Genomic DNA, 922,746 nt, shown 5'->3' with positions numbered 1-922,746 from the left:
GAAAGCCTTTGGGGTGATGCGAAGATCACTTCTATCCAAACAAGTTATTAAATTTAATTTTTAGCAAGACATAATGGCGAATCAAAAAGCGAAGAAAAAACTCGATCCCAGAAAACCTAAATTCAGTGCTTACTGGATTTATGCTGCGATCATTATAATATTTCTTGGTCTCAATTTGTTCGGGAACGGTGGCTTCTCTGAACCTGCAAAAACAAACCCAGCAGAATTTAAAGAATATCTTAAAAACGGTGATGTAGAAAGAGTTGAGATCATCAACCGTAATCAAGCACACGTGTTTCTTACTAAGGAAGCAAAAGAGAAAGAAATACACAAGAAAAACATTGATCCGGACCTGTTTTCAAGCGGGGATTCTCCGGTTTACTCATTTCAATTTGGTGATCTTCAGAATTTTGAAGACGATATCGATGAAATCAAAAATGAGAATAATTTAGCAACGGTAGTTACTTACGATACGAGCAGCGACATTCTGGGCGATCTTTTCCTTACTCTCCTCCCATTTATCTTAATCATTGGTGTATGGATATTTATCATGAGAAAGATGAGCGCTGGAGGTGGCGGCGGAGCTGGCGGACAGATCTTCAACATAGGTAAGTCTAAAGCAAAATTATTCGATCAGAACACAGACGTTAAAACTTCTTTTAAAGATGTTGCCGGTCTTGAAGGTGCCAAGGAAGAAGTACAGGAAATTGTAGATTTTCTTAAGCAACCAGAGAAATATACTGCTCTAGGAGGTAAGATTCCAAAAGGAGCGTTATTAGTAGGACCTCCTGGAACAGGAAAGACCTTATTAGCTAAAGCCGTTGCCGGTGAAGCTAAAGTTCCTTTCTTTTCTTTATCTGGTTCAGATTTCGTAGAAATGTTCGTAGGTGTTGGTGCTTCCAGAGTACGTGACCTATTCAAACAGGCCAAAGAAAAGTCTCCATCTATCATATTTATAGATGAGATCGATGCTATAGGTAGAGCAAGAGGTAAAAGCAATTTCTCCGGTTCTAATGACGAAAGAGAAAACACCTTGAACCAGCTGTTAACTGAAATGGATGGTTTTGGAACGAATACGAATGTCATCGTCATCGCTGCAACTAACCGTGCAGATGTTCTTGATAAAGCATTAATGCGAGCAGGTAGATTTGACAGACAGATTTATGTGGATCTTCCAGATCTAAACGAGAGAAAAGAAATATTCGAAGTTCATTTAGCTCCTTTAAAAAGAGTTGCAGATGAACTTGATACTGAATTTTTAGCTAAGCAAACCCCGGGATTCTCTGGAGCAGATATTGCAAATGTCTGTAATGAAGCGGCTTTGATTGCTGCTCGTAAAGGAAACAAGGCAGTAGGTAAACAGGATTTCCTAGATGCTGTTGATAGAATTGTAGGTGGTTTAGAGAAAAAGAATAAGATTATCACTCCTAGTGAGAAGAAAGCTATTGCATTCCACGAAGCTGGTCACGCAACAGTAAGTTGGATGTTAGAACATGCTGCCCCGCTGGTTAAAGTTACTATCGTCCCTCGTGGACAATCTCTTGGAGCTGCATGGTACTTACCGGAAGAACGTTTAATCGTTCGTCCAGAGCAAATGTTAGATGAAATGTGTGCCGCTCTTGGTGGTCGTGCCGCAGAGAAAGTTATTTTTAATAAGATATCTACCGGAGCACTGAGTGATCTTGAAAAGGTCACAAAACAAGCAAGAGCGATGGTAACTATTTATGGTTTAAATGATGCTGTTGGAAACCTTACCTATTACGATAGTTCAGGACAGGGTGAATACAACTTCACTAAGCCTTACAGTGAGAAAACTTCAGAATTAATCGATAAGGAAATTTCAAATCTTATTGAAGAGCAATATAAACGTGCGCTTGACCTTCTAGAACTTCACAAGGACAAGCTATCTCAACTGGCTGATATTCTACTTGACAAGGAAGTTATCTTTAAGGATGATCTCGAAAAGATCTTCGGTAAAAGACCTTACGAAAGAGAAGAGCCAATTGGAAAACCGGTTAAAGAAACCAATACACTTCCAGAAGGGAACGATGTTTCGAACGAGACTATTACCTCCAATGATTCAACTTCCAAATCGAATGATCACCTCGATCAGGATTCGGTTAATAAGTAGTGTAGAACTATAGCTAAAAAATCTGAAATTAAACAAGGGTTAATTTCAGATTTTTTAACTTTGATAAAATGTCTAAGAATCAGAACCCAACCCCATGAATCTATTCAAAAGGTTTCTTAATCCCAAGGCGAGAGCAGAGCAGGATCAGGACACGCCTGAGAAAGCAGACCGCGGGAAATATATGCCAGAGGTAAAACTACCTACTGATGAGCGCTTTATGCTCAATTTTAAAAACAACGGGGGAAAATTCTTATACTGCATTGATGAAGCTGAAGTACAGGAAGCTTTCGACAATATTCTTCTTGAAAACGACTGGTATGAAACAGAATGCTGTTGCTTTGATGATAACCTGAAAGAAAAGTTCAAAGGTTTTAACCTAGAATTTAATCACTCAGCAAAAGCAGAATTCTATCTTTCAACTTGTGAATTTCTAGTTGCAAACGATGGTTCTATTCTAATATCATCCAACCAGATCAAGGAAAGAAAACTCCATGACCTTCCCGCTAATTTCATCATCCTTTCCAGTACAAGTCAGTTAATTGACACTATTGGAGAAGGACTAAGAGGTATCAAATTTAAAAACAAGCAGCAAATCCCTTCAAATATTACTACTATAAAGAATTTTGAAACTCAAAAAGAAGGTGATTTCATGAGTTACGGAAGTAGTACGAAGAACTTATACTTGCTACTGCTGGAAGATCTGTAATTTATGAAGGAAACCATTATACGTACTGTATCAGGACTATTGTATACAGCCATTCTGGTTGCTTCGATACTCTCTTCAGAATTAATATTTATAATTCTTTTTTATCTATTGAGCCTGGTTTGCCTGGTCGAGATGCAAAAACTACTCCGACTCAAAAGCTACGCATTGTTCATTTTACAAGCGGTACTGTTCTACCTGTTTAGTTTCCTGAAGTTTAACCAGGATGCCACTGTAATGCTACTTTTCATTACAATTTTCGTGAACCTGTTTCTGGTCAAGGATCTTATCATCGTTAAAAAAATTCCTGTCTTCGAAAAGAAGAAATACATCATTATCATATTTTATCTAATTTCCTCTACGATCTTCCTCACTCTCATTCCTACGATAGAAGGTGTCTTTATTCCGAAGCTGGTTATAGGAATATTCTTTTTGATATGGACCAACGATACTTTCGCATATCTTGTAGGTAAAAACTTCGGAAAACATAAGCTTTACGAAAAGATTAGTCCGAATAAGACAGTTGAAGGATTCCTGGGCGGACTCGTATTCAGTTGCCTGATGAGTTACGCGATCTGGTATTACAGCCCGTTATTTCCTACTACACTCTCTGACTTCAGCAAGTTTAATACACCGCTCATATGGTTAGGAATGGCAATCATACTGAGTATTTTCGGAACATTAGGAGATTTGATCCAGTCAAAATTTAAGAGACAGGCAGGCGTAAAAGACAGCGGAAAATTGATGCCAGGACACGGCGGATTGTTTGACAGGCTGGATAGTATTATATTTGCAAGCCCATTCGTCTATGCATATTTATATATATTGAATTATGTTTCATAAAGAAGGATACAAAATAATGATACTTACTGCGCTGATCCTAATTGCGATCAACGTTGTAACTTATAGCTTAATTGACCTGTACTGGTTGAAATTCGCCATACTGGTAGCCTCAGTACTTTTCTTTTTATTGATTGTTCAGTTCTTCAGAAATCCAAAGAGACCTACCATTCACAATAACGAACATGTAGTTTCTCCTGTGGATGGGAAAGTAGTGGTGATCGAAGAAGTTTTTGAAAAGGAATACTTTAAAGATAAAAGGTTACAAGTTTCGATCTTCATGTCGCCATTAAACGTGCATGTTACCCGTCACCCGGTTGGCGGAAAAGTGAAATTCAGTAAATACCATCCTGGTAAATTTCTTGTCGCGTGGCATCCTAAATCCAGCGAAGAAAACGAAAGAACTACTGTCGTTGTAGAAAACGAAATTGCCGGTGAAGTACTATACAGACAAATTGCGGGAGCACTTGCAAAACGTATCGTGAATTATGCCGAGGAAGGAACTGAAGTAGTTCAGGGAAGTGATAGTGGTTTTATCAAGTTTGGTAGCCGCGTAGATGTTTTCTTACCTATTGGGACCAAGGTCAAAGTTGGAATTAATGACAAAGTAAAAGGCGGCGTAAGCGTAATTGCTGATGTTGTATCATAACCACACGATGGCAGAAGAAAATATGAAATTTCTTAAAGCCTATGAAATGGCCAGTAAGACTGAGGAACAGTTTCCTCCAGATGTCATGCTGCATTTCTACGCTCTATACAAGCGAGCTACGGAAAGGAATGGTTTCTATATCCCACCGGGCAATCAGGGCGATCTGAGAAGCGCTTTTAAGATTAATGCTCTGGTACAGGTGAGAAAACTTAGCAAACAGGAAGCAGAAGAAAAATATATAGAACTGGTTGAAGAATATATAGGTAAGATCAACTAGCATCAAACAAAAAAAAAGAGGATCAAATGATCCTCTTTTTTTTTAATAAATTGTTTGATATCTAGCTCAGGTTTTTAAGACTGGCTTTTAAAGCTTCGATTTTAGCTTCAGCGTCTGCTTTTTTGGTCTTTTCTATAGCCACCACTTTTTCAGGAGCGTTGTCTACAAATCTTTTATTTGATAATTTCTTATCTACAGATTTCAGGAAACCTTCAGTATAAGTTAATTCCTCCTGGATCTTGGCCTTTTCAGCATCTACATCGATCGCTCCAACTATAGGAATATAATACTCGTTGCTTCTCACTCTAAAGGACAAAGCACCTTCAGTAGCTTCAGTTACATAATTATAAGTAGAAATATTACCCATTTTTGAAATCACAGAATCAAAACTATTACTGGTATTCTCATTATTCATAGCCATCAACTCTATCTGATTCTTAAAGGCAATATTCTTGTCTTTTCTAATCTTTCTTACTCCTGCAATTACTTCGGAAGCATGTGTGAACTCCTTGATAATTGTCTCATCAAATGAAGTTTGTTCTGGCCATTTTGCAATGATCAATGCTTCTTCTGAAGATCTTTCAGTAATAGTTTGCCAGATCTCTTCAGAAACGAATGGCATGAAAGGATGAAGTATTTTTAAGTTGTCCTCAAGGATTTCGATGATCTGATTGTAAGTAACCGCATCTATTGGGTCCCCGTATCCAGGTTTCACCATTTCCAGGAACCAGCTACAGTAATCATCCCATATCAATTTATAAGTGGACATAAGCGCATCACTTATCCTGTATTTAGAATAATGGTCTTCGATCTCTCTAAGACTTAGCTGAAATTTCGCTTTATACCACTCGATCGCTTTCTTCGCAGTTTCCGGTTGCTCTATCTCTTCTGAAATTTCCCAGCCTTTTACTAGTCTGAAGGCATTCCATATTTTATTTGTAAAGGCACTACCCTGCTTGCAAAGATCTTCATCGAACATGAGGTCATTACCGGCAGGAGAACTCAATAGCATTCCCACACGAACACCATCTGCTCCATATTGCTCGATCAAACCAAGTGGATCTGGTGAATTACCCAGAGACTTAGACATTTTACGACGCTGCTTATCCCTAACTATTCCGGTAAGGTAAACGTTCTTAAAAGGTTTCTCACCACGGTATTCGTAACCTGCCATGATCATACGTGCCACCCAGAAAAATAAAATTTCAGGCGCAGTTACCAGGTCATTGGTAGGATAGTAATATTGAATCTCGTTGTTTTCCGGCTCCAGGATTCCGTTAAAGACACTCATAGGCCATAACCATGATGAGAACCATGTGTCCAAGGCATCTTTGTCCTGAGTAAGATCTTCAGCTTGTAGTGATTCATTCTGAGTAACTTTCCTGGCCTTCTCCAGTGCCAGTTCAGCAGTTTCAGCTACCACAAAATCCTCTTTTCCATTTCCGTAGAAAAAAGCAGGAATTTGCTGTCCCCACCACAACTGACGGGAGATATTCCAGTCCCGAACATTTTCCATCCAGTGCTTATAAGTGTTCAAAAACTTTTCTGGCACCAAATTTATATCGTCACCTACTACAGCTTTGATAGCAGGTTCTGCCATCTCTTTCATTTTCAGAAACCATTGATCGCTAAGTTTCGGTTCAATCACGGCACCTGTTCTTTCACTGGTTCCCACTTTATTAACGTGATCTTCCACTTTTGAAAGGTTACCAGAAAGCTCCAGTTCCTCTACAATCTCTGCACGAACAACGAAACGATCCTTTCCCTCATAATGCAAACCATAACTATTCAGGGTCGCATCATCATTAAGAATATCAATAACATCCAGATTATGCTTTTCTCCCAGGTTCTTATCGTTCTCATCATGCGCAGGAGTAACTTTCAAACATCCTGTTCCAAATTCCATGTCCACATATTCATCCTCGATAATTGGAATAGTTCGATTGCAAATTGGTACGATCGCTTTCTTGCCACGAAGATGTGCAAAACGCTCGTCGTTAGGATTAATACAAATTGCGGTATCTCCAAGGATGGTTTCCGGCCTTGTAGTAGCAATGGTTAGATAATCATCGCTACCTTCTACTTTATATTTTAAATAGAAAAGCTTTCCATTACGCTCTTCATAATTCACTTCTTCGTCTGAAAGTGTTGTTTTTGCCTGAGGATCCCAGTTCACCATTCGGTAACCACGGTAAATAAGGCCTTTCTCATATAGATCTACAAAAACTTTAATGACTGAAGCAGACATGTTATCGTCCATCGTAAACTTTGTACGCTCCCAGTCACAGGAGGCACCAAGATGTTTTAATTGCTGCAGAATGATCCCCCCATGCTTATGAGTCCAGTCCCAGGCATGTTGTAGAAATTCATCACGACTTAGGTCATTCTTATCAATACCTTCCTCCTTCAATTTAGCTACAACTTTAGCTTCTGTAGCGATGGAAGCATGATCTGTTCCCGGCACCCAGCAGGCATTATAGCCCTTCAATCTCGCTCTACGCACCAGCACGTCCTGAATGGTATTGTTCAGCATGTGTCCCATATGAAGAACTCCCGTAACATTGGGTGGCGGGATCACTATCGTATAAGGTTCGCGCTCGTCTACTTCAGAGTGAAAGTAGTTATTCTTCATCCAGTAGTCATACCACTTATCCTCTACTTTTTTCGCATTGTATTGTGAAGCAATTGCCATTTCTTGGTCTGGTTTTTGAAATAATGGCAAAAGTAATTATTAATGAAGGATTATGAAAGCTGCTGAAATGATTAAAATTTTGAGAGTTAAGGCATTTCAGCTTATATTTACTAATCCGATTAAATAACTGAATTATGAGAAAATTGATTGCAATCGTAGTTTTCGTACTGGCAGGATTTGCTACTACCCAGGCGCAAAACTCGGCTAAGTTCGAGTTCGAGTCTGAGACGATCGACTATGGCATTATAAAAAAAGGTAGCGACGGAGTGCGTGTCTTCAAATTTAAAAATATTGGAGATGAACCACTTATCGTTGAAGATGTGAAATCCAGCTGTGGCTGTACGATTCCAAAAAAACCAGAGAAGGCTATTATGCCTGGTGAAATGGGTGAAATAGAAGTGAAGTATGACACTAAAAGAGTTGGACATATCAGGAAAACTGTTACGGTTTATTCTAATGCCGAAGAACCTATAAAAGCATTGAAAATAAAGGGTCAGATAACAGATGATAAAGAGAGTTAAGTATAACTTCTAAAAATGAATATCTAAGCCTCCTTTACGGGAGGCTTTTTTATGCTGAAATTTAACTGCTTAAGCAGAATAATTCAGGATTGTTTATTCTTGATTCAGGCTTTATTTTTGCAATTTTGCAAACCTATAAAAGAACTATCATGCCAAAGATTTCAAATAAAGGGCAGCAAATGCCCGAATCACCTATAAGAAAATTAGTCCCTTATGCTGAAGCAGCTGCTGCAAAGGGTAAAGTTATATACCAGTTAAATATTGGCCAGCCTGATATCAAAACTCCTGAGGTAGCACTTAATGCCGTGAAAAATCATGACATTGAAGTACTGTCTTACAGTCATTCTGCTGGTTTTGAGAGTTATCGTGAGAAGCTCGCTTCTTATTATAAGAACACCTCTCTTCCTGTTGAAAAGCAGGACATCATCATTACCACTGGAGGATCTGAAGCGCTTCTATTTACAATGGGGAGCATTACAGATCAGGGTGATGAAGTAATCATTCCAGAACCATTTTATGCAAACTATAATGGCTTTGCAACAGCTTCAGGAGTAACAATTAAACCAATTCAATCTAAGATCGAAGATGGTTTTGCCTTACCTCCTATTTCAGAATTTGAAAAACTGATCACTGAGAAAACTAAAGCTATACTTATTTGTAATCCTGGCAATCCAACAGGATACCTGTATACAAAAGAAGAAATTCAACAACTTGCCGATCTTGCGCTAAAACATGACCTGTTTATTGTTTCAGACGAGGTTTATCGTGAATTTGCTTACGATGGTGTAAAACATCATTCTATTATGAGCATTCCTGAGCTGGCGAACCATGCGATCATGGTAGATTCGGTTTCAAAAAGATATAGCATGTGTGGAGCACGAATTGGTTGCCTGGTATCCAAAAATACCGAAGTAATTGCGACCGCCATGAAATTTGCACAGGCAAGACTAAGCCCACCTACTTTCGCTCAGATCGCAAGTGAAGCTGCACTGGACACACCACAAAGCTATTTTGACGAAGTGATCGAGCAATATACTTTTAGAAGAGATCTTCTTGTAGAAGGTTTGGAAAAAATTGACGGTGTTAAGGTTGCAAACCCAAAAGGCGCTTTCTATTGTATCGCCGAGCTTCCTATCGATAATGCAGATGATTTCGCAAAATGGTTACTGGAAGAGTTTGAGGATGACAATGAAACCATCATGGTAGCACCAGCAGCAGGATTCTACTCTACTCCTAATACCGGACTGAACCAGGTTAGAATCGCGTATGTATTGAAAAAAGAAAATCTTGAGCGTGCACTGGTGATTCTTGAGAAAGCATTAAAGCAGTATAACAATAAAGCTTAATGCGGGTCATTCGTAACTTTTCACTGAAGAATTACAACAGTTTCGGCATCGATGTTCGGGCAGATAAATTTGTATCGGTTTCAAGCATCGACGATCTGAGACGTCTTCTAAAAAAAAGTTATTCTTCAGAATTATTTATTCTTGGTGGCGGCAGCAATATGCTCCTTACTCAGGATATTCATAAAACGGTAGTTCATATTGCCCTTAAGGGTATCAAAGTAGTTTCAGAAAATGAAAATGAAGTAATTCTGGAAGTTGCTGCCGGAGAAAACTGGCATGAACTAGTTCTTTATACCATAGAAAAAGGGTTCGGAGGATTAGAGAATCTATCTCTTATTCCTGGTAACGTAGGCACCTCTCCTATCCAGAATATTGGCGCTTATGGAGTTGAACTTAAAGACAGCTTTGTAAGTTGTCATGCTATGAACATTCAAACCCTTGAAGAGAAAGAGTTCACTCGTGAATATTGCAATTTTGGTTATCGAAATTCAGTTTTCAAGAATGAATTGAAAGGTCTTTACATTATTACTTCTGTTCGATTCAGGCTAACCAAAAAAAATCATCGGTTAAATCTTGATTACGGTGCAATTCGTAATGAACTGGAGAAATCTGGAGTTGAAAACCCTGTAATCAGGGATATTTCGAATGCAGTTATCGCTATTAGAAGATCAAAATTACCCGATCCTAAGGAAATTGGAAATAGTGGTAGTTTCTTTAAGAATCCTGTGATCAACAAAGATCAATTTGAAGAATTAAAGCGGGAACACCCTGAAATCCCTTCCTATCATGTATCTGAAGATGAAATAAAGATTCCTGCTGGCTGGCTAATTGATCAATCGGGCCTGAAAGGTTACCGTAATGGAGATGCCGGGGTTCATAAGAATCAGGCATTGGTCCTGGTTAACTATGGTGAGGCTACAGGAGAAGAAATTTTAATGCTCGCTAAAATGATTCAGGAAAAAGTTTCTCAGAAGTTTGGAGTTCCCCTTGAAGCCGAGGTTAATATTATTGAATAAAAAAAGGAGCGCAAATGCGCTCCTCTTTTCTTTATAATTCATTGTCGAATTATGCTTTCTTCATCACTACTGCGTCGATGATGTGTACAACTCCGTTAGAAGCATCAACATCAGCCTGTACTACAGTCGCTTTGTTTCCATTTTCATCAGTAAGGATAACATTTTCACCTTCTAAAGATGCTTTAAGCTCTCCTCCACCAACGGTAGAAACTGCATAAGTTCCGTCATTATCCTGGATCATTTTTACAAGATCTGCAGCCATAACTTCTCCTTCAACAACATGGTATTTTAAAACACCAGCTAGTTTATCTTTATTCTCTTCCATCATCAGGCTTTCTAGTGTTGCCTGATCTACTTTAGAGAATGCAGCGTTGTTAGGTGCGAATACAGTAAAAGGACCTTCTTCTGTCTTCATCATTTCTGCTAAATCAGCAGCTTGTAGAGCTGATACTAATGTACTCAAAGTATCGGTAGCCATAGCTTTTGCTGCAATGCTGTTGGATTGCATTTCCTGCTCTTCCTTTTCAGCTTGCATTTCAGCCTCTCTTTCTTCGGCTTCCATTTGCTCCATTTTCTCTTTTTCTTCCTGCTCCTTTTTATTACCATCTTCACAAGAAGTGAAAACGACTGCTGAAAGTGCAAGAGTTGTAAATAACATTTTAAATTTCATATTGTAGTTTTTTTCGTGGTTAACGCTGCAAGATATCTCTGAATTAACTGATAGCGCTACTTATTCGATTAAAGTTTAGTTAAATATTGTAAACGATATACTAATGATACGACCAATTTTCAGTTGCCTGTTTTTATTATTATTTTTGCAATAGAATCCAAAGTCTATGAAACTATTTATAATCAGTTTAGTCCTGCTAGGTCTTGCATTTGCAGGAATCGCAATTAAAATCTGGGGTAAGAAAGATGGAAAGTTTGCTGGTACCTGCGCGAGCCAGAATCCATACCTTAATAAATCTGGTGAACCATGTAGTTTTTGTGGAAAGTTGCCGGATGAAATGGAAAATTGTTCAGATACCGCCAAGACTACTTAGATTAAATGGAGATAATTTTATTTGGCCTGTTTATACTCACCGGTATAATCAATATCCTCTATAACCTAAGTTTTTTTTCATTTACATCTGCTTCTTCGGAAAAGTCACAAGCTTTAAATCTTCCCGTTTCAGTAATTGTTTGTGCAAAGAATGAAGAAGAGAACCTTCAGAACTTTATACCAGTCATTCTAGAGCAGAATCATTCGAATTTTGAACTTATCCTTATTAATGATGCTTCCGCAGATAATAGTCTGGAAGTAATGGAGCATTTTCAGAATATAGATCCAAGAGTAAAAATTGTAAATGTGCAGAATATTGAAGCATTCTGGGCAAATAAAAAATACGCACTTACACTTGGCATTAAGAAAGCTTCGAACAAACACCTTTTATTTACAGATGCAGATTGTGTTCCTCAATCAAAGGATTGGATCACAGAGATGACAAATCATTTTATAACTAAGGAGATAGTTCTTGGTTATGGTGGCTACTTCAAACAAAAGAAATCACTGCTGAATAAGTTAATTAGATTCGAAACGCTATTGACAGCCATTCAGTATTTCAGTTATGCAAAATTGGGAATACCATACATGGGCGTTGGGCGTAATCTCGCTTATACCTCTGACAGATTTTATGAGTTGAAAGGCTTTGCGAGTCACCTACATATAAAATCTGGCGACGATGATCTATTCGTTAATGAAGCTGCGAATGATGAGAATACCGCCATCTGTTTTTCTGAAAATTCAATCACACGGAGTGTTCCCAAAAAAAGTTTTTCAGAATGGACAAAACAAAAGCGCAGACATGTTTCTACCGCTAAACAATACCAACAGAAGCATCAGGTTTTGCTCGGCGTATATTACTCGGCAAGATTACTTTTCTGGCTACTTTTTATTCTACTTGCAGTCCTTCAGATCTACCCTATTGCTGTTCTATCGATTCTGGTCATAAAATTGATCCTCGACGGAATTGTCTATTATAATGCTGCGGAAAAGCTCGACGAAAAGGACGTGATCTGGTTCTATCCATTTTTTGATATATTTTTAATATTTTTCCAATTAGCTATATTTAGCTCCAATCTCATTTCAAAACCAGGACAGTGGAAGTAAATCCCAATCAGCTCTCTGAGAAAATCAGTGATGCCAAGAAAGGAAGTCAGTCGGCATTCAATTACCTGGTAGACAGGTTCTGGGGAGATGTTTATGGTTTTCAGCTTAAAAAGACCCAGAATGAATATGAAGCTGAAGATATTACGATTCAAACTTTTTCTAAGGCTTTCAATCGTATAGAAACTTTTGATGATAATTATTCCTTCGCGACCTGGCTTATTGCGATCTCCAAGAATATCCATATTGATCAAATAAGGAAGAAAAAAGCTTCTATTAGATCTAAAACTTCCATGCAGGATGAAGACCAGGTCTATCAGATCGCAGATGATACTCCGGGAATTGAGGATAAGCTTATTAAGGAACAGAATCTAGAGCAATTACTTTTTGATATTAAGCAATTAAAACCTCATTACCAGGAAGTCATCAATCTTAGATTCTTTCAGGAGAAATCATATAAAGAAATCGCAGAATTCCTGGACGAGCCCATGAATAATATTAAGGTAAAACTGCTGCGTGCCAAGAAGTTACTTGCCGCTATTATCGAAAGCCGAAAGAGCTAAGTAAGGATTAGAATCGGCAGGAGTCTAATTTATGCAGTTCAGCTTATTATTGTATCTTTGAAACAGAGATTTATTGCTATGAATACAGACGTTGCTCCAGTAAAAACCAAAACACAAAGAACTCCAAAACCAAAGTGGTTGCGAGTGAAACTTCCTACCGGTAAGAAATATACCGAGTTGCGAAGCCTGGTTGATAAATACGATCTACATACTATTTGCACCTCTGGTAGTTGCCCGAATATGGGTGAATGCTGGAGTGAAGGGACCGCTACTTTTATGATCCTTGGGAATGTATGTACGAGATCCTGTGGATTTTGTGGTGTGAAAACCGGCCGACCAGAAACTGTAGACTGGGATGAACCTGAAAAGGTTGCCAGATCCATTAAGATCATGGGGATTAAGCATGCGGTAGTAACCAGCGTGGATCGTGATGATCTTAAAGATATGGGTTCAATTATATGGGCAGAAACTGTGAAAGCGATTCGAAGAATGAATCCTGAAACTACACTGGAAACATTGATTCCTGATTTTCAGGGAAACGAACGTAACATAGATCGTATTATTGAAGTTAGCCCTGAAGTGGTTTCCCACAATATGGAAACCGTAAAGCGTCTTACCAGAGAAGTACGTATTCAAGCTAAATACGACCGAAGCCTTGCAGTTTTAAAATATCTTAAGGACAATGGAATTCGAAGAACCAAGTCTGGAATTATGCTTGGACTTGGCGAAAAGGAAGAAGAAGTTTTTCAGACGCTTAGAGACCTACGCGGCGCAGGTGTTGATGTAGTGACTATTGGACAATATCTTCAACCAAGTAAAAAACACTTACCTGTTAAGCAATTTATCACACCAGATCAATTCAAGCGTTACGAAGAATACGGTCTCGAACTAGGTTTCAGACACGTTGAAAGTAGTGCTCTCGTAAGATCTTCTTATAAGGCTCAAAAGCACATAAATTAAAGAGTTTACATGGCGGGTCCTGTAAAAATTGCCATCAACGGCTTTGGTCGGATTGGTAGAAATCTTTTCAGACTTTTACTGAGTCATCCCGAGATAGAGGTTGTTGCCATCAATGATATTCATGATGCCGGCAGTCTCGCACATTTGCTCAGGTATGATAGCATCCACGGAAGAATATTCAATGATATTTCTGCGGGCGATAATGAAATAATTGTGGACGGTCGCTCTATTCCTTTGCTAAATTTCGAAAAACCCGCGGATATTCCCTGGGATAGTTTTGGAGTGGAAATGGTAGTGGAAAGTAGCGGAAAGTTTAAAACTACTGAAGCTCTGCTACCTCATCTGAAGGATGGGGTAAAAAAGGTGATACTTTCGGTTCCACCACAAGACGATAATATTAAGATGATCGTACTTGGGGTAAACGAACATATACTTACGGGTGACGAGAAGATCATCTCGAATGCTTCCTGTACGACTAATAATGCAGCTCCCATGCTAAAGGTGATCCATGATCACTTAAAAGTCACCCAGGCTTACATAACAACTGTTCACTCCTATACATCAGACCAGAGCTTACATGATAAACCTCATAAAGATCTAAGGAGAAGTCGTGCAGCCGCACAATCTATCATTCCAACTACCACCGGAGCGGCTAAAGCTTTAACAGGAATTTTCCCTGATTTGAGTGAAGTTATTGGTGGATGCGGAATTAGAGTTCCTGTTCCTAACGGATCTCTTACAGACATGACACTAAATGTTGAAAAACCAACGAGCATTGAAGAAGTGAACCAACTTTTCAAGAACGCTGCAGAAAATGAGATGTCTGGAATCCTGGAGTATACTGAAGATCCTATAGTTTCTGTAGATATTCTTGATAATAAATATAGCTGCATTTTCGACGCAGGTATGACTTCAGTCATCGATGGCACGCTCATTAAGTTAATAGGATGGTATGATAATGAAATTGGTTACTCTAATCGTCTTATCGATTTAATTTCACTTGTTAACGATAAATAGCTATATTTAACAACTTATTAAAGCTGCTAGCTATTTTTCCATAAATGAAAAACTTCAAGCGTTTCATCCTTTTAGTATGTTGCTTCGCCATCTTTGGATTCCAGGAGTCCACGATCGATGAAGAAAACCCAAAACCGGAACAGATCAAAAAACTGTTGAATGAAGCCGAGGTTTCTATCAATACCATGAATTTTGATAAAGCCCAGGAACAACTGGATCTGTCTCTAAAATTATCTAAACGTATAGACGCTAAGAGTTATATAGCACTTACCAGTACGATTCTCAGTCGTATGTATCATGTAAGGCACGAATATGATAAAGGTATAACGCAATTAGACAGGGCTATGTCTATTCAAAGAGAGATCAATGATGATGCAGGCCTTAATTATTCTTATGTGTTGTATTCCAAAATACTTACATCCAAAAGAGAATTTGATCGAGCCCTAAACTACCTGGGGTTGGCAGAAAAATACTATACTCAGCAAGACAACCGGGAACAATTAGGAATCATTGCGCTAAATAGAGCTGTTATCTATTTCAACGATGAAAAAACCAAACCCAGAGCCCTTGCCGAATTAAGAAACTCAGAGATCTATCTTGGAGACTCTAATAATGATTACGAAAAAACCCGGTTAAACTATTTTCTCGCTCGTGCATTTCAAAACGATGGAAATTATGAACGAGCGGAGCAATCAGCTAAAAAATCGCTTGAAATTTCCAAAGCAGCAGGCTATACTGGTATGATCATGTATAGCTACAATTTGCTAAGTGAAATTGCTCAGGAGAGAGGAAACTATGCCAGCGCACTCGAATTACTTCAACAGGGAAATCTAATTAGAGAAACGATTTTTGACGTTAATAAAGAGGCCCTTGCTACTGAAGCCAACGCCAGGCTTGGTAATTCTGCATTAAAATCTACGGTAGATCAGCTAACAGCGCAACAGGCAGAAAATGAAAGAACTTTAAAAGTTAATAAGCTTACCACCATACTTAGTGTAGCTCTTATTACAATACTATCGCTACTTACCTTAAGCCTATATAAGAACAATAATCTTCGTGCTAGAGCGAACGAGTTGCTTCAGAAGAAGAATTCAGAATTAATCCTTGCTAAGGAAAATGCTGAAAAAGCTTCTTTAGCAAAAGCTCAATTCTTAACCACCATAACACACGAGCTAAGAACACCCTTGTATGCGGTGACAGGATTAACCCATTTACTATTAGAGGAAAGCCCTACAGAAAGTCAGAAAGAGCATCTTAATTCCTTGAAGTTTTCAGGTGAATATCTCCTTTCCCTCATCAACAACATACTTGACCTCAATAAGCTGGAAGCGAACAAGGTGGAGATCGTAAAGACTAATTTTGATCTCGAAAAGCGTATTTCAGATGTATTGATTGCTTTAAAGAATTCCGCAGACGACAGGAATACGAAATTACATTTCTCCTATGATAAAGATATACCGGCTAAACTGATTGGTGATCCTCTCAAAGTCTCTCAAATTCTTATCAATCTTATTGGTAACTCTATTAAGTTTACGGAAGATGGAGATATCTGGATCGCGGTAAATAAAACCCGGCAGGATGGGAAGTTCGTTTCTCTTCTGTTTGAAATAAAGGATAATGGTGAAGGAATTGGAAAAGAGAAACAGAAGGCTATTTTCGAAAACTTTACACAGGGCTCTACCCAGATCAATAGAAAATTTGGAGGAACGGGACTTGGTTTATCCATTGTCAAAAACCTATTAAGTCTTCTTAATTCTGAAATTGAACTGGAGAGCGATCTTGGGAAAGGGTCCACTTTCACTTTTGAATTGCAATTTGAAGCTGAAACTCTGGAGACTAAACCAGCTGAACCAGTAGCACCATCTAAAGATATCGTTCTTACCAACGATATTATGAAGGATAAAAATATCCTTATCGTTGAGGATAATAAGATCAATCAAATGATCACACGGAAGATCCTGGAGAAAAATAAAGTGATTTGTGATGTCGCAGACAATGGTACTATTGCGATCGAGAAGGTTCAGAATAATGAATTTGATCTAATTCTTATGGATATTCATATGCCTGGAATTTCAGGGATAGAAGCTACGATAGAAATTAGAAAATTCAATCCTGATATTCCGATCATTGCATTAACCGCAGTAACTCTTGATGATAATCTGGACGAATTCTACATGAACGGTTTCAACGATATTATACCCAAACCTTATAAGACCGAAGAGTTCTTCCACAAGATCAACAAGTATCTAGCGGCCAGAGAGACAACAGTTTAGAAAAATGGCACAGCCTTTGTAAAGAATATGCTAGTAGAATTATATTGAAGATAACAAACACATATAATTTGAATCAGCCGAGATATAATGAGGTGCTTCGCACCTCATTTTTTTTGTGCGTAACTCAAAATTAGTTCATCAAACTTTTCAGCATCAGAAATTATTTTGGTTTGAATAGGTAGGTAATAAAGCTTACCGGCAAGTTTAGTTCCTTTTAGACGCATGTAATCTTTCTCTGTGGTAAGAATATTTTCGAAAGTGTTTAGCTTCTCAATTTCGTCCTTGGAAAAATTATGATGATCTGAAAACTTAAAATGCTTCAGTTCAATATTCATTTCAGCCAGGTATGAAATCATTGGAAAAGGATTGGCAATTCCCGTAACCAGCACGAAATCTTTTAGTTCAATATCTTTCAGAAGCATACGCTCATTCTCTGTGAAGATCATTTCAGAATAAATGATACTACTGAAGAAAACCGGTCCTTTAAAATAATCTTTGATCTTTGATTGGATTTCATCCTGTTCAGTTTTACCAAGATATTGCGGACATTTAGTTACTACCACCACATTTGCTCTACCAGCACCGTGTCGTGACTCTCGGAGATTTCCAACCGGCAGTACAAAGTCCTCTGTAAACAAGTCACTGTAAGAAGTAAGTAGAATATAAAACCCCGCCTCAACTTTTCGATGTTGAAAAGCATCATCCAGCAAGATGAGACTGGAACCGGATTTCTTTAACCTGTTGATACCCTCCACCCTATTTGCATCTACAGCCACCGTGATCTCCGGAAATTTATTCTTAAACTGAAGAGGCTCGTCCCCACTTTTACTAGCAGCGTCAGTGATTTCCACGATCTGGAACCCTGAACTCTCGCGCTTATAGCCTCTACTTAAAGTTGCAAGTTTAGCATCCTTCGAAAGCAGATCGATCAGGTATTCGATCATAGGTGATTTTCCAGTGCCTCCCATATTTAAATTCCCAACTGCGATTACAGGAATATCAAACTTTATGGAATTAAAAATTCCCTGATCATATAATTGATTCCGTACTCCAGTCACAGTTTTGTAGACTATGGAAAATGGGAAAAGCAATTTTCTGGGATTCGGCATAAACGCTTAATATAATTATCTTTGAGTCTGAAGTCTGAGAATTTTGTAAACAATTCATTTTCCAGGCTTCAGGCAAAATTATCAAAATATGCTTATTAAAGAAGTAATTAATATTATAGAAGAATTTGCACCGCTTAGTTATGCTGAAGATTTCGACAATGTAGGTTTGCTGGTAGGCAACGCTTCCGAAGAAGTTAAAGGAGCACTTATAACTTTAGATACTCTGGAGGCTACCGTAGATGAAGCCATCGCGAAAAACTGCAACCTGATCATAAGCTTTCATCCAATCATATTTTCAGGTTTAAAAAAACTCACCGGTAAAAATTATGTGGAGCGTACTGTTCTTAAAGCAATAAAGAATGATATCGCGATCTATGCCATTCATACTGCTCTAGACAATCAGCACAAAGGTGTTAACGATATGATCGCTGAAAAGCTTGGACTGGTGAACAGGCAGATCCTGATCCCTCGTAGCGATAGTATCAAAAAACTGCAAACCTATGTTCCGGTTTCCGATGCTGCTAAGGTGAGAAAAGCTTTATTCCAGGCGGGGGCTGGTAATATTGGAAATTATGAAAATTGTAGTTTTAATGTTCAGGGCTCCGGAAGCTTCAAAGGAAACGAAGATTCGAATCCCGTAGTTGGTGAAAAAGGTACAATTCATTTTGAGGATGAGATACAAATTGGGATTACCTATAAGAAACACCTCGAATCCAAAATTTTGAAAGCTTTATTTCAGAGTCATCCCTACGAGGAAGTAGCCTACGAGATTCATAGTCTTGAAAATAGGAATCAGCAGCTAGGAATGGGCATGATTGGGGAACTCGAAATTCCTCTAGACGGGAGTAGCTTCTTAACTCAAATTCAGAAAACCTTCAATAGCAAAGGAATTCGTCATTCTGAAATACTCGCAACACCTATTAAAAAAGTTGCTGTTCTGGGAGGAAGTGGAGCCTTTGCCATCGAAAACGCAAAGAATGCTGGTGCAGATATATTTATCACTGCAGATTTAAAATACCATGATTACTATAAAGCCGAGCAAAAGATGGTCGTCGCAGATATTGGACACTATGAAAGTGAACAGTTTACAAAAAATTTACTATATTCTTTTCTTAGCAAAAAAATTAGTAGTTTTGCACTTATTTTAGCAGACACAAATACCAATCCAATACATTACTTATAATATGGCGAAAAAAAACGATGTTACTGTAGAAGAGAAGTTAAGATCACTGTACGATCTTCAATTGGTGGATTCACGAATTGATGAGATTAGAAATGTACGTGGAGAACTTCCTCTTGAAGTTGAAGATCTTGAAGATGAAGTAGCAGGTTTGAACAGACGCCTGGAAAAACTGGATGCGGATATCGAAGTGATTGATAATGATATCAAGAACAAGAAGAACCAGATAGAGGAGTCTAAGACGACAATTAAAAAATATTCTGAGCAACAAAAAAATGTTCGTAATAACCGTGAATTCAATGCTTTAAGCAAAGAAGTTGAATTCCAGGAACTTGAAATAGAGCTTTCAGAAAAGCATATTAATGAGTACAAGGTGAAGATCGAGCAGAAAAAAGAAGTTATTACTCAAACAAAAGAGAAATTAGCTGAAAGAGAAGCTCACCTTAAGCATAAGAAAAGTGAACTTGACGAAATTTTGAAGGAAACTGAGAAAGAAGAACAAGCACTAATTGACAAGTCTAAGGAATACGAAAAGAACATTGAAGACAGGCTTGTTACTGCTTACAAAAGAATTCGTACAAACGTAAAGAATGGTTTAGCAGTGGTTCCTGTAGAAAGAGGAGCATCTGGAGGATCTTTCTTCACTATTCCACCACAGGTGATCATGGAAATTGCTGGTCGTAAAAAGATCATTACAGATGAACACAGTGGTAGAATTCTGGTAGACGAAGAACTAGCTAAAGAAGAGCAGGAGAAAATGGAATCTATGTTCAAGAAGTTCTAATACTTCTAAAGCAACACTTTAAACTGCCTGGAGAATAACAGTAAGATCTTAGGATCTGAAGCAAAAGTTTTTCAGGCAGTTTTTTTATGCCTGATTTTTTAGCTACTCTCCTATTCACACGGGCTCTGGATTAACATTCATTTTACAATTTTCAGTGAATTATAGTCTAACTTTAACCCGTTATGAAACTACTCACTGCATTTAAAACATGTACCATCTGTCTGGCTATATTAAGTATGACAGGTTGTAAGGATTCTGCTAATTCTGAAAATGATAATAAGGTAGAAGACACCATTACTACTCAGAAAACTGGTTTCAAAAATTTGAACAGACAAAGTTCAGATCAATCTGAAAAACTTAAGACCAAGGACACTACAACTACAGCAGAAGAAAAGAACACAGATTACTCTGGAACTTACACCAACCTCGCGCATGCAGAAGAAAGTAACTGCGAATGCTACTACCTGGAAATCGAAGCTGGAAAAAGTTCAGAACTTTGCCTTAAGCCCGGTGAATTATATATGGAAGCCGACTTTAAAAAAGTAGGTGATGAAATTCATGTTTTCTACAAGGGAGCTTCTGTAAAAAGTAAACAGAATGATATTCCGTGGAATGATCTCGATACTGGCACAGCGGTTGCAACATTTAGCAAAGTGAGTGCAAACGAATATAAACTTGACTGGAAAGGTTTTCAAATCGACGGTAAAACTGCCGTGGAATATGCATTGTTAGGCAAGAAAACTCTTGAAGGAACTTATAAACTTAAATAACATGAAGCTATTATTTATTAATATCATAAGCCTCGTACTTCTGGCTTGTGGAAATCAAAACACACAGCAATCGGTTACTAAACCTGAAATCGCAAATGCTACTCCGGTAGAAGTTGAGATGCAGGATGGTATGAAAAAGGCTTATTTCGCCAGTGGTTGTTTCTGGTGCGTTGAAGCTATCTACGAAAGTATTGAAGGAGTAGATGAAGTAATAAGCGGTTACGCTGGCGGGCATACCAAGAATCCAACCTACGAAGAAAGCAATACTGGAAGAACAGGTCATGCAGAAGCAGTAGAGGTGATTTATGATCCTGAAGTCGTAGATTTTAAAACTTTGGTTCAGGTGTTCTTTGGTTCTCAAAACCCAACGCAGGTGAATGGACAGGGACCAGATAATGGATCACAATACCGTTCGATTGTATTTTTTCAAACAGAAGAACAGAAAAATATTATAAATGAAGTGAAAACTGAAGTTGCTAAAGACTATCAGAAACCACTTGCTGCAGAAATTCTGCCTTTTCAGAAATTCTGGGTAGCTGAAGATTACCATCAAAATTACGAGGCAAATAATCCTCAAAATCCATACATTCAGAATGTATCGATTCCAAGACTGAATCGATTTAAGGAGAAGTTCCCGGACATTCTTAAGAAGGATGCACATTAATAAAAAAAGCTGCCAGATGGCAGCTTTTTTTATTTATTGAGTAAATCTTTGATCTTAAGTTCGACCTCTTCAGAATCCCAGGTTTCTTCAATTCCAGGGATTTTCATGACTTCGTCCATGATTCCTCTCTGGTAATCTCCAATATCCAGCGCATCTGAATAAGCCTTGTCTGAAAAAGTAACGCGTGAGTACAAAGGCACCCATAATTCAGGATATTTCTGAGCGAATTTCTTTTCTATTTTCTTCCGCAGTAAAAAAGATGGATCGGCCGTTTTACTACTCATCTCGACAAAATTACGATAACTTAATTCTGCGATCGCATCTGTATTGGGTTTCCGTTCTCTTTGGTATTCTTCGAAAATTATTTCCCAGTTATCCCCATGCTGATTCATCTTTTGATTTAGAACTGAAATATCTTCAAATCCCGCATTCATTCCCTGCCCGTAAAATGGAACAATCGCATGAGCAGAATCTCCTACAAGAGTGATCTTATCAAAATAAGACCATGGATAACACTTGATCGTTACCATCGCGCTGGTAGGGTTTTTAAAAAAGTCCCGCTTTAGATTTGATATTTCGTCCTTTATATCTGGAAAATACTGTTCGAAGAATTGATCTGCCTGTTGTTCTGTCTGTATACTTTCAAAAGAAACATCTCCTTCAAAAGGCATAAAAAGCGTACAAGTAAAACTTCCATCCAGGTTAGGCATTGCGATCAACATAAAATTACCTCGAGGCCAGATATGGAAAGATGCATTATTTAGTTTATGGGATCCATCAGGATTTGCAGGAATCGTTAGTTCCTTATATCCTACATCAATAAAATGCTGGGAATAATTGAACCTGCTTTGTCTCTGCATCTTGTGACGGGTTCTTGAAAACGCGCCATCTGCTCCAAAAATAAGATCGAACTGATATTCTTTCCAGACGCCCTTTTCAGATTCACCTGTATACAACTTTGCATTTGGCAGATCCACATCCCAGATCTTCTCTTCAAACCTAAATTCTGCACCAGCTTCTTCCGCAAGATCTATCATTTTACGATTAAGGATTCCTCTGGAAATCGAGTAAATCGCTTCCCCATCTTCTCCGTACTTCTGAAAGTACACTGGTTTATCATCTACATGCATCGCCCTTTTATCAAGCGGTAATGCCAGCTCCCTGATTTCATCCTCTATTCCAGCTTCTCTTAAAGCTTTCCAGCCGCGATTAGACATGGCCAGGTTTATAGATCTGCCGGAAAATTCTACTAGACGAACATCGGGACGTCTATCGAAAATGGTGACTTTATGACCTTTTTTTCTAAGAAAAATGGCTAATAGAGAACCCACGAGTCCAGACCCTACAATAGCTACATCTTTTTGATTTTGCATGAAGTATAAACTAATTCCTGGTTAGCAAAATGCTCTACAGAAATATATTAATTAGATTCACGAAATTACTTAATAATATTCAATTCACTGGCAGTCCCAACGACTTAGAGCCTCTTTCAGCTACCTAATTTTGATTTACCAGTTCGTTAACACCTGAAAAACCCTGAAACTGGTAATTTTAGTAAAAATTGAATTATGACTATGGAAAAACAAGCATTACTACAATCCTACCAGATGGGGGACCTGAATTTAAAGAACCGTGTGATCATGGCACCAATGACCAGAAGCCGTGCCGAAAATGATGCAAATGCGCCTACAGATATGCATGTGACTTATTACACTCAGCGTGCAGGTGCCGGATTAATTATTTCTGAAGGTTCTCAAGTATCATCCCGGGCTGTTGGATATATAAATACTGCTGGAATTCATTCGCCGGAACAGGTTGAAGGATGGAAGAAAGTTACGGAAGCAGTTCATAAGGATGGCGGAAAAATTTTTATTCAACTATGGCATGTTGGTAGAATTTCACACCCTAAATTTCATAATGGTGATAAGCCACTTGCTCCCAGTGCTGTAAATCCAAATGCAGATGTGTACACACCAGATGGTCAGGAAAAAACCGTAGATCCAAAAGCAATGAGCCTTCAGGAGATCCAGGAAACTGTACAGGAGTTTAAATCTGCAGCTCAGAATGCCAAAGATGCTGGCTTCGACGGAGTAGAAATTCACTCTTCTAATGGTTACCTCATACACCAGTTCTTCAATAAAAATGCTAATCAGCGTACCGATGAATATGGTGGAAGCATTCCAAACAGAGCAAGATTCTTTTTTGAAGTACTGGATGCCATCAATGAAGTATGGCCAGAAAATAGAATAGGTTGTAGATTCAATCCTTCATTGCATAAGATCTTCGGAATTGTAGCTTCAGAAGAAAGCATTGAGACCTTTGATTATATCATGGAAAAGCTGAATGCATACGATCTGGCATATATTCATCTTTCAGAACCATTCTCAGATGTAAGCGACGTGCCTTATCTTATCACTGATATTGCAAAACACTATCGAAAAATTTACAAAGGTACTTTGATGATCAATGCCGGTTTTGACAGAGAATCTGGAAATAAAGTAATTGAAGAAGGGGATGCAGATCTTGTGAGTTATGCGAAATGGTATGTTTCCAATCCAGATCTTGCAAAAAGGTTTGAAAATAATTGGCCTCTGGCTGAATATAATGAGGATACTTTCTATACACCTGGCAAGGAAGGATACATAGATTACCCTGCTTATGAAGAGCAACAGGAATCCTAATTTTTTGATAAAGCTGTTCTAAAAGCTGTTAACTGCTAAGGCTTCATAAACGCGAGGTGGTATATTAGATAAACTAAATTTAATATTATGGATCAGGAAAAACTAGACCATATGAGGTCTACATTGAACAAACTGGAGGATATCAAGAATACTCAAAGTAGTATAATCGATAAAATTAACCACGTGATCACAGATTTGTTCCAGCATCCAGACAAGAACCTGGAAAAGGTTATGGAGGATGCTCACCAAAAGGCATCAGACAATATAGATGCAGTAAGAGAAGCAATGGAGGAATATGAGATGGCCATCAATAAGATGGAAAATCAGAGTTAATTTAAAAATCCATTAACAGCTTTATAGTAAAGCAATCAATAACTTGAGGTCAGTCTAAAAAACTGACCTTTTTTTATGAAACATATTAAAGCCTCAGACATTGAGGAAATGGAAAAAATCTATCGCCTGAATCTTGTAAACAGTTGTACAGGATATAAATCTGCGAATCTTATTGCTACCAGATCCAAATCTGGAAATCCCAATGTAGCCGTATTTAGCTCGGTGACTCATATTGGCAGCAATCCGGCAATGCTTGGTTTTGTGACCAGACCACTGAGTGTTGCTCGAAATACCTATAATAATATTCGAGATACGGAATACTTTACGGTCAATCATATCCAGGATAAAATGATCGAGCAGGCTCATCAAACTGCAGCGAAGTATGATGAAGAAATTTCAGAATTTAATAAAACAGGTCTGGATGAGGAGTATCTCGATGGATTCCACGCTCCCTACGTGAAGCAATCTGAAGTAAAACTGGGCTGCAAATTTGTGAATGAATATCATATCAAAGAGAACGACACCGTACTTGTCGTTGCGTCTATTGAACACATATATTTTGATGAAGGCATTCAAATGCCTGATGGTTGGTTGAGATTAGATGACGCTGGTACAGTAGCAGTAAATGGTCTGGATGGCTATTCCCTGCCAAGTCTGCTTGATAGATTTCATTATGCCCGCCCTGGACAGGAGGTTAAATCTTTCTTTAGTAAGGATGAAGAATAAAACGGTTAAAAAATCTGATTTGCCTCAAAAGATCTGCCCGGTTTGCGAACGGCCTTTTTCGTGGCGTAAAAAATGGGAGAAAGATTGGGAACAGGTGCGCTATTGCAGTGATAAATGCAGAAAAAATAAATAATGAGTACAGGATTAATATGGTTTAGAAATGATCTTAGAACCCAAGATCATGAAGGAATAGCAAAAGCAACAGATAATCACGATAGAGTAATCGCTGTATACTGTTTCGATCCCAGACACTACGAGGAACTGGAAATAGGCTTTCGAAAAACCGGAAAATTCAGAACAAAATTTTTGATAGAAACTATTCATCAACTGCGGAATAATCTTCAGAAGATGCATATTCCACTTTTTGTTTTTCAGAATAAACCGGAAGTTAAAATCGCGGAACTCGTAAAAGAGCATCAGATAGACACCATTTACTTTCAGAAAGAGTGGACAGATGAAGAGAAGGAAGTTGAAAGAAATCTGAAGGAATCTATCCCGGACGTTGAACTTATAGATCATTATCAGCAATTTTTATTTCATCCTGATGATATCCCCTATGACTCCTTCGATGAATTACCTAAGGTATTTACTGAATTCAGAAAAAAGTGTGAAAAGAAAACAGAAGTCCGAGAACTACTTAGCAACTCGAAAATTGAAGAATTTGAGTTTGTTAATGACACCAAAATACCGAGTTTAAAAGACCTCGATTTTAACGAATTTACAACCGACGAGCGGTCTGCATTCCCATTTCACGGTGGAGAAGATGAAGCATTAAAAAGAGTTGAACAATACTTCTTTAAACAGAGGAACCTGGAAACTTACAAGGAAACAAGAAATGGTTTAATTGGCACAGATTACAGCTCTAAGCTTTCTGCATGGTTAGCGAATGGAAGCATCTCACCCAGACAGATCTATTTCAAAGTCAAGCAATATGAAAAAGAAATTAAAAGCAATCAGAGTACATACTGGCTTATTTTTGAATTAATATGGCGCGACTTCTTTAAGTACATCTCCCTTAAGCATGGGAACAAGATTTTTCAATTAGAGGGAATTCGAGGAAAATCTCACGACTGGAATGATGATAATGAAACTTTCAGAAAGTGGATTAATGGAGAAACTAAAGAGGATTTTGTCAACGCCAATATGCTGGAAATCGCCCATACCGGCTTTATGAGCAATCGCGGAAGGCAAAATGTGAATAGTTATCTAGCGAAAGAGCTGAAACACGACTGGCGAAAAGGCGCTGCATGTTTTGAAAGTCTGCTCATAGATTATGATGTGCATAGCAACTGGGGAAACTGGATGTACAATAGCGGAGTCGGAAATGATCCACGCGATAGAAAATTTAATATTAAAAGTCAGGCAGATCGCTACGATCCCGATAACGATTATCAAGATTTATGGCTGAAGTAAAAAAAACGCTGAGACTTATTTTAGGTGATCAACTAAATCATCAACATAGCTGGTTCAAAGACGACCTTGAAGATGTGACATATCTTTTTATGGAATTGCGACAGGAAACCGATTATGTGAAACATCATATTCAGAAGGTTGTAGGTTTCTTTAGAAGCATGCGCAATTTTGCCAGCTACCTGGAAGAGAGAGATCACCGCGTCATCTATTACAAGATCGATCATGAGGATAATACTCAGAATCTTGAAAAGAACATAAAAGTCCTGATCGATAAACATGATTTTGAAAGTTTTCAATATCAATTACCAGATGAGTATCGTCTTGATGAGCAGTTAAAAGATTTGTGCGAAAATCTGGAGATCGAAACTAACAATTTTGATACTGAACATTTTTTCACAACCCGTAGCGACCTGGAAAGGTTTTACGAAGGCAAGAAGCAAATGACCATGGAATATTTCTACCGCGATATGCGGAAGAAAAACGATATTTTAATGGTCAATGCTAAAGATCCTGAAGGAGGGAAATGGAATTTTGATAAGAGTAACCGGCAGAAATGGAAAGGCAAGCCTGAAATTCCACACGAAAGAGGTTTCCGTAAAGATGTATCTCATTTAGTTGAAGAAATTAAAAATGCTGGTGTAGAAACTTTTGGATTTATTGAAGGGGATAATTACAACTGGCCAACCTCTCGCGAAGACTCACTTTCAGTATTGAATTATTTTTGCAAAAACTTACTGATACATTTTGGCGATTATCAGGATGCATTGCATACCGACGAAGCATACCTATTCCATTCTAGATTGTCTTTCTGCATGAATACAAAAATGCTGAGTCCCAAAGAAGTCATAGACTCTGTTCTGGATTACTATTACGACCATAAAGACGAGATCGATATTTCTCAAGTAGAAGGATTTATACGGCAGATCCTGGGATGGAGAGAATATATGAGAGGTATTTACTGGAAAGAAATGCCAGGTTATCGCCGGAGTAATAAACTTCGAAATCAGAACAAACTAGCTGGATTCTATTGGGATGCGAATACAAAAATGAATTGCCTGCATCATTCTATCAAGAATAGTCTGGAAAATGCTTATGCACATCACATCCAGCGACTTATGATCACCGGTAATTATGCCCTACTTACTGAAACTCACCCAGACGAAGTTGACCAGTGGTATCTGGGAATTTATATCGACGCCATTGAATGGGTAGAAATAACTAATACTCGTGGAATGAGCCAGTTTGCAGATGGTGGAATTGTTGCAACGAAACCATACGTTTCCAGCGGTAGTTACATTAATAAAATGAGCAACTACTGCAAGGATTGTCACTATAAAGTAAGTAAGAAGACCGAAGATGATGCCTGTCCATTTAACAGTCTTTACTGGAATTTTCTGGATTCTAACCGGGAACATTTTGCTGGAAACCAGAGGATGAATATGATGATGAGCCTACTGGAAAAGAAGCCTCCGGAAGAAATGCAGAAAATAAGAAATCGCGCGGCAGAAATCATTTCGAATCCTGAACGCTTTTAGTACTTATAGTTAAATCAAGGTTAAATGAAAACCAGTGGGTTAATGCTTTGTCTAATTTAGTCCTGGAATTATTAAACCACCTAACTAAAAATCATTAACCAAAGGCAGGATAAAACCAGTCTAAAACCAGAACATTATGAGAGATTTAATTTGGCTTATTATCGTATTACTAGTAATTGGATGGCTAATTGGATATTTTGCATTCCCAGATTTAGGAAGCATCATACATATCCTTATTGTTGTAGCTGTAATACTAATCCTGTACAAGTTACTTACAGGCCGTAAACTATAATATTCAATATAATTGTTACTAACCCTTTGAGCGATCAAAGGGTTTTTTGTTTAAAATCGAAATATGTGGAGATTAGAATCTAAGAAGGTATTGGTAACCGGTGGAACAAAAGGAATTGGAAAAGCATGTGTAGAACAATTTCTGGAATTGGGTGCACAGGTACTATTCACTTCCAGAACATCAAGTGAAGTGGAAGATCTGGAAAATGAACTGAAGGATAAAGGTTACATAGTTAAAGGCCTTGTTGCTGATGCTTCAAAACTATCTGATTCTGAAAAAGTTTCGAACTGGATTTCTGAAAACTGGAGTAGTCTGGATGTACTCGTTAATAATGCCGGTATCAATATCCGGAAAAAGGCACACGAATATTCTGAAGAAGAGTACAAGAAAGTTCTGGACATTAATCTGGTAGCGCCTTTTACGCTTAGCCGTTTGCTATTTCCACTTCTGAAAATTTCAGATGGATCGACAATTATTAATGTAGCATCTTCTGCAGCACTTCAGGATGTTGGTACGGGTACTCCTTACGCGATGTCTAAAGCAGGATTATTACAACAAACTAGAAGTCTTGCTGTAGAATGGGCTTCAGAAGGAATAAGAGTGAATGCAGTTTCGCCGTGGTTTACGAAGACTCCACTAACGGAAGGCTACCTGCATAATGAGGAAAAAATGAAATCAATTATTTCCAGAACTCCGCTTAACCGCGTTGCCGAAGCAAAAGAGATTGCCAGTATTGTAGCATTTTTAGCGATGCCAGCTTCTTCATTTGTAACCGGACAGAATATTGTTGCTGATGGTGGAATGAGCATAAACGCACTATAAACAAAAGAATAACTATATTTAAAAAACTAAAACTATGAAAAAACTACTGCTTACATTTCTTGCCGGAATTACGCTTATGTCCTGCAATGAAGACAAAAAGAAGGAAGTAACTCCTGAAGAGGATCCAAACCTGGAAGTTCATGAAAAGATCGCAATGGTCAATGGTTTTGAAGAATTTGATAGTATTAAAAAGATCAAATTTACCTTCAATGTAAAAGTGAACGATTCTCTGAGATCTGAAAGAAGATGGAACTGGAATGTGGATACAGACAAGATTAGTCTAACCGAAAATGACTCGGTAATGAGTTATACCAGAAAGGACAGCCTGGCTGAAGATAAAAAATATATCGATCAGCGGTTTGTGAATGATTCCTACTGGTTATTGTTCCCTTTTCAATTAAAGTGGTCATTGGCAGATCTTAGTGAACCAAAGAAAGCAAAAGCACCAATTAGCGGAGACGAAATGCAGATGCTCACTGTAAGTTATCCAAAAGATGGTGGTTACACTCCAGGTGATAGCTACGACATCTATTTTGATGATGAATTCATGATTAGAGAGTGGGTGTACAAATCTTCAGATGGAGGTCGTGAAATGGCGACAACCTGGGAAGATTATAAAGATTTCAAAGGAATCAAGATTGCTACCATGCATAAATCCAAGGATGATAGTTTTGAATTATTCTTTGATGATATTTCAGTAGAATAGAAGAAAAACAGGTCATAAAAAAAGGAGGCAAATGCCTCCTTTTTTTATGACTTATTTTTTGAGAGTATCCCCTCTTTTAAGATCTGACCGAATCTAAAGATATCTTCATAAGAACAATAAAATGGTGCAGGTGCTAACCTGATCACGTTTGGCTCACGCCAATCCAGCATCACTCCATTCTCCATGAGATAATTAAAGATCTCTTTCCCTTCACCGTGCAAAAAAACTGAAAGCTGAGTTCCTCTTTCCTTCTGCGCTGAAGGAGTAATGATTTCGAAAGTACTGTCTACATCCTTGTCTATTTCGTGCAGTACGAACTCAAGATATGCGACAATTTTGTCTCTCTTCTTTAGCAAGCTATTCATTCCTACCTCAGCGAACATTTCCAGAGACGCAAGATATGGCGCAAGGGCAAGAACCGGTGCATTACTAATCTGCCAGGCATCTGCATTGGATTCTGGTTGAAATTCTGGCTCCATTAAAAATCGACGTTCTTTATTATGTCCCCACCAACCTTCAAATCTGGGAATATCTTTTTTATTATGATATTTCTCATTTATAAAACATCCTGAAGCATTTCCAGGGCCTGAATTCATATATTTATAACTACACCAGGCGGCAAAATCCACATTCCATTCACTTAATTTTAGTTCTATATTTCCCGCTGCGTGAGCAAGATCCCAACCAACAAAGGCTCCAACTTTGTGACCTGCTTTAGTGATAGTATCCATATCCATGACCTGACCTGTGTAGTAATTCACTCCACCAATTAGCACAAGAGCACACTCCTCTCCCACTTCATCTATTTTACTAAGGATATCCTCTGTTCTAAAATTATGCTCTCCATCGCGCTTTTTGATCTCTACGATGGCATCTTCAGGATCAAATCCATGAAAACGAACCTGGCTGGAGATCATATATTGATCGCTGGGAAATGCTTTTTCTTCACAAATGATCTTATAACGTTTGCCTTGTGGTCTGTAAAAGCTTACCATCAAAAGATGAAGATTTACCGTGAGCGTGTTCATAACGGTCACTTCGGAAGGATTTGCACCTACTACTTTAGCTAGTTTTTCAGCAAATTTTTCGTGATAATCCCACCATGGCTTTTCGGCTTTAAAATGACCTTCAACTCCCAGTTCTGCCCAATCCTGCATGATATCATCTACGTACTTTTTTGCAGATTTAGGTTGCAGACCCAATGAATTTCCGACGAAATATATAGCGTCCTTACCTTTAATTTTCGGGAAGATAAATTCATTCCGGTAATTTGCCAGTTCATCTTCCTTATCCAGGCGCTGAGCAAATTCCAGTGAATTTTCAAATTTCATAACTTGTGTTTTTTGTAAAAATACAATTTCGTTTTCAATACTTCGGGACCCGCAGGAAAGAGAAAATCCATATTTTTACCTAAACTTTGAATATGCATTTCCTACCTGAAAATATTGATGAGTATATAGTAGCACATTCTCAGCCAGAACCTCAACATCTGGCAAAATTAAACCGTGAAACTAATCAGAAAGTCATGCAGCCCAGAATGCTTAGTGGTCATTACCAGGGCAGGGTTTTAAGTTTACTTTCCAAGATGAAAAATCCTCGATCTATCCTGGAAATTGGTACATATACAGGCTATTCTGCCCTGTGCCTGGCTGAAGGTCTTACAGAGGATGGAATCCTGCATACGATAGATATAAATGAAGAACTGGAAGACTTTCAGAAGAAACATTTTCAAGCTTCAGCATATAGCGATAGAATCGTACAGCATATTGGTGATGCTACGGAAATCATTCCCAAAATTGAAGAAAAATTTGACCTGGTATTTATTGATGCCGATAAACCTAACTACCCGAAGTATTTCGAGCTGATCATTGATAAAATGAACAGCGGCGGAATTATACTTTCAGATAATGTTCTATGGAGTGGGAAGGTTGTGGAAGAACTTAAAAAAGACGACCTCTCTACAAAAGCGCTACTGGAATACAATGCTCTATTAAATGAGGATCCTCGGGTAGAAACTGTGATCTTGCCAATTCGTGACGGTCTCACACTTTCAAGAGTGAAATAGCTAATAAATCCTTGTTCCAGCTCGGTTATAAAGACTAAAGAAGAGAAAGGCCATTATGATTCCAACGATCATCCCAACGATGATATCGCCTGGAAAATGAACTCCTACATAGATCCTGCTCATTACGAAAAGGAATGGCCAGATATAAGCAAGATATATCCATTTGCTCCATTTTCTCAATGCAAGAACGATAAAGGTTGTCGCAGCAAAGGAGGTTGATGCGTGACCCGAAAAGAAACTATAATTAGTTGGCTCCTGTAATATTCTAATAAGTTCTGCTAATTCAGGTGTATTATTAGGCCTGTTACGAACAGCCAGAGCTTTTACAAGATTTGTAAAGCCATAAGTCACGGCTACAGTTAGTAGCAGAAATAAACTGGTGAAAAGTCCTTTTTTCCAGTGAAATGCTACAAAGAAAAGTAGAAAGAAAACTAGAAATACTGGGATCCAGTGTGCCGGATTGGTAACAAAGATCCAGAAAGTATCATACTTTTCTATTCCAAGGTTGTTCAGGTATACAAATAGTTGCCTGTCCCATTCTTCGATCTGGTCCCACATCGATTACATATTATAGCTTACGACGAACAGAACCTGTGATATCATCGATATCTTCCTTAACCTTGTCAATCTCGCCCCGAACATCTTTCGTGAAGTCTGTATCTATGCCTTGTTTTTCAGCGCTTCGCTGAATTTCACTTTTAATATCATTAGATGCGTTTTTTACCGCTTTCATTCCCTTACCCAAACCTTTGGCTATATCAGGAATTTTATCAGCTCCAAAAACCATCACCAGAATGAACAAAATAAAGCCTATCTCGGCTCCGCTAATAAATAATGGTAACATATGCATAGTAAAACAAATATATATACAAATCTAAGCATAAAAAAAGCCGACTCGTTAAAGTCGGCTTAAATATTATTAGCTTAAAACCTAGTCCTGAGTGGAATCTTTATACTCATCGAACTCACTTTTGTTTTCATTTTTAGGCCAGCTGTTATTGTTCACATCAACATCTGCTGTTTCAAGATCTGGATCTAATGTGATCTTAGTAATTTCCTTATTTGATGGAATTACTTTGCTTACATTACTATCATTCTTTCTCCAGATTTGAACCGGGTAAGTAACTTTTTCTGAAGTTCCATCGGCATAGCTCAATTCTACAATGATCGGCATTACCAACCCACCTGGTTTTTCAAAAGTCACCTGGTAGAAATATTTAGGTGCCTGAAGATTTTTACGCTCTTCCTCGCTAAAGTTATCCATTACATAAGCCTGTAAAGTTTCTGAATTTTCCATTAAGGATTTACCTTTCATATCTTCTGAAAAGGCTTCATCATCTTCGGAAACCACATAAAGTGCTTTGGTTTCTTCAGGAGTTGTTCCATATCTCTTCAACATTTCTCTACCTGCTTCCGTAGGATTATCAGTAACATAGTACTTCTGAACATCTTTAATTCCAATATCTACATTATCTGTAGTATAGAACCATCCTCTCCAGAACCAATCAAGATCTACGCCTGAAGCGTCTTCCATCGTTCTGAAGAAATCTTCCGGAGTTGGGTGCTTGAACATCCATCTTTTAGAATAAGTAGCGAAAGAATAGTCGAACAATTCTTTACCCATAATCGTCTCACGAAGGATATTCAACGCAGTAGCCGGCTTACCATAGGCATTATTTCCTAATTGATAAACTTGCTCTGGATTGGACATAATTGGAGAAATATAGTCTTGGTTTCCTTTCATATAAGGAACGATCTTACTTGGCGCTCCTCTTCTTGAAGGATAATTCGATTCTGGTGCAATAGCCTCAGGATGTTTTTTCCCAAATTCCTGTTCTGCAACATACTGAACAAAGGTGTTGATACCTTCGTCCATCCAACCCCATTGTCTTTCATCAGAATTTACGATCATCGGAAAAAAGTTGTGTCCAACTTCATGAATAATTACACTTATCATCCCGAACTTAGTACGGTCACTGTAGTTACCATTCTCATCAGGACGACCATAATTCCAGCAAATCATTGGATATTCCATCCCTTGATTCTTAGCATGAACTGAAACTGCCTTATGATAAGGATACTGGAAAGTATGCTCTGAGTAGCTCTCCAAAGTTGCAGCTACAGCTTTCGTAGACCATTCTTCCCAAAGAGGATTCCCTTCTTTAGGATAAACAGAAACAGCCATTACATCTTTTCCCATCACATCTACCGCCATCATATCAAGAATGAATTTTCTTGAAGTTGAGAAAGCGAAATCACGAACCATATCTGCTTTGTAAGTCCAGGTTTTAGTTTTTTCTGAAAAGTTTTTTTCTGCCTTTTCAGCTTCTTCCTGGGTAACAATAATTACTGGCTTGTCATAACTTTTCTTAGCCTGCTCATAACGCTTCATCATTTCCTTAGAGTAAACGTCCTTTCTATTCTGAAGTTCACCTGTAGCTTCCATGATATGATCTGCAGGTACAGTGATATTTACTTCATAGTCCCCAAAAGGAAGTGCAAATTCTCCATTCCCCCAGAACTGATAGTTCTGCCATCCTTCAACATCATTATAAACGGCCATTCTCGGGAAGAACTGAGCGATCACATAAGCCTTGTTTCCATCCTCAGGAAATAACTCATATCCTGAACGCGCACGATTGGTCACGTGGTTATTCACATTGTAAGACCATTTGATATCGAACGTATAAGTCTCCCCAGCCTTTAAAGGCTTTGGAAGATCAACGCGCATCATTGTCTGGTTGATCGTATATTCAAGATCTGATCCATTCGCAGATACTTCTTTAATATTGAAACCACCATCGAAAGGAGTTTCCAGATATTTATTAGCGAAACCAGCTGCAGTAGCAACCGGAGCCATTCCGTCTCCATCCTTTTGAGGAGCATCTTTTTTTCTGATATTCTGATCTAGTTGAACCCATAAGTATTCAAGGTCCTGTGGAGAATTATTGTGGTAGGTGATAGTTTCCTCTCCGGTAAGCACAGAATTCTTATCGTCAAGAACGATATCCATTTTGTAATCTGCCTCATTCTGGTAATACGCAGGTCCAGGTGATCCAGATGCAGTTCTATACTGGTTTGGAGTTGCCAGTTCCTGGTACATTTGCCGGAATTTGTTTTGATTGGTATGGCCTTGCTGCCGTGGTTCCTGTTGTTCAGTTTCCTGTGCGTTGATACCTGCAAAGACAAACATCATGAACACGGAGGTCAACAATTTTAATCGCTTCATTTACTAAATTTTAATTTATAGGTTGCTAAAAATAAGATTTTATACGTCAATGGAAAAGTTTTCAGAAATTAACCCTGTCCCTACCTTTCGCTTTCACCAGCAGCATACTTTCGATCACATCACCTTTCTTCACATGAACAATATTTTTTTGTGTATCGAATAGATCTGTAAGCACGAGATTTTCTACTTCTACAGTTTTAAAGGATTCCACATTTTTGCCTTCCAGAAATAGGACAATTTGATCAGCATCAAATTTGCTTCCCAGCAATTTCAATGGAATATCCTGATTCTTTACTTTGATACTTAATTTTTTGGAATAGTACTTTTCGAGAAGATCCTTATTAGCAGAAAGATCCTTTTTATAGGCAAGACTCACATCTTTACCAAAGCGTTTGGTAAGCACATCTTCCATATCATCGATAAATACCCTGGAGATCACCTGCACCGACTTGCTATCTTGCCGGTATTCAATTTCTGTAACACTTAAGTAAGTCTCATGATCTTCACTGCTGAAGGAGCTGAATATAAACAGGCAGCAAAGACTGAAAATGAGGTTTTTCATATATTTTTTTCCGAAGATAAAACAATTACTGCGCCATTCATAGAGATTGAGCAGTCAGCTTTTAGACTTTGAAATAAGTAAATGGTTTAATTAGAGGATTTAGCCAGGAAGCTGCCTTCCTGCGTTGAGATTTTCAGCTCTAAGATTTCTGAAGGATTCGATCCTGGTTTCAAAATATTCAATTAAAACCAATGCATTATTATTAAGAACCAGCTTCTCGAAATTCTGATCTCTATCGCAGTATAGTAGGAAGTTACAAATTTCATTCGCATCAAGATCCAGATCCTTGCTAAAGAACTCTTCTCCTACTATTTTCAGACTAAGATTAGCCAGTTCCTTCGGACTATAAACTATCGGAATCTCTTTGTTTTTCGATAATTTCTCTGCAATAGCCATCGCAATTTTATCAATGCGAATACCTTCGGTCATGCTAGGCTGGTAATAGGGATTTAGTTCCCTGTCTTTCCGGATGAAGTCATCAAGATTCTGCTGTAAACGGTTTTTGGTCTCCACTTCCTTAATGGAAATTAAATTAAGATCATTTGCGAGGTAACCGCTTAACTCAATATCATCGATAAAAACTTCGGAAAGTTCGTTCATGGCTTCGTATAGCTCGATCTCAATTTGTCCGCTTTCGATCATATTCTGCCGAACCACTACTGTCCTATTCTGAAACTGAACCGAAGAAATAAAGAGACTATCATTAATTTCAGCACCAATAAAAAATTCTCCGTTTCCATCACTGGTAGTTCCAGTTTCCTTTGTAAGGTTTACGATATGAACATTCTGAACATCCTTATTTTCAGAAATAATTTGCCCTTTAAGCAAGCCTGTTTCCTGTGCTTTCAGATTCACAGAGAATAAGAAAATAATTAAAACGGCGCCCAGGTATTTATATAACATATGTTTTCTCGTGTCCTACTTCAACGTTCAAATTATAAGAATAGTATTATTCAAGCTGCCTTATTGATTTAAACTCGGGAAGTTTCTCTTCAAAAAATTCCATGAGTGCGAATATTTTTGTTTCGTCAAGCAGGGCTTCAAAGGTGGGGAAATCGACGCAGTAATAAAGGAAATTGACGACCTCATTTTCAGGTAATCCCAAACCGTTTACGAAATAGGCTTCCTGCATGCGACTTCTTGCACGGTTGACCAGTTTGGTCAATTCGGTATTCTCTTCAGCCTTTTTTAGTTGCTTGGTAGTTCCATTAAGCATGTTGATTACCTGTGAAACTGGATCATTCGTATTCGCCTGCATAGCGAGCTCAAGACTCGTTCGCCTGGGTTTGGGAAATGGAATACCAAGTTTTTCGTAAATACTTTTAGGCATCCTGGTGATATCCTGATCAAGCACTCCCGAAAGTTTAATATTATCGAGCTGAACTTCAGAAAGTTCATTCATTTTAGGATATAAAAGTTTGGTCCAGCCATTCTCCAGCTGCTGTTCTCCAATCACTTTAAACTCATTTTCAAACTGCACCGATGAAAAATAAATACTATCGCCTAACTTCAGCATCATATCAAACTCGCCCTTTTCATTGGTCACTGTACCTTTTTCCGCAGTCATATTAATAACGTGAACTCCGCTTTTATCCATTAAGCTATCACTAACAATTTTACCTGAAACAACTTTCCTTTCCTGGGCTTTTACTACGGAAGCGAAACCTACAAGAAAAACCAGCAGTGCATACATCGTAATTTTTCTTTTACATCTATTCATCCTGAGTTCTCATTCTTCGGAATTCAACAATATTATTTTGAAAATATTCGATCATTTCAAGGTCTTTTCCCTGCTCATAAATCAAACTGAAATTTTCATCTTCAAAAGAATAATAGATAAAGTTGATAATCTCGTCACCCTGTAAATCTAGGTGTTCGTTGAAAAACTCCCTTCCGAAGAGATCGATAGCCGCCTGTACTTTCACTTGCAGTTCATCCAGTTCTATCATTTCCCGGAGGTATTTCGTCTTCCCGTTAATATCGTTGATCAAAACATCGAGGGAAACACCGCCCAGAAGAATCCCAATGTATGACCACCGGCTTGTAATGCCTTCGCTAGCGGTATAGAGCCTTAATTCGTTAGGAGTAAGTTTTCTCTCTGGATGCGGAATATGATATTGATCTCTATCGAAATATTCTATTTGATTAAGATCATTATTAAGATAACCGCTAAGTGGCTTCTTTCCAACCTCAACTTCTTCCAGTCTGTTAGCATCAGTGACGATCACTTCGATAGTTCCAGTTCTTAAATGTTCTTCGGAAATCTCTATTTCTATTTTTTCGAACTGCACAGAAGTAAATAAAAGAATATCGCTTTGGCGTACAGAAACTTTGAAAATTCCCGAATCATCTGAAGTGGTACCGGTCCTGGAATTCATATTAATCACATGAACTCCCGACAGTGGTTGGGTTCCGGCTAGAATTCTACCGCTGAGGATTTCAGGTTCCTGCGCAAAGCAATTCAGGCTAAAGCCCAGAAAGCCGAGCAATAGCAGGTATTTCATTCTACTACAAAAAGTAATTTCCAAGTTGGTTAGTTGGTTTCGGTTTAATCATAACGTTCCAAAACTAAAATTAGCCTTTATTAACTCTGTAAACTTTTGTTAACGTATTCGATTCTTTATTTTTACCTTAAAAAGGTATATGAACGCAATATTAGCCAGCACCTCTACTCTACATTCTCAGGACTATCTTGAATACTTGATTCCTCATTTACCCAAACTTTATAAGGATGTAGCGGAAGTCATCTTTATTCCTTACGCCAGACCCGGAGGAATATCTTTAGATGAGTACACCTCACGAGCAAAGGAAGCATTCGCAAAAGCTGATATTAAGATAAAGGGTATTCATGAATTTGAAGATCCTGAAAAAGCCATCGAGAATGCTGAAGGTGTTTTCACAGGAGGCGGAAATACGTTTTTACTGGTTTCAGAATTATACAGAAATCGGGTGATGGCTGTGTTGAAGCAAAAAATAAAGAGCGGAACTCCTTACATGGGAACAAGCGCTGGAACCAATATTGGTGGCTTAAGTATGCAAACTACCAATGACATGCCCATTGTTTACCCCCCTTCCTTTCAAACTTTAGGATTAGTTCCTTTTAATATTAATCCGCATTATCTTGATCCAGATCTAAACACAAAGCATAAAGGAGAAACCCGCGAAACACGAATTAAAGAATTTCATAATCTTAATTCACCGCCTGTAGTGGGACTTCGAGAGGGAAGCTGGCTGGAGTTAAGTGATAATAAAGTTACGTTAAAAGGGGATCTTACAGCCAGAATCTTCAGCAAGGATAAGGTACCTTTCGAAATAGAAACAGAATCAGATCTTAGCGACCTTAATTAATATGGAATACCAGAAAATTTTAGACACGATATATGATGAAATGAGCTACCGGGATGTTTCAGGGAAAGTCGCATCCTACATTCCTGAACTTGCCAAAGTAGATCGACGCAAATTCGGAATGCACGTTTATTGCGGAGATAATCAGCACTTCAATTTTGGTGACAGTAAAGAGAAATTTTCAATTCAGAGTATTTCCAAGGTCTTCACTTTGGCGATGGGCATGCGATTGATGGGAGAAGATCTATGGGATCGTGTTGATGTAGAACCGTCAGGTGATCCATTTAATAGTCTTACTCAGCTTGAATACGAAAGTGGAATCCCCAGGAATCCATTTATTAATGCTGGCGCACTGGTAATTTCAGACATTCTTGTTGACCAATTAAAAGATCCGAAGCAGGAATTACTTGATTTCGTACGTGAAATTACTGGTGATGATGATATTCATTACGATGAAACCGTAGCTGCATCAGAACAGGCAACTGGGTACAGGAATGTTGCTTTAGTAAATTATATAAAGGCTCTTGGAAATATTAAGTGTGATGTACAACCTATTGTAGACTTTTATTTTCATCAATGTTCACTTGCTATGACCTGTGAGCAACTTTCAAAAGCTTTTATGCTTTTTGCCAACAGAGGGCGCATCCTGGAAACCGATAAGAAAATTCTGAAACCGAAAACCGTAAAGCGTATTAATGCCTTAATGCAAACCTGTGGCTTTTATGATGAAGCGGGTGAATTTAGTTTTCAGGTAGGATTACCTGGAAAAAGTGGCGTGGGCGGTGGCATTGTAGCTATACATCCAGAGAATTACTCTGTAGCTGTTTGGAGCCCTATATTAAATGAGAAAGGAAATTCAGAATTAGGAATGAAGGCGTTGGAAAGACTTACTACCCTTACCGGAGTTTCCGTTTTTTAGAGAACTTAACAATAATGCACAAAAAAATGCTTTCCGAAAATCGAAAAGCATTTTTTTATGAATTGAACACTGCTAAAATTATAGTGCTGCAACGTGCTTAGCCATATTAGACTTTAGGTTAGCAGCCTTATTATCATGAATGATATTTTTCTTAGCCAATTTATCTATCATAGAAATTACAGAAGGCAACATAGCCTCAGCCTCTTTCTTATCGGCCTCACGCAATTTCTTGATCGCGTTTCTTGTAGTTTTATGCTGGTAGCGATTTCTAAGACGCTTAGTCTCATTGCTACGAATCCTCTTCAACGCTGACTTATGATTTGCCATTACAATTATTATTTAAATAAGTTTTAAAAGTAGTCCGTAGGGGAATCGAACCCCTGTTACCAGGATGAAAACCTGGCGTCCTAACCCCTAGACGAACGGACCATTATCTATTTCAAAGCGCAACATTCAAGTTGCTATTATTAAAACATCACTGCGATGTTTCTTTAGTAGTCCGTAGGGGAATCGAACCCCTGTTACCAGGATGAAAACCTGGCGTCCTAACCCCTAGACGAACGGACCATTTTGTTTCAAATGCGGATGCAAAAATACAACTTTTTTGGAATGCCGCAAATGTTCTACAAAAATTTTTAAATTTTTTAATAGGCTTTTGCAAAAAGCACTCTTCCTTCCGATGGATTACCGGTTAATACACATTTGCCAGCTTCCTCTTTCCTATCAAAAGGAATACATCTAATAGTAGCTTTCGTAAGCTCTTTGATCTTATTTTCAGTTTCCGGGCTACCATCCCAGTGAGCTGAGATAAAACCACCCTTGTCTTTTAATTGCTTTTTAAATTCATCAAAAGTCTCTACTTCTGTAATGTGAGTATCCCGAAAGTTCTTAGCGTTGGTATATAAAGTTTCTTGAATTTCATTCAGTAATGCAGGAATCTTACCTACTATTTCATCTCTGTTCACGAATTCTTTTGACAACGTATCTCTTCTGGCAAGTTCAACCGTACCTTTCTCCAGATCTTTAGGACCAATTGCAATTCTTAATGGAACTCCCTGTAATTCATACTGAGCGAATTTCCAACCTGGTTTCTGGTTATCATTATTATCGAACTTAACCGATACTCCTGCTGTTCTCAGATCCTTAACCAACTCATCTGCAACTTCTGAAATTTGAGCTAATTGCTGCTCTCCCTTATATATAGGAACGATTACAACTTGCGTTGGAGCCAGCTTTGGAGGTAAAACCAGACCGTGATCATCACTATGGGTCATGATCAACGCACCCATTAACCTTGTAGATACGCCCCAGCTAGTTGCCCAGACATGCTCCAGTCCACCTTCCTTAGTGGCGTATTTCACATCAAATGCTTTCGCAAAATTTTGTCCTAAAAAGTGAGAGGTCCCGGCTTGCAAAGCTTTCCCATCCTGCATAAGAGCTTCTATACAGTAAGTCTCTAATGCCCCTGCAAAACGTTCGTTTTCAGTTTTTGCACCTTTTATCACTGGAATTGCCATAAAGTTTTCAGCAAATTCAGCATATATATTATTCATCAATTCAGTCTCTTCAAGCGCTTCAGCCTTAGTTGCGTGCGCGGTATGACCTTCCTGCCAGAGGAATTCAGCAGTTCTTAGAAACAAACGTGTTCTCATCTCCCATCGAACCACGTTGGCCCATTGGTTGATTTTAATAGGTAAATCTCTATAGGACTGGATCCAGTTTTTGTAAGTATTCCAAATGATCGCTTCTGAAGTTGGCCTAACAACGAGCTCTTCTTCAAGTTTTGCATTGGGATCTACTTTTAGCTTACCAGGATTATCCTCATCGTTCATTAATCTATAATGAGTAACGACAGCACATTCTTTAGCAAAGCCTTCGGCATTCTTTTCTTCTGCTTCAAACAGACTTTTGGGTACAAAAAGTGGAAAATAAGCGTTCTGATGTCCTGTTTCTTTAAACATTCTATCCAATTCAGCCTGCATTTTTTCCCAGATCGCATATCCATAAGGCTTGATAACCATACAGCCTCTAACTGCCGAATTCTCAGCCAGATCTGCCCTGACCACCAATTCGTTATACCATTTTGAATAATCTTCGCTCCTACTTGTTAACTTCTTACCCATAGTTCGTAATTTGGCACAAAACTTGTGTTTTTAAGGTTAGTCAAGTACTAACCGTTCGGGCAAAACTAACCATTTTTAGAATGCCCAACAATAAAAAGAATAACCGATGAAAACTTACTACCTCCTACGAAACCGGCTAAAAATGCTGTTTCTTCCTGCTATAATTTTAAGTCTTGGAGCATGTTCATCTTACCAGTATTCTGGATATGAAACTGATGGAATTTATGGTGAATCCAGACCAGGAATATGGGAACAGGCAGAAAACGAGCAAACCCAGGTAAAACCGAATAATGAGAACAATTATTATAAAAACATGTTTGCCCAGCAATCTGAAATGGTTGGTGAATTACTTGAGAGTGATGTTTTTACAGATGTTGATAGTTATTCATCGAATGATGGTTATGATAATTATTCTGAAGTTGGTGGAGATGTAGCATATGTTGGAGGGAATTCACCATGGGGTAATGATCCGGATACTTATACTGTCAATATTATAAATAGGGGTCTTGGTTTTGGATTTGGAAGACCACTTGGTTGGGGCTATGGATTTGGTTTTGGTTTCAGATATGGCGGGAATTTTTACAATCCTTATTGGGGACCAAGATTTTTCAACCACATGATCTTTAATCCATACCCTTTTCACCCCGAATTCTATAATGTTCCATTTGGAGCAGGAGTTTATGGATATAACTTTGGATTTGGAAATCCTTGGTTTAACAATGGCTTTTATAATAGATACGGTTATGGATATCCTTATATAGGTAGAAATCGTAATAATGTTGCCTATAATCGGGGTAGAAGAAATACTAATGAATATAGATCATCGAATGATAATAGAAGGAGCGGTTACTCAGAAAGTATAAGAAGTATTAGAAATGCTCAGGCTGATGCAGCTAGATCCCGATCTCGAGCAAGAGGAACAAGTGATGGATACGATCGTAATAATGTGTATTCACGTACTAGTAGAAGAACGGAGAGAAGTGGATACTACGACACCTCGAATACCAGAACTTCGAGTCCGGTTTATAGATCTACGAGATCTAGCAGTAGTAGATCTACTCAGACTACTTCACCATCAAGAAGAAGTTCTTCTAACAGCAGAAGTGTTCGTAGTTCTAGTAGCTCATCCAGAAGTTCTGGAAGCACCAGCCGTAGTTCATCCAGTGGTTCTAGCAGAACCTCCCGCGGTGGTAGAGGCGGACAATAAAATTGCAAAATCTTAAAGCCTTGTTGATTAATTCAGCAAGGCTTTTTTCATCCTTTATTTTATACAATATGAATAAGATATTCCTAATATGCCTGTTAGTTTTTGCAGGAGATCTATGGTCACAGAGTATTGATGATGCTTATCGCTACTCAAGATCAGAACTTAACGGAACTGCCAGATATATAGGTATGAGTGGTGCGTTTGGAGCTTTGGGTGGAGACATTTCAGCAATCTCCAGCAATCCTGCCTCATCTGCAGTTTTCTTGAATAGTATTGCAACTATCAGTTTGAAGTCAAGAAATACAGATGATAATCTCCGGTATCATGGTAGCACCTCATATTCTAAGAGTGACGAGATCGATCTGGGAAATGTTGGTGGAGTTTTTGTATTCCAGGGAAGCTCAGATAAAAAGCTAAGTAAATTTAGCCTTGGTCTCAATTTTAATACAACTTCCAATTTTGATAATAACTTTGTAACCGGCGGAATATCCCGTCAATCTGTAGACGCCTACTTTCTGCAGAAAGCCAACGGAATTCCATTGGACCAGCTTCAGCTTAGAGATGATGAGAATATAGCCGATCTGTATTCTTTCCTTGGAGAAAACTTTGGTTTTGATGAACAACAGGCCTTTTTAGGTTATCAGGGTTATGTGATAGAAGCCAACCAAGACGACCCCAATAATACTGAGTATTTTTCTCTTGTTGAAGACGGAACGTTTGATCAGCAGTATCGCTACAATACAACCGGACTTAATGGGAAACTGAGTTTTAATATCGCAACACAGTACGAAGATTGGCTGTATCTTGGACTTAATTTAAATAGTCATTTTATAAACTACGATAAGTTTACAGAGATCTCTGAACTGCATTCCAATACTTCAAATGATCCTAATGTCACTTCCAGAATTGATTTCGGAAACAACTTACGTACCAATGGAGATGGTTTTAGTTTTCAATTAGGTGCTATTGCAAAAGCTGGTGATTATGTAAGACTTGGTTACACCTACCAATCACCTACATGGTTCAACATGTTCGAGGAGACTTCGCAATATTTGGAAACCTACAGCAGTACAGGTGAATTCGTTAGTGTTTCTCCAAATATTATCAATGTGTATCCTGAATATAATTTTCAAACTCCTTCTACTCATACTGGTAGCGTCGCCTTTCTATTCGGAAAAAATGGATTAATAAGTGGAGATTTGAGCCTAACCGATTATGGCAACGTTCAGTTTAAACCAAAGAACGATCTTTTTTTCCAGAGTTTGAACGATGCTATATCTGAAACAATGAAGATGGCACCTGCTTTCAAAGTTGGTGGAGAATACAGGCTGAAGGCATTAAGTTTTAGAGCTGGATATCGCTATGAAGCCAGTCCGTTTGAAAATGAAGAAATTCGTAGTGATCTCAATGGTTACAGCGCTGGTTTAGGTTATAACTTTGGATCTGTGAACCTGGATATAGCTTATGAGACTTCAAATTACGAAGAGCAGATTCGCCCACTCAATTCTGGAGTTCTTAATCCTGTTAGTTTAAACAGAGATTTATCTCAATTTGTGGCAACTCTAACTATAGGATTATAACATCATTAAAATATTTAATGCAAAAAAAGAGCTGGTCTTAAGACCAGCTCTTTTTTTTATCTAATAAGACTGAAATTAGCCATGAACTCTTCCCGGTCTTTGTTACTAGTACTGAAAATTACTTTGAACCAGTAGTCGGTTTCGGGTAGCGGTTTACCGTTAGTTGACCCATCCCAGGAAAACTCTTCCCCAGACTTGAGTTCCATTATAGTCTTCCCGTAACGATCAAAGATCATCACTTCGTGAATTTCTATATTTTCATCTGTTATTAATTGCCAGATATCATTGAATCCATCCCCATTTGGAGTAAAAAAACGCGGATATCCAACCAGAAAAAATGAAGCGCTGTTGGTTTCTCCGCAGCCATTTGATTCTCGAACAACTGCTATATGATTTCCAGGTCTCACGTCTTTAAATCTTGGCGAACTTCTCCAGTTTCCTCCATCTAAACGGTATTCGTATGAGGCAAATTCCTGCCCGATACCTCCGATTGCTTCAAGGTTGATCACATAACCATCTCCAAAATCTGATCCTGAGATGTTCACTTCAAGAGTTTCAGGTCGTGAAACTGGCTGAATGGCTGTAGAATATGACTGAAAACAACCAGACTCATCATGAATAATATTCTGCTCCAATATACCATTACCAGGTAGCTCTTCTAAAGTATAGCGAGCTTCTGTACTAACAATATTCCCATCCAGAATCCATTCATAATTATAACCTTCACCAAGATCTTCTCCCAGGATTGACCTACCGATGGCAGCCCCACCGAGATTGACACATAAGACAGTTTCTTCAGCTAAAGAATATTGAGGGAAATCAAAAATAGTCAGGTTAAACGATTGGATTTCAGATAAACATCCAGACACATTCTGAATTACTCTGGCAAATATTTGTTTCCCTTGCACGAATGGAAAATTCTGAGGACTTACAATTGCATCATTTTCTTCTGCGGCCTGAGAGCTTTCGTAGAAATTTACTGTAAAATCGGAAACTTCAGCATCAACTCCAAGTAATTGTGAGTTTCTTAATGTCAGATCTACAGTATCACCCGAATCACATTTAGCAAGATCTTCCGCAGTAAAAATTTCAGGAATGTCATAAAAGGAAATATTGATCTCATCTTCTTCAGTTTTATCTTCCAGAACATCAGTTACAATCAGCTTATAATCTCCTTCTTCGGTAACTAATAAGGTTGGTCCGGTTTCATTAGTAAGTTCAACATAATCAATCGATGCTTCATCGTACTTGAACCACTGGTATTCTGCGTCCTCATCTGAAGATCCATCGAGCAGATATTCATCTTCGCCGCAAACCGCAATATCTTCACCAAGATCAAATTCAAGAATAGAACAATCTGTTGAACCTTCTCCAGAATTTGTCTGCTCCAGACTTATAAAACCCGGCACCTGTTCAAAATTAGTGATCACCACGACATAGATCTCATTCTCCCTGGCATTGGGGATGGTCATGGTTTCTATTGAATCTGGCAAATAACTACAATCCACCTGGTTCATTTCACTAAGGTTTGCTGCACTACAGTAATCTTCTCCTCTTTGAAATGGTCCCCAAACCACGAAATCCACGTCCAGAGGTACACCTCTTCCATCCTCTCTACTATTCTGACTTATTCTGAATCTTAAATTTCCATTATCCTCTACCTGAAGGAAAAACCATGCAGGATATGGCTGTTCTTCCAGACAACCATAGTCGGGACCAAATTCACCTGAAATCTGGCTGCTATTTGTAGAATTTGAATTAGGGAAAGTTAGTCGTTGGTCTCCTGCGCAGAAAGGCTCAATATTCGAACAAATTGACCCCTGAGCAAAGGCCGAAAAACCCGCAATGATAAGAAGAAATGTAAATAACTGAAATCTGATGTTCATACCTTCGGGCTGCCTCAACCAAACTAGTGCAAAATATGAAAATATGGGCAAACAATCTCCCACCTTCATTTGATTTTACAGATTCTGTAAACCTTATAAATTATGTATCTTTGCAAGCCAAAACAGTTTTGACCGACTATTATTGCAAAACGCATGAAAGTAGATAAAATTTTGAACGATATAGATGAAATGGGTGATGCACACGCTGGCAGTAGCGCTGTAAACCCTCTTAGAGATGACGCCTTTGAATTGAGTGACGACGAAAAGATCGAACTTATTAAAAAGGATGTAAGAAATATTCTTGACACTCTTGGCCTGGATCTTGAAGACGACAGCATTAAAGGGACTCCTCAGCGGGTTGCAAAAATGTTCGTTAACGAGATATTTTCAGGGCTACATCCAAAGCGCAAACCCAAAGCTTCAGTTTTTGAGAATAAATACAAGTATGGAGAAATGCTTGTGGAGAAAAATATCACTGTTTATTCTACTTGCGAACATCACCTTCTGCCTATCGTAGGAAAAGCACATGTTGCCTATATATCTAACGGCACGGTAATAGGTCTATCCAAGATGAATAGAATCGTAGATTATTACGCAAAAAGACCACAGGTTCAGGAAAGAATGACCATGCAGATCGTTCAGGAATTGCAGAATGCCCTTGGAACACCAGATGTTGCGTGTGTCATTGATGCAAAACATTTATGCGTGAATAGCCGTGGAATTCGTGATATCGAAAGTAGCACCGTAACCAGTGAGTTTGGCGGAGCTTTCAAAGAAAAAGAAGTTCGCAGAGAATTTCTTGACTACATTAAATTAGATACTTCTTTCTAAGAATTAAAATTTTTCTTCATGGCGCTATACAAGGAACAAGGCCTTAAGTTTTATAACTCTATGAGCGGTGAAAAAGAGATTTTCACGCCAATAAACGAAGGTAATGTTGGAATGTATGTTTGCGGACCTACCGTTTACAGCAACGTACATTTAGGAAACTGCAGAACTTTTATCTCATTTGATCTTGTTTTCAGGTATTTGAAGCATCTTGGCTATAAAGTTAGATATGTAAGAAACATTACCGATGCCGGGCATTTAGAAAATGAAGCGGATAGCACCGGAGAGGACCGCATCGCGAAGAAAGCCAGACTGGAACAAATTGAACCTATGGAAGTGGTTCAAAAGTATACGGTCGATTTCCATAATATTCTTCAGAAATTCAATAACCTACCTCCTAGTATTGAACCTACTGCAACGGGTCATATCGTGGAGCAGATAGAGATCATCAAAACTATACTTGAAAAGGGTTATGCTTACGAAGCAAATGGATCGGTTTATTTCGATGTTATCAAATTCAACGAAGATCATCAATATGGGAAATTAAGTGGTAGAGCAATCGAAGATATGATCGCAAACACACGTGAACTTGCCGCTCAAAGTGACAAACGCAGTCCTCAGGATTTTGCTTTATGGAAAAAAGCCGAACCGCAACATATCATGCGTTGGCCTTCACCATGGAGTGATGGCTTTCCTGGGTGGCATCTCGAATGCACAGTCATGAGCACCAAGTACCTTGGAGAGGAATTTGATATTCATGGTGGCGGAATGGACTTGAAGTTCCCACATCATGAATGTGAGATCGCACAGGGAGAAGCTGCCAGCGGAAAGTCTCCTGTAAATTACTGGCTACATGCCAACATGCTGACCCTAAACGGGAAGAAAATGGCAAAAAGCACCGGTAATTTTATTCTACCAGAGCAAATTTTTAGTGGAAATAACGATGTGCTTAAAAAAGCATTCAGCCCTAACGTGGTTCGATTTTTTATTCTTCAGGCTCATTATCGCAGCATCCTCGATTTTAGTAGTGATGCACTTATGGGTAGTGAAAAAGGTTTCAACAGGTTGATGGATACATATAATAGTCTTGATGAGATTCAAACTTCAGATAAAACTGATTTCGATCTTTCATCGTGGAAACAATCTTGCTATGATGCCATGAATGATGACTTCAATAGTCCAATCGTCATTGCTAAACTCTTTGATGTAGTAAAGATCATCAATAATATCAAGGAAGGTTCTATAAGTATTACTTCGGAAGGTAGGGATGAATTGAAGGACACCATGAAGGCCTTTATGTTTGATATTCTAGGCTTAAGCGAAATGAATTCTGAAGCTGAAACAGATGGCGATAAATTGAGTGGCACAATCGAATTACTGATCCAACTTAGAGCAGAAGCACGTGCAAATAAGAATTTTGCCTTAAGTGACCAGATCCGGGATCAGTTAATGGAGATGGGTATTCAGCTGAAGGACGGGAAAGAAGGAACGTCATTTAGTTTAAATTAAAATGTTTCGCAAAGCTTTGTCTGCGTTTTTGATTGCACTGGTCAGATTCTACAAGGCTGTCATTTCTCCACTTACTCCGGCTACCTGTAGATACACACCTTCATGTTCGAGCTATGCTGTTAAAGCCATAGAAGTTCACGGACCAGTATATGGAGGTTGGCTAGCTATTAAAAGAATTTTTAGTTGCAATCCATGGGGTGGTCATGGTTATGATCCCGTACCGCCAAAATCGGACTCGAAAGAAGGTTAAGAATCTTCAAATATGTATATTTACCGCTATTCAAATTAATCTCTATGTTATTTAATGCTATACACTGGAATCCATCAGAAGGACTGGATCTGGGCTTTTTCAATCTGCACTATTATAGTGTAATGTTTATCATCGCGTTTACGCTTGGCTGGTACATCATGAAAAAGATCTATGTACGTGAAGGAATAGACATAGAGAAACTGGATTCTTTATTTATCTATACAGTATTAGCGACTTTAATAGGTGCCAGATTAGGACATGTCCTGTTCTACGACTGGGAATATTTTCAAAATAACCTGCTGGAAATTTTCTTGCCGGTAAGATTTGAACCAGAATTTCAGTTTACAGGATTTAGAGGACTTGCGAGTCATGGAGCTGCTATAGGAATCATAGTGGCCATGTATCTATATGCTAAAAGAGTACTTCAGAAACCAGTTTTATGGATCCTGGACAGGATCGTAATTCCGGTGGCCAGTGGAGCTATCTTTGTTAGAATTGGAAACTTTATCAATTCTGAAATTATCGGAAAACCAACCGGAACAGATTACGGAGTTGTATTTGAAAAATTAGGCGAAGATTTCGCGAGACATCCTGCCCAACTTTATGAATCTGGCTGTTACTTGCTTATATTTCTACTTCTCTGGTTCATTTACTGGAAAACTGAAAAGCGATTCAAGCTTGGTTACATTTTCGGACTCTTCCTGGTATTACTATGGACCGTTAGATTTTTTGTAGAGTTTGTTAAAGAACCACAAGTAGGTGAACGCGCAAACTGGTTATTGAATACCGGGCAGTGGTTAAGTATTCCATTCGTACTCGCAGGGCTTTACTTTATGTATCGTCCAGTCAAAAAATAGATCATGAGAACAGGCCTCTTTCGTACTGGATTGCTCGTCATGTCACTTAATTTTGGTTTTATTTCCTGTGATAATTCTACGGAAAAAGAGGAAGCTATTGAAACCGACCCTATAGTATTTAATAAGGAAGCAGAAGTGTACTTAATGCATTCGAATGGTGACACGCTTCGAAGGATCGACGTAGAGCTTGCAGAATCTGATTATGAAAAACAAACGGGGCTGATGTATCGTGAAAGCCTTGAAAGAGAACAGGGAATGTTGTTTGTATATGAGAGTGCTCGCGTAAGGAACTTTTACATGAAAAACACCTATATACCTCTAGACATTCTCTATTATGGCACTGACAGTACGCTAGTGAGTATACAAAAGAATGCGACTCCGCGTGATGAAACCAACCTACCTTCAGATGGACCAGCGCAATTTGTGCTAGAAATCAATGCAGGTCTTGCCGATGAGTGGGGAGTTACTTCACGAAGTACGTTTAGTGTAGTTAGAGACTAGTGATTTCTAAATTTTATTCATTGCTTCTGAGCAATAACGCATAACGAAAGAATTTCTATAGAATGGATGCGTCTTCAAACACGAATTCAGAAGAGGATGACAGAAAAGCAAACAAAAGGATCTTTCTGATTGTAATCAGTTCAATTATTGTTCTAATCATAGTATCAATTGCCGAAGTTCTAAGAAACAATTTAGACCTTAACAACCCTTTAATCGATAAAGCCCTAGAGGCAGAAGTTAGCGCTCCTATTCTCAAAAATGTACTGACCAATATTTCAGGTTTGTTATTGATACTGATTCTTAACCACTTCAAATATAAAAGACTAGCAATCATTGTGGGTATTATCACTATTGCAACAAATTTTATAATTGATTTTTCCTGAAGAAGTTTTTTGCTCATAACCAAAGCCAACTACAAGCTTTAAGAGACGGTAGCAGTCAGCCTTAAAAGAAAGCAACTAAGCTAAAGCTAACCTTGCGAATTAATACAAAGTAACAGATAGGGTTCTTCCACAAACTTAATAAGTGATATCTGCAACAATTTATTTCCAGCAATAGCTTCTTGTGAAGAATTGTCCGCTTAGTTCGGAATTGAGGTTTATAATCTGATTTAGAATGATATTCAGAAATATCAGCGAACTTATGTCATTTTCAAAATCTCAATTCTACCTATTGCTTCAGAAGAAAGGTTGAAGTTCGCCTTCGCGAAGTGATTCTAGACTAAAAAAATTCAGCATAAAAAATTCAGCATAAAAAATTCAGCATAAAAAATTCAGCATAAAAAATTCAGCATAAAAAATTCAGCATAAAAAATTCAGCATAAAAAATTCAGCATAAAAAATTCAGCATAAAAAAAGGCTTCCAGATTGGAAGCCTTTTTCAATATATATTCGGTTAGTTTTAAACTGTAGTAGCTTCTTCAGTAACCGGTTCTTTCTTAGATTCTAATGAGGCTTTCTTCTTTACACTATCGAACATTACCGGAGTAGCGATAAATAGTGAAGAATAGGTACCTACAATCACACCTATGATCAATGCGAACATAAACCCTCTAATGCTTTCCCCTCCAAAAATGAAGATCGCAAGAAGTACTACCAAGGTAGTAAGCGAGGTGTTTAAAGTTCTACTCAACGTGCTGTTAAGTGCTGCATTCACCGTTTTTCCTAATGGCCATGTAGAATGCTCGTTTACAAATTCACGAATTCTATCGAATACTACTACCGTATCATTCAGAGAGTAACCAATAACCGTCAAGATCGCTGCTATAAATGCCTGATCGATCTCCATGTTAAATGGCATTACTTTGTATAGTAATGAGAAGATACCCAATACTACCAACACATCGTGGAATACCGCAGCCACAGCTCCTAAACTGAATTGCCATTTTCTAAAACGCAATAGGATGTAAAGGAATACTACGATTAAGGATCCTAATACTGCCCAGAATGAAGCATTCTTGATATCATCGGCAATGGTAGCCCCTACTTTCATAGATTTCATTACCCCTACTTGCTTATCATCAGCTCCATCAACAAACTCTTCGTAAGAAATGTCAGCTGGAAGGTGTGATTGCAATCCGTCGAATAATGATCTCTGAATCTCCTCGTCAACTTCTGCACCTTCCTGATCAACCTTATACTTGGTGGTGATCTTTAACTGATTATTAGGTCCAAAAGTTTTAGCTTCTGCACTTCCAAACACTTCAGCAAGATCTTTCTCTACAGCAGTAGGACTTACATCATCTGCAAACCTTACTGTGTATGTTCTACCTCCAACAAAATCTACTCCTTCGTTAAGTCCTTGTGTAAATAAAGAACCTATACTTACAATTATAAATAATCCTGAAACGATATAAGCGATCTTCCTCTTCTTAAGAAAGTCGATATTCATGTTCGTGAACAGATTCTTAGTTATAGAAGTTGAGAAATCCAGAGACTTCCCTCTTGTTCCATATCCATCGATAAATAATCTGGTTATAAAGATTGCTGTAAATAAAGAAGTAGCAATACCAATTAATAAGGTAGTTGCAAAACCTTTAATAGGACCAGTACCTAATAAGAATAGGATAAGACCTGTAAGACCTGTAGTTATATTGGCATCCAAAATGGAAGACAATGCATTCTTAAATCCATCTGCAATTGCTTCTTTCTGAGCCTTACCTTTGGCAAGTTCTTCCTTGATACGCTCGAAGATAAGTACGTTCGCATCTACAGACATACCAATGGTCAATACGATACCGGCGATTCCAGGAAGCGTTAATACCGCTCCAAGACCTGCAAGTATACCAAAGATGAATAAAATGTTCACGATCAAAGCGATATCCGCATAAACTCCCGCTTTACCGTAGTAAAGGATCATCCATAATAATACCAGAATAAGTGCGATACCAAATGACATGATACCACTATCGATAGCTTCCTGACCAAGAGATGGTCCTACTACTTCACTTTGAATAATATCTGCTGAAGCTGGAAGTTTACCTGCTCTAAGTACGTTCGCTAAATCCTGCCCTTCAGTAATTGTAAAATCACCAGTGATCTCACTTCTACCTCCAGCTATAGCTCCGGTAGAAACACCTGGTGCAGAATATACGATGTTATCAAGAACGATCGCGATCTGGCTTTGTTCTGCAGAAGCTTTTCCTGTCATGGTTTCCCAGATTTTTGCTCCGGTCCCATCCATTTGCATGCTCACTGCAATACGACCTAATTGATCATAAGTTTGTTGTGCATCTGTAATCACACCTCCACTAAGTGGTGGTTCCATGTTACGGTTACCTTTTAATGCATATAATGCAGCAGTCTCTGTATCTTCATCTGCAACACCCCATACAAATTTAGCATAACGCATTTCTGAAGGAAGTAATGATCTTACTTGAGGCATTTGAAGGTAATCCATTACCTGCGCAGTATCCTGAACATTGAAGTTTGCGAGAACTGGCCCCCCTTGAAAACCTGGAGATGCCATTAGGTCAAACAACGGATTGTTTCCTGTTTCAACACTAGTACTGTCTTCAGCATCGGCAAGTAGATCATCGATCTCATTGTCACCTGAAGTTGCTGCTGAATCTATTTCTTCTTCGGAAGTAACCTCCTCAGACTTTTTCATTTCAGCAAGACGATTGTTCGCCTGAACCAGGAATCCACCTAGCTCGTTGCTTTTGTAAGTATGCCAGAATTCAAGTTGTGCAGTAGACTGAAGTAAATTCTTTACCCTGCTGATATCTTTAGCACCTGGCAATTCAACAAGAATTCTTCCTGAATTTCCTAAACGCTGAATGTTTGGCTGTGTTACACCAAACTTATCGATACGCTTTCTAAGTACTTCAAAAGCTGAAGTAATAGATTCGTCAATTTTCTGTCTGATAATTGGCTCAACTTCTTCATTGCTCATGTTGAAGTTGATCTCACTGCTTAATGCTTTGTTAGCAAATACATCTGGAGATGCAAGCTTAGCATTAGGTATGTTATTGAAAGCCTCGAAGAAAAGATCTACATAGTTCTCCTGGCTGTCGGTTTGAGCTTTATCTGCTTCAGCAATTGCCTTTCTAAAAGCTGGATCCTGAGAATCATTCGCCAACCCGCTTAAAATATCTCTAACTGAAATTTGAAGAATTACGTTGATACCACCTTTAAGGTCCAATCCTTTGTTCAGTTCTTTGTCTTTTGCTGAGTCGTAAGTGATCCCGGCGATAATTTCATTATCTCCAATAGAATCAAGATACCTTGCTTCTGCCTGGTCACGAAGTTCTGAGTAGTTTTCTACATCCTCGCCAACCTTCTGCATGGCAAATTCCTCAGCATCACTCTCAACGTTGTTTGTCAAAAAAGTAAATGACAACTGATATAGACATACCAGCCCAAACAAAATTGCAAAAACTTTAATCAGTCCTTTATTCTGCATTATTCCTCAAATTATTGATTATTAGGTCTATTTTAAAAACGGACAAATATAGGACTTCATAATTCAAATCCCAATATTTTTTTTTGGATAATTTTAACTTTTAAAAGCATCAAAAAAGCCACATAGAATGTGGCTTTAGAGTATAGTCGGTAAAGTTTATTACAGGCTTAAACGTCTAGCAATCCGTTGGTCTTTTTCACACCTTCGGCACTTTCTTTCATTTTATTTTTTTCAGCATCGTTAAGCTCGATCTCAAAGATCTTTTCAATACCGTTTTTACCTAAAATAACAGGCACTCCGATACAAAGATCATTTAATCCAAACTCACCTTCCAATAAAGCTGAACATGGGAACATTTTTTTCTGGTCGCAAGCAATCGCCTGAACAAGACCTGAAACTGCTGCTCCAGGTGCATACCATGCGCTGGTTCCTAGGAGCTTAGTTAAAGTCGCTCCACCTACCTTTGTATCTTCTGAAACCTGATCAAGACGATCTGTATCTAAAAAGGCTGATACCGGTACAGAATTTCTTGTAGCAAGACGAGTTAGCGGTACCATTCCAGTATCACTATGTCCACCAATTACCATACCATCAACATCTGATGGTGGGCATTCAAGAGCCTCACTTAATCTGAATTTGAAACGAGCGCTGTCTAACGCTCCGCCCATTCCAATAATTTTATTTTTAGGAAGTCCCGTAGTTTTGTGAACCAGGTAAGTCATAGTATCCATTGGATTACTAACCACGATCAAGATTACATCTGGAGAATGTTTGATCAAATTCGCAGATACTTCTTTTACGATTCCTGCATTGATTCCAATCAATTCTTCTCTTGTCATTCCTGGCTTACGAGGAATACCACTGGTAATTACCGCAATATCACTGTTTGCTGTCTTAGAATAATCATTTGTACTTCCACTAATCTTGGTATCGAAACCGTTTAGTGTCGCTGTTTGCATTAGATCCATTGCTTTTCCTTCAGCGTATCCTTCTTTGATATCAAGTAATACTACTTCTGAAGCGAAATTTTTTATGGCTACGTATTCTGCACAACTGGCACCAACTGCACCTGCTCCTACTATGGTAACTTTCATGTTAAAATTATATTTAATTTCTATTAATAATGACTGCGAAATTACGAATTACGAAGCAGTTTTAATAATAAGGAATGGTTAAATCAAGTATTGTCTAAAGGATGAAGTGCAAGCCAACATTAAGATTTACATACTTACCAGCAGTAGCCATAGTACTAACTTTGAAACTATTGAAGTATAAGTTGAATCCTATATCTCCTTTGAATTGAGCTTGTGAATCATTTAGTCTTGAAATCTCACTATTCACAAGATCCAACGCCAATCCACTACCCCCAAATTCATATTCAAAGTCTGATTGGGCCACACCAAGAGCTCCAAATATTTCGAAATTTTCGTATTTTTTTGAAGCCATAATCTCGGCCATCCAAACACCTGAACTTACATCGATCAAATTCAGGTTAAGTAAATTAGGTACGGAGATTTGCTCAAACTCATATTTGACATCAAATATATCGTAGGCGATGATCGCTGCTACTTCTAAATCGTCATCTCTGGTTCTTCTTCTACCAAAATACTGACTCAAATTATGCTTCAAACCCACTCCATAGGTGCTAAACTCAGATCCACTTACTTCTAGTGCTGGCAAAGCTCTAACTCCTAATTGAAAACCTAAAGGCAGTCCAACTGAAACCTGTGCGAAAGGATACATTAAAGCTCCGGTATCTATCCCTTCAATCGCCTGAAACGCAAATTCCTGACCAAGAAAGTTTCCGTTAAACATTACATCTGAATCACTTCCAAAGGCAGTTGGCACAACTGCACCATTGCTACCGCCAGAAATAGTAAGATTCGAAAAATCATTATTATTTATAGTAAATTCTTTCTTGCTTGAAGGAACAAATAGAGCATTTGCATGCAAGGAAACATCGACTTTCCACGGCTCCAATGCTTTCGCAGAAGTAAACCAGCTGGCTGTTGCCTGGTAAGCTGCACTCTCTGCTGCAGGAGTAGCGAATCCATCTGCAATAAATAGAAGGTCATCAATGATCTCCTGACCTTCTGCAGGTACCAATTGAGCATGTGCCATTCCGCTGCCAAATAAAGCGAGGATTAGCGTCAAGATTTTGAAATTTTTCACGGTAATTGATTTAGGTTAAATTATAGGTGTTAAGGTTTGTAAATATAACAGTCCCGTAAATATTAAACGAAAAAAACCCACACTTAGTTTTAGTGTGGGTTTAGATCATAATATGTTAGTGAAAATTAAGCATCGATATTCGCATATTTAGCATTCTTCTCGATAAACTCACGTCTTGGTGGAACCTCGTCCCCCATTAGCATTGAAAAAATCCTGTCGGCTTCTCCTCCATTATCGATATTTACCTGTCTTAACTTTCTGAATTCAGGATCCATCGTGGTATCCCATAGCTGTTCAGCATTCATCTCTCCAAGACCTTTATATCTTTGGATCTGAACACCTCCGCTATAACTTTCTGCGATTTCATCACGTTCTTTCTCGCTCCACGCATAACGTTTCTTCTGTCCCTTTTTCACAAGATAAAGTGGCGGAGTAGCGATAAAGATATGACCACTCTCGATCAATTCTCGCATGTATCTAAAGAAGAAAGTGAGAATTAGCGTTTCAATGTGGCTACCATCTACATCGGCATCACACATGATGACTACCTTGTGATATCTCAATTTTGAAAGATTCAAAGCTTTACTATCTTCTTCGGTACCTATTGTCACCCCAAGTGCCGTATAAATATTCTTGATTTCCTCGTTCTCGAAAACACGATGAGACATCGCTTTTTCAACATTCAGAATTTTACCTCGCAATGGAAGGATCGCCTGAAATTTACGATCTCTACCTTGTTTGGCTGTTCCACCTGCCGAGTCTCCCTCAACCAGAAATACTTCACATTGTGCCGGATCCTGCTCGGAACAGTCAGATAATTTCCCAGGTAAACCGCCAACACTCATGACAGTTTTACGCTGAACCATTTCACGGGCTTTTTTCGCGGCATTTCTTGCCTGCGCAGCTAGGATTACTTTCTGAACAATGGTTTTTGCATCATTCGGATTCTCTTCCAGGTAGTTTTCCAGCATTTCAGAAACCGACTGAGATACTGCTGAAGTAACCTCACGGTTACCTAATTTTGTTTTAGTCTGACCTTCAAATTGAGGCTCAGCAACTTTTACAGAAATAATCGCGGTAAGTCCTTCACGAAAATCATCTCCAGTAATTTCAAATTTAATTTTATCCAACAGACCAGAAGCATCTGCATACTTCTTAAGTGTAGTTGTTAAACCACGTCTAAACCCGGAAAGGTGAGTTCCCCCTTCATGAGTATTAATATTATTTACATAGGAATGTAGATTTTCGCTGAACGAGGTATTGTAGATCATGGCAACCTCAACAGGAATATCATTTTTTTCACCTTCCATCGAAATTACATGACTGATGATTGGCTCACGGTTCCCGTCTAGAAACTTTATAAATTCCTTTAGTCCTTCTTCAGAATGAAAATGATCCTGAACATACTCACCATTATCCTCCTTATTCCTCTTATCTGTAAGACTAATTCTAATCCCTTTGTTCAGAAATGCTAATTCACGCATACGACTAGCCAAAGTATCGTAATTATACTCCAGAGTTTGTTGAAAAATACTTGGATCTGGCTTAAATGTAACTATCGTTCCACTCAAATCGGTTTCCCCAGTAGGCTTTACAGGATAAAGTGGCTTTCCAAGTTCGTATTCCTGCTGCCATATCTGGCCATCACGATAAACGGTTGCCGTAAGATGCTCAGAAAGTGCATTCACACAACTTACTCCAACTCCGTGAAGTCCACCAGAGACTTTGTAGGAATCTTTATCGAATTTACCACCAGCACCAATTTTGGTCATTACAACCTGTAGTGCAGAAACTCCTTCTTTTTTATGTAGATCAATAGGAATACCTCTACCATTATCTTCAGTAGTGATCGAGTTATCCTCGTTGATAGTAACTTTTATATTATCACAGTGTCCGGCAAGGGCCTCATCTATGGAGTTATCAACAACTTCATAAACCAGGTGATGCAATCCTCGAACCCCGGTATCTCCAATATACATGGAAGGCCGCATTCGAACATGCTCCATCCCCTCCAACGCCTGAATACTGTCGGCAGAATAATTATGTTTCTTAGCTTCTTCGCTCATATTATGCTAATTAATTTTGTCTCTTTTGGATAACGAACAAATATAACAATTCGCATACTTTTAACAGGTTGCAGACCTTTGATAAGCCTCGAAGTTATCAACAAATATTGTGGAAAAACCCGAAATGTTTAAGATTATTTTCACATTTCGGGTATTAAGGAAATTCAAATTTTTAAAAGGTTTTACACAGCTACTTTTTTCATTCCAGGAGCTACGTGAGTTTCATTGGCTCTTCCACTAGGATCAAGATCTTTCTGCCATTTCGGGATCCATCTTTTTACTGTTTTAGCTGCGGAATCCTGAGGAAAATGCTGCTGAAAGATCTCACGGTAGAAGTAAGCTTCTTTTGAAGTTGGAGTGTTCACCGGGAATCTTGTTGCTGCAGTTTCCAGTTGAATGTCTGTCACCTGTTCTGAAGCATGATCAATTAACTGATCGATCCAGTTGTACCCTACACCATCACTAAATTGCTCTTTTTGTCTCCATAAAACTTCTTCCGGCAGGAACGGTTCTTCAGGAGTATCGAATGCTTTTCTCAAAATATACTTTTCAACACCATCATAAGTAACCGGCATTTTTTCTTCAGGAACTATTTCCATAGCGGTTTTCAAAAATGCTTTATCAAGGAATGGCACTCTAGCTTCAAGACCATGCGCCATCGTTGACTTATCTGCTCTCAGGCAATCTGCCGTGGCAAGACGCTGTACTCTTCTAATGGTTTCCTTCTGAAACTCTTCCGCAGAAGGAGCGTTCTTGAAATATAAGTATCCACCAAGGATCTCATCAGAGCCTTCTCCAGATAATACCACCTTAATCCCTTTTTCAGCAATTGCTTTAGAGAGAAAATACATTGGAGTGCTGGCGCGAATTGAAGTAACATCGTAAGTTTCAAGATGCCATACGAGCCTCTTCAGAATAGAGATCCCTTCCTCTACGGTGAAGTGAATTTCATGATGCTCAGTTCCCAGAAAGTCTGCAACTTTTCTAGCTGCAATTAGATCTGGTGCTGCTTCATCTAAACCAATTGAAAAGGAATGCAAAGTCTGACCACTATCTTTCATCAATCTGGCCGCGATAGAACTTGTTAATGAAGAATCGAGTCCACCACTAAGCAATACGCCAAGAGGGACATCTGCCATCAATCTCTTTCTGGTCGCTTCGATCAAACTTTCACGTAGCTTTTTAAGATCTGCTGGCTGCGTAGCAACTTCAGATTTGAACCACTCTGGAGAATAATATCTAACAAATCCGGTTTCTGGAGTATAATAATGTCCAGGAGGAAAAGCATGAAATTCAATACAGCTGTCTGCAAGAGATTTCATCTCGCTGGCAAACCACATGGCACCTGCTTCGTCCTTACCATAGTAAAGTGGCTTAACTCCAATTGGATCCCTGGCGACCATGAAGTCATCACCATCAATGATCACAAATGAAAATACGCCATCTAATTTATCTACGAATTCAAGACCATACTTTTCATACATATGCACGATCACTTCAGAATCTCCGGTAGTTCTGAAAGTATGATCCTTTAATTCGTTATTTCGAAGTGACATGTGGTTATAGATCTCCCCATTGTGTACCATCCAGGCAGTTTCAGTTCCTTGTATAGGCTGAATACCTGTGGTGAGATCTACGATTGATAGGCGTTCGTGAGCTAACACATAACCTTTTTCAGTAATTTTCAGTCCGCTTTCATCAGGGCCTCTATGAGACATTCTTTTTGAAAGATCAGCGATCTTCTTCTTGTCAAGATCTTTTCCGATAACTGCTAAAATTCCACACATGACTTATATTGTTTATTATTAAGAGACAAATATGGGCTGAAGCTATATAAATGAAAACATAATATCCAATAATAATTATATTTGAAAAGTTAGAATTAAAACTTACATATCAAATGGTAGTATATCATTATAAATTTTAAACTTTTCTTCCATTTGTAAACCTCAGCTAAAATTTTAACAGCATATTGGTGCTTCTTTAACAATTCACACCTCTCTGCGTCTTATCTTTATACTAACTAAAATTCAAATATTAGAATTATGAAAAAATTGATCATAAGTGGTTTAAGTGCAATGTTTTTCTTTGTTGCAAGCCCTATTAACGCACAGGATGATGATAAGGTAAACTACTCTAAGGAAGAACTTAAGTTTTCCAAAGTAGATGCCAGTCCAATGGATCTTGCTCTTTACAGAGATAAAGATGACGCAGCAGTCGCCAGAGTTATTTATAGCCGACCACAAAAAAGAAATCGTGAGATCTTCGGTAAACTGGTACCTTATGGTGAAGTTTGGAGAACAGGAGCGAATGAAGCAACTGAAGTTACTTTATACAAAGACATGAAAGTTGCAGACGCTACGGTAAAAGCTGGAAATTATACTTTATACACGATCCCAGGCGAAAAGGAATGGACTGTCATTCTTAACAGCAAAACCAACACATGGGGTTCTTATGAATATACAGACAAGGAAGATCAGGTAAGAATTAATGTGCCAGTAAGAAAGGCTCCTAATACTATCGAATCTCTATCTATGGCTTTTCAGGAAGCTAAGAATGGTGCAGACCTTCTTATTGGATGGGACAACAGCTATGTAAAAGTTCCATTTAAGAATGCTAACTAAAATTTAGTACTGCAGCTTATAATAAAAAAAACGCCCTATCGGGCGTTTTTTTTATGGTATGTTCAAATATTTATGGGTTTGTAGCGATACTTTCCACTGTGGATTTTCCATTACATAATCCACGATCATCGGAATCACTTTATCGCGGTTGCTCCATTCAGGTTGTAAGTATAAGATACAGTTCTCACTTACTTTCGCCGCCTGCTCTTCAGCAAATTTCAAGTCATGTTTATTAAAAACAATAACTTTAAGCTCATTGGCCAACGGATAAATCTCCTCGGTTGGCAATTTGATTTTCTTTGGAGAAAGACAGATCCAGTCCCATGTACCCGTAAGCTCATAAGCTCCCGAAGTCTCAATATGAATATCACAACCTTGTTTCTTAAGATTTTGAGTCAGAGCTGTCATATCCCAGGTTAATGGTTCACCTCCCGTAATCACAATAGTTTTACTGTGTCGGGTAGCATTCTCAACAATTTCTCCAACATGCGTAGGCGGGTGAGTACTGGCATCCCAGCTTTCCTTCACATCACACCAGTGACAACCTACATCACAGCCACCAATCCTAATAAAATATGCAGCCGTTCCCTTATGGAATCCCTCACCCTGTATTGTATAAAATTCTTCCATTAGCGGAAGCATTATTCCTTTATCAACCAGGCTCTTTGTCTCTTCTGAAATCATAGCCGGCAAAGATAATCATTATACTTCAGGATAAATAACCTTTGTTTTTTGAGTTTGCGATCCATCGGTTTAATTGTAAGTATGATAAAGTATATATTTAAGTCAAAAATTTTAATATGCGCCTGAAGGTCTTCATAGCAGTTTTATCCATTCTCGGCCTGAGTTCATGTGCTACTGGCTTATCGCGGAAAACAACCGAGTTTGAGAATTTTCACCATGGATTTACCGGGATCGTAATTTTAGATGCAGAGACTGGCAAAAACATCTATCGGTATAATGCCCACAAATCTTTTACTCCAGCTTCGAACACCAAAATATTAAGCCTTTATTCGGCTATAAAATCCCTGGAGGACAGCATCATAACATTTAGATACCGGAAGACGGACGACTCTCTAATCTTTTCAGCCACCGGAGATCCTGAATTACTGGATTCAGAAGTATCTTCTAATTCGCCGTTACAATTTCTACTGAATTCTAAAGATTCTATCTATTATCAAAAAGCTAATTGGAAGCAGAAAATTTATGGTGCAGGATGGAGCTGGGACGATTTTGAATATGCCTTCTCTCCTCAAATATCTGCAATCCCGATTTACGGGAATACAGTAAGTTTTACGATGGAGAATGAGCATCTTAAAGTTTCTCCGGGAATTTTCACCAATTATACCCGAACTATTAATTCTGAAAAACTGGAAAAGCTTAAGGGAATGAATCAATTCAGAGTTCCGCAGAAACTTCAGAAGAACGATACTCTAAGAATTCCTTTTGAAACTTCAGAAGAATTAAGCATCAGTATCCTTGAGCAAGAAATTGGACGAACTATAAAAACCATTCCACCAGGACCAAAAGCCAGTCATATTATAAAATCTGTGGCTTCCGATAGTCTTTACAAGCAAATGATGCATACCAGCGATAATCTAATTGCGGAACAATTACTTATCATGATTTCAGAAAAAATAACGGATACTATGAGCACTGAAATCGCTATAGATCATGCAAGAAATAAACTTTTTAAAGAACTGCCTGACGAATTCCAATGGATGGATGGGTCAGGTTTGTCAAGGTATAACATGAATACTCCAGCTAACTTAGTCACCATTCTAAAGCGTTTATTGGATGAAAAAGGTGAGGCCTGGGTTTCGACTATTTTTCCCACGGCTGGAAAGCATGGAACTCTTGCAAACTTGCTAACTGATGAAAAAGCATTTGTATTTGCAAAATCAGGAAGTTTGAAAAATAATTATAGTCTTAGCGGCTACCTAAGAACGAATAGCGACCGACTTTTAATTTTCAGTATTATGAATTCGAATCATATGAGTTCTGCAAAAGAGATCAAAGCTGAAGTTTCAAACCTACTTATCCACATTAGAAACAACTATTGAATTTTAGAAGTTCCAAATATTCCCTATTTTCGAGACAGTATATATACCTATGAAAAGACGCAATTTTGTATACGGCCTGGGACTTGCCGGTTTAAGTATTCCCCTACAATCATTTTCAGGAACTGCAGAGCGGCAAATTTCAACTAATAAAAAACTTCTACCGAAAAGACTTTCGAAAGGAGATACTATTGGAATAACAAGTCCTGCAGGAGCAATTTTTGACACTGAACCTTATGAGATCGCCCGGGAAAACCTGGAAGCGATGGGACTAAATGTGAAGTTTGGAGAATTTGCAAAAAGCAGGTACGGTCACCTGGCTGGCACCGATGAAGAACGCGCTTCAGAATTGAATCAAATGTTTGGTGATCCTGAAATTGATGCGATCATTTCACTTCGGGGTGGTTCTGGAGCTGCAAGAATTATAGATAAACTTGATTATGAGCTCATTCGTAAGAATCCGAAGATTTTCATAGGCTACAGTGATATTACAGCATTGCATCTTTCGATCTACGAAAAAACTGGTTTAGTGACTTTTCATGGACCTATGGCAAGCTCTTCATGGAATACTTTTAATTACGATATTTTTCACCGGTTGCTATTCGAAGGAGAAATGATCGAATATACCAATCCTGAAAATTTAAACTTTCTTGAAGTCCAAACTGGCAATAGAATAAGAACTATCAATAATGGTAACGCCCAAGGAGAATTACTAGGTGGAAATCTATCTGTACTTACCTCTATTATGGGAACACGTTATTTCCCTACTGACTGGTCGAATAAGATCCTGTATCTTGAAGATATAGGGGAAAAAATCTATGCTGTAGACAGAATGATGTCCCAACTTAAACTTGGTGGCATACTGGATAAAATCTCAGGATTTGTCTTTGGAAAATGTACAGGCTGTGATCCTGGCGGAAGTGGCTATGGCTCACTTACCATGGAGGAAGTTATAGATCATTATATCAAGCCTTTAAATATCCCCGCATTCTCAGGTGCAATGATTGGTCATATAGATGATAACAGCACCATCCCTAACGGAATTGAAGCTGAAATAAACAGTAACACCGGCACTATTAAATTATTAAAACCTGCAGTTAAATGACCACATCAGAAAAGTTTGTAGATCACATATCTTCGGAATATAGCACTAAAGGTGACTATATATATCTGGGCGCAGGAATGCTCGACGAACAAGTTTTTGCCGATGCTCCGGTAAAGATTCCCTTAAAAACAATGAACCGCCACGGACTAATTGCAGGAGCTACAGGGACCGGAAAATCAAAGACCTTACAGATCCTTGCTGAAAACCTATCTCAGAAAGGAGTGCCGGTTTTACTGATGGACGTAAAGGGAGATCTTAGTGGAATCGCGAAAACTTCAGAAGGAGCCACTTTTATAGATGAGCGTCATGAAAAACTTGGATTTCCATTCTCTCCAGATGCTGCACCGGTAGAAATGCTAAGTCTTTCAGAACAGGATGGAGTAAGACTTAGAGCTACGGTCAGTGAGTTTGGACCAGTGCTATTATCCAGAATACTGGATTTAAATGATACCCAATCCGGGATCATGGCGATCATATTCAAATATTGTGATGATAACCAACTGCCACTTCTGGACCTTAAGGATCTCAAAAAGATGCTTCAATACACTACTGAAGAAGGTAAGGAAGAGATCAGTAAGGAATACGGTAGAATTTCAAGCGCTTCCACAGGTGCTATTCTTCGGAAGATCATTGCACTGGAACAACAAGGCGCAGAGCAGTTCTTTGGAGAAAAATCTTTTGAAGTAAACGATCTTTTAAGAAAAACATCAGACGGAAAGGGATACGTGAATATTTTGAGGCTTACCGATATTCAGGACAGGCCAAAATTATTCTCAACATTCATGCTTTCTTTACTTGCTGAAATTTATTCAACCTTTCCAGAGAAAGGTGATATGGATAAACCTGAACTTGTTTTATTTATTGATGAGGCACATCTTATTTTTGATGAAGCTACAGATGCATTGCTTGATCAAATTGAAAGTATTGTAAAACTGATACGTTCCAAGGGCGTTGGACTGTACTTCGTTACTCAGAATCCGGCCGATGTTCCTGAAGAAATTCTGGGACAGCTGGGACTTAAAATTCAGCATGCTTTAAGGGCTTTTACGGCAAAGGATCGAAAGGCTATTAAACTTGCTGCTGAAAATTATCCGATTTCAGAATTTTACGATACCAAAAATATGCTAACCTCGTTAGGTATTGGAGAAGCCATGGTTTCAGCATTAGACGAAAAAGGAAGACCTTCTCCTCTGGTAGCGACCATGTTGCGCGCACCAATGAGTAGAATGGATATATTAAGTGATTCAGAATTAAGACAAATCAACAAAAATTCTGAACTTGCCCGAAAATATAACGAGGAAATTGACCGCGAAAGTGCTTACGAGATCCTGAATAAAAAGATCGAAGAAGCAGATCGTGAAGAAGCGAAACAACAGGCTAAAGAACAGCGAGAAAAAGTAACAAAAACCAGTAGCCGTCGTAAAAGTGGACGTTCCCGTGAAGGTGCGATTATCAAAGTGCTAACCAGTGCAACTTTTATACGCGGCGTAATGGGAATATTGAATAAATTTTTAAAATAAAGGAAACCGAAATCTATGTATAAAAAAGCTCTAATCTTTCTAGGCCTTTGCGCCGCGATGGTATCATGCACGAGTGATGAAGAAAATCCATTTCTAATAACTCCAACGCAAGTGGGACCTTTGAAAAAAGAGGTTAAGATCAACCAGTTAGATAGTATTTTCCAAAATGACAGTATCGTAAGACAAACGAGCGGTCCTGACGACTTTCGTTCTACAGACGAGATCAAGATCTTTGGTGAAGATGGTGCAGCTTTAATGAGCCTGGAACCATTGCAGGAATTTGACTCTACCAGTACCATTGGATATATCCGCATACTTGATGCCCGTTACGAAACTAAAAACGGACTGAATGTGAATAGCACCTTCAAGGATATCATGGAAAACTATACGATTTCGAGGATTGAGAATACGATAAATTCTGCCGTAGTATTTCTGGATGAGATCAATGCTTACATTACAATAGACAAAACACAGTTACCGTCCAATCTCCGTTATGATACTGACAGTAAGATCATGGCTTCGCAAATTCCAGATGATGCAAAGATCAAATACTTTATGATCTACTGGAACTAGAATGAGAAAGTACCTGCCTATTCTTATTTTAATATTGATTGCATCCTGCAAATCCAGGCAGGACTTGCTAGCTACCAGTTTACATTCAGAAAATGGTCATTACCAGGCAGTGATCGAAATACCAGCAGGCACGAACGCTAAAGTAGAATACGATAAGAACTTAAGACTTTTTAGTACTTCCCTTCGTAATGGCAAGGAAAGGATTATTGATTTCCTTGCTTACCCTGCGAATTATGGGTTTATACCTTCTACATATTCAGATCCCGCGAATGGAGGTGACGGTGATGCTCTGGACATTATGATTCTTAGTAGCACACTGAAATCTGGAGATATCGTAGAATTCGTTCCAATTGGCATGATCAAAATGATAGATGCGGGCGAAGAAGACTTTAAAATTATTGGCGTCCCAGCCAGAAGAGAATTAAGAACAATACAGGCTGAAAATTACCAGCAACTATCCGAAAATTATCCTGGAGCACTGAATATTCTGGAGACCTGGTTTTCAAATTATGATCTGGAAGACAATACGGTAATTCAAGGTTGGGGTGATGAAAAGGATGCAATCAAAGAAATAGAAAGACTTCGGTTAAAATTGTAAAGTTTGTTAATATTGATTTCTGAATAAATTAAATAGATACTTTTAATTCTGATAACCAATATTTTAATGTCTTATGATTAAAGTTTTAGCAATGATTATGACCGTTGGTGGTGCGATCGCACTGGTAATGGGAGTCTTAGGAATCTTTGGCAGTATAGCACTTATGTTAAGCCCCTGGGCACTTACCATCCTGGGATTTGTATTCTTCGTAGCAGGAATTTCCATGCTTAAATATCGAAGAGATACAGATGAAGTTCCCGCACGAAAGTAATAAGTTCGCAAAATCTGAACATAAAAAAAGCTGCCCTTGGGCAGCTTTTTTGTTTAACTATGGTGACTCTTAATCAACATTATCATGTAAGAAAGAATTGTTCTTTCTAAAATGCAATTCGTTATTATCATCCTGCTCGATACTTGTTCTGGAAAGTTTACTTTCGCCAGGCTTCGAATTATTTAACTCGATTCCAGCTCTTTTATAAGCCGGCTGCTTTTCGATCTCATCGATCTGTGCTGAACCAGTCCTAAACTTGTAATTGAACTCCTTCATTTTGGCTTTACGCTCTGCTGTACGTTGACGCACAACTTCAGAAGAAATTGGATTGTCGAATGGATCATGCTCATCATTGTCATTCTCTCTTGAAGGAGCCGGAGCTACAGTCTTTTTCTCAAAAGCTACTGTTTCATCCTTTTCTTCTTCTTTTTCAGGAGCTTTGGAACTTTCAAGTTGTTGCTCCATTTCCATATAATCATCAAGACTATATCGCTTTACTCCCGTGGCAGAATTTTCGGTTACAGGAACAATCTCAACATGTTCGTTCACTCGTATATTTCTTGCAGACTCTTCCTCTTCTTCGTTTAAAGAATGACGCTTTACCTCTTCTTTATTTTCTGAAGTCTGTTTTTTCTCTTCCTTCTGATTCATCGGAATATCGAAAGTAAACATGAATTGTTCTTCACTTTCAGATTTACCTTCTTCAGATTCCTTAAAATTTTCGGTATCTAGTGTTTCCGAAGTATCATTGATGATAAACTCTTCAGGATTCACTTCCTCATAGATAACATCAAGCTTTCTTGCGAAATCTGGTGTTTTGTAAATATCTTCTACCTTCTTCTGAATTTTACCAACCTCGTCTACTTCCTCTACATTTTCGTCAAGCGTGTGAACGATCTTTTCTTCCTTTTTCGGTGCTTCAAATTCTATCTGAGCATCTTCAATATCATCATTCCTATCCTGAGATACTTCAGAAACAGAACCAGTTCTTTTAGCGATCAACTCCTGCTCGGCTCTTTGCTCGTCTTCCAGAGTATGAATGATCTTTTTAGTTTCAGTATTAGTAATCTCATTTTGCTGTTCTACATCGAAACCAGTAGCGATAATAGTTACAGCAATAGAGTCTTCAAGGGATTCGTCTTCACCAACACCCATAATGATGTTGGCACTATGTCCAGCTTCAAGCTGAATATGGTCATTGATCTCTCCAATTTCATCGATAGTGATCTCCTCGTTACCAGATACAATAAGCAGTAAAACATTTTTGGCTCCGGTGATCTTATTATCGTTTAGTAATGGCGAATCAAGTGCTTTCATGATCGCATCTGTAGCTCTACTGGCTCCTGAAGCCTGGGCAGAACCCATAATCGCAGTTCCAGAATTACTCAATACAGTCTTCGCATCGCGAAGGTCAATATTCTGAGTATAATGGTGCGTTATAACTTCTGCAATTCCTCTGGATGCAGTTGCCAACACTTCATCAGCTTTCGAGAATCCGGCTTTAAAACCAAGATTTCCATAAACCTCACGAAGTTTGTTATTATTGATCACAATTAGTGAATCTACATGCTTACGTAGTCTTTCAACTCCTAATTGTGCCTGTTCGTTTCTGTTTCTTCCCTCGAACTGAAATGGAATGGTCACGATACCAACCGTTAAAATATCCAGTTCTTTTGCCTGTTTGGCAATTATTGGAGCAGCACCAGTCCCGGTACCACCACCCATACCTGCAGTGATAAAGATCATCTTGGTATTGGTATCCAACATTTGCTTAATTTCCTCAAAGCTTTCTACTGCCGCTTTCTCACCGATCTCAGGGTTCGCTCCTGCTCCAAGTCCTTCAGTTAAAGTTACCCCTAACTGGATCTTGTTTGGAACCGAACTGTTCTCCAAAGCCTGGGAGTCGGTATTACAAACAACAAAATCAACCCCTTTTATTCCTGCCTGGAACATATGGTTAATGGCGTTGCTTCCTCCACCTCCAACTCCAATCACTTTGATGACGTTCGATTGGTTTTTTGGTAAATCGAATGAGATGTCTCCAAATTCTGTACTGCTCATAAACTCTGTTTTACTGGTTGTATTGTATCTATTTTATTCTGCATTGTCTAAGAAATCCTTGAATTTCTCTGCCCATTTATCAAAGATGCTTTTTCGAGCAACCTTATTGGAAGAGGGCTCTTCCCTGTAAGTATCATACTCATCATCGTCCTCATCATGATTTTGCTCATCAACCTCATCTTCTACCATTTGGTTTTTAGAGAGCACAACTTCCTCCTGATACTTATTATTCCCTTTTTCAAGGCTATTCATTACCAATCCAACTGCCGTAGCATATACCGGACTGGTGGTTTCTGAATCATTATTCCCGGCCAGATGTTCGTTAGGATATCCTATTCTTGTATCCATTCCCGTGATATATTCTACCAGTTGCTTAAGATGCTTCAACTGAGCACCACCTCCGGTAAGAACAATTCCTGCAATCAATTTTTTCTTTTGTTCATCGTGACCGTAATTCTTGATCTCCAGGTAAACCTGGTCGATGATCTCTACTACTCGTGCATGGATGATCTTGGAGAGATTCTTCAAAGTGATCTCCTTCGGCTCTCTTCCTCGTAAACCTGGGATAGAAACGATCTCATTATCCTTGTTTTCACCAGGCCATGCAGATCCAAATTTGATCTTAAGTAATTCTGCCTGCTTTTCAATAATTGAACATCCTTCCTTAATGTCTTCAGTAATAACATTTCCACCGAAAGGAATTACCGCAGTATGCCTGATGATTCCATCTTTAAAAATGGCAAGATCTGTCGTACCACCACCTATATCGATAAGTGCCACACCTGCCTCTTTTTCCTCCTGGCTAAGAACTGCATTTGCTGATGCCAGAGGTTCCAGAGTCACTGCTGAAAGTTCCAGACCGGCACTTTTTACGCATCGACCAATATTTCTGATCGAAGAAACCTGTCCAACAACCACATGAAAATTAGCTTCCAGTCTTCCCCCGTACATCCCGATAGGCTCTTTAATCTCTGCCTGTCCGTCTACTTTAAATTCCTGCGGAAGAACATGAATGATCTCTTCTCCCGGTAACATAACCAGTTTATGGACCTGGTTGCACAACGTATGAATGTCTTCAGAATCTATGACTTCATCAGGATTCTGCCTGGTGATATAGTCACTATGCTGAAGGCTTCGAATATGCTGTCCCGCAATTCCAACTACCACTTCACTGATCTTTAAACCGCTATCGGCTTCTGCTTCCTGTATTGCCTGCTGAATAGACTGGATCGTCTGGGTGATATTATTCACCACTCCGCGATGTACGCCCAGGGATTTTGATTTTCCTATGCCTACGATCTCTACTTTTCCGTACTCATTCTTGCGGCCGATCATAGCCACAATCTTGGTAGTTCCAATATCTAATCCTACTGCAATATCGTTCTGTTCCATAAACTATTTTTTCGTGCACACAACCTGATCTCCAAATTGTAGGTTCACTTTTTTGTAGGTATTTAATTTCTTATCCTTCGTAGCCTTTTTGTAAAAGGCTTTAAAATTGTTAAACTTCAGATCTATCTTTGTAGTATCTCCAAAATAAACTTGAAAATCATTCTCTCTAAGTTCTAAAGCATAAGCTTCAGCATTTAAACGAGTAATTCCCGTTATATGTTTCCTTAGAAAATCATCATTCTGAATATAACTTACGATCCCGTAAACTTCAGCTACAGTACTTCCATCAAATCCGAACATTAGCGGCACTCTAGCCGAGTAATATTCTGATAATGGCATGATCTCTCCGTTTCTATCCAGGTAAAATGAAGAATTTCCAGCTACCCTGCCTATAGGCTTTCTCTGACTTACGGTCGCTTTCAATTTTCCGTCGAGTGTTAGAAATACTTCTGCATTTTCAATCATGTCGTGATCGTTCAGCATAGCTTCCACTCTATTCAAATCTAAAGTTTCTTTATCTATGCTCGAGACACTGTCGTTAGATTGTATTAACAATTTATTAACCACTTCCTCAGTCACATAGAGGTTCTCAGTCTCGGTAAAACTAACCTTGATATTGGTTAATTTTCTGTTCTTATGGCGATGTTCTGCAAAACCATAAAGCCCTCCTATTAGCAGGATTAAAATTAAAGGCTGTATAAACTTTAGACTACGCTTCATTCTGTAAGGCTTTTTGAACAGATTCAACTTCATCTCCAATATCGCCAGCGCCCATCATTACTACAACATCTGCATATTCAGACCTTATAGAATCAATAAGATCATGTTTGCTAACAAGTCTCTTGTAATCATTTTCTATTTGTTCCAGTAACCAGGCTGAAGTGATGCCATCGATTGGGGTTTCTCGCGCGGGATAAATATCCATGAGAAAGACCTTATCAAATTCTGAAAGGCTGGAGGCAAAATCTTCAGCGAAGTCACGGGTACGGCTAAACAAGTGGGGTTGAAAAACCGCAAGAACAATTTTGTCGGGGTACATAGCACGAACCGCCTGATGTACTGCAGAAATCTCTGTAGGATGATGAGCATAGTCATCAATTAGCACCAGTTTATCGGTTTTAATCTTATAATTGAATCTACGTCTTACACCTTTAAAAGAATATAAAGCCCTGGCTAGATCGATGGTTGGGGATCCGTATTCGATCGCCATCGCCAGGGCTGTTATAGCATTCAGCAAATTATGATTGCCGGGTAGATTAAATCTTAAATTTTCTATAGTTTGAGAAGGAGTCTTTAGATCAAAGACATAAGTACCATTCTCAATTTTTACGTTCTTAGCTGAATAATCACTCGCATCATTTATGCCAAGTGTCTTTCCGCTTAGAGATAATTTTTTATTAACGAATAAAGTGCCGTTTTCAGGAATCTTTGCAGCAAATTCCTTAAACGATTTTTCCAGTTCTTCTTTACTTCCGTAGATATCAAGATGATCTGCATCCATAGAGGTAATTGCCGCGATGTTGGGAGAAAGCCGAAGGAATGAACGATCAAACTCATCTGCTTCTACTACTACGACCTCATCGCCCTGCATGATCAGGTTTGACTGAATATCTTCACTAATTCCGCCCAGGAATGCAGTTACTTTCGCGCCAGTTTCTTTAAGCAAATGACCTAAAATAGCGGTTGTGGTAGTTTTTCCGTGAGTACCAGCAACGGCCAGGCAGTATTTATTAGCAGTAACCATTCCCAGCAATTCAGATCTTTTAACTACCTGGAATCCTTCCTGCTGAAAATAACCAAACTGTTTATGATCCTTTGGAACGGCAGGAGTATACACCACGAGACTATTTTCCACATCCTCTAAAATATTTTGTGGAATAGTCTCAACCTCATCTGCATAATTAATAACAATCCCTTCCTGCTCCAGTTCTGCTGTAAGTTTTGAAGGTGTACGATCATAACCACAAACCTTTGCACCCTTCGCCTGGAAATATCTGGCGAGCGCACTCATCCCAATTCCACCGATACCGATGAAATAAAAATGTTCTATGTGATCAGGATTCTTCATTAGTTTCTTTCTATAAGCTTTTCTACTTCGTTTACTATATCTGATGTTGCGTTAGGCAGCGCCAGTTGTTTTATATTTCTTGAAAATCTTTCCAGTCTTCTTTCATCTTTTAGAAAGCTGAAAAAGCATGGATCAAATTTTTCTGTAAGTTCATCCTCAGTAATCATCAATGCCGCATCATGATCTGTTACCGCCATGGCATTTTTTGCCTGATGATTTTCAGCAACATTAGGGGAAGGGATAAACAATACAGGTTTTCCCACTATGCATAATTCTGAAACGCTTCCAGCTCCAGCTCTTGAAATGATCACATCTGCAGCTGCATAAGCCAGGTCCATACGATTGATATATTCTTTTGCGACCACCTTATCTGAAGCGTACTTTTTATAATCTGAATAATATAGTTTCCCAATTTGCCAGATTAATTGCACATTTTCCTGTTCGAATCTTTTTAAATAGGTTTCAATAAGTTTATTGATCCTTCTTGCACCTAGACTTCCGCCTAGAATAAGCACCGTCTTCTTTCCAGGCTTCAGTTTAAAATATTCCTGAGCTTCGTGCCTTAGTGTATTAACCTTAAGCAAATCCTGTCTAACCGGGTTTCCAGTAATGACAGTTTTTTCCGCAGGGAAATAATTCTTTACTTTTTCATAGGCTGCACAAATAACACTTGCGTTCTTAGCTAGTATTTTATTGGTGATACCTGGAAGACTATTTTGTTCCTGAACCAGCGTTGGGATATTCCTGGAGATCGCTACACGCAGTAATGGTCCGCTAGCAAATCCACCAGTACCAATGACTACATCAGGCTTAAATCTCTTTACGATTTTTCGTGATTTTGAGATACTGCTAATTAACTTAAAAGGAAAAGATAAGTTTCTAAGACTTAGGGAACGATCGATCCCAGTGATCCACAGACCTTCGATTTTATAACCAGCCTGAGGCACCTTCTCCATTTCCATACGGTCCTTTGCACCTACGAATAATATTTCAGCTTCTGGATGACGATTTTTGATCTCATCTGCAATAGCGATCGCAGGATAGATATGTCCACCTGTTCCGCCACCTGATAATATAACTCGCATGTTCTTCTTCATATCGCTTCGCTCAAAATATCCAGAGGATTCTCTTCCTCGCCATTCAGGCTCTCATTTTCGAATTCTTTAATTTCTTCTCTTTTAGCACTTACACTCAGTATAATTCCAAGTGCGATGCAAGTCATCCAGATGGACGTTCCCCCACTACTAACCAGCGGCAAGGTTTGTCCCGTTACCGGAAATAATTCCACCGCAACACCCATATTGATAAGCGCCTGGAAAACTATAGGTAATCCTACACCCATCACCACCAGTTTACCAAATATGCTACTCGCTTTGGTAGCAACGATCACAATCCTGAATAACAGAAGCAAGTAGGCTAGCATCACTCCAAAAGCTCCTATCAACCCCATTTCCTCCACGATGATCGCGTAAATAAAATCTGAAGAAGATTGTGGTAGAAAATTTCTTTGTACACTTTTACCAATTCCAGTTCCTGTAATACCACCCTGAGCGATCGCAATTTTAGCTTTCTCTACCTGGTATTGCTCATCTGCTTCCTCTCCATCGAAAAAGGTTTCAATTCGGCTGGACCAGGTATCGACCCTGTTGGGTAATAAACCTGGAAATGCTTTAGCTGTAAGCACGAAAATACCCAGCATTACAATACCGACACCAACAATGGCTGATAGGTATTTGATAGGATAACCTCCTAAAAACATCAGTATCAGCGTCATGACAAAAATGATCGCCGTTGTGGAGAAATTGGCCGGCAAAATTAGCACTAATACAGCGAAAACAGGCGCCCATAGCGGAATTATTGTCTCCTTAAATGTTACTTTTTTCTCGGTGATCTTGGAGAGATATCTGGCAACATAAACCATCAAAACGACCGAAGCCAGAGTTGAAGACTGGAAGGACACATTTAATACCGGGATACGTATCCATCTACTGGCATAAGCACCATCAATGGTAGTTCCCTGGGCAATTGTGAAAATCAGCAAAATAATTACAATAGGGAGCAGTAAAATACTTATTCCCCGAAAGTAATGATAAGGTATTTTATGTACCGCGAATAACAGGCAAAAACCAAGTAGCAAATGAAAAAAGTGCATGATAAGAAATCCGGTAGTACTACCATCTCCGTGGAGATAGGCCAGATTACTACTGGCACTGTACACCGGCAAAAAGGAAAAGATCGCCAGCAAAGCTGCTACCGCCCAGATCACTTTATCACCTTTTAAATTTGCAAATACGTTGCTCATTATACGCTATTCAATAATTTTATTAATTCTTATAGATTACGCACGGCATTCTTAAACTGTCTGCCTCTGTCTTCATAATTTTCGAATAGATCGAAACTCGCACATGCCGGAGACAACAACACATTATCACCTTTATCTGCTAATCTGTAAGCCATTTTAACTGCCTCATCCATGGACCCGGTTTCTACCAGGTTCTCCACTATGTTTCCAAAAGCACTTTTGATTTTCTCATTGTCAACTCCTAAGCAAATAATCGCCTTCACTTTTTCGTTCACTAAAGGAAGCAGGTCATCATAAACATTGCCTTTATCCACACCTCCAAGGATCCATACTGTTTCAGATTCCATACTTTCCAATGCGTAATAAGTTGCATTTACATTGGTCGCTTTGGAATCATTGATATACATCACATTGTTGATCTTTAACACCTTTTCAAGACGATGTTCCACACCCTGAAAATTAGCCATGCTTTCTCTAATAGTCTGCTTTCTAATTCTAAGCAACTGAGAAACGGTGGCCGCAGCCATTGCATTCTTGGTGTTATGTTTGCCCTGTAGGGATATATCTGATGTTGACATAGTAAACTCGGTATTATTTATTTTTATAACAATGTTTGTATCTTCTAAGTAAGCGCCGTTTTCAAGTTTCTTTTCCATTGAAAATGGTAGCTTTTGTGCTTTCACAGGATTTTTCTCAAGCCATTCTGTGATCACTGGATCATCTGCATCGTAGATGAAATAATCTTCGGCTGTTTGATTCTTTGTTATTCTGAATTTTGATTCTATATAATTTTCAAATTTGTAATCATAGCGATCTAAATGATCTGGCGTAATGTTGGTTAAAATGGCAATATGCGGTTTGAAATCTTCGATTCCATCCAGCTGAAAACTGGATAATTCAAGAACAAACCAATCATGCCCGTCTTCAGCAACCATTTTCGCATAGCTGTTTCCAATATTTCCACCCATTCCTGAATTCACCTCGCCACTCTTCAGTAAATGTTGAATCAGGTTGGTCACTGTTGTTTTACCGTTGCTTCCTGTAATCCCGATCACAGGAGTTTCAGAAAACCAGGAAGCGAATTCAATTTCTGATATAACAGGAATATCATTCTTCCGAAGTTTTACAACAAGTGCAGCAGTATCAGGAATACCAGGGCTTTTCATCACCACATTCGCATTCAGGATCTTTTCTTCTGTATGTTTCTCATCTTCCCAATCAATCTCCAGTTTTGTAAGAACATCACGGTACTTATCCTTGATCCTTCCTTTATCTGAAAGAAAAACCTCATAGCCCTTCTCTTTTCCGAGAATTGCCGTACCAACTCCACTTTCTCCACCTCCAAGTATGACCAGTCTTTCCATCCTAGCGTACTTTTAAGGTGACGATCGTAAGTATCGCAAGGAAAATTCCGATAATCCAGAATCTTACTACGATCTTACTTTCATGTCTGCCTTTTTTCTGATAATGATGATGAAGAGGTGACATCAAAAATATCCTTCTTCCTTCACCAAATTTTCTCTTAGTCCATTTGAACCAGCCTACCTGTAGTACTACTGAAAGATTTTCCACCAGGAAAATTCCACATAGTAATGGTATCAACAATTCCTTTCTTGTGGCGATCGCAAGCACTGCGATAATTCCACCAATGGTCAAACTTCCAGTATCTCCCATAAAAACCTGGGCTGGATATGTGTTATACCAAAGAAAACCGACTAAAGCACCGGCAAAAGCCGTTATAAATATTGTCATCTCACCAGACCTTGGGATGTACATTATATTCAGGTAATCTGAAAATATGATGTTACCCGAAACCCAGGCAAAGATCCCTAGTGTTAGCACAATAATAGCCGATGATCCAGCAGCGAGTCCATCGATACCATCAGTAAGATTCGCCCCGTTAGAAACTGCCGTTACTATAAAGATCACGATAGGAATAAATATCAGCCACGCATAGTTTACAAGGTCTGCATCTATCCAGCTTATTAAACTGGAGTATTCAAATTCGTTGTCCTTAACAAACGGAATGGTGGTACTGGTATCCTTTACTTCCGGACCCATATCCACAACCTCAGCTCTAGCTATCACATTTTCAGTAGGATTAGTGTCTGTAACTACTTCCTTTGTAGTTATCTGTGGATGAAAATACATGGTACATCCTACAATTAGTCCAAGTCCAATCTGGCCTATTACTTTAAAAATTCCCTTTAATCCTTCTTTATCTTTCTTAAATGTCTTGATATAATCATCCAGGAACCCGATCGCACCCATCCATAGGGTGGTAATAATTAATAGGATGACGTAGATATTTTCCAGCTTGGCGAACAGCAAAACAGGGATTAGCGTCGCCACTATGATGATCACACCTCCCATGGTTGGGGTACCAGCTTTTTCTGTCTGACCCTTCAATCCAAGATCTCTAACGCTTTCACCTATTTGTTTAGCTCTCAGGTAATTGATAATGTGTTTTCCATAGATCGTAGAAATTCCCAGCGATAATATGATCGCCATTGCAGACCTGAATGACAGGAACTCAAATAACTGGGCTCCTGGCAGCTGATATCTATCTTCTAAAAATTTAAACAGGTAATACAGCATTATTTATCCAGAGTTTTTAGAAATTCCTTTACAATTTTGAGGTCATCAAAATCAAGTCGTTCTCCGTTTACCTCCTGGTAAGTCTCATGACCTTTCCCGGCAATTAATATAATATCGTTGTTTGTAGCCATCTGGCAGGCAGTTCGAATTGCCTGTTTGCGGTTGGTTACACTCATTATCTTTTTGAAGTTCTGTGGTTCTACTCCAGCTTCCACATCCTCGATGATCTTATCAGGATCTTCGGTTCTTGGGTTATCGCTGGTAAAGATCACTTTGGTACTTAAAGCAGATGCAATGTGCCCCATCTTTGGTCTCTTCGTATTGTCCCTGTCTCCACCACAGCCTACCACCGTGATCAAATTTTCATTCTTGGTGCGAATACTGTTGATGGTCTCCAATACATTCTTAAGCGCATCGGGTGTATGTGCGTAGTCAACAATTGCTGTTACCTTTTCTTTTTCTGAAATTATATACTGAAACCTTCCACTAACAGAACTCAATTCACTTATAATTCGAAGTGTTTCCAGGGTTTTTAAGCCTAATAATTCCGCAGTAGCATAAATCGCAAGAACATTATAAGCGTTGAAAGTACCTATCAGTCTGGACCATAATTCCTGATCTCTTACCTTCAGAAGCAATCCTGTAAAATTATTCTCAAGGATTTGAGCCTGGTAATCTGCATAGGATTTTAAAGCGTAACTGTATTTCTTCGCTTTTGTATTTTGAAGCATTACATCACCATTCTTATCATCGATATTGGTAAGTGCAAAAGCTGAAGCTGGCAATTCATCAAAAAACCTCTTTTTCACATCACGGTATTCTGCAAAGTCTTTGTGATAGTCAAGATGATCGTGCGAGAGGTTCGTGAAAATTCCACCTTCAAATTTTAGAGCAGTTGTACGATGCTGATCAATTCCATGTGAACTCACTTCCATAAAGCAGAATTCTACACCGGCATCATTCATATCGCTTAGATGTGAATTGATACTTATGGAATCTGGAGTCGTTCGAATGGCGGTACGTTCTTCACTTCCAACCATGATCTTCACAGTAGAAAGTAGTCCGCATTTGAATCCAGCTTTAGTAAACAGATCATATAGCAAAGTCGCAATGGTTGTTTTCCCATTGGTACCCGTAACTCCCACCAGTTTTAAGTTTTCTGAAGGGTTCTCGTAATAATTAGCTGAAATATATGCTAGCGCTCTCTTGGAATCTGCTACCTCAATATAAGTGACGCCATTAACTTTTTCCTTCGGAAGTTCCTCACATACAATAGCAAGCGCTCCCTGATTTTCAGCATTCTTGATATAATCATGACCATCACTTAAGCTTCCTCGAATGGCGATGAAAACATCATTTAGAGAAACTTTTCTGGAATCAAAATGAATATCGCGTATAGTTACCCCGGTATCTCCGGAAACCGACTTAATATTCACTTTATAGAGTATGTCCTTTAAAACCTGCATTAACTCAATTCAAGATTTACGATCGCGTTATTACTTAATTTTTTTCCTGCCGAAACAGATTGTCTTTTCACTACTCCTTTTCCATTCAAACGAACCTGTATCCCGAGATTCTCAAGGATAGAGATCGCGTCCATTGCCGGCATCCCGGTAACATCTGGCATCAGCATTTTTTCATCCTGTATGCTTGCGTAGTAAGTATCAAAGTCGGCCTGGATATCCTCGTCTTCAAAATCAAGATTTTCCAGCTCATCCATCACCGGTGTATCTGTATAGATCTTTCTGGCGATATCTTTAAAAACAGGAGCTGCTACGATATTTCCGTAATATCCTTTTCTTCTGTTTGGCTTATGAATTACCACGATACAAGAGTATTTAGGATCTTCCGCAGGAAAATATCCGGCGAAAGAAGCTATATATCTACCTGGTTCTATCCAGTATTCGGTCTGACATGTTCCTGTCTTACCAGCCATCGAAAAGTTTTCAGTATAAATATTGGCAGCTGTGCCGCGCTCAACCGTATTCTTCATCATCTCACGAACCTTGGCAGCAGTCTCAGGAGAACAGATAGATGGATTCATCACCTGCTTATCCATTGTAATAATAGACTTGTCCCGATCTTTCACTGCCTTGATAAATCGCGGCTTGATCATTTCACCATCATTTGCGATTGCATTGTAAAAAGTTAGCGTTTGCAAAGGCGTAATTGCCACCCCATAACCAAAGGCCATCCAGGGCAAGCTTAATCCATTCCATGATTTGTCCTGAGGGTGAGGAATTCGGGGAGAGCCCTCACCTTTAATTTCAAGACCAATCTTATCATTAAGACCCATGTCGTATAATCTATCTACGAATCTGGAAGGGTCATTCTTATAACCTTCAGTGATCATTTTGGTAAAGGCTGTATTAGAAGACAATTCAAAAGCCTTCGCCACCGAAATTTCACCATAACCACCATGATGTGAATCACGTACAGGGCGACCGTAAAACCGTACCACACCTTTTTCTGTATCAATAACCTGGCTGGTATCCACTACCTCATCCTCGAGCGCAGCTACCATCGCCATTAATTTAAATGTAGAACCAGGTTCGTGAGCCTCGTAAACGGCGTAATTTCTTTTTTCAAAATAAGTACCGTCTTCTGTACGTCCTAGATTTGACATTGCTTTGATCTCGCCGGTTGCGGTTTCCATAACCACTACAGTCCCGTGATCTGCCTCAAAATATTCTAATTGACGTAATAAAGAATGATGCGCGATATCCTGAATATTTACATCGATGGTAGAAATAACATCATAACCATCTTTCGGCTCCATTTCGTTATTATCACTAATAGGTTTCCATTGTCCTTTGGCGATCTTCTGCTTTAAACGGCGACCATCTGTTCCTCTCAGGTAGTTACTAAAAGCTCCTTCCAAACCGACACGGGTAAAATATCCATTCTCATCCCTGCGCTCATAGCCAACGGTTCGTTCCCCCATTTTACCAAGCGGATGCTCTCTAACCGTGCTTTGTTCGGTAATCATTCCACCTTTGAAAGCACCTAGATTGAACATGGGAAAACTCTTGATCTTCACATATTCTGAGTATCCAAGATTCTTAGCGATCAATACATAGCGCTGTTTATTTGCGCGCGCTGTTCTTAATTTTTGAGAATAATAGGAAGCAGAACGCCCTAACATTTTTGAAAGTTTAGCAGACAACTCTCCTATGTTCTCTTCAAAATTTTTGTCTGAAACAGTTACAGCATCAAATCGAATGTCATATTTGGGAACTGAAGTAGCCAGTAGATTTCCATTTGAATCGTAAAGATTCCCACGATTCGCAGGAATTTTGAAATTTCTTAGAGTGCGCTCTTCCGCGAGACTTTTGTAATGTTCACCATGAACAAACTGAATATTCAGCAATTTAACCCCTACCGCAATTGCGAAGAGGAACAGGCAGCCGGCCACGAAATACATACGATTCAGGATGCTTTTTTCTGTTGTTGCCATTTAAGGTTTATTCTTTTATGATGACTCTAATTTTGTTCGGTGGCGTATCAGACGGTCCAATTCCTTTACCCGACATAGATTCGGTGATAGTGGATTCCATTTTGATCTTCATAAGATCTGATCTTCGTTCAATATGCTCACTTCTCAACTCCTTCACTTCTGTGCTTAATCTTGCGATCTGGTGCACCTTCTTTTCTGCATTGTGAGAACTGGCGATCATGATAATTGCCAGAACGGTACAATAGACGATGAACCGCCAGTTTTTTACAGCATCTTCGCTAATAAGAAAATTAGCCTTGAGTATATTGTAAAACCCTTTCTTCATAATTCTTAAAGCTTACGCGCCACTCTTAATTTGGCACTTCTCGCCCGGTTATTTTGTTTTATCTCAACTTTCGAGGGAATGATGAGTCCGCTGGTTTTCCTGAACGGGACATCTATATTACCATACATGTCTTTCTCCGGTTCTCCTTCAAACAATCCACTCCTTATATATCGCTTTACCAACCTGTCTTCAAGAGAGTGGTAAGAGATCAAACTTAGCCTTCCGTCTTTACGGATCACTTCTTCAGTTTGCTGAAGGAACTCTTTGAGCACTTCAATTTCCTGATTCACTTCTATACGAATTGCCTGATAGATCTGCGCCAGTATTTTATTTTCCTTTCCGCGGAACAAATGCGGCTTCAATAGATCCTTTAGCTGCTCACTGGTTTCTATAGCTCCATTCTTTCTTTCTTCTACAATGGTACGGGCAAGTTTGGGTGCGTTTTTCAAATCTGCATACGCATAGAACAACTTCTTCAGCTGCTCCTCTTCGTATTCATTAATGACTTCGTATGCACTTAACTTATCACCCTGGTTCATTCTCATGTCCAGCCTGGCATCGAATCTGGTTGAAAAACCCCTTTCGGCTTCATTGAACTGATGTGAGGAAACACCAAAATCGCCAAGAATTCCATCAACTTGCTTTACTCCGTAGAACCTTAGAAATCTCTTCAGAAATCTGAAGTTCTCATTGATAAGTGTAAAACGCTCATCATCTATCTTGTTCTCAAGCGCATCCTTATCCTGGTCGAAAGCGTATAATTTTCCGGCAGGTCCCAGCCTGCTTAAAATCTCTCTGGAATGACCACCACCTCCAAAAGTCACATCTACGTACACCCCGTCTGGCTGGATATTCAATCCATCTACAGATTCCTTTAAAAGAACAGGATTATGATAGTCCATCATGCTCATCGTTACCCATCACTTCTTCAGCAAGACTTGCAAAGTCATCATCTGAAGAATCTTCAATGGCGTTTTCATATTTATCTTTATCCCATATTTCTACGATGCCAATCGCAGAAGAAAGAACGATCTCCTTATCAATTCCGGCAAAACCTATTAGATCCTTCGGAATTAAAAGACGACCATTCGAGTCTACTTCCACTGTTTTCACACCGGCCGTAAACCTTCTTATAAAATCATTGTTTTGCTTTTTAAACCTGTTCAGTTTATTGATCTTCGTCATCATGATATCCCATTGCTCCATGGGATATAATTCCAGACAAGGTTGAAAAACTGATCTTTTGATCACAAAACCATCCTGTAACATTGGAGTCAATTGCTTTTTCAATGCTGAAGGAACCATTAACCGGCCCTTAGCATCTACTTTACATTCGTATGTTCCAATGAGATTTACCACGATCTGACTTTATAAAGTCAAATATATTGAAAATAATACCACATTTTACCACTTTCTACCACAATGTTGATAAGTTTTACCACCGTATGTGATTGAAAACCTTTGAAATAGCTCTATTTCCTTATTATTCAGACTCTTGAAAATTCGTGGGAAAAAGTGGAGCATTTAGTTTAATTTTTCTCTGAAATCTTATATTCCCACTTACCAGAAATGAGTTTGCAGTTAATCAAAAATGATTATACTTGTATCGAAATCGCTATATTTGCGATTGCTAACCGCAAAGGCTATCAATGAAAGATCACTTAAGGCAGGAGGGGAAATTCACATATCTCGAAAAAGGCGAAGGCACCCCGATTGTTATTCTTCACGGACTTATGGGAGGCCTAAGTAATTTTGACGGAGTTGTAAGTCACTTTCCGGAAAATGGCTATAAGGTGTTAATCCCGGAATTACCACTTTATTCAATGTCTCTTCTCAAGACCAGTGTAGGAACGTTCGCGAAATATCTAAAAGAATTTCTGGACCATAAAGGCTACGAAAAAGTGATCCTGCTTGGTAATTCCCTTGGAGGTCATATTGCATTGCTGGCTACTAAAATGTTTCCTGAAAGTGTAGAAGCTCTGGTTATTACCGGTAGTTCCGGATTATATGAAAATGCCATGGGCGAGAGTTATCCAAGACGTGGTGATTACGAATTTATCAAGAAAAAAGCTGAAGCCGTTTTTTACGATCCTGAGGTTGCAACCAAGGAAATCGTAGATGAAGTATATGAAACAGTAAGTGATCGAAATAAACTGGTAAAGACGCTGGCTATTGCCAAGAGTGCAATTCGACACAATATGGCGAAAGATCTTCCAAAGATGCAAACGCCTACCTGCATTATCTGGGGGAAAAATGACACTGTCACCCCTCCTGAAGTTGCTGAGGATTTCCAGAGATTATTACCAGATTCAGATCTTTACTGGATCGATCAATGTGGTCACGCCGCTATGATGGAACATCCACAGGAATTCAATGAAGTGCTTCACGCATGGCTTACAGAAAGAGCTATCTAAAAATCTTTTATTATGAAGATCAAAACTGCAGAATTCGTCATAAGTAATTCCAAAGTTGATCATTGTCCAAACAGCTCCCTGCCGGAATACGCATTCATAGGCCGTAGTAATGTTGGGAAATCATCACTTATCAATATGCTTACGGGCAGAAAAGCTCTGGCAAAAACTTCAGCAAAACCGGGAAAAACTCAGTTGATCAATCATTTTTTGATCAATAAGAACTGGCATCTGGTTGATCTACCGGGTTATGGATATGCTCAGGTTTCGAAATCTACTAAAAAAGTATTTCAGAAATTCATCACTGCATATTTCGAACAACGTAAACAAATGGTTTGTGCATTTGTTCTTATTGATTCAAGACATTCCCCTCAACCTATAGATATGGAATTTATGCAGTGGATGGGAGAAAACGCGATTCCTTTTTGCATCATCTTCACAAAAGCTGATAAGCTTAAACCGAAGGTTCTTGACAAGCATATTGCTAACTATAAGGCTGAAATGCTGGAAACCTGGGAAGAGATGCCGGAATATTTCATCACTTCAGCATCTGCAGGTTTAGGACAGGATGAAGTGCTGGACTATATTGAAAGCATCAACGAACAGTTGAATAATAAATAGACGCCACGAGACATTTACAAGATTGCAGGGAATATTAGAACATCTTAAGCCAACAAACTGGTCACAATTTTTCCCGCAAAATCATAAAAATTAGGTTCTTTGTTTAATTCTCGAAATTAGCTCCTCAACCTCCATGATTTCCCGCAATTCTGAAGTTGAAACCAAAACTTCCAGACCTTTCTGGTTCTGCGCGAGAATGATAGGGAATTCAAACTTATGTCCGAATTTAGAAGCATAGCTTTTTAAAAACTCATCTCTGTGGAGAAATTCCATTTCAAGATCTCCATTGTTCCGAAAGTCTCTCCAGGCCTTCTTTTCATCAAAAGCACCGTAAGTAAGTTTGCATAAACTACAGTCGTAGGAATCGGGATTCACAATCTTTTGAAAGGCTCCAATTAGCGATTTTAGTTTACCTGAATCGGCATTATAAACAAAAATAAGTTTTTCCAATTAGCTCTTCTTGATTTCAGTTTTTTCAGCAAAATAATCACAGAAATCTTTCATCGTATCACGCATTTTATCATCCTGAGTAGCGCGAAAATATGTATCACTCATAGAAACCAACGTTTGATGAAAGAACTTTTTCATTTCATCCACAGGCATTTCCTTGGTCCATAGGTCGATTCTCAAAGTTTCCTGATCTTTACTGTCCCATACAGAAAGCATTAGTGCTTTTGCGTCTTCTTTGTAAACATTCCCATCCTCAGCACTCCAGGTGATATTCTCAGGTACATGATTATCGTCTGTTACAACTTCTATATTGATCTCAGATTTCTTAAATTCTGGCATTATTTCTTCGGTTTAAAATTGGCTTTATTGAAAATTTCTTCAGCAGATGTATTTAGCATTCTGTCCAGAGATACGTCGTTCTTTTCCATGTATGCTTTCATGATCTTAAGACCAATATATTGACCTAATCTGGCTGGACTTTCAGCATCCAGCTGAAGATAGAATTTTGAAAATGGCGCTGGAAATAGAAAACGTGTTTGCAACTGGTTATCTGTATCGTAAATAAGTTCGTTCTCTACAAAGTATCTCCAGATCTCAGATTCATTGTTTTCGGCGAAGTTAAATTCTTCTTCAGAATAGCCTATTCTTCTTGCAGGATCAAGCATTGGCAGCAGCATCTCTTTCAAATACTGGATCTTACCGTAATACACCATATGACTTAAAAACGTTCGGGAATCTGGACCTGGAACGTATTTTTTCGAAATCTCTTCCGCAGCATCTACGACGATCTGATCTTTTTTAAAGTTCTTTTTTAAATATTCCTGAAGACCGGTATAAAACTCATGATCTGTACCCAGATACGTATCGAGCGAAACGAATAAATAATCTCCCGTATAAATTATTTTGTTCTTATAATCTACTTCGGAAGTTACCGTGATCACCACAGGTACTTTAAACTCCGGGAAGTAGTATTTCATATGCTGAAAAAGTGCATGTATTTCATCCTCCTGATTCGTAAAATCTGAAAACTTATTTTCCACAGCCTGATTGATCTCTAGCTGAAGGGTATCAGATAACTTATCTATCCAAACCGAATCTGGAAACTGCTCAGGAAATAAAAATGGATATTTCTGTTTTAATTCAGGTAACTGCTGAGGTTTTGTACTGGCAAATTCCTGTTCGAATCTTATAACCTCAAGAACTACATCGATCCTGTCGATCTTCTCTTCGGTTTCTGATTGATTATTACAGGAAAAAACCGAAATAATCGTAATACAGAATAGGATCTTTTTCAGCATAACTGGCAATTAGGAAGGCTTTAACGCAGCCATCTTTTAAAAATTGGCTTTTAGTGTTAGATTTGTGAGGCAAAGGTATTACTTACTAATTAAATCACCCAACATTATGCAAACCGAAAAAGTCGCTGATCATATCATAAACTGGTTAAAAGAGTACGCTACGAAAGCAAATATGAATGGGTTTGTAGTTGGAGTGAGTGGTGGTATAGATTCCGCAGTAACCTCAACGCTTTGCGCAAAAACCGGAATGCCCACATTGTGCCTGGAAATGCCAATTCACCAGGCGAGTAGCCAGGTAACCCGCGCCAGAAAACACATTAGCGAACTGGAACATAATTTTGCGAACGTAAGTAATCTTGAAGTGAATCTAACCCCGGTATTTGAACAATTTAAATCGGTCATGCCGCAGGAAAGAAAATCTGCTTCTCTGGATCTTACATTGGCTAATTCGAGAGCGAGACTTCGTATGTCCACTCTTTATTATTTCGCTGGATTACATGGATACCTTGTTGCCGGAACTGGAAATAAAGTGGAAGATTTTGGAGTTGGATTCTACACGAAATATGGTGATGGCGGTGTTGACCTTAGTCCGATAGCAGATCTCATGAAAAGTGAAGTCTATGCTCTGGGAAAATACCTCAACATTATTGATGATATTATGACTGCAGCTCCAACCGACGGACTTTTTGGTGACAGCCGAAGTGATGAAGATCAATTAGGAGCATCTTATGATGAACTTGAATGGGCAATGACTGCAAAAGAAGCTGGGAAAACCTCTTCAGATTTTGAAGGCAGACAGCGTGAAGTTTTCCAGATCTATTCCCGTTTGAATGCTGCGAACACACATAAGATGGTGCCAATACCAGTTTGCGACATACCCGTTCATCTGCTGAAATAATCATCTTATCGAATATGTGTAGCTGATTTCCCATATCAGGGGTCAAAGCAGTATTTTTAAGTTAAAGAAACCAAACTCAACGAGTTACCCCGGACTTGTTTTTAACTTAGAATCATGTATCGAGTATTAATTGCAGACCATCATCCAATAATTTTTGAAGGGATCAAATGCGTACTTCAGAACAATCCGGCACTACAGGTTACAGGCAGAGTAAGCAGTGGCACCCAGTTGTTCAGTCAGTTAGAAAAGAACGCTCCCGATGTTTTAATCGTGGAACTGGATCTTCCGCAAATCAATGGAATCAACGCCATTAGAAGGATCAAACAGGAATTTCCCGAGGTAAAAACACTTATTTTTAGTTCACATCCAGAAGAAATGTATGCCTTGAGCGCCATTAAAGCTGGAGCAGCAGGTTATATTTCCAAACACACAGATAGTGAAACTCTGGAGAAGGCAATTTACCAGGTTGCAAGAGGCGGGATCTACTTAAATCGTAAGATCACCGAAAAATTAAATTCCGGCATCACGAGAGGTAAGAGTTTGATTACAAAATTCAAAAAGCTTTCTACCCGCGAAACTGAAGTATTAAATCTGCTTTCTTCCGGAAAAAGAAATAAGGATATTGCTGAAGCGCTTGACATTAACGAAAAGACAGTAAGCACCTATAAAACACGGTTGCTGAAAAAACTAAAAGTAGATAATGTTGCAGATCTTATCACGCAATCCAGATTATTACAATTAAATACTACATAACCCTTCCCAGGCGGTCTGAAAGAATCGTGCTCAAACTTGTATAGCTCATGATCTCCTGGATCTTTTCTGTACGTTCTTCTTCTGAAGATACTTCACGTATTTCTTCCATAAGTTCGTTGATCTTACGACCAACTAGAAATCTACGTAATGACAATATAGTCTGGGTTACGAATTGTGCAACTCCCTGAGTTTTGCTTTTTACCGGAATGTCATGTCGTTCCCAGTCATGAAGTTCATACTGTTCATCTTCCATTAGGATATCTGTAAGTTCAACAGCCTGAGATTTTTCAAGGTCATTGATGATCATCTCCACTCCAAACTCATCTTCAGAATTTAGTCTCTCTATAAGAAGTGAAAATAATTCCCTGAAGTCATTATTGGTAAATTCAATTTCGTCATCCTGAAGATCCAGATAGATTTTCTCAAATACCTTTGCTTCCTGCACTTCAGATTCATAAACCGGATCGCCCTGATCGTTATGTTTTAATATGACATCGTGAAATTCGCCTTCCTGCCTTCCGTAGAGAACAAGCAGACTTATGATTTTTCTCTCCAGAATATAAAGCTGGTCTACTTTTTTGACTGGAGCAGATTCTTCATTTCTAACAACCTGCATGGGTTTTTTCTCTGCCCTCGCCGGAGTTTTACCGTCTTTTTTCTCTAGTTGAGCTAAGGTAGCATACAGAACATCTTCAGAAATATCCATGATCCGGGAACATTCCTGTAGATAAACCTCCTTCTGGATGTTATCAGGAATTTTCGCAATACTCTGCACCATGTCCCGGATAAGATCGGCTTTCTTTACGGGATCATTTTTGGCTTCATCCATAAGCAGGGAAGCCTTATACGTAATGAAGTCATAAGAGTTTTCCTTAAGAAAATCTTCCAGTTCTGCTTCAGAATTTGATCGGGCAAAACTATCTGGATCCTCACCCTCTGGGAACGGACAAACCTTCACGTTCATGCCCTGTTCCAGAATAAGGTCAATCCCTCGCATAGAAGCCCTGGTTCCGGCAGCATCGCCATCGAACAAGACCGTTATATTTTTTGTCAACCTGTTGATCAACCTGATCTGTTCTGAAGTTAAAGCTGTTCCAGAAGAGGATACCGTATTTTCTATCCCGCTTTGATGGAATTGTATGACATCGGTATACCCTTCAACGAGGTAACAGTTATCTTCTTTTGCAATAGACTGTTTGGCGTGATAGATCCCGTAAAGAACTTTACTCTTATGGTAGATATCACTTTCCGGGGAGTTGAGGTATTTAGCTGCTTTTTTCGAATTCCCGAGGATTCTTCCACCAAACCCAAGAACCCGTCCAGACATTGATTGAATTGGAAACATAACTCTTCCTTTGAAACGGTCAAATGTCTTTTCATCCTTAACAATACTGAGACCCGTTTTTTCCAGAAATTCTAGTTTATAACCGTCACCGAGTGCATTTTTCGTGAAAGCATCCCATTCATCTGGAGAATATCCCAGATCGAATTTTTTAATAGTTTCAGAAGTAAAGCCACGTTCTTTAAAGTAGCTTAAACCTATTGCCTGACCTTCATCGGTCTTATGCATTTGCGTCTGAAAATATTTACTGGCATATTCTGAAACCAGGTACATACTTTCGCGTTCATCGGCCTGCTCCTTCTGCTCATCTGTCTGTTGCGTCTCCTCTATTTCAATTCCGTATTTTTTCGCGAGATATTTGATCGCTTCAGGGTAATTGAAGTGTTCGTGCTCCATCAAAAAAGCAACTACATTACCTCCTTTTCCACTACTAAAATCTTTCCAGATTTGCTTTACAGGAGAAACCATAAAACTTGGAGAACGTTCATCGGTAAAAGGACTAAGCCCTTTTAGATTACTACCAGACTTCTTTAATTGTACAAAATCCCCAATGACCTCCTCTACACGGGCGGTTTCAAACACATTATCTATGGTAGTTCTGGAGATCAAATTTTCACAACTATTTAATGGAAAAATACAAAATGAAAAGGCTTCAAAAAAGAAAGGGCTTTAAAAATGATTACTCAAATTTAAAGCCCCGCAAAACTAAACTATATTGGCTAATTAATCAAGGTCGAAACGAATTCCAAGAGAGACATTATTCAACTCTGGGTTTGGATCTTCAAAGATCGGATTAAGATCATATTTTGCGTAGAGCGAGGTATTTCCCCATCCTACATATGCACTCAATCCATATATAAAATCGTTTGTATTGTAATCAGATTTCAATTTTTCTTTGGTTCTGTCACCATCCTCTTTATATTTAAGTTTCTGTCTTTCACCTAAACTGAAACCGGTATATCCTCCAAGACCAACTTTGAACTTTTTATAAGTCGAAAATGTATAATCCCCGTCATTTTCAATTTTCTTTGATGGTCCAAATTCAAAATGCACCGGTATGACCAGGTTATCCATTCTAAATTTCGACTTGTTCAGGTCATATTCAAATTCCTGTAATTCTGTAATTCCATTATTGTCAACCAGGAATCTATTATCTGTAGGTTTGAGTCCGTTGAACTGAAATGAAACTCCGTATTTAAGTCTTAACCAGTTAGATTCATCGAAAACTCTCGTTCTCCATACCCAACCAATTTCGAAAAACCGACTACCGCCAATCTTAAAATCTGAATCGTTGAGCGATTGCCCATCTAGTAAGGCATTATTGAATCCTGCCGCAATCATTAATGTTGAAGTAGTTCTTTTATCCTCATAATCGGGATCCTCCTTGTCGTCCTCATCTTTCCAGGAGAAAACGAATGTTTTGTCACTCTCAACTTTAGATTCCTCGTTTCTTTCCAGAAGCGCGATTTTATTATCAAGAATAGCTAAACGATTTTCAATATTCAGCGCATGTTTTTTAGCGGCTTCTTCTTTTAGCTCATCAGCTTCCTGCATAGAAATTTCTTCGTTATCCAGCCGCTCATTGATGGCTTCTACTTCTGCCTTAAGCTCTTCCTTCTCCTGTTTGATAATGTTTTCACGCTGTTTCTTTAGAACTTCGATCTTGTTCCCGCTGGTAATCTCGACAGTTTGTGCGTCACATGGACTAAAACTGAGAATGCATAATGCGAATGTAATTAGTAGTGATTTCATGATGTTTGGTATTTAGTTATTGATTGATGAATGACCCTGAAAGGGATAATTATTTTTCTTCTGAATGATCAAGTTTATTCGACACCGCCACTGCGGCTTTCTGGTAGCCCGTTTTCACAATCTCAAAAACTTTCTCTTTAAATGATTCGTAAACCTCGGCTTCAACATCGGCCAGTAAAGCATCTGCCGAAATTTCACTCGATTTCTGCATATTTTCATTTTCTATAGTTGCAATAGCTTTGTTGAGCAATGCTTCCACTTCAGTATCGCTTACATCACCCTTGTGAGATTCAAGCCTGGAGATCTCAGCCAATACTTTATTAACCTCTTCGGAAATTTTTAATTCCTGCAAACTAGCTGGTGTTACAGTTTTTATAGGCTCTCTGTTAATCATTTCCTCTATTTCAACTGATGCGATCTGCTCTTCTTTGTTTGATGTAATTCTTATCTCTTCGGAAGCTGCCTTCTGTAAATATTCCGGTTTTGATTCCGGCTGAGTCCGGGATTCTTCAGTTTTTTCCTGTTCTGCTACTTGCACCGGATTCTCAAATTCATCGGCAGCATTTTCAGAAGGATTCTGAATTTCCGGAGTATTCACTATAGTATTTTCCACACTTCTATTCATATTCAGATAGATGATTCCGCAGAGAGCAAGCACGAAAATTGCAGCTATTGAGGAAATCCACCATTTATTATTCTTTCCCGAGCTTTCCTTTTTATCTAACTGTTCACTAAGTTTATCCCAACTTCCAGCTGATGGACTGATCTCCCGGCTATCCAGTTTTTCCCTGATATGTTCTTCAAATTTAATTGGCGCCATAACTAGATGTATTATTAGATTTAATTTTTTGCTGAAGCATCTTTCGAGCTTTAAACAGCTGGGATTTTGAGGTCCCTTCGGTTATTCCAAGCATCTTAGCAATTTCACTATGCTTGTACCCTTCTACGGCATACATTACAAATACCGCCTTATAACCTTCAGGCAAACTATCTATAAGCGATTGTATGTCTGCCACGTCCATTTCAGAATTGATATTATTTGCCACTTCATGACCAAATTCGTCATCTTCCTGAAACTGTAGTTCTTTGAACTGCCTTAAAAAGCTAATGCTTTCTCTTACCATAATTTTTCGAATCCAACCTTCAAAACTACCTTCATCCTTAAAAGTATCCAGGTGAGTAAACACTTTCATAAAACCTTTCAGCATTGTATCTTCTGCGTGATGCAGATCCTTTATATACTGCCGGCAAACACTTAACATTTTTGGAGCGTGCTTTTCATAGATCTGCTTCTGGGCATCCCTGTTACCTGCACTCGCTCTTTTAATGAGAGAGGATTCGTTTTTAAAAAGCTGTATTACTTTTACCATTTTCAAAAGGCCTTCTATTTATATAGACGAGAGAAAGTTACGAAAGGTTGCCTGAGGTTTTAAAAATTTTATTTTTTTTCAAATTCCGGCGTCCCGATTGTATCTATTATCTTTGTGACATGGCAGAAGAAGTTCGAATTAATAAGTATTTGAGTCAGTTAGGATATTGTTCCCGTAGAGAGGCAGACAAATTAATTGACCAGGGTCGCATCACGATAAATGACGTAGTTCCAGAAATGGGAACTAAAGTAAAACCGGGCGATGTGGTAAAAGTAAATGGAGAACCTGTTTCCAAAGCCGAACTAAAAGAACCTAATGTCTATATCGCTTTTAATAAACCCGTAGGAATCGTTTGTACTACAGATACAAGAGTCGAAAAAGACAATATTGTTGACTACATTAATTATCCAAAACGAATATTCCCTATCGGCCGGTTAGATAAACCTAGTGAAGGTCTTATCTTCCTTACAAATGACGGTGATATCGTGAATAAGATCTTGCGAGCACGAAACAATCACGAGAAAGAATATGTAGTTTCTGTCAACAAACCGGTTACATCAGATTTTATAAAGAAAATGTCTTCAGGCATACCTATTCTGGATACGGTAACTCGTGAATGCGAAGTGGAAAAACTTGGCAAACATACTTTTAAGATCATTCTAACACAGGGATTAAACAGACAGATTCGTAGAATGTGTGAATATTTAGACTACGAAGTGACCTCTTTAAAAAGGGTCCGCATCATGAACGTTTCCCTGGATATTCCGGTAGGTGAATGGCGTGATCTTACGAGGGAAGAGCTTGAAACTATTAACGGACTCACTGGCGAATCTACTAAAACCGAAGAGGGCTCTGTACTTGACGATAGTCAAACCGAGAAGAAAAAACGTCCCAGAATCTCCAAATCTTAACACAGAATTAGGCTGTTTCATGTATTAATATTGGTAGTTCTTCTTAATTTTAGATCATGAACCTTTTGCGTTCATGATCTTGAACCAACCAATCTTAATTTTATGAAAGTACAGCCATTTCATTTAGCGATCCCAGTATCTGATCTGGAGTCCTGTAGAAAATTTTACAAAGAAACTTTAGGTTGTGGTGAAGGCCGTAGTAGTGATCACTGGGTGGATTTCAATTTTTTTGGACACCAGCTGGTAATACATTATCAGGACCCACAGGAAACTGCCAGCTCAACTTCCAATCCTGTAGATGGGAAGGATGTTCCAGTTCCTCATTTTGGGGTAGTATTACAATGGGACGTTTTTCATGAATTTGCTGGTCTCTTAAAACGAAAAAATGTTGATTTTGTCATAGAGCCTTATATCAGGTTCGAAGGCAAACCAGGCGAACAGGCCACCATGTTTTTTAAAGATCCCTGCGGAAATGCATTGGAGTTCAAAGCATTTAAGGATATGAGTCAGTTGTTCGCAAGTTAATAACCTTTATTCATCACCAACCAACCAAATGGATAAACTGAAACCGTCACTCGTACGGCAAATTTTTGTATTACTATTGATACTGTTCCTTTCAGTATTGATCTTCAAGGAGGTCATTCCTTACCTCTCTGGGGTTCTGGGTGCGGTTACGCTTTATGTACTTATGAAAGGTTGGCAAAAGAAATTGGTCCACCGAGGATGGAAACCAGCTTTAGCAGCTACACTTTTAATGACCGGAAGTATTATTGGCATCCTGGTACCGGTAACCCTAATTGCGATTATGCTTACCAGTAAAATAGGAAAAGCCGTTGCAAATTCCGAACGGGTACTAAGTGCTCTAAAAGATCAATTATATATAGCCGAAGAATACATAGGTTATAACATTAGCGAAAGTATAGATACTTCAGCAATTACCGGATGGCTCTCGTCTAATCTTCAGAATCTTGCCGGTGGAACATTTGATGCCTTCATTGCGATTGGGATCATGTATTTCATGCTGTATTATATGCTAATGAATCAGAAATCAATGCGACATTCCCTGATCGATTATATTCCATTAGGAAAGGATAATATTCGAGTGATTGGCGATGAAAGTGATCAATTGGTTAGAAGTAACGCTTTGGGAATTCCATTGGTAGCAGTCGTTCAGGGTGTGATCGCACTGATAGGTTACTTGATATTTGGAGTTCCAGATCCTTTTTTCTGGTTCGTGATTACAGCAATAGGTTCTATGATACCCTTTATAGGAACAGCCATTGGAGTTCTGCCCGCAGTCATTCTCTTATTCGCACAGGGAAATGACTTCCAGGCAATAGCTCTGCTTATTTACGGACTTGTGGTGGTAGGCTCAACCGATAATATTATACGACTTTATGTACTTGAAAAACTGGCGAGTGTTCATCCATTGATCACGCTTTTCGGGGTGATCGTAGGAGTACCGTTATTCGGATTTATAGGATTGATATTTGGACCGTTATTGGTATCCTTGTTTTTATTAATTCTGAAGATCTACAAGAAAGAGTATGGAAATGCTCACCACCGATTATAACTAAAAGAAAAAACTATGTTTGGAAACCTAAAGAAAAAAATAGATGAGGATTACTTTAAAACTGAAGTAACAAAAATCGACGACAATGATGTAAGTATCGCCATGGATAGCCAGGATAAAGTTGATGATAAGATCAACAATTCCGGGTTGCTACAGAAATATAGCGAGCTTGCCAAGCTAATGTATGGGATGCTGAAAGATTATAGAAAAGGAGTTTATAGTAAAGTGCCCTGGTTCACCATTGCCACTGTTGCATTCTCCTTTCTTTATATTTTAAATCCACTGGATATTATACCAGATTTTATTCCAGGTCTGGGATACATTGATGACATGGCAATCTTTACTTTTGGATTGAGATTTATAGAATCTGATCTTCATAATTATCTCGACTGGAAAATTGAGAAGGAAGCATAAAAAAAAAGAGGGAATTAAATTCCCTCTTTTTTTTATCGTTCTAACAACTTAATATCTGCTCTTTTTTTATGTCTCTCCCTTGCAAGAAGTGTATTTTTAAGTAACATCGAAACCGTCATAGGCCCTACTCCACCAGGAACCGGTGTAATATATGAAGCCCTTTTGCTCACGTTTTCAAAATCTACATCTCCCTTGATGACATAACCTTTTTCTGTATTGTTGTCTGGTACTCTGGTAATTCCAACATCAATAATAACAGCATCGTCTTTGATCATTTCAGCTTTGAGAAAATCTGGAATCCCTACTGCTATAATAACGATATCTGCCTGAGAAGTTACCTGCGTAATATTCTTTGTAAACTCATGAGTTAGGGTAACCGTGGAATTCCCAGGAAAACCACTACGCCCCATTAGGATACTCATAGGTCTTCCCACAATATAACTTCTTCCTATCACCACCGTATGCTTCCCTTTAGTAGGAATGTCATAACGTTCCAGAAGTTCCAGTATTCCAAATGGAGTTGCAGGAATAAAGGTGGTCATATCCAGTGCCATTTTTCCGAAGTTCGTAGGATGAAATCCATCCACGTCTTTATCTGGATCAACTGCATTTAATACCTTTTGTGTGTCAATTTGTGGTGGCAATGGAAGCTGAACGATGAATCCGTCAATATCATCATTCTCGTTAAGTTCCTGAATTTTATCCAGTAGCTCGATCTCGCTTACAGTATGCGGCATTCTGTAAAGTGAAGATTGAAACCCAACTCTTTCACAGGCCTTTACTTTACTGTTCACATAAGTTAAACTTGCTCCATCCTTTCCTACGATGATCGCAGCAAGATGAGGTACTTTCTCTCCACGAGATTTTAGCTTGGTAACTTCAGCAGCGATTTCATTTTTGATATCGCTACTAACCTGTTTACCATCGAGTATTGTCATTGTGTGTTGTGTTTGCGTTGTATTAAAAAAAGGGAATTAATTCATTCCCTTCATCATTTGCATCATTTTTCGGCCTCCGCCGCCTTGCATCATCTTCATCATCTTACCCATTTGATTAAATTGCTTAAGTAATTGATTCACTTCCTGTACTGTTGTACCAGAACCTTTAGCAATTCTTTTCTTACGGCTGGCATTAATCACCTTTGGCTCACTTCTTTCCAGTGGAGTCATCGAGTGAATGATCGCTTCAATTCCCTTGAAGGCATCATCATCAATATCTACATCCTTCAGCATTTTTCCAGCGCCAGGTATCATTCCCAAAAGATCTTTCATAGATCCCATTTTTTTGATCTGCTGAAGTTGATTCAGGAAATCATCAAAACCGAATTTATTTTTAGCAATTTTCTTCTGAAGTTTTCTAGCTTCTTCTTCATCATATTGCTCCTGAGCTCTTTCCACAAGCGAAACAACATCCCCCATTCCAAGGATCCTGTCTGCCATACGCGATGGATAGAATATATCGATCGCATCCATTTTCTCACCCGTACCAATAAACTTAATTGGTTTGTTTACAACAGATTTAATTGAAATCGCTGCACCACCACGCGTATCACCATCAAGTTTGGTAAGGATAACGCCATCGAAATTAAGGCGCTCGTTAAATGTTTTGGCCGTATTCACCGCATCCTGACCCGTCATGGAATCCACTACGAATAATGTTTCCTGAGGCTGGATCGCTTTGTGAATATTGGAGATCTCGGTCATCATCGCTTCATCTACAGCAAGTCGACCCGCGGTATCGATGATCACTACATTATGACCATTCTCTTTAGCATATGCAATTGCCGCTTTAGAGATCGCCACCGGATCCTGATTCCCTTCATCTGAAAATACCTCAACTCCAACCTGTTCTCCAACAACGTGTAGCTGATTAATTGCCGCCGGACGATAAACATCACAGGCTACCAATAGAGGTTTCTTCGTTTTTTTATTTTTCAGGAAATTTGCGAGTTTGCCGGAGAAAGTGGTCTTACCACTACCCTGCAAACCAGACATAAGGATAATAGATGGATCGCCACTTAAATTAATTCCTTCAGCTTCACCTCCCATTAATTGGGTCAACTCGTCTTTTACGAGTTTCACCATTAACTGACCTGGTTTCAATGTCTTTAGTACATCCTGACCCATCGCCTTTTCCTTCACCGTACTGGTAAAGTCCTTGGCAATCTTGTAGTTAACATCGGCATCAACTAAAGCACGTCTAACCTCTTTAAGGCTTTCCGCAACATTTATCTCGGTGATCTGCCCGTGTCCCTTTAGGACGTGAAAGGCATTATCTAACTTATCGCTTAAATTATCAAACATAATTTTTCCTGTGGTTTTATTCTCTTGCTGACTGGCAGCGAATTGCAAATTTAATGATTTGAAGCTGAAGTATAAAGTCCATCTTCTTAAATATCGCTTCTACACGATCACCATTACATTCTTTCCGGAACTTCGATTCCAAGTAGTTTGAAAGCCGATTTGATCACGCTGGCTACAGCTCCTGAAAGTTGTACTCTAAAAACTTTTTCAGCTTCATCGTCAATACCAAGTATCTGTACATTTTGATAGAATGAATTGAAGGATTTTACAAGTTCATACGTATAATTGGCAATTAGCGCAGGTGAATGATTATCTGCCGCTAATGCAATGGTTTCCGGGAATAACTGCAATTGCTTGATCAACTCCTTCTCTTTCTCGTGAAATTTATAATCTTCGGAAAGCTCCGCTGCAGTATCGAATTCTGCTTTTCTGAGGATCGACTGAATTCTCGCATAGGTATACTGAATAAAAGGTCCCGTATTACCCTGGAAGTCTACAGATTCTTCAGGGTTGAAAAGAATTCTTTTTCTAGGATCCACCTTCAAAATATAATATTTAAGGGCACCAAGACCTATAATTCTATAAAGCTCTTCTTTTTCTGAATCTGAATAGCCATCTAGTTTCCCAAGATCTTCAGAAATAGTACGAGCCGTTTCGGTCATTTCCTTAATAAGATCATCTGCATCTACGACAGTTCCCTCCCGGCTTTTCATTTTACCACTAGGAAGATCCACCATTCCGTAACTTAAATGATAAAGCGCATCTGCCCAGTCGTAGCCTAATTTCTTCAGAATAAGAAATAATACTTTAAAATGATATTCCTGTTCATTCCCTACTGTATATACCATTTGATTGATATCGAAATCGGCAAATCTCTGGATAGCCGTTCCAATATCCTGCGTCATATAAACTGCAGTTCCATCGCTTCTAAGTACGATCTTCTCATCAAGACCTTCGTCGCTTAGATCGATCCAAACACTACCATCAGCCTTTTGATAGAAAACTCCATCTTCCAGACCTTTCATCACGTTATCCTTACCTAAAAGGTAGGTTTCACTTTCATAATAGTTCTTGTCGAAATCGACACCCAGAGCATCATAGGTTTTTTCAAAACCATCATAAACCCACTGGTTCATGGTAGACCATAATTTTACAACCTTGGGATCGTTCGCCTCCCAGTTTCGTAACATTTGCTGAGCTTCTACAAAAATTGGAGCTTCCGCCTTTGCTTCGTCTTCAGATTTTCCCTGCTCCTGTAATTGAGCGATCTCCTTTTTATATTCCTGATCGAATTTCACATAATAGTTCCCAACCAGCTTATCCCCTTTTAGACCGGTAGACTCTGGTGTTTCTTCATTTCCAAATTTCTGCCAGGCCACCATGGACTTGCAAATATGTATTCCACGGTCGTTGATCACCTGTACTTTGTGGACAGTATTTCCCGCAGCCTTCAAGATTTCAGCTACAGAAAAACCTAAGAGATTATTTCGAATATGACCAAGATGTAAAGGTTTATTGGTGTTCGGGGAACTATACTCGATCATGATCCCGCTGGCATCACTTTGAGGCAACAACACTCCAAAATCTGATCGATCTCTGATTTCATTAAAGAAATTGATATAATGAGCGTCGCTTATCACAATGTTGAGGAATCCCTTTACTACATTATAATCTGCTACTTCAGTTACCTCTGCTTTTAGGTAACTACCAATGTTTTCTGCTAGCTGAGCCGGATTGGTCTTTATTTGTTTCAGCATTGGGAATACAACCAGGGTTATATCTCCTTCAAAATCCTTGCGTGTAGGCTGGAACTCAATGGTTGGAGCTTCCACCTCGTAATGTTTGGTAACTGCTTCATTAACTTTTGCTGCAAGAATTTGTTCTATGGTCATTTTCAATGCTTTTAGGCCTGTTTTGTATTCTATTAAGTGCGCAAAGATAAAAAGAAATGAAGTTCCGGTCGCCAGCCTTTTAGCGCAAATCCTTATATTTAGGAAAAAAGAAATGCTAATTAATATCTCTTACAATCGTCCTGCGATCTCAGAAAAGATTACTGCTGAAGTAGGAAAACCATTTACGCTGATGGAACGGGTCAAACTTCGCGGCTCAGGATCTCCTAAATTACAGATAACTTCCTCTAGTATAGAAATCTACAACCTGCTCATTTTAGATAATAATGCTAATGTGTGTAATGTAGAAATGAGAGGCAGCGGTATTATCGTAATGTTTAGATCACTACTTGAGACTTATGCTCTAGTGATTCCTTATTACAAATTAAATCTATATAAAGGAAAAGCTGAAGAATACAGTATTTACAGGGATCATCATTTTATCAAGGTTAAAGCAGACAAGCCCGGTATTCATAAATTCTTCCAGAAGATCATCAATTATAAGACCGATAATGCTCCTACGCAGATCGATGATTTATAATTGAGTAATATTAGGCGAATCTAGATACAATTCGTTAACCTAAAATTGATTTCAATTTTCCGCAGTAAAACGTTTATCGATGCACATTTGCGGAAAAAAATCAATGGAACTATTCATTTATGTTTTCGCTGCTTTGTTCTCAGTAATCAATCCGCTTGGTACTGTCCCTATTTTCGTTGGACTTACCAAAGAGGCCACAAAATCTGAGCGGTCTCGTACTTCCCTGCTTACAGCTATTAATATTTTTGTAATCCTGCTTATCAGTTTTTTTACTGGCAGATATATTCTTAATTTCTTCGGAATAAGCCTCGATTCTTTAAGAATTGCTGGCGGCCTTATTATCACTACCTCTGGTTTTGCCTTGCTAACCGGTTCTTTTGCTAAACATAAAGGTATGGATAAACCGAAGGTTCAGGAAGACGCTTTTCAGCGTGACGGCGTATCGCTTACACCACTCGCCATTCCTATGCTTGCCGGCCCTGGTTCCATATCGTTTTTGATTGGATTATACGAGGAATATGCAACCTGGAATGAGAAACTGATTGCGGTAGGAGCAATTTTTAGTGTTTGTTTAGCTACGCTGCTGGTTCTCAGAAGCTCCTATTATATAGTTTCCATGCTTGGCGCATCTGGGATCAATGCTATTTCCAGGATCATAGGTTTTATTGTGATCGCCATTGGAATTGAATACATAAGTTCCTCTGTGATCAATATTTTCCGAACTATAAGTCAGTAATTAACGCTTACCAAATGCCAGACCTCCTACCAGAGCGAGCACTCCAAATGCGATCATTGCATAAGATTGTGTGTTATCACCATGAGCTTCTACCTGAAGTGGTCCAGCATCGATGGAAAATTCGGGGGTTAGAATATTATACAACCCATAGCCAATAAGCCCTATCCCAATAATGAGCAGAACAAATTTGAGCACGTTATTCATTTAATAAAGTTTTACTAATCTCAGGTGAAAGTAGCAATTTAATTTATAATTTGAAGTTCAAATTTCTCAAATGCGCATACTACTTACCGGTGCTAACGGTTATATTGGCATGAGGCTTCTGCCTCAATTACTTGAACAGGGCCATGATGTAGTTTGTGCAGTTCGAAACAAGCATAGATTTACTTCCAACGAGGAACTCCGGGAAAAAGTAGAGATCGTAGAGATCGATTATCTTGAAGACACAAAAGCTCCGGAAGCTATCAAAAATATCGATGCCGCCTATTATCTCATCCACTCGATGACCGGCTCTACCGAAGATTTTGATAAACAGGAAGCTCAAGCCGCTACGAATTTTAATAAGATGATGGCTGAAACTTCCGTAGAACAGGTGATATACCTCAGCGGAATTATTAATGAAGAAGAACTATCCAAACATCTAAAATCACGTAAGGCCGTTGAGGAAATCCTGTATAAGGGAGATTTTAATGTTACCGTACTCCGTGCCGCGATCATTGTAGGTAGTGGAAGTTCATCTTTTGAGATCATACGCGATCTTTGTGAAAAGTTACCGGTGATGGTCACCCCTAAATGGGTAGACACGCGTATACAACCAATTGCTATAAGAAATGTCATACAGTATCTCATTCGGGTTATTGGCTGCGAGGACTGCTATAATGAATCTTATGACATTGGCGGTCCCGATATTCTCACCTATAAGGAAATGATGCTACAATATGCAGAGGTCAGAAAATTAAAGCTCTGGATACTTCGTGTTCCCATCATGTCTCCAAAACTGAGTTCATACTGGTTATATTTTGTAACCTCAACTTCCTATAAACTTGCACAGAACCTGGTAGATAGTATGTCTGTAGAAGTGATCACAAAAGACACACGCTTGCAGGAACTTCTAAACGTTGACCTTATTCCGTATAAAGAAGCCATTAGAATGGCTTTTTACAAAATCGAACAGAATGAAGTCATCTCTAGCTGGAAAGATAGCATGAGTAGCGGTCGTTTTCGCAGAGAGCTGAATAAATACATACAGATACCCAAATACGGGTGTATGCAGGATAAGAAATCCAAGGAAATAAACGATACTGAAGAAGTACTTGAAAGAGTCTGGGCAATAGGTGGCCTTACCGGATGGTATTATGGAAACTGGCTCTGGAAAATCAGAGGCTACCTGGATAAACTTGCCGGTGGCGTTGGACTTCGCAGAGGCCGCACGCATGCTACAAAACTTCATGCAGGTGATTCTCTTGATTTCTGGAGAGTTTTACTTGCCGATAAAGAAGAAAAGCGACTTCTGTTATTTGCAGAAATGAAAGTTCCCGGGGAAGCCTGGCTGGAATTTAAGATCGATGAAAACAATGTGCTTCATCAAAATGCCACTTTTAGACCGAAAGGACTTTTAGGTCGTGCTTACTGGTATGCGATGTACCCGTTTCATTTCTTCATATTTGAAGGGATGATCAATAAGATCGCTTATGGCCCTTCTGGAAGAAAATCTTAAAGGCGGCTCTGTTTAAGTTCCATGAAAGAATTTCTTAGAAATAAAGTACTCACCTTCTCTGCTTCGATATTATTATCCGGATCGATTTTCATCTTTCTATTTACAGACAAATTTTATGAAGCTATAGAAAATGGATCTTTATGGGTTCGCGAATACTTCGGAACCTTCTACTTATGGCTTGGTTTGGGCTGCGTTTTATTTCTGCTTGTCATTTCTATTTCAAAAATCGGAAGAATAAGATTAGGAAAATCTCCGCCGGAGTATGACAGGTTATCCTGGATCGCTATGCTTTATAGTGCCGGAATGGGCGCAGGCATTTTACTGAGAGCTGTTCAGGAACCGGTCTATATGTATTTGAATCCTCCGCTAGATACAGGTTCTCCTGCAGAAATTATTTCTCTGGAATATACATTTTATCAGTGGGGTTTTACTGCCTGGGCGTTCTATGGATTGTTTGCATTGATCATTGCCTATAGTTTATTTGTGGAAAAACAGGATATACGGCTAAGTTCCAGTTTCAAAATATTCCATAGTAATCGCTGGGGAAAATCAATTGACGTTCTCACTATTCTAACTACCGTGATCGGTCTCGTCGCTGCAATTGGACTCGGAACTTCGCAAATAGAAGGAGGAATAAGCCATTTGCAATCAAAAGATCCCGGGAACTTATTAATGAACTTGTTACTCGTTCTTGTTATATGCGTACTGGCCTTCTTCTCGGCCTGGGCTGGTGTAAATAAGGGTATAAAAAGGATCTCCAATTGGAATATTTATATCACTATTTTATTGCTATTATTTGTTTTCGTACTGGGAAACATCCCTGAAATTATCTCCAATTTCCTGAATTCCTTATATCACTATGTTTTCGATTTTATTCCGCTTAGTCTTGCTGGCGGAAATATGGATCCAGGAAAGCAATTTCTTACCGATTGGACCTACTATTACTGGGCATTCTGGTTGGCCTGGGCGCCTTTTACTGGTGTATTTATAGCTAGGATCTCGAAAGGAAGAAGCATCAGAGAGTTGATCTTTGGGGTTCTATTGATTCCTTCACTAGGAAGTTTCTTTTGGTTTAGTGTATTTGGTACTTCTGCTTTTCAAATCATTAGAGACGTAATTACTTACAATGACGAGTTCAGCAATGTATTTACTTCACTATTTATCTTTTTTGAAAATTATCCTTTACCTGCCGTATCCAGTTTCGTAGTCATATTACTATTAGTTAGTTTCCTGGTAACTTCAGTAGACTCGGCCATCTTTGTTCTCAGTATGTTTACAGATCAAGGAAATACCGAACCAAAAAAGAAATACCGCCTGGTATGGGCGGTATTGATATTTATATTTTGTGAGGCAATTATTGTACTCGGTCATACTAAACCAGATTCCAATGTACTTACGGCAATGCAAAAATTCCTGATCATCAGTTCCCTTCCATTTGCCATATTAAGCGTAATAATCATCTTCCTCTTCAGCAAAAAACTTCTACAAAAGAGAAGTTAGCGAAAATCAGGCTTTAGGTAAAAAAACCTCAGCCATCATGCAACGAGCACTTCCACCTCCACAGGTTTCGATCGTCTCGATCTCAGAACTTAAGATCTTACAATGCTTTTCTATAGTATTTACCTGTTCCGGATTAAGACTTCTGTGTGCACGGGCACTCATTACTAAAAACTTTTCTTCAGCACCCTGAACCTGCAACATGTTACCAGCAAATTCGTGCATTTGTTCCTCACTGATGGATATGATCTCTTTCCCATCCATTTTTAGATGTTTTACAACATTTTTGCGTTCTTTCTTGTCATCTATTGTATCAAGGCAAATAACCGCAAATTCTTCAGCGAGACACATCATCACGTTGGTATGATAGATTGGAAGTCGCTTGTCCTTTACACTTTGATAGGCATTAAAAATAACCGGTGTATATTCGAAATCCTCACAAAACTCGATGACCAGATCTTCATCTGCACGAGGTGAAATCGCACAATATGCTTTTTGATTTACCCGATCCAGGATCAAACTTCCCGTTCCTTCAAGGAAAATATCATCTTCTTCCGCAGAAGTATAATCTACGATATTATTGATCTTAAGACCAGCCTCCTCCAGTTTGGAGAAATATTCCAGTCGTCTTTCCTTACGCCTGTTTTCAGCAAACATTGGATACAAAGCTATCTCTCCATCGCTGTGGAATGACACCCAATTGTTTGGAAAAATAGAATCTGGAGTATCTTCTTCTTTAATATCATCCACCACGATCACCTTTACTCCCACGTCTCTCAGTTTGTTCACGAACGTGTCGAACTCCTCAGTTGCGAGGCTATTTACATTGGATTTATCTAATTTCTTCTGAAAATAGTTATTGACCGCAGTCTGTTCATTCATTCTGAAGTTTACCGGTCTAACCATTAAAATGGTATCTGTAATCTGTTTCATAGCTATCTGTTAATCGCGGATTAATGGTAAAGTTGAACAGCGAAGCAATCCTTCCTGTTTCGATATTTCAGCATAAGGCACTTCCTCTACGGTAATTCCCTGCTCTCTCAACCACGCATTGAGTCGTGTAAATCCTTTTTCTGAAATTACCACATCTTCAGAAATGGAAAAGATATTGGAATTCATGTGATACATTTCATCACGGGTGATCTCATAGACGTTTTCTTTTCCGAAGAAATCAACAAGCCAGTTATATTCTTCTTCTATCAAAAATCCACCTTTGTAAATGATCGCTTTGTTCTTGCCTACAGGCTGGAAGCAACAATCCAGGTGCAAGGCGTTATCCTTGGCAACATGATTGCTTTTCTTAAGACTAAAGCTAATCACCTTTTTATCTGGAAATTCTTTTACTAAGGCATCTACAGCGTGTTTATTCGTTCTGGCTGTGATAAAGTTCCGGTAATCCTCTCCTTTATAAGTCCCAACAAATATATAATCTCCCATAGGCATCACATCTCCTCCTTCAATATGAGCTTCCTCAGGTAGAGTTATGATTTTTGCAGGGTCAATCTGTTTCATTACATGCTCAATAGCCTCGATCTCCTGATCCCTGTCAGGCAATATATTCGATTTGATAAATTTATCATCAATAACGAAAGCGATATCCCGAGTAAAAATCTGGTTGTAATCTTCTATGATCTTAGGTCTGAAAACCTGAACATCGTACTTCTCCAACACTGCGGCTACAGCATCCATTTCTGCCACCATATCTTCCTCAGTTGGATAGGTTCCAGCTTTAATATGTTCCTGAGACTTGGGATCGTATGCTTCTTCAAGAGTTGGAATAGGTCCAATGCTCTTGGCGGTTCCCAGCACTACGGCGCGTAATCTGGATGTTTCACTTGATATATGCAATTTCATTGCTAAAGTTTTGTCAAATATAAAAAAGCTTCATACGATGATGAAGCTTTTTTGTGGTATTCGTAAAATATGATAGACAGAAAATTATCTGCTTCCAAGTGGTTTAAAATCTCTAAGATTCTCTCCAATGTAAATCTGGCGAGGTCTTCCAATTGGCTCTTTTCTAAGTCTCATTTCTCTCCATTGCGCGATCCAGCCCGGAAGTCTACCTAAAGCAAACATAACGGTGAACATTTCAACTGGGATTCCCAATGCACGATAAATGATTCCTGAATAAAAATCTACGTTAGGATATAATTTTCTTTTTACGAAATAATCATCCTCAAGAGCCTCTTTCTCCAGTCCTTTGGCGATATCCAGAACAGGATCCTGTACACCTAACTGTCCTAATACTTCATCTGCAGATTTCTTGATGATCTTAGCACGTGGATCGAAGTTCTTGTAAACCCTGTGTCCAAAGCCCATCAAACGGAATGGATCTTCCTTATCCTTCGCTTTTTGCATGAACTTATGCGTATCACCACCATCTTCCTTGATCTTTTCAAGCATTTCGATCACAGCCTGATTAGCTCCACCGTGTAATGGACCCCATAGTGCTGAAATACCTGCTGAAATAGATGCAAAAAGCCCAGCATGCGATGAACCTACCATTCTTACAGTAGAAGTAGAACAGTTTTGCTCATGATCTGCATGAAGAATTAATAGCTTATCCAATGCTTCAATCACCGCTTTATCTGCACTATACGATTTATTCGGCTTCTCGAACATCATCTTATGCAGATTCTCTACATATCCAAGATCTTCATCTCCATAGTTTAGCGGAAGACTGTTTTTCTTTCTCAATGTCCAAGCAGCAAGTACCGGGAATTTCCCAAGAATCTTTACGATTGCTTTGTACATATCCTCTTCTGAAGAAACATCTACAGAAGAAGGATTGAATGCGATAAGAGCACTGGTTAATGATGAAAGAACGCCCATTGGATGTGCAGACTTAGGAAAACCATCAAGGATCTTCTTCATTTCTTCATCTACATGAGATTGCTCTTTAATATCCTTAGTGAATTTTTCAAGTTGTGACTTGTCTGGAAGCTCACCAAAAATCAAAAGGTAAGCTACTTCAAGAAAATCAGCTTTTTCAGCAAGATCTTCAATTGCATACCCTCTATATCTAAGCACTCCTTTCTCACCATCAAGGAAGGTGATCGCACTTTCACAGCTACCAGTGTTCTTAAACCCTGGATCCAATGTGATAAGTCCGGCTTCTCCACGAAGCGTCTTGATATCTATACCAATTTCATCTTCAGTTCCCACAGTAACGGGAAATTCATATTTCTTTCCGTCAAATTCGAAAGTTGCTGTTTTAGACATATTATATATTGTTCTTTAGATTAATTTTTAAGGATTGCTAATTTACGAATTTTAGTGTTAAAATTATTTTAAGCCGACTAACGAAATTTCAGAAATACCCCTATTTTCTTCCGTTTTCGTGAATTTTAACTAAGTCTGATGATTAAGTCCGGCCTGATTTAATAATTCCGGAAATAATATGGAAAAAATATACCGGTTCGTAACCAAAGATTAGACTAGAAAGGAACAGAAAATCAGTTCACCGAATCAACATCAGCTGTATACAGAAACTCGTAATAAGCATCAACAGATTTATCCCAGGTGAAGCGCTGTTTCTTAGCATTCTGCTTGATTTTCTTCCATTCTTTTTTATTCTGAAAGAAAAGATCCACCGCATAGGAAAACTGCTTTAAAAAGTCAGTCGTTTTCTCAGCAGTAGTTTCTCCATCAAAACTAAATCCGGTTTTACCATGAATAACCGTGTCTTTCAAACCTCCGGTATTATGAACAAGACAGGGTTGCCCATTTCTCATGGCTAGCATCTGGCTAATTCCACAAGGCTCGAACTGACTTGGCATCAGGTAAAGATCAGATTCCTGGTAAAGCATATCGATCACACTTTCAGACTGGGCATTGATAAAGATCAAATTCTTGTATTTGTAGCTAGCTTCTCTAAATATTGTTTCGTATTCCGGCGCACCTGTACCTAGTAAAAGATAAATACCATTTACTTCTTCAAGTTTTTTCATTAGAGCTGGTAAAAGGTCTGGATTCTCCTTGAAGAAAAAGAACTTCTGCTCAGTTAAACGTGCTACGCTACTACAAATAAAATCCGGCTGCTTTTGTTGCCAGCGTGTAAGTTTTTCACCTGTATGCGCTAAGTAATGTGATTTATAATCCTTATTCTCTTCCTGTAACCAGCGAAAAAGTCGACGGATACATTGTCTAAATAGTATCCCCTTTTCTACGGAATTAATATCAGTATAATTTGCGCCATTAAGAATTCCAAAAAGTCGGTTTTCTTGATTTGCCTTTTTGAGATCATCTTCCAGACCTTCACCACCAATAAAGTGTGGTGGATCACTCGGTTTCTGTATATCTTCCATATAAGATGGCGAAACTGTATGTACAGCATCAGCGAGCCTGATCCCAACAGCCATAAGATTTATACAATCTGGATATCTTCTATCCATCAAAACTTCATGATCATACTGGACATTCGGAAAAAATGCATCTACTGAGGAATAATTATTACTGAAAGGTCTTATCCCCTGTATTGCCAGGTTGTGGATTGAATAAACAAAGTGAATACTCTTCAGAAGTTTATACTCAGGATCGAATTCTCTTAAGAATAATAACATACTGGTGTGCCAGTCGTGTAAATGGACGAAATTTATATCTCCGAAGACACCATCCTTAATAGTAGCTGCAACTGCAGAACAAAAGAGAGAAAAGATATTGGCATCTGTGAAAAACGGCTGATCAGCATCATTAAAATAAATATGCGCAATATCACCAGCTTTTATATCATGATGATGAATTACGAAATGCCGTATACCTTCTATTTCCTTTTTCCCCTGAACTTCATAAAGCTCCCCGGTATGAGGAACACCTCTAAAAGTAAATTTAATTTCAGTGATACGATTGCTATCCTGAAGATGGATCCTGGAGTAAGATGGAGTGATCACAATTGCTTCATCGCCTCTCGCAGCGATCTGTCTTGGAACATCCCTTACTACATCGCCCATTCCCCCGGCTTTACAACGTGGAATTGCATCATTTTCCGCAGCGACAAATAAGAATTTAGATTTCAATAGTATGGTTGGTTATTTAATTGAAAATAAGGATTCTATTGAATACCGAAGTACTCTTTTAATTAAATGATTGTTAATATACTATTTACTCCACAAAAAAAGCCCCTTCAAACTGAAGAGGCTTTAGAAAAATATATGTTTCGCTTATTTTATCTTAAAAGCTTTGTCTTGCGGATAATATGCAACCTCACCTAATTCTTCTTCGATTCTAAGTAGTTGATTGTATTTAGCCATTCTATCACTTCTTGATGCAGAACCTGTCTTAATCTGTCCTGTATTCAGCGCAACTGCAAGATCTGCAATTGTATTATCTTCTGTTTCTCCAGAACGGTGTGACATTACTGATGTATATCCAGCATTGTGAGCCATATTTACAGCAGCGATAGTTTCAGTTAAAGTTCCAATCTGGTTTACTTTGATAAGTATCGAGTTGGCGATATTTTCTTTAATTCCTCTTCCAAGACGTTCTACATTCGTCACAAAAAGGTCATCCCCAACTAACTGAACTTTATCTCCGATCTTGTCGGTAACGGCTTTCCAACCTTCCCAGTCATTTTCATCCATACCATCTTCAATCGAAATAATTGGGTATTTAGATGCTAATTCTGCCAGGTATTCTGCCTGCTCTTCACTAGTTCTAATTTTACCTTTATCACCTTCAAATTTGGTATAATCATACTTACCATCTACGAAAAATTCAGCAGCAGCACAATCCAATGCGATCATTACTTCCTTACCTGGCTCGTATCCAGCCTGCTTAATAGCTTTTAAAATCGTATCAAGAGCATCTTCAGTTCCATCAAGAGTCGGAGCAAAACCACCTTCATCACCTACTGCGGTACTTAACCCACGATCATGAAGTACTTTTTTCAAATTATGGAAGATCTCTGTACCAGTCTTTAAAGCATGAGAAAAACTTTCAGCCATTACTGGCATGATCATAAATTCCTGAAATGCGATAGGAGCGTCACTATGTGAACCTCCATTAATAATATTCATCATAGGTACAGGTAGCGTGTTAGCACTAACTCCACCAATGTATCTGTACAACGGCATGTTAAGTTCATTCGCTGCTGCTTTGGCAACAGCAAGGGAAACACCTAGAATGGCATTAGCACCTAACTTTGACTTGTTTGGTGTCCCATCAAGGTCTCTCATCGTTTGATCGATAAGATTCTGTTCAAATACAGAAAAACCCAGAAGCTTTTGAGCTATTTCCCCATTTACATTCTCGATCGCTTTAGACACTCCTTTACCCATAAAGTCATCTCCTCCGTCACGAAGTTCAACAGCTTCATGCTCTCCGGTGGATGCTCCAGATGGAACTGCAGCTCTACCCATTATTCCATTTTCTGTGTAAACATCTACTTCTACGGTTGGATTTCCTCTTGAATCAAAAATTTGACGTGCATGTATATCTAAAATTGCGCTCATGTTCTGTATTTTAATTTTTATTTGAATTACAGGCAAGATACGAATACAAGGATTAAATTCCGACTGAGAGAGCTAGTTTTAAAGCATTTATAACAGGAAATCTACTAAAACGTTTTCGAAGTTGCACTAATCAGGAAAGCAAAAATCCCGGTATGAAGCCGGGATTAAGAGTGATTTATCTGGTATTGGAAAATTTAGCTTTTATCTTTTCCTAGCTTAAATCCTAGTTGAATATCGATAAGCGGAGAAACATAACCATCACCATTATCGTTAAAACCATAGCCAACCCCAAGATTTAGGTTTAGTTTGAAATTACTATTATATACTCGTTGTAATCCCCAGGCTGGTCCCACAAATCCTGACAGATCATTTCGCAATTCCATATCGCCAAAGAGTGGCTCACCACTGGATAACAAGAGTACTCCGGCTACATAATTCCCGCTATTCTCAGAGACTTTTTTTCCTTTATCGATTCTTTTATCAAAATTATAATACCAACGATACTGCGCTCTTAAATTGGGATAGACACCGAATTCACTTTCATCTGCAAAGTCTGAATAGTGATAGCCGAAACCCAAACCGAGACTGGCATCAAGACTGGTATTTTCACCTAGAGCAAGCTCATATTCTGCTGAAGGCATTAAAATATTTAAGGAAAACTGATTTTCTGTTGATTGCGAATTAGCTGAAATTCCTGATAGTAACAGAAAGATAACGATGATGTTTTTCATGATTTAGATTTGTAGTCAAATCTAGACCATTAAAATTAGCAAACAAATTTATTTTACCTGTAAGGGTAATAAAAAAAGCCGGAGTTTAAACTCCGGCTTTTTTATTATGCTGATTGCTTTTTTTTGATTCTATCAATAAACTCATCAAAAAGATAACTGGCGTCATGTGGACCTGGACCAGCTTCCGGGTGATATTGCACAGAGAACACATTCTTTGACTTCATAGCCAATCCACCAAGCGTTTGATCGTTTAGGCAAACATGTGTTACTTCAACATCATCATGAGCTTCAGTTTGAGCTTTATCTACAGAGAAGCCGTGATTTTGAGAAGTGATCTCACCTTTACCCGTAACAAGGTTCTTTACCGGGTGATTGATTCCGCGGTGACCATGATGCATCTTGTAAGTTTCAATACCATTAGCAAGTGCAATGATCTGGTGACCAAGACAAATTCCGAACAAAGGATGATCGTTCTCAATGATTTGTTTCGTTACACTAATTGCATTTTCAAGCGGCTGAGGATCTCCGGGACCATTGGACAGGAAATAACCGTCTGGGTTCCATGATTTCATATCTTCGTAGCTGGCATCAAAAGGAAAAACTTTGATGTAAGCTCCGCGTTGAGCAAGGTGACGTAGAATGTTCGTTTTAATCCCTACGTCCAATGCTGCGATTTTTAAATCTGAATTTTCATCTCCGTAATAGTAAGCATCCTTCGTTGAGACTTTAGAAGCAAGTTCAAGACCGTTCATATCCGGAACCTCTTTAAGCTTCTTCTGAAGGGATTCAATATTTTCTACATCAGTAGATATAATCGCATTCATGGCACCATTCTCTCGGATATAAGTAACAAGCGCACGGGTATCTACATCAGAAATTGCAAATATCTTATTGGTATCTAAAAACTCCTGTAGTGTTTGATCTGCTGAAGGTCTGGTTTGAACGTAGCTGAAGTTTTTACAAATTAAACCAGCAATCTTAGCTCCGTTGGATTCATTCTCGTCCTTACTCGTACCATAATTTCCTATATGAGCATTGGTGGTAACCATAAGCTGCCCATAATATGAAGGATCTGTAAAGATTTCCTGGTATCCGGTCATACCTGTGTTGAAGCAAACTTCACCTGAAGCCTCACCTTCTGTGTTACCTACAGCTTTTCCATAGAAGATCGTTCCATCTTCCAGTAAAATGATCGCTTTTCTTTTAGCCTGATATTTCATAGTTATGTTGTTGTGGCAATAAAATTAAACAATTATCGTATGGATATAAAAAAAGGATAAACTCTGAAAGCTTATCCTTTTTAAAAATTAGAAATTGAAAAGATTCATTTCTATTCGTCTTTTTTATCTTCTTTACTATCTGTCTTAGGCTCTTCAGCTTTAGACTCTTCTTTTTTAGTTTCAGCTTTCGCTTCTTCAGGTTGAGCTGTAGTTTCTTCCACTTTCTTCTTACCTGCTCTACGAGTAGACTTTTTCTTTTTAGGTTTATCTCCGCTTACGTTGTAAGTCTCATTGAAATCAACCAATTCCACAAGGGCCATTTCAGCAGCATCTCCAAGACGACTACCAAGTTTGATAACTCTTGTGTATCCACCTGGACGATCACCTACTTTAGGAGCAACTTCGCGAAAAAGTTCGCTAACTGCTTCTTTGCTTCTTAACTTACTAAAAACAATACGTCTGTTGTGAGTAGTATCATCTTTAGACTTAGTTACTAAAGGCTCAACAAAAACTTTTAAAGCTTTAGCTTTTGCAACTGTAGTGTTGATGCGCTTGTGTTCAATTAGGGAACATGCCATATTCGCAAGCATAGCTTTACGATGAGCTGTTTTTCTACCTAAATGATTTGTTTTTTTTCCGTGTCTCATGACTTATTATCTTTTGTCATCTTGCTTCTACCCTTTATGGGGAGCAAAATATGACAGATTTTAATTATAAAAGAAAGGCGAGAGATCTCGCCTTTATATTAGTCTTTATCGAGTTTATATTTTGAAAGGTCCATTCCAAAGTTTAAACCTTTATTGCTTACAAGCTCTTCCAATTCAGTTAGAGATTTCTTTCCAAAATTTCTAAACTTCATAAGGTCGTTCTTATTGTAAGAAACAAGATCTCCTAAAGTATCAACTTCAGCAGCTTTCAGACAATTTAATGCTCTAACAGACAGGTCAAGATCAACCAGTTTAGTTTTAAGCAATTGTCTCATGTGAAGACTTTCTTCATCATAAGTTTCAGTCTGTGCGATCTCGTCAGCCTCTAAGGTAATTCTCTCATCAGAGAACAACATAAAGTGGTGAATAAGAGTTTTTGCAGCTTCAGTTAAAGCATCTTTAGGATGGATAGAACCATCACTAATGATTTCGAATACCAGCTTCTCATAGTCAGTCTTCTGCTCCACACGGTAATTCTCGATACTATATTTTACATTCTTTATAGGAGTGTAAATAGAATCTACGAATATAGTACCTAGTGGTGCATTGGCCTTCTTGTTTTCTTCTGCCGGAACGTAACCTCTACCTTTTTCGATAGTAACTTCCATGTTCAAATTCACTTTCTTATCCATATGACAGATCACCTGATCTGGGTTTAGGATTTGAAAACCTGAAATAAATTTCTGGAAGTGACCGGCAGTTAATTGCTCTTCTCCGGAAACTGAAATTGTTACTGATTCGTTATCGATCTCATCGATTTGTCTTTTGAATCTAACTTGTTTTAGGTTCAAAATGATCTCAGTTACATCTTCCACTACACCTGCGATGGTAGAGAATTCGTGATCTACACCTTCAATTCTAACTGAAGTGATCGCGAAACCTTCCAAAGAAGATAAAAGCACTCGTCTTAAAGCGTTACCAACAGTTAATCCATATCCAGGTTCCAAAGGGCGAAATTCAAATTTCCCTTCGAAATCTGTAGAATCAATCATTATAACTTTATCGGGCTTCTGAAAATTTAGTATTGCCATATTTCGACTTCTGTATGATGAATTATTATTTCGAATATAATTCGACTATAAATTGCTCGTTGATGTTTTCAGGAATTTGAACTCTTCCTGGAACAGATACGAAAGTACCTTCTTTCTTTTCAGAATTCCATGAAAGCCATTCGTAAACATTACTGCTATTAGATAATGACTCCTGAATCACACCAAGTGATTTAGATTTTTCTCTTACCCCAACAACATCACCAGCCTTTAGGTGGTAAGAAGGAATATTTACAAGTTCTCCGTTTACAGTAATATGACGGTGACCTACTAACTGGCGCGCAGCTCTTCTTGAAGGAGCAACACCCATACGGTACACTACATTATCTAAACGAGACTCACAAAGTTGAAGAAGAACCTCACCGGTAATACCCTGTGCTCTGGTTGCTTTTTCAAACATATTACGGAATTGACGCTCAAGAATACCATACGTATACTTAGCTTTTTGCTTTTCCATCAACTGGATAGCATATTCCGATTTCTTTCCTCTACGACGGTTGTTACCGTGCTGTCCTGGAGGATAATTTCTTTTTTCGAAAGATTTGTCGTCACCAAAAATAGCTTCACCGAACTTACGGGCTATTTTAGTTTTTGGACCTGTATATCTTGCCATTACTTAAGTTGTTTTGAGAAGGGATTATGAATTAAGGCATAAGTCCTTCGATAATCTTAATCCTTCTCTATGATTAAATTTTATTAAACTCTACGTCTCTTAGGTGGACGACATCCATTGTGTGGAAGTGGAGTGATGTCGATAATTTCAGTAACCTCGATACCACTATTGTGTACTGCTCTAATAGCAGACTCTCTACCATTTCCAGGACCTTTAACATATACCTTTACTTTACGCATTCCAGCCTCATGTGCTACTTTCGAAGCATCTTCAGCAGCTAATTGCGCAGCGTAAGGTGTATTTTTCTTAGATCCTCTAAAGCCCATCTTACCAGCAGATGACCACGAAACAACATCACCCTTTTTGTTGGTAAGGGAAATTATAATGTTGTTGAAAGAAGCAGTAACGTGAGCTTCACCGTTGGATTCAACGATTACTTTACGTTTCTTCTGAGTCTTACCGGCCTTTTGATTTGTCTTCTTTGCCATACTAATTACTATTTAGTCGCTTTTTTCTTGTTAGCAACTGTTTTTCTTCTACCTTTTCTGGTTCTCGAGTTATTCTTAGTACGCTGTCCTCTTAAAGGTAAACCAGCTCTGTGACGAATTCCTCTGTAACATCCAATGTCCATAAGACGCTTGATGCTCATCTGAACTTCAGTACGCAACTCACCTTCGATTGTAAACTGACCAACGGCTTCACGAATTTTACCGATTTCATCATCGTCCCATTCAGAAACTTTCTTACTCTCGTCTACTTTAGCTTGTGCAAGTATCTCTTGAGCCCTGCTTCTACCAATTCCGAAGATATAGGTCAACGCTATAACTCCTCGCTTTTGTTTAGGTATATCTACCCCTGCAATTCTTGCCATAATTAGCCTTGTCTTTGTTTAAATCTAGGATTCTTTTTGTTAATAACGTAAAGGCGCCCTTTTCTGCGAACAATCTTGCAGTCGGCACTTCTCTTTTTTATTGATGCTCTAACTTTCATCTTATCTCTTTTTAATTCACTTACAAGGAATTATCCTTTTTGTGAAATTTTAGCCGTCATAAATTTTTCAGAGTGCAAAAGTATAAAAAATTTATAAAAGGCTGAAAATTACTTTTTAGTATCTGTAAGTTATTCGAGCCTTAGTTAAATCGTAAGGACTCATTTCCAGTTTCACCTTATCTCCAGGAAGTAATTTAATGTAATGCATACGCATCTTTCCAGAGATATGTGCAGTCACTACGTGACCATTTTCTAATTCCACTCGAAACATCGCATTAGACAATGCTTCGATAATGGTTCCGTCTTGTTCAATCGCTGCCTGCTTTGCCATAATTAAGCTACTGCTTTTCTGTTTTTACCTGTTTTCATTAATCCGTCATAGTGTCTATTCAGTAGATAAGAATTTACCTGCTGCATAGTATCTATTGCAACTCCAACCATAATCAGAAGTGAAGTACCTCCGAAGAACAACGCCCAACTTTGCTGTACACCCAGCAAAGAGAAAACTATTGCAGGGAACACCGCAATAAGAGCCAGGAAAATAGATCCAGGAAGCGTAATTTGAGACATGATCCTATCTAAGTATTCAGCAGTTTCAGTTCCTGGACGAATCCCTGGAATAAAACCACCACTTCTTTTAAGATCATCTGCCATTTTATTTGTTGGCACCGTGATCGCTGTATAGAAATATGTAAAAACAATAATCAATAGAGCGAATACAAGGTTATACCAGAAACCAAAGATGTTCTGGAATGCTGCTGTTACACCCTGAGCAGTATCTGAGTCTGATAGACCCGCAAGAGCTACAGGAATGAACATGATCGCCTGAGCGAAAATGATTGGCATTACACCAGATGCATTTAATTTCAAAGGTATATACTGTCTAGAACCAAAAACGTTCTTTTCATATCCACCAGAAGCAGATCTTCTTGCATACTGTACAGGTATTTGACGTACTGCCATTACCAGCATTACAGATGCCATGATGATAGCAAACCAGATCACAAGTTCGATAAGGATCATTACCATACCACCGTTGGATTCAAATACTCTGGAAGCAAATTCCTGAATGAATGCCTGTGGAAGAGTAGCAATAATACCCACCATAATTAACAATGAAATACCATTACCAATCCCTTTATCTGTGATCTTCTCACCTAACCACATTGCAAAAATTGTACCTGTGGTAAGTATTATTACCGAAGAGATAACAAAAGTTAAGTTATCTCCAAGCAAGAATGCTTCTCCAGGAAGGGTTGCAAACAGGTTATAAATATAACCAGGCCCCTGCACCAATGTAATTGCAATGGTTAACCATCGGGTGATTTGATTGATCTTTTTACGTCCACTTTCACCTTCTTTCTGAAGCTTTTGCAAGTAAGGAATAGCAATCCCCATTAATTGCACCACAATAGAAGCAGAGATATAAGGCATAATACCTAAAGCAAAAACTGAAGCATTTGAGAACGCTCCACCTGTAAATGCGTTAAGTAGACCTAATAGTCCACTATCTGTTTGGTTAGCCAGGCTTGAAAGCTGAGCGGCATCAATTCCGGGAAGCACTACCTGCGCCCCGAAACGATATACCAAAAGCAAACCGAGGGTTACTAAAATTCTATTTTTTAGTTCCTCGATTTTCCAAATATTTTGAATCGTATTGATGAATTTCATTTGATTATCTATTATAAAGTAACAACTTCACCTCCGGCAGCTTCGATAGCTTCTTTCGCTGAGGCCGTAAATTTATGAACAGATATTTTCAACTTTGCCTTTAATTCACCTCTACCTAATATCTTAACAAGCTCGTTTCTTCCGGCAAGACCGTTTTCTGCAAGCACGTCCATATCAACTGTATCCTTAATTCTTCCTTCATCAACAAGAGATTGAAGAGTATCCAGGTTAATTCCCTGGTAAACCTTACGATTTCTGTTTGTGAATCCAAACTTAGGCACACGTCTTTGAAGTGGCATCTGCCCTCCTTCAAATCCGATCTTTTTCGAATAACCAGAACGAGACTTGGCTCCTTTGTGACCTCTGGTAGAGGTTCCACCTTTACCAGATCCTTCACCACGACCAATACGCTTGCTATTCTTTCTAACTGAACCTTCTGCAGGTTTTAAGTTACTTAAATCCATGAGAGATTATTATTTTGTTTCTTCGACAGAAACTAAGTGTTTAACTTTATTTACCATACCAAGGATGTTTGGCGTATCGTCATGTTCAACCGTCTGCCCAATTTTCTTAAGTCCTAGAGACTCAAGAACAAGCTTTTGATTTTTCGTGCGATTAATAGCACTTTTCCTTTTAGTGACTTTTATCTTTCCCATCTTATTCCTTGATTTTAACCTTTAAATACTTTTTCTAAAGAAACACCTCTTTGTTTTGCAACAGTTTCAGCACTTCTTAATTGAAGTAAAGCATCGAAGGTAGCTTTAACTACGTTGTGTGGGTTCGAAGATCCCTGATTCTTAGAAAGTACATCATGCACACCTACAGACTCAAGTACCGCACGAATCGCTCCACCAGCAATAATACCGGTACCAGCTGCAGCAGGAAGAAGCATTACTCTTGCTCCACCATACTTACCTTTTTGTTCGTGAGGTAGTGTTCCTTTATGTAAAGGGATGCGTACCAGATTTTTCTTAGCGTCTTCTACAGCCTTAGAGATAGCATCTGCCACTTCCTTGGATTTTCCAAGTCCCTGACCAACTACACCATTTTCATCTCCTACTACTACAATAGCAGAGAATCCAAAGGCTCTACCACCTTTTGTAACTTTAGTAACACGTTGTACTCCAACCAAACGATCCTTCAATTCAAGACCTCCTGGTTTTACATGTTCTACGTTTTTATAATCTTGATACATATTTTCTAGAATTTAAGTCCTCCTTCGCGAGCACCTTCTGCTAATGATTTAACTCTACCGTGATATAGATATCCACCTCTATCGAAGGAGATTGTATCGATACCAGCACTTTTCGCTTTCTCAGCGATGGCTTTACCAACCATTTGAGCCTGCTCTTTTCTATCTGCAGAAGCAGACACGATATCTTTATCTCTTGAAGATGCTGAAGCTAAAGTTTTACCTTCAACGTCATCGATAATCTGAGCATAAATCTCTTTATTGCTTCTGAATACAGATAATCTAGGACGGCTTGTTGTTCCAACGATATCCCTACGGATACGTTTTCTAATTTTATTTCTTCTATCTTGTTTTGACACTGCCATAACTATCTTTATTATGCTGATTTACCTGCTTTTCTTCTCAATTGTTCACCAACAAATTTGATACCTTTTCCTTTGTAAGGTTCAGGTTTTCTCATTGATCGGATCTTCGCAGCTACCTGTCCTACAAGTTGCTTGTCATGTGAAGTAAGTTTAACGACAGGGTTCTTACCTTTTTCTGAGATTGTCTCCACTTTAACTTCGGGAGCCAAATCTAGTACAATATTGTGAGAATAACCAACAGCCAAATCAAGCTTGTTACCCTGGTTGCTAGCTCTATAACCAACACCTACAAGTTCAAGTGATTTAGTGAATCCATTAGATACACCTTCAATCATATTATTTACCAAAGCACGATAAAGACCGTGTTTTGCTTTCTGATCACTTTTATCAGAAGTACGCTCAAAAGTAATTACATTATCTTCGATTTTAACATCGATATCCTGTACCTGCTGCTTAAGCTCTCCTAATTTTCCTTTTACCGTAACAAGACCATCTTTGTGCTCTACTGTCACACCTTCTGGAATTGTAATGGGATTTTTACCTATTCTTGACATTTCTTTAGTCTTTTAAGTATTAGTAAACGTAGCACAGTACTTCACCACCAACTTTGTCGGCTTTAGCCTGTTTTCCAGTCATAACTCCGTGAGAAGTTGAAACAATCGCGATACCAAGACCATTCAGGATTCTTGGAATCTCTGTTGATCCGGCATACTTACGTAAACCAGGTTTACTTATTCGTTGAATCTTCTTAATTACTGGCTCTTTAGTAATCTTATCATACTTCAGAGCGATCTTGATCACTCCCTGAGCGGTAGTGTCTTCGAATTTGTAACTTAGAATATATCCTTGATCGAATAATATCTTAGTGATCTCTTTTTTAACATTGGAAGCAGGAATTTCCACAACTCTGTGGTTTGCAGCATTTGCATTCCTGATTCTTGTTAAGTAATCTGCAATAGGATCTGTATTCATTTAAATTTATTTGCGGATGTGGTTTTCTATATTGAACCTTCATCCAGTTTATAATATTACCAGCTTGCTTTTTTGACACCTGGTATAAGACCTTGATTAGCCATCTCTCTAAACATTACTCGAGAAAGACCAAATTGTCTCATATACCCTTTAGGTCTTCCAGTTAATTTACATCTGTTGTGCAAACGAACCGGAGAAGAATTCTTTGGTAGTTTCTGTAAACCTTCGTAATCACCTGCTTCTTTAAGGGCAGCGCGTTTCTCAGCATACTTCTTTACCAATTTCTGTCTTTTCACCTCACGGGCTTTCATTGATTCTTTAGCCATAATTAGTTCTTTTTAAAAGGTAATCCTAGTTCGGTTAACAATGCTTTTGCTTCCTTATCGGTTTCCGCAGAAGTAACAAAAGTGATATCCATTCCAGCGATTCTATTCACAGCATCGATATCGATCTCAGGAAAGATGATTTGCTCAGTGATTCCAAGGTTGTAATTCCCTCTACCGTCAAACCCATTAGATTTGATACCGTTGAAATCACGAACACGTGGCAATGCACTTGTAATCAATCTATCCAGGAATTCATACATTCTATACCCACGTAAGGTAACTTTAGCGCCAATTGGCATTCCTTTACGTAATTTGAATGATGCAACATCCTTCTTAGAGATCGTAGCAACAGCCTTTTGTCCACTAATTGCAGAAAGTTCCTCGATTGCATGGTCGATAAGTTTCTTATCTGCCACTGCTCCACCAACTCCACGGCTAATTACTATCTTCTCCAGTTTTGGCACCTCCATAATATTGGAGTAACTGAATTCATCCTTAAGAGCATTCTTAACTCTCTCGTTATATTCCTGTCTAAGTCTTGGTACGTATGCCATAACTATATTACTTCATTAGATTTTTTAGAGAATCTCACTTTCTTTCCATCTTCTTCTCTATAACCAACTCTCGTTGTATCACCGTTTTTGTCAATAAGTGATAGATTAGAAATATGGATTGGAGCTTCTTTCTCCTTAATTCCACCTTGTGGATTAGAAGCACTAGGCTTCTCATGCTTAGAGATCATATTAACCCCTTCCACAATAGCTTTATTCTTCTCGATAAGTACCTTCTGCACTTTCCCTTCCTGACCTTTATGGTCACCAGCGATTACACGTACGGTATCTCCTGATTTTATTTTAAGCTTTGTCATTTTCTTAATGTATTAAAGCACTTCAGGTGCCAATGATACAATTTTCATGAATTGCTTATCACGAAGTTCACGTGCTACAGGACCAAATACACGAGTACCGCGCATTTCACCCTGAGGACCTAAAAGTACACATGCATTATCATCAAAACGGATATAAGATCCATCCGGTCTGCGTACTTCTTTCTTGGTACGAACAACAACTGCTGTTGAAACTGCACCCTTCTTGATATTTCCGTTAGGTGTAGATTCTTTTACACTGACAACTATCTTGTCTCCAACAGATGCGTATCTTTTCTTTGTACCTCCTAACACACGGATAGTAAGGACTTCCTTAGCTCCGGTATTATCTGCTACTTTTAGTCTAGACTCTTGTTGTACCATGATTTACTTCGCTCTTTCAATTATTTCTACTAATCTCCAAGTCTTGGATTTACTTAAAGGTCTTGTTTCCATGATCTTTACAGTATCACCTTCGTTGCAGTCGTTATTTTCGTCGTGTGCTACGTACTTTTTCGTTTTCAAAACGAATTTTCCATACATAGGGTGTTTTACTTTTTTCACTTCAGCAACCACTATGGATTTCTGCATTTTGTTACTTGTAACAACCCCTACACGCTCTTTTCTTAAGTTTCTTTTTTCCATCTTTCAGCAGAATAACAATTATTGTTGTTCTCTTTTAGTTAACTCTGTAGCTAATCTCGCCACTTTTCTCCTTTCAGTTCTCAACTGTATCGGATTCTCCAAAGGCGAAACAGCATGAGCCATTTTTAAATCTGAATAAGCTTTTCGAGACTTACCAAGCTCTTCTTGCAATTCTGCAACAGACATTTCTTTTACTTCTGATTGTTTCATAATTCCAATATTATTCTTGATAATCTCTAGCTACAACAAATTTTGTTCTTACCGGAAGTTTTTGTGCTGCAAGACGTAAAGCCTCTTTAGCAGTTGCCATTGGTACTCCACCAATTTCAAACATTATTCTTCCTGGTTTTACCACTGCTGCCCAATATTCCACGGCACCTTTACCTTTACCCATACGTACTTCAAGAGGTTTCTTTGTAATAGGCTTATCTGGAAATATTTTGATCCAGATAGAACCTTCTCTTTTCATATATCGGGTAGCGGCGATACGCGCTGCTTCTATTTGACGTGCAGTAACAAAGCTGGAATCCATTGATTTGATTCCGAAGGTACCGTTTGAAAGTCTGTGCCCTCTTTGAGCAAGCCCTTTCATACGGCCTTTTTGTTGCTTACGGTATTTTGTTCTTTTAGGTTGTAACATTTTTTCTTTCCTTTAAAAAATTACTTTCTACGACGTGATTTGTTCCCACCTCGTCCGGCACCGGATTTTTTTCCTTGGTTCTTTGCAAGACCAACTAGAGGCGAAAGCTCTCTTTTTCCGTATACCTCACCTTTCATGATCCATACTTTGATTCCCAATCTACCATAGGTAGTATGAGCTTCGATCAAAGCATAATCAATATCAGCCCTAAAAGTAGACAAAGGTATTCTTCCATCCTTGTATGATTCTGAACGTGCCATTTCAGCACCATTTAAACGTCCGGAAATCTCAATCTTGATTCCTTCAGCATTCATTCTCATTGCAGCCGCAATAGCCATTTTGATTGCACGACGGTAAGAGATTCTATTCTCAATTTGTCTTGCAACACTTGAAGCAACTAAATGCGCATCAAGTTCAGGCCTTTTGATTTCAAAGATGTTAATTTGAACCTCCTTGTCGGTAATCTTTTTAAGCTCTTCCTTAAGCTTGTCTACCTCCTGTCCACCTTTCCCGATAATGATACCAGGTCTGGCAGTAGTGATAGTAACGGTTACAAGCTTAAGCGTGCGCTCGATGATTACACGCGATACACTCGCTTTAGAAAGACGAGCATGGATGTATTTTCTAATCTTATCGTCCTCGGCAAGTTTATCGCCGTAGTCATTACCTCCGTACCAGTTGGATTCCCAACCTCTAATGATACCAAGGCGATTCCCGATTGGATTTGTTTTCTGTCCCATACTATCTCTTAGCTTTGTGTATTATTGTTTGCTCCAAGCACTAATGTAACATGATTGGATCTCTTTCTAATTCGGTGTGCACGACCCTGTGGAGCAGGACGAAGTCTTTTCAACATACTTCCTCCGTCTACACGAATCTCTTTCACAAATAGCTCAGCTTCTTCAAGGTTAGCTTCCTCGTTCTTAGCCTGCCAGTTGGCAATAGCTGAAACTAAAAGTTTCTCTAAACGATTAGATGCTTCTTTTTTACTGAACTTTAGAATATGAAGCGCTTTTTCTACTTTCTCTCCTCTAACCAAATCCGCCATAAGACGCATTTTTCTAGGCGAAGTAGGGCAGTTATTTAACTTTGCAAAAGCTACCTGTTTCTTGGCTTCTTTTATTTGCTCTGCTCTTTCTCTTTTACGAACTCCCATAGCTTCAATTATTTTCTACCTTTATTTTTTGCACCTGCATGTCCTCTGAAAGAACGTGTTGGTGAAAATTCTCCTAGTTTATGACCCACCATATTTTCAGTTACATAAACAGGAACAAATTGCTTCCCGTTGTGTACTGCTATAGTTTGTCCTACAAAATCTGGAGTAATCATAGAAGCTCTAGACCAGGTTTTGATCACGGCTTTCTTTCCTGACTCAACATTCTGAGCCACTTTTTGTTCCAGTTTGTAATGAACGAAAGGTCCTTTTTTTAATGAACGTGCCATATCTTATTTCTTTCTAGTCTTTCTACGTTCTACAATATATTTATTACTCGCTTTTGTTCTTGAGCGGGTCTTGAATCCTTTAGCAGGAAGACCTTTTCTAGAACGTGGGTGACCACCTGAAGCTCTACCTTCACCACCACCCATTGGGTGATCGACAGGGTTCATCGCTACCGGTCTTGTTCTTGGACGTATACCCAACCATCTGCTTCTACCAGCTTTACCACCAATCATTAACTGATGATCACTGTTAGATACAGCTCCGATTGTAGCTATACAAAGTGAAAGAACACGTCTAATCTCCCCAGAAGGCAACTTGATAGTTGCGTACTTACCTTCTCTCGCTAATAACTGAGCGAAAGCACCGGCACTACGCGCCATCACAGCTCCCTGTCCTGGTCTCAACTCAATACATGAAATAACCGTACCAAGTGGAATGTTTGCCAAAGGCATTGCATTCCCGATCTCAGGAGAAGCAGCTTCGATGGAAGAAACTATATTCTGTCCAACCTGAAGCCCGTTCTGAGCAATAATATACCTTTTCTCTCCATCCTGATAATTCAATAATGCGATAAAGGCCGTTCTGTTTGGATCGTATTCGATAGAAGCTACTGTAGCAGGAATTCCCTGCTTGTCACGCTTAAAGTCGATTACACGATACCTTCTTTTGTGACCACCACCTTTATAGCGCATGGTCATTTTTCCCTGACTGTTTCTACCACCTGATTTTTTTATCGGCGCCAATAGGCTTTTCTCCGGCTTATCAGTAGTAATGGCGTCATACCCATTCACTACTCTAAAACGCTGACCAGGTGTAATTGGTTTTAATTTTCTAACTGACATTCTTTAATCTTAAAGATTACTGTATAAATCAATAGTTTCACCTTCCGCCACCTGTACTACTGCTTTTTTGAAAGCATTAGTTTTACCAGTGATCATACCAGACTTAGTATATTTAGTCTTACGATCCGGGCGGACATTCATAGTTCGAACTTTAGTAACAGACACGCCATAAGCAGATTCAACTGCGTCTTTGATCTGAATCTTATTTGCCTTGTTACTTACTACAAAAGTGAAGCGATTGTTCATCTCACTATCTGTAGTAGCTTTTTCTGTAATAACAGGTTTAATCAAGATGCTCATAACGGTTTATTAACTTAATTTCGACTCAATTCCTTCTAAAGATCCTTCTACGAAGACGATACTCTTAGCATTAAGTATTTTGTAAGTACTTAATTCTGAGCTATTTATAACTTCCGAGGATTTCAAATTGCGCGACGACAAATATACATTTTTATTTGAGTCACCCAACACAATTAGCGATTTTTTACTGTCAATCCCCAGAGCCTGAAGAACTTCGATAAAGTTCTTGGTTTTTGGAGTATCGAATGAAAAATCTTCAATTACCATAATAGCCTTGTCGTTTGCCTTAATTGATAGGGCAGACTTTCTAGCAAGACGTTTCAGGTTCTTGTTTAATTTGAAACCGTAGTTTCTTGGTCTTGGACCAAAAACACGTCCACCACCTTTAAAGATAGGAGACTTGATACTACCAGCTCTCGCTGTACCAGTACCTTTTTGTTTCTTGATCTTACGCGTAGATCCTGCGATCTCTGCTCTCTCCTTAGCTTTATGAGTACCCTGACGTTGGTTAGCCAGATACTGTTTAACATCTAGATAAACAGCGTGCTCATTAGGCTCTATAGCGAAAACAGAATCAGAAAGCTGTGCTTTTCTGCCTGTTTCTTTTCCTTTAATATCTAAAACTGCTACTTCCATTACTTACTAATGATTACGTATGAGTTTTTAGATCCCGGCACACAACCTTTTACTACTAAAAGGTTCTTATCTGCCACAACCTTCAAAACTTTCAGGTTTTCAACTTTAACTCTCTCGCCACCCATTCTTCCGGCCATCTTCATTCCCTTGAATACTCTCGCAGGATAAGAAGCTGCACCAATAGAACCAGGAGCTCTCAATCTGTTGTGCTGACCGTGTGTGGCCTGTCCAACTCCTCCAAAACCGTGTCTCTTTACAACACCCTGGAAACCTTTACCTTTAGATGTACCTGCGATATCCACAAATTCACCTTCTCTAAAATGTTCCACGGTAACAGAGTCACCTAATTTGTAATCTTCATTATAACCCTGGAATTCAACGACTTTACGTTTTGCAACGGTTCCTGCTTTTTTAGCATGCCCTTCAGCAGCTTTATTAACAGTCTTTTTGTCATCGAAACCAAGTTGAAGTGCTTCATACCCGTCAACCTCTTTGGTTCTGACTTGGGTAACCAAGCATGGTCCAGCTTCGATTACGGTACATGGGATGTTCTTCCCATTCTCGTCGAAGATGCTGGTCATACCGATCTTTTTTCCTATTAACCCAGACATATTTATTAATTATTAATTGTTTACTTATTTAAAAAACTAAGGGCTGAAAAACACATTCAGCCCTGAATTGTATCTTTCACCATTTTTCCTTCGCGAAACGCTTAGGACATGTTAACCGCGCACCGTAGTGCGCGGAACTGTTTTATCACACTTTGATCTCTACTTCAACCCCACTTGGCAATTCAAGCTTCATCAACGCATCAATCGTTTTTGAAGAAGAGCTATAGATATCAAGTAATCTCTTGTAAGAGCTTAATTGAAACTGCTCTCTGGATTTCTTGTTCACGTGAGGTGAACGAAGAACAGTAAAGATTTTTTTGTTTGTTGGCAACGGAATTGGTCCGGTTACAACAGCTCCCGTAGTCTTTACGGTTTTTACAATCTTTTCAGCAGACTTGTCTACTAAGTTATGATCGTAAGATTTTAGTTTTATTCTGATTTTTTGACTCATTTCCTTAAGATTATTCGTTTGCTGCTCCTTTAGCTGCTTTGATCACTTCTTCAGAAATATTAGAAGGAGTTTCAGCATAGTGAGAGAATTCCATAGTTGAAGTTGCTCTACCTGATGAAAGTGTTCTTAATGTAGTTACATATCCAAACATTTCAGAAAGCGGCACTTCAGCTTTGATTACTTTCGCTCCAGATCTGTCTGACATGTTGTTTACCTGACCTCTTCTTCTGTTAAGGTCACCAACGATATCACCCATATTCTCTTCCGGAGTAACAACTTCTACTTTCATGATTGGCTCAAGAATAACGGCACCTGCAGATTTTGCAGCAGCTTTATATCCCATTTTAGCAGCCAATTCGAAAGAAAGTTGATCTGAATCCACAGGGTGGAAAGATCCATCCTTAAGTTCAACTTTTAAAGTATCCATAGTAAATCCAGCCAAAGGACCATTTTTCATAGCCTCTTTAAAACCTTTTTCTACGGAAGGGACAAATTCCTTAGGAATACGTCCACCTTTAATAGAATCCACGAACTGAAGACCTTCACCTTCGAAGTCTTCGTCTACTGGTCCCATTGTAAATACGATATCCGCAAATTTACCACGACCACCAGACTGTTTCTTATAAACTTCTCTTTGATCAGCATCTCTACGTACAGCTTCTTTGTACTCAACCTGAGGCTCACCAACGTTTACTTCCACTTTAAACTCACGCTTCATTCGGTCAATGATAATCTCAAGGTGAAGCTCACCCATACCAGAGATAATCGTTTGTCCAGAATTTTCGTCAGTCTTTACAGTAAAAGTAGGATCTTCTTCAGCAAGCTTAGCTAATGCCATACCCATTTTCTCAACGTCGGCCTTTGTTTTAGGCTCAACAGCGATACCGATTACCGGTGCAGGGAAAGACATTGATTCAAGAACGATTGGGTGGTTCAAATCTGTAAGAGTATCACCAGTTTTAATGTCCTTAAATCCAACAGCAGCTCCAATATCTCCAGCTTCGATACTATCGATAGGCTCTTGTTTATTAGAGTGCATTTGATATATTCTTGAAATACGTTCTTTTTTACCTGAACGTACGTTTAACACGTAAGAACCAGCATCAAGAGTACCCGAATAAGCACGGAAGAATGCCAGACGTCCAACGAAAGGATCGGTAGCAATTTTAAAGGCAAGCGCAGAAAATGGAGAATCCACATTTGGCTTACGACTTTCTTCTGCACCTGTATCAGGATTAGTACCTTCAATTGCTTCAACATCTACTGGAGAAGGAAGGTAACGCATAACAGCGTCAAGCATCGCCTGAACACCTTTATTTTTGAATGCAGAACCACACATCATTGGAATGATGCTCATATCTATAGTTGCAGCTCTTAATGCAGCAATGATCTCATCTTCTGTAATAGAACTTTCGTCCTCGAAGAATTTCTCCATCAATGCTTCATCGTATTCAGCTACTGCTTCTACTAATTCTGTTCGGTACTTATTAACATCATCTAAAAGCTCTTCAGGAATGTCGATAGTATCATAAGTCATCCCATGATCCTCATCATTCCAGATAATCGCTTTCTTAGAAATAAGATCAACCACACCTCTAAAGTCGATTTCATCACCGATAGGCACCTGTAATGGCACCGGGTTACCACCAAGCATTTCTCTTACCTGACGACATACGTTGAAGAAATCTGCACCCTGACGGTCCATTTTATTAACGAAACCTAGACGTGGAACTCTATATTTATCTGCCTGTCTCCAAACAGTTTCAGACTGAGGCTCAACCCCGTCTACTGCAGAGAACAATGCAACAACTCCATCAAGAACACGCAATGAACGTTCTACCTCTACGGTAAAGTCAACGTGACCTGGAGTATCAATAATATTTACAGTGAATTCCTGATCGCGGTACATCCACTTACAGTGTGTTGCTGCAGAAGTAATAGTAATACCACGCTCCTGCTCTTGCTCCATCCAGTCCATAGTGGCAGCACCATCATGAACCTCACCGATCTTATGACTTATACCTGTATAATAAAGGATACGCTCAGTTGTTGTAGTTTTACCTGCATCAATATGAGCCGCAATTCCAATATTTCTAGTAAATTTTAAATCTCTTTGTGCCATGTTGTTTTAGAATCTAAAGTGAGAGAATGCTTTGTTAGCTTCAGCCATTTTATGAGTATCTACTCTTTTCTTAACAGCAGCTCCTTCTTCTTTTGCAGCAGCAAGAATCTCAGCAGATAGCTTTCCAGCCATAGACTTTTCATTTCTCTTACGTGCAAAACTAATTAACCACTTCATAGCAGTAGAAACCTTACGGTCTGGACGAATTTGCATTGGAATCTGAAATGTTGCACCACCTACACGTCTACTTCTCACTTCAACATGAGGCATAACGTTAGAAAGAGCATCTTTCCAAATTTCCAAACCAGATTTCTCTTCGTCTTGTTTTTTCTCCTCTACAATTGCAATAGCATCATAGAAAATTTTAAAGGCTACCGACTTCTTACCATCCCACATCATCATGTTCACGAAACGTGTAACTAGCTGATCGTTAAATTTTGGATCTGGTAAAAGCGGTCTCTTTTTCGCCTGTCTTTTTCTCATTTCTTTACATTAAAAGTTTTTAATTACTTCTTAGGGCGTTTTGCACCGTACTTAGATCTTCGCTGAGTTCTACCTTCAACACCGGCAGTATCTAGCGCACCACGAACAATGTGATATCTAACACCTGGTAAATCTTTTACCCTTCCACCTCTAACCAATACTATCGAGTGCTCTTGTAGATTGTGTCCTTCCCCAGGAATGTAGGCGTTAACCTCTTTCCCGTTTGTCAACCTTACCCTTGCTACTTTTCTCATAGCAGAGTTTGGTTTCTTAGGAGTAGTGGTATACACACGTGTGCAAACACCTCTCCGTTGAGGGCACGAATCCAAAGCAGCCGATTTACTCTTCTTGGTTATTTTGGCTCTTCCTTTTCGTACTAATTGTGAAATTGTTGGCATAATTTCCTATACACTAATTATTAATAAAATTTAATCCCCCGATTTTTAGGGTTTGCAAAGATATAAATAAAAAAGGATTATTCAAATACGTTACTATCTATTTTTCAAACAGTTTCATCTTCGAAACACTTAGATGGAGTTTATATGACATAGAAATTAGTCTATACAGATATAAAAAATCCTCAAACTCAGCTTCCAATTACATATTGTTTTTAACAAGTCTTCAATTTATCAACAAATAACACCGGATTTAACAAAACCTTCTAATAAAGCACGTTTTTTGAGAATAAAAGCTTGGTTTATTAACCATTTATTATCACATTTGGCGTCGGCTAATTCAAACAAATTTTAAAATGAAAACAAAGTTTAGTAGTATTTTAACGCTATTACTGGCGTTCGTGGTGCAAATAACTTTTGCACAGGAACGTTCCATTACGGGTACGGTGACTGACTCAGATGGTCTACCCCTTCCTGGTGTGAACGTTCTTATTAAAGGTACTGGCACTGGTACCCAAACAGATTTCGATGGAAATTACAGTATCACCGGACAACAGGGTGATATACTTGTATTTTCTTTCGTTGGTCTAAAAGAAGTAGAGTATGCTATAAGCAGCACCGATCAAATCGATGTTGTTATGGAGCAGGATTCTGCGCAATTAGATGAAGTAGTTGTAACCGCTTTAGGTATTAAAAGAGAGAAAAAATCTCTTGGTTACGCTACACAGGAAGTAGATGGTAGTGAAGTTTCTGATGTACCTACCCAGAACTTCGTAAACTCCCTTTCTGGTAAAGTTGCCGGGCTTAAGGTATCATCTACTGGTACTATGGGAGGTTCATCTAACGTAGTTATTCGTGGTAGCTCCTCATTAACAGGAAACAACCAGGCATTATTCGTTATTGATGGTACGCCGGTAAGTAACGCGAATACTAACAGAACGGGCCAGGACGCAGGTAGAGGTGGTTACGATTACGGTAACGCTGCTTCTGACATTAACCCAAATGACATTGCTTCTATTAACATCCTTAAAGGTGCGGCAGCGACTGCATTATATGGCGCCAGAGCGGCAAACGGAGCGATAATTATTGAGACTAAAAAAGGTAGCAAGGGAAAAGGAATTGGAGTTTCTGTTAGCTCTACCCTTATGACTACTCACGCAGACATGGAAACCCTTCCAGAATATCAAGACGAATACGGTGCTGGTTACTTAAGAGGTTATGGACCAGATGGTGACCAATACTTTAATCTATATGATGTAGATGGCGATGGAAATCTTGATCAAGTAACTCCTTTTACTGAAGATGCTTCTTTTGGTGCTAGATTCGACGGTCAACCAATATACCAGTGGAATTCTATTTATCCGCAGTTAGAAGGAACAGATTATGATTTCTACCAGCAAGCAACTCCATGGGTAGCCGGAGAAAATAATCCTAACGCTATTTGGGAAACAGGTTATACTATGATTAACTCTGTTGCTTTAGATGGCGGCACAGATAAAAGTTCGTTTAGGTTAAGTGGTACAAACTTCAACCAACAGGGTAACTTACCAAACAGCCAGATAAAAAGAAATACTTTAAAGTTTAGCGGTGAGCATGAATTTACCGATAAATTTTCTGCACAAGCGAACATTACCTATACCAAAACAGACGGTAAAGGTAGATATGGTACTGGTTATAGTGAGCTAAACATTATGCAATCTTTTAGACAGTGGAATCAAGCTAACGTAGATATTTACGACCAAAGAGCAGCTTATTTTGCTACAGGAGAAAACATTACATGGAACGCTAATGGACCAGATAACCTTACTCCTATTTATACTGATAACCCTTACTGGACACTTTACGAAAATTATTCAACAGATACTCGTAACAGATATTTTGGTAACGTTAACCTTAACTACGAAATAAATGATGTGTTTAGTGTTCTAGGTAGATTCTCTTTTGATACTTTTGATGAGCTACAGGAAGAAAGAAAAAACAAAGGAAGTGTTGGTGTAGGTTACTACAGAAGATTTAACAACAGAGCCGCTGAATATAACTACGATCTTATCTTTAATTTTAATAAGGATATTACAGAAGACCTTAACCTCGACGGTAATTTAGGTGTGAACCTTCGTAGAAACGAAAGCAGTTTTATTAGAGCGTCTACCAATGGTGGCCTTAATGCTCCAAGTTTTTATGCATTGAGCAACTCAGCATCTCCATTAAACCCGCCTCTTGAATACGAAAGTGATAGAATGTTAGACGGTGTTTACGCCAGAGCAGGAGTAGGTTATCTAGACACTTATTTCTTAGAAGGTACTATAAGAAGAGACCGTTCTTCTACCCTTCCAAAAGAAAACAATACTTTTTACTACCCATCAATTTCTACCAGTGTAATTCTTTCTAATTTAATAGATGCTAACTGGTTAAGTTTTGCTAAGCTAAGAGCTAACTATGCAGAGGTAGGTAATGATACAGACCCTTATAGAGTTTTTAATACTTACCAAATCTCAGCGCCGTTTGGATCTGCTGGATGGGCAAGTAACAACTCTCAGTTGGCTAACCGGGCTCTAGATCCTGAGCGTATGAAATCTTACGAAGTAGGTATTGAAGCGAACTTCTTTGACAGAAGAGTAGGTTTTGATGTATCTTACTACAACTCTCAAACAGAGAACCAAATTACCCCGGTACCGGTATCTACCGCAACTGGTTTCGCTACTAAGCTTTTAAATGCTGGTACAATTGAAAATAAAGGGTTTGAAGTCTCTTTAAACTTAAATCCGGTAAGAACTGAAGACTTTAACTGGAACATGAATATTAACTGGGCAAGAAACAGAAGTGAGGTTCTTGAACTTGAAGACGGTATCGACGTATTACAACTAGCTAGTCCTCAAGGTGGGATTTCAATTAACGCCGTTCCTGGAGAGCCTTATGGCGCTATTAGAGGTTCAGCTTATGTATACGATGAAAATGGCAACCGCTTAATTACCGACGCCGGTTATTATGAAAGAACACCAAATGCTAACTATACAATTGGTAACATTCAACCAGACTGGACAGGTGGTGTATCTAATTCTATCTCATATAAAAACCTAACCCTAAACTTCCTTGTAGATGTTCAACAAGGTGGAGATATCTTCTCCTTAGATACCTGGTATGGGCGTGCAACTGGAGTTTACGAAAGCAGTGTAGGCCTAAATGAGCTTGGTAACCCAAAACGTAATCCCTTATTTAATCCAGATTTAGAACCTGGAGACCCAGGTTATATTTCTGAGGCTGAACAAGGTGGGGTTATTCTTGACGGTGTTCAGGGAGATGTTTCTTATAACAATGATGGTACTTATGAAGTAACCAACACTTCTGAAAACACTGTAAGAGCAAGAACCGATTATTTCGGTAACCCTTTTGGTTATGGTAGAGATGCTAACGAAGGTCACATTTATGACGCTTCTTTTGTAAAGCTAAGAGAAGCTAGTTTAACCTATAACTTTGGATCAAAATTTATAGATGCAACGCCATTCACCAATGCTTCTCTATCTTTAATAGGTAGAAACCTTTGGATAATTCACAAGAACATTCCATATTCTGATCCAGAAGCTGGACTTAGTTCAGGAAACATTCAAGGTTACCAATCTGGTGCTTACCCAGCAGTAAGAGAAATTGGTGCTAGCCTTAAATTTAACTTTTAATAAAAATAATTATGAAGAAATATATTGTAGCTCTAACGGCACTCGTAACACTATGGTCTTGCCAGAGTGACGAGCAATATGAGGATCTTAACAGGGATCCCAAAAACCCTACGCAGGTTGCTTCTGATTTCTTATTTACCGCAGCAACGGTAAGTTTATCAGATAATATGGCATCGCCTAACGTAAACGACGGACTTTACAGGTTCCTTGCACAGTACTTTACTACAACCACGTATGTAGATGAGACAAATTATAACTTTACTGCAAGAACAAATCCAGATAATGTATGGTCAGAAATTTATAGAGATGTCATTCTTGATCTTCAGGATGCAAAAGCAATTGTTCTAGCAAATGAAGAACTTGAACAAGCGGAAAAAGATGCTCGTATGGGGCAATTAGAAGTAATTGAAGTTTATGCGTGGCACGTACTTGTGGATAGTTTTGGAGATATTCCTTACTCTCAAGCAGGGAAGGCTGACGAATTTCCATTACCAGCTTATGACGATGATATGGTGATCTATGAAGATTTGATCTCTAGATTAGAGAATGTAGGGACTATGCTATCTGCAGGTCAGGGATACACTGGTGCCGATGTTGTTTACGGTGGAAATATGAGTAAATGGATGATGTTTGCTAACTCTCTTAGATTAAGACTGGGAATGAGAATTTCTGATGCTAACCCAGGACTTTCGCAATCAACAGTAGAATCTGCTGTTGCAGATGGTGTACTTATGGCTAATGATGATAATGCAACCGTGGAGTACCAGGGTAACGATCCTTATGGTAACCCACTATGGGAAGACCTTGTACTTAGTGGACGTTCTGACTTCCTTGCTTCTAACACTATCGTAGATTATATGAACGATCTTGAAGATCCTAGAAGAATGGTATACTTTGATGAAAACATTGAAGGATATAATGGAGGTATCTACGGAGGACTTAACAACTTTAGCTCTTTTACGCAAATTGGTGATCCATTTTTGCAGCCAACTCGTGAAGGTCTCTTATTAGACTATGCTGAAGTTCGCTTCAACCAATCAAGAGCTGCCGAGCTTGGTTATAACGTAACAGGTGATGCTGAAACTCACTATAATGCAGCAATTACTGCTTCTATGGAATATTGGGGAGTAGCAGATGATGATATCTTAACTTACCTTTCTCAGGGTGATGTATCTTATGATGGTTCTGCAGATCAATTTGCTACGCAGTACTGGATCGCAATGTTTGACAATCCTTTCCAGGGATGGTCGGTATGGAGAAAATATGATGCTCCAGAATTAAACATTCCTTCAGAATTTGAAACTGAAGTACCATTAAGATATACTTATCCAGTAGATGAGACTAACCTTAATGAAACCAATTACGAAGCAGCTTCCGAAGCAATTGGAGGTGATTCTGCACAAACACCTGTTTTCTGGGATGTTCAGTAATTAAGAGTCCGATTAAATTTATAAACCACCCTTATCAAGGGTGGTTTTTTTATCACATAAATTTAAACCTAGAAAATATTTTAAATAGTAACTTTGAAGCATGGAAGAAACTACAAGAATATTCGGAATTCGAGCTGTGATTGAAGCTATAGAAAGTGGAAAAAGTATTGAAAAGGTATTTATCCAGAAAGGCTTAGGCGGTAGCTTGTTTCAGGAATTAAACCGTCATCTAAAGAGCGGATCTTTCACCGTGTCTTATGTGCCAATTGAGAAATTAAACAAACTCAGTAAGGGTAATCACCAGGGAGTCGTAGCTAATATATCGCCTATAAGTTTTGTAAGTCTTAATGATCTTGTAGAATCTGTACAAAATAAAAGTACTATTCCACTTTACCTGCTACTGGATGGAATTACTGATGTAAGGAATTTTGGAGCCATTATTAGAACCGCAGAATGTTGTGGAGTCGATGGCATCATTGTCCAGGAAAAAGGATCTGCTCCTATTAATGCCGATACGGTGAAAACTTCAGCTGGAGCCGTGTTCAAAGTACCAATTTGCAAAGTAGATCATATTAAAGATGCATTATTTCATCTACAAACTTATGATGTCAAGATTGTTGCAGCTACTGAAAAAACGGATGACACCGTTTACGATATTGATCTTAAGCAACCTGTGGCAATTGTAATGGGTGATGAAGCTAAAGGGGTATCAAATTCGATTCTTAAGCTAGCAGACTATAAGGCAAAACTACCTATGCTTGGAGAGATCGCTTCTTTGAATGTATCTGTAGCTTGTGGCGCGGTACTTTACGAAACAGTTAGACAAAGAAGTTAATTCTTGTCGTCTGACTTTTCGGTATAGATGTAGTTATACTCGGTTTCCTCCTCTTCCATATTCTGAAAAGGCAGGTTATCTACAAAATTTCCATTTTCGTCAAAATGCTGCATAAATAAATCTTCAGAATCTTTAAAATCTGGAGATTCCCAATGATATTTAGGAGGTTTTGCGATTTGTTTTTTAAAAACTACAGCCAGACCCAGGCCGCTCAATAGACCCGCCAGGTGTCCCTCCCAGGAAATCTTTGGATCTATTGGAGTTACATACCATATCAATCCACCGTAAACAAATACTACTACAAGCGATAAGGCCACGAGTCGGTAATTCTTAGAAAAGATTCCTTTAAAGAAAAGGAATGCAGCAAGTAAATAGATAATTCCACTTGCTCCAATGTGATTTGCCGGTCGACCTATAATCCATGTAATCAAACCGGTTGAAACGAGACCAATCAGCAACACTTTCCAGCGTAAGGGCCTATAAAAGTAAAATAAGGCGAGAGATAGTATGAATAAGGGAATAGTGTTATTAAAAAGATGTTTTATATCTGAGTGAATGAAGGGTGAGAATAGGATTCCCCGAAGCCCAATCGCTTCACCCGGCCTTACACCGAAGAGCGCTAAATTCAAATTGAATCGAAGCTCTGCCCAGAAAACTATCCAGATCATCAACACGAATAATAAAGGATACCCTATTGTGCCGCTGGTAAAAACAAATGGAGAGGAAGGTTTCAAATTGTATTCAATTTTAATTAATATTACAAAAAACCATCCAAATAAATCAGGATGTTAACTTGTCAGACAAAACACCCATGAGTCAACCACTAGCAGAAAGATTGCGTCCTAAAACTCTTGATGATTACCTGAGTCAGCATCACTTAATTGGTAAGAATGGTGCTATGCGACAGCAAATAAAACAAGGAATTATTCCTTCCATGATCTTATGGGGACCTCCTGGTGTAGGCAAAACCACACTGGCAAATATCATAGCTTCGGAATCTGGTAGACCATTCTTCACCCTTAGCGCAATTAGTAGTGGCGTAAAAGACGTACGTGAGATCATTGAAAAAGCTAAGAAAAGTGATGGTTTGTTTACCACGAAAAGTCCGATTCTATTCATTGATGAAATCCATAGATTCAGTAAATCTCAACAGGATTCTCTACTTGGAGCTGTAGAGAAAGGATGGGTTACTTTAATTGGTGCCACTACTGAAAATCCAAGTTTTGAGGTTATATCTGCCCTTTTGTCCAGATGTCAGGTTTATATTCTAAAACCGTTCTCAAAAGATGACCTGGTAGATCTCCTGAAGAGAGCAATGGAACAGGACAAGGTAATTTCGGCTAAAAATGTACAGCTAGAAGAGACTGAAGCTTTATTGAGGTTAAGTGGTGGAGATGCCAGGAAACTTCTGAATATCTTTGAATTACTAGTCACTTCAGAAGAAGTAAATGTAAAGATCACTAATGAACTTGTACTTCAGAAGGTTCAGCAAAATACCGTTCTCTATGATAAAACGGGAGAGCAGCATTACGATATTATTTCTGCATTTATCAAATCTATTAGAGGGAGTGATCCAAATGCTGCGGTTTACTGGCTGGCAAGAATGATCGAAGGAGGTGAGGATGTGAAGTTTATCGCGCGAAGATTATTGATCCTGGCAAGCGAAGACATTGGGAACGCAAATCCAACCGCGCTGGTAATAGCCAATAATTCGTTCCAGGCGGTGAATACAATTGGATATCCGGAAGCCAGAATCATACTTAGTCAGTGCGTGACCTACCTAGCCACTTCACCAAAGAGCAATGCAGCCTACATGGCTATTAATAAAGCTCAAAGTTTGGTAAAGAAAACAGGTGATTTGTCGGTTCCTCTTGCGATCAGGAATGCCCCTACGAAATTAATGAAAGATATAGGTTACGGAAAAGATTATAAATATGCCCATAACCATGCAGGTAATTTCGTTGCAGCAGAGTTTCTTCCAGATGATATCGCTGGCACTACCTTCTACGAACCCGGAAATAATCAGCGTGAAAATGCTCAACGTGAATTTCTTCGGAAGCGCTGGCAAAAAAAGTATGGTTACTAATCCTTAGATTTTAGCAATAATGACTTCTGCTGATTAGTGCCGCTGTCGAAGTAGCTAATTTCTATTCCTGAATTCTTACGATAAGATACGGTCCCACTATTTAGGAGCGATCTATATACAAATTCATTGGGTTTATTTGTCTTCAATAATAGCGCTATAGGTTCGGGAGCATTCAGTTGGAATAAGGCATAGTTGGAATTGTAGGCTCTTAATTCAAAAACAGCATCACCGTAGATCCATTGACTATTTTCCAGAGAATATAAATTTCCCTCAACTTCACTCCCTGCTGGCAGATCATTTTTTTTGGCAGCTACTACTTCATGAGCAACATCACTTTCAGATTCTGAAACTACCTCAGTTTTTGCTTCAGAAGTTATATTCTTATCCTCTATGACAGAAGAAATCTCACTTGACTTTTTAACTGATTCAGCAATACCGGAGTTAGATTTATACTCATATTGCAAATCAGCCAGGTTCTGAAAAGCATCTCGAAAAGATTCCTGGTAGGCAGCCTGAAATTCCTTCTCCTTACTCTTTCCCTCACGAGTTTTATAGACGGTGATTCCTTTACAGTCCTGAAGTTCTATATGCATTTTGGTTACAAACAAGCCAGAATTTTCCACTAGAACCGGACTTACGCCCAGACAGGGATTTTGCTGAAGATCTTCTGGCCAGGTTTCAGTTTTCATAATAGTTTGAAAACCATTCTTCTCAAATAGGAATTTTGTAAGGGCATTTAATTGGTACTGGTTCGTTTTGCCAAGAATGTCATAGCTTTCAGGAACAATTATATATTTATAATCATTCAGATTCTGGGAAAAAATGTTCCCATAAAAAATCATTGCTGCTAATATTATTAATTTTTTCATAAGTCTTTAAATACGTATTGTATGCCTAATTGCAAAGATGCACTATGCGCATTGGCAAGGTTGGTATAGCCAATGATATCATTTACTGCGATATAAGCATTAAAGTTTTTAAATCTACTGGAAGCCATTACCCCAAACTTTGTCCGCGAAAATTGATCCAAACCATAAGCCACTCTAAATCTGAAATAATCATTTACTTTCCTGTCCCAGTAAGTAGTGACACCATAAGTAGGACCCTTAGGACGATTTACTCCGGAAACTATCATTCCGAATAAATTCATATAGCGCGGCTTCTTGCTAATCAAATAGTCACAAGGTAAGATCGACTTTCCAGTTCCAAATTGTATGGAAGCATTATATTTTAATGGACGCCAGGTATTATATTCGCTAAAGGTTTTTACGTCTTTTAGATTCGCATCAAATTGCTCTTCTAAAACGTCCCAGTAAGGAATGGTCTCTTCATTATCCAATTCAGGAAAAAGCGGCTCTAAACCACTTGAGTCATAAGATCCAAAGTATCTGGAATTTTCAATATCCTTCTGATGAAACATAAGTCCTAAATCCCTGAAAGAAGCATTTACAGAGAACTGATCAGTTACTCTATAATGAAATCCAGCATCTACTCCTACTCCAACATTCTGACCAAAGAAAGACCTGCTAAGAAGTTCAGCAGCTGCCTGGTCAACTGTCATGTCTTCTTCATCACGAAGACTTGCATAACCAGAGGTATTTATTAAAATATTAAAATCGTCAATTTCGTGATTATAGAAGTTTTCTTCCCCAGGTGTATCATAGGTTGTAAAGGTACCTTCATTATCCACACTTTCTACATTAAAAATTCCGGAGTACAGCTTGACGCGACCACCAACAGTGAGTTTAGAATCCATTTTGTAGTTGAAGCCTGCATGATAAACGGTAAGAACCTCTCCTGTGAAGCTAACATCGTCGAATCTAAAGGGTCGCCCTATATAGTCTGCATTTCCTTCAAAAGCAAGTTTTGCAGGATCACTTGGGAAGTACGCGAAGATATCAGCTTCCTGATATGCACCCGCAGAAAAATAACCTCTATTACCCATCTTCCATCCAAAGGAAACGATCTCTATCTGCTCATTAATAGAAAAAAAATCTGTTGAAGTAAGATTCCTGATAGCGCTTTGAATTCTTGCATTGATATTACGCCCGTCATCTTCAAAAATATCCTTGGCAGTAACACCTGTTGAACCTACAGCAAAATGAATTTGGGAAAACAACGGAATTCCAAAATGTCGTGTAAAATCTATTCTGGCACCTGGATTCTGAAGCAATGCCTGTGGCAGGTCATCTACATTATAGAGCAAGGGTTTATTTTGCCCGAATACAGAGCTGCAATAGAAGAAGATAAGCAGTACTATTGCTATTCTCATGTTAAAAAGTTAGTCTGAATAATCCTCTGGATGAAAATTTCAAATTCCCTTCAAGACTTTTAGAAGGCTCTAAAAGTTCCAATTCCACTGCAAGTTCTATAGAATTTTTAACCTGATTTATATTTGATTCCTGTACGATATGAAGCGTATCAATTATAGAGATCATCGTATCACTACCAGCCGGGATGATATAGTTTACATCAAATTCCTTCCTGTTTCGGTCGTTTAAAAAATTCAGCTCACTTCTTACAGCATAAGGAAAACTATTTTCATGCCGAAACCTGAATTCAGCATAAGTTAGACCATCCTGCATATAACTATCATCAAGGTATTCAAGCCTGACCGTATCTCTTATGATAGCCGTGAACTCTCCAGTGTCAGAATCCAGAAAATCATCTTTGTTGAGATCATAATAAATGATATCGACGTCAATGTCTGGAGTTATTTGAATATCCTCTGTCTGGCTAAGGTCTACATCTTTAAAACATGAGGTGAAGAGCGCCAGTAGAAACAGGCCTGCAATTGTTTTGGGAATGTGGATTTGTCTAGACACGGGAAAGCTTTCTTAGTCTACGAAAATACCTAATCTTTGTTATTATAGATAATCCCTTAGTTGTTTTAACTTTTGAATCCTTGGATGTTCATTACTGCAATTATCTTCACTGGAATCCAGATAGATAACCTTCATACCATATTGATGACCCCCACAAATATCTGCTTCGAAATTATCACCTATCATTACTGAAGTTTCGGGTTTGCCGGTTCCCTTACCAATAGCTTTTTCAAAGATGAGCGAATGCGGTTTCTTTACTCCTGCTTCTTCCGAAGTAGTCACCGTTCTGAAGTATTCAAGGATGCCCGATTTCTTCATTTTTAAATGCTGAACCTCCTCAAAACCATTGGTGATAATATGCAAATTATAAGAGGCCGATAGATACCTTAGAATATCCACTGCACCATCCAGTAAGTGATTATTATTAGGAAGGTAATTTATATAATCCTCAGCCATTTTTGAAATTAAAGTATCATTCACCTCAAACTTTAGGGCTTCAAAACTATCTTTCAACCTTCCGTACCTAAGATCCTCTTTGCTAACCAGATTGTTTCGATAAGATTTCCAGTACTGGTGGTTTATAGGCATATAGATCTTAAGAAATTCCTGAAGTTCTATTTCTAGCTTCTGATCTTCAAAAATTTCCTGAAATGCGAGTGAAGAATTTTTATCAAAATCCCACAGCGTATGATCGAGATCAAAATAAACGTCCAGAATATTAGTCAATTTCATGAATCTGATTTAACACTGAAAAATAAGAATTGGAATCTGAATACTGCGAAAAATCATGATTAGAAAATACAGATCTTAAAGTCCCTTGAACTTCCTTTGTTTCCAGTATAATCCTGCGAAGATCTTCATTTAATTTATTGCGTGTCATTTTAGCTACTACATTCGAATTGAACGCATACGGGTGAACCTTTAGAGGCGTGGTCACTTCCATATTAATGTCATAAAAAAGGTAAGAAGTGCACGTACCCGCTCTAAAGCCAAGTTTATCCGGATAACCCATAGAGTAATCATTATTGATCTCCAGCTCAATCAGGTTATTGTATTGATCCGGCAGCCTGAGATTGTACTGATGATTCATCGCATGTTCGACAGAACTATGCACTATATCCTCTAGTCTCAATTTCTCCTTTCGCAGATTTTTGATATCTTCCATTGCATAATAACCCATCAACAATCCAACTTTTGAGTAGTCTGCTACCGACTTGATTACCGCTCTGTGCGGAATCCTATTGTGGCTTATATTTCGATCATGCCTCGAAAAATCGCTTAATTGAAACATGAACAAAGTTTCGATCTTATCTTCTCGAATGATGCTAATAAGATCTTCAAAAGTATCATTGGGATCTGATTTTATCCGGATCCATACCTGCAATCTATCTATTACCTTCCCTATATTAAACTGCACTAGATCTGATAGCAGACCAACAAAGCTTCTTAGAAAACCTTTATTCTTAAAAATGAATGTGTTTTCTGAAGTAATGATGGTACTGTTATGATAAGCCCTTTTTTTGTGTTCTAACTGAGGGAAACGTTCCATCAAGATTTCCTGAAACTTATAAGCCCAGATATCCACAATTGGTTTATGCAAAAAATTTTCCTGGAATGCAATGCTTTCAGACGCAGGGAATCTTCCAAATTCGTCTTTTACATGTGGTAAATATTCTTCATATCTGCTAAGCAGGTAAAAAGAAGCAGCGAATATGTCAAAAGGCAGATCACTGGACTCTGCCAGGGCAAAAAATCCAATCGTATCATCCCATGGCTGCACCTTAATTTCTATTTCTGAAAAGCCCTGCTCCAAGAGAAGATCTACATTCTGAATAAAAAATTCGTTCCCTAGCGCCTGTTTTCCGTAGCTTAATTTCGGACCATCATGAGCGATAAACTCTTCGATTTTGGAGGTAAAGTTGATGGGAATCCCCAGAATGTGTGTGCATAAATGCTTGAATATGTAAACAATTCGTGGTGTAACTTTCTGGGTATAAATTAGAAGCATTTAATGAAGTCTTATAGAATTCCGTCGTCGGCAAAGCTAAAATATGACTTTTCAGTAACAATGATATGATCAAGAATTTTAATATCAAGGCTTTCCGCAGCAGTTTTAAGCTTTTGGGTCAATTGCTTATCTGCCTCACTAGGACGTAAATTTCCACTTGGATGGTTATGGGTCAAGATAAGAGATACCGCACCTATTTCTAAAGCCTTTCTCAAGCTTATTCGAACATCTACCAGAGTCCCGGTAATTCCTCCTTTGCTTATTTGAAATTTCTCCAGGATCTTATTGCTATTATTTAGATATAAGATCCAGAATTCTTCATGAGGTAATTCCCCTATGATTGGCTGCATTATTTCAAAAACTGAAGAACTTGAGGATATTTTACTTAATTCCAGAGTTTCCTCAAGCCGTCGTCTTCTTCCTAATTCTAGCGCGGCGGTGATCACTACAGCTTTTGCGCTTCCGATTCCTTTGAACTGACAGAGTTGCCCAATGCTGACCTTTCCCAATTGATTGAGATTGTTTTCAGACTGAGCAAGAATTCTTTTCGATAGCTCGACAGCCGACTCGTTCTTACTACCAGAACCAATAAGAATTGCCAGTAATTCTGAATCGCTTAGAGCCAGACGCCCCTTTGACAAAAGCTTCTCCCTTGGACGATCATCTTCCGCCCATGTTTTTATACTTTTTGATGAATTTTCGCTCATACTCTAAAATAGATCAATATGAGCTAATAGCAGCATTAGATAAGTTCTTTTAGAGATTCCATATCCAAACCGCCGTAATTACCACTGCTCATCATTAGCAATACAGAGTTATTAAAACCTAAATTCTTCAGGTCAGCCTCAAAATTTTCAGGATTTGTATATATTTTCAAGCCTTGCTTTTGAAATGCTTGTTCAATCTGATCTTCAGAAACATCAGCTAGTTTTTTTATCGCAACCGCATCAGGAGAATAAAATACCAGTGCTTCATCTGCCTTTTCCAGCGTATTTTTATATTCCTTCAAAAAGTCTGCATTTAAGCTGGAATAAGTATGTAACTCAAGGCAGGCAATCAATTTTCTGTTTGGATACTGCTCCTTAACTGCGGCAGTGGTAGCAGCAACCTTGGATGGACTATGTGCGAAATCCTTAAAAATAACTCCATTGGAAGTTTCGGCAACTTTCTCCAGTCTTTTCGACGCTCCTTTAAAGGTAGCTATAGCCTCGTAAAAGTCATCTTCATCAATACCCATATGCTGGCAAATCCATTTTGATCCCGCAAGATTATTCATATTGTGCTTACCAAATATCTCCAGCGGTAATTCACCTTCCGGGGCATCCAGTATCGTAGTATTATCTTCTGTGTGATAATCTGGCGTATGATATGCATGCTTTCTAATGGGATTTTCCGTAGTCTCTGCAAGTTCCTTTACCGTTTGATCTTCTTCGTTGTAAACCAGTATTCCCCCGTTAACGATAGAATTGATAAAGATTTTAAATTGCTCTACATAGTTCTCAAACGTTGGGAATACATTGATATGATCCCATGCAATACCACTCAGCAAGGCGATATTTGGATGATAAAGATGAAATTTCGGGCGTCTATCGATGGCAGAACTTAAATATTCATCTCCTTCAATAACAATAAAATCATTCTCCTGGGTCAAATGAACAGGATTGTCCAGACCTTCTAGAGTTGCACCCACCATATAGTCAATATCCCTGTCATGATAATTCATAACATGAAGAATCATTGAAGTAATACTAGTTTTACCATGTGAGCCACCTATAACTACCCGGGTCTTATTCTTTGATTGTTCGAAAATAAATTCTGGATAACTATATATTTTAATACCCAACTCCTTCGCCTTCATTAACTCTGGATTATCTTCTCTTGCGTGCATTCCTAAGATTACAGCATCCAGGTTTGCGGTTATTCTACCGACATCCCATCCCATTTTCTGCGGAAGTATATTTTCCTTTTCGAGACGCGATCTGGAAGGTTCAAAGATAGCGTCATCACTGCCAGTAATATGATACCCTTTTCGCTGAAGTGCGATCGCAAGACTATGCATTGCACTACCACCGATGGCTATAAAATGTATGTTCATGGAAAAGATTTGTACAAATATAAATGTAATATGAGGGCTGAATATTACATTCTCTGAATTTTCTGCTTTTCGATGAGCGCTTTATCGAAGTTAGGTGCAATCTCCAAAGACTTCTTTATATAGCTCAAAGCGACATCCTGATTTTGATTTAATCTCTCTATCTGAGCCCATCTATAGTAAGCCCATGATGGATCTTTTATGTCTTTATAACCGTAGTTTTTAATATAACGTTTGATAAGACTTTGGCCATGATCCAGTTCGATCGAATAAATTGCCGAAACTTCAGCAAGTTCATAATTCAAATAGTTTCTGGTGATCAACTCCGGTTTTCTTCGTGAGAGTTTAATTGCCGCTTCGTATTTAGTCTCCGCAAGCTTTTGGTAGTCCAGGAATTTATAGATGTAAGCGTCTGCTAAAAGACCATCCAACTCATTAATTCGATGTAATTCTGAAGCATAACTCTCAGCAATTGTCTGGCTTCCTCCTACAAATCCTGGAATCTGCATGTATAGTTCTACCAGCGCACGCCTTGATTCAGAGTGATTTGGATCCAGCTCAGCAGCTTTCAAAAGATGTTTTTTAACATCACCAATAAGCATAGCTGCCTGAAATTTTGATCCATAATAGGCTTTCATCCCCATTGCTCCGCCTAATTTGAAATTATAATTACTATCGTTTGGTTTCGCTTTTACAAGTTGCTCATACTTAGAGATCGCCATATCCCAATTTTTTCTGAAGCTATAAATATCACCAAGTAATTCAATCGCTTTAAGTTCAGAATCATGTTGAAGAAGCAAGGTTTCAGCCGCCTGATCATCTCCAGAGTTCAGTAACTTTTCTGCTGTGGAAATATCGGACTGAGCGTAGGTAATTGCCATCATTAGCATAACTAAAAAAAGCGTAATCCTGTTTTTTGTTAACATATAGAAAATATTAGTAAATTTATAAGGTATAAACACCTGAGATGCAATAAATAGCAAATCACGAGCCAAACGTTAAGATGTTTCTTAAATTAACTGTGCATATTAAAAATTATTTTAATATTTGTGCAACTTTATTTTAACCGAATTTATTTAATAATTAACACCTAGCCTATGCAAAATTTTACCTTAAGGTTTAAGGGGAAAGTTTTTTACCTCTTTGCTTTATCCTTAATTTTTGGAACTCTGTCCTCCTATGGACAAGTCTGCGCTACCGTAACGGACGAAGACAGCAATACTGCCGGAAACCAACAATCATTCTGTTACCTAGAAACCGTAGATGACATCCAAAGAAGCGGAACAAACACTGCTATTTTTGAAACAGCTGACACCGCAAATGACACAGACCCTATTGATGGAGATGAACTTTTAACGAATGGTGTCACTTATTTTGTTGGAAGCACAACAGAAGATTGTGAGAGAGTTGCAGTAAGTGTTACTGTAAATGCTGCTCCAACTCCTGAAAATACAATTTTTCCCGGTAGAGATGATTTTTCCTTATCACCTTGTATCTCTTCTAATTTTACAGCAGGAGATCTTGAGGATGAATTCATAGCAGATACAGACTATCAGCTGGAAGTATATGAAGAGGAATTTGGAACTACGCCATTACCAGACTCACAAGAATTAACTCCCGGACAGAGTTACTTTGTAGGTCAAGTAAGTTCTGTTGCTGGAAATTGTCCTTCGACTAGAGCTGCAGTAGGGTACAGTCCTACGGAAGCTCCAACGCCTAGCGCCGAAGCTACTCAAACACTTTGTGAAGGTGCTACGGTTGCAGACCTAGTTGCATCTGGAACGGAACCTAATACTCAAACTATTAGATGGTATAGAAGTATGAATTCCAATTCACCTTTAGCTGATGATGTAGAATTGATTGATGGTGAAGACTATTTCGCTACTCAAATTGTAAATGATAGAAATGACCCATTCCCTCCTTGTGAAACTAGAATGAGTCAGAGAGCGAGAGTGGTTGTAAAACTTGCGAATTTTGAAGCTGGACCAGCTGTTTCGGAATCAATATGCCAGGATGATTTACAAACTCGTTTAGAGAGCCAGTCTCCTACTGCAGTCTTTTTAAGCTTAGTTGCTGGTAGAGATTTACCTTCAAATGTAAGCTTTAGTCCATCTATACAAAGTATAGTGACTGCCTATAGCGGCAATCCTTTTCAAACTTTTACCACACTAGCAACTTTTACTACTGAAGAAGGTTGCGTAGATACAGTAGAAATTGAATTGACTGTTTTTGAAACATTCGAAGCAGGTGATAATAGTCTTGGGAATACGTTATGTAGATCTGACCTTGGGAATAATATTACTCCCGCTCAAGTTGAAACTTACCTGTTAGGACTTCTTAGTGATGATGCTGATCAAGACGGTGAGTTTTCTCCTCTACCTTCAGATATTGCCGATGACTTGAATAATACTTCTGAAGAAGTTACTTTCAATATTACTTATACAGTAGGTGACGGAACAAGCTGTGAGGATTCTGCAAATCTGGAAGTAACAGTTTTTGAAGGAGCAGATTTTGACTTAGTTGAGCTTGCACCTTTATGCAATGATGATATTCCTGCATTAGTTAATGCAATCCCAGAAGATATTGAAGACTTATTTTTAGAAAATTTTGGAGGCAATGTTCCTTCAGGCCAATTCGAGGCGGGAGCTATTCAAGCCGTGATCGATCAATACAATCAAAATAACATCGATACATTTACTGCTACCTTTATCGCCAATATTGATAATGGTTGCTCAGAATCTATTGAGCTAAGCCGAACAGTTATTGAAGGTGAGAATGCTAACGCAGGTAGTTTTGATAATATTCAGAATGTTTGCTCGAATGAAGAATCAATTGATCTTACTTTACTGAATAACAATGATTCTAATGCAACTGCTGGCGGAACTTTCTCAGGCGAGGGAGTATCAAACAATTCTTTTGATCCTTCAATAGTAGCACCAGGAAACGTTACAATAACCTATACTGTTGATGATTCGTTAGATTGTGTTTCTGGTTCAATGGAAACCACTTTTACTATAGAAGTTATTCAAGGCCGTAATGCAGGTCAGGATATTTCTGGAACACTTTGTCTAAGTGAATTAGAAGATATCGTACTACCTAACATTCAGAATCCTGAAAATATAATTCCAGCTCTATTTGGAAGATTTGATTTCAATGGTGAAACTGGTGGAACGATAGAAAGCAATCTTGGAAATGATTTTGATCAGATTGGCGCATCTTTATTTGCATTTTATACGAATCCAAATCGCGATTCTAGTATTACAATAGAAGGTCAATATACCGTTGGAAATGACACCGACAATTGTGGGTCCGATGTATCTAATTTTGCAATTACTATTATTGATGGTGATCTTGTAGATGCTGGATCAGATAATACTGATAACACTCTATGTAATGCAGACATCCCAGGTTTGGTAAACAATATACCAACTGACGTTGAAAATCTGTATTTTGACTTACTTGAAGCAGGTGTTCCTCAAAATGGAACTTTCAATCCTTCTATAGAAGAATTGATTGCTGACTATAACTCAGATAATTTCCAAACTTTCAGTACGACTTATACTATTGGGACTGAAGGATGCGGTGATTCAGTTGAGTTGGCCATCACGGTTGTTGAACCAGGTCAAGCCATTGCTGAAGCAAATGATGATATAATTAATGTTTGTTCTAGCGAAACTTTTTTTAATCTAAACGCAGCGTTATCGGAAAATAGCACTTTAGGTGGAACATTCTTTTTGAATGGGGAAGAATTTGAAGGAAACATTTTCGATGCTTCTACTGTGGAAGATGGTGTGTATTCGTTTACTTATACCGTAAGTTCGGAAGATGCAGACTGTATCGAAGGAAACGCTACAGCTAACTTTACCATAGATGTAACTTCTGACTTCGATTTTGGAAATGATATTACTACTATATTATGCGATTCAGAAGTACCTGATGATTTAGATCCAAGAACAATTGATCAATTCTACATGAGTCTAGTTGCTGAATTGCCTTCAGGAGGTACTTTTGAAACCTCTGCGGAAGATATTCTAGCCCAATACAACAACAATCCAATTGACACCTTCACTAGAATATATACTGTTGCTAGTGGTGAATGTCAGGGATCTGTAACTGTTTCTGTAATTGTTCAGGAAGAAGGTCCTGCAAATGCAGGTGACATCGCTGATCAAACAGTATGTTCAGATTCAGGTATGATTAACCTGGCAGATTTCCTTACTGCTGATTCTTCATCAGGTGGGACTTTCAGTGGAGATAATGTTGTTGACGGGATGTTCGATAGCTCTGTTGGACCTAATGATAATGGTTATGTTATCACATACACCGTAGATGATTCTGCAAATTGTGTAACTGATGGAACTTCAGATACTACTACATTTACTATTACAGTAAACGAGCCACAAGCAGCCAATGCAGGTGACATCGCTGATCAAACAGTATGTTCAGATTCAGGTATGATTAACCTGGCAGATTTTCTTGCTGCTGATTCTTCATCAGGTGGAACATTCTCCGGAGAAGGAGTAGAAAACAATATGTTCGACGCTTCAATAGAGGCTGGTGACTATTTAATAACTTACTCTGTAACAGATGCAGCACCTTGTGTAACTGATGGAACTTCAGACACTGCTACATTTACTATTACAGTAAATGAGCCACAAGCAGCCAATGCAGGTGACATCGCTGATCAAACAGTATGTTCAGATTCAGTTATGATTAACCTGGCAGATTTCCTTACTGCTGATTCTTCAGTAGGTGGAACATTCTCCGGAGAAGGAGTAGAAAACAATATGTTCGACGCTTCAATGGAGGCCGGTGATTATTTAATAACTTACTCTGTAACAGATACAGCACCTTGCGTAATTGAAGGCACTGAAAGCTCAACAACTTTTAGTATCACGATTGTTGAACCAGGTATAGCTATTGCAGAAGCTGCAAATGACTCTATCAATCTTTGTACAAGCGAAAATTCTTATAACCTAAACGACGCATTATCTCAGGATAGTACTCTGGGTGGTACATTTGTACTGAATGGAGAAGAATTTGAAGGAAACATTTTCGATGCTACAATTGTAGAAGATGGTGAATATGTGTTCACTTACAATGTTAGTTCTGATGATGCAGATTGTATTGAAGGAAGCGCTTCTGTTGACTTTATAATCAATGTGACTTCTGAAACTTTCGATGCAGGTGAAGATGTGAGTGCAACGGTATGTTCGGTTGGATTGGATTCAACCCCGACAATAGTTGAAGTCCGTAATTACTTCTTAAACATTCTTTCTGAAGGAGTTCCAACAGATGGTACTTTCAATCCAAGTATTGAAGATATTCGCCAGGCTTATTTAGAAAATCAAATAGGAACTTTTGCTACTACTTATACCGTAGGAAACGGAGGCTGTGAAGATTCTGTTGAACTTGTAATTAACGTAGTTGACGAAATTCCTGCTGAAATAGGAACGATCGAAAACCCTGCTCCAATCTGTAGAAATGCTGAAGATGTAGATTTATTCTCTTATTTGCCTGAGGGTGCAAACCTAAATGGAACGTTTGAAGGATTTGAAGACGGAACATTTAGTCCTACTATGATGGGTGAAGGTGATTTCGAAATTACATATACTCTTACTGAAGATTCTCCATGTACAACTGGCGAAGCATCTGCAACCTTTACAATTACTGTACAGGACGCTGCGTTTGCAGGAATGGATATGGACATTGCAGTTTGTCAAAACGATGGTGTACAGAATCTGTTTGATTTCTTATCAGTTGATGCTGATACAGATGGTGAGTTCACTCTTGAAGATGGTACTGTTGTTACAGATGGAATGATGGATCCTTCAGCTTTTGATGCAGGAACTTACACTGTAACTTATACTGTAGCTGCAATCAATGATTGTGGAGATGATACTGCTGAGTTTACAATTACTGTTCAGGAAGTAGGAGACGCTCCGGTAGTTGGTGATGCAACTTTCTGTGCTATCCTTGATCCAACTGGTGCAGATCTAATAGCAGGTAGTGAAGATTTGACTTTCTATACTGATGCTGATCTTACAATGATGGTTGCTGATGATGCTCCTTTAACTGAAGGAACTTATTATGTAACTCAACGAGGAGATGCAGGTTGTGAATCTGCAGCTACAACGTTCGAAGTAAGCATTACAGATCCTGGAACTCCAACGATCGAAGATGCAAATCAAACTTTCTGCCAGTTCGACGATCCAACGATCGCAGATCTGAATGATGCAATAGACCAGACTTCAAATGTAACCTGGTATGCAAGTGCAGATAGTACTGATCCATTAAGTACTGGAACAGCACTTCAGGATGGAGTGACATATTTCGCTTCGCTATACGACCCGGCATCAGATTGTGATAGCTCACAAAGACTTGCTGTGAACGTTAGCCTGGAATGTGATTTCTTCATACCAGAAGGTATTTCACCAAACGGTGATCAATTAAACGATGATTTCGAGATTAGATATATCGAAGATTTCTATCCTAACTATACTATTGAGATCTACAACAGATGGGGTGACTCAGTTTACAAGGGGAATGCAAATACTCCAAACTGGGATGGTACCAGCAATCAAGGTTCATTCGGTGACGGTTTGTTACCAGTAGGAGTTTACTTCTATTACCTGGACTTCAAAGATGGTAGCACTGAGCCAAGAAGAGGAAAAGTATACTTAAGTAGATAATTAGGATAAACAAGAACAAGAGATGAAAAAAATAATCACAAAATATTTATTATTCGCAGGCATTATCCTTTTCTCTATAAAGGGTATGGCCCAGCAAGATCCGCTCTTCACTCAATACATGTACAACATGAGTGTAGTGAATCCTGCATATGCGACAGACGATCCAGGCATGTTAAACCTGGGTGCGATTTACAGAATGCAATGGACAGATGTTGATGGTGCACCGCGCACCCTCAACTTCTTTGCCCACACTCCGGTAAGCGAGCGCGTTGAACTTGGACTAACTGTAGTTCATGACGAAATTGGTGATGTTGAGAAAACAAATAACATTACTGCAGATTTCGCATACGTGATCCCAACTGGTGATAATACAAAGTTATCGTTCGGTGCAAAGGCAGGTCTAACAACATTCGATGCAAACCTTGCAGGCTTACGTTTAAATGATCCAGGTGATGCAGCATTCCAAAACATCAGCGAAGTATTTCCTGTATTTGGAGTTGGAGCTTTCTGGTTTGGGGACAAGCACTACTTAGGTGTTTCTGCACCTAACTTATTAACGGCAGATCATCTTGATGACAGCCAGTTACTAAGAGATAAAGGTTCAGAAGAGATCCATTACTACCTTACCGGTGGTTATGTGTTTGACATTACTGAAAACTTTAAACTAAAGCCTTCTACTATGGTTAGAGGGGTTGAAGGATCACCACTATCTGTAGACGTAAATGCGAATGCATTGTTATATGACAGATTTGAAGCAGGTGTTGGTTATAGATTCGATAAGTCCGTTACAGGCTTGGTAAACTTTCAGGTTACACCAGGAATAAGAATTGGGTATGCATATGATTACCCAACTTATGACCTGAGCGACGATGGTTCTCATGAGATCATGCTATTATTCGATCTGGACCTATTCGGACTTAAGAAAGGATATGACAAATCACCAAGATTCTTCTAAAACCAGACTAAGATGAAAAATATATATAGTACACTTTTAATTTTATTCGTGAGCATTACAGCTTTCGGTCAAAAGTCTGACATTAGGGATGGAAACAAGTTTTTCGCCAATGCAGCTTATATCGATGCAGCTGATACTTATGAAAACGTAAATGAGAAATCTCAGGAGATCCTTCAGAATCTTGGAGACTCTTACTTCTATACAAACCAGATGCAGAACGCAGCTGAAGTATATGAGATGTTATTTTTAAGACATTCCGGTGCTGTTACACCGGAGTATCAATTCCGATATGCTCACGCATTGATGGCTCAGGGTAATTATGTAAAAGCCGATGAGCTAATGAATGAGTTATCTGGAAATGAATGGAATCATGAAGAATTCAAGAATACTCTTGATACTGTAGTTCCACATAAATTCAAGTACGATCAGATCATGAACAATGCTTCATCATCAGATTTCGGAATTGGATTCTATGGTGACAGAGTGGCTTTTGCCTCAACAAGAAATCAGGAACGTCCTATCTATCCATGGAATAAAATGCCTGCATTGGATCTTTACAGTGCGCAAATGGATGATGAAGGTGAGATGAAGGATATTGTTCTTTTCTCAGATGTTATCAATACAGATGAGCATGAGAGTTCAGCAACATTCAGCCAGGATGGAAACACTATCTATTTCGACAGAACGAATGAAGATCGTGTGAAAAATGAGAATGATGTTCGTGTAGCTCACATTAGCATTTACCGTGCTGAAATGGTAGATGGTGAGTGGACCAATGTTGAAAAACTTCCTTTTAGTAGTGAAGATTATTCAGTAGAACACCCAAGCCTAAACGTAGATGGAACGAAGTTATACTTTGCCAGCGACATGCCTGGTGGAAGTGGATCTTTCGATATCTACATGGTAGACATCAATGAAGATGGAACCTTTGGAACTCCTCAAAATCTTGGAGCTGGAGTTAACACTGCCAATAGAGAGCAATTCCCTTTCATTAGCGAAAATGATGTTTTATACTTCACTTCAGATGGACACCAGGGATTTGGTAACCTTGATATCTACAGAACTGAAGGTGACTTCAGTGAAGTAGAAAACCTTGGATCTTCTATAAACAGTGGTAACGATGACTTCGCATATGTTGTGAAAGAGAGTGATGAAACTGGATACTTTGCTTCAAACAGAAGAGGAACAGATAATCTTTATCAATTCACACGTGAAGAGAATGAGATCGTTGAAGCTCCTACTGAAGTTGACCCAACAAGTGGTCAGGATCTTATTCCGATCGATGGAAGCAAAATCTACTTCGATTTTGACAAAGCAACGATCAAGAAAGAGTCTGAAGTTGTTCTGGATTCAGTAGTAACTTATATGAATGATTATCCAAATATCAAAGTAAAAGTTGAGTCTCATGCAGATGCTAGAGGGCCTGATAGCTACAACATGGCATTATCTAAGAGAAGAGCAACTTCTACAGTCGACTACCTTGTTAAGAAGGGAATTGACAGAAGCAGACTAACTTCTGAAGGTTATGGTGAAACACGTCCAGTAAATGACTGTACTCAACCAACCGGATGTACTAATGCAGAATATGCTAAGAACAGAAGAAGTGCATTTGTAGTATCAAACAGAAACTCTGAAAGTCAGTCAATGACAGAAGACGGTTCTGAAGATTCTATGGATGATGATATGATTGAAGACAACGAGAACTAGGTTCAACCTTGTACTAACTAACCAATCAAAATGGAAAACCCCGTGCAATTGCATGGGGTTTTTTTATTTAAATAATTTAAGCTGACTATTTCTTAGGCGGATATCCTTCTAAAGCTTTCTCAATTATTTTATCAAAAGTCTTTTGACGTTTTTCTGGATCAGCATTTGCATCAAAACTACTTTCTACTACCGCCTGCCAGACCAATGCATCTTTCTCTATATCTACAAAATCGAATGTTAGCTCCATATAGGTATCCATTTTACCAATAGGAATACCTCCGCTCACTCCAACTCCCACGTTACCTCCACCTCCACCAAGGCCAAGACCAACTCTGCTACGATTATCTCTTTCGTACTCCTGTGTATATACGTTTACCTGAAGTCCGGCTGTCTCAGATCTACTGAAGCCTTTTTCCTGCATCTTAGAATTTAAGGCATTCAATAGCCTGCCCTGATCAAGTTGATTGAGTCCTGTTTGTAAATCTGAATAAATTGAATAGGAATTATATTGATCGAACTGAACCGTTTGATCGTAATCGTAGACTGCCTGTGGTGTATTACAGGCAGTCATAAATAATAATAATGTAGATATTTTAAGAATCTTCATAACCGGTTTTTTCTAAAAATAGCCAAAACCAGCCGGAGCAAACACCTGTTTAACAGGAATTAAACAAGCTTAATTAAGCATTTGCCATAATTTATCCTTAAGCTCCTGGAGTCCTTTTTGAGCTACGGAAGAGATAAACAGGTATGGAAAATCAAGTTCTTTATCAAGTTGTGATTTCATTTCTGCCTTAAGCTCCTCATCTAAAAGATCACTTTTGGAAATTGCGATCAACCTGTCCTTATCCATTAATTCGGGATTGTATCGTCTAAGCTCATCAACAAGAATATCGTACTGCTCTTTAATATCTTTCGCATCTGAAGGAATTAGAAATAGCAGCGTTGAGTTACGTTCGATATGTCTTAAGAATCGATGTCCAAGACCTCTACCTTCTGCTGCTCCCTCGATGATCCCAGGAATATCTGCAACCACGAAAGTTTGAAAATCTCGATACTGGACGATCCCTAAATTTGGTTTTAGAGTGGTAAATTCATAATTGGCGATCTTTGGTTTTGCAGCAGTAATTACTGAAAGTAAAGTGGATTTTCCAGCATTAGGAAAACCTACCAGACCAACATCTGCAAGAACTTTTAGTTCCAGAGTGATATCCACCTGCTGACCATCAATTCCTGGTTGAGCATATCTTGGAGTCTGGTTCGTTGAACTTTTAAAATGCCAGTTTCCCAGTCCTCCTTTACCACCTTCAGCAATTATAAATTCCTGACCATCTTCAGTAATTTCCTTGATGATCTCGTTAGTTTCAGTATCCCTAATCACAGTACCTAATGGCACATCGATGTATTCATCTGTACCCTGAGCACCTGAACTTCTCTGTTTACTCCCATTGCCGCCATGCTCAGCTTTTACGTGCCGTTTAAATTTAAGATGGAATAATGTCCAGAGGTTCTCATTCCCTTTTACGATTACATGGCCACCACGACCACCATCACCACCATCGGGACCTCCTTTGGTTATATATTTCTCCCTATGCAGGTGCGCAGATCCCTTCCCTCCTTTTCCGGAGAAAACATGGATCTTTACGTAATCAACAAAATTCCCTTCAGTCATATCTTATTTCATTAAATCATCGATCACAGAACTCAGTCGAGTAGTGATCTCTTCTATACTACCTTCACCATTAACTCCGTAATACTTATTTTGTTTCTGGTAGAAATTCTTTAAAATGGCAGTTTCAGCATAATAAACCTTGATCCGATTGCGAATAACACGCTCATCAGCATCATCTGCTCTACCTGAAGTTTTACCTCTTTCCAGCAATCTGTCAACAAGGATCTCATCTTCTACTTCCAGAGCGATCATGGCATTTACTTCAGTTCCTTTCGCTTCCAAAGATTCGCTTAGTGCTTCAGCCTGGGCTTCAGTTCTTGGAAATCCATCAAAAATAAATCCGTTAGCACCTTCATTTTTTTCAACTTCGGCATTCAGCATATTGATGGTAACCTCATCTGGAACCAGTTGTCCCTTATCAATAAACGATTTTGCGCTGAGCCCAAGTTCAGTTTGATTCTTGATATTATACCTGAATACATCTCCCGTAGAAATATGTATAAGATCGTACTTTTCCTTTAAAATGGTTGCCTGAGTTCCCTTGCCTGCACCCGGAGGGCCAAACAGCACTAGATTTGTCATTTTGCTTTCTTTGCGTTTATATACTTGAGTTAGGTTCCTGCCCAGACCGTCGTAGTCAAGACCGTAACCGACAATAAATTTATTAGGTATCTCCATCCCGATAATTTGTACCGGAACATCTTTTTTATAAGCTGAAGGTTTAAAGAAAAGTGTTGCCACCTGGTAATTAGCTACACCAGCCTCAGTTAAAATTCTATCAACCTCAACGAGCGTGTTACCGGTATCTACAATATCTTCCAGAAGAACAACTTCCCTACCTGCAAGTTCCTGTCCTAAACCTAATAAGGTTTTAACTTCTCCGGTAGTTTTGGTGCCTTCATAAGAACCCATTTTTACGAAACTAATTTCGCAGTCACTCTCAAATCGTTTGATCACTTCGGAAGCGAACATAAAAGAGCCATTCAGGATCCCTATGAATACCGGTTTTCTACCTGCATATTCGTCATTCAATCGTTTAGCAATAGTATCGATGGCTTTCGTAATTTCATCCTCAGAGATAAAAGGTTCGAATTCCAGATCGTGTAGCTTTATCAAAATTCAGCAATTTTAAGTGGCAAAGATAAGGAATCTATACAAGCCCGCCTTCCCGAATTCTTGCTGAATAAATATGGCAGGAATCAGGAATAACTTATTTTTGCGAAAAGCCGAATTAACTTATGGTAAATTATTTCTCATCAGACTTTAAACTGGGAATTCTAGGTGGTGGCCAGCTTGGTAAAATGATGCTTTACGAGACCCGAAAGTACGATATCCAGACACTTGTGCTGGATCCAAGCCTGGAGGCTCCGTCAAGAATTTCCTGCGACTATTTTGAGCAGGGAGATCTTATGGATTATGAAACTGTGATTCAGTTTGGCAGAAAAGCAGATGTATTAACTTTCGAAATTGAAGGTATTAATATAGAAGCTTTAAAACAGCTGGAAAGCGAAGGGGTTAAAACATACCCTTCCGCAGCAACACTCGAGAAGATTCAGAATAAGGCGGTACAGAAAGAATTTTACGAACAGCACAATTTACCGACTGCAGCTTTCAAAAGATTTCCAAATCTGGAACTTTTAAAATCAGACGTCAACGAGCAGAAAGTAAGCTTACCTTTCGTTTGGAAAAGCGCTACGGGTGGTTATGATGGAAAAGGAGTATCGGTTATAAGAACAGAAGCTGATCTTGCCAATCTTCCAAATACGGAATGTATTGCTGAAAACCTGGTGCCTTTCAAAAATGAACTGGCGGTTATTGTGGCCCGGAATCCTTCAGGTGAAGTACGCACTTATCCAGTAGTGGAAATGGAATTTCATCCCACGGCAAACCAGGTTGAATATGTCATCTGTCCAGCGCGGATCGAAAATAATGTAGCTGAAAAGGCAAGGAAACTTGCTGAAAATGTTTCCGAAGCATTTGAACATGTAGGATTACTTGCGGTTGAAATGTTTCAGACTGAAGACGATGAAATCTTGATCAATGAAGTGGCTCCAAGACCTCATAATAGCGGTCATTATAGTATTGAAGCTTCCTACACCAACCAGTTCGAACAGCAAATTAGAGCTATTCTGGACCTGCCTTTGGGTAAAACCGATAGTAAACTTGGAGGGATCATGGTTAATCTGGTAGGTGATATAAATCATGAAGGTGAGGTTCAATATAAAAACATAGAAAAGATCATGAGTATGGAAGGAGTTACTCCACATATCTATGGTAAAAAAATTACCAGACCTTTTCGGAAAATGGGTCATGTAACGATCGTAAATAAAGATCTTGGCGAAGCTCGAAAGATCGCTGAAGAAGTAAAGAATAGTATTCAAGTAATTAGCAAAAAATCATAAGATGGGAAAAGTAGCTGTGATCATGGGTAGTACCAGTGATATGCCTGTAATGCAGGAAGCAATCGACATACTGGAAGGATTTGATATACAGGTGGAAGTAGATATCGTTTCAGCTCACCGTACCCCAGAGAAACTATTCGATTTCAGTAAAAATGCCCACGAAAGAGATATCAAAGTTATTATCGCAGGTGCCGGTGGTGCAGCTCACCTGCCAGGGATGGTAGCTTCCATGTCCCCATTGCCAGTGATTGGAGTTCCGGTGAAATCAAGAAACTCCATAGATGGATGGGATTCAGTATTATCAATTTTGCAAATGCCTGGCGGCGTTCCTGTCGCGACCGTTGCACTCGATGGCGCTAAGAACGCAGGTATCCTGGCTGCGCAAATTATAGGTACGGCAGACAAATGCGTAATGGACAAGATCCTTGTCTACAAAGAAGGTCTTAAACAAAAAGTGATCGAAGGCGCGAAAAGCGTTCAGAAAAAGAAATAAAAAAAGGGATCACAATGTGACCCCTAAGCAGTAAACCTTTAATCCGTTATTATTTATTAACCATTCTAAATTTTAACCAGAACTTGCTATACTACTGTATCGTTATAAGTTGATATTTAATCGATTAAAAGGCTAAAATAGAAAATTTAATTAGATCTTTTGCAAAAACGTTCATATAATATTGCAAAAGCGTTAAACGTACATTCATGAGCTCTCAAAATATATTACTGGAAGATTTTAATCAAGCTCCTTTTTCAAGCATAAAAACTTCAGATTACAAGCCGGCTATTATAAAGGCTATAGAACTTGCCCAAAATGATATTGAAGTTATCACCTCCAGCAAAGAAGTACCAAGCTTCGAAAATACAATCGAAGCATTAGAGTTTTCTGGAAATAAACTTGATCGGGTTACCAGCATTTTCTTCAATATAAATTCAGCGGAAACCAATGAAGAAATTCAGCAGATCGCGCAGGATGTTTCTCCTCTACTTTCAGAATTCAAGAATGATGTTATTCTGAATAATGCGCTTTTCAAAAGAGTTAAAAAAGTTTATGATCAAAGAGAATCACTGGACCTCAACAAGGAGCAAATCACCTTACTTGATCAGAAGTACAAGGCATTTACCAGAAATGGAGCCAACCTGACTAACGAAGATCAACAGGCTCTACGTGAGATAGACAAAAAATTATCTAAGCTAAAATTGCAGTTTGGTGAAAATGTTTTAGCTGAAACCAATAAATATGAGCTGGTTGTCACCGAAGAATCTCGGTTAGGTGGATTACCTGATAGTTTCATAGAAGAAGCCAGGAATATTGCAAAATCCAAGGATACCAAAGGCTGGATATTCAGTCTCGAATACCCAAGCTATATTCCATTCATGAAATATGCCGATGACAGGGAATTGCGAAAGGAACTTTCTCTCGCATTTGGATCGAGAGCTTTTAAAGGTGATGAACTGGATAACCAGCAAAATGTTCTTGATATCGCAAAACTGCGATATGAAAGAGCAAAACTACTTGGTTTTGATTCCCATGCTCACTTTGTTCTTGAAGAACGTATGGCAGAAACCCCGCAGAAAGTAGAATCTTTTCTCGAGGAAATGCTGGAGAAAGCAAGACCTGCAGCAGAGCGAGAGTTTAATCAATTAGAAAAGTTCGCTAAAGATCTGGATCAAATCGACACCTTACAAAAATGGGATTCAGCTTATTATGCTGAAAAACTGAAACAGAAATTATTTGATCTGGATGACGAAAAGCTGAAACCTTACTTCCAGTTAGAGAAAGTGATCGATGGTGTGTTTACCATCGCAGGGAAACTTTACGGACTCAATTTCGAACAAACAACTGATGTTGATGTATATCACCAGGATGTTAGAACCTACAATGTTACCGATACTTTAGGAAATGATATAGCTCTTTTCTATGCCGACTTTCATCCCCGTCCCGGCAAAAGAGATGGTGCATGGATGACTGTTTACAAACAGCAGTCGATAGAAAATGGGCAGAATGAGAGACCCCATATATCTATAGTATGCAATTTCACTAAACCAACAGAGAAACAACCTTCTTTACTAACCTTTAATGAAGTAACAACTTTGTTCCATGAATTTGGTCATGCCTTACACGGTATGCTCGCAAATACAACTTACCCAAGTCTTTCTGGCGCCAATGTATACTGGGATTTTGTAGAATTACCAAGTCAGGTTCTTGAAAACTGGTGTTACGAGGAAGAGGCATTGCAACTCTTTGCAAAACATTATAAAACCGGTGAAGCACTTCCACAGGAATACATCACTAAGATCAAGGAATCGTCCAACTTTCTGGAAGGTATGGCAACCATGAGACAGTTAAGCTTTGGAATGTTAGATCTTAGCTGGCATGCGCAGGATCCTTCGAATGTAAGTGATGTAAAGGCACATGAGACAGAAGCATTCGAACCTACCAAATTATTCCCGGATGTGGCCAGTAATTGTATGAGTACAGCATTCTCCCATATTTTCCAGGGTGGTTATTCTGCAGGATATTATTCTTACAAATGGGCAGAAGTACTGGATGCAGACGCATTTGAATATTTTACAGAAAACGGAATATTCTGCAAGGATATCGCAGATAAATTTAAAGATAACATCCTCTCGCAAGGTGGTACAGAACATCCAATGGAACTCTACAAACGCTTCCGCGGAAAAGAACCAAAACCAGATGCTCTATTAAGAAGAGCTGGTTTAATCAGTAAATAAATAATTCTGAAAAGAATGGTAAAACCTGACTAATAAGCTACAGGATCGCCATTCTTTTCATATTTTTGAGTTGCAACCGTCACAAGCACACATGCCTTCAAACCAACTTGATCCAAATAAATGGGTAGACAGATATTCAGATTATCTGTTTAATTATACGATCGTGCGTGTAAATGACCGTGAAGTCGCTAATGACCTAATTTCTGAAACTTTCCTGGCCGGGTTAAAATCTGCTAAGAACTTCAAGGGTGAAGCCAGCGAAAGAACCTGGCTCATTTCGATCCTAAAGCGAAAGATTATCGATCATTATCGGCGTAATAATTCCAGGAAAGGTCAGGCAGAAGTTAAGATCAATTATACTGGAGAAGATAGCGAAGGCGAATGGCTTGAAGAGCAGGTTGCAGATCAATTTGACCGTACCGCCGAGGATGATATGGAAAATAATGAACTGGGACTGGCAATTCTGGATTGTTTGGACTCAATCAACGAAAAACAGGCAGCAATTTTTAAGCGCAAAACTATAGATGGAGTTGATACGGAAGCGATCTGTAATGAATTTGATATCACGCCGTCTAATTTGTGGGTAATTATTCATCGCGCCAGAACTGCTCTGGCTGCGTGCATGGAAAAAAACTGGTTTTAATTATGAGTGAAAAAAGTAAATCTCTGTTTGTTGACTGTTCTGAAGCAGCTACCTGCTGCACGAAAGCACAGTACGATGAAGCCGGTTTTTTTGAAAAGATCAAGTTAACGATCCATCTTGCCTTCTGCAGAACCTGCCGCACATTTTCCAGCAGAAATTCCAAACTTACCCGTAAGCTGAAAGAAGCCAATCTGGAATGCTGTTCCGAAGAGAAAAAGAAAGAATGGCGTGAAAATATTAGTAAACTACATTCGGAAGAACATACTTCGTAATCAATAGAATTCCCAGGTATATTATGGGAATCAACTCCACCCAGAAAGAAGCATAATACTTGGACTGCCGTTCCCTACTCCCTAGCAGAAATACTCCAAGAATTATACAAACTAGAAATAAACTTAGAAGGCTATAACTGCGGAATTGCTGCTGAAATATTTCGATAATAACTATCAGAGTCAGTAAAATAATCCCGAAAAGCCTGGTTTTTCGCACTCCAATTCTTTGCGGAATCGTTTCAAGAGTATTAGAGTCATAGACCAGATCTCTAATTTCAAATGGCAGCGTAAGCACGACAACTAGACAAAACCTCTGGAAGAAATCGATAAGAATTGGTTGATTCAGCAGTTCTTGAGCATTAATCACAGGCAGCAAAACTGTAGTTCCCGCCCATACCATTGCAATCACAAAGATCTTTATCCCGGCAAGACTTCTTAAATTTCTGCTTTTTCCAAAAACCGGTAGCGCATACAAAAGTGTTAGTAAGCCCAGGATAGCTGTTGCTATCAGAACATTTACTGACAGTTGAAGAGCAAAATAGATTAACGTCAGAAAACTTATAAAAGAAAATATTTGAATGATTCGCAGGTTTCCGGCAAGACTGGAATGATGCAGTTTCGCAATGCCAGCGAATTTGACGAAATTATAACCGGTTATCGTTGATAAAAAAATAAAAGCAAGTAGCTCATAGGTAATTTTGAAGTTATATTCGAGCATACTTATCATCGCGAAACATACCACCGCAAGAGCAACGTGGATGCTGCTATTAATATATAAGTCAAAAGCCTGGCGAAGGTACCTCATCTTACGAAATTACATATTCTTTGCTAGTTTCTGGTCAGTCAAAAATCTTAACAACTGTATACCTCTAAACCACTTTAAATTAGCTCGGAATTATGTACTTTTGCGCCACAAAAACACAACTTAATTTATTGATGAGAACAGATTCTTTCGCATTACGCCATATTGGTCCCAAAGCTGAAAATCTTCAGGAAATGTTGGATACGATTGGCGTTGAGTCTATAGAGCAACTTATATACGAAACAATTCCTGATGATATCAGGCTGGAGAACCCACTTAATTTGCCAAAAGCAATGAGTGAAAATCAGTATGCAGAACATATCAAGAAGCTTTCAGAGAAGAATAAATTATACAAGACCTACATTGGTTTAGGATACCATCAAAGCATCCTGCCAGCGGTTATCCAGAGAAATATTCTGGAAAATCCGGGTTGGTACACTGCTTACACTCCTTACCAGGCAGAAATCGCTCAGGGTAGACTGGAAGCTCTTCTGAATTTCCAGACCATGGTAAGTGATCTTACCGGAATGGAGCTTGCGAATGCATCTTTATTAGATGAATCTACTGCTGCAGCTGAAGCAATGGCGCTTTTATTCTCTGTTCGCGAAAGAGATCAGAAAAAAGCAAACGTCAATAAATTTTTCGTTTCTCAGCAAACATTACCGCAGACCATTTCTCTAATGGAAACGCGTGCTAATTTTCTTGGGATCGATATGATCGTGGGAGATCATGAAGAATTTGACTTTTCTGAAGAATACTTTGGAGCACTTGTTCAGTATCCTGGGAAATTCGGACAGATCTTCGATTACAAAGAATTTGTAGAGAAATGTAAAGCAGCAAACATCAAAACTGCATTTGCGGCAGATATACTTAGTCTGGTAATGCTTCAGGCTCCGGGAGAACTTGGAGTAGACGTGGTTGTTGGAACTACCCAGCGTTTTGGAATTCCGTTAGGATATGGAGGACCTCACGCGGCATTTTTTGGAACCAGAGAGGAATTTAAAAGAAACCTTCCAGGACGTATTATTGGTCTTACGAAGGATGTAGACGGGAATAATGCCCTTAGAATGGCGCTTCAAACGCGTGAACAACATATTAAAAGAGATAAAGCAACTTCCAATATTTGTACTGCACAGGTTCTTCTTGCGGTGATGGCGGGAATGTATGCGGTATATCACGGTCCACGAGGACTAGAGTACATCGCAGGTATTGTGCATGCAACGGCAGTTAGCCTGGAGGATAGTTTGAAGGAGCTTGGTTTCGAACAGCAGAATTCAGCATATTTTGATACGCTACATGTAAAGGTTGACGCTAAATCTTTAAAAACTATTGCTGAAAAGCACGAAATAAACTTTTTCTATCCTGATTCCGAAAGCGCCTGTATATCGATCAATGAGACCACTACTACAGACGATCTGAACGCCATCATTTCAGTTTTTTCTGAATTAAAAGATAAAGAAGCTACTGAAGTTTCTGAATTATCTTCTGAAATTAGAATTCCGGAGTCACTTCAACGTACTACCGAATTTTTAACTCACGAAGTATTCAATTTGTATCATTCAGAAACTGAATTGATGCGTTATATCAAAAAGCTGGAGCGCAAGGATCTTTCCCTGAACCACTCGATGATTAGTCTTGGATCCTGCACCATGAAATTGAATGCAGCTTCAGAAATGTTGCCTTTAAGTAATCCTCAATGGGGAAATTTACACCCATTTGTTCCTGTAGACCAGGCTCAGGGTTACCAAACGGTATTAAAAGAACTTGAAGATCAGTTAACTGAAATTACAGGATTTTCAGCAACCTCTTTACAACCGAATTCCGGAGCTCAGGGCGAGTATGCTGGTTTAATGGTTATACGTGCATACCACGAAGCAAAGGGAGACAGTCATAGAAATATTTGCCTGATCCCTTCGTCTGCACATGGCACAAATCCTGCTTCAGCAGTGATGGCCGGGATGAAAGTGATTGTTACCAAAGCCACTGAAAATGGAAATATAGACGTTGATGATCTACGCGAAAAAGCATTAAAGCACAAGGATAATCTTGCTGCACTTATGGTTACCTATCCTTCAACACACGGGGTATTTGAATCAGCTATTCGTGAAGTAACCAATATCATTCACGAAAATGGTGGTCAGGTTTATATGGATGGCGCTAACATGAATGCACAGGTTGGACTTACCAATCCAGGGAAAATTGGCGCTGATGTCTGTCACCTGAACCTTCATAAAACTTTCGCCATTCCTCACGGCGGTGGTGGACCTGGTGTTGGTCCTATTTGTGTAGCTGAGCAGTTGAAACCTTTCGTTCCTGGAAACCCGGTGATTAAAACCGGAGGAGATCAGGCGATTGGCGCGATTTCTTCAGCTCCATGGGGTTCTGCCCTAGTTTGCCTTATATCTTACGGATACATCAAAATGCTTGGGACTGAAGGTCTTCAAAAGGCAACAGAATATGCTATTTTGAATGCTAATTATATCAAGGAGCGTTTGAACGGACATTATAAAACCCTTTATTCCGGAGAAAGAGGACGTGCTGCGCATGAGATGATCGTAGATTGCAGACCTTTCAAAGAAAAAGGTATTGAAGTAACAGATATCGCCAAACGATTGATCGATTATGGGTTCCACGCACCAACAGTATCATTCCCTGTTGCTGGAACTGTAATGATCGAACCAACGGAAAGTGAATCAAAACCTGAACTGGATAGATTCTGTGATGCGCTAATTTCAATTCGTAAAGAAATTGACGAAGCATCGGTAGACGAACCTAACAATGTGTTGAAGAATGCTCCGCATACCATACATATGCTTACCGCTAACGAATGGAATTTACCGTATACTCGTGAGAAAGCAGCATATCCACTAAGCCATTTACATGACAATAAGTTCTGGCCAAGTGTACGACGTGTGGATGAAGCTTACGGAGACAGGAACCTGATGTGTACCTGCCCTCCTACGGAAGAATATGCCGAAGTATAAGCCAGATAGCACTTTAGAAATAAAAACCTGTCAACTGGCAGGTTTTTTTTCGACCAAAAAGTATTAAATTTTAAATGTAGCTTAAGGCTATTTAATTAAATTGTGAAATATTTATAATCTCAGAGTCAGATGAATTTTAAAATTACCGGTACGGGAAGTTACATACCTAATGTTGTCACAAGAAATGCTGACTTTGAGCAACATGAGTTTTTTAACCTCGACGGGAGTTCTTTTCCTCAGGATAATCCAACTACAATTCGTAAGTTCAAAGCTATTACCGGGATTGAAGAGCGCAGGTATATTGAACCTGAAATGAATACTTCAGATATTGCAACTCTGGCTAGTAAAAAAGCTATAGAAGATGCTGGAATAGACCCTGAAACTCTTGATTATATCATAGTTGCTCATAATTATGGAGACGTTAAATCCAATACCGTTCAAAGCGATACCGTACCAAGTTTAGCTACCCGGGTAAAAGCAAAATTGAAGATCAGCAATCCTAAATGTGTAGGATATGACATTTTATTTGGCTGTCCTGGCTGGATTGAAGGTATGGTGCAGGCCAATGCATTTATTAAGGCAGGCATTGCGAAACGCTGCCTGGTAATTGGCGCTGAAGCTTTATCCAGGGTGGTAGATAGTCACGACAGAGATAGCATGATTTTTTCAGATGGTGCCGGAGCGGCAATTTTAGAAGCTTCAGAAGAAACTGGAGGTATTCTTTCTCATGAGTCGGCGACATTCTCATTGCAGGAATCTGAATATATCTACTTCGGAAAATCAAATAACAGTAAATCTTACGAAGATATTCGTTTTATAAAAATGAATGGTCGCAAGATCTACGAATTTGCTCTCGTCAACGTACCAAAAGCGATGAAAACCTGCCTGGAAAATAGCGGGAAATCTATTGAAGACCTTAAAACTGTATTTATTCACCAGGCAAATGAGAAGATGGATGAAGCTATCATCAACAGGTTCTACAAATTACACAACATGCAAGCGCCTGAACATGTGATGCCTATGACCATCCACGAATTGGGAAATAGCAGTGTAGCCACTGTTCCAACGCTTCTGGATCTTGTACGTAAAGGCAAAATTGACCATCAAAAACTTGAGAAAGGTGACGTTGTAATGTTTGCCAGCGTTGGTGCAGGAATGAACATTAATGCGATCACTTACCAGGTATAATGTACGAACAAAGTTTCCCGGAAGAACGCTTTCAGAAGACACTGGAATTTTTAGAAAATCATATTTCCAGAGATGAACGAATACTGGATCTGGGAGTTCCCAATCCTTTTTCAAAGATCATGGAAAAGGAAGGTTTTCAGGTAAATAATACCCGTGGGGAAGATCTGGACGATCATTTTGAGGCGGTTCAATCAAATTCTTATGATTGCATTACGGCGTTCGAAATCTTCGAACATCTACTCGCTCCATATAATATTCTGAAAGAGATCAAAGCCCAGAAACTTTTAGCAAGCGTGCCATTGAATTTATGGTTTACTCCTGCCTATCGCAGCAAGACAGATCCGTGGGACCGGCATTATCATGAGTTCGAAAAATGGCAGTTTGACTGGTTGCTTGAAAAAAGTGGCTGGCAAATAAAGGATAGTATTCAATGGGCACATCCAGTGAAGAAAATTGGATTACGCCCAATACTTCGGAAGTTTACTCCAAGGTACTATGCTGTCTATGCTGAAAGAATCTAATACTCTATCTTAGCCACTTACTGAAATATCCATTTCGTGAGAATCTATATTATCATCCCCGCACATAATGAGGCTAATATTATTGGCCGGACGCTAAAGTCGCTTGCTGAGCAATCGCTGAAACCTGCGAAAATAATGGTTGTAGATGATAATTCTACTGATTTAACTTCAGAAATTGTAGAGGGTTTTGTTGCAAAATATGACTTTATAGATCTTGTTCAGAATGAATCTTCTGCAGAACATGCTCCAGGTAGTAAGGTGATCAATGCTTTCTACCAGGGATTCTATCAGCTAGATGATAATTTTGATATCATTTGTAAATTTGATGCTGACCTTATTTTTCCTGAAAATTACCTGCAAAGGATCGTTGAGATATTTAAAACGGAACCGGGTGTTGGAATGGCTGGAGGCTTTTGCAGTGTCCAGAGAAAGGATAAATGGATTCCCGAAAATCTTACAGGTAAAGATCATATTCGTGGCGCACTAAAAGCGTACAGCAAACATTGTTTCATACAAATTGGGGAACTTAAACCTGCCATGGGCTGGGATACAGCAGATGAACTTCTGGCTAGATTTCATGGTTGGAAAGTTGTGACCGATGAAAATTTATTGGTCAAACATCTTCGTCCTACCGGCATGAATTATTTTGAGCATTCTGGTCGCAAGCAAGGTGAGGCATTCTACAGACTTCGATATGGAGTTGCTTTGAGCATGATCGCTTCAGCCAAACTTGCTGCTCTAAAGATGAATCCCTTTGCATTATTACACTATCTATCTGGTTTCTTTAATGCCAGAAAGAAAAAACGACCTTTTCTCGTTTCCGAAGAAGAAGGCCGTTTTATTAGAAAGTTGCGTTGGGACGCTATTAAAAATAAGTTCTTGTAATTACCTGTCCAGTACTTCTTTTAAAGGTTTTCCTGTATTAGCATTTGGGAAAGCAATTCCCAGCATCGCTGAAATAGTTGGTGCAATATCTCTAATGTATGTTTTCTCGTAAGTTTCACCTTTGTTAATTCCTTTTCCGAAGAAAAGAAGAGGTGCATGTGTATCATAAGTGAAACCACTCCCATGAGTCGTCCCCTTATCAGGGTATACAATATAACCAGGATCTATCACAAATACCATGTCTCCACTACGTTTCTGATTATATCCATTCTGGATAAGTTCTCCTATCTGGTTTGAAAACGCACCGATCTGAAGTTCATTCCTCGTGAATACTCTTGATATTTTCTCCTGTTTCAGTAAAAAATGAGACATCTTTGAAGTCACTTCTTCCAAACTAATATCTTCAGCTAACAATTCATCGTAATTCAGGAAGATCTGGCTGTTGCTTATATTTTTTATCAGACTATCATTTTTGAACGTTTCAGAAGAAAATTTATTCAGTTTTTCCTTCATGCTTAATTCGTCATAATAACCAGCAGGTACTTTTTTAGACTTTAAGTAAGCAGGCACATCTACTCCACCGTGATCTGCAGTCAGAAAAACCACGTACTCGCCAGCGCCTACCTCAGCATCCAGATATTGCAGAACATCTGCTATGTTTTCATCTAATCTCATATAAGTGTCCTGAATTTCTTTGCTGTTCACTCCAAAGTTATGACCTACGTAATCGGTACTGGAAAAACTAAGGGTAAGAACATCGGTAATATTGTCCTTTCCTAGCTCCTCACCCTTGATCGCAGCTTTAGCAAATTCCGCAGTAAGATCATTTCCGAAAGGTGTGGCCTTGATAAGGTCATATTCGCCATTTGCTTTAGCCAGTTTTTTAAGATCATAAGGGAAGTCTGCAGTCTCTTTCCCGTCGAAACCAAACTCAAATTCATTACGATCCACACCACTTTGCTGGTAAGTTGTAATATCCTTCAACGGCGCCCATTCTTTCAAATAAGATTTGGCTATACCCGATTCGTTAAAATCCTGCACCCATTGAGGTAATTGCTCCATATAGTAAGAACTTGTGATCCATTTCGCTTCATCTTTGCCATGGAACCAGTAAGCAGCATTAGCTGCATGACCAGCCGGGAGTATTGCTCCACGATCTTTTAAGGCTACCCCTATTGTTTTGCCTTTTCCCTGAGTTTGCAGCCTGTTCTCATCACCAAAAGTGGTAGATTTCATACGACGAGGCGACATTTTTCCAGCACGGTCTGTGGTTCCTATTGGATTCACATTATCATCACCGGCACAATAAACAAACGAATCTTCGAACTTGTTATACCAGTTATTTCCTATAATACCGTGATTCGCTGGAGTTGTCCCAGTGAATACTGAAGCATGCCCCGGGCCGGTATAAGTAGGAACATAATTAAAATGATGATTTTTGAAGTTATAGCCATTATTGACCATTCTTTTAAATCCGTTTTCCCCAAATTGATCCCAGAATCGGGTTAGGTAATCATAGCGCATCTGGTCTACAACAATACCAACTACCAGCTTTGGTTTTTCCTTTGTGATCTGTGAACTAACAGGTTTAAAACTTATTAGCATTAGCAGTATGATCAAGCTTCGTTTCATTCTGTAAAATAATTAGTTTGAATTCCCAAAATTACTAAACTTGAAACGCTAAAGTTTAATTAAGCGTTAAATACTTTAGAACGAAATTTTAGTATTTTAGCTGGACAAAATTGAATTGATGACGTACCTGTACTCCATTGGGGAATACTTTATAATGCTTAAGGGAGTTTTTGGCAGAATGACCAAAGGCTCGGTTCTAAGAAATCTAATATTTAAGGAGATCAATGAGCTTATTATGGGCTCTATGGGAATTGTAGCATTCCTGTCTTTCTTCATAGGTGCGGTTGTCGCAATCCAAACAGCCTTAAACCTTAACAATCCGTTGATTCCAAAATCACTGGTAGCTTTCGCAGCAAGACAGTCGATCATTCTGGAATTCGCCCCCACATTTATCTCCATTATCATGGCAGGTAAGGTTGGATCTTTTATCACATCCAGTATTGGTTCCATGCGCGTTACAGAGCAGATCGATGCACTTGAGGTAATGGGTATAAATTCCAAGAACTACCTAATTTTCCCTAAGATCATGGCGATGCTTACGTATCCATTCGTGATCGCCATATCTATGTTCCTGGGAATTGCGGGGGCTTATACAGCTGCTGTTTTTGGTGGTTTTGTGACCAGCGATCAATTTCTTACTGGGTTGCAGGATGATTTCATTGGCTTTCACCTTGTTTACGCTTTTATTAAAACAATATTATTTGCCTTTATTCTCGCTACGGTCCCATCTTATCACGGATATTTTATGAAAGGTGGAGCCCTTGAAGTTGGAGAAGCTTCTACCACCTCATTCGTATGGACAAGTGTGGTATTAATCATTACCAACTACGTTATAACACAACTTTTATTAAGCTAGCAGATGATACAGGTAAAGGATTTACATAAAGGTTTTAACGGTCAGGAAGTACTAAAAGGTATCGACTATCAATTTGAGCGCGGTAAAACGAACCTAATCATCGGGCAATCTGGATCCGGGAAAAGTGTTTTTCTGAAGTGTATGCTTGGATTGTTCAAACCAGATCAGGGTGCAATAGAATATGACGGCAAACCTTACTCCAACTTTTCAGATGAAGAGCAAAGGGAATTAAGAACTGAAATTGGAATGTTGTTTCAGGGTGGAGCCCTTTTCGATTCTATGACCGTAGAAGAGAATGTGATGTTCCCATTGCGCATGTTCACTAATCAGAAGAGTGGCGAAATGCGTGATCGCGTACACGAGGTATTGAAAAGAGTCAATCTTGAAGGAAACGATACTAAAATGCCTTCAGAGATTAGTGGAGGGATGCAGAAAAGGGTAGCGATTGCCAGAGCGATTGTAAATAAACCTAAATATCTTTTCTGTGATGAACCAAACTCAGGTTTGGATCCACAGACGGCCACCGTTATCGACAACCTCATACAACAGCTGACTCACGAAAATGAGATTACTACTGTTGTAATTACGCACGATATGAATTCTGTATTAGAGATTGGAGAAAGAATTGCATTTCTAAAAGATGGACTATTGGCCTGGAAAGGCACGAAAGAAGATATCTTCCATACTCAGGATAAAACCGTAACAGATTTTGTATACTCTTCTAACTTATTCAAGAAAGTTCGAGAAGCCCAGCTAAAAGGGCACTAGAAAATCGAATACTATTTTTCAGAAATCATTGATCTTTTAGAAACGCTTAAGTTTATTGCAAGTTGCAGGACGAGGGACGCTGAATTGAAAGAATTAATGTTTTCTTATCCCGTTTCTAAAATAACACCTATTCAATTTAAAACCGTTATTTAAGAAGATTCACACATATTCTACACTATTTCGAACAACAATCGTTTTTTCAAGCATTACTATTTGAAAGTTTGATTCGCTTTTTTTCTTACTTTTTCGAAAGACTCTTTTTTAAATCTTGGATCAACATAGCCAAAAAAACTTATTGTACTATCTTTCTTGTGTACTAAAACAATAAATTTTTCACCTTTATTTAAATGGACTTTTAGATTTTCTTCATGGCCTCTAAAGGGATTTTCTTTCTCCAGAAAATATTCATAGAATAAAATATTTGTTTTAGGAATATGATAGCTTAGTCTATTTTCAATTACCCTTCCCGTCACTTCATAAAAGTCCTTCGGATTATACTCTTCGTATTCTAGATTCGTAATTTTCTTTTTATCCGAACAACCTGAGTTTAGAATCAAACAGGTAATTAGAAATATAAAAATCAGTATTCGTCTAGCTGAAATCATTAGGAAATTGCTTCGTGCCACTTAAAACCCAATATATCTAAACTTTAAGCTTGTACATTTGAATATAGAAGATTTTCAGGAAGTAATATTAGCGAACATTTTTGATCGCTACTGTATCTAATTTGAGTCTCACCTTCATCCACTGACCAAATTTATCTTGCTGAACCTTTAATTTATCACCGCGAAGATCTCTATCCCAGGTCACTGTGAAAGTTGGAATTGTATCAGTCTTCTGGAAATTCGTGGTCATTAGATTAGAATATCCTATTTCTTCAATGTCTTCATAATTGATCTTAGCTTCCTTACTCAATTCAGTAAAACTGAATTTTTCTCCGCGATACTTAGACAACTCTTTTTCAAGAAGCTCAATTCTTTTATCCTTATTCGCCATCACTTCCTGATTCTTTACGTAAAGATCTTCAAGGATACCGCTTCTCAACTGACTCGACAGCATGTCCATATCCTGTGATTGATCTGCTCCTTGGTGAACAATGAGTTCAGCATCAGCTAGTGCTTCAATTTCCTTCATCTGGCTCTTCCAGGTTTCTATCGTTGCGTTAGGTACAGGGTTCCCAATAAAGTAGATGTCAACTTGCTTATCCTTAAAGTCGCTGGTGTTTTTGATAATCTCAGCCCCATTGTATCTAAGGTTATTTGTGATAAACTCTTCAGCCTTACTATGATAAACCTGCTCTCTTAAAAGCTTGACAAACAAAACAACACTCGGGATCATTACGATAATGGCTATAGTAGATGCAATCTGCGCGATTCTCTTCCTTCGCTTGCTATTCGCATAACGAACTAATGGAAAACCAAGCAATTTAGCTACCACAAATGTCGATAACGCTATAAATACGGCGTTAATAGAAAATAAGTACAATGCACCCAGAGCATATTCCCATTTAGCATTGGCTATACCATATCCCACGGTACATAGCGGTGGCATCAAAGCTGTTGCAATCGCAACTCCAAGTATCACACTGGCAATGGTACCTCTTTTGGTCTTCGCCACTATTAACGCTAAACCACCAAAAATTGCTACCAGCACATCCAGTATGGTAGGATAGGTTCTGGCTACAAGCTCTGGTGTCTCGTTTTTAACGGGTGAAATAAAGAAGTAAACAGTCGCAGTTAAAACACTAAGTCCAACCATTATTCCAAGGTTTACGAACGAACGTCTTAGTGTATCCACATCGTTAATGGCTACCGCCATTCCAATTCCTACGATAGGACCCATTAATGGAGAGATAAGCATCGCACCAATTACTACAGCTGTGCTACTTACGTTTAGACCAATGGATGCTACGAAAATGGAGAATATAAGGATCCAGGCGTTATGTCCCTTAAAGGATATATCCTTCTGTACAGCCTCTACCGTCGATTCTCTATCGGTATCCGGACGTATGTCCAGCAATCGGCTCAGGAAATTTCTTGCCTGGCTGCTTATTTGCTTGGCGTCCTTGCTTAGGTTTTCTGAAACCTTCTCTTTCGGCTCTTCCTTAGGAGCTTGTTGTTCTTCCATCTTAACCTAATTCTTCACCAAATTTATCCATCACCGTTTTTCGCCACTCCTTAATCCCCTGTTCGTTGGATTTGGGAACGATCATAAGAACGTCCTTATCTTCAACGATTATATAGTCATCAAGTCCCTGTACTACCACCAATTTATTTCCAGAGGTAGAGATGATATTATTACTTGAATCCTTTGAAAGCACTCGGGCCTTCATTAAGGTATTCCCGTCTTCGTCTGCTGGCAGTTCAGACTGGACAGATGACCAGGTTCCCAAATCATTCCAGTCAAAGCTGGCAGGAATCATATATACTTTATCCGACTTTTCCATGATGCCGTAATCAATAGAAATGTTGGCTGCCAGATGATAGTTCTCTTTTATAAATTGTTTTTCTTCCGAAGTATTAAGAAGTTTTTCGGCCTTAGCGAACAGGTCGTACATTTCACGCAAATGAGTCTTAAAATTTGCAATGATCGTCTCAGCACGCCAGATAAAAATACCAGCGTTCCAGGCGTAGTTCCCAGCATCTATAAACTCCTGTGCTTTCATCTCCCCTGGTTTTTCAGTAAAATTGATCACCGGCTTTACCTCAGCCGATTCATCCTTATCATACTCTATGTACCCATAACCTGTATTGGGGCCATTAGGCTCGATCCCAAGAGTGATAAGTTTATCATTATTCTCCACCTCTAAAAAGGCCTTTTCCAATGCTGTAATAAAATCCTCCTCTTCTTTGATCCAATGGTCACTAGGAGCAACCACAATACTAGCACATGGATTTTTATTGTAGATCTTCATGGAACCCAGTAAAATGCAAGGTGCAGTATTTCTCATAGCCGGTTCTGCAACGATCTGATCATCATGGATCGAACTAATCTGTTCCTTGATCACATCTACATAATCTTCATTCGTAAGCACGTAAATGTTTTCCTGGGGAATTAATCTCGAAAGTCTTTTAAAAGTTGTTTGAAATAGAGTTTCGCCAACAGCAAGTATATCCAGAAATTGCTTAGGAGAAGATTTCTTGCTGGCAGGCCAGAACCTGGAACCGACTCCGCCGGCCATAAGAATAGCGTAATAATTGTCTTTTTTGGTTCCAGTCATATTTAAACTTTTAGCAGTTGTACTTCAGCATTAGGCTGAAACAAATATATACGTCCGGTATCAATTTCCAGACATTCAAATCTTTTTACTTTTCTAGGCCCTTTCTTGAAAGTTTTACCATTATGAATCCTGAAAATGCTTCCGGAAGGAATTTCAAAAACGTAGTTCTTATCATTTTCGGGATCATAGCTTTTCAATGCTACTGAAAGATGTGCATCTGTATCACTTGAAGCTTTAGGGTTTCTAAAGTGATTCGCTATCACCGGCAATAAAGAACCTGGAAAAATCTCGGGCCTGATGAAAGGTAACATTAAACTTCTAAAACAATGTTTCCATTCCTGGCCATGTGGCTTAATACTTCTTCCATATTTTTCGAAAGCTACCAGATGTGCGATCTCATGCACGGTCGTAATTAGAAACCTATATTTATTCAAATTAGAATTGATGGTGATTTGCTGAGAGCCATCTGGCATTCTCCGGTAATCACCATGCCTGGTCACTCTTTCGTTTACGATCTTCAAATGAACCGAATGTAACCTGATCATCTCCGAAATAGGTTCAACAGCGGTAGCTGGAAGATATTTTGAAAGAATTTCTTTCATAAATTATGGAGTACTATTTGAAACCTGCATGATCTTACCATTGTAGAACTGCTGACCATTCTGACTAAAATCGGCTATATAATTCGCCATTTTTTCCGCAGTAACCGGTGCCTCATAACCAGGAAAGGCTTCTTCAAGCATTTCAGTTTGAACAGCTCCCAAGGCAAGCACGTTAAATGCCGGACCATTCTCTTTGTATTCTTCAGCAAGTAGCTCAGTAAGTGTAATAAGCGCTCCCTTGCTGGAACTATAAGCAGCAAGCCCAGGAAACTTCATACTTCCCTGAATTCCGCCCATACTACTTACATTAACAACATGTCCACCGGTGCTCATATATGGTAATAACTGGCGGGTAAGCTCAGCTACTCCTATCACATTCACTTTATATACTTCTGAAAATTCCTCCATAGTAGATTCAGCAAAAGGTTTATTTAAAAGTGTTCCTGCATTATTTATTAGAATATCAACTTTAGAGTCCCAGTTTTTAGTGATCCACTTACCAATATTTTCAATTTCAGAAATACTGGTAATATCGAATGCGAGCGCATTCACTTGCTCAAGGCTTAGATTTTTGACAGGTTCATCATTTCTGGAAAGCGCCAGTACTTCGTGACCCTGTTCTGCTAAGATTTTCACCATTTCAAATCCAATTCCACGACTGGTTCCGGTAATTACAATTTTACTCATCACTCGTCATTTTAATTTCTTTCTCTTCGGAATTTGCCATTTTTGTAAGTCCTGGGATCAATGCACTGATAAGTTCAGACATGAATTCAGGATCAAGTTTTTCAGCTTCATCATCTACGTGATGGTAGTAGTTATAATTCGAAAAATCGAATGTAGAAACAGTTTGTGATGGCACACCAAAGGTTTCGTAAAATGGATAGTTATCGCTACGTTTAAATAAGCTCATTTGCTGCGCCTGCGGCAGGAATCCAAGCACTTTCTCACCATTAGAATATTCATTGAATTTTTCAGCCAGATTGGATTTTTCAAATCCGGTAAGATAAGCCTGATAATCCCTGGCTTTCATTGGAACTCCAATCATTTCAATATTGAACATCACATAAAGATCAAGCTCTTCAGACTTCAATCTATTAGCAAGATGTTTTGATCCTACCAATCCCATCTCTTCCGCAGAAAATAAAGTGAACAGGATACTTCTCTTATTATTTTCAAGCTTAGCGAACTCTTTTGCCAGTGCCAGGACTGCAACGGTTCCAGCAGCATTATCATTAGCACCATTGGCTATAGCATCGCCATCTACCGGTTTTCCTTCACCAATATGGTCGTAATGAGCTCCTATCACGATAAACTCATTTTTAAGATTTTCGTCGCTTCCCTCAAGATATCCTACAATATTAAATCCATCAGTATTTTTAACCTGAAAGCTATCCCGGTAAGTTTCAAAATAAGGTTTGATTCCGGCGCTTTTAAATTCTTTTTCTATAAAGCTGGCAGCCTCTTCAATTCCGGCTGTACCGGTCTTTCTACCCAATAGATCATCTGAACTTAAGTATTCCAGATGTTCCGCAACCTCTTTGCTATCTATAACATTCTCTGTAGTTTGCGCATTACAGGACAATAATCCTGCAACTGCAAGCGTCAAACCAGCTATTTTACCTTTATATGTAGTGTTTCTCATAAAGCTAAAGATAAAAAAATCCCGCAATTATGCGGGATTCAAATATAGTTATGACGGCTAAACTTATGCCAGCATCGTCACTGGGTTTTCCATATATGTTTTTAGAGTTTGCAGGAACTGAGCTCCTGTTGCTCCATCTACTGTACGGTGATCACAAGCGAGAGTAAGTTTCATGGTGTTACCAACTACGATCTCACCATTTCTAACTACAGGCTTCTCAACGATGGTTCCTACTGAAAGAATTGCCGAGTTTGGCTGATTGATAATACTGGTAAATTCTACAATCCCAAACATTCCAAGATTGGAAACAGTAAAGGTACTCCCTTCCATTTCGGCTGGCTGTATCTTTTTATTTCTAGCTTTCCCGGCAAGGTCTTTTACATTACCTCCAATTTGAGTAAGCGACATTTGATCAGCGAACTTAAGAACTGGAACTACCAATCCTTCATCTACCGCAACTGCAACTCCCATATGGATATGGTTGGCAAGCTTCATCGTATCACCAGTCCACTGGCTATTCACCTGCGGATGCTTTCTCAAGGCCATTGCCGAAGCTTTGATCACCATATCATTAAAAGATACCTTAACATCAGGCATTTCGTTGATATGCTTACGTGAAGCCATTGCGTTTGCCATGTCCACTTCTATAGTAAGATAGTAATGTGGTGCTGTGAATTTAGATTCTCCAAGTCTCTTGGCGATCGTTTTACGCATAGGAGAGTTTTTACGCTCTTCATAGCTTTCCTCACCTGCTGGAGTGTAAGGCTTAACTGAAGCAGTAGTTTCTTTTGAAGAATCTGATTTTGCTTCTGTAGCAGCTTCCTTCTTTTCAGCTCCTTTAAAGTTCTCTATATCTTTCTTAACGATTCTACCGTTCTCTCCGGAACCATCTACATCTCCAAGATCGATTCCTTTGTCCTCAGCCATTTTCTTAGCCAGCGGAGAAGCAAAAATTCGTTTTCCATCGTTAGATGAAGAAGAACCACTCGATTTCTTATCTTCTTTTTCCTGCTTATTTGAATCTTTCGAATCGTCTTTTTGTTTTTCTTCGGAAGAATCTGAAGATTTCTTCTTAGCTGAAGTATCTGTAGAACCATCAATACCAGAAACATCTGTTCCTTCAGGTCCAATAATAGCCAGTAAGCTATCAACTTTCGCAGATTCACCTTCCTGGATTCCGATTTTTAGAAGTGTTCCTTCATAGAAAGATTCGAATTCCATCGTTGCTTTATCTGTTTCGATTTCAGCAAGAATATCACCTTCTTCTACTTTATCTCCTTCCTGCTTCAGCCAGGCTGCAACAGTTCCTTCTTCCATTGTATCACTAAGACGTGGCATTTTCACCACCTCAACTCCTTCAGGAATACCTCCTGAAGAATCAGAATCATCAGAAGAGTCGCTATCTGAATCAGATTTACTCTCTTCCTTATCCTCTTTATCTTCTTTCTTCTCTTCGGAATCATCATCATCTGAAGAATCTTTAGCCTCTTCTTTATCTTCCGAAGAATCTGAAGATTTTCCACCACCATCTATAAGGTCTGAAATATCTTCCCCTTCTTCTCCAATAATTGCCAGAAGTTCGTCAACTGGTGCACCGTCTCCTTCTTCAACACCTATATGAAGCAAAGTACCATCATAGAAAGATTCAAACTCCATCGTCGCCTTATCGGTCTCGATTTCTGCAAGAATATCGCCCTCTTCTACTTTATCTCCCTTTTTCTTTAACCACTTTGCAACGGTACCTTCTTCCATGGTATCGCTCAAACGCGGCATTTTGATAACTTCTGCCATAGCTTAATCTAATTTATGTGCTAGAAATGGATAATCCTCCTGTTCGTAAACAACATCGTACATGATGTTCTTATCTGGGAAATCTGACTCATCTGCAAATTTCTCACATTCTGCCACTCTTTCCTTTACTCGCTTATCGATCTCTTTGATCTCTTTATCTGAAGCGTATTTTTTATCCTGAATGATCTTCTTCACCTTAGTGATTGGATCTAGTTTTTGATAATCGGCCACCTCATCTTTAGTTCTGTACTTCTGGGCATCACTCATAGAGTGACCTCTGTATCGGTAAGTTTTCAACTCAAGGAAAGTTGGACCGTCCCCTTTACGAGCACGTGTGATCGCCTCATCCAAAGCTTCAGCAACCTTTACTGGATCCATAGCGTCTACAGGACCACATGGCATTTCGTAACCATTACCTAACTTCCAGATCTCTGTATCTTTCGAAGTACGAGCTACAGATGTTCCCATCGCGTATCCGTTATTTTCAACACAAAATACAACTGGAAGGTTCCAGTTAACAGCCATATTCAGAGTTTCATGAAGAGAACCCTGTCTAACAGCACCGTCACCCATAAAAGTTAGGGTTACGTTATCCCTTTTGTGGTATTTATCTGCAAAGGCCAAACCGGCTCCTAGTGGAATCTGACCACCAACAATCCCGTGACCTCCGTAAAATCTATGTTCTTTTGCGAAAATGTGCATAGAACCACCAAGTCCCATAGATGTTCCAGTCTTCTTACCGTAAAGCTCTGCCATTACCTTCTTTGGATCCACACCCATACCTATTGGCTGAACGTGATTTCGGTAAGCAGTGATCATACGATCTTTCTCAAGATCCATCGCATGCAATGCTCCGGCTAAAATTGCTTCCTGCCCATTATATAAATGTAAAAATCCTCTAACTTTCTGTTGAATATAAACCTGCGCAAGCTTGTCTTCAAATTTACGCCAGAACAACATATCCTCGTACCACTTTAAGTATGTGGCTTTTGTAATTTTCTTCATCTAAAATTTATATTTAAAAGGCCAGACAGATTGGTTTTGCCGAGCGGATAACAAAAATACTATTTTCAGCAAGAAACGAAAACAGTTTTAAAGCAAAAAATTACGAAAACCTTATAGACAATTACTGTCAAAAACTAAAGGCAGAATCTCAGCGACCGATGCTGCTTTCATCACTTCTCCGGTTTCACCCATGAAATACAACTCGATAGGCTCCTTTTGCTTCACTTCGTATTCTACCAGGGCCTGCCTGCAAGCACCGCAAGGAGGTACCGGTTTGGTGATTTCCTGGTTCAAAGAACGAGCAGTGATAGCAATCTTAAGGATTCTGGATTGAGGAAACTTAGCTCCGGCATAATAAATAGCGGTTCTTTCAGCACAAAGACCAGAAGGATAGGATGCATTTTCCTGATTACTCCCCACGACAACCTCACCGTTATCAAGTAAAATTGCGGCACCTACTTTAAACTTCGAATATGGTGCGTATGCCTGGTCTCTTACTTCAACAGCCTGCTTCATAAGATCCTTTAATTCTTCGGAAAGCTCCTGTACAGAATCATAGACCTCGAGGCTGGTAGTAATATCTAGTTTTTTCATTAGTGATTATTAAAGACAACAAAATCGGAAACCCACAGGATCCCCGATTTGTTTATAATTTAAAATGTTTTATTTAATTATTGAAGGTATCGCCAAAATTATAGCTCAAACCAAATCTAAGCGTTCCCTCCAGCGGACTAGGTACTGTAGAGGTCGAGAACAAATAAGAAGCATCGATAACTACAGATTCATAAGCGAAGCCAGCTCCAAGTGCAAAGAATTTTCTAAAACCTTTTTGATCACTTTCATTAAAATAACCTACTCTCAAAGCAAATTTCTCCTGATACCAGTATTCTGCACCTACTGCAACTGTCACCTCTTTCAATTCTTCTGAAAAACCATCTGGAGCATCTCCAAAGGATTCGAAAATACCACCAATCGAACTGGTCTCATTATAAATAAGATCATCTTCAGCAGTTATTTGTCCGTCACCATTGAAATCTTGCGGAGTTGGAACCAGAAGTTTATTAAATTCTACATAAGTTCCGAGTTTATTATCTACATCAAAAATAAAGTCAAAGCCGGCTCCAAGTTTTAAATTGGTAGGAATAAAGTTTTCCTGTCCTGCATCGTCATATTTCATTTTAGGCCCGATGTTCGCAATGTTCGCACCTAATCTCCATTGCCCATCAAAACCACCGAAGGTAAGATTTGCACTTTGGTAGTAAGCTGCCACATCTACTCCAAAAGTAGAAGCTGCACCAAGATCCTCATTATCCTGCAAACCAAGATCAGATCTTAAATACCGCCCGGCTACGGCCATGGAAATGTAATCACTTAGTTTCAAGGAATAAGAAACATCGAAAGTTAGTTCGTTTGGATTGACAAGAATTGGCATCTGCTCAAAGATCTCTCTGGTTTCGATAGAACCAAGACTAAAATATCTTAGCGAAGCTGCTGCCGCACTTCTATCATCGATTTTATGGAAATAGTTCAAGCTACCAAGAAAGATATCATTCACGATCTCACTAAGGTAAGGAGTATAGGAAACAGAAACTCCGTTTTCACTGGTTGCAAAAGCATATTTTGCCGGATTCCATTGCTGAGAGAAGACATCTGGAGAAGTAGCAACTCCCTGGTCTCCCATTCCTGCAGCTCTGGCATCTGCCGCTACGAGCAAAAATGGAACAGCTGTAGTTATCACACGATCCCCACTATCCTCCTGTGCAAATATTGAAAAGTCGACAAGAAAGATAGTCGCGATCAATAAGATTGTAGTTTTTTTCATTGTCCTTATGAATGAATGATAAACAAATATATAGTAATATTCCTGTTAAGAAAGCACCATTTAGCTAAAATGCCTTAGATAGGGGTCGAACTGAAGCTTTCGGGAGATAACTAGAACTTAAATAGTTATAACTCAAGATACGGTCATTTATTGCAGTTTATAAGTATAAATTAAAATTGCGGGAATAAATTATACAGGTAACTGCAATTTTTCAGGTTTCTATCCGTTTTTAAAAACAGATTTTCACTCAAACCTAACAGTCTAGTAACTAAGCTTCTATAAATCAATGTTACCTATATCTATATCAGGCAGTTATAGCTTTCAGGCAGCTTTTAGAATTAACAAAATAATCTTGTACTTTTATCGTTAATTAGTATATTGCAAAGCCTAATTTTCTATCATTTAAGAAGGGAATACTATGAAATTGAATGTAGCTTTTAAAGCCGTAATTGCTGTGGTTTGTGGCGTAAGCTTGCTGAGCTGTAATAAATCGAACAATTACAAAAATACCTCAAGAGCAACCGGTTGGGATATCAATTCTGACGAAGGTGGCTTTCAATACAATACAGATTACGAAGAGCAGGATGCTGCACCGGGTCTTGTATTTGTAGAAGGAGGAACTTACACAATGGGACGAGTAGCAGATGATCCTATGCACGACTGGAACAATACTCCAACTCAACAACATGTGCAGTCATTCTACATGGATGAAACCGAGGTGACCAATAAAATGTATCTTGAATATCTTGATTGGTTAAGAAAAGTTTTTCCACCAAGTGAAGAGAATTACAAAAACATTTACACCGGTGCTTTACCGGATACTCTTGTTTGGAGAAACCGTTTAGGATATAATGAGACTATGGTAACCAACTACCTTCGTCACCCGGCATATGCTGACTACCCGGTAGTGGGTGTGAGCTGGATACAGGCTGTCGAATTCAGTAAATGGAGAACAGACCGTGTAAACGAAAGTAACCTTGAAAAAGAAGGTTTTATTAAGGAAGGTGCCAGATATACAGATGTAGCTGCAGGTACAACTTTTAATACCGATACCTATATTCATTCACCTAGCAAGGCTTATGGAGGTAATACCGACATTAGCCAGGGTGGAGACGAATCTCAGGACAGACTTTCTGAAACTAATGAAGCAGGAAATCCTATCAAAAAGGTTTACCCAGGTCGCGAAAGTGGTTTAATATATCCTGAATACAGACTTCCAACTGAAGCAGAATGGGAATATGCTGCTCTAGGACTTACAGGAATCAGAAGCTATAATACTTATCGTGGACGTAAGAAATATCCATGGGATGGACAGTACACCAGAAATGGTGATGTAAAGAAAATGGGAGATCAGCTGGCTAACTTTAAGCAAGGTGATGGTGATTACGGTGGAATTGCCGGATGGAGTGATGATGGAGCAGATATTACTGCTGAAGTGAAATCTTACGAGCCTAATGATTTTGGTCTTTATGATATGGCTGGAAACGTTTCTGAATGGGTAGCTGATGTTTACAGACCTATAGTAGATGATGAATTCAACGATTTTAACTACTACCGTGGTAACGTTTACACCAAACATGCTATCAATGAAGATGGTTCAGTTAAAGTAGTAGGTACAGATGATGTTGTATACGACACTTTAAGTAACGGGAAACTGGTAGCAAGAAATCTTCCAGGTGAAATTGCTCAGGTAGCAGTTACTGAAGAGGATACTTACATGAGAACTAACTTCACAGATAGTGATCAGAGAAACTTCCGTGATGGTGATAAGAGCTCTAGCAGATATTACCAGGCATTTCAGCAAGATGATGAAGATCCTAACAAGAGAATGTACAACTCTCCTAAATATGATAACTTCACTTACGCTGATAGTAGTTCTGATGCTTCCCTATCTAAAAGAGGATATGACACAGAGAAAAGGACAACGCTTGTTAGCGATGAAGTAAGAGTATATAAAGGTGGTAGCTGGAGAGATCGTGCTTACTGGCTGGATCCGGCACAAAGAAGATATTTCCCGCAGGATATGGCAACAGACTATATTGGTTTTAGAAACGCCATGTCCAGAGTTGGCTCAAAGTCTCTTAATGACAATAAAACTGCAAGAAGCAACTAGACTTCCTGAACATAAAATAAACTTAAAGCCCTAACTTGTTTAGGGCTTTTTTTATAGATTTATTTCATGAATACAGCCAGACTACACCAACGCTTCCTATTATGCAGTGGAGCGAACACAGATACCAGAAAAATCAAACAAGGTTCCATGTACTTCGCTCTTAAAGGCGAAAACTTCGACGGAAACCTATTTGCGGCAGACGCACTTGCTGCGGGCGCACGTTACGTGGTTGTTGATGATGAATTGGTGGCGGAGTCCAGTGAACAATACATACTAGTAAAGAACGTACTCGAATCATTACAAAAGCTAGCACTGTTCCATAGGAATTATTTAGGCATTCCAATCCTGGCAATCACTGGAAGTAACGGTAAAACGACGACTAAAGAATTGATCAACGCCGTACTTGCCAGGAAATTTAAAACCATTGCTACACACGGCAATTTAAATAATCATATAGGAGTGCCACTTACCTTGCTCTCCATGGATCAGCAAACTGAATTCGGGATCGTTGAAATGGGTGCGAACCATCCATTAGAGATTGCCTTTTTATGCACCATTGCAAATCCGGATTATGGGTATATTACAAACTTTGGGAAAGCCCACCTGGAAGGATTCGGTAGTCTTGAAGGTGTTATAAAAGCAAAGACCGAACTGTATCATCATCTTCAGGAAGAGACCAAACTTATATTCCTGAACCTGGATGACGAAGTACAACAAAAGCACAGGAATTATAAGCATACGTTTGCATTTGGAGAAAATCCGGAATCTGAAGTTCAGGTAAAATATCTGGACGGCGAGAAATACGCTGGTGTACATTACAATCAAACCGACTTCATAAGCAAACTTACTGGTAATTATAATGGTCGCAATATGGCCGCCGCCTTGTGTATCGGGCTATACTTTAAAGTCCCATTTGATGAGATAGAAAAGGCTATTGCCGCATATTCACCAGATAATAATAGATCAGAGATGATCGAAGCAGGTAGCAACACAATCATTCTGGATGCTTACAACGCAAACCCAACAAGCATGCAGGCAGCACTTCAAAACTTTACGAGCTTAAAAACAGATAAACAGAAAATAGCCATTCTTGGAGATATGTTCGAATTAGGGAGTTCTGCCCCGGTAGAGCACCAAACGATCATTACAGAAGCTGAAAATGGCGACCTGACCGAGATTTACTTGCTTGGAGATAACTTTAATCTAACTGAGACCTCCAGTAGTTTTACTTTTAAGTTCAAGTCTATGGAGGCCTTGAAAAATCATTTAGAAGAAACAAATTTTAAAAACTGTTATTTTCTAATCAAGGGTTCCAGAGGAATGGCTCTCGAAAGAGTTCTGGAAAATATTCCTGCAGAAAAGTCCAGTAAGAAGGTCAGTTAAAATAAATCGAAATCTGGCGTAAAGCGGCATTATCTATTCGAATGGAGCTAAGACTATATGCTAATTCACGCTAGATTCGCATATGATAAAGAAACAATACAAGATTCTGATATCAGCTTTAGGAGTCACGGTCATAGCACTTATCATTTTGATAAGCACCTTGCTTTCGTAAAGCTGTAAAACAAAATATATAAATAAAAGGTTCCCTCGGGAACCTTTTTTAGTTTCAACAAATTTGTACCGCAATAGTGAGTGATACTGGATTCGAACCAGTGACCCCTACCCTGTCAAGGTAGTGCTCTGAACCAACTGAGCTAATCACCCTTAATATCAAATATAGAAAAACAAAAGACATCGCATAAAAAAAGGCTTCCAAATATGGAAGCCTTTTTTACTAAGTGGGCGCGAAGGGATTCGAACCCCTGACCCCTTGGGTGTAAACCAAGTGCTCTGAACCAACTGAGCTACGCGCCCGATTAAATCGGTATTCATTAAATTTTTGCAAACACTACTCAGCAACTATACTGAGTTAAGCTAAAAAAAGGTTTTCATTACTGAAAACCTTTTGATTCTGTGGGCGCGAAGGGATTCGAACCCCTGACCCCTTGGGTGTAAACCAAGTGCTCTGAACCAACTGAGCTACGCGCCCTTGCGTGATTGCGGATGCAAATATAGACTACATTTTCATTTACACAAAACAATTTTAAAGAAATTACAAAAGAAAAACTGTGATAGAGCTCTCTTGAATTGGAACCCATTAGTTATGAATAAGTTGTGTCCTATTTCATAAGTGCCGGAACATTTCTGTAAACATAGTCCCCATGTTTCCCCGTGAACAGTTTAGCCATTTCTTCCATAAAATCTGATCTTTCATCTTCATCTGCCCATTGAGAATTTACAAGACCTTGTTCCTCTTCAAAGAATTCTTCAATATCTCCGAGTTTATCGAATACAAATACTTCATTCATTTCACGAGCATTCGATCCCCAGAGATGCCTGTGCGTATAGTAACCCTTCAACTTTTTGCTCTTTTTAGTGATATTTTCGTAATACTGCTTGAAGTTCTCTGGTGTTCCTTCTCCATTCATACTTAGATCTGCAGTCCTAACATAATAAATCTTAGGGTTTTCTTTATCTACTGTTTCTGGAATTGAAAATTGCATGGATTGATAGATCTCATCCCGATGGTCTGGAGAATAATAAGATTGCTGCTTTTCAAAGAATTTCTCTCTGGATTCCTCATCTTTCCAGCCTTCAGCAATGAGCTCTTCAGTTCTGCTGTTCGCCTCCTCTATATCGTTCCAGGTTCTGTACACATTCACCAAAACAACTTCAGAATTATCTGGAGTGAAATAATGCGTATAAACGCCAGAACTAAGAATAAGGTCATTTTTACTGGTAACCTTTTCAAAATACTCCTTTTCAGTATCTAACCATCCCGAGAAATCTGTGTCAGGATCGTTGCTCCAGTGAGTTGTGGTCATCGTAATGTAAACCGGTTCGTACTGCTCGGTCTCTTCAGTTTCCTGCGCGTATACTGCAAGCTGAAAGCCCAGGAATAATAAAATGCTTAATTGAATAGTGCTTTTCATTTTGTCGAGTTTTAGTTATTAAAACACAGCAAAATGGTTAGCCCAATGTAGGATTGGAGTTATAATAGCCTGTAGGATATTTCAGAAATAGGGAAGCGCTCTATCACAGAGTCTTCTAAAGATACAAATAAATGTTAACTAACACATTATCATTAGCCTATAGAACTTCAGCAACTGTAAAATTACTGCCTCCAATAAAAATTAGATCTTTAGTATCAGCTCTTTTCCGCGCGGTCGCGTATGCTTCGGAAATAGAAGAATATACATTTCCATTCAAACCAAATTTGAGACCTTCTTTCTGCAGAAATTCAGCAGGCATTCCACGAGGTACATCTGGCTTCGCAAAGTAAAAGTCGGCGTCTTTGGGGAATAATGGTAAAATTGAGTTCAAATCCTTATCGTTAACGACTCCCAAAACTATATGTAACCTGGTGAAGTTTTCTTTCTGAAGTTGCTGCAATACCAGCTTAAGCCCTTCAGCGTTGTGGGCGGTATCACAAATGATCTTAGGCTCATTGCCCAAAATCTCCCATCTGCCTCTTAAACCCGTATTGCTCTGTACTTTATTTAAACCATGAATAATAGCTTCAGAAGTAATCTTCCAGCCACCTTTGCGTAACACCTCAATACTTGCCAGAACTGTCTTTTTATTATATTTCTGATAAGCACCTATAAGATCGGAATCAACGTCAGGTAGCTCGAATTCATCAGCAAAAAATATAGGAGCATTCATTTCAGCAGCTTTTGCAATAAATACAGGCTTGGTTTGATCGTGTCTCTCTCCAATTACAACCGGAACAGAATTCTTAATAATACCGGCCTTCTCTGCTGCGATTGAAGGCAAATCTGTTCCCAGAAATGCAGTATGATCCAGCCCAATATTGGTTATTACAGATAATTGAGGAGTTATAATATTCGTTGAATCTAAACGCCCTCCAAGCCCGGTCTCAATGATCGCAATGTCAACTTCGCTCTTTGCAAAATAGTCAAAGGCCATTCCCACAGTCATTTCAAAAAAACTAAGTCGGTTGCTTTCCAGAAAATTTTGATTCTCTTCAATAAAACCAACAACTTCTTCTTCTGAAATCACCTCACCATTGATTCTTATTCGTTCTCGGAAATCCTTTAGGTGTGGTGAAGTGTAAAGCCCCGTTTTATAGCCTGCCTCCTGAAATATTGAAGCAAGCATATGACTTACCGAGCCTTTTCCATTTGTACCGGCTACATGAATACTTCGGAATTTATTTTCGGGATGACCCAGGTGTTCTGCAAGTTTAAGGGTATTGGAAAGATCCTTCTTAAACGCACTTTTTCCTACCCGCTGATACATGGGTAATTGCTGAAACATCCACTCCAGGGTTTCCTGATAGGATTTCAATTATTCGGTAAGTTTAAAGTTATAAATTATGGTTCCAACCTGTTTGGAAGGTGCATTGGAATCACTGTTGAATCTGGTTGCCAGAGCTGCTCTTTGGGCTGGACCTGTTAAACAGGCTGCACTATTGGTAGTACCTTTCATTCCGGGCTGAGCGCTTACTACGCGACCGGTTTGATCTACCACGATCTTCACTACCACGATTCCAGACTCATTACAATCCTGAACAAATTTCTCTTTGTTCAATGCTTTTCTTCCTCCAAGCCTGTAATTTCCATCACCATCCAATCCTGATCCCTGTCCATAATAGGAACTGGCGTTTGGATCCCCATCTGGACTACCTTTATCCCCAGCCTGGTTGTCGTTTCCTTCACCACCGGTAGCAGTTCCAGATCTTTCAGGTCCGTTTAAGATACTACTTAAGGCATCATTAGTAGATTTATCTGGCTTTGGCTCCGGTTTCTTTACCGGCTTTGGATCTTCCTTCGGAGGTTCCGGTTGCTTTGTTTTTACAGGCGTAGGTTGTTTTTTCTTTTTCTCGATTACAGGAGCTTCTTCAATATCCTGGGTTACAACTTCCTTTTCGATCACAGGTTCAGACTGCACCGGTTGAGCTGCTGCTTGTTTAGGAGCAGACTTTACCGGTTCAGTAGGTTGCTTGTCGCCAGAACCCACTTCCGAAGTACCAAAATTTATCGCGATCCCATTTTCAGGCGGTGGATCCAAATAAGTCATTCCGAAGAAAATCAACAGAAGAATAAGCAGCACATGTAATACTACAGTGATGGTAAAAGACTTCTTCTCATGTTTAGTTTCCAGCATCGACATTCTCTATTCAGGTTTTACTGCTAATACGATCTTATAGCTATTACGATTGGCAATATCCATTACGTTCACAGCTTTCTCTATTGGCACTCCTTCTTCAGCCCGCAAAATAATCGTTGGGTTCTCTTCACCGGCAAGTTTCGTCTTCAGTGTAGATTCAAGCGCGCTACTACTTATACGTTCGCTATTAATATAGAACTGCAGATCATTCGTGATGCTCACGGAAAGTGTTTGCTGACTGGTGGTCTTACCCTTTGCTTTCGGCAAAATAAGATCCAGCGCTTCCGGAGTGATCACAGGTGAAGTCAGCATAAAAAATATGAGTAGTAGAAAAACCACATCGGTCATCGAACTCATACTAAATTCCGGACTCACTTTATTTCTACCTCTTAAATTCATATTAAGCCGGTTCGTTTAACAGGTCAAGAAAATCTACTGCAGTTGCCTCCATCTGGTGCACTACTTTATCTGTTTTCACAACGAGATGATTGTATCCAATATAGGCTATAATTCCAACTATAAGACCAGCTACCGTTGTGGTCATTGCTGTATAAATACCTTCTGCAAGTGCTCCCATTTGAGCCTGCCCACTACTTGTTGCCAGTTCATGGAAAGCAAGCACCATACCAATAACGGTTCCAAGGAAACCGATCATTGGAGCTGCTCCGGCAACAGTTGCCAGAATACTAACATTTTTTTCAAGCTTGTAAACTTCCAGTCTTCCTGCGTTCTCAATAGCGGTATTGATATCTTCCAACGGACTCCCAATTCTGGAAATTCCTTTTTCGGTTAATCTCGCCACCGGAGAATCACTTTGAGCGCAACGAATCTTTGCAGATTCTATATTGCCACTTTGCACACTATCTTTTATCTGGAGCATAAAATTCTTATCCACTCTACTCGCCGCTTTGATCGCGAATAATCTTTCAAAATAGATATAGACTGCCGCAAATAATAAAACAAATAGAATGATAATGATGATCTGGCCACCAAGACCTCCGCTAAACATCAAATCAAATAAGGAAAGAGTTTTCTCCTCTACGACTGGTTCTGCTACCTGAGCAGCATCTACCACCTCGTCCTGCTGTAAAAAATTAAGCATATGTATAATTGGGTTTTGTAATGTAACGTGCTATCGCGCTTTAAATTGTAAATCAAATTTAAATAAAGAAAAGCCCGCTTTCACGGGCTTTTTCAAATTATTTGCACAAACTTTTAAACAAGCTGTTTCAGAGCAACTTCAAAGGCTGTTCTACTGATATTCGTCTTGCTGCTATTGTTATTAAATGTATTCTGAATGGCATTCTTGATCGTCATAGAAGTATCATTAAAGATCGCTTCATCGGTCATTTGCACTCTTCTTTCCATAAAGTAAGCGAAAACTCTGGCCATCCCGCAATTGGAGATGAAATCTGGAATAAGACTTACTCGCTCATCGGTATATTCCATAATAGGACCAAAAAAGATCTCTTTATCCGCAAACGGAACATTCGCTCCACAGGAAATTACTTCCAGTTTGCGATCAATCAGATTGGTGATCTGTTCCTTGGAAATCAGTCTCGAAGCTGCACAGGGAGCAAAGATCTCAGCATCAAGCTTCCACACTTTCTCATTCACTTCTTCAAAAGGAATTACATTGTCGTGACGCAGGGCATTTCCATCTTTGTCAAGAAACATTTGCTGGATCTCTTCAAAGCTGAAACCTTCTTCATTTATAAGACCACCAGCTCTGTCGATGATCCCTACAATTTTAGCACCCATTTGCGCCAGGTAATAAGCAGCAGCAGAACCTACATTTCCAAATCCCTGTACGATCGCACGCTTACCTTTTATATCCCCGCCATAAATTTCATAGAAATGATGAACAGCTTCTGCAACACCATAACCGGTAATCATATCTGCCACCGTGTATTTTCTACTGATGTCTGGAGAGAAGTTAGTATTTTCCAGAACTTTGATCACACCTTGTCTTAATTGCCCAATTCTGTTGATCTTATCTGCTTCCGTAGGTTGAAAATGTCCGTTAAAAACACCTTCCTGTGGATGCCAAACCCCGCAATCTTCAGTGATTGGAATTACTTCATTGATTTCATCTACATTAAGATCTCCTCCGGTACCGTAATAACTTTTCAGCAATGGAGACACAGCCTTATACCAGCGTTCTAAAACACCCTTTTTACGAGGATCTGCAGGGTCAAAGTTAATTCCTGATTTTGCTCCTCCAATTGGTGGGCCGGAAACCGTAAATTTCACCTCCATGGTCTTTGCCAGGGAAAGCACTTCATTTTGATCCAATCCCACACGCATTCTGGTACCACCACCGGCAGCTCCTCCCCTAAGAGAATTGATCACCGTCCAGCCTTCAGCATCTGTTTCTGAATCCTTCCAGTTAAAAACAATTTCAGGTTCTTTATTTTCGTATACTTTGAGTAATTCTTTCATTTTTGGATTATTTTGAAGCAAATATAAAAAACTAAGCAGGCTCTATTCCGAATTTGATAAAATATTCAGGGTTCGTATATACGTCCTGAAGAATGATCCATTTTCGCCCCGGTGACTGATGAAAGGACATTAATTTCTCCTCTTAATTTGAGCGCACCCAGAAGTGCAAATATTAAAGCCTCTTTAAAATCTATGATTTCTTTTTTCGGAATTATAAATTCACCATCAGAATGTGATCTTAATCGTTCAATTAGAAAACTATTAAAGGTACCGCCACCAGTTAGAAGTATTTCTGAAGTTGAAGAATTTTTCAAACAAGCAGCGATCTGTATTGCAATATGCTCACTAAACGTTCGAAGGATATCAGGGATTTGCAAGGAGAACGAATCGATCAAAGGCAACACATATTTATCTACCCATTCTATTCCAAGTGACTTTGGAGGAGATTTTTGAAAATACTTAAGGGCATTTAGATGCTCCAGCAATTCTAAATTCACTTTCCCAGTTCTAGCCAGGTTGCCATCTTCATCAAAATCTTTCCCAAGGCTACGCATATATTGATTAAGCACCGTGTTTACTGCACAAATATCATAGGCTACTCTTTGCCCCTCTACTTCTTCGGAAATATTGGCAAAACCTCCAAGATTGATACAATATTTATAGTTACTAAATAACATTCGGTCTCCTATTGGAACCAGCGGAGCGCCCTGACCACCAAGTTCCACATCCTGAACTCGAAAATCGCAGACTACGGGAACGCCGGTTAGACTCGAAAGTTTAGGTAAGTTTCCTATCTGGAACGTCAAACCCTTTTCTGGCCTGTGTTTTACGGTATGTCCATGACTACAGATCGCATCCAGAAGATCAATATCGTACTTTGCAATAAACTTCAGAATAACTTCAGAAAGATATTTTGTGTAATCCTGATCTAATTCATTCAATTCAGCTGGCTCGAGACGGGAAGAATTCTTCAGTCTGTTTTGCCATTTTTCAGAATAAGGAACAGTTTCAGAATATATGATCTTGAAATTCGTAGCGTTGCTGAAGTTCAATTCGGTAAAAACGAGATCGACGCCATCTAGAGAGGTGCCAGACATGATTCCAAGTAATCTATACTCGTTTTTTTTCATATTCGTAAAAATACTCAATATCAATTGAATTATAGATACCAAAAAGCTATCTTTGCCCTCCAAAAATCAGTTTTTTATAAATTTCTTTTCACATGGATTTTAAACTTACCGAAGAACATATAATGATACGTGATGCCGCCCGTGATTTTGCAAAGCAGGAGCTTTTGCCGGGTGTTATCGAGAGAGATGAGAAGCAGGAATTTCCGAAGGAGCTTATCAAAAAGATGGGTGAACTTGGTTTCCTTGGAATGATGGCGTCACCAGAATATGGCGGTGGTGGAATGGATACTATTTCATATGTGCTTGCGATGGAGGAACTTTCCAAGATCGATGCATCAGCTTCAGTAATGGTATCAGTGAATAACTCGCTGGTTTGCTGGGGGCTTGATACCTTCGGTAACGAGGAGCAAAAAAAGAAATATCTTTCTAAACTTACTACTGGTGAAAAGTTAGGTGCTTTTTGCCTTTCTGAACCAGAAGCAGGTAGTGATGCGACTTCACAAAGAACAACGGCTATAGATAAAGGTGATCATTACATTCTTAATGGTACCAAAAACTGGATCACCAACGGTAGTTCAGCCGACTATTATCTTGTCATCGCTCAAACAGACAAAGAGAAAAAGCATAAAGGTATCAACGCTTTTATCGTTGAAAAAGATTCTGAAGGTTTTGAAATTGGACCTAAAGAACAGAAGTTGGGAATTAGAGGAAGTGATACACATTCTCTGAATTTCAATGATGTAAAAGTTCCTAAAGAGAATAGAATTGGTGAAGATGGCTTCGGATTCAAATTTGCCATGAAAACACTTTCTGGTGGTAGGATTGGAATAGCGGCACAAGCACTTGGAATTGCAGCAGGAGCTTATGAGCTAGCCAAAGATTACTCGAAACAACGTAAGGCTTTTGGAACAGAAATTTGCAATCACCAGGCGATCGCCTTCAAACTTGCAGACATGCATACTCAAATTGAGGCGGCACGTCATCTGGTTATGAAAGCAGCATGGGACAAGGATCAGGGAGAAAACTATGATCTTTCAGGTGCCATGGCAAAACTTCACGCATCTAAAACTGCGATGGATGTAACTGTGGAAGCAGTTCAGGTTCACGGAGGAAATGGATATGTAAAGGAATATCACGTAGAACGTTTAATGAGAGACGCAAAGATCACTCAGATTTACGAAGGAACTTCCGAAATTCAGAAAATTGTGATCTCAAGAAGTATACTTAAGGACTAAGTTCTTCGGAATTTTTATAAAGCAAAAGAGCAGCCAATTGGCTGCTCTTTCTATTTTTGGTTGATTATTAATTATCTCCTTGCAGAAACCACATTTTTACTGAATACCTCTCTGTCGGTAGCAACTCTAAGAATATAAACCTGATTTGCTTTCATTCTGAAATCTACAGCTAATTCAGTTCTATCTCCTTTCGTTACTTTTCGATCTTTGTAAGTTCTCAATAATTGACCTTTAAGATCATAAACCTGTATAGTAACGTTTGAAGTATATTCAAAGTCATATTGTACAGTTAACCTTTCTTTGAAAGGAACAGGAGAAGCCTTGAAGCCACTTGTCACCGAAGAGGAATTCTTGGTAGGCTTACCTTTGCCTGGTCTTGTGTCTTCTTGCTCTTCACATCCCTCTGAAGGGGCTGATGTTGCTTTAGATCCACCAAGTGTACAACCGGCGTTGTTCAATTCATCCAAATAACTACCAGCTGCACCAGCGTTACTGAAATTATCCTGAACATACACTATCAACTCAGCCTCAGTAACGATTTCGTAGTTCACGTCACCATTACATATATTTAGTAATGCAGCTACAGATTGTCTACCTAAATTGTAGATTCCGCCACCACCCTGGTTCAGCACTTCCAGCAAGGTTTTACCCTGTAATTGTGAAGGAGTACTATTTCCAAATACATCAGAATACAAGGTGCAGGTTGAATAACAAGACCATCTGTCTGTATGATTTTTCCAGTAACCTAAAGTACATCCCTGGAAATTTTCACATATTGGTTCTTCCAATCTAATCTCAGTTCTTCCGGAATCACAGCCATTATCGCTTAAACCGAAGATAACATAGTCACCTGGCGGAAGATCAAATCCTGCTAGAGATTGTTTTTCGGCGTACAACACAGTTTCACCACTAGTAATTCTATAGGTAAAGAATTCTGTATCGATATTAGAATTTGCTCCAACTCTTATCACTACATTACCCAAACCAGTATCACAATCGGGTTGAGTTATTGTTAAATCAAGAGGGAAATTAGTTGCAGGTATTTGCTGAATTTCTACTTGTCCAGAATCGCTCACACAACCATCTTCACCATATTTGATTACAAAATCATGAAGCCCTATTGAAAGTGAAATCGCTCCAACATATAGCTCAAAGGATAATCCATCATCAAAACTTATATAAAGATTCTGTGGATCACCAAGGAAGATAAAACTACCATCACCACCAATACAGTCTGCAAGCTGGGTTTGAATTTCTGGAATCACTATTTCATCAGGTTCGGAAATAATAATACTATCAATCGCTAATCCACATTCATTAGCATCTGAAACTACAATACCATATTCCTGAGGAGTCAAACCACTTAGCATAAGTACTCCAAACTCATTAAAATCTCCATGTTGTGAGGTATAAGGAGGTGTTCCTCCAGTCGCTGTGAAAGTAATACTTCCATCATCAAATCCTGAGCAAGACACATCTTCTACCACAATCTGGACATCAAGAATGTCTGGCTCTGTGACCTGAATATCATTCAGATTATAGGTACAACCATTAGCGTCAGTGATCATCACTGAATACGTTCCCGCAGTAAGACCTGAGATGTCCTGGGTGGTCGCATTATTACTCCATAAATATGTGTAATCTGGCGTACCGCCACTTACACTTATATCGATGGATCCATCAGAATATCCATTACAACTTACATTGGTTGTAGCGTCCACTTCGGCTTCAAGGGTAGAAGGATCTTCTATTTCTATATTATCAATCGTATCAGTACAGCCATTAGCGTCGGTCACTGTTACTGAATAGAGTCCCGCAGCCACCCCAGATAAATCCTGAGTAGTCGCATTATTACTCCATAAGTATGTGTAATCTGGTGTACCGCCAACAACACTAATGTCAATAGCGCCATCTAATTCTCCATTACAAGTCGCGTTAGTGACTGATGTCACACTAGCTACCAATTCGTCTGGCTCATTGATCTGAATATTATCTATCGTATCAGTACAGCCATTAGCGTCGGTCACAGTCACTGAATAAGTTCCGGCAGGTATGCCTGAGATATCCTGTGTAGTCGCACTATTACTCCATAAATACGTGTAGTCTGCTGTTCCACCACTCACGCTGATATCAATAGCGCCATCAGAATCTCCATTACAACTTACATTGGTAGCGTCATCTACTTCAGCCATTAACTCATCTGGCTCTGTGATCTGAATATTATCTATCGTATCGCTACAGCCATTAGCATCGGTCACAGTCACTGAATAAGTTCCGGCAGGTATGCCTGAGATGTCCTGGGTGGTCGCATTATTACTCCATAAATACGTGTAGTCTGCTGTTCCACCACTCACGCTGATATCAATAGCACCATCAGAATCTCCATTACAACTTACATTGGTAGCATCATCTACTTCAGCCATTAGTTCATCTGGCTGTCCTATTTGAATATCATTCAGATTATAGATACAACCATTAGCGTCAGTGATCATCACTGAATACGTTCCCGCAGTAAGACCTGAGATGTCCTGGGTGGTCGCATTATTACTCCATAAATATGTGTAATCTGGTGTACCGCCAACAACACTAATGTCAATAGCGCCATCTAATTCTCCATTACAAGTCGCGTTAGTGACTGATGTCACACTAGCTACCAATTCGTCTGGCTCATTGATCTGAATATTATCTATCGTATCGCTACAGCCATTAGCATCGGTCACAGTCACTGAATAAGTTCCGGCAGGTATGCCTGAGATATCCTGTGTAGTCGCATTATTACTCCATAAATACGTGTAGTCTGCTGTTCCACCACTCACGCTGATATCAATAGCACCATCAGAATCTCCATTACAACTTACATTGGTAGCGTCATCTACTTCAGCCATTAACTCATCTGGCTCTGTGATCTGTATATTATCTATCGTATCGCTACAGCCATTAGCATCGGTCACAGTCACTGAATAAGTTCCGGCAGGTATGCCTGAGATGTCCTGGGTGGTCGCATTATTACTCCATAAATATGTGTAATCTGGCGTACCGCCACTTACACTTATATCGATGGATCCATCAGAATATCCATTACAACTTACATTGATTGTAGCGTCCACTTCGGCTTCAAGGGTAGAAGGATCTTCTATTTCTATATTATCGATCGTATCAGTACAGCCATTAGCGTCGGTCACTGTTACTGAATAGAGTCCCGCAGCCACCCCGGATAAATCCTGAGTAGTCGCATTATTACTCCATAAGTATGTGTAATCTGGTGTACCGCCAACAACACTAATGTCAATAGCGCCATCTAATTCTCCATTACAAGTCGCGTTAGTGACTGATGTCACACTAGCTACCAATTCGTCTGGCTCATTGATCTGAATATTATCTATCGTATCGCTACAGCCATTAGCATCGGTCACAGTCACTGAATAAGTTCCGGCAGGTATGCCTGAGATATCCTGTGTGGTCGCACTATTACTCCATAAATACGTGTAGTCTGCTGTCCCACCACTCACGCTTATATCAATAGCACCATCAGAATCTCCATTACAACTTACATTGGTAGCGTCATCTACTTCAGCCATTAACTCATCTGGCTCTGTGATCTGAATATTATCTATCGTATCGCTACAGCCATTAGCATCGGTCACAGTCACTGAATAAGTTCCGGCAGGTATGCCTGAGATGTCCTGGGTGGTCGCATTATTACTCCATAAATACGTGTAGTCTGCTGTTCCACCACTCACGCTGATATCAATAGCACCATCAGAATCTCCATTACAACTTACATTGGTAGCATCATCTACTTCAGCCATTAGTTCATCTGGCTGTCCTATTTGAATATCATTCAGATTATAGATACAACCATTAGCGTCAGTGATCATCACTGAATACGTTCCCGCAGTAAGACCTGAGATGTCCTGGGTGGTCGCATTATTACTCCATAAATATGTGTAATCTGGCGTACCGCCACTTACACTTATATCGATGGATCCATCAGAATATCCATTACAACTTACATTGGTTGTAGCGTCCACTTCGGCTTCAAGGGTAGAAGGATCTTCTATTTCTATATTATCGATCGTATCAGTACAGCCATTAGCGTCGGTCACTGTTACTGAATAGAGTCCCGCAGCCACCCCGGATAAATCCTGAGTAGTCGCATTATTACTCCATAAGTATGTGTAATCTGGTGTACCGCCAACAACACTAATGTCAATAGCGCCATCTAATTCTCCATTACAAGTCGCGTTAGTGACTGATGTCACACTAGCTACCAATTCGTCTGGCTCATTGATCTGAATATTATCTATCGTATCGCTACAGCCATTAGCATCGGTCACAGTCACTGAATAAGTTCCGGCAGGTATGCCTGAGATATCCTGTGTAGTCGCACTATTACTCCATAAGTATGTGTAATCTGGTGTACCGCCAACAACACTAATGTCAATAGCGCCATCTAATTCTCCATTACAACTTACATTGGTAGCGTCATCTACTTCAGCCATTAACTCATCTGGCTCTGTGATCTGAATATTATCTATCGTATCGCTACAGCCATTAGCATCGGTCACAGTCACTGAATAAGTTCCGGCAGGTATGCCTGAGATGTCCTGGGTGGTCGCATTATTACTCCATAAATACGTGTAGTCTGCTGTTCCACCACTCACGCTGATATCAATAGCACCATCAGAATCTCCATTACAACTTACATTGGTTGAAGAATCGACTATAGCCTGAAGTTCTGTAGGTTCTCCTACCATTCCTTCAGTATCATAGGTACATCCATTAGCATCGGTAATAGTAACAGAATAAGTTCCTGGTGCTAATCCAGTTGTAGTTTTAGTGGTTTCTCCATTGGACCACGAATAAGTATATGGCGCTAATCCGCCAACAGGAAGTGCTTCTATTTCCGCATCGTTCAATTGATAACAGCTGGAATCTGTTGTACTAACAGCTCCAGAAAGTGGTGTTTCGACGTTCAGCTCATCTAGAGTACCACATTTTGGAGCAATATCGAGAACTCCCTTGGAAGTTATATTCGTAGTTATGTTAGTACAACTATTTTTACTTGACTGGTCCGTAACCTGTGATGCATCAGTCCATGCAAGATATAAATTTGTAATTTTTAAATTGGTGCCACAGGTATAATTGATAGGAGGATACGGCAGTTCTGTAATCGTATTAGCCGGCAAACCATCAGTATCGTTACAGCCGGAAATTGTTTCCGTAGAAATTAAATTACCTTCAGCATCTCTAACTTCCAGCGTACCAAAAAAAGCAAATGTAGGCCGGAAAGAACCAGTTTTATTATTAATAGATAAGATCAATGGGAAGCTTTGTTGTGTACCTTCATCACAGTCCACGCAAGTTGGTGCATCCAACCGCGCCTGTACTACTAGTAAATCTTGTGAAACACAATCTGTTTGGGGCGGTAATGGAGGTGTTTGAGCTACGGCTTCAAATATCGAAATCATCAAAACGACAAGCATTAGAATGCTTTTATGTGTTTTAATTGATAGTGATCTGAAAGAATCCAAGCTTCGTAAAAGACTGAATTGAGTAATTTTTTCCATAATGATTGATTTAATGGTTAGAACCATAGCAAGCATTAGAGAGTAGATATTAGACCGGGCAGCCTTTAATGAAAAAATAGAGTATGAAGTATCACCTGTATAGAACAGTTTGTAGTGCATACTTGCACTGGCTCATCGAGGGGTGTAGAAAAGAATTTCAGAACTAAAGGAGACTCCAACCAGGAGTTAAAGAACTGAATATTAATTACTTAAATTTAGTGAATATTACCGATGGATATACTAAATTATTTATGAATTGTTTAAAATTGGGGGAAACCACCCAGTATATGTTGACCGAAAAGTTCAATTAAAAAAAACGATTTTAAGCCCTTATATTTCAGGTATTCTCAATTTAAAACATTCAAATTATCATATCCTCAAAAGTTGTAGTTAAGATTTTCTTGATGCTCTTCCTTTAATCAGTTTTAACTAACTTTAAGAGATTTATATAGAAAAGGAAGATATGGGAATAAAGGAACAGGGGTTGTACTCTCCTCTAAACGAGCGTGATAACTGCGGAGCAGGGTTTATATGTAATTTAAACGGAGAAAGGACTAATAATATCATACATAAAGCCATCGATATTTTAATCAGGCTGGAACATCGAGGTGCAGTCAGTGCCGATGGAAAAACTGGAGATGGTGCAGGAATTCTAATAGAAGTTCCACATGACTATTTCAGGAAAGTATGTGAATTCGAAATTCCAGATTTTAGAGAATATGCAGTAGGAATGTTATTTCTTCCGAAGAATAAGAATCAGGCTGACCTTTGTCGTACTATTTTTGAAAAACATGCAGCTAATCAAGATCTGGAAATTCTGGGCTGGCGTAAAGTTCCCGTAAATCACACCTGTCTTGGGAAAATGGCTTCTAATGTAGAGCCAGCTGTTGAACAGGTTTTTATAGGTAAGAAAACTGAGATGGATGAGCAGTCTTTTAATAAGAGATTGTACTCAGCTCGAAAAATTGCAGAACATGAGGTAGAAAATTCCGGTCTGGCACAAAGTGACTATTTCTATTTTTCAAGCTTATCCACCAATACTATAATATATAAAGGGCTACTCATGCCTCAGGATATAAATATCTATTACAAAGATCTTAATGATCCTGATGTCATCACCAAACTTTCCTTGGTACATCAGCGCTTCTCTACCAACACTTTCCCTACGTGGGACCTGGCACAACCTTTTCGTTATATGTGTCATAATGGTGAAATTAATACGCTTCGTGGTAATTTAAGCCGAATGAAGGCGCGAGAAGAGCTTTTCGAAAGTGAAGATTTTGGTGATGATATTAAGAAGATCATTCCGGTAATTCTGGAAGGTAAATCAGATTCAGCTTCCATGGATATGGCGTTGGAACTGCTATTACAAACAGGTAGATCCTTACCGGAAGCTATCATGATGATGGTTCCAGAAGCCTGGGAGAAAAACCCATCAATGGAAGATAGTAAAAAAGCTTTCTATGAATACAACGCCTGTATCATGGAACCCTGGGATGGACCGGCTTCTATTCCATTTACCGATGGAAATTATATTGGCGCGTTACTCGATAGAAATGGATTAAGACCTTCGAGATATACGGTTACCAAAGATGGATATGTGGTGATGTCTTCTGAAACTGGTGTTCTGGACATCAAGCCTGAAAATGTTCTCAAACATGGTAGACTCGAACCAGGAAAAATGTTTCTGGTTGATATGATCGAAGGTAGAATTATCGAAGATGAAGAAGTGAAGGAGAAAATAGTTTCCAGGCATCCTTACCAGGAATGGCTGGATAATAATCTTTTGCATTTATCCGATGTAAAATACACTGGAAACCAGACTCCGGTTGAAGAAGTGGATTATGTCACCAGGCTGAAACTCCATGGTTATACGTACGAAGATATTACCACAATTATCACCCCTATGGCTTCAAATGCTAAAGAAGCTATTGGATCCATGGGAACCGATATTCCACTGGCAGTACTTTCAGATAAACCTCAATTATTATTCAACTATTTCAAACAATTATTTGCCCAGGTTACCAATCCGCCTTTGGATGGAATCCGGGAAGAGATCGTTACAGATATTAGTCTGACTATTGGAGAGGACATCAATTTATTTGATATCATACCGGAACAGGCTAAAAAACTAAAAATTCAGAATCCGGTTATTTCCAATGAAGATCTTGATAAGATCAAATATATCGACTATCCAGGTTTTAAGGCCAGGAGTATTTCTATGCTTTATTCCGCAGAAAAAGGAATGAATGGTCTCGAAGACCGTCTGGAAGAAATGATCGTAGAGATCAAAGAGGCTGTGGATGATGGCTGTAACGTAATTATTCTTTCAGATAGAAATGTGGATAAAAGCCTTGCGCCAATCCCATCTCTACTAGCCTGCTCATTTGTTCATCATAGGGTGAAGGATTACAACCGAAGATCCAGTTTTGGAATTGTTATCGAATCTGCTGAACCTCGTGAGCCACATCATTTTGCTGCTCTCTTTGGATATGGCGCTAGCGCTATTAACCCATATATGGTTAATGAGATTATCTACGACCTTGTAGAAAGAAAAGAGATCAATATCGAAGATCCTGAAGTTGCTGTAGAGAACTTTAACGTCGCTATTGGAAAAGGGATCGTGAAGATCATGAATAAGATTGGGATCTCTACTTTACTTTCCTACCGTGGATCTCAAATCTTCGAAATACTCGGACTCAACAAGAAATTTGTAAATAAATACTTCTGTAATACTCCAACCAGGATCGAAGGGATAGGCTTATATGAAGTGGAAAAGGAAATTCAGAAACGATACAAGCATGCTTTTTTCCCACCAGAAACAGATTCTGATCTTGATCTTGAAATAGGAGGGGATTATCGCTGGAGAAGAAATGGGGAGCGTCACGTTTTCAACCCTGCCAGCGTTGCCAAACTACAACAAGCGGTTAAGCAAAATAGTTATGATACTTATACTGAATATTCGAAAATAATTAATGAGCAGACCGAAAGGTTAATGACCATTAGAGGAATGTTCAAATTCAAGGAACTAAATCCTATTCCTATTGAAGAGGTAGAGCCATGGACCGAAATTGTAAAACGTTTTAAGACCGGTGCTATGTCTTTTGGTTCTATAAGTAAGGAAGCACATGAGAACCTGGCAGTGGCCATGAACCGAATTAAAGGAAAAAGTAATTCTGGTGAAGGTGGTGAAGATCCCGGACGTTTTCAGAAGGATATTGATGGAAACTGGAGGAATTCAGCCATTAAACAGGTTGCTTCAGGGAGATTTGGAGTGAGTATCGACTATTTAACCAATGCAAAAGAAATTCAGATAAAGATGGCTCAGGGTGCAAAACCCGGTGAAGGAGGACAGTTACCTGGTCCAAAAGTGAATCCGGATATTGCCAAAACAAGAAATTCTACACCATATGTTGGATTGATCTCTCCGCCTCCCCATCACGATATTTACTCTATTGAAGATCTCGCACAACTTATTTTTGACCTTAAGAATGCAAACCGGGAAGCTAGAATTAACGTAAAACTGGTTTCTAAAATTGGTGTTGGGACTATTGCCGCCGGTGTTGCAAAAGCAAAAGCAGATGTAGTTTTGATATCTGGATATGATGGAGGAACCGGAGCTTCTCCGCTTACTTCGCTAAGACACGCAGGATTACCCTGGGAACTTGGAATTGCAGAAGCTCAGCAGACATTATTACTGAATAATCTACGAAGCAGGATCGTGGTAGAATGCGACGGACAATTAAAAACCGGCCGTGACGTAGCTATCGCTTGTCTCTTAGGAGCTGAAGAATTTGGTTTCTCCACCGCACCTTTAGTAGCATCTGGATGTATCATGATGCGGGCCTGTCATCTAAATACCTGCCCTGTGGGGATAGCCACACAGGATCCTGAACTAAGGAAGAATTTTAAAGGTACACCAGAAAATGTGATCAATTTCATGTATTTCATAGCGCAGGAATTGCGAGAGATCATGGCCCAGCTAGGATATCGAAGCATTAATGAAATGGTAGGTCAATGTCAGAAACTTGACATGAATAAAGCGATCAAACATTATAAAGCACAGGGAATAGATCTTTCTAATATTTTACATAAGCCGAATTTGAGCGAACAGGTTCCACTGGCAAATACTGAAAAACAGCTACACAACCTGGAAGGAGTATTGGATTTTCATATTCTGAAGCATGCTCACCCGGCGATCTATCGAAAAGAACAAGTAACATTAGAATACCCTATTGATAATACTAACCGTACAACCGGAGCCATTATTAGTAATGAGATTTCGAAAATTCACGGTGCAAACGGGCTACCTCCCAACACGTTAACTCTTAATTTTAAAGGATCTGCAGGACAGAGCTTTGGTGCATTTGCCGCTCGCGGACTAAACTTAAATATTGAGGGGAACTCTAACGATTACTTCGGAAAAGGCCTTTCTGGCGCAGTACTATCTATACGGAAGCCAAAGGAAGCAACATTCGCTTCAAACGAAAATGTCATTATTGGAAACGTTGCTTTATATGGCGCAACCGCTGGTGAAGCTTATATAAACGGTATCGGCGGAGAACGCTTTTGCGTTCGGAATTCCGGTGCAAAAGCCGTGATCGAAGGAATTGGTGATCATGGATGTGAATATATGACCGGAGGAATTGCAGTAATTCTTGGAGGAATAGGTAGAAACTTTGCGGCAGGTATGAGTGGCGGAACAGCTTACATTTACGATCCTGACCATAAAATAGACCGGAATAAGTTCAATATGGAAATGATCGAATTCGAAGAACTTTCCGAAGAAAATATCGCGGAAATAGAAGATTTGATCGTAAAGCATTATCAATATACAGAAAGTGATGTAGCTCGCGAAATATTGAATAATTGGGAGTCAAGTTCTGCTGGCTTTATAAAGATTATGCCTACAGAATACAAAAAGGCTTTACAGAAAATGAAAGAAAACAACGAGCAAACTCTTAAAACGGCGTAAGGTATGGGAGAGATTAGAGGATTTTTAGAATACGAAAGAAAAGATGAGGATACGATACTACCTCAGGACAGGATAAAGAATTATTATGAATTTCAGAAGGAGCTACCTACAGAAGAACTTAAGAAACAGGGAGGTAGATGCATGGATTGCGGAATACCATTCTGTCATTCAGGTTGTCCATTAGGTAACTTGATTCCGGACTTTAACCATGCAGTGTACAGAAATGAATGGCAAAAAGCACTCACAATCCTGCATGCAACAAACAATTTCCCTGAGTTTACGGGTAGATTATGTCCCGCACCTTGTGAATCAGCATGCGTATTAGGGATTATAGAGCCTCCTGTAGCGATCGAAATGATCGAGAAGTATATTGTAGAAAGAGGCTTTAAAGAAGGCTGGATAAAGCCTGAAATTCCTGCAGTGAGAACTGGTAAAAAAGTTGCCGTCATTGGTAGCGGACCTGCTGGACTGGCAGCCGCTCAGCAATTGAACAGAGCTGGTCATGAAGTTACAGTTTTAGAACGTGGTGCGAAACCGGGCGGACTCCTACGCTATGGTATACCTGATTTTAAATTAGAGAAGAAAATAATAGACCGAAGACTGGAAATTCTAGAAGCTGAAGGTATTATTTTTAAGACAGAAACTGAGGTTGGAAATAATTATGACATAGCAGAACTAGAAGGTTTCGACGCCGTTGTCCTTTGTGGTGGAGCTACGGAGAAGAGGAAATTACCAATTCCGGGTTCAGATGCTGAAGGGGTTGTGCAAGCAATGGACTTTCTCACTCATAATAATCAGTATGTAAATGGACTGCATCAGCTGGACAGCAAATACAACGCTAAAGGCAGAAATGTGATTGTTATTGGTGGTGGAGATACAGGATCAGATTGCGTTGGAACATCCAATAGACACGGAGCGAACTCGGTAATCAATTTCGAGATAATGCCTTTACCTGCAGAACAGCGTACAAAAGATAATCCGTGGCCATACTGGCCTTTTACCATGAAGACAAGCTCTTCCCACGAGGAAGGTGTTGAAAGAAATTGGAGTATACAAACCAAAGAATTCATCAAGGATGAAAGTGGTAAACTGAAAGCTCTAAAAACAGTGGAAGTAGAATGGATCAAAAGACCAGGTTCCAGACCAGAACTCAAAGAAGTAGAGGGATCTGAAAAAGACTGGCCTTGTGATCTCGCACTCCTCTCTCTTGGATTCACAGGACCAGAGAAATCGCTTGCGGAAAAAATGGGACTGGAAATAGATGAAAGAACTAATATTAAAGGAAGTAAATCCTATACTACTAATAAGAAGAATGTGTTTGTTGCCGGAGATATGCGTAGAGGACAATCACTAATTGTCTGGGCAATTTCTGAAGGACGTGAAGCAGCACATCATGTAGATAAATTCCTGATGGGTAAATCTAAATTGCCTGTAAAGGGAGATGGAGATCTTCCGCAAGTTTAGGACAATTAATACTAAGACTTAATAATACAAAAGCAGCCGATTGGCTGCTTTTGTATTATATATAGGTTGCTTGCAATCGATTCTATTGAAAGCTTCTATTTTATTAAGCTATTAGGGATTTAAAATCAACTTAAGCATTCAGTGTTTCAACTCTATAATTTCTATAATAAGAAGCCAGAGAGGAATTGCGTTAGTTCAAAAGAGATATATAGTCCCATCCAGTTTACGTAGATTGTATTAGCAATATAGAGAGACCAGCTGGCTTAAGTAGACAATTATAAACCTGTAAGTTGGATTCTAAGTACTAATGCACTCCTTGATTTTATTGCATAAAAAAACCCTTCATCTTTATGATGAAGGGTTTTAAAGAAGAAGGCGACGACATACTCTCCCACAATACAGCAGTACCATCTGCGCTAACGGGCTTAACTACTCTGTTCGGGATGGGAAGAGGTGAGCCCCGTTGCTATAGCCACCTTAAAAGGTAAGTTATAAGCTTCGAGCTTAAAACTGTTCTGATTTCTCAGAACTAATATCGTTGACATAATTAAAGAAACAAAAAAGTTACAAGTACCTGTACTACACTTATAAAATAAGCATTTGGCGGCTCTGAGGTTTTGCGGCCTCAGAGCCATCGCGCATCAAGCTTTACGGATTATTAGTACTACTCGGCTATGACATTACTGCCTTTACACCTATAGCCTATCAACGTGGTAGTCTCCCACGGTCCTTTAAAGAAATCTCATCTTGTGGTGGGTTTCGCGCTTATATGCTTTCAGCGCTTATCCCTTCCGAACGTAGCTACTCTGCAGTGCTCCTGGCGGAACAACAGATACACCAGAGGTTCGTCCAATCCGGTCCTCTCGTACTAGGATCAGGTCCACTCAAATTTCTAACGCCCACTGTAGATAGAGACCGAACTGTCTCACGACGTTCTGAACCCAGCTCGCGTGCCACTTTAATGGGCGAACAGCCCAACCCTTGGGACCTTCTCCAGCCCCAGGATGTGACGAGCCGACATCGAGGTGCCAAACCCCCCCGTCGATGTGAGCTCTTGGGGGAGATCAGCCTGTTATCCCCGGCGTACCTTTTATCCTTTGAGCGATGACCCTTCCATGCGGTGTCACCGGATCACTATGCTCTACTTTCGTACCTGATCGACCTGTATGTCTCTCAGTCAAGCTCCCTTTTGCCATTGCACTCTACGCACGGTTACCAAGCGTGCTGAGGGAACCTTTAGAAGCCTCCGTTACTCTTTTGGAGGCGACCACCCCAGTCAAACTACCCACCAAGCACTGTCCTTCCATTGGAAGTTAGGCTCTAAACAAGTAAAGGGTAGTATTTCAACAACGACTCCACCACACCTGGCGATGCAGCTTCAAAGTCTCCTACCTATCCTACACATCACTTGTTCAAAGTCAATACTAAGCTATAGTAAAGGTGCACGGGGTCTTTTCGTCCCACAGCGGGTAATCGGCATCTTCACCGATACTACAATTTCACCGAGCTCATGGCTGAGACAGTATCCAGATCGTTGCACCATTCGTGCAGGTCGGAACTTACCCGACAAGGAATTTCGCTACCTTAGGACCGTTATAGTTACGGCCGCCGTTTACTGGGGCTTCAGTTCAATGCTTCGCCGAAGCTAACATCTCCCCTTAACCTTCCAGCACCGGGCAGGTGTCAGGCCCTATACGTCATCTTTCGATTTAGCAGAGCCCTGTGTTTTTGATAAACAGTCGCCTGGATCTTTTCACTGCGGCCCCCCCATAAGGGGGGCGACCCTTCTCCCGAAGTTACGGGCCAATTTTGCCTAGTTCCTTAGCCATGAATCTCTCGAGCACCTTAGAATTCTCATCCCAACTACCTGTGTCGGTTTAGGGTACGGGTTGCCTCCACTCGCTTTTCTTGGAAGTCGCTCCTCTGGATTATCACGCTGGCCGTAGCTTTTGTGTACTATCGGGGTGTTACCACTCCCTTCAACGTACTATTCCGTCAGTACGCACCAAATTTACGCCTCCGTCCGCTTTAACGTGGGGCAAGTAGCAGAATATTAACTGCTTGTCCATCGACTACCCCTTTCGGGTTCGCCTTAGGTCCCGACTAACCCTCAGCTGATTAGCATAGCTGAGGAAACCTTAGTCTTTCGGTGTGCGGGTTTCTCGCCCGCATTATCGTTACTTATGCCTACATTTTCTTTTGTAACCGATCCAGCAAGCCTCGCGACTCACCTTCATCTCTGTTACAATGCTCCCCTACCACTATAGTAAACTATAGTCCATAGCTTCGGTAATATGTTTATGCCCGATTATTATCCATGCCGAACCGCTCGACTAGTGAGCTGTTACGCACTCTTTAAATGAATGGCTGCTTCCAAGCCAACATCCTAGCTGTCTGGGCAGTTCAACCGCGTTTCTTCAACTTAACATATATTTTGGGACCTTAGCTGATGGTCTGGGTTCTTTCCCTCTCGGACATGGACCTTAGCACCCATGCCCTCACTGATATGAATCATTTTATAGCATTCGGAGTTTGTCAGGAATTGGTAGGCGGTGAAGCCCCCGCATCCAATCAGTAGCTCTACCTCTATAAAACTATCTATATCGCTGCACCTAAATGCATTTCGGGGAGTACGAGCTATTTCCGAGTTTGATTGGCCTTTCACCCCTACCCTCAGGTCATCCCAAGACTTTTCAACGTCAACGGGTTCGGTCCTCCACTATGTGTTACCACAGCTTCAACCTGCCCAAGGGTAGATCACACGGTTTCGCGTCTACCACTACCAACTAAAGCGCCCTATTCAGACTCGCTTTCGCTACGGCTCCACAGCTGAACTGCTTAACCTTGCTGGCAACGGTAACTCGTAGGCTCATTATGCAAAAGGCACGCCGTCACCCCACTAAAGGGCTCCGACCGCTTGTAAGCGTATGGTTTCAGGATCTATTTCACTCCCTTATTCAGGGTTCTTTTCACCTTTCCCTCACGGTACTGGTTCACTATCGGTCTCTCAGGAGTATTTAGCCTTGGCGGATGGTCCCGCCGGATTCATACAGGGTTTCACGTGCCCCGCACTACTCAGGATACTGCTATGCTTTATATCAACTTTCCTATACCGGGCTATCACCGTCTTTGGCCAAGCTTTCCAACTTGTTCTAATTCATTGTACAAACAATGTTGCAGTCCTACAACCCCAATAAGTCCGTAAACTCATTGGTTTGGGCTTCTGCGCGTTCGCTCGCCGCTACTAGCGCAATCACTATTGTTTTCTCTTCCTCCGGGTACTTAGATGTTTCAGTTCTCCGGGTTCGCCTCCTTGCGGATACTATATCTTCAATATAGTGGGTTGCCCCATTCGGATATTCGCGGATCAATTTGTATGTGCCAATCCCCACGACTTTTCGCAGCTTATCACGTCCTTCTTCGCCTCTGAGAGCCTAGGCATTCCCCATACGCCCTTATCTAGCTTGTATGCGCTTTGCTTAATGCTCTAATCTATTCTAACTTGCGCTAGAACAGAAGTATTATAATGTATTACTTATATTAAATATTTCTATCTAATAGTGTTCTCGTATTCTTTGTTTCTTCAATATGTCAATGAACTTTTTTCCCGTAATAACGATAGAGTCTCGATGATCTTACAAACTAAAAACATATGTTTCCTGGTTGTTTGTAAAAACTATAACCCTCTCTATCTCTAGGAATTGTGGAGAATATCGGAGTCGAACCGATGACCTCCTGCGTGCAAGGCAGGCGCTCTAGCCAGCTGAGCTAATCCCCCATTATTTTAGTATCCAGCTAACCAGTTATTAGTTAACAGTACTTATAACGGCTACTCAACCTCTAAAATTTCCTTTCAATGTTTCAAATGAACTTATAAACCTGATGGCTTACTCTCTCAAGTAGTCTCAGGCAGACTCGAACTGCCGACCTCTACATTATCAGTGTAGCGCTCTAACCAGCTGAGCTATGAGACTGTCCATAATAATCGAATTGACATAAGAATCAAGACCAAATTGGTCTAGCTGAACTTCCCTTTACTAATTGTCGCTTGTGTCTTAAAGACACAAAGCTCTAGAAAGGAGGTGTTCCAGCCGCACCTTCCGGTACGGCTACCTTGTTACGACTTAGCCCCAGTTACCAGTTTTACCCTAGGCCGCTCCTTACGGTGACGGACTTCAGGTACCCCCGGCTTCCATGGCTTGACGGGCGGTGTGTACAAGGCCCGGGAACGTATTCACCGCATCATGGCTGATATGCGATTACTAGCGATTCCAGCTTCACGCAGTCGAGTTGCAGACTGCGATCCGAACTGTGATAGGGTTTGAAGATTCGCATCCCCTCGCGGGGTAGCTGCCCTCTGTCCCTACCATTGTAGCACGTGTGTGGCCCAGGACGTAAGGGCCGTGATGATTTGACGTCATCCCCACCTTCCTCACAGTTTGCACTGGCAGTCTGGCTAGAGTTCCCGACATGACTCGCTGGCAACTAACCACAGGGGTTGCGCTCGTTATAGGACTTAACCTGACACCTCACGGCACGAGCTGACGACAACCATGCAGCACCTTGCAATTAGTCCGAAGAAGGGTCTGTTTCCAGACCTGTCCAACTGCATTTAAGCCCTGGTAAGGTTCCTCGCGTATCATCGAATTAAACCACATGCTCCACCGCTTGTGCGGGCCCCCGTCAATTCCTTTGAGTTTCATTCTTGCGAACGTACTCCCCAGGTGGGTTACTTATCACTTTCGCTTAACCACTCAGCTCTCAATCGAGCCGAACAGCTAGTAACCATCGTTTACGGCGTAGACTACCAGGGTATCTAATCCTGTTCGCTACCTACGCTTTCGTCCCTCAGCGTCAATATATTATTAGTGATCTGCCTTCGCAATAGGTGTTCTGAGTAATATCTATGCATTTCACCGCTACACTACTCATTCCAACCACTTCATAATAATTCAAGAACAACAGTATCAATGGCAATTCTACAGTTGAGCTGCAGACTTTCACCACTGACTTATTATCCCGCCTACGGACCCTTTAAACCCAATGATTCCGGATAACGCTTGGACCCTCCGTATTACCGCGGCTGCTGGCACGGAGTTAGCCGGTCCTTATTCATACGGTACCGTCAAGCATCTACACGTAGATGTGGTTCTTCCCGTATAAAAGCAGTTTACAACCCATAGGGCCGTCTTCCTGCACGCGGCATGGCTGGATCAGAGTTGCCTCCATTGTCCAATATTCCTCACTGCTGCCTCCCGTAGGAGTCTGGTCCGTGTCTCAGTACCAGTGTGGGGGATCTCCCTCTCAGGACCCCTACCTATCGCCGTCTTGGTAAGCCGTTACCTTACCAACTAACTAATAGGACGCATACTCATCTTTAAGCCATAAATGTTTACTATAATCTCCAGGTGAAGTTTATAGACTATGGGGTATTAATCCACGTTTCCATGGGCTATTCCCCGCTTAAAGGCAGATTGTATACGCGTTACGCACCCGTGCGCCACTCGTCAGCAAATTAGCAAGCTAATCCCTGTTACCGTTCGACTTGCATGTGTTAGGCCTGCCGCTAGCGTTCATCCTGAGCCAGGATCAAACTCTTCATCGTTAAATCTTAAATATATTCAACAACTACTAAAGAAATTGCTCAGTATGACTTTTCTAGTCTTAATTCTTATACACTTGATTCTATCTCCTAAAAGATAAAACCCTTTGTCAATTCAATATATCAATGAACTTTAATTGGTCTCCCAATCTGTCTTGTTAAAACCTAAGGAATCGAACCTTATTCTATCACCCCATCCGGTGGTTTTCAGTAATTTCAGTCTGTAATTTTTGAACGTTTGCTTGCTCTCAAAGCGGGTGCAAATATACAACGCTTTTTCTTTATCAACCAAAACTTTTTTAATAAAATTTTTAGTTTCTTTTTCCAAAGCTTTCCCACCTTTAAAACCTGCCAACCTTCTTATGAACGTCGCTTCGTTTTCAAAGCGGGTGCAAATATAAAACTAGTTTTGCTCTCCAGCCAAATAAAATTTAAAGAAATTTAATTTTTATTTTTTTGCCTTAGACCAACTATAGCCTACCCTTTACATACCTTTCAGTGAACTCCCGCCTTGCTCTCAAAGCGGCTGCAAATATACACTAACTTTTTCCTTTCTACCAAACTAAAATTTAATAAATTTTAATTTAATTTTCTAAAGCCAGATCCTTTCGCATTACCCACCATCACTACTCTCAACGAACATACGCCTTGCTCCCAAAGCGGCTGCAAATATACACCCCAATTTTTATTACACAATGACTTTCTCAAGAAAATATTAGATTTACACGAACTGCAAAGACTTCAGAGAAAAGCTAGTCATAATAGAACTGATGTCTGAGTTTTATGTCAATTCAGCAACCAAAAATTAAACAGACTCCTGATATGATAAATTCAGTATAACAAAAACTACAGGAAAAGATCCCAAACCAGGCCAAATCTTACTAGGAAGTCGGTATATGGATAGTCTGGTGCAGAGAAATTGTTGTTCCCGGTAACCAAGGAATTTAAATGCTCCAACTTAAAGAAGATTCTTGCTTTGTCCACTTTTGCATTGAAGAAATAATCTACCACAGGAAAACCACCAATCTCTTCTTCATTCTGGACATAGAATTCTGCAAGGATGGGATCGTAAGCATTCGCTTCATACTTCGTAAAATACTTAAAAGTGAAACCTGTTTGAAGATACAGCGCCTTATCGAACCAGAAGTCCTTATAGTATATGGAATTCCTGGTAACCAGATCTGGAACATTAAGAACGCCTGCTCCTTCCAGGACATTCTGATACATTATAGTATTGTAGCTTCCGAAGAGACCAAAATCAAATTCTTTTTCAGCCTTCAGCTTTAAGTGTCTTACGGGCTGATCATATTGAAAAGGTTTTACCGACCCACTTTCATTTTCAGCAAAGTATGTATAGTTATCAATTTGTGATAAAGAAAAATTTATGTTCGCATATTTTTCAGAAGAAAGCCTGGCGTATAATCTCTGCGAACTAATATTATCGAAGTCGTTCTGCCAGTTATAATTGATATAATCATTCTGATAGAGCAGAAAATTAAAATTAGGCAAACTGCTATTTTGATCGAACCCGAAACGGATACTATTTTGAGTATCGAATTCATAACCAGCGGAAACATTTAGAAAATTACCGGAAAAATCATCATCAAGGTTGAGTCGCCCAGCAGCTTTAAGATCAAAATCACCAATACGCTCTTCATAAGTAGCACCCAGATGTAATAAATTCCCGAAAAGCTTATTGCCTACTACAGACTCCTCTGTAATATAGACGGCATTATATCCGTAATCATAATTAGTATGCCCGGCTTTTACGGAGAGTTTTCCTAGTACATCATTTTCAAAATTTACTGCGGCTTCATTAAAGGTGGTATATAGTCGAGTAGACGTTTGCAAATTAGTAGCCTCAAAAGAATCACCATAAAGAGCATTTTCCGCAGTTTCCTGATTAAAGACAAACTTTTTATAACTATGATCGAATTTGTGGGAGACACTTAATTTGTTAGTGGAATCCCTGGGATTGGTTAGTTGATATTCATGATCAATAAAAAACCTCTTCCCAAAGAGAGTACTTTCGGCGTCCTCATAGTTGACATCGAGAACAGATCGATCATCGAACTCTTCTTCCTCGGCAATATATTGAAGTACCGCAAGGCTATCAAGCCCTCCGTTTTCCTCATTCATTAGATCCTGAGAAACGAAGTGTGCTTTTATACGATACCTATCATTATTTGTATTGTAGGAGAACCCCATTCTAAGATTTCCGGTGCTGGTCAAAATATTCTGGTATTTACCTAAGGCCCTCGTTCCTTTATATGCGATAAACATATTTAAGTTCTTAGAAGTATTGATAGTAAATAATGCATCGAGCTGCTGCCCCTGTTCCGGTACAGTTTTAAAATAAAGCTGAGTCCATGGCGTTGGAACTTGATAATAGTTAATATCATCCACTTCCATAAAATTGTAGTGTCTTGCTTCTGCTCCAAATCCAGGAAATGCTTTGCTATTATCCTCAGCGTAACTAAGAGCATTGTAGGTTTGTCCGGTATTTGAAAATGGCAACAACTCAAAATTATCTTTTCTAAGATAATTGAACTTGTAATCCTTTAATATGGTGAGCGTGGTATCTAGATGTGTAGTGTCATTCTTCACCGAAATGATCTTGTACAGATCTACCGGAGGAAGACTATCCTTTTCCGATGCTATATTCTCTGCTAAGACATTTTTAGAGCTCTGAGCTAATAGAGTAGAGCCGATCGAAAAACACAGTATGATAATAATTGGATATAATTTCATGAAATGTTATTGAATACAAAATTAGCTGTAATGCCCCTGTGGTATTATATTTGTAATATACTAAACCTATATAAACCAAAATTAAACAGAATGATCAGATTTAAACCGTTATTTCTAATTGCATTTTTATTTTCTGTATTTACCTCCGTAAATTCCCAGAATTTAGATTTACCTACTGCTTATATCAGAAATAGTAATAGTGGGAAAAATAAAATACCAGCAAACGTAAAAGGATCTCCATTTATCAATGAAAATTTTACATCTAGCCAGCTAATTGTAAACAATAAAAAAATTAAAGCTCAACTAAGATATGACGCATATACGGATGCATTTGAAGTAAAACAATCCAATGGTAGTGTCTATTTAAGTAAAAATCCTCAAATTTCAATTAATTATCTGAATAACAACTATTATTTAATTGAGTACTACAATGATAGTGGAATTCTGAAGATGGGGTATTTGCAATCTATGGTAGAAAATGAAGATATTAAGGTATATAAAAGAGATGTTAAGATTTTTGAAGAAGGAGAAGAGGCCATCAATAGTTATGCTGTAGACAAGCCAGCAAAATTTGAAGAAGAGGTCAGATACTACTTAGCTTTGAATTCTGATAACCCAAAAGAAATTCGTTTGAAAAGAAGAGATATTATTCGATTCTTTGATAACAAGAAAGTAAAAAACTTCATCAAAGATGAGAAGTTGAAATTCAAAGATGAAAATGATCTGATTGAGCTAGCAGATTACTACAATAAAATGCACAACAATGAGAAATAATTTTTTTCTAAGTCTATCTATTTCTTTCTACTACTCCATAATGTTGAATATGTCTAATTGTGATCAAATGCAATAAATACTATAATCACTTAAAACTAATTCATACGTAGAAATTGTTAACTTAAAAGGTTAACTCTCTTGAAATAAAAAGCCAGGCTATTTAAGCCTGGCTTTTTTAAATTTGATATAAGAATTTAATTTTAATTCTTAACGAATTGTAATCTGTAGGTGCCAAAGCTACCTGCCTCAACGGTATGAGTCAAATTCAAAGTTATTTGACTTATACATGTAAGAGCTCTTCCAGAACCTTCTACACTTCCGACACCATAATCTGGATCACCTCCAAACGTGTCATAATGCCAAGCCTCTTGTTTCGGCACAGTTATAGAACCTGTACTAGGGTTGATTGAAAATACTACATCGTAATTCATTTCTCCACCAGCATCTGGATTTGGATGACCAGAAAGATTTACCATAGTAAATTCATTTTCACCTGGGCCTTCTACGATTTCAAATTCGCTATTTAAAACAAACCCAAATTCATCCACTGTGAAAGCATATGTACCAGGAATGGAAGCAAGGTCAACAGTAGGACATTCTACTGTGAAACCAATTTCCTGAGTTAACGGGTTGAAAGTACTAAGCTCAGAACCTTCAACAGTCTCTAAGTTTAAATTTAAAACACTACCACTTGCAGGAAAAACGTCTGAAGCTGGTGTTGTGATAATTACATCGGCTGAAAATTCTCCGGCTGGAATTGTAACCGTGGTATTATCGATATTATAAAAAGATGTACCTAACGTACTGGACTCATCCACAGAAACAACAACCTGTCGATCCATAGAAGATCTTGTAGAAACAGCCACTGTGTAACGGTTTTCAGTATCAGCTACAGGGTTGAAAACCAGAGGATTTGCGGTACTTTGAAAACCAGCAAAAGATTGCCCGTTATCCACGTCGTAAATCACTTTATCCTCTTCACATCCTATTACTGTTGCTAACAACAGTAATAGGACAGGTAATTTATATAAAAGCTTTTTCATTTTGATATATGTTAAAATTAGTAACCTGGGTTTTGCTGATCTCTTAATCCTGGATTAGCCTGGAACTCTACAATAGGTAATGGCAGAGTAAATCTATAGTCCGTTGGTGATAAAGTACATGCACCATTAAATGCGCAATCTACCGGATCTTTCAACACACCTCTGTTTGCTCTTTCACCCAAACGTTTTAGATCTTTCCATCTATGTCCTTCAAAAGCCAACTCAACTCGCCTTTCTTCAAGGATATCAGCAAACGCACCTTGCATATCATCATATGATGGAAGAATAGTATCTGTACCGTATCTAGCATCTCTCAATCTTTTAATAAGAGAAGCAGTAGAATTTGAATCGCCATTAAAATTACCTTGTGCTGCATAAGCTTCAGCAAGAATAAGTAGCATCTCAGAACTTCTAAAAACTTTAAGATCGTTCATCAAAGGACGGCCTTCCGAACCAGCATATTTATTTACAACTAGAACGTCGTTGGTTTGTCCACCAGCCATAGCTGCATAATTTGGATCAATTACCGAGGTAGAATCGAATAGCACTTCAAATCTAACGTCTTCTTCGTCCACCAAATTAAAAAGTGATCTTCCAGCTTCAAAATACGGCGAACCATCGTATCCCGGTCCAACGAATGCAAACCTAGCTCCAATCCATCCAGCAGTAGCCACAGTTCCTGTAGGACCTTGAACATCATAAGAATCACCAATTGTTCTTTCTAACTTGAAAATAATTTCTGCATTGTCACTATCATTGAAAATACCCTGGTACTCATCTTTATCTGCAAGACCATACTTATCAAGCAATTCAGAAGCATTAGCTTCAGCTACCGCATAATTTTGACGGTATGCAGCCATCCTAGCTCTCATAGCAGTAACGAAATCCTGACTTATGAAAGTAGCTGAACTTTCAGTATTAAGTAGACTTTCAGCCTGATCCAAATCAGATTCAATCAGTCCAAAAACTTCACCGTTGGTATTTCTAAGTAATTGTTGATCAATAGTAGGAACAAAATCTACTAAGATAACTCCCAAAGCACTGTCATCAGTATAATCTGTAGTATAGTACGATTGTAGTTGGAAATGACCAAATGCTCTGATAGCATAAGCTTGCCCAAGTATATCATTATATCTAGATTCCTCACTGGCAGCTGGCTCAAGAGCTAGAGCTGCATCTATCAATCTATTTGCAGAATTTATTAAGCCATAATTCCTGATCCAGAAATTAGCAGAAGCTGCACTACCTGCGTTCAGGTTAAAACCATAATCCTGGATACCCTGTCCACCATTATCGAAACCTATAGCTAATTCATCTGTAAAAATAGCGTTAAAGGCAATCTCTGGTGCTAAGTTAATATTATTGTAAACTCCAAATAAACCTGATTCCAGATCATCTACCGTTTCAAATGCCGCATCGGCATCCAGCCTACCAGGCTGATCAATTTCAATCGCGTCACTACAGCTAAATAGTATAAGACCAACGAATGCTCCTAATAAAACTTTTATTCTTTTCATATTTTTATTTTATAATCCAATTTCTAATCCTAATGACACGGTACGTGGAGTAGGATATATTCTTGATGTATTACTTTGTGCTTCAGCATCAAATCCTCTCCATTTGCTAAATGTCGCTAAATTTTCTCCCTGAACAAATACTCTTAATGCAGTTAAACCCATAGTATCAAGGTAAGTTCTTGGAAGGCTATATCCAATAGTAGCAAATCTTATTCTTAAAAAATCTGCATCTGTTATATACCTATCACTACCATAAACACCAATATTAGTAGCATTTAAACTAGGTATATTTGTCACACGATTATCTGGAGTCCACGCATCCAACAAATCACTAGAGGAGCGGAACTGACCGATACTGGTAGGATCCTGAAATCCTGAAAGATCAAAGTCATATCGATCTACCCCGATAACGTAGTTAAATTGTGTTTGCACGAAAAATCCTTTATAATCCATATTCACACCAAAACTTCCATTATAATCAGGATATATATTTTTATCCAACCATACACGATCAGTATCTGCATTAGGATTTTCAGTAACTTCTCCATCTGCAGTATAGAATAATGCGTTACCATTAATAGGATTTACTCCAGCATATCTAATTGTATAGTACTCATAAAGCTTACCACCTTCTCTTCCAATACCCTCGATTATACCATCATCTGCCGGCAAGTCTAAAATTTCAGTTTCGTTGTAATTCCCAACTAGACTTACATTCATATTGAACCCACCTTCTTCCAAACTGCGGAATATATCGTAATTCAAAGTAAGATCCAGACCCTTATTAGACAGACTACCAACGTTGGCGTTAATGCTAGTAATAGCGTTAATAGCTGAAACTGGAGTACTCTGGAAAAGATCTGTAGTTTCCTTATAATATGCATCTACTGACCCTCTCAATCTAGAACTAAATAATTCAAAATCTAAACCAAGGTTACCGGAAGTTACTGTCTCCCATTTAAGAGTAGTGTTAGCAATTTGACTTAGGAAAATAGAGTTCTGACCACCATAACCTGATCCTGTTGCAAAAAAGTTCTTTGTCAAATCTGGACCAGAAAAATAGGTTGTACCAGTAATTCTCTGGTTACCCGCAGTACCGTAAGAACCTCTTAGTTTCAATGCGTCAAACACTGAGCCATTCATGAATGCCTCATTATGAATATTCCATCTACCTGCAACGGACCAAAATGTTGCATAACGGTTACTTTCAGCAAATCTATAAGATGCATCGCGTCTTATAGAACCAGATAAACCATATCTTCCATCATAATCCCAATCAAGTGTTCCAAAATATGAGAACAGTCCTGCATTTAAGATATTCGCATTAGCTTGATCTACAAAGAAATCATTGTCAGAGTTATCATCTACAAAACCAGAACCATCTCCAGGAGAGAAAGTTTTAGGATCAAGTCCCTCTGCAGTATATCCAAATGTTCTTAAATGAGCTTTGAAATACTCTAAATATGCTCCAATACCAAAAGTATGATCTCCAATATCTTTAGTATAATTTAATGATGTCACATTATTAAAGGTAAACACTCTTCTGCTCTGTTGAGATTGATCTCCAGCAGTTGGGTTCGCACCACCACCAAATAACAAACCATTGAAAGAATCAGGAGCAGTTGCGCTAGTGAAAAATTCACTATTATAATCTGCACTTGCAACGATTCCTGCAGTAAGATCATCGAAAATCTCATAAGAAGCATTAAAACTACCTACAAGTTTCACTTCTTCTTCCAGTCTTGTAAAAGTTTTTAACTTATCAATTAGGAATAAAGGAGTGTTAGTAAAACTTAGAGGGGAAAGTAATGCTGCTCCATTAGTATAATCATTAGGAGAAATATAAGGAGCGGCCTGATACGCACCAAGAACATAGTTCTGGTTGATTCCACTTCCACCAATTGCATTTGGCTCATTATTCTGCGAATAGTTCGCAGTTAAATTAAGACCATAATTGAATTTATCATTTTCACTACGTCCTGCAACGTTAGAGCGAACATTGAACCTCTGAAGATTTGATCCTCCCAAAATACCTTCAACATCAGAATATCCAAGAGAGGTAAATTGAGTAGTTTTTGCACCACCGCTAGAAAAGTTCAAAGTATGGTTTTTAGTAAGTGCATCTCTAAAGAAATAACCCGCCCAATCTGTAGTCTCGGTAGCAGCAATTTCTTGATCTGTTAAAGTAGTACCCAAACCATTCCCATAAGTTCTCTCTAGCCTTAATTGCTCTGGAGAACTTAATAGATCATAATCATTATCCTGTAGTGTACTTACACCAAGAATACCAGTGTAATTAATTTTTAAAGGAGAATTATAACCACCTCTTCTAGTTTCAACAATTACAACACCGTTCGCACCTCTGTTACCGTAGATAGCAGTTGCACCGGCATCCTTTAATACTGAGACGGAAGCGATATCCTGTGGGTTCAAACTACGGAAGTTATCCCCATCTACAGGAGCACCATCAATAATAAATAAAGGTGATGTATTACCGTTGATAGAATTTACACCACGTAAGTTCACCACAGAACTTGCTCCAGGCTGACCTGAATTAGTGGTAATATTTAAACCGGCTACCTGACCAGATAGTGTTTGCACGAAACTAGCGTTAGGCCTGTTTTCAATACTTTTAGCAGTTACGGTAACAGAAGAAACTGAAGACTTCTCTTTAGTAGAGGTTCTGTAACCTAATACCACAACTTCGCCTAATGCTCCCTGATCTACGCTCATCGATACATTGATCACATTTTGAGCCCCAACTGGCACAGATTGCGCAGTATAACCTAGAAAGCTAAAGTTCAAGGTTGAACCTTCGGCTGCAATTATTGAGTATTTACCATCAAAATCGGTTTGAGTCCCTACAGAGGTACCCTCAACAACTACTGTTGTTCCCGGTAATGGCAAACCATCATCATCGTAAACAGTTCCAGAAACTGTTTTGTCCTGTGCAAAACCAATTTGCACGACTAACACCAGTAACAGCGTTAGAAATCCATGTAATCTTTTTTTCATTATTTCGTTAAATTTGAATTAGCCTGCGTCAAAAATGCTAATAAATCCTTAACATACCAAAAAAACTTACACTTTAACTTATTAAAATTTTAACAGGCTCAGTGAAAACGTGGAATTTCACTGCATGCTGAAGCCGTAAATTTGTTAAAAGATTACATTCTTAAATGCATATGCTAAAATCTTATGATAAATCAAAACTTGTGGCGGGAACCGATGAAGCCGGACGGGGCTGCCTCGCAGGGCCTGTCACTGCTGCTGCCATCATTTTACCTAAGAACTTTAAAAACAAGCTTTTGAATGATTCCAAGGTCCTGAGTCTAAAAAATAGGAACCTTTTAAGAAATCTAATTCATGAAAATTCCTTCGATTTTGCAGTGACCCATGTTTTTATGGAAGAAATCGATGAAGTAAATATTTTGAACGCATCAATTACGGCGATGCAGAGGTCTATCATAAAATTGAAGACCAAACCAGATTGTATTATTGTTGATGGAAACAGATTTAAACCCCTGGACTCCATACCACACGAGTGCATTATAAAAGGTGATGGTAAGTTTCTTAGCATTGCAGCGGCTTCTGTTCTGGCAAAAACCCACCGCGATGAGTATATGGAAAAGATCCATGAAGAATTCCCTATGTACAATTGGAAAAAGAATAAGGGGTACCCTACCAGGGAACATCGTGCAGCTATCGAAAAGTATGGTATTACCAAATATCACCGGAAAAGTTTTAAACTCCTCCCCGATCAATTGAAGATTGAATTCTAAGTTTATATTTTTGTAAGCCTACCTATTATATATGAACAAGTTTCTAAGTCTTATTTTCTGCCTGCTCCTTATTTCCTGTGCAGAAGATTCTGATAGTAATCTGATTAACACAGATCTTATACCTGATTCTGCGGAAGTGATCTTCGTTTCTCCTTCCAGCGAACAACTTGAAAAAGATCTGATGGAACATGAAACTACTTTGAAAAGTGGAGACCTGAAGGATTTGATGAATCAACCCAGAGAGCTTTTAAGGTATATTAATTCTGAAAGAGAAACCATTCTTTATATACATGTTGACAGTATAGGATCTAAACATATAGTTTTGATTATTCAGAAAGATTCCACTTCCCTGATGCTGGATAGTATTCAAAACAAACAGGTGGAAACTTTCAATGAAGAAGATATTCAATATAAGAAGGTGAAACTGGAAAATTCTGAATTTTATCACCGTGAAATTGCCAATTTCAGCATCTTCAGTAAAAGTAAACATGCGATCGTTCAGGCTAAGCGCAGTAAGAAATCTAATTCGCAGGAATTCCAGAAAGCATTGGATGCTTCAGATCCAAAAAAGACCTCTTTGATCTATTCAGATAATACGAATGTAATGTTCTTTTCTGAAATGTTCTCCGAGATAGATCTTCCGAAGAAAAAAGGAAACTGGAATGTACTGGATCTGCATGCGAATGAATCTGAACTTGTATACAACGGAATTTCAATACATACTAATTCCGAAGCCTCTAAAAACTTTGCCCCTGTAACCGACTTTAAACATGAAGTGGCCAGATTTTGCCCGGAAGACTTTATTTCTATAGTTTCTATGAGTTCAGGGCTTAAACTTCAAAGCAAGGATACAACCGCTAATCTGGACTTTCTGGATAAAGTAAGTGATATTTCAAGCATCAAGCTTAAAACCGGAAATGTCCGTATTTGGAATGCAATTGATACCGAACTAGTTAAAAACCTACTGTTCCACGATTATGAGCTTAGTGAACGATTCCGGGAAATAGATATTTTTAAGGGAAGTTTTGCTGTGCCAGAATTGTTGCTAAATTCTGAAGTTAATCTAAGTTCAGGACACTTTATATTCATTGATCATTTTATAATTGCCTCTGAAGAAATCTCCGTTCTCAAAGAGTCAATCGTCAATTTTCAAAATAGCAAGACGCTATCAGAAAATCCTCAATACGTTAGAATGATGAATTCGCTGTCATCTGAATCAAGCATGCTTGCGATAACAAATATTTCCGCAGCGAAGGAATTGGGGATCGCTAATGAATCCGACTTCAAAAAAGGTAGCCTGGCTGCATTTCAGGTGATTTCAGAAGAAAAATATGATCATCTACACGGTATTATCGCAGAACCAACGGAGGCCGACAGACTTTCCAAAGGCGCTGAACAGATCGCTACAATTACCACCAGCCAACCTATAGTAGGAATTCTTCAATTCTTCCGGAATCATGAAACAGACCAGATGGATATTCTTGTGGAGGATACGGGAAATCAACTCAGCCTGTATTCCAACAAAGGCAGCATGTTCTGGTCCAAACAACTGGATAGTCAAATTTCAGGAAAAGTGCACGAAATTGATCTTTTTAAAAATGGCAATAAACAACTTGCTTTTTCCACCGGCTTTCAACTTGAAGTGTTGGATCGAAAAGGCCGCGATGTACAACCGTTTCCTAAAAAGTTTAATGATCCGCTAACGCAGCCACTGGCAGTATTTGATTACGATAACAACAGGAAATACAGGTTTGTGCTCACCCAGAATAATAAAGTCTACATCCTTGGACCAAAAGGTAATAGTATTAAAGGTTTTGATTTCGACGGAACAAAAAGCACCATAACCAAAGCTCCGAAGCATATTCGCCTTGGAAACAAAGATTATATCCTGATTCAGGAAGAATCGGGTAGACTACAAATCCTGAGTCGGCAGGGTAGCATTCGTGTTCCTACCTCGAATAATTTTAACACCTCTGAAAATGAATGGTATGGCTATAAATCTGATTTTATCACTACTCAACCTGAAGGTAACCTGATAAAGGTGGATCAAAATGGAAAAGTTGATTTGAAAAACCTTGACCTTGCAGAAAACAATCGTTTGGTGGCAACTGAAAACCATCTGGTCTACCTGAATGAAAACGAACTGATGATCAATAATGCCAGCGTAAGTCTTGATTTTGGATTGTATACCAATCCGCAGCTATTTCAAATCGGACGCAAAACTTATGTAAGTATTACCGACACCCAGGCCAAGAAGGTCTATGTATTTAATGATAATGCTGAATTACTTCCAGGCTTTCCAGTATATGGAACTTCTGAAGTTGATCTTGCAAACGCAGATCTGGATAAACGCCTGGAAATGATCGTTAAAGGTGGAGATAATGAGATTCTGCTGTATAAGCTATAATCTTAAACCAACTCAGCTTCGAATAACTGACTGAAATGTTTCATCAGTTTTTGCTGAACTTCAGCCATAGCAACTTCTTTCTGACCTAACTCTACATTTAAGGATGTAACGGCTTTATCTTTAATTCCGCACGGAATAATATGATCAAAATAGCCAAGATCTGCGTTCACGTTCAGGGCAAAACCATGCATGGTTACCCATCTGCTAGCCCTAACACCCATAGCACATATCTTTCTCGCAAATGGAGTTCCCACATCCAGCCAGACGCCGGTTTCTCCAGGGCTTCTTTCAGATTTTATTCCATATTCAGCCAGTGTGAGGATTACCATCTCTTCAAGTAATCTCAGGTATTTATGAATATCAGTGAAGAAATTATCGAGGTCAAGAATGGGGTAGCCAACTATCTGTCCCGGCCCATGATAGGTTATATCCCCTCCTCTATTGATCTTGTAAAAACTGGCATTCTTTTTCTCCAATTGCTCTTCAGTCAAAAGTAGATTGGTATGATCTCCGCTTTTTCCTAATGTATAAACATGAGGATGCTCCACCAACAGCAAATAATTTCGGGTAGCGATATTTTCATTCTGCCTTCTGTTCCTGATCTTTTGATCCAGAGTATCCTTAAACAGTTGCTCCTGGTAATCCCAGGTTTCCTTATAATCCTTGCTGCCCAGGTTTCTAACTTCAACTTCCTTATTCATATTTTAAGACTTGGGATTATTTAATATAATGAGCGCTGCAATTACTCCGGGAACCCATCCCAGCAGCGTAAGTATTAGTACGATTAAAATTGAACCACAACCGCGATCATAAACTGCCAGCGGGGGAAATAATACTGATAGAATTACTCTCCAAATACTCATTTTCACTAATTATAGAGGCAAAGATAGAATTATTATTTCGGCTTTTAATTGCATTGTATGGCAGGCTGATAGTCACTATATTTGCATCCGCATTTTTGTTGAATGCATAAAAAAAATTATATGCAGCAGTTATCAGAACAGGAACAAATTAGACGTGAGAAATTATCGGCGATACGCAAAGCCGGAATTAATCCATATCCAGCCGATCTTTTCCCGGTAGATCATACTACCACAAAGATCAAGGAAGAATTTGCTGAAGGTAAAAAGGTGGTGATCGCCGGAAGACTTATGTCAAGAAGGATCCAGGGGAAAGCATCTTTTGCTGAACTTCAGGATTCCAATGGTAAGATACAGGTGTATTTTAACCGTGACGAAATTTGTACTGGTGATGATAAAGCGAAATACAATGATTTCTATAAAAAATGGCTTGATATTGGCGATTTTATAGGAATTGAGGGAGAGTTATTCAAAACTCAGGTAGGAGAAATGACCGTTATGGTGAAAGATTTTCACCTGTTGAGTAAGTCATTGCGACCACTTCCACTTCCAAAAACAGATAAGGACGGGAATACCTACGATGGTTTTACAGATCCTGAACACCGCTATAGACAACGTTATGCAGATCTTGCGGTAAATCCTAAGGTGAAAGAGGTTTTTGTAAAGCGTACGAAACTTTTCAATGCAATGCGAAATTTCTTTAATGACAAAGGATATTTTGAAGTTGAAACGCCAATACTTCAGCCAATTCCAGGTGGAGCAGCTGCAAAACCTTTTGTATCGCATCATAACGCCTTGGATATACCACTATACTTAAGAATTGCGAACGAGCTATATCTTAAAAGATTGATTGTTGGTGGATTTGATGGTGTATATGAGTTTTCTAAAAACTTCAGAAATGAAGGGATGGATAGAACTCACAATCCTGAATTCACGGCAATGGAAATTTACGTGGCTTATAAGGATTATAATTGGATGATGGAATTTACCGAAAACCTGCTCGAGCATTGCGCCATGGCGGTGAATGGTAAAACTGAAGCTACCTTCGGAAAGCATAACGTAGATTTCAAAGCTCCGTACAAACGGGTTACGATGACGGATGCTATCAAACAGTTTACTGATTTTGATATTACCGAGAAATCTGAAAAAGAGCTATATGAGGCAGCCACTAAAATGGGCATCGATGTAGACGAAACGATGGGTAAAGGAAAACTGATCGATGAGATCTTTGGAGAAAAGTGTGAAGGAAACTTTATACAGCCAACTTTCATCACAGATTATCCTAAGGAGATGAGTCCACTTTGTAAGACTCATCGCGATAACCCTGAGCTTACAGAACGTTTTGAATTGATGGTTTGTGGTAAGGAGATCGCAAATGCATACTCCGAGTTAAACGATCCTATCGACCAGAGAGAACGCTTTGAAGAGCAATTGAAACTATCAGAAAAAGGAGATGATGAGGCGATGTTTATCGATAATGATTTTCTTCGCGCACTGGAATACGGAATGCCTCCAACATCGGGACTTGGAATCGGGATGGACCGGTTGATCATGTTCTTAACCAACAACCAGTCGATACAGGAAGTATTGTTTTTCCCTCAAATGAAACCTGAAAAGAAACAGGTCGAACTTTCAGAAGAAGAAAAGTCGGTTTATACCTTATTGAAAGATGACCAGGTTCATGATATGAATTTAGTGAAAGAGAGAAGTGGATTGAGCAATAAGAAATGGGATAAAGCCTTAAAATCTCTTCGGAAGCACAAAATGATCGAAGTGTATAAAGAAGGTGAAGTTCTTAGCATCAAGATTGCTTAGATTCTGAAAATTATTTTTAAAAAAAAGAGGCTTTTCAGCCTCTTTTTTTTGTTATTGGATACTCCAGAAGTTCCTATTTTCCGAACATTCCTCCAAGCTTCCCAGCCATATCGCTAATATTCCCAGCTTCTCCATCACCTTTTAGGTAAGAATCAAGATGTTTCGACATAGTTTCAGGCATTCTGTCCTTTAAAATTCCAGAAACCACCTGTACAGCTATTTTTGCCTGAGATTCAGAGATTCCGGCTTTTTCTGAGACCATTTTTACTATTTCTTCCATAATTTGAGTTGCTTTAGTTCTAAAATCAATTAAATATAGCAAAACAGCTATTAAATTTGATTCCTTCAGTACTATAAATTCTTTTAACTTAATTTTAAACCTTTCAGGAATTTGCTAGTCCTAAAACTGCGGAAGGCTAAAGGTTTACCCTATTCACGAATATGAGATCTTTACTTTCTGCTCAACTTATTAACTAAAAACAAACTATTTATGATTAAGAATCAGAGCTTTAAGCTTATGCTTATCGCCCTTTCGTTATCGGTTTCCAGTTGTGCTGTTTTTCAGAAACAGGATAATAAGGATGCTAAAACTGCTTCATCTGAAGAATCCAAGAAGGATAAAGATGGAATGAAGCCTTACGCAAAGGTGATCACCAAGGATGCGAAATCAGACGAAGGTCTGTTCACCGTTCATAAGGTTGATGAAAAGTACTTCTACGAAATTCCAGACAGCCTTTTTAACCGCGAAATGCTTACCGTTACAAGAATCGCTAAGACTGCAAATGGAATTGGTTTTGGTGGTGGAAAACAAAATACTCAGGTTCACAGATGGCAGAAAAAAGGTAATAAGGTACTACTAAGAGTAGTATCTTATGATATCTATGCTGCAGATTCTCTTCCAGTACACGAGGCGGTAGTAAACTCTAACTTTGAGCCTATCGTTGAATCTTTTGATATCAAGACTGTAGGAAAAGACAGTATCTCTAAGTCCACTGTCATCGATGTTACAGATCTTTATACAAAGGATGTCCAGGCGCTTGGATTGCCAGACAGAACCAGGAAACAGTACAAAGTTTCCAGATTAGATGATAATAGATCTTATATCGATACAATTAGATCTTATCCAGAAAACATAGAAATTAGACACGTAAAGACTTATAATGCTGGTGATCCACCATCTAATGAGAGTCTCGGTTCTATTTCTTTAGAATTCAGTAACTCGATGATCTTACTTCCAGAAGTTCCTATGGAAAGAAGATATTTTGATGAGCGTGTTGGATGGTTCACTACAGAGCAAACAGATTATGGTCTTGCAGCTCAAAAAAGTGAGACGGTAGAATATCTTGATCGCTGGAGACTTGAAGTGAAGGACGAGGATATCGAGAAGTTTAAAAATGGGGAACTGGTTGAACCAAAAGAACAGATCGTATACTATATCGACCGCGCAACTCCAGAGCAATGGGTTCCATTTATTAAGCAGGGAATCGAAGACTGGCAGGTTGCTTTTGAAGCAGCAGGTTTTAAAAAGGCTATTATTGCCAAGGATGCTCCAACAGTAGAAGAAGATCCGGACTGGAGTCCTGAAGATGTAAGATATTCTACAGTAAGATACCTTGCTTCTCCAATTCCAAACGCAAACGGACCTCACGTAAGTGATCCACGTTCAGGAGAAATTCTTGAGTCCGATATCAACTGGTATCACAACGTAATGACTCTTCTTAGAAACTGGTTCTTCGTACAAACCGCTGCCATCAATGAAGATGCGCAGGGAGTTGCCTTTAAGGATGAAGTGATGGGAAGACTTATTCGTTTTGTTTCCTCTCACGAAGTGGGACATACTTTAGGTTTACCTCATAACATGGGAAGTAGTGTTGCTTACGCTGTGGAAGACCTTAGAGATCCAGAATTCACGAAAGAATTTGGAACAGCTCCATCTATTATGGATTATGCCCGTTTCAACTATATAGCGCAGCCAGAAGATGGTGATGTAGCTTTGATGCCAGAGATCGGGCCATATGATAAGTATGCGATCGAATGGGGTTACAGACCTATTCTTGACAAAGAAGGAAAAGAAGAAAAAGAAATTCTTGACCAGTGGATCCTGAAACATGCAGGAGATGCTAAATATCGCTTCGGAAGACAGCAAAGTGGCGTGATAGATCCAAGTTCTCAAACTGAAGATCTTGGTGATGACGCAATGCTTGCCAGCGAATACGGAATCAAAAACCTGAAGAGGATCGTTCCTAAATTGATCGAGTGGACTGCTGAAGATGGTAAGGATTACGATGATCTTGATGATCTTTATGGGCAGGTACTTTCACAGTACAATCGTTATATGGGTCACGTGACCGCAAATATTGGTGGTGTGTATGAATATTACAAGACTTACGATCAGGAAGGTGCAGTTTATACTCATGTAGATGCTGAAAAGCAGGAAAGAGCTATGGAATTCCTTCAGGAGCAATTATTCACGACTCCGGAATGGATGATCAACCAGGATATTTTCAATAAGATCGAATTTGACGGTAACATTGAAAGAATTCGTGGAATGCAGCAAAGAACTCTGAATAACCTTCTTGACTTCGGAAGAATGGCGAGATTAATGGAAAACGAGGAGATCAATGGAAAAGATGCTTATTCTTTACTGGATATGATGACCGATCTTAGAAAAGGACTATGGAGTGAGGTTTACAATGGAAGATCTATAGATCGTTACCGTAGAAACCTGCAACGTGCTTACGTTGAAAAGATGGGTGAATTAATGACTGAAGAGCAGGATGAGATTCCTGCACGTTACAGAAGCTGGGTTACCAGAAGTAATGTAAATGTTGCTCAAAGTGACATTCGACCAGTTGTTCGTGGTGAACTTACTACGCTACAGAGACAGCTTAGAAATACAGCAAATTCTGGAGATACACTAACGCGCTATCACAAGCAGGATCTATTGAAAAGAATTGACCTCATCCTTAATCCGATGAAATAAATTTTTATTCAAATGATATAGGAAAGGCAGGATTTTTGGATCCTGCCTTTTTTTATTTAAACCTTTTATAAATAAGAGAGTCTTATTTGTATAACTTAAAATTTTGAAGATGAAAAAGATGATCACCGTATTATTTCTTGCGCTTGGCTTAAGTACTTTCGCGCAGGAAAGAGGAGAAGGCCGTAAGGATCTAAGTAGTGAAGAAATGGCGACGCTGAGTGCGAAAAGACTGGCTATGCAGCTAGATCTTAATGAAGATCAGGAAATGAAGCTTAAAGCGCTTTATATGACCAAAATGGACGCGAGGGAAGAAGGTCGTGAAGAAAATGCTGAGAAACGTGCTGAAATGATGGAAAAGCGTGACGCGATGAAAGAGAAGCGTGAAGAAATGCGTGAGAAGCGCAAAGCTGACTCTGAAGAGATGAAAGCAGATCTTCAGAAGATTCTTACTGCAGATCAATTCCAGAAATGGGAACAATTACAGGAAAAAAGACGTAAAGGTAGAAGATCTGGCAACGGTACAATTCGAAACTAAAAATTTAGGTGTTAAGTTAAGTGTTAGTTAGTTGAAAAAACGGGATCTGAATAGATCCCGTTTTTGTTTTTAGTCCTTAAGATCTGCAGTTTTCAACCTCAGCGCATTCGCAATTACTGAAAAACTACTAAAGCTCATCGCAAGAGCAGCAATCATTGGTGAAAGTAAAATTCCGAAGAATGGATAAAGTACACCAGCCGCGATAGGGACACCTACTGTATTGTAAATAAGTGCGAAAAAGAGATTTTCCTTGATGTTCCTCATCACTTTCTGGCTAAGTAAAATCGCCTTTCTTATACTTCTTAGATCACCATTAACCAGCGTAAGAGCAGCGCTTTCTATAGCTACATCTGTTCCGGTTCCCATGGCAATTCCCACATCTGCTTTCGCAAGTGCCGGTGCATCATTGATCCCATCACCTGCCACTGCAACGATTTTCCCACTTTTCTGCAGCTTTTCAACCTCTTCCAGTTTATTTTGAGGTAACATTCCAGCTTTATAATTTTTAATACCAATCTCGTTGGCTACTGCAGCCGCGGTATTCTCATGATCGCCTGAAATCATGATCACATCGATGCCATGTTCTTGCAGATCTGAGATCACTTTCTTTGTTCCTTCCTTGATCTTATCGGTCAGTACTACATAGCCTTTCGCCGCGCTATCTATAGCTACATAACTTACTGTATTCCCTCTTTGTTGTTCTTCGGAAACACTGGCAGCATGATCTGTGGAAATTTCAATATTGTTGGAATCCATCAAAGCTTTGTTGCCTATTAAAACTTTGCTTTGCTCTAATATTCCCGTAACTCCCTTACCTGTATCCGACTTAAAATCTGAAGTTTCTAAAAGTTCTATTTCGTGCTTTTCCGCATAATCTACAGTTGCTTGTGCTAAAGGATGTTCACTGTTCGTGTTCAGACTGGCAATAATTGCTGTTAACTTTCCTGAAGTATATTCCGAAGAAACAGAAACTACTTTATCTACGCTTGGCTTACCTTCTGTTAGTGTCCCGGTCTTATCGATTATGAGCGTATCGACTTTGTTTAGCCGTTCCAGAGATTTTGCATTTTTTATTAATATTCCATTACCGGCACCACGACCAATTCCAACCATTACAGACATTGGAGTTGCCAGACCAAGTGCGCATGGACAGGCTATGATCAATACAGCGATTGCATTAACGAGCGCATAAACCAGTTGAGGTTCTGGTCCAAATATTGACCAGACTATAAATGTGATTACCGAAATAATGACCACTACTGGCACAAAATATCCTGAAATCTTATCTGCTAATTTCTGAATTGGCGCCTGGGATCTACTGGCTTCATTCACCATTTTGATGATCTGGGCAAGCAAAGTATCATCCCCTACTTTTTCAGCTTGCATGATGAAAGATTGATTTCCATTGATCGTTCCAGAACGAACTTCATCTCCCTTCACTTTATCTACCGGCACAGGTTCACCGGAGATCATCGACTCATCTATACTGCTTTCTCCTTCTGAAATCTTACCATCTACAGGAATCTTGTCTCCTGGCTTGATCTTTAAAAGATCACCTTTCACAATCTTGCTGGTGGAAATTTTCTCTTCTTTACCGTCCTTGATTCTAAGCGCAGTATTTGGTTGCAGCTTCAATAATTCCTTAATAGCCGAATTGGTTTTGCTATGTGCCCTGGCTTCCAGCACCTGTCCCATTAATACCAAAGTAAGGATGACGGTGGCGGCTTCAAAATAGACATGTACCGTACCCGATTCTGTTCTGAATTGCGCCGGAAAGAAATCTGGCATCAACATTCCAAAAACGCTAAAGATCCAGGCTACTCCTGCTCCAATTCCAATGAGTGTAAACATATTGAGGTTCCACGTGATGATAGACCTCCATGCACGCTGAAAAAACATCCAGCACGCGTAAAATACTACCGGAAGTGACAATCCAAACTGTATCCAGTTCCAGGTTTGCGCATCAAACCAGGTTTGTAAGTTGTTATTCGGAACCATGTCTGACATGGCAATAATGAATATCGGAAGCGTAAATCCTATGGCGATCCAGAATTTGCGTAGTAGTTTTCTATAACCTTTTTCTTCGGCTGAAGGTTCCGGTTGCTTTGGCACAAGATCCATCCCGCAAATTGGACAATCTCCGGGTTCATCCTTGCTTACTTCGGGATGCATAGGGCAAGTAAATTCAACCGACTTTTGATTGGTATTGACCTCCTCAACCAGGTCCATCCCACAAACCGGACAATCGCCAGGTTTTTCGTAGGTTTTATCACCTTCACAATGCATAGGACAATACCAGACACCCTTACCGTTTTCAGCAGATTTTTTAACTTCTAAATTTTCAACTGATTTTTCCGTACCAGGCATATGGATCGTATAATTCCCACCTGCTTCTTCCATTACTTTTTGTAATTCCTTCAGGGAAACTGGTTCCTTCATTTCAAGAATTGCTTCTTCATTATGAAGATCCACTTCCGCAGAATTGATTTTATCAAGGTTCCCAAGTGCTTTTTGAATGTGCATCTTACAACCATTACAGGTCATTCCATGAACATCATACTTTTCAACGATCTTTCCATCATCATTCGTTTGGAATTCCTCGATACCATAATTTCCGCCTTCGGACTCCAGTTTATTTCTCAGCACCGAAATCTTCAAATCCTGTTCTGCCGTTATCATCGCAGTTTCATTCTGTAAATTCACTTCCACATGATCCACAGCTTCGATCCCTGCCAGGGTTTCTTCCACATGTTGGCGACAACCATTACAGCTCATCCCCGTAATTCTATAAGTTCTTTTCATAAGGCATCATTAATTTGCAAAAATAAGGCTAGTTGTCACAAGTAAATTTTAATCCTATGCGAATAACTTTCAGAAATTAAAAAAAGCTCTGCGTTAAACAGAGCTTTAAAATTTATGCTGCGTAAGCTTCACAGGCTTCTACGCATTCGCGGCATGCTTTCGCACAATCCTGACAATGCTTGTGTTCGTGTTTTCCGCACTCATCTGCACAAGCCTGGCAAACTTTCTTACAATAATCTACTAATCCCTGTACATCCTGGTAATTGGTCGCAAGTACCTGGTTTAATGTAGAACACACCTCTGCACAAACTCGATCTGTCCTGATACAATCCTTCATCATTTTTACATTGTCCTCATCCAGGCAGGCATCTGCACAATAGTTACAGTGGTTGATACAATTTCCAAGTGCGCTAATAAGTTTCTCATTTCTCATAATCAATTGATTTTTAAGGTTGAAACTCAATTTAACAAGGAAGTACCATGATGACTTTTAAAATTTTGCTAAGTTCTTTCAGTTTTACAGCTTTTTAACTTCCGTAGCCATAGATTAAGAACTTTTAGGATCTACATTTTCCCAACTCTAACCGATGAGCAAGAGAAACTTTTAAAAATCTGCAGGGATTTTAGTTGTGCTTTCCACAGTGGCCCCTGGAATTCAGTAAAATCTCAAAGTCAAACTCGCCTAAAGTCTAATAACCCATGAAAAAACTATGCATGTAAGCAATAAATTTTCCGTGTGACTTAGGAACAATGATCTACCGTACCTCACTGATATTAAACAAAATACTTTCTAAAATAAATGCTAAGCCTTGCTGTTGATCCAGCCTCTACCCTGCATAGAAAGTGTAGTTTGTAAAATATCTATGGCGATAAAGTCACAAAGCAGAACGCTTATGATGACGAAGGTTTCTATAATAATTTATTGGTTGGATGGGAAATGAAACAAATCTTAATAACCAGTACACTATAGAAATATTAAAATTTCGAATACAATGCTAAACCGAATCCAGGTTCTTCCTGTTCTTCCCTTCCAGTTGGCGATATTCAGAAGGAGTAAGACCAGTTGCGTTTTTGAATGAAGTAGATAGATAAGCCGGAGTGGAATAACCTAGGAGATCTGCAATCTCTGCAATTCCAAGCTCATCATAATCGAGTAGTTCCTTGGCTCGTTCTATACGCACGGCGTTGTAGTATTTCTGGATACTCTGTCCCTCACTTTCTGAGAATTGATGGGTAATATGACTATAATCAAAATTGAGTTTAGAAGCCAGTAAAGTCGATAGCTTCGTATTGGATAATTTATCCGAATAAACCTCTTCAATGATCAGAGATTTGATACTGTTCACCAGTCTTTGATCCCGATCCGTGATAATTTCAAAACCAACTTTTTCAAACTCTTCTTCCAGCATTTTAAGTTTATCAATTTCCACGGGCATTTTCAGAATAACTTCTCCAAGCAGAACCTCATCGAAAGGAATATCGAGTCTCTCAAGTATCTCGCTCACGGTCATAATGCATCGCTGGCATACTACATTTTTAATATGGATTCTAAGATCTTGCAAGGGTTTTTCTTTAAGTTGAAAAGATCCCGGTAACTGGAATTACCGGGATTCTCTCAGTTCTACTGAATAGTTTCATCTACTCTTCCACATTTTAGCATCTTATCACCGTAATATGGATTCCTGATCTCTTCTGAAGTTGCATACCAGTAGTCTCCTTTTCCTTCAAAAGCCATCGGGCAGTATTGCTTATAGATCTTCCCTGAAGAAATAGCACCTTTCAATACCGGATCTATCGCTGCTGTTAATTCTGAAAAGATCTCTCTTTGTACATTGACGTCCTGCTCTTCAGAAAGTCTTGCTGCGATCTTCGCAATCTCAGAATTTTCTTCGGCTAAAGTAGCTTCCAGCTCTTTTGCAGCTTCCGCGGTAGCTTCAGCATCTGTTTGTACGAGGGCATCTTTGACTAAAATATACTTCTTAAAAGCTTCATCTATAGTAGCATTATTAAACTCCGCTTCAGTTATTTCTTCTGGAGTGTTATTGATTTCCTGCTGTTCTTCTACAGTGGTTTCTTCCTGTTCCTTCTTAGTTTCTCCACAGGATTGAAATGCCAAACTTCCGGCTACCAGGCTCAACATTAGTAAACTTCTTAATCTCTTTTTCATTTCCGATTTTTTTTAAAATTTAAATTTATAGAATCGAATCCACAAAATACAATTGCGTTTCGTTTTACTTGTTTTCCAGTCTTTCGATCATTTTTTTCATTTCGGCAATCTCTTTCACCTGTGCCTTGATGATGTCATCAGCCAGTTTTCTCACTTCCGGGTCATCAATATCGGCCCTTTTACTAGTTAAGATCGCGATCGAATGATGCGGGATCATCGCTTTCATATACAACACATCCCCAACTACCGGACTTTGGGCTCGAACAAAACCAAGCGCACCTAAAAATAAAACAAGACTTCCCGCATAAATTGCAATATTCTTTTTCCGGTTTTTATACATTTTTAGCATCATAGACAGCATGATCACTGCCATTGCTGAAATTCCCAGGCAGGTCATATAAAATCTAGTTAGACTGAAATATACGTGGTCAATTTCATAGGTATTCAGGTACATGGTGATATACATGGCTATAAAGGATAGTCCAAGCATTCCAAAGAATCTACCGTAATTGCCTCCTTTCATTTCGTGATTAGATGTTGATTTGTCATTCATAATTGTTGGTTTTTGATGGTTTATTTTAATATTTCGGTTACCTCTCCACAGCTTAACATTGCATCCCCGTAATAAGGGTTTCTCACAACATTTTCCCGGCTTAGCCAGTCAGCACCCTGGTTAGAGTGAACCATAGGACAGTGTTGAATATATAGTTCATTTTCGATATTTTTCATATTCCTCGTGATCCCAATGATCTGTGCCGAAAGAATTCTGAAATGATCCCGCTGAATTTCCAGGTCTGTACTTTTTGAAATTGCCGATAGCAGTTCAAGTATTTTTTCTAAATGCGCAGCGAGCATTTTATCTGAAGTTCCTGATTCTATATTCTCAAGTTCTTCTCTCAATTCTGAAGCTAGCGAGGCAGCTTTCTTTTCATCTGAAGCTACCAGCGCATTTTTCATTTCAAAATAGGTATCAAGGCTTTTCTCAAATTGAGATTCAAACTTAGCTGAAAGTTTTATTTTCATTCCAGTAACAGAATTCGCTTTGGATCCACCGTTCATCATACTATTCTTTCCCTGAAGCTGAGCTGCAGCATCTACGGTAAATGTTCCATTGGTCACGATCTCAGTTCCACTTTCGAGTCCGCTTAGCACCTGGTAAGTTGCTCCAGAAGAATTCCCTAGAACAACTTCCCGCATTTCGAAAACCGGCTCGGTAGAAGAAGTTTTTACATATACCAGTGAGCGTTTTCCAGTCCACATTACAGCTGTTTTAGGCACTTCAAGAGTTTCGGTGTTTGCAGCCTGCTCCATTTCAACTTCAGCTTCCACAAACATGCCTGGTTTGAGTTTATTTGATTCATTGTTCAAAATCACCCGGACTTCAACCGTTCTGGAATCTGTGTCCAGAATAGGATCGATAAAAGATATTTTACCGCTTAGTTTTTCATTTTGCAAGGCATTCACTGTAATATCCAAAGTTTGTCCTTCTTCCAGGTTACTAATCTGGGATTCGTAGGCATCAAAAACCGCCCAGACAGTGCCAAGGTTAGAAACCTTTAATATCGGCATCGCATCCTCAATATGCGAGCCTTCCTCGACCATGATCTCGGTAATGGTTCCGGTAACATTCGAATGTACAGGCCAGTTGGTTCTTACATTCCCGGTTTCCACGATCTCATCCAGCATCGCATCGCTTATCATCCAGTTATTAAATTTCTTACGTACCGCATTATATAGCTGAGGCTGGGAGTTTTTTAATTTCGCAGCTGTAATTAATTCCTGCTGGGCTACCACAAGTTCAGGAGAATAGACACTGGCAACAATTTGCCCACGATTTACCCTGTCTCCTACTGTATTTACGTAGAGCTTTTCTATTCTGCCATTAAAATGGGCAGGCATTACCGCTTTCTTATCTTCATTAATCTCGATCTTACCAGAAAGAGAAATCTTGCCTTCCAACCCGCTTTCCTTGCCTACAATAGTCGTTTGAATATTCGCCAATTTCATCGCGTTATCTGTGAGACTAAATTGATTTGCTGCCAGACCTTCCGAAGAATTTTCAGCGGGAATAAGGTCCATCCCGCAAATAGGACAATCTCCGGGTTCAGGTTGCATAATCTGTGGGTGCATAGAGCAGGTCCACATAGACTCCGTATCAGAAGTTTCATGGTCATGATCGCCTGAAGCTTCTCCAGAATTACTTCCGAAGAACAAATAGCCAAGGATTAGTCCGAAGACCAGGATTCCTATATATATCAGTATTTTTTTCATCAGCTTAATTGTTAGTAGTGAGATATTTCACGATTACATCCTTTTTATACCAGCTGCTCACGGCTTCTATAAGACTCATTTGTATTTGTAACTGTATTTCCTGAATGTCCAGCACGTCATCAAAATCGATCGTACCGGTTTCATACTGCTTCAGCAATAACTCCTCTGCATTCTTTGCCTGAGAAAGATTATCAAGCTGAGTTTCATACTTAATCCTCGCAGCTGCACGTTCGTTCAAGGCAGTTTGTAATCTAGTATTCAGATCATTCAGTGTATTGGCTCGCTCTAAATCTATCTGTTCCAGTTTGAGGTCGTTTTGCCTGCTAACGGACTTATATTTTTTATTGAAAACAGGCACAGAGAAAGAAAGCATTGGCATAATAATATCCTTCCCATTATCTGGAACCATCATATCCTGTCGCTCCTGAACGCTTATATAATCGAGTCCAAATCCAAATTTTGGGGCAGATTCCAGTTGATTCAGTTCTTCTGAAGTTTTTACGCTTTCTGCAAACCTATCATAGCGTTGTAGCTCGGGATGTAATTGCAAACTTCTATTATCTTCTCGCCGTGGTGGTATAGAGATCGAATCTTTCCATTCTAAGACTATTTTATCTTCGGAATTTAAAAGGTTCTTAAACTTGTTTTCCAGTGCTTCGGAATTTAGCTGAAGGTTCCTCGACTTTTCCACCAGATCATTTTGTCTCATTTTAAGCCGAAGGACTTCTACGGCAGAAGCTTTGCCTACTTCAACAGAATTTAAAGCCATGGTTCTGTAAACCTCCAGTAATTCCACATTCTGCTCTAGTACTTCCATCTTCCGCTTTACTTCATATAGTTCGAAATAGACCTGGGCAACATCTAGCTTCAGCTGTCTCCTGGCGATCTCCAGTTCCGCTTCCTCGATACCTACCATATAGCCTGCATAATTACGCCTGGAGTTAATAGTTCCAAACCAGGGCATCATTTGCCGTACAGAAAGTCTCAATTTTTGAGCTCCCGTCCTTGTTTCTGGTTCACTCACAAAATAACCCACTCCAAATTCAGTATCAGACAGCGTATTCGCTTCATTGATTTTTTCTGAAGCAATCTCTACAGATGAATTCATCGACTGGATCGCAGGATTCTTCCCTAGAGCCTGATTTTGATAATCCTTTAGTTGCTGGGACTGCACTGAGTGGAACGTGAAAAGTGTTACGATGAAAATCGTTACCAGTATCATGTCCTTACACATGATTAAAGTATTATGAACTCTTTCTGCTTTCATCTTAAATAATTTTAGTCTTGCTAGTTTTAATGGAGCTAACCAGGATTGCATTCAATTCTTTGCAAACTTTATTCAGCTTAGATTGATCTGTATTTTGCATAAAATCTGAAACCTTTTTACTTAATACAAATTCCTTCTTTTCATTCACCAGAATCTCATATCTCTTATCAGTAATTAATAGATCCGAATAGCTATTATCTCTCAAAATACTTCCTCTCATGATCAACTTTTAAGTCTTTTAATTTTAGCTTCCTGCCTCCAGCTAAAGAGCACCGGTACTACAAACAGAGTGATTAAGGCAATCAACATTCCACCAAAAGCAGGAATTGCCATTGGGATCATGATATCACTCCCACGCCCAGTCGAAGTTAAAATAGGGAGTAAAGCCAGAATTGTAGTGGCTGTAGTCATTAAACAAGGTCGAATTCGCTTCTCCCCGGCTTCAATAACAGATTGCCGGATTTCCTTTTTATTATCTGGAGAATTGGCTTCGAAGGTCTGAGTAAGATAAGTAGCCATCACTACGCCATCATCTGTAGCAATGCCAAAGAGCGCAATAAAGCCAACCCAAACGGCAACACTTAAATTGATCGTTTTGATCTGAAATAACTGTCGGAAATTTTCTCCAAAAAGACTAAAATCCATAAACCATTCCTGCCCGTATAACCAGATCATCAGGAAACCACCACCAAAGGCAACTGCAATTCCCACGAAAACCATCAGTGACGTGGAAACAGATTTAAATTGGAAATAGAGAATAAGAAAGATGATAAATAAGGATAAGGGAACCACCATAGACAGCGTTTTTTCGGCTCTCACCTGATTCTCATAATTCCCGGTAAAACGATATTTGATCCCGGCTGGAACATTGAGTTCTCCAGAATCAATTTTCTGCTGAAGGAAGGCGGTGGCGTTCTCTACGACATTTGTTTCAGCAAAACCGTCCAGTTTATCGAACAGAACATAGCCAGTAAGGAATGTATTTTCACTTTTAATAACCTGCGGTCCCTGCTCGTACCTAATTTCCACCAATTCTCCCAGCGGGACGGGCGATCCACCTTCCACTGGAACATAAATATCCTTGATATCTTCTGGACCAGCTCGCAATTCTCGCGGGTATCGTACCCGAATCCCATAACGCTCACGCCCCTCTACCGTCTGGCTTAGATTCATTCCACCTACGGCAACCTGCAAAACCTGCTGTACATCATCTATTGAAATACCGTACCTGGCCAGACTTGCCCTTTTGATATCGATGAGTAAGTATGGTTTCCCTACTATTCTATCGGCAAATACCGCTTCGTCTTTCACTCCTTCGACCTGCTTCAATAATTCTTCAAGTTTCATCCCGAAATCCTGAATTTGTTTTAGATCCTGGCCCTGCACTTTAATTCCCATTGGCGCGCGCATTCCCGTTTGGAGCATGATCAAACGAGTTTCGATTGGTTGTAATTTTGGAGCTGAGGTGACTCCGGGTAATTTTGTTACGCGCGCAATCTCATTCCAGATGTCATCAGGCCTTTTAATCTCTGGTCTCCAGTTTCTGAAATACTCTCCGTCATCATCGGCAATTAACTGTTCAGGTCCAAGCTTCAGAGGTTCGCTAACCAGAGAGTCAGTATAATTTTCTGGACTTTCTAATTCTGAATTAGGATTAGCTGCCAGTTTTCCGTTTTTCAGCATAAAGAATCCATCTTCATTAACGCGAAATTTCTGTTTTTCTCCCGCTGCGTTCTCCATATATTCAGATTTATACTGAATAATATTTTCATACATCGAGAGCGGTGCAGGATCCAGGGCAGATTCGGTTCTTCCGGCTTTTCCCACCACGGTTTCAATTTCAGGAAGACTTGCTACCGCCATGTCCAGTTGCTGTAAAACCCTTTTATTTTCTTCAACTCCGGAATGTGGTAGAGATGTAGGCATTAATAGAAATGAACCTTCATTTAGGGAAGGCATAAATTCCTTACCGGTATTCTTCATAATAAAGAATCCAAGGACGAGAATTGTGATTGGAATACTTAGAAATAAAGCTTTGTTTTCCAGCGTCCAGGTTAGAATGCATACATAATACTTTTTGAAGTAATAGAATACCGCCAGTAAGCCGAAACAAATAACAGAAACGAAAAGCAGGTTCAGCAAAACATTATTCTGAAGTCCGAGTGGTCTCCAATAAATGGATAACAAAAGGATGATCGTTAGTACTGAAATCGCAATTTTCAAGAACTTGCTTTGCTTTTCATCGATCTTATCTAATTTCAGAATAAAGTCTACTAATCCAAATGCTAGTAAGGCCAGACCTATCCAGTATCCTAGAACAATCGCTACGATACCCGCCAGGATCAATAATCCGGGTACTACGAAATTCAGTTCTTTCCGAATTTTCCTCTTCTTGAAAAGTATGGCAGCAACTGGCGGAATCAGGAATAGCGCTACCAAAAGAGATGAAACCAGAGCCATGGTCTTTGTAAATGCCAGAGGACGGAATAATTTACCTTCTGCTCCTACCATCGTGAAAACCGGTAGAAAACTTATGATCGTGGTAAGTACAGCTGTTAAAATGGCTCCTGAAACTTCAGCAGTAGCTTCGTAAACCAGTTGATTTGTGGGGCGGTTATCCTTCATATCCAGATGCCTGATAATATTTTCAGAAAGAATGATTCCCATATCCACCATCGTACCTATTGCAATAGCGATCCCGGATAAAGCCACAATATTAGCCGCCACGCCAAAAAGCTTCATAGAGATAAAGACCATCAGGACCGCAACCGGTAACAATCCCGAAATGAGGATCGAAGCTCTTAGGTTAAAAACCATGATGATGATCACCAGAATGGTAATAAGGATCTCCATAGTTAAAGCTTCATTCAGGGTTCCAAGAGTCTCCTGGATCAATTCTGTTCTATCATAGAAGGGAACGATCGTAAGTTGAGATTCGGTGCCGTCCTGCAAGGTTTTAGAAGGAAGACCTGAACTAATTTCAGTAATTTCAGCCTTGACATTATTGATCACCTCTAAAGGATTGGCGCCATAACGCGCTACCACGACTCCTCCAACAACTTCAGCACCTTCTTTATCAAGAATTCCGCGACGGGAGGCTGGTCCCATTGACACATTGGCAATATCACTAATCTTTATAGAGGTATAATCTTCGGAAGTCACCACAGCATTTTCAATGTCTTCTACAGATTTTACGTAACCAAGGCCACGAACCAGGTATTCTGCCCGGTTAATTTCAAGAGTTTGGGCTCCTATTTCGCGATTGCTTGCCTTGACCGCTTTCACAACCTCATTAAGACCAATATTATACTGTCGCATGAGTTCAGGTTTTACGTCAACCTGGTACTCCTGGACATATCCACCAATACTGGCTACTTCTGAAACTCCGCTGGCTCCTGAAAGCGCATATTTCACATAATAATCCTGAATACTTCTCAATTCCTGAAGGTTCCAGCCTCCGGTAACATTTCCATTCTTATCACGGCCTTCAAGAGTGTACCAGAATATCTGACCCAATCCTGTAGCATCGGGACCTAGGCTTGGGTTCACATCTGCCGGCAATAAATTTTCCGGAAGTGAATTAAGTTTTTCAAGAATCCTGCTTCGGCTCCAGTAAAATTCTACGTCTTCTTCAAAAATGATATAGATGCTTGAAAAACCGAACATAGAAGAACTACGAATGGTCTTCACTCCTGGAATCCCGAGTAAGCTGGTAGTAAGTGGATAGGTTATCTGGTCCTCAATATCCTGGGGAGAACGTCCTTTCCATTCAGTAAAAATGATCTGTTGATTTTCACCTATATCGGGGATTGCATCTACCGCCACGGGATCATTTGGTAGTAAACCGGTATCCCAGTTAAAAGGTGAGTTAATGACACCCCAACCAATAAACATCACCAGGAATATAAAGGCGACGAGTTTATTTTCGATCAGGTATTTGATGCTTTTATTCAGCATTATTTAATAATTAAATTAGAAATAGCGCATATAACGCAAAGAGCCACTGCAAGGAACTGAGTGGTACAAATTCTATAACTTAACTATCAAATAAGAAAAACCTGGTCTTCCAACTGTATGTTAGCAACCAGCAAGGGAGGAGAATAATCTTTAAAAGGAATGATCTGTTTTGGTAAGCTTTCAAACAGATTGATGTAGGAATACGTAAATGTAGTAATGAATAGTTGCTGATAAAAATCGAAAGAATCGAATGAAATTTTCAATTCATCCTGGCCTTCAACTTCAACCTTTTCATTGGTGCAACAATGAGTTTCATCCTCGGCATTCATCGACATTCCGCAGGTTTCTGCCTTTGAAAAAACCGCCTGATCAACCAGGTGACTTCCGCAGAAATGTTTATCTACAGTAAAAGACATCGTTGATAACATGACTATAAAGGCCATGCTCAAAGAAATCATATGTCGTAAAAGTTTTTTCACAGATTACAAAAGTACAAAATTTTGAACATCTACGGTTTACTACCTGATTTTCAAACGTAACCAGCAAATTTATAATCTAAATTCGAGACTGGATTTCAAAATTCAGGATGAAACTTTCAAATTTATTTCTTGCTAATCCGGTAATAATAAAATGCGGGAAGCAGGATAAGCAGAAATAATGGATGAATAAGAAATCTTCTTACGTAGAATAAGGCGAGGTAATGTTCTCTTTCAATATTTAGGACCAGAAATATAAAAGCGCTTACAGCTCCCAGATAAAGCAAGGCGTAGAGGATAACCGAGAATTTGAGCATGCTCCTATTCTGAAAAGCAACATATATAATTCCTATTGAGATCGCACTATTAAGCGCATAGCGTATACTGAGGTGAATCATAAGTTCCGCCATGTTCATAGGCGGAATAATACCCAATAGATAATCTGACCTGAAAAACTCTATTAATGGATCATAAAACAGACTATCTTCAAAAAAACGTATCGCTGCAAGTAGCAAAACCATGAAGCTAATAAGAATTATCTTATATCTTTTCTTCATGCTTTTTTGTATTTAGTGAAGATTCGTATCCATACCAGCCAGAGGAGGAAAACCATTCCGTAGATCGCCAGTGGAAAAAATACAGTGTGCATAAAACCAGAATATTGCGGATATTCTAGAATACTCACAGAGAGGATCACGATTCGTAAAATATTCGTAGCATAGATAAGAGTGGCACCTGCAAAAATATAGATTAGAGTCGTGGAGGTTTTCCCAAAGAATGCCAGAATAAAAGAGGTGAATAGTATAATAATGCTCGCTGAGTTACAGCCTTCAACTATCCCGGCTAGAAAATAACCTTCCACCATTAGTTTCATGGATAGTCCTGTATAATGCATCACCACCTCTACGTTGTCGTAACCAAGAGCGTGCATTACATCTCCACTCTGGTAGGCCACCAGTCTTGTGAGCGCATCGGGTACGGGCTGAGTTTGCTCATAGAACAATAGAAATGCATTGTAAGCGCTGGAAAAAAGAAAATAGCTTCCCAGGAATACAAAAATAAAACGCAATACCGTTCTGTATTTCTTGATGAGTTTCAGCAAAGTAGCGACTTGGTTTTTAACAAATTTATAGATTTAGACTCCATGCTTTACACAGCAAATTGAATACTTTTGCACCAAATATTGTTAATATGAATTTTCAGGAATTAAGACCACAAGTAGAACAGATTCTACAGGACTCGAATATAGATGTCAAACAACGAATGACCCAAGTTTGCGAACTATTGGAGCAAAATATAAGTTATTATGACTGGGTTGGATTTTACTTCAAGAATGGAAATAAAGAAGAACTAAAATTAAAAGCTTTTGCCGGAGAGCCAACAGATCATGAGATCATTCCATTTGGGAAGGGTATTTGCGGACAGGTAGCGGTAAGCAATCAGAATTTTGTTGTACCAGATGTAAAAGCACAGGATAATTATATTGCCTGCAGCATTAATGTAAAAGCAGAAATCGTAATTCCGTTATTTGTAAATGGTGAAAACGTTGGGCAGATCGATATTGATAGCCACACAGCTGATCCTTTTACTGCGGAAGATGAAGAATTTCTGGTTTGGGTGAATGAGAAAGTAGCAGAGATCCTATAGATCACAATAAACTACCAAAACAAAAAACTCCTGATTTCTCAGGAGTTTTTTTATTCTTATATCGTGTTCAAAAATTACATTTGAAGTGCGATAATAAAGAAAAGAAATGCAAAAAATCCTACTAATTGTAGTATAGATAGCAGGTAGTTCTTTTCGATCTCATTTCCCATTTCCATAGTTTTTTGTTTTAAAATTACATAAGCTATGCCTTCGCTGTCAGATCTTTAACTAACTTTAATTTATTTTAGAATAATTTATGTAAAATAACTCCTGAAAATCTCTTTTCGTTAAGATAATATTTACATCCCGGTACGAATAGCTTCCACAGGATCAAGTTTTGAGGCCGACATTGCTGGAATAATTCCCGACACTAATCCTATAATTGCCGAAACCAGTGTTCCAATAAACATATTATATGGAGAAAGGACAAATTCAAAGTCTCCGGTAAATTGTGAGGCCACAATAGAAACCAGCCAGACAAAGAACAATCCTACCAATCCTCCAATCACGGAGAGTATGACAGCTTCAAATAAGAATTGGGAAAGAATAAATTTGTTTTTAGCTCCCAAAGATTTCTGAATACCAATAAGGTTGGTTCTTTCCTTTACACTAACAAACATAATATTCGCAATTCCGAAACCTCCAACCAGTAAAGAAAATCCACTAATTACTAAACCAATAATATTCAGCTGCCCTGTAATATTGTCTACAAATTCTGTAAGACCCTTTAACTCATTAACAAAAAAGTTGTTGATCTCTCCGGGCTTTATTCCGCGCATATTCCGAAGGTTTTGTTCCAGCAAAGCGATAAATTCATCGCTATCTGCTCCACTTTCAGGCTTCATCACCAATTGTGGAAATACCGTTCCCTTCGTGGTTCCGTAAACCAGTCGTGCAAAGTTCGCAGGCACAAAAGCCTGACCATCCCTGGAACCAGTAAACAAGGATTGCCCTTGTTTTTTAAGCACTCCAATGACTGTTGCTCTACGTCCAAATATTCGTATTTCTTCACCAATTCCATTCGAACCACCAAACAGCGTTTGTGCTACTTCATGACCCAGAACAACAACACCTGATCCGCTTACAGATTCAGATTCGTTAAAAAATCGTCCTTCTGCGAGTTCCAGTGCTTCAATATCATAGTATTCATGAGTAACTGCTCCTATATCCACACCACTACTGGTAACATCCTGGTATTTGATCGCGGCTCCTCCGGGAATTCCCAGAGCAAAACTTATATTATCAAGATCTGGTAAGCTTTTTTTTAGATTCTGGTATTCCTCATAAGTTACATCTGGAAACTGCTGACTCTTCCATCTAGGTATATCGCTAGGTCCAAATTTGAACCTCATCACGATCACCGTACTGTTGTCCAGTGAACTCAAACTTCCAGTAATATCCTTTTTTAATGAATCTACCGCTGCAAGTACAGCGATAATGGAGAATATACCAATGGTCACCCCAAGTAGGGAAAGAAAGGTTCTAAGCTTATTATTTGTAAGAGCGCTTATCGCAAAATTGAAGCTCTCTTTAAGTACCCGTAAATAGATCAGCATAATTTAAAATCTGCTATTAACTCATGAATTTAAGATAGGACGCAGGATCCAAAATTTCGTTACAAAATTTATCGATAATTCATTAGTTGCACTTTTAAATTTTTCGCTTTATTGGTTACTTTTGCAGCTTTAACAAACACAACACAATGAGCGAATTAAAACAAGCAAAGTCTGCTTTAATTTCAGTCTTCAGTAAAGATGGTCTTGAGCCTATCGTGAGAAAACTGGATGAGCTGGGCATTACCATTTATTCCACTGGTGGAACCGAGAAATTTATCAAGGATCTTGGAATAGCGGTGGTTCCTGTAGAGGATGTTACCTCCTACCCTTCTATACTGGGTGGCCGGGTAAAAACTCTTCATCCAAAAGTATTTGGCGGAATTCTTAATCGCCAGGATCATGAAGGTGATGTAAAAGAACTGGAACAATATGAAATTCCGCAGATAGACATTGTGATTGTGGATCTATATCCTTTTGAAAAAACAGTTGCTTCAGGCGCTGCTGAACAGGATATTATAGAAAAGATAGATATTGGTGGTATTTCCTTGATTAGAGCTGCGGCTAAGAATTTTAAAGATGTAACCTGCGTTTCTTCCGTAGATGATTATGCTGAATTTTTAGAATTACTGAATGAAAAATCTGGTAATACTGAAATAGCTGATCGTAAAAAATTCGCTGCCAAAGCATTTAATATTTCCTCTCACTACGATTCAGCAATTTTCAACTATTTCAATGCTGAAGGTGATATTAATTCTTTCAAACAAAGTGAACTGAAAGGTAAAGAGCTTCGATACGGAGAAAATCCTCATCAAAAAGGAACATTTTTCGGTGATTTCGATGCAATATTCGATCAGCTACATGGAAAAGAATTAAGTTATAATAACCTGCTGGATGTGGATGCTGCCGTGAATCTCATGAACGAGTTTAAAGGTGAAGCTCCAACTTTCGCGATTTTAAAGCATAACAATGCCTGTGGTCTTGCGCAAAGAGACTCGATCCACCAGGCTTATGCAGATGCCCTTGCTGGTGATCCTGTTTCAGCATTTGGAGGAATTCTAATTAGCAATGTGGAAATAGACGCCGATACTGCTGAAGAAATCCACAAACTATTCTGTGAAGTGGTTATCGCCCCTTCATTCTCTTCGGAAGCTGAAGAAATTTTAAAAGGCAAAAAGAACAGAATTCTGCTTATTCAGAAAGAAGTTGAACTTCCGAAGAATCAGGTGAGAACATGTCTTAACGGAGTTCTCGTTCAGGATAAAGATCTAAAAACCGATGCTGCTGAAGATCTTAAGCTGGCAACCAGCAATAAAGCAACAGATTCTGAGTTATCTGACATGATATTTGCTTCCAAGATCTGCAAGCATACAAAGTCAAATACAATAGTTCTGGCGAAAAACAAACAATTATGTGCAAGTGGTACCGGGCAAACGTCCAGAGTAGACGCTCTTACGCATAGTATCGCCAAAGCGAAATCATTTGATTTTGACCTGAATGGTGCTGTGATGGCCAGTGATGCATTCTTTCCTTTTCCAGATTGTGTGGAAATCGCGGGGAATGCCGGAATCACTGCAGTTATTCAACCTGGCGGAAGCATCAAGGATGAACTGAGCATCAACTATTGCAACGAAAATAATATCGCAATGGTGATGACCGGGACACGCCATTTTAAACATTAAATTCATTACATTTACCCAAACCTCAACACCTAATAAATACTATGGGATTTTTTGACTTTCTCATTGAAGAAATTGCAATCGATTTAGGAACTGCCAACACTTTGATCATACATAATGACAAGGTAGTTGTGGATAGCCCTTCGATCGTTGCCAGAGACAGAACCTCTGGTAAAATTACCGCAGTAGGTAAAGAAGCTGCGATGATGCAGGGAAAAACTCATGAGAATATCAAAACCATCAGGCCATTAAAAGATGGGGTGATTGCCGACTTTGATGCCAGTGAGAAAATGCTCACGATGTTCATCAAGGAGATCCCAGCGCTTAAGAAAAAACTTTTCACTCCTGCACTTCGAATGGTTATTTGTATTCCGTCTGGAATTACAGAGGTTGAAATGCGTGCTGTAAAGGAAAGTGCAGAAAGGGTAAATGGAAAAGAAGTATACTTAATCCATGAACCAATGGCTGCGGCTATTGGTATTGGAGTAGACATCATGCAACCAAAAGGAAACATGATCGTTGATATTGGAGGTGGTACTACAGAAATTGCTGTGATCGCTCTTGGAGGGATCGTATGTGATAAATCTGTAAAGATCGCAGGAGATGTATTCACCAATGATATCGTCTACTACATGCGAACGCAGCATAACCTTTATGTTGGTGAGCGTACTGCGGAAAAAATTAAAATTCAGATTGGTGCTGCGACTGAAGATCTTGAAGTCCCGCCAGACGAAATGAGCGTACAGGGACGTGACTTGCTAACAGGGAAACCTAAGCAGGTGAATATTTCCTATCGTGAAATTGCTAAAGCTCTGGACAAATCCATTCTTAGGATCGAGGATGCCGTTATGGAAACTCTTTCCCAAACACCGCCAGAACTGGCTGCCGATATTTACAATACAGGTATCTACCTTGCCGGTGGTGGTTCTATGCTTAGAGGACTGGACAAACGTCTTTCTCAAAAAACAGACCTTCCGGTTTATATTGCTGAAGATCCTCTTAGAGCTGTAGTTCGTGGTACCGGAATTACCTTAAAAACACTGAATCGCTATAAAGGCATTTTGATCAAGTAGGAGAAGCTTAGTTTATGCAGCAGATTTTCAATTTTCTTATTAGGAATAAGAATTCAATTCTATTCCTATTCCTGTTTGCTGTTTCTATTTTTCTCACAGTTCAAAATCACTCCTTCCACAAAAGCAGGTTTATAAGTTCTGCAAACTATGTGACCGGTGGTGTCTATTCATGGTCTAATGGTATCAACACTTACTTGAACCTGGAAGAATACAATGAACGACTGATCACTGAAAACAACCAGCTTCGAAATATCATTTCTAATATGAATGATAGTATTTCGATTTCAAAACAGCTGGACAGTACATCATTTGAAGGAGATTATATTTTCAGACCTTCTCGTGTTATTAATAACAACTTCGCTAAAATTGATAATTACCTAACTCTTAATCGTGGTGAAAATTCAGGAATTCAGAAAGAGTTTGGAGTAATTACCAGCCAGGGAATTGTTGGGATCGTAGACAGAGCTAACAACAAGTACTCCCGGGTCATTTCAATACTAAACAGCAGATCCAGGATCAATGCACAATTAAGCAGTACCAATCATTTTGGAAGTCTTGTGTGGAATGGAGAAGATCCAAATATCGTTCAGTTAATAGACGTTCCCAGACAGGCTCCTGTACAAAAAGGAGATACCATTATTACGGGTGGAAGGTCACTAATATTTCCTGAAGGATTACCAATTGGTAGTATCGAAGATTTTACACTGGATCAAACTCAAAGCTATTACACGATCAACATCAAACTATTTAATGACATGACCAATATTGGTTATGTTTATGTGATCGAGAACATCAATAAAGACGAAATTAAGGAATTGCAGGAGCCAGATGAACAGTAAACTAATATCAAATATTGCCCGCTTCGTGATCCTGATATTTTTACAGGTTCTAATTCTGAATAACATCAATTTTCTGGGGTATATCAATCCGTATTTATACGTGTTATTTATCCTGCTTTATCCGTTTGCCGGAAACCAAAGTCTGTTCCTTATTCTATCCTTTCTGCTAGGATTAAGCATCGATATTTTTGAGGATAGTGGCGGGATCAATGCAGCTGCATGTCTGGTTGCCGCTTTTGCCAGACCTAACCTGCTACGGTTCTCCTTCGGAATTAGTTATGATCACCAGAATATCAGACTGGCTTTTACGCCTTTTGGAGCTAAATTCAGTTATGTTTCCCTTATCGTTCTAATCCACCATTTCGTATTTTTTTCTTTGGAAATGTTTAGTGTAAATCATATACTTCTTATACTCAAGAAAACTCTTTTTTCAAGTATCTTTTCAGTAATTCTAATATTGCTGTCATTAACACTTTTCAGTAGAAAACATCGATGAGAAAATTATTGCTGTATATCACGATCCTTACCACAGGTCTTATATTCCTGGGGAGATTGTTCTATCTACAGGTAATCGATACCTCCCTTGCCATACGCTCGCAGGATAACGCCATCAAAGTTATATACGATTATCCGCAGCGTGGATATATTTACGATCGTAATGGGGAACTTATGGTAAGTAATCAGCCGTCATATGATGTCATGGTTATACCAAGAAACCTCAAACCTTTCGACACAACCGAATTTTGCAATATTCTGAATCTTTCCCGGGAAGACCTGGAAAAGAAATTGGACAAGGCAAAGATCTATTCTCCCATGCTACCTTCAGTAGTAATACCGCAGCTTACCAAAAGTGAGTACGCGATACTTCAGGAGAAAATGAGAAACTACCAGGGATTTTATATTCAGAAGAGATCTTTAAGAGATTACCAGGTAAATCACAGCGCAAATGTACTTGGTTATATTGCTGAAGTAAACCCGAAGATCGTTAATGATAATCCATATTATATTTCTGGTGACCTTATTGGGCGGGCCGGTGTAGAAAGTTATTACGAAGAACTTTTAAGAGGTGAGAAAGGTGTAAAATATATTCAGAAGGATAGATTCAATAGAGATATTGGACCCTATAAAGAAGGTGTTTTTGATTCTTTGCCCGAAAAAGGTAAGGATATCACTTTGACCATCGACGCTATATTGCAGGATTACGGCACAAAATTGATGGAAAACAAGCGCGGTGGTATTGTTGCGCTTGAACCTAATACCGGAGAAATCCTAACCCTTATTACGGCTCCAACTTACGATCCGGCAGATCTGGTAGGAAGAAAACGCTCTCCAAATTTCACCAAATTATACCTGGATGAAGACGCAAAACCACTTTATGACCGTGGGCTTTTAGCTGAATATCCTCCCGGATCTCCTTTTAAAACCTTGAATGCCTTGATCGGACTTCAGGAAAATGTGGTAGATACAGATGATTCCTTTTCCTGTAATCATGGGTATCCATATGGTCGCGGAAGGAAACTTGGTTGTCACGCGCATAGAAGTCCGTTAAGCATGATCCCGGGAATTGCCCAATCCTGCAATGCATATTTTGCGAATGTATATCGTCGCATTATTGAGAAATATCCCACTCCGCAGGAAGGAATGGATGCCTGGAATGCGCATTTAAAAAGTTTTGGCCTGGGAGATTATCTGGGATCTGACCTAAGTACTGGAAGATCAGGTAAAATCCCTGATTCTGAGTATTACAATAAGATCTACGACTATCCAACTTACAAATGGTATGCTACAGCAACTCTTTCCAATGCGATTGGACAGGGAGAGGTTCTAATGACGCCAATTCAACTGGCGAACATGGCAGCTACTATTGGAAATAAAGGCTGGTACTACACTCCGCATATTCTGAAAGAGGTAAACGGGCAACCAATTAAAGAAGAAAAGTACACCACGAAGAATGTAACTACTATTGAGAAAAGACATTTCGAACCAGTAGTGGAAGGAATGCACGAGGTTTATAAGAGCGGAACAGCTTCTGCTCTTAGAATTCCGGGCATCGAAATAGCAGGTAAAACAGGTACTGCGGAAAACTTTACGAAGATCGATGGAAAAAGGGTTCAGCTTACAGATCACTCGATCTTTGTAGCCTTTGCTCCTGTAGATAATCCAAAGATCGCAATTGCAGTGTTCGTGGAAAATGGATACTGGGGTGGTCGTTATGCCGGAAGAATTGCCAGTTTGATGATCGAAAAATATCTGAAAGGAACTATTACCAGAACAGATATGGAAGACTGGATTCTGTCGCATAGCCTGGAAGACGAATATGCCAAGCCATTAAGCGGCGAACCCTTCATAATTAACAGATAAATGGCGAGAAGCAATGGAGCCAGTTTTGACTGGATAAGTATCTTAATCTATTTAGCACTTATACTTTTTGGTTGGGCCAATATCTACTCTGCTTCATTGGGATCAACCAGCGGTTCTTTTTTTGACCTTGAACAGCCTTATGGAAAACAGGCTCTGTTCGTTGGTCTTAGCATATTTCTCGTCATTATCATTTTATCTATAGAAGCGAAATTCTACCAGCGCTTTTCGAGTATTATATATTTAGTATCGCTTCTCTCACTGGCCGGGCTCTTTGTCTTCGGTAAAACAATTTCAGGAGCAACCTCCTGGTATTCCTTTGGAAGCTTTGGACTGCAACCATCTGAATTTGCCAAATTTGCAACCGCCCTTGCCCTGGCGAAATATCTTAGTGATATTCAAACCAATATTAAAAGACTGGATCACCAGGTCAAGGCTTTTATTATTATCGCAATTCCTGCAATTCTAATCGTACCTCAGCCAGATCCAGGAAGTGCCCTGGTTTACGCTGCTTTCTTTTTCCCGTTATATCGTGAAGGTCTTTCTGGCTTTTATCTTATAACCGGACTCTCGGCGGTCGCAGTATTCATTTTAACGCTAATTATAGGTCCCATCTGGGTAAGTGTAGTAGTAGCCGTGATTGCCTTAGTGATGTTCTTTCTGAAGTCCCGAAAGGGCCCGGGAAAAATCCTGATCAGCGTTTTTGCGATTATATCCATCGCGTTGAGCTTTTCAGTAAATTATATTTTCGAGAATGTTTTTGAACAGCGTCACCGGGATCGTTTCAACATTGTTCTTGGAAAAGAAGTCGATTCAAGGGGAATTGGTTATAACACCAACCAGAGTGAGATCGCGATTGGTAGTGGAGGATGGTTTGGCAAAGGCTGGACTGAAGGAACTCAAACAAAAGGACATTTTGTACCAGAGCAACATACAGATTATATTTTCAGTACAGTTGGAGAAGAATGGGGCTTCTTAGGTAGCGCAATGGTTGTATTCCTGTTTGTGGGCTTATTGTTAAGACTTATAGTTTTAGCCGAAAGACAAAGAGATCAATTCTACCGGATTTACGGCTACTCTGTCATTGGTATTCTATTCATTCACTTCCTGGTAAATATAGGAATGGTGATAGGTATTTTTCCAACAGTTGGTATTCCATTGCCATTCTTTAGTTATGGTGGCTCAGGCCTTTGGGGATTCACTATACTGCTGTTTATATTTATCAAACTCGATAGCGATAGACTGTCTTATTAAGAGCACTGCTCTGTCATTAGCAGGATCGCTGCTATTAGAAGGATGATAAATGGGTAGATATATTTACGTTTCATAATTTCAGTATTGCGCATAAAAAAACCCGGAATTACTCCCGGGTTGTATTTGGTGCTTTGTTTTAGCTTTTTACTTTCTGATTTTTATCAACACCCGCCATTTTATTTCTGGTAATGTTGTTCATTTTCATATCTGAAAGTACATTCACAGCTTCCTCGATATAAACATCTTTACTAAGGCTTTCATGCCATCTCAATCTCTTTTCCTTCAGAATAGTATCTGTAGCGAACAGTTGCTCTTCAAAAGGTAACGAGTTATAAGTCAGATTCGTTTTATAATCTCTGATAGATTCAAACTGCTTAGCCATCTCTTTATCTTCCGCAGCTTGCGCAGCATATTCAGAATAATTTAATGGATAACTGCTTTCATCACTCTGAGTCTTCACCCATTTCGCATTCTCCTCGATCATCTTCAACTGAGTATTAGAACTCATTCGTTCCTTACTGGCCGCGATTGCTTCATCGTATCCAACATAACCATCCCAGATATCGTAATCTGCCGCATCGATCTTATCCCAGGGTAATGGGTTTTCCTGATCTTTTTCACCTATATCTACAAAGCTGTAACGATCTGGAACCACGACATCACTCTTCACACCTTCCAGTTGGGTAGAACCACCATTAACACGATAGAACTTCTGTGTAGTGATCTTAAGAGCTCCCATATCGCCCATTTCATTATTTCTTAACCATCTATTTAGGTCGATCACGTTTTGCACTGTTCCTTTACCATAGGTTTGCTTACTTCCAATAATAATAGCTCGTTTATAATCCTGCATTGCAGCAGCCAGAATTTCTGAAGCTGAGGCTGAAAGTTCGTTTACCAGGATTACTAATGGACCATCCCATAAAACCTGAGGATCTTCATCCTTAAGCACTTCTTTTCTCTGTCCGTTAGATTTCACCTGAACAATTGGTCCTTCCTCAATAAACATCCCAGCGATATCCACTACGGTTTTTAGTGAACCACCACCATTATTTCTAAGGTCAAGAACCAGACCTTCCATTCCCTCCTGTTTCAATCTAATAATATCTTCCTTGATATCTGAAGCAGCATTCCTGCTATTGTAATCTTCCATATCGAAATAGAATTTCGGCAGATTAATGATTCCGAAGTTCTTCCCGTCTTTCTTCACCATAGAAGTTTTAGCGTACGTTTCTTCGATCTCGATCACATCTCTAACCAAAACTACATCTTCGATATTTCCCATCACTTTTTTACGCACTGTAAGCGTTACTTTGGTGTCTTTAGGGCCCTTAATAAGGTCCACTGCATCATCCAGTCTCATTCCTACGATACTCACTGCATCTTTCTCATCTTCCTGCTTCACTTTCAGGATCACATCACCTTCAGTAATCTCATCACTTCTCCAGGCTGGACCTCCAGAGATCACTTCAGTAATTGTAATATTATCACTGTCTTTTACCAATCTTGCTCCAATTCCTTCCAGTTTACCAGACATGGCTATATCGAACCTGTCCTTTTCCTGTGGTGCGAAATAGAAGGTATGTGGATCGAATTCTTCCACGATGGCATTGATGTATACTGAAAAATAATCTTCTCTTTCAAGATCATCAGTAAAGTCATAATATCGTTCCATGTTGGAAAGCGTAGATTCCCTAGCTTCTTTTTCCAGTTCAGTATCAGATTTTACTTCATATGTATCATCTGCTTCCTTCTTGGTCACTTCATCCTCCTTTAGATCATGATAAGTGATCAATGTATTGAATTTCAGCTGCTCTTTCCATCTTTTGGTTAATTCAGCTTTTGAAGAAACATACTTCAGGTTATCATAATCTGTATCGATCTTATCATTTTCAGAAAAGTCAAATGGCTCGCCAAGTATATCCTTGTAGATAGATCTCGCCTCTTCCATTCTCTGCTGAAGCCTTCCGTAGGTAAGATTAAAAAACTCAATATTTTTGCCCTTTATTTGATCGTCGATCTGATCTTTAAAAGAACTGAAGTCTTCAATATCCTCTTTGTAGAAAAATCTTTTTGAAGGATCCATTCCTTCAAGGTAATCCTCGTATACATTTGCCGAAAACTCATCATTGATTTCCTTGGCATCATAGTGTCCCTGGTTAAGAACATAAGTGATTAGGTCTATCAATAATTTATCTTTATCTGGATCGTCAAAAGTCTTAGTTGTAAAACTACAGGACGCAGCTGCCATGAAGACCATGACCGCCAGTAATTTAAAATTCCTTTTCATAATTCTTTTTAATTTCGTCATCGCGTGGTTACATCTAGTACAGTAAAAACTATGCCAACAGACACTTAGAAACCGACTAATTTGTCAAACCACTAATATAACGTTTCCTTATTTAAATTCTTATTTTAGCTAAACCAAATAAAACTGCATGAACAAGAAGAAACCACTGATTCTGGTTACTAATGACGATGGAATCACCGCTCCCGGAATTCGAACTCTTATCGAAGTAATGAAGGAAATTGGTGACGTGGTGGTGGTCGCTCCAGATAGCCCTCAAAGTGGAATGGGTCACGCCATTACAATTAGCGACACCTTATTTTGCGAACAGGTCACTATCAAGGAATCTTACAAACATAAAGAATACAGCTGTTCGGGAACCCCGGCAGACTGCGTGAAGATAGCTACCCAGGAGATCCTCGACCGCAAGCCAGATCTTTGCGTAAGCGGCATCAATCATGGTTCCAACAGTTCCATCAATGTTATTTACTCAGGTACGATGAGTGCTGCTGTAGAAGCTGGAATCGAAGGAATCCCGGCAATTGGCTTTTCACTACTGGATTATTCGCTAAATGCCGACTTTGAGCCTGCCAGGAAATATGTAAAAGCGATCGTTAGGAATACGCTGAAGAATGGACTTCCAGAAGGGGTTGTTCTTAATGTGAATATTCCCAAACTTGCTTCTGGAGAAATTAAAGGCATGAAGGTATGTAGACAGGCCAATGCACACTGGGAAGAGGAGTTCGATAAAAGAAGGAGTCCGCAGGGCCGCGATTATTACTGGCTAACCGGAACCTTTGTAAATAAAGACGAAGGTAAGGATACAGATGAACAGGCGCTGGCAGATGGATATGTTTCCATAGTTCCTGTACAATTCGATCTTACTGCACACCATTTCCTAAAAGAACTGAATAACTGGGAGTTTAATGATTAAACAGAATATTCTAACAGGCTTTATCACCGGGCTGGCTGCCAACATTGCCGGTGTCCTGGTATATACAGGATTATTCTCCAATGCCGGGATCGATGCTACCCTAGCCGATGCTGTGGCTAACGATTACCTTGGAAAGGTCATTGCTTTAGGTGCTATTCTCAATTTCCTTCCATTTTATATATTTCTAAGGAAGAAGCAGAATTATCATGCACGCGGAGTACTGTTAGCAACTATCACTGTAGCAGTCGCTGTAGCGATTTACAAATTCGTGTTATGAAGTATTATATAATAGCCGGAGAAGCTTCCGGAGACCTGCACGCATCAAATTTAATGAAAGCTCTCAAGGAAGAGGATCCTGAGGCAGATTTCAGATTCTGGGGTGGTGATCTCATGCAGGCTCAGGGTGGCAAAATGGTAAAACATTATCGCGAACTAGCCTTTATGGGTTTTGCTGAAGTTATTATGAACCTTCGTACCATCTTCAGTAATATCAAATTATGCAAAGAAGATATTAAAAATTATGAACCCGATGTGATCATTTATATCGATTATCCGGGATTCAACATGCGTATTGCCGAATGGGCTAAGAAGCAAGGATACCGGAACCACTATTATATTTCTCCACAAATCTGGGCATGGAAAGAAAACCGAATTAAAAAGATCAAAAGAGACGTTGATCATATGTACGTGATTCTGCCTTTTGAGAAGCAATTTTACGAGGAAAAATATAACTTCCCGGTAGAATTTGTAGGTCACCCACTGTTGGATGCCATACAGGACAGGCAACCTCCTCAACCAGAACAATTCAGAAAAGAACATAATTTAGGCGACAAGCCTATAATTGCGCTATTACCCGGAAGCAGAAAACAGGAAATTGAAAAAATGCTGAGTATCATGCTTAGCGTTACAGATCATTTTGAAGATTATCAATTTGTAATCGCTGGTGCACCAAGCCAGGACAGTGAATTTTACCAGGAATTTACCAGCAGAAAGAATGTAAGTCTTATCATGAATAAAACTTACGATGTGCTGAGTCTTGCGCATGCAGCTTTAGTGACCTCTGGAACTGCAACCCTGGAAACCGCACTTTTTAAGGTGCCTGAAGTAGTATGTTACAAAGGGAGTTATGTCTCCTATCATATAGCCAAACGTATCATTAATTTGGATTATATCTCATTAGTCAATTTGATCATGGATCGCGAGGTTGTGAAAGAGTTAATTCAAAGTGAACTCAATACTGAAAATTTGAAAAAAGAACTTACCAAGATACTTCAGGATAAAAAACGTGAAGAGATTTTTAGTGAGTACCACGAACTTGAATTAAAGCTTGGTGGAGCTGGTGCCAGTAAAAATACAGCGAAACTTATCATGGAAAATTTATAATCTATGAAGACATCGATACTTCTAAAAGTAATCATTGCCTGTATGTTGATTGCTACCCTTAGCTCCTGCGGAAGCAGATCAAGGGTGATCACCACTAAAGAAGCACAATCCAGGGTTTCAAGAAGCGAAAAGAAGCTGGAAAGGCTGGAAGATGCTGTTGAGCCTAAAGCTGATGTTAGAGTGGCTGAGAAGATCGTAAAACATGCTAAAGGTTTTGAAGGCACCAGGTATAAATTTGGTGGTACGACCAAAAAAGGTATGGACTGTTCAGGACTGGTCTATGTAAGTTTTCTGGAAGAAGGCTTATCACTACCCAGAACTTCCCGGGCGATGTCTCTGAAGGGAAAAAGATTGTATTTAAAGGAAGTTAGTACGGGTGACCTGCTTTTTTTTGAAACTAATAAGAACAAAAAGGTCATAAATCATGTTGGTTTGGTTGTGCAAACCGACCGAGACAACATTTATTTCATTCATTCTTCTACTTCAAGGGGCGTGATTATCTCTTCATTATCAGAAACTTACTGGAAAGATAATTTTGTGATGGCACGTCGCGTGATTTAAAAAATTAATTACTTTCAGGCGATTAATTCTATTGCTTGAAAAGTTCCGGATTCGTATTTATAAGGCTTAGCCTGTATCTGTTAGCAGGCATACTGCTAGGCTTCTGTCTTAGCGCAGAACTGCGATCAAGCTTGGTAATTACCACTAGCTGTCTCCTGCTCTTTTTCATTGCGTATTACAGAAGCTCGAAATTAATCTTTCCAGATATCTTCTTCGGAATAGTCACTTTTTTATTAGTTGCAAGTGTGGGATTTACCGCTGTTCAGCTTAGGCAACCGGAAAATATAAATTCACATTATACCAATTTCGATATTGAAGCAGGTCATATTCTTAAAGCTGAAGTTTCCGAAGAATTAAAACCGAACCAGTTTAATTCCAGGTATATTATTGAAGCCAGATCGCTTCTAAAAAAAGAAGAATTTCAACAAGTTTCCGGAAAGATCCTTCTCAACATCAAGAAGAACATCAATGATCCTAATAGTTTAAAGCCTGGAGATATTTTGTTACTCCCCTTTACGACCGAGCGAGTTAAACTACCAGCCAATCCATTTATGTTTAGTTACCGGGACTATCTGGAGGGTTTGAAGATGCACCGCCAATTGCACATAAACCATTCGGAAGTAGAGGTTATTTCTTTTAATAATAGCTTACACAGTTATTCCAGGTCATTACGCACTAAACTCATAGAGAATGTTCGTCGTTATAACTTTTCGCAAAACGAAATTGCGGTTTTCCAGGCATTAATTCTTGGTCAACGCAGCGATTTGAATGACAAACTTTACAAGGATTACGCTGCTGCGGGGGCTGTGCATATTCTGGCAATAAGCGGACTTCATATTGGTATCCTTCTATTGATGCTGAACTGGCTTTTGAAACCTCTAAAAAGATTTAAAGCGGGTGAATGGTCAAGTTTATTGCTTTGCATTGTTTTACTATGGAGTTTCGCGATGCTCACAGGCCTGCAACCCTCGGTTGTAAGAGCAGTAACCATGTTTAGCTTCCTTGCAGTTGGTCTTAACCTGAAGAGGAAAACAGGAGCTTTTAATAGCCTTGCCTTATCATTCTTTTTCCTGTTACTCATTGACCCTTATTATATTCTGCAGGTAGGCTTTCAGCTGAGTTATCTAGCGGTATTTTGTATTTTATTGATCCAACCAAAACTTTATAATTTAATAAACATCAGTAATAAGTTTCTTGATTATTTCTGGAAACTAAGTTCGGTTAGCATTGCTGCACAAATAGGTGTTCTGCCGCTTAGCATCTATTATTTCCATCAGTTCCCCGGTCTATTCCTGCTCACCAATCTATTTATTCTACCTTTTCTGGGCGTTCTACTTATCTCGGGAATTCTTGTACTAATACTGGCATATGTTGGATGGTTACCAGATTTTTTGGTGTGGTTATTCAACAAACTGCTGTCGGTCATGAATTGGGCAGTAACGGAAATTGCTTCTATCAAACCATTCGTCTTTTCTAATATTGATTTTAGTATTTTCCAAACCATCGCTCTTTATTTACTATTAGCTGGGATCATGATGATCTGGCAAAAATTAAACTACAGAAGCCTGATTGCCTTTGCTATAGGATTAATTATACTTCAGCTTAGTTTTATTGCTAATAATTTTTCGAATCCTTCAGCTGAAATTGTGATCATGCATCGCTACAAGGAAAGTATGATCACTTTTAAGAACAACAGGAATTTAGTAGTGGCTACAAGCACTCCCGAAGCACCCGAACTAATTGATTATATAAGGGAACGGAAAATAAAGAAGCTTGAGAAAACCCAGTTAGAGGATTTTTATATGACTCCGAAGGGTTTGCTATATATCCAAAGCGATAGCATCAATCTGCCAGAACTGGAAATCCATCCTGAAGTACTTTTACTTCGGAATTCACCGAAGGTAAATTTCGATAGATTATTAATGAATTCTCAACCGAAACAGATCATAGCCGATGGAAGTAATTATCCCTATTTGATCAGGAAATGGAAAGCGACGGCCAAGAATAAAAAAATCCCTTTCCATGCAACTGCTGAAAAGGGAGCTTATATGATGAGGTAATGAATTTCTAACCCGAGAATTTATTTTCGAAGTTCTCCTGGTAAGCTTTCCAGTCTTCCTCTGTAGTTACATTTTTGTAATCATTGGAAGCAAAAACCTTCAAGAATATTTCCAGTTTTTTAGGAGTAAGATATCCTTTTAGAGGAGAAAGAAACTTGCCTTTTTCATCAAAGAATACCATCGTTGGGTAAGCGTTCACTCCCATTGCCAACGCAAATTCATGTACAGAATTTCTTCCTTTTTTGTCTGCCTGGTAATTTGGATTCTTGAATACCTTGTCATTGTATTTAACCACTTCGTTACCTTCAGCATTAAACTTTACGGCATAATAATGTTTGTTGATATAGTTGGCTACATCTTTATTACCAAAGGTATTTTTATCCAGAAGTTTACATGGACCACACCAGGTAGTATAAGCATCTACAAAGATCTTTCTTGGCTCTTTCTTTTGAGCTTCCAGAGCTTCGTTCATGCTCATCCAGTTAATCTCCTGAGCCTGTACCGCTGAAACAGCCGATATAAATGTTAGAAAGAATATTAGTTTTTTCATAAGCTAAAATTAATGAATTTAGCTAAAAGCAAAAAGCGTTCCTAAGCTAATAGAAACGCATTGATAAAGCTTTAATTATTTGATTCCGTGCATTAATTTCTTCAGCAATGGATTCAGCAACGCTACTAATAATCCACCGGCGATAGGAACTATCGTGAATATGAGGAAGAAGGTAGAAAGGTCATACTGTTCTGTAACAGATTCGATCATACCTCCAAGTGAACCGGCAAGTTTGTTTCCAATGGCTATCGCCAGGTACCACATTCCAAACATAAAGGCGATCATTCTTGCTGGCACCAGTTTACTTACATAAGATAATCCAAGTGGCGATAAACATAATTCACCAAGGGTATGTAACAAGTAGGCCAGAATAAGCCAGATCATGCTCACTTTTGCTCCTTCTGCTAGTCCGCTTGACCCGAGAGCCAGTAGTCCAAATCCGAGTCCAAGAAGCACAAGCCCAAAGCAGTATTTGTAAGCAGCAGAGGGATTGTATTTACTCTCCCACCATTTCGAGAAGAAAGAGGCAAATACTATAATAAAGAAGGAGTTCAAAATACTAAACCATGATACGGTGATCTCGGTCGTTGTTGCTGAAAATTCACGCACTAACATCCAGATCACCAGAGCCCAGATCCCCGCAAAGCATATTCCCAGGATGATATTAGAACCGGGTATTTTTGAAAAAGTCTGTTTCCATAAAAGATAAAGTACCCAGGTAATGATTGCGAGCGGAACTACCGTAAGCAGTGCATTAATAACATTAAAGATCATCGCTGAGTTTCCGGTAAGTACCCTGTCTACATTATCTCTAGCAAAAATGATAAGTGATGAGGCTCCCTGTTCAAATGCCAAAAAGAAAAACACTGTAAACACAGCAAAAATGATCACTGCTATTAATCTGTCTCTAACTACAGGGGCATAACGAGAAATTCTTGAGATAACCAACACCAGAAATAGCGCCAGACCAAGCAAAGCCATTCCAATTGGTCCTGAAAATGGTTCACCTCCAAGATCAAAAGGCATCACGACTGGAAGTAAGTTCAGATCACCGATCCTCGAAACCGGATCATTGATAAGATAGAGCAATCCAATGGTGGCAGATGCGAATACCAGAATTTTATCGAGTAAAGTAAAAGGATTAGGCTTATGACTTACACCTTTACTTTCCTCTTCTTTTAGGTGCTTTGCTTCCAATTCTTTGTCTGGTACTCCACCTATTTTCCCAAATAGAGGTTTAGCCAGCCAGAATTGTAAGGTTCCTAGAAGCATAAAGATTCCTGCAAGGCCAAATCCCCAGCTCCAGCCAATTTTTTCAGCAAGATATCCGCAAAGCATCATTCCGAAGAATGCGCCCGCATTTACACCCATATAAAAGATAGTGTATGCACCATCTTTTTTATCAGTTTTGCCTTCATACATTTCAGAAATGATCGAGGTGATATTCGGTTTAAAGAAACCCGTTCCAATCACCAATAAACCAAGTCCCAGGTAAAGGGAAGTTTCAGTTTCCAACGCCATGGATGCATGACCAAGGGTCATTATCGCAGCACCTATAATTACCGCCCAGCGGTAGCCAGTAAACTTATCTGCGATGAGTCCGCCAAGAATTGGAGTTAAATATAGCAGTCCAGCATATGTTCCGAAGAGAGCTCCGGCATTCTCGGCAGTCCATCCCCAACCGGGATTATCGACTCCTACGATAGCCATCGTTAGGAAATTCACCAAAAGCACCCGCATTCCGTAGAACGAAAAGCGTTCCCACATTTCGGTAAAGAAGAGGACAAAAAGTCCTGCAGGATGGCCTAAAACTTTACTTTTAAAAAAGTCATTTTCAACATTAACTTCTCCGCTGGCTGTCATATTTAAATGATATTAAGACTGCGTATCACCAAGTTCAAAATTCTCCTGTTGTGGTAGTTCAGCTTCATTATCCTCAACTCCATGAGTAAGTCTCTTTAAAGGCTTCAACAATAGAATCACAAGTAAACCGAAAATTGCCGTAAATATGGTAATTCCCCAGAAGGTCTTGTATTCCATATCGGTTTGAATTTCTTCCACTATGAAGTTTCCACTCCATCCTTTTTTCTCATCACCTTGTTTGAAATCTATCAATACATGGTAAGGATCTTCAGCAGTAACGTTTTCCTCCTGTAAAGTTTCAACTACTTCGTTGCTTCTTTCACTATCCTTAAACTGAATGAAATCAAGCATTGGCTCATTCCCTTCCAGCGTGGTAAGTTTCAATTCCCCATTTTCTTCATAAACATTTCCTGCTAGTCTGAAATCCTGTTGTTTATCCACTACAGAATCGTTGATTTGAAGGTTCTGGGTCATCTGTGAACCGGTAGCATTAAGATTCACTACCATTGGCTCTCCCTGAGAAAATTCTCCAATCACACCTGCAACTTTGTTACCCAGACCTGTCGCTGCAAAATAAACACCCATCATAAGAGATGCATATTTGACCGGAGCAAGTTTAGTAATGAATGAAAGCGCTACTGGTGAAGAACAAAGCTCCCCGATAGTATGCAGTAAATAAGCAAGAACCAACCAGTACATTGCCGCCTTTTCATCGTAAGGAGTATAGCTTTTCGCAGCCATCGCCATAAAGATGAATCCAAGACCCATAATAATCACACCGGTCGCCATTTTAAAAATAGACGAAGCCTCTTTATTCTTAAGTTTTCTCTTAGCCCAGAAGTTTGCGATGACCACACCAAATATGATAATGAACATTGCATTCAGTGACTGGAACCATGTCGCTGGAACTTCGTTACCAATTAAAGGTAAATCGAATGGGATAGATCTATCAGTTTTATCCAGCGCATAAATATTCATTAATCCACCAGCCTGCTCGAAAGCACCCCAGAATACAACTACTAATAGAAATGATAAGATCATTACTACGTAACGGTCTTTCATTATTTGGGTAGTAAGGTCTTTATAAACCATCAGCATTAAGGCTGTAACCAAAGTTAGGAAGATATAAAGTAAACCGTAAGGTAAGGATTCAAAGATCAGATAGTAAACAGATCCAGCCATTAAAACAGCTGTAATTCCTAGCTGTAATGGTGATTTCAGCAATTTACTGAACATGTTCCCAAGAGAAGCTCCTTCACTACGCTCTGCTTTTGAAAGTAGGTTACCAACATTTACAAGGTACTTCTGCCCCCATAGATAAACCAGAAGACCTAAAGCCATCGCGATTCCCGCAAGACCGAATCCCCAGTGCCATCCTATTTCTTCTCCAACATATCCTACGATCAAACTGGAAAGAAAAGCTCCAAGGTTGATCCCGATATAAAATATAGTAAATCCTTTATCTCTTCTAATATCACCTTCCTTATAAAGTCCACCAACCATCGTAGAAATATTCGGTTTAAGCATTCCTACTCCGGCGATGATCAAAGCAAGACCTGAGTAAAAAGCCCACATTTCTTCCACTGCAAGAATACCATGTCCTACAACCAGCACAATACCTCCAACCAGCACAGTTTTCTTCTGCCCTAATAGCTTATCTGCGATGATACCTCCGGGAATGGATGCCACATATACCAGCATGGTATACCAGCCATAAAGCGCGATCGCTTCTCCACCTGTCCAGCCTAAACCTGCATTTCCTCCTGTAGTGGCACTTACAAGATAAAGTACCAGAATTGCACGCATTCCATAATAGGAAAAACGCTCCCACATTTCAGTGAAAAATAAAATATAGAGACCAACCGGGTGGCCAAATAATTCTTTTTGATTAGCGCGTACGTCTTGAGTTGCCATTAATATGAGAGTATTAGATTAAAGTTTTTCGAGTATAAAGTCTGTCATCATCTGGTAAAGATGAAGCCTGGTGTTTCCACCGTAAATTCCATGATTTCTATCTGGATAAATAGCCCAGTCAAATTGTTTATTTGCCTGCACTAATTCTTCAACCATGCGCATCGTATTTTGCACATGTACATTGTCATCTCCACCACCGTGAATAAGCAGGTAATCACCTTCAAGCTTATCTGCATGACTTAGCGGGGAATTCTCATCATATCCAGACGCATTTTCCTGCGGAGTACGCATATATCTTTCAGTATAAACAGTATCGTAAAATCTCCAGCTTGTAACCGGAGCCACGGCGATCGCCATGGAAAATACATCGTTTCCTTTCAGGATTGCATTGGAAGACATAAAACCACCATAAGACCAGCCCCAGATTCCAATACGATCTGCATCCACATAACTTTTTTCAGCTAATTGTTTCGCTGCTGCGATTTGATCCTCTACTTCAAATTTCCCTAGTTCCTGGTAAGTCACTTTTTTGAAGTCGGCTCCTTTAAAACCGGTTCCTCTTCCATCAATACAAACGATCATATAACCTTTGTTCGCCAGTAATTGATACCAGTAATCATTACTTCCAAAATATGCATTGGAAACCGACTGTGATCCGGGACCTGAATACTGAAACATCAATACCGGATATTCCTTATTTTCATCAAAGTTTGCCGGTTTGATCGTCCACATATTCAGTTCGTTGCCGTTTATTTCAATACTTGAAAGTTCTTTTGGAGAAAATTGGTAAGATTCATTATTTTTAAGGAGCTCGTTATTATTAAGGATCTCACGCACCTGTTTACCATCTTTTGCCTTGTGCAGGGTATAAACTGGCGGAGTATTTACATTCGTAAATGTGTTGATGAAATAGGTGTAATCTGCACTGAAATCGGCAGAATTCGTACCATCTTTCTCTGTAAGTCTGGTTTTAGATTTACCGTTTGGCTTAATAGCATATACATCACGATTCACACTTCCATTTTCAGTACTTTGAAAATAGATGCGTTTAGCTTTTTTATCATAACCGTAATAATTGGTCACTTCCCATTGCCCTGAAGTAATCTGGTCGATCAACTTTCCATCTTCAGCATAGTGGTAAATATGATTCCAACCATCCTTTTCGCTGGTCCAGATAAAACTATTGTCTTCAAGGAACGTTAGATTATCTGTAATATCAACATAAGCCTTGTCAGTTTCATTCAAGACTACATTTGCTTCATTATTTTCAGCATTCACGAAAATAAGGTCAAGATTATTCTGGTGCCTGTTCAAAACCTGAACGCTTAGCAGCATATCTTCTGAAGACCATTTAATTCGCGGAATATAGAAGTCTGCATAATCTCCCAGTTTAATTTCTTCGGAAGAGTTCGCTTCTACATCGTACATATGCAGACTAACTTCTGAATTAGACTCACCCGCCTTTGGATATTTAAAAACCTGTTGTGTTGGGTAAAGGTCTTTTCCGAAGAGATCCATAGAGAATTCCGGAACTGCCGATTCATCAAATCTCAAGTAAGCGATCTTTTCACCGGTTGGGTTCCATGCAAAAGCTTTTACAAAAGAAAATTCTTCTTCATAAACCCAGTCTGTAATCCCGTTAATAATACTATTGATTTCCCCATCCATGGTCACCTGCGTGCGTTCCATAGACTTTAGATCCAGAATATAAATGTTGTTTTCGAAAACATAAGCAAGCTTGGAATTATCTGGAGAAAAAGAAGCCTCCTGAATTTTGTCATCGCTCACTTTGGTAAGTTTCTTAGAAGCTACATCGTAGATATGAACAACTTCTCTGGAAGAACGTCTGTAAATAGGCTCAATTTCAGTAGAAAGTAAAATTTTATTCTCGTCTTCGCTGAATTTGAAACTTTGAAAACTTTTGATTTCGGTAAGATCCTTACTGTTTAGAAGTGTGCGGGTTTTTTTACCAGTTTTATAACTGTAAATATCGATACTCACCGTACCGGATTCGCGATCGCGGTTCATTACCACATATTCCTCACCATTATTCAAGGATTGCAGTGACTGAAGTCTTTCCTGACGGAAGCTGCCACTCCAGATCTCTTCAAGACTAACTTCCTTTTTTTGTGCAGATAGCACTGAAGTCGCCATGAGTAGAAAGGCAACAAAAGTATAGGGGAATTTCATAAAATTTGTAGAATATTTAATGCAGGCCAAGTTTACTAAAATTTAACCAAAAAATGACTATCGATTCTTGTAAATTACTAAGTAAGTGTTAAAGAGATCAGCCTTTGTGAATGATCAAAATCAGCCTTGTGCAGGTCTTAATATAGCTTCGTATCTTTGTGCTCCTGAAAACTACTAAGATGACCAAACCCGTTAACGGATTTTCCAAGCTCAGTAAGCAACAAAAGATCGACTGGCTAGCTGAAAACTATCTTTCAAAGACTCCTGAAGCTGCAGCTATTCTCCAGAACTACTGGAATACAGATGAAAGCCTGCAAAAGCTACATGACGAATTTATAGAGAACACGATTTCCAACTATTATCTTCCCTTTGGGATTGCGCCAAATTTTAAGATCAACGATCGTCTTTACACCATACCAATGGCGATTGAAGAAAGTTCGGTAGTTGCTGCAGCGAGCAAAGCGGCTAAATTCTGGGGTGAACGCGGAGGTTTTAAAGCTGAAGTTCTCAATATGACCAAGATTGGCCAGGTTCATTTTATGTTCAAGGGCAGGAAGAAACATCTGATTCAGTTTTTTGAGGAAAACCGTCAAAAATTGATCGATGCAGTAGCTCCAATTACCAGAAATATGGAAAAACGTGGCGGTGGTATTCTGGATCTTCAGTTAATCGATAAAACTTCAGATCTTGACAATTATTACCAGCTATTTGTGAAATTCGATACGCGTGATTCCATGGGTGCGAATTTCATCAATTCCTGCCTGGAGAAATTTGCAGAAGTTTTGCGCAACAATGCCAGAACAACCAACTATTTTTCAGAAGAAGAAAAACAGCTGGAAATTGTCATAAGCATTCTTTCAAATTATGTTCCTGAATGTATCGCACGGGCCGAAGTTTCCTGTCCGGTAGATCAATTATCAGACAATCCTGAGATACAGGGTAAAGATTTCGCTGAAAAGTTTATTCAAGCTATTAAAATTGCCGAAATCGAACCTTATCGCGCGGTTACCCACAACAAAGGGATTATGAACGGGATTGATGCAGTTGTACTGGCTACAGGAAATGATTTTCGTGCTGTTGAAGCCGGAATTCATGCCTATGCTTCCAGAAACGGACAATATACAAGCCTGACTCATGCTAAGGTCGAAAATGATATATTCCACTTCTGGATGGAAATTCCACTTGCGTTAGGAACCGTAGGTGGTCTTACCTCGCTGCATCCATTGGTAAAACTTGCACTTAAAATGCTGCAGGATCCTTCTGCGGAAGAGCTAATGAAAATTACAGCGGTTGCGGGATTAGCTCAGAATTTTGCCGCGGTAAAATCACTGACTACTACCGGAATTCAGCAAGGACACATGAAAATGCACTTGATGAATATCCTTAACCAGCAACAGGCTACCGAAGACGAAAAACAACAAATGATCAAGTACTTCACTAAAAACACTATTACTCATAGCGGTGTGATCGAACAACTTGAAAGAATAAGAAGCTAATGCAGAAGTATCACAGCAACGGTAAATTATTGCTTACCGGAGAATATGCTATTTTGGATGGAGCTAAGTCTTTAGCCTTACCTACTAAGAAGGGTCAGTCGTTAGAGGTTGAAGCAAATGAATCTACAGTTATTTCCTGGGAAAGTTTTGATGAAAATAATAAGATCTGGTTCAAAGCCGATTTTCAGATAAATGAAGGCCAGTTCCTAACAGAGTCTTCCTCTCTAGAAAGCCCGGAACAACAAGAGATCGCTAAGCGTTTACAACAGATCCTGAAATACTGTTATTCTTTAAAACCAGAGCAATTCAAGTCTGGATATACTATAAATACTTATCAGGATTTCAATAGAAAATGGGGACTTGGAACTTCCTCCACGCTTATTAACAATATCGCGAACTGGCTTGAAATCGATGCCTATAAACTACTAGCTAAAACCTTTGGTGGCAGTGGTTACGATATTGCTGCAGCAAGTCACGACCACCCCATAAGCTTTCAACGTAAAAACGAGCAAGCTTCAATTTTCACAGTGGATTTTGATCCTCCATTTAAGGAGGAACTATTCTTCGTTTACCTCAATCGCAAGCAGAACAGTCGCGAGGCCATAGCTCATTATCGCAAACAAAGCCAATCGAACAGATCAGAGCTTATTGAGAAGATCTCTGGTATCACTGAACAGATATTGCAGTGTGAGCATTTAATGGAGTTTAAAATGCTTTTAAAAGCTCACGAGATCCTTATTTCAAAGGCTATCAATAGTCCCAGAATCCAGGATCAATTATTTCCAGATTATGACGGACTCATAAAAAGTCTCGGCGGCTGGGGAGGGGATTTCGTGCTTGCCACCGGGAATGAAGAATCAAAGGATTACTTCAGAAATAAAGGCTATCATGATATTCTCAGCTATTCTGAAATGATCAAATAAAAAAATCCTCATCGTTTGATGAGGATTTTTTTTATAAGTACAATCGCCAGGTCTTAGTAGAACTTAGCTCTGTTATCCTGAATATCTGCTTTTTTCTTCAAAGCTTCAAATACTCTTGTAGTCGCCTGAGCTCTTCTGGAAGCACTTTCCTGATTAGCGAAAGCTTTATAAGATTCCATTTTCGGAGCTTCGAACTTACTTACAAGTTCAGCAATATAAACACCTTTTTCTCCTGCGATAGGTTCGCTTGTTTCTCCTTTTTCAAGAGAGAAAACAGTTCCAACCACTTCCGGCTCTTCACCTGCACCTGCCAGAGTAGGATTGTTAAGGTTCACTGCATCTGCAGTTTGAACGCTTACACCTTGATTCCCGGCAATTTCCTGTAGCGAATTTCCTTTAAGTCTCTCCTTAATAAGTTCCGCTTTCTTTTGCTTAACCAAGATTGGAGTAACTTCAGCAGAAGCTTCTTCAACACTCATTAATCCTTTATCCTGCTTAGCTGTTAGTTGCGCTACTACATACCCATTGTTAGTGTCAAATCTTCTTACATCACCAACTTTAGCATCATCTTCAAATGCCCACTGGATCACTCTTCTTTGAGCACCAGCACCAGGAATATTCTCATCAAGTGCTTTTACATCTTTTACTGTACGCACTTCATAGTTACTTTCTTTTGCCACTTTGCTAAAATCACCTTCAGCAGCAGCGATCTCAAACTTAGTTACTTCGTTGAACTGTTCGTTCATTGTTTTTTCTGAAGCCTGGATCTCTCTTGCGATCGTTGCAACTTTAACTGCTTTAGCAGCTTCAGTTTGATCATCTATAGAAATTACGTGGTATCCAAGAGGTGTTTCAACAACACCTACATCTCCGGTTTTATTATCAAAAACATAGTTCTCGAATGCAGGGATCATCATTCCAGGAACAAAATATCCAAGATCTCCTGCCTGTTCTTTATTTGAAGTATCAGCAGAAAATTCAGAAGCAAGTGCTGCGAATTTTTCTGAATCTGATCTTACAACTCCTGCAAGACTATCAGCCAAAGCTTCAGCTTCAGCTTTAGTTCTATTACCAGCAGCTCCCAATTGAGATCCAGTGTAGCTAATAAGAATATGACTTGCTTTCACTGAATCTGGAATATTCTTAGTCTCAACGACTTTACTCAGTTTCCAGAATCCGTTTTCTTTATAAGGACCAAAAGATTCTCCTTCGTTAAGATTGAAGATCTGCTCAGCATTTTCACCTTTTAGATCATTTCTGAATCTAAAGATGTTCTGGTAAGGAAGATCTGAATTGTTGGCTATAAAATCTGCATAATTATCTGTACTGTCGAATCCAGGAAGTGTGTCATTAGCACCAATCGCAGCATTATATTCAACTCTCTGACTTCTTAGTTTAGATAGTGCTTCTTTAGCTTCAGATTCATCACCTGTAGAAGCAGCCTCTTCAAAGATCACATACTGCATGCTTCTGGAAGCATCAGATTCGAACTTAGAAGCATGATTCTCGATATAAGATTTGATATCAGATTTAGATACTTCAACTTCGCTATCTGGAATTGAAGAATATGGAATCTGAACGAATTTCATATTGATATTATCATTCTGCATCTTGTAAGCCTGCTCACCTTCCAGTAAAGTAGCTCCAACACCAGCACTTACCATATTGTAGTAAGCATTCATCTTGGCAGTTTGTGCAAGATTGGAAGTAAACTGCTGCCATTGAGCGTAAGCTTCCGGAGAAGTTTCTTTCAAATTAGCAACATATTCTCTCAACCTGTTTTCATCAAACATTCCAGCTTCGTTAGAGAAGTTTGGATTTCCAGCCATTTGAGTACGCACAAGTTCAGTAACCTGACCTTCTCCAGCTCTTAGTCCAAGCTTTTCAACTTCTTCTTCAAGAATTACCTGGCGTAATTTCTGGTCCCAGATACGGTTTACTGCCTGAGTAGTACTAATATTATTACCCATATTTCTTTCGAAAGCCTCAACTTCACGGGCGAATTCTTCTCTATCCACTTCATTACCATTAACGGTAGCGATAACATTTTGAGAATCCTGGCCACTAAAGCCTCCATTTCTAATCACATCGGCCAATACAAAAGAGAAAAGAGCCAATGCAATGATAATAATCAAGAAAACAGACCGCTGTCTGATTTTGTTTAATACTGCCATTTGAATATAAAATTTGTCAAAATATAGGGGGCGAAAATAAGGTTTTTAGGCTAATAATAAAATTTAAAATTAGCAAATTCTTAACTTTCGATATTTAGTCTTCCGGATTGATTTTCAGCTCAACCAATTCGATTTTGGTGTTGGAAGTTTCCAGGATTTTGATCTCGAAATCCTCGATCTTAATAACCTCTCCCTGCTGCGGAATTTCTTCGGTATGATTTACTATAAATCCGCTCAGGGTCTCGTAGTTTTCACCTTCTGGAATTTCAGTTCTGTAATTCTCATTTAAATAATCCACTTCCAGCCTTGCTGAAAATTTATAATGATCGTCACCCAGCTTTTCTTCAATCAGGACTGCTGAATCATGTTCATCTTCGATTTCACCAAAAAGTTCCTCTACAATATCTTCCACGGTCATCATACCACTGGTTCCACCATATTCATCGATAACCACAGCGATACTTTTTCTTTTTTTGATAAGAATATTAAGAACATCCTTGATCCACATGGTTTCGGGAACAAAGATCACCGGTAGTAATATTGACTTTATAGAACGAGGTCTTTTGAATAATTCGAAGGAATGTACATATCCAATAATATCATCGATGGTATCATTGTAAACCAGCAATTTCGAAAGTCCGGTTTCAGTAAAGGTCTGTACAAGATCACTTGGCGCCTGGTTTTGATCAACGGCTATGATCTCGGTTCTTGGGATCATCACTTCCCTGGCTTTAATATCTGAAAATGAAAGGGCATTCTGGAAGATCTGTATTTCACTATCTACATCTTCATGCTCTTCAACTGTTTCCATTTGCTCGCTAATGAAGTTGCCTAATTCTACTTTACTGAAGGCTAATTGAACTTCATCTCCATCAGTTTTGAAAAATCTCTTCAGAATAATATCTGAGATCCAGATGACAAATGAGGACACAAAACTGAATAACAGGTAAAAGATATAGGCAGGTACTGCAAATAATTTCAACATGCTATTCGCGTAGATCTGGAAAAATACCTTCGGAAGAAATTCCGCAGTCAGTAAAATTACAAGAGTCGAAATTACAGTTTGAGTAAGCAGACTGAGATCTACTACGATATAATTGATGATACTGTTTTGCGGATCGAGACCGCTAAGCCAGTACATTAATAAATCACCCATAAAGAAACCATAAACCACCAGCGCTATATTGTTTCCAACAAGCATGGTTGCTATGAATTTTGATGGTTTCTTGGTAAGACGTTTTAAAACGGTCGCCAGGAAATCATTCTGACGCTTTTCTATCTCTATAAAAATCTTATTAGAGGAAACATAAGCGATTTCCATTCCTGAGAAAAACGCAGAAAGTATTAAAGAGCAAACTATGATTAGTATTTCAACCTCCATTCAGGCTACTTATTACGCTCTTCGTAGCGACGCCTAAATCGCCGTTTGAAGAAGAACATGAATATTGCAATTGCCACAAAGAACAGGAATAAATAAGCCCTTTGACGCTGATCATTCCAGATCCGCACTGCTTCAAAAAGAAAGAATGCAGCGAACAGCAAATATGCATATTCAAAATATTTGAAAAACTTACTCATCTTCTTTTTCTTCTTCTACAATTTGAATTCCCGTATTGGTTCTAGAACGAAAATTACTGAAATCCTGATTAGAATCAAAACCGAGATCTTCAGTAAATGATCCATCAGGGAATCTAATCTTGTTTGGTTTGTCTGTAAAGACCCAGCTTCTGTCCTGATCCCAGAATAGCTGACTCGCTTCCAGCTTAGTACTATCGGCAGTGATTATTACCACATTTCCCTGAAGATCGATCAATTTCGTATCCTCATAGACGATCCCGTAATCTGCCACCACAGTATTTTTTTCGTCCTTCTCATCAAAGAACTCTACTTCCACACCATCAGGAAATTCACGGTAAGGAAAGCTTTTATTTGTGAAGTCCAACATACGCGGACTTTTTAAAGTCGCAACCAGTCTCCCAGAATCTGTAAACTTTAAGTTGATACCCTCGGCTGTCGCCTGCGGCGCATCTTCTTCCATGCTAAACGCACGTACCTCGCGAAGATTACCTTCACATGAAAAAAGCATTGTCACGCCTAAGAGCGTGACAATGCCTGAAATTATATTGCTATATGTTAGCTTCATCTTATAGATTCGGCACTTTTACCGATGCACCAATCCAACATCCAAAAGAGATTGATTGTCCAGGCTTGTATTTAGACTGGAAGATATCAGATTTCTGTGGAGCAAGACCTTTATAAGAAGCTGCTGCCTGATTTGCGTTAGATGCAATAGAAGGATCAACTCTCGCTGCTCTCGAAGCATAGTCTGCAGCTAACCAGTATACTGCTCTTTTAGTGAACGTATCTGTACCACAACTGTTTGCACTTTTCGCATACATGTTTGCGATTTGTAAGTAAGCACTACCTAAAGATGGTTTTGCAGCTACCGCTTTGTTATAGAAGTTTCTAGCTTGCCCGTACTGACCTTTATCTTTATAGTTACCAGCGATTCTATAGTAGATCTTCGCTTGATCAGACTTATTAGTTTCAAGTTCTGCCGCCTGGTTATAATACTGTAATGCTTTAGAAGCGTTACCTTCAGATTCAGCTAACTGACCTAAAGAGTAAGCAGACTTAGCAGAAGGCTCTAACTTGTGTAATGCTTCAGAAACCTGGATGAACAATGGATCTTCAGTACAATCTTTAGCAGAAAGTCTAGCATTCGCATTTTGCAACCATTTTACATCACCTTGCTTTTCTTCGAAATCTTTCTTGTATAGTGGAATAAGGTTGCTACAATCTGCTCTTGCACCTAATTTACCATTCAATGCATTTCTAACCATACTGTAGTTCTTCAGGTTGATCTCTGCATTCTTGATCTTCTTTTCTTCCTTGGAACTAAGTTCTTCACCATCTTCCTGTTTTTTAAGAAGTGGAGCTAATGCTTCTGCAGCATCGTTCTCTTCTTTCTCGATCTTAGCGTAAACTCGGTCGTATTGATCGAATACATCCTGAAGATTTTTATCTCCTGCATCCTGCATATCAACTACAAGGTCAAAATATGCATATAATGCTTTAGGACTGGTGAAGTTCTCTACATCTTCTTCCCATGCTTTATCGTAAGCCATGTAAAGTTCTTCTTTATCTCCCAGTTTGTTATCATACTTTAACTGAGCGATATCTGAATATACTTTTCCAGCTTTTGTTTTTTCGGGATATAATTCCAGTCTGGTTTCCCATACTTTAATCAATTCCTTAACTAATTCTCCTTTATCACCTTCTTCAGCTTTATCGATCTTGAATTCGATAGCTCTTTCCAGATACTGGTAAGTTGCAAGACTATATTTTGGACAGTCTTCCATTACTTCCATAAGTTTAGGATAAGCTGTTTCGTAATTTTTTGCTTTAGCAGCATCATAAGCTAAAGCTGCGGTAGTTGTACAATCCTGTGCACTAACAGCTCCAGTTCCTACCATGGCAACTGTCAAAAGTGCTAAGAAATTCTTTTTCATCGTTGTAGTTTATTGTGGTTAATCAAATTTTCTTTTCGTGAACCATTTGTCGTTTAAAGAAAGTCCTACAGACAGTCTTAAAAACTTCTCCTGAACTAGTCCGGCATCTCTTGTACCTCTTTGTCCAAGCTCGATTCCGAAGTTTGCATTGGAGAACAATTGTCCAATCGGTAATCCTAATCCAAAAGACATGCCAAACTCATTAATAGATTCACCATTGACTATAAGACCGGTCTCATCATACCTGAATCCAGCACGGTAAACCACTCTCTCCAGATAACTTGTGAATGAATTATAATCTGGCACATAAAAACCTCCCAGACTAAATTGAGACGCATCCTCATACTCTCCTCCATCATTTCTGAAGCTAAAGCTATCCTGGTAAGAGCTTGATCCTACATTGGAATATTCAGCTCCAACAAACCATTTGTTGGTTTGACCAATTCCGGCTCCAAGGCTGTATTTGGATGGGAATGTAAATTGAGTTTCACTAAGATCCACTTCTCGCTGATCTATGGTTCTTCCTGTACCACTCGCAAAATCTATAGTAGAAATTGTTCTGAAATTTTCAGAATCAAGATCCATTTCAGGTGCGTATGTAGTGGAAACATGAAGATTCAACTTTTCTGAAATTGGGCGCTGGTAATTGGCTCCAAAGTTAAAAGTGAAACCTTTGATGTCTGATCTGTTCACATCGCTGGTTCCGTATTGCAATCCTTCAGTATTGATACTTTGCGTATTCTGGAAATTTCCGAAGTTATAGTCAGCATCAACACCCAGACTTAAGTGCTCATTTACGGCATAACCGGCAGATAAGAACACTCTGTTCATACCTCCTCTACCTGTAAGTAAACTAGAGGCATCATCTTCAACATCCAGAATCCTATATCCTACAGAAGTATACGGCATCACTCCAAGACCAATCCCAATCTTATCGCTAATTGGAAAAGCCAGTGCTAAATAATCCAAAGATGAGATCTTTGAGTTATCTGACGCTCCATCAGTTTCAAGTTTCACCCTATCGTGACTTGCACCAATAGTGAAATCTGTAAGCTTTAATCGACCATAACTTGCAGGGTTCTGCAAATTCACGTGGATACTATCCATAAATACGCTTAAACCTCCCATAGACCTGTTTTCCACAGTTCCCTGGAAATTGGTTAAACCAATACCGTAATATGAATAAGGCGAAGAAACATTTTCCTGAGCTTCAGCTATAAATCCTGTAAATAAAGCTACGATTACTATAAATCGTTTAATCATTGAGTCTTGTTAAATTCTAGAATGAAATTAAGTCCTTCTAACAAAAAATTTGAGTTGGCAAATATGCTATTTTTAGTTGGTATAGACAAAAGTTGACTGTCCCCTCCTGTAAATATTACTGTTAAATCTTCAAATTCAGAAGCATAGGTTTCTACAACCCCTTTTAATTCCATTTTGAGTCCGTTAATAATTCCGGATTGTATGCTGCTCTCGGTCGTTTTGCCTATAAGATCAACATCCGGCTTCGCAGATACTAACGGTAAATTTGCTGTAAACTTGTGCAGACTTTTAAATCTCATCTGTAATCCTGGAGAAATTGCTCCTCCAAGGTATATTTCCTTAGCAGTTTTTAGATCAAATGTGATACAGGTACCAGCATCAATGATTAGCACATTCTTCTTCGGAAATTGATCTATGGCAGCAGCCACCAATGCAATTCTATCCAGCCCCAGTGTATGTGGAGTATGATACTTATTCTGGAAGGGCGCGGGTGTATCGTGGCTCAATCGAATAAAATCTGTAGACTTTTCCAGCTCAAAAATGATATGTTCGTCAATTTTTGTCACTTCTGAAAGTATCGAATGAGTGATTTGCGGATAGTCTTTGAAAATTTTTTCTAATTCCTGTGAAAAATTTTCTTTTAGAAATACAAGTTTCTTCTGAAGTGTATCGTTTTGATAAACAGCAGCTTTTACTGAAGTATTCCCGGCATCGAGTACTAAATTCATGCTTGATTTTGTTCAACTTCAAAAATACAAAAGGATTTTTTTAAAATTTCCTTTGCCAGTTCCTAAAAATGAAATTATATTTGCCACCGCTTAACAAAGCAACTGGTGCCTTAGCTCAGTTGGTAGAGCAAAGGACTGAAAATCCTTGTGTCCCTGGTTCGATTCCTGGAGGCACCACCTTTAAAAACCCGATTCATCTGAATCGGGTTTTTTTATACTTATAACTGAACTATATAAAATACAAAAAGCCGGAATTAGCATTCCGGCTTTTCGCATAATAACCTGATTCCTCAGAATACAGTGTTATCAAACAGTGTGAAGTACTACGTTTACTACTGCACCAACAATGGCTGCAAAAATAAATAGCAGGGCAAGCGTGACCAGTATCTTTGCGATAATGTTCAGGCCATGAATACTCATCTTGTAGTTGTCCACAAATTCAGTAAAGATTTCCATACGCCTGTTGTTTTATGATTTATACTTAACTCACTATAATATAATCACTTAAGTAGTTAAATCATAATTTTTTCGGCTATGTCATTGAATAATCGTTAAACGGACTTATCTGGTTAAATTCCAGAAAATCTGTACCGAAATACCTACTACATTCAATAATTACATACGTATCATTCTACTTCCTCTTCTTGATGGCGCCTTACCACCTCCAAAACTACTTAGCTTATATGTAAAACTTAGCATTGCATATCGCTGTAACACCAGGTTATTCACATCCTGGATATAATCATCTCCTACCAGTCTTCTTGTATCCACATTTTGATCTAATAGATCATAGACTTTCACTTTGACAGTAGCATTGTCTTTCAAGAACTGGTATCCAAGACTCATATTCCATAATAGACTCGTACTGTCGAATCCCGGTGCAACATTTCCGAATTTATTATACGAAATATCATTTCCAAAAACCACGTTTTTTGGCCAGTACGTTGTAGTTTCAAGAGATAGACTATGGTTTACATAATTCTGATCTCTTCCACTATTGATATCGTACTGAATATCGTTAAAAGTCGCTGAATAGCCTGGCTCGATCTCCAAAACTTCATCAATCGCGTAAGTAAGTCTCAAAGTAGGAGTTACTGTAAATTGATCAGATTCGTACTGTACAGCGTTAATAAAGCCTACATTCCTGTTATAACCTCCATTTGCTCCAATCCGATATCTAAACTCTGTAGCGTCCTTCTTATAGCTTTTACTGTAAGAAGCTCCGAGATTTCCGTTGATAACTCCATCTACATTGGTATAGGTTGTAGTTCTAACAAAATTATCCACGCTGCTGGTTGCGGCCACCTGGTTATCTGTGAAATTAAAATAGGCATATGCAAAGATTCCGCTTCGTGAAGCAAAATCGAAGTTTCTATAATTTAAGTTCACGCGCTGATTAAAGGTTGGTTCAAGCTCAGGGTTACCAATGATGATATTTGTAGGGTTTGTTCTATCCACCACAGGCTGTAATTGTCTCACTGAAGGAACATCTGCATTTGTACTATAACCAATACTTATACTTTTTGATCTTTCCGGAGAATAACGAAGATCCGCATCCACATACACATTATTAAAAGTATTGTCGAAGCGAATATCTTCCATAAAGTTCTCGGTCTTTAAAGTTGTACTAAGTAATCCTACCTCAGAACTAATCCGCCATTTCTCACCTTCATAATTAAGACCGGCGTTTGGAGTATGTTTAAAACTACGGAATTCAAAATCATTACTCAACAGCTCATTAAAATTGGTATACTCACCATCAACGGCATCAAAAACACTTCTGGTATTGCTGCTTTTTTGAGTATCGAACTCATAATTGATATCCAGAAAGAATTTATCTGCCAAAACACTTCTTTTCGAAGCTCCAACGCTAAAAGAATTGGAATCTTCATCCTGATCTATAAATTGATCCTGAACGATATCATTTTCAGGATTATTTACGAATGTACTTTCAGAAAAATAAATGTTCTCATTCTCCTGTTTGCTATGCGCATGGTCCAGATCCAGTTGAAAATAAGAACCCCTGCTTCCAAAACGTTTAATAAAATTGATGTCGTTACTAAAATCCAGACTCGTTAGATCTTCAGTTTCATCGATAAGCGTGGTATTCTGAAGTTGCATGTTTTCATCCAGATTTTCTTCAAATCTATCTCGATAGGAGGTTCCTATGTTCGCATTGAATCTTGGAGCGATTGAAAGCCTGGTAAGAGTATCAAATTCTATTTCGTATCGAAGTGTCGCTCTATGACTATCATTCAGTAAATTACTGGAGCTGGTGGAATTAGTAAAATACCTCGAGTCTGGCAGAATATTCTCCCGTTCAATCCTGGTTCTTGTCTCTGTATCTGATCCTCCATAAAAGTAATCGGCAGTGAGTTCCATCCCATTATCCCATTCATTTACAAAATTGAATCCGCCAGTTTCAGATTTAGTGATCCCGTTACTAGAACCAAAACCGGTTCCATTAATACTAAAACTTCCATTACTATTAAACCGCACACTTCTGGCATTTCCACCCATCATGTCGAAAACCTCATCAAAACTAAATCCGGAACTATTGATATTATTTGAACTAGCAAGTACACTTACCCTAAGGTCATCTTTAAAATAATTGGCGATACCACTAAGCTCATATCGGTCATCTGTACCACCTCCGGCAGTTGCCCGTGAGAACCAGCCTTTGTTCTTGTCTTCCTTTAGTTCAATATTAATGGTCTTATTTTCTGAATCTCCCGCCTTTCCGGTAAATTCTTCGCTCCTTGTTTTGGTATCCACTACCTGGATCTTATCTATGATCTCCTTTGGAAGGTTTTTCGTAGCGATCTTAGGATCATTTCCGAAGAATTCCTTACCGTTTACCAGGATTCTCGAAACAGGCTTTCCGTTCACGGTAATATTACCATCGCTATCCACTTCTACTCCCGGTAGCTTTTTCATGAGCTCTTCCAGGTTAGCATCCTGTCTGGTATTGAAAGAATTCGCATTGAACTCCAGCGTATCCTGTTTAACAGAAATAGGTGCTCTTGTAGCGGTTAGAGTAACCTCGTCCAGCGCATTATCCAGAATATCCAGAGAAATAGCGCCTACATCCTGCGTTTTGGTGATTTCTATTTGCTTACGGTAAGGTTTAAAACCAGCGTAGCTTACGTAAAGATTTACAGCCTTACTTTCGGTATTTCCTTTCAGAAGGAAACTCCCGTCCTTTTCAGAAATCGTGTAGGTGACCAGACTGCTATCAGCAATCTTTTCTACGTAAACAGTGGCAGATTCAAGAGGATTGGATTCAGTATCAACGATCTTTCCGGATACTTCGAATTCCTGGGCAAAGCTTAGCGCACTCACTAAAAGTAGCAGCAAGCTGAAATAATTTCGCATATAGATAGTATAAAAATTGAACCAATGCTCATTACTGAACATTGGTTTGAGATTTAGACTACCTACAACGTTAAAAGTTTAAGGTTTCTTTTACTTTTTTCTAAAAAATATGCTGATAGGTACCCCTTGAAAATCGAATTCCTGACGTAACTTATTCTCTAAGAAACGTTTATATGGATCACGCACATACTGTGGCAGGTTACAGAAAAATGCAAACTGTGGATGTGGTGTTGGTAATTGTGTACAGAACTTGATCTTTACGTATTTCCCTTTATATGCTGGTGGCGGATTCTTTTCAATGATCGCCAGCATGATATCGTTAAGCAAACGGGTCTTGATCTTTTTACTTCTGTTTTCAAAAACTTTTACAGCAGTTTCAATTGCTTTGAAAACTCGCTGTTTAGTTAGAACAGAAATAAATACGATCGGCACATCTGTAAACGGTTCGATCTCACGACGAATCATGGCTTCGTAATCCTTAAGCGTATTGGTCTCCTTATCCAGAAGATCCCACTTATTTACCAGAATCACGATTCCTTTGGAGTTTCTCTGGGCCAGCCAGAAGATATTCTGAACCTGACCATCAAAACCTCGGGTTGCATCCAGTACCAATAAACACACATCACAGTTCTCGATCGCACGTACAGAACGCATTACCGAGTAAAATTCCAGGTTTTCCTTAACCTTGGATTTTCTACGAATTCCTGCAGTATCCACAAGATTAAATTCGAAACCAAACCTGTTATACCTGGTATCGATAGAGTCACGGGTAGTCCCAGCAATATCAGTTACGATATAACGATCCTCACCAATTAGAGAATTAATAAATGACGATTTCCCCGCATTTGGACGGCCAACTACCGCAAATCTTGGTAATTCTGTATCTTCCTCTTCCTCAATTACTGGCAGAGCTTCTACAAGTGCATCCAGAAGATCTCCGGTTCCACTACCATTTGTACTGGCAATTGGAAAATAATCACCCAGACCAAGCGAGTAAAATTCTACCGCGTTGGCAAGACGTTTATTGTTATCCACCTTATTTACAGCAAGCAAAACGGGTTTGTCCACTCTACGAAGTAGGTTGGCTACTTCCTCATCCATAGACGTCACTCCTGTTTCCACATCTACGATAAAAATGATCGCATCTGCTTCTTCGATAGCAAGTTCTACTTGCTTATCGATTTCAGCTTCAAAAACATCGTCGCTACCTTTCACATACCCACCGGTATCGATAAGGGAGAATTTATGACCGTTCCAGTCAGATTTTCCATAATGTCTGTCCCTGGTCACACCACTAACAGAATCGATGATGGCTTCTCTACGCTGTATAAGCCTGTTAAAAAAAGTAGATTTACCAACGTTTGGTCTCCCTACAATGGCGACAATATTGCCCATAATATGATATTGATTTCAGGAAGCAAAATTAATGATTTTAAGCTAATTAGCTCAACTTCCCGTATTCTTGAAATGTAGTTACTTCTTATCTGTATAGCCAAATCTCTTCAGCTGCCTGGCATCACTTCTCCAGTTCTTATTCACTTTTACATAAAGTTCTAAATGAACCTGTTTTCCGAAGAATTTCTCCAGATCCTTTCTAGCCTCTACTCCTACTCTTTTTAATGCAGCACCTTTATGACCAATAATGATCCCCTTCTGGGTATCTCGTTCTACCATAATCACGCTACGCATCCTGATGATCTTCTCCTCTTCAAAGAATTCTCCAGTTTCGATCTCTACACTATAAGGAATTTCCTTTTTGTAATGCATAAGAATCTTTTCACGAATGATCTCGTTCACGAAAAATCGTTCAGGCTTATCGGTAAGTGTGTCTTTAGGGTAAAAAGCTGGAGATTCTGGTAATAACTCAATGATCCTGTTAAATACTTCTGCAACATTAAAACCTTCCAATGCTGAAATTGGGTGAATTTCGGCCGTTGGCACTTTTTCACTCCAGTATTTCACCTGTTCTTCAAGTTGATCCTGGTTTGATTTATCGATCTTATTCAGCAATAATAAAACCGGTACTTCAGAGTTTTCGATCTTTTTAAAGAATGCTTCATCCTTTAATCCTTCTTCTCCAATTTCAACAATATAGATCAGAACATCTGCATCTTCAAAAGCAGATTTCACAAAATCCATCATGGAAGCCTGTAGCTCGTAAGCAGGTTTAATGATCCCGGGTGTATCACTCAAAATCATCTGGAAGTCTTCTCCATTCACAATACCCAGAATTCTATGACGAGTTGTTTGTGCTTTAGAAGTAATTATTGAAAGTCTTTCACCTACGAAAGCATTCATTAAAGTGGATTTCCCAACATTTGGGTTACCTATAATATTTACGAAACCGGCCTTATGTGCCATAATGAAAATTTTTGCAAAGGTATTTCATTTGTAAACTGTTACCTAATGTTTGTTCATTTTCTAACATTCGGCGTTCAGCCCACTGAAATTTGCTATTTAGCTCACCTTTCTAGTATGATATTATGAATATAATCATTTGATAATCAAAATTTAGTAAAAATTTCAATCAAAAATCTGATTGAGTTGCGCTTCTGTTTTTAATGACTATTTTTGCCGCTTCTTAAAATTAAGCTGAAAAAGCCTCATTATGAAAAAAGTTCTGAACTTATTCGACTTCAAACAACAGGTTAATTACAAAACTGAAGTGCTTGCTGGATTAACGGTTGCTATGACCATGATTCCCGAGTCACTTTCCTTCGCTATTCTGGCTGGTTTTCCTCCGCTAATGGGTCTTTACGCTTCTTTTATTGCTGGGTTGGTTACCGCAATATTTGGTGGTAGACCAGGAATGATCTCTGGAGGTGCCGGTGCAACAGTCATAGTTTTGATCGCCTTAATGAAGTCAGACGGACTAGAATATGTTCTTGCAGCAGTAGCATTAGCAGGAGTATTTCAGATAATTATTGGTGTATTCAAGCTTGGTAAATTTATAAGACTGGTACCTCATCCCGTAATGTTCGGGTTTGTGAATGGTCTGGCTATTGTGATCTTCATGTCTCAGCTGGATCAGTTTAAAACCGTGGTGAACGGTGATATAGAATGGCTTTCTGGAACTGCACTTTATATTATGGGTGGTCTGGTGGCTTTAACTATTGCAATCGTGGTGCTTTTACCTAAGGTCACTAAAGCTGTTCCTTCTTCCTTAGTCGCAATTATTGTAGTCTTTCTGCTGGTATATTTCTTCGGAATAGACACTAAAACAGTAAAAGATATCGCCTCTGTAAGTGGAGGTTTTCCTCCATTCCATATTCCTCAAATTCCTCTAACCTGGGAAACCATAGAATTGATCGCTCCTTATTCCATGATCATGGCAGCAGTTGGTTTAACTGAAGGTTTATTAACGCTAAACCTGGTAGATGAGATCACTGAAACTAAAGGAAATGGAAACAGAGAATGTATCGCGCAGGGTGGTTCTAATATTTTAAACGGATTTTTCTTTGGAATGGGTGGTTGCCCAATGATCGCTCAAACTCTTGTAAACCTTTCTGCTGGATCAAGAGCGCGATTATCTGGTATTATTGCAGCTTTTACAATTCTTGCGATCATTCTATTTGGCGCTCCCATTATCGAAAAATTACCAATGGCAGCACTGGTTGGTGTAATGATCATGGTGGCCATAGGGACTTTTGAATGGGTTAGTTTAAAGATCTTTAATAAAGTACCTAAAAAGGATATTTTCCTGGTAGTTATCGTGGCGTTAATCACCGTATTCCTGCACAACCTTGCCTTGGCAGTTCTGGTAGGTGTGATCCTTTCTGCACTGTTCTTCGCCTGGGAAAGTGCGAAAAGAATTAGAGCTAGAAAATTTATCGATGAAAATGGGGTAAAGCATTACGAGATCTACGGACCTTTATTCTTTGCTTCTACCACTAATTTTGCTGAAAAATTTGACGCTCTGAACGATCCGGAAGAGATCATTATCGACTTCAAAGACAGTCGCGTTTCTGATATGTCTGCTATTGAAGCTTTGAATGCCGTGACTCAGAAATATAGCAAGGTGGGCAAAAAAGTTCATCTTAGACATTTAAGCGATGACTGCATCAGATTACTGAAAAATGCAGATGCTATCATAGAAGTTAACATTCTGGAAGATCCTGACTACAAGGTGGCGGCAGATGAATCTTAAAGAATATTGTCGTTGATCTCGATCCAGTAACCGTCTGGATCCTGCAGGTAGATCTGTTTAACTCCATCAGGGCGGGTATTTGTCGTATTACTTTCGCCTGACCAGTTTTCAAAAGCAATATTCTGCGCTTGTAGAAACTTCATGAATTTATCCAATTCCGAAGTATTTAAGCTCATGTGTACACCTTTGTGGGTAGCAGGAGTTTCCTCGCTTTCGATCAAATGAATCTGTACGGAATCTTTAAGCTGAAACCACCTGATACTGGCAGCCAATCCTCCATTATCTATTTCTTCCAGTCCTAATACTTCGGAATAAAATTTTGCCGAGCGAGAGAGATCTTTTACAAGCAATGCGTCATGATCCTTGTTAAAACTGAAGTTATTAGTCTGAGCACTGCAGTTGTAACCCAGAAATGCAATCAGGATAATTAGAAGTTTCTTCATGGAAAAATTATTTGAAGTTCAAGTTACTTAAATTTCAATGCAATTTTCAACTGTAAAAATTAGGCGTTCTACTGAAGCTTTATCGAGTTAAATTCTTTTAAACATTACTTAAAACGGGCAGTCGGTTGTTTTAATATTCCTAACTTTCAGCTACCAACCAAAACAATCTGCAAATGGCCGAATTAAGCGAGGATGAATTCCAAAATATACTTTCCGTAGAGAATAAGTGCACACGCCTGAATCTCAACGAAAACATCTATGGAACTTTCGCTGAAATTGGAGCGGGACAGGAAACTGTTCGTCATTTTTTTAGAGCAAGAAACCCTAAAGGTACAATTGCAAAAACGCTTAGTGCCTACGATAAGGATTTTAGTGACGCGATTTACGGACTCGATCCTCAGAACCGGTATGTCACCGAGGCGAGATTAAAAGGCATGATCGATTATGAAGCAACTTTGATCGAAAAGCGGCTTTCCAGAAAAAAATATCCAGATAAACTATTTTTTAGTTACGCTAATACGGTAGCCACTATAGACTGGGCAAAGAAATACAAAGGTCACGGGTGGCTGGGAATAAAATTTCAGCGAGAACCAAAGCAGGAATATAGCGAGATCATACTTCATGTTCAGTTTCATGAAAACAATGCTTCCCAACAGCAAATTAGTCTGGGAATCATGGGTGTAAACCTAATTTATGCTGCATTCTACCAGAGTAATGATCCTAAGGTGCTTATCAAAAAACTATACGATCACTTAAGCACAGATAAGATCGAAATCGATTCTATCAACTTTCGCGGTCCGGTTTTTAAAGATGTTGATAACCGACTCATGAGCCTGGAGCTTGTCAAAGATGGTATTACAGATGCAGTAATGTTCTCCAAGGACGGAAACAATATTCTACCTGCAAATGCACTTTATAAAAAGAACATTCTTACACTTAGAGGTAGTTTTCGTCCAGTAACCAATCTGAATCTAAATATGTACATGACCTCGCGGAAACTGTTTCTCGAACAGGAAGAGGTCGATCCTGAAAATACGGTCACCATCTTCGAAATGACCCTGAACAATCTTAAAGCTGAAGGTGAAATAAACGAAAAGGATTTTCTGGATCGTGCAGATCTCCTTTGTGCTTCGGGACAGACAGTAATGATTTCCAATTTTCAGGAATATTATAAGGTAGTGGAATATTTTGCGCAGCATACCAAGAAAGAACTAGGTCTCGCCATGGGTGCAGATAATCTCGTGGACATTTTCAATGAAAAATATTATAGACACCTAAGCGGGGGAATCCTGGAAGCCTTCGGTAAACTTTTCTTTAAGAGTTTAAAGGTGTACCTATACCCAATGCTTGATGAAAAAACGGGGGAGATTATCGATAGCTCAAATCTAAAAGTGCATCCAAGAATGCGTGAGCTCTATAACTTCTTTATAGATAACAATAAGGTGATCGATATTACTGAGTATGATAGAGAATCTTTAGAAATCCATCCTAGAAAAGTGTACGAAATGATACGCGAGGGCAATCCAGAATGGGAAGAAATGGTTCCAGGCCTTACCGCTAAAATGATCAAGGAGAAGAATTTGTTCAGTAAGGAACGAGCATCAGAAAATGAAGCTTAGGTAGAGAATTCAGATTTCATTCCGCGGTCATACATTACGATACTTCCGGCTACAGAAACATTCAAACTTAAAGTAGAACTAAACTTTATCAGATGATGTGATTTTTCGATCGCCTGATTGGAGAGACCATGGTCCTCAGCCCCAAGCAAATAGACACAGCGCCTGGGATGTTTAAAGGTTTCCAGAGGAACTGCACTTTCAGCCAGCTCCACGCCTACAAGCATTGCACCTTTCGGAAGGTGTTTATAGAATTCCTCGAAACTTTCATAATGAAAATAAGGCATTGCACCTACAGCCTTATGGGTATCACAGGCTTGTTTCGCGTACCGGTTGCCTATGGTGAAAATAAAACTCGCTCCCATATTTTGAGCTGAACGCCATAAAACACCGAGATTTTCAGGCGTCTTACCATTTTGAATTCCGATTCCAAAAAATCCCTGTTCGAGGTTGTTTGTTGTCATTTTACAAAGGTACTATTAGCGCTCCAAATTTCAGAATAGAAGTAAAACTTCAGTAGTGCCATGAATAGTAGAACTACTAATAATGAAAAATTTATTATTTTTAAGTACTGACAATCAACTAATTGCAATCTTATGGAAATTTCTAAAAAAAGCCCATCGATCTTATTCAAATTTATAATTACTAGCTTCTTAGCTTTGAATATCTTACTTATTTCCTGTCAGGATAAGCGAGATTACGCTGAAGTTCCAGTTGAAGAACTTAGCCTTCAGGACAGTATTTCGCATGGAGAATACCTCGTGAATACCATAGGTTGCCATGATTGCCATTCGCCAAAACGAATGACAGAAAGAGGTCCACAGGTTATACCAGAGTTAGCACTTTCAGGTTACCAGGCAGGAGATAGTCTTCCTACGTTTTCTTCAGAAGCGATAAAAAATGGATGGATACAAATGAGCGGCGATCTTACCGTGGCCATAGGTCCATGGGGAATTAGTTATGCTTCAAATCTTACCTCGAGTGACACGGGACTGGGTAACTGGAGCATGCGAAGGTTCAAAACTGCCATAAGAGAAGGGAAACTCAAAGGAGATTCCGGTGGCAGGATGATCTTGCCACCTATGCCGTGGCAAAATTACAGCGAGCTGACCGATAAAGATCTTGAGTCTATTTTTCGTTATTTAAAGTCCACTAAGCCTGTTGATAATGCCGTACTCGCTCCGGTGGCGCCTAATAAACTCGATAGTCTCCAGAATGCCTAATTTTATGCATTTATATTATTCGGGAATCTGCAATAAATTAACCGTTTAAAACTTAATCCTCAGCAAATTATAAACGAATACAGGATTTCACTATAAACTCCTCAATTAAAGCTCAAAAACTGAAACAACTTTGAGATTGCCGGTATTTTTAAATATCAGTTTGTTATTTTTATTTCCTGATCGGTAATTTCAGGAATCAAATCTGGGTCTAATTCAACAGAGAATTTTTAAAAATAAAATTTAACCGTAAATACAATTAAAAACGACGCATGAAACAGGAAGTACAGGTTTACTCATTATTTACAGAATTTGACATTTCACTTTTTAGATCGGGTAAACACTACAGACTGTACGAAAAGTTCGGTGCTCATTTAATAACACATGAAGGACAGGATGGGGTTTACTTTTCTGTCTGGGCTCCTTCGGCAAAGTCGGTTTCTGTAATTGGAGATTTTAATTACTGGAATATTGATGACCATTCTCTAAATGTACGCTGGGATGAAAGTGGCATCTGGGAAGGTTTTATTCCGGGTGTAAAAAAAGGTGATAAGTATAAATTCAGAATAGTATCTAATAACGATGGAGAAATTCTTGAAAAGGCTGATCCTTACGCTTTAAGATGTGAACACCCACCAAATACAGCCTCTATTGTCTGGGATCTGGATTATAAATGGAAGGATAAGAAGTTCATGTCCCGTCGTGAAGAGGTGAATGCACTGGATAAGCCTTATTCTGTTTATGAAGTTCATCTTGGCTCGTGGAGAAAGAATACCCTCGAAAACCGTTCTCTTACTTACCTTGAAATGGCAGATGAGTTGGTTGGTTATGTAAAGGAAATGGAATTCACGCATGTAGAATTCATGCCAATTATGGAATTCCCTTACGACCCGAGCTGGGGCTATCAATTAACTGGATATTTTGCTCCAACCTCCAGGTTTGGCGATCCCCAGGAATTCATGCAATTGCTGGATGCTTTTCACAAAGCGGGAATTGGAGTTATTCTGGATTGGGTGCCTTCACATTTTCCTGAAGATAAACATGGTCTAGGTAAATTTGATGGGTCGCATCTATACGAACATCCAGATCCCCGAAAAGGCTATCACCAGGACTGGAAAAGTCTTATTTTTAATTATGGCAGAAATGAAGTGCGCTCCTTTCTAATTAGCAACGCAGTTTTCTGGCTGGATAAATATCATATTGACGGACTTCGTGTTGATGCCGTAGCTTCCATGTTATACCTGGATTATTCAAGAGAAGATGGTGAATGGGAACCTAATGCTGAAGGCGGAAGAGAAAACCTTGATGCCATTAGCTTTATTAAAGATCTTAATACTGAAGTTTATAGCAGCTTCCAGGGAGTACAAACAATTGCTGAAGAATCCACCTCATTTCCTAAAGTTTCCAGGCCGGTAAGCCATGGAGGTTTAGGTTTTGGAATGAAATGGATGATGGGCTGGATGCACGATACCCTGGAATATTTTAAAAAGGATCCAATTCATCGCAGGTATCATCAAAATGATATTACCTTCAGTATGACCTATACATTTACTGAAAACTTCGTATTACCCTTAAGTCACGATGAAGTTGTCTACGGGAAAAAATCATTACTTGGCAGAATGCCGGGTGACGACTGGCAGCGTTTCGCAAATTTGAGATTGATGTATAGTTATATGTATACACATCCCGGAGCGAAACTTTTATTTATGGGAGCTGAGCTGGGACAGTATGCAGAATGGAACTACAATACCAGCCTGGACTGGCATTTGCTGGAACAGGATACTCATAATGGTATCAAGAAAGCACTTACCGACCTCAACATACTTTATAAAAAACAACCTGCATTATACGATAACCAATTCAGTGAAGAAGGATTTGAATGGATCTCATTTGATGACAATCAGAATTCGGTGATTAGTTATTTGAGAAAGGGAACTTCAGAAAAAGAAATACTGGCAGTTGTATGTAATTTTACTCCCACCGTCCTGAAAGAATATACCATTGGTCTTCCGAAGAAGGGAAAACTAAAAGAGATTTATAATTCAGATGCTGCGAAATACGGAGGATCTGGAGTAACGAATAATGCTATTAAAATCGAAAAAGAAGCTTTTCACGGGAAAGAATTTTCAGCAAAAATTACTATTCCTCCACTCGCAACAGTGGTATTTAAACTTGCATAATATCAAAAAAATCATACTCTGGCTGCAACTATTGATCGCCGGAATAATTAGAAGCTAAGAAAAATGATTACAAATACAGAACTTGAACATAAGGGGAATCTATACCCTACCAGCCTGATTTCTTATGAACACGATCAGGATACCGTAAATTTTATCACGAAAAATGGCGTAAGGCTACAGTTAACGATCCTTCGGGACAACATGATGCGATTTCGATATACCACGAATGGTATTTTTGAGCACGACTTTTCATATGCAGTAGATCAAAACCATCCTCATGGATTTAATCACCTGGAAATTTCTGAAAACGAAACACACGTAGTTGTAAAGACCGAAAAGTTCATTTGTAAAGTCGCCAAAGACGATCTTCGTGTAGGTATGTATGAACATAGCGGCAAGATCATTCTGGAAGACGAACTCGGTTTCCATTGGGAAGAAAGCTTTGAGTTTGGAGGGAATTTTGTGAAAATGAGCAAATCTTCGAAAGACCAGGAAAGTTATTTCGGACTTGGAGACAAGCCAACCAACTTCAATTTAAAGGGTAAAAGACTGAGCCTCTGGAATACAGATCAATATGCTTACGGAAAAGATACGAACGAACTTTATAAAGCGGTTCCTTTCTACATGGGGCTTCAACAAAATATTTCCTACGGAATCTTTTTCGACAACACATTTAAAACACATTTTGATTTTTGTAGTGAACGTAGAAATGTAACCAGCTTTTGGGCAGATGGTGGGGAGATGAATTATTATTTCATCTACGGTCCGCAAATGACCGATGTCCTCACGACGTATACAGATCTTACCGGTAAACCGGAATTGCCACCAATGTGGGCATTGGGATTTCACCAGTGTAAATGGAGCTATTATCCTGAAAGCAAGGTCAAGGAAATCACTTCAAAATTCAGGGAATTGAATTTTCCATGTGATGCGATTTACCTGGATATTGACTATATGGAAGGTTTCCGTTGCTTTACGTGGAACAAAGAATTTTTTCCAGATCCTAAACGAATGGTTCGTGAACTGGAAGAAGATGGATTTAAAACCGTTGCCATCATAGATCCAGGTATTAAAATAGACCTGAGCTATGACGTTTTTAAAGAAGCTTTAGACAAAGACTATTTCTGCCGCCGTGCAGATGGACCATACATGCGAGGTAAGGTCTGGCCAGGGGAATGTTACTTCCCCGATTTCACTAATCCCGATGTACGGGAATGGTGGAGCGGTTTATACAGGGAACTTATTGGTGAAATTGGAGTAAAAGGAGTCTGGAACGATATGAACGAACCGGCAGTGATGGAGGTTCCAGGAAAAACTTTCCCGCTGGATGTTAGACATGATTATGATGGTCATGCATGTAGCCATAGAAAAGCTCATAATATCTACGGAATGCAGATGGCGAGAGCCACCTATGAAGGAGTTAAAAAATTCAATTTCCCGAAGCGGCCGTTCATTATTACCAGGGCTAATTATTCTGGAGGACAGCGCTATACTTCAACCTGGACTGGTGACAACGTAGCTACCTGGGAACATTTATGGCTTGCAAATGTCCAGATACAACGACTTTGTATGAGCGGAATGAGCTTTGCCGGATCTGATATTGGTGGTTTTGCCGAGCAGCCTTCAGGAGAACTTTATACCAGATGGATACAACTAGGAATATTTCATCCTTTCTGCCGTGTTCATTCCTCGGGAGATCATGGCGAACAGGAACCATGGTTCTTCGGAGAGGACGTACTTGACATTAGCAGGAAGTTCGTAGAATTGCGTTATCAGCTATTGCCATATTTATACACTGCGTTCTATAATTACGTCCAGGAAGGGCAGCCAATTCTAAAACCGCTGGTTTATTTTGATCAGGAAGATGTGCAAACCCACTATAGATCTGATGAATTTATCTTCGGAAACCAGATCCTGGTGTGCCCAATTCAGGAACCAAATGTACAGGGACGAAGAATGTATATTCCAAAAGGCCAGTGGTACAACTTCTGGAACGATAACCTGGTAAATGGTGGTAAGGAAATTTGGGTTGACGCGCCACTGGATATCGTACCTATATTTATCAAGGCCGGAGCAATAATTCCTAAATACCCGATCCAGCAATATGTAGATCAGGTAGAGATTGAACAAATGACGCTTGATGTATATTACAAACTAGGAAAAGAGAATTCAGAATTTTATGAAGATGCGCATGATGGGTATGAATACCGACAAAACATCTATAGCCTTCGCACATTTAAGCTAACAGGTAAGGAAGATGAGGTGATCATCCAGCAGCATAAGAGCGGAAAGTTCTCAGCTTCCTATGACACTTTTAAGCTAAATTTACACGGACTTCCATTTGAAATTAGAAGAGTATTCTACGAAAATGAAGAAGTGCCATTAGAAACACTTCAATACAATGCTGAAGAAAAAAGCATGATCATTAAAAAAGATTTTAGTGAACTACAACTGGTAGGATAAATCACTATTATTAGAAAGTAAAAAGCCTGTTCTTGTGAACAGGCTTTTTTTATGGAATGGATAATGGAAATTACCGCTCTACTATTGACTTATAATCTTTTCCGTAGAATTTCTTCAGACTTTCCTGAAGGCGTTTTGGACTCGAGAATCCAGCCTTGTAGGCAACCTCCATGGTATTAAAGTCTCCATCGTTCAGCAATTCTCTTCCGAATTCTGCATGAACAAACTCTATAAATTCCTGAGGTGAAAGGTTCACCAGACTTTTAAGTTTCATAAACAATGTGTTGCTTGAAATACCTAAGGATGCGCTAAGATCGTGCACTGTGTAATTATCTTTTTCGATATTATCAAGGATAGTCTGTTTTGATTCCTGAATAAATTTTCTATCACGCTCAGACCTGTAAGCCAGTTGACCACTTTGCAAATGACTTTTGATGAAGTCTTCTCGAAATTCCTGCTGACTTTTCAAGGTTGAAGCGATCTTGTTCATCAATAATGACATATTCAGAGGTTGACTGATAAGTTCTGAGATTTCAGCTACCTGTTCTGCGTCGAATTGCTGACCTTCACTAGTAATCATAAAAATATTGATATGATTTAGACCCGGATTACGTCTAAGCATTTTAGATAGCTGAATAGTGTTCATATCTGATAGCATACTCGCTGCAATAATGATATCTGGGAAGATCATATTTGCTTTCTCAATGCCCTCTTCAGCCGTTGCCGCCTGATAAACCTGGCAATGTTGACCAATTGAATTCGCCAGCAGTTCCCTAGAGGAAGTTTCAGAATCAATAATCAATATCTTACTGCCACTAATATTCTCAATTTCCTTCGGAAGGGATTCAGCAATTGCTTTCTGAGTGTTTTTTGACTGAAGGATACCGGCAGCTCGTTGTGGCACTCTGCGATAATCTTCCTGCCTGTTCTTTAATACCGCTGTGTATGTTGAACCTTCATTACTTTGCGTTTCAAAATTGAAGCTTCCACCTGCTTTATTAATGAGTTCCATAGCTTTAAGGATATAACGAAGTCCGCTCTTATCTCTGAATTTCATTCGTTGATCCAGACCACGCTTCTTTTCCAGCAACTTAATATCCTGCGCAGGAATTCCTTTTCCGGTATCTGTAATCTGAACTTTTAGATCTCCAGCACCAGTACGAATAAGATTTAGAATGATCTTTCCATTTTTAACCGAATATCCGGCACTTCCCGATATCAAACTAAAAAAGATCTTATCCAGCATCTCGAGATTGTAATAAAAAGGTTCTTCTCCCCAATGGTTATTAATGATCAAATCGAGATCTTTTAATTTGTAGACAGGTTCGATCTCACTTACCACCTCTGGAAGATGTGCATCTAATTTTATACTGGAAATTTCATAGACAGATTCTTCATAATTAAAATTCAGGATCTGGTTGAACAGATCATCAAACCTTGCAGCATATCGCTGTAGATCCTCATGGCTATCCGTATCTTTGGAAGCTGATATTTTACTTAAGGATTGTACCGCGCTTTCTACAGGTTTCTGAAACTCCTGTTGCAGTTTTGCTCTAAGTTCTTCCTTGGCCTGTCTATCGGCATTTCTGGAACGAAGCACAAATACATATGCAAATATGATCACAGCCGCTATAATTCCAATGCCCATAAATAGATACACCACTCCAATTCCTCCTGAAACTGCTGCGACTTCTACGGGAATCTGCTTAACTTCAGACCAACTGGAATTTGGTAGTTTTGACCTTACTTCGAACATATAATTTCCCGGAGGCAGACTGGCATAACTCGCTGAATTCACTTTTGAAGGTTTGGACCATTCATCTTCGATTCCCTGCATTCTCCAGCTATAAAGCAATTCATCTGGAGTCCAGAATGATAATCCCTGAAATGCTACCTGGAAACCAGTATTTTCTTTTACTTCGATGATCGAACCACTTAATAATGAGATCCTTCTTTGCTTTTCATTACGAACTGAAGCTTGCATAAGAGTTCTGAATTCCACTTCTGGTTTCAGTTCCTGCTGCGCCAGCATACTTTTCGGCTTAAAAATATTGACCCCATTTGCGGTACCCAGAACAAGGGAACCGTTGGTCATTTTAGTAAAACCTGTAGTTAGTTCAGAAGTTGTAAGTCCGTTTAATTCGCTAAATACTCTTAAGTTCTTCTCGCCTGGGTCATAACTAGCAAGGCCTTCATCTGTAGAGATCCAGTAATTTTCATCCTCCACGATCACTCCTTCCACATTATTAGACGGTAATCCAAATTCTTCATCAAAGATTTCTAAAGCCTCCGTTTCGAAATTGTACGCGATCAAACCTGTGCCTTCTGTTGCAAATAGACCTATACCTTCCTGCGTGATATACAATTGGTTAATCGCATAATAATGCATGGTTTCGCTGGCAGTAAGATTATCAAGATCGCTAATACGACCACTTACGGGATCTATGGAATGAACACGATTCCTGGTTGCTACGATCAGTTTTCTGGGTCCGAGTTCTGCAATTGCCTGAACTTCTTTTAATGGAAAGGTTTTGATCTCATTGGAAGTACTGATCCTGGTCAAATAACCTGTTTCGCCACCTATCCATGTATTTTCAGAAGAGTCAATAAATAATGTATTTGCCTCCAGAACCTCTGTTTTGTAAAGTGCTGTGGGTGCATAATGAGCTCTAAGAAGTGTATTGATATTAATCTTATACACTCCATCTTCGCTGGTCGCAACCCAAACATACTTTCCGTTAGCAGCAATGGAAGTTATCTTATCGGGATTTTGTCTGGCTTTTTTGTAGTTTAAATTTTTGATATGACTATAGCGATCGGTCTCAGGATTCCAGATGCTCAGGCCTTCACTGGTTCCAAACCAAACGTGTCCGCGAGAATCTGTCGCCATGGCACTTAACCTATTACCTGCCAGACTCGAATATTTCGCAGGATCATGATGTAGCTGCCATATTGATTCTGAAGATAGATTTTTCAAATAGAGTCCGTCGTTTCCAACTAGCCAGAGTAAATTTTTATCATTTAACTGAGCTGCAAATAATTGCTTCGGAAAGCTTTCCTCTTTTTTAATAAACTTTAGTTCCTCATCGAATTTATACACCCCATTATCACGGGTAAGAGCAATGACCTTTTCGTTGGTTTTGAGTAAATCTGTAATATGACCTCTGGTAAGATCGAAAGGCAACCTGTAGATCTTCTGAAATCTATCTAGTTGCGCATCAAATTCGAACATACCCTTTCTGTTGGTAGCCAGTAACAATTTATTGCCGAATGGTAAAAGTGCTGTAAACTCCAGATTTTCGTAATATGAAGTTTTAAGTCGTCTGAATTTCCCGGATCTTCTATTAATAGCGATCACAGCATTTGGCCCGGCAAAAATAATTTCATCGTTAAAGATAGTGGAAGTTGTTGCCTGCGTATTTTCAGAAAGAAATCTTGAAAGTCCGAAATCTTTGGCTTCTGAATCGACGTTCAGCTTGAAAATACCGTTTTCTGCAGCCAGCCATAACTGACCCACCGGGTCTTCCAGCATCTCATAGACCTTCCCGGGCATGGAACTAACAAATCTAAAATCCTGTTTTCCGCTCTCGAGAACAGCAATACCTTTGTCTCCGGTAAGCCATACCTGCCCCCTGGAATCTGTCAAAGTAGCATTATATTGTTTCCCAATCTCAGCGGGAATACCCCGAAATTTGTTGTAATCCTCTACTTCCGCAGAGTTATATCGAATAACTTTTAGTGGTGTTGTGATCCAAAGATGATCCCCGTTAGCCTGCTGAATATGGACATTTTCAGCATTAGTAAAGCTATTGATCATCCTGACTTCCTGCAGAGATTTATGAACCTGTGCCGTACCCTTCACAATCATTCCCATAAAAACTACAAGGAATAACCGGAACACTATATTAGATTGTCTCAAATCAACAGAAATTATAAGTTAAGCAGGAATAATTTAGGTAAAATTCGACTTATTAAAGTTCTGTAAACAAAGACTTTAGAACCTAGTTATTAAGACGATATGAACAAAATGAAGTAAGAAAAATCCTATGAGAGCTATTAGCCGGAAACAATCTGAATTCCGGAAGAGGTTCCAATGCGATCTGCACCGGCAATTATATATTCTACAGCTGTCTCCTTATCGCGAATTCCTCCTGAAGCTTTGATTTTCATATGGTCACCAATGCTTTGCTTCATAAGTTTAATATGTTCTAAAGTTGCACCGGCCGTTCCAAAACCTGTAGAAGTTTTTACAAAGTCTGCTCCGGCTTTTTCTGAAATCTTACAGGCTGTAGCAATTTCAGAACTACTTAGGTAACAGGTTTCCAGAATGACTTTGAGAATCTTTTCTCCAATTACCGACTTTATTGATCTTATTTCCTCTTCTACTTCTTCAGTCAAACCAGCTTTAAGAAAACCAATATTCAGAACCATGTCGATCTCATCTGCACCTTGTTCGACCGCAATTCTGGCCTCTTGCACTTTTGCTTCCGAAGTTGATGAACCCAATGGGAAGCCTATAGTAACGGCTAGCTTTACATCAGATTGTCTAACTTGCTTTGCAGCTAAATTTGCATAGCATCCGGAAACACAAACCGCATAGAACTCATAATTTATCGCTTCCTGACAAAGTTTTATAACTGCCTGAGGACTGGCATCAGGTTTTAATAGCGTATGATCGATATACTGATTTAGCTTCATATTAGGGAAGTTTAATTTTATCTATTTCAACCACACCATTTGCCTTTAAACGCATAGAGATCCAAAGGTCATTTTCATCTGCCTTAAACTGAGCAACTTCAAGATCTTCAAGGAAGCCAATAAGATTGATGCCCTCCTTTGCTTCTATTTTATTCTCCAGTTTATTGTTCAAAGAATTCATTTGCTCTTCCAGTTGAGGCATGAAATTAAAATTCATTTTTTCCTTCAACTTAGCGTACAACCATTTGTTCACGACAGTTTCCAATGCCTGATTTACAAGCCAGTTGTTATTCTGCCCATCGATCTCATAATTTGCAAGTTCAATTTTTTGTAGTTCACGATCTAGATGCAAACTTGCGTAGAACAAAAATTTAACCTGCTTATTCTTAAATAAACTAGTAAGCGTTTGCACCGTAACGGGCAGACATAGATCGTACTCTGGATTTTCACTTTTCTCCATAGTAATGTCCAGGATCTGGGCGTAGTTAGACTTTTCGCCTTCCTCATTCTCTTTGCTGATGATCTCACCAACCAGTTTCTGCTTTAGAAAATCATTTAGCGCAGGATAACCAATCTTTATAGGAATGGTAATATCAAAGTCGGCTTCAGAAATTTTTCGCTTTGTGTCAGTCATCATTTTGAAAGATTTGAGAGATTCGAAGATATAGAAAACTTAGGTTTCAGAATGGATACAGGATGAGTTTAGCAAAATCTTATCATCATAGAAATGCTGGAAAAATAAATAAAGTGTAAAGTGTTATTTACTTTTTGTAAAATAAACCATTCTAATTAGATTCTTTTTGTATATTTGTGTCAAATAAACTTTACAACATGGAAACTACATCAACAAACGAAAACTGTACTACCGGGCGCACAAAGCTTCTGGCATTATGGACCACACTTTGGGTTACATCCCTGGCAGTGGTGGTATTTGGAAATCTATATCTATGGTCTGGCAATAATACGATCACGACCATTTTACTAATCATCAATCTACTAATTGGAGTTGGAATGATCATCGCCTACATAAAGCACTTGAAAATCCTGGACGAGTTACAAAGAAAGATACACCTTGAAGCTATGGGCCTTGCACTGGGGATAGCGCTCATCCTGGGAATTAGTTACTCGACAATGGATGTTACAAACCTTATTAATTTCGATGCTGAAATATCGCATCTGGTAATTGTGATTGGGTTAAGCTATTTCGCAGGAGTAGTAATTGGACAATTCAGGTATCGATGAAAAACAGAATCAAAATTTTAAGAGCCGAGCATGATTTGACCCAGGCTAAACTCGCGAAAAGGTTGAATGTATCCAGGCAAACCATCAATGCTATAGAGAAAGGAAAGTTCGACCCAAGTTTACCTTTAGCCTTCAAACTCTCCCACCTATTTGAAAAAACAATTGAAGAAATTTTCGAAGCTGAAAATTAAGCATAAAAAAAGGGGCCGATTCCCTACAAGTCGAGCCCCTAACATTTAACTAAATTCAAAAGCTAAAGTATCTAGATTACCGAGCATGGCTTAACTCAATAGCTTTTATTATTAGCTCAATTCAATACCAAATATTTGTAGTACACTAAATATTAATGGGTTATAAATATTATTCGAGACTAGTGAAACTACATTAACAGGATATATTTTAACATCGTATTTAGGTTCTGCTTTAAGATATTCCCAAATAACGTGAGCTTAACAGCACTTGTTATATGATTCAATTAGTTTTGACTCACCAAAAAAATAAGTCATGAAAAATTTAAATGTTTACTTAAAGAAGACCGGATTACTAATGTTATTCGTTGGAATAGTAAGTTGTGGATCCACAAAGACCGGAGATATGACCGATCTTAAAGCTGATGCTACGGAAGCTAAAGCAGCGATGACCGCAGCAGAACCTAATTTGGCTGAGTTATTTGCAAGTTCCGCTGGATACGCAATTTTCCCGAATGTTGGAAAAGGAGCCTATATCATAGGTGGTGCTTCAGGAAACGGAATTGTTTACGAAAACGGAACAATGGTAGGATATGCTAACTTGAAGCAAGTTGATGTAGGACTGCAGGTTGGTGGAAAAGCTTACCGAGAAGTAATTTTCTTCGAAAATGAAGAAGACCTTAACAAGTTTCAAGAAGGAGATTATGAATTATCTGGAAATGCCACTGCGGTAATTCTAGAAAAAGGAAAATCTAAAACTATCAAGTTTACTGATGGTACAGCTGTAGCAACTATGCCTAAAGCTGGTGCGATGGTCGGAGTATCTGTTGCAGGACAGAGATTTGGATACACTGCAATGTAATATCAGGTATTATAAAATAGTCAAAAACCGACCCTTGGGTCGGTTTTTTTGTTTTTAGAGTTTACATGATGGACTCGATTACAATCTGTATACATAATATGAGGAGCCTGACTAAATATGCCAGCCCAAAGAACTATCTAAGTTCTGCTAGATTGAGATTATAGACATTGCATCTAGAAATAAAATTTAATGCATGTAGCTCGAAATACTTTTGTAATCACTTTATTTCAACTTTATCATTTTTCTTCTGAAAATACTTTTAATAACTGCAGTTTCTTCTTTATGCTTTAGATCACTGCGAGTAGCGAAGTAGAGAATATTACTGACTTCTTTTTTACCAGACCACACCAGTTGAATCTTAGCATCCCTGAGTGAATCATCTACTAAAAAATCAGGCACTATTGCAAACCCTTTATTATTCTCTATAGATCTTATAATAGAACCAATATTTGGCAAAATGTAATTCGGTTTAAAATCAACCCTCTTTTTAAAGTTTTCATACCAGAAACGTCTAAAGTGGTCCATCTCATTATATGCGCTATACCAGGTTTGCTTTTTTAATGTCTTCTCAAGCTCACCAAAACTTTCATTGTCGATTAAAGATTTTATCTCTTTTAATTCCGAATCTTTTCCAGCCACCATTACGATATTCTCTTTCGTAAATGCTTCATATGTAGCAAGAGAGTTTTTAGTATCAAACTTAGGCGTTATGACTAAATCCAGAATGCCATTATTTAGATCCTTAATTAGTTCTTCATGATCTCCAAATTTTGCCAGCAGATTAAAATCCAAACTTGAAATTTCAGGTTCGAGTATCGTTTGAAAGGTTTCAGTACACATGCCAATATTAATGGAAGGTATTTCTTCCTGGGAAGTTTTCTTAAAATGCTGTTCAGCTTTTTCCAGTTTCTTAACCGCATCCAGCACAAAATTGTAAAGTTGTTTACCTTCTTCTGTCGGGATCATTCTACGCGATGTCCTTTCAAAGAGTTTACGACCTATATAGGATTCCAGCGCATTTAAATGAACGCTTACCCCTGGCTGACTTGTAAATAAGGCCTCGGCAGCCTTTGTTAAGGTGCTTCTCTCATAGATCGCTACAAAGGTGCGATACCATTCCATACTAACCATCTATTACTATTTTAATACAAAGGTATAAATCATGCTATTTTTATAATAGTATGACGACTCTTAAATTTGTCCCGAACTAATAATGTAAGAAGTTATGAAGAATATTTTTGTAATCAACGGTGGTCATACGTTCGCGCATTCTCCCGGCCGTTTTAATAAAACACTATTACAGAATACGACAAATTATTTCACCAATAAACCAGGCTTTAATGTTAGAACAACTGAAGTTGGAAAATAATACGATTTAGAAGAAGAAGTTGAGAAGTATAAATGGGCCGACATAATTATTTACCATACTCCAATCTGGTGGTTTCAGGTTCCCTTTGGATTTAAGGAGTTTATAGACAAGGTTTTTACTGCAGGGCATCAAAATGGAATATATACAAGCGATGGAAGAAGCAGGAAGAATCCTTCTGTTAATTATGGAACCGGAGGAAGTCTGCAAGGGAAGAAATACCTTCTAACAACTAGCTGGAACGCTCCAGAAGACGCTTTTAAGCTTGAGGGAGAATTTTTCGACCAGAAGAGTGTTGATGAAGGACCACTTTATGCCTTCCATAAAATGAACAAATTTATTGGTCTGGAATTTATGGCTTCAATGCATTTTCATGATATGGAAAAGAACGCAGATGTTCCCAGGGAACTGAAAAAATACGATCAATTTCTGAGTCAGATATTTGAAGAAATTTGAGATTCAAACAAGGAAGAATATAGAAATAAAAAAAGCCATTCGAATGAATGGCTTTTTGCTTAGTAGCGGGAACTGGACTCGAACCAGTGACCTTCGGGTTATGAGTTTTTGATACTAATATAATAAACTAGCACAATACCTTTGTATATCGATGATTTATAGGATATATATTTAAATTTCATATCATTTAATATCAAACAAAATCAATAAATGTTGTACCTATGTTGTACCTAAAATGAGTATATTTATAATCAAAATATTTTGTGATGGCAACAGTTCGAGTAGTATTAAGAAAGAAGAAAAACAAATCTGGATTACTTCCAATTGCAATTAGGATTACAAAAGACCGCAAAAGCTCTTATCTAAACACAGGTCAATACATCGAAGAAAAATATTGGGATGAAAAAAATCGTAATATTAGGAAATCACATCCTAATTCCAGTATACTGAACAATTTTATTGCGACTAAGGTTGCAGAAGCAAACGATAAGGTCATAAAGTCTGAAATGAACCCTGAATATCAGACGGTTTCAGAAATAAAAAATAAAATTATAGTTACTAAAGGTCTTGATTTTTTTGCTGTAGCAGAAATGCATCTTCAAAATCTTGAGAATAGAAACAAACACCATCAATATGACACTGAATTAGGCAGACTTAAAAAATTCAAGGAATTTCTCGGTAAGGATTCACTTCCGTTCAATAAACTTAATGTTACTGTTCTTAAAAAATTTGAAACCTATCTCTTACATCAAAAAAGCCTTTCGCCCAGAACGGTAGTTAATTATCTTATACTTATTAGAACGGTCTTTAATTTAGCTATTTCTGAAGCAATTACCGATAGAGGTTTATATCCATTTGGTAAAGGAAAAATGACAATTAGGATTCCCGAATCACAAAAAATAGGATTCTCAGCAGAAGAGATTCAGAAGTTAGAAAATGCAGAAGGAATAACGGAAGCCCAACAAAAAGCTATCCATATTTGGCTTGTAAGCTTTTACTTCGCAGGCATAAGAGTTGGTGATGTATTAAAATTAAAGTGGTCAGATTTCAATGATGGACGCTTACACTATCGAATGAACAAAAACAGTAAATTAGTTTCTCTTAAAGTACCAGATAAGGCTATAGAAATTTTCAATTTATATAAAGAAGAATCATCATATGGCGGTCTTGTATTTCCCCAGTTAAAAAGTGTAAACCTTAGCGATTCTGAAGAAGTGACAAAGCGAACTCAATCTATAACCAGAAACTTGAACAGAAGACTGAAGATTGCTGCTAAACAACTCGGCATAAATAAAAACATTAGTATGCACATAGCCAGGCATAGTTTTGGAAATATATCCGGGGATAAAATCCCAATTCAAATGTTACAGAAACTATATCGTCATTCTTCCGTAACGACTACTATACGTTATCAAGCTAATTTCATCCATAAAGATGCTGATGATGCATTGGATAGCGTGGTTAATTTTTAAATAAAATATGATTATTTTCTACATCAGTTCAACGTAACAAACAAATTAAATTTGTGTTAATCCCAATAAAAACTGTTAAGATTTTGTAATTTTGCAACAATGAAGCAAGTGTCCCATAAAATATTATCCATTTCGATGGCTTTCGTAGTGATGTTCTCTACAATGTCATTTACCGTGGATATGCACTATTGTGGGGAAAATTTGGTCGATTTCAGTTTATTCTCAAAGGCTGAAGGTTGTGGAATGGAAAAAGCGCAACCCGTAAAAAGTTGTGAGAATCCTAAAATGACTGAAAAATCCTGTTGTACTGACCAGCAAATAGTCAAGGAAGGCAAGGACGACCTTAAAATATCTTTTGACACGCTTTCATTCGAGCAGCAAACGTTCATCGCTGCTTTTACCTTTTCTTATATAAACCTTTTTGAAGGAACCGAATCTAAAGAAGTTCCTTTTGAAGATTACCCGCGACCCTTTGTCAAACGGGATGTGCAAGTGCTGCACCAGACTTTCTTAATTTGATTTGTTAGATTTTTAGCATGAAGCCCAACAGCTACGCTGTAGTGGGCTAAAACTCGTGTTTACCATTATTTGCAACACGCAATTCCAAAACTCTAATAATCAAATGCCATGCTGAATAAGAGCATTAAATTTCTCATAGAAAACAAACTTGTTGCCGTTCTACTTCTCGTCCTATTTGTGGGTTGGGGCGTGGTCAATGCGCCTTTTAATTGGGAAACTGGCTTTTTGCCAACAGACCCAGTTGCCGTAGATGCCATACCTGACATTGGCGAGAACCAGCAAATTGTTTTTACTAAATGGCAAGGCCGCTCGCCACAGGATATAGAAGACCAAATCACATATCCGCTTACCACTTCCCTTCTCGGTATTCCAGGGGTGAAAACCATCCGTAGTTCTTCAATGTTTGGGTTTTCCAGCATCTACATCATTTTTGAAGAAGACATTGAGTTCTACTGGTCACGCAGTCGCATACTTGAAAAGCTGAACTCACTTCCTGCAAACCTTTTACCTAATGGTGTTAACCCATCATTAGGGCCAGATGCCACAGGATTAGGACAGATATTTTGGTATACGTTGGAAGGTCGTGATAAAGATGGCAATGTAACTGGCGGTTGGGATTTACAGGAATTGCGTAGCATACAGGATTACTATGTAAAGTACGGGCTATCATCTGCAAGTGGTGTTTCTGAAGTGGCTTCCATAGGTGGTTATGTTCAGGAATATCAAGTGGATATCGACCCAGAAAAAATGCGCCAATATAATGTGAGTATGGGCGATGTAGTCAAAGCCGTAAAGCAGAGCAATCAAGATATAGGCGCACAAACGCTCGAAATCAATCAAGCCGAATATCTTGTTCGCGGATTGGGTTATGTAAAGTCTATCGCAGACATTGAAAGTGCTGTTGTATATTCTGAAAATTTCACTTCCATCCGTATCAAAGATGTCGCTAACGTTCATTTAGGCCCAGCTACTAGGCGTGGTATTCTCGATAAAGAAGGTGCCGAGGTCGTCGGTGGTGTTGTAGTCGCTCGCTACGGTGCAAATCCGCTGGAGGTTATTAATAATGTTAAGGCTCAGATTGCAGAATTAAGCTCTGGACTTCCCACCAAAACCTTGGCAGATGGTCGCACTTCACAAGTAACCATCGTTCCATTTTACGACCGTACAGAACTTATAGAAGAAACGTTGGACACGCTCAACGAGGCACTTACGCTGGAAATTCTTATAACTATTCTCGTCATTATCATAATGGTATTCAACTTGCGCGCGTCCATCCTTATTTCAGGATTGTTGCCCGTAGCCGTTTTGATGGTTTTTATTACGATGAAGCTCTTTAATGTAGATGCAAACATAGTTGCCCTTTCAGGTATTGCCATTGCCATCGGTACAATGGTGGACGTGGGCGTCATACTTGCCGAAAATATGATACGGCATTTAGAAGATGAAAAATTACGCTTTCGCGAAAGCGGAATAGCATTCACAACAAATGAAATCATTTACAACGCAACTGCGGAGGTCTCAGGAGCTATCCTGACTGCAGTTTTAACAACGATTATCAGTTTCCTTCCTGTATTCACTATGATTGGTGCGGAAGGAAAATTATTCCGACCGCTTGCCTTTACCAAAACAATGGCGCTCTCAGCATCGCTTATCATTGCCCTTTTCCTGATTCCGCCTTTTGCAGCATTCCTTTTTCGTAAGACAAACATCAGGAAACGTTCAAAGCATTTATTGAATGGAGTCCTTGCGGTATTGGGTGTGGCTGCATTTATTTATGGCTATTGGTTAGGTTTGATTCTCGTGGCATTTGCGGCTTGTGGCTTTTTCTTTTTACTCAAAGCGAGAAAAGAATACCAGCTACATATTTATAAGTACAGCTTCACGCTGAACCAGAACATCATAAATATTATTATTTCGGCCACAGCGATTGTGCTGCTTCTGGCAGAATACTGGCGACCATTAGGTTTTGACCGCAGCATCGTGATGAACTTAATATTTGTTTCCATCATCTGTTTTGGGTTGCTGGCCGTGTTCTCAATTTTTAGAATCTACTATGAGCGCATCTTGAGATGGGCACTTCAGAACAGGTTTCTATTCTTGATAATTCCCACCACTGTGCTCGTGCTCGGTTTCATTATTATGCGTAATACGGGCAAAGAGTTTATGCCAGCACTCAACGAAGGTTCATTTCTTTTAATGCCTACATCCTTGCCGCACGCAGGTGTTGAAGAAAACAAGCGTGTACTACAACAGCTCGATATGGCTGTGGCAAGTATTCATGAAATTGAAACCGTAGTGGGGAAAGCTGGAAGGACAGAAAGCGCACTGGATCCAGCACCATTATCGATGTATGAAAATATGATTCAGTATAAATCTGAATATATGCGCAACGAATCTGGTAAGCGACAACGCTATGAAGTTAATGACGACGGCCTGTTTGTACTGAAAAACAACAAATTCATCATTAACCCAAACAATGAGATAGATGAAGATGTGAACTATGGAAAAGATTCGCTCAAGACTACTGCCACAAGCAATGATTTGATTGAAGATGAAGATGGCGAATACTACCGAAACTGGCGACCAGAAATCAGCAGTCCAGACGATATTTGGAACGAAATTGTACGAGTGACCAAATTACCAGGCGTGACATCGGCACCCAAGTTGCAACCCATCGAAACCCGATTGGTAATGCTACAAACGGGAATGCGAGCACCGATGGGCATCAAGGTAAAAGGTCCCGATTTAAAATCGATAGAAAACTTTGGACTTCAACTGGAAGACATCCTAAAACAAGCTGAAGGCGTTAAGGAACAAGCCGTTTTTGCAGACCGAATCGTGGGCAAACCGTACTTGCTCATAGATATTAAGCGAGACCAATTGGCTCGTTACGGCATATCTATAATGGATGTGCAGGAAATCCTTCAAGTGGCGGTTGGTGGTATGCCACTCACACAAACTGTGGAAGGTCGTGAACGCTATGCCGTTCGGGTTCGTTATCCACGAGAGCTACGGGCAAACCCAGACGACCTTAAAAACATCTACGTTCCCGTAGAAAAAGGCAGTCCTGTACCGCTGGGTGAATTGGTTGAAATTCGATACGAACAAGGACCACAAGTCATTAAGAGTGAAGATACTTTTCTAATTGGCTATGTGCTGTTTGATAAACTCGATGGCTTTGCAGAAGTAGATGTGGTAGAAAATGCCCAAGCACTCATTCAGCAGAAAATAGATAATGGCGATTTGGTCGTACCACAAGGAATCAGTTACCGATTTACAGGAACGTATGAAAATCAATTACGGGCAGAAAAAACGCTATCGGTAGTTGTGCCACTTTGTTTGCTGGTCATTTTCTTGATTTTGTATTTCCAGTTCAAGTCGGTTTCTACGTCTCTTATGGTTTTTACTGCCATTGCTGTAGCCTTTGCAGGTGGTTTCATTATGATTTGGTTATACGGTCAGGATTGGTTTTTCAACTTCAGCTTTTTTGGCGAGAATCTACGGGACTTGTTCAATATGAAAACCATCAATTTAAGTGTGGCTGTTTGGGTAGGATTTATCGCCCTTTTTGGTATCGCCACAGATGATGGTGTGGTAATGGCCACCTATTTAGACCAATCCTTCAAAAGCAATGAGCCAGATTCTCAAAAAGGTATAAGGCTCGCCACTTTGGAAGCGGCTGGAAAACGTATCCGTCCGTGTTTGATGACAACCGTAACCACAGTTTTGGCACTACTACCAGTACTCACATCCACAGGAAAGGGAAGCGATATAATGATACCGATGGCGATTCCCATTTTTGGTGGAATGATAATCGATGTTACGTCCTATTTCTTACTGCCAGTCTTATACAGCTGGAAAAAGGAATACCAACTTAAAAGAGCAAACAGATGAAGAAATTAAAATATATACTCGTGTTTTTGTTTGTTTCCGCTTTCGCGAAAGCGCAACAATTACAATCCTACATTCAGGAAGCCGCAGCCAATAATCCAGAAATCCAAGCCTTTGAATTGCGGTACAACATCGCCGAAGAAAAGGTAAACGAAGCCAACTGGATTCCTAATACTGAATTCAGCGCTGGGTATTTTGTGAGTGAGCCAGAAACCAGAGTGGGCGCGCAACGAGCACGCATAGGTTTTAAACAGATGTTGCCTTGGTTTGGGACAATTACTGCAAAGGAAAATTATGCCTCTTCCATGGCAGATGCAGAATATGTGGAAGTCACTATCGCAAAGCGTAAGTTGGCTTTACAGGTCGCTCAATCCTATTACATGTTATACTCCATAAGAGCTAAGCAAAAGGTACTTGACGAGAATATCCAATTGTTGGAAACCTATGAGCGACTAGCGCTCACATCAGTAGAAGTTGGTAAAGCCAGTGCGGTCGACGTTCTGCGATTGCAGATACGACAAAATGAGCTACAGCAACAAAAGGAAGTGCTGGAAGAAGAGTTTGTAGCTGCACAAATTTCATTCAATAACCTGCTCAACCAGGAAGAAAACACTTTACTTGAAACTCCAATTATGATGGAGATCCCGACCGATGATCTTGTCTATAATATGGACAACCTGGTGCTCAATCCTGAGTTGCTCAAGTACGATAAACTTTACGAATCTGTAACCCAATCGGAATTACTCAATCTACGGGAAGCGCAACCTATGTTTGGATTTGGCGTGGATTATTTGCCAGTAACAGGAAATGACAACTCGATGTTTAGCGATAATGGAAAGGACGTTTTGATGCCTATGGTGACAATGACGATTCCCATTTTCAACAATCGGTATAAATCCATCACAAAGCAGAATGAATTACGCCAACAAGAAATAGAATTTCAGAAAAGCAATCAATTGAATGTGTTGGAATCCGCTTTCGCGAAAGCGAACTCCCTACGAAATCAAGCCAAGATAGCATTCCATACGCAAGAAAAAAACCTGAAACAAGCTCGAGATGCGGAGCAGATATTAGTCAAGAATTACGAGACAGGCACCATAGATTTCAACGATGTGCTGGATATTCAGGAACTGCAACTCAAATTCCAGATGAATCAGATAGCATCGATCCAGATGTATTATGAGCAGCAAGCCATGATGAACTACTTAATAAACCAACCGTGATCAAGGATTTCTACATAAAAAACATGGTGTGCAACCGTTGTATCAAGGTGCTTAAAAATGAAATTGAGGCGCAGGAAATACGTTTGATTGAGATTGAGTTGGGCCGTGTACAATTGGATATTGAAAATGAGGATCAACTCAAGGTTTTAGAAAACATCGTCATCAACAATGATTTTGAGATTATCGATTCGGCAGAAGATAGGATTACCGAGCAGGTCAAGATTCAACTATTGAAAATGCTGGAAGATTTACCGCTTGACATGGATGGGAAACTGTCTGATTTATTGATGCAGAAAATGAATCAGGACTATTCCAAAATAAGCAAGGTTTTTTCATCCACCGAAGGTATTACGATTGAGAAATATTTCATCAAACTGAAAATTGAAAAAGTCAAAGAACTCATCCAGACACAGCAACCAAATTTTACTGAAATAAGCCAAATGTTGAATTATAGCCATATCAATCATTTGAGCGGTCAGTTTAAAAATCAGACGGGAATGAGCTTGACAGCTTATAAATCCCAACAGAAAAATTTTAGGAATTCCTTGGACAAAATTATGTAGATAACAACCATAATTATGACACAAGCTGTTGATTTACAGCGGTAATTTTATCAAAATAAAATTAAATACTATGAAATATAAAATCACATTACTTCTAACGATGCTCATCGCTTTTGGTGCAAAAGCTCAATTGGTAGCGAACGAGACCGAAGAAAATGTTGATAATTGGCCAGAACGTGTTTATGACTTAACCATAGATTATAAAACCGTAAACTTTACGGGTAAGGATGTTCAGGCGATGACCATTAATGGTGGCATACCTGGACCCAATCTTGAGTTCAATGAAGGCGAGTTTGCCATTATAAATGTGACAAATAATATGGATGTGGAAACATCTGTTCATTGGCACGGTTTAATTCTACCAAATTTCTATGATGGTGTTCCATACCTAACAACGCCACCTATTAATCCCGGCGAAACCCAACAGTACAAATTTGCATTAAAACAATCTGGAACGTATTGGTATCACTCGCATACTGGTCTGCAAGAGCAACGTGGTGTATATGGTTCCATCCAAATTAACCCAAAAGAAACTGATTTAGAATACGATAAAGATTTAGTGTTTGTACTATCAGATTGGATAGATGAAAGTCCTCAATCCCAACTTAAAAATCTAAAACGTGGTAACGAATGGTACTTGATTAAAAAAGGACAGGTTCAAAGTCTTGATAAATTAATTGCACAAGGTGCGGTAGGTGCCAAGTTAAAGATGGCGTGGCAGCGTATGCCTGATATGGCAATTTCAGATAATTATTTTGACAAATTTTTTATCAATGGTAGTGCTTCACAGGATTACCCAGATTTTCAGCCTGGCGAACGTGTGAGACTTCGATTTGTAAACGCAGCCGCAGCTTCCTATTTCTGGCTCACATTTGGTGGCGAAGATCCGATGCTCGTATCTGCCGATGGGCTGGATGTCGTTCCAGTACCGCATAACAAAACCTTGATAGGTGTTGCTGAAACCTACGATTTTATAGTGACGATTCCAGAAAATGGAAAACTGCAAGTGCGCGCTACGGCACAGGATGGTTCTGGCGAAGCTTCGGCGTTTATAGGTACTGGAAATGTATTGGAAGCACCTGTAGTTCCAGAGCCCAATCTTATTAAGAATATGAAGCAAATGATGTCTATGGGAATGAAAATGGGCGCACCTGCTTCAAAATTCAACCCATCAAAAAACGATTCCATTCAAGTAATGGAAAAGTATAAAATGGAAATGGGCGGTATGCAAATGGATGGTATGTCTATGAAAGATGAAAAGATGGAAATGGATGGAATGGCGATGGATTCTACCAAAATGGCTCACAATAAAATGGACCATTCTAAAATGGATATGAAGGACGACAAAATGAAGATGTCCAAGACCGAAATGAAGATGAAGAAAGGAAAGGCAAATATGGATATGGATGGTGATATGAAAATGGACGGAATGAAGATGGGCTATATGGTGCCAAAGGATAAAGTAGTAGGTGATAATATGAAAACGGGGGGTAATCCAGAGTTCAATTACAACTATTTACGGTCGCCTGAAAAGACCGTATTTGAAAACGATAAACCCGTAAAGGAAATGCTATTCAATCTTACTGGAAATATGAACCGTTACGTCTGGTCTATCAACGGTGTTCCTCTTTCAGAAACCGATAAGATTAAAATTAAACAAGGCGAAGTCGTGCGTGTTACTCTCAATAATCTCACGATGATGCACCACCCAATGCACTTACACGGTCACTTCTTTAGAGTATTGAATGAGAACGGCGAGTATTCGCCACTAAAGCATACAGTAAACGTGGCGCCAATGCAGAAAGTTGTATTTGAGTTTGCTGCTGACGAAACCGGTGATTGGTTTTTCCATTGTCACATCCTTTATCATATGATGAGCGGTATGGCAAGGGTTTTTAGTTACGATACACCTCGTGACCAGCGTCTAAATGATTATCCACTTACCAACCTTACCAATGAAGCAGACCACATATTTACTTGGGGCGAAATCACGGCTGCGAGTCATATGACCGAGCTATACGCTACCGCAACAAACATTAGAAATCAATTTGCCTTTAGGGGCGAATATGGCTGGAACAAAAATCTTGAAGCAGAGTTCACATATGAGCGCTATCTCAATGATTACTTCCGTGTATTTGGTGGTGTAAACGTAGAGAATGAAGGCGAAGACAGCCTTGAAGAAATAAACACGACCGCCATTGCTGGTGTCCGTTGGTTAATGCCATTGCTCATTAATTCAGATTTCAGAATAGATAGCAAACTGCGACCACAGGTAAGTTTCAGTACTGGTTTTATGATTTTCCCACGATTGGGGATTTATGGCGAGTATGAATACCAGATGGATTTTGGCTGGGACGGCAAGTTGCCCGAAGGTCAGGACTTTGAAGAAGAAACCACGTGGCAAGTTGGACTGGAATATGTGCTAAGTAGAAACTTCTCATTAATGGGAAGTTATGACAACCGCTTTGGGCCTGGTGGCGGACTGTCATTAAGATTTTAAAAATTAAAACTGAATATTAATAAAAACTATAAACTATGAAAAATTCAAAATTGATTGAAGCTTTAAACAACTGTATCACACATTGCAATTACTGCTCAGATGCTTGTCTAAATGAAGACAACATCAAGATGATGGTTGACTGCATTCGCACGGATAGAGCCTGTGCCGAAGTATGTAGCACGACGGTAAAATTGCTGGCTATGGATTCCGCTTTCGCGAAAGCGATGGTAGAAAAATGCCACGAAATATGTAAGCAATGTGCCGATGAATGTGGCAATCACGACCACCAGCATTGTAAAGATTGTGCAGAAGCCTGTAAAAAATGTGCTGATGTGTGTGAAGCCTATTTGGCATAATCAAAACAACAGATTCCCATTTTTAACGAAATGGGAATCTATTATTCTAAAAAATAACCCTTAAAACCAAAATATATGAAAACAGTAACAAGAACGATAGGAACAATGGCACTTGCTGTGACAATGGTACTAACGGTTTCCTGCAAAGATGGAAACAAGAACGAACCGGCTGCACCTATGAGTAACGAGATGCACCAAAAGTCTATGGATGACAAAGACGATATGGCGATGAGTGACAACCAAGATGCAAAAGCAGAAGCAATCCTAAATGACTATTTCAACTTAAAAGATGCGCTTGTAGGCGATGATAATGGCAAGGCGAAAGAATTGGGAAATGCATTGGCTCAATCTCTTAAATCCTTTGATGCTTCAAACTATTCTGATAATGAAAAATCAGAATTAAATGACATTATCGAAGATGCCACAGAACACGTAGAGCATATTTCAGAAAGTGATATTAAGCACCAGCGTGAGCATTTTAAGATATTAAGTAAGGATGTAACCGATATGGTTGCCATCACAGGTACACAAGCGAAACTATACGAGCAATTTTGCCCTATGTATGATGGTGGAACTGCGTGGTTGAGCAAAGAAGAAAACGTGTTGAATCCTTATTACGGAAGCCAAATGTTGAGATGCGGAAAGGTTCAACGAGAAATCAACTAATTGAAGTTTCTTAAAATCATAGCGTGGATTGCCCTTGTGGCATTGGTAGTGATTCAGTTCTTTCCAGTAACCCTGAACGAGAGCGATACCATACCACAAAGTGATTTTATGTTAGTGAATAAAGTACCTGCAACGATTAAAAATCAGTTGCAGGTTTCCTGCTATGATTGCCATAGCAACAATACAGATTATCCGTCGTACAGCAAGATACAGCCTGCCGCTTGGTTTCTGGAAGACCACATCAAGGAAGGAAAGGATGAACTAAACTTTAATGAATGGGACACCTATTCCAGTCGTAGGAAGAACAGCAAGCTGCGTTCCATTATAAAGCAGATAGAAAGTGGCGAAATGCCTCTGGTCAGTTACACACTCATCCACGGTGGTGCACGATTAGATAGTACCGCTGTAAAAGAAATTATAGGCTATATGGAAAGCCTACAAAAAGATTAAGTCCTGATACGGGAAAGTGATTTTTCATTGATGGTTGGTTAGTTAGAACCTTTCTCGTATCAGGCATATTATTGAATAAAAAATGAAACATACATATCACATACAAGGGATGACCTGTAACGGTTGCCGAAATCACGTAGAGCAGACACTTTCAAAAGTCGAAGGTGTAACTAATGCGGTTGTCAATCTCGAAAAGGCCGAAGCGAACATAGAAATGGAATCTCATATTGCCATCGATAAATTTCAAGAAGCGCTGAAAGCTGATGGTGGACGGTATAGCATCCATAAAAATGGGGAACATCATCACATCAACGATAAGAAGAAAGTTGAGAAACCCAAAGAAAAAGGTACAGGAACATTCTATTGCCCGATGCATTGTGAAGGCGACAAGACTTACGATAAGCCTGGCGATTGTCCTGTTTGCGGAATGGATTTGGTTGAAGAAGTTAATCTTTCTGCAACCACATCAGAACAATGGACGTGTCCTATGCACCCAGAAGTCATAAAGGACGAGTCTGGTAGTTGCCCTATATGCGGTATGGATTTAGTACCGATGGAACCTGATTTGTCCGCAGAGGAAAAGAGCTATAAAAAACTACTGAAGAAATTTTGGATTGCCGTAGCCTTTACATTGCCCATTTTTATAATTGCAATGAGCGAGATGATTCCTAAAAATCCTTTGTATGATGTTTTAGAGCTAAAATACTGGAACTGGATTCAGTTTGCACTTTCCATTCCTGTGGTTTTCTATGCCACTTGGATGTTCTTTGAACGTGCCTATCGCAGTATAATAACGTGGAACCTTAATATGTTTACGCTCATCGGCATTGGTGCAGGTGTAGCTTGGCTTTTTAGTGTATTCGGGATGCTCGTTCCCGACTTTTTTCCTGACCAATTTAAGACCGAAGCGGGAACGGTTCACGTTTATTTTGAAGCGGCAACAGTCATTCTAACTTTGGTACTACTTGGTCAAATGCTTGAAGCTCGTGCGCATAGCAAGACTAATTCAGCGGTCAAGGAACTTTTAAAATTAGCACCTAACAAAGCTATTAAGGTCGTAAATGGTGAAGAGCAGGAAGTAGCCATCGATAAAATTGAATTAAATGATATTTTGCGTGTAAAGCCTGGCGATAAAATTCCTGTGGATGGTGTAATAACCGAAGGTGAAACTTCCATCGACGAATCGATGATTACGGGCGAACCTATTCCCGTAAACAAATCAGTAGATGATAAAGTAAGTAGCGGAACAATCAATGGTAACCAATCCTTTTTGATGAAAGCCGAAAAGGTAGGCTCTGATACGCTACTCTCACAGATTATACAGATGGTCAATGATGCCAGTCGTAGCCGTGCGCCAATACAGAAATTAGCAGATACGGTTTCGGGATATTTCGTGCCTGTCGTCGTTATAATCGCTGCCGTAACATTCGGTGTTTGGGCAATTTGGGGGCCAGAACCAGCCTATGTTTATGCCTTGGTCAATGCAATTGCCGTATTGATTATCGCCTGTCCGTGTGCTTTGGGACTTGCTACACCAATGTCTGTAATGGTGGGTGTCGGCAAAGGCGCACAAAATGGTGTGCTCATCAAAAATGCCGAAGCACTTGAAAAAATGGATAAGGTTGATACCTTAATCGTGGATAAAACTGGAACTATTACCGAAGGAAAACCTACAGTTGAAAAAGTGGGTTCTTTTGATGAAAGCTTTCGCGAAAGCGAAGTGCTACAATACATTGTATCCCTTAATAGCCAAAGTGAACATCCTTTGGCGGAAGCAACGGTAAAATATGGAAAAGAACAAAGCGCAGAATTTTTAAAAGCTGATAGTTTTAGTGCGGTTACTGGAAAAGGTGTTGAAGGGAAAGTGAACGGAAAAGAAGTGGCTTTAGGAAATGCCAAAATGATGGAACAGGCGAATGCCACGCTTACCGAAGTGATGGAAAACGAAGCGCAATCCTATCAAAAGCAAGGTAAGACAGTTTCCTATCTAGCCATTGATGGTAAAGTTTCTGGTTACGTGGTCATAGGCGATAAAATCAAGGAAACGAGCGCAAAAGCTATCAAGGATTTGCAGGATAAGGGAATTGCAGTCATTATGCTTACGGGTGATAATCACGACACCGCAAAAGCTGTTGCAGATGAACTGAACCTTGCAGATTTTCAAGCAAGTATGCTACCCGAAGACAAGCTTAAGGAAGTCGAGAAATTACAAGAGCAAGGTAAAGTGGTTGCAATGGCAGGTGATGGTATTAATGACGCACCTGCATTGGCTAAAAGCGATGTAGGTATCGCAATGGGCACGGGAACGGATGTTGCTATCGAGAGTGCTGCCATTACCTTAGTTAAGGGGGATTTGCACGGTATTGTAAAGGCACGTAATCTTAGTCACGTAGTAATGCGCAATATTAAGCAAAACCTCTTTTTTGCACTTATTTATAACACATTAGGAATACCGATTGCGGCAGGACTGCTGTACCCCTTTTTCGGAATACTCTTATCGCCAATGATTGCGGCTTTGGCAATGAGCTTCAGCTCAGTATCAGTAATTGCCAATGCACTTAGACTGCGAACAAAGTCAATTTAATAACTAATTATAAAACCAAAAATTATGAATGCAAACGAACACACAAATTCAGGAAAATCAAAAAATCATTATACGCGCTTTGTAGCGATGCTGGCTTGCTCTTTTATAGCAATGTATATCACGATGTATTTAAATACCTATGAATGGGACCACGTTTGGTTCAGCCTTACGCGTTTCTATATGGTCTGCCTTGGTATCGCAGCTATGGCCATCATAATGTTTGTTGCAATGCGTGGTATGTATCAAAATAAAAAGAAAAACATAGCTATAGTCTTGGGCAGCATCGTTCTATTTGTAGGTGCATTAGGGCTGGTACGCGACCAAAAGTCAACCGTGGGCGATGTACTCTGGATGAAAGCAATGATACCACACCATTCTATAGCAATATTAACAAGTGAACGTGCCGACATTAAAGACCCAGAAGTCAAAAAATTGGCTGAAGATATCATCAAAGCTCAACGTAAGGAAATTGCCGAAATGAAGGCGATGATTGAACGTTTAGAAAACGAAAAATAAGATTATGAATAAGAACATTTTATATATAGCAATAGCCGTAATCGTAGGTTTGGGCGCAGGCTGGCTCATTTTTGGAAATGGGTCAAGTGATTCAAATAAGGATATGTCTGAAATGTCAGACCACGACCACTCTGGCGAAACCGAAGACCAAATGTGGACGTGTTCAATGCACCCACAGATAATGCAACCCGAAGCTGGCGATTGCCCTATATGTGGAATGGACTTAATTCCTGCCGAATCGAGTGCTGAAGGACTCGCAATAAACGAGATTAAAATGACCGAAAACGCAATGGCGCTGGCAAATATCCAGACCACTATCGTAGGTAATACACAATCCAGCGATGATGATGGTATGATATCCCTTTCGGGAAAAATAGCTGCAAACGAAGAAAATAATACCGTGCAAGCCAGTTATTTTAAGGGAAGGATTGAGCGACTTAATGTTAATTATGACGGTCAGCAAGTAAACCGTGGTCAGTTACTGGCAACCATTTACGCGCCAGACCTTGTCGCGGCGCAGCAGGAATTAATTACAGCTGCATCGCTGAAAGCATCGCAACCAGCGTTATATAAAGCGGTGCGCAATAAACTCAAAAACTGGAAACTTTCGGACTCACAAATCAATGCCATAGAAGAAAGTGGAACGGTGCGAGAAAACTTCCCTATTTATGCAACTGTTTCAGGAACGGTTTCAGAAGTAATGGCAGCACAAGGCGATTATGTTAATCAAGGACAGCCTATTGTGAAGTTGAGCAATCTTAATTCGGTTTGGGCAGAATTTGATGCATACGAAAATCAGATTGCACAATTTAAGGTTGGACAAAAAATCAACATTACGACCAATGCCTATCCCAATAAGGAATTTGAAGGAACTATCTCTTTCATCGACCCTATGCTTAACAATGCCACACGTACAGTAACGGTGCGTGCAACCTTACAAAATCGAGACGACCTATTTAAGCCAGGAATGTTTGTGACAGGTAAGGTAAAAGGTGCAACCCAAACTATGGAAAACACCCTTTCTGTTCCCGCAAGTGCTGTACTGTGGACGGGCGAGCGTTCATTGGTATATTTAAAAACCAATCCTAACGAACCTGTTTTTGAAATGCGTGAAGTAACCTTGGGCAATCGCTCTGGCGAAAATTACCAAGTATCGGCTGGACTGAATAATGGCGATGAAATAGTAACTAATGGAACGTTTACAGTAGATGCTGCAGCTCAATTACAAGGTAAAAAATCAATGATGAATCAGCAAATGATGCAGGATGAATCAGCTATGATGGGCGATATGGAAATGAGTTTCAGTAATAGCTTTAGTACTGAATTCAATAAAGCATTATCATCATATCTTAAAATGAAAGATGCTCTTGTAGCAAGCGATGCTGGTCAGATTTCCGCTTTCGCGAAAGCGACATCAAAAAAATTAAAGGAAATTTCTACATCGGATTTAGGCAAAATGGAAAAGCAACATCTTACCAAAAGTATCGAGATGCTGGATGCCATTGCATCCAATGAAAATCTGGAAAACCAGCGAGCACATTTTGTGATACTTAATGAGAATATCGTGCCTATTGCTATGAACATAGAAAACTCAACAAATTACTATGTCCAAAAATGCCCAATGGCAAACAACAATAAGGGCGCAGTATGGTTAAGTACTGAAGAAGAAATAAAGAACCCTTATTATGGCGATGCGATGTTGACCTGCGGTAGTGTTATTAAATCAATGTAATAATCATTTGCAACACAGTTGCACCAAAATATTTTTATCTTTGTAACGTGAAACTATTTACAATCATACTATCCATTTATTTCTTGGCGCTCAATGCGGTGCCTTGTAGTGATACCGTAAGTAGTGCGGATGATTCCCAAGTTGTTACGGTAATTGACTTTGATGGCGATCACGACCAAGACTGTGAGTTTTGCTCGCCTTTTTGCCAATGTCATTGCTGCCACGTTCACACTATAAATTTCGGGCTTGTTGCTTTTGAACCCTTACAGCCCGCAATTCCACATCAATATTTTGCCCATTTTGACAACCTTGGCAAAGATATTCCACATTCCCTTTTACAACCCCCTCGGGTATAATTCAGTTTTTATAGGATAAATACATCCCGTTTTGACGTGTCCATCTATTGGATTCGTCAAAATCGTGCATTGCATTTTTTTCAATGTACCTAAAGAGAATTTAAACTGAATTAATACTCTATCTATGATTAATAAAATCATTGATTTTTCAATCAATAACAAATTTATTATTGGGCTACTCACACTTGCATTAATAGGTGCTGGTATTTATTGTATGACCCAAGTTCCCATTGATGCCGTACCCGATATTACAAATAATCAAGTACAAGTTATTACGCAATCGCCCAATCTGGGTACAGAAGATATTGAGCAATTTGTAACCTATCCCGTCGAGGTGGCTATGAGCAATCTGCCCAACGTTAAAGAAATCCGTTCGATTTCTCGTTTTGGGCTTTCTGTTGTAACCATTGTATTTGACGATGATGTAGGAACGTATCTGCCCAGACAGCTCGTTGCCGAAAAGCTGACAGAAGTACAGGAACAAATACCAATGGGGTTTGGTAAACCTTCAATGGGACCTATCTCAACAGGATTGGGCGAAATCTATCAATACACCCTTGAAGTTGATGAAGAACACCAAGGCGAATATTCTGCCACAGAACTGCGAACGATTCAAGACTGGATTGTTCGTAGACAGATGGCTATGGTAACTGGGGTGGTCGAAGTAAATGCCTTTGGTGGAAATAAAAAGCAGTATGAAGTATCTGTTGACCCTGACGAACTTCGTGCCATTGGTATCACGATTTCGGATGTGTTTTCCGCTTTGGAAAATAACAACCAGAATACAGGCGGTGCTTATATCGAGCGTAACCATCAAGCCAATTTCATACGTGGCGAAGGTTTGGCGAGAACCGTTTCGGATATCGAAAATATGGTTGTCAAAACTGTCAACGGTATTCCCATAAAAATAAAGGATGTAGGGAACGTTACTATGGGAAGTGCCGTGCGCTATGGTGCGCTGACCAAAGATGGAAAGGGCGAAGCCGTGGGTGGAATGATTTTGATGCTGAAAGGGGCTAATTCCAACGAAGTAATTGAAAATGTTACCCAAAGGATGGAACAGATTCAGCAATCCCTTCCAGATGGGGTAAGCATTAAACCCTTCCTTGACCGTAGCGAATTGATTGCGGAAACCACAGGAACAGTAACTGGAAACCTTTTGGAAGGTGGTCTTATTGTAATTTTTGTCTTGGTATTGCTTTTGGGTAATTGGCGTGGCGGTTTAATAGTTGCATCCACTATTCCCCTTTCATTATTGTTCGCTTTTATCTTAATGTACATTTTTGATGTATGGGCTAACCTAATGAGTTTGGGGGCTATCGATTTCGGTATTATCGTAGATGGTGCGGTTATCATCGTGGAAAGTACCGTTTTCTTAATGTACTCATATGTAGTGAAAAAGAAAGCTGTAAGTTCTGAAACACGAGATGAAATCGCTGCAAAGTCATCCAAAAAAATGATGAACGCTGCCTTCTTTGGTCAGCTCATCATTCTTATTGTCTTTCTTCCTATTCTGGCTCTCGAAGGTGTCGAGGGCAAGATGTTCCAGCCTATGGCGTTGACCTTCATCTTTGCGATGATTGGGGCAATGCTACTTTGTTTGACTTACGTGCCAATGATTTCGGCTCTTTTCCTAAGACCGCCAAAATCAGAAAAACAATCTTATGGCGATAAGTTCGTCCATTGGATAGAGCGAAAGTATGAGCCGCTACTTACCAAATCACTCGTCAAGGGAAAAGTGATTATAGGCATTGCCGTTGCACTTTTTGTAGTTGCCATTTTTGCCTTTACCAAAATGGGCGGCGAGTTCATACCACAATTGGACGAAGGCGATATTGCTTTCCACGCCATTTTAAAGCCCGGAAGTTCGCTTACTGAAACCATTGAGACCACAACAAAAATTGAGCGTATCGTAAAGGCTGAATTTCCCGAAGTAGAAACTATCATTAGCCGTATCGGTGTGGCAGATGTGCCTACCGACCCGATGCCGATGGATATTGCCGATGTATTCGTTATCCTTAAACCAAGCGATGAATGGACATCCGCTGAGAGCAAGGATGAACTGTTGGAAAAAATGAAGGATGCCATTAGTATCGTTCAGGGTGTCAATTTTGAGTTTACGCAACCAATAGAAATGCGATTCAACGAACTGCTTACTGGCGTTCGTGAAGATGTCGCTATCAAGTTATTCGGGGAAGATTTGGATGTTCTCGCAAGTAAGGCTGAGGAAATGGGCAAAATTATTGCGACCGTTCCTGGTGTTGCAGATATGAAAGTAGAGGCAACCGATGGCCTTCCGCAAATTAGGGTTAACTATAATCGTAACAAGCTCGCGCAATACGGACTGGAAATTAACCAGCTTAATAGTGTGTTACAAGCAGCGTTTGCAGGTGGAAAAGCAGGTGTTATTTTCGAGGGCGAAAAGCGGTTCGATTTGGTCGTTCGCCTACAAAAAGAAAATCGGGAAAGTATTGCAGATATCCAAAACCTGTTCATAAATCTTCCGAACGGTTCGCAAATCCCGCTACGGGAAATTGCAGATGTGAGCTACGAACCCGGTCCAATGCAAATAAGCCGTGACAATACAAATCGTAGAACATACGTAGGCATTAATATACGTGACCGTGATGTTAAATCTGTTGTCGAAGAAATTCAGGCAAAGTTGGACGCTCAACTCGACCTGCCCCCAGGATATTATATTCGCTATGGCGGTGCATTCGAGAATCTTGAACGTGCCAGTAATCGGTTGCAAACGGTTGTCCCCATTGCCTTAATACTAATTTTTATCTTGATTTATTTCGCGCTAAAATCCTTTCCGCAGACCTTGATGATTTATCTGGCCATACCAATGGCGACAATAGGTGGTGTGTTCGCCCTATGGCTTCGGGATATGCCTTTTAGCATTTCCGCAGGGGTAGGTTTTATTGTACTTTTTGGGGTAGCGGTACTTAATGGATTGGTAATGATAAGTGGACTAAACGAGCTGAAAGAAGAAGGCGTTACCGACTTAAGACAGCGAATTATAGAAGGTACTAAACGTAGAATTCGTCCTATTATGCTAACGGCCTTGACCGATATATTAGGGTTTCTTCCAATGGCCATTTCAGCATCGGCTGGGGCTGAAGTACAGCGACCATTAGCTACCGTTGTCATTGGTGGATTGCTAACTTCGACGCTCTTGACACTTTTTATTCTTCCTATTTTTTATCAATGGGTCGAGAAACGCTCGGAACGTAAGATGAAAGTCAATCCAAAATTCGTTACTGCAACTGCGGTAGTCTGTTTACTGTTTACATCTACTTTCGCTAAGGCACAAGAAGTTCCTCAGAATAATTCCCTGCCAGTTATATCATTGGAAAAAGCGGTAGAAGTTTCTAAGAAAAACTATCCGCTCTTGAAAACGAAACAGTTGGAAATTCAAAGACAAACTGTGCAAAAGGGTACAGCTTACGATTTTGGAAATACTCAAGTGTTTACGGGTGGCGAGGAAATTTCGGATAGTCAGGGTATTTACACTTTGGTTGGTTTAGGACAGCAGAATATCAACCTATTCGGTATAGGTGCTAAAAAGCGTTTGCAAAAACAGCGTATCGCTTTAGCGGAAACAGCTCTTGAGCTTTCTGAACTTCAGGTAGAACGGGAAGTTAAAAAGGCTTGGTCGCAAGCTTATCAACAACGACAGAAATTTGAATTGTACCGTGAACTGGATTCCATCTATTCACAATTTGAAAAGGCCATTCAACTCAACTTTGAGGTGGAAGCTATTTCAAGACTGGAATATTCATCGGCCACAAATCAAGCCTTGCAAATCAGTAACAAATTGCAACAGGTAGAAAGTGATTATGCCATTGCCCTGCAAAAATTGAATCTTTGGTTGGTATCAGACACGTATTATTCCGTTCCTGAAACTTTAGAAGGTAGTGAGGTTGCCATATTGGGAATGGACACCGATTTCGGCAAACATCCTGAACTACAACTTTCGCAAAAGCGCATTAATGAAGCAGAAGCTAACTATGAAGCAGCGCGTTCCGATTTGATGCCCAATTTCAACTTACAGGGCGGACTTCAAAGAGTAAACGGCAATAATGGGTTTTATAGTTATCAGGCAGGTATTTCCATTCCTCTTTTTTCAGGCGTGGTGCGTAGCCAAGCAAAAGCCTCTAAAATAGATAACGAAATTGCGAGAGCAAATGCAGATTTTACAAAACGGCAATTACAATCTGAATATCAGCAGGCAATACAAGCTTATCAAAAATGGGAAAGTTCTTGGGCTTTTTATAGTGATAAAGCCTTACCACTTGCAGAAGAACAACGTAAAGGTGCATTGCTCGCCTATAAAGAAGGGGCGGTGGACTATGCAGCGTTCACGCAAATCATACGGGATGCCATTCAGACGGAAATGGATGCATTGGACGCTCTCGACAATTATTTAAAATCAGTTTTCGAACTTCAATATTTCAAACAATAACAAATGAAAAATCTATCTAAATATACAGTTATCGGATTATTTACGATGCTCTTAGGTCTAACAGCTTGCGGCGACTCTAAATCCGAGACTGCCGAAAACGATGAGGGAAATTCCGAAATGGAAGAAGCACACTCAGAAGGCGAAGCGGAAGAAGTGATGCTTACGGCACAACAATATGATGCCCTACAAATGGAAGTTGACACCCTTGCACAGCGCAATATGAGCGGTTATGTGGAAGCAAATGGTCAACTGGAAGTTCCACCACAAAACGAAGCGACCATCACTACGGTGGTGGGTGCCAATGTGGTTTCTATTGAGGTCATCGAGGGCGATAAGGTCAACAAAGGGCAAACGGTCGCTTATTTATCCCATCCCAATATCATTCAAAAACAGACGGATTATCTGAATGCGTATAGCAATAACCAATATCTTAAGAAGGAATTTGAAAGACAAAAGACTTTATATGACGCTGGTGTAGGCAGCGGTGCTAATTTTCAAAAAGCAGAAGCTCAATATGAGGCATCCCGAAGTATGGCCAACGGTCTGGAAGCGCAGCTGCAACAACTAAATGTTAGCGCTTCTGGCGTTAGAAAGGGAACTATTTATCAGCGTGTGGCCTTGCGTAGCCCCATAGAAGGATACGTTCAAAAAGTAAAGGTAAAAACAGGTCAGTACGTAGAACCGCAAACCGACCTTATGGAAGTCGTGGACACCCACCACGTTCACGCAGATTTGATGGTCTTTGAAAAGGATGTGTATAAAGTCAAAAAAGGGCAGATGGTTACGTTCAATGTACAATCCAATCAGGGCCAAGAACTGACCGCAGAAATTTATTCTGTGGGAAAAACTTTTGAGGAAAATCCCAAAGCATTGCACGTACACGCAGAAATCGAGAACAAGCAAGGCAATCTAATACCAGGAATGTACATCCAAGGGCGGATTCAAACTGACAATACAATGACCACGGCAATACCTGAAAGCGCCATTGCAGCCGATGGCGAAAAGTCATTTGTGTTTACAGCAAAAAAGGAAGGCGAGGATTGGAAGTTTACGCCCGTAGAAGTCACAAAAGGCACTCACGATGGCGAGTGGATTGCCATAGATTTTTTAAAGGAACAAGAGCCTGATACACAATATGCCTTTAATAATGCCTACTACCTTATGGCAGAAATGAAAAAGGGCGAAGCAGAAGATAGTCATTAATAATAAAAACCCACAGTAAAGAACATCAAGAATAATATTAACAATGAAAGAAATAGAAAAAAGATTAGATGACAATGGGGTTCGCCCTACGGCAATGCGCATATTGATTTATAAGTATATGGCCGATAAAGAGGTAGCCGTAGGATTGACAGATATTGAGAATGCTTTCGCGAAAGCGGACAGGACTACTCTGTATCGTACCCTAAAAACTTTTGAGGAAAAAGGTATCGTACACCAGATAGACGATGGTTCCTACATTTCAAAATATGCATTGTGTGAACCGGGTTGCAACTGTGAACTTGAACAAGATCTGCACTTGCATTTTCACTGTAATAACTGTGACGAAACGGTTTGTTTAACGGAACAAAAAATTCCGCATATCAACTTGCCCGATGGATATATAGCTGAGGATGCCAATTTGGTCATTAAAGGAATTTGCGAGAAGTGTAGCGGACAATAAATGCACTTCCGTTGCACCAATATTTCCAGTATATTTTGTGCGAATTTTTAAATGTAAAAACCTATGATACAGATAATAAATACAGGAAAGGATAATTTAATTTCTGCGAAAATCAGCGGAAAGATTTTAAAAAATGATGTTGAAAAAATACATCCACTAATTCATAATATTATTAAAAAAGGGAAAAAAGTAGATTTCTATTTTGAAATGGAAGACCTTGAGGGTTATACACTCAAGGGATTTTGGGAAGATATTAAAGTGGACAGCGCACATATTTCAGACTATAGAAAAATGGCTTTTGTAGGCGAAAAGAAGTGGCAGGAATGGTCTACAAAAGCAACTGACTTCTTCACAAGCTCAGAAGTGAAATATTTCGATTTAGAAGATAAGGAACTGGCAAAAACTTGGATTACCTCTTAAATCTGTACAAATGAAATTCAATACCGTAATGCCAAATGGCTTAAAGGAACATTATGAAAATGAATTACGGTTTTACCGTTTGTCATTACTCAAAGGAAATTTGTCTCAAGCTTGGAATCATCTTGAGCGCTCACACATAATTGGTCAATCCTATCCTTTTGAGCATACATATTCCCATTGGCTAATGCTCAAATTTGGATTCAGACAAAAGAATGTGAAAGAAGTTTTAGGTCAACTTGTTCGCTTAGTTGTGGGTGGGTGGAAATCGTTTATCGACCATATACCAACTGGAAATACAGGGGGTTCCAATGTTCTACCACTAAAAAAGATGGATCTTCCACAAGATTTAAGTATCATTTTAAACCAATACAAACCAACATAATGAAAAAGAAAAAAGTAAACTTACGTGACTTAGAACCAAAAGAACACCAAGGCGAGCACAGTCACGACGATGGCCATAACCATAGTAGTCCCGAAGATATTTCCAATTTTAGGACTTACCTGCCCGCAATTTTCAGCTTTCTAATGCTTATTATCGGAATTGCGGTTGATTACTTTGACACCTTTCCTTTTTTTGAAGGCTGGGTCAGAGTGGTTTGGTACACCGTTGCCTATATACCCGTTGGTTTTCCTGTTATAAGGGAAGGTTGGAATAGTATTAAAAATGGCGATTTTTTCACAGAATTTTTCTTAATGTCGATTGCCACTTTAGGGGCATTTGCCATTGGCGAATATCCCGAAGGCGTGGCCGTAATGCTATTTTATGCTGTGGGCGAACTATTTCAAAATGCAGCGGTCAACCGAGCCAAAAGAAACATTAAAGCTTTACTGGATGTAAGACCAAATGAAGCTTTGGTTTATCGCGAGAACGATTTTGTTTCCGTAAATCCCGAGACCGTTGAGATTGGCGAAAAGATTCAGGTACGTGTTGGCGAAAAAGTTCCGCTTGATGGCATTTTAATTTCTGAAAAGGGCTCTTTTAATACTGCTGCCTTGACAGGCGAAAGCAAACCTGATACTATCGCTAAAGGCGATACTGTCTTTGCTGGAAGCATCAACCTCGATGGCGTAATCAATATCGAGACTACCAAGGAATTTAAGGACAGTTCCATTGCACGAATTCTGGATATGGTTCAGAATGCAACTGCCAGAAAATCAAAGACCGAATTGTTCATTAGAAAATTTGCGCGGATTTATACACCAATCGTTGTATTCTTGGCAATCGGCCTGACATTATTGCCTTACTTTTTTGTAGATGATTATGTGTTTAGGGATTGGCTATATAGAGCATTGATATTCCTTGTGATTTCGTGTCCGTGTGCGCTGGTTATTTCTATTCCTTTGGGCTATTTTGGCGGATTGGGTGCGGCATCCCGAAACGGTATTCTATTCAAAGGTGCATCTTTTCTCGATGCAATGACCAAAGTGAACACGGTCGTAATGGACAAAACCGGAACGGTTACCAAAGGGGTTTTCAAAATCAAAGAAATTAATTCCATCACATTTGAGGAAGCTGAGTTTATGAAATACCTGATGGCTATGGAAGAACAATCTACCCATCCTATTGCAAAAGCGATTCTCGAATACAAAGCAGACGGTTCGGAGTTTGAAGCGACTAATGTTTCAGAGGTTGCCGGAAAGGGGTTGAAGGGAACAGTTAATGGGAAGACGGTGTTGGTAGGCAACAAAGCTTTGATGACTTCAAACAACATAAAAGTTCCTTCGGAAACGGATGGTATTGTAGAATCAATTGTTATGGTGTCCATTGATGAGAAATTTGCAGGTTACGTAACCATTGCAGATGAACTAAAGGATGATGCGCACCAAGCCATCAAACAAATTAGGGATGCAGGAATTTCTAAGATTATAATGCTATCAGGCGACAAGGACTCTATTACGCAACAAGTTGCAAAAGAGTTAAATATCGATTGGGCAAAAGGTGGTCTGTTACCTGAAGACAAGCTAAACGAAGTTGAAGAACTGAAGAAACAACCTGATACAAAAGTAGCATTTATTGGTGATGGCATCAATGATGCACCAGTTTTGGCCGCAAGTGGTGTAGGTATTGCGATGGGTGGTTTAGGAAGCGATGTTGCTATTGAAACTGCTGATGTTATCATACAGACAGACCAACCGAGTAAGATTGCAAGAGCGATTCAAATTGGTCGTTCAACTCGAAATATCGTATGGCAAAATATTGGTTTGGCCTTCGGTGTAAAAGTAATAGTTCTAATTCTTGGTGCTGGTGGATTAGCAACAATGTGGGAAGCTGTTTTTGCTGATGTAGGCGTTGCTTTACTCGCTATTCTTAATGCCGTTAGATTGCAGAAAATGAAGTGGAAGGATTCTTAAAGGTCTTACTCTGACTGAGCAAATAAAATAGTTTCAAATAAATTAACGTTATCTTTATAAGTGATAAGAAGTATAAATCTATGATTCACATTCTCACAACTGGTGGTACAATCGAAGGGTTGGACTATTTTGATGATGGTGGCATTACTTCATCCAACGTAGGGATTGAAGATTTTTTAAATAAAGCAAATATCGATTATGAATACACAATCGAAAGTGTCTTTAAAAAAGACAGTCGTGCCATAACAAATGATGACAGAAAACTATTGGTTAGCAAGATAAAGGAAGCTAATGCGACTAAGATACTGATTACCCACGGCACTTTCACAATGGAAGATACCGCTAAATATATAGGAAAACTCAATTTGAATAAGACAATTGTTTTGGTTGGGTCTTTCATTTTAGGTTCATCTGCAGATACAGATGCACCGTTTAATTTAGGGTATGCAATTAGCTCATTACAGCTTCTAAAACCGGATGTTTATATTGCTATGAACGGACAAATTTTTAATTGGAACAACGTTTCCAAGAATTTAGAAACCAACAAATTTGAGCATAATGAGAAGTAGAATAAATGTTTGGTACAGCGATACATTGGACAACCTTTTTCTATCTATTAATAGATACATTCATAGTATTGTTTACACTCTACTTTTCAAGAAAGAAAACGCGAAGTAGTTTAAGGCGTTTCCTCTACCTCGGAATCCTATTTATTGTTTATAATGCAACTGGCGGTTTCTTACCAATTGACAACTTTCCAGGCCCATTTATTCTACAGTACATTATCACGTATGGCGTTGCCATCGCATTGTGTGTCTATATCGTTTATTACCTTTATAAAGAATATGATATTGTTGTTCTAAAATTCAATTCATCTATAAAAAACCTAGCTATACTGGCAAGCGTGAGTTTTGTAATACTATTTTTAATTCCCTATTTTCTGACAAATTCTCTTAATTCAGCACGCTTTCTTTTTACCATACCAATATCAGTTATCGCGTTTATTTTTCTATTTATTTTCTACCGTCGAATATCAAATCCCAGCAATCCAAATCCTTTTATACTAAGACGAAATAAGCTTTCAATGGTAAGCGTTGCGAGTATTGCCTTATTACCAATTTGCACAGTTATAGGTGATTACCAATGGATAACATTTACCGTAATGAACTTGGCTTTCTTTGCCATAACTGCGATTGAAGCAGATAGGTATTTGTATTTCATCGAAAACAATAATCGAATGTATGAAGTCTTTGCCTTGAAGAAAAAACAACGGGACGAATCCGTAGAGCGCAAGATTATCTATGAGGATTTAACCAGAAGAGAAATTGAAGTGGCTTTGTCAATTTTAAGTAATTTAAGCTATAGAAATATTGCCAAAGATTTATTCATTGCCGAAAGTACCGTTTCAAAACACGCATCAAATATCTTCAAAAAGACAGGTGTAAAAAACAGGCGTGAATTTTTAAAGCGATTCAGGAAGAAAAAGTAAGCAAATTCAACTCTATACAGAACCCACTATTTGCAATGCCTCACAAATAATCCGTAGAAAAATACGGACTATTCCGTAATTATATACGGTACGTTTTCCTTGTACAATTAGGAAGTAAAGTTACTTTAGTAAGAGTTCCCTAAAATACACCAATGAGCCACAAATTTTATGACTTGTGACTTTCATTTATAACATTTTGCAGGACTACGACATCAACTAAATCCCATTTCTATGGTTTCCAAACAAAAATTGCCTGCTTATGAATTCTCAAATACTATCAAAAAAACTACTTCAGGATCTGGATGAAATAAAATTTCAATATGAAAATATTTTAGAACGGGCATATCGTTCTATAAAACTGTGTCGTAAAGTTTTAACTACTTACAAAAAAGAAATCCTCAATAATGAATTTAAAACTACCCAGGAAGAAATAGAATTCTTCAAAGAAATAAAACAGATTCCTCTCATCAAACTTATCTACTTTTCAGAAATCCATTCTTTTGAAATTCAATTTCCTAAAGGGGATAAACATTCTCAGTTAAAATCCATCAAAAAGAAAATCAACAAGGTAAATCGTTTTTTTCTCTACAATATGGATTTTGGACGATACGTTAATTCTGGTGCTACCCATTTTGACGAGGAATATTACACGAGGGATTCTATGGAAACATTTCATATCACTACCTCAAAATTCTATTTTCAAGACCCAGAATTTTGTACCCCAAGAGATATGCTTTTGGGCAAATACAAGGCGTATGATTTTTTAGTGACCTATTTAGATGAAAAAAAGCATAAAGTTCATAAAGGATTAAATGGGAAATTGTCCACCATTAAACCAATTGAAAAGATGGACTGGCCTTTTTCTAATACAGACTACGTGGAACTGGTTTACGCATTGTGTGCGAAAGGATTGGGCAAACAGGAAAATCAGGGTATAATGCAAGTTTCAAAAAAGTTACAACAGCTTTTTAATATTGAGCCAAAGGACATCTACAAAACTTATCACGATATCAAAAACAGGAAAAACAGTAGAACGCTTTTTCTCGACGAAATCTCTACATCACTACTCATTGAAATGGATAAGAGCGAAGAATAAGAAGCATATTTTTCTCTTAAAAAAGACCGTAGTACGGTCGACCTACGGTAATTGAATTCTGCATTTGTTTTTCATAAAATTTAGTTCAATTTGATGGTGTCGACTTACAAAAACGCCTTCAAAACTTACCAAAACGCACCAAATTTCAAGAAGTTAAATTTTGACCGTAGTACGGTCGTTCTGGGGAAAAAAATCCAACAAACCTATTCAAATTTGTAGAACGAAAGTCAAATCAGGTCAGGGACTATCAATTAAAAGCATAAATCTAGATAGTCCCTTTCCATTAAAACCGTTCTATTATGCCGACAAGTATTATTACCACAGACGACCTTCGAGAATTCAAAATGGAATTGCTCGAGGACATTAGAGAATTACTTACCCGCCAATCCAAAGGGAAACTCAAAAAATACCTCAAATCTTCCGAGGTTATGGATTTGCTTCAGGTAAGCCCTGGCACTTTGCAAAACCTTCGTATCAATGGTACATTGCCGTACACAAAAGTAGGTGGAATTATCTATTACGATACCGAGGAAATTCAAAAAGTGATGGATGGGAACCGAGTGCATCACGGTCTAAATTCTTAAGCTATGAACTATATAAAGCAACTTAATGCGGCTTTTGAGAAGTTCCATTTTGATGACCGCCTAAACCCTACCCATATCAGCCTTTATATGGCGTTGTTCCAAGAATGGAATAGCAGCCGCTTTGCCAATGAATTTTATGTAAACCGTCGCGATTTGATGCGTGTGGCCAAGATCGGTTCAAAATCGACGTACCATCGGTGCGTGACCGACCTCGATTTGTGGGATTATCTTTCCTATTTTCCGTCCAACAATCCTTACAAAGGAAGTAAAATCAAGATGTCCATTATAGGGACTACTGATGAACCGAATATAGGACAGTATGATCCCGAATTGGAACAACTTGCGGAACGATACCATCCCACACGAGAACCAGTAGTGTACCAGCACCATCCCAACAACGAACAAGCTGTGTACCCGCACCGTCCCGTGAGTGGACAAGCACTGGTATCTAATATAAACAATAACAAACAGGTAAATATTAATAAAAAGCCAAAGGGCAGGCAGGCCGTTTTAGATTTTTTTGTTGAAAAATATTTTAATGCTGATGAAGGAAAAAAATTCTTTGCGCATTATGAAGCAAACCATTGGAAAACAAGCGATGGAAAAACAATCAGGGATTGGCATGCCTTAGCCAAAAACTGGATGGATAGGACCGAATTGTTTGACAAAAAAAACACACCAAACAAAGCGGGAGCGTCCCAAAATCGAGACAATCTCAAAACCAGTAAAACCAAAGATTATGGACAACCCCTCTAAAATAACCGAAGGCGGCGTGCAATATTCGCTCGGAAGATTTGATGGTAAAAGTGTTCTCTACGATTTCCCAAAAATCTTGATTTACTTGAATGCCAAGGGCAAATTGCTCTTTGGCGACAAGTTCAGGATTTACGATGAGGATAAGGATATTTTGTTGAAGCTCTGTTCCTATTTCATCAAGGACAAAGACAACTGTGAAAAATTTGAGATTGACATTGACAAAGGTATTCTACTTTCTGGTCCTGTAGGTTGTGGTAAAACCAGCCTAATGAAACTTTTAAGACATTTAGTACCGTTGCAACGCCCTTACGAAATGATCCCTTGCCGAAATGTGACGTTCAGTTTTAACCATCTTGGTTTTAAGACTATCGAGGATTATGGAAACACGAAATTCTTCTGTTTTGACGATCTTGGTGTAGAACCGTTAGGAAGGTTTTACGGTAAGGATCTGAATGTGATGGGCGAAGTACTTTTATCGCGGTATGAACTTTACCTCCAAACAAAGCAAAAAATCAAAACTCACGCCACTACCAACCTAAATGCCGAGGAACTGGAAGAACGCTACGGTAACCGTGTGCGTAGTCGTATGCGAGGGCTGTTTAATTTGATTGCTTTCGATATGAAGGCTGGGGATAAGCGGAAGTAAGTTAGCTTTTAAAGGATTTACACAATAAAATCACTTCTGAAACAAACTGTAGTACAATCTCCTTCAAGCTCTTCGTTAACTCTAAAAAAATATCTTTCATAATTCTATTGATTTTTGAATAGATGATAATATCGATAGTGCGATGTGTTCAATATTGTTGTTCTCTGAAATAAAGTTGCCCTCATCGTGATTGGACAAGAAACCCAATTCGATCAAAACAGCAGGACAATAATCTATAGTTCCCCGCAACACCTGAAAATTCGCAAACTTCACCCCCCTACTATCAAATCCTAATTCCTTATTAAGTGCAGCTTGCGATTGAAAAGCCAACCAAGTGGCATCCTCTGAATATTGTGAATTGGAGTTTGCCACAAACACCTCAATTCCTCTAGCATTTGGATTATCCGAATGATTGCAATGCAGCGAAATAAACAAATCTGCTTTCAAAGCTTTTGCAAGCTTGGTTCTGTCCGATAAAGAAATAAGCGTATCACTATACCTGATTAAATAAATATCCAAAGGCTTTTTCAATTCATTATTCAGCTTCAAAATAGCATTTGCAATCGACAAAACCACATCCTTTTCTTGGATGCCATTTACGCCAATTGCACCGGCATCTTTTCCACCGTGTCCAACATCAATTACAATTCTCCTTTGAACATCGACTTCCTGCCCGAAAATGAGACACATTTTCAGGAGCAAAATCACAAAACTGACGTTTTTGAGGAGATTTTTCATTTCCAATTTTCAGGTTATTAACAACTTCCCTATAGAAATCCATAGAATTTGATGTCAAATAATAACATTGAAATTCAAACAATATCAAAGGATATTTTATTCACGTTTATTTGATTTTCAGTTATTTACAATCAAATATATGTAAATTCTAATAATGAAAAATGAACTTAAAATCTAAATTTTTCCGTTATGAAAAAATCACACTATTTAGCGTCCATTCTTTCGCTCTTATCCACTTCCCTTTTTGCTCAAATTGGTGGCATAGAAAATTCCGTTAACGATGTTGGCGATACCATCAGGACTATCTTTCCGATTTTATTGGGTGTTATCTTCTTGGTTGGCTTCCTATTTAATGCTGGACATTTCTTCGGCGAAAATGCGGACCTCAAAAAAGGGATAACAAGAATACTAGTCTTTGTACTAATTGCAGGTGCAGTAGTCGGCATCTTCACATACTTAATAGGAATCGTAGTTTAAAGATGAAGCGGTTCGAAGTCTATAAAAACATTCGGAAACGGGCTGTCATTTTTGGACTGTCCATTTCCCTGTTTGCCTTGATGATGGTTTCCATTTTGGCTTCGTTGCTCATCATCATTTTCTCTTTCAGCTTTGGGATAATAATAGGAGTATTGGTACTCAATGCTTCCTTATTTGTGGTGCTGACGAGGATAACACACAATCCACAAATTTTTCAAATGGCAAATGTTTTCCCAAAAATAATGAGTAACAAAAAAACCTCAGGCTTTGATTATGAACAAGATTAACATTTCAGCATATCAACCCATCGCAGATATTCAGGACAACATCGTGTTTGCCAACAATGGTAACGTTGTCATATGCTATAAAGGGAATCTACCAGAAATATACTCTCTTTCTGAAAAGGATTTTGAAGATATGCACGCTGCTTGGTTTCAGGCTTTGAAATCATTGCCAGTTGGTACTGTGGTTCACAAGCAGGATATCTACCTCAAGAAATCATATACTTCAGAACAACTTCCGAATTCAACCTTTCTGGAAAAGGCTACCCACGAGCATTTTAAAGGTCGTGGGCATATTGAGCACAGCTGTTATTTATTCTTCATCTTGACTAAAAACAAGGCACTCAACAATCCGAAATATGTCAATCCCTTCAGGAAAGTTTCAAAAGAAATCGTACAGGAACTGGATGATAATATTAAGAGCTTCACGAACTCGGTAAGTGATTCAGTTTCCTTTATCAATAACAGCCGAAAGATGGATTTTGTTTCGCTTAATGCGAAAGATATTTGGCAACTAACAAGTGCCTACTTCAATGGCTTCAATGAAGGTTACGACACCGATATTTTACTTGATAAAAAAAGCGTCAATATTGGCGAAAACCATTTTGAGGCCCTGGCCATCAACAGCGAACTGTGCTTTGGCGAAAGTGTACAGAGTAGCAAAACCAATGAGAAATTCACTTCTGACGATTTTGTATTTCATCAAGGGTTTATTGATGGCATAGGGCTTACGCTTAACGAGAACCACATTGTCAATCAAATTCTTTATTTGGATGACAAACAAAAATGGCGTAAGCTACTCGATAAGAAGGTTGAGGAACTAAACAAAAGTTCAAACTTTGGTTCACAAAATAAAGTAGTGCTTGGTAAAATCCAACACATCCTTGACCAAATCAATGCTGATGATAATGCCCGAATTATTCGTGGTCATCTCAATATTATCTATTGGGCAAAGGAAGCCAAAGAGCTCGACAAAATAACTTCAAAAATAAAGACGGAATTTAAGGAACTGGATATCATCCCGTATTACCCAAGAGGCGAAGAACGTAAAAACTATATTTTAAATAGTTACTGCTGTTTTTCGTCCAATTTTTCAAATAACGATTTATATGTAACTGACTTAAAACACGCACTTTGTCTTTTTATCAATAACACTAACTACAAAAGTGATAACACCGGAATCATTTTTAATGACCGTGAGCATAACATTCCTGTTTTAAAGGATGTTTGGGACGAAAAGAAGAAAAGAATAAAGGCACGAAACTTCGCCATTTTTGCACCAACTGGTGAAGGCAAATCTTTTCTGGCAAATAACATTCTACGTCAATATTTTGAAATTGGCGTTCGCCTGGTCATTATCGACTTAGGTGGCTCTTATACCAAGTTTGCAAAGCTCTATCCTGAAGAATATACGGTGCTTCGCTACGAAAGTGGAAAGAACCTTGGTATCAATCCATTTTACATTAGCCACACTAATGACCTTACACCAGAACGTTTGGAAGATTTGTCCGTGTTCCTCTTTGAACTGTTTGCTTCAGACTTAAAGGTTACAAAGGCACAATTGGTATCAGTCAAAAAAATACTGCGTCATTATTACGATAGCACTTCAGAAAATCATTCACTGGATGGTTTCTACAGCTTTATAGAAAGGAATCAGGAAGATCTTCTGATCAGCCTAAAAATCCATCCCGATTATTTCAATGTGACGAGCTTCTTGCACGTAATGTCAGAATATGTCGGGGATGGTCTATATAGCTTCCTTTTTGAAGTGAGCGAAGATCAGACCTATAAAATTGAGGACAAGCGTTTGATTGTTTTTGAACTGGATGAAGTGAAGGACAATAAGGAAATCCTGTCTGTAATGTTAAAACTGATTAAGTCAGCTATCCAAAGAACCATCTGGAAGAATAGAGCAGAAAAAGGCATTATCCTCTTTGATGAGTTTGCAAAACAATTAAAGTTTGAAAATGTCCTGGAAAGTGTCGAATTCTACTACCAAGCAATACGAAAACAGAACGGAGCTATCGGTATCATTCTTCAATCCATTAATCAGCTTCCGAAAAATTCCACTTCAGCGAGTATTCTTGAAAACACGCAGGTCATTTATAGCCTGAATAATGAAAAAGGCTATGACGAATTGGTCAAACGTCTCAATCTATCCAGCCACGATTTGAACCAATTAAAATCAATCAATAACAATCTTTCCGGTCCACGGAAGTACACCGAAATGTTTATCAAAATTGGCAGAGAAAGTAACATCTTCCGTCTGGAAGTTCCGAAGGAAGTATATGCAGCTTACTTGACCGATGGACAAGAAAATGAGGAAATAATGAAGCTCTACAAAGAGCATCAGGATATGCAAAAAGCAATAATTCAATTCGCAGCTAAAACATAATATTATGAAGACAAAAATTTTAATTATCGCAACGGCATTCATCTTTTTATTGCCCACACGCGCTGCGTGTCAGGGAATGCCCACTTATGACAATACCAATTTTATCAGCTTGGTAAAACAACTTGTAGAATCAGGTAAACAGACAGCTCAAATGATTAAGTCTGTAAAATTCTTAAAAGATGCAAAGGAGAGCATTGAGAAAGTATCAAGTGTGGTACAGCAGCTTAGAGCAGTTGAGGAAATTGGACAGAACAATCAGCGCCTTATCACCGTAATGCAGAACGATGTACAGGACATACTCAACTCGCCCTACATCAAACCAGAGGAAGTTTCAAGGGTTGCAAAATCTTTTGATGCTATTGTTCAAAACTCATTGGAGACGGTAGATTTTATTGATGAAGTCCTGTCCAGCGATTATCTCAAAATGAGCGATGCACAACGTGCTGAAATCTTAAAAGCAAAGGAGCTTGAATCAAAGCAGATGGTTTCCAACATAACTACAAAAACAAAACGCTATCGAGACATTATTTCTTTCAGAAAGATGCAAGATAAAGTCAATAACCGAGAAACATTCTACTAAAATGACCGCGACCATTCTCTTAGGAATTGGTCTGGAATATATCGATACCGTTTTCCAGACCATACAGACCAGCAATTTTTCGCAATACACAATTGCGGGAATGAAAACGCTCGCTGTCTTGTTCTTTTTGGTCAACATCCTTAAAAAGTATAACGAAGGCGTTGCAGAGAAGGACGGTCACACTTGGGGATTGAGTCCTGTTGAATTGGTCAAGAATTTTACCATTGTCATCTTGGTCATATTCTCAACTCAGGTATTGGGATTTTTTGACGGGATTTTAGTCGCCATTGAAGAACAATATCGAGGAACAGCACCAGCATTACTGCCTTTGCAAATGCAGGATATTCCTTTAGAGGAAGACGTAAGTCTTTTTGATGCCGCAAGTTCAGCGATGACACTTTTATATGAAGCCCTGGTTACACCTTTATACGGTTTTAAAATATTGGCATTTATCTTAACTACCCTACTTTGGATATTGGATTTGTTCATCTACCCGCTATTCTTAGCAGAGCGCTTCTTCCTTTTAGGAATAATGCAAGCATTTTTTCCTTTGGTCATTAGCCTTGCAGTTTTTGAAAAGTTTCGTTCGCTCGCCTACACGTTCTTCAAACTATATGCAGCGGTGTTTATGCTCGTGCCAGCTTTCTTTCTGGTCAATATATTTATCAATGCCATATATACGGAAATCAACACTAATTTTTGGGTCAACCTTTTTGGGACAGAGGTTGGCCAGGGCTTTTTTGCACCTGTAGTTCAGTTGGGATCAGTAGGTTTTATTGTTTTCTTGAAATTCACCCTATATAAACGTGCCACGTCATTTACGCTAAGACTATTTACCAACTAATTATTTTCAGAATGAAAACACCTTACAAGAACATTTACAGCGTCCTAAAATTGAATCGGTTTATCGTTTTGGCAGTAGTTGTCTGCGCCTTACTATCCAGCACATTTTCGGTTTGGATGGTATTCAACACCAATCAAAAAGCCCTCAATAGTGCCTTTGCTATCAATACCGATGGCAGTATAATTCCGCTGAAGCTCGTAACCCAAAAGGAAAATTTTCGGGTTGAAGCTTTAGCACATTTGGATCTGTTCCATAACTACTTCTATAACATAGATGCGAGTAATTATGAACGTAATTTGGAAAAGGCATTGTGGTTGGGCAATAGTTCCGTGGACAATCTCTACCGCCAGAAAAAAGCGGATGGTGTTTACAACAGGTTGCTTCAGTATTCCTTGGTTCAAAAAGTACTGAGCATCGATTCACGACTATCTGAAAATAATGGCTCGTATAGTTTTACAACAACCACCATTTTTGAAATCAATAGAGGTTCAATCATCGACACCTATGAGTTGGTTTCCACCGGAAACTTGATTACGGTTAACAGAAACTTCCCCAACAATCCACACGGATTATTGATTACCAAATATTTCGAGAACACCTTAAAAAAACTAAACGATGAAAGTAGAAAAGAATAAAATAGTATTTGCAGCAGTATTGGCCGTGATTGTAATATTCATCATTTCTTATTCCGTAATGGTAATGGGCGATGATGAAAGTGAAACTGAAAACCTTAAGCAAACCTTAGTTCCAGATTTAGAAGAAGATCAAAAAGAGTATGATTCCAAACTTGATGCGATTAACGACTTGAAGAAAGTACGTGAAAATAATGCGCCCAGCATTTACGATGAAAAACTGATTGATTCCTTGGGATTTTACGACCCAGATCTTCCAGATCGCGAAAAAGAGCGTATCGTAGATAGCATATATGAAGCTGGTAAGATCCAATATTCAGAAAAGCGATACCAAAACTTGGGACAGAAAAGAACTGTTCGCAAAGCGGTTTCAAAGATTGATTCTGTAGAAGTAAAACGAGAACAAAAAATCCAAGCGAAAGAATTGGGATTGGAACATCAATTGTTCTTTGCTGCTGCGCTTAAACCCAACGAAGTTTCAATCATCGGCAATACAGATGAAGCAATTTATGTGGTCGTTGATGGCGACCAAGTCGTAAAAGCGAATACCAGATTGCGAATGCGACTGATCAAAACTGCTACAATCAATGGTAAGCTGATGCCCAAGAATACACCTGTGTTTGGATTTATCAGCTTTCAGCCCAACCGAGCGCTCATTGAAATTGAGAACATACAGCACCACCCTACTAAACTTAAGGCTTTTGATTTATCAGATGGTAGCGAGGGCATCTACGTACAGAACAATTTCAGGGCAGAAGCCACCACCGAAGTTTTGGACGATATTATTGGTGACATTAACATACCTACCATTCCGCAAGTAGGTGGTGTCACAAAAGTCCTAAGGCGAAACAATCGCAATGTTAAAGTAACCGTATTAAATAACTACAGATTAATTCTAAAGCCTAAACTATGAAAACTTTTATCTTAATACTAATTGGATTTGTTTATACTTTCGCACCTCGACTTTGCTCGGCACAGGCTACAGCACAACAACAACCCATACCACTTGACACTATTTATGCCAACGACACTAAGAATGTTGCGCTATTCTTCCCAGAACCTATCCGCCAAGGTATAACCGGTTCTGACAATTTTGTATTTACTTACAATCGTGAAAAAGAACAGTATTTTGGCCTTCTTCAAGCGAAGCCGGGTAAGGAAAGTAATCTACTGGTAATCAATAGAAATGGTTCGATTTTTTCGTATATTGTAATGTATAAAAAACAGCTTTCTAAGCTCAATTATTTCATTCCTTTATCCAATAGTATCGGTAATGAAATACAGATTGTAAAGGATTTGGTTCTTGTAAAATCATCTGAAGAATTTGTAGATAACAGCACTTATTATTACCAAAAATTCTGCTCATATATTCTCAATAGAAAACAGCGTATAGGACGCATCAAGAAACGAAATGAAGGTATTATCTTGACCGTAGAGAACATTGTTTTTGATAAGGATGAACTCTATTTTGTTATCGAGATTGAAAATACCTCTACGTTGGATTACAATTTGAATTTCTTGAACCTTTCGATTGAAACAAGACAAAAAGGGAAAAGAAAATCATTGCAACGGCTTTATCAAGAACCGATATATAAACATAATCTGCCTTCTAAGATTATGGAAAATGAAACGGCTCGCTTTGTTTATGTGCTGCCCAAATTTTCACTATCCAATGACCGGAGGGCAATTTTGGAATTGAATGAAAAGGATGGCGAACGAAATATAAAAATCAAACTATCGCATAGATATATTAATAACCCAAATTAATACTGATATGAAAAAATTTGTTGTTTTCTCGCTCATAGCGCTGTTACTTTCTTGTGCTGATTCTGAAACCAAAATCTCGGGGCCAAGTGCCACAGCCCAAATTGTTATTGAAAGCTTTTATGAAAAAGATGAAGAGACTTTAAAAGCAAATTCCACACCTGAAGGCTATGCAAATTATATGAACATCATAAATATGTTTAATGCTACGGTAAAGGATGATTCCAACTTTACTGTTTTGCAGGATACGATTATGGGTGACGTGGCTTGGGTAAAATATACCACAGCTTATGATAAAACGCCTGGTGTTTTTAAACTAGTTAAACAGGACGGCAAATGGCTGGCTACTGCAAGAGGCTCAAAGGACAAAGCGCCGTTTTAAAAAAAATTCATTTTAAGCTTTATCAGTTCTTATCGAGATTTATTTCCCAATAACCTCTTGTATCTCCCTGACGTATTAAAAAACCTTTATTTTATAGCTGAAATGTGCTTACCAACGGCAAATTCATAAATAGCCAAAGCTGAAAGACAAATATTGTTCTTCAACCTGTCTTTAATTTTTAATTGGTCACCGTCGCATCAGCCAAACCGTAAGTGTTATCTTCCTTATCAATACCGATATAGATAATGCCACCTTCAAGATAGTTCAGAAATGCAATAAAATCTTTTTCAAGTCCATCGGACAATTCTCTTTTATACTCTATGCGGTTTGTTTCTGTCATTGTTTTAATAAAATCGGACAGTAAAGATAATGATATTAAATTGTGAGGATAGATGCATACGGTTGCAAAAAGACTACAGTTATTCCGAATATAAGAACATGATTGTAAAAACTAAACTGGATTGAAATGTTAAAATACTCAAAATGTTAATTAACTTTGGCGGTTGTAAAAATCAAACACTTTATGGACAAAGGCGCAAAATTTTATAGATGTGATTTTCAAGTACAGAGCCCAAGAGACATTAATTGGACAGGTGCTCGTTTTGGTGTAAACGCTGAGCAAATAGCAAATTTATCACAAATCGAAAAACAGGAAATCGAAGACAATCGAGAACAATTTTGTAAAGAATACTTGGATAAAATAAGTAACTCTGGAATCAATGCCATCGCAATGACTGACCATCACGACGTGGTCTTTGTCCAGCATTTAAGAAAAGTTGCCAAAGAGCAGAACGAAATACACGAATTGATGGGCGAACCAGAAAAAATGGTTACAGTCTTTCCAGGTATTGAACTCAGCCTTTCCAATCCAGCAAGTCAAGTTATAATTATTTTTGACGCTGATTTCGAAGATACACATCTTAATTCTGTTCTTAATTTTATCGGTATACAACCTACAGATAAATTCGATAGGCAGACAGTTCAAACCCAAAGAATTTCCCAAGAGGTAATCAATAACCTATCTCAGCTTCACAAAGTTTTAGATGAAGTAAACTATTGCAAGGGTAGATATATTGTTCTACCTAATGTTGGTAAAGGTGATCAACATTCAATAATACGCCAAGGCTTCCAAGAGCATTACATTAAAATGCCCTGTGTTGGTGGTTATGTTGATAAAGAAATTTCGCAAGAATCGGGATATCAGAATAAAATTAATGGTGGCGATGTTAATTACGGTAATAAAAGTATAGGCCTTGTCTCTACATCTGATAATAGGTATGAAGACGGACGTGAATTTGGAAAATATTCTACTTGGGTAAAATGGGCTGAACCTACCGCAGAGGCGATTAGGCAAGCGTGTTTGGCCAAAGAATCCAGAATATCCCAGGCCGAACCAGAAATGCCACAAATATTTATTGAAGCAATCGATGTTACAAACTCAAAATTTTTAGGAAGTTTTAATATCAAATTTAACCAGCAGTATAACGCATTAATTGGTGGAAGAGGAACGGGTAAATCAACCATATTAGAATACATCAGATGGGGACTGTGCGACCAAACAGTAAAAATTGGTAATTACGAAGAGCTGGATATTATTCAGAATCGAAGAGACACCCTGATCAGGAAAACATTGACCGCTGTTAGTGGTGAGGTGCGAATAACGATGGTCAAAAACGATGTACGCCATATCGTTAAAAGAAATTCTGCAAGCAGAGAAATACTTTTAAAAATCGGGGATAATGAATTTCAAAAAGTTAGTGAAGAGGATATCCGTAAGGTGCTGCCTATCCAATCATACAGTCAGAAACAGCTAAGCGATGTAGGTGTAAAAACAGAAGAGCTTAAGCGATTCATTGAGCAACCTATAAAAAGTAGCTTAGAGCGGATCTCATACAATTTAGATGAAACGAATCTAAAACTAAAAAATTCCTATAACCAATTGGTTCGCAAGAAAAAAGTACAGAACGAGATAGCCAATTTTAATATTGAAGGAAGTTCTATAGAAGGACAGGTAAAGGGTATTCGGGAATCGTTGAAAGGTATTTCAGAAGTTGATCAAAAAACGATTGATAAGAAATCTAGATTTGAGTTAGAAAAGCAATAATAGAGAATACTGAATCTGAACTGACTCTTTTTGATTCCAAAACAGACGAACTTATTAAACTTTTGAAGTTGTACCCAGAGCCTATAGAACCTTTCCTTGATGATGTTGAAAATAAGGATTTAATAAGTAAGCTCGATACCGAAATCAAAACAAAATTTAAGAACATCAACGATGCTGTTCAAATATTGAAGGATGTTTTTAGCGAAAGTGGACTGAAGGCTTACAATGAAATTGTAGAAGAATGGGAAAATAAGGAAACCTTGTTTAATTCTGAATATGAAACAGCCAAGGGTAAGTCCCAATCAAGTCAAGAGCAATTATCGAACATAAAAAAACTTGAAAACCGTCTGGCCGAGATAAATAGTTTAGTTGCTGAAAGAAAATCTGTGATTAAAGAGCTTGGAAATCCTGAGAATGATTATAACACCTATAAGGAAGAATGGAAAAACCTGCATATAGAAAAAGTTGGTGTCTTGAATGATCAAGCAACAAATTTTACGGATTTGTCAAACAACCTTATAAAAGCAGTAGTTACTAAGAACATTAATCTTGCGAATTTCAAGGAAAAATTGCGTTCAATACTTGAAGGGACTAGGATTAGAGAAGAACGAATAGATGCACTATTGGAAAATGTTCGCAGTAAAGCAGACCCCATTTCTGAATTCATATCCGTTTCCGAAGAACTAAGACTATTAGCTGAATTTAAGCTGGACGAAGATAATCCAGAAGATTTACCTTTAACGCCAATTTTAGATTCAACAGGTTTTACCGAAGACCATAAACTAAAAATTCAGTCTAAAATTTCAACCGATGATTGGTTGCAATTAACAGCAACCGAATTGGAATTCAATCCGGAATTTTTTTATACAACCAATAATGAGCTCGGCGATGAAATTCCTTTTCGAGATGCTTCTGCTGGACAACAAGCTACTGCACTTCTTACAGTTCTACTTAATCAACCAGGAATGCCCTTGTTACTTGACCAGCCAGAAGACGACATTGATAATCGAGCTATTGATTCGATAATCCGAAATATTTGGAACGCAAAAAAGAAAAGACAATTAGTCTTCACAAGCCATAATGCCAATTTAGTAGTTAATGGCGATGCTGAATTAGTTATCTGCTGTGATTATAAGGATGCCAGCTCACAAACAAGGGGTGTTATTAAAGCAGAAGGTGCTATTGATGCGAAAGAAATAAAGAACGAAATTACGTCAGTTATGGAAGGTGGTGAAAAGGCATTTAGGCTAAGAAAGGATAAGTATGGCTTTTGATTTATCCAAATATCGACCTCGCCTCATTATAAACCTTTTCAAAATTAGCCGCTAAATCCGCTTGAGAAAATTGCTTGGATTCTTTAGGAAGCTGCCGTTGAATTCGGGCTAATTTAAATTGAACTTTCTTATCCTTACCATCAGCATAGGTAATAAACTCGCCTTGTTTCAATCTAAAAAAAACGTTCGCTCTAATCTTTGGGATTTCTTTTTCGCCAGTCGTAATACGAGTATCAAAATCGAGATTATGGCCACGACTGATACTTTTCGTCGGGTCTTTAATGATTTCAAAAAAACGCTCGTAATATTTAGCCGTATCTGGGTCATTGACCTTTCCGAAGAACTGGTAGGATAGGTTGCTCAAAATCGCTTTGCTTGCCTTATCGCCATACATAATATCATTCTGAACTTTGTCCTGCATTACATAAACAGTAGCAATATCATAACTTCTGAGCGTTGCCGGAATGCGGTGCATATTCAGTAATCGGATGGTAGGTGCTTCTTCCATCAACAAAAAAGACGGTCTCTGACCGCGTACGCTCATTTGCTTGGTAATAGTGTGAATAATGGTTGCAACAACAGGCGAATAGGATGTTTCATATTTTGGATTGTTTACTACTGAAATGATTGCTGGATTATCCTCGCTATTAATATTTAGTGGCACTTCATCTGCGGATAATGCCATAAATATGCGCTGTGTACTAATTCGTTTCAGCGCATTGGCCAAGGTGCTTTTTACACCAGCGGTCTGCCTATCAGAATCCTTACCACTAATAAATGCATCTGCCATTGCCCTCGATGTGGTGTTGGTCTCCAAAAACTGAATAAGGCTATCCGTGTCCAATATTTGATAAATCGCTATCAAATGTGGTAACGTACAGTATTTGGAATAGTCGGTTTTCAGCTTCCAAATCAAACCACCAATCAAACCTTCAGCTGCATCATTAAAATATTTGGTTGTTCCAGTTGTTCCACTTTCTCTTTGTTCCAGAAGATTTTCAATTAATACCCTTGACACCTCATTTACGCTTTCCTCGTTCTCTAAATAACGTGGTGCGATAGGATTTACCCTGTGGATGATTTTATCGAAGGAAATGACCTTATACGGGATATCGCTATCCCTAAAAAGTGGAAATGCCATTTCCGTCAGTTCAAAATCCTTGTAGTCGTGAATAATTCCACAAAAGTGTTCTTTCTGGAAATGTTTTAAAAAGCCATACACCACGCTTTCGGTCTTTCCACTTCCGGCAGAACCTATTATGGATGCGCCCCTTTTGATATTATCCAATTTGAAATTTCCTTTGGTCGTAGCAAAATTGACTTGATATTTTCTATCGCCATTCTGTACGTTTTCAGTTTTATGAAGAAAGACATAAAACCCTATATTAATTAGCATTAGCGGGCATACCAGATACAGCAATATTGATACTAATTCGTTCAATTCAGAAATAGAGAAAATGAGAAATGAAAGTATTGCGATATTCAGAAGAAACGCATACTTGCTTAACCGAAACATCGCATAGAAAACCATACTGGATAAACCAAGAATTGAAAGTACCGATATAAGATTATCTATCTCCATATCAATTAGATTCCGATGGAACTTGATTTAATGGCCACTTCTACCCCACGTCTTAAATGCTTGAAAACCCGAAGTGCAATTTGTGCTTGACTAATTGGAATACTTGGCAATATGGGCAATCCCGTTTTTGTGATCATTTTGAAAGCCAATGCTTTTTCATTGGCTGGCAACTTCATCAAGGCGGCGAAGTATAGATTAGGATTCTTTACAAAATCCTTTCGGGCTTTATAGGATTCTGCAAAATTGCGTTTATAGTCAAAAGTCTTGTCAAACGTTTTTTCCGCTTTCGCGAAAAAGGTATCTCTATCAAAACCGCGCTTTACCTTTTTACCATGAATTTCAACTTCCGAAGCTTTGTGTTTGCTTCCTGGAGAAAGACTAACCGAATTTGAAGCATCCTTTCTGCTCACGATGATATGGATATGACTTTGGTTACCATCTTTTCGCATTCCCTGGACAATCCGTTTTCCGTTTTGTTGATGCGGTGCTTGGCGTTCCAATTTTGCTACTTCCCTTTTCAAACTTTTAATATTCCCTTCAGCTCTTCCTTCTTGAACATTTCGGATTTCAGTTTTTAGCTGAAGAATTTTTGAAGCGTAAGGTTGATTCTCTTTAATCTGAAAATCTGTTCCTTTAAAGGTTCGTTGATGTTCAATTTTAGCGAAGTATTTTATATCATCTATGGTTATGGGTCTTCCGTGAATTTCTCGATTGAAACTGGCAACATAATCCTTCATCAACTCACGAGTGTAGGTTTTTAAATCTTGCTTATTGTTCTGAAGTTTTCGTAATTCGTACTTTGACGGACTGACCGTAATCGAATAAAACTTGGGTTCTTTCTTTTTCAATTTAGCGGTGTTTCCATCGATTTCTTTTACCACTTCTTCAGCGGAAATTTCATCGCCATATTGATTGAAAAAGTGTTCCATATCTTGCTGTTCTAGACCCTCGTTTTCTTTCTCTAAATAGCCCACAAAATCAGCTGAACTTTGTGAATAATTAGTACCCAACTTTTGAGGTGTTATTGTGATGTACATAGTTCAAAAAATTAAAGTTGGTTACTTGGGTTTTGCTTTTCGCGAAAGCGTACTTCCTTTTTTTCTTCGGCATATTTCTTCTCTACAATCAGCGGTTTTTTTGTAGGTTCTTCTGTTTCAAAAAGGGATTGAATCATCGCTACCGTCGGTTTCGTTTGTGTCTTTTCCACGTCTCGCATTATGGCGATAACTGCGTTAATTCTTTTTAAAAGTTTTGCTTCAATTGTTCGTCCCGTTGGACCTAATTTTTCCTTTGGCGAAATTTCGTTATAGAAGAAAAAATCGAGAATAGTTGACATTGCTTCAGTATGTGACTTGAAGTGTATTTTCGAAAATTCTTGAAAACGTTTGGCAGTTTTCCGTTTAAACCTAATTGTAATGAATGAATCCATTTTCTTTCGCTTTTTTAAAGATTTGACGTAAATCCATCCCTGTTTACTGGCTATTTCAAGCTGTTTGACGCAAATTGTAGAAACTTTGAAATATCGACTGATTATAAACGACTAATAATCAGTTGATTAAAGCGTAAATGGAATCCGTAACATCGCGCAGCGTGTTACCCTCTTGCTATTCCATTTTCGTCCGCACAGCGGACAAAATTAGATACAATTTGCTTATACACAAATTGCTTTTTTAGGAATTCGAATAATTCCAAATTGTAAATTATAGATGGATACAGCTATCAGCGAAAGTCCAAATTAGGATAGCTATAAAAATTATATCTGCTGAATTTCAGCTTTTTAAAGATACAATTTTTTACAATTTCAGTGAAAAATAGATTCCATAAAAAAGACCTGAAAAATCAGATCTTTTTAGAATTTATAAGGAAGTTCTATTATAACAGTCCCTCATCTGCAAAAGAGAAGTAATTGCCGTCTGGAGTAATAATTAAATGATCAAGGACTTTGATATCAAATAACACAGCAGCATTTTTTATTTTTTCTGTAAGCCTTTTATCTGCTTCACTCGGTCTTAAAGTTCCGCTGGGATGATTATGTGCTAAAATAAAAGAGGTAGTCAAACTCTTTAGAACTACCGCAAAAAGAATTCTCAAATCTACTAATGTGCCGGTAATTCCACCCGTAGAAACTTCATAGATTCCTTTAACCTTATTGGCATTATTAAGAAGCATAACTTTAAAGCATTCTTGCAGTCCTATCTGGTCTTTATTCCACTCACTAAATAATAGTTCGGATGCACTCAACGAAGAAGTAATTTTAGGAGCCTGAGAGATTTTAAAATTTCCCTGATATTTTATTGAGATTTCATTAACTTTAGTTTTCATTATTGACTTTTTAAAGGGTTGATAATTAAAAGAGGGCGTTACCGTGAACAAGTACCCGCCCTCTTATTTTATTATTACTGGCTATCGCCATTTTTTACACCTAGTAAAAGAATTTCGTTGGCTTCTACTTCGGTTACATACAGTTTTACTCCATCTTTATCCTCATAGTTACGGGATTTAAGTTTTCCAGCTACTCCAATCTCTTTACCCTTTCCGGCATATTTTTCAATAATTTCTGCAGTTTTTCCCCAGGCCACGATAGTGTGCCATTCGGTATTCTGTATTTTTTCGCCTTTTTCATTTTTATAAAACTCATTAGTGGCGAGTGAAAAACGGGCAACTTTTTTACCGCTTTCGAGGTTCGTGATTTGTGGATCCTGTCCGACATTTCCAATTAACTGTACGTGATTTTTTAAAGTACTCATGATTAAAAGATTTAAAGATTACTAATTATGCCACCTGAACCTTTCAGATAGTTTGCTTTATTATTTTTCTTAAATGATTTACTTATTATATCTGGAGCGTTTTCCTTTTTTGTTTTTTTTGGTGCGACTTCCTTTTGAATGTTTTTATAAGATTCATTTTAGATTTACTTCCTATAGCGCCCTCGCTGTTACCTTTTTTTGTTGCTGATACATTTTCAATATTTGGAATTGATAAGGACTTATAAAAAGGAGGTACGACTGGCTTATGCAGTGCGTTCAACTTCCGAATGTTGGTATTTTGCTATTAAAAAAAGGGAATGACAGTGAGGGTGCGGGAGTAATTCTAAAGGCGTTTGTGAAATATTAAAACATAGGAAATAGCATCAAATGAATAAATGGAATTCCTATTTAGCGGACTTAATTCACGATTTAGGCTCGGGAATGTAGTGTTCCTTCCCAGCATGGCGGGATGGGTTAACGGAATGGAAAGCTGAAATTGGGGATTGTGTCCAAGACCTTTCTAGTGAAGCTCTTTGCCCGTAATGAAGCTTTTCGCGAATTGCAGGGGAATGTGCTGAGTGAATTTGGGTGTAACCGTCTGTTATATACTTAGCCATCCAGTTTGAGGTACTGGATAAACCTTTATTTATTTTATGCCATAGCATAGACTTCATCAAACAGCTTTTTATCCAACCGTTCTTGTTGGCCAAAGCTTTTCTTTAGGACGTTGTGTAGTACTGAATTGAATGCATTGTAGCCCAACCAAAGATTTGGTTCTTCATTGAGCAACAATGCTTCGTAGTTTAAGATTTCGATGACTTCACGAGACTTTTTTGATGGGTCGCTATTCTTGTCGCTACATTCGTATCTAAACAATTTTGTTCTGTGGAGAATCGCCTTCACAAATTCCTGTATATCGATGATTTTAAATTCCTTCATCTTGTCAAAATTCTTGGTAATGGTATAGAATTCATTAGTCAGAAATTTATCGAATAGATTGTTTAGCCTCGGCATAATTAGGTGAGTATTGTTCTTACTGTGCTTGATGGAAAACTCAATTTCCACTTGTGAAACGTGCAGACCATTTGAACACACCTCTCTATAAAACCCGAAGTGGCCAGAGGTCTTCTCACTTCCATCATAAGAGTTTTTAAACCGAAGCATCGGTAGTATCAAGTCCTCATCATTCTTGACTGTAAACTGGCTTTTATCATCGATAATAAAGTCAGTAATAAATGACCTGTCGTTTTTATTGATAGTGCGTTTGTGGAAATTCAGTTGTGCATCGGTCAGCATTTCTTCAGCTTTCTTGAAGAATAGTTGATTAGGGATGTGTCCGTAGCTATTTGATACCACATTGACGATTTTGCCGTTTGATATAATGGCATTTTCAAGCCCTTGTCGGGATTCCATCTGGGTCAGACTTTTTAAGGATTTCATTCCTGATGGAACAAAGATTTCATCCTGTTGCAAATTTTGTAAATACATAGCTTTTGAATTTAGATTAAACAATATTTGAGCATAACCCAAACGGAAGCTAAAATCTCAGCTCAAAAGGAAACGGAATAAATAAGCGTAGGATGGCGCGATGGCTTTATGCCGTAGTCTTTTGATGGAAGTATTTTACGAGTTTATCTTTGCCCAACTATTGATTGATAACCCAAAAAAGAAGATACTATCAATAAATACCTATATGGTATCATATTGATGTTTGACTAGAGAAAGTACAGTAGTAGGTACATAAGTTTCGCCTTTCCAGTTTTTTCTGCCAGTTTCTGAAATCAAATGAAGGTTCTTCCGTGCTCTAGACCCAACCACATATAACATTCTATTGGCAGTTTCAGTTCCATTTTCATCTTTGGAATGTGGAACGTAGCCTTCAAGTAAACCAAAAGCTATTACCGTATCGAATTCTGCACCTTTTACACCGTGGATTGTGGAAATAGTAGTGCCATCCTTTTGTTGAAATACCTTTTTAAAACTATCTATATGCTCAATGAAGTCATTGCCCTCTTTTTTAATTTTTTCAATGCGTTTTCTGGCACTATCAAAAAATGAAGCGAAACTTTCGGTTAAAGAAATATTTGTAGATAGGTCAATGCCAAGTTCCTCAAGAAACGTTTCAAAAAATAATTGTAGATATAACAAACCTTCTGTTTCTTCAATTTGTATACTATTACAAACCCTTAAAATGGATTTGTGATTGATATCATCAACATTAAAGCCTGAATCTTCCAACTCATTTAAAATTTCATTTGCCCATCGCAAGCGCCTAAGATACATTCGCGGTGAAGCTTCAGTAAGAACGATACGGGAAAGTTTATACCAAAAATTTTCTAAATCTCTTGAGAAAGGTGCCATACCTGGCCCATTAAAACTGTACTCTGGCATTTCAATCATTAAGCTTCTTGATAAAGGGGCTAAATGTATCCATTGTGGTCCAAGAATGCATATTTCATTGGTGTCAATACCTAAAACTTCTACATTGTGCTTGAGTAATCTGCTTATTTCTTTTACCAAATTTTCTACGTGAACTTGATTGTTAAATGAAATGATGCTGTCGAAATCTTTTTCCTTTCCAGATGCGACAACTATATTTTCTATAGTTTTATACTTATCAAAATAATTGACAATCGATGTGGAACTGCGGTAATTTTGTTCTAGTTCCAACCTTTTAAATTCTAAACCCGAAAGTTTTTCCAGTTCTAATTTTTTGATTGGATAACCACCTAGACCACCATAGATAGTTTGATTAGGGTCACCTACAATTAGTGCCCTTGTTTTATTCTGAGCTGAATTCCATATCTTGGAAATAATGTGGTATTGAATTTCTTTGGTGTCTTGGTATTCATCAACAAGTATGATTTCAAACAGTTTGGAAAGAGTGTTCCCAATAATAGGGTTTTCCTCAAGCAGCTGATGGGCATATAATAGCATAAGCTCATAGCTTATGAAATTGTGCTCGTCCAAATAAGTGAAGTATTCCTGTAAAACCGAACTGACACACTCATATTTATATCCCGAGCTTATAACTTGAACAATACCATTTACAGTTGCGTAGTGGCCACAATCCCAAAGTGTGATTTTGGGTTTGTCGTAGCCTTTGCACATTTCATTTATTAGATTATCTGACTCATTGGCATCCATAATCCGGTATCCAAATTTGAGCTTTTCCAAAAGAGATGAATAAGGTTTAAGAATCCATTCATTACAAAAGGCATGAATGGTTCCTATCCATAATTGGTCAGTTGGGACACCTAATAGCTCAATACGTTCCTTTATTTCGTTTGCAGCACGGTTGGTGTAGGTTATGGCAATTACAAATTTTTTGTGAGAATTTAGGTTTGACAGTTCATTGGCAACTTTATAGGTAAGCGTTCTTGTTTTTCCACTTCCAGGGCAAGCAACCAGTAAAATGTTGTCATTGTCTTTTACGACAGCACTTTGCTCGTCATTTAGTTCTTTATCGGTCCAGACAAACATATCAAAGCAATTTTAAAAATGTTAAAGCTGCGTCATCAAGAAGTAAGGTTTCAAATTCATCAATTAACTCAGGTAGTTCTATTTCACTTTTGCGATATCTATTAACTTGTTTTGTAAAAGCCCTAAAATCGAGGCTATCATCAGCTTTATAATTTTCTTTAATTCTGTAATTAAAAATTTCCGAAATGATTTCACGATTCATTTTTGGTGTAGCAAAAGAAACTGCCTCTAAAATATACCTTGGTACATAGGTGTCATAGGCGATTCCTTTCCCCAAAAGAATTGCAAACCAACCTTTACCTTCTTGTTTGGCCATTTTTAAGATCCTTCTGCCTGAAATAGAAACATCCTTGGATTTTAATTCTTTCTTTGCCTTTTTAATGGTTGTTGGGTCAGAGTAAACTTGGTCAATTATCTCGATTACTTCACTTGAGTTATTAGATAAAAGAAAGTCTACTTCAAAGGTGTAGTCTGCATAAAAAGCTTCTATCCAAGGGTTACCATTAGTATAAGCCGTAAGATTATCTCGTCTTTCTTGACCTTTTATTTCGGAATTAGAACATTTTTTCTTGAACTTCTTGATAGCCTTAGAGTCATCTTCTTTTATGGCCGTATCAACAATTGAAAAGTCCAAATCTGTAAGAATAGCACACTTGCGTTGAATTCTGTTATCGTGGAAAATATCGGCAATGTTCTCGAAACCTGTGCTTCTTATATTTATGACGCTTACACCTATTTCATCAAGACTGAACCCAAGCACCTTCTTTATAAGTAATGGTATCAATATTTCTTCAGCATCGCCTTCAACCAAAACCACACCCTTTGCAAAAAGCAAGTTCGTTCTGATGGCATCCAAATAGCGTTCAAGTTTTACAATTCTAGGTTCATCCAAACCATTTGCTGGTTGATAGGCTACGGCAAAGTTTCTTTTTTTACTAAGTACATTGATATTAGAAAGATTACTCACTTCTGAAATCTGGGTGGAATGTGTTGAGTAAATTATTTGTGTATCACCATAGTCGAGCTTGTCAAAAAGGGATTTTTGGATGTGCGTATGAATGTGCGCTTCTGGTTCTTCAATAAGAAGAAAATTTGCGAAGGTTTCATCTGCTTTTTGATATTTGAATTCTAATAATTTAAGGGTCAGGTAAATGAGGTTGGCACCACCAAGGCTCAATTCGTGGATACTGCCCTCATAATCTTCGCCAGGTTCCCCTATAAACAATTTTAAGGATTGTAGTAGTTTGTTGGCTTCGTCTGAAAGGCTTGATTTGATACTTAGGGATGAAGGCGAATAGGTCTCACCTACTGTTTCTTTTATGGTCTGAGAGATATTATCGGTAATATCCAATACATCCTGAAGTTGTTCAATTGATTCATTTAGGTCGGATACTTGGTTTGAAATATTCGCATATTCATCCTCATCAATATCTTCACTTTTGGCTTTCAACAATGTCAAAAGTGGGTTTGTTCTATTGTTGTGAAAATCTGAAACTACATCCCTTAAAGCTATAATGAACGTAAACGATATTTCTCTTAAAATTGATAATTGATGCGGAATCAAGATACCTATTTTGGATGCATCATCGGGAAAACGAAACTTTACATTTTCAAAATCACCGACAATGTCCTTATAAACTTCCTCGTCATTAAAGTCTACTGTACTCTTACCTGTGAACTTCGTTTCATAGTCGTCTATGGATAGCTCGTCAAGTATAGCATTCAAGCCGTCCGTATCGCCCTCTGCCAATTCTGAAAGCCGTAACCGAATATCTGGTTTTGGTCTAAAGAGAAGGGTATATGTTGACTTGGTCAAGGTTTCTTCTGACGCATCCCCTGTTCCGTGCACAAACAACGCCTGAATTTCTTCTTCAGATGAAAGGTCGCTAAATTCAATACTTATGATTATCCAATGCCCTTGCCAGGGTCCTAAATGCCTATTGAAATCATCCTTGTTCAACTTATACGCCATTCTCAACAAATTATCATCCAATAGCAAACGGATGGCGCGAAATAAATTGGTCTTTCCAGATCCATTTTCACCTATGATGGTATTGATGCCTTCTTTGAACGAAAATTTGGCATTTCTAAAACTTTTGTAATTGACTATGGAAACATTGGATATGTACATTGGTTTTTATGGTTCTTCGGTTAGTGTTTTAAGTTGCAAAAGGGTATAGTCCATCGGGATTTTCTCTTGTTCCAAGCGCCATTTGTTTTTGAAGAGCAATTGATGCATATGTTTCTCGGCTTCTGTGAGATTTGGCAGCGAGAAAATCTTTGATTTTGTTTCTAAATCATCTTCGTAGAATTGGTCAAATGTAGCTTTGTCCATCATTAGACTTTTGGTTTGTTGGTAATGACTTCTAAAGCCAGAAAGAATTTCAAATCCTTGGGCATCTAAATCGCCCCAATACCATATTTCGCAATCTTTTAGCCATTCAATATTCTTTAGCGATAGTGCTTTAAAGCCCTCACCGAAAATGGATAGGATGCCTTGCATCTTGGGAAGGGTGAGTAAATTCATTAAATTTTCTACGATAAGAATCTGTTTTATAGGTAAGCTAATCTTTGAAAAATCACTTATCCTTATCGAAATATCTTCTAGTCCTAAAAAATATTGCTGCGCTATCTGACTATCGAGCAGACGAAACCGTACTAAAGTTTCGCTGTATTTTAGATGGAATCTTTTCTCAAAATGTTTGAGTTCATCAACATTCATTGAATCTATAATAACTATATCCATCAATTCCCGAAGTATGGATTTGTTCCGCTCTATGAATTTGGTGTGCACCCTGATTGGAAGTTCCCTAATATAAAAGTTAGGTTTGGGATTGGACTTAAAATAGCTGACTACTTTAAGAATATCTTGCCAATGTACAATATTGGCAACCAATTTCATAGGATGGTTGCCAAGCCAATTTCTGAGCTCTGGAAAAAGACTTAAAGTTTCATCTTTTAATTGTTTGAAGGTTTTGACTTCATTAATTTTATTCAGGTAGCCAACATAATCGGGTTCATTTTCAAAGTAAATTCGCTTAGGCAGGCTTTGTGTTCCTAAAAAACGGGTTTTGGTTTTCGCACAATCAATAGTGAAACCATATTTGTTGTTGCTTTTTGAAGCGGTCAATAAATCATCCATTTCTTTTCTGTAAACCTCAATTGATTTTCCTGGTGATTTATTTCCCCTGATTTCCATAGGAAAAAGGGGTTCCTCATTGACCAGAGAGGACAAAAATGAAGCATAAGTTCGAATAGCTTTTTTCTTTATTTCAATGGATGATATCAATCGGTTACCAAAAATTTTTCATTTTCCTTTTGAAACTGCTCGATTGGCATATCGTACAACGAACTCTTTTTACCGTTCTCGATTTCAGTAAAGTGCACAAAGGAAATATAGGGTTCAACAATTTCGATGTTATCACTAGGCGTCACCACCAATACCTGCAAGTGAAGCTGTTCGCAAAGCTTTAAAAGGTATTCTGATTTGTCTTGGTCTTGAGCCTTAAACGCCTCATCAATGGCCACAAATCTGAACGAATTGGCCTCCAATCCCTGTGAAGTCAGATTGAATTGATATGCAATGGCCGCACCCAATATAGTATAGGTAAGCTGTGCTTTTTGACCACCAGACCTATGGCTCATACTCTCAAACGTGGCTATTTTATGGTCATCTTCCCTTACATATTCTTCAGCGCGATATTGAAACCAATACCTAACATCAAGGGCTTGTTTACGCCACTTTTCATCATCAAGTTGTTCGATTAATGGTGCTATATAATTCTCAAAATGAATTCTTTTTGACTCGGTACTCGTTATTTGTGTGACGTCAGGCAAAGCCTCGTGAAGTAGTTTTCTGAAATCATCAGCTTGCTCGGATAGCGCCATTCGTTCAGACAGTTGAATGTATGTACTTCTTGGGGCGACTTCAAAATCAATGGCCTGTAACGAAGCATTGAGGGTCTTTATGGTTTTCTTGATTTCTTCAATCCATTTTTCAAAAAAGAAATTAAATGCACCTACCTTATCAATGATGGTGTCCTCTAAATACGTGTCAAATTTGTTCTGGAAGCTTGGCAAATCGTCATCTTTGAGTTTTTTGTAAAGGTCCTGGTATTGATAAAGATGGTAAAGATTGCTAGTCAGTTCGCTTACATCTGAACCCCAATCCGGAAATTGTTTAAGAACTTCAGTACCTGGACTTTTAAATGTGGCGATTTTAGGGGTCAACTTTTCCCTAATGTTATAAATTGACTTCTCAATTTCTTCAAGTGCCTTTTTGTTTTCTTCCTGAAATGCTGACCTATCTTGCTTAAAATCCTTAAAGGACAAATTGTTTAATAATGGATTAGCGGTGTCAAAATCTGATATATCTATTTCGCTTTCAGATAATATTTCGAGTTGGGATTCAAAAGTTTTAAGTTCGCCTTGAATTTCGTCCAATATCCTATTGATGTTGAATACCCTTTCAGACTTGGGTTTCTTCGCCGCTTTATTTTTAGCAATCTTATCTTCTAGACTTTTTTTCCGTTTTCTTAAGGTTTTGGCCTTGTCATTACCTTCTTCTAGTTCTTTGATAGTATCGTTTATCTCTTGGATTTCGAGCATACAGCTCTTCCAATCTATCTCGTCATAAGTGTCAAAACTTGCCAAAAACGTATTGTAATTTTTATTTAAATCAGCAAGTGCCTTTACGGATATATCTAGTCGCTTCTTCTCGTCAATAAGTGTATTACTTTTTTGCCGAAGCTCAGTATAGTTGTCCTTTAGCGCATTTATTTTGGTCTTGTTGTCCCATCCCAGCACATAGTTATTTCTAGAATTAATTTTAGCCCTATCATCTTTCTCGTGGTTGCCCTTCCCTCTTTTGATGAGCCCATTGATGGTTATTGCTTTTTCTGCTTTCGCTAAAGCTTTCAAATCATCAACGCACGAGTAATTGTAACGTGATAGTATATTGTCCTCAATAAAATCTGCATAGGGTGAATTCTGCTTAAATTCCAGCTTGCTAATGAGCTTACCATCATCCTGGAACGATGTGTTGAAACTACTCAACAAGGAATCGGTATGGCGCAGATACGTAATTTTACCTCTTAAGTTGGTATCGTTTACATAGGTGTTTACCGTTTTGTAATATTTCTCAGGAACAATTAGCCGAAGGGCGAAAGAATGTAACACCTTTTCAATTGAAGACTGCCATTTTAACTGCTCGTCTTTTACCTTGATGAGTTCACCGACAAAAGGGATTTCTTTTTTTGAAGCACCTGTTACGGCTAAGATGTCCTCTCTTATTGAGGCCACTCGACCAGATATATTGTTATCGTTTTTACGAAGAGTCTCTATTGTTTCGACAATATCATCGATTGCTTTTTTGTTTTCTGTTATTTCAAATTCGAGAGCGGTTCTTTCTTCGATTTTTTGCGTTCGTTCTGCATCTGTTTCAGATGCTCTCTCGTCAGCTTTACTTTTGTTTTCATCAAAAGCAATTTTAGTTGGATTTTCCTCAAGGGTCAGTTTTCGAGCAAAAGCATTGTAAGAATCCAACTTGGTTTGCCGTTGCGACTTTTTTATTTCTATTTCTTTTACATTCTTGGTAAGCTTGTCGATTTGGGCACTTATCTCATCATTCTTTATTTGATTGTTAATTTCGTTCAAATCTTCACGAAGTGTTTCCTCTTTTTCATCAAGTTCTTCTAATTGCATTTCGACCTTATCCTTTTCGGCATCCAATTTTTCCTTCTCTTCCTCAAAAAGTGCTTTTCCCTTTTTAGAAAACCATAGTACAGCGAGGTCTCTGGAATGGATTAATTTGTTCTTTTTGCTAGTCTTATCTTGAAGTTTTTCTGCCAAGTTGTTTATAGGTTCTAGCTGTTTGATTTGTTCTTGGGTCTTGTCGATTTTGTTTTTAGCACTACTTAGCGTTACAAAGCTGTTTCTGAGTTCAATATAAGTAGCTTCGGGCTTTTTATCCTCAAGTATATTTATCCTGATGAAGCCGTCTAAGTCTTCTAAAACCTTTATGCCTACAGTTTGATTAAATAGCTTTAAGGCCTTCAACGATTTCATCCCCAGAACAGCTACCAAACGTTTTGCGTATCGGGTAGGGTAATCGTCAAAAAACTCAACTTTATTTTTCGAGGTATTACTATTGAACTCTTGCTCTAATCGATGTTTCCAAAGGTTCTTGTCATCGAACTGCGGAAAGTGATTTTCGATTTTAAGAGATACGTGGGCTATACCATAACTTCGCCTCATTTCATTGCCCGAGAACCACCTTAGCTGAAAAAGGGTGACATTTTTTTGGTTTTCGTTCCCAAAGGAAGCCAATAGTATGGAATAGGTTTCTTTATTACGAAGCCGTTGGGCTGTTGCGCTACTGGCACCTTCTTTCAATATTGTACCATAAGCACCTAGCACATAACTTTCTTCTGTACGGTCACCTTTTTTCTCTGAGCCTGACGACTGGTTATAAAACCTGTCCTTTTTTTGTGGTACCAATAGGGTCAATAGCGCATCTACGAAAGTTGTCTTTCCCGAACCGTTGGCACCGGTAAGCAATGAGTTGTTCCCTTTGGGTTCTATCCTTATTATTTCATCATCAAATGTTCCCCAGTTATAGACCTCAAGATAGTTGAGCCTAAATCCGGAAGTATCTGACCTAGTACTAAATAGACTCAACATATTCATTCAGTTTGTTTTTAAATTCTTCAAGTGCATCTATGCTCACTTTTTCTTTTATGATTTTATGTATTCGGTATCGGGTGTTTAGGTCGTCAGAATCCAACCTCTTTATGTAACCCAATTTTTCTATTCGCTTGATGTAGTCTTCAAGCTTCTTTAAATAGCCAACTTTATCGTATTTTTCAGGAAGAAAAAGTTCAATTTGATTGATTAGTTCTTCATTATCAATAAACTTTTCTGACCCGCTAAAATCCACAGGATTTGTTTCAAAATCTTCCAAAAACTGTCGCAGTACCACCAAGAGTACCGAAGTCTCAAACCCAACCTGTTTTCTTGAAACCAATCCTATTGTGTTGTCATCATCATCAATGGGGAATTGCTTTAAGAAAGCATAACCATCATTTTCCTTGATAATCAACTCTAGTCCGATAACGTTAACATACTCTTGAATGGATTTTCTATATAACAGAACATCGTCCCAGACTTTGTCATCGCTATTTACCGTACCTTTTAGCAATCGTACTATAGCCAAGGAATATTCTTTTAAATTGGAACTTAAACTGTTCATTTTGTAATAATTATTTCCGGTATTCTTATCATTTTGTTCGCTGTTCCATCAAACAGAATTTGTGCTTCTTTATCACTATTGAAGGTATGTTTGAAGTTTTTTAGAATACTGAAATACCCAAACACTTCATGCAGACCTTGGGATACACCGCCATTGTCATCGATAATCTCTGCTAAAGAAGCCTGTCCTCTTGCTTCAAGGGTTCGCAGAATATTTGCATTCAAAACCTTTTTACTTATTTTTCTCTTTGCGGCTATTTTCTCAAATTGCGATGATTGCTCAAGGTCTTTTGGAACAACTTGTGGTCGTTGGCTATAGGTTCTATCTTTCTTTTTCTCAAGCGTGAGTTTCTTGTCAAAATTTAAGTTGATTTCTGGCTCACTTTCCAGTTCTATGGATATATCGGGCGATTTTGGAACCCTACTTGTTTGAATTAGCAGGTTCTTGATTTCTGCCAAAAGCCTTTTTAGGCTTTCTCTTTGTAAAGAGTCACTTTCCCTAATGATTTGACTGATTTTTTCAGCCATTTTATCGTTTGCCCGATACACGTGCTGACCAGTCTCGAAAAGATTGTTTTTGATACCTGTAAGAAAATCGTCATCGACCTCAATTTTCTTTTCTCTTAATTTGCCCAACAATTCCTCTATGAGTCTATTCCATTCGGTCTTAAGGCCACGGTCTATGAGAAATTGCCAAAATGCATAAAAGCTTTTTCCTTGATGACTTTTTTTGAGCCTATCAATGGCATCGAAAGTAAATGACAACACCTCTTTTTTGGATAAATCAGAATTGGTGTACTTCAAATAAATTTCTTTGGAAATTTCCTTAAAGTTAAGTTCAACCTCTTTGAAATCTGAAAGCAGTTCTTTTGCAGTATCATTAATATTCTGAAACCTTGGAATGATTTCATATTCTTGGTAGGTATCTACCTTGCCGCTAATTTTTAGTTCGTCGATTTCTTTTTCAAGTTCACGCTTTTTACCCTCAAGAATTTCGATGCGTTTCTCAACATCATCATTGGTCCATTCTACAAGTTCTTTTAATTGGTTAAAGACTTCCTTGAATTTTGATTCGGTTCCTACAAACTCTTTTTTCTTAAGACCTTCCAACCAATTAAGGGTTTTGGTGGTGTGATTAGTAAGTTGGTAGTGTGGTGTGCCGATTTCATTTCTAAAGCTCGTCAGAAAACCCAGTTGTGTCCATCTTTTAATCAGCTTTTTGGCCTTTACATCATAAGTATCTGCAAACTGAAGGTCATTTTCCTCATCTTCCTCTAATTGGATACTTTCCAAATGGTCGGCAAGTTTGGTGTGAAGAAAATCGTAGGAATGACTTTTACTGGTATCTGGAAAAGCCGACAAAAGAAATAGCAGAATCAATTCCCGATTACGGGATGTCAAAATCTTGACGCTCGGTGCGTGTTCAAGAATGGACTTTATTTCTTCTAATTCAAAAGTTCTCAAAATACATTAAAGCACTTTCAAATTATCCGAAAAACGAAATTAGGTGTGCCTAATAATTAATTGTTAAAATTGGCTTTAAATATAGCTGAATTTTATGGAAAAATGAAGGAGAACTTTGCCAATAAATAGTACAATTCTGAATCAGTATCTTGGTTTCCATTTCCAATTACTCTTCGGTGCAAATAACTCTGGGCTGAAGTAGATGTCGCTAATGAGGTCAAGAAATTTATTGCTTTTGAGAAGCCCACCACAATGTTCGGGTTCAATAGCAATGGTAAATCCTTTTATTCGTTCAAAAATCCACTTGATTAAAGGATTATTTTTGTCGAGCATGGTTCTTATCGCATCATCTTTCAAATAAGTAAACTTGAATGAACCGTCGCTCAAGCCATTTTTGACTGAAAAGAAATCCAAATCAATACCGAAAAACACAGATGTTTCGGTAGAGTTCAAAAGTGCATCTTGAAGCGATTGGTAGGTTTTAAATTTTTTGATGGTATGCTTATTACCGTAGCTATCTTGAAGCACTTCATCTTCCCAAGTGTCTCGACCCATTTCTTGCCGACAATGCACATAAATATCACCAATCAAATTAAGGTGTGCGGCACATAGAATATGACCATCGTTGTTTCCAGCCAATTTCGCCCAAGAAAAAACCGAAACGTCAGCGTCACTTGATAAATCAAGAGCTTCGAGCCATTCTTTTTCTGTTTCGCAGGTATAACACAAATCTTGATGCCAATCCAATGAAACTAGACAAGGTGGATTATCTCTTTCATTTTTGCGCATCCATTTGTTCCAGTAAAAGAATGCGTAGCGATGTTCTGGAAATAGGGCAAGCTCAATAGATTCAGATTTATTAAAAGGATGTTCCAATATTTGTCGTAGAGCACCTGGTGGTTCTATGTGGTGTGGGTTTCTAAAATCAATCATTAGCTTCTTGCTTTGGCACTAATTTTTCTATATCAGACAATTCATTTACGATTCCCTGTTCTTCCATAGAATTTTCGATATTAATTTGAATAACATTGGCTTGTACTTTCCATACGATTTCAGTCATAAAAGCTATGGTTAGTTGAACCTTCAAATTTTTTGTAAAATCAGTTCCAGATTTATTCCATTTTTCTCTTTGTTCTATATTATTTTCATCTGTAAGGTCAATTAGTGAAGCATAAACCTTTCTGTTATCATCTAATATTCCGAGATGATGTTGCTTTTGTTCTTCTATATCAAGATTCCTATGTTTCATTATAGGTAAATCAGACTTTGGTAGAACAAAAATTACATTTTTAAGTCCAGTAGACGGTATTCTTATAATTTTACTTTCAATTTTTTCAAAATCCTTAATTCCATAGATATTAAGATTCATTGCCACTATAATATCTTTCTCAAAATCTAAATCTAGATTAATTATTCCTTTAACTAAGTCATCTTTTCTAAGCAGATATCTTCGTTTTTTAGCAGATAAGAAGGTATTTGGAATGTAATAGTTAATATTTTGATATACTATTTGCTGTGACAAAATAGTGTCAGCATTCATATGGGGAATATCTCCAGTCGTGAATGCTGATTTTTGAAATAGATCCATCAACCCATTGACACTATAAGATATAGTGGGTTCTTTTGAAAAACTTTCATTGGCATTTTTAATTACGTCAAATTTTTGAAATGCTTCTACAATACTTATTTCTGAATTTATGTAGAACTCATTTTCTTTTTCCTTGTCAATATTAGCATTGAGTCTAGTCTCATCAATGGCGACTTTAAGTGATTCTTCTAACGTATCTAGAAATCGACTGGCTTCTGTTTTTAATTTCTTCTTTTTCATTTTAGAGAGTATTTAAGAGCTCCTTGTTCTTCAAAACTTTTTTAAGACAAAATCTAAAATATCCAACAGATTCTTGCCATTTTAGTAACTCCAAAACTTCTGCTGTAGGTAATGTAGGTTGTTCAAGGTCGTGTCGATTATTTTGCTCTAGGTGCAATTTCATCTGCCTTAAAAAAAGTAGTGCTATGTACTGGCAGATGTAGTAAGTAACTTGCCGTCTATTTCCTAGGTTATCTAATCCTGGAAATGGATATGCTAAGTCTATTGGGTAATATCCTCTTCCAAATTCATCTTTGAAACTACTGAACCAAGCAAATATTTCGGTTGTATATTGAGGTAACAAAACATAATTTGGCGGCTGTCGCTGTGTATATGTCAATAATGTTTTAAGAGCATCATAATTTTTCTGATAGACTAAAAGTCCACCCATTGCCAAATGAAATTCAAAAAATCGTTTACGCTCACTATCTCTTATGTCTATTTGTGATTGATTGTCGTACGTTCTACTTTCAAAATCATAATTATTTCCATAGACACGTTTTAATCCAAAATCATAGTATTGATGAGCTGTACCCCAATATTGACGTACGAAGCCAGCATTTGTTGATATAAGAACTACGTTTCTCCACAGTTCTTTATAGGTTTCTTGTGAAATGGGTGTCTCAAAGACTCCGTGCCCCATAAACCAAACACCACTTACAGCAAAATGCTCAAGGCTCCTTAAATCGTCATTCTTTCCTTTAGATACTTCTCTAATTATCTCTCTTATTCCTTGATGAAATTCGTGATTAAAATCCACTCTAAAATTCTCAAAACCTTCTGGTCTATCGTCTTCACGAGGTATTAAGAAATTGGCACGGGTATTATTAAATTCTTCTGTGTAAAATGTAAGTAAAGTTTCTTCTAAACCCTTGTCCTGAGTTTTTATAGCAAATATTGCGAGCTCATTAATAATTTTAAAATAATACTCGTCCTCGTCAGGCTCATCAAAATCTTTGTATTTGGAAATAATGTAAGTGAGAATACGAGTAGATTTACCGTTATACAAAGAAACTTTATCGAGCCAAATTATAAATATGATTACTAAGACAAATGTCAATAGCAGAACTAAAAGTTTGGCAGAGTTCTGCATTACATATACGTCTTCCCAAAAAAGAGGTTTTAAATTCAGGATTAGTAAAATGAAGGAACCAATAGTGAAGAATAGAACCCATTCGAAAATTGTTATTCTTCTTGACCTACCTGGTAAACGCCCTAAGAACTTAGTCTGTGGGAATTCATTTTCAAAAGCATTGGCTAAGTAATTTGATGAAAATTTATGTCCTATGTTTGAAATTTTATCAATAATGATTGGGTAGGCAATACCCAGAATAGCAATATCAATTGCGACGCATATTTCCACAATATTTTTCAACTCCATATTATTCAGCTATTAATTCCACAGCCTTAAACCAATAATAAAATATTGATTTATCTGGCTGTCTTTTTAGTTTATTTATAAACGCCCAATCTGAGTTTTCAATATTAAGCTCGCTTATGTCTTGTTCTTCGTAGTACTCGATTTCTGTTATCTTATCTTGTAACAAAATAGCGTTTAAATAAGCTACTCTGGCCGAAGCTGCAAGTGCTTCTTCTATTCTGAAATTTCCTGCCATTAAAAACGAGCTACCGAAACTTCGTATACCCGAATTCAAATCGGCAAACTTCTTTTTTGAGTCTGCTGTTGGGTTACGTTCCCTCTTAGCGATAATGGCACACGTATTTATGGCATCCAAAAGCACATCTGTTTCAGTTAGATTTCTTTTGTTGAACTCTTCGTTAGAACTCCGATATGATAGTTCCGCTTTCGCGAAAGCGGAAAAACTAGCTTTAACTATTTTCATATCTGTAATATCCTCGAACAACTTGCCTAAATCGAACAATTGCTTACAAATTTCCATTGTAAACAATCCATCGCCCTTGTAATATGGAATACCGACTGTTTCTGGCGCAAATGCAGTAAGCTTGTCGCCACATATTGCATTTACGGAAGGCGTGGTAATTGAAGTTATAGGCTCAACAACTGATATCCAAGAAATATCAACTGCAGACTCTATAAGCTCTGGATAGTGTGCGCTGTCAAAAAGAATATCTAGCAGAATCGTTCCAGGAACGTTCGGGTTATAAACCGAATCAAATTCAAAAGTATAATGTGCCTTTGGGACGCCTTCTTTATAACTGCGTCGCTCGTTTAAAGTGTGGCTTTTAAAATGTGAATTGGCAACAACAGCATCAAGGATCGTTTCCAGTGGTTCACGCTCTACACTCGAAATTATATCGATATCTATTGAAAACCGATTGCCTTCTCTAAGTAAAAGTACGAGTGATGTACCGCCTTTAAAGACAAAATCAAGTCCTGCTAACTTTAGATGCTCTAACAAGGAAAGGGCGTGAACCATTTTTTCTAATATGGTCACATTAATACTTTTATGCTCTTTTTTTGTCCGGAAGTCATCCAGCCATTCTTTTGTAAAACTTACTTTTTCAATCATTGATGATGTCCTCTAAAATATTCGGTATGTGGTTATTCATAAATTGTTTTATTTCTAGCTCTTTTTTACGCCTTTTCGCATAACTAAAGAGTTTTGTGAAATTAATACTGTATCGTTCTAGTATCTGTTCATAGATATTGATAAGTTCAGAACCTTGGTAAAAATGAAACAGGTTTTCATCAGCAAACAAGTCCACCATTATCTTTTCAAGTGTGGCGACAGGAACTGTATTTTTTTTGTCTCTCAGCTTACTTATTGGCGCCCTTGTGACAAGACGCTTTATAACTACTGGTACTGTACTTTCTGAAATGTAAAACTCTATTTCCTTTTCACCTGGATTCAAGAAAAAATCCATTCGCAAAGAATCATTGAGATAATAATAAAGTGATTCTGTAAATTCCTTTTCCACTTCCACAATAATCATTTGATTGGATGTTTGGTGCTGTGTAAATTCGTTAAGCCATTGATTTTCCCAAACACAATATGTGATATCCGTATATCTATCATTTGTTTTCCTAACTAGTTTCAGCGTAATTTCACTTAGGTTAGGTTTGTATTTCGGTTTATAGGAAATCACGTAAAGTCCACGTCCAATAGTCTTGATAATATCCTTTTTCTTCAAGTCATATATTCGCCAACTAAAAGTGCTTTCCTTCAAGTCTGGCTCATAGTCCGAATAGAACTGAAATAGCTCGTCCCTATCAAACGAACTACGTCCTTTAAATGCTTCTATAAGCCTATTTTCTATTACTTTTGGCATAACTGTCGTATTAAAACTTTGCCAAATATACAAAATAGTGGTAAATATTTGAAATCTAATATTTGCCACTATGCAGATGAAGTGGTAATTATTGGAAATGGTTAATTTAAACTTTTATTAGGATATCAACTAAAGTTGTTGCTTGAAGAATTATTAAAAGCGGACTTAACTTAAAAGAGGTAGATTAGAAATGAAGTGTTCTGCGTTTTTAATTCAGGATTAACTCAATAAAAATCGGAAGCTTTGAAGTTGTGTCTAAGAATTTTGTAAGTACGCTTTTTTTCCTGAATATAACTTTTCGCCAAATGCATTGCAATGGGTTGAGTGGACTATGAAATCCAAATCTTATTAAAATTAGATTAGAAAAATAGAATGTATTAGCATTTGATATAGAAACGTATCAATTTGAAGTGGGTAAGAGAAACCTTGAAATGTTGTACCTATGTTGTACCCACACCATAAAAAAAGGCTCCACATTTCTGTGAAGCCTTGTCTTTGCTAGTAGCGGGAACTGGACTCGAACCAGTGACCTTCGGGTTATGAGCCCGACGAGCTACCTACTGCTCTATCCCGCGCTATTGGACGGCAAATATAAGACGTTTTTTAGTTTCTAACCAAACTTTTTTTAAAAATTATATTGAAATCCATTGGAGACTATCCAGCCTATCTTTGACATCATAAGTCCTCACCTCTACATTCAGAAATATATCACTCACATTCACAGCATTTTGGAACCACGAACTATCTGTCACGATAGCTATTTTACCGAAAAGATCTGCGTTGGAATATTTAAATTTTATTCCTTTTAGAAGTGCATTAAAACTAATTTCATGACCTTTTTCAAGCTCTAAATAAACATTGACCTTATCGTATTGATCAAAACGAGCTTTGATCTCTAGAATTACATCGTCTAAAACCTCATCTGTAAGATCTGAGTTGATAATAATTCCGATCACATGACCTGGAAGATCGAAAGTTGCTAACATGGTTGATGGTGTAGGGTTAGCTACTAAGATAGATTAAAATGACTTCGGTTTTGTTAAGCGAAGAGGTTTTATTGCTCAATTGGCTGAGCTTCGAACATCTGCAGTTCGTTCGATTCAAATTCTACATGAAACTCTATAGGGTTGCAACAGGTCTCGCAATCCTCGATATAAGTTTGTTTTCGCACAGAAGGATCCAGAAGTACAGAGACTTCTTCCCAGCAGTAAGGACATTGAAAGAAATGTTCGTACATAACTAGAGATTTACATTCAGTAATTGACCGGTCAACTGCAAAACTTGTAGCTCTGCGAGTTTCGCATCATACTTAGCAAGATTGAGACTGGTTCTGGCATCTAATAGATTGATCTGTGCCTGCCTGAATTCTATAGAAGAAATCCTTCCGAGTTTATATTGCTCTTCAGATCGATTAAAGTTATTCAGGTTCGTTTCAACATTCTCTTCCTGCACCTTCAGAATAAACAGCTTGTTTCGATAATTTCCGAGGGAATTCGCGATATCCCGTTGAACCTGACTGATTAATTGTTCTTTCTGAATTTCCTGATTCTGATATCTTATTTTAGAGTTTCTAACCTGAATATTTCTAAAACCTCCATCAAACAAATCCCAGCGTAAACTTACTCCAGCCGCAAGTCCATCTGTAGTCGTCGTACTACCTGGAAAGAAGGCCGTTGCAGCACTTCGGTTCAAATTCCAGCCATATGATCCAGTAAGGTCTATAGAAGGCAAATATCCGCTTTTATTGATCTTGATATCGTAGTCACTAATTTCCAGACTTCGCTCGATTTGCAACAATGAAACATTATTGATTTCAGCTTCAGTAATAAAACTATCCAGCTCAAGGTCACTGATAAAAGTCACTGTAGTATCTACAGAAAATTCATTCGCAGTAATTTCTCTATTCAGAAGTACATTTAGATCCCGCTTGGTATTTTTGAGTAATTGTTCAGTCTCGATTAAAGAAATACTATCGTTGTTCACGTCTACCCTCGCATTTAGAACCACAAGATTGTTTGCCTGTCCATATTCAAATTGATATTGAGCACGGGTTACACGATTTTGGGAAATCTCCAATGTCTCCTCAAGAACATTGATGTTTTCTGAAAGTCTGGCGACTTCATAATACACGCTCATGATCTGGAGAATGGTATTTTCTATAGTTTCTCGGGCTTCTAGTTGAGAGAGATCATACTGCTCCTGAAGACTTTTATAATTATACAAACGTCCCAGGCCGTCAAACAAGGTGTATCCTAAATTTATAGAAGCATTATAACGGTTACTTTCAATCCCGCGCTGATCTACCGTTTCACCATTCTCAGGTTCGGTAACACGATCATTCAGATCGTAATTCGCTCCGGCGAGTCCTGTAAGTGTCGGCAAATAGCCAGAGTTCAGAATATTCTGATTGTTATCGGCAATTTCGACATTATTCTCAGCGATTCTTATTCCAAAGTTCTCATCCAAAGCTCTGGAAATAACTTCCTGCTTAGTGAGCAGGCTATCCTGCGCAACACAACCAACACTCCAAAAAAGTGCGATCAAAAAACTAAGGATAAATTTTCTTAATCTCATTCGAAATTATTTATTCTGAAGTTCAATTATCTTCTAGTAAATCTGATTCTTATTCGCCTCATCGATCTCGCTCTGTCGTTCATCTTCGTCATTCTTCTCCTTGATCGCTCTCTCCACAGATTCCCGACTCACCTTATTCCCGGTTTTCAACCACTTCGCTCTTGCTTTACCTGAATTGGTAATAGAAAGCAACAATGGCAACACCAGTAAAGTTAAGAAGGTTGCTACAAAAATTCCGTAGGCGATAGAAATTGCCATAGGCTTTAAGAATTGCGCCTGTCTGCTTTTTTCTAGAAGTAATGGTGCAATACCTGCAATGGTAGTTAGAGACGTAAGGAAAATAGCTCTAAATCGCGACTTCCCAGCTTCAATAAGTGCTTTCTCGAAGCGCATGCCTTCCCGCAAATAGGAATTGAACTTCCCAATAAGCACAAGTCCATCATTTACCATAATTCCCACCAGTGCAATAATCCCAAGTAAGGAAAGAATATTTACAGGGAAACCATGAATATAATGTCCCCAGGCTACTCCAATAATACTGAATGGAATCATGATCATTAGCAATAATGGCTGACTATAACTTCTGAAGGTAAATGCGATCACCGCATAGATCAGAAATAATATGATAGGGAAAACTTTTTCCGCAGATTTAGTCAGTTTTTCTGCTTCCCGATTCTGTCCCTCATAGGAAACAGATACACTAGGATATTTTGACAATATATCCGGAAGTACATTCTCTCCAATATTAGCAATAGCATCTGTAGAACTGGCGTCCGGATCATCCATATCCGCCTCCACTCTAATTTCGCGAAGTCCTTCCAGATGACTGATGGATTCTGTCCCACGTCTAATTTCATAAGTAGCTATTTCTCCAAAAGGCACTCGGTTTCCATCTGGAGTTACAATGCGCATATCATCAAGATCATTGATAGATTCTCGATTCTCGCGATCGTAACGAACCCAGACTCTTATTTCATCCTGCCCACGTTGAAATCTCTGTGCCTGTAATCCAAAGAATCCTGCACGCACCTGGCTCATAACCTCCCTAAGATTCAACCCTAAAGCATAGGCATTCTCATTAAGATCTATCGTGATCTCCTTGATCCCATCTGGATCTGTATCTGTTACATCCTTAAGCGTGGAATTCTCTTCCATCGCCTCTTTAAGTTCTTCTTTAGCAAGCTCAAGTTCTTCCAAGTTATTTCCTAGAAGGGATACAGAAACCGGCTTTCCACCAAAGTTTCCACCGCTACCAAAGGTTAAACGCTCCACTCCGTAAACCTGTCCTACTTCATCTCGAATTGCATTGGTAATTTCAGGCGAACCAAAATCACGTTCTTCTCCCGGTAACAAATTCACTCGTAATGAAGCTTTATTATTACCCGGTCCAACTCTACGAACAATATTTTTAACGACCGACTTATTTCCTGTCTGGCGTTCTGTGAAGTCTTTGTTCACTCTCCAAGCAGCATCCTCGACCATGGAAATAATACTGTCTGTCTTCTTAGGATTCGTTCCTTCTGGCATCAATAGATCTATACTTACCCGGTCGCTGGCGATGCTTGGAAATAAAGTAACGTTCACTACGCCACCCATTACAGAGCCTACAGTCAATATAAATAGTGTGATCAGGATAGAGAGACTTAGAAACCTGTGTGCGACTGTAGCACGAATTACAGGTTCGTATAGCTTATCCCGTAGATAAGCCATCAATTGATCCCCATATTTATTAATGATCCTTAGTTTCAGAAATAATCTCGAAAGGCCTTTCTTCTTTTTCTGTTCTTCTTCAGTTTCCCGAACTAAAGCCTTTGAATGAGCAATATGCGCTGGTAGTATAATTAACGCTTCTACCAAAGAAACAACTAAAGTCAAAATTACTACCGTACTAACTTCGCCAAAGAACTCTCCAATTCGGCTATCTAAGAACAGGAATGTGGAAAAGGCTAAAATTGTGGTAATGATTGCGGAAAGAATCGGTGGCAGCACTTCCATCGTTCCATCAATGGCTGCCTGCACCGGCTTTTTACCTCTTTCGTAATGCTGATAGATATTTTCAGAAATAACGATCCCATCATCTACCAGGATCCCGATCACGATGATCATCCCGAATAATGAGAGAACGTTGATAGTTACTCCAAATCCTGCGGCAAATATGAACATTCCAAGAAAGGAAATAGGAAGTCCGAAAGCTACCCAGAATGCCAGCCTGGTATTCAGAAAAAATGAGAGAAAAAGAAGAACTAAAATGATCCCGACCGCTCCATTCTCAATTAGCAGTTGCGTTCTTTGATTTAGCGTGATACTACGGTCATCTTCCACGATGATCTTTAGCGTATCATTTTTCTCGTTAAATTCTTCTACATAATTACGCACCTTTTCTGCAGCAGATATAAGATCCTCATTATTCGTAGTAGAAATATTGACGCTTACCGCGATCTGTCCATTAATATAAGATGCATTGGGAGTTTCTGAAAACCTGTCTCGAATGGTTGCCACATCTTCCAGAGTAACGGTCGTCCCATCGGCTTGTGACTTTACTACCAGCTTATTCAATTCCTTTCCGTAGTAGGAACGGTTATCTGCACGAATCAGGAAGTCTTCTTCCTGTGTTTTAATACTACCACCTGTGGTAAGTATATTGGCCTGTGCAACAGCCTGGGCTACTTCAGTAAAAGTAATATTGAAGGCCAGCAGGTCATTTTCGTCAACTGCTATTTCAATTTCTTCTTCAGGAAATCCGGACAGTTCAATTTGAGAAAGACCGTCCATTGCTCTTAGATCATATTCGATCTGCCTTCCTATTTGCTTTAAAGTTGCAAGGTCTACTCCTTCACCGCTAACAAAAAAGTCAAAAGTTTCACGGATATTTTCCTGTTTCGCGACCACCAATGGCTCCATCCCCGATGGAAAATTGGGAACTCTATCCACTGCGTTCTTCACTTCGGAAAGCATCACATCAATATCTTCGTCTGAATCTATTTCTACTGTGATACTCCCGCCGTTCTCTCTTGAAACTGAAGTTACCCGGTCTACTCCAACCAGGCCTTTCAGGTTATCCTCAATTTTAAGAACTATTCCTTCCTCAATTTCTTCAGGCGCTGCTCCGGGATAGGTGACATTTATGTTTATGATCTCAGATTCGATCAATGGGAAAAAAGAAGATTGCATTCGCAACATTCCCACAACTCCAAATATTACAAATGCGATGATCATTACATTCACCGCAACGTGGTACTTTATAAAGTAACTTATGATACCTCTCATTGTACCTTGCTTTCAGAATTTGAATTAGAACTAGCTGCGGTATCTGCTGTGTTACTTTCTTCAGCGATCTTTACCGGCATCCCATTGTATGCTCCGGATACCTGTCTGGTTATAATTACTTCACCATCTGGCACACCCTTGATCACCACTTTACGATCTGAAAAATATACTGGCTGCACTTCCATAGTTTTCAATACAGAATCACGAATGGTAAAAATTTCATTCCGGTCGTTTACCAGGCTTCGATCAATTTCGATAGCATTCTCCTCATTTCTTGCATCCAGGTTGGCCTGCATGTACATGCCTTCTTTCAATCCTTCGGCAGCCACTTCAATAAAAACGTTTACGGTTTGTGTGGCCTGATCAATTCTGGCGTTAATTCGGCTTACTTTTCCTTCGTAAGTTCTATTACCACTATTATCGGTAAGACTCACTTTTTCATCAACCTGTAAGAGATCTGCGTACTGTTTTCCTATTGAAACCTGAAGTTCATAAACCTCGGGATCTATGAATTCCCCCAGTTTCTGTCCGTTTCGAATCAAAGTTCCCTCGGTAACCAGTGCTTCGGTTAGAACTCCGTTAAATGGCGCAGTGATTCTGTATTTTACCAGTCGCTGCTCAAGATTTTTTATATTGAAATATGCGGAATTAATTCCACGACCGCTTATAAAATAACGCTCTTTATCATTAGCTGGTTCTGGCAATGGCGGAATAGAGCTGTTTACATCAAGATTATTTAAATAATCCTGCCACTTCGGAAAGATCTCCGGGTAATCCAGTCTAAGATCTGGCATGATCGCCGTGATCTGGTTGTAAAGTTCACTTTTAGCTGATTGTACGCTTGCTTCGTATTCTGCCGCATCGATCTTCAAAAGCGTCTGCCCTCTTTTGTATGCCTGTCCTGCTTTAAAATCCTGAGAACTGTAGCGGAATACACCCTGAACTTCTGCGTAGAGTTCTACCCGATCTTTCGCAACCAGGTTTCCGTTCGCGGGTATCTTTATAGCTATAGAAGAATTTTGAACCGTATCTACAAATACTGTTTTTACGGTCTTCTGAATGTTTGGTTTAGGCTGCTCTTTGCTATCTATGATAGCTTTTGCCCCAAAAATGGCACCTACTATGAGCACGACGCCCAGTAGAGAAAGAATGATCTTGCGTTTATCCATGGTAGTCGTTGGACTCAATTACGTCCCAATAGTTTAATTAAAAAACTGAATTAGCTGATTTCTTCCAGGCTGAATTGAATTTCTTCCCATTCCTTCATCAAATTCTCCAGCTTCTTTTTTGATTCGTTATACTTATTTAAAAAATCTGATCTGGTAATCGTCTTCTCATAATTTTGAGCCAGCTCCTTATCTTTAGACTTAATATCTTTTTCCAGCTTAGTAATCTTTGCTTCTACTTTGCTCAATTGGTTCTTAAGCCTTTTAACCTCTTTCTGATCTTCAAAAGAAGATTGTTTATTCTTAGTTTTATCCTGCTTGTTCTTTCTGCCTTTATCCGACTTCTCAACAGCTCTCATATCCTGCATCTTGCGTTGATCCAGGTAGTAATCCAGATCTCCAAGATACTCTCTGATCTTATGATCACGAAATTCGTAAACTCTACTTGTAAGTCCCTGTAAAAAGTCTCTGTCATGTGAAACGATGATCAGCGTACCTTCAAAATTCTTTAAGGCATCCTTCAGTACGTTTTTGGATTTAATATCCAAGTGATTCGTAGGTTCATCCATTACCAGAACATTGAATGGTTCCAGTAACATCTTACATAAGGCCAGCCTGTTTCTTTCTCCACCGGAAAGTACTTTCACTTTCTTTTCAACTTCATCTCCTCTAAAGAGAAATGCCCCCAGCATATCCCTTACTTTCGTGCGGTTCGTTTCGTTGGAAGCATCTTCCATAGTTTCCAAAACAGTCTTTTCACCATCAAGATATTCGGCCTGGTTCTGGGCGAAATATCCAAGTTGTACATTATGTCCAAGTTTTAAAGTTCCGTCATGTGGTATCTCCCCAATAATGATCTTAGCCAGTGTTGTTTTCCCCTGTCCATTCTGACCTACGAATGCAATCTTACTTTGTCTTTCAATAAGTAGTTCGACATCTTTAAGAACCTGCTTCTCTCCGTAAAACTTCTGAAGATCCTCTGCCTCAATAACAACCTTCCCCGGGGTTACCGAAACTGGAAAATTAACGCTCATTACTGAATTATCATCCTCATCAACTTCAATGCGATCTATTTTATCAAGCCTTTTTATAAGTGACTGAGCCATGGAAGCCTTACTGGCTTTAGCTCTAAATTTATCGATCAGTTTTTCAGTATTCTCAATTTCCTTCTGCTGATTCTTCTGAGCTGCAAGTTGCTGCTCCCGTAGTTCTTTTCTGAATTCTATAAATTCAGAATAAGGCTTTCGGTAATCATAGATGTGTCCTAAAGAAATTTCGATACTTCTATTGGTCACATTATTTAGAAACATTTTATCGTGAGATACCAGCATCACACAACCGGTATAATTATTTAAAAAACTTTCAAGCCAGATGATACTTTCGATATCGAGGTGGTTCGTAGGCTCATCCAGTAGCAAAATATCATTACTCTGTAGAAGAAGTTTAGCGAGTTCAATCCGCATTCTCCATCCACCGGAAAAAGTCTGGGTTAGTTTCTCAAAATCTTCCCGTTGAAACCCAAGTCCCTGCAATACTTTTTCAGTTTCACCTTCATAATTATATCCACCAATGATCTCATATTGGTGAGTGACCTCACTTAGATCTTCGATCAATTGACTATACGAATCACTTTCGTAATCTGTTCTGGTAGCAAGTTGTTCATTGATATGCTCCATTTTGGCTTCCAGCTGCTTGATCTCTGCAAATGCCTGATGAGCTTCATCAATTACAGTTCTGCCCTGTTCAAATTCCAGATCCTGCTTTAAAAAACCAATTCTAAGTTCTTTATCCTTAGCGATCTGCCCGGTATCATATTCCTGTTCTCCAGAAATGATCTTTAACATGGTGGATTTCCCAGCTCCGTTCTTTCCAATAAGACCTACACGGTCCCCTGCACCTAGTCTAAAACTTACCTCTTTAAAGAGATATTCACCCTGGAACGATACTGATAAATTATGAATATTGAGCATTTTGTAACTATTGTAACTTTAGAATTCGTGCAAAGATGCTTAAATTTGAATTGCAAAAAAAACGATCATTATGCTTAAAGGAACTAAAGTTTATAGTATTGTCACCGGCACCTGTCCTGTGTGTCAGGAAGAAAGCATGTATAAAGAGCAAAACCCCTATAAACTCAATCGGGTTTACGAAATGCACGAACGTTGTAGCAATTGTGGCACGAAGTACAAAATAGAGCCTTCATTTTTTTATGGGGCTATGTATGTAAGCTACGGTTTAGGAATCGCCTTTGCGGTTGCAGCTTTTGTGATTGCGTACGTATTTCTAAATGCTAGCCTTTTAGCTTCCTTTTTCGCGATTGTTGGAACCCTGATTGTGTTTATGCCTGTGATCATGAGATTGTCACGTAATATCTGGATCAACCTGTTTTTCAGCTATAAGAAGAATGCTGGAAAAGCTTAATTCCTTTTAAAATATCTTTTCTGAAACCTGGCAACGTCTATTTCTATTTCTAAAATAGAATTCTCCAGAATATGATCAGCCAATTTCGGTGCTAGATAAGGAGCTATTAGAATCCCACGACTACCAAAACCGTTGAAGCAATACATATTATCAAATTCCGGATGTTTTCCAACTACAGGACGTCTATCTCCCGAAGTAGGACGTATACCTGAGACCTGGTCCACTACCTCATAACTTACATTGATAACCTGGTTTAATGCAGCTTCCAGTTGCTCTCTAGCTTCTGAAGTTGGTTCTGGAGTTTTATCGTGATTATTATAAGTCGCCCCTACTTTATATAGGTCATTCCCCATTGGCATTATAAAAACCGAAGCTTTAATTGCAAAATCAAGTTTAAGTTCCGGGGATTTAATGATGATGTATTCACCCTTATTCCCATGTAATGGAAAATAGTTGAAAAACGGATTCTTTGTCACTCCAAATCCTTCACAGAAAACAATATGCTTTGCTTGTATATCTTTATATACTATACGATCGCCATCCATTTTAATAAGATCGTAATCAAACTTATCAGCTATCAATTGCTGCTTCTTCTGAAGCTGATCTCGATAGGCCTCCAGCATAATTTCAGTATCAATGTTTCCGGTATGCATGACTCGTCCAAATCCATAATCTGTCTCAACTGAAGGATTAGTATTCTTTACCAGTTTTTGATCTAGAAATGGCGCGAGCAATGGTTTATCTGCAGCTACGAACCAGTCATTTTGCTCTTCTATGGAATAAAATCTTCTATAGATATCCCAGTGATGTTTAAAATTCTGCTGTAGTTCCTGTTCCAATTCGGAATAAAAAGGAATAGAAATTTCCATTTGTTCTTTAGCTTTCCATGCGGGTGTAAATCGCTTTAGAATAACTGGATTGAAAATACCTCCTGCTACATACGAGGAGGTTTGGGAGCTGTTATCAAAAACCATAAAGCTCTTACCTCTAAAATCTAGTTCACGACTAATGGCTAGCCCGGCAAGCCCGGCCCCTACAATTATAAAATCTAGCTTATTATTTACCATGAGTTTAAAATAAAAAAAGCGCTCTAAGGAGAGCGCTTTTCAATATTATAAAGTAAAGTTAGTAACTCCACATATCCTGTTCAAAGTTTCGAATCTGCTCCTTGATTCTCTGAGATTCCAGGAGTTGCATAAATGCATTATCTGCGATATACTCGTCGATCTCACGATCACCCTGTACATTATCTTCCTTATAAATCACACCATCAAAACGCCTGGCGTTCAGCAAATGATCAAATGTAATAGTCTGTGCAGTGTTGCCTCCGGTGAATACCTGGGCATCATGAAGAACTTCACGAGCATCTGGATACCATACCCAGAATAACTCAACAAGATCTGTTTGTCCTGAATCTATAAAGTTAACATCTGGTGCTACCGGAGCAATTCCAAGAATTCTATACTTTAATTCCGCGAGACGCTTGTCAAAGTACCAGATTCCACGAACGTGGTACTCTACGATATCTGCAGCTCCAAGATCTCGTCGATCGATGAACTGAGCATCTACCTCTTCACCGGCATTGTACTGCTCAATCCCAAGATCTGTCGTATCAACTTTGGAAATAGTAGCACTAATATCTTTTAAAGTACGTTTCTCAGTAAAGTAAGAATCGGCGTATACATTCTGAATCTTCCCTTGTTTGATCGCTGAAGTAAGCACATCATACAATGATCTTCTGCTAGAACCAATATTATTGGTATCTATTGGATAGTACATTGGGAAGTTCACTCTTTCATCCAAATCAATAATCTCCCAGGTTCCTTTGGACCATAAGATATCACGGTCTCCCACGTACCCATATTCTAAAGGTTTGTCCTCCTGATCTACCATAGCCTGAGCTTGCGATTTCTTCCCAATTTCTTCAGGTTTATTCGCATTCAGGATGTTTGCCTGACCGAAAGAAGAAGCACCCATCATCATCACAAATCCATAAACAAAAATTTCTTTCAAGCTCATTGTCTTCAATTTTTAGTTTGTAAGCTCAATTACGACTGGCGCAACTTTCTTAAGCTTATAACTTGAGTTCCCTTGCAGGGAAGCATTAATATCATAAATCTGAACAGATTCACCTCTACCAGCTCTTCTCAAAGCGGCTTTAGCTCTGTCATCAAGTCGACTACCACTTACGTTGATAGTTGGCTGACCAGGTACTTTGAATTTAAATCCTGTAACATTAAGATTTAAATCGAAATCGAAATCTGGAAGGTTAGCTCCAACTGTTGCGATTTCTAAAGAATTTCTCTGCATAGATACGGATCCATCCTCTCCACGAATCGTACCAACCGGTCTAGGAATATCCTTCACCCGGAAAGTTTTTCTGTCTGAAACAGTTTTACCGCCTGGAAGTTCACCGCTTACGCTAATTGTAACTTCTCTGGACTGTAACGTAGTAACATCCATCATATAACTTCCTGCACCACCAGAAGCTCTAAGCCCAGGAGCATTTGCACTAACGCTGCTTACCCCTGGAATGGAAATAGTCATTGGGTTCTGAACTCCGCGATATACCACATTCATTTTATCTGCAGAGATCACTGCTGAATTAGGTAATGGAATTACATTATAAGAATCTGATATCTCAATACTTTTTAAAGAATCATTCTCAAGATACTGAAGCTCACCAGTAATTTTTTGCTCACCTACATTTCCAGCAGGGAACTTTAATACAACCTGTCCGGCCTGAGTATTTTCAACTTCTTTACCGTTGATAGTTACTTTCTCGAACTGTAAAGTGTTATCGAAACGTCCAAGAACAACTTTACCACTAAATTCCTCACCACTAAAAAATGCTGGTTTGTCTGGAATCACGATAGCCTGGTAGTTACTTAGGGATACATCGCTCTGTAACTGACCAGAAAGCATTTGAGATAAAATTTCGCTCTCTGTGCTCTTTACATCTGCCTGTATCTGTGTCATTTTAGTTAATGAAGCGATCAAAGGGAATCCCTGATAGTTATAGTCCAACCAAGGTTTCGTAACACCATCACCATCTGTAACTTCTTCTGTAGCGAATTCTCTTCTTACGTTAGCAGCAAGTTGAGGATACTTATTTTCAAGGATTGCAGAAACCTGCTCACGATAGTTATCGATCTGGTCTACAAATTCCTGACCTGTAGGAGAAACTCTTCCACTCTGGAAAAACATTTCATCTAGTTGATCAGCCTTGTCCATTTCCTCATAATTCCACTTACCATTGTCTTCCTTTTCCATATCGGCAGTAAGATTACTCTTTACTCCTTCAATGTAATCGTTAAGTTGTGATGATAACTGGTCAATCTTATCTGCATTTTCCTTTATCGAGGTATACTTCGCAGGTTGCTCGTCTACTTTTTCAGCAAGGCCGGCCATGTAAGCGGCATTTCTGTTCTCTGCAGTAGCGTTTGCCGTACTCAATTTTTCATTCATCATTCCAAAAGCGGTAAGAACCTCTTTGGACATATTTAGTGCCATCATAGCGATGAAAACCAAATACATTAGGTTAATCATCTTCTGCCTTGGCGATTGTTTTCCGGATGCCATGTCTAATTAGATATTTTAATTAATAATTCGCTTAATTGAATATTCAATTAGACTCTTGGTTTTCCATTCATAGCTGTTAGCATTCCTCCATAAACATTGTTTAAAGAAGCCATATTATTTGCTAACGAATCCATTTGTGCTTTAAGTTTACCAGCGTTTTCTGCAACAGCCTGATTAACCTCTGCCTGTTTAGAAGCAGATTCGACCTGTACTTTATAGATACTGTTCAATGTTTCCATTTGGGCAGCAGCTACAGTCAATTCTTCACTGTATTTCTTTTGAGAAGCCATTGAGTCAACTGTTGGGGCAATTCCTTTTGCGGCTCCTTCAAAGTTTCTAATACTATTTCCTAAAGAAGACATTAGATCTGCATCCAATTTTGCTTCTTTCAACATCGAGTCAAGTTTCTTAGACAAAGATGCTTCAGCTTCTTTCTGCTCCACTACAACAGCATCTCTTCTTGCTCCTGTTCCCCCAGCTAGTTCTGGATACACTAATGACCAGTCAAGATCATCATCAATTGGTTCGAAAGCTGAATAAGCAAATACCAATGCTTCTACGATTAGACCGGCAATAAGCATTTCATTACCACCCGGCCAGTGCATAATTTTAAATAGCGCTCCTAATATAACTACAGATGCACCAAGACCATATACCATATTGGTCACCCGTTTTGCTCCTCTTGATTTTGCCATAACTTTAAGCTTTAAATTTTTTTGTTGGTTTATTGATAGGTTGAAGTTCTAATATTATTTGCTGGATTGATTCAGCGTAACATCTGTTCCAAGATAATCCTGAACAGTTCTAAAGCCAATATAGCTTCTTGCTGAATCCATGTATTCGTAATCCCTTGAGCTCACCTGTAAGAAGTAAGCCACATCTTTCCACGAACCACCTCTTACCACTTTCCGCATATCCTGTGGATTGTTCACGGTCGGGTTCATTGTAGACATATATTCGTAAGAACCTGGATCATAACTTGAGTCCACCCATTCTCCTACGTTACCAGCCATATTGTATAAACCGTAATCATTAGGGTCATACGACTTAGCTTCTACTGTGTAAAGAGCCTGATCTGCCGCATAATCACCTCGAAGAGGCTTAAAGTTAGCCATAAAACATCCTCGGTCGTTCAGAGTGTAAGGACCACCCCATGGGTAAGTTCCACCTTCCAGACCTCCACGAGCAGCATATTCCCACTCACCCTCGGTTGGGAGTCTGTAAGAAGGTACGTTTGCATCTCCTTTTTCTCTTCGGAAGTCATTATGATATTTTGTTCTCCATTGTGTAAATGCTCTTGCCTGCTTCCAGGAAACACCTACAACTGGATAATCATCAAATGCACTATGCCAGAAATAATCATTGTGCATAGGCTCATTGTATGAGTAATTGAAGTCTCTAATCCAAACTGTAGTATCCGGATAAACGGAAACCTGTTCATTCTTAATATAGTTACTACGGTCACCCTGCTTTTTAGCAGCAGACTGAATGTCCATATAAGAATACTGGAATTTTAATTTTTTTACATCGATAGTTCTCTGACCGTTGTATACTTCATCCATTGGTATATACATGGAATCCATCACCTCGGCGTAGTATACATCCGGGTAATCTTCAGTATCCCAGTAAATGTCAATATCTTTATTCAGTCTTCTATTTGAGTAATCTTCTGAAGGGCCACCCTGACCATAAGTATTCAACATGTACTCTTCGTAAGGAGTCATATTTCCTTCTTCAGCGTCTGCAAAGGCAAACTCACCAATACCATCGTCTCCAGAGGTAGCCCCTTGTAATTCAGCCATTTTAGCAAGCTCTACTCTTACTACAGAGTCTTTCACCCAATCAACGAATTGTCGATATTCAGAGTTGGTGATCTCAGTCTCATCCATATAAAATGAACGTACGGTAACGGTCTTTGGAGGTGCATTTTTCTGTCCGGCGATATCATCATCAGATTTACCCATGACGAACGAACCACCAGGAATTAATGTCATACCATAAGGTTTCTCCGGATTCCACTTCTTTCCCTCCGCACCTACTAGCTGTCCACGATCGCCTCCGCCACAGCTTGAAAGCAAGGCCAGAACAGCAATGAGCGAAATATACTTCTTCATAATTATCTTAGGTTAAGACATTTTGATTTAAGGCAGTAAACCTATCTAAATATTTTTTAAAAAACAATATTTCCGATAAAAATACAGCAATTACCGATAATGCCTGACTTTATTATTTTATACTTCGTTTTTTCTTTTGGCCTTATACCACCGTTCAGGGATCACCTGGTTGCAAGCCTCCAGATAATCTTCTTCACTGCAAGGTAATAACGTATGCCTTTTTAATTTATTATTGACCGAATTCAAAAAAGGAATCTCGATCCACCAGCGCCCACTTACAGGACTCTTAAAAAATACAAGGACATCATCATCTATAGGCACCTGATATTTAATAAAATCTTTTTTGGCTGAAATTGTATTCTCATTTGTGCGGTAATTTACCCCTTCAATGAAATACCAGATGATCTGTGCAACCAGTGTATCAGTGAGTTTATTCATCTCATTCTGATATTCATACACCCCAAATGAACTTACTTTATCACTAATTCCTGCATATCGCGATAAAGCACAAATTTCTCTACCATTAAAGCCATTCGGACTACTGAAGTAATCTGAATTTGCAGATGCAGAGTCTATAGATCTTATATCCAGACCCACAAGATTTGCATTCCGCATAATAGGCTCCATATGACCAATATTCGAGGTCACTTCTCCCAATCTATAGGCTTCAAAGAACAAACGCTCCATCAACTCTATCTCCTCCTGAGAGTTAAAATAGGTTTGATAACCAATCGTAGAATAATTAAATAAATTATATGGCTTATCTACGACGATTTTTCCTACAAACGACTGATTACTAATAGGTTTATCTGCATCTCCAAGATCAAATTTGCTATCGATATTCACCAGATTTACCATTTGATCAAGATGATCATATGCACGATATTGCGCATAAATGAGATCCTGACTTCCACCTAAAATCACAGGAATTATATCCTGCTTAATTAGATCTGCACACAGGTTTGAAACTGCATAATAGGTATCTTCAACTGAATCTCCAGCCTGAATGTCTCCCAGATCTGCCAGGTTCAAACGCCAGTTTCCAGGATATAGCCTATATAACTGGCTGCGTAAACTCTCAAAATCGGGTGTTGAATCTTCTCTAACAGCCCGGCGATTCTCTCTTACTCCGAATATCGCTACATTAACCTTATCAAGGTCTGGTAAGCCATGTTCAGATGTATGGAGTTTTAATTGCGCACCAATGGTTTGCGCATTCAGGTGAGTGATCTCATCCAGTAAGTTTTCTGATACAGGACTAAGAAAATCGAACTCCATATATTATTTCTTTTTGGGTGATGTCTTTTTAGTTGTCTTTTTGGCCGTGGTTTTCTTTGCAGTCGTCTTCTTGGTCGCAGCTTTCTTCTTGGCCGGCTTTTTCTTAACAGCCTTTTTCTTGGTCTTACCGCTTTTCTCCAGAATATCCTGCACCTCTTCCAGGGTCAGTTCCTGAGCATTGGTAGTTTTAGGCAGCTCAACCTTCGCTTTGCCTTTGATGACATTAAACCTTCCCCAACGAGCTTTTTCCACGCGAATTCCTTCATCTTCCCAGTGGTGGATCAACTTATCTTTTTCCTTCTGAATCTTATCATCGATCAATTGTTCGATATCTTTATCTGAAAGATTATCAAAGTCATATTTCTTGTTCACATTAATGAACATTCCATTCCACTTCAAATAGGGTCCGAATCTACCAACTCCTTTTTGAACCGGATGATCCTTGTATTCGTAAATAGGAGCATCTGCCTTTTCCTTCTCTTTGATAAGCTCCATTGCTCTGTCAAACTCAACATTTAAAGGATCTTCCCCTTTTTCAAGAGATACAAAGGTTTTACCGAAGCGTACATAAGGGCCATAACGTCCATTATTCACCTCTACACTTTCGCCTTTATATTCACCAAGTGTTTTTGGTAATTGAAACAGGTCCATTGCCTGCTCATAAGTTAGCGTTTCCATACTCTGGTCCGGGCTCAAACTGGCGAAACGAGGCTTCTCCTCATCTTCCACACTACCAATCTGTACCATAGGTCCAAATTTACCCAGGCGAACACTAACAGGTTTACCGCTTTCAGGATCTTCACCCAGTATTCTTTCCCCAACTTCTCTTTCTGCATTTTGTGCAACATCCTGAACATGAGGATGGAAATCTTTGTAGAAGTTCTTCATCATGGACTTCCACTCTTCATTTCCTTCAGCAATATTATCAAAACTCTCTTCTACTCTAGCGGTAAAATTATAATCCAGGATATTAGAAAAATGATTCACTAAAAAGTCATTTACGACCATCCCGGTTGCAGTAGGAACAAGTTTTCCTTTATCACTACCTACCGTTTCGGATAATTTCTCTTCCTTAACCTTTTGATCCTTCAGAGTGAATTGCAAATATTCTCTTTCGGTTCCATCTACAGAACCTTTTTCAATATAATTCCTGGACTGAACAGTTGAAATAGTTGGCGCATAAGTAGAAGGTCTACCAATACCAAGTTCTTCCAGTTTTTTAACCAGCGAAGCTTCTGTATAACGATAAGGAGGTCTGGTAAATCTTTCGGTTGCAGTGATATACTCATTATTTAAAGCCTGTGAAACCTTTAAAGCCGGTAACATTCCGCTTTGTTCTTCATCCTCATCATCGCTACCTTCCAGGTAAACTTTCAGAAATCCGTCAAATTTTAAAACTTCTCCATTGGCTGAAAATTGATTATCGTGCTTATCTGCCTCAATCTTCACATTGGTTCTTTCCAGCTGTGCGTCGCTCATTTGTGACGCGATCGCTCTTTTCCAGATCAGTTCGTATAATCTTTGCTGATCGCGATCCCCGGAAATTGTATGTTTTTTAAAGCTTGTAGGACGAATCGCTTCGTGAGCTTCCTGAGCTCCCTTGGATTTTCCCTTAAACTGTCTTGCCTTGGCGTACTTATCTCCGTAAGCCTTTTCAATTTCTTCCTTAGCTCCCTTTCTGGCTTCTTCGGAAAGGTTTACAGAATCTGTTCTCATATAAGTAATATGACCGGCTTCGTAAAGACGTTGTGCCATGGTCATGGTCTTACTTACTGAAAAATATAGTTTTCTTGCAGCCTCCTGTTGCAATGTTGATGTTGTAAATGGAGGCGCAGGAGTTTTCTTTGCTGGTTTCGTAGTAAGATCTGAAACCTTAAAACTTGCACCCAGATTATCCTTCAGAAATTGTTCTGCCTCTTCTTTTGTATCGAAGTTCTTCGGAATCTTAGCTTTAAAGGACTTTCCTTCTTCCGTAGAAAATTCAGCATCAATTCTATAAGAAGCCTGAGCGGTAAAATCCTGAATTTCTCTTTCACGCTCTACGATCAATCTTACCGCTACAGATTGTACTCGACCAGCCGAAAGACCACCTTTTACTTTCCTCCAAAGTACTGGTGAAAGTTCATAACCTACCAGCCTGTCTAGAACTCTACGAGCCTGCTGAGCGTTTACCAGGTTATAATCGATTTTTCTGGGATTATCGATCGCCTTCAGGATCGCCGACTTGGTGATCTCATGAAATACGATCCTTTTAGTTTTATCGTCTTCCAGCTTAAGTTCCTCTGCAAGGTGCCAGGCAATGGCCTCTCCCTCTCGATCCTCATCACTCGCTAACCATACCATTTCAGCAGTTTTAGCAAGACTCTTAAGCTTTCTTACAACATCCTTTTTGTCTTTGGATACAATATATTTAGGTGTAAAATCTCCTTCGGTATCAACCCCTATCTCTTTGGTAGGCAAATCTGCGATATGCCCAAAACTGGAGGCAACTTTATAATCGCTTCCCAGAAACTTTTCAATGGTTTTAGCCTTAGCAGGAGACTCAACAATCACTAAATTCTTAGCCATAAATCTGTTGGTTTGTAGTTGCAAAAGTATATCAATTTTTTTATCTGCCATCAAACTTCAATTAAAACGGACAGCAAGCTGGCGGAAACCACCGGCGATAAAGGGCAATCGAAATACTAATTTTTTTTCTGAAGGGATCTTCAGCAAGATTATTCTGTGTGGAAAAATACAGAAGAAACACCTGGCATATCATATTGCAGGTCTGGTGAAATATTTCCTGAAACTGAAGTCGCATCGTTGAAAGCAAGGATCTTACCACCATTATTTGCAGCTTCAGCAACAAATATCACATTATAAGCACTGTTGTAAACCACATTCACAGGATTACCCAGCAATGTATTATCTCCAGAGATCCGGAATTGCTCTTCAAGGGCCACAAAACCATTCTGCGCCGCATTAAATTTTTCTTCAAAATTCTGAATAATATGTAATCCTCCATCTGTAGCAGATTCAGCTTCCCCAATATCTGAAAGCACCATGATCCCATTTTCGAAATCCAGACCATGAGTTCGAAGTAGCCCCTGAAATGCCACCTGCTTATTCGCGGTCGCCAGAACATTAGTAGTATAAGTAGCTGCAAAATCCCTGTACACAGCAATCTTGTTGGTTTCATCCACCGCTGCATAAAGATCACTTCCTATAAACTCAAGACCCCAAAGCTTGAATTTCGTGGTCACAACATTCCGAAGTTTAAAAGAGTTTTCTTCCCGTACATAAATGAACAGTCGACCTTCTGGTGTAGTTTCATCAAGATCCAGATCTGTATTATCTGAAACCACATAAATATCACCCTGAACTGCAAGATCTCTCCCACTCTGATAATGAATATTCCCGAGAATATCGGCATCAAGTTCAACCTCGACACTATTGGCATAGTCGGTTATATTATGGTAAGATTCCAGTCTGCCAGGAATTCTGGATACGATGGTAAAACCATTGTCGGTAGTGTTGTAATAAATCCCTTCAGCATCTGAAGAATTTAGTTTAAAAGTGCTGGAAGTGGCATTATTGATATCATACTTTCTGACTTCCCCATTATGGTTCGTAGCCAGTACCCATGCGGTTGCCGATGTCTGCACGCTCTGGTTGCCATCGTCCTCACTGCTACATGCTGCAAGTAGAAAAATCGAAATAAATAATAGGTAAAGATGCTTCGTCAAATCCTGAAAATTTCTACGAAGATAGAATGAATCTTATTTCAGGAAAGTTCGAATTCGTTAAATATGTGTTATTTGAATCTATTTTAACGCAGAAAACGCTGGTAATTAAACATCTTACTCAAAATGAAAATGATGAATGAAAAGGATCGAGTAGCAGTTATCACGGGAGCCAGTAGCGGAATTGGCAAAGCGATCGCGATAAAATTATCTAATGAAAATTTCACCGTAGTGCTAGCGAGCAGAAGTGTTCCTGAAATGGAAAAAATTCAGCAGGAACTTCCTGGCGAATCTATGGTTGTGGAACTGGATGTCACCAGCACCGAAAGTGTCACCAAGGCGTTTGGTAAAGTTGACGAAAAATATGGCCGAATAGACATTCTGGTTAATTCTGCAGGGATTATGCCTCTCACCTACTTAAAGAACCGACATCTGGATGAATGGTTGTCTACTATTGAGGTGAATGTTCAGGGTACACTTAGATGTATCTATTCTGTTCTACCACTTATGAAAAAACAAGAGGATGGTCATATTATAAATATCGCCAGTGTGGATGGAAAGGAGATTTTTGCCGGTGGTGCCATCTATGGAGCGTCTAAAGCTGCGATCATCGAACTGAGTAAGGCAATGAGAATGGAATTATCTCCGGAATTTAATATTCGGGTTACTGCGGTCGAACCAGGCACAGTAGATACCAACTTAAGAGATGGAATTACAGATACTGAATTACTGGAAGATAAGGATTACGGAGGTGATGAACCCATGCTCGATCCTGCGAGCATAGCAGATGCAGTATTTTACGCGGTTTCACAACCAGCTTCTGTAAATGTGAATGAGCTTTTGGTAAAACCAACCGGAAAAGCATAGAATTAATAAAAATCAATTAAAATAGAAATTATGGGTATTGGACATATAATGAAATTAGGAACTAAATTTTTAGTCAGAGGAATTATTTATAAATCTGGTAAGAAAGCCGCGATCAAAGGCGGGAAATTAGGAATAGGAGTATTTTCTGTTCTCTATGCCGGTTATCTGGCATATACACTTCATAACCTTCGAAAGGAAAGTATAGAAGAGCAAAAGCAATTAGGTGTAGACAGAGGTTGGGATCGTAAAACTGTACAAGAGAACTAGGTTTAACCCACATTTCTTAAACTACAGCAGGTCAATTATAAGAAATCCAGTATTCAATTTATGTATAAAAAATGAATACTGGAATTTTTCTATTTAGTGCTCTAAAAATCTGTTTTCAGTCATTGTAAAAAAAGTTCGTTTATCTCACTTCGGAAAAAATAGATTCGATAAGAATGAAGAGTTAATTAGATATTTTCAAATACATCTTCAAGAACTCGAGCGAACTATAGCTTACTGAATAATAGATGAAGAGTTCTCATTCAAAACATCCACTGATTTCTTATCATTATTGAAGTTACCAACCCCGTTCTGTAACCACTGCAAATATTTCTCAGCATCTGGTTCGTAAGCAATGGGATCATTTAATTTATTTCCGTCATTATCAAGCAAAACATAATATGGTTGTGCATTTGCTTTATAGTTTGTGATCTGGAAATCACTCCATTTATTCCCAATAGTTTCAATTTCCTTACCCGTAGCTTCAGAAACATATTGCTCACTCTCGGGAAGATCTCGTTGATCATCTACGTAAAGTGAAATTAATACTATATCGCTCTGAAGTAAATTCAACACTTCATCTTCGCTCCATACTCTTTCTTCCATTTTTCTACAATTCACACATGCGTGCCCCGTAAAATCCAGCAGCACTGGTAAATTCTGCTTTTCTGCATACGCCATGCCTTGTTCATAATCATGGAAGCTAACCAGATCATGAGGTCCATAATCGGCTCCTTCAGGAAGGTTGGAGTTAACGTTCGAATTCATTCCTCCCGCACTTCCTATACCATCCGGTGATTCACTGTATTGTAATGGCGGTGGAAAACCACTGATGATCTTCAAAGGCGCTCCCCATAAGCCAGGGATCAAATAAATTGTAAATGTGAGAACTATAATTCCTAATAGTAATCTTCCCACAGATATAAATTCGAGAGGAGAATCGTGTGGTAAACGTATTTTTCCGAAGAGATATAAGGCAAGAACAGCAAAGATCGCTATCCAGATCGAAAGGAAAACCTCTCTTTCTAGGAAATGTAACTGCAAGACCAGATCTGCATTCGAAAGAAATTTAAATGCGAGTGCCAGCTCCAGAAATCCTAGAACCACCTTGACCGTATTTAACCAGCCACCAGATTTTGGCAAGCTATTCATCCAGCCCGGGAAGGCCGCGAACAAGGCAAATGGAAGGGCGATTGCCAGTGAAAATCCCAGCATTCCAATAATCGGCGCAATACCTCCTTTTGAAGCCGCTTCCACCAGCAAAGTTCCCACAATTGGTCCCGTACATGAGAATGAAACGATCGCTAAGGCCAGCGCCATAAAAAATATTCCAACGAGCCCACCTCTGTCTGCTTTAGAGTCGATCCTTGTTCCCCAACTACTTGGCAATACGATCTCAAAAGCCCCCATAAACGACATTGCGAAAACTACTAAAAGTATAAAGAATATCAAGTTAAACCACACGTTGGTGGATAGAGCATTCAGACTATCAGCTCCAAAGATCAGGGTGACCAGTGAGCCTAGAAGTACATAGATCACAACGATGGAAATTCCGTAGAAAATAGCATTCCTGATTCCCGCTGCACGTGATTTCGACTGCTTAGTAAAAAAGCTCACCGTCATAGGAATCATTGGGAAAACACAAGGTGTTAGCAAGGCTGCGAATCCTGATAAAAAAGCAATAATAAAGATTCCCCAAAAAGAACGCTGATCTTCAGTTTCAAGATTATTTGTTTCATCAAGATTTAGCTTTGCCGGAGTATTATCTTTCTTTAGCTGAAAAGTAAATTTTTTCGAATCGAATATACAGGCTTCATCATCGCAAGCCTGGTATTCGATCTTGGCAATTATAGCGGATAATGTGGTGTCGGTAACTCGTACACGCTGAGTAAATGTTGCTTGGTCCAGAAAATAACTTAGATCTGTCTCAAATACCTTGTCAAATTCAGTAATAGACTCACTCTCTTTTGTTTCCTCTATAAGTTCATAAGCAGCATTTTGATCTTCGAAGGTGAACACTGTAGAATTTACCGCTCCTTCAGGCTGAGTTTGTGAATATAAATGCCATTTATCTTGAATACTGGCTTCAAATATGAGATCATATTCGTTCTCTGAAACTTTTTCAACTTCAGAAGTCCATTTAACCGGATCCTGGATTTGAGCGGTCGCGCCGATGGTAAATAACAAACAGAATAGAAACAGACCTTTTTTAAAATGTCCTAAAGAAATATGCATATAAACTGCGCCTTTAATTGAATTTGAACGGCTTCAAAAATAAGGAATTTAACCTGATTTAAGCCTGTGGAAAATCAGCATTCTTAATGATCAAAATAAACATTTCAATCTATGCTGAACAATTTACTGAGTCGTAAAAATTAGCCAGCACTAACCGATAATTAAATAATAATTGCAGTTTGAAATAATTGCTAAAACCAAGGGATACAATTCATAAGAAGTGAACTATTTGAAATTTAATATCCAGTACAACAATTAAAGAGACCTAGCTAAATTATAGGGATAAGAATACTTGTTTTTGTGCCTTTATCTATTTCTGAAGAGATTTTCATGCTGCCACCAAGTTCGTGCACCAGTTCGTTGACCAGTTTTAAACCAAGTCCGAAGCCTTTCTCCCCGCCTGTTCCCTGGGATAATTCTGAAATATCTTCGAAATAGTTCTCCAGCGACGCACTGCTCATTCCTACTCCGTTGTCCTGCACAAGTACGTCCAGTTGTTTCCCCATTTCTGTATTTATAATATCCATATGAACCTCTATACTTCCTCCAGAGGGAGTGAACTTGATAGAGTTGGAAATGAGATTGCCAAAAATGGAGAGAACACGTCTTCTACTAAAATTAAGCTGATCTTTGTCACGATTAACAAGCACATTAAAACTAAGATTCTTGGATTTCGCCGGTAATTCATAAAGCTGAATCAACCGCTCCTTGAGATCTGCCATATTAATTCTCCTGCTCGATTGCACTTCATTATCCCGCCCACTATTCAAAATTTCATCGGTCAATTCAATGATGCTATTTCCTGAATTTTTAATAAGAGAAAAGTATTCCCTCATTTCATCTGCGGAAAGATCTTCTTCTTCCACAGATTCGGCAAGACCTGCGATTCCATGAACCGGTCCTCTTACATCATGCGCGACCTGGTTCTTGATTCGAACGGTTTCTGAAAGTGTATACAAAGTTTCGTTCAACTTCTTTCTATGTTCCAGCTTGTACACAATTTCCTGAGCTATCACAGCCAGTGCCTTTTTTTTATCTAATCCTATATCCTGCTGCCGGGTGTCGAGCATACATAACGAACCTACATTCTCACCTGAACTTAACGTAAGAGGCATTCCCAGGTAATAGCGGTAAGCTTCCTCTCCTATAACGTAGGCCTTATCCTTAAACCTGTCATCCAGATCCAGCCTCTGCACCTCCATGAAACTGTTAGATCTTATGGTATAGGCACAAATAGAGTTTTCTTTAGCAATACGCTTAGGTTCGTCTTCAACGGCTGAGAGTGTCCATTGCGAATAGTTATCTATAAGGTTTACCACAGAAACTTGAGTTCCGGCAATATGCCCGGCCAGTTCCATCAAGCTTTTGAATTGCTCTCTTAGCTCATAAAGATCAAGATCGAACTCACTTAATTTTTTTATCCTGAGGTATTCCTTCTGAAGACTCTCTGCTTTCGTTATTCTCATAGCCAGATTTTCGGCTGCAAAGATAGATGAATCTTACAGACCATATAATTAGAATTACTAAACAAGATGAAGTACGAACATTCCCAAAAACAAAAAAGCCTTCTCCCACCAAGTGAAAAAAACTTTTCATTGGTTAACCGCAAATGCACACAACAAGGATTACAGGGCGGTTAACTACACATTCACCTCTCAGGGAACAAAAACAACACAACTAATCTTTAGCATAAAACAATTTAGCTCATATGTATTTAGAAATAGATTTATCAGATAATTAAGTCGAAGAACTTGCAAGAAGTACTAGAGCTCAATTATGTGATCAGAAATTATTTTTTAGATTTTTTCTTAATCCCAATATGTTAATTTCCGTTCAAATAATTAAGAGTTTTTTTATATTTTTGTATTACAACCTAGTTTTAGCGTATTTGGTCGATGTATTAATTTCCTTTTAATCAAAAATGTTAAATTAAAATATTCAGAATATAACCTTTTGATGACATCGACGTAATATAATCTCACAATCCTCAATATAAATTTGTGTTTAAATTATTAAATCTCAAAAATATGAATGAAGGCATACTATCCCGCAGCGAAACGGTTCAGAGTTCACTTGATAAGTCTCAAACTCGGAATTCAATAATTAATACGATCATCAAAGCTTTACTATGCATCCTTATCTGGCTAATAATAACCGCAGCGTTCTTCGTGTCATAACTTGGTAACTTATTTCGTTACCAATCCATTTTTTGAATAAAATGCATTTTTAGATCGTGACATCGTGAATTTCAAAGAATGGAGAAAATTCTTTGGAATAAGATTTAGAAGTAAAGCTCCCAAAAAACAAAAAAGCCTTCTCCCACCAAGTGGAAAAAAGCTTTTCATTGGTTAACCGCAAATCCACACAACAAGGATTATAGGGCGGTTAACTACACATTCCCCTCTCAGGGAACAAAAACAACACAACTAATCTTTAGCGCCAAAAAAAGCCCCCCGTATAGAGGAGCTTTTTTGCAACTTTGCGGTCTGGACGAGACTCGAACTCGCGACCCCCTGCGTGACAGGCAGGTATTCTAACCAACTGAACTACCAGACCGTTGCGTTATTGCGAGGGCAAATATACGTCCCTTTTTAGATTGAGCAAACGTTTTTTTAAGTTTTTTAAAAATAATATTTCGAGTTCTATCCAAACTTTTGTTTCTCAAGCAAATAGGTCGTCAAAATATTTTCAAAGTTTTTATTGATATCTGCAGCCACATAGGTAATCCGGTACCTGGCACATTGCATTTTTAAATTTTCGAGGTACTTTTTAACCTCTTCGCGGTAGGTATTTCTAATATTTTCAGAATATAGATCTATTTCAGCACCCGTTTCTACATCGGTAAATCTACGCGGACTGTTCTCAAAATCGAATTCGAGTTCCTTTTTTTGATCCATCACATGGAAAAGAACGATCTCATGCCTGTTGTATTTTAAATGCCTTAGAGCTTCGAACAGCTTCTCCTCATCAGTATCTTCCTGAAACATATCTGTAAATAGAAAAACAAGACTTCTACGCTTTAGCTTCTCCGCAATTTGATGTAAATAAGTATAGGTATCGGTCGATCTTCGAACCTTATCAGATCTTAAAACCTCATCAAACTTGTTTAACAACATATGATGATGTCGCTCCCCAGATCTTTCCGGAGCATAGAATTCAAATTCATCGCTGTAAATACTCACTCCAACAGCATCTCGCTGCCTTTTTAGGATCTCCATTAGACAAGCTGAAGCAAGTACAGAGAACCCTATCTTATTCAAGTGCTGCCTGTCCTGCTTTACGATCATAGGATAATGCATGGAAGCAGAGTTGTCGATTATAAGATGACAACGCAGGTTTGTTTCCTCTTCATATCGACGAGTATACAGTTTCTCAGACTTTGCAAACAACTTCCAGTCTATATGCCGGGTACTCTCCCCATTATTATAGATCTTATGTTCAGCAAACTCTGCAGAAAAACCATGAAACGGACTTTTATGCATCCCTGAGATATAACCTTCAACCACTTGTTTGGCTAAAAGGTCGAGATTTATAAAACCTCCGGTATTATGCAGCTCCTTCTCTATTTTCATTTCAAATTGAAATTAGGCAGTTTTTTTCAATAAAAAAAGCCCCGCTATTGCGAGGCTTGAATATATTGATCATTGTTTATTACAACAACTGGTCGATAGCATCAGCATAAGTTTGCTTTGGAGCAACACCTACCTGGCGACCTACAACTTCTCCGTTTTGGAATACAAGAACAGTTGGGATGTTACGAACACCATATTTTGCAGCAAATTCCTGGTTTGCATCTACATCAAGCTTACCAACAACTGCTTTTCCATCATATTCAGAGCTTATCTCATCAATGATTGGTCCTACCATTCTACAAGGTCCACACCATGCAGCCCAGAAGTCCACCATTACCGGCTTATCACTCTTTAATACTTGTTCTTCGAAATTCGCGTCGGTTATTTCAATAGCCATAATATCTTTAATTTTATTTGTTTAACATTCGATTCGTAAAAGTAGTCAATAATATAAAGAATCCTTACAGCCTCTATATTGCATTTGACTATAAGTATATTGTTTGGTTTTATAAGGGAGCCTCACGCTTGCCGCGTGACCGCGCTTTCGGCGCTACATGGTAGCTTGCCTCTATCGCTGGCTCAAACAATTCACAAATTACGAATCTAATTCAACTTATACATAAACTGTTCCTTTTCCAGCTCCTCAATAAGTTCCTGCGAAATTTGCACTTTACGTTTACGGCTGGGCATTTTTAGTTTTACCTGCTCTGCCATGTCATAAACTATGAATTGTAGTTGACATTCGCCTTTATGCGTATTAAATGTGTCGTTTAACCAATCGATCTTTTCAGCTTTCAGATCCTGAACATTTAGCTGAATTGTTAGTTTCTTCGCATTCTTGTCCATGATATCATGTAACAAACTAATATCCCGAAACTGTATTCTTGGTTCTCCTTTTTTCCCGGTATCCTTGTTTGTCCAACCTTCTTTCACAAAGATCTTAAGATGAATAAAGTTATTAGGAACAAAGAAATGTTTCATACGCAGATATTCTTCTCCAAATATTTTGAACTCGTAAGACTCCTCGTAATCTTCTACCGTGAATATCGCCCAGCCTTTCCCATTCTTGGAGACCCTGTGCTGTACATCGACCACTACACATCCAATGGTGAGTTCTCTATTTACGATGCTTTCCAGTTCCCGGCAATCTGACAATTTACCATTACAGAAATAACTCATTTCTATTCTAAAATCATCCAATGGATGTCCAGAAATATAAATTCCCACCACTTCCTTTTCTCTTCGTAGCTTCTCCATAGTTCCCCATTCACTACAAGGTGGAACTTCCGGCTCGGGAATCTGAACATCGCTAGCTTCCCCAAACAGACTTACCTGAGAGGAATTCTGACTTTCCTGGAATTTCTGCGCATACTTCACCACCTTTTCCAGGAAGCTCATTCCGATACCATCGTCATGGAAATATTGCGCTCTATGCGTACCGCCAAACCCATCGAATCCCCCGGCGAGGGCAAGATTCTCAAAAGCTTTTTTATTTGCAGAGCGTAGATCTATCCTTTTAGCCATGTCGAAAATAGATCTATAGGGACCTTCTTTAGACTTCCTGTTTTCAACAATAGTTGCTACAGCGCCTGAACCAACTCCTTTGATCGCACCCATTCCAAATCTTACTGCATTTTCCTTGTTTACAGAGAATTTATAATAGGATTCATTTACATCGGGTCCAAGAACATTCAGTTTCATTCGTTTGCACTCTTCCATAAAAAACGTTACCTGCTTGATGTCATTCATATTATTGGAGAGTACCGCTGCCATATATTCTGCAGGATAATGCGCTTTTAAATATGCTGTTTGATAGGCGATCCAGGCGTAACAGGTAGAGTGGGATTTGTTAAATGCATAAGAAGCGAAGGCTTCCCAGTCTTTCCAGATCTTTTCCAACACCTCTGCAGGATGACCTTTGGCATTCCCGCCATCTATGAATTTTGGCTTTAGTTGCGCCAGTAAAGCAACAAGTTTTTTACCCATCGCTTTACGCAGCATATCGGCTTCACCTTTACTAAATCCTGCCAGCTTTTGCGATAGCAACATCACCTGCTCCTGGTACACTGTGATCCCGTAAGTTTCCTCAAGGTATTCTTCCATTTCTGGAAGGTCATAGGAGATCTCTTCATCGCCATGCTTCCTTGCAATGAAACTTGGAATATATTCCATAGGTCCCGGTCGGTACAAGGCGTTCATAGCGATAAGGTCATCGAAAACCGTTGGCTTTAATGCCTGCATGTGTTTTTGCATACCCGGTGATTCATACTGGAAAATTCCGACTGTTTCTCCTCGCTGGAATAATTTATAGGTTTCTTCATCATCAAGTGGAAAACTATCCGGGTCAAGGTCTATATCATGTCTTCCCTTTACGATCTTCACCGTATCCTTGATCAAGGTAAGGGTCTTCAGACCCAAAAAGTCCATTTTTAGCAGTCCGGCACTTTCTACGACCGAGTTATCAAACTGAGTAACGTAAAGATCTGAATCTTTAGCCACCGAAACTGGCACATAATTGGTAATATCCCCGGGAGTAATGATCACCCCGCAGGCGTGTATTCCTGTATTTCTAACTGAGCCTTCTAGGATTCTAGCCTGGTTTACTGTCTCTGCTTCCAGATCATCTCCTTCAGCAATATTTAGAAGCTCGTTAATTTTTTCAATTTCATCTCCACGAAATTTAGACCGGATGGTCTTTTCATCCATGGCAAATAGTTTCCCTAGCTTAGTATTCGGAATTAGTTTCGCAATCCTGTCTGAGTCCATAAGAGGAAGATCCAGCACCCGTGCGGTATCCCGTATGGAGGATTTTGCCGCCATAGTTCCGTAGGTAATGATCTGCGCCACTTGGTTCGCACCATATTTTTCGATCACATAATCCATCACCCGGCTTCGACCTTCATCATCAAAGTCGATATCAATATCGGGCATACTCACACGATCAGGATTCAGGAATCTCTCAAAAAGTAAATCATACTTGATAGGATCGATATTGGTGATCCACAAACAATATGCTACTACAGAACCCGCGGCAGATCCCCGTCCAGGCCCAACCGAAACTCCCATAGCCCGGGCAGCCCTGATAAAATCTTCCACAATAAGGAAGTAACCTGGATAACCGGTATTTTCAATTACCGACAGCTCAAAGTTGAGTCGTTCTTCAATATCTGGAGTGATCTCTGGATATCTCTTTCGAGCTCCTTCAAAAGTAATATGTTTTAGAAAAGCGTTTTCACCTCTTTTCCCTCCATCTACAAGATCCTCTTCGCTCTGAAATTCTTCAGGAATTTCAAATGCCGGAAGTAAAACATCTCTGGCCAGCTCAAAAGGCTCAATTTTATCTACAATTTCCTGAATATTACTAATGGCATCTGGAAGATCCTTGAAAAGCCGCTTCATTTCATTTCCAGACTTGAAGTAATATTCGGTATTAGGTAAACCATAACGATAACCTCTTCCGCGGCCAATAGGCGTGGCCTGCTTTTCACCATCCTTTACACACAACAAGATATCGTGCGCATTGGCATCTTCCTGTTTCCAGTAGTAGGTATTGTTGGTAGCGATCAGTTTTACCTCATGTTTTCTGGAAAATTCCACAAGCACGGGATTCACTCTGTTCTCATCCTCCTGGTCATGACGCATCAATTCGATATAAAGATCCTCACCGAATTCTTCTTTCCACCATAACAAAGCTTCTTCAGCCTGTTTTTCACCAACATTTAGAATCTTACTGGGAACTTCACCGTATAGATTACCAGTAAGCACGATCAGATCCTCTTTGTATTCCTTAATTACTTCCTTGTCAATACGAGGTACATAATAGAAACCATCGGTATAGGCCTTGGAAGACATTTTTGCGAGGTTATGGTATCCCTTCTTATTCTTTGCAAGGATCACGACCTGATAACCATTGTCTTTTCTACTCTTATCTAAATGATTCTCACAAACAAAGAATTCACATCCTAATATGGCTTTCAATGGCTTTCTAAGCGCTTCGCCATTCTCTTCTGCCGTGGCATTATGATCTGCGACACCTTTATTATAAGACCCCACTTCCTTTACGAAGTGAAAGGCCCCCATCATGTTCGCGTGATCTGTTAACGCAACTGCACTCATATCCTCTTCAGCGGCTGCAGCAACCAGATCAGGTATACTTATAGTCGATTGTAAAACTGAAAACTGCGAATGATTATGAAGATGTGCAAAGCGTATCTCATCCAGCTTTTCGAGATTCTCTTGAATTTCTTCATTGGAGATATCATCTGTAGGCTGTTGTTTTTCCAGCCTTTTTCTAATTCTATCTGACGCTTTCTTTAAGTTAATATGCTTTAGACCTATAAGCTCTATACTCACCGGATTTTCTTCGGAAAAGTTTTCAAAATAGCCTGCAGGAACGTCGAGCTCATCCAGCGTATAAATCCTTTGCCTGATAAGTTCTAAAAAACACCGGGTAGTAGCTTCAACATCTGCAGTAGCGTTGTGCGCTTCAGCAAAAGGTTCATTAAAAAGAAATTCGTGAAGCTCGGTAAGAGTTGGTAGTTTGAATTTACCACCACGACCTCCAGGAATCTCACAAAGCGATGCAGTTTTCTCCGTACAGGTATCCAGAACTGGCATTTCCTGAAGGGAATTATCAAAGTTTCTTCTGATGAATTCCGCCCCCATGATATTCAGGTCAAAACCAACATTCTGGCCAACAATAAACTTAGATTTCTGAATGGCGATATTGAACTTCTCCAGCACCTCATCCAAAGAAATTCCCTGTTCCCTAGCCAGATCTGTCGATATACCGTGAATTCTTTCAGAATCATAGGGAATATCAAAACCCTCAGGTTGTATAAGATAATCCTGATTCTCGATAAGATTACCCATCTCATCATGTAACTGCCAGGCGATCTGTATACAGCGTGGCCAGTTATCAGAATCGGTTAAAGGGGCATCCCATCGCTTAGGTAAACCGGTGGTTTCAGTGTCAAAAATCAGGTACATTCCTTGGTATTTAAAGCCTTAAAAGAAGATATTCAAGAGGTTAGTTTTTGCCAACCTTCCGCGCTAAATTAATGAACTTTAGGCCTGATAAAAAACTTTGTTTTAAGGAATTATTAACCATAAAAAAAGCCTCACAAAATCCTGAAAATTCAGAAATTCTGTGAGGCCTGATACGAACACAAAAAACTACTACTACTTCAATCAAACATGGTTCGCATCATTTATTTTACTGTAAGATCAGATTGGTTAATTTCTGATCTAGTTTATTCTAGGCGATATCTTCTAAAGCCTTCACTTCATTAAGAGATGCTACAATAGCATTCTTTTGCTTCATTAGTACATTTCCAGTACTTGCAGGAACTTCAGAATCCTTAAGGATTTCTTCGTATTCCTCTACAGCTGCTTTTTCTCCACGAATAGCTTCTTCAAGAACTGCTTCATCTTTATCTCCAGATAAGCTAGCTTTTAAATTCATCCATCCACGGTGAAGATCACCTGCGATACTTGTTCCTTTATCCGGAGCTTCTCCGAAGTTGCTGATCTCGGATTTTAATTCATGTCCAAAATCGTAACGTTCCTGTGCACGAGCAGAGAAAAAACTCTTTAATCGTTGGTTATTTACTTTTTCAGCTGCCAGTTTATATCCTTTCTCAGCGTCATAATTCTTTTCTAGTAACTCATTAAGTTTCTTAGATACATTTTCTGAATAACTCATTGCTTTATTTTTTTTCATATTAGTTACCCAAAGATATGCTGAGAAAACCGCGATAACAACCTATTTAACAGGGTTTAGCACTAATTAACCTCTTTTAACAGGCAGCATTATTTTTAACTAAAATAACTCCCAAAATGGCAGATTTCGAGACTTCAGCTGAGCATTTTAAAATCTAAAGCTAAAGTGTTCAGAATTAGAAAAATGTAGTATCTTTGCAGCCTTATTAATAATCGGGGTCGAGAACCCCAAAATTTAATTTTTATGCCAGTAAAAATAAGATTACAAAGACACGGTAAAAAAGGAAAACCTTTTTTCTGGATCGTAGCAGCGGATACCCGCTCTAAAAGAGATGGTAAATTCCTTGACAAATTAGGGATCTACAATCCAAACACAAATCCTGCAACTATCGAATTAGATGTTGATGGAGCTGTAAAATGGTTGCAGAACGGTGCTCAGCCAACTGACACTGCTCGTGCAATTCTTTCTTACAAAGGAGCTTTACTTAAGAAACACCTTGCAGGTGGAGTTAAGAAAGGTGCTTTAACTGAAGAACAGGCTGAAGAGAAATTCAACGCCTGGATGGAAGAGAAAGAAGGAAAAGTTGACGCAAAGAAAGATTCTTTGACGAAAGCTCAGGAAGCTGAAAAAGCGAAAGCTTTAGAAGCTGAAAAAGAAGTAAACGCTAAACGTGACGCTGAAGCAAGAGAAGCTGCTGAAGCTGAAACGAAAGCGGTTGCTGAAGCTGAAGCGGCTGCAACTGCAGAAGCTACAGATGACGCAACTGTCGAAGCTGCTGAAGAAGAAGTGGGCGCTGCAACTGCAGAAGAAGCTAATACTGAAGACAAAAAAGACGCTTAAAACAGTAGACGATGACTAAGGAAGATTGTTTCTACCTGGGGCGCATCGTCACAAAATTTAGTTTTAAGGGCGAGGTGCTTATTAAATTAGACACCGACGAACCTGAACTTTACACAGAAATGGAATCGGTTTTCGTTGAATACAACGAAAACCTGGTTCCATTTTTTATTGAAAGATCTTACCTCCACAAAAGTACTCTTCTAAGAGCCAAGATCGAAGATATCGATACCGAGCAGGATGCAGAAGACATGATTGGCGCAGAACTCTACCTGCCTCTTGAACAATTACCTCAGCTTCCCGACGATAAATTCTACTTCCATGAGATCATAGGTTTTGATGTTATCGATCAACAACACGGGAATATTGGAAAGATTGTTTCCATCAACGATACTACAGCCCAGGCGCTGTTCGAAATTGATAAGGATGGCAAACAAATCCTGATTCCAATGAATGATGAGTTTATTGAAAAGGTAGATAAAAAGAATAAGGAGATCAAAGTTATCACCCCTGAAGGTCTGGTTGACCTTTACCTTAGCTAAGCATAGGTTTCATCCCATCCAAACGCCTCCAGTATTGGATCATAGACTATAGCTCCCTTTACAATATTAAGTCCCTTAGCAAGCAATGGATCATGATCACATGCCTTTTCCCAACCTGCATCTGCAAGTTTGAGAACATAAGGTAGTGTAACATTCGTTAAAGCAAGCGTTGAAGTATATGGCACCGCTCCAGGCATGTTGGCCACACAATAATGTACAATATCATCAATGATATAAGCAGGATCTTCGTGCGTAGTCGGTCTCGTGGTTTCGATACAACCTCCCTGGTCCACCGCTACATCCACAATCACTGCCCCTGGCTGCATGGTTTTAAGCATATCTCTGGTTACCAGTTTTGGAGCCTTTGCACCTGTGATTAGCACACCACCAACCACAAGATCTGAAGTTTTCAAGTGTTTCCTAATATTATATTCGTTCGAGAATTCGGTAACCACATGGCTAGGCATGATATCGTTCACGTATCTTAATTTGTTCATGTTCACATCAAGAACGGTCACCTGTGCACCTAATCCAGCAGCCATTTTCGCTGCCTGAATCCCGACCACACCTGCACCCAGCACAAGCACTTTACCTGGCGGAACACCCGGCACACCACCAAGCAACAAACCTTTACTCTGAACAGGTTTTTCAAGATATTTGGCTCCCTGCTGAATAGCCATCCTTCCTGCTACCTCACTCATAGGAGTCAATAATGGCAATGTACCATCCTTATCTTCTACCGTTTCATAAGCTATACACACAGATTTACTACGCATCATGGCTTCCGTAAGATTCTGGTTGGAAGCAAAATGGAAATATGTAAATACTATCTGATCTTCTTTAATTAGACCATATTCCTGTTCAATCGGTTCTTTGACCTTTACGATCATATCGCTAGCCTCGTAAACCCGGTCTATGGATGGAAGAATTGTAGCACCTGCAGCATGATAGTCTTTGTCATCAAAACCACTGGAATCACCAGCAGTTGATTGTACATAAACTTCATGACCTTTCTTCGAAAGTTCGAGTACTCCGGCGGGTGTCATACCCACCCTGTTTTCATTGTTTTTGATCTCCTTCGGAATTCCAATTTTCATGGTAAATAAATTTGTTTCCGAAAAATAGTGAAGAAAATAAAAATAGGGGTGTAAAAAGTTACAAATAACATTTTACACCCCTATATAATAATTTAAAGGGGGTTACATTACGATATTTACAATTTTACCCGGAACGACTATAACTTTCTTAGGGGTGGATCCGTCTAATTGATTTTTAGTCCTGTCATCGTCAAGAACATTCTTTTCAATTTCCTCTCTGGACATATCCATAGGTAATTCCATTGTAAATCTCATTTTACCATTAAAAGAAACCGGGTAGTTCTTCGTGCTCTCCACAAGAAATTTCTCCTCATACACTGGATATTCCGCAGTGGTAATAGATTCAGCATTACCAAGTTTTTCCCAAAGTTCTTCGGCAATGTGAGGTGCGTAAGGTGCAATAAGCACAGTTAAAGGCTTTAGTACCTCCCTTTGGTTACAGTTTTGAGAAGTAAGCTCATTTACACAGATCATAAATGTAGAAACCGAAGTATTGAAACTGAAGTCTTCAATATCCTCTGTTACTTTTTTAATTGTCTTATGTAATGTCTTTAGTGAGTCGGCTGAAGCTTTATCGTTAGTAACAACGAACCGCTCTTCATTATGGAAAAGCTTCCAGAATTTTTTCAGAAAATTATGTACGCCAGTAATTCCCGCTGTATTCCATGGTTTTGCCTGTTCGAGCGGCCCCAGGAACATTTCGTACATTCTTAGTGTATCTGCACCATATCGCTCACAGATCTCATCTGGATTAACCACATTGTATTTAGACTTGGACATTTTCTCCACTTCCCTTCCAACAATATACCTTCCATCTTCCAGCACGAATTTAGCATCTGCAAATTCAGGTCTCCACTTTTTGAATCCTTCTATATCAAGTTCATCTGAGGAATTTACCAATGAAACATCCACATGAATTGGCTGCACGTTGTTTCCCTTGATCTGGGTACTTGATATAAATACATTCTCTCCTTCAAGCCTGTATACAAAAGCACTGGTTCCCAGGATCATTCCCTGGTTGATCAATTTCTTGAATGGCTCCTCTACCGTAAGTCTCCCACGATCGCTTAGAAATTTGGTCCAGAATCTGGAATATAATAAATGACCCGTAGCATGTTCGCTACCACCAATATAAAGATCCACATTTTCCCAGTACTGCTGTGCCTCTTCGGAAACGAAAGTATCAGGATTTCCAGCATCCATATATCTGAAAAGATACCAGCTACTTCCAGCCCATCCCGGCATGGTATTCAATTCCAACTGAAATACTGTCGAGTTATTAATTTTATCATTAGAAACTACCTCATTTTTTTCAGTATCCCATGCCCAGTTAGTAGCATTTCCCAAAGGTGGCTCACCGGTTTCGGTAGGAAGATACTTCTCTACTTCTGGTAACCTCAATGGAAGGTGCTCCAAATCTATCATTTTTGGCAGTCCATTTACATAGTAAACAGGAAATGGCTCTCCCCAATATCTTTGTCGGCTAAAAACGGCATCTCTAAGCCTGTAATTTGTCTTACCATAACCCTGACCTGTTTTTTCAAGCTCAAGGATTACTCGGTTGAGTGCTTCTTTATATTCCAGTCCGCTAAGAAAATCTGAATTTGCGATCACCGTTCCTTCTTTGCCCGTATAAGCTTCCTGGGAAACATCTACGTCTTCGAAAATATTAGTAATAGGCAGATCAAAATGTCTTGCAAAGTCATGATCTCTTTGGTCTCCACAAGGAACGGCCATTACGGCTCCGGTTCCGTATCCAGCCAGCACGTAATCCCCGATCCAGATTGGAACAGGCTCTTTTGTAAATGGATGTTCTGCATAAGCACCGGTGAAAGCACCGCTAATGGTCTTTACATCTGCCATTCGCTCACGCTCACTCCTTTTTGCCGTAACTTCAATATAAGCTTCAACTTCTTCCTTGCGATCTTCAGTAGTTATCTTAGATACAAGCTCATGTTCCGGAGCAAGTGTCATAAAATTAACTCCAAATATAGTATCGGGTCTGGTGGTGAAAACTTCAAATTCTGCATCGCTGTTCATTACTTTAAAAGCAACCTGAGCACCTACAGATTTCCCGATCCAGTTACGTTGACTCTCTTTCAGACTTTCGGTCCAGTCAAGTTTATTTAGATCTTGCAGCAATCTTTCAGCAAAAGCTGAGATTCTCATGCTCCACTGGGTCATTTTTTTACGAACTACCGGGTAGCCTCCTCTTTCAGAAACACCATTTACGATCTCATCATTAGCGAGAACGGTTCCCAGTTGCGGGCACCAGTTTACTTCAGTTTCAGCGAGGTAAGTAAGTCGGTATTTTAATAATATTTGCTCTTTTTCATCTTCAGAATAACGATTCCATTCTTCCGCAGAGAATTCAGCAATATCAGCATCACAGGCAGCGTTAACCCTTGTATTCCCTTCCGAAGAAAAAATATCCATCAGTTCAGAAACCGGTCTGGACTTTTCAGCTTCCAGATCATACCAGCTCTCGAATAACTGGATAAAGATCCACTGTGTCCATTTATAATAATCTGGCTCACTGGTACGCACTTCGCGACTCCAGTCGAATGAAAACCCGATCTTATCAAGTTGCTCCCGGTATCGGGCAATGTTATTTTGAGTTGTTAACGCAGGATGCTGCCCCGTCTGGATCGCGTACTGCTCTGCCGGAAGCCCAAAACTATCATATCCCTGAGGATGCAATACGTTAAATCCCTTATGCCGCTTGTATCGAGCATAGATATCACTTGCAATATACCCTAAAGGATGCCCTACATGTAAACCCGCTCCAGAAGGATAAGGAAACATATCTAGCACATAATATTTGGGTTTATTGGTGTTGTTAGTAGCCTTGAAAGTCTGGTTTTGCGCCCAGTATTTCTGCCATTTCTCCTCGATCTTATTAAAGTGGTAACTCATGTGATATCTGCTTAACTAAATTCTTATGAACAGCCCGGGAAAGTTCAAAACCCCGAAGCACAGGTGGCGGGTTCTCTCCTGCCATTTTTATACGGATGCAAAAATACAATTTTAAAGGACTTTTTTAGAGCTAACAAGGAACACTTAAAGTGTTTTTCTCGCCTGCTCTTCCATGGGCTTCAGGCATTCATAGATCATTTTATTCACCGGCGTTTCAATTCCCAGGCGCTCACCTTCCCTAACGATAAAACCATTAAAGTTCTCAATTTCTGAAGGTTTTCCCTCCATAATATCTCTTTGAGTGGAAGCTGTAGTTCCTTGTGGCTGATTTTCGATGATCTGGAAGGCTTTTTCTATATGCTCATCATTCATCGGAATATTTTTGGCATTAGCAACCGACCTGATTTCTGCGAAAGTTTGTTTCATAAGGTCCAACAGGTATGCACTATTTCTAATCTTATCGATACTTACGCGCGTAAGTCCGCCAATTCCACTGATGGTGCAGATAAAAAGAAACTTTTTCCAGATCTCCAGCTGAATATTTTCCGGATTCAGATAATCGATCTTAGCTTCTGAAAGTAAATTACTGATCATCGAACTCCGTTTAGATCTACTATTGTCTGCTTCTCCAAAAACGATCCTTGGTTCAAAAGAGGCGTGTTTGATCTTCCCGGGTTTTTCAATATAACTCACGATAAAACATAAACCCGCAAGTACGTTTTCCTTCGGAAGTATTTCGGTGAGTTTTTCATAATTATCAGCTCCATTCTGTAATGGCAGCACGATCGTATCACTGGAAATAATCTTTTTTAATTCTGAAGCAACCTCTGGAAGTTGCCAGCTTTTAACTCCTAATAATACAAGATCTGGAGTATCAACTTCATTAATATCACTGGTTAACAGTTCGGGATGCACGGTAATATCTCCATTGATACTTTCCAGCTGCAAGCCTGATTCCTTAATTGCCCTCATATGTTCTCCACGAGCAATAAAACTCACTTTGTTCCCTGAATCTGCAAGTCTCGCTCCAAAGTAACCGCCAACTCCACCTGCTCCGTAAACTAAGATTTTCATAAACGTCTTTTGCCCAAATGTACTTATTTCGGTTTAACCTGAAGATCAGTAGGTTCAATCAATAAAACTTCACAACTTTATACATCCAATATTTTCAAAAGTTTAAACGTTTTAAATATTGAGAAAGCTGAACTTTCTTATTTTTACAAAAAATCTGAAGTCACTATATGACCACATCTTTTGAAAGGTATCAAAAACGCCGACTCATATCCTCCTATTTCTCTGTTGTGATTAGTATTGCACTGGTGTTATTTCTTTTAGGAATGCTGGGACTTTTGGTTTTGAACACCAAGAAAGTGGCAGATCACTTTAAAGAACAAATAGCGCTTACCGTATATCTAAAAGATACTGCTAAGGAAGTGGAGATCGAGCAATTGAAGAAGAGCCTGGCGATGGCAGATTACACCAAGACTACTACCTATGTAAGCAAGGAAGATGCTGCTGCTGCACATAGCGAAGAAATTGGGGAGGACTTCATGGAATTCCTGGGTTATAATCCACTGCAGAATTCTATTGATGTCTATATGAATGCCGATTTTGTTTCTTCGGAACAGGTGGATGAAATCGCAGCAGAACTTACTTCCAAGAATTTTGTAGATGAGGTCGTTTATGACAAACCGCTAATCGCCTTATTGAATGATAATGTTAAGAAGATAAGTCTTTGGGTTTTGATTGCAAGTACGGTTTTCACGTTTATCGCCGTGCTGCTTATAAATTCTAGTATCAGACTTGCAGTGTATTCTAAAAGATTTATCATCAAAACCATGCAAATGGTTGGTGCTACCAAAGGTTTTATACGTAGTCCTTTTATCTGGCAAAGTGTTAAACTAGGCCTGATTGGCGCGATTCTCGCTCTTATTGGAATGGCCGCAGTGCTATTCTATCTCAACAATAGTTTTCAGGAATTGAATCTTCTGGGAGATGTAAAAATGCTAGTAATATTATTTTCCGGAATTTTCCTGATGGGTATAGTTATTACCTGGATAAGCACGTATTTCGCTACATCTCGTTTTCTGAATCTTAAAACAGATGAACTTTATTATTAGACCATGAAAAAAGAGAAAGAAATTCATCAAGGAGGAAGTTTTAATACCGGATTCGTTTTCGGAAAAAGAAACTATATGTTCATGTTCATTGGTCTTGCCGTGATCGCACTTGGCTTTATACTAATGTCTGGTGGTGGTAGCGAAGATCCGAACGAATTTAATGATGCTATTTACAACTTTCAACGCATAAGACTTGCGCCGACCCTCGTTCTAATTGGCTTTGCAATCGAAGTCTACGCCATCCTGTTGAACCCACATAAAAAATAATCGAATTTGGATCTATTAGATGCGGTGATCCTCGGGATCATCCAGGGACTTACTGAATTTCTACCGGTTTCCTCAAGCGGACATTTAGAATTGGGAAAATCAATTTTGGGTGACACAAGTGTTCGTGAAGAATCCCTACTTTTTACTGTGGTCTTACATTTTGCAACTGCTTTGAGTACCCTGGTCATCTTCAGAAAAGATGTTTTTGAGATTCTCAAAGGCCTCTTCAGCTTTAAATGGAACGAAGAGACTCAGTTTTCACTAAAGATCATTATTTCTATGCTCCCTGCTGTTATAGTAGGATTACTTTTTGAAGAACAACTCGAAGCCCTTTTCGGTGATAACATTCTAGTTGTTGGCTTTATGCTGATTATTACCGCCTTACTTCTTTGGCTGGCAGATAAAGCAAAAGATACCGGGAAAAAAGTAAGTTATTCTAATGCTTTTATAATTGGTGTAGCCCAGGCCATCGCTATGCTACCAGGAATTTCAAGAAGTGGTGCAACTATTTCCACTTCTGTTTTGCTTGGAAACGATAAAACGAAAGCAGCAAGATTTTCATTCTTAATGGTAGTGCCTCTCATCTTCGGAAAGATCGCTAAGGATCTTTTAGGCGGGGAATTAACTTCGACTTCCACAGACCTAACCGCACTTGCAGTAGGTTTCATAGCTGCTTTTATCGCCGGACTGGTTGCATGCACAGGAATGATCTCTCTTGTTAAAAAAAGCAAGCTATCCTGGTTTGCCATTTATTGTTTTGTAGTGGGAATCGCAGCGATTATTTTTGCCTATGCTCAATAGACAATTTACTGCGGAAGAATTCAAAGCCGGACAGGTACTTCTTTTCGACAAACCTTTGAACTGGACTTCTTTTCAGCTGGTGAACAAAGTAAGATGGCTCATTAGAAGAAGCTGTAATATCAAGAAAATTAAAGTTGGTCATGCTGGAACTTTAGATCCGCTGGCTACCGGACTTTTGATCATTTGCACAGGAAAGTTTACTAAAACCATTCCCGATCTACAGGGACAGATCAAAGAATATACGGGAACCATTAGTCTTGGTGCCACAACACCTTCTTTTGATCTCGAAACCGAATTTGACGCAACTTTCGAAACTTCTCATATTACTGAAGAAAAGTTGCTGGAAACAAGTAAAAACTTTATTGGAAAGATTGAACAAACACCACCTGTCTTTTCAGCTTTGAAAAAGGATGGAAAGCGACTCTATGAATATGCCCGGGAAGGTGAACATGTTGAAGTCAAAAAACGAGAGATCGAAATAAACGCTTTTGATATCGACTCTGGCAAATTTCCTGATATAGACTTCAGAGTAGTTTGTAGCAAAGGAACGTACATTCGTAGCCTGGCTAACGAATTTGGGATGGCTTTAGACAGTGGAGCACATCTTTCAGCACTCAGAAGAACCGGTATCGGAGAATATTCCGTAGAAAATGCCATGGATATCGAATCTTTCGAAAAATTCTTACCTTCACGGGAGAACATTTAAGATAGAGGAAACTCTAATCCCATGGATTTTTTCGACAAACACAAAGCTCTTATTATTACTTCCCTGCTATTTGCTGTGCTATTCCTGGCGCTGTACAATCTCAATATGGCTAACAAGAAAAAAGCAGCCGCAGAAATGCTCGTGGATCTTGAACAATTTCAGAAGGAAAAGGCTCCAGAAGAGGAACCTGAAGAACAGGAAGAGCAACCTCAGCAACAACGACGAAACGTCCAGACCAACAAGGCCTATAATGAAGATAAGGAAGCCCGGGATGCTGACATGAAGAACAAGCTGGACGAAATTTTCCAGAAGAATAGTGCCAACCAGGAAGCCGAGGAAAGCAAAGACACCCAGGGCGAAGGAAACTACCAGGTTAATAAGAAAACTGCTGACAGGAAGAAAGATGCTTCGAATGGTGATGATTCCTCTGAAGAGACCTCACAGAAATCGGCAGTATATGATTATAGCAGTATTTCATTTTCCTTAAAGGGGCGTCGTGCGGTTAAGATTCCGAATCCTGTTTATACCTGTGACGTTGCAGGAAAGATCGTGATCAACATTAGCGTGGATGCCAATGGCTATGTACTTGATACCAGCCTGAATAAAGGCAGCTCCACTTCAGGGAACGAATGCCTAGTTGAAAGAGCTATGGAATATGCGGCAGGAGCAAGGTTTAGTAAGCTTGCAGGCAAGAGCGAGCAGCCGGGGACCATCACATACTATTTTAGATCTTAGATTATGGCAGAACCAAAACGATGTGGCTGGTGTGAAGGAGATGCGCTCTATGAAGCTTATCATGACCAGGAATGGGGAGTTCCAGTTCTTGACGACAATAATCTATTCGAATTTCTTAGCCTTGAAACCTTTCAGGCGGGATTGAGCTGGATCACCGTCTTAAGAAAAAGGCAGAATTTCAGGGAAGCATTTGATGATTTCGATTATAGAAAGATCGCTTTATATGAAGAACCGAAGATCACGGAACTAATAGAAAATGCCGGGATCATCCGGAACCAATTGAAAATTAGAGCCACCGTGAATAATGCACAGCAATTCACTAAAATTCAGGATGAGTTTGGCAGTTTTTGTCGATATATCTGGAACTTTGTAGATGGTACTCCAATACAAAATAAAGTCAAGAATTATAAGGAAGCACCTGCGACCACGACTATCAGCGACCAGCTATCAAAAGACCTGAAGAAACGCGGTTTTAAGTTTACCGGCTCCACAGTGATCTATGCACATATGCAAGCAACAGGAATGGTCAATGACCATGAAATTGACTGTTTTCGTTATGATGAGATCAGGAAACTTGGTGAAAAGATGAAAATATAAAAACTATTAGTTGCTACTTTAGATAACTAAGAAACTTTTCTCTCGGGATCTCCTGTGCTCCCAGGCTGGCAAGATGATCTGTATACACCTGGCAGTCTATTAGACGTACGTCTTTCTCCTGAAGTTTTTGAACCATTATTATAAACCCAAATTTAGAAGCGTTGCTCACATTCGCAAACATACTTTCACCGCAGAATAGTTTTTTCTCCCTAAGGTAAATTCCGTATAAACCTCCAACCAGCTTATTATCATCCCATACTTCAGCTGAAATGGCTATTCCCATTCGGTGTAACTCCAGGTAAGATCTCTTAATCTCTGGCGTGATCCAGGTACCATCCTGACCTTTTCTGAAAACTTTTCCGCAGTGATCAATGACCGCTTCAAAATCCTGATTGAATGTGACCTGAAATTTGTTTTGATTCAGATAAGGACGCATACTTTTCGAAATCTTTAGCTCTTCAGGAAACAGCACCATTCTGGGATCTGGCGACCACCATAAAACAGGCTGGCCTTCACTATACCAAGGAAAGATCCCTAAATGATAAGCCTCCAGTATTCGATCAATACTGAGTTCCCGCGTGACTGCAAGAAAACCATCTTCGTCTGCAAGTTCTACTGGGGGAAATCTTTCTTCTGGACCTATAAAATACACATTGTCAATATTGAATAGTGAAAATTAAAAAAGTCCGATGAAATAATCACCGGACTTTTAATTTTTATAAGACTTCTGCTTAGAAAGGCAGATCGTCGTAATCCTCTTCGTTCAGATCACTTGCTGGTTCGAACTGGTCTGGTGGCGGTACGCTACCTCCAGAAGGCTGTTGCGCGGCAAGGTTCTCAATTCTCCAACCCTGTACAGAATTGAAGTATTTAGTTTCCCCTTGTGGGCTCACCCATTCTCTACCTCTAAGATTGATGCCAACTTTTACTGGCTGACCTACTTTAAAAGCATCCAGAAGACTGCATTTATCCTGAACGAATTCGATCATGATATGCTGAGGATATTGCTCCTCTGTTGTCACTACCATTTCTCTCTTCTGAAACCCATTGTTTCCGAAGGTCTTTGTATCTCCTACTAATTTGATTTTTCCCTGTACTTCCATTTTATCTCTATTTTGCTAATAATATTTTCCAGGCTTTCATTGGCTCATCCTTTTCAAGATAGCGCTGTGCCTGTTTATGAATTTTTTCCTGATCCTTGCTTTCGACTAATATAGCTACTTCAGCTTCCTGCTTTTTAAAATCCTGAATTTCGGCTTCATCTGGCAAGGATTCTACATTTCCAAGTTTCCCAAGATCATTACCAGTTAGAACTTTACTGTTTCTGATCTCTTCTGGCATTGCATCTACCCCAATTCCCAAAGTGGAAAGCGGCTTAGGAACTTCGAACATTCCCGTTCTGGCTCTCGAATACCAATTACCTCCCATACGGGCTACCTGGTCTATTTTATATTGATCAATATAACCGTTTTCATCCAGAACTTCTTCCTTCACATGTATCTTAACCACGTGACAGATCACGAGATTTCCCGCTCCACCTTCTGTTCCGGTTTCAATGATATCAACGATCTTGCATTCCATTTGAACCGGAGATTCTGCCACACGAAATGGCTTCACCAGATCAGATTTCAGCATTGTAAGCCCGGCTTTCTCGAACTCATTTACACCTTCCCCATACTCAGTACTGGAAAGTGACATTTGCTGAACAATGTCGTAATTTACAACATTGATCACCACCTCATCTACTTTTTTTGCATTCTCAAAAGTATGCTTGGTCGTATTATCCCGTCCTCTTCTTGCGGGAGAGAAAATAAGAACCGGAGGATTTGCGCCGAAAACATTGAAAAAACTAAAAGGAGATAAATTTGGTTTCCCCTCCTCGTCAATAGTGCTCGCAAAAGCAATAGGTCTTGGTCCAATAGACCCAAGTAAATACTGATGTAATTTACCCGTTCCTATATCTTTTGGCTCTATACTGAACATATACTTTATTTTCGCCAAAGATAAAGAAATGTAGAGGGAATGAAAAGCCAAAGCATTACAATAAAAATCATTTTAAAACGCTTATATTTATTCTATAAAGCCGTAGTAATACATGAATCTACCCGACGAACGCAGCTTTAATCGCTGGTTTATCATTCTTTCCTGTCTTGTGGTTACCGCGTTGGTCCTTTGGAACACCAGTATCTTTTTTCAACGGCTTAAGGAAGACGAAAGAGCTAAAATGAATATATGGGCCCAGGCTCAGGAAGAACTTAGTGCAGCTCCTGAAGATGCTGATCTTAGCCTGATCCTTGAGATCCTGAATAACAATACCACGATCCCCATCATACACACCAATGAAGATGGAGCGATCGCCTACACTACGAATATTGACCCTGTGATCCTCGAAGATCGCGAAAAACTAGAAGGGTATCTAATTGAGCTGAAAGAGGAAAATGAACCAATCGCCGTAGATCTTGGAGAAGGGCAGGTCCAGAATTTATACTACGGAAATTCACCCGCACTTAATAAACTCAAATACTACCCTATTGGTCTTACGCTTATAGGCTTTCTATTTATTGGGGTCGTTTACTTCTTTTATACCACTACAAAGAATAGTGAACAGAACAAGTTGTGGGCGGGTATGGCCAAAGAAACTGCCCATCAAATCGGGACTCCATTGAGCTCATTAATCGGCTGGACTGAAATTTTGAAATCTGAAGATGTGGATCCTTCTTATATAAAGGAGATGGAAAAGGATATCGACCGCTTACAAACCATTACTGAAAGATTTTCGAAAATTGGATCGGCACCAAATCTGAAGGAGATAAATATTGTAGAAGCTACCCGGGAAAGCTTTGACTATTTAAAATTAAGAAGTTCCAATCTTATTGATTTCAGCATTCAGACTCCAAGGCAACCAATCTGGGTTATGCTTAATGAACAACTCTATAGCTGGACCATAGAAAACCTGGTTAAGAATGCAATAGATGCCATGCGTGGAAAAGGAGAGCTTTTGATCGAGATCAAGCAGGATATGAAGCAGGCACATATCTACATTACAGATACTGGAAAAGGCATCGACAAGAACAAATTTAAAGTGATCTTCGAGCCTGGACAAACCACCAAAAAACGTGGTTGGGGACTAGGTCTTTCCTTAGCCAGAAGAATCATAGAAGAGTATCACCAGGGTAAGATCAAGGTTGCTAGAAGTGAGATTGGAAAAGGCACCACTTTCCAGATAAGTCTAAAAAAGATCTAATACTGGCTTATCTTTTCCCTTAACCAATCTGGAACCGGGAAAATGCTGTTCTTATCAAAATCATAGCAGACTACAGTGTCCAGTCCTTCAGCACAGATCTGATCCTCATTGTTCAATATGAAGTGTCTTAAGGTGAAGCTGCTATTCCCTACCTTGTCTAGTTTGGTTAAAATTCGTGCAATTCCCGGATAGTGTAAAGGCCGCTTGAAATCACAATTCGTAGACACCAGCATGGTTCCCTTATTTGTTTTCTGATAGAACTCGTGGATACCGGTTGCTTCCCAGAAATTGACTCTACCACTTTGCAGAAAGCGCATGAACGTGATATTATTCACATGCTGATACATATCCAGATCGCTCCAGTCTATCCTGAGTTCCAGGCTCAGTTTATAATCTGCGATTTCTTTCACAGCTCTACGTTCGCATGAATTTTTTCTGCAAGTTCCTGAAATTCCTCTTCAGTCATTTTCACTTTGTTGGAGAAGTTCATTTCATCCATAGTATTTAAAGGTATAAGATGTACATGAGTATGTGGCACTTCAAGTCCAATAACGGCCATTCCCACTCTTTTGCAGGGAACGGTCTTTTCCAATGCAATCGCAACACTTCTGGAGAAACGCATTAACTCCTGGTAAATCTCTTCCTCAAGATCCCAGATCTTATCCACTTCCTTCTTCGGAATGCAGAGCGTGTGCCCTTTTCCATTTGGATTCACATCGAGGAATGCAAGAAACTGACTATTCTCTGCCACTTTATAAGCTGGCACTTCTCCTCTAACGATTTTTGTAAATAAGGTTGACATAATATAGTATGGTTGGTTTGCCTTAAAATTAAAAAATCCTTTTCTCAAATCTTAAAAATAAGATGAAAGAAAAGGATCATATTTTAACTGTAATGAACTGTTACTCTCTCCAGATCTCGATCACATCAAAGGTAACTGTACCGTTTGGCACCTGAATTTCAGCAGTATCACCTACTTTTTTACCAAGTAAACCTTTACCAATTGGAGAATCTACAGAGATCTTTCCAGATTTTAGATCGGCCTCACTTTGTGCAACCAACTTATAAGTCATCTCTGCTCCGTTGGTCTGGTTTTTAATTTTTACGTGCGAGTGCACCAGCACTTTGGAAGTATCCAACTGAGATTCATCGATCACTCGTGCGTTTGCCATAACTTCTTCCAGTTTGGAAATTTTCAATTCCAGTAATCCCTGGGCTTCCTTGGCAGCATCATATTCTGCATTTTCACTAAGGTCTCCCTTATCTCTCGCTTCACCAATAGCATTTGATGCTTTTGGTCTCTCAACATCTTTCAACTGGTTGAGCTCATCTCTAAGTTTTTTCAACCCTTCAGGGGTGTAATAAGATACTTTACTCATAACTTTATCGTTTTAAAATTCCGCGGAAATAACCCAGGGTTAGATTGCGGAATTAATAGCTTAATGATCTGGTAATTTTTATGGTTCCACGACGTGGAAAAGCCCGGATCTACAAATTTTTAGTGCTCCGGGTTCAAACTATTGCATTATTAATTAAAAAAATCCCATGAATTACGGGATTTCTTTGAACAAATGTAAGAAATTTAATCTTTTGGAGCAATTATATTATTTTCGCCTCAATACAATTTATATGAAGAAACTACTGAGTCTATTGACTGTTTATGTACTACTTACAGCCTGTTCCGGGTCTGATGATTCTTTTAATAATAACCCAAATCTTGCCGATTTAAATTTCAGGTTTCAGGTGAATTTATCTTTACCTGAATACAACAATCTGCAGTTTCCAGGAAACGCTTACGCGACCTACAATTATGGAGTAAAAGGAGTGGTTATTTACAATATCAACAACGATCAATATGTAGCTTTTGAACTAAGTGATCCAAACCACCCACCAAGATCCTGTTCTGCAATGACCCTGAATGGAGTGATCGCAACCTGTAATTGTGATGATAATTCTTATAATGTGATCACAGGACAACTTTCAGAAGGAGAAGGTGAATACGGCATGAAACCATATAGAGTAGAGAAATCTGGCAATATGCTACAGGTTTTCAACTAAAAAAGCCTTCTCTTCAAACCCCTACAATTTGAAAAGAAGGCTGCAAAAAATGCATTAAAGTTAATTTAGAACTTCAATGTAAGTCCAAGTAAGAAATTTGTTGTTGCCTGTGGATAATATCCCGCTCCATCAAAAGTTTGCACTCCAGATGGATTAGTATCGCTGGAAATATCGTAGGTATAGTAATACCCGTTAGACACATATTCCTCTCCAAATATATTATTTACCAGTCCTGTAAGTACGATCTCACGGAACATCCAGGCCTTATCCCAGGTGTATTGAACATTAAAATCGTTCACAAAATAGCTGTCCAGTTTTGAATTTTCTGCTTCTACATTACTCATAAATTGCTCTCCAACATATTTAGAGAGAAATTTAAATTCGAGGCCTTTGACCGGTGAGTATTCCAGCATGTTCGCAGCGACGATCTCTGGGGAATATGAAATATCTGTATCTCCATAGGCTACCAGTTCTCCATCGAATGGAGAAACAAAGTCCACATTCTTATTTCGACTTAAGGAGATATTTGGTCTAATATTAAAGTTGTCTGTCACCCTAACTGTTGCATCTACCTCTAGTCCCAGTCGGTAGGAATTCCCACTATTCTGGCGAATAAACGCCCCAACATCATCAAGACCTCCGGTAAGCACCAGCTGGTTTTGATAATCCATATAATACAGGTTCGTGTTCAAAACGAAATTGGTGCTTTGATGTCTCCATCCAAGTTCAAAATCATTCAATTCTTCAGGTTCCGGATCTCCATTTTCGTAATCACCACGACTTGGCTCACGATGAGCACGTGCATAAGAAAGATAGAACTGGTCACCTTCGTTCAATTGATAGGTCAACCCAGCCTTCGGATTAAAGAAACTAAAGTTATCATCGTTTAAAAATCGAGTTTGGTCATCCAGAAGTCCATCGGTTTCATAGTTCACCGTTCTTAACTGAAGATCTAAATAACCTCCAAGTTTTTCGGTAATCGCGAAGTTTGCTTTTCCGTAGATATTGAAGTCGGTTTTATCTGCCTGGTTGAAATAGTATGGTTCGTAAGGGTCATTATTAAGAGCAAATCTGGTATAGATCACCTCGCCATAATGATCACCTTCATATTTGTTCCATCCACCACCAAGGGTAAGATCCCAGTTAGTAGTCTCATAGTTCACGCTAAAAACAGTTCCGTAGAAATGGTTATCCAGCCATTTGGTCCCTACAAGATCTGATGATGCAATTTCCTCGCCATTAGACATGAATAAGGGAAGTCCGAATTCCTGAAGGTCTGCATCTTCTTCATATTCTTCGTAATATCCACGACCATAGGTATAGTGAAGGGCAAGGTTTGTAGACCAGTTAGACCCAAAATCCTGGTTCCATAGTAACTGGTAATGATCCTGTTTATAATTATCTGTCTGCCCGTCATAGAATTTCGTGTTTCCATCATCATCGGTATAGATTCCTGCCGGATTAAATGTGCGGTCATTTTCAAGTGTTTCAGCATCGATACCATACCAGGCCTGGTATGTTCTTTCGCTACCACCAAAAGTAAGTGCTTTAATAAGTGTATTATCATCTACGAAAGATCCCTGTAGAAAGTATGATTTTAAATCACTACTTGCCCGGTCTATATAACCATCACTTCTAATTTTTGAAGCACGCCCTGTAAAACTGAAATAATCATTAATAAGACCAGTGCTAAATTTAACGGTATGCTTAAAAGTATTATAAGACCCTATACTGTTCGCGATCTCACCCTGAGCTTCTTCTTTGTAAGCATCTGTGAGGATGTTAAGACTCGCCCCAAAAGCACCAGCTCCATTGGTTGATGTTCCCACACCACGCTGTAGCTGTAGATTTTCTACGGAAGAAGCAAAATCTCCCAGATTCACCCAGAAAGTTCCCTGACTTTCAGAATCGTTATATGGCACGCCGTTAATGGTTACATTCACCCTGGTAGCATCACTACCACGAACACGAATTCCCGTGTAACCAACCCCGTTCCCGGCATCGGTTGTGGTAACCACATTGGGCATATAGCTCATAAGTACTGGGATATCCTGTCCAAGATTCCTGTCGGCAATTTCTTCGTTGCTTAAATTGCTATAGGTAATTGGAGATTCATCGGTCACCCTTACAGAGGATAGAAATACTTCATCCAGAGATTCCTGCGCTCCGGCAAGATCAATATTTAAAGTTGTGTCTCCGGTTAGATTTACAGTTCTACTTCTCTGATTTCCGAAGGAGAAGATAAGCGTATAATTTCCTTCTGAAAGTTGAAGCTCATAATAACCATTTTCGTTGGTTAAAGTTCCAGAGCCTGTGCTTTGTAGATAAACTGAAGCTCCATCGATAGCATTTCCATTTTCAGTGACGATACCACTAAGTTTGTAATCCTGTGCATAGGCCTGAAGAGAAATTGCCACCAGCGCCACAAAAGATAATAAATGTTTCATTCGCAAAATTTTCTACGAATAAAAGGGGCAATTATTCTTTCTTGATTTAGTAATAAAATAAAAAATCCTGAGATCACCAATATGGTAATAACAGGAGTACATACATCGCACTTTCATGCGTATCCCTTGGCAGCATTACCTGCCCAGGTTCATTGGGTATGATCTCAGCCCGTAAAGGCACCCCTTATGAGATTATGCCGCAAATGTAATATGCTTTTTTAGAAATGCAATACATTTGAAGAAAATTGGGAATAAAGATTTTTAAGCACACAGGAAATTTATGCTAAATACGAAACGCTCTTTAACAGTAAAGGTTGTTGCAGGATATGTGATTGTTTCCATTCTCGCCGGGCTTGCCGTCTGGTATATTTATAACCAGGTGCTCACCTATTCTGAAATTGCCCAGACGAATACTGAAAATACACAGCAGCTCATCCTGGTATCTGAAATTTCTACCAACCTGAATGAATCTGAAAATACAAGCCGGCGTTTGATACAAACCGGGAATGAGGAAGAGCTACAACTTTACAACTCTCAAATTGATAGTATAAAATTCAAGATCAACGAACTGGAGACAAGTTACACTCAACTTGATTTTGAAGACGAAGCAGATAGTATTTACCAACTTCTGGAACAAAAGACAGAAAACCTGAAGGAGCTGGTTGCTTTGCGAGATACCGACAGGAATACCAATTATTACCGGAAAGCTCTTGGGGAACTTCGGAATATTGACCAGTCTTTCAAGGATTATAATTACGAGAACAGATTCAGGAATTTAAAATCTTATCAAAAGGATGTGCTGGTAAAGTGGCTGGAATATTCAAGAGAAGATAATGCCGAAAACATTACTACTCAGCGTCTGGATTCGCTGGTCAAATCTGTAAAAAGAGTACTTACCGACCTTGAATTTGCCAACCGACAGTTTCAAAATGAAGTGGTTCAGAAGGAAAATGAGTTGCTCAATAATGATATGATCCTGAATCAGCAATTACAGGGTTTGCTATCTAATTTAGAGAAAAGCGAACGGAAAAATTCTTTGGAACGAGCAGAGACTTTTCAGAATATGCTGGACAAAACTTCCACGATCATCCTAATTGGGAGTTGTATCATTATCCTGATCATCCTTTATTTTATCATTAATATAATCGGGGATATTACCAGAAGTCAGCGATACAGAGTGCAACTGGAAGAAGCCAAGAATTTTGCAGAATCACTACTGGCCAGCAGGGAACAGTTCATGGCGGCGATCACTCATGATTTACGTAGTCCATTGACAACCGTCATGGGATATACAGATCTTATACAGAAAACAGATCTTGATGAAAAGCAGGCTTATTATTTAAAGCAGATCAAAAAATCTTCAGAATTTATCCTGAGACTGGTCAATGATTTGCTGGATCTCTCCAAACTCGAAGCGGGAAAAATGTTAATTGAGAAACTAGCTTTCCACCCCGGCAAATTGATCGAGGATACTGTAAATAATATCATTCCTGCGGAAAGGACCAAAAATGTAAGTATTGAAACAGTTGTTGCTCCTGAAGCACAAATGCAGCTGGTTAGCGATCCTTTCAGAATCAAACAGATTTTGGCAAACCTGATCTCAAATGCCTGGAAATTTACTGAAGAAGGAAGCATTGTCATCTCTGCAAATCTTGTAAAACCGAAGAAAAACAAAGAAATTCTTGAATTAAGAGTCAAGGATTCCGGGATCGGAATCTCAAAAGAGAAACAGGATAGTATTTTCGAGGAATTCTCCCAGGAAGATAATAGCATTGAGAAGAAATTTGGCGGTACCGGTCTTGGGCTTGCCATCACGAAGAGACTGACGCATCTATTAGAAGGTGACATCAGGGTGGAAAGTGAACCCGGGATGGGAAGTGAATTTATCATTGAAATTCCTGTGGAAAAATATCAGCCTTCAGATAAGAAATCGAAGAAATCTTCAGAAAATAAAATCGAGAAGAATTATGCTGCATCAGGGCTAAAGGCGCTGGTTGTGGATGACGAACCTGGACAATTATCCCTTACCGTAGAACTGTCCAGATCTATGGGTTTTGAAATTGATACTGCGGCTAATGGTAAGATCGCGCTTGAAAAGATCAATGAGAAGGAATATGATCTTATTCTTACCGATATTCAAATGCCAGTTCTGGATGGTTTTGAACTTATTAAAACTATTCGCGGTACCGATGATATCATGCATTTGCCCGTTATCGCTTTATCGGGTCGTACAGATCTTGAGAAACAAGTCTATATGGATGCCGGTTTCGATGAAAAGTTACTTAAACCTTACAAATCCAGAACCTTAAAAGAAACTATCGCTGATGTGCTGGATCTGGAACATAAAGAACCTGTTTCCAGTAATGAACAAGGAAAATCTACAGCGTTACAAACAGAACTTTACGATCTTTCTGAGATCTATGAATTTGCTGGTAAAGACGATGCTGCCTTTAAAGAAATACTTCGGGCCTTTATTGAAGGAACCAAAGAAAGTATGGAACAGTTGAAATCGGCATGGGAGAGTCAGAACGAGGATGAATTGGGCAAAACTGCTCATAGAATGTTACCCATGCTTAGACAAATGCAGGCACATACCATCACGCCAGATCTACTAAAGCTTGAAGAAAGGAAAAATATAAATGAAACTGAGTTCGTAAGTCTTCAGGAAAAGCTTGAACAGCTAGTAAGAGAGATCGAAGCGAAAATTATAGCTTGATCCCGTACTGCTTCAGCTTATTATAAAGTGTCTTTCTATCTATAGAAAGCATTCTGGCGGCTTTACTTTTATTACCGTCGGTTTTCTCAAGAGCGTCAAGAATTAGTTGTTCCTCATTCTTATTTTTGAACAAGCCGTAATCATTTTCAGTAGAACGACTGGAAGTTGCGATCTCATGAGGTAAAACTTTTAAAGGAATTAGATCTTCCTGAGTTAGCAATACGGCTCTTTTTACCATGTTCCGAAGTTCACGAAGGTTACCAGGCCAGTTATAGTTCTTAAAAGCATCTATTGCTTTATCTGTAAAGCCAAGCACATTTTTCTCCAGGTCCTTGTTCGCCTCCTCAAGAAAATGGTTCGCAAACAGCATCAAATCTTCTTTACGCTCGCGAAGTGCCGGGATCTTTATAGAAAACTCATTAAGTCTATGGTAAAGATCTTCACGGAAATCACCTTCTTTTACTGCGTTCGATAAATCTTCATTGGTTGCAGTTACCACACGAATATCTACTTCTATCTCATTATTACTACCAACAGGCTTCACACGTCTTTCCTGAAGCGCACGTAATAACTGTACCTGAAGTTCATAACTAAGATTTCCAATTTCATCAAGAAACAATGTTCCGCCATTAGCGGCTTCAAAGTGACCGGTTTTATCGTTTATCGCACCAGTAAAGGAACCTTTGATATGACCAAAGAACTCACTGGAAGCTATCTCCTTCGGGATCGCTCCACAATCTACGGCGATAAATGGTGCATCACGTCTTTTACTTTCCAGGTGAATACTCTTTGCCACCTGCTCTTTTCCCGTACCACTTTCACCGGTGATCAAAACCGACATATTTGTTGGGGATACCAGTTCCACATAATCGGCAAGTCTTCGGGAAGGTTCACTAACGCCCTCTACAAGATCAAGTCTTTGTGTTGTTGAACTGGATTTGCTGGCTTTTTTTGCGGGTTTCGCGGCAACTTCTTTTGGTGCTACCACCTTAGTACGCAAGGCATTTTCTATCGTTTGTAATATAGATTCAGGTCGAAATGGCTTGGATACATAATCGAATGCACCTTCTTTCATTGCATTTACAGCCATACTGATTTCAGCATAACTCGTCATTACGATCACTTGAGTAGCAATGTCCTTAGCTTTAACTCTTTTCAGGATCTCAAGGCCATCATGATCTGGTAGACGAACATCTGTAAGCACAAGTTCAAAGTTGCTTTTTTCAATCTTATTGAATGCTTCAGCTGCAGAAAATACCAGCTCGACTTTATACTCCCTTTTCTCTAAAAAGGTTTTGAGCATAGTACCGAAGGCAACATCGTCTTCAACGACCAGAACTTTAGACATAGAATAGCTTTAGTGAGCTGCAAAGGTAAGAATCTTTAACTCATATGGTTTTAAAAGAAAGCATAAAAAAAGAGGCTTCGAAAAAGCCTCCTTAGGTAGCCTGCAAAATTTAAATTTTGCAAGTAACTGGTTTCCATTTGATCAGATCTGCGTCATGAACTTTAAAATTTATAGAAATGGATCTGGTGTTAGTTGTTATGGTTGTTGCAGCTGGGCTGCTACCATTTCTATAAATTTCAAGTTTTCAAACTTCATATAAGATCCAATATGCCTTGAGTTGGGTTCTCATTGATCAGACAAGTTCTATTTTTCAGTTTCATCTTCTTTAAGCCAGTTTCCATCAGAATCTATAAAAACTTGCTCTTGCTCACCTTTTACATCCAGGTTCAGTTTGTAAACCTTAGTTTCATCCTCTTTGGTCATTACCCATGCTTCACTAGCTACTGCACCATTATAGTCGGTCAATACAGCATCTTTGATATTCTGTGGTAATGAGATCACATCGATAGATTCAAATTCCGTAGTTTCCTGTTCCATTTCCACTTCGGTCTCCACTTCTATCTCCTCATCCTGTGCGTGTAGATTTCCTGTAGTAAAAAATAAAGCTGCAATGGTTGCTGTACTTAAAATAAACTTTTTCATAATGATTGTTTTGTGGTTATGTAAAGAATAGAGTCAAAATCATACCAAATTGAATCAATTCTACGGAAGCGCCTGATAACTAACAGATTTGATGATTTACTTAAATTTATTTCACACTTATTTATGTAGATATTCTGTGATCTTTAGGAAATGAGTGTAGAAAATCAGAGTCATTTTTTTAGAAGTATTTAAATACAGAAAGGGCTCCCGAGGGAGCCCTTTCAATCCGAAAATCTAAATTATAAAACAAAATAAATTAAGTGTAACTCATTTTGTTCCCAATACTAACCTATTTACTTAATAGTAATAATTATACCAAAACTTAAAAACTCCATTCAACTCCCTTAAAACTCTTTATATCAGTGACGTAAAAGATTAATAGACAAAAATAAGTCAAATGCCAATTCAGGAATTTACGTGGAATCTACAGAATAACTGAGGATTTAATACCCACATTTACTTTAATGGATCTTTTCTATTTGCCTTGATCTCTGATCTTTTCTTTTTTGAATGCAATCTTTTTAGCTTCGAAGCCCGGGAAGGTTTTGTCTTCTTTCGAGGTTTCTGTCTTTTTAGTGCAGATTTTATTAGTTCCATAAAATTATGAACTACGATCTCACGATTCGTATGCTGACTCCGGGAATCTTCACTCGACATTTTTAGGAATCCTTCGCGATTGATCCTGTTTGCAAGCTTCCTTTGGATTCTCCCTTTTTCGGCTTCTGAAAGTCCGTTAGAATTCTCAACATGAAAACTAAGTTCCACTTTTGTAGACGTCTTATTAGCATGTTGTCCACCGGGACCAGAACTTCTTACCGCCTTAAACTCAAGTTCGGCTTCAATTTGATGTTGATCCATTAAGCCGGTTGATGAGAATCCTTCAGCAGGTCTGAAACGGTTTTTACTGGATTAAAGGTTTCCACAGGAACTTCTACAAAGATCGTATTCCAGCGTGCCATTCCACCATTCCATAAACCAGGTCTCTCTAAAGCCTTCAGCTCTTTACCGTCCTTTGTTTTGTCTGCAATAAAACTCATGTCTTCATCTACATACTCATTAAGATCATAAGCCTCTCCTTTATGGTCTTTAAGTCCGCAAACAATATCCACCGGATTAAAATGTGTAGCTTCACGCGCTGTTTTAGCCTGTTCCGGATTATCGTTATCGATCTGTGCTCCTTCAATTATTTGAAGGGAAGTATTCCCGTCACTATCTTTGACAAGAAACGGACCTCCACCTGGTTCACCTTCATTCTTTACCATCCCGCAAACACGCAATGGTCTACGAAGTTTGTGCTTCAGGTTTTCCACGAACATATCGCCGTCACTACCAGATTTTACGAATAATTCATCATTCAGAAACATCTGTATCTCATCCAGTTTTTCATGCGATACATTTCCTTTGTCCAGAGTTTCAAGGTACTCATATACTTTAGTCTGAACCTTCAGCAGTTTTCCTCCCAGTAATTTCTTATGATCGGCCACCTGCTGAACTTTATCTTCAGTAACCACATTATCGATATTCTTTACAAATACGATATCTGCATCTAACTGATTCATATTTTCGATAAGCGCACCATGACCTCCAGGTCTAAAGAATAAGGTGTCTTCCTTAGTTCTAAATGGCTCAAATTCGCCAGTGACCGCAATGGTATCTGTCTTTGGATCCTGGTAAGAATAGTGGATCTCAAATTTAACCCCTGTAGCTTTCTCTACACGTTCTCCAACATCCTTCCACTCAGCCTCAAACTTCTCGCGATCTCCTTCAGCTACCGTGAAATGAAGTCTGGCAACTCCATCTACAGCAATGTACTTCGCGGCTTCGAATAAATGTTCTTCAAAAGCTGTGGAAATATGAGTGTCGTATTTATGAAATGGCACCAGGCCTTTTGGGAGATTACTGAGATAGAGACCATCTGAATCCAGGATTGTATGTACCAGAATGGAATGCTGATGATCGTGGGAAAGATCCTCATAGTCTGGATGGCTCTTTTTCGCCTTATTCACCGCATGTTTATAGAAAGGTAATTTATCAACATGATTGAAGAATCTTTGAAGATCTGCATCACCTTTTTTATCAAGATATTCTCTTAGCTCATCATTTTCCGGATCAAATTCTTCGGAAAAGTTATGCAAAGCCTTGAACATTCTGGAAGCTGCACCAGATGCTGGTACGAACTTAAGAATGCTGTATTTAGATTTTTCTGAATTGTAGAACTCTATTAATTCATGTTTTTCAGCAGCTTCGATCCTGCTAATTCCTTTTCCTACCGTAGCAGCTTCGGTAATATTCACTTTCAGGTTACCACGTTTAAAAATGGCAATCTGGTCTTCTACTTCATCTTTACTTATTCCTTTTTCCTTAATCTGAAGGTTATCTTTTTCGCTAAAATTCACTGGTTATGAGTTTTTAATAGTTGGTCAATTTTTTTAACTGCGGAATTTAATCGGGTTTGCCGATCACCTTTCAGAATCATATAAGGTTTTTGATATTCATCGAGCGTTTGCTGAAATCTCTGAAACATTCCCTCACGGTCGTGAGGTTTATCCCTTAGATCATCTGGCGTCCACGGAACATCAATATACGTTAAAAAGTAGAGAGCGTATTCGTTGTTTAACGCATGTTTAAGAAGTTGCGGATCTACGAAATTATCATAGTAAGCTTCAGAATATACCTTTATCTCCAGCAGATCGGTATCACATATTAAAAGCCTGTCTGCCTGTCTTGACTTCTCATTTTCCAATTGCATCTGTCCACGGGCGATAGGTAAGATATCCTGGGGCTCGCAAATTCTATGTTCGCGATCCCATACCTTCTGAAGATATTTCCGCATAAATTCTGGCACCAGCGGTTCAGAATAGTATTTAGACAGATCTTCTGAAAGCGTAGTTTTCCCTGTAGATTCCGGGCCAAACAAGACTATTTTCAGGCAGGACGAAGGTCGTTGCGCAAGTTTTTCTTCCATGCTAGATAACCGTAAATGGCAATTATGGTAAATAAAAGATATTGTAAGCTGGTTAAAGTTAGGCCTTTATAAAAATACAGTGGCACAGAAATAATATCTCCAATGATCCAGTAAATCCAGTTTTCGATTTTCTTTCTCGCCATAAGCCACATTCCCACGAAGAATATCGCGGTTGTGATCGTATCTACGTAAGCCGTCCAGTTATTCCATTTATCGAACCATTCATAGATCCCGAAAACAAAGAGCAGTGTTCCTGTGAATATTACTACCGAAAGTATTTTTTCCTTCCTGGTGGTAGAAGTGATTGGCGTAAAGTGATCATCATCTACTTTCCTCGTCCATACATACCAGCCATAAATGCTCATGGAAAAGTAATAGGCGTTGATCATCATATCCCCAAGCAATTCCCATTGCCACAGCAGGTAAACGAAGATCATCGTGCTTACGATACCGGTTGGATAAACAAGGATATTATTTTGCTTGGAATACCAGACAGATAGAAAACCAAAGATCACAGCGATGATCTCCAGAATTATAAAAAGCGTAGGATATTCTGAATACTGACTAAACAGGTAATCAAAAATCGGCTGCATACTCGGAGCGATCAGATTTTACAATTTTCACGTACATGAGTCCGCGGTCGATCGCTTCAAAGGCATTCTTGATCTCTTTGTTGAGCAGACCCATAACCTCATCATAATCACCATATACCTGAGTACTTAGAGGATTTTCTTTTACGGTGAGTCCGGATTCACGCATTTTTTTGATAAAATTGATGATCGCCGGTTCGTAATCATCCTGAATTGGGGTTAGCGTAAGTTCTACTGAAATGTTCATAATAGCGGTTTGTATCCCAAAGTTAGCTATTATCTGAAGTTTACTGAATGGTCGGGAGCTTAAATTTGATCGACGCAGGACTTTTCTCAATCCGGCTGTACAATAATCATATTCAAAAAATGGTGCTATTAGTTGTTGCACTGAGCCTGTCGAAGTGCGACCTTCAGAATAAAGGATAAATCAAACCCGGTACAATAATATTAAGTCAAATGATAGGGAAATCTGAAGCCAGTTGTTTCACTGAGCCTGTCGAAGTGCGGCCTTCAGAATAAATGATAAATCAAACCCGGTACATTAATACAAACTTAGATACTAGTAAATCTGAAACAACTTGTTGCACTGAGCTTGTCGAAGTGCGCTTCAGAAGAAATAAAATACTGAAACAATCAATATTTTCCGAAGTTTCATTAATTTAAGAACGAAATACTATTTTTCAAAAGCAGTTCCCATGACCACCATTGTCGCACCAGATTTATAAGCATTGTGCATTTGCTGCGGCGTGCGAATACCTCCACCAACAATTACGGGGATTTCGAGAGTTGAAGACACCGCCTTAATAATTTCCGCAGAAACCGGGTATTCTGCGCCACTTCCAGCTTCCAGATAAATCAATTGTTTTCCCGAATACTGTCCTGCCAGCGCAGTATTCACGACAAGCTTTACCTCTTTCTGATCAATAGGAATGGTTTTACTAACTTTTTGAACTGAAGTTTCCCTGCCACCATCAATGAGAATATAACCCGTAGGAATGACTTCAAGGTCTGAACTTTTGATCTTCTCCACAGAACGCACCTGTTGCTCAATTAAAAATTCAGGATTTCTCCCCGAGATCAGGCTTAGAAAAAGCAATGCATCTGCTTCCGAAGAGATCTGAGAAAAATCACCAGGAAAGAGTATCACCGGAAGCCTGCTTACCAACTTGATCGCTGAGACCACGGCACAGGTTCTCCCATGTTCCACCGTACTGCCTCCAACTAAAATATGGGTCGGTTCACAAGGCAGATTTTGAAAAAAATCATCAACCTGCTTCTCATCAAATTTATCGGGATCTATCAGGATTGCAAGCAACTTTCTGTTCTCTACAAAAGCTTGCTGTATATCCTCTAAATAGCTGAGTACTTCAGGCATTACTTGTTGTTTCCAGTAGAAGAAAGCGCATAAACACACGTGAAATTCTCAAATTCGAGGAAATCGATATCATACCAGGAATCCAGTTCATGGTATCGTACATGCGCGGTAGTTTTCGAATCTTCAAAATCAAAGTCGGTCACATTAATATGCTGTAAAAAACCGACTCCAGGGCGAGCGATCAATTTATAAACAGATTCCTTGGCACCCCAGACTATCGTAAGCTTTCTTATCAACGCCTCTTCATTCGCCAACGTATGATATTCGTTAAGCGGAGTAAATTTATTAGCGATTTTCAGGATCTTTTCCCGTTGCTTTTCAATATCGATCCCTACGTCGCGATTGCTAATAATGATCGCGGTGAAATTGAACGAATGAGTAATGGAGATATACCTGTCATCACGAAGATGGGGTTTCCCCAGATCGTCATAATAAAGATCATTATCTGTATACCCTGCTTCGGCCATTAAATGTCTAATGCTCATAAATCCACGACGGTGAATTTCAGATTTCATACCGTCTACTCTTTTTTGACAATGTGCGGTAAGATCGACCCCGTTTGCCAGCCAATCAAAAGACTCTTCCACCTTCCAAATGAAGACTTTAGTACGTTCATCAACTGTTATTGTTTTATAAAGAGGCATATATTTTCTAAGCTTTTCCTTATTTTTGCGACATTAAAATTGCTAATATTCAAATATAATAATATGTCAACTAAAACAGTACCGTATACCGCCTATAAAGTCAAAGATATTGAGCTAGCCGAATATGGCCGACTTGAAATTGAACTTGCTGAAGCTGAAATGCCGGGACTTATGGCATTGCGTAAAGAGTTTGGGGAATCCAAGCCTCTAAAAGGTGCCAGAATTGCGGGTTGTTTACATATGACGATCCAGACTGCAGTTCTTATCGAAACTTTGGTAGAACTGGGAGCAGATGTAACCTGGAGCTCATGTAATATATTTTCTACTCAGGATCATGCTGCCGCTGCTATTGCTGCTGCTGGTATTCCTGTTTACGCCTGGAAAGGAATGACTGAAGAGGAATTTAACTGGTGTATCGAACAAACACTTTTCTTCGGGGAAGATCGTAAGCCACTTAACATGATCCTTGATGATGGTGGGGATCTTACCAATATGGTACTTGATGAGTACCCAGAACTTGCTGGAGGAATTAAAGGACTTTCAGAAGAAACAACTACAGGAGTTCATAGACTTTACGAAAGAATGAAGAACGGAACATTGCCAATGCCGGCAATTAACGTAAACGATTCTGTAACCAAGTCAAAATTCGATAACAAATACGGTTGTCGTGAGAGTGCAGTAGATGCGATTCGTCGTGCTACAGATGTGATGCTAGCTGGTAAAAGAGTTGTTGTTTGTGGATATGGTGATGTTGGAAAAGGAACAGCGCAATCTTTTAAAGGTGCTGGTTCTATTGTAACTGTTACTGAAATTGATCCAATTTGTGCATTACAGGCTGCCATGGATGGCTTTGAAGTGAAGCAACTGGAAACTGTGCTTCCAAAAGCAGATATCGTAATTACTACTACCGGGAATAAAGACATCGTACGTGGAGAGCATTTCGAGGCGATGAAAGACAAAACAATCGTAGCGAACATTGGTCATTTTGATAATGAGATCGCTGTTGCCTGGTTAAATGATAACCACGGAAACTCTAAAGTAGAGATAAAGCCTCAGGTTGATAAATATACTATCAACGGGAAAGATATTATCCTTCTTGCTGAAGGTCGTTTGGTGAATTTAGGTTGTGCAACTGGACATCCTAGTTTTGTAATGAGTAACTCATTTACAAACCAAACCCTGGCACAGATGGAACTTTGGAATAATACAGATCAGTACAAAAACGAAGTTTATATGTTACCTAAGCATCTTGATGAAAAAGTTGCAAAGCTTCACCTTGAAAGAATTGGGGTTGAACTAACTGAACTTAAACAGGACCAGGCAGAATATATTGGTGTAACGGTAGAAGGACCTTACAAGCCAGAATACTACAGGTACTAGAAATTAATCAAATGTTGATTACAAAAAGCCTCTGCACTTGCAGAGGCTTTTTTTGTTAATTCAGTTTCAATTTTAATTTCAGTTTAACAAGCCTGAGTTAAAAAGCCTAATCCTGAGTTAAAAGCTTCTGTTCAGAAAACCGTAGTTGGTAAGTTTCGTAAATATTACCGTAAACAATAATCAATAAAAAAGTTACTTATGAAAATTTTGAAAAAACCTTTATTATTTATCGCGATGTCCGCTATGTTAGGATTCACCTCTTGCTCAGATGATGATGATGACGTGACAGATGATATCGTGGAAATGGATTCTGCAATGTTATATGCTACCACACATTCTGGATCTGTAGTACAGTACAATCTTGATGATGGTACTTCTTATACAGTAAATACTTCTTCAACAGACGCTGAAGGAATTTTTTATGATGAAGATGACAGTTCTTTAATCGTAGCTTCCAGAGATCCTAAACAACTTCAGTATTATGGAGATGTTGATATGTGGGATGGTTCTATGTCTACAGTATCTGCAGAATTCATGAGCTCTAGTGATCTAATGAGCCCAAGAGATGTTGCTGTTAATGGCGACCTTATCGTAGTGGCAGATAATGCCGATGTGGATGGTGATGACACCACTGCAGATGGTAGATTTTATATCTATAGCAAAGAAGACAATGGTTTTACTCTAAGAAACACAGTAACCGTAGACTTTAAAGTTTGGGGTATCGAGTTTGTTGGAAATACTTTGTATGCAATTGTAGATACTACAAACATGCTTGCTAGTTTTGACAACTTCCTTTCTAATAATACAGATGGAATGGTGAGCGCTACAAAAACTGTAATGGTAGAAGGAATTGTGAGAACTCATGGTCTTGACTATGATGGTGGAACAATGGTACTTACAGATATTGGAGATGCAGGATCAGATTCTGATGGTGGACTTCATGTAATTACTGACTTTGATAGTAAATTTAATAATACTATGGATGCCGCAACTTTAGGTCTTTCAGATCAAATGAGAATTTCTGGAGCAGCTACTTTATTGGGTAATCCGGTAAATGTTGCTTACGATGCAGATTCTGATATGATCTATGTTGCTGAACTTGCTAATGGTGGCGGTAGAGTACTGGCTTTTGACGATGCGTCAAATGCAAGTGGAAATGCAACTCCAGCTGTGAACAATATGCTTTCTGGAGTTTCTGCAGTATATTTTGAAGACTAATTAAGTTTTTTAGTTTCAAAAGAAAAGCCCGGTCGTTATGACCGGGCTTTTTGTTTTTCAATTCCGAATGATTATTCAGGAATCACTACCGCAGTCTCTTCAGTAAGTACATTCTGGCCTTTTAACCAGTCCTGAAAACCTGCTTCTCCCATACGATCTTTCATTGCTCTAGTACTTACAGCAGTACCTTCTACAGTCACTCCAGAAACGAAAGGATAGCTGGTGTATCTTACCACACCATCAATTAGCATGTCATACTCAGGACCTGCTTCTTCCAGAGCCTCATCCATAGCATCTTTGATGTTCCATCCAATTCCCAGAAAATAAGATTTCTTACCCTCAGTTTTTACACCCTGAGCTCTGTCGATGTCAAGGTTTACATTTTTTGAACTAATTACGGTAAAGTCAACCAGTCTGATGGAGCAACTGGATAATGTCATTGCAGCGATGGCAATGATTAGTAAAGATTTAAACTTCATTTGGTTAGATTAAGTGTTTCCCCTACTCTCAGGATTTTCGGGTTCCTCCATACAAACGAAGATAGTATTTTTTATTTTATGTCTAAGAGTGGATTTTCGATTTTCTAAAAGCCCCTAATTTAAGGATAGATTAAATTTTTTCATCATTTTATAGATACAACGAAAGACGGGTTTGGTCGCTTTATCTGAGTCTGAATTATCAAATCTGAATTTTATAATCTTTGATCCAGGTTCTTCTGAAGAATTGCTAAAACCGGTGCCATCCAGAACAAACCTGGTTTTTTCAGAAAAGATAAAATCTGTAGCGTATTTTTTTATGAGTCCGCGTTTTCCTGAAGAACTTTTCATAATCCTGAGTATTAATGAATTATTAAGTTACGAAAAAAATAGATTGATTATAATCTCGATCAAATTTTTACGAAATATCGGTTGTTATAGTTGAAAGACTTCTTTGTTATGCCACCTTAGCGATTGTAGAGATGGAAACCAACGTTCTTCTCTTGGAACCATAATTTGTTTACCATCGAATTGGGTGATTGAAAACTCTGAGTTTTGATCATCTACGATTGGTGAAACTCGAACTATATAATCTGAATTAATTGTGATCAGCCCTCGATCAAAAGCTCTATGCATCGTTGGAGACAATGCTATACCATTAGGAACTGTGTCATCACTAGAAAGGCTGAATGGATAAATATGGCAGGCATCAACCATTTGAACATTATTACTGGTCTCAATCTTAAGTCCAGAAATGCAACAGGTATAATCGTATATTTTTGGTATTGTTCTTTTGAACAGCCCGCCCCGAACGAAAATTTCCTCCTCGAATTCGTCTTCTTCTAAGCGTTCTCTTAAGCTGGAAATCTGATTCTGATAAATCTCAGATGATTCATTTAGAATAGAATTTTCGATAAAACTTTCCTCAATGGTTTTTTGTTTTTCTGAATATTGATTTTTTGTTGAAGCAAAATATTGATCCAATAAAAATTGTTCAAACAATGTCTTTGAAATTGGATGTTGTAATAGAACATACAACTCTCTGTCAATCTCAGCATAAGCCAAATTCTCTTTTAGATACTTGAAGCTTTTAATACTTTTTGATTTTGTAACTGAAATTTTACCACCAGCTTTGGGAATTAAGTACCAAAAGGGTTCAGATTTCAAATGAAAAAAGGGAAGAGAGAAATTAGTAGTGTGACCAGTATCTACAAGTTGTTTCCAATTTCTTTTGAAGGCTAAGATTAATTCTGGAGTAATAAATATTTTATTGGAATCAATACTTCCATCTTGAATCAATTGAAGAATTGAAAGCAGTAAAATTGGTTTATGCGGAGCACGACCAAGATTCTTAGAATAACCGCGGTTCAATTTCTTGAAGTAATTTAAATATTTTGCAATAGATTCTTCAATCATAAGTCAAGTTCATCCAACAGCTAATTTCTGACTCTCTTTTAAAATAAACGGTGGCATTGGCTCCTCTAATTTCCATTCAATATTCATGGGTTTCTCACCTGAATGACTTTGAAATATTGCCTCTCCCAAAAACACATAACCCATCGTAAATCCATACTCATCCTTAGCTTGTTCTCTCACAAATAATAGGACGTTTTTTTCACTTTGAATATACGCTTGCCCTTTTGGTGTATTTGGAGATGCACTATTTTGAGTCTGCCAGTGAAATAGATTTTTATTTAATGCATAATCCTCATACATAGTAGTAGGTGAATAATCTTTATCAGACTTTTTAAGGGTGACAAACAATGCCTCAGTATTTATAGATTTTTCATAAGATGCTCCTTCCCTACTTGGTTTAGCCTTGTCAAACTTATGCCTTCTAATGGCTACAAGAATTTGGTTACGATTATAACGACTATGAATTTTTAATGGGAATGGGAATCCAAGATTAATAGGTTTCTCAATAAAATCTATCCTATCTAGACAATAATCAACAACTTCCACGATTTCCTGAATCATTACAGGATTTGTCTTGATTTGATTCAAGCTTGACTGTAAGTCGTCGAAATTGAGGTCTGGACCAGATTTTTGCCATATGTCATAATGGAGCATCAAAGTTTTCAAATGATCTATTTCAGAATCGTTAGAAACTTCAAAACTATTATTATACAGTTGCTTTATAAAAGTGAGGTAACTTACTGAATTGCAATGTATCAACCTGCTACTTATAAAATTTGATATTTCTTTTTCATTAGGTTCTTCAAATTGCTGGATTATACCGGCATCTGCACAAAGTCTTTTCCAACTTCCTTTTTTATAAATTTGCTGTATTTCAAGATGATGGAAATCTAAGAAATTATCTATAGTAAGAATTCTTGAAGAATGATGTTTGAAGTTTTGAATTTTTCTAAGAAGCTCAGGTCTTCTAAATTCCGTAGCTTCTCTAATATTGGTTAGTATTATATCTTTAGCTTTCCGCTCTAAAATAATCGAGCAGCCTAGTGGCAAATGCGGGAATTCATCTTCGATTTCTTTGATAATAGAAGTATGTGTTCTCCCAATTAATGCTCTGAATTTATGTTCAAAATCATATTCTGGTTTTGCATTTCCTACAAAATCTAAAACTGTAAGACAATCTTTATTCTCGGCTAAGCGAAGTCCTCTTCCTAATTGCTGCAAAAATATCGTTAGACTTTCGGTAGGACGCAAAAATAGGACCGTATCAATTTCTGGAATATCAACACCCTCATTAAAAATATCAACGACGAATAAGTAATTAATTTCCTTTTTAGTGAGTCTATCTTTCAAAACTGCCCTATTGGAGCTATTCCCACTTATTAGGTAATCTGCTTTCAACCCAGCAATTGTAAACTTATCAGCCATATACTTTGCATGGTCCTGACTCACACAAAAACCTAAAGCTTGCACATCATGAACATCTGTAAGGTATTCATCACAATTTTTGAGGATATCCCCAACCCGCCTATCATTTTCAGTATAGAGCTTAGTTAATTCTTTAATCTCGTATCTGCCGTTTTTCCAACTTACATTCGTTAAATCAATAGAATCGGAAAGTGCGAAATATTGGAATGGAGATAATAACTTTCTATTTAATGCTTCAGGAAGCCGAATTTCAGCTGCAATTTTATGATGAAAATCTTCAGTAATATCACCACCATCCATTCTTTCAGGTGTAGCGGTAAGGCCTAAAAGTATTTCAGGTTTGAATCTTCTTAATATTGGTCTATAACTATCGGCTTTGATATGATGTACTTCATCTACTACAATATAATCGAAGAAGCTCTCATCTATCTCTAAGTTCTTTAATCGACTGTTTAAAGTTTGAACGGAAGCAAAGAGCTGATCATACTTTTCGGGTTCATAGCCTCCTACCCACAATTCCCCAAAATTAGAGTCTCGTAAAACATGTTGAAACGTCTTTTGGGCTTGCTCTAGAATTTCTTTTCGGTGCGCAACAAATAGAAATTTCGTATTTGGATTTGAATTTCTAAATCGTTTAAAATCGAAAGCAGAAATGACTGTTTTACCGGTTCCTGTTGCAGCCACCACCAGGTTCTTATTTCTTTTATGAATAATTCTTTCAGAATCGAGCTTGGCTAATATTTCTTCCTGATAGGGATAAGGTTTTAGATCGAAAAATGTAGTGATTTGATTTGTTCCGTAAGAACTCTGTCTTTTTAAGGAACTAATTAGTTTCTCTCTATCTCTACCGTTATTATAATTTTCGAATTCTGGATCTTCCCAGTAAGTATCAAATGTCTTCTGAAACTTATCTATAATATGAGAGATCTCTTGGGTTGTCACTTTCAAGTTCCATTCTAGACCGTTGGTTAAGGCAGATCTCGAGAGATTAGATGAGCCTATATAACCTGTATGAAAACCTGAATTTCTCAGGAATAAGTATGCCTTCGCATGTAGTCGTTCATGCTCTACATTATAGGATACTTTGATTTCAGTATTAGGTAAAGAAGATAAATATTCTACGGCTTTCGCATCTGTAGCACCCATGTAGGACGTTGTGATAATTTTTAATTTTTTACCACTATGCGTGAACTCTTCAAGTTCCTTTTTAAAAATTCGAATTCCTGAGTATTTAATAAATGATACTAACCAACATATAGAATCAGCCGAAAGAATTTCTTTTTTAATCTCACTTTCTAAAGATATTCCAGTATTATTTCCTGTGAAAAGTTCACTTTGACTTAGGCGAGTATAGGGTGTAATTTCTTTGAGTCTATCTTTTAGGTTGGAATAAGGAAAATTAGATTTTGAAAATACGGCCTCCAGTATCTTTCCTTCATTTTCTATAAGATTGTTGGTTAAATCTAAATTTTTAAGCTCTGCAGCCAATAAACTTATGATCTTATTAGATATCTCAATTTGCTTCAAGGGTCTATCCTTGTCTTTAATTTCATTTAAAGCAAAACGAATTGTTTCTGACAAATAAAGACTTAGATATTGGGATGCTTCCTCTTTGTCTAACGCTGTTTTACTAATATGAAATTCTTGGCAGTCAAGTGATTCTAACTTATTTGTTATAAGCTTATTAATTAGCTGCTCGTAAAGACCCGTTTCAAAACTCATCTAAAAGTTTGTATGTAATGTTTAACAATTGGAATATCTGCTTCCGCCCAATCAAATTTTTCTAATTGGAATACGGTTGACCATTCTATTTTAGAGTGCTCTTTTAAAATAATTTCTGAAGTTTGTAGGGAACAGCGAAATGGAATAAGTTCTATAATCTTGTTATCAGAATATTTGTGGATATTGGAAGGGAGACGTTGTATAACTTTAATATCTAATCCCAGTTCTTCTTTAATTTCTCTCCTGAGACAATTCTCCAGTGTTTCTCCAGCTTCAAGTTTCCCACCTGGAAATTCCCATTTCAAAGGATGGCTCATATTCTTACTGCGTTGCGCGCATAATACTCTATGATTATCCTCTATCAAGGCGCATGTAACTTGAATCAAACTGAACTTTCGATTATTTGACAATTAAAATTACAGTATTAATTCAACAATCAATTTCAAAATTCCTATTTCTTTTTAACGCTCCCTCAACATCATAAACCAGATTAAATTTATAATTTTGGAATAATTCCTATTTAATGGATTTATTCCTATTATGAAATTAGAGAAATCAATTATACACCTTGATCTTGATACCTTTTTTGTTTCCGCAGAAAGGCGTCTGGATTCAAAATTGAATGACAAACCCCTTATCGTAGGTGGTCTGGGAGATCGTGGCGTGGTAGCAGCATGTAGTTATGAGACTCGCAAGTTTGGAGTACATTCCGGGATGTCTATGAAGGTGGCCAGGCAACTCTGCCCGCAGTCTATCGTGATCAAAGGGAATGCTTCCACATACACAAAATTCTCCCATGAGGTCACCGAAGTTATTCGTAGCAAAGTTCCTTCTTTTGAAAAGGCCAGCGTAGATGAATTCTATGCAGATCTTACAGGAATGGATCGATTTTTCGGGATCACCCAGTTTGCTAAAGAACTTCAGGAAACTATCAAAAAAGAAACTTATTTACCTATTTCCTTCGGACTTTCCACCAACAAAGTGGTTTCCAAGATCGCTACCGGAGAAGGCAAACCTTATGCCCAGAAAGTGATCGAAGCAGGTTCAGAAAAAACATTTCTTGCTCCGCTTGCAGTGAACAAGATCCCGATGATCGGGAATAAAACCTTTCAGAAATTATTAAATCTCGGCGTTCGCAGGATTGAGACAATTCAGAAGATGCCTGTAGAGGTTTTAGAGAGCGTTTTGGGTAAGAATGGCCGCACTATATGGAAACGTGCTCATGGGATCGACAATCCTCCTATCATTCCTTTTCACGAACGCAAATCTATTTCAACTGAAAGAACCTTTAACCGGGACACTATCGATATGATCCGTTTGCATGGTACGCTGGTTGCCATGGCAGAAAGTCTCGCCTATCAGCTACGCCGTGGAAATAAGCTTGTTTCTACAGTGAGTGTAAAGATCAGATATTCAGATTTTCAAACTTATAGTAAACAGGTAAAGATCCCGTATACCAGTGCAGATCATATTCTAATTCCTAAGGTCGAGGAACTTTTTAAACAATTATACAGCAGGCGCCTGCTCATTAGGTTAATCGGGGTGAAGTTTAGCGGACTCGTGGGTGGCCACTATCAGATCAATCTTTTTGATGATTCTGAAGATATGCTGAATCTCTACAATTCTCTGGATAAGATCAAAAATCGCTTTGGTGAACATGCGGTGATGCGTGCTGCTGCGATGGATGCGAAAACCATCGGCAGAATGAAGAATCCTTTTAACGGGGAGCCACCTATCGTTCTTGCTCATAGAAAACAATAATGATGATCTATTCTGAAGTATAAAAAGATTACTGATGTATTTAAACTGTCACACATACTATTCACTGCGATATGGGACTTTTCCCATCAGGGAGTTGTGTGAGCTCGCCTACTCCAACGATATCTGGCAGTTTGCTATTACAGATATCAATAATACTTCAGCCTGTCTCGAATTCCTGAGGCTTACCAATGGAACCAAAATCAAACCGGTTCTGGGAATTGACTTTAGAAATGCTGCTGAGCAACAATATATTGGACTGGCAAAAAACAATGCTGGCTTCCTTCAGCTAAACGATCATCTTTCAAATCACCTGCATGAAAAGGAAGGTTTTGAAACGGCAGCTCCGCAACTACCTGATTGTTTTATCATTTATCCCTTCGGAAAAGTGGTGGAACAAAAACGTAAAAATTTCAGAAGCAATGAATATATAGGAGTTTCCAAAGAGGAGATTGGGAAATTAAGGTTTTCAGAATATAGAAATCTGAAGGATAAACTAGTTATTCTACAAACGGTAAGCTTTCGGAATAAAAAAGACTTTAATGCACATCGCTTACTCAGAGCGATCGATAATAATTTGCTGCTTAGCAAGCTTCCAGAAACAGAACAGGGAAAAGCTTCACATAAAATGTATCCCAGGCTGGAAATGGAAGCCGCTTTTGAAGATTTCCCTCATATTCTGGAGAATACACAACAAATTATGGACGCTTGCAAGGTGCATTATGACTTCGGAAAAGGACAGAACCGAAATTTAAAGGTCTACCGAAATACGATTGAAGAGGATGCAGATATGATCCGGCGGCTCACCTACGAAAAACTTCCTGAAAAATACCCAAAAGCAAATCGGGAAGTTTATACGCGGGTTGAAAAAGAACTGGAATCTATCATCAGGCTTGAGTTTGTCTCTTATTTTCTTATCAACCTGGGAATTGTGGACTATGCTCGTTCGCAGAATTATCCATTTGTAGGACGTGGGAGCGGTGCGAATTCAGTTGTTGCTTATATTCTTGGAATTACCAATGTGGATCCTATAGAACTCGATCTTTATTTTGAACGTTTTATAAATCCTAACCGGAAATCTCCGCCAGATTTTGACCTTGATTTTTCATGGAAAGACCGTAATGATATTACAGATTATATTTTTGGTACGTATAAGAATACAGCGCTTATGGGTACTTATGTTACTTTCAAACAGCGCGCGGTTGCCCGTGAACTCGGGAAGGTTTTTGGTTTGCCTAAAGAAAATATCGATAAGCTCGCTTCTGTCTTCTACACCTTTAACAACCTGGATCATCTGGAAAAACTTGTGATCCAGTACAGCAAACTCATAGAAGGTTTCCCTAATTATTTGAGTGTTCATTCCGGCGGAATTTTGATCCTGGACGATTCGGTTCATAATTATGCGGCAACGTTTTTACCTCCCAAAGGCTTTCGAACGATGCAGATTGATATGAACATTGCTGAAGAAGTAGGCATTCATAAATTTGATATTCTTGCCCAACGTGGACTCTCAAAAATCACCGATACCATCGAGATCGTAAAACAGAATCAGCCAGACGCTGAATTAGAGGATATAGAAAATATCCAAGCTTTTAAAGAAGATCCCGCTATTAACGAATTGCTCACCACCGGCGATTGTATGGGTGTATTTTATGTGGAATCTCCTGCCATGCGAGGTTTACTTACAAAACTACAAACCCGGGATTACCTTAACCTGGTTGCAGCAAGTTCTGTGATTCGACCAGGAATTTCCAGCGCTGGAATGAAAGATGAATTTATTCTAAGACATCGCTTTCCTGAAAAAAGAAAGGAAGCTCACCCGGTAATGTACGAGATCATGCCCGACACTTATGGTGTGATGGTTTACCAGGAAGATGTGATGAAGGTCGCTTACCATTTTGCCGGTTTGAGCCTGGATGATGCAGATGTATTGCGAAGAGGGATGAGTGGAAAAAAAACTTCCCGGGGGCAAATGGAAAAGATCGAGAACACCTTCCGGGAAAACTGTAATACTAAAGGCTACGAACCAAAACTGATTGATGAAGTCTGGGAACAGATCTCTTCATTTGCTGGCTACGCGTTTCCGAAGGGACACTCGGCTTCCTACGCCGTGGAAAGCTACCAGAGTTTGTACCTGAAAAAATATTTTCCGCTTGAATTTATGGTAGCGGCGATCAACAATGGAGGTGGTTTCTACGATCTGCAGACCTATATTCAGGAAATAAGACGTTGGGGCGGCAAGATTCACGCTCCCTGTATCAATAAAAGTGATCACCCCAATGTGATCTACGGAAAAAACGTCTACCTGGGCTTTGGTTATATTAAAGAACTTGAAGTAAAAACTATTCAGCAAATACTGGGAAACAGACAGTTTTTTGGAGAATTTAGCTCTCTGGATGATTTTATAGACCGTATCCAGATTTCTATTGAACAGCTTAGCTTATTACTGAAAATCAACGCCTTCCGGTTTACCGGCATGGACAAACACGAACTTTTATGGAAAGCCTATTTTAAACTGGACAAGAATAAACCAAAAACGAATCAGCCACTACTCTTTAAACCGAAGCATAAAGATTTTGAATTGCCGGAATTTGAAGCTTCCAAAATGATCGAAGCTTACGACCAGATGGAACTTCTGGGATTTCCGCTATGCAGTCATTTTGAACTACTGAAAGATCCTCTAAAGCAGAATGTGGTGACAGCTTTGCAGTTAAAGGATCATATCGGGAAAAATATAGAGATCTATGGTAACCTGGTGAATTCTAAAAAAACCGGAACTTCGAATGGAAAATATATGTATTTCGGTACTTTCTATGATCCTGAAGGAGTCATTTTTGATGTGGTTCTTTTCCCTTCAGTAGCCGAAAAGTATCCTATAAGATCTAAGGGAATTTACCTGTGTTATGGTGAAGTGGTTTCCAATCTTGGGTATATCTCCATTAGCATCAAAACTCTCACCAGGCAGGCTACGCAAACCGATCCAAGACTGGTGGGAACTAATTTTAAGTTTGCAGTCTAGAAATTTTGCTTAAGACTGCTGTATTCTTAGCGAGTAGCAATCAGATATGCTTCCGAAAATAGTATGAAATTGAAATTTCAGAAAGGCAAAATCTAGTTCAAACTACGACAAGTTTTTGCTGTCGCCTGCCTGCGTTGCTTCATACTTCTTAGCAATAGCATCCACACAGTTGATTCCGTCGATGGCTGCGGAAATGATTCCGCCGGCATATCCAGCTCCTTCTCCACAGGGATAAAATCCTTTTACTTCTACATGTTCCAGTGTTTCTGGATCACGCGGAATTAGAATTGGCGAAGAAGTCCTACTTTCCGGAGCATGCAAAACGGCTTCGTTCGTATAATAACCTTTCAGCTTTTTTCCGAATTTCACAAAGGCTTTCCGTAGTCTTTTAGCAATTAGATCGGGCAACACTTTATTAAGATCAACGCTTACAATTCCCGGCTGATAAGAAGTTTTCGGGAAATCTAAAGACATTCTTCCTTCTACAAAATCCTTCATACGTTGCGCTGGAACCTGTTGAGTTTTGCCAGCCGCTTCCCAGCAATTTCTTTCTACCATCTTCTGAAAGTCAAGACAAACAAATGGATCATTTTCATTATAACCCGGCAGATCTGAAGGTTCTATACTTACCACAATTCCTGAGTTGGAATATGGATTATTTCGCTTGCTTGGACTCCAGCCATTGGTTACCACTTCTTCCTGTTCTGTAGCACACGGAGCAATAATACCTCCCGGACACATACAGAAAGAATACACCCCAAGTCCATCTACCTGTTCCACCAGACTGTATGAAGCTGGTGGTAAATAAGGATTTTCATCATCCCCGTGATACTGAATATGATCAATCAGTTTTTGCTGATGCTCAATTCGAACTCCCAGCGCGAAAGGCTTGGCTTCTATCATTATACTTCGTTCATGCAACAGGTAAAATATATCCCTGGCAGAATGTCCCGTTGCCAGAATCACCTCGTCAAAATGCAACCACTTCTCTTTATTGATTTCTATAGCAGTGATCTTATCACTCTCTAACTTTAGATCGGTTAGTTTAGAGTTGAAATGTACTTCTCCTCCAGCATCCACGATCGCTTCCCGCATAGCGGTGATGATCTTAGGTAATTTATTCGTTCCAATGTGTGGATGAGCATCCACAAGAATATCAGGATCTGCTCCAAATTCCACGAACCACTCCAGGGCTTTCAATACATTTCCTCGTTTCTTCGAGCGTGTATATAATTTCCCATCTGAGTACGTACCGGCGCCACCTTCTCCAAAACAGTAATTAGATTCCGGGTTTACAGTTTGCTCCTTATTAATCTTCGCAAGGTCATGTCTTCTGGCTCTTACATCTTTCCCGCGTTCAAAAACCACAGGTTTCAATCCCGCTTCCACTGCTCGTAATGCTGCATACAATCCTGCAGGACCAGCACCAATAATTGCTATTACCTTTGCTTCGGAAACATCCTGAAGGGACAAAGGTGATCTCGCACTTCTTTCTTCACCGTGTTTCCAGATCTCGATCTGTAGATTAAGTTTCACAGGTTTTTTACGGGCATCGATCGAACGCTTTCTAATTCTCCAGTCTCCGATATCATCCTTTCTGATGTTCGACTTTTTAATTGCCCTGTTCAGAAGCAGATGATGATCTTCAAGTTCCCGGGGTAAAGCTGTAATTTGAACCAGTGTGCTCATAGACCTCAAAGATAGTATGTATTTTTTCTAAAACTGAATTTAAGTAGTGATTGAAAGTCTCTCAGTTTCCCGCTATATTCAAGAATCATATATTTGTGGAAAAAAGAATGTCTTTAAAAGAGTTGCTTCAGGAAAATGGATACCATCGTATCAAATTAAAATACACCAAAACCAATCATTTCGAACTAAAAGCGAAGATCAATGATATTGAAGGTAATTTTATACTGGACACTGGCGCTTCCAGCACTTGTGTGGGTATAGATGCGATCGAACATTTTGATCTACTTTCAGAAGATAGTGATATTAAAGCGGCTGGTGCTGGAGCTACCAATATGTTAACCCAGGTTTCAGCAAAAAATATAGTACAGATAGGAGACTGGAAAAAGAAAAAGATCGACCTGGTACTTTTCGACCTTAAACACGTCAATGAGGCACTCGAAAATCATAAAGCTGAAAAGGTACAGGGAATCATAGGAGCCGACATTCTAAAAAAAGGCAAAGCTGTAATTGATTATAAAGGCAAGGCTCTTTTTTTAAAATAAGGGGAAAAACACCCTTTTTCTGAAAGTGATATCGTTCTATATTTGAAGTAATCTAACCAATAATCTTTACGTTATTAAACTTCGAATATCTTCACAACTGGTCTTTTACATTATGACAATTTTAGTTGTTGCCGTGCTGGGCTTGAATATATTCAGGTTGTTAGTTTTGTTCTAATTTCGTTAAAGTAAAAAGGGTACGCTAACGCGTACCCTTTTTTTATTTCTACAGGAGATTGATACTATAATTCCAGTGATCTCTTAATATCTCCGTCCATCAATAGTTCTTCAGGATTTTCCAGTGCTTCTTTAACAGCTACAAGGAATCCTACAGACTCTTTACCATCAATGATCCTGTGATCGTAAGACAATGCTACGTACATAATTGGTCTGATTTCCACATGACCATCTATTGCAACAGGTCTTTCTACAATATTGTGCATTCCAAGAATAGCAGATTGTGGTGGATTGATAATTGGAGTTGATAACATAGATCCAAATACTCCACCATTAGTGATGGTGAAAGTACCACCTGTCATTTCATCTACAGTAATCTTACCATCTCTGGCTTTGATCGCAAGTCTTTTCACTTCAGATTCTACCCCTCTGAAACTAAGATTTTCAGCATTTCTAATTACAGGAACTGTAAGTCCTTTAGGTCCAGAAACCGCAATACTAATATCTTTAAAATCGTAGCTTACCTGGTAATCTCCATCTATCATAGAGTTTACTGCTGGATATTCATCAAGCGCACGGATCACCGCCAGTGTAAAGAATGACATAAAGCCAAGACTCACACCATGCTTCTCCTTAAATTCTTCTTTATATTTCTTTCTTAGCGCAAAAATTGGAGACATGTCTACTTCGTTAAAAGTAGTCAGCATCGCTGTATCATTCTTCGCGCTTACCAGACGTTCCGCAAGTTTCCTACGGAACATTGACATTTTCTTACGCTCTTCTCCTCTGCTTCCCTTTCCAGGAGATCCCATAGAAGCTTTGGCTTCTACCGCGTCTTCCTTAGTTACGCGACCATCTCTTCCAGAACCTTTCACATCTTTACTATCAATCCCCTTTTCGTCGAGAATTTTCTTAGCTGCAGGTGAAGGAGTTCCAGTTGCATAGGTATCATCTTGCTTCTGGCTTGGAGTACTTGATTTTGAAGGTTCTTCAGTTTTAGCAGCTGCTTTATCACTGTCCTCTTTATCCTCTGTACTTTCCTGACGCTCTATTTCTTCAGCTTCAGCAGACTTGTCGTCTTTGCTTTCACTATCATCCGTGTCATCACTACCAGGCTTTGCAGCATCGGTATCGATAAGACAAACTACCTCTCCAACTTCTACCACATCTCCTTCTTCAGCTTTCAAAGTAATAATTCCGCTAGCTTCCGCAGGAAGTTCCAGCGTTGCTTTGTCACTATCCACTTCGGCTACTGCCTGATCTTTTTCAACGTAATCACCATCTTCGACTAACCACTGAGCTATTTCAACTTCAGTAATCGATTCGCCGGGTGAAGGAACTTTCATTTCTAAGGCCATGATTGTAATTTATTTTGGTTCCTGAAATCAGGAAATTGGTTCTTATTATTAATCTTCTTTTAAATCTTTGTCGAATACGCTGGCAATCACTTTTTCATGACGCTTCTTAAATCTTACCGAGCTACCTGCAGCAGGTGCACCATAGAATTTACGACTACATACTCTAAACTGTCTTGCTTCTTCGAAATGCAGCAACATATGTCCATATGCTCCCATGTTTCTAGGCTCTTCCTGTGCCCAAACCACATCTTCGGCATTCTTATACTTGCTCATCATTTCTTTCATGATGCTCACCGGTAGTGGGAATAACTGTTCGATTCTCACAAGGGCAACATCATCGCGATCATTCTCCTCCTTAAACTTCAGCAGGTCATAATAAAATTTACCCGTACAGAATACCAGGCTTTTTACTGAATCTGCTTTTGCATCTGGATCATCCAGAACTGGCTGGAACGAACCATTTGCAAATTCTTCTTTTGTAGAGATTACTTTAGAATGACGTAGTAAACTTTTTGGAGTGAAAATGATCAACGGTTTTCTGAATTTCGCCTTCATTTGCTTCCGAAGCATATGAAACATGTTCGCAGGAGTCGTAATATCTGCCACGTACATATTATCCTTTGCACAAAGCTGAAGGAATCTTTCCATTCTACCTGAAGAGTGCTCTGCTCCCTGACCTTCATAACCGTGAGGTAATAACATCACCAAACCATTCTGAAGTTTCCATTTATCTTCCGCAGCAGAAATATACTGATCGATCATGATCTGTGCACCATTCACGAAATCTCCAAATTGTGCTTCCCAGATTGTTAATGTTGTCGGGCTTGCCATGGCGTAACCATAATCAAAACCAACCACTCCGTATTCTGATAACAGGGAGTTATAGATAAAGAAATCTCCATCCCTGTCTTCTATATTATTATGAAGAATGATCTCTTCCTCACTATCTTCAACCTTCACTACCGCATGACGGTGTGAAAACGTACCACGTTCCACATCCTGCCCGGTAATTCTAATATTATAACCTTCGGTCATTAGAGAACCATAAGCCAAATGTTCGGCCATTGACCAGTCCAGCTTATTATCTTCAAAGTACATTTGCTTTCGTCCATCGATGATCTTCTTGATCTTTCTCATGAACTTCTTGCCTTCCGGTAATTCTGAAACTGCCGTGGCAACCTTGTCAAGTTTTTCAAGATCGAAGGTCGTATCGATTTCCTTCATCATCTCATCCTCCTGGACATTCTCGAAACCTTCCCATTCATCCTGCATAAATGGAGTGATGCGGGTAGTTTCTTCCTTTCTGGAATCTTCAAGTTTCTCTTCAAGAGAAGCTTTGTACTCTTCTTCTAACTTCTTAAGATAATTATCGTCGATTACACCACTTTCTTTCAGCTTTTCAGCATAAATATCTCTGGCGTTCTCGTGTTTTGATATTGCTTTATATAGTTTAGGCTGAGTAAAACGCGGTTCATCACCTTCATTATGACCGTATTTTCTGTAACCCAGTAAATCTATAAATACATCTCTTTTAAACTTCATTCTAAAGTCTAAAGCGAATAATATCGAGTGTACAACAGCCTCTGCATCATCTGCATTCACATGTAAAATGGGTGAAAGAGTTACTTTTCCCACATCTGTACAATACGTTGAACTTCTCGCATCGAGGTAATTTGTAGTAAATCCAATCTGGTTATTTACTACGATATGTATGGTTCCACCTGTCTGGTAACCTTCGAGGTTAGCCATCTGTACTAATTCGTACACAAGTCCCTGACCTGCTATTGCAGCATCACCATGAACCAGGATCGGTAAAATTTTGGAGTTATCTCCATTATATCTTCGATCCATTTTTGCTCTGGAAATTCCTTCTACCACTGCGCCAACGGTTTCCAGGTGAGAAGGGTTAGGAGCTATATTGATATTGATATCTTTTCCACTATCTGTAGTGCGACAGGATGTCCAGCCCAGGTGATATTTAACGTCGCCGTCGAATATGTCCTGTTCGTAATCCTTTCCATCAAACTCACTGAAGATATCTTTTGCGTTCTTTCCGAAGATATTAGTAAGGGTATTTAGACGACCACGGTGAGCCATTCCCATTACAAAATCTTCCACACCAAATTCTGCAGCTTTTTCGATAAGTGCATCTAATGCCGGAATCAGACTTTCTCCACCTTCCAGTGAAAATCGTTTCTGCCCAACATATTTAGTATGTAAAAAGGTTTCAAAAGAGACCGCTTCGTTGAGCTTCTTCAGGATCTGCTTCTTGCGAGTAGCGTCAAAATCGGGATGGTTATCGTTTACATTCAAACGATTCTGGATCCATTCAATCTCTTCAGGTTTTCGAATATACATATACTCGATCCCAATAGAATCACAATACACCAGTTCAAGATGTTTGATGATCTCTTCGAGGCTTGAAGGTCCAATCCCGAGAATATCCCCTGCATTAAAATTGGTCTGCAGATCTTTTTTCTCAAGTCCGAAATTCTCTATATTAAGAGTTGGAACGTATTTTCTACGTTCTCTTACAGGGTTTGTTTTGGTGAATAAATGCCCTCTGGTACGATAGCCGTCAATTAATCGAATTACCTGAAATTCTTTAACTACGTGTGTCGGTATCTCACCTTCTGAAAAATCTACAGGGGCTTCGTCCAATACATCTTCAGAAACGCCATCTTGTTGCATTCCGAAGTCGAATCCTTGAAAAAAAGCCCTCCAACTGGGCTCTACACTATCAGGATATTTTAAATATTGATCGTAAAGTTCTGCGAAGTATGCAGTATGAGCGGCATTTAGAAATGAAAATTTTTCCATAAAATTGAAACAACAGTTTCTTTTGTTCTTAAAAACATTAGCAAAAATACAATATTTAAAAAAAACAGCTTGCAGGCATTATGATAATTCTCTATGAGATTATAAGAATTTTAACACCCTCTGAAATTCAATAATTTGGGAAGTAGATTGCTAAGAAAAATGCAGGTAAATTACTTTATACCTGTCTCTCCATAAGCATTTTACCAAAACTCTTCAATGGTTTTTTCTTCTCTTCCGGCATATCTATCCTGTCCAGTACCTCGAAAGCCATGTCTGTATACTTCTCGATTTCCTTTCTGGTAAGTTCGGCTGCACCACTGCTTTCAAACAGGTTTTTGACTGCTTCGATCTTTCCAGTATTTTCCATAGGACTAATAGAATATAAGTGCTCCAGTTGCCTCGCTTCACCGGGACTTGCCAGCTCGAGACTTTTTAAATAGAGAAATGTCTTTTTGTTTTCTATGATGTCACCACCAGGTTGTTTTCCAAATGTGGCGGGATCCCCAAAAGCATCCAGGTAATCATCCTGAAGCTGAAAAGCAATACCAAGTAATCTTCCGTACTGATAGATCGCCGACTTGCATGCAGCCGGAGTTTCAGCTACAATAGCTCCCATTTGCAAGGAAGCACCAACCAGGACTGCAGTTTTGTATTCTATCATTAATAGGTAATCCTCGATACTCACGTTATCGCGGGTTTCAAAATCTATATCATACTGCTGACCTTCACAAACTTCAATAGCTGTTTTAGTAAATAGTTTTGATAGCTCTTTGAACACATCCCCTTCGTAGTTTTCGAATAACTGGTATGCATTAATAAGCATCGCATCTCCGGAAAGTATTCCGGTATTGATATCCCATTTTTCATGCACTGTTTTCTTACCTCTTCGAATCGGCGCATCGTCCATAATATCATCATGAACAAGAGAAAAATTATGAAAAACCTCTATTGCCAGGGCGGCATCTAGGGCTTTTTTATGGTTGCAGTCAAAAATTTCAGCTGCCATTAGAACAAGGACAGGTCTTAAACGTTTACCTCCCTGCTCTAAAATATAAACCATTGGTTCGTAAAGATTTACCGGTTCCTTGACCTGTATCTTTTGATGAAGATAATCGACGATGGCCTCTCGGTATTCCGCAATGGTAAGCATGTATTGAAATTTTTGCGCTAAAATACCATAATTGAGCCTATTTCAAATTTTAAGCGAATGTTAAATAAACGTAAACTGAAGAAACTTTTTTTGTTTCTAAAGTTTCCTAGACTTACTTTTGCACCAAATTTACATGAAGTGAGGGAGAAAATTTTAAATAGTGCCGCAGAGATGTTTCTATCCTATGGTTTCAAAAGTGTAACCATGGATGACATTGCGGAAAGTATCGGGATCTCTAAGAAAACTATTTACGCGCATTTTTCTACCAAGAACAAATTGGTAGCAGCAGCAGGTTTACAGGTGATCCAGACAATGGGTTGCGGGATTGGCGCAATTCAGGATAAAAATCAGAATCCGATCAAGGAAAATTACGAGATCAAACATTATATCGCGCAGAATTTGAAAGGAGAAAAGACCTCTCCTCATTTTCAGCTTCAAAAATATTATCCGAAAGTCTATGAGAGTCTTAAGGACAAGCAGTATGAACTTTTGGAAACCTGCATGCAGGATAACCTCAATCGCGGGATCGAAAGTGGTTATTACCGTAAGGACATTAACGTGGATTTTATAAGCCGTATACATTTTGTTGGGCTTATGGGAATTAAGGATACAGATCTATTCGCTCCTGAAAAGTATTCTCAGCCGGCTTTGATGGACCATTTCCTGGAATACCATCTGCGTGCAATATGTACCGCAAAAGGATTAAAAACTTTAGAAGATTTAATTGAGTTAGATGAAAAGTAGAATATCAATTTTAATTATGCTGGCCTTAAGCCTGCAAAGTTTCTCGCAGCAGGATACGATCCAGACCTATCAGTTTTCCCTTATGGAAGCGATAGAATTTGGACTGGAAAACAATTACCAGTCACAAATAGCACAAAAGGATGTGGAGATCGCTCTTCAGCAAAAATGGGAGATTATCGCCCAGGGTTTGCCGCAAATTAGTGCTGGAATAGATTACCAGAACTTCCTGAAACAACCGGTCACCTTGCTTCCAGCAAGTGCATTTGACAACACTCAAAGTACCGTGAACATTGTCGAACAATACTTCGATAATGTGAATAGAAACGAGGTGCCTGTAAATTCTCCGGAAGGATTTATACCGGTGCAGTTTGGAACTCAGCAAAGCGTAAATGCTACAGCAACCTGGAATCAGTTAATTTTCGATGGCTCTTATATAGTAGGAATTCAATCTGTAAAAACGCTGCTTCAAATTTCCAAAAATGCCAAGACCAAAACAAATCTTGAGATCAAGAAAGGTATTATCAATGCCTACGGAAATGTTTTACTGGCGGAAGAAAGTGTTGAAATCTTTGAGAAAAATCTCGGTAATGTTGAGAAGAACTTCAATGATACCCAGAAGATCTTTGAAAACGGTCTAACGGAACAGGAAGATGTGGAGCAATTGGAAATTACCAAGCTTAACCTTGAAAATGATCTCGCCAGAAGCCGAAGAATGCTGGATATCGCCTATGATATGCTAAACATAAGCCTTGGAATCCCGGTAGAGAAAAATGTAGTTGCCACCGATGATCTAAACGAACTGGCGCTTAAATATTTCGATCTTTCCTTATTATCTGAGACAATTCCGGTAGAAGAAAATATCGATTATCGTATCGCTAAGAATACGGCAGAAGCCGCAGATATACAGGTAAAACTTCAGCAGGCGAAAGCACTCCCTACCTTAAGCGCATTTGTGAATTATGGTTACCAGGGCTTTAGTAATGACTTTACTTTTTTAAATGGAAATCAGGAATATTTTGGACAGTCCATATTAGGAGTGAGTCTTAATATACCAATTTTCAGCAGCGGGATGCGAAGTGCCAAAACTCAGCAGCGAAAACTTGAGTATGAGCAGGCAATGCTTGATCTGGAACAAACCGAAAGCCAGGTAAAAAGTGATATTAACAGTGCTAAAAGTGAATACCAGTTTAGCCTTGATAATTACAAGAATGCTACTAAAAACCTCGAACTATCTGAAAGAATCGAAAACAAGAACCAGATCAAGTTCTTCGAAGGGATCGCCAGTAGTTTCGAGCTTAGTGAAGCGCAACGACAGTTATACACTGCACAGCAAAACTATTTACAAGCCATGTTACAGGTGATCACTGCTAAAGTGGAACTGGAAAACCTGTTAGACACCCGTACTTATACATCAGATAATTAGAAACAACTTCAGAAAATGAGAAAACTAGTATATATTTTATCGTTCAGTACTTTGCTAGCTGCCTGTGGTGGTGGTTCAGAAAAATCTACGGAAGAAATTCTGGAAAGCAATGACATAGAAACTATTCAGAAGAAAAGAGATGAGCTTACCGCTCAACAGTCTGAGCTGGAAACTGAAATTAAAAAACTTGATTCCAAGCTGAAGGAGATCAACCCGGAGAGAAATATTCCTCTGGTAACTTCCTTTGCTGTGGAAGCTGAACATTTCGATCATTTCCTTGAACTACAGGGAAGCGTGGAAACAAGAAAAAATGTCGTTCTAAACGCTGAAATGGGCGGAATTCTTCAGAAGATCTATGTAGAAGAAGGTCAGAAAGTTTCAAAAGGACAGACTCTAGCGAAGATCGATGATGGTGGATTGAGTCAGCAACTTGCACAAATGGAAATTCAGCTGGACCTGGCCAAGACTACTTTTGAAAGACAGAAGCGTCTCTGGGAGCAGCAAATTGGTAGCGAAATTGAATATTTACAGGCAAAATCCAATTATGAAGGACAGGTAAACGCTGTAAAGCAAATGAAGAGTCAGCTTTCAAAATCTGTTGTAAGCGCACCTTTTTCAGGAACCATTGATGAGATCATCACAGAGCAGGGAAATGTCGTTTCACCTGGTCAAACACAGATTCTCAGAATCGTAAATCTTGACGATATGTATATCAAGACTGATGTACCAGAAAATTATATCTCCAATGTAACCCAGGGAAAACCGGTAGAAGTAACCTTCCCGGTACTTGGCAAAACTGTGGACACTAAGGTAAAGCAAGTAGGTAGTTACATTAATCCCAACAACCGAACCTTTACTGCAGAGATCGATGTTCCAAATAAGGAGAAAGAGATAAAACCAAACCTTACAGCAAGAGTAAAGATCAACGATTACACCAGTGAAAACGCAATTCTGGTCCCACAAAACATTCTTTCTGAAAATGCTGATGGAGAACAGTACCTATATGTTTTAGATCAGGTTGAAGGCGAAAAAGCGGTGGCTAAGAGAGTAATCGTTAAGACCGGAAAATCTCAGGGAGATTCTATTGAAGTATTGGAAGGCCTGAAAGATGGTGACCTAATCATTGAGGATGGTGCTCGTAGTGTGAAAGAAGGACAAACCGTCAAAATCATGAATTACTAAGCAGTTATGGCGAAAGAAAAAAACAATCTGGACAAGGAGTTTGCGCTCTCGTCCTGGGCAATAAAGAATAAAACCACCATTTACGTGGCGATGGCTCTTATTCTGTTCTTCGGAATATCGGCTTATTTCAGCATGCCGCGGGAAAGTTTTCCTGAAGTAAAAGAAACGAAGATCTACGTTAGCTCGATATATCCCGGGAATACTGCGGAAGATATAGAGAAGTTGCTTACAAATCCTCTGGAAGACAAGTTGAAGACGGTAAGTAACGTAGTGGAAATTACCTCAACTTCACAGGAAGATTATTCCATGATCGTTATTGAATTTGACGAGGGAATTGCTGTGGAGCTTGCAAAGCAAAAGGTCAAAGATGAAATAGATTCTGAAACTTCAGGTGAAGACTGGCCAACTTTTAATGGTGCCAAAGTAGAACCCAATGTTTTTGAATTGAGTCTTTCAGAAGAAATTCCAATTCTGAATATTAATATTTCCGGAGATTACCCGGTAATGAAGCTGAAGGAGTTTGGAGAATACTTACAGGATGAGATCGAAAATCTACCTGAAATAAAGAAAGTAGATATTCGTGGAGCTCAGGATAAAGAAATTGAAGTAGCTGTGGATATCTATAAAATGATGGCGTCCTCCGTTAGTTTCAATGATATTACCAGTGCTATTTCGAACGGAAATATGACCATGAGTGCGGGTAATTATGTTACCAGCGGACAGCGAAGAACCATCAGAATCCTTGGTGAAATCGAAGAACCTTCAGAATTGAATAATTTCGTTGTTAAGTCTGAAGATGGTGATGATGTTTACCTGAAGGATATCGCTGATATTACTTTTCAGGAGAAAGAAAAGACCACCTACGCCCGTGAGTTTGGTGAGCAGGTGGTAATGCTGGATGTAAAGAAACGTTCAGGTAAAAATATGGTTGCTGCTGCAGAGCAGATCGAACTTATCGTTGAAAAAGCAAAAGCTGAAGTATTTCCAACTAACCTAAATGTAAGTATTACTAATGATCAATCTTCAAAGACCATTGGTCAGGTTGATGACCTGGTAAATAACATAATTTTCGGGATCATCCTGGTTGTGACGGTGCTAATGTTCTTCTTAGGATTTAAAAATGCACTCTTCGTTGGTTTTGCAATTCCAATGTCCATGTTCATGTCATTAATGATCCTGAACCAGTTAGGATACACCATGAATACAATGATCCTTTTTGGATTGATCATGGGACTTGGAATGCTGGTTGATAACGGAATTGTGGTAGTCGAGAATGTCTACCGACTTATGGACGAGGAAGGAATGAGCCGCGTGGATGCAGCGAAAGAAGGTATTGGTGAAATTGCATTTCCTATTATTATCTCTACAGCAACTACGGTTGCCGCCTTTATTCCGCTGGGATTATGGCCGGGACTAATGGGACAGTTCATGATCTATTTCCCCATAACACTATCGGTCGTACTGGGGTCTTCACTGGTCGTAGCAATATTTTTCAATTCGGTTCTGGTTTCTCAATTCATGAAAACAGAGGATAAAAATATGCCATTGAAAACCATTATTAGGGTTTCTTTAATCATTGCAGGAATTGGTCTGCTCATATTTTTATTTGGTGGAGAATATGCTGCGCTTGGTTCATTGATGATCTTTACAGCGATCATGGTATGGATCTACAGGTTATTTCTTCGAAGAATGGCGAATAAATTTCAGAAAAGTTCATTGGTAAAACTTGAGAACTGGTACGAAAGACGCCTAACCGCATCGTTTAAAAACAAACGCCCTTACTGGATCGTTGGAGCTACCTTTTTAATGTTGATCGTCGCTTTTGTAGGTTTTGGTGCTTCACTGGGATCTCAAAGAACCAAGGTTGAATTCTTTCCTGATAACAAACCGAACCAGATCATCGTATATATCGAATATCCTGAAGGTACCGATATTGAGAAGACCAATGCGATCACGAAGGAGATCGAAGAAAGGGTTTACAAAGTACTCAACAGTGATGAGTATATGGACGACGGTTATAACTTTATGGTCGAAAGTGCCGTTTCCCAGGTTGGTGAAGGTGCCGGGAATCCACAAACCGATGGTGGTTCTGCGGCTGAAATGCCACATAAAGGTAAGATCACAGCCTCTATGAGGGAGTACAAATACCGCCGCGGAAAGGACAGTGAGGTTTTGAGACAAAAGGTTCAGGAATCTCTGGACGGAGTTTACCCGGGAGTTTTGATTTCCGTAGAAAAAGATCAGAATGGTCCTCCTGCCGGTCCTCCTATTAATATTGAATTGGAAGGTGAAGATTATGATCAATTGATCGCGACTGCAGAGCAAATGCGTGAATATATAAACACTAAGAACATTCCTGCAATAGACGAGTTGAAGATCGATGTGAATAAAGACAAACCGTCGATGGTGGTAGAAGTTGACCGGGAAAAAGCTGGTGAATTAGGAGTAAGTGCCGGGCAGGTTGGACAACAACTTAGAAATTCCATCTTTGGAACAAAAGCTGGTGTGTACAAAGAAGGTGGCGAAGATTATGATATTTATGTAAGATTCGACGAGGATTCCAGATATGATAACAGCGCCTTGTTTAATCAAACAATCACTTTCAGAAATAATAAGGGTCAGTTAAGAGAAATACCCGTTTCAGCAGTAACTACGAAAAGTAATAAATCTGGGTTTAGTGCAATTAAGCACAGGGATACCAGGAGAGTTGTTACGATTTATTCTGTTTTATCTCCAGGGTATACAGATGCTGGTGCAGCCGTTGCGCAAATCCAGAATGAAATGCGGAATTTTGATGGCGTGCCAGATGAGATCAAGGTAGATTATACCGGGCAGATAGAAGAGCAAAATAAGCAACAGGCGTTTCTTGTAGGTGCATTCTTCAGCGGACTGGGACTCATATTCCTGATCCTGATCTTCCAGTTTAACTCTATCTCGAAACCATTGATCATTATGATCGCTATTTTCCTGAGTTTTATTGGAGTATTTGGAGGAATTGTCATTAGCGGTTCAGCCTTCGTGATCATGATGACGATGATGGGAATTATTTCTCTCGCGGGTATTGTGGTAAATAACGGGGTGGTACTGCTCGATTATGCACAGCTCTTGATTGACAGGAAGAAACTGCGTCTTGGAATACCAGAATCTGAATACCTTCCACAGGACGAACTCTTGAAAACGATCATTAGATCTGGAAAAGCACGTTTAAGACCAGTATTGCTTACTGCGATCACAACTATTCTTGGTTTGATTCCGCTGGCAATCGGACTAAACCTTGACTTTTTCAGTTTATTCAGTGAGTTTGACGCGAACATCTACTTTGGTGGAGATAACGTGATATTCTGGGGACCTCTGGCCTGGACAGTGATCTACGGTTTGATCGTAGCAACTTTCCTTACTTTAATCATTGTTCCATTATTGTTTTATATCGCGATAAGGATCAAAATGTGGGTTCATTCAAAAAGAACCTCTTCGGAAGAAGTTGAAAACTCAAACAGGATTGAAACTACGAACTAGGTAAGTTCAAATAAATACAAACAAAAAACCCGAAGCTTTTGCTTCGGGTTTTTTTATTCGTACTTAAAATTATTAGTCATTACTAACAAGAGAGCTTTCGCTTTTCCAGCTATTTACGCTAGCGATCACGCTATCTTTATAGTCCACTTCAGTAAGTTTATCTTCAGTCCAGAAGAACCATTTTCCATCTTTCTGGCCATTTTCGTAATTGGCGATGGCCGTCTTCTCACCGTCTTTGTTGTAAGAAATCCATTCTCCGTGGAGTCTGCCGTCCTTGTACGTACCTTCCTGTCTAATATTTCCATCTTCATAATAAAATGTTCCTTTAATTAATTCACCCTGCTTCTCAAAAGCGGGTTTTGGATCATTATCCTGCGCCATTGCAACGGTTCCTGTTGCCAGAACTGCTGCTACTAACATATTTTTCAAAGTCTTCATCTCTCTTGCGGTATTAACGTTTACATCACGAATATACGAAAAGTTTACCTTTTAGACTTGTTTTGGTAACGTTAAATTAACATTGGGATTTTATTCATCTGTTAAGCAGAGTTTTACACAAATAACCAAAGTTAATATCAGGCAACTTTAAATGAATTTTCATGTAGAAAAGATTCAGTAAAACTGTTTAACTTCTTACTTTTGTGCCCATTCAAAATTTAAAGAATTCATGTACAGAAGTCATACCTGCGGCGAACTAAATGCCGAACATATTGGAAATACAGTAACCCTTTCCGGATGGGTGCAAAAAGTCAGGAACAAAGGTTTTATGATTTGGGTGGATCTTCGTGATCGCTATGGTCTTACGCAATTGATTTTTGATGAAGAGCGTTCTTCTGAAGAACTAATGCAGAAAGCAGGTAATCTTGCTCGTGAATTCGTGATCCAGGTAACCGGGGAAGTGATCGAGCGTGAAGCAAAAAATCCTAACATTCCTACTGGGGAGATCGAATTACTAGTACAGGATTTCAAAATTTTGAATACTTCAAAAACACCACCTTTTACTATTGAAGATGAAACCGATGGTGGTGAAGATCTTAGAATGAAATATCGCTATCTGGATATTCGTAGAAAACCAGTTCAGAATAAATTAATGTTTCGACACCAGGTAGGAATGAAGGTAAGAAACTATCTTTCTAATGCTGGCTTTATTGAAGTAGAAACTCCATACCTTATTAAATCCACTCCTGAAGGTGCCCGTGACTTTGTAGTACCTAGCCGAATGAACGAAGGTCAGTTTTACGCACTTCCCCAATCACCGCAAACTTTTAAGCAGTTGCTTATGGTAGGCGGGATGGATAAGTATTTCCAGATCGTAAAATGTTTTCGTGATGAAGATCTAAGAGCAGATCGTCAACCTGAATTCACACAGATCGATTGCGAAATGGCTTTTGTGGAACAGGAAGATATCCTGAATATATTTGAAGGTTTGACCAGGCATTTGCTGAAGGAAATTCGCAATGTAGAAGTGAACGAATTCCCAAGAATGACTTATGCAGACGCTATGCGCAAATATGGGAATGACAAACCAGACATTCGTTTTGGGATGGAATTTGCCGAACTCGATGATGTAGCCAAGAATAAAGGGTTTAATGTTTTTGATCAACAGGAATTGGTTGTTGGGATAGCCGTTCCGGGCGCCGCTTCTTTTACGCGTAAAGAGATCGACAAACTTATATCATGGGTTAAAAGACCTCAAATTGGTGCCACTGGATTGGTTTGGGCAAAATATAATGAAGATGGAAGTTTAAAATCTTCAGTAGACAAATTTTACTCTCAGGAAGACTTGAAAGCCTGGGCGGAAGCTTCTTCAGCTAAACCTGGAGATCTCATACTCGTGATGGCTGGTGATGTTGATAAAACAAGAAGTCAGTTAAGTGCATTAAGAATGCATCTTGGTAATGAAATGGGACTTAGAAAATCTGATGAATTTGCACCTTTGTGGGTAGTAGATTTCCCTCTTCTTGAATGGGATGAGGATACTGAAAGATTCCACGCAATGCACCATCCATTTACGAGTCCGAAGAAAGAAGATTTCGCACTACTTGAAACAGATCCTGGGAAAGTTCGTGCAAACGCGTATGATCTTGTACTTAATGGAAATGAGATTGGCGGAGGTTCTATCAGGATACATGATAAAGAAACTCAGTCGCAAATGTTCAAATACCTTGGATTCACTCCGGAAGAAGCCGAAGAGCAATTTGGCTTTCTAATGGATGCTTTCCAATACGGAGCACCTCCACATGGTGGGATCGCTTTTGGATTCGACAGACTGGTAGCCATTCTTGGCGGACAGGAAAGTATTCGGGATTACATTGCATTTCCAAAGAATAACTCTGGAAGAGACGTGATGATCGATGCTCCAGCGAAACTCGATGAACAACAACTCACAGATTTACATCTTCAGTTGAAATCATAAATAATTAATCCCGCGTATTGCGGGATTTTTTATCTTCATCCGGTAATTAACTAGCGGTGGCAAATATTAGTAAAACCTTATTGCACAGATTCCTAACCTGGAAATCGAAGAATCTTTCTCATCGACAGTTCCTCATGTTCCTAAGCGCGGTCATTGGATTTGTTGCCGGGCTCTTTGCGGTGATGATCAAAAACCTCACGCACCTTATCCAGAGTTTGCTTGAAGGGGAATTTGTGGCCAATTACCATGATGCATTCTACTTCATATTTCCGGTGCTTGGTCTTTTGATCGTGTACCTCATCATTAAATTTGTATTGCGACAAAAGGTTGGGCATGGAATTCCAACTACTTTATACGCCATTTCTCGTAAGAAGGGCATAATGAAAAGATTCCAGATGTACGCGTCTCTAATTACCGCGCCTATTACGGTTGGTTTTGGAGGCTCGGTTGGACTGGAAGGCCCAACCGTGGCGACCGGTGCTTCTCTGGGCTCTAATATTTCGCGTATATTTTTGATGAATCAGGCATCCAGGACCTTACTTATTGGATGCGCCGCAGCAGGTGCAATGTCCAGTATCTTTAAAGCTCCAATTGCCGCGATCATTTTTGCCGTGGAAGTTTTCAGTCTTGATTTAACGCTGGCTTCCCTCCTGCCGCTGCTAATTGCTTCGGTATCTGCTATACTTACTTCCTATTTTTTCTTCGGAAGTCAGATTATTTTACCTTTCACTTTAGAGGATCAATTTACAATTTCTGAAGTGCCTTATTATTTGGTGCTGGGTGTCGTAGCAGCAGCATTTTCGGTATATTTTTCCCGTATCTATTTTGGTACTACCAAACTGCTCGCTAAAATAACCTCTCCTTTTGTCAGGCTCATTTTTGCCGGATTGGGACTGGGAGTTCTTATTTATTTTATACCTCCATTATATGGTGAAGGTTATAACGTGATCAACAACCTCTTGCAGGAAAATTATCTCGAAGCCCTGGGAACAAATTTATTCAACGCTTACCTTGAGAATATCTGGGTGGTCATTATTTTGCTTGCAGGTCTGGTCATCTTTAAGATCATCGCTTCAGCATTGACTTTTAGTGCCGGCGGTGTTGGAGGGATCTTTGCACCAGTAATGTTTATGGGTAGCGCTATGGGACACTGTTTCGCGTTAGTCGTGAACAATCTTGGTATTTTCAGGAATGAGATCTCAGTAAGTAATTTTACATTGGTAGGAATGGCCGGACTTATGGCCGGAGTGTTGCACGCACCACTAACCGCTATTTTCCTTATTGCTGAACTTACCCATGGGTACGAACTTTTTATTCCGCTTATGATCACTGCGGCTATTTCCTATTTGATCACAACTAAGTTTGAACCTCATTCTGTGTATACCATGGAGCTGGCAAGACGTGGTGACCTTTTAACGCATGACAAAGATCAGACGGTTTTGACACTTATGAACATTAGTCGCGTAGTAGAAAAGAATTTTATCGCCCTGGAAATTGATATGAACCTGGGAAATGTTATCCATGACGGAGTGATGAAATCCTCACGTAATATTTTCCCTGTTATTGATGAAAATCGGAATTTTATGGGTATCATATTACTAGATGATATACGATCTATCATGTTCAATGAAAAATTATATAATGAAGTCAAGGTGCAGGAGATCATGCAGCAGGCTCCGGAAATCATAGACATTGAAAATGACCGAATGAAGGAGATCATGCGAAAATTCCAGGAAAGTAATGCCTGGAACTTACCGGTTGTTCGTGAGGGAAAATATATCGGGTTTATCTCCAAATCAAAATTGTTAACTGCCTATAGGCAGAAATTAATTGAAGTTACTGTATAGTATGAAGATATTTATGAAATTATTGGTGATAGCTATTCTAATAGCAGTAGGTGTAGGATTCTATTTCAGGTTAAATGATGATACACTTACCGGCGACAGAATCATAGGAATTGCCGTACTGGCAAGTGCCTTTATTCTAATGCCAATTTTCCTTGTAGTAAGATGGCGAGGCAAGAAATTAGAAGACTATACCCTTTCTGAAAAGAACATGAAAAAAATGCGGGACAAGGGAATTGACCGACTTTAAAAGTTACAAAAATCCCAAAAAATTCTGATTTCCAGTAGATTCTAAAAATTTTACTGTTATGTTTGTTCTTTATTAATTATCATTATTATGCAAGGCACAGTAAAATTTTTCAATGAATCTAAAGGTTATGGGTTCATTACAAATGACGACACCAAAAGAGACATTTTCGTACACATTACCGGTTTGAATGGTGAAACTATTCAGGAAGGCGATCGAGTAGAATACGAAGAAACTGAAGGGAAAAAAGGAGTTAACGCAACAGATGTTCGCATCGTTGAGTAATTAGTTTTTCCAATCAAAAAAGTAAAAAGCCGCTGTAAAGCGGCTTTTGTTATTTAATGAGTTTGCTCTGTAGTTTGTCCTACCCCTTTTAGCATAGTTTTGGTCATTTTATCAAGATCGAATTCATGATCCCAACCCCAATCCTGTCTTGCCGATGAATCATCAATGCTTGATGGCCATGACGCGGCAATAGCCTGTCTGAAATCTGGATCGTAAGAAATTTTAAAATCCGGTAGATGCTTACTAATGTTTGCCGCTAATATTTCAGGCGTAAAACTTATCGCAGCAAGATTATAAGATGATCTTACTTTAATAGCTTCCGAAGGAGCTTGCATAATTTCCACTGTAGCTTTGATCGCATCATCCATATACATCATTGGTAATGCCGCATCTTTATCCAGGAAACTGGTGTATGCATTTTGCTTTAGGGCTTCATGGAAGATCTCGATCGCATAATCTGTAGTTCCGCCACCCGGAAGGGTTTTATAACTAATGATACCAGGATACCTGATGCTTCTAACATCCACACCAAATTTTTGATGATAGTACTCACACCAGCGTTCACCAGTTTGCTTGCTAATTCCATAAACCGTGGTAGGTTCCATTGCAGTAATCTGTGGGGTATTGTCCTTTGGAGTGGTTGGCCCAAATACAGCAATACTGGAAGGCCAGAAGATCTTATCGATCAAACCTTCCTTGGCAAAATCAAGAATATGGAAAAGTGAATTCATATTAAGATCCCAGGCCTTCTTAGGAGCTTTTTCTGCAGTAGCACTAAGCATCGCAGCCATCAGGTAAACTTCCTTAATATTATAGGTCTCTATGATCTGTCTTATATGAACCTCATCGGTAGCATTCAGGATCTCAAAAGGACCTGATTGCATTAACTCATCTACTCCTTCACGAATATCACTGGCAACCACCTGATCGTTCCCGTGAATCTCTCTCAATTTCAGCGTAAGTTCGGTTCCAATCTGTCCGCAAGCACCGATAATCAATATCTTTTCGGCCATAAATTAAATTTTGTGCAAATATATTTAATTATACAGAGGATTTCGCAATCTTAGCTTTTTCTTGACGCTATTCGCTATGGATTCTGTAATTGAAAATCGGTTACTTCATTCATAGAATTATGGATAACTTTGTTCATTCAATTATCACTTATGAAATTCCCTCTATTCGTTATAATATTTCTTTGTTTGATATCCTGCAAATCTGAGGCAGAAGATAGCCAGAATAGCAACGATACAAAAGACAGTATATCCTATGATAAGAAGATCGAAATAGATACTCGAGGTTTTGATCTTGAACCGGAAGCAAAGAAATATGCTTCCAACTGGCTGGAATTTATCACTGCTCAAAATGAAGTGAAGAAACTGGAAAATACTACGACTCGTAAGGTCATGAATAATGCTACGGCGATTTCCCAGATCATGAATTCACTTAGCATCTCCTTGCCCGATAGCCTTAGAGCGGTGCCTGTGGAAGCCAGACTGAATGTTTTAAAGACCAAAGCACACCTGTTGGAGCAGTATTCGAATAGACAACAGCCAGATGTAAAGGATATTGATCGTACAGCTAAAGAGATCTATCTGGAATTCAATAATCTTAAACTTCAGATGAATGAATTATTTCTGAAAACTCTTGAGGATTTTGAGAAAGAGCTGGATGAATTTGAAAGAATGGAAAGAGAAATGGATTCAACCGCTACTGAAGATACCGTGGAAAATGTAGTATCTTAAAACAAATATTCGACCAATGAAAAATTCAGCTTTAAAATTTCTATTCGTTTTCGCATTTCTCACCGTGTTGCCATTGCATGCACAGGTAAAGGATTCAGAAAAAAATAAGACAGCGATCAAAGAAAGAGTAAGTGAAACGCTGGACAGCTGGCATCTTGCGGCCGCCAATACTGAATTTGAAACATACTTTGGTCTAATGACTAATGATGCGATATTTGTTGGGACCGATGCTACTGAAAACTGGACTGCGGAAGAATTTAAAAAGTTCGCTAAACCATATTTTGATTCAGGGAAAGCATGGAGTTTTACTTCGATTGAAAGAAATATTTATGTGCACCAGAATTCTAAAATCGCCTGGTTTGATGAACTTCTAGAAACACAAATGGGGATTTGCAGGGGTTCTGGAATAGTTGCTAAAGAGGATGGCAAATGGAAGATTCATCATTACGTACTTTCCATCGCAGTGCCCAATGAAAATGTAGATGAACTTACCAGTTTAAAAGCCCAATTCGATAAAAATCTAATTTCAGAATTGAAAAACAAATAGTTCCATTCAGTTTAGATAAAAATCTACATCAAGCTTAATTATTAATTTTCAGCAGGTTGTTCTCAATTCGGCGAGGCTGAATTATGGATTATTTTGACCGTTTTGCTACATTAGCCGTATTATTTTATAATTCTTAACTAGAACAATGAAAAGAATAAACAGAATTTTGTTTTTATCTGTTTTCAGCGCAGGGATGTTTACCGCCTGTAATGATAACGAAAAAAGAACTGAGGAAAAAGATGATGAGATCCATGGTATCAATCTTGCCTACATGGATACTTCTACAACTGCAAAAGAAGATTTCTTTCGCTACGTAAACGGTCGCTGGCTGGATAGCACAGAGATTCCTGGAGACAGAACCCGCTGGGGAAGTTTCGATGAATTAAGACAAAGAACCGATGAGGATGCTCTTGGTCTTCTGGAAAAAACGGCTTCGAGCGATAGTCTTGATGCTTCAACAGACCAGGCAAAAGCTGTATATCTTTACAAAAGTATCATGGATACTGTTGCCAGAAATGAGCAGGGAATTGAGCCGGTAAAACCTTACCTGGCAAAGATCGATTCTATCCAGAATAAGGAAGATCTTCAGGATTTCTTAGTTGAAATGAGTGAATACGGAAGTGCCGGATTCTTCAGCTTCGGTGTTGGTGCAGACAGCAAAAATTCTGATATGAACGCTGCTTACCTGAACCCTTCTGGTCTGGGATTACCTGAAAGAGATTATTATCTTCAGAATGATTCAGATTCTAAGGAAACCCGAACAAAATACAAAGCTTACGTAGCAGATATGCTACAATATCTTGACTATTCAGAAGAAGAAGCGAAAAATGCTGCTGAAACGATCCTGAAATTTGAAACCAGACTTGCGGAGCCAAAACTGGATAAAGTAGAACGTCGTGATGCCAGAAATACCTATAACCCAATGACTGTCGCTGAGTTGCAAAAGATGACTCCGGCCATGAACTGGAAAGCTTATTTTGATGGTATTGGCGCAAAGGAGCTTGATACGATCATCGTTTCCCAGCCAAAATACATGAAAGCATTACAGCAGATCATTGCTGAAAATTCTGTAGAAGACTGGAAAACCTATTTGAAATGGGATCTTTTCAACGGAGCTGCAAGCGCACTTACTACAGATCTTGAAACCGAATCGTGGGAGTTTTACAGCAAAACACTTCAGGGAGCAAAAGAACAACGTCCTAGAAATGAAAGAGCTCTTAGTTCTATCAATGGGACTTTAGGTGAAGCTCTTGGAAAACTTTATGTTGAAGAACATTTCCCGGCTGAAGCAAAGAAAAAAGCTCAGGAAATGGTGGACAACATCCTGAAGGCTTATGAAAATAGAATCAACAATCTTAGCTGGATGAGCGAGGATACCAAAAAGAAAGCGCTTGAAAAACTTAGTACTTTCAACGTAAAAATTGGATATCCTGATGAGTGGAAAGATTACGCAGCTCTAGAAATCACCTCACCTGAAGAAGGAGGGTCTTATTTCCAGAACATGCTAAACGCTCAAAAATGGAGAGTTGCAGAGAACATGGCAGATCTAGGACAGCCAGTTGATAAGGGTGAATGGTTCATGTCTCCACAAACAGTGAATGCTTACTACAACCCACGTTATAACGAGATCGTATTCCCGGCGGCGATTCTACAGCCTCCATTCTACGATTATAAAGCAGATGCTGCGGTGAATTACGGCGGAATTGGTGCTGTAATTGGTCATGAGATTTCACACGGTTTTGATGATAGCGGTGCTAGATTTGATGCTGAAGGAAACCTTAACAACTGGTGGACTGAGAAAGATCTTGAAGAATTTGAAACTTTAGGAAATGACCTGGCGGAGCAGTACAGCGCTATTGAAGTACTGGATAGTGTTTATATCAATGGGAAATTCACCTTAGGTGAAAATATTGGTGATCTTGGAGGAGTGAATGCTGCTTATGATGGATTACAAATTCATCTGGAGAACAATGAAAACCCAGGTAAAATAGATGGATTTACTCCAGAACAAAGATTCTTCCTTTCCTGGGCAACCGTTTGGAGAACTAAAATGAGAGATGAAGCGATGAGAAACAGGATCAAAACCGACTCTCATTCTCCTGGAATGTACAGAGCTTATGTGCCACTTCAGAATATCGATGCATGGTATGATGCATTTACTATTGAAGAAGGTGATAAGATGTACGTAAAACCTGAAGATAGAGTGAGAATCTGGTAACAGCTTCTAAAATTTATTTCACTAAAAAAGCCGGTCTTTCGACCGGCTTTTTTTTGTTCACGTATCTAATTATGAGCCTTTAAAAATGTAGAAAGGCATCAGTAATATGTTCCATTTCGTAGTTGGATCCAGATTTTGTAATCGCAATGATATCGAACCTGATCTCCAGATCTGTATCATGCTTTTCCGAATAGTAATTCATTGCTTCCACAAGTAATTTGATCTGAGCAGGTTTCACAAAGTCTGCAGGATTTCCAAAATAGACCGAACTTCGTGATTTTACTTCAACTGCTATTAAGGTATCAGCTTCTCTGGCAATGATATCTACTTCAGCTTTACGATACCTGAAGTTACGTTCCAGGATCTCGTAATTATTTTTCAGAAGAAACTGTACTGCCAACTCCTCCCCCTTCTTGCCCAGATCATTATGAGTAGCCATTCGTAAACCTAGTTTACCTCATTCATCAACATCACAGATCCTACCTGAAGTTCAAGAGCGTCAATTTCTTCTTTACTGGCTTTTACGATCTTATCACCATAGAATTTATTAGGAATATCCTTATCTGTTTTCAGGAAAACACCAATTCCGGATTTCGCAAGTTTTCCACCATTCCAGTCTACAGCTCCACTATAATCCCATCCAAAACCGTAAAAAGACACTGGTTTTGCATTTAATTCATTTAGTTCATTCAGGCTCATTCCAACCTTAATTCCATCGGCAGTGGTCCATCTTCCTTCTCCGGAATAATTGATTGAACTCACCTTTTTCTTCTCTTTAGTTTGCCAGGTGATCAAAACCTCGTCTTCAGTTTCAGGAAATAGTATGCTGTAAGGTTTTGTCTCGGTTCCCTCCTCGAATTCATCCACTCCTTCTTCCATATTGGATTGTGGGTAATTGCGCGAAATATCTTCCGAAGACATTCGGCTTAAATTTTCAAGACTATAAATATCTTTAGAGCCAGTTACAGCTTTATTACTGTTACAGGAAACTATGGCCAGCAGACCAACAACGGCTAGAATTTTACGCATTTGAAGTTTTTTGTAGTAAAAGTATACAGATAAGCTCCACAAGGTTCCGCTTTTACAAGAATTTAACGCGTATTCGAACGTCTTTGCTTAACTTTACCGCTCTTAAAAATTTACTTATTCTAATGAGCAAAAATCCTCAGAGATTTACGATCACAGCGGCTTTACCTTATACGAACGGGCCTATTCATATTGGACACCTTGCAGGCGTTTATGTACCTGCAGATATTTATTCCAGGTTTTTACGAATGCAGGGACATGATGTAGCATTTGTTTGTGGAAGTGATGAGCACGGTGTGCCAATTACGATCAAGGCCAAGAAAGAAGGTGTGAGTCCGCAGGATGTAGTAGACAAGTACAATGCGATCATCAAAACCTCTTTTGAAGACTTCGGAATTACCTTCGATAACTATTCCAGAACTTCAGGTGATGTTCACCATAAAACGGCATCAGACTTTTTTAAGAAGATGTATGAGGATGGTAAATTTATTGAAGAATCTACCGAGCAATTATATGACGTCGAGGCTAACCAGTTTCTAGCCGATAGATTTGTAACTGGAACCTGCCCAAAATGTGGGAATGAAGAAGCTTATGGAGACCAGTGTGAAAACTGCGGAACTTCATTAAATGCAACAGATCTTATTAATCCTAAATCTGCTATTACCGGTGCCGTTCCAACTTTAAAAGAAACTAAACACTGGTTTTTACCATTAGACCAATATGAAGATTTTCTAAAGGAATGGATCCTGAAAGGGCACAAAGCCGACTGGAAAAGTAACGTTTATGGTCAGGTGAAATCCTGGATCGACGATGGTTTAAGAGCCCGCGCGGTAACCAGAGATCTTGACTGGGGAATCCCTGTTCCAGTGGAAGGCGGAGAGGGCAAAGTGCTCTATGTATGGTTCGATGCTCCTATTGGTTATATTTCCTCTACCAAAGAATGGGCAGAGAGAGAAGGAAAAGACTGGGAGCCTTACTGGAAAGACGAAAACACCAAACTGGTTCATTTCATCGGGAAGGATAATATCGTTTTTCACTGTATTATTTTCCCTACGATGCTGAAAGCTCATGGTGATTATATCTTGCCTGAGAATGTGCCGGCAAATGAATTTCTGAATCTTGAGGGTAAAAAACTTTCAACTTCAAAGAACTGGGCGGTATGGCTACATGAATATCTGCAGGACTTCCCAGATCAACAGGATGTATTGCGTTATGTGTTGACTGCAAATGCTCCGGAAACAAAAGACAATGATTTTACCTGGAAAGATTTTCAGGCAAGAAACAATAATGAGCTGGTCGCTATCTTCGGAAACTTTATTAACCGCGTGGTGGTTTTAACCAACAAATATTATGACGGAATAATTCCGCAGCCGGGAGAGTATACTGAAGTGGATGAACAGACAATTGCTGAATTAAAAGCATATCCATCGGTAATCGCAAGTTCGATTGAAAAATACCGTTTTCGTGAAGCTCAGGGTGAGTTGATGAACCTGGCCAGGCTTGGAAATAAATACCTGGCTGATGAAGAGCCATGGAAGCAAATTAAAACTGATGAAGATCGTGTAAAAACGATTATGTACGTGGCACTTCAAATTGCCAGCGCACTCAGTATTATTAGCGAACCTTTCCTCCCGTTCACTTCCGCTAAACTAAAGCGAATGCTGAATCAAACTGGAGAGAATACTTCTACTACCCCAGACTGGGATATTATTGGTACCCGGGAAGCATTAATTCCTGCAGGTCATCAAATTGGAAAAGCGGAACTACTTTTCAGTAAAATAGAAGATGAACAAATGGAGCAACAACTGGAAAAATTAAAGGCTACCAAAGCAGCGAACGAAATGGAAAATCAGAAAGCTGAACCGCAAAAAGAGATTGCTACTTTTGAAGATTTCACTAAAATGGATCTGCGTGTTGGAACTATTATAGAAGCTGAAAAGATGGCCAAAACCAAAAAGCTGATGATTCTTAAAGTTGATACCGGTATTGATCAGAGAACGGTGGTTTCCGGTATTGCTGAACATTTTAAAGCAGAAGAAATTATCGGTAAAAAAGTAACTGTGCTGGTAAACCTTGCTCCCAGAAAATTACGTGGAGTAGAAAGCGAAGGAATGATCCTGATGACCGAAAACAAAGAAGGAAAACTTGTTTTTGTGAATCCTGATGAGGATAATGTCTCCAACGGAATCACGATAAATTAAAAACTCAAATCGCCTGGAAATAACTTTCCAGGCTTTTTTATGCTCAAAATTGCCTTTCATCCCATTTATAAACATCCACTGCCTGAAGGTCACAGGTTTCCTATGGAAAAGTATGATTTGCTTCCAAAGCAATTATTGCATGAAGGTACCTGTGAGGATGAGAATTTTTTTAAGCCTGACCTCATCGATGAGAGTTTGATCTTAAGAGCCCATACTGCAACCTATGTTGATAGATTGAAGAACCTGGATCTTAGTAAAAAAGAGATCAGAGTCTCAGGATTTCCACTATCACAGGAACTTGTGGATAGAGAACAGATTATTGCACAGGGAACCATCGATGCCTGCAAATATGCACTTGAATATGGCGTCTCCATGAATATAGCCGGTGGAACTCACCATGCTTTTTCAGATAGAGCTGAAGCATTCTGTTTATTGAACGATCAGGCAATCGCTGCCCGCTATTTACAAGATCAAAATCTGGCTGAAAAAATTCTGATCGTAGACCTGGACGTACATCAGGGAAATGGTACGGCTGAGATCTTTCAAAATGATGATTCTGTATTTACATTTTCGATGCATGGAAAGGGAAACTACCCTTTTAGAAAAGAAACTTCTGATCTGGATATTGAAATCCCGGATGGCACAGGTGATGAAGCTTACCTCAGGCAGCTAAAAGATGTTCTACCGGAACTTATAGAAAGAACAAAACCTGATTTTATTTTCTACCTCTGTGGCGTAGATATTTTAGAAACCGACAAGCTTGGCCGACTCTCCTGTACTATAAAGGGATGTAAAGAACGCGACAGGTTCGTATTACAAACCTGCCACGATCTTCAGATTCCTGTGGAGTGCAGCATGGGTGGTGGTTATTCAAAAGAGATAAAATATATTATCGAAGCTCACGCCAACACTTATAGAGCTGCCCAGCAAATCTATTTTTAAGAACTATCTACTATTTACCAAGTAGTAAAAGTTCCTGGCAAACGACTTCAGTTACATATCTTTTAATACCATCTTTATCCTCGTAACTTCTACTGGTTAGTTTTCCTTCAATTCCAATCTCCTTCCCTTTCGGAACGTAATTTTCAACCAGTTCAGCAGTTTTGCCCCAGGCAACGATATTGTGCCATTGTGTATCAGTGATTTTCTCACCTTTTGAATTCTTATAACTTTCATTGGTGGCTACTGAAAATTTGGCTAATTTCTTTCCAGATTCAAGATTTACGATTTCAGGCTCATTCCCTACATGCCCGATCAATTGTACTGTGTTTCTTAAAGTGCTCATAACTAAAGATTTTATTGCAGTTGAAAATCATTCGTTCATTTCAACAGGACAAAGATGTATGGAAGAGCAAAGACTAATCGGTCGTAAAGCACTTGTAGTTGTTTACTTTCGTTTGTAAACATTTGAAAACGTATAATGCCTATATAATAAAACATTCCCAAGATAGTAATACTCTCATAATCAACTCTAACCAACTATCCAACAACCTTATGATACACAAGTCTATTCTTATATGCCTGTTCACTTTCTTTGGAAGAGAGATGCTTTCTCAAGCTTCAGCTCAGGAAACCCAGCCGTTTTATGTCAATATCTTTATTAACGCTGAAGAAACCTATTATGTCAAAACCGAAAGAACTAAAATTGAAAATATTGAGCAAAAGGTTTCAGAAATTGTGAGAAACAAACCATTCAGAATTGATCAGCAGATCGTATATAGAATTTTCGCAGATAAAAATCTACCCATGGCCAAATTGATCGATCTGGATCAGAAGTTGAGCAATGCTTATAGTGATAATATCCGCCGGGAAAGGTATTTGCTCAATACTGTAGAAATGAACATCGATGGAAGAAACTGGTTTAAATCTATAGATATGAATAGTTTAGACCAATTATAAGCTGACGATTGGAGCGCGCATTTCGCAGCCATTTTTCTTTATATTATATCCATATTGCTGAGCAATCCGAAAACCTATAAAGCTACGAATCCATAGATTATGCTAATTTCTCCTGCGCCGGAGTCTGAAATCATGATTGTTTTACAGAGTAAACGCAACCATTTCAGAAAATGGCCATCTAATAGATACAAATATTAATTATGAAAAAATTCAGCCTTCTACTTCTACTTTCTATTATTCTAATGTCCTGTGATAAATCTGATGATGCTACAGGAATCAAAGAATCGGTCGAATTCATCGTACATGAAAATTCAGCTTTGAAGATCAGTGAAAATGACTTCGGTACCTTTGTTGAAGTTGTCGATGGAGATAAGCTGGTTTTTGAATATACTTTTAGTAAAGCATCAGATCCAGAAGTTGCAGATAGCGGTCTGGATCAATATTTATATTTTGAACTTGCTGCAAATACTGCAGATTTTCAGCTTACTACAAATGATTTTGACGTCAGCAACACCTATCTAAGACATTCCTGCTTTTGTCCTGTTACCGATTTCAGAAGAGCGACATCTGGTGAGATCACTGCACAAAAGATCGGTAATCTGAAATGGAATATAAGCTTCGAAGTAGCTGCAGATTACACAATAAATGAAGGGGAAGAAGAATTTTCTGGAAGTATAAAATTTCAGAATTCAGGAATATTTCAGCCGCAATAAAATTTACTAACTAACCGCCTAAATGATAAAACTCCCTTATGAGATCTCTAGCAACATATTTTCTACTATTTAGTTTAGCTTTTTTACAATCCTGCGGGACAGATGATGATGAGGACTGTTCAGCAACGATCTGTGACGCCGGTTATGCCGATTTAAACTTTCAAATCATAGATAGCAATACCGGTGAAAACATCTTTGACAACATAGCATCTTCTGAAGGGATCACGGTAGTTGAAACTTCTAATGATCTTGAAGCCGATTTCCAGGTTATTGAAAAGAATGAACAGAAAACTCTTGTAATTTATACTTTCAATGATGCTGAATTTTCGGTGATGTACGCAGATGAAGAAATATTTACAGTTTCGGTGGAAGGAGAAGCTATCACTGAAGGTTGCTGTCCTACTATAGCGATAACAGATTTAAGTATTGAAGGCGCAGAATATATGTATGACGAAACGAATGATATTCATGTAGTTGAACGATCTGTTCGTTCACATTTCACAAATGATGAAAGTCTTGAAAATTACCATGCATTCTTCGAAAACTCAAGACTTCAGATTGATGCTATTCCAGATACTAACGATCTCGAGATGGACGTGAAGCCTGGTAATAAACTGGTTTTCAAATTGCTTCAGTATGAAGATCCTATTCCCGAAGCCGTAGACGACGAAATTACTCGCATCGTATATTTTGAAGTAGATCCAAATGCTAACAGTTTTCTAATTACTTCAGATAACTTTTCAGAATATAAGGTTGTAACAGGTATTTCAGGGAGTATTTCTAATATTACATTTGTAGAACAGGGAGAGATTGTTGGTGAAAAGCTGAATGACAATGAATGGAAAATCAGTCTGAATACCTCTGCAGTAACCGAGACCGATATAAACATTAATGTTGATCAGGCTGAAACCATTTTTTCGAAAAGCACTTATGAGGATGTATGGATGCCCATCTATTATACGCATCTTTTCTACTAGAAAACAAAGGTGTTAAACCCTATAAAAAAGCTTTTTAGTATATTTCCCTATGCAAAAGACTTGCGAGGAGTGCAACGAAAAGATCGTTGGAAGAACAGATAAAAAATTCTGTAGTGATTATTGCCGAAATGCATATCACAACAGGATGAATAAAGATGCAAGTAACCTCATCAGGAATACGAATAACTCGCTGCGGAAAAATTACCGGATACTTCAGGAACTAAATCCCGGTGATAAAACTTCGGTTTCTAAATCTAAATTACTTTGCAAAGGATTTAGCTTTGAATTCTTCACCAGTATTTATACTACCAAAACGGGAAAGCAATACTTCTTTGTGTATGATATGGGCTATCTGCCGCTTGAAAATGACTTTTACGCATTGGTGAGAAGAAATTGAGATTTTATTATACCTAAGATCAAATAGAAATGCCTAACTTTTGATGTATGCGGAATCTCACATTACTCATTATTCTAATTTTCTACGGAATGACTTCAAAAGCGCAGGACCTGCAACAATACCAATGGGAAAACCGAATCATTGTCGTGTATTCTAATGACACTGAATTAGATCTTGTATCAAAACAATTGGATCTACTTACCGAAGAACCAAAAGAGCTTTCAGAAAGAAAACTAATACTAATCCAGGTTCATAGTAATCAATACAAAACAATTTTTCCTGAAAATTCAGAATGGGTAAGTTCATACTTAAAAGACAAACTAAAAATTTCTGTAAAAACTGAATTTGAAGTTTTCCTACTTGGACTGGATGGAGGCATTAAACTAAGGCAACAGGAAATTGTTCAAACCGAAAAATTATTCAGCCTGATAGATGGTATGCCTATGAGAAAGGCAGAAATAAGAAGAAAAGATCAATAACTCCAGGTGTGTGATTTTAATCTTAGAGCAGCTTTAAGAACATCTCTCTGTGAAATCTGACCTATCAACTGGTTATTTTCCACAATAGGAAATCTTCGGAATCTCTTTTCAATAAAGATCTTCGCGGCATCCAGAACATTCATATTCCCATCTATAGTTTCCACATTACTAATCATTCGTTTTCCAACCGTGAGATCTGTCATTGGCATATTATAATACCTGCTGTCAGAAATTTGTTTCATACAATCTCCTTCAGATATAATTCCCAGCAATTCATTCCTGTCATTCACCACACAGCCACCAGAGATGCCATGTTTAATTAATTTCTCTACGACATCCATGATATTTTCATTTTCCCTGAAGGTGATAAGCTTCTCGGTCATATAATCTCTCACCAGCATCGGAATTTCCGCAGGCTTTTCAGGCTCTGCTCGTTTACCCATAAAACTTTTAATACCCATAATTTATTTATTTGATTACCAATTACTTAAATATAAGGTTTTTCGATTTGTTACGCATGACAGTTATTCTGTTATTCATATTTCAAAAACTTAATTAACTTTAAAACTTTGATCCTCATTGCATGAACTCTAAATTTTCCGGCTTAATATCTTTCTTGCTGATCTTTGTAGCAGTTTGGCTAAGTTTTAATTTCGACGCTCCCCAAGCCAGGCTTTCCGAAGAAATTCCTTTAGATCAATTTTCAACTTCAAGAGCCTTCCAGCATGTGGAAGCTATTGCACAGCAACCACATTATGTTGGGAGCAGTGAGCATCCAAAAGTTCGCAACTATATCGTACAGGAATTGCAGCAAATGGGTCTGGAAGTACAAACTCAGGAAGATTATTTTCTCAATTCCAGCGCTATTTTAAGCAAACCACAAAATATCCTTGCCAGAATTAAAGGTTCAGGTGATGGTGATGCATTGGTACTTATGACTCATTACGACAGTGCCACACATTCTTCGCCAGGTGCAAGTGATGCAGGAAGTGGCGTGGCTACCATACTGGAAGGCATCAGAGCATTCCGTGAAAAGGAAATTCAACCTAAGAATGATATTATTTTGCTCTTTACAGATGCGGAAGAAATTGGTTTGATAGGTGCAGAGATCTTTGTTAAAGATCATCCGTGGGCGAAAGATGCACAACTAGCGCTTAATTTTGAAGCCAGGGGAAGCGGTGGAAATCCATTTATGCTACTGGAAACTAATGGAAAGAATGCGAAGTTGATCGAAGCATTTGCAGATGCGAACGTAGAATTCCCAGTAAGCAACTCGCTTGCCTACAGTATCTATAAAATGCTTCCAAACGACACAGATCTTACCGTCTTGCGTGAAAAGGGCAATATCAATGGTTATAATTTTGCTTTTATTGATGATCATTTTGACTATCACACGGCGAATGACACTCCCAAAAATCTGGATGCCGAAACCCTTGCTCATCAAGGTAGCTACCTTATGCCGCTGCTTGCTCATTTTAGCGAAGCAGATCTTAAAAATTTATCCAGTGACAGAGATCTTATATATTTTAATTTGCCTTTTGGAGAGTTCGTAAAATATCCTTTCGACTGGATCTTGCCCATGTTGATCGCTGCCATTGCGATTTTCCTCATCCTGGTTATCTACGGAATTCGAAGAGACCGCCTGAGTATTACTGAAATTTTCAAAGGTTTTTTACCCATGTTAATCAGTATTGGTTTATCAGCTTTTTTAAGCTGGGCGTTCTGGCAGTTCTGTCTATTTATTTACCCGGAATACTCAGAAATGGAACATGGCTTTACCTACAATGGCTACTGGTACATCGCATTGATCATCTTTCTTTCCCTGTCCATTAGTTTTATAACCTATCATTGGTTTCGCAAACGTTCATATAAAGCTTCCATATTTACAGCGCCACTTGCTTTATGGCTGGTGATCTGTACACTCGTTGCCTTATACCTGAAAGGTGCTGCATATTTTATCATCCCTGTATTCTTCGGACTATTACAACTCTTCGTCCTGATAAGACAAAAAAAACCAAACCGCATTCTAATGGTCTTACTGAGCTTTCCCGCCATTATTTTACTTCTGCCCTTCATCTTGAGTTTACCGGTCGCATTGGGTCTTAAAACCCTTTTCATTACCGCAATCCTGGTAAGTTTAGTATTTCTATTCCTTTTACCGCTCTTTGGATACTTCAGAAAACTTAAATCCTTTGCGGTTTTATGCTTTCTGGTTTTTAATATTTTACTATTTACAGCGCATTATTACTCAGAATTTTCTTCGGAAAGACCTAAACCTAATAGTTTGGTGTATCTGAAGGATCTCGACCAGCAGGTTAATTTCTGGTATAGTTATGATAAAATGGAAGATTCCTGGACGAGCTCTTATTTTCCTGAAGGCACAGAAAATTCAGGAACAGAATCTAACTTCAGCAGTAAATACGGCAGTAATTTCCGAAGAAAATCCAGCGCTACGGAAGTTGATATTCCCGAACCTGCAATCCTACTGCAAGAACTCGAAACTGATACATTGACTAATTGGAAGTCCTATTCTTTGAAGATCGCTCCAAATCGGGATATTAACCGCCTGGAATTATATGAAATCCGTGATGTGGATTTTAAAGAGTTTAGAGTAAATGATCTTATAGCTGAAGATGAGCAATTGGGAGAACAATATTTTAATATGCATACGCAGCGATGGAAAGAACGAATTCTTACATATTACGCCTCAAACCGGGATACTTTGCGAATTGAATTCGCAATAGCACCAGAAGATGAGCCAGAATTTGTACTTTACGAATCGGCTTACGATCTCTTCGAAAACGAAGAATTAAAGCTTGAAAAAAGACCGAAGGATATGATCCCGCGGCCATTCGTTTTGAATGATGCTACAATTTTAAAGAAAACCATAAGAATAAAGGAATAAATGAAAATCGCGATTTTAGGATGTGGATGGCTTGGTTTTGAGCTTGGAAAAGAATTAAGGGCCTTGAATCATGAGGTAAAAGCTTCTGTTACCAGAAATGAGAAGTTTGTTGATCTTCACGCCGCAGGACTCGTTCCCTACACGATAAAATTGTATGAAAAAGGAATACAGGGAGATATCAGGTCTTTTCTCTCCAAGTCCGACTGTATCGTGGTGAACATCCCTCCCGGACTTAGAAAAAATCCTGAAGCCGACTTCGTTTCAAAAGTTAGAACCATTGTTCCTTACCTGGAGAAAAGTTATTGTCCAAAGATCATTTTCGTGAGTTCAACTTCGGTCTATAAAAATGAACCTGGTTTTCCAGAGGTTAATGAAAATACTGAAACCGATAACTCTTCCAATATAGCAGTTCAGCTGCGCAATGCCGAGTTATTATTGCTGAATAACGAAAACTTTAAAACTGAAATTCTGCGTTTTGGTGGTTTAATTGGCGATGATCGCCATCCTGTGAATCAGCTTTCTGGAAAAAGAGATCTAAGCTCTCCAAAAGCGCCGGTAAATCTCGTACATCGTCGTGATTGCATCAAAGCAATTATTGCCCTAATCGAGAAACCTGCTACCAATAATATATATAACCTGGTACATCCAGAGCATCCTTCACGTGAAGATTATTATACTAAAATAGCGCAGGACAGAGAACTTGAAGCCCCTCACTTCAGTCATGAAATATCATCAGAAGGTAAAGTGGTAAGTTCAGATAGATTTCAAAAAGAGCTCAATTTCAAATTTGAGCATTCTATATATTAGTTTCTGGAATAAGCTTCAGCATAAGGTGACCAGATCTCTTTGATAGGATCACCCTTGGAACTTTTTCCTGAATGTATCCAATTCCCGTCTTCGACTTTATAATTGAATTCGAGACTTGCTCCCACTCTACTGGCATCCCTGGAGAAAAATTCTATATTCTCTACATATTTTCCATCCTTCGCAATATAAGTTCCACCGCCGGTACCAAAAAATTCTTCGGTTGCCGAGTTAAATGCTACCCATTGGAAACGATCGCCACCCAGCATTTTGATAGTTCTTCGATCACCGGGTTTCATCTGATTCATTTCACCATTTCGCTCTCTACCCGTGATCACCCAATTTCCCGTTAATTCATTTTTATTTCCTGACACTTTTATCCACTTTTGAATGGTTTCGCCCTGTTCTACCCTGAAACTATTGTCCTCTTCAAATTCGATCCTATGTGCAATCAATTCTACTGAAGGTTTTTCCTGCCTCGTGTCAAAATCAATTCGAACCTGATCATCTTTCTTGTGATATTCCCCTCCACGTGCCCAGAGAAATTCATTGGAATCTGGATCTTTCGCACCTTCAGTGAAATACGAATCAGCATAAATACGAATCACCTCTTTGCCTGTTACTGCCTTGCCATTTTCCGCAGCAAGTTTCCACGAACCTTGAACCGATTGAGCCTGCATATTCAAATTAAATACTAAAACTAAGAGGAGTAGAATAATTTTCATGATATAGATTGTATCTTTTAAAAATAAGAAATAATTGATCCAAAAGATCTTTCCGAAGTATCAAAAGAACAATCCATGAGCGAATTTCAGAATTCAGAAATATCCAATAACGAACAACCTATCGCAATTGTAACTGGAGCGAATGCCGGACTGGGTTTCGAAACTACAAAGGCGCTTGCAGCAAAGGACTTCAAGGTGATCATGGCCTGCCGAGACCTGGAAAAAGCCAAAGAAGCCCGGCAACAAATTCTGAATTGGCATGGAAACGCTAAACTAGAGATACTGGAACTAGACCTTGCAAGTCTGGAATCGGTAAGGTCCTTTGCTTCAAAATTTAAAACTAAAAATGAAAAGCTTGACCTTCTAATAAATAACGCTGGTGTGATGATGCCTCCTTATCAAAAAACCGAAGACGGTTTTGAGCTTCAATTAGGAGTAAATTATTTAGGCCATTTTCTACTTACTGGTTTATTAGAGGAAGAATTGACTACTTCGAAAAGCTCCAGGATCGTGACCTTGAGTTCTATCGCTCACAAAAATGCCGAAATTGATTTCAATGATCTGCAGAGTGAAAACTCTTATTCAAAATTCAAAGCTTATGGGCAATCCAAGCTTGCCTGCCTGCTTTTTAGTTTAGAACTGGAACGAAGATTAAAAGCTAATTCTGTAAGACACGTGAGTTCACTTGCCGCCCATCCAGGTGTTTCCTCCACAGAACTCATGCGACATTTGCCGGGATGGCTTATGCTTATCGCCAAACCCTTGCAACCATTCATCTCCCATTCTGCGGAAAAAGGAGCGCAACCTACGCTCAAGGCGGCTTTAGATAAAGACCTGGCAGGTGGTTGCTATATTGGGCCTGATGGCTTTAGAGAAATGAAAGGGAAGCCTGCAGAAGCTGAAATTGCCAGACAGGCTGAAAACAAAGAAACAGCCGCAAAATTATGGGCTGTTTCTGAAGATCTTACCGGGATAAAATTTTTAAGCTAACTATCTATTCTTTAGTCTCGCCATATTTATCATACTCCGGATACAGGAAGTTATTATAAGGAAATCGAGTAATATGAATTTCACGAACGGCTTCGTATACTCTTTTTCTGAAATGTTCAAAATTCTCTTTTTCAGTGGCAGAAATAAAGACCACATTATTACCCATTTTATTCATCCAGGTTTTCTTCCATTCCTTGAGCGTATAATGCGCTGAAGTTCTCTCGGTTACAAGATCATCCTCCTCGATCTCTTCAGGCTCGTAAGCATCGATCTTATTAAAGACCATAATGGTTGGTTTACCTAAAGCTTCGATCTCTGTTAGAATCTGGTTAACGGAAGCTATATGGTCTTCAAAATTGGCATGAGAGATATCTACCACGTGCAAGAGAAGATCTGCTTCCCGAACCTCATCCAATGTAGATTTAAAAGATTCTACCAGCTGAGTTGGCAGTTTTCTAATAAAACCAACGGTATCACTTAGCAGAAATGGAAGGTTACGAATCACTACTTTTCTTACTGTGGTGTCCAGCGTGGCAAATAATTTATTTTCAGCAAAAACCTCGCTTTTACTAATCGCATTCATCAAGGTAGACTTCCCTACGTTGGTATATCCTACAAGTGCTACACGAACCAGTTGTCCTCTGTTCCCTCTCTGTACTTCCATTTGCTTATCGATGGTTTCCAGTTTTTTCTTCAGTAAAGATATTTTATCTCTAACGATACGACGGTCGGTTTCGATCTCTGTTTCCCCTGGACCACGCATTCCAATACCACCACGTTGTCTTTCAAGGTGAGTCCACATACCGGCAAGTCTTGGTAATAAGTACTCATATTGCGCCAGTTCTACCTGTGTCCGGGCGTAACTGGTCTTTGCTCTCTGGGCAAAAATATCCAGAATCAGGTTAGTCCTGTCCAGAATTTTAGCCTTTAGTATTTTTTCAATGTTCTTCTGCTGAGCAGGTGTAAGTTCGTCATCAAAGATCACGGCACCAATTTCATGTTCTGCCACGAATTCACGCACCTCTTCCATCTTACCGGTTCCAATAAAGGTTTTAGGATTCGGCATGTCCATCTTCTGCGTAAAACGTTTCTGCACTTCACCACCAGCGGTAAAAGTTAGAAACTCCAGCTCGTCCAGGTATTCTTCAAGTTTATCCTCGTTCTGATCTTTGGTAACTATACCTACAAGAACAGCTTTTTCAAAGGACAGGTCGGTTTTTTCAATCATAAATACAAAGATAATCATTAGATGGCTTCTGCATTCGAAGCCGCCATACTTCAACAAAAATTTAACTGAAAAAGCCCGTGAATTTCACGGGCTTTTCATAAATCTATAGGTTTTCTCTAGAATCCGAAGTTGATCCCGACTCCAAATACTTCACGAATCTGGAATGCTCCAACAGCGTTATCATCATAGATCGCCTGGAATATCAGGTTTGCAGAAAGGTAATCATTGATTCCCATGTTCAGATTCAGCAAATAATCAATATCTACATTCTCCGGGTTCTCAAGATAGTTTGAATATAAAGCTAGTGAATGCTCCATTTCTACATTTTCAAGGATCTCGTAGCTTAAGAAAGCGGTAAGTGCAGCGCCTAGTTCGAACCTAGTACTTTTTCCTTCATCAACTCCAAAGTAATCACCATCAACATAACCTGCACGACTCGTGAAATCACTGTCCACAAAGATCAATCTTGCCGTGGCCGGTGCAAGGTTCACCATGAAATTATCATCTTTCTTATACATTATCCCAGGACCGGTTTGCAAGTAACCTGGTGATAGAAAATGGGTGGTTTCGGTTCTTATAGTTTCCCCAGTTTCAGCATCTTCTGAAAATTCATAACCTTTAGCGAACTGAGTTCTGAAGTTTAAAAACCATGAATAATAAAAATTCGTGTCTTCTATCTGCTTCCCGGCAATACTGTTCAATTCAAGTCGGTCACTCGTTTTACGTTCAAATTCATCGTCTTTTACTTTCGTAAGTCCGTAATTCGCCAGAATCCTGTTATCCCAGGTAAAATCATCCTTACGATAATTGAACTGGTAATCTACAGTTAAATTTCCAGCGATACTGGAAGTTCCACCACCTGTCCATTCTTTGTTGAAAGCAGACTGGTTAAATAATAACTGAACATTTCCTTCTTTTTGCCATCCATTGGGTGGGATAGAATCATTTTCCTCCTGTGCAAAGGAAGATCCAAATAAAAACAGCGCAACGGCTGTAAATAAAACTTTCTTCATTACTATTTTCTAGGTTTTTTATAGAGCGGAACTGAAGAACAAGCCTCTCCATACATTAAGCTTTTAACTACAGGTTGTAGTTTCTGCATGATCATTATATAAGCATTTTTTGGAACTGGTTTGTTGGAACATCCCTTGATAATAACAGGCTTATCCTCCAGATCACTAACATCCAGACGATCGATCACTTCCTGGTAAAGATGACTTTCCAGGTTTTCCAGATCTCCGATTATGGTCTTTTGAGCAATACCCTGCAGGTATGAGCTAACGAGCATAAAAGCCCATGACGGTACGATCGCATCTGTAGAACATACAAGGGCAACATAAGCACCCTTATACTGTTGCCAGACATGATTTTTCGCCTGTTCTCTAAAATCTTTCTCTCTCAGCACAAAGCCTTCAAGTAGCCAGTCGCTAATATCAAAAACGACACGCTGTCCCTTGGGATAAAAATCTTCAAGATTAAAGGTAACCAGTTTACTTTCGGCGATTCTATTTACGATTTCTTCAGCCATAAAGTATTTTTAGAGCAATCCAAGCTCAAGTTTCGCTCCTTCGCTCATTAGATCCTGGCTCCATGGTGGGTCAAAAGTGATCTCCACTTCAGCATCTTTTACCATATCCAGAGACTTCACTTTCTCTTCCACTTCTAATGGAAGGGTTTCTGCCACCGGACAGTTAGGGGTAGTCAGGGTCATTAAAATCTTTACGTCATAATCTGTAGACACCATCACGTCATAGATCAAACCTAATTCGTAGATATCTACCGGAATTTCCGGATCATAGATCGTCTTTAAAACTGTTACGATCTTCTCTCCTAATTCCTGTGTATTTATTTCCTGCTCCATCTTAATTCAATTGTGTTTGATATGCCAAAGCATACATTTTTAATTGTTTGATCATACTTACAAGTCCGTTTGCTCTGGTTGGAGACAAATGTTCTTTTAGACCAATTTCATCAATAAACTGAGTATTTGCTTCAATGATCTGAGAAGGATGCTGATCTGAAAATACTCTTATCAGGATCGCAACAATTCCCTTGGTAATAATCGCATCACTATCTGCGGTGAATAACAAACGCTCACCGTCAAGCTCGGCATGAACCCAGACTTTACTTTGACATCCTTTTATAAGATTCTCTTCGATCTTATATTTTTCGTCTATTAGCGGAAGTGATTTCCCAAGTTCGATCATATATTCGTAACGCTGCATCCAGTCGTCGAACATTGCAAACTCATCAATTACTTCATTCTGTTTTTCCTGAATCGTCATAACTCAATTTTGCACAAAAGTACGACATGCTAACCTGCTATTCAACATTTTCTGCCAATCTTAAAATAGCCTGCACCAATGGTTTTAAAGCCTCAGGAGGATTCCCATGATCAAAGGTGGAGGAATTAAATTCAGAATTTCCAATGACCAGACTTAGTTCAGCATGTGCAGCTGCATCACTGGCCCTGGATTCTGTTGGCGCCTCAAGATCTTCCAGTTTGGAGGTATCAATTTTTTTAATTTCTGAAGTGAGCATCTCCCAATCTTCCTCTGAGATTGCTTCTGAATTTTCCTTTGTTTGAACTCCAGTGCTTTTTAATTTGATCTCTTCCGAAGTGATCGTATAAGTTGAAGAAGATCCGCGCGTATAAGTTTTATAGCTTACAGATTTGATTTCTTCCTGACCATCGTTAGAACAGTCATTAATAGCAAAGAATATTAGAATAAAAGATAGTATTGAAAGTTTCATAACTGGAATTTTAGATATAGCATATTACAAAAAAAGGCACCATGTTGGAGCCTCTTTTAAGTATATTGTATTTGATTAGGAAGGTTCGCGATTACTGCAGCATCATCAAAGCCTTTTTTAACCCTTCCATAAATGTATCGATCTCTTCTTTCGTATTGTAAAATGCAAAGGATGCTCTTACTGTTCCGGGAATCTTAAAGAAATCCATTACCGGTTGTGCACAATGATGCCCTGTTCTAACAGCAATTCCCATTTTATCTAATAGCGTTCCAATATCGTATGGATGTAATCCCTCTACGTTGAAACTAATCACGGCCGTCTTCTCGGCAGCTTCCCCATAGATCTTCATTCCCTGGATCTCCTTCAGCCTGCTTGTTGCATATTGAAGCAATTCATCTTCGTAAGAAGCGATCTCTTCAAAGCCAATAGAGTTCATATAATCGAGGGCCGCTCCAAAAGCTATTCCGCCACAAATGTTAGGTGTTCCCGCTTCAAATTTGTGAGGCAGACCGGCATAGGTCGTTTTTTCAAAACTTACTGTAGCGATCATTTCACCACCACCCTGATAAGGAGGTAATTTTTCCAGCCACTCCTGTTTACCATATAACATTCCAACACCAGTAGGGCCACACATCTTATGAGCTGAAACTACATAAAAATCAATATCAAGCTCCTGAACATCAGCTTTAATGTGCGGCGATGCCTGAGCTCCGTCTATTAAAACAGCAGCACCAGCTTCATGAGCGATGTCAATAATCTCTTTAATTGGATTCACCGTTCCAAGGGCATTGGAAACATGATTTACAAAGACAAGTTTTGTGCGATCAGTGATCAGGTTCCTATATTCGTCAAGGATTAGTTCCCCTCTTTCGTTCATCGGGATGACCTTCAGCTTAGCACCGGTCTTTTCCGCCAGCATTTGCCAGGGCACAATATTCGAATGATGCTCCATTGCTGAAACCAGAATTTCATCTCCAGACTTCAGTAAAGAAGAAAAACCATTCGCCACAAGGTTGATCCCATGTGTTGTACCCGAGGTCATAATGATCTCGTGAGCATGTTCAGCATTGAAATGTTGCTGAATTTTAATCCTGGCCTGCTCATAGTTATCTGTCGCTTCCTGAGAAAGCGCATGAACTCCACGATGAATATTGGCATTATAATTCGAATAATAATCCACGATCGCATTCATCACCTGTTTAGGTGTTTGCGCAGTCGCGGCATTATCGAAATAAACCAATGGATAGCCATTCACCTCACGTCCAAGAATTGGAAAATCCTGACGGATCGTTTCAACATCTATTTTTCTGACCTGAGTTGACTGACTCATCCTCTTAAAGTTTTATTGATTTATAGATTGAAGCCTAGATCGACTTCAAGTTTGCTCGCAATTAGCTTATTAATACGCTTCTTCACTTCCGGAATTTTTACACTTTCCAATACGTTATTTGCGAATGCGTACATAAGTAATCCTCTGGCTTCCTTACGCGGAATACCTCTGGATTGCAAATAGAATAAAGCCTCCGCATCAAGCTGCCCGATCGTACACCCGTGGCTGCAACGTACATCATCTGCAAAGATCTCTAACTGTGGCTTCGAGTTGATCGTCGCCTTGTCACTTGCGAGGATATTGTTGTTAGACTGGTAAGCATTTGTCTTCTGTGCTTCCTTCTCTACAACAACTTTACCATTGAATACCCCAACAGATTTGTCATCAAAAATTCCTTTGTAATCCTGGTGACTTTCACAATTAGGCTCGATATGATGAACCAGTGTGTTGTGATCTACGTGCTGCTTGTCTTCAATAATGGTAACTCCTTTCATGGTAGAATCTATACGTTCTCCATTCTGGTAGAAGTTCAAATTATTTCTGGTTAGCTTCCCTCCAAACGAGAATGTATGCACAGAAACGTGGCTTTCAGATTTTTGATTGATAAACGTATTATCAATTAATGAAGCTGAAGCTTTATCATTTTGGATTTTATAGTAATCTACGATCGCTCTTTTATCTGCAAAGATCTCGGTAACAGAGTTCGTAAGCACCGGGTGATCTGTAAGACTTTGGTGTCTTTCAATGATCTGCACATGAGAATTCTCATCCACAACAACCAGATTTCTAGGCTGTAACATTAGAGCAGACTCATTTCCAGTAGCAAAATTAATGATCTGGATAGGCTTATCTGCCTGAGTATTCTTGTGAATATGTATAAAAGCTCCTTCCCTGGCAAATGCTGTATTCAGCGAATTCAGGCTGGTTTTTGGAGCAACTTTATTGTAATAATTTTCAATTACCGCACTGTACTTGTCCTTGTTAAGCGCAGCAGACATCAAACAAACATCGATCTTATCATGAGTGGTTTGCGATAGATGAGAAGAATAGATCCCATCGATAAAAACCAGATCATAAGTATCTATATCATGTATGAGGTATTTCTTGATATCACGATACTCGATCGCGTCTTCTTTCTTCGGAAAAACACTATAATCGTGTTTTAAAACCGAATTTAGTGAGGTATACTTCCAGTCTTCGTCTTTTCTACCAGGAAAACCAAGCGTTTCAAAATTTTTGATCGCTTCGTTTCTTAAAGTATCCAGATTCTCGTTCGGGTCCAGATTTTCCTCAAAGGCTAAAAATGACGAGACCAATTTATCTTTCAATTCCATTACATTCTAATTTCTAGTTCAACAATTCAATTTCTCGACTCGAGTATTAAACTGTTTCCTGCTTTACCCAATCGTATCCTCTTTCTTCCAGTTCGTAAGCAAGTTCTTTTCCTCCAGACTTTACGATCTTTCCGTCTACCAATACATGCACGTAATCTGGTACGATATAATCAAGCAATCTCTGGTAGTGCGTAATTAGCAATACCGCGTTATCCTTAGAGCGAAGTTTATTCACTCCATTTGCAACGATCTTTAGTGCATCGATATCAAGTCCACTATCTGTTTCATCAAGAATAGATAATTTTGGTTCAAGCATCGCCATCTGGAAGATCTCGTTACGTTTCTTCTCTCCTCCTGAGAAACCTTGGTTCAATGATCTAGAAAGGAATTTTCTATCGATTTCCAGCATTTCAGATTTCTCACGAATCATTTTCAGCATATCATTCGCAGGCATATCCGGTTGCCCGTGTGCCTTTCTTTGAGCGTTGATCGCTGTTTTAATAAAATTGGTTACAGAAACACCAGGAATTTCCACAGGGTATTGAAATGATAAGAACACTCCTTTGTGCGCTCTTTCCTCAGGATCAAGTTCGTTCAGGTCTTCCCCTTCGAACATCATTTCACCTTCAGTCATTTCATACTCTTCTCTTCCTGCGATTACTGAAGAAAGGGTACTTTTCCCGGAACCGTTTGGCCCCATGATCGCATGAACCTCTCCTGGTTTGATTTCCAGGTTAATTCCTTTCAGGATCTCTTTATCTTCAATACTGGCGTGTAAATTCTTTACTTTAAGCATGTCTGTTATTTCTGAATCTGCCTATGCAGACTGTTTGATATTCTATTTTTATTTATTCTATTGAATCTGAAACACTGGCTCCTGAAATTTCCAGGATCTCCCTAATTTCGATGATCTCGTCCCAGCCTTTCAGTGTGGGATTTGGCGTGATCTTAGCTCTAACACGAACCGGGATCATTTCAAAATCATCAGATTTCAAATCGCTTACTTTTTCTGAAAGTAGCATTGCAATGGAATCCTGTTTAACACCATACACGAAATTCTCCCCTCGTAGTACAGCAGCATCAGCTACATAAACATAGTCTCCCTGAAGCACTTCCAGACTATCCTGAACTTTAGCAGTTACAGGTTCGGGATTAAGTTCCTTTTGTTCATCATCCTGACAGGATACGAGCAAAATAGCCACGATCATTATTTCAAAAAACCTTCTCATCGATCAAGTTGTCTTCAGAATCAATTATCCTACTGAACCTTCCAGCGAGATCTCTAATAATTTCTGAGCTTCTACTGCAAATTCCATAGGAAGTTTGTTCAATACTTCTTTACTGAAACCATTTACGATCAATGCGATCGCTTTTTCAGTATCTATACCACGCTGGTTACAATAGAAGATCTGGTCTTCACCGATCTTACTGGTTGTTGCCTCGTGCTCCACCTGTGCAGATTTATTTTTAACTTCAATATAAGGGAAGGTATGAGCTCCACACTCATTCCCCATCAGAAGGGAATCACATTGTGAAAAGTTACGCGCATTTTCAGCTCTACCGTTGATCTGTACCAGACCACGATAAGAGTTCTGAGATTTTCCTGCAGAAATACCTTTTGAGATGATCGTACTCTTAGTATTCTTACCAAGATGAATCATCTTAGTTCCGGTATCTGCCTGCTGAAAGTTGTTGGTCACGGCAATTGAGTAAAATTCTCCTACCGAATTATCACCTTTCAGGATACAGCTTGGATATTTCCAGGTAACTGCAGATCCTGTCTCTACCTGAGTCCAGGAAATCTTCGCCCCTTTTTCGCAAAGTCCACGTTTAGTTACAAAATTGAAAACTCCACCTTTTCCTTCTTTATTTCCAGGGAACCAGTTTTGTACCGTACTGTATTTGATCTCAGCATCATCCAAAGCGATAAGCTCTACAACTGCTGCGTGCAGCTGGTTCTCATCACGGGATGGAGCAGTACAACCTTCCAGGTAACTTACATAACTGCTCTCATCTGCAACAACCAGTGTTCTCTCAAACTGACCGGTTCCTGCCTGGTTTATTCTAAAATATGTTGATAGTTCCATTGGGCATCGAACGCCTTTCGGAATATAACAGAAAGAACCATCACTAAAAACTGCCGAGTTAAGAGCAGCGTAGAAATTATCTTTCTGCGGAACCACGGTTCCAAGATATTTTTTAACCAGTTCTGGGTGTTCTTTGATCGCTTCAGAAATAGAACAGAAAATAATCCCTTTTTCAGCAAGCGTCTTTTTAAAAGTTGTAGTTACAGAAACTGAATCCATTACCACATCTACTGCAACACCGGCTAATTTCTTTTGCTCATCAAGAGAAATCCCCAGTCTTTTAAAAGTATCCAGTAATTCCGGATCCACATCATCGATACTATCGTACTTCGGTTTCTTATTTGGAGCAGAGTAATAAGAGATCGCCTGGAAATCTGGTTTTGGATAATTTACATTAGCCCAGTCCGGCTCTTCCATTTTCTCCCATTCCCGGTAAGCTTCCAAACGCCATTGCGTCATCCACTCCGGCTCTTCCTTTTTCTTGGATATTGCTCTTACGATATCTTCGTTCAAGCCCACAGGAAAAGTATCAGATTCTATATCTGTATAAAATCCATATTCGTATTCCTTGGTTTCGAGCTCTTTCTTTAAATCGTCTTCAGTATATGCCATTCTTCGTAATTCTAATTAAATTAAAGATCGGTAGTAACCGATACATAATTTTTACAGTGAAAAACTTTCACCGCATCCACAGGTTCTTTGTGCGTTCGGGTTGTTAAAAACAAATCCTTTTCCATTTAATCCTCCGGAATATTCCAAAATAGTTCCAGCCAGATAAAGCACACTGCGTTTGTCAACAACGATCTTTACATCGTTATCTTCGAAGACCTTATCGCCTTCAGCCTGGCTATTGTCGAACGTAAGTTCATAAGACAAACCAGAACATCCTCCGCTCTTCACTCCAACCCGAACATAGTCTGCCGTAGCATTAAAACCCTCTTCGGTCATGAGGACGGAAATTTTCTTTTTAGCCTCTTCGCTAACTTTAATCATAAGCTATAAAGATTAATTCTAAATTGAGTGCAAATATACTATAAAACAAGCGGTTTACCATAGACTAGGAATATGTTTTAAGAATTGAATCATAGAAGTCTTCGATCGAAATTCCAGTAGTCACCAAGGCAATATTTCTGCGGCTTCAGAAGCTTTTCATGCTTTCTTCTGAATTGCATTTTATTCTTGTATTTTTGCAGTCTAAATTTTCATTGCATGTTTGATAATAGTCAGGAAAGTAAGACGAACCTTTCAGAATTAGGTGAATTCGGTTTGATCGAACACTTAACAAAGCATTTTAGCCCGAAGCTTGATTCTACGATCAAAGCTATTGGAGATGATGCTGCTGTTCTGAAATTTGATGATGAAGAAACTGTAATAAGCACAGATCTTTTGATCGAAGGTGTTCATTTTGATCTTGCTTACATGCCACTAAAACATTTGGGTTACAAAGCGCTGATGGTTAATTTATCTGATATCTATGCAATGAACGCTACCGCAAGCCAGGTAACAGTTTCTATCGCTGTGTCGAACAGGTTTCCGGTAGAAGCGCTGGAAGAATTTTATGCCGGGGTACAATTAGCCTCGAAAGTTTATAATGTCGATGTTATTGGTGGGGACACTACTTCTTCTACTTCTGGTTTTATGATCAGCGTTACAGCAATTGGTCACGCTAAAAAGGAGAATATTGCTTACAGAGATGGAGCTAAACCTAACGATCTTCTCGTGGTAACCGGTGATCTTGGAGCTGCCTATATGGGTCTTCAGGTACTGGAGCGTGAGAAAGAAGTTTTTAAAGCGAATCCAAATTCCCAGCCAGATCTTGAGCAGTATACCTATCTTATTGAAAGACAATTAAAACCTGAAGCCCGAAAAGATATTGCTAAGCTTCTAAGCGATCTTGGTGTTAAACCAAGTTCCATGATCGATATCAGTGACGGTTTGTCTTCTGAGATCATCCATATCTGCAAAAGCTCTAAAGTAGGCGCCAATCTATACGAAGAGAAAATTCCGCTGGATCCTGCTGTGATTTCAGTTTGTGAGGAATTCAATATCGATAGCACTACGATCGCATTAAGCGGTGGTGAAGATTATGAATTGCTATTTACCATTGCGCAGGAAGATTACGATAAGATCAAAGGAAACCCGAATTTAACTGTGATTGGTCATATGACTGAAGAAAATGAGGGCATGCACCTGGTTACCCGTGCAAATCAAAAATTACCACTAATCGCCAGAGGTTGGAATTCAATGGATAAGGAAGAGGATTAATTTCTGAAACCCCATTTCGGCCAGACCTTTCGGATCTAATTCGATTAGGGATCGGCCTCGTATTGAACAAGTCAAGACAACATTTTTACCTCGATTTAGCTCGAAAGGAATTATGTGGAAGATTCTAAAGATATTGATCAGAAGTAAAAGCGAATTAAATCGAAAACCCTAAGAAGCTTCAGCATAAAATGCCTGCTGCCTTTTCTGATGGATTTTTGCCAGGTAGGCGTTGGTTTCTTTAAATTTCGGTGTAAGTCTTGCGAGTAGTCCGTCAGCAGTATCGGTCATTTCCATGCCGCATCTGCAGCACTGGTATTCATGAACATGGTTCGTGATGTTTTTAGAAACTTTTAATTTATGACCAAACAAGTTGCAATGAACCTTTGTAATAGAGAACGAGCTAAAGTGTTTTTTATTCATAGGTGTATAAATTTCTGATTTCTAAGACTCTAAAGTATAAAAAAAAGTTAATGTTTCGATAAAAAGGTTAAATTAATCGATAAAAAGCATGTTTTTGTATAATTTTTCTGACATTTCCAGCCAGGAATTATGACCCTTTTCAAGAATGATTAGATCTGAATTCGTTTCCGTTGCTAGCTTCTGAATATCAGTAATTTCAATTAGCGTATCATCTTTACCAGCAATAATCATTTTGCCCCCCTCAAATTTTTTCAAAGTCACAGTATGATCTTTTCGATCTCGCATCGCTTTCAGCGTTTGCTGTATATTTTCAATATTCAGCCTGTAAGCAGCTTGTTTTAAGCGATCAATTTCATCTTTAAAAACTTCCCGACTTTCCGCAGAAAATAAATTGGAAATTGCCATACTTATAAAAGCATCCTTGTTGGTTCCCACAATTTCTATTGATCTGTCCCGAATCTTTTTTCGTTCTACAGTATCTTCAGAAGGTGTAGAATTAATCAACATGATATCCTTCAACATCATAGGAAAATTATCGAGGAATTCCAAACCAACATATCCACCCATACTATGACCTGCCAGGCTAACTTGTTGTATTCCAATATCTTTAAGAACAGCAGCAACAATATTTGCCATTTCCTGCATGCCATGTGGTCCTGAAAAATCTTTAGACCTTCCATGACCGGGTAAGTCTATGCAAATTATTTGCCGTTCCTTTCCCAGGCCTTCTATAAAGTCATACCAGATCGTCATATCTTCTAAGAAACCGTGCAGCAAGACCAAGGGAATTTTCGTGTGGCCTGTTCCCGTAATCGTATGAAAGATCTCGTTGTCTTTATATAGTAGTTTCATCATCGCGTAAATTTAAAATACCGTGAATCCCAGGATATCTAGCTGGTATTCACGGTATTTCTAAACTTCAATTCCTAAAATACTCTTCTAAGAATTCATTATCTCCTCGATTTCTTCGATCTCGATCGGGATATTTCCCATTAGATTGAAAGGCTCTCCTTTATCCTGAATGACCACATCATCTTCCAGACGAATTCCGAAGCCTTCATCAGGAAGGTAGATTCCCGGTTCTACGGTAAATACCTGGTTTGCTTCCATAGGTTCTGTCAAAATTCCGTAGTCATGAGTATCCAGCCCTATATGATGGGAAGTACCGTGCATAAAATATTTCTTGTATGCCGGCCAGTCTGGATCTTCATTCTGAACATCTGCTTTGTCCAGAAGTCCCAGCGCAAGTAATTCAGAAGTCATCATCTTACCAACCTCAACATGATATTCTTTCCACATAGTTCCCGGCACCAGCATTTTGGTCGCTTCCTTTTTTACCTTATTTACAGCATTATAAACCTCCTTCTGGCGATCTGAATACCGGCCTGAAACCGGAATGGTTCTACTTAGATCACTGGAATAATTTGCATATTCTGCTCCTGTATCAAGAAGGATCAGGTCACCCGCTTTACACTGTCGATTATTTTCAACGTAATGCAAAACATTGGCACTGTTACCGCTTGCGATAATTGGCGTGTATGCGAACCCCTTAGATCTGTTTCGAATCATTTCATGATAATATTCGGCCTCGATCTCATACTCCCAAACTCCCGGCTTTACAAAACCTAAAGTTCTGCGGAAAGCTTTTTCAGTAATGTTGCATGCTTTCTGCATTAGATCAAGTTCGATAGGATCTTTTACAGACCTTAGTCTTTGCAGGATCGGGTTAGCTTTCGCCACCTGGTGAGCAGGATATTTATCTTTACACCACTTGATAAAACGATCATCCCTGGTTTGGGTATCATGATTGGCACGATAGTGCTCATTGGTATTTAAGTATACCGTATCGCACTGGGTCATTACTTCAAAAAATACTTTTTCAAAGTCTTTCATCCAGTAAACTGTCCGAATACCGCTAACATCAAACGCATCTTCTTTAGTAAGTTTAGCTCCTTCCCAAACCGCAATATGTTCATTGGTTTCAGTAAGAAAAAGGATCTCTCTATGTTTCTCTTCCGGAGCATCTGGAAACAGGACCAGAATACTTTCATCCTGGTCTACTCCACTCAGGTAAAAGATGTCTCTGTTTTGCTGAAAAGGCATCGTGCTATCTGCCCCAATTGGATAAATATCATTTGAATTAAAAACCGCCAGACTTTTAGACTTCATCTTGTCCATAAAGTTCTTACGGTTCTTTATAAAGAGTTTTGAATCTATTCGATCATATTTCATAAACAGTATTTTTCAATTTCTTCAAAATTAAGGGATTTGACTCCAAAAGCCATTAAAGGCGTTTAAAATTTTAGGTATGCTCGGGTTTTGCTATTTTTAAGCACTACAATAAAAATTATGAAAAAAACTTACCATTTTCTTGGTGCTTTTTTGATAGGGATCTCTCCTATTATTGCACAACAAACTGCTACTAGCGGAGAAGCTTTACAAGAAGGCTTCGAACAAAAACAGGAACTACACCAGCAATCCATTGTAAAGAACATTCCGCTCCAGAATATTGGACCTAGTGTTATGAGTGGCCGTATCACCGATTTTGCGGTGAATCCTGAAGATCCAACCGAATTCTATGCAGCGTATGCAACCGGCGGTCTATGGTACACTAATAATAACGGGATCTCATTTACGCCGGTAATGGACAACAGTCCTTCGCAGAATATTGGCGATATCGCTGTAGACTGGAATTCTGGCACGATCTGGGTTGGAACCGGTGAAGTGAATGCTTCACGTTCTTCCTATGCCGGGATAGGCTTATTAAAGTCGGAAGACCAGGGAGAAACCTGGGAATTCATGGGTCTTCCAGATTCACATCATATCAGTAGAATTCTAATTAATCCTGAAAATCCTGATGAAGTGGTAGTGGGCGTAACTGGTCACCTCTACTCCTCGAACAGTGAACGAGGGATCTATAAAACTACAGATGGTGGAAAAACCTGGAACAAAAACCTCTTTATCAATGAGCAAACCGGGATCATCGATGTGGCCGTAAATCCTCAAAACTACACCGAAATGTATGCGGCTGCCTGGGACAAGGATCGTAAAGCATGGGATTTTAGAGAAAGTGGTAAAAACAGCGGAATTTATAAAAGTACCGATGCCGGGGATAGCTGGACAAAGATCTCTACGGAAGCATCTGGGTTTCCAACAGGCGACGGAGTAGGAAGAATTGGTCTTTCTGTCTACGATTCCAATACGATTTACGCCATAGTAGATAATCAGGATCGAAGAAAGTCTGAAGACAAAAAATCTTCAGATAAAAGCGGACTTGTAAAAGAGGATTTCAGAAATATGAAGAAATCTGCTTTTCTGAAGCTTGATGATAAGGAACTGGAGACTTACCTAAGATCGAATGATTTTCAGAAGAAATATTCCGCAGAGAAAGTGAAGGAAATGATCCGGAAAGATGAGGCAAAACCTCAGGATCTTGCCACGTACCTGGAAGATGCCAATACTCAGCTTTTTGATACTCCCGTAATTGGAGCCCAGGTCTATAAAAGTACAGATGCCGGGAAAACATGGAAGATCACCCATGAGGATTACCTGGATGACCTTTATTATAGTTATGGTTATTATTTTGGGATGGTGCATGTGGATCCACAAGATGAAAATGCGATCTATATATATGGAGTGCCGATTCTAAAATCCAAAGATGGCGGGAAAACCTTTTCTTCTATCGACGCTCAAAATGTTCATGCAGATCATCATGCTTTATGGATCAATCCAGAAAGCAGCGGACATCTAATTGACGGGAATGACGGCGGAATCAATATTTCCTATGATGATGGTGAAAACTGGATGAAGAACAATTCACCTTCAGTTGGACAATTTTATACGGTCAATGTAGACAATGAAAAACCATATAATGTATATGGCGGACTTCAGGATAACGGCGTATGGGTTGGACCACACACGAATACTGAAAGCAATGGATGGGCCGCTTCCGGAGACTATAACTACAAAAGTATTATGGGCGGTGATGGAATGCAGGTGGAGATCGATTCCAGAAATTCTGATATCGTATACACCGGTTTTCAATTTGGAAATTATTTCAGAATAAACAGAGAAACTGGCGAGCGTCTTTATATACACCCTAAACACGAATTGGGCGAAAGTCCTTATCGCTACAACTGGCAAACGCCCATTCTTCTATCTTCTCATAACCAGGACATCCTTTATATGGGTGGAAATAAGTTGATGCGTAGTATGGATCAAGGGGAAAACTGGACCAGTATTTCGAATGATCTTACCGCTGGTGGTAAAGATGGAAATGTACCTTATGGAACTCTGGCTACAATTTCTGAATCTCCATTTCAATTCGGAAAACTTTATACTGGAAGTGATGATGGTTATATCTACGGAAGTGACAATGCCGGTGCAGACTGGAAAGTACTAAGTGCAGATCTTCCACAGGACCTCTGGGTTTCGCGTGTGATCGCTTCTGAACATTCTAAGGATCGTGTTTATGCCAGTTTAAATGGTTACAGATCTGATGATTTTAAGCCTTATGTATATGTATCTGAAGATTCCGGAATGAACTGGAAAGACATCAGTGCGAACTTACCAACGTCATCTGTAAATGTGATTCGGGAGGACCCGTCCAATGAGAATGTGCTTTATTTAGGAACAGATAACGGACTATATGTAAGCCTGGATCGTGGAGATAGCTGGCAGGCTTTTAGCACCAATTTTCCTAATGTAGCAGTTCACGATCTTCGAATTCAGGAAGAAGAACAGGATCTGGTTGTGGGAACTCATGGTCGCTCACTTTATATCGCAGATATTTCTGCAATTGCAGCGATGAATATGGACGATATCAAAAGCGCGCTAACGATTTCTTCGGAAAAAGAGATCAGGTTCAGTAACAGATGGGGGAATTCCTATAGTAAATGGATGGATCCTTATACTCCTGAACTTGGATTCACCTATTATACTTCAAAGAAAGGAAATGGAAAATTAATGATTAAGACTGAAGACGGAACTACACTGCAAACGATGAATATCGAGGCAGACAAAGGCTTCAATACTGGATCTTATGATCTTAGCATTACAGAAGCTTCAGCTAAAAAACTAGAAAAGCAGGATGAAAAAACCAGTATTTCTAAAGCTGAGGACGAGAAGTTTTATATTCCGAAGGGCACTTATAAAATGATCCTGGAACTGAATGGTTCAACTACAGAATCTACTTTTGAAGTAAAATAAAAACCTGGCTAATTGGGAGAATTTCGAAGCTTTGAAACTGAGCGATTATTACTGAGACCTATGTCTCTGGATGATGCTGCTTTTATTTTCCGGCTTTACAATTCTCCCAAATGGCTTCAGTTTATTGGAGATCGCAATCTGCGAAATACTGAAGATGCCAGAGTTTATATTAAGGACAGAATGCTGCCGCAATTAAATGAACTGGGATTTTCCAATTATTGTGTGGTACGAAAAGTAGATAATGTAAAAATAGGTGCTTGTGGTTTATATGATCGGGAAGGACTTCAGGAAATTGACCTGGGTTTCGCTTTTCTTCCAGAATACGAGGGAAAAGGCTATGCTTCTGAAGCTACTAACACGCTGGTTAAAGCAGCTAAAAATATCTTCAGCTTGAAAGCTTTACAGGCAATTACCAGACTTGATAATACGGGTTCACAAAGGTTATTGGAGAAACTAGGTTTTGAGCACGCTGAGAACATCAAAATCCCGAAGGATCCTGCAGAACTTATGCTTTATCAAATTCAGCTATAAACTACTCGTAGAGACCCAACCTGTTCTTGAGCTTTATATTCTCAGATTGCAAATGCTTTACTTTCCCTAGCAAATGACTAATCGCTTCAAGTCCCTGCATGTTTATTTCAAGTTCCTCATGCAACCTGCGCATCTTTTCAAATTGAGCTAGATGATCGCAATGTATATATTCAGTTTCCTGCACCGTCACGATCTCAATAATTCCACTATCCTTAAGTGACGTAACAAATTGCCGTTCCACCTGGTAACGAACACAAATTTCCTCTGCTGGGATTAAATCTTCCTCTTTCATAAGCCAGTGTTTTTAAGTTTCTGAAACAGCTCCTTCTGTTCTTCGGTCAGATCCTTCGGAATATCGACCTGGTAAGTGATAAAAAGATCTCCAAACTGACCCTTCGTTTTATACTTCGGAAAACCTTTTCCTTTCAATTTCACTTTGCTTCCATTTTCGGTTCCAGGCTTTACTTTCAATTTCACCTCACCATCAAATGTTTTCACTTTTAGCTCTCCTCCAAGAATTGCAGTGGTTAAGGCGATACTTTCTGTAGCAAAAAGATGTTCTTTTTCTCTACGGAAGTCAGTATCATTAAATACCTGGAACGTGATAAACAGATCTCCTTTGGGACCACCCTGAACTCCCGGGCCACCATGTCCTTTTATCTTTATCGTTTGACCGTTTTCAACACCTGCGGGAATTGTAAGTCTTATAGATTTACCATTGACGGTAAGCGTTTGCTTCTGATCTTTATAGATCTCACTTAAGCGCAATTGTAACTCCGCATTAAAATCCTGGCCCTTAAAATGTGCTCCTCTATTGGCGCCCTGGGCTCTGGCTCTTCCTCCAAACATTTGCTCAAAAAAATCTGAAAAGGTATCATCTTCAAAATTCCCGGAATAAGATTGCTGCCCACCGCCCCGAAAGCCTCCGCCAAATCCACCGGAGGCTTGTTGCTGCCGTTTAGCTTCCTCAAATTGATCTGCATGTTTCCAGTCTTTGCCGTATTCGTCGTACTTCTTACGTTTTTCAGGATCACTTAAAACTTCATGCGCCTCATTGATCTGCTGAAATTTTATCTGCGCATCCTTATTATCTGGATTAAGATCTGGATGGTATTTCCTGGCCAGCTTTCGATAAGCCTTTTTTATATCAGCCTGTGATGCTGATCTCTCCAGTTCCAGTAATTTATAATAATCTATAAAATCCATGTACTAAGCTTTGAATACACCGCTATCAGATTCGGTTTTATTTAACTGACTTTCAATCAAGCCTATTTGTCCCAGATGGTAAATATCATGCTGAAGAATTCCCAGAATAAGATATTCCATATCATATTCGCGACCGCTTACGTTAGCCGTTAGATAAGAATCATCAGGTTTTTCACGCAAAGCTTCATAGATACGGAATTGAGCCGATACAAGTTCTCTTTTTAATTCCTCCCATTCTTTTTTGCTATGGATCTTGATTTCTGGCCAGTCCATCTCAGAATCTATAGTGATATCAAAATCCTCATTATTCTTTAGCTTTTCATACACAAATTTTTTCCAGCAAATTAGATGAGCAACAATTTCTGCTACGCTATGTGATTTAGGAATACAGGTTTTATAACCGATGATGTAGGGTACATTCTCCAGTTTCCGCATTAGGGATTGCCCAAACCATGGATCTCCTTCGAATGTTTCGGATAATTTCTGAATTATTTGCTCGGTTCTTTCTTTCATAATTTTTCAGTGAAAAGTGAAATTACAAAATTTTGATATGGAGCCTCAGTTAAGCTTTTGCTAAAACCCTCAGACTCATGCTAAAATTGAATTTAACAAACGTTGAAAATGAATTTCGGGAAGCCGCTGTATTTCAAAGATTCAACAAATTATAAAGTACTTTAAATTAAGTCTAAATAGACAGGAAAAAGACTTGGAAAGCTTGTTAAAAATTAGAATGAAGCGTATTTTTGTTGCACTTATATAAAAATAATTCTAAACATTTATGGCGAAATCTGCGCTTTTAAAGTCATCACTGGCAAAAAAATACTGGATGGCTTTCACCGGCCTTTTTCTGTGCCTGTTTTTAGTAGGTCACTTATTTGGAAATCTGCAACTTCTACTACCTGTTAGTGATATGGCAAGAGACCAATTTAATGAATACGCGTTATTCATGACTACCAATCCTGCGGTTAAAGTGTTATCCTACGTAACGTACATTAGTATCATTTTTCATGCAATCGATGGATTGTTACTAACGATCCACAATCGTAAGGCAAGACCACAGGGATATGTAAACTTTAAACCATCTACTAACAGTAAATGGTCTTCAAGAAACATGGGAATCCTTGGAACGGTTATTCTTGCTTTTATCGTAATTCACATGACCATGTTCTGGGCAGAGATGAAGTTTGGAGGTCTTGATGATACTTATTACACCACGGCAAATGGCGAGGAAGTTAAAGATCTTTATACCCTGACGATCAAAACCTTTCAGGATGCACAATATGGTTTACTCTGGGCGATCGCCTATGCAGTAGCGATGCTGGCAATAGGTTTTCACCTGTCACACGGGTTCTCAAGTGGATTTCAATCACTTGGTGTTAATCATCCTAAGTACAATGGATTTATCAGAAAAACAGGTTATGCATTTGCAGTACTAGTACCGCTCGCATTCGCTGTTATTCCTTTTTATATTCACTTTGTACTAGAAAAAATTTAAGCTATGGGAATATTTGAATCAAATGCACCTAAAGGCCCATTGGCAGAAAAGTGGGTTAATCATAAAAACGATATCAACCTTGTAAACCCTGCGAATAAACGTAATATAGACGTGATCGTAGTAGGTACAGGTTTAGCCGGGGGAAGCGCAGCAGCAACGCTCGCAGAACTTGGATATAATGTAAAAACATTTTGCTACCAGGATTCTCCACGTAGAGCTCACTCAATCGCAGCTCAGGGTGGTATCAATGCAGCAAAAAATTATCAGGGAGATGGTGATTCTGTTTACCGTCTTTTCTATGATACTATCAAAGGTGGAGATTACCGTTCGAGAGAATCCAACGTTTATCGTCTGGCAGAAGTATCTGGAAACATTATTGACCAGTGCGTCGCGCAGGGAGTTCCTTTCGCACGTGAATATGGTGGACTTTTAGATAACCGTTCTTTCGGTGGAGTTCTTGTATCAAGAACCTTTTATGCTAAAGGACAAACAGGACAGCAGTTGTTGCTTGGAGCATATTCAGCAATGAACCGCCAGATCAACCGTGGAAAGATCCAGACTTTCAACAGGCATGAAATGCTTGATGTAGTCAAGGTAGATGGAAAAGCTCGAGGAATCATCGCCAGAAACCTGGTTACTGGTGAACTGGAGAGACATTCTGCCCATGCAGTTGTAATCGCTTCAGGGGGATATGGAAACGTATTCTTCCTTTCTACCAATGCGATGGGAAGTAATGTTACAGCTAGCTGGAAAATACATAAGAAAGGAGCGTATTTCGCGAATCCTTGCTTTACACAAATTCACCCAACCTGTATTCCGGTTTCAGGAGATCACCAGTCAAAATTGACGTTGATGTCTGAATCACTTCGGAATGATGGTAGAATCTGGGTTCCGAAGAAAAAAGAAGACGCTGAGGCAATTCGTAGCGGAAAGAAAAAACCGACCGAACTATCCGAAGAAGAAAGAGATTATTACCTGGAAAGAAGATATCCAGCTTTTGGTAACCTGGTGCCGCGTGATGTTGCATCCAGAGCAGCCAAAGAGCGTTGCGATGCTGGTTTTGGGGTAAATAAAACTGGAGAAGCAGTTTACCTGGACTTTAGCGCTGCGATCATGAGATATGGTAAGGAAGCAGCTACTACCCAAAAACTGAACAATCCTTCAGATGCCGATATTCAAAAATTAGGTAAAAAAGTTGTGGAAGCCAAATATGGTAACCTTTTCCAGATGTACGAGAAGATCGTAGATCAAAATCCTTACGAAACTCCAATGATGATCTACCCAGCTGTACATTATACCATGGGTGGTGTTTGGGTTGATTATAATTTACAAACTACAATTCCAGGATGTTTCGCGATTGGGGAAGCTAACTTCTCAGATCACGGAGCCAACAGACTGGGGGCTTCTGCATTGATGCAAGGTCTTGCAGATGGATATTTTGTTCTTCCTTATACAATTGGACATTCACTTTCAGAAGATATTAGAACCGGAGCAATCCCAACTGATACTGCTGAATTTGAAGCTGCTGAAAATGAGGTTAGAGCTCAACTGGAAAAGCTGGTAAACACTAACGGAACTAAATCTGTAGATCACTTCCATAAGATCTTAGGAAAGATCATGTGGAACAAAGTAGGAATGGCGAGAAATGCTACCGGATTGAAGGAAGCAATTTCTGAAATTCAGGCTTTAAGAGAAGAATTCTGGAAAGATGTTCGAGTACCTGGTACTGCGAACGAAATGAATGCAGAACTTGAAAAAGCTGGTCGTGTAGCAGATTTCCTTGAACTTGGAGAATTGTTCGCGAAGGATGCACTACACAGGGAAGAAAGCTGTGGTGGTCACTTTAGAGAAGAGCATCAAACCGAGGAAGGAGAAGCACTTAGAGATGACGAGAACTTTATGTATGTAGCCGCATGGGAATATACTGGGAAACCAGCCGATGCGATACTTCATAAGGAGGAACTTGATTACGAGGATATCGAAGTAAAAACAAGGAGTTATAAATAGATTTGAGATCTGGGATTCGTTTCGAACAATCTCATTTCTAATTATTCAATACTAAAAGTATGAACCTTACATTAAAAATATGGCGCCAGAAAAACGCCGAAACTAAAGGAAAAATGACCACATACCAGGTTACCGATATATCTGATGATATGTCTTTCCTGGAAATGATGGACGTGCTTAACGAGCAGTTGATCGCTAAGGGTGACGAGCCTGTAGCATTTGATCATGACTGTAGAGAAGGTATTTGTGGTTCATGTAACCTGCAGATCAATGGAGAACCTCACGGTCCAGATCGTGGAGTGACCACCTGCCAGTTGCACATGAGAAAATTCAAGGATGGTGATACTATTGTGATCGAACCATTTAGAGCTAAAGCTTTTCCGGTAATAAAGGATCTTGTAGTAGACCGCACCTCTTTTGACAGAATTCAGCAGGCTGGTGGGTATATTTCTGTAAATACTTCAGGAAACACCCAGGATGCTAACTCTATTCCTGTAGATAAGGAAAGTGCAGATATGTCTTTTTATGCTGCGACCTGCATTGGTTGCGGAGCCTGTGTTGCCGCTTGTAAAAATGCAAGTGCAATGTTGTTCACCTCAGCAAAAGTTAGTCAGTTCTCACTATTACCTCAGGGTGAAGTTGAAGCAGACCGTAGAGTGCTGGCCATGGTAGAGCAAATGGATAAAGAAGGATTTGGTAACTGTACAAATACAGGTGCCTGCGAGATCGAATGTCCTAAAGGAATTTCTCTAGAGAACATCGCGAGAATGAACAGAGATTACCTGAAAGCATCGGTTAAATAAACCCTTGCATCAACATAAATAGAGATCCCGGACTATTTTAGTTCGGGATTTTTTATACCTTAAAATCAGTAATTGAAATAAAGTCTATGAAGTTGGAATCGAAATTACCCGGAAGCAAAACCAGTATATTTTCTGTGATGAGTAAAATGGCTCAGCAATACGATGCGATCAATCTCTCTCAGGGCTTTCCTAATTTCGAAACCGATCAAAAACTTAAAGACCTTGTGACCAAAGCAATGAAGGAGGGCCATAATCAGTATCCGCCAGATGCCGGAGTTTTGGAATTGCGGGAAATGATTTCCCAGAAATTCAATGATCTCTACGGAAGATATTACAAACCTGAAACTGAAATCACGGTCACTTCAGGAGCAACAGAAGCACTTTATAATAGCATAACGGCCTTGGTGCAAAAAGATGACGAAGTCATTGTGCTGAAGCCGGCATACGATTCGTATGAGCCAACGATTCAGTTAGCAGGAGGTATCCCTGTACAGATCCAGTTGAAAGGCAGTGACTATAGGGTGGATTGGGAAGAAGTTGCCAGTGCTATAACGAATCGCACCAGGATGATCATCATTAATACTCCGCATAATCCAACAGGTACAGTTCTTTCCGAAGAAGATATGCTGAAATTGCAAGAACTTCTGAAGGATACTGATATCATATTACTAAGTGACGAGGTATACCAGCATTTAATTTTTGATGGGACGATTCATCAAAGTGCTTCCAGGTTTCCGGAACTTTCAACAAGAAGTATCATTTGCGGTTCCTTCGGAAAGACATTTCATAATACCGGATGGAAAACCGGTTATTGTGTAGCTCCTGAAGAGCTGATGAAAGAGATCAGGAAAATCCATGAACTCACTACTTTTTCTGTAAATCATCCTATGCAACGTGCCTATGCAGAATACCTGAAGCAACCGGAACATTATCTCGATCTTGCAGGTTTTTACCAGGAAAAAAGAGATTCCTTTTTAAAGCTTATTTCCGGTTCAAAATTCAGAAGCAAACCATCGAAAGGCACTTATTTTCAATTGCTCGATTTTTCAGAAATAACTACGGAAAAAGATACCGATTTTGCTAAAAGACTGGTAAAGGAACACCAACTTGCGGCTATCCCGGTTTCAGTATTTAATATAGACGAAAAAGATCATTCTCAGCTTCGCTTTTGCTTCGCCAAAACAAATGACACCTTAGAAAAGGCAGCTGAAATTTTATGCTCACTATAATATGAATATCCGTATCCTTGAACAGGATTTCGTACTGCACCCGCTAGGCGTTGCGTACTGGCCGGAACAGGAGATCCTATTGGTGGCAGATGTTCATCTTGGAAAGGTAACACACTTCAGAAAACATGGAAGCGCAGTACCCTATCAGGCAATCGTAGAAAATTTCGACAGGCTGGATAGGATACGAAAAGACTTTGACCCGGAGCATATCATTTTTCTTGGTGACCTATTCCATTCTTCGCTCAATATGGAATGGCAAATCTTTGAAGAATGGGTTACTTCTATCGACAATCAGGTTCACCTGGTTGCCGGAAACCATGATATAATTTCACCATTACGTTACCAGGAACTCGGCATCCAGATCTATCAGGAATTAAAAATTGAAAAATTCATGCTAACCCATCATCCTGAAGAGCATGAAGGTTTATTTAATTTATGCGGACATATTCACCCGGGATATAAATTATTTGGTTTCGGCAGACAAATGCTGAAATTACCGTGTTTTTACAAAAGTACCAACCAGATGATTCTCCCCGCTTTTGGAGAATTTACCGGGAATTATTTTATGCAACCTGAAGATGGAGATCGTATATTCGCTATAACCGGTAAAGAAGTGATTCCCATTCAATAATCCCCCATTCTTATGATCAAGAAACTAGCTGTTGCCAATTTTATTTCTGTTATTATCACCATCGCTTTCACCTACTACACCCAGACAGGAGAGATCAATGGTAAAACGATTGGAGAAATGAGTGATAAATACAGTAATCTTTTTACCCCGGCCGGGTATGCTTTTTCAATCTGGGGTGTGATATTTCTGTCTCTATTAGCCTTTTCTGTGTATATGCTTATTCAGGCCTTTGGCAACGGAAAACACACGAAGTTTATCAAAAGGACAAAATTCTGGTTTATTGTTGCCAATATTGGTACTTGTTTGTGGAGCCTTGCATGGTTGTATGACTTCCCAGGCCTTTCTGTTGTAATTATGTTCCTGATCCTGGCGAAATTATGCAAGATCATCATCAATACAGAAATGGAGTTAACAGATCCTCCATTTAAAATCATTGCGTTCTACTGGTGGCCAATTTGTTTATACTCAGGATGGATAGCAGTAGCAGCAATTGCCAATACCGCGGCATGGTTGAAAGAAACCGGCTGGGATGGAGCTTTTCTTTCTGAAGTTCAATGGACGCTCTTAATGATCCTGATTACAGTAGCTCTAAACATCACCATGATCTACAAACGAAATATGCGGGAATTTGCTGCTGTTGGAGTCTGGGCTCTCATCGCTATTTACGTAAAGCAAATAGGACAGTACGATGTGATCGCCTACTCAGCCGCAGCAGGAGCTCTTCTTATCTTTTTAAATATATCCTACCACGGTTTCAAGAATAGAAAAAAGCAGCCCTTATACCGAATGATGAAAGGTGAAAAAGCTTAAATCATCGATTTAATATCGCTGGACCAGCTTGGATACGTAAAGATCATACCTTTTAAAGTCGCGCAGTCCAGTTTTCCACACATCGCCATCACGAACATATTAATGGTTTCGCTGGCTTCGTTACCTACCAGATGAGCACCCAGAACCAGGTTAGTTTCATTATCTACCAGCGTTTTATAGGCATAGACTTTGTCATTAATTCTTTTTGAATTAAACCAGTCACTGGCATCACTCATCTTCACTCGAAAATCATATCCTTTTTCTTTCGCCTGTTTTTCATTTAAACCTACGGAAGCTACATTAGGAAGTGTAAATACAACTGAAGGTTGTGGCGGATAATCATACTCATGCGGTCTGTCCAGATCCATGATATTGGCGGTCACAACACGTGCTTCTTGTGATGCAAGTGGAGTTAGCGGCAAGCCTTCACTTGCTGAAACATCTCCACAGGCATAAACGTTTGAATTTGAAATACTCTGAAGATTCTTATTAACCAGTACACCTCTTTTCGAGAAGTCTACATTCCCCTGTTTTAACTCCAGTTCATCAATGGAAGGCACACGGCCGGCTGCGTTTACAACACATCTGGCTTTGAGCTCGACCTTCTTACCATTTTGATCTGCAGTAACTCTCAGGTTCTTTTGAAGCTTCTCTATCTCCTCTACCCTCGCATTCATCACAAATTTAATTCCCAGCTCTTCTGAAGATTCCTTCAGGTATTTAACCATATCCTCGTCAAAATTACTCAAAGGGGATTCTTCGCTATCCACTATCGTAACTTCTACTCCGCATCTGGCCGCAATATGAGCGAACTCCATTCCTATATAACCCGCACCAATAAAGATCATGCTTTCAGGTAATTCTTTCAATTCCAGAAAGTCATCACTATTAATGGCCAGTTCCCTTCCTGGAATAGGCAATTCTAAAGGTTTCATTCCGGTAGCAATCACCAGCTTGTCAAATTTTACGGTCTTTCCTTCTACTGAGATCGTGGATTCATCCAGGAATTTTGGAGATTGATGATACATTTTAATATCCAGCGCTTCAAGATCCTGCTCTGTAGCGGCAGGTACAGCGTCCACGAATTTTTTCTTGAAATCCTGAAGGTCTTTCCAGCTATATTCTGGCATCTTCTCGATACCCTTGCCGAGCATATTCTGAGACCTGTTCAGTATTTCTGTAAGACCTACAAGTACTTTTTTAGGATCGCAACCGCGATTTGCGCAGGTTCCTCCAAATTCACGATTGTCTGCTATCGCAACTTTTAACCCAGCCTCCACACATTCTTTCGCTACACTTTTCCCGGCAGTCCCGGTTCCAATAACAAAAACATCAAATTTATCGATTCCCATAATTATATTTCTCTACTTGTAATTCTTTAGTCAGTTTTCTTGTTAGCTATAAGACTCCACGAATTATTCTCCTGAAAAAAGATCAGGAAAAAAATATATAGAGCATACAACATCTGGGTACTAACAGCTCCCCAGTCTTCCTTAAAAGCACTACCTGCAATTAGAACAATCATTAATATTGCTGAAGTTGCCAGCGCTTTATTCGTATATAGCCCCAGTAACAACATTATCCCTAAAATTAATTCCACTATCGGGATTGCGTAAGCGAAGGGGATCACCATAAATTCCGGAAGCATAGTCCCTTCGAAACCTTTCATTATTCCTTCAGCAAAGCCTTGAAGTTTTGGCAGTCGAACCAACCCATGGATACTGAAATTTACTCCCAGCGTGATCCTGGCAAAGAAGTAAGCTAGCTTTTTATGGTCCATACTTAATTTTCAGGGGAAGTTATAGAATGCATGGCGGTTCTTGTGTTATCAATTTGGTAAAATCCCGGGTATGCTATTTAATCGTTAAAAATGGGTCATCTGGTTGTAAGGCAGCCTACTTGAATTTATATTTGCGTTAATGAGTACAAAACTTATCGCCCAGAATTTTGCACAATCCCCACAACAAAGGGAATTGCAAAATGCCCTTGCCTATTCTGAAAATAAAACGTCTAATATTCATCTAAAAGGACTCGTTGGTTCTGCGTTATCTTTCGTGACTGCAGGCGCTTTCAGAGATGTGCAACGTCCGTTTTTGCTGATCTTTAATGACAAGGAAGAGGCAGCCTATTATTTGAATGATCTTGAGCAACTGGTGGGTGAGAAAAACGTGCTTTTTTATCCCGGTTCTTATAGAAGACCTTACCAGATCGAAGAGACTGATAATGCAAATGTACTGCTGAGAGCTGAAGTTCTAAATCGAATCAACTCCAGGAAGAAGCCAGCAGTCATTGTTACCTATCCTGATGCTCTTTTTGAAAAAGTAGTTACGCGAAAGGAACTGGATCGAAGTACTTTGAAAATATCTGTAGGCGATGAGCTTTCGATAGATTTTGTAAACGAAGTTCTTTTTGAATATCAGTTTAAAAGGGTTGATTTTGTCACAGAACCTGGGGAATTTTCAGTAAGAGGTGGAATTATTGATGTTTTTAGCTTTAGTTATGATGAGCCCTATAGAATAGAATTTTTTGGGGATGAAGTGGACAGCATCCGGACTTTTGATGTCGAAACCCAACTTTCAACAGATAAGAAAAAGAAAATTTCGGTAATGCCCAATGTTGAGAATAAACAGCTCAACGAGATCAGGGAGAGTTTTCTAAAATATATTTCAGCAGATACTGCTGTTTTTATAAAAAATTTGGACCTGCTTTCTGCCCAGGCCGACAAGCTCTTCAGTAAAGCTAAAGAAGCTTTTGAGAAACTTTCCGAAGAGGTAAAACATAGTGAACCTGTAGAGCTCTTTTCAGACGGAGCGCTAATAAAAAAAGAACTACTCAATTTTACTGCAGTAGAACTAAGCAATACTGCATTTCTTAAGCCTAAAACTGAAATACAATATCATACCAAACCACAACCTTCCTTTAATAAGCAGTTCGATCTACTTATTGAAAACCTGGTAGAAAACCAGGAAGCTGGTTACAAGAATTTTATTTGTTGTGTAAGTGATCAGCAGGCACGCAGGTTTAACGATATTCTCGAAGATCAGGATCAAAAGGTAGATTATCAGACCCCGGTTTTTAGCATGTTTCAGGGTTTTATCGATGAAGATTCAAAAATGGTTTGCTATACAGATCACCAGATCTTTGAGCGCTACCATAAATTTAATCTGAAAAATGGGTATGCCAAGAAACAGGCGATCACGCTTAAGGAACTTACGAATCTTGAGGTGGGTGATTATGTAACACATATTGACCACGGAATAGGGAAATTTGGCGGACTCCAGAAGATCGATGTGGAAGGAAAGAAACAGGAAGCGATCAAATTGATCTACGGCGAACGCGATATCCTTTACTTGAGCATTCACTCGCTACACAAAATTTCGAAGTTTAACGGAAAAGACGGGAAGCCGCCTAAAATCTACAAACTTGGAAGCAACGCCTGGAAAAACCTGAAGAAAAAGACTAAGGCACGTGTAAAACATATTGCTTACGATCTTATAAAATTATACGCGAAACGCAGGCTCGAAAAAGGTTTCAAATATGATCCTGACTCTTATCTTCAGCATGAACTGGAAGCTTCTTTTATGTATGAAGACACGCCAGATCAAAGTTCGGCTACGGCAGCGGTAAAGGAGGATATGGAAAGTGAGAGACCTATGGACAGGCTTGTATGCGGGGACGTTGGCTTCGGAAAGACGGAAATCGCGATTCGTGCAGCATTTAAGGCGGTAGACAACAACAAGCAGGTGGCGATCCTGGTTCCTACCACTATTCTTGCTTTTCAACACCATCAAACCTTTACCGAAAGATTGAAAGATTTCCCGGTAAGAATCGATTATTTGAACAGGTTTAGAACCGCAAAAGAACGCCGCGAAACTCTGGCAGATCTGGCCGATGGGAAAGTGGATATTATCATTGGTACGCACCAGCTGGTAAGTAAAGCTGTCAAATTCAAAGATCTCGGACTTTTGATCGTTGATGAGGAACAAAAATTTGGTGTTGCCGTAAAGGATAAACTAAAAACGATTCGTGAAAACGTAGATACACTTACTCTAACTGCGACGCCAATTCCAAGAACGCTACAATTCAGTTTGATGGCTGCAAGGGATCTATCCACGATCACCACTCCGCCTCCAAACCGTTATCCTATAGAAACAAATATCATTCGTTTTTCTGAAGAAACCATTCGTGATGCTGTTTCTTATGAAATTCAGCGTGGAGGACAGGTTTTCTTTATTCACAACAGAGTGGAGAACATTAAGGAAGTTGCCGGGATGATCCAAAGACTGGTTCCAGATGCTAAAATTGGGGTTGGACACGGACAAATGGAAGGTAAGAAACTGGAGAAATTAATGCTGAGCTTCATCAATGGGGAATTTGATGTGCTCGTTTCTACTACGATCGTTGAAAGCGGACTTGATGTTTCTGAAGCTAATACGATCTTTATCAATAACGCGAATAACTTTGGATTATCAGATCTTCACCAGATGCGGGGCCGGGTTGGACGTAGTAATAAAAAGGCATTCTGTTACTTCATTACTCCGCCATATTCAGTAATGACCGAAGATGCGCGTAAAAGGATAACAGCTTTGGAACAGTTCTCTGAATTAGGAAGTGGATTCAATATTGCCATGAAAGATCTTGAGATTCGTGGTGCTGGAGACCTTCTTGGAGGGGACCAGAGCGGATTCATTAACGATATTGGGTTTGATACTTATCAGAAGATCCTGAACGAAGCGATCGAGGAATTAAAAGAAAATGAATTCCGTGATCTTTATGCTGAAACCGAAGATGTGGAATTGAAAGATTTCGTCAAGGACACACAGATTGATACCGATTTCGAATTACTGTTCCCCGATGATTATATCAATAATATCGCAGAGAGACTGAATTTATACACTAAACTGAACGAGCTTTCTACGGAAGAAGAACTACTTAAATTTGAAGCGGAGCTGGAAGACAGGTTTGGTGAATTACCTACACAGGCCGTTGATCTTCTAAATTCTGTTAGAATCAAATGGATCGCTGCCAAAATAGGGCTTGAAAGAGTGGTATTGAAAAAGAATAAAATGGTTGGTTATTTTATTGCAGATCAAAATTCAAGGTTCTATCAAACTGCTAACTTCACCAAGGTGCTACAATATGTGCAGACACATAAGCAAAACTGCACTATGAAGGAGAAACAAACCCGAAACGGACTACGACTATTACTTACTTTTGACAGGATAAGTTCTATTGATAAAGCTCTGAAAGTACTTGAGCCTTTGGATTTTAGAGAGAAGAAAGAAGAATTGGCGTAAAGCTTGTACAGAACAAATTAGATTTCATAATATTGAGGCAGCATGAATTTGACCTTGATTGACTTCGTGACACTCTAAATTCAGTAGAAATTTTCTTAAGAGGTTTGATTTAATTTGTTGAAAGACCCCAAATATTCTATCCTTTCCCGTAAGACCATGATTAAAATTCTATGGTCCGTCTGCACCATTTTATTTTTTAGTTTACAACTTCAGGCGCAGGAAGAGGAAAAAACTGAAAAGAGCGAAAAGACTGAGAAGAAGGATACAACAAATATATATGATCGATTAGAACGATTTTCAGAAAAGCGAAAGATTACTAAAAGGGTTCATCAGTTATTATTCAAGTCGACTACTAAAAAACCGAAAAAGCAAGTAAAAAAGCAGTACAGGGACTATTCAGAACTTGAAGGAAGACCCATTAGACATGTTATTATTGAAACTAAAGATCCATTTGGTTTCTCCTTCACAGATTCTACGGAAACTGCTAACAGCTGGGTCGAAAGAACCGGAAATCAAATCCATATAAAATCTAAAGATTTTGCTATTCGAAATTTTCTTTTGCTGGATGAGAACGATGACCTGGATACTTTGCTTTTAGATGAATCTGAGAGGTTACTGCGTTCACAGCAATACATAAGAGAAGTAAAAATTACTGCTCATGCTATAAAAAATTCTGACTCTGTAGATGTCAAGATCCTGGCTCTGGACTCGTGGAGTCTTACACCACAGGGCGTGTTTTCAACTAATGAGAACAAGGTTACTCTTAAAGAGTATAATATCGTAGGGATTGGGCACCAGCTTAATTTTAGTTTTGCGAACAGGTTAAGTGATGGTAAAAATGCCTATTCCGGTATCTACCGGGTTCCAAACATTAAGAACACCTTTATAACTGGAGAAATTCGTTATCAAAGCGACTTTAATGAATTCTATCGTAAAAGTATTTTTATAGAAAGAGAATTCTATTCTCCATTTACGAGATGGGCGGCAGGATTTTATATAGATGAACAATACAGACAGGTAGAATTACCGAATTCGGCTTTAGAATTTGAAGATCAAAACTTCAAATATATATCCCAGGATTACTGGGCAGGCCATTCCTATCGCCTTTTTAAAGGAAATTCTGAAAAGGAACGAAGTACTAATCTTATTACCAGTCTTGGTTTTCTGGATGTGAATTTTAAAGAGTCCCCTTCGGCTGCATATGATAGTATTAACTATTTTGGAGACGAGACAAGGTATCTAGCCAGCGTTGGTATATCTTCCAGACAATTCGTTCAGGATAAGTATATCTTTAATGATGGTATTACTGAAGATGTCCCGGTGGGAAAAGTATATGCTTTAACCGGCGGATTCCAGAATAAGAATCAGCAGTCCAGGATGTATCTGGGCGCCAGAGCTTCCTTTGGAAATTACTTCGACTGGGGATACATTAGCACCAACTTTGAAGCTGGAAGTTACTTCAATGGCTCAAAAACCGAACAAACCGCTTATTCTTTCCAGGCTAATTATTTCACAAATCTCATAGGTTTAGGCGAAAAATGGAAAATGAGACAGTTTGTAAAACCTCAATTTATTATAGGGGTTGATAGAATGAATTCTGTAGGTGACCGTTTGACCATAGATGAGTATAATAGGTTTAGTGGTAGCTATGGAAGTGATTACCGAAGAACAACCGGGGCGCGTATCGCAGGTTTTAACAGTGATCTTATAGGAACTGAAAAGTATGTTCTGGAACTACAAACTCAATTTTACTCGCCCTGGGATCTTTTTGGATTCAGATTAAATCCTTTTTTAAATTATACCGCTGGTATACTCAAGAACTCCAATCTCGGTACAAATGACCTGTATTCTTCCATCGGCGTTGGTTTTATAATTCGAAACGACTATCTGGTTTTCAACAACTTTCAGCTATCTTTTTCTTTCTACCCTGAAATCCCAGGACAGGGACCTAATATTTTTAAAACGAATTCTATTGAAACCAATGATTTCGGTTTCCAGAATTTTAATTTAGGTAAGCCCAGAACAGTGCTTTTTAATTAGTAGTTACCGCTGGAAAAAATTAGATAAATTAACTGCTTTCCTATAGCTTTTTCAATTTCCCAGAACCCTGAAATTATCGAGATCATACGTAGTGGTTTTATCTGGTGCAGCCCCCAGATATCTAAATCCTATCCAAACCTTTCCTTGCAGACAGGAAATATCTATTTCTGAAGTTTTGAAGACGTTACCAGATCCTCCTGATGGTCCATAAGGTATCGCGGCATCAAGTAGCTTCCACTCCGTAGTTCTAGGATCACCAGTGAAATCCTGAGTGAAAAATACCTTTAAGAACATGCCGTTATCGTAGGAAGCAAGCAGATCAAAGGTTACAAGATTCGCTCTGGTACTGGAGATATCGATCAACGGAGATACCAGCCATGCTTCCAGTGGATTCTCTAGCGTATTGTAGGCAGAGATCCTCAATAATCGATTGCCGTTTACCATCGTAGGTGTAAAGCGTTTTTCCCCACCACTCACATTGATATTGGTCCACTTTCTGGAGGCAAGCGTTGTATTGGAGGTTACACCATCAAAATTCTCTTCCGTGATCACATTTCTATTAAAAATGCCTTCAGAATCGCATTTGAAGAATTGATCATCACATCTCTCACCATCAAAATCCAGAGCGGTTGGATCATTTACTATTAGCACAAAATGTTCGTCATAATAATTGCGGCTAAGAACTCCTTTGATATTCCCGGAGCCTGAAGGCAGCATTAAAGATCTAAAATTCGCATAAGTGCTGGTACTTAAAAATGCAGTCTCTCCAGTTGTACAACTTTCCAATTGTCTTTCACCATCATACTCATCGTACCTGTGAGATGCGAACGAAAAACTCTCTGCTTCACGTACCAGGTTGATATCAAATTGAATGTCATGTACTTCTACATAGAGGTTCTTAGTCTCTTCTGAAAACTCAGAAATAGAAAGTTTCTTCGGAATGATTTCAGAAGTGATTTCAGATCTTACGATAAAATCATCAATTAACGAAGAAGGAATTGCCACCACATCTCCCCTATTCTGAATACCTAATTGTAAAACACCATTATTAAATCCAAGACTAAGACCGTCGAGCTTAACATAAACTTTTCTTCCGAAGTTATAAGTTTGATGCAGGGAATTGTCATCAACCGGAATCTGAATTCCAGATTGAGGATTTTGAGCTTTGTCCTGTAAAACGAGCTTTTTATAAAAGTTCCCTCCGGAATCATCACTGATCACATAAGCTTCAAACCATGTATCGGTATCCCTGAAATTATGAATCTCTCCAGTCTCTATTTTATAATTACCCTTAACTGCGGCAATACTGGTGAAATTTCCATCTATGGATATACTGTCCTCTACAAGTTCCGGGACTTCAAAATCATCTGTTGGCACACAAGCGTGAAAAGTCATAGCCAGAAGAAAAATCATCAAACATGTTTTATTCATATATTAAAATCTAAGATTTAAATTCACAAAGTAACTGGTGCCGTTTCCATACCAGTATTTATTTCCGAAGATTGGAACCTCGCGATCCCTATCCACTTTTAAAGTTCTATAATTAGCATTCCGCGCCTGCTCAAAACCACCAGTTTTAAAATTGGTATTGAGTGCGTTATTTATACTAGCGAATAAACCGAGGTACTTATCCTTTATTCTCCAGCTTTTACCCCCAATGATGTTCGTGAGAAAATAAGGATCAAACTGCTCTTGCCGTAATAATTCTCTTGCTACTTCCGCATCGTATTCCACGATCTCCAAACCATCGTAATCTTTTTGAAAATTTGAAGTCCTACTCAACGGACTCACATCTATGAATGCGCCAGTAAAGTAATTTTGCGAAACACCAAACCACCAGTATGCAGGATCCCTATATTCGAAAGCTAGTTGAAACGCAGATTGTGAACCACCTGGTAAGCGGTAACCTTTAAGGAATGATTGTTCATAATTCAAATCTTCAAAAGAACTGGAGTACAGGCTAAGAGCAGGATTGTTGTTGTATATAAACTGTCCGCTTCCTCCGGCCAGCTTCAGCTTTATCGTTGAAGTTACCTGGTATTCTGAACTTAGTTCAATTCCAAGGTATTGTTTATCCATATTGGTTAGCACCTCCTGAACGAAAGCTGTGGAATTCTCTCTGCCCAGACCTGATAGTCCATCTGTATAATAAAAAGAAACTTCGCTACTATTCGCTATTTGCTGGACGTAACCGGTAAGTCTAAAGTTGAAAAGATTCGTGCGATAGCGATAACTAAGATCTGAAGCAGTAATTATTTCTTCGGAAACTCGGGGAGCAATGGTGTTATTTTGCCTTGGATTAATGAAAATGTTCTTCAGTAATGGAGCTTTTGAGAAGACTGCCAGATTAAACTCCAGACTTTGACGTCCCGAAAATTTATAAAGTAAGTTTGTTTTTATACCTGAAGTAAGAAAATCGATATGCTTAGAACTACCGTAAGAATTCGCCATGAATTCTTCATTCTGGTAATTCCCAATACGATTGAAGCTTGAGGTCGAAACCTGCCCGGAGATACTAATTTCCATACTTCTCCACTGCTTTTGAAGCTGAGCAAAAACTTCAGCCGTTTGAGCTTCTAGATCATAATCGTACTTATAACTCTCCCCTTCCAGTGCTTTTCGATCGGGATTACGCAGGTCATTCTGAGAGAAGTCTGAAAACACCTCTACATCCAGAAAACTGAATGCGCCAAAGAGATCCTCGATCCTGCCAAAATTATGGCTTTTTAGAGATGAAGCTTTAAAGCTTGTAATTAGCTGCAGGCTGGAAGATAATTGCCAGTTCAGAATACTATTAGCAATCAAACTCCGATCCTGATTGACATCTGCCGCGAGAGCGTACAAAGCATCAGGATTAGTATTGGCTTCATAAATGTTGGCCCAGTTGAACTGTCCATTATTTCTCAATTCGTTTGCCGAGAGATAAGCTTTCTGATAATCCTCGAAACCTTTAAATCTTAGAAAATATCCTGGTAACTTCTGGTAATAAACGGGATCTGGATTTGAAGCTCCACCTAAGTAGGTACGTTGTGAATCAAAATCGACGAAGCTAGTACCTCCATAATCTATACGGGTATTAGATACCTCACCAAACTGGTAAGAGAGGTTGGTATTGAGTTGTACATTTTCAGAAGGATTCCAGAAATGATTGAGCATAAAAATCGGCTCTTTGATCTCTTTCATCCTGCTATTGCGAATCATACCCTCTTGTAAACCCCAGTATGGATTATAGCGCTTTCCTTTAATTTCAACAACCTCTTCTGTAAGTGGTGCAGATTTCCCACGAAGTGTTGGCGTATAGATCGCAGTGAAATTAAGTGCATGCTCCTTATTGATGATCTTTTCCAAACCCAGGTAAATAGAGTTTGCATCGAACGGAGTCCCTTCCATATAACCTTCACTGGCATAACGCCGTCCTATAGAAAATGCATAAAACCAGCCACCATTTTTCTCACCACTTGCGTAAGTTGCCATAAGTCTACCGGTATAACTTCGGTTTGAACCTGAGGCAGTAATTCTACCACCGCTAGCCAAACGTGATGCACGCATAATTATATTCGTAGTACCACCAAGATCTCCAAAATCATATTCTGAAGGAGATACACCAGGACTGAAAACCTGGTTTCTCTGTACATCATTAAGTCCTCCCCAATTACTCCATTGAGGTCTGCCATCAAATACTTTGTTCATCTCAACTCCATTAATCATCAAGCTGCCATATTCCGATCCGAGGCCCCGTACCCTGTAAAAAGTCTGACTAAAATCAAATGCAGCTGCGCTTAGATAAGCATCCCGGGTGGATTGAAGAATACCTGAAATATTATCAAAGTCGGCTTCATCTTCCATTACATCAGCATCTGAAAGACTTATAGTATTTTGAAAGGTGAGATCGCGACTGGAATCTGGACTCAGTGAAATGGTGGAAAGATCCAGCTCCATAATTCCATTCTGACTTACAGGTATTCTTTTACTCAGATAACCCGATCTGGTTACCAGGAGAATAATCTCATTTTCTGAAATACTTTCCATTCCCAAGGAAAATTTTCCTTCAGGGTCTGAGAACGTCTCATTAAAAGATTTCTCTCTTGCAATTTTAACCTGGGGTAAGGGCACCTGGGTGATTGCATCTATAATCCGACCACTTATGATCGGAGTTTGGGCGTATAAACTTTGATAAACCAAAGAAAACAGACACACCCAAAAAAAGGTTTTATTCATTCAGTGCCTCGTCGTCGAAATATGGGATAATTTTAAATCATTTTCCTGTAATAATCAAAAAACCAGTACTTTAATTGCGGTCTAAAATGATAAAAAATTGAAGAAATATATTACAGCGATTTATTTGGTAATTGGGCTATACCTGACAACTTCAGAAAACCTATATTGTCAGAATATGAGAGATTACCATATTGAAACTATTGCATTTTATAATGTCGAGAATCTTTTCGACACCGTAGACGACACGCTAACGTTTGATGATGACAGGACTGCTCTGGGTAAAGACAACTGGACCGAGGAACGTTATTACGTTAAAATAGCGAATATTTCCAGGGTGCTTGCTGAAATAGGAACTCAGGAATCTAAAAAGCCACCATTGGTTATTGGTCTTTGTGAAATTGAAAATAAGAAGGTTTTAGAAGATCTTATTGCACATCCCAACCTTGCACAGTTCAATTATAAGATCGTGCATTACGATTCTCCAGATGAGCGAGGCATCGATGTTGCACTGCTATATCGTTCGCAGTCATTTGTGGTGACGAATTCCCAGGCCAGGAAATTGATGATCTATGATGAGGATAAAAGGGATTACACCAGAGATCAACTAGTGGTTAGCGGAATTGCCATGGGGCAGGAAACTCATTTTATAGTAAATCACTGGCCATCCAGGTCTGGTGGTGAAGCAAAAAGCAGTTACAAACGTGAAAAAGCTGCTATGCTTAACAAACGTATCATTGATTCGATTTATCAGGAAGACCCGAAAGCAAGAATTATCGGAATGGGAGATTTCAACGATGATCCTACCAATAAAAGCTTCAAAAAGTTCCTACAAACTAAAGCCGAAATTCAGGATTTGAAAGAAGGGGACCTGTATAATCCTATGGAAAACATGCTCAAAAGAGGTCGCGGGACACTGGCATATCGTGATTCCTGGAACTTATTCGATCAATTCTATCTTTCAGAAAGCTTATTGAACAGAACTTCTGAAGGATTTCAGTATTATAAAGCCGGAATTTTTAACGCTCCTTATTTAATTACGCAGGGTGGCCAGTACCGCGGGTATCCTATGCGTACTTATGGTAGCTCAGGCTATCAGCCTGGGTATAGTGATCATTTTCCGGTATACCTGTATTTAATAAAAGCAGTAGAATAAAAAAAGCCCGGTCTAAAACCGGGCTTTTTCAATATGAAGTTCTTCATTTAGAACCATGCACTCCATGGTATTCTGGATAACACTACTAGAAATGCAATTCCGTAGAAGATAGCCAGCATTTTGAATTTTGGCTTCGAAGTGAGTTTCTTTTTATGTTTGGAATAACCAATAGTGATCAAAGCAATCGCGATAATCATCATTAATGGATGTTCCACCAGGTAAAGTCTGATACTATCATTACCCATAACTTCTCCCATTCCACCTTCCCATCGCGCCATGTTGCCAGAGGTAAAGTAAAGTACGATCCCTATTAGCAACTGTATATGAGAAACAATTAAGGTGAATAATGCGATTCTAAAGTTAGTCGCACCGTATTCCTTATTTGATGCAAAACCAATAATAGCATTAAAGGTTGCAATCAAAAGCATTGTTAGAACCAGATAGGCCCAGTAAGAGTGTATAAATTGAACTGTTTGATACATATATCTTTATATAAGTGTTATAAATTCTAAAATCTATTCCCAACGATTTTCCGCAGCATCACCACCATAGATTAGCGTAGCAAGGAATGGATTATCGATAAATGGGTTACGATTACCTTGAGCCGCTTCAATCACGTCGTTACGCTGTAATTCAAAAGCTGAAACCGGATCTTCACGATTCCACTTCAGGAATAGTTCAAGATTTCCAACTTCATCAAAATCGTCACCGTAACTAAGATTAACATACATTACCATTCTGGCAACGTCACCCTTCCACTCATCTCCAGGATACCAGCTATCACCGCCTACAAGCTTGTATTCTCCACTACCTTCAGTAAATGGGTAATTAAGCCTTTCAGAATTAATATTTACATCAGCAACTCTTAGCAAGTGAAGGTCACTCACAGATTCTTCAGTATTTAAACGAGACTGAGGATAAATATGCTCTGTATTAAAGCTTTCGTCACCGTCAAGATCTCCTAACTGAAATTCATCATCTGGTCTAATTTCCCCTGAGTAGATTAAAACTACCATAGATTCATCATCGAGTGCAGCATCTGCATCATATAAGTAATCATGACGATCTGTATAAGTAAGGCGGTTCGTATGTTGCGCGTTTGTAAAATCTGATAGCTCTGAATACAGCAAGTCTGGATCTATGGTGAAATTAGCGTCTGAATAGTATGCCTTTAGATTATCAGGAACATTAAATTTTACCGCTTCCACGATATTTACCGTAACAGTAGCTGTAGAACAGCTTGCCTCAGCATCATCATCACAAATAGTATACGTAAATGTATCCTCTCCCATAAAACCGACTTGTGGAGTATAGGTTACTGTTCCATCATTATTTAATATGATGGTCGCGTTACTTGCTGAATCATCTACGGAAGTGATCGTGGCATCATCAGTTAGATCATCATTATCCAAAAGTTTCGTGATCACTTCTTCGGAAGTACCTGCTTCAATTACAACAGTATCATCTGAAGCAACCGGTGAACCTTCGTCTTCAACGGTCATTGTAATCGTGGCAGTAGAACAACTTGGTGTCTCATCATCGTCACACAAGGTATAAGTAAATGTATCCTGACCAGAAAAATCTGAATTAGGTTCATACAAAATACTCCCATCATTCTGTAGTGTTACGGTAGCGTTTCCACTTGTACTTTCTACTGAAGTAACTTCAGCATTATCCACCACCTGGTCATTATCAAGGTGATTGCTAATTGTATAGGTTTTACCTTCCTGGGTAGTATAACTATCATTGGCAGCTATTGGTTCTCCGGCATCACCTACGATTATGGTAACTACAGCACTGGAACATCTATCGGAATCTCCAGGAACGCAGATATTATAGGAAAACGTATCATTACCTGTAAAATCGTTAGCAGGCTCATAAGTATAGGTTTGATCACGATTATCGGTGATCGTTCCTCCTGCTTCAGTTTCGGTATCTATGCTGGTGATGATCGCGTTATCCACGAGTTCATCATTTTCCAAAAGCATAGCTCTGTTGAATGTGTAAGAATCATTTTGAACAGCTGATAGTTCATCTGCTGTTGCTACAGGATTTTCTTCTTCAACTGGTGGCGTAGGAGTTGGTGTTGAATCATCATCACCTGAGCAACCCAACATGAGTGCCAACAAAAAGAGTCCGGTATATTTTTTCATAATTTGTGTATTGTGGCTGCAAATATCTGACATTTTAAGTCAAAAAAAAACCTCTTACCGTGAAGATAAGAGGTTTATATAGATTGAGTTTAGAACCTACTGGTTAACTACCCACATTCCACCTTCTTTAATAAGGCTTAGGCTTTCTGTAGTATTCGAACCATTATAGATATCGAAAGTAAGTAAGTACTTCTGTCCTTCTTCAGCATTTGGAGCGATTTCATTAAGAAGCGCCTGCATAGCTAATAAAAGATTATCATCATTCCAGTAAGCACTTGCTCCCGGACGACGGTCAAAATTACCGTAACGATCAATACTAGCAAGTTGAGTAGCAAGATCAGTATTATCTGAAAGTTCATCAGCAATGATAGAGTAATCAGCAGAACTCAACATGTAGTTGATCGTGTTGTCTGGAACCCACATTCCATCTTCAAATCCAAACTGAAGTGCATCTGAAACTACAGATGGAATAGCCATCCAGTCTCCACCTTCGAATACGAAGTTGGCGTACTCAGTTACAGTAGCTTCACCGTTGTAGAACTGGTATCCAACTGCTTTGTATTCACCTTCAGTAGCGTAAGGAAATTCTCTTCCTAAGAAGATTCCAATTTTAGAAAGTGCTTCTTCCTCGTCTCCGAAGTTGCTGAAACGCTGACCGAATTCTTCAGTGTAAGAGTTATCAGGAAGCATATAAGGTGCATCCCAGTCTCCGTTAGTATAAGCAAATACTTTAGTCTCTTCAATAGTTGAAACTGAAGCATCTTCATCGATCTCTACAGTATCACCGTTAAGTGCAAGGTTTACTACGATCGTAGCAACAGATCCATTGTATACTTTGTAAGTCAATACGAATTGATCTCCATCCTGAGCTGCAGGAAATTCACTAGTGATTACGAAAGCAAAAGCTTCTAAAAGCATGTCTTCGTTCCAGTAGTTATCGCTAGTTTCTCTAACATCAAAACTTCCAAACTGAGCAGCATTTCCAGCTGGTCCAGGGTAAGCAGTTGCGAATTCTTCACCAATAGCGTCATAATCTTCACTAGAAATCTCGTAAGAAGTTCCACCAACAGCGACATACGTGTTTCCATCAAACTGAACAGTCATGCTCTCAGTTCCTGAGCTACCATCATAGATAGCGTAAGAAACATTGTATTGCTGACCGGCGATATCTCCAAATTCTTCTGAAATAGCTGCACCAAGAGCTTCCACGATCATATCGTTACTCCAGTAAGCATCTCTATCAGATCTTCTATCGAAGTTGCTGTATTGAGCAGCACTAGATGCTGGATCTGGGTAAACATCTCCAAGTTCGTCACCTATAACATCAAAATCATCTGCAGAAAGCTCGTAAGCGATCTCTTCAGCAAGGATATTGTAAGTAAGTCTAACATACTCACCTTCTTCTGCCTGTGGATACTTAGCGTCAAGGAAGTCTACAACCTCTCCCATTCCAGAGAAATAGTCAGTAGAAAGATCTATCATACCATAATCTGAGCTAGATACTGCATAGTCCTGAACTCTAAGTGGATCGAAAAGATCAAATCCAACATTGATAATAGAACCTGCACCATAAGTTGGGTATAGGTCTGAAAGTAAAGATGGAATCAAAGTTCTTGCATCTTCTACTGAACCGAAGTTTGGAAAGTTTTGTCCAAGATCTTCATAATCATCTTCAGTTAGCACATAATCTCTCTCAGCAACAGCAAGCTGGCTATCCAGGTCGTTGTCGATCTCGTCATGAATGTCTTCCATTGGCTCACAGCTAGTTAAAGCCAGACCTACGAAAGCCATTAGTACATAAAATGTCTTTTTCATCGTGTTGTGTTTAGAAGTTAAGTTTAGCTCCTACAGTGTAAGTTCTTCCGAAACCGTACCATACAAGTGCAGTACGTGCGTTGTTCTGAAGACCATTCTGTGCATTAGCAATATATTCTGTATCTGTAATGTTATAAACGTTCGCATTCAAAGCAGCATCAAATCCAGCTACAGAGAAGTTGTAAGAAAGACCTACATCAAGCGTTCCAAAATCTGGAAGTTTCCATGTTTCACCAGCATCAGGATTGTTACGGCTTACCGGATCAAAATCTGACCAGAAATCACCGAAGTAGTTATAGTTAGCTCTTAATCTCATATCTGTCAGGAACTCATAGTCTACTCCAAGACCAGCAGTAGTTTGTGGCGTACCACCTACTTTAGTACCCTCGATGAAAAGGTTGATCTCATCAACTAAATTCTGCTCTTCGTCAAAGATCTGTACACCTCTAACATCATTTTCCCAAGTGTAGTCACCCAATGATGCAAAGCCTGTGATAGAAAGTTCCTCGAAAGGACGGTATTCAAAATCTAATTCCAGACCCTGGTGTACTGCGTTAATACCCAAGATATTAGCTGATCCAAGAGACCCATCAGGATTGTTATAAGTATAAACTTCAGTTCTATCTCTCCAATTAGTTCTGTAAATGTTGACGTTGGCTCTTAAAACAGAATTTCTAAAAGTATATCCAAGTTCAGTACTAAAGATCTTTTGATTTTCAGCATCTGGATTTACGTTATTTCCGAATTGAAGAAATACTGCATCAAAGAAAGGTGCTCTTTCAAAGTACCCGATATTTGCAAATACACCACTAGTTCTAGTGAAGTTGTAGTTCGCTCCACCTTTGATCTGGTATCCAAAGAAATTTGCGTAGTCAGTTTCCTGATTAGGATCTGAATCAAGGTTGTTGAAGTAATCAACACGCTTATAAGATGTGTTCGAAGCTGCAAGAGAAACGAAGATATCTAAATCATCTTTTGAATACTCTCCTTGAAGGAATCCACCTTCCCAAAGAACGATACCATCATTGTTGTAGCTAATCTTGTCTCCAACCTTTGCAAGATTTACAGGATTGTTCACGTTAGAATCATCAAAGTAGTACTGTCCACCTAGAAGATCTGTTACTTCCTGGAAGTGCTCTCCTTTGTAGTATCTTAAATCGATACCTGCAAGAAGTTCGATATCATCTGTAATATCTGTAGATAAAGTAGAAAGTGCACCATACCAGTTGTGGTCGTTTCTAGAAGCTCTTAAAATAGTTTCAGAACCATCAGCACCTCTTTCAATGTTCTCATCTACGATTAGATCAAGATTTACCGGTTGCAGGTAACCATCTCTGTATTTAGAATCAAGACCAAACTTGTTAGTTCCGGCCCATCCACCACCTCCACCTGTTCCAAAGGAAGCGTAAAGTGCAGTAGATAATTCAGTATTCTCATTAATATTCCAATAGTGGTTTAAAGACATTTGTGGTTTGTGGTAGAAGTTGTCCTCGATATGAGTAACCTGACCATTTAAGTAACCCCAGTCTCCGTTAAATTTAATACCTCTTTCACTTTCTCGGTAAGTTTCGATAGTGTATCTATTTTGACGCTGACCGTGTCTTTGCGGCGCACCAAAAGCAGTAAAAGAAAGTTCGTGATCTTCACCAAATTCCTTTGCAATGTTTACGAAGTAGTTATACCCAATAAATTCAGTACCATCTACATAACCATCTCCAACTGTTCTCGAAGCAGAAACTGTTGCAGCAAGTCCATTTTCAGACTTCCCAGTAGATACAGTAGCACCAAACTTAGTGTAACCATCGTTACCAGTTGCAGCGTAGATACTTCCACCTTTCTCAGCATCTGTAGTTTTCGTTACAATATTCACCGTACCAGCGATAGATGGAACAGCGACTTTAGCAGCTCCCAAACCTCTTTGAGTTTGCATAGTTCTTGTTACATCAGAAAGACCTGCCCAGTTACTCCAATAAACTTGACCATTTTCCATGTCGTTTACAGGAACACCATTTATCATTACTGCGATGTTTTCACCTTGAAATCCTCTCATACGAAGTTCAGCATCACCAAAACCACCACCGGCTTTGTTAGCATATACTCCAGGAGTAGATTTTAGCACTTCAGGAAATTCCTGGTTACCAATCTTGGTTTCGATCTCTGCAGCACTAATAGTTGAAACAGCTACTGGTGTTTTTCTGTCGATAGCAAGTGAGAAACTTGTTACCACGATCTCATCCAATGCGTTGTCATCTGCACCCAGAACGATCTGTCCTAGATCCTGAGTGTCGCCAGTAACATTGAATTTCACTTCCTTAGAAGTGTAACCTACGAAGGTAATTTTAATAGTACCTTCAGATTCCGCAACATTCAAAGTGAAGTTTCCGTCGAAATCTGTCATTGTACCATTGTTAGTACCAACTACCATTACATTAGCTCCTGGAAGTGGACCTGATGTTTGGGAATCCATTACCACACCGGTAACAGTTCCTTGAGCAAAAATCGTAGCAGATGTTAAGAACATCGCTAAGAGTAATAATTTCCTCATTTTTTTTGTGTGTTTGAGTTTGTTTAAAATTCGATGCAAAAGAAAACTAATTGTTCTTCTCTAACATTATCTCAATGTTAAAATATTTAACGTACAGAAGTTTAACATTTCAACAAATTTCGCCGCAATATACTGCTAATTAGAGGAAAACAAAATATTATGTTAAATGGAATGATTCAAAATAAGCTTTAGCAGTGTTAAAGACGTTAAACAGGGCAATAATGAGCAGGCAATATTTCGTAAAAATCATTTTTGCGTCTCAAAAACATTAAGAATTATTGAATTTGTAATGGAGAAATTTTGATCTCTACTCTATTAATGAGTGAATTGCATCATTCCTGCAACTTCAATTCAATTTCTTCGGAAGGGATTTTAGGTTTTATAAATAAAAAAAGCCTGAAGTTCCAGACTTCAGGCTTTTCTATTGATGTACTTATTTGAAATTTTAATTCATATAAAACTTCAACAGGTTTTGTGTTGAAGAATCATGACCTTCAGAATTATTAAATTCAAATTCTGAAAGTATCTTGTTCGCCAATTGTTTTCCTAATTCAACTCCCCATTGATCGTAACTAAAGATATTCCAGATTACGCCCTGTACAAATATCTTATGTTCATACATGGCGATAAGTTTCCCCAGACTTTCCGGAGTTAATTTTTGAACCAATAAGGTATTCGTTGGATTATTACCTTCAAATACTTTAAATGATTTGATCCTGTCAATTTCTTCCTGGCTAAATCTCATAGAGCGTAACTCTTCTTCCACTACTTCTTCAGTTTTACCATTAAGAAGAGCTTCAGTTTGGGCAAAATAGTTCGCCATTAATTTATCGTGATGCCCCTGATCTCCAAATAGGCTTTCTTTAAAGCCAATAAAATCTGCAGGAATAAGCTTGGTTCCCTGGTGGATCAACTGGAAAAATGCATGTTGTGAATTAGTTCCTGGTTCTCCCCAGATGATCGTTCCGGTCTGGTAATTTACTTTCTCGCCGTTACGGTCTACACTTTTCCCGTTACTTTCCATAATCGCCTGTTGCAGGTATGATGGAAATTTATCCAGGTATTGAGAATAAGGGATCACCGCTTCACTTTCAGCGCCGAAGAAATTATTATACCATATACTTATTAAAGCCAGCTGAACAGGAATATTTTTTTCGAAATCTGTATTTCTGAAGTGATCATCCATTTTTCGAGCACCTTCCAGAAGAGATTCAAAATTGTTGTATCCAATTCCAAGTGCTACTGAAAGACCTACAGCACTCCATAAAGAGAATCTACCTCCAACCCAATCCCACATCGGGAAAATATTGTCAGGATCAATTCCGAAGCTTTCAACTTTATTTAAATTGGTAGAAACCGCTACAAAATGTTTTGAAACTTCATTTTCAGGAGCCTTTTGTAGAAACCATTCTCTAACCGTAGTAGCATTACTTATTGTTTCCATGGTCGTGAAAGTTTTTGAAACTATCACGTAAAGGGTCGTTTCTGGATTTAGATCCTGAATGGTATCATGTACATGATCTCCATCTACATTAGATATAAAATGTAAGTTCAGATGATTCTGGTAGAATTTCAGGCTATCAGCAACCATCACCGGTCCAAGATCAGACCCTCCAATTCCTATATTTACTATGTCGGTAAATTTCTTCCCGGTAAAACCTTTACGTTTTCCTTCGATTACCTCATCAGTAAAAGTTCTTATCTTTTCTTTTACTTCCTGCACTTCAGGAATTACATTTTCACCATGCACCTGAACATTTGCGTTTTTTGAAGCTCTTAAAGCAGTATGTAGAACCGGTCTTCCTTCTGTCTGGTTGATAGCCTCACCTTGAAAATATGCATCCATTGCTTCCTTCAAACCACATTCAGCAGCAAGCTTATTTAGTAATTTCCCAGTAGTGTCATTCATCCGGTTCTTACTGTAATCAAGATAAAAATCCTCCCATTTAATGGTGAATTTTTCAGCTCTATCTTCATCGTTATTGAACATATTCTTCATATGTTCAACCTGGATCTCTTTATAATGATCTTCTAATTCCTTCCAGGCTTTGGTAGTGGTTGGATTTATATTTTTCATCTAGATACTTTTATAGGGAATTTGATCCAGCTCTGCGCGAATCGATTCAATATGATTTAAATAATCGTCTTTTAGATTGTCTGTGATATGCTCGGCTGAGGGCAGATTCTGGCGGAATGGATCCACCTGTTTGCCGTTTACCCAGAATCGATAACATACATGAGGCCCCGTAGCAAGTCCTGTACTTCCAACATAACCTATCACATCACCTTGCTTAACACTTTGGCCATTTCTAACTGCGCGCTTACTCATGTGAAGATATTGAGTAGTATACTTTCCATTATGTCTCACCTTTACATAATTTCCGTTTCCAGAAGTATAGCCTGAAGCGATCACGGTTCCATTAGCCGTACTTACGATTGGCGTGCCATGTGGTGCAGCATAATCTGTTCCAAGGTGAGCTTTCCATCTCTTCTGAACAGGATGAAAACGTCTTTTTGTAAACCTTGAAGAGATCCTGGAGTAATTTAGCGGAGCTTTCAGAAAAAAGCTTTGTAATGCTTTAGCTTCTTCATCATAAAAACTAGGCTGACCAGAAATACTGTCGGTCATATAACTGAAGGCATAGTATGGCCTGTCTGAATGTTTGAAAACTGCGGCATCTACCTTTTCAATCCCGGCGAAAATAGTATCGTCAATATATTTTTCCTGGTAAACCATTTTGAACTGATCTCCCTTCTGAAGTTTAAAGAAATCAATACTCCACTGATAAATATTCGAAAGTTCGTAAACCAGAAGATTACTCAAGCCCTGAGCCTGCATTGCTTCTGAAAGGGAAGAAGTGATCACTCCGCTTACTTCTCTTTGTTTAACCGTAACCGGTCTTTTCTTCTTTTCAGCATAGATACTATCCCCAATAGATACAACCGTATAGTTGATCTTATCATTTTCGTAAATGAAATATTGCGGAGTTTTAGCCGAATCTTTTGCTCTCAGGATCATGTATTTCTTACCGGCAGTGATCCTCGCAGGGTTAAAGGTATCTTTTACCTTTTCTGAAACTTCGAAGACCTTTCCATGACCTACGCCATTTTGATCCATGATGTAACCAAAACTATCACCAGACCTTATGGTATCCCTAATGACCTCAAAATCATTCAAGATAAAACCATACTGTTTCTCGATCTTAGGAATTTTTTTTGTCTCGACCTCATTTACGGCCTGTTCTTTCTCATCGTCATTGCAGGCAGTCATTGCCAGCATTAGCATTACTAATAAGCCTAATTTCTTCAAGTTTTTATGCTTTTTGTTTTTCAGTATTAAATGTGTGGTTCACCCATTGCTTCCCCCAGTCGTTCAGTTCTTCCTGACTCCATAATTCGGGAAAGAAAGAAACTCTTTGAAAACTCGGTGGCAGGAATTTTTTCCAGTTTGTTCCACCAGTCGCTTTTATAGTTTCATCTTTCTTGCTCAAATATCGGTAAGCAGCACCCATATGCATAAGCAACCAGTTAATATTTACATTAACATCAAAGTTTCGAAGAGCCTGTTGTAGATCTTCATTTTGACGATCATCTTCATGCATGGCCTGGTAACGCTGATATATAGTGTTTCCGTATACATCTTTTGCAATTCTTAGAAATCGAGGAGTATATCTTTTTTCAAATTGCTTAAGCGTAAGAGTTTTCTCGCCGGTTTCCAGATCTATACCTCCTTTTTTCCAGTAGATATTATCAAAAAGTTCTTCGGAAGTGTTTTCTACTGTAAATTCATCTCTCAAATTAAAATCGACAAGATTTTCTAGAGGAGTTGAATATAATTCGATCATCCTGAACTGCGCCGACTGGAATCCACTGGCAGGCAGTAGAGCCATTCTGAATTTCAGAAACTGTTCCCTTTCCATTCCCTTGATCATTACATCAAAAGAGTCGATAAGTATTCTGAAATACCGGTTGATCCTATTCAGCTTCTCAACGAAATAAGCAGATGTTAGCGTTGTGGTTTCTATGATCTGTTTTTGCTCGTGAATGATGAGTTTAAAATATAGTTCAGTGATTTGATGATAAGTGATAAAGATCATCTCATCTGGAAAGTGCGTATTGGTTTTCTGTAAACTTAATAGTGTATCTACACTAATATAATCCCAGTAAGAGAGATAGCGGTCATATAACAGACCATCCAGATAAGACCCCATATCCTGTCCCGAATTTTTGAACTTTTCTTCAAGCTTTCCAATTCGTTCCGCGATTTCGGGTTTTATCTCCATATCTAATCCATTTGTATACTAAATTGATGCTTTAGACCTTTGTAAGCTTCAAGATCGGCATCCAAAGACCCTACGGCCAGGTTTGCTTCAATTTTCACCGGAATTTTGTTCTTATCATCACTAATCCAGAAAGTAAGACTTTCTTTCTCCTTAAATACTCTTCCGGCCAGTACATAAGGTCTGAATTTGAGGGTTGCAACTTTACCAAACTTCGTTTTAATCGTGTCACGCCCCAGGAAAACAAGCTTAAAATCGAGGTTTTCATCATCGATGAACATGTTCAAACGCATCTCATCACCTGGCTCTAACTCGTCGTTTTTAATTTGGTTGCGAATATAGTAAAATGATGATAACATATCGTGTACATTATGAGGCACAGAATATGATTTTTTCTGATTGTTCTTTCGATTGAGAACATGGGCTTTCTTATCATTATGATCAAAGTCGATCACCAGGTCCTTGGTATAACCGCCTTCGTCAATATTACGTACAAAACGGTAGGGTTTTCCGGTTCTTTTATCAATATAGGTTTGGTAATCATCATCCACTTTAAAGAACAAGCCTAATAATCCAGTAGATCTACCGCGTCCTTTTATATGATAGACAGGTTTATTCTGAAATTTAGTTTCATCTACCTCCAGTGTTGCATAACTGGCATTGAATAATCCATAATGAATTCTAAACTTAAACCACTCACCTTCGCCAAATGCATCTTGTGAGAACATGTTTCCGGTGGTAAACACTAAAAAAAGAAAGGTAATTGCAATATAATTTCTCATAGGTTTAATTGTCTAAGTAATAGAATTTTCAGGCGTATGGTGGATTACAATTACTATTCCAAAAGTATTAAAACAAAAAACCCCATCAAATTAATGATGGGGAATTTTGTCTTATTAACCAACTAAAACTTAAATTATGAAAAAAAATCAATTCTGGTAACCACTCCAGAAATGCGGTGCAAAAGTCTCATATTTCTCCCTTACCTACAACTCTTAAATAAACTTTAACTAAACGTTTACCAGATTGTCATTTATTTCATTTTTCCACTTAAATTTTAGCAGATATTTAATCTTAATTTAAGGTACCTCGCAAATCCTGTTCTCTTTCAATTGCCTCAAATAAAGCTTTAAAGTTTCCTTTTCCGAAGGATTGAGCACCTTTTCTCTGGATGATCTCGAAGAACATAGTTGGTCTATCCAGAACTGGTTTTGTAAAGATCTGTAGCAAATACCCCTCATCATCGCGATCCACCAGCACTCCCAGCTCTTTTAATGGTTCCAGGTCCTCATCGATCTCACCAACACGATCCAGTAGATCATCATAGTAAGTTTCAGGAACATATAAGAATTCCACACCTCTGTCTCTTAATGCTGTAACTGTTTCGATAATGTTATCTGTAGCTAAAGCGATATGCTGGACTCCGGCTCCATTATAAAAATCGATATATTCCTCGATCTGTGATTTCTTTTTTCCTTCCGCAGGCTCATTAATAGGAAATTTAATTCTACCGTTCCCATTGCTCATTACCTTACTCATAAGCGCGGTATAGTCGGTCGAGATATCTTTATCATCAAAAGATACCAACTGGGCAAAGCCCATTACTTTTCCGTAGAATTCTACCCATTTGTCCATTTCGTTCCAGCCTACATTTCCAACCATATGGTCGATAAATTGTAAACCTGTATCTGGTACCTGAGTTTTGGTATTGTAAATTCTGTACCCCGGTAAAAATGGTCCGGTATAATCCTTACGTTCTACAAAAAGGTGAATGGTTTCTCCATAAGTATGGATTCCTGAGATCACGGCTTTCCCGTTTTCATCTTCCATTACATATGGCTCTACATAAGATTTTGCCCCTCTTTTTGTAGTTTCTTCATAGCTCTTTCTCGCATCGTCCACCCATAGTGCCACGAACTTTACTCCGTCACCGTGTTTGTCTATATGTGCATTGATATCTCCTTCCGGTTGCAATGGTGAAGTTAGAACAACTCTAATTTTTCCCTGTTGCATCACATAGGAAACACTGTCTTTACGACCAGTTTCCAAACCCGAATATGCTATTGGCTGGAAACCCCATGCATGTTGATAATAATAGGCTGCCTGCTTGGCATTTCCTACATATAGTTCTACAAAGTCTGTTCCCAGGATTGGCAGAAAATCTTCTGCTTCAGGAATTACTTTTTCTAAATTTAATGATGTGTTATCTGTTGACATTGATTGTTATTTTAAAGGATGTAAATATGATATAAATTCGAAATCAAATTTCAAAATATTACCACATCGCTCTATCCTGTGCTGATAAATCTTCTTTCATCTTTTAATGCTCTCCATCTAACCAGGACCTAAAGTAGGTCTCATCGGCAATTTTCATCGCCTCTTCTGTAAGTTTTAACGGCTTGAATGTATCTACCATTACAGCCAGCTCTTCAGTTTCTACCTGCCCGATACTTCTTTCTACTGCTCCAGGGTGCGGCCCATGAGGGATTCCAGCCGGGTGCAAGGATATATGACCAGCTTCGATATCATTTCTACTCATAAAATCACCATCTACATAATATAACACCTCATCACTATCAATATTACTGTGACTGTAAGGTGCCGGAATACTTTCCGGATGATAATCGTATTTACGCGGACAAAAACTGCAAACTACAAAAGCATCTGTTTCGAAAGTCTGATGTACCGGTGGCGGTTGATGAATTCTTCCAGTGATAGGTTCAAAATCATGAATTGAAAACGCATAAGGATAATTGTATCCATCATAGCCCACTACATCAAAAGGATGTGTCGCATAGACCATATCGAAGATTTCTCCTTGTTTCTTGATCTTGATAAGAAAATCACCTTCCTCATTATTGGTTTCCAGTTCATGCGGCTGGCGTAAATCTCTTTCACAAAATGGAGAATGTTCCAGCAGTTGACCAAACCAATTCCTGTATCGTTTTGGAGTATAGATCGGTCTACGGGATTCAACGATAAAAAGCCTGTTATTCTCATCATCAAAATCCATTTTGTAGATCGTACCTCTTGGAATCAGTAAATAATCTCCGTATTTAAAATCAATGTTTCCAAGATGAGTTCTAAGCTTTCCAGATCCTTTGTGCACGAAGATCAATTCATCTGCATCAGAGTTCTTGTAGAAATAGTCTTCCGTAGAACCTTGAGGAGAAGCGAGAATAATATCACAATCTGCATTGGTCAAAACTGCTTTTCTACTCTGCAGGTAATCTGGATGCGGAGTGATCTGGAAGCCTTTTAAACGGTATGATTTCAGGTTATTTTCGATCGCAACCTTCGGTCGTACATCGTAACTTCCTTTGATTTCCTTTACCTGAGTTGGGCGATGTTCGTGATAGAGATTGGAAGACATTCCGTCGAAACCAATCGTCCCAAAAAGCTGCTCATAATACAGGCTTCCATCAGGTTTTCTGAAAATCGTATGGCGCTTGTGAGGGATCTTGCCGAGTTTATGATAAAAAGGCATGTGATTATATTTTAAAATCGATCAAAAACGAATTCATTTTTTGAAAGATTGTTATTATTTCCAGTATTTATTTCGATTTACACAAATATCAAGAAAATTTACCGAAACAATCTTAAATCTAGTGTAAAAACCGGTTACGCAAACGATAAAGTATTTGTAGAAAATTAAACACTAAAACCAGAATCCGAGGCTAAAAAACCAGTAACTTTCTTTAGTTTCGGGTGAATAGGAATATTTCGCTTCCAGTGGCCCCATAAAAGTTTCGATTCCGTAGCCAATTCCGTAGCCATTATAATCGGGCATGCTCAACCAGTTACCGGTCGTGTACAGGTCATCTTCCACATTGGCAATATTGGCGCTGGCGATAATATGGTTTTTTCTGAAGAGCTCATAGTCAAACTCCAGTTGCGCTTTTATATAACTATCTGCGGAAAGGCTTAAAAAATCATAACCCAGAAAAGGTTTGAAATTATTGATAAAATCATTCCCATAACCTCCCAGAAAGAAATCCAGCACCTGGCTTTCATCGTTTCCTATCTTAAAACCAGTACCTGTACTTATCCGGGTCGTGAATTTGGGAAAAGGTTGTATAGCATATCCTAAACTTCCCTTTGCGATCGAGAACTCCGAAAAATCATTATTATAATCTGAAGAATACAGGTAAATATGAAAGTCTCCATCAAAACGAACTCCTTTGGTGGGGAAATATTTATTATCGTAAGAATCGAATTTCACATAGCCGAAAGCGCCGGCATAATGGTCATTTGCCAAAACTAGTTCCTGACTTTGATTGATGGCATCATTAAAAGTATTACTGCTATACTTCAAATACTTGTGTTCCAATCCAACACCTATGGAAAACACCTGCTGAAAAAGTGACTCCACATAGATTTGATTGGTAAAATCTCTCACTGTAACTTCCAGCTCTCTTATATCCTGAAATTCACTAAGACCTTCAGTATCCCTAATCCCGTTTAACAGTAAGCCTTTATCGAAAGTATTGTAGCGAGAATTTATTCCGAAGCTCCAGTAAAAACCTTTATCCAGGTAATAGTTAAAATTGTAACGCAGGTTATCCCCCACGATAAGGTCCAGAGAAGCCACATCATTAGTAAATAGTAAACTTTTCCGGGTAAGATTCACCAGCGCACCACTTTTATAAAGCTCATCATAATGTAATCCCAGTCGCAACAGCATTTTGTTTTCACTTTCCTCAATTTGCATGGCAAGTATATAATTGCCATTTTCATCTTCGGGTATTAGCTGGTAATTAATTCGCTCAAAGTTACCGGTCGCAGAAAGGTTGTTAATTCCAATATTCAGATCCTCGAAGTTGTACGTTTCTTCGTAATCAAGCTTTAATTTACCCTGCACATAAGCTCTTGGATAGGTATTATTTCCTTCAACTGAAAGTGCACTAATATTGAAACTATCGATCTTTGGAACCGGTTTTCGAATTACTAAGCTATCATCAAGATTACCCAGCAACTTAAGTTCCTCTAGCATATTGTTTGCGGCCACCGCTCCAGAATCTATGATCGCCTGTCCTTTGTCAAAAGCCATGACCGAGAAAGAATTTACGTTTGGCTTAATGTAAATATCTGTTTTCGGAGCTTTCTCCTTCATGTCATTGATTGTGCGAAAATTTGAGATCTGACTCATAATTTCAAATACACTCCTTAATTTATCTCTTTTGACAAGACTATCCTGTACATCTACCCCAATGATCACCTCAGCTCCACGACGCCGTAATTCTTCGATCGGGTAATTATTGGCAACGCCACCGTCAGTTAACAACTGTCCGTCAATTTTTATGGGACTTAGAAGTGTTGGAATCGCGCCACTAGCTGAAATTGCTTTAGCCAGTGATCCACTATCCAGAATCACTTCGTCGCCGGTTTCCACATTCGCCGCAATACAGAAAAACGGGATGGGTAATTGGCTAAAATCTTCAACATCGCTTACATGAATAGTAAGTCTTGATAGTAAATTGTAAATATTCTGACCTTTAAAAAGTCCGCTGGGAAATGAAATATCAAAATTGTCAAAAGGAAGCGTGATCGCGTATTTTTCTGAATCTTCCTTTTCATAGAAAGTTTTTGCCCGCCTTGGCAGGTTATCCTGAATTAGAATATCAAATTGCGTGGTCCTGAAAATAGAATCAAGTTCACTGGCAGAATAGCCGGAAGCATATAGTCCGCCAATAATTGCCCCCATACTAGTACCTCCAATATAATCGATCTTGATGCCCTGCTCTTCAAGGGTTTTTAGCACACCTATATGGGCAAGTCCTTTAGCACCACCTCCACTTAATACCAGTCCAACCTTCGGCCTATCTTCTTCCTGGCAAATTGCTCCAAAGGAAATGATAAGACTAAGGATGAAAAGATAATTACGCATTCTCTTTATGATAAAATTGATAGACAATCGTTGCCCGGGAAGCCCCGATCACTTCAGCAAGTTCCTTTTCGCTTGCTTCCTTCACTCTTTTTAAAGACCTGAAATTCTTCAGTAAATCAATGACTGTTTTTTCGCCAATTCCAGCAATGGACTCAAGTTCGGTATTTAACGCGGTTTTACTTCTTTTATTCCGGTGAAATGTAATTCCGAAGCGATGCGCCTCATTTCGAAGCTGCTGAATGATCTTTAAAGATTCAGATTTTTTGTCCAGATATAAAGGTATGGAATCACCGGGATAGTAGATCTCTTCCAGTCGTTTCGCGATCCCTATGATGGCGATCTTGCCGCGGAGACCTAGAGTGTCCAGTGCCTTAACACCGCTGGAAAGCTGCCCTTTTCCACCATCCACAATAATTAATTGCGGAAGCGGCTCATCTTCATTTAGCAGTCTTCTATAACGTCTAAAAACCACTTCTTCCATTGAAGCAAAATCGTCTGGTCCTTCTACGGTTTTGATATTAAATTTTCGATAATCCTTTTTGCTTGGTTTTCCATCCTTGAATACCACGCAGGCGGCAACCGGATTGGTTCCCTGAATATTTGAATTATCAAAACACTCAATATGCCGGGGTTCTTCGCTAAGTCTAAGATCTTCCTTCATTTGCGCCATAATACGGTTCACATGACGGTCTGGATCTATGATCTTCATTTGCTTAAATCGTTCCTGCCTGAAATATTTCGCATTTCGCTGGGATAACTCTACGATCTTCTTTTTATCGCCCAGTTTTGGAACCGTGATCTTCAGGTCCTCACCAACATCTACTTTGAACGGCACATAGATTTCAGTAGATTTCGAACTGAAGCGCTGCCTGATCTCTACAATAGCCAGTTCCAGCAATTCCAGATCGCTTTCATCCAGCTTCTTTTTCATCTCAATAGTATGCGAACGTATGATCGCACCGTGCGATAATTGGAGAAAGTTCACGTAGCCGTAACCCTCATCACTTACTACGGAAAAAACGTCTACATTATTGATACGTGGATTCACCACTGTAGACTTGGATTGATAATTCTCCAGAACATCAATCTTGATCTTGATACGCTGAGCATCTTCAAATTCCATATTCTCAGCATGCTCTTTCATTTGATTCCGAAAACGCTGAAGGGAATCCTTAAAATTACCTTTTACGATCTGGCGAATCGCTTCAATATTGCGGTTATATTCTTCTTCAGGCTGCAAAGCTTCACAGGGTCCTTCACAATTACCAAGATGATATTCTAAGCAGACCTTATATTTCTCATTCCGGATCTTTTCTTCGGAAAGATCATAATTACAAGTCCTCAATTTGTATAATCCCTTAATAAGATCGAGCAGTGTGTTTACCGTTTTAAAGCTGGTAAAAGGCCCATAATATTCACTACCATCACGAACCAGTTTTCTAGTTGGAAAAACTCGTGGAAACCGCTCATTTTTAATGCAAATCCATGGATAGGTTTTGTCATCCTTCAGCATCACATTGAACCTGGGCTGATGTTTCTTGATTAGATTATTTTCCAGGAGCAGTGCATCGGTTTCTGAAGCAACCACGATATGTTTTATTTCATGGATCTTCTTCACCATGACACCAATTCGATGGCTATCGTGTCTTTTTGTGAAATAAGAGGTCACCCTTTTCTTCAAATTCTTGGCTTTCCCTACATAAAGGATCTTTCCATTCTTATCGAAATATTGATAGACACCCGGGCTATTGGGCAAGGTTTTTAATTGTACGTCCAGAGCTGGCTTTTCCATTACCTCAAAAATAAACATTAAAATAAGCTCACTAAACCTTTTTTGGCTTCCGAAGTAAATTTTAAGAATATCAGCCTACGTATCAAAATATTGTATAATCTTTCGTTTACTTTGCACAGCTCCCAGACTTAGGGCATTTTAGTATATTGCATTATGGAGAAGATTGTGATCGGAAGATTTGACAAGGCAGATTTTCCTGCTTTACACCTCAACGACATCGCCATTAAAATTGATACAGGAGCCTATAGTTCCTCGATACATTGCGAGAATATCAAAGAAGTTGATGATGAACTGCATTGTACCTTTCTGGATGCTGAGCATCCTTTATATAATGGCAAAGCTTTTATTTTTAAAGATTACGACATTGTATTTGTAAGAAGTAGTAACGGGATCATCCAGAAACGATATCTGGTGCGTACCAATATTAAGCTCTTCGGAAAAGTATTTAAAATATCCTTATCGCTTTCAGACAGACAGGAAATGCGATATCCGGTATTAATTGGAAGAAAGTTTTTAACCAAAAAATTTATAGTGGACACCGAACTTATCGATGTCTCGTTTAACCTGAAGTAGTATGAAAATTAGAATATTATCCAGAAATCCCCGACTCTATTCTACAAGCCGACTGGTGGAAGCCGCTAAAAAGCGCAACCACGAAGTAGAAGTGATCGATCCTACAAAGTGTGACCTGGTTATTGAAAAGAAGAAACCAAGTATTTACTACAAAAACCATTTTCTGGATGATACTGATGCGGTAATTCCAAGAATTGGAGCTTCGGTAACTTTTTACGGTACCGCCGTAGTAAGACAATTCGAAATGATGGGAACTTTTACCACGACCGAATCACAGGCGTTGGTAAGAAGCAGGGACAAATTGAGAAGCTTACAGATATTATCGAGAGCAAGACTTGGTTTGCCTAAAACTGTATTCACCAACTATTCGAAAGATGTTACTGAAATCCTGGAACATGTTGGTGGTGCCCCGGTAATCATTAAATTACTGGAAGGAACTCAGGGATTAGGAGTGGTTCTGGCTGAAACTCAAAATGCTGCAGAATCTGTAATTGAAGCCTTTAACGGTCTACAGGCAAGAGTAATCGTGCAGGAATTTATTAAGGAAGCTGGCGGAGCAGATATTCGGGCTTTTGTAGTAGATGGACAGGTTGTAGGTGCGATGAAAAGACAGGGGAAAGAAGGTGAGTTTAGATCTAATCTTCACCGTGGAGGATCAGCATCCATTATTCAGCTGACAGATGAAGAGGAAAATGCAGCGATCAAGGCAGCAAAAGCGATGGCTCTTGGTGTAGCCGGTGTGGATATGCTGCAAAGTAGTCGTGGCCCTCTTATTCTTGAAGTAAACAGCTCTCCTGGTCTGGAAGGAATTGAAGCAGCTACCGGAAAGGATATCGCCAAAACGATCATTAGATATATTGAACGAAACGTCTAACATATGCCGCGAATAGACAAGAACAATGTTCTTGAGATCCTGGGAGAAAAAGTACTACCGGGTAAAAGAGCGACCATAAATTTTAATATGGCCAAACTGTACACTACCACTTCTGTGGAGGTGCCGGTCATTATTGAACGTTCCAAAAAACCTGGTCCAGTTGTTCTTCTAACTGCTGGAATTCATGGTGACGAGATCAATGGAGTTGAGATCGTACGGCAGATCATTTCAAAAGGTATTAACAAACCTAAAGTAGGTACCGTGATTTGTATCCCGATCGTCAACATCTTCGGATTTTTGAATATGGCCCGTGAATTTCCCGATGGGCGTGATCTTAATCGAGTCTTCCCGGGAACGAAAAATGGTTCGCTGGCGAGTAGATTCGCGTATCAATTCGTAAAAAAAATACTACCGATAGCAGATTTTTGCCTGGACTTCCATACCGGAGGTGCTGCCAGGTTCAATGCACCTCAAATACGAGTTAAAAAAGGCGATGTTCAAAGTATTAAATATGCGAAGATCTTCAACGCGCCTTTTACTATACATTCTAAAACGATCACAAAATCCTACCGGGAAACCTGTTCTAAATTAGGCATTCCCGTTTTGCTTTTTGAAGGTGGAAAATCATTGGATTCCAATAAAGATGTAGCGAAAGTAGGTGTAGATGGTGCCATGAGAATTTTGAGTCACCTCGAAATGCTGAATGATAAATTTGAATATCCAGAAGTAAAAAGAGATACTGTTCTTATCGAGAATAGTTCCTGGTTACGAGCAAAGTACAGTGGTCTTCTACACGTCAAGATCCCCTGTGGCAAACATGTTGAAAAAGGTGAATATATAGCTACCATAACCGATCCCTACGGTAAGTTTAGCCATAAGATCAAAAGCAATAGCGAGGGTTACGTGATCAATATTAATGAATCCCCGATCGTATATCAGGGTGATGCGATCTTTCATATATCCATGCAATCAAAAGTGCTTTTTGATGAAGAAGTCTGAAATCAGGAAGAAATTTAAGCTTTTACGCAGTCAGCTTGCTCAGGAAGATATCGAAAGCATGAGCATAGATATTGCGAATAAATGTCTTGAACTAAGCATCTGGGATGCACGTTACTTCCATATTTTCCTGAGCATTGCTGAACAAAAAGAAGTAAATACAGAGTATTTGCTACATGTATTACAGGAAAAAGACAAAGAGATCATCGTCCCCAAATCTGACTTTGAAACTGGTGAAATGATCAATTACTTACTAACCGATCAAACCAGGATCATAAAGAATCAATGGAATATTCCTGAACCGGTAGACGGAATCAAAATTGCTGCACAACAGCTCGACGCTGTCTTTATTCCTCTTCTGGCATTAGATAAAAGCGGACACAGAGTTGGGTACGGAAAAGGTTTCTACGATCGCTTTTTAAGCCGCTGCAAGAAAGATATTATTAAAATTGGAGTTTCATTCTATGGACCCGTAGATGAGATCAGTGATGTATACACCAGTGATATTCCACTGGACTATTGCGTTACACCAAACAGGATCTACGATTTCAGGAAAAAATAATTTTTGCTACAACTAGCTTAAAAATGTACATTTAACATTGCCAAAAGACCCTAATGCTTAGCGACCTTCAGTTAAACAGCATACTTCAGGATTTCGATATCGCCTATTGGAAGATCAATCTATTTTCCAAGGAGATTAGCTGGTCAGATCATTTCAGCAATCTTGTGGGTGATCCTGAGATAGAAGAGGATCGTTTTGAATTCTTTATCAATCATATTCTACATCCCGATTATCGTTACGATTTCAGAATCCATTTTGAAAAACTTATCGCTGATGACGAAACTTTCAAATTTGAGATCAAGCTGAAACTTGGGAATGGAAAGTATCGATGGTTTGAATGTAAGAATCTAAAAAGCAAGGATAACTCCTTCAGGGAAACAGCGGTACTCCTATTTGTAAATATCCACCAGACCAAGCGGGACCAGTACACGATCGAAGAAAATTTCTTCTACTATCGCGAGACTGCAGAAATGACTTCTACCGGAGGCTGGTATGTAGATACGATCAATAAGAATATTTACTGGGATGATGTTACTAAGAAAATTCTCGATTGCCCCCGGGATTTTCAACCTGCTTATGAAAAGCGGGAAAGCTTCTATGCTGAAGAACATCATAACAGAATGAAATCTGCCTTTGATAAATGTGAGAACTTCGGGATACCTTTTAAACTGGAATTGAAGATGATTTCCTTTCAGAATAGGGAATACTGGGTGCGACTGACAGGAAAACCGGTATATGATGACGATCAGCAGGTGATTGGAATAAGAGGAGTTTTACAGAACATCGATGAAAACAAAAACAATGAACTAAATCTTCAGAATTCCCTGGACATCATCGCTTCTCAAAATTCCCGACTTTTCAACTTTGCACACATCGTTTCCCATCACTTAAGATCTCATAGTAGCAATTTAAGTCTTATCGTGGAATTATTACGAGAGGCCAAAACAGATAGAGATAAACTGGATCTACTGGCCAATGTTGATGATGTTGCTGGTAATTTGGATTCGGCGATTTCAAGACTTAATAATATTGTTAGTGTTCAAAGTTCGCTAAAGAAAGAAAGGGTCAAAATCAAATTTGAAGAAGCTCTGGAAATCGTTCTGGCATCGATATCATCTCTCATTAATCGGGAAAATGCAAAAATCGTCGCTGAGTTTCAGGATTTGAAAGAAATTAGCTATATACCTGAGTATCTTGAAAGTATTTTATTAAATTTAATCACAAATGCGATCAGATATAAACAACCTGGTCGTAAACCGGTCATTTTTATCCAGACATATGTTGAGAACGAAAAAGAATTTCTCGAGATAAGTGACAATGGAATGGGGATCGATCTCGACGAATATGGTGACAAAATGTTTGGAATGTACCGAACCTTTCATCATACCAGTCAGGAAGCAAAAGGTATTGGTTTATTCATTACCAAAAACCAGGTGGAAGCTCTAGGGGGAGCCATATCTGTTAGTAGTACCCTAGATATAGGGACTACGTTTAAAATAAAATTCTAGATCTATACAATGGGGCAGAAAGTAGAACTAGCGTGTATCATCGATGATGATAAGATATACGTGAACTTGGTTAAAAAGATCATAGAGATCAAAAAATTATCAGAGAATCTTCTTATCTACAAGAATGGGAAGGAAGCACTGGACTATTTCAAGAATTCCATGTCTTCAGTGACCCATGAAGATTTGCTGCCAGATATTATATTCCTGGATCTTAATATGCCTGTAATGGATGGCTGGGAGTTTTTAAATGAATTTCTGAAAATTAAGAACAACCTGAATAAAAAGATCACTCTTTATGTGGTTAGCTCTTCGATAGACCCTCGGGATCTGGAGAGAGTGAAATCATTCAATATGGTTACGGATTATCTAATTAAACCTATTGAACTTAAGAAGTTCGAAAAGATCTTCGATAAAACTGCTGCCTGATATTATTCTTCTTCCTTCGGAAATGCTTTCTTGTTGAATATCAATAGTAAAGCTACACCAACACTGATTGCTGAATCTGCTATATTAAATACGGGTTCAAAGAATGTGAAGTACTCTCCACCCCAGAATGGGACCCAACCAGGTAAATAACCTTTCCACAGAGGGAAATAAAGCATGTCTACCACCTTCCCGTAGAAAATTGAGCTGTAGCCACCGGCTTCAGGTAAAAAACTTGCTACATGACCGTAGCTATCGTCAAAGATGATTCCGTAGAAAACAGAATCGATGATATTTCCAAAGGCTCCGGCAAAGATAAGCGCGATGGAAACGATCAATACTCTAGATCCATTCTTTCTAACTGCATCCCATAACCAGTACCCAATTCCAACTATAGCAGCCAATCTGAAAAGGGTAAGAGCAAGCTTTCCATATTCCCCCGGAATCTTGGTTCCCCAGGCCATACCTTCGTTCTCAACGAAAAGAATACTAAACCAGTCGAAAACCTCGATCTCTTCACCCAGTGCAAAATGTGTTTTGATATATATTTTGGAGATCTGATCTACTAATAAGATCAGGAAAATGATGATTCCGGCTTTTTTAAGCGACATGGTTTATTTTTAATTGAAACGCACCAAAAATACTAATATTATTTAGTTTTAAGCACCAATATATTGCCGTCTATAGACTTAAGTTTTATAGGGTTTCTACCTCTCAGATATTCCGGGATCTCCACCTTTCCATTCCTGCTTACAGCATCAACAAGACCGGCAAAAGTTTCAACCCGAATATTACCATCATAAGTATTAATTGTAGCTCTTCCAGTAAAATCTCTCAGATCGCAATAACCATCTTTAAGATTCGCTGTTAGCTGGCTGAAGGAACCAGATGTAATTAAGGAAGCAATATTGGAGTCTACAGAAATTTCAAGATCCTTTGGAATCTCCAGTTCTAGCTCTAAAGAAAAGACCTTATGTGCACTTAATTTATCAAAGCCTCCGGTAAGTTCCTGGGGATAGCTCGTTTTTATGCTCAAATTACCGTTATCAACCTTCGTCCGCAAAAGAATTTGATTAAAGTATTCACCTTCAGAATGAGTGATGAGCCTGATCCTGTCTGTATTGCTAGCGGTAATAGTAATTTTGAAAACCTCGTTGGTAAGTATGTCGATGGATTCAATTCCTGAAGCATTGAAGATCTCGCGGGTATCACGCTGGGCATGAAGTAACATGCTGAAACAGAAAAACCACAGCAAACAAAACTTCTTCAACATCTTCCTTCAGTAAAAATAAAAACGTCCGGAACAAAATATGCTCCAGACGTTGATTTGATCAGCTTAGCGCTGTAGATTTTTTGCTTCAATGCTTAAGGTTGCATGTGGTACTAAAAGCAATCTTTCTTTAGCGATCAGCTTTCCAGTTACTCTGCAAATACCATAGGTCTTATTTTCGATCCTGTTAAGTGCATTCTTGAGATCACGGATAAACTTTTCCTGGCGAATAGCCAGCTGAGAGTTCGCTTCCTTGCTCATAGTTTCACTTCCTTCCTCAAAAGCTTTGAATGTTGGGGAGGTATCATCTGTCCCATTATTTCCATCATTCTTATAAGCAGATTGATAATTAGACAACTGCTCCTGTGCTTTCTCGATCTTTGATCTGATCAAAGCCTTAAACTCGGCTAGATCTGCATCGCTGTAGCGTTCTTTTACGTCTGTAGACATGGCTTAATGTTTTTTAATGAACATTTTAGTGGTGACGTCATCAAATTCTACATCTGCACCTTCCTCCACCACCTCTGCAAATTCGAGGTTTGCAGTTAATGTTTCCGTTTTAATATAGGTTATATTATCGTTCACAGCATCCTCGATCATGCCGTCCTTCTGTAGGGTAACATCTATTGTATCAGTCACTTCAAAGCCTGAATCTTTTCGGAGGTTCTGGATCCTGTTTACCAGTTCCCTGGCAACACCTTCCCTTTTCAACTCCTCACTGATACTAACATCCAGTGCCACAGTTAGATTACCACTGCTGGCTACTAACCATCCTTCTATATCCTGAGAGCTAATTTCTACCTCAGCGAGTGACAAATTAACCATTTTTTCGTTAATGTTTAACTCGATCTCTCCTTCTCTCTCGATCTTTGCGATGTCTTCTGCGGAAAAATTATTTACTGCATTGACAATCAGCTTGATATCCTTACCAAATCTTGGGCCAAGAACTCTAAAGTTAGGTTTTACCTGCTTTACAAGTAGTCCGGAAGCATCATCTATAAGCTCGATCTCCTTAACATTTACCTCCGACTTTATCAGGTCTGCAACCGCCTCAATTTCATGCTTTTGTGCATCATCAAGTACCGGAATCATTACCCTTTGCAAAGGTTGACGCACTTTGATCATTTCCTTCTTCCGTAGTGAAAGTACGAGTGAAGAGATCGTTTGTGCTTTTTCCATTTTGTGCTCCAGGGATTTATCAACAAATTCTGGTTGATAAACCGGGAACTCAGCAATATGTATAGATTCTGAAGTATCCTTTCCTGAGACATTATTTAGATCTTTGAATAGTCTGTCCATAAAGAATGGCGCTACCGGTGCTCCCAGCTTTGCCACAGTCTCCATACAGGTATATAATGTCTGATAAGCTGAAATCTTATCCTGCTCGTAATCACCTTTCCAGAAACGTCTTCTGCTTAAACGCACGAACCAGTTACTAAGGTTCTCCTGAACAAATTCTGAAATAGCACGAGTTGCTTTTGTTGGCTCATATTCAGCATAGAACCTGTCCACCTTTTCAATAAGTGTATGCAGTTCTGAAAGGATCCAGCGATCTATTTCAGGTCTTTTAGCAAGGTCTACATCTGCTTCAGCATAAGAAAAACCGTCTATGTTTGCGTACAGTGTAAAGAACGAATAGGTGTTATATAAGGTTCCGAAGAATTTACGCTGAACTTCGCCAATTCCTTCAATATCAAATTTTAAATTATCCCATGGATTTGCATTAGAGATCATATACCATCTCGTAGCATCCGGACCGTAAACTGCCAGGGTTTCAAATGGATCTGCTGCATTTCCAAGACGCTTGGACATTTTCTGCCCGTTCTTGTCCAGTACGAGTCCGTTAGAAACAACGTTCTTATAGGCAACATCATCAAAGATCATGGTTGCGATCGCATGCAGCGTATAGAACCATCCACGTGTCTGGTCCACCCCTTCAGCAATAAAATCTGCCTTACGCCATTCATTTTCCACTTTTTCCTTATTCTCGAATGGATAATGCCATTGAGAGTAAGGCATGGAACCAGAATCAAACCAAACATCGATAAGGTCTGCTTCTCGTTTCATAGGTTTTCCTGAATCTGAAACCAGCGTGATCGTATCCACTACATTCTTATGAAGATCTACTTTCTCGTAGTTCTCTTCACTCATGTCACCAGCTACAAAATCTGAAAATATATCTTTTTCCAGCACTCCGGCATCAACAGCTTTCGCCATCTCCTCCTTTAATTGCGCTACAGATCCAATTACCTTCACATCCTTGCCATCATCGGTTCTCCAGATAGGTAATGGAATTCCCCAATAGCGGCTACGGCTAAGGTTCCAGTCATTTGCATTGGCCAGCCAGTTTCCAAACCTTCCTTCACCAGTAGACTTTGGTTTCCAGTTGATGCTCTGGTTAAGCTCATGCATTCTGTCTTTGAACTCGGTTACTTTAATAAACCAGGAGTCCAGCGGGTAGTATAAAATTGGCTTATCTGTTCTCCAGCAATTTGGGTAGCTGTGAACATATTTTTCAACTTTAAAAGCGCGGTTATCTTCTTTAAGTTTGATAGCCAGCTCTACATCTACAGACTTCTCTGGTGCCTGCCCATCATCATAATATTCATTTTTTACATACTTCCCGGCAAATTCACCCAACTCTGGTCTGAATTTCCCCTGAAGGTCCACCAATGGTACCAGGTTGCCATTATCATCCTTTACAAGAAGTGGTGGTACTTCTGGAGAAGCCTGTTTCGCTACCAATGCATCATCTGCACCAAAGGTTGGCGAAGTATGTACGATCCCCGTACCATCTTCAGTAGTTACGAAATCTCCTGAAATTACTCTGAAAGCATTCTCAGGATGATCGTTTGGTTGAGCATAATCAAGTAGTTGCTCGTATTTTATTTCAACAAGGTCTTTTCCAGTAAAACCTTCGCCTATTAAATACGGGATCTTCTTGTCACCTTCAGAATAAGCCTGAAGCTCTTCTTGCGAAGAAACTTTGGTAAATTTTTTATCGAATTGTTTTTCAGCCAGATCTTTTGCTACGATAATGGTGATTGGCTCAAACGTATATTGATTATATGTTTTTACGCTTACATACTGGATCTTAGGTCCAACAGTAAGTGCAGTGTTCGATGGTAAAGTCCAGGGAGTGGTAGTCCATGCGATCAGAAAAGCTCCTTCCAGACCAGCGCCAACTGGTGCAGCAGAGGAGTCTATGATCTTAAACATCGCCGTTACCGTAGTATCGGTCACATCCTGGTAAGTTCCTGGCTGATTAAGCTCATGAGAACTCAAACCAGTTCCTGCCTTAGGAGAATATGGCTGAATGGTATAACCCTTGTAAATAAGATCTTTCTTATATATTTCTGAAAGCAACCACCATACAGTTTCCATGTATTTGGACTTGTAAGTGATATATGGATCTGTCATATCCACCCAGTAACCCATCTTTTTGGTAAGATCGTTCCAGACATCGGTATAACGCATCACGGCATTTTTACATGCCTCATTATACTTCTCTACGCTTATTTTAGTTCCAATATCTTCCTTGGTAATTCCAAGTTCTTTTTCCACGCCAAGTTCGATAGGAAGACCATGAGTATCCCAACCTGCTTTACGTTTAACCTGAAATCCTTTTTGAGTTTTGTAACGACAGAAAATATCTTTGATAGAACGGGCCATCACATGATGAATTCCTGGAAGTCCGTTTGCAGATGGAGGTCCTTCGAAAAAGATGTAAGATTCCTTGCCTTCGCGAGAACTTATACTCTTTTCGAAGATATCATTCTCTTCCCAATAATTAAGAATTTCTTCAGCCACTTTAGGCAGGTCAAGACCTTTATATTCAGGGAATTTTGCACTCATTTTCTCCTATTTTCAAATGATGTGCGAAAATAAGGATTTTTAAGAAATTAGCTGATGATTAAATGATTAAATGATCTTTTTACAAGCTACAGCAGCGGGTTTCAGATTTTTTGATTTAAAAACTCTAATACTGCGAACGACAGAATATTAGATCATCTTTATTTTTGTATTGCCTTTGACGAACATAATCTACAGCATATAATTTTAACAATGGTTTCTGAATCAATTTCTTCCGAAATTCAAAATCTGCTTTAAATTTGCCGACAATATGATGCAATGGCTTAGAAATAGCGCTTTTAGTAGATACCTTTGGCTATTGCTGGTGATATACTTTGTGAATATAAGTGTTGATGCCGTAAATCCTGATTCTAATATTTTTCCAGAAAATATCCCCTATAACGAACAGGAAAGTATTGCTGAAATCTTAGTCGAAAAAATACTCGGTTTCGAAAACGCCATAGCTGAATCTGAAGATCATGAACCAGAAGAACGGCAATCTGAAAAATTGCAGAAAATAAATTTTAACCTGGTTGTTAAAGATCAAATTGATATCTCCGGTTTTATCCAAAGCCTGGAAAATTCCAACTTCCCTCTTTCTACAAAGAACACCCTAGAAAGAGCACATTTTATTCTTATTCCGCCGCCTAAGGCATGATTTGTTTATAACCATCCCTCTTCAAAAAGGGATATCTCTCATTTTTTAAACAAATCTTATAATCATGAATAATAAATTATTAATGATTATAGCCGTCATGTTACCGGCTATAGTCACTGCTCAAATAACTAACACTGCCAAAGACACAATTTATATTGAAGAGGTTCAGCAAAAAAAGGAACCAGCAAAAGTACTGCATGCAGAGCCACTTTATGTAGATCTTATTAGAGATCTAGGTGCCAGGAAAGGCGAAGCCGAATGGAACCTTGGAATTGGGATCACAGATAATTTCGATTTCGATTCTTACGAAGCATTAATAGAATATGAGTGGGCACCAGTGGACCGTCTTGGACTTGAGATTGAACTTCCTTTCACTTTTTACTCTCCCTTAGATGGAAATAGGGATGTAACTGCCCCGTCTAATAGTTTGAATAGTCTTAAAGTTGCTGCGCAGTGGTCTTTCTTTGTGAATGAACCTATGGCAACTTCTATGGCCTTGGGTTACATCAATGAATTCGAGTTTTCCGATTTCGGAAATTTTGGAAAACCGTTGATCAAGGGAAACGTTTATAATCCATTTCTGGTTGTGGCCAAAAGATGGGGCAATAACTTTCATTCTCTCATCTACACAGGGCCTGCCATCGACCAGCAATACAGCGACAACTCCTTTCATACTACTTATGAAACGCATACCAGTTTTCATTATATGATATCTGGGACTAGAAATTTCATTGGTGTCGAATTCAACAAATACTTTGAAAAAGATGATTTTGATATGACCATTCGACCACAGATGCGGGTGGGAATTGCAGATGATCTAATGATTGGTATTGTTGCAGGTATCCCTATAAGCAGGGAAAATGAACGTTTCAGTTCATTCCTAAGGCTAATCTGGGAAACAGGTAACTAGTTAGTTGCTCCTCTCTTAAAGACTGGCACTTCAGAAGAAATCAGGAAGGATAGAGTTGTAGTTTTCTCTAACTCCCATCTTCTAAGTGTCGGTTTTATAATTTTAAAAATTATAGCTTAGGGCTATGATCAAATTTCTACCTGCTGCCGCAATTCCTGAAGAATAGGTACGATATCGCTGGTTGGTAATATTTTCGAGAGAAACGATAGCCAGCCAATTTGGATTGAGCCTGTATTGACCGGTTAAATTGAGTGTATACCATGCCGGAGAATAAGGATTACCATTATAATCTGTGGCATACAGATAAGCTTTATCCTGCTCTCCAGGAGCAAGATCTTCAAAGTCAAATTTACCATTGTACTCTGCAAAGAGATCTAGTTTTAACTTTCGCTTGTTCCAGACCAGATGCGTGCTTCCAAACATAGGTGCCGCATGTCTTAATGGTAAATATTCGCCACCATCATTTTCTTCTCCATAGGTATAGCTAAACTGAGAGTTCATACGTAAGGCTACCGAAAAATCTATTTCCAGTCCTGCTTCCAGTCCATAAACATAAGCGTTGGCTGCATTTTGTATAGCCTGTACACGACTGGCTTCTCCCTGATAATCGATCTCGGTCACACCATCCAGATCATAATCTCTTCGAACCATCGCATCATCGAGGTACGTATAATAAGCGGTTAGCCCGAGACGAAGATTATCGCTAAAATTGAAGTCGGCTCCAAGTTCTGCATTATAGGCATATTCCGATTTTAGGTTTGGATTTGGCACTACTACAGATCCAGGTTCAGAATCAAATATTTTACCAATATCATCAATATTTGGAGCACGAAAAGCGGTAGAAAGTCCCAGTCGCCAACCTACCAAATGATTTTGACGCCAGTTTAGCCCTAGACTTCCGGTGAGGGCGCCAGTGCTAATATTTGCTTCCTCAAATGGAAAATCATAGAAACGATCTTCAAATTTTGCGTCCACCAGGATATGATTGTAGCGTAGACCCGACTGCAAAGAAAGATCTTCACTTATTTTCCACTGGTAACTTGAATATACCGCCATGGATTGCCATTTTGAGTCATCTGGATACCTGCTTGCCGTATCTCCGGATTCTCCATTCTGAATATTTCTGAAGGCTCCTTCGGAAGCAACCGAATTAAGTACATATTCGAAACCATAGAACAACTTGCTTTCAGACAATGACTTTTCAAAATCCAGATTTGCTGAATAAGCATCTACATTTTCTTCCGTAGAGAAAAGTATAGGCTCTCCAAAATCCCGGTCATTTCTACTCTCGCCAAAATACTGATAAGCGCCTGTAAACTGAAATTTATCATAGAATTCTGAACGGCTGCGATGATTGATCTTCAAATTTCCCAGAAACCAGGTTTGCGGACCATAATACCATTCTGCAGCACGTAAAACATCATCTTTCTTGCGATAAAGTCGGTCAAATCTTGGAAAATCTGAGGACTGAGAATAGATAAGTCCGAGATTAAAATCCCAGTCTTTGGATGGCATATACTTCACCTTTTGCAAGAGGTTGATCTGGTCATATCCTGTTGGCTTTTGAACAAGCGGATCAGGATTTTCCACCATCACATCAATACCGTTCTGCCTTTCAGCATAATCAGGTCGCAGATAGTCGTCCGGTCCATGTTCTCCCATCTTAAGGTCACCAAAATCTGAATAAGTAATCCCGGTTCTAAAAGCCCAGTTTTCACGTCCTACATTCACATCTGCATGTACAGTATTTTCATTATTTGCAGTGGCAAAACGAGTATAAATAGAGCCTGAAACTGAAGTGCTACCGGTAAAACTAAAATCTGGCTGCAGTGTATAAAAATTCATCACCCCGCCAATAGCATCACTCCCGTAAACCACAGAACCCGGACCAAGAATAACTTCGGCATTCTCTACCATTAATGGATCTACTGAGATCACATTCTGAAGATTCCCGCTTCGGAAAATAGCAGAATTCATACGAACTCCATCCACGGTCAGCAAAAGTCTGTTGGTTGAAAAACCTCTTATCATGGGACTTCCGCCGCCTAACTGACTCTTTTGCACGAAAACCTGTCCCGTACTTTCCAAGAGATCTGCTGAAGTTTGAGGATTTGCCATTAAAATTTCAGAAGGAACAATGCTCACGATCTTCTGTGGAATTTCGTCTTTCTTCAGCTTAAAACGCGCCGCTGATAAAGTAATTTGTTCCAGTTGGTTTTCACCCGGTTCGAGAACAACGATACTGTTATTCTGAAGGATTTCTCTTTTTCTACGATATACTTCTTTATAGGAAACCGACTTGAAAATAATTACTTCGGTATCTGAAAAATTAGTGATAATTGCTACTCCTTCAATATCTGAAATAGTATAATTTGACTGATCCTGATTGTAAATGGCCACCCCGGCAACAGGTTCACCGGTATCACTATCCAGGATCCTGATCTCCTGTGCAGAAAGTTGGAAATAAGAAAGAAAGAAAAATAGAACTAAGAGTCCTGACCGCATTTATCCAAAAATTTCATTTAACACTCCAAGAGACTTCGGTTTGCGAAAACCTTCAATATGCAGTTCAAAATAGAGAAGAAGCATTTTTAGGAAATCTGTGCGTGAAGCCTGGTTCAGTTTTATACTCGATAAGGCATCAAATTCGGTGCCCAATATATTTTTCAGCAAATCTACAGTATTACCTTCTATGCAATAGTCATTCGTTGGAATTTCCTGGAAAACTCCATCGAGCATATTAAAGTATTCAGCTACTGAAGCAGAGTTTTGAGGCTGGAACCCGAGATACCTGGTAAGTTGAAGTAGGAATAACAGATGGAAATTAGCGACTTTTTCAGCAGCATCAAGATATTGCAGGCTATATTCAAGGTAATGGAACAGCGCTTCGTTGTTTTCTTCTTCCCTGATACTATTTTTGAGAACTTCAGCCAGGAACATGACCAGCGCCTGTTTAACCGGATGGGTGTGCAAGCTTTGATAATTCGCAATGACCTTCGCTTCCTTCAAATACTCGAGTTTTCCGGTATTTTTGTGATTTGCTACGATATCCAGCTGAGTAAGACTCTGGAACATGGAAGCTTTGAATTTACCCCTGCGACTCTTGAGCACTCCTTTCAGCATATAGGTTCTAAGACCATCAGACCGCGTGTAAAGCTTCACTATAAGATCTGCCTCCCCATATTTTAATGCACTGATCACGATCGCTTTGGTATGCACCAGCATGCTGAAAGAATTTGGGAGCAATGTATAAAAAAAGCCGCTTTTCAGCGGCTTTAGTCTTATATTTTGAATGCTTAACTATACAACACCCTGTGCTAGCATAGCATCTGCTACTTTTACAAATCCTGCAATGTTCGCTCCTTTTACGTAGTCAACATAACCATCTTCAGTAGTACCGTATTCCACACATGCCTCATGAATATCGTTCATGATTTCGTGAAGTTTCTTATCTACTTCTTCTGAAGTCCAGTTGTAACGCATAGAGTTCTGAGACATTTCCAATCCAGAAGTTGCAACACCACCGGCGTTAGAAGCCTTTCCTGGTGAGAACAATATCTTTTCTTTATGGAAAACCTCGATCGCTTCAGGAGTACATGGCATATTAGCCCCTTCTCCTACGCACATACAGCCATTATTAACCAATGCCTGAGCATCTTCTTTATCTAACTCATTCTGAGTTGCACATGGCAATGCGATATCGCATTTAATATCCCATGGAGTTTTACCTTCGTGATATTCAGCTCCAGAATATTGATCTACATATTCACTAATTCTACCACGTCTCTCATTTTTAAGTTCCATGATAAACTGAAGTTTATCTGCATCGATTCCATCTTTATCGTAGATGAATCCGCCAGAATCAGACATAGTAACAACTTTAGCTCCTAGCTGAGTTGCTTTTTCCGCAGCATACTGTGCAACGTTTCCAGCACCTGAGATTACTATGGTTTTACCCTCTAGCTTCTCCCCTTTGGTTTTCAGCATATTTTGAGCGAAGTATACGTTCCCGTATCCTGTAGCTTCAGGTCTAATCAAAGATCCACCGTAGCTAAGACCTTTTCCTGTCAAAATACCTGTAAACTCATTCTGAATTCTCTTGTACTGACCAAACATGAATCCAATTTCACGAGCACCAACACCAATATCACCAGCAGGCACGTCAGCATTAGGTCCAATATGTCTTTGCAATTCAGTCATAAAGCTCTGGCAGAAACGCATTACTTCATTATCAGATTTTCCTTTCGGGTCAAAATCTGATCCTCCTTTACCACCGCCCATAGGAAGTGTTGTAAGGCTGTTTTTGAAAGTCTGCTCAAACGCAAGAAACTTAAGAATACTAAGGTTTACCGATGGATGAAAACGTAAACCACCTTTGTATGGTCCAATCGCTGAGTTCATCTGGATTCTAAATCCTCGATTTACCTGAATATCCCCTTTATCATCTAGCCATGGTATTCTAAACATCACAACCCTTTCCGGCTCCACCATGCGCTCCAGAAGCATCTTGTTCTGGTATTTTTTATTCTTTTCAATAAAAGGAATTACGGTTTCAGCCACCTCATGAACCGCTTGCATAAATTCTGGTTCGTTCTGGTTTCTGGTTGACACCTTTTCCAGGAAATTTTTGATATTTTTTTCCATAATGACTGGCGCTATTATTAAATTATAAATTTTTTATCCAAATTATGGTGCAAATATAAATATTCTATAAGGATTACTGGATTCATTCCGTCATTTGATATAAAATTAACTTTTACTTTCAGAGCCTGTTTTCTCAGGCAGTTTATAAATATTATGTTAAAGTAGTTTTGCTATATTTGCTAATGTTGCAAGCTGCATTCAATGAACATCAATAAGGTTTTTCTTCTGTTCTCAATCATCATCCTGGGCTATTCTCAAAATGCTTCAGGACAGCTTAGTTTTTCTAATGAAGTTGGAGTTATTGCAGGTCCTGCCGGATTCTTTACTGATTATGGTGAGCGATGGAATGTAAAGAATAACCTGGATAATGGTGGTTTTGGTGTTGGCCTTGTTCATTATATGAATTTCGCCTTCAAACCAGAATGTAGTTGCAGGCCTACCAGCTTATGGTTTACTAAATATTTCAGAATTAGAAATGAGATCGATTATTTAAGATCTAACCTGGACCATTATGGTCCGGTGGCAGAAAAAAATAGTTTGGGAGGACAGCAACTCCGCGCAATGCATGGAGAAACTGAAGTTATTGAAGCAGGAACCTCTCTCGAATACCATTTTCTAGGAATAAAAAAAGCCAGAGACTTTGGATACCTTTTCGCTCCATATATTTCATTGGGTGTGCATTTTGTGCATTACAGACCTACTGCGTATTCAGATCTTGGACCACTGGATAGTCCTAAAGTGCTCTTTAATACTTTTGATGACGGACTCTTCCTGGAACCTGGAAACACCTTTGCCATTCTTGGAAGTGCAGGATTACGGTACAGGCTGAGTAGATTCAGCGATCTGCAACTGGAAGCCAGAGCTACTTATTATGATACCGATAAGCTGGAAGGATTGGATGTACAGGGACCGCAAAACAAGTTTAATGACTTTGTACTCTGGTTCAATGTAGGTTACATTTATTACCTGGATTTCTAGAATTCCAGTTCAGCGGAGTTCAAAATAATTCCACCTTTTCTAAGAATTTCCAGTTTCATTTTATCAAAACCTTCTTTATCTATTGCCCTGGTCGCATCTTCGATGAGTGTAGTATTGAAACCTTCCGCGATACTATCAAGGACCGAATAGGCTACGCAGTAATCTGCGGCCAAACCGGCGAAATATACATTCTGTACACCTTTATCCTTCAGGTATCCTGAAAGTCCCGTAGACTTTAAATGTGCATTATCGTAAAATCCACTATAGCTGTCGATCGCCAGATCTGTTCCCTTTCTAAAAATGGTTTCGATACTATTGGTTTCAAGCTCTGGATGGAATTCAGCACCCTTGGTGTTTTGAACACAATGATCCGGCCAGAGGACCTGATCAAGTCCGTTTAGCTTCATAAGATCAAAAACCTCCGCATCCTGGTGAGCTGAGGCAAAGCTGGAATGTCCATTAGCATGCCAGTCCTGGGTAGCTATAACGAGATCGAATTTTTTCTGAAGATCATTTACCAAAGGAACTATTTCATCACCATTTTCTACAGCGAGTGCACCGCCCGGCATAAAATCATTTTGAATGTCTATAAGAACAAGCGTCTTCATTATATCTTATTTTTCTGCATTTTGATCAACTGATCCCGTTCATCTTTCAGTGTTTCGCTAATCCCAATCTTATAGATATGCGGATTATTAAAACGTTTATATTCTATAGGTAGTTCTGAAAGTCTCGAGATACTATATTCCGAAATTTCACTAAGACTTCTTTTTTCCTGCAGCACCTTACCTTCATCCATAACCAGTTCCAGTAGAGGTTCCTGCTGATAATGCTTAAGATTCATGGATTTGTAAGGCTCGAATGGATGATGCATTTCCTCAATTTTATCTTCATGGTATAGGCCAATCGCATCTGCTCCAATGCACTTCCCGTTCTCATCCTTTATTCTGAAAACCTGTTTTTTATGTGGCAGCGTGATCTTTATAATACTTTCTGAAATTTTTATTCTTGGCTTACCTGCGGAAAATGCCAGTTTGTAAACCCCATCCAGTGCACCATCAGGATCGCCTGTCACCAGGTTCGTTCCCACTCCAAAAATATCAATAGGAGCTTGTTGCTCCAGTAAACTTTTAATCACATGCTCATCTAACTGATTAGAAGCAGCTATTTTCACATAGTCAAGATCAGCAGCATCGAGCATTTTCCTGCTTTCCTTGGCGAAATAACTAAGATCTCCACTGTCAAGCCTGACCGCCATTAATTTTTGACCACGCTCTTCCATCTCCTTTGCGACCTTGATCGCATTAGGAATACCGCTTTTCAACGTATTATAAGTGTCTACAAGAAGTACACAATTTTCAGGACGACCTTCAGCGAAGTCCCTGAAAGCGGTCAATTCATCATCATAGCTTTGCACGAAAGAGTGTGCCATCGTTCCAGAAACAGGAATATCAAAATCTTTTCCCGCAACTACGTTACTTGTACCATTAAAACCTCCAATGATCGCAGCGCGAGTCGCAAAATATCCTCCACTAGCCTGGGCGCGTCTTAATCCAAAGTCCAGCAAGGTGGCATCTCCGGCCACTAAGAGCATACGGCTCGCTTTGGTAGCAATAAGTGTTTGAAAGTTCAGCAAATTAAGAAGAATAGTCTCGATGATCTGAGCCTCGATGATACTTGCTTCCACCTGTAAGATCGGGCGGGTTGGAAATACAATATCACCTTCTTTTACTGAATATATCTTTCCTTTAAATTTAAAATCTTTCAGGTATTCGAGAAAATCTTTTTCAAATCCCTGTTCTTTTAAAAACTGAAGATCATCTTCAGAAAATCGAAGTGTTGACAAAATTTCCAGTAGATCTTCAAGCCCGGAAAAGATCGCATAACCACTTTTAAACGGTAATTTTCTAAAGTAATAGTCAAAAACTGCTTGCTGATCTTTCTGTCCCTTTTTGAAATAGACCTGAGCCATGGATAATTGGTACTGGTCTGTATAAGTGGCGGTAAATTGATTCATAGTAAATTCTTGAGTTCGATCTATTTGCTAATTGAAAGATCGGCATGCACAAATTTACCAAATTTCGAATACAGGTCTATGACCAGAGGAATTAATCTCAGGCATTTAGTATCTGCAATTAGTTTAACCTATTTCAGTTTAATCCTTTAAATCATCTGAAAGGGAGATACGGTACCTGCCATTTTCAGAAGGTAATAGTTTTTCACTCACAAGTTCCAGCGTGTTTCCTTCCTGTATCCACGGAATTTCTTCGGAATTGTTCTCGGCGTCGTACCCATCGAACCAGGCAAAATCAATATCCTGGTAGTAAGAAGTGATCTTTAGTTCATAGACCTCACCTTTTTTACTCCATTCAATTAGATAGTCTGAATCATTAGGAACAGGTAAAGCAGTTTCAGGATCTCCATTTCCGGAAACATAAATTGTACTAAGATCTGAAGGTGAGAACCAAACATAGGTATTTTCCCATTTATCACTATAGCTATCAGGATTTACAAGTGCAGCAGGGTTACAGCTTGAAAATAAAATTAAGACTAGCGCGATTACTGGGAGAAAAAAAGCTCTTTTGGTTTTAAATTTTAAAAATGTTGGGGTGCTGACGTATTCAGAGAATACATCCTTTAAAAATTTCATATTTGTGGTTCGATTACAGCAAGCTGAAGCCGAAGTAGTTTGGGGTTTGGTGAAATTAGAAAATTATAAGAGCTGTTCCGAATGAAAGTAACGTGCTAACTTAAGTTTGTGAATATTTGCCGTGATAACCCGCCATATTACTAAAACAACCGATGAAGAACCAAAGTCTGTACGGTTTTCCATAACTGCAACTCAACCGCCAGTTTCAAGATTCTTAGGCTTTAAAAACCAAGAAATACAGATAGTAAACTAATAACCAGCTTTTTATAACGTTTAAAGCTATAAATAAACAATTTGGAATAAAAAAAAGCCACATTTAGAAAATGTGGCTTTTTTAACGGTAAAACGTCAGGTTTATACCTTTTTGTAACTGGAATTGTACTCTTCCATAAGACTCATGATCGCTTTCATTAGATCTTTAGTCTCCAATAATAAATTGAAGTACAAGGTCGTGTTCTTAGGACTGGATTCTTCAGTCCTTGTTCTTGATACCTGTTTTTCGATCTTTTCAGAAATCCTCTGCAGCACTATTTCTTTTTTAGCAACGACTCCACTTATATCCTGGAACTCCCTGTTATTAAAAATCACTTCGATCTCTGTTAACAACTCGCTTAAAATATCATCAATCTCTTTAAGATCTAAAAGCTGATTATATCGTAGCGGTTTGTGATTATTATTCACATGCTTGTAACTTTTCTTGGAAATATATTCCAGGGATTGAGCGATATCTGTAAGGTGTCCAAGGATAGAGATATAAAAACTACTTCCACGAACACTGGTTTCATCAAGACTTTTGATAAAGAAAAATATCTGGTCTCTTAGATCTTCAATTTCAGATTCAAGTTTTTCCACACCCTTCTTACTCTTCTTCAACTTCTTCTTATCCTGTTTGGATAAGCCAGCAAAAGTATCAGAGAAGATCTTATTGGATCTGCTTACCACATTAGAAATATTATCTGCACTTTCAAGGATGATCCCCTGAACAGTTTTACTTTCAGATTTCTTTAAGCCAGATTTATCGGCTTTGGCAGTTTCCTTATTCTTGTGTGAGATATAGTTTCTGGCAAGTAATCCTATAGCTGCTATTAGAAGAATGGCAATTGCAGGTCCTTTTCCGAGGAAAATAATATAGGTTAAAATTCCTGCAGCCGAGAAGGCACTAAATGCAGTAAAGAACCAACCTCCAATTACTTTTAAAACTCCAGCAACACGATATACAGCACTTTCTCTACCCCAGGCTTTATCTGCCAGTGAAGTTCCCATAGCAACCATAAAAGTTACATAAGTAGTAGATAAGGGCAATTTATAAGAAGTAGCGATAGAGATCAATACACCGGCTACAGTAAGGTTAATCGCTGCACGGATCATATCAAAAGCAGGTTGTTCTTCAGCTTTATCCCCTATAAGTATATCATCGGGTTTGTTGAAACTGCGACCAATCTTTCTACGCATTCCACCAGGAATAATCAATCTAAAGGTATCAGCAAGCTTGGTTGTTCCTGTTACAAGAGCACGGGAAAGCATGTTTGGATCGAACTTTTCAGTTCCATGTCCCTGTCTGGAAAGTCCAATTTCAGTTTCAGCTACAGTCTTTGCTTTCTTCGAAAACCAGAGTGTAAGCACCATAATGGCACCTGAGATAAATAGTAAAATTGGTTCTGCAGGTACTTTATCACGTAATACCTCCATAGAAAATTCCGTAGAGATCTGGCCAGATGCTGCCCAGGCTTCATAAGAGTGGTAAGCGGCCATTGGAACCCCAATAAAGTTTACCAGGTCATTTCCTGAAAATGCAAGTGCAAGACCAAATGTTCCTACTGCAATCACGAAGATGAGGATACTTTTCTTAAAGATCTTCATAAATAGATAGCTGAAAAGTGTCCAAAACAGGAAACTAACTGCAACTACTGCATAAACCTGTGTAGAAAGTACATCTTTAAAACTATCGTAATAAGGAGTTCCTTTCATCCCTTTGAAAATGATGAAATAACTGATGGCTGCAAGACAGATTCCGCCGAAAATAGAACCAAAGTTCTTGATTTTCTTTTCGTATTCAAAAGTGAACACCAAACGAGACAACCACTGCACCAATGCTCCTATGGTAAATGCGATGACGACAGATAGAAATATTCCGGATATAATTTCGGTTGCTTTATCTGTATTTATGTACGTGGAAAGATCTGCCAGCGTTTGAGTATCTGAAGCTCCAATCTTGATAAGTGCCATTACTACTGCTGCTCCAAGTAATTCGAATACAATGGAAACTGTTGTTGAAGTTGGCATTCCCAATGTGTTGAAAAAATCCAGCAGAAGAATGTCTGTAATCATTACAGCCATAAATATGATCATGATCTCGTCGAAATAGAACTGACCAGGCATAAAAATACCTTTTCTGGCTACCTCCATCATTCCGCTGGAAAAAACCGCACCAATAAAGATACCTACACTGGCCACGATCATGATCGTTTTAAATGAGATTGCTTTGGAACCAATCGCAGAGTTCAGGAAGTTTACGGCGTCATTACTAACTCCAACCACCAAATCGGCAATGGCAAGAACCACTAATGCAACCAGCATCAACAAGTAAATATTTTCCATTTTATTGTGTTTAAAAAGCGGTGCAAGTATCCAACCAAATCGTGGATTTACTGTTACCTAATTGTTAATTTTAAAAGTGAAATTCGAAGCCCGTTCTAAATGATATAAAATCTTCTATTCCAGCCTGTTTCGAATAATTGATATCTGCCTGTACTTTAAGTTTATGTCCTACAATATATTTAGATCCTCCCAGAGTATATTGTTCTACGTCATCCACTTCGATAATATCGGAATAGTCGTTTCTTGAATACCTTGCTGCAATTTCATAATTACTTTTAAAAAGGTACGCAGTTTGAAAGTTTATTCCCTGCCCTTCCAGGACCCTGTACTCAGCTGCCTGATTTTCTCCCTGAATCCTGGCAATTGGATCTTCTGCATCACGATATGCATATTCTGCCATTACAGAAAGTCCGCGGTATTTAAAAACGGCATCCAGGAAAAACGTTTGGATGTCGGTTTCGTATAGTGTCCCATCCTCTAACAGCATAAAACTTCCCAGGTTACTTCTAGTTCTTACGGCATCATTATTAATATCGTAGACTGCTCCAAGCATTAGTTTAGGTGTCGGCTCTCGTTCAAGATCGGCCTGGAAATAATCTCCTTTTTCAAGAAATTCTCCAAAAGGCAGAAGCTCCAGTCTTCCTGTATATTCCATTCCTCCCTGGCTACCGCTAGTAATATTTCGTCCTTCTCCCTGGGAAAATGCCAGCTTCTCTTTGATCACGAATTTTTCTCCCAGTTTGAATTTATGATGTAGCTGAAGTCCGATATCTCTATCAAGATTAAACCTACTGTTTAGAATGGATCGGTCTATAAGCTGTAAACTGGCTGAAGAAATAACCCTTTCCACATTTCCGGGAAGTTTGGTCTGTCCCGCCCATAGTTCGAAGTTCTTATGAAAATGCCATTTAAGAACTGCGTCAAGAATATATCGTGGCGAGTTGGAGGTAAACTGATTGGCTCCGGAAATGTCATTATTCGAAAGACCAAGTTCGATCTTATAAACCAGTTTTGGGGTAAGGGCAAATCCATCAAATTTTAGTCTTGCTCTTCTAATAAGGAAATTTTGCTCTGGATCCATGTACTCTTCTCCATCGTGATTCCAGGTAGTAAAAGATCTAAACTGAAATCTTGGAGCAAATTTCACGCTAAAGGAACTATCCTTTGCAGTGAAATTAAGCAGGCCTTTTCCAAATTTTGTGTCACTTATTTCCTGAGCTTCAAGTCCCAGTGCAACGAACAGGCACAAAACAAGTGTGCTGAATCTAGTCTTCATTAAATCGTATTATAAGTTTTTGTCGGCGACAAAGAAACAGACTTTATGTTAACTGAATGTTTCCCAAGAGTTAAACCTGAGGTTGGTCTAAGTTAATAAAAAAAGCTGCCCTGTTTTTACAGGACAGCCTCGCACACTATTATGTAGAGTCGACAAAAACTTATACGATTTTCGTGTGCTTTTGTACACACAAAGAAAGTACAGCGATGTCTCCTTAAGGTCACGCTTATATTAAATTAAGTTTAAAAATGGGATTAGAGAGGAAAGTACTAAAAACAAGAAAGCCACTCGAAAAACGAATGGCTTTGTTGCTCCTCCTCTTGGGCTCGAACCAAGGACCCTCTGATTAACAGTCAGATGCTCTAACCAACTGAGCTAAGGAGGAATGTTTTGCTTTGAAAGCGGTTGCAAATATAAATCAATTTTTAAATGCTGTCAAAACAAATTTCAGATTTTTTTCGAAGAATTTTACTTCGATTACGAATCCTTCAGAAAGTCAATTAATTACAGATCGATAAAATTTTCAGTAATGATGATTTTTATATTTCTATAGCTACTATTAAATAAAAAAACAGCCCCGTAGGACTGTTTTGTATCTAAAATTCCTTCCGTAGAGATTATTCAAATAACCAGCGGTAGATATCATTTCCATTTGCATAAAGCACTAGCGCGATTAACAAGAAGAAACCAGCCATCTGGGCGATCTCCATAAACTTATCATTTGGCTTTCTACCCGTAACCATTTCATAGAGCAGGAACATCACATGTCCTCCATCAAGTGCCGGAATTGGCAGGATGTTCATAAATGCCAGGATAATTGAAAGTAAGGCTGTGGTATTCCAGAACCCGAACCAGTTCCAGGTATCAGGGAACAAGCCTCCAATGGCTCCGAAACCTCCAAGTTGCGTAGCTCCTTTTTTAGTAAATACATATTTGAACTGGTACACATAATCTCTTAATGTCCAGTAACCGTAATCAAATCCTTTGCTTATGCTTTCGCTAAGACCGTATTTATTGCGTTTGATCTCAATCTCTGATGCCGGTCCAACTCCAAGGTATCCATCCTCATCTGGAGTGATCTCTGTACTCATGATCTCCCCTTTGCGCTCAAAAACAACTTCAATAGTCTTTTCCTTGTTTTCAAAGGAAGCCGGAGCAATTTCGTGCCAGTAACCAATTTCAACATCATTCAGGCTAATAATACTATCTCCTTTTTTAAGACCTGCCTTTGATGCTGCATGCTCTGCAATTACCGTATCAAGTACTGCAGACTGAATTGGAACAAATGGCTGCATTACCCCTTTTTCAAACATCTGTGTCCCTATTTCTTCTGGAACCTCAATAGTTTCTTCTGAACCATTCTGATGAAGTACTGTAATATTCTGAACATCTCTCATAAAAAGATGCTTGTTGATATCAAGGCTATTCTGGAACTCATTTCCATTTACCTCCAGTATCCTGTCTCCATCCTCGAAACCATATTCCTTAAAATCATCGATCACTGCAAATCCATCTGGCATTTCATCTGGCCCTACGTAAGCAGATCCCCAAACGAACATGATCATCATATAAATAAGAAATCCAAGCACTAGATTTACAGTTACACCACCCAGCATGATGATTAATCGCTGCCATGCCGGCTTACTCCTAAATTCCCAGGGTTGTGGCGGTTTGGACATTTGTTCCTTGTCCATACTCTCATCGATCATCCCCGCGATCTTCACATAACCTCCAAGCGGTAACCAACCAATTCCATAAGTGGTTTCACCAATCTTTTTCTTAAGTAATGAAAATTTCACATCAAAGAACAGGTAGAACTTTTCAACTCTGGTCTTAAATAATTTGGCCGGAATAAAATGACCTAATTCGTGGAGAACAATAAGTAAGGAAAGGCTTAATATTAATTGTATGGCTTTTACTAGAAATGGATCCATCAGCTAACTTCAAATTTTAAATCGCACAAAAGTAAGTTTTTAAAAGCTTCTAGAAAAGTTTAGTTTGACCGAGTAAGCAACCACGAAAAATTCCGCAGAAGAAATTGGACTAATTGAGCCTCAGGCCATAACTTTGTAAAAAATTGCGCCAATGCTGAAGTTCTTTGCCCGCTATAAACCGTTCGCCATTGTACTGGCTGTTCTCTCGGTCATCATCATGTATTTTATTTATACATTACTGAAACCTGAGGAGCGCTTGCCCGTTTTTCAACCAGATATGGTAAATGCTGAACTGGTGGATACCACCGTTCAGTTTGTTAGAAAATATCATAAGATCGCAGATTTTAAACTCATTAATCAAAATGGGGATACTATTACAGAAGATTTTTATGAGGATAAGATCTATGTAGCCGACTTCTTTTTTACCACCTGCCTTACCATTTGCCCGATCATGACAGATCATATGATCGAGATTCAGGAAAAGATCAAAGATGATGAGGACATCTTACTTCTCTCCCATACTGTGTTTCCTGTAACCGACAGTGTTCCCGTCTTAAAAGAATATGCGCTGGAAAAAGGGGTGATGGACGAAAAATGGAACCTGGTAACTGGAGATAAAAAGCAGATCTATGATCTGGCTCGTAAATCTTACCTGGCTACAAAATCTACCGGCGATGGTGGTAAATACGATATGATTCATACCGAAAATTTCGTGCTGGTAGATAAAAAGAAACAAATTAGAGGTTTTTACGACGGCACCCAGCCGGAAGCCATAGAAGATCTCATGCACGATATTGAAATACTGAAGAAAGAGGATCGCTAATTATTTGAGGCTAATCTTTTGTATTGGGCCAAATTCCATTACTTTTGCCTTGTTTAAAATCAATCTAAATAAAAATGAAGGTGACGGTTGCAAATCTTAGGCGAGGCCAACGCGGAATCATTAAAGAGTTTTCTGCAGATATGGTCCCCCTGAAATTGCTCGAAATGGGTTGCCTTCCCGGAAACGAAGTAGAACTTGTTCAAACTGCGCCATTCCATGATCCCATGTATTTAAACATAAATGGGAGTCATCTGGCCATAAGAAAAGAAACCGCTTTGCTTATAGAAATCGAATTAATAGGCTAATATGGGAAAGCAAATTAATGTTGCTTTAATAGGAAATCCCAATACTGGAAAGACCTCTGTTTTCAATCAGCTTACCGGACTCAACCAGAAGGTTGGGAATTATCCCGGGATTACCGTTGAGAAAAAAGAAGGGATCTGCAAACTTCCACGTGGATTAAAAGCTCATATTCTTGACCTTCCAGGTACTTATAGTTTAAACGCCAGTTCTGTTGATGAAAATGTCGTCATAGAACTGCTTCTCAATAAAAACGATAAAGATTATCCAGATGTTGCCGTTGTAGTAAGTGACGTGGAAAATCTTAAGCGGAATTTGCTGTTGTTCACCCAGATCAAAGACCTTGGAATTCCCACCATTCTTGCGATTAATATGGCAGACAGGATGGATCGTAAGGGGATTAGCCTGGACATAAAATTACTGGAAGAACGCTTAAAGACCAAGATCGCGCTTGTAAGTGCCCGTAAAAATATGGGTATTGAAGCGCTAAAGGAATTGATCATCAATTATCGTCACATGACGGTAGATCCTTGTGTAAATGCATCTGTGATCGATCCTGAATACTTCGGAAACTTGCATAAGACCTTTCCAAATCAATCTTTATACAAACTCTGGCTGGTTATCACGCAGGATGTCAACTTCGGAAATATAAACCGTGGTGAGATCAGCCGAAGTTCAGATTTTAATACGAAATCTGTAAGTGACCTGAAAAGGCTTCAGCAGAAAGAAACAATTTTAAGATACCAGTTCATTAATGGTGTGCTGAAGGAGACGATGACCGTAGACAAGAATGCGGCTACAGATCTTCGTTCTCGTTTTGACCGTATTCTAACTCACAAGGTCTGGGGATATGTTATTTTCTTCGGAATCTTACTTTTAATTTTCCAGGCGATCTATAGCTGGTCAAGCTATCCAATGGATATGATCGATGCCGCATTTGCTTCGCTAAGTGAATGGACGAAAAACACGCTGCCGCCGGGCTCTTTTACCAGTTTAATTTCAGAAGGAATTGTTCCCGGGCTTGGAGGGATCGTTATATTTATTCCACAGATCGCATTTTTATTCCTATTCATTTCCATTCTAGAAGAATCGGGCTATATGAGCCGAGTGGTCTTTTTAATGGACCGCATCATGAGACGTTTTGGTCTTAGTGGGAAAAGTGTGGTGCCATTGGTTTCAGGAACAGCCTGTGCAATTCCCGCAGTAATGGCTACCAGGAATATCGAAAACTGGAAAGAAAGACTAATTACTATTTTGGTAGTTCCTTTTACTACCTGCTCTGCAAGATTACCGGTTTATCTAATCATAATCGCGTTGGTAATTCCAAATGAGAGTTTCTTTGGTTTCAACTACCAGGGATTAACCTTGATGATCCTTTATTTACTCGGATTCGGAATGGCTATTTTTTCCTCGTGGTTACTGAATAAAATACTAAAGACCAGTACAAAATCTTACTTCGTTATAGAGATGCCTAATTATAAGCTTCCTATGGCCAAGAATGTTGCGATCAATGTGGTTGAAAAGACAAAATCTTTTGTTTTTGGCGCCGGAAAGATCATTTTAGCTATTTCTGTAATTCTATGGGTGCTGGCCAGTTACGGTCCCGGAGATGATTTTAACAATGCTGAAGAGATCGTCACCGCTCAATATGAGAACAACGAGAATGTAGAGGATGAAAGTGTAGAGGAGGCAATTGCTTCTTATAAGCTGAAGAACTCCTATATAGGTATAATGGGACGCGGAATAGAACCTGCCGTTGCTCCATTAGGTTACGACTGGAAAATTGGGATCGCGATCATAAGTTCCTTTGCTGCAAGAGAGGTCTTCGTTGGAACCCTTGCAACTATCTATAGTGTTGGAAGTGACGAAGAGGAAACCATCAAAAACCGAATGGCAGCAGAAACCAACCCTGTGTTGGGCGGACCATTATTTACATTTGCCAGTGGTATAAGCTTATTGCTTTTTTATGCCTTTGCGATGCAATGTATGAGTACGCTGGCCATAGTCAAACGAGAAACAAATACCTGGAAATGGCCTGTTTTACAATTGGTAATCATGACTGCTTTTGCTTATGTAGTCGCACTTATCGCGTTCCAGGTACTGAAATAAAAGTAAGTTTGGAATTATAAAACGACTGAATTGATATGGAAATACTTCAGGAAATACTGGTCTTAATTACCTTTTTAATAGCTCTGGGTTACGTGGTCACGCGTTTTATCTGGAAGCCTTCTTTTGCTGGCGGTTCCAAAAAGAAGGATAGCGCTGCTGCTTGCGGAGTTTCTGGTTGTGGCTGTAGTGATTAATCACATTACTTCGGTAAGCCTAAAACTTACCATATAATCTTCCGCAGGTATCTTACCAGGATTCACTGGATAAGGTTTGACATTTACCAGGCTTATCTTTAATTCCTTCGAGTTAGCAAATAGATGGTCTATGGATTGAGTACCTGAAAATTCCACACTCCCAACTAACTCCCGTTTTTCATAGACATCAACCTTTACTCGCACCTGTCCTGCCCAGAAACACATCACGATAGGATTGCTGGGACACCTGGAATCTGAAATTATTTCCCTGAATTTTATTCGGCGGTCTCCAAAATGAAGCTCATCCCCAAGGCATAACGATGCCGAAAAAACATTCAGTACCACTTCCGGTTTCTGTTCCTTAGTTTCTGAAGTTGTAGCTTCTTTTTCCTTTTCAGTAGATTGAAAAGAAATGTATAATGCCATGAAAATGATGAGAAATCGCATATCGCCTTTTTAAAAAAGACGACTGCAAATTACTCCTGTTGCAAAATACTAGCCGAGACCTACGTCCAGCGTCATCATTACCATGAAACCTCCAATAAAACCAAGGGTTGAAATATCAGTGAAATTTCCCTGTTGTGCTTCCGGGACCACCTCCTCTACCACTACAAATATCATCGCACCCGCAGCAAAACATAGAGCATAAGGTAAGATTGGTTCAAAGGTCATTACTGCCCAGGCACCAAGCACCGCCGCAAAAGGCTCCACGATCGCAGAAAGCTGACCATAATTAAAACTTTTCCATCGGCTCAATCCCTGCCTTCTTAAAGGCATAGCTACCGCAAATCCTTCCGGGAAGTTCTGCAGTCCAATACCAATGGCCAGAGCTACCGCACCACCAATGCTGGCACCTTCAAATCCCGCGGCAACACCACCAAACAGAACACCTACGGCAAGACCTTCAGGAATATTATGCAGGGTGATAGCCAGCGTTAATAAAACAGATTTATGCCACGGAGTTTTAACCCCTTCAGCTTCACTCATCTTGAAATTTACGTGCAAATGCGGTAAAACCTTGTCAAGCCCAAATATGAATAATGCACCCAATCCAAATCCAACCAGCGCCGGGATGGTCTTTTCAAACCCTTCGCCGGGACTCATCTCTATTCCGGGAGCCAGCAAACTCCAGAAACTCGCTGCAACCATGACACCACCGGTAAAACCTAGCATTCCATCAAAAAAAGCACGGTTCATTCCTTTAAACAGGAAAACCAGCGATGCTCCCAATGCCGTAAGTCCCCAAGTAAAAAGGGTCGCATACAATGCTGCAAGTACCGGATCCAATTGTTCAAAATAGCTAATTAATGCTTCCATTCTAAGTTGTTTTTATATATAAGTTAGCTGAGATCTGGTTTGAGATCATCAATACATTATCATCCATTTCGATCAACATTGATTGATCAAAATCTTCTTTTTGCTTCACCTTTACGGTCGCTCCCAGGGAAATATTGTTCTTGTCAAGATATTGCAGAAATTCTGTAGACGAATCTTTCACACCCACACAAATCCCGGTTTGATCAGTTTTAAGTTCAGACAATAACACGCGATTGGGTACAGAAAAGTTCCCTTCAGAATCTGGAATTGGGTCTCCATGTGGATCTCGTTGTGGGAATCCCAAAAACCTGTCAAGTTCTGCAGTTAGCTTTTCAGACTTAATATGCTCCAATTGCTCTGCCACTTCATGTACCTCATCCCAGTTAAAATTGAGTTTTTCCACAAGAAATACTTCCCATAATCGATGTTTTCGAATCACTTCGATGGCGGCAGCTCTACCCTCTTCACTAAGTTTTACTCCCTGATATTTCTTATAATTCACCAGGCTCTTTTCTGAAAGTCTCTTGATCATATCGGTCACCGAGGAGGCTTTGGTTTGCATTTCCTCGGCAAGCGCGTTCGTACTCACCCCATTTTTATAGGAATTCTGCAGATGAAATATGGCTTTGAGGTAATTCTCTTCAGATAAGCTAAACATAAATTACATTTTAATAGCACCAAAAATACATTTTTTATTCAATAAATCTGTTTTTTAGTCTTGTCTAAATATATTTTATATCTTCGTAAAAAAAATAATGCGATTTATATCTTTTTTCCTCTTCGGAATTATATCCATTTCCAGTTTTTCCCAGGATTCTGAAATCACCGGAACCATTAGTTCTTCTGAAGGTACCGTGGCATTCGCCAGTATCTATACTGAAGGGGAGGCTTATGGTACAAGTGCTGATGACAATGGTGATTACAGTCTGAAGCTTCCTGCTGGTGAGTATAAGCTGATCATAAAATCTCAGGGTTTCAGGACAGTTTACAGGAATATCAAGCTCGAACAGGCAAAAATGATATTGAACATCGAAATGGAAGTAGATCCAAACGGACTGGACGAAATTGTGGTTACCGGGACCAGAACTGCCAAAAGACGTACAGATTCTCCGGTCATTGTAAACCTTATTAATAGCGAAACCCTGGAACAGGTTGTTGCGACAGATCTTTCTGATGGGTTACGTTTTCAGCCGGGACTACGAATCGAAAAAGATTGCCAGACCTGTAATTACACCCAACTGCGTATGAATGGATTGCAAGGCGGATACTCACAGATCCTGGTGAACGGTCGTCCAATCTTTAGTCCGCTAACCGGATTGTATGGTTTAGAACAAATTCCGGTGAACATGATCGAGCGTATAGAGGTTGTTCGCGGTGGAGTTTCAGCTTTATATGGTTCCAGTGCCATAGGAGGGACAGTCAATGTGATCACCAAAATTCCGAAGAAAAATTCATACAGTCTTAGCTATACTTTCGAGAACATTGATGGCGATGCAAACCAGGATATTTTAAATGGAAACGCTACGGTAGTCTCCAAAGATTATAAAGCAGGAGCAAATTTTTTCGTTAATCGAAGGACCCGGGAATTATACGATGCGAATGGCGATAACTATTCTGAATTGCCGGAACTCAAAGACAATGCTTTTGGAGTCAATGCTTTTTATCTTCCAACTGAAGATTCCAAGATCAATTTAAGCTTGAGTAGTTTGTATGAATACCGTTACGGTGGTGAAATGGTGGAAGGCCCAGCTTATCTGGCACAACAGAGTGAAGAGAGAACTCATAATGTTTTAATGGGAAGCCTGGATTACCAGGTAAATTTCAATGATGACAAGAGTTCAATAATCCTCTATTATGGTGGTCAATCCACAAAGCGTGACCATTACACCGGGATCATTCCAGATGATGAAATCGAGAAACAGCAGTTTTTTGCCAATCCTCCTTACGGAACTTCGGAAGTGGAAACGCACCAGGGAGGTGGGCAGTTTAACCAGCGAATCGACAATTTTTTTGGTGGAACCACTACGCTTACTACGGGCGCAGAATTCGTATATGATGATGTGTACGATATCATCCCTTCTTACAATTACCTCATCGATCAAACGACCCGGAATTTTGGAGCGTTCTTTCAAAATGACTGGGATGTTACCGAGAACCTTAATTTCCTTTCAGGCTTTAGAGTCGATAAACACAATCTGGTAGATGATGCAATTGTGAGTCCGCGTCTTTCTTTGCTGTACAAACTAAAAGAAACCACGCAGTTTAGACTAGGTTGGGGAACAGGTTTCCGTGCTCCGCAGGCTTTTGACACAGATCTGCACATCGCATTTGCCGGAGGCGGAATTTCCAGAATTTCACTGGCAGAAGACCTGTTCGAAGAGCGAAGTAACAGTTTTACTGCATCTATTAATTATGATCGAGCTACCGAGCATTTTATTTGGGGTTATACCCTGGAAGGCTTTTATACCAAACTCAATGACGCATTTTATCTTTTTCCGCTAGGAGAAGATCAATTTGGTGAGCGTTTTGAAAAACGTAATGGTGCGGGCGCTACTGTAAAAGGTTTCACCCTGGAAACCAGAGCCAATTTTGATTATCTCTTTGAATTGGAAGCAGGATTCACACTACAGTCCAGCAAGTTTGAAGAACCCGTTGAAAACATTGAAGGACTGGAAGCGAAAAGAGATTTTCTTCGTACACCGAACGATTATGGCTACGCAACGCTTACTTACACACCGGGCAAACGCTTCAATGCAAGTGCTAACCTCGTATACACAGGAGAAATGGATATTGTGCATTTTGCCGGTGAAGGAACGGGACAGGATGTAGACGAATATGATATCACGCCCAGTTTTGCTGAATTAAGTCTGCGTTTGGGTTATAACATTCCGCTGGATAGAGTGAATTCAAATATGGAGATCTTTGGGGGAGTTAAGAACGTCACCAATGCTTACCAGGAAGATTTTGATATTGGGAAGAACCGTGATAGTAATTATGTATATGGACCTGGAAATCCCCGTTCTGTATTCATAGGTCTTAAAATAGAATCCTTATAATATGAAGTTTTCGGTAATCCTTGCTGCTTTACTCTTTGTTCTTTCTGCGGAAACTTCAGCACAAAAGAAGTCTGAAGTAGAATGGCTCACTTTTGAACAGTTGTATGATTCCCTTCAGCAGAAACCGAAAAAGGTTTTTATAGACTTTTATGCCGACTGGTGTGCGCCCTGCAAAAGAATGGATGAAGAAGTTTTTTCTTCCGAAGCAGTTCAGAAGAGATTAAGAAAAGATTATTACGCAGTAAAATTTGATGTTGAAAGTGAGGATACTGTCCGCTTTGGGGGTCAGGTGTTTATTAATGAACGACTAAACCGAAGAAATCCCGTTCACAAGATCGCCCTGCTAATGGCCAGACGTAAGAACAGGCCATTTTCGCTACCGGCAATGGTATTTCTGGATGAAAATTTCAAAGCCACAGCAAGGTATTTTCAATATCTCAACAAGGATCAGTTCCTGGAAATACTGGAGAATTAAAGTCCGCGTTCCTTCTGAATCTGTTCGTAGGCGTCCTGAACTTTTCTAAATTTCTCTTCAGCTCCTTTTTTATAGGCTTCATCCATATCCCCTAATTTATCCGGATGATATTTTTTCGCCATAGTTCGGTAAGCCTTTTTAACTTCAGCGTCTGTCGCAGATTTCTCGATTTCCAAAATCGTATAAGCGCTATTAGTGCTTTTAAAGAACATTGCCTTGATACTTTCAAAATCTCTGGCTCCAATTTGAAGATGACCTGCGATCTCCTTAATGATAACCGCTTCAGCTTCACTTACGCGACCATCGGCCTGGGCAATTCCGAAGAGAAAATGAATAATTTGAAGCCTGGTAGGATATTTTGTTCTTGCAGCTAGATACCTGGAAATATTATAAGCCGAAACCTGACGATTCTTAACTACTTCGTTAAAAGTTCGAAAAGTGGCATTCGCACGTTCCTTTCCATAAGCCTGTATAAAATATGCGCGAACATAATCAAGTTCCTGCTGGGAGACATTCCCATCTGCCTTGATCACAATGGAACTTAATGAAAGTAAATTAAGTTCAAAATCTCCGGGAGAAACTGTTTGCTTCTGTCCCCCAGCCATTGATTTAAACAGACCACCAGAGGTGCGTATATAATTATCCAGCAGGGAACCTACTATAAATCCAAGAATAGCACCGGGAAACCTGAAGTACATGTATCCCAGAACTGCGGCAAGCCATTTGATCATCGGGCAATTTTCTTTAGCCGCAAAGATAACATTTTAGTGTTGTAATCTATAATCGGCTTCATGAGTTCGCAACGAAATGATCATAAACTGAACCTATTAGTACATAGTAATTTGAGATATGTAAGCTGAACTTAATTTGGTACCTTTGTGCTTCAATAAAGTTTAATAAAAAGAATTGATATATGTATCCAGCAGATTTAGTAAAACCAATGAGAGAGGATCTTACTAGTATTGGTTTTGAAGAATTACACACAGTAGAAGATGTTGAGCAGGCTATGGAAAAGAAGGGAACTACTTTGGTAGTAGTGAATTCTGTTTGTGGTTGTGCAGCAGCGAACGCAAGACCGGGAGCTAGAATGTCTTTACAGAATAGCAAAAAACCAGACAATCTGGTAACTGTTTTTGCAGGTGTAGATAAAGAAGCAACAGACAAAGCGAGAGATCTTATGGTACCATTCCCTCCTTCTTCGCCATCTATGGCATTGTTCAAGGACGGTGAATTAGTACACATGCTAGAGCGTCACCATATTGAAGGTCGTCCTGCAGATATGATCGCTGAAAATCTTATTGGAGCTTATAACGAGTTCTGCTAAGAATCACCTTATATAATTTAAGACCACGCAGTTTCCTGCGTGGTTTTTTTATACCTCAGTTCTAGATTTCGCTATTTTTGGTATTTTTATAGCCTATGGAAAAAATTCTTGCTTACCCGCTTTCGGTAATTTTCTATTTCTTCTTTTTTCTGAATTTACTCCTTTTTCATCCTATCCAGTGGGTATGCCTGAAACTTGGAGGATATGAAGCACATAAAAAAAGTGTGGATATCTTTAATCTCTTCCTCTTGCGTTGCCTGAATCTTCTGGGAACTACTTTCGATATTCAGAAACCTGCAAATATTCCTACAGAACGCACGGTGATTTTTGTTTCCAACCATCAGGGAATGTATGATATACCCCCGCTCATCTGGTATTTTAGAAAACATCATCCCAAATTCGTTAGTAAAAAAGAATTAGGTCATGGTATTCCAAGTATTTCCTTCAATTTAAGACATGGCGGTTCAGTATTGATAGATCGTAAGAACAGAAGAGAGTCGCTGCAAAAAATGTCGGCTTTTGGAGATTATCTAAAAACCACCAAACGTTCTGCTGTTATATTTCCTGAAGGAACGCGTAGTAGAACTGGCGAACCCAAGGAATTCAGAAGAAACGGGATGTTGATGCTATTTAAAAAGAATCCGGAAGCACTCGTAGTTCCAATTACCATCAATAACTCCTGGAAACTTTTCAAATACGGAAATTTCCCAATGGGAATAGGCGTAAATATGACCTTAAAAGCACATGACCCAATAGAAATATCCTCTATGGATGCTGAAAGTCTTATCGCTAAAATAGAAAGAACCATTATCGCAGATATTAAATAATTATGACCGAAGAATTGCTGATCGAACATACGATCGCTTATGTAAAGGAAACATTGCAGAATGCTGAAGGAGGTCACGACTGGTTTCATATTGAAAGAGTTTATAAGAATAGTCTGAATATTGCAGCTTCTGAAGAAGCAGATCTTCTGGTCGTGAAATTGGGCGCATTGCTACATGATATAGCCGACTCAAAATTTCATGGTGGAGATGATACGGTAGGCCCGGCGAAGGCTAGAGAATTTCTACAGACTCAAAAGGTTTCAGAAGAGATCATAGATCATGTGGTAAAGATCATTGAGAATATTTCTTTTAAGGGCGGAAATGTTCAGCAGCAATTTCGATCTATGGAACTTGATATCGTTCAGGATGCCGACAGGCTGGATGCACTTGGTGCCATTGGGATCGCCAGAACTTTCAATTATGGTGGTTTTAAGAACAGACCCCTTTACGATCCTGAGATCAAGCCAAACCTTAATATGAGCAAGGAAGAGTACAAAGCTTCCCTGGCTCCTACCATCAATCATTTTTACGAGAAACTGCTGTTGCTGAAAGAGCGCATGAATACAGCTACCGGTAGAAAAATCGCAGAACAGCGTCATGCTTTTATGGAAGTTTTCCTTGACCAGTTCTATGCTGAATGGGATGGAAAAAAATAAAGGCCGATACATTTCTGTATCGACCTTTAATAAATCAATTTCCTTCAGTATTATCCTTTTAACAGACTAGCCTCTTTATCTTTTAAATGTTCCGCATAGAAGCCCATCATGGCTTTATACAGATCGAGTCGGTTTTCCTCTTTCCCGAATCCGTGGCCTTCGTCATACTTTACCATATAAGGGACTTCAACTCCGCGAGCTCTCAAGCTTTCCACAATCTGGTCTGCTTCATCAATATTCACCCGTGGATCATTTGCTCCCTGCACTACAAATAGCGGCTTTTTGATTTTATCCACATGCAGCGCAGGTGAAATTTCATTCATGATTGCCTGTTCTTCAGCATTGTCAGGATTATACCAGATCTTGTACATGATCTCCCTGTATTTTTCCCAGTATGGCGGGATGGTTTGCATGAACGTGTTTAGATTGCTTACTCCAACATAATCCACACCACAGGCATATTTTTCAGGAGTTTTGGTCATTCCGCGAAGCACTGCATAACCACCATGACTTCCACCGTAAATAGCAACTTTATCTTTATCTACCCAACCCTGATCGATCACGAAGTCTATTCCGTCTTCGACATCATCCATTGCTTTGCGGCCTATTTCTCCAAAACCAGCTTTTAGAAATTCTTTTCCGTATCCACCTGAAATTCTAAAATTCACATGAAGGGTGGCATAACCGCGACTGGCGAAAAGCTGAGCTTCAGGATTAAAACCCCAGGAATCTCTAATTCCCTGTGGCCCGCCATGTGGATTCACGATAAGTGGTAATTGCTGTCCCGCTTTGTAATCTTGTGGAAGCGTGATATATCCATAAATGCTTTTGCCATCCCGGCTTTCAAAAGTGATCGGCTTCATAGAGGCCATATCCTCCGGCTTTAATTGCGGTAATAACTTATATAGCAAAGTTACTTCGTCTTTCTCCACATCGTACAGGTAATACTCGCCAACGATCTTATCGCTGGTCACAGCGATCATATATTTACTTTCATCATCTGTTCTGCCAGCTGTATAGAATTGTTTGTCTCCAAACTCCTTTTTTAGTCTTCCGTAGATCTTTTTATAGGTTTCACTTACAGGAACCACTACGGTTTTTTCACCGGTGTAGCTGAAGTAGTCAATTTCGTAATCACGCTTTCTCGACAGCGTCAACCCGGAAACATCAAATGTTTCATTACTGAAGATCGTTTCAATCTTCTTATTCTGCTTTAGATCATAGATCTGAATTTCGGTTTTATCACCATCCAGATTGGAAACTACATACGCATGATCAGGATTTTCAGAAGTTACACTTAGTGAAGCTATACTGAAGGAATCGCTAAAATCTGTATATTTTATCTGTTTGAACTCCCCATCGATCTTATATAGAAGTTCGGTGTTCACTCCGTCAACGATTCTGGTAATTGCACGCAGATTCCCTTCCCGATCAAAATCATAACCCGCTACCGGGTCATCCCCTTCGCTTACAGTATAAAGCTTCGTGATCTCTCCACTGTTAACGTTCAGGCGATATGGTTCTTCCTGTTGCAGATTGTCCTTGTTCATCTGTACGATCACATGGTCCTTATCTTCTTTCAGAGAGGCGATTATATTAGCTCTAACGCCTTCGAATGGCGTGAGGTCAAGGTTATTTTCTCCGGAAATATCTACTCCATAAACATGGTAATTTTCATCGCCACCCTTGTCCTGCATATAGACAATACGATCTTTACTCGCCCAGGCAAACCCACGAATAAGGTCCTCTTCCTGTTTTTTAAGCAATGTTTCTTTTTCCGAAGCAACTTCTTTCAGGTATAGATCCCGTTCTCCTGAAGCTCTTCGTTTCATATATCCAATGTATTTTCCATTTGGAGATAATTTAAACGAGAATGCTTCCGGAGTTTTGAAGTAGTCTTCGACTGAATATTTGTAGTTCCCAGATTCCAGGGCGGCCAGTCTGGCTAGCTCTTCCTTACTTGATGGCAATGTGGTATTTCCCGGTTTTTCTTTCACGATCTTATGTAATTTTAGCGGGTATTCATGTCCCGCTTGTTGATAGGTTCCTTCTATATTTTTACCATTTACAGTTCCGGTATAGGTCATTTGTAGTTTACCGGAATTAATGGTTAAGGTTTCGTCCTGCAAAACTACCGAATCGAGTTCGGAAGCCCGGTAGTACTAATAAAACATTAGGATTTTGATCTACAGAATCTGGCAGCCGATTAGACCAATGTTTGATTTTGAAGTAACCTATTTTAACTCCTGACAGTCGGGACAGAAATAGGTACTTCTTCCACCGATTTTTATCATCTCAATTTTGCCTTTGCCATTAGGACATTCTCCGCCTGCATCGCGATGACCACGCAGGTAGGAATCTGGAATGTTTTCACCTTCGGTTTTGCTTTTTGTAACAGTTTCCAGGATGATATTCATCTTTTTGAACATTGCCTTTAGATCCTTGTCACTGAGATTCTCGCATTTCGATTTTGGATGAATTCCTGTTTGAAACAGCATCTCGTCAACATAAAGGTTCCCTAACCCGGCGATAAAAGCCTGGTCCATTAATGCAGTTTTCACATTGCCTTTTTTATTGCTGAAAAGCTCTATAAATTCTTCTTCTGAAACTTCAGTGGCGTGCGGTCCAAGTTTCTTCTCCTTTCTGAAGTTTTCAATATCATCAGTAAGAAATAGTTTGCCAAATTTCCGCGGACAGATAAAAGACAGTTTGCCGCCATTGTCGAAAGTAAGCGTTAGCTGAGCATGTTTATGGAAATCATCATGCTGGAAGAAGTCCATTCTGCCCGTCATTCCGAAGTGAACTACCAGAAAACCATCCTTCACTAGTTCCAGAAAAAGATATTTACCAATTTGAGAAACTGCCTTGATCTCATTCCCTTGAAGTCTATCCTTAAACTCTTGTTTAGGGGATTGGAAGATCTTGTCTGCACCCGTATCCACCTTTACAATCTTCTGATGAAGGCTGGTGGAATCAATATATAATTTTTGATAGGCGACTTCTGGTAATTCTGGCATCTTATTTCAAAGTTAATTTAGCAATTTGTTTCTTTCTCTTTAATCTACCCTGAAAAATAATCTGTTCTCCATTATTCAGAAATATTCCTTCAGACACACCAAATGCAACATCGGCATCGTCTTCAGGAACAATGATCTGATAATTGAAATCACCATTTTTATCGATTTCTATGGCGAACATATTCATATTTTTATTTCTCGCATCTGGAAACCCAATACGATCCTTACTCATTTTTTTTACTTTATCATTCCCATTTATAAAGAATAAAAGTTTTCCATCTTTATAGGTACTGGAGTAAGATGCAGCTGGATCGAGTACCAGAGCGGTTTGGCCTTTATTAATATTTCTTGACCAGATCAAATCTCCATCCGGATCAAGTTTAACAGCTATGATATCCATGAAAAAATAATTGATATAAGAATTACCCATCTGGCCACCATTCACAAATCTCACGAAATGTTCTTCTCCAGCTAAGATCAAATTGTTATCGGCATCTATGTGTGAATTTCTAAAAACGATATTTCTTAGATCTTTATCTTTATCCTTCCCGTATTTGTCGATAATGAACTGGTCTGAGAATGGTGAGTATTTTGAACTTTGAATGCTAAGATCGTCTGGGTTTATACTGAAATGAACCACTCCTTTGTAACGCGTATCCTTACGATCTGAGTAAAATCCAGCACATATAATCTTATTCTCACCGATTACCGTAGTCAAGGAAGCTGCAAATTTATCGTCGCTATCAAACTACAAACTTTTTTTTCCTGAAGCATCGATCTTATAGAGCTCATAGAAATACTTTCCTCCATCCTCTTTACTTTTTGCTTCTTTCGGGCTAGTCCTACCTAATAGGTAAACGGTACCGTCCTTATCACTTATATCAACATTCTGAATCGTAAATTTCCGGTCAGGAATATCGCTGCTGAAGGAGTGCTCATAGATTTTCTTCAGGTCTTTATCGAAGACGTAAATGCTGTGGCTTTCTTTTTCATTATCCTTAATGTCCTGATAAAATGCAATATAATTTCTATTTCTGGAAACACTCATTTCCCCGGAAGCGTCCTGATCTTCCTTGCCCATTCCAAATATGCTCTTACTCCAAATATTTTCTAGAATATTCTTCTTATACTCAGAGAATGGAATACTGAAAAGAACTGAGCTCTCAAATACAAACTTATCCATATCGGTTTTGTGCATCACATATTGAAGTTCCTCGGCATCTGCATTTTGTAGATACTCTACAAGCATTAATTTCGAATCTTTAGTAAATGCATCAAGAATTCTACTTCGTTTATTATCCATTTGCATTTCATATTCTTCAACAAGTTTTAGCTGCTCGTTGTAATGTTCAATGTAGCAGCCCTTATTATAATTTCTGCCAATTATAACACCTCTTTTACCATCTTCAACAGAAAATGCCAGCGTAGTCATCTTTTTACTATCCTTAAATGTTTCCGATATTTTTACATCAATTGGAGTAGCTATATTTTGAGCTGTAAATTCGGTAACTGCCCCTGTTACAATAATAAACAAGATGAAAAGCTTTTTCATTTTTACTGATTTTAGTTCGTATCTACTAAAATATTCAATTTTAACGAAAATAACGTTTGCATCTAAAAAAGCTTTGTCTGTCCGTATTTGTATTCCTCATGTAGCTTGCAGTTTAGACTGGGCTTTTTACGATCCTGCAGATACATTTTACGGGCGATTTTAAACTGCTGCTTTACCTGTTCAGCAAACTGGCCTTCTCCCTTCATTCGAGTACCAAACCTACTATCGTTAAGGCTACCTCCATGAATATCTGCAATCTGGTTTAAAACTTTATCGGCCCTATCTGGCATAGATTTTTTAATCCAGTCTGTAAAGATCTCCCCAATACTCCCATTCAATCGCACGATCGTATAGCCCACACCCAGCGCACCTCGATTTGCCACTTCCCGAACCAGCGGCATAATTTCATGATTATTGATCGACGGAATGATAGGTGCCATCATCACACTCACCGGAATATTAGCCGCAGAAAGTTTCTCTACAGTTTCCAGTCTTTTTATGATGCTTGCAGTTCTTGGTTCAAGGATTCTACGGGTATGTTCCTGCAGCGTGGTGATACTTATATTTACGTGTACGAGCCTATCCTGAGCCAGTTCTCTTAGAATATCCATATCGCGTAAGATGAGGGAGTTCTTGGTGATCATTCCAACAGGATGCCGGTATTTCAAAAAGGTTTGCAGTAAACTTCTGGTGATCTTCAGTTCCTTTTCAATAGGCTGATAACAATCGGTATTTCCAGATAGCACAATGGGTCTTGCCTGCCAGGATTTGCTTTTTAGTTTTTTCTCTAAAAGTTCAACAGAATTTCTTTTTACCAGGATCTTTTGTTCGAAATCCAGACCGGCGCTATAACCCCAGAATTCATGACTGTTGCGGGCGTAGCAGTAAATACAGCCGTGTTCACAACCCTGGTATGGATTTAATGAAAAGTCCATTCCAACATCGGGACTGGTTACTTTGTTCACGATACTCTTCGGAAAGGTTTCAATAGTTGTGGTTTTAAAATTAACCGCCTCTTCCCCTTCAGCATCACAATAGTTTAAAAAGTCATCCCTGGTTTCATGACTATGCGCATCAAACTTATTACTGCTGTTTTTCTGGGCACCTCTGCCTTTGATAAAATCCTCATAACTCATAATCCTAAATTATGGAATTATTCCTTTTTAATGGATTTTGTCCTAGTTAATTTTCAAAGAAAAGGCTCCTTCTTCAAATTAAGATTTTCAGAAAGGAACCTGTATTTTATTTATTAGGGAAGTCGGCTTTACGCTTGTTTAGAAATGCTGAAGTTCCTTCTTTAAAATCATCAGTCCCAAAACTATCACCGAAACCTTTTACTTCCACTTCAAATCCATCAACACCAACTTCATAGTTTGCATTGATCGCTTTGATCGCTGTGGAAATGGCCACCATGGAGTTCTTCATGATCTTTTGAGCCAGGCTCACAGCCAGTTCCATCAACTCTTCCTGAGAAGTTACATGGTTCACCAGGTTGTATTGCAAGGCCTGGTTTGCATCGATCATTCCCGCGGTCATGATCATTTCCATCGCACGACCTTTTCCTACCAGTTGTGGTAATCTTTGAGTTCCACCATATCCCGGGATCACTCCAAGAGACACTTCCGGCAGTCCCATTTTAGCATTATCACTGGCAATTCTAAAATGAGCTGCCATGGCAAGTTCTAGTCCGCCACCAAGAGCAAAACCATTTACAGCTGCAATTACAGGTTTGGGAAAATTGGCTACATAATCAAAAAGCTTTTCCTGTCCATCTGCTGAAAGTTTCTTCCCCTCTTTTGGTGAGTAGTCGGCAAATTCACTAATATCTGCTCCAGCTACAAAAGCCTTCTCTCCGCTTCCCGTAATAATAACGACTTTTACCTCGTCATTATCCTTCGCCGCCTTAAAAGCTTGGTGAAGCTCAAGAATCGTCTCTCTATTAAGAGCATTTAGCTTCTTTGGTCGATCTATAGTGATCGTTAATATTTCGTTTTCAATCTCTTCTAAAATGTTCTGATAACTCATAATCTTTATTTTGGAAATCGTACGTTAAAGATAGTGCCTTTATTTTGTTTGGAAACAAAGCTAATCGTCCCCTTATAAGTTTCCACGATATTCTTTACCATGGCAAGGCCTAATCCCATTCCGCTTGATTTCGTAGTGAATTTAGGTTCAAAAACCTTCGTTTTATTTTCTTCGGAAATACCCATTCCATTATCGGAAACCGAAATAAGAACGGTATTCTCCTCTTCTTCGACCGCCACCATAATTCGAGGATCATCTACGTCCTGAAGCGCCTGAGTAGCATTTTTTACCAGGTTTGTCACTACCCGAATTAATTGGGTACGGTCAAATTTCGCCAGGATCTCTTCCTGGTCACATTGAAATTCAATGTATTTCTCATTGAAAATATCCAGTGCTAGCTTTACGATCTTAGGCACATTCAAAGTTTCATTTTGTTGCGCCGGCATTTTTGCAAAGTTCGAGAATGCCGAAGCGATAGAACTCATAGTGTCGATCTGGTTGATGAGCGTTTCGCTGTATTCATCAACCTTATGATGAATGTCGGGATCTTCCGGATCAAAATTACGCTGAAAACTTTGTACACTCAAACGCATCGGTGTCAACGGATTCTTGATCTCATGTGCTACCTGCTTCGCCATTTCCCGCCAGGCTTGTTCACGCTCATTGGTGGCCAATTTAACCGCACTCTCCTCCAGCTCATCGATCATACTGTTATATGCCGAAACCAGTGCATAGATCTCTTCTGTTGCATTGGAGAGTTCGATCTTCTGGTTTCGTTTGTCCAGTCTGGTCTGGTTGATCTTTTCAGAAATGATCTTAAGCGATTTAGTGATATATTTTGAAAGAAAGAATGACAGAATAATAGCTATCAATAGCATAAAAAGATAGACCTCTGCCATGCGTACCAGGAAATTGTTTAAATCCCTGTTGAGCAGACTATCATCCTGAACATATGGTAAGTAAAGAATTGCCAGTGGCTTAAATTTTCCATCGGTAATATAACTGTATGAAGACTGGTATTTCTGCCCGTTGACTTCAGTTTTCTTCAAATAATGCTTGGTAGTGGTCGCGTCCAGCTTACTTAGCACACTTTCTGGAATACTTACAGTAGTGGAATCTTTAAAAAATGATTCATTAGACTTGATAATAAGGCTTCCGTCAAGATCATAAATATGGATCTGCATTTCATGAACTTCGGCCATTTCATCGATCTTATCCCTTTCAGTAAAAATAGGTCCAAGATTCTCTGTGTCTACAACATAAGTAGTACTGGCAAGTACGAATTTGATGTTTTCAAGGATCGCTCTCTGTTTACGCTCCAGCCGTTCTTCGTGATAACTTTCAGCTTCCTGTTTATATTGGTACACTGTCACCCCAAAAATTAGAATAGACGCCCCGAGAACCAACAGGATCATAGAGATAAAAATTCTAGTTCTTAAGGATAATTTAAGCATCTTCATATAGGCAGGCTTCGCTTCAAGGCAACAATTATCGAACCATTTCAGGCATTGGGATTCCTCGAGCGTATTCTTTTGTATAATTTAATCCCCAGCATTAACATGATCCCAAGTAGAAAAATACCCAGAACTCCGTAGATCCAGTTAATAGCATCGCGCACGATAACCAGGAAAATTACTGAAAACAGGATAAGCGTGCTTCCCTCATTCCAGATGCGCATCCCGTTCGAAGTCCAGTTAATAATCCCTTTCTGCAGTTCTTTGAAAATTAGATGGGTCTTAAAGTGATAGGCGAATAATAGCACTACAAAACCAAGTTTCACATGCATCCAGGGTTGCTCAAGCCAGCCAGGAACCATTGCCAGTAATGTAAAGGCGAAAGCGCTCGCCAGGATCGCGGAAGGCCAGGTGATAATGAACCAGAGCCTTTTCGCCATCAGTTTTAGCTGGTCTCCGAGAATCGTTTTATCGGGTTCTGGCTTTTCTGCAGCTTCGATCTGGTATACGAATAAGCGCGGAATATAAAAAAGCCCGGCAAACCACGTAATTACGAAAATAAGGTGCAGGGCTTTGATATAATTATAGTACTCCATTTAGTCTTCAGTCTCTACGAATAGATAATTAAGATCCATCGCATTAAATTCCTTATTAAAAGCTTTTACTTCTTCTTCTAAAAGCTGGTCAAATTTATTCAATTCTTCGTTGATACTGGCAGTAAGTTGGTCTTTAACTGCAATATCCTGCTGCGTTGGTGGAAAATCGTCCATTCCTACGAGACTATTCAAATGCGCCAGTTTATTGGTGAGTTTTATCGGGAAATTTAGCGGATCCTGGTTACTGCGATTCCTGGTCTGGTAAAGCGCATTTTCTATTTCTGAAAGTTCCTCACTAAGGGTTTTTGCTTTTTCCAGCAAGGGTTTTACCTGCTCATTGTTTTTATACTGCTTCTGAAAATCCTGCAATTGCGCATCGACCTTTCTCATTTTTTTGATGGATTGGTGAGCCTTGTCTACGGTTTTATTCACGCTGGAAATAAAATCGTATTGTTTTTGCATTCCAGCCAGATCGGTTTCGGCATTCGCATCTGCTAAAATCTCGAAATCCTGTCTCATCACCTCATCTTCCACTTCCAGAACTACCTTGTAATTTCCGGGAACCGCTTGCGGAGCATCTGTACTCGCCCACCAAAGGATCATTCCGTCAAGTCGCTCAGCGCCTTCGCCACGCATATCCCAAACATGCTGATTGGCTCCTTTGCTTACTTCCAGTTTGTTCTTTTCTGCTTCAGAAGAGAAGCTCTGAATAGTATCATTTTCAGCATTTAAATAGCTTAACTTCACTTTCTTCACTTCAGGATCCTTCAGAAAAAAATAGGTCATCACTCCGGCAGGATGGTTCGTCCCGGCTGTAGCACTTTCTCTAGATCTGCCATCCATTCTATAGGAAGCTTTCGGCTTAAATAAATGATCCTGATCCTTTTCAACTGAGTTCAACTGGTGTAACAGGCTTAGATCATCAATGATCCAGAGACTTCTTCCCTGCGTAGCCACGATCAAATTGTTTTCTTTAATGGCAAGATCGGTGATTGGAACGATTGGCAGATTTAACTGAAAAGCTTTCCAGTTCGCTCCGTCATCAAATGAAATATACATCCCGGTCTCAGTTCCTGCATAAAGCAAGCCTTGCTTTTCAGGATCTTCACGAACCACCCTCGTAAAATGTTCCGAAGAAATTCCTGTAGTGATCTTTTTCCAGGAATTCCCATAGTTGGTCGTTTTGTATAAATAAGGAGCAAAATCTCCCAGTTTGTACCTGGTTCCCGCGATATAAGCTGTGCCTTCATCAAAAACCGAAGGTTCAATGCTATTGATCATCATCCACTCCGGCATTCCTTTGGGAGTTACATTTTCCCAGTTTTTTCCACCATCCCTGGAAACATGCACAAGGCCGTCATCACTTCCAGTCCAAAGCAAGCCTTCCTTTAAAGGCGACTCTGCAGCAGCGAAAATAGTACTGTAATACTCTACGGAAGTATTATCCTGAGTGATAGGCCCTCCTGAAGACTTTTGTTTCGACTTGTCATTTCTCGTAAGATCAGGACTAATTTCTTCCCAGCTTTCCCCTTCATTCTTGGTCATATGCAAATGATTGGACGCGGTATACAATTTATCAGGATTATGTGGAGAGAAGAAAATTGGGAAATTCCACTGGAAACGATATTTGAGATCTTCAGCTCCATGACCCATTGGATTGTCTGGCCAGACACTAATACTCCGCACGGTCCCGGTCTCATGATTATACCGGGTTAGAAATCCATCATAACTTCCACCATACACGATCTCAGGATTTTCAGGATCTACGGCAATATGTGCGCTTTCTCCTCCGGCTGTAGATTCCCAGTCGCCTTCGCCAATGCTTCCACCTTCTGTTCTATGCCTGATTCTAACCGTAGAATTATCCTGCTGTGCCGCATATATTCTATACGGAAATGAATTATCTGTAGTTACCCTATAAAACTGTGAAGTCGGCTGGTTATGATAAGTACTCCAGGTTTCACCACCGTCGTAGGTAATTTGTGCTCCACCATCGTCGCCCATGATCATTCTTTGGGAATCATCTGGAGCGATCCATAAATCATGGTGATCGCCGTGTGGTGCATTGGCAGAACTGTAAGTCTTACCACCATCGGTACTTGTATGATAATTCACATTGAGCACATATACCTTGTCTTCATCTTCGGAGTCGGCATAGATTCGTGTATAATACCAGGCACGTTGTCGCAGGCTACGGTCGTCGTTGATCAAATTCCAGGTTTCACCCGCATCGTCACTCCGATAAACGCCTCCTTTTTCTTTATTTTCAACAATAGCCCAGACTCTTTCGCTGTTTGCCGGAGAGACGGTCACACCAATGATCCCTAAAGTATCCTTCGGAAAACCATTATTTTCTGAAATTTCCTTCCAGGTTTCCCCGCTATCTGTACTTTTCCATAAAGCTGATCCCTCTCCTCCACTGCTAAGACTGTAAGGCGTACGCTGAACATTCCATGTACTCGCATATAAAACTCGCGGATTGTTAGGATCCATAATTAGATCTACCGCACCGGCATCTGCATTAGAAAAAAGAACTTTTTTCCAGTTCTTACCACCATCGGTAGATTTATAAACTCCCCGTTCTTCGGTAGGTTTGTAAATATTTCCAAGAACCGCTGCATATACAGTATTGTAATCCTTCGGATGAATTACGATTCTGGGAACATGCCGACTGTTTTTTAATCCAGCGGAAGTCCAGGTCTTCCCGGCATCTTCAGTTTTCCAGATTCCGTAGCCAGAAGAAACATTTCCACGAACCGTTTTTTCTCCACCTCCCACATACATCACATTTGGATCGCTTTTGGCAACCTCAATGGCGCCAATGGAACCTCCAAAATAACCATCAGATATATTGCTCCAGCTGCGACCTCCATTCGTTGTTTTCCATACACCACCGCCCGCAGCGCCAAAATAGAAAAGATTTGGCTTGCCGGGAACACCGGTTACTGCAGCACTTCGTCCACCTCGAAACGGACCGATTAGTCGATATTCCAGAGCTCCGTAAAGTTCTTCGGAATTTTCCTGTGCAATATGTTTTTGTGAATTGAAAAGAGTGGCGATCAGAAAAAGAACTGATAGCCTAAGTAGAGATTGGTTCATAGAAAATCGTTTAGTCTGCTTTAAAGATAAGGATTTACTATAATTTTCAAGCTTCTGAAGTTTACTTGAGCGTATGCCGAATCTCACGATTCAGGAAATAGGCAGTAATGATGGTAGAAAGCACATCGGCAATTGGAAAAGAGATCCAGACGCCGAGTTCTCCATAGTACTTCGGAAGAATTAAAACCAGCGGAATAAAGATAAATCCCTGTCGCGATAGGGTTAGTAAAAATGCAGGCACAGCTTTCCCAATTGCCTGGAAATATGCGGCGCCAATTAGTTGAATAGTTACGATTGGAATTGCTGCAAAAACCCAGCGCATTGCTGAAGGTGTTTGCTCCAGAATACTTGGTTCCGTGGTAAATATTGCGACGATATCTGGCGCGAAAATCATGATTCCGCCAAAGATCAAAAGCCCCATCAGGAAGGAGTATAAAATGGCCGTATTGATGCTTTTTCGAACGCGGCTGAAGTTCTCTGCCCCGTAATTAAAACCAGCAATGGGCAGAAATCCCTGGGTGACTCCGAGAACCGGGAAAAGTGCGAACATCAGCATCCGAGCAATGATCGCATATACGGTGATCGATTCTTCTCCACCAAGATCAAAAAGAATATTATTCATTAAAAGATAGGTCACACTCACTACTGCCTGCCTGGCCAGAGTGACAACTCCCAATGCTGAAATTTCCTTCAGAATAGGAAAATCCATGTTGAAATGAGAAAAACTGATCTTTAATTCTGAGTTCTTCGAAAGAAAAAACCAGATAATATAAGCCATGCAGAAGAAATAGGATGCAGTTGTTGCCAGGGCGGCACCTTCCATTCCCATATTCAGCTTATTGATAAGAATATAATCCAGAATAAGATTGACTACAGAGGGAATGATCATCGCGATCATGGCAAAACGAGGTTTTCCCTCTGCCCGAATTACGTTGTTCCCCATCATAGCTAGCGCCAGCATAGGTACACCGCAGAGTACGATGATATAATAGATCTTTGCAGGATCGAAGATCTCGCCCATTCCTCCAAATGCAGGAATGAGATCATCAACGAATATCAACCCCGGGATTACCAGGCCTATCGATAAAACTAATGTTAGCGTGATCTGGTTTCCAAAGGTTCGTAAGGCTTTAGAATCTTCATTTGCGCCAAGCGCCCGGGAAATGATCGAACTTCCACCTATCCCGATAGCCATTCCCAAAGCTGCTATAAAAAAAGAGACTGGTAAAACAACATTGATAGCCGCAATTGCAATCGGACCTATCCAATTTCCAACAAAAATAGTATCTACCAAGATGTTCAATGACATCACCAATATGCCTACAGATGCCGGTAAAGCTTGTTGAATAAGAAGTTTACCAATGGGTTTATCACCCAGTTCTTTAGAATTACGAACGGCCATTAAGCCTCAACCGGAGTTTGCTGTGTTGCCCACTCATCGATCCATCTGGATAATACTTTTACCCAATCTTCACGATCGTTCAAACATGGAACTACAGAGAAATCTTTTCCACCAACTTCATGGAAGATCTCTTCGCCTTCCATGGCAATTTCTTCCAGTGTTTCCAGACAATCTGATACGAAAGCCGGAGTTACAATGGCTAATTTCTTCATTCCCTGTTTTCCAAATCTTTCGATGGTTCTATCTGTATAAGGTTTTAACCATGGGTCGAATCCTAATCGTGACTGGAAGGAAACGCTATAAGTATTAGGCTTCATTCCCAAATGTTCCGCAACCAACCTTGTAGTTTCAAAGCATTGGTGGCGATAACAGAACTGGTGAGCAGACGATGCCGTCTGGCAACAGGAGCCGTCTATCTTACAATGTGAGCTGGTCACATCACTTTTACGAATATGTCTTTCGGGAACGCCATGATAAGAAAATAACAAGTGCTCGTATTCTTTTCCTTCAAGATTCTCTGCGATACTATTTGCCAGTGTTCGCACGTAATCTGGATGATTATAGAATGGTGGTACTGTCGTAAAGCTCATCTCAGGAAAAAATTCCTTGCGTAACTCTTCAGCCAAAACAAGAATAGTTTCAGTAGTAGCCATGGCGAATTGTGGATACAATGGAAAAAGCAGCACTTCGTCCACTCCTTTATCCTTTAATTCCTGTAAGCCCTGTTTAATATTTGGAGTTCCATACCTCATTGCCAAAGCAATTGGTACAGATGTCTTTTCATCAATTTTATTCTGAAGTCTTTCTGAAAGTACAATTAACGGGGAACCTTCATCCCACCAGATCTTCTGGTAAGCTTCAGCAGATTTTTTAGGACGGGTGTTCAATACAATTCCCTTTACCAGTAGTGTTCTGGCCCAGTATGGCACATCGATCACTCGCTCATCCATAAGGAATTCACCTAAATATTTCTTGACATCTTTGGGGTCGGTACTGTCTGGAGAACCCAGATTTACCAGCAATACGCCTTTACTCATAATTTTTCTTTTTCAACTCAAAAATAATACTAACTGGTCTATTGAAATACAATTTATAATTAGTGTTCTCTATGATTCAATAATCAGTTAGCTAACTGACAATGTATATTTCTTCGGCGTGGTTCCAAATTTCTTTTTAAAACCAGCAATAAAGTGACTCGCCGTACTGTAACCAACCTTCAGTCCTACTTCATTTACATTATATTCACCTGTTTCCAGAAGCTTACGTGCATATTCCATTTTATAATCGAACAGAAAGCTATAAACCGAATCGCCATAAATTTGTTTAAAACCTTCTTTTAGCTTTTTAAGACTAAGTCCAATTTCATCTGAAAGTTCCTGAAGAGATGGTGGCTCTGCCATTCTTGCGATCACGATATCTTTTGCTCTCCTAATTTTCTTAATATTCTCTTCATCACTCAAAAACGGACATTGTTCCAGATCTGGATTTTCCGCTTTATTAAAGTACAGACTTAATAATTCAAAAGCTTTCGCTTTAAAATAAAGGTTTTTGATACTGGGAGTCAGATTAAAATTCATGATCTGGTTCAATACTACCGCGGTTGAAGGTGATACCTGAGCATCCTTATAGTATTTTTTATCCTTATTGTCACCGCTTAAAAAAGTGATATAATCTGCTTCCTGAGAAAACAAAGCGTGAAATTTCTTAATGGAAATAACCAGAGAAATTAACCAACTCTCCTTTTCCATGGATAAATGTAGTGGTAGATCGCGCTGCGGATTGTATAGTAAAAGTGAATTCTCTTCAGGAAGTGGTAATTCGTAACTCCCGCTGTTGAAAAGAAACTTGCTGTTTCCCTTCACATTGAAGTGAAATTGAATAAAACTATTATCAATTTCTCGTGACATGATCTTATTCTCATCAGTGTCATTCTGAAACTTCAGTATATAGAAACCATCTTCGATCTTGATTTCTTCTGAAATACTTACAGCGTTATTTTTTTTACTCTCATCCATCCTCAGAAAATTTATTTATTTAGAATCAGTCTAAACAAATCTATTCATAACAGCTTTGTTTACTACAAAAATAGCGCATTTTGAAGATTCGGACTTTAAAAAGCTGATAAATATCATCTATCGACACATTTAGTGCCTCTAGCGTTATTTTTTGAAATACTCTTCTGCTATTTTTGCAAACGTATTTCCAAATCGATACATGGAAGATTATCACATTTCAAGAGGTAAGCATTTTTATACGATAGGTTTAAGCTACAAAAAGGCTGATGCCGAGATCCGGGGACATTTCAGTCTTACGGAACAGGCGAAGGAAAATTTGTTGAAACAGGCCGGCCGCGAAGGTATCGATGGTATTCTTTTAACCTCCACCTGTAATCGTACTGAAATTTACGGTTTCGCAGAACATCCTTTCCAGTTGATCAAATTGCTTTGTGAGCATACTCATGGAACGGTTGAAGAATTTGAGAAAGTGGCCTACGTTTATAAGAACAAACAGGCGATCGCACATATTTTCAGGGTTGGAACAGGACTGGACAGCCAGATCCTAGGTGATTTTGAAATTATAAGTCAGTTAAAGGTTGCTTTTGTACGTTCCAAAAAACTTGGATTGGTAAATGCATTTCTGGAAAGACTTGTTAATGCCGTCATCCAGGCCAGTAAAAGAATTAAGAACGAGACAGAGATTTCGAGTGGAGCGACTTCAGTTTCATTTGCCTCTGTACAATATATATTAAAGAACATCGAGAATGTTTCAGATAAGAACATTCTTCTCTTCGGAACAGGGAAAATAGGTCGTAATACTTGTGAAAATCTGGTAAAACATACCCGTAATAACCATATTACCTTAATCAATAGAACGAAGGATAAAGCTGAAAAAGTTGCTGGTAAGTTTGATCTTATCGTTAAGGATTATGCAGATCTTCAGGCAGAGATAAGAAATAGTGATATTTTGATCGTTGCTACCGGAGCTCAGAATCCTACGGTTTCCAAAGAACTTATTTATTCTAAAAAAGATCTTTTGATCCTTGATCTTTCTATTCCGAAGAACGTTTCAGAAGATGTTGAAGAATTGCCCAACGTGCAGTTGATTCATCTTGATCATTTATCGCAAATGACCGATGAAACACTGGAAAGAAGAAAACAATTCATTCCGCAGGCAAAAGAGATCATTGCTGAAGTTGAAAACGACTTTAACCAATGGCTGGAAACAAGAAAGTTTGCTCCAACGATCAAAGCTTTGAAGAAAAAGCTAAGATCTATGAAGGACGATGAACTGGACTTCCAGCGTAAAAAAATGTCAGATTTTAATGATGAACATGCTGAAATTGTAAGCAATCGTATCATCCAGAAGATCATGAAACATTTTGCAAATCACCTCAAAGGAGATACTGAAACCACGGATGAAAGCCTGGAATTGATCCACAAAGTCTTTCAACTCGAAGAAGTTACCAAATGAGCAAAGTAATTCGAATTGGCACACGCGATAGTGAATTAGCGATGTGGCAAGCCCGCACCGTACAGAACGCATTGGAGCGAACTGGTCATAAAAGTGAACTGGTTCCTGTAAAATCTACTGGCGACCTTAATTTAGATCAACCTTTATATGAAATGGGAATCACCGGGATTTTTACAAAAACCCTGGATGTTGCCATGATCAAAGGCGAAGTAGATATTGCTGTTCATTCCATGAAAGATGTCCCTACGGCTCTACCAAAGGGAATTGTGGAAGCAGCAGTGATGAAACGAGCGAGCAATAAGGATATTCTGGTTCATAAAGGAACTGACTTTCTGGATAACAAAAAAGGAAAGATCGCTACAGGTAGCCTACGCCGAAAAGCGCAATGGCTGAACAAATATCCAGATCACGAGGTCGTTGATCTTCGCGGGAATGTAAATACCCGCATGCAAAAACTTGAAGATAATGAGTGGAATGGCGCCATCTTCGCAGCTGCCGGACTGGAGCGTATCGAGATCAAACCAGAGAACTTTATTGATCTAAACTGGATGATCCCGGCACCGGCTCAGGGAGCGATGCTAATCGTGGCCATGAAGAAAGACGAAGAAAGCCGTAAAGCACTAGCTCTTTTAAACCACCAGGAATCTCAAATTTGTGTACACGTTGAACGTGAATTCCTTAAAGTTCTTGAAGGTGGTTGTACCGCTCCAATTGGAGGCTTAGCCAGAATTCATGATGGTCATATTCATTTTCATGGAGCACTTTTCAGTCTTGATGGTTCTAAAAAAATAGAAGTAGAAAAAAGCGTTCCGGTTTCACAAGTAAATGGATTAGGAACGACCTGCGCTCAGGAAGTTTTAAATAATGGAGGTCTTGAATTGATGCAGCATATCAAAACTGCTTTAAATAATTGATGAATGCCTACCGTACTTTCCACGAAAAAACTAGCACTCAACCAGAAGGAACTACTTTTAAATAGTGGGATTGGATTCGCGGAGTATGATGCTATCGAAATAGAATTTCTGAATTTTGATCTGCCTGAACAAACTATCCAGAATGCCATTTTTACCAGCAAGAATTCATTAAAAGCAATCACATCAAAGCAAATAGATATCACTAATTGCTTTTGTGTAGGAGAGAAAACTGCAATAATGGCTAAGGAGATGGGTTACAATGTTCTGGAAACTACAGCCTATGCTCGTGATTTGGCAAATATCATCATCCAGAATTATCCTGATCGGGAATTTCAGTTTTTCTGCGGGCACTCAAGGCTTGATGAACTTCCGAAGATGCTTCAGCAGCAAAATATACCGCTTAAGGAAATTAAGGTTTATAAAACTACGCTGAACATTCAGCAATTTCGTTCAGATTACGACGGAATTCTATTTTACAGCCCAAGTGGCGTGAAAAGCTATACCAGTAAAAATACGATTGACTCCATTGCATTTTGCATTGGAGATACCACTGCTTCCGAAGCAAAAAAACATACTACCAGCATCGTAACTCCGGGAACCCCCGGCATTGAAAACCTGATCGCCATGGTAGCAAAAACATTTAGAAAAGACTTAAAACATCAGCAATGATCAAGAATGACCTTTTTTTAAAAGCACTTAGAGGTGAAAGCGTAGAACGTCCACCAGTTTGGATGATGAGACAGGCAGGAAGATATCTTCCTGATTTTATGAAGCTTAAAGAGAAATATGACTTTTTCACCCGTTGCCGTACTCCAGAACTTGCTACTGAAATTACGGTAATGCCTATTCGCCAGGTAGGACCAGATGCTGCTATTCTTTTTAGCGATATTCTTGTAGTTCCACAAGCCATGAACATCGAGGTGGAGATGAAGCCTGGGGTTGGCCCGTGGTTGCCAAATCCAGTAGATACTCCCGCTAAAGTAGAACAGGTGATCGTACCAGATGTGCACGAAACTCTTGGTTATGTTTTTGACGCGATCAAGCTTACAAAACAGGAATTAAATGACGAGGTACCACTCATAGGATTCGCCGGCTCTCCATGGACCATTCTTTGTTACTGTGTGCAGGGACAGGGATCTAAAACCTTTGATAAGGCGAAAAGATTCTGTTTCATGGAACCTATCGCCGCGCATAAATTACTTCAGAAAATTACTGATACTACCATCGCATACCTGAAAGAAAAAGTAAAAGCCGGTGTAGATGCCGTGCAGCTTTTCGATTCCTGGGGAGGATTGCTGGAGCCTAATGATTATAAAGAATTCTCATGGCAGTATATGCAACAGATCATCGATGCTTTAAAAGATGAAGTTCCTGTAATTGCTTACGGAAAAGGTTGTTGGTTTGCCTTAAAAGATATGTCACAATCTGGAGCAGCTGCTCTTGGAGTAGACTGGACTTGTGATGCTCGAAATGCTCGTTATTTAAGTGGCGGACAGATCACTTTGCAAGGGAATTTTGATCCTGCCAGGCTTTATTCGAAACCAATCGAAATTAAATATATGGTGAACGATATGATCAAAGCCTTCGGAAAAGATCGTTATATCGCTAACCTTGGTCATGGTATTTTACCAAATATCCCTGTAGATAACGCGAAAGCTTTCGTAGACGCTGTCAAGGAATACAGAGAGTAAATTGTGAGTAATCTATTCGAGACATATAATAAGAAGTATCGAAAGATGAAACTTGGCTGGAGCCCACAGCAAAACTTGCTTTACGGCTTCCTCACATATGTTGCTCTCGGTACACTTTTGCTATCATTACCTATTTTTCAAAAATATAATGTGTCTATACTGGATAATTTATTCACTGCTACTTCAGCAGTATCTACGACTGGCCTGGTAACCGTTTCCATCTTTGATACCTATAATTTTTGGGGACAACTTATTGTAATGTGTCTTTTCCAGATTGGTGGGATTGGATATCTTACATTTACCACATTCATGTTACTGTCTACAACGAGAAAGTTGACCCACTGGCACGAACGAATACTTACTTCAGAATTCACCTTACCAACAACAATTAAAATCCGACATTTCCTTAAATCTGTTATTCTTTTTACTGTTATCATGGAAAGTCTCGGTGCTGTTTTATTCTTTTTTGCATTTAAAGCTGATGGCATGCCAATGTTACAGTCGTTATGGAATGCCATATTTCATAGTATAAGTGCATTTTGTACAGCAGGTTTTAGCCTGTTTGCTAATGGCTTTGTAGATTATGCAAATGATGGTTTTATTAATTTCATAATCTCTATGCTTGCCATAAGTGGTTCATTAGGTTTTATAGTAGTTACAGATTTTTACCTGTTCTTAAAAAAGAAAGCTCATAAATTGAGTTTTACAACCAAGATCATCCTTTATGGTTTCGCTGTTCTACTTATAATTGGAACAGGTTTTTTATATTTTTTAGAACCGTCAATTACAGCACTATCCGGTTATGAACGATTTTTAGTAGCCTTTTTCCAGGCAATGAGTTCTATGACTACAGTTGGATTTAATACCATCGATTTTGGAGGTTTTGTGCTTCCCATGCTTTTAGTTGTTACGTTTTTGATGTATGTAGGAGCATCTCCCTCAGGAACTGCAGGTGGTATCAAGATCACCACCCTGTCGGCAGTTTATGCCATAATGAAAAGTCGGTTGAGAGCCAGTAATAGAATTACTTTTTTAGGAAGAACGATTCCATATGAAAGACTCTATATCGCAACATCAGCATTTATATTTTATTCCAGTTTGATTCTGGTAGGAGTATGGTTACTATCGTTTACTGAAACTGTATCTTTTGAACAGTTACTGTTTGAAACAGCTTCTGCCTTGGGAACAGTAGGCTTAAGCACTGGGATTACATCAGAGCTAACAAGCTTCGGCAAGCTATGTATTATCGTATTAATGTTTATAGGCCGCTTAGGTGTACTCACTTTTGGTTTGGCTATATGGTCTAAAAAAATTACCAATTCCGAAGAAAAAATTCTGGAAGAAGATATTGCAGTATGATGAAAGAACAATTTTACAGATATATTGAGCAATTGCAGGATTCAATCACTTCAAAACTGGAGGAGATCGATGGCGGCGCCAAATTCAAAGAAGATATCTGGAAAAGAAATGAAGGTGGTGGTGGTAGAACCCGTGTGATCGAAAATGGAAATGTTTTCGAAAAGGGAGGTGTGAATATCTCTGCGGTTCACGGCCCATTGGCTCCGGCCATGCAAAGATATTTTAAAGTTGGGGATGTGGACTTTTTTGCCTGCGGACTCAGCCTTGTGCTTCATCCTAAAAATCCAATGGTTCCAACGGTTCATGCTAACTGGCGCTATTTCGAAATGTATGAGAAAGACGGTACTGTGATCGATCAGTGGTTTGGTGGCGGTCAGGATCTTACTCCTTATTACCTTTTCGAAGAAGATGCAAAACACTTTCACTATACCTGTAAGAAAGCATGTAATCCTCATGGATTTTCATTCTATTCAGATTTTAAGAAGAAGTGCGATGAATATTTCTGGAATGGACATAGAAATGAAGCCAGAGGAATAGGCGGACTTTTCTTCGATTATCTAAAAGAGAATGATCGTATGAAGATTGCCGACTGGTATGATTTTGTGACTGATGTTGGTGATTCATTTTTACAGGCTTATGTCCCGATCGTGGAGAAACGCAAGAATTTGCCTTATTCTGAAGAGAATAGAAAATGGCAGGAAATTCGACGTGGACGCTACGTAGAATTCAATCTCGTACATGATAAAGGAACTTTATTTGGACTAAAGACCAACGGAAGAATAGAAAGTATCCTCATGAGCCTTCCACCTCACGTACAATGGGTTTATGATCATCATCCTGAACCTGGAAGTGAAGAAGAAAAACTTATACAGGTGCTGGAAAGACCTGTGAATTGGGTTTAAAATATACTGCGCCTGCAGCAATACTAAAAAATTGAAACAATGCTTAGAAGAAACCGAAGACTACGTACGAACGAATCTGTAAGATCACTGGTTAGAGAAACATTTATTTCTCCAAACGATTTCCTGGTGCCAATTTTTGTGGTAGAAGGAAAACAGGTTAAGGAGGAAATCGCTTCCATGCCCGGTTATTACAGATATAGTCTTGATCTTCTAAGGCAGGAAATAAAAGAATTATGGAGCCTTGGCTTAAAGTCGGTTTTGCTTTTTGTTAAGGTGCCGGATGAACTAAAAGACAATGCGGGTACTGAAGCTATAAATCCAGATGGATTGATGCAAAGAGCCGTGAAAACCGTGAAAGATATCGCGCCAGAAATGGTTATCATGACAGATGTTGCCCTGGATCCATATTCCTCTTATGGTCACGATGGGATTGTAAATGATGGCAAGATCCTTAACGATGACACCACTGCGATCCTGGCAGAGATGGCTTTATCTCATGCGAAAGCAGGTGCAGATTTTGTAGCGCCCAGTGATATGATGGATGGCAGAATCTTTGAAATGAGAACTTTACTAGAGGACGAAGGCTACCACGATACCGGCATCATGAGCTATTCTGCAAAATACGCTTCCGCGTTTTATGGTCCGTTTAGAGATGCTCTGGATTCTGCTCCAGGCTTTGGTGATAAGAAAACCTACCAGATGGATCCTGCCAATCGTGATGAAGCTATCAAGGAAACTTTGATGGATATCGAGGAAGGTGCAGATATCGTGATGGTGAAGCCGGGTCTCTGTTATCTGGACATTGTTCGTGACATTAAGAATGCTGTAAAAGTACCTGTTGCCGTCTACCAGGTAAGTGGTGAATATGCCATGATCAAAGCTGCGGCAGAGAAAGGATGGCTGGATCACGATGCTGTGATCATGGAACAATTGACCGCAATAAAGCGTGCTGGAGCAAATATGATCGCCTCGTATTTCGCAAAAGATGCCGTGAAATTAATTTCCTGATTTTTAGAAAAATATAAGATTGCTTCTGTTTCTGGAATCAGTTTTTGGCTTAACATTGTTGTATGAAATCCAGTAAATTTTTATGGATAAACTTACTGCTCCTTCAGGTATTCCTGATTGGTGGTACGAATGTTTATGCTACTGGAGTTTCTTCGGAAATAAAACCTACTGCTGAATTTCAGTTTAATCAGGCGCATAGCAACAAGAACGCATATCTGCCGGATGAAGCTTTTTCTTTTTCTGAAAAAGTAAATGCTGAAGAGTCCGATTTTTCAAAATTCTACGGAAGCCTTGATAGTTTTGAAGCGGTAATTTCAGAAGAAAAAGAAGGTCTACAGGTCTTTACAAATTTCAGGTTTCAGTTTCACCTGAAGAAAATACTCTATCCATTCCATAGTTTCTGGTAAATAGAATGAAATACATCATGCTGATTAAGGTTTGAATACCTGAAAAGCAACATTTATTTCATTTTAAATACTAAATCTATATGGATACTATATCTCTAATTTTAGGGCTGGGACTTCTGGCTCTTTTCGCAATACCTATTATATACCTTATTTTAAAAAGCAACGCTCAAACTTCAAAAGTCAAGCAACGAGCCTATGATTTTGCTACTCAAAATAAACTCAAAATTGACGAGTTTGAACAGGTTGGCAACACGATCATAGCACTGGACGTGAGCAATAAAAGAATCATTTTCAGCAAAGCTGGAAGTGAGAATCAATTTGAGATCATTGATCTAACTCAATATGCTACAATACAGTTGCAACAGGATCTACAGACAAAAAATTCAGAAAAGATTCAATTTCTGGCCTTAAACTTTGCCGCTAAACAAAAGCACATTCCAAAGTCTATTTGCTTCTACGATGAGGCTGGTAATGATATTATTGCTCCTGAAATAAGATTGCAGCAGGCACGAAAATGGGAAACGAAAATAACTCCTTTGATCGCTGCCTAAACCATCAGCAAAAATCCAGAAAGGTCTTTCGAACATGAAAGACCTTTTTTGTTTTATAATTTCTTTTTAAATATTTGAATTCAGAATACATAAATTAGCCAGTCTAACTTATTTAAGTGCATGGGATTACTGATCATTTTTGCCGTATTATCAATATTTTTTTCATTTATGTGCTCCATCCTGGAAGCCACATTACTGAGTATAACGCCATCTTATATCAAGATCAGGAAAAAGGAAGGAAAGAGCTACGCTAAAGATCTGGCAAATTTAAAGAAGGATATAGATAAGCCGCTTATCGCAATTCTTACCATCAATACCATTGCACATACCGTGGGAGCTATTCTTGTGGGTGTTCAGGCTGAAAAGACCTTTGGTGATGGTGGAAATTCTGTGATGATCGTTTCAGCGCTCATGACCTTAGCCATCCTCGTACTATCAGAAATTATTCCCAAGACCATTGGAGCTACCTACTGGCAATCTTTAGGTAATTTTACCGCTAAAACTCTTAATATCATGATCTTCCCGCTTAAGTACACGGGAATTCTATGGCTAATGATGCTTACTACAAAGCTAATAGGGAAATCTGCCCATGTAAGTACGATGAGTCGGGAAGAATTCGCTGCGATTACTGATGCTGCGGAAGAAGAAGGTGTTTTTGAAGAAAGCGAAACTACGGTTATTAAAAATCTACTCGTTTTTAAATCTATTGAAGCTAAAGATGTGATGACCCCATTTTCAGTAGCGATCGTAGAGGACGAAAGTATGAGTCTAAGCGATTTCTATTCCAACCATAAGAACCTGAAATTCTCAAGAATTCCTGTTTATAAGGAGAAATCTAATAATGTTTCTGGATTTATTCTGAAAGATGATGTTCTTGAAGCTATGATCGATGAACATGGAGAGCAACCTTTAAGTAATATTAAAAGGGATATTTTAGTTACCAATGACAATACTCCTATTCCTGAATTATTCGAGATTTTCGTTGAAAAACGCGCTCATATTTCCATGATCGTGGATCAATTTGGAAATACCACCGGAATTGTAACGATGGAAGATATTATCGAAACACTTTTAGGGCTGGAGATCATGGACGAAAGCGATAGTGTGGAAGACATGCAGGTACTTGCAAGAAAGAACTGGGAACGTCGCGCTAAACGTCTAGGACTCATCCAGAGAAAACAGGACCAGGAGACCTCTTCTACTTCAGATAACAGTGATCAACCTGATGTGGATGAATCAGGCAAGCATTAGAACACCACTTGGCATCGCAACGATCCTTGGAGATGAAAAAGGAATTCAAGAGATAAAAGTTGATGATTCTACCAAGGAATCTTCAGAAATACCTGAAATCCTTCAAACAGCCATTTCACAATTACAGGAGTATTTCTTAGGAAAAAGACAGAATTTTGAGCTAAAATTGAATCCGAAGGGAACCGACTTTCAGAAGAAAGTATGGGAAGAACTTAGAAATATCCCTTATGGAACTACGGTTTCATATCTTGAACTATCCCGTAATTTTGGCGATGAGAAGGCGATTCGAGCCGTAGCCTCTGCAAATGGAAAGAATCCGCTCTGGATCGTTGTTCCCTGTCATCGTGTAATTGGAAGTGATGGTTCTCTTACTGGTTACGCTGGCGGTTTGCATCGCAAGAAATGGTTACTGGATCTGGAAAACCCACCTATACAGCAAAGTCTGTTCTAAATTTGCTATTTTCAGAGCATGAAAAAGATTTTCAAGCTACTCCTTTATATCGCATTATTTATCGTTGTTCTTTCCATAGGTCTATATGTGACAGGTTATGGATATATTTTGCGTGCAGTCCAAACCACTTATTTGAACGGACACAAAACTGCTTTTATCGATGATCATCCCTACTTTGAAAACGCCATTATAGAAAATGGAGAAGACATTCAGGAATGGCCGCTGGCAAAAGATTATAACAGTATCAAAGCAACCAGAAGTCTGGATAGTCTGCACAAAGAACTGGAGACCGCAGCATTTTTGATCATTCAGAGCGACAGCCTGGTCTATGAAAATTATTATCAGGAATATGGTGCTGCGAGCCAGACGAATTCTTTTTCCATGGCTAAAAGTGTGGTTAGCTTACTTATGTATAAGGCGATTCAGGATGGATACCTTGAAAATATCGATCAGCCTGTAGAAAACTTTTTCCCTCAGTTTGACAAGAAACTCAAAATTGGAGATCTTTCCTCGATGGCTTCAGGGCTTAACTGGAATGAAAATTATTACAATCCATTTGCATCAACTGCCCGTGCCTACTTCGGAAAAGATATTCGGGAGCAGGTACTGGATTTGAAAGTGATCAAAACTCCAGGAGAGAAATTTGAATATCTAAGCGGAAATACACAATTGCTCGCTATGGTCATTGAAAAGGCTACTGGTAAAACCCTGAGTAACTACTTAAGCGAAAATTTCTGGAAACCAATGGGAATGAACGATACTGCACTCTGGCAATTGGATAGTAAAGAATCTGCTATGGAGAAAGCTTACTGCTGTATCGCTACCAATGCGAGAAACTTTGGGAAATTTGGAAAATTTTTATTGAATAACGGCCAGTGGAATGGCGAGCAACTATTGGATTCTGCCTATATCGAACAGCTATCAAAACCCAGATTCGAAGATTCACCATACTATGGCTACGGCTTCTGGCTAAGCGATTATAAAGATAAAGAGATCTATTATATGCGCGGTATTTTAGGACAATACGTGATCGTTATTCCTGAAGATGAGTTAGTGATCGTTAGGCTGGGAGAAAAGCTTATTCGGAAAGATGATGATAAACACTATGAAGATTTCTATCGCTATATTGACGAAACCTACGAAATGATCGGGAATCGTAAACAGTGATATCTAAGCTTAGAACATAAAAAAAGCCGGAATAAATCCGGCTTTAATTTTATAACTGCATTTCAGGAATATCGCCTTCGACGAGGAGTTTTCCTTCCGTAGCATTTTGAACGTCTTCCACACTTACACCCGGTGCTGTTTCAAGCAATTTAAAGCCATTATCGGTTACTTCTATCACCGCCAGGTTAGTTACGATCTTGGTAACGCAGCCAACGCCTGTAAGCGGCAGAGAACATCTTTTCAGCAATTTGGACTCTCCAGCCTTATTAGTATGCATCATGGCCACAATAATATTTTCTGCTGAAGCTACCAGGTCCATGGCTCCACCCATTCCTTTCACCATTTTCCCCGGAATCTTCCAGTTAGCGATATCTCCGTTCTCAGCTACTTCCATAGCTCCAAGGATTGTTAGGTCCACATGCTTTCCTCGAATCATACCAAAACTTGTGGCAGAATCGAAGAAACTTGCTCCGGGCCTGGCTGTGATCGTCTGTTTCCCGGCATTTATAAGATCTGCATCCTCTTCTCCATCTAAGGGAAAACGACCCATTCCAAGAATTCCGTTTTCACTCTGGAACTCTACCTGAATATCGTCGCGAACAAAGTTTGCCACTAATGTTGGAATTCCTATTCCAAGATTTACATAATATCCATCCTTTACTTCTTTAGCAATTCGTTGTGCTATTCCGTTTTTATCTAGTGCCATTGTTTAATCTTTTTGTCTAACCGTACGTTGTTCAATTCTCTTCTCGTAATCCTTTCCCTGGAAAATTCTTTGTACAAAAATTCCCGGAACGTGGATATGGTTTGGATCCAGTTCTCCAGGCTCGACAAGTTCTTCCACCTCAGCTACGGTGATCTTCGCTGCACCACACATGACCGGATTAAAGTTTCTGGCTGTTCCTTTAAAGATAAGGTTCCCAGCTCTATCCCCTTTCCAGGCTTTTACAAAAGCGAAATCTGCCTTGAAAGCTTCTTCTAGTACGTACATTTTTCCGTCAAACTCTCTCGTTTCCTTACCTTCTGCAACTTCAGTTCCATAACCTGCTGGTGTATAGATCGCAGGAAAACCTTGTTGTGCTGCCTGGCATCTTGCTGCAAGCGTTCCCTGCGGAATCAATTCCACATCAAGTTCACCGCTAAGCATTTGTTTCTCAAAAATGGCATTTTCTCCTACGTATGAGGAAACCATTTTATCGATCTGTTTCTTGTGAAGTAATTGCCCAAGTCCAAAATCATCTACTCCTGCGTTATTAGAAATACAGGTAAGATTTTTAATATTAAGGCGTACCAGTTCAGAAATGGCGTTCTCCGGAATTCCGCAGAGTCCAAAACCACCTAGCATAAAAGTCATTCCGTCTTCTACACCTTCTGTAGCCTTCTGTACGCTATCAACCGTTTTTATGATCATTTTTTTCAGAATTTAATCCGAAAATACAAAATTTAAAAGGTCAATACAACGACTGAAGTTGGCTTAATTAAATAATTCAGAATTATTACACTGAATTACTGAAGATTATTTAAAAATCAAGCTCGTCTGGAACCGAATCGTCATTTGAACTATTTGAGTTATAGCTGGAACAATCTGTTGCGATACTCAAATTCTCCGGTCTTTCAAAAGCTTCTTTGGATACTTTAAGATCAGGATTTGCATAAACATCTTTCATATACATTCCCCAGATTGGCAGTGCCATGGTGGCTCCCTGACCATATTGTATTCCTGGAAAGTGCACTGCACGATCTTCAGCTCCTACCCATACTCCTGTAACAAGGTCTGGCACCATTCCCATAAACCAACCATCACTTTGATTTTGGGTGGTACCTGTTTTACCTGCAATCGGATTTTTAAAATCGTATGGATAACCGGTCATCACATCCTTGTAAAATGCATTGGTGGTTCCCCAGGTATTACGGAGCCTGGTTCCTGAACCTCCCTGAGTTACACCCTCCAATAGGTTCACAGTTACGTAAGCCGCTTCTTTGCTAAGTACATCCCTGGTTTCTGGAACATTTTGATAAAGCACAGTTCCATTCTTGTCTTCAATACGATTCACCATCACCGGTTTGATATAAACTCCCTGGTTCGCAAATGTGCTGTACGCAGAAACCATCTCAAAAAGACTGATATCTGCTGTTCCCAGTGCAATCGAAGGTACTGCAGGCACATTTCTAGTATCGATACCCAGTTTTCCAAGTAGATCGATCACGGGTCCCGGACCTGTTTTATCGATCAATCGCGCAGTAATGGTATTTACAGAGTTTGCCAGGGCCTGTTTAAGCGAAAGCATTCCGGAATATTTATTATCACTGTTTCTAGGCGCCCAGTCTTTCATATTTCCATGTTTGCCGGCTTCGATCGTAAATTTAGATCTCGGCAAAGTATCACAAGGTGAAAACTTAAGCTGATCTATTGCAGTTGCATACACAAATGGTTTAAAGGTAGAACCTACCTGTCTTTTCCCTTGTTTAACATGCTCGTATTTAAAATGCTTAAAGTCAATTCCTCCAACCCAGGCTTTTACTTCGCCGGTTTGAGGAACCATAGACATCATTCCCGCTTGCAAAAATGCTTTATAGTAAAGGATTGAATCACGCGGAGTCATCACTGTATCAATAGTTCCTTTCCAGCTGAAAACTCTCATTTCCGCTTTCTCTTTGAAGGATTTCTTGATCTCAGAATCAGATTTTCCCTGTGATTTCATTTTCTTCCATCGTGCAGAAACTCTCATCGCATTCTGAATACTTGACTCTACCTCATCTTCTGTAATATCGCGGAAAGGTGCCGTTGGGTTTTTCTCGTTCTGGCGATCAAATGATTTCTGAAGATTGGCTATATGACTGGTTACTGCATTCTCTGCATATTCCTGCATTTTTGAATCAATGCTGGTGTAGATCTTGAGTCCGTCGCTGTAAAGGCTATATTTAGATCCATCTGGTTTAGGATTTTCTTCGATCCATTCTTTCATGAACCCCTGAAGGTAAGCTCTAAAATAAGTCGCCATTCCTTCATCATGCCCTTCCGGAGTAAATTCTATTTTCATGGGAAGTTTCTGCAAAGAATCCAGTTCCTGTTCAGAAACAAATCCATTACGATTCATTTGTGCTAATACCTGGTTTCTTCTGTTTTTAACCATTTCAGGTCTACGCACTGGATTGAACAAAGAAGAATTTTTCAACATTCCCGTCAATACCGCAGATTCCTCGATATTCAAATCTTTTGCCTCTTTACCAAAATAGATATTGGAAGCAGATCGAATTCCGATTCCCTGGTAACCAAAACCGTATTTATTTAAATACATTGTGATGATCTCTTCCTTGGTATACTGTCTTTCAAGACGAGTAGCAATTACCCATTCTTTGGTTTTTTGAAAGATCCTTTCTAGATCATTAGTAGCAAGATTCTCAGTAAATAATAATTTAGCTAATTGCTGAGTGATCGTACTGGCCCCACCTCTGGTTCCAAGATACACTGCTGCTCTTACAGTTCCCTTTGCATCGATCCCTGCATGTTGATAGAAGCGTTCATCCTCGGTAGCTACCACGGCCTGTACTAAATGGTCTGGCAGGTCTTCATACTTAATTGGAGTTCTGTTTTCACTGTAATATTTCCCCAGGGTTTCACCATCTGAGGACATTATTTCTGTAGCAAGATTTTTTTCAGGGTTTTCGAGTTCATCGAAAGATGGCATCTTTCCGAAGAATCCCCAACCTGCAAAAAGAAAAATTAGAATTCCGGCTAGAATCCCAATTCCGAATAATGTCCAGAAACCTACGATATACTTGCGATTGCTATGCGCTGGTTTCTTTGTTTTCTTGGTAGTAGCGGCCATTTATATGCTAAAAATTAATTGTCGTTCTTTTCAATTCTGAATCCTATATCGGTAATTCCTTCCAGTTCTTCGATACCGTCCACATCACCATTCTTACGCATCGCCTGTTGTATGCTCACTTTGTAATTGCCCGATTCTTCAAACTTAACCTCTTCCTTGTACCAGAGTTTGCTTTCCTTGATATCTCCAAAACCTTCCCCAAGCCATTTACCATCTGGTTGAGCCATTTCATACTCGAGAGTATCGCTGATCACCTTTCCCTGCGGGAACCTGATCTCGGTTATTAAGAACAAATTACTGTAAGCGTACTGGTTATTGTTTCTCACATTTATAAACAGATCGTACACCTTGGTAGAGTCCAGTTCCTCCAGTTCAAAAGTGACCAGTGAATCTTTATGCCATTGCTGTACCGCCTGATATTCATCAAAAACCCGTTTTTCATCACAGCCAACTGTAAGCGCTGAAACAAAAATTAATAGGCAAAAAACTTTACGCATTCTTAGACTTTGTTGGGTTTGGCTTGCGTTTCTTTCTTTTCTTATTTCGTTTCTTACTTTGTTGCTGCTTTGGTTTATCAAAACGCGTAAGACTATCTTCACCTCCAGAATTATTGAATCCTTTTTCTTTTTCTTCGCTCAGGATCACTTCTGTTTCATATTCTTCCAGGCTTGTAGCTGCTTCACCTTTTTTGTTCAGTGCTACGATCTTATTGGCCTGTTCCGGACTCAACTGGTGCCAGTTCATCCATTCTCCTTCATAAGCATACCAGAGAGCACCTTTAAAAATGTCTATTTTTTGACATACGGCAGTTCCTTTCTTGGTCTTTAACTTAACGTCGGTTTTTGGAAAAGATTTTAATGCTTCCAGATAAGTGTCCAATTCGTAGTTCAGGCAGCACTTTAATTTCCCGCATTGTCCTGCAAGTTTCTGAGGATTAAGGGATAATTGCTGATATCTTGCTGCTGAAGTGCTAACAGATCTAAAGTCAGTAAGCCAGGTTGAACAACAAAGTTCGCGACCACAGGAACCAATTCCTCCAAGTCTGGCCGCTTCCTGTCGAAGCCCGATCTGCTTCATCTCAATACGGGTATTGAATTCCCGTGCGAACTCCTTTATTAATTGTCTAAAATCCACACGATCTTCCGCAGTATAGTAAAAAGTAGCTTTGGAACCATCTCCCTGGAACTCAATATCGCTAATTTTCATACTTAGATTAAGCCTGATAGCGATCTGTCTTGATCGTTGTTTGATCTTCTCCTCACGCTCTCTTCCTTCCTGCCAGATATCGATATCTCTTTGAGAAGCTTTACGATAGATCTTCAGAACTTCTTCGGAATCCTTAGCGACTTTTTTCTTCTTCATCTGTACGCGAACGAGTTCGCCGGTAAGACTAACCTGTCCTACATCGTGACCCGGGCTGGCTTCCGTAGCAACTACATCGCCAATACTAAGACTTAGATTTTCAGTATTTCTATAGAAGTGTTTACGGCCGTTTTTAAAACGTACTTCTACGATATTAAAAGGTTCCACGCCTCCCGGAAGAGACATATTTGAAAGCCAGTCGAAAACGCTCAGTTTATTGCAACTGTCTGTTCCACAGGTTCCGTTGTTCTTACATCCTTTCGGCTGACCGTCTTTGCCGGTCGAGCAACTTGTGCAAGCCATATGTTATATATATTGAGGGCGTAGCTTTAGATAGCCTGTAAAACATCATCCTGTCTAAGCGCTTTGCTTTCTGGTGCAGGATCTCCTTCATCTTCACAGCCCTAATAGCGGGCATTCGGCATTCCCTAAAGTACCTCCTTGAGGTTCATAAAAATTTTCAACAGTAAATATACCAATATTAATTGGCTCCACCATTTAGAAGAAACTATTGCTTATAACGCAAAACTTCAGATCTTCCTTTTTTAAAGATCTTGTTGCTGGCTCCTTTTCCTTTTCTCAATGCTTTCTGTTCTTCAAAAGGTAAGGCATGGATCTCTTTACAATCTGTAGAACAACAGTTATCCATTTTTTCAGCACATTCCTCACACTGAATGAATAACAGATGACATGCTTCGTTCGCGCAATTCACATGCGTATCACAAGCTTTTCCGCATTGATGACACTGTGCGATCACATCTTCGGAAATTCGCTCGGCACGTCGATGATCAAAAACAAAGTTCTTACCTATAAATTTATTTTCCAGTTGCTGATTTTCAACCTGACGGGTATATTCGATAATACCACCTTCCAGTTGATACACGTTCTGGAAACCTTTATGTTTATAGTAAGCACTTGCCTTCTCACAACGTATTCCGCCTGTACAGTACATCACCAGATTCTTATCTTCCTTATGATCTTTTAAATCTTCTTCAATAATATCCAGTGAATCACGGAAGGTATCCACATCTGGTGTGATCGCTCCCTGAAAATGACCAATTTCGCTCTCGTAGTGATTTCTCATATCTACCAGCACCGTGTTTGGATCATTTATTAATTCATTGAACCTGTTAGCATCAACGTGAATTCCTTTATTGGTTACATCAAAAGTATCATCATTAAGACCATCTGCTACGATCTTCTTACGCACTTTCACCTTTAACTTCAGAAAGGATTTGATATCATGCTCTATAGCGATGTTCAATCGAACATTCTCCAGAAAATAGATTTCATCCAGAAATTTCTTGAATTCATTAAATCGCTTAGCAGGAACTGAAAGCTGGGCATTAATGCCTTCGTGAGCTACATAGATCCTACCGAGAACATCCATCTGGTCCCAGGCTATAAAAAGATGATTTCTGAAAAGTTCGGGATTCCCGATTTTTGCGTAAGCATAGAAAGAGAGCGTAAGCCTGTCTTCACCGGCTTCTTCTAATAGTGCTTCCCTTTCCTTAGCGCTCAATTTATTGTACAGTTGCATGCTATACTAATATTTTAAGGGTTAAGAAAAATTTCGGCAAAGATACATTTTTAACTGAGGTGAGAAAATTTGAGAGTATTTCCAAAGCTTATCCAAATATTTGGAATAATTCCATAATTGTAGCTACATTTTTATTGTATTGCAACAAAACTTATATTATTTTAGCACACCTTAATTGGATATATTTTAAAACATATACATGAGCAACGATAAAGAGAAAGAAGCGAAATTAAAAGCCTTAAAGCTTACCCTTGACAAAATGGATAAAACCTACGGAAAGGGTACCGTGATGAAAATGAGCGACCAGGTGGTCGTAGATGTAGACGCAATTTCTACGGGATCCCTTGGATTGGATCTTGCTTTAGGAGTTGGTGGATACCCAAGAGGAAGAGTGATCGAGATCTATGGTCCTGAATCTTCTGGTAAAACAACTCTTACTTTACATGCGATAGCTGAAGCTCAGAAAAAAGGCGGTATTGCTGCTTTTATTGATGCAGAACATGCTTTTGATCGTTTTTATGCTGAAAAACTTGATGTTGATATTGATAACCTGATCATCTCTCAACCAGATAACGGTGAACAGGCACTTGAAATAACAGATAATCTTATTCGCTCTGGTGCGATCGATATCATTGTAATTGACTCCGTTGCGGCACTTACACCAAAGAGTGAGATCGAAGGTGAGATGGGTGATTCTAAAATGGGACTGCATGCGAGGTTAATGTCTCAGGCACTTAGAAAACTTACTGCTTCTATTAGCAAAACAAATTGTACGGTGATCTTTATCAACCAGCTAAGAGAGAAGATCGGGGTAATGTTCGGGAATCCGGAAACTACTACTGGTGGTAATGCACTTAAATTCTACGCTTCCGTTCGTTTGGATATTAGAAGATCTACCCAGATCAAGGATAGCGCAAATAACGTAATGGGTAATAAGACCAGGGTTAAAGTAGTGAAGAACAAGGTTGCTCCACCATTTAAAACTGCCGAATTCGATATCATGTACGGTGAAGGTGTTTCTAAAATCGGTGAGATCATCGATATTGGTGTGGATTACGAGATCGTTAAGAAAAGTGGATCATGGTTCAGCTATGAAGACACCAAACTTGGACAGGGTCGTGATGCAGTAAAAACCTTATTAAAAGATAATCCAGATCTTATGGAAGAACTGGAAGTCAAAATTAAAGATGCGATCAAGGTCGCTAGAGAAGCTTAATTAAAAATCCCCATCCGGGGATTTTTTCTGATACCTACGCAACCATTTCTCAATTATTGCATCTACTATAAAAGCAATAAGAATATGAGAAAATTGGTTGTAATAGCCCTAACATTACTGCTAATAAGTTGTTCAGTAGATAATGATTCCCAAATCACCTCCTACGAATTAGCAAGCATTACCAGTCACGATCTGCCAGACGAATTCGTAATGGGTAGAACCTACGATGTAAAAGTAGATTTCGTACTTCCGTCAGATTGTAATAACTTTCAGGCGCTGGACGCTCGCAGAGCCGGTAGTGCTTCAAATGACAGAAGCCAGATCTACATTTCGGTAGTTACTGCTGTTGTCGAAAATAATTCCTGTACCAGAGATGTAGTTGGAGCAACTTCAAGCACAATGTTTGTGGTGACCATCGATGAAGAGACAGATTATACTTTTAGATTCTGGAAGGGACAGGAAGGAGATGAAGCGATATATGAAGTAGTTACCATCCCTGTTGTAATGGAGCAGTTATAAGTACTAACCTAAAATGAATACGTGGGTTCTAAAGACCTCATCTACCGTTGTAAGCAACATGAAAGGAAAGCTCAGGAAGAGCTTTACAAGCTCTATTCTCCTAAGTTGTTTGGGATATGCCTGAAATATTCTGATAACTATCAACAGGCAGAAGATAATTTACAGGATGGGTTTGTGACCATTTTCGAAAAGATTGGTCAGTTTCAGGATAAAGGATCATTTGAAGGTTGGATGAAACGTATCCTTATCAACACCTCCCTTCAAAAACACAGACAGCAGAAAGTTTACGGCATCACCAACGAAGAGGATCTGCAGGAGGATGAAATAGAAGTTGAAACAGATAATATTTCCGTGGACTTCCTCTTACAATGTGTACAGGAATTACCAGACAGATATAGACAGGTATTTAACCTGTATGTGCTGGATGGCTATTCTCATAAGGAAATTTCAGATTTATTAAGTATCACTGAGGGAACTTCGAAATCAAACCTGGCCAGAGCCAGAACTTCTTTAAAGGAGAAAATTGAATTGGTACAGAACTCAAAAGCGGTGAAATCATCATGAAAGAGAAAAAGAACATAGACAGGATCTTTCAGGAGAAGTTTAAGGACTTCGAGAAAGAACCATCTCCTAGAAATTGGGAGCAAATATCTGCACGGCTCGATGCCGGTGCGGCGCCTATAGCAAAAAAACCGGTAATTCCTCTCTGGCTTAAATTTACTGCTGCAGCTGCAATCTTAGCATTAGTAGCCACGGGAATCTGGAAAATGAATTTTTCCACTACGGAAGTTACAGAACCTGGATATGTGAATGAGTCGGTAGAAAAGAGATCTGACAGCCATGATAATGTGAATCAGGATTCTACTTCAGAAGAAAGAATTGCGAATGAGGACAAGATCAATGAAAAAGAACAATCTGAAGCAGCGGCGGATAGTGGTCAAGAAAATAATCACAATTCTGAAGAAGTAAGCGGTTCTAAAGCTGCTATTACTGATCAAAATAATAAATCTGAATCTGAAAGTGAAAAAGATCTGAATGCTTCTGGAAGAAATAAATCACAGACCAATCAAAGATCAAAAGAAGATTCGCGTTATGCTCATCAGGAAAATGGCAATAACAATTCCGAAGAAAACAATTTAAATAATCAGTATCGCACCTCAGCAACTACAACTGCCAGCAACGAAGCTATAGCCTCCACCGATGAAGCAGAGAAAAGAAATGCCATTGAAAGTATATTCGAAAACTACTGGAATAAAAGAAATCCTGAACTTTCAGATGAACTGTTAAGTACTGCTCTTTTACAGGATACTTCCTTAAACCAACTCGAAGAGTTATTAGCTGCAACAACTTCCGAAGAAAATAAAGAAAACGAAGAGGATGAAAACCTCAACCAGAAAAATCTTCGTCTGTCAACATTTGCCGCACCGGTTTTCTATGCCAACCTAGGCGATGGAAATGAACTGTCCAACCAGTTTTCAAACAATTCAACCAATGCCGAAGTGACTTTCTCGTACGGTGTGAAGCTAGCTTATGATATCGCGAAAAATGTCAAGATTAGAACTGGAATCAGCAAAGTGAATATGAGTCAGAACATTGCCAATGTTTCTTATAGCCCAACGGCAATGAATCCAGGCTTTGGAAATATAAATTCTACGGAAGATAATATCGAAATTAGAGTTGAATCTCCTAATGATAGTGGTCTACCTAGTTTTGGGGGCAGTAGCGATGGAAGCAACGGGAGTATTATTTCTCCTACTGTGTTCACTCCCGGAGAGATCAATCAGCAATTTGGGTTTATCGAAGTTCCGCTAGAAGTGGAATACGCTTTGGTTGACGAGCGCTTTGGATTAAATTTAATTGGTGGTGCAAGCGGACTTTTTCTTGACCAGAACAGTGTGGATCTTGTAACTGCTGAATCCAGGACCAAACTTGGAACGGCTTCCAATATCAATAAAACAAGTTTTAGTACTAATGTTGGGATTGGGGTGGATTATGAAATTAGCAACAAAATTAGTCTTAGCGTAGAACCAATGATGAAATACCAGGTCAACACTTTTAATAATGTTGATAATGTACGTCCAGTTAATTTCGGGGTTTACTCGGGGATTAGCTACACATTCTAGTGAACCGAAGGATCTACCAGCTCATCATGAATAATATTGAAAGTAGAGTTCTTAATCTCTTTTCTATCGGTCATTTCCAGGCCACGCGTTGGGATAAAATGATGGATCTTAACTCTTAACTTTCCGGGACTGCCTGAAAGGAATCTATAGGAAAATCTTCTTTTGGAATCGTGAAATGTGATGGGTACAATTGGAATCTGGTGCTCAATGGCCAGTCTAAAGGCTCCTTCTTTAAATTGATCCAGCACGACCGAATGATCATCTGGTACTCCGCCTTCAGGAAATATACATATTGAATTTCCTTGTTTTAATCTTCTTTGTGCTTCCAGAAATGCAGCTTTCCTGCTTTGCTGGTTCTTCCGATCCACCAGGATACAGGTACGCTTATAGAAGAATCCAAAAACTGGGATTTTACTGAGTTCCTTTTTTCCAATAAAAACGAAGGGTTGCTTCATAATGACCAGCATCTGCATAATATCAAGCATACTGGTATGATTCGCCACAAGCATATAGCTTTTCTGTTTTTCAGGAATTTCTTCAGCTTTAACTTTAATCCAGAAACCCATTCCGTAGAGGATACATTTTGCCCATATACGGGAGCAAACGAAATACTGAGGGTAAAACTTTTCAGAAGTGGTGAAAACGATCAAAACGGGAAGCATTATAACAATAGGTACGATGAGGAGAATATAAAACCAGATTCTCCATAAAAGGATGCCTGCCATTTTGATGTATCGCATGCCTCAAAAGTAGTAAAATGAAAGGAAGGAGTTCTATAAAAAATTTACCTTTGCAGGAAAATTCGAAAAGTCCATGTCAAGAATACTTACAGGAGTACAGAGTACAGGAACCCCTCACTTGGGAAATTTACTAGGAGCCATCATGCCCGCTATCAATATGGCGAATGATCCTAAAAATGATTCCTTTATTTTTATAGCAGACCTGCATTCGCTTACACAGATCAAAGATGCTGAGACACTACGTCAAAACACTTATTCTGTAGCAGCGACCTGGCTTGCCTGTGGACTTGATATTGAAAGAAGTGTATTTTATCGCCAGTCTGATATCCCTCAGGTTGCTGAACTTTCCTGGTATCTTAGTTGTTTCTTTCCATTCCAGAGGCTAACCCTTGCACATTCTTTTAAGGATAAGGCAGATCGTCTTGAAGACGTGAACAGTGGTTTATTTACCTATCCTATGCTTATGGCGGCCGATATTCTTCTTTATGATGCTGAAATTGTTCCGGTTGGGAAAGATCAATTACAGCATATCGAGATGACTCGGGATGTTGCTTCCCGTTTCCATGCAAAAATGGGCGATGTATTTGTAATTCCAGAAGGTAATGTACAGGAAGAAACCATGTACATTCCAGGAACTGATGGTGCGAAAATGAGCAAATCGAAAGAAAATACCATCAATATTTTCCAGACCGATAAAAAGCTAAGAAAACAAATCATGGGAATAGCTACCGACAGTACTCCGCTGGAAGAGCCAAAAGATCCTGATACCTGTAATGTGTTTGCGCTTTATAAAATCATGGCTTCTGAAGAGCAAATAGCTGAAATGAGGAAGAACTACGTAGCAGGTGGCTATGGTTATGGTCACGCCAAACAGGCATTGTTCGAACTTGTTCGGGATAAATTCGCTGAACCACGTGAGAAGTACGAATACTATATCAATAATCTGGAAGAAGTTGACAAAGCACTATCGATTGGAGCAGAAAAAGCTAAAAATGTAGCGAATGAAGTTCTGGCTAAAGTTAGAACCAAATTAGGTTACTAAGCCTAAGCGATCTCAAATAACTTACCTGGGAGTGGTCTCACCGCTCCCTTCAATTCCATACTTAATAATAACGACGCTGTTTTAAAGGTCGGTATTTTACACTGAAGTGCCAGCAGGTCCAATTCAGTTTTTCCCTGAAGTTGCAACTGGTCATATAAGAGCTGTTCTTCTGCTCCAAGATCAATAAATAATTTCTTCTGAACTGGTTTTAGATCATTTTCATTATTCCGCCAGTTAAGCATATATGCAATATCTGCTGCGGAAGTAAGCACTCTTGCATTCTGACTTTTTATTAGTTCATTACAGCCTATACTTGACTTGTCTCCCGGTCTACCCGGAACAGCAAAAACCTCTCTGTCATAGGAATTGGCAATATCGGCCGTGACCAATGCTCCTCCTTTTTCAGCACTTTCGATGACTACGGTAGCTTCGCTCAAGCCAGCAATGATCCGGTTTCTTTTCAGGAAATTGTTACGATCAAAAGTATCGGTACTCCAGAAGTCGGTAAAAAAACCTCCATTCTCCTCCATTTCGGTCATGTACTTTTTATGAGTTTTGGGATAGATCTGGTTCAGTCCGTGAGCCAGGCAAGCTACGGTTTGCAATTTGTTTTTGATGGCAGCTTTATGAGCCGTAATATCGGTACCGTATGCAAATCCTGAAATAATGGCCGGCTCTAAAGGTGCGAGCTCCTCAATAAGCTGTTCGCAAAAGGAGATCCCATGTGAACTGATCTGCCGGGTCCCAACGATACTGAGAATTCTTTTCCTGTTGAGGTTTATGATACCACGGCTAAATAATAACAAAGGTGAATCCTGGCAATGTTTGAGCTTTTCAGGATAGCTATCCTCTTTAAAATAGCTTACGTTAATCTTATTCTTCTGAATAAAACCAAGTTCCTTTTCAGCTTCCTTCAGATGAATTGGATTATCAAATTCACTGATCCTGGTCTTCCCTATACCATCAATTTTCAGTAAACTTGACGTCTTTTCTTTTAAAACATTTTCCGCAGAACCAAAATGTCTTATTAATTTTTTAGCTGTGCTATCTCCCAGATTTGGAACATGTTGCAGGGCCAGGGTATACAAAAGTTGATCAGGTTCCATTCAGGATAATTTGACGAAATTTACAGAAAAAAACATTTGTTAATAAAAATTGTTTAGGTAACTTTAACTAACTGTCTTTAACCTATATTTTTGCACTCGATGAATATTTCCAATTACATACAGGACCTGCTTTACCGTTACGAATGTGTAGTTCTTCCCGGTTTTGGTGCCTTTCTGGCCCAGAAGCAATCAGCTTTTATCGATGAAAATTCCAATGAGTTCTTTCCTCCAAAAAAGGTGATCTCATTTAACAGGCAGCTAATCAAAAATGACGGGCTACTTGCGAACTATATTGCTGAGGTCGAGAATGTGAAATATCAGACTGCAAATAATATGATCCAGGAGTACGTATACGATCTGGAATCTTCTTTACAAAATGCTTCCAAAGCCAGGCTTGAAAATATTGGAGAGCTTTATCTGGATAGTGAAGATAAACTTCAATTCGAACCTGTTACGAATGTAAACTTTCTCACACAGTCCTTTGGTCTGGATACGTACAAAGCCTTGCCGGTTAACAGAGAGGTTTACAAACAACAGGTATCAGAACTTGAGGAAAAAGCTCCTATTACTTTCACTCCTGAAAGCAAAAGATCCTCTGTATGGAAATATGCCGCAATTGGTCTTATCGCACTTGGAGTTTCAAGTTTTGCCGGACTTAACATTTACAGCAGCCAGGTTACAAAGCATAATATTGCTGAACAGCAGGAGGCAGAAACTCAGCTTCAGGAACAAATACAACAGGCAACCTTTGTCATTGACAACCCGCTACCAGCGGTTACTTTCGAAGTTGAAAAACAATCCGGTAACTATCATGTAGTTGCAGGAGCATTTAGAGTTGAAGAAAACGCACAAACCAAAGTTGATGAACTTAAAGCTGAAGGTTTCAAAGCCCGATTACTAGGAGCTAATAAATATGGACTTCACCAGGTGGTTTATTCCAGTCATCAAACCAGAAGAGAGGCGATCAACAAACTTTATGCGGTTAAGAAAACAAATGATGCAGCCTGGTTATTGGTTCAGGAACTGTAATTTAATAGTTCGTTAACTGCGAAATTACCGCTAACCTCCCTATTTTTGCAAAAAAATTTACATGGAGGCTAAATCACCTAATGAATCTCGTACTACACTTACAGATCTTGTTTTACCTAGTGAAACGAATCCGCTGAATAATCTTTTTGGTGGTGAACTTTTGGCAAGAATGGATCGTGCAGCCAGTATCGCTGCCAGACGTCATAGTCGTAGGATCGTAGTAACTGCTTCAGTCAATCACGTAGCTTTTAATAAAGCCATTCCTTTAGGAAGTGTTGTAACCGTTGAGGCAGCTGTTTCAAGAGCTTTTAAGAGTTCCATGGAGATCTTTATAGATGTTTGGGTGGAAGACCGTGAAAGTGGTCGTAGAACAAAAGCAAATGAAGCAATTTATACTTTTGTAGCGGTAGATGAAACAGGAACTCCAATTCAAATCCCACAGCTAGAACCGGAAACCGATCTTGAAAAAGAAAGATTTGCCGCTGCTTTGCGTAGAAAGCAACTAAGTCTTGTGCTTGCTGGTAAAATGAAACCTAGTGATGCTACTGAACTTAAAGCTCTTTTCGACAAAGATTAGTGCGTGATAAACCTCACACCTGCTCTTATACTTAATAAGTTCGCGTTGCCAAAGTAGTCGTCCAGCTGTTCGCTGACTTCAATATTCATAAAGTCTCTTCTAAATTCACTTCCCAGGAATATTCCGAAGAAATTATTGATACGATAACTGATTTTTGGACCACCCCAAATACTGGTGGCCGAATCTCTAAAGTTAGTACCAAATTTTGAATCATGGTAATAGCCGGTCGAACCAATCCCGCCAATGAGATCCAGGTATAGACGCTCGGTAAATTCATAAACATAAGCGCCCTGAATACCGAATGTAAAGATTTTTGTCTTCTTGATGTCGCCAATGTTTTCCGGCCTGGTTACCTGTGTGTTTATGTTCAAAAATCGCGTTCCTATGTACCAGTTCTTATGGAGATAAAAGTCGGCAGTAAGGCCGGTGCCGGTTTTGAGATCATAGGCATCCTTTAGAAAGTTATCTCCTATTGCCATAAATAGGCTAAGTTCCGGATCCAGCTGTATACGATTGAAATGGTGTGGAGAAAATTTAGTGCTGTCCTGCTCCTGTGCCTTTATTGACATAGTAGAACAAAGAACCAGCACTATCACGAGTCTACAGATCGATCTCATAGCTTGCATCAATTTCGTTCACTTCAAATTCATAAGTATATTCTTCCAGGCCACTTTGTAATTTTAAATTAACAGTAGAATTATTAGTGGTGGTGACTCTTAAGGTATCAACCTGATTTTCAGAATCCAGAAAGGATTCCCGGGTTCTGTATTTCGAAGGCAGGTCTGAATCATCATAAGAGCTTAATTCATTCCAGTCTTCAATACCAATTCGCACTGAAGATGCTTCAGACCTCAACGTATAATAAACATCTGAATCATGCCGAATGATTATGCTCGTTTCTATGATCTCTTTCAGCACAAATTCACCAAGATCTAATAAAGTTTCCTTTCTGCTCAACGACGAATCACAAACTGTAAAACTCTGCAGTCTACGATCATTCGATGTATTTGTAATATTCAGACATAAAATTCCAGGGTCGACATCCAGTGAGACCATAGAAACGTCACCATTTTCGTCGCTTACAACTTCAGAAAGTGTGCCCTGTCCCTGCCTTAAAAAACCATTGATATCTGTTGTTGTACTTACCCGGATTCCCTGTAAAGCAATCCCTTCAGGAGTTACAAATTTTCCCTGTACCAGAATGCGTTTGTTATTTTCTATGGAAACAGGTGTACATGCCTGCACTAGAAGTAAAGCCACTATTAACGCACACGTATAACCGGATTTTACTGAATTCATAGGTTAGATTCTATTCACTAGATGCTTTCGAACCCATAAGGTTGCGTTCAAATTACATTCTATAGATCCAACCTGCCGGATCCATTTTCTGATCATTCTTATACAATAGGAAATGCAGGGTTGTTTTACCAGTAGTTTTGCTGGTAGCGATCTCTCCTATTTCCTGTTCTGTGCTTACCGCGTCTCCCTTTTTTACGAAAACATTCTCAAGGTTGTTATAGATCGTAATAAAATCACCGTGTCTAACCATCACCGCTTTGTTCGCACCTTTTACCGCCTGCACTTCGCTAACAGTTCCATTAAAAACAGCACGCGCCTTTCCACCTTTATCAGTATCTATACGTACGCCGTTATTATTTACCATTACCGAACTTACTACAGGATGCGGCTGTTTTCCAAATTTCATAGTCACCACCCCAGATTTCACCGGCCATGGTAATTTCCCTTTGTTGTTATTAAAGTCAGTCGCCAGCGCTTTCGCTTCCGGAGTAAGTTCATAAGTACTTCTCGAGCTTGAACCGCTCTCCTTATTCGCTTTGGCAATAGATTCGCGAATCATTCGATCGATCGCCCTGTCGATTTCGTCGATCTCACTCTGTTTGCTTTTTAACTGACTCGCAAATTCACCTTCACGTTTTTTGATCGTGGAAACAAGTTCTTGCTGAGATTTTCTATTTTGTTCTAACTGAGCCCTGGTTTTTCTATTTTCAGCAATTAGTTTCTGCTTTTCTTCTTTTTGCTGAACCAGTCTGGAATTTAATTGTTGCAATTCTATCGTATTAGCTTTGATCTCCTCTCCTTGCTGTTTACGATAATTAGTATACTGCTTCATATACTGAATTCGCTTATACGCCTGCAGAAAGTTCTGAGAAGACAATAAGAACATCACCCTGCTTTGCTGAGACTTGCTCTTATAGCTTTTCTCGATCATTCGGGCATAATCTTCCTTAAGCTGTTCCAGTTCCTTTCTAAGCGCTCCAATTTTATTCGTATTCGTCGTGATTTCTCTCGTGAGCAAATTCGCCTGCTGGTTGGTCAGTTTTATAAGATCTTCGGTGCTTTTTATTTGTTGTCCAAGATCTTCCACCTGTACAAGCACCGAGCGTTGCTTCTTCTGGTTGGAAATTCTAAGCTCATTGATCCTGGTGATCTCATTTCTAAGCTGAATACGCCTTTTTTCCAGTTCTTCACGATCTGTTTGAGCATAGCTAACCTGCATACCGCCTATACAAAGCAGTAGAATAATCAATACATTTGAAGCCTTCATTCTAATCATTTCAAGCTTATTTCTTCGTAACCGGATGGGATATCGAAAGGAAAACTAACTTCCTCATTGAAACTGATGCTTCTGTAGGTGATTTCAATATTGGTGCTGCTTCCTCCTTCATTGGCGATAATACGAATCTCTTCAGGAAAAACAATACCATCTACCACCTGGTAATCTGAATAGGTAACCGTAAGACTTCTGTTTTCTGAAACCTGCGCCAGTTGCTGAGCCGCTGCTTTTAAAGTGCGACTATCCAGCATGAACATTTTTTTCATATCAGCTTCTTCTTCCTGAACGAATTGAAACCCTCTTGGAGATTGCGTAAAATCATATTCTTCCGTACGAAGGTCATAGATAGCCTGTCCAATCAGCAAATTCTGAAGCTTTTGAAAATCCAGCGGAGTTCCAAGGAAGTCACTAACTAATCTGAAGTCTCCATCGAAATAACTCTGAGTCACTTTTTCATAATAGCTCACACTATTTGGTGTGATGTAGACTTTAGCCACAGGAAAACCGAGAATACTCGCACTCATCCAGATCGCCTTGTCCTTTTCCATTCTAAAACTAAGGTTTACAGATTGCGTTTTTTCATCATGCTGGTATACTGCTCTTAATTTCCCGGAAGCGGTCTTATAATCGGCTTCTTCAGCATAATGCTTTTTAATAATAGAAACAGCTTCTGTGTTCTTTGTAACGATCTTTCCGGCACGACGGGAACTTCCGCAGGAAGCTATAAATACCGCCATAAATACCAGTGCTACTATTCTTCTAATCATCAATTTATTTCTTTAAGTAATTGCTCCGCTTTAGCGCGGTATTCATTCGCCAATCCTGCATTATTCATACCATTATAGCTAAAGGAAAGCTGGGCATAAAAATCGGCTTCCATTCTAATATCATCGACCAGGTAATCCAGACCATCTTTCAAACTGCTTTCTGCCTGCTCGAATTTTTCAAGCTTATTAAGTGCAACCCCCTGAAATAGGTATAAAACAGGTTGAGAAGGAAAGTTTTCCAACGCCTGAGTACTCAATTCTCTAACGTCTTCATATTTCTGAAGATCAATTTGCAACAATAGTGTATTCCTGGTAAGTTCAAAGTTGGAAGAATTCTTCTTTATTCCAAGTTGAAAATATCTAAGTGCATTTTCCAGATCAGCTTTTTGGAGATAAAATTGCCCCAGCTTTTCATACAAACCTGGTGCATTCTCAATTTGAGTAAGTTTTTGAGCAACTTCTACCAGCCGGTCTTCATATTCAGGATTTTTCTGTACAAATATCAGGAAGTCATTAAGTACCTTAAACTTAGACTCTGCATCAATTTCTTCACTTTCAAATACAATTTCCATGGAAGCAATAGCAGCTTCAGGCTCCTGTTTCTCCAGCTGAAATTTATATAAAGCGAGATGAGCCAGAGAAGAACCGGGATTGCTCTCCAGAAGTTCATTGGCAACATTATAGGCCTCTTCATCTTCACCCTGCTCGCTGTACATGTAAATAAGATTGAGGTAATTTTTTTCCTGCTCTGGATTAGCAGCGATACTTTGCCTTAAATTCTCAATTTGAGCATCGGTATTATTTGTCCGGGCATAGATTTGCCGGCGTAACGAGTTTCGATAGGAATTTGCACCTAAGTCCTGATCCAGTTGATCGATAAGTTGTAATGCATTCTCGTAATCTTCATTGAGCAAGTACAAGTTAGCCAGGTCCTCCTTATAGTCAGAATCAAAACTTATAAGCTTCTGCACTGTGGAAATTGCACTGTCAAAATCACGAGTAGCGGCATAAGTTTCGAAAAGTGAAACAAGAATAGCTTCCCTTTTGGGTTCTAATGCTGTAGCCTTCTGAAAATTTTCAATAGCAGCAGGAAATTGCTGAAGTTCCCGATAATTCTTGCCAAGTTCAAAATAAAGCACCGCGTTGTCTTCAGAAATTTCTGAAGCTTTACGCAGTGCTACAATTGCTTTTTCATAATTCTCGATACCTTTTTGCTTGAGCGCTTCAAAGAAAAGTTCCTGAAACTCATCATTTACAAGACCGAGATCATCCTGGTTCACATCTTCAAATGGAGGTTTGTCATCCTGTGCCTGCACAGAAACTATAAACCATAACATAAGAAGTAGGCTCCCGGATGTACGCATAAAAGTTATTCTAAAACGGAGTAATCACCGATGCTGATCTGGGTGAATTCACCGTCAAATCTGGCAAAGTTTCCGATCATTGCGTTATCCAGTTTAGCATTTTTTACTTCAGCAAAGGTCTGGATAAGACTGTTTTTAATAGTACTGTTTTCAATTTTGGTTCCATCCCCAATAGATACATTAGGTCCAATTTTAGCATTGATCAATTCTACATTCTCACCAATATAACAAGGTTCGGTAATTTCAGAATCTTTGATCTTAACTGAGTCTGCCATCAATTTTTCTCCATCCTGATGAAGGAAATTCAACATTCTACCATTAGTTTCCACGGTTACATTTTTGTTTCCGCAGTCCATCCATTCATCTACTTTCCCTGGAACAAAACGAAGTCCGTTTTTACGCATTGCCTCAATCCCGTCGTTGATCTGGTACTCACCACCACGGGTTAGCTTTGCATCCAGAACATTCTGAAGTTCATCTTTTAAAACTGCCACGTCTTTGAAATAGTATATTCCAATAACCGCAAGATCTGAAACAAATTCCTCTGGCTTTTCTACAAGATCTGTGATCTCGTTATTGTCATTCAACTTCACCACACCGTAAGCTGAAGGATTTTCAACTTTCTTTACCCACATCACTGCATCTGCAGATTTGTCAAGATTAAAGTCGGCTTTGAAGAGTGTATCGGCATAAGCAACTACTGCAGGACCACTAAGTGATTCTTTAGCACACATAATCGCGTGACCGGTTCCTAATGGTTTATCCTGGTAATAGATCGTTCCTTTAGCGCCAAGACTTTCCGCGATCTTTTTAAGATCTTCCTCCACCTTTTCTCCAAAATCTTCTCCAATGATGAAAGCAACCTCGTCAATCTTCTCATCAAGAACCTTCGCAATATCTTCTACCAGTCGGTGAACGATTGGTTTTCCTGCAATAGGAATTAGAGGTTTTGGTACAGTTAACGTATGTGGACGAAGTCGTGAACCACGACCTGCCATTGGTACAATAATTTTCATTTTATAGCTTTTTAATTAATATTTAAATATGGGCTAGTTATTTCCCGTGCTTCCAAAACCTCCTGCGCCCCGGGAAGTTTCTCCAAGAATGTCTACTTCTTCCCATGAGATCTGTTCGTGTTTAGCGATGACCATTTGAGCAATACGCTCTCCATTCTGGATCTCAAACGCCTCATTGGACAAATTTACAAGGATGACACCAATTTCACCTCTATAATCGGCATCTATTGTTCCTGGAGCATTGAGAACCGTAATCCCTTTCTTCGCCGCAAGACCACTTCTTGGTCTTACCTGAGCTTCAAAACCCAAAGGAAGTTCAATAAAAATTCCTGTTTTCACAATGGTTCTTTCTAAAGGTTTCAGCATTATAGGCTCATCGATATTAGCTCGAAGATCCATTCCTGCAGAAAAATCGGTTTCATAATGCGGCAACTTGTGTGCCGACTTATTGATCACTTTTACTTCCATGTCTTAGGATTGTATAATTCTTAAAATCTGGTCTTTTTCAAAATAGTAAATGACACCCATAAATATCAATAATAACGGGATTCCTACGAAATAATTTCCCCGGAAAAAGTAAAATGAGATTATTGAGAAGGTAATGGATACCAGAAGGTAAGCTCCTATTCGAGTCATATCGTAAGGAACCTTATAATATTTTCTTCCGTAGTAATAAGAGAGTATCATCATCAAACCATAAGCGGCAAGTGTTGCGATGGCAGAGCCGGTATAACCTATCTTCGGAATAAGGTATAGGTTGAGAGCTATGGTCACGGCAGCTCCAGCCAGAGAAATATAGCCTCCAAATTTCGTGCGGTCTGTTACCTTGTACCAAACTGAAAGATTGTGGTAGATACCAAGAAAAAGGTTCGCCAGTAAAATTAGTGGTACGATTTCCATAGCCTCCCAGTAAGCTGAATTTTTAATGATTAATATCTTTAATAGATCGGCAAATACGATCACGCCCAGCAGAATCAAACTTCCCAGAATGACAAAATAGTTGGTGATACGGGCATACGTTGTAGTAGCATTCTCTTCTCCGGAATGACTAAAAAAGAAAGGCTCTATTCCCAATCTAAATGCGGTTGCAAATAAGGTCATGAACATGGCTAGCTTATAGCAGGCTGAGTATGCTCCAACTTGTTCACGGGCGATATCCTGTGGTAATAGCCGGTCTAGCAGAATTCTATCAAAAACTTCATTTACTGAGAAGGCAATTCCCGCGATCAGGATAGGAAATCCATAAGACAGCATCTTACGCCAGAGCACCGAATCGAAAGTGAAAGAAATTCTGAAGTAAAAAGGCAGCATGAGCAAAAGCGTAAGTCCGCTTGCTACGAGCATGGTTATAAATACATAACTGATCTTAAAATCCTCTACATAAATACTTCGGAAGAAGCTATGTTCTTCTGCCAGATCCTTCAGGTAAACCAGGAAAAAAACATTCAGACCCAGGTTTACAGCAACATTAAAGATCTTGATGATCGCGTATCTCATTGGTTTTTCCGCAGCACGCAACCAGGCAAACGGAATGATCACCAGGGCGTCCAGAAGCAGGATCCAGATCGCAAGTTCTATGTATTTTAGAGGGATATTGGTAACCTCTACAATAATATCGCGGGCAAGATAAGCTACTACCGTAAACAGAAGTGAAGTGATCACCAGTGACCATCCAGAGGTACTTAGAACACTATTGGGATTTTCGCTCTTATTATAAAATCTAAAAAATGCCGTTTCCATACCATAGGCAAGGATGACATTGATCAAAACGAAATAAGCAAAAATAACCGATATTTCACCGTACTCTTCTTTCGGTAAAATATCGGTATATAAGGGAACTAAAAGAAAACTTACCATCCTTGGCAAGACAGTAGCCAGGCCGTAAACGAATGTTTGCTTAAAGAGATTTTTTATAGTACTCAAAGGAGCCGGTTGGTTTGCTACAAATATCTGAATTTAAATAACAAAACCGCTCTGGCTACTCTTCCTTTTCCATAATTCCAGTAAGCTTATAGAATTTGGTTTTCTCGTTCTGTCCAAATACCAGAATGGCTTCATCCTGATCTATTTTAAACGGACTCTCTTCAGGCATTTGTGGCATTTTGTTACCGTATTCCTTTTTAGGGTCTACATCCATAACCATATCTCCTCCGCCTACTCTAAAGTTAGCTATGTAGATATTGGAATTCTTTTCGCTCTTAACAAGGGGCGACTTCATACCGTGGAAATAAACGGCTTGCAGATCTACACGTTCCTCCTGAATTACGGAAACAGGAATATTTAGCTGGATACCTTCTGAAGTGTAGGTATAAAAAACATCAGCGAATTGGGCAGGTGCTCTTTCCTGAAGATCTTTATTACTGCCACAGGAAGCAAAAATGCTCAATACCAGAATACCGGTTATCATTAGTAGTGATTTTTTCATAATGTTGATTTTTAAAGTTGAAGATATAAAAACAAAAGCTGTACCAAACAAAAAATGCCCTCCATTTGGAGGGCATTCAAAGTATATTTAATAAGCTTATCCGTTCAAGGCTTCAGCTCCACCAACGATCTCAAGGATCTCATTAGTAATAGAAGCCTGTCTTGCTTTGTTATAAGATAACTTAAGGTCATCTCTAAGTTCCTTAGCGTTATCTGTCGCTTTATGCATCGCAGTCATACGTGCACCATGCTCAGAAGCAAAAGAGTCTCTAAGAGCCTTAAAGAGTTGCATTTTTAATGACTTTGGAATAAGATCCTTAACGATCTCAATTTTCGATGGTTCGAAAATATAATCAAGCTGCTTTTCGGATTCTGTTTCAAACCTTTCGATTGGCAGGAACTGCTCATCCATCACAACCTGAGTTCCAGCATTCTTAAACTGGTTGTAAACAAGCTCGATCTTATCGAATTTTCCATCAACGAAAACCTGCATAAGTTCTTCAGCAATTTCAGAAACGTTCTCGAAAGAAAGATCATCGAAGATCGCATTATCATTCTTATAAACCTCAAAGGTTTTCTTCAGAATATCATTACCCTTTTTCCCAAGAGTTAGAAGTTCTACTTCTGTATTTTGATAATCTGCAGCAACCTTACTTTTTACCTTTTTGATGATATTGGTATTAAAAGCACCGGCCAGACCTTTGTTAGAAGATATAGCTACGATAAGTACTCTTTTTACCTCGCGCTCTTCAGCAAATTTGCTGTTCGCATCATCATCCAGAGTAGCACTTAAATCCTGTAGCAATTGCGTTAACTTTTCAGCATAGGGTCTCATAGATGTAATTGCATCCTGAGCTTTGCTCAACTTAGCAGCCGATACCATTTTCATGGCGCTCGTGATCTGCATCGTTGAGGAAACCGAAGTAATCCTGCTACGTAATTCTTTTAAGTTTGCCATTTTGTTTTAGTATTGAGTATTGAGTAGTTAGATGTTAGAAACTACTCAATACCTATATAATTTTCAATTGTAAATACTTCAATTAAAGATCTAAAATCTTCAATCTATGTACTCAATACTATTTCTTGTATTTCCCTGAAAGTTCCTTTGCAGCCTTAGTCAAAGTATCTGTTACTTCATCTGTAAGTTTTCCTGCTTTAAGAGTATCCAAAGTATCTCTATGCTTAGAATTCAGGTAATCCAGATATTCTAATTCAAATTCTTTCACTTTCTCTACCGGTACATCTCTAAGTAAGTTCTTAGAACCAGCGTAGATGATCGCGATCTGATTTTCTACCGGGTAAGGATCGTTTTGTCCCTGCTTAAGGATCTCCACGTTACGTTTACCTTTAGAAATCACACTCATCGTTGATGCATCAAGGTCTGATCCAAACTTAGCAAATGCTTCAAGTTCACGATACTGAGCCTGGTCAAGCTTCAATGTACCTGCAACCTTTTTCATCGACTTGATCTGAGCGTTACCACCCACACGAGATACAGAAATACCCACGTCAATCGCAGGACGTACACCCGAGTTGAATAGATCTGATGTTAAAAAGATCTGACCATCTGTAATCGAAATTACGTTGGTTGGAATATATGCTGAAACGTCACCCGCCTGGGTTTCGATAATTGGAAGTGCAGTTAAAGATCCGCCTCCTTTTACCTTGTCTTTTAAGCTATCTGGAAGATCGTTCATTTGCTTCGCGATATCATCATCGGCGATCACCTTCGCTGCACGCTCAAGAAGTCTTGAGTGAAGGAAGAATACATCCCCTGGATATGCTTCACGTCCTGGTGGACGACGAAGTAAAAGAGAAACCTCACGGTAAGCAACTGCCTGCTTGGAAAGATCATCATAAACGATCAATGCAGGACGACCTGTATCTCTAAAGTATTCACCAATCGCTGCACCGGCAAATGGAGCATAAACCTGCATTGGAGCAGGATCTGATGCATTTGCAGCAACAATAGTGGTATAAGCCAACGCACCTTTATCTTCAAGTGTCTTGGCAATTGCAGCAACGGTAGAAGCTTTCTGCCCGATTGCTACATATATACAGAATACCGGTTCACCGGCATCGTAAAATTCTTTCTGGTTAAGAATGGTATCAATAGCAACCACAGTCTTACCTGTTTGACGGTCACCAATCACAAGCTCACGCTGTCCTCTTCCTACCGGTACCATAGCATCGATAGATTTAATACCAGTTTGCAATGGTTCAGTTACAGGCTGACGATAAATTACTCCAGGAGCTTTACGCTCAAGAGGCATTTCGAAAGTCTCACCTTCAATTGGACCTTTTCCATCAATAGGAGCTCCAAGAGTATCAACCACACGGCCAACAATACCTTCACCTACATTGATAGAAGCAATTCGCTGAGTTCTTTTTACTGTAGAACCTTCTTTGATCTCTTTTGCAGGACCTAAAAGTACTACCCCAACATTATCTTCCTCAAGGTTTAGAACGATTCCTTCCAATCCACTCTCGAATTGAACAAGTTCTCCGTATTGAGCGTTTGCAAGTCCGTAGATGTTCGCAATACCGTCACCAACGGTTAGAACGGTACCTACTTCATCAAGAGAGGCCTTGGATTCAAAACCTGATAATTGTCGTTTTAATATTGCTGATACTTCAGCAGGATTTACTTCTGCCATAATTATTCAAGATAAAATGGTACGCACCAGGCGCACCTGTTTTAATTAAATTTTTGAAACGTATGTGTTGTCTTTTAATTGTCTCTTTAGTCTGTCCAGGTTTCTGGCTACACTTGCATCATATTGCAAGTCGCCAACTCTAAGAACAAAACCTCCAATGATGCTTTCATCGATCACATTCTCCAGGATCGCATCATTACCAGTAAGTTCCTTAACCTTCGCCATGATAATTGTTTCCAGCTCAGCATCCAACGGAATAGCCGTGGTTACTTTTGCATGCTGAATATTGTTCATAGCATTGAACATCATCGTATACTGCTTTGCAACGATGTGCAAAATATTAATACGATCATTGTCAAGTAGCATATCCATCGTACCAACAGTTACCCCGTTAAGACCCTGAAAGATCTCAAGCAAAGCGCTCTTTTTAATGCTTTTTCTAACTACCGGACTTGTGAGCATGTTTTCCAGATCACCACTGTTCTTTACAGTAGCAGATATGGTTTGCATATCACTGTTTACAGCTTCCGCCGAATTCTTATCCTTTGCCAGTGAAAGGATCGCTTTTGCGTAACGTTGTGCGGCTCTGTTCCCTTTCATATCTTAGTTTAACTTAGCATCGCTCAGCATCTTCTCGATCATCTGGCGTTGTTCGTTCTTACTTGATAATTCTTTACGCACAACTTTCTCAGCAATTTCTACTGAAAGCTCTGCAACCTGATTTTTAAGTTCAGCAAGAGCAGATTGTTTTTCAAGTTCGATACTCTTTTGAGCATCTGCAACAATTCTGTCTGCCTTAAGCTTCGCTTCTTCAGCTGCTGAAGCGATCGTTTTTTCTTTCAACTCACGTGCTTCTTTAAGGATAGCATCTCTTTCTGCACGAGCTTCTTTCATCAATTGCTCATTATCAGATTTAAGATTCTGCATTTCCTTACGAGCATTTTCAGCTGAAGCCAACGCGTCGTTAATAGACTGTTCCCTGTCTCTTACAGAATTAAGGATAGGTCTCCAGGCGAATTTTGCCATAAGAAACAAAAGCACCAAAAAGACGATCGTTTGCCAGAAAAACAAGCCAAAATCGGGAGTGATTAAATCCATATATAACTAAATAAAATGTTCTTAAGTAATCATTAATTAAGATCTGTTCGTAACCAACCGTTACGAACAGATCTTTTTAAATTCAGGACTATGCCGGTACAGTAAGTACCCCTAGCAAAGCAGCTACCACTCCAAAAAGTGCAACACCTTCTACAAGTGCAGCAGCAATAATCATAGCAGTCTGGATTTTTCCAGCAGCCTCTGGCTGACGTGCGATAGCATCCATGGCAGAACCACCAATTTTACCAACACCGATAGCGGCTCCAACAACTGCAAGACCAGCTCCTAAAGCTGCAAGTCCAATGTGTAAATACTCCATAATAATAGAATTAAATAATTAAAATTAATGATGTTCATGTTCCTCAACTGCCATCCCGATAAACAGGGCAGACAGCATTGTAAAAATAAACGCTTGTAGGAATGCTACTAACAATTCCAGTACTGTTATAAATAAGGCAAATGGAACCGAAACTCCGGCGATGCCTGCATTTTCTAGGATAAAGATCAGCCCGATCAAACTCAGTATAATAATGTGACCAGCAGTAATGTTCGCGAATAAACGAATCATAAGTGCGATAGGCTTAATAAAAACCCCTGCAAGTTCAACAACTGCAAGAATTGGTTTTACGAAAGTAGGAACTCCAGGCATCCACAATGTGTGCTTCCAGAAATCCTTATTACCGTTGATTAAAATCAGGGCAAGTGTAAATAAACCAAGTGAAACAGTTACAGCAATGTTACCAGTAACGTTTGCAGCTCCAGGTAAAAGACCAAGTAAGTTGGTGATCCAGATAAAAAAGAATACTGATAATAAGAAAGGCATGAATTTCATGTATCTCTTTTCTCCTAATTGTGGAATCGCAATATCGTCTCTAACAAAGATCACAAGTGTTTCAAGAATATTATTGAAACCTTTTGGCGCGTGTGCATTCTTTTTGTGATGTCTGGCAAGGCTAGTGAAAAACAATAGCATCAAGATTACTGTCAAGAACATAGCAGCTACGTTCTTCGTAATAGATAGATCCCATGGCTTCGAAGCGTTTACCGGGTGTTCCTCGGCATCAAGTTCCACAGCGGTCGCACCATCATTCAGTCTGTAAATATCTTCATGAACATTCACGAAACGCATTCCATCCTTTTCGACTACATGATGACCTTCAGTGTCATGATGAAATTCACTGGACATAAAAGTTACCAGACCGTTTTCCGTATAAAGAATTACCGGTAAAGGTAATGTATACGAATTGTCTCCGGAACCAAAGAAATGCCAACCGTGAGAATCACCGATATGATGCAGGATCATCTCTGTCGCGTTAAACTCTTCTTTAGCTTCCTCAAGATCTGAATGCTCCTCTCCGTGCTCCTGAGCAAAGGTAAAGGTTGGGAAAATGGCTAAGGCCAATGTAAAGTACAAGCTAATCACTAAAGATTTCTGTGCTATCATACTATCTGATCTACTTAAAATTGTGGGCTCTAAATTTCCGTGCAAAGGTATACTTTTAATTTTTATCTGAAAGAAGCAGTTATATTTTTTTTACCTATCCTTCCATTTTATGATTTTACTGAAAGTCAGCAGTTTATTTCAGATTAATAAGCTTTACCGCGTAAATAGTTTCAAAAACCAGAAAGATAAAATAAGGTATAAAAAATGCGATTAAGCTCTGAAATGGATTAAGCGTGCCATTCAGCATCATAGGAAGCAAAAACAAAACTGCAGCGAGCATCTTGAAAAGGCCGCAACCCATAAAGGCAAAACCAGTTTTATCGCTAAAGTTTTGCTGTACAAGGACCAGTAAAATGTATACAATGAGTGTTGCAATGAACTGGAAAGCGTAGATCGCAAATGTGGAATAATAAAGTTCAGGCTGGAACAGGTAGTTTACCAATGCAAACTGTATTAGCAGGCAGATGATAAAAAAAGGAATAAATACTTTGAGAAAAACTAAGATCTTTTGTTGCATTACTCGTCTTCGTTCAGATTTTTGACCTCTCTGTAAACGAGGTAAAGTGAGATAAACACCCCGGCAAGAGATAGAGAAATTGTATATACAGAAAATTTGTTCGGAAACTTACCATCAAGCCAGATGCCTGCGAAAACTCCGGCAGCTATGAGAAGACCCATTTGGAAGGCTATATTAATAAAACCGAGATACTTGTTACGCTGATCGTTTTTCATTTTTAGTTTTGAGAGGTTTTATACCTCCATTCATTTCACAGGTAGCATTAAATACTGCTCCTGTTTCTACCGCGAGTTTACCGGCGATCACTTCTCCTTCAATATGAGCCGTGTCGCGAAGACTAAGTACGTCTTTTACCAGCAACTTGCCATTAAAGTTTCCTTCGATATCTGCACTTTCACATTCCAGCGTACCATTTATCACTCCGCCTTTACTTATTACAACCTTTCCGGGAGTTTTAAGACTACCTTCCAGCGTGCCTTCTATTCTGAAGCATCCTTTACCAGAGATCTCCCCAGTTATAAATGTTCCTGCTGCAATACGATTTTGCTCACGCTGATCTGCCGAGCTTCTGGACTTTTTGGAATCTGAAAACATGTTTGTAGGGCTTTAATTAAGGTCTGACAAATTTCTTAAATTTTTCTTAATTTGTACAATTCTATAATTTTCTGCCGACATGACAAAAGCTTCCCCTCCAATTTTAATGTTCTTATCCTTCTGAAGAAGTTCCAAAAATCCTTGGGCTGCCGATCTTGAGCTTAATCCATGAATTACTACAAACGTCTGCTCAGCGTCGTAAACATCCCGTGAAGTCTTTATTTTGCTGTAGTTTAATTCTTCTAATTTTTCTTCGATCTGAATTTTTAATGAATCTGCAGCTACATTTTCACTTTCAGAAAAAGCAAGCACCAGTTTAAAATTAGTTTGAGTACTATCTGCTACAAACTCCAGGTTTTTAAGGGATGGAATAGCTGTATTCAGTAATTGTTGTGCTTTTTGACCTTCCGGAGATTGCGGGTAGTTTGCCGCTACATACTGCAGGGAATTCTCATAAGAATCAATTCCATATAATCTTGCAATCGCCTGAGTTTTTAATAATTCTATTTTAGGTAATATACTATTACCGTTGTACTGAGATCTATAAGCGTCTGATTGCTCTATAACCTCAACAAAATTCTGCGCTTCAAACTTTCTATACAATTGCTCATAGACATTTTCAGGACTGTTCTCATCCATTTGAACACTTTGGGGATTTTTTATAAAGGCGGCATATCGCGAATCTGGATAATTCTGCAGGATATCCTGTTCCAGTCTTCGTAAATCATCTACACGATTCTGAGCTTTATAAACCGAATACAAATTATATTTCGCCGGAAGGATCAGGCTCTGTTGTGGATTACTATTCAGCATAAACTCCAGCCTGTTCGCAGCCAGTGCATACTCACGGTATTTCTCGTTGTAAATCACTCCCAGTTGATAATTTGCACGATTTCGCTGAGCAGACAAACTGTCCAGAACTAAAGCCTCTGAAGGTATTTGTGCAAGATAGGTTTGGGGATCGTAGATTGGATCATTATCCAGATTAATATCCATTAAACGCTCTTCAGCATTCACCGTACTTTGATTCATAGCGCGACTGCCATAGCGCCAGTTATCTGCCAGTTCCCTGCTTCCCCATGTGCGGAGGAAATCCTGCGCGCCCCTGGAAACACGAATTGGGTTGTAGAAGTAAAAGATGTTTCCAGCATTTCCACTATTAAAATCACCTGCCGGCGGAACCGAAGCTGAAGCTGGTATATTTGTTTGTGGAAAATTAGTTCTTGGGCCTATCCCTGCAGTGTACGCAGGTAATTCTCCAGACTCCATGGTTTTTACAGCGCGTGCTCTTAAAGTATCTGTATATGCTGTAAAATACTGCAATCTATCGTCCTCGCTCATATTCGCGAGTCTCAAAATACTATCTGTTTCCTCAGCGATCTCTTCGTAGAGAATCACATCGGCAAGATTTTCCCGTTTCTTGCTGATGGTCCTGAACTCCAGTAGATCTGGAGACATATAGGTCAAGGTGCTATCAAAATATTTCCCGGCTTGCTGATAGTTTGCTTCATCAAAATTGATATTCGCCAGAATCTCATAGTTGATCGATTTCAGGAAAATATCACTTGATGGTGATCTTAAAGAGCGATTATAATAATCTACAGCGGTTTCTACGGAATCTAAACGATTGTAATACTCTCCAATCTGAAAATAGATCTTGTCGAGAAATGGTCGGTTTTCGCGATCTTTCTCCAGATCTCTTAATAACGACAGTAGTTGGGTACGGTCCCCATTCTGAAAATCAAAATTCCTTGCCTTTTGAATATGTGCATTCACCAGGTAAATTCGGGGAGACTTGCGTTTCAGGTCTATTACTTTATCAAAGGAAGCATTTGCCGCTGCCGATTGATCCATTCGATCGTAGAGCTGTCCAAGAATATAGTAATAACGACCCTTTTCAGCATTATTACTGGTGTATTCACTAGCGTTCTGTAATGGAACTACGGCACTATCTATATATTGTAAATTGATATAAGCCTGTGCAAGACTGGAACTGGCATCGGCTATATCTTCATCGTCTAGTTTGTCTGAATCAAGGATCTTTTTCAGGTTTTTGATTGCCAGTTTTTCATTTCCTAACCTGATATTTGTTTTCTCTCGCCAGATCCTTGCGTGAGTAATATTATCACTGGCAGGATAGCGGTAAAGAATGTAGTTAAAGGCATCGAGGGCGGGTACAAAACGTTGATCGAAATACCTTGATTTCCCAAGGAGCAAATAAGCTTCATCAATTTGAGGATTTCGCTCTTTGCCACCTATTTGCATGGAATGCTTCTGGATTGCTTTTACAGCTTTTTCTTCAGCAATACCAAAATTCTGATTTCTAACGCTATCTGGTAAGACGATATTTTCATCAAGAGCGAGTCTTTCAACAGGTAGAATATCCCAGTAATTATCTGCGTAGTTCTGGTTGATCTCTTCTTTTCCCTGTTCAAAGGCGAGACCACCGTTGTACAGCGTATTATATTCCGAAGTGATCGCGTGATAATTTCGGTTTACGAAAGAGTTCTTTTTCCTGGAGCAGCTAAGAATTGCCGCGGCAGTAAGTAAAAACAGTGAAATTCGGGTAAACGTATTCAATATGAACCTTTTATGGTATCATGAATAACTTTGATACAGCTGGTTTAGTATGTAAAAGTAAACTTCTTTTTGCAAAGTCCAATAGCTGTAATTACTAGGCTTCAACGATTTCACTGGAAAAATAATCCTCCAGTTCCTTCAGGGTAGCTTCGGAAGTTGTTATATCACGAACCGGCACTCCCCTGTCCAGGACCACGATCCGTTCGCAAACTTCAGTAACATGGATAAGATCATGACTGGAAATAAGGACCGTAGTTCCAGAGGTATTTGAAAGTTCTTTCAGTATTTTCTTTAGTCTGATTTGTGTGGTTGGATCCAGGTTTGCAAATGGTTCGTCAAGAATAACGACTTCAGGATCACCGATCAATGCGGCTACGATTCCTACTTTTTTCTGGTTTCCTTTTGAAAGATCCCGAAGATATTTCTTGCGACCTATGATCTCTTCATTAAAAAAATCCTGAAACTGCGTTAAAAACGAGTCCACATCTGCCCGATTCCTATTCCGAAGATCTCCAATGAAGTAGAAATATTCTTCTGGAGTTAGATAGCCAATAAGGAAGCTTTCGTCAATAAATGAGGAAGTGAATGTTTTCCAGTCCTCGCTTTCGCTCACCGTAATATCCTGATTAAAGATATTTCCGGAAGTGGGCTGAATAAGATCCAGCAGCAGGCTGAAAAATGTAGTTTTACCCGCACCGTTGTTACCAACGAGTCCGAAATTTTGTCCTGAAGGAATTTCCAGATGCTCGATATCAAGAACTTTGTTTCCGTTATATATTTTTGAAAGATTGGTTGCTGTGATCATATTCCTATAAATTTATTCTCCTTTTTGTTTAAATCCCTGGATCGTTACATATTTACGTCTTCGGTATCGCTGGGTAAGGTAAGTAAGTAGTGCGGGACGCATAAGGATACCTATAATACCCAATCCTGCAATGGTTCCCACGGCAACTTCATAGCTTATGAATTTGTTTACCAGCCAGAAAATGAAGACTGGAAATGCCATGACAGGAATTCCAACAAGCCATTGTGAAACACCCATTCCCTGGTAATTCATCATTGGGCTTTTGTCCAGATCGATGCTCTTTTTATTGAAACTTCCGGCGAAAATTAGCATAGGAACGTTCACTCCAATATTATAGATCGCGGCGGTAATATTCAGCAAAACCACTTCCCATCCAAAGTATATATAGGGAGTAGTTAGAATTAAAAGTACCACCACACTTACCGTGATCAATCCCATTTTTGAGGCGAGGTATTGTCTCATAGGTATATTTTGAGACATGATCATGGAATAATAAGACGAATCCCAGGATGGTACGAATTGACCAAAATTCATCATAAATACGCCCGTCATAAAGATTCCCACAAATAAAAAGAATGCTGGCATATCCTGATAGGCGTCGTTCGGGTAAAAAATAAGACCATAACACAATAGGAGAAGAGACATGAAAATGGTTGTTTTCGCTCTTTTATTCCGAAGAATTAGCTTGATATCCAACTGCAGGAAAGGAGCAATACTACCAAATTTACGGGTCCAACCAAGGTCCTGAGTGTTCACTTCCTTAGATTTAGCTTTTAGATCACGGTCGAGATAGAATTTTTTCCTTAGGTCTGAAAGATTCCACTGGTAAAGAATAATCAGTAAGATAAAAGGAATCACTGCTAAGTACGGCTGGTCATATAAATAATCGAGGGCCGCACCAAAGTAACTACCAATATCGAACACACCAAAGTAGTCCAAAGCAGCCAGAATTGCCACGCCAATAATAACCGGAAGTAATTGCTTAAGACTTTCGTTGAACTTTTTCTTGACTATAAAATTGAAATAGTTCACACATAAAATAAGAGCGTAGAAGCCAAGCATCCAGCCAAGAACATTCCAGGCAGGATAATCATACTTCAGGATACTTACCAGCCCGAAGGGAATGATCCAGAGCAGCGGCAGTATATTATAGAATGAGTAAAGTGATTTGAGAAGTATGTAATTGACCGCTTTTTTCTTAGATACAGGAATAACCATAAGCGGTTTGATATTCATTACCGGCAGGCTTTGCAACATAAACCGGAAAATAAATTCAAAACCAAAATAGGTTAAAGCAAAACTGTTCACGATCGCTAAGGGATCCTGTTCAGGAAAAGATTCTTTCAGCAGCGGAAATAATGCTACGCCCAGAAATAAAAACATGGCTGAAAAATAGAGCGCCAGGAATATCATCAGGATCTTTAATCCCAGACTTTTTCCAAAACTGGCCGACCTTGTGAATGATTTCCATTCCAGCCAGAGAAACTTACTAAACATAAAATCTGCTGTTTATTTAGATAGGTAGAGAAATTTAAACTTTTGTTACATTTTTAAAAGCTTCATACTTTGTATTTTTACCCCCAAATATTAAAAAATGAGTAATTTTTACCCGCTAAAAATAAAGGAAATAATTCGTGAAACTTCCCAGGCGGTGAGTTTATCTTTCGATATTCCTGAAAACTTGAAAGAAGAGTTCAGATTCAAGGCCGGGCAGTATATCACTATTAAATATGATGCTGAAAACGGGGAAGTAAGAAGAGCCTATTCTCTTTGTTCTGCTCCTGCTTCTGAAGATTTCAAAGTAACCGTAAAAGAAGTCGAAGGAGGTAGCTTTTCAGTGATCGCTAATAATAAACTTACAGCCGGAGATATTCTGGAGGTACATCCACCGGAAGGAAAATTTGTTTTCGAACCTGGTAATTCCGCTAAAGACTATGCTGCTTTTGCAGCGGGAAGCGGGATCACGCCAGTACTTTCCATCATCAAATCTGTATTGGAACAGGAACCTGAAAGTCGGTTTGTGCTAACCTATGGAAACAAATCTGTAGACGATACCATCTTTTTTAAGGAGCTACTGGAATTACAATCTAAGTTTCCGGAAAGACTTTTCGTAGAGTTTATTTACAGCCGTACGCGTGAAGAAAATGCAAAGTTTGGAAGAATCGAAACAAGCACTGTAAACTATATTCTGAAGAATAAATTCAAGCATCATAATTTCGAAACATTCTATCTATGCGGACCCAAAGAAATGATCGATCATGTTACCGAAGTATTGAAGAAGAACGAAGTTCGTGATGAGCAGATCAAATTTGAGTTGTTCACAAGCACTTCAGAAGAAAAAGTGATCGAGGGAGATACTGATGGAAAAACTTCAGTAACCATTGTTGTAGATGATGAAGAGTATAGCTTTTCTATGGATCGTAAAGATGTGGTTCTGGACGTTGCACTGGAAGAAGATATCGATGTACCTTATTCCTGCCAGGGCGGGATTTGCAGTAGCTGTATGGCCCGAATTACTGAAGGTAAAGCTGAAATGAGTAAAAACCAGATCTTAACAGATGCAGAGATCGAGGAAGGTTTTATTCTTACCTGCCAGGCGCATCCAACTACTTCTACGTTAAAAGTAGATTTTGATGATGTTTAAGAATTAGTCAGCAGCTGCTGAATTTTAGATACTACCACTTCCGGAGGAATGCTGCGCATGACATCTTCGTAACCCTCCGGAACTTTGTTGCCATAAGCCGAAGTTGGGATCTTTGGATATTTCTCAAGATCTGGTAAGATACAATTCTCGAAAGGCTGATTAAAAGCAGCAAATCCCGTATAAGGATGGGTGACGCCCCAGATACTTAGAACCGGAATCCCGAATAGCGCTGCGATATGAGCATTTCCACTATCCATGGATAACATCATGTCAAGGTTAGAGATAAGGCTTAGTTCTTCTGCAAACCTCAGCTTACCAACCACACTCACACAATTTTCAAATCTGGATTCCCATTCTTCCAGCTGTTTCTTTTCAGTTTCCCCTCCTCCAAACAGGAAGATTTTAGTATTTGTTTCCGAAGAAAGCCTGGAAATCACCTGTTCCATGAGATCTACCGGATAAAATTTTGAACTATGCTGGGCAAATGGTGCGATTCCAAGCCATTTTACATTTTTTCGCTTGCCAGTAACATCAGAAATTCTTGGAAGCACTTCCCTTCTTGCAGCAGGTGTGTAATTGGAAATATCTATCGGGTATCCTAGTTTCTCAAAAACGTCAGCATAACGCTGATGGGTTGTTTTCAGCTGCTTGAAAATCTTGTTGGTCTCCCGTGTAAGAGCCTTCTTTTCAGCTCTGCCCTTATCTATTTGTTCGAAAGGAATTCCGTAGAAATAAAAAACCGAACGTAAGACATTGGTTCTAAGAACATCATGAAGATCTGCGACCATATCGATCTCCTCATCACGAAGTTCCCTGGCCAGGGTACCAAGTCCCAGAACACCTTCGTGAACGCCATCGACATCTGCTTCGTAGAGACGCACATTTGGTAAATGACTGAACATCGGAAAAAAGAAAGATCGTGTAAGTACCGTAATTGTGAGCTGTGGATAGGTTCTAACCAGAATGCTCAAAACAGGAACCACCATCGCCACATCTCCCATGGCAGAAAGACGAATCACCAACAGATGTTTATTCTCTGAAGTTGATGGATGCTGATTCCTATTCTGATCTTTCATGTCTACTTATTACCTCTTAGTACAGGATTAAGCTCATCGTCATTATACATCTTCATCTGCTTATACACCTTCATATATTTTTCACCTTTTTCGATATCTTCCAGAAGCTGATTGATCGCCGTAGAAAGGTCTACACGTTGTTCCAGAAGAATATCCAACTTGGCTTTACAGGCCATCTGGTGCTTTTCTGAAGCATCTGTACGCTGGGCTTCTTCGTTCATATGATAGATCTTCAGCGCCAGAATAGACAAACGATCGATTGCCCATGCCGGACTTTCAGAATTGATCGTAGCATCTGTATTTGCCTTTACATCCTTATATTTCTCAAGAAAGTAACTATCAATATACTCTACAGTATCGGTTCTATCCTGATTGGAAGCATCGATCTTACGCTTCAATGTAAGTGCTGCTACCGGATCAATGTTCTGGTCACGAATAATATCTTCATAATGCCATTGAACGGTATCTATCCAGCATTTTCTGAAAAGTAAATGTTCCAGAAGATTCTTTTCAGCATCATAAGGATTTTTGAAATCCTGTTCTACGCTATCTTTCTCATGATAGAGTTCGATCACTTCTCTAAAAATAGTATTGGCTTTATCTGAAAACATAAAGTTGTTTTTAATATAAATTGAATGCGAATTGGCCTGAAATGCTCAGGTTTTGCAAAGATATTATTTTTATAAAGAGATTCCGGTGAATCTGAAGGAAATGGTTTAACCCAGAAAAACCAGGACAAATGGCATAAGAATTAGCACTGCCAGTAGTATTTCCTTGAATATGCGATCCTTCTTGCTATCAAAATAGTTAGAAGCAATGATACTAAGAGGTACAAAGAAGAATATAAGTTCACTTCCATTTTTAGTCGGTGCGAAGATCGCAACAGCAATAGAAATTACCAGGCAGAACAGGATCATGCTTAACACCGGTCTTCTGGTAATACTTGCCTTCTGTATCGCACTGAAATATTGAATAAGTGTCCAGAAAAGCAAGCCCAGAATGATACTTAATGGAACTAGTATCGATGCTACGTTATAACGACTAAAGTCAAAATTACTGGTCTGAAACCAGTCATTCAATGTATAGAACTCGTCATAAGCAAGAAGATGAAATGTTACCGTCAGGATAGCTACCGCAAGAAAAGCTACAAAAGGTACCAGCCAGTTTTTGAAAGCTGAAGCAAAATTAAGAATCGCGAAAAATATAAGCAGAAAGAACAGTACCGACCAGAAGTTATAAAGGGTGGCAATGGCTATCCAGAAAGTTGCATCAAAGATCTTTTGCTGTACAAATTTGTGTGATTTGAGGCTAATGATTCTCCGTAAGGCGAGCAGGATGCAAAGATTGGAAATGATTACCGGCGTATTAGCCAGAAGTTCACTAAAACTGATTGCGAAAATTGCAAAAAGCAGGGTTTTATAAGCACTCCGCTTAGTGAGTTCATTTTTCTTTGCGATAAAATTGAGCACGAACAAGCTTAGAACAAGCAAACCCAAAACACCAATCTTTTGCAGTAAATCCAGTATCTCGAAACCATTTTCCCAGTGAAAAAAGTTCACGCCGGTATAAAAGATTACCAGCAGCAGAACGATCACTGTAAGGTTAATAGGTTTGGATTTGCTAAAAAAGCTTGTTAGCATTGGTAGTTTTTATATTTTTGTAGTCACAATTAATGATACGATCATGAAAGATTTTTTTGAAGGAATAGAAGATTTGTTTGGGTTACTCCTGGCTCCATTAGACGAATTAAGAGCTTTGGAACTTGATTCCTGGTTTCTTGCCAATGGATTGAACTGGATCTTTATGGCTATTGGTTTTCTAGCTTTTCTTTACTGGATGAAGCAGCTAAAATCCTTTAACGATAATAACGAAGAAAACAGAGAATCTACTTCACATTCATTCTTAGGATAGGTCAAAACCTAAATCCTTTCTAAAATACATCTTATCAAATTGCAACAATTCTGCACTTTGGTAAGATTTTTTTAGTGCCTGTTTGTAATCATCCGCAAAGGAACTTACCGCTATTACGCGGCCTCCACTAGTTACAACTCCTTCTTCAGTTCTGCTCGTTCCTGCATGGAATACGAGAGAATCTTTAACTTTTTCCAGTCCTGTGATAGGCTTTCCTTTTTCATAAGATTCCGGGTAACCTCCAGATACCAGCATCACTGTTGTCGCAGACCGTTCATCGATTTCAAGACTTGCAGTATTTAGTTCACCTTTCCAGGCAGATTCCAGTAATGCAACCAGATCAGACTTTATTCTTGGTAATACGACTTCAGTTTCAGGATCACCCATTCTAACATTATACTCGATCACATAAGGCTCATTCCCTACTTTGATCAAACCTATAAAAACAAAGCCTTTGTAATCGATATCTTCAGCTTTAAGACCATTCACCGTTGGTTTCACGATACGGTCCTCGATCTTTTTCATTAGGGTTTCATCTGCAAAAGGTACAGGTGAAATTGCCCCCATACCACCGGTATTAAGGCCGGTGTCCCCCTCGCCTATTCTTTTATAATCTTTTGCCGTTGGAAGGATCTTATAATTCTCACCATCGGTTAGTACAAATACGCTTAATTCGATCCCATCAAGGAATTCTTCGATCACCACCTTCTGACTAGCCGCACCAAACTTCCCTGAAAGCATGTTTTCCAGTTCCTTTTTAGCTTCGTCCAGATCTTCAATAATAAGCACTCCCTTCCCTGCAGCCAAACCATCGGCTTTCAACACGTAAGGAGGTTTTAAAGTTTCCAGAAAACGTTTCCCTGCCTGTAAACTTTCAAAACTGAAACTCTCATAGGCAGCAGTAGGTATATTGTAGAGAGCCATAAATTCCTTGGCACGTTCCTTACTACCTTCCAATAAAGCTCCGCGCTGAGAAGGCCCGATCATTTGAATATGCTTTAATTGATCATCATTCTTAAAGAAATCCACGATTCCTTTGACTAGAGGATCTTCCGGTCCAACCACGATCATATCAATATTCTTTGCCAGGGCAACTTTTCCTACCTGAGCAAAATCAATCGGATTGATATCCAGGTTTTCTGCAATAGCTGCTGTGCCGGCATTCCCGGGTCCTACATAAAGTTTATCGCATAGATCACTTTGGGCAATCTTCCAGGCAAAAGTATGCTCGCGTCCACCGGAACCAAGAATGAGAATATTCATAGCTTCAAATTTTAATTGTTGCATCAAAAATAAATGTTTGTACATTGAAGCACCAATAAATTCGTTAAAAAAGCGCTTCTACACTTGGATTGGTTCAGATTATCTTTACAACTCAATAAATTCCCTATTCAGCGGGCTCAGAAAAAACTCGAGGAGGTTAAGAACATCCCTGAAGCCGAATATGAGAAGTATCAATACCGGCAGAGAAATCTATTGCTGGACTATCATATTCAGCATAACGATTTTTACCGCGATTTTTTTAAATGGGAAGGTTTTGACGATTGGAGCAAAGTCCCGATCATGAAAAAATCTGATCTGCAACAACCGCTCAAGGATAGGTTAAGTTCTACGTATACAACGAAGTCGGCTTATGTAGGGAAAACTTCCGGAAGCAGTGGACATCCATTTATATTTGCCAAAAACAGGTTTGCTCATGCCTTGAGCTGGGCTGGTTTTCAGGATCGCTATTCCTGGTATGGAATCGATCTTAACACCTCGTTACAGGCCAGGTTCTACGGAATTCCTCTTGATTTCTTCGGAAATGTGCAGGAACGATTGAAGGACAGAATAAGCCTGAGGCGGAGGTTCAATATTTTTGATCTTAGTGAACAGAAAATGGAATCGTTTCTGGAACGTTTTAAAAAGGCAGATTTCAATTATCTGAATGGTTACACCAGTGCCATCCTGCTATTCGCAAAATTTTTAAAGGATCGCGAAATCCTGCTGAAGGATCTTTGTCCAAGTCTTAAAATATGCATTGTAACTTCTGAAAGACTCTTTAAAAATGATAAAGAACTGATCGAAAATGTTCTGGGAGTCCCGGTGATCAATGAATACGGCGCAAGCGAGGTTGGACTTATTGCTTTCGAGGATCCTAACCATCACTGGATCGTAAATTCTGAAGATCTTTACGTGGAGATTCTCGATGCGAATGACAGGATATTGCCCTATGGTGAGGAGGGCCGGATTGTGATCACGGCTTTATATAACTATGCTCACCCAATGATACGCTATGATATTGGGGATACAGGGGCTTTATCTACCAGAAGTACCCTTAAAAAGCCTGTTCTGGAAAAATTAGTGGGTCGTACGAATGATATCGCCCGTTTACCAGATGGGAAAGTAGTTCCAGGATTAACCTTCTATTATGTCACGAAAACCATTATAGAAGACAGCGGAAACATCAGGGAATTTATTATTACTCAAACCAGCCTGGATACTTTTCATATAGATTATGTGAGCGATATCAAACTTTCTGAGGTTCAGAGAAAAAGTATTATGAAGGCGATCGAAATATATGTGGGAAAAGATCTGAAGATCGGCTTTCAGAAAAATGAGGTACTTAAACGCACTAAAAGCGGGAAACTAAAACAATTTACCTCGCTTATTCAATAGTTAATTTCTGCTTCGATTTTACAAAGAATTGCTCGTTCAGGAAAATAAGCATTTTTTTAAGCGATGCTCTTCGGCCAAAGCCCGCAAGGCGGTAAACCTTGTAATTATATTTCAGCATTTCCAGTTTATTGCCTGAAATGGAATTCTTCCGAAGTCTATAATAGGCCAGGGATTCCCAGATTCCTTCCATAGGTCCACCTTCTTCAATAACTCTTAACCACATTGCCCAGTCCTGGCGCTTCCGAAGGTCTGGAGCATAGATCTTTCCTAACAGTCCGGCATTATAAATACCAGTTAAGTTCCCTACATAATTTGCTTTGAGCAACCTTCGATGACTCAACACTGGTAAGGCTTGAATGATAATATTGCTTTTTTTTCCAGTGTCATGCATCAACTGGTAACTGGAGAAACAAGCCGCGACATTAGTCTTGGAAAGAACTTCTAGCTGTTTCTTCAGCTTATTTTCCTTCCAGAGGTCATCTGCATCCAGAAATGAGATAAACTGTCCCTCTGCAGCTTCAATCGCTTTGTTGCGGGAGTACGCAGTTCCTTTATTCGCCGAATTGGTAAAAACCCTGATTCTATTTTCTTCGGAATCAAATTTCTGCAGGATCTGTGCAGTGGAATCATTGGAAGCATCATTTACGATAAGCAGTTCCCAGTTATGGTAAGTCTGGCAAATTACAGAGCGAATTGCATCAGCAATGTAGGCTGCACTATTGTAAGCAGGCATTATGACAGACACCAGTCCCTCCTTCATTCTATCGTCTAATATGTGCTGAAAAATCCTTGTGCTCTCTCTTATCCAGTTCCTCTTTACTCATACTCCGGAAGTGGTCATAGGTGATCTTCATACCCTCACTCCTTGAGACCTGAGGTTCCCAGCCCAGAATTTCCTTGGCTCTCGTAATATCGGGCTGACGTTGCATTGGATCATCCTGCGGTAATTCCTGAAAAACGATCTTCTGATCTGTTCCGGTTAGTTTAATGATCTCTTTTGCAAAATCAAGGATCGTGATTTCATCAGGATTTCCAATATTTACGGGATTGGAATAGTCGCTAAGTAAAAGTCGGTAAATGCCTTCTACCTGGTCATCCACAAAGCAGAAAGAACGTGTTTGCGAACCATCTCCAAAAACGGTAAGGTCCTCTCCCCTCAATGCCTGACCAATAAAAGCTGGAATCACTCGACCATCATTAAGTCGCATACGCGGGCCATATGTGTTGAAAATTCTCGCGATTCTTGTTTCCAGTCCGTGAAATCTATGATACGCCATGGTGATAGATTCCTGAAAACGTTTTGCTTCATCATAAACTCCTCGAGGGCCTATCGTGTTCACATTCCCGTAATAATCTTCGTTCTGCGGATGTACCAAAGGATCTCCGTATACTTCAGAAGTGGAAGCAATAAGAATTCTGGCATTTTTTTCCTTTGCCAGACCAAGACAGTGATGGGTTCCAAAGGAACCAACCTTCAAGGTTTGTATAGGAATTTTCAAATAATCTATAGGACTCGCTGGGGAGGCAAAGTGCAATATATAATCAAGATCTCCAGCGACATGAACGAATTTAGTAATATCATGATGATGAAATTCGAAATTCTTTTCCTTGATGAGATGTTCAATATTCTTAAGATCACCAGTAATAAGATTATCCATTCCAATAACAGAATAACCTTCCCTGATAAACCGGTCACATAAGTGAGATCCTAAAAATCCCGCTGCTCCGGTAATTAGTATTCTTTTAGCCATATTCTCGTTTTAAACAACCTCATCGATCAAGTCCCGCAGACTCTTTCTCCAGTCCTTAATCTCACCGAACTCTTGTACTGCTTTTCCCTTGGAAAGCACACTATATTCAGGTCTTTCAGCCAAGGTCTTAAAAAATCCCGTTTTAATCAGAACTACCTGGTCTATTTTTCTGGAGTAATTCAATATTTCTTCGGCGAAATCATACCAGCTCGCCTGTCCCAGGTTGCTAAAATGGTAAATGCCGGTTGCAGACGAATTTTTCTGAATGCCATCCAGAACATACATGGCCAGGTCGTTGGCGTTGGTTGGAGTACCAAGCTGCGTAGTAGTAATATTTAAGGTCGCTTTTTCAGCAGCTTTTTTTAAGATCGTACAAAAGAAATTATGTCCAAATTCTGAATACAACCAACTCGTTCTGAAGATTAAATGATCATCAAGAGCTTCACTGATCTGTCTCTCTCCCGCTAACTTGGATGCCCCATAAACATTGATAGGATTTACATCATCGGTTTCGAGGTAAGCTTCTGTTTTGCTTCCGTCGAAAACATAATCGGTTGAGAAATGGATCATTTTAACCTGCTTTGCGGCACAAACTTCTGCAAGTTTACCTGCCGCTTCAGCATTGATCTGGAATGCCTTTTCTTTCTCAGATTCTGCTTTTTCTACATTGGTATAAGCCGCGGCGTTAATACAGAAATCATAAGATCGCGAAGAGAATAGCCTTTCTACTTCTGCAAAATTGCTAATATCCAGCTCTTTCGAGCTTTTGAAATCAAAGTTAAAATCGGGGTATTTTTTTCTATGCTTTCTAAAACATGAACCTAACTGACCATTTGCACCGGTTACCAGGATATTCTTCAAAATACATCTTTTAGAAATGGAAGCTCTTTGTCTTTATCTGATAAGATCATTTGATCTTCTGGAAAATTCCAGTCGATATTGAGATCGGGATCATTGTATCTAATTCCGGCTTCAGAGCCTGGAGTATAATAATGATCACATTTATAAGCAAAAACAGAACGTTTGGAAAGCGTTACAAAGCCATGTCCAAAACCTTTGGGAACATATAGCTGAAACAAATTCTCATCGTCCAGTATGACTGAAAAAGTCTTTTTAAAACTCGGAGAATCTGGTCGTAAATCCACCACCACATCCAAAACCTTCCCGTGGATCACTCTTACGATCTTAGTTTGAGCGAATTCTCCCTGTTGATAATGCAGACCTCGTAAGACACCATAATGCGACATGGATTGATTATCCTGAACAAATTCAGCATCTATACCACTAAATTCTGCCAACCTCTTGCGATGATAGGTCTCCAGAAACAATCCGCGATGATCTTCAAACATGGTAGGTTTGATGAGCAGGCAGTCTTTTAGCGGAGTTTTTTCGATTTGCATAAACGGTTTTTAGGAGTTGAAGATCTGTTCCAGGATCTTTTCAGTAATAAGATAGGTTGGTTTTACTCCAGATGTTCCAAGTCCCCCAGAAGCAAGCGTACTTCCTGTTTCCAATGGATTATCTGATGCGTAATAAGCATATCTTACCTGAACATCTTCATCAATACTTCCTCGTAACCTGGAAGCTGCCTGTATCGCCTTTTGATAATGAGCACCTTCCATTTCCAGTCCACAAACGTTCCATGTAGAATCATGGAAAAATCTTAGAATATCCTTATTCTGCAGTGATGTTCCCAGTACAGTGATCATTGCTCCGTCTACCACGCTGATTCCCTGGCCTTCGAGATCAGATTTCTTTAACTGGTTTTCAAAAGGATAATTATCTGCTGTTCCTTCAAATAAATGGGCATCAGGGATCATGATATCTCCCTTTCCACCTTCAAGAATTCCGGCTTTCCCCATAATGGAAACCGACTTCACATTAAGCTTGATCTCTTTTCCATCGTTATCAAAAGGTTTAAGCAGTTCATCCATAGTTTCATAGGCCTGCTCACCAAATGCGTAGTCCATGACCACTAGTACTGGTTTTTCTGAAAGATCTATATCAGCGAATTTATCGGTTTGGAAACCACCTTCCAATTGCGCAGTATCAAAGATCTGCACATCGATATTGGTTCCACTTTTATCTTCAAGAAAGGTCATCCCGTTATCCAGAGCAAATTTGGTGATCTTTGTTCTAAGGTTGCCATTGCCACTATCACTTAGTTCTTCGTAAATATCAAGGGGTTTTTTCTTTTTCAATTCTGTTTTGAAAGCACAGGGAGTATACAAGGTGTTCATTACACTATGCATATTCGCAGAGATGATATGAATTGGTCTTTTAATAAGTTCTTCTTTGGTAAGAAAACTCTTAATATCATTCGCCCAGACTTCTCCATGAATGTGATGTCCCAGTCTTTCCCGCAACACAGGGCTAAAAGTGATGATTCTTTTTTCATTCTGAACCGCTTCCTTGATCGCCATTTTTCCCAGTGACCAGATCACTCTAAGAAATCTATCCGGATTGTCTGGTGTGCTAAATTTAGGATAAAGTTTATTGATATCTGAAAAAGTTCTTCCCAGGATACTGGCGGTATGGGTAAGAGCTATTTCCCGCTGTGATTGTGTGAGTGGATCTTTTTGAGTTACAGCAAAATCCAGCTTTTCCCAGTCCCGGTTCACGCTTCCGTCTTCATCAATAATCACCCTTTTCATGATCTTATGCGATTCTATAAATAGAAAAGTAAGATGCGTAAGGATATCATAGATCTCTGAGCGACCACGAGTGATCTCAATGTTCATTTGCTCATCATCGATCCTATAGCAGTTTCTACGTCTTTTAGGCGGTATAATAGGCTTGAAATGCGAATTCCCGTAACCTTCATCGCTGGTAAGATTTATAAACCTGCATTCTTCGATACCGTGTGGTAAACGATCTATAACGTATAGCAAACCTTCCAGTTCTGCTTTTTCGTTCGCGATTGATCCGTAAATCTCAGGACGTAGTGTAAGTAAGGATTCCCTTAAAGTTTCTCCGGAAACACCCATAGGCTTATAAAAACCACGGTTGAAAAGGTGTCTCATCGTGATATACATTCGTTCAATTGCTCCTGAACTTTCCTGAGCTCTTGTTCTTCCCTGTAACTTTAATATTGACATAGTTTTATTTTATATAATCTCATTTAATTTATCAGCAATCTTCCTGTCATTGGATAATCTTGGCAGTTTATTCTGTCCTCCAAGCTTTCCAATGGATTTCATGTATTGCTGAAATGTATTTGGTGGCAATTTAGTGATCTTGAGCCTTTGAAGGATGCTTCCATCTATAAGATCCTTATAATATGAATTCTGCTGTTGCATCGCTTTATCGATAACTCCAGCAAAATGATCTAAATCCTGCGGTTCTTTCTCAAATTCTATAAACCATTCGTGGTACGGTAATTCATCAATATCCGGGCTTATTTGTGGTGCTACCGTAAACTCGCTAATAGCAGCCTGCGTATCTTTAACTGCTTCCTGCAAGGCCTCTTCCACTTCCTTCGCGATCACATGTTCTCCAAAAGCTGAAATAAAATGCTTGATCCTTCCGGAGACTATGACTCTATATGGTTTTACTGAAGTGAACTGTATGGTATCACCAATATTATATGCCCATAGACCAGCGGTAGAACTTATGATCATGACATAGTTCACCCCAATCTCTACATCCTTCAGAAGCAAACGTGCTGCATTTTCATCAAAGAATTTATCTGCTTCAATGAATTCGTAAAAAATCCCGGAGTCCAGCTGAAGCAGCATCCCATGAACATTCTGCTTATCCTGAAAAGCAAAAAAACCTTCCGAAGCAGGGTATAATTCAATACTATCCACCCTTCTGCCAATCAGTTTTTCGAATTTGGCGCGATAAGGTTCGTAATTAACTCCACCATAAATGAACAGGTCAAAATTTGGAAAAATATCACCTACCTTTTCGCCAGTCTTATCGATCAATCGTTCAAAATACATTTGCACCCAGGATGGAATCCCGCTTATAACCGACATATCTTCCTGTACAGTTTCCTCTACGATCGCATCCACCTTGGTCTCCCAATCGTCGATACAATTAGTTTCCCAGGAAGGCATTCTGTTCTTTTGAAGATAGCCTGGAACAAAATGAGCCACTATACCCGATAACCTGCCTAGTTTCACTCCATTTTTCTCCTGCAATTCCGGACTTCCCTGCAGGAATATCATCTTACCATCCACGAACTTACTATTCCCGGTATCATGGATATAGCATAAAATAGCATTTCTGGCAGCTTCTATATGCGTGGGCATACTGTCTTTGGTTAGCGGAATATATTTAGCTCCACTGGTGGTTCCTGAAGTTTTCGCGTAATACATAGGTTTTCCGGGCCATAATACATCCTCTTCTCCGGAAACCATCAGGTCCATATAATTCTTTAATTCTTCATAATCTCTTACGGGAACCTGTTTTGTGAAATCCTGATGACTGTTTATATTTTGAAAATGGTGATCCTTACCGAATTTGGTATTTGCTCCTTTTTTCAATAATTGCTGAAAAACTTTCTCCTGAGTATCATGAGGATTCTCAGCCCATTTATTCATTTTTTTTCTAACATAGGAAGCAAAGATCCCGGCAGCAAAAGATTTTATAGACATAGATTAATTGAAATCAATATATTCTGAAGGATCCACAGGATTTCCTTCGTTCCAAAGTTCAAAGTGTAAATGCGGTCCTGTAGTAAATTCGCCGGTATTACCAGCAGTAGCGATCACCTCGCCAGATCGTACTATGTCGCCCTGACTTTTACTCAGCGAAGCATTATGTTTATAAACAGACAGCAAGCCATAACTGTGTTCGATGATGATCACATACCCGGTCTCCGCAGTCCACTCTGCAAAGATCACGCGACCATCTGCGACCGACTTTATTGGCGAATTCCTGGTGGTAACGATATCTATAGCATAATGCTTATTTTCGATATTATAACTTTCAGAAATAGTTCCTTTAACCGGCGGAAAGAGTGAAAAATTGATATTATCTGTAGCCGTTGGCAGGATATTATATTTATCCTCTTCAGCAACTTCTTCACGCAACAAACTATCTGCCTTGATGCGGTTGATCTCCTGATATTCCAGATCGGTTATGGGCTGGCTTAGAATAGAATCCCTGTCCAGTTGCTGTACATCAAACTCACCTCGTAGCGCATCCTGAATAGATTGTAAATACTGGTCGTTCATACGCATCTTGTTTTGCAGAGAATCTGAAGTATAAGCCAGTTTTGTAGCTTTTTCCTTTAATTCTGCGGAAGAATAACCAGGAATATACTCCCTCAAAGGTGTAAAAGCAATCAGGAAGGTAGTCATAGCGATCAAAAGAATTGCTGAGATCCCAACAGCTACGAAAACGTTTAATCTTGTTAAGCGAAAAGAGAACCTTTCCTCAAAAGTATCTTCGTTAAGAACCACCATGCGGTACTTATGCAGCAGTTTCTTAGCGAACTTCTTTTTAGGTTTTGTGTTTTCAGCCATAGCCGTGATTGAGTATTACAAAGATAAATTAAAATAATTCGAATTCCTGAATGACCGTGACCGTTATTATTAGTGAGCAGGTATACATCAATTTATTGTCTTCTTAACGTTTATATTAGGTTATTCTTGTTAAGTTTGTAGAACAAAATTATAACACATGAACGCATTTATCTTGCCTTTGGCTATAGGAGCACCACAAATTATCCTGATTGTAGTGGTAATATTGTTGCTTTTTGGAGGACGAAAAATCCCTGAATTAATGAGAGGCCTTGGTAGCGGAATTAAAGAATTTAAAGACGCTTCAAAGGATGATGAGAATCCTGCAACTACAGACGATAGTAAAAAAGTACCGGAAGAGAATAAGTAAATCGGTATTTTAGAATATAAAAAAAGCCCAACTTTTCAGTTGGGCTTTTTTTAGTTTAGTTTAGCCGATCGCAGTATAGCATCGAGCTCGAAGATATTATCCCGTTTTGCCCGCGATGGTGAGAATACAAATCCTTCCAGGATCAAATACCTGTTGTTTGCTTTATCCTTTATGGCGTAGTTTACGAAAGGTCCGGCCATAAAATCATTCTGTACTTCCCATGTACCTCTTGTTTCATAAGCAAATTTGCCATCTACCGTAGATTCGAATAAGTATGGAGCATATGCTTTTTCAGTGATCATATAGGAATCCTCCAGTCGGCCCGGGATCATCGCTTCTCCAATAGAATCACGCATTTTAATGATGTTTGAAACCACGCTGGAATCATTATCTATAGAACTCATAGGAACCTCGTAAACAAGTATTTCCATGCTTCCTTTTGGGATCTCTTTTCTTATCCAGCTGAATTTATCCTCTTCCTTAGCATATCTGTAAGCTGAAGGAAACTTTAGATCTATACCAAATTTCTCTTTCAATGCTACGTCATCTGAAAGTGATTTTCTAATTCGGCGTTGCTTCTCTGTTAGTTCGGTTTGTTTCAGAATGTCTATGATTGTATCAGACTTTCTTTCAATAACATCTATAATATCCTGTGAATTTTTCCCTTGAAGTACGATTCCTTTTTGTGGACGGGAAAACTCATCACTTATCACAGCCATTCCCTGTTTGCCGTTTTCGATCTTTAAAAAGATCCTGCTGTTACGTACAAATCCGCTAAATGTTTCCGGTGGTATCTGGCTTAAGCTGAAAAGTGGTTCTTCCTGGGGCAGTCCATCTACCGGAGCTGCAAATCTGGTCCTTATGGCCTCTCCTACTTCACCTTCCCACATCTGGTTATCGATCACGACTGTGAGCTGATTAATGTTTCCGGAAGAATCTGATAGGATTCGGGCGTCTTTCTTTTGATCTTTACTTTCCTCGCAGGCAAAAAACAGGAAAATACTGGCTAGTACTAATAGGCTACGTTTCATTTTTTCGGATTAGGTTTTTTTAGAACCTTAACCTTTGGAAATCTTGATCTTCATTCCAGGTTTAAGGCTGTTGGTATTCATATCATTCCAACTCCTCAAATTCTGTACCGTAACTCCCGGGAACTTTTTTGAGATGCTCCAGAGACTGTCTCCACTCTTAACCGTATAGATCTTTGGATTCGATGAATTAGAGGCTGTAGAAGTATTTGAAGAGGATGCTACGGGCTTTCTAGGATAGATGGTTAGATACTGTCCTATTCTTAAATTATTGCTACGCATGTTATTCCAACGCCTTATACTACTAACACCAACACCGTATTTTTCTGCGATCTTACCAAGGTAATCGCCTTTTCTCACTCTGTAACGAACCTTATCCTCGGTTTTCACTAACTGAGGTAGTTCTTTTTCCTTTTCTTTTGCCTGAGTATCTACAAAATCATAGATCGCATTTTCATTGGAAACAAACTTACCAATCGCCGGTTTAGGCAATCTCAACGTATATTTTTCGTCCTCAACAAATGGAATTATATCAAGCTTGTAACTTGGATTGAGAAATTGAAGCATTTCTTTCTCTACACCCGTTACCTTAGATATTTGATCGAAAGTGATCAACTGCTTCACCTGCAATGTATCAGTTTCAAAGAACACAACATCTGGATTTGCAGGCTGGAATTTATGCTCATCGGCATATTCAAAAAGATATAAAGTAGCCAGAAATGCAGGAACATAACCTGCCGTTTCACGTGGAAGGAATCTTCTTAAGTGCCAGTAATCTGTAGATCCACCGCTTCTTCGTATTGCTTTAGATACATTTCCGGGACCCGAATTATAAGAGGCAAGTACAAGGTTCCAGTCACCAAAAACTTTATATAAACTGGAAAGATACTGCGCTGCAGCTTCCGTAGATCTAGATGGATCCATACGTTCATCTACATAAGAACTTACATCAAGTCCGTGCATTTTCCCGGTTGGAAACATAAATTGCCATAAACCTGTAGCTCCAACTCGTGATTTCGCTCTGGGATTTAAAGCCGATTCTACAATAGAAAGATATTTGATCTCCAAGGGAACATCGTACTTATCCAATTCCTGCTCATAGAGCGGAAAGTAGTAGGTACTTAGCGCCATAAGTCGCTCCATTCCCTTTTTATTCCTTTTCAGGTATGATTTTATGACCGATTCCAGTATTGGATTGTATTCTACGTTAAAAGGTGTTCTCGCATTCAGCCTGGCTAACCTTGCCTTAAGAGTATCTGTAGGAAGCTCATCGTAGACGACTTTTTCGTAGTCCTGATCTTCGATAGACTTCTGCATGGTTTCAAAAAGATCTGAATTTGTAAGCTCCAGCCTCCAGAGAGAATCTATAGTCTTTGCTTTTGGAAGATCTGAAAGCGCTACTTTCGAAGAATCTCTGATCACTGCGGAAATAGGCAGTTTATTCTGAAATTCCGGATCTGGTTCCGTCAGTTTGATTTCAGTATCATCACTTTTCTGAAATATCTGAACTCTGAAATTCGCTTTTTCCTCACGAACCTTCTTATCTTTTTCCTGAGCAAAACCAGAAATTCCTGCCAATAGCAGCACTGCAAAAAATCTTCGTTTCAGCATAAAAATGTTTTGAATAACAAACGGGAATTAATCAAATTTCGTACCCGATTAATTCTTAATTGCCTCGATACCCGGAAGTGATTTTCCTTCAAGCATCTCCAGCATCGCTCCACCACCGGTAGAAACGTAACTCACCTTATCTGCAAATCCAAATTGTTTCACAGCTGCAACTGAATCTCCTCCTCCAACTAAAGAGAAAGCACCATTTTCTGTAGCTTCCACGATCGCTTTACCAAGTTCTATGGTTCCCTGAGCAAATGTCTCCATTTCAAAAACTCCTAGTGGACCGTTCCAGAGAATGATCTTGGAATCCTTAATCACATTTGCGAAATTCCTAACCGTTTTTGGTCCTACATCAAGTCCCATCCAACCATCAGGAATATTATCCACACTCTCAACCTGTGTGCTAGCCTGTTCAGAAAAACTATCTGCGATCACTGAGTCTACCGGTAAATGAACTTCCACGCCTTTTTCCTTAGCTTTTTTAAGGATTTCAAGAGCAAGTTCCTGTTTATCATCTTCCACAAGTGAAGTACCAATATGCCCGCCCTGAGCTTTAATAAAAGTATAGGTCATCCCACCACCAATGATGAGGTGATCGATCTTATCAAGAATATTTTCTATTACGGTGATTTTAGAAGACACTTTCGCACCACCAAGTACAGCTGTCACCGGCTTTTCACTACTGTTTAAAACCTTGTCAAGACTTTTGATCTCCTTAGCTAATAAATAACCAAAGCACTTATCTTCAAAGTATTTTGCTACGATGGTTGTAGAAGCATGCGCTCTATGCGCAGTCCCAAATGCATCGTTTACATAGATATCACCTAGTTTGGCCAGTTTTTCAGCGAAAGCTTCATTCCCGGCAGTCTCTTCCTCATGAAATCTGAGGTTTTCCAGTAAAAGAATTTCTCCAGACTTCAGGTCATTTGCAGCTTTTTCAACTTCCTCACCAGTACAGTCTTCCACAAACTTTACGCTTACTCCAAGAACTTCAGAAACTTTGTCCTGTATATGTTGTAACGAGTATTTACTTTCTTTTCCTTTTGGACGACCCAGGTGCGACATCAAAACTACGCTCCCGCCATCTTCAAGAATTTTGATGATTGTAGGTTTAGCAGCCTCTATTCTATTGGCATCAGTCACCTCCATCTCATCATTCAAAGGCACATTAAAATCTACTCGAATTAAAGCCTGTTTACTCTTAAAGTTATAATCGTCTATAGTTTTCATAGGTTTGCTTTGTTACAAATATAAATTTTTCCGAAGATAATAAAGCTTATATAATTTTATATTTGCCTATGCTTTTTAGAGAAATAATAGGCCTTCCGCATATAAAAAATCACCTTGTGACCACGGCAGACCGGAGAAGAATTCCGCATGCTCAACTTTTTACCGGAAAGGCTGGTAGTGGGACTTTACCCATGGCGATCGCCTACGCTCAATATATATTATGTGGTAATTCTAATGGAGAAAATGATTCAGAAAGTTCAGCTTCCTGCAATCTGAAATTCAATAATCTTTCTCATCCAGATCTGCACTTCGCATTTCCGGTTGCAACCAATGAAAAGATCAAAAAACATCCGGTTTCTTCACATTTTCTCGAAGAGTGGCGACAGTTTGTTCAAACGAATCCCTACGGAAGTTTATATGACTGGTATCAAAGTCTTGGAATTGAAAACAAGCAAGGCAAGATTGGGGTAGATGAAGCTCATGAGATCGTAAAATCACTTTCCTTAAAAAGTTATGAAGGTGGTTTTAAAGTGATGATTATCTGGATGCCTGAAAAGTTGAACAATGAAGCTTCCAACAAGTTGCTGAAATTAATAGAAGAGCCGCCAAGCAAAACTATCTTTTTACTTGTTACTGAAGCTGAAGAACAAATTATTCAAACCATTAGGTCCAGATGCCAGCGGTTGCATTTTCCACCTCTTGGAGAATCTGATATCGAAGAATATCTAATTCGCAAAGAGGATTGTGAACCAAAAATTGCTAAGAAGATTGCTCATCAGGCTAACGGTGATTATACTAAGGCAGTACATATCTTAAGAAAAGATGCGGGCGATGAACAGTTCCAGGCCTGGTTCATTCAATGGGTGCGGAGTGCATTTCAAGCTAAAGGAAACAAAGCTACAGTATTGGAACTGGTAGCCTGGAGTGATGAGATCGCATCCCTCAACCGCGAAACCCAGAAAAGCTTTCTCCGATATTGTCTCGACTTCTTCAGGCAGGCCATGTTGCTAAATTATAAGGCTAAAGACTTAGTTTATATTGATATTGAACCAAAAGTCTTTAAATTCGATAAATTCGCCACGTTTATAAATGGTAAGAATATTGGAGAAATTTCCGAAGCAATAGAAACTGCCATTTATCATATTGGTAGAAATGGAAATGCTAAAATTATCCTGACCGATCTTTCAATTAAACTAACCCGATATCTACACAAAAAATAACGAATTATGGAAAATCTGAATACCTATATCACTGAGATTCTAATACTGCTATTCATTCTTATTACATTCTTACAATCTGGTGTTGATAAGATGATGGACTGGAATGGAAATACTGGTTGGCTGAAGGAACATTTCTCAAAAACCTTTCTGGCAGGAATGGTGCCCCTCATGGTTGGAATTATCCTGGTTATCGAAGTCATTGTAGGATTTCTTGCGATTGCAGGTATCTACACATTAATATCCAGCGGTAATTCTGATTTAGGACTGCTAGCTTCCATTCTCGCATGTGTCACTTTGCTTATGCTATTATTTGGACAGAGAGTGGCTAAAGATTATGCAGGAGCTTTTACGCTTACCGGATACTTTATCGTATGCATCTTGGGTGTCTGGTTAATGAATTAAAAAAGATTTTTAAATAAAAAAAGGCTCCTATTTAGGAGCCTTTTTATGTATAAGTATTTGTAGAATTTAGTCTTCTACTTCTTCGTTTTCTTCAGTAGCAACATCAGCTCCACCGTATTGCTCGTTCAATTCAGCTAAAACATCCTGAGTAATATCAAGACCTTCTTCAGCATACATAATATTTGCAGATTCATTGGAACCAAAAATATAAGTATAACCATTATCCTTTCCGTAGTCTTTCACGTATCCCTTAACCTTTTCAACTAAAGAATCCATAGCAGCCGTACTTTGCTCTCTAAGACGGTTACTTTGCATTTGCTGTTGTTGTTGTAGCATTTGCTGTTTTTGCATAAGCGTACGTTCCTTTTCCTGTCTTTGTGCATCAGACATGGAATTCATTTCAGACTGGTAAGCCTGAACTTCTTCCTGAAAAGATTTTGCTACAGAATCAAGTTGTTGACGAACAGAATCTGATTTGGAAGTGAACTCAGCTTCCACTTCTTTCATTTCTTTATATTCCTGTACTAATACTTTAGTATCTACATAAGCTGTTTTTTGCTCGTTACATGATACCATTAAAATTGCAACTGCAGCAATTCCGAAAACTTTTTTGATCATAGTTAAAAAATTTGATTGGCAAAGGTAAGAAACTAATCTTAGAGTGAAATAGGAGTTTGAATAGTTGTTATCGATAAGATTAATCTAAAATTTATTCATTATAAAATTAATCTATAAGAAATGAAGTCTTTAGATTCGTTTTAAGAGACTCTAGGCAATTTTATAGGATCAACTTAATATAAATATATCAACTGCTCTTAAAATGGCTAAAACAAGCTTATTTATGATTTTCTGTAGAAATAAGCAATGGAAGAGTACTCTCCGGTAGACCTTGCCTTGAAGTTCGAAATTAGACCGCGCCAAAATGCATTTATTTTAGAAGGCTTCTGTTTTTGATTCTCCTCGCTTAATAGACTTACATAAAACGAATCGAAAATTAATGGTTTTTCACAAACCTCTATAAGGTTGTTCTTTTTTAAAAGCTGAGAAATACCACTTCTCGAAAAATGCCATAGATGTCTTGGAACGTCCCAGGCAGCCCAATAATTTTGATAGTAATAAGCATCATAAGATCTATGATTAGGAACTGCAATAATAAGAAGCCCATTTTTGTTTAATTTAGCCACCAGTCTTTTCAGCACTTCCTCGTAATCTGGAATATGTTCCAGTACATGCCAGAGGGTAATTACATCAAATGATCTAGCCTCCAACTTATCCAGGTTGTCTTCAATAGTAATTCCTTTTTTCGAAGCTAAGGCCCTAGCATCTTCGTTTGGTTCCATACCAAATACATTCCAGTTTCTATTTTGCATGTGAGCAAGAAAATCTCCTGTGCCCGCTCCGTAATCCAGAAGTTTACAACCTGCCGTTTCCTGTTCAATCCACTTTGCTTTTTTTAAAAGCATTTTAGATTTTACAAATTGATAGATCTTGTCCTGAAAATTTTCTTCTGAATCTGTGTGAGAAATATACCTATCACTTTCATAATATGCAGGTAAATTTTCTGGAACTGGAGAAGTACACAATATTCCAGACTCACTTTCTAATATAGAAAAGTTCTCCTGCGATACAAGGTGATCTTTACAGGTAAGTATAACTTCCCGCGTTTCCGGAGCTGATTTTATTTGATTTGATTCTATCAAAATTCTAATTGTTCCACGTGGAACATGAGCAAATTACCGACCCATGTAAACCAATAATACTGAAATATCGTTAGGACTTACTCCACTAATTCTAGAGGCTTGAGAAACGGTAGCAGGTTGTACTTTCTTGAGTTTCTCTCTCGCTTCGTATGACATACTTTTTATACTGGAATAATCAAAGTTTGATGGAATACGAACATTCTCCAAACGATTTAATTTGTCGGCATTGTTTTTCTCCTTCTCAATGTATCCTGAGTATTTAACCTGAATTTCGGTTTGCTCTATCATTTCGGTGTTGAGATCATTCTCAACTATAAACTCATTTACGCCAGAAAAACTGCGCACATCTTCCATCGTGATTTGTGGTCTTGAAAAAACCTTAAAGACCTTATCACTTTGTTTCATGGGAGAAGAATTTCGAGTTTCCAGAACAGGATTTGCTTCTGCCGGGATGACACTTAGATCCTTCAAATGCTGAACAAACTTAAAAGATTTTTCTTTCTTTTCTTCCATTTTCCTCATCCGCTCTACAGAAGCTAAACCGATATTATAAGATTTTTCGGTTAACCTGAAATCGGCATTATCCTGTCTTAATAAAGTTCTATACTCCGCTCTTGAAGTAAACATTCTATAAGGTTCTTCTGTACCCTTTGTTATTAGATCATCTATAAGGACCCCAATATATGCCTCGTTACGCTTCAGAATAAATTCATCTTTTTCCTGAACTTTTAGAGCGGCATTAATACCAGCCATCATGCCCTGGCAAGCCGCTTCCTCATATCCTGTTGTTCCATTAATCTGACCCGCAAAATATAAACCATCAATCAACTTCGTCTCCAGGGTATGCTTCAACTGAGTTGGTGGAAAATAATCATATTCTATTGCGTAACCTGGCCTGAAGAATTTCACATTCTCAAATCCCGCCACAGATCTTAAGGCTTTAAACTGAACATCTTCTGGAAGTGAAGTTGAAAACCCATTCACATAGACTTCTACGGTATTCCAACCTTCGGGTTCTACAAATAACTGATGTCTGTCCTTATCTGCAAATCTATTGATCTTGTCTTCTATGGAAGGACAGTATCTAGGACCGAGACTTTTTATACGTCCGTTAAACATAGGAGATCGATCAAAACCATCCTTTAGTATCTCGTGCACTTCATTAGAAGTGTAAGTCATGTAACAACTACGTTGTTTTTCCAAAGGCTTAGTCTCATCTGAATAAGAGAATTTAGAAGGGATTACATCACCAGGTTGCTCGGTCATTTTAGAATAATCGAGAGATCTACCATCCACACGCGGAGGAGTTCCTGTCTTCATTCTTCCAGCTTCAAATCCTACGTCGATCAGATCTTTAGTAATACCGGTTGCAGCTCTTTCCCCTGCTCTACCGCCTCCAAATTGCTTATCACCTATATGGATGAGTCCGTTTAGAAATGTTCCATTTGTACATATAACAGATTTGGAACGAACTTCCAGACCTAGGGAAGTTCTTACCCCTGTTATCTTATCATTTTCGATAATCAAACCTGCTACCATTTCCTGATAAAAATCAAGATTTGGAGTTTGCTCCAACTTTAAACGCCAGTCCTCAGCAAAACGCATACGATCACTTTGCACACGCGGACTCCACATTGCAGGTCCTTTGGATTTATTCAACATTTTAAACTGAATAGCACTGGTATCACTTACAATACCACTGTACCCACCCATTGCATCTATTTCTCTTACGATCTGACCTTTTGCTATACCTCCCATAGCAGGATTACAACTCATCTGAGCGATATTCTGCAAATTCATTGTAATTAAAAGCGTACTACTGCCCATATTAGCGGCAGCGGCGGCAGCTTCACTTCCTGCGTGTCCAGCTCCAATTACTATAACATCATATTCTTTATCGAACATAAAATCCCCTTTTCATTACGAATGTTCCACGTGGAACATTTTGATTTTCTCGTCTTCCTTACGTCGCATTAAATCACTCTCACTTTCAGACTTATCCTTATATCCGCAAAAATGTAACATACCGTGCGCGATAACTCGTTTCAGCTCCTGAAGAAAATCCACATTATAATCTGCAGCATTCTCCTCTACTCTTTCTGTACTAATGAAAATATCCCCATTGAGGGAATTACCAACAGTATTATCAAAACTGATAATATCTGTATAGGTATCGTGATCTAAATAATTCCGGTTAATCTCCAACAAGTAATCATCATCACAGAAAATATAATTGATCTCGCCTATATTTTTATGCTCAGATTCAGCAAGCCTGAATAACCAGTTTTGAAATAGTTCTTCATCCTTCAGGCTGAAGTTGTTTTCATTGAAAAAATTAATCGTTCCTTTCACCAAAATATTCCTTAACCTTAGATCTATAAATTTGCTGCAAAGGTAAGACTTGTCTGTTTAAAATTTCAGTTGATTGGAAATATTCTTTAGCGGTATTTATCTGGTTTTGAAGCCTGTTCTCATAGTTCAGGGTATTCGTGTTTGCTTTCCTCTTATTATCAAATCCCTGTTTTTGCGCAGCGCTCTTCATTTTCATTAATTCATAATCCAGCTGCTTCATTCTTTCCAGGGTTTTCCCATCCAAACCCTTCTCCAAAAGATCCTCCTCGATTTGTTCCATCTTCTTCTCGAGAGCGTTAGATGCGCCATTTTCCATTAATTCATCTAGTTTCCTTCTGATGTTTTGCTGACGTTTATAAATTTCAAATATCTCACCAGAATTTTTCTGACTAGGCATCCCGGATCTATCAGGAATTTCCATGTTTTGTTGCATATCCTGCTGAAGTTCTTTTTGTTCATCGATGATCTGTTGCAATTGAAATTCCTGTCCATCACCAGAACCAGATTGCGGATTGGACATCATATCCTGCATAGAATCCAGAACATCAGAAAGCATGACTGCAAGATCATTTGCCCCGGTGACAACATATTGCTGACTAGCGGTACCCTGACCTATTTGATTTTCAGCTAAACGTTCCAGCGACTTTTCTATATCAAAATCTATATCTGTAAGTTTGGAAGTTATCTTACTTGAGAACATTGGATTTTGCAGTGCAAGACTGTAAATACTGTCATCAATATGTTCAAAGTTTTCCCTTAGTTCACTTTGATCATTTAATTTGTTCGCATAAGCTGGACTTGTTTGTTTGATACTTTTAAAGTCCTCTAGCAGTTCTTCCTGTATTAAAGAAAATCTCACCAGATTATTCAGAATTTCACGTAATACTTTAGCATCAGCTTCCAACTTCTGCATCTCTGCCTGCATTCCGGCTTGTTGCATCTTAGAACTTAATTCTCGCATTTTCTTGGCAGCCTTCTTTTGTTCCTGGCTGGCATTCTTCTGCTGTTGTAATTTTTCCGATGCCTTTTTTTGGTCTTCTGAAATTTCCTCTTCTATCGCTTCATCGCGAGCTAAGGATTTTGGTTTCTTTAATTGGTCATTATCCTTGGATAATGAATCCATTTGCTTCCGAATTTTATCGAACTCATTATTTAAGCTTTCCTGCTCTTCTATAGTTGATTCAGATTCGTTCGAGATTTTCTCCTGTTCATCTGCCAGACGATCCAGGTCTCTTGCTATTTTTTGCTGTTTCTCTTCAATATAATAACGCTTGGTTAATTCTAAAAGCTGTTCAAGGTTGCGCTCATTGTTTTTGTTCTTCTTAGCCAGATCTTCCAACTTATCTCCAAGTTCTTCTTTCTGGATTTTATCAGAATACTCCTGAAGTTCCTTTAATAATTTCTCATTCTCTTTCAGACTATTTTCGTTCTCTTCGAGCCTTTGTCTTAAATCTTCTTTATCTGAAGATGGTTCCTCAGTAGATTGTTCTTCTATGCTTTCCTGAAGCTGCTTGCTATGCTTTTGCATGAGCTCATTCTGAATCTTTTGCCTTTCTAAAAATTGATCCAGGCGTTGCTTCTCATTGTAATTCAAACTACTGTTTTCCTTGTCTATCCTTTGTAGCTCCTCAAGTTCATTCGAATCCTTTCTGAAATCTTCCAGTTCTTCGGAAATCTTCTCGATAGAATTTTGTTGTTTCTCCAGGTTTTGATCTTCTCTTTCAGCCTGGGTGATCTTTCTGTAATTAAGGATCTCTGACCTGCTGGATTTAGCTCCATTTACCCCATCATTATCGAACACTTCAAAATAATAGGAATATGATATACCAGGTTCAAGTTCCAATTCGTTTGGAAAGCTGTAATAGAATTCATCCACAAGAGCTGTGCTAATATCTAACTTTTGAGTCCGTTTTTTCTGAATCGAATCTTGCGGATAATAAACCAGCTGCAATCTTGAGAGTCCATGATCATCCTCTACCCTACCTTTTATGTAAGTCTGTTGTGAGTCCAAGCTATCTCTTGTGCTTTGCACATCTATCTCCGGGTGAAGATCACGCACAACTTCAATTTGATAATCTAACTTTTCATATTCAGATTTATAGGAATTGGACGAACTGACGGAATAATCAAAATTTCTAAATATTTGTTGTTCAATATCAGCTTGATTCATATTCACTGGGAGGTTGCGGATTGAGTCTTTACTTTCAAATTGTACAAAATCTGTGGCTACAGTTGAGAAGTTCCAGGATAATTTCGACCCTTCAGGCACCTGAAAGGATCCTATACCTTTGAATACCTGATTATCTAGATTTAGATAATTAGGGTAGTTCACCTCAACTTTCATATTTGTGATCAACGGTAGTGCCAAAACCTTCAACTTATAAGTCCTGGAACTTATACCTGCGCCAATCAATTTGAAGTTTAGAGAGTTGTCTACGTTTTCAAACTTATATACAAAGCGTCCATCCCCTTCAGCAGTCAGTACACGTTTGTAGTCATCTGTAATGAGATTTAACTCTTCAGGAATCTGGTTTCCTTCAATTTGTACTAACAATTCGAAATCTGAATTCTGAAATGTTTCCAGTCTATCATTCAGAACTAAAAATTGAAATGGAGCTGGCTGTTCATATGCCTGATCATAATTACTTATTCGATTAAAACCTTCAGTGAAAACATGTGAGTTGTTAGAGATCCACAAAGCAAATATGATCAGGACAGGAAGAATTACAAGCGGTAAATATTTGCGGTTTTTCTTTAGCTCAACTGCTTCAGAAAAATTAAAGATCTTTAAATTTTCAGCTTTTTGATCAATGCTTGCAATAAGTAATTCAGATCTTTCAGAAGTATGATCCAGTTGCAATAAATTGAGTAGCCTATCCCCTATTTCTTGAAAATGTATCCCTATAATTTTTGAAGCTTGTTCTTTATCTATTCCCTTCCGAAGTTTAAATAGCTTCGAAAGAGGAATCCCAATAAAGTAAAAGAACAGGGCAATTTCAATTGCGATAAATAACCAGAATAGGAATGCTCTCACAGATTCATTAAACCAGAAAAAGTGCTCGAGGCTTGAGGTAATGAGAAAATATAACAACCCAATACCTGCAAAGAGCATCATGCCCTTTAGGATCTGGCTGAAGTAATATTTTCGAACGAAAGCATCAAGCCTGGAAAGTATGCGGTCAAAATTGCTGGTCACTAATTCTATAGTTTGTTTAAAAATACGACAATTAAGACACTTTAATTAGTAGTTGACTGAGTTTAGGATTGCTTGAATAAGGTTGTATCTTTGCTCTAAAATTCACTTTTTATGTCTTCTAAAGTTAGAGTAAGATTTGCTCCGAGCCCTACGGGACCATTACATATTGGTGGTGTAAGAACCGCTTTATACAATTATCTATTTGCCAAAAAACATGGTGGTGATTTCGTTCTTCGTATTGAAGATACCGATCAAAACAGGTACGTAGATGGAGCTGAAGATTATATTATCGAATCCCTAAATTGGTGCGGAATCCCTTACGATGAAGGACCGGGCAAGGAAAAAGGTTTCGGACCGTACCGGCAGAGCGAGAGAAAAGACAAGTATCGCTCTTATGCAGAAGAATTGATAGCATCTGGAAATGCTTACTATGCTTTTGATACTTCAGAAGAGCTGGATGCACATAGAAAGGATCATGAAGAAAAGGGTAAAACCTTTATTTATAACTGGCATAACAGGGAAAAGCTCAATAATTCCCTTACCCTCTCTTCCGAAGAGACAAAGGAGAAAATTGAAAACGGGGATGCTTATGTAATCAGGTTTAAATCTCCGCAGGATGAAACCTTGCATTTAAAGGATGTGATTCGTGGGGATATGGAAATTGATTCCAATATTCTGGATGATAAGGTTCTATTTAAGAGTGATGGAATGCCAACTTATCACCTCGCCAATATCGTGGATGATCATTTAATGGAGATCACACATGTAATTCGTGGTGAAGAATGGCTGCCTTCTCTGGCTCTACACTATATGCTATATCGTGCGTTTGGATGGACCGCTCCAGAATTTGCTCATTTACCACTTATTCTGAAACCTCAGGGTAAAGGGAAATTGAGCAAAAGAGATGGTGAAAAAATGGGTTTCCCGGTATTTCCTCTTGAGTGGAAAGATCCAGCATCTGGCGATGTTTCTACAGGATACAAAGAAGAAGGTTATTACCCAGAAGCGGTAGTAAACATGCTGGCATTTTTAGGCTGGAACCCTGGAACAGAGCAGGAATTCTTTAGTCTTGACGAGTTAACGAAATCTTTTGAACTGGAACGAGTTCATAAAGGCGGTGCTAAATTTGATCCGGAAAAAACAAAATGGTTCCAGCAGCATTATATGCAGGAAGCAGATGAATCGCAGGTTACAAAGGAATTTCAAAAGATCCTGAAGGAAAAAGAGATCGTGGTAGAAGAATCCTATGTTAAGAACGTTGTTTCCTTGATCAAAGAAAGAGCAGTGTTTGTAGAAGATCTCTGGGATCAGGGATATTTCTTCTTCGTCTCCCCTACTTCTTTCGAGCCAAAAGATGCAAAAAAGGCATGGAAAGAAGGTTCAGCAGAATTGATGAACGAATTAAAAACCTTCCTGGAAGGACAGGATAATTTTGAAACCGAACAACTACAGGCTGAAGTCAAAAACTGGATCAAAAGTAAGGAGATTGGTTTTGGAAAAGTGATGATGCCTTTACGTCTCGCACTGGTTGGAGCATTACAAGGTCCAGACGTTTACGAGATCGCAAGTTATATTGGAAAACAACAAACTTTAAGCAGGCTCACTAAAGCCATTGAAACGTTGGGATAATTGATCCTGAAAACTATTACAGCCGGTAAGAAACTTGATCTTACCGGCTTTTTTTATGCTGATTAAATGCTGAAGAATGCTTAATTTCAGTAAAAAATTCTATTAGCATGATAAATCTTGTTTTAATACCCATACTCGTCATTTTACTGTTGCTGCTTATATTCTCAGGAATCTTTGTAGTTCGGCAGCAAACCTCAGCAGTTGTAGAGCGCTTCGGAAAGTTTACCAGCATCCGGAATTCTGGACTGCAATTAAAAGTTCCCCTGATAGATCAGGTAGCAGGAAGGATTAATCTAAAAGTTCAGCAACTTGATGTTCTGGTGGAAACTAAAACCAAGGACAATGTATTCGTAAAGCTGAAAATATCCGTACAGTTCCAGGTTAGAAAAGATAACGTGTATGATGCCTTCTACAAGCTTGAAAGTCCGCATGACCAGATTACAGCCTATGTTTTCGATGTTGTGCGCGCAGAAGTACCTAAAATGAAGCTGGACGACGTTTTTGAACGTAAAGATGACATAGCCATTGCTGTAAACCGTGAATTGAACGAAGCGATGCAGTCTTATGGATATGATATCATCAAAACCCTGGTTACAGATATAGATCCTGATGTACAAGTGAAAGCTGCCATGAACAGGATAAATGCTGCGGAAAGAGAAAAGGTTGCAGCAGAATATGATGCTGAAGCAGATCGTATAAAAATCGTTGCAAAAGCCCGGGCTGAAGCTGAAAGTAAGCGGTTACAGGGACAGGGAATTGCTGATCAGCGACGAGAGATCGCACGCGGACTGGAAGAAAGTGTGGATGTTTTAAACAACGTAGGTATCAATTCCCAGGAAGCCTCGGCCCTGATCGTGGTTACGCAACATTACGATACATTACAGGCTATTGGAGAAGAAACCAATTCAAATCTTATTCTCTTACCTAATTCACCACAGGCCGGTAGTGAAATGCTGAATAATATGGTTGCGTCCTTTACCGCTTCTAATCAAATTGGGGAAGCGATGAAAGAGCAGAACAAAAAGAGAATAGAAGAACAAAAGAGAAACAACGAAAATGACTCATAAAAAAAGCCCCGAATCGGGGCTTTTTAATTTTTTGTATGATGATTACAATTCGTGGTCCATATTAGTCCTCTTGATACCCATGATCTTGGAAACCGCCCGAATTGATAGAAATTTATGCACTATCGAACCTACTCCACTTCCCAGCAGTGACATTGGTGTCATCTGGTCTTTGGTGTGATCCATACTAAGACGAATCTCCTCTTTATCGATCTCTGTTTGTAACTTCAGGATCTTAAGATCTTTGTCGATATCTTTAAAGGACGAATAAACTCTCATTAATCATTTTTATCGTTAAAAACTGCTTTTGAAAACTTCTGAAGGATTAACTTCTCTATTGGTTCTTTTCCAAAGATATAAATCAACACCCCAACGATGAGGTAAAAACCACCTACGATAAAATAACCGGAGCTGGGTACACCAATTGACTGACTAATAATGATCGCAATAGCGAAGGATAACATGATCCCGGCAATGCTTAACAAAAAACCCATAATTAAGAAACGAACGAGCGATGTGGCTCCCTTCATTCCCTGCTTAAAGGCTTTAAGTTTATAATATTCAGCATTACTATGCAGGAATGCCTGAATATTATGATTTAAGTCGTCTACGTTGTTCGAAAGCTTTTCAAATGCCATACAGAAATTATACTACCGCTTTATTTGGAGTGTTTCCAGATCCAGTTGAAGTTCCCGGCTTATCTTTCTGCAATTTAGAATTTTGTTTTCTAAGTTCTTCTAATTTAGACTCCATTGCAGATAAAATATCATCTGCTTTATGACTTGCTGAAGATAAAGTCTCTTCCAGTCTTACTTCGAAATCTGTTCTTGCTTTCTTAGCTTTTTCAGAAAGATTAGAAGAAGTTTCGTTGTACTTCTTATTTAGTCTGTCCTGAGCATTCTGAGCATCATCTTTAAGTTTCTTGCGAGTCTTATCTCCGCTATCTGGTGCATAAAGTAAACCAACGCCAGCTCCAATTGCTGCTCCGGTAATTAATGCTAATAATGTATTTCCTGTACTTGCCATAAGTTATTGATTTTAGGTTATTAAAGCTCAAAGATAGCGGTTGGTTTCACCCTAGCTTGTTAATAACCGGTTAATATGTTAAAAATTGAATGCTAAATTATTCTTAAATAGTATGAAAAACTGTCTAAGACTTAATTTTAGCCCAGGAATCACGTAAAGTTACCGTTCTATTGAACACAGGCTTTTCAGTCGTGGAATCCTTATCTACACAAAAATATCCTATTCTCTGGAACTGTACCTTATCTTCAGGTTTTGCATCCTTCAGTCCAGGTTCAAGATAACCGGTCACTACATCTAATGATTCCGGATTTACGAAATCAAGATAATCTTTTTCCTTATCGCCATCTGGAGCTTCTTCAGTGAATAATCTGTCATAGAGTCTAACTTCAGCCTCCACAGCATGTTTTACAGAAACCCAGTGTAAAGTACCTTTCACCTTCCGAAGAGATTCTTCAGAACCGCTTCCACTTTTACTTTTAGGATCGTAAGTTGCATGAATCTCAGTAATGTTACCTTCAGCATCCTTTACAACATCCTCACCCTTAATAATATAGGCGTTTTTAAGACGTACTTCCTTTCCAAGTGTCAACCTGAAAAACTTACGGTTTGCACTTTCTTTAAAATCTTCTCTTTCTATGTATAATTCACGTGAAAATGGAATTTCTCTGCTCCCGGCAGCTTCATCTTCAGGATTATTTTCAGCTTCCAGCCATTCTTCTTCTCCTTCAGGATAGTTAGTGATCACCAGTTTAACAGGATCCAGAACACCCATAACCCTTGGAGCTATTTTATTAAGATCTTCTCTGGCACAGAATTCCAGGTGGGAAACATCGATCATATTCTCACGTTTTCCAACACCAATCGAATCGGCAAACTTTCGTATAGCACCAGCAGTGTAACCTCTTCTACGCAATCCTGAAATTGTAGGCATTCTAGGATCATCCCAGCTATCTACAAAACCTTTTTCTACAAGTTGTAATAATTTACGCTTACTTACAATGGTATGACTAAGGTTTCTACGTGCAAATTCTCGCTGTTTTGGCTCAAATTCACCTTGTTTGCTTACTTTTTCTAGAAACCAGTTATATAATTCTCTATGCGGTAAAAATTCGAGGGTACAGAATGAATGAGAAACATGCTCAATAAAATCTGACTGTCCATGCGCCCAATCATACATTGGATAGATCTTCCAGTTATCTGCAGTGCGGTGGTGATCTTTATGCAAACAACGGTACATGATCGGGTCACGCATTAGCATGTTAGAAGAAGTCATATCGATCTTTGCGCGAAGTACGTGTCCTCTTTCAGGAGTGTCGCCATTCTTCATCTGCTCAAATAGCTCCAGATTTTCTTCTACTGAACGTTTTCTATACGGACTTTCCTTTCCAGGTTCGGTAGGTGTTCCCTTCTGCTCTGCAATCTCTTCTGAAGTCTGGCTATCTACATAAGCATCGCCATTTTTGATCATTTCTACCGCCCAGTCATAAAGCTTCTGAAAATAATCTGAAGCATAACATTCCTCAGCCCATTTAAAACCTAACCACTCAATATCTCTTTTGATAGCATCTACATACTCCTGCTCTTCCTTTGCAGGATTCGTATCATCAAATCTTAAATTTACAGGAGCATTATACTTCTCGCCCAATCCAAAATTTAAACAAATCGAGGATGCATGACCAATATGCAAATACCCATTAGGTTCAGGAGGAAACCTGAATTTGAGTTCTTCTCTTGAATAATTAGAATTAAGATCTTCTTCTATGATCTGCTCAATGAAATTGAGGGACTTTTTAGCTTCTGCCATAACCTGTTTTAATAAGCTGCAAATTTATCAAATTTTAAATCGATAAAGACAGCATGCGAACAATAGTATGTTTAAAATTGATAACTTGAATTAAAATCACGGATTAAAATATGGATGACCTGTATAAAATTATATTATACTCAGCATTTTCGGGAATTACGGTATTTGTAGGAGGTTTGCTTTCCAAATACTTCGGAAGCAATCCAGATAAGTCCAATCGAAAGAAAGAAATAACCCATTTCATTACGGCTTTTGGAGGAGGTATTCTTATGGGTGCCGTTGCATTGGTATTGATACCACGAGGAATGGAAGATCTGGATCTCCCTGTTTTGCTATTGGCATTTATAGCTGGTGCCCTGATTGTGTTTTTAATAGACCGGAAACTAGAAAGATCTGGAAGCACTTTGTCGCAATTACTGGCGATGCTGTTAGATTTTATTCCTGAAGCGATAGCATTAGGTGCAATATTCGCGACAGATCCTAAGACTGGTATTCTACTGGCCGTATTTATAGGTTTACAGAATTTACCTGAATCTTTCAATTCTTACCAGGATCTTATAAGATCTGGGAAGAAATCGAAAAACGCACTCGGAATTCTATTTGCACTGAGTTTCAGCGGAGTTTTAGGTGCGCTACTCGGTTATGAATTTCTAAGAGACCTACCTGAAGTTACGGCCTTCCTGATGGTATTTGCCGGTGGTGGAATATTATATCTCATATTTCAGGATATCGCTCCGAACGTAAAGCTAAAAAGGGCATGGATACCTGCTTTAGGCGCTAATCTTGGCTTTTTGATAGGTATGATTGGAGAAAAATTAATTCAGTAATTATTCAATTCTTCAGGAAACATATCTTTGTAAAAAAAGTTTTGGGAGTAATCACACTTAAGAACATTAGAACTTTCGCTTATCATGGATGTCTTGATGAAGAAAGTAAAATTGGAAGCGAATACCAGGTAAACCTTAAAGTTTCCGGGGATCTATCCCATTCTGCAAAGACAGATGAACTTAAAGACACCATAGATTATGTTCATCTAAATCATATTGTTAAGCAGGAAATGGCCATTAGATCTAAATTACTGGAAACGGTTGCTGATAGAATCTTAACCCGTGTTCTTAGCGAACTTATTATGGTTCAGCAAGCTGAAGTCGAAGTTTCCAAGATCAACCCTCCCATTGGTGGTAATGTTGCCATGGTTAGTGTGAGCATGCAGAAATCAAGGTAGATTTTAGTTTTGATACTTAAATTTTTTATTACATTTGCCATCCCGCAAAGGGCATCGTGGCCGAGTGGCTAGGCAGAGGTCTGCAAAACCTTGTACAGCGGTTCGAATCCGCTCGATGCCTCCAAAAAAAAGCTTCCTGAATAAGGAAGCTTTTTTTATTTCTAATCTTTTGTTTTTGTAAAATCCAGATCACCAATCAAAGAATCACTTGGTGTAATTTCTTCTATCTGGTTTTTGATCTCATCTACCTGGTCTGGAAAGAGTCCCTGAAAGATCAGGACGACCCCGAAGATCACCAGTATACAACTAATGAACTTTTTCATTATATAGATTCGGTTGGGCGTTAATTTCCGGTTTAGTTTTTTTGCCAGCAAGATCTTTGCTACATCTACAATAAGATATGTGATAAGCACTGTAGCAATGAATATTCCTATTCTATCCATCTGCATATCCAGCTTGGGACCAAAAACAATGATCACTCCCAGCCAGAAACCAAGCACTCCAATATTTATGAAATTCAGTAGAAATCCTTTTGCGAACAGGCTGAAATAAGCACTTTTTCCAAGCTTTCTAATTTCAGGAGTCTTATCGTCTGTTTGGAGAGTTTTTTTTGATTGCACAAAGGTCATCAAACCATAAGTAGCGAGGATCATACCCCCAAAAATAAATAAAGCTGGATCATCCTTAAGACTCTCCAGTAGCTTGGTGGTGCTAAAATAAGCGATGGTTATAAAAACACAATCAGCAAAGATGACCCCAAAATCCAATGCAATAGCGGCTCTAAACCCTTTTATAGCGGCGGTTTCCAGTAATACAAAAAAAACCGGTCCAAATAGAAAAGCCAGAAAGAAACCTAAGGGTAAAGCAGCTAAAACGTCCTGTAACATACAGTTAAGTTGTTTTGCAAATGTAAACTTTTTGTGGTTTTAAAGTAAATATAGCAGTTAAAGCCTGAATGCGATACTTTTTCCTACTAATTTGCTTCTACATCTGCCCTGCTACCCAATAAAGTGAAATCTAAATGACGTTTGACCAGGTCTGCATTCTTAACTTTGACGTAAACCTCATCACCTAAAGTGAAAGTTTTACCGGTACGTTTACCAGTTACAGCAAACTCATCAGCATCATATTCATAATGATCATCGTTCATATCTCGTAACCTGATCATTCCTTCACATTTATTTTCAACGATCTCCACGAAGATTCCCCAATCTGTAACTCCTGAAATTACTCCCAAGAATTCTTCATCCTGGTGATCCATCATGAATTTTACCTGCATGAACTTTATAGAATCTCGTTCTGCACTGGTAGCAAGATACTCACGATCACTACTATGGTTACATTTGTCTTCGTACTCTTCTTCACTGGCAGATTTATGACCATCCAGGTAATGTTGAAGTAATCTATGCACCATCACATCAGGATACCTTCTAATTGGAGAGGTAAAATGAGTATAATGATCAAAGGCTAAACCATAATGTCCGATATTATCGGTTCCGTAATAGGCCTTACTCATGGTACGAATAGCTAAAGTATCTACCATGTTCTGTTCTTTTTTACCCTGCACATCTTCCAGAAGTTTATTTAAAGAACTGGTCGTGGAATTACGGTCTGTAAGGTTCAATTTATGACCAAATCTACCTACGATGCTTTGTAAAGAAGCTAGTTTATCTTCGTTAGGTTCATCGTGACATCTATATACAAAAGTCTTTTTCGGCTTCTGTTTACCAACAAATTCAGCCACTTTTCGGTTGGCAAGTAACATGAATTCCTCGATAAGTTTATTCGCATCCTTGGCAGTTTTAAAGAAAACTCCTACTGGTTCATTTTCTTCGTTCAGGTTGAATTTCACTTCTACCTTATCAAAAGAAATTGCACCATTTCGCATACGACGACTTCTCATCTTTTTAGCAAGTCTGTCCAGCGTGGAAATAGCATCCACTACTTCACCGCTAACTGAATAAGCATCTTCGCGAATTGAAATATCTTTTGGAATACTACCAGCATTGGTTTCAATAATATGCTGAGCCTCTTCATAAGCAAAACGCTCGTCTGAATAAGTCACGGTTCTTCCAAACCACTGATCTTTTACATCAAGCTTATCGTTAATTTCAAAGACCGCAGAAAAAGTAAATTTTTCCTCATTTGGTCTTAGTGAGCAGGCGTTGTTCGAAAGTATTTCAGGAAGCATAGGCACTACGCGATCCACCAGGTAGACTGATGTTGCACGTTCGTAAGCCTCATCATCGAGAATAGTTCCAGGTTGCAGGTAGTGAGATACATCTGCAATATGAATTCCTATCTCATAATTACCATTTTCAAGTTTTCTAAAACTTAAAGCATCATCAAAATCCTTTGCATCTTTTGGATCTATTGTAAAAGTGAGGATATCACGCATATCCCTTCTTTTAGCGATCTCATCTTCATTGATAGAAGTATCTATTTTATTAGCGTATTCCTCCACCTCTTCAGGAAAATCATGAGGAAGACCATACTGGGCAAGGATGGAATGAATTTCTGTATTATGTTCTCCAGGAGTACCAAGCACTCTGGTGATCGTGGCAAAAGGTGAGTCTGCCTTATCCGGCCACTCTTCGAACTGGATTACTACTTTGTCTCCATCTTCAGCACCGTTCATTTTGTTCGCCGAAACAAAGAAATCTGTATACATGGATTTATCATCTACTACTACAAATCCAAAATCTTTTTTCTTCTGAAGCGTTCCAACAAATTCTGTTCGCTTACGCTTGGTGATATTTACAACTTCACCTTCACTTTTCTTATTGCGACGGCGATTGTAAATGTAAATCTCTACTGTATCACCATCAAAAGCTGACTTTAAATCTTTATTTGCAATAAATATATCGTCATCAAATCCATCCGCGATCGCGTAACCATAACCTTTAGTGGTTAGATCAAGTACAGCAGTATGATAATTTTTTGAACCTTCGATCTTAAATTTACCACGTTCAACTTCCTCAATTTCTTTTTTTGCAGTGAGTTGAGCTAGTTTTTTTATGATCTGATTTCTGCTACTGGCATCATTAACACCCAGTATAGAAGCAATTTGTTTGTAGTTATATGTTTTTCCCGAATTCTTTCTAAGGATATCTATAATGCTTCGGGTAAGGTTGCCCTGTCCTTTGGGCTTATTCTTGTTCTGTTTCTTCATTCTCAAATAATATGCGATAAAATTACACCATAATAATCAGTCTGCATCCTGTTGAGATTAAAGTTTTGTTAAGTCAGAAGGGTGTTTAAATAGCCAATTCACTTAGGTTCAGCAATTTATTTAAAATAAATTTTAGTTTTATTAAGATATAATCTTAATTTTTTCTTAATTTTATTTTAACATTAGCAATCAGTTCATCGTTTAAATTTGCTAACAGTATGAAACTACATAGGTCCTCATCATATACAGCGGTCTTTATTCTGATCTTTTTGATCGGACTTATAATTTTTGTGACCATTATCAACAAATCACTTAACGAGAAAAGTGATCTTCTTAATACTACTTCTTCTGAAGCACCTGTAACTACTTTAGTATCTGCTTCTAACGATTAATACGTATCTTAGGGAACTAATATTTTCCCATGAAAGACTACGTTTGCCTGGCAACTTTTACATATCCGCACGAGACTTTAATACTAAGATCCAGATTCACTGATGAAAATGTCATGCATTATTTTCAAAATGAAACTTTAGTTGGTCTAATTCCATTCAGTTCTTCTGCTTTTGGCGGAATAAAACTAATGGTTCATCCACAAGATGTTTCTAAAGCAAAAGAGCTCCTTGACTCTTTCAACGACAAATCTTCTTCTCTACGCATCGTATAGTTATGAACAGTATATACTATTATTATCTTTTCTTCTTTCTAAAAAAAATTAAATGATGGTATATGATGGCGTGTTCATTTGTACAATAATATTACTCCTACTTCCTTGTTATTTCAGTTGTAATTATTTGATAACAGTTTATCAACAAGGCTGTGAATAGCTAACTAATTGATACACTTGGGTTTTTAAGATTTACTTAACAGAAGTTCTTAAATTTTATTAATGCCTGTTTATTGAAAAGTTTACTATCAACAATTGTCAACAACCGAATTTTAAGTACTCATAACTTGATAAGAAATAACCTACTTATAATTTGCTTTATTGATAGTAGTTCGAGTATTGTTATAAAAATCTTAAAAAGCAAATTTCTTTATCATTAATTCATCAGATGTTTTGCACAATTGTATGTGGATTTTAAAGCGTTGAAAATGAGTTAAAACCTGAAAGTAATTAACAACGGGTTTTAAGCTTCTTAACTGCTTGTTTTTTTAACTTTGTCACAAACAACTCAACTATGAAAATATCTATAGGAAACGACCATGCAGGTACTGGTTATAAACAAATGATCCAGACTGCCCTGGAAAAAGAAGGTCACAAGCTTACCAATTATGGAACAAATGAAGAGGATAGTGTAGACTACCCAGATTTTGTTCATCCTGTAGCAAACGATGTGGAAAATGGAAATGCAGATCTTGGTATCATTATATGTGGTAGTGGAAATGGTGCTAATATGACTGCAAACAAACATCAGGGTGTACGCTCTGCATTATGCTGGACCGTTGAGATCGCAAAGCTAGCCCGGGAACACAACAACGCTAATATTCTCAGTATTCCTTCCCGTTTTGTTTCTGAAGAGCTTGCCACAGAGATGGTGGAAGCATTTCTAAATACTAAATTCGAAGGTGGCCGTCATCAACGAAGAATAGACAAGATTCCCGCAGCTAAATAATTATGGAATTGAATATTGAAATCAAAAAGTTCAGCGAACTGAGTCTCGCTGAACTTTATGCTATTTTACAACTACGTTCTGAAGTTTTTGTCGTGGAACAGGATTGTGTATACCAGGATATTGATGGTAAGGATGCTGAAGCTTTACATGTTCTGGGTACTAAAAAAGGGAAGATCGTAGCTTATACTCGATGTTTTGCCCCCGGATATTACTTTCCTGAAGCAGCTATTGGTCGTGTAATCGTAAAAGAATCTGAAAGAAAATATGGATATGGACACGAGATCATGAAAGCTTCTGCTACTGCTATTTTTGAAAATTATAATACTTCAAATATTAAACTTTCTGCACAGCAGTATTTGATAAAATTTTACGAATCGCATGGTTACCAAAGTATAGGCGAAGGCTACCTTGAAGATGGTATTCCACATATAGCCATGATCAAAGATTAGTATTACTTGAGGATCTCAGCGTATTTGTTTTCGCTGTTCAGGATCTCCTTGGCTTTGGAAATCTCTGGATTGTTCGCCGTATAATATTCATACAGGCCTTCTTTATAGAAATATCTCTTAATGATCTCATCTTTAAGAAGGCTAATAATCTCAGGTTTTCTTAGTTCCAGCTCCTGTTTTTCATGTTGCTCCAATTGTGATCTTATTCCTGAAGCTTCAAATTTCAATTCCAGATTTTCTTCTTCAGAAGTAGCAATTAATTCTTCCAGTTCCTTTTCCGTAGCAGTTACATAATCAAAACCAGATCCTCTCAGGTATACTTTGAATTCCTGGAAATCTGCATCGTTGAAATCAAAATCCTTCAGATCCTCTACCTTATGAGAATAATAATATTCCGTAGCATAATTAAAGATCGCATCCTGCAGTAATAATGCCTGCGTGATATCACTAAATTCGGAAGTTTCTAACTTTATATCTGGTAGAATTCCACCACCATCATACACCTTACGGCCATTACGCGTATTGAATTCATTATAGTCTTCAACTTTGGTTCTAACTGCTTTGCCATTTTCATCCCGGCGACGATAATCCAGCGCCTGTATACATCTTCCACTTGGAGTGTAATACCTGGAAATAGTAATTTTAAGCTGAGTTCCATAGGCTAATTCCCGTGGTCTTTGTACCAGCCCTTTCCCAAATGATCTTGCTCCTACGATCACTCCTCTATCCAGATCCTGCATTGCTCCGGCCACGATCTCACTGGCAGAAGCGCTACGCCCGTTTACCAGGACGACCAAAGGAATCTTGGTATCTATAGGTTCTCTCTGTGTATAATAATCCTTATTATATTTTTCAATGGCAGATCGCGTGGTGACGATCAATTCATTTGCTGGAACAAAAATATTACTCACATTAATTGCTTCACTCAATAATCCTCCCGGGTTTCCTCTTAGATCAAGAATGATCTTCTCAGCGCCCTGATTTTTAAGTTCTTTCAAAGCTCTGGATACTTCGGTTGAAGCTTTGGCATTAAACCTGGATAGTACGATATAACCAGAATTTTCTTCGAGTAATTTGTAAAATGGCACTGCATTTAGATCTACAGATTCCCGTTTTAAAGAAGTTTTCTGTTCCTTTCCCTGTCTTACAAAAGTGATTTCCACAGCGGTTTCAGATGCACCATTAAGCAGTTCTCCCGCATCCTCTTTAAAATCTGCAACTCGTATATCACCAATCTTAGTTATGAGATCTCCGGCTTTTAAACCCGCTTTATCTGCAGGATAATCTTTATAAGCTTCCACAATTGTAATTCCAGTATCTCCATTTTTTACCGCCGCGCCAATCCCGGTATATTCACCAGAATTATTGATCCTCGCTGCTTCCACATCCTGCTCATTCCAGTAATTAGTATATGGATCTAGATCTGTAAGCATCGATTTTATCGCAGAATCCATCAATTGTGCAGGATTTGTTTCATCCACATAATTCATGTTGATCTCCTTGAAAAGTGTCGTGAAGATCTCGATCTGTTTTGCGATCTCGAAAAAATCTGATTTAAAACTTACAGTTCCTATGAAAATTCCTGCAAGAAGTACAGGTAATAGGATAAGTTTCTTAAAGTTCTTTTTCATGAGTCCGCTGTTTTTCTGAAAAGTTCTTCAGCAATTTGATCATATTCTCTTCCATTTTAGAATATTCGATCTCATCCCTGGAAATGTATATGAACATAAAAGCATGAGAAATTGCAAGATCGCTGGTAACAAGGTACTTATTTTTTCTGAAAGCTTCGCGCATCAACCGTTTGATCCTGTTGCGTTTTACTGCTGTTTTCACCAGTTTTTTAGGTACCGAAACTCCCGTTTTTAATTCTGGTTTATCTGAAGTCTGGATTGGTGCATAAATAAGTTTTAACGGATAACTTTTCAGATTTCTACCTTCAGCAAAGAGCAGATCTATATGCTTTTTGCTTTTTAATTTTTCCAACTTTCCGAAGCTCTGATCCATGTTTCAAAAGTACCAATACTTTCAAATAAAAAAACCCTTCCGTAGAGAAAGGGTTTTATAATATTTACTGAAAGAGTTTATTCTTCTCCTTCTTCTTCGGAAGACTCTCCGTCTTTGTTCCAAACGTTATCTGAAGGATTTACGTCTGCCATCATCTTTGAACTATCAATTTCTATAGTAGCAATGTCTTTGGCGGCATCGATCTCCAAGTTGTAGGTAGGGAATCCCCAGGCCCAGTCTTTAGCTACAGTTCTATTTTCACCTTCACGTGCTTCTTTCTCCCAACGCATCATTTCCAATGGGATATAGTAGGTTTTCTTAGAACCATCGGCATAGGTTACATCAATATCTATAGGCATTGGCATTAATCCATTTCTTTTCAAAGATACAGTTGCCTTGGCGTCCTTCATTTCAACTTCATCTATTGCGTAATCGATCGTATTGGTAGTTTGTGTCCAATCCATTAGATACCAGTCCAGCTCTGCTCCAGAGACCTTTTCAGCAATTCTAATAAAATCGTTAGGTGTTGGATGTTTGAATTTCCATTCATCATAGTATCTGTTCAAGGTTTTTGAAAGATTCTCTTCACCTATGATGTATCCAAGTTGTGCAAGAAATACAGCTCCTTTAGAATAAGCAGAAGTTCCATAAAGTGCATTCAGTTCATACCTGTCGGCATGCGTAGATTGCGGTTGCTCTCTTCCTGAATTTGCCAGGTACTGGTATCCTCTGTAAGATCCAGTGTGCGGATTCTCCTTATTTTCTCCAAGGATTACATTTTCAGCTTCCGAAGAAATATAGGAAGTAAAACCTTCATCCATCCATTCGTGCTTACTTTCATTAGTAGCCATTAAATGCTGAAACCATGCATGCGCCATTTCGTGAGCAGTAACGCCAACAAGACTTCCAAAAGAACGTTCTCCAGTGATTAGAGTAAGCATCGCATACTCCATTCCACCGTCTCCACCCTGAACTACAGAGTATTGATCCCATGGATATGGTCCAATATGTTCGTTGAAATACAGAAGTAATTCTGCTGTTTTTGGCTGAAGATTTTTCCAGTTCTCTTTGATATTTTCATTGTTCTTATAAAGGAAATGTAGTACAGTTCCATCTTCAGCAACCAACTTATCATGAATATACTCAGGATCTGCTGCCCAGGTAAAATCATGAACTTTAGGAGCTTTGAAATGCCAGGTTAGCTTATCCCCTTTTTTTCTTTTCACTTTAGTTCCTTCTTCTTCGTAGTTGTATCCGATTTCCTGAGGATTTTGAAGATATCCTGTACTTCCAAGTATGTAATCCTTATCGATACTGATCTTTACATCAAAATCTCCCCATACTCCATGAAATTCACGGGCAACATAAGGATCTGCATGCCATCCCTGGAAGTCATATTCTGCCAGTTTAGGATACCACTGACTCATGGAAAGTGCTACTCCTTCAGAGCTGTTTCTACCAGATCTTCTAATCTGTTCCGGCACCTGGCCTTCAAATTCCATGTTGAACTTTACTTTTTTACCAGGAAGAATTGGCTGGGCAAGTTCTACTTCCAGAACAGTTCCCACTTCTTCATAATCCAATGAAGTCCCATCCTGAGTAAGAGAGCTTACTCTCAAATAACCAATCTGGTCTTCAGAAAGATCACTAATACGGCTTACCCTCTTTGGTTCTTCCTCAGTACCTTCATTTCTAACCATTCTACCATCAGGATCTGCAATACTTTCCAGTCTGGCATTCATTTCCGAACCTGGCTGAAAGGCATTAAAGTACAGGTGATAAAAAACTCGGTTAAGAGTGTCTGGTGAATTGTTGGTATAGGTCAATTCCTGAGTACCGGTGAATTTGAAATTCTCCACATTTACATCCACATCCATTTTGTAATCTACATGCTGCTGCCAGTAGGAAGTGTTGTTCTGTGCCTGAATTACTCCGGCGGTAAGTAGTATTAAGCTGAAAAAAATATTTTTCATTCTAGTTATTTTTTGAAATTTGATCTGCCAAAATTAAGGCGTTATATAGATTAGCCATTTTTCCTGAAGTTGAAATAGTCTGGAATTTTTTAGTATTGCTTGTATCTCCACCGAGTACTACTGTGGCTTTTGTAGATATACCACTATCCATGATTATTTGTTTTACCTGTCCCGCAGATAATTTAGGGTAATAACCTCTTATGATCGCCGCAATTCCTGCAACTGCTGGTGAAGCCATGGAAGTTCCCTGAAGATATTCGTATGTATCGTTTGGAGTTGTAGACCAGATCTCGGTTCCAGGTGCGAAAATATCTACGTTGGTAGCTCCATAGTTAGAAAATGTCGCGATTAGATTCGCTCCGTACTCATAATTCAAAGCACCAACCGTTAAAAAGTTATCACTGATCTCTGTAGTTTCCTGCGGATTTTGGTCGTTAGGATAAACTCTCTTTTTGTCCAGGTCTATTCCTTCATTTCCAGCTGCATTTACGATGAGCACATCATTATCTGCCGCATATTTTATTGCATCGATCACCCATTCCGGATTTTGAGAGAAGTATTTTCCAAAACTGGTATTAATCACTTTCGCACCATTATCTACGGCATAACGAATTCCCAGTGCGATATCTTTATCATATTCATCACCATCTGGCACAGCTCTTACTGCCATGATCTTCGCATTATTGGCAACTCCTTTAAGTCCTACGGAATTGTTTCTGTTAGCTGCAATGATCCCGGCAACGTGTGTGCCGTGTTTAGCATCTTCCTTCTTTGGATCTGGTCCTGAAACTTTATTGTTCCCGTAGTTGGTATCGGTGATATCGTAAGGATCGTCACCCACAACAGCTCTACCATCCAGGTCAAGGTTGAAATGAGTATCAAGACGACCTTCGACATACTCAATACCTTCGCTAATCTGCTTGATCACTTCCGGTAAACTCTCGTCCACGTTGCTCTGCATTTGCCCAACGATCATTTTTGCCTGTTGTAGTTCCTGGGTTTCAGGTTTGAAATCCAACACCTGCTTTTTAGTATAATCTTCAGTTCCCAGGGCTTTTGTCATAGCCGCATGTGCATTTTTCACTTGCTGTAGGATCTGGGTATACTGCTGCTGAGTTTGCTGAGCTTCCTGATATTCCTTATCGTATTCTTTTTTAGCTTCCAGGTACATATTGTATTCTTCCCTGTCTGCAGTGCTTATGCTACTCTGGGATTTCCCTTCATATTTGGGTTTTAATCGCTTGATGATACGAGTAAACTCCATGTTTTCTTCCACGGCATCCCCTAGAAAGTTCCAGCCATGCACATCATCAATAAAACCATTATTGTCATCATCTTTTCCATTACCAGCGATCTCGTCCTTATTAGTCCAGATCACCCCTTGTAGATCTTCGTGTGTAATATCTATACCGCTATCCACAACTCCTACGATAACTGTAGAAGGTTTGTTGTTTTTAATGATTTCAGCATAAGCTCTATCCACGCTCATTCCCGGAATAGTATCCCTGGAAAGATCTGAATTAGTCCAGTCTTTTAACTGGGCATCTGTAAGATCCTTTACTTTTAAAGGAATAGAATCGATATTGCTAACCGGGGTGGAAACTACTCTTGGAGCAGTACTGCTACATGCAGTTAAAGCGCCGGCTGCCAGGATGGTCAGGAACGGCTTATAAACAGGTATTCTCATAATTGTTTTAATTGAATAATTCGTTGAAGGTATAAGTCTGATCGTGTCTTACTCCTTTTTCGGTATTTTTTAGAGTTATTATTTCATTGTGAGCATCATGCTCCATGAACAGGTAATAATTTTCGTTTGCTGCGGTTTGCAGAAATTTTTCCTTTTCAGCAAGCGTTAATAGTGGTCTGGTATCGAAGCCCATAACATAAGGCAAGGGAATATGTCCCACGGTAGGAAGAAGATCTGCCATAAAAACCAGTTTCTTACCCTTGTAATCTATATGCGGAATCATTTGCTTATCTGTATGTCCATCTACCAGAAGTGATTCGAAGCCAAGATGATCTGCTTTGCAAAATTCGCTGTTTCCCTCCCGCTCCACGAAATGCAGTTTTCCGCTTTGTTCCATGGGAAGAATATTTTCCTTCAGAAATGATGCTTTTTCACGAGCATTTGGATTCGTAGCCCATTCCCAGTGATCTTTATTGCTCCAGAACCTGGCATTTTTGAATGCCGGTTCATAACCTGTACGTTCTTTATTCCACTGGATACAACCTCCACAATGGTCAAAATGCAGGTGAGTCATAAAAATATCTGTAATGTCATCACGATGAAAACCATGTTCCTTGAGTGAGCTGTCAATACTATGCTCTCCCCATGGATAGTAATAGCTAAAGAATTTCTCACTTTGCTTATCACCCATTCCGGTATCAATTAGAATAAGTTTATCACCATCCTCAATGAGTAAACATCGGGCAGCTATATCTATCATATTATTCGAGTCTGCAGGATTGGTACGGGTCCAGAGACTTTTCGGGACCACTCCAAACATAGCTCCACCATCTAATTTAAAATTTCCGGCTTGTATAGGATAAAGGGTCATTCAGAATAAATTTGAAGATTTCTCCGCAAAATAGAAAATCTCATAGCTAATTCGAATTATTTTCTAAATGATTTAACAGCCTCGTAATAATGTTAGGCTTTTAATAATAAGCTTTCATAGTAAAACATTTTTAATATTTTTAGCAATCGTAAGCAAATAAAGAATCTATGGTTGAATTGGCAGGAATAGTGATCCTTGGAATATTGGCACAGTGGGTAGCATGGCGATTTAAGATCCCCGCGATCTTACCATTGATCCTGGTTGGACTTGCAGTAGGTCCAATTTCCACTTTTTTTACTGAAGATGGTTCCAAGATTATAGAACCAATCTGGAATGGAGAATCCGGATTATTTCCGGGAGAAAGCCTTTTCTATTTCGTTTCCCTGGCGATCGGGATCATTCTTTTCGAAGGTGGTTTAACGCTGCGGAAGGGTGAAATTCTTAATGTTGGCCCGGTGATCATCAAGTTGATAACCATAGCCGTGATCGTTACTTTCTTTGGAGCCGGTGTGGCAGCATACCTGATATTTGACCTTAGCTGGCAGATTTCGTTCTTATTTGCTGCGCTTATTATTGTAACCGGTCCTACCGTAATTACCCCTATTCTTCGGAATATTCCATTAAAGTCTGATATCTCAACCATTCTGAAATGGGAAGGAATTCTAATCGATCCTATTGGTGCACTTGTAGCGGTATTAATGTTTGAATTTATAAGCGCTGGTACCGGAACAGAATTTACAGAAACAGCATTGATAGAATTTGGAAAGATCGTCCTGTTTGGATTTACGTTTGGATTCACCTTTGCTCACGCTCTAGCCTTTGCCATCAAAAAGAACGTGATCCCTCATTATTTATTGAATGTTCTAACCCTGGCAACCGTGCTGGGAGTTTTTGTACTGGCAGATCTTTTCGCACATGAAAGCGGACTTTTAGCCGTGGTTGTGATGGGAATGGTGATGGGAAACATCAACCTTCCAAACTTAAAAGAACTACTTTATTTCAAAGAATCTTTAAGCGTACTGCTTATTTCGATCCTGTTCATACTTCTCGCTGCGAATATTAATGTAGAAGACCTGATGCTGGTTTATGATATCAAAGCTTTGATCCTGTTTGCTACGGTGGTACTCATCGTTAGACCTCTGGGCGTATTTGTGAGCAGTATAGGCTCATCACTAAAATTCAACGAAAAACTATTTATAAGCTGGGTTGGACCTCGTGGTATCGTAGCTGCAGGTATCGCTTCTCTCTTCGGAATTGAACTTTCTAACCAAGGTGTTCCCGGAGCAGAATATATCACTCCGCTTGTGTTTATGATCGTTCTGGGAACAGTTCTTCTGAATGCGACTACAGCAAGATTATTCGCTCAATTGGTGGGAGTTTTTCTGAAGAATTCTCAGGGAATCTTAATCATTGGAGCATCTACTATTTCAAGATTGATTGGTAGTTATCTGAAGAAGAACAATCGACATGTGGTACTGGTAGATAGTAATGGAACAAACATTAAAAAAGCACAGGAACTTGGATTGGACGCGATCCAGGAAAATGTTTATTCAGATGATCTTATCAATAATATTGAATTAAGCGATATCGGTTACTTAATGGCAATGACTGGAAATACGGAAGTAAACCTAAATGCGATTGAAAAGTTCAGAAAGCATTTTGGTGAAAATGGATCTTTTAGAGTAGTTTCTTCAGATGAAATGTACGATCCTGAAAATAATCCTAAAGAAGGACTGTTCTCGCAAACCGATGATTATATCAAGTTAACAAACCTTGCCAGAAAGTATCCTTCTATTCATGAGATTGAACTGAATTCCAAGGAGCACTACGAAGGGCTTATAGAGATTAGTAAAACCGATTCCGATATCATTCCACTATTTGTAAAAGATGAGGAAGGAGAGCTTAGTATTATTCCTTCTAACAGTCTTGAGGTTGAAATCGAAGAAGGTTTTATGATGGTTTATCTTGGAAAGGAACTGGAAACCGGAGATAGTGAAGAAAAAGAGAATATCGAAAAGAATATTCAGGAGGAAAATTAATTACTCCTCCTCCATTTTTTCAATTAGTTCATCGGTCACCTCCAGTGTATGATATACATTCTGAACGTCATCGTCATCTTCAAATTTTTCGATGAGGTTCAGGATTTTGATAGCATCTTCCACAGGCAATTCAGTTGTATTTAAGGGTATACGCTGCACTTCAGAATTTTTTGGTTCTATTTTTAGTTCCTCAAGTTTCGATGACATCATTCCAAAATCATTGAAATCTGTATAAACTGTTAGATAATCGTCTTCCTTATCGAAACTTGACGCACCACCTTCAATAAGTTCTAATTCCAGTTCTTCAATTTCTGTTTTGATATTTTTCTTTTCTAGTACGAAAACTCCCTTTTTATCGAAAAGAAACTCCAGAGAACCATTGGTCCCAAGGCTTCCGCCATTTTTACTGAAGATGGAACGAACTGAAGCGACCGTTCTATTGGTATTATCTGTGGTAGCTTCTACGAAAATGGCTATTCCATTTGGACCATAGCCTTCAAAAGTGACCATTTCATAATTGTCTGCATCTGCACCACTAGCCTTCTTGATCGCGCGTTCAATGGTATCCTTGGGCATATTGACACCTTTGGCATTCTGGATGGCATTACGCAAGGCGGGATTAGCTTCAGGATCTGGTCCTCCGCCTTCTTTTACGGCAACTGTGATTTCTTTGATCGCCCTGGTGAACTGCTTCGCTCTTTTCTTATCCTGAGCTCCTTTACGATGCTTAATATTCGCCCATTTACTATGTCCAGCCATTTGTAGTCTGTAGTTTTTGGTTTGTAGTCGATAGATTTTCTACCGAGTAACTCATTATCACAAAAGTAAAAAATGTAGTGGAAATAGGCCCAATAAGAAGACCTCACAAGTTTTGAAGCCTGTGAGGTCTATATAATTTTTGCGTTAGGGATAGTAGTGGCAGCTTTTTGGAAGCCTTAGCTGCCAAAAACTAGAACGGATAGCCCGCCGCCGACCTTAGAAGGCGGAACGCCCTAATAATGACTATAAAAAAGTTCTGACTAATCGTTCAGTTTAAGAACCGCCATAAATGCTTCCTGCGGAATTTCAACATTTCCAACCTGTCTCATTCTCTTCTTACCTTTTTTCTGCTTTTCAAGAAGTTTACGTTTACGGGAAATATCACCACCATAACATTTCGCGGTAACATCCTTACGTAAAGCTTTTACCGTTTCACGGGCAATGATCTTGGCGCCAATAGCGGCCTGGATTGGAATATCAAACTGTTGTCTTGGGATCAATTCCTTCAGTTTCTCGCACATTTTCTTTCCAATATCATACGCGTTATCCACGTGTAATAGCGCAGAAAGTGCATCTACTGTATTCGCATTCAGAAGTACGTCTACTTTTACAAGTTTAGACTGGCGCATTCCAATTGGAGAATAATCGAAAGAAGCATAACCTCTTGATACAGTTTTAAGCCTGTCATAGAAGTCGAAAACAATCTCTGCTAATGGCATGTCAAAAGTTAGTTCAACTCTTTCTGTAGTGAGATAGGTCTGGTTGGTAATTTCTCCACGCTTTTCAATACATAGAGACATTACGTTCCCAACATAATCTGATTTTGTAATGATCGTAGCCTTGATAAATGGCTCCTCAACCCTGTTCAATGTGGAAGGTTCAGGAAGGTCAGACGGGTTATTTACCAGTAAAGCCTCATCTGGATTCTTATTGGTGTAAGCCTGGTAAGAAACGTTAGGAACCGTAGTGATCACGGTCATATCGAACTCACGTTCCAGTCTTTCCTGAATAATTTCAAGGTGTAACATTCCAAGGAATCCACAACGGAAACCAAAACCTAAAGCTGCAGAACTTTCAGGAGTAAAAACCAGCGAAGCATCGTTCAGCTGTAATTTCTCCATTGAAGCTCTCAATTCTTCGTAATCTTCAGTATCTACAGGGTAAATTCCGGCGAAAACCATTGGTTTTACGTCCTCAAAACCTGCAACAGCTTCCGTAGTTGGATTTACGGCGCTGGTAATAGTATCACCAACTTTCACCTCACGAGCATCCTTAATACCCGTGATGAGGTAACCAACATCACCGGTTTTGATCTCTTTACGAGGAAATTGTTTTAAACGAAGTGTTCCCACTTCATCGGCATCATATGTTTTATTGGTCGCAACGAACTTGATCTTTTCACCTTTTCTAATAGATCCATTAATAACTCTAAAATATGTTTCAACACCTCTGAATGGGTTGTAAACAGAGTCAAAGATCAATGCTCTAAGTGGAGCATCAACTTTTCCTGTTGGAGCAGGAATTCTGGAAATAATAGCATCTAGGATCTCTTTAATCCCAATACCTGTCTTTGCACTTGCCGGGATAACATCTGAAGCATCACAACCTAAAAGATCCACGATATCATCTGTCACCACCTCAGGATTTGCACTGGGAAGATCCACTTTATTTAGTACCGGAATGATCTCAAGATCGTTCTCAAGAGCAAGGTAAAGATTCGAAATAGTTTGAGCCTGAATACTTTGGGCTGCATCTACTACCAGTAAAGCACCTTCACAAGCAGCAATAGAACGGGATACTTCATAAGAAAAATCCACGTGGCCGGGAGTGTCAATAAGGTTTAGCGTGTATTCTTCACCTTCATGAACATAATCCATTTGTATCGCATGAGACTTAATAGTGATCCCGCGTTCCCGTTCCAGGTCCATACTGTCCAGCAGTTGTTCCTGTTTTTCACGCTCGGTTACAGTCCCGGTAAAATCCAGCAGGCGATCTGCCAGTGTACTTTTCCCGTGATCGATATGCGCGATTATGCAAAAATTTCGAATGTTCTTCATCTCCAGTATTTGTATCCTTAGGCCTAAAAATTCAGGTAATTTTAAGACTACAAATATAATTGAATTAATAGTCTTATATAAAATTTCAAGTTTATGTTTGTTTCGCTGTGTGAAAGCATTCGATAATGCTATTTTAGAGCTTGTAAATTTCTTTGCTGAAGTCTATACTACAAAGGCATTGCATCAAAAAACTGACTATGGATTTCCTGAAACCCGATACTGAAAAGGCATCAAATTATGATCATCTCGAAAAGATGAATATTACAGAACTTCTGAAGAATATCAACAAGGAAGATCAAACAGTGGCTGAAAGTGTGCAAAAAGTAATTCCGGCAATTGAAGTTCTGGTAGACAGGATCGTTGAAAAACTAGGAGCAGGAGGAAGACTATTTTATATTGGAGCTGGTACGAGTGGTCGGCTTGGAGTTCTGGACGCTTCAGAATGTCCGCCAACATTTGGGGTTGAACCAGGAATCGTAATTGGTCTAATTGCCGGTGGTGATACGGCTTTGAGGAATGCTGTTGAAAATGCAGAAGATGACCGGGAACAGGCATGGAAAGATCTTCAGCAATATGAGATCTGTTCAAAGGATGTCCTGATAGGCATCGCCGCATCTGGAACAACGCCCTATGTGATTGGCGGCATCGAAAAAGCCAGAGAGAATAATATAATCACAGGATGTGTGACCTGTAGCTCTGGAAGTCCAGTGGCAAAGGCATCAGAATTTCCAGTAGAAGTGATCACCGGACCAGAATTTGTAACTGGAAGTACCAGGATGAAAGCTGGAACAGCGCAAAAAATGGTTTTGAACATGATTACAACGTCTAGCATGATCAGGTTAGGAAAGATCAAAGGAAATAAGATGGTAGATATGCAGTTATCTAACAAAAAGCTGGTGGGACGTGGAACTCAGATGATCATGGATGAATTGCATATAGACGAAGAGCAGGCAAATGCATTGTTATTAGAGCATGGTAGTGTAAGGCTGGCGATCACTAATTTTCAACAGAATAGTTAATGATCAAATCTTTAAAATATTATAAATCCTTATCGCTGATTCTTCTGGCGTTTTTTGCATATTCCTGTAAATCTACCAAAAATGTTCAAGTAGCTGAAAAGCAAACTGAAACAACAGAAACACAGGTTCAAAAGGAGATGGAAAGTCCTGAAGTTTCAGAAGAAATCACTGAAAATACGTTTATTGAACCACCGCTTGATATAGCCGAATTTAGAGCAGCCTGGATCGCAACGGTTGCAAATATCAACTGGCCGAGTAAAGCAGGTTTACCTACTGAAATACAGAAAAAGGAAGCCCTGGAAATGCTTGATTTTCTTGAAGAAAATAATTTCAACGCGGTCATTTTACAGGTTCGGCCGCAGGCTGATGCATTATATCAAAGCGAACTGGAACCATGGTCCTATTTTCTTACTGGCAAAAGTGGCAAGGCACCAGAACCTTTTTACGATCCGCTCGAATTCTGGATAGAACAGGCTCATTTAAGAGGTCTGGAGCTTCATGTCTGGCTCAATCCATACCGCGCACATCATACCACTGGAAAAGAGATTGGTGAAAAGTCTATTGTAAAAACCAATCCGGAACTCGTAATGGAGCTGAAAAATGGGATGTGGTGGATGGATCCCGGAAGTGAAAAGGTGCAGGAACATTCGGCTGCAGTAGTGATGGATATTGTGGAACGCTATGATATCGATGCCGTTCATTTTGATGATTATTTCTACCCCTATGCTTCTTATAATGGTAAAAGCGGATTCCCGGATGATGTAAGTTTCCAGAAATACCAGAGTAGTGGAGGTGAACTTTCCAGAGCCGATTGGAGGCGTAAAAGCGTTAATGATTTTATTGAAAGAATTGCTGGTGAGATTAAGGCTGAAAAGTCTTTCGTAAAATTCGGGATTAGTCCGTTTGGTATCTGGAGACCTGGTTTTCCTACAAGTATCAAAGGAATGGACCAGTATGAAGAATTATATGCTGATGCAAAATTATGGCTGAATAAAGGCTGGATCGATTATTTCACTCCGCAACTCTACTGGCCCACGGCAAAAGTAGGGCAGAGCTTTCCGGTTTTATTGGGTTGGTGGGAATCTGAAAATGTAGTGGGAAGACATCTCTGGCCGGGAATTAACCTTGCTCTGGATGAAGAAACACCAGGTGAAATTGCCTCACAGATCATGATCTCTCGTGGAATTCTTCCGGATAGCCCAGGTGTGGTGCACTGGAACATTGGACCGCTGATGAAAAGCGAGAAACTAAGAAATTCCCTGAAAAACGGACCTTATCAACAAAATGCCCTGATACCAGCAAGTCCATGGTTATCTTCTGGAACTCCTGAAATTCCGCAGATCGAACTATCTAAAACAGCTTCAGAATATACTATAAAGAACTCAAGTTTAAATGAGCACTTCAGGTGGGTGGTTTATTATCAGTATGAAAATAGTGGCTGGAACTACAAAATTTTGAATCAGGAACAGGATTTGCATTCGCTGCCAATTCAGAATAAAGACAACAATACATTGATCAAAATTGGGATAACTGCGGTAGATCGCACGGGAACACAAAGTAGTTTCCAGCAATATGATCTTCAAATCCTTGACCTTATAAAATCTTAATTATGAAAACCAGATCTATAATATATTTTCTAGCAGCAATTTTCTTCCTTTCCTGTGGAGAATCCAACAAAGAATCGGCTAAAACTGGTCAGGTAGAAGAAATTGTAGAACAAACCAGAACTGAATTTGCTCCAGACAAACGGGTAGCACTTTTTGATATTTCTGCGGAAGAAGGTAGTAACGGAATCATTCTTAAAGGTGAAACCAATTCAGAAGAAGCAAAAAATAGACTTTTATCAGATCTTGATTCGGCTGGGATTAATTATAAAGACAGTATTCAGGTTTTGCCTTCCGAAGCATTGGGAGAAAAGCTTTTTGGGATCATAGACGTTTCGGTAGCCAATTTAAGAGGAGATAGCAAACATTCTTCTGAACTTGTGACTCAGGCTACACTCGGAACTCCTGTGAAGATCTGGAAACGGACCGAAGAATGGTACTATATTCAAACTCCAGACGATTATCTTTCGTGGGTCGACCACGGAGGAATTACGACCATGAATGAAAGTAAATTTAATAACTGGAAAACTTCAGAAAAGATCATTTTCACGAAAGCTTATGGGAACTCCTATACTAAGGCTGATCTGGATTCTAATCCCGTTACAGATCTGGTAACCGGGGCAGTCCTGGAATTGCTGGAAGATTCAGGAGATTTTTATAAAGTTAGATATCCTGATGCGCGTGAAGCCTACGTTTCCAAGAATGATGCGAAGAACTACGGGGAATGGTTACAGAATTTGGAACCTGATGGCGAAAGTTTAACGAGGGTTTCTGAAAAACTGATGGGTCTACCTTATTTATGGGGAGGAACCTCTGCGAAAGGAGTGGACTGTAGCGGATTCACCAAAACGATTTATTTCATGAATGGCGTGGTCATTCCCAGGGATGCTTCACAACAGATCAAAGAAGGTACGCTGGTGGACGACGAATCTGATTTCAACAAGCTGGAAGTAGGGGATCTACTGTTCTTTGGAAGACCGGCAACAGATTCTACTTCAGAAAAAGTAGTGCATGTAGGAATGTGGATTGGTAATAACGAATTTATTCATTCCTCTGGAGACGTTCATATTAGTAGTGTAGATGATAAAGCTGAAAACTTTGATGAATTCAACAAAAGCCGATACCTGAGAACTAAAAGATTTCTCGATCAACAATCTCACGGACTCAAATACTTGAAAAAGCAGGATTTTTATACCGGTAACGCACAGTAATTTTAGGCGAAACAGTACTTTTTATAAGTATTTAGCCTGATTTGTTGAACAATTGCTAATTAATTTAGCTTCAGGTCGATATAAAAGCTTTTTCTTGCTTAAAAATACATAAAAGCTATATTTGCCCTTGTTACCAAACAAACCGAACTAACCAAACATGAATATTAGAATATCTCTAAGCATTTTACTTTGCTTTTTAAGTACGCTGGTATTTTCACAAAATGAACTTTCAGGAAAGTTAACCGACCTTAACAATGACCCACTTGCATACGCGAATGTCATTCTTTTGAACGCCCAGGATTCAGTTTCTGTCGTCAAAGGAACGGTGAGTGAAGAGGATGGGAGCTTTTTGCTGAAAGATATCAAGGATGATAATTATGTTCTAAAAATCACCTATGTTGGTTATGATGACCTGCTGAAGAAGATCAGGGTAAAAGGAGACATCAATCTTAAAACTTTGAAAGTTTCACCATCTTCAGGAGATCTTGATGAGGTAACGATTCAAGCCAGGAAACCAAGGATTAGCAGGGAAGTGGATCGTATCGTTTTTGATGTGGAGAATTCTACTTTATCCTCTGGAAATACCTGGGATATTCTAAAGAAATCACCTGGAGTTATCGATAATCAGGGACAGTTGATGGTTCGAAACGCCGCAGTGCAGGTGTATTTGAATGATCGCAAGATCTATTTATCTGCTTCAGAATTGCAGACATTATTGGAATCTTATTCCGCAGAAAACATTAAATCTATTGAGATCATCACGAATCCGCCAGCAAAATACGATGCTGAAGGAGGAGCGATCCTTAATATAACAACCAGTAAAAGCATTACTCCGGGCTACAAGGGAAGTGTAGAAGGAACTTATACCCAGGCGATCTATTCAAAATATAAGATTGGAACCAGTCATTATTTCCAGGGTGATAAGGTGAACGTGTTTGCAAATTATAATTTTAGTCCGCGTAAGGATTATAAGAACGACGATTCCTATATCAATTTTATACAGGATGGGCAGCGATTTTCCAGATGGGATACAGATTTTACCAGAGAGACTACAAGCCAGGCTCATAATGCCAACGCGATCATAGATTTCGAACTTTCAGAAAAGAGCAATCTTAACTTTTCTGTAAATGCCAACTTTTCACCAAACCGTGAATTTGATAATGATGTAACGACCGAGATGAGAAATGCTTCCGGAGGACTTGATTCGACATTGGTAACAGATTCTGGCGTTTTTACAGATCAAAATAATGTTGCATTAAATCTTGATTACACCACCTCATTTGATAATGGAGGAGATCTTTCCTTAAAAGCACATTACACAAGGTTTGACCAGGATCGTGAGCAAACTGTGTTTTCTCAATATTTTGATCCCCAGGGTCAACGTCTGGATGCACTTGAATTTGAAACCGATGCCAGCCAGGTGGTTGATATATATACTGCACAGGCAGATTATTCAACGACGATCGGGGAATCTGCTTTTGAAAGCGGACTCAAATATTCTGCTATAGAATCTAAAAGTGGGATCGAGTACATGAATGAGCGACGTTTGGAATCGTTGTATGATGAACTGGGAGATGTATTTTTATATGATGAAAATATCTATGCAGCATATCTTTCTATAAGTCATGACTGGACGAAATGGAGTGGTAAATTAGGACTTCGCGGGGAATATACCGATAGAGCAGGCGAGAGCATGAGTGTTGAAACTATCAATGATCGCGAATACTTTGAATTGTTTCCAACGGCATACCTGCAATATCGAGCTTCAGACAATCACAGTTTTACGTTGGATTATAGCCGTAGAATTCAACGACCACGATATGAAAGTCTGAATCCATTCAGATACTTCTTGAACGAGACAAATTTCAACGCTGGAAACCCAAATCTAATCGCGTCCATTAGTAATAATTTTAACTTGAACTATACTTTAAATAATGCATGGTTCTTTGATTTCTATTATAAGGATCTTGGGGAAGCTCCGGAAACCCTCGTTTTTCAGGATAATCAAAATCTTACCATTCGTAACGTGAATCAGAATTTGCTGGATTCGAAATCCTACGGAGTTGATATTACATACGGTCTTTCTGTCACAGATTTCTGGTATGCACAATTTTTTACTTCGCTATTCCGTATGGAAAATACGTTGCTTGCCCTGGAGAGTAATAACGCTGAGGTAACGATAGACGCTGAAGGTGTTCAGGCATACGTCTATAATATCTTTACTTTGTCCCAGGATGGTACTTTTGAAGGAACATTGTTTGCGCAATATCTTTCAGATTATCTATCTGGATCTTACAACCTGGAGCCAATGACGACTGTAAGTATTGGTTTGAGAAAGACGTTATGGGATAATAGAGCAGAGCTAAGTTTAAATGTGAACGATATATTCAACTCTACGAACACCCGCCTTACTTCAGAATATTTGAACCAGAGCAACAGTTTCTTTTCTTTTTCTGAAAACAGGAATGTCCAGATAGGGTTTAAATATAACTTCGGAAACTTCAGGCTGAGTGACAATCAGCGTACGATCGATGAAGCTGAAAGAGAACGATTAAGACCATAATTTTTACTTCCGGTTTATTTCTTAATTTTGCAGCATAAAACTGAAAGGCTTTGGCTAAAATTGGAAATATAGATGTAGGAGACTTCCCGTTGCTGTTAGCACCGATGGAAGATGTGAGTGATCCACCATTTCGCGCATTATGTAAGGAGCAGGGCGCAGATGTGGTGTATACTGAATTTATTTCTTCTGAAGGACTTATTCGCGATGCCGCGAAGAGTACCATGAAACTTGATATTTACGAAAAAGAACGACCAGTTGGGATCCAGATATTCGGGGCTAACCTGGAGTCGATGTTACAGTCTGTCGAGATCGTTGAAAAATCTGGCCCGGATATTATAGATATTAACTTTGGATGCCCGGTGAAAAAGGTGGTTTCCAAAGGCGCCGGAGCTGGTATTCTGAAAGATGTGGATTTGATGGTTTCTTTAACCGAAGCGATGGTGAAACATACCAATTTACCTATCACGGTAAAGACTCGTCTAGGTTGGGATCATGACTCCATAAAAATCCTTGAAGTGGCTGAAAGATTACAGGATGTAGGCTGCAAGGCTATTTCTATCCATGGTCGAACCAGAGCTCAAATGTATAAGGGCGAAGCTGACTGGAAGCCAATTGCACAAGTAAAGAATAATCCTCGTATGCATATTCCTGTTTTTGGAAATGGTGATGTGGATTCACCAGAGAAAGCCATGCTAATGCGTGATGAGTTTGGACTTGATGGTGCAATGATTGGTCGTGCAAGTATTGGCTATCCGTGGTTTTTTCGGGAAGTAAAGCATTATTTTGAGACCGGAAAACATATGGCACCTCCAACGCTGGAAGAGCGTGTGGATGCTGCCAGACGACATTTACAGATGTCTATAGACTGGAAAGGAGAGCGTCTGGGTGTGTTCGAAACACGTCGTCATTATACGAACTATTTTAAAGGAATTCCGCACTTTAAGGAGTATCGTATGAAAATGGTTACTAGTGATGATTCTGTAGACGTCTTTAGAGTTTTTGATGAGGTAGAGAAGGAGTTCGCAGGTTACGAATTCGCCTAGTTATTTTAAAGCTTTTCTGGTAGTTCCTGCCGCAATGTAGGAAGCAATAAAACCAAGAGTAAAGATCGTAGCTACGACGATAATTACATTTTTCGCTCGCATTTGCACAGGATAGGGTAGGCTTGGAGTGATCATTACCAGGTCAAATTGCATTTGTAAAAGTATCAGGACAATGGCAAAACCAAGGCCTAAAAGTCCGCCCAGAACGGTCATTAACATTCCCTGGTAGAAAAAGATATTCCTTATTTGCCTGGTAGTAGCACCAAGACTATGCAATGTCTTCATATTTTCCCGTTTATCCAGGATCATTACGATAATAGAACCTACCACATTAAATAGCGCAATAGTAAGTACTAGTGTGAAAATAAGGTAAACAAAGAGGTTTTCAGAATTGAGCATCTTATTAAGCGCATCATTCAGTTCTTCACGGGTTTTGATCTGTACATTATCGCCCAGTACTGTAATGATCTCTTCTGAAATTCTGTCGAGATCTGCTTCCGAAGAAATTTTAAATTCCACGCCCGTCACCTCATCAGGCTGCATGCTTAGCAGATCACGGGCAAAATTGATATTGGTAAAAACATATTTTGAATCCAGTTCCTCGTTAACGCTATAAACCCCGCTAACAATGGTCTGCCGGGTGGAAAAAGCATTCTGGATGTTGGTCATGGTTACCTGTCCTTTTCCCGGTTTGGGAACCATGATTTTCAGTAGATTTTGATAATTAAAAGTGCCAATATCAAGCAAGCGGGAGAGTCCGTTTCCAATCACCACCTGCGGCTCGCTTTTAGTAAGCCAGGTGCCGAAAACAATAGCACTATCGATCTTGTTAACCTGCTGATAATTGGCGTCCACACCTTTGATATAGGCAGGATTTGACTTCTGTTTGTAGCTAAGAATGACACGTTCCTCAATAACCTGAGTTAGCTCTTCGATTCCTTCGATTTTCAATAACCTGTCTTCCTGCTCTTCAGATAAGTGGATGATTTTTCCAGTATCTGGTAAGGCTTTAAGATCGGGATCGAATTCGTTCGAAAAGGAAAGGCTGAAATCACGTAATCCTGAGAATCCGCTTAATACGATAAATAATGAAAATGCTCCTGCAAATACTCCGATTGCCGCGATAATGGTAATAATATTGATCGCATTGCTCTTGCTCTTAGTGAACAGGTAGCGTTTGGCAATATAGAGTGGGAACTTCAACTTAAGATTTTTTCCTCTTGTCTAAAAGATCTGGATTGGATACAGGATCCTCTTTTCCTTTGATAGATTTCTCAATTCCGTCGATATATTCCAGAGAATCGTCTACAAAGAAACTAAGATCGGGCATTTTTCTTAGCTGATGCCTGGTTCGCTGCGCCATTTCATGCTTGATCTTATACTTATTCTCATTGATTTCCTCAATGACTTCCTCCTGATGTTTAGAAGGGAAAATGCTAACATATGCTTTGGCGATCGAGAGATCTGTAGTTACCCGAACTTTTGAAACTGAGATTAAAATTCCTGTACGCCCGCTTTCTCTTAGTGAGTTTTGCAGAATATCTGCCAGGTCCTTCTGCAACAACCCACCTATCTTCTTCTGTCTGTTTGTTTCTTCCATGCTACAAAAGTAAAATTTTTAACTGTGATTCTTCTTCATTCGTATGAATTTGAATAGTCTAAGCTGAAATATAGATATTTGTATTGTAAAATATAAATTCATGAAAAAGATAGAACATATAGGTATTGCTGTAAAAGATCTTGAAGCTGCTAACCGAACTTACAAAGCGATCTTAGGAGCAGAGCATTATAAAACCGAAGAGGTAGAAGGGGAAGGTGTAAATACTTCATTTTTTAAGATTGGTGATAGTAAGATCGAATTACTTGCGGCGACCAGGGATGATAGCCCGATTGCAAAATTTCTGGAGAAGCGGGGAGAGGGCATACATCATATGGCTTTTCTGGTAGACGATATTGAAAAGGAGATAACCCGTTTAAAATCTGAAGGTTTCAGGTTACTAAATGAAATTCCAAAACAGGGAGCCGATAATAAAATCGTAGCATTTATGCATCCTAAAGATGGTAACGGAGTCCTGGTTGAGCTTTGCCAGGAAAAATAGAATTAATTTGTTTGGTGCGTAAGGGGCAATTATCTAAATTTGCGCTCGCGATACGAATACGTATCAGGTCCCATAGCTCAGTTGGTTAGAGCACCTGACTCATAATCAGGTGGTCCTTGGTTCGAGCCCAAGTGGGACCACTTCAACAAAGACAAGCCTTACGAGAGATCGTGAGGCTTTTTTGTTTTTCCTCTAGTACAACATATGTACAACAACTTAATTTTCTTTTGGTTACATTTAATAGTCTCAAAAATTTGGAACCATGGAAAAATTAATAGGAACTCTTGGAAACGGCTTTTACCAATTAGATAGATTTAGAGAAAACTATTTATCACTATGGCTGCAAACAAGTGAAAAACGCTTTATTATTTTTATTGTACTTAGTTTAGTACCAATAGCACTTATTACAGCCGTTTTTGCTGACTTTAGTTTTCTTCTTGCCGGGACATCTTTTAAAATATTCTTGTTTTTTATATATCTAATCCTCGCATTCTCATTATTAGTTATAACAGCTGGATTTTATCGTGGTAAATCGATAAAAAAACTTAAATCAAATGGATTCCATTTTAAAAAACTAAACTTGACTAAAATTGATTATACAGGTCTGCAAATTAATGAAGATGAAATTTCAGATTTTCAACGTCTTATATTAGGCAGAAAAGTTTCCAAAAAAATCAATTTCAAACTAAATGCTTTGAGTAAAAAATCTGCAAGCTACCGGGATCTGTTTACTATGTTTCACATTATTTCTATAAAGGGAATTAATTCATTTGATAAAGAAAAGAAAGATTTATTTTTTCAAATGCTTCAGGAATCTTTAGTGATGAATGAAAATCCTGTGAACCCAGCTACTTTGGAATCCAGTTTTAGTACTTGGAGAAATGAAATTGAGAGTGATAAATCTAAAAAATCAATTTTGAGGTTAAAGGAATTGATTGGAACAGAATAATAATATAATAAATATACAGTAACTCGACTTATTGTATTGATTAGTTGGTATTTAGTGACATATGTTTGCCGAAGAAGTATTTGGCCAATGCTCATTAATTAACCCATTAATCTATTACAAATGAGTGAATCTGTATTCCATCTAAAAGAAATATTGTTAGATATAAGGGATCAATTATACCTTAATAAGACCGTATTTAACGTAGACGACCTTTCCCGATACACAGGACTATCCAAAAGTAAAATTTACAAGCTCACCAGCTTGGATCTTATTCCAACTGGTTCCAACAAAAACATCCGTCAGAAATTTTTCAACAAGGAAGATATTGATAGATGGTTATTAGGAGAACCAGATATTTCCGATGAACTTTTAGAGGAAGAGTTTAATCAAAAACTTCTTAAAAACAAAAAAGCGTAGTAGAGTTACAGCTCTTACTACGCTCAAATTCTTTTTCAATTTATATCTAACATAAACTGTATACGCAAATATACAGTTTAAAATTCAAACAGTATATGACATCTAAAGACATACCCTATATCCGGGTACAAACCACATATTTTAAACATGTTTATTTTCCAACTATTTCTGGACAGACTAATAAAAGCATTGTACCCTGGAATAAAGAAACAATTAGGGAGGATCATCCAGAAGAAAAAGGTTACCTGGCTAAGATCCCGAAATATGATGGATTTACCTGCATACCATCACATACTGCTTATAAACAGGAAATAAATGGTTTCTATAATACGTATTCTCCATTAAGTTATAAACCTGTAGATGGTGGATTAGAAACTACAATGAAGTTTTTGAGACACATTTTCGGGGATCAAATAGAATTAGGGATAGATTACTTACAACTGCTGTATACGAAGCCTACACAAATACTTCCTATACTATGCCTTGTTTCTAAAGAGCGTTCAACGGGTAAGAGTACATTTTTAAAATGGTTGAAATTAATTTTTGAAAATAACCTTACCTACTTAACTAATGATAGCTTCAGTAGCCATTTTAATGCCGACTGGGCTAATAAATTACTTATTTGTATCGATGAAGTTCTATTTAACAAAGAAGAGCTCACAGAACGTATAAAATTCCTGAGTACTACAAATGTCAATAAGCTAGAGGCAAAGGGAAAAGATAAGCGAGAGGTGGAATTTTTTGGAAAATTTATTCTTTGTAGTAATAACGAAGGTACATTCATAAAGATTGATGGAGATGAGACCAGATTTTGGGTAATTAAGATACCATCTATAAAAGATGAAAGTATTGATATGCTCAATACCCTTAAGAAAGAAATACCAGCATTCCTCCATTTCATTTCCAACCGTAAACTTACCTCTGAGAATAAATCGAGAATGTGGTTTACTCCGGCACAGATTAAAACTACAGCATTAACAAAACTTGTTCAAAACAACCGTAGTCGTGCAGAGAAGGAATTAGCTAATATTCTTATCAGTATTATAGAAAAAGATGATTTGACTGAAGTTAAATTATGTCCTATGGATGCTGTAAATATTTTAAGTCGTACAAGGATAAAAACTGATATTACCCAGATGCGAAGATTATTGAAAAATGAATGGGGTTTATCAAATCAGAAAAACAGCAATCTCTATAATAAATATACCATATGGTCAGATGGAGACATAGTTTCAAAAGAAACAAAAGGAAGGTATTATACTATAACTAAAGAATTTCTTTCTCAAAATTTTGATGATATGATGACAGATTGAGTTTAGACCAATAGTAATAAGGGTTTAGGCTGTCATCAAACTGTCATCATTTTGTCATCAAAATATAAAGTGATGACAACTATTAAGAAAAAGTGATGAATTGATGAAAAAATGATGATAAGCGAATTCCGTGCTATTACTTGCTTAAGAAGGAACTGTCATCAATTCATCAAAAAACAACGAAGATTAAAATGCCTAATGAAAAGAGTAAAAATGAACTGCAAATTAGCTAGGGAAATTGATCTCATTGGCTTATTAAAAACCATGGGATATAATTTAAAAAGGCAGAATGTAAAAGAAGCATGGTTTTTAAGTCCATTCCGAAACGAAACTATTCCATCCTTTAAAGTATCTAAGAAATTAAACAGATGGTATGATCACGGAGAAGGAATTGGTGGAAATACGATAGACTTAATTATTAAGTTACAAAACTGTTCTGTAAAAGAAGCTCTTAATTTTTTAGATGAAAATTCTTTTTCTTTTCAACAGCCAAAATATCTTGAAAAGGATTTTAAATCAGATTTTCAAATCTTTAAAAAACAAAATCTACAAAATAAGGCACTCATTAATTACTTAAAATCCCGTGGAATTTCCTTTGGTATTGCCAGGACTTATTGCTTTGAACTTTATTATAGGAATAAGGGTAAGAACTGGTTTGCAATTGCTTTCATTAATAACTCAGGAGGATTAGAATTGCGCAATAAATACTTTAAGGGTTGTATTGGTGCAAAAGATTATACGCTACAAAAAAACAATACCTCTACAGTCAATGTATTTGAAGGATTTATAGACTTTTTAAGCTATCTGGAAATAAGCTCAAACAAGACGAATTCAGACTACTTAATTTGTAATTCTACAGCTCTCATTGAAAGAGTTTTACCTCTACTTAAACAATATTCAAACATTGATCTATATCTGGATAATGACTCCTCTGGATCTAAAGCGAGTTCTACAATTTTAGAAAGTTATAGCCATGCGAATTTGAAAAATGAAATGTATGCTGCATACAAAGATTTAAATGAAATGCTAGTTGAGAATGTATGCCGAAGGTAATAGCAAGTTGAACAGGGGCAGAGCCCCTATTTTCAACTTGCTCTGCGAGGCTCAATCCCTTACTATTGCTGGGATAGACTAATATTATACGATTATATAAGATTATACAAAAAATATATTAACAGATGTATCTAATTGATTATCAGTACTAAAAACTATTAAAATGGCAAAAAAAAGTATCTTAATTTCAGCATACCACCATAAAGAACTTGCGAAACTATCAGAGGCATTTGGATATAGTTATTACAAATTGGTGGAAGAGATGATAACGTATTTTAAGAAAACAGGCATTAATCCTCTGGATTCAAAGAATGAAAATCCTTCTAAGGCAGTTAGAGAATTGGATAAGAGATTAATATCCTTTATTAGAATACAGGAAAGGGATATTTTAAAACCATTGCGCCAAGAGGTGTATGATTATTCTCAGGAGCAAAAACACGAGATTCAAAATTCTTACAAGATTTTAATAGAAGAACTTAGTAGGATAGATCGTTATGAACAAGAAAGGGCCAATACAACATTAGCAGAAGTTAAGAAGCAACGAAAGGCAGTTATAGCTATTGCTCAGTTAATTGATGCTAGAAACAAGTCCGGTATATTATCTAAAATCAACAACATTTTTGATTGATGCCTATAAGTAAACCACATAGTACGCTTGGAGCCAAAAATACGGGAAGTTGCGCCTTATTGGTTAATTATCTCGATAAAGAAAACCAGGAGTTAGAGGCGACAATCAATACAAAGAATAGTTTAAAGGAAATCACTTTACTCGAAAACAGAAAGCAAGATTTTTTTAATCATAGAAAAGCAGACATAAGCCCAATTGAGGTAATTGAAAGTATTGACTACAATATTAAAAAACTTGGGAAAACTGATGCGAAGTACTTTGCACCAACGATAAGTTTTAGTCAATCAGAATTACAACATATTATTTCCCTGGCTACTGAAAAGAAAAATATTGATAACGTCTGGCAGCTTAGTAATAGCGAGTATGGAAAATACAATCATCTTTTGAAAAATTATATTAGAGAAATCATGGATAATTACGCCGAGAATTTCAACAGGCAAAATAAAGGATTGCTGACAGGGAATGATCTCGTGTATTACGCTAAAATCGAACACTTTAGAAAATTCAAAGGTACTGATGAAGAAGTTAAGCAAGGTTTATATAATTCAGGAGATTATAAACCTGGACTTAATTCTCATGCTCATATTATTGTAAGTCGCAAAGATCAAACTCAACGATTAAAACTAACACCTACTACCAAAGAAAGATCTACCCACCGAAGTATAGGAGGAAACTCTTATCAAGTAGGTTTTGATCGTATGAAATGGATCAATAAGAATGAAAAATCTTTTGATACTCTTTTCAATTATAGAAGATCCGCCATTGAAAAATTTGATAATCAATATATTTTAAAGAATGGTTCTCCTCGAGAAAAAGACCTACTTATCAAAAAAATAGATGACATCAAAAGACTTAATAAGCAAGAAAATGTGATAAAAAGAGGTTTTAAGGGACCTAAAAGATAAATATTAATGAATGTGCGAAATTAACCTAAAGCTTTTAATGCTACAAAATTCTATTATTCTAAAGCAATAATGTTATTTTGTGATCTTATGGTTTTATTGCAAAACCATATTAGTGTAGTACCCTAATAGGTTTTTTATATCTTATAGAACAAAAGCATTAAACCAATAAAAATTCAATTTTGGTTACTAAGATTAATAGAAAACCTTAGAACAATAGATTTTAGATTTAAAAATTATAAAAACATAAATTATAGAATAAAAAATATATTTTTTATAAAATAAAATTCTTAAGCGTTTAGCTTTTGATTTTGGTACTAGGAAATCGCCAGTTTTTTATATCCACCTCAATCAAAGCAAGGCGCCCACGTTTCGGCGTGGGCTGCTCTTGTTTGGTGGATGGGTGTCTGGCGATACCTCTGGTACCGACATGTTGCAGTTCCACGCTTTTTTATGCTTGAACTTCACGATCAAAGGCTACTTAATCTTTAAAATAAGCCTATGAATCAGTTAGCACATTTAAATTACAGTTTTGAAGAAGTCGAAATTTTAAAAACTCTTGCAAAGTACCATGACGAGCCAGAAATTGCTGAAAGTTTTTTATTCTCTGGTTTAAACGAATATGAATATACCCAGGTAAAAAATATAATACAAAAGTTTTACCTCGATGGTATATGGGACTTTAAAGACACTGCAAATGGCAAAGGTCAATCCACTTTCAATTATGATCTGAAAGACTTCATACTTAAATATCCCAATCCTATTCCTAGCGAGTACAAAGAAGATATTGAGATAAACACCATTTCGGAGAAGCTTTATGCTTCAAATCTCGATAAGTCAGAACTGAAATATATTTCGGCACTCATAAAGAAAGATCTTATTGACCAACCTAAATAAAATATCATGAAGAAAGCTTTACCATTTTTACTTATTACTATGATGGCTTGTAATAGCCAACAAAATACAGATGCTCAAAAACAGGCAATTGTCAACTTCCTGCAAGAAGATGCTAAAGGAGTTAAAACCGATTTAAAGATTGAAGTTTCGCAAATAGAAATTAAAGATGTTGTAGTAGCAGACAGCATTAGTATTTGGAAGGAAAGGTATCAATCAGAAATAGAAAAAGCTCAAAACTCGATAGACAATTTTCGATTGAATATCGATAGTGCTGTGGAGGAAAACGAATCACTGGATGATTCCAATATTGATAACCTTGCAAAAATAGCAGCCAACAAGTCTATTAGTGAAATGAATCAAAGAGGTCTTGAAAAAGCCCAGGCTGCGCTAAAAGAGGTAGAAAAACAAAAATCTATAACATTGGCTAAATATGAAGATAAGGATGAAAATGAACTCCTTGTAAAAAAAGCAGAAACCACTTTTTCGTTTTTTAATCCTAGACTCCAAACACGTCAGGAAAGAACAGATGATTTTGTACTATCTAAAGATGGATCAGAAGTTTTGGCGATTATCGAAAATGGGAAAGTACGGTACAAAAGAAGATAGATTAATTGCCGGAAAGAAGGAGGCAGATATCTAGTTTACAATTGCAAGGGTACATTTTTCTTTCAGAAATGGTTTAGACTAAAAAGATTGCTATTTTTAGCTTACAGAATCTAACCACTTAGCAATTTTCCGAATATCATGTACTTAATTGATAAAGAAAGCAATAGAATTACCAAGCTTAAACAAAAAACATTTTCAGAGTTAAAGTTTCGAGAAAGAGATCATCTACAAGAATGGATTGCTAATGACCCTTCCTCGCTTGGTGAAGAATTATTAATTATTCAAAAGGAATTTTGTGGTTTCAAAGAGACTAATGAAAGATTAGATCTACTTGCACTAGATAAACTAGGAAACGTTGTTGTAATAGAAAACAAATTAGATGATTCTGGTAAAGATGTAACCTGGCAAGCCATTAAATATGCTTCTTATTGCGCCAGCCTTACAAAACAGGATATTATTAAGGTGTATCAGGATTATTTAGGTACTTCTGCCATAGCTCAAGATAAACTTAGCGATTTTTTTGAGGGAAGAGATATTAGCGAAATCGTATTAAATCAAGGGTTGAATTCCCAAAGGCTAATTCTAGTTGCTGCTAAGTTTAGAAAAGAAGTAACTTCTTCAGTTCTTTGGTTATTAAATTTTAAGATTCGACTTCAATGTTTTAAGGTTACACCCTTTGCATATGATGATCAGCTTTTTTTAAATCTAGAGCAGATATTGCCTACTAAGGAAACTGAAGATTTTGCGATTAGTATTTCTACAAAGGCACAGGAAGAAATTGAGGTTCAGGAAACCTTAAAAAACCGACATCATGTACGATTAAAATTCTGGGAGAATTTCATTAATTACAGCAATTTACAAAACAATTTATTTTCTAATAACAACCCCACCAAAGAAAGCTGGATTGCCAAAGGTATTGGCATGAGTGGTGTTAGCTTGAACCTAGTTGTTACTAGTAATTATTGTAGAAGCGAAATAACCTTGAACCGGGGAAATAAGGAAGAAAACAAGAAATTATTCGATTTTATTTATACTATGAAAGATAAAATTGAAGAAGAATTTGGTGCTGAATTATCTTGGGAGCGAATGGATGAAAATGTTACGTGTAGAATTAAATATCAATATGACGGGCTAAGTTATTTTGAAGAAAGTGATTGGCCAACCATGAACGAGTTTTTAGTAGACGTTTCCGTTAGAATGGAAAATGCTTTTAAAGAGCCTATCCAGAAATTAAATGTTTACGCTAAAAGAAATCAAAATCTTTAAAAAAAGATAAAAACAATATGCCAACACTCAATTGGATAGGTAAAGAAAAGGTAGTGAACCACCACCAGGATGTACCTTTTAGAATTCTGGAACACAAATACGGCTATACTGAAAAAGGAGAGCAAACAAAGGAGTCCAATAGCGGGAATAAAATTATTCAAGGGGATAATTTGGAAGCTCTAAAAAGTTTATTGCCCGAATATGAAGGTAAGGTTGATTGTATCTACATTGACCCTCCTTATAATACAGGTAATGAGTTGTGGGTTTACAATGATAATGTAAAGCATCCTAAAATACAAAAATGGTTAGGTGAAGTAGTTGGTAAAGAAGATGAAGATTTCACCCGTCAGGATAAATGGTTATGTATGCTTTACCCACGTCTTAAATTATTAAGTAAACTATTATCTAGCACAGGTTCAATTTGGATTTCTATAGATGATAATTCTGGTCATCATTTGAAACTTGTCTTAGACGAAATTTTTGGTAAGAAAAATTTTATTGCTTGTAATGTTTGGCAAAAGCGATATTCTAGAGAAAACAGAGGTTCTATAGGAGATGCTCACGAGTATATCTTTGTTTATTCAAAAAACCCCGATTATTTTAAGGCGAATAGAAATAGACTTCCCTTAACTGAAAAACAAGCGAAAATCTATAGAAATCCAACGAATGACCCTAGAGGAAGATGGAGAACGATTCCAATGACAGCACAAGGATTTAGACCAAATCAGATGTATGAAATAGAAGGGCCAGATGGCTCAATACATGTTCCTCCTGAAGGAAGGTGTTGGAGCACTCTCGAAGAAAATTTTCTTCAATTAAAAAAGGAGGGTAAAATTTATTTTGGTAAAAAAGGTGATGCTCAGCCAAGTGTTATAAGATATTTATCTGAAGTACCTGGAATAGTTCCTTGGACTTGGTGGCCAAGTGATGAAGTTGGTCACACAGACGAGTCTCGAAAAGAAATAAGAGCTTTTTTTGGCACTCAAACAGCTTTTGAAACACCCAAACCAACTCGGCTAATAGAAAGAATAATAGGTATTGCAACGCAAAAAAACGATATTATTCTTGATTCATTCGCCGGCTCTGCAACTACTGCTAATGCTGTTTTAAACCTGAACAAAAAAGATAGTGGTAACAGAAAATTTATACTTGTTGAAATGGAAGATTATGCAGATAGTATTACTTCCGAACGAGTAAAAAAAGTCATTAAAGGTTACGGCAAAGTTAAAAATGAGGTAGAAGGAACTGGTGGTTCCTTTGATTTTTATGAATTAGGAAAACCTATTTTCAAAAAGGACCATAACTTAAATGAGGATGTAGCAGAAGAAAAAATTAGGAATTATATCTTTTATTCGGAGACTAAACAGCATTTAGAAAGAGAACGTAGCGAAGAAGCCAAATATTTACTGGATAATTACCAGGATACCGGTTATTATTTTTATTACGAGAAAGAACGGCTTACTACCTTAGATCTGGACTCGCTCAATATCGTGGCAGAAAAGCAAGAGCAATATATTATTTATGCAGACACCTGTTTGCTAGATCCAGACTATATGCTCAACAAGAACATCATATTTAAAAAGATCCCTAGAGATATTAAACGTTTCTAAGCATGGAATTAAAGAAATACCAACAGGAAGTAATTAATGACTTGATTCTTTACTTAGAAGAAGTTGATAAAACCAATCATATAAGCAAAGCTTTTTCTAACCTATGGGAAAACAAAGGTTTTGCAATACATAATTTAGAAAATGATTATCTACAGCCCTATGATAATTCTATCACAGGAGTACCACGGGTTACTGTAAAAGTGCCCACAGCCGGAGGTAAAACTTTTATTGCATGTAATGCGTTAAAGCCTATTTTTAATCATTTCCCGGCAGAAAAACCTAAAGTAGTAGTTTGGTTTGTACCGTCTGACACCATCCTAAAGCAGACTTACAAAAACTTAAAAAATCCTTCGCATCCATATCGTCAAAAGATAGATTCACATTTTGGTAGCACAGTAGAAGTTTATGATAAAGAAGCCTTGTTATTTGGTCAAGGCTTTAATCCTACCGAAGTAAAGGAACAACTGAGTATTTTGGTGCTGAGTGTACAATCTTTTGTAGAAACGGTACGGAAAGGAAAACCGAGAGCGTACCGAGAGAATGAAAACCTTGCAGAGTTTGTTAATCATTTTCGAGATCTTAAAGCAAACCTTCAGGATGTAGATGATACAGCTTTGATTCAGGTAATCGCTTATTTAAACCCGGTAATCATTATAGATGAAAGCCACAATTTTGAAGCAGATCTACGAATTGATATGCTTAAAAATATCAATCCTAGTTTCGTTTTTGACCTTACGGCCACACCAAGAAATAAGAGTAATATCATAAGTTTTGTTGATGCTCACAAGCTGAAAAAAAACAATATGGTAAAACTGCCAGTTATTGTTTACAATCATCAGGACACAGATGAAGTTATTAATAGTGCTATCCAGATGCAAAAAACCCTGGAAGCTAAAGCAAAAAAACAAGAGCAGGAAGGTGGAAAATATATTAGGCCAATTGTCTTATTTCAGGCACAGCCTAAAGCTGCAAATGATAACATCACTTTTGAGAAAATAAAGGAGAATCTAATTGATATAGGTATCCCAGAAGCTCATATTCGTATCAAAACCGCAAATATAGACGAAATTAAAAATGAAGAATTGCTAAGTCGGGATTGTGAAGTACGATATATCATTACAGTGAACGCCTTGAAAGAAGGATGGGATTGCCCTTTTGCTTATATCCTCGCATCTCTGGCGAATAAATCTTCCTCTATTGACGTAGAGCAGATTCTGGGTAGAGTTTTACGTTTGCCTTACGTTTCCGCTCATAAAGATGAATTGCTTAATTATTCCTATGTATTCACTTCGTCCAATGACTTTATGAATACACTCGATAAAATTGTTGCAGGATTAAATAAATCTGGTTTTAGCGCAAAAGATTATCGTGTAAAAGATGCACAAATAAACGATCAAAAAATTGACGATGACAAGAAGCCATTATTAGGAGGTCTGTTTGGAGAAGGTAAGGATAATGATGACTCCAATTCTGACGAGCCAAAGACTGAGCTGAAAATTAATCCTGAAAAAGTTAAGTCTATTGAAGATACGCCTGAGAGTAAACAACGTTTAGAAGATATACTTAGTGTGACCAGGGAAACTGGAGCAGCATATGAAAAGGAAGTTGAAGAATTCGAACAAGACGACACACAAACTCCAACAGAATTGAAAGACGTAGTAAAAACATTTCCAATCAAAGAAGCCTTCAAAGAGCAGGCAAAAGAAGTGGCCATTCCAACTTTCCACATAAAAACAACACCTAACCTTTTGCAAGTAGAGCAATTAGAACCTTTAACAAAAGGATTATTACTAAAAGGTTTTGATCTTAACGAAGAAGATACCAAGATTGACTTAACGAGAACAGCCTCTAAAATGGCTGCAATTGATCTAGTTGAAGGTAGGGAGAATGAATTTACCCCAGAATTTAAGCACGTTGAGAATCACGTAAGAGAGCAATTCTCTAATTATATTGCTACACTTACACCTGATGGGCAGATAAATCAACTGTCAAAACAAATAGCTGCCACAATCAAAAAAATAGATACTATTTCTCAGCCACAGCTAGAGAGTTACATACATAAGATACTAAGTCCGCTATCTACAGAAAAAATAGCGGAAATACGTCAACACATTGTTCACTATAGTTCGGTAATTAAGGGTAAAATCAATGCACTTGCAGAGGATTATGCCGAAGATCAATTCGAAAAGCTATTGGATAAAGGAACGGTAGTTTGCGAACCATATTTCAACTTTAGGAATCGTATTCAGCCAAAGAACACCCAAAAAGGAATAACCAAAAATCTTTATGTAGAAGAAGGAGAAATGAATTCTTTTGAAAGGGAGGTGATAAATGAAGTTGCGAACCTTGATAGTGTTTTATACTGGCACCGAAATTTAGAACGTGGAAAAGGTTTATTGCTAAATGGTTTTATCAATCATTATCCAGATTTTATAGTAAAAATGAAAGATGGCAAAACGGTCCTCATTGAAACCAAAGGAGATCATTTAGATGGTTCAGATAGTAAGCAGAAGATAAGATTAGGGAGTTATTGGGCTAGTAAAGCCGGAAATGATTACCGTTATTTTATGGTATTTAAATCTGATAAATTAGATGGAGCCAGAACTGTTGGAGAATTGTTGGATATTTTAAAAGAGATGAAATAGGTTGAAACTAAAAATTGCTAAATTGAAAGGGTTTTAAAAATTGGAATATACTATTACTTCAAAGTTATTTTGTAGAGCAAATCGGTAGAACTAAAATGCTAAAGAGATTATGAAGTATTGAGAAAGCTTTAAATTTATGCATCAAAAACGTTATTATATATATTGTGATGAATCCGTAAAAAAAGGTGCGTTCTATTCCAATTTTTACGGGGGAGCATTATTACAAAGTACAGACTATGAATTGATCAAAGATGTTCTTGAAGATAAAAGAGATCACGAACTTCAAACGTCTGAATTGAAATGGCAAAAGATCAACCATTTTAATTATAAATCATATATCCAGGCGATGGATACTTTCATGGATTTTGTACAGGCTGGGAAAATTAAAGTTCGAATAATGTTTACTGATAACCGATTTACGAAACCTGATTTATCGAAAGAACAAGTAGATAATGAATATCTACTATTGTATTATCAGTTTTTAAAACACTGCTTTGGATTGCGTTTTCTGCCACCACACCAGGAAAACCATTTAGAATTATTCTTGGATAATATTCCTGAAAATTCAGAAAGGAAAGCAAAATTCAAAAAATATCTCTATGGAATACAATTACTACCCCAGTTTATTGATGCCAACATAAAATTAAACGAAAGAGATATTAATGAAGTAGATTCCAAAAAGCATATCATAATGCAATACTTAGATGTTGTGCTAGGCGCAATGGCTTATCGATTAAATAAATTAAATGACAACAAAAATCCTGAAACAGGTAAAAGAGGCAAGAGAACGCTTGCAAAGAATAAGGTCTATAAGCATATTAACACAAGGATAAGGGGTGTTTATCCAAATTTTAATATTGGAATAACTACAGGGACGCAAGAATATTTTGATAACCTATGGCGTATGCCATATAGGCATTGGAGATTTCAGGCGAAAGGGAGTGTACCTAAATAGAAAAAAGCCCCGAAGCATATCTACAAAACTCTCACGCTAACGCGTGAGCCTTCAATATGCCAAAAGGCTTTAAGCAAAATTAATCAATTTTGTTGGAAATATAGATCAAAATTCCAAAATATTACTTATTAATTCGTCAATGATCAACCTTTTTCATTATTTAAACCGCACATTTACAGAATATTGAAAATAATCTAACATTTTATTGTAATAATAATTCATTAGCATCATCAAGTACTGAAGTGTCCAATTCCTTTAAATAAGCCTTTGTAGTTTTAATATCTTGATGTCCCATGGATTCACTAATAATATCGGTAGCTGCCCCACTATTTTTCATGCAGTTTGCATAACTATGTCTAGCTACGTAACTGGTAATTGGTTTCTTTATTTGAGTCATAGCGGCCAACTCCCTTAGATCTTTATTATATTTTTTTAAAACTTTTCTTTTTCGGTTAACTATTTGATTGGGTTTTAAGTTCGGTTTTAGTAAAATGGGAAATACATAGTGTGGATTACTCTGGTAATAGTTTAAGATTTCTTGTGCAGGAGGAAGAATTTTAATTGTGAAATTACCTTTGGTCTTAGATCGTTGATAATAAATCCTACCGGAATGAATATCTGTCCATTTTAATTTCATCATATCGGCAAAATTCATCCCCCTGGTATAAAAACTGAAAATAAAATAATTCCTACTATTTATAAGATTTGTATAATCGCCAAGGTCTAAATTCTGGATAGCTTGAACTTCTTCTAAGTTTAAAGCCTTTTTAACTCCTCGGCTTTTGAGCTTCGAAACTTTGTAATGTTTGAATGGATAAGTTTTGTCAGTAATTAAGTTTCTTTTAATCGCCCGGTTAATAATTGCCCTTAAAGCGCGCATCTTGACACCAATTCCACCGTCATTCCCACCTCTTGACCTGAGATAAACTTCATACTTCTCCAAGAATTCTACTGTGATATCTCCAAAGTCTAGGTTAGTTTTCTTTGCAAACTTTAATATCGAACTTTTAGTTTCTTCATTTACATCAGCATTTCCAATTTTTTCAGCTGAGTGCATTTCGTCAATGATTTCATCCCAAAAACTTATTAGACTATTGCTGAAAGGATTTGTCTGTACTCGAAACTTTCTTTCAAACTGTTCCAGAGAATAGTACTCCTCGCTCATTTCTAGATCTGAAATGTTCTCCAGAGCTCGATCTTCTATTTTACCTAATAATCTATTGGCCTTTAAAAATTGAGTATAACGCTTATTAAACCTTCCTTGGTTAGAATCCCACTCACTCAATAAAGCTTCAAAGGGAGTTTTAAAGAATTTCGATTTACGATCTTTGGTTACTCTTAAGGCAATAGGATACTTCCCATTTTTCAACTTTGTTTTTCGCAATACTGTTTTTAGTGAAGCCATAATTAATATATTAGTACAACATCTGTACAACAAATTTGTCATTAAAGCTACGTCATAAGAAGATAAAAGAAAAATGAAACTATGTAAATACTTGTATATAAGTGAGATGAAAACAAATGACTTTATATGAAATTAAAAAATACCTGACTCATAATCAGGTGGTCCTTGGTTCGAGCCCAAGTGGGACCACTCAAATACCGAAGCCTTGCAGAGATGCAGGGCTTTTTTATTCGGGCTATTTAAATGTAGTAACAACATGTCTTTTATAGAGCATGCTCATTTACTCTAATTTGGAAACCAGGTGTATAATCCCCAGATAGAAAAGCAGAACTTAAATTGGGATCTTCTCTTATTAATGAGTTAAAGTGTAGAAACTTCATTGAGCAACTACCCTGAAATCTCATCTAAATTACATTACTATAACAATAACACAAATCCCCTTAAAAGAATCTCAGGGTTTACATAGGATGAACCGGTAAAAAGAACGGAATATTGAATACAAAAATTAATACATCCAGTATTCATAAAGAAGAGTCAGGGATTTCAACCTTATAATTTCTTAGATGCTTTAAACATTGCTAAATAGGGATCATTGCATTTTTAGTGGATTCCCGGTGAATGATTTCTGCTTTCAATATAAATTCGATAGATTCTAAAGGCAACTTATCTTCCAGTCTATCTATAAGTGTTTGAACTGCGATTTCTCCCTGCTCTTTTGCCTTTTGATCAACTGTAGTTAGGGAAGGCATAAAGTTTTCACCCATTTTACCATTCGTAAAACCTATAATTGAAATATCTTTTGGAATTTTGTAGCCGCAAGTTAGAACATTTCTTGCAGTTTGGACGGTAGTAAGTTCATCTGAAGTCAGGATGCCATCGATCGAGTTCTCCTCCAGAATTGATTTAAATTTTTCTCCTTCATCCTTACTGAAATCAATTTCGATGATACGAGCAGTTGCTGAAGAGTTTTCCATAGCTTTTTTATAACCTTGTTTCCTCTCCTCATTCACACTGGTTGTTGCCATACCTGAAAAGTAAACTACATTACGGCATCCGGACTTTATAAGTTCCATGGTAGCGAGTTCTGCTTCAAGGCAATCATTTATTGAAATTTTATCTGCTTCAATTTCTTTTATTAACCGGTCAAACATTACTATTGGGATACCATAATTCTTTGGAGCCTGCAGATGTTTTATATTCAAGCTAGCTTGAGTTTCTTTGCTAGGAGATAGGAGTATACCATCCACCTGGGATTTAATAAGCATATCTATAGCTAGTTTCTCTTTTTCAAGGGATTCTTTAGAAATACATATAATAATCCTGTAACCAAGTTCTGATGCCTTCTCTTCAATACCATCAAGGACCATAGAGAAAAAATTAGATAGAATCGCCGGTACGATTACTCCCAAAGTTTTTGTTCGCTTGTATTTTAAACCTTGCGCGAAGCTATTAGGATAATATTGAAGTAGATCTGCGAGCTCTCTTACTTTTTTCTTGGTTTTCGCACTAATTTCCGGACTGTCATTAAGCGCTTTGGATACAGTGCTCGGCGAAATCCCCAGTTCGCGCGCAAGATCCTTCAAAGTCATATGTTGTTTCATCTTCATAGCATTATTAGACTATTGCAATTTTAATGTTATCGATTACATTTTACTTGAAACTTCCGGAATAAATTAATTTTAGATATATAAATATTGGTAATTCCTGAAAAATAAGGCTAATTAACAATGAAATTCTATAAATAAACTTACTCAAAACTGGAAATTACTAAAATATTATTCGAAAAATTTTGTATTTCGTAATTAATAAATATATTTACGTAATCGATTGCATTGTTAAAATATTAAGAGTTTCCTTTAAAATTAGGCTTTATTAATCCAAATTCTACTTTTTGAATAATTCTAATAGTCATATTTTAACATTTTAAGTAAGCAATTAGTATAGAGAACAACCTAATGTCTCTATTAAATTTAAATGGAGACACGAACTAATTAATTTAACTAGCTAATTTTATGAAACAGGTTTTTACTAAAACGTTTTCGCTTTTTCTGGCTACTCAGGGGAATCGGATGAAGTACAAGCTGCGTGCACTAATTGTCGCATGTATCCTGCTTAGTACGAATGTGATTTTCGCTCAGAGTACAGAAATTACCGGTACTGTACTGGCTGCAGATACTAACGGTCCGTTGCCGGGTGTTACCGTATCAGAAAAAGGGACTTCCAACGGTGTGGTAACCGATTTTGACGGAAATTATTCCTTGACTGTATCCGGCGATGATGCAGTTATATCATTCTCTTTTGTAGGTTATACTAGTCAGGACATTCCTGTGAACGGTCAAACTACTATTGATCTCACTATGGAAGTGGATATGAATCAATTAGGGGAGGTTATGATTGTTGATTATGGATATGGACAAGTCAAAAAAGAAGATATGACCGGTGCCGTAGCATCAATTGGAAGTAAGGAACTTTCTAAAATTCCTGTGGCATCTGCAGCTGAAGCTCTTGCAGGTAGATTACCTGGTGTAAATATTCAAACAGCAGATGGTCAGCCTGGAGCTGAAATATCTGTTAGAGTGCGTGGTGGTGGGTCTATTACTCAGGATAACTCTCCTTTATATGTAGTCGATGGATTTATTGTTGGAGGAATTTCAGATATCCCACCAAATGATATTGAAAGTATTAACGTATTGAAGGATGCTGCTGCAACTGCTATTTATGGTGCTCAGGCTGCCAACGGAGTTGTAGTTGTTACAACCAAGAATGCTGAAGCGGGAAGAGTTTCTATAGATTACAATAACTTTTTTCAGTTTAATAATCTGCCATCAGACAGGAAATATGAAGTATTGTCTCCATATGAGTATGCGCTAGCAAATTACGAGTATGCCAGGCTAAGGTCTGACGCTGATGTTCGTAATTACGAACGGTATTTTGGAGTTTATGATGATATAGATCTTTACCGAAATATGGAGGGAACAGACTGGCAAGAAGAACTCTTTGGAGATCCTAAACTTTCTCAATTTCATAACCTTACTGTAAGCGGTGGTACTGAAATGACTAAAATGAGATTGAGTTTAAGTAATAACCAGGACGAAGGTCTACTTTTAGGTTCTGCATACGAAAGAACTGCCATTAACTTCAAGTTGAATCAGACTCTAGTTGAAGATAAATTAGATTTAAATATTTCTGCGAGAATCACTAATACTGTAACAGATGGTGCAGGAACTTCCGGAAATGCCCAAATAGGAATAAAAGAAGCCGTGCAAACAAGACCGGTGAATGGTCTGGCAGATGCTTTGCAAGTTGATTTAAATTCCGCAGATGCAGATAACGATTTTCAACAGTTCTTATTAAGCCTTATTAGCCCTATTGAATTAGCCAAGCAGGATTGGAGACAACGTACGGAAGATGACTATGTTTTAAATGCGGCTATTAACTGGAACATTCTAGACAACTTAAATTTTAGAACAACCTATACCACATCTAAAGATTTTAGAGAAGACCTAAGATTTTACGGCCCGTTAACTGGAGAATCTTTTAACAACGGTGGAAGTTTACCACTGGGGCAAAGAGATGAAAGAACTTCATTTTCATACCGATGGTTAAATACTTTAAACTACAAGTATAACGCGCTGGATGATCATTCCTTTGATCTTCTTTTAGGTCATGAAATTTATTCAAGCGGTGGTGATAGAAATTTTGTAAGATCTGAAGATTTCAGATTATCGATCACTCCGGAAGAATTGTTTGCGAATATGGCATTTGGTAGAGTAGACCGTATAGATACTCAGGAATTCACCGAAAGTAACAGGTTGTCTTTCTTCGGAAGGCTTGATTACCAATTTATGGGGAAATATCTCGCAACTGCGACAGTTAGAGCAGATCAATCCAGTAGATTTTCTGAAGAGAATAGATTAGGCTTTTTTCCGGCTTTTGCACTTGCATGGCAGATGGATGAAGAACCGTGGTTAGAAGATTCAGATGTAGTTACAGGAATGAAAGTTAGATTGAGTTATGGTATGACTGGTAACGATCGTATAGACGCTACTGCAACACAGTTCTTATTTAGTGCGACCACAAACAGAGGGCCTGGATTTGGGAATGTAGATAACGTATACTATACACCAAGTAGTAATGTATTATACAATCCTGATCTGGTTTGGGAAACTACAACAACAAGAAACGCCGGGGTAGATTTTGGACTTTTCAATGACAGAGTAAACGGAAGTTTTGATGTTTATTATAATACCACAAACGATCTTCTTTTGAGATCTGCGATTCCTAATAACACTGGTTTCGAAACTCAGTGGGATAACGTTGGTAGTACTTCAAACAAAGGTCTGGAACTTGGATTGAATGCTTACATTATAGATAACGAAGATTTTACCTTCTCTACGAGTTTTAACTTTGGTTTAAATGATGCTAGAATTGAAGAACTTGATGGTACAGATGAGCGATTCTTTCGTTCCAACTGGGCTAGTACAGATTTAAATAACATTAATGATTACTACCTTCAGGTTGGTGGTACCATTGGAGATATCTACGGGTATGTAACCGATGGTTATTATTCTGAAGACGATTTCGCTTCTTATGATGAAACTGCTCAGGAATATATCTTGAACGAAGGAGTACCTTCTTCCGGAGCAGTAGTTGGAAATACAGACATTCGACCTGGATTTTTAAAACTGAAGGATTTAAATGGCGACGGACAGATTAATGCAGATGACCGCCAGGTGATTGGAAATGCTCTTCCAGATTTTCAGGGTGGACTTGGATTCAACGCAAGATGGAAAAACTTTGATGCTTCGATCTTCTTCAATTATCAATATGGGAATGATGTTTATAACACTGGTAAAATTCAATTTAACCAGTTCCGAAGAGTGACGTATGGTAACCTTCTTCAGACAATGAGTACAGATAACAGGTATACTTATATCGATACTGATGGAAGCATCACAGGAACAGCTGGAGGTGTAGTGACAGATCTTGATCAATTGGCAGAACTTAATGAAGGGAAAAACATCTGGTCACATGCCAGTCATGGACAGGCTGGAGCGGTAGTTCACTCCTGGGCAATCGAGGATGGATCATTTGTAAGACTGAATAACTTAACAATTGGTTATAACCTTCCAAAAGATTTAATTTCAAAAGTAGGTCTGGATAGATTCAGAGTATATGCTGCTGGTAGAAATTTGCATATTTGGACAAACTATTCAGGATATGATCCAGAGGTAAGTACTTCAGGTGATGTACTAACTCCTGGTGTAGATTACTCTTCTTTTCCAAGAAGTAGATCATATACTTTAGGTTTAAACTTAACTTTTTAAAAAATTGATGATGAAAAATAAAATTTTAGTTCTAATTCTTATTTCGTTCGCGACTATATCGTGCGAAAAAGATTTTTTGGAGCCTACTTCATTATCCACCTTTGATAATGAGTATATCTACTCCAATGTGGATGATGCAAGGAACGGCGTAAATGCGATCTACTCAGGTTTCAATCAGGATGCCTTCCGTTCCAGACTATCAAACAACATGACTGGTAATACCGATATTGAACACCAGTCTGGATGGGCAAGCGAATCAGACCGTTACCAGATTTGGGATTTGGATGCACTTCCAAGCAACCGTGATCTTGATATCGTATGGACAACCGCCTACAGAGCAATTCGTGATGCGAATATCGCTATAGAAGGGATTCAAGCCAGCGGTAATCTGGAATCTACAGATGCAACTGTTGGTACCACCTTCAACCATTTATTGGGTGAGGCTTATACTCTTAGAGCATATTGGTATAGTATTCTGGCATACTATTGGGGAGATGTTCCTTATGTAGTTGCCGCTCCCCGCGCTGGAGAAGAATTCAACCTTCCTAAGACTGACCGTAATGAAATTCTTGCCGGTGAGATCCAGAACTTGATTGACGTAGAGGCAAACATGCAATGGGCAGACCAGCTTCCATTTGGAATTGAACAAGTAAGTAGAGAATATACTCTGGGAATGATCGCCAGAATTTCATTACAACGTGGCGGATATTTCTTAAAACCTGATCTAACGATGGATAGAATGGGTGATTATCTTGATTACTACCAGATTGCAAAGCAATATTCTCAAAAGCTAATAGAGTTAAAGGATAGACCATTGCCTGGGGATTACAGACAGGTTTTTCTGAATCAGTCTAAATTTATATCACCGGTAAACAGCGAAGTTCTTTTTGAAGTTCCATTTTCACTAAATAGTGGTGATGTGGGCTGGAATATTGGTATAACTGTAGAAGGAGGTCCAACCGCAGCACATGATTATGGTTCTGGTAACAACTATATGGAGATTCCTCCTACTTACTACTTCTCTTTTGATACGCTGGATGTTCGTAGAGATGTAACTGTAGCTTTCTATCAAATAAATACCGCTTTTGAAGAGGAATTTGTGGAAGGACCAACTAATCTCGCTCAGGGTAAGTGGAGTAGACATTTCCTTGAAAATCCTCCGGGATCATCCTCAGCAAAAAGTACAGGGATCAACTGGCCTATGATGAGATATGCCGATGTGATCTTAATGCTTGCTGAAGCTGAAAACGAAATCAACGGTCCTACAGCTTTAGCTCAGGATGCACTTGCAAGAGTTCGTAAAAGAGCATTTAACGAAGAAGACTGGAACGAAAAAGTTGATCAGTATGTAGGAGAAGTTTCAACTTCCAAACAAGCTTTCTTTGAAGCGATTGTTGATGAGCGCGCTTGGGAATTTGGAGGAGAAATGATACGTAAATATGAGTTGATTAGATGGGGAATCTATGCAGATAAGGTTGAAAATACTGTAGAAGAATTAAAACGTTTGGCAGATGCTGCTTATAACGGTACAACAGATCTTCCAATCTATATGTACTGGAAGAGAGATGAAACCGGTCGCTTTACTATCTTGAATCCTAACCGTAAAGTTGTTGCTCCACCAGATGATTCCTGGAACCAGGTACCATTTTTATTGAGTCTAAGAAATGAGGAGACAATCTATGATGAATGGATTACAAAAGACTGGGCAAACTATTATAATGGTCCTAATCCGGGAGTTGCTAGATACATATTCCCAATTCCAACAATAGCTATTGAAAACAGTCGCGGTACGTTACAAAATAACGGTTACGGCTTCTAAAAATAAAATCGAAATTATGAAAAGTCATATTAAAACATTTTTCTTCATCCTGGTTGGAATACTTATGTTCAGTGCCTGTGAAAAGGATGATGAATCATTTAGCAGAAACAGGCTGTTTCGGCCGGTTTTGAATGAAGATCTATTTGCTGAAAGAAATACGATCATCGTAAACCTGGGTAAACTTAAGGAAGCTGAATCTTACACTATTGAAGTTAGTCGTGATACCTTTGCATCCATAGAATACACGATCCAAACCGATACGAATTATGTAGTGATCGATAAAGATCTGGTTGGTGAAGAACTTTTCTGGAATACACTTTATCAGGTAAGAGCCACTGCACAGGCAGATGATCCTGAATTTGACAGTAGAGTAGCAGATCTTGGAAATGTAAGAACACAAAGGTTTCCTACCATTTTGGAAATCCCGAAATCATTTGATGTTATAGATACTGCAGCAAGGGTGACCTGGACGGCAGCCGGTGCAGAAGTGACTGGGATCAGGGTTTTTACTGAAAATGACCTTCAACTAAGTAACCCTATATTTCCTGAAAGACCAGTGACCGATGCTGAACGGGAAGCAACAGAAGCTATTGTGACCGGTCTTGAACCAAACACAACGTATCAGATTGCCATCTACAGTGGTGAAGAGTTAAGAGGTTGGGTGAATTATACAACTTTCGAAAGAGATGTAGATCTAACAGACCCTAACGTGATCGATATTAGAGGAGAAGAAGATAGCCTCGCTGTATCTAATGCGGTAGCTAATGCTCCAGATGGTTCCATCATTCTTGTAAAACGAGGAAGAGGTTATGCCTTTCCTGAAGCTAATCTGAATAAATCTATCACCATTAGAGCGGCTTATGGCTTCGGTGAGCAAAAAGCAACATTATATACCACTGGAAACTGGGATATAGACGATGGATCTAATATAGATCATATCCGATTTATAGGTTTGGAATTACGAGGTGAAGATTACACGGGTGACTATGTATTCAACCCCAACCGGAATGATGTAAATATTGGTGAAGTAAGCTTTGAGGATTGTAGAATTACAAACTTCCGAGGGATCATGAGAATTAGAACTACGGTACAGCTGGATCTTTTCAGAATCAATAATTCAGTGGTAGATACTATTGGGAACTATGGAATTATTACAACAGACACAAATCCTGCAGATGCAGGAGCGCCAGCAACGGCCTCAGTTCAGAGAATTGAATTACTGAATAGTACATTCAATTATATAGATACCGGTATCCAATCACGAAATAATACACAATCCATTACTATAGAGAACTGTACGTTTGCCAATTTCATAAATACAGGCGGGATGTTCTTTAGATATCGTGGAGGTGATGGAAACGATAATGTGACCAATGGTATAGCGATCAGGAATTCGATCTTTGGTCATTCCTGGGATATGTCTGGCGAAGATAACTACGGCATACGTGGGATTGGGCAGGGTCTAGGTAGTACTTCATGGGATATTGTGAATATATACAGTACAGCGAATTTCTCCTTTGCTGCAGGTTCAGAGATTCCAGGTTTCCCGATTGCAAATTACAATGGTACTCAGGAAGATCTTTGGGTAAGTCCTGAAAATAACAACTTTAATTTCCAGGATCCTGGATTTTCGGGAAGATTTGATACCGGTGATCCTCGATGGAGAGATAGGTTATAGTTTAAGTTTTTTGTTGAGTTAGTTTAATTGAAGGCGTGGCAAAACCACGCCTTCTTTGATTAAAATTTTTATTATGAAGTTCAATAAATATTTCAGCTATGCATTTTGTTTTCTTGGTGTTTGTTTTGCCAGTTGTTCGGAAGAAGCAATCACTACGGAAGCTGAAGAACAGAGTGAAATACCCGTTCCTACTGAAAGACCTGTGGCTATAGAAGAAGAAGCATTTGCATTTCCAGGAGCTGAAGGTTTTGGCCGTAATGCGACTGGTGGTCGGGGAGGTAAGGTGATATTTGTTACCAACCTGAATGATTCTGGCGAAGGTAGTTTTAGAGCAGCTCTGGAAGCTTCGGGATCTCGTTACGTCTTATTTCAAATTTCAGGAACAATTGAACTTAAGTCTAAACTCGTGATTAGAAATAGCAACATCACTATTGCAGGACAAACAGCGCCAGGTGGTGGTATCACGATCAAGGACTATCCTGTAGTTGTGAATGCCGATAACGTGATTATAAGATTTATGAGATTTAGAATGGGAGATGAAGCCGAACAGCAGGCAGATGCACTGGAAGGTAGATTTCATAAGAATATTATTGTAGATCATTGTTCGTTTAGCTGGTCTACTGATGAAACTGTGACTTTTTACGGTAATGAGAAAACTACGATTCAATGGAGCTTTATCACGGAAAGTCTTCGTACATCAATTCACGAAAAAGGGACGCATGGTTATGGTGGCATCTGGGGAGGAAGAAATGCTTCTTTTCACCATAATTTGTTGGCTAATCACGACAGTCGTAATCCTCGATCAGGAGAAGTTGCCGGTGAGGCCTTTGCACTTACAGATCTTATAGATCTTCGGAATAATGTTATTTACAATTGGAAAGGCAACAGTACTTATGGAGGAGAAGGGATGAATGTCAACATCATAAATTCCTATTATAAACCGGGGCCTGCGACTACCAAAAACACTAGAATTATCGCTATAGATAAAAACACTACGGAAGGCTCCGCTATCTATGATATCTGGGGTAAATTCTATATAGATGGAAACGTAGTGGAAGGGAGTCCCCAGGTTACTGCAAATAACTGGGAATACGGTGTATTTAACCAGTTCCACGATAAATATGGGGAAGTTAGTGATGCTGAAAAAGAAGTAATTAAAATTGAAGAGCCACATAGCATTAACGATAATGTCACCACGCATACTGCAGAAGTCGCCTACGATAAGGTTTTAGATATTGGCGGTGCTTCATTCTCACGTGATATGGTAGATATAAGAATTGTTGAAAATGTCAGGAACACTTCTTATGATTTTGAAGGATCTATGGGTAGTAGTCTGGGATTAATAGATTCTCAGGCAGATGTAGGAGGCTGGCCAGAACTTGAAACTGAGGATGCTCCATTTGACTCTTCGAAAGATGGAATGCCTGATGCATGGAAGAAAGCCCAGCTTCTGGATATACAAAAATTTCAGGCGAATGCACATGATCTAAGTACTGGGTATGAAAATATTGAAGTTTATATAAACAGTCTTGTAGAGAAGATTATTGAGCAGCAGTATTAGTTAGATTTTCTTACCCTAAATCCGCTAAATAGAACAAAACAGTAAATTTTTTTATAGCATTATTGGAGCAGTAATTAAACTTCAATTTTTTACATTAACTATTCTAATTGACAATAATACATTTTGGTCTCTAAGAATCCTGCTAATTATTGATGAAAATATTAAGAATACTTTAATAACTAAAAAAAATTCTTATATTCGTGTAATCGATTGCACTTAAATTAAAACTTAGTTATGACTCGATCAGATTTTAGATATGCACATCACCCAAACGATGTCAAAAAATACACAACAGAAGACCTAAGAGAACACTTTCTAATTCCGAATATTTTCGTGGAAAATGAGATTACTTTAACCTATACCATGTACGACAGATACATTGCGGGAGGAGCCTTTCCGGTTTCCAAAGCTCTAAGACTGGAAGCTATCGATGAACTTAAAGCGGAAAACTTCCTGGATCGTCGCGAGCTTGGTATTATTAACGTAGGTGGTAAGGGTAAAGTTACTGTAGATGGTGAGGTCTATGAAATTGGTCATAGAGAAGCACTTTATATTGGAAGAGGCAATAAAGAAGTGATTTTTGAAGCTACAGAAGAGCAACCTTATTTCTACCTGAATTCTACTCCTGCACATACGGCCTATCCGGTTAAAAAGGTTACTCGAAAGGAAGCCGAAGTGGTCGAACTGGGAGATTCAAAATATTCAAATAAGAGGGTTATTAATAAACTCCTGGTCAATTCAGTAATAGAAACCTGCCAGTTACAAATGGGGATGACCGAGCTGCATGAAGGTAATGTATGGAATACAATGCCTCCACACACCCATGAGAGAAGAATGGAAGTATACTTTTACTTCGATCTGGAAGAGGGTCAAACCATAAGTCATTTTATGGGGCAGCCGGAAGAAACAAGACATATTTTTATGAAGAATCATCAAGCGGTGATTTCGCCAGAATGGTCTATTCACGCTGGAGCAGGGACTTCCAACTATACATTTATCTGGGGAATGGCCGGTGAAAATCTGGATTATAGTGATATGGATAAAGTATCAGTAGACGGTTTAAAATAAATTATGATGAATTTATTCAGCTTAAAAGGAAAAACAGCGCTGGTGACCGGTTGCAAACGGGGAATAGGCTTCGCCATGGCAACAGCACTAGCCGAAGCCGGAGCAGATATTATTGGAGTTTCAGCAACCTTGGAAACTTCAGGATCTCAAATTGAGAGCGCTGTTATTGCCAAAGGAAGAAAGTTTAAGGGATATCAATGTGATTTTTCTAATAGAAAGGCTTTGCATGAGTTTATCGAAAGCGTAAAATCTCAAAACCCTACCATTGATATTCTTGTTAATAACGCAGGTACGATTCTCAGGGCTCCAGCTGCAGAACATTCTGATGAATATTGGGATAAGGTGATTGAAGTCAACCAAAATGCGCAGTTTATCCTTTCCAGAGAATTAGGAAAGGAAATGATCAAAAGAGGTAGTGGTAAGGTAATATTCACAGCCTCTTTACTAACATTCCAGGGAGGTATCACAGTTCCTGGTTATGCCGCTTCTAAAGGAGCAATAGGCCAACTTACCATGGCTCTTTCCAATGAATGGGCTGGAAAAGGGGTACAGGTTAATGCCATAGCGCCTGGATATATCGCGACAGATAATACCGAAGCGCTAAGAAATGATGCTGATAGAAGTGAATCTATCCTAGCAAGAATTCCAGCTGGAAGATGGGGAGAACCCGAAGATTTCAGCGGACCCGTCATTTTCCTCGCTTCCAAAGCGAGTGACTACATGAGTGGAGCTATTCTCACCGTGGACGGTGGCTGGATGGGACGCTAAATTAGCGGTTCGTGCCAGCAGATTTATTAATGTGAACAAAATTGAACATGGGTAACAAATCATTTATAACAGATAATTTTCTTCTTCAGAATAAATATGCAGAAGAACTTTATGAGCAATATGCTTCTAAACAGCCTATTATAGACTACCATAATCATTTGCCTCCTAAGGATATTGCAGAAGACAGAAATTTCGAAAATATCTCTCAAGTATGGCTTGCCGGAGACCACTATAAATGGCGTGCGATGAGAACTATGGGAGTGGATGAAAAGTTTATTACCGGTGATGCATCAGACAAGGAGAAATTTCTTGCCTGGGCCAAAACGGTGCCGCATACTTTACGTAATCCGCTTTATCACTGGACTCATCTGGAATTAAAAAGATATTTTGGTATAGATGAATTGCTGAACGAGGATAATGCTGAAAGAATCTACGAAGAAGTAAACAGGCAGTTGCAATTGCCGGAGAATTCATGTCGTGGTCTTCTGAAGAAAATGAATGTAAAGACCTTGTGTACTACGGAAGATCCTGTGGATACCTTACAATATCACCAGCAGCTGGCAACAAGTGATTGCGAGATTAAAGTAAGTACAGCCTTTAGACCAGATAAATCTATTTTAATAGAAACTGAAAATTATACTCAGTACTTAAAAGAACTTGGAAAGTCTGCCAATGTAGAAATAAAAACCTACGCAGACCTCAAAAAAGCACTATACGGTCGTATCAAATATTTTGACGCTAATGGTTGCAAACTATGTGATCACGGGTTAAATTATATCTCTTTTGAAGAATTTTCAGAAGCAGAGATTAAAGAAATCTTCAGAAAAAGACTTGAGGGAAAAGAATTGACTTCTCTTGAAATAGAGAAATTTCATACTGCGATATTACTTTATCTAAGCGAAACATACCACGAATTTGGATGGGTTCAGCAATTCCATCTTGGAGCTTTGAGAAACAACAATAAACGTATGTTGAAAGAACTTGGGCCTGATACCGGTTGGGATTCTATTGCAGATTATAGCCAGGCAGAGAATCTTTCTTCGTTTTTAGATGCCCTGGATGGCAAGGATAAACTTACAAAGACCATACTCTATAACCTTAATCCTGCAGATAACGAGATTTTTGCTACCATGGTAGGGAATTACAATGATGGTAGTGTTAAAGGTAAAGTGCAGTTTGGTTCCGGATGGTGGTTTCTGGACCAAAAAGATGGAATTATCAAACAATTAAACGCATTGTCAAATATGGGACTCGTAAGCTGCTTTATTGGTATGCTCACAGATTCCAGAAGCTTCCTGTCATTTCCCCGTCACGAATACTTTAGAAGAGTATTATGTAATTTGTTTGGACAGGAAATGGAGAGTGGCGAATTACCTAATGATATGGAACTGGTTGGAAAAACAATCGCTAATATTTCATACCATAATGCTGAAGAATACTTTGACTTTTGATGAAAAGCAATACACGACATATAGGAAAAGTAGTAACTTTTGGAGAAGTGCTCATGAGATTATCTCCTGCTGAAAATAGAAAGTTGCAGCAGTCTAATCAAATGGATTTCTTTTTTGGAGGAACAGAAATGAACGTGGCCGCTTCGCTTTGCCAATTTGGACTGCAATGCCTGCATGTAACAAATGTTTCAGATGATTTGGTAGGAGATGCTGCGATAGCTTCCATGAGACAGTTAGGTATCAATGTAACGGCTGTAAATAGAGTGGATCACCCACTGGGATTATATTTCCTTGAAGTTGGTTCTTCAGCGAGATCAAGTAAAATTGCCTACAACAGGCTTCATGGGGCCTTCGCTAATATCACAGAAGATACTGTGAATTGGGAAGATGTTCTGGAGGATTGTTCTCATTTTCACTGGACTGGGATTACTCCGGCAATTTCTGAAGGTGCTTATCACAGTTTAAGAAAAGCACTGGAAGTCGCTAAAACCAAAAATATTACCGTAACTGCAGATCCTGCATATCGCAGTAATCTGTGGAAATATGGAAAAAACGGACATCAAATATTGAAAGAACTTGTTTGTTCCTCCACCATTTTTATTGGAGGAGTAAATGAGATCAATGAAATTCTAGGAACAAATTATTCTTATAATAAGGAGCAATTTATTGAGGCGAGTAAAAGACTGATGGAAGAGTGTCCTTCTATCACGAAAGTTTTTGATAAAATTAGAACGGGTCTGAGTGCTTCCTGGCAAAAAATTTACGGCCAGGCCTGGACAGGAACAGCCTATATTTCTACTGAAGAACTGGAAATAACCTCTGTAGTCGATCGTATAGGAACGGGTGATGCTTACGCTGCCGGAATTCTATATGGACTGCAAAATTACGATGATCAAAAAACTCTTGATTTCGCCAATGCAGCCTGTGCTTTAAAACATACTATTCTTGGAGATGCCAATCTGGTAAGCGTAGATGAGGTGCTGGATGTAATGAAGGGGAATACCGGAGGAAGAATAAAAAGATAATACTCAGGCAGCAATGCTGAAAAAATAACATAGATGGCAAAATATACTAGAATTGAGGTTGCACTAACAATGAAAGAAACAGGCATCGTTCCAGTCTTTTATGATCCTGATTTAGAATTATGTAAGAAAGTTGTAGAGGCTTGTTATAATGGTGGCGCAAGAGTATTCGAATTCACCAATCGAGGTGATAACGCGCATACGGTATTTGATGCACTCAATCGCTATGTTGTTGAAAATTTACCTGGTATGATGATGGGTATTGGATCTGTGATCGATACCGGAACAACCTCCCTTTATATTCAGCTGGGAGCCAATTTCATCGTATCACCAATTGTGAATGCTGATATGGCAAGAACCTGCAATCGTAGAAAAATTGCCTGGATGCCAGGATGTGGCTCCGTAACCGAAATTTCTTATGCTGAAGAACTTGGTGCAGAGGTGGTAAAAATTTTTCCTGGTAGCCAGGTTGGAGGACCATCATTTGTGAAAGCAGTCAAAGGACCATTCCCGTGGAGTAATATTATGCCAACCGGAGGAGTAGAGCCTACAGAAGATAATTTGAAAGAATGGTTTGAAGCAGGTGTTCATTGCGTGGGTATAGGATCTAAACTTTTCAAAAGAAAGTTAGATGGTAGTTTCGACTACAAGGCTGTATCAGAAAAGGTCAAGTCTTCCCTGGAGATCGTTGAAAGATTAAAAACACAACATTGAAAAAAATAAAACACATAAAGATTCTTGCTTTTGCGGCGATTTTCACCATGCTATTCGCAGGTTGTGAGAAAGAAAGCGAAACTAAGGTAATCAAGCTTGGCCATAGTTTAGACATCAGCCATCCTGTTCACCAGGCCATGATTTTTATGGGCGAGCGTGTCATGGAAAAGTCTAATGGAAGTTTGAAAATAGATATTTATCCTAATCAGCAGTTAGGTTCTGAGCGTGAATGTCTGGAACTATTGCAAATTGGAAGCCTGGGCATGACCAAGGTTTCTACGGGCGTGATGGAGAATTTTGCACCAGGCTTAAGAGTTTTTGGTCTACCATTTTTATTCAGAGATCGTGACCATCGATTCGAAATTCTGGAAGGTAATATTGGTGAAGATTTCCTCGATTCAAGTCTTGACAAGAGGCTCAAGGGGCTTACATTTTACGATGCAGGAAGCCGGAGTTTTTATACTAAGAAACCAGTTGAAACCCCTGAGGACCTCAAGGGTTTGAAACTTAGAGTAATGGAAAGTCAAACAGCCATTAACATGGTTAAAAATCTGGGTGGTTCCCCAACTCCTATTGCCTGGGGTGAATTATACACCGCTTTACAACAGGGAATCGTAGATGGAGCAGAAAATAACCTTCCTAGTTTCCATCTTTCCAGGCATTATGAAGTTTGTAAATATTTTCTTGTAGATGAGCATACTGCATTACCAGATATGTTGGTGATTGGAACACCAGTTTGGAATAAACTTTCAGACGATGAGAAAAAATGGTTAAAGGAAGCTGCCATGGAATCCTCAGAACATCAGAAAAAATTATGGCGCGATGCTGAATTGGAAGCACTGGCAAAAATCAAGGAAGCCGGAGTGCAGGTTTTACAGGCGAACAAAGATGAATTTAGAGATATGGTGCAGCCAATGTATGATGAATTCAAAGAGGATGCCGATATGAAAAAAATTATTGAAGAAATACAGGAGGCGAAATGAAAGCAAGTTTAGACAAAATTCTGGGATCCTTCCTGGTGGTACTTATGACCATTATGGTTATGGCTGTACTCTGGCAGGTATTTTCCAGATACGTGATGCAGTCTCCAAGTTCTATCACAGAGGAACTAGCGAGGTATTTGTTGATCTGGATCGGTATCCTGGGAGCTGCATATGCTGCCGGACAACAACAGCATCTTTCTATCAATTTACTGGAAGAGAAACTAGAAAAGAATAAAAAGAAGAAACTAAAGATTTTTATCAATCTCCTTATCATTTTCTTCGGAATCACTGTTTTAATTATTGGAGGAAGTAATCTTGTTTATGTCAATTACATTCTAGGACAAAGTTCAGCTGCCTTGGAAATACCTCTATTTGTGGTCTATCTCGTAGTTCCGCTAAGTGGTGCACTTATTATCTTTTACAAAATCAATGAAATTATGAACCCGGAGAAATATCTTGTTTAGTATGCTTTCAGAAATTTTAATCCTGGTCATTTCATTTATAGTTCTCCTTTCCATTGGAGTTCCAGTAGCCTGGTCCATTGGTTTGTCATGTCTTTTTACTATGATGGCAACTATAAACTCTCTCGCTGCATTCACTACTGTTTCCCAAAGAATGGCGACTGGCCTGGATAGTTTTTCATTACTGGCTATCCCTTTCTTTATTCTTGCCGGCCAGATCATGAATCAAGGTGGAATAGCAAACCGACTCATAAACTTTGCAAAGGCGCTCATTGGAGCACTCCCCGGAGGTTTAATCTATGTGAATGTTATTGCAGCGATGCTTTTTGGAGCAATATCAGGCTCTGCGGTAGCAGCAGCTTCAGCAATAGGTGGAATTTTAGGACCACCTATGGAAAAAGAGAATTATTCGAAAGAATTTGGTGCGGCAATTAATGTAACCGCTTCCACAACCGGTCTGGTCATACCACCGTCTAATGTATTGATCGTCTATTCTTTGGCCAGTGGTGGTGTATCTATTGCATCCCTGTTTCTAGCAGGTTATTTACCAGGGATATTAATGGGACTATCACTTATGCTTGTGGCTGCAGTTTGGATTAAGAAGAAAAAATATCCTGCGGGTAATAAAACCAGCACCGCTCTTATAGCTTCCACTTTTCTTAAAGCCTTACCAAGTTTATTATTACTGGTAGTGGTGATTGGTGGAATCGTTTCCGGAATTTTCACAGCGACTGAAGCTTCAGGAATTGCTGTTCTATACTGTCTTGTACTTTCGTTTATTTACCGGGAACTAAATTTCTCTAAACTTCAGCAGGTATTTCTAAGTTCTGTGAGTACCACAGCGATCGTGATGTTATTAATCGCGACATCCATGAGTATGTCATGGGTAATGTCTTATGAAAACATTCCGCAGTCGGTGAGTGAAGCTTTACTGGCTTTAAGCGATAATAAATATGTAATCCTATTAATCATCAACCTGCTACTATTGTTCGTAGGAACATTTATGGATATGACTCCTGCGGTACTCATTTTCACACCAATATTTTTACCGGTGATGGAAAATCTAGGGGTAGATCCTGTGCATTTTGGGATCATCATGGTGATGAACCTCTGTGTAGGATTATGCACACCACCGGTTGGCTCAGTACTCTTTATTGGAGTAGGTGTCGCCAAAACTAGTATACAAAAAGTTATAAAACCTTTATTGCCATTATATGTAGTGATGGCCATAGTCCTTTTGCTGGTGACGTTTATTCCGGCAATTAGCCTGTGGTTACCACAAATGTTTGAATAAAATTACGATTCTATGGAGACTACAAAATATAAAAGACTAAGCCGTGAACGTGTTGGGATTCCTGCACAATTGCCTATAAAGATCGTTCAGTATGGAGAAGGAAATTTTCTTCGTGCATTCGTAGATTACTTGGTAAACAAAATGAATGCTGAAGCCAATTTTAATGCGGGTGTCGCGGTGATTCAACCACTTGCAGGTGGTATGATTAATATTTTAGATGAGCAGGATGGTTTGTATAACCTGTTTATGAAAGGTGTAAAACAGGGAAAAGAAATACAGGAGACTGAGTTGATTAGCTGTATCCAGAAGAGTTACGATCCTTATATAGATTATAAAGCATATCTGCAACTTGCGAAAGAAGAGCAACTCGAATTTCTAATTAGCAATACGACCGAAGCCGGAATCGCTTATAATGGCGAGGATAAATTTCAGCAATATCCACATCAAAGCTTTCCCGCGAAAGTGACTGCTTTACTCTACGAAAGGTTTAAGCATTTTAAAGGTAATCCAGATAAAGGACTAACCATCATCCCTTGTGAACTTATTAATCATAATGCAGATAATCTCAAGAAGATCATTTTGCAATATGCCAAATCCTGGGAGTTAGAGCAAAACTTTGTTGATTGGGTGAATGAACATAACAGTTTTCACAATACGCTGGTAGACCGTATCGTGCCTGGCTACCCTAAGGACGATATTGAGCAATATCAGGACCAGTTGGAATTTGAAGATACTTTAATCGTTTCTGCTGAAGTTTTTCTGCTTTGGGTGATTGAAGGGGATGGGAAATTGAAATCGAGAATACCTTTTAATAAAATCGATGAAAATGTTCTAATTGTAGATGATCTTCAGCCTTATCGTACACGAAAAGTGAGGATACTGAATGGTGCGCATACTACAATGGTTCCTTTTTCTATATTATTCGGAAATGATACCGTTAAAGAAACTGTAGATCATGGGTTTACCGGTAAATTTATTAAGGAAGCAGTTTTTGAGGAAATCAATCCAACTTTATCATTGCCTCCTGAAGAATTAGATTCCTTCGCTGAAGAAGTTTTCGATAGATTCAGAAATCCATTCATTAAACATCAGCTTTCAAGTATTGCACTTAATAGTATTTCAAAATTTAAGGTGAGAGTATTGCCAAGCCTGCTCGGTTTTCAGCAAAAATTTGATCGATTACCGCTTAGATTAACCTTTGCATTCGCTTGTTTGATTAGGTTCTATGATGGAAAATGGAAAGGTGAAAGCTTACCCGTTAAGGATGATGAGGCAACGGTAAGCACTTTGAAAAAGATATGGGAATCGCACAGTTATAACGAAATAGCTAAGAACGTGCTTTCCAAAACCGAATTCTGGGATTCAGATCTAAATGAAATTCCGGGTCTTAAGCAACACATAGCCTATGCACTCGAACTTATAGATAATAAGGGAATTGAAAGTGGATACGAGGCATTTTCAGAAAAATTCAGCAGTAATTAAAACTTTACGTGATGAAGAGTAACCTAATTAAAGTACATCCAGAAGACAATGTAGCCATCGCGCTGGTAAATCTATTCCAGGGAGACCAGGTAGAATTTGAGGGTGAAAATTTAATGATCATTTCTGATGTTGAGGCCAAGCACAAAATTAGCATGGTAGATCTTGCTGCGAACGATAAGATCTACATGTACGGTGTGCTTGTGGGAAAAGCTACGGAAGAAATTAAACGCGGCGGAGTTCTTACCGTGGATAATGTGAAGCATGAAGCCAGCCAGACTTTTAAGAAATCTGAAGTTACCAAATGGCAGGCGCCAGATGTTTCCAAATGGGAGAATAAAACCTTTATGGGGTATCATCGTCCAGATGGACAGGTGGGAACGGCCAATGTATGGTTGTTTTTCCCGCTTGTATTTTGCGAAAACCGAAATGTGGAGCTTCTGAAGGATGTTTTCGAGAAAGAATTTTCCTTCCATAAGTCTCCAAAGCAACGACAGTTGCTACGAAATCTAATTAGTGGTGATGATGAGAATACAAAGATTGAATTCGATGAGAAAGAATCTGGAGTATTCGATAATATTGAAGTGAAATTTATAACGCACCAGGGTGGTTGTGGAGGAATTCGTCAGGATTCTGTCATGCTTTCAAAACTTCTAGCCGGTTATGTAAACAATCCAAATGTTGCCGGAGCAACAGTTCTAAGCTTAGGCTGCCAAAACTTACAGATCGATATCTTTAAAAGTGCCCTTGAGCAGATCAATACAGATATCCAGAAGCCAGTGCTTATATATGAGCAACAGCAAATGGGAACTGTTGATGAAATGCTGAATACTATAATTCGTGATTCATTTGAAGGCATAAAAAAGGCTAATGATATTAAAAGAGAACCGGCACCTCTTTCCAAATTAAAGTTAGGTTTGGAATGTGGCGGATCTGATGGGTTTTCAGGAATTTCGGCAAATCCAGCCTTGGGTTACGCTTCAGATGTGCTAGCAGCATTAGGTGGATCTCCAATTCTTTCTGAATTCCCGGAATTATGCGGTGTAGAGCAGGAGCTAGTAAATCGATGTGCAGATGAAGAAACTGCTAATAAATTTATGGAGTTGATGAAATCTTACGAAAATGCGGCGGAAGCTGCAGGTTCTGGATTTGATATGAACCCATCTCCAGGAAATATTAAGGATGGGCTTATAACAGACGCGATGAAATCTGCCGGTGCAGCTAAAAAAGGCGGGACTTCGCCAATACAGGCAGTGCTGGATTACGGTGAATATGTTCATAAACCGGGACTTAACCTATTGTGTACTCCCGGAAATGATGTAGAAAGTACTACCGGGATGGTAGGATCTGGTGCGAACGTGGTGGTATTTACCACCGGTTTGGGAACTCCTACTGGGAACCCAATTACACCGGTAATCAAGATGTCATCTAATTCGACCTTGGCCCGCAGAATGCCAGATATCATAGATGTGGATGCAGGAGCGGTAATTAGAGGAGAGAAAACGATCCCGGAAATGGGAGAAGAACTTCTTAGTTATATCATACAAGTTGCCAGTGGAGAAATTACCTCCAAAGCAGATCAGCTCAACCAGGACGATTTTATTCCGTGGAAACGAGGAGTTTCTCTTTAAATTGAAAACTTTACAGATCTTTATTCAGCTGGACTAAGTTCCGGCTGGATGTTTCTCTTATAAATAATTCTGGAGGAAGAACAACCTTTTTTTCGATACTCAGATTTTTCTTTTCCTTGACCTGCTCTAGAAAGACCTGCGCCGCGATTTTTCCCATTATTTGTGGAGTCTGGTCTATAGAGGTTATAGGCAATTCCATATATTTTGTAAAAGGTTCATTACTAAAACCTACGACACATACTTCTTCAGGAATTTTAATTTTCCTGGCTCTCAACTCCTGTATTGCTCCTAAAGCAGCATAATCCCCGGCAGAAAAAATTGCATCAGGTTTTTTATCTAGTTTCCAGAGATCTTCCACCGCCTGCATCCCAGACTCTATTTTACTACTCGTCTGGATCACGAAATCAGGCTCAAATTTAATCTGGTTTGCTTCAAGAGCGGCTTTGTATCCTTCAAAACGGTTTTTATAAATTTCCAGATTAATATCACCAGATAGGTGGGCAATTTTACTGCAGCCTTCCTTGATCAAATGTTCCGTAGCCATAAACCCCGCCTTGTAATCATCGAGTACTACTGAACTTACTCCGGGAACATCGATCTTCCTATCAAAGAATACAATGGGAGTTCCACCTTCCTGTGCTTTTCGTATATGATCGGTATTCTGCGTTGTCTTGGAAACAGACATGAAGACGCCGTCGATCTGGGTATTTAAAAGGGTGTTTAATTGTTCCGCTTCATCTTTTACCTCTTCGTGAGACTGGCAAATTATGATGTGATATCCTTCAGGGGTAAGCTCTTCTTCAATTCCACGAATTACTGAAGAGAAAAAACTCCTGTTTATGTAAGGCACGATTACCCCAACGTTATTAGTTCTTCCTTTCTTGAGAGCCTGTGCGAGTCGGTTTTGCTTGTAGTTCATCGCTACAGCAGTTTCTGCAACCAGTTTTCTGGTCTTTTCGCTTATTTTGGGATTGTTGTTAAGGGCTCGTGAAACGGTTGCCGCGCTGATATTAAGCTTTTTCGAAATATCATATATAGTAACCTTTTCTGTGTTTTTCATGTAGGTTGAATTGGTAGACCTTTAGCTTTATTGCACCAAATTTCATAATTACAAAACCATTTTCGGTATTCTGGTTTCGATTTGGCAAATATTAGCGCATAAAATCCATTTTCACTAAAAATACTGAAATATTTTAATAATAAAATAGAATACATTAATTTAAGCAATCGATTACAAAGATATACATCATGTTTAAGATCCTACGAGATTCAATCATTATTCTACTAATAATTGCGGCAAACTCAAACGCTACTTTAGCCCAGTCTTCAGCCTTGGAACCCTTTGATATTATAGTATCCCAGGATGATGATGGAGATTTCAAAAAAGTTCAGGAAGCGATTAATAGCGTTCCGGATTTCAGAAAAAATGAGACAAGGATTTTGATAAAGAATGGTACTTACAAGGAAAAACTGGTTTTGCCGACCTCAAAGACGAATGTGACGTTTATTGGAGAGGATAAATATAAAACCATACTTACTTTTGATGATTACGCTCAAAAGATGAATCGTTTTGACGAAGAGATGGGAACCACTGGTTCAAGCTCGTTTTTTGTCTTTGGAAATAATTTTAGGGCAGAAAATATAACTTTTGAGAATAGCGCTGGTCCGGTTGGACAGGCCGTAGCTGTGCGAGTAGATGGAGATAAGGCTATTTTTATCAATTGTAGATTTCTTGGGAATCAGGACACCCTTTACCTCCACGGGAAAGAAAGCCGGCAATATTATAAGAACTGTTATATTGAAGGTACTACCGACTTTATTTTTGGCTGGTCTACGGCGGTATTTGAGAATTGTGAAATTTATTGCAAGGAAGGGGGACATTATATAACTGCCGCTTCTACCGAAGAAGGTGCAGATTATGGTTTTGTGTTTATTGACTCAAGAATTACTGGAGATGCTCCGGAGGCTAGTTTTTACCTCGGCAGACCATGGAGAGATTATGCTCAGACAGTTTTTATTAATACTGAAGTTCCCTCGATCATTAAAGCTGAAGGATGGCATAATTGGAGTAAGCCCGAAGCAGAGAAAACCGTTTATTACGGAGAATACAATTCTACTGGTGCGGGCGCTACCATGGAAAAGAGAGTGACATGGGCAAAACACATAGACAGCACTGAAGTGAGTAGATTTACAAGAAGTAAAGTTCTAGCAGGAGAAGATGCATGGAATCCAGAATTAAAATAACTGCATCTGCGAATCCTTCGATATATCCTTCACATACTACATATTCCATAGCTAAGAAGCTAGATTTTTACAACTTCCATAATTTTTAAGTCAAATTATTGTGTAAACTGAATTAGCTTTACTATTTTAGTGCAATCGATTACAATTATAGAATGAAAAAAGATACGATTATTAATTTTATCATCAACGCAGTAGTTTTTGGGTTGATTTTTATGCTGGCTTCCTGTAAAGCTGGTGCTCAGGATTTCAATTCAGATAAAGCCTGGCAGAAAGCCGATGATATTATCAAAAGCATTGTGGTACCACAATTTCAAGATAAAACTTTTAATGTTAGAGATTATGGTGCCATTGCCGATGGAAAAAGATTGAATACCGAAGCTTTTAAAAAAGCCATCGATGCCTGTAATGAGCAGGGAGGTGGGAAAGTTTTAGTACCATCAGGTAAATACCTAACGGGTCCCATTCACTTAAAGTCAAATGTGAATTTTCATCTTTCAGAAGGAGCCGAGATCTTATTTACTGAAGATAAATCGGCATATCTCCCTATGGTACATACTTCTTACGAGGGAATGGAACTAATGAATTATTCTCCTTTAATTTATGCGAAGGGTCAAAAAAATATAGCTGTAACCGGAAAAGGTGTTTTTAATGGTCAGGCAGATAACGATAACTGGTGGCCCTGGGCTGGAAAAGAGGAATATGGCTATCAGAAAGATGATGCAAGACAGCAGGATGATCACAATCTTCCACGTTTAAGAAACATGATTGCCGAGCAAAATCCTATAGAAGAAAGAATTTTTGGACCCGATCACCAAATGCGCCCAACATTCTTTGAGTCATTTGAATGTGAAAATATCCTTGTTCAAGGAGTGACTTTTACCAATGCTCCTTTCTGGATCATACATCCTATAAAAAGTAATAATATAACGGTTGATGGCGTAACAGTGCGCAGTCATGGACCTAATAATGATGGTTGTGATCCTGAATATTCTAGAAACGTACATATAAAAAATTCAGTTTTTGATACTGGTGACGATTGTATCGCTATTAAATCTGGTCGTAACAATGACGGGCGCCGCGTAAACATTCCAAGTGAAAATATTGTGATCGAGAACTGCGAAATGGCAGACGGTCATGGCGGTGTAGTGATGGGCAGTGAGATTTCTGCTGGAGTTCGAAATGTGTTTGTTAGAAATTGTACGATGGATAGTCCAAACCTGGATCGCGCTATTAGAATCAAAACAAATACCATTCGCGGTGGTTTTGTAGAAGATATTTATGTAAAGGATCTTCAAATAGGTCAGGTAAAAGAAGCTGTATTACGTATCAATACCTTTTATGGAATTTATGACAAGCAGGAGGGAGAATATATTCCTAGAATCAAAAACATATTTCTAGAAAATATTAGCGTTGAAAATGGCGGGGAATATGGAGTTTTGATAAAAGGAAGAGAGCAGGAGCCGGTTAAAAATGTGGTAATGAAGAACGTCACTATCAAGAGTACAGAGACACCACTTGAGATCGAAAATTGCGAACCAATTAAATTTATAAATACCACTATTAACGGTAAAGAATTTTAGATTATGAAAAGATATTTAATTCCGGTTCTGGTAGCTATTTCGGTCATATCCTGTAAACAGGAGAATAAGGAAAAAAATGTAGCAGCAGATTCTCAAACTAGCAGTCAGAATTCAAATTCTCAGAAAACTTATGCTGAAATTTCAGTAAAAGAAGGTGGACAATGGGAAGGGCGTGAATATATGAACGGAGAATTTAAAAATGTTGAGAGTCTGGAAGTGCCGCAAGAGCATACAGACCACTCCTGGTATATTCGCTATGAAGGTCCGGGTTGGGAGAATCAGCAAGTTGGTTACAGACTTTATCTGGATTGGCGAAATGCTATAGATATCTTCGGAAAAAAGGTTGACACACTTGTTTTACCTTTTGTTGGCCAGGATGGATTTGATTCTTATCATGAAAATGCAGATTGGGGTCAGGATATTCTTAAGGCTGGAAAATCAATGGGAATTGGTGGTTATGGAAGGTATATGAATGACACCGTTGCACATTTCAGAAATGTAAATAACACGAAGGCTAGAGTTAATAATTCTGAAGGAAGCTCTACTGTTTCGATCAATTATGAAGGCTGGAGCACGGGTACGGATACGATAGATCTTGAAGCGAGTTTAAGTATCTTTCCTGAGGGAAGATTTACGAAGGCTGAACTAACTCCTTCTAAGGAAATCACAGGTCTTACTACGGGAATTGTAAAACACGGACCTGAGCTTATGACCGGGACAAGCGATAATGGAGAGTGGGCATACATTGCGAATTATGGAGCGCAAACATTGGTGAACGATCAAGACAATCTTGGAATGGCACTTTTCTACAAAACGAAGCAGTTGGATCGCCAGATTGAAGGCACAGATGATCACCTGGTAATTTTCAAACCAACTACAAAAACCATTACTTATTATTTTCTGGCCGCATGGGAACAGGAAAAAGACGGAATTACCAGCGAAGATGAATTTAAAACGCATGTAGCCGAAGTTCTTGAAGAATTGAATTCCAATACCTTAAAATAATTTTAATGAAAATCCTGACTCATAAATTACATTTTAGTTTCATCCTTTTGTTGATGGCGATTTGCTTTGTTGGCTGTAAACATAATGGTGACAGACAAAAAAAGGAAATCGCTTCAGCAGAAAAGAATCAGGAAAAAGGTATTCCGGAAAACTTGAAATGGTCTGAGAGAATGATGCTTTCAGAAATGGAAAGATTTCCTGAAGCATCCAAACTGGATTTTCGAGATAAACCAAAATGGAGCTACACGAATGGTTTGGTGCTAAAAGCTGCTCAGGAAGTGTTTGAAAAAACCGGGGATGAGCGTTACTACCAGTATATCTATAACTATGCTGATACCATGATCAAGAAGGATGGCGATATTAGAACTTACAAGTTAAGTGATCAAAACCTCGATATGCTAAACTCTGGAAACTCCTTGCTTTTTCTTTATCCCAAAACTAAAGAAGAGCGTTTTATGGACGCTTTGATACTTCTTAGAAGTCAGATCGACACGCAACCACGCACAAAAGAAGGTGGTATGTGGCACAAAGAACGCTATACGGAACAAATGTGGTTGGATGGACTCTATATGGCGCATCCATTTTATGCTCATTATACGAAAATGTATAGCGAAGGAGAGGAAGCCGAAGAAGCTTATGATGATATCATAAAGCAATTTGACCTTATTCAGCAGTTTGCTTACGATCCTGAAACAGGATTATTGTACCATGGCTGGGATTCCAGTAAAAAACAAAAATGGGCAAATGAACAAACAGGGACTTCGCCAAATTTCTGGTCCAGAGCTATGGGTTGGTATGGTATGGCACTGGTAGATGTATTAGATTATCTTCCGGAAGATCACGAGGGGCGTGATAAGCTGATAGGCTATTTGAATCGCTTTGCTGAAGCTTTAGTGAAATATCAGGATATGGAATCCGGACTTTGGTATCAGGTTCTTGACCAGGGAGATAGAGATGGAAATTACCTAGAAGCCTCAGGTACAGCGATGTTTAGTTATACGTTCGCCAAAGCAGCGAAAAAAGGCTACCTGCCTCAAAAGTATATGAATGTAGCAGAAAAAGCTTATGACGGTATACTGAAAAATCTGATTACTGTTGAAGAGGATGGCTTGGTAAATCTAAACCAGGTTTGTGCAGTGGCCGGACTTGGTGGTGATCCTTATCGCGACGCTTCGTACGAATATTATGTGAATGAAGAAATTCGCAGCAACGATCCTAAAGGTACAGGGCCATTTATTCTAGCTAGTCTACAACTAGACAGATAATCAAATTAACTTTAATGCGTTTTTTCAATTACTTCATATTAGTTATTTCGGTATCCCTTGCTGCTCAGCAAAAGGAGCATACTTCTAAAGTCTGGATTGCTGATAATGGAGATGGTACTTATACCAACCCGATTTTGCACGCAGATTATTCAGACCCTGATGTCGCGAGAATAGGTGATGATTATTATATGACCGCTTCCAGTTTTAATACTTCGCCGGGATTGCCAATTCTGCATTCGAAGGACATGGTGAACTGGAAATTGATCAACTACGCCCTTCCAAAGCAAGTTCCTACTCAAACTTTTGAAGTTCCGCAGCATGGAAACGGAGTTTGGGCACCAAGCATTAGAACACACAACAACGAATTATATATTTACTGGGGAGATCCCGATTTTGGCATCTATATGGTGAAAACCAGCGATCCTAAAGGAAACTGGGAAAATCCGGTTCTGGTAATGGAAGGAAAAGGACTTATAGATCCTTCTCCGCTCTGGGATGAAGATGGTAAGGCTTATCTGGTTCACGCTTACGCAGGTAGTCGTGCCGGAGTAAAAAGCCTCCTTACAGTGAATAAAATGAATGAGGAAGGAACCAAAGTTCTTGATGCAGGTAGGCATGTTTTTGACGGGCATGATGCTCATCCAACTGTAGAAGGTTCAAAATTTTATAAGAGAAATGGATATTACTACATCTTCGCTCCTGCCGGCGGAGTTGCTACAGGATGGCAGCTTATATTAAGATCGAAAGATATATACGGTCCCTATGATGAGAAAGTAGTGCTGGAACAGGGAACAACATCCATTAATGGTCCGCATCAGGGTGCATGGGTGGAAACACCGGAAGGAGAAGACTGGTTCTACCATTTTCAGGATGTTGATGCTTACGGTCGCATTGTGCATTTACAGCCTATGATATGGGAAAATGATTGGCCGGTGATGGGTGAGGATCTGGATGGAAACGGTATTGGAGAACCGGTTAAAACACACGAAAAACCAAATGTTGGAAAAGATTATCCTATAGTAACTCCGAGGGAAAGTACCGAATTTGAGGCTGATAGCCTGGGTCTACAATGGCAATGGCAGGCCAACCCGCAAGTAGTGTGGCATGCAAAATTACCGGGAAAGGATTATCTGAGATTATTTTCGATAAAGGTTCAGGATGACTATCAAAATCTTTGGATGACTCCGAATCTACTTTTGCAGAAATTCCCTGCCCCAGATTTTACAGTGACTACAAAACTTAAATTATTTCCGCAAGAAGCTGACAAAGGTAAAAGTGCAGGACTTATTATCATGGGAATGGATTATGCTACATTAACACTAACTCATGATGCTGAGGGATATATCATAAAACAGACAGAAGCAATCAATGCGATTGATGGAGCGGAAGAAATTAGAATTATTGAAGAAAGAATTGCTACAAATGAAGTCATTTTTCGCGTTGAGGTTAGTGCCCCAGATGCAATGTGCCAGTTCAGTTACAGTGAAAATGGTAAAGATTTCACCAAGGTTGGAAAACCTTTTAAAGCACAACCTGGGAAATGGATTGGCGCCAAAGTAGGGCTTTTCAGTGTAAGTACTCAGGAATCGAAACGAGGGGGTTATGCAGATGTGGAATACTTCAGAATAACAAAATAGGCTAAAATATATGAAAGTACTTTCCATCATTTTTGCAACCATTATTCTAAGTTCCTGCAATAACCTTCAGGCACCTGCACAGGTTAAAAATGAAACTTCAGAAGCTAAAACAAAATTGATCCAGGTAAGTACTGCCGAAGAGTTGATCGCAGCGCTAGATGATCCCAATCCTGGAGACTCCATTGTTGTAAGCGCAGGAACATATAAACTAGACGAACGAATTTATATTAATGACTCAGGAAATGAAGGAGGAACCATTTACCTTATTGGTGATATTTCCCAGGAAAGACCACTTCTTGATTTTTCTGTTATGGAAGAAGATTCTTCTAATCAGGGCATTGTTCTAAAGGCCGATAATTGGCATATCAAAGGGTTTCGTGTTTTTAAAGCTGGCGATAATGGCCTTCACATTAGAGGGAATAATAATCTAATTGAGTTTTGTAGTTTTTCAGAATGCAGAGATACTGGTTTGCAAATAGACGATGATGCTTCAAAAAATACCATTCTCAACTGTGATTCCTACTACAACGCCGATTCCAGTATGAAAAATGCCGATGGATTTGCCGTAAAAATGGCTGTGGGCTCAGATAACAAATTCATAGGATGTCGCGCCTGGAATAATTCAGATGATGGTTGGGATGGCTATCTAAGGGGAGCAGATAATGTAACTACGATTTATGAAAATTGCTGGTCATTTAAAAACGGATTTTTAAAAGATGGTACGAATGGAAAAGGTGATGGCAATGGATTTAAAACCGGTGGGAGTGATAGTAAACTCACGAAACATAACGCCTCCTTTTTTCGATGCATCGCGGTTGATAATGTAAGTGACGGTTTCGATCACAATAGTAATCGCGGGACAGTTTCCATCATTAATTGCTCTGCAACAGGCAATGGTCGAAATATCGCTTTTGCTGAAACTCTGAGTCTCGAAAAAATTGTTCTTCTTAACACTGTTGTTCTGGGTGACTACGGAAAATATAATGGTGAATCTGAATTGGTGGAAAACAATAGCTGGGAGTTCGATTTTGAAGTATCTGAAGATGATTTTGTTTCAGTAGATTCTAAGGAATTAGAAAAAGTCCGAAAAAAAGATGGAAGTCTGCCAGATCTTGATTTTATGAAACCGAAAAGAACTAGCGAGCTGGCAAAGATCAAACCTAGTAAGAAATCAAATAAATATTCTAACGTGTCTTTTATAGGCGCAGTAGAAATAGATAAATAGAAAACATGAAAAAAATAGTAGCATTAGTATCTGCAATTTGTCTTGGCTTGGTGGCTTTTCAATCACACGAGGAGCAAGTAACTGTTTATTTAATTGGTGATTCTACGATGGCAGATTATTCTGGAGATTACGATCCAGGGAAAGATTATATGAAAACAAGATACCCGGTAATGGGTTGGGGACAGGTATTTCAATCTTTCATGGCTTCCGATAGTCTTAAACAATTGAGCGCGGTCATTCAAGCAGATAGTGCTGTTGTAGATGATAGAGCACGTGGAGGTAGAAGTACCAGAACTTTTTTCCAGGAAGGACGATGGAGATCGGTTTTCGAAAACCTGAAAAAAGATGATCTTGTCTTAATGCAATTTGGTCATAATGACGCCGCAGAAGAAAAACACGAACGTTATGTAGACATCGAAGGCTACAAAGAATTCCTGAGATTATACGTTTCTCAAACCAGGGAAAAAGGAGCGTACCCAATTATACTTACGCCAGTGGCAAGAAACTATCCATGGGAGGATGGTCATTTACAAAATGTACATGGAGAATATGATCAGGCTGCTAAAGATATCGCTGAAGAAATGGATGTGATGATGATTGATTTAAATCAACGTTCCATGGATTATTTTTCTAAAAAAGGTCAGGATTATGTAAGCAAGAACTACTTCATGAACCTTCCGGCAGGAAAATATGAAGCGTACCCTGAAGGTCAGGAAGATAATACGCACTTCCAGCCAGACGGAGCAAAAGCAGTTGCACAGATCGTATTTGATGCTATGAAAGAACTACAATTAAAATGAGATCAGGATTATTAGTCATACTGGTAACTTTCCTATTAGGGAGACCTTCGCAAGCTCAGGAAAAGCATGAGATCAAACCCTATACAATTGAAACTACTTACGAAAAGTGGAAGAAGGACTTTCCATTTGTAAGACCTGTAGAAACAATCGCTTCTGAAAGAATTCTTGCCAAGGAGAATGTGGTGTATAAGTCGGTTGACGGTAAAGAACTAAAAGCAGATGTCTACATTCCAAATAATGCTAAGGATCGAAAATATCCGGCGGTACTTTTAATTCATGGTGGTGGATGGCTTACAGGAAGTAAGGAAAACGAAAGAGTTATGGCGCAGCACCTGGCGCTTTATGGATATGTGGGAATTACTGCATCATATCGCTTAGGAACAGAAGCAGAATATCCTGCAGCAGTTCTGGATTTGAAGGGTGCGGCCAAATGGATGCGTAGAAACGCTGATAGCTTACAAATTGACCCTAATAAAATTGCAGTTCTTGGAGCATCGGCTGGTGCACAACTGGCTACGCTACTTGGCGTTACGCCAGACTCAGAAACTTATCAAACAGGTGATGCCAAAATTTCAGATAAGTTTCAGGCGATTATCAATCTAGACGGTGTAGTTTCTTTTGTTCATCCAGAAGCGCAGGAAGGCTGGATGGCCGGGACTTGGTTTGGAGGATCCAAATCGGAGAAACCTGAACTTTGGAAGGAAGCTTCTCCGCTAGAATATGTAGACGAACAAACACCGCCAACTTTATTCATTAACAGCTCCTATCCTCGATTTCATGCCGGCCGTGACGACATGACTAGTTTGATGTCTAAAAATAATATTTATTCAGAAGTACATACTCTGGAAAACTCACCGCATTCCTTCTGGTTGCTGCATCCTTGGTTTGAACAAACTCTCAACCTTAGTTTAAATTTCCTGGATAAAATTTTCAGCAATTCTTCTTCTGTCAAAGAAACTTATAGAGAAATTACAGTAGCAAAGGATAAGTCAGCTGAATTTGTTTCAATACAAGAAGCGATTAATTCTACCCGCGATCTCGGCCCCGGGGAAGTTGTGATCAAAATTAAAAACGGAACTTATAATGAGAAACTTGAAATACCGTCCTGGAAGCATCAATTAACTTTAATTGGGGAAAGTCGGGACCAAAGAATTGTAAATAACAATGATTTCTCTGGTAAAATGAATCCGCAGACTAATGAAGAATTCTCTACTTTCAATTCTTATACAGTTCTGGTGCGAGGTGATGATGTGAAAATAGAAAATCTCACGATAAAAAATTCATCTTGCGGAGAAGGTCAGGCTGTTGCACTGCATGTTGAAGGAGATCGTTTTGTAATCAAAAACTCAAATATCCTGGGTTGCCAGGATACAATTTATACAGCCACGGGTGGTAGCCGACAATTATACCTGGATTGTTATATTGAAGGTACAACCGACTTTATTTTCGGGCAGGCTACGGCAGTATTTAAAAACTGTACCATCCATAGTCTCAAAAATTCCTATATAACTGCAGCGGCTACGCCTCAGGATCAGGAATTTGGATACGTATTCATGGATTGTGAACTTACTGCTGCTGAAGATGTGACCGAGGTTTACCTGGGACGTCCCTGGAGACCTTTTGCCAATACTGTTTTTCTAAATGCAGAATTGGGAGCACATATTGTTGCTGAAGGTTGGGATCCCTGGAGCGGAGATAAAATGTTCCCTCACAAGGAAGAAACCACCTATTATGCTGAATTCAATAGTCAGGGATCGGGTGCTTCTGAAGGGACTCGAGTGAACTGGTCACATCAACTAACATCAGAACAGGCAGCTGAATATACACTTCAGAATATATTCAGTAATCAGAATGATTGGTACTGGGCTTCAAAATCGATCAAACAATAATTATTTATGAATAGAATAGTTCTCTTAGTACTCATACTTTTTTCCATGACTGTGTCTGCACAAAATAAACCAACTCTGTACCTTATTGGAGATTCCACAATGTCTGACAAGCAGGACCCTGATCAAAATCCGGAACACGGGTGGGGACAGATGCTGTCAGCATTAATGACTTCAGGAATTGAGATTGATAACCATGCTGTGAATGGTAGAAGTACACGTAGTTTTCTTGCTGAAAATCGATGGAACACGGTTAAGAACAAACTGAAACCAGGAGATTATGTTTTCATCCAATTTGGGCATAATGATCAGAAAATTGAAGATGCTGAACGCTACACCAATCCCTATACTCAATACCGATCAAACCTGGAGAAGTTTGTACGAGAAACTAAAGAAATGGAGGCTAAACCGGTATTGCTTACTTCTATAGTTCGCAGATGTTTTAATGAACAAGGTGTTTTTATGGATACTCATGGTGAATATCCGCTAGTAGTTAGGATGGTTTCCAACGACATGGATATTCCACTTATCGATATGCAGTTACTAACAGAACAACTGGAAATTGCTTATGGTCCTGAAGATTCCAAAACACTTCATTTGCACATAGAACCCGGGGAGAATAATTACAAACCAGATGGTGTCGAAGACGATACCCATTTGTCTAAAATCGGAGCAACGATTGTCGCAAGCCTTGCTTTACAGGAATTTCAAAAAATAGATTTGGAGATTAAGAAGTATATCAAGCCTGCAGTACTTCAGAAGAACTTAATTCCGGACGAAGAAAGTAAAGAATGATGAGAATAAACTTCAGCAAAAGAGTGAGAGTATGTCTCTTGGTGATTTTTGTGTTCGTTCAAGGTAATTTATTGGCTCAGGACTCCGAAAAAATTAGCTGGAGATCAGCACAAGATCAACCGAAGGAATGGTACTATAGTGATCAGGCAATAGAAATTGCTAACAATGTTTTATTATACCAACACGAAAATGGTGGGTGGCTCAAGAATATTAATATGGCTGATGATATTTCAGAAGAGGATCGCAAGGAACTGGAAAAAGAGAGAAAGCAGAAAGTTGGTACTACCATAGATAATGGTGCAACACATACGCAGTTGAGGTATCTGGCCAAGGTCTATACTGCATCAAAACAGGAAAAATATAAGTCGGCCTTTTTGAAGGGCATGGACTTTCTACTGGAAGCACAATATGCTAATGGTGGTTGGCCACAATTTTATCCAATTAGACAGGGATATTATGAACATATCACTTACAACGATGGAGCAATGATGGGAGTGATGAACCTTTTGCGAGATATAGCGAAACAGCGCAATCAATATACCTTCGTGGATAAAAACAGAGTAAAAAAGGCTGAAAATGCTATTGATAAAGGTTTGGAAATTATTCTAAGAACTCAGGTACAGGTGGATGGTAAACTAACTATATGGTGTGCACAGCATGACAAAAATACGCTAGAGCCGGCTAAAGCCAGAGCATACGAGTTGCCGTCACTAAGCGGTAATGAAAGTACTCAAATCGTGGAATATTTACTGAAAATTGAAAATCCTTCCGAAGAAGTTAAGCGATCTATTCGAAGTGCTATTTCTTGGTTTCAAGAGCATAAAGTCATGGGAAAAAAGGTGAAGTGGACGAAAGATTCAGAAGGACGGGACAGGATTCTGGTAGAGGATGTGAATGCTGGGCCTTTGTGGGGAAGATTTAATGATATTGAAACAGGCAAACCAATATTTGTTGGTAGGGACGGAAAAATAAAATATCATTTAAACGATATAGAAAGAGAGCGCAGGACCGGTTATAATTATATAGACGATTATGCCGTGAATCTTTTAGATAAGAAATATCCGAAATGGGCAGAGAAACATGGAGTTAAATAATTGTTTTCGTAATTATATTATCTCCTAAATAAGAGGAACTTCAGAATCAATTACATAATATGAGTGATCTTAAAGGAAAAATCGCAGTGGTAACCGGTGGTAATGGTGTACTTGGAGGCGCTATTGCGATGGGTTTTGCAAGTCAGGGTGTAAAAGTCGGAATTCTAGGTAGGAATTCAGATACTGTAGAATCCAGGGTCAGAGAAATAATAGATACGGGAGGGGATGCGGTTGCACTAGTGGCCGATGTTCTGGACCGAACCAAATTAGAAAGAGCACTTGATCTCCTGGAAAACAAATTTGGATCACCAGATATCCTGGTAAATGCCGCAGGCGGAAATATGAAAGGAGCTACCATCAATCCAGATCAAGAGTTCTTTGATCTTAACCTTGATGATTTCGATAAGGTAAACCAATTGAACTTCAAAGGAACTGTACTTCCAACTTTGGTTTTTTCAAAGGGTATGGCAAAAAATAAAAAAGGAAGTATCATCAATATTTCTTCAACAGCGGCAAGTAGAGCACTTACCAGAGTAATGGGCTATTCTGGAGCCAAAGCTTCGATCGATAATTTCACAAAATGGCTTGCTGTAGAAATGAGTACAAAATATGGTGATAAACTTCGGGTGAATGCCATCTCACCTGGATTTTTTGTGGGTGAACAGAATAGAGATCTGTTACTTAAGGAGGATGGGAGTTATACTTCCAGAGGTCAGACTATTATTAATAACACCCCCATGAAACGCTTCGGAAAACCTGAAGAATTACAAGGTGCGGCAAACTGGCTGGCTGGAGATCAATCTTCTTTCGTGACTGGAATCGTATTGCCCGTAGATGGTGGTTTTGATGCATTCAGCGGAGTATAATTCAATAACTACAATTTTTCTGCTAAAACAGCTTAAATAGAATATTATGGAAAGACACATGACACTAGGTGAGTTTATTATAGAAAATCAGAAGGATTTTCCATATGCCAAGGGTGAATTAAGCGCCTTGCTAAGCTCGATCAAACTGGCTGGGAAAATGGTGAATAAATCTATTAATAAAGCGGGATTAGCCCAGATACTCGGTAAAGTAGGTAAGGAAAACATACAAGGGGAAAACCAGGCGAAACTCGATGTCATGGCCAACGATGTCTTTATAAGCACGCTCAAAAGTCGGGGTGAAATTTGTGGGATAGCTTCAGAAGAACTGGAAGATTTCGTGGCTTTCGATGATGATATCCACAAAGAAGCGAAATATGTTGTTCTAATGGATCCCTTAGATGGTTCCTCTAATATAGATGTAGATATCACTGTAGGGACTATTTTTAGTATATATCGTAGAATTTCACCGGAAGGTACCAGGGTAACCAAAGAAGATTTTCTACAGTCAGGCGAGAATCAGGTAGCTGCGGGATATTTAATTTACGGGACTTCCACCATTCTAGTGTATACCACGGGGAATGGAGTGAACGGTTTTACTTTCGACCCGGGAATAGGTTCATTTTTCCTGTCTCATCCTAAAATCACTTTTCCAGAAAATGGGTCGATTTATTCTGTCAATGAAGGGAATTATATTCATTTTCCGCAGGGAATCAAGAAATTGATCAAATGGATGCAGGAATTAGACAAAGATAGCAACAGACCATTTACGGCGAGGTATACCGGTTCACTAGTAGCAGATTTTCATAGAAATATGTTACAGGGTGGACTTTATCTGTATCCTCAGGGTAGTACAGCACCAAAAGGGAAGTTAAGGCTACTCTACGAATGCAACCCTATGGCTTTCCTGGCAGAACAGGCCGGTGGTAAAGCAAGTGATGGTGAAAGGCGAATTATGGAATTAATCCCTTCTGAACTTCATGAAAGAGCCCCATTTATATGCGGAAATTCAAAAATGGTGGAGATCGCGGAAAAATTTATTGAAGAATACAGAGCGGATTAATTGGTAAATTTGTTGAATCGAGTGGTCTAGACCAAATATAATTCAGTAGCAATTAAACTGCATAAGTAGATATTTACTGGCTCGGAATTTTTATTTGCCGGTTAATACATCTTGAATACTGTAAAATAGATTTTTTCATTGTTTTAAGCTTTCTAGTGGTATTCTGGTTAACTGAATATCTTCTTTATTAGTAGCATAAGAAACATAAAGATGCTGATTCCAAATTACACTTTTGGGATAGCTATATCCAGCTCTTTTGTATTTACCTTCAAACCTCATAGGCTGGAGATCTTTGCCACCACTTCTTATAAGGAAAGCTTTATTAAAGAAGAAACCATCTGCGCTTAAAGTGATTACCAGAGGGAATCGATCCTTATCTCCAGATGGATTGTTTACCATGAATGCAGTGCCATCTGGCAAATTTCCGGCACTTTGTTTAGCCCTTGAATCTGGAGTGTCCACGATGACTGGAGTGCTCCAGGTCATACCTTTATCATGACTTATAGCAGCAAGTTTCTTGTAAGTGCTTTTCTGATCTCTGAAAATCATAACCACACTTCCATCTTCTCTGTAAAACCAACTAGGTTCAATTTCTCTGCTCATTCCCTCATTATTTGTAGGCATGTTTTTCATTTTACCGGCCTTCCAACCAGAAATACCCAAAGGATCATTGGTGTAATAGGGAGTGGCGGTCAAACCAGGTTGCATATGAAATGCTGTGATAATTGGACCATTTGGTAATTTGTGCACATCCTGTTCAATGATGCCCAGGACAGGTTCTGATAAATTATTCTTCACAGATTTTGGCGCCGTCCAATCGGTCCCATTTTTTGAGGTCATAAATTCTGTAAAACCTTGTTTAGTGCCATTGTTTTTCTCAGGCCACACGCATATATAGGCTACCAGGGTTTCACCATTACTCCACCAGCCACCACTTGTTGTTATGCTATTATGCCCTTTATTTGTTAAGGCTATCGGTTTTTCCCATACTTTTCCATCGTGACTTCTGCTGTAGAAAACTTGCGTGTCCTCTCCATCCTCATCTTTTGATGAACTCTGCCACTGCGCATACAGTTTTTCTTTAAATGGAAATAGAACTACACCATGGTTATATCTATTTTCCTCCTCACTCGGAGAGAATATAGTAATTGTTTCCAGCCCATCCGCAAATGGAAGGCCTAAAGTTTTTGGTTCTTTTAGATTATATAATGTGTCAACTTTGAAAGGAGGTAACACTTGTTGAGAGTATGAATTAATGGAGAAAAAGAAAATAAGTAGGAATAATAAATTGTGCATTTTCAACGTCATAAAGTATAATTTTAAACTGCCTTCAAAACTCTTATTTGCTTACCAGGTTGTAAATTATTCCTTATTAAGGATAATAGAATTGATAAGATAAGAATTATCTCGATTTAAAAATGAACTTGTGTGTTTGAAATGTTTGTTTATATCCAGTATTAGGTTCAAAAGTCTCAAGATGTCTACAAATTCAATCGTAGTGGACGACCTGTGTTAAAATCTGAAATAATCAGGAATTTTTGAAGCCTCAATTTTAGAATATTTTACCAGGGTTTTGGTTTTTATTTTTGAAAAAAATCTGAAAGTGATGATATCTTAGCTTTCAAAAACTTAGAAGAAATGGAAAATCCGACGATAAAACTCAAAAACGGGAATGGCGAAATAGCTGAATATCATAGTGGTCAGAAGATCCTGGACGATCTTTACTTGAATATGGATAAGAAAGGGATCGATGAAAACCTTCAAAACTTTCATATAGATTTCGAAGTAATTCCAAATCAGGTAGCCATAAATACCTCTCAAAGAGATCATTTTGCTATTGTGTCTATAATAGTAAGCGAAGATCGAAAGTATCAATATCTGGTAGGTCCCGACCTTGATCTTGAGCAATTCGAAAAACTGGATCAAAGCCAGATGCCGGAAATGATCAAAGGACAGGTTAGAGAAGCCTTTCAGCTCATTCAGTCCAAATAGTTGACTTCCAATATTTACAAATAATAAATCCTGCACTTGATCTTGCAGGATTTTTTATATCAGGTGCTTTTCTATTTTTCTTTTAATCAATAAGTATTTTGGTAATATATAATACTTCAGATTCTTCAAAACTATAGTTTCTAAATCGACTACTGTGAATACTCGATTTTATCTTCCTTCTGAAGTTTCTTCAGAAGAGAAAATTTCCTCTTAGCTGACGCTTGTCATATTTCCTTCTTGATCCTGTTCATAGTTTTGAATTCAAAATTTTACTATGACTCACTCTGCCTTAGTTCAAAAGTATAATATCCAAGGTCCCAGGTATACCAGCTATCCAACTGTGCCTTACTGGGATCAGGACAGCTTTTCAGGAAATGCCTGGAAATCCTCGCTTACTCAAAGTTTTAAAGAATCAAATTCATCTGAAGGTATTAGCCTATATATTCATCTACCTTTCTGTGAAAGTCTTTGCACGTTTTGTGGTTGTAACAAAAGAATTACAAAAAACCATGGAATGGAGGTTCCCTATATCAATTCGGTTCTAAAAGAATGGGAGATGTATTGTACCTTATTTCCGGAAAAACCGGTCATCAGGGAACTACACCTGGGAGGAGGAACTCCAACTTTCTTTTCTGCTGAAAACCTGGGCTACCTACTGGAAGGAATATTCAAACGCGCTAAGAAATCTAAAGCTGCCGAATTTAGTTTTGAAGGGCATCCCAATAATACCAGCAGGGAACACCTCGAGCTGTTTGCAAAGTTTGGATTTAACCGGGTAAGTTATGGAGTTCAGGATTATAACCCAGAAGTTCAGAAAGCTATTCATAGAGTTCAGTCGTTTGAAAATGTCCTCCTCGCAACCCAAAACGCGAGGGAAGCTGGCTTTACTTCAGTAGGTCATGATATCATATTTGGATTGCCATTTCAGACAAGAAATGATATCATTTATACCATGCAACGTACCCTGGAGCTAATGCCAGACAGGATCGCTTTTTATAGTTATGCCCATGTTCCGTGGATCAAAGGTAGCGGGCAGAGAGGTTTTAATGAGAAAGATCTTCCCACCGCTGCTGAAAAACGCGCGCAGTATGAAACTGGTAAACAAATCTTACTGGATGCTGGTTATGTAGAAATCGGGATGGATCACTTTGCTCTAAAAACCGATACTCTCAGTATGGCATTAGATAATAAAACCCTGCATAGAAATTTTATGGGCTACACGGCTTCTAAAACTCAGGCTATGTTAGGGCTTGGTGTTTCTGCGATTAGTGATAGCTGGTATGGTTTCGCGCAGAATGTTAAGGGTGTGGAAGAATATCAAAACCTGGTGAATAATGGGATGCTACCCTTATTAAGGGGACATATTCTAAATGAAGAAGATCTGATTATTAGAAAACATGTTCTCAATTTAATGTGTAAGCTGAAAACTTCCTGGTATACGGCAGATCAAACTTTCCAGGGATTACCCGATGTGCTTATTAGTTTACAGGAGATGGCAGATGACGGACTCATTGAAAGAGATTCAAATTATATCATTGTCACCGAGAAAGGAAGGCCATTCGTAAGAAATGTATGTATGGCATTTGATCTTAGATTGAACAGAAAAAGACCTGATGCACAATTATTTTCAATGACGGTATAATTAGTAAGCGATACTTTTCAATCTTTGATTCGACGATATTCGTAAGAAAGCTTACCTAAACACATGAATTGATCGATCTATGAATCACATCAGAAACTAAAGCAATACAAAAGCCATGAGTATACATATAGAAGCGAAAAAAGGTGATATAGCCGAAACGGTGTTACTTCCCGGAGATCCTTTACGGGCAAAGTGGATCGCTGAAACCTTTCTCGAAGATAGTTTTTGCTATAATAATATTCGTGGGATGCTTGCTTTTACCGGAACTTACCGGGGAAAAAGGGTGTCAGTCCAGGGAACGGGAATGGGCATTCCATCTACGCTCATTTATTGTCACGAATTGCTGAAGACCTATAAAGTTCAAAACCTTATCAGGGTTGGGAGCGCCGGTGCTTTCCAGCCAGAGCTAAAATTGATGGATATCGTGATCGCAATGTCGGCTTCTACAAATTCTTCCTTGAACAGAGCTGTATTTGGTAATGCCGACTTTGCTCCAACCGCCAATATCGACCTTTTACTAAAGGCCATAAATTTCGCTGAGAAAAACACTATTCCATTTCATGCTGGTAACGTTCTGTCATCTGACTTCTTTTATGATGAGAAACCTGATTATTTTAAACAGTGGGCTAAATATGGAGTGCTTTGTGCTGAAATGGAAACTTCGGCAATCTACACGCTGGCTGCCAAATTTGGAGTAAAAGCATTATCTATTCTAACTATTTCTGATTCACTGTTAACTACTAAAGAGATTTCCGCAGAAATGAGAGAGCAGAAACTGAACGAAATGGTGGAAATAGCGCTGAATTCTTTCTAGTACATTATTTTTTCAGATGAAAAAGGGAGCTAACAATTTATAGCTCCCTTTTTTTATTTTCAAATCTTCAAGGTGATTACTGGAACATCAACATGATTTGCTACATCTTCTCCTACACTTCCATAGAAGAAATGACCCAGGCCTTTTCTACCATGCGTGGAAATGGCGATAGCATCTATTTTCGCCTCTTCACAATAATTAAACACACCTCTTTCAGCGGTATAATCAGCATAAAATACTACGTGTTTGTCGAAGTCTGCAGGATCTATCCCTGCGGTACTCATAAAATTATGCGCATTGCGTTTTATTTCGACCGTGCTCATGAATTTTTCAGGAATATTGATATATAGCAACTTAGGCTCAACGTTAAAATAACTAAAGAACTTTCTGGCCTTTTTAAAAGAATCCTGATTGCTATCATCAAAATCGGTTACGAACACCGCTTTATCAATATGGAAGTCTGTACTTCTTTCCTTGATAACGAGTACGGGAATATCTGCTGTACGTACTACCTTTTCAGTATTGGAACCTATAAAAACTTCTTTTACCCCCGTCGCTCCATGGGATCCCATCACGATCAAATCACTGTCATGTTCTGTAGCGATGGTATTAATTTCAGAGAAAATTCGATAAGGCTTCATTACTTCCACCACTTCAATCCCTTTGAGATATTTCTTTTTCCGAAGTTCTTTAAAATGCTGTTCTGCGATCTTGATATAATACATCACGTTAAATACTTCCTGCTGCTGGTCTTTGGTGAGATAAGAATTAGCTATTCCCAGCATATGTACGAGAATGATCCGCGAACCATGCTTTTTTGCGATGCTTGCGGCCACTTCAAGGGCATTTTCAGAATATTTTGAAAAGTCTACGGGTACAAATATAGTTTTCATGATACTTAATTTTTAATTAGACAATCTGTAATACGGCATTTCTTTTTTCAAGCTGTTTGGTCAACTCGTTCACAGCCGTCTTTAGTGCGTGTTCAAAAGATTCCCTTGGTAGCACTGGCATGAATGCTGGAGCCTGGAATTGTGCATTCTATCTCGCAAACCTTAGCACTTCCCTGCCTGGTGTTTTCTAGCTTAAAATGAACATGCAAATTCTGTATGGTATCATATCTTCGACGAAGCAGATTTAATTTCCTGTTCGTAAATTTGCTAAGTGCAGGACTTTCAGGAATTTTTATAGTGTATCTGGTTGAGCATAACATCATAATTTTTGGCTGATACGTAAAGCTAAAAGATACATCCATGAAAAAATATGACAGAAATCATGAATTGATTAATCTATCCTCAAACATTTTAGATAAATATTAAGAATCATTACCTCTAATTATCTGTAAATTAAAGAGAAAACGATGAAAATTACAGGCATCACTTTTTTGATCATTACCAGTGTGATCTTATTGCTTCTCACCATACTTGCTTCTAAAGGAATTAGTTTTGCACCGGTTTTTTATCTTATGATCGCAGGTCAGGCTCTTTTTCTCATTACAGTTTATAAAGTCCTTACCGATGATTATAGAACCAGCAAAACTTTCAAGGATGGGTATGAGGATCATACTCCGGGTTTAGACGAATAAGATTTCAACTTTCTAGAGGATCATCAAAAAGATTTTAACTTAGTGATCTTAAACGAAACCCATTTTGCAGGAAAACTTTTTCGACAATAAGAATGTTCTTAATTTACTGTTCCAGGCAGCTTCTGAAGGTATCATTGTAGTCGACTCAAGTCAGATAGTAGTTGCGGCTAATCTGGCTGCTGAAGAAATGTTTGGTTACCAGAAAGGTGAATTATTGAACCAACATCTTGATCGTCTGGTACCTAAAGATTACCATCATGTACACCATAAACATGTAGACCAGTTTATCGATAATAGTGAAAAGCGCCAGATGGGTCACGGTCGTGATCTTTATGGTGTGCGAAAGGATGGTTCACTTTTTCCTGTGGAAGCAGGTCTTAATCCATTTGAGATCGAGGGTGAAAGGTATGTGATGTCGCTAATCATAGATATTACGATCCGTAAAGAAACCCAAAGGCAAATTAGAGAGCTAAATACTGAGCTTGAAGGGAAAATTGAAGTCAGAACCCGGGAACTAAGTGAAAGTGTAGAAGATCTCAAAAACCTGAACGTTGAACTGGGCGAAGAGATCAATCGCAGAAAAGAAGCTGAAAAAAAGATCAAAGATGCACTGCAAAAAGAAAAAGAGCTTAATGAACTAAAAACAAAGTTCCTGTCCCTGGTATCTCACGAATTCAAAACTCCTTTAAGCGGAATCCTTACTTCTGCAACTCTTGCTGAAAAATATACCAAAGAAGAACAACAACCCAAGCGCGAGAAGCATCTCGTGACCATTAGAAATAAGGTTCATTACCTTAATAATATTCTGAATGATTTTCTTTCCATTGAACGTCTGGATAGTGGAAGAGGACAGTACAAATATTCAAAATTCGGATTAAAGCGACTTATTAACGAAGTCATTTACAATGCGAATATTACCCTTAAGGATGGTCAGGAGATCTCTTATCCAAAAGATATAGAGGATGTAGAGCTTTTTATGGATGAAAAGATCCTTGAATTGATCCTTTCCAATTTATTAGGGAACGCGATCAAATATTCTCCGGAAAATACTTCCATCCAATTTATCGTCGATTTTCATGATGATCTAATCGTTTTTAAAATTAAAGATCAGGGGAGGGGGATTCCGAAGAAAGATCAAAAACATATTTTTGAACGATATTTTAGAGCCGAAAATGCATTGCTGGACCAGGGAACAGGAATTGGGTTGAACATTGCGAAAACTCATCTTGAGAATCTTGGAGGAACGATCGAGTTTGAAAGTGAAGAAAATAAAGGGACCACCTTTACCATAGAAGTTCCTATGGATAAGTCCTAACCCGATAAAATTTTAAGCCGACTTATGAAAAAATTGTTGCTAATAGAAGATGATGTCACTGTACGGGAAAATACGGCAGAATTGCTTGAACTTTCCAACTACAATGTGATCACTGCATCTAATGGAAAACTTGGAATCGAGACCGCAAAGCAGGAAATTCCAGATATCATTATTTGTGATATCATGATGCCAGAGATCGACGGCTATGGAGTTTTAGAAGCTCTCAGTAAAAATCCTTCAACTTTAAACATTCCATTTATATTTCTTTCAGCAAAAACCGAACATAAGGATATTCGCAAAGGAATGGACCTGGGCGCCGATGATTATTTGACCAAACCTTTTGAAGAAGAAGAGTTGTTAAGTGCTATTGAAAGCAGGCTGGCAAAAGTGGCTATTCTAAAATCTTATATCAAAGAGGAAACGCCTGAGGATGAGGAGAAGCTGAAGGACCTGAATGATCTTAGAGAACTATTCTCAAAACAGGAACTCCAGTATTTCAAAAAGGGAGAAACTATTTACGAGAAAGATAAACACGCGAATTATTTCTATCTCGTTAAACGCGGGATCGTAAAGGCTCATCGCCTGGATAACCAGGGAAAAGAGCTGATCACCGAGCTGTATAAGGAAGATGATTTTTTCGGAAACCACGCAAATGATCCTCAGTCATCCTATGAAGATTATGCCACCGCTATGGAAGAGACTCAGTTGTATACGGTTTCGAGAGAGGAATTTCAAAAGATTCTTGCTGGAAACCCCAGGATCACGATGCAACTTGTTGAGGTTTTGAACAACAACCTGTCTGAGCTAAAAAAGCAATTAATGGATATGGCCTACGGCTCAGTAAGAAAGAAAACGGCCAACACTATTCTTTTATTTGCTGAAAGGATCGAAAAACATCCGCTGAAAAGTATCAGAATTTCAAGAGCAGACCTGGCTGGAGTTGCAGGAATGGCTCCGGAAAGTTTAATAAGAACACTTTCAGAATTTAAAAAAGAAGGACTTATTGAGATCGAGGGTCGGAATATAAAACTACTGGATTCACAGGCCTTGAAAATGGTGAAATAATCACTAGCTCAATAAATTTGTAAGAACTGATTTTCATCATTTTTTTGCAGAAGGACTTCACCTAATTTCGCTGTATTAAGTGAAGATAGATGAATGTTCTAATACTAACCGATTTTTCAGAAACCTCGACCAATGCAGGTAAATATGCGGTAGATTTCCTTCAGGATAAGGAGGTGAATTTTCATATTCTGAATATTCACAATTTCAATTTTGACAGATCTGCCAGTAAAGGCCTTGAAAAGGAACTGGTTTCTACGCTCGATGCTCTTCAAAGCACCGTGGATTTTCTTGGTAATTATTCAAAACCAAAACTGCATAAATTCGATCTTATTCTGTCTTCAGAAAACCTTATTAGTGCGATTAGAAAAGCGCTCACAGAAAAAAAGATCGACTTAATTTTTATTGGCGCAGTAAGCCAGAATGAGCATGCCCATCCAATCCTTGGAGATCATGCTTATGAGGTAGTTAGAAAGATCAAGTGCAATATTATTGCCGTACCTGGAGGATGTACTTATGAGAAACCTGAAAAGACGGTTTTTCCAGTAGATCCCGCTGTTTTAGCAGTTCAGGAACAGAAAAATATTCTAGACAAACTTCAATTCTTACAATCGTCTCAATTTACACTACTTGAAATCAAAGATGGGGATGTAAAATATCCAAATCAGGATAACAGGAATATTCCGTTTGAAACACCCGTACCATTCACCAGGGATCTATTCAGAGAAATTCAGAGACAGTTTCATATCATATTCGTAGTTGGAAAAAACCTAAGTATTTGTGATAGATTGCTTCATTCAAGGCATGGATTTTCCGCAGAGATGAATGTAGAGATACCAATTTTCGTATACCACGGTTAATACTTCTGAATCTCATTTTAGTCAACCTCATACGGGCAATTACTGCCGTTTTCCATTTAAATATGAAGTGTAGCCGATAGATCCAGCATTGACTGAATAATTCAGCTTGAAAATAAGAAGTACGGCTATTTAATTTTTGATTGCCTGCTCTGGTAGATCCTTAGAAAGAGGTGGGTGGACATTTTGCGGGCATTGTTCTTAAGACGGGATGCCATTTCTCCACTATAAAGCTCATCTATGGTTTGGAACCAGAGGTTTAGCCAGATACCAAAGTGATATTCGGTAATGGTATTTTGATGTGCCCTGTCAACTTTTACGTGGGCGATGGCAGGATTTCCTTGAAAACTACCGGTAAAAAAGAGGTTACTTTCCCAAAAATCGGTGATCTTTTCCAGGTGCGATTCCCAATCCTGGATGGTCGTGTTGAAAAAGTAACCTATTTCCTCGTTCTTTCGAACTTTGCTGTAAAATTCCAGTACCAGTTTATGAATATCCTTTCGATCCTTTACATCTTTCATCATCTACTGAAAGATATTGATAAGAATAAAGGTAGTGCTCATTAATATGCTAATAATTAAGGAATTGAAAACAAACTTTGCTTTTAACTGTGCTAGTACTGAAGCATTGTACCACATACAGGCCACTACGATCATTCCAAGCTGGATCATATCTGCCAGTCCGTGACCATTCATTAGTATAAGCATGGCTGCAATAGATCCAAGACAACTTGAAACTATGATTCCTGTAGATGCTCCTGCGTAAAAATCTCTTGTAAATTCTGAAAGTTGTTTTTGATAAAAAGTCATGATTTCTAGTTTTAATGATGGTGTAAAAATAGGATCGGGCATACTTTTAAAATATGACCGCAGTCATGAAACAGCACTTAAATCATTGAAAGATTCTTGTTGAAGTAATTGAACTTCAGTTATAGACAGATAAAAAATAAGTAGCGGAACGATTTCAGTATGAATTCGTTCCGCTTAAGGTAGTATAGAAATCAATTTAAATTTAAGCGTTCAACCGCTCAAAAGCCTGTATTGCTAATTCATCCTGGTGATCTGGATGTGCTATCGAGATTAATGCCTCGGCGCGTTGTTTTAAATTTTTCCCGAAAAGATCAACCACTCCATATTCAGTAGCAATATAATGCACATGGGCACGGGTGGTGGTCACTCCGGCACCTTCTTTTAGATATGGAACTATCTTGGAAACTCCATTTTTGGTGATAGAAGGCATCGCAATAATCGCTTTTCCTCCATGAGAAAGTGAAGCACCTCTTATAAAGTCCATTTGTCCACCCACTCCCGAGTACTGAATCTTCCCAATGGTATCTGCACAAACCTGCCCGGTAAGGTCAATTTCTATAGCCGAGTTGATCGCAGTCACCTTTGGATTTCTCCTAATGATGGCCGTATCATTGGTGTAAGCAGCTTCCTTAAAATGCACCAGTGGATTATCATCTACAAAGTCATATAACTTAGGGGAACCAACCGCAAAACAGGTGACCAGTTTTCCGGTTTTGATCTCTTTTTCCTCTCCGGTGATAACTCCTTTTTCGATGAGTGGTAAAATTCCGTCTGAGAACATTTCCGTATGAATTCCCAGTCTTTTATGATTGGTAAGATTATTCAGCACCACATTCGGGATTCCTCCAATTCCCATTTGTAGCGTTGCGCCATCTTCTACAAGACCTGCCACATGCCTCCCTATCTGTTTCTCAATTTCAGTAGGTTCAGAAAGATGCGCAGCATGAATAGGCTGGTTTACCTCGATAGCAGCATCGATCTGACTTATATGTATAATTCCATCTCCATGTGTTCTTGGAACATGAGGATTCACCTGGGCGATGACTTTCTTTGCATTTTGAATGGCAGGTAGCGTAATATCTACGGAAACACCCAAAGAACAATATCCATGCTTATCTGGCGGCGAAACCTGGATAAAAGCAAAATCTATGGGTAGAATATTTCTTCGGAAGAGCACATGGATCTCACTAAGGAAAATAGGTATGTAAGCTCCATAATCTGAATTCACCGCTTTTCTAACGTTTCCACCCACAAAACAACTATTGGTCTTAAACGAATCCTGGTAGGGAGCTTCCGTATAAAGAGCTTTCCCTTCCGTATGGATCTGTATGACTTCTACATTCTTAAGGTCCTGGTAGCGCTCACAAAGTGCGTCTATTAATATATTTGGTGTCATAGCAGCTCCCTGCAGGAACACTCTCTGGTTAGATCTTACTTCCTTTACAGCATCCTGGGCTGATACAATTTTTAGATCATTCATTTTTTTATGTTTTGGTAAATTTTGACAACATTATAATTTAACGAAAATCTTAGAGCTATTCTAACGTGCTAACTTCAAATCGAAAGCTACCTCTATATGCTCATCGACTATGATAAGACCCAGCGCTTTTTTAGGAGGCACGAGGCCAAAGTCTCTAATATTCATACTGAATTTTCCTTTAAAACGATGTTCATGTATTTGAACTGGCACCTTGTAATGGTTGGTTTGACCAGCCAGTTCTACTCGAATATCTGCTACGGGTTCTTCTGAAGCTAAATTTCTAACCTGCACTACATCGATCACGATCTTTGGGTGCGAATCGCTCTTTAAAAGATCCTGAAAATCTGAGTTCATCTTTCTGTTACCGCAATCAAATCCTTTGGTAAGCAAATTTAGCTGCAGATCACAAAACTTTATAAGATCCTGCTCATGCAGAAATTTCACTTGTTTGCTATCTATTATCAGGTCTATATCGAACTCGCAATGAAATTTATTCACGTTCGTACTTCCCGAGATGATCAATTCACTGTCTGGAAGCAGCCAGATCGTTTCTTTTTCGTAATCGTTCTGAGCCTGGATAGACCATCCAAAAAGCACAAACACAATGCATATTAAAAGTCGTTTCATGATCAGAAAATTTTGAGGTTATTGTAAAAGAGGGTAGCATATTTAGTCCCTGATGGTCTAATTATGCTACCCTTAAAAGCATTAATTCTGGATTAGAAGCTTATTGCCGCCTCCACCATCAGGCCATCAAACTTTCCTCCGTGGTGAATGTCTGTAACAGGATACCCATCGTAGTCCTGGGTTACATATTCCAGTTTCATTAGAATGTTCTTGGTCATGAACCATCCTGCTGCAAGTTGAAATCTATTCACGTCGATATCTTCACCGCTGCTAAGTTCCCCGTCTACCATACCATAACGTCCACCTATATGAAAATCATTATTGTTTCCAAATCTGTAAAGAAGCTCTCCACTATACTGGTTGTAGGTTCTGTTATCAGACTGGCCACCATCTCTACCTGAAGTTGTTTCGAAGATTCCGAAGAATTCAAGTCCGCCAACTTTCACGAATGGGTTGACCATGATAGAGGTCATTTTGTTTCTGAAATCCGGTACTACCATACCACCTCTAAAACCATCACCACCACCTTCTACATCACTCAATACTTCGTAATATCTGGATCCGGCACGGTCACCTCTGTAAAGATAAACTCCTCTGGCATCATTATGAGCACTGTGGTATACAGATCCTGTAAGTCTGAATCTTCCATTTTCAGAAAACTGGTTGTCAAATCCTAATTTAGCAAGGAATGAAGGGCTGGTTTGGTCTTTATCAGATACATTTTGATTTAGCTTACCATTGGTAATACCAACCATTCCTAACCATGGACCATCAAAGTAATATAGTTCTGCTCCAACTTCAGTAGTAAACGCATCCATGATGTAGTTACCAACAAAAGGGTTGTAAGTAGACATGGCATTATCTGTTCTTCTAAAGTGAGCATCACCATAGTTATTTTCCATGTGACCAATCTTGATTCGTACGTGATCCATTAGATCTTCAGCAAAACCTTCGCTAATGAAATTAAGTTTATCCACCTGGATATATCCTCCTTTTACATAGGCTTCGTTGTGGTGTTGAGAAGAAAGGTAAGTTCTCAAGTGCATTCTTACCCCATCGTATAGGGCTACATCAAGGTCCAGGTTGGCTGTTGCCAGGTTGAAATTGTTTCCAAGATCTACCAGTTCTAATGGTCCGTCATTTTCCTGGCTTAAAGTCTGGAACTGGATAGTGGAAGCACCACCAACTCTTACATGTACACCATCGAATGTGGTTAGGGTATCCTTTGGAGCTTCAAATTGATTGATACCTCTCTGGTCACGGTAACGGAAGTTATCAAGATCACGTTGCGTCTGAGCCATTGCTGGCATGGCCATGAGAGACATTAATACGATACTTAGGTATGTAGTGAAAGTTTTCATAGTTATTGATTTTAAGGTTGAATTATTAGTTATTGAATTGGGATTCGAATTTTACAACGACATCTTCTCCTGTGGTGATGGTTCCAAACATTGCTGTTGGGGCTTCCACACCAAAACTGGTCATGTTAAGCTTATGCTCACCTGTAAGAGTGATCGCGTTGGATGAAGATTTTAGCTTGAAATCGAGTTTTATATCTCGTTTTGTTCCTGCGATCTCCAAACTTCCTGTGGTCTTTACATTATAGATACCAGTGGATACTTTCTCTATACTCTGTACATCTTGTAATTTGAAGGTGATCTGCTTATGTTTATTCGTATTTAAAGCTTTATAGGTATTCTTGTCCATCCCGCTTTTTCCACTCATCAGGCTTTTGGCCATTACCGTAAATTCCAGTTGTTTGATATCTTCCAGGCTGGAATCATCAAAATCCAGGCTTAGGTTTCCGCCGGTGTTTTCGGCTTTGATGGTCCAGTCGTGAATGTTAGAGGTTCCATCTATGTTAAGAGTGGAAGCTTCATTATTCAGTTGGTAGGATTGAGCATTTACTCCAATACTTATAAGGAGTATTGCTGCGAACATCATTAAAGTGCTGTAAGGTCTCATATCATTTACATTTTTAAATCTGTACAAAGATGCTGTAGGGATAGGAAGTAAATTATGATGAATGTCAGCTTTTGAAATATTTCAAAACCTCCTGAGCTAGCGAAAACCTTATAGTTGCAAAGAATGTATTCAATGACGCCCGTCATATTTTAAGGAGATCAAATTGAGCAGTTTTGCAGCCTTAACTTTATTTGCGAGATATGGAATCATGTTTTCATTGCGGCGAGGATTGCCTGGAGGAATTGATCACCTATAATGAGAAATCATTTTGCTGTGCCGGTTGCAAGACTGTTTTCGAGATCTTAAATAGTAATGATCTCTCCTATTATTATGATCTGCAGGAAGCACCCGGAATTTCTCCAAAGCTAAAAGAGGATAAATATGAATACCTCGAAAATGCAGAGATCGTAGACAGGCTTCTGGAATTCGATCATGAGAAAACACAAATAGTATCATTCAGTATTCCATCCATTCATTGTAGTTCCTGTATCTGGATCCTTGAAAACCTTCATAAACTTCATAGCGGAGTGAAAAGTTCGCAGGTAGACTTTCCGAAGAAAACGATCAGACTGAGTTTTACTGCTGAAGAGATCAGCCTGAAAGAGCTGGTAGTACTACTTAGCAGGATTGGATACGAACCGAATATTTCACTGGACAACTTTGAGAAAAAAGAATCTGAGCATGATCGAAGCCTGATCTATAAACTCGGCGTGGCTGGTTTTGCTTTTGGAAATATCATGTTTCTTTCATTTCCTGAATATTTTGAGATCAATGAATTCTGGCTGGATCAATTCAAATATTTGTTTCGCTGGTTGATGTTCAGTTTTTCACTGCCGGTGGTATTTTATTCGGGTAAGGATTATTTCATTTCTGCCTATAAAGGACTTAGATCTGGAATTCTGAATATCGATGTTCCCATTGCCCTGGGAATTTTTGTGCTATTCGTGAGAAGTACTGCAGAAATTGTACTTGACCTGGGAACAGGATTTTTCGATAGCCTTAGCGGACTCGTATTTTTCCTTCTCCTCGGAAAGTTCTTTCAACAAAAGACCTATTCGTTTCTTTCTTTTGAAAGAGATTACAAATCATATTTTCCTATTGCTGTTACCCGAATTTCTTCTGAAGAAGAACAAATTGAAGAACAGGTTCAGGTCTATAAGATCAGGAAAGGCGATACTGTGCTCATTAGAAATGAAGAGCTTATCCCGATGGATGCTGAAATCCTTGAAGGACAGGCAAACATTGACTATAGTTTTGTCACCGGAGAAGCAGACCTTGTTAATAAAGCTGAAGGAGATAAGGTCTACGCCGGAGGAAGGCAGAAAGGCAGCATTATAAAACTGAAGGTTCTCAAGCCGGTAGAGCAGAGCTATCTTACTGAATTATGGAGTAATGAGGTATTTCAAAAAGACAGATCTTTCGGTTTCCAGTCGCTTACCAATAGAATCAGTAAGAATTTTACCATTGCCGTGCTTAGTATTGCAATCCTGGCTACCACCTTCTGGCTGTTTGCAGATCCAACAAAAGCATGGAACGTATTCACTGCGGTATTGATCATTGCCTGTCCCTGTGCGATCGCCCTCGCTGCGCCCTTTACCCTTGGTAACCTGCTTAGAATCTTCGGGAAAAAAGGAATCTATTTAAAGGACGCTTCGGTAATAGAAAGAATGGCGGCGATTGATACGGTGGTTTTTGATAAAACAGGAACGATCACCACGACGGGACAAACCACTGCTGAATATGAAGGACTTGAACTAAGTGATAAAGAACTTCAAATGCTGGGTGGTAGTCTAAAAGCCTCTTCACATCCATTAAGTAGATCATTGTATTCTATCCTTCAGCATCACGGCATACGAACTCCCGATAGTTATAAAGAATATGTAGGCGCAGGAATTGAATGCGATTTTGAAGGAAATCGTATAAAAATCGGCTCAGCAAGTTTTACCGGAGAAAGTGATTCCGAAGAAATTAGTAATGGGAAAACTGCAGTTCATATAAGTTCGAATGCGCAATATAAAGGTTGCTTCAGTTTTAGAAATACTTATAGAAAAGGAATGTCTGGCCTTTTTCAGCAACTTTCCAGGAACAAATACATCATTGTACTTTCCGGAGATAATGAAGGGGAGCGCGATCGTTTGCAAAGTTTACTTCCTGTTGAATCAGGAATACATTTTAACCAGAAGCCTGGTGATAAGCTTGAGTTCATCAGGCAACTACAGCATGGTGGCCGCAAGGTAATGATGGTTGGAGATGGCTTGAATGATGCCGGAGCCCTTGCGCAAAGTGAAATTGGAATTGCAGTTTCAGAAGATATCAATGTATTTTCCCCTGCATGTGATGGCGTGATGGATGCATCCATATTATCGAATTTGGCCGATTATTTTCAGCTGGCTAAAAAGGGTGTCAGTATCATCCAGGCGAGCTTTATACTATCCCTTGTATATAATATTACCGGACTTGCCTTTGCGGTCACCGGGAATCTTATGCCCGTGGTCGCTGCGATCCTCATGCCGCTAAGCTCGATAAGCATCGTGATCTTTACAACGCTGGCTACTCAAATTCTCTCAAAAAAGCTTAAAAAATAAAATAAGATCTCAAAGCTGACAATCGTCATTTTTTAGAGCCTTTCCCCGGAATACTTTTACACCCAGATTAACAGAATAATGAGCATTATCTACATGTTACTGGCTATTAGTGTTGTGGTGGCCATCATCTTTTTCGTAGCCTTTATAGTTTCAGTCAGGAAAGGCCAGTATGATGATGTGTATACACCCTCTGTGCGAATGCTGTTCGATGATGAACTTGTGAAATCTCCAGCGAAAGAAAATCAACCCGTCAATAAAGAGAAATTTAATTAATTATGGATCTACAGCAATTCTATTACGATAATAAGATCGTAAAGAAATTCATCATTGCCACCATGTTCTGGGGCATTATTGGTATGAGCGTTGGCTTACTGCTCGCTTTTATGTTCATTTTTCCAAATATAACCGAAGGTATACCCTGGCTTAGCTTTGGTAGATTAAGGCCGCTGCATACCAACGCGGTAATCTTTGCATTTGTAGGGAATGCGATCTTTGCCGGGGTATACTATTCTACCCAGCGTCTTTTAAAGGCGAGAATGTGGAGCGATGCCCTTAGTAATATCAACTTCTGGGGATGGCAGCTAATAATCATTGGAGCAGCGATCACTCTGCCTTTGGGGTATACCTCCTCTAAAGAGTATGCGGAGCTGGAATGGCCTTTTGATATTGCGATCGCCGTGATCTGGGTAGCGTTTGGTGCCAACCTGATTGGTACGATGATCAAAAGGAGGCAGCGCCACCTGTATGTGGCGATCTGGTTTTACCTTGCCACGTTCGTAACCGTTGCTGTACTTCATATCTTTAATAATATTGAGATTCCGGTATCTGCTTTTAAAAGTTATTCTTTCTACTCTGGCGTTCAGGATGCCCTTGTACAATGGTGGTACGGGCATAATGCCGTGGCATTCTTCCTAACCACGCCTTTCCTTGGATTGATGTATTACTTTGTTCCAAAGGCTGCAAATCGTCCTGTATATTCTTACCGACTTTCGATCATTCACTTCTGGTCGCTGATATTTATCTATATCTGGGCTGGACCTCACCATTTACTATATACTTCGTTACCAGACTGGGCGCAGAATCTTGGTGTTGCCTTTTCTGTAATGCTATTATTTCCATCCTGGGGTGGTATGATCAATGGTTTGCTAACGCTTCGTGGAGCCTGGGATAAGGTTAGAGTAGACCCTGTATTAAAATTTATGGTAGTGGCAATTACCGGGTATGGAATGGCAACTTTTGAAGGTCCAATGCTTTCCCTTAAAAATGTAAATGCCATCGCCCACTTTAGTGACTGGATCATTGCACACGTACATGTTGGAGCACTAGCATGGAATGGATTTATGACCTTCGGGATGATCTACTGGCTGGTACCAAGATTGTTCAAAACAAAACTATACTCACTTAAACTGGCAAACACGCATTTCTGGATAGGAACGCTGGGAATTATCATTTACACGTTGCCAATGTATGTTGCGGGATTTGTACAGGCTTCTATGTGGAAACAGTTCAATCCAGACGGAACCCTTACCTACGGTAACTTTCTCGAAACAGTAACTCAAATTATTCCAATGTACTGGATGAGAGCTATCGGTGGAAGTTTATACATCGTAGGGGCTTTCGTAATGCTTTATAATATTGTAAAAACGATACGCCAGGGTAGTGCCGTGGAAGACGAACTTGCTGAAGCTGCTGCATTGCAACCGGTGACCAGTAAAAGAACTGCCGGTGAAGCTTACCACAGCTGGCTTGAAAGAAGACCCGTAAAACTTACCATTTTTGCTACCATCGCAATTCTTATTGGAGGTATTGCGCAAATAGTTCCTTCATTAATGGTAGATGAATATGTACCGGTAATTTCCAGTGTAAAACCATACACACCTCTGGAATTGGAAGGCCGGGATCTTTATATACGGGAAGGTTGTGTTTCCTGTCACTCGCAGATGGTACGACCTTTTAGAAGTGAGGTAGAACGTTATGGAGAATATTCGAAAGCTGGTGAATACAGGTATGACTTCCCATTTCTTTGGGGAAGTAAAAGAACCGGACCAGATCTTCATAGGGTGGGTATGAAATATTCAGATAACTGGCACCTTAACCATATGTATGATCCTCAAAGTACTTCTTCAGGTTCTATCATGCCTTCCTATACATGGCTAATTCAGGATGAACTTGACAAATCTGATACTGAAGATAAAATGCGGGCGATGCAAACTCTTGGAGTGCCTTATACAGATATGGAGATCGAAAGAGCTCAGCAATGGATGACAGAACAGGGAACTCAAATTGAAAAGAATCTTTATCAGGATCCAGATTTTGTCAACAGTTATGAGGCCGATAAAAAGTTTGCCGCAGAGAACGGCGAGGAGTTCACAGAAATGAGAGATCGTGAGATCGTAGCTCTTATTGCATACCTGCAGCGACTGGGAACAGATATCAAAGCCGAAGATTTAAAACAAGTATCAACTAACTAAAAACCTGAGACCATGTTGAAATTCGTAAAAGGTCCACTGGAAAGTATAGAAGGGGTAGCGATCTATCCCATCATCTCACTACTTATATTCTTCATCTTTTTTACCGCGCTCTTCTGGTGGGTGTTTACCGCTAAAAAGGAATATATCAAGAAGGTAAGTGATATTCCGTTGGAACAGGAAGATGAACTAATGATGCCTATCATCGTAAAAGATAATAAATCATGAGAAATACATTTTCAGTATTAAGAATTAGCGGACTTATCGCGCTGGCGATCATTTTGGCAGAGCTGACCATTGAAACCGGTGATAAATCTATTTTAGAAGTCTATCCAATTTTCTGGCTTGTTCTTGGAGTGATCCTGTTTTTAGCAATTGCCATCGAAGTTTCGGTTGCAGCCCTGGACAAGACCTTATATATGTCTTTGAAGCCCGATGATCGTGCAGCTTACGATGCTGCCGTGACGGTAAGGGAAAAGAATCGCTTTGCCTGGTTCAAAGAAACTTACGACAAGCTGCTAGACAAAAAGCCAATTGAAAATGAAGATGAGATCATTCTTGATCATAATTATGATGGGATCAAAGAGCTGGATAACAACCTTCCACCCTGGTGGCTTTATGGTTTTTACGCCAGTATAATTTTCGCCGGAATTTACCTGGCCAGGTACCATGTTTTCGATGGCGCTACTCAAAAAGAGGAATACCTGGCGGAGGTTGCAGAAGCTAAAGCAGCCGTGGAAGCTTATAAAGAAAATGCCAAAGGGCTTATTGATGCTAATACTGTTGAATTGCTTACCGGGAATGAAGATATCAGTGCCGGGAAAGCAATTTTCTCAGGAAATTGTGCCGCCTGTCACAAGATTGATGGTGGAGGTGGAATTGGTCCTAATCTAACCGATTCTTACTGGATCCTTGGTGGTGGTATCAAGAATGTCTTTAATACAATTTCTGAAGGAGGACGTGCAGGGAAAGGGATGGTTTCCTGGAAAACCGATCTAAAACCTGAAGAAATGGCGCAGGTTGCGAGTTACGTGTTGAGCTTACATTCAACAACTCCTTTAGATCCCAAAGAACCTGAAGGGGAACTATGGGTAGATCCAGATGCGAGAGTGGATGAGGTTGAGGTGGAAGCAATAGATTCCGCTTCTTTTGAAATAGAAATGAGTTACGAGGAAGAGTAAAATCTACATATTTTGGAAAAAGAGGAGCACGAAAGGTTTAGGGACAGTATAGGAACGGTTACTTCGGAAGGTAAACGTTCCTGGGTGTATCCCAAAAAACCTGATGGTATATTATATAAATATCGGCAGTGGGTAAGTTATTTTTTACTGGCGATACTTTTTGCAGCTCCCTTTTTAAAGATCAATGGGAATCAATTTCTCATGTTCAATGTACTGGAGCGTCGCTTCAATATCTTCGGAACAATTTTCTGGCCGCAGGATTTCTATCTCTTCGTTCTTATGATGTTGATAGGAGTAGTGTTTGTGGTTTTATTTACGGTAGCCTTCGGAAGAATATTTTGTGGCTGGATATGTCCCCAAACGATCTTTATGGAAATGGTTTTCCGAAGAATTGAATATTGGATTGAAGGAGACAGGGGCAAACAGATACGATTAGACAAGCAGCGGTGGAATGCTGAAAAGATCAGGAAAAAAGCAACCAAATGGTTCATATTCTTTGTGATCTCCTTTCTTATCGCCAATGTATTTCTGGCTTACCTTATTGGGAGTGATAGATTGCTTCTTTACATACAGGAAGGACCGCAGGCACATCTTAGCACCTTGATCTCCTTGCTGCTTTTTACCGGAATCTTCTATTTTGTATTCGCCTGGTTTAGAGAACAGGTTTGTATCATAGCCTGTCCATATGGTAGGCTTCAGGGTGTTCTGTTGGACAATAAATCTATTGTAGTCGCCTACGATCATAAACGTGGAGAAAAGGTAGAGGGTAGAGCGAAATTCAGAAAGAATGAAGATCGGGAAGCCAGCGGGAAAGGCGACTGTATAGACTGTTTTCAATGTGTGCAGGTTTGCCCTACTGGAATAGATATTCGAAACGGAACCCAGCTGGAATGTGTGAATTGTACAGCTTGTATAGATGCTTGCAATCATATGATGGATGCGGTGGATCTTCCGCAGGGATTGATTAGATATGCGAGTGAAGAGAATATTGAAAAGCAAAAGAAATTCAGGTTTACTCCGCGTATCAAAGGTTATGCAGCGGTTTTATTTATTCTCGTTACGGTATTAAGTGGCATGTTGTTTTTAAGAAGTGATGTGGAAGCCAATATTCTCAGGCTACCCGGCCAGCTTTATGAACATAAGGATGGCAATATCATTAGCAATGTGTACACCTTTAAACTTATTAATAAAACTTCTGTGGATTACGATAATGTGAGGTTTGAAATCAAGTCGCATCCCGGAACTATATATACCGTGAAAGGGAAATCCATGAGCATTCCTGCGAACGGTATGGCCGAAGGAACATTGTTCGTGGAAATTAACCAGGCAGCACTGGAAAATGAAAAAGATAAGATCGTTATCGAAGTTTATAACGGCGAACAGTTAATAGAAACTACCGGTACCACGTTTCTGGGACCAAGGAGTTACCACTAAAAACTAGAAATTATGAAGATAAATTGGGGAACCGGAATTGTAATCGGAATGCTCGCATTCATTAGCTTCATTATGTACTTTGTCGTCACCATGATGAGCAGTTCAGACTATGACCTTGATCTTGTGGTAGAGGATTATTATAAGGCAGAGTTGCATTATCAACAGGATATAGATGCGCAGGAAAATGCCCTTGCGCTCAATGAACAGATCAGCCTTGAAAGAAGGGGTGATAGTTTAATAGTACTTTTTCCTGAAGAGATTGACCTGGAAAAGACCGTAGGTATGGTGAGCCTGTACAGACCTTCCAACAAGAAACTTGATTTTAGTATTCCCTTTTCTGAAATTAAAAGTTCTGAATTCGAGATTCCGGCAGATCAACTTGTGAATGGGAGATGGAATATCAAGGTCACCTGGCAGAATAGCGAAAAGGAATTCATGTTTAAAACTGAAATAGTCTACTAAATGTTGTTTTCTGCGCTCATATTTGGATTACTTGGAAGCTTCCATTGTATTGGTATGTGCGGGCCTATAGCATTTTTGCTTCCTCTGGACAGGGAAAATAAATTCAGGAAATTCCTGCAGATCTTTTTGTATCACGCTGGCCGTCTTTTTTCCTACGGAATCATAGGACTGTTATTTGGAATTGCCGGAAAAAGCCTGTCTCTATTTGGCCTCCAACAGCAATTATCTATCATTATCGGGATCATTATGCTGTTTCTTGTACTTATTCCGAAGAAAAAACTAGGTAGATTCAATCCTGAAAATGCTAATTTCAAAGTAGTGAAGGACCTGAAAAACTACCTTGGTAAGGAATTGAAAAAGAAAAATCCAGACACTTATTTTACAGTTGGTTTCCTGAATGGTTTTTTACCCTGCGGACTCGTATATATGGCAGTTTTTGGAGCAGTTGCGGGTGGTAGCGCAATATACAGTAGCTTATATATGGTCATTTTTGGAATTGGAAACATCCCGTTGATGACCAGTGCGATCTGGTTGAGTAACGTGATTTCTGTAAAAAACAGGATATATATTCGTAAGCTAATCCCTGTTTTTATAGCCATCATCGCCATACTATTTATCATTAGAGGAATGGGGCTGGGAATCCCGTATGTTTCTCCAAAACAACAAACAGAACAGGTAACAGCGGTACAGGCATGTCATTAACAGTAATTTATTTATAACACCAAAATAACGGTCTCTTCGGATTAAAAAAAATTTGGGTAGTTACTGGTATTTGTCTCCTCAAATCTGGCTTTCAATATTCCTGAAGATCAGCATATTTACAAGAAAATAGATTTCTTTTGTCCTAGGAAAATAGATTACTTTTGCATAATTTTTTATCAGTTTTATTTTTGCTACAATAATTACATGACAGATACGTCTGAATACTCAGAAATTAGAAATAATAAGGAATCAAAGCTCAATTCACTTGCGTTTTCTATAACCACAACGGTACGGGAACCAATATTGTTATTGGATAAAAATTTTCGTTTCCTAAGGGCAAACCAAAGTTTTTATAAGATAATGGAATTAGAAAATGAACAGTCATTCATTGCGGGTTCCCAATCTGATAAAAACATTTTTAAAAAAATAACGACTACGCTGCAAGCAGAATTTAGTGCTGAATTGAAAACTGTAATTTAACTTTAGACTTCCCTTCCCAGGAACCTAAAAAATTCCTTGTTAATGCCAGTAAAATTGAAGACGATCAATTACTTCTTGTTTCGTTCTCTTTAAAGGAAAACAGGCTGGAGAATTTTGATGAAATTTTCGCCCAGGCACCTTCCATCATTTGTGTGCTTCGAGGTCCCGACCATATCTTTGAACGTGCAAATGAAAATTATCTTAAGATAGTTGGGAACAGGAAAATGGTTGGCAAGAGTGTTCGGGAAGCCCTTCCAGAACTTAAAGATCAGGGATTTTATGAAATGCTGGACGATGTTTATAACACTGGCAAAGCATTTATTGGCAATGCCATTCCTGTAATTCTCGAAGATCAAGAGAAAAAATTAAATACCAAAATCCTTGATTTCATTTATCAACCAATATTGGATTCTTCCGGGGATGTAAATGGAATTTTTGTACTTGGCGTTGATACTACTGAAAAAGTAGGTGCGATGAAGAAGCTCGAGGAAAGCGAAAATGAACTCAGAAATCTTATTGATACAGTTCCTGCTATTATTTGGCAAACCAGTGAAAGCGGGGAAAATCATTATTTAAATAAAAAATGGTATGAATTTACGGGCCAAACCGTAGAACAGGCAGACAAATTTGGTTGGTTGGAAGCAGTTCATGCTGATGATAGAAAAAGAATAGAGCACGAATTTTTCAAAGCTAACGAAAACAAAAGCAGTATACATTCAAGTTTTAGACTTCGTAATTCTAGAGGTGAATACCGGTGGGTGTTAGTTAGTGGTAGTCCTAAATTCAATTCCCGCGGTGATTATGAAGGTATGATTGGTACCGTTATAGATGTAAATGAAGAAAAAATCAAGGAGCAATTAATCAAGGAAAAAGAGCATCGCATACGGTCTATTATCGAAGAGGCAGACGTGGCAACTGCACTTTATACCGGCCGCGAAATGAAAATTGAAATGGCCAATGACGCCATGATAGCATTATGGGGTAAAAACAAGTCTGTAATTGGTACAACGTTGCATGAAGCTCTGCCAGAGTTAGAAGGTCAGCCGTTTCATGAGCTGCTTCAAAAGGTGTACACTACGGGTGAAACTTATTGGGGTAAAGAAGATCTGGTAGAGCTGGTAATCGATGATAAATTGCAAACTGGATATTTCAATTTCACCTATAAAGCATTGAGAAATGAAAATGGTGAAATTTATGGAATTTTGAATATGGCGGTAGATGTTTCAGAAATCGTTGAGTCTAAAGAACTTTTAAAAGCCAGTGAATCCAGGTATAGACAAATGGCAGATCTTATGCCGGAAAAGGTTTACAATATAGATCCTGAAGGAAATGTAATTTATTTTAATCAGGGATGGCTGGACTATACTGACTTATCCAAAAGCGAATTTGATAAGAAGGGTTTAAACAGTTTCGTACATCCTTCAGAAAAGGATGAATATTATGAAAACTGGAAGCATTCCTTAAAAACCGGAAATGACTTCGAAATGGAAGTTCGCTATCTTAATAAAAAAAATAAATACAGGTGGCATTTAAATAGAGCCGAAGCAATAAGGGACGAAAAAGGTGAAATACAAATGTGGATTTGCACCGCTACCGAAATTCAGAAAATAAAAGCGGAAGAAAAACGTAAAGAAGATTTTTTAAAGCTGGTAAGTCATGAACTTAAAACTCCGGTTACTTCCATTAAAGGTTACGTTCAATTACTATTAAGTCTTCTGAAAAATAAAACAGATGACAATTTCACTTCAATTCCGTTTGAAAAATCCCCGGAAAGAATAGATCAGCAGGTTGTAAGACTTACGAGGCTAATTTCGGAAATGCTGGATCTCTCAAGAATTGAAAAAAATAAGCTAATTCTTAAAAAAGAGAACTTCAGTCTAAATAATTTAGTTGAAGAGACCATCCAGGATATTAATTATACAAATACGAATTCGAAAATAAAATTAACGCAGGATCATGAGTGTCATATTTTTGCAGATAAAGACAGAATAGGGCAGGTATTGATAAATCTGGTGACAAACGCTATAAAATATTCTCCAGACAGTCCAGATATTGAAATAAAGATCAGAAAAAGAGGAAACAATAAAGTTGCTGTAAGCGTTATAGATTCCGGAATTGGAATTGATAAAGAGAATCAGAAAAAGATTTTTAAACGTTTCTACCGGATAGATTTCAAGAATGAAGATACTTACTCTGGTTTTGGAATTGGTCTTTATCTCGCCAATGAAATAGTTAGACGTCACAATGGTAAAATTAGTGTAGCAAGTAAAAAAGGTGAAGGTTCAGTTTTTACGTTTAGCCTGGATGAGGTTTCGAAAGATTATAAAGAATAGCTATGGCTTCTAAACAAAAGATTCTGGTAATAGATGATGATCCTGGTATTTGCGATATGATGCAGCTTGTACTGGAATTTAATGGCCACGAGGTGGCAGTTTCTCAAAAACCGGAAGAAGCTGAAGCAATAATCTTACAGGAGAATGTAAATCTCGTCATTTTAGATATGCTAATGTCTGGCGTTAATGGAACAGATATTTGTAAACGCATAAGGAGAAATATAGATCCGGAGATTGCTAAGGTTCCAATATTGATGATGTCTGCGTTGCATGATTCAAATATTAAGTGCAAAAGAGCTGGAGCGAACGATTTCCTTTCAAAACCTTTTGATGTGAACGAATTAATTTTGAAGGTAGAAGAACTTCGAAAAAAGTAGCATTTACAATACTTCGTAAGGAATTAATAAATTTAAGACCAATGATAAGCCAGCAGTAATGCCGGCTTTTTAAATTTAAATATGTCTTAAAAGAAAAAAATCTCATATTCTGTTTTTGAACTTGCAGTGGTTGGCCAGGATATTCTCAATACCGGCATGGTGAGATCTAAAAGAATAATCTCGGGAAGTGTTCTATTGGTTTCCAAATCCGCTTTGAGCCGGAGAGAACACTGAGTCTTCAATTACGAAAACTCGAGGATGATGGAATCGTAGATAGAGCTGTTTATCATGAGAAACCTCCTTTAAAAGTGGAATATTCATTAAGTGCAAGGGGAAAAACTCTGATTCCGTTAATTGAAACCATTGCCAATTGGGTGACTATGTAGTCACCGAACATCCAAAATAGTATTTAGCTTCTCAACCTTTCTTGAAAATACTGGCAAGCGGAGCAATCTATAAAGGTCTTTGAGATACGGAGTATATTAAAATGTTATTTCAATTGAGTATAAGCCATCTGGCTCAATATTATACAGAGAAGTAAACTTATATAAGTTAGAAATTAAGGTACTGCAACAGTATTAAGAATTTGTAATATCCAGTTCTGCCAGTTTATCTTTCGTAAGCGGTTTTCTAATTACTTTCCGAACATATGGATGCGAGCGGATTTTCTCTACTTCTTCAACATCATTGGAAAAAGTAAGTACATAAACCGTTACATTATAATGAATTCCGGATTCCTGTAGTTTGTCCAGTAATTGCTGCCCGGAAAGAATGGGCATGTTGAGATCAACGAAAATCAAGACCTCATTGACCTCATCACCCAGGCTGGTAAGCTTATCCAGCGCCAGGCTGGAATCATCATATCTTTCCAAAGAGTTTTCAGGAAAGAATTCCTGAATAAAAAGTTTTTGTATCGAGTTGATGATCGATTCATCATCAATTATAAAGATTCTATCAAATTTGGGATTCGCCATCAGTCTTCCATTCTTTCAATTAGCTCCACCAATGCCGGCATCGTTATCGGTTTCACCAGGTAATTTTTTACTACATTATAACCAGAAGCCTTTTGCCTGTCGGCCTCATTAATACTACTGGTCAATATATAGATCGTAATCTGCTTTTCAATAGGTAATTTAGTAAATTCATCTAAAAATTTCCATCCATCCCATACCGGCATGGTGAGATCTAAAAGAATGATCTCTGGAAGTGTTTTTTTGCTTTCCCAATCCCCTTTGAGCCCTTCATAAGCTTCTTTCCCATCATTATATATGTGAATATTATCTATATAACCCGATGATTCTAGGTATCTCTTGGAAAGGTAGATATGAACCGGGTCATCTTCTATTAGACATGCTAGATTAATTTTGCTCATTTGGTAATTTGATTATAAATTTTGTTCCAACATCTACGGTACTTTCAATATCAATAGATCCGTTCATATTTTCAACTTGATTTTTGACCAGGAATAAACCTACGCCTCTCGCGTCCTCATGTTTATGAAAGATCTTATACATTTTGAAAAGATCCTTGCGGTGAGTATCCAGGTCGATACCAATTCCATTATCCTCGATCTCTATTATTACCAGATTATCCTGAATATCTTCTTTAGCCGAAATCCTTATAATACTATCTCTATCTGGCGAAGAATATTTGATCCCATTGGTGACCATGTTCAGCAGGATACTCTCAATATAGGCCCTTAATCCGTAAATGTTCACCGATTCATGCACATCAGCACTTATCTCAACCTTTCCGGCTTTTGTAAGCGGTTCAACGCTTTCAACGATTTTGTCTACTGCAGCTTTTAATTGCACCATTTGGAAATCTTCCTGTCCGGAAACATTTACTTTCACAATATCATTAAGATCATGAATGGTAGATTCCAGGTTTCCTGAGGCTGTTTTAAGATGTTTGAAAGGTTCTTCTACTTTGATCTCCGGATTGGATTCACTTAAGAAATCAAGTAATAATGATATACCACTGGAGTGAGAGCGTAAATTATGAGAAACTATATGCGCGAAATTTTTTAATCTGTCGTTTTGTTTTTCGGTAATGGAAAGTAACTTTTCGATCTTTTGAAGGTTTAATTCCTGTAACTCTTCATTTCTCTTTTGTTCTGAAATATCTTCGATAAAACTCCAGATGATTTTCTTACCATTAGGATCTTTGGCTAAAACCCCTCTCAATAATACCGGGTATTTGGTTCCATCCTTTCTTATATATTCCTTTTCGTAAGGCCCATACTTTCCTGTAGCATCAAGTTCTTTAAGTTGCTCTTTCTCCATCTCCAGATATTCCTCCGGAGTTAACTCAAAATAGGTGAGATTTAGAAATTCCGACTGGCTGTAACCTGTAGGTTCTACCAGTCTCTTATTAACTTCGATAAAAGCTCCAGTTTCGTAATCGTTTAAGGCGATCCCTAAAGGAGACAAATTGTATAGAGATTCAAGCAGTTTTTCTCTAAATAGAATCTCAACATCAACTTTTTTCTTTTCACTAATATCACGATGTAGACCATACATTCTGGTTGGTCTTCCAGAGGCATCCCTTTCGAAGATCTTTCCCTGGCTGGATATCCAGAGATACTCCCCATTCTTATGCTTTATTCTGAATTCGCTGCTAAATTTTTTCTTTTTTCCATCGAAATGTAGCTGCACTTGCTGTTGAAGCTGCTGCAGGTCGTCAGGATGTACGATCGTTCTCCATGCATCAACCATCTGGTTAGGGAAGTCGCTTCGAGAATACCCGGAGATCTTAAACCAGACATCACTAAAGGTCATCTGGTCATTTACGATATCCCAATCAAAGGTTGAGGTCTCGGTACCTTCAATAATAAAGTTATATTTTGTTTGCTCGCGGAGCAGGTTTTCATTGAGCTGTTTTAACTCATTAGTCTTTCGGGAGAGTTCGATAGACTTCATTACCTGGTTCGCCACCTTTTGAAGCTTTTCTATTTGTTCTTCGGAAAAGCTTTTAGGCTCAAAATCTATAGTACATAAAGAACCTATAGAATATCCTGAAGAATTGGAAAGTGAAACACCCGCGTAAGAGAGAATTGGACTTTCTCCCGTTACAAATGGATTATTTTTAAATCTTTGATCTTCACGTGCGTCTTCTACCACCATAAATCCTTCTGGTGAACTAATAGTATGAGCACAAAAAGTAAACTCCCTCGGGAATTCTCTTGTTTCAAGGTCCATACCATAAGCCGACTTTATATATTGCGTATTCTGGCCAATTAAAGTGATCAGGGCGCTGGGAGTACCACAAATCTCAGCAGCCATAGCGCTCAAAAAATCAAGATCTTCATCATCAATTTGTTGCTGTGGTTTGTATTTTTCGACTTCGAGATTTCTTCTCTTGTCATTCTCAGGAATGGGAATATTGTTCATTGGTTACAAATGTTGGGGCTGTACATTGGAACCTTAAAACTAAAACATTTATTTAAAACCCTACCTTCAATTCTGTTACTATGAATAATTATAGTTCTGAATATTATTATTGGAAATGTCTAATCTGAGGTTTAAAGGATTTGAAACAACTTGAAAGTATCGCCACAAACACAGATTCAAATTTCCTGAAATTACCATTTTGCTGAAGTAGAAGTTGCATTCTTAAATTGAAATATAAAACGAGTCTATTGATTTGAAGCCTTTTATTGCCTATTTTTGGAGATACGGAGAGATTTTATCTATCTGTTTTTCAGGGTGATGCAAAGCTGGGATTTTAATTCCAAACTGATCTTTACGTATTTACGTAAATATTTCAGAAATTCACTCGCTAACAAATGACATACCGTTCATTTAATAGTATGTGTTTTCAGGTTAGCAGCCTGAAGCTTTAGGTGTTATACTTTTAACTATGAGCCGTTTAAGAATTTTGCTTCTTAGCTTAGGTTTATTCTGCGGAATAGCCTCATCGGCCTATGCCCAAATGTCACCTCCAGAACCTATGGCTAAAAACAACAATGAAAATCGTAAAGGCCCTCCTTGCGATCCTGGTAACGGGAATGGAAATGGTCCCGGCGGAAACGGAAACGGAAATGGCGTTCCACCACCAGTAGGGCTTTGCCTTCCTATAGATGATTATGTATATATTTTAATGGGTGCTGGTCTGGTCGTTGGTTGTTACCAGCTTAGAAAATTTGATTTCGCCTAGGAAAGCTCGGTGATTCGCTTTACATATTTCCCGATCACATCAAACTCAAGATTTACGGTATCTCCCTTTTGCAGATCTTTAAAATTCGTATGCTCATAAGTATATGGAATAATCGCTACTGAAAATTCTGTCGCCTTACTGTTTACCACTGTCAAACTTACTCCATTAACTGTAATAGATCCTTTTTCGATCGTAAGATTTCCAATTTCCGGGTCGTACTCAAACGTATAAAGCCAGCTACCCTCAGTTTCTTTTACCTCTTTACAGATTGCTGTCTGGTCAACATGTCCCTGCACTATATGCCCATCAAGACGTGCACCTAGTTTCATACCGCGTTCGAGGTTAACTGCATCTCCATCCTTCAGATTTCCTATGCTGGTTTTATTTATGGTCTCCTGAACTGCGGTAACAGTATACGTATTATTTTCAATAGAAACCACTGTAAGACAAACGCCATTATGAGAAACACTCTGGTCTATCTTTAATTCTGGAGTCATTTCCGCAGAAATCTTAAGATTCACATTGCCTTCCGACTTCTCTACAGCTACAATTTTTCCTATTTCTTCTACGATCCCTGTGAACATGCTATTCTATAATAATGGTTACATTTGTGTGTAAAATTAAAATATTATATCGGGAAAGTTTATGAAACAGGAGGAAATGATCAAACTGGGGATTAGTATTGGAGATCTGAATGGGATTGGGAGTGAGATCGTACTGAAGACTTTCGACGATGCGAGAATGCTGGAATTTTGTACTCCTATTATATTCGCATCTTCTAAGATCATCAATTTTCTTAAAAAACATTACAAGCTCTCATTGAACTTCCAGGGAATCGACGATCCTTCCAAAGCAATTGATGGAAAGATCAATGTGATGAATGTCTGGAAAGAGAATGTAAATATCAAGTTTGGTGAAGAAGATAATGAGATTGGTAGTTTTGCATTTAAATCTCTTGCTGCGGCTACTTCAGCATTAAAAAATGATGAGATCGACGTGCTGGTCACGGCACCTATTAATAAGTCGACTATTCAGTCTGAAGATTTTAAGTTTCCGGGACATACAGATTATTTAGCCAGAGAACTTGGAGGTGAAAGCTTAATGTTCATGATCACAGATAATCTGAAGGTTGGTTTACTTACAGATCATGTTGCGTTGAAAGATATCGCATCAGTCATAACTCCGGAACTCATAGAATCAAAGATCAATACTATTAGTAAGACCTTAAAACAGGATTTCAGGGTTCAGAAGCCTAAGATCGCTGTGCTGGGGATTAATCCGCATAGTGGTGATAATGGTGTGATTGGCAAAGAAGATGAGGAAACTTTGAAGCCTACGATTCAAAAATTGAGGGATAAAGGACAGTTGGTATTTGGTCCTTATTCTGCAGATAGTTTCTTTGGCTCAAAAAATTATAAGAATTTTGATGCCGTAGTGGCTTCTTATCATGATCAGGGTTTGATCCCTTTTAAAACTTTATCCTTTGGAAGAGGAGTGAACTTTACAGCAGGATTGAAAAAGGTTAGAACTTCTCCAGATCATGGAACAGGTTTCGATATTGCGGGGAAGAACGAAGCAAATATTAATTCTTTTAAAGAGGCTGTTTTTAAAGGAATCGAGATCTATAAAGCGCGTGAGGAATATAAGGTGCTCACAGAAAATCCATTGAAGAAACAAGGCAGGAAGATATAAACAAAAATTTGTTTATAAAAAGAGCATAATTCATTAATTTTTATATCTTTGCACCCGCCTTAACGGAAACGTGAGGCACTCAAAACTGAGGAGAGATGAGGAATTTAGCGGAGTTTACGATCCCTTTTAAGGGATTAAAGCTTGGGAAGCACCAGTTTGAGTATGAGTTAGATAACAGGTTCTTTGAACATTTTGAGTACGAGGAATTCAACAGTGCAGATGTAAAGATCGACCTGCTGTTTGAAAAGAAAAGCACCATGATGGAGCTTACTTTTAATGCAGGAGGAACAGTGAATGTTAATTGCGATCTTACCAACGAGCCTTATGATCAACCAATAGAAAACACGCTTTTCCTGGTGATCAAGTTTGGCGATGAATTCAACAATGAAGATGAAGATCTCCTTATTATTCCCCATGGAGAATATGAGGTAAATATCCAGCAATATATTTATGAGCTGGTGGTACTTGGAGTACCTGCAAAAAGAATTCATCCCGGTGTTGAAGACGGCACATTAGAATCTGATGTACTTGATAAGTTGGAAGAACACAGTTTGAAAAGTCAGAAAAAGAGAAATGAGGATGATATAGATCCTCGCTGGGACAAATTAAAAAATTTATTAAACGAATAATTAATAGGAAGCCATGGCACATCCAAAGAGAAAAATCTCGAAAACCAGAAGAGATAAGAGAAGAACACATTATAAAGCTTCAGCTCCAAAAGTTGCTGTAGACGCTGTAACAGGTGAAGCGCACTTGTATCACAGAGCTCACTGGCACGAAGGTAAACTTTACTACCGTGGTCAGATCTTAATCGATAACGCAGAAGAAGTAGAGGCCTAGTAAAGTCTTAGAGCTTCAAGAATTACAGGAAACTCTCACGTTGTGGGAGTTTTTTGTTTTTAGTTGATTAAGTCCCAAAAAGACCTTAATTTGCACGCCGGTTTGATTAATATTTAGTAATTTTCTAAGAATGAAGATATTATATTTCCTGCCGATGAAGGGTGAATTAAATCCAAATTTATGAGCAAAATCACAGCAGCGATTACGGCTGTAGGTGCTTATGTACCTGAAGATATTTTGACCAACAAAATGTTGGAAGAATTGGTGGATACCACAGATGAGTGGATCCTCAGCAGGACAGGAATTAAAGAAAGACGAATACTCAAAGATCCCTCTAAGGGAACTTCTTACTTAGCCGTAGAGGCAGCCAAAGATTTGATTAATAAGACAAATCTTGATCCGGCAGAAATAGACTTAATCATTTTAGGAACGGTATCTCCAGATATGCCAGTAGCGGCTACAGCTGTTCATGTGGCTTCTGAGATTGGTGCTGTAAATGCTTTTGCCTATGATCTACAGGCGGCATGTTCCAGTTTTCTTTATGGAATGTCTACCGGAGCGGCTTATATAGAATCTGGAAGATATAAGAAGATCCTGGTGATTGGTGCAGATAAGATGTCTTCTATCCTTGATTATACAGATAGAACAACCTGTATTATTTTTGGTGATGGAGCAGGAGCTGCGCTAATGGAACCTAATTTTGAAGGTCTGGGATTACAGGATGAACTACTAAGATGTGATTCTATAGGACGTAATTCTCTTAAAATTGCTGCAGGTGGATCTCTATTGCCACCTTCTGAAGAAACTGTAGCTAAAAAACTTCATTACGTACAGCAGGATGGAAAGACCGTTTTCAAATTTGCTGTTTCGAACATGGCTGAGGTAAGCGCCGAAATCATGGAAAGAAACAATCTTACCAATAAAGATGTAGATTGGCTGGTAGCACATCAGGCAAATAAGCGTATAGTAGATGCGACTGCCAAGAGAATGAACCTTACAGATGAGAGCAAGGTATTAATGAATATAGAGAGGTATGGAAATACCACTGCTGCAACCTTACCTTTGTTACTCAGTGATTACGAAAAACAATTTAAAAAAGGAGATAATTTAATATTTGCCTCTTTTGGAGGTGGCTTCACTTGGGGAGCTACTTACCTTAAATGGGCTTATAACTCATAAAAACCAACACCAATATTATGGATTTAAAGGAAATTCAGAATCTGATTAAATTTGTGGCTAAATCTGGCGCAAGTGAGGTTAAACTTGAAACAGGTGATGTAAAGATCACAATTAAAACAGGTTCAGACGATAAGGAAACTACCATAGTACAACAGGTTCCTATGGGAGGACAACAACTTCAGCAAATGCCAGCTCAACAGCAGGCTCCGGCACAACAGGCTGCTCCTCAGGAAGCTGCTCCAGCCGCTGAAGACAAGCAGGCCGCAGATGATGATTCTAAATATATCACTGTAAAGTCTCCTATAATCGGGACATTCTACAGAAAGCCTTCTCCAGACAAGCCAACTTTTGTTGAGGTAGGAGATTCTGTAAAAGAAGGTGATGTGCTTTGTATCATTGAAGCAATGAAACTTTTTAACGAGATCGAAAGTGAAGTATCTGGAAAGATCGTAAAAGTACTGGTAGATGATTCATCTCCTGTAGAGTTCGATCAGCCACTTTACCTGGTAGATCCGTCATAAATTACTGCCCATTTTAACACCTGCAAGCCCATTTATGGGCTTCAGAACTTTAAAAGCAACTAGATATGTTTAAAAAAATATTGATTGCAAACAGGGGAGAGATCGCACTTCGTGTGATTCGTACCTGTAAGGAAATGGGAATTAAAACGGTAGCGGTTTACTCTACTGCAGATGCTGAAAGTCTACACGTTAGATTTGCAGACGAAGCGGTTTGTATTGGACCACCACCAAGTAACCTTTCCTATCTTAAGATTTCGAATATCATCGCTGCAGCAGAGATTACCAACGCTGATGCGATCCACCCGGGATACGGTTTCCTTTCTGAAAATGCTAAATTTTCCAAGATCTGTGAAGAACATGATATCAAATTCATTGGAGCTTCACCGGAAATGATCAGTAAAATGGGAGATAAGGCAACGGCTAAAGCTACAATGAGAGCGGCTGGTGTCCCTTGTGTTCCTGGATCTGAAGGTATTATTGAGGATTTTAAAGAATGTAAAAAACTAGCCAAGGAAATTGGATATCCTGTGATGCTAAAGGCAACTGCCGGAGGTGGAGGTAAAGGGATGCGAGCTGTCTGGAAAGAAGAAGAGCTGGAACCAGCCTGGGAATCTGCCCGTAAAGAAGCAGCAGCATCTTTTGGAAATGATGGGATGTATATGGAAAAGCTGATTGAAGAGCCACGCCATATCGAGATCCAGATCGTAGGAGACAGTAGCGGCAAAGCCTGTCACCTTTCTGAAAGAGATTGTTCCGTTCAAAGGCGTCACCAGAAACTTACTGAAGAAACTCCGTCACCTTTTATGACAGATACGCTACGTAAGAAAATGGGTGATGCTGCGGTAAAAGCTGCTGAATATATTAAATATGAAGGGGCTGGTACTGTTGAATTCCTTGTTGATAAGCATAGAAATTTCTACTTCATGGAAATGAATACGCGTATCCAGGTTGAGCACCCAATTACAGAGCAGGTGATCGATTACGATCTTATTCGTGAGCAGATCCTTGTAGCATCTGGTGTGCCAATTTCAGGTAAGAATTATATTCCGCAGTTACATTCTATCGAGTGTAGAATCAATGCAGAAGACCCATATCATAACTTTAGACCATCACCGGGGAAGATCACCAATCTTCATGCACCGGGAGGTCACGGAGTTCGTATCGACACCCACGTTTATAGTGGCTATGTGATCCCTCCAAATTACGATTCTATGATCGCGAAATTGATCACGACCGCTCAAACAAGAGAGGAAGCGATCAACAAAATGAAGCGCGCACTGGACGAGTTTGTGATCGAGGGTGTTAAAACCACGATTCCATTTCACCGACAGTTGATGGATCATCCAGATTATATTGAAGGTAATTATACTACTAAATTCATGGAGGATTTTAAAATGAAACCTCTGGAAGAATAAAAATTAACCCCGGAACTTCCGGGGTTTTTTGTGCGCTACTTTTTGTAATTTGAGCTGAAACTGAAAACGAACATGAATCTTTCCTTCTGGGAACATGAATCCTGGATCAATAATATCGACTATTGTATTATAGGCAGTGGGATTACAGGTTTAAACTGTGCTTTACACCTGCGAAAATCAAAACCATCGGCTAAAATTCTCATTCTCGAGAAAGGGCTACTTCCGGAAGGAGCTAGCACCAAAAACGCTGGTTTTGCCTGCTTCGGAAGTATTTCTGAAATCCTTGATGATCTTAAGACTTTATCTGAAGATGAAGTGGTCGAGCTAGTAGAAAAACGTCGTAACGGACTCTCATTACTTCGGAAGAATCTGGGTGACACACAGATCGATTTTCAACAGAATGGAGGATACGAGCTTTTTACCAGTGCAGATGAAGATTTGTACCAGCGCAGTATGGAGGCTATTCCAGTAATTAATAATATGCTGAAACCGGTCTTTGGAGAATCCGTTTTCAGTGAAACTTCCAATTCTTTTGGCTTTAGTAATATCATGCCCCGACTTATTGTGAATCAGTTTGAGGGCCAGATCGACACCGGGAAAATGATGCAGACACTATTGAAGAAAGTATCTTCTGAAGATATACGGGTGCTCAATGGTATTAAAGTAAATTCGTTTGTCGATGAAGAAGATTTCGTCAGGATCGAAACAGATAAATTTCAAATTTCAGCTAAAAAATTATTGATCGCCACCAATGGGTTTGCATCCAGCCTTGGACTTGAAGATGTAAAACCAGCCCGCGCACAGGTATTGATTACCAAACCCATCAAAAATTTGAATCTTAATGGTACTTTTCATCTGGATCGAGGCTATTATTATTTTCGAAATATTGGAAATCGTGTCCTTATTGGCGGTGGTCGTAACCTGGATTTCGAAGCTGAAGAGACCGAACAAATGGGCACAACCAGTCTTGTCCAGACCAAACTTGAGCACTTATTAAAAACCTGTATCTTGCCTGAGACCAAATTTAAAATAGACAGAAAGTGGAGCGGGATCATAGGGATTGGATCCTCAAGGCAACCAATGGTGAAGGCACTTTCCAGAAATGTAAGCTGCGGAGTTCGCCTTGGTGGAATGGGGATCGCAATTGGGAGCCTGGTTGGAAGAGACCTGGCCGAAATAACATTGAATTCATGATCAGAAAATTTTTTAGATTTATCTTCAAGGTACTTCTTGGACTGTTCCTGTTTAGTATTGCTATCGTAGTGATCTATAAATGGGTGCCAGTTCCTTTTACTCCTTTAATGGTGATACGTTACTTTGAAAATCCAGAGGAAGATATTCAGCACGACTGGGTAGCAATGGATGAAATATCAGGCCATCTCCAGAAAGCGGTTATCGCCAGTGAAGATCAGAATTTCCCTTCTCATAGTGGCTTCGATTTTAAAGCGATCAAGGAAGCTATGGAAGATAATCGCAACGGAAGAAAGATTCGTGGAGCAAGCACAATTTCACAACAAACTGCGAAAAACGTTTTCCTGTACCCGGGAAGAACCTGGTTTCGGAAAGGCCTGGAGGCATATTTTACATTCCTGATCGAAATAATTTGGGGTAAAGAACGAATTCTTGAAGTCTACCTGAATAGTATTGAAATGGGCAAAGGAGTCTACGGCGCGCAAGCGGCATCAAAACATTGGTTTGGTAAGGAAGCTGTAAACCTTGGAGCTTATGAAGCCGCGGCTATTGCTGCTGTGTTGCCGAATCCAAGGGTATATCGAGCAAGTCCGGCGTCTTCTTTTATTACCAACAGAAAGAACTGGATCGTTCGGCAGATGCAAAATCTTGGTAAACTTAGCTTAGACTAAATGGAAATGCTTAAACAAGAATTATTGGAGAAATGTGAGCATTTCATTCAGCAAAAAACAACTGCTTTGCAAAATGCGATGCAGGGATTAAAACAGGATTTGGAAAACGAATCCAAGAGTAGTGCTGGAGACAAGTTTGAGACTGGCAGAGAAATGATCAATATTGAGTGGAACAAACTCAGCAATCAATTACAGCAATATGAGCAAATGCAGTCTGTTTTAAAGCGAATCAATGTAAAAACCGACTCTAGGATCGTGAAAGCAGGCAGTATCATTTTTACTGAAAATGCTAATTATTTTATTTCTATTCCTGCTGGGGAAATCATCGTTCAGGACACTAAATTCTATGCGATAGGTAGTAAAGCTCCTGTTGCCATCGCCATGCTTGGAAAAACTGAGAAAGACAGCTACACTTTTAATCAGCAAGAGGTGCTTATTAAAAAGATTATTTAATTCGGTTTTCCAACACCCCATATTTCACTTTAAAACAAATCTTTTTGCCAGCGATTAATTCTTCGTGGTGATCTATTAGTATCGTTCTATTTCCTGCCAATACTTCAATAAGGAAAACCTCTCCTTTAAAAAATGATTTCCTGACTGTAGCTTCGGTACCAGATTGTGTGATTTTTAATTCATGAGGATATACGACGACTTTGTCGTTATTGTCATGGTCTGTTTTCAGCAATTTGACAGGAATATGGTTTACGTCTCCAAACAGGCTGGCGACATAATGATTTTGCGGATGTTCATATAACTCCCGCGGAGTTCCCTGAGCATAGATCTTTGAGTTTTTGAGAACAAAAGTCCTATCGGCGAAAGCCAGTGCATCGGTACTGTCGTGTGTAGCAATAATACAGGTGATATGCTGCTCCTTCAGGTAAGCGAAAAGCTTTCTTCTCAACTTATTTTTTCTGAAATGATCTATATGGCTAAAAGGTTCGTCGAGTAACAGTATTTCTGGTTCCTTGGCCAGAGCACGGGCCAAAGCGATTCTTTGCTGCTGCCCGCCACTTAGTAATTTCGCTTTCTTATCAGCAAGATCGGTCATTTCTACAACCTCCAGTAATTCTTTGATTCGGCGTTTTTTCCTGACAGGATAAAAATTACTCAGATATTTACCAACATTATCAGCAGCGCTTAGTGGTAACATCAAATCAAAATCCTGGGCGAGATATTTTATAAAGTCTTCTCCGGGAACCAGGTTGAAATTAGGACCTAGAAGCTCTTTATCTTTCCAGGTGATCTTTCCTTCTGTATGTAATAGTCCGTAAATGAGTTTTAGTAAGGTGCTTTTACCGCAGCCACTTTCACCAATGATCGAGATGTTCTCTGCCGGTTTTATATTTATATTGATATTCTTCAATACAGGCTCAGTATCGTAGGCGAAGGAGACGTTCTTAAGCTGAAGCATAGGTTAAATTCTTGTTGAAATTATCATAATATAAGTTACTAGAAATGGCTATTTACGTAACTTATTTTAAAGCTAAAGAACATAAATTAGAATAGAATCATCGAATGCAAAAAATAGTCGTCTACGATCTCAATAAGACCTTATATCAAAAATCTTCCAAAGATGAATTTTTCAAATTTGTATGTTATAAAAATGGGTATAAGTTGATAAGGCTAGCCCAGCTTGGATGGTTGAAAATGCTCGGAAACATGCGGCTTGTGAGCAAAACTGATTTCAAAGAGAATTTCTACGATTACCTCAAAGATCTGGATCCGGAAACGGTGAAAAAGTATGCAGAGCAATTCTGGAACCTGGAATACCCGGAATTCTTCAGAGATAAGATGCTGGAAGATATTCAGAAATTTGATGAGCAGGGTATCAAGGTGTTTGTGGTTACCGGTGGATTCGAAATCTATACAAAATATCTGGAACAAATTCTTCCCGTTCAGGTACTTGGAACAAGAACGACCTATAAGAATGGCAATTATACTATTGATGGCAAGGTTTGTAATGATGCAGAGAAAATAAAACGTTTGGACGAAGCGCTTGGAGAGTATGAATTGCTGGAAGCTTATTCAGATGATGATGAAGAGATCCTGCATAAAGCTGATAAAGGCTTTCTGGTAGACGAAGATTCTGGAGAATTAAAACAGGTAAACTAAAGCTCTCTGAAATAAAATAAAAAAAGCGCCGCTTAAGAGCCGCGCTTTTTTTGTGATCCAGTTAGTTGATCAACAATATTAATCTTTAGAAATCTCTTTTAGTTCATTTGGAAGTGCTTCAAACCCCATATTATATAATGTAAAACCGAAGATATCTGCATATTCTTCAATGATCTTACTGGTTGGCTTTCCTGCACCATGACCGGCATTGGTCTCGATCCTGATAAGCGTAGGATTAGTTCCTTCCTGCTTGTCCTGTAGTTCTGCAGCATATTTAAAAGAATGCGCAGGCACTACACGGTCGTCATGATCTCCAGTAGTCACAAGCGTCGCAGGATATTCTGTATCTGGCTCAATACTATGCACTGGAGAATAGTTATATAGATACTGGAACATTTCTTTATTATCTTCCGAAGTACCATAATCATAAGCCCATCCTGCACCGGCAGTAAATGTGTGATATCTTAACATGTCCATTACTCCAACTGCAGGCAATGCTACTTTCATAAGTTCAGGTCGCTGAGTCATGGTAGCTCCTACCAGCAGTCCACCGTTAGAACCACCTCTTACAGCAAGATAATCGCTGGAGGTGTAATCATTGTCTATCAGGTATTCTGCAGCGGCAATGAAATCATCAAATACATTCTGCTTTTTAAGCTTTGTACCTGCATCATGCCATGCTTTCCCATATTCTCCACCACCTCGAAGATTAGGAACAGCATAAACACCGCCTTGTTCCAGCCATACGCTCATTGCAGTGCTAAAACCTGGAGTCAGGCTCACATTAAATCCTCCATAACCATAAAGGATCGTTGGATTCTTTCCGTTAAGCTGAGTTCCCTTTTTGTAAGTTATGATCATTGGGATCTTCGTACCATCCTTTGATTCGTAGAATACCTGTTCGCTGGTAAACTGTTCCGGATCAAAATCTATGTTCGGTATATTATAAACTTCAGAAGTCCCATTGTCAATATCATATTTATAAATAGTACCCGGAGTCACGTAATTTGTAAAACTATAGTAAAGCACATCTTTGTCTTTCTTCGCTCCAAAACCTCCGGCAGAGCCTACACCTGGAAGTTCTACTTCACGCACAAGTTTCCCGTCATAATCGTATTGCTTCACTTTTGAAATGGCATCTACCATATACTCTGTAAAGAAATAACCACCACCGGTTGAAGGACTTAATACATGCTCGGTTTCAGGAATAAAATCTTCCCAGTTCTCCGGACTTGGATCGCTAGCGTCAACAGTCACGATCTTCTTGTTTGGAGCATCAAGATTGGTCACGATAAATAATTTGCTACCCTCATTTTCGATCACATAAGAATCGGTATCCTGATTATCTAAAATTGTAACCAGTTCCGGATTTACCTTCTGAAGATCCATCATATAAAGTTCCCCGCCTGAAGTTGAATTACGTGCCGAAATGATCAGGTAACGATTATCTTCAGTAACACTTCCTCCTACATAACGACGTTTTTGTGCTTCAGAATTTCCGAAGATGATCTGGTCATCACCTTGCGGTGTTCCCAGTTTATGATAATATAATTTATGCTGATCTGTCTTTGCTGAAAGTTCACTTCCATCAGGCTTGTCATAGCTCGAGTAGTAGAAGCCTTCATTGCCTTTCCATGAAATTCCGCTGAATTTTACATCCTTGATCGTATCGCCAAGGATCTTTTTATCATCGGCATTCATCAAAATGATCTTTCTCCAGTCGCTTCCACCTTCAGAAATAGCATAGGCAAGCTTTTTTCCATCTTCGGAAAAGCTCATTCCCGCAAGTGAGGTAGTTCCATCTTCACTGAATTTATTCGGATCTAAAAATACTTTTGCTTCCGCTTCTTCTGAATCACGGCGATAAAGAACACTTTGATTCTGAAGTCCGTCGTTTTTGAAGAAATAGATCTTTTCACCTTCAGTAAAAGGAGCGCTCAATTTTTCATAATCCCATAACTTGGTAAGACGATCCTTAAGTTTATTTCTGTACGGAATATTCTCCAGGTAATCGAAAGTTACTTCGTTCTGTCTTTTTACCCAGTTCTCCGTTTCCTCGCTACGATCATCCTCCAGCCAGCGATAAGGATCTTTTACCTCGGTTCCAAAATAATCGGTTACAGTATCAACTTTCTTGGTTTCAGGATAGTTCAATTTGCTTTGGTTTTGACTTTGTGCACTTAGTGAGCCGGCAACTAACCCCAGCCCAATAATGCCTGAATAGATTTTCTTCATACAATTCTTAGTTTAGAGACCTAAAATAAGAATAAAAAAGCCTGAATCTGTAGAGTTTCAGGCTTTTAAGTAAAATTTTAAATTTGTGTATTACAGTAGTTTCTGCTCCAGTAAATATTCTGCGATCTGCACCGCATTTGTCGCGGCACCTTTACGGAGATTATCAGCAACGATCCACATATTTAGTGTATTTGGCTGGGAATGATCTCTTCGAATTCTACCTACAAAAACATCATCTTTTCCTTCCGCATAAATAGGCATAGGATAAGTATTCAATTCCGGGTTATCCTGAACCGTAATTCCTGGAAAATCACTCAGGATCTTTCGCACATCTGCTTCCTCAAATTCTTTATGAAACTCGATATTCACCGATTCTGAATGTCCTCCAACCACCGGAATTCTGATCGCGGTTGCCGTTACGTTTACTGAATCATCACCGAGAATTTTCTTGGTTTCGTTTGTTAACTTCATCTCCTCTTTAGTGTATCCATTTTCCTGGAATACATCGCAATGTGGCAACGCATTTTTATGAATTGGATAAGGATAAGCCATTTCTTCTTTCTTACCCGCATACTCGTTCTCCAGCTGCTGTACGGCTTTTACGCCAGTTCCAGTGATAGACTGGTAGGTTGAAACCACCACTCGCTTGATATTATATGCATCATGCAATGGTTTTAAAGCCATTAATAACTGTATTGTAGAACAATTAGGATTCGCAATGATCTTATCTTCTTCTGAAAGCAGGTTAGCATTGATCTCGGGAATGATAAGTTTATTCTTCGGATTCATTCTCCATGCTGAAGAATTATCGATCACTGTAGTTCCTGCGGAAGCAAATTTTGGAGCCCATTCTAATGAAGTGTCTCCACCAGCTGAAAATATGGCTACTTCCGGTTTCATGGAAACTGCGGTTTCAAGACTTACTACTTCGAAATCCTTACCATTATAGGTTAATTTCTTACCTACAGATCTTTCAGAAGCTACAGGAATAAGTTCGGTAAGTGGAAAATTACGTTCTTCCAGTACTTTAAGCATTACGCTTCCTACCATCCCGGTTGCTCCTACTACAGCTACTTTCATAATTTGCTTACTTTAAAAAGTGAATTGCAAAGTTATTGCTTGGAAATTATTCTAGCTGCTTCCCTATTAAAAATTTCAGGAATTTTAAAAAATTGAACCAATTTTGGATTATTGTTAAAAAAAGACCCCTGGTTTTTGCCAGAGGTTTAGTTTAAGAATGAGTAATGTAGCGGTAAGCGTACGTCTTAAATATTGTTCTTTCTTAGTTCGTCACGAATTTCAGTAAGTAAAACTTCTTCTTTCGATGGTCCTGCCGGAGCTGCAGCTTCTTCTTTCTTCTTTGTCTTTTCGTAAGCTCTCAGGAAAAGGAAAATAAACAGACCAACGATAATAAAGTAAATGATCGCCTGTATCAAATTTCCGTAGGTAAGAATAGCAGCTTCAGCTTCGATCGCAGCTTCAAGACTTTCGTATTCTACACCATCCAGGGAAATAAATTGTTGGGTTAGATCTGCTCCACCGGTAATTAATCCAATGATGGGCATAAAAATATCTGCAACGACAGAAGAGATTACCTTGTTAAAAGCAGCTCCAATTATTACTGCAGTAGCCAGTGCTACGATATCCTTCTTAAGAAGGAATGCTTTAAAATCTGAAAAAAAACTCATGAATTATAGTTGTTAGTTGATTTCCAAATTTATACAAATTTCGAGAAGTCTGGTATATTAATTATTCAGGGATCACTAATCGCGTGACCCTGCGCTGTATTCCGGTGATCAATTCATAAGAAATAGTCCCTCCTGCTTCAGCAAATTTTACTGGATGCTGAGGTCCTCCAAAGACGATCACTTCATCACCTTCTTCACAGGAAATATTGGTCACATCTACCATGATAATATCCATGCAAACATTTCCAGCGATAGGAGCATATTCTCCATTAATAAATACTCCGGCCTTTCCCTTTCCATAGATCCTATTGATCCCATCAGCATGACCCAAAGGCAGCGTCGCAATGCGAGTAGGTTTCTCAACCTTGAACGCGCGATTGTAGCCTACGGTATCACCTTTATCCAGACTTCTAATCTGGGAAATGATCGTTTTAAGCGTGGAAATTGGTCTTAGTTCAGGATCAACATTTTTATCATTTCCATAACCGTATAATCCTATCCCGCTACGCACCATACTAAAAGCCGATTTCGGGTAGTTGATCACGCCAGAAGTATTGCAAATATGGAGTATTGGTTCATAGTCCAGATCGTCAATCAATTCCCAGGTCATTTTCCTGAAAAGATCGATCTGGCCTACCGTGAAATCACGTTCTTTCCAGTCTTCACTTGCAGCAAGATGGGAAAAAACAGAAGCGATCTTCAGGCTGGAAGTACCACTAATGATTTCTTTGACAGTTCCAATCTCTGGATGATCAAAACCAAGTCTGTTCAAACCGGTATTCAGCTTGATATGAACAGGGTAATTCTTTTGATTTTTAGCTTCAGCAGTCTCTACAAAAGAGCGTAGAATTTTTTCGCTGTATAAATTGGGCTCGAGACAATGCTCGATAATATCTTCGAAATGTGTGAATTGTGGATGCAACACTAAAATGGGTTTAGTGATCCCATTTTTACGAAGATGGATTCCTTCTTCCACATAAGCAACCGCAAAATAATCGGTGCCAAGTTCTTCAAGTTTTCTGGCAATGATGACTGAATCATTCCCATAAGCAAAAGCTTTCACTACAGACAGGAACTTCACTCCGTCATCGATCTTTGCTCTTAAATATCTATAATTGTGTGCCAGTGCTCCAAGATCAATCTCAAGAACGGTCTCTTTGGCTTCAGGCATTTTCTTCGGTTTTTTTAGCATTCAATTCTTCGGCATTCACATCAAGCTTCTTCACTCGCTCCCGCAGCATAGCCTTGTAGTAAGCAGCACGGCTTAATGGTTCATATTCTTCATTTTCACCCAGAAATACCAGGTCGTCATTGATAGCTTTACGATAGCTGAACTGGGCAAGATTTCCGGTTCTGGTACAAACAGCATGTACTTTCGTAACGTACTCTGCAGTGGCCATTAAATTTGGCATAGGTCCAAAAGGATTTCCTTTAAAGTCCATGTCCAGGCCGGCTACGATCACCCGAATTCCCTGGTTGGCGAGATCATTACAAACCGTCACAATCTCATCATCAAAGAATTGTGCTTCATCGATCCCAACTACATCACAACCATCTGCCAACAAACGGATATTGGAAGCTGAAGGTACAGGAGTAGATCTTATTTCATTGGAATCATGAGATACGACCATTTCCTCGTCATACCTAACATCAATCGCAGGTTTGAAGATCTCAACATTCTGTTTTGCAAATTTTGCGCGTTTGAGTCGGCGTATCAATTCTTCCGTTTTTCCGGAAAACATTGACCCGCAAATAACCTCAATCCACCCAAATTGCTCTTCGTGATTTACTGTATTTTCGAGAAACATTTTGTATTTTTCAAATCGAAACGGGAAATACCTCTTTCGTATAAAGGTGGAACAAATTTATTAAAAATACAACCCGGAGAAGGGGCGAATCTTGAAAGTTATGAAACGAGTAGTAACCTAATTTGCCTACCTATAAATATCATTATTTGCGAATTGCTTCTGACCGATAGAAAACATATAAAATTAAACCGATGAAAAAGAAAATTGAGGCTGATCTGGCGGAGATCGCGGAAAAAATCCTTCAGAATAAAGGGAATTTCAACACGATGGAGCTCAAGGAAAATGCTTTGCATCTCTATGAAAAACTGACTGTTCTGGCTTTTACTGAAAAACATCTTTCTGAAGAAGTTCCTCAGGAAAAAGAAGTAGCAAAACAGGAAGAAGTAGCTGCTCCGAAACCTAAGGTGAAAGATCTGCCTGAGCCTCCAGCACAATTATCTGCATACGACGAATTTTATCCAGATGGAACTGAATTCAATGAAGATTCAGACGCTATCACCGAACCGAATACTGAAAAGATCAAGGATATTGTAGCGCAAATGCCACCTGAAAGTCAGTCTGTAGATCTTTTTATGAATCATATTAACGATGCGCCAGAAGTTTCTAATTCGGCACCCTATTCACAACAAGTTGAGGAGAAGAAAGATTTCAGAAATATAGGGGTGGATTATGATAATTTGCCAGACTTTGAACCGGTAAAACATGTTCCAGCCAGCGATAAGCCCAGATCCTTAAACGATCGACTGAAAAAAGGAATCAATATTGGTCTTAATGAGCGTCTTGCTTATATAAAACACCTTTTTGGAGGAGATACTGCAGATTATAACCGCGTACTATCTCAGCTCAATACTTTTACCAGCCTGGAAGAAGCTTCAAAATTCATAGACCTGGTTGTGAAACCAGATTACAACAACTGGCAGGGTAAAGAAGCTTACGAAGAGCGTTTTAGAGCTCATATAGAAAACAAATTCGGGAAATAAATAATTATGGGTAAACTGTACCTGGTTCCCACGCCAATTGGGAATCTCGAGGATATCACTTTGAGAGCAATCCGTATTCTCAAGGAAGTTGATCTTATTCTGGCTGAAGATACCCGAAATAGTGGTAAACTACTGAAGTACCTGGAAGTTCAAACTCCCATGCAGAGTCACCACATGCATAATGAGCATAAAACAGTGGATCATATTGTTTCCAGAATTAAAGCCGGCGAGACCATTGCACTTATTAGTGATGCGGGAACTCCTGCAATTTCAGATCCTGGATTCTTATTAACCCGGGCCTGTGTGGAAGCTGGTATTGAAGTGGATTGCCTTCCCGGGGCTACGGCCTTTGTTCCGGCGCTGGTCAATAGCGGACTTCCAAATGATAAATTTGTATTTGAAGGATTTCTTCCGGTGAAAAAAGGAAGACAAACCAGACTTAAAATTCTTGCTGAAGAAACCCGCACGATGATTTTTTACGAATCACCACATAAACTACTTAAGACATTAGGCCACTTTCAGGAATATTTTGGTGAAGATCGTCGTCTTTCCGTCTCCCGTGAAATCACTAAAATGCATGAAGAAACCGTTCGTGGAAGTATACCTGAAGTTCATGAACATTATACCGCAAATCCGCCAAAAGGAGAGTTGGTGGTTGTAGTTGCAGGAAAAGCCTGATCTTGGAAGACTTATTATCCACCATAAGAGACTGCAGGGTTTGTGAAGAACATTTACCACTTGGGCCAAGACCTATTATTGAAGCAACACCAAAATCCAAAATCATCCTTATCAGCCAGGCGCCAGGAAGAGTGGTGCACGAATCTGGTGTAGCCTGGAAAGATCAAAGTGGTAAAAAGTTAAGGGAATGGCTGGGAGTTGATGATGATACTTTTTACGATCACGACAATTTCGCTATTCTACCCATGGGTTTCTGTTATCCCGGGAAAGCAAAGACCGGCGATCTACCGCCCAGGAAAGAATGCGCTCCTTTATGGCATGAGGAGGTGCTTCAATATTTAAAAAATGTGAAGCTGAAGATCCTTATTGGTGCGTATGCTTCCAATTATTACCTCGGAAAAAAGAATAATCTTACGGCTAAAGTTCATGATTATGAGCAATACCTTCCAGAGTACTGGCCGTTGCCGCATCCTTCCCCGGTAAACCGATTCTGGAGAATGAAAAATCCGGAATTTGAGTCGGTTATAGTTCCCTCACTTCAGCAAAAGATCCGGTCAATAATAGGGGAATAAGTCGCTTAGATTAGAAGTAGAATTTTATTACTTTCGGCTGAAATTTGAACGACTATGAAGACGCGCTGGATTCTCAAGCCAAAACCCGATCCTATCACAGCACAGGCACTCGCCGAAAAGCTTGGAACCGGACTGGCAGTTTCGAAATTATTGGTTCAGCGAGGAATTACCACCTTTGAAGAAGCAAAGAGATTTTTCAGACCACAGTTAGATGGTTTGCATGATCCTTTCCTGATGAAGGATATGGACAAGGCAGTAGCCAGGATAGAACAGGCGATGGAAGCTGGAGAAAATATCATGGTCTATGGAGATTATGATGTAGATGGAACTACCAGTGTCGCGCTAATGTCTTCTTTTCTGAAATTCAGATATCCCAATGTGACCACATATATTCCAGACAGGTATGCTGAAGGTTATGGGGTATCCTACCAGGGAATCGATTATGCTGAAGATAATGAGGTAAGTCTTATTATTGCTTTAGACTGCGGAATCAAAGCGATAGATAAAGTAGCTTATGCAAAGAAAAAAGGAATTGATTTCGTGATTTGTGATCATCACCGCCCAGGCAATGAAATTCCAGATGCTGCAGCGGTACTTGATCCAAAAAGGAGTGATTGTAATTATCCTTATGACGAACTCTGCGGTTGCGGTGTTGGTTTTAAACTCATCCAGGCGATCACTATTAAGAACAATGAACCTGAAGAGACTTTACTTCCCTACCTCGATCTGGTAGCTACGGCCATTGGAGCAGATATTGTTCCCATCACCGGCGAAAACAGGATTCTCGCTTATCATGGTTTGCATGTTATCAATGTTGCCCCCCGAAAAGGGATTCAAAGTTTGCTCGGTGAACGTAAAAATGTAAGTATTACAGATGTTGTATTTATCGTAGCTCCAAGGATTAATGCTGCGGGAAGAATGAAACATGGTTTGCATGCGGTAAATCTACTTACCGAAGAAGATGAAGCTATCTCTGCAACTTATGCGGAAGAAATAGAGACCTATAACACAGATCGGAGAAGTGCAGATAAGAGTATTACAGAAGAAGCGAAACAGCAAATCCTGGATCGTCAGGAAGAAAACCGACTAACAACCGTGGTCTATGATGAGCAATGGCACAAAGGTGTGATTGGGATTGTAGCTTCCAGGCTAACCGAAACCTGGTATCGCCCAACGCTTGTTTTTACAAAGAGCGGGGAACGTCTTGCGGCTTCTGCACGATCTGTAAAAGGTTTCGATGTCTATGAAGCTCTGGAAGCATGTAGTGAACATATTGAGCAATTTGGAGGTCATAAGTACGCAGCGGGATTGACCTTACTCGAAGCGGAATATGATAATTTTAAAAGAAAATTTGAGGAGGTCGTCTCAGAAACGATCGACAGGCAGCTTCTTACTCCTGAAATTGGCATAGATGCCGAGTTGGATCTGAAAGATATTACGCCTAAATTTTACCGGATCCTGAAGCAATTCGCTCCTTTTGGTCCAGGGAATATGTCGCCGGTTTTCCTCACCCGGAATTTAACCGATACTGGCTTCGGAAAATGTGTAGGCGCAGATAAAACTCACCTGAAATGCCAGGTAAAACAGGAAGGCTCAAACGTAAAATTTGATGTTATTGGCTTTAACCTTGGCGAAAAACTGAATTTGATAGAACAGGGAAAGAAGTTCGACGCTGTTTTTAGTCTCGATGAAAATACCTGGAATGGTAATACCACGATCCAGCTTAGATTGAAGGATATACGAGAAAGTATTTAGAAAACCAGCTTTTCAAGTTTAAGATCTTTTCCGTCGAATTGCGCAAATGTGTAATGATTGATCCAATCACCAGTATTGATGTAAGTAGCTTTACCGTCAAGATCGATCTCCATAGGTAAATGCCTGTGACCAAAAAGAAAGTAATCATAATCTTTTTGCTCCAGTTTACGCCTGCAGTATTGTATAAGCCATTCTTTTTCCTCACCTAAGAACTTCATATCTTCTTCTCCTGAGATCGCTTTATTCTTTACTGAAAAATACTGCGCTAAGGGAACTCCAAGATCAGGATGTAGCCAGCGGTAAAACCATTTAGAAAGCGGATTGGTAAAGACCTTTTTCATTCTTTTGTAGCCATGATCTCCGGGTCCTAATCCATCTCCATGACCAACGAGAAATTTCTTTCCTGAAAATTCGAACTCCTTAGGTTTATGATAGACTGGAATATTTAATTCCTTCTGAAAATAATCCTGCATCCATAGATCATGATTTCCTACAAAGAAATAGATGGGAATCCCTGAATCTCTAATTTCGGCCAGTTTACCTAATGTTCGAACAAAGCCTTTAGGGACTACGTGTTTATATTCAAACCAGAAATCGAAGAGGTCTCCAAGAAGGAAAATTGCCTCTGCATCTTGTTTGATCTCATCAAGCCATTTCACAAACCTGGCTTCACGCGGTCTGCTTTCTTCCTGAGTAGGAGCGCCAAGATGATTATCACTGGCGAAATAAATCTTTTTTCCCGGGGAAACTTTCATGTTTTACAACTTATAGCGAAGATAGAAATTCTACTGAAACTTCATTTTTAAAGTAAGACTTAAAGCATTCTAAAAACGCATCGCCAGAAGCTCAGAAATTATTATTTTAGAGATTAAATCCATAAATATTGCTAATATGAAATTTACGAAACTATTTTCAATCGCTTTTTTAATGATTTGTGGTTTAGTGAGTTATCAGGTAAATGCCACAAATATTGACACTAATCCGGAAATTGGTGATCGTCTTCTAATACAGTCCCCGGAAAATACCACGTATACAGCCGTGAATATGCCAAAGCTTAACTTCGTTGTGAAGAAAGGTGGAGTGGCAAATTACAAGTCGGTTCAAAACACCCTGGTTGAGGTAGTGAAGATTTCGCAGAACAAAAAAGGTGAAAACATAGTAACACTACAGCGGGTAGATGGCGCTAAGATACTTAATCTGAAAAAATCTATAAGTGCCAATTATGATCAAGCTTTACAACTTGGAGAATTGAAAAAGGCATAATTCAGGCTTTGCGCAAGGGATAGCAGCGAAAAGCTCCCGTTTTTCACGGGACTTGTAGCGTATAGCCCGGCCCGAAGGGGTGCGCCCTAATTATTATCACTGGCATACCACTCTGCAAACGACGTTTCAGTTTCCTGTAATTTTAAAGAGTGAAGCTTAATATGCTCAGGTAAATGTTTAGAAATTTTGGCTGCAAAATCGATCACCATGTTCTCACTGGTAGGCTGGTAATCAACTAATATCACATGATGACCACGGGATTTCAACTCTTTTGCCAGCTCTAAGTGCGGTGTATTTTTGTTAAATACGGTCGCATGATCAAACTGGTCTACGATCTCAGATTTCACTATCTTTTTAAGATCTCCAAAATCAATCACCATCCCCAATTTAACGTGTTCGCGGTCTGTAATAGGTTCGCCAATAACTGTGACGCCAAGTTTATAAGAATGTCCATGTACGTTACGGCATTTGCCATCGTAACCATACAGGGCGTGACCGGTTTCAAAAGTAAATTGTTTGGTGATTCGAATCTTGCTCATTACGCAGTTATTTTGTGCAAAGATAATTGGAATTTTTAAGGCGAAATTTTTAACACCAACGAATTGAATTAAAATTTACATTTGCGAAATTTTTCGCACATGATCCTTCAAGAAAAGGAATTATTTGAACAGGTAGATTTCGAGCTAAATGAGCTTTATGAAACCATCATTACTGACATATCAGAACAAAAATATAGCATTGTAGATGGTTTCTTTAATCCTGCTGAGGTAGACCTGCTTAGGTCTACACTTATTGCAAAACATAAGGAAGATGCTTTCAAGAAAGCTGCAATCGGGAATAGAACCAATGAGCTTATTGAAAAATCTGTTCGGGGAGATTTTATTCTATGGATGAATGAAGCTACAGCTGAACCTGCTGAATCCATATTTTTTCAAAAGGTTAATGATCTAGTGCAATACCTGAATCGTACCTGTTTTATGGGGATACTTCATAAAGAATTTCATTATGCGCTTTATCCTGAAGGAACTTTCTATAAACGGCATCTCGATACCTTTCAAAATGATGGGAGGCGTAAATTATCCATGGTTTGTTACCTGAATGATGAAAACTGGACACCTGAAAATGGCGGTGAATTAAGTATTTATACTACTAACAACGGAAAGGAAGAGGAATTGAAAATCTATCCTTTGCCGGGGAGAATGGTGATTTTTGAAAGTCAGGAGCTGGAACATGAAGTTAAAACTGTCAGAGTTCCCAGGCTGAGCATTACGGGCTGGTTGAAAACGAGGTAATTACTTTTTAAACTTTTTGTAAAGTACGACTACTATAAGAATGATGGCGAGAAGGATCCAAAAACCCATTCCGCTTAAAAAACTCAGAAATTCCCAGGTATCCTGTTCCATTAGTTCTTGTATTTTCGATTATTACGAACTCTCCAGCGATATCGTGCATATACGAATATGACTATTAAAAATAGTATTGCCAGTAAATACCACAGGTTTTCTGTGATAAATTCCTGAAATGTCCAACCCCATTCCTGGGACTCGTTTGGATCCTTATCTTTCGGGAGGTGTTCCTGCATCGGGTGTATTTTTAACGTATTTCCACATGAATATAACTGCGATCAATCCAATAACCAGGGCAATTAAAAGATAGATATTTTCACCAAGGAATGTTCCTATCGTGTAACCCATCTCGTAAGCTTCATCTTTTTCCGGTTTGATAGATTGTATCGAACTCATCTATTTTCTGAATTTTGAAAGTGCATTTTTCGTAAAATCTGAAAGTACCAGTTCTCCGGAAACAGCCGCTCTTTCTTCCAACAGTTGCGGCCAGTGGTCAGTATCTTTCCAGAGGATCTGTTTCATTTCAGTAAGTGCCTGTGGATTATAAGAAGTAAGTTTTTCAGTAAATAATGATATTTCCTTATCCATGTCTTTAGTGGATTCAAAAACGCGGGCGAATAAACCTTTTTCTTTAGCCCAATATGCATTCTTCCATTCATGAGCAGCCAGAGTAAGTTCTGCCAGTGCAGCGGTGCCCATTTTTCTTTCTACCGCCGGAGCGATCACAAAAGGACCAATTCCAATGCTCAATTCTGAAAGCTTAATCGAAGCAGCTTCCGTAGCAAAAGCATAATCACAAGCAGCGGCAAGTCCAACACCACCACCAACTGTTTTACCATGAATTCTTCCTACGATCGGTTTTTTACAAACTCTCATAGCATTGATCACTCCTGCAAAACCTGAAAAGAATTTCTTACCATCTTCAAGATTATCGATATTGATGAGTTCATCAAAAGATGCACCGGCACAAAAAGCTTTTTCACCTTCAGATTTTAGAATGATCAAGGCCACATCCTTATTTTCGGAAAGGCTATGGATCTCATCTTCCAGTCTTTTCAGAAGAACCGACGGAAAAGAATTACTGGCTGGGTGGCCAAATTCTAATGTTGCTATCTTCTGGTCTATATTGGTAAATAAACTACCGTTCTCGCGGTTGGTACTCATAATGTATTACGATTTTACTCAAAAATAAGATTACTAAGTATATCTCTTGATCGTCTTTAGACTTTTTTGTGAAGATATTTTCTTCGGAAATATATCACTAAAGTACTGCTTCGAATGAGCATCCATACAAAGAACGCGATCCAGATCGCATAAAGTTTAAGTCCGAAATGATCTGCAAGCAGAAGGGTAGGAGTGAAGCCAAGGAAAGTCGCGACCAGTAAGACATTTCGCAAATATTTTGCTTCTCCCAGTCCTTTAAAGATTCCGTCGAACATAAAAGCGATCGCATTTACGGGTTGCATGATCAAAACTATCCAGAAAACTGAAGAGAATAATGCGAGTACACTTGCTTCTTTATTGAATAACAAGCCGATCTGATCATATAATGCGAAGCAAATTCCCATTAGAATAAGCGCGATAAGTACCGCATACTTGCTAATTTTTTTACTCAGTTCCCATAGATTTTTATAATCCCTGGCGCCCAGTAATTTTCCGCCAATTGCGTTTCCTGCATTCGCATAGCCATCTATAAAAAAGCTGAAGAATAGCCAGATGTTCATAAGAATGCTCTGGGCTGCGATATAGTTCTTGCCATAATCGGTCGCATAAGCGTTGGCTAGATAGATCGCAAAATTAAGAGCGGCAGTTCTTATGAACAGGTTTGCGGCCATAAGCAATAAAGGTTTCATCTGCGGATTGATCTTTAGACTCAACTTCAAATGAAATGGTGTTTTCCTGAAATAGAACCAGAGTGCCATGATAAGCATAGTCGCCTGCGCAACAAGACTGGCATATGCGGCACCTTCAAGATGCATAGCTGGTACAAGGCCATCAATTCCATAAACCAGAATATAGTCCAGAACTATATTTACCACCGCTCCGGTAAGACTGCATTTCATTGCCCAAAGCGTATTCTGTAAACCTCTAAAAACGCCAAATATCGCGAAGGTTACCAGTGTTAGTGGATATCCAAGTGCCCTGATCTTATAATAACTTTCAGAATATTGTAGAATAAGACCATCAGCATTATACGCGCTGAAGATTGCTTCAGCAAAGATCGCCGTGGTAGCATAAATGAAAAGGCTAAAAAGAAAATTAAAAAGAATGGTTTGGGGAATAAGAGTCTTGACAGCATGTAAACGATTTGCTCCCAGATGTTGAGAAACGGTAGCTGAAATGGCAGTTTTGGTTTGCGCTACGATCCAGATGATCGCAGAAAGAAAAGAACCTACGATTCCGGCAGCGGCCAGTGCTTCAATGGAGTTTTCTTCTACATTTCCAATAACTGCAATATCGGTTAAGGAAATTAGAGGTTCTGCGATACCTGCTATGATCGCCGGGATCGCGATCTTATTAATATTACCAAAACTTACAGAATTTCCCGGTTTTGAGGCCATATTCAACAAATATAGAAGCCTTTATATTACAAAAGCAACTCGTAACAATAAAAAGGAGCTTCGCTTTGCCTCGGAAAATAAATATTTCCCAAACTCTGGTATCCGCGGGCTTCGTAAAATTTATGATTCCGCTTATTTAAACTAAAGGTATCAAGTCTTACCGATTCATAATTCTCTTCTCTGGCAAGGTTTTCGGCAAAGTCCATTAACTGTTGTCCTAATCCAGAACCCCAGTGATCTGGATGTGTTGCGAGTCTGTGAACATAAAGGTTATTCTCTGTTTTGCTCAACCAATTGATAGGTTCATACTCCTTATCCATAAACGGAGTGAGGACAATGATGCCCAGAATTTCACTATTTGAAACTAGCTTAAAAAGTTCCTTTGTTTCCACATCAGCCTGTAGTTTTTCGATGGAAGGATAGTGTTCATTCCATTGGTAGATTCCCTGTTCGATCATCGCTTCGGCACAGGCTTCAGTTAGTTTTTTGATCTCCTGGAGGTCGCTATTTTCAGCTCTTCTGATCATTTGTTGCTAATAAAATAAACATTTTCATATTTATGAAAAATCATTACATTTGCTCAGCTACGGGGGATTAGCTCAGCTGGCTAGAGCGTTTGGCTGGCAGCCAAAAGGTCATCGGTTCGACTCCGATATTCTCCACAAAAAAACCACTGAATTTCAGTGGTTTTTTGTTTTTCAGGATTAATCGTTATCGGCATATTCAGCATAAAGATCCTCAGCATCAGCATTCAGGAACTCGATCGTTTTATTGATCACATGTTTGAATTCCTTTGGAAGCTCCTCTTCATCTTTCCAGGGATGAGAAACCCCAAAGACATGATCTGCATTTTCGACCAATAATAGTTTTGGAGCAGGACTCCACTCAAAAAGATTCCCGGCCTCTCCAATTGATACACTGGTATCACTACTTCCATGGGCGATCAAATGTGGAATTTTCAGTTTTTGAGCCGCCTTTTTAATATTAAGCTTCTCTTTGTTTTCCTTAAAGTTTTTGTAGAACTGGTAGTGATGGGGCAATTGCTGTCCTGTTCTGGAGTTTACTATGTACTGCACCCCTTTCTTCTCCCATGCTTCCAATTTCTTTCCTTCCGGAAATCTTGATCCAAAATCTGAAACTGATGCAAGTGTGATAAGTTTGGTGATTCGTTTGTCCTGAGCCGACTTTAATACAGTGATTCCTCCACCTCTGGAATGACCTATCAAACTAATATCTGAAGGATCCAGGTGTTGCCCGAACTTAAATGTTGGCAATAGCAGTGAGTCGATGACAGATTGTAGATCATCCAATTCGATGGTGTAATTATTATCACCAAATGCTTCTATCTGGTAAAATTCTGTCGGATTTTCAGGACTTGTTCCGTTGTGACTAAAATTAAATTTCACAAAGAAATAGCCTGCTTCAGCAATCAGTTCGCCCATTTTATCCCAGGCTCCCCAATCTTTAAAACCTTTATATCCGTGACAAAAGATCACCACCGGCTTTGCTTTTCCATCATCCTTAAAGATGAGGTCCATTGGAATTGGCTTGTTGTGACGACCTTCGATGATGATATTCTGTTCCTTAGAAACTTCCATAATGTTTTTTAATTTCTTTTTCGATAAATGGAATTTCTGGATTGCAGATCTCCATTATTAATTTTTTTAGTTCTTTCTGAAAATGTTCCAGGGTTTCTTCCTGAATCAAATAGTCTGGTTTCTTGTCAATTTTCAGCTGAAATTTAAGAAATCCTGATCTAAGATTCTTGAAAGAAATGATTCCTGCTTCCGCGGGGAATTTAAGATCTTTCTCAAGGGATATCAAGGTGGCGTAAGTTAAAACCTGAAAGCTTTTTGCGAATTTGTCATAATCTTTTGTTATTTCATTCCAGTCTTTCACGATCAGGTCTTTGGACTCAACTTTTCCGGTCTTATAATCCATAATTCTGGTCACACCGTCTGCCTTTTCAACCCGGTCTACTTTACCTCGCAAATAAACTGGAAATTGCAGATCGTCTATTGGTAACGCGACCTTAAGATCTTTTTCGATCTGTAATATCTGAATATCACTGCCATTATCCAGTCTCTTAATTTCAAAATTCAGAAAATTGCGCATATACCTTTTAGCTACTTCGAGAATCAACAAATTCCGACCTTTATCTAATGGTGCTTTGCTGTAATTCTTGGCAAATTCCTGTGCGATCTGACTGTTTGCTTCCTTTTTAAATCTTTCAACAATCTCTGTGGATAGTAATTCCCCTTCTAGTGGTTTGTAAAGGTTTTCCAGCGCATTATGTACTACTGTTCCCAGTGTATTAAAAGCCACTGTTTCTTCCACTTCTTCCTGATCTCTCACTCCCAGCACATACTGGTTATAGAAATCAAGAGGATTTCGCATATACGTAGTTAATGCTGAAGGGGAAAATCCTGAGGCAGCAAGACTCCTGATCTTCTCCATCATTTGCGGAGTTTTCTCTACCTCTCTTAACTTTTGGCCGTTAGCTGGTACCATCGGGCTAATAAGATGCTGAGTAATATGATGCGCTGGAATATTTTCTATCTCCAACTGAGTAATGAATCTGGACTTCTCTCCAGAGTTGAGTCCGTCTGCTTCTGTATTATAAAGTAGGAAAACCTTTTTGGCGCGTTGTAACAATCGGTAAAAATGGTATGTATACACCGCATCCTTTTCCCGGTAGGTAGGTAATTTATATTCCTGTTTTAGATCATAAGGAATAAAAGAATTATCTGATTTTCCTGCAGGCAGTGTCCCTTCGTTGAGAGAGGTTATGATCACAGTTTCAAAGTCAAGCGCCCGTGATTCAAGCATTCCCATTAGTTGCAAACCTTTAAAAGGTCTACCCTGGAAATCCAGCGTTTCAGTACTTACCAGTTCCTTGTAAAAGTCATGTAAAGACCTGATCGTTTTTATATGGGTAAACTTCTCATTCAGAGTTTCCAGTTTATTAAACAGCTGGTAAAAATGATATAAGAACTCTAATGAGAGCGTATCTTCTTTAGCTTTTAAATGTGTTTTGAGAATTTGTATTAATTCCTGTACATCTTCAGAAAACATGGTAACCGAATCGTTTTTCGGTTTAAAACATAGCTCCACTATTCTTCGATTTTCGTCCTTGAATTCTCCAAGAATTTCTTCAGACTTCAAATAAACAAGGTTATCTTTATTGATCTTCTTTATCAACCTTTCCGCATCAGTGGAAATGATTTCATACAAAGCCGGGTGATTTACGATCCCAAGAACATCTTTATAATAATGATCCTTACTTGTCGATATATGAATATTAAAGATATTTTCAAAAAGAGAGCTTACAGGCGCATTATCTATGGGAAAACCCATGGTAACGTTAAGATCATTTATATGATCTGGAAGTGAGCTTAAAACGGGTAATAAAAGGTCTTCTTCGCCAAGTACTATCGCCGTATTCTCCAGTTCTTCGGAAGTGAGATCGGTAATGATTTCGCCAAGGTATTTTGCCTGCCCAATATTTTTTGGTACGCCGATGAGCTGGATTTCCTTTTCTTCTGAATACTTATTGTTAAATACAGGCTTCTGATTCTCTTGGTAAAATTTCCAGTCTTCGAGGTATTGTCTCAGAAATAAAGAAGCACCATGCGCACGATCCTTGTAAAAATGATTGTCAAGATCCCAGAAAACTTCTGCTTCATCTTTCTCCAGCATAAACTGAATGATATGCTGTTCCGAAGCATTTAAAGCATTGAAACCAATAAAAACATGCTTTGAAGTAATACTGGCCGAATATTCCTCGACGTTCTCTGATGCCTTACGATAAATAAGGCCCTGATATCCCTGTTCTTTTTCCAGTAGTTTGCTGGCAAGAGATTCATAATAATCTGGAAGTCTCTTCCAGAAAGCGAGGTATTTCTCGATCAATTCTGTTTTCTCTTCCTGAAGATACCAGTGGTTTATATCCTGTATGCCAGAGAGGTAATCAAAGAAAGGTTTATGATCGATCAGGTACCGGTCTATTTCATTAAAATCATGAATAAGACTTTGTGCCCAGGTCACAAATGTTTCGAATGTTTCCTGTTCATCTTCAGGAGTCAGTTCTTTATAAACATTGTAAAATTCGAAAAGGGTAACAGTATTGTCAATTCCCTGTAGTTTCGAAATAACTTCTGTAAACTCTTCAATACTATAAATCGTAGGTGCGAAGATTGTTTCTTCTGTTATCGCAGCCAGTTCTTTAAGTAGATAAGCACCGGCACGCTTGCTGGGAAGAATAATGACCAGCTCTGATATATTATGATTGGTAGTCCTTAGTTTTTCGAGGACCTCGCAGATGAATGATTTCATAGCCCTAAAATAAAAAACGCCCCGCAATGCGGGGCGTTTTCTTATATGAATAATTCAATAATTAGTTCATTGACTCTTCATTAGACTTATCTTTCATCTCTTTGTCTTTGTCAAGAGAGATTTCAACACGTCTGTTATCCTGTCTTCCTTTTGCAGTACTGTTAGTAGCAATTGGTTGAGTTTCACCATATCCTTCAGAAGTTAATCTGTTAGATGGTACACCATTCTCTTCAAGGAAAGTAGCTACAGAAGCAGCACGTTCTTTAGAAAGGTTCATGTTGTAAGAATCACTTCCTGAGCTATCTGTGTGACCTCCAATGTGGAAGATAGTTTGTGGATACTCATTCATAATATCTACGATAGACTTAAGAGCTTCTTCAGATTCAGTTCTGATAGATGCTTTGTTCAAGTCAAAAAGTACAGTCTTAGAATATTCGTTAAGTTCTGAAATTACTTCAGCAGTTGGTTCTGGACATCCGTTAGATGCAGCAACACCAGCTACTTCAGGACAGTCATCATCCTTATCAAGGATTCCGTCACCGTCAGTATCAGGCCATGGGCATCCATTGTTTTCAGCTGGACCAGCTTCTTCAGGACACTCATCTTCATCATCTCTTACACCGTCACCATCAGCATCAGGACAACCGTTCATTTCAGCAAGACCTGCAACTTCAGGACAATCATCATCAGGATCAGCTACACCGTCACCATCAGAATCAGGACATCCGTCAAATTCAGCAAGACCAGCTTCGTTAGGACATGCATCCTGACGATCTTCGATTCCGTCACCATCAGAGTCTGGGCAACCGTTGAATTCAGCAAGACCTGGTTGTTCTGGACACTCATCGTCTTTATCATATACTCCGTCACCGTCAGTATCAGTTCCACCGAACATGAACTTAACACCAGCAGCATGCTGGAAGTGAGAAGCCATTTCAGCTTCAAATACGTGCTTGTACTTAGATTCTACAGTAAGAGCGATGTTATCTGAAAACCAGAAGTTCAATCCAACTTTACCGTTAAGAGTTGCAGCATCAAGGTTAGAGATATCTTCTCCATCCTGGTCACCAATCCAAGTGTAACCACCACCAACTCCAACAACAGGATCAATCCATCCGTCATTAAGTAGTGCTCTAAGGCTGTAATCCAATCCAAGGTCAACACCATAGTAAGAAAGATCTTGAACTCCTCTATCACCATACTTGTCGATCTGGTTGATAGTACCACTCAATTCTCCTACAAATCCTGCTCCAATATATCTGGATACAGAAAGCTTAGAAACCGATGGAAGAATGTTCCAGTGATCTCCGGTATCAAAATACTGGTCGAACCATCCACCTAGAGGAGCATCCTCACCGGTTGGATAAAAGTCGACTGCATTGGCACCAATACCAATTGCCCAAGGGTTGTCAGCATCCTGTGCCTGAGCCGTAGTTAAGCCCAAAAACAGCAAAGAAGCCAATACAATTTTGCTAAGATGTTTCATATTTAATAGTTTAGTTTTAAGTGTTAATAGTAAGCAAAAGTATATGCTTAATGCATATTAACAAAAGTAAAAATAATAAAGTTTTCTTAATTAGAGCGCGATTCCAAAGGGTTTTCAGCCTTGTTAACAACTGGTTTTCAATGAAATCAACCTTCTTCAATCAATAAATAAGAAGTTAATTTTAGCTAATCACTCCTAATTCCTTTCCAACTTTGGTAAATGCCTGAATCGCTTTGTCCAAATGTTCCTTGTTATGTGCAGCAGATAATTGGACTCTAATTCTTGCTTTTCCCTTTGGTACCACGGGATAGAAGAAGCCTATTACATAGATTCCCTCTTCAAGCAACTTGTCTGCCATATCCTGGGATAATTTCGCATCATGAAGCATTACCGGTACAATTGCTGCCTCTCCATCAATGATCTCAAATCCGGCTTCTTTAACACCTTTTTTGAAATACGCAGTATTCTCTTTTAACTTTTGTCTTAAACTGGAATCATTCTCGAGCATGTCAAACACTTTGATAGATGCTCCAACGATCGCAGGGGCCAGTGAGTTTGAAAATAAGTATGGTCTTGATCTTTGTCTTAATAGCTCGATGATCTCTTTTTTAGCAGTAGTATAACCTCCCATGGCGCCACCAAGTGCTTTTCCTAAAGTACCTGTAATGATATCAACTCTACCAAGAACATTCTTTTCTTCCAGTGTTCCAATTCCTTTCTCACCAATAAAACCGGTAGCATGACATTCATCGATCATTACTAATGCATCATACTTATCTGCCAAATCACAAATAGCATCCAAAGGAGCTACAAGGCCATCCATGGAGAAAACACCATCTGTTACGATCATTTTGAAACGTGCTCCTTTTTCGTTCGCCGCCTTTAACTGCTCTTCAAGATCATTCATGTCACCATTCTGGTAACGATAACGCGCAGCTTTACATAGTCTCACACCATCAATAATAGAAGCATGATTTAATGAATCTGAAATAATAGCATCATCTTTAGTAAGCAGTGGCTCGAAAATTCCACCGTTGGCATCAAAACATGCGGCGTACAGGATTGTATCTTCAGTTCCGTAGAAATCAGCGATCTTTTGCTCCAGTTCTTTATGAATATCCTGGGTTCCACAAATAAAACGTACACTGGACATTCCAAAACCATGAGTATCCATAGTATCTTTTGCAGCTTGAATCACTTCAGGATGTGAAGACAATCCCAGGTAGTTGTTCGCGCAGAAGTTGATCACTTCCTGCCCGGTAGATATTTTGATCACCGCGTCCTGAGGTCCGGTAATGATTCGTTCTTTTTTAAAGAGTCCGTCGTTTTTGATCTCTTCAAGTTCTTTTTCTAAATGCTCTTTTATTTTTCCGTACATATCAATATTTTAATTTTCACTCTCGTGCAAAGTTATAATTCTTTTATACAATCCTAATCTGAACCGGTTCGTTCGTATATACGAGCAGAGATTTCTCCACTTCATAACCCATATTGGTCATGGCTTTCGCATATTCTGAAACCTGGCGGGTATGAGTATCCACAAAACCACCGGTCTTATAATCTATAATAGTGATCTTGTTATTACTGAAGTTCAGCCTGTCTGGACGCAACCGGTTACCATCCTGAGTAATGATCTCCTTTTCATTCTTATTCTGCACATTTTCGGCAAATAAATATTTTAATTCTTCGTGCTGAATGATCTTTTCGATGCTGGCAGAGATCTCTGTTCTTGATTCTTCCCTTATTAATCCTGAATTTACTGCCCAGTCCATGGCTTTTTGAAGGTCTTGGGATGAATTGATCCTGGCCAGAATTTCGTGAGCAATTTCACCTTTCTCGATAGCCTCCCGCTGTTTTGTATCCCACATCGCGCCAGAACGTGTTACTATATTTACAGCTTTGTTCTGAACCGGGGAAGTGTAGAATTGTTCCGGGAAAATAGAGGTTTTTCCTTTTTTCTCTTCGGAAGAATATTTTAGCTTTTCACCAAATTCACAAACCAGAGAATCGTTATACTTAGATTCAGATTCCAGGAAGTTTCTAAGGATTCCTGAAATGTTAAGGGTTTTCTTATCTGAAGATTCGTGACTGGTCATAATATATAGCTGTTCCGCAGCTCGCGTACAGGCAACATAGAGGACATTCAACGTATCCAGCTCATTCTTACTTAACAGGTCATGGTATTTCTCAATCGCTTCCTCATTCCAGTTCAATAATTTTTTAGAAGCACTTACATAAGCCAGCGGAATATTTTCATCTGGAACGCTTAACCAGAGGTTATCCATTCTTGTATTTTGCAGGTCTGCATCTGCAAAAGGATAGATGACTACCGGAAATTCAAGACCTTTTGATTTATGAATGGTCATGATCTGTACAGCATCATCGGTTTCTGGAACCACGATGCTTAGCCTGTCCTTTTTGCGTTCCCAGAGTTCCAGAAATGAATGCAGACTGTTGGAAGTTTTTTGAGCAGATTCAAATATAAAATCCAGAAAAAACTGGATATACGCATTGGATTGCTGTACAAGTACAAAACTTCGAATGATATATTCTGCGGCTTCGTAGATCGACAATCTTTTGATCTCCATTAAATCAAAGCTTACCAATTCAGAGTCCAGCCAACCCAGAAATTCCTGTCCGTTTTTAGGTAAATGCTCCACAAGTACCGGAAAACTTTCTTCCTCGGAAATGTATCGAGGTGATAACTGCTCGTAGATCTTCAGTTTTAGCTGATCGTCTTCGGGATAAAGTGAAAACTTCAGTAATTCGGCAATTAATTTTACTTCCGAAGATTGAGAAACCAGAAGCGTTTCAGAAGAAATTACTGAAATTCCCTGTTCTGAAAGATATTCAGCAATAGCAATTCCTTCTTTTTTACGCCGGGTAAGAATGCAGATATCCTGCTTAGAATAACCTTGCTGCTCCAGATCCTTGATGGTTACAAAGATCTTTTCAGGATAGACTTCCAGTTGCTCTTCAGCATTTTTTGCCTCTACAAAACTTACGTTCACATAACCAAATTCACCTTTTTTAGGTGATTGTGCAGAATTCTTAAATAGATCGGCATATTCAGGATGTGTTAGAAGCGTGGCAGCATACTGAAAAAAACTGTTATTGAAGTTCACGACCGTGGAACCACTTCTAAAATTGTTTGGCAGATTCTCAAGAATCTGTTCTACCTGAAACGGACTCGTCTTTTTATTGCTAAGGTCGATAAGTTGTTCTGCGCGGCCGCCTCGCCAGCGATAAATACTCTGCTTGGCGTCTCCCACGATCGTAATACCAGATGCTTCTTCGCCCTGACTAAGATTATGGCTAATGAGTGGCACCAGGTTTTCCCATTGCATGGTAGACGTATCCTGGAATTCATCAATAAAATAGTGCTGATACCGTTCTCCAAGCCGTTCATAAATAAAAGGAGCTGGTTGATCTTTTACCTGTTCGCTTATTTTCGGGTTGAACTCTGAAATAAGAATGACATTTTTTTCTTTTTTAATAAGCTCTATTTCCCGGTTTATTTCATTGATCAAGGAAAGCTGAACCAGATTTTTCCGGATCTCGGTAAGAAATTCAAGGTGAAAGAACAGTTTTTTAGAGGTTTCAAAGATCTCCACAATTTCAGGTTGTAAAGAATCCATGCTCAATTGAGTATCCTTGCTGGCCTTGGTCTTGGCATACATTGGGGAATCTGCAATGTTCTTTGCCCAGGCACTCTCAAAAGTAACCGACATATCACCTTGCTGCAATTTTGAAAAATGCTTGGGTATGTACTTACCTTTAAAATCTTCCTCTGACAGTCCTGCGTTCTGGATGACTTCAAAAAAATGATCTCCAAAAGTTTTTAACCCATCTTCAGCTTCCAAAATGTCTGCCCTTAATTTTTTGGCAAATGCGGCAAAATCCTCCAGCGTTCTGGTCTTAAGAACTGCGATCTCTTTCTGGTGATTTTCGTTGATGAGCAAACGCGATATATCGTAAAGATCTCGACTTATATCCCAGCTTCGATCATCATCGGTTTTTGAAAGGGTGTAGTTCACCAGCACCCGGGTCAATTTCTCGTCATTACCGGCGCGGTTAATAAGGCTGTCTACCGCTTCCATTAGAATATCTTCCGCACCAATTTCAACTTCAAAATTCATGGGAATGCCAAGGTCACGAGCGAAAGTGCGTATCACCCGGTGCGTAAATCCATCTATAGTTGAAATTTCAAATGCAGCATAATTATGAATAATGCTTTTAAGAATTTCCCTGGATTTCTCCCGAATTTGCTCTTCTAAAAGATCAGTTTCTTCCATGATCGCGGTCATTAAAGGATCTACCTGAACAGAATCTTCTTTCGCGAAATTTGCCAGGCTTTCTATAATCCGTTTTTTCATTTCACCAACAGCTTTATTGGTAAAGGTGATGGCAAGGATATTTTTATAGCTATCCTTTCGATTGGAGTTGAATAAAATACTGAGGTAACGCTTTACGAGGGTGAATGTTTTTCCAGAGCCTGCAGATGCATTATAGATATGAAAGAAATTTTCCAAATTCGGCTATATTATTGAGATTTGAGAGCTTGTACAAAGCTTAAAGTTAAAATAAAAATGACTGGAAACCGGGCATTGCTTTTAAGTAATTTATAACAGTAAATAATTTCCATTAAATGCCTTAATGGCTAAATTTGATGGAATATAAAGTACTAATCACAAAAAAATCAGATAATTATGTCTTTTGAATTACCAAAACTAAAATATGCTTTTGATGCATTAGAGCCACATATAGATGCAAAAACGATGGAAATTCACCACGATAAGCATCATGCAGGTTATACCAAGAAGCTAAACAGTGCGATCGAAGGTACAGATATGGAAGGAAAGAATATCGAGAATATACTTCAAAACCTTGACATGTCTAACAAGGCTGTAAGAAATAATGGTGGTGGTTTTTATAACCATAGCTTATTCTGGGAAGTAATGTCTCCTGATGGTGGAGGAAAACCAGAAGGTGAACTAGCTTCAGCGATCGACAGCGCATTTGGTTCTTTCGAAGCTTTTAAAGAGAAGTTCTCTAATGCAGCTGCAGGACAATTTGGATCTGGTTGGGCATGGCTATGTGTACATAATGGTGGTAAAGTAGAAGTTTGTTCTACTGCAAACCAGGATAATCCAATCATGCCAGAAATTGGCTGTGGAGGAACTCCAATTCTTGGACTAGACGTTTGGGAGCATGCTTACTACCTGAACTACCAGAACAAGCGTCCTGAATATATCGATGCATTCTTTAATGTGATCGATTGGAAAGGAGTTTCTAGTAGATACGCAAAAGCAAAATAATATAGAATTGATTTTCTAAATCTTGAAGACCGCCGGATGGCGGTCTTTTTTTTGTCCAGTTTTATGCATAAAAAAAGGCGGATCAAGATCCACCTTTTTTTGCCCCAAATCTACCATGAACTTAACCTACTTATGCTATGGTCTAATAAAGATAAGATGAATGTTGGTAGTAAATAAAACTTTTGGATGAAATACCTGAAAACTAGACGAGTAGCTTAAAATAATTGTTTGTTTAAGCAGTAGATATAAGAGTTGAACAAGCTGATCTTCAGTTGTGTGCATGAAAAAAGGCGGATCAAGATCCACCTTTTTTTGCCCCAAATCTACCATGAACTTAACCTACCTATGCTATGGTCTAATAAAGATAAGTTGAATGTTGGTAGCTTGTAAAACTTTTGGACGAAATACCTGAAAACTAGTTAAATAGCTAAAAATTAGGATATTATGGGTGATTGTTACCTGGTGAAATTTACCGACCGGACATAAAAAAAGGCGGAATGAATCCACCTTTTTTTGCCCCAAATCTACCATGAACTTAACCTACTTATGTTATGGCATGGTACTAATGTAGATAGATAAAACCTAGCCACAAATATTATTAGACCAAATGCATAATTACTAGTTGAAAAGCGATTTAATATGCCCTGTCTGTATTTCCTTCGTAGAAATTTATAAATGCCCGGTTTACTACCCGGTTCCCACCGGCAGTGGGATAGTCACCGGTAAAGTACCAGTCACCCAGGTTCTTTGGACATGCTTTATGTAAGTTTTCTACCGTTTGGTAAATGATCTTTACGTCAGCTTTTACATCAGTATCACATAACAATTCTGAAATCTTATCAGAAATCTGTTCATTGGTAAATGGATCATACATTTCTTTCACGAAGTTCTGCACTTCAGCATCATCCAGGTCTACCTGTTGCTTACATTTCTTGTAAACCTTTTCTACGATTTCATATTTGTCAGATTCCTTCAGTAACTCCAAAGCGGCTCTAAAGGCAACAAGATCTTCCAGCCTGGCCATGTCAATTCCATAACAATCCGGATACCTTATCTGTGGAGCCGAAGATACTACTACGATCTTCTTTGGTTTCAGCCGGTCCATCATTTTAATAATACTTTTCTTCAGGGTAGTTCCCCGAACAATGCTATCATCAATGATCACAAGGTTGTCCTCAGGTTTTACCACACCGTAAGTCACATCATAGACATGAGCAACCAGGTCATCCCTGCTACTATCTTCAGTAATAAAGGTTCGTAGCTTTACATCTTTGATCGCGATCTTTTCAGTTCTAAGCCTATGGGATAGAATTTCCTGTAGTCTGGCATCGGTTAAAGTTTCCTTTTCCTCCAGAATAGCTTCATTCTTCTGCTTGTTCAATTCATCCTGAGCGGCCTCCACCATTCCGTAGAAAGAAGTTTCCGCAGTATTAGGGATAAAAGAGAAGACGGTTTTTAAGGTGTCATGTTCAATGCTTTTCAATACATCTGGCATGAGTAGTCTACCCAGCATTTTACGCTCTTCGTAAATTTCAGCATCACTACCACGGGAAAAATAGATCCTTTCAAAAGAACAGGCCTTGCGTTCCAGAGGTTTCAGAATTTCGGTAATATTTACCTCTCCGCTTTTTTTAGTAATGATCGCGTTCCCCGGAGGTAATTCGTGAACATCATTAAAATCTACATTAAATACTGTTTGAATCACAGGTCTTTCTGAAGCTACCACAACCACTTCATCATCCTTATAGTAATAAGCGGGACGAATCCCTGCAGGATCACGAAGTACGAAGGAATCACCGTGACCAATCATTCCTGCCATGGCATATCCACCATCCCAGTTCTTCGAAGATTTTCTCAGGATCTTTGCAACATCAAGCTGCTCTGCGATATGTGGAGAAGCCTGTTTCTTGGAAAAACCTTCTTTCTTAAGTTTCTTATATAGTTTTCTTACTTCTGAATCCAGGAAGTGACCGATCTTTTCCATAACGGTGACCGTATCTGCTCGTTCCTTTGGATGCTGCCCGAGTTCAACAAGATTATCGAACAACTGGTTCACATTGGTCATATTAAAATTCCCAGCAACAATAAGATTACGGTGCATCCAGTTGTTCTGTCTCAGGAATGGATGTACACTTTCTATACTATTCTTTCCGAAGGTTCCGTAGCGAACATGACCCAGAAAAACCTCACCCAGGTAAGGTATATATTTTTTTTGCAGCTCAGTGTCTTCTGCATACTCAGGATTTGCCAGGATCTCGTCATTGATCCTTTGATTAATCTGTTCAAAAATATCCTGAATTGGCTGTGCGGCATTAGATCTTACACGACTTATGTAACGTTCGCCAGGTGCTGTGTTTAATTTTATACTCGCGAAACCTGCACCATCCTGACCTCGGTTGTGCTGTTTCTCCATAAGAAGGTACATCTTATTAACACCATAAAAAGCTGTGCCATACTTCTTTTTATAGTAGTCTAATGGTTTAAGAAGCCTTATCTGTGCAATTCCACATTCGTGTTTTATAGCGTCACTCATAGGGTCTTATCTGGAATTTGTTGTGTTGTTGTTTATGTCACAAAAAAAGCCCTGAAATTACAGGGCATGTTTTACTAATCTAATTTTGTTTCGAAGTGCGTTAGCTTCTTGAAATCGTGAAGCCGTTCGTTTACTTCCTCGCGAGATAATTTTTGCATCCGCTCTGTTCCAAACTTTTCAACGCAAAAGGAAGCGAGATTGGATCCGTAGATCACGGCGTTCTTCATGTTGTCGAAAGAGATATCATTTGTTCTGGCAAGGTATCCAATAAAACCACCAGCAAATGTATCACCAGCACCGGTTGGATCAAAAACTTCTTCAAGTGGAAGGGCAGGAGCATGGAAGATCTGGTCTTCATGGAAAAGCAGTGCACCATGTTCTCCTTTTTTGATCACTATATATTTAGGACCCATTTCAGCGATCTTTCTGGCAGCTTTCACCAGCGAGTATTCACCTGAAAGTTGTCTTGCTTCTTCGTCGTTAATCGTGATTACATCTACTTTAGCAATTACTTTGTCAAGATCTTCAGGAGTATTGTCCATCCAGAAGTTCATAGTATCAAGAACAACAAGCTTAGGATTCTCAACCTGTTCCAGTACGCTCAATTGCACTAACGGATGAAGGTTTCCTAACATTACATATTCTGCGTCCTTATAGTTATTAGGAACTACCGGGTTAAAATCTGCCAGTACATTCAATTGCGTATCCAGAGTGTCTCTGCTGTTCAGGTCATTATGATAGCGACCGCTCCAGAAAAACGTCTTACCACCTTCAACAACTTCGATCCCTTCGATATCGATATTATTATTCTTCATTAGGTCGAGGTATTCCTGGGGAAAATCATCCCCCACCACAGAAACCACGGCGCTGTCTATATCAAAGTTCGCTGCAGAAAGGCCTATATAAGTTCCTGCTCCACCTAATATTTTATCTGTTTTTCCAAATGGAGTTTCAATAGCATCAAAAGCTACAGTTCCAACAATAAGTAATTTACTCATAACGGGTTTTAAATTGTCGCTGCAAATATACAGTTTGTTTTTCAAGCTGTAAACCTGAATGTCGGGTTCAATTGTTAAGCTTTGTAGCCATCATCTGCGGGAAGGTCCTTTCCTTTAGAGGCCATTACTGCCAGGGCGTCACAACGCTCATTTTGTGGGTGATCATTATGTCCTTTGATCCATTGGAACTCTACCTTATGTCTTCGGAAGACCTTCAGGAAAGCTTTCCAGAGATCAGCATTTTTACGATTCACAAAATTTTTCTTCTCCCAGCCAAAGATCCAGCCTTTGTTCACTGCGTCTGAAACATATCGGGAATCGGTAAAAACCTTAGCAGGTGTTCCGGGTGTTTTTAATTTGCTTAGAGCAACGATCACCGCCATGAGCTCCATTCTATTATTCGTGGTAAGCTTAAATCCCTGGGCGAATTCCTTCTGGTAAGGTTTGCCGACCCATTCCATCACGATACCAAAACCTCCGGGACCGGGATTGCCCCGGGCAGCACCGTCTGTATAAATATGCACCTTTGGTGTAATCACTTCATTTATTTTTGCAGGAGTTGCTGGATCACTTCCGGGAAGTGCTTGTATTCCAGCGTATGAATTTTTGTGGCAAGACTTCCTGGTGTGTCTTCCTCGGTAATCGGAGTGGTTGCCTGGAAAATGATATTTCCTTCATCATAATGTTCATTTACATAATGAATGCTGATGCCACTTTCTTTTTCTTTATTCTCTATAACTGCCTCATGAACTTTATTTCCATACATGCCTTTACCACCAAATTTAGGTAGTAGTGCGGGATGAATATTAATGATACGATCTGGAAATTCAGCAATTATCTTGGATGGAAATAACCACAGAAAACCTGCCAGAACAATAAGATCTGGATTCATGTCTTCCAGAATATGAAGAACTTCATTGGTCTGGTAGAATGAATTTCTGTCAAAATGCAAGGCTTTTACCTGCAGGTCATGTGCTCTTTTTAAAGCACCGGCGTATTTTTTATTGGAGAATACCGCTAATACGCTGGTATCACTGGATTCCTGAAAGTACCTGATAATATTCTCGGCGTTCGTACCGGAGCCTGAAGCAAAAATGACAATCTTCTTTTTGGTCGTATTTCTTTTGTCACTCAAAATAAGGCTGTTAACAATTATTAGGATGTAAAATTAACTGCTTTGAGTGAATTTATGTAAATTACCATCACATTTTTGGAGTAAAAATCGGTTTTAAAATAAAAGTTTTTATTTTTGCCACCTAATCAAAATTAAAATAAAAAATTATGTCAGACATTGCATCAAGAGTAAAAGCTATAATCGTTGACAAATTAGGAGTTGACGAGAATGAAGTTGTAAACGAAGCCAGCTTCACCAACGACTTGGGTGCTGATTCACTAGACACAGTTGAATTGATCATGGAATTCGAAAAGGAATTCGACATTCAGATTCCAGACGATCAGGCAGAGAACATTGCAACTGTAGGTCAGGCAATTTCATATATCGAAGACGCTAAAAAATAAATCATAGACACCATATGGAGTTGAAGCGAGTAGTAGTTACAGGCCTTGGAGCCTTAACCCCAATTGGTAACAATTTAGAGGAATATTGGGAAGGACTTAAAAGTGGAAAAAGTGGTAGTGCGCCTATCACTTATTTTGATACTGAAAAGTTCAAGACTAAATTCGCATGTGAACTCAAAAATTTTAATCCTTTAGATCATTTTGATCGCAAGGAGGCCCGAAAACTTGATAGGTTCGCTCAGTACGCAATGGTATCTGCAGACGAAGCTATCGAGGATTCTGGTATAGACCTTGAAACGGTAGACAAATATCGCGTTGGCGTTATTTGGGGTGCCGGGATAGGTGGACTGGAAACTTTCCAGAATGAAGTCATCAACTTCGCTGAAGGTGATGGTACTCCAAGATTCAATCCTTTCTTTATTCCGAAGATGATTGCAGATATTGCCCCAGGTAATATTTCTATCAAACACGGATTCATGGGAGCAAATTATACCACAGTATCAGCATGCGCATCATCTGCAAACGCAATGATAGACGCACTTAACAACATTAGGTTGGGATACAGTGATGTAATTGTTTCAGGAGGATCTGAAGCTGCTGTGACACTGGCAGGAATGGGTGGATTTAACGCAATGCATGCCCTTTCTACCAGAAACGAAAGCCCGGAGACAGCCTCAAGACCATTCGATTCCACAAGGGATGGATTTGTTCTTGGCGAAGGAGCTGGAGCTCTTATTCTTGAAGAATATGAGCACGCTAAAGCAAGAGGAGCTAAGATCTATGCTGAATTGCTTGGCGGTGGTCTTTCTTCAGACGCTTATCACATGACTGCTCCGCATCCGGAAGGAGATGGAGTTGTTGCTGTAATGAAAAACTGCCTTAAGAATGCAGGCTTAAAACCAGAGGATGTAGATGTGATCAATACACATGGTACTTCTACACCACTTGGGGATGTTGCTGAATTAAAGGCTATTACCAAAGTATTTGGAGATCATGCAAAGAACATGAATATCAATTCAACGAAATCAATGACCGGTCACCTTCTTGGTGCAGCTGGAGCCATTGAAGCAATTGCGTCGATACTTTCAATGAAATATAGTTTGATCCCGCCTACCATTAACCATGAGAACATTGATGAAAATATTGATCCTGAACTAAATCTAACCCTGAACAAAGCTCAGGAAAGAGAAGTCAAGATTGCTATGAGTAACACGTTTGGTTTTGGAGGTCATAATGCCTGTGTAGTATTTAAAAAATTAGACGAATAGACCATGAGCGTCATTCGTAACATATTAAATTCCCGCTCTTATAAAGGCGGGAATTTTTTTAATATCCTAACTCAAATCCTGGGTTTTAAACCAAAGACACTTTCTCCTTATAAAAAGGCATTTACCCATCGCTCTCTTAATCGAAGAGATGAAGATGGTAATGCCATCAACTTTGAACGACTGGAATTTCTTGGCGATGCCATGCTTAGTGCGGTGGTCGCTTCTCATCTATTTAGAGCAGTTCCCGGAGGGAATGAAGGCTATCTTACTAAAATGCGTTCCAAGGTGGTGAGTCGTAAGCACCTGAATGAACTAGGGAAAGACCTTGGTCTTATCGAACATGTTCAAACCAATATCCCTGTCACTCAATTTGGAGTGAATATTCATGGAAACCTGTTTGAAGCTCTCGTTGGTGCTATTTATCTTGATAGAGGTTATAAATATTGTGAACGCTTCATTTACGAGCGAGTGATAGATCCATATGTGGATATAGAGCAACTCGAAGGAAAAGTAATTAGCTATAAAAGTCTGGTAATTGAATGGTGCCAGAAGGAAAAGAAGGAATTTGATTTCGAAGTCTACGAGGATACTGGGAATGATGAACTTAAACATTTCGCAGTAAAACTCCGAATTGAAAATCGGGTGGTGGCTAAGGCCAGGGCAACTTCAAAAAAGAAAGCTGAAGAAAAAGCATCGAAAAGGGCTTACTACGCGCTTCAGACTAAAATAAAATAATTTGCGAAATTAACGTAAACTATAACGTTTTCGTAGAAAATTATGAATTTTAGACCCCTGATATCTTCATTTCAGCAATGATATATTATCTTTAACCTTAAATTCCGAATTTGTGCTTATGCATAAGGAACTGCTTGAGTTTGAAGATGAGAGCTTTCAATTGATCGCGATCTACTCTTCTTTAGAAGGGTATAGAATGGCTTATTTAATTAATAAGAATTTGCGAACAAAGCTGGAGAGAGAGGCGACAGACATTGATTTTAATCATTCTGAATATCACGCTTTTTACGCTCTTTACTCTTTCAAAGATCCAAAAGCTTACTACAGCGTTGAACTGGTTACCAATAAGTTCAAGGGAGAACCGAAAAGGATTTTAAGTACAGGTTCCCTTTTTAATGAGGAAAAGTTCAGCTCAAAAGAAATAAATCTTATACCTGAATATAGTAAAGTTGATTTTTTTCTGAAGATAAGCGAGGAAATTCTACCTAAAGAATTCGTCAGGATTCTGAACAAGATTAATCAAATTCCAGGAGTACAGGCAGCTTACGCTATAGAAGTCGATAAGCTGAAGAACAAACAAAATCTAATTTTCGAATAATGCCGACCAACAAGAAAACAAAAATAGTTGCCACACTGGGCCCTGCAACCAGTAGCAAAGATACTTTAAAGAGAATGTTGCAGGAAGGTGTCAACGTATTTCGTATCAACTTTTCACATGCAGATTATGAGGATGTGAAAGAGCGGGTGCAGATGATTAGAGAACTGAACGAGGAAGAAGGATTTAATGCTGCGATTCTTGCCGATCTTCAGGGTCCAAAACTTCGTGTTGGAGTGATGAAGGAAGAGGTAGTGGTTTCTGAAGGTGATATTATCACTTTCGTGACTGGCGAACCTTTCAAAGGAACTTCAGAGCGGGTTTACATGAATTACGAAACTTTTCCGCAGGATGTAAAAGCCGGGGAAAGAATCTTACTTGATGATGGTAAACTAATCTTCGAAGTTGTGAAAACCAACAAGAAAGATGAGGTAACTACGAAGGTTATTCAGGGTGGACCATTAAAATCAAAAAAGGGAGTAAACCTTCCAAATACAAATATCTCTTTACCTGCACTTACAGAAAAGGATATTAGAGATGCCAAATTTGCCTGCGAGCTTGCTGTAGACTGGATGGCACTTTCTTTTGTTAGACATGCTGAAGATCTTATGGAACTTCAGAAATTGATCAATGAGCATTCAGAATTTAAAATTCCGATCGTGGCTAAGATCGAAAAACCTGAAGGTGTAGAGAATATTGATAAGATCGTTGCTTATTGTGATGGACTTATGGTAGCACGTGGAGATCTGGGTGTGGAAATTCCTGCTCAGGAAGTTCCTCTAATTCAGAAGAAACTGGTACTTACAGCTAAAAAAGCACGAATCCCGGTGATCATCGCAACTCAAATGATGGAAACCATGATCACGAGCCTTACGCCTACCAGAGCAGAGGTGAACGATGTTGCCAATTCTGTAATGGATGGAGCTGATGCTGTGATGCTTTCCGGGGAAACTTCCGTAGGACAATATCCGGTACAGGTAATTCAGAAAATGGCACAGATCCTGGAAAGTGTGGAGAATTCTCCGCTTATCAAGGTTCCTCATGAGCCACCGCACGTAAGAACGAAAAGATATATTACCAAAGCAGTTTGTTATCACGCTGCGCATATGGCGAACGAGATCAAGGCGAAAGCGATCTGTACGTTAACTAATAGTGGTTATACAGCATTCCAGATCTCTGCATGGAGACCAGAAGCTCATATTCTTGTATTTACATCGAACAGAAGGATTCTCAATCAATTGAGCCTTTTATGGGGTGTGAAAGCCTTTTTCTACGATAAGTTTGTGAGTACAGATGAGACCATCGATGATATCAACGATATGGCGAAACAATATAAATTTGTGGAAGTTGGTGACTTTACGATCAATCTTGCCGCAATGCCAATTACCGCTAAGGGAATGGTGAATACGCTAAGAGTTTCTGAAATAGAATAGAACTGTAAATATTCAAATTTAACAACCGGATATCTGCATAAGTAGGTATCCGGTTTTTTAATGGTGAAAATATCGGTCACCTATATCCATATCTTCGCGGACGAGAATATCTGTAATTAATCTGCTAGTATTACCATATTGATTATGTCTGAAAACCACCTCAAGGGTGTCCTTCGTTAACTTCAATATTTTGAAATCTTTATATTCCTTATCCGTACTTAATAGTTCAGGAATCTGCGGACTATTAATTCGTAGATAAAGTTCATTTTTCACTCCCTTCTTAAACTCCCAGGTGCCAGCAAGACTCGGTCCACAATCCTTATTTCTTCCATTATTATCTTCAACAGTCTTGTCTACGGAAAAACTCTGGCGATAATTGAGAAAGCATGGACCCATGTTCATTCTTACATTGTTATTGGAACGTCTTGCGAGTTTCCATGTCTTTGTATCGTCACCCGTTAGTAAAGTCGTAGCATTTTCCGGCAACTCGTAAACCTGATCTTCCTGGCAGGAAATCATGCCAATCATCATACATATAAACAGCAATTTCTTAGACATTAAAATTTAAATTTCAATTGGACGAGGATTTCCTTTTCTTCTTCTTTCGTATCCGCCTTTTCAGTGTTTAAGTTGGACAGTGATATTCCCAGTAATCGAACCGAATTCTTCATTTTCTCCTGATATAACAATTCTTTGGCGATTTCGAGAATGAGGTCTTTACTGGAAATATAGTAGCTAATCGTCTTGCTTCTTGTTTGTTGGGTAAAATCACTGTATTTGATCTTCAAAGTGATCGTTTTCCCAGCGACATCAGATCTTTTCAGTCTGCGTTCTATTTCTTCAGCAATATTCTGAAGTTTTTCGAGCATAAATATTTCAGAAGAGATATTCTCATTAAAGGTTCTTTCAGCACCAAGCGATTTGCGGGTTCTATGAGGTTTTACTTCACTATGGTGAATTCCTCGAACAACCTTATAAAAGTGCCTGCCACTCTTTCCGAAATGTTCACTCAGGTATTCTTCCGTCTTAGACTTGAGGTTTTTTCCGCTGAAAATCCCCAGCCGATACATTTTTTCCGCAGTTACTTTTCCAACACCGTAGAATTTTCTAATGTCCAGCTCTTCCAGGAACTCTAAAACTTCTTCCGGTGGTACGGTTTTTTGTCCGTTTGGTTTATTAATGTCACTGGCAACCTTGGCGATGAATTTATTGACGGAAATTCCTGCGGAAGCGTTCAAACCAGTCTTTTCCTTGATCTGGTCTCTAATCTTTTTAGCGATAAGAGTCGCACTCATCAGGCCTTTTTTATTCTCGGTAACATCAAGATATGCTTCATCCAGAGATAATGGCTCGACCAGGTCTGTATACTCATAAAAGATCTCCCTGATCTGTGCTGAAATTTCACGGTATCTCTCAAAATTCGATTTTACGAAGATGAGATCAGGACAGTTTCTTTTAGCCATTACACTACTCATCGCGCTGCGCACACCAAACTTTCGTGCTTCGTAACTAGCTGCACTTACAACTCCGCGTTGCGAGCTACCACCTACGGCGACCGGCTTTCCCCGAAGATCCGGGTTATCCAGTTGCTCTACTGAAGCATAGAAGGCATCCATATCTACATGGATAATTTTGCGAAGTTTTTCCACCTTGTAAATTTAAGTAATATCTTAGTCTAATTAATAGCTACAGCAATGGAACAGGCGAAAACAGCGATCATTCTTGGTGCTACCGGTCTCACTGGTGGAATTCTTTTAGATAAATTAATAAAGGATGATCGTTATAGAAAGATCAAGGTTTTTGGAAGAAATCATGTATCTCAAAAAAGTGAGAAGATCGAGGAATATCTCATAGATCTTTTTGAACTTGAAAAGATTCAGGAACTATTCACCGGAGATGAAGTCTTCTGCTGCATAGGAACTACGAAAAGTAAAACTCCCGATAAGGAATTGTATCGACAAATTGATTTTGGTATTCCAGCAACTGCTGCGAAACTGGCCAAAAGGAATAATATTGGCACTTTCATGGTAATTTCAGCTTTGGGAGCAGACGAGAATAGTAATATCTTTTACAATAAAGTGAAAGGTGAAATGGAAGGTGCTGTACTGGAACAAAAGATCTCAAATACTTATATACTGCAGCCATCTTTAATTGCCGGTGACAGGGCAGAGAACAGGCTGATGGAATCCATATTTATTAATTTGATGAAACTTGGTAATCATTTGCTTATTGGCGGATTCAAAAAATATCGGAGTATTGAACCAGAGGAGATCGCGAATGCAATGCAATATCTGGCAAACCATCCCTATAAAAGCGGAAGAATTGAATCTGATAAAATCAAGACTTTAAGCAACTCTTCAGAATGATAGAAATTGAAAGAAAGTTCCTGATCACTTCAGAAGCATATAAAAAAGAAGCGAGTAGTAAAACCTTATTTATCCAGGCTTATCTAAATACGCATCCGGAACGAACAATCAGGATACGTATCCAGGCTGATAAAGCTTTTATGACCATTAAGGGCAAAAGCTCTGAAAGTGGAGTTTCCCGTTTCGAGTGGGAGAAGGAAATACCAGTTGACGAAGCTCAGCAACTACTCAAGCTATGTGAACCAGGGAAGATCGAAAAATATCGCTACCTCGTGCCTGTGGGACAGCATGTATTTGAAGTAGACGAATTTCTGGGAGATAATCAAGGTCTTAGTATTGCAGAAGTGGAATTAAATTCAGAGCACGAACGTTTCCTGAAACCTGAATGGTTGGGTGAGGAAGTGACCGGTCAAAATCAATATTACAATTCACAGCTTACTCTTAATCCATATAAAAACTGGGAAAAATGAAAAATCTCATCTTATCAGCATTCCTGTCTCTATTTATTTCCTGCGATCAATCTTCTAAAGAAGAAGCTTCCGAAGAAATTGTGGAGGTGAAAGAGGATACGATCGTAGAAAAGGAAGTTAGTACGAAGTCCATTGAAGAAGACCTGAAAAAGAAAGGCTACCAGACTTTTAGTTACAAAGAAGGAGATACCACATATCTAATGCAGCAATATTATATGGTTTTTCTGAAATCCGGACCTACCAGAAGCCAGGATTCGACTGAGGCTGCAGAACTTCAAAAGAAGCATATGGCTCATCTGGAGCGCATGGCCACTGAAGGTTATACCAGTTTAACGGGGCCTATGGGAGACGATGGTGATCTTCGTGGAATTGTAGTTTTTAATACTGCGACTCAAGCCGAAGCAGATAGCCTGGCCAATTTAGATCCCATGGTAAAAGCTGGCAGACTAAAAGTTGAAATACATCCATGGTGGGCTGCCAAAGGAGGGAAGCTTAAATAGAGTTGATCTTACTTACAATATCGTGTTTGGGTAATAAGCCTGACTGTCTCCAGAATTGTTTCCCATCCTTGAAGAGGATCATAGTGGGAACACCTCTAACCTGATATTTCGAGGCTAATTCCTGGTTCTTATCTACATCGATCTTTACGATCTTCACCCCTTCGCCAAGATCATTCTTAACTTCCTTTAAAATTGGTGCCAGCGATTTGCAAGGTCCACACCAGTCGGCATAGAAATCTACTAATACGGGAGTCTCTCCAGAAATAATATCATTAAAACTACTTCTCATCTTTTTCCTTTAAAGTTAAGAAAACTATAGTTCGAATTATTTTAAAAGCAGGTTAAAAAGTACCTACGATCCCTACCCGGCCAAGTCCTACCTGCATTTTCCAGCTTATTTTATTAGGATTCTGTACTCCGTAGTTACGTTCGTTCTTCAGGTATTTATCGATACTGTCCACAACCGCAACGCTAATTGCAAGACTAAGCCCTACATCGGTCAGCCAGTGTGCACCAGACCAAAGCCTGGAAACCGGGGAGACCATTCCAACTCCTATAAGTCCAGCTTTTACAAAAGGATTATCGAACTGCTTGGATAGTGCATAAAATGTTGTAAAGGATAGGATTGTATGCCCAGACGGAAATGAGTGGTATCTTCCCTCTTTATTGAAAGGATCAAAGCTGCCTTTACCTTCACCAGCTGATGGTCTGGCTCTTCCTACTACGGTTTTGGAAATCGACTGAATGATCCCAGATGCAGTAGCTGCAGAGATCATCAACACCCCCGTTTGTCTTATTTTCTCATTCTTAGTGAATAAGCCAACCAGGTAAACCGCACCAGTTATTCCGTAATTATTTTGCGGACTCCCAAAATACCAACCGAAATCTTTCACTAATTCAGGTACATTTTCTCCTTGATCCATAAAGTATTGGTTGGTCTCTTCATCGAAAATATAAAGGGCAGCGGTACCGGCAACTACAGCTCCGGCAGTAATAAAATCATCTTTTTGCCATCTAAGGGGAGAAGAATAGGTGTTCTTTATTCCGCCAAAAGCACTGACACCGTCATATTTTAAAAGTTCCCAGGTCGTGGGAATACTATCATTTTCTGGTTCTGGCTTCTCTGTATCCTGAGCATAGGTAAAAGAAGAGAAAGTCAAAAACACCAAACAAAAACAAAGGGATTGTAATTTTCTAAGCATATAATAATTTTAAAAAAGTGACCTCAAACCCTAAAGCCTGAGGTCACTATCAACCAACAACTAACTAACTATGAAAAAACTAAATTTTAATTAATTCCACCCGCCACCTAAGGCTTCGTAAAGATCGACAATTGATTTTAATTGATTGTACTTTGCATTCGCAAGATCTAAACTCGAGTTCAGAGCATTTTGCCGAGCCGTTAAAACTTCAAGGTAATTAGCAAGCCCATTATTTAATAATTCTTCAGAATAATCTGTGGCAAGATCATAGGCCTTAAATTCTTTCTGTTTTACATCTATTTTTTCTGAAGCGGCCTCGTAAGAATACATGGCATCCGATACTTCCTTGCTTGCCGTTAAAATGGCTCTTCTAAATTCAAGTCTGGCCTGTTCCTGTTCTGCCTGTGACACTTCATATTCAGTTCTTATGGCTCTTCCGTTTAAAATTGGCTGAGCCAAACCACCAATGACGGTAGCGAAAAGTGAATTAGGATCAAAAAGATCTCCTTTGTCCAAAGCCTGTAATCCACCAGTTGCACTTAAAGTAAGCGAAGGATAGAAATTACTTTTGGCAACATTGGTAAGTTCAAATGCATTTACCAGATTGTATTCCGCAGCAATGACATCAGGACGGTTACGTAATAATTGTACCGGAACACCAATATTAAGATCTGTCGTGATTTCCTGCATGTCCAGATTGGACCTTTCAATTAACATGGGTGCTTCACCAAGTAGTATGGAAAGCGTATTTTCAAGTAATCTTGCTTCATTTCTAAGGTCTATCAAGATAGCTTTTGCGGTGTATAGCTGCGCTTCAGTTTGCTGCACTCCAACTTCAGTAAGAGTTCCAGCTTCCTTTAGAGCTTTTGTAGTCTCAAGGCTATTCGCCCTGGTTTCTACCGTTCTTTCAGTAATCGCGATCTGCTCGTCCAAAGTCAGCAATTGATAGTAGGTTGAAGCTATATCTGAGATCAGCCTGGTTTTCACTGCCTGATGTGCCGCGATACTTTGCAAATACCTGGCATCGAAAGCACGTTTTCTACTTCTAATCTTACCCCAGATATCTGCTTCCCAGGACAGATCTGCACTTAACTGATATTGATCCAGTGAACTAAACAAACTACCAAACTGGCTATTTTGAGAAAGTTCCTGGTGAGTAAAGGTGGCATTAGCTCCCAGAGTAGGAAGATAACCAGCTTTACCTTGTTTCACGTAAGCTTCGGCAGCATTGATCTGTTGCATTGCCACGCGTATATCTATATTATTTTCAAGTCCTTTAGAAATATAATCCTGTAGGATAGGATCTGTAAACATTTCCTTCCAGGAGACATTGGCCATATTCAAACTATCCTGATCTATCTCATCGGTTCTGTAGTTCGCTTCTTCAATTACCTCTGGTTGTTCGTAATCTTTAGCAACAAAACACGATTGAAAGCTAAGGAGTACAACTCCTACCAGACCAAATTTCATGTTATATAATACGTTCATTTTCAATCTTATTTAGTTTCAACAGCTTCGGGTTTCTTACCTACTTTTTCCTGCAACCACTGGAAGAGAATAAAAAGGATAGGAATTACGAATACACCCAGAATTGTCCCGATCAATAGTCCTCCGGCAGCACCGGTACCAATGGAACGGTTACCTTCGGCACCAACTCCTGAAGCAAGCACAAGCGGTAGCAATCCAAGGATAAAGGCAAAAGAAGTCATAAGAATTGGCCTTAACCTGGATTTTGCTCCATCTATGGCTGCGTCTACGATAGATTCTCCCTGTCGTCTTCGTTGTAATGCAAATTCCACAATTAGAATAGCATTCTTGGCAAGTAAACCTATTAGCATGATCAATGCGATCTGGAAATAGATGTTGTTCTGCAATCCTGAAAATTTTGTGGTGATATATGCACCAAAAACTCCAAGAGGTAATGAGAACAATACTGAAAACGGCAGTAAATAACTTTCGTATTGTGCCGCAAGTAAGAAGTAAACGAACACGATAGATAATAGGAAAATCGTAGTCGTTTGATCTCCAGCGTTTACTTCCTCCCGGGTCAGACCACTGTATGCAGTAGTATAATTTTCAGGAAGTGTACTGGCAACTTCTTCAATAGCTGTAATCGCATCTCCTGAACTAAAACCTGGATTGGTCGCACCACTAAGTTTAGTTGAGTTGAAAAGGTTGAAACGGGTTACCGATTGTGGCCCATAAACTCTTTTAAGGTTCACAAACTGTGTGATAGGACTCATTTCTCCGGAAGACGTGCGAACGTAAAGTTTGTTGAGATCAGATTTTTGTGCACGATCTTCAGGATATGCCTGTACGTAAACCCGGTATTGTTTTCCGAATTTAGAGAAATCGGCAGCATAAACCCCTCCAATATATCCCTGAAGTGTACTGAAAATTTCATTTACCGTAACGCCTTTTTCTTTAGCTAAGGGTACATTCAATTCCAGTTCGTATTGAGGATAATTAGTATTGAAAGAACTTTGTGCATATTGAATTTCAGGTCTTTCAGAAAGTTTCCTGATAAATTCCTGGTTGGCTTCATCGAGCTCATTGAAACCTGCTCCAGATCTATCCAGTAAATTCACTTCAAATCCAGATGAATTTCCGAAGCCGGGAATACTGGGAGGTGAAAAGAAAATAATATTTGCTTCCGGGATGGTAGCCGCTATACCGAACAACTTTCCTGTAATGCTTTCAACAGATAATTCATCGGTGTCACGTTCTTCCCAGTTATCCAGTTTAATAAATCCAAGTCCATAATTACTTCCTGCACCACTAATTAAACTTCTACCGGCAATTACTGAAACTCCCTGAATACCTTCAATATCTTTCACTTTCTGATACAGGAGATCATTAACTTCCTGGGTTCTGTCTATGGAAGCACCTGCTGGTAATTCTAGGTTTACGAATATAAGTCCGCGATCTTCATCTGGTACAAAACCTGAAGGAGTTGTGGACGCAGACCACCAGATTCCACCAATCGCGAGGATCAGGATCAAAGCGGTCACCCATTTGTTCTTGTAGAGAAACTTCAGAGACCTTCCATATCTTTCGATAGTCGCATTAAATCCGCGGTTAAACCCATCATAGAACTTCTGAAGAAAACTTTTCTTTCCATTTTTCTTCTCGTCATGAGTCTTCAGAAATAATGCACAAAGAGCCGGGCTCAGGGTTAATGCGTTTACTGCAGAAATGAATATTGCCACGATTAGCGTGATTCCAAATTGCTCGTAAAACACACCAGTTGGTCCCTTGATGAAAGTCACAGGAATAAATACCGCAGCCATAACCAGCGTGATCGAGATGATCGCTCCAGAAATTTCGTTCATGGCAGTTGTAGTAGCTTGTTTGGCACTTTTAGCACCTTCATCCAATTTCGCGTGGACGGCTTCCACCACCACGATGGCATCATCTACCACAATCCCGATGGCCAGCACCAGCGCAAACAAGGTCAATAAGTTGATACTGTATCCAAAAAGGTTCAGGAAGAAAAAAGTACCAATAATAGATACCGGAACCGCAATGGCCGGGATCAAGGTCGACCTGAAATCCTGCAAGAATATGAACACTACCAGGAAAACAAGTATAAAAGCTTCTATTAGCGTATGTGTTACCTTATTGATCGAGGCATCTAAAAATTCGTTCGTATTGTAGGGCACGTAGATCTCCAAACCTTCAGGAAGATCTTTTTCAACTTCTGCAAGTCGGTCTTCGATTTCCAGGATGATATCACGAGCATTGGAACCTTTGGTTTGGAAAACACCCATGTTTACCGCAGGATATCCCTTAGTCATGGAACTTCCGCTATAACTCTGTGCATCGAGTTCGATCTCGGCGATATCTTTTAGTCTTAGAAATTCTCCATTTCCAAGAGCCTTGATCACGATATCGCTGTATTGCTCTTCAGTATTGTATCTACCACTATATTTAATTGTGTAGTTAAAAGCTTTACCATCATTCTCACCCAGAGAACCGGCAGCTGCTTCCAAACTCTGCTCGTTTAAAGCAGCGATCACATCTGTTGGAACAAGGTTGTATGCTGCGAGTTTATCAGGTTGTAGCCAGATTCGCATTGCGTAATCCTTACTTCCAAAAACCTGAACATTCCCAACTCCATTTACCCTTTGGATTTCAGGAATTACATTGATCTTTAAGTAATTCTGAATAAAAGTATCGTCATAATCCTTATTCTCACTAAAAAGAGAAAAGAACATTAGGGCACTTGTTTGTTGTTTTTGAGTGGTGACCCCGGTTTGTTTAACTTCCGCAGGCAACAGAGGATTTGCTCGGGCCACCCTGTTCTGTACGTTCACCGCAGCAATGTCTGGATCCACCTGTTGATCGAAATAAACCGTGATCTCTGCAGTACCATTATTGGTAGCTGTTGAGGTTAAATAGGTCATTCCTTCCACACCGTTGATCTGTTCTTCAATAGGGATGATCACACTTTCCAGTACCGTTTCTGCATTGGCACCTGGATAAGAAGTGCTCACGGTAATTGTTGGTGGTGCGATGTCAGGATATTGCGTGATAGGAAGGTTGGAAAGACCAAGTACCCCCAGGATCACGATAATGATGGAAATCACCGTAGAGAGTACGGGTCTTTCTATAAATGTCTTTAGCATAACGTTTCTTTTTCCTGAAAATTTATCTGAATACCTTTTCAATAGGCTTAGCCACACTGTCGAAATCGACTGCTTGAGGCTTAATTTCCGAATCTGGTCGTAATTTGGCCAGGCCTTTTGCAACGATCGTATCTCCCTGCTTCACCCCAGATTTCACTACATATAAATTATCTATGCTTGTAATGATTTCCAGTGTTGAACTGGTTACTTTATTGCTGGCTCCAACCTTATAAACAAGTACTTTTCCCTGTCGCTCAAAGGTGGATTCCTGCGGAACGATCAACGCATTTTCATAGGTCTTCGGAATTACAATTTTACCACTGTTTCCATTGGAAAGAAGTCTTGAAGGATTGTCAAAAACTGCTCTGAAGGATATAGATCCGGTATTCTCATTTACCTGCGAATTGATGGTTTCGATCTTACCTTTTTCAGAATAAGTCGTTCCGTTAGCAAGCTTAAGTTCTACCTCCGGCATATTATTGATCTTATCCTGAACTTTTTCTCCTTCATATTCTTTCAGAAAATCAAGATATTCGGTTTCATTCATGGAAAAATAGGCGTAGACCTTACTAATATTACTTACGGTGGTTAACGGTTGAGTACTTGTAGGACTTACCAAAGCCCCTTCACGAAGTCTTATGGAACCTACATAACCGTCTACCGGACTTTTGATATTGGCATAACCAATATTTGCAGCAACACTATTGTAGCTACTCTGCGCCTGTTGCAGTTTTGCTTTTGCAGTTTCCAGTTGAACGTTACTTATAATGTTCTTTTCAACTAAAGGTTTTAGCTTATCTACCTCTACCTGTGCTGCATTAACGTTCGCTTTCGCCGCCGCTGCATCCTGATTGAGAGATTGAGTTTCAAGTTTAAAAAGTAACTGACCTTTCTTTACTTCCTGTCCTTCATCTACAAGAACATCTGTAATGTATCCGGAAACCTTTGCGCGAACCTCACTATTAATGATCCCTTCGATATTAACGGGATAAGTGGTATAACCAGTAAGTGTTCTTTGAGGAACCTCTGTTACCGGAAATGGCTTTGCCTGTGGCTTTGCAGTCTGGGCTTGTGATTCTCCTTCATTCCCGCAGCCCGCCAGGACTAAAATCAGGACGAATATACCTGAGATTGATAACAATTTTTTCATTTCTACTTTTCTTCTTCAATAATTAATTTTCCAGTTCCTGGTTCATTTGTTCGATCGTACGTTCCAGGTTTTCTTTTTGCATTTTCAAATGATCCATATATAAACGACCTACACCGCCAGATTTCTTAAACTTCTCTTTATTGTAGGTTGAATTGAACTCATGAATTTTATCAACGACCCTGATCTCTTCTTTCGTCCTGTTCATTTCGTCGTTGAGGGTATTTTTAAGATAGGTTCTGCTTGCCCTGAAATAGCGCTTTCTATCCCCGGATTTTGTGAAGTATTCTACTTTTTTGGTTTGTAGCAGTAGGTTAAGTTGTGTAGAGACAGAACTTTTACTCGCCTGGGTGATCTCGATGATCTCATCAAATGTATGTCCGTCATTAGGAGATAGGATCATGATGATATAGATCCTCGCCGATAATGGAGCGAGATTATGTATTTTCTCAAAATGAACCCCAATCTCTTCGATTAGTTTTCGTTTCTCTGGTGAACAACAATCCATGCAATTATTTTAAATGAGCTTGCAAATATACAGTTGGTTCTGAACGCACCGAACTAATCAAACTTAAATGTTCGTTAAAAATATTTAATGTCTGAAAATGGAGTTCTTGAGAGCCTTAACTGCAGGACGTCATCCGTTAATGTGGGAGCTAGTTATCTTGTTCTTAAAATATTGAGATCAGTAGATTTAATAACATAACCAATTCTAACCATGCTAGTATACTTATCGTAATCGATAAGACTTTCAGCGTAACCAGCGAACCACTCCAGCATTAAATACTGGTTTCCGGAATTATTGAATAATTTGTAGTAAACCTTTGTGCCTACAGATCCTTTCCAATCCTTCAGTCCTTTTCTAACTGTCACCTCGCCAATCAATAGATCTCTGAAAAAAGTCTGTTGTACCTTGACTTCAGCTAAACCAACGAAATCCAGGAGATCAGGATGATTTTCAGTATAAGCAAAAGGAACCCATGCTTTCGCACTTAACATGGTCCGCCTTCCTAGCGGAGTATGAAACATTCCGGAAACTCTGTTCCAGCTTCTGCTAGCCAGACTGTCTCTTCCATTGGATTCATGTTCCAGCTGCAGTTCTGCCAGGGCAATGATTCTATTGGATTTGTCGAATATTGGCTTTCCCACTCCAACGGCGGGATTAAAGTTGATCTCTTCAAAAGGGCTGGATTTGTCATAGATATTCCAGAAAGCTTTTTGTGTATAGCTCACAAACAAATAGCTGTTAAGCGGAAGTGTCGCGCGGGAAATGAGCTGCTTAAAACTGATCTGATATTTGATATCAGAATTCATCTTGTTTGCCGACTTGTTCGTGGGGATTCCACTTATCAAGTAATTATCGTGATAACTACTAAAGGAAGGCATGTTTTTGATGGTGTCGTTAACTTCCTCACGAGACATTCGTTGCGCGTTGACATTTGAAGAATCGCAAAACATAAGAACGAGAAGGCTTAGGAGGCCAATCTTTTTTGTAAATGACATCATATTAGTACTTTGTAGGGAATCTTTAAGAGAACAAAGGTAGCTCTTAGTTTGCGTTAAATCTAATTTGAAGCCTGGACAGGATTGTTACCAAATTAAAAAAGCCCCTGATTCCAGGAGCTTTAAAAGTTTAATTCGAACAATCTTATTCGGTACTATTCTCCTTGTAGATACCCAGTTGCAGATCACCTGTTGCATTCATACTCGCACGGTACATTCCTTCAGTATTAAATTCCATCGCCACATTTCCTTTATGATCAATAGCAATGATTCCACCATTACCGCCCAAAGCCGGTTGTTTTTTCTGAATTACCTCACTCGCAGCTTCCTGCAGACTCATACCCTTATATTCCATCATTGCTGAAATATCATAGGCTACAACTCCGCGAATAAAGAACTCACCCCAGCCGGTACTCGAAATTGCGCAGGTGGCGTTGTTCGCATAGGTTCCGGCTCCAATAATTGGAGAATCCCCAATCCGGTTATATTTTTTGTTAGACATCCCTCCCGTTGAAGTACCAGCTGCAAGATTTCCATCTTTATCCAGTGCAGCACAACCTACAGTTCCAAACTTTTCATCCTTAACGAAAGGGTCGTAAAAAGCAGTCTTGTTATCCTCCCGGTCTCTGGCTCTTTCCATTGCTTTGAACCTGTTTTCAGTATAAAAATATTCCGGGTCAACAATTTCGAGTCCTCTTTCTTTAGCGAAATTTTCAGCCCCTTTTCCAGATAACAATACATGTTCCGAATTTTCCATAACTTCAAAAGCCAGGTTGATAGGATTTTTGACATTCGTAACCCCGGCAACCGCGCCGGCATTTAGATTTTTTCCTTCCATAATCGAGGCATCAAGTTCATTTATTCCATCGTTGGTAAAGACTGCACCTTTTGCCGAATTGAATAGCGGACTGTCTTCCATAATATTAATGGTTCGTTGCACAGCTTCCACAGCCGTTCCTCCATTAGCCAGAATTTCGTGACCCGTTCTTATCGCCTCTTCCATCTTATCCTTGTAGGCCTTTTCCAGACTATCACTCATATTTTCCTTGAGGATCGTACCAGCACCACCATGGATCACAATTCCAAAATTTTGAGTTGTATCGGTGGCAGTTTTAGTTTCTTCTGCTGAAGTAGAAACTTCTGATTTATTTTCTGAATTCTGATCACAGGAAAGTAAAGTGACAAAACTGAATAGGAGTAGTAGTTTTTTCATAGGTCGTATTTGTCTGAAAGTTATAAAATTTCAGATAGACTTCTGAAGCAAACTCTTAATTCAATTTTAATAGATGTTGTCCCAGAGCTTTCCGGAGTATTCAGTAATTTTAGAAAAAATCGAAATATGCCTGTAGAAGGACCTTTTAACCTGAATAAGTGGATTGAGCAAAATCGCGAACACTTAAAACCTCCCGTAGGAAATAAAAATTTATATAGAGAATCTGGCGATTATATTGTTATGATCGTTGCCGGGCCTAACGCCAGGAAAGATTATCATTATAATGAAACAGAAGAATTGTTCTACCAGCTTGAAGGAGAGATCGAGGTTCATATACAGGATAATGGTGAGAAACGAACCATGAAACTGGGACCCGGCGATATGTATCTTCATCCTGGTAAAGTGCCACATTCACCCGAAAGAAAAGAAGGTTCCATTGGCCTGGTGGTAGAACGAAAAAGACTTAATGAAGCAGGTGAGGACGGTTTACTCTGGTTTTGTGATAATTGCAATCACAAATTATACGAGGTTTACTTCCCTTTACACGATATTGAAACCGACTTTCTAAGACATTTTAAGCATTTTTATAATAGTGAGGAACTTCGCACTTGCGAAAATTGTGGTGAAGTAATGCCTGCCGATGAACGATTCACAGCTCCGGAGGAATAGCCGTTTATTTTTACTATTTTCGCAATAACTACACAAAATAATCGATAAAAACGCAATTTAATGAGCAAAATCGCTGAAGAATTCGGGATTAAACAAGCCCTGAAAGATTTAGGTTTAAACGACGTAAATAACGGAACATCTACCGGTAAAGACTGGTTTAGTAATGGAGATATCATTGAATCATATTCACCTGTTGATGGTGAACTCATTGGGAAAGTGAAAGCAACCACCAGTGAGGATTATGAAAAGACAGTTTCAACAGCTGCTAAGGGATTCAAGGAATGGAGAACATGGCCAGCACCACAGCGTGGGGAAGTTGTACGCCAGTTTAATGATGAACTTAGAAGATTAAAAGAACCATTAGGGAAACTCGTTTCTTATGAAATGGGAAAATCCTACCAGGAAGGTCTGGGTGAGGTTCAGGAAATGATCGATATCTGCGATTTTGCAGTGGGACTTTCAAGACAGTTACATGGTTTGACCATGCATAGTGAACGCCCTGGGCATCGTATGTACGAACAATACCATCCTCTTGGAGTTGTCGGGATTATTTCAGCTTTCAATTTTCCGGTAGCAGTTTGGTCATGGAACACAGCTCTGGCCTGGGTTTGTGGCGATGCCTGTATCTGGAAAGGTTCAGAAAAAACACCGTTGACCTCAGTAGCCTGTCAGAACATTGCTGCCAAAGTATTTGCTGAAAATAATGTGCCTGAAGGTATTTCCTGTTTAATCACCGGTGATTATAAAGTCGGAGAGATGATGACTAAGGATGAGCGTGTACCATTAATTTCGGCTACGGGTTCTACCAGAATGGGAAAAATTGTAGCTAAGGAAGTAGCTGGAAGACTAGGAAAAACATTGCTCGAACTTGGTGGTAACAATGCCATCATTGTAACACCAGATGCAGATATTAAAAATACGGTAATTGGAGCTGTTTTTGGAGCAGTTGGAACTTGTGGACAGCGTTGTACTTCCACCAGAAGATTAATCATTCACGAAGATGTTTATGATAAAGTGAAGGATGCTATCGTAAGCGCTTACAAGCAGATCAGGATAGGGAATCCACTTGATGAGAATAATCACGTTGGACCGCTTATTGACAAGGATGCCGTAAAGAATTACCAGCATGCTTTGAAAAAAGTGGTGGAAGAAGGAGGAACTATTTTAGTTGAAGGTGGTGTACTCCAAGGTGAAGGTTACGAAAGCGGTTGTTATGTGAAACCTGCAATTGCCGAAGCTAAGAATGATTTTGAGATCGTACAGCATGAAACCTTTGCACCGGTATTATACATTATGAAATATTCCGGAGATGTAAACGATGCGCTGGAATTACAAAATGGAGTAAGACAGGGGCTTTCCTCAGCGATCATGACAAACAATTTGAGAGAAGCTGAACGTTTTCTTTCTACAGAAGGATCAGATTGTGGAATTGCCAATGTAAATATTGGAACTTCGGGTGCTGAAATTGGTGGAGCATTTGGAGGAGAGAAAGACACAGGTGGTGGTCGCGAATCAGGTTCAGATGCATGGAAAGTATACATGCGAAGACAAACGAATACGATCAATTACACTACTGAACTGCCATTGGCTCAGGGAATAAAATTTGATTTGTAATCATTATAAACCTACTGAAAACCCGCATTCTAAGAATAGCGGGTTTTTTTATGTTAGTCTTGACCGTAAATCGTTAAATCATACTTAAATACACGACCCAATTTTGAATCAGGTTGAGATAATCTTTATTTTCGAGGATTAGAAACCAAAAGAAATTATGAGCGAATTTTCAAAAGAACAGGCTGAAAAGGAACATCAGAAAAGAACTGAAGACTTTTCTAAGGATGATGTAGGAAAGGTGATTGATGAAGAGGAAAAAATTCTCAATAAGTTCGAAACTAAAGGAAAATTGAAGCGTTATTTGGATGACGCGATGATCCTTTTTTCCCTGGTTAAGGATTATGCGAAAGGGGATTACAGGGAGATTCCATTTAATATCATAGCAGCGGCCGGAGCGGCACTTTTATATGTGTTGTCACCTATAGACCTTATTCCGGATTTTATACCGGTACTAGGCTATTTAGATGATGCCGCAGTAATCGCTTTCTGTCTTAATTTAATGGAGAAAGATCTGGCAACTTATAAGGTTTGGAAACAAAACTTTAAACAACTTAGCTAAGTCAAAGTTCAGGACTAAAAACAAGCCGATTCGCAAGAATCGGCTTGTTTTGTTTGGTACTTGACTATTAAAATCTATACCCAATGTTTAAACCTGCATTGAACTCGATAGCAGAAAATCTGTCTTTTACTTCATCGCTAAAATTTCTTCCGATATTAACGAATGGTCCTATCACGAAAGTATCGTTGAAATTCCATTTGTAACCTCCACCAAGTCCAATGATAAAGGAATTCATATCTGTGATTAGGTCACCATTAAATTCTGCATCTGGGGCAGCTTCGCTAAATTCACCGCTTCTGTACTTCAGGAATGGATTTACATACAAACCTGATGCAGCGTATTCTTCTCCGAAATAGTAGTTATAACCAACTTTAAAACTATTGGTTTCAAATTTCCTGGAACCACTTTCAGAATGATAATTGATACGATCATTGATCAGGATCATTCCTTCAATAGATTGATGATCATCCAGGAATCTTTCATATCCAAATTCAACAGAAGCGATTGCTATGGTATTGGCAATATTCAGTTTGATCTCGTTATTCTTTTCTGTGCTCTGTGCCTGGGCAAAATTGGCAGCGACCAGGCAAGTAATGGCAAAAATTATTTTTTTCATATGGTTCTTTTAGTGCTTTATAGCATTTGTAGATTTAAAAAACCCTGCAAGTGAACTGCAGGGTTTATATTTTTTATGGAATTTCAGTTACAGCATTCCATTGTTGGAAACCCATTTAAATGTATGGGGATCCTGCGGTACTGCAATTCTACCAGCGATTCTTGTCATTCTATCCGGCAAAGCCATCAGGTAATCACGAGCTTTTTCAGCATCATCATTAAGACCACGCATCTTATCAATTTCCCAATAGTCGTTTAACTTCTTCAGGATATCGATATAATCCATAGTAGTATATACTCCTAATCTTTGTGCAGCATTTGAAAAGTTTTCGAAAGCTTCAGCAATTCCCTGTCCAGATTCTCTAATAAACTGTGCAGGCATTACAATTTTCTTTTTCATCATATCTACATAAGCCAACATCATTTCGCTTGGGTCATGTTCGAAAATGGTCTTTACGAATTCTCTGTATGCCATGTAATGTCTCATTTCATCTCCTGCAATGATATTACACATCTTAGCCAGCATCTTATTCCCTTTTTGCTTAGCTAGTTGTCCTACACGTTTGTGAGAAATGTTAGTAGCTAGCTCCTGGAAACTGGTGTATACAAAGTTTCTATAAGGATCTCTCCCGGTTCCAATATCGAAACCATCACTAATTAAGTGCTGAGTCGTCTTTTCGATCTCTTTCATATCTACTCTACCAGAGAGGTAAAGATATTTATTCAAAGTATCACCGTGTCTGTTTTCTTCTCCAGTCCAGTGTCTTACCCATTTAGCCCAGCTATTGGATTCTCCTTTGCTGGCATCATGCTGTTTTACACCTTCCATATCCATTAACCAGGATTCGTAAGTAGGCAGAGCTTCTTCAGTCACCATATCGGCTACTAAAACCACCCAGAAGTCATAACCCAGTTCTTTAGCTTCTTCACGAATCTGATGTACTCCTTCAAAACCATCTTCAGTTTGAAGATTAGGTAAAAGGTCTGTAGGTTGCCAGATCTCTTCAACCGGGATAAGGTATTTATCGATGAAACCCTGTACAGATTTCTCCACCGTATTCATTACTTCTAAACGTATATTATCCATTGCCATTCTGTAGTTCTTTGTAGATTTTCGACTGCTAATTAAAGCCTGTTTGTTCAATAAATTACAATAAACGTGCAAATTTTTTCCAAAACTTCAAAATCTGCAGATTATAACCTCAAAAACTTGAACTTCAAAGATATGAATAAGGATAGAGACGTTATCGTAAATGAATGCTAATTTCTGCCCTGTTCATCAGGATATAGCGTATAAACCGGGTCACTTTGGAAAATTTCCTTGGTAATTACATCAATTGCTGAAATTGGTCCTTTAAAAGCTGCTCCAGTGTCTACATTCCAGATATTTGCTTTATTCACAGGTGTTGTCTCTCCAATTCTGGTCACGGGAGTATGTCCAATGAATATTTCATCAAAATGAGCAAGTCTTTTTGGATAGAACATATCACCGGGTTTGATCGATGCATCCATCGCTAGAGCCATTTCCCATAAAGTCCGGTCCCAGTAAAAACCTTTGTCTGAATATTCGTAATCTGGGCCATGTAAGTTCGTAAAACCGGCATGAACAAATAACCGATTATCATGTTGGTAATAATTCAGTGTGTCTTTGAAGAATTGAATATGTGCTTCGATCTGTTCAGGAGTGAAAGTGCGATAGGCATCGATACTCGACTGGCCACCATGTTCCAGCCATTTCTCGTTCATTTCTCCACCTTCAAGCCATTTTTGTGCAAGATCATCATGATTCCCACGAATAAAAATACAGGAGTTTTGCTGGGCAAGTTTGATGAGGTAAGTAACCGTATTTGCTGAATCGCTCCATCCATCTACGTAATCACCCAGAAAGATCAGGGTATCCTCAGGTTTCAGGTCAATTCGTTCCAATAGCTGAATTAGCGCTTTCATTCCTCCATGTAGATCTCCAATAGCGAATGTTCTTGCCATCTTAATTATATTTTACTTTTCTTAAAATTCTCATACTGTCTTTGTAGGACTGGTAATATTCAGCTCCAAAATTCTTCAGATAAGGTCGGGCCTCTTCAAGTTTATCCAATGCATCTGAAAAATTGTTCAAATAGCAAAGTAAATAGGTAGACGGTAAATTCCGCAGATCCTTAAGATCTTCAGTATTAAGATCAATACCGTTCCTCAATTTATCCACAAGACTGCGATTAGTATTGTAAATATGATATAGTGTCTTTTTATCGAACTTCGGAGCTTCAAAAATAACATTACTTTCAATTTCATAGCTCCCATTATTACCGAAACTAATGGTTACTTCCTCTAAAGGATAGTACTTAAACTGATCGTGTAATCCAAGATGCACATATTCCAGGATCTTAAAACTGTCTTCATTCTGAATAATACTTACCTCATCAAGAGCAGAATAGAATAGTTTTACCTGTTCGTTGATAAGCTCAATATCTACCCTTGAATAATAGGACTGCTGATTGATCTTTTTCTCCCTTCCCGCCCAGCATACCACGAAATACTCCTTGAATACCTTATAGCTAGGACTGTAATCCTTTCTTTTCCGCATAAAATCGAATACGCCGTCCAGAGTATATTCAATATTATTGTGAGAATGATTTTCGATAGATGCTACCTGAGCCGAATTTACATCCTGAATTTCTATATCAAAAACCTTAGGCATTGAGATGCTTCCATCCCGCATAAAAATGGACCCGCCATAATATTTCCAGATATTTTTTCTGAAGCAACAGATCTTAGCATGATTGGGCCTGATGGTGACCAGTCCAACCACCAGGTGATCTGGTAAATGTGGAAAAGGAATATTCTCATAAGATATTCGCGGAGGATTGCTGAGGTAGGCGTTAATCAAATTCTGAATTTTACTATCATCGAAAAAATCGATGCCTACTATTTTGCTATCCTCGTCCTCAACCCCAATCACGATATAAGAATTGTTTTCAGGATTGGAATTGGAAAGCGCGCAGATATGCTTCAGGAATTTCGCTTTCCCTTCACGTTCGCCAATGTTCAATTGCCGCTTCTTATCGTAAAAGCTATTCTCATCATTATGAGCCAGCAGATTTTTAATAAGAAGTCTTTTATTGATCATGATGCAGTCCTCTTCGCTAGTTTTTATCTACAATGGTACTGCTGGCCTGTGCTGTACACATCACAGTAAGGTCGGCAATGTTTACATGGTAAGGCCTGGTAACTGTAAAGTGAATAATGTCTGCAATATCTTCCGGTTGCAAGGCTTGAAAACCCTGGTAAACCTTATCAGCTTTAGCAGCATCTCCTTTAAATCTTACATCGCTAAATTCAGTTTCGGTGAGTCCTGGATTTATTGCACCAACCCGAATTCCGTTGCCATTGAGGTCGATTCGCATTCCCTGATTAATGGCATCCACCGCATGTTTGCTGGCACAGTATACATTTCCATTTGGATAGACTTCTTTTCCCGCAGTAGAACCAATATTGATAATATGACCAGATTTTCTTTCCATCATTCCCGGGATGACCGCCTTACTCATATATAAAAGACCTTTTACATTGATGTCCAGCATATTGTCCCAGTCATCCATATCACCAAATTGAATTGGATCCAATCCATGGGCATTACCAGCGTTATTCACGAGAATATCGATTTGCCTGAATTCCTCAGGAAGACTGTCAAGATTATCAAATACTTCCTGTCGATTTCTTACATCAAAATTGAGGATATGTACCTCGGTTTCTACAGCCAGTTCCTGCTGTAATTGCTGAAGTCTTTCGAGTCGTCGACCACAAAGTATCAATCTAAATCCTTCCACTGCGAAGCGTATGGCAGTAGACTTTCCTATCCCGCTCGTAGCGCCGGTTATAAGGGCTGTTTTCATATTTGGAATTTATTTTCTAAAGTAAGAAAGTATTATTTAGCATTAGGTATTCGTTTATTAAAGCGTGGTTAAGTTGAGTTAAAAAGAGTTAAATCGCTTCAAAGGCTGAAATTTAGCACGAGGATTGCCGTTCTCACGCTGAACCAAATAAAATCAATATATGAAATACTTAAATGTAAGTTTTAAAAGCCTACTGGTAGCAACCCTAATTTCTGTTGGACTTGTGAGTTGTAATGATGATGATTCAGATGGATCTTCTTCTGAAATGGCCAATCTAAGCATTAGAATGACAGATGCTCCTGGAGATTATGATGCTGTTTTTATCGATGTACAGGGGATTGAGATCCAGCTTGAAGCTGATGATGATCTGGATGCGACCGACGATGATGGAACAGAAGGTAGCGAGTGGGTGACTGTGGACGATGTGAACACTGGGATCTACGACTTACTTGAACTTACTGGCGGAGTTTCACAACTACTTGCAGATACTGAAGTTGAAGCAGGTTATGTAGGGCAGATGAGATTGATTTTAGGACCTGATAACACTGTGGTTGTAGATGGAGAGACCAAAGCTTTAAACACTCCAAGTGCACAACAGTCTGGTCTTAAATTACAATTGAATCAGCGTTTAGAAGGTGGTGAGAACTACGCATTTCTTCTTGACTTTGATGTTGAACAGTCAATTGTGGAGACAGGAAATGGAGGCTATAACCTTAAGCCTGTAATTAGATTGAGTGCAGAGGCCAACGCCGGAATGGTAGTTGGAACAACCGTTGTTCCTGCAGCTTTAACTAGTGATGTTCAGTCGCTGGTTGTGCTTACTGGAAATGGAATTACAGTATCGGCGTATACGAACAATGATGGTGATTTCGCGCTGAATGGAGTTCCTGCTGGAACTTATGATGTGAAGATCACACCTCAGATTTCCTCAGGTCTTACAGTTTATACTGTAAGTGATGTGGAAGTTCGTCCAAACGAAACTACAGATCTTGGTGAGATAGAGCTATAGGTTTTTAGAACATATGAAATAGAAAAGGCAGTACTTCAGAGTACTGCCTTTTCTATTTTAACCTTTTTTTAACCAACGTAAATCCAATAAAATAACAATTTGCGACGCTTACATGTTGTACGTATATTCACGACATCAAAATCCGAAAAATCATGATGGAAAACGATTCATCTGTTGATATAGCCAGTATTAACGAAAAAATTGAAAGAGAGAGTGCTTTTGTAGACCTGCTAACCCGGGAGATGAACAAAGTCATCGTAGGGCAGAATCATATGGTCGAACGCTTGCTAATCGGCCTTTTAGGCCAGGGACATATCCTTTTAGAAGGGGTTCCGGGACTAGCGAAAACTCTTGCAATCAACACCTTGTCTCAGGCTGTTCATGGAAGCTTCAGCAGGGTGCAATTCACACCAGATCTTCTACCTGCAGATGTAGTGGGAACCCTTATCTATAATATGAAGGAGAATGACTTCAGTATAAAAAAGGGACCAATTTTCGCGAATTTCGTACTTGCAGATGAGATTAACCGTGCTCCCGCAAAAGTTCAATCAGCATTACTGGAAGCCATGCAGGAAAAGCAGGTAACCATTGGTGATGAAACTTTCATTCTGGATAAACCATTCCTGGTGATGGCGACTCAAAACCCGGTGGAACAGGAAGGAACCTATCCGCTGCCAGAGGCACAGGTAGATAGATTCATGCTAAAGACGGTGATCAAATACCCGAAAATGGCAGAGGAACAATTGATCATTCGCGCCAATCTTAAAGGTGCTTTTGAAAAAGTGAATCCTGTAGTAAGTCTTGAACAGATCCTGCGTGCACAGAGTGCAGTTCGTGATGTTTATATGGATGAAAAGATCGAAAAATATATTCTTGATATCATCTTTGCGACCAGAACTCCAGAGAATTATAATCTTTCAGATATCAAACCATTCATAAGTTTTGGAGCTTCTCCAAGGGGAAGTATCAACCTTGCGATCGCTTCCAAATGTTATGCATTTATTCGTCGTCGTGGATATGTGGTACCAGAAGATGTTCGTGCCGTAGTACATGATGTGCTAAGACATAGAATTGGAATCACCTATGAGGCCGAAGCTGAAAATATTACTTCGGAAGATCTAATCAACAAGATCGTGAATGAAATCGAAGTGCCATAGCGATCAAGATCGTGCACGGCCGAAGATTGGTAATAAAATTACCGGTTCATAAACATTGTTGAAGGAAGAGATGGATACAAAAGAGCTCCTAAAAAAAGTACGTAAAATAGAGATCAAAACCCGCAGACTGAGCGATCATGTCTTTGGCGGGGAATATCACTCTACTTTTAAAGGACGCGGAATGACCTTTAGTGAGGTAAGATCTTACCAGTTTGGGGATGATGTTCGAAATATTGACTGGAATGTTACCGCACGTTATAATGAACCATTTGTAAAAGTATTTGAAGAAGAACGTGAGCTCACCATGATGTTAATGGTAGATGTTTCAGGTTCTGAACTTTTTGGTACTCGTGAGCAATTTAAAAAAGATGTAGTTACTGAAATTGCTGCTACACTGGCGTTTTCAGCAACAAAAAATAATGATAAGATAGGTTTGATGTTGTTTACAGATAAGATCGAACTTTATATTCCGCCGAAAAAAGGGCGTTCTCATGTATTAAGGATCATTCGGGAACTCCTCGAATTCCACCCGGAAAATTCAGCAACAGATATTACAGGAGCATTGAAATACCTGTCTAATGTCATGAAGAAAAAGGCGATCGTTTTCATTCTTTCAGATTTTATGGATGAGGACTATCAGCATACCCTTAAAATTGCATCGAACAGACATGATGTGACCGGGATCAGGATCTTTGACAAAATGGAAGAGAGAATTCCAAATCTTGGTCTTGTACAAATGCAGGATGCTGAAAGTGGCAATTATATCACAGTAGATACGGGATCCAAATCTGTTCGCAATTCGTATTCAAAATATTATCAGGAGCGAATGGATTATTTTCTACAAAGCTTCTCTGTAAGTGGCGCGGGGACCATTGATAACCGGACAGACGAAAATTACGTAAAGAAACTACTGGGCTATTTCAAAAGAAGAGCTTAACGAATGGACTTAAATAAAATCTCCACATATCGCCAAATAATTCTAAGATACTTACCCGGGCTTCTGGCAATTTTGTTATTTCAAAATATCTCGGCTCAGCAGGTTACTTCCAGTATAGACTCAACGAGCATTAGGATAGGCGAGCAGATCACCTATAAGATAGAAGTAAATTCTAATCCTGAGGATCTAGTTGTTTTTCCTGAAGGTGAAAAGTTTTCACCGCTGGAAATGGTGGAAAGCCTGCAACCTGATACCATTCGGAAACAGGGAAATTATAAATTGCTCAAAGAGTATTTTCTTACCCAGTTTGATAGTGGTAAATATGTGATCCCTTCTCAGGAAGTTCTTATACAGAATCGAACTTACACAACAGATTCGTTTGCTGTGGAGGTTAAAGATGTCATCGTCGATACCACTAAGCAGAATTTGTATCCATTAAAACCATCGGTAACGGTTTCACCGGGATTCAGAATTCCAGACTGGTTTTGGTGGTTGCTGGCAATCCTGGCAGTCGCCGGTGCGGCAGTTTACCTGATCGTACGAAAAAGAAAATCTGATGATAAGGTGCGTGAACTTCCTCCCTATGAGGAGGCAATGGTGCAGCTTAAGCAACTGGACAGTTCGGGACTGCTTGAAAACAGGGAGATTAGAGAATACTATTCACAGTTAAGTTTTGCTGTGAGGAAATATCTGGATCGAAAGATCTATGATCATGGGCTGGAAAGAACTACCGGCGAGTTAATTTTATACTTGCAGGCACAACGCGAATCTGGTAAGCTAAATCTTAACGAAGAAACCATTCGCAATTTCGAGAAAATTCTTAATCGTGCCGATCTGGCGAAGTTTGCTCGCTCCAAACCAGATATCATTACGGCTAAAGATGATCGTTCTAAAACTCAGTTGATCATTGATGATCTTCGTGCTGCGGTTCCACAACTCACACAGGAAGAGTTGCTACAGGACGAAGAATATTTAGAAGCACAGCGCAAAAAACGTAAGAAACGCAAGATCATTCTTGGGGTTCTGGTTGGTGCCGCTATCGTGATCATTGGGGTTACAACCTTGATTGCCACCAAGGGTATTACCTATGTCATGGATACTTATATTGGTCATCCTACGAAAGAATTACTGGAGGGAGAATGGATTCGTAGTGAATACGGAAATCCTACGGTTGCTGTCACTACTCCAAAAGTACTGGTTCGAGGGGAGATCGAAATGCCAGAAGATGTACAGCGTATGATGGTTGGTTCTGAAACCTTTGTTTATGGAAGCCTGCTTAGTAATTTTTATTCAGCAGTAACTACAATTAAATTCCGTGGAGAAGTACAATTCGATCTTCAGAAAGCTGTAGACGGAATTTACACGAACCTGGAAGGACAGGGCGCGACGAATATCGTCATGAAGCAGGAGGAATTTACCACGCTTAATGGTGCGAAAGGATTAAAAGTCTTTGGAACCTTACAGGCTGAAAATCCTGTTACGGGAGAAGCGATCCCAAACGAATATGTAATTCTGAATTTTGCTGAAAAAGGCGGTTTTGAGCAGATCATTGTCATCTTTAATGAAAACGACACTTACGCTGAAGAGATCTCGCAAAGGATCATCAATTCAGTTGAAATAAATAATCTGAAAGAATAATGTTTGCAAATTTCAATTTTGAGAATCCGGAATTTTTCTGGTTACTATTGCTGCTTCCGCTAGCAATAGGCTGGTATATCTGGAAGCGAAATAAGCAAACTGCTGCCCTTAAGATTTCTTCAACTAAAGGATTCAAGGGGAAATCTGGCTTGCTTCCTAAATTGCGACCGGTACTTTTTATTTTGAGATTACTTACACTGGCTTTGATCATTACCGCTATGGCGCGACCAAGAACGGTTGATGTTTCTACGCAGTCCAGTAGTACTCAGGGAATCGATATTGTCATGGCAATAGATGTTTCTGCTAGTATGCTAGCAAGGGACTTACAGCCAACACGTCTTGAGGCTACTAAAAATGTGGCCGAAGAATTCATCAAAGATCGTCCTGCAGATAGAATTGGCCTGGTAGTCTATGCGGGAGAGAGTTTTACAAAAACTCCCATTACCAGCGATAAGTCTATCGTACTGGACGCGCTGGAAGGTATTGAATATAATAATGTTCTTGAAAATGGAACTGCAATTGGTTCCGGACTGGCCACAGCAGTAAACAGGATCAAGGATAGCGATGCTGAAAGTAAAGTCATTATTTTGCTTACCGATGGTGTGAATAATTCCGGATTTATAGATCCAAACACAGCGAGTGAGCTGGCGCTTGAGTTTGGGATTAGAGTTTATACAATTGGTGTGGGTAGCAACGGGATGGCTTTGTCCCCAACTGCTATACTTCCAAATGGAAGGTTTCAGTATGGAAATGTGCCTGTAGAGATCGATGAAGAATTGCTTACTCAAATTGCATCTACTACCGGAGGAAAATATTTTAGAGCGACCGATAACGAAAAACTCGAAGCTATCTACGAGGAAATTGACGCTCTGGAAAAAACAGAAATTGAAGAATTTCGTTACTATAATTACGATGAAAAATACAGACCATTGGTCTTACTTGCCGGTGGATTGCTTTTGCTGGAAGTGCTATTAAGAATGACAGTATTTAGAAGCTTTGTTTAAAATGATGTTAGAAGAAAAAATATGGTTTTGGTTGTTGCTGGTGATTCCACTAGTGATCTTGCTATATCTTCTACTGGTATTCTGGCAGAGGAGAACGCGAAGAAAATTTGCTGATAGCCACCTTTTAAAAAGTCTTGTTCCCGACCGATCCAGAAGTAAACCTTTTCTAAAACTTTTATTGCTCTTACTAGGAATTGCTGCGCTTGTTGTAGCGCTTGTCAATCCTAAAATAGGTTCTAAAATGGAAACTGTGAAGCGGGAAGGGGTTGATATCGTTTTTGCCATAGATGTATCCAAAAGTATGGAGGCTGAAGATATTGCACCAAGCAGGATCGAGAAGTCAAAACAACTTGTGAGTCAGATTTTGAACAATCTTGGTAGTGACCGGGTTGGGATTATCGCTTATGCCGGCGGTGCATTTCCGCAATTGCCAATTACGACAGACTATTCTTCAGCCAAAATGTTCCTGCAGGCTTTAAATACAGACATGATCTCCTCACAGGGAACTGCCATTAGCGATGCGATAGAACTGGCGACCACTTATTACGACGATGATCAGCAGACCAATCGGGTTTTGTTCATCATTAGTGATGGAGAGGATCATGAAGGCAATGTAGAGGATATCGCGGAACAAGCTGCGGAAGATGGGATTCGTATCTTTACTATTGGCGTAGGTACCGAGAAAGGTGGGCCAATTCCAATTAAACGTAACGGGGTTATTCAGAATTATAAGAAAGATAACCAGAATGAAACGGTTATCACAAAGTTGAATCCTCAAACCCTTCAGGAGATTGCAGATGCTACTGAAGGTGCCTATATCGAAGGCAATGTGACCGGAGATGTAGTAGATGAAGTTTTAAGTCAGCTTCAGAATATAGAAAAAACAGAATTTGAAGCCAAGCAATTTGCTGACTATGAATCTCAATTTCAATGGTTTCTGGCAATAGCTTTGGCATTATTTTTTCTAGATATTTTTGTATTAGAGAAAAGTACCGCCTGGTTAAGAAAACTGAATCTTTTTAATGAAGGTGGCAGGAAAAAGGAGAAGAACGATGCAGCATAAAACCGGTTTTAAAATCACACTTAGTATTCTACTGTTCCACTTCGGAATAGTGACAGTTCTCGCGCAGAAAGATCAGGAGAAACTTCAGCAGCAATCCAATGATTATATTGTGGAAGCACAGGAAGCTCTTTCAGAAAATAAATTTGCGAACGCAGAAGCTTCTTACCGTAAAGCAATTGCGAAGGATCCATCTAATATGAAGGCAAAGTATAATATGGGAAACCTGTATCACGCCAAGGAAAAATCGCTGAATGCAGAACAGCGCTTAAAAGAAGCTGCAGAAATCGCTGAAAGCAAAGATGAAAAACACCAGATCTTTCACAATCTTGGGAATTCATATATGCAGCAAAAAAATTATCAGGAAGCTGTAAATGCTTATAAAAATGCGCTTCGGAATAATCCAACCGATGATGAAACCCGGTATAATTTAGCCTTAGCGAAGAAAAAACTGGAAGAGGAAAAGCAAAATCCAGATCAAAACGACGATCAGAATCAGGATAAGAAGGATAATAAAGAAAACGAAGACCAGAACCAGGATCAGAAAGATCAGAATAATGATGGTGAAGGTGGAGAAGACGAAAAGAAGGATCAAAAGCCTAAGGACGAGGGAGAGAACGAAAAGGATAAGAAAGAAGGCGATCAAAACGAGGATAAGGAAAAGCAGGAAGGCGACGAGAAAAAAGAGGATAAAGGCCAGGGTGATGAAAAGCAGCAGCAGAAGCCAAAACCGGCACAGGGTCAGCTATCTCCTCAACAAATCCAAAGTTTGCTGGAAGCTATGAACAATGAAGAAAAGAAAGTCCAGGATAAAATTAATGCCCAGAAAGCTAAGGGCGTGAAAGTTAAAGCTGAAAAGGACTGGTAAGAATTTTTGAAATTTCTGACTAAAAATTGCGTTGATATAGATAATGATGAAAACAAAATTATTGATTTTAAGTTTTTTGATGGTCACCGGAGGTTTGCTCCAGGCGCAGGTGCGCTTCGAATCCAAGGTTAGCAGGGAGAAGCTGGGAATTAATGAACGGCTTCGGGTTGATTTTGAAATGAATGAAGATGGAGATAATTTTAATGCTCCTTCTTTTTCAGATTTTACCGTAGTTGGCGGCCCTAATCAAAAAATAAGCACGAGCATCCTTAACGGGAAAATGGCTTATTCAAAGACCTATAGTTTTTATCTCCAGCCGAAAAAGCGTGGAACACTCACCGTGGGACAGGCTGAGATCGTTATCGATGATAAGGTTTATAAAACATCGCCCATAGATGTTGAGGTCACTGCGGCCGTAGACAAACCAACCGATGGGAATAATACTGAGTTGATCGCCGAGGATAATTTGCACCTCGTGGCAGAAGTCTCTAAAGGAAATCCATATTTAAACGAAGCGATCACTGTGGTATATAAGCTGTATGTGAGTCCGCGAATTAGCGTAAGCAACTGGAGGGAACTTGATAATCCACAATATAATGATTTCTGGAGTCAGAGTGTGGACATCAAGCAGCTTCGTGTCGAAAATGGTGAATACCGCGGTGAGCCTTATCGTTATGTAATCCTAAGGAAAACGATTCTTTATCCACAAAAAACCGGTGAATTAAATATTGAGCCACTTACATTATCTGTGGCGGTAGATGTTCCTAGCGAACGTCGCGATATCTTTGGAAGTAGGATCTACAAGACCGTCAATAAAACCGTGGCGGCAGATAATAAAAAGATCAATGTAAAAGCTTTGCCTACGAATGCGCCAGAGAATTTTACCGGAGCTGTTGGTAAATTTGATTTTAGCGTAAGTAGTAGTAAAAACGAGCTCAATGCGGGCGAAAGTCTGCAGGCCAAAGTTGAGGTAAAAGGAAACGGAAATTTGAAGTTATTTGACCTTCCAGAACTAACCGCTCCTTCATCTCTGGAAATGTATGATCCGGAACGTCGTGAAAATGTGAATACGAATTTGAACGGAATGCAGGGAAGTATTTCAAATTCCTATACAATAATACCAACCAGAAAAGGGAAATATCCAATTCCGGCATTGTCCTTTTCTTATTTTGATCCAAAAAGCGAAACTTATATCACGCATACTTCAGATGAAATGCTTATAAGCGTTGATAGCGGACCTCTAGCAGGATCTAACAATACGAGCAATTCTGGAGTAAATAAGCAACCGGTTGCTTTCAATGACAGTCAGTTTAGGTTTATTAAGTTGAATACTAATTTGAAACCTCTTGATGATTCAGGTTTCTTTGGTTCCGCTGGTTTCTGGACGGCTTTGATACTTCCACTTGCAGCTATTCCACTATTTATTCTCTTCGGAAGAAAAAGAGATAAAAGAGCCGCAGATGTTACTGGAAATAGAATTAGAAAAGCAGATAAACTGGCCAGAAAATATCTTTCAGAAGCAAAAAGGAATTTAGGAGATCAGAAGGAATTCTATCTTGCCCTGGAAAGATCGATGCATAATTATCTGAAAGCGAAACTGGGAATCACCACCAGCGAAATGAGTAAGGATAGAATTTATCAAATACTTAGCGAGAAGCAGGTCGATGAGCAAACTACGACAGAGTTTATAGCGCTTTTATCTAGTTGTGAATTTGCACGTTATACACCGGCATCATCAGACGCTATGCAGCAGGACTACGAAAAAGCAGCACGAGTAATTTCAACCCTTGATAAACAACTATAACATGAGAAAAGTAATCGTTCTTATCTTTCTATTTGTTTCCGCTCTTGGGTTTTCCCAGAACCAGGAACTTTTTGATAAAGCCAATGCGGCTTATCAAAATGGAGAATTTGAAGCATCTATCTCTAGTTACGAGAAGATCATAGAAAACGGTGAAGCTTCAGCAGAGGTTTATTATAATCTTGGAAATGCACATTATAAATTAAATAATGTCGCGCCGAGTATCTATTATTTTGAAAAGGCACTTCAGCAACAACCGAAGGATGAAGATATTCAGAATAACATCGAGTTTGCTCGTAACATGGCGATTGATGATATTGATGAGGTCGAACAAACGGGACTTTCCGCTTCTTTTGGGAACATGATCTCAAAGTATACTGCTTCCGGATGGGCAATCTTTGCCATTGTATTTTCAGTGATCTTTGTGGTTTTATTCCTGCTCTATTATTTCTCCCGAAGCTCTCTTCAGAAGCGGTTATTCCTGGGTTTTGCATCTCTAAGTGTAATTGCCTGTATTATTTCCGTAATATTTGCCTTTCAGCAGGAAGCTTACGTTGAAAACAACCAGTACGCGATCATATACCAGGAAGTTGTAGAGGTGCGGGATGAGCCTAATTTACGTGGTGAAGCCAGCTACGAGCTTCATGAAGGTACCAAGGCAAAGGTGCTTGAAGATTTTCAAGAATGGTCGAAAATTGAACTTTCCAACGGTGCTCAGGGTTGGGTTAATAGTCAAAACATCAGGAAGTTGTAGATATTTTTGATTAAGTCTTTACAATTCATTATTATAGTTTTCTATATAGTTCTGAAATTTGACTTAGTTTTACAATCGTGAAGAACATCACTTTCATTCTGGCTTTTATATTCACAGCGTTTCTGTGCACTCCCAGCATTATTGCTTTGATTGACAGAAATGTTGATATTTCTATTGCCTATAATGTGAACGAAGAAGAAAGTACTTCCAAAAACCAGATCAGCCTGGAATACACTATTGAGGAGATGGACTCTAATTACAAAAGCATCCATTATCTTCAAATTAGAAAGCAGGATGGACATAACTACAGAGAAAGCAGGTACAAGGTCTTTCTTTCAATTACCTCTCCACCACCGAAACTGGCATAATACTCCCACATCTATATTCACGATAAATTCGTGAACCCATTTATTTTTCAATTTTAAGATTACAGGAGTTTCTCCTGACATAATATATTATATATGTTTAAGCATTTAAATAAAGATTTTCCGGCGAGTATTGTCGTGTTTTTTGTTGCCATTCCTTTGTGTCTTGGTATTGCCCTTGCCAGTGGTGCACCATTGTTCTCTGGTTTAATTGCCGGTATCATTGGTGGTATCGTGGTTGGAGCCATTAGTGGTTCAAGCCTTGGAGTTAGTGGTCCGGCAGCAGGACTTGCAGCCATTGTTCTTGCAGCAATTACTAATATTGGTTATGAGAACTTATTACTGGCTGTAGTGATTGGTGGTGCGATCCAGATTGGATTCGGACTTTTAAAAGCAGGTATTATTGGGTATTATTTCCCAAACTCGGTAATTAAAGGAATGCTTACAGGTATTGGAATTATCATTATCCTGAAGCAGATCCCTCACTTTTTTGGCTACGATGATGATCCTCAAGGCGACTGGGCATTTTTCCAGGTAGATGGAGAGAATACGTTCTCAGAAATTTTCAATATGGCGAATGGCATTAGCCCGGGAGCAACTTTGATCGCTATCATTGCGATGATCATTCTTGTACTTTGGGAAACTGTATTAAGCGATAAGGGTAAGTTCTTTAAACTTGTACAGGGACCATTAGTTGCAGTGGGAACTGGGATTATATTCTTCCTGGTTACCAAGGGAAATGAGACATTCGGAATTTCTCAGGAGCACCTTGTAAATGTTCCGGTACCAGATAGTTTTGATTCCTTTATTGGTCAGTTTACTGTACCTTCTTTCGAAATGATAGGAACTTTACAGATCTGGATCACCGGTTTTACGATCGCGTTGGTAGCCAGTCTGGAAACCTTATTATGTGTGGAAGCAACAGATAAACTGGATCCGCACAAAAGAACCACTCCTACTAACCGTGAACTTTTCGCACAGGGGACAGGAAACATGCTTTCAGGTATGATTGGTGGATTGCCAATTACACAGGTGATCGTAAGAAGTTCTGCGAACATCCAGTCTGGAGGTCAAACCAAAATGGCAGCAATTCTGCATGGTTTTTTACTGTTGATCTCTGTTGTAGTAATTCCTAATATTCTTAATTATATTCCACTTTCAGTACTGGCAGCTATTCTATTTCTTGTAGGATATAAACTGGCGAAACCAGCCTTATTTAAGGAAATGTATTTGAAAGGCTGGAAGCAATTCGTACCATTTATTGTAACCATCGTGGGTATCGTATTTGGTGATCTTCTAATTGGAATTGGTCTGGGACTTGCCGTTGGAATCGTTGTAATTCTTATCAAATCTTACCAGAACTCTTACTTCCTTCATATTGAAAATGAAACGGATGAAAACAAGACGGTGAAAATGACCCTTGCTGAAGAGGTTACATTTATCAATAAAGGAGCGATCATTAAGGAATTGAATAAATTAAAAGAGAATTCTTATCTTATCATGGATGTGCGAAAAAGCAGGTATCTGGATAATGATATTATAGAGATTCTTGACGATTTCAGAGTAAAAGCTGCGGAAAAGAATATAGATATCAAGATTATTTCAGAAAGAGGAACTATTGAGAATCCGGATAGTTACCAGGAATTTTTCGCACAGAAGAAGATCAGCTAATTTAGTAGATCAGTATTAACCAAATTCTAATAAAAACAAATTATGATTAAAGATATAATCAATAAAGACAAGCAAACGAAATTAAGCCCTGATGCAGTGCTGAAGGATCTAATGGAAGGAAACGAACGATTTTCCAGTGCTAAAATGCACGAGAGAGACTACGCTTCCCAGGTTGAGCAGACAAAAGGAGGACAATGGCCACAGGCGGTTGTTCTTGGCTGTATCGATTCACGAGTGCCTTTAGAAACTATTTTCGACCAAGGAGTTGGAGATATCTTCTCTGCAAGAGTAGCAGGAAACTTTGAAAATACGGATATTCTTGGAAGTCTGGAATACTCCTGTAAAGTTGCAGGAAGTAAACTAGTGATGGTATTGGGACATGAAGCTTGCGGCGCAGTTAAAGCTGCCTGTGATGATGTTGAACTAGGTAACATCACTCACTTACTAAGCAATATTAAACCTGCCGTAAAAGCAACTGAAACTAGTGGCGAAAGAAATTCCAGCAATTCTGATTTTGTTGCTGGTGTGGTTGAAAATAACGTGAAACTTACCATGGACAGGATCAGAGAGAAAAGTCCGATTCTTAAGGAAATGGAAGATAATGGTGAAATCAAAATCGTTGGAGGAGTATATTCTATCTCTAATGGAAAAGTAAGCTTGCTATAAGAAATTAGTAAAGGAAATAATAAAGATCCGGGATCGCTTCAATGTGGTTCCGGATTTTTTTATTCAGCTTCCGCCTCAAAGTCCCAAAGGTCTTTTTCCTTTACCTGTTTTATGATCGATGGTAATATGATAGGGGCAATTACAGCTACCGGTTCATAAAGTACAGATTCCTCAAGTGTTTCAGTTTCTACGAATTCAAGTGTTTTATTGCTGGTCATAAAGAACATGATGATCACACTGGCAACAAAAGCAGATTTCATTAATCCAAATATTGCTCCCAACAATTTGTTTACGATTCCAAGCGCTGCAAAGTCTGCCACTTTGGTAAGCATTTTCCCAATTAAGGAGACCACGAAAATGATAATTAAAAAAGTGATGGCCAGGCTCGCGAGATTTATGATTTCGATATCCCAATCTACATGTTGCGAAAGAAATTCGCCGGCGTAATAGGAAAAGTGAATGGCACCGTATATACCGGCTACAAGTCCTAACAACGATGCAAGCTCAGTTAAAAATCCTCTGAAAAAACCACGTACCAATCCGTAAAGCAGGAAAATCCCCAGGACAATATCCACTGTATTCATGTGTCAAATATAATAATTATAAAATCTTAGATGATATCTTTGCAGTATGGCAAGAGATGAACAATTAAAGGAGCGCTGGCAGGAATTACAAACCAAATTATCCAATCAATTTGCAGATGGAGATATATTGGAGCTGGATGCTATTATATACTTAATCGGGGTACAGGAATTGGGTCAGGTTCACCGTAAATTTAAGAAGGATCATAAACTCGATTTGATGCATATTGCAATCTGTACTTTACTGGAGCCTTATGGCTATTACGAATTCGATTATTTTGATGAAGACAGCTGGCCACATTTTAAGGTGAAGGAGGAGTTACCAAGTTTAAAAGCCGGGGAGCAGTCGGTTTTAATGAAGGAAGCGATCGTGAATTATTTTATGGAAAAAAAGTATATTTCATAAATGAACCTTCTGCTAAGTTTTGATTCGTTTCCAAATGATAGTGGTCCTATCTACCAGGAAACAATGGCTGGAAGATTACCTGTGGAGCCATTCAATACTTTCAGCAATATTTTCTTTCTACTCATTATAATTTACTTTTCGCTGAAGGTCTATAGCGACTATCGCAATCATAGATTTTTAGCGTGGAGCCTTCCAGTTCTTTTTATGGGATTTGTTGGAGGTACCGTCTATCATGCAACCCGAAGTCATGACTTCTGGATGTACCTGGACTGGCTTCCTATTATATTTTTATGCCTAGCAGTTTCAGTTTATTATACCATAAAACTGGAAATTACTAACCGGAATAGGATCTGGCTAATCGTTCTAATTTTAATTCTGGTGTTTGGTGTGCGTATGCTCCCATGGGATGATAGTGTACAAACCTCTGTAGGCTACGTGGGAACAGCGCTAGGACTTTTACTGCCTGTGATCACCTATTTCCTTACCACACGATCAGCAAACTGGGTATATATTTTACTGGCATTTCTCAGTTTTGGATTTGCCATCAGCTTCAGGGTACTGGATGGATTTGTGTATGTAATTCCTATGGGAACACACTGGCTATGGCACAGCTTTGGGGCACTTTCCGTATTTTTCTTGATGACCTTTATTTACCGGGACCGGTTGCTCGTGAAGTCTCTTTCTTCGGAAGTGGCCACTTCAGAATAAGCATTTAAAGCGCACGATTTTCGGTATTAATTTTACTAAATTTGCGCTTCTGAAAAGACTAAACCAATGATTGATAAGATTAAAGAGCATATTGCTGAAGTTGAAAGCTTTAATGCTGCTACGAATGAAGAAATAGAAACTTTCCGAATCAAATACCTTGGTAAAAAAGGGATTCTGAACGACTATTTTGCTGAGTTCAAGAATGTTCCAAATGAACAGAAGAAGGAGTTTGGCCAGGTGATCAATCAGCTTAAGAATTCTGCAACCCAGCGCGTAAATTCTTTAAAGGAAAGTCTTGAGAACAGTCAGGAAGAAAAAGGCGTATATGGTGACCTTAGCAGACCGGGAGAACCGGTTGAAATAGGTTCCAGACATCCAATTTCTATTGTTAAGAACCAGATCACCGAGATCTTTAGCAATATTGGTTTCAATGTTTCTGAAGGACCGGAGATGGAAGATGACTGGCATAACTTTACGGCACTAAACCTTCCGGAATATCACCCGGCAAGAGACATGCAGGATACGTTTTTTATTCAGACAGATCCTGATATTCTGTTGAGAACACATACCTCTTCAGTTCAGGTTCGTTACATGGAGGAGAATAAACCACCAATTAGAACGATCTCTCCGGGTAGAGTTTTCAGAAATGAAGCAATTTCGGCAAGATCACATTGTATATTTCATCAGGTAGAAGGATTGTATATCGATAAGGACGTTTCTTTTGCCGATATGAAACAAACGATCCTGTATTTTACGGAGCAACTCTTCGGAAAATCAAAAATACGCCTTAGACCTTCTTATTTCCCGTTTACCGAGCCAAGTGCTGAAGTGGATGTATACTGGGGTCTCGAAACTGAAACCGATTACCGAATTACCAAAGGAACGGGTTGGCTTGAAATCATGGGCTGCGGAATGGTAGACCCGAACGTTCTAAGAAATTGTAATATAGATCCACAGGAATATTCAGGATTTGCTTTTGGGATGGGAATTGAAAGAATTGCCATGCTGCTTTACCAGATAGAAGATATCAGGATGTTTTACGAGAATGACCTAAGATTTCTCGAGCAATTTAAATCTGCACTATAATGAAAAAATACGCTATCCTCATCATTGGGGCAATTATCCTGGGAATCATCATTTATGTGACCTTTGTGATCGCAGTTATCAAACTGACTTTAGGATTGATCCTGCTTGCAGTTGCGGCAGCACTCTTATACTGGTTGTGGATAAAGATCAAACACAAAGCTGAAGATACATTTTGAGGAAAGATATTGAAATTCCGGAAGTAGAAGAGGTATACCTCGCTGCGGTCTATGTATTGAACGAACAATTCGAATCCTACGAATGGAATGCCTATTTGATCAATGCTTCTTCGGAAGCTTTGGAAATGGCGCTCATCGTATCCAGAGGTTTTGATAAGAAGAAGGAAACTTCTACCATGCGACATAAAATTGAAGTACTGCCAGCAAAGAATTTCGCCAAGATCGAATTTCTTCAGGAAGATGTTCTAAAGCTGAACAATGAGTTTAAGGTGACATTCTTCCAGAATAATAAGATGTACGAGAAGACTTTTGTTTTTAAGGCGAATAGCATTCGGGAAAATGCACGGGTGGAGCTCCCGGTAATACCGGAAAAAGGAATTCTTGCAAAATGATGACTCGATACTAGCATAAAAAAAAGCCTCCATTTGGAGGCTTTTTTAGTTCTGTATATTAATATGATTCTTATTAAAATCTGTCATTAAGATCTTCAAATTCCCCTTCAAGAGCACCACCATCATGAACTTTCACAGTTCCTCCAACATAAATTTTTGAACCTTCTCCAACGAATTCCAGTTTCCCGTTACTCTGAATATTCAGGTCTCCGTGAATTTCAACCAATCCGTTTACTCTAAGTGTACTTCCAGAAGTGATCGTAAGATTTTCAGCAGATCTGTTATTACCAAGATACATAGCTCCTGAAACATTCATTTCTCCTCCGCTGGAAAGATTTGCACTTTTCTCGATCATTAGGGTTCCGCAGAAATTAAGCGTTCCATTTACATTAAGATTCTTCACGTTCATAATACCAGAGTAAGACTCAGTAGAAGAAGGTGTAATGGTTAGGTTTTTATTCCCATCGAATGCCTCGTAATCTGAGCAACTTAGAAATTCTTCCGGACTATTATTTGGTGCGTCTTCCGCAGAAATGATTCGAAGAATTTTCAAACCTTTTCCAGAAGCAACGTAGATATATTCACCTTTAGCCTGTACGAAGTTTGCACTACCTTCAATTTCTGCAATACCTTCAGCAAGTGGAGTAAGATCTTCACCAAGCTTTAAGATATCAAGTCCTGCACCTCCATTAGCCATATATATATAATTCCCATCAGTAGAAACTGCGTTAGTCACAGCATCTTCAGTAGAGATACTAGCAGCGTCTGGATGCATTTTAAGTGGCAGACTGCTTACTTTAGAATTACTTTCAAAACTATAGATCCCGGCACCTTCTGTACCTTCAGAAATAAGGATGTTATCACCATACCAGGCAATCGTTCTTTTTGATTCAGCAGTTAGTGCAGCAGTGCTAATTTGAGATGTAAGATTAAAACCATCGGTCAAATCAAAATTCATAAGTCCGTCAACACCACTTAAAACGGCGAGGGTATTATTATGAATTGCAGCATATCTAAGGTCTCCAATTTCTTCAGTGGTAATTCCATCAAATGCAGTAAGATCACCAGGATACATGAATTGAGTGATGGATCCAGCATCTCCGGTTACAGAAATTGCATGTTCATCGAATGGTAAGATATGTACGCCAGCATTTCCCGTATTACCAAAGTCGAGATAGTAATTTGAATCAATACGTGATTCAGTCGCATCTCTAACTATAGTAGATGGAAGATTTCCTCTTTCAAGATTAAAATATCCCATTAGCGAGCGCATCCCTGCACCTCGGTTATTTTTTGCTGAAGCACCTGTGAAAACCAGGTAGCCGTTATCGTCTGCAAATAAAGAGTTAATGTCTGCGACATCAGTTTTTATTCTACTAATTAGGATAGGCTCATATTTATCGCTGATGTCAACAACATCAATAGCGCCAAGATATGTGGCGCCTTCTTTGTTGTAAGAAACATAAGCGAAATCACCTTTTACATCTACGTGTGTAGCTCTTAGTTTTACTCCATCAACTTCAGGAGCTTCAAGCGAAGCGATCTGCTCGATACCAAAAACGGTAGAAGCATCGGAATTTCTATTGTTGCTAATCGAGGCAAAACCAATAACTCCAGTTTCGTTAAAATTGATCGCAGAGGAAAGTTCTGAAGCATCTGCAATACTGAAATCAGATTCCTGAGAAGGTTCGTCTGAAATACTGTTCTTTTCGCAGGATGCAAATAATAGGATAGCACTTAGGCTTAATCCGAATAATCTTTTATTCATGGTAAATAGGTTAGTTAAAGTATTTGGGCAGGTAAAAATAGCAATTAATCTCTATGTTCAAAATGAAACTGGTTGAACGACAGGCTTTTTCGATAAAGTGTAAGAAACTACCGATAAGAAAATACTGAAAATAAAAAAAGCCAGCAATTTGCCGGCTTTTTAAGTATAACGAAATAATGAATTTTCTAGTGTTCGTGACCGTCGTGATCATGATCTTCCTCACCATCATAGGTATTGTACATACCGTAAACAAAGGAATAATCGGCAGTTCTAATATCTCCCATTACCCATAACCAGTTATTTTCAAGGTCATCATTCAGGAATTGTAAGGTAGCTCCAGAGTTCAGAATTAAATCTCCAGTTACGATCAGGACTCCGTTGATATTGAAGTGACCACCATAATTGATGATAAGATCTTTAGGCTCTTCTTCAGATCCTATGATAGCAAGACCAACTGTTGTCATCTCACCGTTACGTCTAATAACCGTATTTTTTTCTGTCTCAATCTCACCACAAATATTCAGTTCACCAGCTACACGCAAGTTTTCTAAATGTGTATGTTCACTAAAGTCCATAGCTTCACCTTTACCTACATGCAGATCCTTAGGACCATCATAGACAGGAAAAATATCGCAATCTTCGAACCCGTTCTTTAAGAATACCGGTTCGTGGATTCCCTGTAGAAAAACAGGCTCATGGATTTTTGTTGTAGAAGTTTTTGATTCTTTTACTGCTGATGAAGTTTCTGTCGTGATATCTTCCGAAACAGAATCAGTCTCACACCCGGTTAGGAATAGGCCAAGTCCTAAGCCGAGAAAAAGTAATTTTTTGTTCATGATAATTTTTGGTTTAAAATGATTTGGTAGGGTAAAAGTACTGTATAAGATGATAACAGTGCAAATAAATCGCTGAAAAGTTTGTATAACAGCGATTTATAAGATCAAAAGTAAGAAAATACTGATATTTTAATCTAATTTGTCTACTAGCTTATTAAAAACCTTTTTAGGATTCTTACCCTCGTAAAGTATGGCATATACCGCATTGATAATCGGTGTTTTAGCTCCCTTTTCCTGGTTGATCTTATAAGCACTTTCAGTAGCGTAATAACCTTCAGCAACCATGCTCATCTCCATTTGAGCGCTTTTAACGGTATATCCTTTACCTATCATATTCCCGAACATCCGGTTACGACTAAATACAGAATAACCAGTCACCAAAAGGTCCCCCAGATAGGCGCTATCGTTGATATTACGCTTCATTTTATGGACTTTCTTGATAAACTTCTTCATTTCCCTAATGGCATTACTCATAAGTACACTCTGGAAATTATCACCATAACCCAGACCGTGAGCAATTCCTGCGGCGATCGCATAAATGTTCTTTAAAACAGCTGCGTATTCAGTACCAATAACATCATCTGTAGTCTTGCATGTGATATAATCACTTCCAAGATAGCCAGCAACCAGCTGAGCTTTTTGTTCATCCTGGCAGGCAACTGTTAGATAAGAAAGTCTCTCCAAGGCTACTTCTTCAGCATGACATGGTCCGGTTAAGACTCCAATGCATTCCATAGGAACATCGAAGTACTGATTGAAATGTTCCCCAACGATAAGACTAGTTTCCGGAACAATGCCTTTAATTGCTGAGAAAACAACTTTGTCATGTAGCGGAATCGTTAGTGCATCCAGTTCTCTTTTCAGAAAAGCGGAAGGGATCGCAAAAATGATGAATTCTGAAGCTTCTACAACTTCATTAATATCATTGCTTAGGGTAAGCTGATCATTATTAAATTCTACTGAACTTAAATAATTGGGATTATGATCCTGCTTCTTAATGTGTTCCACAGCATATACACTGCGCATATACCAGTTTACGTTATCCAGATTCTCACATAACATTTTCACGATAGCTGTTGCCCAGCTACCTCCACCAATGACACCAAAACTCGGAGCTTTATCCATATAATTACATTCTCTTCTCCAAAAATAGTCAATTTTAGAGGTATTGAAAGAATTGTTCGGCATTTCAGCATAAATATTGAGAATGCTGTAATCCTACTGCGCAAAAGATTAACAATTAAAGTTCAGGAGCTGTACAATTTGATAAATGTGTTGTCGTTCTAATATTGTGCTTTACATATAGTTTTGTAAAGTTTACATTCTTAGTTTTTTGGTTGGTTATTTAGTTGAAAAAAACCGTTTCGCAAGGAGCGGTTTTTTTTATGTCTTCAATTTTGAGAAAACTTTAGGATGCAGAAGAGGAGCGAATCTGCAAGGCTTTTGTACATTTAAATAACTAACTATAAATCAAAATAATGGGATTATTTTCGTTCATTAAGAATGCAGGAAAAAAGATCTTTGGTGCAGATAAGCCGAAGGACAATGAAGTAAGTACAACAGATAATAAGTTAAAAGAGAAGAAGGAAAATGAAAGAGTTTCCAGGAATCTGGAAGAGACTATTCGCGACCTGAACCTAAAAGCTGATAATCTTCATATCAATATTGAAGATGATATGGCTACGATCACTGGAACCGCTTTAGATCAGGCAACCCGTGAAAAGATCGTACTGGTTGTAGGTAATTCTGAAGGTATTGCACAGGTAGACGATAGAATGGATGTTGAAAATAAAGAGCCTGAAGCTGTTTTCCATACAGTAGAAAGAGGTGATACTTTAAGTAAGATCTCAAAGAAGCATTACGGAGATCCAAACCAGTATCCATTGATCTTCGAAGCAAATAAGCCTATGCTGGATGATCCAGATAAGATCTATCCTGGTCAGGTTCTAAGAATACCACCAATGGATAGTAAAAGATAGATTTCAAAGACTGTTTAAAAGTCCTGAGAATATTAAATTGAGAGCAGTCGACGTTCTTATGCTTGTAGTTCCACAATGAAAAAAGTAGGTTCAATCAGCAAACTAGGATATTCAAAAAATGGATTTTTAAACAGTCTTTACTTATTTATAGAAATTCATTTCATCAATATATTTCCAGACATCATCAGGTAACAGAGGTGTTACATTTTTTTCTTCGGAAATAGATCTTCTTATAAAGGTTGCTGAAATTTCAATAATTGGAGCGTCAACTCTGGTTATTTTTGCATGATCTCGAAATCTCTCGACTACCATGCCTTCAGCTATTCTGGGATAAACATACAACTGATGATTCTCCAGAATAACCTCATAATTCTTCCAGCGATGGAAGCTCTTCAAATTATCCTCACCCATAATCAGACAGAACTCATTAGTAGGAAACTTTTCCTGTAAGTGGGCCAGTGTATTCACGGTATAATTTGGTTGTTCAAGACCATATTCAATATTGCTGGGTTTCAGGTTTTCGAAATGCTCACAAGCTCTGTAAACCATTTCGAGTCTGTGATGATTATCAAGTAAGGTGCTTTTCTTTTTGTGCGGATTATGCGGAGTCACAACCAGCCAGACTTCATCAAGGTCTGAATGTTCTACCATATGATTGGCGATGATCAAATGACCAATATGGATAGGATTAAAGGACCCAAAGAATAAACCTACTTTTCTGTTCATTCCTTAATATTATCTGCGCCCACATAATTGGAAACCAGGTTATAAGCTTCTTTCAAAGCAGTTCCCAGGTGATTGTTCTCGATAATAAAATCAAATTGAGGTGCGGTTGCAAGTTCAATAGAAGCTTTCGCTACGCGCATATTTATCTTATCGTCACTTTCAGTCTTGCGCTTTTTTAACCTGATCTTTAATTCTTCGATACTTGGTGGTTTCACGAATACTGCGAGTGTTCTGTCTGGATAAATATGTTTGATATCCAAGCCGCCAACCACGTCAATGTCAAAAATAACGTGCTTTCCTTTGGCCCAGATTCGTTCCACTTCGCTTTTTAAAGTTCCGTAGAAATTATCGCGATAGACTTCTTCCCATTCCAGGAATTCGTCGTTTTTGATCTTTTGTTTAAAATCTGAAAGAGACAGAAAATAATAGTCCTGCCCATGTTGTTCTTCACCTCTGGCTTCTCTCGAGGTTGCTGAAATTGAAAAATCAAGTTTCAATTCCTCATGTTTCAGTAGATGTCTAACTATAGTAGTTTTACCGGATCCTGAAGGAGCTGAAAATACGATCAATTTACCATCGTCCATTACAATACGTTTAAGATCTGTTCCTTAATCTTTTCAAGTTCGTCCTTCATTTGCACCACCATTTGTTGCATTGGTGCATAATTTGATTTGCTACCTATGGTATTGATCTCTCTTCCTATTTCCTGGGAGATGAAAGCAAGTTTACGTCCATTTGAATCTGAAGAATCCAGTGTTTTCTGAAAATAATCCAGATGGTTATCCAGTCTTACCTTTTCTTCAGTAATATCAAATTTTTCGATATAGTATACGATCTCCTGCTCAAAACGATTTTCATCGGCTTGCTCCTTTATCTCTTCTATACCCTTCCGAAGTCTTTCTCTAACAGCTTCTACACGGTCTGGATCGATCCTAATCACATCGTCCAGCAAAGATTTTATATTATTAATACGAAGTTGAAGATCCTTTTCGAGCGCTTCACCTTCATCTGTTCTAAATTTATTGATCTCTTTTAAAGCATCTTTTACTGCAGTTTCGATCACAATGAATTCCTCTTCATCGATCTCCTCACGTTCAGTTTTAAGAGCATCGGGCATTTTTACCGCCATCTTCAATAGCTCAATTTCACTGGTATCGACAATCTTCCGAAGTTGATCCATATAGATCTTAACTGCTTCAGTATTTACATTTGTAGAGGTTTGCTCTGCGGTGGATTCCACATAAATGGAAAGATCTACTTTACCGCGACCAAGAGAATCGGAGATAATATTTCGAAGTTCGAGTTCCTTTTCACGGTATTGCGACGGAATGCGGGCATTCAGGTCAAAATTCTTACTGTTGAGAGATTTGAGTTCAACAGTGATTTTCTTGGCGGGAATTTGTGTAACGCTCTTCCCAAAGCCTGTCATCGATTGGATCATGCCTGAATTTTAAAAGCTTGCGCAAAGATAATCAATTCTATAGCATGTACAATTGTATGCCCGGTAGATGCAGTCTAATCTAAAAGAGAACTAATAAACTCCGTGACCCTTTTTTCATGATAATAAACATTGGTTCTGGTTACAAAGCCTACATGGCCACCAAAAGCAGGCATCTCGAGATGTATATTTTCTGAATTTTCTGCAACTTCTTCAGGATAACAACCTGGAGATAGAAAACTATCATTCTTAGCACTTATCAATAAAGTGGGGACTTCTATATCCTCCAGAAAATTTTGGGCACTCGCCTGAGCATAGTAGTCATCGGCATTTTTGTAGCCATGAGCTCTGGAAGTATAGAGTTCATCAATATCCCGAAGAGAATTACAGGAAGCTACCTTACTTTTATCGAGATGATCCGGAAACAGTTCTGCACGTTTGTTCAGGTGCTGCTTTAAATTGATCTCGAATCTCTTACTATAAATAAAATTTCGCATTCTATTGATCGCTCCCAGTGATCCTGCAAGGTCACATGGAACAGAAACTCCCGCAGCGCCAATGATTTCCTTAGGTCTGCTGCGCTGTTCACCCAGGTATTTCATGAGTAAATTTCCTCCAAGGCTAAATCCTACCAGAGCGATTTTCTTATATTTTTTCAGAGATAATACATGGGTTATCACTTCCGCCAGATCATCGCTTGCACCGGCATGATAACTTTGAAAAAACCTGTTCATTTCTTCACTACATCCCCTAAAGTTCATGGCTACGGAATCCCATTGCAGGTTATTGAAGGCAAGCGCCATTCCCTGCATATAGGGTCTATCTGCACTACCTGCTAAACCATGAAGCAGGATCACCAGCATTTCTGAATCTTCTTTGCTTTTGCTCCAGTCCAGATCTATAAAATCTCCGTCACTAATAGTGATACGTTCCCTGGTATAGCTTAGATCTACCTTCCTGAGTTTCCCAGCGTAAATGGTTGAAGCGTCTGCATTTTTGAAAATTCCAGTAGGATGATAGTTGCTTGAGAGAAGCGGCATGTATCTAATTTAATATAAACTTAGGTAAAATTTGTTATGCATGCATACTATTTATTGGTAGTTTTGAATAAAAGTAAGATCATGTATACTAAGAAATTCGAGATACGATGGAGCGACCTTGATGCGAACAGGCACCTTGCCAATTCTGCATATATAAATTTTATGAGCCATACAAGAATGGGCTTTTTGATGGAAAATGGTTTTGGTCAAAAGCAACTCGCTCATTACAATCTGGGACCTATCGTATTTTATGAGCATATATATTATTTCAAAGAGATATTTGCAGGTGAACCGGTAACAGTGAGTCTTGAGTTAAACGGACTTTCTGAAGATGGGATGTACTTTGAATTTATTCATAAGATCTATGATCACAAGGGTAGGAATTGTGCAACTTGTGAGATGATGGGATCGTGGATAGACCTGGAAGAACGCAAACTTACCACCCTGCCGGAAGAGCTTTTCAAGCAGTTGGACAGTACACCAAAAACTAAAGAATTTAGAACTCTCACCAAGGAAGATACCCGTAAATACGGGAAACGACCAGATAATTTAAGCAGCGAGGAGCTGGCTAAACTATAAGCAGAATCAAGTTTTATAGAAAGGTCTGTATTGTAGAATTACTCTATAATATCAGGCCTTTACTTTTGTCTTTTTCATACTTACCATATACACACCAACGAATACCAGTGTAGCCGCAATACCTTTAGTCCAGTTCAGGGAATCTGCACCAACCATGATCGCAAAAGTGATCGCGATAAGTGGTTGCAGGTATATAAATGCACTTATGGTAGATGCTGAAAGCTGCTTCAGCGCATAAATGTTCAGTAAATAGGTCATAAAAGTTGTTCCAAGAACCACGTAGCCCATTTTCCAGATTGCGTCAAATGGTAAATTACTCCAATCTACAGCAACAAATTCAGTATAAGTGATGGGAAGATTGATAAATACAGCGATTAAGAATAGCCACTTCATCAAAGTAATCGCATGATATTTCTTAGTAAGCGGTTTTACGAGAATGAGATATAGACCATAGGAAAAGGCATTGACGATAAAGAGTACATTTCCAAGCGGGATGTTCGGAGCATTCTGGTTCTGGTCTGAGCTAAAAAGCACCAACACTAGCGCACCGGCCATTCCTATAATGATCCCAATAGTTTTTAATAAAGTGATGCGCTCTTTTATCAGGATAGACGCAAGAATCAAAACCATTACTGGCGATAAAGTGATGATAACCGAACTATTAATAGGTGTTGAAAGGCTGAGTCCTTTAAAAAAGAACAGCATATTGATAACCATCCCAAAAATAGCACAGCCAATAATACGTGGCCAGTCGGAAGTGGCGATCTTTTCCTTTGGAGCAAAAATACTTATAGACCAGAAAAGGATCGCTGCACCGGTCACTCGAAGTAATATAAAACCGAAAGGCTCGATATACAAAGGCATTAAACCTTTGGCAAGGGTATGATTGATCCCGTAAATGGTGCTCGCTCCAATAGCGGCCAGAATGGCTAATAATCTGGTGTTATCCATGTACTGAACTTTTTGCAGCTTCCACGGTCTTTTTAGAATTCCCAATAAAAATCTTGTCTTCGTTAATGATCACCGGTCGCTTCAGGAATGTATAATGCTCCAGAATAAGTTCCTTATAATCAGGTTCCTCTAAAGACTTATTTTTTAGATCACGCTCTTTATACAACCTCGCCCTTTTACTGAAAAGACTCTCATAAGATCCGGCCAATACATGCATTTGTTCCAATTGTTCCTTAGAAATAGCTTCGGTCTTGATGTCCTGAAGTTCAAAATCATCTGGAAGGTCCAGCTCCTTCAAGATTCGTTTACAGGTATCACAGGTGGAAAGATGGTAGACTTTTTTCATAACTGAGAGTTTTCGCAAAATGCAAAGAACGAATATTTTGTCGGGAAAACATATATTCTACGCCATCCTTAATCTTCAGAAAAAACAGAAATATTAATTAGATTCCGAAGATTTACGCTTAAAAAACGTCAAAAAATCTTAATTTGAATTCCTAACTATCATTTAATAGAGTCAAAATTCATAAAGTTTGAAGACATCTACGATCTATAAACTCTCGGCAGTACTATGCCTTTTTGGTTGCTTCGCGGTCATAGCAGCAGATATTATTGGCATCATTCTTCATGAAGAGCACAATCCTTTAAAAACACCATAAGTATGCTGGCCATTGGTAAATATGGCTGGATACAGGATCTGGGTCTGGACTTTCTTGCGATGGGCTATGTTGCACTGGCAATCGGACTTTTCACCTGGAAAAAGAATAATGTAAGGTGGTTGATCGGTCTGGTGGTCCTGGTTCTTATTGGCGCAGATCTGATGATGATCGCAGAACATAATCAATATGCGGGACGTCCAGGAGAAAAGATCCATCGAAAATTGGTCTATATCCTTGCCGGACTATTTTTGATCCTTCATATTCTGGTTTATCCCTATATAAAATCCTTAAAACCTTTTCTGAGAAAGTTCACGATATGGGTTGGAGTATTATGGCTCCTTCTGGCGCCACTTTTGCCATTAATGCCCGATGATATCAACGGAGCTTACGAGCGATTTATTTGTAGCCTACTGGTGATCTGGCCTGCAGTGGTTTCCTATTATTTATGGAAGTCCGCTAATTTTGAAAATGCGAGTAGCGAGTAATTTAAATTGAAGCGAATTCAGGTGACAGGTATTTTATTCCTCTAAAGTTTCTTCAGTCTTTAGATATTCTGAAATTTCTGCTCTGGAATAAGTCATTCTGAAGCTTCCTGCGGAATACGGAGCGATCTCATAAGCGTTGTAATGCAATACGATCTTTCCTGGATAGATCCCAATATTAGCCGGAAGGTGAAACTTTTCATTTTCAAAAAAGAACCCCGTGTTATTAATGCTCGCACCTTCAGGAATGTTCTGTTTCACACGAAAATCCTGCTCTGCTTTTTTGGTAAATTCCGAAGAAAATAGGTCTTCTACGACTAATAACTTGCCCGTTTCAGCATCAAAATTGAGGTAACTCACACTATTGTAGCCATGTGCTCCACCGGTAAACATATCTGTAGTAAATTCCATGGAAACCAGCTCTTCGTTCTGCTGAATTACTTTTCCGAGGATCGTAGCTTCCCATGGAATCTCGTAATCGGGAAAGTCGGTCGCGGTTCTTTCATAATTTTGCAAAAATTGATCTACCAGTTTCCGGGGAGATTGTATGCTATCAGCCTCCGTGAAATCCACAGTGTTCTGGAGGAAGCTTTCTACCTCTAAATTGATCTTTTTTGAAGTCTTTCCATCATTATTTGCGACCGGGTAGCTGAGACTTATAAAAGTGCAATCGCCATTCTCAGGATCACAATCCTTATAACTGTTCTCAACGGTTTCCTGCTTAAATTCCAGGATTTCTATTTCTTCTTTTTTATCCTCATCTGCACAGGAGAATAGAATCAGGATCATTAAAGCTGAAAGAATTGCTTTTTTCAAGGCTATTGGGTGTTAAATTAGAGTATAAAGGTAAATTGAATTTTGTGAATGCTCAACGAGCTGATTACATTTGTTTACTACGATTTTCATGCATTGGAAGGCTAATGTTCGAGAGCGAATTCGAGCACTATTCATAATTAAAAATACTGCAATTTGAAGTTCAATACCAAGACTATACATGGAGGACAGGACAATGTGGATCCAGCTTATGGATCTGTGATGCCACCTATCTACCAAACCACGACCTATTCTCAAAGTTCACCCGGTGAACACAAGGGTTATGAATACTCCCGAAGTGGAAACCCGACCAGGACGGCATTGGAGAAATCACTCGCCAGTCTTGAAAATGGTGAATATGGTTTGGCATTTGGTTCCGGACTGGCAGCGATAGATGCAGTGCTTAAATTGTTTAAACCAAGTGATGAGATCATCTCCACAAATGATCTTTACGGGGGTTCCTACCGATTGTTTACGAAGATTTTTGAAGGTCTTGGAATAAAATTCAAATTCGTGGGAATGCAAGCTGCAGGAGATATTGAGCAGCATATCAATGAAAAAACAAAGCTCATCTGGGTAGAAACTCCTACCAATCCAATGATGAACATTATCGATATCGAGGCAGTTTCAAAGGTTGCGAAGCAGCACGAACTGCTTTTGGCGGTTGATAATACGTTTGCCACACCATACCTGCAAAGACCATTGGAACTTGGAGCCGATATCGTAATGCACAGTGCTACCAAATATCTGGGAGGCCACAGTGATGTGGTGATGGGCGGACTGGTCGTGAAGGACAAGAAACTTGCCGATGAACTTTATTTTATCCAGAATGCAAGTGGTGCGATTTGCGGTCCCCAGGATAGTTTCCTTGTTTTGCGAGGAATCAAAACCCTGCATATCCGGATGCAAAGACACTGCGAGAATGGTCGAGCCATTGCAGGTTTTCTGAAGTCCAATGATAAAGTAAAAGACGTTTACTGGCCGGGTTTTGAAGACCATCCCAATCACGAGATCGCGAAAAAGCAAATGTCAGATTTTGGAGGAATGATCTCCTTTAATACAAAAGAAAACACGCTGGAAAGCGCCCGTAAAATCGTCGAAAAATTGAAAGTTTTCACACTTGCCGAATCTCTGGGTGGTGTAGAATCACTTGCAGGACATCCCGCCAGTATGACCCATGCCTCAATTCCGAAGGAAGAAAGAGAAAAAACCGGTGTGGTGGATTCCTTGATTAGACTTAGCGTGGGAATCGAAGATGAAGAAGACTTAATCGAAGATCTTCGACAGGCTATTGGATAAATAATATTAATTTTAATTTCTGAAACCCTTATAACGGGTCACTTTATATATACAATGATGATTAAAACTTCAATTTTCTCTCTATTATTCCTTCTGGTATCGGGTTTAACTATTGCCCAGAACCTAAGTTCTCCAAATGCTGAACTTAAGATGAACTTTAGCCTAACCGATGCAGGTGAGCCAACCTACGAATTAACGTATAAAGGTAAGTCTGTAATCAAACCAAGCAAGCTTGGTCTTGCCTTGAAAGATTCAGAAGATCTGCTTGAGAATTTTGAAGTAGAGAATAGCAGTGAGACCAGCTTCGATAATACCTGGAAGCCAGTTTGGGGAGAAACTAAGGAAATAAGAAACAACTATAATCAGCTTCAGGTTGAACTAATTCAGAAAGACACAGATCGTAAATTGATCCTGAACTTCAGAATGTTCAATGATGGTCTTGGGTTTCGATATGAATTTCCGGAGCAAAAGAATCTAACCTATTTTGTGATTGAAGAGGAGCATTCTCAATTCGCAATGGCCGGAGATCATACCGCATTCTGGCTGCCTGGCGATTATGATTCTCAGGAGTATGATTATACCACATCAAAACTTTCAGAGATTAGTTCAAAATTTGATACGGCGGTTACCGGGAACGCTTCTCAGGAGCAGTTTTCTAACACAGGAGTGCAGACGTCACTTATGATGAAATCTAAGGACGGTTTATATATTAATTTGCACGAAGCTGCGCTGGTAGATTATTCGCTAATGAACCTGAATCTTGATGAAGAAAATCTAGTTTTTGAATCCTGGTTAACTCCAGATGCAGTTGGAAATAAAGGATATATACAGACTCCGGCAGTTTCTCCATGGAGAACCATCATGGTAAGTGACGAGGCAACAGAGATCCTGGCATCCAATATGAACCTGAACCTTAATGAACCAAATAAACTGAAAGATACCAGCTGGATCAAGCCAGTAAAATATATTGGGGTATGGTGGGAGATGATCACAGGTAAAAGCTCCTGGGCGTATACAGATGAATTACCTTCAGTACAACTCGGGAAAACCGACTATTCCAAAACAACCCCAAATGGTAAACATGCTGCCAATACAGAGCATGTGAAGGAATATATAGATTTCGCCGCAGAGCATGGTTTTGATGCCGTTCTTGTGGAAGGCTGGAACGAAGGTTGGGAAGATTGGTTCGGGAAATCGAAAGATTATGTATTTGATTTTGTGACTCCGTATCCAGATTTTGATGTGGAGGCAATTCATGAGTACGCACAAAGTAAAGGTGTGAAAATGATGATGCACCATGAGACTTCCGGAGCGATCAGGAACTATGAACGTCATATGGATACTGCCTACCAGTTCATGAATAAGTATGATTACCCTGCTGTAAAAAGCGGTTATGTTGGAGATATCATTCCGCGTGGTGAACATCACTACGGGCAGTGGGCGATCAACCATTTTTTATATGCAGTAACCAAAGCTGCAGATTATAAGATCATGGTGAATGCTCACGAAGCGGTAAGACCAACGGGATTGAGAAGAACCTATCCAAACCTTATTGGTAATGAATCTGCTCGTGGGACAGAATTCCAGGCCTTTGGAGGTTCTAAACCAAATCATGTGACCGTATTACCATTTACAAGACTCATTGGCGGACCTATGGATTATACTCCCGGAATCTTTGAAATGGATATTTCTAAGCTGAATCCAGATAACAATTCCCATGTAAATAGTACGCTGGCCAATCAACTTGCAATGTATGTAACGATGTACAGCCCATTGCAAATGGCTGCTGATCTTCCGGAAAATTATATGAGATTCCCGGATGCTTTTCAGTTCATTAAAGATGTAGCGCTCGATTGGGATGAGAGTGAATACCTGGAAGCGGAACCTGGTAAATATATCACTGTTGCCAGAAAAGCAAAGGGAACAAGTAACTGGTTCGTTGGAAACGTGAATGGAGAGGAAATGCGGACTTCAAAAATTGAATTTGACTTCCTGGATAAAGATAAAACGTACATCGCAACGATCTATGCTGATGCTGCAGATGCTCATTACAAGACGAATCCTCAGGCCTATGAGACCAAAAAGTATAGAGTGAATAGCAAATCCAGCTTGTCGCAGCAATCTGCTCCGGGTGGTGGTTTTGCGATAAGCATTATGGAAGCCGAAAAATCTGAAGTAAAAGATCTTAAAAAGCTATAATATCTTTCTCAGCACATTACCAGAATGAAAATTTCAATTCAACCGAACACAATGCTACGAACTCTAATCGTACTTCTCTTTTTATTTTTATCTACTCAAACTTTTGCTCAAAGACGCGGCGGACATTTTGAGATAGGACCAATGTTTAATCTTGAATATTCAACTATTTATGTAAATACCGGTGAACTTGTCATAACCAATACCGGCGAAGTGAAAGAGGAATGGAAAGATTCAGGATATGATACTAATTTTTCTGGAGGAGTATATGGAATGTATTATTTCGAATCTAGAATCGCTTTGGGAGCAGAATTGTATTACGATAAAATAATGTCGACTGACTTTGAAAGTGAGAATTATTACACTTCTATTACATTTCTCCCTTTTATAAATTTAAATTTTATCGAAAGTGTTGAAAATCTATATTTTGGAGCTGGTGGCGGAGTTTCATTTATACAAGAAATCCCAGAATATGGGCCTGAGGTAGATCCTGAAGATATTAGGGAAATAACAATACCGCTAAAACTTTCAGCAAGTTATAGATTTAAGAATAGAATCACCTTTGAAACCGGAGTCCATGGAGAAATATTGGGAGTAGTGAAAGATCTCGCAAGAAGAAATTCATTCTTCGTAGGAGTGAAAATTCCGATAAATCGAATTCTCACTGATGCCAGATATCTTTAATTTGTTCTCTATCTTACAATCATCTAAATTCTTGCTCCTATCTTTCAGGGCAACATTGAATTATAATGAACAAAAATAGCTTCGTAATTCTATTCCTTATAATTGGTTTAAATTGCTTCAGCCAGAGATACCGGGATTTTGAGGTGGGTCCAAGCATTAGCTATGCCCATACCTCCTTATATCTTTCTCAAAATGTTTTTGACAGCGGGGAGAGCGACAGCTTTACCAATTCAGGTTTTGAGCCTAACTACGCGGTGGGAATCTACGCGATCTATTATCTTTTGCCTAAAGCAGGTTTTGGAGCCGAGTTATACTGGCAACGAACTTCAGCTTCAGATCTTAGTGATAATGAGCATTACAACTCGTTGACTTTCATGCCCTATGTTAATTTCGATCCCTTCAACCAGATCGAAAATGTACTTTTTGGGGCGGGAATTGGAGCTTCTTTTATTCAAAATGCTCCAGATTACGGTAATGTGCTGGAGAGAGACATTCGGGTGATCACGATCCCGGCGAAATTATCTGTATCATACCGGGTTCGTAACCAATTTACATTTGAAATCTCCGCACAGGCAGAGGTACTGGAAGTAGTACGGGATCAGGTACGAAGAAATTCCATTTTACTGGGATTCAAAGTACCTTTTAATCGTGTCTTCGGAAATTACCGTTAAGACTTAAAGATCGTCTTAAAAACTTCTATTAGTTTATCAACTTCTTCCAGCGTATTGTAATGAACCAGGCTCACTCTTACCACGCCGTTCTTATCTTCCAGCTGAAGGTCCTGAATTAATTTTTTAGCATAGAAATCACCAAACCTGATCCCAATATTATGAGGATTTACTGCCTCTACAATTTCATTACTTCGGAAGTTGTTGTGCACAAATGAAATAGTAGGCACTCTTTTTTCAGCAGCAGCACTGGGTAGTCCAATGATCTTTATTTCTGAAACTGAATTCAAATAATCCAGAAGTCTTGTGGCCAACTTCTCTTCATGGGCAGAAATAAGCTCGTAGGTTTTATTCAATTTTTCCTTAAACTGAAGATCTTTTCCGTCGAAATGATGATCGTGCAATTCAGCATAGTAATCGGTAATTCCGGAAACCGCATAAGTAAGTTCGAAATTAAAATTTCCGGGTTGCAGTTTATATGGAACAGCATCTTTATCTATAAAATAATGGTTGATACTTTCCAGCTCTTTCAGTAGATCATATTTACCATACATCATGGCCAGGTGTGGTCCGTAAGTCTTGTACCAGCTAAACGTATAGAAGTCGGCATCCAGCTCCTGAACGTCAACTTTTCTATGCGGTGCATAGGCGACACCGTCTACACAGATCAAAGCACCGGCTTTGTGGACAATTTCAGCGTATTGCTTAACAGGATTGATCGTTCCCAGCACATTGGAGGCGTGAGTAACCGCAACGAGTCTCGTCTTTTCTGTCAATAAATTTTCAAGATCTTTAGTATCAAGTTCCAGAGATTCTGGATTTACCTGCCATATTTTAAACTTGAAGCCAGACTTTTCAAGATCTGTCCATGGAGAAACATTAGCCTCATGGTCTGTATTACTCACAATGACCTCATCTCCCTTTTGCCAGTTCTTACTAATGCTCAGGCTGAGAATTCGCATTAGCATGGTCGTACTGGAACCAATCACGATCTCCTCAGGTCTGGAAGCATTGATAAGCTCTGAAACAACTTTCGTAGAAGCTTTTAGTCTGTCTCCGGCTTCCTGGGAAACAGCGTAAGAAGCACCAAGTTGTACATTGGAGTGAAGCAGGTAATCTGTGATCTTGTCAGTGACCTGCTTTAAAACCTGTGATCCTCCAGCATTATCCATAAAAACGAAATCCCGTTCAAGAGCAGGAAATTGTTCTCTTACAAATTTAATATCTATCATTCTTCCAATAGGTTTTCATTAAATAATTCCAGTATTCTTCTGTATTCATCAGTCCAGCTACTAGGCTCCACGAATCCGTGGTCCTCCACTGGATAAACGGCAAGCTCCCAGTTCTCTTTACCTAATTCGATCAAACGCTGACTTAATCTCACCACATCCTGAAAATGCACATTTACATCTACCATTCCATGAGCGATCAATAAATCACCTTCAAGTCCTTCAGCAAAATAAATAGGTGAAGAGCGTTTGTAGGCAATTGGATCCTGGGAAGGTTCGTTAAGAATATTGCTGGTATAACCATGATTGTAGTGTGCCCAGTCTGTTACAGACCTTAAAGCAGCACCTGCCTGGAAAGTTTCAGCTTCAGTAAATAAAGCCATCAAGGTGATAAATCCGCCATAACTACCACCATAAATACCCACTTTTTCAGGATTGATATCATATTCTTCTATAAGATAATTTGCACCATCTACCTGGTCACTTAGGTCTTTCCCGCCCATATGCCTGTAAATTCCAGTTCTCCAATCCCTTCCATAACCGGCGCTCCCACGATAGTCGATATCGATAACGGTGTAACCAAGATCAGTTAAAAGGTTATGGAACATATATTCGCGAAAATAACTGGACCACCATTTGTGAGCATTTTGCAAATAACCAGCACCATGTACAAATACAATTGCGGCATCATTTTTCACATCCTCTTCAGGAAGATATAGTCTGGCTGGAACTTTCGCTCCATCCTGCGCCGTAAATTTAATAAGTTGAGGTTCACGCCAGTCATAGGCTTTAAAGGCTTCAGATCTGCCATCGGTTATCTGGATCGTTTCAGCAGTTGTTGAGGTTTCTTTTAGAAATAGTTCTTCCGGTTTGTTCATATAGGAATAAGTGATCGCCATTTGCGATTCATCTGGAGATAATCGTACATCGTTATTCCCGGTCATGGAAGTAAGTTGCTCCATATCACCGCCCATTAAAGGCATTTTATAAAAATGTCTTTCCCCGGCATGAACTTTCGAAGAAGTGAAATACCAGTGCTTTCCATCATTCGAGATCATAGGATCAAAAACTTCATAATTTCCGGGAGTAAGATCTTTCTTTTTTCCTGTTTTCGTATTAAGGATCACTAAATGAGAATAACCTGATTCTTCAGTTTGAAAATAAATATGCTTATTTTCTGGCAACCATCCCATAGTTTCATATCCGTAATAAGTATAACCAATTCCCGGTCCTGCGAGCCATGCTTCATCACGTTGATGGTCGAGCGTTTCAAATGTTCCGGTTTCAAGATCAACTGCCACGATCCAGCGGTCCTTATTGTCTGTAGAACGTATGTTTACTACAGCTTTGTCTCCTTCAGGACTAAATTTCATGGAAGATGGAATTACCGGGCGCGGCTCTTTTTTCCATTCTTTTTCAGGATAGTCTGCAGTATAATCAGGTAGTTTTGAAATTCCTGGTAAACTGCTGAAATCAAACTTTAGAACGGTATCCTTCTCAATTTGATAAAGTGCCAGTTCTGCGGAATATTTAAGATCTCCAACCTTGCTTCTGGCAGAAAGATCTTCGGTATAACCACTTTCATTTACGTAATTAGGAACACCCGTGTTCTTTCCGCTTTCCCGGTCGATCAGGCTGAATGCAGCATATTTAGCATTTGGCGAGATCACAAAATTGCTCATGTTCTTATTGTCCAGGTAAAAAGTAAATTCTTCAGGATCGCTGGTAGATTCGCGGTACTTTTTCGATGCTTCCCTGTTCTCTTTTCGTTCTCTAACAACCTGTAAAAGATCAAGATTTTCATCCTGAAGCCATTGATCCTTTTCGTCTAATTTCTTATCTGCGGAAGCTTTTTTCGATCCAGATTTGATATTGGTAAGTTGCTGAAGCGTTCCGTTTTCGAGATGATACAAGAATGCATTGTCTTCAGCCTGGAATAGGATTTCATTTTCTGAAGCTGAAAATTCAGGATCACTTATTCTGAAGGGCAAACTGATCAATTCCTTTTTGGATCGATCATTCATATCATAGATAATAAGTTTTCCATCATCTGTATACAGCATTTTCTTTCGGTCACTACTGAAGTCACCGTAAGTTGGGATCATTGCTTTAGATTCTTCCGGAGAAACCTTTAAGATTTTTTGAGGATTATCTATCTCAATTTTATAAAGACTGTCTACAGCATTTCCTTCAGGATTGTATTGAAAATAGACATTTTCACTATGAATTCCCCATCGAACTCTATCAGGGAAATTACCCATCCATTGCGGATCCTGCATGATCTTCTCGACGCTAAGTTCTGAAGTCTGGGCATTTAGCTGTAAAAATGATAGGCATAGTATGGCGAGAAACGCGAATCTTTGAAGCATTGGTGAAAATTTACGATTTTGGAAGGCCAATATAGCCAAATTTTAACTCCGCATTAAACGTTTTCGTACCACTGCGGTCTAATTTCAGAGCAATTGTTCTAAAAAGAACGATATTGTAAAACACATCAACCAATCTTTACATTATGACAAAAAAATTATCCTTAGCCTTTTTATTTTTCATCTCCTTTTCGGCTGCATTTGCGCAAAGCACCCAGGAAATGGTGGAGAAGATCGTAAAAGAAGCAGAAGGCAATTCAGAACTTGAGAATCTTGCGCATGAATTACTGGACGTTGTAGGTCCAAGACTTGTTGGAACGCCTCAAATGAAACAGGCTAACGACTGGGCGGTAAATAAATATAAGAGCTGGGATATTGACGCCAGAAATGAAGAATGGGGAAAGTGGAAAGGCTGGGAACGCGGAATCACGCATGTAGATCTTATCTCTCCAAGGATTCAGAGCCTTGAAGCACGACAGCTAGCCTGGAGTCCATCTACCGGCAAAAAAGGAGTGCAGGCTGAAGTAATTATCCTTCCGGCAGCAAAAGACTCTATGGACTTTGTAAATAAATTGAAGTCGGTTAAAGGGAAATTCGTGATGATCTCAATGCCACAACCAACAGGAAGACCAGACGATAACTGGGAAGAATGGGCTACAGAAGAGTCATTCGAAAAAATGAAAAAGGATCGTGATAGTTTAAGTGAAGTTTGGAGAGAACGTACTTCAGCTAGCGGATTATCCAGAAGAGAATTACCTCAGGCACTGGAAAAAGCAGGAGCAGCTGGGATCATTTCATCTTACTGGTCACGTGGATTTGGAGTAAACAAAGTATTCTCTTCATATACCGAAGAAATTCCAACCATTGATATTTCACTGGAGGATTACGGGATGTTATACAGACTAGCAGAATATGGCGATAAACCTGAACTTAAAGTAGTAGCTGAATCTCAGGAGCTGGGAGAAGTTCCAACTTTCAATACAATTGCAGAGATTAAAGGTTCAGAAAAGCCTGAAGAATATGTAATTCTTTCAGCACACTTTGATAGCTGGGATGGTGCAACTGGTGCAACTGATAATGGAACAGGAACCATCGTAATGATGGAAGCGATGAGAATTCTTAAAAAGTTGTATCCTAACCCAAAAAGAACAATTCTGGTAGGACATTGGGGTAGTGAAGAGCAGGGATTGAATGGATCCAGAGCATTCGTAAAAGATCATCCGGAAATCGTTGAAAATACGCAAGCTTTGTTTAACCAGGATAACGGAACTGGAAGGGTAGTGAATATTTCTGGAAACGGATTCCTGCATGCCTATGATTATATAGGACGCTGGTTGTACGAAGTTCCAGAAGATATAACTACACATATTGAAACCAATTTCCCTGGATCTCCAGGAAGAGGAGGATCTGACTATGCTTCTTTTGTTGCGGCTGGAGCACCAGCATTCAACCTGAGTTCATTGAGCTGGGATTACTGGAATTACACCTGGCATACCAACAGGGATACCTATGATAAGATCGTTTTTGATGATGTTAGAAATAATGTGATCCTTACAGCGGTACTTGCTTATATGGCTAGTGAAGATCCTGAAAAAACATCCAGAGAACAGATTAGCTTACCAAAAAGTCGTAGAACCGGAGAGCAGATGACCTGGCCAGAGCCACGCGATGCTACTCGTAGAGGAGGTCTGGAAGAAGACTAATTAATTAGAACATTACTAAAGCGGTCAATTTGCCAATTTCTTTTTGAGCACATTGGCCGCTTTTGTATATCCGCCATTTCCACCATCTATAAAGTGAATATGTTCGTCTGTCTTCATATTGCGAACATAGCAGGACATGATACTTTCTTCACTAATATGAAAACCATATTTAATGAGGCCTTGTGCTTCAACACTATCAAGGTATTTGAAAAGTTCTTTTCTTTGGTCTGCGCTGCCTGTAATTACAGTATTAATTCTGCCATCAAGGCTTAGATTATCAGATAATTCCACCATACGCTTTAAATAAGTTTTACCAAGATTGGTGTTCCTAAGATAAAACTCCCCGAACAGGCTAATCAATACTCCTTTTAGAAATTCCGGGATATTACCTTCACCCCACTTAACCTTTACATCATTGCTAATACGGTCAAAACTGGTGGACATTTTAAGCTTGTCTGTAGAGATTGGTCTTCTGCGCTGTGTGGAACCGTAGATCTCGTTGAGCTTTTCGAGAATATCTGAATAAACTTCCGGGTAGTTCGCATCACCGCATCCGGCTATAAGAAGGCTTAAAACTTCCTGGTTTTCCAAAGGTGGTTTGATCTTGTCCCATTTACAATCCATCCCGGATAGATTAACAGGCACTTCATCGATCTCGATAGGTAAACTGTTAGGACTTTCTTTTATAAGCTTTTCAGCAATTAGTAATCCCTGACCCATGATAATTGGGATCACCAGAGATTCTGTAGTACTTACTCGGGCTATCTTTAATTCGATCCCATCCCGATAAAGATCTTTTACGCGATAAGTTCCCAATGAAAGTTCGAATTTAAAATTCTTCTGAACGTTTCTGTTGTGTTTCTCAAGAACAGATAAAGCTTTAGTTGTAAGACTATCAGGTATTAAGAATGTAGCTCCATCCCCTCCAAAAAAGAAAGGAACAGTGACCCCTTCAGAAATGGATAAATTGAGTATCGCGATCACACAGCCGGTAGCCACAAGGTTCACTTCTTCATGCCTGCCATCGTTCACCGCTTTGGTAGAATCCCGAATATCTGCAACCAGGACATGCCATGTTGGTGGAACCTCCTGGAAATTGCTTCTGTCCCGAAAAAGTTCATGAATAGCCAGATCACTAATCGGGACTTCGGTATAGAAATTACGATGCTTGTCCATCATAGAACTTCTGTCGAAATGGATGTGTAAAAATTTCGGATTTTAGAACTAATTGAGCTCAGCACCCACTGCTACTGAACAGTCATGCCCAGGTTGCCCGTGTGGAGGATTAATCGTTGGAGTGGCGCTCTGCATTCTAACAGGACTTGTGGTCATAGGTTGAGCCGGAGTATTTCCCTCATTTGTAAGAGGAGCACCTACCGGTAGTTCACAACGATGACCTTCTACGCCATGAGCAGGATTATATTTTAGCTCACTATCTGCTTCCATATTCGTTTTCATCGAATTGGCAGTGCTAACGGTTTCTTTTTCTTCGGAAGTTTTCTCTTCTTCTTTTTTAGTTTCTTCACAAGCAACGAATGCTATAAACAGAAGGCTTAAAAAACTAATTTTCATCAATTTAATCATATGGCTATCTTATTTAGTAAGGGTCTCTAATTCTTCTTCTGAAATATTCAGTAGTCCTGATGCAGGCAACCTTGTGGTCATTTCTTTCCAGTTTTCATCTGCAGCAAAAACTTTTTTGAAAATTGGTCTAGCTTCATCCATTCTCCCACTATTGGCAAGAGCTACAGCTTTCCAGTATTTCATTTCCAGGTTTTCAGGAAACATTTTTTCTGCAGCACCATATTCCTCAAGTGCTTTTTCCATATCGTTGGCTTCTACAGCAAGGTCTCCTTTATTCATATGTTCGTAAGCACGATGCACCTTCAGTAATCTTCCAAGTTCCTTGATTGGATTTTCGTGATCATCCACTCTAAGATCCACCTTTTTATCTTCCCAGCTTTTTTCGGTTTTTTCAGGACCTACGACAATAAGAGCAGCAGATTGTTTTCCTCGTATATCACCACCGGCTTCCTGTGCGGCCAGCATCACAGCAACCACTCTTTCAGCTAAAGGAAGATCTGAATTCGTAGCATAGGCATTCGCCATGGCAGGAACTACATTCTCATTTAACATCATATTTGCCTGTACAGAAAAATTATTACCCTGTATGTCTTCCGCAGCCTGAACGCATTTATCACCAGTATAGGCAGAAACGTTACCGTTTACATCCAGAAATGCAACCTGACGGAAAGCATGGCCTTCATCTTCATCTACCATTTTAGCCAGCGCTATATCTGCTGGCATTCCGTTTTCCATTAATTCAAGTCCCTGAGGACCGTAGGCCGGATTTACAAAGGATTGAGTGGCAACCACTCCAACACCAGATTTGCCCCAGGAAACTATAGAACCCACCGAAAACCAGTGACTTTGAACGCCTACAGCCATTTCACCGGTGACAGTATCTCTGGCAACAATTGAAAATGTATGTGCAAAAGCACTTTTTTCGTGACCAATATTCTGTGCGTGAGTACTGAATATCGATAAACAGAAAACTGCTAAAACTAATTTTTTCATACTTAAGGAACTTAAAGTCTAAAGATATAGAATAAGACTGTAAATTTTAGAATTATGTAGTAGCGAAGTCAATGCCGATTTTTATAAATTCGTTCAACGGCCTCATAGTTCAATGGATAGAATAGAAGTTTCCTAAACTTTAGATCCAGGTTCGATTCCTGGTGAGGCTACAAATTCTTCATCTATAAAAACTCAGGTCCATTATTTTTCCTTGATTCCAATACCTCGAATCAGAATTATATTTGCAAAGGTTAAATATAAGACGAAGATGTAATTCGGTAATTTATATGCAGTTAGTTTTATAGCGACTATCACCTTTTAACCGGTTTATTTGCAATTAATCGATATCATAGCAAGGTGTTAAATTGTTTATAAGTCGGTTTAATGCAGTAAATATCAGCAATTCGGAGTTTTCTACCTGTTAATATCCTCCTGATTTAAATATACAATTGTCTTGTAGTCAGTCTATTAGATTACTAAATTAAGCTATCCAAATTAACCCTACCTGGAAAGAACTTATTATTAACCAGTAGTGCCCTATTTGCTACATAGTATTCATGCTATGAAACCAACCGTAGTTACAAGTCTTCAGGACGAAGTTAAAATTGATAGACAAGTTCAGTATTTATCTGGCCTCACTAAAGTACTATTTCTAATTGCCATCAGTCTGCTTGTATTTTTAATTACTTCCAGTACCTATTCAGATTCAGGATCAATAGATCATCAAAAGGAGTTTGAAGGAGAGCAGTTGAGTAATACTTCGGCTTTGAATCCGCCAGCACCTTTTTAGCTAGGCTTCTTCAGCTTTAATATTACCTGGTCTTATTTCGGGATTAAGATTTGTATTTTTATCTAAAAAACGAAATGAAATCAACTCCTAAAGTACTCATCTTCGATGTGAACGAAACTCTTCTTGATCTGTCTCCGCTAAAGGAAAGCATCAATAAAACCCTGGGTAACGAATATGCGGCTGATATCTGGTTTGCTGAACTAGTACAGTATTCACTGGTAGAAACGGTAAGTGATTCCTATCACAACTTTAGCCAAATAGCCCAGGAGGTATTAAGGATGAACGCCCTGAAATATGATTTAGAACTTTCTGAAGAAGAATTACAGGAGACATTGAAACCCATAACCAGTCTTACAGCATATCCAGATGTGATGCCAGGTTTAAAGGATTTGAAAAGTTCAGGATTTAAATTGATAGCTTACAGCAACGGTAAACCAGATGTACTTCAAAAACAATTGGAATTTGCTGAAATTGATCAATTCTTCGATCATATTGTAAGCGTTGAGAACGTGAAGAAATACAAACCTCATCTTGATAGTTATAAATACATTGTAGAAGCTTCCGAAGTAAATAAAAGCGATTGTATGATGGTTGCAGCTCATGGCTGGGACATCGCCGGAGCAGGAAGGGCTGGATTGCAAACAGCTTTCGTGCGCAGGCCAGGGAAATTTCCATTTAGACTGGCGAAAGATCCTGATCTAATGGTAGATTCGATCGAACAACTGGCAAAAGAATTATAACAAAAAAGCCACACTGTGATGTGTGGCTTAAATTTATAGTGTCGAGAACTAGAAGTCAAAGTTCACGGTGAAGTTCAAACGACCTCCCTCGTCTCCAACATAGTATCCAATGTTTCCTGTAAAGGCTTTGAAAGCGTTGATGAAAATCGATCCACCCACGTTAGAATGCCATTCGTTACTATCATCTTCATCTACCCAAACTCTACCGTAATCGTATCCAATGCTTGCTCCCATACGAATCGGGATAAAATTAGTTCTGAATTGTGCGATTCCACTTCGAATATCAATATTCTGATAGAATGCATATTTACCATTAAAACGTTCATTACGGTATCCTCTAAGCGTATTTCTATTACCACCGCCAAGTGTAGCCGCATGATAGAATTCGTACTCATCTCCCAGGATCGCTTCCCCACCTATTTTTGTTGCAATAGCCGCGAAACCACTTTCGTGTAATGGGTAATTCAAAGATAGCATTGGTCTCACGTAAGCGAATTTGTTATCAAACTCATCAATATTACTTTTATAACCCGCGGTTAGATCTACTTCGATCCCTCTTGATGGAAATGCTGCTCTATCCTTATTATAATAATTGTAGTTCACCTCTGCACCAGCATAAAGTTGTTCTTCAAAAACATCATTATCCTGATCAAAAGTTTCAGCTATAATTCTATTTGTATCGTAAGAAACCTGCTTGGATTCTATCATAGGCTTAATACTGAAGAATACATTATTGTTCTTTCTATAAATAATTGAAGGTGCAAGTCTCCATTGTTCAATTCTCACCCGGTTGAAATCTCTGGAAACATCGTCGTCATCGTACTCTGTATCGTTTCCTGTTCCAAAATAGTTAATCACGAAATTCGGACTCGAATAATAAGCATCTACTCCAAAATTCCATTTGTAGAACACGTTTGCGAATTCACCATAGTAACCAACATCAAATCCCTGGGTTGCAAAATAATAGTTTGCAGAAAGGTTGTGTTGAGATGTAAATGGATTTCGAACCAGACCATAGGTCGTAAAGGTGTTTTTAACCCCTAAGCTGAATCCCTGATCTGAATTAAAGTCGGCACTGGGGAAAAAAGTAAATTGGTTACTTTTTCTCTTTTTAGGATCGTAATTATTAATATCATAAGAATCTACAAGCATTTTATTTGCGCCTGAAGTTTTTATCGTGTTATCCTTGCTCTTGTAATCGTAAAGTTTCGCCTTTTTTGTATTCTGAAAGTCGTAGATATCATTTTCTTCTCCACCAATAACTTTCAGTTTTACCAGTGAAGAACCTTCGCCTACGATCTTAAATTCATCATCGCCGTCAAGTCCATAGATCCAAACTTCTTTGGTTTCATCACTGTCGTAAGTTTTTTGAGCAACTACTTCACCATCTTCATTGGTTAGCTCAATTTGCGTAATTCCGTCAGGTTTACGAGTAATAAGGAAAGCATCATCATCTTCGGTTCCAAGGAAGATATCGAATTTCACCAGGTAATCGTAGTACTCACGTGCGATCTCCATCATATTACCTCTTCTTACCTCAAGAGTGCTTTTGATATCCATCACATATTCATCATCTGCTATATCTGAAGGTAATACATCGAAAGCTTCCTGAATAACTTTGTCTGTAAGTGTATTCTGAAGATATTCAGCCTGTTCCTTCCAGGTATTCCAGTTATTCTCTCTAATTACTGCTTTATCTAACGGGTATCCGGCGTGGTTAAACCATTTTGGTCTTTTCACAGTTTCTGTAAAAGGTTCCATCGCTCTAATTTGAGGGAAACCTACACGAAGTAAAGAAAGAATAAAACCGTCTGTTTTTGAAAATACCTGATCACGGTCTTTTGCGATAGGTACGTATCTTTTCTTACCTTCTTCATCCTCGAATTCTGCCCATTCGTATTGTCCTTCATGTCTGTCCCAGTCACCCAGGAACATATCGAGAAGCCTTGCTCTAATGTACATATCCTCATCTACATAAGCCTCTTTTGATTCCTGCATTTCCAGAAGTAGATCAGATGAGTTCAGGATATCCTCAGCTCCATCAAATATTGGAAGATCTTTATTTTCTCCTCCAATATGTGCTTCGAACATATATAGTTCGTCACCATATTCCTCATTATAAACTCCCAGTGCTTCCTGCTTCGGAACATAGTAAAGTTCAGAATTTGGATGGAAGATATTTAGTTCGTCCATGAATTTTCCTGCCGGGAAAGTACCGTAAGGAAAAGCTGTTGTGTAAAAATCCTGTACATATCGCTCAGCTACCGTGTTTTCTAAATAATCTTCTACATAGTGATTTGTGATCACGGTAGTTTGTAAAAACTGAAGCGCACTTTTTTTCAAAGCTCTCATGGTATATTCGTGACCATCGTCATCTATAAATCCGAGCGATCTTGATTGATGTCCACCTCCGGCACCCAATACTTTCATATTCCCAGGAATGGTATCTAAATAAAGAACAGGGAATTCAAATTTTTTGCTGTAAAGAGATCTGTAGTGTTCTCCCCAAAGTGCTTTGTAAAGTCCGTCTTTATCGGTTTCCTCTGCAGTGTAAACAGAGGTAGTAGTAGTTTTACCTAACTTGGTCTCTGGCCATTCTACTTCGTCTAAAGTTGGTCGTTCTCTGGCTATTTCGTAGCTATAGATCAGCTTTTCACCTTCTGGGGATACTGAGAAATATTCTACGTTTGAAGATCCATTCTTGTAGATATTGACCCTGGCATAACCAAGTTCATAACTCACGAAGTCGCCTTCTTCCTTATCTGGTCTTGCCTTCGCAATTTCTTTAGTGACACCAGTAATGATTTGTTCGATCCCATCATCCTGTACGAATTGAAGGTTTTTATCTTTTCCAGATAAGAAAATCACATCATTATATTGTCTGGCAAGTGCTTCAAGGCTACCCATCAATTCTTTTAATTGCGGGTTACGACTCGTTTGAGTCCCATGGCCCAACATCTTCTCTAGAAATCCGATTTTGGTTTGTGTCATCACAGGATGATGAACCGCAACAAGAACTGTTTTTCTCTGGCTATCTTCTAATTCATCATTGAATTCATCCAGAAACTGAAGCCTTGTTTTGATCTCACATTTATTGTTGATATATGGGTGATCATCCCAGTTTTCAATATACCATTGAGAATCTATCATTATAAGCTGCACGTCATCACTAAGACTTTCGCTCTCAATAGGGCAACCATCATTGGGCCAGAAATCAGATTCCAGGGTATCCTGTAAAAAAGATTCCAGATCATCTATATTATCCGGGGCGTCTTCCTGCCACTCATTATATCCAGGAGTGTAAATTATTTTTCCGTTGAAATCCTTGATCTCATCAAGTAGATTTTTCTTAAGATCTTCTTCAACCTTAGAACGTCCATTATCTTTATCTGGAAACCCGTCTTCTGGTACAATATTACCAACCATTACCAGGCTGTTAGATTCATTCGCCTGGGAAGATTTTACGATTTTATCGAGTATCTGCTTATTATCTTCGTTAGAACGAAGTCCCGTATTGGAAGTGACATAAACTGAATGCACGACTTCTTTAGAATTCGTTTGAGAATATCCGGTTAGATTTCCCAGAAATGCTAATAGCATTCCAAGAAATAAAGTTTTGCTGCCGACTTGTGTTTGTAGGGTTAGTTTAGTAATTATGCTCATTGAAGGTAAGAGTTTGATTGAATTCAGTATAGTAGTAGTATTCTGCTAATAACCTTCAAAAAAATTCAATTAATTTAGGATGTCATAGCTCTTTATAATACTTTAACAACCACTCCTAAAATTTTTACTAATTAAGGTACATCTGCAATTGTCCAGGCTTCAGTTTAAGTTTAATTTTTTTGAGATTCAGCATTCAATAATGCTATTCCTGCTTATTGTTAGCGGACTGGCCTTAGGTAATCTGTCAGCATATGGACAGGAACTCCCGCCGGTTACCAATTTCAGCCCTAATGATTATTCCGCAGGAAATCAGAACTGGATGATTTCACAGGCTGATAACAAGAATCTGTATTTTGCAAATAGCACGGGTCTGCTGGAATATAATGGCGAGCGCTGGAGATTGTACCCGGTTCCCAATAAATCTATAGTTCGATCTGTAAAAGTCGTAGAGGGCAAAATTTTTACGGGAGCTTATATGGAAGCTGGCTACTGGATTCCAACAGATAACGGAGATCTGGTTTTTCAAAGTCTGATTTCAAAATTCCCTGGTCTTAGCGATGGCGAACAATTCTGGGACGTCGAATATATAGACGGACAGGTGGTTTTTAGAAGTTTTGCGGGCATTTACCTCTACGATCTTGAACGAAATGAGATTGCGAAAATGGCTAACCCAGGCGGGAAACCCGTTTCCAATATTTTCAATTTTGAAGATGAGCTTTATTTTCAGCTTGCTGGTGATGGATTGTATAAATTTGAAAAAGGTCAGCCTAGACAAATCATAACCGGAGAGCAATTAGGAGATATTGCGATCATGCATTTATACGATCTGGCTGATGATGGTCTGTCTATTATTACCGGTAATTCTGAATTTTATAAAATTCGCGCGGGTGAGCTTGAGCAGTTTAATATACAGCTTAGTGAAAGCATTGGAAAGCCAAATGCGCTCGACGCACTGGATCTTGACAATGGTAATCTAGTCCTTGGAACTGTAGGAAGTGGTGTGCTCGAAATCGATCGGGATGGTAAGATCATTGGTAGATTTGATCAGAATAATATTCTGCAAAATAATACAACCCTGGATCTGCACCTTGATCAGTCTGGGAATGTATGGGCAGGGCTTGATCATGGAATTAGTGTGATTGATCTGGGATCTAGCTTCAGATCCTTTCAGGATAACCGGGGGAAAGTTGGCTCCGTCTACGATTCCTATGAAAAGAACAATTTGTTGTACCTGGGGACAAACCAGGGATTGTATGTTAAAATGGATGGTTCCGAAGAATTTCAGCTGATTCCGGGAACGAATGGACAGGTCTGGTTTCTGAACGAAATCGAAGGGAACCTGTTTTGTGGGCATAATAGTGGGACTTTCCTGGTGGAAGGAGCCACTGCAACAAAGATCAGTGAGCGTCTTGGGACCTGGATCGTTAAGAAATATAAGAAGGATCTCTATATTCAGGGACATTATAATGGTATCAGTTTTCTACGGAAGCAGGATTCAGGATTTGAAGATCTGCCCATGCTGAATAATTTTCCACATTCCTCTAAAAGTATTGTGGTTGCTGATGATCTCAGTATATGGATTGGTAACGAACATAAGGGAGTTTTTAATCTTCAGCTCAATGATTCGCTAGATGCAGCCTCTAATACCACCAACTACAAATTTGACGAGGAATCTGGAATAACTTCCGGGGTATTTCAGTTTAATGATAGTCTGTATTATAGTAGCCTAACCAATATCTACAAATTTGATCCGGTTGAAAATCGATTCGATCCAGATAATTCTTTAAATCTTCTGGTAACCGATGTGGAAAGAGTTTCCGGTAGAATGATCGTCGAGGAAGATGATGTTCTTTGGGGTTTTTCCGAAGAAGGGATTTTTTCTATAGAACCTGAAGGAATTGGCAAGGATTATCAACTTGACTATATTTTTATTGACCAGGACTATAGGAATATCGCGGTAGGATATGAGAATATCACCAGATTAAAAAATGACAGGTATTTACTTGGAGTTGCCAATGGTTATGTAAGTTTTGATGATTCAGCTGCAGACTCAAATTTTGCAGATTTCGAGATAAGTATAGATCGAATTACCGCAAGCTCTATAGATTCTCTCGGAGTTTCTTTAAATTCTTCGGAAGTGATAGAACTTCCATTCCAGCGTAATAACCTGAAATTTGAGTTTAGCGCGCCGGTCTTTAAGAAATATACCAATACCAAATACAGTTACCGTCTCGTTGGTTTATCTTCAAACTGGAGTACATGGAGGGAAGAACATGAAGTGTCTTACGAAAATTTGAATTTCGGGGATTATATTTTTGAGGTTAAAGCCCGGGTTGGTAATTCTGAAACTGAACCTGCAAGCCTATCTTTTACTGTTGAAAGACCTTTTTATTTAAGTACTCTCGCTGTCATTTTATATGTGCTGATCTTTCTTCTCATCCTTTATGCGGTTCATTTAATGAACAGAAGACATCACCGCAAATATCTGGCAGAGAACGAACGCGCCCTTAAACTAAAGAACCTGGAGGCCGAAAAGGAGATCATTAAGTTGCAAAATGAGAAACTGGAACAGGAGATGACAGGTAAAAACCGGGAACTGGCGGTAACGACCATGAGCCTAATTAAGAAGAATGAGTTTCTAACCAAGATCAAGGATCAACTGAAGGAGTACGAAAAAACCGGAAAGGTTCAATCGGTGATACAAACTATCGATAAGGATATTAGTGAAGAAGACAACTGGAAATTCTTCAAGAAAGCTTTTAGCAATGCCGATAAAGACTTCTTCAAAAAGATCAAATCTCGACATCCTGAGCTCACTTCTAATGATCTCAAACTATGTGCATATTTAAGACTGAATCTTAGCTCTAAAGAAATTGCCCCTCTGCTAAATATTTCGGTAAAAAGTGTAGAAATTAAACGATATCGTTTGCGTAAAAAGATGAATCTTGATCGCGAAACGAATTTAACCGAGTACATTCTCTCTCTATAACCTTTACAACTGTAGAAAATAACTCTACATCACCTCTACATTCTGCTAAATTACTAAAGTTTAACACTTTAGCGAGGGCTCTTGAATATGGCATCCAATGCCTATCCTTATTGCGATTTCCTTAATTCAAGCCGCTAAAAATTGATAGATCTGTAATTGTAGATATTTTGTAAAGGTTGAAAATCCTCTCTACACACTTCATGTTAATATATTGTAAAAGCAAATTTAATTTTAAAACACATGAGGAAATTTACCTGTCTTTTGATTGTATTTCTAAGCGGGTTTTTCGGTGCTTACGCGCAATCGTTTTCGGTTAGCGGAACCATCACCGATGAGAACAAAATGCCTTTACTGGGAGTAAATGTTATCGTAAAAAATGAGTCAAGAGGTACTACTACAGATTTTGACGGAAATTATACGGTGCAGAATATCTCCTCTGGAGATGTACTTCAGTTCAGTTATTTAGGTTTTCAGACCCAGGAAATTACAGTGAATGATCAACAAACGATCAATGTAACGCTTCAAACAGATTCAGAAGCATTAAATGAAGTAGTAGTGATTGGGTATGGTACTCAGTCAAGAAAGGAAATAACCGGTGCTGTAAGCGTAGTAGGTTCAGAAACCATAGAGGATTTGAACCCGGCACGTGTGGAACAAGCCTTACAGGGTAGAGTAGCAGGGGTGAACATCACCTCTACTTCAGGTTCTCCAGGAAGCGCATCCACTATTAACATTAGGGGTATAAGTACCAATGGTGATAACCGTCCTCTTATCCTTGTAGATGGTAACGTGATCGAAGATCTTAGTGTTATTAACCCTAACGATATTGAAAGCATTAATGTGTTGAAAGATGCAACTGCTGGTATATATGGAGTAAGAGCTGCTAACGGGGTAATTCTTATTACTACTAAAACGGGCTCTTACAATGCAGATCTTCAGGTAGAGTTTGATGCTTATACAGGTGTTCAACAAACTACACGAAGATTACCTGCTTTGAACGCAACCGAATATGCGGTTATCGTAAACGAAGCTTATGCAGCAGATGGTCAGAATCCTCCTTTTCCAAATTATAGAAATCTTGGAGAAGGAACAGATTATCAGGATGAGGTATTTACAACAGCACCAATGTCTGATATGAACCTGAATATTTCTGGTGGTGGAGATCGATCAAAGTATTCCTTTGGAGCATCTTACTTTAACCAGGATGGTATCGTTGGTGGAAGTAAGTCCAATTATGATCGTTTTACAGGACGTGTAAATTATAATCTTGAAATTATAGATAACCTGAAACTTAATTTATCAGGTATCTATACCAATAGTAACCGTAAGACTTTAGCTGAAAATGCACTTGGTTCTGTACTCTTTAATGCGGTGAACATGAATCCAAATATTCCTATACGAGATGCTGATGGAAATTTCTCTCTCGCTGAAGGGCTAGGAAATGAAGTGATCAATCCACTCGCCCAGATCAATGATTCTTTCAATGATACACGAGTAGATAAAATTAGTGGTGTTGGTGGACTGGAATATACTATCTGGGATAAGCTAACTGCGAAAACTCAATTCCAGTTCAATTATTCAGAAGTTGATGGAAGATATTTCTCTCCAGAGGTTTTTTACGGATCTGGAAAGGTTTTCAACGTAGACCGTAACAATGTTACCGAGAACTTTGAGATCTATAGAGATTATACCTGGGATAACTTCTTAACCTATAATGACAGCTTTGGTGATCATAATCTTAAGTGGTTATTGGGGATGTCTGTTTTTAAAACTACCGGAGATCTTGCTTCTTTAACAGGATTTGAACTTCCATCTAATGAATATGGCTCAGCTAGAGTTTCAAATGCTGCGGAAATCGTAGATAACTATCAGAACGGTGGAGATACTTTCGATACTCGATTATTGTCGTACTTCACACGTGTTCAATATGACTATGAGGGAAAATATCTATTTTCTGGTTTGATAAGACGTGATGGTTCGACTGCTTTTGGTCCTGAAAACAAATTTGGATGGTTCCCTTCTGCTTCTGTAGGTTGGGTAATTTCAGATGAAGATTTTATCAATGATAGCGGCGCTTTAAACTTCTTGAAGTTAAGAGGTAGTTACGGGATTATTGGAAATGATAGAATTCCAGCTTTTAGATATGCCTCTTTGCTGAATGGAGAAGGTGCGTATGTATTTGATGATGAAATTATCTTCGGAAAAGCAAGTGGAGCTCTAGGAAACCCTGAAATTAAATGGGAAAAGCAGAAGACTCTTGATATTGGACTTGATGCCAGGTTCTTTAATTCCAGTGTTGATGTTACTATCGATTATTTTAAAAAGAAAACTGAAGACCTTCTTGTAATTCCGCAGGTATCAGGAATTTTAGGAGTTGCTGCTCCTGGATCTTCTGCACCGTTTGTAAATGGTGGTGGAGTTGAAAACGAGGGACTTGAATTCTCTATTGGATACAATCAGGTTGTAAACGATAATTTTAAGTTCAATGTAAACTATAACCTTACAGCTCTTAAAAATGAAGTGCTTTACGTAAACAGTGAAAGCGGGTTCATTCCCGGAGGAGTTTTTGGAATAGGACAGGAACCACCATCCAGAATGGAGCCAGGAAAACCAATTGGGTATTTCTATGGATTAGAAACCAATGGAATTTTCCAGACGCAAGCTGAAGTTGATGCTGCTGCAACGCAAGCGAACGCTGCACCAGGAGATATTCGTTTTGTAGATCAAAACGGTGATGGTGTTATAGATAGTGATGACAGAACAGATATTGGAGATCCAATTCCAGACCTTACCATGGGTGCAAATATTGGATTCACCTTCAAGAACTGGGATTTTAACGCATATGCTTTTGCTTCCCTCGGAAATGAGATCGTAAGAAACTTTGAAAGAAATCAGCCAAATACGAATAGAACTAATGCTTTCTTAGGTAGATGGACTGGACCAGGAACGACAGATAGCTTCCCAAGAGTGACTATTGGTGCTACAAGTAATAACCAGTTTTCAGATTTCTTCGTAGAAGATGGGTCTTACCTGAGATTACAGAACGTACAGGTTGGATATACACTGGATTCAGATCTTATCGCAAATACTGGTGTAGAAAAATTTAGAGTATACGCTTCAGTAAATAATGCCTTTACGCTTACGGAATACAGCGGGTATGATCCTTCAGCTTCTAATGGAGCTCCAATTGGTGGTGGTATAGACCAGGGATTCTATCCAGTACCAAGAATTTATATGTTAGGAATTAATATGAAATTTTAATTAGATGAGAACGAAATTATATACAATCAATTGGATACTCGCCTTTGCTTTTTTGGCGCTATCTGGATGTAGTGATGACTTCGTGGATGTAGACAGCCAGGATGAAAATTCTGAGGATTTCTTTAATACACCCGAAGATTATGACCTTGCATTGGTTGGAGCTTATGACCTGCTTCAATCTACTTACCTTAATGTGATGCTGGGCGAGATCGCTTCAGATAATACCCTTGCGGGTGGTGAGAGTGCGAACGATACTCCTGGAATTCAGGAAATTGACAATATGGAGCATACTCCTGTAAACCAGCAATTAAGAGATATCTGGAGCTGGATGTTCGCCGGTGTAAATCGTGCAAACTACGTACTGGAATTTCAGGATGCTTTAGACTTTGAAGGTAAGACTGAAATCGTTGCTCAGGCAAGATTTCTAAGAGCTTATTATTATTTCGAACTGGTAAAATGGTTTGGAGATGTGCCATTAGCGGTAGATAACAGAATCCAGTTTGGAGAACAATTCGATATTCCTAGAACTCCAAGAGCTGAAGTATATGCTCAGATTGAGCAGGATCTAATGTTCGCTGCGGCAAACCTTCCGGCTGTACAAAGCGTAAAAGGTCGTGTAACTTCAGGAGCAGCTCAGGCTTTGCTTGGAAAAGCCTATTTATTTCAGAATAAATTTGCTGAAGCAGCTACTGTTTTCGAACCTGTTATTAGTGGACCTTACTCTCTCGTGCAGGATTATAACTTCATATTTGAGCCAGAAGGTGAAAATAATGCGGAGTCAATTTTTGAAGTTCAGTATTCAGATGAAGAAGGTGCCGGTTTTGGATGTCTTCAATGTTCAGAAGGAAATGTGGCTGTTGGATTTAATGGTGTAAGAAACATTTCTTATCCTAATCCAGATGATGCTGTATTTGATTCTGGATTTAGTTTCAATGTTCCCGTACAAGAAGTAGTTGACGAGTTTTCAGATGATGATATTCGTAAAGATGTAGCTATTCTTGATATCGAAGCACATGCTGCTGCAACTGGAGCAAGCTATGCTATAGGATACGAACATACTGGATATTATAACAGAAAATATATCGCGAGAGCTGGGGATTTGAATACCGGTGACCAAAACCTTACAAATCCAAATAACTACCGCTCAATTCGTTTCGCTGATGTGCTACTAATGGCTTCGGAAGCTAATTTTAAATCTGGAAATGAAGATCGTGCTAGAACTTATTTGAACAGAGTAAGAGACAGAGCAGGACTGGAAGATGTTTCATTTTCTGGAAATAATCTGCTAAATCAGATCTATGAAGATCGCAGACTGGAACTTGTAGGAGAAGGACATCGTTTCTTCGACCTGGTAAGAACAGGAAGAGCAGCAGATGAAATCGACGGTTTCGTTACAGGAAAACACGAATTATTCCCTATCCCGGCTATCGAAATTGAGCTTGCAGGAAACAATTGGGAGCAAAATCCAGGATACTAAAAACTACCATTAAAAAGAATAAAAATGAAAATATTCAGAATTTTAGCAATGCTTACCATCTCGCTTCTGCTTTTTACAGGATGTGAAGATGATGAAATTACGAACTACGCGTTCCAGGAAATCTCTGCTCCAACAGATGTAACAGCAGATTTTGATATTAGCCAGGATGATACCGGTACGGTAACTATTACTCCTAGTGGAGTGGGTGCTCAGACTTTTCAGGTTGACTTTGGAAATGGAGAAACCGCTGAACTTGCCAACGGAGAAACTGCAACTACTGTGTACGATGAGGGTGTTTACCTAGTAAAAGTTGTTGCTGTAGGCTCTACTGGTCTAACCAGCGAGTTTAATCAACGTCTAACTATCGCATTTAAAGCTCCGGAGAATCTGGAAGTGAATGTAAACCAGTTACCCGCAAACCCGGCAATGGTAGAGGTAAGCGCAACGGCAGACAATGCAGCAAGTTTTGATGTGTATTTTGGAGATACAGACGATGAGGAGCCAACTCAGTTAATGCCAGGAGAAACTATCTCTTATACTTATGCTGCGGCTGGAACTTATACAATTAGAGTGGTAGCTAAAGGAGCTGGTGCAGCGACTGCAGAAGAAACTGTAGAAGTTGAAGTACCTGAGGCTTCAGATCCTTTAAAATTACCAGTAACATTTGATGATCCCCTTGTTGGATATGCAGTAACTCCATTTGGAGCTGCAGAGACTGCTTTCGAGATCGTTGCAAATCCCCAATTATCTGGAACTAACGATACAGAATCTATGGTTGGTGCTATCACAAAGGCAGGAGCTCAATTTGAAGGTGTGACCTTCAATCTTGGTGAAGCCGTGGACTTTTCTGGTGATAATAAAACACTTACAGTAAAAATTTATTCTGAAGTAGCTTTTCCAGTACTTCTTAAATTAGAAACTGGTGTGAACGATGAGCGATCAAACGAAGTTGATGCACAGCACGGTGGTACAGGATGGGAAACCTTAACCTTCAATTTCGCTACAGATGCCACTACAAGTTATATAGATAATAATGACACTGGTGGAGCTGCGATTGTTCCAGATGGTCAGTTTGATAGAATATCTTTATTTCTTGACCAGGGTGGTTCTACAGCTGGAACTTTCTATGTTGATGATCTAATGCGTGATGGCGATGTTACCGGAGCTCCAATGGCTGCTGAAAATCTTCCAATAGGTTTTGAAGATAACACAACACTATCAGGTGTATTCGAAGGTGGAAATGTTACTGGAACTCCAATTGCTAATCCAGATATGAATGGAAATAATTCTGCTACCGTATACGAATTTGTAAAAGGTGAAGGTTCACCATGGTATTCAGGGATCTTCCAAATCTTCCCTCAAAATATAGATCTATCACAGGGAACTACATTCAGTTTTAAAATGTGGTCTCCAAAAGCAGGAATTAATGTAAGATTCCAGTTGGAAAAAGAAGGGGAAGAAAACCCTGCAAATGTTTTCATTGATGAAACAATTACTGAAGCAAACCAATGGGTTACTTTAACTTATGATTTCTCAGCATTAGTAGATCCGGCTGATGGTTACGATAAGTTCGTAATCTTCCCTGAGTTTGATGATGCTGCACAACCAGCAGGTGATGGTTCAGTTTATTATTTTGATGATATCATGCAAGGTGAAGGTACAGATGGTGGAGAACCAGCTGCTACAACAACAAGCTTCCCGGTAGATTTCGAATCTGCCGCGAATGGTGGACTTTCTTCAAGCTGGAGAGTTTTCGAAAACGGCGACAATCCTGCTTTGGAAATTATCACAAATCCTGACATGACTGGAAATACTTCTATGAGCGTTGCTAAATTTACTGCACGACCTGACGGAGAATCTTATGCTGGTACTGTTACCACGCTCAATACGCCATTTACATTAGATGCTTCTAATAGTATCGTGAAAGTATGGGTTTGGAAGAGTAAGATTAGTGATGTAGGAATTAAGTTCGAGAATGGAGCCGGAGGTTCCACAGGAGAAATCAAGGTAGCGAATACTAAAACGAATGAATGGGAAGAATTGACTTTCGACTTTTCTGGAGTTATTGGAGATCCTAACAATACTGACATTACAGGACTAGTTGTATTCCCAGACTTTGAAGTGAGAACATCTGAATCTGTTACATATTTCGATAATATTACTTTGAATTCTTCTACAGGAGGTGGTACAGATGGTGGTTCAGCTAGTGGAGATTTCGCTCTGCCACTTGACTTTGAAAGCGATGATTTCACTCTTGGTGCTAACAGTGTTCCTTTCGAGATAGTTACAAATCCTGAGCAATCAGGAATCAATGCCACAGCAAATGCAGTTGGAAAAGTTACCAATGGCGGTGGTCAATATGAGGCACTTACTTTCATATTGGACGAACCAATAGACTTTTCAGGATCAAATAAAACGATCACCATGAAAGTTTATTCTGAAATTGCTTACCAGGTAGTTTTCAAATTAGAGACTGGTGTTAATGGAGAAAGAGCTGTAGAGGTTGAGGTTAGTCACGGCGGAACAGGTTGGGAAGAACTAACTTTTGACTTCGCTAATGATGCAAGAAACAGTTTTGTCACGAATGACGATGCGAATAATGGGCAGCCTGCAGTACCTAATGGACAATTTGATGAGGTATCACTCTTTCTTGCCTTTGCTGAATTTACCGCTGGTGAATTCTATATAGACGATATCGAACAGAACTAGAAAAAAGAAAAACTATGAGATATATTAAATTAATAAGCTTCCTGTTTGCAACTCTCTTTATCATGAGTTGCCAGGAAGATGATCTCACCCTCGATACGATCGTAGTTCCTACAGATCTTCAGGTGAGTACAAATATTAGTGACGATGGCTCTGGGATGGTAGAGTTTAATGCTACCGCCAACGATGCGATCACATATGAATACAACTTTAGCGATGGCTCTTCTGCTGTTGCTCCAAGTGGAAACTATACAAAACGTTTCACCAGAACAGGACTGAATACGTACCTGGTAACCGTAGTAGCCTACGGTAAAGGTGGTGTTAGTAGCTCCATGTCTCTGGAAGTTGAAGTTGAAAGTGATTTTAATGATCCTGATACTAAACAATTCCTTACTGGAGGAAGTTCTAAAACCTGGTATGTTGCGGCAGTTGAAGCTGGACATCTTGGAGTAGGACCCAATTTTGTAGCAGACGGAGTTGCTAGTGCTTTTCCTGAATTTTATCAGGCAGCACCATTCGAAAAAGCGGGTGATGAGATCTCTTCATGTTTTTATACAGATGAGCTGACTTTTACTGAAAATGGTGAGAATATCACATACAATCAGGACAACATGGGTCAAACGTTTTTCAATGTAGACTACGTAACCGAGTTTGGTGGCGGCGGTGGTCAGGATGAATGTATCGATTACGATACTTCTGGCGATAAGTCTGTTACCCTGGCTCCGGCAGAAAATGGAGTTCCTGCAGATGCTACGACTGGAACTGAAATCCAATTAGGTGGCGGTGGATTTATGAGCTATTACATTGGAGCAAGTAACTATGAGGTTCTAAGTATTACTGAAAATACCATGTATGTAAGAGCAATTCCAGGAAGCAATCCTGATCTTGCCTGGTATCTTAAATTCACAACTACTCCTTTTGAGCAGCAACAAGCTGGTACTGGAGGAGAAGAAGAGGAAGAAGAAGCATTTGTTTCTCAATTCAATGAAATCTTCTGGAGCGATGAATTTGATGGCGATGCACTGGATACTACTATCTGGAACTACGAAACCGGAAACGGAACTAATGGTTGGGGTAATGGCGAAGTACAATATTATACTGAAGATAATGTGTCTGTAGCAGACGGAAGTCTTGTTATTACAGCTCGAAGAGAAGCTGAGAGCGGATTTGATTTCACTTCTGCAAGAATTACTACTATGGACAAGTTTGAAGTGACTTACGGTCGTGTAGAAGCTCGTGCCAAGATGCCTGAAGGTGGTGGAACATGGCCAGCGATCTGGATGCTTGGAGCCGATTTTGATGTAGTTGGATGGCCTGCTACCGGTGAGATCGACATCATGGAATTTGTAGGTAACAAACCAAATGAAGTTTCTTCAGCATTACATTTCCCTGGAAATTCCGGCGGTAATGCAATTTTCGAAGCAACCGATATTCAATTTGCAGCTACAGAGTGGCATACATATGCCGTAGAATGGACAGCAGATGAAATCACTTTTCTGGTAGATAACGAGGTGAACTTTACGTTTACCAATGAATCTTCTCTGCCGTTCAACAAGGATTTCTTCCTGATTATGAATGTAGCAATGGGTGGCGCACTTGGCGGTAATATCCCTGCAGAATTTAGCGAAGCTTCTATGGAAGTGGATTACATCAGAGTATATAAATAGTTTGTTTAGCTAACAACTCCCGGGATCTTTCAGGTTCCGGGATTTATTTTTTAAGATTATGAGAAAGTTATTCTTAAGTACCCTTTCACTCGTGCTTGGGACCATAGGGCTCCATGCCCAGGAATCAGGTCTCAAAAGTTCGGTAAAGAATGTCGAAGCCAAAGTAGATTCGGTTTTAAACATTATGACCCTGGAAGAGAAAGTAGGCCAGATGATCCAGTACAACGGAAGTTGGGATCTTACAGGACCCGCTTCTGAAACCGGTAATAAACAAAAAGAAGACAGACTTAAAAAAGGTCTGGTTGGATCTATGCTGAATGTTCTTTCAGTAGAAGCGACCGAAAAAGCACAAAAGCTGAACATGGAAAATTCACGTATCAAGATTCCGATTATTTTTGGATATGATGTGATCCATGGATACAAAACAATTTTTCCGGTGCCGTTGGCAGAAACTGCCAGTTGGGATATGGAAGCTGCAGAGGAGTCGGCTCGAATTGCCGCTTTAGAATCTGTCGCAGAAGGTGTGAACTGGACGTTTTCGCCAATGATCGATGTTTCACGCGATGCTCGCTGGGGACGAATCATGGAAGGTTCCGGGGAAGATCCTTATTTAACCTCTCAGGTTGCAGTTGCCAAAGTAAATGGATACCAGGGAGATGACCTTGCAAATCCTAATACGATCGCAGCAACCGCTAAGCATTTTGCTGGATATGGTTTTGCTGAAGGTGGAAAGGATTATAACACCGTGAATATTGGTAAGAACGAACTTCATAATGTCATTCTGCCACCGTTTAAAGCTGCGGCAGATGCTGGAGCTGCAACTTTTATGAATGCCTTCAACACGATTGACGGTATTCCTGCGACTGGTAGTGAAAGCCTTCAGCGCGAGTTACTAAAAACTGAATGGGGTTGGGATGGATTTATAGTTTCAGACTGGGGTTCTATTTCAGAAATGATACCTCATGGATTTGCCCGCGACAAAGTTCATGCTGCAGAAATTGCTGTAAAAGCAGGAAGCGACATGGATATGGAAGGCGGAGCTTATCAGGCCGGACTGGAGCAATTGGTTGCTGAAGGAAAAGTTGATGAAGAGCTTATCAATGATGCAGTTCGCAGAATCCTGAGAGTTAAATTTATGATGGGTCTTTTCGAAGATCCTTATCGTTATATCAATGCTGAAGTAAAAAAGGATGTGCCTTATGAGCAACATCTTGAAACAGCACGTGATATTGCCAGAAAATCCATTGTTCTTCTGAAGAATGAGAACGATCTTTTGCCAATGTCAGCTTCCGCAGGAAAGATCGCGGTGATTGGTCCGCTTGCTAATGACAAGGACACGCCAATTGGAAACTGGAGAGCACAGGGTGAAGCGAACTCTGCAGTATCTGTAGTAGAGGGTTTAAAAAACCAATTACCAGACTCTGATATTGTTTATTCTGAAGGAGTAAAGTTAGGGATGGGAGAGCGTAGCTTTCTAATGCCGCTCAAGATCAACAAGACCGATACTACAGGAATGGGTGAGGCAGTTAAAAATGCCAGAGACGCTGAGGTGGTGGTCATGGTACTTGGTGAAGATGCATTTCAATCTGGGGAAGGTAGAAGTCAGGCAAATATTGGTTTCGCCGGACTGCAACTAGAGCTTTTGAAAAAAGTTTACGATGTAAATAAGAATATCGTTCTGGTACTTATAAATGGAAGACCAATGGAGTTAAGCTGGTCTGCTGAAAATATCCCTGCTATCGTGGAAGCCTGGCAGCTTGGATCCGAAAGTGGAAATGCAATTGCAGATGTACTTCTTGGAAAATATAATCCTTCCGGGAAATTACCGGTTTCTTTTCCTAGAGCTGTGGGACAGGAGCCATTGTATTATAATTACAAAAACACAGGAAGACCATACAGCGAACAGCATGTGACCTACTCGCATTATACAGATATTGAAAACGGACCTTTATTTCCATTCGGTTATGGGCTTAGTTACACAGCTTTCGATTACGCAAAACCAACTTTGAGTTCAGCTATACTAACTTCAGGTGAAACTGCGACTTTGAGTGTTGCAGTTACAAATTCTGGTGATACCAAAGGAAAAGAAGTTGTGCAATTATATGTGCGTGATATGGTGGCTAGCACGAGCAGACCTGTAAAGGAATTGAAAGGTTTTGAGATGATCGAACTGGAAGCGGGTGAAACTAAAACTGTAGAGTTTGAAATTTCAGAAGAGATGCTTCAGTTTTATACCGCTCAGGAAAAGTGGGAAGCTGAAGAAGGAGAGTTCAGATTGATGGTTGGAACCAATTCAGAAGAGCTACAAACAGTAACCCTTAATTTTCAGAAATAATGAGAGGACCCTACTCCTTTTTAATCCTGTGCCTTGTCTTAGTTTCTGCGGCCTGTGCACAGGAAAAAATAATTTTCGAAGAGGACTTCAACGCAGATACTCTAAATATGGAGATCTGGAATTATGAAGAAGGGGACGGTTGCCCTGATCTTTGTGGTTGGGGGAACAACGAAAAGCAGATCTACAACCGCGATTATGTTGCCCTGGAAGATGGCAAACTGGTAATCACTGCGGAAAAAAAAGGTGATACCTACTATTCAGGAAAGATCAACTCCAAAGACAACGTTGAGTTTACTTATGGTGTTATTGAAGTAAAAGCAAAACTTGCTACGGGTAAAGGTCTCTGGCCAGCTATCTGGATGTTGGGTGCAGACATTAGTGAGGTTGGATGGCCTGCCAGTGGCGAGATCGATATTGTGGAATATATAGGCAGAGAGCCGGGAATCGTTTTTACTTCCTTGCATACTCCGGCAAGTCACGGGAACACGATTAATACTAAGAAAACGAAAATTACAGATATCGAAGAAGGTTATCACACCTACAAAGCGGTGTGGACGCCAGATTATATCAAATTTTTTGTAGACGGGAATCAGTTATACCGCTTTACTCCGGAAAACTATAATGAAGATGAGTATCCTTTTAAGAAGGATTTCTATTTCCTTATAAATATGGCCGTTGGAGGAAATCTTGGAGGTGCGGAAATAGATGAGTCGGCATTGCCAGACAAATTCTATATAGATCATATCAAGGTAACTGAATTGCCTGAAGAATATTAAAGTAAAAAGCCCCGATATCGGGGCTTTTTTAATTAAGATTTCTTTTTTCTATAAAAAAGCGCTTCAGTAAAGTGGAAGCTTCTTCTTCCAGAATTCCTGATGTCACTTTAGTCTTTGGGTGAAGCTGGACTCCATTTTTTCTATAGCCTCTTGTGCTATCTTCAGCAGCAAAAACGATCTTGGAGATCTGACTCCAGTAAAGAGCGCCGGCACACATCTGGCAGGGTTCCAGGGTGATGTACATGGTACAATCTTTAAGATATTTACCGCCCAGAAAGCTTGCTGCAGCTGTGATAGCCTGCATTTCGGCATGAGCAGTTACATCGTTCAGCGTTTCTGTAAGATTATGTCCTCTTGCAATGATCCTGTCGTTGATGACCACGACCACTCCAACGGGTATTTCCCCTTTTTCATAAGCAGTTTCCGCTTCTTCCAGCGCTTTCCGCATAAAGTAAGTGTCATCGTATGGATTGATCATTCCCTGGTTTTCATGCAAGATATCAATTTTGAAAATTACGTTTTAATTTCAGGTTTATAATTCAGTTTGCATGATGTAACTTTGTTGCAAATGACCAGAAAACTATTAGAAACCATCAACTTTCCGCAGGATCTGCGAAAGCTTCCGGAAGCCGGCCTACAGGATCTGGCCAGGGAACTTAGAGAATTTATCATCGAAATCGTAGCAACCAAGGAAGGTCATCTTGGGGCAAGTCTGGGTGTTGTAGAACTTACCATCGCATTACATTACATTTTTAATACGCCTGAAGATCTGCTGGTGTGGGATGTTGGTCACCAGGCTTATGGCCATAAAATACTAACTGGAAGAAAGAATACTTTTCATACTAACCGACAGCTGAATGGAATTAGCGGATTCCCGAAAAGGGATGAAAGTGAATTCGATACTTTTGGCGTAGGGCATTCTTCTACTTCCATCTCAGCAGCGCTTGGAATGGCGATCGCTTCCCAGCTTAAAAGCGAGCATCAAAAACAACATATCGCAGTGGTTGGAGATGCTTCCATCGCTAGCGGAATGGCTTTCGAAGGATTAAATCATGCTGGAGTAACCAAAGCGAACTTGCTGGTTATTTTAAACGATAACGCAATTGGTATCGATCCCAGCGTTGGGGCTTTGAAAGAATATCTTACCAAAGCAAGAGTTGGACATAAACCTGCCAGCGATAATATCATTGAAGCGCTCAATTTTCAATATTTCGGACCTGTAGATGGTCATGATTTACCTGGATTACTGAAGGTTTTACAGGAGATGAAAGAAATTAGCGGACCTAAATTTCTACATGTTATTACCAAAAAGGGGAAAGGTTTAAAGAAAGCTGAAGAAGACCAGGTAAAATATCATGCTCCCGGTAAGTTCGAACCTGCAACTGGCGAATTACTGAAGTATGAAACCGAAGGTTTACCCATAAAATTTCAGGATGTTTTTGGTTTAACTCTAGTTGAACTGGCGGAAAAAAATGACAAAATTATAGGGGTCACCCCAGCGATGCCTACAGGTAGTTCCCTTAAATATATGATGGATGCATTTCCTGACAGGGCATTTGATGTAGGTATCGCAGAGCAGCATGCTGTGACTTTATCTGCCGGAATGGCCACCCAAGGATTTACTGTTTTTTGTGCTATTTATTCTACTTTCCTTCAACGTGCATACGATCAGTTAATTCACGATGTTGCGTTGCAAAAATTGCCGATAATATTTTGCCTGGATCGTGCTGGTTTGGTAGGTGAAGATGGAGCTACGCACCATGGTGTTTTTGATATCGCTTATTGCCGACTTATTCCAGATCTTATGATTGCTGCTCCAAGAAATGAAACCGAGCTTAGAAACCTTCTCTACACGGCTCAGCTTGGTTTAAATAAACCACTGGTAATTCGTTATCCTCGTGGAAGAGGATCTCAGATTGAATGGAAAACTCCCTTTCAAAAGACTATTATTGGTAAAGCTGAATGCCTTCAGCAAGGAACCGACATCGCTATTTTAACGATTGGTAATATGGCTGTAAATGCTTCCGAAGCAATTAAAAATTATCAAGGCTTAGGGAGTATTGCGCATTATGATATGAAATTTATCAAACCGCTCGATAGAGATCTGCTAAAAGAGATTTTCGAAAAATTTGATAAAATCATCACTATTGAGGATGGTGTTATTTCCGGAGGTTTTGGAAGTGCGATTCTGGAGCTTGCCATGCAACTTGATTATAAGGGTAAAATTGATATTATGGGGGTGCCCGATAATTTTATAGAACACGGAAATATCAATGAATTACAAGAAATCGCCGGAATTAACGTTGAAGGAATACGGCAAAAGCTGGAAACTTTGAACTGATTTTATATTTTTGCGATTCTGTAATTCCTACCTGATGAAATTTTACCTTTTAAGCCTTCTATTTATATTTACTTCATTCTGTAGTTCAGCTGCTCATATTAAACATGTTAGGGTGAATGATACTACAGCAACGGCAGCGAAGGATACCACAGCATCAGATTCCATGTTGATCTACTGGACCGAGAAGAATACCTTCGGAATGAATCTAAGTGAAGTGGCTTTTGTAAACTGGAATGCTGGGGGAAACAACTCAATTTCGGCTTTATTATATGCCGGTTTTGAACGGGATTTTGAAAAAGATTATACCATCTGGAAGAATTCGGCAAAGCTGAGGTATGGAATTAATGCGCAGGAAGGCAGGGAAATTAGAAAGACAGAAGATGAATTAAGATTAAGTTCCTCTTTTGGTTTTAGAACCGACAGTACTTCGAACTGGTATTATTCAGGTAAATTTAGTTTCAACACACAATTCACCAACGGTTATAAATACCCTGATACCGAAGTTCCAATTTCGAAATTAATGGCTCCCGGTTATACCTTTCTTGGGGGAGGAACAGAATTTTCGCATCCTGTAGAGGATCTTACTATTTACCTTTCTCCTGTTACTGTAAAATCAACTTTCGTACTGGACCAGAGACTTGCTAATGAAGGAATGTTTGGTGTGGAGCCTGCAGTGACCGATGAACTCGGGAATATTATCAAAGAAGGTGAGATGCTTAGAACAGAATTTGGTTTTCTCTTTACCAGCGAATATAATAAGGAAGTTTTTGAGAACATTGATTTGAGTAATCAGCTAAGTCTGTATTCAGATTATCTCAATAACTTCGGAAATGTGGATGTCGACTGGCAACTGGCAGTAAATATGAAGGTGAATGATTTCGTTAAAGCCAATGTAGGCACGCATATCCGCTATGATGATGACGTCAAATTCAAGGAAGATACCAATGGCGATGGTAAACTCGAAACTTCTGGCGCCAGAATCCAGCTAAAGCAAATGCTTGGAGTTGGTGTAGTTTATGAGTTTTAAACCAGGTTGAGTTTTGTACGTATTTTTCCGGGTTGATTCGCTTTATTAGAAATTCTAATAATAAATTCAGTTCCTTTATTTTTCTCACTGGTGAGTTCAACTGCACCACCGTGCGCTTCAGCAACCATTTTAACCAGTGTAAGTCCTATGCCCCAGCTTTTGAGCTTAGGCTTTTTAGTTTGCTTTCCGTATTGCAGAAAATCAAAGATCGCCTTTTGTTTTTCCTGCGGAATAGGATTTCCATAGTTATGTACAGAAAGCAGTAATTGATCGTCCCCATCCTTCTCGATTTTCATGGTGATTGGGGTATTATTATCACCATATTTGATCGCGTTGGTAATTAGATTTTCTAACATTCTGCGTACAGCTACAGCGTCATAAATACCATAAAGATCCTTGTCCGGACATTCTAAAATGATCTCTTCAGAATAGATCTCTGAAGCTTCCTGGTAAATGGTTTCTATATCGCTATACAGATCTATTTCAGCATAAGTAAGCATCATCCCTTCACCAGCCTTTACAGTAATACTATCCAGTAATCCTTCCAGCATTTCAAGAGCTTTATTCACACTATGCATGGTCATTTTCTTGACCCTAATACTTCGATCCTGATCTATATCCTCTGAATTGAGCATTTCGATTCCCAATCTCGCGGCAGAGAGGGGATTCCTAATATCGTGTGCAAGAGTAGCAACTAATTTGCTTTGCATCTCTTGGATTGACTTTGTGTAGGCCTCCAGGCTTTTCATCATAGATTTATCAACACAGCACTTTAAAATATTATAGGTATTATGATCTTTGACGCCATTTATATTGAGCACCCTGAGAATCACGTTGTGGAAGATGATATATTCGTGAAGGATCTCATCTGCAGAAAAGCTTCCAGAACTGGCACGATGCCTGCCATGATCTATACTATTGCTTTCGATTAATGCAATTTTAGGATCCTCAAGATTCCAGTCAATTATATCGTATTCTTCCATGATTCCAATAATATCATTCAGGATGTTTGGAACATGATCCCGAAGTGCGATCCTATTGGCCGAAGTTGATGATTTTACAAGTTCGAACACCTGTCGCTCCCAATCCTCGATGATAAGCTGAGAATTGTTCTTTAAAATTTGAGTAACCTTTTTCATAACACTAACTATGTAAGTATCTGAAACTTAAATATTGAAGAACCAGAAGCTTAAGTCGTGAAATTACTTTAGACTGCAAAGAATAAATAATACTAAACGTTAATTTTTTAACGTTTTAAGCATCTAAACCTTGAAATCTTTTAAATGAGGCTACGGTAAGACCGTCGGTTAGCGAAGCAATGTATGAACATATAGCGATCAATTTATCATAAATCGAATCTTCTTCATTCAAATAACTTAACTGTGGAACAGATTTTTTGACCAGCTTCGTGAAGTTGGAATCTTCATTTTCAGTATCGGCAAGGAAAGCCTGAGTATAAATATCCAGCAAATAAGAAAGCATTTTAAAGCCGGCAATTTCCTTCCCGATCACCTCTTCGCTTTGATAGATTTTTTCCACACTTATCTTAATAATATCCCGAATTTGAGCTTCGTACTTGCTTTTATCGAATAAAGCTTCATGAAATTCACCTTCCAGAATGGCATCTTCATTCTTTAAAAAGATCTCTGCGGCTTCTGTAATTAGCGTGTTGATAGCTAAAGCACGCAAATACGCCAGCCTGTCTGAAGTAGTTTGAAGTTCATGATATTTGGAAGTATTGATACTATCCTTTACGAGTTTGATGAGGTATTCCAAAGCATAATCTTCATCGATAAGTCCAAGATTAATTCCGTCTTCAAAATCAATGATCGTATAACAAATATCATCTGCGGCCTCAACCAGAAAGGCCAGAGGATGCCGGGCATATCCAATGTGTTTGCCTTCGCGCGTGATTTTCAATCCCAGTTCTTCAGCGATATCCTCAAAAGTTTCTTTTTCACTCTGGAAAAATCCAAACTTTTTATCTTCGATCCTGGAACTTGGTTTATGCGGAAGGGATTCCTTGGGGTATTTTGTGAATGCTCCTAAAGTAGCGTAGGACAATCGCAGGCCACCGCTAATTCCTGGTCTGTTTTCTGTAAGTATTCTGAAACCATTCGCATTTCCTTCAAATTTCACCAGATCCTGATATTCAGCTTCTGAAAGAGATTCTTTAAACCTTTTACCGTTTCCATGGCTGAAGTATTCTCCAATTGCTTTCTCTCCGGAATGTCCAAAAGGTGGATTTCCAATATCATGGGCAAGAGCTGCCGCTGCGACAATAGCCCCAAAATCATTCATCTGGTAACCTGAAGAATCCCTCAGATGTGGATGTTTCTGTAATAATTTCTGACCCGTTAATCTTCCCAGCGACCTTCCAACAACTGAAACTTCGAGGCTGTGCGTTAGCCTGGTATGCACAAAATCTGTCTTGGAAAGTGGAATTACCTGTGTTTTGTCCTGCAGGCTTCTAAATGCTGAAGAAAATATGATACGATCATAATCTACTTCAAAACCTAAACGTGTTTCATTTTGCTCAATACGCAGTCGTTTGTTCTTGTCTCCGAAACGTTTAAGTGATAAAAGTTGATCCCAGGTCATGATTTTCCAGTTGTTGAGGTTCAAAAATATAAAAAAGGGAAGCAATAACTGCCTCCCTTCCCGCATTCAAATTTGAATTAGCCAAAATTCTTTAAGATCCGCACATCAGGCAGTCGTCACCTTCAGCTTCTTTGGATTGTGCAATGAGTGCTTTAAGTTCTTCCGGAGACAGCGCTCCTTCCGCTTCTGTTTTGTCTGAAACTACAGGCTGTGCATTCTCCTGAAGTTTTTCAGCAGCTCGCATAGGAGCTTCCGAAGTAACCGCAACCGGTTCCTGCTTTTTCTCTTTTTCGAGTGTAAACTTAATAGCGTCTACCGCCGATTTCGTTCTCAGGTAATACATTCCTGTTTTAAGTCCGCTTTTCCAGGCGTAGAAATGCATGGAAGTCAGTTTGCTGTAATTCGCGTTTTCCATGAATAGATTTAACGATTGAGACTGATCAATAAAATAACCACGATGCCTGGACATATCGATAATATCCTTCATGCTCATTTCCCAGACCGTTTTATAAAGTTCTTTAAGGTCCTGCGGAATCACATCGATATCCTGAACAGAACCGTTGTTTCTCATGATAGCATTTTTCACATCTTCTGTCCAAAGATCTCTTGAAACAAGGTCCTCTAGTAAATGCTTGTTCACCACGATAAACTCTCCAGAGAGTACTCTTCTTGTATAAATATTGGAGGTATAAGGTTCAAAAGCTTCGTTATTTCCTAATATTTGGGAAGTGGAAGCAGTTGGCATTGGTGCGAGCAATAAGGAGTTTCGAACTCCATTTTCCTCGATCTGCTTTCTAAGTTTACCCCAATCCCAGCGACCGCTTAGTTCTTCATCTTTAATCCCCCACATATTAAACTGGAATTCTCCCTGGCTAATTGGCGAACCTTCGTACGTAGAGTATGGACCTTCAATTTTTGCAAGTTCCATAGATGCCGTAACCGCAGCGAAATAAAGAGTTTCGAAGATCTCCTGGTTCAGTTTTTTTGCTTCGTCACTCGTAAATGGCAATCGTAGTTTAATAAATGTATCGGCAAGTCCCTGAACTCCCAGGCCAACCGGGCGATGACGCATATTGGAATTTTCAGCTTCCTTAACCGGGTAGTAATTCCTGTCGATCACCTTATTTAGGTTCTTGATCACTCTCTTCGTGATCTTGAAAAGTTCCTTGTGATCAAATTCATTGTTCTTAATGAACATAGGCAAGGCGATAGAGGCAAGGTTGCATACGGCGACTTCATCCTTGCTGGTATATTCAATAATTTCTGTACAAAGATTAGAAGAACGAATCGTTCCTAAGTTCTTTTGATTAGATTTTCTATTAGCGGCATCCTTATAGAGCATGTATGGAGTTCCAGTTTCTATTTGAGACTCCATGATTTTTTCCCACAACTCTCTTGCTTTAATAGTTCTTCGGCCTTTTCCTTCAGCTTCATATTTTTCGTAAAGCGCTTCAAAATTATCTCCGTAAGTATCGAAAAGACCAGGACATTCATGCGGACACATAAGCGTCCAGCTGCCATTTTCCTGTACCCTTTTCATAAATAGATCTGGGATCCACATAGCGTAAAAGAGGTCACGCGCACGCATTTCTTCTTTTCCGTGGTTCTTTTTAAGGTCCAGAAAATCGAAAATATCAGCATGCCATGGTTCCACGTACATCGCAAATGAACCTTTTCTTTTTCCACCTCCCTGATCCACATATCTGGCGGTATCATTAAATACCCTAAGCATCGGCACAATTCCATTGGAAGTACCATTAGTTCCTGAAATATAAGACCCAGTCGCTCTCACATTGTGGATAGATAGGCCTATACCTCCAGCAGATTGAGAGATCTTTGCAGTCTGCTTCAGCGTGTCGTAAATGCCATCAATGCTGTCGTCTATCATACTAAGTAGAAAACAGGAAGACATTTGGGGTTTTGGTGTTCCGCTGTTAAAAAGTGTTGGGGTAGCATGGGTAAAGAACTTTTTAGACATAAGTTCATAGGTCTCAATGGCGCTATCAAGATCATCAGGATGAATCCCAATTGAAACACGCATCAACATATGCTGAGGTCTTTCCACGATCTTACCGTCCAGTTTTAAAAGATAGGATCTTTCCAAAGTTTTAAAGCCGAAATAGTCATAATTGAAATCCCGGTTGTAAATAATGGTGGAATCTAGTTTCTCTTTGTTTTCCAGGATCACCTCATATACTTCTTCTGAAAGTAAGGCTGCCTTTTCATTGGTACGCGGATTCACATACTCATACAGATCTGTCATCACTTCAGAAAAACTTTTTTTCGTGTTCTTATGAAGATTCGAAACCGAGATCCTGGCAGCGAGTTTCGCATAATCTGGATGAGAAGTGGTCATCGTCGCGGCAATTTCAGCAGCGAGATTATCGAGTTCACTGGTAGAAACATTATCGTATAGACCCTCGATCACACGCATAGCAACTTTTACAGGATCTACAAGTTCATTGAGACCGTAGCAAAGTTTCTTAACCCTGGCGGTGATCTTATCGAACATTACAGGTTCTTTATGGCCGTCTCTTTTTACAACATACATAAGCTGGAATTGTTTTTTGGGAGCTTAAGTCTGAACATAGGCATCCCTGCCCGGTTTTGTAACCGGATTAATAATTTTAGATTTTAAATGGTATTCTTAGAAAAGCTCAACAAGCGCTGCATTGGGGGGCGCAGCGCAGTTGGACTTTAGAAATCGGCATCAAAGCTGATTTCATCTGATTCTTTATCCTTATTCATCACTCCTGCCTTCTGATATTCGCTCACTCTTTTCTCGAAAAAGTTCGTTTTTCCCTGCAGGTTAATCATGTCCATAAAATCGAATGGATTCGTAACATTAAATTCTTTCTCACATTCCAGTTCTACCAGAAGTCGGTCGGTTACAAATTCAAGATACTGGGTCATTAATTTCGCATTCATCCCAATCAGGCTCACTGGAAGTGATTCAGTTACAAATTCACGTTCAATATTAAGAGCATCGATAATGATCTTGCGTATTTTTTCCTTCGGAACCTTATTTACAAGGTGATTATTATGCAGATGTACCGCAAAATCACAATGCATTCCTTCATCCCTGGAGATCAATTCATTGGAGAACGTAAGTCCGGGCATGAGTCCGCGTTTCTTTAACCAGAATATAGAGCAGAAGGCTCCGCTAAAAAAAATACCTTCTACCGCAGCAAAAGCGATCAGTCTTTCAGCAAACGAATCTGATTCGATCCAGTTTAGTGCCCAGTCTGCCTTTTTCTTGATAGCCGGGAAAACTTCGATAGCTGTAAAAAGCTGATTCTTTTCCTTTTCATCTTTAACGTAGGTATCAATTAAAAGCGAATAGGTTTCAGAATGAATGTTTTCCATCATGATTTGGAAACCGTAGAAAAACTTAGCTTCCGAGTATTGTACTTCGTTCACGAAATTTTCAGCAAGGTTTTCATTTACAATACCATCTGAAGCAGCGAAGAAGGCGAGGATATGTTTTATAAAGTAACGCTCGTCGGCGTTCAATTTATTGGACCAGTCGGTAAGATCCTGGTGAAGATCAATTTCTTCCGCAGTCCAGAAGCAAGCTTCCATTTTTTTATACCAGTCCCAAATGTCATTATGTTTGATCGGAAAGATCACAAATCGATCTTTGTTTTCCTGTAAAATTGGTTCTATTTGAGACATAAATGGGAGGTTTTAAGTATATCGGTGATTTTTGTTCTTTCGTTCTCTAACAAAGATTTAAAAATCAGCCATATAAAAGGGGAAATAGGGTGGAACCTTTTCAACAAAGTTTTCAACAGTGAAAAGTGCTATTATTCTTAGATAATTGTTAAAATAACGAACTAAAACATTGGTATACAGAAAACTATAATGTGTTAATGGTTATTTAAGAAAACCATCAGTATAGAGCGTTTTTGGGGGCTTTGTTTAATGGTTTTGATCTGTAGAAAATGGTTGTAAATTCATCTTATTCAAGGTAAGAACAAGTCATCAAGATCAATTTTTGAAAAAGATTGGGCGTAAAAGATTAAACAAAATAGAGAATTATTAACAGCACAGATAAATTTCAGAAACGCTAAAAAGGGGAATCCGGTGATCTATTTTTTCTGAATCTCGTCTGCGATAACAGTTAATTCCTGATACCATTCTTCGCCAAATTTTCTAACCAGAGCCTCTTTAACAAATTTGTAAATGGGCACCTGTAGTTCTGCTCCGAGACTGCAGGCATCATCACAAATTTCCCAGCGATGATAATTCACTGCGGAAAATGAAGTGTATTCCTGGATTCTAACCGGGTATAAATGACAGCTTACAGGTTTTTTCCAGTCAATATCGCCCTGGTTATAAGCTTCTTCAATTCCGCAGAGTGCTGTACCCTTTTCATCAAAGGTTACGTAAGCGCAATCTGCATCATTGATTAGCGGAGTTTCAATTTCCCCGTTTTCGCGGGTGATATAAACACCCTGGCGTTCGATGGCTTCTATACCTTCAGGACGAAGATATTGCTTCACTTTAGGGTAAATCCTTTCCATGATCTCACGTTCTTCTGGCTCTACCGGAGCACCGGCTTCACCATCTATACAGCATGCGCCTTTGCATGCAGAAAGATTACACAAAAAATCATTCTTGATGATCTCCTCAGAAACTAAAGTCTTACCTAATTGAAACATGCTGCAAAGATAAATCTATCCTTTTATAGACCTAAAGAAATGGCCTCCAAAATTTATAGAAAATTAATAATCTCATCGATTGTCAATCAGAAATCTTGAATTACTTTTGCCGCTTATTTTTAAAGATTTAGACTATGTTTAAAGTATTGGACTTCAAGCAAATATTCACCGCTGGGATGATTCTTTTTGCGGTAATAGATATCGTAGGAAGTATTCCTATCATTATAGATCTGCGTAAAAAAGTAGGTCACATACAGAGTGAAAAAGCATCGATCGTAGCCGGTTGTCTTATGGTAGTCTTTCTCTTCCTGGGAAAAGAGATCCTGAATTTGATTGGAATTGATGTGAACTCATTTGCTGTGGCCGGTTCCTTTATCTTATTTTTCCTGGCTTTGGAAATGATCCTGGGAATTAGTCTTTATAAAGACGATGCTCCGGAATCTGCGTCTATAGTACCTTTGGCATTCCCATTGGTTGCAGGAGCGGGAACGATGACTACTCTGGTTTCTTTGCAGGCAGAATATGAAACAATAAATATCATTGTCGCTATCATATTCAATATTATATTTGTATACCTGGTTCTTAAATCTTCCGGACGTATCGAGAAGATTCTTGGATCTCAGGGTATTAATGTAATTAGAAAAGTTTTTGGAGTGATCTTACTTGCTATCGCCGTGAAGCTTTTCGCCGCAAATATTCAGAATTTATTCTAATGAAGTATTTTATTTATTTCATCATTTTCCTAGCTGTTGTTTTTATTGGAGTGAGCGTAAGTTCACTTGATCTCAATGCTCTTCTTGAAGGTGATAGTGCAAATGCGCTTATCGTTATTCTTGCAAGTCTTTGTGTGATCATTTTGATGTCGATCCTTCTGGTTTCCAGAACGATTTCACGAAAACATGGGTAATTTCCATTATGATGTATTAATTGTTGGAGCTGGAGTAGCAGGTATTTCCTGTGCACTCGTGCTTGGTTCTGCTCTCGAGAAGCCTTACGCTTTAAATCGAAAAGTAGGTATTTTGTTACATCACAGGAACTCTCACCTAAACTCGGCTTTGCTCAATAATGCCTTCGGAATAGCTCCCGGAACCAATGGTAAGGTGCTCCTTGAGAAAAGTATTCTGCATTTAGAAAAACTTTATCCAGATGTAGAACTTATTCCGAAGGAGAAAGCGAAAGAAATTTTGTCTTTATCTGAAGGATTCCAGTTAACTACAAACAAGAATGTGTATACTTCAGAAAGACTTGTTATCGCTACTGGTTACACAAGTCCAATGCGAATTAAAGGTTTGGAGGAGTATGTGATTCCGCATAAAAAAGCAAAAGCAGAGAAAGAACGAATCCAGTTACAGAATGTTGATCATTTGGTAACCAAGGGACTCTATGTAGCTGGAACTTTAGCAGGTTGGCGTAGTCAATATTCAATTGCTGCGGGCAGTGGTGCAGCAGTTGCAACTGATATTCTAACTGAGTGGAATAACGGTGAGCATAGCAAAATCCATGATAAGCTAGCGTAGAAAGAACAGGATCAAACTTATTGGAAGTGTAATTGCGGCAAGGATCATAAGCCCGTGATGCAGATTCCTAAAGATAAGTGCGGTTTTGAGTTTGCTCTTAAAGCGTTCATCCTCATTATGTTTCATGGCGTCACGCATCAATCCCCTGGAAACATTGGAATGATTCACAAGAATATCTTTTTGTAGAAATAAGGAAGTACTGTTATCTAATAGTCGGAAAGTTACTGCAAGTATAAATAGCAGTAACGGGGTAAGCGGCCAGATCGCTGAAAGGTATTCCAGGAATTCATTCATGAGCGTCCTAAAATATTATTTTTCCATCGACAACTGGATTATTTTCTCGATTAATCGATCATCTTCATTTAAATACCGTTCAAATACATTAGTGCCAAATAGTTGCTGTGCAATTTCAGCCTTTAAATATTTCTTCAAAATAGGCTTACGCTCTTCACTAACATTTCCTAAACCAATGTTTTGATATTTTAAATAGCGATTAAAATCATAAATCATCTTATCTGTGATTTCGATCTTCTCGCGGTAATTTTTCCTGGTAATATTGTTGTAAAATGTCCGGTCCTTTTCCAGAAGATCAAATATAAATCGGCTCATATAACCACCTCTTAGGAGTAAGGTGAGTTTTTCCTTTTCCAGGTTCGTATCCTTGGGAACAAAAATATCCGGGATGATTCCGCCGCCGCCATATACGACTTTTCCACCGGGAGTGATATAACGAAGACTGTCATTGGTAACGATAGAATCCCTGCTGCTTAATTCCCCATTTTCATATCTTTCCATATAATCATTGAAGTAGGACTCATTGCCATTATCATATGGTTTCTGAATAGATCTTCCCGTAGGAGTATAATATCTCGCTATGGTAAGTATTACAGCGCTACCGTCACCCAGTTCCATTTCGCGTTGTACCAAACCTTTTCCATAGGAGCGACGCCCAACGATAGTTCCTACATCATTATCCTGTAAAGCTCCGGCTACCACTTCACTGGCGGAAGCGGAATTTTCATTAATAAGGACGAAAACTTTCCCGTTTTCAAATTCACCTTCCCTCTGAGCAAAGGTTTCTTCGATAGAGCCACTTTTATTTTTAGTGAACAGAATTAGTTTGTCGTCCTTGATAAATTCGTCGGCTATATTGATGGCTTCAGAAAGGTATCCTCCAGGGTTGTCTCTTAGATCTAATGCAATTTGTGTAGCGCCACTGGCTTTTAGTTCCTGTATGGCTTCACTAAATTCTTCATAAGTAGTTTCAGAAAAACGATCGATCTTTATATAACCAAGCTCTTTGGTAAGCATATAACTGGCATCGACGCTTTTTATGGGGACAACACCTCTTCTTACATTGAATGTAAGCAACTCGTCGCTTCCCTTCCGAAGAACTTTTAGAGCAACTTTTGAGTTTTCCTTTCCCTTTAGTTGTGCGATGACGGAGTCCTCTGTCACATCACTTTTGAAAAGAGCTTTCCCGTTAGCATATAATATCCGGTCTCCGCCGCGAATCCCGATCTTTGCACTGGGTCCCCCTTCGAGAGCCTGTATGACAACGATTGTATCATTCACCTGGTAAAAGCTTACGCCAATTCCAACGAAATCACCTTTCATGTTCTCGCTGACTTTCGCATACTCATCCTTCGGAATATATACCGAATGTGGATCTAGGTTTTCAAGAATTTTGTTGACAGTAATATCTACGATGCTATCTGTGTTTACATCATCAACATACTCATAATCTATATAATCGATAAGCCGATTTAACTTCTGCTTTTTTGGGTTGGCAGAGAATAATTCATCGCCGGTATCGAAGTTAAGTCTTGCGCCCAGGATCAATCCCGCGGCACAGGCGATACTTAAAAGTAAAGGGGTATATATTTTATTTCTTCTCTTCAATTTTCTTCCAGTTCAGTGATCTGCTCCAGCTCCACGCCAGCTTTCCGAAGAAAGTCCAGCCCGGCATTATCTTTATAATCAATTTGATAAACCAGGCGTTTAATCCCGGATTGATGAATAAGCTTACTACAATCCTTGCAAGGTGACATCGTAATGTATAAAGTGGCATCTTTACAACTCTGCGTGGAACCAGCTACCTTTAAAATCGCGTTTGCTTCAGCGTGCAGGACATACCATTTTGTGTAGCCTTCATCATCTTCACAGAAGTTTTCAAATCCACTTGGGGTACCATTGTATCCATCAGAAATGATCATTCTGTCTTTAACTATTAACGCGCCAACCTGTTTTCTATTACAATGTGATAATTTGCTCCATTCCCGGGCGATACGAAGATATGCCCGATCAAATTTGAGTTGTTTTTGCTGATTCATAGGTATTCACTAGCTCTTTGCAATGCATTATTAATTACCTGCAAATTAAAAGATTATTGCGAAACTTTATGATTCGTAGTGTTTAAATCTACAATGCGAGATAGGTTTCCTGCAGAATTGGTAAAATGACTCCAATCACGATAGAAGCAGTAACTATGATCCAGTCCCTTTTAGAGACCTTTAATAGATTCTGACAAACAAATCCAATGATCATCACGGCCAGCACTACGAGTATCTGTGCAGCTTCGATCCCGAGAGCGAACTCCACCAGAGGCCAGAACTTATTGCTGGTCCCGGAAGCGATCATTTTAAAATAGGAAGAAAAACCAAGTCCGTGAACGAGTCCGAAAAAAGCAGTTGTAAAATAGAGAAGGTTGTAATTTGTATTCCGAACTTTTTTACCGGCAGTGGCAATATCGAAAATCGCAGTAGCGAGTATCGTAACTGGAATTAGAAACTCTACATAATTGGGATCTACTTTGAGGATCTTGTAAACCGAAAGAAACAATGCGAGAGTATGTCCAACAGTAAATAAAGTTACCAGGCCAAGTACTCTTTTCCAGGTCGTGAAACCATAAGAAGCTACCAGGACAACTAGAAAAAGAACGTGGTCATAAGCCTGCCAATCTAAAACATGATCTAAACCAAGCTCGAAATAAACCCAAAATTGTGACATAGTACGCTGTTATAGGGCATCGAAAGTACGACTAATTCATAAAATTGCAAAGATGAACCTAAGCCTTTCTGGAATGGTTCCAGGACTTGAAATATCATCCTTAGGTCTTAGCCGGCTTATGGTAGCTTCTTAATGATGACTTCTGAATGAGTCTATTGCAATATAATGTTCAGGCTTGAATATGAAGAAAGCTGTTCATCACCTCAGAAAATAGAAAACTCTGATTTGAATCTGAAATTCAGGAAGTGATGAAAAATAAAAAAGCCCTGTAAACAGGGCTCTAATCTTAGGAAGTAATATTCTTAGATTTGTGGAACTTCAGAAGTTGCTTCAGGCGTTACAGTAGTATCCATCGCAGTTTCAGAGCTCATCATTTCAGATGTAGTCTCAGAATCCTGATCTAGAGAAGCTTCAGCATCTACCGGAGTTGCTACCGGAGAGATAGGAGTTTCAGTAGAATCTTCTTTCTTGTCTGTACAAGAGATGGTTGCAACCATAAGAGCAAGTGCTAAAGCACCAAAAAATTGTTTTTTCATTTTATGTGATATAATTTAAAATCGGGCGAATGTATGTCAAAATTCAATTGCTTTTACATCGGTGATAAAAATTTTCTACATTTCACAAAACCCTAGTATTTAGTTAGTTAAGAGGTTGATAAAACTGATTGAGTTTTAAAACGAATGTATAGATGTGTTTCTCTACATTTTCTGCAATTTATAAGTTGCGGTTACATTTTTTTTATATTTTTGCCGTCCACAAGCTCGAGTGGCGGAATTGGTAGACGCGCTGGATTCAAAATCCAGTTTTTTCGGAAGTGCGGGTTCGATTCCCGCCTCGAGTACTAGACTTTGAAAACCCCTGCAAACACAGGGGTTTTTTAGTTTTTTTCGCTGCCATTTTCATTATGAAAAAAAGCGATCCAATAAAAGTCGTACACAGAAACGATCACAGTAGCTTAGAAATATTCGTGGCAAAGAAACGATACTCTAAACCAAAATTGTTTACACCCAAAGTAGATGGAAAACCTTCTGTAGCTCCTGGGCAGTACTGGTATGTCTACTTCTGGTGGCGTAAAAATCCTGAAGGTCCTTTCGATTACCAACCTAGATTTAAGAGAAATCTGAACTACCTCAAAACCGTCAAAGAACGGAAAGCTGCAGGGAATTTAATGGCAGAACAATATCACGAAGCTTTAAAGAAAGGCTGGAACCCGGAAACCAAAAGCATTTCAGGTAGTAGTAGGCGAAAGAAAATTGTTTCATTAAAAGATGCTCTACAATATGCCTTCGACATTAAGAAGAAGGGAAAGAGCCAGCCCACCGTGGACGGCTATAAGTTTCACCTGGACCGGTTTAATGAGTGGAGCTCTACAAACGGAATTTCGGGAATGGATGTAAAGCAATTTGGGATCGATCATTTTTATGAGTTTTGGGACTGGCTGCGTTTTGAGTATATCAAAGATGATAAGCAGCCGTTAAGCGGTACTTCTATTAACAACCATAAACGTTCGCTTTCTGCACTTTTCAGCACTATGAAAAATGAGCGGCTCATTAATGATAACTTCATTATTGGGATTCCGCTGGAAGATGAGGATCCGCAAAACAATAAAGCGTTTACTCCGGAAGAATTAGTGAAAGTGATCAAGACGCTGTCCAGCGACGATCCCTATATGATCCCCATTGTACAGCTCATATTTTATGCATTACTGCGGCCAAGGGAAGTTTTACGACTGCGCATCCAAGATCTTAATACTGAAGACTGGTTGCTGGAAGTAAAAACTAAAACTGAAAGCAGGTCCAGAAGAAGAATTATTGAAAAGATTAAACCTGCGATACAGGCTCTGGATATTAAGGGGAAGCCTGGACATTACCATGTATTCACTTATTGGAATGAGCCGGGCGTCTGGGAACCGAAAAAGCTGAAGACCAAAGTAGACACGATGGGGCGTAGGTTTTCTGAAGTGAAAAACAAACTAGGTTTCGGGAGGGAGTACGGTTTGTACAGCATCAGGCATACCGCTATCATGGATCTTTACCAGAGCTATTTAAATGACGGATTAGCCGAGCATGAAATCTATCCGAAATTAATGGGGCATACTGGCCACCGTTCTATTGAAGGGGTGAAAAAATACCTCAGGCAATATAGTTATGCGTTACCTCCAGATCATTCTGACGTTTACTCAATAGATATTTAAATTAGGAAGGATGGAGAAATCATATATAGGCACCCGGTTTAACCGAAGCATTGTAAAGAAACTGGAAATTCCTGAAGGAACCGAAGATCAAATAAAGAAAGCTTTTGAACTGCGTTTTTTGAAGTATCCGGAAGATCTGGAAGATTGTGTTATTTTGGAAAACCAGGATAAACTTACCAGAAGCATCCAATGGAACTACAACGGACCTTATGATCAAGGGGAGAGTGTAGGCTATTTCTATGATCATAATACAAAGTTTAAAACCAATGAGCACTGGAGTAAAAGGATGCAGGATATTCATGCAAAGCCCAGTTAATTAACTTATAGGTTAATTTTTTATATTTGGGTATGGAAGCATTCATGCAATTTAAAAATACCGATATCTGCCTGGACTTTACGTGTTCATGTGGTGAAGCGAATCACTATGATGGTTATTTTGCCTATGAAATTGCCTGCGGAAACTGTAAAAAAATTTACAAGCTTTCAGATAAAATTGAGGTAACAGCATTGAGTCCTGAAGATTCTCAGTTATCTGGTGGTGCTATGGAACCCATTAAATTAGATGAAGAGCAAGTGGTGGCAGAACCCGGAAAAGTTGTAAGTTATCCAGCATTCAAAAATGATATCGTAATTTTTGATCATGATGAGATTACCAAGGGCTGTATAGCTGGAGAGGGAAAGCCTGAAATTATAGAACCTAGCAAAGCGCCAGGTGATTGGATGAAGGTTCGGGATGAACTGGATAGTTTTCTAAAAAACTCCCCAGGTGTTTTTCCTAAGACCCTAACTGCGCCACAGTTTTTAGATGAATGCCTTCAAAAGTTCCCCGGCAAAGAAGAAAAATTCAAAGCTATTTTACCAGAAATCGCCAGGTATTATTTCCCGAAGGGAACGACTTCGTATAAAGGGATCACTTTGGAATTTTCTGAAAAAATTGGCGGTGATCAATATTATTTTACTCAAAAGAATTAACTATGAAATACAATTTTCAATTAAACATAGATTTTCATGAAGAAATTCCACGAGAAGAAAAAATAAAAGAATTTGCATCACGAAAATTAGCTGAAGCATTTTATCCTAAATTAGAATTACGTAATATAGAATCCACCATTGTGGGTGATGATTTGATTTTACTTGATGCTCCAAAATTTAGAGCAGAATGTTCTATCCATGCTTTCGATAATAAAGAAATGTGGGAAATATGCTCTCAATTAAAACATATTAAATCTGCATTAGTTGGTACTGACAAGAGAGATATAATACCATTGTTAGAATCAGTCATCTTAAAACTAGATAGCTAATTATGGCGAAATTTAAATATGATGACGGCATCACATTAAATCTTCCTGAAGGTGTTCTTCCTGCTAAGAAGGAATCTTTTTCTCATGTTCTTTTATTTCAAGATGGCAAATTGATCAACCAATACTTTATAAAACAAGACCCTGATTAAGTTCAGGATGACGATAAAAGGTAAATTTACCTCTATAGACTTTACAGGCGTTAATCTGCAAGTCTGGAAGGAAAGTGAATATTCGCGATAAGTAGCTTTCCTTCAACGGCAGAATTAATTATATACTAATAACTCACAGAAGCAACTTCAAGCTCAGTTTCAAAAAGGGAAAGGCTATTTTCTGAATAATCAATCGCTTTTACCAGGTAGAGCTGCCCGTCTACCATGATCTTTTTATATTTCGATATCTGGTATAATTCGGTTTTAGAGAAGGGTCCTTTCAAGGTGATATTTGCGGCGTTCAGCTTAAAAAATATCCATCGCTTGTGGAAGCTTTCAAAGATTCCTCCTTCTCCAGGTATACTTAAATTGGTACCTTCAAAACTAATTACGGTACCAGGATGAAAGGCGGGATCGTAAAGTACTAATCCTACACCATCTCTATCTTCGATCTCCTGTGACATTTCAGAAGTTCGAACCCGCCATGGAATATATTTAAATGCGGTTTCGATCTTTTGAGTGTTCTCATCATTTTCTACATCCTCATGGTTAGCCTGGAATTTTCCCAGGTCTGTATTATTTGCATACTTCAGGAAATAACTTTCAGCTTCTATATTTTTAGGTTGGGCTATATAAAGACTTTTAAATATAGGCACCACTTTCCCGTGTTTTAAATAATCTTCTTCATTGAAATTAATGGCTATACTTTTCTCAATATCATCAATATCAATCTTTAGGTTGAACAGTGTTGCAAATTTATTCAGGTAATCTGCTACATTCCAATCTGGAATATACCGGCTGAAATCTACGGTGGGATGCATGTCATAGAAATCGAGTTCACTAAGATCCTGGTACCAGCCTATTTCAAATTCGGCAGGAATGAATTTATCAAAGCTGTGGTATATGAAGGTATATGTTGGGAACGGCTGATCTTGTTCAGGTTCTTCTACGTTAAAATTTAAAGTTCCTTCTAAGGTGCCACCATAAAGTCGAGAATCATTTGCAATTAAAAACCCAGCCTGTTCTATTTGTACTCCATGAAAGTTATTTCCCTGGATAAACATATCGTAGCGCAATACATGCTCACCGGCATTTACAGGTGTAAATTCTATTTTCTTCACATAGGTTCTGTAGGGAATACCATCTACCACTCCATTTACGAAGTCCTGCTCCCAGGGAACTGAAGTAATGTCCAGTGGCTCACCTGGTGGCTTCCTAGGAATTTTCACCATATTGTCATTCTCTGGAACCATTAGCAACCTTTTGAAGAATGGATGAAACGGAACCGAACCGGTGAGTTTATATCCTAGCGAATCGAAAGCGTATTCTATAGGAGCAAGCCAAAATACATGCGGAGCAATGACATTGTTATTGTGTACGGTAAAATACTTGGAGTTTGAAACAAGGTAATTCTTCGTTAAGCCTTCGAGGTCCCGCCCGTTAATTTGACCACGATAGAAAAAATGTGGATCATCACTTTTGAGATCTGTACCGAATTTATTCTGATACCTAATTTCTGGAAGTTGCCATTTTACTTCAGGATAAATTTTTCTAGATATGAATTCTGCATGATTGACCCAGGCTTGCTGATGTCCATATTCCTGGGAAGCTTCTGATTTATAATTTTCTGGGAATGGTGAACCAATCACACTAAATTTCGGAAAGAAAGAAGCAATCGGTTTATCCATGATCTCATTCACTTCAGAGCCAAACTTTAAATCACACTTCCTGAATCCATTCAATTTCTCCAGTTGTGTAATTACAGCGTTTTGACGAATCGCTCCTATTACCACCAATGATCTAAAATATTTTCGTTTCCCTGCAGAATGAATTTCGAACTCACCCATCGCTTTAAGCGTGTTGCTATTCTCTATAATTCTTAAAGGCCTGGTATTATGCTTCACCTTAATTTCTCCGGAAAAGGAACTGTTTTCTTCGCGAATTTTTGCGTCTTCACGAACGTGATCTAATTCTACTCCGTTGGTAATAATTCTGAATGACTTCATTTATGCTCCTGAGAATTTTTCGGTTACTTTGAATTGGTTGGGATCGATAATTTGAGGGTCTACAGCATCGATAATTTCTACTTCTACCGAAACTTCAGAAAATGCACCATTTACAATCTGGCACGGTAGTAAGTATTCACCATTCCCATCCAGGTCTATAGTAATATCCTCAGAACCCGTATATTTTATGGCTTCATCTGGCAACCCATATTTATACAATACGTATCTGGCACCTCCAAAAACTATCATGTACATGAGTACCGTGAATTTAAATGTTATCTGTCCGCCGGGCTGCCCTCCTGTAAATTTAAAATCAACCTGTTCACTTTGTGATTGTTCGGGATAGTTGATTTTCTCCACTTTTACCTGGAAAGAACTTGTATTGACATTTACCGTTTTGCTACTGGATAAACCGTTTACGTTGTCTGTCGCTGTAATTTTAACCTGGTACGTAGTATCTGCCTGGGCATTGCTTAAACTCAGCGTTGGGTCTTCCAGGCTGGAATCATTAAAAGTTATTGGCGCACCTCCCAAAACTTCCCAAAGTATTGTAGCTGTGTGACCTTCAGCTACATTTACTGTCGCGTCTATCTGCCCGGTACCATTATTAGAATTGTCCAGGGCAATGTATTTGATCGTGTTTACTACAATTTCTGGAGGGAGATCTGTATCTGGAATATCATTTACGTTATAGTTAATGGTAGCCGTATTACTCAATATTACTTCTGTTCCCATTTTAAAATCGATCTCGTCGAGTGGAAGCCCATCTTTTCTCTGGTCTGGTTCGTAGATAAACTTCACAAAATCTGATAGCGGAATACTATATGGCAAAATATCCGGATTATTCGCCACTAGATCTGATAGTTCTTTAATGCCGGCACCGTCTACAAAACTTATTTTTCCATTTACCGGTACTTCCCTAATTTGCAGGACAGTTGCCGGTTGAATAGCGGTGTAGGCCGTTAAAAACGCTGCCTTGCTAATTTCTATAGATTCGTTCTCGTCGCCTGTAGCTACAATATCTATTATTTCCGGTACCATCGCATACGTATTCCTGTTGGTGAAACTTGGAATATTTACCCTGTCGAACCTTAAAGCGTCTCCATATACATATTGGTTGTCTACCTGGTGAATTACTTTCTTGGTGGTACTCTCCACGCGTTCCCAGCTATTTTCCAGTTGCATTCTTACATCTGTGCTCGTGGCGATCGCATGAATTAGTGCTGTTACCGATTTATAGCCATAGCCAGAATACAACTCCAGTTCTTTGGTATCTTCTACATCATACGTTACCCTGGTACCATCTTTTTGCATATACGATTTTGGAGACAGTGTAGAGATATCTTCCTTGCGACCAAACAGGCATGCTGAAAGGTAAAAACCATAATTATTAAGATAGAAGATAGTTTTTGGAGGGTATAATGACTTATCTGTAAATACCAGTTTCTTCTGGATGGCACCTGCAGAAGTACTGAATCTTACGTATATAAATTCCAGACCTGCGATGTTTATATCTTGAAAATTGATTTCGTACTGCGTGAGCTGTAGCGGGAAGTTTTCCAGGGCTTCGGTATAAATTTCTTCATTGAGTTCATTGCGTACAGAAACCGTTAATAGCTCATTGGTGCGCAGGTATAAGGGAAAAATAAAACCGGTATTTCTATCTACGCTAATATTTTCCTGCGGAAGCCCAAGAAACTGAAGTTCCAATTCATCATTAAACTGTACCGGTCTGTGATTTTTCAAAATATAGAATAGCGGTAGTTCAAGACTAGCGACTGGAACCAAAGCTCCTATCTGGTACTCTTCTGCCACTACCTGGACTTTCTTGAATAGACCTTCTTTAGAATGGAATCCAGTGGTATAGGTACACTCGGTATCATTCATAAAATAAGAATGGTACAGATGTTTTAAATTGAATTCGCAAAAACCATTTTCATCTTTACTCCAACCTTGTTCCAGGAACGGCTCTGCTGCATCGTTTATAAAGACTTTTACGCGCACAAAATAATCTGGATCCTGTCGCGCTTGCAATAATATCTCGGTATCATTCCCATCTGCAATGACCCTGTTTTTATCTGGAGACTGTAATAATTCTATCATGAGGTAATTTTACCGTTGTTTTTACTGCTATCTATTTCACCTTTAAGCTCTGCATCTTTTTCAGCTTCATCATATCCCCAATTTACACGGGCATCTATAGGTTCATCCAGCCTTAGCATTAGTTTGAGCAGCATGGCTTTTAGTTCTGGATCTGAAGTTGGCATTTGCTGCCCCATACCGGCGGCTGCAGGATTTTTGTACATTCCACCTTCAAAACCTTTTACTCGCTGCCTGGTATATAAGATCTCATTAATAAGACGTGGATCCAGTTGACGGAATACAGCATTATCTATGATCATCTCGGTACCGTTTTCACCCGTTAGATAATCATTATCCCGGAAGTAAGTTGGTTCGTTTACAATTCTGGTACCGGCATTTCCCATGTTCCTCGCACGGAAACGTTTACCATCTGTCCTGGTTACATCCATGTAGTCTGGATATTTTCCTTTTTCAAATCCAGTAACACCTTTTAGGGTAGTCATTCCAACTTCTGCCAGCTGTAATCCTGTATTTAATTTTACAGAAGCAACATTGGTAAGCATATTTTGAAGGGAAACCATCCAGGTTGGGTTAGGTAAAATTGTTCCAGGAATTACTGCTGGAACTGCAGCGTGGTTAGCCTTAGCGATAGCAATACCTTTTGCTCCGTTATTTATAATTTCGCTAATTGCCAATCCTTTTTCTAAAAGAAATAAAGCCTTGTAGACACCAGATTTTTGACCGGCAAAACTCATTAACATTTGTAAACCTGCCCGCTGTGCATCAGATTTTGCACGTTCTAGCGTCTCTGTTGCTCGAGCAGATTCCCTGGCAAAATGTTGTTCCCTTTTTAGCTGGGCAGCTTTATTCTGTTCATCTTCTTTCGCTCTAATGGCATCATATCTCGCTTCAATCTCTGCTATTTCGGCTTCTTGCTTTTCTTTCAGTATTTTTTTGAGCTCATTCTTTTGAGTTTCCTCGAGTTCCAGACGCTCTATTTCTGCTTCCAGCTTCGCCTCTTCTTCCTCAAATTTCTGTTCAGCTGCTAAAAGATCTTTTTCTTTATCACTTTCTGCATTACTCAGAGCAATCTCATCTTTTAAGGCTTTCTTTCTCGCTTCAAATGCAGCGATTCTCTCCAGTTCTTTTTCTTCATCTTTGTTTTTTGCTTCATCAATCTTAATCTGGTTCTCTTCCTGTATCTGCTTTAAAATTCCTGACTAGCACCTGCATTCTTAGCTTCCTGAATCTGGCGGTCTCTTTCCAGGATTGCCATTGCCTCATTAGATTTTGCTAACCTATTTTCTCTTTCCCTGTAAAAATCATCTTCAAGTTTTCGAAGATCTTCTGCACGTTTTTCAGCGGCTTTTTTAGCAGCTTCTAATTCGGCCTGGTATTCATCTCCGCTATCTGAATTTCCCGAAACTCCAGATCCATTTTTTTGGCGTTCCTGTTCTTCTTTTTGTTGCTGCTCTGCAAGTTTTCTTCTACGTCTTTCAATTTCGTCGAATCGTGCCCCAATTTTATCCCAGTCTGCATCTTCGCCTGAAAATGCTGTTTTAGTATATTGAACTGTCTGAAAGAAAAATTTTCTTATTGCCGTATCTGCATCTAACAAGCCGTTAAGTAATCCATCTACACCATTGAAAAAGCTGGTTTTAAACTTTATCCAGCTTACTTCGATCTCATTAGTAAATGCAATGTATTTATCAGATTTTAGCGCTCTATCCTGAGCTTCTTCAAGTTCTCTGTTGGCATCGGCAACATTCTTAATTTGTTGTTCTAGTGGTGTTAAAGCCTTTGTTTGTTCTTCATAAGATTTGTTGACTGCCTGGAATATCTTAAGAGCTCCCCCAGCGTCCTCTCCTGCCCCGCGAAAAATATCAGCGGAAAGTTGAGCGTTTTGCTGGACATTAATATTCGTGCGAACAGATTCCTCAGAGATCGCTTTTAAAGCATCCTTGGTAGTCATTTCACCAGAGCGAACTTTTTCTAAAATCTCATCTGTAAACGGAGCTCCAAAGGCATTTAACTAATGAATCTCTTGTAGACTTGGTTTGCTCCTTTAAACTGAGATCTGCTTCTTTAAGTGCGTCAGGAAGTTTGTCCTGGTAGATCCCCAGATCAAAACCGGTATTAACGATATTAATAAATTCTTCAGCACTATACCCAGCCTGAGCGAAAAAGGTTGAATATTCTCGAATGCTATCAAAATACTCATCATTAGCAGCACCGCCTTTAATAAGACCCGCTTCAATTTTGTCCATAGCCTCAGAAAATTCTATTTCAAACTCTTTTGAAATGCTTTAGCTGATTTTAAGGTCTCTTTAAAATCTGTTCCAAAAGTTTCTTCTAAAGCTTTTGCATGAGTTCGAGCTTTATCT

829 protein-coding genes, 16 tRNA genes, 3 rRNA genes, 1 pseudogene and 1 riboswitch (1 of these 850 only partly in view) are annotated in these 922,746 nt (G+C 39.0%); of the genes and pseudogenes, 391 read left to right on the top strand and 458 right to left on the bottom strand.

Annotation, left to right across the window (positions count from 1 at the left end; all coding sequences use genetic code 11):
* From rsfS to JM79_RS04200, 6 genes are all read left to right on the top strand, one after another.
* A protein-coding gene (gene rsfS / locus JM79_RS04225) for a ribosome silencing factor (RefSeq protein ID WP_141876957.1) crosses the window boundary here: on the top strand, nt 1–51 show its 3' end. Its footprint begins 321 nt before the window's first position; 51 of the gene's 372 nt are visible here — the last part of the coding sequence; its start codon lies off the left edge, out of view; the stop codon is at nt 49–51.
* A gap of 22 nt (nt 52–73) precedes the next feature.
* Nucleotides 74–2,131, top strand: a complete 2,058-nt coding sequence (ftsH, locus tag JM79_RS04220; protein WP_141876956.1) for an ATP-dependent zinc metalloprotease FtsH — start codon at nt 74–76, stop codon at nt 2,129–2,131.
* 94 nt (nt 2,132–2,225) lie between these two features.
* Nucleotides 2,226–2,837, top strand: a complete 612-nt coding sequence (locus JM79_RS04215; RefSeq protein ID WP_141876955.1) for an LUD domain-containing protein — start codon at nt 2,226–2,228, stop codon at nt 2,835–2,837.
* Between the two features lie 3 nt (nt 2,838–2,840).
* A complete protein-coding gene (locus JM79_RS04210; RefSeq protein ID WP_141876954.1) occupies nt 2,841–3,677 on the top strand; it encodes a phosphatidate cytidylyltransferase in 837 nt (278 codons plus the stop codon).
* On the top strand, nt 3,667–4,323 hold the full coding sequence (locus tag JM79_RS04205; RefSeq protein ID WP_141876953.1) for a phosphatidylserine decarboxylase family protein: 657 nt from the start codon (nt 3,667–3,669) through the stop codon (nt 4,321–4,323). The genes JM79_RS04210 and JM79_RS04205 overlap by 11 nt, the downstream gene beginning before the upstream one ends.
* A 22-nt stretch (nt 4,324–4,345) precedes the next feature.
* Entirely contained in the window at nt 4,346–4,600 is a 255-nt protein-coding gene (locus JM79_RS04200) for an acyl-CoA-binding protein (protein ID WP_260443369.1), read from the top strand.
* Nucleotides 4,601–4,661: 61 nt separating this feature from the next.
* Here JM79_RS04200 and JM79_RS04195 read toward each other — a convergent pair whose 3' ends face one another.
* On the bottom strand, nt 4,662–7,292 hold the full coding sequence (locus JM79_RS04195; protein ID WP_141876951.1) for a valine--tRNA ligase: 2,631 nt from the start codon (nt 7,290–7,292) through the stop codon (nt 4,662–4,664).
* Between the two features lie 134 nt (nt 7,293–7,426).
* Here JM79_RS04195 and JM79_RS04190 point away from each other — a divergent pair, with 134 nt between their 5' ends.
* From JM79_RS04190 to murB, 3 genes are all read left to right on the top strand, one after another.
* A complete protein-coding gene (locus tag JM79_RS04190) occupies nt 7,427–7,813 on the top strand; it encodes a DUF1573 domain-containing protein (protein ID WP_141876950.1) in 387 nt (128 codons plus the stop codon).
* A gap of 149 nt (nt 7,814–7,962) precedes the next feature.
* Entirely contained in the window at nt 7,963–9,159 is a 1,197-nt protein-coding gene (locus tag JM79_RS04185; RefSeq protein ID WP_141876949.1) for a pyridoxal phosphate-dependent aminotransferase, read from the top strand.
* Nucleotides 9,159–10,175 (top strand): UDP-N-acetylmuramate dehydrogenase, encoded by a 1,017-nt coding sequence (gene murB, locus JM79_RS04180; protein ID WP_141876948.1) that lies wholly within the window; start codon nt 9,159–9,161, stop codon nt 10,173–10,175. Before JM79_RS04185 ends, murB begins: the two co-directional genes overlap by 1 nt.
* A gap of 49 nt (nt 10,176–10,224) precedes the next feature.
* Here the strand turns inward: murB and JM79_RS04175 are convergent, their stop codons facing one another.
* Nucleotides 10,225–10,845 (bottom strand): fasciclin domain-containing protein, encoded by a 621-nt coding sequence (locus JM79_RS04175; protein ID WP_141876947.1) that lies wholly within the window; start codon nt 10,843–10,845, stop codon nt 10,225–10,227.
* Nucleotides 10,846–11,011: 166 nt separating this feature from the next.
* Here JM79_RS04175 and JM79_RS04170 point away from each other — a divergent pair, with 166 nt between their 5' ends.
* From JM79_RS04170 to JM79_RS04145, 6 genes are all read left to right on the top strand, one after another.
* Nucleotides 11,012–11,218: a membrane or secreted protein gene (locus JM79_RS04170; protein WP_141876946.1), complete on the top strand. Its 207-nt coding sequence runs from the start codon at nt 11,012–11,014 to the stop codon at nt 11,216–11,218.
* Nucleotides 11,219–11,223: 5 nt separating this feature from the next.
* Entirely contained in the window at nt 11,224–12,324 is a 1,101-nt protein-coding gene (locus JM79_RS04165) for a glycosyltransferase (protein WP_141876945.1), read from the top strand.
* Nucleotides 12,315–12,884 carry a sigma-70 family RNA polymerase sigma factor gene (locus JM79_RS04160; RefSeq protein ID WP_141876944.1) on the top strand — a complete coding sequence of 190 codons (570 nt, stop codon included), beginning with the start codon at nt 12,315–12,317 and terminating at the stop codon, nt 12,882–12,884. Before JM79_RS04165 ends, JM79_RS04160 begins: the two co-directional genes overlap by 10 nt.
* Before the next feature lie 78 nt (nt 12,885–12,962).
* The gene (lipA, locus tag JM79_RS04155; protein WP_141876943.1) at nt 12,963–13,844 is read left to right on the top strand and encodes a lipoyl synthase; all 882 of its coding nucleotides are present in this window, start codon (nt 12,963–12,965) and stop codon (nt 13,842–13,844) included.
* Between the two features lie 9 nt (nt 13,845–13,853).
* Complete coding sequence (gene gap, locus JM79_RS04150; protein ID WP_141876942.1) at nt 13,854–14,861, top strand: type I glyceraldehyde-3-phosphate dehydrogenase; 1,008 nt, start codon at nt 13,854–13,856, stop codon at nt 14,859–14,861.
* A gap of 44 nt (nt 14,862–14,905) precedes the next feature.
* Complete coding sequence (locus JM79_RS04145; protein ID WP_141876941.1) at nt 14,906–17,134, top strand: response regulator; 2,229 nt, start codon at nt 14,906–14,908, stop codon at nt 17,132–17,134.
* A 104-nt stretch (nt 17,135–17,238) separates the two neighbouring features.
* Here JM79_RS04145 and lpxK read toward each other — a convergent pair whose 3' ends face one another.
* Nucleotides 17,239–18,243: a tetraacyldisaccharide 4'-kinase gene (lpxK, locus tag JM79_RS04140; RefSeq protein WP_141876940.1), complete on the bottom strand. Its 1,005-nt coding sequence runs from the start codon at nt 18,241–18,243 to the stop codon at nt 17,239–17,241.
* A gap of 88 nt (nt 18,244–18,331) precedes the next feature.
* Between lpxK and JM79_RS04135 the strand changes: the two genes are divergently transcribed.
* From JM79_RS04135 to msrA, 4 genes are all read left to right on the top strand, one after another.
* Nucleotides 18,332–19,426 carry a Nif3-like dinuclear metal center hexameric protein gene (locus JM79_RS04135; RefSeq protein ID WP_141876939.1) on the top strand — a complete coding sequence of 365 codons (1,095 nt, stop codon included), beginning with the start codon at nt 18,332–18,334 and terminating at the stop codon, nt 19,424–19,426.
* A gap of 1 nt (nt 19,427) precedes the next feature.
* Nucleotides 19,428–20,207 (top strand): C4-type zinc ribbon domain-containing protein, encoded by a 780-nt coding sequence (locus tag JM79_RS04130; protein ID WP_141876938.1) that lies wholly within the window; start codon nt 19,428–19,430, stop codon nt 20,205–20,207.
* A 182-nt stretch (nt 20,208–20,389) separates the two neighbouring features.
* A complete protein-coding gene (locus JM79_RS04125) occupies nt 20,390–20,977 on the top strand; it encodes a hypothetical protein (protein ID WP_141876937.1) in 588 nt (195 codons plus the stop codon).
* Nucleotide 20,978: 1 nt separating this feature from the next.
* On the top strand, nt 20,979–21,641 hold the full coding sequence (gene msrA / locus JM79_RS04120; RefSeq protein WP_141876936.1) for a peptide-methionine (S)-S-oxide reductase MsrA: 663 nt from the start codon (nt 20,979–20,981) through the stop codon (nt 21,639–21,641).
* Between the two features lie 29 nt (nt 21,642–21,670).
* Here msrA and JM79_RS04115 read toward each other — a convergent pair whose 3' ends face one another.
* Nucleotides 21,671–23,014 carry an NAD(P)/FAD-dependent oxidoreductase gene (locus JM79_RS04115; RefSeq protein WP_141876935.1) on the bottom strand — a complete coding sequence of 448 codons (1,344 nt, stop codon included), beginning with the start codon at nt 23,012–23,014 and terminating at the stop codon, nt 21,671–21,673.
* 195 nt (nt 23,015–23,209) lie between these two features.
* Here JM79_RS04115 and JM79_RS04110 point away from each other — a divergent pair, with 195 nt between their 5' ends.
* From JM79_RS04110 to JM79_RS04070, 9 genes are all read left to right on the top strand, one after another.
* On the top strand, nt 23,210–24,322 hold the full coding sequence (locus tag JM79_RS04110) for an alkene reductase (RefSeq protein ID WP_141876934.1): 1,113 nt from the start codon (nt 23,210–23,212) through the stop codon (nt 24,320–24,322).
* An 87-nt stretch (nt 24,323–24,409) separates the two neighbouring features.
* Complete coding sequence (locus tag JM79_RS04105; RefSeq protein WP_141876933.1) at nt 24,410–24,655, top strand: hypothetical protein; 246 nt, start codon at nt 24,410–24,412, stop codon at nt 24,653–24,655.
* 75 nt (nt 24,656–24,730) lie between these two features.
* Entirely contained in the window at nt 24,731–25,381 is a 651-nt protein-coding gene (locus tag JM79_RS04100) for a flavin reductase (protein WP_141876932.1), read from the top strand.
* Nucleotides 25,371–25,514 carry a DUF2256 domain-containing protein gene (locus tag JM79_RS04095; protein WP_141876931.1) on the top strand — a complete coding sequence of 48 codons (144 nt, stop codon included), beginning with the start codon at nt 25,371–25,373 and terminating at the stop codon, nt 25,512–25,514. Before JM79_RS04100 ends, JM79_RS04095 begins: the two co-directional genes overlap by 11 nt.
* Nucleotides 25,514–26,794, top strand: coding sequence for a DASH family cryptochrome (locus JM79_RS04090; RefSeq protein ID WP_141876930.1), 1,281 nt, complete (start codon nt 25,514–25,516; stop codon nt 26,792–26,794). The genes JM79_RS04095 and JM79_RS04090 overlap by 1 nt, the downstream gene beginning before the upstream one ends.
* Entirely contained in the window at nt 26,782–28,329 is a 1,548-nt protein-coding gene (locus JM79_RS04085) for a cryptochrome/photolyase family protein (RefSeq protein WP_141876929.1), read from the top strand. The genes JM79_RS04090 and JM79_RS04085 overlap by 13 nt, the downstream gene beginning before the upstream one ends.
* Before the next feature lie 136 nt (nt 28,330–28,465).
* Nucleotides 28,466–28,621 (top strand): lmo0937 family membrane protein, encoded by a 156-nt coding sequence (locus tag JM79_RS04080; RefSeq protein WP_141876928.1) that lies wholly within the window; start codon nt 28,466–28,468, stop codon nt 28,619–28,621.
* 63 nt (nt 28,622–28,684) lie between these two features.
* Nucleotides 28,685–29,443, top strand: coding sequence for an SDR family oxidoreductase (locus JM79_RS04075; protein WP_141876927.1), 759 nt, complete (start codon nt 28,685–28,687; stop codon nt 29,441–29,443).
* Between the two features lie 34 nt (nt 29,444–29,477).
* Nucleotides 29,478–30,149, top strand: coding sequence for a hypothetical protein (locus JM79_RS04070; protein WP_141876926.1), 672 nt, complete (start codon nt 29,478–29,480; stop codon nt 30,147–30,149).
* Nucleotides 30,150–30,193: 44 nt separating this feature from the next.
* Here the strand turns inward: JM79_RS04070 and kynU are convergent, their stop codons facing one another.
* Nucleotides 30,194–31,480 carry a kynureninase gene (gene kynU / locus JM79_RS04065; RefSeq protein WP_141876925.1) on the bottom strand — a complete coding sequence of 429 codons (1,287 nt, stop codon included), beginning with the start codon at nt 31,478–31,480 and terminating at the stop codon, nt 30,194–30,196.
* A 92-nt stretch (nt 31,481–31,572) separates the two neighbouring features.
* Between kynU and JM79_RS04060 the strand changes: the two genes are divergently transcribed.
* Complete coding sequence (locus JM79_RS04060) at nt 31,573–32,214, top strand: O-methyltransferase (RefSeq protein ID WP_141876924.1); 642 nt, start codon at nt 31,573–31,575, stop codon at nt 32,212–32,214.
* On the opposite strand, the gene JM79_RS04055 is transcribed toward JM79_RS04060, so the two are convergent.
* The 7 genes from JM79_RS04055 to JM79_RS04025 all read right to left on the bottom strand — a co-directional run bounded on the left by JM79_RS04055 (nt 32,215) and on the right by JM79_RS04025 (nt 38,509).
* A complete protein-coding gene (locus JM79_RS04055) occupies nt 32,215–32,772 on the bottom strand; it encodes a phosphatase PAP2 family protein (protein ID WP_141876923.1) in 558 nt (185 codons plus the stop codon).
* A 10-nt stretch (nt 32,773–32,782) separates the two neighbouring features.
* Nucleotides 32,783–33,064 carry a twin-arginine translocase TatA/TatE family subunit gene (locus JM79_RS04050; RefSeq protein WP_141876922.1) on the bottom strand — a complete coding sequence of 94 codons (282 nt, stop codon included), beginning with the start codon at nt 33,062–33,064 and terminating at the stop codon, nt 32,783–32,785.
* 81 nt (nt 33,065–33,145) lie between these two features.
* A complete protein-coding gene (locus tag JM79_RS04045) occupies nt 33,146–35,443 on the bottom strand; it encodes a M1 family metallopeptidase (protein WP_141876921.1) in 2,298 nt (765 codons plus the stop codon).
* Between the two features lie 61 nt (nt 35,444–35,504).
* A complete protein-coding gene (locus tag JM79_RS04040) occupies nt 35,505–36,005 on the bottom strand; it encodes a DUF6702 family protein (RefSeq protein ID WP_141876920.1) in 501 nt (166 codons plus the stop codon).
* A gap of 99 nt (nt 36,006–36,104) precedes the next feature.
* Entirely contained in the window at nt 36,105–36,908 is an 804-nt protein-coding gene (locus JM79_RS04035; protein WP_141876919.1) for a carboxypeptidase-like regulatory domain-containing protein, read from the bottom strand.
* 46 nt (nt 36,909–36,954) lie between these two features.
* A complete protein-coding gene (locus JM79_RS04030; protein WP_141876918.1) occupies nt 36,955–37,725 on the bottom strand; it encodes a hypothetical protein in 771 nt (256 codons plus the stop codon).
* On the bottom strand, nt 37,718–38,509 hold the full coding sequence (locus tag JM79_RS04025; RefSeq protein ID WP_221625443.1) for a hypothetical protein: 792 nt from the start codon (nt 38,507–38,509) through the stop codon (nt 37,718–37,720). Before JM79_RS04025 ends, JM79_RS04030 begins: the two co-directional genes overlap by 8 nt.
* 139 nt (nt 38,510–38,648) lie before the next feature.
* Here JM79_RS04025 and pepE point away from each other — a divergent pair, with 139 nt between their 5' ends.
* Nucleotides 38,649–39,353 carry a dipeptidase PepE gene (gene pepE / locus JM79_RS04020; protein WP_141876916.1) on the top strand — a complete coding sequence of 235 codons (705 nt, stop codon included), beginning with the start codon at nt 38,649–38,651 and terminating at the stop codon, nt 39,351–39,353.
* A 1-nt stretch (nt 39,354) separates the two neighbouring features.
* Complete coding sequence (locus JM79_RS04015; RefSeq protein WP_141876915.1) at nt 39,355–40,269, top strand: glutaminase; 915 nt, start codon at nt 39,355–39,357, stop codon at nt 40,267–40,269.
* A gap of 78 nt (nt 40,270–40,347) precedes the next feature.
* Here JM79_RS04015 and rpsT read toward each other — a convergent pair whose 3' ends face one another.
* The 4 genes from rpsT to proS all read right to left on the bottom strand — a co-directional run bounded on the left by rpsT (nt 40,348) and on the right by proS (nt 42,392).
* Nucleotides 40,348–40,596 (bottom strand): 30S ribosomal protein S20, encoded by a 249-nt coding sequence (gene rpsT / locus JM79_RS04010; protein WP_026915233.1) that lies wholly within the window; start codon nt 40,594–40,596, stop codon nt 40,348–40,350.
* Between the two features lie 30 nt (nt 40,597–40,626).
* A tRNA-Glu gene (locus JM79_RS04005) sits at nt 40,627–40,698 on the bottom strand.
* 66 nt (nt 40,699–40,764) lie between these two features.
* Nucleotides 40,765–40,836: transfer RNA gene (locus JM79_RS04000), tRNA-Glu, on the bottom strand.
* A gap of 77 nt (nt 40,837–40,913) precedes the next feature.
* A complete protein-coding gene (gene proS, locus JM79_RS03995) occupies nt 40,914–42,392 on the bottom strand; it encodes a proline--tRNA ligase (protein ID WP_141876914.1) in 1,479 nt (492 codons plus the stop codon).
* A 142-nt stretch (nt 42,393–42,534) separates the two neighbouring features.
* Here proS and JM79_RS03990 point away from each other — a divergent pair, with 142 nt between their 5' ends.
* Together JM79_RS03990 and JM79_RS03985 are read left to right on the top strand one after the other, a co-directional pair.
* Nucleotides 42,535–43,599 carry a hypothetical protein gene (locus JM79_RS03990; RefSeq protein WP_141876913.1) on the top strand — a complete coding sequence of 355 codons (1,065 nt, stop codon included), beginning with the start codon at nt 42,535–42,537 and terminating at the stop codon, nt 43,597–43,599.
* A 68-nt stretch (nt 43,600–43,667) separates the two neighbouring features.
* Nucleotides 43,668–45,179 carry an outer membrane protein transport protein gene (locus tag JM79_RS03985; RefSeq protein WP_141876912.1) on the top strand — a complete coding sequence of 504 codons (1,512 nt, stop codon included), beginning with the start codon at nt 43,668–43,670 and terminating at the stop codon, nt 45,177–45,179.
* A gap of 56 nt (nt 45,180–45,235) precedes the next feature.
* Here the strand turns inward: JM79_RS03985 and JM79_RS03980 are convergent, their stop codons facing one another.
* A complete protein-coding gene (locus JM79_RS03980) occupies nt 45,236–47,065 on the bottom strand; it encodes a T9SS type B sorting domain-containing protein (RefSeq protein WP_185739461.1) in 1,830 nt (609 codons plus the stop codon).
* A gap of 153 nt (nt 47,066–47,218) precedes the next feature.
* On the opposite strand from JM79_RS03980, the gene folE reads away from it, so the two are divergent.
* The 6 genes from folE (at nt 47,219) to JM79_RS03950 (ending at nt 51,393) form a co-directional block, all read left to right on the top strand.
* Nucleotides 47,219–47,896, top strand: coding sequence for a GTP cyclohydrolase I FolE (folE, locus tag JM79_RS03975; RefSeq protein ID WP_141876910.1), 678 nt, complete (start codon nt 47,219–47,221; stop codon nt 47,894–47,896).
* A gap of 18 nt (nt 47,897–47,914) precedes the next feature.
* A complete protein-coding gene (gene cysS, locus JM79_RS03970) occupies nt 47,915–49,402 on the top strand; it encodes a cysteine--tRNA ligase (RefSeq protein ID WP_141876909.1) in 1,488 nt (495 codons plus the stop codon).
* 1 nt (nt 49,403) lies between these two features.
* Nucleotides 49,404–49,652 (top strand): membrane protein insertion efficiency factor YidD, encoded by a 249-nt coding sequence (gene yidD, locus JM79_RS03965; protein WP_141876908.1) that lies wholly within the window; start codon nt 49,404–49,406, stop codon nt 49,650–49,652.
* 44 nt (nt 49,653–49,696) lie between these two features.
* Nucleotides 49,697–50,509 carry a prolipoprotein diacylglyceryl transferase gene (gene lgt, locus JM79_RS03960; RefSeq protein ID WP_185739460.1) on the top strand — a complete coding sequence of 271 codons (813 nt, stop codon included), beginning with the start codon at nt 49,697–49,699 and terminating at the stop codon, nt 50,507–50,509.
* Between the two features lie 3 nt (nt 50,510–50,512).
* Nucleotides 50,513–51,010: a DUF192 domain-containing protein gene (locus JM79_RS03955; RefSeq protein ID WP_141876906.1), complete on the top strand. Its 498-nt coding sequence runs from the start codon at nt 50,513–50,515 to the stop codon at nt 51,008–51,010.
* Nucleotides 51,011–51,072: 62 nt separating this feature from the next.
* Nucleotides 51,073–51,393, top strand: a complete 321-nt coding sequence (locus JM79_RS03950; RefSeq protein ID WP_141876905.1) for a hypothetical protein — start codon at nt 51,073–51,075, stop codon at nt 51,391–51,393.
* A 517-nt stretch (nt 51,394–51,910) separates the two neighbouring features.
* On the opposite strand, the gene secDF is transcribed toward JM79_RS03950, so the two are convergent.
* From secDF to asnB, 5 genes are all read right to left on the bottom strand, one after another.
* Complete coding sequence (gene secDF / locus JM79_RS03945) at nt 51,911–54,913, bottom strand: protein translocase subunit SecDF (protein WP_141876904.1); 3,003 nt, start codon at nt 54,911–54,913, stop codon at nt 51,911–51,913.
* A gap of 167 nt (nt 54,914–55,080) precedes the next feature.
* A complete protein-coding gene (gene mdh / locus JM79_RS03940) occupies nt 55,081–56,007 on the bottom strand; it encodes a malate dehydrogenase (protein WP_141876903.1) in 927 nt (308 codons plus the stop codon).
* A 94-nt stretch (nt 56,008–56,101) separates the two neighbouring features.
* Nucleotides 56,102–57,085, bottom strand: coding sequence for a DUF6588 family protein (locus JM79_RS03935; RefSeq protein ID WP_141876902.1), 984 nt, complete (start codon nt 57,083–57,085; stop codon nt 56,102–56,104).
* A 125-nt stretch (nt 57,086–57,210) separates the two neighbouring features.
* Nucleotides 57,211–59,151, bottom strand: coding sequence for a DNA topoisomerase (ATP-hydrolyzing) subunit B (gene gyrB, locus JM79_RS03930; protein ID WP_141876901.1), 1,941 nt, complete (start codon nt 59,149–59,151; stop codon nt 57,211–57,213).
* A 182-nt stretch (nt 59,152–59,333) separates the two neighbouring features.
* A complete protein-coding gene (asnB, locus tag JM79_RS03925) occupies nt 59,334–60,938 on the bottom strand; it encodes an asparagine synthase B (protein ID WP_141876900.1) in 1,605 nt (534 codons plus the stop codon).
* Between the two features lie 258 nt (nt 60,939–61,196).
* Between asnB and JM79_RS03920 the strand changes: the two genes are divergently transcribed.
* Entirely contained in the window at nt 61,197–61,775 is a 579-nt protein-coding gene (locus tag JM79_RS03920) for a DUF2911 domain-containing protein (RefSeq protein WP_141876899.1), read from the top strand.
* Nucleotides 61,776–61,826: 51 nt separating this feature from the next.
* On the opposite strand, the gene JM79_RS03915 is transcribed toward JM79_RS03920, so the two are convergent.
* Nucleotides 61,827–62,459: a 7-carboxy-7-deazaguanine synthase QueE gene (locus tag JM79_RS03915; RefSeq protein ID WP_141876898.1), complete on the bottom strand. Its 633-nt coding sequence runs from the start codon at nt 62,457–62,459 to the stop codon at nt 61,827–61,829.
* A 116-nt stretch (nt 62,460–62,575) separates the two neighbouring features.
* Here JM79_RS03915 and JM79_RS03910 point away from each other — a divergent pair, with 116 nt between their 5' ends.
* The 6 genes from JM79_RS03910 to JM79_RS03885 all read left to right on the top strand — a co-directional run bounded on the left by JM79_RS03910 (nt 62,576) and on the right by JM79_RS03885 (nt 67,902).
* Nucleotides 62,576–63,838, top strand: coding sequence for a D-alanyl-D-alanine carboxypeptidase (locus JM79_RS03910; protein ID WP_141876897.1), 1,263 nt, complete (start codon nt 62,576–62,578; stop codon nt 63,836–63,838).
* A gap of 49 nt (nt 63,839–63,887) precedes the next feature.
* A complete protein-coding gene (locus JM79_RS03905; RefSeq protein ID WP_141876896.1) occupies nt 63,888–64,940 on the top strand; it encodes an LD-carboxypeptidase in 1,053 nt (350 codons plus the stop codon).
* Nucleotides 64,937–66,460, top strand: coding sequence for a helicase HerA-like domain-containing protein (locus JM79_RS03900; protein WP_141876895.1), 1,524 nt, complete (start codon nt 64,937–64,939; stop codon nt 66,458–66,460). The genes JM79_RS03905 and JM79_RS03900 overlap by 4 nt, the downstream gene beginning before the upstream one ends.
* 15 nt (nt 66,461–66,475) lie before the next feature.
* Nucleotides 66,476–67,033 (top strand): hypothetical protein, encoded by a 558-nt coding sequence (locus JM79_RS03895; protein ID WP_141876894.1) that lies wholly within the window; start codon nt 66,476–66,478, stop codon nt 67,031–67,033.
* 1 nt (nt 67,034) lies between these two features.
* Nucleotides 67,035–67,631, top strand: a complete 597-nt coding sequence (locus JM79_RS03890) for an inorganic diphosphatase (protein WP_141876893.1) — start codon at nt 67,035–67,037, stop codon at nt 67,629–67,631.
* A gap of 73 nt (nt 67,632–67,704) precedes the next feature.
* On the top strand, nt 67,705–67,902 hold the full coding sequence (locus tag JM79_RS03885; RefSeq protein WP_141876892.1) for a hypothetical protein: 198 nt from the start codon (nt 67,705–67,707) through the stop codon (nt 67,900–67,902).
* A gap of 69 nt (nt 67,903–67,971) precedes the next feature.
* Here JM79_RS03885 and ftsZ read toward each other — a convergent pair whose 3' ends face one another.
* Genes ftsZ through mraZ form a run of 13 tightly spaced genes read right to left on the bottom strand, consistent with a single transcriptional unit; the run spans nt 67,972 to nt 83,464 of the window.
* Nucleotides 67,972–69,963: a cell division protein FtsZ gene (ftsZ, locus tag JM79_RS03880; RefSeq protein WP_141876891.1), complete on the bottom strand. Its 1,992-nt coding sequence runs from the start codon at nt 69,961–69,963 to the stop codon at nt 67,972–67,974.
* Between the two features lie 33 nt (nt 69,964–69,996).
* Nucleotides 69,997–71,355, bottom strand: coding sequence for a cell division protein FtsA (ftsA, locus tag JM79_RS03875; RefSeq protein WP_141876890.1), 1,359 nt, complete (start codon nt 71,353–71,355; stop codon nt 69,997–69,999).
* A 3-nt stretch (nt 71,356–71,358) separates the two neighbouring features.
* Nucleotides 71,359–72,075 (bottom strand): cell division protein FtsQ/DivIB, encoded by a 717-nt coding sequence (locus tag JM79_RS03870; RefSeq protein WP_141876889.1) that lies wholly within the window; start codon nt 72,073–72,075, stop codon nt 71,359–71,361.
* Nucleotides 72,065–73,423: a UDP-N-acetylmuramate--L-alanine ligase gene (gene murC, locus JM79_RS03865; RefSeq protein WP_141876888.1), complete on the bottom strand. Its 1,359-nt coding sequence runs from the start codon at nt 73,421–73,423 to the stop codon at nt 72,065–72,067. The genes JM79_RS03870 and murC overlap by 11 nt, the downstream gene beginning before the upstream one ends.
* The gene (gene murG, locus JM79_RS03860; RefSeq protein ID WP_141876887.1) at nt 73,423–74,520 is read right to left on the bottom strand and encodes an undecaprenyldiphospho-muramoylpentapeptide beta-N-acetylglucosaminyltransferase; all 1,098 of its coding nucleotides are present in this window, start codon (nt 74,518–74,520) and stop codon (nt 73,423–73,425) included. The genes murC and murG overlap by 1 nt, the downstream gene beginning before the upstream one ends.
* A complete protein-coding gene (locus JM79_RS03855; protein WP_141876886.1) occupies nt 74,517–75,725 on the bottom strand; it encodes an FtsW/RodA/SpoVE family cell cycle protein in 1,209 nt (402 codons plus the stop codon). The genes murG and JM79_RS03855 overlap by 4 nt, the downstream gene beginning before the upstream one ends.
* Nucleotides 75,726–75,754: 29 nt before the next feature.
* A complete protein-coding gene (gene murD / locus JM79_RS03850) occupies nt 75,755–77,089 on the bottom strand; it encodes a UDP-N-acetylmuramoyl-L-alanine--D-glutamate ligase (RefSeq protein ID WP_141876885.1) in 1,335 nt (444 codons plus the stop codon).
* Nucleotide 77,090: 1 nt separating this feature from the next.
* A complete protein-coding gene (gene mraY / locus JM79_RS03845; RefSeq protein ID WP_141876884.1) occupies nt 77,091–78,323 on the bottom strand; it encodes a phospho-N-acetylmuramoyl-pentapeptide-transferase in 1,233 nt (410 codons plus the stop codon).
* On the bottom strand, nt 78,323–79,789 hold the full coding sequence (locus JM79_RS03840) for a UDP-N-acetylmuramoyl-L-alanyl-D-glutamate--2,6-diaminopimelate ligase (RefSeq protein WP_141876883.1): 1,467 nt from the start codon (nt 79,787–79,789) through the stop codon (nt 78,323–78,325). Before JM79_RS03840 ends, mraY begins: the two co-directional genes overlap by 1 nt.
* Nucleotides 79,789–81,780 (bottom strand): penicillin-binding protein, encoded by a 1,992-nt coding sequence (locus JM79_RS03835; RefSeq protein WP_141876882.1) that lies wholly within the window; start codon nt 81,778–81,780, stop codon nt 79,789–79,791. The genes JM79_RS03840 and JM79_RS03835 overlap by 1 nt, the downstream gene beginning before the upstream one ends.
* 7 nt (nt 81,781–81,787) lie before the next feature.
* Nucleotides 81,788–82,105, bottom strand: a complete 318-nt coding sequence (locus JM79_RS03830; RefSeq protein WP_141876881.1) for an FtsL-like putative cell division protein — start codon at nt 82,103–82,105, stop codon at nt 81,788–81,790.
* Nucleotides 82,106–82,110: 5 nt separating this feature from the next.
* Nucleotides 82,111–83,007, bottom strand: coding sequence for a 16S rRNA (cytosine(1402)-N(4))-methyltransferase RsmH (rsmH, locus tag JM79_RS03825; protein WP_141879168.1), 897 nt, complete (start codon nt 83,005–83,007; stop codon nt 82,111–82,113).
* On the bottom strand, nt 82,994–83,464 hold the full coding sequence (gene mraZ, locus JM79_RS03820; protein WP_141876880.1) for a division/cell wall cluster transcriptional repressor MraZ: 471 nt from the start codon (nt 83,462–83,464) through the stop codon (nt 82,994–82,996). Before mraZ ends, rsmH begins: the two co-directional genes overlap by 14 nt.
* A 290-nt stretch (nt 83,465–83,754) precedes the next feature.
* On the opposite strand from mraZ, the gene JM79_RS03815 reads away from it, so the two are divergent.
* Both JM79_RS03815 and yihA read left to right on the top strand, forming a co-directional pair.
* Nucleotides 83,755–84,519: an alpha/beta hydrolase gene (locus JM79_RS03815; protein WP_141876879.1), complete on the top strand. Its 765-nt coding sequence runs from the start codon at nt 83,755–83,757 to the stop codon at nt 84,517–84,519.
* Between the two features lie 12 nt (nt 84,520–84,531).
* Nucleotides 84,532–85,137: a ribosome biogenesis GTP-binding protein YihA/YsxC gene (gene yihA / locus JM79_RS03810; RefSeq protein ID WP_141876878.1), complete on the top strand. Its 606-nt coding sequence runs from the start codon at nt 84,532–84,534 to the stop codon at nt 85,135–85,137.
* A gap of 90 nt (nt 85,138–85,227) precedes the next feature.
* Here yihA and JM79_RS03805 read toward each other — a convergent pair whose 3' ends face one another.
* The 3 genes from JM79_RS03805 to gldB are packed head-to-tail and all read right to left on the bottom strand — an operon-like array spanning nt 85,228 to nt 86,885.
* Complete coding sequence (locus JM79_RS03805) at nt 85,228–85,587, bottom strand: GTPase (protein WP_141876877.1); 360 nt, start codon at nt 85,585–85,587, stop codon at nt 85,228–85,230.
* Nucleotides 85,588–85,926 (bottom strand): gliding motility protein GldC, encoded by a 339-nt coding sequence (gene gldC / locus JM79_RS03800; protein ID WP_141876876.1) that lies wholly within the window; start codon nt 85,924–85,926, stop codon nt 85,588–85,590. It lies immediately after the preceding gene.
* Nucleotides 85,926–86,885, bottom strand: coding sequence for a gliding motility lipoprotein GldB (gldB, locus tag JM79_RS03795; RefSeq protein ID WP_141876875.1), 960 nt, complete (start codon nt 86,883–86,885; stop codon nt 85,926–85,928). The genes gldC and gldB overlap by 1 nt, the downstream gene beginning before the upstream one ends.
* Before the next feature lie 106 nt (nt 86,886–86,991).
* Here gldB and nadE point away from each other — a divergent pair, with 106 nt between their 5' ends.
* Both nadE and JM79_RS03785 read left to right on the top strand, forming a co-directional pair.
* Nucleotides 86,992–87,783 (top strand): NAD(+) synthase, encoded by a 792-nt coding sequence (gene nadE, locus JM79_RS03790; protein WP_141876874.1) that lies wholly within the window; start codon nt 86,992–86,994, stop codon nt 87,781–87,783.
* Between the two features lie 114 nt (nt 87,784–87,897).
* Nucleotides 87,898–88,536: a response regulator transcription factor gene (locus tag JM79_RS03785; protein ID WP_141876873.1), complete on the top strand. Its 639-nt coding sequence runs from the start codon at nt 87,898–87,900 to the stop codon at nt 88,534–88,536.
* On the opposite strand, the gene dnaG is transcribed toward JM79_RS03785, so the two are convergent.
* The 4 genes from dnaG to JM79_RS03765 all read right to left on the bottom strand — a co-directional run bounded on the left by dnaG (nt 88,529) and on the right by JM79_RS03765 (nt 93,000).
* Nucleotides 88,529–90,487 carry a DNA primase gene (dnaG, locus tag JM79_RS03780; RefSeq protein WP_141876872.1) on the bottom strand — a complete coding sequence of 653 codons (1,959 nt, stop codon included), beginning with the start codon at nt 90,485–90,487 and terminating at the stop codon, nt 88,529–88,531. The two genes, JM79_RS03785 and dnaG, sit on opposite strands and share 8 nt — an antisense overlap.
* Nucleotides 90,488–90,601: 114 nt before the next feature.
* Nucleotides 90,602–91,630 (bottom strand): PorT family protein, encoded by a 1,029-nt coding sequence (locus JM79_RS03775; protein WP_141876871.1) that lies wholly within the window; start codon nt 91,628–91,630, stop codon nt 90,602–90,604.
* Between the two features lie 49 nt (nt 91,631–91,679).
* Nucleotides 91,680–92,450 carry a hypothetical protein gene (locus JM79_RS03770; protein WP_141876870.1) on the bottom strand — a complete coding sequence of 257 codons (771 nt, stop codon included), beginning with the start codon at nt 92,448–92,450 and terminating at the stop codon, nt 91,680–91,682.
* Entirely contained in the window at nt 92,437–93,000 is a 564-nt protein-coding gene (locus JM79_RS03765; RefSeq protein ID WP_141876869.1) for an RNA polymerase sigma factor, read from the bottom strand. The genes JM79_RS03770 and JM79_RS03765 overlap by 14 nt, the downstream gene beginning before the upstream one ends.
* 119 nt (nt 93,001–93,119) lie before the next feature.
* Between JM79_RS03765 and rluF the strand changes: the two genes are divergently transcribed.
* The 4 genes from rluF (at nt 93,120) to JM79_RS03745 (ending at nt 95,898) form a co-directional block, all read left to right on the top strand.
* On the top strand, nt 93,120–93,911 hold the full coding sequence (gene rluF / locus JM79_RS03760) for a 23S rRNA pseudouridine(2604) synthase RluF (protein ID WP_141876868.1): 792 nt from the start codon (nt 93,120–93,122) through the stop codon (nt 93,909–93,911).
* A 102-nt stretch (nt 93,912–94,013) separates the two neighbouring features.
* The gene (locus tag JM79_RS03755) at nt 94,014–94,436 is read left to right on the top strand and encodes a VOC family protein (RefSeq protein ID WP_141876867.1); all 423 of its coding nucleotides are present in this window, start codon (nt 94,014–94,016) and stop codon (nt 94,434–94,436) included.
* A 28-nt stretch (nt 94,437–94,464) separates the two neighbouring features.
* Nucleotides 94,465–95,484 carry an AI-2E family transporter gene (locus JM79_RS03750; protein ID WP_141876866.1) on the top strand — a complete coding sequence of 340 codons (1,020 nt, stop codon included), beginning with the start codon at nt 94,465–94,467 and terminating at the stop codon, nt 95,482–95,484.
* A gap of 15 nt (nt 95,485–95,499) precedes the next feature.
* Nucleotides 95,500–95,898, top strand: coding sequence for a DUF1232 domain-containing protein (locus tag JM79_RS03745; protein ID WP_141876865.1), 399 nt, complete (start codon nt 95,500–95,502; stop codon nt 95,896–95,898).
* A gap of 32 nt (nt 95,899–95,930) precedes the next feature.
* Here the strand turns inward: JM79_RS03745 and JM79_RS03740 are convergent, their stop codons facing one another.
* The 3 genes from JM79_RS03740 to argS all read right to left on the bottom strand — a co-directional run bounded on the left by JM79_RS03740 (nt 95,931) and on the right by argS (nt 100,093).
* Nucleotides 95,931–96,836, bottom strand: coding sequence for a bifunctional 5,10-methylenetetrahydrofolate dehydrogenase/5,10-methenyltetrahydrofolate cyclohydrolase (locus tag JM79_RS03740; protein ID WP_141876864.1), 906 nt, complete (start codon nt 96,834–96,836; stop codon nt 95,931–95,933).
* Nucleotides 96,837–96,872: 36 nt separating this feature from the next.
* Nucleotides 96,873–98,201 (bottom strand): signal recognition particle protein, encoded by a 1,329-nt coding sequence (ffh, locus tag JM79_RS03735; RefSeq protein ID WP_141876863.1) that lies wholly within the window; start codon nt 98,199–98,201, stop codon nt 96,873–96,875.
* A gap of 113 nt (nt 98,202–98,314) precedes the next feature.
* On the bottom strand, nt 98,315–100,093 hold the full coding sequence (argS, locus tag JM79_RS03730) for an arginine--tRNA ligase (RefSeq protein WP_141876862.1): 1,779 nt from the start codon (nt 100,091–100,093) through the stop codon (nt 98,315–98,317).
* Between the two features lie 112 nt (nt 100,094–100,205).
* Between argS and JM79_RS03725 the strand changes: the two genes are divergently transcribed.
* Both JM79_RS03725 and JM79_RS03720 read left to right on the top strand, forming a co-directional pair.
* On the top strand, nt 100,206–100,631 hold the full coding sequence (locus JM79_RS03725; RefSeq protein WP_141876861.1) for a hypothetical protein: 426 nt from the start codon (nt 100,206–100,208) through the stop codon (nt 100,629–100,631).
* Nucleotides 100,632–100,734: 103 nt separating this feature from the next.
* Nucleotides 100,735–101,367, top strand: a complete 633-nt coding sequence (locus JM79_RS03720; protein ID WP_141876860.1) for a MarC family protein — start codon at nt 100,735–100,737, stop codon at nt 101,365–101,367.
* On the opposite strand, the gene JM79_RS03715 is transcribed toward JM79_RS03720, so the two are convergent.
* Nucleotides 101,368–101,571: a hypothetical protein gene (locus JM79_RS03715; protein WP_141876859.1), complete on the bottom strand. Its 204-nt coding sequence runs from the start codon at nt 101,569–101,571 to the stop codon at nt 101,368–101,370.
* A gap of 70 nt (nt 101,572–101,641) precedes the next feature.
* On the opposite strand from JM79_RS03715, the gene JM79_RS03710 reads away from it, so the two are divergent.
* Together JM79_RS03710 and JM79_RS03705 are read left to right on the top strand one after the other, a co-directional pair.
* Nucleotides 101,642–103,084 carry an SDR family oxidoreductase gene (locus tag JM79_RS03710; RefSeq protein ID WP_141876858.1) on the top strand — a complete coding sequence of 481 codons (1,443 nt, stop codon included), beginning with the start codon at nt 101,642–101,644 and terminating at the stop codon, nt 103,082–103,084.
* A 21-nt stretch (nt 103,085–103,105) separates the two neighbouring features.
* Entirely contained in the window at nt 103,106–104,584 is a 1,479-nt protein-coding gene (locus JM79_RS03705) for a BCCT family transporter (protein ID WP_141876857.1), read from the top strand.
* Nucleotides 104,585–104,590: 6 nt separating this feature from the next.
* On the opposite strand, the gene JM79_RS03700 is transcribed toward JM79_RS03705, so the two are convergent.
* The 39 genes from JM79_RS03700 to rpsL form a co-directional block, all read right to left on the bottom strand.
* On the bottom strand, nt 104,591–105,514 hold the full coding sequence (locus JM79_RS03700) for an arginine deiminase-related protein (protein ID WP_141876856.1): 924 nt from the start codon (nt 105,512–105,514) through the stop codon (nt 104,591–104,593).
* Between the two features lie 9 nt (nt 105,515–105,523).
* The gene (locus JM79_RS03695) at nt 105,524–106,435 is read right to left on the bottom strand and encodes an arginine deiminase family protein (protein ID WP_141876855.1); all 912 of its coding nucleotides are present in this window, start codon (nt 106,433–106,435) and stop codon (nt 105,524–105,526) included.
* A gap of 84 nt (nt 106,436–106,519) precedes the next feature.
* Complete coding sequence (locus JM79_RS03690; RefSeq protein WP_141876854.1) at nt 106,520–107,803, bottom strand: citrate synthase; 1,284 nt, start codon at nt 107,801–107,803, stop codon at nt 106,520–106,522.
* A 233-nt stretch (nt 107,804–108,036) separates the two neighbouring features.
* Complete coding sequence (locus JM79_RS03685; RefSeq protein WP_141876853.1) at nt 108,037–109,596, bottom strand: glycogen/starch synthase; 1,560 nt, start codon at nt 109,594–109,596, stop codon at nt 108,037–108,039.
* A 144-nt stretch (nt 109,597–109,740) separates the two neighbouring features.
* Nucleotides 109,741–111,030: a phosphopyruvate hydratase gene (gene eno / locus JM79_RS03680; protein ID WP_141876852.1), complete on the bottom strand. Its 1,290-nt coding sequence runs from the start codon at nt 111,028–111,030 to the stop codon at nt 109,741–109,743.
* A gap of 194 nt (nt 111,031–111,224) precedes the next feature.
* Nucleotides 111,225–111,761, bottom strand: a complete 537-nt coding sequence (locus JM79_RS03675; protein WP_141876851.1) for a hypothetical protein — start codon at nt 111,759–111,761, stop codon at nt 111,225–111,227.
* Nucleotides 111,762–111,865: 104 nt separating this feature from the next.
* A complete protein-coding gene (carA, locus tag JM79_RS03670) occupies nt 111,866–112,981 on the bottom strand; it encodes a glutamine-hydrolyzing carbamoyl-phosphate synthase small subunit (protein WP_141876850.1) in 1,116 nt (371 codons plus the stop codon).
* Between the two features lie 110 nt (nt 112,982–113,091).
* Nucleotides 113,092–113,628, bottom strand: coding sequence for a 50S ribosomal protein L17 (rplQ, locus tag JM79_RS03665; RefSeq protein WP_141876849.1), 537 nt, complete (start codon nt 113,626–113,628; stop codon nt 113,092–113,094).
* Nucleotides 113,629–113,726: 98 nt separating this feature from the next.
* Entirely contained in the window at nt 113,727–114,719 is a 993-nt protein-coding gene (locus tag JM79_RS03660; protein ID WP_026915168.1) for a DNA-directed RNA polymerase subunit alpha, read from the bottom strand.
* Between the two features lie 25 nt (nt 114,720–114,744).
* A complete protein-coding gene (gene rpsD, locus JM79_RS03655) occupies nt 114,745–115,350 on the bottom strand; it encodes a 30S ribosomal protein S4 (RefSeq protein ID WP_026915167.1) in 606 nt (201 codons plus the stop codon).
* Nucleotides 115,351–115,433: 83 nt separating this feature from the next.
* Nucleotides 115,434–115,838, bottom strand: coding sequence for a 30S ribosomal protein S11 (gene rpsK, locus JM79_RS03650; protein ID WP_141876848.1), 405 nt, complete (start codon nt 115,836–115,838; stop codon nt 115,434–115,436).
* Nucleotides 115,839–115,846: 8 nt separating this feature from the next.
* Entirely contained in the window at nt 115,847–116,221 is a 375-nt protein-coding gene (gene rpsM, locus JM79_RS03645) for a 30S ribosomal protein S13 (RefSeq protein WP_141876847.1), read from the bottom strand.
* Between the two features lie 2 nt (nt 116,222–116,223).
* Complete coding sequence (ykgO, locus tag JM79_RS03640) at nt 116,224–116,340, bottom strand: type B 50S ribosomal protein L36 (RefSeq protein ID WP_010519235.1); 117 nt, start codon at nt 116,338–116,340, stop codon at nt 116,224–116,226.
* 115 nt (nt 116,341–116,455) lie between these two features.
* A complete protein-coding gene (infA, locus tag JM79_RS03635; RefSeq protein WP_011710675.1) occupies nt 116,456–116,671 on the bottom strand; it encodes a translation initiation factor IF-1 in 216 nt (71 codons plus the stop codon).
* A 2-nt stretch (nt 116,672–116,673) separates the two neighbouring features.
* On the bottom strand, nt 116,674–118,011 hold the full coding sequence (secY, locus tag JM79_RS03630) for a preprotein translocase subunit SecY (RefSeq protein WP_026915164.1): 1,338 nt from the start codon (nt 118,009–118,011) through the stop codon (nt 116,674–116,676).
* A gap of 11 nt (nt 118,012–118,022) precedes the next feature.
* Entirely contained in the window at nt 118,023–118,475 is a 453-nt protein-coding gene (gene rplO, locus JM79_RS03625) for a 50S ribosomal protein L15 (protein ID WP_141876846.1), read from the bottom strand.
* 9 nt (nt 118,476–118,484) lie between these two features.
* On the bottom strand, nt 118,485–118,667 hold the full coding sequence (rpmD, locus tag JM79_RS03620) for a 50S ribosomal protein L30 (protein WP_026915162.1): 183 nt from the start codon (nt 118,665–118,667) through the stop codon (nt 118,485–118,487).
* A gap of 14 nt (nt 118,668–118,681) precedes the next feature.
* Nucleotides 118,682–119,206: a 30S ribosomal protein S5 gene (gene rpsE / locus JM79_RS03615; RefSeq protein ID WP_011710679.1), complete on the bottom strand. Its 525-nt coding sequence runs from the start codon at nt 119,204–119,206 to the stop codon at nt 118,682–118,684.
* 5 nt (nt 119,207–119,211) lie between these two features.
* Nucleotides 119,212–119,568 (bottom strand): 50S ribosomal protein L18, encoded by a 357-nt coding sequence (gene rplR / locus JM79_RS03610; protein ID WP_141876845.1) that lies wholly within the window; start codon nt 119,566–119,568, stop codon nt 119,212–119,214.
* 11 nt (nt 119,569–119,579) lie between these two features.
* Nucleotides 119,580–120,122: a 50S ribosomal protein L6 gene (rplF, locus tag JM79_RS03605; protein ID WP_141876844.1), complete on the bottom strand. Its 543-nt coding sequence runs from the start codon at nt 120,120–120,122 to the stop codon at nt 119,580–119,582.
* A 19-nt stretch (nt 120,123–120,141) separates the two neighbouring features.
* Nucleotides 120,142–120,540 carry a 30S ribosomal protein S8 gene (gene rpsH, locus JM79_RS03600; protein ID WP_141876843.1) on the bottom strand — a complete coding sequence of 133 codons (399 nt, stop codon included), beginning with the start codon at nt 120,538–120,540 and terminating at the stop codon, nt 120,142–120,144.
* Between the two features lie 56 nt (nt 120,541–120,596).
* Nucleotides 120,597–120,866, bottom strand: a complete 270-nt coding sequence (rpsN, locus tag JM79_RS03595; protein WP_011710683.1) for a 30S ribosomal protein S14 — start codon at nt 120,864–120,866, stop codon at nt 120,597–120,599.
* Nucleotides 120,867–120,868: 2 nt separating this feature from the next.
* On the bottom strand, nt 120,869–121,420 hold the full coding sequence (gene rplE, locus JM79_RS03590) for a 50S ribosomal protein L5 (RefSeq protein ID WP_141876842.1): 552 nt from the start codon (nt 121,418–121,420) through the stop codon (nt 120,869–120,871).
* A gap of 2 nt (nt 121,421–121,422) precedes the next feature.
* The gene (rplX, locus tag JM79_RS03585) at nt 121,423–121,734 is read right to left on the bottom strand and encodes a 50S ribosomal protein L24 (protein ID WP_141876841.1); all 312 of its coding nucleotides are present in this window, start codon (nt 121,732–121,734) and stop codon (nt 121,423–121,425) included.
* 12 nt (nt 121,735–121,746) lie between these two features.
* A complete protein-coding gene (gene rplN / locus JM79_RS03580; protein ID WP_141876840.1) occupies nt 121,747–122,115 on the bottom strand; it encodes a 50S ribosomal protein L14 in 369 nt (122 codons plus the stop codon).
* 3 nt (nt 122,116–122,118) lie between these two features.
* On the bottom strand, nt 122,119–122,376 hold the full coding sequence (gene rpsQ / locus JM79_RS03575; RefSeq protein WP_026915154.1) for a 30S ribosomal protein S17: 258 nt from the start codon (nt 122,374–122,376) through the stop codon (nt 122,119–122,121).
* An 18-nt stretch (nt 122,377–122,394) separates the two neighbouring features.
* Nucleotides 122,395–122,586, bottom strand: a complete 192-nt coding sequence (gene rpmC, locus JM79_RS03570) for a 50S ribosomal protein L29 (protein ID WP_141876839.1) — start codon at nt 122,584–122,586, stop codon at nt 122,395–122,397.
* A 10-nt stretch (nt 122,587–122,596) separates the two neighbouring features.
* Nucleotides 122,597–123,016 (bottom strand): 50S ribosomal protein L16, encoded by a 420-nt coding sequence (rplP, locus tag JM79_RS03565; protein ID WP_026915152.1) that lies wholly within the window; start codon nt 123,014–123,016, stop codon nt 122,597–122,599.
* Between the two features lie 20 nt (nt 123,017–123,036).
* A complete protein-coding gene (gene rpsC, locus JM79_RS03560; protein WP_026915151.1) occupies nt 123,037–123,756 on the bottom strand; it encodes a 30S ribosomal protein S3 in 720 nt (239 codons plus the stop codon).
* An 8-nt stretch (nt 123,757–123,764) separates the two neighbouring features.
* Entirely contained in the window at nt 123,765–124,172 is a 408-nt protein-coding gene (gene rplV, locus JM79_RS03555; RefSeq protein ID WP_141876838.1) for a 50S ribosomal protein L22, read from the bottom strand.
* An 8-nt stretch (nt 124,173–124,180) separates the two neighbouring features.
* Complete coding sequence (gene rpsS / locus JM79_RS03550; protein ID WP_011710692.1) at nt 124,181–124,459, bottom strand: 30S ribosomal protein S19; 279 nt, start codon at nt 124,457–124,459, stop codon at nt 124,181–124,183.
* Between the two features lie 3 nt (nt 124,460–124,462).
* Nucleotides 124,463–125,299, bottom strand: coding sequence for a 50S ribosomal protein L2 (rplB, locus tag JM79_RS03545; protein ID WP_141876837.1), 837 nt, complete (start codon nt 125,297–125,299; stop codon nt 124,463–124,465).
* A gap of 9 nt (nt 125,300–125,308) precedes the next feature.
* Nucleotides 125,309–125,599 (bottom strand): 50S ribosomal protein L23, encoded by a 291-nt coding sequence (gene rplW / locus JM79_RS03540; protein WP_141876836.1) that lies wholly within the window; start codon nt 125,597–125,599, stop codon nt 125,309–125,311.
* Between the two features lie 9 nt (nt 125,600–125,608).
* Nucleotides 125,609–126,235, bottom strand: coding sequence for a 50S ribosomal protein L4 (gene rplD / locus JM79_RS03535; RefSeq protein ID WP_141876835.1), 627 nt, complete (start codon nt 126,233–126,235; stop codon nt 125,609–125,611).
* Entirely contained in the window at nt 126,235–126,846 is a 612-nt protein-coding gene (rplC, locus tag JM79_RS03530; protein WP_141876834.1) for a 50S ribosomal protein L3, read from the bottom strand. The genes rplD and rplC overlap by 1 nt, the downstream gene beginning before the upstream one ends.
* Before the next feature lie 145 nt (nt 126,847–126,991).
* Nucleotides 126,992–127,297, bottom strand: coding sequence for a 30S ribosomal protein S10 (gene rpsJ / locus JM79_RS03525; protein WP_026915146.1), 306 nt, complete (start codon nt 127,295–127,297; stop codon nt 126,992–126,994).
* 10 nt (nt 127,298–127,307) lie between these two features.
* On the bottom strand, nt 127,308–129,419 hold the full coding sequence (gene fusA, locus JM79_RS03520) for an elongation factor G (RefSeq protein ID WP_141876833.1): 2,112 nt from the start codon (nt 129,417–129,419) through the stop codon (nt 127,308–127,310).
* A 6-nt stretch (nt 129,420–129,425) separates the two neighbouring features.
* A complete protein-coding gene (gene rpsG / locus JM79_RS03515) occupies nt 129,426–129,902 on the bottom strand; it encodes a 30S ribosomal protein S7 (RefSeq protein WP_026915144.1) in 477 nt (158 codons plus the stop codon).
* A gap of 23 nt (nt 129,903–129,925) precedes the next feature.
* Nucleotides 129,926–130,300 (bottom strand): 30S ribosomal protein S12, encoded by a 375-nt coding sequence (gene rpsL, locus JM79_RS03510; protein ID WP_010230128.1) that lies wholly within the window; start codon nt 130,298–130,300, stop codon nt 129,926–129,928.
* 353 nt (nt 130,301–130,653) lie between these two features.
* Between rpsL and JM79_RS03505 the strand changes: the two genes are divergently transcribed.
* From JM79_RS03505 to rlmB, 3 genes are all read left to right on the top strand, one after another.
* Nucleotides 130,654–133,968 (top strand): SusC/RagA family TonB-linked outer membrane protein, encoded by a 3,315-nt coding sequence (locus tag JM79_RS03505; protein WP_141876832.1) that lies wholly within the window; start codon nt 130,654–130,656, stop codon nt 133,966–133,968.
* Nucleotides 133,969–133,979: 11 nt separating this feature from the next.
* Nucleotides 133,980–135,398, top strand: coding sequence for a SusD/RagB family nutrient-binding outer membrane lipoprotein (locus JM79_RS03500; RefSeq protein WP_141876831.1), 1,419 nt, complete (start codon nt 133,980–133,982; stop codon nt 135,396–135,398).
* A gap of 100 nt (nt 135,399–135,498) precedes the next feature.
* Complete coding sequence (gene rlmB / locus JM79_RS03495; RefSeq protein WP_141876830.1) at nt 135,499–136,233, top strand: 23S rRNA (guanosine(2251)-2'-O)-methyltransferase RlmB; 735 nt, start codon at nt 135,499–135,501, stop codon at nt 136,231–136,233.
* Here the strand turns inward: rlmB and JM79_RS03490 are convergent.
* Nucleotides 136,230–136,967 carry a rhomboid family intramembrane serine protease gene (locus JM79_RS03490; protein WP_141876829.1) on the bottom strand — a complete coding sequence of 246 codons (738 nt, stop codon included), beginning with the start codon at nt 136,965–136,967 and terminating at the stop codon, nt 136,230–136,232. The genes rlmB and JM79_RS03490 overlap by 4 nt on opposite strands.
* A gap of 77 nt (nt 136,968–137,044) precedes the next feature.
* Here JM79_RS03490 and JM79_RS03485 point away from each other — a divergent pair, with 77 nt between their 5' ends.
* The gene (locus JM79_RS03485) at nt 137,045–138,319 is read left to right on the top strand and encodes a replication-associated recombination protein A (protein ID WP_141876828.1); all 1,275 of its coding nucleotides are present in this window, start codon (nt 137,045–137,047) and stop codon (nt 138,317–138,319) included.
* On the opposite strand, the gene JM79_RS03480 is transcribed toward JM79_RS03485, so the two are convergent.
* Genes JM79_RS03480 through JM79_RS03445 form a run of 8 tightly spaced genes read right to left on the bottom strand, consistent with a single transcriptional unit; the run spans nt 138,316 to nt 146,128 of the window.
* Entirely contained in the window at nt 138,316–139,188 is an 873-nt protein-coding gene (locus JM79_RS03480; RefSeq protein ID WP_141876827.1) for a hypothetical protein, read from the bottom strand. The two genes, JM79_RS03485 and JM79_RS03480, sit on opposite strands and share 4 nt — an antisense overlap.
* Entirely contained in the window at nt 139,185–140,591 is a 1,407-nt protein-coding gene (locus JM79_RS03475) for a DUF5723 family protein (RefSeq protein ID WP_141876826.1), read from the bottom strand. Before JM79_RS03475 ends, JM79_RS03480 begins: the two co-directional genes overlap by 4 nt.
* Before the next feature lies 1 nt (nt 140,592).
* A complete protein-coding gene (locus tag JM79_RS03470) occupies nt 140,593–141,144 on the bottom strand; it encodes a hypothetical protein (protein ID WP_141876825.1) in 552 nt (183 codons plus the stop codon).
* Between the two features lie 42 nt (nt 141,145–141,186).
* Nucleotides 141,187–141,876 carry a YjjG family noncanonical pyrimidine nucleotidase gene (locus JM79_RS03465; RefSeq protein ID WP_141876824.1) on the bottom strand — a complete coding sequence of 230 codons (690 nt, stop codon included), beginning with the start codon at nt 141,874–141,876 and terminating at the stop codon, nt 141,187–141,189.
* The gene (locus JM79_RS03460) at nt 141,863–143,152 is read right to left on the bottom strand and encodes a polysaccharide deacetylase family protein (RefSeq protein WP_141876823.1); all 1,290 of its coding nucleotides are present in this window, start codon (nt 143,150–143,152) and stop codon (nt 141,863–141,865) included. The genes JM79_RS03465 and JM79_RS03460 overlap by 14 nt, the downstream gene beginning before the upstream one ends.
* Before the next feature lie 11 nt (nt 143,153–143,163).
* Complete coding sequence (radC, locus tag JM79_RS03455) at nt 143,164–143,859, bottom strand: DNA repair protein RadC (protein WP_141876822.1); 696 nt, start codon at nt 143,857–143,859, stop codon at nt 143,164–143,166.
* Between the two features lie 35 nt (nt 143,860–143,894).
* The gene (locus tag JM79_RS03450; RefSeq protein ID WP_141876821.1) at nt 143,895–145,247 is read right to left on the bottom strand and encodes a Mur ligase family protein; all 1,353 of its coding nucleotides are present in this window, start codon (nt 145,245–145,247) and stop codon (nt 143,895–143,897) included.
* 44 nt (nt 145,248–145,291) lie between these two features.
* A complete protein-coding gene (locus JM79_RS03445; RefSeq protein WP_141876820.1) occupies nt 145,292–146,128 on the bottom strand; it encodes a hypothetical protein in 837 nt (278 codons plus the stop codon).
* 213 nt (nt 146,129–146,341) lie between these two features.
* On the opposite strand from JM79_RS03445, the gene JM79_RS03440 reads away from it, so the two are divergent.
* Genes JM79_RS03440 through JM79_RS03430 form a run of 3 tightly spaced genes read left to right on the top strand, consistent with a single transcriptional unit; the run spans nt 146,342 to nt 154,598 of the window.
* On the top strand, nt 146,342–151,936 hold the full coding sequence (locus JM79_RS03440; RefSeq protein ID WP_141876819.1) for a gliding motility-associated C-terminal domain-containing protein: 5,595 nt from the start codon (nt 146,342–146,344) through the stop codon (nt 151,934–151,936).
* Nucleotides 151,937–151,958: 22 nt separating this feature from the next.
* Nucleotides 151,959–152,891 (top strand): type IX secretion system membrane protein PorP/SprF, encoded by a 933-nt coding sequence (locus JM79_RS03435; RefSeq protein WP_141876818.1) that lies wholly within the window; start codon nt 151,959–151,961, stop codon nt 152,889–152,891.
* 12 nt (nt 152,892–152,903) lie between these two features.
* Complete coding sequence (locus tag JM79_RS03430) at nt 152,904–154,598, top strand: OmpA family protein (protein WP_185739459.1); 1,695 nt, start codon at nt 152,904–152,906, stop codon at nt 154,596–154,598.
* A gap of 85 nt (nt 154,599–154,683) precedes the next feature.
* Here the strand turns inward: JM79_RS03430 and JM79_RS03425 are convergent, their stop codons facing one another.
* From JM79_RS03425 to JM79_RS03415, 3 genes are all read right to left on the bottom strand, one after another.
* Nucleotides 154,684–155,205: a DUF4136 domain-containing protein gene (locus JM79_RS03425; protein WP_141876817.1), complete on the bottom strand. Its 522-nt coding sequence runs from the start codon at nt 155,203–155,205 to the stop codon at nt 154,684–154,686.
* 69 nt (nt 155,206–155,274) lie between these two features.
* On the bottom strand, nt 155,275–156,270 hold the full coding sequence (gene obgE / locus JM79_RS03420) for a GTPase ObgE (RefSeq protein ID WP_141876816.1): 996 nt from the start codon (nt 156,268–156,270) through the stop codon (nt 155,275–155,277).
* A gap of 3 nt (nt 156,271–156,273) precedes the next feature.
* Nucleotides 156,274–157,386 carry an adenylate kinase gene (locus JM79_RS03415; protein WP_141876815.1) on the bottom strand — a complete coding sequence of 371 codons (1,113 nt, stop codon included), beginning with the start codon at nt 157,384–157,386 and terminating at the stop codon, nt 156,274–156,276.
* Nucleotides 157,387–157,508: 122 nt separating this feature from the next.
* On the opposite strand from JM79_RS03415, the gene JM79_RS03410 reads away from it, so the two are divergent.
* From JM79_RS03410 to JM79_RS03390, 5 genes are all read left to right on the top strand, one after another.
* Entirely contained in the window at nt 157,509–158,672 is a 1,164-nt protein-coding gene (locus tag JM79_RS03410; protein WP_141876814.1) for a 5-(carboxyamino)imidazole ribonucleotide synthase, read from the top strand.
* A gap of 1 nt (nt 158,673) precedes the next feature.
* On the top strand, nt 158,674–159,165 hold the full coding sequence (gene purE, locus JM79_RS03405; protein ID WP_141876813.1) for a 5-(carboxyamino)imidazole ribonucleotide mutase: 492 nt from the start codon (nt 158,674–158,676) through the stop codon (nt 159,163–159,165).
* A gap of 206 nt (nt 159,166–159,371) precedes the next feature.
* Complete coding sequence (locus JM79_RS03400) at nt 159,372–161,402, top strand: M3 family metallopeptidase (protein WP_141876812.1); 2,031 nt, start codon at nt 159,372–159,374, stop codon at nt 161,400–161,402.
* 91 nt (nt 161,403–161,493) lie between these two features.
* Entirely contained in the window at nt 161,494–162,045 is a 552-nt protein-coding gene (locus tag JM79_RS03395) for a sigma-70 family RNA polymerase sigma factor (protein ID WP_141876811.1), read from the top strand.
* Nucleotides 162,046–162,047: 2 nt separating this feature from the next.
* Nucleotides 162,048–162,317: a hypothetical protein gene (locus JM79_RS03390; protein ID WP_141876810.1), complete on the top strand. Its 270-nt coding sequence runs from the start codon at nt 162,048–162,050 to the stop codon at nt 162,315–162,317.
* Here JM79_RS03390 and JM79_RS03385 read toward each other — a convergent pair.
* Entirely contained in the window at nt 162,283–163,122 is an 840-nt protein-coding gene (locus JM79_RS03385) for a hypothetical protein (protein WP_141876809.1), read from the bottom strand. The two genes, JM79_RS03390 and JM79_RS03385, sit on opposite strands and share 35 nt — an antisense overlap.
* Before the next feature lie 131 nt (nt 163,123–163,253).
* Between JM79_RS03385 and gcvP the strand changes: the two genes are divergently transcribed.
* The 4 genes from gcvP to JM79_RS03365 all read left to right on the top strand — a co-directional run bounded on the left by gcvP (nt 163,254) and on the right by JM79_RS03365 (nt 168,697).
* Entirely contained in the window at nt 163,254–166,103 is a 2,850-nt protein-coding gene (gcvP, locus tag JM79_RS03380) for an aminomethyl-transferring glycine dehydrogenase (RefSeq protein WP_221625442.1), read from the top strand.
* A gap of 129 nt (nt 166,104–166,232) precedes the next feature.
* Nucleotides 166,233–167,291, top strand: coding sequence for a ketoacyl-ACP synthase III (locus JM79_RS03375; protein ID WP_141876807.1), 1,059 nt, complete (start codon nt 166,233–166,235; stop codon nt 167,289–167,291).
* The gene (locus tag JM79_RS03370) at nt 167,291–167,812 is read left to right on the top strand and encodes a methyltransferase domain-containing protein (protein ID WP_141876806.1); all 522 of its coding nucleotides are present in this window, start codon (nt 167,291–167,293) and stop codon (nt 167,810–167,812) included. Before JM79_RS03375 ends, JM79_RS03370 begins: the two co-directional genes overlap by 1 nt.
* Before the next feature lie 36 nt (nt 167,813–167,848).
* Nucleotides 167,849–168,697, top strand: a complete 849-nt coding sequence (locus tag JM79_RS03365) for a glycosyltransferase family 2 protein (protein ID WP_141876805.1) — start codon at nt 167,849–167,851, stop codon at nt 168,695–168,697.
* On the opposite strand, the gene pafA is transcribed toward JM79_RS03365, so the two are convergent.
* On the bottom strand, nt 168,698–170,329 hold the full coding sequence (gene pafA, locus JM79_RS03360; protein WP_141876804.1) for an alkaline phosphatase PafA: 1,632 nt from the start codon (nt 170,327–170,329) through the stop codon (nt 168,698–168,700).
* A 118-nt stretch (nt 170,330–170,447) separates the two neighbouring features.
* Between pafA and JM79_RS03355 the strand changes: the two genes are divergently transcribed.
* Both JM79_RS03355 and JM79_RS03350 read left to right on the top strand, forming a co-directional pair.
* Nucleotides 170,448–171,185: an ABC transporter permease gene (locus JM79_RS03355; protein WP_141876803.1), complete on the top strand. Its 738-nt coding sequence runs from the start codon at nt 170,448–170,450 to the stop codon at nt 171,183–171,185.
* Nucleotides 171,186–171,188: 3 nt separating this feature from the next.
* Nucleotides 171,189–171,953, top strand: coding sequence for an ABC transporter ATP-binding protein (locus JM79_RS03350; RefSeq protein WP_141876802.1), 765 nt, complete (start codon nt 171,189–171,191; stop codon nt 171,951–171,953).
* Nucleotides 171,954–172,162: 209 nt separating this feature from the next.
* Here the strand turns inward: JM79_RS03350 and JM79_RS03345 are convergent, their stop codons facing one another.
* The 10 genes from JM79_RS03345 to porV all read right to left on the bottom strand — a co-directional run bounded on the left by JM79_RS03345 (nt 172,163) and on the right by porV (nt 182,038).
* Nucleotides 172,163–172,558: a hypothetical protein gene (locus JM79_RS03345; RefSeq protein ID WP_141876801.1), complete on the bottom strand. Its 396-nt coding sequence runs from the start codon at nt 172,556–172,558 to the stop codon at nt 172,163–172,165.
* A gap of 88 nt (nt 172,559–172,646) precedes the next feature.
* The gene (locus tag JM79_RS03340) at nt 172,647–174,080 is read right to left on the bottom strand and encodes a DUF389 domain-containing protein (RefSeq protein WP_141876800.1); all 1,434 of its coding nucleotides are present in this window, start codon (nt 174,078–174,080) and stop codon (nt 172,647–172,649) included.
* Between the two features lies 1 nt (nt 174,081).
* Nucleotides 174,082–175,173, bottom strand: coding sequence for a sugar phosphate nucleotidyltransferase (locus tag JM79_RS03335; protein ID WP_141876799.1), 1,092 nt, complete (start codon nt 175,171–175,173; stop codon nt 174,082–174,084).
* 2 nt (nt 175,174–175,175) lie between these two features.
* Nucleotides 175,176–175,775, bottom strand: a complete 600-nt coding sequence (locus tag JM79_RS03330; RefSeq protein WP_141876798.1) for a SprT-like domain-containing protein — start codon at nt 175,773–175,775, stop codon at nt 175,176–175,178.
* Between the two features lie 3 nt (nt 175,776–175,778).
* Complete coding sequence (locus JM79_RS03325) at nt 175,779–176,462, bottom strand: SDR family oxidoreductase (RefSeq protein WP_141876797.1); 684 nt, start codon at nt 176,460–176,462, stop codon at nt 175,779–175,781.
* Complete coding sequence (locus JM79_RS03320; RefSeq protein WP_141876796.1) at nt 176,455–177,420, bottom strand: M20/M25/M40 family metallo-hydrolase; 966 nt, start codon at nt 177,418–177,420, stop codon at nt 176,455–176,457. The genes JM79_RS03325 and JM79_RS03320 overlap by 8 nt, the downstream gene beginning before the upstream one ends.
* A gap of 63 nt (nt 177,421–177,483) precedes the next feature.
* Complete coding sequence (locus JM79_RS03315; protein ID WP_141876795.1) at nt 177,484–179,211, bottom strand: pyruvate dehydrogenase complex dihydrolipoamide acetyltransferase; 1,728 nt, start codon at nt 179,209–179,211, stop codon at nt 177,484–177,486.
* A gap of 3 nt (nt 179,212–179,214) precedes the next feature.
* Nucleotides 179,215–180,216 carry a pyruvate dehydrogenase (acetyl-transferring) E1 component subunit alpha gene (gene pdhA / locus JM79_RS03310; protein WP_141876794.1) on the bottom strand — a complete coding sequence of 334 codons (1,002 nt, stop codon included), beginning with the start codon at nt 180,214–180,216 and terminating at the stop codon, nt 179,215–179,217.
* Nucleotides 180,217–180,327: 111 nt separating this feature from the next.
* Nucleotides 180,328–180,810 (bottom strand): cytidine deaminase, encoded by a 483-nt coding sequence (cdd, locus tag JM79_RS03305; protein ID WP_141876793.1) that lies wholly within the window; start codon nt 180,808–180,810, stop codon nt 180,328–180,330.
* A gap of 73 nt (nt 180,811–180,883) precedes the next feature.
* Nucleotides 180,884–182,038, bottom strand: coding sequence for a type IX secretion system outer membrane channel protein PorV (gene porV, locus JM79_RS03300; protein WP_141876792.1), 1,155 nt, complete (start codon nt 182,036–182,038; stop codon nt 180,884–180,886).
* A 418-nt stretch (nt 182,039–182,456) separates the two neighbouring features.
* On the opposite strand from porV, the gene gldJ reads away from it, so the two are divergent.
* A complete protein-coding gene (gene gldJ, locus JM79_RS03295; protein ID WP_141876791.1) occupies nt 182,457–184,151 on the top strand; it encodes a gliding motility lipoprotein GldJ in 1,695 nt (564 codons plus the stop codon).
* Nucleotides 184,152–184,217: 66 nt separating this feature from the next.
* Nucleotides 184,218–185,534 (top strand): UDP-N-acetylmuramoyl-tripeptide--D-alanyl-D-alanine ligase, encoded by a 1,317-nt coding sequence (gene murF / locus JM79_RS03290; protein ID WP_141876790.1) that lies wholly within the window; start codon nt 184,218–184,220, stop codon nt 185,532–185,534.
* 249 nt (nt 185,535–185,783) lie between these two features.
* On the opposite strand, the gene JM79_RS03285 is transcribed toward murF, so the two are convergent.
* From JM79_RS03285 to JM79_RS03240, 10 genes are all read right to left on the bottom strand, one after another.
* A tRNA-Val gene (locus tag JM79_RS03285) sits at nt 185,784–185,858 on the bottom strand.
* 75 nt (nt 185,859–185,933) lie between these two features.
* Nucleotides 185,934–186,008 (bottom strand) — tRNA-Val (locus tag JM79_RS03280).
* Nucleotides 186,009–186,108: 100 nt separating this feature from the next.
* Nucleotides 186,109–186,183, bottom strand: a tRNA-Val gene (locus tag JM79_RS03275).
* Nucleotides 186,184–186,313: 130 nt separating this feature from the next.
* Complete coding sequence (locus tag JM79_RS03270; protein WP_141876789.1) at nt 186,314–187,126, bottom strand: hypothetical protein; 813 nt, start codon at nt 187,124–187,126, stop codon at nt 186,314–186,316.
* Nucleotides 187,127–187,283: 157 nt separating this feature from the next.
* On the bottom strand, nt 187,284–188,474 hold the full coding sequence (locus JM79_RS03265) for a folylpolyglutamate synthase/dihydrofolate synthase family protein (RefSeq protein ID WP_141879166.1): 1,191 nt from the start codon (nt 188,472–188,474) through the stop codon (nt 187,284–187,286).
* Nucleotides 188,475–188,504: 30 nt separating this feature from the next.
* Complete coding sequence (locus JM79_RS03260) at nt 188,505–189,329, bottom strand: energy transducer TonB (RefSeq protein WP_141876788.1); 825 nt, start codon at nt 189,327–189,329, stop codon at nt 188,505–188,507.
* Between the two features lie 3 nt (nt 189,330–189,332).
* Nucleotides 189,333–189,725: a biopolymer transporter ExbD gene (locus JM79_RS03255; protein ID WP_141876787.1), complete on the bottom strand. Its 393-nt coding sequence runs from the start codon at nt 189,723–189,725 to the stop codon at nt 189,333–189,335.
* 1 nt (nt 189,726) lies between these two features.
* Nucleotides 189,727–190,428: a MotA/TolQ/ExbB proton channel family protein gene (locus tag JM79_RS03250; RefSeq protein ID WP_141876786.1), complete on the bottom strand. Its 702-nt coding sequence runs from the start codon at nt 190,426–190,428 to the stop codon at nt 189,727–189,729.
* 113 nt (nt 190,429–190,541) lie between these two features.
* Nucleotides 190,542–191,768: a Glu/Leu/Phe/Val dehydrogenase dimerization domain-containing protein gene (locus JM79_RS03245; RefSeq protein WP_141876785.1), complete on the bottom strand. Its 1,227-nt coding sequence runs from the start codon at nt 191,766–191,768 to the stop codon at nt 190,542–190,544.
* A gap of 65 nt (nt 191,769–191,833) precedes the next feature.
* Nucleotides 191,834–192,898 (bottom strand): anhydro-N-acetylmuramic acid kinase, encoded by a 1,065-nt coding sequence (locus JM79_RS03240; RefSeq protein ID WP_141876784.1) that lies wholly within the window; start codon nt 192,896–192,898, stop codon nt 191,834–191,836.
* Nucleotides 192,899–192,990: 92 nt separating this feature from the next.
* Between JM79_RS03240 and JM79_RS03235 the strand changes: the two genes are divergently transcribed.
* Nucleotides 192,991–194,133 carry an acyl-CoA dehydrogenase gene (locus tag JM79_RS03235; RefSeq protein ID WP_141876783.1) on the top strand — a complete coding sequence of 381 codons (1,143 nt, stop codon included), beginning with the start codon at nt 192,991–192,993 and terminating at the stop codon, nt 194,131–194,133.
* 71 nt (nt 194,134–194,204) lie between these two features.
* Here the strand turns inward: JM79_RS03235 and JM79_RS03230 are convergent, their stop codons facing one another.
* Nucleotides 194,205–199,703 carry a SprB repeat-containing protein gene (locus JM79_RS03230; protein WP_185739458.1) on the bottom strand — a complete coding sequence of 1,833 codons (5,499 nt, stop codon included), beginning with the start codon at nt 199,701–199,703 and terminating at the stop codon, nt 194,205–194,207.
* A 463-nt stretch (nt 199,704–200,166) separates the two neighbouring features.
* On the opposite strand from JM79_RS03230, the gene gltB reads away from it, so the two are divergent.
* Both gltB and JM79_RS03220 read left to right on the top strand, forming a co-directional pair.
* The gene (gene gltB, locus JM79_RS03225) at nt 200,167–204,678 is read left to right on the top strand and encodes a glutamate synthase large subunit (RefSeq protein ID WP_141876781.1); all 4,512 of its coding nucleotides are present in this window, start codon (nt 200,167–200,169) and stop codon (nt 204,676–204,678) included.
* Nucleotides 204,679–204,681: 3 nt separating this feature from the next.
* Entirely contained in the window at nt 204,682–206,142 is a 1,461-nt protein-coding gene (locus JM79_RS03220; protein ID WP_141876780.1) for a glutamate synthase subunit beta, read from the top strand.
* Between the two features lie 370 nt (nt 206,143–206,512).
* Here JM79_RS03220 and rrf read toward each other — a convergent pair.
* The 6 genes from rrf to JM79_RS03190 all read right to left on the bottom strand — a co-directional run bounded on the left by rrf (nt 206,513) and on the right by JM79_RS03190 (nt 214,495).
* Nucleotides 206,513–206,622, bottom strand: a 5S ribosomal RNA gene (gene rrf / locus JM79_RS03215).
* A gap of 157 nt (nt 206,623–206,779) precedes the next feature.
* A 23S ribosomal RNA gene (locus JM79_RS03210) occupies nt 206,780–209,613 on the bottom strand.
* A 233-nt stretch (nt 209,614–209,846) separates the two neighbouring features.
* Nucleotides 209,847–209,920, bottom strand: a tRNA-Ala gene (locus JM79_RS03205).
* Between the two features lie 122 nt (nt 209,921–210,042).
* A tRNA-Ile gene (locus tag JM79_RS03200) sits at nt 210,043–210,116 on the bottom strand.
* Between the two features lie 101 nt (nt 210,117–210,217).
* A 16S ribosomal RNA gene (locus JM79_RS03195) occupies nt 210,218–211,747 on the bottom strand.
* The 16S, 23S and 5S rRNA genes sit together here with 2 tRNA genes alongside, the layout of an rRNA operon.
* Nucleotides 211,748–212,590: 843 nt before the next feature.
* Complete coding sequence (locus tag JM79_RS03190; protein ID WP_141876779.1) at nt 212,591–214,495, bottom strand: putative porin; 1,905 nt, start codon at nt 214,493–214,495, stop codon at nt 212,591–212,593.
* Nucleotides 214,496–214,585: 90 nt separating this feature from the next.
* Between JM79_RS03190 and JM79_RS03185 the strand changes: the two genes are divergently transcribed.
* Nucleotides 214,586–215,269: a hypothetical protein gene (locus JM79_RS03185; RefSeq protein WP_141876778.1), complete on the top strand. Its 684-nt coding sequence runs from the start codon at nt 214,586–214,588 to the stop codon at nt 215,267–215,269.
* Between the two features lie 200 nt (nt 215,270–215,469).
* Here the strand turns inward: JM79_RS03185 and JM79_RS03180 are convergent, their stop codons facing one another.
* From JM79_RS03180 to JM79_RS03170, 3 genes are read right to left on the bottom strand one after another with little or no spacing between them, the layout of a single operon-like run.
* Entirely contained in the window at nt 215,470–216,273 is an 804-nt protein-coding gene (locus tag JM79_RS03180) for a DUF1735 domain-containing protein (RefSeq protein ID WP_141876777.1), read from the bottom strand.
* Nucleotides 216,274–216,329: 56 nt separating this feature from the next.
* On the bottom strand, nt 216,330–217,829 hold the full coding sequence (locus tag JM79_RS03175; protein WP_141876776.1) for a RagB/SusD family nutrient uptake outer membrane protein: 1,500 nt from the start codon (nt 217,827–217,829) through the stop codon (nt 216,330–216,332).
* Nucleotides 217,830–217,838: 9 nt separating this feature from the next.
* Entirely contained in the window at nt 217,839–220,844 is a 3,006-nt protein-coding gene (locus JM79_RS03170) for a SusC/RagA family TonB-linked outer membrane protein (protein WP_141876775.1), read from the bottom strand.
* Between the two features lie 170 nt (nt 220,845–221,014).
* On the opposite strand from JM79_RS03170, the gene JM79_RS03165 reads away from it, so the two are divergent.
* Both JM79_RS03165 and JM79_RS03160 read left to right on the top strand, forming a co-directional pair.
* Nucleotides 221,015–221,611: a ribonuclease HII gene (locus JM79_RS03165; RefSeq protein WP_141876774.1), complete on the top strand. Its 597-nt coding sequence runs from the start codon at nt 221,015–221,017 to the stop codon at nt 221,609–221,611.
* Nucleotides 221,612–221,642: 31 nt separating this feature from the next.
* Nucleotides 221,643–224,018 carry a hypothetical protein gene (locus JM79_RS03160; RefSeq protein WP_141876773.1) on the top strand — a complete coding sequence of 792 codons (2,376 nt, stop codon included), beginning with the start codon at nt 221,643–221,645 and terminating at the stop codon, nt 224,016–224,018.
* Nucleotides 224,019–224,020: 2 nt separating this feature from the next.
* Here the strand turns inward: JM79_RS03160 and lipB are convergent, their stop codons facing one another.
* Both lipB and JM79_RS03150 read right to left on the bottom strand, forming a co-directional pair.
* Nucleotides 224,021–224,719: a lipoyl(octanoyl) transferase LipB gene (gene lipB / locus JM79_RS03155; protein ID WP_141876772.1), complete on the bottom strand. Its 699-nt coding sequence runs from the start codon at nt 224,717–224,719 to the stop codon at nt 224,021–224,023.
* Nucleotides 224,720–224,722: 3 nt separating this feature from the next.
* Entirely contained in the window at nt 224,723–224,881 is a 159-nt protein-coding gene (locus tag JM79_RS03150; RefSeq protein WP_084509746.1) for a YqaE/Pmp3 family membrane protein, read from the bottom strand.
* 120 nt (nt 224,882–225,001) lie between these two features.
* Between JM79_RS03150 and lysS the strand changes: the two genes are divergently transcribed.
* Nucleotides 225,002–226,693 carry a lysine--tRNA ligase gene (lysS, locus tag JM79_RS03145; protein WP_260443364.1) on the top strand — a complete coding sequence of 564 codons (1,692 nt, stop codon included), beginning with the start codon at nt 225,002–225,004 and terminating at the stop codon, nt 226,691–226,693.
* Nucleotides 226,694–226,766: 73 nt separating this feature from the next.
* On the opposite strand, the gene JM79_RS03140 is transcribed toward lysS, so the two are convergent.
* Nucleotides 226,767–226,973: a hypothetical protein gene (locus JM79_RS03140; RefSeq protein WP_141876770.1), complete on the bottom strand. Its 207-nt coding sequence runs from the start codon at nt 226,971–226,973 to the stop codon at nt 226,767–226,769.
* Between the two features lie 210 nt (nt 226,974–227,183).
* On the opposite strand from JM79_RS03140, the gene JM79_RS03135 reads away from it, so the two are divergent.
* Nucleotides 227,184–229,676, top strand: coding sequence for a zinc-dependent metalloprotease (locus JM79_RS03135; RefSeq protein ID WP_141876769.1), 2,493 nt, complete (start codon nt 227,184–227,186; stop codon nt 229,674–229,676).
* A gap of 109 nt (nt 229,677–229,785) precedes the next feature.
* Entirely contained in the window at nt 229,786–230,211 is a 426-nt protein-coding gene (locus tag JM79_RS03130; protein WP_141876768.1) for a DUF4890 domain-containing protein, read from the top strand.
* A gap of 69 nt (nt 230,212–230,280) precedes the next feature.
* On the opposite strand, the gene JM79_RS03125 is transcribed toward JM79_RS03130, so the two are convergent.
* The 12 genes from JM79_RS03125 to xrtF form a co-directional block, all read right to left on the bottom strand.
* Nucleotides 230,281–233,013, bottom strand: coding sequence for a heavy metal translocating P-type ATPase (locus JM79_RS03125; RefSeq protein ID WP_141876767.1), 2,733 nt, complete (start codon nt 233,011–233,013; stop codon nt 230,281–230,283).
* 112 nt (nt 233,014–233,125) lie between these two features.
* On the bottom strand, nt 233,126–233,446 hold the full coding sequence (locus tag JM79_RS03120; RefSeq protein WP_141876766.1) for a four-helix bundle copper-binding protein: 321 nt from the start codon (nt 233,444–233,446) through the stop codon (nt 233,126–233,128).
* Between the two features lie 562 nt (nt 233,447–234,008).
* Complete coding sequence (locus tag JM79_RS03115; protein WP_141876765.1) at nt 234,009–234,575, bottom strand: response regulator transcription factor; 567 nt, start codon at nt 234,573–234,575, stop codon at nt 234,009–234,011.
* 59 nt (nt 234,576–234,634) lie between these two features.
* A complete protein-coding gene (locus tag JM79_RS03110) occupies nt 234,635–235,180 on the bottom strand; it encodes a DUF3347 domain-containing protein (RefSeq protein WP_141876764.1) in 546 nt (181 codons plus the stop codon).
* 64 nt (nt 235,181–235,244) lie between these two features.
* Nucleotides 235,245–235,733 carry a DUF305 domain-containing protein gene (locus tag JM79_RS03105; protein WP_141876763.1) on the bottom strand — a complete coding sequence of 163 codons (489 nt, stop codon included), beginning with the start codon at nt 235,731–235,733 and terminating at the stop codon, nt 235,245–235,247.
* Between the two features lie 20 nt (nt 235,734–235,753).
* Entirely contained in the window at nt 235,754–237,451 is a 1,698-nt protein-coding gene (locus tag JM79_RS03100; RefSeq protein WP_141876762.1) for an efflux RND transporter periplasmic adaptor subunit, read from the bottom strand.
* 4 nt (nt 237,452–237,455) lie between these two features.
* Nucleotides 237,456–238,718, bottom strand: a complete 1,263-nt coding sequence (locus tag JM79_RS03095) for a TolC family protein (protein ID WP_260443363.1) — start codon at nt 238,716–238,718, stop codon at nt 237,456–237,458.
* A 1-nt stretch (nt 238,719) separates the two neighbouring features.
* A complete protein-coding gene (locus JM79_RS03090; protein ID WP_141876761.1) occupies nt 238,720–238,938 on the bottom strand; it encodes a hypothetical protein in 219 nt (72 codons plus the stop codon).
* A 2-nt stretch (nt 238,939–238,940) separates the two neighbouring features.
* Nucleotides 238,941–242,675 carry an efflux RND transporter permease subunit gene (locus JM79_RS03085; RefSeq protein WP_141876760.1) on the bottom strand — a complete coding sequence of 1,245 codons (3,735 nt, stop codon included), beginning with the start codon at nt 242,673–242,675 and terminating at the stop codon, nt 238,941–238,943.
* Between the two features lie 86 nt (nt 242,676–242,761).
* Entirely contained in the window at nt 242,762–243,133 is a 372-nt protein-coding gene (locus tag JM79_RS03080; RefSeq protein ID WP_260443362.1) for a hypothetical protein, read from the bottom strand.
* A 143-nt stretch (nt 243,134–243,276) separates the two neighbouring features.
* Nucleotides 243,277–243,708 (bottom strand): exosortase F system-associated protein, encoded by a 432-nt coding sequence (locus tag JM79_RS03075; protein ID WP_185739457.1) that lies wholly within the window; start codon nt 243,706–243,708, stop codon nt 243,277–243,279.
* The gene (gene xrtF, locus JM79_RS03070; RefSeq protein ID WP_141876757.1) at nt 243,705–244,253 is read right to left on the bottom strand and encodes an exosortase family protein XrtF; all 549 of its coding nucleotides are present in this window, start codon (nt 244,251–244,253) and stop codon (nt 243,705–243,707) included. Before xrtF ends, JM79_RS03075 begins: the two co-directional genes overlap by 4 nt.
* An 89-nt stretch (nt 244,254–244,342) precedes the next feature.
* On the opposite strand from xrtF, the gene JM79_RS03065 reads away from it, so the two are divergent.
* The gene (locus JM79_RS03065) at nt 244,343–244,798 is read left to right on the top strand and encodes a GAF domain-containing protein (RefSeq protein ID WP_141876756.1); all 456 of its coding nucleotides are present in this window, start codon (nt 244,343–244,345) and stop codon (nt 244,796–244,798) included.
* A 299-nt stretch (nt 244,799–245,097) separates the two neighbouring features.
* Here JM79_RS03065 and JM79_RS03060 read toward each other — a convergent pair whose 3' ends face one another.
* Complete coding sequence (locus JM79_RS03060; protein WP_141876755.1) at nt 245,098–246,354, bottom strand: ABC transporter permease; 1,257 nt, start codon at nt 246,352–246,354, stop codon at nt 245,098–245,100.
* Between the two features lie 146 nt (nt 246,355–246,500).
* Between JM79_RS03060 and purH the strand changes: the two genes are divergently transcribed.
* The 6 genes from purH to rodA are packed head-to-tail and all read left to right on the top strand — an operon-like array spanning nt 246,501 to nt 253,554.
* Nucleotides 246,501–248,033, top strand: coding sequence for a bifunctional phosphoribosylaminoimidazolecarboxamide formyltransferase/IMP cyclohydrolase (gene purH, locus JM79_RS03055; RefSeq protein WP_141876754.1), 1,533 nt, complete (start codon nt 246,501–246,503; stop codon nt 248,031–248,033).
* A 41-nt stretch (nt 248,034–248,074) separates the two neighbouring features.
* Nucleotides 248,075–249,103 carry a rod shape-determining protein gene (locus JM79_RS03050; protein ID WP_026914537.1) on the top strand — a complete coding sequence of 343 codons (1,029 nt, stop codon included), beginning with the start codon at nt 248,075–248,077 and terminating at the stop codon, nt 249,101–249,103.
* A 14-nt stretch (nt 249,104–249,117) separates the two neighbouring features.
* On the top strand, nt 249,118–249,942 hold the full coding sequence (mreC, locus tag JM79_RS03045) for a rod shape-determining protein MreC (protein ID WP_141876753.1): 825 nt from the start codon (nt 249,118–249,120) through the stop codon (nt 249,940–249,942).
* Nucleotides 249,932–250,438 carry a rod shape-determining protein MreD gene (locus JM79_RS03040; protein ID WP_141876752.1) on the top strand — a complete coding sequence of 169 codons (507 nt, stop codon included), beginning with the start codon at nt 249,932–249,934 and terminating at the stop codon, nt 250,436–250,438. Before mreC ends, JM79_RS03040 begins: the two co-directional genes overlap by 11 nt.
* Entirely contained in the window at nt 250,435–252,303 is a 1,869-nt protein-coding gene (gene mrdA, locus JM79_RS03035) for a penicillin-binding protein 2 (protein WP_141876751.1), read from the top strand. The genes JM79_RS03040 and mrdA overlap by 4 nt, the downstream gene beginning before the upstream one ends.
* Nucleotides 252,304–253,554, top strand: a complete 1,251-nt coding sequence (rodA, locus tag JM79_RS03030; RefSeq protein WP_141876750.1) for a rod shape-determining protein RodA — start codon at nt 252,304–252,306, stop codon at nt 253,552–253,554.
* Between the two features lie 136 nt (nt 253,555–253,690).
* On the opposite strand, the gene JM79_RS03025 is transcribed toward rodA, so the two are convergent.
* Nucleotides 253,691–255,844, bottom strand: a complete 2,154-nt coding sequence (locus JM79_RS03025; RefSeq protein WP_185739456.1) for a carboxy terminal-processing peptidase — start codon at nt 255,842–255,844, stop codon at nt 253,691–253,693.
* Nucleotides 255,845–255,992: 148 nt separating this feature from the next.
* Here JM79_RS03025 and surE point away from each other — a divergent pair, with 148 nt between their 5' ends.
* The 5 genes from surE to JM79_RS03000 are packed head-to-tail and all read left to right on the top strand — an operon-like array spanning nt 255,993 to nt 260,779.
* Nucleotides 255,993–256,775 (top strand): 5'/3'-nucleotidase SurE, encoded by a 783-nt coding sequence (gene surE / locus JM79_RS03020; RefSeq protein WP_141876748.1) that lies wholly within the window; start codon nt 255,993–255,995, stop codon nt 256,773–256,775.
* Nucleotides 256,768–257,052, top strand: coding sequence for a hypothetical protein (locus JM79_RS03015; RefSeq protein ID WP_141876747.1), 285 nt, complete (start codon nt 256,768–256,770; stop codon nt 257,050–257,052). The genes surE and JM79_RS03015 overlap by 8 nt, the downstream gene beginning before the upstream one ends.
* Nucleotides 257,049–258,158: a lipid-A-disaccharide synthase gene (lpxB, locus tag JM79_RS03010; RefSeq protein WP_141876746.1), complete on the top strand. Its 1,110-nt coding sequence runs from the start codon at nt 257,049–257,051 to the stop codon at nt 258,156–258,158. The genes JM79_RS03015 and lpxB overlap by 4 nt, the downstream gene beginning before the upstream one ends.
* Nucleotides 258,159–258,161: 3 nt before the next feature.
* Entirely contained in the window at nt 258,162–258,719 is a 558-nt protein-coding gene (locus JM79_RS03005; protein ID WP_141876745.1) for a C40 family peptidase, read from the top strand.
* A 35-nt stretch (nt 258,720–258,754) separates the two neighbouring features.
* Nucleotides 258,755–260,779: a ComEC/Rec2 family competence protein gene (locus JM79_RS03000; RefSeq protein WP_141876744.1), complete on the top strand. Its 2,025-nt coding sequence runs from the start codon at nt 258,755–258,757 to the stop codon at nt 260,777–260,779.
* Between the two features lie 7 nt (nt 260,780–260,786).
* On the opposite strand, the gene JM79_RS02995 is transcribed toward JM79_RS03000, so the two are convergent.
* From JM79_RS02995 to JM79_RS02980, 4 genes are all read right to left on the bottom strand, one after another.
* Nucleotides 260,787–261,329: a thioredoxin fold domain-containing protein gene (locus JM79_RS02995; RefSeq protein ID WP_141876743.1), complete on the bottom strand. Its 543-nt coding sequence runs from the start codon at nt 261,327–261,329 to the stop codon at nt 260,787–260,789.
* A gap of 75 nt (nt 261,330–261,404) precedes the next feature.
* The gene (locus tag JM79_RS02990) at nt 261,405–263,192 is read right to left on the bottom strand and encodes a peptide MFS transporter (RefSeq protein ID WP_141876742.1); all 1,788 of its coding nucleotides are present in this window, start codon (nt 263,190–263,192) and stop codon (nt 261,405–261,407) included.
* Between the two features lie 12 nt (nt 263,193–263,204).
* Nucleotides 263,205–265,106: a peptide MFS transporter gene (locus tag JM79_RS02985; RefSeq protein WP_141876741.1), complete on the bottom strand. Its 1,902-nt coding sequence runs from the start codon at nt 265,104–265,106 to the stop codon at nt 263,205–263,207.
* Between the two features lie 18 nt (nt 265,107–265,124).
* Nucleotides 265,125–267,296 carry a S9 family peptidase gene (locus tag JM79_RS02980; protein WP_141876740.1) on the bottom strand — a complete coding sequence of 724 codons (2,172 nt, stop codon included), beginning with the start codon at nt 267,294–267,296 and terminating at the stop codon, nt 265,125–265,127.
* A 179-nt stretch (nt 267,297–267,475) separates the two neighbouring features.
* On the opposite strand from JM79_RS02980, the gene JM79_RS02975 reads away from it, so the two are divergent.
* Together JM79_RS02975 and JM79_RS02970 are read left to right on the top strand one after the other, a co-directional pair.
* A complete protein-coding gene (locus JM79_RS02975; RefSeq protein WP_141876739.1) occupies nt 267,476–268,792 on the top strand; it encodes a hydroxymethylglutaryl-CoA reductase, degradative in 1,317 nt (438 codons plus the stop codon).
* Nucleotides 268,792–269,715, top strand: coding sequence for a GYDIA family GHMP kinase (locus tag JM79_RS02970; RefSeq protein ID WP_141876738.1), 924 nt, complete (start codon nt 268,792–268,794; stop codon nt 269,713–269,715). Before JM79_RS02975 ends, JM79_RS02970 begins: the two co-directional genes overlap by 1 nt.
* Nucleotides 269,716–269,768: 53 nt before the next feature.
* On the opposite strand, the gene JM79_RS02965 is transcribed toward JM79_RS02970, so the two are convergent.
* The 7 genes from JM79_RS02965 to JM79_RS02935 form a co-directional block, all read right to left on the bottom strand.
* The gene (locus tag JM79_RS02965; RefSeq protein ID WP_141876737.1) at nt 269,769–271,889 is read right to left on the bottom strand and encodes a peptidylprolyl isomerase; all 2,121 of its coding nucleotides are present in this window, start codon (nt 271,887–271,889) and stop codon (nt 269,769–269,771) included.
* Between the two features lie 94 nt (nt 271,890–271,983).
* A complete protein-coding gene (locus tag JM79_RS02960; protein WP_141876736.1) occupies nt 271,984–273,270 on the bottom strand; it encodes a hemolysin family protein in 1,287 nt (428 codons plus the stop codon).
* 5 nt (nt 273,271–273,275) lie between these two features.
* Entirely contained in the window at nt 273,276–273,467 is a 192-nt protein-coding gene (locus JM79_RS02955) for a hypothetical protein (RefSeq protein WP_141876735.1), read from the bottom strand.
* Entirely contained in the window at nt 273,460–274,032 is a 573-nt protein-coding gene (gene lptC / locus JM79_RS02950; RefSeq protein ID WP_141876734.1) for an LPS export ABC transporter periplasmic protein LptC, read from the bottom strand. The genes JM79_RS02955 and lptC overlap by 8 nt, the downstream gene beginning before the upstream one ends.
* A gap of 1 nt (nt 274,033) precedes the next feature.
* On the bottom strand, nt 274,034–275,401 hold the full coding sequence (locus tag JM79_RS02945; RefSeq protein ID WP_141876733.1) for a hypothetical protein: 1,368 nt from the start codon (nt 275,399–275,401) through the stop codon (nt 274,034–274,036).
* 18 nt (nt 275,402–275,419) lie between these two features.
* Nucleotides 275,420–276,664 (bottom strand): outer membrane beta-barrel protein, encoded by a 1,245-nt coding sequence (locus JM79_RS02940; RefSeq protein ID WP_141876732.1) that lies wholly within the window; start codon nt 276,662–276,664, stop codon nt 275,420–275,422.
* Nucleotides 276,661–277,392, bottom strand: a complete 732-nt coding sequence (locus JM79_RS02935) for a type III pantothenate kinase (RefSeq protein ID WP_141876731.1) — start codon at nt 277,390–277,392, stop codon at nt 276,661–276,663. Before JM79_RS02935 ends, JM79_RS02940 begins: the two co-directional genes overlap by 4 nt.
* Before the next feature lie 104 nt (nt 277,393–277,496).
* Between JM79_RS02935 and JM79_RS02930 the strand changes: the two genes are divergently transcribed.
* Nucleotides 277,497–277,569, top strand: a tRNA-Phe gene (locus JM79_RS02930).
* Nucleotides 277,570–277,698: 129 nt separating this feature from the next.
* Here JM79_RS02930 and JM79_RS16105 read toward each other — a convergent pair.
* The 4 genes from JM79_RS16105 to era form a co-directional block, all read right to left on the bottom strand.
* Entirely contained in the window at nt 277,699–277,848 is a 150-nt protein-coding gene (locus JM79_RS16105) for a hypothetical protein (RefSeq protein WP_185739454.1), read from the bottom strand.
* Between the two features lie 159 nt (nt 277,849–278,007).
* Nucleotides 278,008–280,749: an outer membrane beta-barrel protein gene (locus JM79_RS02925; protein WP_260443361.1), complete on the bottom strand. Its 2,742-nt coding sequence runs from the start codon at nt 280,747–280,749 to the stop codon at nt 278,008–278,010.
* A gap of 108 nt (nt 280,750–280,857) precedes the next feature.
* Nucleotides 280,858–282,162: a ribosome biogenesis GTPase Der gene (gene der, locus JM79_RS02920; RefSeq protein WP_141876729.1), complete on the bottom strand. Its 1,305-nt coding sequence runs from the start codon at nt 282,160–282,162 to the stop codon at nt 280,858–280,860.
* A 78-nt stretch (nt 282,163–282,240) separates the two neighbouring features.
* Nucleotides 282,241–283,128 (bottom strand): GTPase Era, encoded by an 888-nt coding sequence (era, locus tag JM79_RS02915; RefSeq protein ID WP_141876728.1) that lies wholly within the window; start codon nt 283,126–283,128, stop codon nt 282,241–282,243.
* Nucleotides 283,129–283,375: 247 nt separating this feature from the next.
* Between era and JM79_RS02910 the strand changes: the two genes are divergently transcribed.
* Nucleotides 283,376–284,914, top strand: a complete 1,539-nt coding sequence (locus tag JM79_RS02910) for a SulP family inorganic anion transporter (RefSeq protein ID WP_141876727.1) — start codon at nt 283,376–283,378, stop codon at nt 284,912–284,914.
* Here JM79_RS02910 and JM79_RS02905 read toward each other — a convergent pair.
* Nucleotides 284,911–285,357, bottom strand: coding sequence for a VOC family protein (locus tag JM79_RS02905; RefSeq protein ID WP_141876726.1), 447 nt, complete (start codon nt 285,355–285,357; stop codon nt 284,911–284,913). The genes JM79_RS02910 and JM79_RS02905 overlap by 4 nt on opposite strands.
* Before the next feature lie 173 nt (nt 285,358–285,530).
* Here JM79_RS02905 and JM79_RS02900 point away from each other — a divergent pair, with 173 nt between their 5' ends.
* Complete coding sequence (locus tag JM79_RS02900; RefSeq protein WP_141876725.1) at nt 285,531–286,976, top strand: TonB-dependent receptor; 1,446 nt, start codon at nt 285,531–285,533, stop codon at nt 286,974–286,976.
* Here JM79_RS02900 and JM79_RS02895 read toward each other — a convergent pair.
* Nucleotides 286,973–287,437: an RNA methyltransferase gene (locus tag JM79_RS02895; protein WP_141876724.1), complete on the bottom strand. Its 465-nt coding sequence runs from the start codon at nt 287,435–287,437 to the stop codon at nt 286,973–286,975. The two genes, JM79_RS02900 and JM79_RS02895, sit on opposite strands and share 4 nt — an antisense overlap.
* A gap of 195 nt (nt 287,438–287,632) precedes the next feature.
* Here JM79_RS02895 and JM79_RS02890 point away from each other — a divergent pair, with 195 nt between their 5' ends.
* The 3 genes from JM79_RS02890 (at nt 287,633) to JM79_RS02880 (ending at nt 292,836) form a co-directional block, all read left to right on the top strand.
* Nucleotides 287,633–288,196 (top strand): diheme cytochrome c-553, encoded by a 564-nt coding sequence (locus tag JM79_RS02890; protein WP_141876723.1) that lies wholly within the window; start codon nt 287,633–287,635, stop codon nt 288,194–288,196.
* Between the two features lie 269 nt (nt 288,197–288,465).
* Nucleotides 288,466–290,373: a 1,4-alpha-glucan branching protein GlgB gene (glgB, locus tag JM79_RS02885; protein ID WP_141876722.1), complete on the top strand. Its 1,908-nt coding sequence runs from the start codon at nt 288,466–288,468 to the stop codon at nt 290,371–290,373.
* Nucleotides 290,374–290,436: 63 nt separating this feature from the next.
* Complete coding sequence (locus JM79_RS02880) at nt 290,437–292,836, top strand: glycoside hydrolase family 31 protein (protein ID WP_141876721.1); 2,400 nt, start codon at nt 290,437–290,439, stop codon at nt 292,834–292,836.
* A gap of 70 nt (nt 292,837–292,906) precedes the next feature.
* Here JM79_RS02880 and JM79_RS02875 read toward each other — a convergent pair whose 3' ends face one another.
* The 3 genes from JM79_RS02875 to JM79_RS02865 all read right to left on the bottom strand — a co-directional run bounded on the left by JM79_RS02875 (nt 292,907) and on the right by JM79_RS02865 (nt 298,171).
* A complete protein-coding gene (locus tag JM79_RS02875) occupies nt 292,907–296,737 on the bottom strand; it encodes a triple tyrosine motif-containing protein (RefSeq protein ID WP_185739453.1) in 3,831 nt (1,276 codons plus the stop codon).
* Between the two features lie 155 nt (nt 296,738–296,892).
* Nucleotides 296,893–297,534 (bottom strand): deoxyribose-phosphate aldolase, encoded by a 642-nt coding sequence (gene deoC / locus JM79_RS02870; RefSeq protein WP_141876719.1) that lies wholly within the window; start codon nt 297,532–297,534, stop codon nt 296,893–296,895.
* Nucleotide 297,535: 1 nt separating this feature from the next.
* The gene (locus JM79_RS02865) at nt 297,536–298,171 is read right to left on the bottom strand and encodes a DUF4403 family protein (protein ID WP_260443360.1); all 636 of its coding nucleotides are present in this window, start codon (nt 298,169–298,171) and stop codon (nt 297,536–297,538) included.
* Between the two features lie 194 nt (nt 298,172–298,365).
* Between JM79_RS02865 and JM79_RS02860 the strand changes: the two genes are divergently transcribed.
* From JM79_RS02860 to JM79_RS02850, 3 genes are all read left to right on the top strand, one after another.
* Nucleotides 298,366–298,776, top strand: a complete 411-nt coding sequence (locus JM79_RS02860) for a hypothetical protein (RefSeq protein WP_141876718.1) — start codon at nt 298,366–298,368, stop codon at nt 298,774–298,776.
* Nucleotides 298,773–298,967 (top strand): helix-turn-helix transcriptional regulator, encoded by a 195-nt coding sequence (locus JM79_RS02855; protein WP_141876717.1) that lies wholly within the window; start codon nt 298,773–298,775, stop codon nt 298,965–298,967. The genes JM79_RS02860 and JM79_RS02855 overlap by 4 nt, the downstream gene beginning before the upstream one ends.
* Nucleotides 298,968–299,280: 313 nt before the next feature.
* Nucleotides 299,281–299,826: a lipid-binding SYLF domain-containing protein gene (locus tag JM79_RS02850; protein WP_260443359.1), complete on the top strand. Its 546-nt coding sequence runs from the start codon at nt 299,281–299,283 to the stop codon at nt 299,824–299,826.
* A gap of 222 nt (nt 299,827–300,048) precedes the next feature.
* Here the strand turns inward: JM79_RS02850 and JM79_RS02845 are convergent, their stop codons facing one another.
* Nucleotides 300,049–300,957 (bottom strand): LysR family transcriptional regulator, encoded by a 909-nt coding sequence (locus tag JM79_RS02845; protein ID WP_141876716.1) that lies wholly within the window; start codon nt 300,955–300,957, stop codon nt 300,049–300,051.
* 94 nt (nt 300,958–301,051) lie between these two features.
* On the opposite strand from JM79_RS02845, the gene JM79_RS16305 reads away from it, so the two are divergent.
* From JM79_RS16305 to JM79_RS02715, 27 genes are all read left to right on the top strand, one after another.
* A complete protein-coding gene (locus JM79_RS16305) occupies nt 301,052–301,195 on the top strand; it encodes a hypothetical protein (protein WP_347707198.1) in 144 nt (47 codons plus the stop codon).
* A 42-nt stretch (nt 301,196–301,237) separates the two neighbouring features.
* Entirely contained in the window at nt 301,238–301,648 is a 411-nt protein-coding gene (locus tag JM79_RS02840; protein ID WP_347707217.1) for an NAD(P)H-dependent oxidoreductase, read from the top strand.
* 266 nt (nt 301,649–301,914) lie between these two features.
* Nucleotides 301,915–303,120, top strand: coding sequence for a site-specific integrase (locus JM79_RS02835; protein WP_141879162.1), 1,206 nt, complete (start codon nt 301,915–301,917; stop codon nt 303,118–303,120).
* A 99-nt stretch (nt 303,121–303,219) separates the two neighbouring features.
* Nucleotides 303,220–303,639 (top strand): hypothetical protein, encoded by a 420-nt coding sequence (locus tag JM79_RS02830; RefSeq protein ID WP_141876715.1) that lies wholly within the window; start codon nt 303,220–303,222, stop codon nt 303,637–303,639.
* A gap of 108 nt (nt 303,640–303,747) precedes the next feature.
* Nucleotides 303,748–307,533, top strand: coding sequence for an efflux RND transporter permease subunit (locus JM79_RS02825; RefSeq protein WP_141876714.1), 3,786 nt, complete (start codon nt 303,748–303,750; stop codon nt 307,531–307,533).
* Nucleotides 307,530–308,753, top strand: coding sequence for a TolC family protein (locus tag JM79_RS02820; RefSeq protein ID WP_141876713.1), 1,224 nt, complete (start codon nt 307,530–307,532; stop codon nt 308,751–308,753). The genes JM79_RS02825 and JM79_RS02820 overlap by 4 nt, the downstream gene beginning before the upstream one ends.
* On the top strand, nt 308,750–309,316 hold the full coding sequence (locus JM79_RS02815) for an AraC family transcriptional regulator (RefSeq protein WP_141876712.1): 567 nt from the start codon (nt 308,750–308,752) through the stop codon (nt 309,314–309,316). Before JM79_RS02820 ends, JM79_RS02815 begins: the two co-directional genes overlap by 4 nt.
* 70 nt (nt 309,317–309,386) lie before the next feature.
* The gene (locus JM79_RS02810) at nt 309,387–311,816 is read left to right on the top strand and encodes a multicopper oxidase domain-containing protein (RefSeq protein WP_141876711.1); all 2,430 of its coding nucleotides are present in this window, start codon (nt 309,387–309,389) and stop codon (nt 311,814–311,816) included.
* 35 nt (nt 311,817–311,851) lie between these two features.
* The gene (locus JM79_RS02805) at nt 311,852–312,172 is read left to right on the top strand and encodes a four-helix bundle copper-binding protein (RefSeq protein WP_141876710.1); all 321 of its coding nucleotides are present in this window, start codon (nt 311,852–311,854) and stop codon (nt 312,170–312,172) included.
* Between the two features lie 75 nt (nt 312,173–312,247).
* Nucleotides 312,248–312,838: a DUF3347 domain-containing protein gene (locus JM79_RS02800; protein WP_141876709.1), complete on the top strand. Its 591-nt coding sequence runs from the start codon at nt 312,248–312,250 to the stop codon at nt 312,836–312,838.
* Nucleotides 312,839–313,288 carry a heme-binding domain-containing protein gene (locus tag JM79_RS02795; protein WP_141876708.1) on the top strand — a complete coding sequence of 150 codons (450 nt, stop codon included), beginning with the start codon at nt 312,839–312,841 and terminating at the stop codon, nt 313,286–313,288.
* Between the two features lie 82 nt (nt 313,289–313,370).
* Nucleotides 313,371–315,872, top strand: coding sequence for a heavy metal translocating P-type ATPase (locus tag JM79_RS02790; RefSeq protein ID WP_141876707.1), 2,502 nt, complete (start codon nt 313,371–313,373; stop codon nt 315,870–315,872).
* A 24-nt stretch (nt 315,873–315,896) separates the two neighbouring features.
* Complete coding sequence (locus JM79_RS02785; RefSeq protein WP_141876706.1) at nt 315,897–316,388, top strand: DUF305 domain-containing protein; 492 nt, start codon at nt 315,897–315,899, stop codon at nt 316,386–316,388.
* Between the two features lie 4 nt (nt 316,389–316,392).
* Nucleotides 316,393–318,120: an efflux RND transporter periplasmic adaptor subunit gene (locus JM79_RS02780; RefSeq protein WP_141876705.1), complete on the top strand. Its 1,728-nt coding sequence runs from the start codon at nt 316,393–316,395 to the stop codon at nt 318,118–318,120.
* A 47-nt stretch (nt 318,121–318,167) separates the two neighbouring features.
* Nucleotides 318,168–318,476 carry a DUF6660 family protein gene (locus JM79_RS16300; RefSeq protein WP_347707196.1) on the top strand — a complete coding sequence of 103 codons (309 nt, stop codon included), beginning with the start codon at nt 318,168–318,170 and terminating at the stop codon, nt 318,474–318,476.
* 124 nt (nt 318,477–318,600) lie between these two features.
* Complete coding sequence (locus tag JM79_RS02770) at nt 318,601–322,944, top strand: CusA/CzcA family heavy metal efflux RND transporter (protein WP_141876704.1); 4,344 nt, start codon at nt 318,601–318,603, stop codon at nt 322,942–322,944.
* A gap of 3 nt (nt 322,945–322,947) precedes the next feature.
* Nucleotides 322,948–324,147 (top strand): efflux RND transporter periplasmic adaptor subunit, encoded by a 1,200-nt coding sequence (locus JM79_RS02765; protein ID WP_141876703.1) that lies wholly within the window; start codon nt 322,948–322,950, stop codon nt 324,145–324,147.
* Between the two features lie 43 nt (nt 324,148–324,190).
* Complete coding sequence (locus JM79_RS02760) at nt 324,191–324,607, top strand: transcriptional repressor (RefSeq protein WP_141876702.1); 417 nt, start codon at nt 324,191–324,193, stop codon at nt 324,605–324,607.
* A gap of 63 nt (nt 324,608–324,670) precedes the next feature.
* Nucleotides 324,671–325,027 (top strand): STAS/SEC14 domain-containing protein, encoded by a 357-nt coding sequence (locus JM79_RS02755; RefSeq protein ID WP_141876701.1) that lies wholly within the window; start codon nt 324,671–324,673, stop codon nt 325,025–325,027.
* 10 nt (nt 325,028–325,037) lie between these two features.
* The gene (locus JM79_RS02750; protein WP_141876700.1) at nt 325,038–325,409 is read left to right on the top strand and encodes a DUF3703 domain-containing protein; all 372 of its coding nucleotides are present in this window, start codon (nt 325,038–325,040) and stop codon (nt 325,407–325,409) included.
* The gene (locus tag JM79_RS02745; protein WP_141876699.1) at nt 325,409–327,379 is read left to right on the top strand and encodes a heavy metal translocating P-type ATPase; all 1,971 of its coding nucleotides are present in this window, start codon (nt 325,409–325,411) and stop codon (nt 327,377–327,379) included. The genes JM79_RS02750 and JM79_RS02745 overlap by 1 nt, the downstream gene beginning before the upstream one ends.
* A gap of 80 nt (nt 327,380–327,459) precedes the next feature.
* On the top strand, nt 327,460–327,948 hold the full coding sequence (locus JM79_RS02740; protein WP_141876698.1) for an asparaginase domain-containing protein: 489 nt from the start codon (nt 327,460–327,462) through the stop codon (nt 327,946–327,948).
* Between the two features lie 515 nt (nt 327,949–328,463).
* Nucleotides 328,464–328,868: a helix-turn-helix transcriptional regulator gene (locus JM79_RS16205; protein ID WP_228027938.1), complete on the top strand. Its 405-nt coding sequence runs from the start codon at nt 328,464–328,466 to the stop codon at nt 328,866–328,868.
* Between the two features lie 259 nt (nt 328,869–329,127).
* On the top strand, nt 329,128–329,964 hold the full coding sequence (locus tag JM79_RS02730; RefSeq protein ID WP_141876696.1) for an RteC domain-containing protein: 837 nt from the start codon (nt 329,128–329,130) through the stop codon (nt 329,962–329,964).
* A 299-nt stretch (nt 329,965–330,263) separates the two neighbouring features.
* Nucleotides 330,264–330,548: a helix-turn-helix domain-containing protein gene (locus JM79_RS02725; protein WP_026914596.1), complete on the top strand. Its 285-nt coding sequence runs from the start codon at nt 330,264–330,266 to the stop codon at nt 330,546–330,548.
* A 3-nt stretch (nt 330,549–330,551) separates the two neighbouring features.
* A complete protein-coding gene (locus JM79_RS02720; protein WP_141876695.1) occupies nt 330,552–331,304 on the top strand; it encodes a hypothetical protein in 753 nt (250 codons plus the stop codon).
* Nucleotides 331,288–331,950: an ATPase gene (locus JM79_RS02715; RefSeq protein ID WP_141876694.1), complete on the top strand. Its 663-nt coding sequence runs from the start codon at nt 331,288–331,290 to the stop codon at nt 331,948–331,950. Before JM79_RS02720 ends, JM79_RS02715 begins: the two co-directional genes overlap by 17 nt.
* Before the next feature lie 96 nt (nt 331,951–332,046).
* Here JM79_RS02715 and JM79_RS02710 read toward each other — a convergent pair whose 3' ends face one another.
* On the bottom strand, nt 332,047–332,688 hold the full coding sequence (locus JM79_RS02710; RefSeq protein WP_141876693.1) for an N-acetylmuramoyl-L-alanine amidase: 642 nt from the start codon (nt 332,686–332,688) through the stop codon (nt 332,047–332,049).
* A gap of 189 nt (nt 332,689–332,877) precedes the next feature.
* Between JM79_RS02710 and JM79_RS02705 the strand changes: the two genes are divergently transcribed.
* Nucleotides 332,878–333,165, top strand: a complete 288-nt coding sequence (locus JM79_RS02705) for a hypothetical protein (protein ID WP_026914603.1) — start codon at nt 332,878–332,880, stop codon at nt 333,163–333,165.
* Nucleotides 333,166–333,184: 19 nt separating this feature from the next.
* Here the strand turns inward: JM79_RS02705 and JM79_RS16295 are convergent, their stop codons facing one another.
* Nucleotides 333,185–333,367, bottom strand: coding sequence for a hypothetical protein (locus JM79_RS16295; protein ID WP_185739452.1), 183 nt, complete (start codon nt 333,365–333,367; stop codon nt 333,185–333,187).
* Nucleotides 333,368–333,438: 71 nt separating this feature from the next.
* Here JM79_RS16295 and JM79_RS02695 point away from each other — a divergent pair, with 71 nt between their 5' ends.
* From JM79_RS02695 to JM79_RS02665, 7 genes are read left to right on the top strand one after another with little or no spacing between them, the layout of a single operon-like run.
* Nucleotides 333,439–335,841, top strand: coding sequence for a TraG family conjugative transposon ATPase (locus JM79_RS02695; protein ID WP_141876691.1), 2,403 nt, complete (start codon nt 333,439–333,441; stop codon nt 335,839–335,841).
* 4 nt (nt 335,842–335,845) lie between these two features.
* Nucleotides 335,846–336,421 carry a conjugal transfer protein gene (locus JM79_RS02690; protein WP_141876690.1) on the top strand — a complete coding sequence of 192 codons (576 nt, stop codon included), beginning with the start codon at nt 335,846–335,848 and terminating at the stop codon, nt 336,419–336,421.
* Nucleotide 336,422: 1 nt separating this feature from the next.
* Nucleotides 336,423–337,265 (top strand): hypothetical protein, encoded by an 843-nt coding sequence (locus JM79_RS02685; protein ID WP_141876689.1) that lies wholly within the window; start codon nt 336,423–336,425, stop codon nt 337,263–337,265.
* Between the two features lie 11 nt (nt 337,266–337,276).
* Entirely contained in the window at nt 337,277–337,900 is a 624-nt protein-coding gene (locus JM79_RS02680) for a conjugal transfer protein TraK (RefSeq protein WP_141876688.1), read from the top strand.
* Entirely contained in the window at nt 337,881–338,810 is a 930-nt protein-coding gene (traM, locus tag JM79_RS02675; protein WP_141876687.1) for a conjugative transposon protein TraM, read from the top strand. The genes JM79_RS02680 and traM overlap by 20 nt, the downstream gene beginning before the upstream one ends.
* Nucleotides 338,807–339,664, top strand: a complete 858-nt coding sequence (locus JM79_RS02670; RefSeq protein ID WP_141876686.1) for a DUF4138 domain-containing protein — start codon at nt 338,807–338,809, stop codon at nt 339,662–339,664. The genes traM and JM79_RS02670 overlap by 4 nt, the downstream gene beginning before the upstream one ends.
* Before the next feature lie 7 nt (nt 339,665–339,671).
* Nucleotides 339,672–340,043: a hypothetical protein gene (locus tag JM79_RS02665; protein ID WP_141876685.1), complete on the top strand. Its 372-nt coding sequence runs from the start codon at nt 339,672–339,674 to the stop codon at nt 340,041–340,043.
* A gap of 178 nt (nt 340,044–340,221) precedes the next feature.
* On the opposite strand, the gene JM79_RS16195 is transcribed toward JM79_RS02665, so the two are convergent.
* Nucleotides 340,222–340,383, bottom strand: a complete 162-nt coding sequence (locus tag JM79_RS16195) for an ATP-binding protein (RefSeq protein WP_260443358.1) — start codon at nt 340,381–340,383, stop codon at nt 340,222–340,224.
* 183 nt (nt 340,384–340,566) lie between these two features.
* On the opposite strand from JM79_RS16195, the pseudogene JM79_RS16290 reads away from it, so the two are divergent.
* Nucleotides 340,567–343,421, top strand: a pseudogene (locus JM79_RS16290) (TrlF family AAA-like ATPase).
* A gap of 1 nt (nt 343,422) precedes the next feature.
* Here the strand turns inward: JM79_RS16290 and JM79_RS02645 are convergent.
* The 24 genes from JM79_RS02645 to JM79_RS02530 form a co-directional block, all read right to left on the bottom strand.
* The gene (locus JM79_RS02645; protein WP_141876682.1) at nt 343,423–345,003 is read right to left on the bottom strand and encodes a type IV secretion system DNA-binding domain-containing protein; all 1,581 of its coding nucleotides are present in this window, start codon (nt 345,001–345,003) and stop codon (nt 343,423–343,425) included.
* A 5-nt stretch (nt 345,004–345,008) separates the two neighbouring features.
* Nucleotides 345,009–346,040 (bottom strand): MobB family relaxase, encoded by a 1,032-nt coding sequence (mobB, locus tag JM79_RS02640; protein ID WP_141876681.1) that lies wholly within the window; start codon nt 346,038–346,040, stop codon nt 345,009–345,011.
* An 11-nt stretch (nt 346,041–346,051) separates the two neighbouring features.
* Nucleotides 346,052–346,432, bottom strand: coding sequence for a BfmA/BtgA family mobilization protein (locus JM79_RS02635; protein ID WP_185739450.1), 381 nt, complete (start codon nt 346,430–346,432; stop codon nt 346,052–346,054).
* 443 nt (nt 346,433–346,875) lie between these two features.
* On the bottom strand, nt 346,876–347,325 hold the full coding sequence (locus tag JM79_RS02630; protein WP_141876680.1) for a JAB domain-containing protein: 450 nt from the start codon (nt 347,323–347,325) through the stop codon (nt 346,876–346,878).
* Between the two features lie 74 nt (nt 347,326–347,399).
* A complete protein-coding gene (gene ssb, locus JM79_RS02625) occupies nt 347,400–347,750 on the bottom strand; it encodes a single-stranded DNA-binding protein (protein ID WP_141876679.1) in 351 nt (116 codons plus the stop codon).
* Nucleotides 347,751–348,401: 651 nt separating this feature from the next.
* Nucleotides 348,402–349,238, bottom strand: coding sequence for a DUF932 domain-containing protein (locus tag JM79_RS02620; RefSeq protein WP_141876678.1), 837 nt, complete (start codon nt 349,236–349,238; stop codon nt 348,402–348,404).
* A 201-nt stretch (nt 349,239–349,439) separates the two neighbouring features.
* On the bottom strand, nt 349,440–351,233 hold the full coding sequence (locus JM79_RS02615; protein ID WP_141876677.1) for an ATP-dependent helicase: 1,794 nt from the start codon (nt 351,231–351,233) through the stop codon (nt 349,440–349,442).
* A 1-nt stretch (nt 351,234) separates the two neighbouring features.
* Complete coding sequence (locus JM79_RS02610) at nt 351,235–353,364, bottom strand: AAA family ATPase (protein ID WP_141876676.1); 2,130 nt, start codon at nt 353,362–353,364, stop codon at nt 351,235–351,237.
* Nucleotides 353,365–353,370: 6 nt separating this feature from the next.
* Entirely contained in the window at nt 353,371–354,522 is a 1,152-nt protein-coding gene (locus tag JM79_RS02605) for a Wadjet anti-phage system protein JetD domain-containing protein (protein ID WP_141876675.1), read from the bottom strand.
* Entirely contained in the window at nt 354,519–357,920 is a 3,402-nt protein-coding gene (locus JM79_RS02600) for an ATP-binding protein (protein ID WP_141876674.1), read from the bottom strand. The genes JM79_RS02605 and JM79_RS02600 overlap by 4 nt, the downstream gene beginning before the upstream one ends.
* On the bottom strand, nt 357,898–358,482 hold the full coding sequence (locus JM79_RS02595) for a DUF4194 domain-containing protein (RefSeq protein ID WP_141876673.1): 585 nt from the start codon (nt 358,480–358,482) through the stop codon (nt 357,898–357,900). The genes JM79_RS02600 and JM79_RS02595 overlap by 23 nt, the downstream gene beginning before the upstream one ends.
* Nucleotides 358,479–359,945, bottom strand: a complete 1,467-nt coding sequence (locus JM79_RS02590; RefSeq protein WP_185739449.1) for a DUF3375 domain-containing protein — start codon at nt 359,943–359,945, stop codon at nt 358,479–358,481. The genes JM79_RS02595 and JM79_RS02590 overlap by 4 nt, the downstream gene beginning before the upstream one ends.
* 141 nt (nt 359,946–360,086) lie before the next feature.
* Nucleotides 360,087–360,878 carry a hypothetical protein gene (locus JM79_RS02585; protein ID WP_141876671.1) on the bottom strand — a complete coding sequence of 264 codons (792 nt, stop codon included), beginning with the start codon at nt 360,876–360,878 and terminating at the stop codon, nt 360,087–360,089.
* Entirely contained in the window at nt 360,871–361,773 is a 903-nt protein-coding gene (locus JM79_RS02580) for a hypothetical protein (protein ID WP_141876670.1), read from the bottom strand. The genes JM79_RS02585 and JM79_RS02580 overlap by 8 nt, the downstream gene beginning before the upstream one ends.
* A 1-nt stretch (nt 361,774) precedes the next feature.
* Nucleotides 361,775–363,193 (bottom strand): hypothetical protein, encoded by a 1,419-nt coding sequence (locus JM79_RS02575; RefSeq protein WP_185739448.1) that lies wholly within the window; start codon nt 363,191–363,193, stop codon nt 361,775–361,777.
* A 1-nt stretch (nt 363,194) separates the two neighbouring features.
* Nucleotides 363,195–364,304 (bottom strand): nucleotidyl transferase AbiEii/AbiGii toxin family protein, encoded by a 1,110-nt coding sequence (locus JM79_RS02570; protein WP_141876668.1) that lies wholly within the window; start codon nt 364,302–364,304, stop codon nt 363,195–363,197.
* Nucleotides 364,297–365,064, bottom strand: a complete 768-nt coding sequence (locus JM79_RS02565) for a DUF6577 family protein (RefSeq protein ID WP_141876667.1) — start codon at nt 365,062–365,064, stop codon at nt 364,297–364,299. Before JM79_RS02565 ends, JM79_RS02570 begins: the two co-directional genes overlap by 8 nt.
* A gap of 502 nt (nt 365,065–365,566) precedes the next feature.
* Nucleotides 365,567–365,639 (bottom strand) — tRNA-Met (locus JM79_RS02560).
* A gap of 57 nt (nt 365,640–365,696) precedes the next feature.
* Complete coding sequence (locus tag JM79_RS02555; RefSeq protein ID WP_141876666.1) at nt 365,697–366,050, bottom strand: STAS/SEC14 domain-containing protein; 354 nt, start codon at nt 366,048–366,050, stop codon at nt 365,697–365,699.
* 68 nt (nt 366,051–366,118) lie between these two features.
* Nucleotides 366,119–366,301: a CPXCG motif-containing cysteine-rich protein gene (locus tag JM79_RS02550; protein WP_141876665.1), complete on the bottom strand. Its 183-nt coding sequence runs from the start codon at nt 366,299–366,301 to the stop codon at nt 366,119–366,121.
* A gap of 2 nt (nt 366,302–366,303) precedes the next feature.
* Entirely contained in the window at nt 366,304–367,638 is a 1,335-nt protein-coding gene (locus JM79_RS02545) for a TolC family protein (RefSeq protein WP_141876664.1), read from the bottom strand.
* 33 nt (nt 367,639–367,671) lie between these two features.
* Nucleotides 367,672–370,905, bottom strand: coding sequence for an efflux RND transporter permease subunit (locus JM79_RS02540; protein WP_141876663.1), 3,234 nt, complete (start codon nt 370,903–370,905; stop codon nt 367,672–367,674).
* Entirely contained in the window at nt 370,902–372,074 is a 1,173-nt protein-coding gene (locus JM79_RS02535; RefSeq protein ID WP_141879159.1) for an efflux RND transporter periplasmic adaptor subunit, read from the bottom strand. Before JM79_RS02535 ends, JM79_RS02540 begins: the two co-directional genes overlap by 4 nt.
* A 50-nt stretch (nt 372,075–372,124) precedes the next feature.
* The gene (locus JM79_RS02530) at nt 372,125–374,041 is read right to left on the bottom strand and encodes an ABC-F family ATP-binding cassette domain-containing protein (protein WP_141876662.1); all 1,917 of its coding nucleotides are present in this window, start codon (nt 374,039–374,041) and stop codon (nt 372,125–372,127) included.
* A gap of 67 nt (nt 374,042–374,108) precedes the next feature.
* Here JM79_RS02530 and JM79_RS02525 point away from each other — a divergent pair, with 67 nt between their 5' ends.
* Entirely contained in the window at nt 374,109–374,492 is a 384-nt protein-coding gene (locus JM79_RS02525; RefSeq protein ID WP_141876661.1) for a DUF983 domain-containing protein, read from the top strand.
* Here JM79_RS02525 and JM79_RS02520 read toward each other — a convergent pair.
* From JM79_RS02520 to JM79_RS02485, 8 genes are all read right to left on the bottom strand, one after another.
* Nucleotides 374,489–375,559: an FAD-dependent oxidoreductase gene (locus tag JM79_RS02520; protein WP_141876660.1), complete on the bottom strand. Its 1,071-nt coding sequence runs from the start codon at nt 375,557–375,559 to the stop codon at nt 374,489–374,491. The two genes, JM79_RS02525 and JM79_RS02520, sit on opposite strands and share 4 nt — an antisense overlap.
* A gap of 58 nt (nt 375,560–375,617) precedes the next feature.
* The gene (gldN, locus tag JM79_RS02515) at nt 375,618–376,511 is read right to left on the bottom strand and encodes a gliding motility protein GldN (protein WP_141876659.1); all 894 of its coding nucleotides are present in this window, start codon (nt 376,509–376,511) and stop codon (nt 375,618–375,620) included.
* A gap of 12 nt (nt 376,512–376,523) precedes the next feature.
* Entirely contained in the window at nt 376,524–378,074 is a 1,551-nt protein-coding gene (gene gldM, locus JM79_RS02510) for a gliding motility protein GldM (protein ID WP_141876658.1), read from the bottom strand.
* A 47-nt stretch (nt 378,075–378,121) separates the two neighbouring features.
* Nucleotides 378,122–378,769, bottom strand: a complete 648-nt coding sequence (gldL, locus tag JM79_RS02505) for a gliding motility protein GldL (protein ID WP_141876657.1) — start codon at nt 378,767–378,769, stop codon at nt 378,122–378,124.
* Nucleotides 378,770–378,823: 54 nt separating this feature from the next.
* Entirely contained in the window at nt 378,824–380,188 is a 1,365-nt protein-coding gene (gene gldK / locus JM79_RS02500; RefSeq protein WP_141876656.1) for a gliding motility lipoprotein GldK, read from the bottom strand.
* 117 nt (nt 380,189–380,305) lie between these two features.
* Nucleotides 380,306–381,466 carry a formimidoylglutamase gene (locus tag JM79_RS02495; protein WP_141876655.1) on the bottom strand — a complete coding sequence of 387 codons (1,161 nt, stop codon included), beginning with the start codon at nt 381,464–381,466 and terminating at the stop codon, nt 380,306–380,308.
* A 3-nt stretch (nt 381,467–381,469) separates the two neighbouring features.
* Complete coding sequence (topA, locus tag JM79_RS02490) at nt 381,470–384,034, bottom strand: type I DNA topoisomerase (RefSeq protein ID WP_141876654.1); 2,565 nt, start codon at nt 384,032–384,034, stop codon at nt 381,470–381,472.
* A gap of 149 nt (nt 384,035–384,183) precedes the next feature.
* On the bottom strand, nt 384,184–385,194 hold the full coding sequence (locus JM79_RS02485) for a hypothetical protein (RefSeq protein WP_141876653.1): 1,011 nt from the start codon (nt 385,192–385,194) through the stop codon (nt 384,184–384,186).
* Between the two features lie 123 nt (nt 385,195–385,317).
* Here JM79_RS02485 and JM79_RS02480 point away from each other — a divergent pair, with 123 nt between their 5' ends.
* Both JM79_RS02480 and JM79_RS02475 read left to right on the top strand, forming a co-directional pair.
* A complete protein-coding gene (locus JM79_RS02480; protein ID WP_260443356.1) occupies nt 385,318–386,058 on the top strand; it encodes an SDR family oxidoreductase in 741 nt (246 codons plus the stop codon).
* Between the two features lie 30 nt (nt 386,059–386,088).
* Nucleotides 386,089–386,325: a hypothetical protein gene (locus JM79_RS02475; RefSeq protein ID WP_141876651.1), complete on the top strand. Its 237-nt coding sequence runs from the start codon at nt 386,089–386,091 to the stop codon at nt 386,323–386,325.
* A 231-nt stretch (nt 386,326–386,556) separates the two neighbouring features.
* Here JM79_RS02475 and JM79_RS02470 read toward each other — a convergent pair whose 3' ends face one another.
* From JM79_RS02470 to JM79_RS02440, 7 genes are all read right to left on the bottom strand, one after another.
* Nucleotides 386,557–388,557, bottom strand: a complete 2,001-nt coding sequence (locus JM79_RS02470) for a thioredoxin family protein (RefSeq protein WP_141876650.1) — start codon at nt 388,555–388,557, stop codon at nt 386,557–386,559.
* A 269-nt stretch (nt 388,558–388,826) separates the two neighbouring features.
* Nucleotides 388,827–390,023 (bottom strand): GAF domain-containing sensor histidine kinase, encoded by a 1,197-nt coding sequence (locus JM79_RS02465; RefSeq protein WP_141876649.1) that lies wholly within the window; start codon nt 390,021–390,023, stop codon nt 388,827–388,829.
* Nucleotides 390,024–391,039: 1,016 nt separating this feature from the next.
* Nucleotides 391,040–391,113 (bottom strand) — tRNA-Asp (locus JM79_RS02460).
* An 86-nt stretch (nt 391,114–391,199) separates the two neighbouring features.
* Nucleotides 391,200–392,129, bottom strand: coding sequence for a DUF58 domain-containing protein (locus tag JM79_RS02455; RefSeq protein WP_141876648.1), 930 nt, complete (start codon nt 392,127–392,129; stop codon nt 391,200–391,202).
* Nucleotides 392,130–392,208: 79 nt separating this feature from the next.
* A complete protein-coding gene (gene trxA, locus JM79_RS02450; protein ID WP_026914648.1) occupies nt 392,209–392,526 on the bottom strand; it encodes a thioredoxin in 318 nt (105 codons plus the stop codon).
* Between the two features lie 206 nt (nt 392,527–392,732).
* Nucleotides 392,733–397,118, bottom strand: a complete 4,386-nt coding sequence (gene dnaE, locus JM79_RS02445) for a DNA polymerase III subunit alpha (protein WP_141876647.1) — start codon at nt 397,116–397,118, stop codon at nt 392,733–392,735.
* Between the two features lie 268 nt (nt 397,119–397,386).
* Nucleotides 397,387–397,833, bottom strand: coding sequence for a PA2169 family four-helix-bundle protein (locus JM79_RS02440; RefSeq protein ID WP_141879158.1), 447 nt, complete (start codon nt 397,831–397,833; stop codon nt 397,387–397,389).
* A 261-nt stretch (nt 397,834–398,094) separates the two neighbouring features.
* Between JM79_RS02440 and JM79_RS02435 the strand changes: the two genes are divergently transcribed.
* On the top strand, nt 398,095–398,691 hold the full coding sequence (locus JM79_RS02435; RefSeq protein WP_141876646.1) for a 30S ribosomal protein S16: 597 nt from the start codon (nt 398,095–398,097) through the stop codon (nt 398,689–398,691).
* Between the two features lie 11 nt (nt 398,692–398,702).
* Nucleotides 398,703–399,230: a ribosome maturation factor RimM gene (gene rimM / locus JM79_RS02430; protein WP_141876645.1), complete on the top strand. Its 528-nt coding sequence runs from the start codon at nt 398,703–398,705 to the stop codon at nt 399,228–399,230.
* Here the strand turns inward: rimM and ald are convergent.
* The 3 genes from ald to JM79_RS02415 all read right to left on the bottom strand — a co-directional run bounded on the left by ald (nt 399,227) and on the right by JM79_RS02415 (nt 404,317).
* Nucleotides 399,227–400,327, bottom strand: coding sequence for an alanine dehydrogenase (gene ald, locus JM79_RS02425; protein ID WP_141876644.1), 1,101 nt, complete (start codon nt 400,325–400,327; stop codon nt 399,227–399,229). The genes rimM and ald overlap by 4 nt on opposite strands.
* A 102-nt stretch (nt 400,328–400,429) precedes the next feature.
* Nucleotides 400,430–403,243 carry a leucine--tRNA ligase gene (gene leuS / locus JM79_RS02420; protein ID WP_141876643.1) on the bottom strand — a complete coding sequence of 938 codons (2,814 nt, stop codon included), beginning with the start codon at nt 403,241–403,243 and terminating at the stop codon, nt 400,430–400,432.
* Nucleotides 403,244–403,387: 144 nt separating this feature from the next.
* Nucleotides 403,388–404,317, bottom strand: a complete 930-nt coding sequence (locus tag JM79_RS02415) for a 2-dehydropantoate 2-reductase (RefSeq protein WP_141876642.1) — start codon at nt 404,315–404,317, stop codon at nt 403,388–403,390.
* A 167-nt stretch (nt 404,318–404,484) separates the two neighbouring features.
* Here JM79_RS02415 and JM79_RS02410 point away from each other — a divergent pair, with 167 nt between their 5' ends.
* From JM79_RS02410 to JM79_RS02385, 6 genes are read left to right on the top strand one after another with little or no spacing between them, the layout of a single operon-like run.
* Nucleotides 404,485–405,363: a permease-like cell division protein FtsX gene (locus JM79_RS02410; RefSeq protein WP_141876641.1), complete on the top strand. Its 879-nt coding sequence runs from the start codon at nt 404,485–404,487 to the stop codon at nt 405,361–405,363.
* A 3-nt stretch (nt 405,364–405,366) separates the two neighbouring features.
* Entirely contained in the window at nt 405,367–405,630 is a 264-nt protein-coding gene (locus tag JM79_RS02405; protein WP_026914657.1) for a DUF3098 domain-containing protein, read from the top strand.
* Nucleotides 405,631–405,636: 6 nt separating this feature from the next.
* Nucleotides 405,637–406,431: an undecaprenyl-diphosphate phosphatase gene (locus JM79_RS02400; protein ID WP_141876640.1), complete on the top strand. Its 795-nt coding sequence runs from the start codon at nt 405,637–405,639 to the stop codon at nt 406,429–406,431.
* Nucleotides 406,421–407,137: a tRNA pseudouridine(55) synthase TruB gene (gene truB, locus JM79_RS02395; protein ID WP_141876639.1), complete on the top strand. Its 717-nt coding sequence runs from the start codon at nt 406,421–406,423 to the stop codon at nt 407,135–407,137. Before JM79_RS02400 ends, truB begins: the two co-directional genes overlap by 11 nt.
* Before the next feature lie 21 nt (nt 407,138–407,158).
* A complete protein-coding gene (locus JM79_RS02390) occupies nt 407,159–407,872 on the top strand; it encodes a hypothetical protein (protein ID WP_141876638.1) in 714 nt (237 codons plus the stop codon).
* Nucleotides 407,873–407,875: 3 nt separating this feature from the next.
* Entirely contained in the window at nt 407,876–408,469 is a 594-nt protein-coding gene (locus JM79_RS02385; protein ID WP_141876637.1) for a DNA-3-methyladenine glycosylase I, read from the top strand.
* A 13-nt stretch (nt 408,470–408,482) separates the two neighbouring features.
* Here JM79_RS02385 and aat read toward each other — a convergent pair whose 3' ends face one another.
* The 3 genes from aat to JM79_RS02370 form a co-directional block, all read right to left on the bottom strand.
* Nucleotides 408,483–409,121, bottom strand: a complete 639-nt coding sequence (gene aat / locus JM79_RS02380; RefSeq protein WP_141876636.1) for a leucyl/phenylalanyl-tRNA--protein transferase — start codon at nt 409,119–409,121, stop codon at nt 408,483–408,485.
* A gap of 79 nt (nt 409,122–409,200) precedes the next feature.
* Complete coding sequence (locus tag JM79_RS02375) at nt 409,201–409,572, bottom strand: DUF3127 domain-containing protein (RefSeq protein ID WP_141876635.1); 372 nt, start codon at nt 409,570–409,572, stop codon at nt 409,201–409,203.
* A gap of 7 nt (nt 409,573–409,579) precedes the next feature.
* Complete coding sequence (locus tag JM79_RS02370; RefSeq protein WP_141876634.1) at nt 409,580–410,452, bottom strand: flavin reductase family protein; 873 nt, start codon at nt 410,450–410,452, stop codon at nt 409,580–409,582.
* 112 nt (nt 410,453–410,564) lie between these two features.
* On the opposite strand from JM79_RS02370, the gene JM79_RS02365 reads away from it, so the two are divergent.
* Nucleotides 410,565–411,713, top strand: a complete 1,149-nt coding sequence (locus JM79_RS02365; protein ID WP_141876633.1) for a HAMP domain-containing sensor histidine kinase — start codon at nt 410,565–410,567, stop codon at nt 411,711–411,713.
* On the opposite strand, the gene JM79_RS02360 is transcribed toward JM79_RS02365, so the two are convergent.
* The 3 genes from JM79_RS02360 to greA form a co-directional block, all read right to left on the bottom strand.
* Complete coding sequence (locus JM79_RS02360; protein WP_141876632.1) at nt 411,710–412,123, bottom strand: thioesterase family protein; 414 nt, start codon at nt 412,121–412,123, stop codon at nt 411,710–411,712. The two genes, JM79_RS02365 and JM79_RS02360, sit on opposite strands and share 4 nt — an antisense overlap.
* On the bottom strand, nt 412,120–412,515 hold the full coding sequence (locus JM79_RS02355; RefSeq protein WP_141876631.1) for an HIT family protein: 396 nt from the start codon (nt 412,513–412,515) through the stop codon (nt 412,120–412,122). Before JM79_RS02355 ends, JM79_RS02360 begins: the two co-directional genes overlap by 4 nt.
* 100 nt (nt 412,516–412,615) lie before the next feature.
* A complete protein-coding gene (greA, locus tag JM79_RS02350; protein WP_141876630.1) occupies nt 412,616–413,092 on the bottom strand; it encodes a transcription elongation factor GreA in 477 nt (158 codons plus the stop codon).
* A 250-nt stretch (nt 413,093–413,342) separates the two neighbouring features.
* Between greA and JM79_RS02345 the strand changes: the two genes are divergently transcribed.
* A complete protein-coding gene (locus JM79_RS02345) occupies nt 413,343–413,771 on the top strand; it encodes a hypothetical protein (RefSeq protein ID WP_141876629.1) in 429 nt (142 codons plus the stop codon).
* Nucleotides 413,772–413,836: 65 nt separating this feature from the next.
* On the opposite strand, the gene JM79_RS02340 is transcribed toward JM79_RS02345, so the two are convergent.
* A complete protein-coding gene (locus JM79_RS02340) occupies nt 413,837–416,218 on the bottom strand; it encodes a TonB-dependent receptor (protein WP_141876628.1) in 2,382 nt (793 codons plus the stop codon).
* Nucleotides 416,219–416,323: 105 nt separating this feature from the next.
* A riboswitch (TPP riboswitch) is annotated at nt 416,324–416,413 on the bottom strand.
* Nucleotides 416,414–416,498: 85 nt separating this feature from the next.
* Here JM79_RS02340 and JM79_RS02335 point away from each other — a divergent pair.
* The gene (locus JM79_RS02335) at nt 416,499–418,934 is read left to right on the top strand and encodes an ATP-binding protein (RefSeq protein ID WP_141876627.1); all 2,436 of its coding nucleotides are present in this window, start codon (nt 416,499–416,501) and stop codon (nt 418,932–418,934) included.
* Here JM79_RS02335 and JM79_RS02330 read toward each other — a convergent pair.
* From JM79_RS02330 to JM79_RS02290, 9 genes are all read right to left on the bottom strand, one after another.
* A complete protein-coding gene (locus tag JM79_RS02330; protein WP_141876626.1) occupies nt 418,924–420,282 on the bottom strand; it encodes a sigma-54 dependent transcriptional regulator in 1,359 nt (452 codons plus the stop codon). The two genes, JM79_RS02335 and JM79_RS02330, sit on opposite strands and share 11 nt — an antisense overlap.
* A 303-nt stretch (nt 420,283–420,585) precedes the next feature.
* Nucleotides 420,586–420,924 carry a hypothetical protein gene (locus JM79_RS02325; RefSeq protein ID WP_141876625.1) on the bottom strand — a complete coding sequence of 113 codons (339 nt, stop codon included), beginning with the start codon at nt 420,922–420,924 and terminating at the stop codon, nt 420,586–420,588.
* A 456-nt stretch (nt 420,925–421,380) separates the two neighbouring features.
* Nucleotides 421,381–421,782 (bottom strand): alternative ribosome rescue aminoacyl-tRNA hydrolase ArfB, encoded by a 402-nt coding sequence (gene arfB / locus JM79_RS02320; RefSeq protein ID WP_141876624.1) that lies wholly within the window; start codon nt 421,780–421,782, stop codon nt 421,381–421,383.
* On the bottom strand, nt 421,782–423,320 hold the full coding sequence (locus tag JM79_RS02315; protein WP_141876623.1) for a DUF4301 family protein: 1,539 nt from the start codon (nt 423,318–423,320) through the stop codon (nt 421,782–421,784). The genes arfB and JM79_RS02315 overlap by 1 nt, the downstream gene beginning before the upstream one ends.
* A complete protein-coding gene (locus tag JM79_RS02310; protein WP_141876622.1) occupies nt 423,317–423,889 on the bottom strand; it encodes an ATP-binding protein in 573 nt (190 codons plus the stop codon). The genes JM79_RS02315 and JM79_RS02310 overlap by 4 nt, the downstream gene beginning before the upstream one ends.
* Entirely contained in the window at nt 423,850–424,482 is a 633-nt protein-coding gene (pnuC, locus tag JM79_RS02305; RefSeq protein WP_141876621.1) for a nicotinamide riboside transporter PnuC, read from the bottom strand. Before pnuC ends, JM79_RS02310 begins: the two co-directional genes overlap by 40 nt.
* Entirely contained in the window at nt 424,466–424,726 is a 261-nt protein-coding gene (locus tag JM79_RS02300; RefSeq protein ID WP_141876620.1) for a YkoF family thiamine/hydroxymethylpyrimidine-binding protein, read from the bottom strand. Before JM79_RS02300 ends, pnuC begins: the two co-directional genes overlap by 17 nt.
* 426 nt (nt 424,727–425,152) lie before the next feature.
* On the bottom strand, nt 425,153–425,854 hold the full coding sequence (locus JM79_RS02295; RefSeq protein ID WP_141876619.1) for a geranylgeranylglyceryl/heptaprenylglyceryl phosphate synthase: 702 nt from the start codon (nt 425,852–425,854) through the stop codon (nt 425,153–425,155).
* A complete protein-coding gene (locus JM79_RS02290; protein WP_141876618.1) occupies nt 425,854–426,498 on the bottom strand; it encodes a 4'-phosphopantetheinyl transferase superfamily protein in 645 nt (214 codons plus the stop codon). Before JM79_RS02290 ends, JM79_RS02295 begins: the two co-directional genes overlap by 1 nt.
* Nucleotides 426,499–426,561: 63 nt before the next feature.
* Here JM79_RS02290 and ahcY point away from each other — a divergent pair, with 63 nt between their 5' ends.
* On the top strand, nt 426,562–427,878 hold the full coding sequence (gene ahcY / locus JM79_RS02285; protein ID WP_141876617.1) for an adenosylhomocysteinase: 1,317 nt from the start codon (nt 426,562–426,564) through the stop codon (nt 427,876–427,878).
* Between the two features lie 198 nt (nt 427,879–428,076).
* Nucleotides 428,077–429,096, top strand: coding sequence for a hypothetical protein (locus JM79_RS02280; RefSeq protein WP_141876616.1), 1,020 nt, complete (start codon nt 428,077–428,079; stop codon nt 429,094–429,096).
* Between the two features lie 71 nt (nt 429,097–429,167).
* On the opposite strand, the gene JM79_RS02275 is transcribed toward JM79_RS02280, so the two are convergent.
* From JM79_RS02275 to JM79_RS02255, 5 genes are all read right to left on the bottom strand, one after another.
* Nucleotides 429,168–429,575, bottom strand: coding sequence for a hypothetical protein (locus tag JM79_RS02275; protein WP_141876615.1), 408 nt, complete (start codon nt 429,573–429,575; stop codon nt 429,168–429,170).
* Nucleotides 429,576–429,689: 114 nt separating this feature from the next.
* On the bottom strand, nt 429,690–429,923 hold the full coding sequence (locus JM79_RS02270; RefSeq protein ID WP_141876614.1) for a hypothetical protein: 234 nt from the start codon (nt 429,921–429,923) through the stop codon (nt 429,690–429,692).
* Nucleotides 429,924–430,007: 84 nt separating this feature from the next.
* Nucleotides 430,008–430,988, bottom strand: a complete 981-nt coding sequence (locus JM79_RS02265; RefSeq protein ID WP_260443355.1) for an HNH endonuclease — start codon at nt 430,986–430,988, stop codon at nt 430,008–430,010.
* Nucleotides 430,989–430,997: 9 nt separating this feature from the next.
* Nucleotides 430,998–434,135 carry a DEAD/DEAH box helicase gene (locus JM79_RS02260; protein ID WP_141876613.1) on the bottom strand — a complete coding sequence of 1,046 codons (3,138 nt, stop codon included), beginning with the start codon at nt 434,133–434,135 and terminating at the stop codon, nt 430,998–431,000.
* A complete protein-coding gene (locus tag JM79_RS02255) occupies nt 434,132–434,500 on the bottom strand; it encodes a (deoxy)nucleoside triphosphate pyrophosphohydrolase (RefSeq protein ID WP_260443354.1) in 369 nt (122 codons plus the stop codon). The genes JM79_RS02260 and JM79_RS02255 overlap by 4 nt, the downstream gene beginning before the upstream one ends.
* Nucleotides 434,501–434,675: 175 nt before the next feature.
* Between JM79_RS02255 and dinB (JM79_RS02250) the strand changes: the two genes are divergently transcribed.
* Together dinB (JM79_RS02250) and dnaE (JM79_RS02245) are read left to right on the top strand one after the other, a co-directional pair.
* Nucleotides 434,676–435,896, top strand: coding sequence for a DNA polymerase IV (dinB, locus tag JM79_RS02250; RefSeq protein WP_141876611.1), 1,221 nt, complete (start codon nt 434,676–434,678; stop codon nt 435,894–435,896).
* Between the two features lie 34 nt (nt 435,897–435,930).
* Nucleotides 435,931–438,912 (top strand): DNA polymerase III subunit alpha, encoded by a 2,982-nt coding sequence (dnaE, locus tag JM79_RS02245; protein WP_141876610.1) that lies wholly within the window; start codon nt 435,931–435,933, stop codon nt 438,910–438,912.
* A gap of 102 nt (nt 438,913–439,014) precedes the next feature.
* On the opposite strand, the gene JM79_RS02240 is transcribed toward dnaE (JM79_RS02245), so the two are convergent.
* Nucleotides 439,015–440,601 carry an FAD-dependent protein gene (locus JM79_RS02240; RefSeq protein WP_141876609.1) on the bottom strand — a complete coding sequence of 529 codons (1,587 nt, stop codon included), beginning with the start codon at nt 440,599–440,601 and terminating at the stop codon, nt 439,015–439,017.
* A gap of 107 nt (nt 440,602–440,708) precedes the next feature.
* On the opposite strand from JM79_RS02240, the gene JM79_RS02235 reads away from it, so the two are divergent.
* Nucleotides 440,709–441,143 carry a retropepsin-like aspartic protease gene (locus tag JM79_RS02235; protein WP_141876608.1) on the top strand — a complete coding sequence of 145 codons (435 nt, stop codon included), beginning with the start codon at nt 440,709–440,711 and terminating at the stop codon, nt 441,141–441,143.
* A gap of 239 nt (nt 441,144–441,382) precedes the next feature.
* On the opposite strand, the gene odhB is transcribed toward JM79_RS02235, so the two are convergent.
* The 3 genes from odhB to JM79_RS02220 all read right to left on the bottom strand — a co-directional run bounded on the left by odhB (nt 441,383) and on the right by JM79_RS02220 (nt 446,645).
* Nucleotides 441,383–442,675 (bottom strand): 2-oxoglutarate dehydrogenase complex dihydrolipoyllysine-residue succinyltransferase, encoded by a 1,293-nt coding sequence (odhB, locus tag JM79_RS02230; RefSeq protein WP_141876607.1) that lies wholly within the window; start codon nt 442,673–442,675, stop codon nt 441,383–441,385.
* A 48-nt stretch (nt 442,676–442,723) separates the two neighbouring features.
* A complete protein-coding gene (locus JM79_RS02225) occupies nt 442,724–445,495 on the bottom strand; it encodes a 2-oxoglutarate dehydrogenase E1 component (protein ID WP_141876606.1) in 2,772 nt (923 codons plus the stop codon).
* 175 nt (nt 445,496–445,670) lie between these two features.
* Nucleotides 445,671–446,645 (bottom strand): polyprenyl synthetase family protein, encoded by a 975-nt coding sequence (locus tag JM79_RS02220; RefSeq protein ID WP_141876605.1) that lies wholly within the window; start codon nt 446,643–446,645, stop codon nt 445,671–445,673.
* Nucleotides 446,646–446,702: 57 nt separating this feature from the next.
* Between JM79_RS02220 and JM79_RS02215 the strand changes: the two genes are divergently transcribed.
* Genes JM79_RS02215 through JM79_RS02200 form a run of 4 tightly spaced genes read left to right on the top strand, consistent with a single transcriptional unit; the run spans nt 446,703 to nt 453,510 of the window.
* The gene (locus tag JM79_RS02215; protein ID WP_347707195.1) at nt 446,703–447,389 is read left to right on the top strand and encodes a TetR/AcrR family transcriptional regulator; all 687 of its coding nucleotides are present in this window, start codon (nt 446,703–446,705) and stop codon (nt 447,387–447,389) included.
* Nucleotides 447,379–448,812 carry a TolC family protein gene (locus tag JM79_RS02210; RefSeq protein ID WP_141876604.1) on the top strand — a complete coding sequence of 478 codons (1,434 nt, stop codon included), beginning with the start codon at nt 447,379–447,381 and terminating at the stop codon, nt 448,810–448,812. The genes JM79_RS02215 and JM79_RS02210 overlap by 11 nt, the downstream gene beginning before the upstream one ends.
* 15 nt (nt 448,813–448,827) lie before the next feature.
* A complete protein-coding gene (locus JM79_RS02205) occupies nt 448,828–449,994 on the top strand; it encodes an efflux RND transporter periplasmic adaptor subunit (protein ID WP_141876603.1) in 1,167 nt (388 codons plus the stop codon).
* 6 nt (nt 449,995–450,000) lie between these two features.
* Nucleotides 450,001–453,510, top strand: a complete 3,510-nt coding sequence (locus tag JM79_RS02200) for an efflux RND transporter permease subunit (RefSeq protein ID WP_141876602.1) — start codon at nt 450,001–450,003, stop codon at nt 453,508–453,510.
* 72 nt (nt 453,511–453,582) lie between these two features.
* On the opposite strand, the gene JM79_RS02195 is transcribed toward JM79_RS02200, so the two are convergent.
* Nucleotides 453,583–453,930, bottom strand: coding sequence for a nicotinic acid mononucleotide adenyltransferase (locus JM79_RS02195; protein WP_260443353.1), 348 nt, complete (start codon nt 453,928–453,930; stop codon nt 453,583–453,585).
* Between the two features lie 247 nt (nt 453,931–454,177).
* Between JM79_RS02195 and aspS the strand changes: the two genes are divergently transcribed.
* The 4 genes from aspS to JM79_RS02175 all read left to right on the top strand — a co-directional run bounded on the left by aspS (nt 454,178) and on the right by JM79_RS02175 (nt 458,302).
* Nucleotides 454,178–455,926, top strand: a complete 1,749-nt coding sequence (aspS, locus tag JM79_RS02190) for an aspartate--tRNA ligase (protein WP_141876600.1) — start codon at nt 454,178–454,180, stop codon at nt 455,924–455,926.
* A 134-nt stretch (nt 455,927–456,060) separates the two neighbouring features.
* Nucleotides 456,061–457,773 (top strand): chloride channel protein, encoded by a 1,713-nt coding sequence (locus tag JM79_RS02185; RefSeq protein ID WP_141879155.1) that lies wholly within the window; start codon nt 456,061–456,063, stop codon nt 457,771–457,773.
* 1 nt (nt 457,774) lies between these two features.
* Entirely contained in the window at nt 457,775–458,020 is a 246-nt protein-coding gene (locus tag JM79_RS02180; protein WP_141876599.1) for a hypothetical protein, read from the top strand.
* An 87-nt stretch (nt 458,021–458,107) separates the two neighbouring features.
* Nucleotides 458,108–458,302 (top strand): cold shock domain-containing protein, encoded by a 195-nt coding sequence (locus JM79_RS02175; RefSeq protein ID WP_141876598.1) that lies wholly within the window; start codon nt 458,108–458,110, stop codon nt 458,300–458,302.
* Between the two features lie 53 nt (nt 458,303–458,355).
* On the opposite strand, the gene JM79_RS02170 is transcribed toward JM79_RS02175, so the two are convergent.
* Nucleotides 458,356–459,315 carry an NAD-dependent epimerase/dehydratase family protein gene (locus JM79_RS02170; protein WP_141876597.1) on the bottom strand — a complete coding sequence of 320 codons (960 nt, stop codon included), beginning with the start codon at nt 459,313–459,315 and terminating at the stop codon, nt 458,356–458,358.
* Between the two features lie 150 nt (nt 459,316–459,465).
* Between JM79_RS02170 and JM79_RS02165 the strand changes: the two genes are divergently transcribed.
* The 3 genes from JM79_RS02165 to JM79_RS02155 all read left to right on the top strand — a co-directional run bounded on the left by JM79_RS02165 (nt 459,466) and on the right by JM79_RS02155 (nt 462,809).
* Entirely contained in the window at nt 459,466–460,044 is a 579-nt protein-coding gene (locus tag JM79_RS02165; RefSeq protein ID WP_141876596.1) for a hypothetical protein, read from the top strand.
* Between the two features lie 16 nt (nt 460,045–460,060).
* A complete protein-coding gene (locus tag JM79_RS02160; protein WP_141876595.1) occupies nt 460,061–460,591 on the top strand; it encodes a nuclear transport factor 2 family protein in 531 nt (176 codons plus the stop codon).
* A 145-nt stretch (nt 460,592–460,736) separates the two neighbouring features.
* Nucleotides 460,737–462,809: a M13 family metallopeptidase gene (locus JM79_RS02155; protein WP_141876594.1), complete on the top strand. Its 2,073-nt coding sequence runs from the start codon at nt 460,737–460,739 to the stop codon at nt 462,807–462,809.
* 79 nt (nt 462,810–462,888) lie between these two features.
* Here the strand turns inward: JM79_RS02155 and JM79_RS02150 are convergent, their stop codons facing one another.
* Together JM79_RS02150 and JM79_RS02145 are read right to left on the bottom strand one after the other, a co-directional pair.
* A complete protein-coding gene (locus JM79_RS02150; RefSeq protein ID WP_141876593.1) occupies nt 462,889–463,248 on the bottom strand; it encodes a YraN family protein in 360 nt (119 codons plus the stop codon).
* A gap of 8 nt (nt 463,249–463,256) precedes the next feature.
* Nucleotides 463,257–463,838: a hypothetical protein gene (locus JM79_RS02145; protein ID WP_141876592.1), complete on the bottom strand. Its 582-nt coding sequence runs from the start codon at nt 463,836–463,838 to the stop codon at nt 463,257–463,259.
* 122 nt (nt 463,839–463,960) lie between these two features.
* Between JM79_RS02145 and metG the strand changes: the two genes are divergently transcribed.
* Together metG and JM79_RS02135 are read left to right on the top strand one after the other, a co-directional pair.
* A complete protein-coding gene (gene metG, locus JM79_RS02140) occupies nt 463,961–466,036 on the top strand; it encodes a methionine--tRNA ligase (protein WP_141876591.1) in 2,076 nt (691 codons plus the stop codon).
* A gap of 39 nt (nt 466,037–466,075) precedes the next feature.
* On the top strand, nt 466,076–466,978 hold the full coding sequence (locus JM79_RS02135) for a histone deacetylase (protein WP_141876590.1): 903 nt from the start codon (nt 466,076–466,078) through the stop codon (nt 466,976–466,978).
* A 10-nt stretch (nt 466,979–466,988) separates the two neighbouring features.
* Here JM79_RS02135 and ssb (JM79_RS02130) read toward each other — a convergent pair whose 3' ends face one another.
* Nucleotides 466,989–467,321: a single-stranded DNA-binding protein gene (gene ssb / locus JM79_RS02130; protein ID WP_141876589.1), complete on the bottom strand. Its 333-nt coding sequence runs from the start codon at nt 467,319–467,321 to the stop codon at nt 466,989–466,991.
* Between the two features lie 209 nt (nt 467,322–467,530).
* Here ssb (JM79_RS02130) and JM79_RS02125 point away from each other — a divergent pair, with 209 nt between their 5' ends.
* The 5 genes from JM79_RS02125 to JM79_RS02105 all read left to right on the top strand — a co-directional run bounded on the left by JM79_RS02125 (nt 467,531) and on the right by JM79_RS02105 (nt 470,501).
* Nucleotides 467,531–467,935, top strand: a complete 405-nt coding sequence (locus tag JM79_RS02125; protein WP_141876588.1) for a biopolymer transporter ExbD — start codon at nt 467,531–467,533, stop codon at nt 467,933–467,935.
* 200 nt (nt 467,936–468,135) lie between these two features.
* Nucleotides 468,136–468,648 (top strand): hypothetical protein, encoded by a 513-nt coding sequence (locus JM79_RS02120; protein ID WP_141876587.1) that lies wholly within the window; start codon nt 468,136–468,138, stop codon nt 468,646–468,648.
* A gap of 38 nt (nt 468,649–468,686) precedes the next feature.
* Nucleotides 468,687–469,625, top strand: coding sequence for a hypothetical protein (locus JM79_RS02115; protein ID WP_141876586.1), 939 nt, complete (start codon nt 468,687–468,689; stop codon nt 469,623–469,625).
* Nucleotides 469,626–469,674: 49 nt separating this feature from the next.
* A complete protein-coding gene (locus tag JM79_RS02110; protein WP_141876585.1) occupies nt 469,675–470,022 on the top strand; it encodes a hypothetical protein in 348 nt (115 codons plus the stop codon).
* A gap of 47 nt (nt 470,023–470,069) precedes the next feature.
* Complete coding sequence (locus JM79_RS02105; protein WP_141876584.1) at nt 470,070–470,501, top strand: DUF4174 domain-containing protein; 432 nt, start codon at nt 470,070–470,072, stop codon at nt 470,499–470,501.
* On the opposite strand, the gene JM79_RS02100 is transcribed toward JM79_RS02105, so the two are convergent.
* Nucleotides 470,495–470,962 (bottom strand): CBS domain-containing protein, encoded by a 468-nt coding sequence (locus tag JM79_RS02100; RefSeq protein ID WP_141876583.1) that lies wholly within the window; start codon nt 470,960–470,962, stop codon nt 470,495–470,497. The genes JM79_RS02105 and JM79_RS02100 overlap by 7 nt on opposite strands.
* Before the next feature lie 155 nt (nt 470,963–471,117).
* Between JM79_RS02100 and JM79_RS02095 the strand changes: the two genes are divergently transcribed.
* On the top strand, nt 471,118–473,406 hold the full coding sequence (locus JM79_RS02095) for a M20/M25/M40 family metallo-hydrolase (protein ID WP_260443352.1): 2,289 nt from the start codon (nt 471,118–471,120) through the stop codon (nt 473,404–473,406).
* Nucleotides 473,407–474,213, top strand: coding sequence for an NAD(P)H-binding protein (locus JM79_RS02090; protein WP_141876581.1), 807 nt, complete (start codon nt 473,407–473,409; stop codon nt 474,211–474,213).
* On the opposite strand, the gene JM79_RS02085 is transcribed toward JM79_RS02090, so the two are convergent.
* Complete coding sequence (locus tag JM79_RS02085) at nt 474,210–474,935, bottom strand: hypothetical protein (protein ID WP_141876580.1); 726 nt, start codon at nt 474,933–474,935, stop codon at nt 474,210–474,212. The genes JM79_RS02090 and JM79_RS02085 overlap by 4 nt on opposite strands.
* Nucleotides 474,936–475,010: 75 nt before the next feature.
* On the opposite strand from JM79_RS02085, the gene JM79_RS02080 reads away from it, so the two are divergent.
* The gene (locus JM79_RS02080; protein ID WP_141876579.1) at nt 475,011–475,925 is read left to right on the top strand and encodes an oxidoreductase; all 915 of its coding nucleotides are present in this window, start codon (nt 475,011–475,013) and stop codon (nt 475,923–475,925) included.
* Nucleotides 475,926–475,929: 4 nt separating this feature from the next.
* On the opposite strand, the gene hflX is transcribed toward JM79_RS02080, so the two are convergent.
* The 12 genes from hflX to JM79_RS02020 all read right to left on the bottom strand — a co-directional run bounded on the left by hflX (nt 475,930) and on the right by JM79_RS02020 (nt 485,651).
* Nucleotides 475,930–477,153 (bottom strand): GTPase HflX, encoded by a 1,224-nt coding sequence (hflX, locus tag JM79_RS02075; protein WP_141879154.1) that lies wholly within the window; start codon nt 477,151–477,153, stop codon nt 475,930–475,932.
* A 116-nt stretch (nt 477,154–477,269) separates the two neighbouring features.
* Nucleotides 477,270–478,166, bottom strand: coding sequence for a DUF3078 domain-containing protein (locus JM79_RS02070; protein ID WP_141876578.1), 897 nt, complete (start codon nt 478,164–478,166; stop codon nt 477,270–477,272).
* A gap of 2 nt (nt 478,167–478,168) precedes the next feature.
* Nucleotides 478,169–478,681, bottom strand: coding sequence for a DUF2480 family protein (locus JM79_RS02065; protein WP_141876577.1), 513 nt, complete (start codon nt 478,679–478,681; stop codon nt 478,169–478,171).
* A gap of 9 nt (nt 478,682–478,690) precedes the next feature.
* Nucleotides 478,691–479,014 (bottom strand): iron-sulfur cluster assembly protein, encoded by a 324-nt coding sequence (locus JM79_RS02060; RefSeq protein WP_026914726.1) that lies wholly within the window; start codon nt 479,012–479,014, stop codon nt 478,691–478,693.
* A gap of 1 nt (nt 479,015) precedes the next feature.
* Entirely contained in the window at nt 479,016–479,438 is a 423-nt protein-coding gene (locus JM79_RS02055) for a SufE family protein (protein ID WP_141876576.1), read from the bottom strand.
* A 37-nt stretch (nt 479,439–479,475) separates the two neighbouring features.
* Nucleotides 479,476–479,907 (bottom strand): hypothetical protein, encoded by a 432-nt coding sequence (locus JM79_RS02050; RefSeq protein ID WP_141876575.1) that lies wholly within the window; start codon nt 479,905–479,907, stop codon nt 479,476–479,478.
* Between the two features lie 91 nt (nt 479,908–479,998).
* On the bottom strand, nt 479,999–481,237 hold the full coding sequence (locus JM79_RS02045) for a cysteine desulfurase (RefSeq protein WP_141876574.1): 1,239 nt from the start codon (nt 481,235–481,237) through the stop codon (nt 479,999–480,001).
* 20 nt (nt 481,238–481,257) lie between these two features.
* A complete protein-coding gene (sufD, locus tag JM79_RS02040; protein ID WP_141876573.1) occupies nt 481,258–482,571 on the bottom strand; it encodes a Fe-S cluster assembly protein SufD in 1,314 nt (437 codons plus the stop codon).
* 46 nt (nt 482,572–482,617) lie between these two features.
* A complete protein-coding gene (gene sufC, locus JM79_RS02035; protein WP_141876572.1) occupies nt 482,618–483,367 on the bottom strand; it encodes a Fe-S cluster assembly ATPase SufC in 750 nt (249 codons plus the stop codon).
* A 52-nt stretch (nt 483,368–483,419) separates the two neighbouring features.
* The gene (locus JM79_RS02030; RefSeq protein ID WP_141876571.1) at nt 483,420–483,800 is read right to left on the bottom strand and encodes a hypothetical protein; all 381 of its coding nucleotides are present in this window, start codon (nt 483,798–483,800) and stop codon (nt 483,420–483,422) included.
* A 24-nt stretch (nt 483,801–483,824) separates the two neighbouring features.
* Nucleotides 483,825–485,270, bottom strand: coding sequence for a Fe-S cluster assembly protein SufB (gene sufB, locus JM79_RS02025; RefSeq protein WP_141876570.1), 1,446 nt, complete (start codon nt 485,268–485,270; stop codon nt 483,825–483,827).
* Between the two features lie 51 nt (nt 485,271–485,321).
* On the bottom strand, nt 485,322–485,651 hold the full coding sequence (locus JM79_RS02020) for an iron-sulfur cluster assembly accessory protein (RefSeq protein WP_141876569.1): 330 nt from the start codon (nt 485,649–485,651) through the stop codon (nt 485,322–485,324).
* A 216-nt stretch (nt 485,652–485,867) separates the two neighbouring features.
* Between JM79_RS02020 and thiL the strand changes: the two genes are divergently transcribed.
* Nucleotides 485,868–486,923, top strand: a complete 1,056-nt coding sequence (gene thiL, locus JM79_RS02015) for a thiamine-phosphate kinase (protein ID WP_141876568.1) — start codon at nt 485,868–485,870, stop codon at nt 486,921–486,923.
* A 168-nt stretch (nt 486,924–487,091) separates the two neighbouring features.
* Here the strand turns inward: thiL and JM79_RS02010 are convergent, their stop codons facing one another.
* From JM79_RS02010 to JM79_RS02000, 3 genes are all read right to left on the bottom strand, one after another.
* Entirely contained in the window at nt 487,092–487,343 is a 252-nt protein-coding gene (locus JM79_RS02010; RefSeq protein WP_141876567.1) for a DUF1660 family phage protein, read from the bottom strand.
* A 72-nt stretch (nt 487,344–487,415) separates the two neighbouring features.
* Nucleotides 487,416–488,198: an alpha/beta fold hydrolase gene (locus JM79_RS02005; protein ID WP_141876566.1), complete on the bottom strand. Its 783-nt coding sequence runs from the start codon at nt 488,196–488,198 to the stop codon at nt 487,416–487,418.
* 84 nt (nt 488,199–488,282) lie between these two features.
* The gene (locus tag JM79_RS02000; protein ID WP_141876565.1) at nt 488,283–489,575 is read right to left on the bottom strand and encodes an aminopeptidase P family protein; all 1,293 of its coding nucleotides are present in this window, start codon (nt 489,573–489,575) and stop codon (nt 488,283–488,285) included.
* A gap of 117 nt (nt 489,576–489,692) precedes the next feature.
* On the opposite strand from JM79_RS02000, the gene JM79_RS01995 reads away from it, so the two are divergent.
* Complete coding sequence (locus JM79_RS01995; protein WP_141876564.1) at nt 489,693–492,551, top strand: glycosyl hydrolase; 2,859 nt, start codon at nt 489,693–489,695, stop codon at nt 492,549–492,551.
* 12 nt (nt 492,552–492,563) lie between these two features.
* Nucleotides 492,564–493,082 (top strand): GNAT family N-acetyltransferase, encoded by a 519-nt coding sequence (locus JM79_RS01990; protein WP_141876563.1) that lies wholly within the window; start codon nt 492,564–492,566, stop codon nt 493,080–493,082.
* Between the two features lies 1 nt (nt 493,083).
* Here the strand turns inward: JM79_RS01990 and JM79_RS01985 are convergent, their stop codons facing one another.
* The 3 genes from JM79_RS01985 to JM79_RS01975 are packed head-to-tail and all read right to left on the bottom strand — an operon-like array spanning nt 493,084 to nt 494,801.
* Nucleotides 493,084–493,374, bottom strand: a complete 291-nt coding sequence (locus JM79_RS01985; RefSeq protein ID WP_141876562.1) for a chaperone modulator CbpM — start codon at nt 493,372–493,374, stop codon at nt 493,084–493,086.
* Nucleotides 493,371–494,288 carry a J domain-containing protein gene (locus JM79_RS01980; protein ID WP_141876561.1) on the bottom strand — a complete coding sequence of 306 codons (918 nt, stop codon included), beginning with the start codon at nt 494,286–494,288 and terminating at the stop codon, nt 493,371–493,373. The genes JM79_RS01985 and JM79_RS01980 overlap by 4 nt, the downstream gene beginning before the upstream one ends.
* 3 nt (nt 494,289–494,291) lie before the next feature.
* The gene (locus JM79_RS01975; RefSeq protein WP_141876560.1) at nt 494,292–494,801 is read right to left on the bottom strand and encodes a DinB family protein; all 510 of its coding nucleotides are present in this window, start codon (nt 494,799–494,801) and stop codon (nt 494,292–494,294) included.
* Between the two features lie 265 nt (nt 494,802–495,066).
* Between JM79_RS01975 and JM79_RS01970 the strand changes: the two genes are divergently transcribed.
* The 6 genes from JM79_RS01970 (at nt 495,067) to JM79_RS01945 (ending at nt 501,263) form a co-directional block, all read left to right on the top strand.
* Entirely contained in the window at nt 495,067–495,783 is a 717-nt protein-coding gene (locus JM79_RS01970) for a succinate dehydrogenase cytochrome b subunit (protein WP_141876559.1), read from the top strand.
* 3 nt (nt 495,784–495,786) lie between these two features.
* Nucleotides 495,787–497,790, top strand: a complete 2,004-nt coding sequence (locus JM79_RS01965; RefSeq protein WP_141876558.1) for a fumarate reductase/succinate dehydrogenase flavoprotein subunit — start codon at nt 495,787–495,789, stop codon at nt 497,788–497,790.
* Nucleotides 497,791–497,849: 59 nt separating this feature from the next.
* Entirely contained in the window at nt 497,850–498,593 is a 744-nt protein-coding gene (locus JM79_RS01960) for a succinate dehydrogenase/fumarate reductase iron-sulfur subunit (protein ID WP_141876557.1), read from the top strand.
* An 86-nt stretch (nt 498,594–498,679) separates the two neighbouring features.
* Nucleotides 498,680–499,822 (top strand): methionine aminotransferase, encoded by a 1,143-nt coding sequence (locus JM79_RS01955; RefSeq protein WP_141876556.1) that lies wholly within the window; start codon nt 498,680–498,682, stop codon nt 499,820–499,822.
* A gap of 1 nt (nt 499,823) precedes the next feature.
* Nucleotides 499,824–500,453 (top strand): ligase-associated DNA damage response endonuclease PdeM, encoded by a 630-nt coding sequence (gene pdeM / locus JM79_RS01950; RefSeq protein WP_141876555.1) that lies wholly within the window; start codon nt 499,824–499,826, stop codon nt 500,451–500,453.
* Between the two features lie 12 nt (nt 500,454–500,465).
* On the top strand, nt 500,466–501,263 hold the full coding sequence (locus tag JM79_RS01945; protein ID WP_141876554.1) for a tryptophan-rich sensory protein: 798 nt from the start codon (nt 500,466–500,468) through the stop codon (nt 501,261–501,263).
* Here JM79_RS01945 and JM79_RS01940 read toward each other — a convergent pair.
* Together JM79_RS01940 and JM79_RS01935 are read right to left on the bottom strand one after the other, a co-directional pair.
* A complete protein-coding gene (locus JM79_RS01940) occupies nt 501,260–502,615 on the bottom strand; it encodes an NAD(P)/FAD-dependent oxidoreductase (protein ID WP_141876553.1) in 1,356 nt (451 codons plus the stop codon). The two genes, JM79_RS01945 and JM79_RS01940, sit on opposite strands and share 4 nt — an antisense overlap.
* Nucleotides 502,616–502,641: 26 nt before the next feature.
* The gene (locus JM79_RS01935) at nt 502,642–503,043 is read right to left on the bottom strand and encodes a DoxX family membrane protein (protein ID WP_141876552.1); all 402 of its coding nucleotides are present in this window, start codon (nt 503,041–503,043) and stop codon (nt 502,642–502,644) included.
* Between the two features lie 139 nt (nt 503,044–503,182).
* Between JM79_RS01935 and mfd the strand changes: the two genes are divergently transcribed.
* Both mfd and JM79_RS01925 read left to right on the top strand, forming a co-directional pair.
* The gene (mfd, locus tag JM79_RS01930; protein ID WP_141876551.1) at nt 503,183–506,560 is read left to right on the top strand and encodes a transcription-repair coupling factor; all 3,378 of its coding nucleotides are present in this window, start codon (nt 503,183–503,185) and stop codon (nt 506,558–506,560) included.
* 156 nt (nt 506,561–506,716) lie between these two features.
* Nucleotides 506,717–508,600, top strand: coding sequence for a hypothetical protein (locus JM79_RS01925; RefSeq protein WP_260443351.1), 1,884 nt, complete (start codon nt 506,717–506,719; stop codon nt 508,598–508,600).
* Between the two features lie 51 nt (nt 508,601–508,651).
* Here the strand turns inward: JM79_RS01925 and JM79_RS01920 are convergent, their stop codons facing one another.
* Nucleotides 508,652–510,013 (bottom strand): DUF5689 domain-containing protein, encoded by a 1,362-nt coding sequence (locus JM79_RS01920; protein ID WP_260443350.1) that lies wholly within the window; start codon nt 510,011–510,013, stop codon nt 508,652–508,654.
* Nucleotides 510,014–510,034: 21 nt separating this feature from the next.
* On the bottom strand, nt 510,035–512,629 hold the full coding sequence (locus tag JM79_RS01915) for a TonB-dependent receptor plug domain-containing protein (RefSeq protein ID WP_260443349.1): 2,595 nt from the start codon (nt 512,627–512,629) through the stop codon (nt 510,035–510,037).
* 364 nt (nt 512,630–512,993) lie between these two features.
* Here JM79_RS01915 and JM79_RS01910 point away from each other — a divergent pair, with 364 nt between their 5' ends.
* Nucleotides 512,994–513,971 (top strand): endonuclease/exonuclease/phosphatase family protein, encoded by a 978-nt coding sequence (locus JM79_RS01910; RefSeq protein WP_221625441.1) that lies wholly within the window; start codon nt 512,994–512,996, stop codon nt 513,969–513,971.
* 47 nt (nt 513,972–514,018) lie between these two features.
* Here JM79_RS01910 and JM79_RS01905 read toward each other — a convergent pair whose 3' ends face one another.
* The 12 genes from JM79_RS01905 to uvrC form a co-directional block, all read right to left on the bottom strand.
* A complete protein-coding gene (locus tag JM79_RS01905; RefSeq protein WP_141876547.1) occupies nt 514,019–514,453 on the bottom strand; it encodes a hypothetical protein in 435 nt (144 codons plus the stop codon).
* Between the two features lie 33 nt (nt 514,454–514,486).
* Nucleotides 514,487–516,124 (bottom strand): Ig-like domain-containing protein, encoded by a 1,638-nt coding sequence (locus JM79_RS01900; RefSeq protein ID WP_141876546.1) that lies wholly within the window; start codon nt 516,122–516,124, stop codon nt 514,487–514,489.
* A 96-nt stretch (nt 516,125–516,220) separates the two neighbouring features.
* On the bottom strand, nt 516,221–517,939 hold the full coding sequence (locus JM79_RS01895) for a hypothetical protein (RefSeq protein WP_141876545.1): 1,719 nt from the start codon (nt 517,937–517,939) through the stop codon (nt 516,221–516,223).
* Between the two features lie 10 nt (nt 517,940–517,949).
* Nucleotides 517,950–520,484, bottom strand: coding sequence for a TonB-dependent receptor (locus tag JM79_RS01890; protein ID WP_141876544.1), 2,535 nt, complete (start codon nt 520,482–520,484; stop codon nt 517,950–517,952).
* 445 nt (nt 520,485–520,929) lie between these two features.
* Complete coding sequence (gene pgi, locus JM79_RS01885) at nt 520,930–522,561, bottom strand: glucose-6-phosphate isomerase (RefSeq protein ID WP_141876543.1); 1,632 nt, start codon at nt 522,559–522,561, stop codon at nt 520,930–520,932.
* On the bottom strand, nt 522,562–523,794 hold the full coding sequence (locus JM79_RS01880; protein ID WP_185739447.1) for a peptidoglycan DD-metalloendopeptidase family protein: 1,233 nt from the start codon (nt 523,792–523,794) through the stop codon (nt 522,562–522,564). It abuts the gene before it with no gap.
* 4 nt (nt 523,795–523,798) lie between these two features.
* Nucleotides 523,799–524,767, bottom strand: a complete 969-nt coding sequence (locus JM79_RS01875) for a tryptophan 2,3-dioxygenase family protein (RefSeq protein WP_141876542.1) — start codon at nt 524,765–524,767, stop codon at nt 523,799–523,801.
* A gap of 2 nt (nt 524,768–524,769) precedes the next feature.
* Nucleotides 524,770–525,546, bottom strand: a complete 777-nt coding sequence (locus JM79_RS01870; protein ID WP_141876541.1) for a DUF3108 domain-containing protein — start codon at nt 525,544–525,546, stop codon at nt 524,770–524,772.
* A gap of 292 nt (nt 525,547–525,838) precedes the next feature.
* Nucleotides 525,839–526,981 carry a 4-hydroxyphenylpyruvate dioxygenase gene (hppD, locus tag JM79_RS01865; protein WP_141876540.1) on the bottom strand — a complete coding sequence of 381 codons (1,143 nt, stop codon included), beginning with the start codon at nt 526,979–526,981 and terminating at the stop codon, nt 525,839–525,841.
* A 103-nt stretch (nt 526,982–527,084) separates the two neighbouring features.
* Nucleotides 527,085–528,251 (bottom strand): homogentisate 1,2-dioxygenase, encoded by a 1,167-nt coding sequence (locus tag JM79_RS01860; protein ID WP_141876539.1) that lies wholly within the window; start codon nt 528,249–528,251, stop codon nt 527,085–527,087.
* A gap of 171 nt (nt 528,252–528,422) precedes the next feature.
* The gene (locus JM79_RS01855; RefSeq protein WP_141876538.1) at nt 528,423–530,651 is read right to left on the bottom strand and encodes a patatin-like phospholipase family protein; all 2,229 of its coding nucleotides are present in this window, start codon (nt 530,649–530,651) and stop codon (nt 528,423–528,425) included.
* Nucleotides 530,644–532,443, bottom strand: a complete 1,800-nt coding sequence (gene uvrC, locus JM79_RS01850; RefSeq protein ID WP_141876537.1) for an excinuclease ABC subunit UvrC — start codon at nt 532,441–532,443, stop codon at nt 530,644–530,646. Before uvrC ends, JM79_RS01855 begins: the two co-directional genes overlap by 8 nt.
* Nucleotides 532,444–532,596: 153 nt before the next feature.
* Between uvrC and JM79_RS01845 the strand changes: the two genes are divergently transcribed.
* The 6 genes from JM79_RS01845 to JM79_RS01820 are packed head-to-tail and all read left to right on the top strand — an operon-like array spanning nt 532,597 to nt 537,382.
* On the top strand, nt 532,597–533,016 hold the full coding sequence (locus tag JM79_RS01845; protein WP_141876536.1) for a RimK/LysX family protein: 420 nt from the start codon (nt 532,597–532,599) through the stop codon (nt 533,014–533,016).
* A gap of 1 nt (nt 533,017) precedes the next feature.
* A complete protein-coding gene (gene rimK / locus JM79_RS01840) occupies nt 533,018–533,890 on the top strand; it encodes a 30S ribosomal protein S6--L-glutamate ligase (RefSeq protein ID WP_141876535.1) in 873 nt (290 codons plus the stop codon).
* 3 nt (nt 533,891–533,893) lie between these two features.
* The gene (locus JM79_RS01835) at nt 533,894–534,889 is read left to right on the top strand and encodes a succinylglutamate desuccinylase/aspartoacylase family protein (RefSeq protein ID WP_141876534.1); all 996 of its coding nucleotides are present in this window, start codon (nt 533,894–533,896) and stop codon (nt 534,887–534,889) included.
* Entirely contained in the window at nt 534,876–535,448 is a 573-nt protein-coding gene (locus tag JM79_RS01830; protein WP_141876533.1) for a 5-formyltetrahydrofolate cyclo-ligase, read from the top strand. Before JM79_RS01835 ends, JM79_RS01830 begins: the two co-directional genes overlap by 14 nt.
* 53 nt (nt 535,449–535,501) lie before the next feature.
* Nucleotides 535,502–536,956, top strand: a complete 1,455-nt coding sequence (locus JM79_RS01825) for a PAS domain-containing sensor histidine kinase (protein WP_141876532.1) — start codon at nt 535,502–535,504, stop codon at nt 536,954–536,956.
* 9 nt (nt 536,957–536,965) lie between these two features.
* A complete protein-coding gene (locus tag JM79_RS01820) occupies nt 536,966–537,382 on the top strand; it encodes a response regulator (RefSeq protein ID WP_141876531.1) in 417 nt (138 codons plus the stop codon).
* Between the two features lie 2 nt (nt 537,383–537,384).
* Here the strand turns inward: JM79_RS01820 and JM79_RS01815 are convergent, their stop codons facing one another.
* The 4 genes from JM79_RS01815 to ileS all read right to left on the bottom strand — a co-directional run bounded on the left by JM79_RS01815 (nt 537,385) and on the right by ileS (nt 542,504).
* On the bottom strand, nt 537,385–537,990 hold the full coding sequence (locus JM79_RS01815) for a lipoprotein signal peptidase (protein ID WP_141876530.1): 606 nt from the start codon (nt 537,988–537,990) through the stop codon (nt 537,385–537,387).
* Nucleotides 537,991–538,028: 38 nt separating this feature from the next.
* Entirely contained in the window at nt 538,029–538,634 is a 606-nt protein-coding gene (locus JM79_RS01810) for a hypothetical protein (RefSeq protein ID WP_141876529.1), read from the bottom strand.
* An 81-nt stretch (nt 538,635–538,715) separates the two neighbouring features.
* Nucleotides 538,716–539,099, bottom strand: a complete 384-nt coding sequence (locus JM79_RS01805) for a TraR/DksA C4-type zinc finger protein (protein WP_141876528.1) — start codon at nt 539,097–539,099, stop codon at nt 538,716–538,718.
* Nucleotides 539,100–539,102: 3 nt separating this feature from the next.
* Nucleotides 539,103–542,504 (bottom strand): isoleucine--tRNA ligase, encoded by a 3,402-nt coding sequence (gene ileS, locus JM79_RS01800; protein WP_141876527.1) that lies wholly within the window; start codon nt 542,502–542,504, stop codon nt 539,103–539,105.
* Nucleotides 542,505–542,772: 268 nt separating this feature from the next.
* Between ileS and JM79_RS01795 the strand changes: the two genes are divergently transcribed.
* Nucleotides 542,773–543,159 (top strand): hypothetical protein, encoded by a 387-nt coding sequence (locus JM79_RS01795; protein WP_141876526.1) that lies wholly within the window; start codon nt 542,773–542,775, stop codon nt 543,157–543,159.
* A gap of 64 nt (nt 543,160–543,223) precedes the next feature.
* The gene (locus tag JM79_RS01790; protein ID WP_141876525.1) at nt 543,224–544,069 is read left to right on the top strand and encodes an HAEPLYID family protein; all 846 of its coding nucleotides are present in this window, start codon (nt 543,224–543,226) and stop codon (nt 544,067–544,069) included.
* 102 nt (nt 544,070–544,171) lie between these two features.
* Here the strand turns inward: JM79_RS01790 and JM79_RS01785 are convergent, their stop codons facing one another.
* From JM79_RS01785 to gdhA, 3 genes are all read right to left on the bottom strand, one after another.
* Nucleotides 544,172–546,574 carry a TonB-dependent receptor gene (locus JM79_RS01785; protein ID WP_141876524.1) on the bottom strand — a complete coding sequence of 801 codons (2,403 nt, stop codon included), beginning with the start codon at nt 546,572–546,574 and terminating at the stop codon, nt 544,172–544,174.
* Nucleotides 546,575–547,294, bottom strand: a complete 720-nt coding sequence (gene recO / locus JM79_RS01780) for a DNA repair protein RecO (RefSeq protein WP_141876523.1) — start codon at nt 547,292–547,294, stop codon at nt 546,575–546,577. It lies immediately after the preceding gene.
* A 75-nt stretch (nt 547,295–547,369) separates the two neighbouring features.
* The gene (gene gdhA / locus JM79_RS01775; protein WP_141876522.1) at nt 547,370–548,713 is read right to left on the bottom strand and encodes an NADP-specific glutamate dehydrogenase; all 1,344 of its coding nucleotides are present in this window, start codon (nt 548,711–548,713) and stop codon (nt 547,370–547,372) included.
* A 201-nt stretch (nt 548,714–548,914) separates the two neighbouring features.
* On the opposite strand from gdhA, the gene JM79_RS01770 reads away from it, so the two are divergent.
* Complete coding sequence (locus tag JM79_RS01770; protein WP_141876521.1) at nt 548,915–549,691, top strand: glutamate dehydrogenase; 777 nt, start codon at nt 548,915–548,917, stop codon at nt 549,689–549,691.
* Here JM79_RS01770 and pncA read toward each other — a convergent pair.
* From pncA to rseP, 7 genes are all read right to left on the bottom strand, one after another.
* On the bottom strand, nt 549,688–550,299 hold the full coding sequence (pncA, locus tag JM79_RS01765) for a bifunctional nicotinamidase/pyrazinamidase (RefSeq protein ID WP_141876520.1): 612 nt from the start codon (nt 550,297–550,299) through the stop codon (nt 549,688–549,690). The two genes, JM79_RS01770 and pncA, sit on opposite strands and share 4 nt — an antisense overlap.
* Nucleotides 550,299–551,708: a nicotinate phosphoribosyltransferase gene (locus JM79_RS01760; protein ID WP_141876519.1), complete on the bottom strand. Its 1,410-nt coding sequence runs from the start codon at nt 551,706–551,708 to the stop codon at nt 550,299–550,301. The genes pncA and JM79_RS01760 overlap by 1 nt, the downstream gene beginning before the upstream one ends.
* A gap of 138 nt (nt 551,709–551,846) precedes the next feature.
* Nucleotides 551,847–552,341: a hypothetical protein gene (locus tag JM79_RS01755; protein ID WP_141876518.1), complete on the bottom strand. Its 495-nt coding sequence runs from the start codon at nt 552,339–552,341 to the stop codon at nt 551,847–551,849.
* Nucleotides 552,342–552,695: 354 nt separating this feature from the next.
* Nucleotides 552,696–554,939, bottom strand: coding sequence for an inorganic phosphate transporter (locus JM79_RS01750; protein WP_141876517.1), 2,244 nt, complete (start codon nt 554,937–554,939; stop codon nt 552,696–552,698).
* Between the two features lie 70 nt (nt 554,940–555,009).
* A complete protein-coding gene (locus JM79_RS01745) occupies nt 555,010–556,215 on the bottom strand; it encodes a porin (protein WP_141876516.1) in 1,206 nt (401 codons plus the stop codon).
* A 311-nt stretch (nt 556,216–556,526) separates the two neighbouring features.
* Nucleotides 556,527–556,600 (bottom strand) — tRNA-Asn (locus JM79_RS01740).
* A gap of 232 nt (nt 556,601–556,832) precedes the next feature.
* The gene (rseP, locus tag JM79_RS01735; RefSeq protein WP_141876515.1) at nt 556,833–558,149 is read right to left on the bottom strand and encodes an RIP metalloprotease RseP; all 1,317 of its coding nucleotides are present in this window, start codon (nt 558,147–558,149) and stop codon (nt 556,833–556,835) included.
* Between the two features lie 151 nt (nt 558,150–558,300).
* Between rseP and JM79_RS01730 the strand changes: the two genes are divergently transcribed.
* The 4 genes from JM79_RS01730 to JM79_RS16095 all read left to right on the top strand — a co-directional run bounded on the left by JM79_RS01730 (nt 558,301) and on the right by JM79_RS16095 (nt 561,575).
* Complete coding sequence (locus tag JM79_RS01730; RefSeq protein ID WP_141876514.1) at nt 558,301–558,972, top strand: SCO family protein; 672 nt, start codon at nt 558,301–558,303, stop codon at nt 558,970–558,972.
* Between the two features lie 74 nt (nt 558,973–559,046).
* Nucleotides 559,047–559,277, top strand: a complete 231-nt coding sequence (locus JM79_RS01725) for a FeoA family protein (RefSeq protein ID WP_026914792.1) — start codon at nt 559,047–559,049, stop codon at nt 559,275–559,277.
* A 1-nt stretch (nt 559,278) separates the two neighbouring features.
* Nucleotides 559,279–561,381: a ferrous iron transport protein B gene (feoB, locus tag JM79_RS01720; RefSeq protein ID WP_141876513.1), complete on the top strand. Its 2,103-nt coding sequence runs from the start codon at nt 559,279–559,281 to the stop codon at nt 561,379–561,381.
* A gap of 35 nt (nt 561,382–561,416) precedes the next feature.
* The gene (locus tag JM79_RS16095) at nt 561,417–561,575 is read left to right on the top strand and encodes a hypothetical protein (protein ID WP_185739446.1); all 159 of its coding nucleotides are present in this window, start codon (nt 561,417–561,419) and stop codon (nt 561,573–561,575) included.
* Here the strand turns inward: JM79_RS16095 and JM79_RS01715 are convergent, their stop codons facing one another.
* Genes JM79_RS01715 through JM79_RS01705 form a run of 3 tightly spaced genes read right to left on the bottom strand, consistent with a single transcriptional unit; the run spans nt 561,576 to nt 563,550 of the window.
* Nucleotides 561,576–562,022, bottom strand: coding sequence for a hypothetical protein (locus JM79_RS01715; protein WP_141876512.1), 447 nt, complete (start codon nt 562,020–562,022; stop codon nt 561,576–561,578).
* A 48-nt stretch (nt 562,023–562,070) separates the two neighbouring features.
* Nucleotides 562,071–562,892, bottom strand: a complete 822-nt coding sequence (locus JM79_RS01710; RefSeq protein WP_141876511.1) for a ZIP family metal transporter — start codon at nt 562,890–562,892, stop codon at nt 562,071–562,073.
* A 1-nt stretch (nt 562,893) separates the two neighbouring features.
* On the bottom strand, nt 562,894–563,550 hold the full coding sequence (locus JM79_RS01705) for a metal-dependent transcriptional regulator (RefSeq protein ID WP_141876510.1): 657 nt from the start codon (nt 563,548–563,550) through the stop codon (nt 562,894–562,896).
* Nucleotides 563,551–563,647: 97 nt separating this feature from the next.
* On the opposite strand from JM79_RS01705, the gene JM79_RS01700 reads away from it, so the two are divergent.
* Entirely contained in the window at nt 563,648–565,948 is a 2,301-nt protein-coding gene (locus JM79_RS01700; protein ID WP_141876509.1) for a TonB-dependent receptor, read from the top strand.
* A gap of 1 nt (nt 565,949) precedes the next feature.
* On the top strand, nt 565,950–566,423 hold the full coding sequence (locus JM79_RS01695; RefSeq protein WP_141876508.1) for a thioredoxin family protein: 474 nt from the start codon (nt 565,950–565,952) through the stop codon (nt 566,421–566,423).
* Here JM79_RS01695 and JM79_RS01690 read toward each other — a convergent pair.
* Entirely contained in the window at nt 566,420–567,154 is a 735-nt protein-coding gene (locus tag JM79_RS01690; protein WP_141876507.1) for a TerB family tellurite resistance protein, read from the bottom strand. The genes JM79_RS01695 and JM79_RS01690 overlap by 4 nt on opposite strands.
* A 182-nt stretch (nt 567,155–567,336) precedes the next feature.
* Between JM79_RS01690 and JM79_RS01685 the strand changes: the two genes are divergently transcribed.
* From JM79_RS01685 to JM79_RS01675, 3 genes are all read left to right on the top strand, one after another.
* Nucleotides 567,337–567,747 (top strand): BrxA/BrxB family bacilliredoxin, encoded by a 411-nt coding sequence (locus tag JM79_RS01685; RefSeq protein ID WP_141876506.1) that lies wholly within the window; start codon nt 567,337–567,339, stop codon nt 567,745–567,747.
* Between the two features lie 95 nt (nt 567,748–567,842).
* A complete protein-coding gene (locus tag JM79_RS01680; protein ID WP_141876505.1) occupies nt 567,843–568,574 on the top strand; it encodes a lysophospholipid acyltransferase family protein in 732 nt (243 codons plus the stop codon).
* Nucleotides 568,575–568,576: 2 nt separating this feature from the next.
* Entirely contained in the window at nt 568,577–569,230 is a 654-nt protein-coding gene (locus tag JM79_RS01675; protein ID WP_141876504.1) for an HD domain-containing protein, read from the top strand.
* A 50-nt stretch (nt 569,231–569,280) separates the two neighbouring features.
* Here JM79_RS01675 and JM79_RS01670 read toward each other — a convergent pair whose 3' ends face one another.
* The 12 genes from JM79_RS01670 to JM79_RS01615 form a co-directional block, all read right to left on the bottom strand.
* On the bottom strand, nt 569,281–571,317 hold the full coding sequence (locus tag JM79_RS01670) for a S9 family peptidase (protein ID WP_141879151.1): 2,037 nt from the start codon (nt 571,315–571,317) through the stop codon (nt 569,281–569,283).
* A 147-nt stretch (nt 571,318–571,464) separates the two neighbouring features.
* Nucleotides 571,465–572,247 carry a DNA-formamidopyrimidine glycosylase family protein gene (locus tag JM79_RS01665; protein WP_141876503.1) on the bottom strand — a complete coding sequence of 261 codons (783 nt, stop codon included), beginning with the start codon at nt 572,245–572,247 and terminating at the stop codon, nt 571,465–571,467.
* A gap of 1 nt (nt 572,248) precedes the next feature.
* The gene (locus JM79_RS01660; RefSeq protein WP_141876502.1) at nt 572,249–572,965 is read right to left on the bottom strand and encodes a hypothetical protein; all 717 of its coding nucleotides are present in this window, start codon (nt 572,963–572,965) and stop codon (nt 572,249–572,251) included.
* A gap of 30 nt (nt 572,966–572,995) precedes the next feature.
* Entirely contained in the window at nt 572,996–573,799 is an 804-nt protein-coding gene (locus JM79_RS01655; protein ID WP_141876501.1) for a hypothetical protein, read from the bottom strand.
* 62 nt (nt 573,800–573,861) lie between these two features.
* Entirely contained in the window at nt 573,862–574,935 is a 1,074-nt protein-coding gene (locus JM79_RS01650) for a PA0069 family radical SAM protein (RefSeq protein ID WP_141876500.1), read from the bottom strand.
* A 106-nt stretch (nt 574,936–575,041) separates the two neighbouring features.
* Nucleotides 575,042–575,824: an enoyl-CoA hydratase-related protein gene (locus JM79_RS01645; RefSeq protein WP_141876499.1), complete on the bottom strand. Its 783-nt coding sequence runs from the start codon at nt 575,822–575,824 to the stop codon at nt 575,042–575,044.
* 5 nt (nt 575,825–575,829) lie between these two features.
* A complete protein-coding gene (locus JM79_RS01640; protein ID WP_141876498.1) occupies nt 575,830–577,284 on the bottom strand; it encodes a HAMP domain-containing sensor histidine kinase in 1,455 nt (484 codons plus the stop codon).
* Between the two features lie 41 nt (nt 577,285–577,325).
* A complete protein-coding gene (locus tag JM79_RS01635; protein WP_141876497.1) occupies nt 577,326–577,874 on the bottom strand; it encodes a CopD family protein in 549 nt (182 codons plus the stop codon).
* Entirely contained in the window at nt 577,875–580,973 is a 3,099-nt protein-coding gene (locus JM79_RS01630) for a glycosyl hydrolase (RefSeq protein WP_141876496.1), read from the bottom strand.
* Nucleotides 580,974–581,034: 61 nt separating this feature from the next.
* On the bottom strand, nt 581,035–582,375 hold the full coding sequence (locus JM79_RS01625) for an MATE family efflux transporter (RefSeq protein ID WP_141876495.1): 1,341 nt from the start codon (nt 582,373–582,375) through the stop codon (nt 581,035–581,037).
* A complete protein-coding gene (gene hemH, locus JM79_RS01620; protein WP_141876494.1) occupies nt 582,375–583,412 on the bottom strand; it encodes a ferrochelatase in 1,038 nt (345 codons plus the stop codon). The genes JM79_RS01625 and hemH overlap by 1 nt, the downstream gene beginning before the upstream one ends.
* 87 nt (nt 583,413–583,499) lie before the next feature.
* Nucleotides 583,500–584,390 carry an AraC family transcriptional regulator gene (locus JM79_RS01615; RefSeq protein ID WP_141876493.1) on the bottom strand — a complete coding sequence of 297 codons (891 nt, stop codon included), beginning with the start codon at nt 584,388–584,390 and terminating at the stop codon, nt 583,500–583,502.
* 199 nt (nt 584,391–584,589) lie between these two features.
* Between JM79_RS01615 and hemA the strand changes: the two genes are divergently transcribed.
* The 12 genes from hemA to JM79_RS01555 all read left to right on the top strand — a co-directional run bounded on the left by hemA (nt 584,590) and on the right by JM79_RS01555 (nt 595,547).
* Nucleotides 584,590–585,846 (top strand): glutamyl-tRNA reductase, encoded by a 1,257-nt coding sequence (hemA, locus tag JM79_RS01610; RefSeq protein WP_141876492.1) that lies wholly within the window; start codon nt 584,590–584,592, stop codon nt 585,844–585,846.
* Complete coding sequence (hemC, locus tag JM79_RS01605; RefSeq protein WP_141876491.1) at nt 585,843–586,760, top strand: hydroxymethylbilane synthase; 918 nt, start codon at nt 585,843–585,845, stop codon at nt 586,758–586,760. Before hemA ends, hemC begins: the two co-directional genes overlap by 4 nt.
* A gap of 3 nt (nt 586,761–586,763) precedes the next feature.
* A complete protein-coding gene (locus tag JM79_RS01600; RefSeq protein WP_141876490.1) occupies nt 586,764–587,429 on the top strand; it encodes a uroporphyrinogen-III synthase in 666 nt (221 codons plus the stop codon).
* Nucleotides 587,426–588,451, top strand: coding sequence for a uroporphyrinogen decarboxylase (hemE, locus tag JM79_RS01595; RefSeq protein ID WP_141876489.1), 1,026 nt, complete (start codon nt 587,426–587,428; stop codon nt 588,449–588,451). Before JM79_RS01600 ends, hemE begins: the two co-directional genes overlap by 4 nt.
* A gap of 3 nt (nt 588,452–588,454) precedes the next feature.
* Nucleotides 588,455–589,810: a potassium transporter TrkG gene (locus tag JM79_RS01590; protein WP_260443348.1), complete on the top strand. Its 1,356-nt coding sequence runs from the start codon at nt 588,455–588,457 to the stop codon at nt 589,808–589,810.
* Complete coding sequence (hemF, locus tag JM79_RS01585; protein WP_141879149.1) at nt 589,810–590,712, top strand: oxygen-dependent coproporphyrinogen oxidase; 903 nt, start codon at nt 589,810–589,812, stop codon at nt 590,710–590,712. The genes JM79_RS01590 and hemF overlap by 1 nt, the downstream gene beginning before the upstream one ends.
* Nucleotides 590,713–590,751: 39 nt before the next feature.
* Nucleotides 590,752–591,720: a porphobilinogen synthase gene (hemB, locus tag JM79_RS01580; protein WP_141876488.1), complete on the top strand. Its 969-nt coding sequence runs from the start codon at nt 590,752–590,754 to the stop codon at nt 591,718–591,720.
* Between the two features lie 62 nt (nt 591,721–591,782).
* Nucleotides 591,783–592,127 (top strand): hypothetical protein, encoded by a 345-nt coding sequence (locus tag JM79_RS01575; RefSeq protein WP_141876487.1) that lies wholly within the window; start codon nt 591,783–591,785, stop codon nt 592,125–592,127.
* Between the two features lie 80 nt (nt 592,128–592,207).
* Nucleotides 592,208–592,678, top strand: a complete 471-nt coding sequence (locus tag JM79_RS01570; protein WP_141876486.1) for a hypothetical protein — start codon at nt 592,208–592,210, stop codon at nt 592,676–592,678.
* Nucleotides 592,679–592,798: 120 nt separating this feature from the next.
* Nucleotides 592,799–593,929, top strand: coding sequence for a CNNM domain-containing protein (locus tag JM79_RS01565; RefSeq protein WP_141876485.1), 1,131 nt, complete (start codon nt 592,799–592,801; stop codon nt 593,927–593,929).
* Complete coding sequence (locus JM79_RS01560) at nt 593,910–594,380, top strand: methylated-DNA--[protein]-cysteine S-methyltransferase (protein WP_141876484.1); 471 nt, start codon at nt 593,910–593,912, stop codon at nt 594,378–594,380. Before JM79_RS01565 ends, JM79_RS01560 begins: the two co-directional genes overlap by 20 nt.
* An 18-nt stretch (nt 594,381–594,398) precedes the next feature.
* Nucleotides 594,399–595,547, top strand: a complete 1,149-nt coding sequence (locus tag JM79_RS01555) for a serine hydrolase (RefSeq protein ID WP_141876483.1) — start codon at nt 594,399–594,401, stop codon at nt 595,545–595,547.
* Nucleotides 595,548–595,596: 49 nt separating this feature from the next.
* On the opposite strand, the gene JM79_RS01550 is transcribed toward JM79_RS01555, so the two are convergent.
* From JM79_RS01550 to JM79_RS01525, 6 genes are all read right to left on the bottom strand, one after another.
* A complete protein-coding gene (locus JM79_RS01550; RefSeq protein ID WP_141876482.1) occupies nt 595,597–596,253 on the bottom strand; it encodes a 3-oxoacid CoA-transferase subunit B in 657 nt (218 codons plus the stop codon).
* Between the two features lie 3 nt (nt 596,254–596,256).
* A complete protein-coding gene (locus JM79_RS01545) occupies nt 596,257–596,958 on the bottom strand; it encodes a CoA transferase subunit A (RefSeq protein ID WP_141876481.1) in 702 nt (233 codons plus the stop codon).
* A gap of 109 nt (nt 596,959–597,067) precedes the next feature.
* Nucleotides 597,068–599,377, bottom strand: a complete 2,310-nt coding sequence (locus JM79_RS01540; protein ID WP_141876480.1) for a transglycosylase domain-containing protein — start codon at nt 599,375–599,377, stop codon at nt 597,068–597,070.
* A 14-nt stretch (nt 599,378–599,391) separates the two neighbouring features.
* On the bottom strand, nt 599,392–599,874 hold the full coding sequence (locus JM79_RS01535; RefSeq protein WP_141876479.1) for a gliding motility lipoprotein GldH: 483 nt from the start codon (nt 599,872–599,874) through the stop codon (nt 599,392–599,394).
* Entirely contained in the window at nt 599,867–601,042 is a 1,176-nt protein-coding gene (gene ricT, locus JM79_RS01530) for a regulatory iron-sulfur-containing complex subunit RicT (RefSeq protein ID WP_141876478.1), read from the bottom strand. The genes JM79_RS01535 and ricT overlap by 8 nt, the downstream gene beginning before the upstream one ends.
* Nucleotides 601,043–601,247: 205 nt before the next feature.
* Nucleotides 601,248–602,279, bottom strand: coding sequence for a rhodanese-related sulfurtransferase (locus tag JM79_RS01525; protein WP_141876477.1), 1,032 nt, complete (start codon nt 602,277–602,279; stop codon nt 601,248–601,250).
* A 199-nt stretch (nt 602,280–602,478) separates the two neighbouring features.
* On the opposite strand from JM79_RS01525, the gene recA reads away from it, so the two are divergent.
* The 4 genes from recA (at nt 602,479) to JM79_RS01505 (ending at nt 606,137) form a co-directional block, all read left to right on the top strand.
* A complete protein-coding gene (recA, locus tag JM79_RS01520) occupies nt 602,479–603,495 on the top strand; it encodes a recombinase RecA (protein ID WP_141876476.1) in 1,017 nt (338 codons plus the stop codon).
* Nucleotides 603,496–603,579: 84 nt separating this feature from the next.
* Complete coding sequence (locus tag JM79_RS01515; RefSeq protein WP_141876475.1) at nt 603,580–604,014, top strand: hypothetical protein; 435 nt, start codon at nt 603,580–603,582, stop codon at nt 604,012–604,014.
* 21 nt (nt 604,015–604,035) lie between these two features.
* A complete protein-coding gene (locus tag JM79_RS01510; protein ID WP_141876474.1) occupies nt 604,036–604,578 on the top strand; it encodes a sigma-70 family RNA polymerase sigma factor in 543 nt (180 codons plus the stop codon).
* Nucleotides 604,575–606,137, top strand: coding sequence for a PorT family protein (locus tag JM79_RS01505; protein ID WP_141876473.1), 1,563 nt, complete (start codon nt 604,575–604,577; stop codon nt 606,135–606,137). Before JM79_RS01510 ends, JM79_RS01505 begins: the two co-directional genes overlap by 4 nt.
* Here the strand turns inward: JM79_RS01505 and JM79_RS01500 are convergent.
* Nucleotides 606,134–606,877, bottom strand: coding sequence for a lysophospholipid acyltransferase family protein (locus JM79_RS01500; protein WP_141876472.1), 744 nt, complete (start codon nt 606,875–606,877; stop codon nt 606,134–606,136). The two genes, JM79_RS01505 and JM79_RS01500, sit on opposite strands and share 4 nt — an antisense overlap.
* A gap of 73 nt (nt 606,878–606,950) precedes the next feature.
* On the opposite strand from JM79_RS01500, the gene trpS reads away from it, so the two are divergent.
* Complete coding sequence (gene trpS, locus JM79_RS01495) at nt 606,951–607,919, top strand: tryptophan--tRNA ligase (RefSeq protein ID WP_141876471.1); 969 nt, start codon at nt 606,951–606,953, stop codon at nt 607,917–607,919.
* A gap of 2 nt (nt 607,920–607,921) precedes the next feature.
* Here trpS and dprA read toward each other — a convergent pair whose 3' ends face one another.
* Entirely contained in the window at nt 607,922–609,025 is a 1,104-nt protein-coding gene (gene dprA, locus JM79_RS01490) for a DNA-processing protein DprA (protein ID WP_141876470.1), read from the bottom strand.
* Between the two features lie 99 nt (nt 609,026–609,124).
* On the opposite strand from dprA, the gene JM79_RS01485 reads away from it, so the two are divergent.
* A complete protein-coding gene (locus JM79_RS01485) occupies nt 609,125–610,054 on the top strand; it encodes an SPOR domain-containing protein (RefSeq protein ID WP_185739445.1) in 930 nt (309 codons plus the stop codon).
* A gap of 61 nt (nt 610,055–610,115) precedes the next feature.
* Complete coding sequence (locus JM79_RS01480) at nt 610,116–610,631, top strand: acyl-CoA thioesterase (protein WP_141876468.1); 516 nt, start codon at nt 610,116–610,118, stop codon at nt 610,629–610,631.
* Here JM79_RS01480 and JM79_RS01475 read toward each other — a convergent pair.
* The 21 genes from JM79_RS01475 to JM79_RS01375 all read right to left on the bottom strand — a co-directional run bounded on the left by JM79_RS01475 (nt 610,628) and on the right by JM79_RS01375 (nt 629,969).
* On the bottom strand, nt 610,628–611,248 hold the full coding sequence (locus JM79_RS01475; RefSeq protein ID WP_185739444.1) for an outer membrane beta-barrel protein: 621 nt from the start codon (nt 611,246–611,248) through the stop codon (nt 610,628–610,630). The genes JM79_RS01480 and JM79_RS01475 overlap by 4 nt on opposite strands.
* Nucleotides 611,232–611,930 (bottom strand): hypothetical protein, encoded by a 699-nt coding sequence (locus tag JM79_RS01470; RefSeq protein ID WP_141876466.1) that lies wholly within the window; start codon nt 611,928–611,930, stop codon nt 611,232–611,234. Before JM79_RS01470 ends, JM79_RS01475 begins: the two co-directional genes overlap by 17 nt.
* Before the next feature lie 52 nt (nt 611,931–611,982).
* Nucleotides 611,983–613,206, bottom strand: coding sequence for a peptidoglycan DD-metalloendopeptidase family protein (locus JM79_RS01465; RefSeq protein WP_141876465.1), 1,224 nt, complete (start codon nt 613,204–613,206; stop codon nt 611,983–611,985).
* Nucleotides 613,203–613,973, bottom strand: a complete 771-nt coding sequence (locus JM79_RS01460) for a DUF4292 domain-containing protein (RefSeq protein ID WP_141876464.1) — start codon at nt 613,971–613,973, stop codon at nt 613,203–613,205. Before JM79_RS01460 ends, JM79_RS01465 begins: the two co-directional genes overlap by 4 nt.
* Nucleotides 613,973–615,337 (bottom strand): tetratricopeptide repeat protein, encoded by a 1,365-nt coding sequence (locus tag JM79_RS01455; RefSeq protein ID WP_141876463.1) that lies wholly within the window; start codon nt 615,335–615,337, stop codon nt 613,973–613,975. Before JM79_RS01455 ends, JM79_RS01460 begins: the two co-directional genes overlap by 1 nt.
* Nucleotides 615,338–615,342: 5 nt before the next feature.
* Complete coding sequence (locus tag JM79_RS01450; protein WP_141876462.1) at nt 615,343–616,353, bottom strand: sugar phosphate nucleotidyltransferase; 1,011 nt, start codon at nt 616,351–616,353, stop codon at nt 615,343–615,345.
* 33 nt (nt 616,354–616,386) lie between these two features.
* Nucleotides 616,387–616,821 carry a dUTP diphosphatase gene (dut, locus tag JM79_RS01445; protein WP_141876461.1) on the bottom strand — a complete coding sequence of 145 codons (435 nt, stop codon included), beginning with the start codon at nt 616,819–616,821 and terminating at the stop codon, nt 616,387–616,389.
* A gap of 3 nt (nt 616,822–616,824) precedes the next feature.
* Nucleotides 616,825–618,276, bottom strand: coding sequence for an oligosaccharide flippase family protein (locus tag JM79_RS01440; protein ID WP_141876460.1), 1,452 nt, complete (start codon nt 618,274–618,276; stop codon nt 616,825–616,827).
* Nucleotides 618,277–618,331: 55 nt separating this feature from the next.
* Nucleotides 618,332–618,778: a hypothetical protein gene (locus JM79_RS01435; RefSeq protein WP_141876459.1), complete on the bottom strand. Its 447-nt coding sequence runs from the start codon at nt 618,776–618,778 to the stop codon at nt 618,332–618,334.
* 96 nt (nt 618,779–618,874) lie between these two features.
* Nucleotides 618,875–619,735, bottom strand: a complete 861-nt coding sequence (atpG, locus tag JM79_RS01430; protein ID WP_141876458.1) for an ATP synthase F1 subunit gamma — start codon at nt 619,733–619,735, stop codon at nt 618,875–618,877.
* 118 nt (nt 619,736–619,853) lie between these two features.
* The gene (atpA, locus tag JM79_RS01425; RefSeq protein ID WP_141876457.1) at nt 619,854–621,434 is read right to left on the bottom strand and encodes a F0F1 ATP synthase subunit alpha; all 1,581 of its coding nucleotides are present in this window, start codon (nt 621,432–621,434) and stop codon (nt 619,854–619,856) included.
* Nucleotides 621,435–621,479: 45 nt separating this feature from the next.
* Nucleotides 621,480–622,034 carry an ATP synthase F1 subunit delta gene (gene atpH / locus JM79_RS01420; protein WP_141876456.1) on the bottom strand — a complete coding sequence of 185 codons (555 nt, stop codon included), beginning with the start codon at nt 622,032–622,034 and terminating at the stop codon, nt 621,480–621,482.
* A gap of 3 nt (nt 622,035–622,037) precedes the next feature.
* The gene (locus tag JM79_RS01415) at nt 622,038–622,532 is read right to left on the bottom strand and encodes a F0F1 ATP synthase subunit B (protein ID WP_026913618.1); all 495 of its coding nucleotides are present in this window, start codon (nt 622,530–622,532) and stop codon (nt 622,038–622,040) included.
* Nucleotides 622,533–622,620: 88 nt separating this feature from the next.
* A complete protein-coding gene (gene atpE, locus JM79_RS01410; RefSeq protein ID WP_026913619.1) occupies nt 622,621–622,851 on the bottom strand; it encodes an ATP synthase F0 subunit C in 231 nt (76 codons plus the stop codon).
* A 24-nt stretch (nt 622,852–622,875) separates the two neighbouring features.
* Nucleotides 622,876–623,976, bottom strand: coding sequence for a F0F1 ATP synthase subunit A (atpB, locus tag JM79_RS01405; protein WP_141876455.1), 1,101 nt, complete (start codon nt 623,974–623,976; stop codon nt 622,876–622,878).
* Between the two features lie 133 nt (nt 623,977–624,109).
* Nucleotides 624,110–624,493, bottom strand: coding sequence for a hypothetical protein (locus tag JM79_RS01400; RefSeq protein ID WP_141876454.1), 384 nt, complete (start codon nt 624,491–624,493; stop codon nt 624,110–624,112).
* Nucleotides 624,493–624,708: an AtpZ/AtpI family protein gene (locus JM79_RS01395; RefSeq protein ID WP_141876453.1), complete on the bottom strand. Its 216-nt coding sequence runs from the start codon at nt 624,706–624,708 to the stop codon at nt 624,493–624,495. Before JM79_RS01395 ends, JM79_RS01400 begins: the two co-directional genes overlap by 1 nt.
* Nucleotides 624,689–625,087, bottom strand: a complete 399-nt coding sequence (locus tag JM79_RS01390) for a polymer-forming cytoskeletal protein (protein ID WP_141876452.1) — start codon at nt 625,085–625,087, stop codon at nt 624,689–624,691. The genes JM79_RS01395 and JM79_RS01390 overlap by 20 nt, the downstream gene beginning before the upstream one ends.
* Nucleotides 625,088–625,099: 12 nt before the next feature.
* Complete coding sequence (locus tag JM79_RS01385) at nt 625,100–627,667, bottom strand: hypothetical protein (protein ID WP_141876451.1); 2,568 nt, start codon at nt 627,665–627,667, stop codon at nt 625,100–625,102.
* A 94-nt stretch (nt 627,668–627,761) separates the two neighbouring features.
* The gene (locus JM79_RS01380) at nt 627,762–628,472 is read right to left on the bottom strand and encodes an ATP-binding cassette domain-containing protein (RefSeq protein WP_141876450.1); all 711 of its coding nucleotides are present in this window, start codon (nt 628,470–628,472) and stop codon (nt 627,762–627,764) included.
* Between the two features lie 12 nt (nt 628,473–628,484).
* Nucleotides 628,485–629,969, bottom strand: coding sequence for a DUF5687 family protein (locus JM79_RS01375; RefSeq protein ID WP_141876449.1), 1,485 nt, complete (start codon nt 629,967–629,969; stop codon nt 628,485–628,487).
* A gap of 97 nt (nt 629,970–630,066) precedes the next feature.
* Between JM79_RS01375 and JM79_RS01370 the strand changes: the two genes are divergently transcribed.
* Nucleotides 630,067–631,116 (top strand): ferredoxin--NADP reductase, encoded by a 1,050-nt coding sequence (locus JM79_RS01370; RefSeq protein WP_141876448.1) that lies wholly within the window; start codon nt 630,067–630,069, stop codon nt 631,114–631,116.
* On the opposite strand, the gene JM79_RS01365 is transcribed toward JM79_RS01370, so the two are convergent.
* The 3 genes from JM79_RS01365 to JM79_RS01355 all read right to left on the bottom strand — a co-directional run bounded on the left by JM79_RS01365 (nt 631,113) and on the right by JM79_RS01355 (nt 633,832).
* A complete protein-coding gene (locus tag JM79_RS01365; RefSeq protein ID WP_141876447.1) occupies nt 631,113–632,192 on the bottom strand; it encodes a glycosyltransferase family 9 protein in 1,080 nt (359 codons plus the stop codon). The genes JM79_RS01370 and JM79_RS01365 overlap by 4 nt on opposite strands.
* A 2-nt stretch (nt 632,193–632,194) precedes the next feature.
* Nucleotides 632,195–632,803: a DUF4254 domain-containing protein gene (locus JM79_RS01360; RefSeq protein WP_141876446.1), complete on the bottom strand. Its 609-nt coding sequence runs from the start codon at nt 632,801–632,803 to the stop codon at nt 632,195–632,197.
* A 105-nt stretch (nt 632,804–632,908) separates the two neighbouring features.
* Nucleotides 632,909–633,832: a DUF6427 family protein gene (locus JM79_RS01355; RefSeq protein ID WP_141876445.1), complete on the bottom strand. Its 924-nt coding sequence runs from the start codon at nt 633,830–633,832 to the stop codon at nt 632,909–632,911.
* A 43-nt stretch (nt 633,833–633,875) separates the two neighbouring features.
* Between JM79_RS01355 and JM79_RS01350 the strand changes: the two genes are divergently transcribed.
* Complete coding sequence (locus JM79_RS01350; RefSeq protein ID WP_141876444.1) at nt 633,876–634,103, top strand: uracil phosphoribosyltransferase; 228 nt, start codon at nt 633,876–633,878, stop codon at nt 634,101–634,103.
* Here the strand turns inward: JM79_RS01350 and purD are convergent.
* A complete protein-coding gene (gene purD, locus JM79_RS01345) occupies nt 634,095–635,366 on the bottom strand; it encodes a phosphoribosylamine--glycine ligase (protein WP_141876443.1) in 1,272 nt (423 codons plus the stop codon). The two genes, JM79_RS01350 and purD, sit on opposite strands and share 9 nt — an antisense overlap.
* 84 nt (nt 635,367–635,450) lie before the next feature.
* Here purD and JM79_RS01340 point away from each other — a divergent pair, with 84 nt between their 5' ends.
* The gene (locus JM79_RS01340; RefSeq protein WP_141876442.1) at nt 635,451–636,761 is read left to right on the top strand and encodes a phenylacetate--CoA ligase family protein; all 1,311 of its coding nucleotides are present in this window, start codon (nt 635,451–635,453) and stop codon (nt 636,759–636,761) included.
* Here the strand turns inward: JM79_RS01340 and JM79_RS01335 are convergent.
* From JM79_RS01335 to JM79_RS01305, 7 genes are read right to left on the bottom strand one after another with little or no spacing between them, the layout of a single operon-like run.
* Nucleotides 636,751–637,521, bottom strand: a complete 771-nt coding sequence (locus JM79_RS01335; RefSeq protein ID WP_141876441.1) for a glycosyltransferase family A protein — start codon at nt 637,519–637,521, stop codon at nt 636,751–636,753. The two genes, JM79_RS01340 and JM79_RS01335, sit on opposite strands and share 11 nt — an antisense overlap.
* A gap of 1 nt (nt 637,522) precedes the next feature.
* Nucleotides 637,523–638,512, bottom strand: coding sequence for a UDP-glucuronic acid decarboxylase family protein (locus JM79_RS01330; RefSeq protein ID WP_141876440.1), 990 nt, complete (start codon nt 638,510–638,512; stop codon nt 637,523–637,525).
* A 9-nt stretch (nt 638,513–638,521) separates the two neighbouring features.
* Entirely contained in the window at nt 638,522–639,373 is an 852-nt protein-coding gene (gene rfbD, locus JM79_RS01325; RefSeq protein WP_141876439.1) for a dTDP-4-dehydrorhamnose reductase, read from the bottom strand.
* A complete protein-coding gene (gene rfbC, locus JM79_RS01320) occupies nt 639,370–639,912 on the bottom strand; it encodes a dTDP-4-dehydrorhamnose 3,5-epimerase (RefSeq protein WP_141876438.1) in 543 nt (180 codons plus the stop codon). The genes rfbD and rfbC overlap by 4 nt, the downstream gene beginning before the upstream one ends.
* A 9-nt stretch (nt 639,913–639,921) precedes the next feature.
* On the bottom strand, nt 639,922–641,610 hold the full coding sequence (locus JM79_RS01315; RefSeq protein ID WP_141876437.1) for a hypothetical protein: 1,689 nt from the start codon (nt 641,608–641,610) through the stop codon (nt 639,922–639,924).
* Between the two features lie 9 nt (nt 641,611–641,619).
* Nucleotides 641,620–643,113 (bottom strand): GH3 auxin-responsive promoter family protein, encoded by a 1,494-nt coding sequence (locus JM79_RS01310; RefSeq protein ID WP_141876436.1) that lies wholly within the window; start codon nt 643,111–643,113, stop codon nt 641,620–641,622.
* A gap of 3 nt (nt 643,114–643,116) precedes the next feature.
* Nucleotides 643,117–643,986 carry a M23 family metallopeptidase gene (locus JM79_RS01305; RefSeq protein ID WP_141876435.1) on the bottom strand — a complete coding sequence of 290 codons (870 nt, stop codon included), beginning with the start codon at nt 643,984–643,986 and terminating at the stop codon, nt 643,117–643,119.
* A 157-nt stretch (nt 643,987–644,143) separates the two neighbouring features.
* On the opposite strand from JM79_RS01305, the gene JM79_RS01300 reads away from it, so the two are divergent.
* The gene (locus JM79_RS01300; RefSeq protein WP_026913640.1) at nt 644,144–644,353 is read left to right on the top strand and encodes a twin-arginine translocase TatA/TatE family subunit; all 210 of its coding nucleotides are present in this window, start codon (nt 644,144–644,146) and stop codon (nt 644,351–644,353) included.
* A gap of 50 nt (nt 644,354–644,403) precedes the next feature.
* On the opposite strand, the gene JM79_RS01295 is transcribed toward JM79_RS01300, so the two are convergent.
* The 3 genes from JM79_RS01295 to JM79_RS01285 are packed head-to-tail and all read right to left on the bottom strand — an operon-like array spanning nt 644,404 to nt 648,225.
* Complete coding sequence (locus tag JM79_RS01295; protein ID WP_141876434.1) at nt 644,404–645,384, bottom strand: DUF4837 family protein; 981 nt, start codon at nt 645,382–645,384, stop codon at nt 644,404–644,406.
* Nucleotides 645,385–645,411: 27 nt separating this feature from the next.
* Complete coding sequence (locus JM79_RS01290; RefSeq protein WP_141876433.1) at nt 645,412–646,992, bottom strand: lytic transglycosylase domain-containing protein; 1,581 nt, start codon at nt 646,990–646,992, stop codon at nt 645,412–645,414.
* Between the two features lie 48 nt (nt 646,993–647,040).
* Nucleotides 647,041–648,225 carry a phosphoglycerate kinase gene (locus JM79_RS01285; protein ID WP_141876432.1) on the bottom strand — a complete coding sequence of 395 codons (1,185 nt, stop codon included), beginning with the start codon at nt 648,223–648,225 and terminating at the stop codon, nt 647,041–647,043.
* A gap of 68 nt (nt 648,226–648,293) precedes the next feature.
* Between JM79_RS01285 and JM79_RS01280 the strand changes: the two genes are divergently transcribed.
* Together JM79_RS01280 and JM79_RS01275 are read left to right on the top strand one after the other, a co-directional pair.
* Nucleotides 648,294–649,445: a DNA polymerase III subunit delta' gene (locus tag JM79_RS01280; RefSeq protein ID WP_141876431.1), complete on the top strand. Its 1,152-nt coding sequence runs from the start codon at nt 648,294–648,296 to the stop codon at nt 649,443–649,445.
* 6 nt (nt 649,446–649,451) lie between these two features.
* Nucleotides 649,452–649,847 carry a DoxX family protein gene (locus JM79_RS01275; protein ID WP_141876430.1) on the top strand — a complete coding sequence of 132 codons (396 nt, stop codon included), beginning with the start codon at nt 649,452–649,454 and terminating at the stop codon, nt 649,845–649,847.
* 66 nt (nt 649,848–649,913) lie between these two features.
* Here JM79_RS01275 and JM79_RS01270 read toward each other — a convergent pair whose 3' ends face one another.
* From JM79_RS01270 to JM79_RS01250, 5 genes are all read right to left on the bottom strand, one after another.
* Nucleotides 649,914–650,465 (bottom strand): OmpH family outer membrane protein, encoded by a 552-nt coding sequence (locus JM79_RS01270; RefSeq protein ID WP_141876429.1) that lies wholly within the window; start codon nt 650,463–650,465, stop codon nt 649,914–649,916.
* Between the two features lie 221 nt (nt 650,466–650,686).
* Nucleotides 650,687–651,547, bottom strand: a complete 861-nt coding sequence (locus tag JM79_RS01265) for a class I SAM-dependent methyltransferase (protein WP_347707194.1) — start codon at nt 651,545–651,547, stop codon at nt 650,687–650,689.
* A gap of 33 nt (nt 651,548–651,580) precedes the next feature.
* A complete protein-coding gene (mnmG, locus tag JM79_RS01260; RefSeq protein ID WP_141876428.1) occupies nt 651,581–653,452 on the bottom strand; it encodes a tRNA uridine-5-carboxymethylaminomethyl(34) synthesis enzyme MnmG in 1,872 nt (623 codons plus the stop codon).
* A 15-nt stretch (nt 653,453–653,467) separates the two neighbouring features.
* Nucleotides 653,468–653,902 (bottom strand): rRNA maturation RNase YbeY, encoded by a 435-nt coding sequence (gene ybeY / locus JM79_RS01255; RefSeq protein WP_141876427.1) that lies wholly within the window; start codon nt 653,900–653,902, stop codon nt 653,468–653,470.
* Nucleotides 653,883–657,095: a hypothetical protein gene (locus JM79_RS01250; protein WP_141876426.1), complete on the bottom strand. Its 3,213-nt coding sequence runs from the start codon at nt 657,093–657,095 to the stop codon at nt 653,883–653,885. Before JM79_RS01250 ends, ybeY begins: the two co-directional genes overlap by 20 nt.
* 111 nt (nt 657,096–657,206) lie before the next feature.
* On the opposite strand from JM79_RS01250, the gene gltX reads away from it, so the two are divergent.
* Both gltX and JM79_RS01240 read left to right on the top strand, forming a co-directional pair.
* Nucleotides 657,207–658,724 carry a glutamate--tRNA ligase gene (gltX, locus tag JM79_RS01245; RefSeq protein ID WP_141876425.1) on the top strand — a complete coding sequence of 506 codons (1,518 nt, stop codon included), beginning with the start codon at nt 657,207–657,209 and terminating at the stop codon, nt 658,722–658,724.
* A gap of 107 nt (nt 658,725–658,831) precedes the next feature.
* Nucleotides 658,832–659,791, top strand: a complete 960-nt coding sequence (locus JM79_RS01240) for an SPFH domain-containing protein (protein WP_141876424.1) — start codon at nt 658,832–658,834, stop codon at nt 659,789–659,791.
* 42 nt (nt 659,792–659,833) lie between these two features.
* Here the strand turns inward: JM79_RS01240 and JM79_RS01235 are convergent, their stop codons facing one another.
* The 4 genes from JM79_RS01235 to JM79_RS01220 form a co-directional block, all read right to left on the bottom strand.
* Nucleotides 659,834–660,067: a DUF6327 family protein gene (locus JM79_RS01235; protein WP_141876423.1), complete on the bottom strand. Its 234-nt coding sequence runs from the start codon at nt 660,065–660,067 to the stop codon at nt 659,834–659,836.
* Nucleotides 660,067–660,426 carry a phage holin family protein gene (locus JM79_RS01230; protein ID WP_141876422.1) on the bottom strand — a complete coding sequence of 120 codons (360 nt, stop codon included), beginning with the start codon at nt 660,424–660,426 and terminating at the stop codon, nt 660,067–660,069. Before JM79_RS01230 ends, JM79_RS01235 begins: the two co-directional genes overlap by 1 nt.
* Nucleotides 660,427–660,433: 7 nt before the next feature.
* Nucleotides 660,434–660,814: a YtxH domain-containing protein gene (locus JM79_RS01225; protein ID WP_141876421.1), complete on the bottom strand. Its 381-nt coding sequence runs from the start codon at nt 660,812–660,814 to the stop codon at nt 660,434–660,436.
* Between the two features lie 124 nt (nt 660,815–660,938).
* Complete coding sequence (locus tag JM79_RS01220; RefSeq protein ID WP_141876420.1) at nt 660,939–662,618, bottom strand: glutamine--tRNA ligase/YqeY domain fusion protein; 1,680 nt, start codon at nt 662,616–662,618, stop codon at nt 660,939–660,941.
* A 110-nt stretch (nt 662,619–662,728) separates the two neighbouring features.
* On the opposite strand from JM79_RS01220, the gene JM79_RS01215 reads away from it, so the two are divergent.
* The 3 genes from JM79_RS01215 to JM79_RS01205 all read left to right on the top strand — a co-directional run bounded on the left by JM79_RS01215 (nt 662,729) and on the right by JM79_RS01205 (nt 663,967).
* Nucleotides 662,729–663,445, top strand: a complete 717-nt coding sequence (locus tag JM79_RS01215) for a divalent cation transporter (protein WP_141876419.1) — start codon at nt 662,729–662,731, stop codon at nt 663,443–663,445.
* A gap of 41 nt (nt 663,446–663,486) precedes the next feature.
* Nucleotides 663,487–663,843 carry a dihydroneopterin aldolase gene (gene folB / locus JM79_RS01210; protein WP_141876418.1) on the top strand — a complete coding sequence of 119 codons (357 nt, stop codon included), beginning with the start codon at nt 663,487–663,489 and terminating at the stop codon, nt 663,841–663,843.
* Between the two features lie 50 nt (nt 663,844–663,893).
* Nucleotides 663,894–663,967, top strand: a tRNA-Cys gene (locus JM79_RS01205).
* 37 nt (nt 663,968–664,004) lie between these two features.
* Here JM79_RS01205 and JM79_RS01200 read toward each other — a convergent pair.
* Together JM79_RS01200 and rnr are read right to left on the bottom strand one after the other, a co-directional pair.
* Nucleotides 664,005–664,730 (bottom strand): LysE family transporter, encoded by a 726-nt coding sequence (locus tag JM79_RS01200; RefSeq protein WP_141876417.1) that lies wholly within the window; start codon nt 664,728–664,730, stop codon nt 664,005–664,007.
* 86 nt (nt 664,731–664,816) lie between these two features.
* On the bottom strand, nt 664,817–667,015 hold the full coding sequence (gene rnr, locus JM79_RS01195; protein ID WP_141876416.1) for a ribonuclease R: 2,199 nt from the start codon (nt 667,013–667,015) through the stop codon (nt 664,817–664,819).
* A 218-nt stretch (nt 667,016–667,233) separates the two neighbouring features.
* Between rnr and JM79_RS16090 the strand changes: the two genes are divergently transcribed.
* The 4 genes from JM79_RS16090 (at nt 667,234) to JM79_RS01180 (ending at nt 669,077) form a co-directional block, all read left to right on the top strand.
* On the top strand, nt 667,234–667,407 hold the full coding sequence (locus JM79_RS16090; RefSeq protein WP_185739443.1) for a hypothetical protein: 174 nt from the start codon (nt 667,234–667,236) through the stop codon (nt 667,405–667,407).
* A 29-nt stretch (nt 667,408–667,436) separates the two neighbouring features.
* Nucleotides 667,437–667,679, top strand: coding sequence for a DUF2007 domain-containing protein (locus tag JM79_RS01190; protein WP_141876415.1), 243 nt, complete (start codon nt 667,437–667,439; stop codon nt 667,677–667,679).
* A gap of 514 nt (nt 667,680–668,193) precedes the next feature.
* Nucleotides 668,194–668,628, top strand: coding sequence for a ribose 5-phosphate isomerase B (gene rpiB / locus JM79_RS01185; RefSeq protein ID WP_141876414.1), 435 nt, complete (start codon nt 668,194–668,196; stop codon nt 668,626–668,628).
* 2 nt (nt 668,629–668,630) lie between these two features.
* Nucleotides 668,631–669,077: a GNAT family N-acetyltransferase gene (locus JM79_RS01180; RefSeq protein WP_141876413.1), complete on the top strand. Its 447-nt coding sequence runs from the start codon at nt 668,631–668,633 to the stop codon at nt 669,075–669,077.
* Nucleotides 669,078–669,079: 2 nt separating this feature from the next.
* Here the strand turns inward: JM79_RS01180 and JM79_RS01175 are convergent, their stop codons facing one another.
* The 5 genes from JM79_RS01175 to JM79_RS01155 all read right to left on the bottom strand — a co-directional run bounded on the left by JM79_RS01175 (nt 669,080) and on the right by JM79_RS01155 (nt 675,612).
* Complete coding sequence (locus JM79_RS01175; protein WP_141876412.1) at nt 669,080–670,708, bottom strand: S41 family peptidase; 1,629 nt, start codon at nt 670,706–670,708, stop codon at nt 669,080–669,082.
* The gene (gene rnpA / locus JM79_RS01170) at nt 670,692–671,081 is read right to left on the bottom strand and encodes a ribonuclease P protein component (protein ID WP_141876411.1); all 390 of its coding nucleotides are present in this window, start codon (nt 671,079–671,081) and stop codon (nt 670,692–670,694) included. The genes JM79_RS01175 and rnpA overlap by 17 nt, the downstream gene beginning before the upstream one ends.
* A 77-nt stretch (nt 671,082–671,158) precedes the next feature.
* Nucleotides 671,159–673,054, bottom strand: coding sequence for a M1 family metallopeptidase (locus JM79_RS01165; protein ID WP_141876410.1), 1,896 nt, complete (start codon nt 673,052–673,054; stop codon nt 671,159–671,161).
* A gap of 1 nt (nt 673,055) precedes the next feature.
* Nucleotides 673,056–674,741 (bottom strand): S8 family peptidase, encoded by a 1,686-nt coding sequence (locus JM79_RS01160; RefSeq protein ID WP_141876409.1) that lies wholly within the window; start codon nt 674,739–674,741, stop codon nt 673,056–673,058.
* 7 nt (nt 674,742–674,748) lie between these two features.
* Nucleotides 674,749–675,612 carry an MBL fold metallo-hydrolase gene (locus JM79_RS01155; RefSeq protein WP_141876408.1) on the bottom strand — a complete coding sequence of 288 codons (864 nt, stop codon included), beginning with the start codon at nt 675,610–675,612 and terminating at the stop codon, nt 674,749–674,751.
* 167 nt (nt 675,613–675,779) lie between these two features.
* Between JM79_RS01155 and JM79_RS01150 the strand changes: the two genes are divergently transcribed.
* Nucleotides 675,780–677,651, top strand: a complete 1,872-nt coding sequence (locus JM79_RS01150; RefSeq protein ID WP_141876407.1) for a sodium:proton antiporter — start codon at nt 675,780–675,782, stop codon at nt 677,649–677,651.
* Here the strand turns inward: JM79_RS01150 and JM79_RS01145 are convergent, their stop codons facing one another.
* Together JM79_RS01145 and lepA are read right to left on the bottom strand one after the other, a co-directional pair.
* Nucleotides 677,652–678,410 carry a YebC/PmpR family DNA-binding transcriptional regulator gene (locus JM79_RS01145; RefSeq protein ID WP_141876406.1) on the bottom strand — a complete coding sequence of 253 codons (759 nt, stop codon included), beginning with the start codon at nt 678,408–678,410 and terminating at the stop codon, nt 677,652–677,654.
* A 260-nt stretch (nt 678,411–678,670) separates the two neighbouring features.
* Nucleotides 678,671–680,467 (bottom strand): translation elongation factor 4, encoded by a 1,797-nt coding sequence (lepA, locus tag JM79_RS01140; RefSeq protein ID WP_141876405.1) that lies wholly within the window; start codon nt 680,465–680,467, stop codon nt 678,671–678,673.
* Between the two features lie 197 nt (nt 680,468–680,664).
* Between lepA and murQ the strand changes: the two genes are divergently transcribed.
* The 5 genes from murQ to dusB all read left to right on the top strand — a co-directional run bounded on the left by murQ (nt 680,665) and on the right by dusB (nt 687,907).
* Nucleotides 680,665–681,486 (top strand): N-acetylmuramic acid 6-phosphate etherase, encoded by an 822-nt coding sequence (gene murQ, locus JM79_RS01135; protein WP_141876404.1) that lies wholly within the window; start codon nt 680,665–680,667, stop codon nt 681,484–681,486.
* The gene (locus JM79_RS01130; RefSeq protein WP_141876403.1) at nt 681,486–683,093 is read left to right on the top strand and encodes a family 10 glycosylhydrolase; all 1,608 of its coding nucleotides are present in this window, start codon (nt 681,486–681,488) and stop codon (nt 683,091–683,093) included. The genes murQ and JM79_RS01130 overlap by 1 nt, the downstream gene beginning before the upstream one ends.
* A 2-nt stretch (nt 683,094–683,095) precedes the next feature.
* Nucleotides 683,096–684,301: an NlpC/P60 family protein gene (locus JM79_RS01125; protein WP_141876402.1), complete on the top strand. Its 1,206-nt coding sequence runs from the start codon at nt 683,096–683,098 to the stop codon at nt 684,299–684,301.
* Between the two features lie 157 nt (nt 684,302–684,458).
* Nucleotides 684,459–686,864: an outer membrane beta-barrel family protein gene (locus JM79_RS01120; RefSeq protein ID WP_141876401.1), complete on the top strand. Its 2,406-nt coding sequence runs from the start codon at nt 684,459–684,461 to the stop codon at nt 686,862–686,864.
* A gap of 50 nt (nt 686,865–686,914) precedes the next feature.
* Nucleotides 686,915–687,907: a tRNA dihydrouridine synthase DusB gene (gene dusB / locus JM79_RS01115; protein ID WP_141876400.1), complete on the top strand. Its 993-nt coding sequence runs from the start codon at nt 686,915–686,917 to the stop codon at nt 687,905–687,907.
* Here the strand turns inward: dusB and JM79_RS01110 are convergent, their stop codons facing one another.
* Nucleotides 687,908–689,110: an FtsX-like permease family protein gene (locus tag JM79_RS01110; RefSeq protein ID WP_141876399.1), complete on the bottom strand. Its 1,203-nt coding sequence runs from the start codon at nt 689,108–689,110 to the stop codon at nt 687,908–687,910.
* Between the two features lies 1 nt (nt 689,111).
* Complete coding sequence (rbfA, locus tag JM79_RS01105; protein ID WP_141876398.1) at nt 689,112–689,507, bottom strand: 30S ribosome-binding factor RbfA; 396 nt, start codon at nt 689,505–689,507, stop codon at nt 689,112–689,114.
* A gap of 100 nt (nt 689,508–689,607) precedes the next feature.
* Between rbfA and mce the strand changes: the two genes are divergently transcribed.
* The 14 genes from mce (at nt 689,608) to JM79_RS01035 (ending at nt 703,247) form a co-directional block, all read left to right on the top strand.
* Nucleotides 689,608–690,006, top strand: coding sequence for a methylmalonyl-CoA epimerase (gene mce, locus JM79_RS01100; RefSeq protein WP_141876397.1), 399 nt, complete (start codon nt 689,608–689,610; stop codon nt 690,004–690,006).
* A 66-nt stretch (nt 690,007–690,072) separates the two neighbouring features.
* Nucleotides 690,073–690,146: transfer RNA gene (locus JM79_RS01095), tRNA-Ile, on the top strand.
* Between the two features lie 122 nt (nt 690,147–690,268).
* A complete protein-coding gene (locus JM79_RS01090) occupies nt 690,269–690,955 on the top strand; it encodes a hypothetical protein (RefSeq protein WP_141876396.1) in 687 nt (228 codons plus the stop codon).
* Nucleotides 690,956–691,075: 120 nt separating this feature from the next.
* Complete coding sequence (locus JM79_RS01085) at nt 691,076–691,372, top strand: helix-turn-helix domain-containing protein (RefSeq protein ID WP_141876395.1); 297 nt, start codon at nt 691,076–691,078, stop codon at nt 691,370–691,372.
* Nucleotides 691,373–691,467: 95 nt separating this feature from the next.
* Complete coding sequence (locus JM79_RS01080) at nt 691,468–692,685, top strand: primase-helicase family protein (RefSeq protein ID WP_141876394.1); 1,218 nt, start codon at nt 691,468–691,470, stop codon at nt 692,683–692,685.
* 198 nt (nt 692,686–692,883) lie between these two features.
* Entirely contained in the window at nt 692,884–693,738 is an 855-nt protein-coding gene (locus JM79_RS01075) for a toprim domain-containing protein (RefSeq protein ID WP_185739442.1), read from the top strand.
* Between the two features lie 163 nt (nt 693,739–693,901).
* On the top strand, nt 693,902–694,366 hold the full coding sequence (locus JM79_RS01070; RefSeq protein WP_141876392.1) for a BfmA/BtgA family mobilization protein: 465 nt from the start codon (nt 693,902–693,904) through the stop codon (nt 694,364–694,366).
* Nucleotides 694,366–695,271, top strand: a complete 906-nt coding sequence (locus JM79_RS01065) for a DUF5712 family protein (RefSeq protein ID WP_141876391.1) — start codon at nt 694,366–694,368, stop codon at nt 695,269–695,271. The genes JM79_RS01070 and JM79_RS01065 overlap by 1 nt, the downstream gene beginning before the upstream one ends.
* A gap of 498 nt (nt 695,272–695,769) precedes the next feature.
* Nucleotides 695,770–696,165: a hypothetical protein gene (locus tag JM79_RS01060; RefSeq protein ID WP_141876390.1), complete on the top strand. Its 396-nt coding sequence runs from the start codon at nt 695,770–695,772 to the stop codon at nt 696,163–696,165.
* A gap of 6 nt (nt 696,166–696,171) precedes the next feature.
* Nucleotides 696,172–696,771, top strand: a complete 600-nt coding sequence (locus JM79_RS01055) for a hypothetical protein (RefSeq protein WP_141876389.1) — start codon at nt 696,172–696,174, stop codon at nt 696,769–696,771.
* A 138-nt stretch (nt 696,772–696,909) separates the two neighbouring features.
* Complete coding sequence (locus JM79_RS01050; RefSeq protein ID WP_141876388.1) at nt 696,910–698,037, top strand: DUF4268 domain-containing protein; 1,128 nt, start codon at nt 696,910–696,912, stop codon at nt 698,035–698,037.
* Nucleotides 698,038–698,054: 17 nt separating this feature from the next.
* Complete coding sequence (locus JM79_RS01045) at nt 698,055–699,647, top strand: site-specific DNA-methyltransferase (RefSeq protein WP_141876387.1); 1,593 nt, start codon at nt 698,055–698,057, stop codon at nt 699,645–699,647.
* Between the two features lie 2 nt (nt 699,648–699,649).
* Complete coding sequence (locus JM79_RS01040; protein WP_141876386.1) at nt 699,650–702,292, top strand: DEAD/DEAH box helicase family protein; 2,643 nt, start codon at nt 699,650–699,652, stop codon at nt 702,290–702,292.
* Between the two features lie 136 nt (nt 702,293–702,428).
* Entirely contained in the window at nt 702,429–703,247 is an 819-nt protein-coding gene (locus JM79_RS01035) for a DUF3800 domain-containing protein (RefSeq protein WP_141876385.1), read from the top strand.
* 202 nt (nt 703,248–703,449) lie between these two features.
* Here JM79_RS01035 and JM79_RS01030 read toward each other — a convergent pair whose 3' ends face one another.
* Together JM79_RS01030 and JM79_RS01020 are read right to left on the bottom strand one after the other, a co-directional pair.
* Complete coding sequence (locus tag JM79_RS01030) at nt 703,450–704,694, bottom strand: site-specific integrase (RefSeq protein ID WP_141876384.1); 1,245 nt, start codon at nt 704,692–704,694, stop codon at nt 703,450–703,452.
* Nucleotides 704,695–705,230: 536 nt separating this feature from the next.
* Nucleotides 705,231–706,259, bottom strand: coding sequence for a LacI family DNA-binding transcriptional regulator (locus tag JM79_RS01020; protein WP_141876383.1), 1,029 nt, complete (start codon nt 706,257–706,259; stop codon nt 705,231–705,233).
* 405 nt (nt 706,260–706,664) lie between these two features.
* Here JM79_RS01020 and JM79_RS01015 point away from each other — a divergent pair, with 405 nt between their 5' ends.
* The 14 genes from JM79_RS01015 to JM79_RS00950 all read left to right on the top strand — a co-directional run bounded on the left by JM79_RS01015 (nt 706,665) and on the right by JM79_RS00950 (nt 725,908).
* Nucleotides 706,665–709,979 carry a TonB-dependent receptor gene (locus JM79_RS01015; protein WP_260443347.1) on the top strand — a complete coding sequence of 1,105 codons (3,315 nt, stop codon included), beginning with the start codon at nt 706,665–706,667 and terminating at the stop codon, nt 709,977–709,979.
* A 7-nt stretch (nt 709,980–709,986) separates the two neighbouring features.
* The gene (locus JM79_RS01010) at nt 709,987–711,798 is read left to right on the top strand and encodes a RagB/SusD family nutrient uptake outer membrane protein (RefSeq protein WP_221625440.1); all 1,812 of its coding nucleotides are present in this window, start codon (nt 709,987–709,989) and stop codon (nt 711,796–711,798) included.
* A gap of 16 nt (nt 711,799–711,814) precedes the next feature.
* The gene (locus tag JM79_RS01005) at nt 711,815–713,476 is read left to right on the top strand and encodes a DUF5123 domain-containing protein (protein WP_141876381.1); all 1,662 of its coding nucleotides are present in this window, start codon (nt 711,815–711,817) and stop codon (nt 713,474–713,476) included.
* A gap of 73 nt (nt 713,477–713,549) precedes the next feature.
* A complete protein-coding gene (locus JM79_RS01000; RefSeq protein ID WP_141876380.1) occupies nt 713,550–715,037 on the top strand; it encodes a pectate lyase in 1,488 nt (495 codons plus the stop codon).
* 234 nt (nt 715,038–715,271) lie between these two features.
* On the top strand, nt 715,272–716,105 hold the full coding sequence (kduI, locus tag JM79_RS00995; protein WP_141876379.1) for a 5-dehydro-4-deoxy-D-glucuronate isomerase: 834 nt from the start codon (nt 715,272–715,274) through the stop codon (nt 716,103–716,105).
* A 3-nt stretch (nt 716,106–716,108) separates the two neighbouring features.
* Complete coding sequence (locus JM79_RS00990; protein ID WP_141876378.1) at nt 716,109–716,873, top strand: SDR family NAD(P)-dependent oxidoreductase; 765 nt, start codon at nt 716,109–716,111, stop codon at nt 716,871–716,873.
* A 47-nt stretch (nt 716,874–716,920) separates the two neighbouring features.
* Entirely contained in the window at nt 716,921–718,324 is a 1,404-nt protein-coding gene (uxaC, locus tag JM79_RS00985; RefSeq protein WP_141876377.1) for a glucuronate isomerase, read from the top strand.
* Nucleotides 718,324–719,349, top strand: a complete 1,026-nt coding sequence (locus JM79_RS00980) for a sugar kinase (protein WP_141876376.1) — start codon at nt 718,324–718,326, stop codon at nt 719,347–719,349. Before uxaC ends, JM79_RS00980 begins: the two co-directional genes overlap by 1 nt.
* A 33-nt stretch (nt 719,350–719,382) precedes the next feature.
* Nucleotides 719,383–720,060, top strand: a complete 678-nt coding sequence (locus tag JM79_RS00975; RefSeq protein ID WP_141876375.1) for a bifunctional 4-hydroxy-2-oxoglutarate aldolase/2-dehydro-3-deoxy-phosphogluconate aldolase — start codon at nt 719,383–719,385, stop codon at nt 720,058–720,060.
* Nucleotides 720,057–721,043: a TRAP transporter substrate-binding protein gene (locus JM79_RS00970; protein ID WP_347707193.1), complete on the top strand. Its 987-nt coding sequence runs from the start codon at nt 720,057–720,059 to the stop codon at nt 721,041–721,043. Before JM79_RS00975 ends, JM79_RS00970 begins: the two co-directional genes overlap by 4 nt.
* Nucleotides 721,040–721,507, top strand: a complete 468-nt coding sequence (locus tag JM79_RS00965) for a TRAP transporter small permease (protein ID WP_141876374.1) — start codon at nt 721,040–721,042, stop codon at nt 721,505–721,507. Before JM79_RS00970 ends, JM79_RS00965 begins: the two co-directional genes overlap by 4 nt.
* Nucleotide 721,508: 1 nt before the next feature.
* Nucleotides 721,509–722,798, top strand: coding sequence for a TRAP transporter large permease (locus JM79_RS00960; protein ID WP_141876373.1), 1,290 nt, complete (start codon nt 721,509–721,511; stop codon nt 722,796–722,798).
* 12 nt (nt 722,799–722,810) lie between these two features.
* The gene (locus JM79_RS00955; RefSeq protein ID WP_141876372.1) at nt 722,811–724,280 is read left to right on the top strand and encodes a tagaturonate reductase; all 1,470 of its coding nucleotides are present in this window, start codon (nt 722,811–722,813) and stop codon (nt 724,278–724,280) included.
* An 11-nt stretch (nt 724,281–724,291) separates the two neighbouring features.
* On the top strand, nt 724,292–725,908 hold the full coding sequence (locus tag JM79_RS00950; protein WP_141876371.1) for an altronate dehydratase family protein: 1,617 nt from the start codon (nt 724,292–724,294) through the stop codon (nt 725,906–725,908).
* 10 nt (nt 725,909–725,918) lie between these two features.
* Here the strand turns inward: JM79_RS00950 and JM79_RS00945 are convergent, their stop codons facing one another.
* Nucleotides 725,919–726,968, bottom strand: coding sequence for a LacI family DNA-binding transcriptional regulator (locus tag JM79_RS00945; RefSeq protein ID WP_141876370.1), 1,050 nt, complete (start codon nt 726,966–726,968; stop codon nt 725,919–725,921).
* 188 nt (nt 726,969–727,156) lie between these two features.
* On the opposite strand from JM79_RS00945, the gene JM79_RS00940 reads away from it, so the two are divergent.
* From JM79_RS00940 to fbp, 12 genes are all read left to right on the top strand, one after another.
* The gene (locus tag JM79_RS00940) at nt 727,157–728,152 is read left to right on the top strand and encodes a pectinesterase family protein (RefSeq protein WP_141876369.1); all 996 of its coding nucleotides are present in this window, start codon (nt 727,157–727,159) and stop codon (nt 728,150–728,152) included.
* Nucleotides 728,153–728,304: 152 nt separating this feature from the next.
* Nucleotides 728,305–729,732 (top strand): glycoside hydrolase family 28 protein, encoded by a 1,428-nt coding sequence (locus JM79_RS00935; RefSeq protein ID WP_260443346.1) that lies wholly within the window; start codon nt 728,305–728,307, stop codon nt 729,730–729,732.
* Nucleotides 729,733–729,735: 3 nt separating this feature from the next.
* Complete coding sequence (locus JM79_RS00930) at nt 729,736–730,737, top strand: DUF4861 family protein (protein ID WP_141876368.1); 1,002 nt, start codon at nt 729,736–729,738, stop codon at nt 730,735–730,737.
* Between the two features lie 5 nt (nt 730,738–730,742).
* Complete coding sequence (locus JM79_RS00925) at nt 730,743–732,002, top strand: glycoside hydrolase family 88 protein (RefSeq protein WP_141876367.1); 1,260 nt, start codon at nt 730,743–730,745, stop codon at nt 732,000–732,002.
* Nucleotides 732,003–732,016: 14 nt separating this feature from the next.
* Nucleotides 732,017–733,639, top strand: a complete 1,623-nt coding sequence (locus tag JM79_RS00920; protein ID WP_141876366.1) for a glycoside hydrolase 43 family protein — start codon at nt 732,017–732,019, stop codon at nt 733,637–733,639.
* A 10-nt stretch (nt 733,640–733,649) separates the two neighbouring features.
* The gene (locus tag JM79_RS00915; RefSeq protein ID WP_141876365.1) at nt 733,650–734,864 is read left to right on the top strand and encodes a right-handed parallel beta-helix repeat-containing protein; all 1,215 of its coding nucleotides are present in this window, start codon (nt 733,650–733,652) and stop codon (nt 734,862–734,864) included.
* A 5-nt stretch (nt 734,865–734,869) separates the two neighbouring features.
* The gene (locus JM79_RS00910) at nt 734,870–735,664 is read left to right on the top strand and encodes a rhamnogalacturonan acetylesterase (RefSeq protein WP_141876364.1); all 795 of its coding nucleotides are present in this window, start codon (nt 734,870–734,872) and stop codon (nt 735,662–735,664) included.
* Nucleotides 735,661–737,553, top strand: a complete 1,893-nt coding sequence (locus JM79_RS00905; protein WP_141876363.1) for a pectinesterase family protein — start codon at nt 735,661–735,663, stop codon at nt 737,551–737,553. The genes JM79_RS00910 and JM79_RS00905 overlap by 4 nt, the downstream gene beginning before the upstream one ends.
* A gap of 6 nt (nt 737,554–737,559) precedes the next feature.
* On the top strand, nt 737,560–738,345 hold the full coding sequence (locus JM79_RS00900) for a rhamnogalacturonan acetylesterase (RefSeq protein WP_141876362.1): 786 nt from the start codon (nt 737,560–737,562) through the stop codon (nt 738,343–738,345).
* Complete coding sequence (gene pelA / locus JM79_RS00895; protein ID WP_260443345.1) at nt 738,342–739,439, top strand: pectate lyase; 1,098 nt, start codon at nt 738,342–738,344, stop codon at nt 739,437–739,439. The genes JM79_RS00900 and pelA overlap by 4 nt, the downstream gene beginning before the upstream one ends.
* 59 nt (nt 739,440–739,498) lie before the next feature.
* Entirely contained in the window at nt 739,499–740,305 is an 807-nt protein-coding gene (locus tag JM79_RS00890; protein ID WP_141876361.1) for an SDR family oxidoreductase, read from the top strand.
* A 46-nt stretch (nt 740,306–740,351) separates the two neighbouring features.
* Nucleotides 740,352–741,365, top strand: a complete 1,014-nt coding sequence (fbp, locus tag JM79_RS00885; RefSeq protein ID WP_141876360.1) for a class 1 fructose-bisphosphatase — start codon at nt 740,352–740,354, stop codon at nt 741,363–741,365.
* Nucleotides 741,366–741,500: 135 nt separating this feature from the next.
* Here the strand turns inward: fbp and JM79_RS00880 are convergent, their stop codons facing one another.
* Nucleotides 741,501–742,673: an exo-alpha-sialidase gene (locus tag JM79_RS00880; RefSeq protein WP_260443344.1), complete on the bottom strand. Its 1,173-nt coding sequence runs from the start codon at nt 742,671–742,673 to the stop codon at nt 741,501–741,503.
* A 330-nt stretch (nt 742,674–743,003) separates the two neighbouring features.
* Between JM79_RS00880 and JM79_RS00875 the strand changes: the two genes are divergently transcribed.
* From JM79_RS00875 to deoD, 3 genes are all read left to right on the top strand, one after another.
* Nucleotides 743,004–743,357, top strand: a complete 354-nt coding sequence (locus tag JM79_RS00875; protein WP_141876359.1) for a hypothetical protein — start codon at nt 743,004–743,006, stop codon at nt 743,355–743,357.
* A 274-nt stretch (nt 743,358–743,631) separates the two neighbouring features.
* On the top strand, nt 743,632–744,999 hold the full coding sequence (gene hemN / locus JM79_RS00870; protein WP_141876358.1) for an oxygen-independent coproporphyrinogen III oxidase: 1,368 nt from the start codon (nt 743,632–743,634) through the stop codon (nt 744,997–744,999).
* Nucleotides 745,000–745,114: 115 nt separating this feature from the next.
* Nucleotides 745,115–745,813: a purine-nucleoside phosphorylase gene (gene deoD / locus JM79_RS00865; protein ID WP_141876357.1), complete on the top strand. Its 699-nt coding sequence runs from the start codon at nt 745,115–745,117 to the stop codon at nt 745,811–745,813.
* A 59-nt stretch (nt 745,814–745,872) separates the two neighbouring features.
* Here deoD and JM79_RS00860 read toward each other — a convergent pair whose 3' ends face one another.
* Both JM79_RS00860 and JM79_RS00855 read right to left on the bottom strand, forming a co-directional pair.
* Nucleotides 745,873–746,706, bottom strand: coding sequence for a universal stress protein (locus tag JM79_RS00860; protein ID WP_141876356.1), 834 nt, complete (start codon nt 746,704–746,706; stop codon nt 745,873–745,875).
* Between the two features lie 92 nt (nt 746,707–746,798).
* On the bottom strand, nt 746,799–747,029 hold the full coding sequence (locus JM79_RS00855; protein ID WP_141876355.1) for an HPF/RaiA family ribosome-associated protein: 231 nt from the start codon (nt 747,027–747,029) through the stop codon (nt 746,799–746,801).
* A gap of 144 nt (nt 747,030–747,173) precedes the next feature.
* Here JM79_RS00855 and JM79_RS00850 point away from each other — a divergent pair, with 144 nt between their 5' ends.
* The 4 genes from JM79_RS00850 to JM79_RS00835 all read left to right on the top strand — a co-directional run bounded on the left by JM79_RS00850 (nt 747,174) and on the right by JM79_RS00835 (nt 750,635).
* The gene (locus JM79_RS00850) at nt 747,174–747,398 is read left to right on the top strand and encodes a hypothetical protein (RefSeq protein ID WP_141876354.1); all 225 of its coding nucleotides are present in this window, start codon (nt 747,174–747,176) and stop codon (nt 747,396–747,398) included.
* A gap of 64 nt (nt 747,399–747,462) precedes the next feature.
* Nucleotides 747,463–748,713, top strand: a complete 1,251-nt coding sequence (locus JM79_RS00845; RefSeq protein ID WP_141876353.1) for a PAS domain-containing sensor histidine kinase — start codon at nt 747,463–747,465, stop codon at nt 748,711–748,713.
* A gap of 24 nt (nt 748,714–748,737) precedes the next feature.
* Nucleotides 748,738–749,778, top strand: coding sequence for a response regulator (locus JM79_RS00840; protein WP_141876352.1), 1,041 nt, complete (start codon nt 748,738–748,740; stop codon nt 749,776–749,778).
* Nucleotides 749,779–749,867: 89 nt separating this feature from the next.
* Nucleotides 749,868–750,635, top strand: a complete 768-nt coding sequence (locus JM79_RS00835; protein WP_141876351.1) for a universal stress protein — start codon at nt 749,868–749,870, stop codon at nt 750,633–750,635.
* 125 nt (nt 750,636–750,760) lie between these two features.
* Here JM79_RS00835 and JM79_RS00830 read toward each other — a convergent pair whose 3' ends face one another.
* The 6 genes from JM79_RS00830 to JM79_RS00805 form a co-directional block, all read right to left on the bottom strand.
* Nucleotides 750,761–751,156, bottom strand: a complete 396-nt coding sequence (locus JM79_RS00830) for a group III truncated hemoglobin (protein WP_141876350.1) — start codon at nt 751,154–751,156, stop codon at nt 750,761–750,763.
* A complete protein-coding gene (locus JM79_RS00825) occupies nt 751,157–751,441 on the bottom strand; it encodes a hypothetical protein (RefSeq protein ID WP_026913718.1) in 285 nt (94 codons plus the stop codon). It abuts the gene before it with no gap.
* A gap of 202 nt (nt 751,442–751,643) precedes the next feature.
* On the bottom strand, nt 751,644–752,921 hold the full coding sequence (locus JM79_RS00820) for an acetyl-CoA hydrolase/transferase C-terminal domain-containing protein (RefSeq protein ID WP_141876349.1): 1,278 nt from the start codon (nt 752,919–752,921) through the stop codon (nt 751,644–751,646).
* A 60-nt stretch (nt 752,922–752,981) separates the two neighbouring features.
* Nucleotides 752,982–753,548 (bottom strand): YceI family protein, encoded by a 567-nt coding sequence (locus tag JM79_RS00815; protein WP_141876348.1) that lies wholly within the window; start codon nt 753,546–753,548, stop codon nt 752,982–752,984.
* A 92-nt stretch (nt 753,549–753,640) separates the two neighbouring features.
* Nucleotides 753,641–754,909, bottom strand: a complete 1,269-nt coding sequence (locus JM79_RS00810; protein WP_141876347.1) for a hypothetical protein — start codon at nt 754,907–754,909, stop codon at nt 753,641–753,643.
* A 25-nt stretch (nt 754,910–754,934) separates the two neighbouring features.
* The gene (locus tag JM79_RS00805) at nt 754,935–755,513 is read right to left on the bottom strand and encodes a YceI family protein (RefSeq protein WP_141876346.1); all 579 of its coding nucleotides are present in this window, start codon (nt 755,511–755,513) and stop codon (nt 754,935–754,937) included.
* A 200-nt stretch (nt 755,514–755,713) separates the two neighbouring features.
* Between JM79_RS00805 and JM79_RS00800 the strand changes: the two genes are divergently transcribed.
* The 12 genes from JM79_RS00800 (at nt 755,714) to JM79_RS00745 (ending at nt 767,921) form a co-directional block, all read left to right on the top strand.
* The gene (locus JM79_RS00800) at nt 755,714–758,098 is read left to right on the top strand and encodes a heavy metal translocating P-type ATPase metal-binding domain-containing protein (RefSeq protein ID WP_141876345.1); all 2,385 of its coding nucleotides are present in this window, start codon (nt 755,714–755,716) and stop codon (nt 758,096–758,098) included.
* A 78-nt stretch (nt 758,099–758,176) separates the two neighbouring features.
* A complete protein-coding gene (gene ccoS / locus JM79_RS00795) occupies nt 758,177–758,371 on the top strand; it encodes a cbb3-type cytochrome oxidase assembly protein CcoS (protein ID WP_141876344.1) in 195 nt (64 codons plus the stop codon).
* A 2-nt stretch (nt 758,372–758,373) separates the two neighbouring features.
* Nucleotides 758,374–760,569, top strand: coding sequence for a cytochrome-c oxidase, cbb3-type subunit I (gene ccoN / locus JM79_RS00790; protein ID WP_141876343.1), 2,196 nt, complete (start codon nt 758,374–758,376; stop codon nt 760,567–760,569).
* Between the two features lie 12 nt (nt 760,570–760,581).
* Nucleotides 760,582–760,794: a CcoQ/FixQ family Cbb3-type cytochrome c oxidase assembly chaperone gene (locus tag JM79_RS00785; protein ID WP_141876342.1), complete on the top strand. Its 213-nt coding sequence runs from the start codon at nt 760,582–760,584 to the stop codon at nt 760,792–760,794.
* Nucleotides 760,791–761,747 (top strand): cbb3-type cytochrome c oxidase N-terminal domain-containing protein, encoded by a 957-nt coding sequence (locus tag JM79_RS00780; RefSeq protein WP_141876341.1) that lies wholly within the window; start codon nt 760,791–760,793, stop codon nt 761,745–761,747. Before JM79_RS00785 ends, JM79_RS00780 begins: the two co-directional genes overlap by 4 nt.
* 12 nt (nt 761,748–761,759) lie before the next feature.
* On the top strand, nt 761,760–763,181 hold the full coding sequence (gene ccoG, locus JM79_RS00775) for a cytochrome c oxidase accessory protein CcoG (protein WP_141876340.1): 1,422 nt from the start codon (nt 761,760–761,762) through the stop codon (nt 763,179–763,181).
* Nucleotides 763,182–763,193: 12 nt separating this feature from the next.
* Nucleotides 763,194–763,643 carry a FixH family protein gene (locus JM79_RS00770; protein WP_141876339.1) on the top strand — a complete coding sequence of 150 codons (450 nt, stop codon included), beginning with the start codon at nt 763,194–763,196 and terminating at the stop codon, nt 763,641–763,643.
* A complete protein-coding gene (locus tag JM79_RS00765; RefSeq protein ID WP_141876338.1) occupies nt 763,644–764,345 on the top strand; it encodes a sulfite exporter TauE/SafE family protein in 702 nt (233 codons plus the stop codon).
* A 204-nt stretch (nt 764,346–764,549) separates the two neighbouring features.
* A complete protein-coding gene (locus tag JM79_RS00760) occupies nt 764,550–764,825 on the top strand; it encodes a hypothetical protein (RefSeq protein WP_141876337.1) in 276 nt (91 codons plus the stop codon).
* The gene (locus tag JM79_RS00755; protein ID WP_347707216.1) at nt 764,807–767,158 is read left to right on the top strand and encodes a PAS domain-containing sensor histidine kinase; all 2,352 of its coding nucleotides are present in this window, start codon (nt 764,807–764,809) and stop codon (nt 767,156–767,158) included. Before JM79_RS00760 ends, JM79_RS00755 begins: the two co-directional genes overlap by 19 nt.
* Before the next feature lie 2 nt (nt 767,159–767,160).
* A complete protein-coding gene (locus tag JM79_RS00750; RefSeq protein ID WP_141876335.1) occupies nt 767,161–767,535 on the top strand; it encodes a response regulator in 375 nt (124 codons plus the stop codon).
* 194 nt (nt 767,536–767,729) lie between these two features.
* Complete coding sequence (locus JM79_RS00745) at nt 767,730–767,921, top strand: winged helix-turn-helix transcriptional regulator (protein WP_141879142.1); 192 nt, start codon at nt 767,730–767,732, stop codon at nt 767,919–767,921.
* A gap of 192 nt (nt 767,922–768,113) precedes the next feature.
* Here JM79_RS00745 and JM79_RS00740 read toward each other — a convergent pair whose 3' ends face one another.
* The 3 genes from JM79_RS00740 to JM79_RS00730 are packed head-to-tail and all read right to left on the bottom strand — an operon-like array spanning nt 768,114 to nt 770,927.
* Nucleotides 768,114–768,509: a response regulator gene (locus tag JM79_RS00740; RefSeq protein ID WP_141876334.1), complete on the bottom strand. Its 396-nt coding sequence runs from the start codon at nt 768,507–768,509 to the stop codon at nt 768,114–768,116.
* Nucleotides 768,509–768,907, bottom strand: a complete 399-nt coding sequence (locus JM79_RS00735) for a response regulator (RefSeq protein WP_141876333.1) — start codon at nt 768,905–768,907, stop codon at nt 768,509–768,511. Before JM79_RS00735 ends, JM79_RS00740 begins: the two co-directional genes overlap by 1 nt.
* Nucleotides 768,894–770,927: a PAS domain-containing protein gene (locus JM79_RS00730; RefSeq protein ID WP_141876332.1), complete on the bottom strand. Its 2,034-nt coding sequence runs from the start codon at nt 770,925–770,927 to the stop codon at nt 768,894–768,896. The genes JM79_RS00735 and JM79_RS00730 overlap by 14 nt, the downstream gene beginning before the upstream one ends.
* 469 nt (nt 770,928–771,396) lie before the next feature.
* On the opposite strand from JM79_RS00730, the gene JM79_RS00725 reads away from it, so the two are divergent.
* On the top strand, nt 771,397–771,693 hold the full coding sequence (locus JM79_RS00725) for a hypothetical protein (protein ID WP_141876331.1): 297 nt from the start codon (nt 771,397–771,399) through the stop codon (nt 771,691–771,693).
* Here JM79_RS00725 and JM79_RS00720 read toward each other — a convergent pair.
* Nucleotides 771,690–772,277 carry a riboflavin synthase gene (locus tag JM79_RS00720; protein ID WP_141876330.1) on the bottom strand — a complete coding sequence of 196 codons (588 nt, stop codon included), beginning with the start codon at nt 772,275–772,277 and terminating at the stop codon, nt 771,690–771,692. The two genes, JM79_RS00725 and JM79_RS00720, sit on opposite strands and share 4 nt — an antisense overlap.
* A 61-nt stretch (nt 772,278–772,338) precedes the next feature.
* On the opposite strand from JM79_RS00720, the gene pdxA reads away from it, so the two are divergent.
* The 9 genes from pdxA to JM79_RS00675 all read left to right on the top strand — a co-directional run bounded on the left by pdxA (nt 772,339) and on the right by JM79_RS00675 (nt 779,655).
* On the top strand, nt 772,339–773,385 hold the full coding sequence (gene pdxA / locus JM79_RS00715) for a 4-hydroxythreonine-4-phosphate dehydrogenase PdxA (RefSeq protein WP_141876329.1): 1,047 nt from the start codon (nt 772,339–772,341) through the stop codon (nt 773,383–773,385).
* Between the two features lie 95 nt (nt 773,386–773,480).
* Complete coding sequence (locus JM79_RS00710; protein WP_141876328.1) at nt 773,481–774,014, top strand: DUF177 domain-containing protein; 534 nt, start codon at nt 773,481–773,483, stop codon at nt 774,012–774,014.
* A 13-nt stretch (nt 774,015–774,027) separates the two neighbouring features.
* On the top strand, nt 774,028–774,225 hold the full coding sequence (rpmF, locus tag JM79_RS00705; protein WP_141876327.1) for a 50S ribosomal protein L32: 198 nt from the start codon (nt 774,028–774,030) through the stop codon (nt 774,223–774,225).
* Nucleotides 774,226–774,405: 180 nt separating this feature from the next.
* Nucleotides 774,406–775,404, top strand: coding sequence for a beta-ketoacyl-ACP synthase III (locus tag JM79_RS00700; RefSeq protein ID WP_141876326.1), 999 nt, complete (start codon nt 774,406–774,408; stop codon nt 775,402–775,404).
* Nucleotides 775,405–775,421: 17 nt separating this feature from the next.
* A complete protein-coding gene (gene accB, locus JM79_RS00695; RefSeq protein ID WP_141876325.1) occupies nt 775,422–775,925 on the top strand; it encodes an acetyl-CoA carboxylase biotin carboxyl carrier protein in 504 nt (167 codons plus the stop codon).
* Nucleotides 775,926–775,990: 65 nt separating this feature from the next.
* Nucleotides 775,991–777,340, top strand: coding sequence for an acetyl-CoA carboxylase biotin carboxylase subunit (gene accC / locus JM79_RS00690; protein WP_141876324.1), 1,350 nt, complete (start codon nt 775,991–775,993; stop codon nt 777,338–777,340).
* A 72-nt stretch (nt 777,341–777,412) separates the two neighbouring features.
* Nucleotides 777,413–778,534, top strand: a complete 1,122-nt coding sequence (locus JM79_RS00685; RefSeq protein ID WP_141876323.1) for an FAD-dependent oxidoreductase — start codon at nt 777,413–777,415, stop codon at nt 778,532–778,534.
* Nucleotides 778,531–779,202, top strand: coding sequence for a monofunctional biosynthetic peptidoglycan transglycosylase (mtgA, locus tag JM79_RS00680; RefSeq protein WP_141876322.1), 672 nt, complete (start codon nt 778,531–778,533; stop codon nt 779,200–779,202). The genes JM79_RS00685 and mtgA overlap by 4 nt, the downstream gene beginning before the upstream one ends.
* A 6-nt stretch (nt 779,203–779,208) precedes the next feature.
* Nucleotides 779,209–779,655 carry a transcription elongation factor gene (locus JM79_RS00675; protein ID WP_260443343.1) on the top strand — a complete coding sequence of 149 codons (447 nt, stop codon included), beginning with the start codon at nt 779,209–779,211 and terminating at the stop codon, nt 779,653–779,655.
* On the opposite strand, the gene JM79_RS00670 is transcribed toward JM79_RS00675, so the two are convergent.
* Entirely contained in the window at nt 779,648–780,613 is a 966-nt protein-coding gene (locus JM79_RS00670; RefSeq protein WP_141876320.1) for an ABC transporter ATP-binding protein, read from the bottom strand. The two genes, JM79_RS00675 and JM79_RS00670, sit on opposite strands and share 8 nt — an antisense overlap.
* Nucleotides 780,614–780,717: 104 nt before the next feature.
* Between JM79_RS00670 and JM79_RS00665 the strand changes: the two genes are divergently transcribed.
* On the top strand, nt 780,718–781,314 hold the full coding sequence (locus JM79_RS00665; protein ID WP_141876319.1) for an HAD family hydrolase: 597 nt from the start codon (nt 780,718–780,720) through the stop codon (nt 781,312–781,314).
* A 78-nt stretch (nt 781,315–781,392) separates the two neighbouring features.
* Here the strand turns inward: JM79_RS00665 and JM79_RS00660 are convergent, their stop codons facing one another.
* From JM79_RS00660 to JM79_RS00640, 5 genes are all read right to left on the bottom strand, one after another.
* A complete protein-coding gene (locus JM79_RS00660) occupies nt 781,393–783,549 on the bottom strand; it encodes a prolyl oligopeptidase family serine peptidase (protein WP_141876318.1) in 2,157 nt (718 codons plus the stop codon).
* Between the two features lie 90 nt (nt 783,550–783,639).
* The gene (locus tag JM79_RS00655; protein WP_141876317.1) at nt 783,640–784,629 is read right to left on the bottom strand and encodes an aspartate-semialdehyde dehydrogenase; all 990 of its coding nucleotides are present in this window, start codon (nt 784,627–784,629) and stop codon (nt 783,640–783,642) included.
* Nucleotides 784,630–784,814: 185 nt separating this feature from the next.
* Complete coding sequence (mscL, locus tag JM79_RS00650; RefSeq protein WP_141876316.1) at nt 784,815–785,237, bottom strand: large conductance mechanosensitive channel protein MscL; 423 nt, start codon at nt 785,235–785,237, stop codon at nt 784,815–784,817.
* Between the two features lie 61 nt (nt 785,238–785,298).
* Complete coding sequence (gene alr / locus JM79_RS00645) at nt 785,299–786,408, bottom strand: alanine racemase (protein WP_141876315.1); 1,110 nt, start codon at nt 786,406–786,408, stop codon at nt 785,299–785,301.
* Nucleotides 786,401–787,045 carry a thymidine kinase gene (locus JM79_RS00640; protein ID WP_141876314.1) on the bottom strand — a complete coding sequence of 215 codons (645 nt, stop codon included), beginning with the start codon at nt 787,043–787,045 and terminating at the stop codon, nt 786,401–786,403. The genes alr and JM79_RS00640 overlap by 8 nt, the downstream gene beginning before the upstream one ends.
* A 191-nt stretch (nt 787,046–787,236) precedes the next feature.
* On the opposite strand from JM79_RS00640, the gene JM79_RS00635 reads away from it, so the two are divergent.
* Genes JM79_RS00635 through recJ form a run of 4 tightly spaced genes read left to right on the top strand, consistent with a single transcriptional unit; the run spans nt 787,237 to nt 791,030 of the window.
* Nucleotides 787,237–788,025 (top strand): hypothetical protein, encoded by a 789-nt coding sequence (locus JM79_RS00635; RefSeq protein ID WP_141876313.1) that lies wholly within the window; start codon nt 787,237–787,239, stop codon nt 788,023–788,025.
* A 6-nt stretch (nt 788,026–788,031) separates the two neighbouring features.
* Nucleotides 788,032–788,703 carry a 16S rRNA (cytidine(1402)-2'-O)-methyltransferase gene (gene rsmI, locus JM79_RS00630; RefSeq protein ID WP_141876312.1) on the top strand — a complete coding sequence of 224 codons (672 nt, stop codon included), beginning with the start codon at nt 788,032–788,034 and terminating at the stop codon, nt 788,701–788,703.
* 2 nt (nt 788,704–788,705) lie between these two features.
* Nucleotides 788,706–789,275: a uracil-DNA glycosylase family protein gene (locus JM79_RS00625; RefSeq protein WP_141876311.1), complete on the top strand. Its 570-nt coding sequence runs from the start codon at nt 788,706–788,708 to the stop codon at nt 789,273–789,275.
* 54 nt (nt 789,276–789,329) lie between these two features.
* The gene (gene recJ, locus JM79_RS00620; RefSeq protein ID WP_141876310.1) at nt 789,330–791,030 is read left to right on the top strand and encodes a single-stranded-DNA-specific exonuclease RecJ; all 1,701 of its coding nucleotides are present in this window, start codon (nt 789,330–789,332) and stop codon (nt 791,028–791,030) included.
* On the opposite strand, the gene JM79_RS00615 is transcribed toward recJ, so the two are convergent.
* Nucleotides 791,027–791,785 (bottom strand): UDP-2,3-diacylglucosamine diphosphatase, encoded by a 759-nt coding sequence (locus tag JM79_RS00615; RefSeq protein ID WP_141876309.1) that lies wholly within the window; start codon nt 791,783–791,785, stop codon nt 791,027–791,029. The two genes, recJ and JM79_RS00615, sit on opposite strands and share 4 nt — an antisense overlap.
* Before the next feature lie 136 nt (nt 791,786–791,921).
* Here JM79_RS00615 and JM79_RS00610 point away from each other — a divergent pair, with 136 nt between their 5' ends.
* Complete coding sequence (locus tag JM79_RS00610) at nt 791,922–792,293, top strand: hypothetical protein (protein WP_141876308.1); 372 nt, start codon at nt 791,922–791,924, stop codon at nt 792,291–792,293.
* 86 nt (nt 792,294–792,379) lie between these two features.
* Here the strand turns inward: JM79_RS00610 and JM79_RS00605 are convergent, their stop codons facing one another.
* A complete protein-coding gene (locus tag JM79_RS00605) occupies nt 792,380–792,832 on the bottom strand; it encodes a 6-carboxytetrahydropterin synthase (RefSeq protein ID WP_141876307.1) in 453 nt (150 codons plus the stop codon).
* A 99-nt stretch (nt 792,833–792,931) separates the two neighbouring features.
* On the opposite strand from JM79_RS00605, the gene JM79_RS00600 reads away from it, so the two are divergent.
* Nucleotides 792,932–793,585 carry a 2OG-Fe(II) oxygenase gene (locus tag JM79_RS00600; protein WP_141876306.1) on the top strand — a complete coding sequence of 218 codons (654 nt, stop codon included), beginning with the start codon at nt 792,932–792,934 and terminating at the stop codon, nt 793,583–793,585.
* Between the two features lie 110 nt (nt 793,586–793,695).
* Here JM79_RS00600 and JM79_RS00595 read toward each other — a convergent pair whose 3' ends face one another.
* Genes JM79_RS00595 through JM79_RS00575 form a run of 5 tightly spaced genes read right to left on the bottom strand, consistent with a single transcriptional unit; the run spans nt 793,696 to nt 796,727 of the window.
* Nucleotides 793,696–793,875: a hypothetical protein gene (locus tag JM79_RS00595; protein WP_141876305.1), complete on the bottom strand. Its 180-nt coding sequence runs from the start codon at nt 793,873–793,875 to the stop codon at nt 793,696–793,698.
* Entirely contained in the window at nt 793,850–794,035 is a 186-nt protein-coding gene (locus JM79_RS00590) for a hypothetical protein (RefSeq protein WP_141876304.1), read from the bottom strand. The genes JM79_RS00595 and JM79_RS00590 overlap by 26 nt, the downstream gene beginning before the upstream one ends.
* Complete coding sequence (locus tag JM79_RS00585; protein WP_141876303.1) at nt 794,036–794,803, bottom strand: enoyl-CoA hydratase/isomerase family protein; 768 nt, start codon at nt 794,801–794,803, stop codon at nt 794,036–794,038. It abuts the gene before it with no gap.
* Nucleotides 794,804–794,859: 56 nt separating this feature from the next.
* On the bottom strand, nt 794,860–796,200 hold the full coding sequence (locus JM79_RS00580) for an MATE family efflux transporter (RefSeq protein WP_141876302.1): 1,341 nt from the start codon (nt 796,198–796,200) through the stop codon (nt 794,860–794,862).
* Between the two features lie 26 nt (nt 796,201–796,226).
* A complete protein-coding gene (locus JM79_RS00575) occupies nt 796,227–796,727 on the bottom strand; it encodes a GNAT family N-acetyltransferase (protein WP_141876301.1) in 501 nt (166 codons plus the stop codon).
* A gap of 61 nt (nt 796,728–796,788) precedes the next feature.
* Here JM79_RS00575 and JM79_RS00570 point away from each other — a divergent pair.
* Nucleotides 796,789–796,862, top strand: a tRNA-Ala gene (locus tag JM79_RS00570).
* A 42-nt stretch (nt 796,863–796,904) separates the two neighbouring features.
* Here the strand turns inward: JM79_RS00570 and JM79_RS00565 are convergent.
* The 5 genes from JM79_RS00565 to JM79_RS00545 form a co-directional block, all read right to left on the bottom strand.
* Entirely contained in the window at nt 796,905–797,798 is an 894-nt protein-coding gene (locus JM79_RS00565) for an alpha/beta fold hydrolase (protein ID WP_141876300.1), read from the bottom strand.
* Nucleotides 797,785–800,535 (bottom strand): PD-(D/E)XK nuclease family protein, encoded by a 2,751-nt coding sequence (locus JM79_RS00560; RefSeq protein ID WP_141876299.1) that lies wholly within the window; start codon nt 800,533–800,535, stop codon nt 797,785–797,787. The genes JM79_RS00565 and JM79_RS00560 overlap by 14 nt, the downstream gene beginning before the upstream one ends.
* Nucleotides 800,536–800,596: 61 nt before the next feature.
* Nucleotides 800,597–802,021: an OmpA family protein gene (locus JM79_RS00555; RefSeq protein ID WP_141876298.1), complete on the bottom strand. Its 1,425-nt coding sequence runs from the start codon at nt 802,019–802,021 to the stop codon at nt 800,597–800,599.
* Between the two features lie 181 nt (nt 802,022–802,202).
* A complete protein-coding gene (gene kbl / locus JM79_RS00550; protein ID WP_141876297.1) occupies nt 802,203–803,399 on the bottom strand; it encodes a glycine C-acetyltransferase in 1,197 nt (398 codons plus the stop codon).
* Nucleotides 803,400–803,442: 43 nt separating this feature from the next.
* Nucleotides 803,443–806,553, bottom strand: coding sequence for a UvrD-helicase domain-containing protein (locus tag JM79_RS00545; RefSeq protein WP_141876296.1), 3,111 nt, complete (start codon nt 806,551–806,553; stop codon nt 803,443–803,445).
* Nucleotides 806,554–806,730: 177 nt separating this feature from the next.
* Between JM79_RS00545 and JM79_RS00540 the strand changes: the two genes are divergently transcribed.
* Nucleotides 806,731–807,339, top strand: a complete 609-nt coding sequence (locus tag JM79_RS00540) for a superoxide dismutase (RefSeq protein WP_141876295.1) — start codon at nt 806,731–806,733, stop codon at nt 807,337–807,339.
* A 634-nt stretch (nt 807,340–807,973) separates the two neighbouring features.
* Here JM79_RS00540 and JM79_RS00535 read toward each other — a convergent pair.
* The 4 genes from JM79_RS00535 to purN all read right to left on the bottom strand — a co-directional run bounded on the left by JM79_RS00535 (nt 807,974) and on the right by purN (nt 812,005).
* The gene (locus tag JM79_RS00535) at nt 807,974–809,872 is read right to left on the bottom strand and encodes an amidophosphoribosyltransferase (protein ID WP_141876294.1); all 1,899 of its coding nucleotides are present in this window, start codon (nt 809,870–809,872) and stop codon (nt 807,974–807,976) included.
* A gap of 74 nt (nt 809,873–809,946) precedes the next feature.
* Nucleotides 809,947–810,870 (bottom strand): PfkB family carbohydrate kinase, encoded by a 924-nt coding sequence (locus JM79_RS00530; RefSeq protein WP_141876293.1) that lies wholly within the window; start codon nt 810,868–810,870, stop codon nt 809,947–809,949.
* 74 nt (nt 810,871–810,944) lie between these two features.
* Entirely contained in the window at nt 810,945–811,409 is a 465-nt protein-coding gene (gene rnhA, locus JM79_RS00525; protein WP_026913786.1) for a ribonuclease HI, read from the bottom strand.
* A 5-nt stretch (nt 811,410–811,414) separates the two neighbouring features.
* Entirely contained in the window at nt 811,415–812,005 is a 591-nt protein-coding gene (gene purN, locus JM79_RS00520; protein ID WP_141876292.1) for a phosphoribosylglycinamide formyltransferase, read from the bottom strand.
* A gap of 146 nt (nt 812,006–812,151) precedes the next feature.
* On the opposite strand from purN, the gene JM79_RS00515 reads away from it, so the two are divergent.
* The 5 genes from JM79_RS00515 to pyk all read left to right on the top strand — a co-directional run bounded on the left by JM79_RS00515 (nt 812,152) and on the right by pyk (nt 816,419).
* Nucleotides 812,152–812,388 carry an acyl carrier protein gene (locus JM79_RS00515; RefSeq protein ID WP_013069791.1) on the top strand — a complete coding sequence of 79 codons (237 nt, stop codon included), beginning with the start codon at nt 812,152–812,154 and terminating at the stop codon, nt 812,386–812,388.
* 14 nt (nt 812,389–812,402) lie between these two features.
* Entirely contained in the window at nt 812,403–813,656 is a 1,254-nt protein-coding gene (fabF, locus tag JM79_RS00510) for a beta-ketoacyl-ACP synthase II (protein WP_141876291.1), read from the top strand.
* A 3-nt stretch (nt 813,657–813,659) separates the two neighbouring features.
* Nucleotides 813,660–814,391, top strand: coding sequence for a ribonuclease III (gene rnc, locus JM79_RS00505; protein ID WP_141876290.1), 732 nt, complete (start codon nt 813,660–813,662; stop codon nt 814,389–814,391).
* Nucleotides 814,392–814,509: 118 nt separating this feature from the next.
* A complete protein-coding gene (locus JM79_RS00500) occupies nt 814,510–814,989 on the top strand; it encodes an IPExxxVDY family protein (RefSeq protein WP_260443342.1) in 480 nt (159 codons plus the stop codon).
* A complete protein-coding gene (gene pyk / locus JM79_RS00495; RefSeq protein ID WP_141876288.1) occupies nt 814,989–816,419 on the top strand; it encodes a pyruvate kinase in 1,431 nt (476 codons plus the stop codon). Before JM79_RS00500 ends, pyk begins: the two co-directional genes overlap by 1 nt.
* A gap of 57 nt (nt 816,420–816,476) precedes the next feature.
* Here pyk and JM79_RS00490 read toward each other — a convergent pair whose 3' ends face one another.
* Both JM79_RS00490 and dinB (JM79_RS00485) read right to left on the bottom strand, forming a co-directional pair.
* Nucleotides 816,477–816,977, bottom strand: coding sequence for a lipocalin family protein (locus JM79_RS00490; RefSeq protein WP_141876287.1), 501 nt, complete (start codon nt 816,975–816,977; stop codon nt 816,477–816,479).
* Entirely contained in the window at nt 816,977–818,068 is a 1,092-nt protein-coding gene (gene dinB, locus JM79_RS00485; RefSeq protein ID WP_141876286.1) for a DNA polymerase IV, read from the bottom strand. The genes JM79_RS00490 and dinB (JM79_RS00485) overlap by 1 nt, the downstream gene beginning before the upstream one ends.
* Nucleotides 818,069–818,113: 45 nt before the next feature.
* On the opposite strand from dinB (JM79_RS00485), the gene JM79_RS00480 reads away from it, so the two are divergent.
* From JM79_RS00480 to JM79_RS00470, 3 genes are read left to right on the top strand one after another with little or no spacing between them, the layout of a single operon-like run.
* Nucleotides 818,114–818,785, top strand: coding sequence for an NAD(P)H-binding protein (locus JM79_RS00480; RefSeq protein WP_141876285.1), 672 nt, complete (start codon nt 818,114–818,116; stop codon nt 818,783–818,785).
* Nucleotides 818,782–819,255, top strand: coding sequence for a CYTH domain-containing protein (locus JM79_RS00475; RefSeq protein ID WP_141876284.1), 474 nt, complete (start codon nt 818,782–818,784; stop codon nt 819,253–819,255). Before JM79_RS00480 ends, JM79_RS00475 begins: the two co-directional genes overlap by 4 nt.
* Nucleotides 819,252–819,755: a YciI family protein gene (locus JM79_RS00470; protein ID WP_141876283.1), complete on the top strand. Its 504-nt coding sequence runs from the start codon at nt 819,252–819,254 to the stop codon at nt 819,753–819,755. The genes JM79_RS00475 and JM79_RS00470 overlap by 4 nt, the downstream gene beginning before the upstream one ends.
* Here JM79_RS00470 and trxA (JM79_RS00465) read toward each other — a convergent pair.
* The 8 genes from trxA (JM79_RS00465) to JM79_RS00430 form a co-directional block, all read right to left on the bottom strand.
* A complete protein-coding gene (gene trxA / locus JM79_RS00465) occupies nt 819,748–820,044 on the bottom strand; it encodes a thioredoxin (protein WP_141876282.1) in 297 nt (98 codons plus the stop codon). The two genes, JM79_RS00470 and trxA (JM79_RS00465), sit on opposite strands and share 8 nt — an antisense overlap.
* 52 nt (nt 820,045–820,096) lie before the next feature.
* The gene (locus tag JM79_RS00460; RefSeq protein WP_141876281.1) at nt 820,097–820,957 is read right to left on the bottom strand and encodes a phosphatase PAP2 family protein; all 861 of its coding nucleotides are present in this window, start codon (nt 820,955–820,957) and stop codon (nt 820,097–820,099) included.
* A 90-nt stretch (nt 820,958–821,047) separates the two neighbouring features.
* The gene (locus tag JM79_RS00455) at nt 821,048–822,445 is read right to left on the bottom strand and encodes an efflux transporter outer membrane subunit (RefSeq protein ID WP_141876280.1); all 1,398 of its coding nucleotides are present in this window, start codon (nt 822,443–822,445) and stop codon (nt 821,048–821,050) included.
* 8 nt (nt 822,446–822,453) lie between these two features.
* A complete protein-coding gene (locus JM79_RS00450) occupies nt 822,454–825,585 on the bottom strand; it encodes an efflux RND transporter permease subunit (RefSeq protein WP_141876279.1) in 3,132 nt (1,043 codons plus the stop codon).
* A 22-nt stretch (nt 825,586–825,607) separates the two neighbouring features.
* The gene (locus tag JM79_RS00445; RefSeq protein ID WP_141876278.1) at nt 825,608–826,735 is read right to left on the bottom strand and encodes an efflux RND transporter periplasmic adaptor subunit; all 1,128 of its coding nucleotides are present in this window, start codon (nt 826,733–826,735) and stop codon (nt 825,608–825,610) included.
* Nucleotides 826,736–826,757: 22 nt separating this feature from the next.
* Complete coding sequence (locus tag JM79_RS00440) at nt 826,758–827,240, bottom strand: ArsR family transcriptional regulator (RefSeq protein WP_141876277.1); 483 nt, start codon at nt 827,238–827,240, stop codon at nt 826,758–826,760.
* 152 nt (nt 827,241–827,392) lie between these two features.
* Nucleotides 827,393–828,238 carry a phospholipase A gene (locus tag JM79_RS00435; RefSeq protein ID WP_260443341.1) on the bottom strand — a complete coding sequence of 282 codons (846 nt, stop codon included), beginning with the start codon at nt 828,236–828,238 and terminating at the stop codon, nt 827,393–827,395.
* Nucleotides 828,239–828,380: 142 nt separating this feature from the next.
* The gene (locus JM79_RS00430; RefSeq protein WP_141876276.1) at nt 828,381–829,448 is read right to left on the bottom strand and encodes an isoaspartyl peptidase/L-asparaginase; all 1,068 of its coding nucleotides are present in this window, start codon (nt 829,446–829,448) and stop codon (nt 828,381–828,383) included.
* 126 nt (nt 829,449–829,574) lie between these two features.
* On the opposite strand from JM79_RS00430, the gene JM79_RS00425 reads away from it, so the two are divergent.
* The 3 genes from JM79_RS00425 (at nt 829,575) to JM79_RS00415 (ending at nt 832,290) form a co-directional block, all read left to right on the top strand.
* Nucleotides 829,575–830,117: a 3-hydroxyanthranilate 3,4-dioxygenase gene (locus JM79_RS00425; protein WP_141876275.1), complete on the top strand. Its 543-nt coding sequence runs from the start codon at nt 829,575–829,577 to the stop codon at nt 830,115–830,117.
* 60 nt (nt 830,118–830,177) lie between these two features.
* Nucleotides 830,178–831,731, top strand: coding sequence for an aldehyde dehydrogenase family protein (locus JM79_RS00420; RefSeq protein WP_141876274.1), 1,554 nt, complete (start codon nt 830,178–830,180; stop codon nt 831,729–831,731).
* 157 nt (nt 831,732–831,888) lie between these two features.
* The gene (locus tag JM79_RS00415) at nt 831,889–832,290 is read left to right on the top strand and encodes a YkvA family protein (RefSeq protein ID WP_141876273.1); all 402 of its coding nucleotides are present in this window, start codon (nt 831,889–831,891) and stop codon (nt 832,288–832,290) included.
* Nucleotides 832,291–832,357: 67 nt separating this feature from the next.
* Here JM79_RS00415 and JM79_RS00410 read toward each other — a convergent pair whose 3' ends face one another.
* From JM79_RS00410 to JM79_RS00390, 5 genes are all read right to left on the bottom strand, one after another.
* A complete protein-coding gene (locus JM79_RS00410; RefSeq protein WP_141876272.1) occupies nt 832,358–832,906 on the bottom strand; it encodes an autotransporter outer membrane beta-barrel domain-containing protein in 549 nt (182 codons plus the stop codon).
* Nucleotides 832,907–832,993: 87 nt separating this feature from the next.
* Nucleotides 832,994–833,998: an acyl-ACP desaturase gene (locus tag JM79_RS00405; protein WP_141876271.1), complete on the bottom strand. Its 1,005-nt coding sequence runs from the start codon at nt 833,996–833,998 to the stop codon at nt 832,994–832,996.
* A gap of 167 nt (nt 833,999–834,165) precedes the next feature.
* Nucleotides 834,166–834,891 (bottom strand): metallophosphoesterase family protein, encoded by a 726-nt coding sequence (locus tag JM79_RS00400; RefSeq protein ID WP_141876270.1) that lies wholly within the window; start codon nt 834,889–834,891, stop codon nt 834,166–834,168.
* Between the two features lies 1 nt (nt 834,892).
* Nucleotides 834,893–836,029 carry an ATP-binding protein gene (locus JM79_RS00395; protein WP_141876269.1) on the bottom strand — a complete coding sequence of 379 codons (1,137 nt, stop codon included), beginning with the start codon at nt 836,027–836,029 and terminating at the stop codon, nt 834,893–834,895.
* Between the two features lie 16 nt (nt 836,030–836,045).
* Nucleotides 836,046–836,795, bottom strand: a complete 750-nt coding sequence (locus JM79_RS00390; protein WP_141876268.1) for an SDR family NAD(P)-dependent oxidoreductase — start codon at nt 836,793–836,795, stop codon at nt 836,046–836,048.
* Nucleotides 836,796–836,955: 160 nt separating this feature from the next.
* On the opposite strand from JM79_RS00390, the gene JM79_RS00385 reads away from it, so the two are divergent.
* The 12 genes from JM79_RS00385 to JM79_RS00330 all read left to right on the top strand — a co-directional run bounded on the left by JM79_RS00385 (nt 836,956) and on the right by JM79_RS00330 (nt 849,725).
* A complete protein-coding gene (locus tag JM79_RS00385) occupies nt 836,956–837,804 on the top strand; it encodes a DUF4382 domain-containing protein (protein ID WP_141876267.1) in 849 nt (282 codons plus the stop codon).
* A gap of 155 nt (nt 837,805–837,959) precedes the next feature.
* Nucleotides 837,960–838,961 carry a MoxR family ATPase gene (locus JM79_RS00380; protein WP_141879140.1) on the top strand — a complete coding sequence of 334 codons (1,002 nt, stop codon included), beginning with the start codon at nt 837,960–837,962 and terminating at the stop codon, nt 838,959–838,961.
* A 70-nt stretch (nt 838,962–839,031) separates the two neighbouring features.
* Nucleotides 839,032–839,898, top strand: coding sequence for a DUF58 domain-containing protein (locus JM79_RS00375; RefSeq protein WP_141876266.1), 867 nt, complete (start codon nt 839,032–839,034; stop codon nt 839,896–839,898).
* A 3-nt stretch (nt 839,899–839,901) separates the two neighbouring features.
* Nucleotides 839,902–841,536 (top strand): BatD family protein, encoded by a 1,635-nt coding sequence (locus JM79_RS00370; protein WP_185739440.1) that lies wholly within the window; start codon nt 839,902–839,904, stop codon nt 841,534–841,536.
* On the top strand, nt 841,536–842,540 hold the full coding sequence (locus tag JM79_RS00365) for a VWA domain-containing protein (protein ID WP_141876265.1): 1,005 nt from the start codon (nt 841,536–841,538) through the stop codon (nt 842,538–842,540). Before JM79_RS00370 ends, JM79_RS00365 begins: the two co-directional genes overlap by 1 nt.
* A gap of 1 nt (nt 842,541) precedes the next feature.
* Nucleotides 842,542–843,603: a VWA domain-containing protein gene (locus JM79_RS00360; RefSeq protein ID WP_141876264.1), complete on the top strand. Its 1,062-nt coding sequence runs from the start codon at nt 842,542–842,544 to the stop codon at nt 843,601–843,603.
* A complete protein-coding gene (locus JM79_RS00355) occupies nt 843,593–844,468 on the top strand; it encodes a tetratricopeptide repeat protein (RefSeq protein ID WP_141879139.1) in 876 nt (291 codons plus the stop codon). The genes JM79_RS00360 and JM79_RS00355 overlap by 11 nt, the downstream gene beginning before the upstream one ends.
* 46 nt (nt 844,469–844,514) lie before the next feature.
* Nucleotides 844,515–846,272 (top strand): BatD family protein, encoded by a 1,758-nt coding sequence (locus JM79_RS00350; protein ID WP_141879138.1) that lies wholly within the window; start codon nt 844,515–844,517, stop codon nt 846,270–846,272.
* 1 nt (nt 846,273) lies between these two features.
* The gene (locus JM79_RS00345; protein ID WP_141876263.1) at nt 846,274–847,023 is read left to right on the top strand and encodes a tetratricopeptide repeat protein; all 750 of its coding nucleotides are present in this window, start codon (nt 846,274–846,276) and stop codon (nt 847,021–847,023) included.
* A gap of 77 nt (nt 847,024–847,100) precedes the next feature.
* Nucleotides 847,101–847,391, top strand: coding sequence for a hypothetical protein (locus JM79_RS00340; RefSeq protein ID WP_141876262.1), 291 nt, complete (start codon nt 847,101–847,103; stop codon nt 847,389–847,391).
* A gap of 93 nt (nt 847,392–847,484) precedes the next feature.
* Nucleotides 847,485–849,059, top strand: coding sequence for a SulP family inorganic anion transporter (locus tag JM79_RS00335; protein WP_141876261.1), 1,575 nt, complete (start codon nt 847,485–847,487; stop codon nt 849,057–849,059).
* Between the two features lie 42 nt (nt 849,060–849,101).
* Complete coding sequence (locus tag JM79_RS00330) at nt 849,102–849,725, top strand: carbonic anhydrase family protein (RefSeq protein WP_141876260.1); 624 nt, start codon at nt 849,102–849,104, stop codon at nt 849,723–849,725.
* 59 nt (nt 849,726–849,784) lie between these two features.
* Here the strand turns inward: JM79_RS00330 and JM79_RS00325 are convergent, their stop codons facing one another.
* A complete protein-coding gene (locus JM79_RS00325) occupies nt 849,785–850,309 on the bottom strand; it encodes a CvpA family protein (RefSeq protein WP_141876259.1) in 525 nt (174 codons plus the stop codon).
* Between the two features lie 46 nt (nt 850,310–850,355).
* Here JM79_RS00325 and JM79_RS00320 point away from each other — a divergent pair, with 46 nt between their 5' ends.
* The 5 genes from JM79_RS00320 to JM79_RS00305 all read left to right on the top strand — a co-directional run bounded on the left by JM79_RS00320 (nt 850,356) and on the right by JM79_RS00305 (nt 853,074).
* The gene (locus JM79_RS00320; RefSeq protein ID WP_141876258.1) at nt 850,356–850,712 is read left to right on the top strand and encodes a hypothetical protein; all 357 of its coding nucleotides are present in this window, start codon (nt 850,356–850,358) and stop codon (nt 850,710–850,712) included.
* Nucleotides 850,713–851,420, top strand: coding sequence for a ceramidase (locus JM79_RS00315; RefSeq protein WP_141876257.1), 708 nt, complete (start codon nt 850,713–850,715; stop codon nt 851,418–851,420).
* Between the two features lie 66 nt (nt 851,421–851,486).
* Nucleotides 851,487–852,506 (top strand): phenylalanine--tRNA ligase subunit alpha, encoded by a 1,020-nt coding sequence (gene pheS, locus JM79_RS00310; protein ID WP_141876256.1) that lies wholly within the window; start codon nt 851,487–851,489, stop codon nt 852,504–852,506.
* A complete protein-coding gene (locus JM79_RS16085) occupies nt 852,506–852,682 on the top strand; it encodes a hypothetical protein (protein ID WP_185739439.1) in 177 nt (58 codons plus the stop codon). Before pheS ends, JM79_RS16085 begins: the two co-directional genes overlap by 1 nt.
* Nucleotides 852,679–853,074 (top strand): hypothetical protein, encoded by a 396-nt coding sequence (locus JM79_RS00305; protein ID WP_141876255.1) that lies wholly within the window; start codon nt 852,679–852,681, stop codon nt 853,072–853,074. The genes JM79_RS16085 and JM79_RS00305 overlap by 4 nt, the downstream gene beginning before the upstream one ends.
* Before the next feature lie 73 nt (nt 853,075–853,147).
* On the opposite strand, the gene JM79_RS00300 is transcribed toward JM79_RS00305, so the two are convergent.
* The 3 genes from JM79_RS00300 to JM79_RS00290 form a co-directional block, all read right to left on the bottom strand.
* Nucleotides 853,148–854,842: a hypothetical protein gene (locus JM79_RS00300; RefSeq protein ID WP_141876254.1), complete on the bottom strand. Its 1,695-nt coding sequence runs from the start codon at nt 854,840–854,842 to the stop codon at nt 853,148–853,150.
* Nucleotides 854,843–855,027: 185 nt separating this feature from the next.
* A complete protein-coding gene (locus JM79_RS00295; RefSeq protein ID WP_141876253.1) occupies nt 855,028–855,678 on the bottom strand; it encodes a hypothetical protein in 651 nt (216 codons plus the stop codon).
* A 129-nt stretch (nt 855,679–855,807) separates the two neighbouring features.
* Nucleotides 855,808–856,803 (bottom strand): NAD(P)H-dependent glycerol-3-phosphate dehydrogenase, encoded by a 996-nt coding sequence (locus JM79_RS00290; protein WP_141876252.1) that lies wholly within the window; start codon nt 856,801–856,803, stop codon nt 855,808–855,810.
* 353 nt (nt 856,804–857,156) lie between these two features.
* Here JM79_RS00290 and lysM point away from each other — a divergent pair, with 353 nt between their 5' ends.
* The gene (gene lysM, locus JM79_RS00285) at nt 857,157–857,657 is read left to right on the top strand and encodes a peptidoglycan-binding protein LysM (RefSeq protein ID WP_141876251.1); all 501 of its coding nucleotides are present in this window, start codon (nt 857,157–857,159) and stop codon (nt 857,655–857,657) included.
* A gap of 141 nt (nt 857,658–857,798) precedes the next feature.
* Here the strand turns inward: lysM and nadD are convergent, their stop codons facing one another.
* From nadD to JM79_RS00265, 4 genes are all read right to left on the bottom strand, one after another.
* Nucleotides 857,799–858,383 (bottom strand): nicotinate (nicotinamide) nucleotide adenylyltransferase, encoded by a 585-nt coding sequence (gene nadD / locus JM79_RS00280; RefSeq protein WP_141876250.1) that lies wholly within the window; start codon nt 858,381–858,383, stop codon nt 857,799–857,801.
* Nucleotides 858,380–858,967, bottom strand: a complete 588-nt coding sequence (gmk, locus tag JM79_RS00275; protein WP_141876249.1) for a guanylate kinase — start codon at nt 858,965–858,967, stop codon at nt 858,380–858,382. Before gmk ends, nadD begins: the two co-directional genes overlap by 4 nt.
* Nucleotides 858,967–859,824, bottom strand: coding sequence for a YicC/YloC family endoribonuclease (locus JM79_RS00270; RefSeq protein ID WP_141876248.1), 858 nt, complete (start codon nt 859,822–859,824; stop codon nt 858,967–858,969). Before JM79_RS00270 ends, gmk begins: the two co-directional genes overlap by 1 nt.
* Nucleotides 859,825–859,898: 74 nt before the next feature.
* Nucleotides 859,899–860,861 (bottom strand): alpha/beta fold hydrolase, encoded by a 963-nt coding sequence (locus JM79_RS00265; protein ID WP_141876247.1) that lies wholly within the window; start codon nt 860,859–860,861, stop codon nt 859,899–859,901.
* Between the two features lie 81 nt (nt 860,862–860,942).
* Here JM79_RS00265 and JM79_RS00260 point away from each other — a divergent pair, with 81 nt between their 5' ends.
* The gene (locus tag JM79_RS00260; RefSeq protein WP_141879137.1) at nt 860,943–861,440 is read left to right on the top strand and encodes a thioesterase family protein; all 498 of its coding nucleotides are present in this window, start codon (nt 860,943–860,945) and stop codon (nt 861,438–861,440) included.
* 51 nt (nt 861,441–861,491) lie between these two features.
* Here the strand turns inward: JM79_RS00260 and JM79_RS00255 are convergent, their stop codons facing one another.
* Both JM79_RS00255 and JM79_RS00250 read right to left on the bottom strand, forming a co-directional pair.
* Nucleotides 861,492–862,391 (bottom strand): DMT family transporter, encoded by a 900-nt coding sequence (locus tag JM79_RS00255; protein ID WP_141876246.1) that lies wholly within the window; start codon nt 862,389–862,391, stop codon nt 861,492–861,494.
* Nucleotides 862,384–862,737 (bottom strand): ArsC/Spx/MgsR family protein, encoded by a 354-nt coding sequence (locus JM79_RS00250; protein ID WP_141876245.1) that lies wholly within the window; start codon nt 862,735–862,737, stop codon nt 862,384–862,386. Before JM79_RS00250 ends, JM79_RS00255 begins: the two co-directional genes overlap by 8 nt.
* A 309-nt stretch (nt 862,738–863,046) precedes the next feature.
* Here JM79_RS00250 and JM79_RS00245 point away from each other — a divergent pair, with 309 nt between their 5' ends.
* Nucleotides 863,047–863,535, top strand: a complete 489-nt coding sequence (locus JM79_RS00245) for a DUF998 domain-containing protein (protein WP_260443476.1) — start codon at nt 863,047–863,049, stop codon at nt 863,533–863,535.
* A gap of 33 nt (nt 863,536–863,568) precedes the next feature.
* On the opposite strand, the gene JM79_RS00240 is transcribed toward JM79_RS00245, so the two are convergent.
* Entirely contained in the window at nt 863,569–864,348 is a 780-nt protein-coding gene (locus tag JM79_RS00240) for a DUF3298 and DUF4163 domain-containing protein (RefSeq protein ID WP_141876243.1), read from the bottom strand.
* A 153-nt stretch (nt 864,349–864,501) separates the two neighbouring features.
* On the opposite strand from JM79_RS00240, the gene JM79_RS00235 reads away from it, so the two are divergent.
* The 4 genes from JM79_RS00235 to JM79_RS00220 all read left to right on the top strand — a co-directional run bounded on the left by JM79_RS00235 (nt 864,502) and on the right by JM79_RS00220 (nt 869,195).
* The gene (locus JM79_RS00235) at nt 864,502–865,644 is read left to right on the top strand and encodes a cystathionine gamma-synthase (protein ID WP_141876242.1); all 1,143 of its coding nucleotides are present in this window, start codon (nt 864,502–864,504) and stop codon (nt 865,642–865,644) included.
* A 57-nt stretch (nt 865,645–865,701) separates the two neighbouring features.
* Nucleotides 865,702–867,843 carry a glycoside hydrolase family 97 protein gene (locus JM79_RS00230; protein ID WP_141876241.1) on the top strand — a complete coding sequence of 714 codons (2,142 nt, stop codon included), beginning with the start codon at nt 865,702–865,704 and terminating at the stop codon, nt 867,841–867,843.
* Nucleotides 867,844–867,894: 51 nt separating this feature from the next.
* The gene (locus tag JM79_RS00225; protein WP_185739438.1) at nt 867,895–868,524 is read left to right on the top strand and encodes an outer membrane beta-barrel protein; all 630 of its coding nucleotides are present in this window, start codon (nt 867,895–867,897) and stop codon (nt 868,522–868,524) included.
* A gap of 65 nt (nt 868,525–868,589) precedes the next feature.
* Nucleotides 868,590–869,195 (top strand): porin family protein, encoded by a 606-nt coding sequence (locus tag JM79_RS00220; RefSeq protein WP_141876239.1) that lies wholly within the window; start codon nt 868,590–868,592, stop codon nt 869,193–869,195.
* Here JM79_RS00220 and JM79_RS00215 read toward each other — a convergent pair.
* Entirely contained in the window at nt 869,192–870,424 is a 1,233-nt protein-coding gene (locus tag JM79_RS00215; RefSeq protein WP_141876238.1) for a cysteine desulfurase-like protein, read from the bottom strand. The two genes, JM79_RS00220 and JM79_RS00215, sit on opposite strands and share 4 nt — an antisense overlap.
* A complete protein-coding gene (locus JM79_RS00210; RefSeq protein ID WP_141876237.1) occupies nt 870,421–872,790 on the bottom strand; it encodes a prolyl oligopeptidase family serine peptidase in 2,370 nt (789 codons plus the stop codon). Before JM79_RS00210 ends, JM79_RS00215 begins: the two co-directional genes overlap by 4 nt.
* 143 nt (nt 872,791–872,933) lie before the next feature.
* Here JM79_RS00210 and JM79_RS00205 point away from each other — a divergent pair, with 143 nt between their 5' ends.
* Nucleotides 872,934–874,490, top strand: a complete 1,557-nt coding sequence (locus tag JM79_RS00205; RefSeq protein ID WP_141876236.1) for a M20/M25/M40 family metallo-hydrolase — start codon at nt 872,934–872,936, stop codon at nt 874,488–874,490.
* A gap of 24 nt (nt 874,491–874,514) precedes the next feature.
* On the opposite strand, the gene JM79_RS00200 is transcribed toward JM79_RS00205, so the two are convergent.
* The 3 genes from JM79_RS00200 to JM79_RS00190 are packed head-to-tail and all read right to left on the bottom strand — an operon-like array spanning nt 874,515 to nt 877,067.
* On the bottom strand, nt 874,515–875,669 hold the full coding sequence (locus JM79_RS00200; RefSeq protein WP_260443340.1) for a DUF3095 domain-containing protein: 1,155 nt from the start codon (nt 875,667–875,669) through the stop codon (nt 874,515–874,517).
* A gap of 45 nt (nt 875,670–875,714) precedes the next feature.
* A complete protein-coding gene (locus tag JM79_RS00195) occupies nt 875,715–876,062 on the bottom strand; it encodes a hypothetical protein (protein WP_141876235.1) in 348 nt (115 codons plus the stop codon).
* A 21-nt stretch (nt 876,063–876,083) separates the two neighbouring features.
* Nucleotides 876,084–877,067, bottom strand: a complete 984-nt coding sequence (locus JM79_RS00190; protein ID WP_141876234.1) for a DUF1028 domain-containing protein — start codon at nt 877,065–877,067, stop codon at nt 876,084–876,086.
* Between the two features lie 98 nt (nt 877,068–877,165).
* Between JM79_RS00190 and JM79_RS00185 the strand changes: the two genes are divergently transcribed.
* The 3 genes from JM79_RS00185 (at nt 877,166) to JM79_RS00175 (ending at nt 878,597) form a co-directional block, all read left to right on the top strand.
* Nucleotides 877,166–877,237 (top strand) — tRNA-Arg (locus tag JM79_RS00185).
* 392 nt (nt 877,238–877,629) lie between these two features.
* Nucleotides 877,630–877,857, top strand: coding sequence for a hypothetical protein (locus JM79_RS00180; RefSeq protein ID WP_141876233.1), 228 nt, complete (start codon nt 877,630–877,632; stop codon nt 877,855–877,857).
* A gap of 74 nt (nt 877,858–877,931) precedes the next feature.
* Complete coding sequence (locus JM79_RS00175; protein ID WP_141876232.1) at nt 877,932–878,597, top strand: haloacid dehalogenase type II; 666 nt, start codon at nt 877,932–877,934, stop codon at nt 878,595–878,597.
* A gap of 48 nt (nt 878,598–878,645) precedes the next feature.
* Here JM79_RS00175 and JM79_RS00170 read toward each other — a convergent pair whose 3' ends face one another.
* A complete protein-coding gene (locus JM79_RS00170; RefSeq protein WP_185739437.1) occupies nt 878,646–882,260 on the bottom strand; it encodes a metallophosphatase in 3,615 nt (1,204 codons plus the stop codon).
* A 199-nt stretch (nt 882,261–882,459) separates the two neighbouring features.
* On the opposite strand from JM79_RS00170, the gene JM79_RS00165 reads away from it, so the two are divergent.
* The 7 genes from JM79_RS00165 (at nt 882,460) to JM79_RS00135 (ending at nt 897,471) form a co-directional block, all read left to right on the top strand.
* Complete coding sequence (locus JM79_RS00165; protein ID WP_260443339.1) at nt 882,460–885,249, top strand: triple tyrosine motif-containing protein; 2,790 nt, start codon at nt 882,460–882,462, stop codon at nt 885,247–885,249.
* 240 nt (nt 885,250–885,489) lie between these two features.
* Complete coding sequence (locus tag JM79_RS00160) at nt 885,490–888,510, top strand: TonB-dependent receptor (RefSeq protein WP_141876231.1); 3,021 nt, start codon at nt 885,490–885,492, stop codon at nt 888,508–888,510.
* Between the two features lie 4 nt (nt 888,511–888,514).
* Nucleotides 888,515–889,987 carry a RagB/SusD family nutrient uptake outer membrane protein gene (locus JM79_RS00155; RefSeq protein WP_141876230.1) on the top strand — a complete coding sequence of 491 codons (1,473 nt, stop codon included), beginning with the start codon at nt 888,515–888,517 and terminating at the stop codon, nt 889,985–889,987.
* 24 nt (nt 889,988–890,011) lie between these two features.
* A complete protein-coding gene (locus JM79_RS00150; RefSeq protein WP_141876229.1) occupies nt 890,012–892,696 on the top strand; it encodes a PKD domain-containing protein in 2,685 nt (894 codons plus the stop codon).
* 14 nt (nt 892,697–892,710) lie between these two features.
* A complete protein-coding gene (locus JM79_RS00145; protein WP_141876228.1) occupies nt 892,711–894,360 on the top strand; it encodes a family 16 glycosylhydrolase in 1,650 nt (549 codons plus the stop codon).
* A gap of 58 nt (nt 894,361–894,418) precedes the next feature.
* Nucleotides 894,419–896,695 carry a beta-glucosidase BglX gene (gene bglX / locus JM79_RS00140; protein WP_141876227.1) on the top strand — a complete coding sequence of 759 codons (2,277 nt, stop codon included), beginning with the start codon at nt 894,419–894,421 and terminating at the stop codon, nt 896,693–896,695.
* Nucleotides 896,695–897,471 (top strand): glycoside hydrolase family 16 protein, encoded by a 777-nt coding sequence (locus tag JM79_RS00135; protein WP_141876226.1) that lies wholly within the window; start codon nt 896,695–896,697, stop codon nt 897,469–897,471. The genes bglX and JM79_RS00135 overlap by 1 nt, the downstream gene beginning before the upstream one ends.
* A 28-nt stretch (nt 897,472–897,499) precedes the next feature.
* On the opposite strand, the gene JM79_RS00130 is transcribed toward JM79_RS00135, so the two are convergent.
* A complete protein-coding gene (locus JM79_RS00130) occupies nt 897,500–897,949 on the bottom strand; it encodes a nucleoside deaminase (protein ID WP_141879134.1) in 450 nt (149 codons plus the stop codon).
* 90 nt (nt 897,950–898,039) lie between these two features.
* On the opposite strand from JM79_RS00130, the gene JM79_RS00125 reads away from it, so the two are divergent.
* The gene (locus JM79_RS00125; protein ID WP_141876225.1) at nt 898,040–899,812 is read left to right on the top strand and encodes a 1-deoxy-D-xylulose-5-phosphate synthase; all 1,773 of its coding nucleotides are present in this window, start codon (nt 898,040–898,042) and stop codon (nt 899,810–899,812) included.
* Between the two features lie 34 nt (nt 899,813–899,846).
* Nucleotides 899,847–900,839 carry a DUF3078 domain-containing protein gene (locus JM79_RS00120; RefSeq protein ID WP_141876224.1) on the top strand — a complete coding sequence of 331 codons (993 nt, stop codon included), beginning with the start codon at nt 899,847–899,849 and terminating at the stop codon, nt 900,837–900,839.
* Here JM79_RS00120 and JM79_RS00115 read toward each other — a convergent pair.
* The 5 genes from JM79_RS00115 to JM79_RS00095 form a co-directional block, all read right to left on the bottom strand.
* Nucleotides 900,836–901,978 carry a sensor histidine kinase gene (locus JM79_RS00115; RefSeq protein ID WP_141876223.1) on the bottom strand — a complete coding sequence of 381 codons (1,143 nt, stop codon included), beginning with the start codon at nt 901,976–901,978 and terminating at the stop codon, nt 900,836–900,838. The two genes, JM79_RS00120 and JM79_RS00115, sit on opposite strands and share 4 nt — an antisense overlap.
* Before the next feature lie 115 nt (nt 901,979–902,093).
* Nucleotides 902,094–903,440: a deoxyguanosinetriphosphate triphosphohydrolase gene (locus JM79_RS00110; RefSeq protein ID WP_141876222.1), complete on the bottom strand. Its 1,347-nt coding sequence runs from the start codon at nt 903,438–903,440 to the stop codon at nt 902,094–902,096.
* 91 nt (nt 903,441–903,531) lie between these two features.
* Nucleotides 903,532–905,991 carry a ribonucleoside-diphosphate reductase subunit alpha gene (locus JM79_RS00105; RefSeq protein WP_141876221.1) on the bottom strand — a complete coding sequence of 820 codons (2,460 nt, stop codon included), beginning with the start codon at nt 905,989–905,991 and terminating at the stop codon, nt 903,532–903,534.
* 146 nt (nt 905,992–906,137) lie between these two features.
* Nucleotides 906,138–907,115 (bottom strand): ribonucleotide-diphosphate reductase subunit beta, encoded by a 978-nt coding sequence (locus JM79_RS00100; protein WP_141876220.1) that lies wholly within the window; start codon nt 907,113–907,115, stop codon nt 906,138–906,140.
* Nucleotides 907,116–907,531: 416 nt separating this feature from the next.
* Entirely contained in the window at nt 907,532–908,104 is a 573-nt protein-coding gene (locus JM79_RS00095; RefSeq protein ID WP_141876219.1) for a DUF3109 family protein, read from the bottom strand.
* Nucleotides 908,105–908,238: 134 nt separating this feature from the next.
* Here JM79_RS00095 and JM79_RS00090 point away from each other — a divergent pair, with 134 nt between their 5' ends.
* Genes JM79_RS00090 through JM79_RS00080 form a run of 3 tightly spaced genes read left to right on the top strand, consistent with a single transcriptional unit; the run spans nt 908,239 to nt 909,621 of the window.
* Nucleotides 908,239–908,817, top strand: a complete 579-nt coding sequence (locus JM79_RS00090) for a MarC family protein (RefSeq protein ID WP_141876218.1) — start codon at nt 908,239–908,241, stop codon at nt 908,815–908,817.
* Nucleotides 908,817–909,011 (top strand): hypothetical protein, encoded by a 195-nt coding sequence (locus JM79_RS00085; protein ID WP_141876217.1) that lies wholly within the window; start codon nt 908,817–908,819, stop codon nt 909,009–909,011. The genes JM79_RS00090 and JM79_RS00085 overlap by 1 nt, the downstream gene beginning before the upstream one ends.
* Nucleotides 909,004–909,621: an FAD-dependent oxidoreductase gene (locus tag JM79_RS00080; protein WP_141876216.1), complete on the top strand. Its 618-nt coding sequence runs from the start codon at nt 909,004–909,006 to the stop codon at nt 909,619–909,621. Before JM79_RS00085 ends, JM79_RS00080 begins: the two co-directional genes overlap by 8 nt.
* On the opposite strand, the gene JM79_RS00075 is transcribed toward JM79_RS00080, so the two are convergent.
* The 5 genes from JM79_RS00075 to JM79_RS00055 all read right to left on the bottom strand — a co-directional run bounded on the left by JM79_RS00075 (nt 909,613) and on the right by JM79_RS00055 (nt 913,166).
* Complete coding sequence (locus JM79_RS00075) at nt 909,613–909,915, bottom strand: hypothetical protein (protein ID WP_141876215.1); 303 nt, start codon at nt 909,913–909,915, stop codon at nt 909,613–909,615. The genes JM79_RS00080 and JM79_RS00075 overlap by 9 nt on opposite strands.
* A 15-nt stretch (nt 909,916–909,930) precedes the next feature.
* A complete protein-coding gene (locus tag JM79_RS00070) occupies nt 909,931–911,523 on the bottom strand; it encodes a S41 family peptidase (RefSeq protein WP_141876214.1) in 1,593 nt (530 codons plus the stop codon).
* Nucleotides 911,520–911,954, bottom strand: coding sequence for a dCMP deaminase family protein (locus JM79_RS00065; RefSeq protein ID WP_141876213.1), 435 nt, complete (start codon nt 911,952–911,954; stop codon nt 911,520–911,522). The genes JM79_RS00070 and JM79_RS00065 overlap by 4 nt, the downstream gene beginning before the upstream one ends.
* Before the next feature lie 88 nt (nt 911,955–912,042).
* Nucleotides 912,043–912,630 (bottom strand): HupE/UreJ family protein, encoded by a 588-nt coding sequence (locus JM79_RS00060; protein ID WP_141876212.1) that lies wholly within the window; start codon nt 912,628–912,630, stop codon nt 912,043–912,045.
* Nucleotides 912,631–912,932: 302 nt separating this feature from the next.
* Complete coding sequence (locus JM79_RS00055; protein WP_141876211.1) at nt 912,933–913,166, bottom strand: hypothetical protein; 234 nt, start codon at nt 913,164–913,166, stop codon at nt 912,933–912,935.
* Nucleotides 913,167–913,389: 223 nt separating this feature from the next.
* Between JM79_RS00055 and JM79_RS00050 the strand changes: the two genes are divergently transcribed.
* The 6 genes from JM79_RS00050 (at nt 913,390) to JM79_RS16080 (ending at nt 916,274) form a co-directional block, all read left to right on the top strand.
* Nucleotides 913,390–913,471 (top strand) — tRNA-Leu (locus JM79_RS00050).
* A gap of 63 nt (nt 913,472–913,534) precedes the next feature.
* Entirely contained in the window at nt 913,535–914,824 is a 1,290-nt protein-coding gene (locus JM79_RS00045; RefSeq protein ID WP_141876210.1) for a site-specific integrase, read from the top strand.
* 10 nt (nt 914,825–914,834) lie between these two features.
* Nucleotides 914,835–915,140 (top strand): hypothetical protein, encoded by a 306-nt coding sequence (locus JM79_RS00040; protein ID WP_141876209.1) that lies wholly within the window; start codon nt 914,835–914,837, stop codon nt 915,138–915,140.
* Between the two features lie 32 nt (nt 915,141–915,172).
* On the top strand, nt 915,173–915,796 hold the full coding sequence (locus JM79_RS00035) for a hypothetical protein (RefSeq protein WP_141876207.1): 624 nt from the start codon (nt 915,173–915,175) through the stop codon (nt 915,794–915,796).
* A 2-nt stretch (nt 915,797–915,798) separates the two neighbouring features.
* Nucleotides 915,799–916,125: a hypothetical protein gene (locus tag JM79_RS00030; RefSeq protein ID WP_141876206.1), complete on the top strand. Its 327-nt coding sequence runs from the start codon at nt 915,799–915,801 to the stop codon at nt 916,123–916,125.
* Nucleotides 916,126–916,127: 2 nt separating this feature from the next.
* Nucleotides 916,128–916,274: a hypothetical protein gene (locus JM79_RS16080; protein WP_185739436.1), complete on the top strand. Its 147-nt coding sequence runs from the start codon at nt 916,128–916,130 to the stop codon at nt 916,272–916,274.
* 125 nt (nt 916,275–916,399) lie between these two features.
* Here JM79_RS16080 and JM79_RS00025 read toward each other — a convergent pair whose 3' ends face one another.
* From JM79_RS00025 to JM79_RS00005, 5 genes are all read right to left on the bottom strand, one after another.
* Nucleotides 916,400–918,280 (bottom strand): hypothetical protein, encoded by a 1,881-nt coding sequence (locus tag JM79_RS00025; protein WP_141876205.1) that lies wholly within the window; start codon nt 918,278–918,280, stop codon nt 916,400–916,402.
* Nucleotides 918,281–920,383 carry a hypothetical protein gene (locus tag JM79_RS00020; protein WP_141876204.1) on the bottom strand — a complete coding sequence of 701 codons (2,103 nt, stop codon included), beginning with the start codon at nt 920,381–920,383 and terminating at the stop codon, nt 918,281–918,283.
* Nucleotides 920,380–921,117 (bottom strand): hypothetical protein, encoded by a 738-nt coding sequence (locus JM79_RS00015; RefSeq protein ID WP_141876203.1) that lies wholly within the window; start codon nt 921,115–921,117, stop codon nt 920,380–920,382. Before JM79_RS00015 ends, JM79_RS00020 begins: the two co-directional genes overlap by 4 nt.
* A 452-nt stretch (nt 921,118–921,569) precedes the next feature.
* Complete coding sequence (locus tag JM79_RS00010) at nt 921,570–922,334, bottom strand: hypothetical protein (RefSeq protein WP_141876202.1); 765 nt, start codon at nt 922,332–922,334, stop codon at nt 921,570–921,572.
* Between the two features lie 28 nt (nt 922,335–922,362).
* Nucleotides 922,363–922,629: a phage tail tape measure protein gene (locus JM79_RS00005; protein ID WP_141876200.1), complete on the bottom strand. Its 267-nt coding sequence runs from the start codon at nt 922,627–922,629 to the stop codon at nt 922,363–922,365.
* Nucleotides 922,630–922,746: the final 117 nt, after the last annotated feature.

Source organism: Gramella sp. Hel_I_59, assembly GCF_006714895.1.
Classification (GTDB): Bacteria; Bacteroidota; Bacteroidia; order Flavobacteriales; family Flavobacteriaceae; genus Christiangramia.
The sequence above is the reverse complement of the archived record's forward strand: the minus strand, read 5'-3'. Positions and strand labels throughout refer to the sequence as shown.

Excerpts from the sequence above, each read along its gene's own strand:
- JM79_RS01055 (WP_141876389.1), top strand. The coding sequence starts at position 696,172 with ATGAAGAAAGCTTTACCATTTTTACTTATTACTATGATGGCTTGTAAT.
- JM79_RS01000 (WP_141876380.1), top strand. The coding sequence starts at position 713,550 with ATGAAGTTCAATAAATATTTCAGCTATGCATTTTGTTTTCTTGGTGTT.
- JM79_RS01575 (WP_141876487.1), top strand. The coding sequence starts at position 591,783 with ATGAAATCCAGTAAATTTTTATGGATAAACTTACTGCTCCTTCAGGTA.
- JM79_RS00850 (WP_141876354.1), top strand. The coding sequence starts at position 747,174 with ATGAAAATTACAGGCATCACTTTTTTGATCATTACCAGTGTGATCTTA.
- rplX (WP_141876841.1), bottom strand. The coding sequence starts at position 121,734 with ATGACAAAGCTTAAAATAAAATCAGGAGATACCGTACGTGTAATCGCT.
- JM79_RS00780 (WP_141876341.1), top strand. The coding sequence starts at position 760,791 with ATGAGAAATACATTTTCAGTATTAAGAATTAGCGGACTTATCGCGCTG.
- rplW (WP_141876836.1), bottom strand. The coding sequence starts at position 125,599 with ATGAGCATCTTGATTAAACCTGTTATTACAGAAAAAGCTACTACAGAT.
- JM79_RS00890 (WP_141876361.1), top strand. The coding sequence starts at position 739,499 with ATGAGTGATCTTAAAGGAAAAATCGCAGTGGTAACCGGTGGTAATGGT.
- kbl (WP_141876297.1), bottom strand. The coding sequence starts at position 803,399 with ATGTACGGAAAAATAAAAGAGCATTTAGAAAAAGAACTTGAAGAGATC.
- rpsN (WP_011710683.1), bottom strand. The coding sequence starts at position 120,866 with ATGGCTAAAGAATCAATGAAAGCCCGTGAGGTGAAAAGACAGAAATTG.
- pyk (WP_141876288.1), top strand. The coding sequence starts at position 814,989 with ATGCCGACCAACAAGAAAACAAAAATAGTTGCCACACTGGGCCCTGCA.
- rlmB (WP_141876830.1), top strand. The coding sequence starts at position 135,499 with ATGGAAGAAACTACAAGAATATTCGGAATTCGAGCTGTGATTGAAGCT.
- JM79_RS00080 (WP_141876216.1), top strand. The coding sequence starts at position 909,004 with ATGGGTAATTTCCATTATGATGTATTAATTGTTGGAGCTGGAGTAGCA.
- JM79_RS03325 (WP_141876797.1), bottom strand. The coding sequence starts at position 176,462 with ATGAGTAAAATTGTAATTACCGGAACCAGTCGTGGAATTGGATTTGAA.
- JM79_RS02470 (WP_141876650.1), bottom strand. The coding sequence starts at position 388,557 with ATGCATATTTCTTTAGGACATTTTAAAAAAGGTCTGTTTCTATTCTGT.
- rimK (WP_141876535.1), top strand. The coding sequence starts at position 533,018 with ATGAAAATTAGAATATTATCCAGAAATCCCCGACTCTATTCTACAAGC.
- JM79_RS04125 (WP_141876937.1), top strand. The coding sequence starts at position 20,390 with ATGAAACTACTCACTGCATTTAAAACATGTACCATCTGTCTGGCTATA.
- JM79_RS01160 (WP_141876409.1), bottom strand. The coding sequence starts at position 674,741 with ATGAGAATACCTGTTTATAAGCCGTTCCTGACCATCCTGGCAGCCGGC.
- JM79_RS01670 (WP_141879151.1), bottom strand. The coding sequence starts at position 571,317 with ATGACCTATACCGGAACTGTAAATGGTAAAAATATAGAAGGAACCTAT.
- JM79_RS01640 (WP_141876498.1), bottom strand. The coding sequence starts at position 577,284 with ATGAAGATGCTTAAATTATCCTTAAGAACTAGAATTTTTATCTCTATG.
- JM79_RS01900 (WP_141876546.1), bottom strand. The coding sequence starts at position 516,124 with ATGAAAAAATATACCGGACTCTTTTTGTTGGCACTCATGTTGGGTTGC.
- JM79_RS02405 (WP_026914657.1), top strand. The coding sequence starts at position 405,367 with ATGAAAAAAGAGAAAGAAATTCATCAAGGAGGAAGTTTTAATACCGGA.
- greA (WP_141876630.1), bottom strand. The coding sequence starts at position 413,092 with ATGAGTAAAGTATCTTATTACACCCCTGAAGGGTTGAAAAAACTTAGA.
- JM79_RS03425 (WP_141876817.1), bottom strand. The coding sequence starts at position 155,205 with ATGAAGATTCTTAAAATATCTACATTATTATTATTTATGACTGCCTGT.
- recJ (WP_141876310.1), top strand. The coding sequence starts at position 789,330 with ATGAAGACGCGCTGGATTCTCAAGCCAAAACCCGATCCTATCACAGCA.
- JM79_RS03220 (WP_141876780.1), top strand. The coding sequence starts at position 204,682 with ATGGGAGAGATTAGAGGATTTTTAGAATACGAAAGAAAAGATGAGGAT.
- JM79_RS04115 (WP_141876935.1), bottom strand. The coding sequence starts at position 23,014 with ATGCAAAATCAAAAAGATGTAGCTATTGTAGGGTCTGGACTCGTGGGT.
- JM79_RS00975 (WP_141876375.1), top strand. The coding sequence starts at position 719,383 with ATGGCAAAATATACTAGAATTGAGGTTGCACTAACAATGAAAGAAACA.
- JM79_RS01355 (WP_141876445.1), bottom strand. The coding sequence starts at position 633,832 with ATGCTAACAAGCTTTTTTAGCAAATCCAAACCTATTAACCTTACAGTG.
- JM79_RS03335 (WP_141876799.1), bottom strand. The coding sequence starts at position 175,173 with ATGACTGGAACCAAAAAAGACAATTATTACGCTATTCTTATGGCCGGC.
- JM79_RS02310 (WP_141876622.1), bottom strand. The coding sequence starts at position 423,889 with ATGGAAGAAAAACTTGCGCAACGACCTTCGTCCTGCCTGAAAATAGTC.
- JM79_RS01220 (WP_141876420.1), bottom strand. The coding sequence starts at position 662,618 with ATGGCAGAAGCTAAAAAGTCCCTCAATTTCATTGAGCAGATCATAGAA.
- JM79_RS00830 (WP_141876350.1), bottom strand. The coding sequence starts at position 751,156 with ATGATGAAAGATGTAAAGGATCGAAAGGATATTCATAAACTGGTACTG.
- JM79_RS03255 (WP_141876787.1), bottom strand. The coding sequence starts at position 189,725 with ATGAATTTAAGAGGTAGAAATAAAGTGAGTCCGGAATTTAGTATGAGT.
- JM79_RS02325 (WP_141876625.1), bottom strand. The coding sequence starts at position 420,924 with ATGAAAAAGTTTATTTTAAGTACAGCAACCATTGCAGCTTTATTTTTT.
- JM79_RS03430 (WP_185739459.1), top strand. The coding sequence starts at position 152,904 with ATGAAAAATATATATAGTACACTTTTAATTTTATTCGTGAGCATTACA.
- JM79_RS01820 (WP_141876531.1), top strand. The coding sequence starts at position 536,966 with ATGGGGCAGAAAGTAGAACTAGCGTGTATCATCGATGATGATAAGATA.
- JM79_RS03065 (WP_141876756.1), top strand. The coding sequence starts at position 244,343 with ATGAATTTTCAGGAATTAAGACCACAAGTAGAACAGATTCTACAGGAC.
- rodA (WP_141876750.1), top strand. The coding sequence starts at position 252,304 with ATGGCGAGAAGCAATGGAGCCAGTTTTGACTGGATAAGTATCTTAATC.
- JM79_RS02585 (WP_141876671.1), bottom strand. The coding sequence starts at position 360,878 with ATGATTGATTTTAGAAACCCACACCACATAGAACCACCAGGTGCTCTA.
- JM79_RS03375 (WP_141876807.1), top strand. The coding sequence starts at position 166,233 with ATGAATTTTAAAATTACCGGTACGGGAAGTTACATACCTAATGTTGTC.
- JM79_RS00215 (WP_141876238.1), bottom strand. The coding sequence starts at position 870,424 with ATGATAGATATTAAATTTGTAAGAGAACAATTTCCTGCTCTTGAACGG.
- JM79_RS01665 (WP_141876503.1), bottom strand. The coding sequence starts at position 572,247 with ATGCCAGAATTACCAGAAGTCGCCTATCAAAAATTATATATTGATTCC.
- JM79_RS02270 (WP_141876614.1), bottom strand. The coding sequence starts at position 429,923 with ATGAAAAGTTCTTCAGGAAAACGCGGACTCATAAAAAAATACGCTACA.
- uxaC (WP_141876377.1), top strand. The coding sequence starts at position 716,921 with ATGGGTAACAAATCATTTATAACAGATAATTTTCTTCTTCAGAATAAA.
- JM79_RS01745 (WP_141876516.1), bottom strand. The coding sequence starts at position 556,215 with ATGAAGACTAGATTCAGCACACTTGTTTTGTGCCTGTTCGTTGCACTG.
- murF (WP_141876790.1), top strand. The coding sequence starts at position 184,218 with ATGAATACAGCCAGACTACACCAACGCTTCCTATTATGCAGTGGAGCG.
- JM79_RS01225 (WP_141876421.1), bottom strand. The coding sequence starts at position 660,814 with ATGGCAAGTACAGGAAATACATTATTAGCATTAATTACCGGAGCAGCA.
- rluF (WP_141876868.1), top strand. The coding sequence starts at position 93,120 with ATGGCAGAAGAAGTTCGAATTAATAAGTATTTGAGTCAGTTAGGATAT.
- JM79_RS01715 (WP_141876512.1), bottom strand. The coding sequence starts at position 562,022 with ATGCGATTTCTCATCATTTTCATGGCATTATACATTTCTTTTCAATCT.
- rplD (WP_141876835.1), bottom strand. The coding sequence starts at position 126,235 with ATGGAAGTAGCAGTTTTAGATATTAAAGGAAAAGAAACAGGCAGAAAA.
- JM79_RS02720 (WP_141876695.1), top strand. The coding sequence starts at position 330,552 with ATGAACTATATAAAGCAACTTAATGCGGCTTTTGAGAAGTTCCATTTT.
- JM79_RS01145 (WP_141876406.1), bottom strand. The coding sequence starts at position 678,410 with ATGGCTGGACATAGTAAATGGGCGAATATTAAGCATCGTAAAGGAGCT.
- JM79_RS02855 (WP_141876717.1), top strand. The coding sequence starts at position 298,773 with ATGAAAAACAGAATCAAAATTTTAAGAGCCGAGCATGATTTGACCCAG.
- JM79_RS02785 (WP_141876706.1), top strand. The coding sequence starts at position 315,897 with ATGAATGCAAACGAACACACAAATTCAGGAAAATCAAAAAATCATTAT.
- JM79_RS00590 (WP_141876304.1), bottom strand. The coding sequence starts at position 794,035 with ATGAGTTCGATACAATCTATCAAACCGGAAAAAGATGAAGCTTACGAG.
- JM79_RS01275 (WP_141876430.1), top strand. The coding sequence starts at position 649,452 with ATGGAAAATCTGAATACCTATATCACTGAGATTCTAATACTGCTATTC.
- JM79_RS00065 (WP_141876213.1), bottom strand. The coding sequence starts at position 911,954 with ATGAATCAGCAAAAACAACTCAAATTTGATCGGGCATATCTTCGTATC.
- JM79_RS03460 (WP_141876823.1), bottom strand. The coding sequence starts at position 143,152 with ATGCTTCTAATTTATACCCAGAAAGTTACACCACGAATTGTTTACATA.
- JM79_RS01615 (WP_141876493.1), bottom strand. The coding sequence starts at position 584,390 with ATGGATGAGAGTAAAAAAAATAACGCTGTAAGTATTTCAGAAGAAATC.
- JM79_RS04055 (WP_141876923.1), bottom strand. The coding sequence starts at position 32,772 with ATGTGGGACCAGATCGAAGAATGGGACAGGCAACTATTTGTATACCTG.
- lepA (WP_141876405.1), bottom strand. The coding sequence starts at position 680,467 with ATGAAGAACATTCGAAATTTTTGCATAATCGCGCATATCGATCACGGG.
- JM79_RS03900 (WP_141876895.1), top strand. The coding sequence starts at position 64,937 with ATGACCACATCAGAAAAGTTTGTAGATCACATATCTTCGGAATATAGC.
- hemF (WP_141879149.1), top strand. The coding sequence starts at position 589,810 with ATGAAAGAACAATTTTACAGATATATTGAGCAATTGCAGGATTCAATC.
- JM79_RS04170 (WP_141876946.1), top strand. The coding sequence starts at position 11,012 with ATGAAACTATTTATAATCAGTTTAGTCCTGCTAGGTCTTGCATTTGCA.
- JM79_RS01920 (WP_260443350.1), bottom strand. The coding sequence starts at position 510,013 with ATGATTTTTCTTCTGGCTATGACTTTTCACGCTTGTGTGCCAACAGAT.
- lipA (WP_141876943.1), top strand. The coding sequence starts at position 12,963 with ATGAATACAGACGTTGCTCCAGTAAAAACCAAAACACAAAGAACTCCA.
- JM79_RS04040 (WP_141876920.1), bottom strand. The coding sequence starts at position 36,005 with ATGAAAAACCTCATTTTCAGTCTTTGCTGCCTGTTTATATTCAGCTCC.
- JM79_RS01280 (WP_141876431.1), top strand. The coding sequence starts at position 648,294 with ATGCTTTTTAGAGAAATAATAGGCCTTCCGCATATAAAAAATCACCTT.
- rsmH (WP_141879168.1), bottom strand. The coding sequence starts at position 83,007 with ATGGACTATCATAATCCTGTTCTTTTAAAGGAATCTGTAGATGGATTG.
- lysM (WP_141876251.1), top strand. The coding sequence starts at position 857,157 with ATGGGATTATTTTCGTTCATTAAGAATGCAGGAAAAAAGATCTTTGGT.
- JM79_RS03185 (WP_141876778.1), top strand. The coding sequence starts at position 214,586 with ATGATCAGATTTAAACCGTTATTTCTAATTGCATTTTTATTTTCTGTA.
- JM79_RS01975 (WP_141876560.1), bottom strand. The coding sequence starts at position 494,801 with ATGAAAGAAAGAACCGAGCAAATAATTCAGAAATTATCCGAAACATTC.
- pdeM (WP_141876555.1), top strand. The coding sequence starts at position 499,824 with ATGAATATCCGTATCCTTGAACAGGATTTCGTACTGCACCCGCTAGGC.
- JM79_RS03050 (WP_026914537.1), top strand. The coding sequence starts at position 248,075 with ATGGGATTTTTTGACTTTCTCATTGAAGAAATTGCAATCGATTTAGGA.
- arfB (WP_141876624.1), bottom strand. The coding sequence starts at position 421,782 with ATGGATCAACATCAAATTGAAGCCGAACTTGAGTTTAAGGCGGTAAGA.
- rpsM (WP_141876847.1), bottom strand. The coding sequence starts at position 116,221 with ATGGCAAGAATTGCAGGGGTAGATATACCTAAACAAAAGCGAGGAGTT.
- JM79_RS03410 (WP_141876814.1), top strand. The coding sequence starts at position 157,509 with ATGGTAAATTATTTCTCATCAGACTTTAAACTGGGAATTCTAGGTGGT.
- mdh (WP_141876903.1), bottom strand. The coding sequence starts at position 56,007 with ATGAAAGTTACCATAGTAGGAGCAGGTGCAGTTGGTGCCAGTTGTGCA.
- JM79_RS01905 (WP_141876547.1), bottom strand. The coding sequence starts at position 514,453 with ATGTATCAAACAGTTCAATTTATACACTCTTACTGGGCCTATCTGGTT.
- JM79_RS01470 (WP_141876466.1), bottom strand. The coding sequence starts at position 611,930 with ATGAATTCAGTAAAATCCGGTTATACGTGTGCGTTAATAGTGGCTTTA.
- JM79_RS00670 (WP_141876320.1), bottom strand. The coding sequence starts at position 780,613 with ATGCTTCAGCTTAAGAACGTCTCCTTCGCCTACGATACTGAGCCTGTA.
- JM79_RS03465 (WP_141876824.1), bottom strand. The coding sequence starts at position 141,876 with ATGAAATTGACTAATATTCTGGACGTTTATTTTGATCTCGATCATACG.
- JM79_RS02940 (WP_141876732.1), bottom strand. The coding sequence starts at position 276,664 with ATGATTAAACGATTTATAGTAATCGTAGCTTTATTTACAGGATTTATA.
- JM79_RS01730 (WP_141876514.1), top strand. The coding sequence starts at position 558,301 with ATGCTGAAGTTCTTTGCCCGCTATAAACCGTTCGCCATTGTACTGGCT.
- JM79_RS01305 (WP_141876435.1), bottom strand. The coding sequence starts at position 643,986 with ATGGCTGAAAACACAAAACCTAAAAAGAAGTTCGCTAAGAAACTGCTG.
- JM79_RS02670 (WP_141876686.1), top strand. The coding sequence starts at position 338,807 with ATGAAAACTTTTATCTTAATACTAATTGGATTTGTTTATACTTTCGCA.
- JM79_RS04145 (WP_141876941.1), top strand. The coding sequence starts at position 14,906 with ATGAAAAACTTCAAGCGTTTCATCCTTTTAGTATGTTGCTTCGCCATC.
- mobB (WP_141876681.1), bottom strand. The coding sequence starts at position 346,040 with ATGTACATCACAATAACACCTCAAAAGTTGGGTACTAATTATTCACAA.
- fabF (WP_141876291.1), top strand. The coding sequence starts at position 812,403 with ATGGAGTTGAAGCGAGTAGTAGTTACAGGCCTTGGAGCCTTAACCCCA.
- JM79_RS01315 (WP_141876437.1), bottom strand. The coding sequence starts at position 641,610 with ATGTCAATATTAAAGTTACAGGGAAGAACAAGAGCTCAGGAAAGTTCA.
- JM79_RS01395 (WP_141876453.1), bottom strand. The coding sequence starts at position 624,708 with ATGAAAAACGATCAGCGTAACAAGTATCTCGGTTTTATTAATATAGCC.
- ftsA (WP_141876890.1), bottom strand. The coding sequence starts at position 71,355 with ATGGAACAGAACGATATTGCAGTAGGATTAGATATTGGAACTACCAAG.
- JM79_RS02375 (WP_141876635.1), bottom strand. The coding sequence starts at position 409,572 with ATGGAAGTACAGGGAAAAATCAAATTAGTAGGAGATACAAAGACCTTC.
- JM79_RS00470 (WP_141876283.1), top strand. The coding sequence starts at position 819,252 with ATGAAAAATCTCATCTTATCAGCATTCCTGTCTCTATTTATTTCCTGC.
- JM79_RS02715 (WP_141876694.1), top strand. The coding sequence starts at position 331,288 with ATGGACAACCCCTCTAAAATAACCGAAGGCGGCGTGCAATATTCGCTC.
- JM79_RS03725 (WP_141876861.1), top strand. The coding sequence starts at position 100,206 with ATGCTAATTAATATCTCTTACAATCGTCCTGCGATCTCAGAAAAGATT.
- gcvP (WP_221625442.1), top strand. The coding sequence starts at position 163,254 with ATGAGAACAGATTCTTTCGCATTACGCCATATTGGTCCCAAAGCTGAA.
- JM79_RS01455 (WP_141876463.1), bottom strand. The coding sequence starts at position 615,337 with ATGCGTACATCCGGGAGCCTACTTCTTATGTTATGGTTTATAGTTTCT.
- JM79_RS02555 (WP_141876666.1), bottom strand. The coding sequence starts at position 366,050 with ATGTTAGCAACTTTCGATCTTCCAGGTCATGTGATCGGAATTATTATC.
- JM79_RS01515 (WP_141876475.1), top strand. The coding sequence starts at position 603,580 with ATGAGAAAATTGGTTGTAATAGCCCTAACATTACTGCTAATAAGTTGT.
- JM79_RS04110 (WP_141876934.1), top strand. The coding sequence starts at position 23,210 with ATGACTATGGAAAAACAAGCATTACTACAATCCTACCAGATGGGGGAC.
- deoD (WP_141876357.1), top strand. The coding sequence starts at position 745,115 with ATGAGTATACATATAGAAGCGAAAAAAGGTGATATAGCCGAAACGGTG.
- JM79_RS01040 (WP_141876386.1), top strand. The coding sequence starts at position 699,650 with ATGGAATTAAAGAAATACCAACAGGAAGTAATTAATGACTTGATTCTT.
- JM79_RS01155 (WP_141876408.1), bottom strand. The coding sequence starts at position 675,612 with ATGACCCTTTATCCTATACAAGCCGGAAATTTTAAATTAGATGGTGGA.
- JM79_RS03690 (WP_141876854.1), bottom strand. The coding sequence starts at position 107,803 with ATGTCTAAAACAGCAACTTTCGAATTTGACGGAAAGAAATATGAATTT.
- JM79_RS16105 (WP_185739454.1), bottom strand. The coding sequence starts at position 277,848 with ATGGAAATCTTTACTGAATTTGTGGACAACTACAAGATGAGTATTCAT.
- JM79_RS00425 (WP_141876275.1), top strand. The coding sequence starts at position 829,575 with ATGCCTGTAGAAGGACCTTTTAACCTGAATAAGTGGATTGAGCAAAAT.
- JM79_RS00710 (WP_141876328.1), top strand. The coding sequence starts at position 773,481 with ATGAGGAATTTAGCGGAGTTTACGATCCCTTTTAAGGGATTAAAGCTT.
- JM79_RS03095 (WP_260443363.1), bottom strand. The coding sequence starts at position 238,718 with ATGAAAGCAGAAAGAGTTCATAATACTTTAATCATGTGTAAGGACATG.
- gmk (WP_141876249.1), bottom strand. The coding sequence starts at position 858,967 with ATGGACGATGGTAAATTGATCGTATTTTCAGCTCCTTCAGGATCCGGT.
- mfd (WP_141876551.1), top strand. The coding sequence starts at position 503,183 with ATGAGTACAAAACTTATCGCCCAGAATTTTGCACAATCCCCACAACAA.
- JM79_RS03445 (WP_141876820.1), bottom strand. The coding sequence starts at position 146,128 with ATGATGGCAATTACCTACGCTCAGTCCGATATTTCCACAGCAGAAAAG.
- purH (WP_141876754.1), top strand. The coding sequence starts at position 246,501 with ATGAGCGAATTAAAACAAGCAAAGTCTGCTTTAATTTCAGTCTTCAGT.
- JM79_RS02690 (WP_141876690.1), top strand. The coding sequence starts at position 335,846 with ATGAAGACAAAAATTTTAATTATCGCAACGGCATTCATCTTTTTATTG.
- JM79_RS03170 (WP_141876775.1), bottom strand. The coding sequence starts at position 220,844 with ATGAAAAAAAGATTACATGGATTTCTAACGCTGTTACTGGTGTTAGTC.
- JM79_RS03350 (WP_141876802.1), top strand. The coding sequence starts at position 171,189 with ATGATACAGGTAAAGGATTTACATAAAGGTTTTAACGGTCAGGAAGTA.
- JM79_RS02365 (WP_141876633.1), top strand. The coding sequence starts at position 410,565 with ATGAATCTACCCGACGAACGCAGCTTTAATCGCTGGTTTATCATTCTT.
- JM79_RS00955 (WP_141876372.1), top strand. The coding sequence starts at position 722,811 with ATGGAGACTACAAAATATAAAAGACTAAGCCGTGAACGTGTTGGGATT.
- JM79_RS00810 (WP_141876347.1), bottom strand. The coding sequence starts at position 754,909 with ATGAAAACTTTCACTACATACCTAAGTATCGTATTAATGTCTCTCATG.
- JM79_RS02260 (WP_141876613.1), bottom strand. The coding sequence starts at position 434,135 with ATGAGTTTTGAAACGGGTCTTTACGAGCAGCTAATTAATAAGCTTATA.
- JM79_RS02265 (WP_260443355.1), bottom strand. The coding sequence starts at position 430,988 with ATGATTGAAGAATCTATTGCAAAATATTTAAATTACTTCAAGAAATTG.
- rpsH (WP_141876843.1), bottom strand. The coding sequence starts at position 120,540 with ATGAATACAGATCCTATTGCAGATTACTTAACAAGAATCAGGAATGCA.
- atpB (WP_141876455.1), bottom strand. The coding sequence starts at position 623,976 with ATGATAGCACAGAAATCTTTAGTGATTAGCTTGTACTTTACATTGGCC.
- JM79_RS00100 (WP_141876220.1), bottom strand. The coding sequence starts at position 907,115 with ATGTCTCAAATAGAACCAATTTTACAGGAAAACAAAGATCGATTTGTG.
- JM79_RS00015 (WP_141876203.1), bottom strand. The coding sequence starts at position 921,117 with ATGAGTTTTGCCGGTCAAAAATCTGGTGTCTACAAGGCTTTATTTCTT.
- JM79_RS03250 (WP_141876786.1), bottom strand. The coding sequence starts at position 190,428 with ATGCTTAATTTTTTACAGCAGGACGAGGTGGTAGATGCTGCTCAGGTA.
- JM79_RS00345 (WP_141876263.1), top strand. The coding sequence starts at position 846,274 with ATGAGAAAAGTAATCGTTCTTATCTTTCTATTTGTTTCCGCTCTTGGG.
- JM79_RS01450 (WP_141876462.1), bottom strand. The coding sequence starts at position 616,353 with ATGAAAATTATTGTACCAATGGCAGGTCGTGGTTCACGACTTCGTCCA.
- JM79_RS03340 (WP_141876800.1), bottom strand. The coding sequence starts at position 174,080 with ATGGAAGAACAACAAGCTCCTAAGGAAGAGCCGAAAGAGAAGGTTTCA.
- pepE (WP_141876916.1), top strand. The coding sequence starts at position 38,649 with ATGAACGCAATATTAGCCAGCACCTCTACTCTACATTCTCAGGACTAT.
- JM79_RS00055 (WP_141876211.1), bottom strand. The coding sequence starts at position 913,166 with ATGAAAAAACAATTTTTTGGTGCTTTAGCACTTGCTCTTATGGTTGCA.
- JM79_RS00595 (WP_141876305.1), bottom strand. The coding sequence starts at position 793,875 with ATGCAGGAACACCTCCCGAAAGATAAGGATCCAAACGAGTCCCAGGAA.
- JM79_RS00460 (WP_141876281.1), bottom strand. The coding sequence starts at position 820,957 with ATGCTTAGAAAATTACAATCCCTTTGTTTTTGTTTGGTGTTTTTGACT.
- murD (WP_141876885.1), bottom strand. The coding sequence starts at position 77,089 with ATGGAAAGACTGGTCATACTTGGAGGTGGAGAAAGTGGAGTTGGTACG.
- uvrC (WP_141876537.1), bottom strand. The coding sequence starts at position 532,443 with ATGGAAAAGCCAGCTCTGGACGTACAATTAAAAACCTTGCCCAATAGC.
- JM79_RS02295 (WP_141876619.1), bottom strand. The coding sequence starts at position 425,854 with ATGCCTGAAGTACTCAGCTATTTAGAGGATATACAGCAAGCTTTTGTA.
- JM79_RS00655 (WP_141876317.1), bottom strand. The coding sequence starts at position 784,629 with ATGAAAGTAGCTGTAGTAGGAGCAACCGGGATGGTAGGAAGCGTAATG.
- JM79_RS04190 (WP_141876950.1), top strand. The coding sequence starts at position 7,427 with ATGAGAAAATTGATTGCAATCGTAGTTTTCGTACTGGCAGGATTTGCT.
- JM79_RS00110 (WP_141876222.1), bottom strand. The coding sequence starts at position 903,440 with ATGACCTGGGATCAACTTTTATCACTTAAACGTTTCGGAGACAAGAAC.
- JM79_RS00375 (WP_141876266.1), top strand. The coding sequence starts at position 839,032 with ATGGATACAAAAGAGCTCCTAAAAAAAGTACGTAAAATAGAGATCAAA.
- pdhA (WP_141876794.1), bottom strand. The coding sequence starts at position 180,216 with ATGAAGAAAATTACAAAAGCCACATACTTAAAGTGGTACGAGGATATG.
- JM79_RS01630 (WP_141876496.1), bottom strand. The coding sequence starts at position 580,973 with ATGAACCAATCTCTACTTAGGCTATCAGTTCTTTTTCTGATCGCCACT.
- JM79_RS01130 (WP_141876403.1), top strand. The coding sequence starts at position 681,486 with ATGATCAAATCTTTAAAATATTATAAATCCTTATCGCTGATTCTTCTG.
- hemA (WP_141876492.1), top strand. The coding sequence starts at position 584,590 with ATGGAAGATTATCACATTTCAAGAGGTAAGCATTTTTATACGATAGGT.
- JM79_RS00020 (WP_141876204.1), bottom strand. The coding sequence starts at position 920,383 with ATGATAGAATTATTACAGTCTCCAGATAAAAACAGGGTCATTGCAGAT.
- JM79_RS03330 (WP_141876798.1), bottom strand. The coding sequence starts at position 175,775 with ATGAAAGAAATTCTTTCAAAATATCTTCCAGCTACCGCTGTTGAACCT.
- JM79_RS01175 (WP_141876412.1), bottom strand. The coding sequence starts at position 670,708 with ATGAAAAAGAACTTTAAGAAACTTATCCTATTACCTGTACTTCTTGCA.
- JM79_RS01985 (WP_141876562.1), bottom strand. The coding sequence starts at position 493,374 with ATGAAAGAGGAAGATTTAATCCCAGCAGAGGAAATTTGTGTTCGTTAC.
- JM79_RS00130 (WP_141879134.1), bottom strand. The coding sequence starts at position 897,949 with ATGATCAATCCATACGATGACACTTACTTTATGCGGAAAGCGCTGGAA.
- JM79_RS03040 (WP_141876752.1), top strand. The coding sequence starts at position 249,932 with ATGAACAGTAAACTAATATCAAATATTGCCCGCTTCGTGATCCTGATA.
- JM79_RS00805 (WP_141876346.1), bottom strand. The coding sequence starts at position 755,513 with ATGAGACCTTACAGCACTTTAATGATGTTCGCAGCAATACTCCTTATA.
- pdxA (WP_141876329.1), top strand. The coding sequence starts at position 772,339 with ATGAAACAGGAGGAAATGATCAAACTGGGGATTAGTATTGGAGATCTG.
- rseP (WP_141876515.1), bottom strand. The coding sequence starts at position 558,149 with ATGGATCCATTTCTAGTAAAAGCCATACAATTAATATTAAGCCTTTCC.
- JM79_RS01070 (WP_141876392.1), top strand. The coding sequence starts at position 693,902 with ATGGCAAAAAAAAGTATCTTAATTTCAGCATACCACCATAAAGAACTT.
- JM79_RS04070 (WP_141876926.1), top strand. The coding sequence starts at position 29,478 with ATGAAAAAACTACTGCTTACATTTCTTGCCGGAATTACGCTTATGTCC.
- JM79_RS02535 (WP_141879159.1), bottom strand. The coding sequence starts at position 372,074 with ATGGATAAACGCAAGATCATTCTTTCTCTACTGGGCGTCGTGCTCATA.
- JM79_RS03450 (WP_141876821.1), bottom strand. The coding sequence starts at position 145,247 with ATGAACATACATTTTATAGCCATCGGTGGTAGTGCAATGCATAGTCTT.
- JM79_RS02895 (WP_141876724.1), bottom strand. The coding sequence starts at position 287,437 with ATGACAACAAACAACCTCGAACAGGGATTTTTTGGAATCGGAATTCAA.
- JM79_RS03480 (WP_141876827.1), bottom strand. The coding sequence starts at position 139,188 with ATGAAAAAATTAATAATATTAGCAGCAATGATTTTTTATGGGAACATT.
- JM79_RS01555 (WP_141876483.1), top strand. The coding sequence starts at position 594,399 with ATGAAAAAGATTTTCAAGCTACTCCTTTATATCGCATTATTTATCGTT.
- JM79_RS02240 (WP_141876609.1), bottom strand. The coding sequence starts at position 440,601 with ATGAGCACACTGGTTCAAATTACAGCTTTACCCCGGGAACTTGAAGAT.
- ftsH (WP_141876956.1), top strand. The coding sequence starts at position 74 with ATGGCGAATCAAAAAGCGAAGAAAAAACTCGATCCCAGAAAACCTAAA.
- JM79_RS03120 (WP_141876766.1), bottom strand. The coding sequence starts at position 233,446 with ATGAGAAATGAGAAACTTATTAGCGCACTTGGAAATTGTATCAACCAC.
- JM79_RS00115 (WP_141876223.1), bottom strand. The coding sequence starts at position 901,978 with ATGAAAAAGGTTACTCAAATTTTAAAGAACAATTCTCAGCTTATCATC.
- JM79_RS16195 (WP_260443358.1), bottom strand. The coding sequence starts at position 340,383 with ATGACAGAAACAAACCGCATAGAGTATAAAAGAGAATTGTCCGATGGA.
- JM79_RS02090 (WP_141876581.1), top strand. The coding sequence starts at position 473,407 with ATGAAAATCGCGATTTTAGGATGTGGATGGCTTGGTTTTGAGCTTGGA.
- JM79_RS02520 (WP_141876660.1), bottom strand. The coding sequence starts at position 375,559 with ATGGTAAATAATAAGCTAGATTTTATAATTGTAGGGGCCGGGCTTGCC.
- JM79_RS03500 (WP_141876831.1), top strand. The coding sequence starts at position 133,980 with ATGAAGAAATATATTGTAGCTCTAACGGCACTCGTAACACTATGGTCT.
- rplC (WP_141876834.1), bottom strand. The coding sequence starts at position 126,846 with ATGTCTGGGTTAATAGGAAAAAAGATCGGTATGACCAGCATCTTCGAC.
- JM79_RS02830 (WP_141876715.1), top strand. The coding sequence starts at position 303,220 with ATGAAGCAAGTGTCCCATAAAATATTATCCATTTCGATGGCTTTCGTA.
- JM79_RS02770 (WP_141876704.1), top strand. The coding sequence starts at position 318,601 with ATGATTAATAAAATCATTGATTTTTCAATCAATAACAAATTTATTATT.
- JM79_RS00800 (WP_141876345.1), top strand. The coding sequence starts at position 755,714 with ATGGAATCATGTTTTCATTGCGGCGAGGATTGCCTGGAGGAATTGATC.
- JM79_RS02055 (WP_141876576.1), bottom strand. The coding sequence starts at position 479,438 with ATGACGATTCAGGAAAAACAGAATGAAGTAATTGATGAGTTTGCAATG.
- JM79_RS03315 (WP_141876795.1), bottom strand. The coding sequence starts at position 179,211 with ATGGCAGAAGTTATCAAAATGCCGCGTTTGAGCGATACCATGGAAGAA.
- JM79_RS03270 (WP_141876789.1), bottom strand. The coding sequence starts at position 187,126 with ATGAAAAGCACTATTCAATTAAGCATTTTATTATTCCTGGGCTTTCAG.
- JM79_RS03955 (WP_141876906.1), top strand. The coding sequence starts at position 50,513 with ATGAGAACAGGCCTCTTTCGTACTGGATTGCTCGTCATGTCACTTAAT.
- JM79_RS00380 (WP_141879140.1), top strand. The coding sequence starts at position 837,960 with ATGGAAAACGATTCATCTGTTGATATAGCCAGTATTAACGAAAAAATT.
- JM79_RS02020 (WP_141876569.1), bottom strand. The coding sequence starts at position 485,651 with ATGATTAAAGTTAGCGAAGAGGCTAAAAAGAAAATTTCCGTCCTCATG.
- JM79_RS02145 (WP_141876592.1), bottom strand. The coding sequence starts at position 463,838 with ATGCGTAAAATTCTAGCCGTTGTTGGTCTGCTGGCCATAGTTTCCTGT.
- JM79_RS00045 (WP_141876210.1), top strand. The coding sequence starts at position 913,535 with ATGAAAAAAAGCGATCCAATAAAAGTCGTACACAGAAACGATCACAGT.
- JM79_RS02620 (WP_141876678.1), bottom strand. The coding sequence starts at position 349,238 with ATGTATTTACAAAATTTGCAACAGGATGAAATCTTTGTTCCATCAGGA.
- JM79_RS01500 (WP_141876472.1), bottom strand. The coding sequence starts at position 606,877 with ATGCGATACATCAAAATGGCAGGCATCCTTTTATGGAGAATCTGGTTT.
- JM79_RS01785 (WP_141876524.1), bottom strand. The coding sequence starts at position 546,574 with ATGCGGTCAGGACTCTTAGTTCTATTTTTCTTTCTTTCTTATTTCCAA.
- JM79_RS03080 (WP_260443362.1), bottom strand. The coding sequence starts at position 243,133 with ATGATTTCTTTGAGCATGGCCTTTATAGTCATGTTATCAACGATGTCT.
- cysS (WP_141876909.1), top strand. The coding sequence starts at position 47,915 with ATGGCGCTATACAAGGAACAAGGCCTTAAGTTTTATAACTCTATGAGC.
- JM79_RS01690 (WP_141876507.1), bottom strand. The coding sequence starts at position 567,154 with ATGATCAAATGGCTTGCCGCAGTTCTGGGATACATGTACTTCAGGTTT.
- JM79_RS00075 (WP_141876215.1), bottom strand. The coding sequence starts at position 909,915 with ATGAATGAATTCCTGGAATACCTTTCAGCGATCTGGCCGCTTACCCCG.
- recO (WP_141876523.1), bottom strand. The coding sequence starts at position 547,294 with ATGCTGGTGCATACCAAAGCGATCGTGATCAGTGCATTAAAATATGGG.
- yidD (WP_141876908.1), top strand. The coding sequence starts at position 49,404 with ATGTTTCGCAAAGCTTTGTCTGCGTTTTTGATTGCACTGGTCAGATTC.
- JM79_RS00840 (WP_141876352.1), top strand. The coding sequence starts at position 748,738 with ATGAAAAAATTGTTGCTAATAGAAGATGATGTCACTGTACGGGAAAAT.
- JM79_RS01770 (WP_141876521.1), top strand. The coding sequence starts at position 548,915 with ATGAACATCAATAAGGTTTTTCTTCTGTTCTCAATCATCATCCTGGGC.
- JM79_RS02980 (WP_141876740.1), bottom strand. The coding sequence starts at position 267,296 with ATGAAATTCCCCTATACTTTTGTTGCCTTTCTACTCATGGCGACTTCA.
- JM79_RS00735 (WP_141876333.1), bottom strand. The coding sequence starts at position 768,907 with ATGAGCAAAATTAATCTAGCATGTCTAATAGAAGATGACCCGGTTCAT.
- JM79_RS03390 (WP_141876810.1), top strand. The coding sequence starts at position 162,048 with ATGAGTGAAAAAAGTAAATCTCTGTTTGTTGACTGTTCTGAAGCAGCT.
- JM79_RS02575 (WP_185739448.1), bottom strand. The coding sequence starts at position 363,193 with ATGGAGTTGAAAAATATTGTGGAAATATGCGTCGCAATTGATATTGCT.
- JM79_RS00820 (WP_141876349.1), bottom strand. The coding sequence starts at position 752,921 with ATGAATGATCTAAAAATTGTATCAGCCCAGGATGCTGTAAAGGAAGTA.
- JM79_RS00480 (WP_141876285.1), top strand. The coding sequence starts at position 818,114 with ATGGAACAGGCGAAAACAGCGATCATTCTTGGTGCTACCGGTCTCACT.
- JM79_RS01400 (WP_141876454.1), bottom strand. The coding sequence starts at position 624,493 with ATGCAACAAAAGATCTTAGTTTTTCTCAAAGTATTTATTCCTTTTTTT.
- JM79_RS02645 (WP_141876682.1), bottom strand. The coding sequence starts at position 345,003 with ATGGAGATAGATAATCTTATATCGGTACTTTCAATTCTTGGTTTATCC.
- JM79_RS02635 (WP_185739450.1), bottom strand. The coding sequence starts at position 346,432 with ATGGATTCATTCATTACAATTAGGTTTAAACGGAAAACTGCCAAACGT.
- JM79_RS02990 (WP_141876742.1), bottom strand. The coding sequence starts at position 263,192 with ATGACAGCCAGCGGAGAAGTTAATGTTGAAAATGACTTTTTTAAAAGT.
- JM79_RS03105 (WP_141876763.1), bottom strand. The coding sequence starts at position 235,733 with ATGAATGACAAATCAACATCTAATCACGAAATGAAAGGAGGCAATTAC.
- JM79_RS02440 (WP_141879158.1), bottom strand. The coding sequence starts at position 397,833 with ATGAGTTATTCAGAAAATGTATCTAAGAAACTTAATGAGTTACTAGAA.
- nadE (WP_141876874.1), top strand. The coding sequence starts at position 86,992 with ATGCAAACCGAAAAAGTCGCTGATCATATCATAAACTGGTTAAAAGAG.
- JM79_RS00365 (WP_141876265.1), top strand. The coding sequence starts at position 841,536 with ATGTTTGCAAATTTCAATTTTGAGAATCCGGAATTTTTCTGGTTACTA.
- JM79_RS03835 (WP_141876882.1), bottom strand. The coding sequence starts at position 81,780 with ATGGCAACAACAGAAAAAAGCATCCTGAATCGTATGTATTTCGTGGCC.
- JM79_RS00405 (WP_141876271.1), bottom strand. The coding sequence starts at position 833,998 with ATGGCAATGGATAATATACGTTTAGAAGTAATGAATACGGTGGAGAAA.
- gldM (WP_141876658.1), bottom strand. The coding sequence starts at position 378,074 with ATGGCATCCGGAAAACAATCGCCAAGGCAGAAGATGATTAACCTAATG.
- JM79_RS02865 (WP_260443360.1), bottom strand. The coding sequence starts at position 298,171 with ATGATGACTGACACAAAGCGAAAAATTTCTGAAGCCGACTTTGATATT.
- carA (WP_141876850.1), bottom strand. The coding sequence starts at position 112,981 with ATGAAATATCAGGCTAAAAGAAAAGCGATCATTTTACTGGAAGATGGA.
- JM79_RS03110 (WP_141876764.1), bottom strand. The coding sequence starts at position 235,180 with ATGAAAAAGAGATTAAGAAGTTTACTAATGTTGAGCCTGGTAGCCGGA.
- rpmD (WP_026915162.1), bottom strand. The coding sequence starts at position 118,667 with ATGGGAAAGATAAAAGTCACTAAAAGGAAAAGTGCTATTAATCGCACG.
- JM79_RS01475 (WP_185739444.1), bottom strand. The coding sequence starts at position 611,248 with ATGAGATCGATCTGTAGACTCGTGATAGTGCTGGTTCTTTGTTCTACT.
- JM79_RS01815 (WP_141876530.1), bottom strand. The coding sequence starts at position 537,990 with ATGTCGCTTAAAAAAGCCGGAATCATCATTTTCCTGATCTTATTAGTA.
- JM79_RS03440 (WP_141876819.1), top strand. The coding sequence starts at position 146,342 with ATGCAAAATTTTACCTTAAGGTTTAAGGGGAAAGTTTTTTACCTCTTT.
- JM79_RS03320 (WP_141876796.1), bottom strand. The coding sequence starts at position 177,420 with ATGAGAAACACTACATATAAAGGTAAAATAGCTGGTTTGACGCTTGCA.
- JM79_RS01540 (WP_141876480.1), bottom strand. The coding sequence starts at position 599,377 with ATGGCCGCTACTACCAAGAAAACAAAGAAACCAGCGCATAGCAATCGC.
- JM79_RS02340 (WP_141876628.1), bottom strand. The coding sequence starts at position 416,218 with ATGAAACATTTATTATCTTTTGTGGCGCTGGTGGCAATTTCTCTTCAG.
- rplR (WP_141876845.1), bottom strand. The coding sequence starts at position 119,568 with ATGGCAGTGTCAAAACAAGATAGAAGAAATAAAATTAGAAAACGTATC.
- JM79_RS04195 (WP_141876951.1), bottom strand. The coding sequence starts at position 7,292 with ATGGCAATTGCTTCACAATACAATGCGAAAAAAGTAGAGGATAAGTGG.
- mnmG (WP_141876428.1), bottom strand. The coding sequence starts at position 653,452 with ATGTTCGATAAAGAATATGATGTTATAGTAATTGGAGCTGGACACGCA.
- JM79_RS03015 (WP_141876747.1), top strand. The coding sequence starts at position 256,768 with ATGATTAAACAGAATATTCTAACAGGCTTTATCACCGGGCTGGCTGCC.
- JM79_RS01215 (WP_141876419.1), top strand. The coding sequence starts at position 662,729 with ATGGATGACCTGTATAAAATTATATTATACTCAGCATTTTCGGGAATT.
- pafA (WP_141876804.1), bottom strand. The coding sequence starts at position 170,329 with ATGAAACGAAGCTTGATCATACTGCTAATGCTAATAAGTTTTAAACCT.
- JM79_RS03355 (WP_141876803.1), top strand. The coding sequence starts at position 170,448 with ATGACGTACCTGTACTCCATTGGGGAATACTTTATAATGCTTAAGGGA.
- mscL (WP_141876316.1), bottom strand. The coding sequence starts at position 785,237 with ATGAGTTTTTTTTCAGATTTTAAAGCATTCCTTCTTAAGAAGGATATC.
- JM79_RS01535 (WP_141876479.1), bottom strand. The coding sequence starts at position 599,874 with ATGCGTAAAGTTTTTTGCCTATTAATTTTTGTTTCAGCGCTTACAGTT.
- JM79_RS04100 (WP_141876932.1), top strand. The coding sequence starts at position 24,731 with ATGAAACATATTAAAGCCTCAGACATTGAGGAAATGGAAAAAATCTAT.
- JM79_RS02725 (WP_026914596.1), top strand. The coding sequence starts at position 330,264 with ATGCCGACAAGTATTATTACCACAGACGACCTTCGAGAATTCAAAATG.
- feoB (WP_141876513.1), top strand. The coding sequence starts at position 559,279 with ATGGGAAAGCAAATTAATGTTGCTTTAATAGGAAATCCCAATACTGGA.
- JM79_RS02005 (WP_141876566.1), bottom strand. The coding sequence starts at position 488,198 with ATGATGAAACTACTATATAAAGACAACGAGATCTTTCATACGATTACG.
- JM79_RS00370 (WP_185739440.1), top strand. The coding sequence starts at position 839,902 with ATGGACTTAAATAAAATCTCCACATATCGCCAAATAATTCTAAGATAC.
- JM79_RS00010 (WP_141876202.1), bottom strand. The coding sequence starts at position 922,334 with ATGACTACCAAGGATGCTTTAAAAGCGATCTCTGAGGAATCTGTTCGC.
- atpG (WP_141876458.1), bottom strand. The coding sequence starts at position 619,735 with ATGGCAAACTTAAAAGAATTACGTAGCAGGATTACTTCGGTTTCCTCA.
- rpiB (WP_141876414.1), top strand. The coding sequence starts at position 668,194 with ATGAAAATATCTATAGGAAACGACCATGCAGGTACTGGTTATAAACAA.
- JM79_RS02060 (WP_026914726.1), bottom strand. The coding sequence starts at position 479,014 with ATGGAGCAGGAAATAAATACACAGGAATTAGGAGAGAAGATCGTAACA.
- JM79_RS03135 (WP_141876769.1), top strand. The coding sequence starts at position 227,184 with ATGATTAAGAATCAGAGCTTTAAGCTTATGCTTATCGCCCTTTCGTTA.
- JM79_RS03990 (WP_141876913.1), top strand. The coding sequence starts at position 42,535 with ATGCTGTTTCTTCCTGCTATAATTTTAAGTCTTGGAGCATGTTCATCT.
- ahcY (WP_141876617.1), top strand. The coding sequence starts at position 426,562 with ATGTCAACTAAAACAGTACCGTATACCGCCTATAAAGTCAAAGATATT.
- JM79_RS03505 (WP_141876832.1), top strand. The coding sequence starts at position 130,654 with ATGAAAACAAAGTTTAGTAGTATTTTAACGCTATTACTGGCGTTCGTG.
- murG (WP_141876887.1), bottom strand. The coding sequence starts at position 74,520 with ATGAAGAAGAACATGCGAGTTATATTATCAGGTGGCGGAACAGGTGGA.
- JM79_RS00430 (WP_141876276.1), bottom strand. The coding sequence starts at position 829,448 with ATGAAAAAACTACTACTCCTATTCAGTTTTGTCACTTTACTTTCCTGT.
- JM79_RS02345 (WP_141876629.1), top strand. The coding sequence starts at position 413,343 with ATGAAGAAACTACTGAGTCTATTGACTGTTTATGTACTACTTACAGCC.
- rpsG (WP_026915144.1), bottom strand. The coding sequence starts at position 129,902 with ATGAGAAAAAGACAGGCGAAAAAGAGACCGCTTTTACCAGATCCAAAA.
- accC (WP_141876324.1), top strand. The coding sequence starts at position 775,991 with ATGTTTAAAAAAATATTGATTGCAAACAGGGGAGAGATCGCACTTCGT.
- JM79_RS02755 (WP_141876701.1), top strand. The coding sequence starts at position 324,671 with ATGATACAGATAATAAATACAGGAAAGGATAATTTAATTTCTGCGAAA.
- JM79_RS02695 (WP_141876691.1), top strand. The coding sequence starts at position 333,439 with ATGAACAAGATTAACATTTCAGCATATCAACCCATCGCAGATATTCAG.
- JM79_RS04060 (WP_141876924.1), top strand. The coding sequence starts at position 31,573 with ATGCATTTCCTACCTGAAAATATTGATGAGTATATAGTAGCACATTCT.
- JM79_RS00195 (WP_141876235.1), bottom strand. The coding sequence starts at position 876,062 with ATGAAAATTAGTTTTTTAAGCCTTCTGTTTATAGCATTCGTTGCTTGT.
- JM79_RS03740 (WP_141876864.1), bottom strand. The coding sequence starts at position 96,836 with ATGACAATACTCGATGGTAAACAGGTTAGTAGCGATATCAAAAATGAA.
- JM79_RS03890 (WP_141876893.1), top strand. The coding sequence starts at position 67,035 with ATGAGAAAGTACCTGCCTATTCTTATTTTAATATTGATTGCATCCTGC.
- JM79_RS01680 (WP_141876505.1), top strand. The coding sequence starts at position 567,843 with ATGGAAAAAATTCTTGCTTACCCGCTTTCGGTAATTTTCTATTTCTTC.
- JM79_RS02220 (WP_141876605.1), bottom strand. The coding sequence starts at position 446,645 with ATGCTTACCATTGCGGAATACCGAGAGGCCATCGTCGATTATCTTCAT.
- JM79_RS03475 (WP_141876826.1), bottom strand. The coding sequence starts at position 140,591 with ATGAGAATAGCAATAGTACTGCTTATCTTCTTCTATTGCAGCTCTGTA.
- JM79_RS00905 (WP_141876363.1), top strand. The coding sequence starts at position 735,661 with ATGAGATCAGGATTATTAGTCATACTGGTAACTTTCCTATTAGGGAGA.
- JM79_RS01710 (WP_141876511.1), bottom strand. The coding sequence starts at position 562,892 with ATGGAAGCATTAATTAGCTATTTTGAACAATTGGATCCGGTACTTGCA.
- JM79_RS01065 (WP_141876391.1), top strand. The coding sequence starts at position 694,366 with ATGCCTATAAGTAAACCACATAGTACGCTTGGAGCCAAAAATACGGGA.
- JM79_RS01980 (WP_141876561.1), bottom strand. The coding sequence starts at position 494,288 with ATGGATTTTATAGATTATTATAAATTACTGGAACTGGAGAGATCAGCA.
- rpmF (WP_141876327.1), top strand. The coding sequence starts at position 774,028 with ATGGCACATCCAAAGAGAAAAATCTCGAAAACCAGAAGAGATAAGAGA.
- JM79_RS03075 (WP_185739457.1), bottom strand. The coding sequence starts at position 243,708 with ATGAAGAAAAGATATAAGATAATTCTTATTAGCTTCATGGTTTTGCTA.
- hemE (WP_141876489.1), top strand. The coding sequence starts at position 587,426 with ATGATCAAGAATGACCTTTTTTTAAAAGCACTTAGAGGTGAAAGCGTA.
- JM79_RS03150 (WP_084509746.1), bottom strand. The coding sequence starts at position 224,881 with ATGAGTATTTGGAGAGTAATTCTATCAGTATTATTTCCCCCGCTGGCA.
- JM79_RS00565 (WP_141876300.1), bottom strand. The coding sequence starts at position 797,798 with ATGGAAGTTTCTAAGGAACAGAATATCATCATCGAAGGTCGTCACAAC.
- JM79_RS00180 (WP_141876233.1), top strand. The coding sequence starts at position 877,630 with ATGAAACCAACCGTAGTTACAAGTCTTCAGGACGAAGTTAAAATTGAT.
- JM79_RS01150 (WP_141876407.1), top strand. The coding sequence starts at position 675,780 with ATGGTTGAATTGGCAGGAATAGTGATCCTTGGAATATTGGCACAGTGG.
- JM79_RS03980 (WP_185739461.1), bottom strand. The coding sequence starts at position 47,065 with ATGAACATCAGATTTCAGTTATTTACATTTCTTCTTATCATTGCGGGT.
- JM79_RS01465 (WP_141876465.1), bottom strand. The coding sequence starts at position 613,206 with ATGATTAGAATGAAGGCTTCAAATGTATTGATTATTCTACTGCTTTGT.
- JM79_RS00730 (WP_141876332.1), bottom strand. The coding sequence starts at position 770,927 with ATGAACAATATTCCCATTCCTGAGAATGACAAGAGAAGAAATCTCGAA.
- JM79_RS01945 (WP_141876554.1), top strand. The coding sequence starts at position 500,466 with ATGATCAAGAAACTAGCTGTTGCCAATTTTATTTCTGTTATTATCACC.
- JM79_RS00640 (WP_141876314.1), bottom strand. The coding sequence starts at position 787,045 with ATGTTTCTCGAAAATACAGTAAATCACGAAGAGCAATTTGGGTGGATT.
- JM79_RS00220 (WP_141876239.1), top strand. The coding sequence starts at position 868,590 with ATGAACAAAAATAGCTTCGTAATTCTATTCCTTATAATTGGTTTAAAT.
- JM79_RS02205 (WP_141876603.1), top strand. The coding sequence starts at position 448,828 with ATGAGAAAACTAGTATATATTTTATCGTTCAGTACTTTGCTAGCTGCC.
- JM79_RS03190 (WP_141876779.1), bottom strand. The coding sequence starts at position 214,495 with ATGAAATTATATCCAATTATTATCATACTGTGTTTTTCGATCGGCTCT.
- JM79_RS00415 (WP_141876273.1), top strand. The coding sequence starts at position 831,889 with ATGAGCGAATTTTCAAAAGAACAGGCTGAAAAGGAACATCAGAAAAGA.
- pheS (WP_141876256.1), top strand. The coding sequence starts at position 851,487 with ATGATTGATAAGATTAAAGAGCATATTGCTGAAGTTGAAAGCTTTAAT.
- JM79_RS02010 (WP_141876567.1), bottom strand. The coding sequence starts at position 487,343 with ATGAATAAAAAACACTTTAGCTCGTTCTCTATTACAAAGGTTCATTGC.
- JM79_RS00440 (WP_141876277.1), bottom strand. The coding sequence starts at position 827,240 with ATGGATTGTTGTTCACCAGAGAAACGAAAACTAATCGAAGAGATTGGG.
- hemN (WP_141876358.1), top strand. The coding sequence starts at position 743,632 with ATGACTCACTCTGCCTTAGTTCAAAAGTATAATATCCAAGGTCCCAGG.
- leuS (WP_141876643.1), bottom strand. The coding sequence starts at position 403,243 with ATGAGTTACCACTTTAATAAGATCGAGGAGAAATGGCAGAAATACTGG.
- ykgO (WP_010519235.1), bottom strand. The coding sequence starts at position 116,340 with ATGAAAGTTAGAGCATCAATAAAAAAGAGAAGTGCCGACTGCAAGATT.
- gldB (WP_141876875.1), bottom strand. The coding sequence starts at position 86,885 with ATGCTGAAAAAGATCCTATTCTGTATTACGATTATTTCGGTTTTTTCC.
- ftsZ (WP_141876891.1), bottom strand. The coding sequence starts at position 69,963 with ATGAGCAGTACAGAATTTGGAGACATCTCATTCGATTTACCAAAAAAC.
- JM79_RS00635 (WP_141876313.1), top strand. The coding sequence starts at position 787,237 with ATGAAAAAGAAAATTGAGGCTGATCTGGCGGAGATCGCGGAAAAAATC.
- JM79_RS01560 (WP_141876484.1), top strand. The coding sequence starts at position 593,910 with ATGAATCAGGCAAGCATTAGAACACCACTTGGCATCGCAACGATCCTT.
- JM79_RS00350 (WP_141879138.1), top strand. The coding sequence starts at position 844,515 with ATGAAAACAAAATTATTGATTTTAAGTTTTTTGATGGTCACCGGAGGT.
- JM79_RS03175 (WP_141876776.1), bottom strand. The coding sequence starts at position 217,829 with ATGAAAAGAATAAAAGTTTTATTAGGAGCATTCGTTGGTCTTATACTA.
- JM79_RS00455 (WP_141876280.1), bottom strand. The coding sequence starts at position 822,445 with ATGAACGTATTATATAACATGAAATTTGGTCTGGTAGGAGTTGTACTC.
- JM79_RS01480 (WP_141876468.1), top strand. The coding sequence starts at position 610,116 with ATGGAGGCTAAATCACCTAATGAATCTCGTACTACACTTACAGATCTT.
- accB (WP_141876325.1), top strand. The coding sequence starts at position 775,422 with ATGGATTTAAAGGAAATTCAGAATCTGATTAAATTTGTGGCTAAATCT.
- JM79_RS01835 (WP_141876534.1), top strand. The coding sequence starts at position 533,894 with ATGCCGCGAATAGACAAGAACAATGTTCTTGAGATCCTGGGAGAAAAA.
- JM79_RS03895 (WP_141876894.1), top strand. The coding sequence starts at position 66,476 with ATGTATAAAAAAGCTCTAATCTTTCTAGGCCTTTGCGCCGCGATGGTA.
- JM79_RS02135 (WP_141876590.1), top strand. The coding sequence starts at position 466,076 with ATGCTCAAAATTGCCTTTCATCCCATTTATAAACATCCACTGCCTGAA.
- hflX (WP_141879154.1), bottom strand. The coding sequence starts at position 477,153 with ATGATTGAAAAAACCGACCTGTCCTTTGAAAAAGCTGTTCTTGTAGGT.
- JM79_RS04045 (WP_141876921.1), bottom strand. The coding sequence starts at position 35,443 with ATGAAGCGATTAAAATTGTTGACCTCCGTGTTCATGATGTTTGTCTTT.
- JM79_RS02960 (WP_141876736.1), bottom strand. The coding sequence starts at position 273,270 with ATGGAGGTTGAAATACTAATCATAGTTTGCTCTTTAATACTTTCTGCG.
- JM79_RS01360 (WP_141876446.1), bottom strand. The coding sequence starts at position 632,803 with ATGTTTTCAGATAAAGCCAATACTATTTTTAGAGAAGTGATCGAACTC.
- JM79_RS02600 (WP_141876674.1), bottom strand. The coding sequence starts at position 357,920 with ATGAATATGTTGAGTCTATTTAGTACTAGGTCAGATACTTCCGGATTT.
- mrdA (WP_141876751.1), top strand. The coding sequence starts at position 250,435 with ATGAGAAAATTATTGCTGTATATCACGATCCTTACCACAGGTCTTATA.
- gldL (WP_141876657.1), bottom strand. The coding sequence starts at position 378,769 with ATGGCAAAATCAAGAGGAGCAAAACGGGTGACCAATATGGTATATGGT.
- JM79_RS01330 (WP_141876440.1), bottom strand. The coding sequence starts at position 638,512 with ATGGCTAAAAGAATACTAATTACCGGAGCAGCGGGATTTTTAGGATCT.
- JM79_RS01505 (WP_141876473.1), top strand. The coding sequence starts at position 604,575 with ATGAAAGAGAAAAAGAACATAGACAGGATCTTTCAGGAGAAGTTTAAG.
- JM79_RS03870 (WP_141876889.1), bottom strand. The coding sequence starts at position 72,075 with ATGAAGCGTAGTCTAAAGTTTATACAGCCTTTAATTTTAATCCTGCTA.
- rpsT (WP_026915233.1), bottom strand. The coding sequence starts at position 40,596 with ATGGCAAATCATAAGTCAGCGTTGAAGAGGATTCGTAGCAATGAGACT.
- JM79_RS00720 (WP_141876330.1), bottom strand. The coding sequence starts at position 772,277 with ATGTTCACAGGGATCGTAGAAGAAATAGGAAAAATTGTAGCTGTAGAG.
- JM79_RS01365 (WP_141876447.1), bottom strand. The coding sequence starts at position 632,192 with ATGAAAGATCAGAATAGGAATCAGCATCCATCAACTTCAGAGAATAAA.
- JM79_RS00250 (WP_141876245.1), bottom strand. The coding sequence starts at position 862,737 with ATGAAAAAAGTCTACCATCTTTCCACCTGTGATACCTGTAAACGAATC.
- JM79_RS03085 (WP_141876760.1), bottom strand. The coding sequence starts at position 242,675 with ATGCTGAATAAAAGCATCAAATACCTGATCGAAAATAAACTCGTCGCC.
- ssb (WP_141876679.1), bottom strand. The coding sequence starts at position 347,750 with ATGAGTACTTTAAAAAATCACGTACAGTTAATTGGAAATGTCGGACAG.
- pnuC (WP_141876621.1), bottom strand. The coding sequence starts at position 424,482 with ATGCAGCCGATTTTTGATTACCTGTTTAGTCAGTATTCAGAATATCCT.
- JM79_RS03130 (WP_141876768.1), top strand. The coding sequence starts at position 229,786 with ATGAAAAAGATGATCACCGTATTATTTCTTGCGCTTGGCTTAAGTACT.
- JM79_RS00090 (WP_141876218.1), top strand. The coding sequence starts at position 908,239 with ATGTTTAAAGTATTGGACTTCAAGCAAATATTCACCGCTGGGATGATT.
- JM79_RS00535 (WP_141876294.1), bottom strand. The coding sequence starts at position 809,872 with ATGAGTGACGCTATAAAACACGAATGTGGAATTGCACAGATAAGGCTT.
- JM79_RS01075 (WP_185739442.1), top strand. The coding sequence starts at position 692,884 with ATGAAAAGAGTAAAAATGAACTGCAAATTAGCTAGGGAAATTGATCTC.
- rplQ (WP_141876849.1), bottom strand. The coding sequence starts at position 113,628 with ATGAGACACGGAAAAAAAACAAATCATTTAGGTAGAAAAACAGCTCAT.
- secY (WP_026915164.1), bottom strand. The coding sequence starts at position 118,011 with ATGAAATTCATCAATACGATTCAAAATATTTGGAAAATCGAGGAACTA.
- JM79_RS02300 (WP_141876620.1), bottom strand. The coding sequence starts at position 424,726 with ATGAACATTTCAGTAGAACTTACGCTAACCCCAATTCAGGATGATTAC.
- JM79_RS03400 (WP_141876812.1), top strand. The coding sequence starts at position 159,372 with ATGAGCTCTCAAAATATATTACTGGAAGATTTTAATCAAGCTCCTTTT.
- JM79_RS01565 (WP_141876485.1), top strand. The coding sequence starts at position 592,799 with ATGGGATTACTGATCATTTTTGCCGTATTATCAATATTTTTTTCATTT.
- pgi (WP_141876543.1), bottom strand. The coding sequence starts at position 522,561 with ATGAAAAATATAAATCCAACCACTACCAAAGCCTGGAAGGAATTAGAA.
- JM79_RS02540 (WP_141876663.1), bottom strand. The coding sequence starts at position 370,905 with ATGAGAGGTATCATAAGTTACTTTATAAAGTACCACGTTGCGGTGAAT.
- rplE (WP_141876842.1), bottom strand. The coding sequence starts at position 121,420 with ATGGCATACGTACCAAGACTTAGACAGGAATATAACGAGAGAGTTAAG.
- mtgA (WP_141876322.1), top strand. The coding sequence starts at position 778,531 with ATGATCAGAAAATTTTTTAGATTTATCTTCAAGGTACTTCTTGGACTG.
- alr (WP_141876315.1), bottom strand. The coding sequence starts at position 786,408 with ATGCCTGAAGCCAAAGAGACCGTTCTTGAGATTGATCTTGGAGCACTG.
- JM79_RS00260 (WP_141879137.1), top strand. The coding sequence starts at position 860,943 with ATGTATACTAAGAAATTCGAGATACGATGGAGCGACCTTGATGCGAAC.
- secDF (WP_141876904.1), bottom strand. The coding sequence starts at position 54,913 with ATGCAGAATAAAGGACTGATTAAAGTTTTTGCAATTTTGTTTGGGCTG.
- dnaE (WP_141876647.1), bottom strand. The coding sequence starts at position 397,118 with ATGTACCTGATTTTTGACACTGAAACCACCGGTTTACCTAAGCGATGG.
- JM79_RS00825 (WP_026913718.1), bottom strand. The coding sequence starts at position 751,441 with ATGACTTTTTATCAAAAACAACTTTCAGAATTTACAAGAGATTTTTAC.
- JM79_RS00335 (WP_141876261.1), top strand. The coding sequence starts at position 847,485 with ATGTTTAAGCATTTAAATAAAGATTTTCCGGCGAGTATTGTCGTGTTT.
- JM79_RS03785 (WP_141876873.1), top strand. The coding sequence starts at position 87,898 with ATGTATCGAGTATTAATTGCAGACCATCATCCAATAATTTTTGAAGGG.
- JM79_RS04030 (WP_141876918.1), bottom strand. The coding sequence starts at position 37,725 with ATGAATAGATGTAAAAGAAAAATTACGATGTATGCACTGCTGGTTTTT.
- JM79_RS03675 (WP_141876851.1), bottom strand. The coding sequence starts at position 111,761 with ATGAAAAACATCATCGTTATCTTTCTGTTACTATCAGGAATTTCAGCT.
- JM79_RS03090 (WP_141876761.1), bottom strand. The coding sequence starts at position 238,938 with ATGAGAGGAAGTATTTTGAGAGATAATAGCTATTCGGATCTATTAATT.
- gldC (WP_141876876.1), bottom strand. The coding sequence starts at position 85,926 with ATGCCAGAATTTAAGAAATCTGAGATCAATATAGAAGTTGTAACAGAC.
- JM79_RS02550 (WP_141876665.1), bottom strand. The coding sequence starts at position 366,301 with ATGTACGAACATTTCTTTCAATGTCCTTACTGCTGGGAAGAAGTCTCT.
- JM79_RS00600 (WP_141876306.1), top strand. The coding sequence starts at position 792,932 with ATGATCCTTCAAGAAAAGGAATTATTTGAACAGGTAGATTTCGAGCTA.
- JM79_RS03660 (WP_026915168.1), bottom strand. The coding sequence starts at position 114,719 with ATGGCAATACTAAATTTTCAGAAGCCCGATAAAGTTATAATGATTGAT.
- JM79_RS00770 (WP_141876339.1), top strand. The coding sequence starts at position 763,194 with ATGAAGATAAATTGGGGAACCGGAATTGTAATCGGAATGCTCGCATTC.
- purD (WP_141876443.1), bottom strand. The coding sequence starts at position 635,366 with ATGAATATTCTCATTCTTGGTTCCGGTGGACGCGAGCATACTTTTGCC.
- JM79_RS02175 (WP_141876598.1), top strand. The coding sequence starts at position 458,108 with ATGCAAGGCACAGTAAAATTTTTCAATGAATCTAAAGGTTATGGGTTC.
- JM79_RS00950 (WP_141876371.1), top strand. The coding sequence starts at position 724,292 with ATGAAGAGTAACCTAATTAAAGTACATCCAGAAGACAATGTAGCCATC.
- gltX (WP_141876425.1), top strand. The coding sequence starts at position 657,207 with ATGTCTTCTAAAGTTAGAGTAAGATTTGCTCCGAGCCCTACGGGACCA.
- JM79_RS02435 (WP_141876646.1), top strand. The coding sequence starts at position 398,095 with ATGCCAGTAAAAATAAGATTACAAAGACACGGTAAAAAAGGAAAACCT.
- JM79_RS02630 (WP_141876680.1), bottom strand. The coding sequence starts at position 347,325 with ATGAAAACTAAAGTTAATGAAATCTCAATAAAATATCAGGGAAATTTT.
- JM79_RS02120 (WP_141876587.1), top strand. The coding sequence starts at position 468,136 with ATGAAAAAATTCAGCCTTCTACTTCTACTTTCTATTATTCTAATGTCC.
- JM79_RS00615 (WP_141876309.1), bottom strand. The coding sequence starts at position 791,785 with ATGAAAGTTTCCCCGGGAAAAAAGATTTATTTCGCCAGTGATAATCAT.
- JM79_RS02150 (WP_141876593.1), bottom strand. The coding sequence starts at position 463,248 with ATGGCTACTCATAATGATCTGGGCAAGAAGGGGGAGGAGTTGGCAGTA.
- ssb (WP_141876589.1), bottom strand. The coding sequence starts at position 467,321 with ATGAGCACTTTAAGAAACACAGTACAATTGATCGGGCATGTAGGGAAT.
- JM79_RS02665 (WP_141876685.1), top strand. The coding sequence starts at position 339,672 with ATGAAAAAATTTGTTGTTTTCTCGCTCATAGCGCTGTTACTTTCTTGT.
- JM79_RS00005 (WP_141876200.1), bottom strand. The coding sequence starts at position 922,629 with ATGGACAAAATTGAAGCGGGTCTTATTAAAGGCGGTGCTGCTAATGAT.
- JM79_RS01285 (WP_141876432.1), bottom strand. The coding sequence starts at position 648,225 with ATGAAAACTATAGACGATTATAACTTTAAGAGTAAACAGGCTTTAATT.
- JM79_RS03395 (WP_141876811.1), top strand. The coding sequence starts at position 161,494 with ATGCCTTCAAACCAACTTGATCCAAATAAATGGGTAGACAGATATTCA.
- JM79_RS02730 (WP_141876696.1), top strand. The coding sequence starts at position 329,128 with ATGAATTCTCAAATACTATCAAAAAAACTACTTCAGGATCTGGATGAA.
- JM79_RS01485 (WP_185739445.1), top strand. The coding sequence starts at position 609,125 with ATGAATATTTCCAATTACATACAGGACCTGCTTTACCGTTACGAATGT.
- JM79_RS03815 (WP_141876879.1), top strand. The coding sequence starts at position 83,755 with ATGAAAGATCACTTAAGGCAGGAGGGGAAATTCACATATCTCGAAAAA.
- rpsQ (WP_026915154.1), bottom strand. The coding sequence starts at position 122,376 with ATGGAAAAAAGAAACTTAAGAAAAGAGCGTGTAGGGGTTGTTACAAGT.
- rbfA (WP_141876398.1), bottom strand. The coding sequence starts at position 689,507 with ATGGAAGAAACAAACAGACAGAAGAAGATAGGTGGGTTGTTGCAGAAG.
- JM79_RS02880 (WP_141876721.1), top strand. The coding sequence starts at position 290,437 with ATGATTACAAATACAGAACTTGAACATAAGGGGAATCTATACCCTACC.
- rplO (WP_141876846.1), bottom strand. The coding sequence starts at position 118,475 with ATGGATTTAAGTAACTTAAAACCTGCAGAAGGTTCAGTTAGAAAGAAT.
- JM79_RS00035 (WP_141876207.1), top strand. The coding sequence starts at position 915,173 with ATGGAAGCATTCATGCAATTTAAAAATACCGATATCTGCCTGGACTTT.
- odhB (WP_141876607.1), bottom strand. The coding sequence starts at position 442,675 with ATGGCCTTAGAAATGAAAGTTCCTTCACCCGGCGAATCGATTACTGAA.
- JM79_RS02000 (WP_141876565.1), bottom strand. The coding sequence starts at position 489,575 with ATGAAATATGATCGAATAGATTCAAAACTCTTTATAAAGAACCGTAAG.
- JM79_RS03710 (WP_141876858.1), top strand. The coding sequence starts at position 101,642 with ATGCGCATACTACTTACCGGTGCTAACGGTTATATTGGCATGAGGCTT.
- JM79_RS02710 (WP_141876693.1), bottom strand. The coding sequence starts at position 332,688 with ATGAAAAATCTCCTCAAAAACGTCAGTTTTGTGATTTTGCTCCTGAAA.
- JM79_RS00725 (WP_141876331.1), top strand. The coding sequence starts at position 771,397 with ATGAGCCGTTTAAGAATTTTGCTTCTTAGCTTAGGTTTATTCTGCGGA.
- JM79_RS00435 (WP_260443341.1), bottom strand. The coding sequence starts at position 828,238 with ATGATGTCATTTACAAAAAAGATTGGCCTCCTAAGCCTTCTCGTTCTT.
- JM79_RS01060 (WP_141876390.1), top strand. The coding sequence starts at position 695,770 with ATGAATCAGTTAGCACATTTAAATTACAGTTTTGAAGAAGTCGAAATT.
- JM79_RS01300 (WP_026913640.1), top strand. The coding sequence starts at position 644,144 with ATGAACGCATTTATCTTGCCTTTGGCTATAGGAGCACCACAAATTATC.
- JM79_RS01235 (WP_141876423.1), bottom strand. The coding sequence starts at position 660,067 with ATGAGAGTTTATTCGTCCTTTAAAGATATCGACAAAGATCTTAAGATC.
- JM79_RS00935 (WP_260443346.1), top strand. The coding sequence starts at position 728,305 with ATGAAAAAAGATACGATTATTAATTTTATCATCAACGCAGTAGTTTTT.
- JM79_RS01080 (WP_141876394.1), top strand. The coding sequence starts at position 691,468 with ATGACATCTAAAGACATACCCTATATCCGGGTACAAACCACATATTTT.
- trxA (WP_141876282.1), bottom strand. The coding sequence starts at position 820,044 with ATGAGAAGTAGTTTTAATGATATTATTTCTGGAGAGACTCCCGTATTA.
- JM79_RS02115 (WP_141876586.1), top strand. The coding sequence starts at position 468,687 with ATGAGATCTCTAGCAACATATTTTCTACTATTTAGTTTAGCTTTTTTA.
- metG (WP_141876591.1), top strand. The coding sequence starts at position 463,961 with ATGAGCAAAAATCCTCAGAGATTTACGATCACAGCGGCTTTACCTTAT.
- atpA (WP_141876457.1), bottom strand. The coding sequence starts at position 621,434 with ATGGCAGAAGTAAATCCTGCTGAAGTATCAGCAATATTAAAACGACAA.
- JM79_RS02835 (WP_141879162.1), top strand. The coding sequence starts at position 301,915 with ATGGCAACAGTTCGAGTAGTATTAAGAAAGAAGAAAAACAAATCTGGA.
- JM79_RS03770 (WP_141876870.1), bottom strand. The coding sequence starts at position 92,450 with ATGGCGCCAATTAAATTTGAAGAACATATCAGGGAAAAACTGGATAGC.
- JM79_RS02985 (WP_141876741.1), bottom strand. The coding sequence starts at position 265,106 with ATGGCAACTCAAGACGTACGCGCTAATCAAAAAGAATTATTTGGCCAC.
- sufD (WP_141876573.1), bottom strand. The coding sequence starts at position 482,571 with ATGGAATTGAAAGATAAATTGGTCTCGTCATTTTTAGCCTTTGAGGAA.
- JM79_RS00760 (WP_141876337.1), top strand. The coding sequence starts at position 764,550 with ATGACAGATACGTCTGAATACTCAGAAATTAGAAATAATAAGGAATCA.
- dnaE (WP_141876610.1), top strand. The coding sequence starts at position 435,931 with ATGTATTTAAACTGTCACACATACTATTCACTGCGATATGGGACTTTT.
- JM79_RS00290 (WP_141876252.1), bottom strand. The coding sequence starts at position 856,803 with ATGGATAAAGCTCCGAGTTTTGGTGTCATTGGTGGAGGTAGCTGGGCA.
- JM79_RS01380 (WP_141876450.1), bottom strand. The coding sequence starts at position 628,472 with ATGATCACAGCAACCAATCTTTCAAAAATATATAACGGAAACAAAGTT.
- JM79_RS02745 (WP_141876699.1), top strand. The coding sequence starts at position 325,409 with ATGAAAAAGAAAAAAGTAAACTTACGTGACTTAGAACCAAAAGAACAC.
- JM79_RS01675 (WP_141876504.1), top strand. The coding sequence starts at position 568,577 with ATGACCGAAGAATTGCTGATCGAACATACGATCGCTTATGTAAAGGAA.
- JM79_RS00930 (WP_141876368.1), top strand. The coding sequence starts at position 729,736 with ATGAAAAGATATTTAATTCCGGTTCTGGTAGCTATTTCGGTCATATCC.
- JM79_RS02860 (WP_141876718.1), top strand. The coding sequence starts at position 298,366 with ATGGAAACTACATCAACAAACGAAAACTGTACTACCGGGCGCACAAAG.
- JM79_RS16095 (WP_185739446.1), top strand. The coding sequence starts at position 561,417 with ATGGAAATACTTCAGGAAATACTGGTCTTAATTACCTTTTTAATAGCT.
- ffh (WP_141876863.1), bottom strand. The coding sequence starts at position 98,201 with ATGTTTGATAATTTAAGCGATAAGTTAGATAATGCCTTTCACGTCCTA.
- JM79_RS16085 (WP_185739439.1), top strand. The coding sequence starts at position 852,506 with ATGAAAAAATACGCTATCCTCATCATTGGGGCAATTATCCTGGGAATC.
- lpxB (WP_141876746.1), top strand. The coding sequence starts at position 257,049 with ATGAAGTATTATATAATAGCCGGAGAAGCTTCCGGAGACCTGCACGCA.
- JM79_RS01940 (WP_141876553.1), bottom strand. The coding sequence starts at position 502,615 with ATGGGAATCGATAAATTTGATGTTTTTGTTATTGGAACCGGGACTGCC.
- JM79_RS02290 (WP_141876618.1), bottom strand. The coding sequence starts at position 426,498 with ATGCCTCTTTATAAAACAATAACAGTTGATGAACGTACTAAAGTCTTC.
- JM79_RS00445 (WP_141876278.1), bottom strand. The coding sequence starts at position 826,735 with ATGAAAAAATTGTTATCAATCTCAGGTATATTCGTCCTGATTTTAGTC.
- JM79_RS01855 (WP_141876538.1), bottom strand. The coding sequence starts at position 530,651 with ATGCGTAATTATCTTTTCATCCTTAGTCTTATCATTTCCTTTGGAGCA.
- JM79_RS04075 (WP_141876927.1), top strand. The coding sequence starts at position 28,685 with ATGTGGAGATTAGAATCTAAGAAGGTATTGGTAACCGGTGGAACAAAA.
- gldK (WP_141876656.1), bottom strand. The coding sequence starts at position 380,188 with ATGAAGAAGTATATTTCGCTCATTGCTGTTCTGGCCTTGCTTTCAAGC.
- JM79_RS02495 (WP_141876655.1), bottom strand. The coding sequence starts at position 381,466 with ATGGAGTTCGATTTTCTTAGTCCTGTATCAGAAAACTTACTGGATGAG.
- JM79_RS02045 (WP_141876574.1), bottom strand. The coding sequence starts at position 481,237 with ATGAGTCAGTCAACTCAGGTCAGAAAAATAGATGTTGAAACGATCCGT.
- JM79_RS02180 (WP_141876599.1), top strand. The coding sequence starts at position 457,775 with ATGAAGATATTTATGAAATTATTGGTGATAGCTATTCTAATAGCAGTA.
- JM79_RS02390 (WP_141876638.1), top strand. The coding sequence starts at position 407,159 with ATGGATTTTTTCGACAAACACAAAGCTCTTATTATTACTTCCCTGCTA.
- JM79_RS01935 (WP_141876552.1), bottom strand. The coding sequence starts at position 503,043 with ATGGACCATAAAAAGCTAGCTTACTTCTTTGCCAGGATCACGCTGGGA.
- JM79_RS01995 (WP_141876564.1), top strand. The coding sequence starts at position 489,693 with ATGAAAAAAACTTACCATTTTCTTGGTGCTTTTTTGATAGGGATCTCT.
- JM79_RS00155 (WP_141876230.1), top strand. The coding sequence starts at position 888,515 with ATGAGAACGAAATTATATACAATCAATTGGATACTCGCCTTTGCTTTT.
- JM79_RS03435 (WP_141876818.1), top strand. The coding sequence starts at position 151,959 with ATGAAAAAAATAATCACAAAATATTTATTATTCGCAGGCATTATCCTT.
- JM79_RS04185 (WP_141876949.1), top strand. The coding sequence starts at position 7,963 with ATGCCAAAGATTTCAAATAAAGGGCAGCAAATGCCCGAATCACCTATA.
- JM79_RS01090 (WP_141876396.1), top strand. The coding sequence starts at position 690,269 with ATGGAAAAATTAATAGGAACTCTTGGAAACGGCTTTTACCAATTAGAT.
- JM79_RS03260 (WP_141876788.1), bottom strand. The coding sequence starts at position 189,329 with ATGTCGATGCTGGAAACTAAACATGAGAAGAAGTCTTTTACCATCACT.
- JM79_RS02780 (WP_141876705.1), top strand. The coding sequence starts at position 316,393 with ATGAATAAGAACATTTTATATATAGCAATAGCCGTAATCGTAGGTTTG.
- JM79_RS00675 (WP_260443343.1), top strand. The coding sequence starts at position 779,209 with ATGCTTAAACAAGAATTATTGGAGAAATGTGAGCATTTCATTCAGCAA.
- JM79_RS03920 (WP_141876899.1), top strand. The coding sequence starts at position 61,197 with ATGAAAAAATTGATCATAAGTGGTTTAAGTGCAATGTTTTTCTTTGTT.
- JM79_RS02565 (WP_141876667.1), bottom strand. The coding sequence starts at position 365,064 with ATGCCAAAAGTAATAGAAAATAGGCTTATAGAAGCATTTAAAGGACGT.
- JM79_RS02545 (WP_141876664.1), bottom strand. The coding sequence starts at position 367,638 with ATGAGATTAAGAAAATTTATCCTTAGTTTTTTGATCGCACTTTTTTGG.
- JM79_RS02080 (WP_141876579.1), top strand. The coding sequence starts at position 475,011 with ATGAGCGAATTTCAGAATTCAGAAATATCCAATAACGAACAACCTATC.
- rplB (WP_141876837.1), bottom strand. The coding sequence starts at position 125,299 with ATGTCAGTTAGAAAATTAAAACCAATTACACCTGGTCAGCGTTTTAGA.
- JM79_RS01390 (WP_141876452.1), bottom strand. The coding sequence starts at position 625,087 with ATGTTTTCAGATTCCAAAAAGTCCAGAAGCTCGGCAGATCAGCGTGAG.
- JM79_RS02995 (WP_141876743.1), bottom strand. The coding sequence starts at position 261,329 with ATGAAAAAACTAATATTCTTTCTAACATTTATATCGGCTGTTTCAGCG.
- JM79_RS02845 (WP_141876716.1), bottom strand. The coding sequence starts at position 300,957 with ATGGTTAGTATGGAATGGTATCGCACCTTTGTAGCGATCTATGAGAGA.
- JM79_RS01165 (WP_141876410.1), bottom strand. The coding sequence starts at position 673,054 with ATGAAAAATATTTTTTTCAGCTTAATACTACTTACCGCCGGAGTAATT.
- JM79_RS02530 (WP_141876662.1), bottom strand. The coding sequence starts at position 374,041 with ATGCTCAATATTCATAATTTATCAGTATCGTTCCAGGGTGAATATCTC.
- JM79_RS01635 (WP_141876497.1), bottom strand. The coding sequence starts at position 577,874 with ATGGAGTACTATAATTATATCAAAGCCCTGCACCTTATTTTCGTAATT.
- JM79_RS02905 (WP_141876726.1), bottom strand. The coding sequence starts at position 285,357 with ATGAAGAAACTTCTAATTATCCTGATTGCATTTCTGGGTTACAACTGC.
- JM79_RS01010 (WP_221625440.1), top strand. The coding sequence starts at position 709,987 with ATGATGAAAAATAAAATTTTAGTTCTAATTCTTATTTCGTTCGCGACT.
- JM79_RS01750 (WP_141876517.1), bottom strand. The coding sequence starts at position 554,939 with ATGGAAAATATTTACTTGTTGATGCTGGTTGCATTAGTGGTTCTTGCC.
- JM79_RS00560 (WP_141876299.1), bottom strand. The coding sequence starts at position 800,535 with ATGAAATCATTCATCTGCGAGGTCCTCGAAAAACTAAGGACTACCAAT.
- JM79_RS00420 (WP_141876274.1), top strand. The coding sequence starts at position 830,178 with ATGAGCAAAATCGCTGAAGAATTCGGGATTAAACAAGCCCTGAAAGAT.
- JM79_RS02935 (WP_141876731.1), bottom strand. The coding sequence starts at position 277,392 with ATGAATTTAGTACTCGATGCCGGGAATACTTCAGTAAAAGCTGCTGTT.
- JM79_RS02330 (WP_141876626.1), bottom strand. The coding sequence starts at position 420,282 with ATGTCTAAAGTTCTGGTCGTTGAAGACGATGTTGCCTTCGGTACTATG.
- JM79_RS00385 (WP_141876267.1), top strand. The coding sequence starts at position 836,956 with ATGAAATACTTAAATGTAAGTTTTAAAAGCCTACTGGTAGCAACCCTA.
- JM79_RS03855 (WP_141876886.1), bottom strand. The coding sequence starts at position 75,725 with ATGAGCAACGTATTTGCAAATTTAAAAGGTGATAAAGTGATCTGGGCG.
- recA (WP_141876476.1), top strand. The coding sequence starts at position 602,479 with ATGAGCAACGATAAAGAGAAAGAAGCGAAATTAAAAGCCTTAAAGCTT.
- JM79_RS01180 (WP_141876413.1), top strand. The coding sequence starts at position 668,631 with ATGGAATTGAATATTGAAATCAAAAAGTTCAGCGAACTGAGTCTCGCT.
- JM79_RS01860 (WP_141876539.1), bottom strand. The coding sequence starts at position 528,251 with ATGCCTTTTTATCATAAACTCGGCAAGATCCCTCACAAGCGCCATACG.
- JM79_RS00255 (WP_141876246.1), bottom strand. The coding sequence starts at position 862,391 with ATGGATAACACCAGATTATTAGCCATTCTGGCCGCTATTGGAGCGAGC.
- JM79_RS16205 (WP_228027938.1), top strand. The coding sequence starts at position 328,464 with ATGGTAAGCGTTGCGAGTATTGCCTTATTACCAATTTGCACAGTTATA.
- mreC (WP_141876753.1), top strand. The coding sequence starts at position 249,118 with ATGCAGCAGATTTTCAATTTTCTTATTAGGAATAAGAATTCAATTCTA.
- deoC (WP_141876719.1), bottom strand. The coding sequence starts at position 297,534 with ATGAAGCTAAATCAGTATATCGATCATACGCTATTAAAACCTGATGCC.
- rplN (WP_141876840.1), bottom strand. The coding sequence starts at position 122,115 with ATGGTACAACAAGAGTCTAGACTAAAAGTAGCAGATAATACCGGAGCT.
- JM79_RS01895 (WP_141876545.1), bottom strand. The coding sequence starts at position 517,939 with ATGAAAAAGACATTTTATGTACTAATGGCTTTCGTAGGTCTGGCTTTA.
- JM79_RS02030 (WP_141876571.1), bottom strand. The coding sequence starts at position 483,800 with ATGAGAAGGTTTTTTGAAATAATGATCGTGGCTATTTTGCTCGTATCC.
- JM79_RS00040 (WP_141876209.1), top strand. The coding sequence starts at position 914,835 with ATGGAGAAATCATATATAGGCACCCGGTTTAACCGAAGCATTGTAAAG.
- JM79_RS00145 (WP_141876228.1), top strand. The coding sequence starts at position 892,711 with ATGAGATATATTAAATTAATAAGCTTCCTGTTTGCAACTCTCTTTATC.
- JM79_RS01910 (WP_221625441.1), top strand. The coding sequence starts at position 512,994 with ATGAGAGATTACCATATTGAAACTATTGCATTTTATAATGTCGAGAAT.
- rpsK (WP_141876848.1), bottom strand. The coding sequence starts at position 115,838 with ATGGCAAAGAAGACAAATCAAAAGGCCGGTAAGACTCAGAAGAAACGT.
- JM79_RS04050 (WP_141876922.1), bottom strand. The coding sequence starts at position 33,064 with ATGCATATGTTACCATTATTTATTAGCGGAGCCGAGATAGGCTTTATT.
- JM79_RS02850 (WP_260443359.1), top strand. The coding sequence starts at position 299,281 with ATGAAAAATTTAAATGTTTACTTAAAGAAGACCGGATTACTAATGTTA.
- JM79_RS02595 (WP_141876673.1), bottom strand. The coding sequence starts at position 358,482 with ATGAACAGTTTAAGTTCCAATTTAAAAGAATATTCCTTGGCTATAGTA.
- JM79_RS02480 (WP_260443356.1), top strand. The coding sequence starts at position 385,318 with ATGAAAATGATGAATGAAAAGGATCGAGTAGCAGTTATCACGGGAGCC.
- hemC (WP_141876491.1), top strand. The coding sequence starts at position 585,843 with ATGAGCAAAGTAATTCGAATTGGCACACGCGATAGTGAATTAGCGATG.
- JM79_RS00920 (WP_141876366.1), top strand. The coding sequence starts at position 732,017 with ATGCGTTTTTTCAATTACTTCATATTAGTTATTTCGGTATCCCTTGCT.
- JM79_RS01375 (WP_141876449.1), bottom strand. The coding sequence starts at position 629,969 with ATGTTTAGTAAGTTTCTCTGGCTGGAATGGAAATCATTCACAAGGTCG.
- JM79_RS02225 (WP_141876606.1), bottom strand. The coding sequence starts at position 445,495 with ATGGAAAAATTTTCATTTCTAAATGCCGCTCATACTGCATACTTCGCA.
- fbp (WP_141876360.1), top strand. The coding sequence starts at position 740,352 with ATGGAAAGACACATGACACTAGGTGAGTTTATTATAGAAAATCAGAAG.
- JM79_RS00095 (WP_141876219.1), bottom strand. The coding sequence starts at position 908,104 with ATGTTTCAATTAGGTAAGACTTTAGTTTCTGAGGAGATCATCAAGAAT.
- traM (WP_141876687.1), top strand. The coding sequence starts at position 337,881 with ATGAAAGTAGAAAAGAATAAAATAGTATTTGCAGCAGTATTGGCCGTG.
- JM79_RS01655 (WP_141876501.1), bottom strand. The coding sequence starts at position 573,799 with ATGAAAAAGCTTTTCATCTTGTTTATTATTGTAACAGGGGCAGTTACC.
- JM79_RS00295 (WP_141876253.1), bottom strand. The coding sequence starts at position 855,678 with ATGAACAAAAAATTACTTTTTCTCGGCTTAGGACTTGGCCTATTCCTA.
- JM79_RS00900 (WP_141876362.1), top strand. The coding sequence starts at position 737,560 with ATGAATAGAATAGTTCTCTTAGTACTCATACTTTTTTCCATGACTGTG.
- rnc (WP_141876290.1), top strand. The coding sequence starts at position 813,660 with ATGAGCGTCATTCGTAACATATTAAATTCCCGCTCTTATAAAGGCGGG.
- JM79_RS03240 (WP_141876784.1), bottom strand. The coding sequence starts at position 192,898 with ATGAAAAAAAACGAGTATAGATTACTTGGAATCATGTCTGGCACCTCT.
- JM79_RS01545 (WP_141876481.1), bottom strand. The coding sequence starts at position 596,958 with ATGATCATAAAAACGGTTGATAGCGTACAGAAGGCTACAGAAGGTGTA.
- rpsD (WP_026915167.1), bottom strand. The coding sequence starts at position 115,350 with ATGGCAAGATATACAGGTCCAAAAACTAAAATAGCCCGTAAGTTCGGT.
- aspS (WP_141876600.1), top strand. The coding sequence starts at position 454,178 with ATGTACAGAAGTCATACCTGCGGCGAACTAAATGCCGAACATATTGGA.
- JM79_RS03245 (WP_141876785.1), bottom strand. The coding sequence starts at position 191,768 with ATGAAAGAATTACTCAAAGTATACGAAAATAAAGAACCTGAAATTGTT.
- JM79_RS04200 (WP_260443369.1), top strand. The coding sequence starts at position 4,346 with ATGAAATTTCTTAAAGCCTATGAAATGGCCAGTAAGACTGAGGAACAG.
- dut (WP_141876461.1), bottom strand. The coding sequence starts at position 616,821 with ATGGAAGTAAAAGTGATCAATAAGTCGGCACACAAGTTGCCGCATTAT.
- JM79_RS00860 (WP_141876356.1), bottom strand. The coding sequence starts at position 746,706 with ATGAAAACTATATTTGTACCCGTAGACTTTTCAAAATATTCTGAAAAT.
- rnr (WP_141876416.1), bottom strand. The coding sequence starts at position 667,015 with ATGAAGAAACAGAACAAGAATAAGCCCAAAGGACAGGGCAACCTTACC.
- msrA (WP_141876936.1), top strand. The coding sequence starts at position 20,979 with ATGAAGCTATTATTTATTAATATCATAAGCCTCGTACTTCTGGCTTGT.
- JM79_RS01035 (WP_141876385.1), top strand. The coding sequence starts at position 702,429 with ATGCATCAAAAACGTTATTATATATATTGTGATGAATCCGTAAAAAAA.
- JM79_RS03060 (WP_141876755.1), bottom strand. The coding sequence starts at position 246,354 with ATGCTGATCTATTTACGGGTACTTAAAGAGAGCTTCAATTTTGCGATA.
- JM79_RS00105 (WP_141876221.1), bottom strand. The coding sequence starts at position 905,991 with ATGTATGTTGTAAAAAGAGACGGCCATAAAGAACCTGTAATGTTCGAT.
- JM79_RS00475 (WP_141876284.1), top strand. The coding sequence starts at position 818,782 with ATGATAGAAATTGAAAGAAAGTTCCTGATCACTTCAGAAGCATATAAA.
- JM79_RS03750 (WP_141876866.1), top strand. The coding sequence starts at position 94,465 with ATGGATAAACTGAAACCGTCACTCGTACGGCAAATTTTTGTATTACTA.
- JM79_RS01550 (WP_141876482.1), bottom strand. The coding sequence starts at position 596,253 with ATGGCACTAGATAAAAACGGAATAGCACAACGAATTGCTAAAGAAGTA.
- JM79_RS00945 (WP_141876370.1), bottom strand. The coding sequence starts at position 726,968 with ATGAAAAACACAGAAAAGGTTACTATATATGATATTTCGAAAAAGCTT.
- JM79_RS01915 (WP_260443349.1), bottom strand. The coding sequence starts at position 512,629 with ATGGAAAGTATTTCAGAAAATGAGATTATTCTCCTGGTAACCAGATCG.
- rplV (WP_141876838.1), bottom strand. The coding sequence starts at position 124,172 with ATGGGAGTTCGTAAAAGAGAAAGAGCAGAGCAAATAAAAGAAGCCAAG.
- JM79_RS03125 (WP_141876767.1), bottom strand. The coding sequence starts at position 233,013 with ATGAAAAGAACTTATAGAATTACGGGGATGAGCTGTAATGGTTGTCGC.
- hemH (WP_141876494.1), bottom strand. The coding sequence starts at position 583,412 with ATGAGTAAAGGCGTATTGCTGGTAAATCTGGGTTCTCCAGACAGTACC.
- JM79_RS00325 (WP_141876259.1), bottom strand. The coding sequence starts at position 850,309 with ATGAATACAGTGGATATTGTCCTGGGGATTTTCCTGCTTTACGGATTG.
- lgt (WP_185739460.1), top strand. The coding sequence starts at position 49,697 with ATGTTATTTAATGCTATACACTGGAATCCATCAGAAGGACTGGATCTG.
- era (WP_141876728.1), bottom strand. The coding sequence starts at position 283,128 with ATGGCACATAAGGCCGGTTTCGTAAATATTATAGGTAACCCAAATGTT.
- JM79_RS00540 (WP_141876295.1), top strand. The coding sequence starts at position 806,731 with ATGTCTTTTGAATTACCAAAACTAAAATATGCTTTTGATGCATTAGAG.
- JM79_RS02200 (WP_141876602.1), top strand. The coding sequence starts at position 450,001 with ATGGCGAAAGAAAAAAACAATCTGGACAAGGAGTTTGCGCTCTCGTCC.
- lipB (WP_141876772.1), bottom strand. The coding sequence starts at position 224,719 with ATGAATAAGGAAGTTGAAGTTAGAAACCTGGGCAGCAAGGATTATAAG.
- JM79_RS01295 (WP_141876434.1), bottom strand. The coding sequence starts at position 645,384 with ATGAAACGTAGCCTATTAGTACTAGCCAGTATTTTCCTGTTTTTTGCC.
- atpH (WP_141876456.1), bottom strand. The coding sequence starts at position 622,034 with ATGAAAGGGAACAGAGCCGCACAACGTTACGCAAAAGCGATCCTTTCA.
- rplF (WP_141876844.1), bottom strand. The coding sequence starts at position 120,122 with ATGTCAAGAATAGGTAAAAATCCCATTACAATTCCAGAAGGTGTGACA.
- JM79_RS00135 (WP_141876226.1), top strand. The coding sequence starts at position 896,695 with ATGAGAGGACCCTACTCCTTTTTAATCCTGTGCCTTGTCTTAGTTTCT.
- gldN (WP_141876659.1), bottom strand. The coding sequence starts at position 376,511 with ATGAGCTTGAAAGAAATTTTTGTTTATGGATTTGTGATGATGATGGGT.
- JM79_RS03370 (WP_141876806.1), top strand. The coding sequence starts at position 167,291 with ATGTACGAACAAAGTTTCCCGGAAGAACGCTTTCAGAAGACACTGGAA.
- JM79_RS02465 (WP_141876649.1), bottom strand. The coding sequence starts at position 390,023 with ATGAGAATAACGAAAGCAGAGAGTCTTCAGAAGGAATACCTCAGGATA.
- JM79_RS01875 (WP_141876542.1), bottom strand. The coding sequence starts at position 524,767 with ATGGAGATAAAACCCGAAATCGCGGAACGAATTGGAAAGCTTGAAGAA.
- JM79_RS03905 (WP_141876896.1), top strand. The coding sequence starts at position 63,888 with ATGAAAAGACGCAATTTTGTATACGGCCTGGGACTTGCCGGTTTAAGT.
- JM79_RS00390 (WP_141876268.1), bottom strand. The coding sequence starts at position 836,795 with ATGAAAACAGCCCTTATAACCGGCGCTACGAGCGGGATAGGAAAGTCT.
- ccoS (WP_141876344.1), top strand. The coding sequence starts at position 758,177 with ATGAGCATTATCTACATGTTACTGGCTATTAGTGTTGTGGTGGCCATC.
- JM79_RS00030 (WP_141876206.1), top strand. The coding sequence starts at position 915,799 with ATGAAATACAATTTTCAATTAAACATAGATTTTCATGAAGAAATTCCA.
- JM79_RS00835 (WP_141876351.1), top strand. The coding sequence starts at position 749,868 with ATGAATGTTCTAATACTAACCGATTTTTCAGAAACCTCGACCAATGCA.
- JM79_RS00815 (WP_141876348.1), bottom strand. The coding sequence starts at position 753,548 with ATGAAACGACTTTTAATATGCATTGTGTTTGTGCTTTTTGGATGGTCT.
- rpsC (WP_026915151.1), bottom strand. The coding sequence starts at position 123,756 with ATGGGACAGAAAACAAATCCAATCGGGAATCGCCTTGGTATCATTAGA.
- rfbC (WP_141876438.1), bottom strand. The coding sequence starts at position 639,912 with ATGCAAATCGAAAAAACTCCGCTAAAAGACTGCCTGCTCATCAAACCT.
- JM79_RS00410 (WP_141876272.1), bottom strand. The coding sequence starts at position 832,906 with ATGAAAAAAATAATTTTTGCCATTACTTGCCTGGTCGCTGCCAATTTT.
- hemB (WP_141876488.1), top strand. The coding sequence starts at position 590,752 with ATGCTTAGAAGAAACCGAAGACTACGTACGAACGAATCTGTAAGATCA.
- nadD (WP_141876250.1), bottom strand. The coding sequence starts at position 858,383 with ATGAACAGAAAAGTAGGTTTATTCTTTGGGTCCTTTAATCCTATCCAT.
- JM79_RS00315 (WP_141876257.1), top strand. The coding sequence starts at position 850,713 with ATGAACCTTCTGCTAAGTTTTGATTCGTTTCCAAATGATAGTGGTCCT.
- JM79_RS02170 (WP_141876597.1), bottom strand. The coding sequence starts at position 459,315 with ATGGCCGAAAAGATATTGATTATCGGTGCTTGCGGACAGATTGGAACC.
- JM79_RS01050 (WP_141876388.1), top strand. The coding sequence starts at position 696,910 with ATGTACTTAATTGATAAAGAAAGCAATAGAATTACCAAGCTTAAACAA.
- rsmI (WP_141876312.1), top strand. The coding sequence starts at position 788,032 with ATGGGTAAACTGTACCTGGTTCCCACGCCAATTGGGAATCTCGAGGAT.
- JM79_RS04095 (WP_141876931.1), top strand. The coding sequence starts at position 25,371 with ATGAAGAATAAAACGGTTAAAAAATCTGATTTGCCTCAAAAGATCTGC.
- JM79_RS02065 (WP_141876577.1), bottom strand. The coding sequence starts at position 478,681 with ATGGCTGAAGAAATCGTAAATAGAATCGCCGAAAGTAAACTGGTTACC.
- JM79_RS01350 (WP_141876444.1), top strand. The coding sequence starts at position 633,876 with ATGAAAGATTTTTTTGAAGGAATAGAAGATTTGTTTGGGTTACTCCTG.
- rimM (WP_141876645.1), top strand. The coding sequence starts at position 398,703 with ATGACTAAGGAAGATTGTTTCTACCTGGGGCGCATCGTCACAAAATTT.
- JM79_RS03705 (WP_141876857.1), top strand. The coding sequence starts at position 103,106 with ATGAAAGAATTTCTTAGAAATAAAGTACTCACCTTCTCTGCTTCGATA.
- JM79_RS02155 (WP_141876594.1), top strand. The coding sequence starts at position 460,737 with ATGAAAAGAATAAACAGAATTTTGTTTTTATCTGTTTTCAGCGCAGGG.
- JM79_RS00190 (WP_141876234.1), bottom strand. The coding sequence starts at position 877,067 with ATGAAAAAATTAGTTTTAGCAGTTTTCTGTTTATCGATATTCAGTACT.
- JM79_RS03025 (WP_185739456.1), bottom strand. The coding sequence starts at position 255,844 with ATGAAAAGGAATTTTAAATTACTGGCGGTCATGGTCTTCATGGCAGCT.
- JM79_RS01795 (WP_141876526.1), top strand. The coding sequence starts at position 542,773 with ATGATGCAATGGCTTAGAAATAGCGCTTTTAGTAGATACCTTTGGCTA.
- pncA (WP_141876520.1), bottom strand. The coding sequence starts at position 550,299 with ATGAAGACGCTTGTTCTTATAGACATTCAAAATGATTTTATGCCGGGC.
- fusA (WP_141876833.1), bottom strand. The coding sequence starts at position 129,419 with ATGGCACAAAGAGATTTAAAATTTACTAGAAATATTGGAATTGCGGCT.
- JM79_RS00980 (WP_141876376.1), top strand. The coding sequence starts at position 718,324 with ATGAAAAGCAATACACGACATATAGGAAAAGTAGTAACTTTTGGAGAA.
- JM79_RS00965 (WP_141876374.1), top strand. The coding sequence starts at position 721,040 with ATGAAAGCAAGTTTAGACAAAATTCTGGGATCCTTCCTGGTGGTACTT.
- asnB (WP_141876900.1), bottom strand. The coding sequence starts at position 60,938 with ATGTGTGGAATTTTAGCAGTTATCGGAAAAGATCTTGACAAGAAGAAG.
- JM79_RS01695 (WP_141876508.1), top strand. The coding sequence starts at position 565,950 with ATGAAGTTTTCGGTAATCCTTGCTGCTTTACTCTTTGTTCTTTCTGCG.
- JM79_RS03160 (WP_141876773.1), top strand. The coding sequence starts at position 221,643 with ATGAACAAGTTTCTAAGTCTTATTTTCTGCCTGCTCCTTATTTCCTGT.
- JM79_RS01805 (WP_141876528.1), bottom strand. The coding sequence starts at position 539,099 with ATGTCTACAGACGTAAAAGAACGCTACAGCGATGCAGATCTAGCCGAG.
- JM79_RS00355 (WP_141879139.1), top strand. The coding sequence starts at position 843,593 with ATGCAGCATAAAACCGGTTTTAAAATCACACTTAGTATTCTACTGTTC.
- truB (WP_141876639.1), top strand. The coding sequence starts at position 406,421 with ATGCTCAATAGACAATTTACTGCGGAAGAATTCAAAGCCGGACAGGTA.
- JM79_RS03230 (WP_185739458.1), bottom strand. The coding sequence starts at position 199,703 with ATGGAAAAAATTACTCAATTCAGTCTTTTACGAAGCTTGGATTCTTTC.
- JM79_RS02235 (WP_141876608.1), top strand. The coding sequence starts at position 440,709 with ATGTCTTTAAAAGAGTTGCTTCAGGAAAATGGATACCATCGTATCAAA.
- JM79_RS02275 (WP_141876615.1), bottom strand. The coding sequence starts at position 429,575 with ATGAAGTTTAAATCTTTACTAATCATTGCCATCGCTGCAATGACATTA.
- proS (WP_141876914.1), bottom strand. The coding sequence starts at position 42,392 with ATGGGTAAGAAGTTAACAAGTAGGAGCGAAGATTATTCAAAATGGTAT.
- atpE (WP_026913619.1), bottom strand. The coding sequence starts at position 622,851 with ATGGAGTATTTACACATTGGACTTGCAGCTTTAGGAGCTGGTCTTGCA.
- infA (WP_011710675.1), bottom strand. The coding sequence starts at position 116,671 with ATGGCAAAGCAGGCAGCGATTGAACAAGACGGAACCATTATCGAAGCA.
- JM79_RS02160 (WP_141876595.1), top strand. The coding sequence starts at position 460,061 with ATGAAAAATTCAGCTTTAAAATTTCTATTCGTTTTCGCATTTCTCACC.
- JM79_RS00880 (WP_260443344.1), bottom strand. The coding sequence starts at position 742,673 with ATGACGTTGAAAATGCACAATTTATTATTCCTACTTATTTTCTTTTTC.
- JM79_RS01705 (WP_141876510.1), bottom strand. The coding sequence starts at position 563,550 with ATGTTTAGCTTATCTGAAGAGAATTACCTCAAAGCCATATTTCATCTG.
- JM79_RS04080 (WP_141876928.1), top strand. The coding sequence starts at position 28,466 with ATGAGAGATTTAATTTGGCTTATTATCGTATTACTAGTAATTGGATGG.
- JM79_RS00605 (WP_141876307.1), bottom strand. The coding sequence starts at position 792,832 with ATGAGCAAGATTCGAATCACCAAACAATTTACTTTTGAAACCGGTCAC.
- JM79_RS00230 (WP_141876241.1), top strand. The coding sequence starts at position 865,702 with ATGATTAAAACTTCAATTTTCTCTCTATTATTCCTTCTGGTATCGGGT.
- JM79_RS02280 (WP_141876616.1), top strand. The coding sequence starts at position 428,077 with ATGAAAATTTTGAAAAAACCTTTATTATTTATCGCGATGTCCGCTATG.
- JM79_RS01625 (WP_141876495.1), bottom strand. The coding sequence starts at position 582,375 with ATGGCCGTTCGTAATTCTAAAGAACTGGGTGATAAACCCATTGGTAAA.
- JM79_RS00395 (WP_141876269.1), bottom strand. The coding sequence starts at position 836,029 with ATGATCAATAAAAGACTTCTTATTAAAAATCTGCTGGCTCATAATGAT.
- JM79_RS00205 (WP_141876236.1), top strand. The coding sequence starts at position 872,934 with ATGACAAAAAAATTATCCTTAGCCTTTTTATTTTTCATCTCCTTTTCG.
- murQ (WP_141876404.1), top strand. The coding sequence starts at position 680,665 with ATGGATTTCCTGAAACCCGATACTGAAAAGGCATCAAATTATGATCAT.
- purE (WP_141876813.1), top strand. The coding sequence starts at position 158,674 with ATGGGAAAAGTAGCTGTGATCATGGGTAGTACCAGTGATATGCCTGTA.
- JM79_RS01870 (WP_141876541.1), bottom strand. The coding sequence starts at position 525,546 with ATGAGAAATTATATTGCAATTACCTTTCTTTTTTTAGTGTTTACCACC.
- JM79_RS00060 (WP_141876212.1), bottom strand. The coding sequence starts at position 912,630 with ATGTCACAATTTTGGGTTTATTTCGAGCTTGGTTTAGATCATGTTTTA.
- JM79_RS03700 (WP_141876856.1), bottom strand. The coding sequence starts at position 105,514 with ATGAAACAGATTACAGATACCATTTTAATGGTTAGACCGGTAAACTTC.
- JM79_RS03720 (WP_141876860.1), top strand. The coding sequence starts at position 100,735 with ATGGAACTATTCATTTATGTTTTCGCTGCTTTGTTCTCAGTAATCAAT.
- JM79_RS00270 (WP_141876248.1), bottom strand. The coding sequence starts at position 859,824 with ATGATCCAATCGATGACAGGCTTTGGGAAGAGCGTTACACAAATTCCC.
- JM79_RS01760 (WP_141876519.1), bottom strand. The coding sequence starts at position 551,708 with ATGAATCAATTTACCGCCACTTATACAGACCAGTACCAATTATCCATG.
- JM79_RS01370 (WP_141876448.1), top strand. The coding sequence starts at position 630,067 with ATGAGTAATTTTTACCCGCTAAAAATAAAGGAAATAATTCGTGAAACT.
- kduI (WP_141876379.1), top strand. The coding sequence starts at position 715,272 with ATGACTCGATCAGATTTTAGATATGCACATCACCCAAACGATGTCAAA.
- JM79_RS00750 (WP_141876335.1), top strand. The coding sequence starts at position 767,161 with ATGGCTTCTAAACAAAAGATTCTGGTAATAGATGATGATCCTGGTATT.
- mraY (WP_141876884.1), bottom strand. The coding sequence starts at position 78,323 with ATGCTGTATTACCTGTTTAAATTTTTAGAAGATAGATATCAGCTGCCA.
- JM79_RS01125 (WP_141876402.1), top strand. The coding sequence starts at position 683,096 with ATGAAAACCAGATCTATAATATATTTTCTAGCAGCAATTTTCTTCCTT.
- JM79_RS00610 (WP_141876308.1), top strand. The coding sequence starts at position 791,922 with ATGAAATTTACGAAACTATTTTCAATCGCTTTTTTAATGATTTGTGGT.
- JM79_RS00175 (WP_141876232.1), top strand. The coding sequence starts at position 877,932 with ATGAAATCAACTCCTAAAGTACTCATCTTCGATGTGAACGAAACTCTT.
- kynU (WP_141876925.1), bottom strand. The coding sequence starts at position 31,480 with ATGAAATTTGAAAATTCACTGGAATTTGCTCAGCGCCTGGATAAGGAA.
- JM79_RS04015 (WP_141876915.1), top strand. The coding sequence starts at position 39,355 with ATGGAATACCAGAAAATTTTAGACACGATATATGATGAAATGAGCTAC.
- JM79_RS00700 (WP_141876326.1), top strand. The coding sequence starts at position 774,406 with ATGAGCAAAATCACAGCAGCGATTACGGCTGTAGGTGCTTATGTACCT.
- JM79_RS01030 (WP_141876384.1), bottom strand. The coding sequence starts at position 704,694 with ATGACAAATTTGTTGTACAGATGTTGTACTAATATATTAATTATGGCT.
- JM79_RS02750 (WP_141876700.1), top strand. The coding sequence starts at position 325,038 with ATGAAATTCAATACCGTAATGCCAAATGGCTTAAAGGAACATTATGAA.
- JM79_RS00170 (WP_185739437.1), bottom strand. The coding sequence starts at position 882,260 with ATGAGCATAATTACTAAACTAACCCTACAAACACAAGTCGGCAGCAAA.
- obgE (WP_141876816.1), bottom strand. The coding sequence starts at position 156,270 with ATGACTGAAGGGAATTTTGTTGATTACGTAAAGATCCATGTTTTCTCC.
- JM79_RS00400 (WP_141876270.1), bottom strand. The coding sequence starts at position 834,891 with ATGGCAAGAACATTCGCTATTGGAGATCTACATGGAGGAATGAAAGCG.
- hppD (WP_141876540.1), bottom strand. The coding sequence starts at position 526,981 with ATGTCAACAGATAACACATCATTAAATTTAGAAAAAGTAATTCCTGAA.
- JM79_RS00990 (WP_141876378.1), top strand. The coding sequence starts at position 716,109 with ATGATGAATTTATTCAGCTTAAAAGGAAAAACAGCGCTGGTGACCGGT.
- JM79_RS01335 (WP_141876441.1), bottom strand. The coding sequence starts at position 637,521 with ATGAAGGAGGGACTGGTGTCTGTCATAATGCCTGCTTACAATAGTGCA.
- rpsL (WP_010230128.1), bottom strand. The coding sequence starts at position 130,300 with ATGCCAACAATTTCACAATTAGTACGAAAAGGAAGAGCCAAAATAACC.
- JM79_RS03100 (WP_141876762.1), bottom strand. The coding sequence starts at position 237,451 with ATGAAAAAAATACTGATATATATAGGAATCCTGGTCTTCGGACTAATC.
- JM79_RS00915 (WP_141876365.1), top strand. The coding sequence starts at position 733,650 with ATGAAAGTACTTTCCATCATTTTTGCAACCATTATTCTAAGTTCCTGC.
- bglX (WP_141876227.1), top strand. The coding sequence starts at position 894,419 with ATGAGAAAGTTATTCTTAAGTACCCTTTCACTCGTGCTTGGGACCATA.
- JM79_RS00225 (WP_185739438.1), top strand. The coding sequence starts at position 867,895 with ATGCTACGAACTCTAATCGTACTTCTCTTTTTATTTTTATCTACTCAA.
- rpsE (WP_011710679.1), bottom strand. The coding sequence starts at position 119,206 with ATGTATCAAGATTATAAAAACGTAGAACATGTAAAACCAGGAGGTCTT.
- JM79_RS03165 (WP_141876774.1), top strand. The coding sequence starts at position 221,015 with ATGCTAAAATCTTATGATAAATCAAAACTTGTGGCGGGAACCGATGAA.
- topA (WP_141876654.1), bottom strand. The coding sequence starts at position 384,034 with ATGGCTAAGAATTTAGTGATTGTTGAGTCTCCTGCTAAGGCTAAAACC.
- JM79_RS00855 (WP_141876355.1), bottom strand. The coding sequence starts at position 747,029 with ATGATGTTATGCTCAACCAGATACACTATAAAAATTCCTGAAAGTCCT.
- mce (WP_141876397.1), top strand. The coding sequence starts at position 689,608 with ATGAAAAAGATAGAACATATAGGTATTGCTGTAAAAGATCTTGAAGCT.
- JM79_RS03140 (WP_141876770.1), bottom strand. The coding sequence starts at position 226,973 with ATGGAAGAAATAGTAAAAATGGTCTCAGAAAAAGCCGGAATCTCTGAA.
- JM79_RS02945 (WP_141876733.1), bottom strand. The coding sequence starts at position 275,401 with ATGAAAAAGAATTTCTTAGCACTTTTGACAGTTGCCATGGTAGGAACT.
- JM79_RS00450 (WP_141876279.1), bottom strand. The coding sequence starts at position 825,585 with ATGCTAAAGACATTTATAGAAAGACCCGTACTCTCTACGGTGATTTCC.
- JM79_RS04130 (WP_141876938.1), top strand. The coding sequence starts at position 19,428 with ATGGCGAAAAAAAACGATGTTACTGTAGAAGAGAAGTTAAGATCACTG.
- lpxK (WP_141876940.1), bottom strand. The coding sequence starts at position 18,243 with ATGCCGAATCCCAGAAAATTGCTTTTCCCATTTTCCATAGTCTACAAA.
- JM79_RS00740 (WP_141876334.1), bottom strand. The coding sequence starts at position 768,509 with ATGGCGAATCCCAAATTTGATAGAATCTTTATAATTGATGATGAATCG.
- thiL (WP_141876568.1), top strand. The coding sequence starts at position 485,868 with ATGTTTGATAATAGTCAGGAAAGTAAGACGAACCTTTCAGAATTAGGT.
- JM79_RS00925 (WP_141876367.1), top strand. The coding sequence starts at position 730,743 with ATGAAAATCCTGACTCATAAATTACATTTTAGTTTCATCCTTTTGTTG.
- JM79_RS00150 (WP_141876229.1), top strand. The coding sequence starts at position 890,012 with ATGAAAATATTCAGAATTTTAGCAATGCTTACCATCTCGCTTCTGCTT.
- JM79_RS01685 (WP_141876506.1), top strand. The coding sequence starts at position 567,337 with ATGTATCCAGCAGATTTAGTAAAACCAATGAGAGAGGATCTTACTAGT.
- JM79_RS04025 (WP_221625443.1), bottom strand. The coding sequence starts at position 38,509 with ATGAAATACCTGCTATTGCTCGGCTTTCTGGGCTTTAGCCTGAATTGC.
- JM79_RS00960 (WP_141876373.1), top strand. The coding sequence starts at position 721,509 with ATGCTTTCAGAAATTTTAATCCTGGTCATTTCATTTATAGTTCTCCTT.
- JM79_RS01200 (WP_141876417.1), bottom strand. The coding sequence starts at position 664,730 with ATGTTACAGGACGTTTTAGCTGCTTTACCCTTAGGTTTCTTTCTGGCT.
- glgB (WP_141876722.1), top strand. The coding sequence starts at position 288,466 with ATGAAACAGGAAGTACAGGTTTACTCATTATTTACAGAATTTGACATT.
- JM79_RS01650 (WP_141876500.1), bottom strand. The coding sequence starts at position 574,935 with ATGAGTTATGAGGATTTTATCAAAGGCAGAGGTGCCCAGAAAAACAGC.
- JM79_RS04175 (WP_141876947.1), bottom strand. The coding sequence starts at position 10,845 with ATGAAATTTAAAATGTTATTTACAACTCTTGCACTTTCAGCAGTCGTT.
- JM79_RS02805 (WP_141876710.1), top strand. The coding sequence starts at position 311,852 with ATGAAAAATTCAAAATTGATTGAAGCTTTAAACAACTGTATCACACAT.
- JM79_RS00580 (WP_141876302.1), bottom strand. The coding sequence starts at position 796,200 with ATGGCCTCAAAACCGGGAAATTCTGTAAGTTTTGGTAATATTAATAAG.
- JM79_RS00660 (WP_141876318.1), bottom strand. The coding sequence starts at position 783,549 with ATGAAGAAAATCTATTCAGGCATTATTGGGCTGGGGTTAGTTGCCGGC.
- JM79_RS03745 (WP_141876865.1), top strand. The coding sequence starts at position 95,500 with ATGTTTGGAAACCTAAAGAAAAAAATAGATGAGGATTACTTTAAAACT.
- JM79_RS00025 (WP_141876205.1), bottom strand. The coding sequence starts at position 918,280 with ATGAAGTCATTCAGAATTATTACCAACGGAGTAGAATTAGATCACGTT.
- JM79_RS00200 (WP_260443340.1), bottom strand. The coding sequence starts at position 875,669 with ATGATGGACAAGCATCGTAATTTCTATACCGAAGTCCCGATTAGTGAT.
- dprA (WP_141876470.1), bottom strand. The coding sequence starts at position 609,025 with ATGGAACCTGATCAACTTTTGTATACCCTGGCCCTGCAACATGTTCCA.
- JM79_RS04165 (WP_141876945.1), top strand. The coding sequence starts at position 11,224 with ATGGAGATAATTTTATTTGGCCTGTTTATACTCACCGGTATAATCAAT.
- JM79_RS02800 (WP_141876709.1), top strand. The coding sequence starts at position 312,248 with ATGAAAACAGTAACAAGAACGATAGGAACAATGGCACTTGCTGTGACA.
- JM79_RS01085 (WP_141876395.1), top strand. The coding sequence starts at position 691,076 with ATGAGTGAATCTGTATTCCATCTAAAAGAAATATTGTTAGATATAAGG.
- JM79_RS00555 (WP_141876298.1), bottom strand. The coding sequence starts at position 802,021 with ATGAAACATCTTAGCAAAATTGTATTGGCTTCTTTGCTGTTTTTGGGC.
- JM79_RS00125 (WP_141876225.1), top strand. The coding sequence starts at position 898,040 with ATGACCAGAAAACTATTAGAAACCATCAACTTTCCGCAGGATCTGCGA.
- JM79_RS00120 (WP_141876224.1), top strand. The coding sequence starts at position 899,847 with ATGAAATTTTACCTTTTAAGCCTTCTATTTATATTTACTTCATTCTGT.
- JM79_RS03695 (WP_141876855.1), bottom strand. The coding sequence starts at position 106,435 with ATGAAATTGCATATATCAAGTGAAACATCCAGATTACGCGCCGTAGTG.
- JM79_RS02100 (WP_141876583.1), bottom strand. The coding sequence starts at position 470,962 with ATGGGTATTAAAAGTTTTATGGGTAAACGAGCAGAGCCTGAAAAGCCT.
- JM79_RS02790 (WP_141876707.1), top strand. The coding sequence starts at position 313,371 with ATGAAACATACATATCACATACAAGGGATGACCTGTAACGGTTGCCGA.
- JM79_RS03385 (WP_141876809.1), bottom strand. The coding sequence starts at position 163,122 with ATGAGGTACCTTCGCCAGGCTTTTGACTTATATATTAATAGCAGCATC.
- JM79_RS03775 (WP_141876871.1), bottom strand. The coding sequence starts at position 91,630 with ATGAAATCACTACTAATTACATTCGCATTATGCATTCTCAGTTTTAGT.
- ald (WP_141876644.1), bottom strand. The coding sequence starts at position 400,327 with ATGAAAATTGGAATTCCGAAGGAGATCAAAAACAATGAAAACAGGGTG.
- JM79_RS00490 (WP_141876287.1), bottom strand. The coding sequence starts at position 816,977 with ATGTCTAAGAAATTGCTGTTTATATGTATGATGATTGGCATGATTTCC.
- JM79_RS02125 (WP_141876588.1), top strand. The coding sequence starts at position 467,531 with ATGATACACAAGTCTATTCTTATATGCCTGTTCACTTTCTTTGGAAGA.
- JM79_RS00300 (WP_141876254.1), bottom strand. The coding sequence starts at position 854,842 with ATGAATAAAAGATTATTCGGATTAAGCCTAAGTGCTATCCTATTATTT.
- JM79_RS03485 (WP_141876828.1), top strand. The coding sequence starts at position 137,045 with ATGAGTCAACCACTAGCAGAAAGATTGCGTCCTAAAACTCTTGATGAT.
- JM79_RS01020 (WP_141876383.1), bottom strand. The coding sequence starts at position 706,259 with ATGAAGATGAAACAACATATGACTTTGAAGGATCTTGCGCGCGAACTG.
- folE (WP_141876910.1), top strand. The coding sequence starts at position 47,219 with ATGAAAGTAGATAAAATTTTGAACGATATAGATGAAATGGGTGATGCA.
- JM79_RS16305 (WP_347707198.1), top strand. The coding sequence starts at position 301,052 with ATGAAGAATATTTTTGTAATCAACGGTGGTCATACGTTCGCGCATTCT.
- rpsS (WP_011710692.1), bottom strand. The coding sequence starts at position 124,459 with ATGGCACGTTCATTAAAAAAAGGACCTTTCGTTCATTACAAACTGGAA.
- argS (WP_141876862.1), bottom strand. The coding sequence starts at position 100,093 with ATGACCATAGAACAAATTCTTGCAGCAAAAGTTAATGAAGCAGTTACC.
- JM79_RS03265 (WP_141879166.1), bottom strand. The coding sequence starts at position 188,474 with ATGTTTCAGCAATTACCCATGTATCAGCGGGTAGGAAAAAGTGCGTTT.
- JM79_RS01600 (WP_141876490.1), top strand. The coding sequence starts at position 586,764 with ATGCCTACCGTACTTTCCACGAAAAAACTAGCACTCAACCAGAAGGAA.
- JM79_RS01435 (WP_141876459.1), bottom strand. The coding sequence starts at position 618,778 with ATGAAAAAATCACTACTAATGATAACCGGTATTCTGGTATTGAGCATT.
- gdhA (WP_141876522.1), bottom strand. The coding sequence starts at position 548,713 with ATGGAAAAAAATATCAAAAATTTCCTGGAAAAGGTGTCAACCAGAAAC.
- JM79_RS04105 (WP_141876933.1), top strand. The coding sequence starts at position 24,410 with ATGGATCAGGAAAAACTAGACCATATGAGGTCTACATTGAACAAACTG.
- surE (WP_141876748.1), top strand. The coding sequence starts at position 255,993 with ATGAACAAGAAGAAACCACTGATTCTGGTTACTAATGACGATGGAATC.
- pelA (WP_260443345.1), top strand. The coding sequence starts at position 738,342 with ATGATGAGAATAAACTTCAGCAAAAGAGTGAGAGTATGTCTCTTGGTG.
- JM79_RS04090 (WP_141876930.1), top strand. The coding sequence starts at position 25,514 with ATGAGTACAGGATTAATATGGTTTAGAAATGATCTTAGAACCCAAGAT.
- JM79_RS03345 (WP_141876801.1), bottom strand. The coding sequence starts at position 172,558 with ATGATTTCAGCTAGACGAATACTGATTTTTATATTTCTAATTACCTGT.
- JM79_RS01790 (WP_141876525.1), top strand. The coding sequence starts at position 543,224 with ATGAATAATAAATTATTAATGATTATAGCCGTCATGTTACCGGCTATA.
- JM79_RS02185 (WP_141879155.1), top strand. The coding sequence starts at position 456,061 with ATGTTCCTAAGCGCGGTCATTGGATTTGTTGCCGGGCTCTTTGCGGTG.
- JM79_RS03715 (WP_141876859.1), bottom strand. The coding sequence starts at position 101,571 with ATGAATAACGTGCTCAAATTTGTTCTGCTCATTATTGGGATAGGGCTT.
- gap (WP_141876942.1), top strand. The coding sequence starts at position 13,854 with ATGGCGGGTCCTGTAAAAATTGCCATCAACGGCTTTGGTCGGATTGGT.
- JM79_RS01825 (WP_141876532.1), top strand. The coding sequence starts at position 535,502 with ATGCTTAGCGACCTTCAGTTAAACAGCATACTTCAGGATTTCGATATC.
- JM79_RS02615 (WP_141876677.1), bottom strand. The coding sequence starts at position 351,233 with ATGTTTGTCTGGACCGATAAAGAACTAAATGACGAGCAAAGTGCTGTC.
- eno (WP_141876852.1), bottom strand. The coding sequence starts at position 111,030 with ATGAGCGCAATTTTAGATATACATGCACGTCAAATTTTTGATTCAAGA.
- JM79_RS01830 (WP_141876533.1), top strand. The coding sequence starts at position 534,876 with ATGAAGAAGTCTGAAATCAGGAAGAAATTTAAGCTTTTACGCAGTCAG.
- der (WP_141876729.1), bottom strand. The coding sequence starts at position 282,162 with ATGGGCAATATTGTCGCCATTGTAGGGAGACCAAACGTTGGTAAATCT.
- JM79_RS02210 (WP_141876604.1), top strand. The coding sequence starts at position 447,379 with ATGAAAAGTAGAATATCAATTTTAATTATGCTGGCCTTAAGCCTGCAA.
- JM79_RS02705 (WP_026914603.1), top strand. The coding sequence starts at position 332,878 with ATGAAAAAATCACACTATTTAGCGTCCATTCTTTCGCTCTTATCCACT.
- JM79_RS01005 (WP_141876381.1), top strand. The coding sequence starts at position 711,815 with ATGAAAAGTCATATTAAAACATTTTTCTTCATCCTGGTTGGAATACTT.
- JM79_RS03915 (WP_141876898.1), bottom strand. The coding sequence starts at position 62,459 with ATGATTTCAGAAGAGACAAAGAGCCTGGTTGATAAAGGAATAATGCTT.
- ileS (WP_141876527.1), bottom strand. The coding sequence starts at position 542,504 with ATGAGTGCAAAATTCCCTGAATATAAAGGTCTTGACCTGCCTAAAGTG.
- trpS (WP_141876471.1), top strand. The coding sequence starts at position 606,951 with ATGTCAAGAATACTTACAGGAGTACAGAGTACAGGAACCCCTCACTTG.
- JM79_RS01925 (WP_260443351.1), top strand. The coding sequence starts at position 506,717 with ATGATTAAAATTCTATGGTCCGTCTGCACCATTTTATTTTTTAGTTTA.
- JM79_RS01290 (WP_141876433.1), bottom strand. The coding sequence starts at position 646,992 with ATGCTGAAACGAAGATTTTTTGCAGTGCTGCTATTGGCAGGAATTTCT.
- JM79_RS02825 (WP_141876714.1), top strand. The coding sequence starts at position 303,748 with ATGCTGAATAAGAGCATTAAATTTCTCATAGAAAACAAACTTGTTGCC.
- JM79_RS03830 (WP_141876881.1), bottom strand. The coding sequence starts at position 82,105 with ATGAAGAAAGGGTTTTACAATATACTCAAGGCTAATTTTCTTATTAGC.
- JM79_RS16090 (WP_185739443.1), top strand. The coding sequence starts at position 667,234 with ATGAAACTACATAGGTCCTCATCATATACAGCGGTCTTTATTCTGATC.
- rnpA (WP_141876411.1), bottom strand. The coding sequence starts at position 671,081 with ATGGATCAGAGCTTCGGAAAGTTGGAAAAATTAAAAAGCAAAAAGCAT.
- JM79_RS03840 (WP_141876883.1), bottom strand. The coding sequence starts at position 79,789 with ATGCAGGTTTTAAAGGACATACTCTATAAAGTGAATATTAAGTCGGTT.
- JM79_RS02475 (WP_141876651.1), top strand. The coding sequence starts at position 386,089 with ATGGGTATTGGACATATAATGAAATTAGGAACTAAATTTTTAGTCAGA.
- JM79_RS01460 (WP_141876464.1), bottom strand. The coding sequence starts at position 613,973 with ATGATTAGAAGAATAGTAGCACTGGTATTTATGGCGGTATTTATAGCT.
- dinB (WP_141876611.1), top strand. The coding sequence starts at position 434,676 with ATGAAATTAGAGAAATCAATTATACACCTTGATCTTGATACCTTTTTT.
- JM79_RS00875 (WP_141876359.1), top strand. The coding sequence starts at position 743,004 with ATGGAAAATCCGACGATAAAACTCAAAAACGGGAATGGCGAAATAGCT.
- JM79_RS01725 (WP_026914792.1), top strand. The coding sequence starts at position 559,047 with ATGAAGGTGACGGTTGCAAATCTTAGGCGAGGCCAACGCGGAATCATT.
- rpmC (WP_141876839.1), bottom strand. The coding sequence starts at position 122,586 with ATGAAACAATCAGAAGTAAAAGAAATGTCTGTTGCAGAATTGCAAGAA.
- ricT (WP_141876478.1), bottom strand. The coding sequence starts at position 601,042 with ATGGCTTGCACAAGTTGCTCGACCGGCAAAGACGGTCAGCCGAAAGGA.
- JM79_RS02050 (WP_141876575.1), bottom strand. The coding sequence starts at position 479,907 with ATGAAACTTTCAATACTATCTTTTATTCTAATATTCTTTGCTATTAAT.
- JM79_RS02760 (WP_141876702.1), top strand. The coding sequence starts at position 324,191 with ATGAAAGAAATAGAAAAAAGATTAGATGACAATGGGGTTCGCCCTACG.
- JM79_RS02900 (WP_141876725.1), top strand. The coding sequence starts at position 285,531 with ATGGCCGAATTAAGCGAGGATGAATTCCAAAATATACTTTCCGTAGAG.
- JM79_RS01890 (WP_141876544.1), bottom strand. The coding sequence starts at position 520,484 with ATGAGGAAATTATTACTCTTAGCGATGTTCTTAACATCTGCTACGATT.
- murB (WP_141876948.1), top strand. The coding sequence starts at position 9,159 with ATGCGGGTCATTCGTAACTTTTCACTGAAGAATTACAACAGTTTCGGC.
- JM79_RS02335 (WP_141876627.1), top strand. The coding sequence starts at position 416,499 with ATGCTAAATACGAAACGCTCTTTAACAGTAAAGGTTGTTGCAGGATAT.
- JM79_RS02740 (WP_141876698.1), top strand. The coding sequence starts at position 327,460 with ATGATTCACATTCTCACAACTGGTGGTACAATCGAAGGGTTGGACTAT.
- JM79_RS00665 (WP_141876319.1), top strand. The coding sequence starts at position 780,718 with ATGCAAAAAATAGTCGTCTACGATCTCAATAAGACCTTATATCAAAAA.
- JM79_RS02165 (WP_141876596.1), top strand. The coding sequence starts at position 459,466 with ATGAAATTCCCTCTATTCGTTATAATATTTCTTTGTTTGATATCCTGC.
- JM79_RS02110 (WP_141876585.1), top strand. The coding sequence starts at position 469,675 with ATGCAAAAGACTTGCGAGGAGTGCAACGAAAAGATCGTTGGAAGAACA.
- JM79_RS02820 (WP_141876713.1), top strand. The coding sequence starts at position 307,530 with ATGAAGAAATTAAAATATATACTCGTGTTTTTGTTTGTTTCCGCTTTC.
- JM79_RS00320 (WP_141876258.1), top strand. The coding sequence starts at position 850,356 with ATGGCAAGAGATGAACAATTAAAGGAGCGCTGGCAGGAATTACAAACC.
- JM79_RS02680 (WP_141876688.1), top strand. The coding sequence starts at position 337,277 with ATGAAAACACCTTACAAGAACATTTACAGCGTCCTAAAATTGAATCGG.
- JM79_RS03950 (WP_141876905.1), top strand. The coding sequence starts at position 51,073 with ATGGATGCGTCTTCAAACACGAATTCAGAAGAGGATGACAGAAAAGCA.
- JM79_RS04035 (WP_141876919.1), bottom strand. The coding sequence starts at position 36,908 with ATGTTATATAAATACCTGGGCGCCGTTTTAATTATTTTCTTATTCTCT.
- lptC (WP_141876734.1), bottom strand. The coding sequence starts at position 274,032 with ATGAAGCTAACATATAGCAATATAATTTCAGGCATTGTCACGCTCTTA.
- JM79_RS01700 (WP_141876509.1), top strand. The coding sequence starts at position 563,648 with ATGCGATTTATATCTTTTTTCCTCTTCGGAATTATATCCATTTCCAGT.
- JM79_RS02685 (WP_141876689.1), top strand. The coding sequence starts at position 336,423 with ATGACCGCGACCATTCTCTTAGGAATTGGTCTGGAATATATCGATACC.
- JM79_RS02370 (WP_141876634.1), bottom strand. The coding sequence starts at position 410,452 with ATGTTCAGTATAGAGCCAAAAGATATAGGAACGGGTAAATTACATCAG.
- JM79_RS01310 (WP_141876436.1), bottom strand. The coding sequence starts at position 643,113 with ATGTCTATAAAATCTTTTGCTGCCGGGATCTTTGCTTCCTATGTTAGA.
- JM79_RS00530 (WP_141876293.1), bottom strand. The coding sequence starts at position 810,870 with ATGAGTAAATTACTTATTGTTGGAACTGTAGCTTTTGATGCTATTGAA.
- JM79_RS00085 (WP_141876217.1), top strand. The coding sequence starts at position 908,817 with ATGAAGTATTTTATTTATTTCATCATTTTCCTAGCTGTTGTTTTTATT.
- JM79_RS02570 (WP_141876668.1), bottom strand. The coding sequence starts at position 364,304 with ATGATTGAAAAAGTAAGTTTTACAAAAGAATGGCTGGATGACTTCCGG.
- JM79_RS00940 (WP_141876369.1), top strand. The coding sequence starts at position 727,157 with ATGTTTAAGATCCTACGAGATTCAATCATTATTCTACTAATAATTGCG.
- JM79_RS03910 (WP_141876897.1), top strand. The coding sequence starts at position 62,576 with ATGCGCCTGAAGGTCTTCATAGCAGTTTTATCCATTCTCGGCCTGAGT.
- cdd (WP_141876793.1), bottom strand. The coding sequence starts at position 180,810 with ATGAAAAAACTAGATATTACTACCAGCCTCGAGGTCTATGATTCTGTA.
- JM79_RS02975 (WP_141876739.1), top strand. The coding sequence starts at position 267,476 with ATGACCAAACCCGTTAACGGATTTTCCAAGCTCAGTAAGCAACAAAAG.
- porV (WP_141876792.1), bottom strand. The coding sequence starts at position 182,038 with ATGAAAAAAACTACAATCTTATTGATCGCGACTATCTTTCTTGTCGAC.
- JM79_RS04205 (WP_141876953.1), top strand. The coding sequence starts at position 3,667 with ATGTTTCATAAAGAAGGATACAAAATAATGATACTTACTGCGCTGATC.
- JM79_RS03005 (WP_141876745.1), top strand. The coding sequence starts at position 258,162 with ATGAAGACATCGATACTTCTAAAAGTAATCATTGCCTGTATGTTGATT.
- JM79_RS04085 (WP_141876929.1), top strand. The coding sequence starts at position 26,782 with ATGGCTGAAGTAAAAAAAACGCTGAGACTTATTTTAGGTGATCAACTA.
- JM79_RS00685 (WP_141876323.1), top strand. The coding sequence starts at position 777,413 with ATGAATCTTTCCTTCTGGGAACATGAATCCTGGATCAATAATATCGAC.
- JM79_RS01415 (WP_026913618.1), bottom strand. The coding sequence starts at position 622,532 with ATGGATTTAATCACTCCCGATTTTGGCTTGTTTTTCTGGCAAACGATC.
- JM79_RS01845 (WP_141876536.1), top strand. The coding sequence starts at position 532,597 with ATGGAGAAGATTGTGATCGGAAGATTTGACAAGGCAGATTTTCCTGCT.
- JM79_RS01525 (WP_141876477.1), bottom strand. The coding sequence starts at position 602,279 with ATGCAACTGTACAATAAATTGAGCGCTAAGGAAAGGGAAGCACTATTA.
- JM79_RS01960 (WP_141876557.1), top strand. The coding sequence starts at position 497,850 with ATGAACCTTACATTAAAAATATGGCGCCAGAAAAACGCCGAAACTAAA.
- JM79_RS01190 (WP_141876415.1), top strand. The coding sequence starts at position 667,437 with ATGAAAGACTACGTTTGCCTGGCAACTTTTACATATCCGCACGAGACT.
- JM79_RS00160 (WP_141876231.1), top strand. The coding sequence starts at position 885,490 with ATGAGGAAATTTACCTGTCTTTTGATTGTATTTCTAAGCGGGTTTTTC.
- JM79_RS02580 (WP_141876670.1), bottom strand. The coding sequence starts at position 361,773 with ATGAAAAAGAAGAAATTAAAAACAGAAGCCAGTCGATTTCTAGATACG.
- JM79_RS02070 (WP_141876578.1), bottom strand. The coding sequence starts at position 478,166 with ATGAAGAAAGTTTTATTTACAGCCGTTGCGCTGTTTTTATTTGGATCT.
- JM79_RS03755 (WP_141876867.1), top strand. The coding sequence starts at position 94,014 with ATGAAAGTACAGCCATTTCATTTAGCGATCCCAGTATCTGATCTGGAG.
- JM79_RS00265 (WP_141876247.1), bottom strand. The coding sequence starts at position 860,861 with ATGCCGCTTCTCTCAAGCAACTATCATCCTACTGGAATTTTCAAAAAT.
- lysS (WP_260443364.1), top strand. The coding sequence starts at position 225,002 with ATGCAGCAGTTATCAGAACAGGAACAAATTAGACGTGAGAAATTATCG.
- JM79_RS02195 (WP_260443353.1), bottom strand. The coding sequence starts at position 453,930 with ATGTTAGTAGCAGCAGTTCTGGCAACAGGAACCGTTGCAATGGCGCAG.
- JM79_RS00165 (WP_260443339.1), top strand. The coding sequence starts at position 882,460 with ATGCTATTCCTGCTTATTGTTAGCGGACTGGCCTTAGGTAATCTGTCA.
- JM79_RS02810 (WP_141876711.1), top strand. The coding sequence starts at position 309,387 with ATGAAATATAAAATCACATTACTTCTAACGATGCTCATCGCTTTTGGT.
- JM79_RS00585 (WP_141876303.1), bottom strand. The coding sequence starts at position 794,803 with ATGAGTACCAACCGCGAGAACGGTAGTTTATTTACCAATATAGACCAG.
- JM79_RS16080 (WP_185739436.1), top strand. The coding sequence starts at position 916,128 with ATGGCGAAATTTAAATATGATGACGGCATCACATTAAATCTTCCTGAA.
- JM79_RS01955 (WP_141876556.1), top strand. The coding sequence starts at position 498,680 with ATGAAGTTGGAATCGAAATTACCCGGAAGCAAAACCAGTATATTTTCT.
- JM79_RS02610 (WP_141876676.1), bottom strand. The coding sequence starts at position 353,364 with ATGTACATATCCAATGTTTCCATAGTCAATTACAAAAGTTTTAGAAAT.
- JM79_RS01270 (WP_141876429.1), bottom strand. The coding sequence starts at position 650,465 with ATGATCAAAAAAGTTTTCGGAATTGCTGCAGTTGCAATTTTAATGGTA.
- trxA (WP_026914648.1), bottom strand. The coding sequence starts at position 392,526 with ATGGCTATTGAAATAACCGACGCGAATTTCGAAGAACAAGTATTAAAG.
- JM79_RS03765 (WP_141876869.1), bottom strand. The coding sequence starts at position 93,000 with ATGGTAAAAGTAATACAGCTTTTTAAAAACGAATCCTCTCTCATTAAA.
- JM79_RS01970 (WP_141876559.1), top strand. The coding sequence starts at position 495,067 with ATGGCGAAATCTGCGCTTTTAAAGTCATCACTGGCAAAAAAATACTGG.
- JM79_RS01240 (WP_141876424.1), top strand. The coding sequence starts at position 658,832 with ATGATAAATCTTGTTTTAATACCCATACTCGTCATTTTACTGTTGCTG.
- JM79_RS00575 (WP_141876301.1), bottom strand. The coding sequence starts at position 796,727 with ATGATCAGAAGAGCTGAAAATAGCGACCTCCAGGAGATCAAAAAACTA.
- JM79_RS00330 (WP_141876260.1), top strand. The coding sequence starts at position 849,102 with ATGATTAAAGATATAATCAATAAAGACAAGCAAACGAAATTAAGCCCT.
- JM79_RS01230 (WP_141876422.1), bottom strand. The coding sequence starts at position 660,426 with ATGGCATTTGAAAAGCTTTCGAACAACGTAGACGACTTAAATCATAAT.
- yihA (WP_141876878.1), top strand. The coding sequence starts at position 84,532 with ATGAAGATCAAAACTGCAGAATTCGTCATAAGTAATTCCAAAGTTGAT.
- JM79_RS01965 (WP_141876558.1), top strand. The coding sequence starts at position 495,787 with ATGGGAATATTTGAATCAAATGCACCTAAAGGCCCATTGGCAGAAAAG.
- JM79_RS04210 (WP_141876954.1), top strand. The coding sequence starts at position 2,841 with ATGAAGGAAACCATTATACGTACTGTATCAGGACTATTGTATACAGCC.
- murC (WP_141876888.1), bottom strand. The coding sequence starts at position 73,423 with ATGAAGAATCCTGATCACATAGAACATTTTTATTTCATCGGTATCGGT.
- JM79_RS00765 (WP_141876338.1), top strand. The coding sequence starts at position 763,644 with ATGTTGTTTTCTGCGCTCATATTTGGATTACTTGGAAGCTTCCATTGT.
- JM79_RS02910 (WP_141876727.1), top strand. The coding sequence starts at position 283,376 with ATGAAAAAAGTTCTGAACTTATTCGACTTCAAACAACAGGTTAATTAC.
- JM79_RS00910 (WP_141876364.1), top strand. The coding sequence starts at position 734,870 with ATGAAAAAAATAGTAGCATTAGTATCTGCAATTTGTCTTGGCTTGGTG.
- JM79_RS01570 (WP_141876486.1), top strand. The coding sequence starts at position 592,208 with ATGGATACTATATCTCTAATTTTAGGGCTGGGACTTCTGGCTCTTTTC.
- JM79_RS02385 (WP_141876637.1), top strand. The coding sequence starts at position 407,876 with ATGGCAGAACCAAAACGATGTGGCTGGTGTGAAGGAGATGCGCTCTAT.
- JM79_RS02455 (WP_141876648.1), bottom strand. The coding sequence starts at position 392,129 with ATGAAAATAGAGAAGGAGCTGCATAATACCGGAGGTTTTATAAATCTC.
- gltB (WP_141876781.1), top strand. The coding sequence starts at position 200,167 with ATGGGAATAAAGGAACAGGGGTTGTACTCTCCTCTAAACGAGCGTGAT.
- JM79_RS01120 (WP_141876401.1), top strand. The coding sequence starts at position 684,459 with ATGAATATTAGAATATCTCTAAGCATTTTACTTTGCTTTTTAAGTACG.
- ccoN (WP_141876343.1), top strand. The coding sequence starts at position 758,374 with ATGGATCTACAGCAATTCTATTACGATAATAAGATCGTAAAGAAATTC.
- JM79_RS03235 (WP_141876783.1), top strand. The coding sequence starts at position 192,991 with ATGGATTTTAAACTTACCGAAGAACATATAATGATACGTGATGCCGCC.
- JM79_RS04135 (WP_141876939.1), top strand. The coding sequence starts at position 18,332 with ATGCTTATTAAAGAAGTAATTAATATTATAGAAGAATTTGCACCGCTT.
- JM79_RS03885 (WP_141876892.1), top strand. The coding sequence starts at position 67,705 with ATGATTAAAGTTTTAGCAATGATTATGACCGTTGGTGGTGCGATCGCA.
- JM79_RS02765 (WP_141876703.1), top strand. The coding sequence starts at position 322,948 with ATGAAAAATCTATCTAAATATACAGTTATCGGATTATTTACGATGCTC.
- gldJ (WP_141876791.1), top strand. The coding sequence starts at position 182,457 with ATGAAATTGAATGTAGCTTTTAAAGCCGTAATTGCTGTGGTTTGTGGC.
- JM79_RS02105 (WP_141876584.1), top strand. The coding sequence starts at position 470,070 with ATGCGGAATCTCACATTACTCATTATTCTAATTTTCTACGGAATGACT.
- JM79_RS04215 (WP_141876955.1), top strand. The coding sequence starts at position 2,226 with ATGAATCTATTCAAAAGGTTTCTTAATCCCAAGGCGAGAGCAGAGCAG.
- JM79_RS02085 (WP_141876580.1), bottom strand. The coding sequence starts at position 474,935 with ATGAAAATTATTCTACTCCTCTTAGTTTTAGTATTTAATTTGAATATG.
- radC (WP_141876822.1), bottom strand. The coding sequence starts at position 143,859 with ATGAGCGAAAATTCATCAAAAAGTATAAAAACATGGGCGGAAGATGAT.
- gyrB (WP_141876901.1), bottom strand. The coding sequence starts at position 59,151 with ATGAGCGAAGAAGCTAAGAAACATAATTATTCTGCCGACAGTATTCAG.
- JM79_RS02355 (WP_141876631.1), bottom strand. The coding sequence starts at position 412,515 with ATGTCAACCTTATTTACAAAAATCGTTAGAGGAGAAGTGCCAGCTTAT.
- rplP (WP_026915152.1), bottom strand. The coding sequence starts at position 123,016 with ATGTTACAACCTAAAAGAACAAAATACCGTAAGCAACAAAAAGGCCGT.
- JM79_RS01045 (WP_141876387.1), top strand. The coding sequence starts at position 698,055 with ATGCCAACACTCAATTGGATAGGTAAAGAAAAGGTAGTGAACCACCAC.
- JM79_RS00515 (WP_013069791.1), top strand. The coding sequence starts at position 812,152 with ATGTCAGACATTGCATCAAGAGTAAAAGCTATAATCGTTGACAAATTA.
- JM79_RS00210 (WP_141876237.1), bottom strand. The coding sequence starts at position 872,790 with ATGCTTCAAAGATTCGCGTTTCTCGCCATACTATGCCTATCATTTTTA.
- JM79_RS00360 (WP_141876264.1), top strand. The coding sequence starts at position 842,542 with ATGATGTTAGAAGAAAAAATATGGTTTTGGTTGTTGCTGGTGATTCCA.
- JM79_RS01015 (WP_260443347.1), top strand. The coding sequence starts at position 706,665 with ATGAAACAGGTTTTTACTAAAACGTTTTCGCTTTTTCTGGCTACTCAG.
- JM79_RS02965 (WP_141876737.1), bottom strand. The coding sequence starts at position 271,889 with ATGGCAGTATTAAACAAAATCAGACAGCGGTCTGTTTTCTTGATTATT.
- rpsJ (WP_026915146.1), bottom strand. The coding sequence starts at position 127,297 with ATGAGTCAAAAAATCAGAATAAAACTAAAATCTTACGATCATAACTTA.
- JM79_RS02410 (WP_141876641.1), top strand. The coding sequence starts at position 404,485 with ATGACCACATCTTTTGAAAGGTATCAAAAACGCCGACTCATATCCTCC.
- JM79_RS02955 (WP_141876735.1), bottom strand. The coding sequence starts at position 273,467 with ATGAGTAAGTTTTTCAAATATTTTGAATATGCATATTTGCTGTTCGCT.
- JM79_RS01645 (WP_141876499.1), bottom strand. The coding sequence starts at position 575,824 with ATGAGTTATCAGAACATTTTAGAAGAGATTGAAAACGAAATATTAACG.
- JM79_RS00500 (WP_260443342.1), top strand. The coding sequence starts at position 814,510 with ATGCATAAGGAACTGCTTGAGTTTGAAGATGAGAGCTTTCAATTGATC.
- JM79_RS01755 (WP_141876518.1), bottom strand. The coding sequence starts at position 552,341 with ATGAAATTTTTAAAGGATGTATTCTCTGAATACGTCAGCACCCCAACA.
- JM79_RS02415 (WP_141876642.1), bottom strand. The coding sequence starts at position 404,317 with ATGAAAATCTTAGTTTACGGAGCAGGTGGAGTTGGCGGTTACTTTGGA.
- sufB (WP_141876570.1), bottom strand. The coding sequence starts at position 485,270 with ATGGCATATACTGAAGACGATTTAAAGAAAGAGCTCGAAACCAAGGAA.
- JM79_RS02970 (WP_141876738.1), top strand. The coding sequence starts at position 268,792 with ATGCAGAAGTATCACAGCAACGGTAAATTATTGCTTACCGGAGAATAT.
- JM79_RS02215 (WP_347707195.1), top strand. The coding sequence starts at position 446,703 with ATGTTAAATAAACGTAAACTGAAGAAACTTTTTTTGTTTCTAAAGTTT.
- JM79_RS03985 (WP_141876912.1), top strand. The coding sequence starts at position 43,668 with ATGAATAAGATATTCCTAATATGCCTGTTAGTTTTTGCAGGAGATCTA.
- JM79_RS00785 (WP_141876342.1), top strand. The coding sequence starts at position 760,582 with ATGTTGAAATTCGTAAAAGGTCCACTGGAAAGTATAGAAGGGGTAGCG.
- sufC (WP_141876572.1), bottom strand. The coding sequence starts at position 483,367 with ATGCTTAAAGTAAAGAATTTACACGCCAGTATTGAAGATAAAGAGATC.